Origin of the sequence: Desulfopila sp. IMCC35008 (genome assembly GCF_010646885.2) — a bacterium.
Lineage (GTDB): Bacteria > Desulfobacterota > Desulfobulbia > Desulfobulbales > Desulfocapsaceae > Desulfopila.
In genome coordinates this window covers 3261958-4184703 of the sequence record NZ_CP050700.1, presented here as the reverse complement: position 1 = coordinate 4184703, position 922746 = coordinate 3261958, and the positions used below count along the sequence as shown (strand labels likewise).

The following is a 922746-nucleotide window of genomic DNA, read 5'->3' as shown; positions in this document are numbered from 1 at the left end:
TTGCTTGAATGCAATGTACATCTGAAGGCCCTGTTCAGTAAGTGTTGTATGCAAGGTGACGCAATGTTTATGAGAAATGGGTGCTGTAAGGAGTTCGTACTGTCAGGTAAAGGGGCTATGAGAGACTTACCGCCAGGCGCCGTTCCAGCCGGGAGACAAAGAGGGACAGGCAGAGACAGAGTAGCAGGTACATTACGGTGATCGTCAACCACACCTCAATGGTTGCCTGGGTTGAGGCCATGATCTGCATCCCCTGGAAGGTCAGTTCCTGGATAGAAATGATGGAGACAATGGATGAGTACTTAATGGTGTTGATAAACTCGTTGGCCAGGGGCGGTAGCATTATCCGGATGGCCTGTGGCATGATAATGTGCCTCATCTGTTGCCACTTGCCCAAACCCTGGGCGGCGGAGGCCTCCCATTGACCCGGATCGATTGACTGGATTCCTGCCCGTACGATTTCGGCGATATACGCCCCCTGAAAGAGTCCCAATGTACAGGCCCCTGAAACAAAAGCGGAAATAAGTTCCGGTCGTGCAGAAAAGAGAGCCAGTCTTTTTTGAATATCCGGGCTACTGTTTCTGTAAAAATCCTCAATGCCGATGAGCGGCATGATCTGGTCACTGACAAAAAAGTAAAAGAGAAAAACCAATACCAGCGGCGGAGTATTGCGGATAAGCTCCACATAACTGAGACCGACCAGTTTAAAGAACAGCCGTTTCGATGTTCGGCAAACTCCCACCAGCAGGCCGAGCAGGACGGCAATAAGCATCCCCCATACGCTGAGCTTAATGGTGATGAGGAATCCCTCGAGCAGGGCGTTTGCTACCCACCTTTGCTGTTCCTGGTCAAATCGAACCATATAGGTAGGGATAATCGACCAGTTCCAATTGTAGTTCAGACTGTAAAAAAGCCGGTAGCCGATATACCCGGTAAGGCCCAGCACGCCGAGAATAGTGAGGGTGTCGAGCAGGGTGATTTTTCTGGTCGTGTTACGCATGTAATTCTGAATTGCCTCGAAGTTGCAAGGCAGGAACACTACTATTTTCAGGTTTATACTGCAGTCCTGACGGCTGCAGTATAAACCCGCATGTATTGGTTACTGGTGCCCCTGAAAAAGAGTGGTCTTACTTTTGATCTGAGACTGCAGGGTTTCAAGGGACCCCATGAGCTGTTTTATTCGACCTGATCCAGCCAGTCCTTGGTACCGAACCAGTAGGCGTTTCTCTCTTTCAGCCAACCCTCAAGAACCTTGGTGGTTATCCAGCTGTTGAAAAAGGACAGGGTGTCCGGGTCGCCCTTGCGAAGAGCAAAGCCGATCGGTTCCTTGGTGAAGTTTTCCGCCAAGGGAAGGAACAGGGATTCAGCATAATCAACCGCCTCGTATGCCGGACGCGGTGCGGAGCCAACTACTGCGTGAACCTTGCCGTTACGAAGTTCCTGATAGGCCTGGGTCTCATTGTCGAACATGCGAAGCTGGGCATTGGGGAAGAATTTTTTGGCTGCCATTGCTGCGGTGGTTCCAAGCTTGACGGCAATCTGCACATCCTTTTTGTTAAAGGCCTCAAGACTGTTAAAGCCGGCCGCAATTTCCTTGTGGGCCACAATTGACATACCTGAGTAGTCGTATGGGATGGAGAAATTAACTTTAAGAGCCCTCTTCGTGGTGATGCCCATTCCGCCGATAATCACATCGAATTTACCGGTGAGCAGAGCCGGGATAATACCGGACCAGGCGGTTGGCACAAACTCCACCTTCACACCCATATCCTCAGCTAACTGGGTTGCCACATCAATCTCAAAACCGATCAGTTTCCCGTTTTTATCCTTCATTGCCCAGGGCTGGAATGTATCCATCCCGACACGCAGCACACCGCGTTTCATGATCTGCTCGATTGTGCTGTCTTTTACTATCTGCTGCTGTATGGATGCAGCGGACGCCGATGTCGCCAGGCCGACCAAGAGAATCATACTGGTAATAAGTAGTTTTGTTATCGCTTTTTTCATCTGCTTTCCTCCGGTTGTTGTTTTGTTGCTGTTGCTTAATGAGTGATTTAAGGGAGTTTTGCATGACGCTCGATAAAACCCACCAGGATAGATAAGGTAACGGTTACGGCAAGATACATAGCTGCCACGGTAAACCAGATCTCAAAAGTGAGGTATGTCTCCGCGACCAGGGCCTGGGCCTGCATAGTGAGATCGTAAATGGCGATGGTGCTCACTAGAGCAGAATCCTTCACCAGTGATATGGCCTGACTGGTGAGTGGGGGCAGGATGGTACGGATTGCCTGTGGCAGGATGATGTACCGGTATGTCTCGTAACCTGAGTGGCCCAGGCTGTAGGCCGCTTCGTGTTGGCCTTTTGGGACGGCGAGAATTCCCGAACGGAATATTTCCGAAGCATAGGCTCCCTCAAAAAGACTCAAGGCAAGGATAGCGGAAGGGATTCTCTCCAGTCCAAGTACAGGGCCGAGGACAAAATAAATAAAAAATATCTGGATCAGAAGCGGGGTGTTACGACTGATTTCAAGATAGATACGGGCGAGTGTACTTGCAACAGGTGATGAAGAAAGTCTGCAGATTGCAGTTACAAGTCCAATAATCAGGGAGAAAAAGAGGCTGACGAAAGAGATCTGTAGGGTGATGACGAGTCCGTCAAGCAGAGGGCCGACTGAAAACCCATTTTCGTCGAGGGTGAAGAGAAGTCTGGGGATCTGGTACCACTGCCAATTGTAACCAATATTATTTATGCTGAGGGCCGCTAGCCAGTAAAGTCCCCAGACCAGCAGAAAAAACTGCAAAGCATCGATCAGCGGGGAACGAAGCACAGCACGCAGTTTTCCTGAGACTGGTTTGTTTGAAGCAGATGTGCGCATAGTTGGATAACAAGAAGTGGCAGATACGTTTTGTAATCACCAGGGTATTATACCTCAATACCACGACAGACCCTAAGGACATTTTTGGTTTTCGTCAACCTCCGGTTCCGGATTGATCTATCGCTTGCCGGGAGAACCTTCGTTGTTTGATTTCTCACGTCTCCCAATATAAAATAACTATGAGGGATGGTGAATAGCTGAGCTCTTATCGAAAACCAGCGGGAGGAGCGCATATGAAAATTGTCATTGTCGGTGGTGGTGCCATCGGAAGGCTGTTCGGCTCATATCTGGCCCGGGCGGAAAACGAAGTCACTCTTCTTGATATCAGCAGCGAAGTGGTCGGTGCCATGCAGCATGACGGCATCGGGGTTGTTGTAAATGGCGAAGGAGACCCGGATAGTGTAACCCCGGTACCGGTGAAGGCCGTCTCGGATCCTCAACTGGTAACAGCGAGCGAACTGGTCCTCTTAATGGTTAAATCCAATTCGACCCGTGTTGCGACCGAATCAGTTGCGCATCTGGTCAATCCTGACTGTCCCCTTCTCTGCGTGCAGACAGGCCTTGGTAATATTGAGGCGATTGAGCATGTCATTGCCCGTGAACATATAATTGCCGGGATCACCTTTATGTCCGGAACCGCTCTTGGCGGATCGAAGATCCGCTACGGGAGATCCGGTAAGACATATATAGGAGAGCTGGACGGGACCATAACCGAACGAGTACAGAAGATCGCCAATGTCTTTGAGGCGAGTGGTATCACCACCCAGGTCGTTCGGAGGATACTGGGGAGGCTCTGGTGTAAGGTGATCGTTTTTTCTGCCATTAATCCGGTTAGTTCTATCCTCAAGGTGCCGAATGGATGCCTTACCTCAAAGATGGAGTCTGTCACCCTCATGAAACGGTTGCTCGATGAGGGAAAGGAAGTGGCTGAGGCCCACGGTGTCGATCTCGTCTATACCGACCTTTATGAGCTTTTATTTGATTCCTGCCAGAAGAGTGCCAGTAACCTATCCTCAATGCTCCAGGATATTCTGAATGAAAATCCGTCGGAGATCGATGCCCAGAATGGTGCAATCTGTGCCTATGCCAGGAAATACAACATCGATGTACCTACCCATCAGACCATGGTAGAGCTCGTGAAACTTCTGGAAAAATGGAGGCCGGGCATGGAGCAGTTTTGATGGATTTGCAGGGCCATTTATTTCCGGAGCGTAATAATGGTTTTGAAATTTCTATATGTATAAATATCAACATGATAAGTGTTGTTTGTTGGGACGATAAATGCCATAGGATTTTATAGTACGCTGTACCACGCCACTTCAGAAAATAACAGTGATGAGAGGGCAGCAATGGATAACTGGAATAATATACTCATTGCGATAGATGGCAGTGAAACATCCGAACGGGCGGTCAGGTATGTCGGTAAGGTCGCACCGCTGATTGATGATGTGAAGATTTGTCTCTTGCATGTTTATCCGGGTCCCCCCCCCGACTACTATACCAAGGGCGGACGGCTCGACGCATACAGGCGTAAACGCGATAAGGTGGCCAGGATGATGCTGAAAGAAGCTGCCTTTGTTCTGGAAAAGATGGGTGTTGACCCAACCAGTGTGAGCACTCGATTTTGTATGGCTGAGGGGAAGACAATAAGCGATATGGTTCTTGAGATCCAGGCGGAGGGTGCATTCGGGACGGTTGTTACGGGTAAAAGAGGTGTTTCAAAGGCCGAGGAGTTCCTGTTCGGTTCCATCTCGAACGCGCTTGCCCGCCATTCGAAGAATTTCACCTCCTGGATAGTCGGGTGACTCCATGGTCGATTGGTCCCGGTTTCCCGAACATATCCTGCCCCGCTTAAAAAAGCACCCAGCCGTGCGTTCCATGCGCCGACACCCGCGCCTTTACTCCGACACCAGCGATTTTGTTAATATCGACTACGGTGATATTATTCATGTGGACAACCGTTATTTCCTGGTGGTGGGGTATACCCGTGAAGGGCGGTTCGGTGTGGACGAGCAACCTAAGCAGTGGGTGCCAAAAGTTTATGATCTTGTCAATGGTGAGCGGTTGATCGTTAAACTGGTCTTCCATGAACAGTATTCCATACGGTTGGGCGGGCTGGAGGTGACCTGTTATCGCAGTCCTGAAAAAGAGGCGCAGGTCATTGAGTTGACCCGTGGAGACAGATCATTCATGCAGGGGTACTCAGCTTTGGATGAGGCTGATAATCTTGTGCGGATACTTGAGATTGTCAACGGTAGACGACTGGATAAAGTGGTGTACGGTCTGGGGGATAATCACCGGGACTATTTTGAGAATCATCTGGCCGGTGTCCTGACCCGTTTTCTGTGCTCGGTTGAGGGGATCGGCAAGTTGCATGCCAACGGCTTAAAGCATGGAGATATCCGGCGTGACCATATTTATGTCGACAGGAAAGACGGCCACTTTTGCTGGATAGATTTCGACTATGATTTTTACCTGCCGGAGCGTCCTTACGCTATGGACCTGTTCGGTCTAGGCAATGTCCTGTTGTTCCTGATTGGCCAGGGCGCTTTCCGGCCGCGGGCGGTCTTGGAGAATCCCCACTTTGGCGAGAAGGTTTTTACCAGCCTGACGGAAAACGATCTGGCGCTCATCGCCAAGGATCGTATCTTCAATATCAAAAAGTTATATCCCTATATCCCGGATAGCTTGAACGATATCCTGCTACATTTCTCAACCGGAACCGAGGTGTTATATGATACGGTTGAAGAGTTCTATAGCGATCTGGCTACGGCAGTGGATACAGGCTGGTAGAAGGAGAGGTGGTGTGCCTGGTTCAGGTAAGGGGGCACTGGATAAAATCTATAAGCCAGCGGGTGAAGAGTTGGCTGTCCGGTGCTGCAGCCAAGGACTTAATGCCGGCTTCAATCATTTCATCACCAATGAGTGATCTTCGGTCTTGCATGAGCGCTTTCGAGTATTCCCTCCTCCATTCGGGGTGTCCCTGAATGCTGAGAAATCTATCGTTCCATTGGATAATAAAGTAGGGACAGAAGTCACTTTCGGCAATGACCGTGGCTCCATTCGGTAAAACCGAGATCTGATCCTGGTGGCTTACCAGGATCTGCAGGTGATCGACCGGTTCACCTATCCATTCAGGAGCAGCGACTACACGGTTGTTGGCCAATCCTACAGCCCACCCTTTTTCTGACTTCTCTACTTTGCCATTGCTGGCCATGGCTATCACCTGGTGTCCGAAACAGATGCCAATTAATTTCTTTCTCTCTTTATCGAGGAGCCGGACAAACGTTATGAGTTGCTCAATCCATGGTTCGTCGTCATAGACACTGGATCTGCTGCCTGTGGTAATAAAGAAATCATAGTCGTTAATATTTTCAGGATACTGGCCGAGACGACAGTCAAAACAATCACAGACAATGTTATCGGCAACTGCGGCAAACATCCGTTCGATCATCGCCGGATAGCGGCCAAATTCCGGTTGGAACTTGGCCAGTACCTCATCACACTGAAGAATTGCTCCTTTCATGAGTAAGATAACGAACCGTTTACGGCATCTGTAAATATCTGCTGATACTGAGATGCACTAAAGGTTATTGGGTTCCCACCGGCAGACGGATCCTTGGTTGCCAGTGTGCCGATTTTTTCGGCATCGGTGTCAGGTATATCGATCCCGGTCAGGGTATGCGGAATGCCAAGCTCCTGCCTGAGGCCTAAAATCCAAACCAGAAAACCTTCGAAGCTGGTGTCACTCAGGCCCAGATAGCGGGCAAGGCGTTTGATTCGTTCCTCAATTTCTGCACGGTTGGCATTTAATACATAGGGCATCAGGATCGCATTTAACATACCATGATGTGCATCGTATAGTGCACCTAAAGGGTGCGCGAGAGCATGCATTCCACCAAGCCCTTTCTGGAAAGCGGTGGCGCCCATACTGGAACAGACCAGCATCTGCGTACGGGCCTCAAGGTCTGTACCATCCGCAACAGCCTTAGGCAGGTACTCTTTCACCAGCCGTATGCCCTCAACGGCGATACCTGCTGCCATCGGATGATAAAAAGGTGAGCAGAAGGCTTCCAGATTATGAGATAATGCATCCATTCCTGTTGCAGCAGTGATTCCTTTTGGCAGCCCGACTGTCAGCTCCGGGTCAAGTATAACGTGTTCCGGCAACATCCTCGGATGAAAAATGATCTTCTTGAGGTGCTGTACCTGATCAGTAATTACAGATGCCCTGCCGACTTCAGATCCTGTACCGGCGGTTGTAGGGACCGCTATTACAGGTGCCATACCATCGCTTTTTACCCGTGTCCAGTTATCACCAACATCCTCAAAATCCCATATGGGCCGGTTCTGTGCCACCATGAGTGCGACAGCTTTGGCCGCATCGAGGGCAGAACCTCCGCCAAAGGCGATAACACCGTCATGTTTATTGTCTAAAAAGAATGCGACCCCCGCTTCAACATTCTCACCGGTCGGATTTGCTTTTATTGCCGAGAATAAACCACATCTCAGACCTGAGCTATGTACAGTATCCACGACCTTTTGCAGCATAGGCAAAGCGGCAATACCGGGGTCTGTTATCAGGAGAGGGGCATGCATACCCATAGCTTTACAGAGATCTGCCAGTTCGGCTATTCGTCCAGCCCCTACTTTTACGTTTGTCGGGTAGTTCCAGTTTGCAGAAAATGTCACTGTTCTTTCCTCTTATATGCCAGTTTTAATGTGAAAAGATTTTGGTCTGGTTATTGACTCATAACCAATCACGGAGAGGGTACAGCCGTGGCCTGAATTCTTGACGCCTGTCCAGGCAAGTTCTGGATCAAGGTAGTCACAGCGGTTGATAAAAAAGGTACCGGTGTCCAGCTCCTGCCCAAGCTCAATACCCTTTTCATAATCCTTGGTGAAAAGAGCTGCGGTAAGTCCGAATTCGCTGTCGTTCATGAGTTGGATCGCTTCCTCATCCGAGCTGACTTTCTGGATTCCGACAACAGGCCCGAAGCTCTCCTCGGTCATGACTCTCATTTCATGGGTTACTTCTGTTAATATTTGCGGGGCCAGGTATGGGGTGCCTTCTTGAGACAGCGGGAAATCGCTGGCCTCGATATGGGCAACGGCACCCTGCGTAATCGCCTCCCCGATCTGGTCGCGGACAAAATCTGCCGCACTGGTCTTGACCAGAGGCCCCAGGGTTGTTTCCTCATCATCAGAGCGTCCGAGTTGTAACGAACGAACCCATGCAACTGCCTGTTGCAGAAAATCGTCATAAACTGCTTCGTGGACATAAACGCGTTCGATGCCGCAACAGGATTGACCGGAATTAAAGAATGCCCCATCCATGGTGGTGTCGACTGCATGGGCAATATCTGCATCTTTTCTGACATAAGCAGGGTCTTTACCGCCCAACTCTAAGCCGATGCCTATAAACCGGCCTGAAGCAGCTTTCTCGACCATTGCTCCCCCGGGTACCGACCCTGTAAAGGCAACGTAATGGGTACGGTCGTCTTGAATTATCTTTTCTGTATCCTGGTGGGTCAGGTGCAGGTATTGGAACACCCCGTCAGGCAGACCTCCCGCTTTGAAAGCTTCGTCGAGTCGTTCAGCACATAACGGGGTTTGGGCTGAGTGTTTCAACAGGACTGAATTCCCGGCAAGGATAGCTGGCAGTATAGCATTAATGGCGGTGAGATAAGGGTAATTCCAGGGTGCGATAACAAAAACGACACCGATGGGCTCTCGCTGAATCCAGCGTTTAAAACCAGCTTTTTCTTCAAGTTCGACAGGAGCGAGACCCGCATCAGCCAGACGGATCATGGTACGTGCCCGTTCTTCAAGACCTGCTACTTCGCCCGCTGCAAAACGAATCGGCCTGCCCATCTGCCAACATATTTCTTTTGCTATTACATCCTTTTTTGCGACAAAGGCATCGATTGCCTTGGTGCACAGCGCTTTTCGTTCAGCAAGAGGAACTTTTTTCCATTTTTTCTGCGCAGCTGTTGCCTTCTGGAGCCGGATGTCTATGTCTTCCCCGGTGGCATAGGAGCGTTCAACATAGGGTGAGCCATCGATCGGGCTGATCGTTCTGAATGTTGTGTTCATGCTTTCTCTCAGTATTGAATAAAAGTATCGTATAAACGCCAGATTCGGTATGAAAACTAAATAATCTCAAAATAGCGTTCAAGTTCCCAGTCGGTGATGTGTTTTCTGAACTCGCGCTCTTCCCATTCTCGTGAGGACCCGTAATGGTCAACGAAAATGTCGCCGAAAAGGGAGCGGGCGGCCTCAGACCTCTTGAATGCCTGTGATGCATCCCACAATGTTTTTGGCAAGGCAAGATGGGAAGGGTGCTCCTGTTCATAAGCATTCCCTTTTACCTGAGGGCCTGGTTCCAGCCTATGTTCTATACCATAAAGACCGGAGCCAAGGGCGGCTGCAAGTGCCAGGTAAGGGTTGGCATCAGCTGAACCTAAGCGGTATTCAACTCTTTGGGACTTATCGCTGCCCTGTATAACCCTCAGGGCGGTGGTTCTGTTTTCCACACCCCAGGTAGCATCAGTCGGTGCCCAGAAGCCGGGGATTAACCGGCTGTAACTGTTGACAGTGGGGGCGATCATACAGAGCAGTTCCGGCATGAGTTTTTGCTGGCCGGCAATAAAGTGGCGTTGAATATCGCTTATCGAGTGTTTTTTTGTCGGGTCATAAAAGGCTGAATCAGAACTTTGATTGTGTCGGAGCGACAGGTGGATATGACCACTTTGCCCCGGATAGTCATTCGACCACTTAGCCATGAAGGTTGCCATCAGGTCGTGACGTTGGGCCAATACCTTGATAAAAGTTTTAAATAAGGCACCTTTGTCTGCAGCACTGAGGGCGTCGTCTACGGCTATGGCCGTTTCAATTACGCCCGGACCCGTTTCCGTATGAAGGCCTTCCAGCGGGAAATCCATCTGTTGCGACAGTTCTATCATTGCGTGGTAGAGTTCAGCATGGGTCGAATTACGGATCATGGAATAGCCAAACCAACCGGGTGTCAGAGGTTGCAGGTCCTTGAAGTTTTTGTCCCGGATACTGTCTGGTGTTTCATTAAATAGAAAGAACTCATATTCAAGTGCTGCCATGGGATCAAATCCCATTTCAGCAGCTTTGGTCACAACTCGGCGCAATGCTGCCCGGGGACATACCGATTCGGCCTGATCGGCAAATTCCGCCAGGAAAAGGAGCATGCCGTCCTCAAAAGGGATATCGCGACAGCTATGGGGCAGTATCCGTACCGGAGCATCGGGAAAACCGGTGTGCCATCCTGTGTAGGTGACATTGTCATACAGCTGGTCTTTGCTGTCCCACCCCAAAACCACATCGCAAAAAGCAAAGCCTTTGTCGAGTGAAGAGAAAAACTTCTCACGGCTCATATATTTGCCGCGCATAACACCATCGTTGTCGAAAAGTCCGACTTTTATGTGGGTGAGACCGCGTTCGTCTACAATCTGTCTGGCATCCTGTATTGACTTTACGTCTCGTGCATTTATCGGTTCCATCGTGTTGTTTCACCTTGTTAGCAGTGCTTCTACGTTTTTGTGTGTGATCCAAGCCTGTAACGTCGCATTGCGACGACTTTAATCTTCTCTTCGCCTAAAGGCGAGGGGTTTCAACTGTCCAGGATGGGGAACACTAAGAATGTCGAACAGCTCTCATGTAAATCTCACAGTATTGTTGAGTTGTCTATTTACCAAAATATACTGCCGGTAGCCAGAGGGCGACCTGGGGAAACATCATGACAAGACCTAAACCGGCTATCATGATAATGACAAAGGGTACAATTGAGCTGTAAATATCCACCTGGGTGATCTCTTTTGGAGCCATGGCTTTCATCAGGAAAAGATTATAGCCAAATGGAGGAGTCATATAGGCAATCGGGCATGTGACGGTATAGAGGACACCGTACCAGACCGGATTGAAACCAAGCGAGATGATCAGGGGGATGTAAAGCGGGGCCACGATAACGAGCATTGCTGTATCGTCGAGGAACATTCCCATCAGGATGTAGGAGACCTGCATCATGATGAGGACACCCCATGGGCTGAGACCCCATTTCTCCAGAAAGAGGGACTCTATGGCATGAACGGCACCCAGGCCATCGAAGACTGCACCGAAGCAGAGTGCGGCCAGGATGATCCACATAAACATACAGCTCACCGCAAGTGTCTTGTGCAGGGTGTCATCCATGACCTTGCGGGTTACCATCCTCTTGTCGTACCCTCGCTTCAGCATTTCCGGCAGGGCAATACTGGAGCCGATGGCCATTCCCGCAACACTCAATCCATTCATGGCGGAAATTGCGACCATCAGGACAATGGTACCAATAGCCAGACCACCATTCAGCGATCCCATCCAGACGTGAAACATCTTATACAGGTCGCTGGCGATACCCGATTCGGACAGCATGTAACCCATAAAGATAAAGAGTGGGAGAGTCAGCAGCGGATACCAGTTTAACAGAACAATACTGGCATTAAAGGGCATCTCATAGCCACCTTTTCCCCAGAGTAACAAGGCGGCCAGGGTGGCGATAAAACCGACAGCACCAAATACCCGTTGGCCTGTCAGCAACATGAGCATCAGGGTGGAAAACATCAGTAACGCAATTAGTTCGTAACTCATTGTAATGTCACCCTTTTGCCTTCGCCAGGTCTTTAAAAAATGTTGCGATAGATTGGAGCAGCATCATAAAGATGCCAATAACCATGATTATTTTGATAGGAGCGACAGGTGGTCCCCAGGCAGAATAATTTCTCTGGCCATATTCCAGTGAATACATCGTGCTGGAAAGACCACCGACCAGAAGGACTACAAGATAAAAAATCAGGCAGAGAACAGTAATGGCGTCTGTGACAGCACGTTTTTTGGGCGACCAGGCACCATAGAGTACATCCATCCGAACATGCGCCCCCAGGATCATTGAAAAACCTCCGCCGAGGAGGTAGTAGGCGGCCATGGTGAACTGGGCCATCTCGATTGCCCATATATGTGGCACATTGAAGACAGTGCGTGATATTGATGAAAACAGGAGAATACCCATCATGGCAAAAATCAGATACATGGCGAATTTCCCTATTATACGATTAAGGGCTTCGACATAACGCACGTAGGCTGCTATTGCGTTAGGTAATTGAATTCCTCTTTTTTGAAAAAGGGTTGGTATAATTGGAAAACGGGAGACCACGCCTCAATTTCTGAAAGTGAGAAGGTCTCCCGGTTCATGGAAGAGAGTTGTATCTGATTATACGTTACGATACGGACGCCCGGCTTTTTCCATGGTAGCAGCGTATTTTTTTAAGATATCAACCACTTTTTTGTTCCTGGGGCTTTTGGCGGCAATTTCATCCCAATATTTAAGGGCTTCCTGTTCTACAGTTTTCCACTCTGCGTCCGGGATAGAAGTCAGTTCAAGTTTTCCTCCGGTGGTACGGTAGTGTGCCTCACCCCACCAATACCAATGCTGGCGATAGTAATGAGAACTGTCGATGGAGAGACGGAAAAGGGTTTTCAGGTGTTCCGGTAAGGCATCCCATTTATCAGAGTTGGCAAAATACGAACCGGCCCAGGCTCCCGAGATGTTATTGGTGAGATAGTAGTTGGTGACATCCGCCCAGCCAACCGTATAGTCTTCGGTAATGCCGGACCAGGCGATACCGTCGAGTTCACCTGTCTGCATTGCAACCTCAATGTCCTCCCGGGGTAGGGTTACCGGTACGACCCCGAATCGTTTGAGAAAACGACCACCCGTGGGGAATGTAAAAATTCTCTTTCCTTACAGGTCGGCAATTTTACGAATGGGGTCTACTGTTGCAAAGTTGCAGGGGTCCCAGGCACCGGCACTGAGCCAGGTAACACCTTTTACCTCACCATACGCTTCTTCCCATATTTCTTTGAGACCATAATGATTGAAAAGTACTGGGACATCGAGAGAATATCTGGAGGCAAAAGGGAAATATGCGCCAAATACTGAAACATCAACTGGTGCTGCAATTGAGTCATCATCGCTTTAAACGGCATCAATGGTGCCGCGCTGCATCGCCCTGAAAAGTTCACCTGTCGGAACAAGCTGGTCGGCGTGGTAAAGCTCGATGATCATCTCCCCATTTGCCGCTTTATTAAAGGCGTCTATCTGGGGTTTGATGACGTGTTCGGCAAGAGATGCACCGGCATAGGTCTGAAGTCGCCATTTAATAGGTGTCTTGTTTGCTGCGTGTACAAACGGTGCATTTATGGTTGTTGCCGCAACTGCAGCAGCAGCTCCAAGACCTGCCTTTTTGATAAATTCACGCCGTTCCATTTACTTCCTCCTTCTCGTGTAAAGATAGCATCGTTACGAACAGGCTTTGTATTGTTACTTGGCCTATTCATTATGGGTTCAGTCACTTTTGCTACAACCCGGAATGACTGTTCTTGCTCAAGTCAGTTCAGTGGGTGCCGGAGATGAGAGTCATGTTTCCGGTATCGATGAATCTCATCCTACACTGTGTCTATTAAGCAAGGCATGTGTCAGAGATGCTCTATTAGTTAACTTATTGTAATTATTTGTAATGTAAATAAGGTGGAGTGGAGGTTGTTCACATATCCGTAATGGAGAGGTTGGAGGCCTTCGATTGTGTAACATTCATACAGCCAACCCGATTTTCTCAACAGTTCAGGCGGTGCCTTATTCAAGGTGTCTGGCAGTAGGTTATAGCAGGCTCTATCTCCTGCTAAAACTCTGCCGAAGACGGTACCGCATGGGCTTCCTCCCCCCAAGACCATTGGAAGTCTTCGCTTATTGCTGTCAGGGCACCTTAGGTGAACTTTTATATGATTTGGTAACAGACAAGGGGGCGGAGCATAAGACCTTTCCGAAAGTCCTCTGATACCTGAGCACCTGTCCGACAAAGGCAGAGCGTACAGTCTTGGAAAAAGACAGGGGGGATTGGGGTGTGGATGTCTCTCATTCGTATTCTGAACCTGGGGGGGACTAGGTGCTGGCACCAACCCAGGTTCACAATAACCAGGAAATACGGGATTAGATTTTATTGGTGAGGAAACTGATCGCTTCCTGATCGATCAGGCCATATTCAACTGAAATAAGTACCTTTTTTTCTTTATCTGCGAACCACCATCGCCGGCAAGGCTTCCCATCGATAAAGAGTGATAACCTGTTGGTGATTGCGATGAGCCCCTGCTTCTTTGCCAGTCTGAAAATGGTCTTCCCCTGTTTTTTAAATTCTTTGTCAGAGGTTATACATATCGGTTTTATGTTTTCCGCCATTTATGCCTCCCTGTGGTATTGGGCCTGAAAAAGTTGTATCTGGTATTCAGGATACCCATTAGTCTGGTTGCTCCCCATATGCTGCTTACGACCAGCCCCTCTCATTTCTTTATTGACGCAATTTTGAACGAGACAAAGACAAGCTTCATCTCTACCTACCTTTGCGACTCATGGGCGTTTCTCCCTTTGGCTACTTTGTTTCCGCACAGATGCGGCAGAATTACCTGAAGAGATTGCAGAAACATTAGGGATAAAAACAAAGCCGGGTTACCTCGTACAAGGCAACCCGGCTGTCATCTTTGACCCGTGGTTTTCCGTCCCTGTCTTTCGACAGGTTTGGCTTTATCATTTACGTGTTATCCTGACATAATGGTATCACAAATGGTCCAAAATGATAATGGTCACCCCGGAATCGTGAGTTCAGATGTTGGCAAATATCATAATTTTTTTGAAATCGTAAAACAGAATTTTGTTCCCTTCATAACGTCAGGTTCTCCCCACACCTTCCCATCATGGAGTTCGACGAGTTCCTTTGTTATCGCCAAACCCAGCCCTACACCTTTCACCTTACCGTCTGTACAGTCTCTTTTAAACTGGATAAAAAGCTTCTGATAATCATCAGCTACTATTGCGTTGCCGTCATTCACTACACAAAGAGAATGAAAATCTTCTGATTCCTTGTAGAGTACATCTATTCGGCTCAAGTCGTCACCGCCATATTTCAAGGCATTATCAACAAGATTTCTCATTATCCGCAGAATGGCCATTGCGTCTGCTCGAACTGTCGGAATATAGGCTGGTTCTCCCCACATTATCCCCCTCTCCCGAAGTTGGTTGTCAAATTCTGCCCTGACGGCCCGACTGATTTCGAGCAAATCTAACTCTTCTATTGCCAGGGGATGTTCCTTTGCTGAAATATATTCATTGAGCTGTCCGACAAGCAAATCCAGTTGCGCTGCAGAATCCGTGATTTTCTCACAGCAATGGGTGCCACTTTCATCCAGCACATCAGCATATTTTTTTTTCAATAGGTTTGTCAGACCATGTATTGCGATAACAGGATTTTTCAAATCATGGATAACGGAGTAAGCAAACATTTTTATTTTTTCACTCTCTTCCTGAAGGGCTGCTGCCGCCTGTTTTTGTTCGATTATACGTTGTTTGTTGTGGTAATAGATGAGGACGATAACGTTGAATCCTGAAAAAAAGAAAAACAAATGGGTAATATATAATTTCTGAATAGAATTTTTTTCAATTTCGCGATAGGCAGAGAGAGGGATAGAAACACTCACTCCACCGCGAACATCTCCCACCTTATACCCTTGATGGGCGTGGCACTTTAAACAGCCGACCTTCGTATGCATCGGTTTCATGAGGCGCAGGAATTGTTTTTCACCGATCACGCTCACCTCCATGACCTCTTCTGTGCCGGTTTCAAACATCTGCAGAGCGTCTATCTCCCAGGCGTCCGGTTTGTTGATGGGATTGAGGGTTTTCAGGCTGGTTATGTGACTGTTGGTCGAATATAATGATGCATAATGACCCATCACCTGGCGCAACATGTACGCTGGGTTCATCAGGGTAAGTTGTTTACCGCTGGGGGTGAGCAGGTCGCGCTCCGGTATATGGCTGAGATATTCGTTTGGCTGCGTTCTCTCGTTGATCGGTACGTAGACACCTTCATGATCAGTTGCCCAGAAGCGAAAAGCCTGATCTTTATTAAAAACTGTCAGGGCTTCTTTATGGGCCAGCTCCAGGGTTTTTTTCTTTTCAGTGTCAATATTCCAATAAGCTGATAAAAAGCATAACGCCGTCCATATTACGGTAATCAGCACCGAACTACGTTGCAATGCCACATGTTCGTGATTTTTCTTTAGGAAGAGTCCCATAAGTTATTGTTTCGCTGGTTTTTTTATCTCCAACTGAAGAAGTGATGTATATTCTCCTGCGAGGTCGGGCTCATCCAGATAGTGCAGCATCACCCCTCGCACCCTGTCTCGAATCTCGATGGCACCCTGCCAGCCTTTTGATTCCGGATGACACGGAGAGGCAAACCTCACATGAACAGCGCCATGTCTTGGAAACCATGAGCCGCCACGAAGAATATTGCGGGTGCCCTGCAGAATAACAGGAACGATCGGCAGCTGTTCCTCGCTGGCAAGTAAAAAAGCTCCCATCTGGAATGGCAGGAGCCCGGGCATTCTCTGCAGTGTTCCCTCAACGAAAAAAAAAGGGCGCATACCCTGGTGAACGCTGTTGTTGATTTTTTTCGTATCTTCAACGCTTTGCTCGGTGTCAAACCTGTCAACAAGGAGGACTCTCAGTTTTTTGAAACCGGCACGTAAAAAGGGGTTTCGTGCAAGTTCAGCTTTGGCAACAAAACTGCATTGCTCTGGCAGCAGACCTGTAAGGATGATCGAGTCCAGATAACTCATATGATTGGATACCAGTAGATAGCGGCTCCCTGCAGGAAAGGTTTCCAAGCCATCACACGTAACCCTTATCCCGGCAAGTGTGCAGAGAAGTCTCGATGAAATGCCAGCCAGTTTCCATGCAGTTCTGCCGCCGGGAAGGACCATCAGGCCGCACCATGTAAAGACGGCGAATATGGCGAGCAGGAACCAGCAGTACCCGCCATACAGAAGTACTCTTAACCGTTGGGTAAAACGGCGAAGCAATGGAGCGATACTTTCGAGGCTGACCCTGGCCAGCTGTAGCCATACCGCTGCTTTTTCCTGACCCAGATGACCACTCTCATAGAGCTTCCGACAGGCAGATCGACGTATTTTTCCACTGGAGGTTTTCAGCACCGTACCCGGAGGTGCTATTACCACGTCATCCGGTGCCATACCCAGTAAATCAATGGTTTCAGAATCAATCATTTTCCTGATCCTGGTTAGATCCTGCTCTTTTTGTTTCCGTGATTCTGCCAGTACTACTAGTTTTTCTATGCTGTCTCCTTGCTCCCTGCTCCCGAAGACAGCCGTGCAACCCCTCCTTATGCCATCAATATTATTGATTAGTTCTTCAAGTTCATGGGCATAAATATTCCTGCCTCCACGGATAATGATATCCTTAACCCTGCTGGTGATATACACATTACCCGATGCGATATATGCCAGGTCACCCGAATCCAGCCACTCGCCGGAAAAGAGCTTTCGGGTTTCGTTACTGTTCCTGTAATACCCACTTGTAGAGGAGGGTCCTTTAAACTGAAGTGTTCCTTCATGCCGCTCAGGTAATTCTCTCCCTTGTGAATCGATTATTCGTATCTGGTGACCCGGCAGCGGTCGTCCGCAGCTCACAAACTCCAGGGTGGCATCATTTTTGGTGGCTGGAGGTTCTGCCTTGCCTGATTCGACAAACTTTTCACGGTGTACACTATCGATTGTAATACCGGTGCCGGGTCTTGGGAAAGCAAGTCCCACTGAGGATTCTGCAAGCCCGTAGACGGGAGCAAGGGTTTGGGCCTGTAAACCATACGGCTCAAACCGCTTTATAAACCGCCGCAGTGTTCTCGGGATTACCGGTTCAGCCCCATTAAAGGCCATTCTCCAGGTACTCAGGTCAAGCCCTTCAATGTCATTTTCATTGATTCGGGTGCAGCAGAATTCATAACCAAAATTTGGAGAAGCGGAGAGTGTTCCGCCGAACCTGTCGATGGCCTTCAGCCACCGCTCTGGCCTGGCAAGAAAGGATAACGGCGGCATGACCACCAGGCGGCAACCGTGATACAGGCTGCCGAGCCAGGCGCCGATAAGCCCCATGTCGTGATAGAGGGGCAGCCAACTGACAAACACATCCTTTGTAGTAACATTGCACACTTTTCCCATGGCTCTTATGTTTGCCAGTAGGTTGGCATGTGTGAGAATAACTCCTTTCGGATCACCGGTGCTGCCAGAGGTATACTGCAGGAATGCTGTGTCGTTTGCCCCGTGCAGTATTGGGATCTGTTCAGGTTGGCTCCTGTATAATTCTCCCACTGTTACAATCTTTTTCAGTCCTGGAACCTGACTCATGAGCAGCCTGGCAACAGGTTTTACTTCCTCGACAGTGATCAGCAGGGAGGCTCCTGCATTGGAAAGAATTTTGCGATGTCTGCGTACATGTTCCTGTATCTGGGTCGGCCGGGCAGGAGGGTAGAGGGGAACGGGAACACCTCCACCATAAAGAATGCCAAAAAAGGCATGAAAATAGTTGATCCCGGTCGGCAGCATGATTGCCACCGGTTCGCCCTGTTCGAGGTGGAATTGTCTTAATCTTGCGGCCACTTTTAAGGCCTGCCGGTGGAGATCTCCATAACTTATGCTGATGTTGCTGTCGGTGTGCAGCAGCAGGATATGCTCGGTGTCAGGTTGTACGAGTACGTGTTGCTGAAGGACATCCAGAAGGGTTTCCGCCTGTGACATCGTAATCTCTTTACGCTCGCCCTCTTCGGCTGTAGGGGAAGCATGCTCTTCGATGCCATCGTATCGGGAGGATTGGACCTGAAGAAGGGCACGCAGTATATCGCGTGGCGTCTCCACGGTAGCAAATGCTTTTTCTGGCAGATGGGCATCAAATGCCTTCTCCACCCGCGCCAGCAATTCAATTCTCGCAAGACTGTCGAGTCCCAGATCCCGGTCAATATCACTATCCAGTGTGATTTCTCCGGACAATATAAAGTTTGGATGAAGTTCGGCTATGAGTTTGCTGAGAATATCAAGTAGCTTTTCCTGTGAGCTGTCCGGTGGCATAGGCAGGTCCACTGAGCATGGGCTTTCACTGTTCCAGTGAAAAGAAGCAATCGACTATTGATACACTAATTATAGCAGAGCCTCTGACGTCGACCCAATTCTTTCTTCAGCCTCGCTTTTCAACACGCTTTTGCGGCTGTCCATTTTACCTTGAGCCCTGCGAGAGTTTGAACTCCGTTTTTTTCTGTAATCGTGACCCTCTTCTGTGATAAAATGTAGGTGAATAGGTACGAATTGATTGTGGAGGTGTCTGATGCAAAAACGTATCGCAGTACACCTGCTCAGGAGGATACAACTCCTTCCTTTGTCAATACGTGTATCCTGCCTGTTCATGGTAATACTGCTTACTGCACTTCTTACTTCCGAAACAATACAGGCCTCCGGTCAGGCGGTACTCCTGCGGGTCAATGGACCGATAGGTCCGGCCGTCAGTGATTATTTGCAAAGAGGGCTCAGCAGCTCCGAAGAGCTTCAGGCAGATGTCATCATATTGCAGATAGATACTCCGGGCGGCCTGGACCATTCCATGCGACAAATCATCCAGGCAATACTGGCCTCTTCTGTACCCGTTATCACATATGTTGCCCCCGATGGGGCACGGGCAGCCAGTGCCGGGACATATATCCTTTATGCAAGCCATCTTGCCGCCATGTCACCGGCTACTAATCTTGGAGCGGCTTCTCCTGTACGTATTGGTGGGCTGTCCGGAGAATCAGGAGCAGAACCCGAAGAGCGGGAGAACGGTGAGTCGGCGCATGGGAAACTGGATACCCTTGAGCGAAAAATTATCAATGATGCTGCAGCATATATCAAATCCTTGGCAGAACGCCATGGGAGGAATGCTGAATGGGCTGTAAAGGCTGTACGGGAAGCAGTCAGCCTCAGCGCCGAAGAGGCTCTTGAGCTTGGAGTGATAGACATCGTCGCCACAGATATCGCGGATTTATTACTGCAGGCAGATGGGCGTGAGGTGCAGATGGAGTCCGGGCCATACCGGATCTCGACTAATGGGTTGAGCCTGATGCACATTGAGCAGAGTTGGCGGACACAACTCCTGGCAGTCATCAGTGATCCCAATATTGCCTATATCCTGATGCTGCTGGGGATCTACGGTTTTATCTATGAAATGGCCAACCCGGGCTTCTTTTTACCTGGAGTCTTGGGTGGGATATCGCTGCTGCTCGCTTTTTACGCTTTTCATGTGTTGCCGGTCAATTACAGCGGAATTGCCCTTATTTTTATGGGAATCGCCCTCCTGGTCGCGGAGGTGTATGTGCCGAGTTTCGGCTCTCTTGGCATAGGTGGTATCGTTGCCTTCTCGGTCGGCTCACTTATCCTCATAGAAGATGAGGAACTGAGGGTTGCCTGGCAGACTATTGTGGGCACCATCGTTGTTTCGTCTGCTTTTCTCATCTGGCTGGTAACTCGTCTCATCAGCATCAGGAAGAGGAAAATCGAAACAGGTATGGACGCAATGATTGGAATGACAGGAGAGGCAGAGGGAGATTTTGATCAGGAGGGTCGTATCCTGGTCCTGGGAGAATCATGGCTGGCACGATGCTCCGGTTCCATAAAAAAAGGTGAGAAAGTCAGGATCACCGGGCAGGACGGTCTTTTCCTCACTATTGAAAAACAGCAGGAGGTGGTCTGAGATGGTATCCCCATATTACGCACTTCAATACCTTGCACCGATAGCGCTGCTGATTGGCCTGATCGGCCTCTCATTCAGAATAGTTGCAGAATATGAAAGAATTGTGGTCCTTTTCCTTGGCCGGTTTCAGGCGGTCAAAAATCCGGGATTGCGGATCGTGGTACCAGGAATTCAGCGCGCTTTTCGTGTTGATTTGCGGGTGGTGACCCTGGATATTCCTCCTCAGGACGTAATTTCCAGGGATAATGTAACGGTTCGCGTGAACGCCGTGCTGTATTTTCGGGTTGTCGACCCTAAAAAAGCGATAATCCAGGTCGAGCAGTACCTGACAGCCACAAATCAGCTGGCACAGACAACCCTGCGATCCGTCTTGGGTCAGCATGAGCTGGATGAGATGCTCTCTGAGCGTGAGAAACTCAATGCCGACATCCAGGAAATTATTGATAAACGTTCAGATGCCTGGGGTATCAAGGTGATCAATGTTGAAATCAAGCATATCGATCTCAACGAATCGATGGTGCGGGCCATCGCCAGGCAGGCCGAAGCGGAACGTGAACGAAGAGCCAAGGTCATCCACGCAGAAGGTGAATTCCAGGCATCCGAGAAGCTTCTGTCAGCAGCCGAGGTTATTTCTAAAAACCATCAGGCCCTGCAGCTGCGTTATCTTCAGACGCTTAATGATATTGCGACAAAGCAGAACAGCAATACCATTGTGTTCCCATTTCCTGTGGAATTGATACCAGGAGTCATGGAGCAACAGAAAACAAGAAAAGAGGAATAGGGTGCGAAATCACTGGTTGTAAGTGGGACGGTAAAACAAGCAGGCAAGTTAGGGCTATATGAGGAGGGTTGACAATGGAAAAGAGTCAATACGGTCGGCGTGATAGGTTGGTACAGGAAAAAAGCCATGATACATACAGGGCGGGTAAGAAATGGCCGGAGCCAACCATGTGTACGGATTGCAGGGCTGTCTACACAGATGGTCGCTGGACCTGGTACGATCCACCGAGTAGTGCAAATATGGTGCTTTGCCCGGCATGCCAACGAATTTCCCAGGGATATCCGGCAGGTTATCTGGAATTTAAAGGTGCCTTTTTTCAAAAAAAACGTGAGGAGGTCCTCAACCTCATCCGTAACGAGGAAAAACAGGAAAAAAATGATCACCCGCTGGAAAGAGTAATGAACATTACTGATAAAGGCAGTCATACAGAGATAACAACGACTGGTGTTCATATTGCCCGGCGTATCGGGGAAGCGGTATCTCGCGCATATAAAGGGGAGTATTCCCTCTCCTACGGTGATGGGGAAAAGACCATCCGGGTATTGTGGGAGCGTTGACAACTGGTCTGATAAGGTCAGTCAAGGTTTTACTTTTTTTAGAACGTTGGAGGAAAAGTTCAGTCAAGGTTTTACTTTTTTTAGAACGTTGGAGGAAAAGTTCATTGTTAGAGGAGGGTGCCAATGCCTGTATACGAGTTCATATGCAACAAATGTGATCATTCTTTTTCACACACTTTGAAAATTTCCGAGTATGAGAAAGAAAAATTTTCCTGCCCGAAGTGTAAGAGCAAAAAGGTTAAGAGACGAATTTCATCGTTTCAGGCCATTACCTCGAAAAAAAGTTAGTCCGGAGAAATTAGGCGTAATTCATTATTATCTTCCGTATCAATTGAACGATACCGAAAGTAGTACCAGAAAGGTGGAGTAGGGAATTGTGGACGTCGGGGAGTTTGGGTGACATTTTTAAGATAGCCCAGGCTGGTAGCATGTTGATGAAATATTTCATATGTTTAATCATTTGACAATGGAGGCCTCTCATGCAATTCAAAAAAATTCTTCTTCCTTTTGATGGTTCCGAGCATTCTGTTAATGCTACGAAGTGTGCGCTGGATATTGCCAAACGCTATAATGCGCACGTCACAATTATCTATTGCTATGAGGAATGGGATACAAATGTATCCGAGATACCTGAAGCACTGATCAAGGATATTAAAGCGAGCAGGAAACAGGAGGCAGGGGTCATACTGAAGAGAGCCGAGGGTATTTTCGAAAATCAGGACGTCGACTATAAACTTGAGACTATCAATGGGTCACCGGGGTCTGTATTGACCAACCTGTCGAAATCCCATAACTTTGATCTGATTATTATGGGCTCGCACGGTCATTCGGATATTGCCGGCCTGTTTCTGGGCAGTGTGACACATAAGGTACTTAATACGATTTATTGTCCGGTTCTGGTTGTTCCGTAGCCGGCTGTCAATTGACAGTATGGTCGTGTTGATTGCCTGCTGACCAGCCGGCAGACTTGCATATTGTGTTCTTTCTGCCGGCTGTCCGGGTTGCTAATGGACGAGGTCGAAGACAATTACTTGACCGGAAAGAACTGCTGGTACTGGTCATTGGCAACAGTGATTTCCTGTGCGGGCAGTTCAAGCCTTGCAAGTGGATCGATCGCTGTCTGGGAGAGTAATGGATCGCTATCCTCCGGTATTCCTTTCACATGGCCAGGCAGGAGCGGGTGCTGAAGGTAGCGATTAGTGCGGACATTGGTATTTACCGGGCTGCTTGCTTCTTCTGCCCGCCAGACAATAGTGCTCTGGGCTGTGCCTGTCCTGGAGAGTATGAAAAGGTTGGTGATCCTGCTGTTTTCGTTACCAGGATCGTCGAATCCGAGGGAATAGTTGTAATTCCTCATGAGAAGGGTGAGACCATCGCCAATCGGGACCCGGTTGAAATCTGCGTCGATCTCTTCTTCAAGCGGGGTGAATGACTTTATTTCGATACCTGCGAGTTTACGAACCTGGTCCAGGATGCTGCTCAGCGGTGCCTTATTGCTTTGCAGGGTCATTGTGCCTTCTTTGATTGTAAGGGACATCCCGCTTGCCATTGAATGTGTTGTGATAACAAAAAGGGTGAGCAGGCCAAAGAACAGAGCGTGGATTCTGGTGGATAACTGGAGGGGCATGGGGATCTCCTTTTAAACCGGAACGGAATACCGGTCAAGGTGCGGTGCAGCCACAGCCTTGACCGGCAGGGGGATTATGGGAAACTATTTCTTTCCTTTTCCTTTCTTGATAATCGTTACATGGTCTTCGGCCACAATCTCATTCCCGTCATAGGTAAATGCACTGAAGCTCAAGGTGACCAATGCGTCGTGGCTGACGTTGCTGATCATATCGACCATGGTCTTGGAATCGAACTTGAGTACCAGGTCGTCATAACCGTCTTCGTGATCGGTTTCGCAGTTGTCCGCAACATCGGGTGCCGCGACATCGTTAATGTCATATCTCAGGGGGGCAACACCCTGCAGTGTGATGGTGGCCGGGTCGATCGTGTTGATATCCAGGCCGGAGGAGCCGAGCAGGACAACCGGCAATACACCTTTTGAAACTACGTTGAACGGGTTCTTGCAGGAACCGGGTTTGATGTCGAGCAGGCCGCCCGACTGGGTCTGGACTGGTTCGGGTATTTCGTAGCTGACCGTACGGTTGTCCGTCGATTCATTGGCTGAGATATCCGTTGCTGTGGTGATAATGGTGTTTTCCCCTTCAACCAGCTGGATTTCTACAGTGAAGCTTACCTCGTTTACGTCCTCGGGGTTGTTGGTGGAACTGAACTCAACTTCCATACCGTTGACGGTGATGGCGGCTACACCCGATTCGTCGGTGGCAGTTCCGGTTACCAGGATGGTTTCTTCGGTGAAAATAGCACCGGCAGCAGGGTTTGTTACATCAACGACAGGGCCGCCGATATCAATTATCTTCTCAACACCTGAAACGATCTCTACCTCTACTTTCCCGAAAGTGGTGAGGGAGCCGTCGACATCGGCCCAGGCTTCCACCTCATAGGTGCCGGGGAATCCGATCATGGTCACCCGGTCTGCCGTCGCATAGCCTCGAGAGTGGACGTAGGCAAAGGATTTTGTGGTGTTATCTTCATTATAACTGTAGCTGCGTGCGATGATGTAGGGGGAAGTAAACTCACCGCCGTCCGCCCGGCTGAACTTGATGATGGCTGCGCCGGTCTCATACCCGATGTCGTTATCCGGAATGACCTGGTCGCTGCTGATAAAAAAAGTCTCATTAATTTTGGAGTAGTCGTACATGTACATGTACGAGTTCTGGTAGTCGACCCCTTGCTCCGGATTGAAGAAGGCGAAAGCCGTTACGTACTGACGGTATTCACCGTAGGGCAGGGCCAGCCTGTATGATCCGTCCAAATTATCGGCAAGTGCCCTGGAGGTTGTCTGGTAAGAAGGGAAGAGAGCGTTCTGGCCGTAGGCATAGATGTGAGCGTAGGAGGTGTCCTCGATGCTATGAGTTCCTGTCAGTGAGAGTTTGCCTGTGAAAAAACCGGGGTATTCATCAAAGATGACGTCAGTGGTCTGGCCGGCAAAAGTCTCGATATTTGTAAAGTTCTTGGTGATCAGGTTCTGCCTGTCGTTCCAGTAGGTGGTGGTGTATAGGCGCCAGGTATCGGGCGCGAGATTGTCAAACAGCACCGATCCCTGGTGCTGCCGGATCTGGTAAGGGGAACCGGCTCCTTGGTTGTAGAGATAGGAGTAGTGATAATCGACATCCATGTGGTAGTCGATCTGTTGGTTAATAGCACTCAGGTCGCCAGGTACACAAGTGAAATTCCAATTGATCACTCCATCCTGGCCCGGCAGAATGTCGATGTATTTTTCCGTAAGGTTGACTGTTTTACCCGTTGAGAGCTGAACCTGGCCGTAGACCTTGATGTTACTGTTTGGTTGGACCGGGAAACGGAAATAATTCGCGGCGCCCAGCTTGGTGGTTGCTTTACTGAAACCTCCCTGGTCATTGCGGACTGCCCAGAGTTCACTGCGGGTAATGGAGCAGCCGTCGGTGAGAAACTGGCCCGTCACGTAACCGGAATCAATAATGTAATCGAGCTGAGACGTTCCTCCTTCTGCGACACGAACCGCTTTATCCTGGAAAAACATCCTGGTCTGGTAGTTGTCCATCCAGGTTATGCCGGAGATCTTGTAATCAAGACTTGAGCCCTGAGGGACGTTGACTGTGATCTTGTAGGGGCCTTCCGCGGTGGGATAGAGTTTTGCTAAGTATTCCCCGCTGGTAGCTGAAAGATCGATCCTGCTGATATTCTGGCCGCCGATATCGACAGTGCCGGCAATATAGCCGGGGGTGAGTTGGACGCTGCCGTCCACAGTTTCGTCAGGGAGGATCTCGACGAGGTTTTCGGCGTTAATCGGGATCGGTTGGGTTATGAAGCCGAGACTCACGATGGAGGCGGTGAGCAGCGCCTTTCGAAATGTGAATATATCCAGTGTATGCATCTGAATTCTCCATATGGTACATCACTAACCACGAGGGGTGGCACAGGATGTACAATATATTTTAAACATGGGCCTCACGTCTGGCGTGAGGGTGGAAAATGGTTGCTTTGGGGGATAACCCGGTCGGGTTTCAGATGTAGTGCATGGTGGTACCTCCTGTCAGGATACATTGAATAACAACCTGTTATTCAATGTATCCGGGTTCTTGACCTGAAGCTGGTGTGGTTGATCAAGTACCGGAGATACTTTTTCAGCCAGGCAACCCCGCTACCCTATTCCCGTTTTCCGGGAACGTAGGCCGGTGGCTTTGCGTGACCTCCCTTTCGGAAGGCTTGCCTTTATCAAGCCGTATAATGTGGACTGTACGGTTAACTGTGTCTGGATTCCCCTGCCAATAAATCTGGGGAGTACTACTATGTATTATCAGGGTACGATAGGAGGGCAAGGGAAACAATAGGTAGGGCGACTATTTTGCTCTAGTCATATTGACTAGGCGCAGGAGTGTATCGCACCTAAAAGTCAAGAAGGAAAATACTTGTGCAGTTGGAGAAGCAGTGCCTGGACACCGTTACAGGAGAGTTTGTGCATCAGGTTGGTCCGGTGGACGCGGACGGTTTTGGGGCTGATAAAAAGTGCTGCCGCCACCTGGTCCGGGGTCATGCCGCGGGCGATGCAGGAGGCCACTTCGTATTCCCTGGGCGTCAGGTCGGATAGTGCATCGGCGCTTCTGCTCTTTCCCGACAGAAGTTCGTGGGCGATTGAGCCAGGCAGACCGGAGCTGAAGTAGGGGCGTTTCTGCACAACGGTATTGACCGCCTTTCTGATTTCCTCAATGGTATCCCCTTTGAGCACATATCCTAAAGCACCCAATTGAAATGCCCGGTAGACATACTCTTTAGCGTTGTGCATGGTGTACATGATGATCTCCGTACCTGGGCTGATTTCCTTGATTCTTGCAATGAGGCTTATGCCATCGGCTTTCTGCAGGGTAATATCGAGAATAACAATATGAGGCTGTGTTTTTTCCACAAAACTGAGGGCGGATTTCGAATCCGCCGCCTCTCCGACGATTTCAAAAGAGGTGTCTTTTTCGAGTATTCCTTTTAAACCACGGCTTATTACAGGGTGGTCATCCACAATAATTATTGATGTCATCATATTCTCATGTGTCTAGAAGCTCTTCGGCGATATCGGTTAATCCTGCACATTGTAGAATTCATTGTGGCATAGAGATGTCTGTGAAGTCAAACAGGATATAACATGTTGAAAATGTGAAAATATGCACAAGGAGGATAAGGGGGAGCATGGCCCAATGCACCTGTTTTTTATGAGGTTTTTTATTTTCCCCCGACTGTGGCGACAAAACCATATCTATATGATATAAATCTTCTATTCGTTGATATCGTATTAAATGTATTGCCTGAGTTTTCAAAAATTGAGATATAACTACATGTAGGAAGGGTGCGAATATGGAAATTTTGCTTACTGAAACAGAGATACGGATTCTTGGCTGCCTGATCGAAAAAGAGATGGCAACACCTGACTATTATCCCCTCTCCCTCAATGCCTTGATCAACGCCTGCAACCAGAAATCCAACCGGAATCCAGTGGTCTCATACGATGAAGAAACTGTTCTTTCAGGCCTGGATGGATTAAGGGAGCAGAAGCTGGTCAGGGAGAGCAACCTCAGTCGTGTCCCCAAATATGAGCAGATTTTTTCACAAGGGTTGAACCTGCTTGCTGCCGAGCAGGCGATTATCTGTATTCTTTTGGTACGCGGCCCGCAAACAATTGGCGAGATTCGTGGTCGGACCGAACGCCTCTTTGCTTTCTCCGGTATTGAACAGGTTCAGGACTCCCTGACAAATCTGGAGGAGTTGGGACTGGTCATGAAGTTACCACGGCAACCGGGGCGAAAAGAGCACCGGTATGCACATCTTTTTGCAGGCATACCGCAGGAAACACCTGTGGAAACTGAGCAGCAACCGGGAATTTCAACCAGGTTTGAACGTCTCAGTGAGCTGGAACAGCAGGTAGATGAACTGCGCAATGAACTACACCAGTTGCGGCAGGATTTTGTAACTTTTAAGTCCCAGTTTGAGTAGTATTTCCATCGTTCACCTATTGTAACCGCATGGGTGATATTTTTTCATGTATTCAGCATAAAACTTTTATGGTGCATTTTATCACGCCAAAATAACAGGTTCAGTGCTTATTATCTCTGAAGAGCGAATAGTTCCGAAAGAAATATCTTCGCTTTCAGGACACCCGTCGCAAAACGCCAGCAATTGAGTTGAGTATATTCTACAACGACAGAATACGTTCACCCTGTGTCTGACTTTTACTGTCAACACATACCTCCATATTATCATTTCCGGGAACCCAATGAGGTGAGTGTGGAAACCTGGCTGTTCAGCGATGGAGAGTTTGAAGATAATTTTGTTTTTCGCTATAACCTGACGGTAAAAAAGGATTCTATTGCCAACTTTTGGTCACAAGTTAACGATGCTTGGAAAGAGATACATGAAATATGTTTTCTCGGACTGAATGTTATGAGATTTTCCCTTATGAATTATACAGACTATGACATTCTTGGCACATCTGTTTTAAACCAGTTCCTGAGCCAATTGCGTTCCGAAGATCTGTACAACGTTGGCCATTCCATATTTCAATGAGGCTCTGTTTTCTTACATTACCAAGGATGAGCTGGCCATTGTAGTCACGGCAACAAGCAACGACATCACCATTCCACTGCACAACTAAATATTGCCAAGGAAAAGGGCAAGGCATTGAGTGTGGATATTTTTCAATGTTCCCGAGTTCCTGAAGACTGCGGTCATTCCATGGGAAAAAATCACGCAACTCAACCTCGGCCCCTTGCGATCGCCAAAAAGAGGTATAAGAGTCCTTTTCATCCTTATTGTTGTGCATGACGATCATTCTGACAGTTAAACGGGTATTGCTTTTTGCATCCTGGAATGATCGAAGAAGTGCGCTTGTATTGATTACCGCTTTGTCCAAATTAGCGTGTGCACCTCTCAATATTCGGTATTTATCCGGATCCATACTGTCAATTGAGATTATGATTTGGTATGGGTTGCTCATTACCAATGTATCAATCAGGGGCTGTGTGAGATCACAGGGGTTGATTGAAAGGGTAGCTTTCAGATTATGCTCACTGGTATAGGATACCATTTTTGCAATCTCAGGGTGCAGTAGAGATTCGCCGAAGTGAAAAAGTTCTATCTCTTTGTTTTTGACATCATCCGAATATGTTGAAATTTCATCAATAATTTTTTGAAATACTGCAAAGTCCATAAAGCCCTTTTTCCTGTTCATACGCGTATGTCTTGGGCACATGATACAGGTGTAGGGGCAATGGTTCGTGGGTTCTATTTGATGAATATGGGGCTCGCCTGTTCTGTAATGTTCGAAAAAACTCACCCAGCCTTCACGTGTTTGAAGAGCACTTGGCAGTGTCCGTGATTTGGCCCATTGTAAAAAATCCATATGATTGTTTTCCTAAGGTTTATCCCAGTAAATTATCTCTTCTGCTGGCAACATGATGCAATATATACATGAGAGAATTAAAAACAGATACCAGCTGGTAAGTAATATATTGGCAACCGTTTTCGGAAAGAGCTTCAGTAAATAGTAATATGTTTTACTCATTAACGTTGTTGTCGAATAAGTGTTAAAAATGCAGTAATGACCGGCATGCTGCCCATGAGCCATGCAAAGGTTGCAGCCCGGGTTATTCCATGACGGAGATGAGAAGGTAAACCTTCTAAATGGAATGGATCGTTTGAACGTTGGTACAAACGACATAAAGCAATGCCTACTGCATGATAAATCCCCCAGATGAGGTAATAAAAAGAAACTTCATGCCATAACCCCATAACTATCATTGCTGCAAGGACGGCAACAAACTGGTTTCGTGTCAATGCCTGGATGGGGCTGAACACATAATCTCGGCACCAGCTTGAAAGAGTCATGTGCCAGCGTTGCCAGAAATCTATAAGCGTTGTTGCAGCCAACGGATTGTTAAAATTTTCTTCAAGCCGAATTCCCAGAAGTAAAGCAAATCCAAGTGCTATATCGGTATACCCGCTAAATTGACAATAGAGATGAGCCCAGCCGGTAACCGATTCAATTAATAAAGTTGTGTTTTCTGATAGAATAAATAGTTCCAGCAGATCGGCAAATTTATAATTAATCAAATAGTTTCCTAGAATTATTTTAGCATAACCATAAAGAATACGCTCCAGGCCGCCGGTTATGTTACGAGGGTCATAGCGTCGTCTCTCACACTGACGAAAAAAATGAGGAGCACGATGGATGGGACCGGCGAGCATTACTGGTAGAAAAAAATTGTAATTTAAATAGTGTCTTAAGGGGATTTGCTGGGCAGGCATTTTTAATGCCTCTACAAGTTGATGGATCTGGCGACAAAAAAAGTACGCCAAGCCCATTAACACTGGAAATTCAAATCCTATCACCCTGGCCACTGGTTGAACCCCTCTGTATAAAAGGAACATCAAGGAGACAATTATTACAGTCGTCCATATTCCGGTGGTGCGGGTCTTTCCGGATAGGCGTGATACTTGAAAATTAGCAAGGACTGTGAGGAACATCAACAACAGGGAGACAGGTGAATAAACAAACAGGAATCCTAGGGTCGCGAAGGTAACTACATCGATCTGGAATTTCCGATGTGTAAGCAAGGCAATGACGGTGGTTCCGCATAACCAGAGAAAAATTATTATACTGAAATCATTCATTATTGTATTCTTGGCGCAGGTTTTCCAAAAACCACTTTGTGAATACTTTGCGTCCTGCATTATTGAGATGAGCTCGATCACCATAGTATTGTGCTGGCAGTGAATCTTGAAATTTCCAGAATGGAATTTTATATCGCTCAGATACCTGCTCCAGGGTTGCTGTCAGTTGTTGTCTTCCCTCTGTACCAAGAACCATATTTCCTTCTCGTGATCGGTTCATTTCCAGTAGAATCACCTTGATGTCTCGTGTTTTTGCTCGGGCGAGAAATGTTTCCACGTATTCAGGAAAGATGGGAGGGGACGTTTTGAACGTGCACTGTTCATTGAGTATGGCCTCGGGATCCGCCTGCTTTTCTAATAAAGGTGTGATTTCGGAATCGTTCTGTCTTTTAAGAGATGTGGTGTCAGGATCACCAGGTTTCGTGGCATCAGAAGTTGCAAATGTTTTATTGCCACTGATCAACAAAGATAGGTTATGCTCTATTATATTCAGCATAATCTGTACGGTATGGTGGGTTTTGTGGATAAATCGCCCCAGTACCTGATCATTCGAAATGGTGTCGATAGGTTTTGAGGATTGTTTGATGTCGGTACATGCATATGAGAGGAAAAAAGGTTCTGCTTGCAGAAATACCCAGCGAGGAGATTTTGTGAGAATGCAGTCCAAGAGTGGCTGAAATGCTAGCGGGTCATTGCCGGGTTTTGTAAACCTAACAAAGTCAATATCCATTCCCCATTGCATGGCAAGAGTATTCAAATCATGGTCGAAAGGTAAGCCACACCTGACGAGTGAGGATCCAACTACAACCACACTATTTTCCTTCAGGCTTTCCAGCCGTTCCGTCAGGAAGGAAAAGGTTGCCTTTTGTTTTGTTTGTTTGAGCTGTTGCTGCTTTGCCAGCTCTCGTCGTGCTAATTCATTTTTATAACTGTGGACATAGTAGCGGTTCGTTATCAATAGCAGTAAGGCGAGGAGTAGTACCACACAAAACCAAATTGTAATTGGAACTCTAGCTGCTGGTTGTCCCATTACTTCGTTTTCTCACAGGTCAGTTGGAATAATTTGCGCAAGGAGTCAATGCTCATCATTTCTTCAACACTGTATTGAACCGAGAATTGTTGCTCAGCAGCTGTAATGAGATTCAAGTGCCCAAGGGAGTCCCAGCCTGGTATGTCCTTGGCAAAAACGTCTGCGGATAGTTCACTGGTTGGAACCTTGAAAACTTTTGACGCCACAGCATATATATCGTCTAATGTAATGAGTTTCTCAGATACGACATCGCCTGTTTTGATGGCTGCCAGAATCATATTCTGCAATTCCAGCATTTTGATTTTTCCCGACAACCCCCTTGGCATGCCCGGAAGTTGAACAACTCTTTTCGGTATCTTATGTGATTCCAGGTGGGCTCTGCAGTGAGATATTATTTCCTCTTCATCAAGAAGGGTTGATGAGGTTATGGCACTTATTACAATCTCTCCCCAATCCTGATCGGGGATTCCTGCTGTTGCAGCCTCTTCAACCTTTGGGTGGATTGTGAGAACTTCAGATACTTCATCCGGGTGTATATTGAAACCGCCACTGATGATTACTGCTTTTTTCCGACCAACAATGGTGAAAAAACCATCCTTGTCTTTTGTTGCGATATCGCCGGTATGTAGCCATTTTCCGGAAAAAACTTTGGTATTGGCTTCATGATTGTCAAGGTACCCAGGAAAAACACTGGGACCCCGCAACACTAATTCTCCTTCCACCATAGTAGGACATTCATTCCCTTCCTGGTCGATAATGCGGGCTTCGACATCAATAGGCTTACCAACGGTGCCAATGGCGAAGGTTTCATCAGCGGGACCACAGAACAGCCCACCTGATACCGTTTCTGAAAGACCATACATGTTGCAGATTCTGACGTTGAACCGGGTTTGAAGGTTTTGCCAGAGAATTTTGTCCAGTTTTCCTGCAACTGATATCAGTGATAAAAAACTATCATCTTCAAAGTAATCGTCAGCGGTCAGAAAACGGTCCATAAAAGCTAAGATGGTTGGAACGACTATAAGGTGCGTTACTTTTTTGCTGTACACCTGGTTTAACAAGGAATCGAGATTTTGCATTGTGAATGACTCTGGTCGGTAGAGCTCCGCACCAGAGTAAAGGGCAAGAACAGGCCCCTGAATCAGACCATCCGCATGGGCCAGTGAAAGGTTATTAAATATCTTGCTTTGTGAAGAATATGAGAACGTTCGAGCAATTGTTGTTAAATGAGAGAAGAGGTTCTCATGGGTCGTAACGATACCTTTTGGAAGGGAGGTCGTCCCCGAAGAAAAAATTATATAAGCTGTATCTGCAAACTGGGCACTGCAACGTGGTTGTATGGGGGGAATGTCCTCAAGGATAGATGAAAAAAACGGGTCATGATTTTTGCGAAACTTAAGCAGTGAGCCTAGAACGCCAGGTTCTTCCGGTGCAGAGAGAAAAGTGGTTGAAAAGCTATTAAGCCAGAGCCATTCATTTTCGAATGCAGAATCAGTAAAGATGAGTTTTGGAGCAACCTTGGCAATGATTGACTGTGCTCGATGCGATCGGGTATCGGCTGATAAAACTATAGGGACTAGATCATCAAATAAAGCTGCGAGGAAAAGTATTGTGGTTTGTATATCGTTGGAGCTAATAATTACAACCCTGTCACCTGGGAACATTTCACGATGACGAAAAAAACCAGTAAGATTTTGTATTGAAATGTAAAGTTCCGAGTAACTGATCTTTCGAGTGTGAAAATCTGCGAATACAGCCTTGGTACTGGCTTTCTCGGATAATTGTCGATAGAGTTGGGCGGAATTTTCAGGATAGGTCGATTGCATTTTATAATTGTTTATGACTGTTTTTTACATGTAAGTAGTTTTCCCAAAGGGCTTCGATCAATCTCGGAATATTCCCATTCATGGGGTATGTAATCAGGTCCGAAATACTCATTGACCTTTCCGTTGAGTTCATCTGTGTTGAGTGCGTAAGGTGACTGAACTGCTACTTTGAGGCCATATCCTCCGGGAACTGTTATGGCAGTAACCACAAAATCGAGGGCATTGAATTCCGATTTCAACCATCTTTCCAGTAAGAATGGATATATCAATTCTGTACTAGGGGCCTTAACGCCGCCGGAAGACCTGCCTTGCAGGATCAAGCGATTGTTGGTTGTTAAAGAGACAATGTCTCCTGTATCAAAAAATGACTTTCGCTGTAGTGTTTCACCGAGGTAGCCGAGAAAGATATTGGGTGAACCGATAATCAAATGATGAAGATCATTGCCAGTTCTACAGGCCAGAGTATCTACCTTAACCTCTTCGCAAGGGGGCGGCAAACATCCAGAATTTTGTTTCTCAGGAGTTTCAGCCAGAACGATTCCTGATGTTTCAGTTAATCCGTAGTAGTTAAGTATAGGTAGTCGGAAAATATTCTGCACCATATCCCTATCATTTTCATCAAGATCAGCCCCCGTGCAGAAAATAGCTTTTATCGAAGTCAAATAGTTCAAGATCCTTTTTCCATATGCTGCAAGCTGTTTTATGAGAACAGGACCACAAAGAATATAATCAGGATTTGTTTTTTCAATATGTCCAATTAATCGCAGAAAATTGCTATCGCTGGGAGTCTCAACACTGATCTGTGAAATACAAGGAATTAAAAGGCAACGTAGGCCGGACATGGAGTGTATTGGGGCCAGACAAAGAATGATGCTGCCTGGTTCAAGCCTGAAATGCTTAATAAATAGTTCAGCTGAACGAACAATGTTTCCTAAAGAGTGACAAACTCCTTTTGGAGAGCCTGTTGAACCTGAGGTGAACAGAATCACGGCACATTCATCCTCGTGCCATTGATAAGGAGGGTTTGCCGAACATGCCTCTAAATCAGGTAAAACATTAGGTGAAGCGCTGATTGGGTTGTTAACACTAATATAGCCATTTACTTCAAAGGGGGTAACCAGCAAATATAAACCAAGCTTTTTAGCAACAGCTTTCTGTTGCCCAAGGGGAGTTTCCTCCTTGAGAATTGCTATGCGCCAACCACATACCAGTGCTGCTCTAAAAAAAGATATCGTCATGTGCGCAGAAAGGCCTTGTAATAGGAGTGTTCCACGATGTTTTTCTTGGTGCAATCGGTGAATAAGTATCTTCTCGAGTTCTGTTAACCCTTTTGGGTGGAGTAAAATGTCAGCTGTATATCTCATCGATGGGTTACGAGCAGGAAGTTTCAGTTTGTGGAAGCCCTGTAGGAGGATGTGATGGATTGAAAATCTTTGATTGTTGGTGAGAATCCTGGCAAATTAACGAGTACTTTCGGTCTATGCAATACAATTCTGTTATCTACCCTGCAGGTTCATAGAAAAGGCGAGAAGTTTATGCGGATATCACTACCTGGTGTAATGTCAAGTGTCGATTGACACATACAGTTGAGCCAGTTTTATTCTGGCATCATCTGTCGTAAACTGCCAATTGACTTTTGAATTCCTGTTATCGCGGCAGTGCTGCCAAGCGGCACCGGTATGCACATCTTTTTGCAGGCATACCGCAGGAAACACCTGTGGAAACTGAGCAGCAACCGGGAATTTCAACCAGGTTTGAACGTCTCAGTGAGCTGGAACAGCAGGTAGATGAACTGCGCAATGAACTACACCAGTTGCGGCAGGATTTTGTAACTTTTAAGTCTCAGTTTGAGTAATCGGTAACTATCTCAAATCTCATAATATTATACGCATATTGTTAGGGTGGGGGGCTGACTGGGTTGAAACAGTCTGCTGCTTTCAATGAAAAGCACGTCGTCTGGCATACACCGAGCCGTGGTCCACTGGACCACGGCTCGGTGTTGGTTTTTGTGTGTCGATATCAGGTCTACCGGGGCAGGATAACTGTCTGGGTTATATCAAAGATGCTTGAGAACGCCCGGGATAATAGCGTGTTCCAGGTACATCAGGGCATCGTGAAGCTCGTATTTCATTTCATGAAACCATCGGAAATGTGATATGCTTTTCCTACAGTCAGATAGTGTGGCTACCGTACCTCATCCAAAACGTAGATCTTAACTGAAATGTACTAATTGAAATCCCTGAAAAGATGTCGATGAACGACCTACTTAAGAACAAGGAGACACTTCTGTCTCTTCCCCCTGATTGCATAGAAAGAATAGTATCTTCACGTCAGGAAATTGCAGAGTACGCTGTAAGGCACCCCCTCAAAAAGGTTTTGCAGAAAATACTCGATGAAATTTGTGAGATAACCGATAGCGGGATTGGTTTTTTTCACTTTATTGATGCGACCGAAACCAACATATCCCTCCAGGCATGGTCAACACAGACGTTGGCACACATTTGCCCTGTTGATGAGAAAGATCGATACTATCCTGTTTCAGAGGCAGGGGTCTGGAGCGAATGCATGCGACAACGCCAGCCGGTAATTCACAATAATTCTATCGTGCTTCCGCATCGTAAGGGAATGCCAGAGGGACATGCACCAATAACGCGTGAACTGGTTGTCCCCATTATAAGAGGTACCAAAATTGCCGGGGTGCTGGGTGTTGGTAATCGTCGAGATGTGTATTGTCAGGAAGATGTTGATATTGTGGTGTTATTTGCAGATCTGGCATGGGATATTGCGGAAAAGGTTAAGGCTATTGAGGAGCTGAGCCGAAGAGAGAGCCGTTTCAGGGGGTTTTTTAATTTGAACCCGAGCCCGACATTTGTCTGGGAGGTCGATGGGAAAGAGATATATTTACGGGAAGTCAATGATGCGGCACTGAAAATGACTGAGGGCAACGCTGCAAGTTTTATCGGCCTGAAACTCACTGATATTTACCGTGATATGCCCGTGATGATAGATAAATTTCACGAGTGTTTCAGGCACAGGAGAGCCCTTGAGTTTGAGCTGGAGTATGAGAACAGGTATGCCAAAGAAGTGGATTGGATACATTTTCGTCTCGCCTACCTTGAACCGTCAACTATCCTTCTCTATGCTGATAACCTCACTGAAAAAAAGCATCTTCATGCCACTATCCAGGAGAAGGACGATCGGTTTCTGCAGGCAATGGCGAATACGACTGAGGGCTTTTTCGACTGGGATCTCGGTACTGGCAGTATCTATTTATCGCCGATCTGGAAGGAAATGCTCGGGTATGCTGATGCAGACATTGAAAACCGGTATACAGCATGGCAAAGAATCATCAAACAAACATCACGAACTGCTCTTTTCAGGAAAATTAAAGATATCCGGGATGGAAAACTTGATTCGTTTAAGCATATTTGCCAGATGCGCCATCGGCAGGGGCATTGGATTGATGTGCTGGTACGGGCGCGTCTTCTCAGGGATAACGGAGGCAGGCCTATACGAGTCGTTGGTACACATACGGATATTACTGACCAGAGAAAAAAGGAATATGAGATTGAATTACTTAATACCGCAATTCAGAATTCACTGAACGCTTTTGATATTGTGAGTGAAGATGGCACCTTTGTGTATGTCAATGACGCATATGTCAGGATGTGGGGCTATGACTCTGCGGAAGAAATAGTTGGAACCTCGTCTGTGTCTCACTGTCTTAATCCGCAGATTCCCCAAGAAGTCGTCAGTCGACTGAAGGCAGAGGGTAGATGTGAGATTGAATTCACCGGCAGGAAAAAGGATGGCAGTCTTTTTGAAGTGCTGATGTCAGCACGGCTTGCCCGTGATATGGAAGGGCGGGAGATATATCCGTCGACAGCTTTGGATATAACCCGACGCAAAAAAGCAGAAGAAGAGCTGAGAAGAAGTCACGAGGTAACCCTCTCCCTGTTGAACGCCGCGAGTGAATCTATTTTCCTTATTGATAGAGACGGGGTGATTCTTGAGGCAAACGAGATTACTGCCCAAAGGCTTGGATTCTCTTATGAAGAGGTGATAGGGAAGTGCGTCTACGAACTGTTACCCGAGGATATTGCTCGGGAACGAAAAAGAAAAGTCGATAACGCTTTTGCGACCGGTACCGTTGAGGAATTCGTGGACAAACGTGGTGAGATAATTTTCTTCCATCGTCTCTATCCGGTTGTAACACCCGACAATGCGCAACCATATATGGCCGTGTTCAGCAGTGATGTAACCAGAGAGCAAGAGGCCATTAATGAACTCAGGGAGAGTGAAAGCAAGTTTAAAAGTATGTTCCAGGAAGCCCCCATCAGCTATCAGTCCCTTGATCAGGATGGAAATTTTCTTGAGGTCAACGAGACATGGCTGAGAGTTATGGGGTATACCCGTGAAGAGGTTATGGGCAAAAACTTCAGTGAATTTCTTGTGCCTGAATGGAAGGCGCATTTCCAACAAAATTTCCCGAAATTTAAATCTGTCGGTGAGATTCTTGGAGTTGAGTTCACAATGCTCAAGAAGGATGGCTCTCCGATCCTGGTCTCCTTCCATGGCAAAATAAGCAAAACGGATGATGGGACGTTTGAAAGAACCCATTGCGTTTTTAATGATGTGACAAGACTGCGTGAGACAGAACATTTACTGCAAAAAGAATTGTCGCTCCACAAGACTGTCGCAGCTATGTCCAAGCAGCTTCTCGATGAGTCGTATGAGCTTGAAACCATCTCAAACCTCACACTGGAAACAATAATGAGCTTGAGCTCAAGCAAGAGTGGTTTTATCCTTAGCAGGGGCGCAAACATATTCCGGAATATTGATCCAATTTCTGATGCCATCCATGACCTCTTCCCGGCTAGCGGAACAGAAACGCATCGAGTTTTTCCGTTGGACGAAACCAGGACATATCCGGGGCTCTGGGGGCATGTCCTTAATACCAATGAAGTGTTAATGACGAACGAGCCCAAATTGCACCCGTCCTGGTCTTCTCAGTTTGACGGTAAAAAATCTCTGGCAAATTTCTTGGCTGTTCCCGTCCGTATTGGTCACAATATTGTGGGGGTACTAGGTGTCGCCAATAGAGAGGGAGAGTATGATACGTTTGACCTGCAGGTTCTCAATATCATAGCTGAGTTATTTGCCCTGGCAGTTCATAAGAGCGAATATGAGGTCCAACGGGACGATATGGAAAAAACACTCCGCAGACTTCAAAAACACGAGGCTATTGGAGCTCTTGCAGGGGGCATTGCCCATGATTTTAACAATATCCTGGTTCCTATACTCGGTTATGCTGAGATGCTTGAAGAGGATGTAGGGGAAAATCCTGTTTTACAGGATAGTGTTGCGCAGATTATTTCCGGTGCAACCAGGGCCAAGGAGCTCATTCGACAAATTCTCACCTTCAGCCGCCAATATGAGGAGGGAATCATACCTGTCAAGCCTCACCTGATAGTAAGGGAAGCACTGAAACTCATTAAAGCGACCTTACCCTCCTCCATTACAATCAAACAGAGTATTTCTAACGAATGCAGCAACATTATCGCAGATCCGACACAGATACATCAAGTTGTCATGAATCTACTGACTAATGCGTACCACGCACTGTCCGATCATGTTGGCATAATCGAATTGGAGTTGGAGGATGTCGATATCGAGGAAACACTTCCTTCTCTCGATCTTATCAAAGGGCATTATGTACTGCTGACAGTAAGAGACAATGGGATCGGCATGAATGATTCGATGTTGGAAAAGATATTCGATCCCTATTTCTCCTCAAAACCCAAGGATCAAGGAACAGGACTGGGGCTTTCCGTGGTGCTCGGGATCGTAAAGGCCTGTAATGGCGAAATTGAGGTCAAGAGTCGTCCTGGTTGTGGCACTGAGTTCAAGGTCTATTTTCCAGCATCTGGTGTTTCCGAAATCGATGGTGTCTCTGTAGATCACGAGAGTCATTACCAGGGGAGAGAAACTATATTGCTGGTGGATGACGAGTTATCAATTTTGTCGATGCAGAAACGAATGCTGGAGCGTTATGGGTATAACGTGAAAGTCTTCAATGATCCTGCCGATGCCTTGGATGATATACAAAGATCCCCGGAGAAGTACTCTCTGGTGATAACAGATATGGCAATGCCTCGGATGACGGGAGATCTCTTGCTCAAGGCCATAAAGAAAGTGAATCCTTCACTGCCTGTAATACTGTGTACAGGGTATAGTGAAATAATGACACCGGAGAAGGCTGAGGCGGTCGGGGCCAGCGCGCTCCTGACGAAACCTGTGAGTAAAAACACTTTTGCCAAGACGGTTAAAGGTGTTCTTGATCAGTTGAGGTGAGAGTGAAGCTGTCTACCAGGATAAAACTGGCGGAATCTATTTCGATAGGTAAGCGACCGCAGGGAGACATCGGGTACATCTGAAAATTGTCTCATCGAGAATAGGTGTCGCCAATAGGTATGCAAATATTGTAATCGTGGATTATTCCTTGAGAGACTTTTCTTATTGCCTCATCATATTTGTAGCGCATAATGAGCGCATGAATTTGGGTGTTGTCCGTAAGCCTGTTCTTTTTCATTCTTCTCGGTAATAGGGAGGAGGGTATTTTTTTTCTGAAAGAAGTTGATGAACAGCTTTAAGGAGTTCATTTTTTCTTACCGGCTTATGAAGCAACACATCGACGCCAAGTTCAGCCGTATTTTCAGAATATATCATGTCACTGTAACCTGTACAGAGAATTATAGGGATATCAACGCGAATTGCCCTTAATTTCCCGGCAAGTTCTACGCCGTTCAGCTCCCGCATATTCATGTCTGTAATAAGGATGTCAAAGGCTTCAGGGGTCGCTCTGAATGCTTCCAGGGATTGACGACTACTGGTAAATGCACTTACCGAGTAGCCGTTTCGTTCAAGCATCTTCCGACTCATCGTAACGATTGCCTGTTCATCGTCAACAAGAAGTATACGATGATACCCTGCAGGTTGCTGCTGTGGTTGCATCACCATTTTTCTATTCCCAACAGGACAGGTTGGTAAAAGTATTGTAATACTGGTCCCTACATCCGGTCTGCTGGTAAGCAAAAACTTCCCCCCGTATTCCTCAATGATCCCTCGAGCCATGGAAAGGCCAAGGCCGGCAGCTTGCGAAAGTTCTTTTGTTGTAAAATACGGTTCGAAAACCCTATCCTGAATTTCAAACGGGATACCTTGTCCTGTATCCGATATGAGAATCTGGACGTGGTCACAGTCCAGGGAAGCCTGGCTGTCAATGGGGCTTGTGTGATCATGTATGATATCCGTTGCCTGTAGCGTGATCGATCCTCCGGAGTTCTCCATCGCCTGCATCGAATTCGTGCAAATGTTCAGCACGGCCTGCTGTAACTGTTTCGTGTTTGCTTTGACCGCTCGGGATGATGTAAACTCATGCCGCAATTCGATATTGGCAGGCATTGTCGCTTCCAGAATATCAACCAGGTTCAAGAGAAGTGGACGTATCAGAACCGGCATTGTTTTTCCTTGTGCCTTACCGACAAAGGCAAGCAATTTCCTTACGATGTCCCTGGCCCTGAGGGTAGCACTAGAGATTTCTTCAAGGTATTCAGTTATCGGGGAGTCAGAGGGGACATCTTCCTGGGCAAGTTCTGTGTTGCCAACAACTGTTGCCAGTATGTTGTTGAAATCATGAGCTATGCCGCCGGCGAGAACTCCCAGGGATTGCATCCTCTGAGATTCATGGAGTACTGTTTCCAACTGTTTCTTATCTGATATATTTACGGATATACTGATAAATCCTGCAAAGTGGCCCTTGCTGTCATGGCGGGGAGTTATGGAGAGGAAAATTGGTAATGTACCACCTGTTTTCTGGCATATGGTGACCTCTCCACTCCATGGTCTCTGCTCCTGCATCGCCTTTCGGTTATCCCTGACAACATCATCCTCATTGGCAAATATCACAATGTCCTGGATATTTTTGCCTTGTATCTCCCCATGCTCCCAACCAAAGTAGGTCTCGGCGGATGTATTCCAGTAGATGATAGTATTTGAAGGGTCTGTCGCTATAACGGCTTCCCCCAGAGATTCAAGCAACTCTGCCAGGAAGTGGATGTGATTCATGGCTTGTTTTTGCCGGCTGATATCCACATGGGTGCCGATGATTCGGGAACCCCTTTCTGCTTCATCAAAAAACACATTGGCTCTGGAGAGGATGTCCACCCAGTGGCCATCCTTGTGACGCATTCTATACTCTTTGTAAAAAAATACTCGTTTCTTCTCTACCAGTTCACTGAACATCGACCAGCATGATGTACTGTCTTCCGGATGTAAAAGTGTCTCCCAGGTCGACAGTTTATCGGGGAGTTCATCGCCATAACCGAGCATTCTCTTCCATCCCGGGGAATAATAAATAGAGTTTGTTTCCCGGTTCCAATCATACAGGCCATCATGGGTAAACTCCATGGCGAGTTGGAAGCGCTCGTCACTAATTCTTAGGGACCTGTTGGCTTTTTCAAGTTCACTGGTTCTTGTCGCAACTTTTGCCAAAAGATCTTGTTCGTGCCGACTGGTAAGCCTGAAGAAATAATAAACTGCCAGGAGGATGCCGAGGCCGAACAGCCAGATTGTTATTCTGTGCCATACTGGTCTGCAGGGTGGTTGTTGCCAGCCAACTGAAAGTGTCCAGTATTTATCTGCAACCCAAACGGTTGTTTCTTGCAACTCTATGGTTGGTTCACCAAGAAGAAGGAGCGATTTTCCAAAACTGTCACGTAAGGCAACAGCTACATTGTGTAGCTCAACACCTTTTAAGGCCTCTGAAACCAAACCGTTGAGATCAAACACGCCAATGGAGAGTCCAATAAATGAGTCATCATCGAAGATGGGATATCGCACGATGAATCCTTGCCCGCCCTGTCGTAACTCGAGAGGGCCCTGGAGGACTGGCAACCGGTTCCGGATGGCTTTTTTGACGCTCGGACCCCTCTTCGGATCATCCAGGAGGTGCATCGGCTTTTGAACGGTGATTTCATTTGTTTTCCCGGGGTATACATATTTTACAATCGTATTATGGTCAGCGAATTGGAGCGCTCTCATTGTGGGAGGGAGACTGAGGAGCTGCCTGGCATAATCGTTAAAGGAAGCCTGAGTCGTATCGGGATGGATTATAAATAAAGCTGACAGTGACTGCAGCCTGTTAAAGCTTGTAGAGAAACTCTTCTCAAGACGAACCCTGCAGAGTTGAAGAGTTGTTTTGAGTTCGGTATCCTTTTCTTTCTGCCAGTGGACCCTGTCCCATTCATCAATGCAGAGAAGTGTTATCAGCCCTATGCAGCATATTATGATGAAAGGAAGTTTACGCATTAAGCATCTTGTTTCTCTGTTGTGTTCATAACGCGATGGGCCAATAGAGGTCTATGTGCCTGGTATTGCTGTCCCCGTAAAAAGAGGTTGCAGCCTCTGCTGTTTCATTAGTCACCAGCATTATCTGTGCCATTATCTAAAAGCCATGCAGGTGTATGCCGGATGTTCTGTCTATCTATCCCCAAGAAGCGTGTTTTTTGCCTGAATTGAGTTCTCCGGATTAGTGTGATGACAATCACGGTATATAAAGACCAACTGCTTGAAAAGGTTGTTTCACGGTACCTCTCTATTGACTCCTGCCTTGTTAAATGGACGATTGGTATCATCCCTGGTGTACCCATGAACAGGTGGGTGGTAAAAGTGCCACCCACCTGTAATTCCAGATCTCAGACAGATTCTCTACTACATGGTAGCAGTAAGCTGCACATTGCTCAAATACGCTCACTTCCATGTACCATACAGCATATCTGGAAGGATATAGTGGAGGTAAAAATGCCGCCAATGTGATTTATCATTGCTAATGGCTCGGTATTAAAGCTTTTTGTTGTTGTGAAATCTCCTGGTCGCCGGTGCAGGAGACGTCTGGGAGACTGCATTAATCAAAACAAGGAGGCATGATGACCACCATTTGTTCCTGTGGTGGCCACTTCGCTACTGGAAAAATCAAATGCAGTGTCACTTCATATTAATAATTGGACGTCTCCTTTTGGCGTTGAACCGAAAGGTTTGGGTTATCGTCATAGCAGGTGCACCTCGTTTTCGTACCACATATTTCAGCTGAGATATTTAGTGGCACGCATATTGCATTTACCTGACAGGTAAAAGATGCCTGGCCTGGGGGGCTTTCCTCATCTTCCTGTTCAACTCGCACAAACTAACAAAGGAGAAAGTGATGATCAAAATTTCCGACCTGAAAATGAAAAACAAATTACTTCTGGGGAATGCTCTTTCTCTAAGCCTTGTGGCAATCTTAAGCTTCATTACTTACTCAACCACCTCCAAGCTCCTGAAGAGCAGCCAGTTGGTTGATCATACCTATGTGGTTATTGAAAGTGCGATGGATATACTCGCTGCTGCGGTGGATATGGAAACCGGGATGCGAGGGTATCTGTTGGCCGGAAAAGAGGATTTCCTGGATCCTTACAAGGGTGGCTATGCATCATTTCTCGAACGGGTTAAAAAGTTAAAGAATACTGTCAGTGACAATCCTGCCCAGGTAACCTTGCTGGAAGAGATCGAGGCAAATATTACCAGTTGGAGAACAGATGTGACTGAACCCACAATCGCTTTACGTGCAGAGATCGGTGACGCCAAAACGATGGATGACATGGCTGATGTTGTAGGTGAAGCCAGGGGGAAAACATATTTCGATAAGTTCCGTGGACAAATCGCCACATTTATTGAGAGGGAGAATACGCTGCTCGAGAAAAGGGAACAAGAGGCTGGGCAGGGTGCCGGCAGTTATGACAACCAGGAGTCTTCAGCGAAATGGGTAAAGCATACCCAAAATGTGATCAAGGAGGCAATGAGAATTGAAGCGGCTGCTGTAGATATGGAGACTGGTATGCGTGGCTTTCTCCTGTCTGGTAAGGAAAGTTTTTTGGATCCTTATACGGGCGGCGCAACACGATTTTATCAAAAAGTGGATGATCTGAAGAAAACCGTCAGCGACAATTCGGCCCAGGTAACCCTGCTGGATGAGATCAAGACAAACATTGAAAACTGGCAACGCGATGTAACCGAACCAGCTATTTCCCTGCGCCGGGAAATAGGTGATGCAAAGACGATGAATGACATGGCCCATCTTGTAAGTGAAGCCAGGGGGAAAAAATATTTCGACAAGTTTCGGGGGCAGGTTGCAACATTTATTGAACGAGAAGAGACCCTCATGGCTGTCCGTAAGGACGAGTCGCACGGTGCTGCAAGTTTTGCAAAGTCGCTCATTCTAGTGGGAACCCTGGTTATTATCATCATTGCACTCACTGTTTCCATGCTTATTTCACGAGCTATAACGAAACCGGTAACCCAGGCTGTAGATCTCGCAAATGCAATTGCAGAAGGGAACATGACCAAAAATCTTGATATCTCCTCCAAAGATGAAATCGGGCTTCTATCAAGCTCACTGAATAAGATTTCCTCTGATCTTGGCGGAATGATAAGGGAGATTGTGACCGGGGTGAACACCCTGTCCTCCTCATCAACTAGTCTGTCGGCTATTGCTTCACAGCTCTCCTCCGGCGCTGGTGAAGCATCAAGTCGGTCTAATAATGTTGCAACCGCTGCAGAGGAAATGAGCGCCAATATGGACTCTGTCTCTGCTGCCATGGAGCAGTCTGCAAGTAATGTCGGTATGGTAGCGACTGCAACGGAAGAGATGTCGGCAACCGTAAATGAAATTGCCCAGAATGCCGAACGTGCGAAAGGGATATCTGAACAGGCTGTTATTCAGTCTGAGCAAACATCAGGTAAGATCAACGAATTAGGTGAGGCTGCGAATCGTATCGGAAAAGTTACCGAAACAATTACCGAGATATCCGAACAGACAAATCTGCTGGCGCTCAATGCCACAATAGAGGCAGCCCGTGCGGGTGACGCAGGAAAAGGTTTTGCCGTCGTTGCCAACGAAATAAAGGATCTTGCCAAACAAACAGCTGACGCAACTGTAGATATCAAGAGCCAGATTGAAGGCATGCAGACCACGACTGATGGGACGATAGTGGATATCCAGAAAATTGGAGAGGTAATAAACGACATCAACGATGTTATTACGACTATTGCCACAGCCGTTGAGGAACAATCTGCCGCAACATCAGAGATATCGGAAAACGTTTCTCAGGCTGCTGCGGGTATTGCAGAGGTGAATGAGAATGTGGCCCAGAGTTCGGTCGCAACGTCTGATATTACGAAAGATATCTCCGACATAAATACAACGTCAGCCGAAATCAACAAGAGCAGTAACAACGTTCAGGAAAGTTCAACAGAACTCACCGCTTTAGCTGATAAGCTCGGTGTCCTTGTAAAAAGATTTGTGGTCTAGCCGGGACGCACCATGAAGATTGTGTCGGTTTGGCCGTAGAGAGCTACGGCCAAATCCTGCACAATCTTCATCAAAGGTTTGTCGATGCTGAGTCATCTTTTTCAATGTTCGTAAAAGATTCGGGAGGCATCAATGCTGTGTGGTGAAAATTTCAAAGCGGACTTCACCTGAACTGTTGATCGGTGCGTACCAGAACATGGATACAGCGCATTAACCTTGCAAACCAGGAAATTTTTACCGGGTAATACGGTCTGACTGCTTGGTAAATGGTGTGCGTGCATGACCATGAATGGCGCCCATTGAGGGAAACCGGCATAGTTGTCTGTGCATGAGCAATGATCTTGTGATGATCCAGTATGTATCCTGGTCTGTCGTGAGTCAATTACCTGGCTTCCATCCTAAAACTGCCCTTTGGGTCAATATCTTTGTTATGCTCAAAATTTTATCCTCCGGTACGTGAGGAACGAGACTCCGAGATATCAATAATATGCCTGTGGTAACACTTTTCACATGCTTCGATCTGGACCAGATAAGCGTAGACTTCAAAACGCCTGGTTTTAGAATGGAAACTACCTGATCATCATGCATTTCGGTCAGCATTGACTCAAGTGAGCATTATGTACCAGCTAGCGATATCGGGTAATTACTTTCGGTAAATCCAGGCGATGAACGTCAGATAACCCAAAAATTTTGGAAGGTCCTGGAAAGTGAGTCCTTGGGGAGGGGGTCAATGCAAACGATACAGCATAGCCGACGATTATGGGTAAAGCTCCTGTGGGGATCATCTTTCTTTCTCTTCCTCGCCTCGTGTATCATTACTGTCATCGTTCACTCTCATTTAAAAGGGGAGGCGCTTCTTGAAGCGGAGCATAAAACAGAAATTCTCCTGCAGGAACGTCAGGCGGTCATTCAATATTATACCAAACAGTTACGCCCGCCCCTTTTTCAATTGATTGAAAACCATCAGGTTTCTGCATCATATTTTGAACCGACCTGGATGTCTGCCAGTTACGCCAACCGTCAAATATTCAAGTACTTCAGGGAAGATTATCCTGCCTACTACTATAAAAATGCAGTGGTTAATGCACGCAGTGAAGAAAATGAAGCAAATGAGTATGAGCGCCAGTTTCTTGAACGTTTAAAGGATGAGACAATATCACCAGAGTGGTCCGGGGTTATCAACCATGACGGGGAGCCATACTTTGTTTATATGCAGGCAAACAGGCAGAGATTCAATGCATTCTGCATGAGGTGCCACAGCACACCTGATGCGGCACCTTCCGGGCTCGTGGACATTTATGGTGCCGACCGTGCGTTTAACAGGACTATTGGGGATGTCGCTTCGGTCATATCCATTAGAGTGCCTCTCAGGGAAGCGTATGCTGCTGTAAATCAGATGACCACGGAGCTGGCGCTTTCCCTGATAGCAGCAGTCATGTTTTCTTTTGTTATTCATTGGCTGATAACCAATCATTTCCTGATTAAACCCGTCAGCTTTTTTCAAGAGCAGGTGCAGTCTATCGTGCATGATGAGGCCAAACTTGGTGAGACGGTGGAAATATCGGGAAGCCGTGAGATGGAAGATCTATCTGCTTCATTTAACACACTCTCAACACTCATGAAACGTAATCAGGAGAACCTGGAAAATCTTGTTTTGCAGAGGACCGGTGAGCTTGAAGAGGTCAATAGGGATCTCAAAATCAAGATCCTGGAGAAAACCGAGGTTGAGAAAGATTTAATTGAAAAAGAAAAATTTATATCCACTATCCTGGATAACCTGCCTATAGGTGTTGCTGTTATTCCTGCAAGTCCTGATCAACAGTTTCATTATCTGAATGAGAGTTTTTGCGAGATTTACCGGACCAAAAGACAATGTCTAGTTAACAGTCACGCATTCTGGGAATATGTTTTTCATGATCCACAGTATCGGTACGAGTTAAAGAAAATGGTAAAACGTGATTGTGCCAGTGGAGAGCCAGAGCGGATGCTGTGGGAAGACATTTCCCTGACCCGGGAAGGTGAGAGAACGACCTATGTTTCAGCCAAAATTGTGCCGTTTAAAGAGAAGGATTCTTTCATTTCGATAGTATGGGACGTCACTGAAAGAAAGAATATTGAATCCCGCTTGCTGGAAGCTCAGAAAATGGAGTCAATTGGCAGTCTTGCAGGCGGTATAGCCCATGATTTCAACAATTTACTTACGCCAATAATCGGTATGTCTGAATTGATGCAACTCGATTTGCCACCGGGTAGCCAGTTGTATGAAAATGTAGGGGCAGTATTGCGGGCCGGCAAGAGAGGAAAAGATCTTGTCCTGCAAATTCTTGCGTTCAGCCGTCAAACTATGGACGAACAGCTGCCAATGTATCTGCAAAAAGTTACTCATGAGGCTTTTCGACTGGCGCGTGCCACTATCCCGACAAATATCGAGATGGCAGTCTCGATCCAGAAGAATTGCAGTATGATTAAAGGTGACCCCTCACAACTTCATCAGATTGTAATGAATCTGCTAACAAACGCCTATCACGCTGTTGAAGAAAGTGGTGGATGTATCTCACTCACGGTGAACGAGCGGTATCTTGCCAGTAATGATTTAAACAGCCGGAAGCTCCCGGCAGGTGACTATGTTGTTCTTACTGTCGAAGACAATGGATATGGGATTTCTAAAGAGCATCTAAAGCGGATTTTCGAACCCTATTTCACCACCAAAGCGCTTGGTAAAGGAACAGGATTAGGTCTGGCGATGGTCTACGGGATAATAAAAGCCCACCAGGGAGATTTCGAGGTGGTCAGCACTGTAAATACGTTTACCCGGTTTACCATTCGTTTTCCTGTCATTCAGGATGACATAGTCCTTCTTCCAGACGAGGAGAGGGATGCGGGGGAAGGCCAGGGACAACGAATACTTCTTGTAGATGATGAAAAGGCGGTCATTTTGCCTGAAGAGCGTATGCTGCGAAAGTTAGGATACCACGTGACAACCCGAACAAGCAGCCTGGAGGCGTTGGAGTTGTTTCGTAACAGGCCAGATGACTTTGATCTGGTTATAACGGATGTTGCCATGCCCAATATGACGGGTGATCAACTCGCCGTTCGGTTAAAGAAAATTCGACCGGATATCGCAATAATAGTATGCACAGGGTTCAGTGAACGGGTGAACGAAAGATGGGCTCAGGCAGCAGGAGTGGCTGGTATACTCTATAAGCCTGTCTTACGATCGCAGCTTGCGAAGATGATACATAATACTCTCGGCTCAAAAAAAGGGGGTATGCCGGTGAACAATACGTAAGTGGCCAGGGAGACGCTGATTTGCGTGCAGTGAATAAACATCAGGAGGACAGAACCCTCATCACGTTCAGATTATTGAAGGTGGGGCTCGGGGGAGTTTGTCTGTTTGTATTGTACTATCTCAGTCATGAAAATTATCTTTTCTACCACTCGATTGCAGGGCTTTCACGTGCTATTCATGTTCCGCCGGAAGCGCAGCTTTCTCTTCTCCCGGGAGGCTGTCCGAGAATGCCTTGATCTGAGAAAAAAATGTTTCTTCTCGGACAACCTCCTGTGACGGGGCAGGGTGGTTCGTTTGCGGTCTCTGCTGCCTGTATGACCGCCAACAATCCCTAAAGTCTATGGCGTCATGTTCAAACGAGTTGCCCTGCCCCGGTTAGATTGCTGAGGAAAAGGGGCTGTCAGCTCATATGTTTTGAAATACTTTTAACTTTTCTTGTCAAAGTTGGAATCAAAATTACCAAGCTCGAATTCGCCGAAGAAGTTGCTTACCGGGTGTCCGGCCGCTATCCATGCAAGCAGTCCGCCCTGCAGGTTGTAAATATTCTTGTAGCCCATATCTGTCAGCGCCTCGGCCGTAAGCGCCCCCCTGCTGCCTTTGAGGCAATAGATAACAACCGGCTTGTCGAGGTCTTTCACCTTGCGGATAAACTGCATCTCAACAAGGCCGCGAGGGATGGACATGTAGTCATCCGACTCGATTTTTCCGGCGGAAACTTCACCTGGCTCCCTCACATCAAGGAGGATGAACTCTTTTTCGCCGTCATCTATCCACTTTTTGAGACCAGCGCTGTCGATAGACTGGATCTTGCTGTTGGCGACGGCAATACGCTGTTTGAGGATATCACCAGGAGTCGGGTTGTCTGCAGCAATTGCGCCTGTAACTGTCATAAACCCAAAAATTACTGCAATCATAATCTTTCGTAGCATGTTCATTACCTCTCTTTTTATGTTTGTTGTTTAGGGGCGAATAGCCCGTATATAACCTGATTTACCTTGGTAATACGTCCGGGACGGTCCGCATTGATCGCCGATTTCCCAGGAACCGGCAATCGGGTTTCCCTTGTCGTCTGTCAACCAGTAATATCCTTCCATCCTGGCTTTCACCTCGCCGTTCTGTTTATGGTCAAAGATGGCGAAGAGGTTGTACAGTTCCTGCTTACTTGGCAGCCTCCAGTCGGAGTACTGCCCCTGGTTGAGCGTCACCAGGTAGTTGTTTATGTCTCTGATGTTTCGGATGCGTTTAGAACGGTCCAGCTGCCACATATGTTGACTATAGGTGTCTTTGAAAAATGCTGAGCCGGTCAACTCCAGCTTATCCCCGGCCAATGCCTGATACGGGGTGAGGATAAGGAGCACTAGGAGAAGGAGGACAGGGTGTCTATATACAAGTAAAGGGAACATGTCGATTTCCGTGTGTTCTTATTGGATGGGTATGAGGGCATACCCTTTGGTCTGGTATCCGGTTAGCGAGACAAAGGTGTTGCCGACGACGTTAATGCCAGGCAATAGTGTGTCATTATCTACCTTGAACAGATTGGTGGCTATCGAACATGCCTCGATTCGCACACCTGCGTCGAGGAGTGTACTGAGCAACCTGCCTGATCTTTCCAGGCTTTGCTGATCTTCTTCGGTAAAAGACCAGCGCTCGGTAGTGATTAGACGGACGGAAGCCCCTCGAAAGGCAATGATAATTTCAGGGTTTACCTGCTGTCTTAGCAGATCTTCTCTGGTCTGCTGGATCACATTGAGGTACAGTTCCAGTTTGGATGCATCATGGAGGTTGATGTCAAAAAGGGTTTTGGAACGGGTAATGCCCTCCAGAGCCACTGTGTCCTGAAATCTCTCAGAAGCGGCTGGTGCCAGGGCTGCTGATGAGAGGAGGATACAAAGAACCGGAAGGATAGTGAAAAATCTAAATTTCATGTTTTCTCCTTTTAGAACGAACGCTCGTTCTAGCATGAGTGATATTTTTTTAGCCCGCTACGCCTCTCCAGGCGCAAGACCAGCATTCCTCAACGTAGCAAGGTAGTTCTTTGTCCAATACACCGTCCAGTCGCAGGAAGATGAGTCGGATTGCTCCCCCGAAAATTGTCACGGCGGCTACGTTGATATCGATTTCTCGTATTTCTTTTGTCCGGATGCCCTCTTCGACTATCTCTTTCATCAAATTGAAGGGGCGTGATGAACACACCGGCTTTTCTTCAGGCATAAACTCCCGGTGTTTGGCATAAAGCATATAATGCATTGTGTCCTTGTCCTTTTCCGTAACTTCGAAGAGGTATTCAATAATTGCCTTACACCTGTCATGGCAGGATTTGTTCTTCTCAATTATCAAGGCAATAGCATCATGCATGGCCGATTCTATATGTTCAAACAGGGCCTTGGCGATTGCCTCTTTGTTACCGAAGTGGTGGTAAATAGAACCAATACTCACGTTTGCCTGTTTCTGAATATCGTGGACAGAGGTGTTAAAAAAACCGCGCTCGGAAAAAAGTTTTAATGATGTGCTCAGTACAAGTTCGCGTCTGTCAATACTATCTGTTGCCATGGCTTCCCCCCTTATCCCCTTCCCGGACTTTTCGGCTCGCTGCTTCACTCGTATCAACCTTGTGTCTTGTTTGTACTATCCGGTAGAGTAAAGAAACAACACAAGGAACGAACGTTCGTTCTAGTATCTCCGACATTGTGGTATAAATCAAGTGTTATTTTAAAATCATACCGGCATCGACTTGGCATGTTTCTGTAACATTATGTTATTATATAAAAAATAATTAAAGCAGGTGTGTGTTTATGAAGTTGTGCAGGAGTGAAAAGTTTGAACGGGGAACGCCTCGTTTATAAAAAAAAAGGTATCCTGACGTCTCGATGTATTTCCTGGGGTTGAGAGGGCTGGTTTATCAGCTCCTGTCACCTTCTGTAATGCCGAGGAGAGTGTTCCAGACTCCGCTGCTGTTCCATTTCTTGAGTATATGTACAGGTTGGTCGGAGAGAGAGGTGAGGATCTTTTCCGTTTCACTGTTGAGAAGCCCTGAGAGAACAAACCATTTCTGTTCCAGAAACCCTTTCGTTTGTACCAAATCCTTCATAACATCATAGTGGATGTTGGCAACCAGCAGATCAGTAGGTTTTGCCAGCAATTGTTCGGCTCTGCCGTTTACAACTACTATTGAATCCTGCATCGTGTTGAGCACCACATTGGTGTTGGCTGTCCTGCACGCAAGATAGTTGAAATCTACTGCAGCAATTCTCTTTACACCTATTTTTGCAGCTGCCAGGGCAAGCACTCCTGTGCCGGTGCCAAGGTCAAGCATAGTCTGTACCTTGCCACCGTGACAGGCGATTTCCATAGCTTCGAGGCAGGTTGCGGTGGTTGGGTGGGTGCCGTTGCCGAATACTACTCCGCTGTCCAGGGTAATGGGGATGAGTTCCGTCGAATCTGTTTGTGTAACCCATGGTGGGGAAAAGAGAAATCTCCCTATCTGTAATGGTTCCAGGTCACCACCCTGCCAGTCCCGGTAGGTCATTTCATACTGGTCGAGCAGTTTGAGTTGCGGCTGGTCATCTACCAGTTGCTGTATTTCAACTGGTGCAGGTTGCAGGAAAAAAAGAAAAGAGAAGCCATCTTCCTCCCAGTTTCCGAGGTATTGATCATGGTTGATTGGGTATGACCTGGGAAGGGTACCCTCAAGATAATAAATAAAAAGAACGGAATCGGGGGCGAGGTTTATTTTCTTGGTTGGGTGATATGTTGTCATGAATGAAGCCCATTGGCTGAAAAAAACAACGCCCCTCATCAGCAGGTGATGTGGGGCGTTATTGTAATATTAGAGCAATAAACTGTTATTACTGTTATTTACGTCCCAATTCTTTCCGTGCCAGCTCTGTAATGGCTCGGAAATCGATCTTGCCGCTGCCCATCTTCGGCAGGTTTTCCATTACCAGGAAGGTCTTGGGGATGGCAATGGCCGGCAGCGTCTCCGCCAGTTTTTTGATGGTCGATTTCTGGTCGAGGGGCTCTGTTGTTACGGCGACGATCCGGGCACCTTTCATGGCGTCAGGGATTTCGACGACACAACAATGGGCATCCTCGGGCAGTAATTTTTCGAGGGTGTCCTCGATTTTCACCAGTGACACCATCTCACCACCAACTTTCACAAACCGCTTCAATCGCCCCACATGCCACAGATAACCGTCTTCATCAATATTTCCCATGTCACCGGTATCATACCAGCCACGCCGAATATGCATCGAAGTCTGCTCAAAGTCGTTGAAGTATCCTTTCATGACACTTTGACCTTTGATCAGGATTCTGCCATCTTCACCGGGGCCGCACTCCTCACCGGTTTCATAGTTCTCAATACGAACTTGGAGCCCGTCCAGGGGTTTGCCGACACTGCCTGCCCGGTTGTCTTCCGGACAGTTGGCGGCGATAACCGGTGAGCACTCGGTGGCACCGTATCCTTCATACAGGGGCATGTTATGTTTCTCATAGAAGGCATCCCTGAGCGAGTCCGGGCATTTGTCGGCACCGCTTAAGCCGATGCGCAGAGAGTCGAAGTCTCCCGGTTCAGATTTTCTGAGATATCCCCAGAAAAAACTGGGAGTGCCGACCATCAAGGTAGCCTTCCCTTCTCGCACGATCCTGCACACCTTCTTGTAATCGAGTGGATTGGCATAAGTGAGTATGGTGTTGCCGTGGTAGAGGGGAATCCACATATTGACAGTGAGACCGAAAACATGGAAGTAGGGGAGGGTTGAAAGAAAAATCTCATCCTCGGTGAACTTGAAACGTTCAGTGCATGCCACGACGTTTGAGCCGATGTTTCTATGGGTGAGCTGGACAGCTTTCGGGTCTTTTTCGCTGCCACTGGTAAAAAGGATGACCATATTATCATCTTCATGGCCGCCGCTTATCAATTTTTTTATGAGCCCGGCAGGTAGCTTGGAGAGAACAGCAGCCCGAATCTTTTGGAAGGTTGAGATTGAGTCCATGATGTCTTCGAGATAAATCATGCCGTCCACAAAAGGGCACTCGATCTTCTCCAGCAGGGCTCTTGAGGTGACAATGGTCTTGAAGTCACATTTCTTCTGGGAGTATTTCGCGTTTTGTTCTGCACCTGTTGAGTAATTAATCATTACCGGTGTTCTCCCGCTCATGAGGATACCCAGCTTGGCCAGGATGCAACCGGCAGAAGTCGGAACCATCAACCCAATATTGCCCTTTTCCAGTTTGTTGAAGATGTTCGCCAGGATCAGTGTGGCGATAAGGCTCCTGCTGTAAGGCACCTTTTTGTTGGTGGAGTGGTCGTGGATAGCGGTTTTCTCACCGAATTTCTTGGCAATATCGATAAAATGATGATGTAAGAGCACAGGAACCTCCCTGTTTCCGTCCGGTGATATCTACCGGGTGTGCAGAACACACGAATAATAGATGATTTTTAATTTCAGCTTCAGTAACATTATTTTCTCATTTTGGCAATGAAAGGGGAGGTGTGAGGGAAGAGGCAGGTCAGTTTTTCTGCCCTGTATCCTGTTGTTCGATAATCTCTTTTGGTAGCTCCTTTTTAACCCGGACACCTAAGTCTATAAGCTGGCTGGCCTGGGAGACGAGGTTGCCTCTGCCCCTGCTGAGTTTGGCCATGGCACTGTCATAGGCACTGTTACACCCCTGGAGTTGCTTGCCGATTTTATCCAGGTCTTCTACAAAACCGCGGAATTTGTCGTAGAGGGTTCCGGCCTTGCGGGCTATCTCCAGTGAATTCCTGCTTTGCTGTTCATATCGCCAGATATTCTGAACTGTCCTGAGGGTGGCCATAAGTGTAGTCGGAGTAACGATTACGACCTTTTTATTAATCGCCTCGTCGAAAAGGGTGCGGTCATGATCGAAGGCAGCCATAAACAGGGCATCGACGGGCATGAACATGAGCACGAAATCAAGGGAGCGGCTGCCGACAAGATCTTCATAACTTTTGCTGCTGAGGGTGGTGATGTGGTTACGTATGGCTGTTGCCTGTTGGCCAAGCGCTTTCTGCTGAATCATGGTGTCATCGCTGCTGCAATATTTCTCCCAGGCGACCAGGGAGACCTTGGAATCTATAATTATATCCCGATTGTCCGGCAGGTGGATAACCACATCGGGTTTAAACAACTTGTTGTCAGTACCCCTCATCCCTTTCTGGAGTTCGAACTCATGATCCTTGCGCAGGCCGGACTGTTCAAGAATCTTCTCCAGTACCAGTTCTCCCCAGTTGCCCTGCAGTTTCTTGTCACCTTTTAGGGCGCGGGTCAGGTTGACTGCTTCCTGACTTATCTTCAGGTTCATCTCCTTGAGATGTGCCAGTTCACTTTGCAGGGTTGTTCGTTCCCTGGTATCGCTCAGATAGGTTTGACGGATCTCTTTTTTCAATTCATCGAGCTGGAGGTGAAAAGGATGCAGGAGTGATTCAAGCCGCTCCTTGGATCTCGTGTTGAACGATTCATTATTTTCGTCAAGTATCTCTCGTGCAAGAGTGGAAAACTGCAGGCGCAGATCGTTTCGGGCATCTTCAAGCAGGGCCAGCTTTTCGGCCGAGTTCCTTCTTTCGGTACGGATCAGTGTGACCAGCTGTGCTTCTTTAACTTTCAGGTCTATTTCCGATTTACGTAGTGTTGTATTGTCCGTTTCAAGTTGTAGTAGCTGCTCGGCTGCGTCCTCAATTTTTTCTGCAAGTTTTTGCACCCTGTTGCGACTGGCGAGCAAAAGATACAGAAGAATACAAACCACGCCTCCCAAAAGGAAGAGATAGGTCTCCGGTCTGGCCTGGTAGGCCGACAGGGCTTTGAGAAGTTGACTGAGCCAATGGGTGCCTTCTGTTTCCATGATCTCCGTTTGGAATTGCTTGCCTAGGACAATCCGAAAAAATTCGGGATAAACAGTGAGAGCTGCGGGAAGAGGATGACAATGAGCAGTGCCATGAGCATGGCAAGTACCATGGGCCATACCGCCTTAAATGTGTTTTCCAGCCGGATATTGGCAAGTTGCGTTGTTACATAGAGGTTTACTGCTACAGGTGGTGTGAACTGGCCGATGGCGAGGTTCAGCGTCATCATTACCCCGAACCAGATGGGGTCCCAGCCGAAATGGGACATGATCGGTAAAAATATCGGCAGGAAAATGTAAAAAATAGATATGGCATCGATAAGCATGCCGCCGATAAAAATCAGCAGGTTGATGACAAACAGGATAACCCACTCGTTCGTGCTGATATTCATGAGCATCCCTGCCAGGCTGTCGAGAATACCAACTGTTGAACCGGCCCAGGAAAAGAGCCCGGCAAAGGCCACAATCAGCATGACGATGGCTGACGCTTCACTTGCTTCGACCAGGATTTCGTATGCCATTTTCAGGTTGAGGCTGCGGTAGATGATGAACCCGAGAAAAAGGCTGTAAAAAACTGCGACCACCGCGGCCTCTGTCGGGGTGAAGATCCCTCCGTACAAACCGCCTAAGATAATGATGGGAGCCAGCAGACCCCAGAATGCTTCTTTAAAGGCATGCCAGATAGAACTGTCTCCTTCATCTCCTTCTACTTCTGAGCCATAGCCTTTTTTCCTGGCGATCCAGATAGCAGGGATAAGCAACGACATGCCGGCCAGAAAACCGGGGATCGCGCCAGCGGCAAAAAGGGCGGGCACAGAGGTGTTGGTGATGGCTCCATAAATGATAAGAGCGATAGACGGCGGTACGATAATGGCTGTTGAGCCGGCTGCAGCGATAAGTGCTGCACTGTAGCCCCGGCTGTAACCCTGGGCATACATGGCCGGAATAAGAATGGCCCCTATCGCTGCCGAATCGGCCGGGCCGGACCCGGAAACTCCGCCAAAAAAGACACAGACACCTATGGCGACTATAGCCAGGCCGCCGCGTCTTCTGCCAACAAGCAGGTTTGCAAAATGAATGATTCTCTGGGAAATACCACACCGTTCCAGGATAAATCCGGCCAGGATAAACAGCGGAATAGCCAGCAACGGGAATTTGGCGATACCCGCAAAAAAATTAGGTGCGATAACGGGTGTGCCGAGCTCAGCAGCCCATATTACCAGAAATGTCGGCACACCGATGGCCACTGCTATCGGTGCCCCGAGAAGGAGCAAAGCGAAAAATCCCAGGAATAGTACAATGCCCATCAGTTCTGCCTCATATGTTCTTTGATCGCGGCTTCAATTATGCGGATAACAATGAGGCCGCATCCGACCGGAATACAGACCGTGTAGAGCCACTGGGGGAGGCCGAGCGATTCGGAGGTGATCTCAAGTAACCGTTCATCCATCAGCTGGTAATACCCGAGGTAGCCGAGCCAGAGAAAGAGACCGACCCCCAGTACTGACATCAGCAGATTGAGTCCCGTCTGCGCCAATGGCGGAAACTTGTCGAGAAAAAAGAGCATGCGCAGATGACGCCCGCGTCGAAAGGCGGAGGCGGTTCCAAACAGGGTCAGCCAGACCAGGGCGTTTACTTCAAGCTCCTCGGTAAAGGCGAGGGGGTAATGAAAGATATAACGGGTAAGGACGTTGGCAAACGCCAGGCAGGCCATGCAGCAGAGCAATGAGGCACCGAGCAGTTCTTCAAAATGATCGGTGATCCAGCGAAACTTCGACACAACGTATCTCCAGGGGAGTAATGTCCGGACAGGCATGCGACCAGACAAGAAGAAGGACAGACTGCAGGGATAATGTGCAGTCTGTCCTTTCAGTAATAATGAGTATAAGCGCGACAGAATGAGTATAAGCGCGACAGGCTACCTGCTGGCCGCGATGGCTGCTTCTGCCTTCTTTACCAATTCCTCACCGACAACCGGTGTCCATTTCTGATAGACGTCCCCGGTCTTGGCGCGGAACTCGGCACGGGCTGTTTCATCGAGTTCGACAACTTCCATACCGTTTGATCGTAAAGTCTCAAGAGCACTCAGGTCAGGAGCTATCAGACCTTTACGGACGATGCTGCGTTGCTCGGTTGCGGCTTCAATAGCGGCTTTACGGATAATCTCCTGGTCTTCAGGGGTGAAGCTGGCCATAGCCTTGTTGTTGACAGTGAGCATCAGCGGATCGATAACATATCTCCAGATGGTGGCATACTTATGGAATTGCCAGATTTTGACCGGAATCTCAATGGCCACCACCGGGTTCTCCTGACCGTCTACAACACCTTGCTGGAAGGCCACCTGGGCATCACCCCAGTTCATGTTGACCGGATTGGCACCGAGCGCTTTCATGGTATCGATAAAAATCGGGGTACCGACCACGCGGACTTTAAGGCCTTCAAGATCTGCCGGTTTAGCAATGGCATGCTTGGAGTTGGTAATTTCCCTGAAACCGTTTTCACCCCAGGCAAGCAGTGTTACGCCTTTTTGGTTCAGCATATCTGCAAGCTCTGTTCCGACTTCACCTCCGGTGACAGCATCAAGTGCCTTATAGTCGGGGAAGAAGAAGGGGAGGTTAAAGAGGTTAAGTGGTTTAATGGTGGTGGACCAGTTGATAGTGGAAGCAAAACAGAAATCTGCAACACCCTGCCTGTGGATCAGGAATTCGTTGGTCTGCTTGCCCGCCATCAGTGATGACGAGGTGTATACCTTGATGTTGATCCGCCCGTCGGTTCGTTCCCGCACCAGGTCGGCGAACTTGGTGGCACCGGCACCCCAGGGAAGTTTCGGGCCGACGACGACACTCATCTTGTATTCTTTTTTGTAATTGTCCGCGGCAATACCTGCTGCGGGGAGAATCAGTGCAAGGGCGGCAATGGTGATGAGGGCAAAGGAACGTTTAATCATGGTACCTCCAAATAGTGGGTGAATGGAAAGGTGACAACAGTATGACGCGTTATTTCAATCTCTATTTCCCCCGGCAAGATGCTTGGTGGAAACGAGGAGTTGAATAATAGAGTACTTTCAGGGGCGGGTCAATAGCCAAACCATTAGTAAAATATATGTTATTTATGGATGTACGCGCGGACCGATCATATCACAGGTTCATTTCGGTTGTTGGGCACATGAGCACATTCCAGCCTTGACCCGCAAGCAATATCTTTGTATTAAGGAATAGATTGTAACAAGTTGTATTATGGCATTTTATGATAATTCACCATAGTGTGAATAATTCTTTGGATCGGACCTGAATGCAAGTAGAAAGCATGACCAGTGTCAGTGCATTTGATCTCTTTCCGGATATCTTTGCCCCGCCGCCGGAACTGAAAGATCGAACAGAACGTACTGAAATCACAATTGAGTTTGATGCTGTTCCCGCCCAAAGTCCCATCCGGCATGTCCCGGGGAAGTCCATTCGAAAGGTTCCTGCGCCGCCCGATGTAAGCTGGTTAAAGGGAGGTGTTGAGGCGGTCGATGGTGACACGGATGCCGACCTGAGGCGGTGCCTTGTGGTGACGTCTGATAGAGGAGAGAGGGCGCGGGTACTGTCCGCTATTGATTCATTGGATTTTGCCGTACATGTGGCGGATAATCCGAACAAGGCAATGGAGATGTTGAAATGCTCTGCTTATTCCCTGCTTATCTGCAATAAAACGGATGCAATGCCGAGGCTTCACGACTATGTGGCATGGTTGCCGATGACGGTAAGACGGACCATGTATTACACCCTGATCGGGCCGGACCTTCGCACTTTGTACAGTCTGGAGGCGTTAAGCCTGAGCGCTAATATGGTTGTGTGTGACAAGGATATTCACCATTTGGGGAAAATCCTGATGCGGGGGTTCAATGACTATGAAAAGCTTTATCGTCCATTCCTTAATGAGGTCAAGAGCAAAGCACCTCTCCTGGCCTGACTAAAGAATTTTCAAGGCCATTTTCATGACAGAATGGGTTAAGCGACCATCTCGGACAGAAGCGATGAGGGCTTAACCCCAATCCTGCCCGGTTCTTCATAACTGGTGATAGAGGTTCCGGATTTGGACAGGTCGAGTAAGAACGGTGAGATTTTTTCGTTACGTTTACCATCGTAAAAAACTTTTACTATGGGTTGAAGGATGTTCTCGGTAGAGCCTACCACGATCCCTACTTTCCTGTCCTCGAGTTTGACGCAGGAGCCAACCGGATAAACACCAATACAGCGGATGAACTCGTGGGTGAGATCTTTGTTGAAATGGTTGTCGCTTAGTTCATAAATTCTTTTTAAACCTGTAACAGTGCCCAGGCCTTCCCGGTAGCATCGTGTGGAGGTTATTGCGTCAAAGACATCGCATATCGCGGTCAACTGGGCCCCCATACTTATTTTTTCCCCCTTAAGTCCGTGTGGATAGCCTTCACCGTCATAGTGTTCATGATGATGTAAGGCAATATCGTAACATTCGAACGGCAGGTTATGGGCATTTTGCAGCAGGTCGACGGAGTATTCCACATGCTTTTTCATCTCGTGGAACTCGATTGCCGTCAATTTGGCCGGTTTATTCAGAATGGTATGTGGAACTTTTGTCTTGCCGATATCATGAAACAAGGCTCCAACAGCCATGTCAAGGGCCCTTTTTTCAGGCAATCCCTTGAAATTGCACATATCGAGTACAAGTGAGCTGACACTGATCGAGTGGTACAGGGTATATTCATCTTTCTTGCGAATGCGGGTGAGCAGCAGCAGGGCATCCCTGTTCCGTGAGATCGATGCCCGCATCCGTCGTGCCAGCTCATAGGTGAGACCGACATCAGGGGTTTTCCCCTCTTCAACCTGCTTCAGGGTGTGTCTGACTATCTTGACCGCATCACTGCGGAGCTTCTTTGCTCTTTTTACTTCTACGGCGAGGGGGACGGACGGAGGTGCGGGATGTTTTTCCGGCTGGTTGGATGGTTGTGGAGGAGTAACCTGTCTGAGTTCAGGCTGTCTCCCGGATGACTGGTCGGTGTCGATGTCGCGACCCCGTTCCGTGTCGATATACACTTCTTTGATTCCCCAGGAACGGATAATGTCGATCATCTTCTTGTCGGCAATTAAGGTCTGGTCGATGAATATATTGCCACCGTTCCAGCCACAATTGAAATCGTGGATGAAGTTGCCCGGTTGTAGATTCTCTGTCCTTACTCTTTTAATCATCTCTATCTATTGACTGAACATTATCTGTACATCAGAGTGCTATATCACAATAGTTTACGGTGTTGTATTACAATATATTGGCAAGAGTAACACTGAAAAAAGTAAGGTACGTCCAATTTCATAAAATGGTGGCGATGTGTCCCTGAATCGGGAAAATCAGATTATGGGGATGCACTTATGGTTTCCAGCAGGGTGTCCATGTCTGGTTCTGGATTTTTATCCAGGGCCTCGGCGATCATCAGGGCCGTAAATGCGGTTGATATCGATGTCCCGGCATACAGACCCGGAGCCCCGTTATAACCTACAGGCAAATCGGCTAACCCAGGAGCCTGGATAGCGACAAAGTCACCGAAATTGGATTGATTCCAGACAGAACCGTCCGGCATGAGGGCACCGACACCTATAACATTGTCATAGGCCGCCGGGTAAACGGGAACACCTGTTGGTGAATTCCCGGCTGCTGCCACCAATATAAGGCCGCTGTCTGCTGCGTAATTGATGGCCGTATCGAGCATCGGGCTGTTGTCCTCAGAACCCCAACTCATACTCAGGATTCTGGCACCCGTTGCCACTGCGTAGTCAATAGAGTTCAGCAGGGTGTAGGTTGAGGTAAAACCATTATCATCAAAAGAGCGGATTGAGAGTACGGGATGCGTAAATTCGGTTGTCTCTTCAACACCAACCGGCTGGATGGCACCGGACGCGATCATTGTCATCTGGGTGCCGTGGCCGACTGGGTCGTCGATCGGTGATTCTGGAGACAGGGCATTGTAGCTGCCCGCCAGGTATGAACTGTCGCTATATTCTCTACTGAAACCACTGTCAAGTACTGCAATGGTTGAACCTGCTATCTGTTCCGGCAGTATTTGCGGGACTGTGGCCAAACCCTGGCCGGGTAGTGTGACGGGCGGAGCGTTGAGCGGGTAGGCGTAATCCGGTTCGGCATGGTTGACTGTGGCCTCTCTTAGGAGGGTATTGCTAATCCGCTCGGGATCGCTTCCTTCGGGTAGCAAAATGCGCAGGATGCCGAAGGTCTCATTCCAGCTCAGAAGAGTTGCGTTGTAGCCGTTGAGCAGAGCTTCAACAGTCTCTTTTCCGGCGTCTTGTTTCAGGTGGAGCAGCAGGACGTCTCTAACCAGCAGACGACCACTTTTTCCCTTGATGACATCGAGATTATCAGCCTCTCTTAGGGCACGTATCCTGTCTTTTTTACCCGGTTCGAAGATCTGTATCTCGACCAGGCTGAGAGTGGTGTCGTCAGCTGACTGGTGTTCCCATACAAGGGCATGGTTATAGGGCCCGAGAATGCTGTCAAGGGCTCTGCCGATTGGCCTCATTGAGAAATTCGCGGTGATGTCCGGGTCGATGCGGGGATCTGTTTTGATCTGGATACCCGTTTGGGCAATGCTGTCCAATATGAGGGACAGCGGCATCTCTGTAACCCGGAGGGTCAGTTTGTCCTGTTCCAGTTTTATAATGGAGTCAACAGCAGAAAATAACATCCCGGGCACCACTAGAATGGTCAACAGGAGCAGGGGTGCTATTCGAAAGATCCTCATACAGGGTTGCAGCGTGCAAGAAGAATTGTGGTATTGAATGAACCTGAGAGTCAGCAATTTATATAACCCGGTGACCAGGCAATCACCTGATTAAGGGTGTCTGCCCGGTCAGGTAATATACGAAATTAATGCGGGGCGAAATAGAGTTTTTCAAAGTCCGCCAAAAGGCTTCGCAACTCCGTTACCTTTTCAAGATCAGTGGTCTGCTTTGCCTGCATGGATACCAGCAGCATTTGATGGAGCAGGCTCAGTTTTTCCGGGTATTTATCGGTGTTGGTCTTGATGCGTTGTGTCATGAAATACTGAGTGACAATTTCCTGGAGTTGGCTGGCGTGCTCTTCTTTATTCATAACCCAGCGGACGAGTTGGTTGGAGTTCCCTCCGGCTTTTTCAATCTCCATTATTTTGGACATTGATTTTTCTATGGTGGTGACATGTTCAGCAATCATTGTAATTCGCATTTTATCGTCATAGATACCACACGGAATTTCACAATGGGCAAATGCAGTTGACGTAACGATGAGGTAGCAGGCAAGAATGGCGATTCCACTAACGATTTTTTTCATGGACTTCCTCCTTGGTTTGATGCACCAACTGAAACATCGGTGTTAGATACGACATATGGCAGTGAGTGAGAGGGTGAACCCCCTCTCATTTGATAAGGTACAATGTAGGGGCGATTGAGGTGAGGGCAAGGAGAAAAATAGCCTCTGATTTGTTTTTACCCATTCCGTTTCGTCGAAGGTCTTGGCCTGGTTTACACCATGTCCGTTACTCTCCCTGCTGTGACAGCAGTGATTCAGGGGTGGACTGCAGGAGCGTTTCTAAAGGTACCGGCTGTGAAAAATAGAATCCCTGGAGATAGTCGCATCCTGCCTGCATCAGTTCCAGCATGTCCTGATGCCTCTCGACCCCCTCAGCCGTGACATCCAGTTGCTGGGCATGGCAGAAGTCTACCAGGGACCACAGAACGTTGAGTTTACCTGTAGCTATGGTCTTATCTATGAAGGTTTTATCAAGTTTTACCATGTTTACCGGAAACTCCACTATCTGCAGCAGTGAGGTGTAGCCTGATCCGAGATCATCAATAGCCAGTTGAAATCCTGCCTGGCTCAGGGTGTGCAGGGTTTTCAGGCCGTAGTCGGAGTGGCCTTGATAGAAGGTTTCGGTTATTTCCAGGGTAAACATGAAGGGGGTTACATTGTGTTTGTCCAGGAGGGGAAGCACGTCATCAAAAAACTCTTTTTGTGAAAGTTCCGCAGCTGAAATATTTATGGATATCCTTATCTTATCGCCATATCGTTCACGTAAGACCTTAGAGTGGGAGAAGGCCTTTTCAAGAACCCACATGTCTATCTCCCTGTAGAGCCCGATGCTTTCAGCCAAGGGAATGAATTCAGCAGGTGATACGGGACCGAGTTCCGGTGAAAACCACCTTAAAAGTGCCTCAAATGAGTGGATGTTCCCTGTTTTGGCATTGACGATCGGCATATAGTACAGCTCGAATTCCGAAAAATTCATCTTTTTCAGTTCTATCTCAAGAGCCTGCTGCCGCCTGGAGAGTTCCGATAGCTCATGCGAATAAAAGGAAACAGTATTCTTGCCACTTTTTTTCGATTCGTACATTGCTGAGTCGGCATTTACGATCAGGTCGTTGGCCGTGGTAGCGTCCTGCGGGTAATTTGCAATGCCTATGCTCAAGGTGACAGGAAAAGTTCCCTCTTCACAGCTAAATCCGTCCCTGCAGATATCCAGTATTCTTGAAGAGACGCCAGTAATCGCTTTATCGTTGGTAAATCCGTGGATGATAACTGCAAATTCGTCACCGGCGAGGCGGGCAACTGCCGCATCTGTGACATTTTTTGTGGCGACATAATCGCTGGCGCGAACAATTTCATGCAGCCTCAGGGCAAACGCTTTTAACAGGGCATCCCCGGTGCTGTGACCGTATGAGTCATTGACGTACTTGAAGTTGTCTATATCTATGTACATCAGGCACACATTGGTTTTATCTCTTTCCGCCCGGGTTATGAGCTTGCTGAGAACCAGGTTGAAAACACGCCGGTTGTACAGGGTAGTGAGTGAGTCCCGCTCTGCAAGTTCCTTGGTGCCTTCATACGTCTCCTTCAGCTTGCCGTAGAGACTGGCAAACGATCTGGAGAGGTTGCCAATTTCATCTTTGGTAGTGTGAATGGTTATCTCCTGAGTGGCATCAAGGTCGATTTGCCCCAGTTGTGTCTCAAGCAGATTGATCGGACCGACAACATATCTTTGCAACAGCCACTGCAGTGAAAAATGGGTCAGCCCCAGGAGGATGATGAAGATCAGGCTGAACCTGAAAATAGTGTCGCGTAATTCTGCCTGAACGATCTCTGGATCAATCCGCAAGCTGATGGTGCCGAATCCGGGTACTGGTCGTCTGGCTTCAAACTGGTCTTTAGGTGTTTGCTGGGTACTTTCATTAATGAACACAACTGCCCGGTTATTTGATTCAAGACTCTCGACTCGCTTGAGGTACTCGTTTGGGCTGAGAGTCAGGATTACAGCCAGGGTATTTCTTGAATTAAAGTCGATGGTTGATTTCAAGGTGATGCGGTCAATTACCCGGCAGAGAGCTATCCTGTTTATCTCGGTAAAATAACTTGTTGCTGTTTGCTGGCGGCTTCTGAGAGTGGCTTCTGCCCATGAACTGATTTGGGGATTGGGATCCGCGAAGGGATCCAGGCTGTTTTCGTAATAGTATTCCTGCCTGCCGTCTCCGGTCAGGAACATAAGGGAGAGATGCTCGGAAGAAAACTCGGTAAGGTTGTGGAGAATGGAGTCGAGTCCGCCGCTGAGAGCAATGGATTTGAGATGGTCGTCCTCGCTATCGAGAAAACGCCGCATGGAGTCACTTTGAACGATCGAGGCCAGAATTCCCTGGGCGACCAGGCTGTGTCGGGAAAAACTTCCTGCAAGCTCAGCCGCTTCCATCTCCAGCGAACTTATGGTCAGTGAGTGGATGGCGTTACGTTCTACAATATACAACCCTGCCGATATCAGGAAAAAACTCGTAAAGAGAACCGGAATTATGAGAACGGGAATCCGTTTACTGAGTTTCATGTTGTTTCAGCAAAGAATCAAAAATTCGTCTGCGCAGTCGTATGTTTTCATCCGACAATATCCTGTACCTCTGGAGATTTTTAAGGGCTCCTTCCTCAGGGAAGAGCTCGGGGTCGGATGCCGCTTCTTCGGACATATATTGTCTGGCCTCACTGAAAGGGGTCATGCTGTATATTTCTTCAGTGTTGAGAGCATTGACTTTGGGGTCGGCAAGGTAGTTAAGCAATTGCAGAGCTTCTTTCTTATTTTGGGAGTTGGTGGGAATAGTCAGGCAATCGATCCAGACAGCAGTACCTTCCCTGGGTATTATGTACTGCCAGTTTTCTGTTCCTGAGGTGTCGTTAAGTGTATATTGATCTCCACTGTAGGCGAAAGCTATATGCATTGCTTTGTCCTGGTCGACAACTTTCATATTTGTCAGAACGAATTTATAGTTCAGCACATGCGGGACCTGGTTCTGGAGGAGTGTATAGGCCTCTTTTAATTCACTCTTTTTCTCTGTATTGATGTTGTAGCCAAGATACAGTAGTGCTGGCGCCAGGGTGTCGTTCATATCTTCGACCATAACGACATGGCCGCTATGATTCTTGGCAGGTTGCAGGAGGTGTTTCCAGGAATCCGGGGTCTTGGCGTATTTGGTCTTATCATAAACGATGCCGATGGTGCCGTAAAAATAGGGCATGCCAAAATTGCCGCAACTTTCCTGCCATTTAAGGTCCAGGTATTTCAGGTTCGGGACATCTGACTTGCTAATGCTCGATAACCTGTTGTTTTTGCCAAAAATCTGGGCCGCGACATTGTCGAAAATGACCAGGTCGAAACGGTCGTTATTCATGGTGGCAATAGTTTCGTCACGGACCTGGTCACTATCAAAATATTCCTGCTTTATCTGTATTCCTGTTTTGTTCGTGAAATTTTCAAGGACCTGGCTGGCAAAATAATCTTCCCAGGTATAAATTGTCAGTTCGGGTGCTGCCAGTAACGGCAATGAACCTGTGAGGAAAAGAATAATAAGGGTGATGATGATCGATATTCGTATATGAACCATTGCCTCGTTGCTCCTCTGCAAGCATAAGTGGTGAAATCTCAGATTGTTTATAGAAATTCTATCGTTCACAAGAGTAATAATGCAACCGTTTTGTAAGTTTTTATTTTACAGGGGAGGTGCCGGGGCGAAAGGCAGTAATACAGTCCTTAGCTCACCTCTTGACAGATGAATAATCAGCCGGTACCTTAAACTATCTAATTAATTCCTAAGGAGGTTTAATGTCTATCAACTCAATTGATCTTGTGCTGTTCGTTACTGAAAGAGATGTAGCGAAACAGATGAACTATTGAGCAGCAGTTTGAAGCGACAGGCTTGTTAGAGTTTAGTTGAAAAAGTCAACCTGATTGCATTTCATAATTGGTTCGCTCCGGACCTCATCCGTATAGCTGTATCCTCTTGCAGTAACACTTCCCCTCTCGTAATAACAGTATGTTAGTCGGATAATATGCAGTTTTGCCGTGTACGTTTTATGCGATATGGCAGCCTTGTAATGTCATCCACTTTGAACGAACAATTAGGAAGTGACAGTGAAAATACAAGAAAAGTTTATTCAAACAGAACGTCAAACTCCGCAGCTGAATAACAACAATATTGGCTGGTCTGCATTTTTTCAGCAACAGTTGGGTAGCAATCAAAGCGGACTTACTCCTTCAAGAATCTGTGGGGTAAGAAGAAATTGTTTTCTGGTAACTCAGGGCGGTGATGAAACGCAGGTGACTGTCGCCGGTAGTCTTATGAATGATCCGGAAGCTCTGTATCCCGCCGTTGGTGATTGGGTACTTCTCCGTGATTCGGTGATTACCTCGGTTTTATCGCGGAAAAATGTCCTTTCGAGAAAAGCGGCTGGTGGCAGGGGTCGTAAGGATAGTGCAGGTACGGTTCAAAATCAGGTTATCGCAGCAAATCTTGATACAACCTTCATTGTCTGCGGATTGGACCGTGATTTTAACCTGAGACGAATCGAACGATATCTCACCCTGGTGTATAACTGCAATATTGCTCCGACAATATTATTGACCAAAAGTGATCTACATCCCAGGCCTGAAAGCTGTGTAGAAGAGGTGGAAAGTATCGCATTCGGAGTTCCTGTACACCTGATTTCTGCAATGGACAATGATTCCTTGTCTCAGCTTGAAGACTACCTGTCTCCCGGCAAAACAGTCGCCCTGGTTGGCTCCTCGGGTGTTGGGAAATCAACCCTGATAAATCGATTGTATGGCCGGGAAGTACAGGCAACCGCTTCCGTGAGTCAAAGCCTTGGCAAAGGCAGGCATACCACCACTAACCGTGACCTCATTGTGTTGCCGTCCGGGGGGATGGTAATTGACAATCCCGGTATACGGGAAATCGCTTTCGGTGTTGAGAGTGCTCCGGCTGATTCGGTGTTTTCCGATATAGAAAAGTATGCTTTATCGTGCAGGTTCCCAAATTGTACTCATACCCATGAGCCGGGCTGTGAAGTACAGAGGGCAATGGCAGCCGGTGAATTATCGCCTGTACGGTTGAGGAGTTTTCAAAAAATCAAGAGTGAGCTGGATTATTTTGCAGATCGGGAGATTAGGGGCTCTGCACGGGTTGAAAAGGAGCGCTGGAAAGGGGTTTCCAGGAAGATAAAAGCAATAAGGAAAAGGAGATAGAAATGGAAGTCAGGAAAGCGATTAACACGGATTTTGCAGAAATCCTTGACGTTCATAAAGCGGCATTCGGCGAAAAGAAAGGTCCAGAAATAGCGCAGCTGGTCGATGATTTGTTCACTGATATCTCAGCATCGCCAAGCCTTTCACTCGTGGCCGTTGAGAAAGGTGTTATAGTTGGTCATATACTCTATACCAAGGTTACCCTTCAGGGAGCTTCTCAAGGGCTGTCGTGCCAAATACTGGCTCCTCTCGCTGTCTTGCCGGATGTTCAGGGAAAAGGTATTGGGCGAAAGTTGATAGAAGCGGGCCTGCGTGAATTAAAAATGGGTGATGTACAACTGGTGTTTGTCCTCGGGCATCCCGGGTATTACCCACGTTGCGGTTTTATTCCCGCAGGAGAACTCGGGTTTGAGGCGCCGTACCCTATCCCCGAGGAACATGCAGGGGCCTGGATGGTGCAGGAATTGTTCCCCGGTAATATCGGCAGTCTGAAAGGGCAGGTGCAGTGTTGTCATGCCTTGAATAAACCCGAGCATTGGCGAGAATAACCATTCCCCCAGCACAGCGTATCACAGGGCCTGCCGATACGCTGTGCTGGGCTTCATTCTCTTTCAGGCATTGTTCCATGAGCAGCCAATCCGCAATATCATTTCATTTCTTGACAAATAGTTCAACTTGTAAGTAAGTATTACTTACCTGCTGCAACACATTGATTATATGGATTGGATTATGAGACATAAAGGCAAGACCAACCCTCCCGGACGGCAAAAAATCATCAAGGCGTTGATATCCTTGATGGACAACAAAAACTTTTACACTATCACCACTGCAGAGATTGCCGAAACAGCCGGGGTAACGGAAGGCCTTATATATAAATATTTTAAGGATAAAAATGACTTGTTGTACCAGGTGCTGCATCTTCATTTTCTGGAATTTCACGATGAAGTCGTCAAGCAAATTGAAGCGTGTGACAGTTGCATGGAAAAGTTGGAGACAATTATTCGTGCTAGCCTTGAGAGCTATACGGCGAACCGGGTATTCGCCAAAATTCTCCTGTTGGAAGTGAGGAATTCTCCTTCTTATTTCGAATCCGACGCTTATGACATCGTCCGTGCCTATTCAACGACTATCCTGAAAATTATCGAAGAAGGAATCGCATCCGGTGAATTGCGGCAGGAAACTGATCCTCACGCGCTACGCAAAACCCTTCTCGGTGCCATAGAACATGGTTGCCTCGGAGAGGTGATTTTTGGCAGGGAACTTAATGTGGATGAAATAACATCTGCTATTACGCATATCCTTTTCTACGGAGTTAAAAATATATGAGAACCCAGGAGATCAGGTCCATTATCGATGCCGCTCTGGCATCCACAACGGGAGTGATATCGGAGGTAGGGGCAAAACAGGTTTTTCGGGCACTCGATATGCCGGTGGTTGAGGAACGAGTTGTCAACTCGGTGGAGGATGTGAGCCGGGCGGCTGGCCAAATTGGTTATCCGGTTGTGCTAAAGGGCGGTGGTTCAAAAATCCTGCACAAGACGGAATCGGGACTGGTGCAGATTGGTTTGACAAACGAAACAGAGGTGAGGGATGCGGCTCTGAAGATGCTGGAAAAGTCCGGTGATACCGTGGAGCAATTTCTTATACAGCCCATGGTTCGAGGCAAGAGAGAGTTTGTTGCCGGTGTGTTTCGCGACCCTCTTTTCGGGCCTGTCGTTTTGTTTGGGCTGGGAGGGATTTATACCGAGGTCCTCAATGATACCGTAATTCGGATCGCACCCCTTAGCGAGAGTGATATCGATGCCATGCTTGATGAGATCCATGCCGTTGAATTGCTCGGTGAATTCCGTGGTGAGAAATCAGTGGACAGGTCGTCCTTACAAAACATATTGCAGGCTCTTTCTGATCTCTGCATTAAGTTTCCGGAGGTTAAAGAGGTGGATATCAATCCACTTCTCATCGATGCTAATGGCACCCCTGTCGCTGTCGATGGGTTGATAATCGTTGAGCAGGAAAAAAAGGTAAAAGAAGAGAGGGGGGCAATTGATGCCCGCGCTTTCCGGGCCTGTTTTTATCCGAAATCGGTAGCCTTCGTCGGTGCATCCGGGACGATCGCCAAGTGGGGCCACTCACTGGTCGCCAATGTTCTGCGCAGGGACTTTCAAGGTGAAGTATATCTGGTCAATCCCCGGGGCGGTGAACTGATGGGGAGGGCCGTTTACACTTCGGTTGCTGATATTGAAAACAGCGTCGATCTTGCGGTTGTCACCATCCCCGCCAGATTCGTGATGGACCTGTTACCACAACTGCGGGAGAAAGGTGTGAAAGCCATGCTGCTTATCACCTCGGGTTTTCGCGAAACAGGGGAGGAGGGTGCACGGCTTGAAGAACAGCTGGTGTTGGAAGCAGAGAAAAACGGAATTGTTATCTTCGGCCCAAACACTATGGGGATCTGTAATCCATCCATCGACTTTTTCTGCTGCGGGGTGCATGTGTACCCCAAACCTGGACCGACCGTGCTGGTCTGTCAGTCTGGAAATATGGGGACCCAGCTCCTGGCCTTTGCCGAACAGCAGGAGATCGGTATCCGGGCATTTTCCGGTTCCGGAAATGAGGCAATGGTCACCATTGAGGACTATCTGGAAATGTTTGAGGACGATGAAGACACTCGGACGGTCGTGCTCTATGTCGAGAGCATAAAAGACGGTCAGCGCTTTTTTCACTGTGCGAAACGGGTCTCAAACAAGAAACCGGTCGTTATCCTGAAAGGGGGAAGAACCGGCAAGGGCGGGGAGGCAGCCTCTAGCCATACCGGTGCGATCGCATCTGACTCAAGGGTATTTGATGCTGTCTGTGAGCAGGCAGGAATCGTACAGGTCCAGCAACCCATGGAACTGCTTGACCTGTCTGCGGTGTTCTCCTCACTGCCGCTGCCGAAAGGCAACCGGGTAGCCATCATGACACTCGGAGGTGGCTGGGGGGTCATTACGACCGATTTATGTCTTGAACTGGGCCTGGCCGTTCCCGATATACCCGAGGAAATTGTCCACCGGCTTGATTCTATTCTCCCTTCCTACTGGAGTCGTAACAATCCTGTTGATATTGTAGGTGAAAATGACCCGAATATACCGAGCACAGCCATCGCTGAACTGGCTAAATGGGACGGTTGTGATGCAGTTATTCATCTCGGAATTCACGGGAAGAAGTTGTTGGCAAACCGGATGTTCGATTCTGTGGCGATAAGTGATCCCCGCTATTCCGAATCGGAAATTGCTAAAATCAAGAAGATGGTGGGCGGTATGGAAGATGCCTATGTTCAGCATGTGGTGCAGCTGACTGAAAAATACAATAAACCAATTCTGGGCGTCAGCCTGTTAACCGAGGGAGATTTGCGAACTCTTTACACCGTCGATCACTGTAGTCATAAAGGTGTCTTCTTTCCTTCACCGGAGAGGGCTGTCAGGGCTCTTGCCGGTATGTGGCAATATCGGCAGTGGTTGATGAGGCAGTAACTCACCTTGCCTCATCAGGTCTTTAGGCTTCTTCGTTATGAGGACAACAACGATTCCAGGTTACAAAGGAGTGTTTGCTCTTCTAGAACCACTCCTCTTCTCCCCTGAGTTTTTCAATACACTCCTCACATATTCCATGCGAGAAACTGGTGTTCGTGTGCTTCCTGAAATATTCTTCAACTCTATTCCAGAATCCCTCATCGTCCCTGATTTTTTTACAGTAGGAACATATCGGGATCAGACTCCTGAGATATCGTATTTCCAGATGTGCCTTTACCCTGGCTAGCAGTTCAGCTGTCACGAACGGTTTTGTTACATAATCGACTCCGCCGGCCTCAAACCCCCTGACGATATCATCGGTTTCTGCTTTTGCCGTAAGAAAGATGACAGGTATGTGACTATAGTGGCTGTTTTTTTTCAGGGATTTGCAAAGCTCAAGACCATCCATTTCCGGCATCATGATATCAAGCAAAATAAGATCCGGTATGCGCTCCTTAATAAACTCGAGTGCTATAACACCATTTTGGGCGACTCCGATCTCATATTCCTGTTTCATCAGGAGGCTGCCTAATACCTGAATATTTTGTGGATTATCGTCAACAACAAGTATTAACGGTTTATAATCACTCATCAGTGGTCTCCAATTTCATCATAAATGCTTCCAGTGATGCTGATATTATTTTCATACTGTCGTTCATGCCTTTACTGTCAAATGACTCAACAAGGTCCTCTATGTGCGACGCATAGAGGGAAAAATGCTGCACCCTGTACTCATGAGCTATTTGCTCCAGGCGTTCTCCAAGCCGCTTATAATCGCTGACAACAAATGCCTTCTCTAATGATTGGAGGAGGGGGCGTATTTCACGTCTCAAGGTATGAAGCAATTCCAATGGCTGACGAATTGTAACAGTCGGTATTTCCGATGGCAGGGGGGGGCTCTTGCGCATTTCTCCCGGTTTTATAACTGGTTCCAGAAAACGTGAAAGCTCTTTGATCAAGGTCTCAAATTTAATGGGTTTGGCTAGAAAGCCATCAAATCCCTGATCCAGGACGAGCGAGTTCTCCTGGACAGTTGAAGATGCTGTTAAGGCAATGATCGGGATATGTTTTGTGTGGACGTTCATTTTAAGCTGATTTGCTGCATCAACTCCACTCAGGAGAGGCATTCTCAGATCTAACATAATGAGCGCAGGCATCTGTTCACAAGCCATTTCCACAGCTTCTCTACCGTTGCTTGCCGTAATGACCTCAAGTTGGCGTTCCGATAAGAATTCCTGTAATAGAACCCTGTTCGATATAATGTCATCCGCAACAAGAACTTTTGCCGGTACAAAGCTGATGTCCTGATGATCAGACCGAGGCAATGCTCCTCGTTCCTCCTCAGAGGCTACCTGTACGTTAAACAAATCCACGTCAAATCGACTGCCTTTACCGGGACTGCTGGTTAAGGTGATCTTGCCACCCATTAACTCCACCAGCTGTCTGGTAATACTGAGTCCAAGCCCTGTACCGCCATATTTGATAGCATTCTGGTTAGACTGCTGCTCAAATGATTGAAATACCTTTTCCTGGTCCTCTTCAGCAATCCCTATTCCCGTGTCAATTACAGAGATTCGCAGGTCAATAGTGCTGTTATGTCTGGCTAAAACATCTGATTGAACCCGTACCTGGCCTTCCTCCGAAAATTTGATGGCATTGCCTATCAGGTTGAGCAGAACCTGGCGCACGCGTACCTCGTCCAGGTAGAGCAGCTCGGGAAGATCTGCCATATGATTTATAGAGAATTCCAACAATTTTTCGGAGATTGTAAGGGCAAATATCTGTTTAATATCCGTGACAATATTTGTAAGACTAACCGCTGAAGGTTGCAATTCAATTTTCCCAGCCTCAATCTTAGAAAGATCCAGGATGTCGTCAATGAGCATCAGGAGGTTTTTTCCTGCTGTTTCTATCGCATCAACAAAACTTTTCTGTCTGGTGTCCAGATCCATAGATGAGAGTAACTCACTAAAACCAATAACAGCGTTTAGTGGGGTGCGAAGTTCATGACTCATATTGGCAACGAAATCGGTTTTTACCCTATTGGCGATTTCGGCCTTGTCTCTTGCTCTTTTCAACTCCTCTGCTTCCATCTGCATTTTATTGAAAATCGGGGTCGTAATTTTTCGGGAGACAATATAGATCAACCCTAGACTAAGAGAGATCGCAAGTATAACAGCAACGACTAGTTCAATCTGGGTCCGGAGGACTAATGACTCCATTACCGTATTCTGGACCTGATATTCTTCCTCTATATCCGACGCAATCTTAGAGGCAGTGTCGGTCACCTCAAGTTCATGGTGATCTAACTCACGGGATGCTTTTTTCAGGTTGAGGCTGGCTGTGCGAATTTTTAAAAATGTTTCATAATAGATCTTGAGTTCGGCATTTGCCTTAGCGGCATTCTTACTTATACGTGAGTTGTCAGTGGCATCTTCCAGCGCTGTGTTCAGAGCTGAAAAAGCTTGAGAGGCATATTTATAATTGGACTTGAACATTACGTAATATTTTTCATTTTCCTCACTGAGATATTTTGATTGATAAAGTCGCATCAACTGAAATGAGTTACGAGCATTTCCAAAGGAAAAGAAAATATCAGGATTCTGCACTATTCCGACATTTATTCTGATAGCAGAAAGTTGGTTTTCAATGAGCAGTTCCTGTTTGAGAAAAGTAGTCGAGAGAAGCGATTGTTGATACATAATGAGTCGAGCAATATTTTCGAACTCCTTTTCGTATTGACTCGTCTCCTGCTGGATATAGCGGATCTTCTTCAGCCGCTCCGGATTACTTACCTGACTGCTGATTTCTTCCAATCCCTTTTGCAGATCGATTATTTTCTCATTGAACAGGTCCAGGTCTTCCTGATTATAGAATCGTTGGTAGCGCTCCGCATAAAACCGTACTAATCGTATTTTTCCGGTAATACTTTGAGAAAGTGTTCTGGTGACGGCTAGCCTGTTAGTGAGATCATCTACAGTTTCCTTGATTTCATTAAGCCGGTTGAGGGAGAAGAAAACGATTCCGACCATCAAGGACACGGCAAGCAGGTAGCCAAAAATTATTTTTAAGAGGATTCTTCTCTTGTAGAGGGTGAGCATATCCCTATATCACTTATTCCGTACATCGCTTTGCTGGTTCATACCATTGTGATAACCCTGCCTGCAATTTTTTTGCTGCCTGTTCCGGTGTTATGAGATTGTTCATCACCTCAATAGAGGATTGAAGACTTATCTCGTACGCACTTGGCTCTCCATCTCGAATTTTTCCCCACACAAAACGACTATCTGTCTGGTATGTATCATTAAAACCGAGGAAAACGCGGGCATGTTTGTTTTTGATAACAGTTATATCGTTGTGCATAGGGAAGAAACCCGGAAGATGTTCGATAAGCAAGGATGCAAACTCGCTTGTTGCCATCCATTGTAAAAACAGTTTTGCTTCTTCGATATATTGTGAAGATGCATTCAGGCCAATTCCGGCATCCGGATGAAACGTCACATAGTATTTTTTCCCTTCAGGAGGAGGAATAGCAAAAACACTCCACTCAAATTCAGGACTTTGTTCTTCGAAAAAGGGAATGTCCCATGAACCTCCGAACCACATTGGTGACTTTCCTTGAATGAACAACTGCAAACTATCCGCATATTTCAGTAACTTCTGGTTCTCTGAAACGTAAGGGGCAATATCTTTTACCGCCTGAAAGGAGGCTACCATCTGCTCATCATCAAAGCATCGATCTCCGTTATAGTAGGCCAGCCTGCCCTCGATGCCGCCGATAATGTTAGGAATGACATTTTGCAGGATCAATCCATTAACTGTCCAGGCATCTCCTGTCGCGTTGGCAAAAGGAACGATACCTTGTTGTTTGATCTGCTCAGCGAGAGCAAGCAGCTGCTCCCATGTGTCCGGAATAGCGATATTCATTTCTTTGAAAAAAGATGAATTGTAATAAATGCCATGGGAGACGGCCATTAACGGAATACCATACAATGCTCCTTCTGGTGTAGACCAGGCTTCAAGCATCTGTTGCGGGAAAGACTTTTTTATCTCAGTGAGGTCGTTTAGAGGCGATAAATATCCTTTTTTAAATAGCTTCTTTGAATACGAAAATGATCGAAGATAAAAGAGGTCAGGAGCAGTGCCGCTCTCTAATTGGGCCTCGATAACATCGTTATAATCAGCAGGAGAGGTAGGGTCGAATTTGATAACTATATGAGGGTACTTTTCCGTAAATTTATGTAAAATTACGTTTACTTGTTCAACATCATCTTTTCTCCAGGATCCCATCGTCAAGATGATCTGCTTTAACTGTTTCGGTTGTTCTGTAATTGTTGGCGTCTCTGGTGTATCAGTTCCGGCAGCCCCAGCAAAATTGTAAAAAACCGGTACGGTAATCATCAGAAAAATGGTCCATGTAATTATACGGTTCATAGTAGTCCTCTATCCTTTGCAATGAGCGACAAGCAATAATTATAATCTGGTGAAAGTGGCAGCGAACTGTACAACAATGAAGGTAGTTCAGGTAAGAAAAATATGGAATTTTCATCAAATCCCCGGCCCAAAGAACTGAACAGAGAACATTGGCACTCACCTTACATCCCTATGTCATTCTCTCAATATAGCGTGAGCAGGAATAATCCCCAAGTGATGTCTGAGAAAAAAATAGTAAATCAGGAAAAAGTCTTAAAAGATATGTAGGTGTATGCTCCATAAATAAAGGCCCACACAGGAAGTGTGGGCCTTCAGTCGTGCAGGTGAAATTATGATGGTCAGATCCTGTCCGGCCAGATCTCCTCAGACATTTCTGTCAGCTTATATTTCTGGATCTTGCCGCTGGCGGTCATCGGGTAGCCATCTACAAAATGGACGTATTTGGGAATTTTGAACCGTGAGATTTTACCCCGGCAATAGTCCACCACATCGCTTTCCTGAATATTCACATTATCCTTTAGGACGATGAAAGCACCTACTTCTTCCCCGTACTTTTTGCTGGGCACGGCCGCCACCTGTATATCCTTGATCTCGTCCATCCGATAGAGGAACTCCTCGATCTCTCGTGGATAGATGTTTTCTCCGCCGCGGATAATCATATCTTTGTAGCGGCCGGTGATGGAAAGGTTGCCTTTCTCATCCATAATGCCGAGATCACCGGAATGCAGCCAGCCGTCTTCGGTGATGGCAGCCTTGGTGGCGTCCGGGTTGTTGTAATATCCTTTCATCACCAGGTACCCTCTGCAACAGACTTCACCCTGGTTGCCGGGAGGCAGCTCTTCACCTGATTCCGGGTCAACGACCTTCACTTCCACGTGGGGAAGGGCACGCCCCACCGTCTCCACACGAAGGCGGAACTCGTCACCGATCCGGGTGTAGGTCATGACGGGTGAGGCCTCGGTCAAACCGTAACAGATGGTGATGTCGCTCATATTCATCTTCTCGATCACCTGCTCCATCACATGGACCGGGCAGTTGGAGCCAGCCATGATGCCAGTCCGCAGGGTCGAGTAGTCAAACTTTGTAAACAGCGGATGATCGAGCAGGGCAATGAACATGGTTGGTACGCCGTAGAGTGCCGTACATTTTTCTTTTTCCACCGAGGCCATGATAAGCAGCGGATCAAAACTTTCCAGAATGACCATGCAGGTGCCGTGATTCACCGCAGCCAGTACACCGAGTACGCAGCCAAAACAGTGAAAAAGAGGCACGGGCAGGCAGACCCGGTCGTTTTCGGTGAAATGCTGGTTGGCACCGATAAAGTAGCCGTTGTTGCCTATGTTGTGATGGGTGAGCATTACCCCCTTGGGAAAACCTGTGGTGCCGGAAGTGTACTGCATGTTGACGACATCGTGGGGATCAAGCGACCGTTGCCTCTCGGCATAGTCCTCGTTGCTCACCATAGCGCTGAGCGCATTGATCTCCGGGATCGAATACATGCCTCGATGTTTTTCAGGCCCCAAAAACGCCACTCGTTTCAGGTACGGGAACTTTTCGGTGGAGAGATGTCCCCGTTCCATGGTTCTTAACTCCGGAACCAGCTCGTAGACGGTGTTGACGTAATCCGTATCCTGATACCCGTCTATCAAAAACAGGTTCTCCGTCTCCGATTGTTGTAACAGGTACTCCAGCTCAGCGGTTTTATAGTTGGTGTTGACGGTGAGCAGCACGGCACCGATCTTGGCTGTGGCAAACTGCAACGTCACCCATACCGGAATATTGGTCGCCCAGATGGCCACCTTTTCTCCTTTCTTAATGCCAAGTGCCATCAACCCCTTGGCCATCTCATCGACGGCCTGGTTAAACTCCTTATAGGTCTGCCTGAAATCCCTGTCGACGTAGACAATGGCGTCGTTATCAGGGAATTTGGCGGCGGTCTGGTCAAGTATCTGGCCTAGCGTCAGTTCTCTTAAAGGGACATTGTTTTCCATGAAGTCCCCCTTTATTCCGGTATGTAGATAACGGCGTAAATCTGTGCCATGTCGTCGCTCTTGCAGCTGACATAATGGGGAACCACAGAGTTGTAATAAACACTGTCACCTTCTTCGAGTACGTGAGTTTCCTTACCGTAGATCAGCTCAATAGAACCTTTTTGCACAACAATCCACTCTTCTCCCTCGTGGGAAGAGAGGGTCTTCTTCGCTGCGGACTCAGGAAGAACCTCAATGAAAAAGGGTTCCATGTGACGGTCGGTCTTACCCATGCCAAGTGAAAAAAAGTTAAGGGCGGCGGGCTTATTGGTCTCTGCCAGGACGCTGAATTCCGCCTTTCTGTCAGCTTTTTTTACCACATAGGGGTCGGATGATTCCTGGTCATCGAGAAAAGTTCCGAGCCGTACACCAAGTACGCGTGCTATTTTCATCAGGGGGCCGAGGGGAGGATAAATGGATTCCTTGAGCATCGTTTCGAGAAATTGCTTGTCCAGCTCCGTCTGGGTGGCCAACTGGTCGATATCAATTTCTCTTTTTTCCATAAAAAACTCAATGCGTTTACTGATCTTGCCCGTACTCATTTCTCCTCCAAAATGTTTAAACAATTAGTAAATATTGCCAATTATGCAGGGTGCTGCCGGTACCCTGCATCTTCTCCCTCATTTCCTGCTATTCTTCAACCTTGACGATCCAGCCAAACGGATCTTCTGCCTTGCCGTACTGGATGTCCATCAGTTCCTTAAACAGTTTTGCTGCAAACGGGCCGACATTGCCGTCCCCGATGGTGATCTCTTTGCCTTGGTACTTGATATTGCCCACTGGCGAGATGACGGCTGCTGTGCCTGAACCGAATACCTCTTTTAACTCTCCGCTCTCATGGGCAGAAAATATTTCATCGATACTGATGCGTCGTTCGACAACCTTCTTGCCCCAGCTCGTAGCCAGTTGCATGACTGAATTCCTGGTCACACCGGAGAGGATAGAGCCGGTGAGCTCCGGGGTGACGACCTCGTCGCCTATCAGGAAGAAGATGTTCATAGAGCCGACTTCCTCAACATATTTAAGGTCGACGCCGTCGAGCCACATTACCTGGGTGTAACCGTCTGCATTGGCAAGGTCGGTGGCATAAAGACTGGCGGCATAGTTGCCCGCTGTTTTTGCTTCGCCGACACCACCACGTACCGCACGTACGTAATCTGGGGTAACCCAGATTTTCACCGGATCAAACCCTTCCGGGTAGTAGGCGCCAACCGGGGAGAGAATGATAAAGAACCTGTAGGTGAAGGAAGAACGCAGGCCCAGATATGGATCCATAGCTACAATAGTGGGACGTATGTAGAGCGAAGTTCCGGGTGCACCAGGTACCCAGTCTTTTTCCACAGCCAGCAGTTTGAGTAGTGCCTTTAACACAAATTCCTCGTCAAACTCAGGAATACAGAGTCTTTTGGCCGACTTGTTGAAACGTTTGAAGTTGTCCATCGGTCGAAACAGTTGCACCCCGCCGGATTCGGTCCTGTAGGCTTTCAATCCTTCAAAGATAGCCTGGCCGTAGTGCAGGACCATGGTGGACGGATCCATGGCAATCGGCCCGTATGGCTCAATGCGCGGATTATGCCAGCCCTTATCCTGCGAGTAGTCCATGTTGAACATGTAGTCGGTAAAGATGGTACCGAACCCCAGTGCCGAATCATCAGGATGGTCTTTAAATGCTGTTGCTTTTTCAAATGTGATTTCCATAGGAGCCTCTTCAATAAAGAACGTTGGTAAATAATGAAAGTGGTAGACACTGTTGTGTTCGTCCGGTGATCGAGTCAGGTGGGGATGAACATTGTTATCACCTCTGAGCCCCCTGATTCGGCATCAAAAAACTATATTAGCATGAAAAGTATATTTTAGACGCGAAAAATATGTTACATAATATTTCTTCCTATTATGTGTATTGCGGTTCCTCTGTTGACCGGGACATGCAAGTCGTGATAGGAAGGCGGCAAACCGTTTATTTATTGATCTTCATGCAGGGACCTTGCAGGCAGTCCGTGATTTCTGTCCTGATAAATAAGCCATGTTGGTAAAAATAAATCAAGGATGTTGCCGAACGAGCGTTCGTATGGTTTCCAAAGATGTTAGAATGCCATGAATAATTACATGACAGAACTGAGCGGTGGAAAATGAGAAAAGACATTATTGAAATACGGTGGCACGGACGAGGAGGGCAGGGCGCGATTACTGCTGCAAAAATCGTTGCCAATGCCGCGTTTGTATCCGGCTATAAAGGGGTAATAATGGCTCCTACTTTCGGCACAGAGCGCAGGGGAGCACCGGTTTTTACTTCCTTGAAAATTTCGAAAAAGAAGCTGTATGATCTCTCTCCGATCACCACGCCGGACATGGTTGTGGTCCTCGATCACTCCCTGCTTGAAGAGGTAGATGTGGTCGCGGGGTTGAAAGAGGGCGGCCTGGTTGTGTTGAATGCACCAAAACCTGTAGACGAATATAGTTTTGAGGGCATGAAGGTTGCGGTTTCTGATGTAACCGCCCATGGAGTCACCGCCGGTTTGCCTCCTGGGATTGTGAATAGTGGTATTATCGGAGCCTTCTCCAAGGCCAGCGGTCTTGTGGATATTGATGTACTGGTGGAGGCCATAGAAAATGAGTTTACCGGCAAGAAGCCGGAGTTGAATGCCAAGTCGGCGGTGATCGCCTATGAAAACACGGCGTTGGGAGGCGAATAGATGGCACCTCGTGAATATTGCAAGATGATATCAAGAAGCAAACCGGGTCCGGGAGATGGCGGGAATACCGGTTCCTGGCGGGTGCTTCGCCCGATTATTGACCTGGAGAAGTGCATACCTGTCAAGACAGGTAAAAAATCCTGTTTCACCTGCTGGCTGTACTGCCCCGATTGTGTTGTCACCAAGACTATACCACCGACTATTGATCTCACCTATTGCAAGGGCTGTGGGATTTGTGCGGAAGAATGTCCTGCCGACGCTATTGAGATGGTAGATGAGGCAACAGAGATAGTGAAGGAGAAATAACACCATGTATATTATCGAATCCGGAAACGTGGCTGCGGCGACGGGTGTAAAACTCTCCCGGGCACAGGTTATTGCCGCCTATCCCATTACCCCGCAGACCCCGCTTACCGAGAAACTGTCCGAATTTGTTGAGTCAGATCAACTTGACGCCGAATACATTCCAGTTGAGAGCGAGCATAGTGCCATGGCCGTCTGTATTGCCGCTTCCACCGCAGGCACACGGGCCTTTACCGCTACCAGTGCCAACGGCCTGCTCTACATGAATGAACAGCTGCACTGGGCAGTGGGTGCACGGCTGCCCATCGTTATGTGTGTGGCCAACCGTGGCGTTGGCGCCCCCTGGACGGTCTGGAATGACCAGCAGGATTCCATGTCGCAACGCGATGTGGGCTGGATACAGATTTACTGTAATGATCACCAGCAGATTATCGATACAGTCATCAAGGGCTTTCGGCTGGCACAGGAGGTGAGCATCCCGGTTATGGTCTGTTACGATGGCTACCTGTTGTCGCACACCTACATGCCTTTTGAACAACCGGATCAGGAAAAGGTGGATGACTTTTTACCCGGCTTTACGCCGACCCATTACCTCAATCCGGAAGATCCTGGCAACTTCAATACGGTTACACTGCCCGATATCCGGCCCGGTGTTGATGGTGTTATTCAGCCTGGTTATATCGAGATTCGTCACAACCTGCAGGAAGACCTTCGTGCAGCACTTGCGAAGTATGAGGAGATCGATTCGGAATTTGAGAAGGAGTTTGGCCGTGGCGGTACTCCATTTGTCGAACAGTATAAGTGTGACGATGCCGAATTCGTAGCTGTTGCCATCGGCTCATTGTCGTATCAGCTGCGGGATGTGATCGACAGTATGCGCGAGGGTGGCACCAAAATCGGTGTCATGGGTGTGCAAATGTACAGGCCGTTCCCCGAAAAGGCCATTATCCAGGCACTTGCCGGTAAAAAAGTGGCCGTCGTGTTTGAAAAGGCGCTTAGCTACGGTAACCAGGGGCCGCTTTATGCTGATATCAAGTCGGCTCTCTACAGCTGTGAGACCCGGCCGCTAATCAAGAACTATATTTTAGGCCTTGGCGGACGGGAAATCAAGACGCAGCAACTGGTGGACGCATTGACCGAAACCTGTTTGTCTCCAGAGTCAATTGAAGACAGCCCGAGCTGGATCGGTTTACATCTCTAGGATATTATCATGGCTGAAAAAACAACGATTTTAAATCTGACGGAAGAAGAGTTTGTCCATCCAGGAAACCGGGCGTGCTCGGGTTGCGGTCTCTCGATTGTGTACCGCACGGGCTTAAAGGCGCTTGGCAAGGACACCATACTGGTGGTTCCCCCCAGTTGTCTCACCGTGCTGCAGGGGTTATACCCGGTTGCCTCGACTAAACTACCATGTGTCAATGTCACCTTTGCTTCGACCGGGGCTGCGGCAACGGGTGTACGCGGGGCCATGAAAGCCCTGAAAAAGGAAGGGGTGAATGTGGTTGCCTGGGCAGGTGACGGCGGTACCGGTGATATCGGTATCCAGGCCCTTTCCGGTGCCTGTGAGCGGCAAGAGGATATCATCTACATCTGCTACGATAACGAGGCGTATATGAATACTGGTGTGCAGCGTTCCGGCACCACGCCCAAGGGGGTCTTGACGACGACAACCCCGATCAAGGGCAAGCTGCAGGCTAAGAAGGACGTGCCATCGATTATCGCTGCCCATGGCATCGGGTATGTAGCCACTGCCTCGGCAGCCTATCCGCTTGATCTCTATGACAAAGTAAAAAAGGCCACGACCATAGCTGGCCCCAGGTATATCCATGTGCATACTCCCTGTCCTCCGGGGTGGAGCTTTGAGACACGGTATACCATTAAAGTTGGGAAACTGGCGGTTGCCTCTGGTCTTTTCGACCTGTATGAGATCGAGAACGGGAAATTCCAGCTGACCGGCGCATCTGAAAGATTGCTTAAGAAAGAACGGACACCTGTAGCCGAATATTTTGCCAGCCAGGGACGATTCAAGTCGCTGAGCGAGGAAGAAATCAAAAGTGTCCAGCAGCAGGTGGATGAAAAATGGGCGGGTTATAAAGCGCTTGCCGAATAAGTAATAACCAGCACGAAGAAGGGGTCTGACCCTCAGGTCTGACCCCTTCTTGTCTTATTTGGTCCAAACCTCCGGCTCATACGAGCCCGGCGAGCAGTACTCAATTCTGTAGGGTTCCACCACAACAATGGAATAGCGGGGATCATCCGGTCCATCAAAGATGGGTTCCAGCAGGTCATTCCAGAATGCGTGACGTTCTTCCTCATCTGTCGTGACCCTTGCTTTACCCTGGATCTGCAGGTAAGGCTGCATTTCCTGCAGGCTTGTCACGCCGCAGGTTATGTGCACATTGGGGTCATTTTCTATCTGTTTTATTTTCCGGGAATCGACAAAGGTGGCGCACCGCATGGTGAGATCACCGGCACCGACGGTAACCACGTAGCGAACCCATGGGTTATTCTGTTCGGTCACGGTGGCCAGGGCAGCAAGTTGCGGTTTGTGGACGATGTCGAGAATTCTTTGCTTGAGATCTTCCATTTTCTTCGCTCCTTTCTATATCATGTTGAGGTTATATTTTTATTTGACGCGATCAAATAGAGAGTAACCACTTTTTTTTCAACTGCTTAAAAAACTGTTTCATCAGTATTGGTCCCGATTGCTTTTTATCTTTTCTCAAAATCGCTATAGCTTGTCGGTTGAACCGCCGATAAGAATCAATAGCCCGAAAATATAAAAAACAGACGCAGGAGGTTGGCGATGATCATTAATTCTTCGCAGCTCAGCATGGACGCGTCATCAGGGCACACGGATGTGACACAAGCAACAGGAGGGCGAACTTTCGGCCGCTTTCCTAATGGTGGCAGAGGCGCAAGTTCAAACCTTGATTTTGCCTTTGCCGAAACACTGCAGTCGGCCCATCTTGCCGGTAGCAGGAAAACTCATTCTTCAGTGACCCAGGAAGGGAAAAACACCGAGGTCTATAATTCCGAATACGTCGTCTCCCAGGCGGTTGAAGCATTAACGGGCGCTGGTGTGCAGCTCCACTCGTTTCGGCCCGGCCCCTTTTCAGGCAGGCTGGCGGATAACATGGAACAGCCTCCTGCCGGGATCAGGCGATATCACCAATTGAACAGGCGGCAGTTTAGCCTCGACTTTATGGCCACCAGGGTTCAGTGTGAGTCCGATTACCTCGATTTCTCGAGCTCGGGCAGTGTGGTGACGGATGACGGCAGGACCATCGACTTTTCTCTCGATTTGTCAATTCGCTCTACCAGGATCGTTCAGCAGAGTCATGTCGGCAGAGCTGCAGCCGGGTATCTGCTTGACCCCCTGGTGCTCAATTTTGACAGCGGTCTTGAATCGCTCTCTGAAATGTCGTTTCTATTCGATATAGACGGTGATGGCGAAAGTGACCTGATCCCGGGGTTGGGGAAGGGGAGTGGTTTCCTGGCACTGGATATCGATGGGGATAAGGAGGTTTCAAGCGGCAGGGAACTGTTTGGGCCCATGGGTGGTTCTGGCTTTGGTGATCTTGCCGTCTACGATCAGGATGAAAATAACTGGATTGATGAAAACGACCCGATCTTTTCCGAATTGCTGGTCTGGATGAATCCCTCAGGTGGAGAGCAGGAGCTTTTATCCCTCAAAGAGGCGGGAGTCGGTGCCATCTCCCTGAGCAATGCAGGTACAACGTTCAATCTCAAATCAACGAATAATCTGTTGTTGGGACAGGTAACTGCTGCCGGGATTTTCCTCACGGAGGATGGTCAGGTGAAACCTCTGCAGGACTTAAAATTTGCGGTTTCCGGTGATGATGCCGACGTCCCCCCGGGTATTGACCGTATGCAAGAGATACATGCGGCTATTGAGCAGCTTCGGGCAATAATGGCCGAGCAGCGACAACAGCTGGCTCAATTTATGAACCGGCACCACGCCGGGTCATGGAGAAATCACGAGAGGGCCCAGGATCTTCTCTGGCGCCTGACCGGGAGAAATGAGCCGGATGACAAACTGAGTCTTGTCGAAAAGTATCTTTTGCCCAAAACAGGTGAAGAGATCGGTTAAACGGAATTTCTCATCAGTTCAGGCGGTACCGGATTGGAAGTAATGGGCTGGGGAGCACATTCCTCATTCCATTACTTCCCTTCTCTGTGATTGGTTCTCATTTGTCCTGGTTGGTATCTGTTTTGTGTTTTCAACCCCGTGGATGTAAACCGCCTGAACCAACGTGTATGATAAAGCGGGACTCAGCTCTCACGGGCTCTCACCATTAACACAGGAACAGAACCTCCTCGGAGCACCTTTTCAGCAACACTGCCAACAGTGAATCGGGAAATTCCACTCCTTCCATGCGTTGACATGGCCACCAGGTCTGCATTGACTTCCTCTTCGGCCTTAATAATCTCATCGGCCGCATTTTCATTTACCGAAACCTTGCATTGAACAGTAGCTTGTGTATTCTGCAGCCCCTTACTTACTTCCTGCAGATAGCTTATCGCTTCATCCTTCATTTTGGTGAGCTCTTCCTCGTTATATGGTACCGAAACAGCCTCCCATCCCCCTTGAAAATGAAGTGTGTGCCTGGTTGCTGTAATGACATGGAACAAGATGATTTCAACCTTTTCTTCCGGGGCTAGTTTGGAGATCAGGTCGTGAACGTAGGAAAGACCGGCTTCGCCTAATTTAGAGCCATCCAATGGTAACAGTATTCTCTCAGACATATTGACCTCTCTTCTTGAATGAATCTTTAAGGTGGGTCACACACCGCTTGACGGGGCTGTGAATTTGTTTAAAAAGTATCACGTCGTGAACCACCTGGTATGAATATCAACTACATTCTTTTCCTGGTACTCTATTGTCTGAAACGGTATTGATCATCTTTTCCCTGTAATACTTACTTTCATTATAGCACTACTGGCCTTATGACACCAATATCTCGTCTACCCCGAACTTCTCATGAGAAGTTCGGGGCAACCGGCTATAAGGTACATGGGTCCGAACATGAATTATGATGACTTGTAGAACACCACCATTACGATTGTCGATGGGCTCTGCAGAAATCCACTTTCCTGGCAGATGTTTGAGTTGGTATGGAGACTTGATGAGTACGACCTGCAACAAAGTCGATCACCTTTTTTTCAAGGCCATTAATTATGCAAATAACTATTGAATAAATGCCAGACAGGTTTATGTTTTGATCCAAACATTCGTTTACGTATTCCATTTAATATCAAGACAACTATAGAAAAGGATCGATCATGAAACGTGGAATTTTCCTCGTTGTTATCTGTTCTGTGCTTTTGACTCAGCCAGCCTGGGCTGGTCGGGCAAAAATCAATACCGTAGCCAGTGACCCCTATCTTTCGGCTCTGGTCATCGATGCGGGAACCGGAAAAACATTAGTTGAAGAAAACAGTGACACAAAGGGGTATCCCGCATCTGTATTAAAGATGATGGTGTTGTTAGTGGTTCTGGAGCAGGTCGAAAAGGGGAGTCTTTCGCTTGATCAGATGGTGCAGGTAACACCTGAGGCGGCCCGTATGGGTGGTTCGCAGGTGTATCTTGATCCCCAGGAACAATTCTCGGTTGAGGATCTGCTGTACGCTCTTATGATCCAATCTGCTAACGATGCTGCCGTAGCGTTGGCTATACATATATCCGGCTCTAAAGAAAGTTTTATCGCTCTTATGAACGAGCGGGCGGCAGCCCTTGGCATGAAAGATACCAGTTATTATTCGGTACACGGCTTACCGCCATCGGATGGTCAGCAGGTGGATATCACCACGGCGCGGGATTTATCTGTTTTGGCCATGGAGCTGGCGAAGAAAAAAGAAACCTTCAAATACACAGGTACGAGGGAGAGGGAATTCCGGAACGGCGATTTCATTATGCGGACTCACAATCATCTTTTGACAAATTTTGATGGATGTGATGGTTTTAAGACGGGCTATTTCAAGGCTGCAGGATTTTCAATTGTCGCTACTGCCAAAAGAAGAGGGGTTCGGTTAATTGCAGTTGTGCTCGGCAGCAAGGACCGGAAGGTTCGGGATGCAAAGGCAACTGAACTCCTGTTGAAGGGATTCAGTATGGTACCTGCCCGGGTTGAGGAGGAGGCAGCGTCTCTACCGGTTGTTGCCGAGACCTCTATAGAAAAGAAAACGGAACCGGTTCCGAATGCTGCAATGGTGGAGCAAAAAAAAGAGGTACCAGAAGCCCCGACACTGGTTGAAGGTGAGGGGGGAAAGTCATTTACCGATAACGGTTGGTTGATGTTTCTGCTGGGTGTCGGGGTGGGGCTTGTTCCCTTCATCTTTCTCATGGTGGGGAAGACAAGGAAGCCCCGGAGGCGATCCCGCCGGCTGATGTGATGGTATTGCAATGAAAGTCTGATACATTTGGCATGTACTGAAAAATAAGAGGGTAACAATGACCGGGGGACTATTCGCGGTACTTGATGATATCGCCATGTTGCTTGATGATGCCGCTGTGATGAGCAAGGTGGCAGCCAAGAAAACAGCCGGGATCCTGGGGGACGACCTGGCTGTCAATGCCGAGAAGGCCACCGGTTTTCGCGCCTCACGGGAGTTACCTGTTCTCTGGGCCATCACCAAGGGGTCGTTTGTTAACAAAGTTGTTATCCTGCCGCTCGCTTTTTTGCTGAGTGCCTATGCTCCTTGGACGATCATACCGATACTTCTTTTTGGTGGTGCCTATCTCAGTTATGAGGGGGTTGAAAAAATTTATCATGTCCTGGCTCATCGAGATTCCCATGAGAAACCCGCTGCCGAAGAGATCAGCGATGAGAAGGAGCTGCTCAGGCGGGAAAAAGGGAAAATAAAATCGGCAATCCGGACGGATTTTATCCTGTCAATAGAAATTGTAATGATCGCCCTGGGCACAGTGATAGAGAGTTCACTTATGTTGCAGATCATGGTGGTCAGCATCATCGCCCTGCTGGCGACGGTAGGAGTGTATGGACTGGTTGCCGTAGTCGTCCGTATGGATGACGCCGGTTTTTTCCTGATCGACTGGGCCGGAACAATGCAGGGCGTGATGTCAAAGACAGTTGCAGGACTAGGTTCGCTACTGGTGGCTTCCCTCCCATGGGTTATCCGGTCACTTGGAATAGTAGGTACAATCGCCATGCTCCTGGTCGGCGGGGGTATGTTTACCCACAATATCCCTTACGTGCATCATGCCCTGGAATTCATGCCCTCCTCTCTGGCCAATCTTATCGTTGGGTTTGTGGTGGGGGCGGTATTGGTCGCTGCAATGATGTTGGTACCGAAAAAGGCGAAGAAAAAGAGTGAGAAAGATGGTTCAATGCACTGATTGCCGGGGGGACTCTATCTGACAGATCCCCAGATATTATAGTGTAGGGGTACTGTGGATTTTCTTGACTTTACAGACGGCCCTATTAGAGTAATGCGAGTCACCTGACCTCAGATTTTTAATACGGTTGAGGTGGTTAAGATATTATGGCGTGTTTGTTGATCAAGTGGTGTTTGATCGGTAAGCACAAACTATTCTCAGGGCGGGGCGAAATTCCCCACCGGCGGTGATTCCCACTTCGGGAGAGCCCGCGAGCGCCTGTCGACAGCGATAGGGTCAAGCAGATCTGGTGAGATTCCAGAGCCGACGGTTACAGTCCGGATGAGAGAGGGTAGAAAGACAGCTCGGGAACTCCCGTTCGCTGTCTGTCTGTGTGCGCGGTCGCGCATACATTCTGTATTCCTCTTTCCCTGATTTTTCATGAGCTTGTGAATTGTTGAGTATCGGAGGTGTATTTCACTTTTTCATGGGAAAAACGGGACATGCCCTGGTTCTGGTAAACAAAAGGAGAATTTACCATGAATCAGTCTTTACTGGCACAGTTTGGAGACTCGCGACAGCGGGTTGAATCGGCTCTTGCAGCCTTGAAAGCGGGAGACGGTGTTCTTGTTGTTGATGACGAGGACCGGGAAAACGAAGGTGACCTCATCTATTCATGTGAGCATCTTACTGCCGGTCAGATGGCGCTTATGATCAGGGAGTGCAGCGGAATCGTCTGCCTCTGCCTGACCGGTGAAAAGATCGACAGTCTGGGATTACCTCCGATGGTCGACAATAACAGCAGCAAAAACGGGACCGCATTTACCATTTCAATCGAGGCTCGCGAAGGTGTAACAACCGGTGTGTCCGCTGTTGATCGGGTAACGACGGTACGTGCCGCATCAGCTGTTGACAGCAAGCCTGGGGATTTATGTCATCCGGGCCATGTTTTTCCGCTTCGGGCGGAAGAGGGCGGGGTGCTGAGTCGCCGGGGCCATACGGAGGCGACTGTTGATCTGATGATGCTTGCCGGTCTTGAGCCTGCGGGGGTACTCTGTGAATTGACCAATCCGGATGGAACCATGTCCCGCCTGCCGGAGATTGTTGATTTTGCGAATAAGCACGACATGATTGTGCTGAGTGTTGAAGATCTCGTCCGCTATCGAAGTGGAATGGCCATGGCGGCCTGATCTGCAAACAAGCCTGCCATCCTCGCCCTGAATCAGGTGAATGAGGTTGGCAGGCACTCTATGGGTCAAGGATTTCCCGTATTATAGATAACTATCAAGGTTTTCTGCACCTTGACGGAGACAGAGTCGACCAGTGAGCCGAAGAGGAACTTCTCCATTCCGCCCGCTTTTTTGCCGTGCATGATAATAATGTCTGTATCCCGGGCTGCCCGGTTAATCTCGTCGAGCCGGGAATGGGTAATAACTGGTTCCACCCGTGCCGTGAGGTGACGGGCTTTATCTTTCATCCAGTCCTGGAGTTGCTGCTCCTGTTTATCTACTTCCTTGCTGCTGTCGGTGGAAGGCAGCAGGTAAAGAATGTGGAGCTTATGTTCTCCAATCGCGTTCAAGGCAGAGATGATTTCCACCATTCCTGCCAGTTCATCGATATCAGTAATCGGGATGAGTATCCTTTCGGTATGGAACTCCCCCCAGAAGCGGACCACGGTAACAGGACAGCTCACCCCTGCCGAGACGGTAGAAAGGATGGTACGGAAACCGGCAATCGTATCACCAAGAGGGTAGGCCAATACCATGGCCCTGGCATTGTTGCATTCTGCGGCAGAGACAATACCGGTGGTGATATCCGGGCAGGTCACCAATTCGGTCGCCAGGCTGTAACCCATCGAATGAACTTCTTTATATTCGTCGTGAAAGAGATGGTCGGGAATTTTGTTATCCCGCGGCAACATGCGGACCGCCATCGGTAAAGCCTGGTACCAGGAGGCGAGTATAGTGGCTATGCGGGCGAGCCCCCTGGCTGTTCTCGGGTCAACCGTGTGAAAAATAACGTGACCGTGCGGGGTATGCGGGATAGACAGATTCAACCAGTCCCAGGGGACGATACGGAAAGTCCTCTCCAGGGGGCAGAACAGGTCTTCTGTTTTATCGTCATCATGAAAGATAAGTGAAAAAGGGGCCGTACTCACAGGTTCGGACCCTATCTCTCCTGCACGTGTGATGGCAAAGCGGGCGGCGATCGGACCGATCAGTTCCGAAATGAAAACTCCGGCAAGGACAATTGGTGTGATCACCTGCTCGTATGGAGACAAAAGGTGGTCAGAGGAGAGCAGGAATATTAGCCCGATTGCCACCCCAGCCTGTGGCAGCATGGCAAACCCAAGGTATTTTCGTACAGTCGCCGGAGCCTTGCCGATAAAGCCGCCCACCTGAATACCTGCCATTTTCCCGGAAATAGAAGAAAGAAAGTAGATGAGCCCGAAGAGCCCAGCTGCCTGGAGGGCTTCAAATTCAAGGTGGGTGCCGGCGAGTGTAAAGAAAAGGACATAGATGGGTGGTTCAAAACTGTTGAGCGCCCGAAAGATACGAACATCTTTTTCTTCCTTATTCACCAGGGTGAATCCTGCTGCCATTCCGGCCAGCAAAGGGGAGAGGTGAAAAGAGTAAGCGACCTCGCCGCAGAGCAGCAGGGTGGCGAGCCCAGCGGTCATTAACTCTCCGTCCCCTTTTAGCCTATGAAGAAAAAGCAGGAACAGGCCGGCGGTGCATATACCCAGCAGCAAAGAACCGAATATCTCCAGCAGGGACGAGCCTACAGTTATGTATAGAGGAGCCCCGGCATGACCCAGTACCTGGTGGGCGATCGATACCACAAGACCGAAGATCATGATAGCCAGACCATCATCGATAGCAACGATTGCCATAAGAGTGGAGGTGAGTGGGCCTTTGGCCTTCAACTCCCGAATAACCAGCAGAGTGGCGGCCGGTGCGGTGGCAATACCGATGGAACCGAGAAGAAGTGCCAGTACCAGGTAATCCTTAAAAGTCCAGCCAATCACCTCATATCCGGTGGACTGCATAGTCAAAAACAGCACCGAGGACACAACTGTAAAGGCACCGGCGGCTTCGCAAAAGCTTATCCAGGCCAGACTTCGTGCGTATTTACTGAGTTTCTTTATCTCTATATGCTCGCCGATGCCAAAAGCGATGAGCATCAGAGCAATCTGGGTGAAATGATCGAGATCCTGACCAATCTGTGCACCGGTTACCAGGCCGAGGCCTGCAGGACCAAGCAGTAGCCCGGCAAAAATGTAACCAGATACGGAAGGTAATCGAAGTCGTTGACAGATTTTGCTGATACCAAGCCCTGTGGCAAGCAGTATGGCGATATATAAGGTAACCATAATACCTCCGGGATGATGGTGTATTTCGAGGTACCCTTGATTAAGTATAGAGGGGAAGGTTAAACGATGTCAAACGGTTGCGATCTTAAAGGGAGCAGGGGCGTTTTTTCGCAATTGCAATATCCAGAAGTGTTGAGAACCCTCCTGGGATAAAACCGGTCTGTGCAGTTACCGTGAAGCTCCTGTGATTTCATTGATAATGAGGTACCGTTATCTTTTTGTCAGAAATGTTCTTTATATTATTGTGTTTAATAATTATTGCTCTTTTCTTGCAATGAAGAAGAGAAGTGTGGATACTTTAGTATAGTTTTCATCCACCCCTCTTCTTTTCCAAAGTGATTGTTCGGATTGTAGAATTCACATGTAATAGACCATGTGAATAGATTACAGGGACGATTATGAGAAAAATTAAAATCATCTTTTCCGGCTTCCTTCTGTTTCTTTCATTTGGTTTTGCAGTGTCATCCCTGGCAAAGGATTGGGTCTATACCGTCCAACCGGGGGACAATTTATGGATTCTTTCCAAAAAGCATCTTAAGAGCATGCGGTATTGGAAAGATCTCGTGGAGTTGAACAACGTTCCCGACCCGTATAATATTCCGCCGGGTACCACACTGCGCTTCCCTATGGAATGGCTCAAGTATGGTTCATCGGTTGCCACAATTATTGAATTGACCGGTGAAGCAACGATTATCGAACGTAATACCGGACACGAGCTTGTAGCAGTAAAGGGAAAGATTCTCTGGGACAATGATAGTATCCGCACCGCTGCTGAGAGCAATGCAACCCTGCAGTTTACAGACGGTTCGAAGGTCTTGATTCAGGCAGAATCCGAGATGAAGATGGAGAGGTTGGTGAGCTATGGTGCGACAGGCATGGCCGACACCAAGGTACGCCTTGAGTCGGGACGATCTCACAACAACGTCATCCCTCATCGTGGCCCGGGATCACGGTTTGAAATATCAACACCTTCCGCCATTGCAGCCGTCCGGGGTACGGAATACAGGATAAGTGCGGAAAAAGCCGGGGAGTCCCGGGCAGAAGTACTTACCGGAGCTGTCGGTGTCGCAGGTTCTGGGGAATCAAAAAATGTACCTGAAGGGTTCGGAACGATTTCCTATCCTGACAAGGGGCCGCTCGACCCTGTTAAGCTCCTGCCTGCTCCAGATCTGTCAGGTTTTCCTGATACTGTACTGCGGGTACCGTTTCTCTTGAAACCGAGCAAGGTTGAGGGGGCTGTTCAGTACCGGTTGCAGATTGCAAAAGACAAACACTTTCTCACTCTCTTGTACGATAAAGCCTTTCCGTCTGCAAACATGTGGGGCCCCGATCTGCCGGATAATACCTATTTCCTCCGTGTTCACGGTATCGATGGGAAGGGGCTGGAAGGTCTGTATTCTGTCCACTCCTTTGTTGTTCAGGCCCATCCTGTACCGCCCATGCAGGTTGCGCCGGTGGCCGATGCGGTTCTTCAGCAGCCTGTAGCGGTGTTTCAATGGTCAGAACCGCAAGAGGCCGAACAATATTGGTTTCAGCTTGCTGCCGATGAGAGTTTTGGCAAACCTGTCGCTGATATAAAGGGTCTTACTTCCACTACCTATACCCCCGACATTGCGGTTGTTCCCGGTGTCTATTTCTGGCGGGTGGCAAGTGTTGACGGTGACGGTAAAACAGGGCCGTTTAGTGATCCGCAGAAGTTCAGGCGCACGCCACCCAGCCCGGACATGTCTGATGCAGAAATGGATGTTGAAGAGATGGCTTTTCGCTGGCGTAAAGCCGAGCCGGGGCAGAGCTTTACATGCCAGGTAGCTCATGATCCTGAATTTACAAACCTGCTTTTCGACGATAAGGTCAGGGAACCACAGTATAATCTAAAACATTTTGAACCGGGCACCTATTATATCAGGGTGGCCATTGTCGATTCTGATGGTTTTGCCGGTCCGTTCGGCCCGTATCAGACTGTACATGTGCCTGCACCGCCGCCATCACCCTGGGCATTTAGTATTCCTGGCGCAATCATGTTGCTCTTTATGTTATGAGAAAACGCGATTTGGGAAAATCATGGCGGAGAAATCTTCTGCCGCGACTATTTCTGCTCCTTCTGGGGCTCCTGCTAACATACAGCCAGGGACTGCAGAGAATGGACAGGTTTGTCTATGACGCCATTTCCTCAAGGGTTACAAGACCCCCATCCGAAAGCATTGTCATCCTGGCTATTGATGAGCTGAGTTTGTCGCAGTATGGGCAGTGGCCCTGGCCACGGCGGGTTCATGCGGATCTGATAGACAAGTTGTCGATAGGCGGGGCAGGGGTAATCGGTTTTGATATTATTTTTGCAGAGCCGGATCGACGGAATGGCCAGGATGATATCTTGCTTGCCGAAGCTGTTTCCCGAAGTGGTCGTGTTATTATGCCGGTTTTTGCTGAATGGAATAGGGCCGGCAAGGGCCTGAACCTGACAGAACCCATTGAGTCGGTCAGACAAGGAACAGCCGGCCTTGGTCATGTGGATTTTGAACTGGATTCAGATGGAATCATGCGCCGGACGTTTTTAAGGGGAGGGCTTGGCAGCCCGAACTGGGACGCTTTTGCCCTGTCAATGCTGCGGTTTGGGTCCCCGGAAAGTGTGCAAAGGCTGCCCGGTAAGAGAAACAAAAATCTTGCCGGGGCTGCTTCAGGTAATTGGGTACGCGATTATGAGGTACTCCTCCCGTTTGCAGGTAAACCAGGACACTTCAGGCAATTATCCTATGCGGAATTCATGGCGCCGGAATTTGACCCGAGAGCAGTAAGGGGAAAGTATGTTCTGGTGGGAACAACAGCCTCCGGACTCAGCGATGCTCTGCCGACTCCGGTTTCGGGTGAGTCTGTCCCTATGTCCGGGGTTGAGATTAATGCAAATCTATTGGATACCCTGGAAAACAGGTTGGCCATTGTACCAATGAGTATAGTTGGTACAATGTTATTGGCGGCTTTGCTCATTAGTATCCCTCTATTCACTTTTACCTTGTTCTCTGAACGATTTCTCCTGGTAATTGTGGGCGGGAGTCTTTTTGTTACCTTGTGTATTACCGTTTTTCTACTCGTGAAGATGCAGGTCTGGTTTCCGCCTGTAGCAGTTCTTGTTACCGTGGCGTTGAGTTACCCTGTCTGGATGTGGGATCGGCTGGAAAGTTTATTGAGAAAACTCTTTAAGGAGAGGGAACGTGCCTTTGTGACGCTGCATTCAATAGGTGACGGCGTCATTACAACCAATATTGATTGTCTGATAGAGTACCTGAACCCGGCAGCTGAAAAGCTGACCGGATACAGGAATGCAGAAGCTATCGGCTTAAGGGTGAACGAGATTTTTCCTGTGTTGACAGAGAATGAAGGGGAGAAGCCCTGCACAATCGTCAGGGAATGTATTGATAAATCGGAAATAATCCACATGCAGGAAGAAGCCGTTTTTTATGATCGCTCAGGCAATGAACATATCGTGCAGGTGACGGCCGGACCTCTCATGGATGATGCGGGTAATTCCCTTGGGGCAGTTTTCGGTATCAGTGATGTGACAGAAAAAAAACAGGCACTCAAAAGATTAACCTATCAGGCAACACACGATCATCTCACCGCCCTGCCTAACCGTTCACTGTTGTTTGACAGGTTGCATCTGGCTATAACCCGAGCCCATCGGGCCGGCAAATCGGTGGCAATTCTTTTCCTCGATCTCGATAATTTTAAGAAGGTGAATGATCAGTTAGGTCATTCTGGTGGTGATGTCCTTCTGAAGATGGTCGGTAAACGCCTGAAAGAGGCATGCAGGAGTGGAGATACCGTTGCCCGACTTGGTGGAGATGAATTTGTGATACTGCTGGAAGAACTGACAGATCTACGTGTTACCGCAACAGTGGCCAATAAATTTATTCACCTTCTTGAGCCTCCGTTTCATGTAGCCGGCAATGAGTTCTTTATTACCGGTAGTATTGGTATCAGTGTCTATCCAAAAGATGGTACGGGGGTGGATGAGCTGGTGAAACATGCTGATATCGCAATGTATGAGGCGAAAAAGAGTGGGCGTAACAACTATCTGTTTTTTTCTGATGAGATGAACGACCTTATTCAGAAAAAATTACGGCTTGAGGCTGATCTTCGCTCTGCTTTAAGTGGTTCTGATCTGCAGCTCTATTATCAGCCCCAGGTACGTATAAGGGACAATAAGATAATTGGTGTCGAGGCGCTTCTGCGCTGGATACAAGCTGACAGGCAGGTGATTTCCCCCGCTTCCTTTATCCCCGTGGCAGAAGAAAGTGGGCTTATCCTGCCCCTGAGTGAGTGGGTCATGCAAACTGCCTGTATACAGGCCAAACTCTGGCAGGATGAATTGGAGGATCCGTTGTGTATAGCGGTAAATATCTCACCCAGACATTTCAGGGATGAGCATTTTTCAAGCCAGTTGAGCGGCATAATTGAGCAAGCAGGTTTAAACCCTCAGAACCTTGATCTTGAGATTACTGAAAGCCTTATTATGCAGGATGTTGAAAGATCTGTAGATATCATGCGAAAGTTTAAATCGCTGGGCGGTACTATCTCCATTGATGATTTTGGTACAGGGTATTCATCACTGTCGTACCTCAAGAAATTTCCTCTGGATAAGCTCAAGATCGATAAATCGTTTGTTGACGAAATCGATAGTAACCCAAAAGATGAAGGTCTGGCTAAGACAATAATTACAATGGGTCATGGGCTTGGCCTGACTGTCGTGGCAGAGGGTGTTGAGACCAGGCGGCAACTGGAAAAACTCAGAGAGCTCGGGTGCGATATAATTCAGGGGTATTATTATTCGAGCCCGTTACCTGCAGACGAAATGACACAACTGTTACGAAAATCGCAATATATCAGTGAGCCGGTCAGGAAAGGAGAAGAGTGTCCGATTTAGAGGGGATTCTCCAGGTTTCCTGCACATCTATACCGGCTATTTCACGAGTCGAAACAGCCTTCTGGTCAAGTTGTATAGAGAATTGCCCTGCAGAGGTAGTTTACACCTTTTTTACAAACTCCGATTTGAGTTTCATTGCACCAATTCCATCAATCTTACAGTCTATATCGTGATCGCCATCAACCAGCCTGATATTTTTGACTTTGGTTCCTACTTTGACCACGACGGAAGAACCTTTAACCTTCAGGTTTTTTATAACAGTGATGTTATCACCATCTTTAAGGGTATTTCCATTGGCGTCGGTAATAGCTTTTTCAGTACTTTCTTCTTCGGCAGTTACAGTTTTTGACCATTCATAGCCGCATTCGGGGCAAACGAACAACGTTCCATCGTCATAGGTATATTCTGAACCACATTGGTCGCAAGCGGGGAGGTCTGTCATGGATTTATCCTTTTGTAATTAATCTTTGTTTGAAATGATTGGATGTCATTTACGTGCTTATATCTTCAAATTGTCCCTTGGTAAGAGACAATAGATCTTGTGGGGCCAGTTGAATGCTTAGCCCACGACGACCCGCACTGACAAATATCGTTGGATGTTCCATGGCGGAAGAGTCAATGACAGTTGGAAGTTTTTTTTTCTGACCAAGAGGGCTGACACCACCTAGAACATAGCCGGTTGTCCGCTCAACATCTGTCGCCTGAGCCATGCTGGCTTTTTTTACTTGTAATGCTTTGGCCAGACGTTTGAGGTGTAGCATTGAGGAGACTGGAACGACGGCTACCGCAAGTTTTCTATCTGCATAGGCGACCACTAATGTTTTAAAAACCTGATCTTCCGGCACGCCCAGTTTTTCGGCAGCTTCATCTCCAAATGATTCGTTGTTTGGATCATGAGTATATTCGTGTACCTCAAATTTAATTTTAGCTTTTTTTGCTGCATTAATACCTGGTGTCATATGTACCTGTTGAGTTTATGTCTGCTGGGCTTGCAAAACGATGACTGAAAAGCACTCCTCATTACCGGCTCAGGCATTCAATGATTGAGGATGGCTGACTGAACATTCTTTAGTAATTCGATCATACATTACAATACTCCCGGCGACGGCAACATTTAAGGAAAAATCACCAGGCAATTTGATGAGTGAATGGCACTGCTGGGTGATATTCGTTTGTAATCCGCATTGCTCATTCCCTAGAAGATAAACTGCTGAGGCGGGATGTTGGAACATACCTAAAGAGATGGATAGTTCACCCATCTCTACCCCAACAATCTTTGTTGAAAATGGCAAATGATCTTTAAAGTCACTAAAAGTGTTGTAATGATATAGTGGGATTTTCGTCCAGGCGGCTGTGATGTCACTGCTTTGGGGTTTGTACTTTTTATCGATGGTGAAAATAAAGCTGGCTCCCAGTATGTAAGCGGATCTCCAGAGGGTGCCGATGTTTAATTCATTACTATTGTTGATGATTCCTATTCCGTAGAATCCATTGTCTTTCTTTATCTTCTTTACTCGTGCCATGCGAATGAATCTAAATGTTTAATTTTTATAGTATTAGATGATTTGTCTTAATGTATGATCGAGCTGTGGATTCATAGTAATATGCCAGCGAGAACATAACGTAATGCGGGAATTATGGCATCCGTTCCTTTGTCAATTTTTTTTCAAGAGTCTCTAATTTTCTGAACATGACATTTGGTGTGTGCAAGGCACCATCTTCTGATTGGCGAAAAATGGCTCATCAGCCAAACGCGTACCTGGTTGTCTGAAGATCTAAAAGCCTCAGTGAGGCTGATAATCATTTATGGTTCTTCCTGTTCCTCCGCAGCAAAAGTCGAGGACTTTCGCGTCCTCTCATACTACAGGTTATACGTTTTCATTGTGTAAATACTCTTTCCTTACCCTTGTGTATTTCCACCAAGGCTGGGGAGCCTCTCCATCCATAAATCTTGTCACAGAAATAAATACATCTATCACGCAGGGGTCATGTTTTTTGCCGGTCTTTATACAGAGCTCATCAAACATTTCATAAGGAGATTTGCCCTTCAGTTGTAAAGGATGGTGTATCCCTATTATTTGGAGATCTTTTTCCATTTTTTTACCGATATTTGGTAAATCAGTAAGTGTTGTCACTTGGTTTCTTACTACTTTCTGTGGATTCATCACCCAGCTGCCCTATTATTTGAAAATCTTATATTCTATCATCTACCTTTCGAATAAAAGAGTAAATGATTGGTGAAAAGTGGCTTAACCAGAAATATCGAGCTGCAACGTTCTGAGGCTCAAAGTCAACACTACACATGGAGGCACCATCACCTGATGCCACTTCGATTGCTTTAGACAATACAGCGGTGGCTATTTTGCTGTTTCGATATTCTTGTCGTGTATATCCGAAGTTTATTCCGAAAACATTTTTATGATGTAACAAAGCGGTATTTCCGTGGTGCATTCTTCCTCGAATACATGAAACGACCTTGTCTCCTTTCGTTGCTACAACAGTAATTACATCCTGAGAAAAAAAATCTTTTCTGATGTCGCCCGCATCTTTGATTTCATTGCATCGCTTCAGGAAACATGGGGCCGCTTCCAGGTGCACATTGATCAGGTGGTCGATTTCTTGTAGTTGATAGATGTGCTTTTCTGTCCCAATCTCAATCACGACATCAGGCTTCGTTTCAATCCTTGGTTGAGATAGATTTCTTCCGGCATCAATCACCTGCATTCCAAAACCTAATAATGACATCGTCTCAATTATATTCTCGTTCACCAGAAATGAGATGATGTGATTATAACTGCGCACGTCTATCCATGATTCAGAAATTGCCCTGTACAAACTAGTGCAGATGTCCTCACTATTTTCACGAGCAGTGGCATTGCCCCATTCTGGCACATAAGCGCCAGTTTGTGATCCCTTCAGCTCTTGGATTACCGGGTAGCCAATCATATAACCAACAACTTCATTTGCTCGTATTGCTACGAAACCCGGATGTTTTTCTACAATCCCCGACAGTTTTTCTGTAATCCATTCAGTTTTCTCGACCTTGTCTGGCAAATAGGGAAATCGAGACCTTAGCTTCGCATATCCTTTTCGAAAGAGTACGCTGGCATCGCTAATGTGTTCACCTTTGAAAGGTTTAATGTCCATAGTCTATAATCTTTCTGGCCTATTGTTAGGCAATTCTAGTTTATGCTGCTATTCGACGACCTGATTCAATTACTCATTAGCAATTCAGCGGAAGCATCTTTTTTGTGGCGCTTGGGCTTCTCTTTCTTATCGATAATTTCGATGTCTTTATTTGCTGTGGCATAAAGCAAGATCTGCCACCTGGCTTTTATCTGACCTTGATATTTTCACTCACATAAAGGAGAGCACAGCTTTGGCGAACTCGCCCGGCGCCTCCTGTGGGAGATTGTGGCCAACGCCGGGAATCTCCCGATGATTATATTGACTGGTGAAGAAGTGTCGATGTCCCGCCGAACCACCTGAGGGGAGAACACCATCGTCAAGCCCATCAAGTGTTATGGAAGGCACAGCTATTTTGGGCAGTTGAGTAAGACGTAGCTCGGTTTCTTCGACTGATGAGTCGCCAGGAACCAGGCCATAGCGATGCCGGTACGAATGAATCACTACATCCACAAAGTCTGCATTGTCAAATGAAATAGCGGTCTGGTTGAAGTCTTGGTCAGAAAAGTCCCAGGTGGGTGACCACAGTCGCCAAAGGAGTTTGCAAAGTTCGCGGCGGTTCTCGAATAACCCTCTCCTCCCCCTCTCAGAGTGGAAATAGTATTGATACCAAAACCGGTATTCATCTTCTGGTTTCTGTGGTTTCAACGAGCCAGGAATGTCATGAATGTTATATCCCCCTACCGAAACAAGGCCGCTCACGCGATCTGGCCAGAGAGCCGCCAATATACATGCGGCACGCCCACCCCAGTCATACCCTGCAAGTACGGCTCTCGTAATCTTGAGTGCATCCATGAATGCAAGAACATCATGAGCGAGGACGGCCTGTTGGCCCGATCGTGGTGTATCTGCTGATAAAAACTGTGTGGGTCCATACCCACGCAGATAGGGGATGATAATGCGGCAACCCTTTGATACTAATATATCTTTAACCACATTAAAAGCATGCACATCATATGGAAAGCCGTGAAGGAGCAACACAATATCGCCTTTTGAAGGGCCGTGATCAAAATAGGCGACGTTAAGAACTCCCGCCTGAATGAATTTCAACATTATCTTTGTCGCTCCTTATGTGTAGGAGTTCTTACCAACTAATCGTTTTTAAATACATTGTTGAGATATGGTTCTTTGGAGCTTCTGGTGCATGGTTTTAGATCAATAATATATATTTGAATTATCTCGGTCTTAATAAACATCGAATAGCACGCGGGGCCTGTTGAAGGCCGGGTATATTGTTTTATGTTATTGAAGATATATTTCCATTTAACTATAATTTAGTCTAGCCAATAAACCGTAGAAGCCAAGACAAAAGTAAAATATTCCAATTATTTTAATATAAATTGGTCGAACTGATGAATCTTTGAACATGTTCTTTTCATACTTTGGGAGTTTTTCGATTGATCTTTGTAAAAAAAGAGCAACTTTGTCGCTGAAAGCGAATAATAATATACCAGTCAATGCGCCAATTAGTGGGCGTAAATATAAAGTTAAATCCGTCATATTGTCATTTCAGATCAATGGGGTGAAGTGCATCGGCGAGTTTCAGCAAGTAGGCGTGAAACGCCGTGATATACTATTGTGATTTATGTTGCCAGCTGCCATCTTGTAGTTTTGAATACACAAAACCATACCCTTTGCCTGTTTTTATGTTGTTACCTATTAGTGGATGTTGTGCTCTGATAACTGCAGTTGTGAAACTTGATTGTTCTATATTATATTTTAATTTTTCCCATATTTAATCAACTTCCAATTTTGAAAAAAAATAGGTGATATGAAAATTATTGAACGGAATATCTTTTCTCCATATCTGGTGAATAATGGTATATCATTGTTGAAATTTTGTGGTTGGTATGCAGGTGGCAGCTTTGAAGCAAACACAAGATTTTATATGAAAATTGGTATTAGAAGAAGGAAGCCGTTCGTGACAATATGTTATATACAAACAATATCTTGAATACCAGACATATTTGCTGTTCCTTAACAATGAAAAACTGCGGTCTGGTCCAGCAGCATTTTTTTGCATATATTTTTTGATTGTCTGTTTCCATAACTATTGTGCATTTTTCCGAGGTTTCTCCTTTTCTTTCCGGATCACAAAGTGATAGGTATAGAGTTTTTCAATTTTCTCTCTTGCCCAAGGGGTTTTACGAAGGAATTTTAAACTAGTATTAAAAGTTGGATTCACACTAAATACTTTAATTTTTACTTTATCAGCAAGGTAGGGAAAACCATGGTATTCTACTAAGTCTTCTAGCATGTTTTTTAGCGTTACTCCATGCAAAGGGTCTTTCCCTTTGGAGCTCTTCTTTTTTGTCATAAGCTCATTTTTTAAATGATATGGATCGTACCTCAAGTGAGGTCGAGATAATAAAGAAACTTAAATTTCTGAGATAAACTCAAACCTTGGGATTTTTTTACCCTCAACTTCAATCAATTCAGTGAACATTCGTTTCGGCCGTATCCACATGCTGTGGTCACCATATAAACATTGGTATACAACAACCTCTTCTCTTGTTTCCGAGTGTGTTGCTTGGCAAATAACTTTATATTTCTTACTTTTATAATGTTTGTAAATACCAGGTTTAATATCTGACATTTTTTTAATAAAAGATAACGTTGAATTCACAGGCCCGCGCTGTTTGAGGGCCCAGTGGAAGGGTTGGTGTGCGCCCGGCATGGGCCTTAAAAAGTGGGGGTAAAGTCTTCTGTGTGTGATCCCATGTTAAGTCATAGGCGTAACATGAATCAGTAACCGATGGCAAGAGCATTACTGTGAGGTTGTGTTTGGAGGAAGTCTAAGTGTAACGATGTGGGTCGACGAAAAGAAATGTCATATAAGGCTGAGTCTCTGGGGAAGACAACCAAACATGCTTAAGCCCCAGGATCAGGAGATACGGTAAATGACGTCGACTCGGTACGATCTGGAACCGAAACTCAAATTACTTGTCAACGACCAGAAAAGCAGATAAGCGCAGATTTCAGGGTAGTTCATGTCGAGAAAAGCGCATTTCTCGGCTTTACCACCAAACGCGGTACAATACGTTGGAGCGACAGGTCGTTTCAAAAGTTTAAGAGACGTATCCGGGAACTCACCGGTCGCAGCTGGCGGGTCTTAACGGATTATAGGATGGTAAAACTTGGGCAGTATCTTCGAGGATGGACAAACTACTTTGGCATTGCAGAGTACTCCAGCCCTCTCCCAGGATAGATGAGAGGATACACCGCAGGTTGCGGATGTGCTATTGGAAACAGTGGCGATATGTCCGTACCAAAGTTAGGAACTTCCTGAAACTCGGAACCAATAAACGACAATCCATACTATCCGCACGGAGTCGGAAGAGCTCTTGGCATCTTACGAGATCCTTTGCAACACAGACAGGGATGTTGAACGAATGGTTGAAAGAACAGGTTTTAGTGTCTGTCAAGAAGATGTGGATCAGGTTAAATGGGTAATTACTGCGCTACCGAATGCTTACTTACGAAGGATCCTATAGCCATTCCTTCCTGGAGTCCATCTCATGTTTTGATCAGCCGAACCGTCTTGGTACGCGGTCCGTATGCCAAGTGGTGTGGGAGGGGCTGTCAGTAATGGCCTCCCTGTCCCGATATTATTTTTATTTAATATCTGGTAGTTGTTCAATTTTTATCCATTCATTTCGTTCCCAGAAAACAACTGTGTTTGGGCCAAATTTTGGTCTACGCATAATTGCTGAGTATAGAGAAATTTCGGTTTTCGGATCATCCCAGGCAACACCAGTAACAGAACCATTTTTTCTTCTATGTAATGCCCCGGAGTCACCATATAGTTTCCCACCTTGTTTTTTGAAATAGCAATTTGGAATAAAGATTTCCTTAGTATTTCTCATTATTGAGATGCACCCGGGATAAATTAAACTATTATTATTTCTAGGGCTTAGATAAACTTTATGCTTTGCATTCCTCGATGAAACTTTTGCATATTCTATAACAGGCCAGTGCTCCCATATGTCTTTATCTAAATCATTCACCAAAGCTACCGATGGGCTAAATAGAGCGACTATGAATACTGTTAGAATTAGATACAATTTCATGTTTTTGGAATCATGACAGAAAGTGCACTGGCGAGCTTCAGTGAGTCCAGAGAGCGTAGCGAGCGAGGTGAAACGGCTGGTTAGTAGTTTTATTTCTTTATTAATGATTTTATGAAATTAACAATATTCCAAGTTTCATTTTCAGATTGTTCTTCTTTAAATGATGGAATATCACTTTTGCCATTTAGTCATTCCCAATGAAAGTCACCATCAGTATGTGTCTTAAGTCTTGTTGGTAAATTCGGCGTGTCTTTATTGAGACCTGTTTCTTCTTTCGACATGCCAGCTGCATTAGTGCCATGACAAGATCCACATAGTTCGGCAAAAAGGGCTTGACCCTGTTGTACCGATTCTGTTGAAATTGGAATAGGATTACTTTTTTGTGCTTCAATTTCTGGAGCCATCCAACTATGTGCGAAACAGAGGTTTTGGAATAGCAGAGTTGGTAAAAGTGTGAATAATGTATGTAGTTTCATAATATTACCGATCGTATATCTTGTTCTGCTAACGTTATGATTACCTGTTTGCGCGCTGGTTGCGGGTCCGCGTTTATTGGCTGGTTATACCTTTATTTTAAATCTACATTCCTGATCACCAGCTAAGACCGTTTTTAGCATTTCTACTTCAACCTTACGTCCTAAACTGATTTCAAATTTATGTTTTAAGCTTCCTAATGTGCAGTAGCACATAGATTTTGATGCGTTCTCCAAAGCATTTTGCATTAATGGGCAATAGCATTTGTCAAAAACCACATAATATTCGTTATCTTCTTGTTTGAGTCTCCATCTAACAGATAGTTTTTCTAAAAAATCTTTTTCTGTTTCTGATTCATTTCTTAGTTTAATCAATTCATCATTGGGCAAATGGCTGAATGGGCATTTAGGGCCACATTTTTCCATAATATCTTGCTTTGTTTTCTCATCCACAGACGAATCTAAATTAATCAATAATTCGTTGATCCAATGTTCCATTATTATCTCTCAGGTATACCATGGATATAACCGGCGAGCTTCAGCGAGCACGGTTGAGTGATTCATTATGTATTTGTTAGTATTTGTCATTTATGGTTGCTATTAGTTTTTCGAATAGCAAATTCTGCTGTTCTACAATTTTTTAGTTGTTTATTGTGTGGTTTAGATAGTACGAGCAGCGAACATATAGCGCCAATAAGAGCTAATCCCATGTCCGATTGAGTATCCCAGATATAACCCTGAGTTCCAAGGAAAGCCTCAGCATCTTCACCCGTTGCCAAAGCTACCCACCACTCGATAAGCTCATAGAAAGCACTGAATGCTAGGCAAATAGAAACAATGAAAATATTACGCCAGATGTCTCCGTTTACGACATCTTTACGTATTAATATTTCCCTAGCTAGGAGCGCAGGAACAAAGCCTTGGAAGAAGTGACCTACTTTGTCGTAGTTATTCCTTTCCGAGCCAAATAGACCATCAAATAACGGGACTTCTGCATAGGTATAATGTCCCCCGATCATCAGTACAACACAATGCAATAGTATGAAAAAATACAATATTGAGGTAAGCCTGAATGCTTTATAGGACGCTGCTAATAAACCTCCGCCAAGGACTGCAGGCACAACCTCAAGAAACCAAGTAAATTGATCTTTGGGGGCTATGCCAGACCAAACTAAAACAGCTGTAAAGACAATTATCCAAAGGTACTTAATTTTCAATACTCCTAAAAATGTAATATGGACACCACTGACGCGGTGCCCGCGTCAGTGGTGATGGATTGGTAATGTTAAATTTGCAGATCATTCTATATGTTTACCAATAGGAACCCAACGAATAGATTGCCACCTATCTCTCGTAAAAAGAGGGTGTTGCAAATCCCGGGACCAATAAATCGAAATCACTTTACCTTTTGAAGTATCATTACTTACAAAACCCCAAAATCAACTATCGGCACTATTATCTCTGTTTTCTCCAAGAACGAAAAATAATTTTTCGGAACTGTGATAGGCCTAAAATTATCTCGTGGACTACTGTTTGAATTGTATATATTCATAGCAGTATGATAGATGTAGTTCCCAGATTGTGCAACATTATTGATGAAAAGTATTTTGTTTTTTATTTCAACTATGGCATCTTGCCGGGCGATCATACGTTTTTAAACATTAATTTATATTAATATTTTCATTTTCTCTTGTGTGTAAATATGATCTCGAAATAATTATATTTCCTGGTTCACGCGAATTTCAAAGATACTATTTATGTTTCTAATGATGTAATCAGTCATCTCTTCTAAGTCGTTAATCACAAATAATTCCCTAAAATTCCATACAGTAGAGTTCTTAAAAAGAAAGAGTAGAAACAAAAAATCATTAAAATGTATAGCCAGATCTTAGTTACCGTTGGCCAATCTAATATTTCATTTTGCTCTCTAGTGCTTTGTATGAGTATACTGGGAGACACCTCGCTCCTCTTTTATCTTATCAACTTGCCACTGCTCCATATGTATGAACCTTTTTCAAGTTATGAACAACGCAGAACAGGTTCCACTGTGTGCTGACTTTCTTCTTTCCACGCAGACTGAACCGATCAAGGCCCATAGTCGACCGAATATGGGCAAATGGTGGTTCCCCAACAGCCAGCCGCATACCAGGCATCGTTGTTGCCATCCAGATCTTTGGTGACTATGCCTGTTGGCATCCGCATCTGCACGCCATGGTGGCAGACGGGCTGTTTCTTGAAAGTGGTAATTTCTTTGTCATTGATGGCTGGTACAGTAATCGGATGCGTGGGGATAGGAAGAGGCAACTGGAGTTGGCTGAAAAAGATAGATAGTCAACAGTACCTCCCTGATACCGTGGTGATTGATATCAATGGCTATAGGCCAAAACGAATTCCACCATCATGGTGTTCCATGGTGAGTATGGCACGATGACTGAAGCCAGGCAGGACGGGATACCATCCCGGCTTTTCTACGGGGACACAGGCCCTATGTCATTACAATTCGGGGGGCTATGCGTAAGGTTGCAGCAGAGTAGCCAAAGGGTAATATGAACATTTAACCTGCAGAATGGCCGGCATAGGGGAAGCCAAGATTTACCGGCATGAATGTAACCAATGAGCCCGAATAGCTGATGGTGCTGGTTTCGGTGTGCATAAGTCTGGATAGACTATTTGAATGGTGCCGATTTGATTTTTTCGTTATCTATCTGAAAACACGTTGGTCCAAGAGCTGAATCTATTGAGCGTTTTTTTGAACCAAGGCGAACGATAACATTCGGGTATACCGATTTCTGAATCTGAATTTCCGCATCGACCGGAGCCGGGCCAATTTCGGTCACCAAAGCAGCTTTCTCGGTAAGAAGTTGTTGAAGTTGCTTTCCTGCATTCGCCAGATATTTTGCGCGTAACGCCATGCTTTTACGATTCATGCCTTCAGCGTTTTCGATCATCGCCTTCAGTTTCTTAAGATCAATGTTTGCTATACCGAAATAATCGAGAATTTGCCGGATGTGAGTATTTTTTGCCTCTATATTCTCTTTGAGCTGGTCGAGCTTTTCTATCTGCTCTGGTAAAATACCTGCTATAAGCTCCGTTCGCACCCACGCCTCAGAGCCGGCAGTGTGAATAATGATTTTCTGCGTGGCCCAGGTTTCTCCTCCGATAATCGCTCCGCCGAGCAGTTCTATGCTTCTGTTGACCTGGATGACTCCTATCGCCCTGAGCTTTGCATGCCTCGCATAACTGCCGATGATGATATCAGTGCCGGCCTTAACTGTGGCTTCGTTCACATATTGTGTTCGCAGTGAAAGGCCTGACTGCACCATGGTATTCATGCCATTAATGGCGACTCCAATGACAATATTTCCCCGAGCTTTCAGGAAAGCGCCGTTTTCTATAGAGTCAGTGACGATAATATCACCACCTGCGCATACAGAAAAGCCCGATAGCACTATCCCTATTACGACAACATCACCGGCAAAATCAATGTTCCCTGTCCCAAAATTAACGCCTTCCTCCAGGGTAAGAACGTTAGTAACTGAGAGTGTATCTTTATACAGATGGATGGCTCCATCCATTTCAGAGAAGTAGCTTGTTTCAAGCTCGTTCTGTTCTGTGCGGACATTATTTTCTGCCACAAGTTGCAGTATTTTGCCATCGTCTGCCGCCACCTCGTTGCCGAAAATATCTATACCCGGAGTGCCTTTGGTTGGTGGTATTACTGTCGCGACTCTCTGGTCCTTTGTTACATTGACCACAAAGTTGCGTTCACGAAAGTCAATTCTCCCATCATCTAAAAGCTTGCCTGGGCTCTGGTCAATATCGATGTGCCATTGAATAAATCCGTCTTCTCCGTGGATAGGGCTGACCCCTCGAACAATAGTGTTGGCACCTGCTGCAAAAATCCCGTTGTTGATATTCTCAATAAGAGCCATAAGGGTTTTTTGATGATCTGGCGATATTCTCACGGCGGCTTCCTGCAGCCAAAATTCGAGCATCGGCAGAGTGATTCTTCCCTGGGGATGTTCCCCTGGCAGAAGCCAGTCTAGCCGGAGAAGGTCTTTGCTTACCTTCAGGGGGGACTGGATGGAGAGCTTGCCTTCATTCAGCGTGACAAAACCGTATTGGTCAGCGATAAGTTCAGACCGCTCATTTTCCCTGACGTGAGCACCGGTCAGTAAGTGTCTATTATTCTTAGGCTTTATGGTGTCTTCCTCTTCGATAGTCTCGGCCTCACCAGAAAAGGAGTCATCTGGGCCAGCAAGTTTATCGCCGGGGAAGGCTATAAGAGGTTTGAACTCGTTAAATTCCAGGTTGTTACTGATTTTTTCATTATAATAATCAAGGGTTTCAATTGTTGAGGCCATGAGGAAGCCGGCAGATATAGTATGTCCATCCTGGGGATGGTTGAAAACAATTACCACTCCTGTCGAGTTGTGAAAGCAGATTTCTGGTGCAACATCAGTATCATTAGCGACATCATCTGTTTGTTCAACTTTATCAAGAAACTCGGCAAATGCATCAAAATCGTGAGAAAGTTTGAAGGACCTGCTATTTTCTGATTTCTTTTTCATCAGAGATTTTTCTCCGCCAGGTTCATCAAAGCATCGAAATCAACTTTTCCACTCTCTAGATCTTCATTGAAATTGGTCATTTGCAGCACCATGGCTACCTCATTACTCATTCTCCAGAGTGCACGCGCCTTCTCGTCGATATCCGCTTGATCTGAAACTGTTGTCTTTGCCAGCAGTACAGCCAGAGTTTCATTTTGATAGCAGGCGGGTGAGGCAATGTACGGCTCATCCTGCTCAACCCTTCCAGATTGAGAGGCCTTGAAGGCAAGTGCCAGGGCAATTTCGTCCGGCTGTGACACGATTCTGCCAGAAGATGCGGGACCGTTTACAGTGTGGACAGCTGAAAGGACAGTGTTGTTGGCGCTTTTCTCTTTGGCGGGATAGACCAGGCAGAGCCAGTCTGGTTCTATTACCATACCGACTGTACTGAGGATTTCGCTCTCGACGGTCGGTCGGTCTGCGCTCTGCATCTGGATACGGATCAGTTTGTCCCGGGCTTCGAGCTCAACTACTTTTCTTTGGAGCTCGGCTGTGCGTTCTCTGACAAGTTGTTCAAGATTATCGCGTACCTGTTTCAGATCGAGATGATTACGGATCCTGGCAAGAGTGATAGGGGGCGAGAACGGTTTGGTAATATAATCGACAGCACCAAGTTGCAAACCTTTCTGTTCATCTCCAAGCTCACTTTTGGCGGTCACAAAAATAATTGGTATATTGTTCGTTGTCGTATCCTTTTTCAATCTCCGGCAAACCTCATAGCCGTCCATTTCAGGCATCATGATGTCCAAAAGGATTAAATCCGGCAGCTGGCTGTGGGCAACCTCCAGGGCCTCTGCTCCGTTGGTGGCAATACTCACGCGATAGTCCTTGCAGAGCAGGTTGTTGAGTATCTTTATGTTCGACGGGGTGTCATCCACTACCAGTATTCTGTTCATTTCGATTTCCTCGCAATCATCAGCATTGGGAATGGCCGCTAATTGTCATTCCTCGTCTTTGTGCATTAAAAAAATATCGTTAAAAGTGTCGGCTACCCGATTGAAGGCGGAGAGAATGTCCGGGTCGAAGTGTTCCGGCATTGTCCGGCCATCACCTTGAGTAATGATTTTTACTGTGTTCGCGTGGTCTATCGCCGGTTTATATGGGCGTTTGCTTCGCAGGGCATCGTATTGGTCGGTAATGTTCATGATTCGGGCGGTCAGTGGAATTGCCTCACCACTGAGTCCATCGGGGTATCCTCCCCCGTTCCAGCGTTCATGATGATGTCTCGCTATGTCAATGGCCATGCGCAGGTATGGTGATTTTGCACCTTCAAGGATTTTTGCCCCGACAGTTGTATGGGTTTGCATATTGCGCCATTCCGCATCGGTCAGGGGGCCTGATTTGATTAATATGGCATCGGGAAGAGCCACCTTGCCAATGTCATGCATTGGGGAAGCGTAAAAGATTGCTTCACAGAACTCGTCATCCATACCAAGCTGTCTGGCCAGTTCTTTTGTATAGTAACTGATTCTTCTAATGTGTGTACCGGTATCTTCATCTTTGAATTCAGATATCAGGGTTAATCTGTAAACTGTATCAATGTAGCCGTCACGCAACTGGGCAGTCCGTTGGTTAACCAGCTCCTCAAGCTGTTCTCTATGGGCATGCAGGTCCATATGTGTATGAACTCGGGCCAGTAATATTGAAGGATTTATCGGTTTAGTTATATAATCCACGGCACCCAACCTTAATCCTCTTGCCTCATTCTGTGCCTCTCCCATAGAGGTGACGAACAGCACAGGGATATTCTTTGTTGAATCCCGGGCTTTCAGGCGCAGACAGACTTCATACCCATCCATCTCCGGCATCATTACATCGAGCAGGATGAGGCTCGGCTTCTCATCTAATGCCGCGATTTTCAAGGCTTCTTCACCGCTGTTGGCGACACTGACAGAATACTCCTTCTTGAGAATCTCGCTCAGCAATCGCAGATTGGCGGGGGCATCGTCAACGACAAGTATTCTTTTCTTACTCATTGTGCTCAACCGTTTAAGAATCGTACAGGTTTGTGGATATCTCACGTGCAACTATCTGCGCGTTTTTAAAATCAAGGGCTTCCATGTATTCAGTCAGGCGTTGTGTTTGTTGCGGAAATTGTGAGAGGAGCATGTCCCGTATTTCAAAAAAGCGACTTTCCGCTTCCATATCCCTGATCGCTAAAAGTTTGAGTAAATCAGTCAGAACATCTTTAATATGTGCCAAGTCAACAGTTGGATGTTCCACTGGTTGTGAGGACTTTTCCTGTGACGGAACAGGTTCCAGCAACTCCAGAATACTGTCTCGCACCTGTTGCAGTTCCCTGAACAGAACATCTTGCATAATTTGGAAATTATCCGACTTGTTGTGAATCTCTCGCTCGAAGTCAAGGCTTGCCTGCTGTAGTTCCCTGGCACCGATACTGCCGGCAACCCCTTTCAGCGTATGGACAACCCTTTGTAAGGTAGGCTTGTCATTCCGGTTATGACAAGCCTGAACCTCCTCCCGGAAATGTTCTGTTTGGGACAGAAAATCACGAAGGAGTGATAAATAGAGCTGGCGGTTTCCTGCTACTCTTTGCAGGCCGTCAGTGATATTCAGGCCGGCTATTTGCTTAGGAAGGGATGGGCCGCGCTGACGATCGTCGGCATGCTCTTCCCCGAGCCTGTCTTCAGCAAAACTTTTGCTGTCTTCCAGATTGTCTGTTTTGATCCAGTGCACGAGACAGAAATAGAGTTCTTCCGGGTTAATGGGCTTCGCCAGGTGATCATTCATGCCGGCCTCAAGACTGCGCTCCCGGTCTCCTGCCATGGCATGCGCAGTCATTGCCACAATTGGGACTTTACTGTTGGCGGGGACATGCTCTCTAATGTGTTTGGTTGCGGAGATGCCATCCATAACCGGCATTTGAATGTCCATTAAAATAAGATCGAAAGGCTGCTCTTTTGCAGCGGTAATTGCTTCCTGGCCATTACTGGCAAGAGTTATCCTGACACGTGCCTTTTCGAGGAGTTCAACAGCAACCTGCTGGTTGATAGTATTGTCTTCAACCAATAAAATATGGGCGTTGGCAATAGTATGCAGTTCTTTTCCTTTCGAGTGCTCGGATAATTCTCTTCGTTTCTGTACCTTGGACTGCTGCAATCCAAACACCTCGGCAATTGCATTAAAGAGTGCGGAGGTTGTTACCGGCTTACCCAAGAGAGCTGCCCGATCCCTATTTTGCAGCAACTCTTCGGTTGCGGTATAGTCGCGAACTGTGGTCATCAGTATGAGTGGGAGGGGGGACGCAGATGTGAAAGCATGAGGAATCGGCTCCTGTCCATTGGGGCGATAGTTGGCTATTATAAGCTCATAAGGTTTTTTCTGCTGTTCTGCCGCAGTTATCATGCTCTCAGCTTGGGCAGTGCCTGAGCAACTTTGCACCTGAAAAGAAAAGCTTTTCAGCACCCGTTCGAGATGTTTGACGATTTTAGGGTTTGCTTCTATGAGCAGTACCTGCAGGTCGTGCAGGTTCAGTAATTCTTTAAACGTTGTTGTATTCGCCCTGCGGTCAGATTTGTGTTCCAACTCCAGAGTAAAGATGAAACGAGCACCAACACCGGGAGCGCTTTCCAGGTGGATCGTGCCATGCATAAGGTCAAGCAACTCCTTGCAGATAGAGAGCCCCAATCCCGTACCACCATACAGGCGAGTTGTAGAACCATCAGCCTGGCTGAATTTTTCAAAGAGATTTTTCTGCTGTTCTTCGCTCATGCCGATACCTGTATCGGCCACTTCGCATTCGAGCAGTATATTGGAGAGATCGAGTTGCCTGAGCTGAATGGAAATTTCCACTTCGCCATACTCTGTGAATTTTACTGCGTTGCTCAGGAGGTTGTTGAAAATTTGTCCAATCCGCAGTGGGTCTCCCACTAGCACCGGAGGAATTTCCTGATCGATGTTAACGAGCAACTCAAGTCCTTTGTTGGCCAGATCATTGGCAAAAATGGCGACGACATTGTCGAGTGTCTCGGAAATGTTGAACGTGGTTTTCTCTATTTCAAGCTTCCCTGCTTCAATCTTGGAGAAATCAAGAATGTCATTAACAATATTCAGTAAAGATGTGGCAGAATTGTTAACCGTATTAAGATAGTTTTTTTGTCTGCTATCGAGTTCGGTTTGCAGCGCCAGGTGGGTCATGCCAATGATAGCGTTCATCGGAGTTCTGATTTCATGGCTCATGTTCGCTAAAAAGTTGCTTTTCGCAAGAGTCGCTTCCTCTGATTTGGCAAGTGCTTTCTGCAGCGCTTTTTCTGCTTCGATATTCTTGGTTATGTCTTCCTTGATAGCTACAAAATGGGTTATAGATTCTCTTTCATCACGGATAGGAGAGATGGATGTTCGTTCCCAGAACAGCGTCCCGTCTTTCTTTTTATTGCAGATCTGGCCATGCCACTCGTTGCCGCGGCTTAGTGTTTTCCACATGTTAAGGTAAAATGATTCCGGATGCTTGCCTGATTTCAGAATGCTCGGTTTGGAGCCAATCACTTCGTCGGGCCGGTATCCGGTAACCTCGACAAATTTCGGGTTGACATATTCTATAATTCCATCGGCATCAGTTATGACGATGGAAGCGGGGCTTGCATCCACCGAACGAGATAATTTCTTCAGATCCAATTCAGCAAGCTTTCGACTGGTGATATCACGGCTGACTCCTCTAAACCCCTTAAAATCCCCATTTGGGGTGTAAATTGGGGTTGCATTGGTTTCGAGATAAACGCTTTTCCCTCCGTGTTTATGTTGAAACCGGCACTCCACACCCTTGATGGGCTTTTTCGTTGCAATGGATTGTCCGAACGCTTCCTGCCAGATCGGTTTATCCTCCGGGACCATATTTATCATGCCTTCCTTGCCCATGACCTCTTCTTGCAAATAACCAAGTATTTCCAGGCAGGTCGGGCTTACATAAATAATTTTCCAATTCTCATCGTAGGCCCATATTATATCATCAATACTTTCAACCAAGCCTCTGAAGTTTTCTTCACTGGCAATGAGGGCTTGTTGAGACTGCTCGAGGTTGGTGAGGGCCTGTTCCGCTCTTTGCCGCTGCAGGTTCGCGTCCTGCAGTAAACTCAGGGCCGCTTTTTTCGATTTTTTAAGTTCTTCGGTACGATCCTCTATACGTTTTTCGAGATCTTCATTCAGGGCGGCGAGTTCCTTTTGGGCGGTGACTGCTTCAGTGATATCATAATTCACGCCGAGCATGCGAACAGCGTTCCCGGAGTCATTAAAAAAGAGTTTTCCTTTGCCTCTGATGAAACGAATTTGATTATTTGGGCCATGAATCCTGAATGTCGTGTTCAGGTTTCTTTTGAACTTGATTGTCTCTTGAATGTCGGTTTTAAATTGTTCGAAATCTGCATCCAATATGTGCGGTTGCCAATCGTTCAGATTGCTAATTGAGGCCTTGTCACAGCCATAGAGGAGATACATGGAATTATCCCAGATCAGGTCATCGTTCTCAATATTCCAGTCCCAGATACCGATTCGGCCACCCTCCGTGGCCATTTGCAACCTGCTGGTAACAGATTTGAGTGAATTCTCTCTTTCAATTCGGTCAGTTATATCATATATGTAGCCATCGATAGAACTTGGACCATTGGGAGTAGTAATAAGATTTGCCTGTTCGGATAGCCAGTGTACGCTTTGTTGACGATCGACAATCCTGTATTCAATATAGAAGCGATTATGGTTTGCGAGGTTCTGTTTGATAGATGTTACGACTCGTTGTCGATCGTCAGGGTGAATGATGCTGAGGAATTCCCGTGCATCGGGGCCCTGAAAATCAGCGGCGCTATAGCCACTTATCAATTCAATGTGATCTGAAATGTAGGAGATTGACCAGCGATCTGTTCCTGCGCAACGGTAGACCGCCCCTGGCAGGTTGGCCACAAGAGAACGAAAACGTCTTTCTTGTGAGGCAAGCCTGGTAAGAGCCATTTTAGCTTCGTCTCTGGCTTTGATCGCTTCCAGTTCCAGCGCCTTTCTTTCGGTAATATCCTGCATGGTGCCAAATGATGTGCTGGGCTTACCGTTTATGTCGACAACTGTTCTTCCGCGTTGGTGTATATATTTAATTGTTCCGTTCGGCAGGAGCAGTCTGAATTCAATGTCAAGCAAAGATTTTTCTTGAGCAGACTGCTGAAAGGACCGTTTGAAACCCTCTCTGTCTTCAGGATGCACAAACTGAAGAAAGAGAGAGCGAGTCAGGTCCTTTTGCTTGGGTTCGAGTTCCAGGATACGATAGATGGCATCTGAACACTGAAAGGTCTTTTTCGTGAAATCGACCATCCAGTGACCTAACTGAACAATGTGCTGGGCATCTTTTAGCAGCTTCTCGCTCTGTTTGAGCGTTTGCTCTGCCTTTTTCCTCTCTCCAATGTCTTTGAAAGTGCAGATACACCACTGTTCATCCTGCATCATGAAAGTCTTGAGATATGTTTCAACCGGGTGAAGAGTTCCTTCTTTATCTCGTAGTTGGAGCTCTTGTGAGCATCCTGTTGAAAACGCTGAGGTCTGTTGCAGGAGCTTGGCAAGAGGGTCATCGCGTTTTTTAGTGGTAGCCTCAGAAGTGACCAACGGGAGAAGTTTGCGCTGTAAGACATCCTGTTCAGGGTAACCGAAAATCGCTGTGGCGCTCGAATTCCAGAATCTGATCCTTTGCTGCGGGTCAAGCAAGACAACCGCATCTGCTATTGCTTCAGAAACCTTTCTGAACTTCTCTTCGCTGGCCGCCAGAATCTCTCTCGATCGTGCAAGCGCGTGCTGTTTTTTTATAGCGTTCAGAAAGAGGAACATGCTGAGTATTGAGATGATTGCGGCTACCAGGATGATGATGGCCTGAGTCGTTCGATAGGGGCTATACGCTTCGGAAACGTTTATCTCATAGCCGAGTCCGAAGTGATACTCATTATCCCATTCCCAGGAACCGACCACCCTGACCCCTAAAAAATTTCGATAGCCAGCGACATCCAGGCCGGACTTTTCGGCTACTGCGGCTTTAGCCAACCGCGTGAGTTCCATCTCCTCCCGGGGCCGGTTTGGTTGATATCCCGAGGTCAGGTCGCCTCCCGGGTCAAGCAGACGGACATTGAGGAGGGAGGCTTCCGTATCTATCAGACCCGTTTCAACCATTTGTTGATCATATCTGCCGGAGGTCAATAAATATGCCCGTTTATTGAAAAGATAAAAGTTACCAGTCCGGCCGGACTGAGCAAGCTGTGCGATATGGGAAAAGTCTCGCCTCGGGTCCAACCGGATGGCGAGTATGGCAAGCACTAGATTCTGCTCATCAAAAACCGGAACAGCAAGAAACATCGTTGGCTTTCGTGTTTGCACATCATCATCTGTATCAGGTACCGGGGTGAGGGCGTTGAAAGGTTGGATAAATAAGCGATTGCCCATTAAAACTTCTTTAAAATATGCTGTTCTTCGTGAAAGGGAGGTGACGATGCCGATTTCGCTGTCATGGCTTGATGAAATGTTGGTGCCATCAGGTTTAAGCAGATAAAAGCCGACGGCTCTGTTTGTCGCAAGCCACTTGTCAAGAAAGTCGTGCAGTTTTTTTTGTGCCGGATGGGCAGCCATATTGCCTTCTTGATCAAATTCGGCGATAAGCTGACTTGCAAGGTTAATGAACTTGGGGTGCTGGGCGAGTAGTTCAATCTCACTGAATTGGCCATCGAGCCAGATGTGGAGAGCTTCTTTTGTCGCCCGCATAACCGTATGCAGATTCTGGCTAATCGAATCAGCATGTTCCTGTTTGATGAATTGTAAGGCGGAGAATGTGACGGTCGCAGTAATGGCAAAAAACAGCAGTATTAAAAGAGTTTGTCTGAGGACTCTGGTTTTGTGAGAAGATAATTGCACGTGGTTGTGTAGTCGGCGGGTGTTGTTTGTTGTCATTTGTGCCAGATTTCTGAGTAGGGAGCAGTTCTGCCAAGTTCCAGATTGAGCGAGTTGACCTCTTCTTTCAACTCAATAATTCGCATTTCTCGCTCAATCATTATGTTGTTGAAAATTTTGAGTTCGGTCATCTTTTCTTTCAGACTTAAGTGGAGTCGTATCCTGGCCAGAGTTTCAGCATTCTGGATAGGCTTGGTGAGGTAGTCAACAGCCCCTGCGGCAAACCCTTTTATTTTGTCGTTCTCCTCGAGCAGTCCGCTCACAAAGATAACGGGGATATCCTCGCAGCTTGGCTGTTTTAGAATTTGCCTGCAGAGCGTGTACCCATCCACGACAGGCATGTTAATGTCGAGCAATATAAGGTCCGGGCAGGTCTCAATAGCTGTCTGCAGTGCTGTGCCGGCATCTTCACATGCAATCACCAGGTACCCTTCTTTCAAGAGAAGCCGTTTGAGGAGTTTTTGGACGTTTCTGTCATCATCCACGACCAGAATAGAGGGTTTTGGGTCGCTTGTTGTCATTTGTCTCTTCCCCTTGCTTGAATTGCGTATAGTTCCAATACGATGGAGATGCTTGAATATTGAGGGGCATCTTGAACTGTCGAGAAAGCTGATCCTTGATTCTAGTATAAATGGAATGAATTGAACAGGAAGAGACAATGAATAGTCATTGCTCGCAGAAATAACAGCAGAAACAAGGAGCCGGAGTAACCCACAGATGGCCTTGGCGGATGGTGAACCAGAGGGGCGACATCAGCATTTACCTGGTAGCTATTTCTGTTTTGGCGCGTAGTCATACTTTTTCAAAAAGATACGCCTGGTCTTTTGCCAAAGTGAGATTCCGGAGGATTTGCTATATTGCCTGTTAATGCATATATTTTTGTTTAAGGTATTTATTGGTCCTAACGTATATTTTTTGCTAGACTTCAAACAAAGGGACGATCTGTCCTCTCACCTCGCACGACTGATATAAATCTCAGGCCATTGAGAGATGGGCTCTCTTTTTCTTATGGTCAACAGAACCGTATCCTTCTGTATCACTAAGAGTGGCACGTTGCTGGAGGCTCTAAGACGGTTTTGATTACTGAACATATGTGGTTTATGTAAACCATGTTCAGTAACAGCTTTACCCCAAAAAAAAAGACTGATAAATGACAGGAACTTCCAATGGCAAAATCACAGACTGAAGTGTCAGGTACCTCTGAGACCTGGAAGTTTATTTTATACAAGGGCGGTAGTTCGTTGATGTCCAGACAGGCTGAAAAAAACCTGCGAGACCTTTTGGAAAAATATCTTCATGACCAATTTACTCTGGAAGTAATTGATATAATGGCTGATATTGAAGCTGTTCCGCCCGATATCTTGGCTGTGCCCACCGTAGTGCGTATGTATCCCTGTCCGGAAAGAAGAGTATTAGGCAATCTTAGTGAAACGGATAAGGCGGTTTCAGGCTTAGGGTTGGGTGAGCAACTATTTTGAGCGATCGTGACGATAAATAAATCCGCTAGGTAAAATGAGTTGAAGGGGAAGGAGAAGATGAGCAAGACCCAGAGCAATACACCAGATAAAACGCAGCAATACCATAAATCTTCTCAAGAGTCCGTTAAGGTGCTTGAACGCCTGGAAACCGGTATTACAGGGCTTGATGAAGTTCTGGGAGGAGGACTCGCCAAAGGCAGAACGATGCTTGTTACCGGCACCACCGGAACCGGCAAGACTGTGCTCTTAAACGAGTTTCTTTATAGAGGCATTACCAAATATAACCAGAATGGTATCTATATAACTTTTGAAGAGCGCCCGGATGATATTATTCGCAATACATCAGGTTTTGGTTGGAACTATGTGGAGCTGATAAATTCCGGTCAGCTGGCTATTATCGATTGCTCTCCTAAGTTTGTACAAACCGGGCAGAGCGGTGATTTCGACTGGGAAGTCCTGCTGCAAAGAGTCGCGCATTTCATCGAAAAGATAGGTGCCGAGCGTGTCGCCGTAGACAGTATTGGCACAGTTTTTGGTAGATATTCACATCTGGTCGGGGAATACAAGGTCAGGGAGTTGCTCTTTGCCCTGATGGACCAATTCAAAAAACTTGGTGTTACCACGCTGATAAGTGCAGAGAGAACAATTGAGCATGGTGTGCATGGGGGTAACAGTATTGAGGAGTTCGTCTCAGATGGAGCGATACGGCTTGGGACCCATCATGGCCAGAACAAGATCATTCGCACAGTGAGCGTACTCAAAATGCGCGGCCTTGGGTATCGCAGTGGCCTTGTGGAGTATGATATTGATGCCTGTGGCCTGTCAATATACCCCAAGATTCCTCTCGACAGTAATACTGCCATTACCGACTTTAACATTAGAGAAAGTACCGGTATCACAAATCTTGATGAAGCCATGAGCGGTGGTGTACCGCAGGGACATATGATGCTCATTGCCGGAAACACGGGAACCGGTAAAACCCTCCTGGGAATGCACTTTCTCGTGCAGGGCATCAAAGAGGGGCAAAAGTGTCTATGGATTGCTTTGGAGGAGCCGGTTGCGCAACTGAAAAAAACCGCGAAGGCCCATGATTGGGATTTAGAACTATTTGAACAAGAGGGTAAACTGCATTTTATTCGTAGTGAACTGATTGATATATCAACCGATAAGCTTCTCAGACAGATTGTTGCTACCGTAAAAGCACAGGCAATAGAACGGGTGGTTATTGATTCTGTTTCCAGTCTGGAATCATCAACCATGGACAGCAACAAGATACGAGAGTTTTTGATTCAGGTAAGCACTTTCTTCAAGACCCGTGGAATCTCCTGCTATATGAATTACCTCAGCGCCGATTCTTTTGGTGCAGGAGAAGGACAGTTTTTTGGCAGCCTTGCTACCAACGAAATGCGCCTGAGTTCCATTGTCGACGGAATTGTATTACTCCGTTATGTGGAACGGGATCAGCGAATCATGAAGCTTATGAATATTTTCAAACTGCGGGGTAGTGACCACATTAGGGATATCTTTCGGTATGAAATTATGCAAGGCGGAATCAAGTTGGGTAAACGATTCGCTAAAACAAAAGGCTAGCCTAATAACCCATGAAAAAGCCAATTACTGTTTTGTATATCCTGTAATATCAAATTATTAAAGACCAGGATTTGTATTTGCCGGTTACAGCTTGGGCCGCGAAAGAACGCTGGCGCTCAAGCGTAATTTTCAGCCTGTGGGCGTGACAGCTGAATCCATCATCTTTGTTATCAAGGCTTGCGGTAGATTGCTGTAGCGGCACCCTTGATACCTTTAGGATGAATGCAGCAAAAATGTGAATAATGGGTTAGTTGCAGGATGAAAATTACATAACGTTTTAAGAGACAGAGTAAATATGACCGCTAACGGCAAAGACCATTCTAAGACAAGTGCCGAGTTGATTGCCGAGATCACCGGACTGCGTCATCAAGTTCAAGTTCTTCAACGAAAAGAGGATGAAAACCTCGCCGCTGTTATACGTGACAGTGGGGATGGGATTCTGGTGGTTGATCTGCAGGGGGTTATTCTCTTAGCCAATCCTGCGGCTGAAAAGATCTTACGGCGGCCCAGAAACAATATTATCGGAACGCAGCTTGGGATTCCCACAAGTGGCAGTGAAAGGGTTGAGGTCGAAATGGTGACGCCGGACAATGAGGTTGTTCCGGTGGAATTGTGGGCCAGCGAGACGGTTTGGCAAGGAGTGCCCGCTGTACGGATGTCGATTCGTGACTTATCGCAGAACCGGGCTGCCGAGCAAGCATTGCGGCGCAGTGAATCCAGGTTCAGGGCGATGTTTAATCAGTCATACCAGTTTAGCCTTATCCTGGACCCCGCTGGCAATGTGGTGGAGATGAACAACCTGTGCTACGAAGTTTGCGGTGACCTCGCTACAAATGCGGTAGGTACCCCGATCTGGAATGTTGACTGGTGGAAATCTCTGGTCCAGGTATATCAGCAGACGAAAAGAGCTGTCAAAGATGTGCAACAAGGTCAAATGGTCCATGACGAGGTCTCTTATTTAGATAAAAACAGACAAATAAAGCACTCACTACGTACCTTTTCGCCAATTTTCGACGAGCAAGGCAATATCGAGCTGATCTCTTTAGTGGGGCTGGATATTACTGAGCGGATAAAGGCTGAAGAGAAGTTACGTGGGAGTGAGCGGATTTTACGCTATATAATAAAGCACGACCCCAACGCCCTGGCAGTTTATGACAATGGTCTTAGGTATATAGCGGTCAGTGACAGATATCTTCAAGACTATAATGTAAAGGAATCAGAGATTATCGGCCAGCACCATTATGAAGTTTTTCCCGAAATGCCGCAGCGTTGGAAGGACGTGCATCAAAGGATACTGCAGGGTGCTGTTGAGAGAAGTGAGAGCGATTCTTTCATCCGAAGAGATGGATCGACGACCTACAATCGGTGGGAGTGCAGACCCTGGTATTCTGCAAAGGGCACAATCGGTGGCATGATCACCTATACCGAGGTAACGACGGAACGCAAACTCGCTGAGCTGGAGTTGAAGAAGAGCGAGGAAAAATATCGCCGTCTGACTGAAAATTCGCCAGATGTTATATATAGAATGATCCTGCCTGAAGGGAAATATGAATATGTAAGTCCTGCTGTACAGACAATTTTTGGTTATTCCCCTGAAGTGTTTTACGACAATCCTATGTTTATTAAAGAAATTCTTCATCCTGATTCGATGTCGTATTTCGAAGAACAATGGCAGCGATTATTGGAGGGTGAGCAGCCTGCCACATTTGAATACATGATCATTCACAAAGACAAGGGGAGTCGTTGGATTTTTCAGCGAAATGTTTTTGTCAGAAACAAGGTCGGCCAATTGGAAGCCATTGAGGGCATTGTATCCGATATCACTCAGCGCAAACGTGCTGAGGAAGAACTGCTCAAACAGCAGAAGCTGTTTTTGATTATGTTCCAGACTATTCCCGAGGGGGTTGTGATGGCCAAGCCCAACCGGGAGATTGTCTTGGTAAACAATGGCATGGAAACGCTGTTTGGCTATTCAGCAGAGGAATTGGTGGGAAAATCTGCGGCAATACTTTATGCAAGCCAAGAGAAATTTACCAACGCGGGAGCTGCAATATTCAGCGAAGAGGCGCTCAAACAGCAGCATTGGTACCATACGCAATACCGGCATAAAAACGGTCGGACATTTCCTGGTGAGACTTTCGCTGCAAAGCTCTATGATACAGACAACCATTGGATTGGTAACCTGGCAATTATACGTGACGTAGCTGAACGGGAAAAAAAGGAACAGGAACGGGAGCTATTGCAGAGCCAGTTGCTGCAAGCCCAAAAAATGGAGTCAATAGGCACCTTGGCCGGTGGGATCGCTCATGATTTTAACAATATTCTCACGGCTATACTCGGTTTTACAGAACTGGCGCAGGGGCAAGTCGAATCTGGATCTGAGCTTGGTAGCGATTTGCAGGAAGTGTATTTGGCAGGAATACGTGCCAAGGACCTTGTCTCGCAGATCCTTGCTTTCGCCAGACAATCAAATGAAGAACAGAGACCGATTGAGGTTGCTCTGCTTGTTAAGGAGGTAATTAAATTTTTACGGTCTACCGTGCCCACAACCATTGATATCAAAATCACCATTACCAGTAAGTCCCTCATCATGGGAAATCCTACCCGGCTGCATCAAATATTAATGAATTTAGCCACGAATGCAATCCATGCCATGAAGGATGAACAGGGCATTCTCGATGTCAGTTTGCAAGATATTCATATCAGCGACTCTGATACAAGTAAACCGCTGGAATTGGATTTTGGTCGTTATGTAGAGTTGAAAGTTTCTGACAGTGGGGCAGGTATTTCGCCGGAACATATCAAACAGATTTTCGAACCCTATTTCACTACGAAGGCTCAAGGGCAAGGAACGGGTCTTGGGCTCTCTTTAGTACACGGTATCGTAGAAACTTATGGTGGAAAGGTTTTCGTGGACAGTACCCTTGATGTGGGGACAACTGTTACTGTCCTTTTACCCATCGTTAGCAAACGTAACCAGGTAATTGGCGATGAAATCGAGGTGTTTCCACTGGGCAAAGAGCGCATTTTGCTCGTTGATGATGAGGCTGCAGTCGTTAAAATGGAGTCGAGAATGCTGGAGAGTCTTGGCTATTCTGTGACTACCAGAACAAGCAGTTTGGAGGCGCTGGAGCTATTTCGTTTAAAAGCTGACAGTTTTGATCTGGTGATTTCCGATATAACGATGCCAAATATAGCAGGAGACAGGTTGGTAGAAGAAATTCGAGTCATCAGACCGAACATTCCGACTATCTTATGCACTGGGTATAGTGGTAGAATAACCGAGGAAAATGCAAGAGAGCGTGGTGTTAACGGATTTATCTTAAAGCCAATTGTCAAAACTGAATTTGCCGCACTCGTAAGAAAAGTGCTCGATGAAGCTGAAGCCAAGGGTCCGTCGTAAGCAGCGCCTTGGGGTGTGCAATTCAGGCGGAGTGAGCGAATCAGGGCGGGGATGAAACTTGACAATGGCTTGTATTGATCCCAGTGGTTAGCCATAATCAACTGAGGTTTATCTTCTCTTTCTACCCCTGGCGAAAGGAATTCCCTCTTCACACGGCACTCTGGTCTGGCAGAGACCGCAGCTGTTGACTGTAAAACCTAGCTGATGCTGTTCAACATATTCGGCGGTGACGTTGCGGATATACTCTTTGCACCGTACCTTATCATGCCCACATTCGGAAATGGCGCCAATCGGGCAACGCCTGATACAGGCCATGCACTCACGTCCGGCAAAACGCATGCACCAGGCCATGTGGTGGGTGTATTCACGCGGTGATGGTGATAATTTTCTGCGAACCACTGCAGAGCCAACCCGAATAGCCTTCCCGGCCCGCGTGATAAGACCATCTGACAAACCAAAAGTACCAAGGCCGCAAACATAGGCGGTGTGTCTCTCAGACCAGCTCGACGCATAGCCGTATCTGGCTGACGTTTCCCTTGACCATTCAGGCATCAGCATGGGGCTGCAGGCATGATAGCCATCTATCGCCATCATCTCAACGACATAACGACGCAGGTTCATATTCACCTGTTCACCATAGTGGCGAGCCTTGCTCCACTCTATACTTGGCATTTCATGCATTCTGCCGTGCGCCATCCGAGTGTTTTCGGTCTGTGGCAATACCCAGGTAATAACACTCAGATCATCTGCACTCAGTTCTTCCAGTGGGAAGGCAATTCTATAGGCTATCTCAGGAGTCCAGTAGAAATCTGGTCCGATATCCTCTTGTAAAAAGGCAAACAGAGGATCATTGCCGGCAGCAAAACCTACAAGCGGCTCGCCAAAGGCGAAAAGGTCAGAGTCCGGGCCCAGCCGGTTGTTCTCCAGCCGAGCCGCCCAGGCAATTATTTTCTCAGTTATGTCATTCATGTTTTCCATAAATACTATCTGCTCAGGCTTCTGGACTGTCAATTTCCAGGAAGCGGGAAATAATCACAAGTGTGGTATATGGCCGTATCGGTAGCCTATATCCAGCGTATGAATCATAACGCGTAATTCCTTCTCCGCAAGGGCTTGAGGTAGTTGAAGTGCCAAATACGGTCCTGCAAAAATGGCAGCAGCTGATGTCCCGGCAGGGTGCTTGCCCTCTCTGCCACCCCAAAGAACCCGTAACCCAGAAGTTGTTCTCTATGAAATAGTTGAGTGCTGAAAAAAGAATTTGCATCAGGTCATATCTCACTCCCGTCATCTTTTTTTGGCTGTGTTTCTCTGTTGATTCAGTGCATTGCCAATCGACACCAGGGGCTGAGTCTCTGCCTTTTTTCAGGAGACAGTACACTATCAATACCAGAGGGCGAAAGTGTATGGAGAGGATGCTGAGGCATCATATCATCTCTATAAAGACGGGATGGTACACTACGACACCTGGCAAATTGTATGTGTTTGCTGTAGGTCTCAGAAAGAAGTATGTGGCGAGGGCAGGAAACCCGATGGATCCTGAAAGTGGCCTGTGAGGAGGCATCACCGTAGAGCACAGGTGCTCCAGCGAGCGCTCAAAAGAGCATTAAAAGAAAGTGGTATACACAAACACGCATCTGTTCATAGTCTCCGTCACTCATTTGCAACACACTTGTTGCTTCAGGGGGGTGGATATCAGGCAGATTCAGGATTATCTGGGACATGCCCGTGTTGAAACAACAATGATTTATACTCATGTCGTAAAGGATATGAGAAATCCGGTAACGAGTCCTCTTGATAATCTTTGAGGGTGGTTTTATGTATCAATAAAACCACCCAATAATCAAAAGTCGATATGCTCTGAATTCGGAAACACGTGGAGTAATGTCTTCGTTATGCAGTGTAGCTAAAGGTCAGTTTGTCGTCCTTCATGTCGACGGCAGCTTCACCACCTTTTGAGAGTTTACCAAATAGTATTTCTTCGGTGAGGGTGTCACCAATCTCTTTCATGATGAGTCGTCTGAGTGGACGGGCACCATAAGCGGGATCGTATCCTTTTTTTGCAAGCCATGTTCTGGCTTTGTCGCTCAACTTGATGGAAACGCGCTTTTCTGCAAGCTGCTCTTCCAACTCTTTAATCAATTTATCGACAACCTTTTCCACGCTGCTTTCGTCAAGTTTGGAAAAAGATACGGTTGCGTCGAGACGGTTGCGGAATTCCGGCGCAAATAGCTTGTTGATGGCCGTGGTATCTTTTCCTTTTTCGTTCGTAACGAAACCGATTGACTTGGAGGCCATTTCCCGTGCCCCTGCATTCGTTGTCATGATAATAATGACGTTTCTGAAATCTGCTTTTCTGCCCGAGTTGTCGGTGAGGGTGGAGTGATCCATCACCTGCAGCAGGATAGAAAAGATGTCCTGATGAGCCTTCTCAATTTCATCGAGCAGCAGTACCGAGTAAGGGTGTTTGCGGATTGCTTCGGTCAATAAACCACCCTGGTCGAAACCGACATAACCTGGAGGAGAACCGATAAGGCGCGCTACGGCGTGTTTCTCCATGTATTCGCTCATATCAAAACGTTCGAAATGCACGTTAAGGACGCTGGCAAGCTGACGGGCAACCTCTGTTTTGCCAACACCGGTGGGGCCCGCAAAGAGAAAGCTCCCTGTCGGTGAATCGGGGTTGCCTAAGCCCGCACGAGATCTTTTAACCGCAGATACGACCGCCTCAATTGCTTCATCCTGGCCGAAGATAACGTCCTGGAGTTTTGGTGCCAGCTCTTTGAGCGCGTTCACGTCAGAAGAAGTGCCGCTCTTGGCAGGTATGCGTGCAACCTTGGAGACAACTTTTTCAATGTCGTTAATCTTGACCATTCGGTTTTGACGTCCCTCAAGACGGAACATCGAACCTACCTCGTCCATCACGTCAATCGCCTTATCCGGCAGAAAACGTTCGTTAATATACCGCTCACTTAATTCGGCCATGGCCTTCAGCGAGTTTTTCGAGTAACGGATTTGGTGATGATCCTCATATCTCTTTTTCAATCCTTTAAGGATTTGGATGGTATCGGAAACGGATGGTTCCTCAATATCAATCTTCTGGAATCTGCGCGAGAGTGCTCGGTCTTTTTCGATCTGGTTCTTGTATTCCTCGTAGGTCGTAGAACCAATGCAGCGTAATATGCCGGCCTGAAGTGCAGGTTTTAAGAGGTTGGATGCATCCATCGAACCGCCGCTGGTTGCACCTGCACCGACGATGGTGTGCATCTCATCGATAAAGAGGATAGCGTTTTCCTTTTTTTCGATAGCAGATACGACCGCCTTTAATCGTTTCTCGAAGTCACCGCGATATTTGGTGCCGGCTACGAGCGCACCCATATCTAGCAGGTGAATCTCAACGTCCTGCAGCAGGTCCGGCACGATGGGTTTCTTTTCTTCCTGCCGGGCAACCTTATCTTCATGAATACGCCGGGCCAATCCTTCTGCCATGGCCGTCTTGCCGACACCTGGTTCACCCACCAGCAGCGGGTTGTTTTTCTTTCTCCTGCACAGCACTTGCATGATCCTGTTGATTTCGTCATCACGACCGATCAGGGGATCAAGCTTGCCTTCAGCAGCCTGCTGGGTGAGGTTTACGGTAAACTCTTTAAGGGCTTTATCTTCCTTGGATTTTTCCTTGGTTTCCGGTTCCTCCCCAGGGGGGTGGGGAAGGGGCTCCGCTTGCAACCCCTCAGGTAACTCATGGGAGATAAAATTAACCACGGCCATCCTGCCGACACCCACAGAGCTCAGGAAGTAAACGGCATGTGACTCCGCCTCAGAAAAAATAGAGACGAGAACATCACCACTGTCGACTTCTTTTTTGCCGCAACTCTGTACGTGAGCAACCGCCCGCTGTAAAACCCGGTTGAAGGCCAGGGTCTGGGTCGGTTCCTGCTGGTCTGCAGAGGTAAGTTTGGGGATTTCTCCCAGGAAATAATTCTCAAGACGTTCCTTGAGTATATCAAGGGAGCCGCCGCATTCGTTGATTATGTAGGTAGCCAGGTCATCATGAAGCAGACCATAGAGCAGGTGCTCCACAGTTACATATTCATGTTTGTGGTTCTTGGCTTCCCGGATCGCCCGAATCAGTGATTTTTCGAGTGTCTTGCTTAACATATATAAACCTTCATGTATTCATTCGTTCCGGCTGCTCAGGCTTTTTCCATTGAACAGCGCAGGGGGAATTCATTTTTGCGGGCCAGTTCGTGTACGATTGTGATTTTTGTCTCACAAATTTCCCGGCTGTATACGCCCGCCACGCCTATGCCCTTTTCATGTACATTAAGCATTATGCGTGTTGCTTCCGGTATTGATTTGTGAAAGATCATTTCCAGTATCTGGATTACAAACTCCATTGATGTGTAATCGTCGTTATGAAGCAGTACCTTGTAGAGCGGTGGTTCCTGAAGCTCCACCCAGTCACTGGTTGCTACCGAGCCTTGCTGCTCATCTTTTCGTTCTGTCATAATGTACTACGCGGTCTTTCAAGTTGTACTGACGTTGTTAATTTTTTGTGAAAACAGTTTGTTGTCGTGTCCCTGTTTTCCAGATTGCGTTCTTCTTCCCAGTTAAGATAATACCTAAATAGACTTTTTCAATCTACAAAAGGCTGAAGGGATGTGCTGACTGCGGTTACGAGTAAAAGTCGTGCATCGCAGCCCTAATCAGCATTTCTTTTCTGCCTGAACAACGACAGAAAGAGATCCTCGAGCACTAACTGTTGGGGAAGCGGGGAACCTTTTAAACGAAACTCCGCCTCTAATAGAAGTTTAAGCCAAATTTTCAGTTGATAACAGGAAAAATCTGCCGCTTTTGAAAAACTCATGAACAAGGCATATGGGTGACCGCCGAGGTGGTCCTGCCATTGCTCCGATTCTTTTAAGGCGGGCAGGTAACTATTCTGGAATTGTTTGGCGTTCATGTTTTTCTGATAAAGGGGGACCGGTTGTAACTGGATCGACCGCAGTATCAGGAGCTTTCTGATATAATTGCGCATTGAGGCCAGGATCGCGAGTCCATGGGTGCCATTATCCTGCAGTCGCTTGAGGATAATGAGTGTTTTGCTTACCTGGCGTTTGCCGAAAGAGTCGGTAAGCTCATAGAGGGCATCTTCTCGTGAGCGGCTAACCATTCTATCAAGATCTTCAGTGGTGATATAATCCCGCTCGTCAACATAGAGCGCCAATTTTTCCGTCTCGTTGACTACAGCCACCGGGTGGAAGCCGACCCGCTCGAAAAAAAACTCCAGTGCCTGGGGTTCTATTTTTTTACTGAAACCATCCAGGGTGTTGTGTACGAGTTCCCTGAGCACGTCTTTTTGCTGTTTCTGGGCAGCAGAGGCAGCCCCGGTGGCGACGGAGCAGTCGATGACAAGGCCGTTCTTCTTGATGAAGGTAAAGAGCCGTTGACGTTTGTCGACCATCTCGGCGGTCAGTATTAAATAGTTGTTTGGTGGTATGGTGGATGAAAATGTGTCGATAACACGGTCGGTGATATTGGTTGCCTCGCCGGTGCTGATTTTGCCGGTTCCCACGGCCTTCACAAATAGGGCGTCGGCCCAGCCGAGATCTCCTGCGGGTTTGCTAAACCCGAACTGCTTTTGCCAGCCGCTGTCGGATAGTTCCGAGAACGGTTTCTGGGTTTCCATGCCGATAGAACCGACCCTGGCAAACGAGGTGATATGGCGCATGGCAGCATGCTCCTTGCCTGACTGGTGAGCGGCCTCGCTTTTCTCCCAGATATCGGATGCCACTGTCTTGGAATGGAAGATGCCGGAATCGGTAACGCGGTAGATCTGCTTCCCCGGCAGCAAGGAAAAACTCTTCAGTTTAGCCAGCGTCTGCCCGGGGTTTTCCCGGTCACCGTCTATTGGGTGAACAGCCCCTCCGGCATCCCCTTCAAGTAGGGCATCCTGGATGGAGTCGGCGGCTTCACGGCATAGGTATCGTTCTCCGAAAAGGAGGATGATCTTGCATTTGCCCAGTTCTTCTCTCTTATTCAGCAACGGTTGGAGCTCGTTTCGTTTAATCTGTGCCATGTCTGCCTGTTTCGCCCGCTTTCAAGGTGCCTTGCAATCTATGCAGTATTGCCGGAAGAGATCCGGGCTGGATGTAGTCTCCGGCGACAGCGTCGCTGAATATATTCTTAAACAGTGTTTCTATTTCTTTCCAGCTCTCAAGGTTTTGATCGCCTGCGACTATCTCAAACAACTTCCTGTTATATGGGTTGTTGATTGCCGCCTTACCGGTGCCGATCGTCGCCAGTATAGCGATATCGTTGTTGAATATGCGGTTGATGCGACTGTATGCCCGCATGCCGCCGCAGGAGCCGAGACTGATAAAGTGAAGACCTGACTGTAACGAGTCAACAACTCCCATATTCTCTTCCAGCAGGGCTTCCAGCGGCTCGAAGAGTTGTTCGTGTCTCCAGTAGCTGTGACCGCGCTGGGCAAACATCTCATGGCCGCTGGTCAGAAAGGTCCTGAGCAGTTTTTGCTGGTCATGCCGGTCTTGATACACATACAGGGACTGGGTGACTTCCAGATTGTTTACCCGCTTTTGCCAGTCGATGGCAAGCGAGAACCGGTTGGCCAGGCGAAAAATGTCGTAGACGGTCCCTGCAGGTGTTGTGGGTAGTTTGTGAAACAGGCGGTTTGCCTCTTGTGATGCTTGTTCCGGAACCGGAGAAGCGGAATAGGTTAAGGAGATAGCAGGTTTATAACCATGCTCAAGCAGCGAGAAACTGTAAGAGGCGTAGGATGAGCGCCCGTCGTCGTCATCCTGGAAGACAGAAAGACCGGTGAGACGGCCGTCCTGCCTCCATCGTTCGAAAGGGGCATGGGTATAGGGGGCGAGGTCTATTGGGCCGTGTTGCTGAATCATCCGGAGGATTCTGGTTGTATCCTGTTCGCTCAGAAAATTGGGGTGGTTGTCGAGATAGTATTGCAAAATAACCCGCAGGTTGAGTGCCATTTCTGCAGTCTGGCCCCTTAACTCGCCGAGCAGCAGATCGATCAGGTAAGATCGTGCCGACGGCTGAAGTGCTGTCAGGAGTCGGCTGAAGGTTGCCGAAAAAAGGATCAGGCTGTCCTGGTCTTTCAGGGCAGACTCGGTTACCAGCTCAAGTATTTTCTGCTGGTGCCCGGGGTCAGCCGGGAAGAAGAGGGTGAGTCGTCCCTTATGCGCCAGGTGGGTGATAAAGTCGGAAATAAAGAGGTGGTGGGGATCGGTTGCAAGCAGGAAATCGAGTAGTCTGTCACCGTATTGTGTCGCGATCCTTTGTTTCAGTACCGGCGCCAGTATATCCCTGAAAGAGGAATCATATAACTCCCCGCCGTTGGCCAGCAGCAGATAGATATTGGCAGCTGAGAGGACAGTTGCCGCTTGTTTTCTGGCATGACCCGTTGCCTGTCGTAAAAGGGAGATTGCTTCCCTTTTATTTCCCTTGGCTACTGCCTGTTCAAAATCGTCTTGAAAATGGTGCGAGGTGGTTGGGTCCAGCCGTGCAAAAAGGCTGGTGAGTGTTTCCGTGCTGGACCCTGCAAGCCTGCCGGAACCGATCTCCCGCCCGTATCCATCTGTAATATCGTGAAGATTGTTTATCTGCCAGATAAAGTCACGTGCCGCCTTGTGGTAACTGTTAAGGAGAAGTGTTTTCCGGGTATCTGAGAGCTGTTGGAAGCTCGTATCCCTCTCGCCAGTGGGTGTTGCGAAGAAACCCTGTAGCCAGAACGACAGGTTCGATACTTGCAGCGTCGGTTGACTGAAAAGGGCACGAATATTGATCGCATCCCGTTGATTGAATCTTATCAGGGTAGAGAGCAGGGGGAGGATCTCCTCTTTTCGGAGTCCCTGCACCAGTAAACCTTTTTCAGCAGCCCGGCATTGCGGCTCGGTCATGATTGAAAGAAGGGTAATTGCCTGCAACAATGTCTTGGGGTCAATGGCTGGAAAGGCAAGCAGTGATTGGGTTGCCCATTGTCCAGCCTCGGTTGTTCCCTGAATCGACGCAATGAGGTCGAGGAGGGTTGTTGCCTTATCTATTGTAATGTTGGCAAGAGGGGTGAGCACCTGCTCTGAAACAAAGCTGGTTTGCTCCAGCGTTTGCAAGAGATTCCTGCTGCCGGCAAGGGTTGCATCCAAACAGGAGGTGTACAGCTCAAGCAGGGGGATCGAATTGAACCGAACCGGAACCCGGGTTGCCAGCTGGAAAAGTGTTTCAATAGTATGACTGTCTGCATCCGGCAGTTTGCACAACGCGCGAAAAAGTCTTTGGCGGGTGTAACTGAGATTATGCAGGCGGGTTGCATACTCTTCGATCTGCTCTTGTTGCAGCCCTTTTACCTGGCGAAGGCTTTCCGTTGTACGTTCCTTTTGGAACTCTTGCATGGTGGCAGCCTCCGGGTATCCCGGAAGGAAGTGGAGACCGAACACAGTCAGCAGGACAAGCGGGAGGTGCTTTAATTGCAGGAATACGGGGTATTCTGTCATAATCTTCATCTTTTGGGGTAACACAGGTTCATACCCAGACAGTGTAGCGGATTTTTCCTTTTAATTCAGTCAGAATTATTGGCTGACTTTTTGCCAAGGATGTTGAGCAACAGGGCAAAAAAGCATTGGACCAGATTAAACAGGGGAACCTGCAGGTTTGGCGGCATGAGGTAAATAATGGTTACCGAGGGGAGCCAGACTATCATGTTTGAGAGGACAATGGTCGGGATGGTCAAGGTGATAAACCGTCTGTCAACCTGAGCCAGGCACGATTTGATTTTGAACCCGGACTCCTTGTAGAGGTAGGCGATGGCAATGGTGGGTACGGCCCAGAACGGGGCATAGAATCCCTGGTCTACAAGAGTTTTGATGAACACCGTGGATATGCTGTTGTCTGTTCCGAAAATTATTCCTTGGAGCCGGTAGAAAAGATCCACCTCGATTCCCTTCATGCCCCAGAACAGCAGGTAAAAGGTGAGCTCGGCAACAGGGCTTTTACCCGTTTGTTTTGTCAACAGGAAATAGAGGAAGGGAATCAGTCCGCCGAAAAGGGCTGTGGCACAGGAGGAATATACTATGCCGTATTTTACTTTGAGTGTGGCAACCGCCTCAAACACGGGTTGCGCCGATGGGGCAAAATAGTATGAAAAACAAATTGTTATAGCTATGATCCACAGGAATATTCCGGGGATGAGGTTTTGCAGGAAGGCGTGGCGGATTTGTGAGGTGAGTTCTTTTGGCAGCATGACGGTGATTTACTATTTATTGAAGAATATTAAAAAAAGAGACCCAGGATGCCATGATCGTAAAGAATCTTGAAACCAATGAGCCAGAGAACGGTGCCGCCGAGAAGCTCTGCATAAAGACTTAAATGTTTAAAGGTTGCGACCTTGGTACCCAGGTGCATGCCGATAAGGGTAAAGAGGGCGGCGACAATCCCGATGATGATGGCAGGGGTGATAATGGCTTGATTGAGCAGGGAGATGGAAAAACCGACCGCCAGGGCATCGATGGAGGTGGCGATGGAAAGGATGACCAGGGTGACTCCTCTGGTTGAGTCCTTCTCGTGTGTTTCCTCCTCATCAAGCTGAAATGCCTCACGAATCATGTTTGTACCGACGGCGGCCAGCAGGCCGAAGGCGATCCAGTGTGCGTAATTCTCCACAAACCCGCGAACAGCTGTGCCCGACCACCAGCCGATAACCGGCATAAGAGCCTGGAACAGGCCGAAATGGTAAGAGAGACGAAAGGTCTGGCGTGGGCTGATTTTTTTCAGGCTTATGCCAACGGCGATAGAGACGGCGAACGCGTCCATGGCCAGTGCCACGGCAATACCGAATATGGTTAGATAGGACATGATATTTCGTTTGAACCACTCTCACACGGAGGTGTGGGTCCGTCTCGAACAGTTACCTCAGGCTCTCGTTGATTTTTTCCAGCGCCTCACTGCCGGGGCATAATTCGCCCTGGGTGAGACTGTTGAGTGGGCGGGGAACTGTTTCGATAATATCGTGCGTATCCTTGCTTGCAGGGTTGACGTAGATGACTCCGGTCAGCAGTCTGCCTTTTTCCTTTTCTTCTTCAAGCTTGTTCACTGAACGTTTGCGGTCCGTTACGTCAAAGTTGTGGTCCAGCTTGTGAAGCTGGATGGTTGAACCGTCATGCATGGCGACCAGCTGGCTGGAGCCTTCATCGTAACGGGTAAGGATTTCCTTCTGTAAAGGAATAAAATCAAAGGTGCCGGTAGCCTCGCTGTGTTCTCTCACATACTGGTAGCTTTTGGTAGAGCTATCGGTATTGTTGAAGGTTACACAAGGAGAAATGACATCAAGAAAAGCCAGACCGTTGTGGGCGATTGCCGCTTTGAGCAGCGGCACCAGCTGCTGTTTGTCGCCGGAGAATCCCCTGGCTACAAAACTTGCCCCGAGCTGGATGGCGATTTCACAAAGGTCAATAGACTCAAACGGGTTCGGTTTGCCTTTTTTGCCCGCAGACCCCTTATCTGCCGTTGCTGAGTCCTGGCCCTTGGTCAAGCCGTAGCAGCCATTGTTCATGCAGACGTAGTTCATGTTCAGGTTGCGCCTGAGAACATGGGCGAACTGGCCCATGCCGATGGAGGCGGTATCTCCGTCGCCGGAAACGCCGATATAGAGCAGGTCTCTATTGGCCATGTTGGCCCCGGTGGCAATGGAAGGCATCCTGCCGTGGACGGAATTGAACCCGTGTGATTTGCCAAGGAAGTAGGCAGGCGTTTTTGAGGAGCACCCTATACCCGAGAGCTTGGCAACCCGGTGAGGGTCGACAGACATCTCAAAACAGGCCTGGATAATGGCATTACTTATCGAGTCGTGACCGCAGCCTGCGCAGAGAGTGGAGATGGCTCCCTCATAATCATGTTTAGAATACCCCTTATCGTTTTTCTGTTGTGCCGGGTGGCGAAAGTTCGGACGTGTATAACTCATTTGCTGCCTCCCGTGGTCTCTTGTTGGCCGTTAAGGTGTGCCTGTAATTCTTCAGTAATAAAATCTGCTGTTATGGGCAGTCCGTCAAAACAGAGGACGGATACCAGCTTTTTCTGGGCAATCCTGTGTTCGGCCAGAAGCAGAGTGCGCAGCTGGGCATCGCGGTTCTGTTCGATAATAAAAATTGTTTCATGCTGTTCGATGAAATCGAGCACTTCAGTGGTGAACGGGAAACTCCTGATTCGCATGGTGTTCACCGTTGTGCCCTGTTTTTCAAGTCGTTCGATGGCTTCATAGGCCGCATGTGTCGTGGTGCCGAAAAAGAGGGCACCGATACCGGACTGTGCTCCTCTTATTTTTATGTGGGGGCCGGGGACCATTGTTTTTGCCGTCTCCCATTTGGTTAACAACCTCTCCATGTTGCGTTTATAGGCAGCGTTGTCTTCGGTATAGGCGGCATATTCGTTATGGGATGAGCCTCTTGTGAAATATCCGCCTTTGGTCGGGTGGGTGCCGGGCAGGGTGCGATAGCAGATGCCGTCCCCATCCACATCAAGGTATCGGCCCCATTTCTCTTGTAAATCATCAAGCTGGCTTGCATTCAGTACCTTGCCGCGATCGTATGTGCGGCTATCGTCCCATGAAAAGGGCGGGCTGACATGATCGTTCATGCCCAGGTCAAGATCGCTCATGATAATAACCGGGGTCTGTAACCGCTCCGCCAGGTCAAGAGCCTCGGCGGTCAACTCAAAACACTCACGTGGATCACATGGAAAGAGCAGGAGGTTTTTGGTGTCACCGTGTGAGGCGTAGGCTGCGGCAAAAATATCAGATTGCTGCGTCCGGGTGGGCATACCGGTGGAAGGGCCTGTTCTTTGCACATCGATGAGCACTACCGGGACTTCGGCAAAGTAGGCCAAGCCTAAAAACTCACTCATCAGCGAGACACCGGGGCCGGAGGTCGCCGTAAAGGAACGGGCGCCGTTCCAGGATGCACCGATCACGATGCCGAGGGCTGCAAGCTCATCTTCCGCCTGGATAATGGCTACTTTTTTCAGTCCATCTTCTTGCCTGTATATGTTTGTATATCGTTCAAAGGCTTCGATGACAGAGGTTGAGGGTGTGATCGGATACCAGCCGGCAACTGTCACCCCTCCGTAAACGGCTCCTAATGCTGCGGCGCTGTTGCCGTCAGTGAGTATGGCGTCTCCCAGCAGGTCACGACGCTGTATAGAGAGTCCACACTGGTCTTCAAAATGAGTTTTTGCGTATTCGAACCCTATCTCAAGTGCCTTGATGTTTGGTTCGGCAAGTTTCGGTTTCTTCTTGAACTGACGGGTAATCGATTCGGTTAGAACCTTAAACTCAATATCGAGCAGGTAGGAAAGGGAGCCGACATAGATGATGTTTTTAAGCAATTGCCGCAGTTTCGGATTTTCAAAGGCGCTATTGCAGAGTTCCGTCAGCGGTACCCCAAAAACGGTAATATCTTCACGGTTACACTCATCCGGCAGTCGCCGGGTGGCGTCGTAAAAGAAATAGCCCCCGCTTTGTACGTCATTGTAATCCTTAACGAGTGTCTGGCCGTTTACCGCTACCATTATATCGATCCCGGCTCGCCGGCCCAGGTAGCCCTGCTCGTTCACCCGGACCTCATACCAGGTTGGCAGTCCCTGGATATTGGAGGGGAAAATGTTTTTGGGGCTTACCGGGACCCCCAGCCTGAAGATTGCCTTGGCGAAGAGATTGTTTGCGCTGGCCGAGCCGGAGCCGTTGACGTTGGCAAAACGGATTACGAAATCGTTGATGCGTTCTATTCTGTTCATATCACTTTAGTCTGGGGTGCTTTATAGATGAACTTCACCATTTCCCACGAGGAGGTGGGGCATCGTTCCGCACAGAGACCGCAGTGCAGGCAGACGTTCTCGTCCTTCACCATGATACGATTAGTAGGGAGCTCGTCCGAGACATAGAGCGACTGCTTGATGTTTTCAGCCGGAATGATAAGGCGCTTCCGCAATTCCTCCTCATCCCCGTTTTCAAGAAAGGTGATGCAGGAGGTGGGGCAGATATCCACGCAGCCGTCACATTCGATACAGGTGGTGTGATCGAAAATAGTCTGTACATCGCAATTGAGACAGCGCTGGGCCTCTCTCTGTCCTCTGTCATGGTCAAAACCGAGCTCGACTTCGAGCAACCGGTCCTGGATGGAGAGTTTTTTGTCCGCCATGGGTACTTCCTGCCGGTCTTCATCGGTGACGTGGCTTTCATAGAGCCAGTCGTGGATACCCATTTTCTGGCTGTTGAGAGCCACTTCAGGTTCCGGCCATTTGGTGAGATCCTCGCCTCGACAAAAAAGGTCGATGGAGATCGCGGCCTGATGTCCATGGGCCACTGCGGTGATGACATTTTGAGGGCCGAATGCGGCGTCACCACCGAAAAAGACTCTGGGCAGTGTGGATTGCAGTGTCTCTTTATGTATCACCGGTGTGCCATATTCCGAAAACTCCAGGCCGATGTCCTGTTCTATCCAGGGGTAGGCGTTGTGTTGGCCAACGGCAAGCAGCACCTCGTCACATTCGATAAAGACAGGTTCCTCGCCCGTCGATATCAGCTTACGTCGTCCAGAATCGTCATATTCCGGCTTCACCCTGTCAAATTTCATGCCGATGAGCGTACCGTTCTCAACTACAAATTCCAAAGGGACATGATTGTCGATGATCTCGATATCTTCACGCTCGGCATCTTCGATCTCCCACGGTGACGCTTTCATCTCCTCACGCGGGCTGCGGACGATGACTTTTACGTCTTTACCGCCAAGTCGTCGTGCCGTGCGGCAGCAGTCCATGGCAGTGTTGCCACCACCTAATACCAGTACCCGGTCTCCGGCCTTGGTGATATGGCGGTAAAGGATGGCGGCAAGCCATTCAATACCGAGGTGAACCTGGTCGTCGCCTTCAGTGCGACCCGGGAGGTCGGGCAGGTCTCTGCCTCTTGGAGCCCCGGTACCGATGAAGACAGCATCATATCCTTTCTCAAGGAATGATTTCAGGCTTGGTATATATGCACCATGATAGCAGGTAATACCGAGGTCGAGGATCTGGTCGATTTCCTCATCCAGTACTTCAGCAGGTAACCGGAAAGAGGGGACCTGGGTGCGGATGAACCCGCCCATTTTCTGTTGATCGTCGTAAAGGTCGATCTCATATCCAAGTAGTATCAAATCTCTCGCCACGGTGAGCGAGGCAGGGCCGCCGCCGATGAGACCGATCTTCTTACCGTTTTTTTCTTGAGGAGCCTTGGGAAGCCTCTCTTTAACCGAGGGCTTGAAATCGGCAGCAACTCTCTTGAGCCTGCAGATGGCCACCGGCTCCTCATCTATTCGTCCTCTCCGGCAAGCCGGTTCGCAGGGGCGGTCGCAGATCCGACCAAGGATACCGGGAAATACGTTTGATTCCCAATTGACCATGTAAGCATCCGCATATTGTTCATTGTCGATCAAGCGGATGTATTCCGGCACCGGGGTATGAGCGGGACAAGCGTACTGGCAGTCGATAACCTTATGAAAGTATTCAGGATTGTTTATTTTCGTCGGCTTCAAGTTGTCGCCTCACATGCAGAATAGGTAAAGTGATTTATTTTCGCACAATTCATACTATGTATGATATTTTATTAATTCAATAGATTTGGGAAAAAAATGATGACGATTGACAGATAGTTGGGCGTGGTTTTGGCTTTGATATCGCATGGGCGGAGGACCACCATAACCGGGTTCTTCCCGGTTATGGTCATATGGCAGGATTAATCCGGGAGTATTCTAACGGCACCCTTATCTGCTGATGCTGCAAACAGGGCATAGGCTTTCAGAGCCTTTGAGACCGTGCGATCCCTGTCACGCGGTGTGAAAGCAGTGTCACCATTGGCCTGCTCCTTTTCCTTTCTTTCGGCCAGCGTTTTATCATCCACAGCCACGTTGATAGTCCTGTTGGGGATATCGATCTCGATGGTATCACCATTCTCCACCAGCCCAATGGCCCCTCCCGCTGCTGCTTCTGGAGAGACATGGCCGATTGAGAGCCCGGAGGTACCGCCGGAGAAACGTCCGTCGGTAATGAGCGCGCATTCGGCTCCAAGGTGGATCGATTTCAGGTACGATGTGGGGTACAGCATCTCCTGCATGCCAGGCCCGCCTTTCGGACCTTCATAGCGGATGATAAGGGCATCGCCGGCCTTTATCGCTCCACCCAGGATCGCTTCACAGGCCGCATCCTGGGATGAGAAGACCCGGGCGGTACCGGTAAATTTCAGAATGGACGGATCGACACCAGCTGTTTTAACTATACAACCTCTTTCTGCGATATTGCCGAACAGGACGGCGAGCCCTCCGTCGGTTGAGTAGCAGCCTTCAAGGTTACGGATGCAGCCTGCACTCCTGTCGAGGTCTTGCTCCTTGAACCGGCTGGACTGAGAGCCCATGACCAGGTTCAAACCTGCAGAGGCTGGGGCGGCGCTGTACAGATCCTCGGCGTCCTCGGTATGACTGTCGCGAATCAGGTCGAATGTATCAAGTGTGTCTTTCAGGGTTGGGTTGTCGACACGGCTGACAGAGGTATCAATCAGTCCGGCACGGTCGAGTTCACCCAGGATGGACATGATACCGCCTGCCCTGTGCACGTCTTCTATATGGTAGGCTGAGGACGGCGAGACCTTGCAGAGTACCGGGACCTTTCTGGATAATTCATCGATGTCGTTCATGGTGAAGTCGACTTCCGCTTCGCTGGCGATGGCCAGCAGGTGCAGTACGGTATTGGTGGAACCTCCCATGGCGATATCAAGCGCCATAGAATTCATAAAGGCAGCCTTGCTGGCAATGGAGCGCGGCAGCACAGAGCTGTCCTCATTTTCATACCAGGCCTCGGCCATCTTCACGATGCGTCCGGCTGCCTCTTCAAACAGGCTTTTCCGATGGCTATGGGTGGCCACTACGGTGCCGTTACCCGGCAGAGCCATTCCCAGTGCTTCGTTGAGGCAGTTCATGGAGTTGGCGGTGAACATCCCGGAACAGGAACCGCAGGTCGGGCAGGCGCACCGTTCCACCTGCTCGATTTCTGAATCACTCACCGATTGATCGGCAGCCATGACCATGGCATCTACCAGGTCATAACGTTTATCACCATCCACACCGGCTTCCATGGGACCACCGGAAACGAAAATGGTGGGGATGTTCAGGCGCATGGCGGCCATCAGCATGCCGGGGGTGATTTTATCGCAGTTGGAGATGCAGACCAGGGCATCTACCGTGTGGGCGTTGCACATGTATTCAACACTATCGGCTATAAGCTCGCGTGAAGGGAGTGAATACAGCATGCCCGAGTGACCCATGGCGATACCGTCGTCGATGGCAATGGTGTTAAATTCAGCTGCGAAACATCCCTGTGCCTCTATCAGTTTCTTTACGTGCTGACCTATTTCGTGCAGATGAACGTGCCCGGGTACGAACTGGGTGAATGAGTTGGCGATGCCGATAACAGGTTTACGGAAATGTTCCTCCTTCATTCCGTTTGCCCGCCAGAGACTCCGGGCACCGGCCATTCTTCTTCCTTGGGTCGTGGTTGCGCTTCGCAGTTGTATTGCCATTAGTTACACCTTGTTGTAGCGGAAAAGCTGTCCGAGAAATTTTTCCGAATGCTTTTAACATGAAAAAATGATTGAAATTCTTGCTGTTTTATAGACAATATACTATGAAAGTGAGGGTTATTGCACATTTTTTCCGGAGACTGTCATGAAAAAGACTGAAATTGAATACTGGATTACAGCCATGCTGGAGTCCCACAGCAATGTATCCGACCTGAATATTACGGTGGGAAAGACACTGCAAGTAGAGTCGGCTGGTAGGCTCGTTCCGGTTGAGGTTCAACCGGCCATCAAGGAATTGACGCCGTTTCAAACAGAAACATTTGCCCTCAATCTGATAGGTAATAACCGCCGCTTATTGCGGGATCTTGTTGAAAACGGATCCTGCGATCTTTCGTACTCCCTGTCCGACAAGGCTCGTTTCAGGGTTAATATCTTTACCCAGAAGGGTTATTTTACAACCATTCTGAGAAAACTTGAAACGGACGTACCGTCTATTGAGGGCATGCAGTTTCCTGACGCTTTCGGTGATATGGCGGGTGAACTGAACGGGCTGGTGCTGTTTACCGGTGCGACCGGTACCGGTAAAACCACCTCGCTTGCAGCCCTTCTGAACCGGATCAACCAGACCCGACCGGTCCATGTGGTTACCCTTGAAGATCCTATTGAATATGTTCACAAGCAGCATATGGCGACTTTCAACCAGCGTGAAATGGGGAACGATTTTTCCACCTTTGGTGTCGGAATGAGGGCCGCACTCAGGCAGGCCCCCAAGGTTATCCTGGTTGGTGAGATGCGGGACAGGGAAACAATGGAGATCGGTATGACCGCGGCGGAAACGGGTCACCTTGTCTTCTCGACCCTGCATACCATCGACGCCGGTCAGACTATCAACCGTATTCTCGGCATGTTTGAGCAAGAAGAGCAACCGCAGATCCGGCACCGCCTGGTGGATTCGATCCGCTGGATCGTTGGACAGCGTCTGTTGCCGAAAATCGGCGGTGGACGTGTGGCTGCCATGGAAATTTTACGAACCAGTCTGCGTGTCAAGGATCTCATCCTGAATGGTGAATCCGAAGAGAAGACTTACTACAATATAATCAAGGAAGGTGCCGCACTCCAGATGCGGACTTTCGACCAGCATATCCTGGAACTGTTCAGTCGTGGCCTGGTTACAGAAGAAACGGCTATAACATATTGTTCACAACGAAACGAAATCACCCGCGGACTTGACAGGTTGAAGGCGGAGCGCGGTGAGGCGACCTCAACTCTCCAGGGGTTGGGCATGGAAGAAGAAGAGGAAAACCCCTATCTGCGATAGAATCAAATTTTCAGTCTTATTTTGCATTAATAAATGCTACGCGAGGAGAACATGATAGTAACCTGCCCTCATTGCAATAAACAGCTCAAGTTCAGTGATAAGTTCAAGGAAAACCTGCAGGGGTTGAAGCCGGGTCAGAAGGTGAAGATCAAGTGCACCAAGTGCGGTGAGCCTTTTGCCTTGGATTCTACCATGTTTGGTAAAGGCGGCGGTCGACCATCCGGTCCACTGAAGGTCTCTCCTCCTGAACCGCCTGATGTCTCATGGCTTGAGGAAGGGGTGTATGAAGACAGTGACGTGGTTGAGGAGATTCCCCTGGCACTTGTCATGGTCCCTGAAGTGAACGGTCGGGATGAGGTTATCAAAGCGGTGGAGGGGCTGGGATACCGGGCGGAAGTCGCAAAGAGCGGCCGGGCCGCCATGGAAAAAATGGAGTTCGTAAACTATGCCAGTGTCATGCTTCATGACGATTTTGAACCGGGAGGCCTTGAAAACGGACAGTTTTATGCCTATCTTCGTAATATGAGCATGTCAAAGCGCAGATACATCTTTTTTGCGCTTATAGGCAAGGAAATGAATACCCTGTACGATTTGCAGGCCTTGTCGTATTCTGCCAATATAGTGGTTAATGATAATGATGTGAAGTATTTAGGTGTGATTTTACGCAAGGCTATACCTGACTATGAAAATCTCTTTGGTCCGTTGATGGAAGAGATGCGTATATATGGCAAGTAAAGAGGAATAAACAACCTGCTTGTCGCTTCTTTAAGGCCGACAGAGACAGCCATTTATCCGGGATTACAGGATGAATGGCTGTCTCTGTCGGCCGTGTTACTTATTTATAATGAAAAAACTTATCGGGCATGCCCGGAAAAAGCTGGCAACACTTGCCCGTTCAACACTGTTAAAACGAAAATCCTCCGACAGTCAGAAAGGAATTGATGCAGAACAGTCAACAACTGGTGTTGAAAAACAGGAAACTCTTCCTCCCCCAAACGTTGATGCTGCTCCGGTTGATCCTGTACAGCCTGTGCGAAAACCGGGAACCCGCTCTAAAAAGCCACGTTGGACCCTGGAGGAATTTCAGGTAACTCCTAAAAAGGGACAGGTCCGGTTTCACGATTTTGACCTTCCCCTGACGGTTATGCATGGCATTGCCGACGAACAATTTGAATATTGTACCCCGATCCAGGCCAAGGCATTACCATTAGTGCTCGATGGCGGTGATCTGGTTGGTAAGGCTAATACCGGAACCGGGAAAAGTGCAGTCTTCCTGGTTGCTATTTTTTCAAGACTCCTGAATAACCGTAAAAGGAGTGGCAAAAACGGAGCCCCCAGGGCGCTTATAATCGCACCGACCAGGGAACTCGTGATCCAGATTGCAAAGGATGGCCGCAAACTTGGAAAGTACACCAATCTGCGTATTGAGCCAGTCTATGGGGGGGCCAACTACGAAAAACAGATGGATACCTTGCGGCATAAACCTGTCGATATTATGGTAGCCACACCGGGCCGTCTTCTGGATTTTGCTAACAAAAGAGTGATTTCTTTTGGGGACTGCAATATCATGGTTATCGATGAGGGTGACCGTATGCTCGATATGGGTTTTATCCCAGATGTTCGGCGTATCATCAGCCGGATTCCCTCCAAGGAGGAACGGCAGACCTTGCTTTTTTCCGCCACGGTTTCAGATGACGTGAAACGTCTCGCCTATCAGTGGTGTGTAAAGCCGCAATATGTTGAGGCCGAATCCGATCAGGTCGCCGTGGATGTGATTGATCAGCGGGTCTATCTAGTAACAACGGAAGAGAAGTACCCGGTACTGTATAATTTGATTCGCCAGCAGTCGGACGACAAAATCATGGTGTTTGCCAACATGAAAAGTGAGGTCCGGAAACTGAGCGAACGGCTGAACAGGGATGGTATAGAGTGTGTACTTCTCTCCGGAGATGTGCCACAGACAAAGCGGGAAAAACGGCTGGAGCGTTTTCGTAGCGGTAAGGTGAAAGTGCTGGTGGCCACGGATGTGGCGGGCCGGGGCATTCATATTGAAGGTATCAGCTTTGTGGTGAACTATAGTCTGCCTTTTGAACCGGAGGATTATGTTCATCGTATCGGCAGGACCGGCAGGGCAGGTGCAAGTGGCGTCTCCGTCAGTTTCGCCTGTGAGGAAGGGGCCTTTTACCTGCCCGATATCGAAGAGTACATAGGACGCTCGCTTCCCTGCAGTCCGCCGACAGATGAGTTGTTACAACCTGTTCCCGAGAGTAAAAAACCGACGCAGGCAATGAAGAGAAAGCCGGGTAATAGCAGGCCTCGGGGGAGAAGGCGAAAACCGCATACATCAAAGCAGCAGAAACCAGAGAGTAAAGCAGGATAGTTCGCAGTGCCCCTCCGGAATATTTCTTATCAATCCCAATCCGAAAAATCATGGACTATAAGAGTATCAGATCGTGGCAGCAGTTAGTGCTCATTTTTTTCGTTATGGTGCTGGCAGGTTGTTCAGACGAAACAGGGGAGCAGGGACAGAATACGAATCCTGTCCCGCCCCCGGCTCCTGCTGTCGAGGCACCTGCGCCAGAGCCCCACTATATTTCTGTCCTGCCCCAAGAGGCGTATCAACTTATTCAGAATAATCCTGAACTGATCGTTGTGGATGTACGTACCCCTGAAGAAAGAAAAGAGGCGAGGATAAAAGACTCCGTAGCTGTTTCCTTTATGGACATTGTAAAAGGTGATGAGACCCTGCCAAAGGATAAGCCGCTGCTACTGGTATGTGCGGTAGGGGGCAGGAGCTATGGCGCGGGGCTTTATCTGCAGAAAAGAGGATATCCCTTCCTCTATAACCTGCGTGGCGGGATCATGGGTTGGTACAAGGAAGGCTTGCCGCTGGTGACGGGCGAATAGTCAGGATGTCTCCTCACAGTTTTTTCCTCATGCCTTTTTCGAAAGATTATGGGGGTGTGTGGAGCGCCTGTGGTCGGAGTTTTCACGCAGCGGTTTATCTCCACTCCCCAGCTGAACTCTCCATACACCACCTTCTTTCCATGAGGGGGCTGAAAGTATTTCAGTGTTGCCAGCAGGTTATGTTTCTTGTTGAGGCCTCAACTGGAAAAAGAAAAATAATTTGCGATTAGTAGAGAGGAACATGTTGTTCTTGTGTTGAAAATCTGGTATAAAGTAATGTTCTAACGCTTAAAGGCGCTGTTTGTTGTATTCCAGGAAACAGCAAAAATCATAATGTGCAGGGATTGCCCGCACGCAACTTTCATTGGGGCACGGCCTTTCGAGGCTGGTGCAATACACACTCATATGACAGAAGAATTAAAATCAACCCAGACCAGTGGCGAAGAGCTGAGTTTTGCCGAACTCTTCGAGATGGAAGAAAACAACACCGTTGTTGCCGTTGGCGATGTCGCTATCGGAACCATCATCGGAACAGAAGACGATTACTTTCTTGTAGATGTCGGAGATAAGGCGGAGAGTTATATTGCCAAGTCCGAATTCCGTTTGGAAGAAGATCAGGAAGTAACAATCGGTGACACCTTTGAGGTGTTCGTCGAACGTCGTAAGGACGAAGGTGGACTCCTGCTTTCCCGTGAGAAAGCGATTGCCATCAAGGTTTGGGAAGACATCGCGAAAATCCAGGAAGATGACGGTACCATTGAAGGTAAGATCGAAAGTCGTGTCAAGGGCGGTATGTCTGTTGATATCGGCGTTCCAGCCTTCCTGCCATATTCCCAGATTGATCTGCGTCCGGTAAAAGACCTCGACGCACTGATTGGTGAGGCATACGATTTCAAGATTCTCAAGTTCAACAAGAAGAGAAACAACGTCGTTATCTCCCGTCGGGCAATCCTTGAGGAAGCACGTAACAAACTTCGTGAAGAGATGCGTTCCAAACTCGAGGAAGGACAGATCATCAGCGGTGCCATCACCAACATTACCGACTACGGTCTGTTTATCGACATGGGCGGAATGGACGGACTTTGTCATATTACCGATCTCTCATGGGGACGTGTTTCCCATCCAGCCAAGATGTACAAGGTTGGCCAGGAAGTTGAGGTTAAGGTTCTGAAGTACGATAAAGATAATGACCGAGTTTCCCTGGGTATCAAACAGCTCCGCGAAGATCCCTGGGAGACGGTTACCGATCGTTATCCGCTGAACGAGAAGACCACCGGAAAGGTTGTATCCATCACCGATTATGGCGTGTTCGTAGAACTCGAGGAGGGCGTGGAAGGTTTGATTCACGTATCCGAGATGACCTGGTCCAAGAAGCCGCGTCATCCTTCCAAGATGGTTTCAGTAGGTGACGCTGTGGAAGTCATGGTGCTCAACATTGAGCCTGAGACCAAGCGTATCTCCCTGGGTATGAAGCAGCTTCAGCAGAACCCATGGGATCTCGTTACCGAGAACTACCCGGTTGGCTCCGTTATAGAGGGCAAAATCAAGAACATCACTGACTTCGGTGTTTTTATCGGTATCGAGGAAGGCATCGACGGCCTCATCCACGTTTCCGACTTGTCCTGGACTGAGCGTATCAAGCATCCTTCAGAGAAATACTCAAAGGGTGAGACCATCCAGGCAGTTGTGCTCAAGATCGATCGTGAGAACGAGAGATTTTCTCTGGGCGTCAAACAGCTTGTTCCCGATCCATGGCAGGCAGCCTACAACAACTATCCTTCCGGAACCGTTGTTGAAGGTGAGATCACCAACGTTACAGATTTCGGCGTATTCGTGAAACTGGAAGAAGGTATCGAGGGTCTGGTACACGTCTCTGAGATCAGCAAGGACAAGGTCAAGACCCCGGTTGGTATGTATCAGGTCGGTGATGTCCTGAAGGCTATCGTTATTAACGTATCAGCCAAAGATCGTAAGATCGGCCTCTCCGTCAAGACCCTTGAGGGTGACGGTGAAGGTGGTGCTGAGGCATATAAAGCCGGGGATACTGTCGCAGACGACAATACACCATCAACCTTCGGTGATCTGCTCAAAGCTGCGCAGGAAAGCGGCGGTGCAGGAGACGAAGAAGCATAATCCGGCATTGTTGGTACGTTTTTGTAGATAAGGTTGTTTTGCCGGAGTGATTTGGCAAAACAACCTTTTTTTATAGATGAAGAACCAGGTGTACACCGGGCTGGCTGAGGCGGAATGTGCACCGCTTGTGGGTAGAAGAAGAGATGTTAAAGAAAGATATTGTAGATAAGGTAAGTGATCAGCTTTCACTGCAGAAGCAGGATGTAGCCCTGGCTGTGGATATAATTCTTGAAACTATGGTCAAGGCCCTGGAAGAAAAGCGCAGGATTGAGTTGCGTGGTTTTGGTTCTTTTTCCGTCAGGCAGCGTAAACCGCGTTGCACCAAGAATCCCCGAACCGGTAAGATGATGGATATTCCTCAGCGCAACACCTTGCACTTCACTATGAGTAAATCATTAAAAGAAGCACTGATTAAAGAAACGGCGTAACGTCGCCTTTACCCTCACGGAGGATTATGGGATAATCTCCCGTGAGGTCTATGAGAGAAGAAGGATCTGGATAAACAGGGCCGCCGTCGATAATAAGGTCGACCCTGTTGCCAATCATCAGATCTATCTCAAAAGGTTCTCCCGGTGGTGGTTCATCCTCTGCCGGGAGACTTGTATTGACGATGGGGTTACCCAGGACCGATATCAGCAGTTGGCTGATATTGTTTTCGGTAACACGTATACCCACTGTTTTCTGCTTCGTTACCATCACCTTGGGCACGATCTTGGTGGCCGGGAGTACAAAAGTGTATGGCCCCGGTAATGATTTTTTCAACAGCCTGTAGGCGGTATTCGAGACGTGAGCATATTTTGCAATATGAGTAAGGTCTGAACACATGAATGAAAACGGTTTGTTTTTTGGCCGGCTTTTCAGCTGGACGATCCGCTTGATGGCCTTCGAGTTGAACATGTCGCAGCCGATACCGTATCCTGTATCGGTAGGGTAGCAGATAACGGCCCCGTTTCGTAATCGGTCAGCCACCTGCTTCATGAGGCGTGGCTGGGGGTTAAACGGGTTTATTTCCAATAACATTATTAATTACATCCTTGATTGTTGAAGCAGGGCTCTTTGTATGTCCCTGCTGCCCCGGGCCGGAATTACCGGCGAACCTGAAGTGCATTTACACTCCTCACTACTGCCTCTATCCCTGAAAAGGAGGGACTATGTTACCAGATACAATTGAAACAGCACTAACTTTTGATGACCTTCTCCTTGTTCCGGCCGCATCGGAGGTCCTTCCCAACGAGGTTTCCCTGGCCACCAAGCTTACCGATACCATTTCCCTCAACACCCCCCTTGTCAGTTCGGCTATGGATACCGTGACCGAACACCGTACGGCGATTGCCATGTCACGTGAAGGTGGCATCGGTATTATCCATAAGAACATGTCGACCGAACAGCAGGTGCTCGAGGTTGAGCGGGTAAAAAAATCGGAATCGGGTATGATTATCGACCCGATAACGGTGAACAGAAACCAATCCGTTCGTGAAGTGCAGGAGATCATGTCCACCTATAAGATTTCCGGACTGCCCGTTCTCCACGAAGGCATGCTGGTGGGTATAGTAACCAACCGCGACCTTCGCTTTGTCTCCGATAGTGACCTGCGTGTATCAGACGTTATGACCTCAAAGAACCTGGTGACCGCAAAGGTTGGTATCGACCTTGAGCACTCCAAGGCGCTGTTGCATGAACACAGGATTGAAAAATTACTGGTGGTTGATGATAATGGTGCCCTCAAAGGCCTTATTACCATAAAGGATCTTGAGAAGATTAAGAAATATCCGCTGGCCGCCAAGGATGAGTTTGGTCGTTTGCTGGTTGGTGCGGCTCTTGGCGTGAGCGGTAATATTGAGGCAAATGCCGAAAAACTGCTGAGGGCTGGTGTTGATGTCGTCGCTATCGATTCGGCACATGGTCATTCCAGGGGGGTTATCACGGCTGTTGAACGGGTCCGTGGAGCGTTCCCTGATCTGCCGATCATCGCTGGCAATGTGGCGACAGAAGAAGCAGCAGAAGCACTTATCAAGGCGGGAACCAGTGCAGTGAAGGTTGGTGTCGGACCAGGATCTATCTGTACCACCAGGATTGTGGCCGGGATCGGAGTGCCGCAGATGAGTGCCATTCGCGATTGTGTTAAAGCGGGTAACAAACACGGAATCCCGATTATTGCCGACGGTGGTATCAAGCACTCCGGTGAATTGGCCAAGGCAATTGGTGCTGGAGCCCACACCGTCATGCTTGGTAGTCTCTTTGCTGGTACTGACGAAACACCAGGTGATACCTTTTTGTATCAGGGGCGTACCTATAAAGGATATCGAGGCATGGGTTCCCTTGGGGCGATGAGCCAGAGTGAAGGTTCTTCAGACAGGTATTTCCAGTCTGAGGTGAGTTCGACCTCGAAACTTGTACCTGAAGGAATCGAAGGAAAGGTCCCCTACCGAGGACCGATCATGAACGTCATCTACCAGTTGCTTGGTGGACTCCGGTCTGGTATGGGGTATGTAGGGGCCGGGACCATAGAGGAGCTCCAGCAAAAAGCTAAATTTGTACGAATCTCACCGGCCGGTTTGCGTGAGTCCCACGTCCATGACGTGATTATCACCAAGGAAGCACCGAATTACAGAACTGCATAACAGGAGCGGCAGTACCCCTGTCCGGCTGTTCATCGAAATAATGAGTTTTATAAAGAGAGCATATCCATGAATATTCATGATGAAAAAATTGTCATTCTCGATTTCGGCTCCCAAACGACCCAGCTGATTGCCAGAAGAATCCGAGAGCAGAAGGTCTATAGTGAGATCCATCCTTTTTCCATTTCCATTGAAAACTTGAGGAAGCTGGCTCCTACCGGGATTGTCTTGTCTGGTGGCCCCTGCTCAGTGTATGACAGTGATGCACCTCATTCGGATCCTGCTGTTTTTGAACTTGGAGTTCCCGTTCTTGGTATCTGTTACGGGGCGCAATTAATGGTTCAGCAGTTAGGTGGTGCGGTTGAAAAGGCTGATAAACGAGAATTCGGTAAAGCCGACCTGTCGATTGAGTTTACAGAAGGGCTCTTTGCCGGTCTTGAGGTTGGTGAAGGTAAACACCAGGTCTGGATGAGCCATGGCGACCGGATTGAACAGTTACCGGAAGGGTTTGAAACCACGGCTACCAGTGAACACTCTCCTTATGCGGCAATCCGTTATGCGGATAAACCCTTTGTCGGCGTACAGTTTCATCCGGAGGTTGCGCACACCCTGATCGGCAACGATGTGCTTCGCAATTTCATCTTCGGCATCTGTGGCTGTAGCCCGAATTGGACCATGCACTCCTTTATCGAGGCGAATGTGGAAGCAATCCGGGAAAAAGTTGGCAAGGACAGGGTAATCTGCGCGCTTTCCGGCGGTGTCGATTCATCGGTGACTGCTGCCATCGTTCATCGGGCCATCGGCGATCAGTTGACCTGCATCTATGTCAACAACGGCTTGATGAGAACAGGCGAATCTCAGTCCATACTCCGCTTCTTCAGGGAAAAAACCAAACTTAACGTCATCGATGTGGATGCCTCGAATTATTTTCTGAGTGAACTGGATGGCGTGATGGATCCGGAAGTAAAACGTAAACGGATCGGCCTTGGGTTCATTAAGATTTTTGAGGAAGAGGCACACAAGATCGGAGAGGTAGGATATCTGGCCCAGGGCACTCTCTATCCCGACGTTATCGAGTCTGTCTCTTTTCGCGGCGAAGCGCCGATTAAATCGCATCACAATGTGGGCGGGTTGCCCGAGGTGATGAAACTGGATCTGATTGAACCACTGCGCGAACTGTTTAAGGATGAGGTTCGTGAGCTGGGGCTTGAACTCGGTTTGCCGGAAGAGGCCATCTACCGGCAACCATTCCCCGGACCGGGGCTCGGTATACGAATCATGGGCGAAGTAACTGCTGAACGTCTCGATATCCTGCGCAAGGCAGATGTGATCGTGCTTGATGAGATGAGAAAACATGGTTTGTACCGCAAGGTGTGGCAGTCGTTTGCTGTGTTGCTGCCGATCCAGACTGTAGGTGTGATGGGGGATGGACGTACCTATGAGAATGTCATCGCTATTCGGGCAGTTGATTCCCGTGATGCGATGACAGCGGACTGGTCACGATTGCCGTATGATGTTCTGGGGGTTATATCGAGCAGGATTATCAATGAGGTAAGAGGGGTGAATCGGGTTGTTTATGATATATCGTCTAAACCACCTGCCACAATAGAATGGGAATAGAGAAGGCACTGCAGCAGCTCATCTCTGAACGATCAATCCCCGGCGCATAATTTTCTTATTGCGCCGGGGATTGTCTGTCCAGATTCGAACCACTGCAGCACATTATTTTAGGCGTTGAGACGGTTGGACCATTAGGTTGTTAGTTTTCGAGTGAACACTCATTACCTGCTGATTGCGGTGGAGCAAAAAATATGTTGAAAACGGGCATTTATGTTGATGCCGAGAATATCCGGCTGTGTGGCGGGTATGGTATGCGGTATGACGTACTGGTGGATCTGGCCAGTGCGGGTGATTCCACTATGTTACGGGCCAACTCCTATCTGGCTGAAGATCGGGAGCGGACGAAGGACGATGCCGAGTATCGGCAGAAGTTGTATCGATACCATGACGTGTTGCGGCAATGTGGCTTCAAGGTGATCAAGAAATATGTGAAGCATTTTGTCGATGATGAGGGGATCATCACTACCAAGGCCAATGCCGATATGGATCTGGCCATCGATGCGTTGCTGCAGGCCAGGAATCTTGACCGCGTTATCCTGTTAACAGGGGATGGGGACTTTATCCGGCTGGTCCTTGCCCTGCAGAACATGGGCTGCAGGGTTGAGGTGATCGGTTTTAATAATGTCAGCCACGAACTCAAAGAGGCTGCAGACAGTTTTCTCTCCGGCTTTCTGGTTCCCGGCCTGTTGCCGATATCCGGCAATAATGGTGAAGAACGGCAGCGTGGTTTTCCCATTAATTATAATCCGGACAGGGGGTTTGGTTTTATGCGTTATTATTGCCTGACCGCAAAAGGGCTTGAAGCGGAGTCTGTTTTTTTTCATTGTTCGAAAGCTGCTGATATAAATGATAATCTTTTTCTTGATTCCTCAAGAATTTTCGAGTTTACAATAGTTACCAATCCGGACAACGGTAATCGTACCGAGGCCTGGGATATCCGGATGTTGGAAGAGTAGCAGTTAGCCCGAATTTCTCTTCACCCTAAAGCGCCTCGACGTTTTCGCTTGTCTCTTTCGGGGCACCTTGGGTGAACAATGTGTATGGTTTGGTAACGGATGACGCAGTCCTGAATGCCCGGCAATGCCTGGAGTACAATCAAATCGAAATACTCTTCATGGGAAATTCGGATTAGAGGCAGGTGGGCTGCCGGGGTGGGACCGGTATGATTGGGTCCACTGCCTGTTACGATCTGTATCACCGGATTTGCTGCATATCCGGCCATCACGGGAGGATGCCCGTAGCATCCACACATCTGGCCATTTGGCTGCATCTATTTACAGTGAGGTAATGTATGAATTCGGGCAATATTGATTTCAGTTCAATCGATTACTCCGATTTGTTACAGCTTGGTATTCCCTGGTCGGGAAAGATCGTATCTGCTTTGCTGGTCTTTTGGATCGGGAAATGGCTGGCCAAGAAAATTGCACGACTGTTTGTGAAGATCCTGGAACGAAATAATGTCGATGTGACTTTGACAAAATTTCTCTACAATATCCTTTACTATATAATTATCGTTGCGGTTGTTATCGCTGCTGCAGGCCAACTCGGTGTTAACACAACATCTTTTCTCACTGTTGTCGGTGCAGCCTCACTGGCCATTGGCCTTGCCTTAAAGGATTCTCTGGGCAACTTCGCCTCAGGTGTAATGCTCATCCTTTTCCGACCGTTCAAGGTCAGTGATGTGGTAACGGTTGGTGGTGAAACCGGTAAGGTTGAGGAAATCACCATCTTTAATACAATTTTGAATACAGCCGACAACCAGCGCAAGATCATTCCAAACTCAATAATAAGCAGTGGTGTTATCACGAATATCACGGCCAACCCTGTCAGGCGGATTGATCTTATAGTTGGTATTGGTTACGACGACGATATTCGTGCTGCCAAAAAGGAACTTGAAAATATCCTGGCGGCTGAAGATCGTGTTTTAAAAGATCCAGCCTCAACTGTTGCGGTTTCTGAACTCGGTGCTTCCTCTGTTGATCTGGCGGTGCGGCCATGGGTCAAGACAGAGGAATATTGGGATGTGCGGTTTGATCTTGTCGAGAAGATAAAGATGACCTTTGATGAGAAGGGTATCAGCTTTCCGTATCCCCAGACTGACGTGCACCTGTTCAAACAGGAAGAGGCTGCCTGATAAACGATGGTATCCGGGGGCAGCATCGGCTTGAACGAGGCTTGTAAAATCTTTTTCGGGGACACGACGTTACGGTCCGTTCCACTGGGAAGTGGCAACATAAACGATACCTGGTTGGTGACAGCAGGAGAGAAACGGACGGTACTTCAGCGGATCAACGGCTCCATTTTCAGGAATCCTGAAAACGTTATCGCAAACTTTCGGAAAGTCACGGAACATATTAATGGCCAGCTTCAGGCTGGCGATTTCGATTTTATCTGTCCTGATCTTGTGCTGACCCGAGAAGGCCAGCCGGCGTACTGTGACAGCAAGGGGCAGTGGTGGCGGGCCCAGACATATATCGATCATGTCTCCCCGCCCGCCTCAGGGATAGACAGCCAATCGGCCTATCAGTTGGGAAGGGCACTTGCTACGTATCATCATCTGGTTTCAGACCTTGAGCCGGATTCATTAACAGAGGTTCTACCGGATTTTCATAATACTTCCAGATATCTGTCGGAATTTGATGCGGTCTGCGCGAAGGTGGCTCGCTCAGGTGTAGACGTACCAGCCGATTGTTTTCACTTTGTAAATAGCTACCGGTCGCAAGTCGAGACCCTGGAGCTTGGGTACGCCCAGGGAATTTTGACGAATCGTGTGATCCATGGGGATCCAAAGCTGGATAACGTAATTTTTGTTAAGAGCGGTGTGGCGTCTGGTCTGTTTGATCTTGATACGGTGGGATCAGGGCTGCTTCAACACGATTTGGGCGATTGTCTTCGCTCGGCCTGTAACAGGAGAGGTGAGTATTCAGACCCAAACAGCGTCCGTTTCGATTGCGATATCTGCCGCTCATTACTAAAGGGCTATGGGGAGAGTTGTCTCACACCGCTCAAAATACACGATAAACGCTATATTTTTGATGGCGTTTTCACAATTTGCTTTGAATTGGGGTTACGTTTCTTGACAGACCACCTGCGAGGAGATGTCTACTTCAAGGTTGCAGAACGAGGGGATAACCTGCTTAAATGCCGGGTACAGTTCGCGCTCGCGAAATCGATCCTGGCACAGGAACAGGAGATAAGGTCTCTGGCTGTTGCCCTGTAACGTTTCAGACGGAGATTGATTCTACTGAATAGAGATATTTCTCAATCACATCCTTCAAATACGTCTGCAACCCTATAAATTCTATACCGATCCGTATTTCGGTAGCAGTTTTTTTGATATTTTTGACAATCCCTCCCAACTCCTGGTCATCCTTTAACCCTGGCAGGAGACAGCGAAGCTGTATCCGGGTGTCGATGTCAAAGGCTGGTAGCTCCGCATTCCCCTTGATTTTGACCTGGCAGAGGCAGCCGAGCCCGGAAAGATCTACAAGAACACCATAGTATTCAGGCCCCTTGGGCAGGTGGATAGTGCAGGGGACGAAAATGGAAGTTCGTTTGGCCCGGCGTAGTTCATGAAAATGAATAACGGGCGGATAATTGAGAAAGAGCAACTGGGAGGGGTCGGTAATTGTTTTTAGCAGCACCGATTTAAACATGCAGAGTCGCCCCATGTGCACATATTTCACGATGACCCTGCTTTCGTTCTCCATGGCATTCTGGACAATGGAAAACGGTTGAGGTGTGGTGACAATGATATGTTGGTCGGGGACCATGCCTACCATGGTTGAAACCAGCGGGGTATCTATCTCGTCGAATTCCAGCTTGATCTTGGCACCGATATCAAGCGATATACGACTTCCGGAGGTAGAGATGTGCTTGAGGTCAAGCTTAGGCTTTTTGAGCAATTCCTGTTTCTCTTCCAGGCTGTCTCTTTCGTCTTTGAGCCTGAATGCTTCCATAATCAAGGAGATGAGAGGCTTTTTAATTGTTTTAGCGCGCTGGGAATTGAAATGAAGCAGTTCCACTTCACTGTTTTCCCAGGTGATGAGATCATAAATTGCGTCTTCGTTGGCAAGCTCACCAGCCTCCGCCGCTATAACCACTCCCTTACGGATAAATATCAGCCCTGTTTCATCTTTTTTGCTAATCCTCAGGGTACATGTTTTTTCCTCACTCTCCAGCATTTGCAGCAGACTGTGAATGGGGATACCCCGAACAGATCCGCTGGTCGATTCTTCGAGGACTTTGACGACCTGATTGACCAATTCTCCCGGATCGACGGGATGGCACAGGCATACACTGGCACCGGTTTTCATCACCTCCGGTACCTGGAAATGGTCCGGATTTAGGGTGGCGATGGTTGGTATGTGTGGGTATTTCCGAGTTATCTTTGCAAGGTTCTCAAGGCGAACCGGTCCGTCATCCGTGAGGTTGCAGATCATAAGGGATGCGTCAGAAGCTGCCAGGTTGATGCGGGCACCTTGCTCGTCTTCTGTCTTTGTGAGCGATATATCCGGCAGTGATGAAACCGCTTTTACAAGGGCATCCTGTCCGTCGAGATTGCCAATGAGGAGAATAGAGTTCATAGGTAAAAGTAGGATCCGATCAAAATGAATACAACAATTTGGTTATTTTTGGAAAATGTAGCTACGAAGTTCCTACTAGTATGCAGAAAAGTGAATGAAAATGCAAAAATTAATAGCGTAGATATTACTGGTTCTTTTGCTGCGATGGGTTCTCCTTGACGTAAATCGGTTTACCGGGCATGTTCAGTCGGATACTATCGCGGTGTACGATTTCGTTCCTTGTTCATTGTGGTAAACACAGACATGGCGTTTGCTGGAGAGAAATCCGATTGACGGAGAGGGCAATACCTCTAATTTGTCTTTATGACAGTTATCCCCAGGCTTTTATAGAGGCATTGATGAAACAATTTCAAGGATTATTGTTGTACCAGCAGGCCTGACGATGAGGGACTGGAGACAAATTTAAAAGTGAGAAAAGAGTAATGACAGAAAATTCTCCATATACCCTGAAGTGCAGCTCCAGTGAGAGCCGTGCCAGAAGGGGCGAGGTGAAAACCAGGCAGGGAACATTCCAGACACCAGTATTCATGCCGGTGGGTACTCAGGCAACGGTGAAAGCGGTTACTCCTGAAAACCTTTATGAGATGAACGCCCAGATAATACTGGGCAATACGTATCATCTTTTCATCAGGCCGGGGCACAAGTTGATAGAAAAGTTCGGCGGGTTACACAGTTTTATGAACTGGCAGGGCTCCATCCTTACGGACAGTGGCGGTTTCCAGATATTCAGCCTTAAGGATCTGGCCACTATTACGGAGGAGGGAGCAGCGTTTCGATCTCATCTTGACGGTTCAAAACTGTTTTTAAGCCCTGAAGATGCGGTTCAGGTGCAGCAGAGCCTGGGCTCGGATATTATGATGTGTCTCGATACCTGTATTCCCTATCCGGCTGAAAAGAAGGAAATTATAGAATCGACAGCGCTGACGACAAGATGGGCGGCACGGTGCAGGGCGGCGCACACCAAAAGGGAACAACTCCTGTTCGGTATTATCCAGGGAGGCATGGACCATACGTTACGCAAAAGGCATGTCGAAGAGCTGGCTGAAATCGGTTTTGATGGTTACGCCATTGGTGGCCTTAGTGTGGGTGAGGAAAAGGAGCTGATGTACGATATGACTGAAGCGACCACACCACACATGCCCGATGCCTATCCCAAATACCTTATGGGGGTTGGCACACCTGGAGATCTGGTGGAGGGCGTCTGGCGCGGCGTTGATATGTTTGACTGTGTGATGCCGACCAGGAATGCCCGTAACGGCATGTTGTTTACTTCCAGAGGAAGGGTGGTTATAAAAAATTCCCGTTATCGTGACGACATGGGACCACTCGACGAGGCATGCGACTGTTATACCTGTCGTAATTATTCGCGGGCCTATCTGCGCCACCTTTTTGTGAGCAGGGAAATTCTCAGCTATCACCTCAATACCATACATAACCTGCATTATTACCTCAACCTGATGGCAGGAATTCGCACGGCAATAGAAGAGGATCGCTTTGCAGCGTTTCGCAAAGATTTTTATGGCAGGCTTGAAACCGAGTGATTATGTTAGCAATCAATAATTATGGAGTGGTCCGGTTAATTTTACTTATTTATGACGGGATACACGAGAAAAGAAAATTTTAAGGAGGAATATTTATGGATGGTGCAGCCGCTGCGGGTTCTTTGGGAGCTTTCGGCAATTTTATCCCGCTTATACTTATATTCGTTGTTTTTTATTTTTTGTTGATCAGGCCGCAGCAGAAACAGGCGAAGCAGCATCAGCAGTTTCTGGCGGATTTGAAAAAAAATACCCGGGTTATGACCAAGGGTGGCATGTATGGTGTAATCACCAACATCGACAATAACGTACTGACCATTGAGATCGCAAAAGATATTGAGGTGAAGGTTTCCCGTGATGCCATCGCTTCTGCTGTCAACAAAGATGGAAGTGCAGTTACGACCGATAAGGCCGGCAAGGAAGTGAAGAAACCGAGTGGAGGTTGAGGCATTAAAGGTTGTTAACTTCTGCAGTTTGTAGAGAGAAATTTGAAGCCGCTTTATAAGATAAAATAAAGCGGCTTTTTTATTGGTGCAGTCTGGAAGTCATTATTGCATTGTGAGAGGAAATCGATATGGCTATTTATCTCGTTCAGCACGGACTCAGCTTATCGGAAAATGAAGATTCGGAACGGTCTCTTTCCGGGCAGGGAGTTGCAGATGTCAGACTGATCGGCGGAGTCGCCTGTAACTACAAAGTGGTGGTCGATACCATCTTTCATAGTGGGAAAAAGAGGGCCAGGCAGACAGCCGAATTGCTGGCTGAGTTTTTGAATCCCAAAAACGGTTGCAGCAAAAGGGATGGTCTTGGCCCCATGGATGATGTTATCTCTTTTGCAGATGAACTACACTGTGACAGTGATATGATGTTTGTCGGTCATCTTCCGTTTATGGAAAAGCTGGTTTCTGTTCTTATCACCGGCAGCTCCGATTATAAACCGTTTAAGTTTCAGAACGGAGGAATTGTCTGTCTGGATCGTGATGGGGATGGTTGGCATGTGAAGTGGGCTCTGATGCCAAATGTGGGATAGCTTTTGAGGGATTGAGCAGTAGCGAATGGCAAAGAAAAAATATTATGCAGTAGCAGATGGCAGGCAGACGGGGGTCTACACCGATTGGCCCACTGCTGAAAAGCAGGTGAAAGGTTATGGCGGGGCAAAGTTTAAGAGTTTTCCGACCCGTGATGAGGCGGAATCATGGTTAAAGGACCCGCAATACAGCCGGAAAAATAATTCAGAAAAGGTGAAAAAACAGGCAGCCGGAAGACAAGCTGCACCCGTCCCACCCGGTTCCATTGTTATCTATACTGATGGTGGTGCTATTAATAATCCCGGCCCTGGGGGCTATGGAATAATTATCTGTGACGGGGCTCAAAAGCATGAGCTCTCCGGTGGCTTCCGGATGACGACCAATAACCGGATGGAAATGACCGCCGCCATCCGGGCACTACGTGAAGTCAAGGGGACAACCAAACAGATTGTTTTGTATTCGGATTCGTCCTACCTGGTTAATGGAATTGAAAAGGGGTGGGCGCGTAAATGGCAGGCCAACGGTTGGCGCAAGGCGGATAAATCAGCAGCCCTCAATAGCGATCTCTGGGCCGAACTTCTCGAACTCATGCAGGATATTCGTGTCGAATTCCGATGGGTTAAAGGACATGCAGGAAATGAACTGAATGAACGGTGTGATAAACTTGCAGTTTCTTCAGCACGGCAACCTGGTTTACCCATCGATCACGGATATGAGGCGAAGTGATGGCGACAATCCGGCAAAAAATGATTGAACTGCTGCGTAACGAAGAGCTTGATGCTCACGACCTTTCCCAGATCTTGTCCATACGGGAAAAGGAGGTCTATGAACATCTGCCGCATATCGTCAAGAGTCTTGAAGCTGCCGGTGAGAAACTCACCATTCATCCCTATGTCTGTCTGACATGCGATTATGTTTTCAAGGATCGTTCACGCCTGAATAGGCCCGGTAAATGTCCCCGTTGCAAGGAAGGATCAATAAGAATGGCCACTTATGAGATACTGTAATGAAAGTAGATCATACTTTTCAGGTGGCTCTCAGGTCGCAGCTCGTTGTTGCATTATGAGCCACAAATGAAATACATCACCCTGGAAAACAGCAGCAGAATCCGTTATGAGCGTATTGACGGTGTTCAGGATAATCCCTGGCTGATATTCCTCCATGAGGGTTTGGGGTGTGTCGAGATGTGGAAGGATTTCCCGGCACAACTCTGTCTAAAAACAGGGTGTCCGGGGCTGGTTTACGATAGGTGTGGGTATGGCTATTCTTCACCGGAGGCGGGGACAAGGGGAATTGACTATATTCATAGTTATGCCTTGTTGGAATTGCCCCAGGTTATTCAGGCTATTCTGCCTGGCAAAAAACATATCCTGATAGGTCATTCGGATGGCGGAAGCATCAGTCTTGTTTATGCATCCAGGCCCCATCGTGGATTGTTGGGGATTGTGGTTGAGGCGGCGCATGTTTTTGTGGAACCGATTACCTTGCAAGGCATCCGGCAGGCAGATGAGGCATATGCGGAATATGGGCCCGGTAAGCTTGTTCGTTATCATGGAGTAAATACCGACACTGTATTCAGGGCGTGGGCCGACACCTGGCTGAGGGATTCGTTTGGGCAGTGGAATATCGAATCACTCTTGCCGGATATTACCTGCCCAGCTCTGGTCCTTCAGGGGGAGGATGATCAGTATGGAACCGACCGGCAGGTTAAGGCTATTGTGTCACAGGTAGCAGGTGAGGCGACGAAGCATATCTTACCTGGCTGTGGGCATGCACCGCATCGGGAGCAACCGGAAGTCGTGCTTGCACTGGTACGAAAATTCGTTAGCGACCTGGCGACAGCTCATCCTTCGTCTTAAAAGTTCCCTTGGGAGGGGATTATATTTATTACACAACAGCTTTGCGGTAGCCTTGAAGAAATCCTTCAACGGCTTCTTGGGGGGTTGCCCACGAGGTGACCAACCTGATGGCGGAATGGTTTTCGTCTATGGCGCTCCAGATGTAGAACTCAAAATCCTGTGATAACTTTTCAATGACCTGGTTGTCGATAACAGGGAAAATCTGGTTGGTCGGTGAGTCACGCCAGAAGGTGCAGCCCGCTTTGGCAAGTTGTTCTGCCAGATAGTTTGCCATGCTGTTGGCATGTTCGGCGAGCTGGAGGTAGAGATTATCTTTTAATAGTTCTTCAAACTGGATACCGAGTATCCGTCCTTTGGCAAGCAAGCCTCCCCTCTGCTTGATCAGGTAGCGAAAATCATCACCTAATTGTTTGTTGGCAATAACCATCGCTTCTCCAAGTAGCGCGCCCAGCTTGGTGCCGCCAATAAAGAAGGCGTCTGTCAGATTGTACATATCTTTCAGGGTGAGGTTTGCATTCCTGCAGGCGAGTGCGGCACCCAGACGGGCACCGTCAACATAGAGCAGAAGATTTCTTGAACGGCAATAGGCGTGGAGTGTTTCAAGCTCACTTTTTGAATAAACGGTTCCCAACTCGGTGGGATTTGAGATATACACCAGCCTCGGTTTCACCATATGCTCAAAATGGTGTTCAGCCAATACCGGTTCAATCAGTTCCGGGTGTATCTTACCTGTATCACTGTTGACGCAAAGCAGTTTATGGCCAGTGGCCTCAATTGCTCCCGCTTCGTGGGTTGCAATGTGGCCTGATATTGCACTGATACATGCTTCATGGGGGCGCAGGAACGAACTGATGGCAATCAGGTTGGTTTGGGTCCCGCCAGAAAGAAAGTGGACATCGGCTTCGGGGCCACCCACCAGGTCCCTGATAATGGATATGGCATTTTGACTGTGCCGGTCGAGTCCATATCCCTCCTCCTGGGTGGTATTGTATTTGAGTAACGCTTCCAGAATTCGTGGGTGCGCTCCTTCTCCGTAATCGTTTTTAAAGCTGTACATGGCGAGTAATCCTTTAAGCGTAAGCAGGTTTGGTCCTGTTGAACCTGGAAGTCTAGCTATATTTGTTGCTCATACTGCTGTCAACTAAAACCGTTTACAAATGGTTATTTCATAATCTGTATTGGTCAAAAAACAGAAATAGAATGATGGGGAGGAGCAATTTGTGAGAAGAGTTGAAGAATTCCGAGTTACAATTGGAATTATTTCTCTCCCCGAGATATACTACGATGTGTCAGTAGTGTGAAGTCAGAACGGCAGATTGATCAAGAAAACGAGTATCTCTTTTCTTCGCTCCTGAATGGATTTCGTCCTGTCTGTTTAATGAGTGTTCTTTTCTCCTTGTACGCCATAATTGCGGTTCATTATGAAAGCCTGAAAAAGGCAAAGCCAAAGGAGGGCAACTATGCCGGTAATCACTATTTCCAGAGGATCGTACAGTCGCGGTAAAGAGGTGGCCGAAAGGCTGGCAGAAGCGCTCAACTATGAGTGTATTTCCCGTGAGATCCTGGTGAATGCATCTGATCAGTTCAATATCCCGGAAATTAAGCTCAAAAAGGCGCTTCATGATGCTCCCACTGTGCTTGGGCGTTTTAGTAATGGACCGGAGAAATACATGAGTTTTTTCAAGACATCTTTGCTCTCCTGGATTACCAAAGGGAATATTGTGTACCATGGTTTGGCAGGCCATTTCTTTCTCCAGGACATTTCTCATGTATTAAAGGTCCGGATAAATGCCAGGATGGAAGATCGTGTCAGGGAGGAGATGAGAAGGGAGAATAGCGGGTCTGTGGATCAGGTTCAATTCAATCTGAAAAAGGATGATGAAGAACGACGGAGATGGAGTCTGAACCTGTACGGCAAGGATACCTGGGACAGTCGTCTTTACGATATGGTGCTCTGTGTTGATTCTCTTACCGTCGATGATATTGTAGAGATCATATTGAAAACAATACGGAAAAAACACTTTCAGGAGACAGAGGAATCGGTTGCCGAACTCCAGAGAAGGGCTATGCTGGCTGATATTGAATCGCAGCTTATTGCCCTATCGCCCAAAACCAGGGTTACATTGTCCGATGAAAAAACCATCGAATTGAGTGGGGTCAACGGTAAGCTGAAAAACGGTTCAACCCAGGAAGACTTCTCTAATAAGATGAAATCACAGTTTAATATCCAGCAGGTTCTCTATCGTGAAGCTGTTGCCAAAGGGCATATTAACAATTTTCATAATATAGATGTTCAATAAATGAAAATAGCCTGACGAAAAGAAGGATCTGATGGATTTCTGCTCAGTCAGATCCTTCTATTTTTTTGATCAGGATTGTTCTCTGTAGGTACCGCCAGGGGTACCATTTTCCTTGCTGCCAGTTGACGAATAGCGTAACATCCCCACTATTTTAATCGTTCCGGAAAATGCAGGGATTCGCCTGTCGTCTGCCATACCGGGAGTCGCTTCTTATCTTCACCCGGTGTCAATCATCGTTATGGAAAATAATTCCTCTTCAGTAGAGTTTGTTGCCCGAATTGCCTTGATCACCTCGCTGACTGCGCTAAGCATTGATTCCATGTTGCCTGCTTTGCCCGCTATCGGTGAATCGCTACAGGTCGATAATAGCAACAATTTGCCGTTGGTCATTACCCTGTTTATATTCGGAATGTTCTTTGGGGAATTGGTTTTCGGTCCTCTTTCGGACAGTCTTGGTCGAAAAAAAGCGATGACAATAGGAGTTTTGATATATTGTTGTGGAACCGTTGTGGCTATGGTTGCAACTTCGCTGGAATCTTTACTGCTGGGCAGGATGATTCAGGGATTTGGTGTGTCAGGGCCAAAGATTATTTCCCGTGCCATGATCCGGGACCGGTTTGAAGGACCGAGGATGGCGCGTGTCTTTTCCTTTATCATGACTGTTTTTATATGTATACCTATGGTTGCCCCCGCCCTTGGACAGTTCATCGTGAAGGTCTCGGGATGGCGGTCCATTTTTTTTGTCTTTCTTGTCATGGCGGTGGGTTCAACGGGCTGGATACTGATCCGGCAACCGGAGACCCTTCCTGCTGCTGACAGAATCCCGATCAGGATGAGGAATCTAACCCGAACGGCAAGCCGCATCCTCTCCCATCCATCTGTGCTTTGCTACTCGGTCACCGCTGGCCTTGTTTTCGGCGTATTCCTGCTCTATTTGAGTACCTCGCAGATCATGTTCGAGCAGATTTATGATAAGGGGGAAAGCTTCCCTGCATATTTTGCCTTGCTGGCATCCGGCTTCGGACTGGCGGCAATTCTTAACAGCCGATTGGTTATGAATTACGGGATGTATCGTCTCTGCTTTGGTGGTCTGGCCGGCTTGACCTGTTTAGGAGTTTTTTCCCTTGTGACAGGGCAAGACGGCTCACATTCATTTACTGTTTTTATGGCAGGTTGTTATTTTTTCATGTTTTGTGTAGGTGTTCTGTTTTCCAATCTGTCCGCCATGGCCATGCAACCGTTGGGAAAAGTAGCTGGATTGGGGGCTTCTCTGGTCTCGGCGGTGTCGAGCATATTGGCTGTTGTTATTTCAGTATCAGTCGGCAGGTTTTATGACAATACACTCTATCCACTATCGCTTTCCATTGTTTTGTGCGGGACATCCTCCCTTTGCCTGATCATCGTGGCACAAAAGGTGAAAGCAGAAGCGGTTGCATCGTCAGCCTGAAGAACTGTATACTACTTTCTTATGTTCATTTTCAATATCTGGTAGAGGTGCAGGTCACGAATCCAAACAATATTTCACTATAGGGTAATGTAATGGTCCTTAAAACCAACAGAGATAAAATTGTTGAGATGCTTTTGCAGTGTCAACCCGGTCAACCCCGGACGCGGGGAACCTTCCAGGTTGATCACAATGGTGCACCATTTCTCCTTCCGTCAATTGGCGGTATTACAACAAATGTTTTAGTGGGTGACTCAGCTTTCGGGCTTGCCGGAGATCATATTGAGCCTGGAGTGAGTTGTAATTCCAATAGCGAGAAAAGGATGGACTTCCCAAATGATTCCCTGCAGATGTATGGCTGTATCGGTAATAGGGCTGTGATCGTCAGTGGCAAGGCAGAAGGTGTCGAGGGCGTTGTGACGGGTAAGCACGGTGGTTCCGAACATTTGATGATCGATTTCCCGGTTGACGCTATGAAGCGCATGACCTACGACGACAAGATCATAGTCCACAGCCGTGGTCAGGGATTGGAATTAATAGATTTTCCCGGAATCAGACTGTTTAATGTTGATCCCGACCTGCTCCTGGGTATGGCCATTAGCCAGATGGATGGAAAACTCCAGGTACCCGTTACCACGCTCGCCCCTGCGGCCTGCATGGGGTCCGGAATCGGCTCAGCCCATGTAGCAAGCGGCGATTACGATATTATGACCAGCGATCCTGAATCGGTGGCGCAGTACAGGCTCGACAAGATTCGCTTTGGTGATATTGTGGCGTTGCTCGACCATGATAATGCCTATGGCCGGACTTACAGAAAAGGGGCGGTTTCTATTGGAATTGTGGTTCATAGCGATTGTCTTAAGGCCGGTCATGGTCCGGGTGTGACCACCATCATGACATGTACTGACAGCCTGATTGAGCCGGTGCTGGATGCGAAGGCAAACATTGCCGATCTCTTAGGTATCGGCAGGGCGAAGATTTGACCGGGAACGTTATGTTTGAAAGGGAAATTGACAGAATCGGCAGTGGTTCCGCCAAGTGGGATGCGGCGCCTGTAATATTTGGAGAAAAAGATATCCTGCCCATGTGGGTCGCAGATATGGATTTCCAGGTGGCCACGCCCATCTCGCAGGCTATTGCCAGGCAGGCGGAGCATGGGATATTCGGGTACCCGGCTGAGAGTGACACTTTACGGCAGGCTGTCGTAGATCGGATACATGCAAAATTCGACTGGCCCATTCAAAAGGAGTGGTTGGTGTTTTCATCCGGTATTGTGCACGCCCTGCATATGATTATCAAGGCCTTTACAGCGCCCGGTGACGGGGTGGTAATCCAGCCACCCGTCTATTATCCATTTTTTTCTGCTATTACCAATAATGGCTGCACTGTGCTCGAGAACCAGCTGATTGAAAACAAAGGTGTATATTCAATGGATTTTCCGGGGCTCGAAACCAGTTTTCAACCGGATTGGGGCGGTTTTGGACCACAACCGAGCAGGGCGCGCCTTCTGCTTCTGTGCAGTCCGCACAATCCTGTGGGCCGGGTCTGGAGCAAAGAGGAACTTAACCAGGCGGCCCGGATAGCGCTGGCACACGATGCTCTTATTATCTCGGATGAAATCCACGCCGAACTACTTTACAGCGGCCATAGTCACCTGCCGACATCTATGCTTGGAGAGGATGTGGCTCGCCGCACCATTACCTGTTTCTCACCAAGTAAAACCTTTAACCTGGCGGGCCTCAACGCCTCGGTGCTGATCATCCCCGACCCCAAGATTCGGGCAGTTTTCAAGCAGAGGACTGCTGGATTTCATGCAACCCCAGGTGTCATCGGGCTTGCGGCCATGGAAGCAGCATTTCGGCATGGTGATCCATGGTTGCAGGAACTGCTTCCCTATCTTGAGGGCAACCTGAACTACCTCATGGAGTTTTTTAAAACCCGTTTGCCTCAGCTTCCCGTTACCTCACCTGAAGGAACATATCTTGTCTGGTTTAATTGTCGGAAACTTGGCCTGAGCGACAGTGAGCTTCGTAACTTTATGAGGAAAAAGGCAAAAGTAGGACTGGACGACGGGTATATGTTTGGTTCAGGTGGTTCCGGTTACCAGCGGATCAATATCGCCTGTCCGCGCAGTCGTCTTGAACAGGGGTTGACCAGAATTGCCAAGGCGGTTCATGATCACATGGCTGGTTGACCGTCCCGGTCCAGGTTGCCGCGGCCTGTTGGCCATGGTTGATAACCTCTCCGGGCAGTTGGCACATCGTAGACCTGGACACCGCCATAGGTGTAATCGATTCGGTCTTTGAGGGAGACGATAATCTCAAGAGTATCGTCGCCGTCAATATCGGCCAGGGTCGGGACGCTCATGCTGCCCCGTTTGAGCAGGGCAATTTTATGCAGTACCTGCCCCCATGCATCAAGTACGATAAGATGGGAGACGTTGTCTGTGGTCGAATAGGTCGAGAAGACTATTTCAGGGATGCCGTCATCGTTCAGGTCGCCCGCGGCAGCACCGGATGCTCCGTTGAAAGTGGCTCCCGGAGCGTCGAACTGGTAACTCCATAGCAGGGCCCCATCGGCAGAATATGCCCTCATGTAGCCGTCATACGATGGGACGATGATCTCCAGGCGTGGGTCACCCGTCAGGTCGGCAAGAGCGGGTGCCGGTGCTACCTGTACAATGTTGTTCTCATATCCTGTAAATATCGGTTCTCCGGAGCAGAGGGGTGTCTCAAATCCAGGTGATCTCGTCAGGTCCTCATTAAGCACCCAGAGACAATTTCCCCTGTTGATATATTCCCCTGCCTTTTCATGATCCGAATAGACAATAACTTCGGCCTTGCCGTCTCTATCAAGATCGGTGAACACCGGCGGTGAGTCGGTGAACTCATCTCGATCATTTAAGTCTGGTCCCCAACCCTGGATGGCGAGGGCGAGATCGTGAAACATGGGGACGGAGCTGATGTAGGATCCGGCAAAAACAGCATTTGCCGGTAAGGGGGAGCCGTCTGCATAATTGAACCCTATATGGGAACAGTCATATGTTGAGATTATTTCCGGTACCTGATCGCCGGTGAGATCAGCGGCACCGATATTTTGATTGTATCCACCGAAGTCTGTACATGATGCGCAATTCTGTACCTGCGGCCAGCCGGTTCGTCCTGAGCCGTTACTATTCCAGACCATAGTGACCGGGCCGCTCGAGGTCTTTACAGCCAGGAGTTCTTTTTTATTGTCTCCGTCGAGGTCGGTGGCTGCGATGGACCGGATTTCATTGGTTGAATTCGGGAAAGATTGTGGCCAGCCGCTTTTAAGATTCCCATTATCCTCATATATTGCGATTTTATTTGAATAGGCGATGGCGATTTCCCCTTTGCCGTCACCATCGAGGTCTCCGACTACCGGGGAGGCATATTGCCTGGCACTGCCATGGATAATGGTACTGGATGGAGAACCGTTCTGGCCGACCGGTGCGCTCCACTTGAGGGTGCCCAGATGATTCCAGACATAGGTGACGCTGTGTCTGGAGCCAATTATTTCCATATTGCCGTCACTATCGAGATCGTACACCGCGGTGGAGGCAAACCAGTCCTCATCCCAGCTGCCGGGCAGGTTGAAGCGCAGAGTCGGTGTTGCAACAGGTAGTGGGCCTCCGCTGGCAACAAGGTGTAATCCGTAGACTGCGTCCTCCAGCCCGATGGTTCCGTCATGGTTTATGTCATAGACATTTTGATGATCAACCCCGGCTGTTACCTGCAGAGACCGTAAGCTGTTTTCAAGAAGGTCTGTCGCTGACGCTGCCGCTGGTTCCAGCATAAAAAGTCCCGGAAGCAGACAAAAAAACGGTAAACTTTTCATAGTGATTTGTTGTGAGAGTGTTGTGTGCATGTGGTTCTAATATATTATATTTACAATAAATTAAAGCATTGCAATAGTTTTTTATGTTGGAGGGGGATTTACGGCATTCATTATATTGGGTTACAAGGTCTTGTCGTGGATACCACAATGTGGTATTTTGGAATGAACAATATATGTATCAAGGTGAAATGTGAATCTGATTCGAACAACAATCATATTGCTTTTAATTCTTGTGTTTGCTCCCTGGAATGGGATTCAGGCCGGCAATGGTGTTGTGCACAACGATTGTTCCGCCAGCGGCAGCATCTCCGAGGTCATGTCCTGTTGTGACATGGGCCTGTCGAAAAAGAGTGCCGAACCGTACAGTCCAACACATAGTAACCATCAAGCCAGCGATACCTCCTGCTGTATCAGCGGGATGTGTTCCGATGTTTTCAGGCCGTCTGCAGATACGGTATGTCCTCAACGGCTTGCTATCCATATACCAGCACCTGTTGAGCTGGTTCAGCAAAGTGACACTTCTCCCGCTGCGGCGCAGCGAATACCTGTCCCACCTCTTGTCTTCTTCAGGCCGGTTGAGCTTCATATACGCAACTGTGCCTTCCTGATTTGATTGCATCCTCCATCTCTACACATTTTCTAAATGTAGTTGCAGCAGTAACAAAGAATTATTCTCGACCAGTGGAGGTCTGCAATGAACCGTATTGTTTTATTTCTATTGTCTTTTTTTGTTGTGTTTGTAAGCCCGTTCGTCTTCCTTGATGACGGTAATGCTTTCAGTCTTTTTGGTTCATATAAAAGTGTGAAAGCCGTAAACGGGGAAGTTCATATCCCGGTCAAATCTGTCGATGACGGTAAGGCGCACCACTTCAAATACAATGGTGGTGGTGTTGTGGTGAAGTTTTTTGTGATCAAGAGTCGTGATGGGGTCATCCGCGCCGCCTTTGATGCCTGCGATGTCTGTTTCCCGGCTGGCAAAGGGTATACCCAGGACGGGGAATTTATGATCTGCAACAATTGTGGCAGGCGTTTTCATTCAACCCGTATTAATGTTGAACAGGGAGGGTGCAATCCGGCTCCGCTGAACAGGAAGATCACCGGGGATCAACTTGTTATCAGGGCAGATGACATCCTTGCCGGCGGTCGCTACTTCGGAGGAGCGTGATGAACATCTTTACTATACCTTTGCGAACGATGAAACGTAAGCCAACGAGAACGATTTTGCTGGTGCTGGCATTTTCTCTCGGCGTCATGTCTATTGTCGCTCTATATCAGGTATCGCGTATCGTCGGCCAGAGCCTGGAGGAAAAACTAACCTCATTCGGGGCCAATATTGTGGTGACACCGGCAACCGAGAAACTAAGTGTGAGTTACGGCGGTTTTCATATGGGGGATATGCTTTTCGACATCCAGTATCTGTCGGAGAGTGAGACGGTGGAAGCAATCCGTTCTATAGGTCTGAAGGATAGGATCAGCGTAGTTGCACCTAAGCTGGTAAGCATGCTGCGTATAGGTGAGAAGGCGGTCGCTCTTGTCGGGGTAAACTGGCAGGAGGAGAGAAAAATAAAAAGTTATTGGGCGACGGATAACCAGTTTCCCCAAAAGCCTGAGGAAATTCTGCTCGGCAGTGTTGCGGCTGCAAAACTTGGCTATCAAACGGGGGACAAGGTAGAGCTATTTGGTCGTGAGTTCGTTATTTCGGGTGTCCTCTATGAAACAGGGAGTGATGATGACTCGGTTATCCTTATGGAGCTGGCTGTCCTGCAGAAAATGCTGGATCGTCCGGATGGTCTCAGCTTCGTCGAGGTTGCCGCGCTTTGTGCCGGTTGCCCTATTGAGGAGATCGTCGACCAGATCAGGTCGGTTGTTCCCGAAGCTACTGTAACAGCCTTGCAGAACGTGGTTAATCAGCGAATGGCATCGGTTCATTTTGTCAAGAAGCTGGCACTTTCGATTAGCCTCGTGATCCTGATTACGGCAGCTGCGATGGTCGGGTTATCCATGCTTTCCGCCGTGAACGAGAGGAAGAAGGATATAGGGATTCTCCGTACCCTGGGATTTGGGAAATCCGGTGTGTTTTTTATCTTTTGTCTTGAAGCCGGGATTATCGGTTCACTGGCAGGTCTGCTTGGTTATTTTGCAGGTTTTGGTCTGAGTTTTAAGGCTCTTGAGGTTCTTGATCTGAGCACAGGTGGGACTCCTCTTTTTTCTGCGAAGGACCTGTTGACTGTCTGCGCTATCTTTACGGTGGTGACGGTGGTGTCCTCCATTTATCCGGCCTGGAAGGCGGCTGCCGTTGACCCATCAGATGCCCTTGTGGCCCTGTAGGAGGAGAAGATGTTATCAGCAAAGAATATATCCAAGAAGTATGTAACCGACGGAAAAAGCGTGTCTGTCTTGAAGGAGGTTTCCCTTGATCTGCAGGAGGGTGAGTTTGCCTCTATTATCGGCCGATCAGGCTCTGGTAAAACGACACTGCTGAACGTTCTGTCAACTCTGGTTCGTCCAGATGAAGGGGTGTTGAGGTACCAGGGACAGGATCTGGCAGGAGTGGAGGAGAACAGGCTGAATACCTTGCGTATGGCAGACTTTGCCGTTATTTTCCAGTTTCATCACTTGTTGCCCTATTTAACTGTACTGGAGAACACCCTCCTGCCATTCATGAACTCGGTCAAGCCGGTTGACGCGTCTATAAAAGAAAGGGCGCGAGCCTGTCTGGACCGGGTGGGGCTTGCCGATAAGGCTCATCGACTGCCCGGTAATCTGTCCGGCGGTGAACAACAGAGGGTGGCTATTGCCCGGGCATTAGTAAAATCTGCAAGAATTCTATTTGCCGATGAACCGACCGGTAGTCTCGATCGGGCGACAGGCGAGCAGATCATGACATTACTAAGCGATCTGCATCGAGACGGATTGTCTATTGTGATGGTGACTCATGAACCGGATTATGCCGGTTTGGCGCAACGGACTATCGAGCTTGAGGATGGGATAATCGTCCATTGAGGGACGATGGGGCAGGGGAGATCTAGTCTTTTTCATGTCACTTCTTCTGATAGGATGGCAAGTGCATCGTCATCCTGTCAGAAGAAAATAATACGGGCTGATATGTCGGGGTTTGGTCAAGTGTTCTTTGATGTGGTAGGAGATTAAGGATTCTCCAGCGCAAGGGAAGAGAGTATTCATCCGTTGTTTACATCCAGCAGGTAGAGCGCGATGGTGGTTGTCCCGAGATCGACTGCATTACCGGGATAAAATGGCCGGGTGACATTATGGCCGGATCGCTGGAATCAAGGTCGACTGGTACCGGTGCCGAGGATGCAGATTGTTCATTTGTCCTGTTCACAAAATATCTGTTCCTGTTATAGCGAGAAGTTCAGAGAATTTAGTATTCCGTGCCTATCGTGAACACAGAGCATTCATTTGTTTTTGGAGGACCTGTGGGGGACAGCGTTGTCAATGAGCTGACGTGCTATGGGGAGTAACAGTGGTTGAGTAAAAGGAGCAGGCTGGATGGAGCCCGCTCCTCTATCTGGCCGATTCAGGATGCGGGATCCACTATGCTCAGGTTCATCTTCAGCCCCTCATGGGGCGTGATGATGGAGACAAACATCTTCCAGTCGATAAGCTTTCCGTCGATAATGATACCGTCATCCGCAATGGTTCCCGACAGGATATTCTGGGAAGGGGCGATAACTGCAGTGGTTGTCGGTTGTGGTACGACCGTTGATTTTATTGCGAGTCTCAGCTTGATTTTGATCCGTAATCGATCGAGACAATGATCGAGTGAGGGAGATGATTCTACAAAGATATAACCGCCTTCATCGTCAGTAACTTCACGGGCGGTGACCCTGTATCCTCTACCACCATTTTTGCCAAGAAGTGAGAATTCGAAAATCCGCTTTTTATCTCTACTATCAATAAATGATTCTGTTCGTGGAAGATGGCTTTCGCTGATAGCCATGAATTTTGCTCCTGTGATGAAGAATAATGCCTGGTATGTATATTTCGAAAGAACCTGTTATAAAGCAAGTATCCGGAATCAGCCGGATCATATTTTCTTTACTATAGATAATGCACGAGTTTCAACATATTAAAATGCCAGGCATTATAAATAATTATGGCTATTCTGGAGCATGGTCTTTTATGTGGCTGAAATCAATTATTTAGTTGACGTAGTGGGTGCCGTTTACTGTACGTATTACTCGTCGTAACAAAGCTGCTTCAAAGGTGCCTCCTGAGTAGAAATATCAACGAATAACAGTAATAATTGTCGAAAAGGTTGCGAAAAATTCCAGGCATTGATAATAGTATTCATTGTTATTTGTCCGCTTTTCATGTCGTTTTGTCAGCACGGTATAGATTTCTCTATGAGGTTACATTGCTCGTGACTTTTTAGCTGTGTACCATCCAAACATCCAACAGGAGGTTGTATGAAGAAAGTACTAGTTGCATATTCGAGCAGGACCGGAAAAACGGAAACGATGGCGAATTATATTGCAGAAGGACTGAGGATCGGTGGCTGTGAGGTTGAGGTGAAAAAGATCTCCGCCATAGAGGACAGTGACAGTATTGCCGGATATGACGGCTATGTATTCGGATGCCCCACCTATCATAAGGATATGACGGGGGGGATGAAGCAGTTCCTGTTTATGGCGCAGATGGCAAACCTCGTTGGTAAGATCGGGGGCGCGTTTGGTTCACACACTCACAGCGGTGAGAGTGCCCCCATGATCTACGATACCATGATGCATGTATTCAAAATGGATGTGACCGATCTCGGACCTTTGAATTTGACAGAGGCGATGGTCGGCGAGCAGGATGGTGTAAAGGCTTGCCAGGATTACGGTAAGGCAATAGGGGAGAAACTAAGTTAGTTCCCATCCTGAAACTCAGCATTCTGTTCAAAATCGAGGCGCGACTTTCATTTTTGCCGCAAGCATATATCTGATATCCCGAGGATAAAAATGAGAGTCGCAACGCTGAGATTGGCACGAAGGGTAGTTTTAAGGTAGGAACGGACGGGTTACTACCTCATCCGGCAGCTCGATTTCACGGGCTGCCTTTCCACGATTATTCCCGAAACGTATATCCCCTTATTCCGTTATTGCTAAATCTGCGTTACGTTCATTATACTGTGCACGTATCGTAGACACGCTCCTGGTCTTCAACCACCCTGTTGGCGTCAGGATTTGCCTCCCCAATTCCATAGGTATGCTTCAATAAATTATCCGCGGAGGCGAACACAGGATTCGATACCATTGAAGTATCTGTGGTGAAATCTTTCGTCTGATTTGATTTCGAACAGATAAACCCATACTTTGAGCTACCTGTTTTACGGATGTTAAATAATTCATGAGAAGACCAGCTTGAGAGAGGAGAATGCTTATGGCATGTAAATTTTCCACAGAGCAGATCCGCAAAACAATAGAATTTCATGGGCACAGTTGTCCGGGGTTGGCTATTGGGATGCGGGCTGCAGAGTACTGTCTTACCTCCTTCCCGGATGCAGATCCGACAGCGCTTGTATGTGTAACCGAAACGGATATGTGCGGGGTGGATGGCATTCAGTATCTTACTGGCTGTACTTTTGGTAAAGGGAATCTTATCCATCGTGATTACGGGAAGATGGCATTTTCCTTTTTTGATCGCACGACCAATGAAGGCTTTCGTCTGGTCTTCTCCTATACCACTGAAGGTGCAGGTAAGGAGGATATGATCAAATGTGTCATGGAAACAGATCTGTCAGAGCTTTTCACCCGTCAGGAACTTCACAGCGGAGCACCGAGATCTGCCAGGGTTCTCACCGGTATGATCTGTGAATCATGCGGTGAGCGGACTATGGAGTCACGGACCAGGCGGTACCGAGGTCAGACTCTCTGCATTCCTTGTTTTCGACAGGTCGATCAGAAAGCATGACTCCTATATTTTTACCTGAACATAATGTGACTATGTTCTTCCCTGAACAGTTAACGTAGTATACTTCTTCATTGTTTACATAAAACAGTTAACCAGCCTGGAGGTGCACGATGACAGCAAACGGTGGTCCGTTTTGGGATAAAACACTACGACTTATCCGGGATATCTGGCCATTGGGTGAGCGTGACGAACTGCGGGACAGGGTTCAAAAGGATCTTCCCGAGAGCGATTTGGATAAAATCAGACGTGCTATTGACGCTTGTCTTGAGGGAAAAGGCGGGGAAGTCTCTGCCCGTTCCCGTGCAGCTGAACTGGGGCGGGCTTATCTTGTCCTGAACAGGGAAGGACGTAAACGGTTTCTCGAATTACTGGCACGGGAATACTCTGTGGATAATGTTGCGGTTGAGAGGGCTATAGAGGAGCGCTCAACTATTTCTACGGCGTTTGAATTGCAGGAGGCGAATCATAAACTGCAAAACCTGTTGACTGCTCCACGACGAAAATTGCTTGGGCAGTTCAATGAGCTCCCGGATGGGGTGAAGTTTCTGGTGGATATGCGTGCAGAGTTGCTGCCCCTGGTGAAAAAAGATTCGGAATTGAAACCGTTTGATCGGGATATGCATCGTCTGCTTGCCAGTTGGTTTGATATTGGGTTCCTCGATCTACAGCGTATTACCTGGGATACTCCTGCGGTGATATTGGAAAGACTGATTAAATATGAGGCCGTTCATGCCATATCTTCCTGGGAGGATATGAAAAACAGGCTGCGGGAAGATAGACGTTGTTATGGATTCTTCCATCCCTCTATGCCGGATGAACCGTTGATTTTCGTGGAAGTCGCCTTGGTAAATGGACTGGCGGACAACGTCCAGGAGCTTCTTGATGTCAATGCCCCCCCGGGTGATCCTGATAAAGCGGATACTGCCATTTTCTATTCAATATCGAATTGTCAGAAAGGGCTTGCTGGTGTGAGTTTCGGAAATTTCCTGATCAAGAGAGTTGTGGCTGATCTCTCCACAAAGCTTCCGAACCTTAAAACCTTTTCTACTCTTTCGCCTATTCCCGGGCTGATGTCATGGCTTGAGAAAAACTCTGCAGAATTGGACTCACGAGAACAGCAGGTCTTGAAAAAACTGCAAAATGGAGACGGTGCAGTGGAATATTTGCAGGAAATGTTTGTAGATGATCCGGAATCAAAAGAGAAGGAAGGGGACAGAGTTGAATGTAAAAACGTTATGCTCAGTTTGTGTGCCAAGTATTTGCTTAAGACTAAAAGGGGGAGCCAGGCATATGATCGTGTTGCTCATTTTCACCTTTCAAACGGTGCCATGATCGAACGAATAAACTGGGGAGGCAATCTCTCAAGAACCGGAATCGTGCAGTCTGCATCAATAATGGTCAATTACCTTTATAAACTTGGGCAGATCGAGAAAAACCACGAGCTATACACCGGGAAAGGGGAGGTCAACAGCTCGTCGGCTGTTCGGAAACTGTTAAAGGGTTAAAAGTGGTCCTGGTAAGAAATAAATGAAACGTATCCTTTACCCCATGCCATATATTAATAGGTTAGTATTTAAGCTAACCTTACTCGTTGATGGAGTGGCAAGTGGGCTGAAGGTATTATATGCAGTAAAGAAAAGCATACAATATATTGTAGGTTAATTCGATGTATTCTGAATTTACCTACAATATATTAATTTAAATAATGCTTCTTATTTAATAAGAAAGGTGTCAATTGACACACCTTCAGAAACTTTTTCTTTAAATACGTTTGGCATTCTCCCCTGGCCGGTCCAGGTTATCTTTTTCCCTTCATCATTCGTGATCTCATACTTGGGCGGACGAGGTGCACGTTTTTTCGTTACTTTTTCTGTGCTTTCGGTGAGAAGCTCATTAAGATTGATTCCATCGGCAGCAAGTTGCTTTTTGATGTCTTCAATTTTCTTCTTTTTTTCCGCATCTTTACGGCGGGAGTCTTCTTCGGCTACTATACGCTTTTCAATAATTTTTTCCAGCTTGTTTTGTATGTCTTTTAATTCTGCGACAGACAAATCTTTTGTAGCACTGTTAAGACGTCGGGCATGACATAATATTTTTACGAAATCACTCATTGATACATCCTTCTGGCAAAGATTAACATAATGTAAGTTGAAAAATGAATTTTATAATAACGAAGTTATTTTCCGATGCAATAGCTTTATTTTATAGTGGAAAAAAAATATTTCAAATAGAAAATGGAATAATTCTGCACGTGGGATTAATATACGTTATAAAAATACTTCCTTGAAACAGGGTTTTACTGTTAGGTAAGTGTATCTATTTCAAGTATTTACGAATTTGTCATTACGTCTAGAATAGAGGATTAATATGGTGTGGCATTGAAGATAATATACAACAAATCCTGTTCATAATTGGTATGAAATTGAAAATTAGTGAATGATGCAGAGCCACAAAAAATGAGACAATATGGGCAAGATGTATTCTTTGTGTCCGATTGGCTCAACTTTAAGTCCTCTTCAAACACAATCTGGTGACTGTGTAAAATTGAATAAATGGCACCTATATGAAAAAATCATGATGGGGATCTCAACAGGATTGGGTGGCGAAAATATCATACGAAATGTGAAGATTAAACGTAATGTTTCTGACTGGAGTTGTTCTGATATGAAAATAATATGGAGAGAAAGACGTATTACATATGTAGATAAGAGTGAAGTGTTGAAGAAAGTAATAGGATTGGAAGAGAATGAGTGAACTGAAAAAACACAGCACAAAGTATGGCTATATCTTTTAACAGGAAGGGAATTTACAGGCAGGAATATCCAACATGAACCTGCCTGTTATTCTATTAAAAAATATCACGGTTTGAAAGAGCGGGCTAATTCCGAAAGCTCCCTGTTCATGGTTAATACTTTCAGGGCTAATTCAGGGGAGAGCGAACCGGTGCCGCAAGCTGGTGTAATAAATGTTTGTTTGAGTAATTGTTCCTGTGAAATTCCAAATGAGGAGAGCTTCTGCACTTGTTCCTGCCATCTGGCAAAGAGCGTAATGGAAGTTTCCTTTTCAACAGCGATTGGATCTCCAGTTGGTACAATGCCCCAGGCAAGGAAGCCACCACGTTGCAGGAATGAGCAGAGGTGATCCTTAAAGAGGATAAAATTATCGAAATAAGAGTACGCATCAAAACTGATAATATCTGTTTCGGACAGTAACGCTGGTCCCCAGTCTCCATTCGCACAGATATGGATTCCAGCCAGCCCTCCAGCTTCATGTATGGACTCAATTACTTCTCCGACCGCTTCTCCAACCATTTCAGCTGTTACACCGGTAAAGGCACTTGAGCCAAAACTCACCATACCCGGTTCATCTATGAATACTATGGGCGGTGTTTTACCGGTAAGTTTTTTCAGTTCGATCACCTGCCATCGTGCCTTGCCGGCAAGGAGTTTGACCAGGATATCACGCAAACTGTCGTCATAAAAAATCGACCGATCCTGATCATCCCTTGTCCCTATTCCGGTTGTGACAGGCCCGGTAACTTGTCCTTTTACTGTATATGGTTGTATCGAGTTGTCTTCAAGGTGCTGAGTTAGAGCCAAAAAACCAGGAGCCGTATCGTTATGAAGCCCAAACCGGGATGATTGAAAAAATGAGAGGTCGTCTGCTGCTGCGATGTGGTCTTCATAAAAGCCTGTCATTTCGTCTGTAAATGATTCTTTTCGGGTATCGATCCAGAATTTTTTTCCGTCCTCTGTGAGTCCGGGAAAGCCCGACAGGAACTGCCGGACCATTCCTTCTCGATGGTGTTTGGGCAATTGCGGCCAAAGCGGTATTTCCGGACAGTATTCCATGATAGTTGTTACGGCCTGGTGGTGATCTGTCAGAGGGAGGCTGCCTATGAGCAGGGGGCGGCATGACGGTGTGAGCATCTGTGTTCCTCGTTTAAATTGACTGGGTTGGTTGACCTGTTATATGGCAAACAGTATAACACTCTGAAACCCGATCGTAAAAGTAACTGTGGCAGGCAATGACGGACAGCGCTTTGCAAATTTTTATTTTCGGGATATACAATGTGGAATCCACTGCAATGAAGCAGCAATATCAGGGAGGTGTGTCGAAATGGATATCGGTTTCCTGGAAGTCTATGTCATCACGTTTCTTGCTGTATCGACGATCTATGTGTTTCTCGCCGGTTGGACGACATTGTTTTACCGGAAAAAGGCCTGGGGACAATTGTCCCAGAATGAACTGAAGGTAAAGCAAGGTACGGCGACAGTGGAAAACCGGCTTGACCTTTGTGCTCAAAATGTAGTCAAAGGTTTGCTGACATGGCAGTTACACCTGATTGCCCTCCTCATTACTGCAGGTTTCCTGATAGGACGCTCATACCTGCCCCTATAATAAGGTGCCTCGGGCCGGTCAGGTCGTCAGCACCTCCTGGAACCAGGCGGAGATATCCTCGATCTGTTCGGGGCAGACACCGTGTTCCATGGGGTAGGTTTTATAATCGGTGGCATACCCTCTGGATTGCAGCAGGTCATGAGCTTGTTTCCCAAGGTGCTCTGGAACGACAGGGTCGTTAACTCCATGCTGGATTTCAATTGGGATAGAGACGTTTGCTTCACTAAACTGTATGACCTTCTCGGTTGCAAAATAGGTTGACATGGCCAGGAGGCCGCCGAGTTGAACGTCGCAGCTCAACGTTACATCATAGGCAACGGCGCCCCCCTGTGAAAAACCGGCGATTATAATACGGCTGCTGTCTATGCCCTTCTCGCATTCATTTTCAATTAACCTTGCGATTGCTTTGGTGGATTGGGAGAGTTGTTCAAAGTCGACCTTCCGGTCAATCTCCATCTCCAGGATATCGTACCAGGCGGGCATTACCATGTGGTTGTTGATGGTTACCGGAATCCTCGGCGCATGGGGAAAGATGAACCGAATAGCCATTGCTTCGGGGAGTTTCAACTCCGGAACAATGGGTGAAAAGTCATATCCGCTGGCTCCAAGGCCATGCAGCCAGATAATTGAGGCATCTGGGGAGGGTGCAGTCTCCTGAACTATGGCTGGCAATAAGTTCATGGTCTCTCTCCTGGAAGGAATCGGGAATATTCGGATTCCGGGGTTGGGTTAATGGTCTATGGAATGTTGTACTTTTAGTGCGAGCTCTTCCGAATCACAGTAAACCGGATTAAAATCGGAGGCAAGGTTATAATCTACCAGCATTCTTCTTCTTTTTCCACTCTCAGCTACTTCAAGGTCGGCCAGGAAGGCTTGGTACTCATGGATGTCGATAAACTGGTATGGGGGAGTTGCCTGTTCTCCGTCAAGGAAGACAGGTGGCTCGATAGTGTTTGTAGGCGGGAGCAGTTGCTCTACAGTTATTTCACATTCCCAACCAGATCCCGCATCATAATAATAGGTAAAAATGAATCCCATTGCCTCCTCAAGTTCATGGAGCCTTGTTGCGGCTTCATCATAGGAGGTTGTGGTTTCATTTTTACTTCTCGGGCCGTAAAGAATTTTCCCAACAAAAAACCGGTGTCCGTAGTCATCGCTCCAGTTAAAACAGGTCTTAATTACCTCATGCAGGTCGGCCAGGGTTATATTGCCGGAAACCTGTATACGCCTGTTTATAGGGGGAGTGGAAAAGGTTATCTCCAACAGCAATTGATAGCCGGGAACGGGCTCTGTTTTCTGGGTATTACCATTCTGGGAGTTGTTCTGAAAATCTGGTCGAATGATATTCGACATAGTATTCCTCCTCTCATAAAATGTTGTTAAGAGATATATTTAATAGTGGGGAGGAAAATTGGCTTGTCAAGGAAAGGAGCGAAGCAATGATATGGAAAAGTGCCTTATTCACTGCTTCGCATATGCGGGAAATGTCACTGGTGACAGACTAAAAGTTGAAAACCTTTGCCTCTGCAGCCATGTCTATCAGATGAGGGCCACCGTCTAGAGCCATATTGCTATAGAAATTTGCCTCATCAAGGTTTCGGTTTTTGGCACATGGGGTGCAAATGCCTGCCTGTACCTGATTGTCAACAAGGTAGGGGAGATAGTCGTTAACACAATCGCCAGTATCGGTCTTTTCACTGCCGTCACGATCTTTTATGGCCCAGTCAACACCGCTGTCGATAAAAAACAGATCGACATGGTGTCCCTTGGAGTGGGCAATTTTTGCAAACTGAAAACAACGAGTTGCTTTTTCAAAGTTGTTGTCGCGAAGAACAAAAAGAAAATTTGGCATGATTGCTGCTCCTTGTCTGAAGAGTAAGTGAAAGTAAAAAAACGCCTCAACTACTATATCCTGTAAAGAAGTAGAACGGAATAAAAATATAGAAAAACAGCATGTTACGACAATGTGGCACGTTTTGTGGTATCCCTTCAGGTCGAGGCCGGTCAATGTGAAAAGAATTTAACAGTTTTATCTGACTTCTGTTGATGTCAGCAACAAATGGTAGTATGTCTTTTGTGGGCAGAAACATATGAACAGACGATTTAAAAAAAAGTGCAAAGTTATGTGTATACAATTACGTTTTATCGGTTTCGCAATTATTACGACTATTTTCTTAGGCTGCCTGCCTGCTGCTGCGGATACGAACTTTCGTACATGGGTTGAAGATTTCAGGCGTCAGGCAGAAGCTCAGGGTATATCTCGATCAGTTTATCAGGAAGCCTTTGTGAATATATCTGAACCTGATACACTGGCTCTTGAGCGGGCGGCCTACCAACCGGAATTTACCCAGAAGGTGTGGGATTATCTCGACAACAGGGTTAACGGACTCTCCATATCGCGAGGGGCAAAAATGAGAGCCATCCACGTTGATACGCTTTCCCTGATTGAAGCTGAGTATGGTGTGTCAGCATCGGTCATTCTTGCCATCTGGTCGATGGAGTCAAACTATGGTCTTGTCCTGGAGAAGAAACACCGGTTGCACTATGTTCCCCAGGCCCTGGCAACCCTGGCCTGGGGTGATCCGAAACGGGGCACGTTTGGGCGCAACCAGCTGATCGCCGCCCTGAAAATCCTGCAGGCAGGAGATATTAGCCGGGATGGTTTGCTCGGATCCTGGGCAGGAGCCATGGGGCACACCCAGTTTATTCCGACAAGCTACCTGGCGTATGGTGTTGACTTCGATGGGGATGGGCGCAGGGATATCTGGAATTCGATTCCTGATGCCTTGGCGACAGCGGCCAACCTGCTTGCCAAAAATGGCTGGCGCAGCGGCAGAACATGGGGGTATGAGGTCGAAATGCCAGCGACTGCAGGCCTGTATGATGGTCAGACAAAAACGCTTGCAGAGTGGCAGGCACTTGGTTTCACGCGTCCGGGTGGGAAAAAATTTCCACGACAGGATGAACGGGCGGAACTAAAGATCCTGGCGGGAGAGAAAGGACCCGGATTCCTGATGGTCAAGAACTTCTTTGTTATCAAGAAGTATAATAATTCAGATTATTACGCCCTAGCGGTAGGTCTTCTTGCCGACAGGCTGGCCGGTTGGGACGGTATGGTACAGCCATGGCCGAAACCGGCAGGTTCACTTTCTTTTGATGAAAAATTTGAAATACAGCGTCTGCTGAAGAACAAAGGATTCTACGACGGTGAGATTGACGGTCGTCTCGGCAAGGGGTCAAGACAGGCAATCAGGAATTTTCAGAAAAGTAGTGGTTTACCTGTAGACGGAGAGCCAACCGCAACGGTACTTCAGGCACTTCGCTGATAACAGCGGACCTTGTAAGATAACCAGAATGATTTTTATCTGGTGCTCAACAGTTTGAGTATCGGGCTACCGTGGGCATGGTCTATCTTTAACCAGGCAAACCACGACTCCAGGGTTTCTTCACCAAAGGGCAGCTTGTACTTCTCCCACTTGCTTTGGATATCGGGTAGGTGTTTTGTTACGCCGGTGGTGATATCGTCCTCACCGAGAAGGTCTGGCTTACAGCAGAACATGGAAAGAACATCAGCAAGCTGGATGACCAGGGGATACCCATTTTGCTTGGGTGCTCTTTCAGGTTGATGATGAAACCCGATAGAGAACAACAGATTTTGCGGGAAGTTCCACTTTTGCAGGAGTTTTCCGCCAACCAATTCATGGGAAATACTAAAAAGCTCTGTCTCTTGCTGTAGTTGTTGTTGCGTGCTGAATTGATTGAGGAAGCCGGTGCTGCCATATTCCTTAGGGAAACTAAGCAGCATGGCCAGCTTTCCGATATCGTGGATGAGACCCGCCATAAAAAACTGACCGGATGAGAGGTTGAGGTGTACAGCAATGATCTTGGCGGCCAGACCACAAGTGAAGGAGTGTTGCCAGAATTCTTTCAACTCTTCTTTATGCCCGACAAGAATCTGCTGGAAAGATGTCACAACCGCTTTCCCCAGCACAATGGATTCGATCTCGTTAAACCCCAGCAGGGTGATGGCCTGCTCGAGTGAGCTTACCTTCTTAGGTTGCCCAAAGAGAGCAGAGTTGGCTACCTTCAGGATTGCGGTACACATGGAGGGGTCGGGCTGGATTGCTTCCATCAGGTCGGCAGCAGAGCTTTCCGGATTGTTTGTAACCTTCAGTACCTGAGCGACAACAGCTGGGAGTGCGGGGAAGGATTCTATTTTTTGTTCGATCTGAGTATATCTGTTTGCGTCCATAATTGGCCCGAAAGAAAGATGAATTTGGTTTGATACATCGGGAAAACGCTGTTGTTTCTAAACCAGTATACCATAACAGCAAAAAAAAACGCCCTGAAGACAATGCTGTCCCAGGGCGTTTACAAGAATTTCTGTCTTGTTGGCTGTTATGCCTGGATGGGAACGATGATGATTTCAACTCTTCTGTTGACGGCATCGCTGGAGGATATAGGCATTGATTCTCCATAACCGATGGTCTCAATCCGTCTCGGGTCCACGCCCCTCTGGGTTAATGCGTTCTTAACCGCATCGGCCCTGTGTTGAGAGAGCTTCAGGTTGTAAGCTTCCGATCCGCGGGAGTCTGTATGGCCGGCTACACGGATTCTTGTTTGAGGATATTTGTTCAAGACGGTGGCGACCCTGCTGATTTCTGTATATCCACCAGGTTTAATGGACGCAGAATTGAAGTCGAAGAATGCCTCGCCTTTGAAGGTTGCGGTCAGGACATCCTGGCTTCTTCTCACGCTTGCTGCATCGGAGGCGGCAACAGCATTACGGAGATCCTTTTCCTGCATATCCATGTATCGGCCAATCTGGTTGCCGGCTACACCGCCCAGGGCGGCACCGATACCTGCACCGATCATTGTTGCTTCGGTATCTCCACCGATAGCCTGGCCCAGGATGGCACCGACACCTGCACCGACACCGGCGCCTACGGCTGTACCTTGCTGTTGATGGTTCTGCACAGTACAGCCGGTAAGCTGGATGGTAAAAAGTGTCATGACTATCAAGACTATATAGGGCAATGCGCGTTTCATCTTAATCTCCTTCTTGATCTATAGTGTGTTCCGGCAACTGGGTTAACCGATCTCACCAGGTAGGGTTAAAGGGAGAGGTTGCCGGTTCTTCTTTTGAGGTTACATGTTGATACCATACTCTACTTGAGATGCAAGAATAAATTGGCATTATCAACTATTTGGAGCGGGACATGGTTGCTAACCAATTTTCTTAACCCGGACCTGCATGTGCTTAATGGTCAGCTCGCTGTTACCGTGCTCAGGTAAGATCCAGAACCTTGAGTTTTGCACATCCGCAGGATTCCAGTCGCCTGTTATGGAAAAGGATGCTTCACGATTACGGTTGCTACTGGTGCAATCGATATATTTCGTGTATTCCCTGCCTCCGATATTTATGCCAATGGTTGCCGAGTTTCGTTTACCGTGGTTGTCAAGTGTTAGCGAAACCTGAAGGTTACGTATACGCAGGTTGTTGTAAATATCAAGCGGGCGACTATCCGGTCGAATAAAAAGACGTACGGGTCTGTAACCGCCCCTGAATGTGGCACTTGAAGAAGCCTCGCAGATAGTGTTGGGGTATCTCCAGCCGTCCGCTACCTTTCCCGATCGCTTGCCGCATTGTTTTTCACCTTCCATATCTGTTCCCCAGTTCCGTGCCGGTAGAACGAGCGGTAAAGGGACCAGGTAGTTACGTGCATTATGACTGTTTTGATATCGGTCCCGGTTCCAGTCATCGGCATAATCATAGGGTCTGTGATTGCTGTCCCACCAGGTGTTGTCATTGGAGCTGTAGTGGGTGTTTTTGTTTCGGTCTTTTCGTTCGACCACCAGTAATACCTTTCTCAGCTTGAAGTTACCTGTAAACAGGAGTTGCCAGGGGCCATCGCTTCTGTGGGCGGGATTGCCGATCTCAATCTTGTCATATGTGAACTTGGCGGAATTGCCGAAACCCTGCGGGGGGCCATGAACCTTGTGTTTGCGGCTGTAATTGTTTCTGACCCTGAGTTGAATTGTTCCCTTGCCTTTTTTACTTTTGGCCATAACCACTGTTCGAACAAGCCTGTATTGATTCAGGTTGAGTTGAGGATACCTCTGTTTCAGTTCACGTTTAAGGTATAGTGCTTGCACCTGGTGATTTTTAGACTGAATATGTCTGTCTTTGTATTTCAGAATCAGCCGTTCGGCTTCTGCACTTGCCAGAGTCGGAACGAAGAATGAAAGTGCAACCAGGATTGATAGAATGTGAAATGTGCGTTTCATGATTGTCTCCTTTGTTGATAGGGATGCTTTTGCACCAGTGGGACGGGACCCGTCCAATACCGTCTTGCTGTTGATTCAATGGTAGCTGTTTGGTGATCTTTTCCTAGACGATATGGGGAGATATCGGTGCGATATGGTGTCGATGTCGACCCGACACGGACGCATTAACAGGGAGATAAGTGGGAGGGTTTTCTGAAAAAGATATCCTGCTTGGGCCCGAATTCCTGGAAATTAGGAAAAAACGGAAAACCAGGAAAGGGTTTTGGGATTAATTTAGAACCAGCAACAGATAGTGAAAGTTGAAAAACCTTCGAGGTATCTATCTCGAAGCTCTTATGAGAAGTTCAGGTTATTTTGCACAGTAGGTTGTTCATCGATGTGGAGTGGATGATAAGGAAGGTGTTGTAAAAAAGATATTGGTGGGCTCAAGCGAGTCATGTTTTTTCAGAAGTAGAAAGTAACACGGCTCTCCATGAGGAAGTATAACAACTTGCGTTTCTTGTCTAGTAGGCTGTCCGAGAATGCACTTCTCGGAGTCTATGCTTACCGGTCCATATCTTCGTTAAATACGAAAAATTATCCTCATAATATTAACTATATACCTGCGGTAATTTTTCGCGTTTGCCTTGATCTGAACGAAAATTCCTATTGTCGGACAACCTCCTAGTGGTGGATTAGATATCGCCAAGATCCAGGTCTGGGTAAAGTTCCCTGGCGCAGTTCAGGCAGATGCTGTGGGTAAATTGTGCTTCAGAGTGTTCGCTGATATATGTCTCGATCTGGTTCCAGAAGCCTTTGTCATCGCGGATCTTCTTACATTTAGAGCAGATGGGGATCATCCCCCTGAGGGTTTTGATTTCACTATGGGCTTTGCGGTTTTCTGCAAGTAATTGAGCAAGTTCTCTGTTTTTCTCTTTGAGTTCCCTGTTTCTTCTTTCGATCAATTTTCGGGCACGTTGCAGGGACGTGTGTGTTTTTACCCTGGCGATGAGTTCGATATCGTTAACTGGTTTGGTCAGGTAATCGACCGCTCCCAGTTGCAGGCCGAAGTTGATATCTTTCTGTTCTGTTTTGGCGGTAAGAAAAATAATGGGTACATCTCTAGTGCGTTTTCGTTTTTTGAGTTCCCGGCAGACCTCAAAACCATCCATTTGAGGCATCATGACATCGAGCAATATAAGGGTGAATTTTTGTTCGAAGGTCATTTCAAGGGCCTTCCTCCCGCTGGTAGCATACGACACGGCATAGCCGTTCCTGCCAAGGATAGAACCGAGGATCTGGATATTTTTATCAATATCGTCAACGATAAGAATCTTGTCTTCCATTAAGACCACTACTCCTTTATCTGCGAACTATCTTTTGCCATTCAGTTAAACGGTACGGTTATCCAACAATTTCCTGAAATCAGTCAGGAGCCGTTCCATATTGTAAATATCAAAATCATCAGCATATTCTTCCAGTAGTGAGCCATAGCGGATGAGGATATTTATGCCAAAATCTGTTCCGGTCTGCTGTAGATTTTTTGCAAAAAGGACGATATCGGGTATAGATTGTTTTTGCTGAATCAACTGCCATTGTTGTGTGAGCTCTTTTTCGATACGATCTTTCGCCTGTGGTGGGCATATCCATAGACTGTCTGTGAAGAAATCTGTTTTGTTTTGAACCGGTTTGCCAGCCAGGGGTTCTTCCACATGGATGACTTTATGCGGCAATGCGATTGAGATGATCTGGAGCAGGTCGTCCAGCCCGAAAGGGCGGATAATATAATAATCAAAGTCCGCATTTTCTATTTCGGCGATTTCCTCTTTCATTGCCGAGGCTGTTGTCGCCACGACCGGTGTAGTACGGTTTTTACCTTCTGTTTTCAATTTTTCCAACACGGCAAAACCATCCATCCTTGGCATTCGGATATCGAGTAATATGAGATCGTATTGTTTCTGGCGGGTAAGGTCGAGTCCTCTCTCCCCACTTTCTGCCTGGTCCACGACGAATTCATACTGGTCCAGCAGTTCTGTTATGAGTTTAAGGTTAACATCCAGATCATCGATGATAAGAATGTCAGCCGGCCTGAACTGGTGAGTATTTTGCCATTCAGGCGTAACAATATTCTCTGGTCTGTCGCCGCCATTATCATCTGCCTGCTCGATATTATTCAGGGAGATGATAAAAGTTGTACCGGCACCAATGCTTGATTTTACAGAGATCTCGCCGCCCATCATTTCAATAAGGCTTTTGGATATTGTCAAGCCAAGGCCGCTTCCTTCGGATGAGCCAAGGGTAGTGTTCTGATCCTGTTTGAATTTTTCGAATACGATTTCCAGATCATTCGGGTCAATACCTCTGCCCGTATCGTGTACCTCTATCTGCAGATTTATACGATTGGAGTTATCAGATGGTCTTACTTGGGCGATACATTTTACACTTCCTTGTGCAGTAAATTTCAGGGCATTGCCGATAAGATTGAACAGCACCTGGCGAAGTCGGACCCGGTCTATCATCAGGTAAGCCGGGACACTATTTTGGACAGTGACCATAAGATCTATCCCCTTTTCCTGGGCAGAAATTGAAAAGACACCCTGGAGTTCACGAAAAAGCTGCCTCAGACTTACTGCTTCCGACTGGAGTACCATATGGCCGGCTTCAATCTTTGAAAGGTCGAGGATATCATTGATCAGGACAAGCAGGTCTGTACCGCTATTCTTAATTATCTGGGCGTGCCTTTTTTCTTTGGGATTGTCTATGGCGGCCTCAAGCAGGTTGGCAAAACCAAGAATTGCATTAAGCGGGGTTCGGATCTCATGACTCATCTTTGCCAAAAACTCATCCTTGAGGCGAGTGGCATTTTCCGCCTCCTGCTTTGCTTTGCCGAGCTGGTTCGTCCTTGATCGCAGATTGATAATGACTTCATGTAATCGCTCGGTCAACTGGTTAAATGCAGTCGATAAGGCAACAAGTTCTTCTGGTCCGCTGGCTATGGCCTTGGTGTTGAGATTACCCTCGCTCATTGCCGCCGTTATCGCCGTAAGGTTCTCTAACGGTCTGGAAATTACCTTGGCGGCAGCAATTGCCCCCAGAACTCCGACAGCCATTGCTACCATTCCTACAAACAACGCCCATTGGGTCGATCTATCAACGTCAGCCATGGCGTTCTGACGTGTACCACTTACAACAATTTGCCAACCAAGTCGGTGAAGCGGGTTACTGATGACGTTATAGGCGGTAGCCAGGGAAGAGTAACCGATCAGGACATTCCTGTTCAACTTGTCGACCCCTAGACTCCAGCCGGAATCCGCAGTGTTGTTTTCCTCCTTGCGAAACCAGGATACCGTTGCCATCTGCTTTGAATCCTGGCCTGTGGTTGCGATAAGTCTGTTGTCAGCATCGATCAGACTGATCTGCTCGACGGATTCCGGCCTGAAACGCTCCATATCTTCAACAAGCGTCCGCAGATAATAAAACGAAGAGAGCATTCCAAGGACCCTGTTGGTGGAATGATCAACAATTGCTATTGAAATACGGACATTGGGTAGTCCTGTTCGTTCTTCAATGGTCAGGTCACCGATGAAAATATTTCCCAGGCCGAGATTTGAGGTCACATTCCACCACTCCTCATCGTAAAAAAAGATTTTCTCCGGTTTTTTGCCAAGGCTGCCCACAAGACCGCCGAGCCTGTCAACGAGTAGAATGTTGTGATGAAAGCTGTTATGGCCCCTGAAGTTGCTTAAGGCAGCGGTGGCTTGATTGTTCAGGTATGTCATCTCAAAACGACTGTTTCGGACTGGTTCCTGCCACATCTTGTTTTTCTCTTGCAGCTTCTGGTGATTCAATTCCCGGTTGTTTCCATATTGATTATTAGCAGTTATCAGGCTTTCCCGGATAATAGGCACCTGTTGGGTCAGGAGTTGTAGTTTTTGCATCTGCTGTTCGAGGTGTGAACCAACGAGTTCCCCAAAGTTTTCCGCCACCGTTTGAAATGTTTGACCGACTTGTTGAATCCGGGCATTGCGGATCTGCCCGATAAGTACCAGGGTAACAAGGGCAATAACCGTTGCGGATACGAGTGTTATAACGAGGGAGTACTGGGTAGCGAGGTTGATTTTGAACCTCTTCCGGGCGATGCCCCTTTTCCACAACATGAGAGGCAGTGCCACAGAGAAGAAAAGGTAGACCAGGGTTAGCAGGATCGTCAGAGACCAGATCCTGGTACTGTTGATCTGCAAGCGAAGGTGCTGCCAGGGGAAGATGAGGTCGATGAGGATTGTCACCGCGAGGATGGCAAAGCTAAAGAGCAAGGCGTATGGCAATTGTTTTACCTGGCCCGTGGTGGTAATAAAAACAGGAACTGCGACAAGAAATAGCAGGCAGGTCGGAAATATATTGTCAAACAGGAAGGGGGTGCTCAAAAGGCATGGGAGAAGTCCACTGACGACAATTCTGATTGCAGTGAGGATGCTGCCGCTTTCAGCAACAAATCGAAGGGCATAAACCTGTATGATAACAAACAGGCCGATTACGGAAATAAGTGGCAGCAGTTGCCAATTACCTGTTCCTGCATACCGGAATCCGGCTAACAGCAGGACGAATGCTGCCAGGCCGATATGCAGCCTGGACAAATACTGAAATGAAGTAAGGTTGTTGTCTGTTACACTATCTTTTCTTCTAATTGTCGACATGCATTCCTTCAACAGCAATCAATTGAGTATCTGGGAGGCTGTCCGGGTGTACCCTTTCTCCCCGGATCTTCGTTGTTTCAATAAAAATACTTGGAATATCAGCAATATGCCTGCGGTAAAAGTTTGATCAACGCCTCGAATTTCACCAGGTAGCGAAGACTCCTGAATGGTAAGTTTTCGGATGGAAACTAGTTGAGTCTGACACCGGTTATGTCGGGGGTGTCGAGGATTCTCTGCCTGGCTTTTTCGACCAAGTCGGTGCACTCTGCGGAGATTCTGTCCTGCCAATCATGGTATGGGGCTAAACCTACGGCATCTTTGTCCAGAGAGAAATAAATAATTCCCGGTTGAAGGTTTTTCTGGGTAAAGGACTTGATCGCAAAGGCAGCGGCGACATCGACGTTTTTCATGACGCTGGTAATAAGGGAACTTCGTGCATCAGGAAAGGTCCTGTACTGGTCCACATCTACACCAATTGCCATGATCCTGGCCTCGGTTGCAGCCATGAGGCCGCCGAGGCCGGTTTTGCCTCCGGGGCAGAAGAGGACATCCGCTCCTTTCGAAATGAAATCGGTGGCGACAACCTTGCCCGTGTCAGGGTCATTAAAATCGGGGATGTAACGTTTGTACGTGGTGATTCCGGGTTTGACGGAGCGGGCGCCATTGATGAATCCTTCAACGAACCGGACCACCGGGGGGATCTCGTAACCTGCTACGGACCCGATGATGTCTGTCTTTGACATGCATGCAGCGAGGACACCTGCAAGATATGCCGGTTGGTCTTCAGCAAAAAGAAGACTGGTAACATTTGTTAACCCCCCCTCTTCTGTGTAGCAGTCATTTACACTTTCCGAGCAACCGTTGCCCGGGAAATAAGCGGAATCCATTATGACAAAATGACGGTCGGGGTATCTGAGTGCAGCTTTAGCCGTTGCATTTGCCAGGGCAAAACCGACAGTAAAAACAAGATCAGCCCCTTCCTTGATTACTTTTTCGATGTTTCGTTCAAAGATGGAGGTGGATTCCGATATCAGGTATTCGAATTCTATACCTGCCTTTTCAGCTGCGTTTTTGGCTCCCTGCAGACTGTACTCATTAAACCCCTTGTCGCTGTCTCCACCCGTATCGAGTATCATGCCTACTTTCAGTTTTGTGATTTTAGTTTTCTCCTGCTTTTCACAGCCGGGCAGGATTATGCACACTATAATCAGCAAAACAAAAAAATATTTCATGGATAGTACCTCCATTTGAGGAAGAGGGTGGAGACGAATACGAATCGCATTTATAAGTAAATATTCAGGCAGGTTTCATTCTACCATCATTTGGGCTCAAAAAAAAAAATACTAATGTGCCTGCCATCATCGTTGCATTTTTGATTTCCTGTTCGAGTGAAAGCGAACATTCAGCTATCACCATCTGTTATGGATCTAAAAATGTGTAAAGTTGTTTCAGGTTAGAGAACGTGCCATGATATTGCGTGGCTTCCAGGTTTTACCGGAGGTGCGAGGGGCTATATAGTATTGTAGTGAATTGGCGATCCTTATTTGCCAACAATGCTACAGTGGCAGGGTGTGATTGCCGAATATGATTAAATCTGTTGAAATTTTCTGTTTGAGTGCGTTTTGTATGATTCGCTTCCCTGCAGAATCTGATACCCGCTTTTCACTATGCCTTATTGATGAGGTGCAGAAATTCCGTTTCACTCATCACGGTTTTCTTCATTTCCATCGCTTTTTTAAGCTTTGATCCTGCTTTGTCGCCAGCCACGACGATGGTAGTTTTTTTTGTGACCGAAGTAGCGATCTGGCCACCGTTCTCTTTTACCAGTTTCTTGGCTTCGCTGCGTGAGAGCTGGGATAGACTGCCGGTGAATAGGACTATCTGGTCGCTGAGCGGCTGGGTCTCTGCGTTTTGCAGGAGTACTTTCGGTTCTACCCCGGATTCCCGCAGCTGTGTGACCATTGCGACAACCCGTTCGTCACCGAAATATTCGACTATGGAATTGGCCACCTGTTCGCCTATGCCGTCTACTTCAAGCAGGTCTTCCCTGCTTGCTCCGATAAGTTTGTCAAAGGTGGGGTAGTGTTGTTCGAGGAGGGCTGCAGTGACCTCGCCGATAAATCGTATTCCCAATGCTGCCAGCAATCTTCCAAGCGGAGGGTTTTTTCGGCCCTTTACTGCCTCTATAACATTATCGGCCGATTTTTTACCCCAACCATCAAGCTCCGATAATTGATTACGGTCCAGGGTGAAAATATCGGGTATGTCTTTTACGATACCTTCCGCAAAAAGCTGTTCGATACACTTTTTGCCAAGCCCCTCAATATCGAGCCCCGCCTTTGAGGTGAAGTGAATAAGGGTTCGTAGCCTCTGGGCCGGGCAGTGTGGGTTGTTGCACCGTGTGACCGCTTCACCCGCCGGCTTCTCAAGGGGGTGGTCACAGACAGGGCAAACAACAGGGATTAAGACAGGTTGTGCCGAACTGTCCCTTTGTTCCTCAATCGGTTTGACGATCTCAGGAATCACGTCGCCCGCTCTTTGGATCAGGACCGTATCGCCATAATGTAAGCCCTTGCGTTCTATCTCGTCCTGGTTATGCAGGGTGGCCCTGCTGACCGTGACACCTCCAACAGTAACCGGTTCAAGGATGGCAACCGGGGTGACGGCACCGGTTCTCCCTACCTGGAATTCAACGTTTATGAGGGTGGTGGTTGCCTGGGTTGCCGGAAACTTGCAAGCGATAGCCCAGCGCGGTGCACGGGCTTTGTTGCCGAGCCGTTCCTGTATGGCCAGGGTGTCAACTTTCACTACCATACCGTCTATTTCGTAAGGGAGCTCGTGACGGAGGTCTCCGAGTTCTTGAAATGCAATAATAACATCTGCGATGGTCTCACATTGTTTGGTGAGATCGTTGATAGGCAGTCCGAGCTCTCCCAGGTACTGCAAAACATCATAATGTCTCGTACAACCTGTTTCTTCCGGTGCAGAAAGGCCGTAAGCGAAAAAATCGAGGGGGCGGGAAGCGGTGATGGTCGGGTCCAGTTGCCGAAGCGACCCGGCTGCCGCATTCCGTGGGTTGGCAAACGGTTGCTTTCCCTGTTCCAGCTGGACCTCATTGAGCCGCTGAAATCCCTTCTGTGCCATGAAAACCTCTCCCCGAACTTCAAGAAGTTGGGGAGAGGTGCCGGTGAGTCGCAACGGAATGGCTTGTACCGTACGTAATTGGGCGGAGATGTCTTCACCCGTTTTACCGTCCCCGCGGGTTGAACCCTGAACGAGTATTCCCTGCTCATAGACCAGCTCTACGGCAAGGCCGTCCAGTTTGGGTTCCGCGACATAGGTAAGCGGTGTAGCGGTGTTGAGAAAACGCATCAACTTGGTTTCGAAATCGAACAGGTCGTCGTTGTTGAAAGCATTTTCCAGGCTGAGCATAGGGACACGGTGTTCCACCTGACTGAATTTATCCAGTGGCGGTCCTCCAACCCTGGCCGTCGGGGAATCGGCTGTAACGAGTTCCGGGTGCTCTTTCTCGAGTTCAAGTAACTCCCGGAACAGGGTGTCGTATTCCCCATCGGAAATTGACGGGTCATCAAGTACGTAATACCGGTGACTATGTTCGTGCAGCAGCCGGTGCAGCTCTTCTATCCGTTGCTTCACATTCATTTTATTCCGGCGGGTCGAGGAGAATGCCTTTTTTAGCAATATTCTCTTTTTCCAGTTCATCAATCATGATGAGGATAGCTTCGGGCGGTTTGTTGGCCTCCTTGGATATGACCTCAGTAACTCCGGCCGATATTTTTGCTTTCTGTTCCTTGGTGAGGGTGCCTGCGACCCTGATGTTAACGTATGGCATTGTTGTACCTCGTGAGTTTAATGTTGCGGTGGGGGTAGATTAAATTTCTCATCAGTTCAGGCGGTGCCGAATTCAAAGTTTTTAGCAGTAGAGCAAAGGAGGCTATATCTAATGCTATAACACTGCCGAAGACAACACAGCATGCGCTAACCTTTGGTGAACATTATGTATGATTTGGTAACGGGCACTACTATAATAAATGCCAAGCAATGGGTGGGCGGACCAAATAGACATAATGTTCATGAGAAATTTAGGGTTAGTGCGATTGGCTGGCTACTATACCTTGTTTTAGGTGGTGGAAAAAGAGGAATTATTGATGTCCTGGCAGAGGTCCTGTGTTGACAAGGTATTTTCTGTTTCCTCTTGCCCGTTACACAAATTGATGTACTATGATCCTGGCAGAAACAATCTTCCCGTTTTATATCCTCTTGTAGTAAAAAAGGAACGCTATATCATGCATATAATTATAACCGGCGGAGCCGGATATATTGGTAGTCATACCTGTATCGAGCTGTTGCAGGAAGGGCATACGGTAACCGTGGTAGATAACCTCTGCAACGCCAGTGAGGAATCGCTGCGCAGGGTGGAGGAGTTGGCGGGCAGGAAACCGGATTTCCATAAGGTGGATCTGCTGGATAAAGAAGCCTTGCGATCGGTATTTCAGCAGGTGGACAAAACCGTGGACGCTGTGATTCATTTTGCCGGGTTGAAGGCCGTTGGCGAGTCTGTTGAACAACCGCTTCTCTATTATCAAAACAACCTGACCGGTACGCTCAACCTCTGTGAGGTGATGGCGGAGTTCGGGGTCAAAAACATGGTGTTCAGCTCTTCCGCCACAGTCTATGGGGACCCGGCGACTGTTCCCATTACAGAAGATTTTCCACTTTCGTGCACCAATCCTTATGGCCGTACCAAGCTGATGATAGAGGAAATTCTGCAGGATCTTTATGTTGCTGACAGGAGCTGGAATATTGTGCTGCTCAGGTATTTTAATCCTGTCGGGGCCCACGTGAGCGGCAGGATCGGTGAAGACCCGACCGGTATTCCCAACAACCTGATGCCTTATGTCTCGCAGGTTGCGCTAGGGAAATTGAAAGAGCTTTCTGTTTTTGGTGGTGATTATCCCACACCCGACGGATCAGGAGTGCGTGATTATATACACGTTGTGGACCTTGCCCTTGGTCATGTAAAAGCGATAAACAGGATCGCTGATGAACCGGGTGTAGCTATCTATAATCTTGGGACCGGCCGTGGGTACTCTGTTCTGGAGATGGTTGCGGCCTTCGAGGCTGCAAGCGGCAAAAAGGTACCATATAGGATTGCAGACCGCCGTGCCGGGGATATCGCTGCCTGTTATGCCGATCCGGCAAAGGCTGCTAAGGAATTGGGCTGGAAGGCAGAAAGGGGAATTGAAGAGATGTGCAGGGATACCTGGAGGTGGCAAATGCAGAACCCGGATGGATACCCGATGGGAGGCTGACGCCTGGACAGAGAGGTTTATGATGACGTAAAAAGGCCCCGCAGAAATTTCTGCGGGGCCTTTTTTGTTGATCTTGTTGAGTAAGAGGGGGGGATTGGTGAGGGAGGTGTGCTGATTAGATATCTAAATGTGTGTTTACTAACACAATGTTTGGGCGCTTATGTGCCACTTTGTGGAGAAGGTGGAAACGTGGTTTCTAAAAACAGGAAAAATATCACTATTAAATACAGACGCTTAGGTGGTCACGCACAATTGGTTGAAAAATAATCCCTTGAAGTTGGCGGGTGCGAATGGTAGTTTGTGCGTAAATCTTCAAATAGAGGCACATTTCGCACAATGAATAAGAACGTACCCACAACGGTAATTTTCGGCTGCGGTAATATTGTGATGGGCGATGACGGCTTTGGTCCGGAAGTCGTCGCAAAACTGCAAAACGATTATGATTTGCCCCAGGATGTTCAGACTATCGATGCTGATACCGGCATCCGTGAATACCTGTTTGACTACCTGCTTGCCGAGGAGATCCGACCCCAAAATATAATTATACTCGATGCGGTCGACTTTCCCAATAAAGAACCGGGAGATGTATTCACTATTAACCCGAATGATATCCCGGCCCAGAAAATCCATGACTTTTCCCTTCATCAGTTTCCTACTGTAAACCTACTTCAGGAACTAGAGCAACATACCGGCATCCGTGTGATCATTCTCGCGGGGCAGGTTGAATATATACCGGAAGAGATTACTCCGGGACTGACACCAGCCATGTCTGATGCGGTCAATACAGCATGTGAAGAGGTTGTTCGCATTCTTTCAGAACAATGTAAGTGAGGTGATTGTTAATGATGTACGAATTTAAAGTCAGTGAAATGGCGGAGGAGTTCGGAGTACATCGGAATACCATAAGAAACTGGATTAACGCCGGTACCCTGCCTGCAAAGGAAGGACCGGGGCGTAAGTATCTTATGAAATTCCAGGACTACCAGGCTCTTTGCGACAAATTTGGCAGGGAACCGCTGGTTCGCCCATCCAGTCATGTCGATCTGAAAACGGTCAAGCAGATTGAAAAGCAGGATGTGGAACCATTGGTACTCGGTGAAACCAGCAGTCAGTTTGTTGTTGATGCTTCCATGGGTGACGCATGTTTGACCTGCGGCTCGTGTGCCAGTGCCTGCCCCATCTCGGGTGTGAGTGGACTTGATCCACGCAAGATTGTACGCATGGCAGTCCTTGGCATGGACCAGGAACTGTTGGAGTCAACCTGGCCCTGGAAATGCACCATGTGTGGAAAATGTGAAGAGGCATGTCCGGCCAATATCCAGATTATCGGTTTGATGCGCAAGATACGCGGCGCCCGGGAGAGAGACCTTGTTCCCGGTCCCATCCACAAAGGTGTGCAGATGTGCCTGGAGCGCGGCAACAACCTGGGTATTCCTAAGGACGATTTCGTGTTCCTCTGTGAGGATCTTGGCGAAGAACTTGCCGAGGAGAGCTGCCCCGGTTTCAAGACCCCCATTGATGTGAATGGTGCGAGGGTACTTGTAACGGTCAACTCAAAAGAACCGTTCGCCGAACCGGACGACATGAAGTGGTGGTGGAAGATCTTTTATTCTGCCGGTGAATCCTGGACCATCTCTTCCGAACACTGGGAAGGTGTGAACTGGGGACTGTTTTCCGGTGATGATGATGCCATGAAAATCGTTGTCGGGCGCATCGTCGATAACATGCGCAGGTTGAATTGTAAAATTCTCCTGCTACCCGAGTGAGGCCACGCCTATTTTGCAACCCGGTCCGGGTTGAACAAGTGGTTTCCTGAAGCACTGAACGAATTCAAGATCATGACCGTATTCGACCTGCTGCTCGAATACATCAATGAAGGCAAGATCCAGCTTGATAAGTCCGTACATGAGATGCCGGTGGTGTATCACGATCCATGCAATTACGGTAGAAAATCGCTGAAGGCATTCGGCAAGGGCTATTTTGAAGAAGGGCGTCTGGTGGCCGGGGCCTGTGCCGACGATCTCCGTGAATTGAATCCCAATCGAAACGGCGCCTACTGCTGTGGTGCCGGTGGTGGAGCCTGGGCAATGCCATATGCCGATGAGCGTGTGTACTACGGTCGTATTAAGGCCCGGCAAATAGAAGAGTCCGGAGCAAAGCTTGTCATCGCACCGTGCCATAACTGCCGCGATCAGCTGATGAAATCGCTGAACAAAGAGTACGATCTCAATATTGAGGTGAAGTATCTTTGGGAACTGGTTGCGGATTCGCTCATTCTCCCCAACAAGCAATAACAGAAGTTACGGCTTGAGCAGGAATAGAGCTGAAGTGGGAATCCCGACGGTCACGGGGTGCTCATGAAAAATAGATTGAGAGGAGAAAGCACATAATGCCTGAAAAGAAAAAAATCGGTTCGGTTATGGTTGTGGGAGGCGGTGTTACTGGCATGCAGACCGCACTCGACCTCGCTGATGCCGGATACTACGTCTACCTGATTGAGAAGACAGGTGCTATCGGCGGGGCCATGGCCCAGCTCGATAAGACCTTCCCGACCAATGACTGCTCGATGTGAATCATCGCGCCAAAACTGGTTGAGTGCGGTCGGCACTTAAATATAAAACTGATGACGCTCAGTGAAGTTACCGCCATCGATGGTGATGCGGGAGATTTCACTGTAACTGTAAAAGAAGCTCCACGCTATGTGGATGTGGATAAATGTATTGCCTGTGGGGCCTGTACCGAAAAATGTCCCAAGAAGGTGGACAGCGAGTACGATGCCTCCACCGGAAAACGCAAGGCTATCTATGTAAAATACGCCCAGGCGGTACCGCTTAAGTACCAGATCGATCCGGACAACTGCATCATGATTACCAAGGGTAAATGCGGTATGTGCGAGAAGGTCTGTGATGCCGGGGCAATTAACTATCACGACACTGAAAAGATTCATGCGATCAATGTGGGCGCTGTTGTACTGGCTCCCGGTTTTGAGCCGTATGATCCAACGGATGCCGAGGTGTGGGGATATGGGAACTACCCCAATGTTGTTACCGCCATGCAGCTTGAACGGTATCTCTCCGCCTCAGGCCCCACCGAGGGACACCTTATCCGTCCTTCTGATGGCAAGGCTGCCAACAAGATTGCCTTCCTCCAGTGTGTTGGTTCCCGTGATGAGAACCTTTGTGGCAATGGTTACTGTTCGTCTGTCTGCTGTATGTACGCTATCAAGGAAGCGGTTATTGCAAAAGACCATGTACCCGGTCTGTCCACTTCTATCTTCTATATGGATATGCGTACGCACGGCAAGGATTTCGACCGCTATATGGATCGTGCCAAGAGTGAGTCCGGTGTCCGCTTTGTCCGCTGTAAGGTCAATGGTGTTGAGCCTGCCAATGAGGCGGGGGATCTACGTCTCAGTTATGTGAATGAGGAAGGCCGTCAGATAGAAGAATTTTACGACATGGTCGTACTGTCCGTCGGTTTGCAGACAGACAAGAAAACCCTGCAACTGGCCGAGACAACCGGTATCAAGCTGACCCAGGACAGGTTTGCCGCAACATCGGATTTCGCACCGGTCCAGACCTCACGGGAAGGTGTGTTTACCTGCGGTGCATTTGCCGGGCCGAAAGATATCCCGCAATCTGTTGTGGAAGGTTCCGCCGCCGCCGCTGCGGTTGGCGAACTGCTGTCCCCGTCACGCCATGAGCTATCAACGGAAGCGACCTTTCCGGATGAAAAAGATGTTTGTGGTGAAGATCCCCGTTTGGGCATCTTTGTGTGCCACTGCGGGTCCAATATCGCCGGTACCATTGATGTTGAGGCGGTACAGGAATATGCTGCGACGCTTCCGAATGTGGTCTACACCGAGCGAAACCTGTTCTCCTGTTCCCAGGACACGCAGGATATGATCGTCAAGCGAATCAGGGAACAGAATCTCAACAGGATTGTTGTAGCCGCCTGTACCCCGAGAACGCACGAACCGCTGTTTCGTGAGACACTCAAAGCGGCAGGGCTTAATGAATACCTGATTGAGATGGCCAATATCAGGAATCATGGTTCCTGGGTTCATACCGATAATCCCAAAATGGCAACAGCCAAGGCCAAGGACCTGGTCCGTATGGCTGCGGCAAAGGTCACCTACGGGGCTGCACTCAAGCCGATCGAGGTACAGATTACCCAGAAGGCTCTTGTCGTCGGTGGCGGTGTGTCCGGTATGACTTCTGCTCTCAATCTCGCCGAGCAGGGATTCGAGGTACACCTCGTCGAAAAGACAGATACCCTTGGAGGCAATGCCCTGCATTTACGGGAAACCTGGTCCGGTGAACATATTCCGAGCAAGGTGAGCAAGCTGATCGACAAGGTGGTCTGGAATGAGAAAATCATCATCCACAAGGAGTTTGAGGTTAGCAAAGTGGACGGTTTTGTCGGTAATTTCAGGACGTCCATCAAGACCAAGGATGGCCTGACCAAGACCATCGAACATGGTGTCGGGATTATCGCCACTGGTGGTTCTATCTACCCTCCCGACGAGTATGGGTACAGGGAAATAAAGAAAGTTGTTCTTTCTATCGAGTTCGATAAGCTTCATGAGCTGAAGGAAAAACATGTCAGCAAGGCCAATACCCTTGTCTTTATTCAATGTGTCGGTTCTCGTGAAGGCGAAAGCAACTACTGTTCCAAGGTCTGTTGTACCCACTCGGTCCAGACAGCAATTGAACTGAAGAAAGAAGACCCGAAACGCAATATTTACATCCTTTACCGGGATATGCGTACCTATGGCGAGCGTGAGGCATTGTATCGCCAGGCGCGCAAGATGGGCATTATTTTTATTAACTATGAACTGCATGGAAAGCCACTTGTAGAGGAGAGTGGAGATATTATTGATGTCCAGGTATGGGATCATGTTCTCCACCGTCCACTGAAGATCAAGGCGGATATGGTGATCCTGGCCAGCGCAATTCGACCCAAGGATGATGCCAAGCAGCTTGCTCAGTTGTTTAAGGTGCCGGTTGATGGCGATGGTTTCTTCCTGGAAGCCCATGCCAAACTGCGCCCGGTAGATTTCTCTACAGACGGAATGTTTGTAGCCGGTCTTGCCCATTACCCGAAACCAATGGAAGAGTCTGTGGCCCAGGCACTTGCGGCTTCGTCAAGGGCAGCGACTCTGCTCTCTAAGACAGAGGTGTCGCTTGACGCTATCAAAGCTACTGTTGATAAGACCAATTGTGACGGTTGTGCACTCTGCATAGATGTCTGTCCCTATGGTGCTATTTCCCTTGTGGAGTCCAGTGACGAAGGGACCTCAAACAGGATTATCGCCGTTAACAAGGCCAAGTGTAAGGGCTGCGGCCTTTGCCAGGGAACCTGCCCGAAACGTGGTGTGGCCGTAGCAGGGTTTACCATGAAGCAGATCAGCAGCCAGATTCAGGCGGCACTCGCCGTTTGATCGTGACTCGACAGCCGGGGAACATCAGTTTCCCCGGTATGGTCAGGAGTTGCTGAAAAGATAGATTAACACGTTAACGCTACGTCAACGTAACAAGGAGTAGATCAAATGAGTTTTGAGCCAAAAATCATTGCCTTCTGCTGCAACTGGTGCTCCTACGCCGCTGCTGATCTTGCGGGTATTTCCAGAATGCAGTATCCGCATAATGTGCGGATCATAAGGGTGATGTGTTCGGGGATGGTTCATCCCGAGCATGTCCTGGATGCTCTCGGCCAAGGTGCCGACGGGGTCATGGTACTCGGTTGACACCTCGGTGAATGTCATTACCTGGATGGTAATTATATTGCGATGAACCGTTCCGACATGATCAACGAACTGTTGGAGGATTTCGGATACGAGAGTGAGAGGTTTAAGATAACCTGGGTTTCTTCAGCAGAGCCGGATAAATTTGTCGAGGCTGTGACCTCTATGACAAAGACCATCAAGCAGCTGGGCCCTCTTAACAGTCATGATGCCGAGGCGGCATAAAGGAGGTTGTTATGGGAGTAACCACTGCACTTGAATGGCTCGGATCCTGTTCCGGATGCGAAATAGCGATTCTCAACATCGGTGAGGACCTCTTGCCCCTCATTACCGAGGCGCTCGATATTGTGCATGCCCCGGTACTGATGGACCACAAGTATTTCGGCCAGACCGGTGAAGGCACCGTACTTGAGATTCCCAAGGCAACTGTCGGTATTGTAACCGGTGGTGTGAGTAATCATGAGCATCTTGAGGTGCTCGAAGAGATGCGCGACAAATGTGATGTACTGATCGCGCTAGGTTCCTGCGCCACTCATGGCGGTATCCCGGCGCTGATGAACGGCCAGGACCTCAAAGAGAGCTGGGAGGAGATCTTCCAGACACACACGACGGATCCCGGGGCGGAGATACCCACCATCGAAGTCCCGGCTCCGCTTGACAGGGTGTATGCTTGTGATGAAAAAGTCAAAATTGATATGCAGTTGCCCGGGTGTCCGCCTAATCCGGCACATATTGCAGAAGTTATTGTCTCTCTGCTCGAAGGGAGAGATCCGGTTCTGCCGGGAAAGAGCGTCTGCGATACCTGTCCGACGCAGCGGGAAGGAAAGGGAGAACTTTCCGAGTTAAAGAGATTTATCACCAATGCCGATTATAAGGCTGATAAGCCCATCGACCAGATGCGTTGTCTGCTGGAGCAGGGATACCTCTGTCTTGGTCCGGTTACTGCGGCTGGCTGTACACGCGGTGAGGCACCGAGCTGTATTTCCGCTCGTGTTCCCTGTCGAGGCTGCTTCGGTCCCGTACGTAAGGATGGAAACCAGTTGCTCGACATGATGAATGCACTGGCCAGTAACGGTATTGATTACAAGTCGGTTATCGACAGGCGTTCCATACTGCGTTTTTCCGGCGCTCATGGATTGTTGAAACCGGCCCGCAAAAAGGTTGTTAAGGAGGAAGCATAAGATGGGAACTGTATTGAACATCGCTCCAGTTTCCCGCATTGAAGGACACGCGAAAATTGCCATTCATCTTGATGATGGTGGCAATGTGGAAGATGCATTCCTCCACATTCAGTCTCTGCGGGGATTCGAGAAATTCATTGAGGGACGGCCAGCGGAAGAAGTCCCGCGGATCGTCAACCGAATCTGCGGTATCTGTCCGTGGATGCATCATCTGGCATCCAATAAGGCGGTAGATGGCGCTTTCGGTGTCACGCCGACTCCCACCGGTCATAAATTGCGTGAGCTGTGCCAGGTCATGGCTCATATTAACGACAAGATCCTGCATTTCTTTTTTCTGGCCTCACCGGACTTTGTGCTGGGGCCTGATGCGGACTATTCAGTACGTAATGTTATCGGTGTCGCCAAGGCTGCCCCGGAGCTGGCTGCTCAGGTAGTCAAGATGCGCCAGCTTGGTCAGATGATGCTGGAACGTTTTGCCGGGAAGGCAATTCACCCGATCGCCGGTGTAACCGGTGGATTTTCCAAGCCACTGCTCGAAGATGAGCGTCAGACTTTGTTGACAGAAACCCGGACTTTGCTTGATTTTGCCCTCTATTCTCTTGATTTTGCAATCAATAACGTCTTTTCCAAGTATATGGACGTTATCAGTGAGCTTGGTAATATCACGACAGGCTTCCTGGGCACGGTTGATCGTGAAGATGGCTCACTCAGAATCTATGACGGTAAGCAACGGTTGATGAAGCCTGACGGCAGTTATGTCGATTTTGAAGGTGAGGAATATGCCAACTATCTCGGTGAGCACGTTGAGCCATGGGCATATTCAAAAATGCCGTATGCCAAGTCGTGGGGGGAGGGTTTTGACCTGAGCCTTGAGGCTCCTCGCGGGATCTACCGCTCCAACACGCTGGCGAGAATCAACGTTTGCGACAAGATGGCCACCCCGAAGGCCCAGGAAGCGTTGGAACAGTTCAGAAGTCAGTTTGGCCGGCCGGCCCAACAGACCCTGCTCTATCATTACGCCCGTCTTATAGAAATGGTTTATGCCTGCGAACGCACCATTGAACTCCTGCAGTGGGAGGGGATAACAGATCCCAATGTGCGCGCCAAGGTTGAGCCCAAAGCCGGTCGCGGCGTCGGTATTGTCGAGGCACCGCGCGGAACTCTCATTCATGACTATGTTACCGATGAGAACGGCTGTATCGAGAGCGCCAACCTGATTGTGGGAACCACCCACAATATCGCACCAATGAATATGAGTGTAAAGCAGGCAGCTACCTCACTTATTAAGGACGGTAATTACAACGAAGGATTGCTCAACCAGGTGGAGATGGCGGTCCGCGCCTACGACCCGTGAATGTCCTGCGCAACCCACCGCCTGGATGGCGGCGTGCCAGTAGCTGTTTCCATTATCGATGCCAAAGGCAATGAAGTGGATAGACTTACAAATTAACTGCAGGTCCTGCAACAGGCGGAGGACTGAATTCGCCTGTTGTTCTCTGTCCAGAACGATGTCGTAATATACCCTGTTTCTCGATTTTTTTTTAATGATGAAATAGGGCAGAGTGGTATAGTAAGCGCGGCATGTGGACAGTTCCTCTTGAGGAAGCACTGAAAATGTACAGAAGTTCTTTATAAGGAGCAGATAATGCCACAAAGAAGTGTAAAGGGAAAACGTGTTCAGGTGCGTGCAGAAAACCCCTCGGGGGTTTGCGGGTATGTTGATCACATGACGATAGATGAGCTGAAGGCTCGTGCTGTTGGTGAAGAATTCGATGCGACCTGTCCCGCCTGCGGAAAATTCCATCTGACAAAAGAGGAAATCGACAAGCTGAACAGTGAGAAGATCACCCAGTCCAAGAGTTACAACGATATGAGGCAGAAGGCGGAAGAAGAATCCTCCTGAAACATGATTCCCGGCAGTTCGCTTGTTGTCCGCGGATTGCCGGGATATCGTTACAGCTTACCTGAAATGGCTGCCCGGCCTGCATTTTTTTCTTAAGGTTATTCTGAAAAAGTAGTAAATTCGTTCAGATTCGAAATGATATGCTTTTTCCAGGATGACTGGAATTATCCATTTCCGATTTTCATAAGGTGATTCATTGAGAGACCCGGAACAGTTGTTGAGAAGGTTGGATGAGATTGTTGACAGACCAATTCGAATAATGGTGGTCTGTTCAAGTCATAATCGAGCCATCCTGCAATATCAACTGAGGGAGGAACTTCCCAAGAACCTGGAACTTGTTTCCGGTCCTGGGTGTTCCATCTGCGTTATGCCTACTGGGCATGTGGATGCTTTTGTCAAAGTTGCAATGCAGCCCGACGTTATTACAGCCTGTTGCCACGATTTGTTAAAACTTGGTGGTAGTGGCGACATCTCTCTCGATTCAATCCGGGCACAGGGGATGGCCCAGGTAGAGGTGATTACCTCACCACATGATTGTCTTGAGCTGGCCCGGCGTGAACCTGATAAAATTATCGTCTATCCGGCAGTAGGTTTTGAGGCTACGGCCCCCAGTGTAGCTGAAACAATTCTTGAAGCAGCATGCGAGGGGATCGATAATTTTTGTGTTATTCCTTCCATTCGGTTACTGCCTCCAACTATTGATTCCATCATGCGCGACCCGGATCTGGATATTCATGGCCTGCTCTGTTCGGATCATGTAACGACCATTTCAGATACCGAAGCCTATAAGGCACTGGCGAAAAAGCATAATCTTGCCTGCTGTGTAGCTGGATTTGAAAAAGCGGATATATTGCGAGGACTTATCTCAATGGCGATGCAGATCCGTCATGGTGCATCTCTCTTTGACGTCGGATCGGCTGTAATTTACTCAAGTGTCGAAAACTCCTACGCCAGGCAGATGGTTTCAGAAGTGTTCTTTGCCGTGGATACGGCCTGGAGAGGCTTGGGTACCATTGCAGAGAGCGGGTTTGTAATACGGGACGAGTTATCGCTTTATGACGCGACCAAACGATTTAATGTACGTTTCCTGGAAGGGGAGGAGCAGTGCGCCTGCCATTGCGACATGATTATTTCAGGTCGCGGGTTGCCGCCGGACTGCCCCTCATTTGGTATGGCTTGTACTCCCCAGAACCCTATTGGCCCATGTATGCTTGCCAGTGAGGGGATATGTGCCTCTTATTTTCGTTACAACATGCAGAACGGACGTCATGTGTTGTAGTGATGTTCGGTTGGAACGATTTTAAGTATCTGACAAGCTTTACCTAAGACCAGATATCATCGGCCTCGGGTTCGTGTTGCATAACGAATTCGGTCCAGTCCCAGGGGCTGTTTTCAATCTGCCCACCGATAATTTTATACAGTCCTGAAGCCGATTCCCACTTCTGTCGTACCAACAGCTTAAAATGAGCTCCCTGTCCTTCAATAATTACCGACAGGATGTCTGCGTCCGGGTCCATCCTGACGGGTATGTCATTGAGTGACATGCCGAACCTGGAAATGTCTGTTACTGTTCCCGTAAAGAAACCTTTTCCGTCTGAGATGTCTGCCTGGAGACCGTTGATCGGGATGCGTGGATGTCTTCTCTGGTTCATATCACCACCTGTTGTTTGAGATGTCGGGCTCTACCTGAAAACACTGGAACCCGCCCTTTCTGCTCTCCGTTCTCCTCCCCCGTATTTCCCATACTTATCATGTTAATTTGCCTATCTTACAAAGCAGTTACTTTAGCAAACCAGCTTGAAAAATTTTGCAAATCAACAGGTATATATGAAAAATCAGGGTATAACCGGTAGTGTTCGGTCATGAGCAGTGCAATGTTACTGCTCTTTATTCATTGTAGGTGTCGAGGCTGGGAAAATCAAAATATAATATCGTGAAACTGGCTGGAAGTACTGAAATAATGAGATAACATTATAGGAAAACAGCGTTTTTAAACGCCGTAAAATTTAACTTACCTCAGTCTGTAAAGATCTTGGCCATGCCAATAAAGAGGAGCAGCAGAGAGATGATAAAAAGCAGGTTGCCAAGGCCACATGGGATGCGTTTTCGCTGGGAAAACCTGTTAAATCTGCCTGGGGCACCATCCTTCATGTATCTGTTGCCTGCATGAGCAGGATGGTTCAGGACCTCTCCGATACCAAAAAAAAGCAGGCTTGCGGTGAGACAGAAAAGGCCAATGCGGGTATCGCCGCTTATATTCGACGTGAAAGCCGCAATGATGGGAACAGGGCTGCATAGCAGTGCTGTCACTGCCCCGAGCAACATGTAGGGTGTCGATTGATTTTCTGTCATCAGGCGACCTCGGTAGGGTAAAAGTAACTCCTTTCTTCTATTGTATAGGAGTGACATGAATAAGCAAATAATTTCTATGGATACAGTGTGTTGAATAGTTATAGAAATGTTAGATGAATCCCATTGGTTATATCGGATCTTGCAATTTGACATAATAGATAATTCTAATATTATTGTTGGGTTATAGCACTGTTTATGGGCATGATAAAATCTCCAATAGAGCAAGATGATACCGGTATTGAGCAAAGCAAAAAACGTTGTTCATGGACACAAAATTGATTACCCGCTTTTGCTTGATGTTGTGGCCCGGTGGTTGCTAGCTATTGTGTTCCTTGGTGCGGCGATACCGAAAATACTATCACCAACCTCCTTTGCCGGAGTGATCGGGGCATACGGCCTTGTGCCTGAAATGTTGCTCTTTCCTGTGGCATTAGCCATATGCTGGGGGGAGTTTTTCACAGCCATGGGGCTGTTGTTTAATAAGTGGTGGGCGTTACTTTCAACCCTTGTTTTTATGCTGATCTTTATCGCAGTCCTATCCTATGGAATCTATCTGGGGCTTGATATCGATTGTGGATGTTTTGGTCCAGAAGATCCTGAGCATAAAGCTTTTTCCGGTTTGCGATCAGCGCTTGGAAGAGACCTTTTTTTGATGATACCCCTGCTGTTTGCCTGCAGGTTCAGGTATCAGGTAAATAAAAAAAATCAATTACAGGAGAAAAGATGAAAAAGACGATTATGGTCGCACTTTGTACCGCCCTGCTTTGTGTCACCGGAACCGCATTCGGATTCGGCAACTCAAAATTTGAAAAAGAGGTGGCGACAGAGGCGTCAGCGGTGAAACTGGTGCGTGAGGTCCAGAGAGGCGGGTATAACGTAATAACCACCGAGGAACTGAAACAGGCAATTGATTCCGGTGAAGATATGCTTGTTATCGACACAATGCCTTATGAGGCGAGTTATAAAAAGAATCACATCCCAGGTGCCAAACAGTTTCTCTTCCCAATCCCGGATATGAATGAGTGGGATACTAATGAGACCGGAGGAAAAACCGTTGAAGAATTTAAAGCGCTCCTCGGGGATGATAAAGATAAGAAAATTATTGTTTACTGCGGGTTTGTAAAATGTACCCGGAGTCATAATGGTGCAGCCTGGGCGACTGAGCTTGGATACACTAATGTGTTCCGTCACCCTGGTGGGATATTCGCCTGGAAGGGAGCTGACTATAAAGTCTCCAACGTGGAGTAACGTCTCTCTGCTCATCCTTGTCTTTCATGCAGGCGGCGGACCCGTAATCGGGGTTCGCCGCCTTTTTTTGCTTTCCCACAGCTCTTGAATCCGATATAACCATTGAAAACATGTCAAACGTATCTACTCCTAACTAAGGATGGGGTAGATAGAGGAGCCTATTTTGCTTCTGAAAATCATCGATTAGGATATTTGTTTCCATGAATCCCATTGATCAGAGTGTTTCTGCGAGAATCTGGGCTCACCGCGACTGGGTTCCCCTGGCTCAGGCTTTGGTAGAAAACAGCAGCCCTTTATTTGGATTGGACAGAGACCGCACTGACAGGTTGATTATGGCTGTTGAGGAAGTGGTCATGCACCTTGCCCATACCGCCCCTGGTTCCGAAATCATCCTGGAAATTATTCCCGGGGGATGGAATGTGACTGCCACTCTCCGTTTTGCTGCAGACCCTTCTGACTTGTGGGCAATGAACCTCACTGCTGCCGCTTTGACGGAGGATGAATTTGATCTTCCCCACCTCGGTCTTCTTCTTGCGTCCCGGATGGTGGACTGTTTTGACGTCCAGCTGCAGAGTCGCAAGGTATGTCTCACCCTGAGAGAAGATCTGGCTTACCCCGCTGCGACGCTTGAGGTCAGCCAGCGTAAAGCCTTTGAGGGACCTTTGAGCTTTATAGCCAAACCAGATCCCGATCTGGTGAAAGAAGTTTGCTTACTTGCTCTGGGTCTCTATGGCCCGGAGCACCTGCATCAATCTTTTTTCAAGCCAGGGAAGCTCGCTGATATGGTGACCAGGGGCGACATGAATATGGCCGTAGCTTTGACCCAGGCCTCAGAATTGGCAGGCGCTGTCTGCTGGTGTGGTGATTCTGGCGTTACATTTTTTGGTCCCTACATATTTATGCAGGGCGATCAACTCTCCAGCTTGCTCGTGGAATATCTCCTGCAGAGAGTCGCCAGAACAGATGCCAGGGTGCTATTCTCCGGCCGGACAACCTCCGATTTACCGCCTGGTCATTTTGAATATCTTGGGGCGTACGCGCCGAGTGCCAAGACTCCGGAGACTCCGGTATGGTATCGTCATCTGGGCGAGGATTCCGGCACTTCCGTTTGGTCACACCCGGAAGCTGTCGTATTTCTGGAAAAATCCTATCAGGATCTCTGCCTCATGCGACAGATCCGGGTGACAAAGGACCTGGGAGAAAAGCTCCCGGAACGGTCTGTACTTTTTGCTCAACTACGGCCCAGGCTTGGCGAGGCTCTGCTCGTACCCCTGGTTGGGGGCAGGGACATGAAAACCTGTCTTGTGGATCATGTTACAACCCTCCATGCAGAAGGGTTCGACCGTATACTTTTTCAGACAGATCTGGCGTTGGGCTGGCAGGCATCTCTGGCACAGGCTGCTCTTGAAGCGAGTTTTTCACCCAGGCTGATTCTTCCTTACGGCGGCCAATCTGATCTTTTGGTGTTTCAGTATGAAAGCCTTTGATGCCCTGTCCCTGGTCCCGCCCCACGTCCAGGCTTTTTCGCCATATTACCCAAGCAAGCCTGATCCTGTTCTTATGGAACTCTATGGGGTGTCACGGCTGCACCGGCTTAACAACAATGAAAATGCTCTTGGGCCTCCTCCCGAGGTTGCAGCGCTGATTGAAGCAATTTCTCCGGGAACCGTACCGGTCTATCCCAATGGGGATTGCTATGATTTACGCGGGGTTTTAGCCGATAAATATAGCATGACAGCAGAGCAGTTTTTGGTGGGTAACGGTTCATGTGAGGTTATCGGCTCGGTGATTAAAGCCTTTTGCACAGAGGGAGACAACATCATCACTGCGGATAAGACCTTTGCGGTGTACGAATGGGTTGCCGAATTTTCAGGTATTGAGGCCAAACTCATTCCCCTGCGTCATTCTACTTTTGATCCCCAGGCAATGCTGGATGCTATAGACCCGAAAACGAAGATTCTCTTTGTCTGTAATCCTAACAACCCTACCGGCACATATTGGGATAGTGCCACCATGAGGGATTTTCTTGATCAGGTCAACAATAGGGCATTAGTGGTAATTGACGAAGCTTACTTCGAGTATGTGGAGGAAACCGATTTTCCTGACGGAATGTCCCTCGTAGAGAACTATAGCAATGTGGTTGTATTCAGAACGTTTTCCAAGATGTATGCATTGGCGGCACTGCGAATAGGGTATCTCTGTGCTTCTCCTGAACTGGTTGATCTGATCCGGCGCACCCATATTGTCTATTCCGTGAATACCCTAGCCCAGAGGGCGGCAGCAGCGGCGCTGTCAAATGACGGCTCTTTTGTAACTGCCACTCGTGAGATGGTTCGGGCTGCACGAGCTCGTCTGTGCTGTTTGTTTGATGATCTCAACCTGGAATATCTGGCAAACCAGGGCAATTATGTCATGGTTCGGCTGCCGGTGTCAGATACTCTCATGTACCGTAAACTTATGACCAGTGGTATTATGGTGCGAACCATGACCGGTTTCAGATTTCCAAACTGGATTCGTATTTCTCTTGTCCAACCGCCGGTAATGGAGGAGTTTTGCAGGATCTTTGCGGCGGTCATGACAGATTTTAAAGCCCGTTTAGGGGGATAACACAGGAGAACTTGATTTCCTGTTTTTGTCCTTAATATTGTAAGCCTTCACCGACCTTTGCCGATTGGAATATCTGAGAGGAAAAGCATGACTGAACAAAGCATCCCGGTTGAACCCGGCCAGGAGTGGAGCATCGACAGTTTCCGTCCTGAAGATGCGCGAGGCGTTACCGATCTTTTTCAATCGGTTTATGGGGAGAGCTATCCCATACGCACGTATCTGGAACCTGAACTTTTAGTGCAGGAAAATCGTGAAGGTCGCGTGATTTCTTCGGTGGCCAGAATTCCTTCCGGTGCAATTGTAGGTCATACATCACTATTCAATTCTGCGCCCAATACCAGGATATATGAAAGTGGAGCCGGCCTCGTTCATCGGCTCTACAGAGGAGGCCGGGGAATTGCTACCCGGTTGTTCGAGCACGGTATTGAAATGGGGACAGGGCGCCCGGATGTGGATCTTATTTATGGAGAACCCGTCTGTAATCACTCGTATTCCCAGAAGATGTTGAATAAAAATCTCATGGTTGCCAGAGCCATGGAGGTGAACTTGATGCCCGCCGCCGCCTATGCCAAGGAACAAAGCGCTGGAGGAAGGGTTTCTACCTTTTTGAGCTTTCTAATCCTGAAATCCAGGTCAAACAGTGTTTTTGTTCCCAATGAGCTCAGTGACCAGTTTTCTCTTTGCTACAATGGGCTCGACGACCAGTGCACCTTTGAGATAGCGGACGGAGAACCGACGTCCCACAACAGCCAGATCAGTATTCAGAGTTTTGAGTTTGCCCAAGTGTCTCGCGTGGCAGTGCGTGATATCGGAGAAGATTTTCCGACTCGGATAAGGGATGAGGATCTCAGGCTGGTGGGGCAGGGTGATCGTGTGATTCAGGTTTGGCTTAACACTGCCCAGCCCCATGTGGGTTGGGCAGTGTCTACCCTGAAGTCGATGGGCTATTTTTTCGGAGGAGTTCTTCCCCAATGGTTTGGCACCGATGGCATGCTCATGCAAAAAGTCCTTGACCAACCGGACTGGCAAGGCACCGTGCTGGAGGGGGAGCGCAACGAAATCGTAGCCGGGATGGTACGAAAAGAGTGGGAAAACGCCCAGGCTTGAGTACCTGCAGGTACAATACCCGTTAGTGCCGGAGGTCAGGCCATGCGGCATCTTCTTCTTCAGTATTTTAGCAATGAACAGAGCCAACTATGGTTCAGTGCTAACCACTTCTAATCTGACACCGCCTGAACACTTGAGAAATGCGGGCTGGAAGTCGACCTACTATATCTCGGTCATTACGCTGACAAAGGTTTTCTGCAACTCCTCTAACCAGGCCTTGGAGCAGAACCCGGATTGACCGATAGCGAATAATGAAGGCTGAGTTGGATCCCCTGTGACCTGGAACGACATGGGGTGAGGCCAGAAAGCCGGAGTCACGGTTTTAAACCGGGACACAGAAAGATGTTTGAACTCTGGTCGCGATCCTTTGTCTGGAGGCACATAGTGGAAAAAAAGTCCGGGGTAGCCAGCACATTCTGGATCGAGCTCTTTCCATGTCGGCCAGAGACAGTGTTGTTTTGCCGAAGCCAATGTCTGGCTGACCTTATTAAGTACAGAGGGATAATCATTGCTGTCGGTTAAGCGGACAGGGATATAAAATCGGTTCAGCATGCACCCCTCCACATCCTTGAGGCCGGGCATTCGGCGCAGGGAGGCGACGAAAGCGGTGAGCAAGTTGTTTTTACCGGAGATTCTTGACAGAGCAAAGTTGTAGAGGGTGAAATACCCCTCAAAAACTGAAGCCCCTAAAGCACGGGTTTTTGCTTCAAATTTTCGGCAAAGATCAGGGTCCAGAGGCAGAAATGACTGGACGGTTTTGAGTGGGTGGTCCGAAGTACCAGGAGCCGGAGGCGATGTAAATACAGGCGAAGTACCATCCAGCAATTGTTGCCAGAAAGCTCTGGACTGTTCCAGGTGGCCCGAGGCCAGCAGGCTGTCATACCAGGCTGAAAAATCCTTGAAATCCGGTCCCTGGGATAGGTGTACGGACTCTTGGTCAATAATTTGGTTATAGAGTTGTGCCAGGGTTGCCAGAGTTTGGTCAATCGTCCAGATATCCAGGATGTCGTGGGGCCCGGAGAGCCCTAGTGCGTAACGCTGCTGCTCAATCTTGAGAAGTCTGAGGGCGCATGCTGGTGTCCCGGGATGGGGAGATCGGGTACTCCAGGCCTCCATCTCCGCAGCCAGATCCTGAGAGAGAATATGTTCAACTTGAGCAGGTTTTGGTGTGGAGTCTTTTATTATCCCTCCATCCTCTCCATTTTCAAGTTCCAGATGCAGATAATCCTTTGCTTGCGCCAGGGTGTCCATGGCACGACACATAGCCGTTTCATTCAGGGGACCTGCCATTTCCCATTGGAGGGTGACCTTTGACGCAACAGCTCCCTGTCTCTCCAGGTTTCTGGACTGTGAAAAAATGAGTTGGGCGCCAGCGGGCAATAGAGGCTTCTCTACCCCAGGGGCTGGAGTAAAAGGGGGAAGGTTCATTATCATATCTGCATCCTCGAAATCCTGTATGGTCTTTATGCATTGAAGTGTGTCGGAGGTGGCCATTCTAGCCTATTTTTTTCGGTATTGGCAGAAAAAGATCAGTTGTTGAGAACTCAGGGTCTTTTTCTTATAGCGGTTTGGCTTACTGGAGATAGGGCAGGCGAGTACGGCATCTGTTTTTTTTCTATTTGGGAAATTCCGATCATCCCAGGATGGTTCACATATCAGCAGTTACTGCAAAAAAAATATTTCACCGAACTGCCTTGAATTAAGCCACCAATCCTCTATGCTATATCAAACGTCTTTCAAGGAGATCATTTGATGACGGAAACGAGAGGGGAACCACTGACCCACACCGTGCAAAGAATATACCTGCCCCTGAGGCTGCATTCGGAGTTCAGCATGTGGAAATTGCGGGTTGCCCTGAACGACCTGTTGCATCAGGTGCTGCTGATTGTTGTAATTGCGATTCCCGGCTTCTACGTTTTTGCCGGGGCGGTTGACAGCGTTCTGCATAAACGGTATGTGGACGTTTTCGATCTGGATATGGAATCTTCTGGTTTTCATGGGAAAAGTGGACCCGCATATCTGCGCTGGGTTCTGGTGCAGGAGATACGGGTTTTCTTGCCAGTTTAAAACAACAGGCAACAGGCATGATACGACACATAAATAACAGAAAGAGCACGCTGCTGGACAATAAATACTGGGAGTTCTTTATCCCTACGATTCTGATGGCCATGACGCTTACCATGTCCGTTGTCGTCGATGCAGTCATCGTCGGCAACATGCTTGGCTCGGAGGCATTGGCGGCCGTCAATCTCGTTATGCCCGTCATCATGATCTATAATACGGTTGCCGTCAGTCTCGGTATGGGGGGCGCAACCCTTATATCGGTGGCCAAAGGAAGACGACAGGGAGAATACGCCAATGATATTTTCACGGTGGTCCTTATTGGCTTGTTTTCCGTAAGTTTTCTCCTGCTGGCTTGCCAGGAGCTGTTTCTTGTTGACATCACCAAAATTCTTACCCGGGAACCCTCCCTGCGCCCCTTGGTGTCAGCCTATCTTCATGTCCTCGTCTATGGTACTCCACTGATTATAATTGTTTTGGGTCTTGTTTATTCTCTGCGGATCGATGGCAGGGTGAAACTTGCATCGACCGTGTTGATAGCCTCCAACCTGGTCAACCTGGTGCTGGACCTGGTGTATATGGGACCGATGAAACTGGGAATTGCGGGTTCGTCACTGGCCACGGTCTCCGGTTATGCCGTGGGTGCAGGCTTTCTTTTCGTATATATATTCAGTAACAAGAGAACGCTGCGCTTTTCCGTCTCAACTTTACTACGGTTGCCGAAGTTTGGAAGGTGTCTCCTCAGGATACTTTCCACCGGCACGCCGGCGGCAATGGGCTCCATCCTGGTTACCATCAAAATCCTCTGTATCAACCATATCGTTCTAGCTGTTGCCGGCAAGTCAGGGATGGTGGCTTTTTCTGTCTGCCTCTCCTGCCTGTCGTTTGTATCGATGTTTATCTCGGGCGCAGCCCAGGCCATGACCCCCATTGTTGGGGTATTGTACGGCGAGAACGACTATACAGGTGTTCATTTCGTGGTTCTCAGGGCTGCGAAGACACTCTTGGTCTCAAGTGTCCTTGTCACCTTACTCCTGGAGTGTGTCCCAGGAATTGTTTTACAGATGTTTGGTGTTCATCATCCTGCAGATATTGCCGAAGGGATCCCGGCTATCCGGCTCTTCTCCCTCAGCCTTGTCGGGACGAGCATTACTTTTCTTTCCATCTACTATTTCATGACCATAGGCAGAACAAAATTCTCCACGGTCATCTCCATGGTGGAGGGGCTCTCTGTGATCCCCATTGCTCTCACGCTCTCTCAGTTGTGGGGATCTGCCGGAGTCTGGATCGCCTTTTCAATGGCCGAGATTGTCACTATCAGCATGATAGTGACCTGTTGCATCTATCTGATGCGAAAGTCTCCGGAGGCATATAAGAGCCCCTTATTGCTGGACCGAAGAATACTCGGCGACACTCGTATCCTGGAGACGACGATCACAAGCAGTAACGAGTTGAGAGAGGGGGCCAGGGAAGGGATAGCGGGTTTACTCGACTCTCTGGAGATAAAACAGGAAAAGCTAGAAATGATACGGAAAGCGGTCATAAAAGCGGTTGATGATGTTGCCGAGCAGGCGTACCCGCAAGGAGAGAGGGGTTATCTTGATCTTCTCGTGCGGGTTTATGATGATAGAATAGTCGCCAGCCTGCGCGACAACGGGATGGGTGTGGACCTCTCCGGCAACAGCTTTCTGTCACAATCGCTGCCCGACAGTGTGAAGATCGAGCAGGCCCAGGCCATTGGGTTCAATACGATAACCCTCACGTCTCAATAGGTAAAAGAATTGTGGGTTAACGACTCAAGGAACGTTGTTGAGGAAAAAAGACAGATGAAAACAGTAACACCGGAAGAGGTTACAAAACTGGTCCACAAGACTCCAGGCCTTTCTACGAAGGGCGAACAGAGGGAAGAAAATGAAAGTATTCCTGTGCGATTCCTGATGGTGTCGGTGATGAGTCAAGACAGATCCTTAAGGGGCTGCTGCAAGGTTTTACTGGTTCTGCTGCTTTTCATCATCGCTGGTCCGGCTCGGCTGCCTGCCGCTGAAAGACCGGTCCGGCTGGCTTTGCAATGGTATCCTCAAGCCCAATTCGCCGGTTATTACATGGCCAGGGAGAAAGGGATCTATGCCCAATATGGGCTCGATGTGGAGATCGTTGCCGGTGGGGCGGACAGAAACTCTCTGGAACTGGTGGCCGATGGAGAGGTAGATTTCGCCACCGCCTTTCTCACCACTGCCCTTCAAATGCGGGCACGCGGCGTGGAATTGGTCAATATAGGCCAGATTGTTCAGCGTTCGGCCTTGATGCTGGTGGCCAGGAAGGATTCAGGCATAAGGACGATCATGGATCTCGACGGGACCAGGATCGGTACCTGGGGCCAGGGATTCCAGCTGCAGCCGCAGGCACTTTTTCAACGCGAAGGGTTGAGCGTGGCACTAGTGAGGCAGTCTCCCACGTTCGAGCTGTTCATGCGAGGCGGCCTCAATGCGGTTATGGCCATGTGGTACAATGAATACCATCAATTGATCTCCTATGGCCTGGCCCCGGAGGAGATGACCGCCTTCTTTTTTAGCGAACTGGACCTGAACATGCCCGAAGATGGTATTTATTGTCTGAAGTCAAGGCTCACAGGGTCTCCTGAAACTGTTTCTGCGCTGGTCCAGGCGACGGTTGAAGGGTGGCGCTACGCCTTCGCCAATCCTGATGAAACAGTCGATACTATATTGGCAATCATGAAAGGGGCGAACATCAGGGCGAACAGGGCGCACCAGAAGTGGATGCTGGCACGTATGGAAGATATTATCATGGTTGACGCCACAACTCTTGATACCCGACTGAAACGGCAGGATTTTGACAGGACCATGGATGCACTCAGGGATGCCGGTATCATTGAGAAGGCGATCACCTATGAGGAGTTCTATAAGGAGCAAATACGATGAATTTGAGAGGCATCGCTTTTCGGCTGGCGGCACTGACGCTTCTCTTTTCGGCGCTGATTTTTGCAGGAATTGTCGGCTACAATTACACTGTTTCCCGTGATATCATTGTGGGACTTGCTGAAGAGCGTGGCACACTGCTTGCTGATTCCACTGCAAAGCGGATTTCGGCTTCACTCAACAGTGTCCAGAAGGTTGTGGAGAGCATTTCTTTTTCTCTGGAAGACAGTAATATCAGCAGGGATCTCCTTGGCAGGCTTGGCAGGAGAGTACTCAGCGATAATTCGGAAATATTTGGTACAGCCGTTGCTTTTGAGCCGTTTGGCTTTGATTCCGACCGGGAATATTATACTTCCTATTCATACCGTTCTCAAAATCGGTTCGCTCACACGATCCTGGGTGGACTGGACTATCAATATTTCTATATGGATTGGTACCAGTTAGCAAAAGAATTTGAACAACCCATCTGGACAGAACCGTATTATGATGAAGGCGGTGGCAACCAGTTGATGGCAACGTACTCCGTCCCTTTTTACCGCAAACAAAAAGGCCGCCAGGTCCTGCGCGGGGTGGTGACCGCCGATATCTCGATTACCCGGATTCAGACTTTGATCTCAGAGATTAACGCCAACGAGTCAGGGTATGTTTTCATGCTTTCCCGCTACGGGACCTTTATCGCCCACCCGAATAGTGAGCTGGTTATGAATGAGACGATATTCACTTCGGCTGAGAGCCTGGAGCATCCACTTCTCACCAGGGTCGGCCGCCGAATGATTGGGGGGGAGACAGGGGTGGAAGAGGTTCCGGATCTTCCGTTCACCGGAGACAGCTTCGTCTATTTTACGCCGCTTCCAGACCAGCAATGGTCGATCGGCGTTGTCTTCCCCAAAAAAGAGATGTTGGCCGAAGTTGGGCGCCTCAACAGGGAGGTTGCTGCTCTGGGGGCTTTCGGTTTTCTCGCTCTCGCCCTGCTCATCACTTATATAACGACGAAAATTACTTCACCGCTCAGAAATCTCACGATGTCTGCAAACCACATGGCCTCGGGCGATCTCGATACACGCTTGCCCGAGGTGGTATCGCATGATGAGGTTGGGGAACTGACCGCCGCATTTCGGACCATGCAGGATTCCCTGAAGAGTTATATAACCGATCTCACCCGGACTACTGCCGTCAAGGAACGTATTGAATCCGAACTCCGCATCGCCCATGAGATCCAGATGAGCATCCTGCCGAAGCTCTTCCCTGCCTTTCCGGAGAGAAGCGAGTTTGATATCTATGCGTTTATCGATTCGGCCCGGGAAGTCGGTGGCGATCTCTATGATTTTTTCTTTGTAGATGAGGACCGGTTTTATTTTTTGGTAGGAGATGTTTCTGGTAAAGGCGTACCTGCGGCTTTTTTCATGGCGGTAACCAAGACCCTGTTGAAAGTAGTTGCAGAGCGTGGCCTGGATCCCGGTGAGGTTCTCACCAAAGTAAATAAGGATCTCGCTGAAGACAACGAGTCCTGCATGTTTGTCACACTTTTCCTGGCGGTCATTGATGTTAATACAGGTGAGGTTCGGTATGCAAACGCCGGTCATAACCCACCCTTGATTGTGCCAAAGGGTGAACCGGCCCAATGGGTATCCTCCGAGAATGAACTCATGGCGGGTGTTATGGACGATACACATTACACGACACGTGTGATGACCATGCGTCCGGGCGATACCCTGTTCATCTATACTGATGGTGTCACCGAGGCCATGAATAATGATGATGAACTCTATGCGGAAGAGCGGCTGGTAAAGGTCATGAATGAATGTGGCGGCCGATCTGCACAGGAGATAGTTCGCAGTGTTGAGATGTCGCTCAAGGAGTTTACCGGAGGAGCGGCCCAATCTGATGATATTACGATGTTAACCATGCAGTATATTGGCAAAAAGAACCAATAAAGAGGAAAGATAGAATGGATCTGGAATATGAAAAGAGAGAGGACGGTACCCTCGTCCAGGTTATCGGCAGGATGGACGCCATCAGCGCACCAGCTTTTGAGAAAGGGTGCACAAGCGTCATCGACGACGGTGAGAAGAGGATTGTAGTGGATTGTACACGCCTGGAGTACATCAGTTCCGCTGGACTCCGGTCGATACTCGTTGCGGCCAAGAAAATGAAGGGGAGTGGCGGTACGATCTCTTTCTGCGGACTTGCAGGAATGGTGGAGGAGGTGTTCAAAGTGTCCGGGATGGGCTCGATGTTTGTGGTGACGAACACCGCCGAGGAGGCATTTGGTTCCTGATGATCTCCCGTGCCAAAACGTTGACCCTGCCGGTTGAGATTGGGAGTCTTCATGAGGCGCAGGGGTTTGTTCGGAGCCAGGCAGGGGAAATGAACGTTCCCGAGTCGTTTCTCGGCAATCTGGAACTGGTGGTCGAGGAACTTTTTGTCAACATCGTCAATCATGCAAGGCCGGTGGGAAGGACTGAGGTCGAGATACGATGTGAGCTCCAGGCGAGTTACGATACTTCCCAAGAGGTTTTCTGTCTCTCGGTGCGGGACTGGGGAGCCCCCTTTAACCCCTTGGAGCAGGAAGTACCTTCTCTTGAAACCGACCTGGATGATCGACCGATTGGCGGACTCGGCATCTATTTAATTAATCAGATGACGGCCCGTTGTTCTTACATCCGGGAAGGAGACAGTAACCTGTTCCAGGCATTTGTTCCTGTCGACAATGGTTGATGGGGCCACACATCCGTGTAGTCCGGCCTTTTTTCTTTCCCCATGCGCCCGAATCCGATATAAATAATAGGGAATAGTTGCTGAAAATGGTGTGCGGTGTGTACTCATTTCTTTGCATTTTCAATAAATCCAGTATCCGGAGAGGATGAATGAGCCTTTACGACCCGACCCTTGAAAAGGATAATTGCGGATTTGGCCTCATCGCCCACATGGAGGGCGAGGCAAGCCATAAAATAGTGCGTACGGGTATCTCGTCCTTGGCGCGGATGGCGCATCGTGGTGGTGTGGCTGCAGACGGCAAGACGGGGGATGGGTGCGGATTGCTGATCCAGAAGTCGGATACGTTTTTTCAGGCGGTGGCAAAAGAAAACGGCTGGAGTCTCGGCAACCGTTATGGTGTCGGCATGATTTTTCTAAGCCGGGATCAAACGAAGGCAGAAACGGCGATAGCTGTTATCGAGGAAGAATTGGGGCGTGAAACCCTGACTGTGGCAGGGTGGAGACAGGTTCCGGTGAATACCGAGGTCCTTGGTAGGCTGGCCCTTGAATCCCTGCCGGATATCCGTCAGGTGATAGTGAGCGGTCCCTTTGCCTGGGGAGCAACGGATCTTGAGAGGCGCCTGTATATGGTTCGGCGCAGGATAGAGAAAAGACTGCCGGCTGATCCCGATTTTTATATTGCCAGCTTATCTAATTTGGTTGTTGTTTATAAAGGGTTGTGTCGACCGGTTGATCTGCCTGTATTCTATACAGACCTGGGAGATTTGCGGATGCAGTCCGCAATCTGCCTCTTTCACCAGCGTTTCTCAACCAATACCATGCCGAAGTGGAAACTGGCACAACCGTTTCGCTTTTTAGCCCATAACGGTGAGATAAACACCATAACCGGTAATCGGCAGTGGGCCTCGGCCCGCAGTTACAAGTTCCGTTCACCGCTTATTCCTGATCTCAAAGATGCGGTGCCATTTGTCAATAGTTCGGGTTCGGACTCGTCCGCTCTCGATAATATGCTGGAGCTTTTCCTGGCCGGTGGCATGGGGTTGTTTCGGGCGTTCAGACTGCTGATTCCTCCCGCCTGGCAGAAACATCCTGAGATGGATGATGATCTGCGTGCTTTTTATGATTTTAATTCCATGCATATGGAGCCATGGGACGGCCCGGCAGGGGTGGTCATGAGTGACGGGCGTTTTGCTGCCTGTGGTCTGGACAGGAACGGTCTTCGTCCGGCGCGGTATGTCATTACCCGTGATAAACTTATCACCCTTGCCTCCGAGGTGGGGATCTGGGATTACGGGCCTGATGAAGTGATTGAAAAGGGCAGGGTGGGGCCCGGTGAGCTTTTTGTTATTGATACCCACACCGGGAAACGATGGAGTTCCTGGGATATTGATAGGGAGCTGAAGAGTCAGCATCCATACCGGAAGTGGATGCAGGCCTCCTGTAGAAGATTGGTCCCTTATGAGGATATGGGAGAAACGGGCACAGGGCGCAATCTTGATGATGAGCAGTTGCTCATTCGCCAGAAACTATTTGGTTACAGCCGGGAAGAGGTGGAGCAGGTAATCCGCGTACTTGGTGAATCAGGTAAGGAACCGGTAGCCTCCATGGGAGACGATACGCCCATGGCGGTGCTCTCGCAGCAAAATAGGGCGATATACGATTACTTCCGCCAGAAATTTGCCCAGGTCACTAACCCGCCCATTGATCCACTGCGGGAAAACCATGTGATGTCACTTGCCACCTGTATCGGCAGGGAACAGAATGTTTTTAATGAAACAAGGGGCCATGCACACCGTGTGCTGTTCGAGACCCCGGTCCTGGTAAAAAGTGATCTTGATCAATTACTGGCGCTAGAGCACGACCATTACCGTCATGTGGTACTCAGTATAAATTATCCGGCAGAGGGTGACCTCGAGTCTGCCATAACCGACCTTTGCGACCGGGCACTCGATGAGGCGGTAAACGGGGCCGTCCTGCTGGTGTTGAGTGATCGGGATGTGACGCCGGCAACTCTGCCGATTCCTGCCCCTATGGCTGTGGGGGCGGTCCAGCGTGCCCTGATAGACAACAACCTGCGCTGCGATACCAATATCATGGTTGAGACAGGGAGCGTGCGGGATTCGCATCAATATGCTGTCCTGCTTGGGTTTGGGGCAACGGCTATTTATCCTTACCTGGTGTATGAAACACTGAATGAAATGGTTGAACGGAAAGTTTTCGATCTCTCCGCCAAGCAGGTGATACTGAATTACAGGAAAGGAATCAATGCGGGACTGTTGAAAATTCTTTCCAAGATGGGGATCTCAACCATTGCTTCGTATCGAAGTTCCATGTTGTTTGAGGCGATAGGGCTAGATGACAACGTGGTGGAACTTTGTTTTAAGGGTGTTGCAAGCCGAATAGGCGGTGCCGGTTTTACGGACTTCCGGGAAATGCAGCAGGCACTCTCGCGGTACGGGTGGAATGCACTCCATAAACCACTTCTTCCCGGCGGTTTGGTGAAATATGTGCACGGTTGCGAATATCACGCATTTAATCCGGATGTGGTACAGAGTCTCCAGAGAGCAACCCGTTCAGGCAGTTATGAAGATTATTGTACGTTCTCAAAACTGGTCAATACTCGCCCTGTTTCTTCCCTAAGGGACTTGCTTGCTTTGCGGATGAATCAGGAATCCATCGCGATCGACGAGGTAGAGCCGGAAGAGAATTTCTATCGTCGTTTCGACACAGCAGCAATGTCAATCGGAGCCCTGAGTCGTGAAGCGCACGAGGCACTGGCCATCGCGATGAACCGTCTGGGCGGCTACTCAAACAGTGGAGAAGGCGGGGAGGACCCTGCCCGTTTTCATACAGAAAAGGTTTCAAAAATCAAGCAGGTTGCCTCGGGAAGATTCGGTGTGACCCCTGAATACCTGGTGAATGCTGAAGTACTGCAGATCAAGATGGCCCAGGGGGCAAAACCGGGAGAGGGCGGTCAGCTTCCCGGTCATAAGGTAACACCGCAGATTGCAGAATTGCGCTATGCTATCCCTGGGGTGACCCTTATTTCACCGCCACCGCATCATGACATCTATTCAATCGAGGATCTGGCCCAGCTCATTTTTGATCTCAAGCAGGTGAATCCGGGGGCCCAGGTCAGCGTAAAACTTGTGTCGGAACCTGGTGTCGGAACCATAGCTACCGGAGTTGCCAAGGCATATGCCGATATGATTACGGTCTCGGGATATGATGGAGGGACCGGGGCCAGCCCCCTTACCTCGGTTAAATATGCGGGGAGTCCCTGGGAACTCGGTCTCGCTGAAACCCAGCAGGCTCTGGTCGAAAACGGATTGCGCCATAAAATACGACTGCAGGTGGATGGTGGCCTGAAAACCGGACTCGATATTGTCAAGGCGGCGATTTTAGGTGCGGAGAGTTTTGGTTTTGGCACGGCCCCCTTGATTACACTTGGGTGCAAATACCTGCGCATTTGTCACCTTAATAATTGTGCAACGGGGGTGGCAACCCAGGACGAGACCTTGCGTAAACAGTATTTTGCCGGTCTCCCGGAGATGGTTATGAATTATTTCCGGTTTGTGGTGAGGGAAACACGGGAGATAATGGCTGAGTTGGGTGTCGCCCAATTGACAGATCTGATCGGACGGACTGAGTTGCTCGAGGAATTGCCGGGAATTACGGAAAAGCAGAGAAAGGTCACACTTGCTGCCGTGACAGCCCCTGTTAAGGCCACTGCCGCGTCGGCCCTGTTCCACCGGGAGTTGAATCATCCCGCAGATAAGGGTGAGCTAAACCTGAAGATTGCAGATGATTTCAGCTCTGCGGTAGAGAGGAGAAGCGGCGGTTCTGGCAGTTACGATATCCGGAATACCGATCGTTCGGTGGGTGCCCGCTTATCCGGCATAATTGCTGCGCGATATGGGAACAATGGTCTGAAAAACAGCCCTATAGCTCTCTGTTTTAACGGAACCGGTGGCCAGAGTTTCGGTGCCTGGAATGCGGGAGGTCTCCACCTGATCCTTACCGGTGATGCCAACGATTATGTGGGCAAGGGAATGGCAGGTGGTAAACTTGTGGTGAAACCACCGGTAGGGGTTGAGTATCTGACCCATGAAGCATCAATAATTGGCAATACCTGCCTCTACGGTGCCACCGGGGGGAGGCTGTATGCAGCCGGTCGTGCTGGTGAACGTTTTGCGGTGCGAAATTCGGGCGCCCGGGCGGTGGTTGAAGGTGTCGGTGATAATTGCTGTGAGTACATGACCGGTGGCTGGGTAACGATACTTGGCAGGACGGGGGTGAATTTCGGTGCAGGAATGACCGGGGGATTTGCCTATGTTCTTGATGAGGATGAAGGTTTGGAGCATCGCCTGAATCATGAGCTGGTTGAACTACTGGGAATGGAAGAAAACGATGTACTGCTTGAACACCTGCGGGGCATCATTAGCCGTCATTATCGAGAGACTACCAGCCCCCGTGCGGAACAGATACTGACGGATTTTGATTCATTTAGTTCGCTTTTCAAGCTGGTGAAGCCGAAAACAACGGATGTGGACACGCTTCTGGGACATCGTGGAAATTCACCGCACGAGTTGCTCGCCAATACGCATTAACAGGACAGACTGATGAACAGAAATCTCTTTCAATTTATAGAAGTTGACCGGGTTGACCCGGTCAAACAAAAGATAGGTAAAAGGATAACAGAGTTTGTCGAGATCTATCAGCCGTTCCGCAAAAGTCAGGTGAAAATGCAGGCGGACCGATGTCTTGAGTGCGGGAATCCTTATTGCGAGTGGAAGTGTCCCGTACATAATTATATCCCTGACTGGCTGAAGTTGGCCAATGAGGGACGGATTGAAGAGGCGGCGGAGCTCTGCCACCAGACCAACAGCCTGCCAGAGGTATGTGGCAGGGTCTGCCCCCAGGACAGGTTGTGCGAGGGGGCCTGTACACTTACCGACGATTTTGGGGCAGTTACCATCGGTAGTGTCGAGAAGTATATAGTCGATACCGCACTGGAAAGGGGGTGGCGTCCGGATCTCTCGAAGGTGAAAAAACATGATCTGCGGGTAGGGGTGATTGGTGCGGGGCCAGCCGGGCTTGCCTGTGCCGATGTGTTGGTCCGTAATGGTGTGACACCAGTGGTTTTTGATCGTAACCCGGAAATCGGTGGCTTGCTCACTTTCGGCATCCCGATGTTTAAGCTTGATAAAGAGGTGATGCGGTTAAGGCGTGAGGTGTTCACCGATATGGGCATCGAGTTCAGGCTGGAAACAGAGGTCGGCAGCGATATCTTTTTTGAAGCAATGCTTGAAGAGTTTGATGCCCTTTTCGTCGGAGTGGGAACCTATGCAAATATCAGGGGAGGATTTAACGGTGAAGACCTTGAAGGTGTATATGATGCGCTACCTTACCTGATTGGCAATACCGATAAGCTGCTCGGTTATTCAAGACCGCAGTTCCCATATTTGGACATGGCAGGCAAACGGGTGGTAGTGCTCGGGGGCGGCGATACTGCCATGGATTGTCTGCGCACCGCAATCCGCCAGGGTGCAGCTTCTGTCACCTGTGCCTACCGGCGTGATGAGGCAAATATGCCGGGTTCTGTTCGTGAGGTGGGCAACGCCAGGGATGAAGGTGTGCGGTTTCGCTGGAACCTGCAGCCACTCAGTCTTACGTCGGGTAGCGACGGTCGGGTGAACGGGGTCGAGGTGGTGACAACACAACTCGGTGATCCGGACGATCATGGCCGCAGACGACCGGAACCTGTAGATGGCACCCAACAGATATTACCCGCCGATGCTGTTATCCTGGCTTTTGGTTTTCGTCCTGACCCACCCCAGTGGCTGATGGAGAACGGTGTGTCAATAGGTGATAGCAGGCGTATTGCTATCAATGGGCAGGGTGGTTCCGGTAACTTTTACCAGACCAGTAACGCAAAGGTCTTTGCCGGGGGGGATGCGGTACGAGGGTCGGATCTGGTGGTAACCGCTATTGCCGAAGGCAGGGGGGCAGCCGAAGGAATATTGGTCCATCTTGGTATTGCCTGATTGAGGTGTCTCTTATTTTGACGCAGAAGGTATCGGGCAACTGTTGAGGATAGTTTTGAGCTTTTCCACATCCGAGGTCTTTCCATAGACCGTAAGCACGTCGCCAACGCTTAAATGGGTTGAACCTCTGGGGATGATGATCTTGCCACCACGTTTTATTGAGACAAGGTTTACCTCATCGGGCAAAGGGATGTCTTTCACCATGGCGTTGCCGCAGCTGTCCCCTTCTTTGAGCAGGAACTCAGCAAAGCGGTTCTCCTGTTGTTTTCTGAGGTGTACCTGTCCTTCCTCGATCTGGCCACGTTGCTTGCGCATCACTCCCACATCATAGGCTCGGAGGATGTCACTTCGACTGATGAGCCCACAGAGGCGCTCGCTGCCGTCACGTGAGACAACAGGCAGACGCGCCAGATCACGGGGAGACATCTTCTGGATGGCAACCCAGATGGGTTCATCGGGGAACACCGTGATCGGTGCTTCGATGGCGACATCTGAGACCAGTTTCCCGGTGGAGGTAAAGTCTTCTTGAGACTGCATTTTATGAACATCCTGCAAGGTGACAATACCCCATACATGGGTGTCGTCTTTCATAACCGGAAAACCATGCAGGTTGGTCTCCTGGAAAAGGGCCATGAGGGCAGACAACGGTTGATCTTTATTGACAGTTACCGGTTTGGTCCGCATTACCTCGCTTACCCGAACACCTTGCATGATATCCATATCACGGCCTTCAAAAAAGCGAACACCCCTCTTGGCCAGTTTCATGGTGTAGATTGATTCAGGATGCAGCCATTGCGCAAAGTAACAGGCGGTAATACCCGCCACCATGAGAGGCAGGATCATGAAGTAGTCGTTACTCATCTCAAAGACGATGAGCATGGCGGTAAGCGGAGCCCGTGCAGTGGCACTAAATACGGCAGCCATACCAACAAGGGCATAGGAACCGGGACTCCCGGCGATTGACGGGAAAAACTCCTGGAACAGATGTCCCATGGCACCACCAAGCATTGCGCCGATAAAAAGAGACGGTGCAAATACGCCGCCGGAATTACCTGAACCAAGAGTAAAAGAGGTGGCAATCGGTTTTAAAAAGACAAGGGCAACCAGGACCCAGAGGATAGCCTTGCCTTGAATAGCTTGTTCGATAAAGGGGAAACCTGAACCGTACATGTGCGGGATTGGTGTTGCAGAGGGGCCCGGACCATGAGTGCTTTCAACCATAGGCTGGGCCACATCGGGCAGGTGCATGTAGATAAACCCGATAAGACCAAGGCCGATTGCCCCGATTGCAGGTTTAAACACCTGGGGGAAATCCCAGTTGTCGAAGACATTTTCGCTGAAGTTAAGCATCTGTATAAACATGATGCCCACCAGTGCAGCAGTAAGGCCGAGGAGCAGGTACAACAGCAGCTCCAGGGGAGTATTCATGGTGTAGAACGGAACCTCGAATGCGACCCGGTTGCCGAAAAAATAATGGCTGACGATGGATGAGGAGACCGAGGCTATTACCACATTACCGAAATATCTGAGGTGCAGGCCGCACATCAGTACTTCTATGGCAAAAGCCACTCCCGCAATGGGGGCATTGAAGGTCGCGGCAATACCGGCTGCCGCTCCACAGGCGACGAGGTTTTTGATACGCTCATCAGATAACCGCAGGACCTGGCCGATGGAGGAACCGAGTGCCGAGCCGACCTGGACGATGGGGCCCTCACGACCGGCGGATCCGCCGGTTCCGATGCAGATCGCGGATGCCGCTATTTTGGCAACCGCAACACGGGCGCGGATTCTGCCGCCTCGAAGAATAAGGGCCTGCATGACTTCAGGTACACCGTGACCCTTGGCTTCCTTGGCAAATAAGATGAGTGGGCCGACCAGTAATCCACCCAGGATGGGGATGATTACATATATCCATTTGCCGATAAAAGGGAAAACGTTGAGTGTCGAGGTAAAGGAGAGATGCTGGATCCCGTGTATCAGCTTGATAAACAGGACGGCAGCAAAACCGGTGCAGGCACCAACCAGAACGGAGAGAATCAGCAAGATGAGGCCCTCAGGCGGAGCTAGTCTGTCCAGAGAGCTGCTGAGCGCATTACGTTTTGGTGTCATGAGAATCTCGTCTCGTATCGGTGATGTCTGTACGGCACAAATAAAAAAGCAATAGCAATACCACCACGGAGGGGATTAGTATCCTTCTCCTCCATGCACGGGTATTGCTTTTGCGTTGAATCTTCCTCGGGTATGAATATCTCAAGCCCGTTGCCACTTTCTACTGTTTTCGGCAAATAGATTCAAGTACTATTTTCGTCCTATTATCCGGTATGTTCTCAGAAAAAGACCATTTTTGATTCATTTAACTGACCAGATCAGGCGCTGCAGGAGCATGTTTGCCTGCGATATATCCTCATTTGCACATTATGTTACTAAAATAACATTGATTTCCTTGACTCCTGTTGCATGGCCATGTCAAGAATGACCAAGGCGGCCATCGATTCGACAATCGGCACAGCGCGGGGCACAACGCAGGGGTCGTGTCTGCCTTTTGCCGCAAGTACGGTTTCTTCCCCATCAAAATTCACTGTTTGCTGCGGCATGGATATGGTGGCTGGTGGCTTGAAGGCGATACGGAAATAGATCGGTTCACCGTTGGATATCCCACCCTGGATGCCGCCTGAGTTGTTGGTAGTGGTACCCAGTCTTTCACCTTTTTTAATGAACGGATCGTTATGCTGTGAACCTTGTAGTTTGGTTCCCGCAAACCCGGATCCGATTTCAAAACCCTTGGTGGCCGGAATGGCCAACATGACCTGGGCAAGTTTTGCCTCGAGTTTATCATAGGTAGGCTCACCAATGCCCGTCGGTACGTTCCTGAGTACACAACCGACAATACCCCCGACAGAATCACCGGCGTCCTTTAGTTCTGTTACATACTGTTCCATCCGGGTGTTCACCTCGCTGTCAGGACAGCGGGTGATGTGGCTGTCCACATCCTCACGGGTAATGGACTCGCTGTCAACGGTACCGGCTTCGATAGAGCCGATTGATTCGACCCAGGCCACGATTTCCACCCCATATTTTTCCCGCAGAATTTTCTCTGCCACAGCACCTGCCGCCACATTGCCGATAGTTTCCCGGGCACTGGACCGACCGCCACCAGATGAAGCCCGGATACCGTATTTCATCTGATAGGTATAGTCGGCATGAGAAGGCCTGGGAGTATCGGACATCTCCTTATAATCAGTAGGTCTCTGGTCTTTGTTATTGACCCTCAGGGCTATCGGTGTACCGAGTGTCTTTCCATTTTCTGTGCCGGAGAGGATCATCACCTGATCAGCCTCTTTCCGGTCTGTGGAAAGGGCACTTTGACCTGGACGTCTGCGATCAAGCTGTGGTTGTATATCCGCCTCTGTGAGTTCAAGGCCCGGGGGGCAACCGTCAATAACAACGCCTACTGCTTTGCAATGGGATTCCCCGAAGGTGGTGGTGGAAAAGAGTTTACCGAAACTGCTGGACATGTCTGTTACTCCATGGAATGTAAAATTGAATAGAATAGTGGCATTGGGCCACAAGACAACACTTTGCGCATAGAAGAATGATTTGTAAAGGGAATTCCTTCCCTGGCCGTACAGAATTTGGTGGTGACCTGATATTCTTTCTGTTTGTAAGGGTGCGAAAGTCTTTCATGAGTTGCTGAGTGGGTGGATATCTGGTAATAAGGGGCTCCTGTCGAATTGGGACAGGGAGAAACTTATTCTTTTACTGCACTAATTTCATGCTTTTACGTCGATTTCACTGGGTTGTCCCCTATACGATTTTAACTGTAGCCAGTTGTCTTGTTCTTCAATACTTTATTTTTCCTGCGATTTTCGGACCGGGCAGAAGAGGCCTGGAGCTGAAGGACAGCCACGATCTGGCTCAACTCGTACGGGATCTTGATGGGGAACCGTCCCATATCCTGCAATCGGGCCAGGTACCCCCGATGTTGGTTCGTAACCTTCCCGGTGATCTGGCAATGCTCCCGGTGAATGAAAAAGTCGAGCTCTTTATCTCCCTTATGCTGCCGCAGATTATCCGGGCAAATACCGATATCCGAAATACCCGAAAAGAGTTGTTCCGTATCCTTTCTAAAAGAAACTCTTTTCGACGGCTCAGTCGCGATGAACAGTGGTGGCTCAACTCTCTTGCCCAGGCGTATGGCTGTGACAGCAGCAATGATGTTGAACTTACACTCAGGGTTGATACTATCCCCGTCTCCCTGGTATTGGCGCAGGCCATTGAAGAGAGCGGCTGGGGAACCTCTCGTTTTGCCCGTGTCGGTAATGCGATGTATGGACAACACCTGCCGGAAGGGGGCCAGGGAAAATTCATTTCCTCTCTTCATGGCTCGGTCAAGGTTGCAGCCTTTGACTCGATCTATCTGGCGACCCGGTCTTACCTGCGCAACGTCAACAGCAGCAGGGCCTATGGGGCGCTTCGTCAAATAAGGGGAGATTTAAAGAGCCAGGGGAAGCAGGTAACCGGTTACAAACTGGCAGCAGGCTTATTACATTATTCCGAGAAAGGTGAACAGTATATACGCAATATTCGCTATCTGATCAAACGGTATGATCTCGAAGGGTTTAATAACAGTCGGATAAGTTGGTCTCAAAAAGTTCTCGCCATACGGTTTCCTACTTTAAGTTAACGTTTCGTGGTCCTCCAGAAAGAGCTCTATGAGCTTTCTGGAGATAGATATCCGGGTAGGTAACCGTGGCATATTGGGTGGGCAAAACCATTGAGCATCCTCGAGTTCCCTGGTATCTACTGCAATTTCACCTCCGGCATACTCGGCAGTAAAACCGACCATGAGCGAATCAGGAAAAGGCCAGGGCTGACTGGCTATATAGCGAATATGAGTGATCTCAATCCCCGTTTCTTCACGAACCTCCCGGCGGACTGCTTCCTCCAGCGTTTCCCCTGCTTCCACAAAGCCGGCCAGGGTCGAGTACATGCCTTCAGGGAAATGTGGAGAGCGCCCCAGCAGTATCTCATTCCCCTTAATAACCGACATAATCACAGCAGGTGAAATCCTGGGGTGCACCTGGTAGGAGCAGTCGGTGCATTGCAGTACAAACTCGTTCTCAACTTCTGACATGCTGTTCCCGCATCTGCCGCAGAATCTGTTGTCCCTCTTCCATCGCAGAATCTGGTTGGCCCTGCCGGCGATAACCCAGAGGTCACTTTCCAGATAACCGTGAGCCTCGCGGAGTGAGCAGCTATGGTAACCGTGTGGTATCCGATTCTGTTTTAAAGAGAGTGCGATACATGGCATATCGTCATAGGTGCCGATACAGCGTTTGTCACTGATATCGTCAGGAGATACCGGGAGCGTCATGGACTCCGGAATTGCAAAAGAAGCTTCGGTTTGTTTGAGAAGAAGGTCAAGGCCGCTGAATAGAAACCAGTAGCTATGTATCCCCTGTCGAATCTCGCAGGGAGATGGAACAAATGATTTGCTGAGCGCAAAGAGCGAATCGTTTGCTGGTGAGGATTTGGGAGTCATGGAGCCTGTTTGATTTTTATGGAAGTTCCAATGAGCGAGTATGGTCAACCGGTTCCCGGAAAGCCACGCAGTTCCTGCCGCTTGCCTTGGCGGCATAAACAGCTTCATCGGCGGCGGCGAAAAGTTGTTCATACGTGATATTAGTGTCGGAAGGAATTACCGATATCCCGACACTTGCTGAGATCCTGATGCCGCCGGGACAAAGTTCCCCAATCTGCAACCTCAGCGACTGAGCCCGGTTGATAGCGTCCTGGCTGCTGCAGTGGGGAAGGAGCACCACAAACTCCTCACCGCCCAGGCGTATGGGAGTGTCGGTGCCCCTGAATGTTTCCATCAAGAGGTCGGCGAGTCCCTTTAATACAAGATCACCGGTAGAATGACCATAGGTGTCGTTGACCTTTTTGAAATGATCGATATCGATAACGAGGAGTGAAATTGGGTAATTGTACCTGTACGCCTCTTGTATTGTTCTGTCGACGATATCCAAAAGGTAATGCCTGTTGTAAAGCCCGGTCAGTTGATCCCTGATGGCCAGTTCTGCCATCTGTTGTCGTTGGTATTCGACCGTGTCGAAGAGCTTTTTATTATGTAACAGATTTTTTACGCGAACCCGAAGCTCTTCAAGCAGGACCGGTTTCTGGATATAGTCACTGGCTCCGGCTCTCAATAATTCAATTTTCTGCGAGACATGGGCGATGGCCGAGATGGCTAGGATAGGGACTCTGTACATTGTTTCGTTGATATCCCGTATCTCACGAATAAGGGCAAGTCCGCTCATCCTGCCATCCAGAACCACACTGGTGATAACCAGGTCGAACTCCGCCGTTCGTGCCATCTCTGCTGCTGCTTCGGCATTTGTGAAGTGTATGAATTTAAGCTTGGTATCCTGGAAGTACGTTATAATCTCCTGGACTTGGAGGGAGTCTCGGTCTATAACCAGGATATTGCCGGAGAGATGCGCCTGCTGCCGGGCGTGTTCTGCGTAAATTTTAAGGTAGTTTTCAATCTCGCTCAGTCTGTTCTTCCTGAAAATTTCAGTGACCCCACCGTGCAGGCTTGCAGCGATGGCTTCCTGGCTCTCTTTTGAGGTGATCATCAGGATGGGGATGGTCTCTCCGAATTTCAGTTTGCGGATCTGGGAGACCAGTTCGAGACCGTCGATGTCAGAGAGGTAAAAGGAGAGACAGATCAGGTCGATTGGTGAGCTTTCGTATATTTCCAGTGCCCTGGAACCTGATGTGCAAGCAAAAAAAGAGGTTGCATAATCCTTGAAGATCCCTTCGAGGGAGAGTTGAAAGATCTTTGATGGTTCTACTATCAGGATGTTCACGAAGCAGTTCCCTCAGGGAAAAGAAGTAACCGGAGATGACAGCCGGATTCCACAAGAGGAATTCTCTCCGGTCGCATATGACCGATGTGCCGGGCAGGCATGGGGGGGTGGGTGAAATCCCTGCCGCGGCCTTAGTAGCTGTATATTTGGGGTCGGGGCCAGTTTGTATCAAATCCGAGTGAATCGAGTGTCTTTACGGCCTGTTCCATATTGAGATGGATGTTGTCCAGTCCATGGGAGTCATCTCCCGGAACCACCTTGATTCCCATATCCTGCGCCATACGCAGTATTGAATCTGTTATATATGGCTCATCCGCGCCTTTAAGCAGCGAACGTAGATTGTAATCCATAATGAGGCCAAGATCCATTATCAATTCGAGGTTGCGCACAACCCGCTTGCTGATTTCCGGTTTACGCAAGCGAAACCGATATTCAGGGTCGAATATGCGAATAAGGTCGAAGTGCCCGACAACAGAAGGTTTAAGTAGCTTGATCATGTCATACTGCAAATCGAAATAACGGCAATACATGGTATCGTAACCACCCACGGATTTTGCCGTGTTGTCGTATTGCTTCAGGGAGTAGTCAAATCCCATATCGTTAACAAAATGGACAGAACCGACGATATAATCCGTTTGAAAACGCTCAAGCAACATGGGGATAAACGTGTCGTATCCACTATAGGTTTCTATCTCCATAGCGGTGTATATTGTTATCGTGTCGGCATACTTTTTTTGCAGGCGACGGCACTCCTCAACATAACCGGCGAAACGGTCCATCAGGAACTCAGGGGTGAAACCCGCTTCAACCTGATCCGGGTAGAGAAGCTCTTTACTGATGGCCGGCACGTGTTCAGTTACGCCAACCCAGCTGTAACCGAGGTCTATGTATTTCAGGATGATGTCTTCCAACATGTCCTTGGCGTGGTGACAGAATTGTCCGCTATGCCCGCCGTGGACAGAGACGTACTGCTGGTTATTCATGGTGTCTGAACCTGTAGGATTGTGGGCGTTTATTCTTTGTAAGATAAGTACCACTGGTTGATACGCCAGCGGAGAGTATGCACGTTCTACCAGAATCGTGGATAATCCTCAAGTCGGGTTTTGAGGATATCTCTATTATTAGTGTAATATTATAACGTTATTTGGTTGTCGAAAACGTAAAATAAGGCAGTCGACTTGCTATTCTTGATGGAAGTATACATTTTATACGTAACTCTCAGATGGGCAAAACCAACCATGAATTCTATTTTATGAGTATGAACAAAAAGATACCGACCATACTGAAAACTGCGGTAGTTGTTGTCTGGGTTCTCCTGCTGGTTGGCCTGTTTAAAAGGGATGTGTTTATCACATCCGTAACGGCGGATCAGCAGCAACTGTTAAACCGGGCAGACAGAGAGGAGTATCAGGGGATCTATTTCAAGGATGCCAAGATCGGTTATGTGGTAAACAACTATACTATAGGTGAAGAGAATACGGTACGGATTGACCAGAAGGCGAAGATGCGTATCAATGTCTCCAATATGGAGCACCTGATTGATCTGCGACTTCAGGCGGTTCTGCTTGCTGATTCTACGCTTCGAACGTTTTCGTTTTCTTTTGATTCTCCATTTTACAGGATGTCGGCTGAAGGTGAGGTGGTAGAAGGGGCCGTGGTCTTTGAGCTTACAACCGGCAGTAACACCATAAGAAATTCCATCCCGGTAGAGCAGCCGCCCATGTTGCCTACGGCCCGGCGTGGTTATCTTTTGACGGATACCCTGAACGAGGGTGATAAGGTTAAGATTCCTTCTTTTGATCCGGTAAGTCTTACTGCCAAATCAACTGTGATCGAATATAAGGGCAGGGATCGGGTATTGATAAACGGCAGGGTCAATAATCTTCATAAATTTATGGAGAATTACAGTGGTGCACGTATCAATTTCTGGCTAGATGATAACGGTGATGTCGTTAAGGAAGAGTCTCCGGCAGGCTTTGTTTTTCTTAAAGAACCTAAATTCAAGGCACTGTCCTTTGATGAAACCAGTGATGACCTGCTGGCCGCAGTGGCGGTAAAAATCTCCGGCACGATGCCGGATCTCGATGAATTGGAGCAATTGAGTTATCGTCTTGAGCTGCCGGAAGGAGAGGCTTTTGATCTTGATGATGGCAGGCAGCAGCTAGAGGGGTCCGTGCTGACGGTTACCAGAGAGATTTTGCAGGAGTATAGCGGGGAACAGCAAGGTGCCTGTGACGGGGCTGAGGCCGCTCTTGTCTCCTCACCGTATATCCAGGCAGAGGATCAGGAAATCGTAAAACAGGCCAGGTCACTTATTGAGGGGAGGGACGGGAGACTGGCACAGATAAAGGCGCTTGCAGACTGGGTCTATACCAATATAGAAAAGCGGCCGGTACTGGGTATCCCCGATGCCCGCACCACCTTTGTCAACAGGGTGGGTGACTGTAACGAGCATGCAGCCCTGTTTGCGGCTCTCGCCCGCAGTGTTGGTATACCGACTCATATCGCCGCAGGGGTGGTCTACCATAAAGAAGCCTTTTATTACCATGCCTGGAACGAAGTGTGTGTGGGTGACCGATGGCTATCGCTTGACACCACGACCAACCAGCTGCCTGCCGATGTGAGCCACATACAGTTTCTGCGGGGTGAGATGGAAGAACAGGTTCGCATCGGCGCGCTTATCGGAAAACTGGGAATTGAGGTGTTGCCCCGGAATGATTCGAACAAAACGACTACACCAGATAATGAAAAAGAGTAATATGACGGATATCCTGCGAACCGAAAATCTCTGTAAGTCTTTTGCCGGTTTTGAAGCGGTGATCGATGTGAATATTTCCCTGAAGAAGGGAGAAATATATGGATTTCTAGGCCCTAATGGTGCCGGTAAGACCACAACAATCAAGATGCTCGTCGGGTTGTTGCGCCCAACAGGGGGGGAGGTAAAGATAAATGGCAGACGGATGGTGAGTGAGCCGCTCGAATGCAAAAAAGTCACGGGCTATATTCCGGACCGGCCTTTTCTCTATGAGAAGTTGACTGGAGAGGAATACCTGCGTTTTATTCAGAGTCTCTATCCGGAGGCTGCCGCTGGGAGAGGACTGGAGAACGCGGACCAATACCTCACTTTGTTTGACCTTCAGGACTGGCGGCATCACCTGATCGAAGGATACTCCCACGGCATGCGCCAGAAATTGATCATGACCTCGATACTAATGCTCGACCAGCAGCTTATTGTTGTCGATGAGCCGATGGTGGGGCTTGACCCGAAGAGCGCACGGGTTGTAAAAGAATTGTTCCGCCAAAAGGCACGAGATGGGAAAACGATCTTTCTCTCTACCCACTCCATGGAGATCGCTGAAGAACTCTGTGACAGGATTACTATCATTGTCGGTGGCCGAATCCGAGCCACCGGCACAATGAAGGAACTCCGGACGATGGCCGGAAATGATAAGGAACACTTAGAAGATGTGTTCCTCCAACTGACCGGGGCCTTTGAGCTGCAGGAGGTGATAAGAGCTCTGCGGGAGCCCGTCTCGAAAGTAGCGGAGGCAGAGGACTGACATGGAGCAGATGCGCCTTCTGCAACCGTGGCTGCAGACCAGTCTGAACCGGTTGTTTCCCGGCAAGAAAATGGGTTTGAGCAGTATTCTGATAGTCCTGGTCGGCTTGGCTGTTTGTGTCACTATTTATCTGGTTACAGCCAGGGTACTAACGTACTTCCATAGCCAGAATGAGTTGGGTGTCATCCTGAGTCTGAAGATATTCCAGATGGCCTGGATCATGATTTTTGCCATGCTTATTTTTTCCTCCATGATCTCGGCTGTCTCCACCTTTTATCTGGCGGAAGACAATGAGATTTTGTTGAGTTCCCCGGTGGAACCGTCGGAAATCTACCTGATGCGTTTTATCACCACTGCCATCCACACCTCCTGGATGATCCTGATTTTTTCCCTGCCGGTATTTGGCGCTTATGGGCAGATATTTGATGCCGGGCCTTTGTTCTGGCCTCTGCTGTGTATTACGGTGCCTACCGTAATGGTGATAGCCACAGCTGTTGCCACCATTGTGACCGTGGTGGTGGTCTATTTCTTCCCGGCAAGAAGAACAAAGGATATCGTTCTTTACCTCTCACTCTGCTTTGGGCTTTTCCTGTATCTGGTCTTTCGCATGATCCGTCCGGAGGATCTGGTTAATCCTGAAAAGTATGGGCAATTTATCGACTACTTCTCTGCTGTATCCGCACCCGCCGGTCCCTGGCTGCCTGCCGGCTGGGCAGCCAATATGCTCTCTTCCTACCTGCTGGAAAGGGAGATCGACTGGTTGCTGGCGGGCCTGCTTTTGACCACTCCGCTGGTATTGTTTTTTTTCGGCCAATATTTGATGAATCGTTTTTTTACAGCGGGGTATTCAAAATCACAGGAATCTTTCGGAGGGCACCAGGCGTTTAAACCGGTTCGTCGGTTTCATTCTATCCGGGCCTGGATTTTTCGGAAGGAATTGAAATATTTCCTGCGCGACTCGAGTGAGTGGTCCCAGTTTTTCATGGTCGCGGCACTGATCGTCGTCTACCTTTACAACTTCAAGGTGCTCCCGCTTGATCGTTCCCCCATGTCTGTGGAGTTTATCAGCAACCTGATCTCTTTTGCCAATATTGGGCTTTCAGGTTTTCTGGCGGCATCGCTTGCCACCCGTTTTGTCTATCCTTCTATTTCTGCAGAAAGGGGCGCATATTATCTTATCCAGACCTCGCCGCTGACCTGGGGACAATACCTCTGGTATAAATACCAGTTCTATTTTCTGCCCTTCACCTTGCTGAGCCTGGGATTGGTGGTGGTATCGAATAACCTGTTGCAGATAGAAGGGCCGATGCGCTGGGTATCCGTTTTTATCGGTCTGTTGACAACCTGGAGCTGTCTCGGTTTCGCCCTGGGTTTTGGTATGTACTTTGCCGATTTCAAATCGGAGAGTAAGGCTGGGGCAATGGAGCCGGGGGCCATCTTGTTTCTGTTCTGTGCGCTTCTCTACCAGTTTGTTATTCTGCTGAGTGGGGCAAAATTTATTTTCAGGCTGGTGCGGAGGGCTCTCATTTATGACGGGATACCATTGTTTGACCTGGCTGTGGTTTTCCTATGGGCTGTGGCGGCCATTTGTCTGTCTATCCTACTGGTTCTTTCCCTTTGTCGTAAAGCGGTACAAAAGAAGGAACAGATGTAGAATACCTCTTTAATCTTCATCACCTTAAACGTCTAAGACTGATACTGATCTGACTAATTAAAATTCAACTTCTGACCTTCGCTGACAAGGACGACTCTTCTGAGGATGCTGTGATATCTGCATAGTATCCCACGAAGATGACGTATCATGTAACTTTCTGTTGGTGGAAGGTAATACGCTGTTATTTTTTTTTATTTCTATCCTATTACCCCAGCCAGGATCTTCAGCAGTAATACTTCCAACAGAAGAATCGTTTTTACACTTTAAGGCCAGGACATATCAAACAGCATGTAAGTTTAGGCAAAAAAAAATCCCGGACCAGATTGGTCCGGGATTTGCGATTGAATAGGCGGTGTTCGTTATCTGTAATAGAGACTCGAGCTGCCCATGGTCAGTAGTGACTTATGCAGGTTGCGACGGAATTCCCGGCGATCCCAGATTCCCTGAATATGTCCGCGCCTCAAAGCATTGCGGGCGGAGTGGTAATCGGGCGGGATGTCGATGCCGGTGGTCTCGCGGATAACCCGTGGTCCGGCAAAACCAACCCTGCTTGAACGGATGGCGAACTGGTAGGGGGAGCAGCCTAAGAACGAGGCCACCGGTCCTGCGTAGCTGTTATTGTCGTAGACAACAATATACAAACCACCGGAATCGATATATTCCCGTACCGCCATTGTGCATTTCGGCATCTGGACCACACCGAGCGTGCCTTCCTGGATGCGAATGCCGCCTGTGGTGTGTATATAAGCCAGCAGCGGACGTTTCTTCCTCTTGGCGAGGTCACAGGCCTGGGCGAATTTTTCGCCTTCGGCACTTCCTACCGTCCCATTCCGGAAATCGGAATAGAGCATGCAGACTACGATCTGGATGCCGTTGATCTTGGCATGGAAGGTCATATTACCCGCATTGTTGCCGGTTTTCCGTTTGGCGGACTGAAGCCGGTCTGAGAATCCGGTGTACTCAAGCGGGTTTCCTGAAGAAATATGGGAGTTAAAAAACCTGAGCGAGCCGGTATCGAAGATGTTCTCCAAGTACCACTGGTATTCGAGCGGGAAATGGTGGCCGCAGGTCTCGCAGACTCCGGCAAACTCACCGTACAGATCCGGGATCCAGAGATCCTTGCAGTTGTGCTTCTCTGCGTTCGGGCAACTGACGGTCCTGTCTTCGTTGGCCAGCGGGCTGGTGTAAGTGTCGGTCAGCTCAAGAGGATCGACTATCCGGTCTTCTTCCTTGTGGCCGTTGGTATATGTAAGAAGTTTTACGGGTTTTTTCTCTTTCTTTTTGTTGAGCATCCCTATGACGGCGGTTACCGGTTCGGTGAGCTTCTTGAGCATAACCGAACCTTCGTCGGAGACATCCTTTAGGACCTTGTGAACCTGTTTCTTGTGGTTCTTAAGGATATCGTACCGGACGGTGTAATAGACCTTCTCCGTTTTTACCTTGGCCAGGTTGTATCTGTTCTGTGTTGCCTCCGGTTCACCGGTGTAACCGAACGTGGCCATTTGCCAATACTTCTGGGATCTCAGTTCCAGAAGTTTTTTTACCTCTTCCTTGTTGAGGTCCCAGGAGACCATGACCTGGCGATCGTCTTCTTCATGTTTCTTCTTACGATGGATTTCAAGTGAACGAAAGGCTTTAAAACTTTTGGTGTCAAGGACCACTTTGTTGGTGGCCTCGATCATCTCTTCACGGAGTTGGTTAAAAAAAGCAAAATCGTCTCTTCTGGCGCCAAGTTGCGGTTCCTGGATCATGCGGTCTATGGTGCCGCGGATCAGGTTGTCCTGAGCGGTAAGGCGGAGCCGGTCGGCACATACTTCGATCAGTTCCTTCGGTACCTTTGATCCTTCCCGTATCTTTCCTTCAATGGCGGCAGCACCTTCTGGTGAAATAACTGAATAGTACCCATGGCTGGCCATCATGCGGTAATCGGAGAGACCGATTGCTTCTGCACCACCAGACCCCCCTTCAGAGATCATAGAGACGATGGGAACCCTCAGCTTCGTCATGGCGTAGATATTCCGTGCAATCTGCTGGGCGGCACCCGGATATTCTTCAACAGGGTATGAACCTGGAGTGAAAATGTAACTGTGGATAGGAATACCTTCGGTCTCAGCAACCTTCATGAACCTGAGAGCCTTCTCGTTGCCCTCAGGTTTACAGGAGCCGCCGTTACGGAATTCCTCACCATGGCCCGTCTCCTGGCCAATGACCATAACCGAGGAGGTGTAGGTCTTTTTCTTTACCCTCCTGACGATGGTGGCTTTGGCACAGATCATGGCAGGATCGACATTAGCATCTTCCTCGCCTCCCAGTTCAGTATAATCCTCGTAGACATTTTCAAGGATGTCCTTGAGACTGAACCGCTGGATGGAGCGTACGATCCGGACCCGTTCCATGGGGCTTAAATGTTCTTCGGCCCGTTCCTCAAGAAAGGAAATGGAATCATTGAGCTTACGGATTTCAGCATCAAGCTGTTCTTCCGTATGATCGTAGAGATTTTGCTTGAGTTGGTCGCAGGTTGCCTTAAAACCTTCTAGGTTGCCCCAGTTGGCATAATCTTTTACCTGAAGCAGATAGTTGATCCGCTCCTCTATTTTTATGAGTTGTTTGAGCTGATTGTTCATAAAATGTATATTGACTGGCCGGGCTGCCTAGAAAGCGAGCAGACGGTCCAGATTATTTCGCAGATATTCGAGGTTTGTGATGATCGGGTTGTCGCTGGAATCCTTGCCGCGGATCACCGTTTCATCAATAAATTGTACTGCCCGGGCCTTGGCTTGGTCCATGTCGTCACCCCAGACCAGAGCCAGTGCCAAATTCGGGTCGAAGTCGCTCGGGATTGGGTAGGGGCGGTCTGACGGGACGTGGGTGTAAACCACTGACCAGTCGTATTCCGGCAAGGAGAACTCCTCAATGGTGCCGATCCACGGCGCGAAGCCACGACGTGTGTCTTCGGCCACGATACGGAGTTCGATAGATGCTCCCCTGAACTCAACCTTGTTCTGCTTGTAGCCTATCTTGTCTCCCAAGGCGACGCGGATCTGTTCGCGAATAAGATTGGGTTGCTGGCCGTCAAGATAGCTGATACGGGCAGAGATGTCGTTTTCAACCTGGATTCTTGTATTCACCTCAAGCAGGTACGGCTGGCCGGAGCGGCTGACGATCCATTCCCAGGTGCCGACGTTATCGTATTGAACGTGAGCAGCCAATTTGAGTGAGTATTGGACTATTTTGTCCAGTACCTTCTGTTCATCAAAATCATATTCGAAGCAGGACTCGTGAAAGCCGGGTGCCGCTTCGACGCGTTTCTGACGCCCCGTGGACTGGATGGTACAGTTTCGTGAGCCGAAATGAATACGCTCATTATGCTTTGAACAGAGCAACTGTACTTCCAGGTGATTGTAGTCCCGCAAGCATTGTTCTATCAGGACACCGCCATCGCCGAACTGCCGTTTGGCATAGTTCTGCAGTTGCCTGTAGACGCGCCGGAACTGCTCGATCTCGGTCACTTCCTCGATACCCATACCGCCGCCACCTGCTGCCGCCTTGATCAGGATGGATGGGTTCTCGATCCCTTCAGCGGTCTGGTTGTCGAGAAGCTGCTGGGCGATCTCTTCCGCCTCCATCTCGTTATAGATGGGGGCGTCGGTGCCGGGAATGGTCGGGATGCCGAGTTTGTTGGCAACACGTTTGGTGTTGATCTTGTCGCCCAGACTCTTGATAACCTCCCAGTTCGGGCCGATAAATGTCAGCGCCCGATCACGGATTGTAGCCCGCCTGGCAAACCGGTAGTCTTCTGAGAAGAAACCGTAGCCGGGATGGATGGCGGTGCAGCCGGTGACGTCAGCAACGGCCAGGATATCGTTGGGATCCGTATAACTGGTGATACGCCAGGCGTTCTGGTTGGGACCTTCGGTGATATTGCATTGTACATGTTCGGAGTCCCTGTCCGCCTCGGTATAGACGACGGCGTATTCCAGGCCGAGGTCCTTGCAGGCGTTCATGATCCGGATGGCAATCTCACCACGATTTGCTATGAGTACCTTTCCTTCCAAACTAATTGTCCTCTATATTTTACTTATGAATGTGTCTGTTTGAATACTATCAGGTAATAATAAAAAACTCCGACCATCTGTTGTCAGAAAGATCAGAGTGTGGGGGATTATGAAACGACACTACTATAGTCACGCAATGTCGATAAGAAAAGGGAAAAAAGTGTAAAATTCCAAGGCAGGGGTTCAATAAGCGATCAACGGGGTAGGATTGTTTTTTTCTTCTTGACAAGGGAATTGAATACCCATACCTACTACAATCAGGTTAATAGGCTCTTTAAAACCTCCTGTATTCCGGCAAGGATAATCGAATTGGGATACGGTTGAAAGGCTTTTTCAGTTCATGGAATTTAAAACGGAATACAGAAAATTATTCAACTTCTTATAAAACATGCAAAAGGAAAATGATGCGGAACAGGATGAGTCTTCCGAACGAAAAGGCATCCTGAAGCAGTTGCTCTCTCTCGTCCCGTTTGGAAAACCGGAAACGACGGAAGACCTGGAGAATGAAATCCTGGAATTACTCGAAGACGGTGAAGAGCAGGGGTTGATCACCCGTCTTGAAGAAAGAATGATCAACTCCATTTTTGACTTTCGTGATACGCTCGCTGCCGAGATCATGACCCCGGCAGCTGAGGTTGTTAGCCTTGACGCCTCCCAGCCCATGACGGAGATTATCGATGTTGTCATCGATAACGGTTTCACCCGAATTCCTATCTATCGTGAAAATCCGGACCGGGTAATCGGTATCCTTCACGCCAAGGATTTACTGCAACTCTGTGCCCGACAGCAGGACCAGCCGTATTGTATCGACGATTTCCTTCGTCCGGTCTATTTCATTGGTGAAAAGAAACATATTGTTGACCTGCTGCGTGAATTCCAGATGAGGAAAAGCCATATGGCGATGGTGACGGATGAATTCGGCACCGTGCGCGGTCTTATCACCCTCGAGGATATTCTGGAAGAGATTGTCGGGGAAATCGATGACGAATACGATGACGATCAGGATATGATCGAAAAAGTCGATAATGATACCATCGTGGTACATGCTCGACTGGATGTGGAAAAGATTGAGGAGTTCTTTTCGGTTGAGTTGCCAGAAGGACCCTTTGAATCAGTAGGTGGCCTTGTTATTCACCATCTGGGTCGGCTTGGCAAGACCGGGGACAGGTTGGTGGCCGGTGAGCTGGAATTCGAGGTGAAAAGCGCCTCAAAACGCCATATCAAGATGGTGGTCATCCGGCGGGTGCCCGGAGAAGGTGACGATTGATGTCTGTGGCACGTTTCCGTTTGCCTTTTCTCGGTTTTGTAACCCCGCTGCTTATCTGGCTGGCATTTCCAGGTGGGGGGGAACTGTGGCTCTTGCTGGCTGTAGCCCTGGTGCCTTTTATCCTCTGCTTATATTCCCTGACGGGTAAACAGGCGTTTGTTCTCGGCTACCTTGTGGGGCTCGCCTGTTACGGACTGCAGTTGTACTGGTTGGTGACAGTGCTTTCAAAATATGGTGGTTTGCCGCTCTTTATCGCTGTACCTGTCTTGTTTCTCTTGCTCTCCTATATGGCTGTTTATATGGCCATTTTCGGTTGGTGCGGCAGCCTGATGCTGAGGCACTTCTCACCTCTGGCTCTGCTGGTCGGCCTCCCGTCTCTTTGGGTTGGGCTGGACTGGTTACGCTCCTTTCTTTTCAGTGGTTTTCCCTGGATGGATCTCGGGTACGGGGTAGCGGGTGTACCTCTTCTCGTCCAGTCGGCGGATCTTTTTGGTCATCATCTTTTGACCTTTTTACTGCTGCTGCTCAATACCCAGATAGTTCTCCTGATACTCCGGTGGCAGAATCGAACTGAAAATATCCTGCCAATGGTAGTGACTATCTCGATGATTGGTGTTGTTGCTGCCTATTCTACCTGGCGGCAGGGGGATGTTGATCGTATATTACAGCTCCCGGGGACAGAGGTTCTGTCGGTGGGCGTGGTTCAGGGCAATATCGACCAGTCCATGAAGTGGTCTCCCGATCAGCAGCAAAGGACAGTCGGTACTTATTTGGCGGCTACGGACACTCTTGTTGCAGAAAGAAATGCGGAACTGGTCGTCTGGCCAGAAACGGCGCTTCCCTTTTATCCCACCGCATATCCGGGAATGTACGAGATGTATAACGGGTTGGCGAGGAGCGGAACTGCTGTGCTCACAGGCGCGCCATGGTACGAGATAGCTGATATAGAGAAACGGCAGATCAATTATTTCAACAGTGCTCAACTTTATCTGCCAGATGGCTCAATAGCTGGTTCATACTATAAATCCCACCTGGTGCCGTTCGGGGAATATGTACCCCTGAAACGGTTTTTACCTTTCCTGGCTCCTCTTGTTGAGGCAGTGGGTGATTTCAGCCCCGGCCGGATAGAAGGAACCCTGGATTTCGGCAATGCCAGAATCGGGGTGCTCATCTGTTTTGAATCCATTTTTGGAGATATGGGCAGAAAATGGGTTGAAAAGGGGGCTAATGTGCTTGTTAATTTGACCAATGATGCCTGGTATGGTAGATCCAGTGCCCCATATCACAGTATGGCCATGACGGTATTAAGGGCAGTGGAGACACGCCGGAGTATCGTGCGGTCTGCCAATACCGGTATCTCCGGCTTTATCGATCCGCTTGGCCGGGTTGAAGGAGCATCCGAAATATTCACTCCCTGGAGTGGCGCCAGAACTGTTCCGTTACTGACGCAGACCACTATGTTTGTCCGCTGGGGTTACCTGTTCGGACCGCTCTGTTGTCTCTGCGGATTTGGTCTGGTTGCGGTGATATGGGTGCGAAAAAAGCGGTCCGGAGGCGAAAAGGGAAGCTGAATTCAGCTGTCGGCTGACGGCAAAGAACATGGTATACTTGTGGGAACCCATAAGGTAGTCGGTATTGATGGATTTGAATTCATCGATACTATTTGTATAAGAATAACGTTGAGAGTGGAAAAGCAATGTCTATAGAAACCGGTGCTGGTGTATCACGACAGATCATAAGCGATCTGAAAGGTCGACTTCTGGCCTTGAAGGAGCATCTTTGACTTACCCTATAAAAGAGAAGAGCTGGAGCGGCTGGAGAGATTAACGCTGGCTCCTGATTTCTGGAACAAGGCGGAAGAAGCCCAGAAAGTGCAGAAGGAGCATGGGCAGATCCAGGATGTAATCCGTGAGTGGGAAGGCTGGTGGGAGAATATAGAGGAGTATGAATTGCTCCTTGAAATGGCCGCAGAAGAAAACGACAACGAGGCAGAACTCGAAGTCGCCGAACAGCTCAGGCTGATACAGTCCGAGATTGCGGTAGCGGAAGTGGAATGCATGTTCAGTGGTGAACATGATAATTCCAATGCCATTGTCTCTATCCACGCTGGTGCAGGCGGGACAGAGGCCCAGGACTGGGTCGATATCCTGTTGCGGATGTACCTGCGATGGGCAGAGGGCCGGGGATTCAAAACCGATATCCTCGACTATCTTCCAGGCGATGAGGCGGGTGTCAAATCGGTCACTATTCTATTCAAGGGCAGAAACGCCTATGGATACCTGCGTTCGGAATTGGGTATTCACCGGTTGGTGCGGATCTCCCCGTTTGATTCCAGTGGCAGGCGGCATACCTCGTTTGCCTCGGTGATGGTTATGCCGGAACTCGACGACAGTGTTGATGTGAAGATCGAGGAAAAAGACCTTCGTGTCGATACCTATCGGGCCAGTGGTGCCGGGGGACAGCATGTCAACAAGACTGACTCTGCGATCCGTTTGACCCACCTGCCTACCAATATTGTGGTGCAGTGCCAGAATGAGCGGAGTCAGCATCGAAACAAGGATATGGCGATGAAGATGCTTGCCGCCCGGTTATATGAGCTGGAAAAGGAGAAGCAGGCAGAAGCCCAGGAAGGGTTGAGTGGTGACAAGAAAGATATTGCCTGGGGGAGCCAGATCCGCTCCTATGTGCTCCAGCCTTACAGAATGATAAAAGACCATCGTACAGAGCACGAGACTGGAAATGTTGATGCGGTTCTTGACGGCGGTCTGGACCCTTTTATTAAAGCCTACCTTTTATGGAGATAGCAGAGTCTCCATAAAATTCTCTGCAAAGTCCCTGGTAATAATCAATAATTACCAGGGACTTTTTCCATTTTGCTCAATGAGTAAAGTATCTATCAGGACCTTCCATTTAATTATTGGGTCAACCTGATTATTGTTTTGATGCCGAGAACGCTGTATCGACTCCTGTAGGTGACACTTTATGTTCCGTCTCATGCTGTTTAAATGTCAAAAATGGCTTGATGATTAGCCAGCCTGCGAGCAAGGACAGAGGAAGAACGATATTCAGGAGTACGGGTAAGAGCCAAAGAAGAACGATTGAGTCTGTCTGGGAAAACATAATTGCCTCCGGGGTTCTGGTTGGGCTGACGTGCTGCCTTGTGGTGGTTGGTTCCTCAACAGAAATATATTTGTTTATCATACTTCCATTGTAGCCATGGGCCCTGACAAATTTCTTGCCATGGTTGGCACAACCCACAATAGACAATAAATGGCTGGAGGTGGTGTAATTAAAGTGTGTTTTTTTGTTTCAACTTCACGAAACAACTGATTAATTCTTCTTCGCTCTACAAGATAAAATATCACTGAGTTCTTCTGCCTCAAAAACTGCAAAATGACCAAGTAAGAAAATTGTAGGTGTTTTGGGAGGCACTTTGTTTTTTCGATTGAGTTGTCATGATTCTGCCTGAAATAACCCTGTCCGGAGAATCTCTGGAGTTTGTATATCTATTAGCATCTTGTTATCAATAAACAACTTGCATTTGACATATCCCTATCTGTTCCATAGAATGAGTCTATCACTCTTTCTGGCACCTGACGCTTAACCCAGATATTTCATGTGTCTGCTGAGTCTATCCTCTTCGTTATCAAGATTTTGCAGTAGATTATTACAGCTGCGCCCTTGATACTTTGACTATGAACTCAGCAGTCAAGACCCCGATGTGAATATAGAGTTTGAGCTCAAGCTGTCTTTCGCGTTACAAACTGTACCCGCTAAAAAATATGGATGATGAGATTTAAATATTTAATATTTTTATATAGTAAAAACAGGTTGGCGTTTTCGTGAAATATTGAGGTCAGATTTTAAAAAAAGTAGTTGCTTGCGACCATGGACTCACCGGCGGTGACTGGTCGCAACTCCAATAACGGTATCTTAATGAATAGGGATTCCCAACGAGTTCTGATTGTCGATAATGATCCTGTTTTCCTCAAACTGGCTTCAGACTTTCTCAGCAGGGCCGGTCATGAGGTGACCTGCACGGAAAATGGTTCCCACTGTCTCGATCTCCTCAGAGACTACGTTCCGGATGTAATATTTATTGATCTGATCATGCCGGAGATGGGAGGTGATGATCTTTGCCGGGCGATACGTAACCATGACCACTTAAAAGAAGTATATGTGGTGATTGTCTCTGCCGTTGCAAAAGAGCAGGATATCGATATTTCATGCGGTGCGAACAGCTGTATCGCCAAGGGGCCATTTAGGGAAATGAGGCTGCTTCTCAGGAAGGCGATGGACGCAGCGCTCTCCCCTATACGGCAGCAACACCAGGGGCGTGTCGAAGGAACTGGCCAGCTCTATCCACGGCGAATCACTAGGGAACTTTTACAGCGCAACCATCACGTTAAGTTGATCCTTGAAAACATGTCTCAGGGAATTATCGAGCTGTCAGCCAATCGGGTGGTGTATATGAACCGGTCCGGCGGTGAGATGCTTGGCGTGTCATTTGATGAGGTCGTAGGGATGGAAGCTGAACAGGTTTTTCCGTCTTCACTTTATAATTTCCTGGGCACAGTCTCAGGGGCTGGTGCTGAAGGAGATGATGAAAGCCCGCCTGCAACAATGCGCCTCTATGACCGGCAACTCGTGGTTGAAGAGCTTGCACTTGACAATACATCCCATAACAGGATCATCATGCTTTCGGATATTACCGAAAGCAAGAAAATGGAGGCGGTAATCGAGGCAGCCAACCTGACGGAAAATCTCGGTTATGTTTTCTCAGGTATCCGCCATGAGATCGGAAATCCCGTCAATTCAATTAAGATGGCGCTCAGCGTTTTACAGCGCAATCTTGTGGAGTACGATCATGATACCGTTGCCGAATTTCTCGATCGAACTCTACAGGAGGTTTCCCGGATTGAATATCTTCTCAAAGCTCTGAAAAACTACAGTCTGTTTGAGAAACCGGTTGTTGAGACTATTTCCTTGGCCTCTTTTTTGAAAGATTTTATAGCGCTCAGTAAAAACGATCTCGAACAGAAAAATATTCGATTCAGGAGTATTATTACAGATGAAAATCTGTTGGTGCGTGCAGATAGCCGTGCCCTGCACCATGTCCTGCTAAACCTGTTGACCAATGCGGTCGACTCCCTGGAGAGGCATGATTCACCAGAAATCATTATCAGCTGTACCTCACGGGGGAAAAAGGTTGAGGTCAAGGTTGATGATAACGGTAAGGGTATCCCGGAGTCCGATCAGCAGAACCTGTTTAAACCATTTTTCACCTCCAAGACATATGGGACCGGCCTGGGGCTGGTAATCGTGAAGAAGATGCTGGTGGCGATGCACGGCACCATACAGGTTGAAAGCTACGAGGGTTTAGGTACCACCGTCACCATAACACTGCCGGGTAGAGCTCATGAGCCGCGCTGACAGGAAGCTGCTGGTCATTGATGACGATTCGCTGTTTTGCCATTCAGTTGAAAGACACTTTTCAGGCGAGTTGTCTGTTGCCTCGGTCGGTAGCGGCAAAGCCGGAGTAGAGTGGTGCCGGAATCATCGAATAGATGTGGTGCTGCTGGACCAGAAATTGCCGGATGGGGAAGGAATTGAGTTATGTGAGCAAATCCTGGCGTGTAATGACCAAACCAAGATAATATTTATAACTGCTTTCCCGAGTTTTGAACATGCGGTCAGGGCGCTTCGCAACGGAGCCCACGATTATCTCTCGAAACCGGTCGAACTCGAGGAGCTGGCGCTTGCTGTGAGCCTGGCGTTTCGCACAGTTCGACTTGAACATGTTGAGCAGATACAGCGGCTCAAGGAACATCAGGATTCGCTGCAGAACAGGCTGCTTTGTCTTGAAGGGGGGCTTGCTCCTATCAGTGAGCTGGTGGTCCGGGCTGCGTCCAATCGTGTGCCGGTGCTTATAACCGGAGAAACAGGAACCGGCAAGACCGCTTTAGCGAAAGCCATCCATTATCTTCATGGCGAGAGAGAGCAGCCATTTATCGATATTAACTGCGCATCGCTGCCAGAAAATCTGATCGAGTCTGAACTTTTCGGTTATGAGAAAGGGGCGTTTACCGGGGCAGATAAACGTAAAAAAGGGTTGTTCGAAATGGCCGATGGGGGCTGTCTGTTTCTTGATGAAATTGGTGAGATGCCTTTACACCTGCAGGCCAAGTTGCTTGGTGTACTCGATAGCGGTGAGATTCGGCGCCTTGGTGGAGGTGTAAGCTTTCACGTTGATGTCCGCGTTTTAGCGGCAACGAATGTAGAACTTGAAAAGGCTATTGCTGAGAGGCGGTTTCGCGAAGACCTCTATTACCGGATGAGTGTTATGCGCATACATATTCCGCCTCTGCGGGAGAGAAAGGAAGATGTTGCCGAGTTGGCCCATCACTTTCTGGCAACTATTGCCCCGGACGGGAAACTACAGGTTGAACGTGGCGAGATTGAGGCTCTTCTCGAATATGAATGGCCAGGTAATGTGCGAGAGCTTCGCAATATCATTGATCGGGCTGTTATTTTATCCAAAGGGCGATTCATTTACCCCTCAAAATTGTTACGGGAAACCCATACTGAAAAGAATGAACCGGCCTGGCAGGAAGGGCCTGGTACTATTGCTACCCTGGCCGAGGTAGAAAAGGAGTATATTCGTTCGGTATTGGGAAAACTTGGGGAAAACCGTACCAGAACCGCGAAAGCACTGGGGGTGGCCCGCTCAACTCTTATCCGGAAATTGGATCAGTATGGCCTAAATGCAAACACTGTCTCAGAATGAGCCAGTTATCCTCCTCATCCTCTATTACGCTGCGACAAAGACGTTCGTCTCCACCCTCTCTTATCTTTAGTGTCCCCGTCGGGGATGGTTGAAACCCCTCGCCTTTAGGCGAAGAGAAGATTAAAATTGTCGCTATGCGACGTTACAGACTTGGATCTCATACAAAAACAGACCTGAAGGTGCACATAATTTGGATCCCCAAGTATCGAAAAAAGGTACTGAAGGGTGAAGTTGCTGTGCGCACTCGTGATATCCTCAGGCAAATTGCATATGAACATGAACTTGAAGTGATCTCTGGCAAAGTAGCGAGCGATCATGTTCATATGTTTATAGGGTATCGACCGACCCAGAATATAAGTAAAATCGTTCAATGGTTAAAAGGAATCAGCTCGCGGGTCCTATTGTCCGAATTTACCCACCTAAAAAAGCAATTTTGGGGCAGGCATTTATGGGCTCGAGGTTACCTTGCCGTGAGTTCAGGCAACATAACCGATGAGATGATTCAACAGTATATTGAAGAGCATGAGGGTGAACCGGTTAATGCCGACAACAGTCGATTTCCAATCGACCCCTCTTGAACCCCTCGTCTTAAAGACGAGGGTTGTTTAGTTTACCTATCAGGAAATATCAGTTAGTTGGGCATGTTGCATCGCATATTTTCGGATATCCAGCAAACTGCTTCCAGCTGTAGCAAAACAGGTCACCTGTTTTCAATCACCCTTCCACTGGTCTGGCAGTTGCCAGGTTTTGTGCTTGAGATACCTCCCCGTTAAGAGATGTTTTGAAATGTGTTTTATTTCAGTCCTATAAGGGTCTTGGGGGATGGTGCTGAATGAGCTGTACGAGAGTCACGGAACAAAATGTAACAGATTTTTGTTGAAATATGGTTGGCACGATTTGTGCTATCACAAAAATGCAGGCAGAATCCACTTCCATAATCCTTAGCTGACAGGCTGATAATGAAACAGGTTCTTATCGTAGATGATGAAACAAGATTGCTGCAGTCCATCGAGGCTGGCCTGAAAAACTATCAGGAAGAGTTTTCAGTTCATACTGCGGGAAACGGTAAGGAAGCAATAAAGATACTCAAAAAGGATGGTGTCGATCTGGTTGTAACAGATTTACGAATGCCGGAAATGGATGGATTTGAGCTTCTCGCCTACCTCTCATCACGTTTCCCGTTTATGCCCTCGATCGTGATGACCGCCTTTGCTACCCCGGAAATAGAAGAGAAGCTTAATGTGGCCGGTACCCTAAAGCTATTAGAAAAGCCAATTGATATCGAAAAGCTGGCCGAGGCCATCCGGGGCGGCTTACGGCAAGATGGAGATGAGGGGTCGCTGGCCGGGTTTTCTCTCGCGAATTTTCTGCAACTTCTCTCCATGGAGCAGAAGACCTGCCTGTTAAATATCACCGGCGAAAACCTGAAAGGCCATATCTACCTGAATAAAGGTGAGATATATGCGGCGGTGGCAGATGGCCTGAAGGGAGAAGAGGCTCTCTACCACCTTCTGGCCGCAGACAATGTGACCATCACTTTTCAGAAACTTCCGAAGAGAAGGATCCCGAGAATGATCGATACTCCCCTGATGTCCTTGTTGATAGAGGGGATGCGATTACAAGATGAGAGATTGGGAGCAAAAGAGGAAAGTGAGTTGGAAAGTAGCGAACGTGATATCCATAACCGGGGGGATGAAGACCAGGTAGCTCATATTGTATCAGCTGAACCATCCCAGACTGATTCTGGGGAACATCTTGCAGAAGTGCAGGAAATACTACAAGGAGATCTAAACATGGGAAAAATTGAAGACAGCTTGGCTAAATTAAGTGATGTGGAAGGTTTCATGGCCGCCGGAGTCTTTACACCCAATGGGGAAATGGCGGGTCAGGTCAATAACTCGAACATGAAACTGGCCGAGATTGGTTCATTGGCCAACGATGTTCTCCTGAAGGCCCAGAAGGCAACAGATATTATGAATGTCGGGCGAGGCCAGCAAGTACATGTCGAGGCTCCAAGCGCCCATGTAATCGCTCGCTGCTTGAATGAAAACGAGAGCTTTTCTGAGAGCGCCGCAGGGAAAGCCCATGTCCACCTGGTTATGCTGCTGCAAAAGGACGGTAACCTTGCCATGGGTAAAATGAAACTGGATTCCGTCATCCAGGAAGTAGCTGAATCTTTCAGGTAAAAACACAAATGGCCGCAGTTCGAAAGGAACTGCGGCCAAGAGGAAAGAGAGGTGCGCATGATCTCCGAAAGGAGATATGATAGTTGCTCCTTGCTACTACTTCAATACATCTTCTACCGGGGTGTAGTCGAGATTAAACGCCTCGGCAACAGCCTTGTAGGTGACCTTGCCGTCGATGACGTTCAGGCCGAGTTTGATTTCATTGTTGTCCAGGCAAGCTTGCTTCCAACCTTTGTTGGCGATCTGAACTGCGTACGGCAGGGTGGCGTTTGTCAGGGCCAAAGTCGAGGTCTTGGCGTAGGCACCCGGCATATTGGCCACACAGTAGTGGATAATACCATCTACCTCATAGGTGGGCTCTGCGTGGGTAGTAGCCTTGGAAGTCTCAAAGCAGCCGCCCTGATCGATGGCGACATCTACCAGTACAGAACCTTTTTTCATGACTCCCAGCATTTCGCGGGTGATCAGTTTCGGAGCCTTGGCACCCGGGATCAGGACCGCACCGACAACGAGATCCGCACTTGCCAACAGCTCACGCAACTTAGGGGTACTGGACATAACCGGTATGCAGTTGCTTGGCATAACGTCACTGAGGTAGCGGAGTCTGTCGAGGTTGTTATCGAGCAGATAAACTTTGGCGCCGAGTCCGCATGCCATCTTGGCAGCGTTGATACCGACGATACCGCCACCGATAACAACAACGGTTGCAGGCTCTACACCCGGAACTCCTCCAAGCAGAACACCACGTCCGTTGGTCGGGATCTGCAGGTGGTAAGCACCCTGCAGGGTGGCCATACGGCCTGCAACTTCACTCATGGGGGTGAGCAGCGGCAGTGAGCCGTCGGCTTTCTGGATAGTCTCGTAGGCGATGTTGATGGAGTTTGCGGCCATCAGAGCTTTGGTCTGGGGCTCATCTGCAGCCAGGTGCAGGTAGGTGAAAACGATCTGACCATCGCGGATCATCTCGTACTCCTGGGGCTGTGGCTCTTTGACATGCATAACCATGTCCGACTTGGCGTAGACCTCTGCAGGGGTCTCAACGATAGTGGCACCGGCTGCAACATATAGTTCATCCGGGAAACCACTGCCGAGACCGGCATTTTTCTCCACCAGTACCTGGTGGTTGTTGGCACACATCACTTCGACACCGGCCGGTGTCATACAGACACGATTCTCAAGCACTTTGATTTCTTTTAAGATACCGACGATCATTGTTGTCACCCCTGTTTGGTTTGTAAAAAAGTGTTCTTGGAGTGACTCCACCCCCGGAGGAGAGGTGGGGATGAAGCCACTCCAGGTTTGCCGTACCCTTACAGTATGTAAGGAACTTTGAGATTATACCCTTCATAGACGACGAAACTTTCCACCGTCTGGACATCCTGTATCTTTGGAACTTGTGTGGTAATGAATTCGAGCAGGTTATAATCGTTGTTAAGTAGCACCTGGAGAATGAGGTCGTATCTTCCGGTGACGATTCCTGCTGAGATCACACCTTTTAGTTTACTGAACTCCTCGGCCTTCTGTTGCAGGTTCATGGAGTTGAGTTTTACTCCGAGATAGAGCAGATGGTGACCTGGTAATGCATCGACCCTGATGTTACCCGAGATATCAAGCAAACCCTCCTCGATCATTTTGTTAACCCGACTGCGGACGGTATTTTCGGTAATGGACAGCTCCTGAGCAATAATCTTGTAAGACTTGCGTCCACTTCGCAAATGTCGAATTATTTCAAGGTTGGTTGTATCTACTTTCATAACTTATTCCTTGCCAATCGGCGGTCTATTCCGTGTCATGATTAAATCATGATAGGATATTATGAGATATATGTCAAAAAAAAACAATAAAATTTATGAAAACATAAGAATGGTCACGATAAAGCACGTGAAAACTAAATGAATATTCGTGGGTACATAAAGGTTGGATGTGTGGATACAGTCTGATCATAAGAAGAGCAGGGTGGAAGAGATGGAGGGCGTACCGGAGGAGCGTACAGGGGAGTCTTACAGGCTTCCTAAGAGCATTTTCAGCCCCACAAGATACAGTAGCACAGCGAAGATTTTCTTTAGCCTCTCTACCGGCAGGCTGTGAGCAAGTTTTGCCCCAAGGGGGGCGGTGAACACCGAGGCGGCAACGATTCCTGCGAGTGCGGGCAGGTACACAAAACCAAACGCTCCCTGTGGCAGGTTAAGACCCAGCCCGTGAATAATATACCCGCTTGAACCGGCCAGTGCTATCGGCAGGCCGATGGCGGCTGAGGTTCCGATGGCTTTTTGCATAACAGTGTTGTGGAAGACGAGGAACGGGACAGAGAGAGTGCCGCCACCGATGCCCACCAGGCTTGAAAAGATACCAATAATAGATCCGGCTCCTATCATTATGGGAGAGCCGGGAAGGTTATGGGATGCTTTGGGTTTAAAACCGAGCAGCATCTGGGTGGCAACATAAAGCAGAAAGAGGCCGAAGAATATCTTCAAAAAAGAGGTGGAAAGATGGGAGGCGACCCATGAACCGAAATAAGTACCTATCAGGATGCCTGGTATAATCTTCCAGAAAACCGGCCAGATAACACCTCCACGTTTATGGTGAGCCCTGAGACTTGATATTGAGGTAAAGATGATACTTGCCAGCGAAGTACCGAGTGCTAAATGCAGAATATATGCCGGGTCCATCCCCTGCATGGCAAAGGTGAAAGAGAGCATGGGGACAATAATAAGACCGCCGCCGATACCGAGCAGTCCGGCCAGAACACCGGCAACAGCACCGAGGGCGAGGTAGAGAAGATACACAGTCATAACATGTTACCGTTTATGAATTTCTGGGGAAATAAATGTAAATAAAAGTGGTCTGACCAATAGCATGTCCGCTTGTTGCTGTCAAGCGGGCAGCCGGGTCATTCACAGCGGGAGTCGTTGGAGAGATATTTACTGCTGCAGCAGGAGCACATTTCACCACCGCTTTCATGACACATGCCGGTCAGCCCGTGCCTGGTTTTGCCGGCTCGTTGTTTACTGTAATTGATAATGAGAGCGGCGGTGACCATGATGCAGAAAGTAATAAGCAGTAGAAGCATGTATGTTGTCATTGTGTACGTTTGTCCCTGATTTATCCGCCAAAATCGTCATAGTGAATGTTTTCGGGTTCCACCCCCAGATCTTCGAGCATCTTGGTTACGGACTCGTTCATGACCGGCGGGCCGCAGATATAATAATTAACATCTTCGGGGGCCGGGTGATCTTTCAAATAGTTGTCGAAGAGGACAACGTGGACAAAACCTGTATATCCTTCCCAATTATCTTCCGGCAATGGATTGGAAAGAGCGAGATGAAAGGTGAAATTTTCATGCGTTGCAGCCATTTCATTCAACTCTTCGAGGTAAAAGCACTCCTTGAGACTCCTGCCGCCATACCAGAATGAGACTTTCCGGTCAGTCTGCTGTCCCTCAAAAAGATCAAAAACGTGGCTTCGCAGGGGAGCCATTCCCGCCCCACCGCCAATAATGATGACCTCTGAGTCACTGTCGTCCATGAAGAAATCACCGAACGGGCCGGAAATGGTGACCTCATCTCCTTCCTTGAGATTAAAAATATAGGAAGAAACTTGTCCTGGAGGTATTTCCTTGGTTGCTCCCGGAGGAGGGCTGGCGATTCGAACATTGAGTTTAATGATTCCTTTTTCACCGGGGTAGTTCGCCATTGAGTAGGCCCGGGTGACCGGCGTATGAACATGAGAGGAATATTGGAACATCTGAAATTTGGTCCAGTCACTCAGGTACCGCTCATCGATATCAAAGCTGGCATAGGAGAGGGTGTGCGGGGGAACCTCTATCTGGATGTAGCCACCTGCCCTGAAATCAACATTTTCTCCAGGCGGCAGTTCCAGGACCAGCTCTTTTATGAATGTTGCCACGTTATCATTTGAGCCCACTGTGCATTGCCACTTTTTGGCGTCGAGCATGTCGGGAGGGACTTCAATGTTCATATCCCTCTTGACTGGAACCTGGCAGGAGAGGCGCATACCTGCGCGGGCATCCCGGTTGTTTATTTTGGATTTCTCAGTGGGCAGTATCGAACCACCCCCTTCACGGACTATGCACCTGCATTGGCCGCAACTGCCTCCGCCTCCACAGGCAGAGGAGAGGATAATGCCGTGTTCAGCCAGAGAGGTGAGCAGTTTGCCGCCCGGGCTTCCCGATACCTCTTTTTCCCCATTGATGGTAATGGTAACATCCCCACTGGGAAGCAGTGTCTTCCGGGCAGTCACAATAAGGGTGACGAGGAGAAACTGTAAAATAAGAAAGCAGGTGACGCCTACTATTATCTCATTCATATTCTTAGCTATTTGAAATTGTCTATAAGTTCATGCCGGCCAGCCCCATAAAGGCGATAGCCATAAGACCGGCAGTAATAAATGTCATGCCAAGACCTTTTAATCCTGCCGGAGGATCCGCATACTCGGATCGTTCCCGAATTCCGGCCAACAGTACTACGGCCAGGAAAAAACCGCCTCCTGCTCCGACCCCGTAGGCCATGGACTCCCCAAAAGTATAATCACGTTCCACCATGAAAAGGGTCGCACCGAGGATTGCGCAGTTCACCGTTAAAAGCGGCAAGAAAATACCGAGAGTGTTGTAGAGGGCGGGGAGAAAGCGATCAAGTACCATTTCCAGGACCTGTACCACGGCTGCGATTATGGCGATGTAGGTTAACAGGCCAAGGAAGGTGAGGTCGAGGTTCGGGAGGCCGGCCCAGGCGAGTGCTCCTGGTTTCAGTACTGTGTTGAGAATGAGGTTGTTAATCGGAACCGTGATGATCTGCAAAAAGAGTACAGCACTGCCCAGGCCGATAGCGGTTTTAACCTGTTTGGAGATGGCCAGGAAAGTACACATGCCCAGGAAAAAGCTAAGTGGCAGGTTCTCGATAAAAACAGATTGGAAAATAATCTCTATATAATGGGCCATCAATCTTTCTCCTGTTGACTCGGATCGATTGTGCGAATCAGCCAGATGAGCAGGGCGATGATAAAAAAGGCGCTGGCGGGAAGGACCAGCATGCTGTTACGGATATACCAACCGCCGTTTGTGGTGAGCTGCAGGATCTCAAAACCAAACAGAGAGCCGGAGCCGAACAGTTCCCGGATAAATGCGACGGTCATCAGGATGCAGGAATAGCCGAGGCCGTTACCTATACCGTCGACAAAAGAGGCCACTGGCGGGTTGGACATGGCAAATCCTTCGGCTCGCCCCATGACAATGCAGTTGGTGATGATGAGCCCAACGTAGATGGAGAGTTGTTTGGAGAGTTCGAAGACATACGCCTTTAATATCTGGTCCACCAAGATGACGAGGGTGGCGATGACCATGATCTGCAACCCTATCCGTACACTTGCCGGGATCTGGTAACGTACGATGGAGATGGTAAGGCTCGAAAAGGCAACAACGACGGTTACACAGACCGACATAACCAGCGCCGTCGCCAACTGGCCCGTGACGGCCAGGGCCGAGCAGATACCAAGGATCAGCAAGGCGATGGGATTTCGTTTGAAGACGGAACGGGTCAACAGTTCGATCTTTGTTTCAGCCATGATTCCTATCCTTTTGATTTACTCTGTGCTTTTTTCAACTGTGTCAGGAACGGCTTGAAGCCCTGATTACTGAACCAATATTCCAGCAGTCCGTCCACGCCTTTTGTGGTTAGTGTCGCACCTGAAATGCCGTCTATCTGGTAAACCGTATCTGCGTTTTGATCTGTGACCTGGCCTTTTATTACCTCGAGGCCGAGGCTGGCATCTTCACGATATATCTTCTTGCCTTCCCAGCCACCCTGCCAGCGGCTGTTTTCAATCTCGCCGCCCAGCCCCGGGGTCTCTCCATGCTGATAAAAAGAGACGCCGTTCACCGTGTTGAGATCTGCGCCGACCGCCACATACGCATACATGGTTGACCAGAGGCCCTTGCCGCGAACCGGCAGGATCACCTGGGATAGTTCTCCATTCTCTTTCACCAGGTAGACCAATGAGTATTTTTCTCTCCTGCCAAGTTTTGCGGTATCTAAATCCCTGGGAATCGGTTGGCCAAATTCGTCGGAGAGTGGTGCCCGGTTCTGGTTGTAACTGCCAGGGTCGATCTTCTCTTCAGGGACAAATTGGCCGTTTTCGAGGTCAACGAGCCGTGTCTCAATAGATGCAAACAGCTCCTTGACAGGTTTACTCTCATTGTACAAACCAGCTGCGACGAGGATGTTTTTCTGCCTGTCGAGCTGCTTGTTGGCCTCCTGCCGGGGCCGAAGTCCTACTGCAGCACCTGCAACCAGGGCAGAGCAGACAAAGGCAAGGACCAGTACGGAGTAGAACGGTTTGGCAGCAGTAATATCAGCCATGGCGTATCATCCTCCTCTTGATATTGGCCTGAAGTACGAAGTAGTCGATCAGTGGGGCCGAGACGTTACCAAGCAAAATAGCCAGCATGACCCCTTCGGGATAGGCGGGATTCGCTACCCGGATAACGATACACAAAATACCTGTGAGTGCGCCGTAAACCCATTGGCCGATACGGGTATGCGCTGCGGAAACCGGGTCGGTGGCCATGAAAATCATACCGAAAGCAAAGCCGCCAAGTACAATGTGATAGTGGGGTGGGATAGCATGGATTCCACTGGCGGGGTCCGCCTGCAGGTAGAAAAAGGTACTTGCCGCAACTCCTCCGGCCAGCATTGATACAATGACTCTCCAGGGAGCAATTCGTGTGATCAGGAGCAGGGCGCCACCCAGAAAACAGGCGAGCGCTGAAGTCTCGCCCAGCGAACCGGGGATTGTGCCGATAAACAGCTGGCTCCAACTGTAGCCAAGACTTTCAACCGCGGAAGCGGGGGCGGCCATGGCAGCCGAGCCCAATGGGGTTGCACCTGTCATGCCGTCTACGGCGGTCCAGATCTTGTCGCCGGTAATCTGGGCCGGATAGGCAAAATAGATGAAGGCACGGGAGGCGAGCGCCGGGTTCATGAAATTGCGACCGACACCTCCGAACACTTCCTTGGCAAATACCAGGCCGACACTGACACCGAAGGCCACCTGCCAGAGAGGGATGGTGGGCGGCAGGGTGAGGGTAAACAGCAGACCGGTGACAAGAAATGCTTCCGAGAATTCATGTCCTCGGATAATATTGAACACCCCTTCCCAAAACGAACCGACCAGCATAGTCACTATATAGATGGGCAGGAAATATACACTGCCGTGCAACAGGTTGGAGATGAGGCTTGCCGGATTGCAGCCGGTCAGTGCCATTATCGCTCCCCGCCACCCTTCCGGACCTTCGAGTCCCATGGCCTGCAGGGCAAGATTGGCCTGGTAGCCGGTGTTCCAGAGGGCCATAAAAGTGCAGGGAATAAGGGCGACCAGCACTGTGGTCATAATGCGTTTAAGATCTATTGAGTCACGCACATGGGGGGCTGTTTTGGTAGTCTGGTTGGAGCCGAAGAGAAAAGAGTCGAAGGCTTCATACAGGGGATACCATCTTTCCCAGCGTCCACCTGGCTCGAAATAGCGTCCCAGACCTTCCATGAATGAGCTAAGTTTTTTCATAATCCGGTTTGTTTCCTATCCTCCGAGTTCAATGGTGTTCAGGACATTCCGCAGCATAGGCCCGAATTCGTTTTTACCTGGGCAACTGAAACTGCAGAGGGCAAGATCCTCTTCAACCAGCTCCAGGCAGCCCAGGTTTTTTGATTTTTCCGTATCATGTACAGCCAAAGCTTTCAGCAGGTAGACCGGAATGATATCAAGCGGCATTACATCCTCATAAGTGCCGAGCGGGTAGATAGCCCGCCGTCCCCCCCAGAGTGCGGTGTTCATCTTGAGTTGCAGATTTTTTACCAGAGCGGAGGTGAAAACCGGTTTAACCGAGAACATGCTCATTCCGGGCATGGCCCAGTTAAACAGGGATCGCCCGCTGTTGTCGGGTAATACGGACACCTGGTTATGGCAGCGTCCAAGGAATGCCTGGTGTCCGTTTGCAGTACGACCACTTAACACCGAACCGGAAAGGACTCGAACGGGTTCATCTATGGTCAGATTGTTACAGAGTTGAAAGAGGTCAGCCCCGATTCGGGTCCTGACATGACTCGGTTCGGTAACCCCCGGGCCGGCCAGCGTGACGACTCGTTCCGTTGGCAAGGTTCCGGTCCTGAACAGGGAGCCGATAGCGGCAACCTCCTGGTAACCGATCTGCCAGACAGTTTTTTCCTCATGGACAGGGTCAATCAGATGAATGTGGGTGGAAGGCAATCCGGCAGGATGCGGCCCGGTAAAAGTCCAGTAATTGAGCCCCTCGACCTGTTCGGTAGAGAGCAAGTCTCTCTTTTCACTGCAATAGTGAATGGGTACATCAAGCAGGCGCCTGAGCAATTGCAAGCCGTTTTGGTAGTCGTCACCCGCCTCTTTGATAATCAGGACAGTATCCGGGGCCAGTGGTTCACTCTCCATGGCAGTAATGAAGAGTGCGGCCGGTTGTGAATCCGGACCGGGCACCTTGCCAAAAGGGCGTGTGCGCAAGGAGGTCCAGAGCCCTGACTCAACCAGCAGGGACCGGATGTCCTGTGCCCCATACGCGGTTGGCGGTTGAGCCGGGTTGTTGATGAATATTACCTTTTCATCTCCTTCCAGCTCAAGGACTATGGACTCAAATTTACGTTTTGGGCCGCGGTTGATCGAAAGTACCGTGCCGCATCCAGGTGAGGTATATTTCACCCCTTCTGTTTTTTTATCCGTAAAAAGGAGCTGGCCGGTTATTACCGAATCCCCAACCTGCACTTCCATGGTGGGTTTCAGGCCGATGGAATCATCTCCGACAAGTGCCACCTTGGTGACAGGAGTGCCGTCTGCAATGCGCCTGTCAGGCTTGCCGCTTATCGGAATGTCAAGGCCCTTGGTGATGTCAAAGTGTTTCATGTAATCAAAAGAGTAGATGAACCGTTATGTGTTGCCTGCTGTGAATCGCAGACCAGGATTTGTTGTGCTGTGCGGATCTCTTTGCATCGAGCACGTAATTGACCATATACAGCACCTTGCCAGTTTGACAGAATTCATGAAAAATGCTGGTTGACTGGAATTCTTCCTATTATAATGCTGAACAGGCAGCTTATCAAATTAATTATGGATTTTCGATATCCTATGGCAACTGCTCAAACGCAAACCGCCTCCTTGAGGGGAAATGAAAACGTGCCGAAGCAAAGAACAACAGGGGGATGGTCCTGCCCTGAGTGTAATTACCATTATATTGGAGGACAATTATGAGCGGGCAGTACGCATTTGAAAAACTCGGGTTGTTGTACCTGGGCAGGGAACTCGATCTACAGACCGGGGAGGAGTCTGCACAGCCTCTGCTCTACAAAAATAAGAACCTGACCACTCATGCAGCCATCATCGGGATGACCGGTAGCGGAAAAACAGGTCTCGGAATCGGAATTATCGAAGAAGCGATAATGGATAATATCCCTTCGATCGTCATCGACCCCAAAGGTGATATGGGTAACCTTCTACTCACCTTTCCCGATTTGAAAGCAGAGGATTTTGCCCCCTGGATAGACCCTGCAGATGCAGCCAGAAAAGAGATGGAGCCAGCAGCCTATGCGGAGAAAACAGCCAGGGCTTGGCAGGAGGGCCTTGCCTCGTGGGGGCAGGATAAAGAACGTATCCGGGAGTTATGCAGCCGTTCAGAGCGAACTATTTATACACCCGGGTCAAGCAGTGGTGTGCCGGTGTCGGTGCTTGCCGGCTTTGACGCTCCCGCAGAAGAGCTGGCCGCTGACACAGATACCATGAATGGCCTGGTGAATTCCACAGCCACAAGCCTTCTGGCACTTGTAGATATCGAGGGTGATCCCCTGCAGTCAAGGGAGCACATCCTGATCAGTTCCATCCTTTTGCATTATTGGCGAAAAGGTGAGGATCTCTCGATGGAGGCGTTGATAGGGGCCATTGTCAATCCGCCGTTTGCGAAGATCGGGGTATTCCCGCTGGACACGTTTTACAATCAATCTGATCGAATGCGGCTTGCAATGGCGCTCAATAATATCCTGGCCAGCCCGACCTTTGCTTCCTGGACCGAGGGTGAACCTCTCGATATCCAGCGTATCCTCTACACCCCGGATGGCAAACCTCGCACAGCTATTTTTTCCATTGCCCATCTGTCTGAGTCGGAGAGGATGTTTTTTGTTACCATGCTGCTGAACCGACTGATCGGCTGGATGCGGAGGCAGCAGGGAAGTTCCTCTCTAAAAGCTTTGCTGTACATGGATGAGATATTCGGCTATTTCCCACCAATTGCCAATCCTCCGTCAAAAAAACCGATGATGCTTCTCCTGAAACAGGCACGTGCATTCGGCATTGGTATTGTACTTTCCACCCAGAACCCGGTGGATCTCGACTATAAGGGACTTTCTAATATCGGCACCTGGTTTGTCGGACGACTGCAGACCCGGCAGGATCAGGAAAAGGTAGTTGAAGGAATCAGTGGGGCCAGTGACGGTGTCCTGGATACGGGAACGGTTCGGGGCATGTTATCCTCCATGCAGGGCAGACAGTTTCTGCTCAACTCTGCCCATCTTGACAGACCCCTGCTCTTTGCAACCCGCTGGGTGATGTCCTACCTGAAGGGGCCCATTTCAACTGGAGACATCAAGAAGCTGATGGCGCAGAGGAAGGGTACAATACCGGCGGAAGCAACCGGTTCGGGAGCAGAAGACCTCGGCAACAAAAGACGTCGTGTCTTGGATGGCCGGCCCCCTGTCCTCTCGAATGGTATTGAACAGAGGTATTATCTGCAAAATGTTGCCACAGATGAGGTGGTGCTTGAGCCATGGCTTGCAGCCGAAGCCAATGTCCGATTCTACAATTCTGTCAGGAATATCGATGAGGTCAAAGAGGTGGCCTGCAGATTATATCTTGATGAAGATGATGCTCCTGTTCGCTGGGATCAGGCGGAAGAACTGGAATATCCTCTTGAGGATTGTTTACATAAGGGCCCTGAGGATGGCCGTTACTCTGCTCTCCCCTCCTGTATCGTGTCGCTCAAGAGTCTGAAGGTTCATGAAAAAACGTTTTCTGATTTTCTGTATCAGCAGGAACGTCTGGAACTGTTCAGGGTCCGTTCCCTCAAGCTTGAATCGAAGCCTTATGAGCCGCTTGGTGATTTCAAGGCCCGAATTGCCGACAGTCTGAGGGAGAAAAAGGATCTGGCTGTTGAAAAACTACAGGATAAATTCGAGGTTAAACAAAAACGGCTGGAAAAGCGCATTGACCGAGCCATGGAACGGCTTGAAAAAGAGAAAGTGGATGTGCAGTCGAAGACCAGCGATACCATTCTCTCCTTTGGGGTTGCTGTTGTCGGTGCTCTTTTTGGCAGGAAGAAAATCTCTGCAACCAATATGGGCCGTGCGGCACAGGGCATCCGCAATGTCGGCAAGGTGGCCAAGGAGAAAGGTGATGTGAAAAGGGCTGAGGATAATCTGGCCGAGCTTGAACTGGAACTTGAGGAACTTGGCAATGATCTTGAATGCGAGATTGACAAGCTTGCAGCCTCGTTTGCTCTGGAGAATTATGAAGTGGAGACCTTTGCCATCAAGCCAAGACGTGCTGACATCTTTAATCTGCAGGTTTGCCTGCTATGGGAGATGGTTGCGCCCCGCACATAAGGTCGAGATACCCCTGCGTCTGAATGAAAAAGAGGAGGCCTGCAATATCTCCTGGGAACCGTCCGGCCTTCCCGGTTGTCTCAGCCACAACCGGGAAGGCTCCCATATGTGCCTCTGGGGTAATTACATCCCTGCGGCTAAGGCGGTTGATCTGCGAGGGTCGGCACCGCCGTACATCATACCATCTTTAACCATGATCGACTGGATTGCCCCCATGGACGATTTGCGGACGACTTTATGGCCTTTTTCTTCAAGGCCTTGAATCGTATCCGGGCTTAGTCCTTCTTCAATCCGAATTTCATCAGGGAGCCATTGATGGTGGATTCGGGGTGCGGCCACGGCGCTTTTGATATTCAAACCGTGGTCGATGACGTTCATAATGACCTGCAGGGTCGTTGTAATAATACGGGAACCACCGGGGCTGCCGGTCACCAGAAAATTTTTCCCATCTTTTTTCACAATTGTTGGCGACATTGAGCTGAGCATTCTTTTGTTGGCTTCGACCTTGTTTGCCTCTCCACCGAGAAGACCATAGGCGTTGGGAACGCCTGGCTTTGAGGAAAAATCGTCCATCTCGTTGTTAAGCAGGAAACCGGCACCATCAACCACAATTCCGGAACCGTAACTGAAGTTGATAGTATAGGTGTTGGAGACTGCATTTCCATATTTGTCGACGATTGAGAAGTGGGTGGTCTCATTCGACTCGTATGGTTGGGGGGCTCCGGGGGCAATGGTTTTACTGGCCGTTGCTTTCTCGAGGTTAATTTCTTTCCTGAGCTGATCCGCGTATTTTTTAGAAGTAATTCCTTTGAGCGGCACTTGGACAAAATCTTCATCGCCGAGGTATTTGGAACGATCGGCGTATGCCCTTTTCATCGCTTCCGCCATGAGGTGAATAGTCTGTGCAGAGTTGTGGCCAGAGCCTCCGATATCATACCCTTCCAGAATATTCAGGATCTGCACAACATGTGCTCCGCCTGAACTTGGAGGTGACATGGAAAAGATATCATATCCTCTGTATGCTCCCTGCACAGGTTTCCTGATGACGGGTGAGTAGTTTTTCATGTCATCCATGGAAATCAGCCCACCATGTTTTTTCATCTCAGCCACCAGTAATTCGGCTGTTTTCCCTTCATAGAACTCTTTTATCCCATGGGCAGAGATACGTTTCAGGGTATCCGCCAGTTCTTTTTGGACGAATAGATCACCGGGTTCATAGTATCCGCCGTCAGCTTTATAGAATATCTTTGTGGAAGAGTCCCATTTCTTTAACCGTTTTTCCCTCTCCTTAAGTCCTTTACTAAAACGGGGGGTTACAATAAAGCCTTCTTCTGCCAGCTTGATTGCAGGGGCTATTGCCTGCTGCAGCGAGATGGTCCCGTACTTTTCAAGAGCCAGGGCCAGGCCTGCAACCGTACCCGGGACCCCGGCGGCGAGATGGGAGAATCTGGAGCGATTGGAGTCGGCATCTCCCTTTTCATCTAAAAACATGTCAAAAGTTGCTTTTGATGGAGCTTTTTCACGATAATCAATGGCTACGACTTCATCTTTTTGCTCGGATGAAAGTAACATAAAACCGCCACCGCCGATGTTTCCTGATCTCGGTTGAGTAACCGCCAGGGAGAAAGCCGCTGTTACCGCAGCGTCAATCGCGTTACCCCCCTGTTCAAGTACCTCAAGGGCAGACTGAGTCGCCAGGAAATGACTGGTCACCACCATACCATTCCGGGCTTCGACCGGGTGCATCCGCTCACCCTCCAGAATCGCTGCTGAATAGGCTGGTTGACAGAGGAACAGGACGGTTCCGCCAAGAATAGCTGCCGCTGTACTACGGGTTAAAAAGGACATTGGTTTACGCATGAGACACCTCTGCTCAGGATTGTTGAGTGCAGGTCGATATGACCCGATAGGTTTTCAAACAATAAACAAACGGTAGACTCCAGCAATGTGTTATATATAGCAGATGTACAACATTGATTCACCTATTAAACAACTGGGAATACGTCGGAGAAAACCTTTTTGACCCGTCTCTTCGTTATTTGCCGAAAATTTATTCGTGTAATAACAATTATTTGGCGGTGTCAAATTTTCTGCAATTGCTACGATCTGAGCCAGAATGGTACTTCTCCGACACGCTTCTAACGATCAGTATTAAATATTGTACTTGTAGACCAGGTTGCACACTGAAGCAAATGAGCTGATTCAGAAAGGAATGTGAAGTTGCATGTAGCCCTGAATCGGCATCGATTAATGCTGGATATTCTTGGTCGGACATGATAATCCGATAGAAAGACTACCTGTCTGTTATGGGGCGGGTAATTGGGAAAACACCTTAGTGAGGCAACATGACTGAAGAAGACAGGAAGTGTCCCAATCGGACCTATTATGAGGTGTCCAAGAGATATCCTGAGGTTATGACGTCAATGGAGAATCTTGGAAAAACAATCAGGAATACAGGCCCTCTGGATGAAAAGACTAGCCATCTGATTCAGTTGGCTGCGGCGGCGGCCAGCCAGTCGGAAGGTGCTGTACATTCTCATACCAGAAGAGCCTTAAAGGCTGGTGCTACAAGAGACGAGATATATCATTGCCTGATGTTGCTGATTTCCACCAGTGGCTTCCCGAAAGCCATGGCCGCAATGTCGTGGTGCAGGGATATTCTTGAAGGGGAGTGTGGGGAGTAACCCGGTCCTCTCATTGATCTATATGGCGGCATCTTTTTCATCAGTCATTGGCACGATGTCATAGGAGACTATGCATCGTGCCAATGACTACAAAACTGGCACCGTCTGAACAGATGAGAAAGAGAGAGTCATAAACAGGGAATTCCGGCCAGGCCCTGGGATTGTCTACCTGATAATAATATTGTGTAGTTCGTCGTGATCGTCTTCCTGTATGGGAAAGTGATGGCGGAGTACGTTTCCAATTCGAGTGATAGACCTGCAGATTGCTTCACACTGCTGGTCATCCCTGATTCCTTCTGATAATTCTTTGATGATATCCTGCCATTCGTTTGGGCCAACCCGCTCGTTGATGCCCCTGTCACCAAGAACCCAAACCTTTTTCTCCAGCACTGAGATAAAGACCAGTATGCCGTTTTCCTGTCTGGTGCGGTAAAGTCCCTCATTATAAAACGCACTGACAGCCGCTTCCTCGACCTCTTCCTCAACCTGCCTCGCCAGCAGAAACAACCGCATAATTGGAGGATTGGAGCCTACCAGTTTGTACAAGGGAAAATAAAAGATGGATGCGTAGGCGAGAAAGAGCCACATGTTCTGGGGGCCGAGCCAGAGGTAAGATCCTGTGATTGATGTGAGCAGCAGGGCAAGGGGTAAGGTCAGGAGGCCGGCACCGATTGCTTTTGCAACAGGATAATCGTGACTGGTGGAAACGACCATCGGGACTATCTCGCCTGAAGTCAGTTTCTCCATGCGCTGAACCGTTTCGGTGATTTTTTGTTGTTCTTCTTCTGTCAGGAACTTTTTAGCCAGATTTTTCATATCCCTTACCATCCTCCCGAGGCACCACCGCCACCAAAACCGCCACCGCCACCACTGAATCCTCCGCCGCCAAAACTACCGCCGGATCCCCAGGAGCCACCGCTATGACCGCTTCTTCCTGTGCTGGAACGAGTCAGGCTTGAGGCAAAAGAGGAGGCTACAAACCCGCCGATAGCACCAATTGGAAAGAGCAGCATGATGACCAGCCAGCGGGGGCCGAGCACGAAAAAACCGAGCGCGGACGCAACGACCCCGCCGACCCCGGCGGCAAGAAACTTGTTGCGACCAAATATCTTGCCGATGACGAAGAGCAGCCCCAGAATGATGATGAAGAACCCTTCTGTATCCGATTCGGTTCCGGATGAGCTGTCGAGGTTCGCAGCGCTGAACTCTCCCCGAACCGCATCCATCATTGCTGTGACTCCGGCCAGAATACCTCCATCAAAATCACCCTTTTTGAACTCAGGAACGATGACGTTGCGGATGATTCGTCCAGCTGTAAGATCAGTGAGGCTTCCCTCAAGTCCATAACCAACTTCTATACGGATTTTTCTCTCGTTTCTCGCCACCAGCAGGATGGCCCCGTTATCTAATCCCTGTTGTCCTATTCTCCACTGTTCTGCAACACGGATTGAATATTCCTCAAGGGATTCGTTTTCAAGAGAAGGAATGGTCAGGACCACTAGCTGGGTTGATTGTTCGCTCTCAAAAGCGGCAAGCGATCCTTCGAGTTGCTGCGATGTGGCGGACGAAAGCATCCCTGCATAGTCATTGACTCTGCCTTTAAGCTTGGGAACATCGAGGGCGTAGATTTGTTCCGTAAAGACCAACAGCAGAGTGCAGAGGACAAGGAGGCATTTGGCCACACGGCGATATGGGGATCTGTTCATGGGAGCACTTATGGACGCTTAAAATTTTACCTTCGGTACTTCTTTTGCCGCTTCATCCGCCTTGAAATATTCTTTCTTTTCGAGGTGGAGGATAAAGTCATTGGTGAACTTTTCAGGTATTTTCCGTATCGAACCATTGAAGTCACTGACCACTGCATTGTACCGCTGACGTGCGACGTTTATACGATTCTCGGTTCCTTCCAGCTGATTCTGCAGATCAAGGAAGTTCTGGTTGGCCTTGAGATCCGGGTACCTTTCCACTACAACCATCAAACGTGAGAGGGCAGAGCTCAGTCCTCCCTGGGCTGCCTGGAACTGACTCATCATGGCAGGATCACTTAAACTCTCTGCATCCATGGTTACTGATGTCGCCTTGGAACGGGCATTGACGACCGCTTCCAGAGTCTCTTTTTCATGGCTTGCGTATCCTTTCACGGTTTCGACAAGGTTGGGGATAAGATCACCCCGCCTCTGGAGGGCTGCCTCAATATCAGCCCAGGCTTTGAAAACAGCTTCTTCTTTCGTTTGTAAGGAATTATAGCCGCAGCCAGAGAGCAGAACGAGCGAAAGTATGACAGGAAGAATTCGTGCCAGGCGTTTCATAATGTCTCCTGTTATGTATTGGATAGGAATGAGAAAACCCGTTTTCAAGATAAGAATGATACATACGATATCACAGGCTGTCCATGGTGAACAGGAAAAATGTTGCCAGTGACGATAAATGATTGACAGTGGAAAATTTCACGTGTAGATAATTGCCGTGTCAAATAAAAAATTTGGGGGCGGTGAGTATTCTCGATTCGCACCCCTGTGAGAGGGTGAAATATGCAGCAGTGTCATTCAGACAGTATCGGTCGCCTTATGTATATGGGTACCATGGCCTTGAAAAAATACCTGGAAAGCCGGCTTCGCCCCTATGGGTTGACGGCAGAGCAGTTTCAGGTATTGAAGAACCTTTCCATGAACGGAGGTTTGCCGCAGAGCGTGGTGGGTGAGGCCGTGTCGAAAAGTCCTGCGAATATAACCAGGATCCTGGACCGGTTAGAGAAAAAGGATTACCTGGAAAGAAGGGATAATCCAAACGACCGACGGTCAAGTCTTGTATATCTCACCAATGCCGGGAGGGACCTGATGGATAAGCTCCTGATTGAGCTGGCCGATCTGGAAGAGCAGGTAACAAAAGGAATACCGGCAGGAAATCTGGCGATTATGCGCAATAGTCTGCTCCAGGTGTTAAAGAATCTTGATAGTTACAACAATGACGGGGGAACACAAGAGTGAGAGCGATAAAGATAATGGGGATAAGCTGTGTGTCTGTTGTGGCACTGTTGCTGACAGATGTCGTATCTGTAATTGCTGCTGATGGTCCGCCTCCTGCCCGGGTGGTGATGGCCAAGGTGACGGAACAGGAAGTGGCTCAGAATCGTTCGGTAATCGGTGTGCTTTATTATGAACGAGTGAGCGATATTTCAACTGAGGTTGCCGGATTGGTGGAAAGCATCAAGGTAAACCAGGGTGATCATGTGAAAAAGGGTGATACACTGGTGTTGTTAAATACGGAAATCCTGGGTCAGGAGATAGCCCTGACCAGGACCCGAATTGAACAGGCGGAGCTGCGCATCCAGAATACGAAGAAGAATTTCGAACGACTGGAGAAACTGTATAATAAGGCGGGAGTCAGTGAAAAGGATTTTGACGATGCACTCTACGCCTACCAGGATGCTCAGAAGGAAAAACAGGCCAACCAGAATAGTCTGAAAAAGTTACTGATACAGAAGAAAAGATCAGCTATTTCGGCACCTTTTGCCGGTATTATCCTGAGCAAGGATGTGGATTCCGGTGCCTGGGTACAACAAGGGAAACAGCTGGTGAGTCTTGGCTCCAGCGACGATGTGTATGTGCGGGCACCTATCGCCGAGAATCTGCTGCAGTTTATTGAGATGGGGTCGGCTGTGCCTGTCACGATCACTGCTTTTGGCAGGGAAATTACCGGCGAAGTTATTGATATTGATCCTGTGGCTGATGTGAAAACCAAGAATATCTTTCTCAAAATAAAGATTGAGCCTCAGCCACTGGTGGCACAGAACATGTCGGCAACCGTCCATGTTCCTGCCGGTCCGAAACAGACCTTGCGGGTATTGCCGCGGGCGGCAGTTATCAAGTTCCAGGGGAAGGATTTCGTCTATACGGCGAAAGAAGGAAAGGCTGCCATCCTACCGGTTAATATCGTTACATTTATGGGAACGAGTGTGGCCGTGGATAATCCATACATTGTGGCAGGTATGTCGGTTGTGACGGAAGGTAATGAGCGTTTGCGCCCCGACCAGCCGATAGCCGTTGCCGGGGAGGAATAATGGATATTGTCGAATATGCATTAAAGAAACCGGTAACGGTGGCGGTGGGTGTGATCCTGGTGCTCATTTTTGGTGCTATCGGCCTGAAGAAACTGCCGGTGCAGTTAACACCTGACGTTGAAACGCCACAGATAACCGTGCAGACGACATGGGGTGGTGCAACACCTTATGAAATTGAAAAGGATATCATTGAAAAACAGGAAGAGGCGCTAAAAGGTTTGCAGGGGCTTACCAAGATGGAGAGTGCCAGCTACAACAACTTTGGTGAGGTAACGCTGTCGTTCCAGCTTGGCACCAAACTCGATGACGCGCTGCTCAGGGTCTCTAATAAACTTAATGAGGTGTCCGGGTATCCCGATTCTGCCAAAAAACCGGTTATCGAGGCGGCAGGTGCCAACAGTTCCCCTGTTATCTGGATGATGGTCAAGACCAAAGATCAGAACCCGAATCCTATCAATACGTACCGCACCTATTTTGAGAATAATGTCCGACAACATCTGGAAAGGGTGGAAGGTGTCGGCTCCCTGCTCATTTTTGGCGGTACTGAGGCGGAACTGCACGTTACCCTCAATATGGCGGAGATGGCCCGGAACAATATCACTATCAACCAGATTTCCGCGGCCATTCAAAATGCCAACTCCACGATTTCGGCAGGTGTACTTGGAATAGGGCGGAAAAATTATCGTATACGTACCATCGGGCAGTTCCAGAAACCGGAAGACGTGCTGGGTGTTGTTGTTTTCGACGACGGCTTGAAACGGGTCTATCTTCGCGATATCGCAAATGTTACTCCTGGCTTTGATAAGGAGAGCGGCGGCGTTTACCATAACGGTGTGCAGGGGATCGTTATCGGTGTTCGCAAGGAGCCTGGGGCAAACGTGATATCCATGACAGAACGTGTGGAAGAAGCGGTTGAAAAACTGAATGACGGGCTTCTTGCCGAGCAGCAGATCTACATCAAGATGGTGTACGACCAGCGTCCATACATAAACACCGCTATCGATCTGGTGAAACAGAATGTTGCCGTGGGTGGTGCCCTTGCCATACTGGTGCTGCTTACTTTCTTGAGGAGTGTGCGCTCCACCTTGACTACGGCGATTGCCATTCCTGTTTCCGTGACTGGCTCATTTATCTTTCTCTGGATTGCAGGGCGAAGTTTAAATGTTGTGAGCCTTGCCGGTATCTCTTTTGCGGTTGGTATGCTGGTGGATAACTCTATTGTTGTGCTGGAGAACATAGATCGGCACCGGAAGATGGGGAAACCGGCATTCAAGGCAGCATTGGAAGGGGCCAAGGAGGTGTGGGGGGCGGTATTTGCTTCTACAGCGACCACCGTTGCGGTCTTTTTGCCGGTTATTTTCATGCAGGAAGAGGCAGGGCAGCTATTTCGTGATATCGCCATTGCCATTACCTTTTCCATCATGTTGAGCCTGCTGGTTTCGATCACTGTTATTCCAACACTTATCAACCTTCTATACAGAAAGAGAGCGGTAAAAGAGAAGACAGGCCTGCAAAAATCCTTCATCGGTCCGGTTTTTGCCGGTGGTTTGATGTGGTTTTCCAACCTCTGTCTAAAAAACGTTTTTACCCGCATTATAACGGTGGTGGTGTTTACCGCCTTATCGGTGGGGCTGATATATAAACTGAAACCTAGCGCAGAATATTTACCTCAGGGAAACAGGAACCTGATTATCAATATCCTTATTCCTCCTCCTGGTTATTCGGTTGAAAAACTCAAGGAAATAGGAACCTATATCTATTCCGAATCGAAGCCGTACTTCGATGAAGATGGGAAAGACGGTTACCCGCAGATTAAGCAGATGTTTTATGTGGGAGCAGATCGCTTGACCCTGTTTGGCGGTATTTCCACCCATGAAACACGTGGTGCCGAATTGATTCCGTTGTTTTCACGGATCATGAATGCTATCCCCGGCTTTTACGGGGTCTCCTTGCAGGCGGGAATTTTCGAGAGCGGTCTTGGTCAGGGTCGTACCGTGGAGGTGAATATCTCCGGTGAGGATATCGACCAGATCGCGGGTTCCGCTATGATGCTTTATGGTGCTATAAGCCAGGCGATACCCGGCTCCCAGGTGCGTCCGGTGCCCTCTTTTGAAACGAGTTATCCCGAAATCAGGATTGTTCCCAATAAGGAAAAGCTTGCGGCAAACGGTCTGAATGAAAAAGATCTCGGAGTTTATGTCGATATCCTGATGGATGGCCGTAAGGTCGATGATTTCCGGCCTGAGGGCGTGAAACAGATGGACCTGGTGGTTAAAGGTCTGGACGCTCTATACGACACGCCGGAGAAGATTCTGAAGGCGACCCTTGTCAACTCCTACGGAGACCTCATTAAAGTGGGGGATGTGGCAGAGCTGGTGTATAGCCAGGGGATGCCACAAATCAATCACCTGGAGCGGAAACGAACCATCACCCTGCAGGTGACCCCACCCAAAACGGTACCGATCCAGGAAGCTATGGGCACAATTGAGAACAGTTTGATTCAGCCCATGAAGAATGAAGGAAAACTGACGGGTCTGGAGCTTACTATCGGTGGTAATGCGGATAAACTGGTAGAGACCGGCGAGGCACTGAAGTGGAACCTGCTGCTGGCGCTGCTGATCACCTACCTGTTGATGGCGGCTTTGTTTGAGAATTTTCTCTATCCGCTTATTATCCTGTTCAGTGTACCGATGGCTGCGGCTGGTGGTTTTGTCGGCCTGGTTCTGGTGAACAGGTTTGTCGCACCCCAGGGATTCGACGTTCTGGCCATGCTTGGATTTATCATCCTGATAGGCACCGTGGTCAATAACGCGATCTTGATTGTTCACCAATCGCTCAACAATGTGCGGTATCATGCCATGGTCGGAATCGATGCTGTTTCCGATGCGGTGCGGACACGTATCCGCCCCATCTTCATGAGTGCGACGACCAGTCTGCTGGCCATGACTCCGCTGGTGTTGTCTACCGGGTCCGGAAGTGAGTTGTACCGAGGCCTCGGTAGTATCCTGCTGGGTGGCCTGGCCCTGTCGACTGTCCTGACCCTGTTTGTTATACCGGCACTTCTTGCCTTTGTAATCGGATTTGAAAGGAGCAGAATAGATGAAAAAAGTTAGTGTTCTCTGCGGGTGTTTACTGCTGTCGGCTACAGCGCAGGCAACGGATCTTGCAACCATGCAGGAGACCGCTCTGAATAACAGGGCGGTCGTACAGCGCTATATTACTAATGTGGAACGAGGTGAACAGGATGTCACCCTTTCCAAGGGGGGGTATTATCCCTCGTTCGATCTTTATTACCGAGCCAATAGTCTCGATGAAGAAACTACGACTGAACATGAACAGAACAGTTTGGCAGGAGCCCGCCTGAGCTGGAATGTTTTTGCCGGGTTTCGTGATAAATACGGCCTGGAATCCGCAGAACAGCTGTATGAGGTGGAGCAATACCGTCTGCAGGGGCTGCGTCAGGATATCCAGCTTGGGGTGGCACTGAGTTATCTCAGTGTGTATGACCGGTTTGCCAGCCTGAAGGTGGCGGAGGATGCCTATAAAACACTGGAAAAGGTCTACCGGGATGGGAAAAACCGTTTTGAGGTGGGACTTATCGGCAAAAATGAGCTGCTTCGTTTCCGGGTTGATTACGATAATGCCGATATCACCATGAAGGCGGCAAAGGCCAATCTTGATAAAAGCATCAACAGTCTCTCCCGGGAAACAGGCGCATCTATCACTCTTGATGATCTTCACTTTGAAGAATTCAAGGAAATGCCCATTGGCCTTGATGAAGACGGGTCTGTGGCAAAAATGCTTGAAGAACGTAGTGAGTTAAAAGCCATGAAGGGCTTAATTGAGGCCTCCGGGTCGCAGATACAGGCCGCCTATGCAGACTATTATCCGCAAGTCGATCTGATCGGCAGTTACCAGAATTATGACGACGATTACATCAATGGTAATGGAGAGGCAACGGAGGATGAACTGCGGGCCCAGTTGGTGGTTTCCATGAACCTGTTTCGTGGTTTCACCAAAGAGGCAACAACAGCCAGGGCGAAGATCGAAAAAAGAGGCCTGCAGTACGATCTGCAGGAAATGCAGGATACCTATACAAATGACCTGCATAACCTGTTTATTGATTATCGGGTGAGCCTGGAAAATGTCGAGGTAGCCCGCCGTTCCATCGAACAGGCGGAAGAAAACCTTCGCATCACCCAGCTCAAGTATGATGAGGGTTTGCAGCGGGAATCGGACCTGCTTGATGCCATTTCCAATCTCTCCAGGGCTCAGGGCAATATGGTCTCTGTTATTCGAACAGTGTTTTTAAACTACTTTCAGATTATGAGGATGGTGAACGGTTTTTAGGAGGCAGTCCGAGAATACCCTTTCTTCCCTGGCGTTTCGTTATTTGTATAAAATTAAGGCTCGCGATATCAGTAATATGGGCTGTGCTTGATTTTCTACAAATGCCTTGAACCGGGCCAAAACGGCAATTCTAGGACACACTCCTCGTTCGAAATTCTCCTTTGGGCAAAATCGCCTGATATAATACAGTTTATTTGCCGATCCCCGAACCTGAGGAACGCGGTTTAGGGATCGGCTTTTTTTCCTTTATGGAACGACAAACATTTATAACCATACTGCTCTCGGTTTTTATCGCCCTGTTGGGGATAGGCATCATTATCCCGGTGATGCCGGTGTTTGCGACCGAGTTGGGTGCATCGGGTTTTTCACTGGGCATGATTATTGCCGCATTTTCGGTAAGCAGGGGGCTTTTGCAGCCTATAGTGGGCAATCTTTCTGATAAGTTCGGGCGTAAACGTTTCCTGGTGGCAGGTCTTTTTATTTACGGGCTGGTCGGCCTGCTGATTCCTCATGCTCAGTCTGTGGTTCATCTTATCACCATTCGGGGATTTCATGGTATCGGTTCAGCCATGATCGTGCCGATCGCTATGGCCTATATGAGTTTTCTGGCACCGGCAGGGCAGGAAGGGAAGTACCAGGGCTATCTTAATATCGCTGTTTTTTGTGGCATCGGCTGTGGTCCTGTGATTGGTGGAATACTTGCTGATGCCTGGGGTTTGGCATCTGTCTTTTATGCCATGGCACTTTTCAGTTTCGTGGCCTTCCTGCTGGTCATTCGAACTATGCCGGCCATCGTTCCCAAAAGGAATAAGGACCAGGATGGCATCTATCGAAGTGTTATTCGCATGATCCATAGACGCCGGACCGTCGGCATACTCGCAGCCCGTTACGGTACCATGGTTATTATGGTGCCGACCATGGCTTTTTTGCCTCTTCTTATGTCCGGCTGGCAGGGAGTGACGGGGATCCAGATAGGTATGGTGATTGCCGCCCGAACTCTTGTCAATGCCGTCTTACAGGTTCCTTTCGGTAAGTTTGCAGATCGCAGCAACAAGGTTGTTTTACTCCTGGCCGGGACCTCTGTCATGTGCTTTGCGCTTGCGCTGGTTCCATCCGCGTCAACCTTCGTGCATATGATCCTGATTTATATGTTACTCGGTTTTGGGGAAGCGGTGATCTGGCCTGTTTTAGGGGCTTACGCCTCAGAAGAGGGCCGAAACCATTTTGGTCACGGGACCATGATGGGTGTCTTCAGCCTGGCAATGAGCGCAGGTGTTTTCACCGGCGCCATCCTTGCCGGATACAGTATGGATAACTGGGGGATGCCCTATGCCTTCTATCTTTGCGCAGTGACCGTGCTGGTGGTTACCTTCAGCTCGTCCTGGCTGATTGCAAGCGGAAACCGGATGGACGAAAGCGACAGGAATGGATAAGCCGCAAAGCCAATTCTTTTCAGCACTGTCGGTGAGTCATTTGTTTCTGCCTGGTGTTAGGACGGATACTACCTGGCCGGTTGATGATTTACCCGAGAAGAGAGATACAACCATCTTTACAATGTAATTACAAAATGTTATCACTCTTAGGTCTCATTTTATAAAGCCAGCGGGCTTGTTTCGCCTCCTAAGTACCAGAGTTTTCATATTGAACCGTACGTTTTCTTCAATCATTATTGCAATACCGTGTTTCTTCCCGGTCCTCAGGCGATTATGGAGTTCAGCGTTTAGTCAGCCTGCTGGGATTTTATCCGATCTGGGTTTTGGCCTTCTGTTTTTTATTCTTGCCAGGCAAGGCCCGCGATGGTTTCGGGGCATTATGATAACTGGCTGGACTCTTTTCCAGGTAATGTCCCAGGAGCTGCTGGCCGTAATGCAGCGTCTGCCTGTCTTGCAGGATTTTAACTACCTGCTTGACCCAGGATTTATTTTAAATTCTGCAGCAGGTTTTCACATATCATTTCCTGTTTATGCTACCGCTTTTACCATTTTTTCATGTTGTGCCATTGGTGTTCCAACGTCCGAGGTACGGTGGGGGAAATTGATTACCGGACTGGTGGCCTCCTGCCTGATTTTTGGCCTGCATCATTTCGTCAGCACCGCTGATAGTCGTCAGGGTATCGCAGCCAGATATAATTCCCTGCACTGGATGATAGCTGGTTCGCTGTTTCTACCGGACAGGGATGACAGGGAATACAGTACCGTAGATTTACCGCAGAGTCTTCGGGTTGTCGACCTGGATGGGAAAAAACTCATTGGCAGCGGTACGGCCCGCAATGTACTCATTGTGGCTTTGGAAGGAATCTCAGGACTGTACCTTCCTGAAATGCGTGAGTGGGCAGGTGTGGACTCCGATATTTACCGAATGGACAAGCTGGCCCGGGCCATTCCCGATGCCATGCTGATCCCGGACTTTGTCGATCACAGTCACCAGACTATTCGTGGTCTGTATTCCCTCCATTGCGGTGATTTCAGCAAGTTGTCTTTTGATATGCCCAAGGCGCTTGAGCTGTTAGCTCATCCCCAAAGAGCTGGGCAATGTCTTCCCGCCCAGCTGAGGCAAAACGGTTGGGAAAGCCATTACCTGCAGGGGGCCGGTCTGCAGTTCATGAATAAGGAAAAGGCCATGCCGGCTATGGGGTTTGACCAGGTGCACGGGGTCGAGTGGTTTACTGAACGAGTTCACCATGATTTTCATTGGGGGACAACCGACGACGATTTTTTTCTGGGTGCACGAAAATATGTTTCCGGGTTGCAGCAGCAGGGGAAGCCGTGGTTTTTATCCCTGTTGACAGTGGGAACCCATCAGCCGTTTGGGGTTTCAGATGAGCTGGCGGAGAAATACGGATCCCGTAAGATCGCTTCTGTGGCCAGACTGGATGAGGCGGTCAGCGAGTTTATAAACGGACTGCGTGAAGACGGAGTACTGGAGGACACCCTGGTTCTCATAACTTCGGATGAATCCCACGGGGGGGAGGGTGCAGGCTGGCACAGCAGTTGGGGGATGGCTGTTATCCTGGCCCCGGAACGAGACCGTCTGCCACGAATAAAAAAAGGAACCTATGGACTGGTTGATGTTGAGGCTTCGATTCTGGATTATCTTGGTCTGCCATTGCCACAATCTCTTCTTGGCAGGAGTTTTTTTCGGGACTATGGTACCGGTCGCGAAATGGTCTCATACAGCGCCAGTAAGCTCCGCTGGCAGACTGCCGAAAACGATCTGTATGAATGTGGCAGGGATGGGAATTGCCTGAAAATGACGGGTCAAGCCCTGATTGGTTTACGCCGGGAGAACAATGCAACCAGAAGTGATACCAGCGCTCCCCGCCTTTTCGGGTTGGCGGCCGTGCTGGATAATGGTCTTCGGCAGAATTTCGATAAACAGGTTCTGCAATTTGCCAGCGGTGAAGTACGTGTGCTACCGGAAAAAATTAAGAACGAATGGACCGATAACCTTGTAGGAGCCCAGTATCTGGCTTTTCCAAAGGACTCCACGGTTCATGTTGATATCCAGCTTAAGGCTGTAGCCACCGGACCCCAGGGAGTGCAGATGAAAATGAAACTGCGTCAGTTTGAGCAGGAGGTTCAATCAATCAACTACCCTTTGTTTCCGTTGTTACGTACCGGTGAAGGTTGTCGGGTACAGTTTGCTTTTGACAATTCCGAGGCTCGACAGGCCTTCTCCTTTCACGTGGTGGGAGAGGGGAAAGATGCTAAAATAAGGTTTGATAAATTCGAAATAACCATAGAACAACATAAGAGTTGATCCGGAAAATTGCGTATCTACCGATTATGACTGCAGTGGATTTGGGTTTACCTCTTTGTTTTCTCCATCCCCTGGATGAGCAGAGGGCTTTTCTGGATCTATCAGCCGGGAAGATAAACCCGGACATGAGCTTGCAAAAGACATGATAATGGCAGCAAGATAAGGCGTCGCCTGGACAGCAAGTACGATGATCCATATCAACATATCTGTAGAATCTATTCCCTGTTGCCGAACAAGAGTGTCGGCAGCAAGTAGCAGAGCGATGGCCATCAGAGCCTCCTCCCGGGTGGAGTTTAAAGCATAGAGGAAATTGCTCCCGGCAGCTTTCTTTGGTGTCCTGAAAAAGGGAAGATTTTTTGTGATAAAACCGTAAAGAATGGCTTTAGCGATGGTGTGGGTAAGGGCCAAGCCCGCGATAGCTGAAGCAAAGGTCTGTACCCCAGAGGCGCTGACCCTGTGCTGATACAGGTAAAACATCTTGGCCATCTTGAAGACAAAGAAGGTCAGTGGCACAATGGTCAGGATGACAAGGGGCGGCTCGAAAGTATTCGGCCGGTTTATCATTCCCACCGACCAGGCAAGTGCCGACAGGGTAAACAGCAAGTTGATACTGTCCGCCATCCATGGTAGCCAGCCGGCGACGAAATGATAACGTTGTCCGTAGCTGAGTCGACTCTGGCTTTTGCGAACCAGTTCACGCCAGTGGTATTTCATTATCTGCACTGCACCATAGGCCCAGCGATATCGTTGTTTTTTAAAGTCGATAAAGGTATCGGGCGTAAGTCCTTTGCCGTAGCTTTTGGCGACATACAACGCCTCATGCCCGCACTCCAGGATTTTCAAGCCGAGCTCGGCATCTTCGGTAATGCACCATTCAGCCCAGCCCCCCACATCTTCAAGAACGGTTTTACGAACCATGGTCATGGTTCCATGTTGAATAATGGCATTCCGCTCGTTGCGGATGACCATGCCTATACTGAAAAAAGCCCGGTATTCAGCATAGCACATGGCCTTAAAGAGATTTTCCCGGTTATCCCTGTAGTCCTGCGGTGCCTGAACGATGGCAATTTCCTGCTTTGAAAATTGTGGAACCAGGTCGCGAAGCCACGTGGGTTCCACTACGTAATCACTATCAATGACAGCCACAACCGTTGCATCTTCTGCCGTCTTTTTAAGACTGTAGTTGAGTGCTCCTGCCTTGAACCCGGCCAACGGATTTTTATGGAAGAACCTGAAATTTGGACCAAGACGTTTGCAGTGTTCCTCCACCGGTTGCCAGGTGGCTGCATCATTGGTGTTATTGTCGATAACGATAACCTCGAAATCCGGGTAGTGCAGCCTGGCCAGGCCGTTCAGGGTTTCAATCATCATATCCGGTGGTTCATTGTAAGTCGGGATATGGATAGAAACCTTGGGCAGATCAACATCTTTCATCTTTATCGGCTGCAGGGGGCGACGGCCAACTGTTCCCCAGAGGGATTCCGCCCATTCATGTGATTCAGCCAATAACACCACCGCGAAACCAAGAAGGCCAATGATAAGCAGTATGCCGATAAAGATTGTGGAGATGGTCAAATATTGCCGGGTATAGCTGTACACAATCCAGACTGCGCCACTGGCAGATATAAAAGCCACTGATGCCAGAAAGCCTCTGCCCCAAAAACGCAGGAGTTTGCTGTCGATTACCAACAGCATAAAGGCCATGGCCGCAAGCACCACAGAAACCCCTGCCAGCATCTGCCACTCGGGAATCTCAACGATAGGCTGGGTAAAAGAAAATTTGGGGAGTCGGTCAGCATTATAAACACCCCAGTAGGCACCAACACCACCCTCACGGCTTTTGCTTTTCCAGGGTTGGTCAAATGCCTCCAGGACATAATATATGTAGTTGTTTTCCTCGGCATGTTCAAGAAAACGGCGGAGAAAAGTAGCCTGGTTGGCAAGTGACGCGACGGCATCCCCCTTGGTTCTGCCGATGCTTGGCCAGCCAACCTCAGTGATGACAACAGGTTTATCCGGATAATTCTGCCTGAGAATATTGTACCCGGTGACAACATGGTCAACAGCATGTTCCAGATCTACCCCTTCCCAGTAGGGGAGCATATGGGAGGCTATGAAATCCACATGTTCCGTGAGCTCTTCATGTTCCCGCCAGACGTGCCAGGGTTCCGCTGTGCTCACAGGAATATCAAGAGCGCTCTGCACTCGTTCCAGATAACCGTTAAGCTGCTTTATGGTGAGGTCTCCGCGCAGGATCACTTCGTTGCCGATAATAACACGGATAACGTTCTTATAGTGTTTCCTGGCAAGTTGTATGACCGTCTTTATTTGCTCTTCATTTGTTGTGAGATCATCGTCCAGCCAGGCCCCAAGAGTCACATTGAGGTTGTGTTTTTGGGCCAGTGGGGGGATTTGGGCAAGTACTCCCTCAACTGAATAGGTACGTACTGCGTTGGTTTTTCCTGCCAATAGTTCCAGGTCTGCATCTATCTCAGCAGGTGTAGGGAACGATTTTTTCAAAGGATCGTTCCACGATCGCATGGGAGAGAAAGAGAATCCCTGGATACGAGTCGGCCAGGGAGGTTCAATTTCCGGCCGGTTCAATAATCCCCAAAGGGTAATGAAGACAATTATTGCAGCAATACAGGTCAGGATATTTGTTCGCGTCATACGAATAAATTAACTGGGAAATTGGGCAGTTGAAGAGTTGCTTGTGCCAACTGTCACAAGGTTTTTTTGTTGTCTGGATGTCAAATTTGACAGAGGTGTAGACTACTAGCCAATTACGTATAGTGACGCAATAAAAAATTGATATTAATTGATATTTTTTCCGAACTCACCCGTTTGCCAATGTTGTGGAATAGGGAGTTTTCGATCGAAAGAATGGAAGTGTGAGAAAGTGTATTTTGCAGTATTACCCTGTGATTAAGTGTCAATGGGTCATGCTCGCTTTTTGATAGCATTCTTGCGGTCTGTCAGCGATTATCCCGACGATGTCCCGGTCGATTTTATTGCCTTCGGCCATTTTGTGCAGTATGAAAATGGTTTCCTCAACCGGCAGGGATGATCGATAAGGGCGGTCCTGGATTAAGGCCTGGAAGATGTCGGCGACCATGATGATACGGGACTCGATGGTGAGTTCATTTTCGTTTCGCTTGAAGGGATAACCGCTGCCATCTAGTTTTTCATGATGATTTGAGGCCCAGGTCGATATGTCTTCCAGCCCTGCAATCTTGTTTAGGATGACAAAAGTTACATAGCTGTGGTGGCGCATGATGGCCAGTGATTCCCCTTCCAGGCCGCCATTGAAGTCCAGTATTGTATCGGGTATCTGCAGTTTACCGATATCGTGCAGCAGGGCTGCAACCTCAATTTTCTCACACACCGTTTCCGGGAGGCGGCAACAATTAGCAAGATAGGCTGCCAGTCTTGCCACACCGGCCGAGTGTTCCGCCGTAAAGCGGCTTTTGGCGTCAACGACCTGAGCAAAAATACGCGCCATATCTTTAAATTGTCCGCCGTCGAGAGTTATGGGGTCACTTTGCTGTTGTTGTTTGTGGATATAGTCATTGAGGTGCAAGGGGGCCTGGGTTATCCAGAATGCCTCTATCTCTGAGGCTTGCAGGAAGATATCAACCAGTTCGGGGTGAAAATAGGTGTTCCGGAGGGTGTCAATCTTGTTACATATGGCAGTACGGTTGGCCAGCCTGTTCGGTGTTGACGCCATTGCCCCCAAGGCATCAACCCGGTCCAGGAGAAAAATCAGGTTGGCATCGACTTTCGTCTGGAAGGAGAGGTCTTGTTTTTTCAGGTCTTGCCAGCGGCGATGGTGGTGCCGTGTGATCTCTGAAAATTCTGAGAGGGGAGCAAACGAATTCAGCCGCTCCGCACCAACCTGGCAGTGAGTGTCTGAGTTTTCCCATTCAAGTTCGTTCACCAGGTTTTTATGAACCGTGGTTGAGGAAACGCCGCAGTCGTGGAGCAATCCGGCCCGATACAAAAACTGTTTTCTTTCAAGGGACTCACCCATCAGATCACAACAGGCTGCAGCCATAAAAGCGACTCGTTTTCCGTGTTGCAGTTCGTCTACCCCGACGAGGTCGATGGTGTCTGAAAGGGCATGAATGAACTGGCCGTAGTCTATTCTCATAGAAGTCGCTATGGTGTGAGGCATAGGGGTTTATTAACGTTCTGTCAGTATCGTGAGGGTATACCAGAGACTCAGTATATGGTATCATGAATGTTTTCGGTTTGTAAGAAATTTTCAACGATGCAATAAGCGGATAGGGACGTGCAGTCGGGATAACAGAAAACAGGATAAAAATGGCACCGAAGATAACCATTGAAAATCTCAATGTAACCATTGAAGCCAGGCCAGGCATGAGTCTGTTAAATAGCCTCTTGTATGAGGAACAACCGATACATACTGTTTGCGGAGGGAGAGCAAGATGTGGTTGCTGTCGGGTACGGATTGTATCGGATGGCAAGGGTATTTCACCGCCTAACGAATATGAAAAGAACCGGCTTGGAGAAGAGGCACGCAAGGAAGGATGGCGATTGGCCTGTCAAACAACAACTCTCAGGGATGTGACGATTTGGCTGCCGACCGATGGTGAACTTGAAGCAGATTGTGCAAAATCGTAAATCATTATTTTTTTTAACCGTTTAAGAGTGGTTTCAGTTTAACTATTTATTTGAGCGATAAATTTTCATGCCAACAGTGAAGATCGAGACAACATCCAGGGTCGATGCGGTGGTTAATATTCTCACCGAAAGAATTTATGAAGGATATTATCCCCCGGGATCAAAGCTGCCCAGCGAGCGTAAACTGCAGGATGAATTCGGGGTGGGAAGGCTGGCGCTGCGTGAGGCACTTAGCAGGATGAACGCGGTGGGCATTATCGAGACGTCCCACGGGAAGGGAACCTTTGTTCAGGACGATGTTAAAATCGGTACCCTGAAAAATGTGTTGATTCCCTATTTTGCCCTAAACGATTCAGTCAGGTTAAAGGACTTTGTCGAGGCTCGTGGTATGATAGAAGGGGAGATCGCCTGGCAGGCCGCCCGCAGGTGTACCCGGGAAGATATTGTACGGTTGCGGTCCATTCTCGATTATGACTTTCCGGCCACTGCCACACGCAGTGATGTCGCCAGCCAGGACCTGAGCTTTCACCGGGCGCTGTCCCGCATAGTCAATAATCATTTTCTTGATCTGATGCATGAGGCCTTGACCTCTCACACCAGGGCTTTTCTGGAGCGATATGTCCGAAGTAAACCAACACACAGGGAAGTAATGGAAGCACATTACCCGATCCTCGAAGCGATCCGACAGGGGGATTCAGAGATGGCTCGTGAACTTGCCCGCCGCCATATCTCTTTTTCGATGAAAGTATACGAGGATTTTGTCAAACAGGAAAAGAAAAATTCCGACAGGATCTTTAATTAACACGGTGAGGGTAGCTTTGCAAAAATTTGACTTCAGGAGTGTTTGGCTATAAAATCACAGCCAAAAGATGACGTGACGAATTCCCTCTTTTCCCGCAGTGAAACAACACCTTTTGGATCGAGACAGGGCTTATGACAAGCAGTCGGCAGACATCGGAAAAAGAACGCTCCGAGATAATCATCCAGGCTCTGTACCGGCTTTCAAATGTTGTAAGTTGTGCTGCAACACTCAAGGATCTCTATACATTTATCCACGAGGCCATAAGTCCGGTACTCGATACCTCCAATTTTTATATCGCCATATACGATTCTGCCGCGGATACCCTGACATTTCCCTATTTTGTGGATGAAAAGGATTTTTCTTTCTCCGCTGTCGCAAATGTCAGTGCAACCGATACCAACTCAGCGGAAATTATCCGGACAGGTACAGCGATAATGATGTCGCGTGAGCAAACAGCTCGCTTGCGGAGCGGGACCATTCGGCATCATTACGAGTCGACGATTGCTGAGATATGGCTGGGTGTGCCGTTAAAGGCCAGGGGACAGGTTGTCGGTGTCATGACCGTACAGAGTTATAGTGATCGCAATCGCTTTAGCAAGGGGGATCTCGATTTTCTGGGTAGTGTTGCGGGCCTGATAGGGCCTGCGATTGACCATCTGCGAGTGGAACAAGCCCGGCAGGATAGTGAACTTCGCTATCGTCGTTTATCGGAAAATACCACGGATTCAATATATGTGGCCGATGCGCAGGGTCGGTTTGTCGATGTGAACCGTGCCGCTTGCCAGGCTCTTGGCTACTCGCGGGATGAGTTTCTCCGGATGACGGTTCAGGATATCGACAATGATATTGATAACGATACCTTCAAGTCCTATCATCGCAATACTCCTGAAGGGACAAACCTCAAATTTGAGGCAGTACATCGTCGACAGGACGGCTCCTGTTATCCTGTTGAAATTTCCAGTCTGAAATACCGGGAGAATGACAAGGATTACATGATCGGTATGGCCCGTGACATTACCGAGAGAAAGAAAAGCGAGGAAGAACTGCGTATTTTTGCTGAAAGGATGCAGGCCTATTTCAGTTCAGCAAATGATGCAATAGTGGTACACCCTCTGCACGAAAACTACTTTTCATGCTTTGTAGAAGTAAATGATGTGGCCTGCAGCCGGTATGGCTACAGCCATGATGAATTTCTGCAACTTACGGCAAAGGATATTACGAAAACTGAGGATTTAAATGCGCATGAAATGTTGGCTCATCGCGCAGAGTTGCTGAAAAGTGGTAGCAGAATGTTTGAAACCATCCACATTAAAAAAAATGGAGAGCAGTTTCCCGTTGAAATAAGCAGCAATGTCATCAAGCAGTTTGATAAGCCTTTTATTCTCTCTGTGGTCAGGGATATTTCTGAGCGCAAGAAAGCTGAGGCAGAGCGGGAGAAGCTGGAGCAGCAGCTGAACCAGGTGCAGCGGATGGAATCTATCGGTCGTCTGGCCGGTGGGATCGCTCATGACTTCAACAACCTGCTGATGGGTATCCAGGGCCGGCTATCACTCCTTCAGGTAGCCGAAGGGGTGTCGATTCCGATGCATGAACACCTTGATGCCATGAATGAGTATATCAAGAGTGCCACAAGCCTTACTGGACAATTGCTGGGGTTTGCCAGGGGTGGAAAATACAATACGGAAGTGATTGATGTAAGAGAGCTGGTCCGGACCAGCTCTGCCATGTTTGGGCGAACCAAGAAGGAGATACGAATTCGGGTCGATGAGTGCGAACAGCAGGTGGTTGTGGAAGCAGACAGGCAGCAGCTGGATCAGGTACTGTTGAATATGTATATCAACTCCTGGCAGGCAATGCCTGGTGGGGGCTCCCTTGTTATTACGACCTTTGTCAAAGTGGTGGAAGAGGAAACAGCTTCACGCTATCGGGTCAATCCTGGTCGATATGCCGGAATTACCATCGCGGATACCGGGATTGGTATGGATGATGAGTTGCGGCAGCACATCTTCGATCCGTTTTTCACTACCAAGGAGAAAGGGCGCGGAACCGGACTCGGATTGGCTTCTGCCTATGGAATAATCAAGAATCACAGCGGATTCATAACCGTTGAGAGTGAATTGAACAGAGGTTCGGAATTTACCATCTATCTGCCGGAGAGCGTAAAGGAGATAACGAAAGATGAAATTGTACCACGCGCTGAAATAAGAGATGGAACCGGTACTATCCTTTTGATTGACGACGAAGAGATGATTCTCAATGTTGGCTCTGCCATGCTTGAACAGCTCGGTTATACTGTTGTTCCTGCTGGTTCAGGGGAACTTGGCCTGGATATCCTGAAAAAAGGAGATGTCGTCATTGACCTCGTTATCCTCGACATGATCATGCCGGGAATGGATGGCGGGGAGGTCTTTAGCGCGATCAAGGAGAGATGGCCGGTTCTGCCCGTAATCTTGTCGAGTGGGTACTCCCTGGATGGGCAGGCCGGGGAAATCATGGATCAAGGCGCCCGGGGGTTCCTGCAGAAACCTTTTACGCTCTCTGCCTTGTCCGAGGAGTTGCAGTTGGTGCTGCATGTTGAGGGCGGTTGAAAAGGCCCCTGGAGTAAAGTTTTTCTACCATAGCTGTTGGTGTTCTTCTCCCTTCCTTTTATATTTTTTCATAGTTTTAGCGTTTGCCCCATTCTGACAAAAATGCTAATAACACCCCACATTTTTTGCACACCTTTGGTGTATTGATAGTTCCATTTTATCTATGTTACAGAAATCCTCTTATTTTCAACGTTCTGCAGTTGGAGTGAAGGAATTGGGAAAGAATTATGTCTATAAAAGAGATTGCCACAGCCAGGATGTCCAAAGAGCTGGTCTTTACTTCTTATCTCTTGTTTGTGTCACTTCTGTTTGTTGTCCTGTTTAGTGTGCAGCTCAAATATGATTTCACGTTTTCGGACGTGTTTGTTCTCCTTCCTTTATTGTTTAGTGTCCACATCGTTGAAACAACAGTCGCAGCAACCTTGGGATTATTCCTGTTACGTCATCATATAATTATCCGGATAATATATTATCTCCTGCTCTCCCTCTATATCGTTGTGGTGTTTGTCCAGTATTACTCCTTCTATTATGGGAAGGAGTATGTGTCGCAGGTGGCTATAGAGAACATGGATCATATTGACCTGTTTTTCACGCCAGGCCGTATCGCCATCGTTGCCTGTGTCGGCTTAATCCTTGTTGTTCTGCCTGTTTGTATAGAATACTTTTTTGTGCTGAAGAAAAAGAAGAGTTCTTCTTTTGTCGTTATCAGTGTCTTGTGTTGTCTGTCGATTGTTACGGGTTGTAGTCAGTATATTTACCCCGATAGTGTTCTTCAGAAACGCGATGAATGTTTCAAGTCAAACAGCCTTGAATACATCGGCCCTGTTACCGCCCTCTATGAGGCTCTTTTTGTCCGCGGTTCTGTATTGGGTGAAGACTATGAATATATGCAATTAAGCATGAAACAGGCAGTTGATGTTGAACGATTTGGCTTTACCATGAATGCCCGGGCAGAGTTCCCCTTTATTAAGGAGCAGGTCTACACATCGCCCCCACCGTTCGAGTTGAAAGAGGAGATCACTACAAAACCAAACGTGATTATCTTTTTTACAGAAGGGTTTTCTGCCAGATCAATGAGGAGTTATGGGTCCAAATACGAAGATTTGACCCCGAACATTGATAATTTTGTCAAGTCTTCGATGTTGGTAAACAATTACTACAACCATACGGCTGCAACCTATCGGGGATTACATGGTCAGCTCTGCTCCATCTATCCTGAATTTGGTGGGGTTGCCTGGATGAAGTATTTTGATTCTCTTTCCGAGAGGGATTACTACTGTTTAACTGATGTATTTGAACAGGAAGGATATGAGACCGTGTTTCTTGATTCCCATCACAAGGAGCACATCTCGAGAGTTGACGAGCTAATTTCAAACCTCGGCTTTGATACCGTGCTGACCGGGGATGTGCTTTCAGATAAATACCTGGGAGGGCAAGGTCCTTTTATAAAAAATGCCTATTCGGATAAACAGTTCATGAAGAGCCTTGTTGCCTACTTAAAGGAAAGGGAGACTGAGGCATCTGGCAAGCCGGTGATGGTAAGCCTCTATAACTTTGGAACACATGCCATGTTGCCTATGACGGAAGATGGTAAAAAGTATCGGGACGGCACGAATGAGCCGCTGAATACTATCCATAGTTATGATGCTGCCTTCGGGATTTTCTGGGAATATTTTCAGGCCTCGAGCTATGCTGAGAACACTATTGTTGTCCTGACAGCGGACCATTGCCACTATCCTGAGAAACCTTTTGTTGACGCATTTGAGGAGCCGGGGTATCAACCATACTTCGTCGACAGAATCCCGCTTGTTATTTATGACCCGACCAGGAAGTTACCAGAGACCTATGAGGCGGATTATTCAACTTCAATTGATTTCAGCCCAAGTCTGACCCATTACCTTGGTATGGAAAATAGTCGGAATTCGTTTTTGGGTTCATCGATTTTTGAGAAGGGGGAGAATGAATATTCGGGTCTCGGGACTGCATATTTCGGTTCCAAACAATACTATTTCATTGATAACGGGACCGTTCACCGTCTTCATTTTCCGGAACAGCATGAAGAAAAATTGCGATCGTTCAGACGATTTATGTCTATTGTCAAGCGGCTGGAGCTTAAAAATAAAATTTGGGATGGAGGGGACAAATAGCTTGTCTGGTATCCTAACCCAATCACCGTGTCTCTAAGTTGACCTGTTGTCTATAAAGATATATTTTTCGAGTTCTGCAGGAGAAAGTCCCTGAGGGTTTGATAATTCTGTGCCCCTACCAGGTGGTTGTCTCCGATTACAAAGGTGGGGGCTGCCTGGATGCCCTTGCTTCTGGCTATTTCCCAGTCCTTTTCCACATCGTCTGCATAGCGTTTAGTGGTCAGGATCTGTTCTGCCTCAGCACTGTCCAGTCCAGATTGTCTGGCAATATCGAGTAAAATATCTTTTTGGGCAATATTGAGTCCCTTGGCAAAGTAGGCCTTGAAGACAGCCATGTGGAAAGCGTGTCCTAATCCCTTTTCTTCAGCCCATATGCCCAGTTCCTGCGCCTTGCGGCTATTGTAGGTCATGTGGCGATCGCCAAACGCAAGTCCGAGGCTTATAGCTGTTTGCTTGAGCTGTGTAACCATAGCGCTGATTCTGTCTGAATCCGTATGGAAGAGCTGTTCAAGGGTAATGCCTTCCTCAGGTGTTTCCGTGTGCAGGGGAAACATGCGCCAGTGGATCCGCACGTCATATTCTTTAGCAAGTTTTTCAATACTCCCGGTAATGAAATAGCACCAGGGTCAGATATAGTCTGAGAAAATTTCCAGTACAGGTTTCATGTTCTTACTCTTGTTCGGGGATGATGCCGCGTTCGGGGTTACTGACAACCCTGCCACACCGCGGGCAGCTGAGGATAAGCCTGGCATTGGAGAATCCGGCGCCGTATTCTGCCGAGAAATGACCTGACGAACCACATAGGTCGCATCTGGCGGGGAGGGTGCCGTTTCGTAACCCCATACCAAGAAAGATACCGACAGCTGCCAGCAAGCTAAAGCCGATGAGGGATGTTCCCTCAAATTCCAGAAGATATATGATGGCCAGTGACAGGGCGATGATGGCACCTGAGAAGCGCAACCAGTGAAATCTGACAAAGCTAAGATACATAAGAGGCGGATACCGGGTGTAAATAAAGTATTGAATAGTCTTTACAGGGGACTGTTGGGCTCTGTTTCCAGATCGAACCTGTGCTTAAACGCAAAACGCACCCTGCCTTGTAATGCAGGGCGCGTAAATTTTAAACGTACAAACTTTTATTCTTCGTAACCCAAACCTTTGCAGGTGGGGCAATCCTCATCCGGTGTGCAATGCAGGCCGTCGTCAAGTTCGTCATTACTGCTACCGCTCCACTCGGAACTTACCTCGCAGACACCCTCAATAATTTTTTTCCCCTGGCAGGTTGGACATGGCTTTCTGGTTTCTTCAGTCATGAGCTACTCCTTTCATTGATTTTTGCGTATGCTTGGTTTTGCGGTGGGGGTTATTCTTTGACGAGGTAGGTCCTCAGCTTTTCCATAAGGCTGTCAGGTGGGTCCTCGTCGTACATGAACGATTCTGCCTCTTCCCCGGTTATTTGCTCCTTTAATTCAATCGGGAGCGACCGTAAGAGAGCTACACGTTCCGGATTTGGCTTTCCTTTTCTTTGTTTCTTTTCAGTCACGATTAATTGTATGTCGTAATGAGAAAACTGTACAGTTTCACTTTTCAGCAAATTTTAAGTTCACTATGAACCTACATTGGTTCCGAAGTAGCCCGCTGTCAATAGCAAGAGACAAAATAGTAACAATAACTATTATCGAAAAATCCGAGTGACGTGAAATAACCCGCCCAAAAAGGCGAAAGAAGAGATTTGGAATTAGAGAAAACGGTTGTCTGAACGTTTTTGGGTGACCTCCTCAATACTGCCCTGCATCCAGCCACTACGGCTTTTCTCGACGTAATCAAAAGACTCAATATACGGCTTGAGGTCAAGCAGGGGTGTTCTATCCAGAACATCAATGCCCCTCAGTTCGACGATATTATTTTTTACACCTGTAATTTCGACAATTGAAAGCCCTATGTGGTTGGGGCGAAGGGGGGAGCGGGTGGCGAATATTCCCCTTGCAACTGTATCCATGAAAGGAATGACGGAAAGGGCGGATCGTGAGGCCTTGTGCAGGTGGTAGATCAGGTAGGCATGGCTGAAGCCATCAAGATCCTGAAGACCTTCTGCATACTTTTCGAGAATTTCGATAGAACCAGTAACTTTATTGGCTCCCCGAGGTTGAATCGGCATATCAGTCAGTTCCGTATAGGGGGTTCGAATATAGCCGATTGGTGAGAATTCCATGATGTTGTAAAATTATGTCAGGTTGTTGGTTGTGAGGTGAACTGATCGGTGGTGTTATCTTTTTGCACTCTTTCTTGCCGTATCTGCCGGTAAAATGAAATCAACTTCTGTTCAAAAGCATATCGGGTATACCGCCGGGTGACAAGCTCCCTGCCTTTTGTTCCCAGTTCCTCTCTTAATTTGCTGTCATTGGCTAATTTGATTATGCCAGCAGCCATATCGGTTCCGTTTGCCTGAACGAGCAGGGCTACAGAGTCATCAAGGATCTGGGTGTGTGGCAGAGTGTTGGTTGCGAGGACAGGCTTACCCGAATCAAGATATGAGTAAATTTTCCAGGGGACCGTCTCCCCCTTATTGCGTGGAGAAATGAGAGCGTCTGCCTGTTGGAAATAATATGCGAGGTCGTTTACAGGTTTGGGGCCGGCGAAACTGATTCGTTTACCTTTTATGCCAAGTTTTGCTGCCTGTTTTTTATACTTTCTGATGTCGGCTGAGCTTCCGCCGATAAGTACGAGCTGTATTTTCTCGTTCTCAAGACAGGCGAGTGAAAAGCTCTCAAGTAGCAGGTCAATATCTTGATACGACTCGAGATTGCCCGCATAGAGAAAGGTTATGAAGTCTTTCTTTTTGCTGAGGGCGGTTGATTTGCGCTTTGCATCATCACCTATTATGCCAAGCAAGGGGCAACTGTCGAGCCTCTGAACCGGTATATCTTCCGAGATACCAAAGACCCTGTTCTCGAGATACCCGCATCCTGCCAGGACACCGATGCTTTCCTCGACCGCAGACTTCTCCATTTTTTGCAAAGTGGGTAACAGTTTTGGCAGGAGGCGACCACTGCTGCATAACTCTGTTGGCAGTTGGCTGTTCATCTCATAGACAAAGGGGATACCATGTTGTGAACCAAGCCTGCGGGCTATGAATACTGCTTCTTCACGGGCGTGGATAAGATCGACCTTTTCGGTTTTGAGGAATCTCGAGGCAAGTCGATACATCTTCAGCCAGTTTACCAACCGTCTTTTAGAAAAGCCTTTGGGTGCCCGGGCAGAAAACAGCGATTTTCTTAACCGTATGAACCGGCAGCCGGGAATTGTGATATCTTCACCTTCCCCATAGGTCATTACGGTAAGATGGTGTCCGCTTTTAGTGAGGCCTTCGGCCAGTAATTTGAGGGTGATGGCGTTGCTTTTGTCCTGATAGAAAGGGTGCGGTGCAAGAACCAGTATTTTCATGATGTTTTGTCTGTACGCAATGGAAATCAGCTAAGCCGGAGGGCAATCTGATCCCGGATGAAGTGCATAAATGTTTCAGGGGCGCCAATTGCTATCCTCTCGCAGGTATTTTCCCGTAACGCGTTGAGAAGTGACTGAGCAGGGCGGTCCCTGTCAAAATCAAGCACAAGTATATCCGCTCTGCTGCCTGCAGTCCGCCTCAGTTCACTGACTCGCAAGGGATCTGAGCCGTGCAGCAAGGGCAGGTCGTGGAGTTTGGCAAGATCAAACTGGACGACACTTTTCCAGAAGGCCGGTCGACCACCGTTGTCGCCGATTGCAATTCTATTTCCCCTTTTCTCCTTAATGCAGTCTGAGACGATCTTTCCCCTGCCAAAAAGCCATTTACCGACGCCCCAGGGCAGGATTGCAAATCCTCCCAGTTCTTCAATTGCCTCGATGGTTGCGGTGAGGCTCATACGATCCTGAACCGTTTGCGGTGCAGAAAGTGAGAGAACTTCAAGTTTTTCCCTGGTAACGATCTGTTGGCCCGCCAGCAGGTAGATGACTGTGCCACTCTCATGGCATGCGGCAATGGTCAGGTCCTCGGCGGTCGAATCGAGGTGCCAGCTATTATTTAACCGACACAATTCACCTGTTGCAACCGATTTATCCAGTTGATTCTTGAGGCGTGTGAAGTTATCGCGTCCCGCCGGTTCGGTCAGGCAGAGAACGCCGGAGAAGTCTTTGTCGGTTTTATGGACCTGCACGGCCTTGTCAAAAGAGGTGAGGGTTGCGTCGAGAATGTGAACCAGGTTGTTCAGGTTGTGAATGTGGACGTGACTATCTACTACCAGCTGGCGGGTTTTTTTGTTGGCCATGATGTATGTTGTGTTATTCCGCGTTCCGGACTTGTGTCTTTAGAGTCTGATGATCGGTTAAGCTCAGCCAGTTATAGCCGACATCGAGCATCCTGTTGGCAAAGCCCCATTCGTTATCGAACCAGCAGACGATTTTCACCAGTCTTGTCCCGCTCACCCTGGTCTGGGTGCCGTCGACGATGCCGGAGCGAGGATCGGTATTGAAATCGACTGAAGCAAGAGGCTCCCTGGTATAACCGAGCAGATCCTTGAGTTCTCCTTTGGAGGCTTCGTGCATGATACGGTTGATCTGTTCGATATCCGTATCTGTTTTGACAGAAACAGAGAGATCCATCAATGAGACGTTGATGGTGGGGACGCGCATGTGCAGACACTCAAATTTCCCGGTCATCTCAGGCATAATACGCTCGATACCTCTTGCCAGACCGGTATCCACGGGGATAATCGAATGGAGGGCACTACGGGTCAGGCGCAGGTTCGTGTTGTGGTAACTGTCTATGACAGGCTGGTCGTTCATGGCCGAATGGATGGTGGTAATAAGGCCGTGGTCTATACCAAGATTTCTCTCCAGCAGGTTGATAACCGGGATGATGCAATTTGTCGTACAACTCGCATTTGAGACGATTCTCAAGTCAGGTTTGAGCAGATGGTCGTTCACTCCATAGACGATAGTGGCGTCCATCTCTTTGTTAGCAGGATGTGATATCAGGATTTTTTTTGCTCCTGCCTCAAGATGCTTGTGAGCTGTGGCGCGATCGTTGAAGGAACCTGAACATTCAAACAGCAGATCCACCCCCAGCTCGTTCCAGGGAAGGTCCTTGGGTTCGGCACACCGGAGCACTCGTATGCAGTCCTCCCCAATATAAAGATTATTACCGTCCTGGCGAACACTCAGGGGGAAGCGGCCATGCGTTGTGTCATAACGGGTCAGGTAGGTGAGGGTGTCGATATCAGCCAGCTCATTGATGGCCACAACCTCGAACAGGGGGCGGAACCGTCCCGTGTATAATGCGCGCAAGACGCTCTGGCCTATCCGCCCATATCCGTTGATAGCAATTTTCAGTTTCATGGGAACGTATTATAGCAACTTCCACCGCTTGACAACGATTATTTCAAAAGAGCGACAAGCCAAGAGTGGATTAACATGAGGTCGACAGCTGGTCTTTCTTTCAGGAACGTGGGGCTTTTAGTACACTCAACGGACGAAATGAAGCCAAAGGCGGGGGCGCTTATTTCTTGGCAGTCAAAAACATATCTGCACCGTACCACTCTCTCTGATTGCCAGGAAGGTACAGTGCAGACGGAGCAACAATAAGTGTATCAGAACGCTGCGAGTGCTGCGTCGTAATCCGGTTCCTGGGCAATTTCCGGAACCTGCTCGGTATAAATCACCTTTCCATCGGGATTAACAATGATAATGGCCCTTGATAAAAGCCCGGCGAGAGGGCCGGTTGTGATAGTCAGGCCGTAATCTGAACCGAAATCACTGTTTCGAAAGGTCGACAGTGGAATAACGTCTTTCAATCCATCCACCTCGCAAAAGCGGTTGTGGGCAAAGGGCAGATCTGCAGATATGCAGAATACCACTGTGTCTTCACGCTTTCCGGCAACCTCGTTAAATTTACGTACGGATGCCGCGCAGACAGGTGTATCGATGCTGGGAAAGACGTTAAGAACAACATACTTGCCGCTAAAATCCGCCAGGCTTTTCTCGCTCAGGTCGGTTGCAACAAGGCTGAAAGCCGCAGCGTTGCTTCCTTTTGCAGGTAGTTCGCCGACTGTTGAAATCTCGTTTCCTTTCAGGGTGATTGTTGCCATGGATAGCTCCTTTAATAGTTGATTGAAACAACATGAAAAAACAACCTGAAGCAAAGATTGTAATCCCGGGCAGAGGTGTCAAGTAGGGTGACGTGAATATTATTTATAGGTCGTATTGTCATGGATGATCCAGCCATCCGCATGGTGACCTTTGGGGTCGTGATGGGTCCAGTGGACCACCCCTCCCCTGGAGTTGTATTCGTACTCCCCGCTGAAACGGATGGTGTCTCCCTCTTTTAGAGTGTCAAGCCGCGGAGCCAGGTCGATATTGTGGGCAATAAGGATAGTGTGGTCTGGGCTGATGCGCACGATAATTTTCTGGTGCCGTGACCCTTTCAGGTCATCCGGCAACAGTTTGATTACGGTTCCGCTGCCGTTCACCTGGATGTTTTCAAGCCGTTCTGAATATGCCCTGGTTATCTCGCTGTTGTCATAAGCCGGGTTATCCGTTATCGCTGTCGGTCCATGGGTGGTGTAAAAACGCAATGCGACGAGTATGAAGATGATTATATATATAAGTTTGCGTGTGTTTCTGCTGTCCATGCAAGCTCCATTGAATCATGGGTTTTGGGCTTCCGGGATCTTGTTTATAGAGGAGTGCTCGAAGAAAAGTATCATGTTCCGGGGGGTTATGCATCGGTTTTGATGTCGAAAATCGCTTTTCCTGCTTGCACTCTGTCGGTGTCGAGTGTAAACAACTTGTTGGATGTTTTGAAATAACTGCAAAAGGACGAAAAACACGAGCCAGAAGGAACGGTGACAACGGAGTAAGGGCCGGTATGGGATTTTTACCAGTCATAGGGACCTCGATAAAGAGCCAGCTTGAAGAGCGGGAAACAAATTTCCTCTCTCCCTATGCAACACTCAGTAAGGATTCAAAAGGGCGGATGGTTGAGGAGGAAGAGGTGGTTTCCGATATTCGGCTTCCTTTTCAAAAGGATCGGGATCGTATCACCCATTCCAAGACGTTTCGCCGTCTCAAACATAAAACCCAGGTATTTCTCGCTCCCACAGGCGACCATTACCGAACCCGTTTAACCCATGTTCTTGAGGTTTCACAGATAGCACGTACTATCAGCGCGGCGCTCTGCCTCAACGAACCACTTACCGAGGCTATTGCCCTTGGTCACGATCTGGGCCATACTCCGTTCGGGCATGCGGGAGAGGCGACGTTAAACGAACTGCATCCCAGTGGGTTTCGGCATTATGTTCACAGTCTAAGAGTTGTGGACAGGTTGGAAAATGATGGTCGGGGGCTCAATCTTACCCTGGAGGTCCGTAACGGTATCCTCCGGCATTCAAAGGGCAACTCCGAGATCCTGCCGCGGGACGAATCGCAATTGGCCATTACCTTCGAAGGTCAGGTCGTACGGCTAGCCGATATCATCGCTTATGTTAACCACGATCTTGATGATGCTCTGCGGGCCGGAATCCTGCGGGAGGAGGACTTGCCTGGTGATATCAAGAATATTGTCGGTGCAAAACATTCCAAGCGGATCGGCAACATGGTTCGCGATCTCATTGTCGAGACCCTGCAGGCGGATGACGGGTATCTTCACGTGAGTGAGAGAATGCTGGAGGCCATTTCTGGTCTGCGCTCTTTTCTATACAATAATGTGTACCGTTTTTATAGAGTGCACAATGAGTTCGAAAAGGCTCAGCGAATAATCCGGGATCTTTACGAGTATCTGATGGAAAACGGTCTGGTGCGGCGGCATGGTAAAGACTGGATGAGAGAGGGACGGCCAGAGCATTGGGAAGATGAGGTCACCGCACATCGGTTGGTTTGTGATTTTATCGCCGGCATGACCGACAGATATGCCCTCAATCTTTATGAGCATCTTTTTCTGCCCAAGCCTTGGAGTTACCGCTGAAAAGCGGGCAGATGGGGTGGCCGGACAGAAAAAGTATTGAACTTAACCTGTTTCGCAGGTAGTGTCGGTTCGAATATCGCCGGTCGGCTTATAGCCGGCTGGAATCCACATAAATATAGGTACAAACATTATCACCGGTTATGGCACAAAAAGAAGAACATCTGTTGAGTAAAGGGTATCAGTTCTCGGAAGTCGAATCCAAGTGGCTGGAAAAATGGCAGGAGCAGGATTGCTTTTCCGCTACCTACACGGAAGGGAACCCATCGTTTTCCGTGGTTATACCGCCACCCAATGTGACCGGTGTCCTGCATGTGGGGCATGCCTTGAACAACACCCTGCAAGATATCCTGGTACGCTATCACCGGATGTGCGGTGACTCGACCCTCTGGGTGCCGGGAACAGATCACGCCGGTATTGCGACCCAGAATGTGGTTGAGCGCCAGTTGGCAACGGAGGGCAAGGGACGGCACGACCTGGGCCGGGATGCATTTATCGATAAGGTGTGGGAATGGCGTCGTGAAAAGGGCGGCACCATCATCAATCAGCTCCGAAAACTTGGGGCTTCGTGCGACTGGGACCGGGAACGGTTCACTATGGATGAAGGTTTGTCCTCAGCGGTTCGTGAGGTCTTTGTCCGGCTTTACAAGGAAGGGCTGATTTATAAAGGTGATTATATCGTAAACTGGTGCCCGCGTTGTCATACGGCTCTGGCCGACGACGAGGTAGAACATGAGGACACCAAGGGTAAACTGTATCATCTCCGTTATCCCTTTGCTGACGGTTCCGGTTCTGTGGTGATCGCCACGACCCGACCGGAAACAATGTTGGGAGATACCGCGGTGGCGGTGCATCCGGATGACGAGAGATACAACCATCTGGCCGAATCCGGTATCCGGCTGCCATTGGTCGACAGGGTTGTACCTGTGGTGTTCGACCACCATGTACAGATGGATTTCGGAACCGGCGCCCTCAAGGTCACCCCGTCCCATGACCGTGATGACTATGAGATCGGACTACGTCACGACCTACCGTTGCTGAAAGTGATGGATGACAAGGGCGTGATGAATGAGAACGCCGGTAAATATCAAGGACTTGATCGGTTTGCCTGCCGTAAACAGATTGTTGAGGACTTGAAAGAGCAGGGCTTTCTGGTGGAAATTGAGGATTACGATCACGCGGTGGGGCATTGTTACCGATGTAAGACCGTAATCGAACCGACTACTTCCCTGCAATGGTTTGTTTCTGTCCGCCCCCTGGCCGATAAAGCGGTTGAGGCCGTAAGGGATGGCCAGATAAACATCTACCCCAAAACCTGGTACAACACCTTCTACAGCTGGATGGACAATATCCGCGACTGGTGTATTTCGCGCCAGATATGGTGGGGGCACCGGATTCCGGCCTGGACCTGTGAGGAGTGCGGTGAGTTGATTGTCGAGTCGTTTGATCCGGAAAGTTGCCCGAAATGCGCGTCCGGCAAACTGATCCGTGAGAGCGATGTGCTCGATACCTGGTTCTCCTCTGCGCTCTGGCCGTTCTCCACCATGGGCTGGCCGGAAAACACAAAGGATCTGCAGGCCTACTATCCTACATCTGTACTGATCACCAGCTTTGATATCCTCTTTTTCTGGGTTGCCCGGATGATGATGATGGGCATTCATTTTATGGGTGAAGTGCCTTTTAAGGATGTGTATCTGCACGCCCTGGTGCGGGATAAACATGGTAAGAAGATGTCCAAGTCGACCGGCAACGTTATCGATCCCCTGGAAGTTATGGACCAGTACGGGACGGATGCGATGCGCTTCACTCTGACTGCGTTTGCAGCCCAGGGGCGTGAAATAAAACTGGATGAAGACCGCATTGAAGGGTATCGCCATTTTATCAATAAACTATGGAATGCCGCACGCTTTGCCCTCATGCATGTGAGTGATAGTGAGCCATCCATTACCTCAGTTGCGCATAATCCCAAAGCCTTGCCGCTTGTTCACCGCTGGATTTTAAGCAGAACAGCGGCGACGATTGAAGCGGTACGGTCTGGCCTGGATGAGTACCACTTTAACGAAGTAGCTTCTGCCAATTACCAGTTTATCTGGGGGGAATTCTGCGACTGGTACCTGGAGTGGATCAAGGCTGACCTGTTCAGTGATGACCCCCAGCTGCAGGAGCAGGCTAAAGGTGTTTTGCTGACCGTACTCGAAACGATCCTGAAGTTGATCCATCCGGTCACACCGTTTGTAACAGAAGAGATCTGGAGTGTACTTCCTGGTGAGCGAAAGCCGCTCATGATCTCACCGTTTCCGGAAATGAATGAGACCTGGAAAGACGAGGAAGCCGAACAGCAGATGGTCCTGTTGATGGGGATTATCACCGGTATCCGGAACATTCGTTCAGAGGCGGAAGTGCATCCTTCCAATAAGATTGAGGCGTTTGTCAATTGCCCGGATGAAGTCAGCCGTGAACTGATTTCCCGGTTTCGTGCCGCCATTTCAGATATGACCAGATTGAGCGGACTCACCGTTCAGGAATTTGGTGATAAACCTGATGATGCGGGCACCTATATCTATAATGACATCGAGATATTCGTGCCTCTTAAAGGGTTGGTTGATGTGACCGCAGAGCTGGAGAAACTTGGCCGGGAGCGTAAAAAGGTTGAGGCCAAGCTCAAACAGGTAAACGGGAAGCTAAAGAATCAAAAATTCCTTGCAAATGCCCCCGAGGCGGTTGTTGCCAAGGAGCAGGATAAGAAAAACCAGCTTGATGCCAAACTTGCCAAGATTGGCGAGGCAGAAGAGCGATTGAGAAAGATCGGGTAGTCGCTGATGATAATGGACAAAAACCTTCTGCGCAGCAGACTGCAGGAATTTCTGACTGAAGATATCGGCAGGGGAGACCTGACCAGCGAATCAATCTTTTCAGATACGGATAGTGGCTGTGCGTCACTGGTTGCACGTGAAGAGTGTATTGCAGCCGGAGCAAGGCGTGTCGCCGGAGAAGTCTTCCATGTTCTGAATCCCAGGGTTTCGATTACCAACTGTGTTGAAGACGGGACGCAACTGCAACCCGGTGACCTGCTGATGACCGTGGCGGGGCCGGTAATAGACCTGCTCAAGGGTGAGCGGGTTGCACTCAACCTGCTGCAGCGGTTGTGCGGTATCGCGACCCTGACCGGTAAGTTTGTACAGGCCGTTGAAGGTACAGGGGTACGTGTTACCGATACCAGAAAGACCACGCCCGGTATGCGTATGTTCGAGAAGTATGCTGTTCGGGCTGGTGGTGGTTCCAATCATCGTTTCAACCTCACGGACGGTGTGTTAATAAAGGATAACCATATAGCAGCCTGTGGGTCGATAGGTGAGACAGTGCGCCGTACGCGTGAACAGATTCCCCATACCATCAAGATCGAGGTCGAAACAGATACCCTCAAGCAGGTAGAAGAATGCCTTGCCTGTAATGTGGATATCATCATGCTCGACAATATGGATACTGAAACCATGATCCGGGCAGTACAGATGATAAACGGTAAGGCCCTGGTAGAGGCATCTGGTGGTGTGCGGCTGGAAACCGTACGGGAAATAGCTGAAACCGGAGTGGATATTATATCAATCGGGGCACTTACACATTCTGCTCTATCCTGCGACATCGGCATGGACTGGGTTGAGTAGCAGCGTATTCCGGGCTGTTAGGGTGTTGCCTTTTATTGCCTGGATACTCATGCAGACAACCATTTGCCAACCGGTTTTTAAAGAGGGCATAATTGACCTAAATAGCATGGATGTTAAGAATATTGCTTGATTATTACCGTTAAAATGTGCGATAGTATGGATGATCCCGTAATCATGACGGGTTTTTGCAGGCTGAAACAACAAACTCCCGGTTGAACCAAAAAAAGGATACATCTCATGCGCTGTCCAAAATGCGGTTACATTTCTTTCGACTACCTCGAAACTTGCCTGAAGTGCAATAAAAATATCAAAAGTGCTTCTGAAGCCCTTCCGGGCGCTGTTTATAATGTGGCAGCTCCGTCCTTTTTGAAATTTGACGTGCAGGATCAAGATGATGTCGCTATGGACGAAATGGATGCCTTTGTTGCAGACGGAGAAGGGCTTGACGATACCGAGATTCAGGATCCTGATCTGGATATTTTGCTAGACGAGGAAGAGGACACATCCGCCGATACAGAAATTGAGTTTGAGGTCGAGGAAGAGGGGGGATTGACCCTTGATCTCGATGATGACGGAGATGATGAGGGCTTTGAAATTGATTTTAAGGATGAAGAGGACGACGAAGGTGAGATCACTCTTGATTTAGGTAGCATGGATGAGGAAGAAGATGCTTTCGCGGGCCTTGATGAATCGGAAGAAATGGCATCCGAGGAGGACGCAGGGGAATTCAGCCTTGACCTGCCTGATGAACTGAGTGATATGTCTGACCTCGAGCCTCCTGCGGAAGAAGTAACCGCACCTGCAGATATAAGTGATGATTTTGACCTTAGTCTGGACCTTGACCTTGGTGATATGGATGACGCTCCGGCCTCAGCAGCACCTGCCGACTCATCCGGTCCTATTGCCCAAAAGGGTGGCATGGAAGATGAGTTTGATCTCGGAGATTTAAGCCTTGACGATTCTGCTCCTGCAGCCCCGGTGAAAAAAGACAAAAAGAGTAGTTCTGATAGACTGAATCTAGATGATGATCTTGATTTTGACCTCGATCTGGGTGACCTCTCTTTTGATGATAAATAGTTGTGAAAATCTATTGACACAGGCCTGAAATCTGTGTAAATAAGCCTCTCCAAATGCGGTGCCGAGATAGCTCAGTCGGTAGAGCAACGGACTGAAAATCCGTGTGTCCCTGGTTCGATTCCTGGTCTCGGCACCATTTGATTTACTAAAATCCCGATAGGTTACTGCCTATCGGGATTTTTACATTTTAAGGGTCCAAAGGTCAATCATTTGGCTCCCCACTGGTTAGATGAGAAGGTAATTCCAGGACAACTCTCATTGCCATCATCGCCGCTCCTTGTACCTTTCCTTGTACACCGCATTTTCTCTCAACACCCCCACGGGAGGATTAGAAGATGCGAGTATCGTCATACTGTTTCCAGAGCAAAGGACTTCATCCTGTCTATTACTTCAGGATGCGGATACCAAAAGAGCTTCAGTCCGTCCTGAAACGGACTGAGCTGAAGAAATCTGTCCGAACCAATAATAGAGCATCCGCTATACGGCTCAGTCGGCAGTACGCTGCAGCTGCCGATAAACATTTTGCAGAACTACGCCTGAAATTGTTCCAGGCATCAATGAGCAGCAAAAATAACCTTGTGGCTACTATGCTGCTGCCGAACATGCCTGTGGCTACCTCTACACCCCCACGGGTGGAACAGGATGAAATAATGATGAGTCGGCTGATCGAACTGTATGTCAAAGAAGAGACCAGCAAACGAGAATGGGACATTGCCGTTGGGCTGCAGAAGAATCTACTGAGGTTTATGGAGATAGTCGGTGATAAGCCAATGAGCCAATACACCGTCGAGGATCGTCAGAAATACCGTGACACGCTCTTGTCGCTTGGTGAATGGATATTGGACATAACGACTGTGGAATCCAACCTGATTTTGCGATCTTTCTCCAACTTCTTTTCGTCGGCATAGGAGATAATGAATTGGTGTATAGCCAGCCAAGTTTCTTCCCGGAGCGACTTGATGTTGTTTTGCAAGGTTGAGGTGCCGGGACATTGCCCTTGGGAAAGCCGTGTAAAAGCTCTCAACGAGTTTGAATCTGCCAGCCAGTACTCCAAATCGTCATATGTCAGGTTATGGATATGCTTGAGGATGGAGCAGCACAGTACTTGCTCGGCAGTCATTCCCTTTCGGCCTGTATCTGTCCGCTTTCCTCTGGTGAGGTCAGCAAATGCCAGATCTTCTATCTCTGGGTTGGCATCGAGCACCAATGACATCTGTTCCAACTCTTTTGGACCGGGATGTTTTCCGATAACCTCAAATATGCTGCGTTGTCGATTTCGTTTTTTGCTTCATCCAGGTCACTTTGATCGCATGTATCTAACTGTTTTTACACTTCTTGTGTAAAGTCAAACTATCATTAATGCGATAGAAATGCAGTCAAAATCCGACTTTCTTATAACAGTTTCAGGTATATAGAGTTTCGGGATGGACACTAGTCAGGTAAGAGTAAATCTTAAATAGCAATAGAAAAAAGCATTGCCTATTAGCCCTAAGGCCAATGTGCACCATTCCAAATTAGTGCTATGTTTATTGTAATGATTAGAGAGATTGTTGACGTGTCAGTAGTGCTATCTTCTTAATGTTATGTGCTAAAGTTTGAATGAAATTTGGCAGCAATTAGCATTTATATATAATCAGAACGTCAGTTAGTAGCGTATTTACATTCCTATGACTCTTTCGAGAGAAAGTGAAAGAAGAGTGAATTAACATTATTTCAGGAGGAAAACGAAAATGACAGCAGGCAAAATGGTATCGCTTTTGGTTCTCGGTGCAACAATGTTCATGGTTATGCCAGTTTGGGCAAGTAAGCCGATATTTGAGAGCAAGATCGATATTAGTGAACTGACATGTAAGGAATTAATGAGAGGAAACAACAATGATCGAGAGATCGGATTAGCATTTTACCACGGCTTCCTGGCTGGCAAAAAGAACGATCATACAGTTGATCTTCACGCAGCATTTTTATTGACTGACAGAGTTAAAGATTACTGCATTTCCAATCCCACTGCGACGATAATGGAGGCATTTACCAAATCTTTGAAATAGTAGAGTAAGGAGAAATCGATGAAAAAAATCATTTCAGTTTTTACCGTCTTGATCAGTCTGCAGGTGGGGGGGATAACATCGGCAAATACTGAGTCTGACGCAGACAGGGCGGCAAGCTGTAGTACGTATGCCCGCAACCAGGCCGAATCTACAAGTGAACCTGGACGAAGCACTTTAGGGAGTGGTTTGCGTGGTGCGGCAGGAGGCGCTTTGTTCGGCGCTTTAATTGATGGGGGGAAAGGTGCTGGGCGAGGGGCAGCAATCGCCGGTGGTTTGGGATTACTTAGTGGTTCCATGAGGGGCAGCCAGGATCGTGAGTCTAACTATCGATACTACTACGAATCTTGTATGCGGGGAAAAATGTAGATAAAAATAAGGGAATACCATACGCGATGTATCCTGCTTTTATTGTTGGTCATGATGTTATTGCAGGAGATAATCTTGTGGCATCCCTTCCAGAGCTCCACAGCCTCCCTTTATTTTTGAAAAATAGCACATTGTTCAGATAATCTGATCAGTTGGAACACATATACTGATACAGAACAGGTTGAAAACGACATTTTTCAACATCTACTATCTGACAAGACTGAATGTTCCCTCATGCATCGGAGAGCACCGCAAGTCTGGTGTTTTACATCATCAGGCTGAGGAGTCTTGGTCAGGTTGGTGAGCGGCTTAACAAAAAGTAACCGATAAGATAAGACTGATGTTGAATTTACAGTGGCACGGAATACTTCCGAATATTATTTCGATGCTGTTGACCGGTTTGGAGGCATTATTTCATGACAAGAATAAATGAAGGTTTTGATCGTTATAGCGCTTGCTCAAACAGGTGAAATCAAATCATTGGAAAGAGGGAGAGACAAAATGAAAAAGCTTTTTACGATGTTCGGTCTGATAGTTTTGACTCCGATTGTCACTGCACCATGCATGGCGAATGATCTCAAGGAGTGCATGTCAGACATGATGGATCAGGTGAGTGACACCATGACGATCGGCGATCTGCGTCTTAGGTGCCAGGAGCAGGTCCATGCCGGCACCTACCAGGTTGAGGAGAAAGAGTCTGGGGTTGCTTCCGAGCGCTTCCGAAAAGACAAGGAGCATGTCCTGGAGCCGTTTACCATTATGGCTCACAGGCCCAATTATCTCCTATTCGGGGCCTATAACTCTGTCGGCTACAATTCCGATCCCTACCGGGAGCAATACGGTAGCTCAGCTATCGATACAGATGATACCGAAGCGCAATTCCAGGTGAGTATCAAGGTGCCGCTCCTGGTGAACCTGTTTGATACGGTTGATGTGTATGGTGCCTACACCAACCGCTCTTTCTGGCAGTTATATAATGGAGATGTCTCCAGGCCATTCAGGGAAACCAACCATGAACCTGAACTCTGGGCGCAGTTCAGTCCGCAATGGGAGTTCTTCGGTTTTACTAATACAAAAAACTATTTGGGTATCGATCATCAATCAAACGGGCAGGGCGGTGTTCTTTCCCGGAGCTGGAACCGGCTGTATGCTACTTTTATTTTCGAACGCGGGAATTTTGCCTTCGAGATTAAACCCTGGTACCGCTTGCCTGAGGATAGTGGTGATGACGATAATCCGGACATTACCGACTACCTTGGCCATGGTGAGCTCCGGGCGGCTTACAAATGGAAAGAGCATGTTTTCAGTGTGATGTCTCGCAACAACCTGGAGTCAGGTTTCTCGCAAGGTGCGGTAGAACTGTCCTGGAGCTTCCCGCTCTGGGATTATCCTTACCTGAAGGGATATGTCCAGTATTTCAGTGGTTATGGAGAAAGCATGATCGACTATAATCAGTATGTGAATAAAATCGGCATTGGCATTTCCTTGTCAGACTGGTTGTAAACAAGAGGTTCCTGGTAGGGAAATTTGACCAGTGTTTCCTTTATTTCAGGAAAAGGTGAATGATGAGGCTTGCAGCAGCAAAAGTTCTACGGATAATATTGCTGGGCATAATCTTGATTGCTACTGAAGGTTTACTCTATGCGTGGGCCGGTGATAATACGCCCTCCATTGCAGAGCCGTCAAATTCGTCGCCTTTACCAGACCTGGCAGACATTATTCCCTTGGCCGGAGATCTGACCGGAAGCCTGGCGCAGCTTGAGTATGATTTACAACAGGTGTTAAATGTTGCCCCGGCCGAAAAGGATTATGCTGCATCCAAGGTGAAAGTTGATAGTATAGATGCTCGGCTGCAGACGGTAAAAGATTCGACTACCAGCAGATTGCCAAAGTTGGTGGATCTTAGCCAGGAACTTCGGGATGTTCAGGCATTGTTTGGAGATGTAAAAAACCCGTTGGCCCGCAAAATTAATCGCCTTGCAGATTGGAAAGCAGAGTGGCTTGTCGAGAAAAATAAATGGCTGGCTTGGGAGTCGAGTCTGCTCATAGAACAAGATTCCCCCCCTCTAAAAGTTGCATTAAGCAGTGCCCGTGAAATAATCGATACGGCCCTGAAGCTCATATCACAGAAGCTCGATAAGACGTTGGAACTTCAGGCCAGGAACAAATCAGTCATGACAAAAATGGCTGTCTTAGATGTCGAAATCAACAGCCTTATCACGGCAGGGCGTCGTGACTACCTGCTTACCGCATCCCCCCCTATGTATTCTTACGAGTACATTAGTCAGTTTCGCGGTAATTTGTGGCAAAAAGTACTGGAAAACGCGAAAACCCTGTCTTTGCCGGACCGGCTTTATGTTGTCCAGCATAGCTGGACCTTTATTGCTCAGTTTCTTCTTTTCCTTGGAGTCCTTTTTTCGATTTACAGGAATCGAGAGGATTTGAGTGTTTCCGAACGTTGGCGGTTTCTTGCGAGACGGCCTTTTGCAACCGGTCTTTTCGTTGTTATCCTCACACAGTTGCTTATTCCGGAAAATCAAAACGTTCCGATGATGGTGCGCTTGTTTTCAGGATTTATTGGCGGCATCGCCTTTGTTCGTATCTTGATGTTACTGATTGAGGAATCATGGCAAAGGCGAGCGATACTTGGGGTGATTGCCCTCTACGTTGTATCGCAACTTATGAATGCAATCAGTTTACCCCTGCCTTTATCTCGGTTGTATATACTTCTGGTTTCTCTCCTGGCTATTTATTTTTTGAATTGTCGGCCAGTGGGGACCGCCAATCAGCCAGAATCAGTATTGTATACCTGGGGCCTGCGTCTTGGATACCTTTTGCTCGGAGTTATTATATTTGCACAATTGCTGGGTAAAGAAGGTCTGGCTTCTTACCTGTTTAACTCCACCTTGGTGACACTAGCCATTATTCTTGCCTTTTATCTCTTCATGTACATGATTCGTGGAGGCCTGCGGTGGATATTCTTTTCTTCATTTGTATGGAATATAAAACAACTGCGAAGTGAAGCTGAACTTCTTACCCGCCGCTCTGGATATTTGGTTGAGGCTCTTATCATCTGGTTCGCTCTGCTCCCAATTCTGCTCACCGCTTGGGGGGTTTATGGAAGTGCGACTGAAGCAACAAAAGAAGTGCTAGGATTTGGCTTTAATATAGGTTCTGAAAAAATCAGTGTCGGACTACTGTTGACTGTGATTGGGACCCTGTACGGTGCGTTTATTCTCTCCTGGATAATACCAAAAGTACTCCTTGATGAAAAGATTGTTGGGGCTAATTTGGAACGCGGGGTGCGCATATCGATTGCCCATCTTATCCAGTATTTCATCGTCTTGGTTGGTCTTATTCTGACACTTACAATGTTTGGCCTTGATTTTACAAAGATTACCATCATTTTGAGCGCCCTTGGAGTAGGTATTGGTTTTGGCCTGCAGGGACTCGTCAATAATTTTATTAGCGGCCTGGTACTGCTTTTTGAACGACCTGTCCGGGTCGGCGACTGTATTGAATTGGGCGAAAGGTGGGTTGAAATAAAAAATATAGGGCTCCGTGCCACCAATGTTCAGACCTATGAACAAGCAGATGTGATCATTCCCAATTCTGATCTGATATCGCAAGCGGTGACTAACTGGACTTTAGGAAAGCACCTGGTTCGTGTTTCCATTCGAGTAGGAGTAGCTTATGGATCGGACGTTTCAATGGTAATTAATACATTAATAAAGAGTGGACAGACACATGAACTTGTATCAAGTAAACCGGCTCCTGAAGTTATATTTGCAGAGTTCGGGGAAAGTTCATTGGATTTTGAACTTCGAGTTTGGACGAATGATGCACTAGAACGTTTTAGGTTGGCAAGTGATATACGCAAAGAAATAAATGATAGATTTGCTGAAGAAAATATTGAAATAGCTTTTCCCCAAAGAGACATTCATATTCGTAGTGCTGATAATATCAAAATTGTTACAACTTGAATATAAAGTTTAGTATCGTAAATTTTAAATTATCAAAATGGAGCATGTTGAGAGATAATACTTATAAAAAATTAAGGATATATGGTTTGTTAAATATGTAGTACTTTTTCAGCCAATAGATGATTGAAATTAATCAGTCATTAAGATGGGTAGTAATGTTTGCAAAACATATATTTACTCATTTAAATAAATAGGTATAGTAAAATGGATAACGATATGTATTGTATTAATTTAATTAAAAGGATAGTTGGATTGACGTTATTTTGTATATTGTTTTCTTGCAATAACTTGAGTGCTCAATCACAATTACTATTAAATATTGATGACCCACAACATGGAGTATTATTGCCACTTGTTATTCAAGATAAACAATATGATATATTGCTAGATTCTAGTCAGGCATTCAATTTTTTGGATGCATCGTTACACTTTAAATTAAAAACATTAGCTGATTCTCGCAGCCAAGATCTTACAATTATTTCTTCTGGAGAAGAACATGTTGAACCTCTTGATTATAAACTTGGAGCATATAAGTTACGTTCTAAACAACCTATTATAGCTGCACATTTATTCTTTTACGCAAAATACCTTGGTAAAAATGTGCAAGGAACATTGGGTGTTTCTGCTTTAAGAGATTATTCGGTTTATATAAATTTTGATAAAGGGCAATTTGCTATCAATGAAGATATCAACACTTTTGTAAATAAAAATGATTTTTCAAAGATTGAAATAGTTAAGAATGAAAATAAACTTCCTGTTGTGGAAGTGGCCATTGGTAATAAAAAAATTCCATTTCTTATTAACACATTAGATGTTCTCTCGGGAAGACTTACAAAAACAACAATTGATAGTTTGATTGAAAGTGGTGAAATCAGCGATGTGTTTTTTGGTGCAAATGTCAATAATAATAAATTGTCCGGACAAAGATTAGTTCGGGTAAAGGAGATAAAAATAGGTAAATTAATATATCGTGATTTGCTGATGGGAGAATCCGTTGAGAATTCAATAGGACTTGGATTGTTAAAACGAAACGAAGTTGCTATTGATTTTTCTGGCGAAAAGGTTTTCTTGAAAAAGGGAAAGAAATTTAACTCTCCAGACAGTATCGATAAAAGTGGAGTTTATCTAATAAAAGATAATGATAAGTTACTAATAGCTTGGTTAGATAATAGAGGTCCAGCCGCCCGAGTAAGCATACAGCGTAATGATGTTATTATTTCAATTAATGGGAATTCAGTTACAGGAAAAGATTTATGGAAAGTTAGAAGTATTTTAGAGGGTGAAATTGGTGAAAAGATAGACTTAACTTTATTAAGGAATGAAAAGGAAATTCATTTTTCATTCTATTTGGATGAGGATTTTAACCGCAATAATACCTGATAATTCAAATTATACTAAGCCAAGTGAAATCTGATATGCGAGATATGGAAAATCCGGCAAAAATAATTTGTGCACAATGTGATGATACTGTCCTGTTGTTAGATCTTTACGGTGACTGGACTCTGGGTCATGACCTACCTTCTACTGCAGAAGTACATGAAAAACTCATGTCTACTGATGCCAGGAAAATCGTATTTGAATCAAAAAGTATAACAGGATGGGATACTGGCTTACTTACATTCATCAAACGACTCCAGAAATTTACAGAAGATAACTCAATAACAATTGATATAAGCGGTTTGCCCAAAGGAGCTCAAAAGCTCTTGGCTCTCGCTGCAGCTGTTCCTGAGAAAAAAGATGCTCGAACAGCAGAGAACTCACGTTCTTTCATACGTATTGTTGGGGAAGAGACTCTTGAACTTTATCAGTCCACCGGGAGACTTTTTGCTTTTATTGGTTCCGTATCGTTAGCACTTATGAAATTCATGAAGGGAAAGGCGACCTTTCGGCGTACGGATTTCTTTCTGATGCTGGAAACGTGCGGTGGTCAAGCTCTTCCCATTGTCTCACTGATAAGTTTTCTAGTGGGTCTTATTCTGGCTTTTGTCGGGGCAATTCAACTCGAGTTGTTTGGCGCCCAGATATACGTTGCGGATTTGGTCGGGATAGCGATGGTACGATTAATGGCGGCTATTATGACCGGTATTGTCATGGCTGGCAGGACCGGTGGGGCCTTCGCTGCCCAGTTGGGTACCATGCAGGTGAATCAAGAGATTGACGCTTTACGTACTATGGGGATCTCACCTATGGAATTTCTCGTTTTGCCTAGGATGCTGGCACTCGCGATCATGATGCCACTTCTGTGTCTTTATGCAAATATCATGGGGATCTTTGGAGGAATGGTTGTTGGTGTTTTTATGCTTGATATAGGACTTACACAATATGTCAGTGAAACTATTACAGCAGTAAGATTTTGGGATCTGGGTATAGGTCTTTTCAGCGGGTTGCTCTTTGGGGTGATTGTTGCACTGTCAGGTTGCATGAGAGGGATGGAGTGCGGGCGGAGTGCATCAGCAGTAGGTGAGGCAGCGACTTCTGCTGTTGTGACAGCTATAGTCGGGATAATCATCACGACGGCAATTATTACAATTATATGTAATATATTAGGTATTTAAGACATGGTCAGACGAAAAGCGCACATAACTGTCAAAGATCTTACTATGGCATACGATGATTTTATCCTGATGCGTGATCTGAATTTTGAAATATATCATGGAGATATTTTCATTATCATGGGTGGCAGTGGCTGTGGGAAGAGTACAATGATGACGATCCTCATTGGTCTTAAACGTCCTGGCAAAGGTTATGTGTACTATGATGACACTGATTTCTGGGGAGCGGATAGCCAAACTCGAGAGATCATTATTCGTAGAGCTGGAGTCATGTATCAAAGCGGTGCCTTGTGGAGTTCAATGACACTGGGTGAAAATATTGCATTACCACTACAAATCTATACGTCACTAGGTGAGGCTGAGATTTCAGATGTTGTTGAGTTTAAACTTGAGTTAGTCGGTTTGGCTGGTTTCAAAGATTTTTACCCATCTGAAATAAGTGGAGGTATGCAGAAACGAGCCGGTATTGCTCGAGCAATGGCTTTGGATCCGGAAATTTTGTTCTTCGATGAACCGTCAGCAGGACTTGATCCGGTCAGTGCCCGTCGGCTTGATGATATGATAATCGAGTTGCGTGATAGTCTGGGTACAACCATGATCGTAGTCACACATGAGCTTGCCAGCATTTTTGCGATAGGAAGCAATTCAGTTTTTCTCGATGTATCAAAACGTACCATGACGGCGACAGGTAATCCCAACGATTTATTGAAAGAAACTCAAGACCCAACGCTACATATGTTTTTAACCCGTGGCGAAACGTTGAAGAGGTAATAAGGAGGTAGAATGGCAAAGCAAGCTAATACGATGATGATCGGCGGATTTGTGGTTATCGCGTTTTTTTTACTCGCTGCGAGCATTGTTGTTTTAGGATCAGGCAAGCTCTTTCAGAAGACGACTAATTTTGTCCTTTATTTCGACAGTTCAATAAACGGACTTAGCGTCGGTGCACCCGTACTGTTCAAGGGAGTACGAATTGGTAAGGTCTCCAGCATTGTAATTAACGCAAATCCTCAGGATTTAACCGTGAATATTCCAGTCATTATAGAGGTTGATGCTGAAAAATTTCATGTTGTAGACAGTCTACATGTTGACGAGAAAACATATTCTCAGAGAACATCAGAAGAAACGATAGCGAAGCTCGTCGAACAAGGATTACGGGCTGTGCTGAACATGCAGAGCCTTATAACAGGTCAACTCATGATTGAGCTTGAGTATTACCCGGATTCGCCAGTGAACATGAAAAGAATCAGTTCTCAGTACCCTGAAATTCCAACGATACCGTCAACAACTGAGAAATTGTACAAAACACTGCAGAAAATTGATTTCATCGGTTTAGCTGAACACCTTAAAAGGGCTATGGTCGGGATAGATAAGCTAGTTAATAATCCAGACATATCCGATGGCTTGAAATCTATGAGGGAAACGGCTGATGCATCTCAGCAGCTTGTCACCAAACTTGATCAGCGGATTGATAAAGTTATTGATGGATTTGAAAGTACTCTAAGCGATACCAAAATGTTAGTTGACAACGTAAATCGTCAGGTCCAACCACTCTCAGATGACACAAGGTTAATGCTGGAACATTTTGATATGTTGGCTCAGAACGTAAATGAGCAAGTTGGTAGTATAGCTGACAACGTAAATGAAAGCTTAACTGGGATCAACGGAGTTGTATCAGAAGATGCCCCTGTTGTCATTCAGTTGGAAGAAACACTTGTTAACATTTCCAATATGACGGATTCAATCAGGCAATTGGCAGATTATCTGGAACAACACCCTGAAGCTCTGATTAGAGGCAAAGGAAGCTATTGAGGAGATATCATGTTGACTAAAAATTATTTTACTTTGGCATTGGCAACTCTAGTAATTGTCACATTATTTAGCGGTTGCACGATGCGAACAAAACCACCACGATTTTACACACTAAGCCCTGTTGTTGATGAGTATAAATCGCTTCAGGTAAATAATAGTAATACAAGTAGTCTCATAATTGGCATAGGACCAATAAAGATTGCTGATTATCTTGCTCAGTCAAGGATTGTAACAAGAATTGATGATAATGCCATCAATCTAGCTGAATTTGATCAGTGGTCAGGTTCTCTCCAGAATAATATAGCTAATGTCTTATCAGAAAACATCAGCTCTATCTTAGGCACAAGTAAGGTTGTAATTCATCCCTGGCGATCATTTATTCCAATTGACTGCCAAGTGCTACTGGAGATAGTTCGTTTTGATGGAGACCCAGATGATAAAGTTACATTGGTCGCAAGCTGGGTAATCTTAAGAGACAGGGATAAATCAATTGTTGATATGAACCGAATCACTATTCATGAAAATATTGGTGTGCCTGACTATGGCGGACTCGTTGCTGCTCAGAGCAAAGCTTTAGGTCAGCTAGGGGTAGAAATATCTCAATCAATTATTCAACACTCTATGAAAGAGTATTGAACATAGCTGATTAAGAATATGAACGTGGCAAATAGGAATGCCAAAATGTTTGTTGCTCAACAGGTACATGATCATCAGATGCAACAAGGAAACGACAGGAGGCATATATGAAGACCCGTGAGGTATTGATACTGAGAGTAATTCTGATAGTGGCGGTGATGTTCATTGCTGGATGTGGGGGGAAAAATTATAAGGAGGGTTCAGAGGCAGCTGACAGCATCCAGGATGTTGAACAAGAGGCCATTGTCGTAAGGGAGCGGGTAAATGCAACAGTTAAGGCTTTAGATAACATGTTTACCAATAAGGGTAATCTCAAGAAGCAGTTCAAAACCTATATCAAATCGCTTGATGAACTGGAATCACAGGAGAAACGTACAAGGAAGCGGATAAAAACCATGGCTTCCCGAAAAGCTGATTATCTCAAACGGTGGGAATCCCAGATGGCAACCATCGACAATAAAACGTTACGCCAGACGGCTCAACAGCGTCGTAGAAGTGTCGAAGAGATGTTTGCCAATGTAAAGAAAGAAATGGAAGCCGCCGACCGCGTGTTTGATCCTTTCATCCAGAAGCTCAAGGACATACAAACTGCCATGAACATGGATCTGAACCGTAATGGTTTGAATGCTGTTCGGTCTGTTGCCGTAGAGGCAAAAGAGGATGCCAGGAAAATCAACGGCCGACTCGATGCAGCAATTTCAGAACTGAGCAGGGCGGTTAAAGCTCTCTCCACCAAGGGGTGATTGCTAAAAGGTATTCTAATGGTAATGAGGTTCTGTCTGGTTTTGTTTACTTTGCTTCTTAGCAACTTTGACGTAATTAATATACGAGCTTTTTGATTTTAATAATGGCAGCACGGTGCATTTTTAAATGGGTAGATCGCATTATTGCACCGAAATAATAGTTGTTTATCAAATATACCTAATTAACTCATGATATGAATGCAAAAGAAATAGCGGAGTTTGTTGAAGGCGTTATTGTCGGCGACCCAGCGACGACAATATCGGGAGGTGCTGATATCAAAAATGCCACTTCCGACCAGATTACTTTCTGTACAAGCATAAAATATCTGCCTTTGTTTCAACGAACCCAAGCACCAATTGTGCTGGTGCCCAATGATTTTGATATCGATTCAGAAAAAACTCTCATCAAGACAAAGGATCCCTCCTATGCTTTTTCGGTGATTATGGAAAATCTGAATCCAGGCCTGTTTAGACATCCAAACGGAATTCATAACAGGGCTGTGATAGCTGATAGTGCCAGGCTTGGGAAAAATGTTGCAATAGGTGCCTGTGCAATAATTGAAGAAAACGTCGTTATCGGTGATAACGCAATTATCTATGGCGGGGCATATATCGGGCACGACACCATTATTGGTGACGATGTGCTTATTTATCCTAATGTTACCATACGTGATCGTTGTGAGATTGGTGATCGGGTGATCATTCATTCCGGCACGGTCATCGGGGCTGACGGATTCGGCTTTGTAACTGTAGATGGCAAACACCGAAAGATTCCACAATTAGGTACTGTGCTTATCGAAGAAGATGTTGAGATTGGCTCCAATGTCTCGATCGATAGAGCTCGTTTTGATAAAACTATTATAAAAAAAGGTACAATTATCGACAATCTTGTCCAAATTGCGCATAACGTAATAATAGGTGAGAACAGCATTATCGTTGCCCAGGTGGGAATTTCTGGCAGTACTGAAATTGGCAAAAATGTTATCCTTGCAGGAAAGGTTGGTGTTGTCGGGCATATAAAAATTGGTGACAATGTTGTCGTAGGTGCAAAGGGCGGTGTTTCCAAAAATATTACCAAACCCGGGCAGTACTGGGGAGTACCTGCCAAACCACTGAAACGGGATCTCAAGGAAAAAGCTGCGTTGCAAAAGCTGCCGGAAGCGATGAAAAAATTGCGTAAGCTGGAGAAAGAGGTCACGGAAGTCAAGAAACTGCTCGCCAATTTAAATGCCCCGGAGCCTGGAAAGTATGAATCTCAGAAACTTGATAACCTGTAACCTTTAAATAAGAATTATTGTAATAGACCGATTATATAATGTTATTGGTCTATATTCGGTACTGGAATTAAGTAATAAGTGCAACACGTCGATCTGTAAACGCTTCCAGGGGCGTGAAGCCCTTCAATACTTTTCTTGGTGTTGGGTTGAGTACGAATACCCCGTCTTGAATCTCCTGCTCTGTGAGTTGCTGTAGTGCTTGTTGTGATTTTTGATGACAGACCGGGGTTAAGTGTAGGAGCTGAGAACATATCCCCAACTCACTCCCACTTCAAACTTCAGTATGTTGCACTTATTGTATTACTTGAGCCTCTTATATGAAATAGATGGATAGATATTGGTTGAAACAGAGTTTAGAAATATTAACGCTAACGAAACTCATATTGCACTGACGCAGGTATTGCAAAGACATCTGTTCCCCCCCCATTTCCCCCTAAAAACAGCTAATGGATTTTGAGAGTTTTCCATATTGACCAAAGGTCTAATATACATATTTGAAGAAAACAGATATAAAAAAATGACACAATTTAAATGTCCTTTACAACCTATAAATGTTGTCTTGTGCAAGCAAGTTTATCTAGTGGATACATAACCAAGCGATGGCGGATGTAATGCTGGAGTAATAAAACAATGTTGGATATATGAATCGCTATGTCGTATCGAACCTGCCAGGGCAAGAGTCTTCGTCGGCACTAGGAGGGCAAATCCGTTAAAGATAGGGGCCGCATTTATCAGTATCAAAAGCCTTTGTGGAGATCACAACACCCCAGACTCCTAAGTAAACGGTTCCTAGCGCATTCCCGGCGCGTTGATAAAAAAAACCGGGACAAAGAGGGAGATGTCTTTCTTGAAACCGGATACAGATCTTTTCGTTCACCTTGGAGAGCGAATGTCAGAAATAATAATCAAATGAACAATATGTTGTGATAACAGGTGGTTTATCTGATTTCAGATAGGCGATAAAATGATGTGTGGTTCTTCATATGATTCAAGAACTATTGCATAAAAAAGTTTTATCAAGATTGTCGTTGAATAGGGGATTCAACGTAGTACTCCAGTAAATCTTACCAGGCTGTAGCAGATGTCTTACTTCGGGATCTTGCCTATGAAGTTCATGCTCTTGAGGTAAGACTTTAGAAGTACAACCCTTCTATGCCAACAGCTAAGATGTGGCTTCCACTATTAGCCAATGGAAGCATTTATGCTCAAGAATTGGAGTGCTATTTTGAACGTTTGGGTCAGCAATGCGTGATTTTCCTGATTTGTATGTAAAGTCAGCCCGGTTCTAGCTGTAGCTCTAACAATATGAATATAAACAAAAAGATCAGAAAAATGGTCGTCTTCTGGTGCCTTATGGCAACCGCAACCATAATAACGGTTGCCATAAGCGTTTACCGAAGTCAGATGCATGCTAAGCTACATTGCACCAATAATATTCCAATTGCGCAAAGTTCGACAGGTAAGGGTAAAAATGAGGAAACATTATTCAGCAACTCGTATCATCCTGGATATTCATGGTTTGATTATGTGAACAGAGGGATTGCGTCTGACCTGATGGGCCGGAACATAAAGCTTTTCATCGAATACCTGGATACCAAAATGCGCGGCATTGACGGCTACTTCCAGATGGAAGATATGCGCCGTTATAAATATGACAACGAAACATTAGATGCGATTATCGCTTTCGTTGCCAATCAGACATTTGCAGACGTGCTTCTGCGTTATATCAGAGATCAAACTAGAGTTTTTTTTTCTATACGGGAAAGTCAGATATTGGCCGACGATCGTTCTCCGGTTCCAGATTATAGTCTGCGGAGTCCTCAGCCTGACATGGGAGTAATGGGGAGAAGTATTCTTTCCGGATATCTGCAGGGAAGAAAAGTGGGTGAACGAATTTTAGCACTGTTAATTGATGACAATAAAGAGAAAGGTTTACTAACCCGGCAAACCATTCAAGGCAGAAACATAATACCAAACGAGCCAAGTAAACATTTCAATGAATACCCGTGGAAGGTTATCTTTACTATTATTTTCCTATTGGCACAATCATCTATAATCATTCTTTTACTGGTAAACCGGAACCGACGGATAAAGACCGAGCAATCCCTGCGAGAAGTACAAAATCGAATGATGAATGCTATCGAAGCCGCCGATATCATGCTATGGGAGGCCGATCCCGTTAAGGATGTGTGCTGGGCTATTGCTCCAGGTCATAAATCACGCGACATTAAGGCATTGCTTTCTGCCAATTTAGAGGAGTTTTTTCAATCTGTTCACCCGGATGATCTGGAACCGCTGCAACAGTCCATCCAAAGGGCAATCGAATACAGGGAGTCTATTGATATTAAATATCGTATTGTCTTTTCAGATAAACGGATCACGTGGGTGAATACCAAGGGACGAGTTGTGCAAGACCGAAAAGGTACAACGTCTCTCGTCGGTGGTATTACCTTTGACATCACTGAACTGAGGCAATCACAAACCAATCTTCAAAGAAGTGAGAGGCTCTTCGGTACGCTCTTATCTGCAACCCATGATGTGGCACTGCTGTTTGATGAGGAGGGCACTATCATTGACTGCAATGACAGTTTTCTGGCATTGGCGGGTACGACTACTAGAGAGGCGTTAATAGGAACCTGTATCTTTGACCGTTTTGCCGAAAAAGAAGCCGGGTTGAGAATGTCCTGGATCAGGAGGGCATTGGATAAAGAAGAGCCGGTGCGGTTTGAAGACTACCTTGGCCGGGCTGATAAATATTTCGAAACTACCCTTTTCCCGATTTCAGGACCTGCAGGTGATGATAAAATACTCCTGATGATGGCACAGGATATAACCGACCGTATAAAAGCGGAAATTGCACTGAATGAAAGCGAGGAAAAGTTCCGCCGGCTGATTGAAAATATTCCCGATGTTACATGGACGAGTGATTTGGCCGGGAATACCATCTACATCAGCGATAATATCCAAAAGGTATTTGGCTTCAGCAGTGATGAGATTCTGGCGAATCCGGATGCATGGCTTGGTCGTATCCACCAGGATGACGCGGATCGTGTCATCGAAAAATACGTTCACCTGTTCCAGGGTGGGGAGCGGTTCGATACTGAGTACCGGATCAGACACAAAGACGGGCACTGGATGTGGCTGCACGACAGGTCCATGTTCTGTTATGAGAAAGATGGTGTCCAATATGCAGATGGGCTTTTTACTGACATCACTGATCGTAAAAGGGCGGAAAGGGATTTGTCGCAAATTTTTTCCATGTCTTTGGATATGCTTTCTATCTCCGATTTGGATTCTTCAACATTCCTCAGGGTAAATCCAGCATTTGAGAAAATCCTCGGGTACCCCGAGGAAGAGCTATTGGATAAATCGTTTCTCCATTTTATTCACCCAGAGGATGTTGAAGCAACACGAGCAGTTGTTGAGCAGAAACTGCAAATGGGCTCCAATGTCATCAATTTCGATAACCGGTATCGATGCAGAGATGGTACCTATCGGTGGTTGAGCTGGGTCGCCCACCCTCAACAGGAAGAAGGCATAATCATAGCTGTTGCACGCGACATAACTGAATGGAGGAAAAACCAGGAGTCCCTGAAAAAAAGCAAAGAACTCCTCGATGCCACCGGTCGCATGGCCAAAGTGGGTGGATGGGAATTGGACGCGGAGACCATGGAGGTAACCTGGACCAATGAAACCTATCGTATCCACGGAGTTTCTTTGGGATACAAGATTATTTTGGAGGAGGCGCTAAATTTTTTTCATCCAGACGACAGGGAAAGAATGAGGCAAGCTGTTCAGCGATCACTCGATTATGGTGAGCCCTATGATATGGAAATTCGTTTCATTACCGCTCAAGGTGAACTTTTGTGGACACGAACAGTATGTCAACCGAAAGTGGTTGATGGAAAGACCGTAAAGCTGAAGGGAACATTCCAGGACATCTCTGAACGTAAGCGCATGGAGCAGGAGATTAAGAAGAACGAGGAAAGACTGCTCGCTGCACAGCAGATTGCCCGTCTGGGGTATTGGGAATGGGAAACGGCTACGGATCAGCTTATCTGGTCGGATGTGATGTACCAATTGTATGATATTGAACTAGGTACGCCTCTGACCTTTGAATACCTGCTGGATAGAATTCATCCAGGCGATAGGAAACAACATGAACAGCTGGCAGCTGATTTGCTTGCTGGGAAAACAGGTCCATCGTTTAGCTATCGCATTGTTCGTCTAGATGGATCGTTGCGTTATATCTATGGGGTCGGAATGCGTAAGCATGACGAAAAAGGAGCTTTGGCGGGGCTCAAGGGTACGCTTCAGGATGTTACGGAACTCAAGACCGTCGAAATGGCCTATCGAGACAGTGAAGCGAGGCTCAAGGAGGCCCAGGCTGAAACAATTAATCTGAACCTCGAGATGGCCCATCTCAATCGTATCATGACTATGAACGAACTTGCCGCATCTTTTGCTCATGAGATTAACCAGCCTCTGGGTGCGATCATAAATAATGCCAGCGTGGCCAAGATACTGAATTCCAATTCTGTGGAAGGGAAAGGAAATCTAGGGGAAATCCTCGAAGATATTGTTGGCGATGCGCAGCGTGCCGGTCAGATCATCCGCAAGATTCGGGGGGTGATGCAAAAGGGTGAGTCTGTATTTATCCCTATTGATATCAACAATTTAATAGATAGCGTGATCGCCTTGTACGAAAATTCGTCCAACCTGCACCATATCTCTGTTGTCACAGAAAAAGATGAAAGGTTGGTCCCTGTGAAAGGGGACGAAGTTCGTCTGCAGCAGGTTCTGATAAACCTTATCACCAATGCCATGGAAGCTATGAGCGATAGCCCCCAAAAAGTACTGACATTTAAAACACTGTATTCTGGAGATATGGTGAAAATCAGTATCAGTGATACCGGCACCGGAATCGAAAAAGGTTCAGCCGAACAAGTATTCGATCCTTTCTACACCACAAAACGTGATGGCATAGGGATAGGGCTGCGTCTTTGCCGGTCTATCATCGAAGAACATGGAGGAAAAATCTGGATAGAAAGCAATGGTGGTACCGGCACGACATTTCAGTTCACTTTGAAAGTTTTCTCTGGAGAGTAACAGCATGAATACGCCTAAAGGAACAATATACATTGTCGAAGACAACGATTCATTTAGAAAGAGCATGGTACGTTTGCTCCAGATGTATGGTTATAAGACGGTCGCTTTTGAAGCAGCTTCAGACTTCCTTCTACAGACAACGCTTGAGCGTCCAGGTTGTATTTTGTTAGACGTGCGGTTACCGGATATGGACGGACTCGAGTTGCAGAAAATCCTGAAGCAACAGCGATTCGAACTCCCGGTGGTTTTTATGAGTGGCCATGGCGACATTCCGATGAGTGTTGAGGCAATGAAAGAAGGGGCGGTCGATTTTCTGCCGAAGCCCTTTGACCCTGAAGATCTCCGGGATGCGATGATACAGGCATTGGTGCGCAGCAGGTATGAGATGGAGGAAGAGCAAGAGAGAGCGGAAATCAACGTCTTGATTGATTCTTTGACTCCCCGAGAGAAGGAAGTTATGCGTTGGGTCATTACCGGTATGCTCAATAAACAGATCGCTTATGAACTTGGTACAAGTGAAAAAACCATCAAAGTCCATCGAAGCCGAGTAATGCAGAAGACAAAAGTTTCATCTGTCCCAGAGTTGGTACGTCTTGCCTCAAAAGTCAATATTGAGCCAATGGGAGGGTCATAACAGCAGCAAGTTGATACTCCTTATCTCCAACAAAAGCGGCTATTACATCCTCAGGACGGTCGTTATGTTCCATTTTCCTTTGTTACTACCCTTTATTCATAGCCTTCAGTAATACGAATCGAGGCGCACCTCATCTCGCAGTATATCTCAATTTATGCATTATTCAGGATGATTACGCAGGGATGATTCTCTATCTTTTGACCTCCTCTCCGAACTGGGGTATTTTAAGACAGGGTTTCTCTGATCATGGCTGCTCCCGACGTTTTGAAATCATTGAGAAGACGAGACGGACTCAACAGTCATTGGTGATTTACAGGAGAAGCTGGAAAAAAAATTTCATGAGTCGTGAGTATTCAGTAGGAGAGCCGATCTGTATAGAGAACCTTGGCAGAGTGAGCAATTTATCCTAATGGATAAAGTAAGGCCTGAAAATCAAGACTAATCCTGGTATTTCTGTAAATGCTGTCCTCACTCAAATCTGGGACAGGTTGTGCGTTTATCTTCTTTTATCATTCATGAAATTCAAAGCTATATTGGCAATCTCAATAACCACGATATTGAGCTTATTGTACCTCAACTTCCTTGAAAGAAGGAGTTTGGTGGAGTTGCTTAAACCGCCGATAAGAAAAAACAAATCTCAAGATGGCCGAATCAGCTACCATGCAAGAAGATAAGTGGTGAAGCCGACCGAACGGGACACGGCGCTTCTTGCCCTGGATAACCAAAATAATTCAATGTCTTCCGTCGATAATCAGGTGAATATGAAAATGTATACCAGAGCGATAATCATTTCTCTACTTGGAACTATCATCTTCCTGATCGGCTTCGGGGGGGGCGCCACGGCACAGGCTGACGCCTACATCGGCAACCTGTCCAATAGTACCTGGCTTTTGCGGGAGCACCATCTTGACAACCTGAAAGTCGCAGCCCCGACCCCTCTTGGCAGCAATCACAATGATATGGGGGGGCGCAAGGACTGGTCTCAACGTGCCTCAATCATCAGCAAAGGTCTGGCCACAACGAACCCGGCTGAACATAACGCCATCAAGAATCGTTGGCTGACCACAGACAAGACCGAGACCGACTACATGCTGATTGGGCAATTATTGGTTTTAGCGGGGGCGTTCATCCTTATCGTCTTTGTTTGGAACAGGATGCTCCGGCGGCAGGGGCGAAAACGCACAGTGGAACTGGAACTCGCAAATAACGAACTGATTCGTAGTGAAAAACTGGCGAGAACACTGCTCAACGCCAACGTTGATTTGACACAGCTTCTTGATGAGGACGGCATCATTCTTGACGCGAACGACTCAAAGGCCGGGAGGCTGGGGGGAGCAAGGGAGAAGATGATTGGGACTTGCGTCTTTGATAACTGGGCGCCTGAGATTGCAGAAAAAAGAAAAAACATGTTCAAACAAACACTTGCCGAGGGAAAACCCGTACATTTCGTGGATCGGTACGATCCTGAGCTGGTGTTTGAAACGAGTATCTATCCAATCGCTGCTCCTGAAGGAGAAAAGAGGCAGGCTGTCATTGTTGCCCACGAAATCACCGAACGTGAAAAGTTTGAAAATGATCTGCAGAAAAACCGTGATTACCTCGAGCACCTGATTAATTCTATTCCCGATGCCGTGCTTTCACTCAAGCTTCCGGAACTAACCATACAGTGGGCCCGGGATTCCTATAATGTCCTGGGACAAAATCTGGATGGGTGCATTGGAAAAACATCGGAGTGGATCTATGCCAGCGATAAGGAATATAGCACCATTCGTAAATTAATTAATAAAGGTATCCAGGAAAACAAGGCTTCACTTATTACAGAGTCGACTGCGAGAAACTCAAACGGTCAAACTTTTCCGGTTGAGATCAACATAACCATTTTTCGCGATCAGGGCGTTCCGTTTAGCCTTACTGCTTTGTTCAGAGACATTACAGAACGTAAATTGGCAGAAAAAGCCCTCAAGGAGAGTGAGGAGCAACTCCTCGATGCCCAAGAAATGGCCAGAGTCGGCTCATGGCAGTGGGACATTTCCGAGAATCGCATTGACTGGTCACCTCAGGTTTACAAGATCTACGGAGTTGATCCTGATATTTCGTTAACGTATGAGAGTTTGAGGGAATTGATTCATCCTGAGGATCGTGAATATCATGATAAAACAACTGCGGCATGGCTCAAAAACCGGGGCGGTCCCCCCTATGAATACCGCGTGGTCAGGCCCAATGGCGATATCTGTTATATTTATGGAACAGGCAAGGTTGAATGCGACGCTGCCGGCGAGCCGGTCCGGTTCTACGGGACGCTTCAGGACATCACGGATCGTAAGCTGGCGGAGGAGACGCTGAGAAAGGGTGAGGAGCGTTTCCGGGCCACCTTCGATCAGGCAGCCGTGGGTATCGCTCATGTCTCCAATGAAGGCCGCTTTCTCCGCCTCAACGACAGGTATTGTGACATCGTTGGTTATGGCAGGGCAGAAATGCTGGAATTAACCTGCCAGGACATCACCTATCCTGATGACCTGGATTCAGATTTAGAGCAGGTGAATCGTCTTCTCAACGGTGAGATAAAAACCTATTCAATGGAAAAGCGCTATGTGCGCAAGGAAGGCGATCTGGTCTGGGTCAACCTGACCGTCTCCCTGGTGCGTGATGAAGCCGGGCAACCGGAGTGGTTTGTCGCGGTTGCCCAGGACATCACCAAGAAGATAGAAGCGGAAGAAGCATTAAAGGAGAATGAGCGGGTCTTTTATATTCTATTCGAATATTCCGGGATCGGTGCTGCGCTGGTCAGCCCTGACGGACATCTCCTCAAAAGCAACTCGGCTCTTCAAAATTTTCTTGGCTATTCCGGTGAGGAACTTTCCCGGATGACTTTCTCCGAATTCACTCACCCCGATGATATCGACAAGGACCTCTCTCTGTTTCAGGAAATCCTTGAAAACAAACGCGACAAATATGAGATAGAAAAGCGGTATGTCACCAAAGACGGCAGGATCGTCAGCGCCCTGCTCACAGGTTCCGTGGTCCGGAATGAGGACGGCACTATCCGGTATGTAATCGGGATGGCCCAGGACATTACAGAACGTATAGAAGTGGAGAGGCAATTGCGGGAGCGGGAAACGTCGCTGAACGAAGCCCAGAGAGTTGCAAAACTCGGCAGCTGGCAATGGGACTTGGTCTCCGATGAGAACAAGTGGTCCGAGAATTTGTGCAGGATGATGGGACTGAACCCGGAAGATCCGGTGCCAACGCATACGGAGCAAGCTTCTTGGTACACGCCTGAAAGTTTGGCCGAGTTGAACAAACTTGTAGATCGCGCCCTGAAAGATGGAGGGGATTATCATGTGGAGATGACAACTACTCCGCCATACGGTGCGAGGATCTTCTCGGTTCGGGGAGAAACCTTTAGAGACAGTGAGGGGCGGATCGCTGGACTGCGAGGGGTTACATTGGATATCACCGAGCAGAAGGAAGCTGAGAAGACGCTGAGAAACAGTGAGGCCCGGTTCCGCAGTTATTTTAATCTGCCGTTTCAGGGTATAGCCATCACCTCGCCGAGTAAAGGATGGATCGAAATAAACGACCGGTTTTGTTCCATATTGGGCTATGATCGGGATGAATTCCGCTACTTGACATGGGCTGAATTGACACATCCGGATGATCTTGCCGCTTCCCTTGTGGAATTTGACCGTGCTCTCGCCGGACAAACCGACTCCTATTCCTTGGTCAAACGATTTATCCGCAAGGATGGCACGGTCATATGGGTCCATCTCGACGCAGGATGTGTACGGACCCCCGATGGCGAGGTTGACTACTTTGTGGCAGTGGTGGTCGACATCTCCGAAAGCAAGAAGGCCGAGCAGGCGCTGAGGAAAAGCGAAGCACGTTTCCGGGCCACCTTCGATCAGGCAGCCGTGGGGATCGCTCATATCTCCACTGAAGGCCGCTTCCTCCGCCTCAACGACAGATTTTGTGACATCGCTGGTTATAGCAGGGCAGAAATGTTGGAATTAACCTTCCAGGGCATCACCTATTCCGATGACCTGGATGCAGATGTAGAGCAGGTGAATCGTCTTCTCAATGGTGAGATAAAAACCTATTCAATGGAAAAACGCTATGTGCGCAAGACAGGAGAGCTGGTCTGGGTCGATCTGACGGTATCTCTGGTGCGTGATCCTGCCGGGCAACCGGACTGGTTTGTCGCGGTTGTCCAGGACATCAGCGACCGAAAAAAGGTTGAAGATGATCTTCGCGAAAGCGAGGAAAAACTTCTTCTGGTTGAGCAATTGGAAAAGGCCAAGGAAATGGCCGAATCAGCGAACCGGGCAAAATCCATTTTCCTGGCCAACATGTCGCATGAGCTGCGAACCCCTTTGAATGCTGTGCTCGGCTTCTCCAGCCTGCTCAGCCGGGGAGAAAATCTTGTCCCTGAGCAGAAAGAAAAACTCTCCATCATCAATCGCAGCGGCCGACATTTATTGAATATGATTGATGATATCCTGGATTTTTCCAAGATAGAGGCGGAAAGAATCGAGTTAAAGCAGGAGCCTTTTGACCTGATTGCCTTAATTGAGGAAATCGCTTTAATGATTCGACCGCGAGCGATGGCAAAAGCGATATTTCTGGTCATGGAAACCGAGTCGATAAATACTCCCCATCTAAAGGCCGATGCGGGCAAGCTGCGCCAGATCCTCATTAACCTTTTGAACAATGCTATCAAGTTCACCGATGAGGGCGGGGTAACGATCCGTGGTTTTACCAGACCGGCACCGGGGCTATCAGACCAATGTGACATCGTCATTGAGGTAGAGGATAGTGGTATGGGGATTGATCCGGCAAGACAGGAAGCGATTTTTGAGCCTTTCCTGCAGAATCGCGATGTGCCGGAGCGTCATGGTACGGGCCTTGGACTGTCCATCAGCAAACGATATGCTGAGTTTATGGGTGGCAGCATAGAAGTGCAAAGTGAGGAGGGCAAAGGTTCTGCGTTCCGGTTACGGCTGCCAGCTATAAGAGCAGAAGCAATTGAGGTAAATCCCCCCGATACCAATAAATCGAGGGTCATTGGGCTGGCCCGGCCGCAGAAAACCTGGCGGATCCTTATTGCAGACGACAACCGGGAAAACCTGTTGTTACTAAAAACCGCTTTGGAATACATAGGATTTTTCGTCGTTGAAGCGAGAAACGGTAAGGAAGCAGTGGCTCTTTTTAAGAAGGAGTCGCCGGATTTTATCTGGATGGACATGCGCATGCCGGTGATGGATGGATATGAGGCCACAAAAACGATACGCTCTTTGCCTGGTGGCGAAGCGGTTAAGATTGTTGCCATCACCGCCAGTGCATTTATAGAGCAGCGCCCTGATATCATCGCTGCGGGCTGTGACGAGGTGGTTTACAAGCCCTTTATGGAGCATGAGATCTTTGAGATGATGGGCCGGTTCCTGGAGATCGACTATCTCTATGAGCAGGAAAGCACGTCGGGACCGGAGCAGTTCTCTCGAACAGAAATTGCGGCCATGCTGGCGGATGTTACCCCTGAACTGCTGAAAGAACTTGAACAGGCGACACTGACCCTGGACAGAGAGGCCGCTCTTGAAATCATCTCACGTATTGCCGGTCAGGCTCCTGAGATCGCCTTGGGGCTGAAGGAGATGGTGGATAATTTTCAGATGGCTGAGTTGAGAGATTTGCTTGAGAAGGCGTCCGCATCATGAAGAAGATTGTTGCAACCCTCCTCACCCTGACGCTTCTGTTTTTTCAATGCATGCAGCATTGGTTGCTCTGTGGCAGACAATATCTCCTTCGGGCACCTTTCCGTTGAAGATGGTAGCTCTAGGTTGGGCATTTACTGAATTAAAGCTAAATTTGTTTGAATTGACTATTTAACTGGATCAAAACGATGAAAAACTTAATCAGCCTTTTGGTTTTCATATTCTTATCAACTCTCTTCTGTGAAAAGTTGATGGCTCAAGAAATAGAAGTGAATGAGCCATCTATCGAATTGACTGAAAGTGAGATGCGATGGTTGTCTAAACATCCTGAAATCGTTGTAGGACATTATAGAGATTGGGCTCCATATAGTTTTTATGATGCTAATGGCAAACCGGCCGGTATTTCTGTTGATTATTTTAAACTTGTTGCACAGAAAGCAGGATTCAAGGTGAAAGTGTACCACGAGAAAGATTGGGATCTCATATATGAAGCTGGCAAAAAAGGAAAAATCGATGTTGTTGCATCAATGTCGAATAAAGATGAACGTACAGAATGGTTTATCTTCCCTCGCATCTACATGAAACTTCCTCTCTATATTATTACCCGTAAGAACGATTCGCGCATTAAGGAGCGAACTGACCTTTCGGGAAAGACTGTTTCAGCGGTTAAAGGGTACTGGCATGGACCTGATATACTGAAAAATTACCCATCGGCAAAAATTAGTTATGTCGATGATGACGATACCGCTTTTATGGAAGTAAGTTCGGGCAAGTCTGATGCTACTTTGGCAGTAGTGGGAGTGGCTTTGGAACTGATATCAAAGCGTGGCTATTATAACTTAAAACTAAACTCCATTTACTATGAGCAAGAACCAGGAAAAGGAATTGCCTTTGGTGTACGCAAGGATTCTCCCGAGTTAGCTTCCATTATTGACAAGGCCCTATCCAATATCAGCGAAGAGGAAAAAGTGGCAATTATGGATAAATGGTTGCCCTCTCGTCCAGCAGACTCTAGACAACAAAAATTTGAACTAACCCCAACAGAGAATGAGTGGCTAAAGCAGCAGGGTATAATTTCCATTGGTTCCAATCCAGACCGGCATCCTGTCGAATTTTATGATGAAAATGGTATTTTACGTGGCATGTCATCCGACTTCATAGAGCGTATCAACAAAGATCTTAGAGTAGACATTCGCCCACAACGTACAGCTGGATGGTCAGAAACTCTGGAATTGGTAAAAGAAGGAAAGATTGACATGGTCACTGCTATCGTCGAATCAGAAGAGTTGAAGAAAAACCTTGTGTTTACAAGACCATATTTGGAACTAAAAACGATAATTGTCACAGAGGAGAACTTTCCGTTGATAAACGACATCGAAGAGCTTAATGGCAAACGCATGGCTATTGTTCGAGATGAAATCACAGGAAAATGGCTCCAAAGAGACTATCCCAGTATTCAATTGCGCTATTATGGAAACATCAAATCCGCCTTGCAAGCTGTCTCTGAAAAAGAAGTAGATGCCTTTCTCGGTACCAATGTATCCATTAGCTACGCCATCAAAAGATACGGCATTCATAATATTAAATATAACCTTTCAACCCCTTACAGCTTTAACCTCTCCTTTGCTGCACACAAGAATTTTTCAAAACTCATTGCTATCCTGGACCGCTATATAAAAGATATGCCTGAAAATGATAAAAAAGCCATAGTGCGCAGTTGGCTCAATGTACAGATTGAGAAACAAATGGACTGGCATAAACTTTCTCGTATTATTCTCATCCTGGTCCTCTTCTTCGGTCTGATCATCACCATCATTATATACTGGAATAGCAAACTTAAGGAGCAGGTTAATAGAAGGCTTGAGGCAGAGGTAGCTCTGACCGAAGCCAAGGAACAAGCCGAAGCTGCCAACCGGGCCAAAAGCCTGTTCCTGGCCAACATGTCCCACGAGCTGAGAACGCCTCTGAACGCGATTCTTGGGTTTTCGGGGACACTGGTCCGGCAGGAACATGCCAATTCTGATGTCAAAGAGAAACTTTCCATTATCAACCGCAGTGGACGGCACCTGTTAGTCATGATCAACGATATCCTCGACCTGTCCAAGATCGAAGCGGATAAAATCGAGCTGAACGAGTCCGTCTTTGATCTCGTCACCCTGATAAAAGAAATCAGCTTGATAATCCAATCAGGGGCCATGGATAAGGGAATTTTTGTGGAAACAGAAACCGAATTAATCTCCTGTCGTTATTTAAAAGCAGATGTCGGGAAACTGCGTCAGATTCTTATCAACCTGCTGGGTAACGCGGTCAAGTTCACCGATGAGGGAGGCGTGACGGTTCGGAGTTTCACCGAACCGATACCGGAAGCGTCCAACCAATGTCGAATAGTGATTGAGGTCGAGGACACCGGCCCGGGGATTGATCCAGCAAAGCATTCTCAAATTTTCAAACCTTTCAGTCAGGAGCAGGATATTCCAGAACGAAAAGGCACAGGGCTTGGCTTGTCCATCTGTAAACGGTATGCCGAATTTATGGGCGGCAGCATTGAAATGGAAAGCGAGCTTGGGGAAGGAGCTCTTTTCCGTGTGAGGCTGCCGGCGGAAATGGCAGAGGCAGGAGATCGCAAAACCTCCGACGACGACAAACCGAGGGTGGTCGGGCTGGCCCCTGAACAGAAACTAAAGCGGATACTTATAGCAGATGACAACCGAGAAAATCTACTGTTGTTGAAATCGTTGCTGGAAGCTGTCGGGTTCCATGTTGTTGAAGCTGAAAATGGCAGGGAGGCGGTGGCCGTATTTGAAAACGAGTCACCCGACTTCATCTGGATGGACATGCGTATGCCGGAAATGGACGGATATGAAGCGGTTCGGCATATCCGGGAGTTACCGGGGGGGGGCACGGTTCCCATCAGTGCCATCACTGCCAGCGCTTTCCGTGAGCAGCATCCAGATATAATCGCTGCAGGCTGTGACGAGGTGGTTTACAAACCCTTTATGGAACATGAGATCTTTGAGGTGATGGGCCGGTTTCTTGAGCTTGAGTATGTCTACGAGCAGGAAAGCATGCCTGGGTCGGACCAGCTCTCTCAAGCAGAACTTACAGCCATGGTGGCGGATATCCCCGATGAACTACTGCAGGAACTTGAACAGGCGACGCTGTCACTGGACCGAGAGGCTGCCGTTCGAATACTTTCGCGTATAGGAGAAAAGTTCCCTATAACAGCAGCAGATCTTAAAGAGCTTGTTGATAATTTTCAAATGACCGAGTTGCATAACCTGCTGGAAGAGGCAATTAACCATGCTGAAAGACCATAGTTTACCTATCGAGAGCGGTGATATTCTTATCGTCGATGATGAGGTCGCCAACCTGAAATTGCTGTCCGAAATACTTGCCAGGGAGGGGTACCATGTGCGTCCGGCGAATAGTCCGAGACTCGCCATCGATTCGGCTCTGGAAGACCCTCCTGATCTGATATTGCTCGATATCAGAATGCCGGATATGAATGGTTTTGAGGTGTGCGAGCGTTTAAAGCAGGAAGAACGGACCCGCAATATTCCGATTATATTTATAAGTGCATTGCACGATACCAGCGACAAAGTCAGGGGATTTAAAGCAGGAGGCGTCGATTTCATATCAAAGCCCATTCAGGAGGAAGAAGTCCTTGCGAGGATGCGAACGCATCTTAAGCTGCACACCATGCAGCGAAATCTTGAAAAACTGGTAATTGAGCGTACGGCCGAACTTGCCCGGCGAGAGGCCCATTATCGAGCTCTGATTGATAACTCTCCTGTCGGCGTGTTTAATATGACGCCGACAGGTCTGCTGCTATTTGCCAACGATGCCATGGCCCGGATGTTTGATTTTCACCCCCCGGAGCAGATGGTCGTCCATGAGTCACTCGGTCATTTCGTTGATCAGAAAGACTTTGAACGGATGTTGGATTGTATTCAGCAGGATGGCAAGGTACTCAATTTTCAGACGAGCGCTGTGACTTCCAGCGGGCGTGCAATCCATGTGCTTTTTTCGGCACAAAAGGTCGACATGGATATCGTCGCCATGGTGGTGGATGTCACTGAAGCGAGGGTTGCCGAACAGGAACTAGAGAAGAGTGAAGAACTGGCTCGTGTTCTGCTGAATTCCACCACCGACATCACCCATCTCCTCGATGAGAATGGCATAATTCTGGACCTCAACGTTGCCATGGCTGAGTTACTGGGTGACACACGGGAAAAACTGATTGGAACCTGTGTATTTGACCGATTCTCGCCTGAGACAGCCGAGAACAGGAGAATTATTTTAAGGCAAGCGCTTACTGAAGGAAGAATTATTGAGTATGAAGACCATGTTTCCACGGGTCAGGTATTTGACACCCGCGTCTACCCCATCGAAACAACTGCCGGGGAAAAGGGCAAAATCGTCATTTTTGCCCACGATATCACCGCGCACAAGAATGCAGAGCAGGCGCTGAAGAAGAGTGAAGTGGTAATGCAGCAGAGAATAAAACAGCTGCGGACCATCCTCGACACGACGCCGGCCTACATTTTCTCAAAAGATATAGACGGCCGTTTTCTGCTGGCCAACAAGGCTGTGGCAGAGGTGTTCGGAGTTGATAATCCTGATCAAATCTTTGGCAAGACCGATTTTGACTATGGTGCAACAGAGGAACAGGTGCGTCGATATAACCTGACTGACCGCTCTGTTATCGCGAGCCAAGAGGGTCTTCTGATTCCTGAAGAACGGATACTGCGCAAGGACGGTACCCTGGGATGGTTTCAGACAACCAAGGTGCCTTATCAGCACCCTGGATATGATAAACCTGCTGTTCTTTGTGTCGCTGTGGATATTTCCGATCGCAAAAAGGTTGAGCGGGAATTGCAGAGAAACCGTGATTTTCTTGAGCACTTGACAAATTCCATCCCTGACGCCATTTTTAGTTCTAAACTGCCTGAACGAACTTTGCAGTGGGCAAAAGACACTTACGGTGTTCTTGGGTACAATATGGAAGATTTCATTGGAAAAACAACAGAGTGGGCGTACCCAAACATTGAAGAATACCAGAGATTTGGTGAACTGATTGAAAACACTATATTGGAGAATAAGGAATCATGTCTTGCGGAATTGAAGTTACTAAATGTAAAGGGCGAAACCTTTCCTGCTGAGATTAACGTCACAATAATCCGCAAAAAGGGCAAGCCGGTGGGGCTGATCGGTCTGGTCAGGGATATTAGTAAGCGCAAAAAGGCCGAGAGGCAGTTGGAGCTTGTAAAAAGAACGATCGACGCCTCTCCTGATTGTGCATTTTGGGCAATGGCAGATGGGAACTTAGTGTATGTGAACGACGCCTCTTGTCGGAGTTTAGGATACAGCAGAGATGAATTACTTCAGATGACTGTCTTTCAGGTTGACCCCAATGTGACAAAGGAGTTGTGGCAGGAAACGCTGAAGTTCCTTAGGGAAGAAAAGGTTTATAAAGGCGAATCCGTTCATCGGCGTAAGGATGGTTCCGAATTTCCGGTAGATATTAACTCCATTTTTCTGGAATTCGATGGAAGAGAGTATATCAACGGTTTTGTCAGGGACATCTCGGAACGCAAACAAACAGATGCTGCCCTCAGGAGAAACGAGGAACGATTATCCAAAGCACAGGAAATTGCGCATCTGGGCTCCTGGTCTCTGGACCTGGGAACGAATCAGCTTACCTGGTCGGATGAGATGTATCGGATCTACGGTATGGATGTTGGGACACCCGTATCCTTTGATTCTTCGCTGGATATGGTGCATCCGGATGATCGGCAAAATCGAGAGCAATTTGTTATCGATTTAATCGATGGCAAGAAGGTTCCCTCATTCAGTTATCGGATCCTACGGCCCGATGGTTCGATACGCTATATTTACGTTATGGCGATACTCGAATTGGATGATCATGGTGTCCCCTACAAAATCGAGGGGACTCTGCAGGATGTCACTGACTTAAAAACGATTGAGATGGCGTATCGCGACAGTGAAGAAAAACTCAGGCAGGCTCAATCTGAGACAATGCACCTACGGTTGGAGATGGCGCATCTCAACAGGGTGATGACCATGAATGAACTCGCCGCATCTTTTGCCCACGAGCTCAATCAGCCTCTGGGAGCAATTGTTAATAATGCCAACGTTGCCAAAACGCTGTATTCACGCTCCGGTGGGGGAAACGGCGATTTCGAGGAAATACTGACCGATATCGCTGACGATGCCCAACGTGCCGGCCAGATTATCCGCAATATACGTGGTGTCATGAAAAGAGGGGATGTGGTCTATAGCTCTCTGGATATCAATCAGTTGCTCGATGAAGTTATTGGCATATACCAGAACACCTTCAGTTTAAACCATATTTCCATTGTCCTTGAGAAAGATCAGGCTTTGGCCCCTGTGAAAGGAGATAAGCTCCGACTGCAGCAAGTGTTGATGAATTTGATTATCAATGCTATGGATGCCATGATTAACAGTCCTCAAAAAAACCTGACTTTTAGAACTTCACGGTCCGAAGACTTCATCAAGGTCAGCATAAGTGATACCGGCCCGGGAATTGAACAGGGCTACATAGACCACATTTTCGAACCGCTTTATACCACGAAAAGCGAAGGCATTGGAATCGGCCTGCGCCTTTGCAAGTCAATTATCGAGGAACACGGTGGCAAGATCTGGGGGGAGCATAACCGTGACTCGGGGGCGACCTTTTCCTTTACCTTAAAAAATAACTGGTGATCATGATTATGAAACCGTCTGAGGGAACAGTTTATATCTTCGAGGACAACGATTCGTTCAGGTCAAGTATGGAACGATTGGTTCAGATCTTTGACTGCTAGACCGGTTGCAATGGAGCCAGCTTTTGATTTCCTCGAGTTGGCCGAAGTCGAGTATCCGAGCTGCCTGTTGCTGGACGTGCGGCTGCCTGACATAAAAGGCTTCCAGCTCCCCAAAAGCCATGGCAGGGAAAGGTTACAGATACCCGATTGTTTTCATGACCGGCCATGGAATATCCCGATAAGTCTCGAAGCAATGAAACACGAGGCGGTTGATTTTCTTCCCAAGCCTTTCGAACCTGATGATCTCCATGATCCAATAGATCTTGCTATGATGCGCAACGTTTCTGAAACACAGAAGATCCGCGCTCTCATTGATGCCCTCACTCCACGGGAAAAAAAAGTTATGCGTTGGGTCATTACCGCATGCTCAACAAACAGATCGCCTATGGAGCTGGTTACAAGTGAAAAAACTGTTAAAGTCCACCGAGACCGGGTATGCAGAAACCAGGGTCTGCTCAGTTGCAGAACCGGTCCGCTTGGACGAGCAGGTTGATATCGAGCCGATGGACCAGCCATAATAAACATTTGGATAAACAGGCCTCTTCACAGTAAACCTCTCTTTGCTTTCCGGATCGATCGAACTTTGGGGTTTCCCCCACCTACCGAAATCTAATCTCGTCAGGCTGCAAAACTCCAGAGCGGACAGTTAATCCGGTCTTCGTGGCTGAGGAGCCTTCTTGCTGACATTTTTTGGTATAGGACTAAGGTCCAATGACCCAAGGTCTAATAGATCTATTTGGAGAATTTAATATGCTTTATGAAGTGAAAGGTTTCCTGTAGGTTTTTCGCGGCTAGACGTACCAGGAGTATGCGTTTGAGCTTCGGATTGATCTATTTTTATCAGTTATTGTAACAAGGAGAGGCTTTATGGATATCATGAATGACAAGGTCACCCGCAAATTACATGCGGCGCTGAATGATAGTATCAGTACGTTGACAGCAACGAAGAATCACCTTCATTCGTTTCAGAATGATCTTGAGGCGAGTGTGATGGTACAGCTGAAAAATGCCAAAGCCGCTCTTAAAGGAAAAAAACAAAAAACCGAAGATGCAATGGCAAGAGCCGAAAAACTCATAGAGGCCAAAAAGGAAGAAACCGTCGAGACGGTGGCCGAGTGGAAAGCGAGGCATGATCAGAAGAAACTCGAAAAACGTGCGGTTCGAGCGGAAGAGTATGCGGATGCTTGTATTACATTGGCATTGTGTTACGCTGTAGAGGCCGAATCAGCTCTTCTCGAGGCTATATCTGCACGTCAGGACGCACGTACAAGCAAAAAGTAAATCTCCAATTGAATGATGTCTGAAAGGGGAGAGAGCAACGATCTTACAATAGTGCATTTATATTTGGGAAATCGCTACTTTTTACTTGGATGATCGTATCATCATTTATTAGCTTGAGTTGGGTCGCTTAAATTGCCTTTCATTTTTCACCGGCCTCAGTGTTCTGTTTCAACAAATCCTAGGCTCCGCTTCCGAAATTCTTTTCGCCATCTGGTCATAATCGATGGATGAATAGGAAACTTGTGTTCAGGGCACTTTATGACGATATCGTTTTGATATTATTAACTTTTAATCAAGCCTAAGAGAACGATTGTCATCGTTGATGTTCAAAAGTGTACTTGAAGTAATGTAGAACGATTGTCAATCTTGCTCTCATCATTGGTCTATCGTTCTCAAGACTAAATTATTCTCAAAAAGTTCGATCGAGTTGTTCACAGAACACTACTTCAGAAAATCTCACGAGTGAATGTAACGGGTTAATCCTGTTGCAAGAGCAGGTTGGAAGAGATCCTTTTGAAGATTTTACTGCAGGAGTTTATTTAGATTCAAGGCTAAAAGAGCAAGAAAATAGGTCTTGAAAATACTTACATTCTCCCTAACCTCTTTTCGCTAGAATATTTGGCATTTACAAACATATAAGACAAATATCTACATCTACTGCTTACTAACACGAAAGTTATCCTGATAACTGTTGAATCATGACGATAATACCGAATAAACAGGAACATGTTTGAAAAAATACTACCTGTTCATGTTGGCCTAAGGTCCAATTGTGAGATTTCACCAAACAGCCTAATCTCATACGAAAGTCTTAAAACGAATGTCATTTCAAAGTGTATCCCCTGAGAGGAAAACAAGGAGAAGACATCATGAGACCTGTCTTGATATTTTTAATGGCTATGCACTTGTTCTCCCTGCCAAATTATTAACTGGCAGTTTTAAGGAATAAGGTTCATGCGGTATCTGTCACTTTAAACTTGAAACCGATCATCATCAATATCATCTCCTATCAATATTATGGAGTAAGACAAAACTTCTGGTTAGCGCAGAGGGCAGTGTCTTTTCGAAAGGACACAATATAGGAAGTGGGTTTTAAGAGAATAAGATAGCACGAATGCTAACAACTTGATGGCTTCACTTCCTGAAAAAAACATTAAAAAAGGAGTAAAACTATGCCGCTTCATCAAAAAGACGATGTGCGAGACGAATTGTTGGATGATGTGTATGCCTCTTCCGATCTGGGCCAGGTCATGCCGAAATACAAATTTCCGAAAGAGCAACATGCTGCAGAACATGCCTACCAGGTAGTGCATGATGAGTTGATGCTGGACGGCAATTCCAGGCAGAATCTCGCCACCTTCTGCCAGACCTGGGTTGATCCTGAGATTCACAAGCTGATGGATGAATGTGTCGACAAGAACATGATCGACAAGGACGAATATCCGCAGACGGCTGAAATCGAGGCCCGGTGCGTCCATATGCTGGCGGACCTGTGGAACTCACCCGATGCAGCCAACACCATGGGCTGCTCAACCACCGGTTCCAGCGAAGCAGCCATGCTGGGCGGTATGGCCATGAAATGGCGCTGGCGCCAAAAGATGAAGGCCGCCGGTAAACCGACCGACAAGCCCAATATGATCTGCGGTCCGGTGCAGATCTGCTGGCACAAGTTTGCCAGGTATTGGGATGTGGAGCTTCGGGAAATCCCCCTGGAAGGCGACCGGTTTACGATGACGCCTGAAGAAGTGATCAAGCGTTGCGACGAGAACACCATCGGGGTGGTACCCACTCTGGGCATCACCTTCACCTGCCAGTATGAACCGGTCAAGGCGGTCAACGATGCTCTTGACCAGCTCCAGAAAGATACCGGTCTCGATATTCCCATTCATGTCGACGGGGCCAGCGGGGGCCTCCTCGCACCCTTTGTCGAGCCTGAGCTGGAATGGGATTTTCGTCTGCCACGGGTCAAGTCGGTCAATACCTCCGGCCATAAATTCGGCTTGGCCCCGCTTGGGGTGGGCTGGGTAGTCTGGAGAGATAAAGAGGACCTGCCCGATGACCTCGTCTTCTGGGTCAATTATCTTGGTGGCAACATGCCCACCTTTGCCCTCAATTTCTCACGCCCGGGCGGTCAGATCATTGCCCAGTACTACAACTTCCTGAGACTGGGAATCGAAGGATACCGAAGGATCCATCAGGCCTGTTATGACACTGCCCATTATCTGGCCGATGAAATAGAAAAACTTGGACTTTTTTCGATTATTTACGACGGACGGGGAGGTATTCCTGCCATGAGCTGGTCCCTGAAAGAAGGCATTGATCCGGGCTTCAATCTTTTCGACCTCTCTGACCGGATTCGCGCCCGCGGCTGGCAGATAGCTGCCTACAGCATGCCACCTAAAAGAGAAGACCTGGTGATCATGCGCATCCTGGTCCGCCACGGCTTCAGCCGCGACCTGGCAGACCTGTTGATAGAGGACCTGAAACGCTGCATTGATTATTACGAGCGTAACCCGGTTGTCAACAAAGGCAACGAGGAGGACTCCGGCAGTTTTAAACATTCCTGATATCGCGATTGAGAATTTCCAAGACACAGCACTGCGGTTTCTGATGTTGAACCGCAGTGCTCTCATTCCAGCAATTATGGAGTAACGAGTTATGAATAATACAAATGGTCGTCATCACTGCAGGGCGCTTTTCACTGCGGGGTGGTCATGGCGATTTCCTGGCATTATCACGATGTTGGGCATGATGGCATTGCTCTTGGCCGGCAGTGCCTGGGCTGCCGATAGCGCAGCACAGCCCTCATATGGACCGATAGGGTTTCTTCTCAACTATCTGGCCAAAAATCCGTTTGCCTATCTGTTTTTGGCCCTGGCCGTTGGTTATCCACTCGGCCGTGTCACGGTCAAAGGGCTCTCCCTCGGAACGACGGCAGGGACACTGGTGGTGGGTATCGGCATCGCCCTGACATCCAGCGCTGTGTTTGGTATCACCTATACGATCCCTGGGCTGGTGGAAGACATCTTCCTGATGATGTTCATGTACGCCCTCGGCATGCGGGTTGGCCCGCAGTTCTTCTCAGGACTGGCCCGGGGAGGATTGGATTTCGTCATTATCGGCGTGATTACCTGCGTCTCGCTTGTCGCGATTGGTTATTTCGGTGCTAAGTTAGTTGGCCTGCCACCGGGTTACGGGGCGGGAATTATCTCAGGAAGCTACACGGTTACTGCGGTGATGGGGGTCGCTGGTTCAGCGGTCAGCAGCGGGGCATTCAAGTTGCCTGATGGCATGACTGCGGATAGCGTCATGGCCAACATGGCCGCAGGCTACGCTATCAGCTACGTGCTGTCGTCGCTGTTCACCATCCTGTTTGTCAAATACCTGCCCTCGATGTTTGGCTATGACCCTGTGAAATCTGCCAAAGAGGCCGAGGCCTCTTTCGAAGGCGGAGAGGATGGTGGCGCCCTTCCCGGCACAGCCGGAGCGTCAATTCTGGGTTTTACCGGTGAGCAGATCCGCTCCTACAAGGTCGAACACCAGGAGCTGGTTGGGCTGTCGCCCCAGGATCTTTTCAAGAAGTACCCGCATGCGGCAGTGCTCATGGTTGTAAGAGGCGACGATGTCATTGAGGCCAAGGACAACCCGACTCTGCAGATGGGTGATGTGATCGGTGTTGCAGGTCGCTACGGTGACCTGATCAGCAAGGGCACCGAAGTTGTCGGCATAGAAGTCGACGAGCCTCGGGCGCGGAAAGTTGACATCGAGGTTGCCGACATCCACTTGGGCAAGTCCGAGTACGCCGGCAAGACGCTTGAAGAGTTAGGCAGCGAGATCGGTTTCGGCGTCTATCTCAAATCGATGTTCCGTGCCGGTGTGGCGATTCCCCATCTACCCAAGACTGTGGTGGAGAAGGGTGACGTGCTGCGGTTGGCAGGACCTGCCTGGTGCGTGAACCAGGCAGCCAAAGCGCTCAAGAGCGTGCCGATCATAGAAAGCGCCTATACCGAGGTAGCCTTTATGGCGGTGGCGCTGCTGGTTGGATTTATCATCGGACATGCCAGCCTGACGATCAGCGGCATCCCGTTTGCGCTCGGTACCTCTGCCGGCTGTATGCTGATGGGGATCCTTGTGTCGTGGTTGCGCACGCGCAACCCGGACTTTGGCGGACCGACCAGCGAGGGCGCCCGCGCCTTCCTAAATGACATCGGTCTGAGCATGTTTGTTGCTGTTCTGGCTGCCGGTGTTGGGCCGAAAATCATGACCTCGTTCCAGGGGACCGTGGTGATCTGGCTCGCCGTACTCGGCCTGCTCGCTGCACTGGTGCCGCCATTATTAGGCTGGCTCTACGGTCTCTACATCCGCAAGATGAACCCGGTCATCCTGGCAGGTGCCTGCGCCGGAGCGCGTAATAGCACGCCGACTTTGAACGGGGTTCAGGATGTCAGCCAGAGCGCTATTTCGGCGGTGGCCTACCCTGTACCGTATGCCCTGACGTCAGCGCTGGTACTGATTCTCGGGTATCTAGCCATGGTTTTTGCCTGATGAACAGAACATCGGGAAAAGAGGGCTGATCGAGTTTGAACTCTGGACGTTCCCAACCCGATCGACAAATCTGCCGATCGGGTTGGTGCACTTGCTTGAGGTGGTCGGTCGATAGCTCTGCCACCGCAGGCCAACATTGAATACATGATTGTATAAAGAGATACATCCGGGGAGATAGAATGTCTGGTAACAACAAACCGATACGGATAGCTGTTAATCTCATGCGGGCGCGGTTGACCGTGATCGGTTTTAATATTGCCATTGTATCCTTTCAGATCGCTCAATTGCCCAGAATTACGGGTGGAGTCAACATCCCTGGGATAGAACACCCACTGCATCTTACAGCAGGGGTCGAATTATACATGGCCCTGGCCCTGTCGCTTATCGCCATAATTGCATTTATTATGAGCTCTGAATTTGATGAGGTCGGGACATGCACTCAGTGGACGCTGATCGCTGGTGACCTTCTCATGTATCTCGCTCTTGCGTACACAATTGCCGGTTTTTTTGCCCCATTAGGAGGATCGATACGAAACGTGGCCGCCAACCTTCCAGGCCACCCGGAACAGACCTTGATTCTGCAGAAGTCAGTTTTGATAGCAGGCGGTATCGCATGGTTCCTGGCTATGTACATTGGTCCCCTGATTTCTTTGATACGTTCGCCTTTTCCCCAGATAACTAACTTGAGTCTTGGGATCGGGTATATATCGTTAGTGCTTTTGCTTTCATGGGTAAACAGTCAGGCTGTTCTCATTGAGATTTCATCCGGTTCGTTTTTATTTGAGCCAGGCATGGTTCTCAGAGAACTAACACAACCATTGCGCTGGTAAGCGATGTTGTATTTTAACAGGCTCCTAACACCTGTTAAAAAACGCAAAAGGAAAGAGTTGACTATCGTGTTTTAGATTTTATGGAAAATTACAATGGAACTCCTGCATAATTTTTTCAGCACCGCGCCCATGGCCGCGCTCTTTCTTGCTCTGGCAATCGGCTTCTTGATAGGTAAGATTAAATTCGGAAACTTTCAACTCGGTGGCATGTCCGGCTGTCTCTTTGCAGGCGTCTTGATCGGTCAGGTTGGTGTTCCCGTCGATCCTGTGGTCAAGTCCATGATGTTTGCACTGTTCATCTACGCGACAGGCTATGTTTCCGGACCGCAGTTCGTCGCCAGCTTGAACCGCAAGATGTTGAGCCAACTGCACCTGGCCGTTTTTTCGGCCATCCTGATCTTTTCTTTCATAGTGGGTATTGCAAAATTCCTGGATCTCGACAAGGGCACCGCCGCAGGATTACTGGCCGGTGCCCTGACGGAGTCAGCCTGTATCGGTACTGCCAGTGAAGCTCTGCATCGCATGGGACTTGACCCGGAGCATGTACAAACTCTGGTGGCAAATATCGGAGTCACCTATGCCCTGTCGTATCTGTTCGGTATGTCTGCCGTAATCTTTTTTGCAAGCTGGATTGCGCCACGGCTTTTGAAGGTCAACTTGAAAGAAGAGGCAAAAGGACTAGAGGCAACCTTGGGTGTTGATACCAGTACTAAACTGCAACCCGGTCAATTTGCACCATATGAAATCCTTAGATCCCGGGTTTACAAAATTACTGCTGTAGAGGCAGCGGCTTTGACTGTTGCCGAAATTGAAAAGCGCTTTGAAGTACGAATCAACCGGGTCGCTAGTCAGGAGAAAAGCCTGGATATCAGCCCATCTCTGGGGTTGCAGGTGGGGTTTCGGGTTGCACTGCAGGGTATGCTCGACAAGGTACTTTCTGCCGGTGCTTTTCTCGGCCAGGAGTCAGACGAGCTTGAAATGATGAGTTTTGTCAATGAAGAACGCGATGTTGTTGTTACCCGGAAAGATCTGCGGGGCAAAACTGTGGCTGAGGCAGGGAAAATGCTGGATTTCAAACACCGTTTCGGAGTATACGCCACCCGTCTGACGCGTCTGGACCAGGAGATCCAAATGTATCCTCAGACCGAAGTCCACGCCGGTGATGTGGTGAGGTTGATTGGCTCTGCAAAAGATGTCGATCGTGCGGCAGAAGAAATCGGCTACTCCCTCATACCCTCCAAGGCCGTGGATTATGTCTATCTGGGTATTGGTCTGCTTGTCGGTATCGTGATGGGTATGATTAGTGTCAATGTAGCCGGTGTACCGATCTCACTGGGAACAGGAGGCGGCTGCTTGCTTTCCGGCCTTTTTTTTGGCTGGTTGCGGGCAAAACATCACACCTTCGGTAACCTCCCGTCCCCCACTGCCCAGTATCTCAGGGATTTCGGCCTGGCGATTTTTATTGTCTCGGTTGGTCTCGGCACTGGTCCGCAGGCTCTTGCCCAGATACAGCAATATGGGCTGATGCTGCCCCTGCTTGGCATATGCACCGCACTTGTCCCATGTTTTGGAATGGTCTTGTATGGTCGTTTTGTTTTAAAGATGAACCCGGTCATTTTATGCGGTGCGGTGACCGGTAACTTGACCAGTACCCCCGCCCTTAATGGCGTAATCGATGTTGCCGGAAGCAGCACCCCGGTGTTGGGGTATACGGTGAGTTATGCGGTTTCCAATGTCCTGTTGACATTTCTTGGGCCGCTGATTGTCTATGTTGTTTAAATGCGTTTGGAGAATTCGTAAACGCAAATGATACAAGGAAGCCATGAAATGGCGCTGATATCAACACAATGAAACTTTCCAGAAGGGCAAAAGAAGCCATCAAGACAGCTCTGGCGGCAACTATTGCCATTGGTATAGCGCTGTCCCTGGACTGGGAAAATGCTAAATGGGCCGGTTTTGCCGTGGCATTTGTCAGTCTGGCTACGATCGGTCAGTCATTTACCAAGGCTGTCCTGCGTATTCTGGGCACGCTGTTTGGCGCAGCATTCACTCTTTTTATTCTCGGTCTTTATCCTCAGGAAAGATGGATGTTTATGATCGTGCTCACCATGTACCTTGGATTCTGCGCCTATAGGATGACCAGGAGCAGGCATCAGTATTTCTGGCAGGTGAGCGGTTTTGTCTGTGCCATTGTCCTGGGAGCCGTAGGCCCAGATCCGGCCAATGGTTTCCATATGGCGATGAACCGTACCCAGGTGACCGGTCTTGGCATACTTGTGTACACTGTGGTCACCCTGCTGCTCTGGCCGGTCAGCTCGCAGCCGTTGTTTGCCAAGGTGACGGATACGCTTGCCTCAACCCAGCAGCAAATGCTGGCGGCTTTACTCAAATCCTTGAGCGGAGAGGATGAGCGTGAAAAGATACAGATCTTAAGAACACAGGTGCTGCAGGCTCAATCCTCATTCAATCATCTTATGGAAGGGGCAATCAGCGACACCTACGAGGTTTGGGAAGTTCGTTATCAATGGCGGAGATACGCTTCCTTTTCCGAGAAACTGACGGAATCAATGGAGCGCCTCTGGGAAAGTTTGGACGCTTTACAGGGTGTTGATCTGCACAGGCTGACAAGTAATCTCGATGATGCCGCCGCCGAGTTGAATATGCGCCTCAGCCAAATTCATCTCATGCTTACCGGCAAGGTTTCTGAGCAGCGGCCGGTGGCGATGACGACTAGGCTGGCGGACGATGTGGTGCGCACATTACCGCCTTTACAGAAGGCAGCTCTGATGAGTACCCATGCCCGGCTCACTGAGCTGTTCGTGCTCACCAAAACACTCTATGACATCGTCAGCGATATTCGCGGGGGAGATCATCCAGTGGAGATACCTGAACCACCAAAAACAAACGGCTGTTTTCTCCCCGACCCCGACGGGCTCAAGTGCGCATTTTTCGTAATGCTGAACATGTGGCTGGCCTTCTTGGCTGTCATTTATATCGATGCCCTGCCTGGCGGTTATAATCTTCTCGCAATTACAGGGTCGTTGTCACTGGCTGTGGTAACGGTACCCCAGCTGCCGATGAAATTTGTTTATCCGCCTCTTGTCATAGGTCTTGTCGTTGGAGGAGTGAGTTATGCCGTAATCATGCCTCATCTCTCCACATTTTTTGGACTGTCTATCCTTCTTTTTGCTGGCGTCTTCGGCTTCTGTTACGTGTTCTCCGAACCAAAACAGATGCTCGGCAAGGCTGCCGGACTGGCCCTGTTTTTTACCATGACGACTGTTACCAATCATCAGAGCTACAGTATACTGCTGGTAACTACCCTGACCCTGATGTTTTGTATACCAGTTTTTATCACCACATACAGTGTACATGTTCCCTTCTCAAATCGACCCGAAAAAGTTTTTTTATGCCTGCTTCGCCGCTATTTTAGAAGCTGTCGGGTGCTGATATCCGGGTTCAACCAGATCCCACCCGCTCACCGGTCATGGTTTCAGCGCGTACTCTACAGCTATCATCTCCGTGAGATCGAGACAATGCCCCGGAAGATTTCAAGCTGGATAATGTTCATTGACTCCAGAAATCTGCAGGGAACTACACCGCAGCAGATTCAGGCTGTGCAATTCAGTATGCTGACTCTCAGCTACCGTATGCAGGAACTGCTTGAAGAGCAAAACACTTCTCACGCGCCGGGTCTGGAGCAAGACGCACAGCTGATTCTTGAAGATTGGCACAAAGTAATGCTTCAGGAATTTGCCATTCTGGCAACAGCACCAGGCACCGACAGGGTTGCGCAATTTCGCAGGGATATATCCGAGGCCTTCAAGCGTTTTGAGGAACGGATTGAATCTCTGCTTGATAAAAAAGGCAATCTCTTGAAAAGCGAGAAGGACAGCGCCAGTTGTTATCGATTAGTTGGGGCCTGCAGAGGGGTCTCTGATGCCATGATCCGCTATACCGAAAACTCCGCCGCTATTAACTGGCAACCCTGGCATGAAGAACGATTTTGAATACCAATAAGGATGAATTATGAGTTCTGTACCCCATGAATTTTTTATCAGCGGGATCTATATGCCGCCCTTGCTTGTTGCTGGCATTTTGGGATTAACGGCCAGCAGCGTGACCACTCAGCTGCTCAATCGCTATCGTCTTTCGCGTTTTTTTGCAAATCCTCCACTCGCGTCTCTGGCACTGACAATCATTTATACAATTTTAATAGGTACTTTTATTATCAAGGTGTGACTCATGAAAATATCGCTAAAAACTGTGACAACCGGATTTCTTGTGCTGGTAGCCGCCGCCATTATCTTCTTTAAATATAAAGACTATATTCAAAACCCATGGACGCGTAACGGGCAGGTTCAGGCTGATATTATCCAGGTAACCTCACGGGTTTCCGGACCTATTGTATCGCTTCCCATAAAAGACAACCAGTTCGTAAAAGCAGGGGACGTATTGTTTGTCATCGATCCACGAACTTTTCAAGCAAACTACGAACAGGCACAGGCAAATCTTGATAGGACCAGTGACAGCTATGAGGCCGGCCTCCGTCAGATTCAGGCCGCAAAGGCTCAGGTCGAAGCAGCAAAGGCCGCCGTGCTGCAGGCAGACAGCAGGGTGCGTCAGCTTAATTCCGTGATTGAAAAAAACAAGGCGGAATATGAACGACAGCAGGAGCTTTTGCCGCAACAGGCCACTTCCCAGAAAGCAGTGGAGAGTACAAAGGCCAATTACGAGGTTGCTGTTGAACAGCATCAAGGTGCCGTGGCTGCGTTAGCCCAGTCCAAGGCTACCTTAAGCCAGGCGGAAGCCGCTCTTTATGAAGCCAAGGCAAAGGTGGGCAAGCTTGGCGATGCCAATGCCAGCATCCGGGCGGCACGTGCTGCCCTTCGGCAGGCCGAACTGAATCTTGAGTTTACCACAGTGGAGGCTCCTGTAGATGGCTATGTTACCAACCTCAACCTACGACTTGGCAGTAACGCCGTGGCAAATCAGCCGGCCCTGGCACTGATTGATGTGAACAGCTACTGGGTGCAGGGTTTTTTTAGAGAGACCTTGATCGCCAATATTCAGCAAGGTGATGAAGCCATGGTCACCTTGATGACCTATCCTGATCAGACTCTTAAGGGAACGGTCGACAGCCTGGGATGGGGCATCTCCCAGCAGGATGGCAGTACCGGTTATGACCTTCTGCCAAATATCAGCCCAACTTTTGAATGGATACGGCTTGCCCAGCGGGTGCCTGTGAGAATACATCTCGATGAGGCCCCTGAAAATGTGCGGTTACGAGTAGGTACTACCGCCTCGGTATTGGTTAGAACCCGACCCGATAAATCAGCAGAGAGAGGACAATGATACGTTACCCTATTCTAGCATGCACACTGCTTCTGCCCTTTCTGCTTAGTGGCTGTTTCAGCATCGGACCCGAGTATAAGTATCCTGAGGCTCCAGTGGAAGAAAACTGGATTGAGATGGACAGCCGAAAGCTGGACACGGACCAGCAGACTACTGACCGGTGGTGGTCAGATGCTTTCGGTGATCCGGAATTGGACCAGTTGGTCGGCATGGCCTTTAATGAGAACCTCACCCTTCGATCGGCAGCGCTTCGAGTGCTCCAGGCGCAACAACAGCTGGCAATTGCCATAGGTTCCCAGTTTCCACAACAGCAACAGGCCACCGGCTCCGCCTCGCGTCAGAAACAAACGGGTCTGACCTTCAACGATTACAGTATCGGTTTCAACGTGGGTTGGGAGATCGATTTCTGGGGTCGGTTCCAAGATCAGGTCGACTCGGCGTCGGCGGCTCTTGATGCCAGCGTTGCCAGTTATGACGGCATACTCGTTTCCCTGGTTTCCCAGGTTGCACAGAATTATGTGCTGATCAGGACCAATCAGCAGCGATTAAACGTTGCCAGACAGAACATTGTCCTGCAGGAAGAGAGCATGCGCATCGCACAAGCTAAATTTAGGGCGGGTGAAGTGAGCAGGCTGGACCTGAATCAGGCAGAGAGTCTGTTGAATAACACCAAAGCATCAGTGCCTGCACTTGAAACGTCGCTGCAGCAGCTGCACAACGGTCTGGCTATTCTCTTAGGTGAACCGCCAGCAAATTTCACTGCGCTGCTCAGTAAAGGGCAGGATATTCCTGAGACTTCAGCCACCATCGCGATAGGAATGCCACAGGATCTCCTGCGACGTCGGCCTGATATCCGTCTAGCCGAACGCCAGCTTGCCGCACAGAGCTCTCAGATCGGTTTTGCTATAACAGAACTCTACCCGCATCTCTCCATTGGCGGCTCAATCGGTACAGAAGCCATGAACAGCGGTGATCTCTTTACCAACGATGCCCAGATCTGGAGTTTGTTCGGCATGTTCGAATGGAACATCTTCAACTATGGTCGTTTAAAGAGCAATGTAAGGTTGCAGGACGCCCTTTTTCAGCAGCTTTTGGTTGATTACCGCAATACGGTGCTGGAGGCGCAGGGTGATGTAGAGGATGCCATTGTCGCCTACCTGAAATCCCATGAACAGCTCAAATATTACCGTGTAGCAGCCAAGGCAACACAACAAGCGGTTGATACGGCGACCATCCAATATAAGGAGGGAGAGATTACCTTCAACTGGTTGATAAGCATCCTCAAAGACAATCTGGGACAGCAGGACTTGCTCGCAGAGGCACGCGGTTCGACAGCTACCAATCTTATCCGTGTCTTTAAAGCACTGGGTGGAGGCTGGGAAATTCGCAAACAGAACAATCCCGTGGATATGTTGCCTGCCAGAACCAAAGCAGAGATGCTGGAAAGAACTGGTTACTGGGACGGTACATTGGACAGCGGTGACCAGGATGGCACAAGCCAGTAGTGTAACGTCTGTCAGTGGGGCTGAGCCGTGTAAACCCCGAACCAGCTAAAGACACCATGACAATTTCCACAAAAGCAAAAGAGTCTTTCAAGATCGCCTTGGCGATGGTGATCACCTACGGCATCTCGCTGACGATGGACTGGGACAGGACGTTCTGGGCAGCCTTGTCGGTGATTTTCTGCAGCCTGGCGACAGCCGGCGAATCGGTTAATGCCGGCATCGATCGTATCATGGGCACGGCCGTCGGTGCCAGTCTGGCGCTGCTTGTCGTCTCAGTGTTCCCGCAGGATCGCTGGCTTTTCCTTATTAGCCTCAGCGCAATAATCGCCGTATGCAGCTATCACATGACCGGCGGTTCTCTGCGAAAATCGGCCTGGTTCAATGCCGGCTTTAACCTGCCCATCATCGCCATCCTCGGCGAATCGGGCGGCTTGGTCGGGCCCGCCACATTTGACCTGGCGATCCTACGGGTCCAGCAGACCACCCTGGGCGCCATCGTCTACAGCTTGGTGGCGGTACTGGTCTGGCCACGACGCGGCGGCGAAGATTTCGTCAATGCCGTGCGGGATATTTGCCGCTTGCAGCACCAGCTCTTCAGTGGCTATATCCATCTGCTGGTGGGCAAGGCCGCGGTCGGAGGCCTGCAGGAACCCATGGCAAAGGTGGCCACGCAACTTCCCACGCTGGGCGGCAAGCTCGAGGGGGCAGCTTACGACAATCCGGATGTTCGCCTCATGGCCGGCGCTTGGTCCAGTCATCTTCGCAATGTTCGGGCGCTGCACATGGCGTTTGATCGTTGGAATTCGGGTTTCGAGGAATTCGAGGGTCTCGACCTGCGGCGCTACATACCCGACTGGGACAATTTCATCGCCGGGGTGGAGATCTGCTTCCAGGGTGTGGACCGGCTCATGTCTGGCCAGCCGGCGCTGCACGAACGGAAAGTGCTGGAGCTGCCGCTTGATGAGCAAGCCATGGGCGAGCTGTCGTACTTTCAGCGCGCTGCGGTGGTTTCCTGCCGAGACCGTGTGCTGGCCGTTGGAAGCCTCGCGGCGTCGCTGTTTGACAGCGCCAGCAGTATTCGCAGTGGCGAACCCCGCACTGAGTATGAGAATGGTCCGCGTGAGCAGCCTGAACCCTGGACCATCGACCTGGACCGGCTCAGCACCACGATCCGGCAAACCACCGCGCTGTGGCTGGTGTTCCTGGCGGTCATCTATGTGGAAGCAGTTCCTATCGTAGTGGCGACTGTAGCGTTGACCAATGCCTTTTCAATGGCCTTGGGCCAGAGCTCCCATGCGCAGGCGACAATGATGTACAAACCGGTCGTCCTGGGCGGGTTGTTCGGCGGTGTTTTCTATATGTTCATTATGCCGCACCTGTCCGGTTTCTTGGAGTTCGGCAGCTTTCTCTTCGCGGCAATTTTTGCCGTGGCTTACATCTACAGTGATCCCAGGGCAAAGATGACGAGAGGCTTGTGGATGACCATGCTGGTGCTGATCATGGGTGCCGACAACCAGCAGGTCTACAGTTTCCTGGTGTTCGCGAACTTTCTCATAGTGGGCGTGCTGTTCGTGACCTTCATGGCTATCGCATGGCGCTTCCCTATATCCTTCAGGCCCGAGGATCGGCTGCGTGCGCAGTTTCGGCGGTATTGGCAGAGTGCCGCATTCCTGCTGAGGGACCTTGCCGTCGCGGGCCAAAGCAATCGTCTGTACCGCTGGCGCCGCGGGTTTCACAGGCATCAATTGTCCGCCTTGCCGTCACGACTCAAAGTCTGGGCCTCGGTGCTGTCTCGAGCAGCATTGGGAGACGCGGACCGCAAGCACCTGGAGGCGTTGTTGGGCAGCATGCAGTTATTCAGCCATCGCATTGGGGATCTGCAGGAGGCTCATCGCGAGGCAATGCATCTTCAGCGCATTGGTAAGCTGCGTTCCTGGGGCGACAACCTGCACACGAGCCTGGCGATATCCATGGAGCAGCTCGCGCAGGATCCAGCGGTTTTCAATAGCAGTCGCTGCAGGGACCAACTGGATCAGGCCGGGGATGACCTGCAGCGTGTCGTGGAGGAACTTCTCGGCGATGCGGATCTGACGCGGGAGGAAGGCCAACGCGTGTATCGCCTGCTGGGTTCCTGTCGAGGCTTGCAGGGTGCTATCCGCGGCGTGGTGGTCGAACTTGAACACATAGACTGGCAGCGCCTGCACGAGTCGCGTTTCTAAAAGAGCCCGCCGTTGCTTGTCGTCTCTTTTTTGGGACTCATTGCTGCCATTGTGACGGCGCATCTGTTCAACCCATTAATATGATATGCAAAAAACGACAAAGGCCCTTTACTTCACGGTATATTGGTGTTGCGAAAAGCATTAATAATATCATGAGAATTTGGAACAAATAATTACAAGAGTGATGAGATGCTGTTCAATGTTGCGATTGCCATTGTGATGATAGTGATAACGACAGTCGTTCATTCAGCAGGAATGATGCTGTCAATACGACTGATTAAATTAAAACCGGGTATGCTAAGAGATCAATTATTGCATAGACGTGCTTTTGGTGTTGCAGCTATTGTTATTATCATGTTCTGTTTTTCACTGTTGGAGGTATTGTTGTGGGCAATCCCCTATCTGGCGTTTGGAGCGGTTAAAGGTTTTGAGGAAGCCGTTTATTTTTCAATGGTCACCTACACTACACTTGGCTATGGAGACATAGTGCTTGCTGAACAATGGAGGCTTCTAACCTCCTTTGAAGCTGCCAACGGCATTATCATGTTCGGTTGGACAACGGCAATTGTTATGGCCGTAATCAAAAAGGCGTATTTTGACACACTTTATACAGACTTAGGGGAGAACAACAGCCAATAATGAGAAAGATCTTTAGATCTATTCTCATTTCGGATTTGGCCATGTCCCTCTGAATTGACGTGGGCAAGATCACAGCCTTCGTCATTAATCAATCTATGCATTTGGGAAGTGCCGATTCATATGGTTGCTCATGCGTTTCGCGAGCACATCTATAGAAAGACAATCGTTAAAAGTGACTCTCGCCTTGCAATGATTGACTTTGCGCGATCACTGTTTTGGCTTTCTGCACTCGAGCATCAGTGTTTACAAGAACAGTCTCTAATTTGACAAGACAAAACCTGCAGGCTCCGATTACGTGGTCTACAGATTTTGTTTCATTGATGATATTAACCTTAAGTCCAATAGAAATGTGTCATGTTTTCAGCCATAGTAAATGAAATAGTTGTGATTCCTCTTAATCTGAGGGATTGAGTCAAACGGTTGCACATATCGATAAAAAGATTTGAGGATCTACTGTTAGCCCCATGCCGATCTACATTTTGTATCACACAGCGTATATGGATACTACAGAGAACATGCTCTATTTTTATGCGGATATTTACGGACGGGATCAATTGCTGGCCAAGGCATTGTTTAGCCCGGATCGTAATGGATGATGCACGTATTTTTAACCAGGCTGCTCATGCAACAGTCATCTGGCACGAGCCTTTACCGATCCTTTTCCTGGTGTGGTCGGCATGTCGCACTATGTGTGTTTCTCAGCTCAGGTCTAATGAAGAACACATCCCAGTATCGCCTGCTGATGTCCATTATCTGAACCAGTGCGTCGTGATTAAACACGGTGGCTGCTGCTAGCTCGAGATCCTTTTGCAGTGCCCCTCACTTGTCAACGGCCAGTCGACTGTACCAGAAGAGAATTTCGTGCCAGCTCAGAACCCAAGTGAACCACACTAAAGAAGGAGACTTAGATAATGTTGAAAACAGTGATATGGTTGTTAGTGTCAGTATTTGCTGTTGGAAGCGTTGATGTGCAGATATCAATAGCGGAAGAAACGGCACAAGTCGAAAAAAACGAGTCATCGGGCAAAATCGCTCTCTCAGAAGTGGCACCGGAGCTCTATTTTCAGTTACGACGCTATCAAAAATTTTATGGTGATCCAAACATGATTAATGGAGATCTCTCTGAGCGCAGCTTTCTGTTCGACGATTTGGGCGGTATCCGAGATACGTTGACTGATCACGGAATATACCTGGACATGTCCGTGACCCAGTTTCTACAAGGAAATATGTCTGGGGGGGAGGATAATGGAGACGCCCGGTACAACGGAACTGCAGATTACTGGTTGACGCTCGACACCGGCAAGGCCGGGCTTTGGTCCGGCGGGGCTGTATTTCTGCATGCTGAAAGCTCCTGGCAGGCTGACAAAAGCATCAACTCCGACACCGGCAACCTTCTTCCCCCCAACTTCGATGCCACTATGCCGACGCCAGGAGAAAATGAGGGACTTGTTTTGCCTGAACTCTATCTGGTGCAGGCACTGCCGGCCGATTTTCTTGTGCTCGCGGGAAAAGTAAATTGGGCCGGTCTGGCCGATAACAATTTGTTCGCCAATAACGAGCATACCCAGTTCTTGTCCACGGGGCTTGTAAACAATCCCATCCTGGGAGCATTCGTTCCTTATACATCGCTGGGTTTGGGTGGTGTCTGGACACCCAGCAAAAAGCACACCGTCGCCCTTATCGGTATCCAGAGTGACGGTAACGGGACGACTACCGGTTTCGACAATTTCAACGGAGAATATACACTCGGTCTGCAGTACCAGTTTTCGCCGACACTCGGCGAAAACCTGCCGGGCAATTATCGCATCATTGCCGGTTACAGCAATAAAGAAATATTAAAGTTCGACATCTGTCCGCGTCAACTTATCGGTTCGATCACTGGTGAGGTGCCGGTTGCGAATGAATCGGAGAATTATACGCTTCTGCTGAACTTCGATCAATATCTCTGGGTCAAGGACGGCAATCCTGATACAGGGCGCAAAGGCCTGCCCCCGGTTGGGTTCGGCATTTTCGGTCGTGCCGGGTGGGCACCTGCAGATCGCAATGTAATCGATCAGTTCTATAGCTTTGGGGTTGGCGGATATGGCATGCTCATTCCTGGCAGAGACTCTGATCAATGGGGGATTGGCTGGAGTGGCACACACATCTCCAGCGACATGAGAGGTAGCCTTGATTTTTTAAGTATCGAGGTTGACAGTTTCGAGCATGCCGCAGAGGCCTTCTACAACTTTGAGGTGACACCTGCAATTCACCTGAGCGTTAACGCACAGGTTATCGACTCAACTGTTCCATCAGTTGATACTGCATACGCCCTCGGAACGCGTTTACAAATTGATTTTTAAGGTTTTGTGAAGGGTGGTGAATTTCCTGAAATTAAGAGGAGTGTATCGGATGCTTACTGTTTTTCCTCAGGTGAAGGCATTTTCCGAAGTAACGCAGAGATGCGGGAAGGAGCTTTCTCCGACAGGCTTCTTTCTGATTGAATTAGTTCGCTAAGAGCAGAGACCTGCGGGGAATGCATCAAACATTCATTTTGACCGAATAATCCCAGTAGTGCGACATTTTGAGAAGGAAATCCATTAATGAAAACACATCGTATAGCCCTCTTCGATATGGACGGCACTCTGGCCGATTATGACGGCAGGATGCGGCGGGATTTAAAAAGACTCCAGGGACTGAACGAGACGGAGTACGCACTTCATGATAACAAGGCGCCTAAATATTTCGGTGCAAGGCTCGATCTGATCAAGGCCCAAACCGGGTGGTGGCTCAACCTTCCGAAGCTGAAGATTGGCTTCGATCTCATGCGGGCGGCCCAAGAGCTGGGATTTCATGTTCAGATTCTCACCATGGGGCCACACGACACACCGTCGGCCTGGTCAGAGAAAGTCCAGTGGTGTCATAAGAACATCGGCAGGTCGGTGAAAATTACCGTAACGGAGGATAAAAGCCTCGTTTATGGCAGTATTCTTGTCGATGATTCCCCTAAATTTATTTCAGCATGGCTGACCCATCATGCTGATGGCCTGGGTGTGTTACCAGCGCAACCTGCGAACGACGGCTTCCAACACCCAAGAGCCATTCGCTACGACGGGAGCAATCTTGAAGCAGTGAGGAAAAGGATGAAATCAGTGCTGGATTAGCTGCGGGAAGGTTGGTTGCGGTCTTTCCCATGGATTAACCGGCGCAAAAATGTGTAAAAGAACAGAAGAATCCTGGACTTTTTTGCCCGTTCCTCGTCCTGCCTGATCAGCAGAAACGCCGGATACACCAATCGTATGTCCGTTTTTGTGGGAGGGGTAGCTGTTAGGCTATAGGCTATAGGCTATTCCCCTGTCCAGATTGGTGCCAGGAGATGACAGCAGAGGTCATCTCCTGAAGGGCATGTATAGCTCCTATTCCCTGAGCCACTTGCGCTCCGTTAAAAAACGTGCCGCTGCCAGGCCTCCTGCCAGTGCGCCTACAATAAAACCGACCAGGATTGCCGAGTTCAGCCCGGGAAGTATCCTGCCCTGGGTGAATAACACAATCGCTTCGAAAGCATAGAAGCCAGGCACCATCATGATGATCCCGGGGGTCGTGAGCGCGATGCGCGGGGCGTTGAAGTGCCTGCGTACAAGCGATGCCAGCAGCCCCACGGTGAGTGCGCCGAGAAACGTCGCCGCAGGCAGCATCAGGCCGGCATCGTGCATCGCCAGCCGGAGTTCGTTGCCTACGAGCGAGAGTATGCCAATGACGGGCAAGGTGCGTGTTGCAATGTTGAAGAGGATCGCAAAGCCACAGGCGCCTCCGAAGCTGGAGAGGGCACGCAGAGAGATCTTCAGCGGCTCCTCAATCTGATGCGGCGGCGGTTGATCGATGGATAACCCGAAAACAGCGGTAACGACACAAAGGCCAATCGCTGCGACCACCATCATCGTTGCGCAGTAAGCGAGCCGTTGGAGAGCGATGACCGTTTGGTGCTGCAGCAGGTCGAGAAGAGCCGCGATTACAGGGAAGCCTGGAACAAGGAAAAGAACCGAGGAAATAAAACCGGTGGCATGCCGCGCGACGCCCAAGCCAGCGCAGGCCGACACGGATGCAATGAGGCAGTAGAGACTGGCTGCGACTATGGCGCACAGTACTGCGACGGCGTATTGGTTAAACCGCCGACGCAATAGCAGCGTTCGCAGGCATTGGCCGGTGCCGCCGGAGATAGCCGCAACCGCCACTTCGAGGAGGGTTCCGCCGTTGATAAACGCAAACGCGGCTGACGCGACGCTGATTGCGGTACAGGTTTGGGCGATTGAATAAAGCGGGGGCGACGCCTCGATTGCCGCTATTTTCGTGGCAAACTCGCCTGGTGTTATCTCAGACTGGTTGGTGCTCGCAATTTCTTCCAGGGCGCTAATCCTCCAAACATTGACGCCGGGAGAGTCGATCTCGTGCACCATAGTTGCATGCTCTCTGCCACGGTGGGCGCTCGCAACGATGCTGTCGAGAGCCAACCGCACCGTCAGCGCGTCGAGGCCCATACGACCCGCGACTACTCGCATCCAGTCCCGCACACGAAACGCAGTATTGCCGGCACGCAGCATCGCAGCTCCAAATTGGAGCAGGCTTTCCAGCGCCTCGGTGAGTGCGACTGAGGATTGGGCCTCCGCGTGGTTTAGGTCAGTGTGTGTTGTTATTGGCTTTCCCCTCGCTTTGTGATCGGATCGGCACGCTCAAACGATCTGTCGATGCTGCAGGTAGCTAAAACTCACCTTACCGCGCCATGGTCGTACGTGATTTTACCATGGCTGCGGCGAAGGCTGTCTCCCGAATGTTGGAGATGGCTTATTAATATTACCGCTATCAATCAAACACAAACACTCCGCGAGCGTTGGCATTGGCAAGCAGGTCTTCCACGGCCTTGTGTACATCCTCAATCTTGTAGGTCTGGCTGACCAGGGTGTCGAGGTCGAGGTTACCGGCCTGGTATTGACCCAGCAGCGATGAGATGAACTGACCGCTGTTCGCGCCACTGCCTGCGGCCTTATGCCCGCACATGCACCTGCCGGTGGCTGTCAGTTCAAAAGCATTGAGTTTGATTTCCTTGTCAGGCGCCGGCACACCGACGGTTACGGTCCTGCCAAGTGGCCTGGTTGAGGCATAGGCCTGATGAATTAGCGGCGGAATACCTACGCACTCGATGGCGACGTCGACACCAAGACCACCGGTGATCTCGTGGATTTTTTTCACAGCGTCTTCTTCGTCACCCTTGATCATGTGGGTGGCCCCCAGCTTCTTTGCCAGATCAAGTTTGTTGGCCGAAAGATCCACGGCGATGACCATGGGAGCTCCGGCGATACGTGCACCCTGGATCGCGTTAAGACCAACACCGCCGCAGCCGAATACCGCCACGGTATCTCCCGGCCGAACCTGACCTGTATTGATTGATGCACCGGCGCCTGTCATAACGCCGCAGCTCACCACGCAGGCATATTTCATGTCGATAGAAGGATCTGCCTTCACGCAGCAGTCCTGGTGCACCACGGCCTCCTCAGCCATGCACCCCACTCCTAAAAAAGATTGCACTGCAGAGCCGTCGGCGCGTTTGTGTCGTGTTGTGCCGTCGGTATACACTCCGGCCATCTGCTGCTCGAGAGGGTGGGAGGCACAGAAGTTGGACAAGCCACGCTTACACATCACGCATGTGCCGCAAGCCGGGCTGAAATTAAGGACTACGTGGTCGCCCACCTGGAACTGGGTGACCTGATCCCCAACTTCGGCGATGACGCCAGCACCCTCATGACCTAATACACAGGGTAGTGGTGTCGGCAGACCGCCGCTGATCACGTGATGATCCGACATGCAAAGGCCGCAGGCCTTCATGTCGACCCGCACCTCCTTGGGACCCGGAGGCAATAATTCAAGATCCTCAACTCCAAACTCATTGACTCCTGTAACGACTACTGCTTTCATGATGTTGTCTCCTGCTTGAATGTCTTTGTTTACGTATAATTAAGGGTTGCTTCTCGCCAGTTATAGGTGCGTCCCATGCATATCGCACGCTGGGACCTCACTCTCGAAACGGGGCGGACGGATGAATATCAACCTTATCCGCCCCCACCGCTGTCTAGGACGGGATGTGTCCGTCGACGGCGATCACTTGGCCGCTGACCCGCTCTCCGACGGGGCTATCCAGGTAGAGCACACAACCGGCAACGTCTTCGGGCGGAATAAAGGTACGCATCGAGTTGACGGTGGCGCGTTCCTTGGTGACCTGCTCAATGGTCTTTCCTTCTGCCTTAGCTGCCGCCTCAATGACGCGTTTCTGACGGTCACCGATGATGGCACCGGGGCAGATGGAGTTGACGCGGATATTGTCGGGGCCAACCTCGGCTGCTAGCGATTCTGTCAGCCCGAGCACACCCCGCTTACAGGCGGAGTACGGCGTGCGTTGTACAAAGGCGTGAATGCCCCCAACTGATGACATATTCATAATGAGCCCGCTCTTCTGCGCCTTCATACCCGGTAAAACCTTGCCAATGCAGTGGAACTGGGCAACAAGCCCGATGTTCAGGACGGCACGCACGTCGTCCATGGAGATCTCTTCGATATTGGCAGTCGGCCCGCCGATGCCGGCGTTATTGATCAGGGTATCGCAGCCGCCGAGGAACTTCAGCGCGTTGTCCAGCCAGGATTCAAGATCGGCATCGTCGCCAACGTTGCAAACCTCGCAAAGCAGGCTGTCTGGATGTTCTGCAGCGAATTCCTTAACTTTTTCTTCGTTGATGTCGCAAACGGCAACCTTGTGGCCGAGTTTAAGATACGCCTCGGCGATAACCTTGCCAATTCCGTCCGCTGCTGCCGTAATGATAACTCTTTTGATTTTGTCGCTCATAATAACCTTCCTTTGTTTGGATATTCGATTTTAATCTGCCTTGGGCAATGGGTTTTTCTCCAGCGCCTCGAGAACTGATAGCTGACGCTTATCTCGCACCATCGCGAATTCTCCGCTCTTGTTCAGCGGGTAGCTCTTTCCACCTTGCTCCTCAATCATCTCCAGCGTTTCTGTCGAGAGCGGTTGCAGCCCCATCGGCTCGTCGAGTCGCGCGAATATATTTTCGAGGAGTCCACGCATTCCACCGTCGCCCCCGCCAAGCTGACCGGCCAGGAAAGGTCCGACGCAGGCCCAGCGAACGCCGAGCGAGGCCATAACTATCTTGTCCAGACCTTCCATGTCGACAACGCCCTCTTTGACGAGATGGATCGCCTCTCGTTGGAAGACATACTGCAGACGGTTGGTGACAAATCCGTCAATCGGCTTTTTCAGCCTTACGGCGACGCGGCCAGCACGTTCGTAGAAATCCATAAGACGTGCGACCAACTCGTCAGGTGCGTCTGGCACGGCGCACACCTCGACGATAGGCAGCACATGGGGCGGGTTGAAGGGGTGGCCGATCATGGCCCGCTCCGGAGATTTCATCTTCGCGCCGATCACCTCGGGTGTGATACCTGAACTGGAAGAGGCAAAAAGAGTTTCACTATCGCAGAACTTTTCAAGAGCTGTATACATCGTCTGCTTGAAGTCGACTGTTTCAGGCCCATTCTCTTGAACCATATCAGCATCCTTGACCGCTTCCTCGAGTGTCTTAAGGCAGGAGACTCGCTCCATGGCCACGTCGACGTCGGTCGAGGGGATCTCAGAAAGCTGGGTTCGAAGCATCTTCCGGACTATGCTTTCGTAGTCATCCCGAACGTCAAAGATCCGGACCCGATACCCCTTGGCTGCGAACGAAGCCGCGTAGCTGCACCCGATGACACCAGCACCGACAACAGCTACTGTTTCTTGTGACATGAGTATTTCTCCTGGTGATTATTGGTTGTAAGTATTGTTCGAATTTATTGTTTTTTTCACTAAAAGTAGCCCCAAGCCTTGTTTTCAACCGGAGGCCTTCAGTCCCTCAATCGTAATCACTCCCCAGCTATTGAGGCCCACGAACATCAGCTCCACCGCAAGACCGACGAGCAAAATGGCAATAATCTTTCCAAGGGTCAGCATCACCGCCGGGCTCAGAACGCGGGCGATCCGCAGGCAGTTGCGCATGAATACGTAATCAATCAGCATAATCACCGCAATGCTGGCAGCGAGAGGAATCAGAGGGAGAAACCCATCGCTCGCTCCGACCAGACTGATGATGAGTATGAGGACTGCCGGCGAGGACATCAAGGGCATAGCCAGCGGGTATACTGCTATGTTAGGTGACAGAGCAACACCCTTGCCCTCCTTTTTGGCGCGCTCGGGGTCCTCCACGATGGTTTGCAGAGCAAATACGAGCAGTACTATCGCTCCCCCGATCTGGAAGGCAGGGATGGACACCTTGAACAGGTCGAGCGCGAATTCACCCAGGACGATGAACGCAGCGAGGATTGAGGCAGCCGTCACGACTGCCCGCAAGGCGATGGGTCGAACTTCGTCCTCAGTTGCGCCTGAACTCGTCGCGGCGGCTGCGAGAATCACGGTCGGTTTTAGCGGACCGATTACGGCCCACATGAGAAGAAAGAGTTCAAGCGGATTAAACATAGTATCTACCTTTTGGTTAAGTCTTAGCGTAGGATACGCTGATCGCTCAGATCCTTGCTTCCGGAGTAGTGCCGGATCATCGCTCCGCGGTACTCCTTGATCTCGAGCGCGGCTAAACCGCTGACGATATGATACTGGGTCGGCATATCTTCCCACCGGGTTTTATGGAATTTGATAGTGCCTTTGCCCGCGAACATCTCCGTGACCTTGACGTTTGGATTGGCGGCGGGAGTGATCACAGGATAGGAGGCATCCGCGGTACCAAATTCTCCAACCTTTGGCATGTATCTGTAATGAAGCAGGCCCAGTTCAACGCCCTCGGGTACGTCCGGAGCTGCCGGTTCCGCTACGGGGATCGGTTTCATGTCCGTGAGTTCCATATTGAAGAAGGTAAAGCCCAGCCAGCTAGCAGCAAAACGAGTAGTTCCATCGAATTCCCACGGGTCGGGGAGCTCGCAGTAGACCTTGGAGAACCCGATCTCTTCACGTCCCGAGGCGATCGGATCGGCGAGATTCTCCCACAGTACAGTAAGGAGCGGCCCCATGGCTTTGTCCTCTTTGCCTTCAAAGTAAGCATTAAAGCTGACCCCGAGCATCTTGTAACCGCGTCCTGCAAGCCACGGTATTCCACGCATGTCGGTAAGACTGACTGTTACGACAGGCTCGCCAACGAGAGAAAAGCCTTCAGGGCACAGCGCCGCGAGCTGGTCTTCGTTCGATAGAAAGTTCACGATCCAGTCCGTCTGCTTGGGCCATTCCTTGTTCTCTTCATCGAACAATCGCCCATCCGGGCCTTGACGGGGACCAGCTTGAGGACCGAAGTGAGTGGGCTGGCGGTAAATCTTGCCGGGCAGAAAGCTGTAGTTTTTGGTGCTCATTGATTTGCTCCTTATCTTTTGTTGTTTTACGTAATACAACATTACGGCCTGAAACCAAGATCAGCACAAGTGCAAAGGCAAACACCAGCATACGTTTGGCTGAGGTCGATTGTTACAGGTCTCTTCTAATATCTGAATGATGAGGTGTTTAGCTGAAGTACGCTGATATTTTTTTTCTCACACTTTTTAGCGTTTTTCAATTAAACCAGCGCCGGTTGTATCGCTGCTTAAAAGCGCTACAATGGATACTTGCTCCCCAAAACGTCTAAACACGAGAGTTCTATGAACTACTTTGTGTTTCTATCAATCTACTCTTTTTTTCTTTGAGAAATCTATTGGACCTTAGGGCAACATCAACATGGTTTTAAGGTATTGTAATTACGCATTAGTAGGTGAATTTACATTGATACACATGTACTTAACCAGATCAGTAGAAGTTGGCGAGATAGGAGGGTGAATCAAACCGGATCTTTATGACAATGAAATGCGTGTCAGCGGCGCAATATAAAAGCAATGAAACACTGATCTTTTTATACTATTCAGCTCATTTTTCCTTATCCAAGAGTCTCTTGTGTTAAAGTTCTGTTTTCCATTTGATAACTGCTGTTACGTCTTTTCTGGCATTCACTCTCTGTCTGCAAAGATAGTTTCTTCATGGCAGCAAACAGTTAATAATGGTGTCACAACAAAGATATACAACAGGTCTTTTTCAGTGATGCTTTGCGCAGATCAAACCAGTACCAGCAAGATGCACTGTAATCTGGTTCGACTCTATATTTCATCGGTGGCCTACATTCTTATTCATGCCCTACGACGGCTTTGTCAAACCGGAATTGAAATGACCAAAGCACAGTGCGATACGAATAGGCTAAAAATACAAAAGTTGGTGCAGGAACCAGGATCACGGCAGGAAAAGTATGGATCAGCCTTGCGACAGGTTATCCGTATAAGGAGCTTTGAGATGAGATTTCAGGTGGTTGGATTGTTTGCCAATTATCGCATAAAACACTGTAATCTTGGAAAACATGATGACAGGGCATGCATTATTCCCCCATCACATCCCATTCTTTGATATATGGAAGACTGCTCTTAAACTAACACATGAATATTGAAAGGAAATAGCCATTCTCCGACGGCTATTTCCTTTATGGTTGACCAGGCTGGCAAAAAAGAGAATCATGCAATTTACACCAAATATTAGGTTGTTGGGGAAATCTCCGAGTATCTCCAGGATCATGAAAAGTAAATCATTGCCTGCTCGACAGGGGCGGGCAGTGGAGTCAAGTGAGCAACAGCGAGCAAAGCGATTCTTGTTATATGCTGAAGATTTTCTTATTTGCTGATCTCTTTTTTTCCTGAATCGTGATGCTTTTCATTTTTGGGGCCGCCAGCTGAAAAAAGATTGAACTCTCCATCCTCTCCAGATAAAAGACCTGGACCAGGAGGAATGTCATTTGTCGGTTGATAGACAAACGATTGGCCACCACAACTTGCAGTAAGCAGCAGACAGGCAAGTATTAGTCCTGTCTGCAGAGATTTTCCTATTCTTTTCATTAAAATTTCACCCTGGCGCCAGTCATAACAACATTGATGTCTTCATAATCTGCATTGCTTCTGTCTAACTGGTGAAGACGATAGACAAGATATAACTGGGTTCCCCAGTCAGGGAGATTATGTACAGCAGCAACAGCAAATGTCTTCCCGGTGTCACCGTCAGCATCGAGGTCGGTTGTTTCGCCATAGTCTGCTGAGAAAGCCGTGGTGGAAGATTCGGTAAATTTTGCTATATATCCCAGTTTTGCATACCAGTTAACAGGATCCTCACGATCCGACATATCCAAATCCTGTGTTGCTGCCGAAACAGTTGCATTTATGCCTATAGGAAAAAGAATCGAAGCTGAGCCACTGTAAATCATATCAACTGTGTCGGTACCAGGATTAGCCGCAGCAAGTGCAGCAGCTACTTTTGTTTCACCAAATTTCCGGTTATACACAATTGCTGCATCATACGCGTCTCCGGAAGAAGCCGACAAAGCTAAAGAAAAACCGGCAAATGTTGGAGAATCATAGCGTAATCTGTCTGTGCGCGACAAGCCATCAAAATTGCTAAAAACATCTCCTACTTCGAGATCTGTAAGAGTAGCAGTGGCATTGTCGTACCACAACATGGCACCGGCCGTATCGGATATAGAAGAATATGCAGCAACATCAGTGCCGGAAAGGTCCACCTCGGCACTATTATTGGAAGCACTATCCCCTTTACCCAATGATACTTTACCAAAAGTGTCATGCTCAACTGAGACTTCTGCCCAGCGCAACTGAAAGTTGGAAGATGTCGCATTACTGTCGTTGAGTTGGTTGACATCATCTGATGCATTAGACACAATCCCATACTCTATCCTGCCGCCTATGCTCCAATTCTCAAACTTCTCAACCGCAGCTCTAAGCCCCAAACGCGTGTCGGAGTTGTCATTATCGACAAAGTACCAACTGCTGTCATCTCCATTATCTGCAAAAAGAGCAGCCTTGTTTACATGTCCATACAAACTCAAATTGACTTTTGGCAAGCTTGAGGTAAGCATTTTGCTTGAATCGGCATCTTCAGCGTTCTCATCCTTTGCAACAATTGCTTTGGTGTTCTGATCAAGTTGATTCTTGAGATTTTGAATTTCTTTTAATTGTGAATCCAGTTGGTTCTGCTGCATCTCGATAAGGTTTCTAAGCTCAGACATTTGCTTCATTAACATTGTTTCATCCTCTGAAGCTTGAGCTGAGTTTGAAAGCAGCAGTGCTAGAGTAGCAATAGCCAGAACATATCTCACAACATTTCTCCCAATCATCTTTTTTTTCTCCTGTATTTTGATGGGTGAGGTTTCCACGTCCTCGTTTAATCATTGCCCTGGAAAGAAGTTGGGGTTTACATGACACTGCATATAATTTACTACGTGCTGATCAGCCGCTAGCCACTTGTGCAGGCGGTGTACTTATTCTTCTGTAAACCCCATCTGTCTATTAATTTTGGTTGTCAAAAAGACAGCGCATTTTTCGGACGCTCTAGTAGAACCCCTGCGTTTAACGTTGCTCAGCGTATTCTTAGTCGCCCTGTTTTCCAGGATGTTAGAATGTAGCGTATAGTTAGTTTTTAAAGAGAGCTATTGGACCTTGGGGCAATATCGGATGAACGAACAACGGAGAACATTTCATAACATACTGGATAGTTAGCGAAAAATACTAGATGTTCCATGCGATCATATATTTCTCAAAAAAATATAAGCGCAATATGAATGAGTTCTATTTTTCCAAATTGAACTCATAAATAAGACTTACGATCAATGTTCTTTATGATGTGGTTTAGGAGTTGAAAATTCAGTATTGATCAAATTATCGGTCCGTTCTATATTCACTTAAGTGATGACAAGAAATAATTGGGTTATGTCTTAGCTCTATGCTCATAGCCAACACGATGTTTGTAATAAACGGCAAATAGTCAAAATGCCGGTTAAATATTTTATTTAATATTAAAAGCTTTATCTGATGGAGATCACGATGGATTATTCTAAGGGTACCGTTTATATTGTCGAGGACAACGATTCCTTTAGAAAGAGTATGATACGATTGGTCCAGACCTTTGGATACCTGGCTATTGCGTTCGAATCTTCCACTGCTTTTTTATCAGAGAACACGCTTCAATATCCGGGATGTATTCTGTTGGATGTACGGTTACCAGATATTAACGGACTAGAACTTCAAGAGTTACTGAAAGAAAAGGGATACCATTTCCCTATTGTTTTCATGACCGGACATGGTGATATCCCTATGAGTGTCGAGGCCATGAAAAAAGGGGCTGTTGATTTCTTGCCAAAACCTTTCGAACCAGAAGCTCTCCAAAAGGCAATAAATAATGCAATAAAACGCAATTCTCATGAAATGAAAGAAGAGGAAGAGAAAAAAGAGATTAAGGCCCTTATCGAGACATTAACCCCTCGGGAGAAAGAAGTAATGCGCTGGGTCATCGCAGGTCTGCTCAACAAACAGATAGCCTATGAACTGGGTACCAGTGAAAAAACCATAAAAGTCCATAGAAGTCGCGTAATGCAAAAAACAAAGGTTTCATCCGTTGCGGAATTGGTTCGTCTAGCCGAAAAAATAAATATTAAGCCATTTGAGCAATCGTGACCGAAATTTGCAGAAAACTTCCGTCTCTTTTTCATGTATAAAGTCCTTTTTTATGTTAGGACCCCGCCCTCACGACCTGTCTAATAAACCGGGATCACTTCTCTCTATTGCCCTAAGGTCCAATAGACCCAAAACTGAAAAAACGATATTACTATAACACCTAATTTATATATTATTTTCAGTTGATTGTGACTAGTCCGGATATTTCACGAGCCGAAATGGCCTGCTAGTCAAGGTGCACAGGGAATTGCACTACTTGAGTAGGCAACTCCCTGTTGCAACGAAGGATAGCGGGCCATATCGGTTCGCCCGAAGGGTGAAAAACTACAGGAGCCAGTTATTTCTGCTCAGGTACAAAGTGTAACAGCAATTAGAACACCCATCTACATCTTAACTATAAGAAAACATGAGACATATATCGGCTCCGGCAAGTTTTTCATGAAATATTTGGGCTAGGTGTTACGTTCAGGATAAGAGGAACAGGACAATGATTTGTAATAGACTAATATCTGTTGGTGTTGCCATATGCTTGATGTTAGTTACTAGTGAATTTTGTTTTGCCGATTTGAGAGATATCGGTATTCGCTATGGAAACACTTTCACAGGAGCGGATCTAGATCAGTACGATGCATATGTATCGTTCGATTTGCCTTGGTCGTATGATTTCGCATCGGGGTGGAAATTGGAATCAGGTTGTGAGGTTTCGTTAAGTGCTCTTGATGGCGAAGGGGAAAATGCATTCAAGCCTTCGGTCTTAGGATATGCTGAGTCTACCTCGCCTGACAAAAAATTCCATCTGCTGGCTGGATTCGGTGCTGGCCTGATGAGTGAGTACATTTTTGGTGAATACGATTTGGGAGGTACTTTCTTCTTTCTTGGGACGCTTGGTTTCAGGATCAATCTAACAGAACATATTTTATTAGGTTTTAGATACTTGCATCAATCTAATGCCGAACTTTATGATAGCAACGATAGCCTCAATATGAACCAGATCGAACTTATTTGGAAATTTTGAAAGAGCTTATTTTATAGAGGCATAAGCTTCCGCATTAGGTAGACAGTTCGAAATTAGGGCTTTCAGCTCTTTTCTCCATGTATTCAGCTGGTGTCATGTCCTCCAGTGAATCATGGGATCGCTCTTCGTTGTAATCGATCATCCACCAATATGTTTTTTCTCTCACTTCCTCAAGGTTATCAAAAAGGTAAAGGTCGAGAACTTCATTTCTATAGGCCCTGTTAAACCGCTCCACATATGCGTTTTGGTTTGGTTTACCAGGTTGAATGTATTGTATTCTCATGCCAGCAGATCCGGCCCAATCTACAAGCTCATGGTATAGAAATTCAGGGCCTTTATTTACCCTTAGTACTTCTGGTAGACCACGGAACCCTTGCAACCGCAGGAAGATCCTTATGAGCCGTCGGCCAGTCAATGATGTATCAATTTCTATCGCCAGGATTTCCCTGTTGAAATCGTCCAGAACATTAAATGTTCGAAATCGTTTACCGGCATAAAGGGCATCACTTATAAAATCAGCTGACCACACCTGATTAGGTCTGCCAGGAACAAAGAGCGGTTGTTTTACTCTTTGTGGAATACGTTTTTGAGCTCGACGTTTCTGGTTTAACTTTAAATTGCAATAAACCCGGTACACACGCTTATGATTCCAGCAAAAACCTTTTCTTCTTAGTGTTTTGAACGTGAGCCAAAATCCCCAACGGGGGTGCTTGAAAGTCACTTCGTTTATAGCAATTATAACCTCAGTATCATCAAGCCCTTTGAAAGGCCGATAGTAGGCCGCTCGAGACAACCCGATACAAGCACAACCACGCTTTACTGATAGTTGGTGTTCTTCAGTTAAAAAACGAAACTGCTTCCCTTTTCTCAAGCGGCCTTAAAGCTTTTTTTCAATGAGATCCTTTAATGCTCTGTTCTCAAGAGCCATGTCTGCATACATTCGTTTGAGCTGGGCAAGCTCATGCTCCATCTCTTTCATGCGCTTCAAGTCAGAAGCACTCATGCCACCGTATTTTGACTTCCAGTTGTAATATGTGGCGTCAGAGATGCCATGCTTTCTGCACACGTCCTTAACTGTAATACCGGCATCAGTCCTTTTGAGGATGGAAATAATCATCGTTTCTGTGAAACATGACCTTTTCATAAGAACCTCCTGGAATCTTTATTTGGCCAGAAAGCTCTCATTTTAACATGTCTCTTTTAATGGGAAGCTTACGCAGGTTTTTTATTAAAATTCAAAGAGAATTAACTTTTCAGGTTTTTTATCTTTCTCTATAGGAACAAAACGGAATGAAGAAGTGTCAAGTTCTTCCCATTGCTGAGCATTTAGTTGACTAGATAATGGCTGGTAATAAAATGCCAGCTTCATTTTCCGAATAGGTTCATCGGCTTTCAGCTTAATAATGATATTTTTCTGTTTCCATTTGTAAACTAAGGAGTTGTCTATTCTCGTTTTCGTTGCTGGAAGCCCGTACAGAGATTTTAAGTGATTTAACAGTTTGTCATACACCTCAATGGAGTCGATATTTAGATATACTCCAAAAAGCTGATCTTGGTAAAACCCGTAAATTACATTCTCAGTCGAGACGTCACCGATAGTATATGTTTCTCCTGGTTTGGTGTAATAAATGACCTCACCTTTCTCACCCAGTTTTGATAATTCGGCAGATCTTGATACACTCTCACCCCACCGATATCCCAAGATTCCTTCATGCAGTTCAGCTGCACCTGCAACTGTTCCCAATAAAAACAACTGCGTTATCAAAACTATTGACAATATATTATTCGTCATTTTCTAAGCCTCCCTTCAATCTGGTCTGATACTAAGTTATATATTTGTGGTTAACTTCGAATAGTTTTGGGAGATTAACTTTGGAAAGATATAAATGCAAGTGGGTTCTGGATAAAAGGTGGTCGTTGAATTCAGCTTTGTGAATAATTGCCCCAGGAGTACAACTTTCAATTGGTATATAATTGGTTTGAATGGTTTGGTCATGATGAAACAATCGAATCAGCATTCACGAAGCAATCGTGGCTTACGTTCTCCTTGTATTTTCACTTCCCCCCCTTGTTTGATGATATGAGAAATTTCATCGCATACTGGAAGTTTTTTGCAACATAGCAATCATTTAAGCGAAATACATCTGGTGATGTTGTTCTGAGCCTGTACCGTGTGAATACACCAGCTTCCTCTAAACACTCTCAGGGAATTTTACACAGCATAATTATTGCCACAGGCCTAACTGTTAGATGGTTCATCATTGTCTGCAATGATCCTCGAAATTCACTATATTTTGTTATGCTAAAGGTTATACGCTTGCGATGTTGTCCCAAAGTCCATTGCCCCAAGGTCCAATAGATCTCTTTGAGAAAAACTATACAATTGGAATCAGATTACAGCGCTCTGAAAATCAGAAAGCCATGAAGATGTGTTGGAAAATTTGATCATGAGGGATTTTCAAGAGCGTCTTTAAAAAGAGCTGCAATCTCGACAATTACAATGCTCGTGGATTTAAAAATATCTACGGCATTACCGACGATGGAGTGAAAGGTAAAGCTTCAGGTGCCTTCTTCGGTCAGATGAAGTGAATACCAAGATCATGGATATCGGTTGGCGGGGATATGTTGTTTGGTGTTGGAGAGTGTTCATCATCGGAAGGCTTTTTTTAGAGGCGAAGGAAAAGGTGTTGTAGCCGGAGTTATTGACGGATCCTTGTTTGGCGACAGGAGGCGTCTTAACCGATAGGGATTGAGAGGCCTGATACAATTATTCACTCAGGCAAGTAGCTATTAATATAAAAAATAACAATCTATTAACTACTCAACAAAATCAAGGAGAAACTAAAATGATGGGAAAAAGTATGGTGAAATCTTTTTGGTCCGCATTAGTAATCGTAACGCTTACATTATCGCTCGCTGGTTTTACCATGGCCACAGAACAGGTTGAGGGAGAAGCTGTCGACGCTGCTGTTGCCGTTGATGTGATTACCGATATTAACAGGGATACCAGGGTAATAACTCTTAAAAATGAAGCTGGGGAATATTATGCGTATACAGCAGGACCCGAGGTTAAGAATTTTGACCAGCTCAAACGCGGGGATCTCGTGATCATGGAGTACTACTCGGGTTTCGCTTTTGCTTTGGAACCAAAAGGTAGTGGTCTTGAGGCAAAAGCCTCAACACTGACAGTGAAAACTGCCAAACTGGGCCAAAAGCCCGGAGTAGAGGTTACCGGTCGTTATTTTGTAGCGGCTGAGATTGCGGGTATCGATCTAAAAAATGGTGTCGTGGTCCTTGAAGGAGTAGAGCATGTAGTTGCCCTTAAAGTCAGTGATGAAATAAATCTCAGTAAACTTGAGGTAGGAGAGGAAGTTGAAGCACTCTATGCCACTTCCTATGCGATCTCTGTTACACCGGCACCGCAAGTTTCGGGTACAGTAAAGATGAAAACCAAAGCCGTAGCCGTGGGCATTGGTGTTTCATGGGGTGAAGGGACATTATCCATGTATGACGGTTCGGAGCATGAGTTTTCCGTTCGGGGATTAACTTTAATTGACGTTGGAGTCTCCAGTGTTGAAGCCACTGGCGAAGTATACAATCTGGTAGAAGCGAAGGATCTGGAAGGGGTCTTTGTCGCTGGCGAAGCCGGGGCGTCATTAATAGGCGGAGGATCAGTCCTGGCTTTAAAAAATGGCAACGATGTGGTGATGAAGTTGAAAACGACACAAAAAGGCGTCAGGCTTTCTCTTGCCGGCCAGGGTTTGAAGGTGAAACTCAAGTAACCAGTACCAGATTGGGATTCGACGATGAGGCAAAGCGTAGTGACTAAAGAGGATATTACGACTCTTGTTAATAACACAGAAGCGGACCATGATGATCTGAAACTCAAGGTAACTCTTGCATCGATGTAAGAAAAGCAAGAGTTTGATGATTTCAATGAAACTCAGAGTCACTTCAAAACTATAGCCTCACAAATGAATGACGGAGACCATTGGGGCCCCTGAAGAGTCTTTTCCAAAGATAAATAGTGGCCAATTTAAAAAAAAATATAGTCGTATCGCTAAACGGTTGTCGGATTACATCTTTTGGTCAGTACTGCCGGACAGTTTGGGAAGGTCTGCCGGAAGAACGTTCAGATCGGAATTCGTAACAAGTCACAGTCTGTCTGCCAATTGCAGCTGTTTTTGACAAGAATTCATATGTTCAGCTGCTGAGTTGAGGGAGATCAGAATGAAGTATTCCTTGCGGTACAGACATTAGATTTAGCAAACAGGAGGATTTTATAATGAAACAAGCTGTTATCGTCGCTGGAGTAAGGACCGCTGTAGGAAAATTCGGAGGAGGGTTCAAGAATACCACAGCAGTGGATCTGGGCGCAGCTGTCATTAAAGAGGTGTTTAATAGGGCTGGTGTTAGACCAGAAGCCAGTGCACAGGTGATGACATGCACTCCGGACAAGCTGAAAGATCAAGGGTTGACTGATCTCGAAAAAGAATTCACCAGTTGGGATTCCACTCTTCCGGCAGTATCTATCGATGAGGTGATCATGGGCAACGTACTCACCTCCGGGCTGGGGCAAAATCCCGGACGTCAGGCGATGATTCGTGCCGGGGTACCCAAGGAAACGCCTGCTTTTACCATCAACAAGGTCTGCGGGTCGGGGCTGAAATCCATTGCCCTCGCTGCAGTGTCTATCATGGCTGGCCAGGCCGATGTCATTGTAGCGGGCGGTCAGGAGAACATGACCCTGGCGCCAATGTCTTTACCTCAGGCGCGGTGGGGTTACCGAATGGCAGTGAGCGGCGTGGGTGAGATTAACGACCTGATGGTGCTGGACGGCTTGTATGAAATTTTCTATGGCTATCATATGGGGCTGACAGCCGAAAATATAGCCGAAAAATATGGTATCACCCGACAGGAGCAGGACGAGCTAAGTGTTTCAAGTCAAACGCGTGCCAGGAAAGCTATCATGGAGGGACTTTTCGCCCAAGAGATCGTGCCAGTGGTTACAAAAACGCGGAAAGGCGAAGAAACGATTGATACAGATGAGGGTCCCAGGGAAACCGATATGGAGAAGATGTCCAGGCTTCGGTCAGTTTTCAAGAAGGATGGTACTGTTACGGCAGGAAATGCTTCAAGCGTCAACGACGGTGCCGCAGCAGTCCTGGTCATGAGTGCTGAAAAGGCAAAAGAAATGGGTCTTAATCCGATACTCAAGATCAAGGCTTTCGCATCCGGCGGGGTCGATCCCGCCTATATGGGCACGGGGCCGGTTCCTGCCATACGCAAAGTTCTGAAACAGGCAGGCATGAGCATTGGCGATATCGATGCTATCGAGTTGAACGAAGCGTTTGCCGCTCAGGCGATCTCCTGTTGCCGTGAGTTAGGTATTGACGTCGATAAGCCTAATCAGCTGGGCAGCGGTATCTCGCTGGGACACCCTATAGGGTGTACCGGATCCCGTCAGATGGTGACATTGATGCACCAGATGCAGCGCAAAAACTATTCCACCGGACTAGTGACCATGTGTATTGGTGGCGGTATGGGGATGGCGATGATTGTCGAACGTTAAGCGCCCTATGTGGTCCACCTTGGTGCGGTATTTCTTGCAGGGGGTGGAGATCTTACCATCAATTAGAGAATGCGATAACGAGTATAAAGATAACAATATGCTAAAAAGATATGACTCTGTGGTGGTAATTACGGGTGATGGTATCGGTGATACCGTTTCCAGTCATTGTGTCAATAATTGCGGCAAAGTGGCCTTGGGTGACGCCGCAAAGGAGACCTTTATATGAAAATGAAAACAGTCACGAAAGTTGCAGATGCCGCCGCCATGATCGGCGAGGGCTCTGTCCTGCATATCGGCGGGTTTATGGGTGTGGGCTCGCCCCACCGTCTTATTGCTGCGCTGGTTGAGCGTGGTGTCGGCGGTTTTACGGTCGTTGCAAACGACTGCGGTAAACCGGATTACGGAGTCGGCAAGCTGGTCGCGGCGGGTCTCGTCAAGAAGGTGATCGCTTCGCATATCGGTCTTAACCCGGTCGCGCAGCAGAAAATGATCTCAGGCGAGATGGAGATCGAACTGGTGCCGCAGGGCACTTTGGTGGAGCGCATCCGTGCGGCCGGAGTGGGCCTGGGCGGTGTCCTGACAGCAACGGGCATTGGCACCGAGGTCGAGGAGGGTAAGCAGACCATTGAGGTCGATGGCAATCGTTACCTTGTTGAGAAGCCGATTCGAGCTGACTATGCACTGATTGCTGCAAAGTCAGCCGATTACATAGGCAATCTCGAATACCAGCTCACTGCACATAATTTTAATCCGATCATGGCACTGGCGGCAGACGTCGTGATTGCCGAAGCGAAAGAAATCCTGCCGGTCGGGGCGATTCCGCCCGACGCTGTGAAGACGCCGGCAGTGCTCGTTGATCACCTGCTTGAGAGGGAGGTACGATGAACCCCACAGAAATAATGAATCCAAAGGAATTGATTGCGCGCCGCGTGGCGCTCGAGGTGAAGTCGGGTACTCTGGTTAACCTCGGTATCGGCCTGCCGTCAATGGTGGCCAATTATCTGCCTGAAGGCGTGGACGTGTTCTTTCAGGCCGAGAACGGTATGATTGGCCTCGGTGCGCGGCCTCCAGAGGGAATGGAGGAAGAAGACCTGACTGATGCGGGTGCCGGCTTCGTCACCGCGGTTCCCGGGGCTGCCTCCATCGATTCTGCGATGTCCTTCGGACTGATCCGTGGCGGGCATCTCGACATGACGGTGCTTGGCGGGCTGCAGATAGATGAGCGCGGTTTTCTTGCCAATTGGAAGGTGCCGGGCAAGATGGTGCCGGGTATGGGCGGCGCAATGGATCTGGTCGCAGGCTCCAATCGAGTCATCATCGCCATGATCCACACCGTCAAGGGTAAAACATCCAAGATCGTTCCCGAATGCAACCTGCCGCTCACGGCGACGAGGCGAGTGTCGCTGATCGTTACCGAGATGGCGGTGATAGAGCCTACTGAAGCAGGCCTCGTCCTGCGAGAAACAGCGCCAGGTGTGACCGTCGACGACGTCATTGCGGCCACAGCGGCGAAGCTGATCGTGGAGGGCGATGTCCCTGAGATGAAGCTGACCTGAAGGCGAGAGATGTGTGTCTGAAACGCGCCGTGTTTTGCGTAAATCGGATTGCGGTGGCCTGGCACCATCTCTCACAAAGAAACGTATGGTGGAGAAGGTTAGCTGGATTCACAGCACCTGCCGCTTGCCTCCAGGTGCTTATCCGGTCCAGAGAAAATATAACCTGTAGGTATGCAATGCCGTCATCACATTTATGAAATAACCCATCGGGGGTCGTGGTGGTCCCCAGATACACAAGGAGATTCACGTGAGCGATACACGCATTGACCCCAACGATCCTGTCCTTCAGCCGCTTGCCATCAATACGCAGCCGCTGAAAGGCAAAAAAGCACTGATTACAGGAATTGCCAATCAGAACTCTATTGCCTATGGCGCTGCGCGCGCCCTGAAGGCCTTCGGTGCTGAAATTGCGATGACCTACCTTAACGATAAAACGCGTGATTACACCCAGCAGTTGGCTGATGCGCTTGAAGTCGACCCCGATCTTTACCTTCCACATGATATCACCAACGATGTGCAGACCGAGGCGGTTTTCACCGCTATCCAGAAGAAGTGGGGACGGTTGGACACGATGCTGCACGCCATGGCTTTCGCGCCCAAGGGCGCCCTGCAGGGCTCTGTGGTTGACGTAACGCGGGAAGACTTCCAGACCACCATGACCGTGTCGGCCCATTCGCTGATTGTTCTGGCGCGTGAGGCGGCGCCCCTGATGACTGATGGTGGATCAATCTTTACGCTCACCTTCTTCGGCGGCGACAAGGTGGTGCCTAACTATGGCATTATGGGGCCTGCAAAGTCCTGCCTTGAGGGTATCGTCCGCTATCTGGCTGCGGAGCTGGGTAAGAAGAACATCAGCGTCAACGCTATCTCGCCGGGTCCTGTTATGACGCGGGCCGCTTCTGGTATTGCCCATTTCGACGACCTTGTGACTCTGGCCAGGGAAAAGGCACCGCAACACACATTAGTTACGCCCGACGAGATCGGAGTCAGTATGGCCATGCTGGCCTGTTCCAGCATGCGTAAGATTACGGGAGAGGTTCTCTATATTGACGGTGGCTTCAATATCATGGCGGGCTGAAGCTGTCGCTGTAAATTACACTTCATGGCATATCCAAGGTGAGCAATAATACCGGAGAGGCCTGGTTGAAAATCTGGCGGCGGGAACGAAAGAACCTGACAGCGGTATTATGTGGATAATTCACATTGAATTTAACTCGAAAGGAAAAAATCATGGCAAATAACCTCTACATTGCCGCGACGGGTCCTGAGAGCGGCAAGAGTACACTCGTGCTCGGCGTGATGGAAACCTTATCCCGCCGAATCCATAATATCGGTTTCTTCCGGCCAGTGATTAAAGCCGTCAAACCGCTCGATAACGACATTCAACTGGTCTTGAACCGCTACAATCCTGGTCTGTCCTACGACGACACGTATGGCTGCACCTATGCAGAGGCGCGTGAGATGATTGCCACAGGGCAAATCAAAGAACTTCTCAATACCATCCTCAGTAAATACAAAAAGTTGGAGCGCCAATGCGACTTCGTGCTTTGCGAAGGGACCGACTATACCGGTGTGTCATCAGCACTCGAATTCGACTTCAATGCCCAGGTGGCCAGCAATCTGGGATGCCCGGTTATGATCGTTATCAATGGCAATGGGAAGGATCCTGACGATATCGCAGATGCCGTGAGGGTGGCCGGTAAAGCATTGGATGTGCGACACTGCACCGTTGCGGCAGCCTGTATCAACCGGATAGAGCCAGATCAAATGAAGGCTGTTGGTGATGCACTCGCGATCAACCAGACCGATACCAGCCAGGTGTATCTGTTGCCGGTCGATGCCAGCCTGGAAAACCCGACGGTGGGAGACATCATAACAGCGCTGGGAGCGCGGCTGTTGAGTGGTGGACCTGAAGCGTTGAACCGGGAAGTGCTCGACTGCAAGGTGGCGGCTATGCAGCTGCCGCACTTCCTCGACCACATCTCTGATGGGACGCTGGTGATCACCCCCGGCGATCGCGCCGATATTCAGCTCTGCAGTACGGTGATGGCCTTTGCCCAGGGATGCCCGTCCCTGGCCGGCATCTTACTGACCGGCGGCATAGAGGCGGCCCCTCAGATCGTCAAAGTGGTTAAGGGGCTTCCTGGGCCGTCACTGCCGGTAATGCTTGTGAACGACGATACTTACGTGGCGGCCATAAAGGTTCATGAAGTACCCCCAACCATTGCGCACGATAACGAGCGCAAAATCGCCAGGGCGCTTGGGCTCTTTGAAAGCTACATCGACGGAAAAACATTTGCGGACCAGATCGTTGAATCCAAATCCGAAACGATGACGCCAATCATGTTTCAATACAGGCTGATCGAGCGGGCAAAAACCCTGCCGAAGCACATTTTGCTTGCGGAAGGTGCTGAAGACCGCATTCTGAGGGCTGCTGAAATTCTTATACGGCGCCAAGTCTGCGACCTCACACTTCTAGGAGACGAAGCCGAAATCAACCGCAAAGCTGCTGTACTTGGTTTGGATGTCAGCGGCGCTCACATAGTCGATCCGATAAATTCAGAGTGGCTCGAGGATTTTACCCAGACATTTTTCGAGCTGCGCAAGAAAAAGGGCGTGACGATCGAGATGGCCCGCGATGCGGTGCTGGACCCCAGCTGCTTCGGAACCATGATGGTTCATAAGGGGCATGTCGACGGCATGGTTTCCGGGGCGGTGCATTCCACCGCCAACACCATCAGGCCCAGCCTGCAGATTATCAAAACCAAGCCGGACTGCTCCATTGTCTCCAGCGTCTTTCTGATGTGCCTGGCTGACCGGGTGCTGGTGTATGGCGACTGTGCCGTCAATCCCGACCCGAATGCGGCGGAACTGGCAGATATCGCAGTAAGCTCAGCCGATACTGCGCGGCACTTCGGTATAGAACCCCTCGTGGCAATGTGCTCCTATTCCAGCGGGACCTCGGGTAAGGGCGAGAACGTGGACAAGGTTCGCGAGGCAACAGAGATTGCCAGAAAGGCACGGCCCGACCTGAAAATCGAAGGCCCTATACAGTATGACGCAGCTGTGGATGCCGGGGTGGCCAAGACCAAGATGCCAAACAGCGATGTCGCCGGACGTGCCACCGTTTTCATCTTTCCGGATCTTGACACTGGCAACAATCTTTACAAGGCCGTGCAGCGCTCGTCGGGAGCGGTGGCAATTGGTCCGGTCCTGCAGGGGCTGAAAAAACCGGTCAACGATCTGAGCCGCGGCTGCCTGGTCACCGACATCGTCAACACCGTAGCAGTAACCGCCATCATGGCGCAAACTGACTAGATCAATGGGGACCTCATGAAAATACTCGTTGTCAATTGCGGCAGTTCCTCAATCAAATACAAGCTCTTCGATGTGACCCAGCGAAAGGTATTGGCGTCTGGCCTGGCCGAAAGAATCGGTGAGCCCGATAGTATACTGACGCACAAGCACATGACCGTAGGAGAAGAGAAGAAGCAAGTGGAAAAGAACAGATTCGCAGATCACCTTGAAGGGTTGCAGCGGATTGTCGACCTTTTGCTGGACCCTGAAAATGGGACTGTCTCCAGCAGATCTGAGATTTCGGCTGTCGGTCACAGGGTCGTTCACGGCGGTGACACCTTTCACCAGCCAACCCTGATCGATGATCAGGTAATCGCAGATATCGAGGCCTGTATCCCATTGGCACCTCTGCACAACCCTGCCAACCTGATGGGTATCCAGGTAGCACGCAAGCTCTTTCCCAATGCCCTGCAGGTCGCGGTTTTCGATACGGCTTTTCACCAGACCCTGCCAGTTGAGGCACATCTGTATGCCATTCCGTTTGAGCTTCACCAAAAATACAAAATTCGGCGCTACGGATTCCATGGAACCTCCCATGCCTTTGTTTCGGAGGAGGTCGCAGTGCACCTAAAGCGGCCACTGACCGAACTCAACCTGATTACGCTTCACCTGGGAAATGGTGCCAGCATGGCGGCCGTCGCAGGAGGTCGCTGCATCGACACAACCATGGGACTGACGCCCCTGGCGGGGCTGGTGATGGGCACCCGCAGCGGTGACATTGACCCCTCGGTTCTTCTGTTTTTGGCCAAACACGAGAACCTGTCAGCTGAGGATCTGGACGATCTTCTCAACAAGAGGAGTGGTCTTCAGGGACTGTGCGGTGTAAACGACATGCGAGAGGTCATCGCGAAAGCGGAAGCAGGTGACCAGCAGGCGGAAACGGCCATGGCGGTATTCAGCTACCGCATTAAACAATATATCGGCGCCTACACTGCCAGTCTGGGCCGCGTCGATGCTTTGGTCTTTACTGCGGGCATTGGCGAGAACGCACCGTTGGTGCGCGAGCGCGCCTGTCAGGGGCTGGAAGGTCTAGGTATCGAGATCGACAGACAGAAAAACCGGCAGCGTGCAGAAGGTATCATGGAGGTGAGTACGGTCGGCAGTCGGGTAAAGGTTCTTGTGGTTCCAACAAACGAGGAACTTCGAATTGCCCAGGAAACCCTGCGTGCAGCTGAAAAAAAAACGGGATGAAAAGTTTTACTCTTTGCTACCAGGAGGATTGAATCACGTGACGGAAGAAAAGACAAGCGGACGGAAGCCAAGTGGCACACCGGTTCTGCAGACACTGGCCATGCCGAAGGACGTCAATATCAACGGCGACATTTTTGGCGGCTGGATCATGTCTCAAATGGATCTGGGCGGAGGCATTATGGCTAAGGAAATCGCCGGCGGCAGAATGGTTACCGTGACCGTTGATAAAATGGTCTTCAGGTTGGCTGTGAGCATGGGGGATATTGTCAGAGTATACGCTAAGCTGCTGCGAGTTGGCAATACATCTATGGATTTGCGGCTTGAGGTTTGGGCTAAAAACCTGCCGGGTGAATATGTGGCCAAAAAACACTTTGTCACCGAAGGCATTTTCCGCTATGTCGCGATCGATGAAAACGGCCGTCCGCGACGTATTCCTGACAATCCGCAGTTTTTCACTAGGTTGGGTGACACATATGAATTTAAGAATGATGATCGCAATGAAGGTTAGGATTTCTTGATGATTACTGCCCGGGTAGATTAACAGAAAATAAAACGTCATTATCACAATTCTGATATATGGCGATGTCTGATCACCCACATTCTTCATCAACCTTCAGTTTGTAAAGAGGAAGCGGGTTTATTCGAGTTGCTTGTTTTATAAGAATGTCAATCATTGCGACCATGTGGAAATGGTTGTTGAAACGAAAACTGAATTAAGCCAGGTAACGCGATAAGAATTTGGAATTCACTGAATAATAAAAAATATTAACGGTAAATAGATGAATAAAGAGACCTCCTACTATCAGGAAATCAGAGTCAGTATGTTATGTATGAGTGTGCTTCTGCTGTTCTTTCCTGCAGCCGTATCTGCCCAGGATGGTGATGTTACAACGAAACCCAATGCAGAAGATGTTGCCAATGAACTTGCCAACCCGAACACCTCACTTGGCTTCCTGGCATTTCCTTTCGACTATATCTCTTACGATGGTGACCTGTCCGATGCAGATCACCAGGATGCATGGAAGCTCAGTTTTCAGCCAAGTTTCCCATATCCGCTTGCCAAGGACACGAATTTCTTTCTTCGCCCGCTCATTCCTGTTATCCTTGATCAGCCGGTTTTAGGGGAAGAAGGGTTCGACAGTAAAGGGGTTGACTTAGGTGATATAAGTTTTGACGCTGCTGTCGGTAAAAGCTTTTCAAGCGGCTGGGAGTTGATCGGGGGAGTTGTCGGTACCTTGCCCACAGCCACGGATGATGATCTAGGTCTGGACCAGTGGCTGCTTGGACCTGAACTTTTTGTCGGCCGACAGACCTCCTGGGGATTTTTAGGAGCCCTGTTCAGCCACCAGTGGGATGTGGCCGGCGAGGACAACTTTGACACAAGCATAACGGGAGGGCAATATTTCTACACAATTAATTTACCGGACGCCTGGCAGATCCAGGCTCAGCCGACCTGGTCCTACGATCATGAAGCGGACAGCGACAATGCTTTGTCGTTACCGTTGGGAGTCGGTGTTGCCAAAACCGTTGTTTTTGGAAGTATACCTTGGAAATTTTCTCTTCAATATTGGTACTATATCGTGTCTCCAGATGACTTCGGACCCGATTATCAAATTCGTTTTCAGGTTGCTCCCGTTGTACCTTTGCCCTGGTAAAATCGAGCGTCGTGATACCCTGTGGTCAAACAAATAAGGCAGGGCCTTGCAACAAAGAAAAACGATCAGGGAGAGTAATCCCACTCAAATACGATGTTAGGTTAGCGAGTAGATATAGAATTGCCTTTCGCTAGACGGATCTCTCCCATCAGAAGGAGCACACTTCTACATATTGAGTTGCCTTTTCTGAACATCCTCATGATGTTGAATCCTTTGGTGTTATTGTAAATCTCAATAAGGAACAGTCTGCAAGGGCACTTGTTGATCCCAAGGAAAGATCTAAAAAAAAGCAGTAGTCGTCACAATACTATTTGCCGGTACTATGGAAAACGTTCGACAGAGTTCTATATCTACAATGGTCTTTATTCGGAAAGTGTTGCAGTAAGTGTCACTGGCGGTTTCAAACTATTTTTCCTAGAAGGCAAACTGTCAATGATGACGCCAAAGCAAGTTCTGGGAATGGAAAACGTTGGCAAGACCAAAATCAAAATACAACCAAGATATATCAATTCCCGCTGAACCAATACAATCATAAACACGCTATTTGCTATGTCTTTTGCCCAAACTCATTATAACCCAAAGAAAACCCCGAGTCTGTATTTACATGTTTTATTATGAGAAACCACTGATATTTTTATAATAATAAAAATGTTGAGGTTAGTTGTCCATGATCTATCAGAACCTTGCCTTACTAGCTCTACTTGCTTTCTTTTATAGTTCTGCAAGTGGCTGGTTTGAAAAAACACCCATCAACGGTGCCCTGGTATATACAATATTTGGCCTGGTAGTTGGCTCTGCCGGACTATGCTTGTTTGATTTGGGAATTGATGCAGAGGGTTTGCGTGTTATCGCTGAGGTTACCCTTGCTATTGTTTTATTTTCCGACGCCTCTGGCACCGATTTTGGAGTTCTCAGAAAACATTTAAATTTACCTGAAAGGCTTTTACTGTTAGGTCTCCCCCTTACTATCGTCGTTGGTTTCATTTTTGGGGTTATCTTATTGAGAGATGTTTCTTTCCTGGGGCTTGCTGTATTGGCAACGATGTTGGCACCAACGGATGCTGCCCTTGGTAAGGCTGTGGTTTCTGACCCAGCGGTTCCTGCCCCTATTCGTCAGAGTCTGAATGTTGAAAGCGGGCTGAACGATGGAATTTGTGTTCCAGTTCTCCTGGCTTTTTTAACACATGCGGTGGGTGCTGAAGCAGAGGATGGCCTTCTTGTCCACCTCATGATCGAAGAAATAGGCATTGGTCTAATTTGCGGGGTAATTGTTACCACTATTGGTGTATTGTTGTTGAAAATTGCTGTCAGGTGTAACTGGGTTAACGAAATTTGGAGACAGTTACCGGTGGTTACTCTTGCAATCCTCTGTTTTACGACTGCTCAATTAGCCGGGGGCAGTGGATTTATAGCAGCCTTTTGCGGAGGGTTGCTCTTTGGACGTGTAGCTCAAAAATATAAAGTAGACTTGGAAAAATTGATGATATCTGCTGAGGCAAGCGGTGATGCCCTGTCCATGGTAACCTGGACGATCTTTGGTGCAGCAATAGTAGGGCCGTCCCTTCCGGCTTTCACCTGGCAGGTGATGCTCTATTCTTTTCTCAGCCTTACAATTGTGAGAATGTTACCGGTATTCCTCTGTTTACATGGAACAACTCTCAGTATACCAGAAAAGCTTTTTATGGGATGGTTCGGGCCGCGAGGGCTGGCCAGTATCGTTTTTGGTGTCATCGTCTTGAATGAACATCTTCCCGGAGGTAAAACAATAGCCATGACCATGATATGCACTGTTTCGTTAAGTGTTATTCTTCATGGAATAAGCGCAAATCCTCTCGTAAAGATGCTCGCAAAAAGTAAAGGTGAACAAGGAGCAACGGAGTGACCGTGAAAAGCCTGAAGATCAGTATATGTTGATGTGTATCCTTATGATTCCTCAGAGATGTACCATGCTGGGACCGGATTACAAGGAGCCAAATGCTCACCCAAGTTTAAGGTTTGCATTTTATATTCGCAATAATTACAGGCAGTATACCCCGGATAGGTATCTGTTGTCTTTGGGGCGGGTTTGCGTTGCCATGTTATTGTTTTTGCATTGCCGGTCTTGTCATCTTTTTCAACCTGCACGGTATAGAGCTTGGCCGCCTTGGAAAACTGCTGCTTGAGACGACCGATTTTTTCGACAACCTTTTCGTACTTTTTCAGCCGCCTCTTGATGCCCAGACCTTGCTTGAGGTGCTCAAGAGCATCCTCAAAACGTGTTGAAAACAGTTGATTAATAGCCATTTCCTTCTTATCACGCTGGCTGGAGTGACAGTATAATAAGGTTTCACCTGTGTTCGGGGCATGGACTTTCTGTACTTTAACCGTGCAGTCGGGATCATTCTTGACTACGAGGATTGGGCCTCGTCAAACTCACGGTGCCGATTGCAAGAGCGGCCTGGATACCGTTAAAGCCCAACGAGGTTGGGCTTGGCATCAAGCTCCAGTGTGCGCAAGGCCTCAAGGACTACATGTTCGCAGCCAATACTCCGGGATCTGAGTAATGTCTGCATGTCAATAGGCGATCAAAGATTGTCTACAAAAGCCTTATTAAACTCAGTACATAGGGGGACGGAAGCCAATCATACGGACCTCTCTTACCACCTCCTGATCATCAACAATCACTGCACTCATCCGACATGGTGCACATTGGACTTAGGTCTAATAGACAATGTCTGTTTTTTAAAGGATATTTTAAGGATGAATTACCAAATACTCTTCAAACGTAGAAGAACAATGCACGTTTCTATATTTGAAAATGATGAGCTTGTATTATAGCGGGCGTTCCAGGGAACAACTGGATTGCCGGGCAGCACTCGGTTTTATGTCCCTTTCGACATCCTAACTGTTGAATATTGTATTGTATTGCATACAGAAAACTTATTGGTGAGGATCAACACAGGTGTTCAACAAACAAACGAGCCTCTGGTATTGGAGTATGCCATAGATAATTTAGCCATACCCACATATTTAACCGGTAATCCTGTGATGCCTCAATGTCGTCAGTGTCGGATGATGACAAAGGGGTCAAGACGTCAGACATTACGGCAAACCACTTGATCTGCTGTATTTCCAACCCTAAGCGGAGACTATCACTATGAATGAGAACAACGTACTTGTAAGTATTGCCCTTGCAGCCGCAATCCTTTTCATGACAACCTCACCTGCTACAGCTCTTGAGAAAGAAGATTATGATTTTTTAACTACCAGGCATCTCTATAATCTATGTTCTGCTCCTACAGATCATAGTGATTTCCCGACCGCTACCTATGCCTGCAGAGGGTTTATCGCAGGAGCGGTGCAATACCATAATGGTGTCAGTGAGATCGATGATCTCCCGCGACTTATCTGTTATCCCAGCGGCACCACCCTCAAGGATGGTGAGAATGCCTTTAACGTCTGGGCTGAAGCAAATAAGGAAAATGAGGACCTGATGAGTGAACTTCCCGTGAAAGGGCTGCTACGGGCATTGTCAGAGACCTACCCATGCCAAAAACAGTAACACTTTTATCAGGTTGTTATAATTCATGACAATAAAAATTATTGGAGACTCAAATGAGAGCATTAACCCTTTCTATCATATTGGCACTTTTTGTTTTGACTGGCTGCGGTGACACAACCGCGTCTCGTAGCTTGAGTGGTAGTGCATTAGGTGCCGCAGCGGGTGGACTAATTGGGTCGATGTCAGGAAATTTTGGCTCAGGTGCAGCCATTGGTGCTGGCGTGGGTCTTGTTGGAGGTTTTCTGGACGATCAGTACAAAAAGGGAAATATTGATTTTTAGGCTTCCCCATTACGCTCAAGAAGCAAAGCAGGAAATGGACATAGTCGTGTCTACTCAGGAGGGCTGGTACTCCACAAAACCATGGTTCAATGGCAAGAATTATATGGCCGCCGCACCGCGTTAAAAAACTTGACGTTTGCTTGCATTGTCACTCGTTGATTTGGTAAATTGTGTGGATTTTTTTATTCGCTGCCAGAATACTTTTTTTGTACATCAGCATGGCAATACAATTCTTGTTTTATCATGCGAGCCGCAGTTATTTACTGGAATATAAGCCTACCTCCATGGGTGACGATCCATCCGAAACAGCATTGAGGACTTCGAGAGTTCATCTATACTTATAAACTTACCATAGTTGAATGCAAGTAATAGATAATATTGTTAAACCATGCTTAGGAGGCACACGGTGATGAATATTTACATCCATTTATTACTTGTTATTGCGAGCATATTTATATCTCAAATTACTATTGCACAACAAGCGATACCCCCAAGCACTGATCTCATGGTTGGGTTCTATGGTCGGCCTGGTGCTGTTTCTCTAGGGGTACTTGGCCAATATTCGATTGAAGACTTGATGCCGAAAATAAAAGCAAAAGCAAATGAATATGCACAAATTACAGGTAACCAAAAAATAACACCAGCATTTCACATTATCTACGGCCTAGCAACCTATGATCCAGGAAAAGATAATGATTATATTACTCCGCTTTCGGATGGAAAAGTAATGCAATACATAAACGCGGGTAAGGCGAGTGGGTTTGCAGTTATAATTGATTTACAATTGGGTAAACTTTCCCCATTGGAAGCAGTCAAACCTGTTTTACCCTATCTGAAACATGAAAACGTGCACCTTGCGATTGACCCGGAGTTTGAGGTTAATAATCTGGAAGTTCCTCCAGGAAAAGTAATCGGACATATTTCAGGAGATGAGATCAATCAGATACAATCCGCCATGACAAAGTATATGACAGAGAACGATATTGATACGACAAAGATATTAATAGTTCACATGTTCAGGAAAAGCATGGTCAACCAACCGGAAACAGTTAAAAACTATGACAACATTGATCTGATAATGAATCTTGATGGTCATGGCTCTCCGCAACTGAAAGTGGATATCTACAATGGTCTTTATTCGAAAAGTGCTGCAGCAAGTGTCGCTGGCGGTTTCAAATTATTCTTCCTGGAAGACAAACCGTCAATGATGACGCCAAAGCAAGTTCTGGGAATGGAGAACGTTGGCAAGACCAAAATCAAAATACCACCAAGATACATCAACTACCAGTGAACGAATTTAAAAAGTCGCGCATAATACTCCACCTAAAAATCTCTGATATAAGTGGGGATGAATAGCGAATTTCACACGATTTGTGATTCCTAATCGAGGATCAAGGATGCCTTTGTAGTCCTTTGCTGTAATCCCATGATACGGAAGATTATGTCATCAGAAGGCGTGCCCGAAACCACCTGATTAATCACTTACAAAAGGATATCGATTACCCCTAAACTACAGAAAAAGTTACTGGTGATCGCTATATGAGAACCCAAGCATGTCATAATCCCTTAAAAAGCAAAGGAGGTTACGGCATGGTGAAACTAAAATTCAAAGACAAAAGAGTTTTAGTTTGCCCAGATTCCTCGAATTGTTTGGTACAGAAGAAAACTGCAGAACCAAGCTGATCAAGATCCGCTAGCCGGATAATTTCATCTGCTTATGGTGCAGCTGCACGCTTTTCTACACAGTAACATCAAGGAATCTATACCAATGCACCGACTTTACACATCAAACCTCTTCGATCAGCGGCACTATCTTTGAATCTTCAAAACTCCCGTTAACGACATGGTTCCTTTCAATTTACTTCATTAGCCAATCCAAGGACAACGTATCGGGTCTGTATCTCAGACGTTTACTTGGTATTGCTGTTAATGCTGCCTTTCGGATGAAGCAAAAAATTCAACTTGTGATTAAAAGAGCTGACGACAAACTGCTGTTGGAAAACCTGGTCGAGCTGGATGACGTCTATTGTGGCAGCAATTGACAGCATAAGACCTGTCTCGCAAATGCATCTCTGCAATACAGCTTTGAGTGTATCTGTATTTCCAGTCAGGGTCTATTGGACCTTTGGCCAATTCGGCCTAAGCAGAAATGCATTATAACTCTGTCAGCAGACCATAGAGGGCAAGTTCAAGTTATCCCCTATGACGACTGATCAGAATACGAGGAGGCGGATAATATCTGCAGCAGTAAGGCGTATTTGCACCACAAGTTTTTGAAGCAACGGTATAACGATAGAAGAAAAAGAGATTCTTGTTTGTTGACTGAAGTGAATAGGAATTTGCAAAAGCCTAATGACGAGCGCAGAATCGAAGAGTTATCACCTCAAACTAGAGTTGAACCTCAAAGAAAGAATCTTATATATTTAAGTTATCTGTCAGAGACTGTCGGTCAACGACGCCTGTGTCCCGAATGCCTGTGTCCCGAATGTCTATGTCCCGGAGGGCGCCCAATCCCAGGATGCCTGTGTCCCGGATGACTGTAATGCCGATGATGATGCCGGTGACCTACATAAACAGGTCTGTACCCCCAATCTGGGTAAGGATCATAGTAATCACGATAAACAGTCGTAGTATAATAGCCTCCTCCCCCTGCACAGCCTGACAAGAGCACGATCGCGAGGAAAGACAAGCCAGCAAAGAGCATGAACCGGATATGTTTTTTCATGATTAATCCTCCTTCCCAGGGGTGGGAGCCGTCCATTGCTGGATGATAAAAAGCGCATTTGCCTGGTCAGACAGCAATGCTACGCTTCCACCATCTTGAGTAGGACGAGGTTCAATAAGAACCTTTCCTCCCAGTTGATTTGCCCGTTCAGCGACCACCTCTGTATCTGCGACCCGAACAACCGGAACCCAACGCATCTCATGTTCACTGTGTTCCACCAAGCGAATACCGGCACGCCAATGCTCATCCCGACTCAGAATCAGGTAGTCTTCCGGCTCTCCTTCAAAATCATACCCGACAAGTTTTTGATAAAAAGCCAGCGACTCATTGATGTGATTACTCCAGAGTTCATGCCAGAGCCATGACCCCAGGGGCGGTTCTTCATCCTCTGGATCACCATTTTTGGAATGCAGGAGCATCAATTGGGCCCCCTGGGGATCACGAACCAGAGCCCCCCTGCCGCGCTTGCCCAACTCCATGGGCCCCTCGTTGACAATTCCACCCGCTTCAAGGGTTATCTTAATGGCTTTGTCTATGTCGTCGACCGACAGAACACAAAGCCAACGGGAGACACTGGGGTTTTGGTCATCTCCCTTGACATGAACGATTCTGCCAATATTTTGGCCATTGTTTTTAATCACTGTGTATTTGCCGGAAGTTTCAAAAGTCCAGCCGAAAAGCTGTCCGTAGAAATCTTTGGCTGACGAAACGTTGTCTGTGAGCAAATCGTTCCAAACAAATTTTCCAGGGTAGTATATCCCTTTGATAGAGCCGGTTGCAGGAACAAACACGAGGTCGGCGGACGTGTTCCATCCCGCGCAGCCGGAGAACAAAAGCGTCACCAGGAGCAAACCTGATCCGAATAAACACCTTCGTATCCCCCGCAAAACCTCCGAATCTCTTTTCACTATCCTTATTTGTTCCATAAACACCATCTCCTTGACAGGGCATCGACGAAGACAATATGGATTCGATCTGCTCTGCTGCCCCTTGAGCCCATGACTCTTCTATTTTTCTTGTCCGAAAATCGATTCGGATTTTGACGTTTACATAATTAGTTTATTATTCGTAGTCGTTGTACCCCAAGTCGCTAGAACTGCCGTTTTTATTGGCGGATCAGATTGTTCATAATACCTGGTTCGTTCTACGCATCTATCTATTCTACAAATCTCCTCATCAACTATTCATTTATTAATGGATGAAAGCAGCACTGTCTGTTGGACCAAAGTCCAATAGGCAAAGCATTGCCTCCGCACTACAACCGACTATCATATAGTTACCCTTAATTACGATGGGCCTGGCTACCCGGACTAAGTCAAAACACACCCCTGCGTAACTTAAAATTACAAGAGATGTGTTACGTCAGACGCATAACCGGTTTCATCGAATATGTCGGCTGTAATCTACTAAAAACATACTAATACTAGGGAGCGTTCCCCACATAGTAGACAGAACAGGCGGCAGACCATGAATAAGGCAGAGGCAGTTTACATCAATAACAATCTCAGGTATTCATCTGCAATGGGGATTTGCTAAATGAGGACACAACGCATAGAAACCAGGGACGGCGTAATCTGGAGGAAATATCCGGAACCGCCGAGTTCAAAATTATGGATGCATAACCTCTTGACCCTGTTTGCCCGTGTTACAGGGTGGAGCATGTTTACTGCGACTTCTTCAAAGGGAGGATTACCTGCTTTAATGGATGAGGCCGAAAGGTTAAAGCATTTCCAGGATAAAGGTGTTCGTGTTCCAGCACTCAGCTGTGTCACTGATCATTACATTGAAATGAAAGAACTGGGACAGGAGCTGGGCAAATTGATCGATTCCATGAAAGACAATCCTGATAAGCAGCTTGTTTATATAAAAAAAGCTGCACGGGCCCTGGCAGACATACACCAAAAAGGGTTGGCCCATGGAAGACCCCATCTAAAAGACATAACCTGGTCAAACGAGACAGGGCAAGTTGGTTTTCTGGATCTGGAAGAAGATGTTTCGGTAATGCCTTTCAAAGAAGCCCAGGCAAGGGATATCTGGCTTTTTATGGGGTCGGTCACAGAACATCTCAACTACCAGACGGATAAGATCGAGCAGGTTTACAAGACATATAAAGCGTATCATCCGTGCAAAGAAGTGGAGCACCATCTTTTCTGGTTTGTCAGAAAAGTAAAACCCGTTCTCAATTTTGTGGAATGTTTTTTTAGAAACAAGCTGGGCAAGGATGCAAAGAATGTACTGGTCTGTCAGAAGGTGCTTGAGCAGTATAATAGCCAATTTGGCCCCTATGCACCTCCTGCAAGATCAGCTGCTATTGGACGCCGACCAAACGGTAGCAGGTCACGGCTAGCGAGCCACGGCCCCAAACAGACCGCTTGAGAATACTGGGCAGCGACATAGCCCAGCCGATACCCACTTCAAACATGCAGGAGTTGCAGGCAAAGTAATTATTAAGACAAAAGTCTGCATATGTGGAATGTTCCAGCATTGCACGAGCAGCTTTTTCGACATATGGCTTAATGTCAATATTGTTAAGCTTGTGAGCTACTCTTCCTAAACTGCCATGCTGTTCAAGACGGAGCTTCCAGCGACCTGTGCTGGTAATCCGGCACCTTTCGCCACAGCAACGATGCTGAGCGGTATAACTGTGGAGGAAAACTTATCGTTGAAGGCAGAACCTGCCTTTTTAGCTAATTTTTCCTAAGCAAATGGCTTGATATTTTTCGCGGCAAACGGATTCTCAGTCATGGTCTTGTCTGCATGCTAAGCAGGTCAACGTGCGACCTGTTAGGGTAAGATGTTCATTTTTAAGCAGTATCATCGCCTCAAATACCATCTGGCGTTCGTAACGAAATATCGAAGAAAAATTATCTCGATATCAGTAAGTAGTTTGTTAGTGGCAGGTTATTTGATAAGTCGTGAATCGAAATCCATGGGAATTGGGTTACCACTTTCTATTTTGCCAAAATCACCATGTGCGATGTTAAGCAGGTAATTGATACCTTCGGGTACAACAACGCTTGGTACTTTTAATACTGGAGAATTGTCCTCACTTACCCATTGATCTCCAACTGATTGTGAAATTCTAGAAACCAGTCTAGCATTCCAGCCTTGAGTTATGATAAAGCATGATCCTGAATTTCATCTGACTCATAGTGATAAACGCCTGAAAGAGGCTTTTCATAAGCCACTTTTACCATAAATTGTGCTACAGATTTCGCATGAATGGTCATATATTTTTCCAATGAGCCTTGTAAAAACGGTATTAGTATAAGAGCGAGAAATTCCCCCATTTTCTCACCCAGGCGGAATTCTTCTCTGGATCCTAGGAGTAATGATGGTCGGATGATACGTAGGCAGGGATAACCCAACTGTTCTAAAGTCTGCTCCATCTCTCCTTTTATGCGATTGTAAAAGACCTTTGAGTTGGGATTGGCCCCCAGTGAAGAGGTGACTGAAAATTTATCATATCTATGGTAGCCTCTCATTCGATAGGAACCTCCCAGGTTTGCTCCCTCGAAAAACGGAGGATTGTCTTCGACCACTGTGACCCATCATCATTGACGGTTTCGTTCCAGGAAGGTGAGGTGCCGGTCCAGAAGTTGAGGGCTAGAATCCTCTGGCGAGCCCTTTGGGAATCGCCGAGACCAAAATACTTCCTTGCCTCAAATTCGATAAATGACCAATTGCTGACGTCGGAGTCATCACTGAAATCCTGGCTGTAGCCGATATATTGTGAACTCCCTCTAGTTGGGTTTACCGGGAAGTCGGTGTTGTTGTAGAGATAGCCAAACTGAAACGGAAAGGTATCTCTGTCATAGGTGAAATCGTCCGTGTTATAAATCTGGTAACGGCTTTTCTGGCCGAGCAGAAGAACGGAGATTCCTGATTCCAGAGGGTTCCAGCTCTCCCCGCCGGTAGCACCTGACTGGAGAATGCCGTTTTTGAGTTTATACTCAGCCATGCTGTTATTCGCCATACTTCCCATCGGCAGCACATACTCCAGTTTGAGCTCGAGCCAGTTGTCATCCCCGCCATCTTCAATGTAAATATATGGGGGCGCCTTCAACCGAGTATAGCCATGGGATACCTTCTCCTGCTGACAAATAATGATTGAGTTATGACCTGGACGAGATACCTGGAAGATGTCATGAGAAATCTAAGATCATCTAAGTTGTTGTGTTTCAACCCATTTCTTCTTTCTTGTTTCTGATGAATAGCTGACTTTTATTTTCTGCTTCCATGGCATCCTTGGCCACAATCTTAAAAACCTCTAGAGTATCTTTTCGGATCAATTCATAATTGTCCTCTGAAATATAATTCAAAATCCAATCTCTCCACTGATGAATAGTTCTTTTCTTCATAGCTTTCCTGTTACTCCTTAAATACGTATCAACATCTGTGTATACCGCTCCATGATCAGACTAGTGGCAGGTTATGCTCGGTGAAACATGGGCACCTCCACTCCTCAGGTAGCTACTATACGGAGTTACGGTTTACCTTCCCGTTTGCCAGGGTTAGTAAATGAAATCGTTTCTATCTTTGACCATCATCCTGATCTCACTAACACTTCTTTGTGTTGTTTGGGCTAACCTTTCAAATCTCGTCAGAAATTGGTCATCTTGCTCGAAGGTTCCCTTGCTCTTCTTCAGTAAGTCCTCCAAAAACGTTTGGTATTTAACTATTTCCTTTAGAGTGGCTCTCCTTTTGTCATGTTTGTCAGACAAAGACTCAATGTATGAAGAGAGTCTGAAAATAGATAATTCCACAAGAATATCACGTGCTATATCGTATCGATCCAACATGACGTCGATTAAATCTAATGCCTTCCTGCTTAGAACAAATGTTTTAGGACGGCAGTCATCATCTTTACGACAATACGTTCGGGCTTCTTGAGCCAGTATGTTGAGGATGTTTTCGTCTTCAATTAGCTGGTCAAGTAGTGTTTTTTGTTTAATACCCAGGTGTTTGGCGGATATTTTGAGCAAAGTAATGGCTTCTGTAGGCAGTTTGAACGTTGTTCTCACCGATTTCCTTTTTATGAGTTCATCTGCATCAACTTGCAGACTTATGCCTTTTTCGATCTTTTCCTTCGTCATCTGTCTCCTCGTAAAAGTTCGCGTTAGTGTATTGACTAATGTTACTATATTCATTTTGATAAAAAAAGTAATATTAAAACCAAATGTAAAAAATGCATACAGATTGACAGATGAGTTTTTGTAATTAATATATTTTTGTTTAAATAGTAATTTAAGTAATTGGGTCAGTTATTGTGGTTGCTTTTTAATATCAGCATATTGGAGATAGAAATGAAAATCCGTCCATTGAATGATCGTATCCTTGTAAAGAGGGTTGAAGAGGAAGAGAAAACAGCTGGTGGTATTATTATTCCTGACAACGCTAGAGAGAAACCGGTAGAAGGTAAAGTGGTCTCGGTTGGACCTGGAAAACTGAATGATTGTGGAGAGCGCGTAAAACTGCAGGTTAAAGAGGGTGATACAGTTCTCTTTTCCAAATACGGTGGAACCGATGTTACGATCGACGGAGAAAACTATCTGATTTTGCGTGAAGATGACGTTCTAGGAGTAGTTGAGGGATAACGAAAACTGTACACGTTGTTTAAGTCCACAATAAATTGTTTAAAAATTTTAAGGAGAAAACGCAATGGCTGGAAAAGATCTTCTATATGGTGCGAAAGGCCGCGAGGCGATTCTTGCCGGAGTTAACATTCTTGCAGATGCAGTAAAAGTTACCCTCGGCCCCAAAGGACGGAACGTTTTGATCGAAAAGTCCTATGGTGCGCCGACTATCACCAAAGATGGTGTTACCGTTGCCAAAGAGATTGAAATAGAAGACAAGATCGAGAATATGGGGGCACAGATGGTTAAGGAAGTTGCTTCCAAGACCTCCGACGTGGCAGGCGATGGGACTACCACAGCAACAGTTCTCGCCCAGGCAATCTACACTGAAGGCGTCAAGCTTGTTGCCGCCGGCGCCAATCCAATGGAACTCAAGCGCGGAATCGATAAATCTGTAGAAGTTATCGTGAGCAAGCTTAAGGAAATTTCGACACCAACCAAAGAGCAGAGAGAAATCGCTCAGGTTGGAACCATTTCCGCAAACAATGATAAGACCATTGGTAACATCATTGCTGAAGCAATGGATAAAGTTGGTAAAGAAGGTGTTATCACCGTTGAGGAAGCAAAATCAATGGATACCACCCTGGATGTCGTTGAAGGTATGCAGTTCGATCGCGGATATCTTTCTCCCTATTTCATTACTAATCCAGATCGTATGGAAGTGAGAATGGAAGATCCTTATCTTCTACTCGTTGAGAAGAAAGTATCCAGCATGAAAGATCTGTTACCAATTCTTGAGTCCGTTGTAAAGGTAGGCAAAGGACTGCTCATTATAGCTGAGGATGTTGATGGTGATGCTCTAGCAACTCTTGTTGTTAATAAGCTGCGCGGAAATTTGCAAGTTGCTGCAGTTAAGGCGCCTGGTTTTGGTGATCGAAGAAAGGCTATGCTTGAAGATATTGCAACTCTCACCGGTGGTAAGGTGGTTAGCGAAGATCTTGGAATAAAGCTTGAGAATATCACCGTCGAAGATCTCGGTACAGCAAAGCGGATTGTAATCGTAAAAGATACTACAACCATTGTTGATGGAGCCGGCGACAAAGATGAGATTGCTCGCCGTGTTAAGCAGATCCGGACACAGATCGAAGATACCACATCTGATTACGATCGAGAAAAGCTTCAGGAACGCCTTGCAAAGTTAATCGGTGGTGTTGCAGTTATCAACGTCGGTGCTGCTACCGAGATTGAGATGAAGGAAAAGAAAGCTCGTGTTGAAGATGCGCTCAACGCAACTCGATCAGCGGTAGAAGAAGGCGTTGTTCCAGGTGGTGGCGTCGCCTACATTCGTTGTCTGAACTCGATTGCAACCCTTGAGATTGAAGGTGAGCAGGCATTAGGTAAAAAAATTCTCATGAGAGCCCTTGAAGAGCCAATTCGACAGATCGCCAACAACGCTGGCTATGAAGGCTCCGTTGTTGTTGAGAAAGTCAAAACACTTGAAGGAGCTTTCGGATTCAATGCTGCCACAGAAGAATACGTCGACCTTATTGCAGATGGTGTCATTGATCCTGCAAAAGTAACACGCACTGCACTACAGAACGCGGCATCTGTAGCCGGCATGCTTCTTACCACAGAGTGTATCATTGCGGACCTCCCTGAGGAAAAAAATGGTGGAGGAGGTATGCCAGGGGGAATGAGCGGCATGGGTGGGATGGGTGGCATGATGTAATGATGCTAGTTCCTCCCGCTAACCCAGCAAATGACTGATCATTAATTGGAAGAAAAAAGCCAGAAAGTAGAGGCTGTCGTCTAGAATTTAACTCCAGAAAGAGGGCGACAGCTTTTATGAAACAACACGGTAGGGAAGATGAAAGACAAAAAAAAAATCATTGTTCCCATTGATCTGGATGAGAATTCACAAAAAATGTTAATATTGCCATAGTAATGGCGACTAAGATGGATAGTGAAATTTGTTTTTCCCATTGTGTCGATTTTATTGAATCATCATTCGATGATCAACATGGCGTCACAAAAATTTCCCTATGGAGGTTACAATACAAACAAGTCTGATCATGCAGAAAAGATTATCAGAGGATCGATAATGAATTCTTCTTCAGATTTTCAAAAGTTCAACATCAATGTTGTCATTGGGGATGTTGTACAAAGTATTATCCATTTCCCAGGAAGCAAAAATGCAGACATGATCATCATGGGAACCCATGGAAAGCAAACGCAGGGTAAAGTTCTTCTAGGCAGTAATGCAGAACAGGTTCTTAGAGCAGCAAATTGCCCAGTGTTGGTGACGAATCCTTATCGCTAGACCTGAGAAATGATCAAAAGCGTTGTCATGGTTAAGGTCAGATGTTCCAAACAACGTATAGTGTTTGGGAAAAGTCGAAAGAATATAACTATTGTACTTTTTTAATTCCCATTCCATTTTTTATAAAATGATATCAGATAATTGAATGCTAAATAATTATAAATAGCAAAACCCCAATCTTCAAAAACGGGCATAAGATATAATTTTACAATATACCGGATCCGCACAAATTAATGAGGTGATAACAAGAAATGAGAGTTGGAGCAAAACACCTGGGAGATGAGAAACTGGCAAACGATGTTGTGGTAAGGTTTTATGATGAATCCCGAAGGGTTGCCGGTGATCGCTGGCAGGTTAAAGTGCGCTATGATGCGGTGATCTCTGTGCCGGAAACATTTTGGAGTCGAGTAAGTGGCGAGCCAGAATTGATCGAGGAGATTCGTGCCGTTTTAGGGGCAGTGATTGTCCTTACTAATGTCAATGAGAGGAATTTTATTGCAGCTGAAGAAAAGGAGGTGTTGGTGGCCGAAATAATCAACAAGGCGCGCAAAAATATCTTAGGTTATCTCGCTGATCCTGGGTTCCCCGAGCGATATTTTAAGTGTCGTTTTAAGGAAGCACGCGAGGAAATCGAGCGAAAAAAGAGAGAGGTGTGGGCTTCCAACGACGACGACACGGAGGAACCTGTTGATTTTGCGCATCTTTTTACGGACATGACGAAGCGTAAATAGCCCAAATAGATTTTGGGGATGAACTGATTCTTACAAACACGTCATTGGTTGAACCGTTAATTTTCCGGTTAATATTGCTATCGAGAAGATATGTATTTTAGGCAAGAGCTTCAGGTTAAGATAACTATTGTGCAGGTAGGCCCCGGCAGTCCATACGAATCACCTCATGGGGTATAATTGATCAGGGCACTAACGCCTTGAACCCCAACGCAGGAGGTGTATTACGAAAGTCTCACAGGCAGTCGATTTCCATCTGCAGTATCACCGGGCCAACTCGAAAAAAAAATACGGTCAAGATAAGTGAGTTTGTCCTCTCCAAATTTGCGACACGTTTCTGCGATTGAGAACTAGCCAGTATATCCCAGGAAGAGGTACTGGATTTCCTTTTGACCCTGACAAAGGACAACAAGCAGGCCACGAAGAGAAATCGCTACTCCGTCCTCTCGTCTTTTTACAACTTCAGCATCAACACAGGCCTGCCATCCCTGAACAACCCCTGCAGTACCACTGTCATTAAAAAGATCTTCAAGCGTCCACCACCCATTCAGTGGCAGATCGTTGATAAGGACACGATTGATGAGATTATCTTCCGCACAACAAACAAGCGTAACCGCCTCATGCTGGAACTTATGGCTAGGGGAGGCATGAGGGTCGGGGAGGTCTTGAAACTCACACCAGACGATATTCAGGAGTACTCACTGGTAATTATGTTCCACGGAAAATCCTGGGAAGGTTAAGTAAGTATATCCATGCCACCGGCTTCAACCAGAACGAACGGATCTTTCCCATCTCTTATGTCGCTGCCTGGTCAATGGTCAAAAAGGCTGGGCAACTTGTTGGTGTAGAATTGAAACCTCACGATCTCAGGCGTCATGCTGCGTCGTATGCTTCACGGTCAGGAACGCCTATAGAGATCGTCAGCAAGGTCATTCTGCGCCATGCCGACCTCACCACGACCCAGCCAGCGGTATCTCGGCAAGGTCAACGATACTGAGGCCATCAGATGGATCGAAACACTATACGGGTAGGTTACCTATGAAAGGGCGGGGAATTCCCTCGCCCTTGAGAGCAACAGGAATAGTCCTGAATTGCGGTTTTGCTTAAATGGTTAACATTGCCATTTATCGCCTCAACCGTTGCGAAAACATGTGTCCTTGCACATTAACAATAGTAGGGTATACGATCTTCATGCATCCAGGTACGCGTTAAAGAGATGAACCAAAAATGAGCTGAATAGTATAAAAAGATCAGTGTTTCATTGCTTTTATATTACGCCGCTGACACGCATTTCATTGTCATAAAGATCCGGTTTGATTTACCCTCCTATCTCGCCAACTTCTACTAATCTGGTTAAGTACATGTGTATCAATGTAAATTTACCTACTTATGTGTAATTACAATACCTTAAAACCATGTTGATGTTGCCCTAAGGTCCAATAGATTTCTCAAAGAAAAAAAGGGTAGATAGAAACACAAAGTAGTTCATAGAACTCTGGTGTTTAGACGTTTTGGGGAGCAAGTATCCATTGTAGGGCTTTTAAGCAGCGATACAAGTGGCGCTGATTTAATTGAAAATCGCTAAAATAACTTCTTGTAGATGAATTAAAAAATGAAAAAAATCCAACACAGTCAAACAATTGAAATACCTAGAGATAACCTAGTTAAATGGCAAAATGTTGTCGACATAATCGCTAAATTGATTGATATACCTGCCGCACTTATCATGCGTCTTGTTGAATCTGATATAGAAGTTTTTGTTTCCAGTCAAAGTGATGCTAATCCTTATCGTCCTGGAGATCATGAGCACTTTCTGGGATCAGGATTGTATTGCGAAACTGTTATAAATACAAATGACAAGCTTTTGGTCCCTAATGCTCTTACTGATGAAAAATGGAAGAATAATCCAGATATAAAACTCAACATGATATCATATCTGGGTTTTCCAATTACTCTGCCAGACGGCCAACCATTTGGAACCATATGTGTTCTAGACGATAAAGAGAATGCATATTCTGAAACATACGAAAATCTTATTAAGAGCTTCTGTGAAATAATTCAGTCCCATTTGGCCCTCATATATATGAACACCATTTTGGGTGAAAAAAACAAAAACCTTTCTGATTATATTGCAGAAATAAAGATTCTTCGTGGTATTGTTCCAATGTGTTGTGTTTGTGGGTTAATTCGTGATGACACAGGAGTTGAACACGGGAAGGGGGAGTGGCTTAAAGCAGATAAGTTTGTCAATGAAAAGACCGGCGCTCAGGTGTCCCACACGTATTGCCCGATCTGTTATGAGAAAGCAGCGGAAGACTATATGTGATTTTTTTTCATGATCATTGTCATAAATTCGTCGGTTTTCAAGATAATATTCGGCATATAAAATCATTCTCATCTTTGAATAAACTACATTCCAGCTCTTAACATTGCCACATCCAACCTCAGAAATTTCTCAATTTACCTCAGGTTGAGGTTCTTCCTGTGCAGATCATATACTCAACTCTTCTGCTCCTGCCTCATCAAAAGGCTATCTGCACAACCGTCTGAAATTACAGTTAAGGACAAAACCGCTGGCCAGTTAATGTTCGACGAGATACTACTGGCAAGGTTAACCGAAAATATTATGCTATATCTTCAGAGTGATGGGCTGGCAGTCTAAGCTGCTTTTATGGAATATCTGACGATTCTCACTACGGGGGGAGGAAACATTTAAAGTTGTAGTCCCATTATTTTTTTGAGAGGTTTTACCTGCCAACCTCAACAACCGGCTTTGACCAATATGAAAGTACTATCGAGCACCGGGGGGCTTGATGGAGTAACATTTGATTTAACAGGCCTCCCAAAAAACACCCCAGAATAGGGCTACCGAGCTTCCAGTGATCCTGTTGAGCGATTTATTATGCATCTTCAAATGCCTTCCTGATTAAGGCCGGCATTTCTGTTGACTTGCGTGTTTGTGGGTCAAAGAAGACTTCAGTAGTTTCGTATGTAGCATGCACTTCCTTCGTGTCAACATGCAACATTCGCTCTGTAAAAGTACAACTTTTACGGCCAATGCGGGTCAGCACACTATCTACTAAAATCAAATCTCCTGCTACCAATTCCTTCAGAAAATTTACCATCGCCGAGGCTGTTACAGTATGAACTCCAAACTCATCAAGCATTTTTTGGTGACTCCCCCAGTAAAGCGGCCAAAGGTGAAATGCGGCATCATCGAAAAAATGACTATACCAACGAACGTTCATATGGCCGAAGTTGTCGCAATACCAAGGATGCACAACTCCACGCAGAATTTCTATGGGTTCAGACATAACACCTCTCCATTAGTTCTTTACTTTTCAAAGCTACAACCTCTCTGCATAACCTTTGATCAACAGGTCTATTTTCCCAAAAACCTGATAATTGCAGCAAAATCGGGCAAGCTCTACATAAAGCAAACATGCAACTCACAAACCATAGCTTGGTTCTTAGGGAATGGATAGGAAATTATTACAGATTATCTTTGCTAAACAGACTGGACAGAATGTGAGGCTTCGTGGTTGATAGCACGGCAGTATCGTGCAACAAGGCCTCGAAGGTTAGCACTGGCAGCATCACATTTCTTCCTGCATTCCTCGGTTAATACTGTTCCTGTGAAGGTGGCGGTGCGCCTGTCCGGTAAAAAGAGCTTGCTGGTTGTAAGAGGATTCTGGAGGAATACAGGAAACATATTCTACGAGAGTGACTGAGTAGAATATTCACCTTCATACTGGCAGTGTTAAATTCAGCGATCAGCTACTGAGTTTTACTGACTCTTTGGTAAGCTCATAGAAGTAAGTCAAAGCCAAAAGTAACAGACGAGAAATTAATATTGGTGCCGCCAGCACTCTATAACAAAGCAGGGTCACTGTTCATTGCTGACCCTGCTATATATTAACCGATTTGTTAAAATACTATTTTGATACTTATTGAGCGGGATTGACTACAAGCGTTTCACACTCTTGTTCAGTGATATTTCCGCAACTATCAGTGGAGCGGCTCATCCAGCTGATATGAGTTCCTACCCCCCCGGAATCCATTACAGTAACCGTATCGTTGACTATACTGACCACACAGGATTCTTTTTTATCTGTCTCCTTACCTTTTTTTGTGTAGGTGTAACAGTCGTAACTGGTAATTTCAGTTAACGGATCACTATCACAATTGTCTGTTGCAGTGGCTGTAAAACTAATAGGTGCCTCCGGTGGCGTAATTGTACCTGGGGCATTACACTCAATAACAGGTGGTGTTGTATCCACCACGTTGATCTCTTGCACACAGCTATTGGTATTTCCACAATAGTCGGTGCCGATCCAGGTGCGTGACAATGAGAATGCTGCCGGACATGTGCCAGGGGTTGTCACATCAGTGAATGTGACGGTAGGGTTAGAATCACATGCGTCCGTAACTGTCGCCATTCCTGTTTCAAACGGGTCCGTCGATTCGTCGCACTCGATAGTAGAGTCCGAAGGACAACTAATATCCGGTGGAATTGTATCCAAAACGGTTATGAGGGTAGAATCCTCATCTGAAGCACCACTCAGATCGGTTACAGTTAAAAAAACGTTGCATGCTACTGAACACCCAGGTGAGGTATTCACGGTAAGGACCGGGGTTACACTTGCATTATCATCAAAAACTCCGCCGGGACAGTCGGTTGTTGACCAAGCATACGTCAGAGTATCCTCTTCATCAGGATCGAATGAGCCTGTCCCGTCAAGCGTCAAAGTCGTTTGTGTGCCTTGGCAATCTTGCATGTACGGACCATTGGCATCGGCGACAGGTGGGGTATTTTCACAACAATCATTTAAAAATACCTGATCGTTGGCTTCATCCACTTCATTTTTGCCGGGGGTTGAGTTTAAAGTTGCGTTGTCAACCACATCCTGGTGCAGATCCTCTAGGGTCGTTATGTCGTGGTCCAGGTCTTCCCAGTAATCCAGGTATTCACGGCCATAACTTGATTCATCTGCGGTAGCCGCGGCATAGACTGTTGTGTTGTCATGGTTGCCATCAGTGGCCAATGGCAAAAAGGCTCCTGAAAAACATTGGTCGTGCAACATAAATAGGCGACACACCTGGCAGTTCTCAGTGTCTGTAGCCATCTCAGCAGGGGAATACTTTTCTTCCGGATCTAACCCATCATCATCGAAGTCCCATAAACAGATAGACCCATCCCCGCTGCCATGATCACTTACGTAAACAAATAGATAGTCTTCAACCGGTTGTAGGTTGTCACACATCTCTTGAAGCTTTAGACGGATTATCGCTTCATCGGCACTATCATTCACATCGTTGCCGGTGCTATCGTCATCGTCCGAGTCAGCATTATCAAGATCGAGTGAAGAACCGTCAGCATAGTAAACAAAAATATTGCTTTTCGGATAACCTTCGTTGAGCAAAATTGTGTACATACTGCGCAGGTTGGTTCGATAGCGCTCATGATTGCTACCGTCATTTATGCCACCAGAGATAAGCATCGCATGAAGACATTCCTTATCTAGATCGGTTAAATCCAGATAAGGTGCTATATAAGGACGCATAATTGTAGCAGATTCAACCTCAGCTGACTCACAAGGAACAGTCGTTGCTCCTTCAAGGCATGCTACCGGAATTTCGTTACCATCTTGAGCGAATACCCTGGGGGGAAAGAAATGTAACTGTGGCAGCGTATGCTCCTCAAGATCTACCTTTACGACCAACCAGCGCACCTTGTGCCCCCAGTTCGCTCTGGGCTCATCGTCAATCATCACCACCCAGCCCTCGTAAGGTATTTTTAAGTCTTGCTCTTCCTTGTCAAGTGAACGAACCCAGAAGGAAGAGTCCACAGGCTGAGAACTGATCCATATCGTGCGATTTCCGTACTCACCCTGCAGCACGTTGTCACGAACGTATTCGGAAATTTTGAAGCGCGAATCCTCCTCTTCAGAGAGGGCCTGCGTTACCATCCCACCCAGAAACAAGGTGAGACAGACTGTCTGAAAAACAATAAAAAGACTTCTTAATTTCAGGCTACTCAAGTTAATTACTTTAATTCTAGTCATTGATGCCACCTCCTTTTTAGATTGTAATTAACAAAAAAGCCGAACCACCTATTTTGAAGGCAGCTCGGCTATCAACTTTAAGACCCGTAGCTTTCCGTCCCTATCTTTCGATAGGTTTGGCTTTATCTTATTGCTAAAGAACGCACGTGTTGTTTAAAGATTTTAGTACTGGTAGAAACGGTAAAGATGGCAAAGATTTTAGGTGACATCAAGATTGCAGAATTTATCAAGTAAATTGTATCTCAGGTAAACAGACGCCGTCAATACCACACCGTGGTCCACGGTGAGTGTTATTTGCAAAGAGCACAATAACTATCTGTACAGGTTTGAAAAACTGCAATTTGTTATTTAATCTAGAACATATTAATTTAAGATTGTCAGGTCGAACATAAAAGGAATCCTTTTTTACTCAAAGTTAATGTGTTTCCTGTGCAGGTAGGCCCCGGCAGTCCATACGAATCACCTCATGGGGTATAATTGATCAGGGCACTAACGCCCTGAACCCCAACGCAGGAGGTGTATTACGAAAGTCTCACAGGCAGTCGATTTCCATCTGCAGTATCACCGGGCCAACTCGAAAAAAAAATACGGTCAAGATAAGTGAGTTTGTCCTCTCCAAATTTGCGACACGTTTCTGCGATCGAGAACTAGCCAGTATATCCCAGGAAGAGGTACTGGATTTCCTTTTGACCCTGACAAAGGACAACAAGCAGGCCACGAAGAGAAATCGCTACTCCGTCCTCTCGTCTTTTTACAACTTCAGCATCAACACAGGCCTGCCATCCCTGAACAACCCCTGCAGTACCACTGTCATTAAAAAGATCTTCAAGCGTCCACCACCCATTCAGTGGCAGATCGTTGATAAGGACACGATTGATGAGATTATCTTCCGCACAACAAACAAGCGTAACCGCCTCATGCTGGAACTTATGGCTAGGGGAGGCATGAGGGTCGGGGAGGTCTTGGAACTCACACCAGACGATATTCAGGAGTACTCACTGGTAATTATGTTCCACGGAAAATCCTGGGAAGGTTAAGTCAGTATATCCATGCCACCGGCATCAACCAGAACGAACGGATCTTTCCCATCTCTTATGTCGCAGCCTGGTCAATGGTCAAAAAGGCCGGGCAGATTGTTGGTATCGAGTTGAAGTCCTATGATCTAAGGCGCCATGCTGCGACGTATGCTTCACGGTCAGGAACGCCTATAGAGATCGTCAGCAAGGTCATTCTGCGCCATGCCGACCTCGCCACGACCCAGAGAGGCATCTCGGCAAAGTCAACGACACAGAGGCCATCAGGTGGATCGAAACACTGTATGGGTAGGTGATCGTATCAGGGCGGGGACGAATCCTCGCCCTTGAGAGCAACAGGAAACACCTTTCGTTGGAGGAAAAGACAAAACGGGCGACCTTCTTTGGCAATGTCAAATTCAATGACCGGTTGTTGATATTACGCTATTGGGAATAATGTTAATCTGATGAGGTTGTCCAGTTGTAATTGATAATATAAATCCTAAACAGAAAGCTAAGAAGCACCTCAAGCTTGTTAGTTGTCGAGGTGCTTTTGCTAGTCTGCAGAAGCTGTGACATTTTTTATATAGCAGCTTCTAAAATTTCCCTAGAGACATCAAGAGTTACATCCCCATGCTCTGATAAAGCAGTCATACCATGATTTCCTAAAGATACTAAAACTTTCTCAATAAGCTCTTCTCCTAGATTGTAGTCAGAAAGTTTGGTAGGAATATCTAAGCTATGGAAAAATTCTTCAGTTTTTAGAATAGCCTTTTCTATTCGCGCGTCTTCACTTCCCTCAGTAATTCCCCAGACTCTCTCAGCATATTGCAATAATTTCTCTTTCTTCTGTTCTTTTCTAATACGCCAGTTGGCTGGTTGGACAACAGCTAGAGTTCTAGCATGGTCAATACCAGTTAGAGCTGTAATCTCATGACCGAGCATATGGGTTGCCCAGTCCTGAGGGACACCAGCGCCAATCAAACCATTAAGCGCCATAGTAGAGCACCAGACAAGATTTGCCCTTGAGTCGTAATCTTCAGGGTTTTCATAGGTCTTCTTACCAATCTCTATCAATGTCTGAAGAATTCCTTCTGCTGTGCGATCTTGAAAACGACCTTCAGCCGGAAAGGTAATATATTGCTCTACTGTATGAATAAAACTGTCAACAATGCCATTAGCTACCTGCTTCGCTGGTAATGTGTAGGTGATGGTTGGATCTAGGATTGAGAACTTCGGAAAAGCCTGGGTGCTAAAAACAGGTAGTTTATCTTTACCGTCAGTTATAACGGCACCATTATTCATTTCTGAACCGGTAGCTGGCAGAGTTAGAATTGTACCAAAAGGAATTGCTCTATCTACAGGAACAGGATTAAAACCAAAATTCATTAACTCACGCTCGCGGCCAACAAACTCGTCGGCACACGCTGCAACACAGATAAACTTGGTTCCGTCAATTACAGATCCACCCCCCACAGCAAGAAGGAAATCAATTTTCTCTTCACGAACAAGCTCTATTGCCTTAATGAGAACTTCTAGCTTGGGGTTTGCTGGAATTCCTGCAAACTCAAGAACTTCACGATTTGACTTTACCAATTCACTTTTAACCTTATCAAGCAGTCCTGTGCTCTTAGCACTGCCTCCACCATATGTTACTAATACTTTGGCATTTTTAGGAACGAGGTTATCTAATTCACGTAACTGACCTTCACCGAAAACAATGTTTGTTGGATTGTAAAAACTAAAATTTTGCATATTCTACCTTCAGTTATATTTTGTCATCTGGTATCCATAGACCTTTGATTGGCCATCCGTTCTGAATGTGTCGACAAGTCATGATTTACAAAGAACAGGTCGTACAATTATGGCCAGATTGAAAATTGAACCACATAATGTGAGGCCACCACTTTCATAGAGTTATGTGGTCAAGTAAGCCGCTAATAATTTTATACTTACTCCTTACTCTTTTTTTCAACACCACAGTGTAGAGCTTCTTTCGTGGATAAAGTTGAGAAACATTTATTGCAGGAAATACATGTCGCCTTAGTCCTGTCTCCGCCTGCCCATCTACTGATAAGGTTTGGCTCTCTTATGAGAGGACGTGAAAGGGCAACGTAGTCGGCTAGTCCTGAAGCCACGACATCTTGCACAACATGAAATGACAGAAATCCTCCCACAAGAATAAGAGGAATGTTTATCTCTTTTTTGAATGTTTCGGCAGCCTTTCTGTAATACACTTCCCTATCTTCAGACTTTGATGTACCTACCCTGGATGGAATGAGCTTCCCGGACTCAAAAGTTCCACCACTCATTTCGATGGCGTCCATTCCACGATCTGCAAGCATATGGGCTACCTTGATGGTTTCTTCAACGGTAATTCCGTTTTCAAGAAAATCCTCCGAGTTGGTCTTGGCCATTACCGGAAATGACGTGCCAACCCTTTGCCTGATTTCTGTGTAAACTTCAAGAAGCAATCTTGCCCGGTTCTCAAGGTTCCCACCGTAACTGTCAGTTCTTTTATTGTAATGGGGAGACAGAAACTGACTCAGTAAGTAACCGTGCGCTGCGTGGATCTGAATTCCATCAAAGCCCGCTTTAACAGCTCTTTCAGCTGCATCACCAAAAGCGATTACCGTTCTTTTGATGTCGTCAACTGTCATTGCGGTAGCTTTTTTAACACCATCTTTAAATACATCTGAAGGTGCAAGAGCTGCATACTCATCTGTTCCAATACCATTTTTACCGGCATGGGCAAGCTGCACGGCAATAACTCCACCATTTTCATGAACGATCGACGTAATCCGTCGTAATCCGTCGATCATTGCATCGGAATAGATGCCCATCTGCTTTGGACCTGCCTGCCCTGCTCTTGTTACGTGGGCGTGGCCAGTGATGATAAGGCCGACCTCACCACGGCTGAGTTCATCCATGTAGTCACACAGTTGGTCTTGCACCGTTCCGTCAAGCCCTGCCATTGCTTCGTACGTTGCAGATCTTACAAATCGGTTTTTTATCTTCATTCCATTGATCTCTGTTGTTTCAAAGAGTTCGGTCATTTTTTTCCTTTTATAAAAAGTATTTGCGTGGGGTTTATAAGATTAACAACAAGCATAATGAAAACCTCATATAGTTATTTAATATTCCAAGATATTTTTGAAACGATTCCTCAATAAGAAAAAAGCTATGGTGACCATAACCTCCCTATAAAGAGCTCAGCGGTAATTTTGTTAGCGGCGGAGAAGTTCAACAATAGCTAGAGCAGCAGCTTCTGAGGAGGCAGGGTTCTGGCCAGTTATCAGGTTTTCGTCTGTGGCCACATAACTCCCCCAATCTTCACCTTTGCAATAGACGCCTTCATTTTGTTTGAGCATATCTTCCACTAGAAAAGGCACAACCTCTGTCAGCTGAACAGCTTCTTCTTCAGTGTTGGTGAAACCGGTTACCTTTTTCCCTTTAACTAAAGGTTCTTTTTGGGCATTTTTAGTATGACGTAGGACTCCGGGGGCGTGACAGACAAGTCCCAGGGGTTTGCCTTTCTGGTGAAACTCCTCAATCAGAGAAATAGAATGCTTATCTTCAGCCAAATCCCAAAGCGGCCCGTGACCACCAGGGTAAAAAACGGCATCATAGTCTTCTGCTTTGATCGAATCTAAACGAATTGTATTGGCAAGCGCGTTTTGGGCCTGCTCATCTTTTCGAAAGCGGGCGGTAGCCTCTGTCTGGAAATCAGGCTCATCACTTTTGGGATCGAGTGGTGGCTGTCCACCTTGCGGGGAGGCTAAGGTAACTTCAAAAGATTCGTCTTTAAAGACAAAGTATGGGGAAGCAAATTCTTCCAACCAGAAACCGGTCTTTAAACCGGTATTGCCAAGTTTATCATGCGATGTGAGAACCATTAAAATTTTCATAAATTCACCTTATAATTGTTGTTTACGAGAGTTCGTTATTAACTTTGATAACAAGTTTTCCAAAATTTTGGCCTTCCAGCATGCCCATAAATTCTTTCGGCGCATTCTCAAGGCCTTCAACTATCTGTTCTAGGAAATGTATTTTTCCAGTTCCCAACATTTCCGTCATCTCTCGTGCAAATTCATCATACCGATGGCCGTAATCATCGAAGATGATAAAACCCTGCACTTTGAGGCGTTTGACTAAAATTGTACCCATGAGAAGTGATAAACGATCAGGCCCATCTGGGAGTTTGGTTTTATTGTACTGTGAAACAAGGCCGCACACTGGAATCCTGGCGCCAACATTAAGTAATGGTAAAACACCATCAAATACCTTTCCGCCAACATTCTCGTAGTAGATGTCAATGCCATCTGGGCAGGCCTGTTTTAGCTGATCTGCAAAATCAGGGTCTTTATGATCAAGACACTCGTCAAAACCAAGCGTTTCCTTGGCATGGCTGCATTTTTCTGGCCCACCAGCAACGCCAACAACACGGCAACCTTTTATTTTGCCGATCTGTCCAACAGTTGAACCAACAGGACCAGTTGCCGCAGCCACGACCAAGGTTTCACCCTGCTTTGGTTTGCCAATGTCAAGAAGCCCCATATAGGCTGTAAATCCCGGCATTCCCAAAACACCTAGGGCAAATGATGGGTTTTCAGGATCTGTTCCCAGCTTGGTCAAATCGGAACCATCTGATAATGCATATAGCTGCCATCCGCTATAACCCAGAACCCACTCACCTTTTTCAAAATCAGGGTTGCGGGAATCTTCGATTTGACAAACAGTAGCGCCAACCATTACGGAATCGACATCCACAGGCGGAGCGTAAGATGGAGCATCACTCATCCGGCCACGCATATAAGGGTCAAGTGACAAGTAGATACTCCGCAACAATACCTCTCCTTCTCCCGGCACTGGTGCGGCAAGTTCTTCTAACCGAAAATTGTCTTGAACCGGTGCACCATTCGGGCGAGAAGCAAGCACAATACGGCGATTTATATTTTTATTTTGTCCCATAGTATTTTCACCTTCTTGAATTTTTTTTAAGAGGTAGTCGGTATTATCAATCGGGTTGATTCATTGCCTCGCCTTTAATAGTCGACCAGTCGTCTAGTTAGACTCGCAAAGATAATCTACCAAAAAGATAGCTGGCTACGATTTATGTCACTGTATTGTTAGTCAAAATTGATGTGGTTATTCGCATAGCCTGTTGCAGACCATCGGCGTTACGCTGCAATTTGCTCATCAGCGTTGCCCCTAGCCACATGTTATAGAGAAAATCCGCAGTTACGGCTGCATTGCTCTTTACTATTGATCCATCATCAATGCCTGCTTCAATGCACTGTGCTATTCTTTGAACGACTTGAGAAGACCCGTTCAGCAAAGCTATACGCATCGGTTCAGAAAGATCGGCAACTTCGGCACTCAATTTGACAACCAAACACTTTTGGTCAACACACGAATCAGATTGCGTTTCAATCCAGCGTCGCCAATATTCCATCAGACGCTTGTATGCAGACTCGCCTCGTAGTTGAAAAATATCCTCAAGAGCAACAAGATATTCTCTGAAGTAATTACTAATAATTTCTTCACCAAACTGTTCTTTAGACTTAAAATAATAATAAAAAGAGCCCTTAGGTACTCCTGCAGATTGGAGAATTTCTGTCAATCCCACGCTAGAGAAACCTTTGCTCACAATAAGCTTATAGCCGGTATCTAAAATGTGCTGACGCGTTTCTTTGGTATCTTTCTTCATGGGAAAGACTGTAATACGTAATAGACCGGTCGTCTAGAGTAACTTGGTAATTACTTTATAAATACACTTCCATCCATTTATTATGGATGGAATTCAGGGCGGTTAAAGGTTTCTTTTTTTTTTCTAAAATATGGAAGCCGACCTTTACACATGGTATCTTATTGAATTTTTCCTGCAATCAGTATTGATTGCAGGAAAAGATACCTTATGACAATGCTGAATATGCCATGATATAAACAAGTTCAGTTTGTTCCTCATATGAATCATCGGAGCCCTCAGTTACCAATCCTATATTTTTCTTGATATTAGCGCTGGCTCCACTAACCCTTAAAAAAGAATATACATTAGTATCCTTTACGACTGTTTTTGAGACGAAGGTCGACTGCCAACCTGATGGCTGTAACATTTACAACTTGTCTTGATATGCTCCTGCGGAGTAGGTCAACTCATAACTGTGGGAGTAAATCTCGATAAGATTCCCGAAAGGGTCTTCACAATATACCATCCGGTAAGGCTTTTCCCCCGGGTAATACTCCCTTACCGGCATTCTCTGTTTGCCTCCATTTTCTACAATTTTAGCAGCCAGACCTTCAACATCAGGATCTTGTACACAGAAGTGAAACACACCAGTTTTCCAATATTCAAAGTTGTTTTCTCGTTGTTCTGCGTTTTTGAATTCAAAAATTTCAACTCCGATCTTATCTCCGGTTGAAAGGTGAGCAATCTTAAAGCTGCCCCAGCCTTTACCGAAAACGTCATCGCACATTATCCCAATTGCAGAGTCATCAGATGCTATCTCAGTTGGAGGCATAATTACGTACCAACCAAGTACCTTGGTGTAGAAATCTACCGCTTTGTCAAGGTCAGTTACAGATAATCCGATATGAGAAAAAGTTCTTGGATATGTCATTTTAGTGCTCCTATATATTTTATTGTTGTTCAGATGTTATCGTTGGTACACTGACACTATAGCTATAAGAATTAGAGTCGCAAGAAGGCACAATTTAGTTCGACACGAACCAATTGGTTCGAATTGTCTGGATTAGCCGGTTCTAGGATCAATCTTTTTTGAGGGTTACACGATATTATGATTAGCTGGAACGAAAAGCAATACCACTGCCCGGTTGAAGTTTCCATGGCTCTACTGAGTGGAAAATGGAAGTGCCTGATGCTTTGGCATTTGAATGAAGGAACTAAACGTTACAACGAGTTGGAGAGAATAGTGCCGGGAGTAAGTCAGAAAATGCTGACTCAACAATTAAAGGAGTTGGAAAAAGACGGACTGATATCACGAACTGTATATCCGGAAGTACCACCACGGGTTGAATATAGCTTGACCGAACTTGGTCAAAGCGCATTTCCCATTTTAGAGATGATGCACTCATGGGCTGTCAAACAGTTGGGGCTTATCGATCCAGAAGCATAGGTTCGTAGGGGAAACATTAAAGGGTAGCAAATCTCATCACATTGAGGTGTTTCCTGTGAAGGTGGCGGTGCGCCTGTCCGGTAAAAAGAGCTTGCTGGTTGTAAGAGGATTCTGGAGGAATACAGGAACAACCTCAGGTGTTCACCTTCACGTCTGATGTTAAGGTGTTCAAATAGAAGGTGAAGAATCGGGTCACTAACCTCAATTTCAATTTATTACGTATACGATTTTCCTCCAGGGCCACTTTACCCTCGGTTATATTCATTTATCAATCAGACACAACCCCACATGAACCGGTATCGTTTTGTAATTAATATATATTTTATCAGTCTTCTCGAGCAGCATGAGGAACATCCAGTATTTAAGCAAAATCTTGACAACCCATCGTATTAGATTTATCTAATGTAGGAAATGCTTAAATACTTGTGCTCAGCTATGAAACAGATTGACCCAAACAGACTTGAAAAAAACGCGGAAAAGGCTTCCCGGCTGCTTAAAAGCAGGAGCCACCCAAGCCGGTTGATGGTGTTTTGCCACCTGATGTAAGGCGAATGCCCGGTGAGTACGCTGAACCAGGTCATCCCTTTAAGTCAGTCGGCCCTGTCCCAGCATCTGGCAAGTCTGCGTGATGCCGGTCTTGTCGAAACACGGAGAGAAAGCCAGGTCATCCACTATCGGCTGAACAGCAAGGCCGTCTCAGAAATTTTGACAACCCTTTACCTTATTTACTGCAACCCACACAATGAGGAAGAACTGATATGACAGGACAATTAAAATGGTTTGCCGGAGGCATCCTGCTGGGCGCAGCATTTCTCTTTGCTGTCGGACTAGTAAAACCCATCGGTGTATCCACTCAATTCGTCATTGCCGATGGCATAGTATGGAATCTTTTTTCAGATACACTCGTGCAGGAAGATCCCGGTAGCAAGACAGGCTATTCCAGCCTAAACGCCTATCTGGATAAAAGTGGTGGTAAATACGCAAAAAACATTGCGAACCCAGTTAACTACAGCTTCATTTTTGTTCTCGCCATGGTAGCAGGGGCATTTATCTCATCCAGGCTTGGCGGCCCAAAGCCCGACAGACAGGACCGCAAGGCCCCGCAGGTCTGGAGACAGCGCTTTGGTGAAGATCCTCTCTTCCGTTATGTAACGGTATTTTTTGCAGGGGTTCTCGTACTTTTCGGAGCCCGGCTGGCTGGAGGCTGCACAAGCGGACATATGATGAGCGGCATGATGCAGACATCGCTGAGTGGATACCTCTTCGCCCTCGGTGCATTTGCTGCAGCAGTTCCGACAGCAATACTAGTCTATAAGAGAAACTAAGAGGTGTGCCATGAATATTGTACTTGCGATCATCCTTGGAATATTTTTCGGTTTCGCCCTGCAAAGGGTAGGGGCCAATAACCCTCAAAATATTATCAATATGCTGCGTCTCAAAGATCTACATCTCATGAAAGCTATCTTTTTTGCCATTGGCATGAGCAGCAGTCTGCTGTTTCTGCTCATGACCTTCGGCTTTATCGATAGCAGCCACCTCTCCGTAAAAAGCAGCTACGTTGGTGTTATCGTTGGCGGCGCTTTGCTCGGGATCGGATTTGCCATAGCGGGTTACTGCCCCGGCACAAGTCTCACGGCTGTGGCAGATGGCAGAAAAGATGCCCTCTTTTTTATCGGTGGCGGACTGCTCGGTGCACTGTTGTATACCTTGGTCTATGGCAGTATAAAAGAAACGTGGCTGTTCGACCAAATTGCCGGCGGCAAGGTGATGCTGGCAACTGGTTCTGAAAAATTTGAACCGTTGCTGCCCATGATCCCCGGCACCTTACTGGCCGCCTCCATCGGTGTTGTTTTCATGCTTATCGCCTGGAAATTGCCAGAAAAAGTCTGAACCCAGCCCCCCCTTTCCCAAGGCCTGTTCTTTTTACAGGCTTTGGGATATTGATTCTCAAACAGTGCAGAGCTCTATTTCAAAAAGAACAATGATGAGGTTGAAAAAATGGTCAGATATTTCGGCATGTTGATTCTTGTCGGTTTTATTGCTTTTCCTGTCCTTGGACATGGTTCAGAAAACCCTAAAAACCTTTTCGTCATCGTCACATCAGATGATCCGGTTACTCAACTGATGTCAATGGTCCTCGCTACCCAGGCATCGAAGAAAGGAGCTGGCGTAGATGTTTTGCTTTGCGGCGAGGCAGGCTCACTTGCTGTCAGGGATTCTCCGGAGATCCTTTTGAAGCCAAATAATAAATCCCCGCAGATGCTGCTGAACAAACTCATCCAGAATGGCGTCAATGTGGAAATATGCCCGCCATATCTACCGAACAACGACAAGACAGCTTCAGACCTGATCGATGGGGTTTCTGTGGCAAAGCCGCCAGAAGTAGCGGATAGGCTCCTTCGTGAAGACACGAACATTCTAAGCTACTAAAGGATGGACTAATCAGCATCTTCTGCAGAAATGAAAGAGGTCTTGCCGGTCCAGCCGTTGCAACAGTTTATGGTGTTCCTGGATAAATATCGGGAACGCCATGAGCAAGATGAGTAAACAAGCAAGTAGATATAGGTTCGTTGGTATGTTGTCGGAATGCCAGACCATGTTATTCACATTGCCAAATCGAATGTGCACCGTTCAGGCTTTTGCTTCTTTTTGAGGTATTTCCTGTTTCCCTCGAATCGTGCCCGTTAGAGAAGTTGCTCAATTTCAGCCAACCATCATGAAAGATAGTGTTTGCGACTCTCGCAGGGAAATAGTTACCTCTGAACTGGTGGCTAATTTCGCGCCGTGATTTGTTGTAGCACGTTCGGCAGATCTGCAGGTCAAAGTAATCACTTGTGCCCCTGGTTGATAGTATGGGCAGAGAGAAGATCTGGGATACGGGCAATTAGTCTCCTTCATCTTTTTCGTACTGATCTTTTACCTCCTGGGCTGCAACAATCTCTGCTGCTGCCTTTGATTTCATCTCTTCCCTCATCACCTTTCTGGCTGCAACTTCAGCTTTACTTCTGGCCTGGAGTGCGGCTTTCAGTTGCTTTAGCATATCCTCATCAAAGACCCCGCTGCCCGGCTCCAGCAGTGCCATCATTTTCTCTGCATTCTCCGCGGCCTCTGCTGCTTCTTTTTGTGCTCGGACCATTCTCCTATTGGCACTTTCCAGTGCTTCAAGGGCGGCGGCAAACTCTGCCGCCTCTCCTTCGTCCGGCTCTGCATCCAGGTCGACCGGTTGTCCGGCCTGCACCAAAGCCACGACTCCAAGTGCCTTGATACTTTCATCAAAGGGGTGACCAAACATATCCACAGGTTCCGAGTTCCTGATAGAAAAAGGGAGGAGAGTGAGTGAGGCGTCACCAGAACAATGCAGTATCTCTTCCCATTTCGTGCGTGAAATTATGAGCGGTTCCGCATTGATGCGAACCTCTTCAATGATATTCTGCAGATCTGATCTGTTTTCTTCAGAGTCATTCTCATAATTCACGGCCAATACCCTTATTTTTGCATCACTCCACATATGATCACAGGTAACGAGATAGGCGAGTAACAGCATCAACCGACTTGCTGAATCACCGCGCCACCATACATCAATGCGTCTCTCGTCGCGGAGCTGTTCGGCTACATTCTGCCAGGCCGCAGCGGTACTGCTGAGTATTACGACATGGCATCCCATTCTGTGGGCACTGAGCAGGTAGCGGCCATACCTGAATTTTCGCATCTTTTCACCGCCATCTACGCCTCTTATCCAGTTTGCCAGGACAGTGTTTGCCCTTATTGGGCCTATTCCGAAAGTTTGAAGCAGTGTTTCAAGTGAAACTGTGGGTTCGTGTCCTGTAACTACCCTCGAAAAAACATCAGAACGCAACAAGCTTACATCTTTTGAGAGGGACTGTGTTTCCTCAGCCCGGTGTCTGCGCATTTTTACACCATGTCCCTGCACAAATTTCACCACGGTTGTTATGCCGGAGCCGCCTTCGATCCATTGGGCGAACTGAAGCAGGCGTTGCCTGCGTTCAGGGTCATCGGACAGTGCAAGGATGTATGGTCGCCAATCCCGAGGATGGTCCGGTTCTGAACCCGCTTCAAGAAGATGGTGGCGAACTCGTTGCAGATGGTGAGACCTTCGGCTGTCTGCCCATCGCGCAGGTCGCGCGGTTCGTTTAAGAAAGTGATATATGGCAAACAGAATCGAGATAGCAACTATCCCTGAACTCAGATCGATGGCCAGCATAACACCAAGACAGGCGAGGAACCCTGCAAGACTGATATTGTGATGATACCAGCGGAATCGTGGTCGAAATGAAGGACTCGATGCTCTCGCCTCGAAATAGGTGGCATAATTGAGTAGTCCGTAGGATATGAGAAAAAACATGGACACCAATCGCGCAATGAGGTCCAGTTGCCCGAGAGCAATGGTTAAATATGCTATACCTGCAGACAGCAGTATACCTCTTCGTGGATTCCCCGTCGGTCCATGGCCCATAGCAAAAGGATTTAGAACGGAGAAAATCTTGTCTTTTGCCAGTGATTGGAGAATTCTCGGTGCCCCCAGGAAAGAAGCCATGGCGGACGAGAGAGTTGCGGCGATTACTCCCGCATCAATCAGAAAGTCCCAGCGGGAGATGGCTCCCATCGCCCCGAAATCCGAGCTCAAAATTGCCAGGGGGCGTGTTGCTGCGAAAAGGACAGCCACTGAAAAATAGACAAGCATTGATAAGCTGACGGCGAGAAATGTTCCGGCAGGCAGACTCTTACCCGGATCCTTGAGATCTCCGGACATACTCACTCCTTGGGTAAATCCGGTGACTGCAGGAAAGAATATCGCGAAAATTACCCAGAAGGGTGGAGAGTTTTCTGGTTTAACCCAGCTTTGCGCGAGGATCGCCGGATCCCAATTCATCACTCCTCCTATATAGAATGATAAAAGGGCAAGAGAGAGAAATGTCATGACAACATATTGGAATCTGGTCGCAAGGTCCGCTCCCAGCCAGGCAAGGAAAAAGAGCAGGGTAACTGCAAGAGCGGCAATGAACTGGACAATGTAGTCACCGGGGCGGGACACCAGCTGCGCCACGGCCTCGCCGAACCCTATACAGTAAAATGCGATGGATACCGACTGTGCCAGGAAAATGACCAGCCCGAGTGCGCCGCCATATTCGGAACCAAGCGTTCTGGATATCAGGAAATAATCTCCCCCACCTTTTACTTTGATATTTGTCGCTATTGCTGCCAGCGAGAAACTGGTCAGGACCGAAATCAGATGAGCAACGGCAATAAGAGCAAATGTCTGCAGCAGCCCTGAGCTCCCGACAATATACCCCAGTCGTAAGAAGAGTATGATACCCAGAATCGTGAGGATCGATGGTGTGAATACTCCGGCAAAGGTGCCCAGGGTTCCGGCTGAGCCTTCAGGTTGTTTGTGATGCGCCATGGCTGTCGTTCTCTCTTGACTCATCTGGGGCGAAGAATTCATCTGTAAAAAGCAATCATATGTGAGCCTCCTGCTTCAACGCAACACAGGGGAGGGATGAAATTCACAATGATAACATGTAGAAAAAATTATGAGCTCAGCATTGAACCGTAGGAACAGCCAACCTCAAAAATCATCATTCCGATGAATCTTCCAACCACGTCTATATTATGGTTATGCAACGTTAAAAAGAGAATTGAATACTAACCACAGTATATTTGAGTGTCTGTAATTGTAAAGAAATGTCTGAGTTCTATCACGGGGTATTCATGTATGGTATAATCAAAATGATAACAGTTCCGTTCCTTGATTGAGGTCTCTAACAATGGTGGGGTTATGACTGGAAAAAAGAATCAGTCTGGAGGATTCGGCTGGCGAGCACTTATCCACTCACCACTCGCCTTTATTGCCCTTGTCAGGGATAAATACACCTCTGCTCAAGCTGCCAGGGAAATGGCTGATCGGGTCGTCGATATAATTGATCCCAGCATCAAGAGCATAAGAGGATATCGAAAGCGCATTATTCCCCCGCTACTCCGATGCCTGGACCATTGTGCAAAGATTGTCGCCCAGATCCCCGGCCCAATTCCGCTTGATGCAGCAAACTACTCGTCTTCTCCCCTCATCAAGGCAGCCTTTAAGGATCGCAAGGCTGTTGCCACGATTCTTCGTCTGGCGGAAGCACAACAGATAAGCCCGAACGAAAAAGAGCAGAACCGAGTAGCACTTTTAACGATGACGCACAGTGAAAGTGAATTTTTCGGTACTTCAAGAGAAGGGCAGATGATCGTTGGTGATGCGAGACTGAAAGCAGTTACTTTCTCAGATCACAAGGTAGTTGGAATCGCAACGACCCTCGAAGATTCCCGCCAACAGCTGGAAAAGGTAATATTTGATGTGATAATTGAGTCCGCATCCCACGAACTGAGCGACCGGCGAGCCGATCTTGGTGAATTGCGGGAGAAAAGAGAAAAATTAAAAGCAATGTTGAAACTGTTTGGAGAATCAGCTTCACAGACAGAAGAGCTTGAACAAGCAAGAGGGAAAAAACTTGATAAGGTAAAAAGTTACCTTAAAGAAAGCGAGAGCAATCTCTCTGCAGCAAAAGCAGATGTCGAAACCCCGGCAGACAGACTTAACTTCCTGGTCGATTTCCTTGCACGACCTGAAAATATTATGGACATACGTCTCGTTTCCCTTCGTCTTGACTGGAGCAATGTCATAACCAGCAACCCCGAGGTCTCTGCAAATACCATTACGTTTGCGCAATGTGCCATTCATGAGACGAGAAGAAGGGATGCTGTGCTCATAACCTATGTCATGGATAAGGAAAATAAGGAATGAATATGTATTGAATTGACGATTTTTCTCTTCATATTTTCTTGAGTTCGCTTGCCACAGCCCTGGAGATTTCATCCACAAGGAATGGTTTTTTTACATATTGACCCGCACCGAGTCTCATGGCTTCTTTCACGTCAGAAGTTCTCGAGTATCCTGAGGTTATGACAGCTTTCTGAAGTGGGTGGATTTCCAATATCCTTTTATAGGTTTCAAGCCCTCCTATTCCACCCTCCAGTATCATATCCAATACTACCAGGTCGGCAGAGTGACTCCTCAGGTATTCAATAGCTTCCTCGCCGCTGCTAACGCTTTTTACCCGATAACCCAGTTGCGAAAACACCAGGGTTGAGATTTCACGCTGTTCCTTAATATCATCGACAACTAAGATCATTTCACCGTTTCCGGAGAAATTGGTTTCCGCAAGAACTGCCTGTTCCTTGAGCAATTCAACCCTTGTTACCGGGAAGTAAAGCTTAAAAGTTGTACCGATACCAGGGGTGGATTCCAGATCGATATACCCTTCGTGGTCTTCGACGGTACCCCAGACAACGGCCATACCCAGACCCGTGCCGCTGCGTCCCATTACTTTTGTTGTAAAGAACGGCTCAAATATCTTTTCGATGTCGTTTTCAGAGATGCCACTCCCATTATCAGATACCGTTAGAACGACATATTCTCCTTGTTTTACTTTGGTCGTGGGTGGCGGTGTGGTAACTTTTTGATCATGCGTGCTGATTTTCACTCTGCCACTTCCTGATATTGATTCTACGCCGTTCTTAACGAGATTCATTATTGCTTTCGTCAGGTGATTAGGGGATCCCAGAATGTTTCGCAGATCAACCGCAACGTCAGTCAGAATCTCCACATTCAGGTGTTCGGCCATGAGGGTTCTATGTTCAGGGCTGTCAAGGTAATCGGTAACGACCTCAGTAAGGTTAACGACTTCATTAACTTGAACACCTCTTCGTGCCAGGGTCAGCAGGTCATTGACTGTGGCCGAAGCTTTGAGACCGGATTCCTTAATGATGTTGAGCGGGGTTATTAACGGGCTGTTCTTGGGCAAACTTGCCAGGAGTATGTCCGGGTAACTGACAATACCTGCCAGAATATTGTTTAGATCGTGCGCTACCCTTCCAGCCAACGTGCCAATTGCTTCCATCTTCTGGCTTTTCCGAAGCAGCTTTTCAGCGTGTTCCTGCCTCATGGCCAGCTGTTTAATATCTGTTATGTCAAAAGCAACCTGAAATTTCACAGGACGTCCGTCCACCCATTCGATAAATCGATCAAAATGTAAATACCACCGATTATTTATCGGGCTTTGTCCTTCCCAGGGAGGAAGGTCTACATTTATTTCGAATTGGTGGTCTGAGCTGCAGTTATAACAACGGATTGCTTCAGGACCGGAATGATCCTGGCATGATTTTCCGACGAGATCTTCACCGGTGATTTCTTTCATGTAACGGTTCATGAACAGAATTTTTTTGTCCTCCACATCACAGGCAACAATGGTTGCCTGAATACTGTCCATAATGGTATTGAGGGTCTCGTGGGACTGTTTAAGTGCTATCTCAGCCCTAGTCCTGTCGGAGACGTCACGGGCTACATTCAGGATTACCTCCATAGTGTTATAGACAATTCTTCTGACGCTGCTTTCGAGATATATCTGTTCACCTGAGTTGGCTGTGAACGTGAATGAAAAGACCTGTTGATCCCCCCCTCTTTGCAATGATTTGAAGAGCTTCATTGCCTTGTGATATGACTCTTCCGGTATAATGTTCAGCAGAGACGAAAGATGCAATTCGTCAGGGGTAATGCCAAATCGTTCCAGTGCGATTTCATTCGCACTTATGAGGTGACCGTCCAGGTCATGAATGAGCACGATGTCAGCGACACCTTCGAAGAACTCCTGATAGCGCTCCATCTCCCGCAGATGGTCAAGGTGTTGAATCATTGTTATCAGTGATGTATTCATCTGGTTGAATTCCCGAATAGAGCTTTGGGTGTCGGTAAACGCGAAATCCGACTCTCCCTTGGTAATCTCATGAGCCATCAGGGAAAGGCGCCGCAATGGAATTGACATGCGATTACTCAAAACTATAGAGATAAAAAAGCTCAGGAGAATAATGATTAATGCAGGAGTCATTACACTATAGAGAACTCTTCGTTTTGCTTCCTGTAACTGGCTAAGTCCTGCTAAGACTATTAAGTTCGGGAAAGTGTTATCAGCGAGGGCAGCATAAGGCCCTTGTTGGGTCTCAAGATACTCTATACTCACAGATTTTTCGGAGTTCAGGAGATAAGATAATGGCAGATCGGAGGCCTCTCCTGTCAAAAGGTTCCAGGAAATACCATCATCAATGATGAGAAGGCGACTCGAATGAGCACGCTCGAGGGTCGCCTTCAGCAATTCATCTTCTTTAAACATATAGACTGCTGCTGCAAAACCGATATGATCTTTTTGGCGGGTGATCGGCAAGACAAGGGTCAATTTGAACCCTTGCCTGGACATATCATTTGATATGGTTCTCTTTTCAGGAGTCGTCGATAGGGCCTGCCAGGCTTCCAGCGATGAGACCCCTGCACCAGCCGACGAGTGCCAGTCTTCCCGATTTAGTTTTTGGACGAAAAAGGTGAGGGATGGGTCATTTGCATAAACATTGGTCAAATGATCCGACAACTGGTTCTCTGCCCCGAGCATCATCGTTATACGTACAGTGTTGTCATAGATGAGGGTGCGAAGTTTTGTTTCCACCTCCCTGAACCGATTTGCAAGGGCAAGAGTTACTTCTCTGCTTTCTGCCTTTATGCGCTCTTCAAATTCTTTGGTCAGGCTTTTTATAAGACTGATGTATAATACGCTGGAAACCGTTATGGTGGATACCAAAACCAGTGAGATAATGGTTATCGCTATATGCGTTGAGAGGTTGTATTGTTTTTTCTGCAAGCTGATGACCCCAAACTACCTATTTACTGAAGACTTCGTCGGCAGCCATCAGGATATCAGGTGGGATATCCATACTCAGATCATTCGCCCTTTTCAGGTTGAAGACCAGTGCAACTTTGGGGGCATCCTCAATTGGTATTATCCCGGGATCCCCGCCTTTTAAGATTTCAGCAATTTTCTGACCTGCAAGATGTCCCATGGCAAAAAAATCAACAGTAGCACCACCATAAAGACCGAGTTTGATAAACGCATAATTAAGGCCAATGGCAGGCTTTTTGGCATTCTCAAGCGTGTAATCAATAATTTCTGAGGCTGTGTAAACCTTTCCTGCGGCATCATGCAACAATAAGGTGCCGAGATAAAATGCACCTATCTGATCGTCATTGTTGATTTCATTAATGACTTGAGTGAACTCTTCCCAGGAATTAATGGTTCTCTGCTCAAGTTCACTTGGTGTCGGGCTCGCCCCCTCATGAATGAAAAGTTCCAACTCCACCTGCTTCGCAATGGCTTTTCCAGTCGGCGATTGGTCATCCAGGATGAGAACTTTGTCCAGTCTGTGCATGGTTGATAAAACCTGGATAGCTTCCCGGATATAAAGTTTTTCGTAGACACCAGTTATATTGCCGGACGGTTTTGCTCTGCTTTCCATGAATTTGATTTTCTCATTGTACATCTCAGGTTGTCCGTTGAGGCCGCTGAATACATATGCTGTTGTGTCTCCGGCAGCCTGAAGGGCAACCGTTCGAAATGCATTATCATCAAGAGTTAAAACCGCGTCCGGCTTAAATTTGATAAGGGCATTTTTCGCGTTAACGGCTTGTTCTTGTATGAGTGGAGGGGTATTGTTATTTTTTTTGGTGTCCATATAATAGGTGCCGATCACGATATTGCGTCCGACCGCAAAACCCGCCTCTTCCAAAGCCTTTATGGCTCCTGCATGCTGTGGTTGCCCACATATATGCCCGTTCTCGTAAGAGTGGATTATAAAGAGCCGTTTCGGTGGGCTGGCCCATGAACTCTCTTGGCAAAGAACAACAAGAAAAGCACACGTTGTAAATGTTACTGTCAGCAGGACTGTGAAAATGTTTTTCATTGATTCTCTACCTTTATTCTCATCAATTCAAGTGATTCTGATCAGCTCATTGTTTCGGTCGTTGACCAGTCTTTCTCATCCTGGTCAACGACCTCCTGGAAACGTTAAACCTTAAAACTTCCAACTATATCTTTCAATTCCTCAGCGCGATTCTGGAGTTCTTGGGCACTGTTTTTGACGTCATGACTATTGTCAGATATTTTCTGTGCAGCCAGCGAGACTTCAGCAATGTCTTGTGAAATATCTGTCGAAACAGTTGAGCTCTGGCTGACATTTTCGTTCACTTCCTGAATCCCCTGACTCGCTTGACCGATATTGTTGGCTATTTCCTGTGTTGCAGCAGTCTGTTCCTCTACCGCCGTGGCAATCGTGGAAACTATGTCATTAACCCCTGAGATAACATTAGATATTTGACTAATGCCATCTTCTGTGCTCTGTGAGGTGTTCTGCACATCTGCAATAAGGTTTTTGATATCATGAGTCGCTTCCGCCGTTTGTTTCGCGAGTTCCTTGATTTCGTTTGCAACAACCGCAAAACCCTTGCCGGCTTCGCCAGCGCGTGCAGCTTCAATGGTGGCATTAAGTGCCAGGAGGTTTGTTTGCTCAGAAATCTCAGTGATGGTCTCGGTCACTTTTCCGATTTTCTGGGCTGCTTCTCCGAGTTCCTGCATTTTATCTGAAGCGGCAACAGCCTGACTTACCGCATCAGAGGAAACGTTTCGGGCCCTTTCAGCATTCTCGGCTATTTCATTGATTGTTGAACTCATTTCTTCAGCTGCAGTTGCAACCATGTTAGCATTGGTTGAGGACTGTTCCATTGCTGCTGCGACGTTGTTCAGGTTTGCGCTCATTTCCTCCGCTGCTGCGGCTACATTTGTTGAGCGTTGTGAGGTATCGTCAGCACCTTCGAGGAGTCTGCCGGAAATTGTGGTGAGTTCATTTGAACTTTCTCCAACGCTTTCAGAATTTTGGGCAACTTGCTTAATAATGCCCTGAAGTTTTTCTATGAATGTGTTGAACCAATATGCCATCTCCCCGATTTCATCTTTGGTTTTAACGTGAAGTCTCATGGTGAGATCGCCTTCCCCCTCAGCGATATCTTTTAAGCCAATTACCGCTTCATTGATCGGTTTCGTTATAGCCTTGGAGGCTAAGTAGATAAGAGAGGAGACAACAACCATAGTGATGATAATTACGATGAGCAGGGAGTTCCGAATAACCTTAGGAGCTTGCAGAAACTCTTCCTCATTTTGGGTTATTGCAATACTCCATCCTTGTTTGGCAACATGTGCATATCCTGCAATTTTAGGCACATCTTTAAAGACATAGCCTTGAACACCCTCTTCCCCGGCAAGCATTGCCCGCGTTATTTCTTCCATTCCTTTCAGGGTCCTGAGGTCAAGCTCAAGGATGAAGTCCTGATTGGGGTGAGAGTTGATGATTCCTTTGCTGTTGACCATAAAGGCGTATCCCGTTTCCCCAACCTTTTCCCCAGAGATCATTTCCACCAGAACATCCGCTTTAATCGACATACCGAAAGCCCCGAGGAATTCACCGGAAGCAGAGAGGACGGGTGCACAGGCAACATAGATCAACTTACCGGTAGATTTCGACCTTACAATGTCACCAACGACTGGTTGTAGCGATGATTTCGCACTTTGGAAGTATGCTCGACTCGAGATGTTGGAGCCTTTATATTCTTTCCCGCTTGCAAGCTCGCCGGTCAGGAGTAGTCCTGACTGGTCGGTCACGAATATCCCGAGAAAACTGTCATCAAGCACCTTGAACTTACGTTTCATTAAGTCACGAAGTGAGGCGAGCTCCTCGACAGCATTATCGGCACCCTCTTCCTTCACTTTCTGAAGAACGGTGGCAACTTGATGGCCTGTTGAAAAGGCAGCTGCTGTATCACCCTGTAGTTTAATCTTGGTTTCAACCAATTCAGCCAGCACACTGGCTTGATTTCTGGCATTATCATAGCCAATCGCAAGCAGGGCATCCGTTGCCTTGGTAATTGCAATAACACCTACGACAATAAGGGGAATTAAAACTGCAATACAACCACCAGAGATTAACCGAAATGATATTGAGCGAACATTAACCTTCATGAACATCCTCCATTTGTTTGTTACTACTGGAAATGCAATAAAATGTAATCGTAAAAACCATTATATCAATGATGGACACCAGGAAAAGAATAGTCAATTATTATCCGGTAAAATGTTGGTAAACTATCCTTTGATATTGGCGAGTTCAGGCTTAGGGAAGAAGTGGGGGCGAGGGTGTGTCGGGTTTATAAACTTGTCGTAAGGGCTGCAGCATTGGGTTCTGAATGTATATCAACATTGAAAACAACAGGTCGCTCCGGCAAGAGAGCTCTTGCCGGAGCGACCAACTGATGAGTACGGTTGTTACTCCACCAGCACCTGGATTAATATTTAAAGCTGTTCACTAGTGATTGTAAATCCCCTGCGAGTTTTGCCAGTTCGTTTGCGTTGTCCTTTACGATGCCACTATCATTTGCCATTTCTCCGGAATCTTCACTGACTTCGCCAATATCCTTGGCAATCTCTGTTGAGACCCTCGAACTTTGGGCAACGTTCTTGTTGACATCCTGAATGCCGGAGGCCGCTTGCGAAATGTTTTCAGCTATTTCGCTGGTCGTGGCCGATTGTTCCTCTACCGCTGTGGCAATGACCCCAACAGTATCATTTACCTCCTGTATTACTTTACTGATCTCATCAATTTCAGTAACCGTATGGCCGGTAGATTCTTGTATACTATCAATTTTAGACTTGATGTCCAGGGTTGCCCGTGCCGTTTGAGAAGCGAGTTCTTTTATTTCATTGGCGACAACGGCGAACCCCTTGCCTGCTTCCCCTGCTCTGGCAGCTTCAATGGTCGCGTTGAGAGCGAGGAGGTTTGTTTGCTCCGATATTTCAGTGATGACCTCTGTAACCTTTGAAATAGCCTCGGCTGCCTTACCAAGATCATGGACTTTTTCCGCTGCACTTCCTGCAGTCGCCACAGCACTTTGTGTTACGCTTCTTGCTTTTTCGCTGTTTACTGCTATTTCCTCTACGGAGCTTGTCATTTCACTGGTTGCAGAGGCCACCAGGCCGACATTCGCAGCTGCCTGCTCACTGGCTGCAGCAACAGATGACATCATGGAACTCATATCATCTGAAGCTGTTGCTACTGATGTTGTCAATTCGGACATATTAGCCGCGCCAGTCGACATCTTTTCTGAAATACCGAGAAGTTTTTCTGAGGAGCTATTGAGCTGCTTTGAGTTTTCAGAGATGGTTGAGATGAGATCGCTGATTTTACTGATGAACACATTGAACCAGGAGGCAAGCTCACCAACTTCATTCCTGAGCAGGATATCCAGTCTTTTAGTCAGGTCGCCTTCCCCTTCTGCAACATCTTTTAAGCCTGCTGTTACCTGAGCTATTGGACCGGAGATAGACCGAGTGGTGAGCCATGCAAAGCAAATACCGAAAAGAACAGCTACAGCAAGGGCACCAAGAATTACTACCCAGGCTAGTTTTTTCATCTTGTTGAGATTTTTTTCTGTCTCATTAAGTAGCTGCGTTATGTTTGCAGAAATACTTTTCTCTTCCGATATCATGTCAGAAAACAACTTCTTCTGGGTAGCGACTGCAGCTGAATAATTTGCCAAAGCTTCCTGCATTATTGTCATCTGCTCTGTTATTCTCGAGTGCTGTTTTAACAATATCTCGCTGTTGCCAATAAAGTCATGCCAGTCTGCAATAGCTTTATTTAACGCTGCCATAGCTCCTTCTAGATCCTGTTGACGTTTTTCATTTGCCCTCTCCATATAGGCCGTGACTTTGCTATGGTTAGCACTGGCGGCCAAGGTCATTTTCTCAACCTTGAATTTCCCCTCATTAATGACTTCCGGTAGCCCCAGAGACGCTTCAGTAATTATAGTGGAATAATGTGCTTTTTCTTTCTCAAGACGAGCATACGATGCAAAATTATCATGATACAAACGAAAAGAGGAAAGTGAACGCTCAATACTTGCTTTCTCACTGGGGTTTGATATGGCAACCCTTTCTTCCAGCGAAACAATATTCTCCTGAAGTTTTTCTAAAACTATAGATTTGGCAATTTCCTGTTTTTCCCGACCATCAGTATGGCCGTTTAATACAAAGGTAGAAACCTGTTCCTTGATCTGACTGAAAAGTTCCTGTTCTGAATTGATTCTTCTAAAAAGTTCGGATGCCTCCAATACCTTGTTGAGGGAATACAAACCGCTGATACCCACAATAATCGTTAAGCAGAGAACCACCCCAAAGCCTACTCCCAACTGTGTTCTAATCTTCCAGTTTTTCATCATCCACCACTCAGCAATTAATATTGAAAAACTTAACAGTACAACACTGGAAACCGCTAAGTTTTAAGTACGATCAATGATTCCATAAAAAATCTCATATTTCAAGATGTTCAGGCTGGTGTAGCCGATTCAGGACTCTGGGGAACAAGCATGACAGGCAATTTCAGGGTGAGTGGCCTGGATACAGCGCTAAGGGGTAGGGTGGTGGAGTTGTCGGGGAGAGCGTGAGATACAGGGGATGGTGGGTTATTTGAAGACTCGTTCACCTCATCTATGAGATGAACGAATCTTACAACTCATAGTGGCTTTTAGCCTTCTGACTTCTGTTCTGTGGATCGGAGGTTTGCAACCTGCTTTCCTACGAGTTCAGCAACCTCTGCGACCATACTTTTGAGATGGGGCCATACCGAGATGGAAGCCATTTCTTTCGCATAATTACCCGGTACTAAATTGTATTGTTCCTGTAGTGTCATTTGGGGTTTCCTTATAAATAAATTGTTTAAATTATCGTTCTTGCAGCACAACCGGGGTGATCGTCTTGTTTCTGTCACCTCGTCAAAATGGACACCTTTATGAGATCTTCGGGAACCGACATGATCAGGTGTCTTTAAAAAATATAATAGATCATGAAAGTCAAAGGTGGTAATGCTTCTTCGGCAACCGCTTATTCTCTTTTCGGCATGGTCTGCCTGGACACAATATTTGAATCATGAGGCAGTAAAATCTTCCCCTTCACTTTGTTGGGAAAGGATATGTTTGGTGGCGTATAGGGGGGCTGGCGCCAATTGATAATTGAATGGCGCGCACCGCCAGATGTGTATCTGTAATAGTGCTGATACTGATTATAAGACAACCTGACTGTTAAAGACAGCAGGAGCTCGCACAGATCATGGTAACAACGGTACTGATACACTTTGCAGAACTTCATAAACATGACCCAAGGGGAGAACTTCCAGAGAGATGTAAAACCCACATAAATGCATATATTCTCTGTGTGGGAATTATTCTCATTCTCTTCTATGGAGGTAGAGGTCATGTTTACCGAAAAACAATTATGTGAGAAAATAGTTTCGCTCTATCCGGACATTGGGGTTTGCGGCATAGATATCAAGGTCGCTCTCGATCATTCTGAGAAGGCATGGGTCGTTCATATGAATAAAGACACTCACAGCCTGGACCATTTTCTGGCATTGATGGATGCAGAACGATGCATGCAAGGGAAGGAGTGCCTTGCACTTGGACTCGACATTGCGCAACTAAAGAAAAACATTGATGGCAAGCAATTCTGAATGAGGTCGTTGCAGGTCAAACAACGACAGGCAAAAGTACGCTCTTACGGTGACACCCGGAGAAGAGGGCATTTTTTTACTGAAATACAATGATATAGCTGTTTTATTGTGGGGGGTGTTTACCTGCCGTGGTGATAAGTGATAAAATGTTGCATCAAATCGGGATGTTTTCAGGCGGTCTTCCTGCAGCACACTTTATTGCATGTCTCATGTCTGGTGGGATGAGTGAGGGGTAGATAATGGTACAGCTGGTACGAATCTATGTGTTACACCTGATACTTTCTTTTTGTACTGCAACGGCGATTTACGCAAAACATGAGGTTTTGGTTATTCCGAAGGGGGAGAAAGCTACATTCTGGGCACTTGTCAGTGAAGGTGCCATGAAGGCTGGAAGGACACTTGGCGTGGAGGTTACCGTTCGTGCTCCTTTTTCCGAAAATCATCACGATGCACAATTACATATCATTGAATATGGGATTAAGCAGAAGGTTGATGCTATTGTTTTGGCGCCGAATCATGAAAGCGCGACGGCCCCGGCTCTTAAACATGCGGTTGAAAAGGGTATCAAGGTCGTTCTTGTGGACTCTGATATGACCTCCTCCTATCATACCTGTGTCATTGCGTCGAATAATGCAATTGCCGGGAAGATGGCTGCTGACCACCTGGCTGCATTAATAGGAAATTCCGGGAAAGTTATCCTTGCAAGGCACATTAAAGGCCATGCCTCCACCCAAAAACGTGAGCAGTCTTTTTTGGAGACTCTCGTATCGGAATATCCGCAAATTCAGGTTGTAGCCGATCCCTATGTCGGTGCTTCGATGGGTGAGGCATATCGGACTATGTCGTATTTGCTGCGCGATCAGCCTGATGTGAAAGGAATCTTCTCCGTTGGTGAAGAGGCTAGTCTCGGCATCCTGCGTGCACTGAATGAGGGGCGGTATACTTCGGAGATCAAATTTATCGGTTTTGATTTCAATGTAACTGTCAGAGAGGCTCTTTTCAGCAATGGGATGGATGCGACTATTCTGCAAAATCCATTTCAGATGGGCTATATGGGAGTAGAAATTGCTAATAGGTTGATTCTGGAAGAGAAGGTGGAGCCGCTACTCTATACAGATATGCTCCTGGTGAGTAAGGAGAATATGTTTACACCCGAAGTGCAGCGTATCATCAGGTACTATCTGGAGCCGAAAGAATGAGGAGGCTTCGGCCTTCTTCTCAAAGCACCTTTAACAGCAGGTCGCTACGGGAATAACATGAGATATGTCCCCACGGTTGCGGAGCGCTTCCCTTTTTTCTGTCAAGGCAGGGGCGCTTTGGATTGGTCCGGTAAAGCCCTTTTTTGAGAAGGTGCTATGCTACAGTCGTGGCGTCTTCTCTGTCTTGTAGGTGTGCATATTAAAATCTAAGAATTCCTGAACGACCTTAACCAAAACATCATACCACGCCTGTTCCGGTTCTTCTTTTATCTCTTTTTTCTCCGGGATGTCGTTATTCACTGTTTCAGTCATGATGCTTCCTCCTACTGTTTTTTCAGTATCGGTCCATTAAAAAATTGGCGAGGTCATGTATTGATATACTCGTAAAACATCATGGTGTCAAAAAGAGCTGTCCCCTGATTCGTAAAAAGTACAGGCTGCTATGATAAAAAGAGGGCGATGGGTGTGGGGTTCAAGGTCTGAACGGATGAGGCAACTCTGTATTCAGCTTGTAACGCATAGTGTTTCCCTTGTTATGAAAAATATCGTAATTCCGGTCTGATTATGGTAGGAAAGTCACTTTTTTTCAGAAAGGAGTTATAAGTCATGATGCAGTTACCTGTTGCCCGGGCAGATATGGATAATACCGCTACCTGGTCAAAATACAGGAAAAAATTATGTTATCATTGTAGTGCCTCGTGCTGCAGTCTACCTGTTGAAGTCAAGCCAGAGGATTTGGTACGAATGGAGTTAATGGATGAGTTTGAACTGGAGGATGAGCTCAAGTTCGTGGCCCGAAGGCTCATAAAAAAGAGGCTGGTTGAACACTTTCATTCCAAAACCAAAACATTCACCCTTGCCAGGATGGCGAACGGGGACTGTATCTATCTGGATAGCCTGACCAGACATTGCACCATTTACTCGAAACGACCTGATACCTGCCGGAATCATCCGCAGATAGGTCCTCGTCCTGGTTATTGTGCATTCAGGGAGAAAATGGATGCCTGATCGTTATCAGTCAGGCCTGACAAGGGCGGTTTCTAGTTGGTTCCCATCCTAAAACTGCCCTTTGGGTCAATATCTTCGTTATGTTCAAAATTTTATCCTTCGGTACGTGAGGAACGAGACTCCGAAATATCAATTATATGCCTGCGGTAAAAGTTTTCACATGCCTCGGTCTTGACCAGATAAGCGTAGACTTCGAAACGCCTAGTTTGAGGATGGAAACTAGTTGGAACTGCCAAGCAGATAGTTGAGAGCCTCCCGGTCTGAAAGGCCGGCTTCGCTAGATTGCAGGAGGTTCTGCCTGTCGCCAAAGTACCAGAGGCGTTCCGTATCGGCATGATCTGCTGATGTGGCCGGTTTGGTTTTGCTGGTTGGTTTAAGGTTTTGAGCCCTTGCCAGCATCCTGATTTTTGTTTTTGCGATTATTGCTTCTCGTTGTTTAGGAGAAAAGGGTTCACTTGGTGACATGACTTCCTCCTGCATGCCGAGCAGGAAGAATTTTTTCTGGACACCTATTATCCGTTCATCCACGGTGAAGAAAAACTCTGCCGCATCTTCTTTCAAAATGTCGTTTTTCAACGTGTCGTCAAACGTTGTATCGCTATAGACCTTTATCCATTCCCGTGCGTACACCCGGCATTTCTCAAACTCCCGGCCTGCGATGTGTTTGGAAGGACCGGACATTTTTTCTGTAACTGCATCTACATATGCATCCAGCTCTGATTTTCTGATCTGCAGCTTTTCGGCATTCAGGGTTAGAAGTTCAGCTGCCATTGAGCAGAGGTCTTCAAGCAACATTTTTATCGATGTATTATCCATAGGGCTTCTCATTTATATTGGTGTTAAGATGTACTCATGATTCTCCCTGTAACTCAGCCTCTTTTTCAGCGGAGCAACAGGGGACATCAGGAATGTAGTTGCGAGTTTACCTTGCTGTTGCATTAAAACAGGAGAGGAGCGCTCTTGCGAAGTTTATTTAATGGGTAAAAGGTACCACGCCAGGTGATTCCTTTATTTCGAATTGTTTTTACAGCGGCTCTGGCAACAATATAGAGTGTGATAAAAGGAGCAAATATGGCTCCGATGAGCGTCAGCGGTGCCATACGGCAGAGAATGGCACCAAGGGCAAAACCGGTAAGTCGAAGAGTAAAGGTTCCTGCAAACAACCAGAACGCCGGGCCTGACACCAGAACCATCCCCCCAAAGGGGAGGGCGGCGACAAGGAACATGAAACATACAGAAAGCGCTGCCAACCAGGGTCGGTAATGAAAGACACTGAATGAGTTCTTCGCCAGGCCATCAACCATTTCCGGAACCGAATTGTACCAATGCACTGTTATCATACGATAACCAAGGAGACATTTTTGTCTGAAGCCGTTTTGTTTTACGATCTTGCCGAGCATGAGATCATCAATCGGGTGCATCTTTATTGTGCGGTGGCCCCCACATTCGAAATAGCAACCGGCACGTATCATGTTGAACGCACCGACCCCGAAAAAATACCTGTTTTTATTATTATCAACTTTCCAGGGTTTAAACAGTGCCAGAAGTCCGCTGGCAGCATCAAGAATCATGGCATTGAGCAGGAAATTATTTCCGAGTGGCTGAAACGTTACTGAAAGGTGGTCAATATTGTCTTCTATCATTGCGGCTACCGCCCGGGATATCGAACTGCGCTCCATCATGATATCGGCATCTGTAAAGAGAAAAATGTCAGCCTCGCTCTGTTCGGCAGCTTTCTGCAGGGCATGAGGTTTTCCCAGCCAGTCCTCCGGGAGGTGGTCGATTCTCAGTAATCGTAAGGGATGTCGGGAGTGGGGCTGCATTGTTGCGACAACCTCGCCGGTTGTATCATCCGAGCGGTCATCGACAACTGCTATTTCAAGATTTGAATAATCCTGGCTGAGAAGGCTCTGCAAGGCAGGGCCGATTGTCTTTTCTTCATTGCAGGCAGGGACAATAACGGTAACCTTGGGTTGCTCCCCTGCGCTTCTCTTCTTCTCCCTTAAGAGCCCCATGCGGCTCAGGCCCGCTATGATGTCTATAAAGACATAGAGATGGATGATGAAAAACAGCAATGCCGTGAGTAAGAGAATAATCGAGAAGGTCATGGTTTACCTCACAGCAATCATTGAGTATGATTTTTTCCCGGAATCGGAATTACATGAATAATGTTTGTGATAAATCCGGCCTAAAGAGGATAAGAAATCAAGTTGCAACGCTGTGATTCGACGAAATAGCAGTTGTAAGATAAAAATACCCATAAGAGAGACATATAACAATGCGTAAGTACGATTCAATAATCTTTGATCTGGACGGAACCCTGTGGGATGCCACGGAAGCAACCGCCGAGGGATGGAATGCAGCACTTTCCCTCACTGACCTGGCAAATTTCCGGGTGACCGCGGATGATATTCGTGGAGTGTGTGGCCTACCGTTTAGCGATTGCATTACATCACTTTTCGGTCATCTGGATGACGTTGATTGTCACGCTCTCGAACCCTTGCTGGACGAAAAAGAAAAGTTCTCAATCGAAGTCTCGGGCGGGGTTGTTTTTCCGGATGTTGTCGAAGGGCTTCAGCAACTGTCCGGTTCTTACGGGCTGTATCTGGTAAGCAATTGTCAGTCCTGGTATTTGCAATCGTTCTGGCAGCAGTATGCGGTTGAACACCTTTTTAAAGGCCAGGACTGTTACGGTGATTCCGGTGTGGGCAAGTCCGAGATGATACGGTTGCTCGTGCAACAACATAACCTCCAGAATCCCATCTATATCGGAGATACACAAGGGGATCAGGAGGCGACTGAAAGTGCCGGTGCTCAGTTCGGCTATGCCGCTTATGGTTTTGGTGACGTTAAAGAAGCCAGAATCGCTTTTAATACTTTTCGTCAATTGATCGATTATTTCATGAAATGAGCCCTGGACTGCTCATGGTGTTGATCGACCACTGATTACGACCACTTTAAATACTGAAGAGACGGCAGGTGTTGTCACGTTTTCAATTCTTCTAGCCGCTGCACCCGCAGCCACAACCACCACCGCAACTACCGTGTCCTGTAGCCCTGGCCATGGCTTGTACCACCTCTGTGGGTGTTGTGTCACTCCAGTTCTGCAAGGTCAACCTCAAGAAAATTTTTGTCGGAATCAAGTGCATCCTGGTGAGATCAATGACCTTGCCATAAAGACTGCCGAAGTAGGATTTGAGCTCAGGGCCGGACAGCTCAACTGTTACAGTATCCCCTTTCTTTAAAGTGCTCAGTGTCAGCTCAAAAGGAGTCAATTCGGTTTCTATGGCGTAGATAAAACTGAGGACCACGGGCGAAGGGGTCAGATTGTATGAATTCCTGTTTCCTCCTGCAAGAAGTTCAACTTCAAGTCTCTTTACCGCTTTTTCCTGCAATGTCATATACCCCTCCCTGGAATTAGTTTTCAAACTACGCTAAAGGCTATCCCTGAAAAACTGCTCATACGGTCAACTTTGGCGTTGCATTCAAAATTGGATCCTCAATATCTCAATTATACGCCTGAAGTTACATTTTAAATGTGCCTCGAATTTGCACAGATAAGCGGAGATTTCGAACTTTTGATTTTTCAAGGTACTCTTAAGTTATAAGTCTGGCCGATTAATATTCAATATAAAAGGGCTTTTTCAGTTCTCAGAAATTGGTGTCAGCCCAGCTTGCGAGTTATTTTCAACTTTGATGAATGTCAAAATAACTGATTGAAATATCTTGCTAAATGGCATACCCTTGAAAGGGTGTCAAAGTCGACGGGATTGGTTTGTTATGCAATGATCTGTTGCGACAATCCCAGGGGCGGTAATGCAATTTTAGACGGTGAGGACAGTCATGATTGTAACAATTGCAAGTCAGAAAGGTGGTGTCGGTAAATCCACTGTCTCGATGAATCTTGCTCTTGGGGTGGCGGGGTTGAGCGCTTCATATAAGGTCGCCCTTATCGATGCGGATCAGCAGTTAAGTTGTCTCGAGACCCTGCAGAATTACAAAAGAGCCAACCTCTCCCTTTATGAAGGCACCAAAAAGCCACATCGGCTCGTCAAATCGATTGTCCATAAATACAAGGCACTTTTCATCGACACCCCGCCACACAGCCATGAGATAATGTACCAGGCGGCTGCCGTCTCAAGGCTGGTGATAATTCCTCTGCAGCCAAGTCCTCTTGATATTCGCGGTGTCGGTAAGACAGTTCAGGCGCTCAAGGTCATCAGGGATAAGGTGAATCCCAAACTGGAGTGCCGCTTTCTGGTGAATAGGGTGAAGCCGAGAACGATCCTGGCCAATGATTTTAAAGTTGCCTTAAATAAGCACTATTCCTTTCCTGCTTTTGAAACGATGATGCACGACAGGGAGGCATACAAACAGAGCCTGATAACCGGTAAGTCTGTTCTTGAATTTAAGAAAAAGAGTCCGGCAGCTGAGGAGATGGGGAAGATTCTTATTGAGGTCGCAACGGTTTTGAGGATGAAGAAAATGTTGAGGAATTAGCCCGGATAGTTCACGAGTCGAGATGGTCTGTACCTCAAGGTTCACAGGAAATCTCTGATTCAACTCCTGACATGCCATAGTGATCTAGACATGGAGAGAGTTTTTTTATGAAATATCCGGGTTTAGGCTGGTTGTTGTTTCCAGATGCGTTGAGATAGATTTCGGATAAAAGAGAGCAGGGAACGTTGAGGATGAGGGATAAACTAAACGTGAAGGCAGATATGGACGAGCTGGACAAACTTGGTGAAACCATCGAAAATGCCTTAACTGAAAAATTTGGTGATGGAGCAGAAAGGGTCAGTGGAAGGAGTAGTGTGAATCATGCGGATACCTGTACAGTTACTCTTTCCCCGGAGGTTCATGAGCGGCTTCTTCGGCTCTCAGGGGAACGTGGTGTCTCAATAGACTGCCTTGTCCGCAGGGCGTTGGATTTGTTGCAGCCATGATTCAGGATGTTGAGAGTAGTCCCTGGCAGCGACCGGAGTTGTGGGCCGAGATGGAAATGTCACTATTCACGGCTGCTGGTGCTCTCTCCATGGAAAATTCCAGTCTCCTTTCCTCTCTCACGCAGCAGATTGCAAGAAACTATGAGAGCATCGATGAGATCCTGACAACACTTTGCAGGCAGAGCTGTCCTTCCTGCGATGATGTGTGTTGCCGCCACGCCACCGTCTGGTATGATTTCCGGGATGTCTTGTTCTCCTGTTTTCACAAGCAAACCATACCCGTCAGGCAAATACACAAAAAAGAAAATGGAGTTTGTATGCATCTGCAGGCGGATGGGTGTCGGCTTGCACGGCTGGAGCGACCGTTTATCTGCACATGGTATGTCTGTCCTTTGCAGAAACAGCTACTCGATGGTGGTGATGAAAAGGTGCGCGTGCAGTGCGCGGATAGTCTGGATGAAATAAAGCGTACCAGAAAACAGTTGGAAGAATTATTCTGCAGTTTTGTGTAGCCCGCTTCCGGATGTGAACATCATTATTGAGTGGTCAAAGAGATTCTATCCGGATTTGTTGCTTTTCCAGGAGTGCGTTTGTCTTGCTGCATACCGGTGCAGAAGTTTTAATGACTATTGATACACCGGGAAGTTTCTCCCTGATTTTTATGATCTTATCGATAATTTTTCTTCCATCTGCCATAATTATCCGGCTTTTACGGTCGATAAGTAGGGCAAGGGTTCCATCGCTATCCTGTTCTATGATGGTTTGTCTGGTCAGGCCGAAATCAGTGGCTGCTAATCTCATATAGAGGTACTCCCGTTTTGGAAAAGTTTGGCACACACAGCAGGAAGGTCTGTGCACCATTATTACCGGTTTTTTTCTTTATATGTACAAACTCTGTGTGCCTGACGACAAGATGGGCCGGATAAAGAAATATTTGTGATTCACCCTGAAAGCTGGTAGTTTTCAGTATATATCACCTTAAAACATGTGACAAGCGGGAGTGCCACCTATTATTGGTATTCGGAGTGTGACTTATGAAGAGAATTTGCTTTATAATTATGGTGATTTCCTTCATCATGGCCGGTCGTGCGGGGCAGTGCGCCGAGGCATCTATATCGGCGGGATTTGTCGATTCTCTGAAAGGGGATGTTGTGCTGGTCAGTTCCAGTGAACGGGTTACCGTTCGGGAGAACATGCATTTTCGTACTGGGGATACGATCAGGACCGGTAAAGATAGTAGTGTTGGGTTGATATTCAAAGATGATACGGTTGTTGCTCTGGGCGCAAACAGTGAATTAGTCGTTGAGGACTTTGTATTTAACCCGGCTGAGGAGGAGCTTTCCTTTATTACCCGACTGATCAAAGGGTCGTTTTCATTTGTTACCGGGCAGATAGGTAAGTTGGCCCCGAAGAAGGTGAAGGTGCAGACTCCCAATGCAACGCTTGGCGTACGGGGAACAAAATTTCTTGTGAAGGTGGATTAGTCCACATACAAATCCTAAAATCATGACAAAGAGCCGGTATAGTTATTGGCCGCTGTTTCTCTGCTTTTTACTCGTTCTTCTTTCTGGGTGTTCAGGCAAAACAACTGTAATTCTGTTGCCGGACCCGGATGGCCATGTCGGGCAGGTCAGTGTGATGACCAAGAGTGGAGTCGTTGAGATCAGCAAGGCCGGAGAGGCAACCATTGCCCGCAGCATGGAAGCTTTACCCGATTCTCCGGAAGTAGTATCCGAAGAGGAGATTCAGGCGAAATTCTCAGATGTCCTGGCACGCCTTCCTGTTCAGCCTGTCCATCATGTTCTCTATTTTAAAAGTGAGTCTACACAACTGACTGCACAATCCAGGAAAACCATACCGGAAGTTCTCTTAGTCATAGAGGAACGGGAATCTGCCAACATCAGTGTCATCGGCCATACCGATACGGCAGGGGATGAGGAGTATAATCGACAACTCTCTTTGAAACGGGCTCAAGCAGTAAAAAAACTGTTGGTACAAAATGGTGTTGAACCTGAGTCAATAGAAATTGACTCTCATGGTGAGTATAATCTGTTGATTCAAACCGGTGACAATGTCCACGAATCGAAAAATCGCAGAGTAGAGGTAGTGGTGAGATAATTGAGGTCGGTCATTCGATGAAAAATTCACCTTCATCATCCAGGAGTCGCAGAAACCTGCGCCGCACCGTGCTGTTAAGCGGTGTTATGGTGACGCTGCTCCTGTCTGTCATATACTATAGTCGTCTTCCTTCTGTTGAATATTTTCTGCTTAAATCTACCGATGTTGTCAGTCAATCCGCCGAACCTTTCCGTGGTTCTAGCAAGGTAACTGTTGTTGCAATTGATAATACCTCTCTTGAGCAGTATGGTCAGTGGCCGTGGTCGCGGGAGAGACTTGCCCGCCTTCTGGCAACTATAAGTGATGCAGGAGCAGCAGCGATAGGTGTGGACTTACTGCTGTCCGAACAGCAGGCCGGAGGGCCCGAGGGCGATACCCTTCTTGCCGGGGCCTTGTCGGGTGGACCGTTCTCCCTGGGCTATGCCTTTCTGTTCGAGGAGAAACAGGGAAAAGACCAAGCTTGTCAGCTGCATCCTGTATATCCCGTGAGGGTTGGTCGTAAGGGCATCTCTGTGCCTTACGGTTCCTTCCATGTTGCCCGTGATGTCGTGTGCAGCCTCGATATGTTCATGGCCTCTGCTGCAATTTCAGGATTTTTGAACGGTACACCCGATAGTGACGGTCTATTACGCAGAGTACCGCTTATGATTGAGTACCAGGGGCGATTATATCCCTCTCTTCCCTTAAGTTTACTGGAGATGCTGTACCCGGTGGGCAACATGGTCCTCTCCCGCGATACAAGCCAGATTACATCACTTTATTTAGGTGGTCTCACTATCCCGACCGACAACGAAGGAAATTTTCTGCTTCGGAGAACAGGGACCGAGAAAGATGCCTCCTTGTCTGCAGCTGACGTTCTGGAGGGCAGAGTCGACTCAGCACTTTTTGAGGATACGGTGGTACTGGTTGGTATAACAGCAGCGGGTTTGACCAATGAATATGCCACTCCGTATTCACCAACTACTCCTGCACTTCAAATCTATCAGCAGGCACTCGAGTCGCTGTTGTCTGGCAAACCAGTGGTGCGGACACCGGATTTTGTGACATTCGAGGTAGTTGTAACTATATGTTTCAGCCTTGTGTTGATCTTTATTGCCATCTATCTGCCTATTCCCTGCACCGTTATTTTCGGGTTTTTTGGGGTCGGGTTAAGTTGGCTCGGTGCCGGGTGGGCCTTTAGGGATACCGGCTACCTGTTCTCCCCGTTGCTACCCACTGTTACCTTGATATTTAATACCTTTCTATTCGTTACTCTAAAATATCGACATTTTCACCAGAATGCCAGAGTGGAAACGGATAATGCTCTGTCACGCCTCGAGGTGAGTAAGAAGGACCTGAAATCGATCCTCACCACGGTACCCGATATTATTTACCGGTTGGACCGGGATGCGAAAATTACTTTTGTGAGCCCCGCAGTTGAGCAGTATAGCGTGACCATTGAGTCGCTCCTTGGAAAGTCCATATTTGATCTGGTTTCTTCGACCGATATCAACCGGGCGAGGAATAAGATTAACGAGCAGCGTACGGGGGAGCGCGCTACGACCAATCTTGAGCTTCGCCTGCGCCTGTCAAAGTCAATGGATCAGAATAGCAGGGGTTTACGATACTTCAGTGTCTCGGCAGGAGGTATCTACACCGAGAATGAAAGAGGGGGAAAAATATTTACAGGCACCCAGGGCATAATCAGGGATATCAACGAGCATAAACAGCTGGAGGTGCAGCTGATGAAGGCCCAGAAGCTTGAAGTAATGGGGAACCTCGCCGCCAGGGTAGCTCACGACCTGAACAATATTCTCAGTGGCCTGGTCTCTTATCCCGATCTCCTTCTCCATGAGATGGAACCCGATGATCCGATGTATAGGAAAATTGCCGTCATTCGCAAATCTGGAAAAAAAGCGGCTAATATCGTGCAGGACCTCTTAACACTGGCGCGCAGGAGTGCCCAGATGCTCGAAGTGTGTGACGTGGCTGCTATCATTACCGACTATCTCGAATCCATAGAGTTTCAGCAGGTAAAGGCGAAAAATGATCATGTTCAAGTTGTAACAAACCTCCAGGATGGGCTCATGAAGGTTAAAGGGTCGGAGGTCCATCTTTCGAAGGCTATTATGAATATTGTCAATAACAGTGTCGAGGCGATGGTGGGTGGGGGACAGGGTGAGCTTGCGATCTCGGCAAGTGATATTTATCTGGACACTGAACATGAAGGGTATGAACGGATTCCAAAGGGTGAATATGTATGTGTCACGGTGAGAGATACGGGTGTTGGCATAGACCCTATGGACCTGCAGCGGGTGTTTGAACCCTTTTATACCAAGAAGAGTCATGAGGTGAGCGGCACGGGATTGGGGATGTCTATTATCTGGGCTACGGTGAAGGACCATAGCGGGTATATTGACATAGAGAGTACCAAGGGTGAGGGGACGACTTTTTCCATGTACCTCCCGGCTACCAGGGAAAAAAGTGTTGTGCATGGCAAACACCGTCAGATCGATGATTTTTCCGGTACGGAAACGGTGCTTGTTGTGGATGATGCCGCAGACCAGCTTGATATTGCCAGGACTACACTGCAAAAGCTTGGTTATGTGGTCCTGACTGCAGAGAGTGGTGAACAGGCGGTTCGTGTTATGGAGCAACATCCGGTTGACCTCGTTCTGCTCGATATGGTCATGCCTGGTGGTTTGGGTGGGCTGGCCACGTTCAGGGAAATTGCTTCGAAATATCCCAATCAGAAAGGGGTGGTTACAAGTGGTTTCTTCGATCCCGATTCCCAGGAGAAACTCCGGGAGCTTGGTGTTGATTCATTTCTTGAAAAACCGTACACCGTTGCCAAACTCGGGCTCGCTATACGACAGGAGCTGGACAGATCTCAGTAAGGTTGTGGCAGCACTTATTCCACCATGTTCTCCTGATCGAGGAGAGATCGCTGGATGTCTTTATCTATAGCCAGCTCCCATATGTAGTCCTTTGCTCGATTCAAGTGTGAAACACCATCGAACCTGTCAATAGGATTTATTCTCTGCAGACAAAAAAAACGTACGAAACATATATTCTTATGTTTTTGAAATTGCGGCAGATATTTTTTTAGAAAGTTCCATTAGCAGGTTGGAGTATTGTTCTGGGCGGTGAAGGAGAAAGAAACCACCGGTTAGAAATAGTAGTAGGTCTCAGGATGGTCCTGTATATCACCGTTTACAGCTGTTTCGAACAGGCTTTTAACTTCCGCAGGATTCTTTCCGCGGGCGAGAGCCCACATCAGCTTTGGTACTATTGCCTCGGTGTTCATGTCTTTGGCGTAGATGATCTTGTCGAGGGGAAGCAGCTTGCCGACTTCGTAAATGTTGAAATCGACACCTTCTTCCAGGCACTGCGTGGTGACAACTACGGCCAGGCCGGCATCGGTGAGCTGCCGGACCTTGGAAGACAGATCCAGAATGCCGGAGGAGACTCCGCCGATACCATACCCTTCAATAATAATGCCCTTTACCTGTTTTCCGAGATAATCGAATATGGATGGATTGAGGCCGGGAAAGAGCTTGATGACGATGATATTGTCCTCAATCTCCCTGCACACTTTCAAGGCAGGAGGATTGTCTTCGGTTTCCTGTATGTCAGGTCGTGAAAAAAGTCTGAAGACCGAGCGGTTGTAATGAATACGGTTGTGTTTTACTACGGCCACAACAGGGAAGTTGACACTGTTAAAGGCATCGTAACTGCGGGTCTTGGTCTTGATGGCCCGGGTCCCGTTGATGAGTTTTCCGTCAAAGGCGATAAAGACGCCACGCAATTCCTCACAGGCGAAGAGCAGGGCGTCATTGAGGTTTTGTACGGCATCCGTTCGACTGTCGATAAGCGAGTACTGGGAACCGGTGAGGATGACCGGCTTGTTCAAATGTTCGAGAAGATAACTCAGCGCTGAAGCTGTATATGCCATGGTGTCGGTCCCATGGGTAATAACGAAACCGTCGTAGCTGTTGTATTCCTCTTCGATTGCCTGGGCAATGACCAGCCAATTACGAGGTGTCATGTTTGAACTGTCGATGTTCATGACTGTTTTACCCCGAACGACGTGGCGTTTCGTCGCAGGTTTCAGGACTTCGAGTAGCTTTTCAACCGTGTAGTGCGGTTTGAGACCACTGTCTGTTTCTGAGCAGACAATGGTGCCGCCGGTGGCGAGTACGAGAATTTTACGTTTTGGTGAACTGTCCTGCATTCCTTAATATACCTGTCTACGCCTCACCCGTATTTCTCATGAAAAATACGGGCTAAATGCGGGAAGTGCTGCATCGGCACAGCCCACAAGTCGTAATGTGATGAAAAACTGCCCCCCCTCTCCTGATGGGGGCAGTTTTATGTTTGTTATCGAAGAATCAATTACGGTATTGTTCTTCCATTACCTGGGTATACTCTTTTTCGCTTTCTATTTTACGTACCCACAAATCAGCGTTTTCAATGCCCATTTCGCGAGGATCGAAAACCGGGTCCAAACCCATCTTTTTCTGTCGTTCATAATCTTGCAGGGTCCTGATTCCTGGTTTGGTCAACAGGATAATTGCGATGATGTTGAGCCAGGCCATCAGCCCGACCCCGATATCGCCGAGTGCCCAAACCTGCCCGGCCGAGTTAATCGAACCGACAAATACCATGGCCAGCAGGACCACTCTGGTGACGTTGAAAATCGCCTTGTGATTCTTAAACTTCTTGGCGAGGAAGGCAACGTTTGATTCACAGTAATAATAATATGCCATCAGGGTTGTGAAAGCAAAGAAGAACAGGGCAATGGCCACAAATGCGCTACCAAGTCCGGGAACGAGCGTGTCGACGGCGGACTGGGTAAAGATCGGTCCCGGTGTAACTCCGTTTAATGCCGGATTGGCGTACAGGTATCCTCCTGCCCCGTCCGCGGTGTTGTAGCTTCCTGTAATAAGTATCATAAAGGCCGTGGCTGTACAGACAAAGAGGGTGTCCACATAAACGGAGAATGCCTGGACAAGCCCCTGCTTGGCCGGGTGGCTGACCTCGGCAGCAGCAGCAGCCATTGGCCCGGTACCCTGACCCGCCTCATTCGAGTATATACCTCGTTTGACACCCCACATGATGGCCTGGCCGATGATGGCCCCGAAAGCAGCCTTGGAACTGAAAGCGGAGGTGAAGATCAGGCTGAAGACGTCTGGGACCTTGTCCAGGTTAATAACGATAATGACCAGTGAAACGAGCATGTAGATGACGGCCATCGTTGGCACCATGATTTCAGCAACACGGCCGATACGTTTTACGCCGCCGAAGATGATCAGACCAAGAAGAACTACAATGACTCCACCGGTGGCTGCCACCGGGATCCCAAAAGCATTATACATTGCCGAGGCAATACTGTTGGCCTGGATTCCGGGAAGGAAAAAGCCCATGGCGATAATGGCGGCGATTGCAAAGAGGATAGCATACCAGCGCATGCCAAGCCCCTTCTCGATGTAGTATTGCGGGCCTCCACGATATTCGCCATCCATCTCCTCTTTGTAAACCAGGGCGAGAGCGGATTCCACGTATGCTGAACCGGCCCCTAAAAAAGCGATGGTCCACATCCAGAAAACGGCTCCTGGCCCACCGAAACCGATGGCGGAGGCAACACCTGCAATATTACCGGTACCGACCCTGCCACCGAGGGCCATGGCAAAGCTCTGCAGGGAAGAGACACCTGATTTTGATGACTGTCCTTTAAAAAGTTGTTCCACCATGTCTTTAATGAGCCTGATCTGGGGAAACTTCATGAGAATGGACAAATGAATCAGGATTTACGGACACTCCTGGATCAAGTACTTAATGATTTCGAGAGAGGTAATTTCATTGTATTCGTTCAACATTATTTTATGATTTAACCAAACCGTTTGGCATCATGAGGGTTTGTCGATTACAATAAGAGAATGTGATCTTCTATTATCATGAGATGTTTTGTTGTTGCGGTGACAGGGGGAATATGCTGGAGACAGTTTGTGGTGTCAGTGATGCCTTGAGTGCAATAGAAGCAACGGAATCCGTTATTAACCAGTGTGTGGACAGGCTGCGTGGCCGGATTCCGCAGGCCGGTATCCTTTTTACTTCATGTATGGACGCTGATTATGGAGCGATTCTGAGGCGGATTTGCGATACGTTCCCGGGAATTGAGCTGGCGGGGTGTACTTCTGGTGGGGAAATATCGCCTCTCTTGGGTTTTTCAGAGGACTCGGTAAGCCTTCTCTTGTTTTGTTCCGAGACGGTGCAGTTTAAGGCTGCAATGGTTCACGACTTTTCTTCTTTTCCGGAACGTCGTTTTCGTGAAACGTTTGCTACCTGTAATGATGCCCTGAGTGGACCGCCGGCCTGTTGTTTCATTTTTCCGGATGGTATCACCACCATCGAGTTGCCCGTTGTTGATATTGTGCGGCGGGTGTGCGGGGATATACCTCTTATTGGGGGAGCGGCTGCAGATCATTACCAGTTTAAAAAAGCGTATCAGTTTTGTGGTACGGAGGTGAGCAGTGGCGGTATGGCCATGCTGTTTGTGCAGGGGAACCTACAGATAAATGTGGGGACCGGCAACGGCTGGACGCCGATCGGCCCCTACCACTCTGTCGATAGAAGCGAAGGCAACAGGATTTATTCCATTGACGGCATGCCGGCCGGTCGCTTCTATAAGGAATATCTTGGAGTGGTCGCATCGGCAATGACCCATATCCCGCTTGCGGTCTACAGGCAGGTAGAGGGGCGGTTTAAGCTGCGAAACTCGCTGTATGTATATGACGATGGGAGTGTCGACTTCATGGGCTCCATTCCTTCCGGATCGTTGGTTCGACTTACCACTGTGTTTCGGGAGGATATAATATACGCCGCAGACTGTGCCAATGAACAGGTGCTGGCATATGGCGAGGGCCCTCCCGATTTGGTACTTGTTTTCTGCTGCACGTCACGGCGTCACATCCTGGGATCCAGAAGTGACGAGGAGTTTGGGAAATTGATGAAGAAAAAAGATGTGCCGTTTTTCGGTTTCTATTCATATGGGCAGTATGCTCCCCATGCTGTGGGGGAACAGGTCCTGTTTCAGAATGATTGCTACGTGGCAGTCTCATTACGGGAATATGAACAATGAAAGACGAATCGGCAAAAAGTAACCAGCAGGGAAAGGAGCAACTGCTGAAACGGGTCGCCTGGCTGGAGCGAAAGATTGAACGCCTCCAGGAGAGCCAGTTACGGCGAGAAAAGCTCGACGATATTAATCGTCATCTGTTGAATAATGCCTTGACTGAGCTGGAATCGGCTCGGGAAAAATCGGAGGCAGCCTCAAAGGCCAAGACCGAGTTTCTCACCAATATGAGTCACGAGATCCGTACACCTCTAAATATTATAATGGGGCTTGGCGAGCTGCTCGAGGAGACTGAACTAGATGAACGTCAACAGCAGTTTGTCCGCAATCTTCGTGGTGCCGGACGTCACCTGCTGGAAATCATCGATTCCATACTTGAATTTTCTAGGATTGAAAAAGGTGATGTGGAATTAGTGGTGCGTCCCTTTAACCTGCGAAGGCTTATCCAGAACCTGACCGATATGCTCCAAACCCTCGCTACCAAGAAAGGGCTGCGTTTTAAGCTTGAATGGGAGGGGGATGTCGGCCAGATTTACCAGGGAGACAAGGGCAAGATCAAGCAGGTCCTGCTTAACCTGTTGGGTAATGCCATAAAATTTACCGAGAAGGGCCAGGTGAAATTGCTTGTACGCCAGGAGCAAGGCGCCGGAGGACTCGTATTCCAGATTTCCGATACCGGTATTGGTATTTCGGACAAGGAACGCAGTGCTGTTTTCGAACGTTTCAGCCAGGCCCGTACAACGCTTTCCAGGAAGCAGGGCGGAGTCGGGCTTGGTCTTGCCATAGTACGAATATTGGTGGAGGCGATGGGTGGCTCAATCAGTATGGACAGCCGGGTCGGGCAGGGAACCGTTTTTACCCTCCATATACCGCTGGTCACAACGCCCGATGGCGCCGACATGACAAGTGGCACACTCCTTGGTAAACCATTACCTGACCTTTCAGATCTTCGCCTCCTGGTGGTGGATGACATGGCTGGTAACAGGGAGGTCGTACAGTACTATCTTGAAGGTCTTCCCTTGCATGCCGAATATGCAGACAGTGGGCGCGGCGCTATCGAGAAATGTATGCGGCACGGATTTGATCTTATCCTGCTGGATATCAGTATGCCTGAGGTCGACGGTATTACCGCCATCAGGGAGATCCGTGAGATTGAGCGCCAAAAGGGTACGCCGCCATCCCGAATTGTGGCCATGACGGCCCATGCTTTTCAGGAGATTAAGGAATCGCTGCTGGATGAGGGTTTTGACGAGATACTGACCAAGCCGTTCTCCAGGACAGACCTGCTCGTTGTTTTAGCAGGCGTTATAAACGAGGTACCTGTCGCCGGTCTTGAGCGTGAAGTGGTGGTCTCGCCAGCAGATGTGTCATGGCAGGATGTTGAGGTTCCCGATTCATTGGTGACACTTATCCCGAAATTTCTGGAAATCATGCTTTGCGAACACGAAAAGATCGGTGAGGTAATTCGCTCGGTCAACTATTTATCTATTGTTGAACTGAGCCATGCCAACAAGGGTGTTGCCGGGATGTATGGTTTTACACCTGTCATGAAGATGTTTGCGGCGCTTGAACAGGCCGGGACAGAGCGGGATCACCTGCGTTGCTGCGAGATGTGGGATGATTTGGCCAGTGTTATTTCAGATCTTGCCGACACCTGTCCAGTGACCGATATGTGAGGTTGATTCATTTCACACCGTTTCCTGCCATGTTTTCCTGTTGTTTCCGCAGATAACACTTTTCTTACTGTCAGTTCTTATCTTACGTAAAGAATAATTCGAAGGGCCCGAGGTTCCGTTGGTATTTTTTTGGGAAACATCCTTGCAGGCTGTACTGATTATTTGTTGAATAACATTTAACTTTCTAAATATTCGTTGTTATATTGCTCTTTAAGATAGGGCGTAAGGGGGGATAACATAAAATAAGTTTTAAAAATGTTATCCTGGAATAATGTTTCACAAACAGGTTGACTTGAACGTAAAGGTACGGTATAAAAATAGACAAAGTTAGTTGTTCTGCCTGTTGCAGTTTATGAGAACCAATGAGAATGTTTCTTTTGGAGGCTATTGCTCATGAATTTCCTGTCATACCAATCAATACCGGCGATCTTGAAAGAGAATGCAAGCCGGTATGCAACCCGCACGGCCATCAGCTATAAAAAACGCGGGACCTTCCTGTCCCTGTCGTACGAGGAGTTTTACGAAAGGGTCATTCTTCTTGCCAGGGGGTTGAAAAAGTCGGGGGTTAAGCCGGGGGATCGTGTTGCAATCTTTTCAGAAAACAGGCTTGGTTGGGCGATATCCGATTTCGGTATTCAGTCTGCCGGGGCAATTACTGTGCCCATCTATGCCACCAACACCGGCAAGCAGGCGGCTTATGTGATAAATCACTGTGAGGCAAAGGTCGTTTTCGTATCGACCAAAACCCAATATGAAAAGCTGCTTTCTATTCGTGATGAGATCCCCAATGTTGAACTCATTATATCTTACGAGCGATTCATGGGTGACAGATCATTTCCGGTGTACACCCAGTATCAGCTATCTGAGGTTTCATCGCCGCTGAAGGCAGAAGAGAAGGGGGTTATCGAGAATCAGATCGATGCCATTACCCAGGACGACATCCTCACTATAATTTATACGTCCGGAACCACCGGAAGACCCAAAGGGGTTATCCTTACCCAGAGGAACATCATGGTCAATGCCAACCATGGTATGAAAAAGTTTCCGGTGGATGAGAAAAATCCGCAGACCTTCCTCAGCTTCCTGCCGCTCAGCCATGTGCTTGAGAGAACCGGTGGATATTACGCGACACTGCTTTCCGGTAATCATGTGGCCTTTGCCGAAGACGTAAAAAAGGTAATGGAAAACATGGTCGAGATTCAGCCGACCAATATGGTGAGTGTGCCTCGCCTGTTTGAGAAGATTTACTCCCGTGTTTACGAAAACGTTCATCAGGGAAGCTCTTTTAAAAAGAACATGTTTCATCGGGCGATCGATGTGGGACGCCAGTATGTATGGAAAAAATATATCACCAAAGAGCCGCTTGGTACCCTGGAGCTTCGCTACAGGTTTTTCGACCGTCTGGTGTTCAAAAAAATCAGGGAGAGGTTTGGAGGCAAGCTGAAATATTTTATCTGCGGTGGTGCACCGCTGGATAAAACCGTCAACGAGTTTATGTGGATAATTGGGTTGCCTGTTTTTAACGGTTATGGGCTGACTGAGACCAGCCCTGCTGTAACCTTGTCCCATTATGATGCCATTCGTTTCGATTCCGTTGGTAAACCGCTTGATGAGACGAAGGTAAGGTTGGGTGAAGATGGTGAGCTTTTCGTAAAGGGTCCTCAGGTGATGCGTGAGTATTACAAAAACCAGGAAGCCACCCAGGACTCGATCGAAGACGGCTGGTTCCGTACCGGTGATATCGCCAGGATTGATGAACATGGATTCGTTTATATCATTGATCGGAAGAAAGAAATAATCGTCACCGCCGGTGGAAAAAATATCGCTCCGCAGCCGATTGAGAACGAGTTGAAACTAGATAAATATATTTCCCAGGCATTTGTCTATGGTGATAAGAAGCCGTTCCTTGTCGCGTTGCTGACACCCAACCTGGAGAGAATGGTGGACCTTGGACGTGAGCTGGAGATTGACTATATCGACATGGAGGAGTTGGTCAGTAACAGGAAGGTGATGGAGATCTATGCCAAGAGGGTTGAGGAACTCAACAAGGATCTGCCCCCTTACAATACGATTAAGTATTTTGCTGTACTCCCCAGGGAGTTCACAATAGAAGGCGGTGAACTGACACCGACGTTGAAGTTGAAGAGGAAGGAAATTTACAACAAATACAAAGATACGATCGAAGAGCTGTATGTAAATGCAGGTAACGGTTTGGTCGGTCATCCGAAAACCACTAATGGAGAGGAAAAATGAGGCAGATTAATCGTGTAGGTGTTCTCGGTGCCGGAGTGATGGGTGCAACCATTGCTGCCCATCTGGCGAATGCGGGCCTTGAAGTTCTGTTACTGGACATTGTTCCCAAAGAATTGACTGAGCAGGAAGAGAAAAAAGGACTGACCCTGGAAAGCCCCCAGGTTCGGAACAGGATAGCTGCTGAAGGAAGAGCCGGGCTCGTCAAGATGAAGCCTGCACCCTATTTCCTTAAAGAATATGCGGCCCAGGTTGATATCGGTAATCTTGAGGATGATCTGGAAAAATTAAAGGATTGTGACTGGATCGTGGAAGTCGTCGTGGAATACATGCCGATTAAACTGGATCTACTCAAGAAATTGACCCCCTATATTGCACCTGGCGCTATCCTGTCTACCAATACCTCCGGTCTTTCCGTTAATGAGATGGCCGAAGTACTGCCGCCGGAAATCCGGAAGAATTTTCTCGTCACCCACTTCTTCAATCCGCCCCGTTATATGCGGTTGATGGAACTGGTACCGACCACCGCAACCGATCCGGAAGTTATGAAGGGCATGGCTGATTTTATCGGCAACCGCCTTGGTAAAGGTATTGTGTACGCAAAAGATACCGCCAACTTTATCGGGAACCGAATCGGTGTTTACGCCATCTACAAGGCGATGCAGCACATGGTCGAAATGGATATGACTGTGGAAGAGGTCGACACCATAGCAGGTCCCGCAACGGCACGGCCCAAATCTGCAGCATTCAGGACTGCGGATCTGGTTGGGCTCGATACCCTGGCCCACGTGGGTAACAACTCGTATGACCTGCTGCCGGACGACGAGGAAAGAGATGTCTTTAAACTGCCGGATTTCATGAAGGCACTCATCGACAAGGGTTTCCTTGGCAACAAGTCCAAGCAGGGATTTTACAAGAAGGGTAAGGTCGACGGCAAACGCCAGATCTACTACTACGATTATAAGGAAAACGATTACAAACCGCTGGCAAAGCCGAAATACGCTTCTGTCGGTATGGTTAAGCAGGTTGATGATCCGGCCCAGAAAATCAAGATGATCGTTGGCGCCCAGGACAAAGGTGCTGAATTCGCCTGGAAATCGGTTCGTGACACCTTGATTTACGCCTTTAACCGTATTCCGGAGATTGCTGATGACGTGGTCAATATAGACAACGCCATGAAGTGGGGCTTTAACTGGGAGATCGGCCCCTTTGAAATGCTTGATGCCATCGGTGTTGCAAAATTTGTCAAACGGGCCGAAAAAGACGGCATAACTGTGCCTGAGAAGATGAAAGGAATCGAATCCTTCTACCGCTTTGACGAATCAGGCGCTCAGGAATATTACGATGTCTTAAAGGGTGAGTACGCAAAAGTTCCTCTGAAAGAAGGCCAGATCAAGCTCGATATCTTAAAGCGTGGCGGCAATGTGGTTGAGAAGAACTCCAATTGTTCCATCATCGACCTCGGCGACGGCGTCTTCGGTTTTGAGTTCCATTCAAAGATGAACGCCATTTCCGGTGATATACTCGCCATGACCCATAAAGCGGTTAAGAGGGCGGAAGAAGAAGGTGTCGGTCTTGTGGTCGGTAACCATGGTCAGAACTTCTCTGTCGGTGCCAACCTGATGATGCTGGCAGTTGCCATGGCAGAAGGTGCCTTCGACGATATCAATATGGTCCTGCGTTCCTTCCAGAATGCGACCATGGCTCTCAAACTGGCCAAGGTGCCGGTTGTTGCCGCACCTTTTAACATGACTCTTGGTGGCGGTTGTGAGTTTTCCATGCATGCCGATGCAATTAACGCCTACGCGGAGACCTACATGGGACTGGTTGAGATTGGTGTTGGTTTGTTGCCTGCGGGTGGAGGTACCAAGGAGTTGTGTCTGCGGGCGGTTGACCTTTCGACCAAATATAACACCGATGTTCAGCCATTTATCTTCAAACACTTCGAACAGATCGCCATGGCTAAGGTGTCAATGGGTGCGGCGCAATTGTACGATATGAGCTACATGAGAAACGGCGATTCCATCACTATGGATATCGACAAACTGATCGGTGATGCCAAGCAGAAGGTTCTGGCGTTGGCTGTAAACTACCGGCCGAAGCTGTCGAGAAAAGATGTTCCCGCGCCGGGACGCGGTATCGCCGCATCGATTAAGAGCCAGCTCTGGAATATGCAGCAGGGTAACTTCATTAGCGAATACGAGGCAGAGATGGGTGGTATTATAGCCAACGTTATTTGCGGTGGCGATGTGAATCCGGGAACCCTGGTATCTGAAGAATACCTGCTCCAACTGGAGCGAGAGAATTTCTTGAAGCTTTGTGGCAACAAGAAAACCTCTGAGCGTGTACAGCATATGTTGAAAACCGGCAAACCCTTGCGGAATTAGGAATTAGAAAGAAATCCGCAAATGAGGAGCTTCTACTTAAATAATTGTAATTAAAAGAGGAACAGATATGAAAACAGCCTATATTCTGGCAAGCTACAGAACTCCTGGCTGCCGGGCAAACAAGGGAAAGTTCAAGGACATGAGGCCGGATGATCTCGCTGCACTGGCCATAAAGGGGACTGTTGAACGAACCGGCATTGATCCCGCGACTATCGACGATGTGTATCTCGGTTGTGCGTTTCCGGAGGCCGAGCAGGGAATGAATATCGGTCGTGTCGCTGCGATGAGAGCAGGGCTGCCGATCGATGTTCCCGGTCAGGTGTTGAACCGCTTTTGCTGCTCCGGCCTGCAGACTATCTCCATGGCTGCCGAACGAGTCATGATTGGTGCTGCCGACTGCATTATCGCCGGTGGTGTGGAGTCCATGAGCTCAGTTCCCATGGGTGGGCTCAAATATGCCGCTAACCCGGATCTGATGCTCGATTGGCCTGAATCATATGCGTCCATGGGCGTTACCGCTGAGAACGTTGCTGAAGAGCATGGAATAACCCGTGAGATGATGGATGAATTCGGTGCGGCAAGTAACGCCAAAGCGGCCGCTGCAATCGAAGCCGGTCGTTTCACCGACGAGATAATCCCGGTCGAGATTGAGAAGACAAGTCTCGTAAACGGCAAGATCAAACGCGACAAGGAAACAGTGACGTTGGATGATGGTGTTCGTGCCGGTACAACCGCGGAAAGCCTTGGCAAATTGCGTTCAGTCTTCAAAATAGGTGGTCCGGTGACAGCCGGTAACTCCTCCCAGATGACAGATGGTGCCGCAGTATCTATGGTGGTTTCTGAAGAGTACCTTAAAAAACTCGGCAAAGATCCTTTTGCCAGGTTTGTATCCTATTCGGTAAAGGGTTGTCGTCCCGAGGTTATGGGAATTGGCCCCATTGTTGCGATCCCGGCTGCCCTGAAACTTGCTGGCTTGACCCAAGATGATCTCGATCTTATCGAACTGAACGAGGCATTTGCTGCCCAGGCACTGGCCTGTATTAATGAACTCGGTCTCAATCCGGACATTATCAATGTCAACGGTGGTGCAATCGCACTCGGGCATCCTCTAGGCTGCACCGGGGCCAAACTGACCGCTACCCTGCTGCACGAAATGGGACGGCGCAACGGCAAATACGGTATGGTGTCCATGTGTATCGGTGGCGGAATGGGCGCTGCAGGAATATTTGAAAAACTCTAAGAATTATAGGAAAGAGAAAAGACCGGGAGGTAGAGAAACATCCTGCCGGTCAACTCTACAAGGTGAAAACTATGTCTGAAAATATACTGAAAGGCGGAGAATACTTAATCGCTGAAACTCCCTGTAACGATGTCTTCACCCCTGAGGACTTCACCGACGAGCATCGTCAGATGGCGGAGACCACCGAACAGTTTATCGTAAATGAGATCATTCCGCAGATAGAAGAGATCGATAAACAGGACTTTGACATCGTGGTCAAGGGACTGCAGCAGTGCGGCGAGCTCGGCCTGCTGATGATGGATGCGCCTGAAGAGTTTGGCGGTCTTGAGCTGGATAAGGCTTCATCCATGTTAGTTGCAGAGAAAATCTCCCAAGGTGGATCTTTTTCTGTTGCTTATACCTGTCATACAGGGATAGGGACACTTCCCCTCATCTATTACGGAACTCCAGAACAAAAAGAAAAATACCTGGAGAAACTGATATCAGGTGAGTGGCCGGCAGCCTATTGTCTGACCGAGCCGGGATCTGGTAGTGATGCCCTTGGTGCTGCATCGACAGCCACCTTGTCCGAAGATGGCAAGCACTACATTCTGAACGGAACCAAACAGTTCATCACCAACGGTGGTTTTGCCGAGCTGTTCACCGTTTTTGCCAAGATCGACAAAGAACACTTCACCGGTTTCCTGGTAGAAAAAAGTTTTGAGGGACTCGTGGTCGGCGCAGAAGAGAAAAAGCTTGGAATCAAGGGTTCTTCGACCACCCAGATTATCCTCGATAACTGCAAGGTTCCGGTTGAGAACGTACTGGGTGAGATTGGTAAAGGGCATAAAATTGCCTTTAACGTCCTCAATATCGGTCGTTTCAAGTTGGGTGCCGCGGTTACCGGTGCAGCCAAGTTCGCCATGGTCGACGGTATCAAGTACGCCAACGAACGCACCCAGTTTGGTAAAAAGATCAGCAGCTTTGGTGCAATCGGTGAAAAGGTAGCCAATATGACAGCTGAGATTTACGCCGCAGAATCATTGGTTTACCGGTTAGCCGGTGTGCTCGATGAGAGTATTGAAAAGATCGATAGATCTGTAGACGACTATTATGATCAATATTTAAAGGCTATTGAGGAGTATGCACCCGAATGCGGTATCGCTAAAGTGTACTGCAGTGAGGTTTTGGCCCGAACCGTTGATGAGGTTGTCCAGATTCACGGCGGTTACGGTTTTGTCAGCGAGTACCCGGCAGAGCGCTATTACCGTGATGAGCGCATCAACCGCATCTTTGAGGGAACAAACGAGATCAACCGTCTGCTCATCCCGGGAATGATCCTGCGCAAGGCCATGAAAGGTGAGTTGCCATTGCAGGCAGAGGCTATGAAGGCGTTTGAATCACTCATGACCCCGAGTTTTGAGGAAATTGATGATTCCGTCCCGTTTGCCCATGAGAAAAAACTTATCGGCGATCTTAAAACCCTGTTTCTGATCCTGGCCGGTGCCGGTGTCCAGAAATTCATGGACAAGATTGGTGACGAGCAGGAAATCCTGATGGCGGCTGCAGATATCGCTATCCAGATATATGCGGTTGAGTCAAGCGTCCTTCGTGCCGAGAAAATCCTGGCGTCATGCACCGAGCGTAAGCAGGAACTGTTAAAGGCGGTCGTCAAGGTCAATGCCTTCGACGCAGCAGAAGAGGTCGGCAGGGCGGCACGGCAAGGTGCCTTCTATATTGAGGAAGGGGATACCCTTACCATGATCCTGTCCGGCATCCGTCGCTTCACCAAATACAATGCTTCCGGACTGCTGCAGGCCAAACGCCTGCTGGCAACAACTGCCTGTGAAGAGGAGAAATACCTCTTCTAATGGCTCTGCATTCTCCGGGTGGTAACCTCGCTCTCCATCCGGAGAATGCTTATTGATGCACACCATACGTTTGAATCCGGGGTCAGGCCTCAGGCCTGACCCCTTCTGCCCATGAGGGTGGTATCACTCTCCCTTCCATAGATTTTAAGGTCAGGTCTATGACTACTCGGGTCCAGCCAGTTCAGCATACCATCCAAACACCGTATCCTGTCGGGCCTGTTCACAGTTACTCGCTTCTGCGTGATGACGGGATAATCCTCTTTGATTCCGGACCGGATACTGAACAGGCAAGGAAATACTACCAGCGGAATCTTGATCTGAAAAGACTTCGTCATATCCTGATTACCCATTGTCATATTGACCATTATGGTCTGGCTCATTGGCTTGAAAAAGAGTCGGGGGCTACCGTTTACCTTCCCTACAGGGATACGTTGAAGATTCGGCAAAACAGTCAGCGACTGGAAGGGATGTATCGTTATCTCCGGTCGGTGGGGTTCGGTGAATCATTCGTGCAGGAATTACATGGGACGATGAGTTCGGGTTCCATTTTTCCCAGGCTTCCCGACAACTATTTTGTTGCAGAAGAAAAGGTAACTGAAGAATTAGGAATAAAAATAATGAGTTGTCCTGGGCATTCTCAGAGTGACCTTGTCTATCTGATCGGAGAGTATGCGGTTACAGGAGACACCATGTTGGAAGGGATTTTTCAGTCTCCGCTACTTGATTTTGATATTGAGAATGGTCAACGGTTCAGGAATTACACCGCCTATTGTGAATCATTACCCAAGCTTGCCACGCTGGAAGGAAAATATATCATGCCCGGTCATCGGCAGAAGGTTCCTTCTGTTCTCCAAAATCTGTCGGTTTATATTGATAAATTGTTCAAGCGAGTTGAGCCGTTACTGGCATTTAGAGGTGAAAGAGATGTTGCGGCTATTATCGGTCGGATTGTGTCTTCAAAACTGACGCCGTTTCAGGTCTATCTGAAGGCATCTGAAGTACAGTTTGTTCTCGATCTGTTTGAGGAGCCTGAGGTGCTGAAAGAGTCCTTGTGCCAGTCAGGTTTGTTTGATTCCTTCAAAAAAGAATACATACGGGTAACCGGGAGTTGACTATGAAAGATCCCCTGTTCCAGCCATGGAAGATAAATAATCTTGAATTGCAAAACCGCATTTTCATGCCTGCGATGCACCTCAACATGTGTCATGATTTTAAGGTCACGGAGCAGCTTTGCGATTTTTACAGAAGACGTGCCGAAGGAGGCGTTTCGCTCATCAGTGTCGGCTATGCGACTGTCGACGAATACTCCGGTACGCCTGGTAATATCGGTGCCCATCACGATTCCTTCATAGCGGGGTTAACCGATCTTGCCGGCGCCATTCATGAGGGTGGGGCAAAATGCGGGGTCCAGCTCAATCATGCCGGTCGGTATAACGCCTCATTTTTTCTGGGGGGTAAACCGGCAGTCGCTCCATCACCGGTCCCTTCACGGTTAACCAGGGAGACACCGAGGGAACTCGATCAGGCGGAAATTGCTGTAATCATCGAAAGGTTTTCCGATGCTGCCTGGCGCGTCCAAAAGACGGGTTTCGATATGGTGGAGATTCTGGCTGGGACTGGTTACCTGATTAGTTCTTTTCTCTCACCACTCACCAACAAAAGAGATGATACATATGGTGGCAGCCTGGAAAACAGGATGCGTTTTGGTCTCGAAGTAATTGAGGAGGTCCGCAAACGGGTGGGAGCTGATTTTCCCCTCATGGTCAGGATAAACGGCAATGATTTTATGGAAGGGGGGATCGGTGTGGAAGATCTGCGCACTTTTTCCCAAGCGCTTGTTGCCGCCGGTGCAGACGCGCTTTGTGTCAATGTTGGGTGGCATGAGGCGCTGGTTCCGCAGATTGTCACCAAAGTGCCACGTGGGGTCTTCAGTTATATGGCCAGGGAAATAAAGGACCGGGTTGCAGTCCCTGTCATTGCTTCCCATCGAATCAATGACCCTGAAACAGCGCGCAGCCTGCTGTCGCGAGGGTTTTGCGATGCCGTGGCGGTAGGGCGTTCGCTGATCGCCGATCCTGATTTCCCCTTAAAGGCTCAGGGTGGCAATGAGGATCAGATTGTTCATTGTGTGGCCTGTGGTCAGGGCTGCTTTGACAACATTTTCAAAATGAAGCCGGTTGAGTGTTTATGTAATCCGCAAGCCGGTTATGAGAAGAAGAGGAAACTACGGAAAACCAAGGCGGCTAAAGAGGTCGTGGTTGTTGGCGGTGGCGTGGCAGGTATGGCAGCGGCAATGGCAGCCTCAGCCAACGGCCATCGGGTACGCCTTTTTGAGAAAAGCATGCAGTTGGGAGGACAACTCCGTCTTGCCGGGAGTGCACCCGGGCGGCACGAGTTCCTTGTATTTGCCGAGGATATGAAGCAGCGACTGGCAGCCTCTGCTGTAGAAGTCATGATGAATGTTGAGGTGGATGGAAACGTGCTGATTGAGGAAAAGCCCGATGAGCTCATTGTGGCAACAGGCGGCAGGCCAATTACTCCGCCGATCGTCGGTAGTGAAGCCAATCATGTGATCCAGGCCTGGGATATCCTTTCGGGCAAACGTCAGGCAGGGAAGAAGTGTGTGGTAATTGGCGGGGGGGCCGTGGGAGTTGAGACAGCGCTGAAACTGGCGGAAGAGGGAACCCTTTCTGGTGATGAATTGAAGTTTTTGCTCGTTAACCAGGCAGAAATGCCTGAGAACCTGTACCGCCTTGCCACCGAAGGGAGTCGTGAGGTGACACTTGTAGAAATGACGGAGCGGCTCGGTGCCAATTTTGGTAAGTCGACCCGCTGGGGCATGTTGCAGGACATAAAGCGGTATGGGGTGAAAACCTGTCTCGCTGCCAGGGTGGTCTCGATACTTCCGGATTGCATAGAGATTGAGTTGGAAGGGAACGTACAAAAAATTGAAGCAGAGACGGTGGTCTTGGCAGTGGGTACTGCGTCGGAGAACGGGCTGGTAAAAGTAGCGGACGAGTTGGCCATCCCACATACCCTGGTTGGTGATGCTTCTATTCCGGCAACTGTGTTCGAGGCACATCATCAGGGGTATCTTGCCGGGTGGGCTATTTAATGGCCGGGTTTGACACCTTACACTTCCTGCTTGCAAAGGCCAGAAGATCATCATTCTGGCTTTGGGTTTTAAATAAAGCTCTGGGGCGAACTGTACCTTTTAACAGGCAGCACGGATTTGAACTGGCTGAGATTGAAGAGAACAGGATTGTGACGTTTGCCGGGTACCGGCGCTCAAACTATAACCATGTCCGCGGGATTCATGCGTGCGGTATCGCTACGATCGCCGAATTCTCTGCCGGGTTCCTGCTTATGACCAAACTCAACCCGAACCGGTATCGTTTGATCATGTCACGGCTTGAGGCGGACTATGGTTACCAGGCAAAAGAGGATATTTTTTCAGAGAGTGAAATCAGTCTTGAGAGGTTACAGGACGAGGTAATAGAACCACTGAAAAGTCAGGACATTGTCTCGGTTACCATGGAGAGCATGGTACGTGACCGGTCGGGGAACAGAATAGCTGCGGTACTGACCACCTGGCAGATCAAGAACTGGAAGAAGGTCAAGACGAAAGTCTAAGAGCGAAAAGGGTTTTTTAAAGGAGCGATATATGAAGCTGTTGAATCCCCAAAAATATGAACGGCTGCACAGCGATGAAACATCACGTGAACTGGTTGAGAAGGCAATCACCTTTTTTGAAAAAAAGGGGTTGAAAAGAATCAAGGAGGATGATCAGTCCCAGGTTTGGTATGAGGATTTCCTGGATTTTATCAAGGAAGAAAAAGTCTTCTATCAGTTGCTGACCCCTGCAGCTCATACTGCTGGAGAGACACGTTGGGATATGTGGCGGATAAGTGAGTATAACGAGATTCTCGGCTTTTACGGTCTCTGCTACTGGTATGCCTGGCAGGTCACAATTCTGGGGCTGGGGCCAATATGGATGGGCACGAACGATGCGCTGAAGAAGAAAACAGCAGCGCTGCTGAAAGAGGGTGGCGTATTTGCCTTCGGCCTTTCAGAAAAGACTCATGGGGCTGACCTTTATTCTTCAGAGATGACACTCAAGCCGCAAGGGGATGGAACCTGGCTGGCAAACGGCTCAAAATATTATATCGGCAATGGCAACTGTGCGGCCCTGGTATCAACGTTCGGCAAAGTGGAGGGGACAGGAGAGTATGTCTTTTTTGCCGTAGAGACAGATCATCCAAACTATGAATGTGTAAAAAAGATTGATACATCAGGTGTGCGCCAGGCCTATGTGGCAGAATATGCCCTGCATGACTATCCGATTACCGATGACGACATCATCTCCATTGGCCAGCATGCCTGGAACTCCTCGCTCAATACGGTCAATATTGGCAAATTCGAGCTGGGTTGTGCGTCTATTGGTATCGCCACGCATAGTTTTTACGAGGCGCTTACCCATGCTGCAGGACGGAATCTTTACGGGCGTTACGTCACCGATTTCCCCCATGTACGGAAACTGTTTGTCGAGAGCTACGCCAGGTTGATAGCGATGAAACTCGTAGCCTACAGGACGGCGGATTACCTGCGCTGTGCCTCGGATGAGGATCGACGTTATCTGCTTTTTAATCCGATTGTCAAGATGAAGGTTACAGGTGAAGGTGAGAAGGTGGTTGGGCTGCTGCATGAGGTTATTGCTGCCAAAGGTTACGAGCAGGATACCTATTTCGAGATGGCAATCAGGGATATCGGTATGCTGCCCAAGCTCGAAGGTACCGAACATGTAAATATGGCGCTTATCATCAAGTTTGTAAAAAATTATTTTTTCGAACCTGTCGACTACCCAGAGATCTCAAGGCAGAGCGAGGCGGGTGATGATGCCTATCTCTTTAACCAGCAGACCGGTAAGCTCGGCAGTGTCCGATTCCCGGATTACCGCTTTGTTTACCAAAATGTTGAGGGGGATAATGTTCTTCTCTTTAAAGAGCAGCTTGAACTTTTCAGAAAACTGTTGATGACTGCACCGCCGAGTGAAACACAGGCTAAAAATATCGACTATATGCTCTCTGCCGGGGAGCTCTTTACCTTGATTGTTTATGCCCAGCTGGTACTTGAGAACGCGGCAATTTACAATACGGAGCAACCGTTGCTTGAACAGATATTTACCTTCCTGGTCCAGGATTTTACCCGTGCTGCCCTGCATATGGTTATCTCTTTTGAAAACAGCCCGGAACAGGAAACCCTGTACCGGGAGATGATGAAGAAGCCGGTAATCGACAAGGAGGGGTTTGCCAAAGTATGGAATGAGGAAGTATATGCACTTCGTGATCAGTATGTTATGAGCGAGTAAATAACAAGTTTTCTGTTTCCACTGCCGCAAATCTTTCGGGCCAGGTCAATCCTGGTCTTACTCTGGCAGTCATCTGGATGTATTGAAAAAGTGCGAGGAACATCATGGGACATCATATAAACGGCAAATCAAGCATAGTACCCCTGATCGACAGGTTGAACCGTTATCCGATCGGTTTGCCGGATAACGATAAGCTGCGCAGAATTCTGGAGATCTTGTTTTCGGCGGACGAGGCCTATGTGGCATCGCGTTTTCCCCTGCAGGAAGCGACCATTAAAGAACTCGGCAGGGCCACTGGCTGGCAGGAAATCCGGTTGAGCCCTGTGCTGGAGTCGATGGCGGAAAAGGGGCTGGTCATGGATATGGTGTATGGAGACAAAACCTATTACCTGTTGATGCCTGGGCTGATCGGTTTTTTTGAGCTCACCTTTATGAAGCGCCGCCAGGATCTACCGGTGAAGGAACTCGCTCAACTCATGCATGAGTACCTTTTTGAGGATCCGGATGAATCCATGGCTCGTGAATTCTTTGATAGTCCCACCCCGCTGACTAGATCACTGCCTTACGAGGAGCACATCCCGGTAGAGTCACAGGTCACCACCTATGAGAGTGCCCGGGAAATTATTAAGAAGGCGGGATACGGTGCGGTGGGTATGTGCTACTGCCGGCACAAGAAGGAGCATCAGAATAAGGAGTGTGATAAAGGCGCTCCTTCTGAGAACATCTGTATATCACTTGGATCCGCCGCCAGGTTCATGGTGCGCCGTGGGTTTGCAGAGGAGCGCTCGGTGGAGAAGTTGTTGCAGGTAATTGATACGGCGCGGGATCTCAACCTGACCCATATAACCGATAATATCCGGCATAAACCGTCGTTTATCTGCAACTGCTGCTCCTGCTGCTGCGAGTTGCTGGGAGGAGTATTGCGCGGATACCATCAAGGAGTGGCCAAAGCCGGTTATACCCTTGAGATCGATGGTGACAACTGTAAGGGCTGCGGCCTCTGCAAAAAAGCGTGTAATGTGGAGGCTCTGGAGAGGATAGAAAGAGCGAGTGGGAAACCTAAATTCATGATGCAGGTTAAAGAGGATGTCTGTCTTGGTTGCGGGGCCTGTGTTTCTGCCTGTCAAAACGACGCCCTGACCCTGCGACCTGTTGACAGACCACTTCCCCCGGAGAAAAAACGAGATCTGTTCAAACAGATACTGAAAGAGAAGAAGCGATTATCTCCCTATGTTTTGGAAAGTGTTAAAACAACTATCATGCGAAAGATCGGTATGAGCTGATCTTGAGTTGGGATAGAGGGGCGACTTGAATAGCTGCTGGTTGTGCTCGCCCTTCTTCGTATGAAAACCAGATGGAATAAATGAAAAAAATGAGATTGTTGTTTTGGTGAATCTGGTTGATACCCATTTCGTATCTCACTCAAAGTTCGGGTGAATGGTTGTCAGATCAAATCAGGGCTATCCCATATTATAACTTCACTTAAACTGAGTATTGTTGATAGTACCACGTGTACGATACCACGATTTTGAGAACGACAATTTAAGATTTTGCTCGGTATGGTTTTCCGCTTAATGCTTCCCGGATGGTTCTAGCCAATTCATCTTTTTCAACAGGTTTTGAGATGCAAAATCTAACACCAATAGACTTTGCCTTCTCTGAATCAATATTTGAATTGTATCCTGTGCAAATTATTACAGGTATATCTGGCCTTATTTTCATTAGTTCGATTGCCAGATTATAACCAGTCAGCGAGGGCATAGTCTGATCAGTGATAACAAGATCAAATGTTTCTGGGTCAGCTTTAAATAGTTGAAGAGCTTCAAGGCTATCTGTTAGGGCAGTAACGTGGTAGCCGAGGCGTTCAGTTCTCCTTTTCATTAGATCTGCAATATATTTTTCATCGTCAACTATTAATAGCCTTTTGTTAGCCGTGGGGGTTGCTTCGGCAGACTCAATCTCGTGGAGAACATTTCCCCGAAATTCTGGGAAAGTAAGAGTAAAAGTAGTTCCCACTCCGAGTGTACTATCCACCCCAATTTTTCCACCATAACTCTTTACTATTCCTGAAACTATCGCAAGTCCCATTCCAGCCCCCTTTCCGACTTCCTTTGTCGTGAAATAAGGGTCAAAAATTCTCAAAAGATGATCTTTATCAATGCCCTCTCCGTCATCTTTTATTTTGACTGTAACGCACCTGTTCCCGTCCCTGTTGTCAGGGGCTTCACAAGAGTCAACAGTAACATGTAAAATCCCACCCGAAGATTCCATCGCATGAGCAGCATTGGCACAAATATTCATGATAACTTGATGAATTTGATTACTATCTGCTAACACATACGCACAAGTAGTTGGGATCTGTTGGTGTATTTCTATGGTTGCGGGTAGAGTTGCTCGAAGAAGAGTTAACGCTTCCTCTACAATGGTATTTATTTTTACGGGAACTCTGTTCATCTTTTCTTTACGACTGAAAGTCAGTATTTGTTTAACGATTTCTTTTGCACGATTACTTGCTATTAAAACCTGTTCGAGGCTCTGTCTTGCGGGGTGACCATACGATATATCCTCTTTAGCTATCTCAGTATATCCAAGAATAGCTGAAAGGAGGTTGTTGAAATCATGAGCAATACCACCAGATAATGTTCCTATCGCTTCCATTTTGTGAGATTGACGAAGCTTTTCTTCTAATTGCAATCTTTCTGATTCTGCATTTTCCCTTTCTGTTATATCTTTAAAAATACATGCAAAATGGTTTTCTTGATTTCTGAACGCATTGATTTCAAAATGTTTATTCAGCTCTTTTTCGTAATTCATAAATTTTATTGGCCTTCCACTTTGAACTACCTCGCCATATTTCTCAATCCAATGTCTTTCTATGTTTGGTAAGACTTCCAAGATACGTTTTCCAACGATATCATTCTGATCAAGCCCTGTTATTTCTTCAAAGGCTTTATTGACCTTTAGAAATTTATAGTCAATAGGTGTATTATTATCGTCATAAATCATTTCGTGAAGCGCAAAACCATCCAGCATTTCTTCAAAAACTGTTTGTAATTCTTCCTTGGTACTATTTAATTCTTCCGTCCTCTCGTTTAATATTAAGTCCATTTTTTTATGACTATCTGCTAACTTTTCAGACATATTTGAAAAGGCATTAGAGAGCTCGGCCAATTCTCCTTTACCTGTAGAAGTCAAACTTTGACCGAGAAGCTTGTCATCATGTGTAATAGCAACTGCTTTTTGCGTAATTTTTTTAACAGGGGAAACAATGAGCCTGTCAATGACAAACCAATGTATGATAAAAACAAGCCCTACAAAAACTAAGAGTGTTAAGAAAATAGCATAAGAAAGTGAATTAATTTGAGCATAAACCTTTTCAAGGGGTATTCTAACTGAGAGTACTGAAGGTATATCACCAACGATCTTGTCAAAACTTCTTTCGGTCCCGTATTTTTCAGTAAGACCTTCTGGAGCATTTTCCGGCTTGCTATGGCATTTCATACATCCTTCTTTAAACGTCGATGAATTAGACTGCATATTGACTAAAAACGGTTTTCCATCAAACTCTACTACAGCTGTCTCATAATCTATGGATGAGTTGTTTCTGACTTTTGATAAAAATTCTTTCTCTATATCATCAGCTTCGTTTTCAGGGCTTCTGGCGTTTACTGCCGCATTTTTATAATAGTAATCTGAAAACTTTGATTCATTGAAATAACTCATTATTTTACGATTAATATAACCGGCTGACATCCAACTTGGTTCGAAATAAGAATTCGGGAGACTCTGTTCTTTTATGAGGTGAAAAAGGGGAGGCCGCAAGTTGTGTTCAATGAAAGAAATAGTTGCCTGTTTTTCTTCAAGGATAAGCTGGGCTTTTTCTTTTGCTATATCAATGGCGTAATTCTTTAGCTGGTAATTAATGACCAGGAGAAGCGCCAAAGTCGCAAGGAGTACATAGGCTGAGCTTTGAAGAGCGAGACGTGAGCGAAGTTTCATGATGATATTTAAAATTCAGAATTATTTTCAAACGATGGGGTCGTCTACAACGACCATGATTGGACTGATGGAAAATGAAGCATTGACAGGTTTCGCCAATATCACAGTACTACCTATTGTTTAAAAAAAAACAGAATTTTCCGTCGTCATTCTTCGATTCGTAAAACCTTTTCCAGGTCAAGCACACCAATAAGTTGATTTTCCGTCTTGAAAACACCTGTAAAATATTTTCCCTGGATGCCTTGCATGTTAGATGGTGGTTTTTCCATTGTATCTTGTACGGCTGCAACAACATCGCTGATCTTTGAAACCAGCACACCGGCACTGCCATCCTCGGTATTGACGATGATGTTGCGGGTGTGTTCGTCAACTTTGGTCTCACCGAGTTCCAGCTTTTTAACAAGATCAATGATGGTGACGATCTTGCCGCGCAGGTTGAGCACTCCCTTTACATACTCAGGTGCTTGAGGCACCGGCGTAAGCAGCATGATCTTATTGATCTCCTGAATCTGTAAAATATTCATGCCGCAAAGTGCCTGCCCAATATAAAATGTTGCCAGTTCAACCGTTTTCAAGGATTGTTTAGTCTCTTCCATGATTGCTCCTCGTTGAGCATTGTCTCTGCCTGTCCGCATTTTTTTTATTCTGCGGAGCGGTGTTTTTATTGTAGACGTTTTACAGCCTCGTCTCGTTTCATTCTGGAAACAGCTGTTCCACCATCTCGTCGATATCAACGCAGAGGGTCGTTTGTCCATCGACAATCAGGGAACCGGCAATGCCTGTCTGGCGCAGGGTAGTCTTGTCAATTTCGACATCGACCTCCCTGGTGTCCACAGGACCGCATGCCAGAAGTCCGACCAGTTTCATCCCGACGCTGAAGACGATTACCAACAGGTCCTCCCTGTCAGCAAGCGGGGTGACGCCGGCGACATCATCAATGCAGATAAGGGTCAGGCTGCCGTCTCTATACTGCATCACTCGCTTATGGCCGAGATTTTCAATATCGCTGTGTTTGATCTTTTCTATTCTCTCTACCTGGTCGAGGGAAATAGCAAAACGCTCATCCTCACCGCTGCTGAAGATCAGCATCGACCGGCTGTCGCCAACGGACGACACCGGACCCTCAAGATCACTGGCACCGGTGTATTCTGAGGTATCAACGGCTGTAAGATCGGCAAGCTCGGCCAGATTGTTGACATCGAGAATTAAGGCGATACGGCCGTCCCCCATGATGGTTGCTCCGGCGTACCCCCGGCACTCCTGGAGATGCCTGCCCAGGGGTTTGAGGACTATCTCTTCTGAGTCCTGGAGATGATCGACAATCAACCCGTAGCTCATGGAACCGGAAGTGACCACGACAATATTGAGAGCACTTTCCGGTGCGTTCCTTCTGTCTTGTTCCGAGAGTCGTAATTGCATACTATCTTCGTTACCGGTTTTCTCGCTGTCCTGATTCCTTTCTTCCTCGTCCAGACGGCGGCTGCGCCTGTCGGCTATCCGCTGCCTCCTGTCATTTTGAATGGTGCCGTCTCTGCCGTCGACATAGGTTCTCTCTATGCCCAGGACATCGGCCAGTCTGACCAGAGGCAGCAGCTTGCCGCGAAGCCTGACCACCTCGGCGCTGCCGACGATCTCAATCTTCTCTTTGACCTGGTGTGCCGGGATTCGCAGGAGCTCCTCCAGATTCACCTGGGGAATGGCGTACTGTTCCCCCTCTGTGCCTATCACCTGGCAAGGGATAATGGCCAGCGTCAACGGGAGCTTTATTGATATCCAGGTGTTTTTGTCTGGTTCGGACTGGATATCGATCTGGCCACCCAGTTTGTCGAGGCTGTCCTTGACCGCTCCCATTCCGGTAAACAGGGTTTCTTGGGCTTCTGTTTCCTGCTGATCATCCTGGTCAATGAGAAAGAGCAGGTCGAGTTTTTCCTTTTCGCTCATGGCCAGAGATTGTTCAGTGGTGATAAGTCCCTTGCGCACGGCTCGGGACACAAGCCCTTCGATGTCGACTCCTTTACCGTCATCGACTATATCTATAACCACTTGACCAGCCTCTTGAATGGCGTTGAGCGTTATTCTGCCCGTTTCCTTCTTGCTTTTCCGGCGTCTTTCCTGCGGCACTTCTATACCGTTTATAACGGCACTGCGAACAAGTTTTTCAAGCGGTTTGTTGATTAATTCTATAATGGTTTTGTCAACCTCTACTTCTTTTCCGCGAATCTCCAACGTGACATTTTTTTCATGCTGCTCGGCCAACCGACCGACAATATCCGGGAACCGATTGAAAACATTGCCGATGGGTTGCATACGGGTGAGCATGATCGCTTCCTGCAGCTCACTGGTTATCAAATCTATCCTCTGTCCTACACCTTCGGCACTCTTCAGATTGTTTACTGAAATGGTCTGCAGCAGTTGGTTTCTGCTGAGCACAAGTTCGCCGGCAAGATTCATCAGAGAGTCGAGCAGGCTGATATTGACCCGTATCGTGGTTTCGCCCTCCCTGATCTGCTGATCAGCTTCCAGGTACTGTTTTTCCGGTTGTTGTTGTGTGTCTGTCATACTCATCTCCATGAAAAGGTGGTAGGGGACTGGTGTGGAACGCATCTAACGTTGCGGTGAGAACCCCTCCCTGGGACTCTCACCGTAATGATTGCAAGCGCTCTTCTCAGGCAACCTTGAACCGGGAAACCATCTGATTAAGCTGCTCGGCTAACTTGGAAAGCTCTGTGGCACTTTCCCGTACATTACTGCTGCCATCGTTGAGCTCAATGATGCCTTTGTTAATCCCAAACCTCTTGCCGATCTCGTTCTGCTGCTATATATCGAGCTTAACGGTAAAATCACCCTTGGACAGGAAGTCGACGTAATTCATCATCCATCTTCTACACTGGTCCTGTGATGGCCGGTGTAACGAATATGGAAATAGCAAACGACATGACGATAATCATAAGTGTATCGATTATGATGGATAATCGAGCAGTGGAAGCCGTGCTTTCGGCATCGTTCTGACGTATTTCCATAAGTGCTTTTGCTCACACATACTGGACATGTAGAACCCTCCTTATCTCGTGCTGGTCGCTCTGATAAGGACGTCATGTCTATTTTTTTTTACTCTTTTTTCATCTCAAGTACGTTTAAACAGTAAAAACCTTCTTTATAATGTCCCCTTCGTGGATGGTTGTTTTGTTATGGTGAGGGTATGCGCTTAGAATGCTCTTCCCCTCAGGAGTACATGGGAGAAGGTATGGTCCTGCTTTCATATAGTTTTTTTGAAAGCCAATGTCTGTCAATTATGTGACAGTAGGCCTCGATAAAGTCATCTTCGACACTCATTCCATCAAGCTCAAGACGGTTTTCAACCAGTATGTAAAGAAATGATTGCAATGATAAAAGAGTAAAACCCAGGTCAAAGGGTTGTTCGGAATCTATAACGTTGAAAGGCGTCTTTATTCCGGTAGTATCCGAAGTATAACCGCTATATATCCTGGCCTTGGCCGATTTTGGCACATTGCTTAAGTCAACTATAACCCGGTCTTTATAGGTGATGGTTAAGGAATCTGCGTGAAAATTCAATAGAGAATCAAATGTTGTCATAATGGACCTCGGTTTTTGCTGGGCCAATGAAATGTCTACCCATTAGCTGATGAGACTTCTTGTGAAAAACTGACAATTTTATCAAAAAAATTGAGGTGTGCTCTCACGTTGATTTTGCATTATAAGAGGCCCGCCGATATCAAGTTGCCAGATAATATAATTCGGCAGACCTCTTTGTTTGGGATTGTCTCCTGTAACGATTTAAAATCAGTTCTTTTCACGCCAGCAAGCAGACTGCAGCGAGATGCAAAACTAAGCGATTTTGAACCTCTTGACCAGGTTGTCGAGTTGCTCTGCCAGCTGGGACAGTTCGGTCGCGCTGTCGTTCACATTATTGCTTGCAGAATTGATTTCATCTGATGTACTGCTAATCTCTGAGATATCTCTGGTAACATCCTCGATTGCAACAGAACTCTGGGCAACATTTTCGTTGACCTCTCCGATTCCTGCCGAAGCTTGAGCAACATTGTTCGAGATCTCAGCGGTTGCAGCCGATTGTTCTTCCACTGCAGTGGCGATCGTTGTGATGACTTCATTTATCTCATTAATGACCTCACCTATTTTCTCAATATCTGTAATTGTGCCATCAGTTGTTGTTTGCATTCCCTCAATCTGATTTTTAATGTCAACCGTAGCTTCTGCGGTCTGTTTGGCCAGATCTTTTATCTCGTTTGCGACAACAGCAAATCCTTTTCCGGCTTCTCCCGCTCGTGCTGCTTCGATGGTCGCGTTGAGGGCCAGCAGGTTCGTCTGTTCGGAAATGTCGGTGATGGTTTCTGTCACCTTGCCAATCTTGCTGGCCGCCTGGCCGAGATCATTAATTTTAATTGAGGTATTTTGCGATTGAACAACAGCTTCTTCAGAGATGCCCTTGGCCCTTGCGGCATTCTGAGCAATTTCGTTCACTGTGGCAGACATCTCTTCTGCAGCCGTGGCTACCATGCCGACATTACTCGAAGACTGTTCCATAGCCGCAGAAACAGAACTCATGTTGGTTGACATCTCTTCTGCTGCTGCAGCCACGCCAGTGGCCTTTAACGAGCCTTCCTTGGCATTGCCGGCGAGCTGGGTGGAAATTGCAGATAACTCAGTGGAGGATGAAGAGAGGGTGTTGACACCATTAATTATTTCCTTGATCATTGTACCAAGCTCAATAACAGTCTGGCTCAGTGCGCGCGACATGTTGCCGATTTCATCTTCCTGGTCTATATCAAGCTTCATGGTAAAGTCACCGCTGGCGAGTTTATCGACAAAATCAACAACCCTCTGAACCGGAGCGGTGATGGTCCTGGTGATAAATAGAGCTGCTATAATTGCTATAACAGTAGCAATTACAGCGGCCATCGTAATGAGGCGGATTGCATTCTGGCTCTTGGCCTGTAAGATAGGGCCGAGCTCATCCTGTTCTGCTTTAACTGAAAGCTTCACCTCCTCAACTGCAGCAGCAACTTGCGGTCCGATCTTATCCAGCGTGTTGGCAATGATATCATTGCGTTCCTGAATTATAGTATCGAGCTCCGTGAATGCAGCGATATAAATCGTTGCCTCCTCCTTTACCTTGTCGTTCAGGGCTCGCCGGGTTGGATTTTGAAGCATTTCATCGAGGATTCCAACACCTTTGAACACACCAGAGAATTCAGTTTTTACCCGATCAAAATCAGCAGGAGCATTAGTACTGAGATATGTCTGCCCATAGAGCCTGCCCAGTAACATATGCCGAAGAACGATCCCCGCCTCATAAGCTGCAGCGGCATCACCATCTTCTTTGGCGGTTTTCATGATCTCCGTTAAACTCTTCTCCATACTGGGTCCATACCCTCGAAGCCTCTCACCTACTATCATGTCGCGTTCAACGCGAATTTCCTTGACCCTTTCAAAAGCTTTCTCATACTCATGCATCTTATCTGTAACAATATCAATTTTCTCTGCTCTTTCCGGTTTATTAATCTCCTTATGAGCTTCTTCTATAAAACCATCCATTTTCTTTACATACTCTTCATACTGCTGAATGTCTTTTGCACTACCTGTGGCATTGAAGTCTTTCACATTCATCCGGACCATGAGCATATTGGCCTGCAGGCGGCCAGCAAGGTTCGTGTGCCGTGCCAGTCCTCTGTAGGTGACAAAACCTTCTTTCACACTGCTGAGTCCTTCCCAGGCAACTACAGAGATAATGACCAGAAGCAGAATGACTACACCAAATCCCGCTCCTATTTTCATGGCCAGTTTCATCTTTTTCAGCATAGTTTACTCTCCTTGTGTTGATGCATTTGTTTTGTTGGATATTGAGTTCAAACGAGTGGTATCTATTGTGCTGAGAAGCATATATCGTGCCAGGTTCCCTGAAAATACTACTGTGTGGGGTCGTGAGGGGTTGTTATGACCTAAATATAGTTAGATATGTGTTCTTCTGTGGAATCTCAGAACATAGTGATGTTTTGAGTCATTGGCCAAACCGGTTCAGGTGGTGGTAAAAAGGAAACCATCTGGAACGTGTCTTTGAGGTTACTGCCGGCAGGATGAAATAACTGGGCGCATAACGTTTTAAAATATATACATAAATATCCAGTCTATTCCTGGTGGTAAAGTTGCCGCCAGGCTGTAGTTTTGATCAGAGAATTATCCTGATTATTTTTCTGTACATATTTCCATTCTTATGAGTATTGACCTATAATAGCTCCGGAGAGTTGATAAACTAAAAAGTCCTGCTGTGCCGGAGAGAATCTTTTGCAAAAGAATATTGCCCAACTACTTGATAGATCAAAACTACAAGCGCTGTTTCAATCGATGTATGATGCTACCGGTATACCCTCTGCTCTTGTTGATACAGACGGAGAGATTCTGACCCAGGCTGGATGGCAGACTGTCTGCCTTGAATTTCACAGGAAGAACCCACAAACCCTCACGCTGTGCCGTCAGAGTGATCTCTTTATCAAAGAAAAGCTGGATAAGGGTGAAGATAATATCATTTATGAGTGCCCACTGGGACTTATTGATTCCTGCTGTCCCGTAACGGTCGATGGCGAGCATTTCGCCTCTGTTTTCACTGGTCAATTTTTCCATGCATCTTTGACTGAAAAGGATCTTGAGAGGTTTCGTTTACAGGCCAGAAAGTACGGTTTTAATGAGGCGGACTATCTGGCAGCAATAAAGCAGGTACCCATTATACCTCCTGACAAACACAATAAGATCCTTTCCTTTCTCACCATGCTGGCAGAAATGATTATGGAGATGGCGAACCAGTCCATCACCATCAGCACCAGCGAAAAGAAATTTCGAGATACTTTGGGAGCAATAAATGATGGTATATGGGAATGGAATCTGAAAAATGAAAGCCTCAGAGTTAACAGCCGTTGCCTCCAGATGCTTGATTATCCATCACAATCAGCAACTTTTGATGCTGAGACATTTGCTCTCATGATTCATCCCCGTGAAAGAAAGGGGGTGCTCAAAGGACTGAAGGCAGCAGTACAGGATATGGTTTACTTTGAGCATGAATTCAGATTGCGCAAAGCGGATAGGTCATACCTGTGGGTTTTGGGAAGAGGAAGAGCAATACTGGAACCAGGTGAGCAGGAGCCATCCATTATTTTAGGAACTCTTTCTGATATTACGGATAAGATAGGGCTGAAGCAGTCTTTTGAAAAGGCATTTGATAGCTCCCCGCTCCTCATGACCCTAAGCGAGATCTCATCGGGAAAATATATCAATGCCAATACAACGTTCTTCGATGTCACCGGGTATGACAAAAAATCTGTTATAGGCACAACATCTATCGACCTCGGTTTTATCAGCACCGAGGACAGGAGCAGGCTTATTGCAATACTGAAGGAACAGGGGAAGGTAGAAAATCTCAGGCTACGGTTGAAAAAGGCGGACGGAGAGGACATCTTTTGTGACTATACCGGAGTGGTGATTGTTGTTAATGGTGAGAAGCAACTTCTTTCCCTGGCTGTTGATGTGACAAATCAGCTTTCTACAGAAAGGGCCAAGGCGGATATGAACAGACAGCTGCGCCAGGCCCAGAAAATGGAAGCCATAGGTTCTCTTGCCGGCGGGATCGCGCATGATTTTAATAATATACTCAGCGCAATGCTTGGATACACAGACATGGCGATGGAAGATGTCGTTAGGGAGTCCAGAACGTGGCATGATCTGAACAATGTTATGAGGGCCGGGAGCCGAGCCAAGGATCTTGTCGGTCAGATTCTTACTTTCAGCAGACAGTCGGAAACTGTAAAGACGCATTTGGATTTATTGACGGTCCTTAAGGAAGTGATAAAACTTCTTCGTTCCACCTTACCCACAACTATTGCTATCGTGCAGGACATAACCATCGCTGAAGGGGCTGTGTATGCGGATCCTGTTCAGATTCATCAGGTCATAATGAATTTGTGCACGAATGCCTATCATGCCATGCAGGAAGATGGCGGTACGCTGAATATTTCCCTTGGCAAATGCAGCCAACCGCCAGGGTGGATTATGCGTGATGCCAGCAGGAGAAAAACACAGTTTTTACAACTATCTGTAACAGACACGGGCAGAGGTATTGAGCCATCCCACCTGGATAGGATATTCGATCCGTTTTTCACTACGAAAGAAGAGGGAATTGGAACAGGGATGGGGCTTTCCATTGTCTACGGCATCATGGCTGACCTGGGCGGAGCCGTTACTGTAGAAAGTGCTGTTGATGAGGGCACTACATTTCATCTGTTTCTGCCGGAGACTGTTGGTCAGGGAAAAGATAATGAAGCAGAAGGCATTCTGCCGGGTGGCAGAGAAACGATCATGATCATTGATGATGAAGAATTGCTGGTGAAAATGACCAAAAGTCAATTGGAGCGGCTTGGCTACCGAGTTCTGGGGACCTGCGGTGCTTTTGAGGCCCTGGAATTATTTGAGGGGTCACCAGGTCTGATTGATCTGGTCATAACCGATTACACCATGCCTGACCTGACAGGCCTGGAAGTAGCTAAAAGAATACTCGACCTGCGACCTGATATGCCCATTGTGCTCTGTACCGGGTTTAGTGAAAATATAGATGAAGAAAGTGCCTGTAGGCAGGGGATTAAAAAGTTTCTCTTCAAGCCAGTATTGAAAAAAGATCTGGCTGTAAGTGTTCGAGAGCTCCTTGACGCTTAAAGCGTTATAACCCCTTAGTTTGAAAAGTATAAGACCCATCAATAGTTGGTTGTCTCTGTTCGGAATAGTCCAGGTAGTTTTTTTGCCACCACAAACATGTTCACCATGTTTCAACAGAGGCATATTAATAGAGCCGCAGCAGTAATATGTTATCCAAAAGTTCTTTTGTTCAACTCATCCTGGAGTAAACATCCAAGGTAGGTCCTATCTACTTTTTTAGCTATCCCTTTTGAAATACAAATAAATGTAAGCGACAGCTTCTCTGGGAACGTCTCTTTACATGGTCATATTTTGCTTCAGAAGAAAAAGTGGCGTGAATTATGCTAGGTCTTTTAGAGGGCACGTTTGACTTAATAGAGCCAGAGAGGGAGATATGAAAATTGCGGTCATAATGAAAGTAGGGAGCTGGCGCAATAAGATTGTCGAGAATCTTTATCATATGGGTTGGCAGCCAATCTGCTTTGATTCAGCTCAGGAATTATTCTGCTCTATCGATCAATTTTCAGTCCCGGATATCCTAATCAGTGAGTTACGAATGGATGATGTACAGGCACAGAGAGATTGTTATCTGCTTCGATCAGCAGATCTTTCCTGTTTGCATAGTGTTCCCTGGGTCATGGTTTCTCATTTGTATTCTCATCAGCATGGCGGTGGGATTGCCAGGTCTATGGGAGCTGACAGCTATGTGCAGCTTAAAGATACTTTTTTAAATCTTACACAGGAAATCGAAGACCTTGCTAATGGAGTACGAGCAAAAGCCAACCGTTATTCGGCTCTTTTTATTGAGGACGATCCTGTATTACGCCGCATGGTCGTAAATAAGTTCACATTGAATCATTGGCAGATCGAGACTGCAGTGAGCGTTGCAATTGGTTCTGAGAAGCTGGCTCAGAAACGATATGATTTGGTTGTTATCGATTATCATCTGCCTGATGGTAAAGGAGACGGTCTGCTGCCAAAAATTGCAACGGACTATCCGGATACCACAACTATTATGGTTACATGTGATACGCAGCCTGAACTCTCTACAAAATGGTTGGAAATGGGTGCTTCAGCCTATCTTCTCAAACCATTTTCCCCATCGTACCTCTATGAAACCGCTACGAGGTGTATCAGGGAAAATATGTGGATAAGTGTTGAGTTGGAACTTGAAGAAAGAAGCAGGCGACTCAATGAGCGTGAAGCACTGGTAAAGGATTTTGAAGACTTTGTCGGTGAGGTTCTCTGGCAGCGGAACCTTGATTTTCGCTATAAGTATTGTAGCCCATCTATCAGGAACATAATCGGATATTCAGTTGAGGAATATCAGGGGTTTATGCTTGAAGATGAAATGACCCCGGACTCTGCGGTCCGTTTCAGGGAACTGCTCACCAAGGCGCTCGGGAGATCTGCAACGGCAGTTGGTCGAAGACAGCAATACCGGCTATCAGTGGAATTGTATCATAAAGATGGGGGGACCCGGACGGTTGACATCAGTTTTGTCATTAAGGATGATGTTGCAGGCGTTCCTGTTACTTTCGTGGGAACGACTAAAGATGTATCTGATAGAAAAGATAAGGAAGAACAGTTTGATTTTCTTCATTCGGCAATTTCACAAGCTGATGATGTAATTTTGGTAACAGATGCGAAAGGAAGACTCGAGTTTGCCAACGAATCATTTACCAGGGTCACTGGCTATGAACCGGAAGAATGGATCGGCACAGAGAAAAATATTCTGACAAGCGGTGCCCAAGACGATAGCTTTTACCTCTCTCTCTGGTCAACCATTACGACGGGCCGCAACTGGACAGGGCAGCTGACGAACAGACGAAAAGACGGCACATTCTTTCAGGAAAAAGCAAAGATTACCCCTATACGTAATTCCAGTAATGAAATAATCAGGTTTGTCGCCGTAAAACATGACTTGAGTCATGAATTGGAAATCGCAAATGAAAAAGAAGAGATTGAGAAAAAATATCTACAGACTCAAAGATTAGAGGCTATCGGCGTTTTGGCAGCAGGAATAAGCCATGATTTTAATAACATTCTCACTCCTATTGTCGGATATGCCAACCTCATCAAGATGAGATATGCGAAGGATGCGCTTATACAGGATCATATCAGCCAGATTCTTATTGCAGGAGAAAGAGCAAAAGAGTTGGTTCGGCAGATATTAGCCTTCTCAAGGGGAAAAGAAAAAAAACAGGAGTCGATTTATCTTGTCCCGTTGATAAAAGAAAGTATCAAAATGATTCGGTCCTTTCTTCCTCCGAAAATATCGATATCCCATGACATTGATGGAGACTTTCCGACTGTTCTTATTGATCCCACCAGGTTCAGCCAGCTTTTTATGAATATTGTAACCAACAGTTTTCAGGCCATGGAGAGTAGTGGTGGGACTATTACAATAGGTTTACAGAAAAGTTACAGTGATTCTTTAGGTCCTGTTTTACAGATGAGTGTAACGGACACTGGACAAGGTATTCCCGCTGATATCAGTCATCGGGTTTTTGAGGCTTTTTTCACGACCAAAGAAGAAGGAAAAGGAACGGGCTTGGGGCTTTCGGTATGTAAAGATATTGTCGAAGAAAGTGGAGGTCGAATTGAGGTCGCTTTCAGCTCTCCACTGCGAGGGACCTCCATTCTTGTAAGCTGGCCGGTGCTGGCATGCAAAGAGGTGCCGAGGCCTGATCAAACATTGCAGGCAAAGAGATTTGATGGGAAAGGACGGAGGGTGTTGCTGGTAGATGATGATACAATTGTTCTAAATTACCTGTCAACTGCCTTACAGCGGCTGAACTTTGTTGTGGACTCATATGCCGACAGTCAGGAGGCACTGCAGGAGATTTTGAAAGGCAGGACGCAGCATTCTCTTTTTTTTACAGATATCGAGATGCCCAATAAAGATGGATATCAGATTATCAAAGGTATACGTAAGGTAAATAATGAAGTACCCATCATCGTCTGTACTGGAGATGATGAAACAGAGGTTGAGGCTGCTCTGAACAAGGAAGAATGTCTGGAGTTTCTAAGAAAGCCTGCTACAGTTGGAGACATTTCTGTGGCTTTATCAAAATTGTTTGTTCGTAAAGGAAATCGTGAGACGATGGTGTGAGTGACAAAAAACAGATATATGGGAAGTTGGAAAACAGAGTAGGAGTGCCAGATTCAATGCAAATGACACCTGCAATGCTGGAGCTGTGTAAAGAGTTGAAGTATCTTCGTTCGCTGCAGCTGGTAACACGGGGAATAACGCATAATTATAATAATATTTTTTCAGGACTTCTCGGTAACCTCCAGATGTCTGAAAGGTCAAGGCAAAAGAGTGAATTGGATACACCAACGACCCTGGTCAACAGAGCAATAAACGAGACTGAGGTTCTGTTCGGGTTTGCCAGGCTCGTTGAGACAAAGGAAAGTGTATGGAGTTTTACTACTATTGCCGAGGAAGCGATACGAGCACTTCGGACAGTTTCACCAAAATACTCCATCAAGCTTCAGTGCCACAACTCCTTTTTAAAAGTAAAAGGGTTGTACAGTGATCTCGTTCTGATGCTTTTCTATCTGGTTGAAAATGGGATAGAAGCGATGCCCGAGGGTGGAGAAGTTCTTTGTGAGGTATCCATGGATTCTGATGGCAGTAGAAAACCATGGATTAAGGTCGTTATCAGTGATGGTGGACCTGGTGTTGATCCTCAGATAACTGAGAATCTCTTTTCACCTTTCACTACGACCAAGGAAAGAGACAAGCATCATGGGCTTGGCTTATTTTTTGCCAGAAAAACAGCTGAGGACAACGATGGTCAGTTGGATGTCTCCACACATCTTTCCGGGGGTGGATGTTTTATCTTACGGCTACCTGCCATTTTCCCAGATGAATTAAGGAACATACAAGCATTCAAGGTTACAACCACCCAGCCTCCTGCAGATAATCACACCAGGCACGTATTCTTTGTGATTGACGATGATCCCAATCTGCTTGATTATCTTGTCGAGGGGCTTCAGCGCAAAGGGCATATAGTTTTTTCTGCTTCTAACTGTGCTGAAGTTTTGGAGGAATTTGACAATGTCCATGATATTGTAACACTATTGCTTGTAGATATTGGTCTTACGGATACAGATGGGCTGGCATGTATGGCCAGGCTTGGAAAGCAGTGTAAGTTACCTGGATTAATATTTATGTCGGGCGACAAAGACATCGGCTGCAGCGAAAAATTCCCTGGAGCCCTCTTTCTCTCAAAACCATTTACCATAAGGCAATTGGAGGAGCTGGCTAACAATGTCTCAACTGCACGTTAAAGAAGATCAGCAGGTTAGGGTTCTTGTCGTTGACGATGAAATATCCATAGTCAACTCTATTACTGACGCTTTAGAAAGTCAGGGGTATGAGGTCGAACCGTTTGTCGATCCTGAAAATGCCTATAAACATTTGCCTGAGAGACGTTATGACCTTGCCTTAATTGACATCAACATGCCGTTAATGGATGGTGAAGTGTTGGCCCGTGAGTTTATCCGGCAGAACAGGGAGTCAGAGGTGGTTGTTATTACGGGTCTTCCCGATGAGAAGAAGATTGACTCGTTTTTGAAGCAGGGATTTACCCACTTTATCTTCAAACCTTTTAACAGATCACAGTTGATATACGCTGTTTATGCGGCGATGCATTTCCAACGGATGCGAAAATCATTAGCGGCTGCCACAGTCGGGGCAAAAGGCAGTGAGCTTGTCGGCATTTCATCATCGGTGCGCAGGCTGCGTGAAGAAATTAGCATGATTGCCAAAATGGATCTCCCGGTTCTCATCATGGGAGAATCCGGCACGGGCAAGGAAATTGTGGCCAAGGAGATTCATAAATTCAGCGATCGGGTGAATAATTATTTTCAGCCGATTAATTGTGCTGTTCTTGGTTCATTGGCCGATTCTGAGCTCTTTGGACATGCAAAGGGTTCCTTTACCGGTTCAGTTGCCAACGCTGTTGGACACGTCGGTGCAGCTGAAGGGGGAACTCTTTTCCTTGATGAGGTTGGAGAATTGTCCTTTGATGTTCAGGCCAAGCTGCTCCGTTTTCTTGATAATGGGGAATACATGAGAGTAGGTGAGTCACGTTTACGACATGCAGATGTTCGAGTCGTAGCGGCAACAAACAGAGATCTTGAGCAGATGTGCCGTGAAGGGTTGTTCCGGGAAGATCTGTTTTACAGGCTCTCTGGGGGAATCCTCAAGACTAAACCTTTATCAAATCGTAAAGAAGACATAATGCCCCTTATATATCATTTTCTCTCTCAGTTTGGGACAATGCAGGACAAAACATTCGAAATCACTCCTGAAGCAGCAGAACGGCTGGTAGATAATCCCTGGCCCGGTAATGTTCGCCAGCTTAAACAGACGTTGTCTACGATCAGCCAATTTGCCATACATAACAGAATCCTTCTGAAGGATGTCGTCAGGGTAATTGGAGGGGAGCAGTATTCGAGACATCAAAAGTTTAAAGAAGCAAAGCAACAGGCAGTGGAAGATTTTGAACGGGAGTATCTCCTGCGGACACTTCAGCTTGGTCAGGGGAATTTGAAGAAAGCTTTAGAGTTGAGCGGGATGCATAAGAAAAACTTTTATACTAAAATCAATAAGCTCGGCCTTCTTCTAAAAGATTTTCGACAACAAGATGCAGAAAAAAAATAGAATGAGGTGAAATAGTTTTTTTCCAGATAGGGAATATCGATGATTTTGATTTGTTCGTACTGTAGAAAAATTATGGGAGAAAAACAACCCATTGAAGATACAAGACAAACACATGGCATGTGCAGTGACTGCCATTCGAGGGTGATGAGGCAGCTTGAGGGGATATCATTTGCTGATCTCCTGGACGATTTTGACAAACCGGTAGCCATTATCAACGAAGAGGGCAGAATAGCAGCTGCCAACAATAAAGCTTTGCAGATGTTGGGCAAGCCGTTGGAGGAAGTTCAAGGGTTTCTAGGTGGAGAGGCAATGGAGTGTGCATACGCAAGGTTACCTGAAGGCTGCGGCAATACGATCCATTGCTCTGCCTGCACTGTCAGGAATCTCGTCGAGGATACACAAAGGACCAAAAAATCGTCTACAAAAACGAGAGTATTCTTGAAAACAGATGAGGGTGAGCTTGAGATCTTACTTTCTACTTCATATGTAGATGAGATGGTACGAATCGTATTTGAAGAAATTACTTTAGTGTCCCCATCGGGGAATGCTTGAAACCCCATGCCTTGAGAGGAAGTCATGTTGAACATAACGAAAATATTGACAAAAAGGGCAGTTTTAGGAGGTGAACTAATTACTTTCAGCCTCTGTCGGGTATATTGAGAACCATTGCCTGACTGATCCACGACCATGGAGATCTCCTACAAAAAATTCCGGCAAGGTACCTGGTGAATCGTTCAAAGATGCTCCATAATGGGTTCGGCTCCACGACTTGTTGTAACCGGCAAATCCAAGCAGCGACGAAAATATCTGAAAATGATTTGTCTTGTTGTAACTGGTCACATGAACCACCTTGAACTTTTCTAAGATTGCCTCGTCATTGGAGAAAATTATCATAGGTACAATACCCTCGAATCGATTCGCCCCCGGCCTGCAGTGAGTTGCAAGTGTTCCATCGTCGACGATATTTTGCCCGTGATCACTCGTATATACAATGACGAAACTCTTAAAGGATCCGCTTTCAGAGAACAAGTTTTTAAACCAGTCATCAACACTCCAACGTATTCCATTCATATAAGAGTTTAGTGCTTTTTCCCTGTCACTCATTGGCTCACCTTGCTTAAGCGTCGGGGTAAACAAATTATACTCTTCGGGATAGCTCCTGAAGTAGGGAAAATGAATTCCGTATTTATTAAACATGATAAAGGTTTTACCGGGTCGCTTGAGGAGATCGATTAATTTGTCGCGAGCAACTCCATCGCTTTCATAGGCGGTTTTCTGTCGAACTCTTATGATTTCATCTACGAAAGACGCCTCATGTTCATTCATGAAGTTTTGGTAGTTTGCCCATTCATCAGCACTCTGGGCATCCAGGTAAACATTGTAAAATCCAGCTTTTCTGGTGAATTGCCAAATCGAAGGTTTCTTTAAGGTCATTTGATTGTGGTCTGGAATCTCCTTTTTCCTTACCCCCGTCCTGAGAATGAGGTTGGAATAATCACTGCAGTTTGAAGCTGAAGCAGCTAACCCCAAATTCACGATTCCACTTTCCAGAGAGAGAAGATAGGGGGTGGTGTTTTTTTCGAAATTATTGATTCCCAGAATGTCCGCACGAATACTTTCATCCACCATCAGGACAATCTTCTCAACCTGTGGATCTAAAGAACCTGAGTACGTAACCGCAGATCTTTCACCATCGTAAATGTGACTAAGACCGGCAAATGCCAGCATTGACGGAATCCTGAAAAACGAGGGATATCGATCAGAAAAGCCATGACTGTATTGCAGGCCAAAAGTGGTAAGTATCACTGCGCTTACTGGAACGAAATAAGCCTTTGGGGGGAGATTGAATTTTAGAAGTTCCGGTAACCGCTCGATGAAAATAATAAATGGAAGAAAAAGTATTACAAAAGGCAGTGCAGCCAAGCCAAAATTCTCAACCACTGCCCAAAACCACCATTGAAAATTCTCCACGATAATGACTGCCTGCTGGAAATCTAAAGGCTCGCTTGCGATACTGAAACAACCAATATTAAAAAGAAAGAAAAACAGAAAGAAAGGTAATGTTATTTTGCGAAAAATACTGCGGCCGCTAAGGAACAGTAAGAATGCGCTCAGCAGACTCCAAAAGAACAACATCAATGACAGGGAGAACTCGATTAGTTTGCCTTGATTCCATAGAAACCGAAACGGATAAAAAAAGTCGACGAAAAAACTAAATTCTATAAGCAGGAGAATAGCAACCGACCCGAGAGCGATAGATTTTCTCAATGTCAAATCTGCCATAGAAGTTACTCGTCAAACCATTAATAGAAAACCATTCTCAGCATGTGATATCAGTGAAACGTAGCTCTTAGGACGTCGCCTCGACTGCGTGACTATGTTAATCCCTCTTCTCAAGAATCCGCTTCATGCTCTCCCCCTCTTCCTTCATATGCTTCCTTATACTTAAAAGCCCTTGTTCAAGTCTGTTTCTTGCCAGCAGCTTGACCAAGCGTCCCACGCGAAGCACACATGACGCAGTGAACACGCATGATCCATTTCGCGTTTCGATAATGAAAGTATTTCGGGGGAAATAGATTCGAAGGAGACGGGAGACGGGCACGAATTCGATTTTCCTGTTCGGCACGACCTCCTTGATCAGGAACTTGAGCTTGTGCAGTTTTCCGTGGAGGTACTCTTCGGCATACACGATAGAGCCCTGCTGGCAAAACTTACCTTTGATCAGGCGAAACGCTACATGGTCATCTGGATGCCAGGCCTGGTAGCTTGCATCATCGACAATCTGAAGGAAGAAGCCGAAGACCTTCTCAGGGCTCGTGTTGATCTCAATCGAATTGGTGAGTACAATTTCTTCCAGTAGCTTCATTATTTGCTGTTACATAACTAAGAGTGTTTTATCATTGGTCCCGCCCTGATTGATTACACCTTCGTCCTCCCTGGCATTCCGGAATCTCGCTTCTGCAAAGTTGGCGGTAAGTGAACCAAGGCAGGAGCGTGAGCGACACACCGGCATTGGGTTCACTTGAACGCCCGTGTTAGGCGGCGCGCAATTTTCTCAGCTGGACCTCTATCTCTGATTTGGTACACTCACGACTCACGACTCAGGTCTCTCAGTATATCCCAGGAATCAACCGATAGCGCACGTGTCGCGCATAGTTGCGATAGCCCGGCAACTCGTCTTGTAGAGTCTGGTCTTCCAGCACCGTTCTCATCACTGCGATGATGAACGCCACCGCCACCGGAATAAGTGTCCACATCGAGCTTAAGGCCAGCACCATACCTGGGAGTGCCAACATGCTTCCAGCATAGCCCGGATGTCGCACAATCCGATAGGGGCCACTATCACACACCACATGCCCTCGATCCATCTGTATCCGCACCACGCTGGAGAAAAAGCGGTTCTCTATCAATGCCCACGCAGAGAAAGCGTATCCGAGCGAGATGAAGAGAAAGCCAAGCACGATGAGCCATAACGGAAATACGGGTGACCAGTCAAAGCGATGATCCAGCCCGGCCACAATGACCAGTGGGAAACTCACACTCAGCGCCATCAACGGCGCAAGTACTTTATCCCAGGCTTTCGCACTTTGGAGTTTCTTCATATTCTGTCGTTCGGCCACTAATCCAGGATGCCGCTGTTCCGCCCAAATGCGTCCCACCAGACCGGCGGCAACAATCAGCAGGGAATAGCCCCACGCCTGCCACCAACCGATATCCCCTCCGCACACCAAGAGAACCAGTGGTATGAAGAGGTGCACTACAACTATATTGATCCATTGGCGAGGGGATGCTGCTTGGGCTGCCTTGGGATCATCTGTATTCGGTGGCATCTCATTCCCTCAAATCACATAGTTTTTATTGAGCGCCCAACGCCGCAAATCAGCCGCTTGATTTTTACGTCGGTTAAATTTTTCACCTGCCTCGATATGGACCAGATAAGCGTAGACTTCGAAACACCAAATTTTAGGATGGAAACTATTTATATGCTATGTTGTGCAACATAATTAAGGCCACTGAGTAGACTGCGTTCAATGGCCTTAAGAGTTTAGATTTGATATTTGAGATGTAATTATTCCAGCTAATCCGATTTTAGGATTGAAACTCTTATCAGGGACGTACAGCTTTAACTGTTCCTTTTTTATCTTTAATCCATCGAAATTCCGGCCCATCACAATAGACATTACTTTCCCATTGTCCAGCTTCAGTATTGTACGTTTTTTTAACCCAATGGTTTCCACCTGTTTCCATAGGGCAATCACTCTTTTTCATCTGAATCAGTGTCGACATTTTAAGACATTCATCTGGAGTAGGCATCCGCCAATCATCATATCCTCCTAAATTGAGTGACTGCACATATTGATTAGCATCTTTATAACTTGAGAACTTTTGACTTTTCTCAACTTGCCACATTAACCCTGAAGGATATTGGCGACAAATGCCGTTACCCATATTTTCAAGGTACTCTGTTTTACTACTCTTTGCACAAGAAGACAAAAATAACACAAAACCCAAGATGGTGGTTATTGCTATGTAATAACAATATTTATCTTGTTTCATTTCCCCCTCCTTTTTATCAGAATTAGTATAAAAAACAGTCGAACTACCATCTCCTGAGGCGGCTTGGTTATCTATTGAGACCCGTAGCTTTCCGTCTCTGTCTTCCGGCAGATTTGGCTTTTTCTCTGATCTCATAATCTCTGAGACCATATATAGAAATAGACGTGCAAATGCGAGAAAGGTTACATCGTATTTCCTGACTAATTATTTCAGCAACTGAGCTCTGGTCTCAGCATTGCCATTCGAATATAAACAGCTCTGTCTTTTCCGGTAACTTAAGGTGCTTCCACCACCCAAATCCCGTTGCCTTCGGTTAAACGATGTTTATGAAAATGATATGTGGAAAATTGGTAATACACGGAAATCTACCAACGGTTTCCTGGCATCTGGAGTGGTATATCACCGATTATCTACATCACGTTTCAAGTATCTACTCAGATAACCGCTTGGCAATGCGCTGATAGGTTTCTTTCAGCTCCTCACCAATTATCTTGGCCTTGGCAATGTATTCGTCAGAGGTTTCGATCGTCTCGTCTGTAATTCCCGAGGCTTTTGACTTTAACTGATCCCATTTCTTCTCTGCTTCTTCAAACTCACCTTTGGCCTCCATTGAGGCGAGATGCATCTTCAGTTTCATTTCGTCCCGCTCTGTTTTCAGCTTTTCGACAAGTTTGGAAAGTTCTCCCTTCATCTCCATAGTTCACCTCCGTCATGGTTGCTTTTTTGAAGTTATTTTCCTGTAGGTAATGGTTAATGGACAGAGCAGGAGATACACGGATCATAGGCCCGGATGAGCATGGATGCGAGCTTCTCAATTACCTTGTCCGCGAGTCCTGCTCTGGCAGAATCCGCTGCTAATTGTTCTAGATCAAGCTGTATGTTGCCGTGATTCTGGCTTGTGGGAATGACACAATCGGCCTTGGTGATCCGGCCATGGGCATCAAAAGCATACATATGGTACAGAATCCCTCTGGGAACCTCCACCGCTCCTACTCCTCTTGCCTCCCTTGCTTCTATTTGGACGCGCGGTGTCTGCCAGGGCTGCCCAAGAAGCCGGTCGATGATAATGCGTGAATCCTCCACTACATGAATACATTCAACCAGTTGAGCAGCCGTATTAAGAAATGGGTTGCTGCAGGTCGGCAGTAGATTGAGACGCTTTGCCAGTTTTCCGGCAAGCGGATGAAGAAACCTGCCATTGTTGTTTAGCCTGGCAAGTGCCCCAACCGCAAAGGAAGCTCGTGACAGCCTGCTCCATCGGGAAGTTGACTGCCGTACCTGATATTCATTGGTCATTTCCAGGTACTGTTCCTCTTTTTTCCGCATACCATCCGAAGATATAAGCGAGCCACCAATAAAGGGGTAGTCGTACTCGCCCTGTAACGAGACATACTCGGTTTCTCTCTGAAAGTCCGGAAAGGAGAATGAGGCTACTATATCTGCTGCAGTCATGAGGTCCCTTAAGGCGAGTTCCAGACGACGCAGCAGGGTTTCCACCGCTTCTTTTGTCGGCAACATGGTAAATCCGCCAGCAACCGCCCTGGTGGGATGGAGCCTTCTCCCTCCTATCAGGTCGGCACCATCATTGGCGAGTTTTTTCAAACGGGTTGCAAGGTCGACTACTTCAGGCCTGGTGGAGCTCAGCGGCAGGATGCTGTTACAGTCCAGAAAATCCGGGGCCGCCAGAAAAAAAATATGCAGGATATGGCTTTGCAGGGTTTCCATATGCTTGAGCAGCAGCCGGAGTTGACGGGTCTGCTTCGGGGGCTGATATCCGAAAGCCTGTTCGATCGCACGGATACTCGCCAGCGTATGACCGATAGAGCAGATGCCACAAATGCGGCTGGTAATGACCGGCGCGTTTTCCCAGCTTTTTCCAACCAGGATAGGCTCGAAAAAACGTGGTGACTCTACCACCTCCCACAGAGCCTGTTCAACGCGGCCTCCACGTATCCTGATGTTAATATTGCCGTGCCCCTCGACTCTCGTCAGGTGGTGAATGTTTACTTCCAGGTTTTTTTTCATATCACTCCTGGCTGGTATCGGGAAAATGGTTTTCCCTGCGCAGCCGATCGGCCCATTTATGAAATCCACCGAAACATTCAAGTCGATCGAGCAACGTTTCGACTGGGATTCCCTTTTCCAGTACACTCGTGAGCAACTGTTCGAGATTCGTAACCTCTGCCGGACCGCGGCATCCATAGCAGCCTGTGCCGCCGGCCGGGCACCAGGCATCGCATCCTCCTCGGGTTACTGGTCCGAGGCAGACTTCATCAAGATCGAAAAGACACACGTAACCATGAGCCGTACATTCCATACAGACTGGATATTTTGGGTGTCTGACCGGTTTCCCGACTACAAGATCGGTAATAATTCTTTCTACCTCGTCCTTGTTGACCGGGCAGCCATAAATCTCCACATCGACCTGAACCACGGCGGATAATGGAAGAACTTCAGGCAGCGGCGATATTGGTAGTGTCCCGGTCCCATAGACCTGCTGATAGGGCCAGTCCCGATTCATAAACCGGTTACGCAACTGATTGACGCCCCCGAAACAGCTGCAGCTCCCAAAAGCGACGAGAGTAGCTGCTTTTTCCCGGATTGTTTGAAGATGTTCGATATCCTCTCTGGTACTGACGCTCCCTTCCACAAAAGCAATCTGATAGTCGCCTGAAGGTTCGCTCATGGCCTCTCGAAATTCTACGATCTCCAACAGGTTGAGGAAATCGAGCAGTTTATCCTCATTGTTGAGTAGTTGAAGCTGGCATCCCTCACAAGAGGCTAGTTCAAAAAAACCCACTCTTGGCCGGGAAACTGACACCTCCAGATAGGTCAGCTCGTCATTCATCAGATAGCCTCCTTGAGGTTCATGACCGACCAGTAGTCAAAGACCGGACCGTCAAGGCAGGTATATGTCGAACCGATACTGCACCGGCAGCATTTCCCCTGGCCACAATGCATCCGCCGTTCAAGTGAGACGAACATGTGGTGCATCGGCAAACCTGCAGCCGTCAGCCTGTCACAGATTGCGGTAAACATCACCGGGGGGCCACAGACAATAGCGAAGGTATTTACCTCGAGTGGGCGAGCAGGGGTGAGAAGATTTTCCAGGAGTTCGGTAATAATGCCAACCGGACCCGACCAGTTGTCACCGGGATGATCAACAATGAACCGTAGAGTAGCGTCGCTCCTTCTCCAGCTGTCATGATCGCCTGCAAAAAGGAGTGAAGCGGGAGTTTTTGCACCATAGAGAAAATCGACGGAACCATAATGGTTTCTGTTTTCCAGTACTGCCAGCAGGGCGGACCTAAGCGGTACGATTCCCAGGCCGCCGGCAATGAAAAGGATGTCAGCCCCCTGCATGGCCTTAACCGGAAATGACGTGCCAAAGGGGCCGCTGACGCCAACTTGCAGCCCTCTGCTGACCCTTGCGAGAAACGAGGTGAGGGCTCCGGCTTTCCTGATGCAGAGTTCCAGATGCCCGTTGATGGAGGGGCTTGAGGCTATGGAAAATGGCGCCTGCCCGATGCCTGGAACCTCAAGCATCAGGAACTGACCTGGTTTGAATGAAAAACGCTCACGGGCATCCTCGCCGAGCAGTTTCAAGCGATAAAGTTTTTCGGTTTCCGTGAGTGAATAAACAGATGTGATTTCCGCCCTGATCCATGGTTCGGTCCGCTCACGTCCTGCTTCTGCGCAGGTACCATAATCGGCATGTTGAAGAGCATCGCGGGTGCAAAGCTTATCCATCGACTGCCGCCTCCTCACGGATGCTGGCTATAACCTCGGGAACAGTGATGCCGGCCAGGCAGGCTCTGCCACACCGGCCGCAGCCGACACATAGTGGTTCCTCATACGCTTCAACAAATCCACGATGTTTGTGATAGTATCGGTATTTCAACCGAACATGACTCTCAGGTCGGAAATTGAAACCGCCGGAGACTTCTGCAAAGTCGACTATATTGCAGGAGTATAGACGTTTCTTCTTACGTGCGCTTTTCAGGTCGAGGTCGATCTCATGTTCTGCCCCATAACAGTAGCAAGTCGGACAGACATTGGCACAAGTTCCACAGGAAAGGCAGCGTTTTCCCCATTCTATCCAAGCTTTTGCCTCAAATTCCAGGTCAAGAATCCGGATGAGATCGGTCGTATCAACCTCGTTCTCAAAACTCTTCCTGCGGACGGCAGAGGCATTCATAAATTGGGCATTAGCGTGGTTATCTGGTTCCCTGGTCCGAACTCCTCTCAATACCTCATAGGCCTTAGAGCTGTTTACTTCACAGAAATAGTCGTCCCCTATATCTGTGAGGAACATATCATAGCCGTGCTGAACGGTATCGCAGCCCAATGACCGGCAAAAACAGTGAGGTTGTGGCACACAGTCGATACCTATGATGAATGTGTTTCGACGCCTGACAGTATACTCTGGATCGGGGTAGGCTGTGTCGAGCAGCACCCGGTCGAGTTTGTTGAGCGCATTGATGTCGCAGGCATGCATGCCGAAAAAGACGGTTGGAGCCGCATTGTGGTGGTCTGACTTTTTCTCCCAGGTCGGTCCGTTCAGTGTGTACCTGGCTACGGTCTGTATGTGAGGCAGGAAGTGTTCTTTTGCCGAATGAGCGGTCATTGTATGGTCCAATACAAGGTCAGCAAAATCATAAAGAAATTCATACCCGTATATAGTAGTACCGGAAGGCGATATGGCTCTTTGAGTTGGTCCAATGACAGCGTTATAGGAAACAAGCTCGAAAAGAGTGCTAAGCTCATCTTTTGGTAACAGCAGAAAGAGCATAAACAACCTCGCCATTCAAGGATGGAGTGAGTTGGACCCTATCGAATTATACCCCCATAATATAGTCCTCGACAAACGAAATATTAAGCTAAGCGACATGAATGAGGCGTGTGGGTTTATTATAGGACAGGAGTCTGAATCAGTGACTGCGTTGCTTGTGGGGCTGAATTCCAGGGAAGCGGGCATCCTCCCTATACATGTCAGGTTTTCCAGATTTCCAGTATGGTTATGTCATCATTCTTTTCTGGGGCGTTATTTCCTCCCATTCCTTTATATGCTGCAAAATGATCTTGCTATAAAAAGGTGGACACATAGTGCTGGCTGTTGTTTGAAGTGCCAACTCCAATTTCATGTCAGACAAATCATCTATGTGAGGAGGTTTGGCTCGATACTTTCTGCAAACAGTCGTGAGGTTTCGCGAAGATGACTACAGAGAATTGTTGCTAACTTTCTGAGCAATTTTGTTCCACACCGGGGGTACTGGTCAACGAGCAGATTGAAGCTTTTCCTGGAAAGAATAAAGACCGATGTGGGCTCGATGGCGATTGCTGAAGCGGACCTCTTTTCCTGGTCGATGAGCGCCATTTCACCAAGTGTATCACCACGGGTCAAGGAGGCGAGAGCAACAGGGGTTTCTTTTTCGGTGTGTTTTGTGATTTCTATGCGACCGTCTATGATGATAACGAAAAAATCACCATCGTCTCCTTGCCTAAAAAGTGCTTCGTCCTCAACAAGTGACCGAATTTTTGAATGTTTCACCAGGATGTCAATCTCATCATCTGACAGGTTGGAGAAAAGTTCTATCTGTCGTACATTTTGCCTGATAGTTGAAGAGATTGCACCTGTTTGTGTAGTCACGTCTATACCTCCGGTAATTCGTTTTCTTTTAGGATACGGTAATGGTGCTCCAAAAGTCAAATCACCCTGTATCTTAATCTCAATCCGGGTTGGTTTTGGTACTATAATAACCTTCTTCCTATGACACCATTTCCAAAAGAGATTTATAATTGGTGCTTTTTATCAGTCTGACCTACAATATCTAAATTAGAGAGGCGGTTTCAGCCGCAATTGACAAGGGAAAGCAATCTTCATGAGAGGGACGATTTAATGCAAAATATTCTGCTGGTGGAAGATAGCAATATGTTTGGGAGGATTGCTAAAAAAAAGATCGAGAAAGTTTTTGATGTCCCTGTTTATTGGACAAAATCTCTTGCTGAAACTGAAAAGATTTTAGAGGTGGGAAAGGGCTCTTTTTCCATGGCATTGCTTGACGTCAACCTTCCGGATGCTCCCAATGGAGAGGTGATAGACCTCGTTGTGAACAGGGGGATATCATCTCTTGTGTTTACCTCCAACGTGAGTGATGAAGTGCGAAATCTTGTATGGTCCAAGAAAGTAGCCGACTATATTCTCAAGGAGGACCCAAACAGTCTTGAATATATTGTCAGTGCAATGCAGCAACTGGAGAAGAATGATGAAAACCTGATTCTGGTGGTTGATGATTCTTCCATGTACAGGAGCATGCTGTCTGATCTGCTCTACATTCGTAAATACAGAGTCATAAATGGGAATAACGGTGAAGAGGGACTCGACATTCTGGACAAATACCCGGAAATAAAACTTGTAATCACCGATTACAACATGCCGGTAATGGATGGGGCCAGTTTTTGTCAGAAAATACGGGAAAAAAAGAAGTCTGATCAATTGGCAATTATCGGGGTTTCCTCCGAAGATGACCCGTCTCTGGGAGCTCGCTTTTTAAAAAGCGGTGCTGATGATTTTATTGTTAAGGGCGGTTTTTTGGTTGAAGAGTTTTACAGCCGGGTGCAAAGGTGCCTGAAGCAGATCGATCTGTTTCAGCAGATCCGGGAAAGTGCCATCAGGGATTTTCTCACCGGCCTCTATAACAGACGATACTTTTTTGAGGCTGGTACTGAATTGGTTTCACGGTGTGAGCTAAAAGGAGAACCACTGTATTGTGCCATCATTGATATTGATAATTTCAAGAGTGTGAATGATACCTATGGACATGATGTCGGTGATATCGTGATTAAGGTGATTGCCCAGTCAATGAGGGATTTGAGCAGGGAAGAGGATATTGTTGCCCGAATTGGCGGGGAGGAATTCTGTATACTTGGACCTGTCGCATCGGTAGATGACGGTCTTGAACAATGCGAGACACTGAGGCAACATATTGCGATGACACCTGTTGCTGTCGGTGACGGGGGAAGTTTGGGCGTAAGTGTTAGTACTGGTGTGTGTTTTGCTCTTGGTGGAGACCTGGATAACCTGACGAAAAGAGCCGATGAGTGTCTGTATCGCGCCAAGCAAAACGGTAAAAACAGGGTGGAGTTTGTACGGGATGAACTGAAATAAATAACAACCTCCTGGTATCAGGGCAGTTGCTCCCTCTGCGTGTATGAAGTATCCATGATAGTGCGGCACTTGATGACCTGAAAACACGCTGCAGAAAGTTATCCGTCAAGTAATGTCCTGATAGCCTGATCCAGATCTTCGATAATGACCGGTTTCATCAGCAGCCGTGCCCTTCCCATTTCCTTGATTAGTTTATCATTTATCAATTCGGAAAAACCTGTACAGACAATGATCGGGGTGTTGCTCCTGACATCCCGTAATATGTTTATCAGGTCGGTGCCGTTCATCTCCGGCATATTCATGTCGGTGATGACCAGGTCAAAATTATGCGGAGTGTTGCTAAAGAGCTCTGCCGCTTCTTTGGGTGAGGTGGTGGAGGTAACTTGGTAGCCAAGATTCTCCAGGGTCAGCCGGATGATCGTTGCCAGGTCTTCCTCATCATCAACAAGCAGAATTTTCTCCGTGCCTCCCCTGATACGGCTCTTGTAGGCCCCGGCTTCAGGTACGTCACAGGCGGCATGTATTTTGGGGAAATAGAGATGAAAGGTGGTCCCCTTCATTACCTGACTATTGACTGAGACGTGCCCCTGATGTCCGGTAACGATACCATGGACCATGGCAAGGCCCAGTCCGGTGCCGCCCTCGCCCTGTTTGGTGGTGAAGTAGGGGTCGAAAATTCGCTCGGCCGTTTTCCTGTCCATACCACAGCCGGTATCTGTCACACTCACCTTCAGGTACTCGCCAGGCTTCAGGTCGAGCCGGGCGAACTGAATGTCTCCAGCATGAATATAGGTGTCCTGTAGCGTGAATGTGAGTCGTCCGCCATCACGTCGCATGGCGTGGTAGGCGTTGGTGCCCAGGTTCATGAAGACTTGCTGTAACTGGGTGACATTAGCCAGTATGGTACTTGACGTGAGGTCAAGCTTGTGCTCAATGGTGATCGATTTCGGGATCATGGCCCGCAGCATGGAAATTGTATCCACCAGCAGGGTCGATAACTCAACCGCTTGCAGGTCGCCTTCGTGATGACTGCTGAAGCTGAGAATTCTGCGGACCAGATCTTTGGCCCGGCCTGCGCTTTTAAGGATGCCTTCGAGGTTGTTCTGTAGAATGTCGGAGGATGTTGAACCGGCTGAGGGAATATGGATGCGGGCAAGCTCGGCGTAACCGACAATGGCAGAGAGGATATTGTTGAAATCGTGGGCGATTCCTCCAGCCAACGTGCCTATGGCCTGCATCTTTTGTATTTGCCGGAGCTCCATCTCCATTTGTTGCTGCCGTTCTTCAACCCTGGTCCGCTCCCGGATTTCGTTAAGAAGTGCTTCATTTGCCTCTTCCAGTTGGCTGATACGTTTCTGTAATTCAGGATAATAGCTCTTTTTCAGAGATCGTTCTCCAAGCCCGATAATGGACTGGCGCATCTGTTCCCGTTGCTTTTCAGCCTCAGAGGGCTTCTTCATAGAGGACCTCAATATCTCGTTGAGACGGGACTCTCGGGTTGGTGATCATACATGGATCCTGGATAGCTTTTTGGGCAAGGTTTACTATATCAGAAGATTGCGCGCCTCTGTCTCCGAGATTTCCGGTTATCCCAACCTGTCTGCGGATCCGGTTCAGGCCTTCTATGATTGTCTGTTGTTTCTCCAGGCTGCTTTTGTTGGTAAGATCCAGCCCGATGGCTTTGCCAATCTCGGTGTATTTGTCTTCGGCTTGTGAGTAGTTGAAGGCTACGACATGGCTGAGCAGAATGGCATTACATTCGCCGTGAGGCATATCCAGATATCCACCGAGACTGTGGGCCATGGCGTGAACCGCACCAAGACTGGCATTTGAGAAGGCCAGGCCTGCTTCAAGACTGGCACGCATGATATACCCTCGATACTCCATGTTGTCGGGTTCACGAATGACCGATTCAAGATATTTACCTATCAGTCGGATGGCCTCCAGCGCATGAATGTCGAAGATGGGAGAGTTGGCGGTGGAAACATAGGCCTCAATGGCATGGACCAGTGTATCCATGCCGGTACAGGCTGTGAGATAGTTGTCCATGGTGAGAGTCGTTTCTGGATCTATCAGGGCCACATCCGGAACGGTTGCCTTGGAAATTATTGCTTTTTTAACCTGTTCCCTGGTGTCGGTGATGATCGCGAACTGGCTCACATCAGCCGATGAACCTGCTGTGGTCGGGAGGCAGATAAGAGGAGGTGCGGGGCTGGGTACCTGGTCTATGCCCTCGAAGTCAAGAATGTGGCGGTGGTTGGTCACGACAACTCCAATACCCTTGGCACAGTCCATGGGGCTGCCACCGCCTATGGCAACGATTACGTCACACTCTTCTTCCTGGTACGCAAGAGCCCCCTCCATAACTTCCTCGGCACGCGGGTTGGGGGATATCTCCGCAAAAACTGCAGCCTCAATTCCTTCCTCATTCAGGGACGCCTGAACAACCTTGACCCAGCCAGCGTCTATAACCCCGCGGTCGCTGACAATGAGTACTTTTTTTGCCCCGAAGTTCCGGGCGTATCTGCCGCATAGAGACAGTGCCCCCAGGCCAAAAACGAATTCGGGAGCAACGAATTTTCGTAATTCAAGAGACATGTTGTATAGATGGTGCTATTGCATAGTGTACCTGAATAGTAAGTTCCCATCCTGGAACTGCCCTTTTGGTCCATATCTTCGTTATGCTCAAAACTTTATCCTTGGAATATCAGTTATATGCCTGTGGAGAAATTTTTCACATGCCTCAATCTGGAACAGATAAGCGTAGACTTCCAAACGCCTCGTTTGAGGATGGAAACTAGTTCGTAAAGCTTGGTTTGTTTTTCAATTATCACCATCCGGTGGTTGTTTGTCAAATGAGATACAGCAAGGTACGCCATGCATAGGAGGAAATTGCAGTATCAACCGGGGCGGTGCACTACGTTGTCTGGCGTGGGAGGGAGAGTGGCTGCGGTAGTGATGGGAAACAGCCAGTTACTGTTTTTGACTGCTTAACATATCTGTGATGCGAACCCGGTATTCAACTATATCCTGCCTGAGGGAGGAGAGGCTTGCCATCTTTTCATCAACCTTGGCAATGTGCTGGTCAAGGATCTCGATCAGTTTGGGGGTGATGGTTTTGAAGTTCTGGGCGTTGATGTCAAAGATCTCACCGAGTTGGTGGATTTCCTTCAGGGATATGCCCAGTTGTTTGAGTTTGAGTATGAACTTGAGGCGCAACACATCCTGGTTTGCATAGGTTCGGGTTCCGCCACCCAGCCGTTCGGTCGGTCCCATGAGTCCGATCTCTTCATAGTAGCGGATTGTCCTGGTGGTGATACCGAGTTGTTTTGCCAGTTCCCCGATTTGTACGTTATTTGGGTTTTTCATGAGTTGTCCTTTGATACCTTCCGTGCAAAAGCGCTGTACCGTTCCAACATTTTGGGGTTGAAGCTTGACCTTTACGTAATTTATATGGCAAGAGTAGCATAACACTTTTAATAATGTCAAATGAAATTCCCAGTGTTTCTGGTTTTATCTTCATGAAATGATTGCAGGTGGGTGAATAAAAACAGAAAACGTCTTGACCTTTACGTAAACAATTTGTATAAGGTTTCTATAATAAACGGAAGTCTTTATATTGAACAGTTCAGGAGCGCATGGAATGAATTTTGAACTCAACGAGGAACAGGCTCTTATCAGGGAGATGGTCAGGGATTTTGCTGAAAAGGAGATCGCTCCTTCGGCAAAGCAGAGGGACGAAGAGGAACGTTTCGATCGTGACCTCATGTTTGGAAGGCTCGCCGAACTCGGTCTTACCGGCATCGTTTTCCCTGAGGAATATGGCGGAGCTGGTGCGGATTACATCAGTTATGCTCTTGCTGTCGAGGAACTCTCCCGTGTGTGCGGTTCCACCGGAGTGACATTGTCGGCTCATCTCTCGCTTTGCGCAAATCCCATATTTCTGTTTGGCAGTGAGGAACAGAAACAGAAATATCTGACCCCTCTTGCAGCCGGTGAAAAAATGGGCGCCTTTGGCCTCACCGAACCCTCTGCAGGGTCGGATGCGGGCGGCACAAAAACAACTGCCGTAAGTGATGGCGGTGAGTGGGTCCTCAACGGGACCAAGATCTTTATCACCAATGCAGGTGAGGCCGAGACCTATGTTGTCTTGGCCAGGACTGATAAGGATGCAAAGAAACACCATGGTATCAGTGCTTTTATTATTGAAAAGGGAACCCCAGGATTCACCTTTGGTAAAAAGGAAGAGAAGCTGGGTATCCGTTCTTCGCCTACCATGGAGCTGGTGTTTGAGAATTGCCGGATACCCGCCGAAAATATGTTAGGCCAGGAGGGGGAAGGCTTCAAGGTTGCCATGAAGACTTTGGACGGAGGGCGGATCGGTATCGCTTCCCAGGCTCTGGGTATTGCCCAGGGTGCGTTTGATGTTGCAGTGGAATATGCCAAGGAACGAAAACAATTCGATACCCCCATCGCCCGGTTTCAAGGCATCCAGTTCCAGCTTGCCGATATGGCGACCCAGATAGAAGCGGCACGGTTTCTGGTGTATAATGCGGCGTATCGGGCCAGCAATAAGCTGTCCTACTCCCAGCAGTCCGCCATGGCTAAATTGATGGCGAGTGAGACGGCTATGAAGGTTACCACCCAGGCTGTACAGATTCTGGGCGGTTATGGGTACACCCGTGAATTTCCGGTTGAGCGCATGATGCGTGATGCAAAAATCACCGAGATTTATGAAGGGACAAGTGAAGTACAGCGGATCGTGATAGGTTCGTCGCTTACCCGCTAAAGTGTATGAATAAAGGTATAAAGGTATTACAGAGTTAAAACAGTAAAAGGCAAACACCCCGCAAGGGGGAATAAGTTACTGAACGAAATGATTTTTTTATAAAAGAAAATACAGAAATCATTTCTACGTCACTAATTGGAGAGAACGATGGAATTTACCCGCGAAATCTACTGGAATGTCGGACACGGTGCCCTGACCCTGGTCCCGATGTATCTTTTGGTTATTGCGGCTATAGCCGTTGTGGTAAAGGTGGCTATGCAGCGGATGACGGTATACCGACAGGGATTACCGCTCAACAGGACTGATAATGTCGGTGAACGTATAAAAGATATGCTGGTTAACGTCCTGACACAGAAAAAAGTGATCCGGGTAAAGGTTCCCGGCATTTTTCACGGGCTTTTTTTCTGGGCCTTTTTCTTGTTGTTAATTGGTACGGGTCTGATTGTAATCCAGGCGGATTTTACCGATCTGTTATTTAACGTAAAGTTCCTTACAGGCACTTTTTACAAACTGTTTTCAATTGTTCTTGATCTGGCAGGTCTTGTGGCCATTGTCATGCTCGGGGCCCTCTTTGTACGGCGTTATTTCTATAGACCGGAGGGGCTGGAAACCAAGACAGATGATGCCATCATGCACGCCTTGATGATGATTATCCTTTTGACCGGTTTTGTCATTGAGGGCGCCCGGATGGCGGTTACCGAAATGGGAACACCTTTGGCCCCCTGGTCACCTGTGGGTGCTTTTGTTGCCCAGATGATCGGCTGGTTGGGGGAAGATGGGCTGCGGACACTGCATAAACTCACCTGGTGGTTCCACCTGTTGTTGGTTATGGGCTTTATCGTACTCATCCCCTTTACCAAGTTTCGTCATATCCTTACCACCAGTGCTAACTATTTCCTGGCTGATCGTGGCCCGAAAGGCAAATTGACCAGCCTTGATCTTGAAGATGAGGATGCAGAGACCTTTGGCGCAACGACCGTAAAGGAACTGACCTGGAAAGACATCTTTGATGCGGATGCCTGTACACTTTGCAAGCGCTGTCAGGATCGTTGTCCCGCCTTTAATACCGATAAACCACTTTCGCCCATGAAGATCGTGAACCAGATCGGCGAAGTCGCGGAGACGGATGCTGATGCCAGCCTCATCGACACCTTGACAAAAGATGTGCTCTGGTCCTGTACAACCTGTCGTGCCTGTCAGGAAATCTGTCCGGCCTCCATTGAACACGTGGGCAAAATTGTTGAACTCCGCCGTTCCATGGTGCTTATGGAAGGTGAATTTCCGGGCGAAGAGGTAATGGCGGCCATGGAGGCAACGGAAGTAAACGGCAATCCGCTCGGTATCGGCTACGCTTCACGTGGTGAGTGGGCCGAAGAGCTTGGGATCAAGACTCTGGCAGAGGATTCGGAAGTAGACGTTCTCTATTTTGTCGGTTGTTATGGCTCGTTTGATAAACGAAATATCAGTGTTGCAAAGAGTTTTATCAAGCTGTGCCAGGCTGCCGGTGTGAAAGTCGGAATTCTAGGTAAGGAAGAGAAGTGTTGCGGGGAACCGATGCGTAAAATGGGTAATGAATATCTCTATCAGGGCATGGCCATGGAGAATGTAGAGACGATCAATGCCTATGGTGTAAAGAAAATCGTCACCACCTGTCCTCATTGCTACAATACCCTGGAAAAAGATTATCGTGATCTCGGTTTGGAGATAGAGGTTGAAACGTACACCCGTTACCTCGAAAATCTTATCAATGACGGACGATTACAGATTAAGAGCGAGGGCCTTTCATGTACCTATCACGACTCCTGTTATCTGGGACGTCATAACGATATCTACGATGCACCGAGAAGCCTGATTGCAGCAGCGGGTGGTCAGGTCTCGGAGATGGTGAAGAGCAGAGATGAGGCCTTTTGCTGTAGTGCAGGTGGCGGCCGGATACTTGCCGAGGAAAAACTCGGTGAGCGAATGAATGTGAAAAGGGTGAATATGGCGGTTGAGACAGGTGCGGATATCCTGGTGTCCAACTGTCCATTCTGCCTCACTATGTTTGAAGATGGTGTGAAAGGTGCCGAGGTTGAGGACAAGCTGCAGCCAAGGGATATTGCAGAGATTCTAGCTGAACGCCTCTAGGAGCCCGTCGGAGAAAACCCTTTTTCCCCAAATCGACGTTATTGTCAGAAAATTGATGCTCGCAGGTAGCGCAGACTCCGATATCCGCTATATGGCATCACTCAATTTCCTGCCAATGCCTTGATGTGAGCAAAAATGGTAATTCTCCGACACACTCCTAGGCATCCTTTAATCGGATAAATGTAGAAATCACCTCAATATTACGTAAATGAGCAATACTGGAGGATAACGATGAAAATTCTGGTTTGTATAAAGCAGGTTCCTGATATGGAATCGAAGTTCAAGGTCGCAGCAAGTGGTACCTGGTATGACGATCAGGACCTCGCCTGGAGAATGAACGAATATGACGAATACGCCGTAGAGCAGGCAGTGCAGTTGAAAGAACAGGTGAAAGATGCGGATGTAACCGTACTCTGTATCGGTTCTGACAAGGTGAAGGAGACCATGAAAAAGGCCCTGGCCATGGGATGTGATCGCGGTGCCCACATCGCCGACGACGAATCGTTTGGTAAGGAACCCTACCAGATCGCAGGTATTGTAGCAGAGTACGCCAAAGATAAAGAGTTTGACGTTATTTTTACCGGAATGCAGTCCCAGGACAGGGGGAGTGGCCAGGTTGGGATACTGATCGCTGAGATGCTTGGTTTACCAAGCATATCCACTGTTGTTGATTTTGCTTTTGAGGGTGGTGCTATTAAGGCGAAGCGTGAGCTGGAAGGCGGTATCAGGGCAAACGTAACGGTTCAGCTCCCGGCTCTTGTTACCTGTCAGCTTGGCTTGAATACTCCGCGTTACCCAACCCTGCCTAATATCATGAAGGCAAAAAAGAAAGAGATGATCTCCACCCCGGTTGCCGACCTCCTCAAGGTTGAGGCACGGCAGGAGACAGAAGCTGTCTATTTCCCGGAGAAGAAGGGTGGCGGTCTGGTCCTTGAAGGTGAGGCTGGAGATATCGCTGAGAAGCTGATTGCTATCTTGAAAGATAAAACCACCGTTCTGAAGTAGAGGAGGATGAAATGAAAATAGTATTGGTAGCAGAATACAGAGACGGAAAACTTCTCGCTGGTTACGGTGAACTTCTTGGTTTTGCCAAGGCCTTCGGCGGAGAAACGGTTATGGTCGCTTTCGGGAATGAAAACGAGCTGCCCGCCTATGACGGTAAACTGTATTTAGGTGATACGGCATCGTGCGGCGAATATAACCCTGATCTCCATAAAAAGATGATTCTTGAAGTTGTGGATAAGGAAGGGGCCGATATGGTCGTCTTCTCCCACTCTTCTTACGGTTGGGATCTGGCTCCCAGGGTTGCTTGCAGTCTCGGTGCAGCACAGGTTTCCGAAGTCGTGGAGTTAAAAGATAAGACTCTGGTTGTTCCTGTCTGTAACGCCAAGCTGCGACGTGATGTTAAATGCTCTACGGCTCAAACCGTTGTCACCTTGCAGGCCGGTGCATTTACACCGATCGAATCTGGTGGCACGCCAACCGTTGAAACCATCAGTACAGATGTGTCTGGCCGGGTGATCTTTGAAGGATATGAGGAAGCTGAAGCGGGTGGCGTGGATCTCTCCAAGGCGGAAGTAATCGTCAGCGCCGGTCGTGGTATTGGAAAACCTGAGAACGTTGCCCTGATTGAGTCACTGGCCAAGGCGTTAGGTGGCGAGTATGGCGCAAGCCGTCCTGTCGTTGATTCGGAATGGGTAGAGCACAACAGGCAGGTGGGGACCACCGGCCAGACTGTTTCTCCGAAACTGTATGTGGCCTGTGGAATCTCAGGTGCGATCCAGCATTTAGCCGGAATGAAGAAATCTGAATTTGTTGTCGCAATCAACACCGACAAGGACGCACCCATCGGTGAAGTGGCGGATGTTCTGGTCGTGGCCGACTTATTGCAGTTTGTTCCTGCATTAACGGAAAAGGTCGAAGCGCTTTAACACGATTCTATCAGGGATTGAACGGGTGATCACTCCGTTCAATCCCTGTTGGTTTGTTTATTATATGGGGAGTATGATGATAGACGATATTTTCAAAGGGTTGCCGGACTTGTTTGTGGCCGGTGCCGTCGATGAGAAGGTTAGTTTTTATTTTTCCCTGGAAGGCGTAAAGAAAACAGTCACAGTCGATCCTGATGGTACTACCGTAGAAGATGGAAAAGCGGTGGATAATGCTGACTGTGTATGCAAAACCAGTCCGGAGTTTTTCCTGCGCATCTGGAATGATGGATACCGCCCCGGCCTCAAGGATTTCCTGACCGGTTCAATCAAGTCGAACGATCCTGACAAACTGCGGGTCTTTCTCAAGTGCTTCGGGAAAGATTAATTACCGTATAATCCCTGATACGAGGAAAACAAATGAGTTCGTTAACGGAAATAAAGGTCCGGGGCTATCATGCTGATTTTTACGGTCACGTTAATAATGCCAGGTATCTGGAGTTCTTTGAAGAAGACCGTTGGAATATGATGGAATCGAAGGTTGATCTTCGGGACTGGGCAGCACGGGGATTGGCATTTCTTGTTGTAAATATAAATGTTAATTATCGGAAAGCGGTACCGGTCGGAGAGATTCTGACGGTGTCGACTGCTGTCGAAACCATTAATAGCAGAAGTTCGGTATTGAGGCAGGAAGCCCGCTTTAAACGTTCTGGTGAAGTGGCGGCAGATGCACTTGTTACCTTTGTTATTATTGATAAAACCGGCAAAGCCGTCGTCATGGAAGGAGACATTCGCCAGGAGATCGAACACCTCGGGTCACCTACAGAGGCAGAAATGGCCGTATGATCCGGATTTGCAGCTTCTTTTCTGTAAGTCAAATAGTCTTTATAGTTGACATTTGTGGAATTTATATTTAGACAATTAATTCAGTACGGGCGACTAGGAATGTTCTTTGCCTGCCTTGTACGTAAAAGAGAGATAGAGTGATGTCTGCTGGAATGCGAGGGCTGGCAGAAGGAGAAAGTATCCGCTGTGCAGTGCGGCGGGTGGAAGGTTAAAAATGAAGGGGAGATTAGAATGAAGAAAACTATTTCTGTAGTAGCGCTGGCTTCTCTGTTTGCAGCAGGTTCGGCAATGGCAACCGGTTACCGGATCCCGGAGCAATCGGTAGATTCCACCGCGAAGGTCGGTGCATCTATTGCTTCAGCAGATAGTGCTGATGCGGCCTATTACAACCCGGCCGGGATGTCTGATCTAGCCGATACCTGGCAGGTAGAGGGTACTGCTACATACCTGCACCTGACAAGTATCGATTATGCAGACAATGCGATTCCGCAGTTTGACGGCTCGTCGGAAAAAGAGAATTTCCTCCTGCCTACTTTCTTTGTTGTATCACCTGATTACAACAACTTCCGTTTTGGTTTCTCCCTGACAGAGACTTATGGCCTGCAGAAGAGATGGAATGATCCGTATCCACGTGCCTCTGCTCAGAAATTCTCTCTGACGGTATTTGAGTTCAATCCAACCGCTTCCTACAAGATCAACGAGATGTTCTCCATCGGTGCCGGTGTCCGGATTCTGTATAACGAGGCAACCGTATCTACCAACGCCGCTGCTTTCGGCCAAAACTCACTTTACCTGGATGGGGACACTGTCGAATGGGGATATAATCTCGCAGTTGATGCCAAGTTCACCGATAACCTGAAAATGGCCCTGACCTATCGCTCGAATGTTGATCTTGACTTTGAAGGCGATGCTACACTTTACCCTGCAGGTGGAGGTGCTCTTTCAATCAGTGGTGCCAAAACAACCATCCCAGCCCCAGCTGTCCTGGCACTGTCAACGGCCTATACCGTGGATCAGTGGACGTTTGACCTGACCATCGACCAGACCTTCTGGTCCGAGTATGAAAATCTGGTTTTCGATTTTGGCCCCGGGCTGCCACCAATTGCTTCGCCCAAGAACTGGGATGATACACTGTGTGTTCGTCTTGGTGTTGAGTACAGGTTGAACCCGACCCTGACCCTGATGGGAGGTATTGCCTATGACGATAATCCGGTACCTGATGCAAATGTAGGGTTTGAGCTTCCCGATTCTGATGCCTGGTTGTTCTCCTTTGGTGCCAAATACCAGATGTCTGAGCAACTGGAGCTGGGTGCGGCTATCCTCTACGACTATAAAGAAGAGCGTGATGTTACCAACGCCCGTATAAATGGCGAGTTTTCCAATGCTTCAGCTTTTCTGCTTTCTTTCGGTGTGAATTACAAGTTCTAAATTAGAACAGTAAAAGGACGAGAAGAACCTCCCTGTCTTTCAACAAAACAGGGAGGTTTTTTGTTTAGAGGGCCCTCATATACTCAGGTTTCAGGCTAACTTTTCCTTTTAAGGCGTCGTTGATGAGTAGTAGGATTTTCTCCCTGTCCTGTGGCAGTTTTGCTTTTATCGGCAGATAGTTCGATGCATGGTTGGCGTGAAAGTAGCCGTTTGTAAGGTGGGTGGTCGCAAACATGATCGCCAGTTCTTCAAGCATCTCTTCGGCCCCTGGCAGGTGCCAGTTTCCTCTTTGGGCTTCCTCATAGGCTGGTGTTCCCGGTGTGAGCATCAGGCTCAGCGCACCGACGAATTCGGGATCAATTGCGGAGAGCACCCGTCCGGTTTCCCGGGCATGGATGTGTGAACGTTCCTTCTGGCCAATACCAAGCAAAACTGTAATCGAAAGCCGGATTCCGGCGGAGCGTATCTTCTTTCCCATCTCGATCATTTTGTCAGAATCGGCTCCCTTTTTTATTCGCGCCAGTGTTACGTCATCTCCTGATTCAAGCCCCATGTAAGCAATGGTCAGGCCGAGATCATGGAGTTCCTTCAACTCTTCAACCGATTTCATTTTAATTGCTTTGGAGTTGGCATAACTGCCAATTCGTTCAAGCCATGGCAGTTTTTTACGGATTTGGGTAAGGATTTCGACGAGCCGCTTCTGGGGGATGATAAGGGCGTCACCGTCGCAGAGAAAGAGCCTGTTTTGATTGCGGCAGTGGTGGGCGGCAAAATCGATATCCCGCATGATCGTGTCATCATCCTTTATGGAGAAGCGGCTCCCTTTGTACATGCCGCAAAAGGTACATTTATTATGCGAGCAACCGGTGGTTACCTGTAAGAGTATCGAGTAGGCTTCACTGGGTGGACGAAATATATTTCCCTGATAGTCCATCATATTCTCCTTTTCGTAAACGTAATGGTTAACCTTGTAAGTATGATATAGTATAGTCATGTAAGGTGCTATTGGAAATTGACAAACAAGATAAAACTTTCACACATAATTGAACTTTGCTTTACGTAAATTAGATAACAGAGGGAGGATGCAATGACTGTTGCGGCGACAAGGTACCCCCATCTCTTGAATTCGCTTGATCTTGGCTTTACCACCTTAAAAAATCGGGTGTTGATGGGCTCGATGCATACCGGCCTGGAAGAGCAGAAAGACGGTTTTAACCGCATGGCCGAATACTTTGGGCAACGTGCCGCAGGAGGTGTTGGCCTCATCGTGACTGGCGGTGTGGCGCCAAACAGAGCTGGCTGGGTTGCCCCTTTTTCCCTGAGGTTGTCAAGTGCATCCCAGGTTGGCAACCATAGAATAGTAACGGAGCGGGTCCATGCAGAAGGTGGCAAGATATGCATGCAGATCCTGCATGCGGGTAGATACGGCTACCATCCTCTTTGTGTTGCCCCGAGCAGGATAAAGGCCCCGATTAACCGGTTCCGGCCATGGGCTCTGACCGGCAAAGGCGTTACCTCAACTATTGATGATTTTAGAAACTGCTCTGCGCTGGCACGCGAATCCGGCTATGACGGTGTTGAGATCATGGGCTCGGAAGGATACCTTATTAACCAGTTTATTGCGGCAAAGACCAATAAGCGAACAGACCGCTGGGGCGGTGACTATGAAAACAGGATACGTTTTGCCGTAAATATTGTGGAATCGGTTCGCCGTGAGGCGGGGGAGGATTTCATTATCGTCTACCGGTTGTCGATGCTCGATCTGGTTAAGGATGGTTCAAGCTGGGACGAGATCGTCCAACTCGCAAGGGAGATAGAAAAAGCTGGTGCGACGATAATTAATACTGGTATTGGCTGGCATGAGGCGAGAGTACCGACAATTGCCACCATGGTGCCCCGGGCCGGGTTCTCATGGGTTACCAAAAGATTGATGGGAGAGGTGAGTATCCCGCTGATTACTTCGAATCGAATTAATATGCCCGATGTCGCTGAGCAGGTTCTGGCCGAAGGGTGTGCAGATATGGTGAGTATGGCCCGCCCATTCCTGGCGGATCCTGAGTGGGTGAATAAAACAGCCAGTGGGCGGGTAGATGAAATAAACACCTGCATTGGTTGCAACCAGGCATGCCTTGATAACATCTTCTCCAGAAAAACAGCGTCTTGTCTTGTGAATCCCAGAGCCTGTCATGAAACGCAATTACCATTTGTCGAGACCGAAGTTTCAAAAAAAGTTGCGGTGGTCGGGGCTGGGCCGGCAGGACTATCCTGTGCTGCGACCGCGGCAGCCAGAGGACATAAGGTAACGCTTTTTGAAGCATCAGCGAAAATTGGCGGGCAGTTTCTCATAGCACGGGCGATACCGGGGAAAGGTGAGTTTGAGGAGACGCTTCGCTATTTTAAACGGCAACTCGAACTGCATGAGGTGGATGTCCGTCTTGAGCATCGTGCCACGTTTGAGGACTTGAAAGAATATGATGAAATAGTTGTTGCGACCGGCGTTATCCCACGTCAATTAGAGATCCCTGGTATTGACGGAGAAAATGTTGCAACATACAGTGAGATTATCAGTGGGCAGAAAAAGGCGGGCGAAAGGGTCGCCATCATCGGTGCAGGAGGTATCGGCTTTGATACGGCTCTCTTCCTGTTGCATGGCGAGAGGGAACACGATACAATTGACTCCTTTTTGACACACTGGGGCGTAGATAAGGAGTACAGGTTGCGGGGTGGTCTAGGTGATACCAGAGTAGAAAGCCCAGCACGGGAAATCCATATCCTGCAGAGAAAGCAGAGTAAACCGGGAGTAAGCCTAGGCAAGACAACCGGTTGGATTCACAGGTTGGAACTAAAGAAGAATGGGGTGAAATTCCGGGTTGGAGTGGAGTATCTTTCAATTGATGAAAACGGACTCTGGATTAACCAGGGTGAAAGGGAGCAACTGGTTTCTGTTGATACTGTAGTGGTGTGCGCCGGTCAGGTATCAGAGCCCGGATTAATGAAGGAACTAGACGAAAAAGGAATCGGCTACCATGTAATTGGAGGGGCCGAAAAAGCGGCTGAACTGGACGCCAAAAAAGCCATAGGTGATGGGGTCGCAATCGCCGACAGCTTGTAACAGCTAAGTAAGAACGCAGGAGTTTATGCCAACAGCAGAAGACACAAAAAAACAGGGAAACCTGAATCCGGAAAGGGAATACGCACCATCAAAAATTGTTTGTGTGGGGCGCAATTATGTTGAGCATATCTCCGAGTTGGGCAATGAACTGCCGAATCAGATGGTTATCTTCTGTAAACCAAACTCCGCCATTACCGATGTGCTCCATGCCTTTAATGGAGAGAGGCTTCATTACGAGGCAGAGATTTGTTACATAATCGAGGCGGGAAAACCTGTGGCTGTCACTTGCGGTCTGGATCTCACCAAAAGGGAACTGCAGGCAGATTTAAAGACAAAAGGGTTACCGTGGGAACGGGCGAAAGGTTTTGACGGTTCAGCCCTGTTCGGCCCCTTTGTTGCCTTGGAGGATATACAGCAGGAGTTAACCATAGAACTCTACGTAAATGGCACACTTAGGCAGCAGGGATCTACCTCGATGATGTTACATAAACCGGAAAATATTTTGAGGGAAATTGGCACGGTGATGACACTTGATGATGGTGACATTGTCATGACCGGTACACCGGCCGGGGTCGGTGAAGTTGTGGCCGGGGATAATTATATGGCAAGAATCCTGGCGGCCGGAGAGGAAATAATATCCTGCAGCTGGCTGGCTGTCTAAAGGAGGCTGTCCGAGAATGCCCTTTCTCCCCAGTTCCTCGTTATTTGCAGAAAACTTATGCTCGCAATAGCACGTATATGGCTGTGCTAAATTTTCTGCAGTTGTCTCGATCTGAACCAAAATGGCAATTCTCCGACACGCTCCAGGAAAATCCATTTATCGTTATCTCCTCAAGGTTGCTCTGAGCCTGTCTAAGTGGAGAAGAAGGTCGAGGCTGTCCAATATCGAGGTGCAGAAAAGGTCTGCTCCTTTGATGACCTCGGCAGCTGCACCTTCTTTCTGGATAACACCTATTCCAAGCGCCGCCTTTTGAAGCATGAGCCCGTCATTTTTACCATTGCCGACGGCGACCACATTGTCGAAGCCAAGTTCTTCAATATATGCTTCCTTGGCCAGGTCCTGCCTGTCAGGTCCGACCACCGTGATGGTGACAGGTGCCCCGGCAAGTTTATCTTGTACTGTTCCATGGGTGTCGGCCGTGACTACATGTATTTTCAGCGCATTCCGCAGCTTTTCAAGACGTTGTGCTATACCTGCAATGGGCTCTCCGTCTTCCGCTATAGTGCCGTTGTAATCAAGTACCAGATGGGCGAGTCGGAGAGTAGGTGATCCGGGGATTGATATTTCAAGCATGGTTCTTCTTTTTCTGTGAATTTATATGTCGGATATAAGCCATTGGCGTATCGAATGCATTGTAAGGCAACCTGCTCTTGATTATAATAGCCTGTTATCCCATATAATTTAACCTATTACAATCATGCCATGAAAATAACAGAGACGTTCAAAAATTTCAGTTCTTATCTGTGGGGTAAAAAGAAAGAGCTGGTTGATATGGATGAAAAAGATGTGCTGCTTGCCAAAGTTGTTATGGACATTCACCGAAAACGAAGTCATACAACCTTTGAGAATGTTAACCTTTTTCAGCTATATCCTATTCATCCCATCGATAGAGAAGGATCACTTGCATCCATGGAGAAGCGCAGTCAGGTTCTTATGGATTTTCGGAATGAGCTTTTGGCTCAACGAATTTTGACGGGCGAAATCCTAAAAAAATTTATACCCAGTGTGTCGGCCATAAAGGCAGTTAGGACAGGTGATGATTCTTATGTCACCTTTGAGGGTAATGGCAGGCTGGCCTCCTTGCAAAAAGTTTTTACGCCCCAGGATTATATGGAGGTGGAGATTGAATTGTATCATTTCTCGAATGTTAAGAAAATGATCCGCCGGGTCGAGAGGGTAAGGAGCCTTCACAACTTATAAAGTGTAATCCGGCGGATTGCGTCAGCAGGAATGGCCCGATTTACACGTGGCAGTTAAGGGGAAGATGTATAAGTTAATTGGTTTGGGACGGCCGGTGTGCAGTCCTACACGACACAACGTTACAGATTGAACACATAGCAGGCTGAAGGGCTGGATAAATCCCTTGGCGAACTGTATCTCATCAATGGTGATTTAAAAAATACTTTTCAATATGTTCCTGAAACTATATGGACAGATGTGGTTATGGCCGAGATACTTCCTGATGACATTAAGAAGGACTTAGAAAGCGCTTGTGCTTTACACCTTCGTGCGACTGCTGATTACGCTCAGTGTGAGGAGTTTAGCAGAGCAATGTCGAATTTACTTGCGAGACTGGAGGATGCCCGATGTTTTGAAACAGCTGACATCGTTATGGGGCTTCTCCTCGACTGTAACCCGAAAACCGGTGCCCATTGTGACAAAGCGACTGTTGTTGGCCGGGTAACCAAAAAACTAGAGGATAAAATCAAAAGCTCCCACTCTTAACAAAAACTCCTGTTGATCAATATACGGCATAAATCTGCCAGCGGCCATGTAGCTGTTTACTGAAAATGCAGGCCTGGTGAGTTATCCTTTTGAGTCAGTCATAAATTCCTTAATTGCAATCCCGAATTCATGCAATGTATATGGTTTCTTGATAAATCCATTGATGCCAAGTTTCTTAATTTTAGTAATTTCGTCATGATCTGAAAAACCACTGGCGACTACTGCCTTCTGTTCCGGGCGAATAGCAATGACTCCCTCGTAGGTCTCTCGTCCGTTTATGCCCGGACTCATCATCATGTCGAGAACTATGAGGTCATATGATTTCTCTTTCACAAGTTCTATGGCTTCCTCGCCAGAGGCGGCGGTTTCAACCTGATAACGAAGGGAGTTGAGTATCTGAGTGGCGATACTTCTTTGCATGGGCTCATCGTCGACAACAAGCAGCTTTTCACCAGTCCCCATGATATCAATATTTGAAAATGATTCCGGTAAATTGTCTGATGTCTCTCTGGTAACCGGGAAGTAGAGGTCGAAAGTTGTTCCGGTTTGGTCGCTGCTGACGGATACCGTTCCGCCATGTTCCTGAACGGTGTTCCATACAATCGTTAAACCCAGCCCGGTGCCGCTTCGGCCCATCACCTTTTTAGAGTAGAACGGCTCAAAAATGTTGCCTATATCTTTTTCAGATATACCTGGTCCGTTATCAGCAATTCTGAGGATGACATACTCATCATCTGGGAGAGTTGATTCTTGGAGATCTCGCTTATCGAAATAGCGGTTTTCTGTTGATATCGTGATCATTCCGGATTGTTCTATGGCCTCGAAGGCGTTTAATACCAGATTCATGAGGCACTTCTTGATGTGTATCGGTGAGCATGAAATGTTGAGCAACTCAGGGCTGAATTCTGTCTGGATGGACACCTCCGGGTAAAGGGTTAAGATTTTTTTTGCTTCAGGAGATGTGAGATATTCTGAGACTAACCGGTTCAGGTTGGCGATTTTTCGATCGGCGATCGTTCCCCGTGTTACAATGAGCAGGTCGGCAACAACCGCAGCTGCGCGTTGGCCTGCTTCTTTGATCTCCTGCAGCGGTTTGATAAGGTCACTTTCAGCAGGAAGTTTTAAAAGCAAGAGATCGGGGTAGGAAACGATTCCTGAGAGAATGTTGTTCAGGTCGTGAGCGACGCCCCCGGCCATAAGGCCGATGGTCTCAACTTTCTGGGCCTGCATTAGCTTGGCCTGGTTCATTTTCATTTCGGTGATGTCAAAATAGGTCAGCATGCGGGCATCACCCGGCAACACCACACATTGATGCTGGAAAAACCTGCCATCGATGGTTTCGATTTCCACAGGGGCAATTTCACCTCTAGAGATCATCTCCTCACTGTTATATAGATATTCCTTAACTGGCTCACCCAGGGTATTGTAAACACTCTTGTAGCGGTCGGTATCGAGCAAATCGGCAAGTACCATTGTCTCGGATGTTCTATTTTCTGTGATTTCCCAAATATTGAGGAATGCTTTATTGACGAGGAGAACATTCAGTTTGGAATCTGTAAAAATAATCCCGTAATCAATACTATCCATGACAGCATTAAGTTCGTCCACCGTTATCCTCAATCTGTTCTCAACGTTTGAACGGTGATCCACAAATCGTTTGAGTGCAGCAGCCATATCACTTATTTCATCGTCGCCGGCCAGGGGAATTTCTGCATGTCTTCCTGTTGAATGGAACTCCATTGCCTGTCGAAGGGCTGTAAGCCGGGCCAAAACTTGTTTTTCAACATAGAACCAGCCGATGATGATAGAAAGAATTATGGCAATAGTAGCCCCAACAGACTGGATTGCCAGCGCTTTATTCAAACTTTTTCGTAACTGTGCTGTTGATTGCTGAGCCAACTTCTGACTGTTGAGATTTACTATGTCGATGGCTGTGGTCAGGTCTTCTGCAAGTAATAGGGCTTTGCTCGCAGAGGTTGCTGCAGATTGGCGAATGGAGAGCTCTTCTTTACGTTGAAAAAAGATAGAAGGATCGTTTGTGCCATACCTGAATATCGGCATAGCCGTAATGACCATCTGGTGATTTTGTGGTGTTGTATGGGAGAGGACCAAAAACATCTTCTTGATCTGTGGCACTATTGCCTGAAACTGCTCTTCAAGATCTTCGACCGTTGCAACGTCATTTGAATTTGCTGCTTCGTAGAGCACTCCGGCGGCCAGGTATGTCAGCGCTACGGCTTCAAGATTTGATCGCATTTCTCCTGCTGCTGAGCTTATGAGAGTTTCAAAACCAACCCTCAGTTTGTCATCGATTTTTTTAATTCCTACTCCTGGGTCTTCTCTTGCGAACTCCGCTATCAGGTCCCTGATTTCCGCACTTATCTCATGACCTTTCTGACGGAATATCAAATAACTTTGGGATATCCTGGGTTCCGCAAGGGTGATGAATTCATGGTGGTTGTCGCGTAATCCTGCTACCGCCTTTTGCATTTGGTGGTTTATGGTAATGAAACGAGTAAACAGCTTTTCCTGTTCCTTCATAAAGGACACGAGTTGTACAACATGGTCTTTTATAATTTGGATTTCGTACTGTTTGACATCGAGCTGTTCAAGCTCATGAATGAGGGAGGTGATTTCAGCAATATGCTGATCAAGTTGATTGATGAGCTGAGAGTGTTCCTGTTTTGTTGTAATTTCAGGAAATTCATTAATGCTCAAAGCGAAGAATTGCGCCTTTTTATCCAGTTTGAGGGAGTTGGCAATGAGAGGGAGTGTTTCGGACATAATGATGTCCAGTTTCTCCTGGGTGTGAATGATTGACAGGCGGGCAGTCAATACCGCACTCACGGAAATGAGCACCACGATAATAAATGCGCCTAAAAGGCGGACCCTGATTCGTGTACCGGATTTCATAAAAACAGACAAGTAGTCTCTGGTCAGTTGTTTGGAAATAAATCCGATAGGTTTAAAGTTTTGATTTTTCCACAGCCTCTGCAAGCATTCTTGTTGCCTCATCCGGGGAGAGGTCCCTGGTGTTCCAAAATTTTGTAATAACAGACATAATAGCACTGGCTATAATGCCGTTATTGGCCATGTTGAACCCCGGGTAGGTCGAGCCTTTCACTGCCACTGTTGTCATGGCAAGACGTGCGCATTTGTCAAACCCTGTGACGGGGGCATCAAGGCGCGGTGGTATGGAACCTTTTAGCAAATTAAAGGAGCTTTGAACCTCTTTTTTCATTATGGTCATTGCCAGTTTTTCCTGGGCTTGTTGCATGGCTTCATCCGTGACATTTCCCATGGCGAATGTGTCTGAAACCATAATAAAAGCTCCTTCACTTCCAGGGCTGAATGCACAGATAAAATCTTTATCCGGTTCCATTCCTGCCTGGAAAAACTCACCTTTAGCCCAGTCTCCCATTATTTGGAATGCAGCTTTACCTTCGATGACCAGTTTTGTCGTATCCGACCAGTTTCTATCAGGGCTTTCGGGATCAATGAATTGCTGAAGAGAGCGGAATGTTTCAAATGCCTTCTTCATACCAGGACTTTGCAGTGCTTCCGGTTTGTGGTGGACCAGGGCGTCCTCGTATAACTTTGCCCCACCGACCCCGAGTACAACAGGCAGGAACAAGGCGCGTTCCTGCCATGGCTGACCACCCAGAGCCAGGGGGTAGTAACCGGCTTCCCGTATTCTGGGGGCGTATTGTAAAAAATCATCCCAGTTTTTGGGTATGCCTATTCCAACCTCATCAAGGATTTTTTTGTTGGCCCATATCCAGTTTGAACTGTGAAGCGTCATAGGTACCGCAATAATATTGCCGTCGACTGTTATGCCGTCCCAGATCGCCTCAGGCAGAACGTCTCTCCACTGTTCTTTCCTGGCAAGTTCATTGATGTTTCGAAAGAGACCTTCACTATATAATTCCTTCAATGAGACTCCAGCTTGCCACTGAACTGCTGTTGGTGGTTTGCCATCAAGAATTCTCGAAATTGCAGCGGTCTTTGCGTAATATGAGGATTCCACCGGGGTGTCTATCCACTTGTTGCCGTTTTCCTGAAAGGTGTCTATGAGGGTCTGAAGGGCTGCTCTTTCGCCTCCGGAAACCCACCAGTGGATGACTTCTGCCTCATGTTGTGCGGACACGGTGATACAGGGGAGAAGAAAGAATGCTATCGCTGCAACGAAGGTCGCCAGGCGCGTCATGGGACAGTCTCCGGGTAAAGGTTACAAGGATAATAAATGTACTGTATCACATCTGCTTGCGATAAAGAATCAGATGGGCGGCCGCGTTGGAAGAAATTTCCGTTATCATAAATGGAATCAGGGGTAATGATGATGGATACATGAAATATATCGCAATAAAGTTATGTTTCCGGTAATGTGTGGCGATGTTCGTGACGTTTTGATCAATATGTTGTTTGACTTGAGAAATGTGAGATGCTGAGTTGTGAGTCGTTTGGTCCATGGTTCATAAAATGTGTTAAACCGATGGCAAGGCAACCGGGCACTCATCTGACAATATTGTAGGTGTAAAATATGCAGGAATTGGAGCGTAAATACGGTATCTGGACCGCGATTGCCATGGTGGTCGGCATCACCATCGGCTCCGGTGTGTTCTTTAAGGCAGACGATGTGTTGGTTGCTTCAGGTGGAAACCTGGTGACAGCGCTTACTGCCTGGGCCCTCGGCGGGGCGATCATGGTTGTGACTGCGTTTGTATTTGCCGGGATCGCAACGAGAATTCAGAGGGTGAATGGTCTTGTAGACTATTTTGAGGAGGCTTACGGCCCTTGTGCCGGTTATCTGGTAGCCTGGTTCATGACCTTTATTTATTATCCAACCCTGGTCGCCGTTCTCGCTTGGGTTTCGGCCAATTACAGTATTAGCCTGATGGGACTTGAAAAAGGGGTCTGGCTACTTGCTGCAATGTATCTTATCCTCTTTTTCCTCGTCAATTGTTTTTCCCCTGTTCTTGCCGGGAAATGGCAGGTTTCGGCAACCGTTATCAAACTTGTCCCGTTGTTTCTCGTTGCTGTAATCGGTGGTATATCGGGGCTTATGAGTGGTCAGACGTTGGAAAGTTTTACCATCGCAGCCAATAACGTTACAGAGGGTGGCGGTCTTGCCGTGGCCACACTGGCAACGGCGTTTGCCTACGAGGGCTGGATTATCGCGACCTCCATAAATGCCGAATTAAAGGATGCCAAAAGAACGTTGCCGAAAGCCCTCTTTTTCGGCTCCTGCCTGGTCGTGTTTATTTATATGCTTTATTATCTTGGTATCTCCGGGGTGCTGTCCAATGATGAAGTCATTGCTGCCGGCAATGATGCCCCTGTTGAAGTTCTGTCGATTATCTTTGGGCGTCTTGGCGGGACTGCTTTGTCCGTGTTTGTTATTATCTCCTGCCTGGGCACCCTGAATGGCCTTATCATGGGTTCGGCGCGAGGAATGTTTTCCATCGCATCAAGAGGTCTGGGGCCGAAACCGGAGATCTTTGCCAGGGTTGACCCCAGAACCAACAGCACCATGATTTCGGCTGGTGTGGGGTTCATCATGTCCAGCTTCTGGCTGATGGTCTGGTATGGGAATTTTGCCGGTTGGTGGGGGCACTTCATGGACATATCCGAGCTTCCCATCGCGTTTCTTTACGTCATCTATATCTCACTCTATTTATGGGTAATTCGCACCTTTGAAGATGCCCGTCTGTTCAGAAGGTATATTGCACCGTTGCTTGCTGCGGCTGGATCCTGCTATATTATATGGGGAGCGGTGCAAAAGGAGATGTTCCTTCACTTTTTCCTGCTCTCACTCTGCATCATTGTTGCCGGCTTGCCGTATATGAACAGGAAATAGAAACCGGCCAAAATCTGATTCCCGGAGGTGTTGTGAATTTTACCCAAACCCTGGCCAGAGCCAAGGCCATGCTGACCGAAGGTGCAATTGCTGAGAGATTGCGTCGTCGGGATGACGTGGAACTGCATCCTACATTGTTTAATACGCCTCTCATCCAGGACGAGCATGGACGTCAATGCATGGAGGATATTTACCGCCAGTACCGGAACCTCGCGGCACAGGCAGGATTGCCTATGTTGATCTGTGCACCCACCTGGCGGGTTGATAGGGCAAGGATTAAGGCTGCCGGTTTCAGCGAGGGGCTGAACCGCGAGGCTGTGCGGTTTATGAGAGAACTTCAGGTGAAATGGCAGAGGGCTCAGTCTCCTCTTTTTGTCGGTGGATTGATTGGGCCTAAAAACGATTGCTACGCACCTGATGAGGCGTTATCTGCAGACGAGGCACGGGAGTATCACTCCTGGCAGATACGCGAACTTGCAGAAAGCGGGGTGGATTGTATTATCGGCCAGACCTTTCCCGCTGTTTCTGAAGCGCTTGGTGTCGGTAAGGCGGCCCGAGAGGCCGGAATTCCCTATATCATAAGTTTCTGTATAAACAGACATGCTATGATCCTCGACGGCACGCCACTGTATGAGGGGATTCAGCAACTAGACCGGGAATTGAAGGAAAGCCCTGCAGGCTACATGGTGAATTGCGTGTTCCCGACCTTTATTCAACCAAAGAATCAACCACCTGAACTCTTTACCCGCCTGGTCGGCATTCAGGCCAATGCCTCCTCAAAAGATCACGACCAGCTTGACAATGCAGAAACCCTGCAGCAAGACAGCAGGGACGAGTGGGTTGATCTCATGCTCGAGCTCAACAGACGCTACGGCGTCAAGATCCTGGGCGGATGTTGTGGTACGGATGAGCACTATATCGGTGGCATTGCCAAAGGACTTGCTGAAATCCTGACGTAAACCAATGAGGGCAGGATAAGAAATTCATACAGGAAGGTTGGTCAGGGAATAGAGGCGAGGGGACATTAACCGGTCATTGATGATATACACCCGGAAGCATTTTCCCGGCAGTAATTTACTCTTCTTGCTGTGAAATATTTCCTATGGACTTCCGCAGCGAGTATCGTTAATGACTGCTTTCTGGCGATGATAGTGGCAAATGGTTTTGACCCGGCAATCATGAATCCTCTCGATAAGGATATCATGGCCCTTGTTACCACAGCAGATATGATAGCGGGTGACGACGATTACTATATGCTGTTTATCAAGGAGACCCGGGCAGGAACCGTGGTCTCTCATGCGGACGATTGCATGGTCGAAGGGGTGGCGTCGTGGGTCATTTGTTGTATAGTCACGTAAAGAGTGAACTTATTATAGATATGTATCTCGGGAACCAGTCATGAAAATCAAACGCATTGGTCATTACAATCTTGTCGGAAGCGCCTCGCTGATTGCCAGGGTCATCACCTTTTATAAGGATGTTCTTGGTTTTACAGAAGGTTTTCGGCCCGATTTCGGAGTCGCCGGCGCGTGGCTGTATATCGGGGATTCTCCACTGCTGCACCTGACCATCATGGAATCCATGGAAGATTCGGCAGTATCTACCGGTAATCTCGACCATATAGCCCTGGACTGTGAGGGTTTAAATGCTTTTATGGCCCGGCTGAATGAAAAAGGCGTAGAGTATCTTGTAGGTAAGGTACCCGAACTTAATATGACCCAGCTCTTTATTCACGACCCGGCCGGGACCAGGATTGAGTTGAACTTTACCGAGACAGAATCACAGTGCTGAAAGGATATGCCTTCGTCGCCGCCGCCGCAGTCTTTTGGGGACTGATAGGCATTTTTTCATCCATCGCCTTCAGGCAGGGTGTTGGGCCTTTGGAGGTCGCTTTCTGGAGAGCATTCCTGGCCTGGTTTTTATTTGCCGGGCAGGCCTTTTTTCAGCAGGACACGCATCTGAGAAAGAACGATATCCCGTTGCTGATAGTGTTTGGACTGATGGGGATATCACTTTTTTATATTTCGTATCTTTTTGCCGTGAAGACGGGCGGGGCGGCTTTTGCCGCTGTGCTGCTTTATACGGCGCCGGCCTGGGTAGTGGTCTGTTCCTTTTTCATCTACAGGGAAAAGCTGACAGTCACAAAAATACTGGCGGTGTCACTTGTTCTTGCCGGCGTATATCTCATATCCAGAAGTGGTAGTAATTCCTCAACCGGGGTGTCCATCGGTGTGGTGGCTATCGTTTCAGGTCTGGCAGCCGGTTTTTGCTATTCGCTCTATTATACAATCGGCAAGTATTTTTCGTCACGGTATTCCTCGGCGAACCTCTTTCTTTATGTTCTTCCCGTCGGTGCCCTCGGAATTTTACCTTTTGTTGATTTTGCACCCAAATCGATGACCGCCTGGGTAGCCATTGTCGCCATTTCCCTGGTCTCGACTTTTATCGCCAATCACTGCTATTATCTTGGACTACAATACCTGGAAGCGGGGAGGGCATCCATTGTGGCTACATTGGAACCGGTGGTAGCTGCTGTGGCCGCGTACCTCATCTTTGGGGAATATTTTACTGTCGTCGGTTATCTGGGGGCTTCACTGATTATTACGGCTGTCCTTGTAACTATTTACAAGGATTGAGTGCTGCTGGAAATGATCTTTCGATACTGTTTTTATGGAGTTGCAGGAGAATTGGGTCCTGGTTGATTTGCGTGATGTCTATCACCAGCTCGGAGTCGATGTCTTTTCCCGAAAGCGAGAATTTACCATTGACCGAGAGCTGAACAGACCTGATCTGTAACTATCAAGAAAATGGGAGAACCTTTTCATACTACGGTTGAGATCAAGCCTGAATGGATCGACCATAACGGCCACCTCAACGTAGTCAGCTATGGTTCACTGCTTAATATATCGAACCTGACGCCGCCTATACTGATGAGATGTGCGGGCTAATTCTTCTCTATCCATTTCCGGATGGTGGGAGCTTGATAGTTCTCGAACTGATGAAGTAGTCCCTGCGGGTTGTTGTCTACCAATACCATATCCCTATGTTCCTGCCTGACGAACTGCTGTCTTAGGGAATGATCCAGGAATTCAATTATGCTGTCAAAATATCCGTTTATGTTCAGGAGCCCGCAAGGTTTGCTGTGAAAACCAATTTGTGCCCATGTCAAGATTTCAAAAGTCTCCTCCAGGGTGCCTATACCCCCTGGGAGGGTGATGAATGCGTCCGAGAGGTCAAACATCCTGGTTTTTCGATCATGCATGGTCGGCACGATCTGCAGTTCACTGAGTTTTGTGTGGCAAACCTTGTCGGCAAATGATTTCGGGATGATACCAATGACGTTACCACCTTCAGCTAAAGCTGCAGAAGCAACAGCACCCATAAGTCCGACCTCGGCTCCACCATAAACAACGTCAATATTCCCCTGGGCGAGAAGTGTACCAAGGGCTTTTGCAGATTCGAGATATTCCGGTTGCGCCCCTGTGTTGGAGCCGCAATAGACGCAGATTCTTTTCATGTTTGTACTTGTCATTGTTTCTGGGTTATCACGCATACCAGCGTTACGTGACTATAGGAGAGAATTATTTTCCATGCTATGAAAATAGAAAATAAATGGCTGTAATTTTATGTGGAAATTTAAAGATTCCTGGTCAGCATAAAAATCGTGCCGAAAACAAATTGATAAAAGGGATCCTGGCGAAATCATCTTCAGAGGTACATATCGTTGCCGATATCAATTATCTGCCTGTGGCGTGGCAACACATTTCAGCAATCGCTCAGTTTGAGTGAATGTTCTGATTTTTCAAAGTGCCTGTAATAAAATATAAGAAGAGATAACCATTTTAGTGGTCCAGCCGGTTTCGTGGAGATGAGAAAGAGAATCTTTTCATGACCTTATTTGGCAGTTATATTAAAGGTGTGGTACAAAGGGTGTTCAAAAAGGATAAAAAGGGGGGGGGGAATGGGCCATATTTTGGTTATAGACGATGATGAGGCTATACGCGAAATGCTTAGGCGGCTTCTTGAACGGAACGGCTATCGCGTGACGACTGCAGAGGACGGCAGAGAGGGATTACTGACGTTTCAGCAAGAATCTTTTGATGTTGTCATTACGGATGTACTCATGCCAGAAATGGATGGTATCGAAATCATAATGCAATTACTCAATCAAGATTCGAATGTGAGGATTATTGCTATTTCCGGCGGAGGACGTATTCCATCAAACGAGTATTTACATTTAGCGGGTGAACTAGGGGCCCTCAGGCAATTTGTAAAACCTGTAAATAAGGATGTACTACTTGGTGCTGTCAGGGAATTATGTGGCAGCTCATTAGAGACAACAATACCTGGAGGCTGAGTAAATCAGAGGTATTTAGACGAGAACGCAGTTTGTGCTAACTTTCGAGAATGATTTTTGGGCATAACGTCGGGGGGGATGAATAGCCAGCTTTTCAAGGTCCCGGATGTTGTCAGTAGTTACTTTATCGAGGTGCTGATTCCATGATATTGGCAGGTGATATTGGTGGTACCAAAACAGTACTGGCGCTTTTTTCCATTGAAAGAGGTGTTGAAGGCGGAGCCATAAGCAGAACCCGTTTTGAAAGTGGGAAATATGACTCGTTGGAAAAAATAATACGTGATTTTTTGAAGCAGACAGGTGCACAACCAAAGGCTGCATGTTTCGGAGTTGCCGGACCTGTAAATAAACAGGTATCCCAGATCACCAATTTACCCTGGTCTATAAGTGGTAAAAAGATTTCCGCGACCTTCAATATTGAGAAAGTTTCATTGATCAATGATCTTGAATCGGTTGCAACAGCAGTGCCGTTTCTTGACCAGGAAGATGTCTACACGCTTCATGAAGGTAAGCCTGATCCGAACGGGAATATTGCTGTTATTGCACCGGGTACCGGACTTGGCGCGGCTTTTTTGGTCTGGACTGGCGACAGCTATAAGGCTTTGGCCAGTGAGGGGGGGCACAGTTCTTTTTCACCTTGCAATATGCAGGAGATTGAGCTGCTCAAATTCCTGCAGAAGAAGTACGGGCATGTCAGTTTTGAACGGATATGTTCAGGAAGCCATTTGCCGAATATCTATGATTTCTTTGTAGAGAGTAACAGTTATCAGGTACCTGATTGGCTTAAGAATGAGTTGGATCGGGCCGATGATCGTACGCCGATTATTGTGGAGAATGCGCTGGCGAAGAAGGCTGATATTTGTGAAGCCACACTCGATATGTTTATCAATATCCTTGGTTCGTCGGTAAGTAATATGGCAATCACTATTTTACCAAGAGGTGGTATATACCTGGGTGGCGGCATTCCACCCCGTATACTGGATCGTCTGAAAAGACCCGATTTTTTAAGTGCCGTTGGTAATAAGGGGCGCTTTTCCGATCTTTGCTCCAATATGCCCATTCATGTGATTCTTACAGCGAAGGCGGCATTATATGGTGCGGCAAAAAATGGTTTTGAGCTCTTGTCAGAGTGAAATTACGCTATACTTGCAAGGCCATTAACTCCCTTGACTCTGCATAGTTTACAATAGAGTGCCGGCCAAATCCGGATTGAAGCGGAATAGGTTGTAAATAATCAACAATGGATGGTTGCTGTTTTAAAGCTGTGTGCCAATGGTGGAGCAGAGTATTCCTTCAATTTCTGCCTGAAGCAGGTCGGGCCTTATCGGTTTTGAGATATACCCATCCATTCCTGCGTCGAGGCATCGTTCCCTGTCGCCTTTGATGGCATAGGCAGTCATGGCAATAATCGGCAGGTGTATTCCTGTTTTTTGTTCCTGCTTCCGTATCCTCCGGGTCGTTTCAAACCCATCAAGTTCGGGCATCTGGATATCCATCAGGATAAGATCGAAACTTTTGGTCTCCAGTATGTCGATAACCTCAAGACCGTTTTCAACCGCAGTCACTTCCCAGCCAGCCCTTTCGAGCAGAGTCTGGGCCAGTGTTCGGTTAATGTATTCGTCTTCGGCAAGCAGTATCTGCAGCGGCACAGGTTCCTTGGGCTGCATCCTGTTCAGTCCGGGGTTGTTCTTGGGGGAAGCCATGGTGAAATCGGGTGGAGGGACGTTGAAAATGGAGGTGAAATGAAAGGTCGAGCCAATGTCCTGGCTTGATTCGACCCATATCTTTCCCCCCATCATTTCTACCAGTTCAGAAGCGATGACTAAGCCGAGGCCGGTACCCCGCTGTCTGGAATCGTGGTTGGTACCCAATTGATTAAAGGGGGAGAAGAGGGAGTTAATCTTCTCGACAGGTATACCAATACCGGTATCTGTGACCTTGAAATGTAATTGAATCAGGTTGTCTGCCAGTTCGTCAGAGAGGTGAACACTTAAGCTGACCCTGCCTTTTTCACAGAATTTGATGCCATTGCTTACCAGGTTGATGATAACCTGACAGAGACGGCCGGAATCACCATGGAGAATTATAGGGATGTCGTCATCCACATCCACAAACAGACCTACATTTTTCTTGGCGGCAGTGATTGCCAGAAGTTGAAGGGCATTGGCAATGTCATTTCGCAGTTTGAAAGGAGCGATAACGAGATCGACCTTTCCTGCCTCGATTTTTGAAAAATCGAGAATGTCGTTAATGAGTGTCAACAGCCTGTTGGCCGAGGTCCTCACCATACCGAGATAGGTCTGCAGTCGTGGGGGCAGGTCCATGTCAAGGGCTAAGTCTGTCATGCCGATGATGCCGTTCATGGGGGTACGTATTTCGTGGCTCATGTTTGCCAGGAAAGCACTCTTGTTTTTTTCGGCATGCTCGGCTTGTTCCTTGGCCTTTTTCATATCGTCGACTGTGCGTCTGCGACTCAGTGCATCGCCGATATGACGGGCGACAAAGGAGAGCAGCTTTTTATCCTTTTCAGAATACACCACATCGCTGTAGCTCTGTAAAATGACGGCACCACTAAGGTGCCCTGGGTAGAATGGGGCGCCTAACCAGGAAATGGGCCTGGTGCCTATGCCATGAATATTGTTTTCCTTGATGACCCTTTCATAGTTGTGGGGGGTCAGCAACATTGGTTGGCCACTTTCGATCAAGAAACCGGTGATGGTTTTTCTGTCTGGATCAAGTTTGATCTCCATACCCTGGAAGTGCGGATCAAACTGGTCGGCAAAATAGGGGAATTGAATGTATTTATTCCCCTCTCGTGTCTCCACCAAGGCAATGATGAAGTTTGTTGCGTCGACCAGGCGTCCTGTTAGTTTATGCATGAGTGGATATAACTCGTCCATGGAGGATGAGCGGTGGGTCTGTTCGTTTATTTCGTACAGTACTGCCCGTACCTGTTCCGAGTGCTGCAAGGCATACATGGAGTCGGTCAGCCTTGAGATGGTATCCATAGATTTGATACGGGAGCAGATAATCGCAGCAAGGGTTTCAATCCCTGTAAGGTACCCGTGGGAAAAGATGAATGGGCGGCGGCTGCCAATATAGAGCAGGCCGACAGGGTCGCCTGAATCCATCAGGGGGACCAGCAGGTGGCTCCTGTTTTCTGAGGTGTGCATCTTATCCGGCAGGCTTTCATTCTGTTGCAGTGTTATCGGTTTCCCATGTTTGAATAACTCGTTAACGACCGACATTTTAAGTGAAAAAGATTGAGGGACGTACCGTGTCGGCAGAACGGAATGGGTAGACGGTGGCAGAAAAATGCGGGATGACCTGTGACGAAGATAGATTTCGATAGCAAAAGGTCCGAGTTTTGGGAATAAGCGATCATGCAGAAATGCTCGTAATTTTTCTGGTGTATCAGCGGATCGTTGCCCGATCGAAATCTCCTGGGTGAGTTCGAGGAAGGTGGAAACAGCAATGGGCGATGTGATTAAGTCGGGAGCGAGCATTTTTTCCTGGTAACTGTGGAAACAGCGTGTCTGGATCCGTTCTTTTCGGATGGTGAAAATGCAACAAAATCATCATATCAAAAAACAGAGCCAGGTAGAAGGCAGACCGGAATGTTTTCTTCAAAAAAACATCAATTATATTGAATAAGTTCGTGAAAATAGTATCTTGAGGCAGCCGGCGGGGAGGGTGCTTTACGCAATGACACAAGCACTTTCTGTTTTCCGTTGCCCTGTGCTTTTTGTTCTGTTAGTAATTGCTGCACACATAAATTGTATACCATAAACCGGGGGGTATCGTGATTTCGTTTACTCAGGTAAATAAGTGGTTTGGGGATTTTCATGTCCTCAAAAATATAGATCTTGAAATAGAGCAGGGTGAGGTTGTTGTCGTCTGCGGTCCGTCCGGATCGGGAAAAAGTACACTCATCAGGTGCATCAACAGGCTGGAGCCAATCCAGGAAGGAATGATCGTGGTGGATGGCATGGATGTGAACGATCCGCGCACCAACATGACCCTACTCCGGGCTGAGGTCGGCTTCGTATTTCAGCAGTTCAATCTCTATCCGCATATGACGGTGTTGGAGAACATTACTCTGGCACCGTCCCTGGTTCGCCGAACCGGTAAGACAGATGCGGTGGAAATTGCCATGGAGCTTTTACATAAAGTGGACATCCCTGACAAGGCTGGAGCCTATCCTTCTCAGCTTTCAGGTGGGCAGCAGCAACGTGTTGCCATTGCCAGGGGGCTGGCGATGAAACCGAAGATTATGCTTTTTGACGAACCAACCAGTGCCCTTGATCCGGAGATGATCAATGAGGTGCTCGACGTTATGAAGTCTCTGGCACGGGAAGGAATGACCATGGTCTGTGTAACCCACGAGATGGGTTTTGCCAGGGAAGTCGCTGACAGGGTGATTTTTATGGATGACGGCAACCTTGTTGAACAGAACAGCCCGGAAGAGTTTTTTCATAATCCGCAGAACAGGCGGACCCAGGATTTCTTAAGCAAGATCCTCAGTCACTGACAACAGGGGACTGGGGGAGAGAAGAAGCCTTCCGGCCCGATGCCGGAAGGGTAATACATTCATGACGAAGAGGAGAATTTGTATGAAGCTGTTTAAAGTAGGTGCTATGGCCGCAGCATTTTGTCTGGCAACAGCAGGACTGGCTATGGCCGGGCCGACCTATGACCGCGTTATCGGCGATAAGGTTGTCAAGGCTGGTATTTCCAATAAAGGAAAGCCGTTCGGTTTTATCAATGCTGAGAACGAATGGGTAGGTTTTGATATGGACGTTGCCAAGGAAATCGCCAAACGTGTCGGCGCGAAACTTGAACCGGTTGTGGTAAACAACAAGACCCGTATCTCTTTTGTACAGACCAATCCGCCGAAGGTGGACATGGTTCTCTCCAATATGACCCACAAGCGTGTTCGCGATGAGAAAATCGATTTTTCCATCACCTATTTTTTTGACGGGCAGAAGTTCCTGGCCCCGGTTGGTACCGTAAAGGAAGGTAAAGATCTGGCTGGTAAAAAAGTCGGTTCCATGCAGGGAACCACTTCTATCGTCAATGCCAAAGCATACTTGAAAAAGATGGGTGACAGCAACCCGAAGGTAACCGGTTACCAGAATGAGGTTGAAATGTTTGAGGCACTTCGTTCCGGTCGTGTCCAGGCGATCACGACTGATTCTACGCTGCTTATTGCTCTGGCCGCAAAAGAGCCTGGAAAATATGAGCTGGTCGGCGAGTTCATTTCCGACGAACCCTACGGTATCGGTCTCCCGCAGGACGACTCCGCATGGCGTGACCTGATCAACTTCACCCTGCAGGATATGTGGAAAGACGGAACCTATATGACCATTTACAACACGTGGTTTGGTGCGGACACCGAGACCCCGTTCCCGATGACCGAGAAAATCGAAATGTGGCCGTAACAGTCGACACATATCTTTGTCCCGGATCTCTCTTGAACAATCAGTACATCCAGTATTGCCTGAACTGATGAGATATCCGGGTTAGAATTACTATTCTTTATTCCGGAGGGATCGTACTTCCCTCCGGGAGATGCATCACAATTTGAGCAATGCTGAAACATTATCTGAATAAGGGTTGGGTCCAAAACCTCATACTATTGTCGATCCTTGGCCTGGTCATGTATTATTTTGGGTTTCTGTTTCATTTCGACTACCAGTTCAACTGGTCTGTGCTTTATAGCGAAACGGAATATGGCAACATGGGGGAAATGCTCCTGCACGGCTTGAATCTTACTGTGCTCATCTCCCTCTACTCTGCTGTAATTGCTCTGACGCTCGGTACCCTGTTCGGGCTTGCCCGGGTGTCCAGCTTTAAACCGGTATACGGCTTTGCTACTGTTTATGTAGAGTTTTTTCGTAACACCCCCTTGCTGGTGCAGCTCTTCTTCTGGAACTTTGCTCTACCTGCAGGTTTGCCTGAAGAGGTGAAACTCAAACTTTTTGAGCTCGATTTCGAGTTTTGGGTGGCAACGCTGGGCCTGGGGATTTATACCAGCTCGTTTATGGCTGAGATAATTCGGGCCGGTATTCAGTCTGTACCCAAAGGGCTGCTTGAAGCCTCTTACAGCTCGGGTATGACCTTTAACCAGTCGCTCCGGAAGATTATTCTGCCCCTGGCCTTTCGTGAGATCATTCCACCGCTTGGCAGTGAGTTTCTTAATAATATGAAAAACTCATCGCTGGCTATGACCGTCGGTGTCGCAGAAGTGTGCTGGTCGGCGCAGGAGGTGGAGGCGCTGACCTATTCCGGTTTTGAGGCAACGGCTGCCGCAACCGGAATTTACCTCTGTCTTTCACTGGCAATAGCGACATTTTTGAACCTCGTTAATGCCAAGCTGAAAATTGTCGGTAATAATGGTACATCAACTCTCAGAAAGAGTGCGGATCTGCTGTTTGCCCCCTTTGTATCGGTTTCGAATGTGATTTCAGCACTGTTCTGGAATTTGGGGAGCGCTCCCCTTGATTCACGCACACTTTCTCCCACTAAGGCCTTCTGGCTAAAAATCAGGACAACCGCCTGGTCTCTGACTGTGATTGCGGCCAAGGCGGCGTTTGTGATTTTCCTGCTCCTGCTCCTGTACCAGACCTTCAAAGGGATTGCGTCATTTAATTTCCAGGTTATCCGAGACAATATCATGGCCTTGCTGATCTGGCGTTTTCCCAAAGGCGGCTCCTCAGAGGTCTTCATGGGGCTGGGGGGACTGTCCATGTCCATCATCATGGCGGTCATCTGTATCTCGTTGAGCTTTTTTATCGGTCTGGTTGTCGGCATCGGCCGTACCTCGACCAACCGGGCGGTCAAAATCCCGAGCCTGTTTTATATTGAATTGATTCGGGGGAACCCGCTTATCATGGTTATTTTCTGGGTCTATTTTTTTGTTCCACCCATGCTGAAAATTCAGCTTGATGTCTTCTGGAGTGCAGTGCTCGCCATGACTGTCTTTTTTGGCGCCTATATTGCCGAGATTGTCCGTGGCGGTATTGAAAACATCCCTCCCGGCCAGGTCGAGGCGGCTAAGTCCACTGGACTCAGTTATTACCAGACCATGCGCAGGGTTATTCTGCCCCAGGCGCTCAAGCAGATGCTGCCCGCTATTGTCGGTCTGTTTATTGCTGCCTTCAAAGATACCTCCCTCGCCTACATTATCGGTGTCATGGAACTCACTACAGCTGCCTATTCCATTAATAATCGTCTTATGCTCTATCCGTTCGAGATTTATACGACAATTGCCGTGCTCTATTTTGTCTGCTGTTATTGCATGAGTCTCTATGCAAGACGTTTGGAGCGAAAACTCAGCCCGGAAAATGTGCGGCTGGCTATGTGATTTGCAACCCGTTGTTCTTTTCACAAAAGGTATTGAATCCTTTGCCTTTTTGAAGGGATTGGTTTATCAAACACATAATGGAGCGAGTTCTTCAACTGTTGCCGGCGTAGAGTTGACGGCAACTTCTATATCTCAAAATATTAGAAACTGTTGGAATACGGGAAACCAAAAGGAGCATTACATGAACGTTTTTTATATTGACGGCAGCTTTGTTCCGGAAAATGAGGCTGTTCTGCCGGTAACGGATCTTGCGGTACTCCGCGGATATGGGGTTTTTGATTTTCTCCGAACCTATAACGGGGTGCCTTTTCATCTGCAGGAGCATCTGGAGAGGCTTGAACGATCGGCACGGCTGATCGGTTTGACCTTGCCCGTATCGACTGACGAGTTATCTTCTATCGTTGGTCAGACGCTTGATAAAAATGGTTATCCGGAAAGTAATATCCGTTTGGTTGTTACCGGCGGTGACAGTGAAGACGGCATTTCTCCCGGACCTAATCCGCGATTAATGGTTATGGTAACGCAATTATGGGAGATGCCGCAGGAGTGGTATCGTGACGGCGTAAAGGTGATAACTGCCCATCTGGATCGATACATGCCGGAGGCGAAAAGCATCAACTACATACCGGCAATCCTCAATCTCCGGGAGGCCAGGGATCGGCAGGCGATAGAGTCCCTGTATGTTAATCCACTGGGTTACATCAAGGAGGGGACAACTTCAAACTTTTTCGCCTTTTTCGGGAACACCCTGGTGACACCGCCAGACCGTATTCTGCCCGGGGTCACTCGCAAAACGGTTCTGGAGCTTGCCGCAAAAGAATTTACTGTCGAAGAGAGGGAAATCCACAAGGATGAGATCCGTCTCATGGATGAGGCAATGCTCAGCTCCTCCAACAAGGAAATCGTTTCTGTCGTCAAGATAGACAGCGTTTCTCTTCCCGGCGGCGGCCCAGGAGAGAGAGTACAGCGTGTTGCCGCCTTGTTTCAGGAGTATACAGACCGGTATGGCAAGCAGTAATTGCCATCAGAAAAAAGGAGGGCCGGCGCATGACCCTCCTTTTACCAGAAGAGACGGAGGTTGATATGGCAGTCGTCGCTTCGCTCTTCTAGTTGCAGCGTATCTGAGTATTTCGCGTATTGGTGTTTACCAACAGGGGAAACGGGTGCCAGTTGTTGGTGGTCCCTATGGCCCTTATGCTGCTGCTGTGCTGGTTTCTCCTAACTTGCTGGTGGATCTCCGCATTAATTGGAAAGGTAAACGTCCAACTAGCCACAAAGCATGTACTGCCAGTGGCAGCACGATCTGAAAAGCTACAGGAATAAGCCAGAGATACACAATAATCTCAGTTAATTGTGACATGGTACCTCCTGATGCAGCAGCCTACACGTCCGTTCTGGGTAAACCTGGGATGCATCGTTATGGAATAGTGGGAAAACTGCTATTCAAAAATGATCTTAAGATTCCTTCTATCATAAAAACGTGGCAATGCTCAAGAGGTGATATGCCTATAAAGATTGGGTAGAACTACTGGTTGTTGTGATATAATTATTAACTTCAGTACGTTAATAGTTATTCTTTTTTAATAAAATAAACCAAAATAAATTTTAGGCGGAATATTGTTACATTATAGGTTATGGTTCTAGTCGCACATTTTGCACACCGGGCCGTTGGCGCAGATCTGAAAAGGAAATGAGGTTTGCTGCTATTGAGTGTTAGGGTGGTGTGCGCTTCCTAATTTCACAGTTAATGGCAATAGCTCTCATTTGTTTTCAACTCTCCCTTATCATGGCATTTATGTTTGGTCGTGCATTTGTTTTCTTGTTGGCTGTATGATACACATAGATTGTGCAAGGGGGCACAAATGAGGATTCGCGAATGACAAGCAAGTTGATGCAGCCCGTTCAGCGGGATTATCAAAAAAAATATTACAAACTGATCGGTAAAGCGACGGTGGGTATAATCCTCTGTTCCTGGAACTATCGTGACAGGACGATCCGTATCCGCACCTTGAATTCCATCGCCTGTGACCTGTTGTCTTTATCGCAGGAGAAGAGTGTCGGAGGTTTGTTGAAAGATGAGGCAGGGGAGGAACTGGCAACTATAGGGCAGCGTTCCATGCTTCATAACCTGCGGGTGGAGGAAATCTTGTCGTTCGGGAAGGGGCAGGGGGGGGCAATTGAGTTGCGAGTCACGTCTTATCCGGTGGCTGCTGATGAACTTGCTTTTATCTTGGTTGGGGAATGTGGGGCTCCAGATCGAGACAGTAGCAACTACAAATATCTTGATGAGTGGGGAAAAACTTTTGATGCTATAGAAGATCTGGTGACTATTCAGGATATGCAAATGCGCATAATCCGGGCCAATCGTGCCGCCCACGAGACGTTTGGATTGGCTGTTGGTGACCTTGTTGGGGAAAAGTGCTACCTGGCCTTCCAGGACAGTCCGGTACCCTGCGAAAATTGTCCGGTGACGATGACTGCCTCAGATTGCGGGGGCCACCGCAATTTGATCCATAATTCGAAGGTACAGAAAACCTTTGATGTACGCTCCTCTCCGATAACTGATGATGATGGTGAGATGAGATGGATTGTGCACATAGCCCGCGATGTCACGAGGGAATCTGCACTTGAAAGGCAATTGCAACAGGCCCTGAAGATGGAAGCCATAGGCACCTTGGCCGGTGGCATTGCCCACGATTTTAACAATATCCTGTCAGCTATTATCGGTTACGGGTATATCGTCAAGGGGAAACTGGATAAAAAGAGCCCTCTTCAGGGGGATATTGAACAGATACTATCGGGTGCCGACAGAGCTGTTGACCTGGTTAAGCAGATCCTCACCTTTGCCCGCCAGGAGAGCCATGAGCAGTTGAATCCACTCAGGATTCAATATATTGTTAAGGAGGTTATGAAGTTGATGCGCTCCTCCTTGCCGGCCACAATAGAACTCAAACAACAGATCGATAATTCCTGCAGACCTATTTTGGCTGACCCAGGTCAGATGCACCAGTTGGTGATGAATCTTTGCACAAACGGCAAACAGGCCATCGGCGCTGATCACGGCACGTTGTCGGTAACATTACGGGAGGTGACGGCGAACGAGTTGCAGACGATACCAGGGCTTGAAGCGACCGTGGAGGGCGACTATGTCTGTCTTGATGTACTTGATACAGGCTGCGGCATGGATCAGCAAATGATGGAACGGATTTTTGATCCTTTTTTTACCACCCGCATTAAAGAGCATGGAACCGGACTGGGGCTTGCTGTTGTCCACGGGATAGTTAAGAAGCATGATGGTTTGATAGCTGTAGAGAGTGAGGTCAATGTAGGTTCAGTCCTGCATGTGGCTTTCCCGGTGACGAAGCAAGGTGTTGTCGCTGAGATTGCCGAACAACACGAGGTGCTTACCGGCACCGAACGGATCATGGTTGTGGATGACGAACCTGCGTTAGGCAGTGTTATCAGGAATATATTAGAAAGGTTGGGCTATAAGGTAGAAGTGTATACGGAGAGTCTTGCCGCTGTCAGACATTTCAGGGAGGATCCGGATTGCTGTGACCTGGTTTTGACAGATATGACAATGCCCGATATGACCGGCAGTGAACTTGCCCGGGAGGTCCTCTCCTTGAGACCTGGTCTCCCGGTTATTATGCTCACCGGTTTCAGCGAGGTTATTGATCGTGAGAAGGCCTTACAGATCGGTATTCGTGAATTTCTTCTGAAACCAGTGAAAAAGAAGGTGCTTGCAAAGGTTATAAGGGAGGTGTTGTCCAGTGGCGCGAATCCTTATAGTTGACGACGATACTGTTCTAGCCGAAATGCTGAGTGGTCAGATGGAGGCAGCCAGGCATGTGGCCACATCTGTTCATACTTTGGGTGAGGGCTTGGCTCAGGCCCGTACGAATCCTTATGATGTTATCCTGCTTGATGTGCAATTGCCTGACGGCAACGGCCTTGATGAAGTACAGACTTTTAAGAAGGTTGCTTCTGATCCTGAAATTATCATTATTACCGGGCAGGGGGAGGCGGATGGTGCGGAAAAAGCTATTCGCAGCGGTGCCTGGGGATATATTGAGAAGCCTCATGTGATCCGTGAGTTATCCTTGCAATTGACGAGGAGTCTACAATTCAGGCAGGAGAAAAGGAAAATTTACAAGGTACCGGTTGCACTGAGGAGGAAAAATATTATCGGTTCCGGCCAGGCTATAAGCCGTTCGTTGGATCGGGTTGCCAGGGCGGCCTCCTCTGATGTGAGTGTGCTTGTCAGTGGTCAGACCGGGACAGGTAAGGAGCTGTTTGCCAGGGCTATCCACGAGAACAGTAAACGGTGCGATAAATCCTTCGTAGTGGTTGATTGTGCGGCTTTGCCGGAAACGCTTATCGAAAGCACCCTGTTTGGGCATGTTAAGGGTGCCTTTACCAATGCGGAAAGAGATCAGGACGGTCTGGTCAAACATGCCCACGGTGGCACCCTGTTTTTGGATGAAGTTGGGGAGCTCTCCCTTTCTGTACAGAAGACCTTTCTGCGTCTGTTGCAGGAACATGAATATCGACCTGTGGGTGCCTCCAAACCGCAATACAGTGACTTCCGGCTGGTGGCGGCTACAAACCGGGACCTTAATGAGCAGGTTCGCCTGGGGGAATTCAGGGAGGATCTGTTATTTCGGTTGCAAGCCTATTCTATTGTTCTCCCACCGCTTTCCGAGAGACGGGAGGATATTAAGGAACTGGCGCTCTCTTTCATCAACCGGTTGTGTGACAGATACGGTGTGGAACATAAAGGTGTCGCAACCGATTTTATCGATATCCTGGCCGGTTATGACTGGCCAGGTAATGTGCGTGAACTGTACCAGACCATGGAGCAGGTCTTTACCAACCCTATGCTGGGGCCAACCTGTTTCTCGATCCATCTGCCCGAAAAATTCCGAATTCTCCAGGCCCGCGCCGGTTTTGAAGAGAAAAAGATGCCACAAGCGATTGATGTCTCTGCCACATCTTTACCCCAATGGCGTGAATACAAGCTGCTGTGCGAAAAAGACTACCTGTTAAAACTGCGCGGACTTGCCGGTGGCAATATCACCCGTGCCTGTAAGGTGGCCGGCATGTCGCGAACCCGTCTCTATCAGCTACTTGAAAAACATGATATCAGTTTTTCCTGACTATTTCGTTTTGTCAACCCGATCCCTGATGGCACTCCATTCAATATATCGGCATTTAGATTTAGGTCTGAAATAGAATGACCTGAACTGGTTTGGAGACTTATTACTACGTCGCTAAGCTCAGTCTTCCCGTCACTGAGGCATGTACCCCTCTGTAAAAGATATTAGCTAAAGCGTCTCCCATACTGTTGTTGATATAATTTGTATTCCAGGTACCCTCAGACCTTAAATCAATAATAATATCTTTTTCAGGACAATGCATATGACCAGTATAATACCTCCATGGGTTACTCTGAGTAAGCTCATAGTAGAGAAAGACGGTACGGGAATCACCCACTTTCTAAATTCGCTGAGCCAATCAGAGACTGCAAGAGCGATCTCTCGATTATCAGAAAAAGAACAAAGTTGTCTTCTTGGGCTGTTGAGTCCTGGGGATGCTGCAGTTGTGATTGAGGACATTCCAGAGACGAATGCCGTTGAACTGGTGGAAGATATGCCTCCCAATCAGGCTGCTGCTATCATGGAAGAACTCTCCAGTGACCACCTGGCTGATGTACTGGGAGAAATGGATAGTGATGTAAGTGATCAGATTCTGTCCCAAATGTCCGCCGAAGAGGCCGCTGAAGCGAGAAAACTCCTGGCTTATGATGCTGACTGTGCCGGCGGATTAATGATTTCCGAGTTTTTGGTCTATTCATTTAAGAATAGAATCAGTGATGTTCTTCATGATTTGCAGGCACACCATGAAGAATACAGTGACTATCATGTACAGTATTTTTATGTGACGGATACCAGTAATAAGCTGGTTGGTGTCCTTCGCATCCATGACTTGCTTTTTCCTTCGCCCAAGACCCGGCTTGCCGAAATTATGATCAAAGCTCCTCTCAGTGTGTTGGATACAGCGACGTTGACAGAACTGAAAGATTTTTTCGAAACACATCGCCTCTTCGGTGCACCGGTTGTTGATTCTGTCGGGAAACTTGTTGGAGTGGTTTTACCACGAAGTGTGGAAGAGGCTTATAACAAGAAGAAAACGAAAACATTTTTACGGTTAAGTGGAATTATAGGTGGTGAAGAATTTCGTACAATGCCGCTTTGGTCCCGTTCCGGGCGTCGATTATCATGGCTGAGCATGAATATTGTTTTAAATCTCATAGCAGCCAGTGTCATTGCCTTGTATCAGGACACTCTCGCCGCAGTTATCACATTGGCAGTCTTCCTGCCAATGGTAAGTGACATGAGTGGTTGTTCAGGAAATCAGGCTGTGGCTGTTTCTATGCGTGAGCTCTCCCTCGGCTTGGTTCGACCCAAGGAGTTGTTGTGGGTATTGGCCAAAGAAGCCAGGGTCGGAGTTATTAACGGCATTGTGTTGGGGATGCTGCTTGGTGGTGTTGCATTTTTATGGAAAGGGAATCCCTGGCTCGGGTTGGTGGTCGGGGGAGCATTGGCCGCAAACACCTTGGTCTCTGTCAGTCTTGGCGGTATGCTTCCTCTGGTTTTAAAAAGGTTTAACTTAGACCCGGCACTTGTCTCCGGTCCTCTGCTTACGACGGTTACTGATATGTGCGGCTTTTTCTTCGTCCTCAGCTTTGCCAGTGCTGTCCTGGTAAAACTTGGAGGAATGTAGACGTAAATTCAAGATGGCTTCAAGATTCCTTTGTTTCTTCAGATGGTTCAACAACAAGGACTCTTGATCCTAACTCTTCCAGGACCTGTTGTTCGAGGCCATCTTTTTGGGCTCTTATTTTTGTGAGTTTGTCCGGGCTGTGTTTTCCCGGGAGTTTACCCAGGTGGCAGATCGGTTCACCGGGGCTGATGGCTGGTAGACTCGTCATGCCCATAACCACCCCGTTAAACGGGGCATGAAGTGTGCCCTGTTCCTCGCCGAGAATGGTTGTGTTGGTAGACAGAGGTTGCCCTTTTTCAACTAAATCCCCCGGGGCAACATGGAAATGAAGGAATCCCCCCTGTTCTGCTCTAATCCACTTTGATTTCTCGATAACAATTTGATAAGGAGGTTTTTGTTTCTTATTGTTAAGCATTTGGAGTTCGCAAAGAACATTCTTAATTCCACGAACTGCGGTTTCAACGATGCCTGGTTCCACTTTCCATACTTCACCTCCTTCCATAATAATTGTCGGACATCCAGCTAAACAGGCTTCTCTGCGGAATGATTTTTTGGGGCCCTTACCGTTCATGATTATTTCAGTGCCAAACGCTTCAGCAAGTCTGCGAACCTCAGGATCAGTGAGATCACCCCGAACGGTTGGGTAGTTTGTGCGACGGACTGAGGCCGTGTGCAGGTCGATCCCATAATCACATCTCATTACAATCTCGTTAAAAATTGTATGAGCCATTCGACTGGCAAGGCTGCCCTCAGCAGTCCCGGGGAATGAGCGGTTCAGATCACGACGATCCGGCAGGTAACGTGAGTGTCGATCGAAAGCAGGAAGATTAAGTACCGGCACCAAAATGACAGCTCCCCTGAGAAGACGGAATTCATCATCCTGGATAAGTTGACGTACAGCGCCGCAGCCGTTTATTTCGTCACCGTGCAAGGCGGCTGTAACGAAAACCACAGGTCCGTCTATAACCGCCCGACGAATGTGAAGCTGAATCTGTACGGTCATACTACTGTAGCTTTCACCGACTACCAGTTGTACATTGCGTGACTCTCCGGGAGGTATTTTTTCACCGAACCAGTCAGTAATTGATTGTTGGTTTTTGGGTTTACTCATGGTCTGAAACGTCCTTTTCTACCCGGATAGAGATCGGTTCAATGGTTCCTTTTTCCTTGAATACTTCTTCAGCCACGGGTAAATCTGGCAATTCTTGTACTTTCGGTCTTCTTTTTCGGCGGGTCTTGCTTGGGATCATGTCACGCATCAATTCAAGTTTACCGAAGCAGAGCAGTCGGTCGCCTGCTTGCAATTCCCTCTGAGATCGAGGGTTCGGTATCACTTTTGCATCTCGATGGAGTGTCAATACGACAATATCTTTCTCTCGCAATCCCGAATCAAGTATTGTCCTGCCTATATATTCGGAGCCTTCCGGGATATGAATTTCAGCAACTCCGTAACCGCTGCTGACGGTGAGGCGTTGACGCAGATCAATTTCCGGGAAATTTACCTGGTTGGAAATGTAGTCAATTATAGATCCCGCGATGTCAAGTTGCGTACAACCCTCTATGCCTTCCAGTCCCGGGGACGAATTTACTTCCATAATCTGCGGACCATCTTTACCCTCAAGGAGGTCTACACCGGCTACCTTAAGTCCAAGGATTTGGGCAGCCCGTACTGCGGTCTCCCTGTAAATTTCATCAAGAATCACCGGCTCAGTGACACCGCCTCTGTGAACATTGCTACGAAATTCCTGGCCCTGGGCAACACGGCGCATTGCACCCACGACCTGATTTCCAACCACAAAAGCCCTTATGTCTCTCCCCTTGCTTTCTTTAACAAACTTCTGAACGAGGACACTCTGTTTTTGACTCTGCAGCAGCTCGATTATTCCGGCAGCAGTACTGATTGAGTTGGCGAGGATTACGCCAATTCCCTGCGTCCCTTCTATCAATTTGATAACAACAGGAACACCGCCAACTCTTTCAATTGCCGGCAGAACATCTTTTTTGTCTCGAACAAATGTTGTTTCCGGAATTCCCACATTGTGGCGGCTGAGTATCTGTAAACTTCGCAGTTTATCCCTTGAATTCGCAATACTGGCAGACGAGTTGGTGCAGAATACATCCATTTGTTCAAATTGTCTTACAACAGCGGTACCAAAGTAGGTAATCGATGTTCCGATTCTGGGGAGAACCGCATCATATTGAGAAAGGCGTTTTTGCTTGAAGTAAAGGTCCGGCATGCCTTTTTCAAGATCAATAGCAAACTTCAGGGTATTTAAGACTTTGACATTGTGCCCGCGCTGGATAGCCGCTTCACGAAGTCGTCGTGTGCTGTAGCTTTGCGGGCTGCAAGATAATATTGCTAGTTTCATTACATTCCTTGTTCTTTAGGTTCGGGCTTTGTTTCCCGATGTCTGCTGCTCTTTTTCCGGCCTTTTGGTTTCCCGCCATAATAGGACTTTCCGCCATCAACTAAAAACCGACCTCTAAAGGCTTCCCGGCCTAGCAGCATCCTGAAGCCCATTTCGTCACGACTTGCGAGGGTTAATTCAACCGGCCACCTTTTACCGAGTAGTTCAACGTTGGTAACAATAACCGGTCGCATTTTAGCGATGCCGCTGGAGCTTTTAACGGATCTGAATTCAAGCACCATTGCTGTTAAAACAACAGTTTTATTATTTGAACGCTGTACTGGCTGGACTTTAAAGCGTACCCATTTCTCTCCGTCCCTGTCAAAGGTCTTCAAATCAAAAGCGTGCAATGATGAAGTTCGTGCTCCGGAATCGACCTTTACCTTTATGGATTCGATTCCAAGATCGGGAAGTGCTACCCATTCACGCCACCCTATAACTGGCAACATCTCTTTTTTCTTAGGCATTTATTATCATTTCCAGGTGATTTCTGCACGTTTGTCAGGAGGTGCAGAATTGTCACTTTCACACTCCCAACTCTAATGAGCAAGGATGAGAAAGATAAGATAGCTACACTATATTAAATAGTATATTAATAAGAAAATGCTATTTTTATAGATCTCTGTTGTTGACGGCTATGACTTCTTCACAAGCAATTAATGTGAAAGTTTTAGTATGGTTGAGGCAATCAATTTTAATCAGAGCAGACAATGTTAAAAATCCCTTTCTCAAACCTGCTTCTTGTTTTTTCCTTATTTACCCTTGTAAGTTTACTGCCCTTTCCTGCAGCTGCGGAGGAAAAAACGAAGGGTGCGGAGGATAAAACCATTGTGGTGACTGAGGAGCAGAAAACCACGTTCATTAATATCTATTCCTGGGCTACAATACTACCTAAAGAACTTATTGACCTCCAGAATAGAATTCATAAAGAAAATAGAAGTAAGTCTATAGAGGAACAGCTCCCGAAACTGGCTGAAGAAATAGATGCGCTCCGGTGGGATACAACAGCAGCCCAGACCAGCGCGGAATTACAACCTTTGTTGGTTGACAAACTCCAGGAGCGAACTCAACGGATCGGGGCGCGTCTTAATAATATCACTGAGTCAGTCGACAGGCTTATTACATTTCTTTCAGAGAACAGAAAACAGTGGATAGAAAGGAAGGAAAAGGTCCTGAACATTGATGAAACCGAAGAAATTCCACTTATTTTGGAAAAAGACCAATATAGGAAAGTTTTAGAAACCGTTGACGAAGCGATACGCCTGATAGAAGAAAATCTTAATATCGTTCTGACTACAGGGAAACAGATTGGAGATCTGCAAATTACACTCTATTCTGTCGATTCTGATCTCCAGGCTTTAGATACAGATCTGAAAGTGACTTATGTACAGCAGACCGCTCCCTCAATGTTGTCCGGGGATTTCTACTCCCGAATTAATATTGCTCTGTTTACCCGGAGTTTTGCTCGAACCAAACTGTTCATTGAAGATCATTTGAGCAATGTAAAGCAAAATTCAGGCTATGTGTTTCTGGGTTGTCTTGGGTTGGTGTTGCTCTGTATTGGTATCTATAAGACCAAAGACTTTCCTCCAAAGGACTCTCAGTGGCAGCCCTTTGCCAAACGTCCTGTTGCAACAGCTATTTTTATGGGTTCAAGTATAAATGCAATAACCAACATCTTTCCAGTTAACGCTGATCTTCAGCAACAGTGGGAAGCTCTTTTGCATGTAATCACGCTGTTTGCAGTTATTCGCCTGACAAAAAATCTTATGGCAGACAAGGAGAAAAGAAGACTGTTGAAGCAACTGTCGTTTTTTCTGGCGATAACAATGACTCTTTTTCTTTTGGGTCTCCCCCAGATATTGATTCTGCTCTATGTATTCTATGTTTCTATTGCAGCTTTCTTTTATTATCTTTCCAGGCTCCCGTCTACCAGGAATAGAAAAGCCTCTGAAGTCTGGCTGCAACGAACCTGGGGATTGTTCCCATTACTTATCATTGTCGCAGGAGTGGCAGGTTATGATCAACTGGCGGTTATGCTCTTCTCGGTTTTCTTATCCACTATTATTGCCTGCCTGATAGTTTGGGTTTTATATCTCTTCCACCTTGGTGTCCTTGAACTTGTTTTGTCTCTTCTTCCGTTTCCCCTGATTAAAGAGAATCTTACGGATATTCTGAAAAGTGTCCGGCCAATTATTGCCTGGTTTCACCTTCTTATTTTAGTAACAATTCAAAGTGTTATATGGGATATTTATCCAACCATCAATAAGGCTTTCGTAGAAATTAACAACTTAGGATTCGATCTTGGTGGTGAAAACATCTCATTGAAATTCATCTTTACCATCGGTGGAGTTTTTTATGGGGCGCTGCTGGCTTCCAGAGCCTTACAGGCTTTCCTGATAAAGGATGTACTCCCTCGTTATAAAGTAGAAAAGGGGGTGCAACTTTCAATTACACGGCTCGCCCATTATGGCATTCTTACTATTGGTTTCCTGGTCATGCTTCGGGTATTGGGTTTTCAGCTTAACCAGATTACTTTACTCGGCGGCGCTCTTGGTATTGGTATCGGTTTTGGGCTGCAGGCGATAGTAACCAACTTTGCAAGCGGTCTGATTCTTTTATTTGAACGTCCCCTCAAAGTAGGAGATACTATCCAGGTAGGAACTGAATGGGGCGAAGTTAAACAGCTTGGACTACGTGCAACCATAATCCAAACGTTTGATAACGCAGAAATTGTCGTTCCGAATTCAGACCTTATCACTGGGCAGGTTACCAACTGGACTCTTGCTGACAGGAAGGTCCGGGTGAAAATACCTGTTGGTGTTGCATATGGCTCTGATATCAGTAAAGTTATGGAAATCCTCATATCATGTGGGAATGCAAACCCAATGGTCCTCAATGCCCCTAAACCCAATGTTTTCTTCCTTGCTTTTGGAGCAAATTCACTTGATTTTGAGTTGAGAGTGTGGATTCCTGAGTTTCTAGATAAAATACAGGTCCTGAGTGATTTGAATATAGATATTGAAAATGAATTCGCTATCAACAATATAGAGATACCCTTCCCTCAATCAGACCTGCATCTGAGATCTGTTGATGAGGGAGCAGGGGCTCAACTTCGTGGTGAAGTTTTTTCTAAAATGGCCCCCGAAAAGAGGTGACAGTACGACAATTGAGATCTTAATCAGCACTTTATGTTCAAGGATTATGATGGATAATAATGGATTGATCCATGGTTTGTTGTTGGATGGAAATGGGGCCGCCCGCGAGTTAGGATGGGATGAGATTAATAGCTGGCAAGCAAGTGACGGGATATTGTGGATTCACCTCAACTATACTTCACCAGCTGCCTTGAATTGGCTATATGAAAAAAGCAATCTTGATCACTTGATAGTTGAAGCTCTTATCAGTGAAGAAGCAAGACCTCGCTCAACTGTCATAGGTAAAAGCACCCTCTTAACTTTACGAGGGATAAACCACAATCCTGGCGCAGACTTTGAGGACATGGTGTCTCTGCGAATCTGGGCTGAAGAACAAAGGATTATTACTACCAGACAACGCCCTCTGCTCTCTGTTACTGATCTAAAGAACCAGCTTATACAGGGGAAGGGGCCGGTTTCGGCAAGCCATTTAATTATTTCGATCACAGAGTTCCTGACATCATATATTGAAAGAGCACTGGATGGCATTGAGAGTACAACTTCTGAACTCGAAGAGCAAATTTCCTCTTCTTGTGATGAGACGTTGCGAACACAGATCTCTTCTATGAGAAGAAATGTGATTATCCTTCGCCGCTACCTGGCACCACAACGTGAAGCGATATCAAGAATACAGATTGATAGTGTTTCCTGGTTTACTGAAAAAGACAAAAGACAACTACACGAAATAGCAAATATCCTCATACGAGTAGTTGAAGATCTTGATTCACTGCGTGACAGGACGAGTGTGGCCCGGGAAGAATTCACCAATGCTCTCTCTGCTCAACTCAATTCCAGATTGTATTTCCTGTCCATTATAACAGCAATTTTTCTACCTCTTAGTTTTTTCACCGGACTACTTGGTATTAATGTAGGAGGGATACCTGGTGCATCATATAAATGGGCATTTCTCATCGTCGTTTTTCTACTTATGGGTATAGGTATCTGTCAGTATTTCTATTTCCGAAAAAAAGATTGGATTTGAATTTCCGAACACGAACAACCGGTGCAAATTTTAGATCTTATCTTATCTGCCTGATCCGATTGTTGCGGCATCAGTTTTCCGGCTCAATCCCAGGTAGCTCAGCCTCTTCTTCAGCGGATGAGAGAGACCGGGTAGATTTTTATCCTTACAGACGAGCGAACGAAGTGTGATTTCGGTATCGATCATATGCCTGTAGTAAGAAATTAAAGTCGTGCCTCGACATTGGACAAAAGGGTAGGGTTCGGACGGGAACTGGTTAGCCCGGAAATATCGCGAGTTGAGATGGCCTGCCAGTCAAGGCACACAGGGCATTGCATTACTCGGGTCGGCAATTCCCTGTTGCACCGGAAGTCGCTTGCCAACTGGTTGGAATATTAAATTGACATGATGGCCATGAGAAATCCAGGCAGACCATAGTCTAAAGTGGCCGACCACATTCCTTTGGCTGCTGAGTACCTTTTAAAAGATATTTACTGTAACCTTTTTTGTACCTATCGAATTGTTACTGTAAACATTTGTGTGACTGTCCATAAAAGTTAACACTTTTTCGTGTTCCTGATTGAGTTGTATACCTGACGTTTGGTTGCTGTATGTTCCTGTTCTGTTTCTTCTATTTCTTTAATAGAGACCACTTATTGTTACTGGCATATTTCCTGCGATAGAGGGCGAAGGGGGAAGTGATTCCGGCGAACAATAAAAGAATGTGTACAGTGGATTGGGGGTTATGCGAATATTTTTCTACTCATGCAAAACAACATATTGCGGCAATGATTGCGTCTATTGGAGATGTCCGAAGAGGTGCGTTTCTCGATTACAATCGCTGCCGGTACTTGAGGAGATGACCGATCTCTCAGAGGCAATGGTTTGCGCACGTCCAATTGCAAATATACCCAAGAGCGGTGATCTCATGTTCCTGTTTGCCGCAAGCTGGAGTGAACTTGAAGAGCTTATTTCAATGCGGGACCGTTTTGAGGAATTGAAGGTTATCCTCATCACTGATATCAGAACACAGAAGCGTGACGAAGGTACGTTTCATCAATTGCAACCGCGTTATATCGCGGCCATGGATTCAGTCAATATGGATGGCCTTGGTGAAGTTGTAAGCCGGATGCTGGCCAACAGCAAAGTCGCAGTATAGAGGGGGAACAGGCATGGTACGGGAAAAACTCTTTGCTTCATTTCTGCTCGATGAGCGTGAAGGGCTTGAAATTGCCCTCCAGGCAGAGAGCGTGATGGAAGCGACTCCTATTCATGGCAGGATAATGCCATTACCCGGAGGAGTGGATTTTCTAGAAGGAATTATGCATCTTCGGGACGAAACCATCCCGGTCATTAATATGAAAAAACGCCTCGGTCTTGCTGATTGTGCTTACAGGGATGATGCTAAGGTTGCCGTCGTTAGCTTGTATAATCAGCAATTCGGTTTGCTGATGGATGACATCCGCGATGTGTTTCGGGCAGACGCGGAGGCGGTTGTTCCACTCGGAGCGGCACTGCAGACTGAGGACAGAATTATATCCTCACTCATTCACCTTGAACGGGGCAAGAGGGTTGCCGAACTTCTTGATCTTAAAAAATTATTTCTACGCGGGGTGGAGGAACTTGAAAATAGCCTGGGCCCTGCAAGTCGGGAGGGAGAAAAAAAACAGGTAAGCCGCTCCCGCTTTGTTGTTGTGACCTGTAATGGACAAGAATACGGCATTCCTGTTGAATGCGCGCAGGAGATTACTTTCCTGACCGAGATCGATGAAATGTTCAGGAGTGGGATTCTGGATGGTGCACTGGAACTGCGGGGACGTACCATACCCGTCATTAACTCCTCTCATCTGCTAAACGGCAAGCGTACAGGGGAGAGTGACCATGCCGAAACGAGCAGGGTGTTGGTGTTGGCCCAAGACGATTGTGCCTTCGGGATGATTGTTGAAGACGTCCTGGAGATCCTGTCGGTTCCGGATAATGAGATACTTAGTCTTCCTCCGGGGCAGGATGAAAACATCACCGGTCTTTATGCGCGGCCATCCGGAAAGAGTGTGATGCTGCTGAACATGGAAAACCTCGTCTGTAACGAGATTGATGAAATCAAGTCTATGTCACGCATAAAAAACGGTTCCAGTTTCGTTGTTGACCCGGCGGGCGACACTGCAAGGTCGACCCATCATCTTATTACGGAAAACTGTTACCTCGTATTCTCGATAGTGAAAAATTACGCAATAGAGCTGAAAGATGTGTACGAAATCATTGAGGCTGACGAGGTGATGCGTGTACCCGGTGATTCAGGCTTTCGCAGCGGTGTCATTAATCTGCGCGGGCGGGTGGTTCCGGTTGTAAATCTGCGCGGCTTTTACGGCTACCCTCAGAGGGGAGGAGATAATGTCCAAAGACGGCTGATAATCTGCAGCGGTCACCATCATACCGTGGCCCTGGAAGTGGATCAGGTCGTTACTATCTACAAGCAAGAAACGTTTCATACCACTCCGTCACTCAATCCGCAGTTGGCGGAGAAAAAGGATACCCTTGACCGACTCATTGAGTTTGATAACGGCACAGGGGTGGTGGAGCATGTGCTGGTCGTGAACACCTACAATCTGGTGCGTAATCATCTGGAGTACGGAATCGGTAGTGAGGAACCGGTACAACCGTCTTGATAAAAGGTAATTGAAAGAGAAGATTAACTTTCTGCAATATGAGGGAAACTATGGCAACTTTAGACAAGAACATTAAGGAGAGCGACATGGATACTTCATGTCTTAACCTGTTAAGGGAACCGGGTTACATCGTCAATGACAAAAGGATTATCACCTGGGCAAACCAGGCATTTCTGGACACCTTCAAGCTTGAGTCGAAAGACGTGCTAAACTCTATGACCTGTGAAGAGGCGTGTCAGGTCCATCTCTGCGGCACCAAGGACTGCCCGGTTGATAAGTCGGCCAGGATTAATAAACTTGTTGAAGCTGAGGCCATTCAAAAACGTGATGATGGTTCGGTCCGTTACTATAAATCGAAAGCTGTTCCGGTAAACGGTGCCGGCTCCGGCACTTTTGTCAGTTTGAGTGACATTACTGCGTTGAAAGATACGGAAGCGAAATTACACCAGTTGTCAAACGGTTTTGATGCCATCCCGACACCGATCCTGGAAATCGATACCACCTTTACTATCACTTTCATCAATCCGGCCGGTGCGGGTGTGGCAGGTTTGACGGTTGATGAGGTGGTCGGTCAGAAATGCTACGACATCTTTAAGACACCACATTGCAAGACCGAAAAATGTGCCTGTGCCCGCGCCATGAAGACAGACTCTGTTGTTACTGAGCAGACTATTGCGCGCCCGTCAGACGGGGTTATCATCCCGATTAAATATACTGGTTCACCGGTCAAGGATGCCAAGGGTAATATCAAGGGCGCAATTGAGTATGTTCTTGACCAGACGGAGGAGTCAAAACAGAAGCAGGCGGCGGATGAGAAAATCGAGAACCTGAATACTATCCCTACACCGATCATGTCGATTGATACGGATTTTGCCATCACCTTTATGAACCCGGCCGGAGCAGCTGTTGCGGGGAGGACTCCGGACGAATTGCTCGGTCAGAAATGTTACGATATCTTTAAGACTCCGCACTGCAAGACTGAGAAGTGTGCCTGTGGCCGTGCCATGAGGACAGATTCTGTCGTTACCGAATACACTATCGCCCGCCCGGCAGAGGGGGTAATCATCCCGATTAAGTATACGGGGGCGCCAATCAAGGATGCCAAGGGGAACATCAAGGGGGCGCTTGAGTATATCCTCGACCAGACCGAGGAAGCGAAGCAGAAGCAGGCGGCGGATGAAAAGATTGAGAACCTGAACACAATTCCAACCCCGATCATGTCGATTGATACGGATTTCAGTATTACCTTCATGAATCCAGCAGGAGCTGCCGTCGTTGGCAAAACCCCTGATGAACTGATTGGGCAGAAGTGTTATGACCTTTTTAAGACGCCTCATTGTCAGACCGAGAAATGCGCCTGTGCTCGCGCCATGAAGACCGATTCGGTGGTAACCGAGCAGACAATAGCTCGTCCAGCTGAAGGGGTCCTGATTCCGATCAAATATACTGGTGCTCCAATCAAGGATGCCAAAGGCAACATCAAGGGGGCGCTCGAATACATCCTGGATCAGACGGAAGAAACGAAGCAGAAGCAGGCCGCGGATGAGAAGATAGAAAACCTGAACACGATCCCGACGCCGATCATGTCCATTGATACGGATTTTTCGATTACCTTCATGAATCCGGCAGGTGCGGCGGTAGCAAATAAGACTCCTGATGAGCTCGTGGGAAGGAAATGTTACGATGTTTTCAAGACTGCTCATTGCCATACGGACAATTGTGCCTGCAGCCGTGCGATGAAAACCGACTCGGTGGTTACGGCGCAGACCGTGGCCAATATCTCACCTGAAACTTCCGTTCCCATAAAATATACAGGTGCTCCGATCAAGGATGCAAAAGGCAATATTAAGGGCGCTCTGGAGTATATTATCGATGTCTCGGCTGAAAAAGCCGTGGAGAACCTGATCAGTAGCGCTGTTGGGGAAGTGGACAGCCTTGTTGCAGAATCCAAGGAGCAGATGGATGCTGCAAACCTTCAGGTTGATGAAATGAATGCGCTGATCGATGAGAACGTACAAAAGCTCGATGGTACTACTCTTACTGTAAAGAACATGGTCGAAAGTTCCAAGGAGATGGTCGCCTTGTTTGAGGAGTCGAACAGGTTGGCGGTGAATCTTGCAAAAGAAGCGGAAACAGGGAAGTCCGCCGGTAAGGATGCGGAGCTTAAGCTCGCCGAAATCAACACCACCATGCAGAAAAACAATGAAATGGTGGATGGTCTGGTGAACCAGTTGGAGAAGATTTCCGGTTTTGTCGATATCATTAAAGAGATTGCTTCCCAGACGAATCTGCTGGCCTTTAACGCAGCGATTGAGGCAGCACGTGCCGGTGATGCGGGCCGGGGTTTTGCGGTGGTGGCCGATGAGGTGAGAAAGTTGGCTGAAAACAGTTCCAGGTCCGCCATTGATATCTCTGATATTGTTAAAAACGTGGAGAAGGAATCACAATTCACGATCCAGGCCATGCAGCAGGGAATGTCTATGCTGCAGGATGGAGGCCGGGTTATCAACACGGCGCTTGAATCTATGGATACTATTTCAGAAGGTATTGTGACTATCTCCGATTCAGTCGATAACCTGAGTGTGAAGGCGGAAGGCCTAAGCAACAACGGTATTGAGGTTATGGGGGATATTGAAAACGTCTCTGTGGCCTCGAAGGAAAGCCAGCAGTCAACCCAGGTTGTTAATAAGACCTTGAGTGAGACGGTGGAGGCCTTGGATCGGCTGGTGAATTCAACAACGGACCTCCAGGAAGCGGTCAATAATCTCTAATCTCTCCTATGGACAAGGCAGCCGTGGTGGGTAATCCACGGCTGCTGCCAATGACTATGAACCTGTTCGGCGATAGAATAATGAGCCCCCGCCTCTGTTTGCGCAAGATCGAAAAAGACGACTTGCCGTATATCGTGGCCTGGAGTAATTCAAAGGAAGCGTACGGAGATTTTTTGACACCTGAGCAGCAGGATGCTGAAAAAACGCTGGATGAACTGGAAGCTGGCAGCCTCTGGAGTGCACAGGGCAAGACCTTTGTCATAGAGGTTAAAGACGAGGATATGCCCGTCGGAACCATTCATTACTGGCTGAAGCCGGGAAAAGGTAATCGGGCAGTTATCGCCCTGAAGATTGCGATTCCCTCGTATCGGAACAAGGGGTATGGGACCGAGGCTCAGAAGTACCTGATCATTCACCTTTTTCAGAAGATGCAGCTTGATGGGGTGGAAATGTATACCGATATCGGGAATGTTGCCCAGCAAAGATGCCTGAAAAAGCTTGGTTTTGATCTGGCAGAATCACTGCAGTACGAGGATGCCCAGGTAAAAAGGACCGGTCACCTGTTCAGGCTGAATTCCGAGCAGTTTTCGCAAACCTCAATATATCACTATTTCTATGAATAACAGGTGCGGGCTTCTTTTTGACGAGAGGTATTTTCATCACAGGATTGATGGTGTATCGCTGGAAAATCCCGATCGTATCCGCAATTTGTACAGTGAGATCCGCAATCGTTATGAGGGCAGGTACGTAAGGCTTCCGGCCCGTGAGGCAACAACAGCTCAGATAGAAGGGGTTCATTCCCCGTTTTATCTTGACCAGATCCGTAACCATGCCATAAAGCCAGATCCGTACTCCTATGATCCGGATACCTACCTGATGGAAGAGTCGTTTGCCACTGCCAGGCTGGCCGCGGGAGGTTGCCTGGCTCTCTGTGATGCTGTGATGGCAGGTGATCTTGATGTGGGGTACGGCCTCGTCAGGCCGCCGGGGCATCATGCTGAACCCGGCCGGGGGATGGGCTTTTGTGTCTTGAATAATGTGGGGATTGCGGCTCAGTACCTGCGGGATTTTTACCAATTGAGTCGGATATTGGTGCTTGACTTCGATGTGCACCATGGTAACGGAACCCAGGAGCTGTTTTATGAAACCGGCGAGGTCCTTTTCGTATCGGTTCATGAGCGGGATATTTTCCCAAATACCGGGGCGAGCAGCGAGGTAGGTCGTGATGCCGGGGAGGGGTACACCATCAATGTGCCGACGCCCTCTCATTTCGGGGATGATGAATACACGTTCCTGGTGGGGAAAATAATGCAGGGAGTGGTGGAGCAATACATGCCTCAGGTGATCCTGGTCTCTGCAGGATATGACGGTCATGCCGACGATCCGATCAGTGCGACCATGCTTTCGACGCGCTGGTTCGGTACGGTGACCACCATGCTCAAACAATATGCCGCAGAGAGCTGTAATAACAGGTTGATCTTTATCCTTGAAGGGGGATACAACCAGGAATCATTACAGGCGTCGGTGCTGGCAAGCCTGGATAGCCTCATGGCGCCAGCAGCTGGACGTGTCGGGGTGATGCACTCGGAACGGGCAAGCCGTATACTGCGGGATCATCCGTTAAAAAAACGTTGGAATATTTTGTAAGGGGAAGATAATGAATGCCCGAATCGACGAAAGTGTCCTTCAAACCATCTTCCACGAATGCCGCCAGTGCGGAACCTGTTGCAGGAAGTACAGGAAAATCCCTTTATATAAGGATGAGGTGGAGTTTATAAAGAAGATGGGAGGGCATGTCGGGGTCAATATTTCCATGGGAATGATTCGGGAAAAAGGACTCAGGCTGGCGACAGTAGATGCAGAAGCGGAGGGTAAGATATTTATGATTCACCCGGATGAAAAGGGCTGTGTGTTCATGCAAAAGCGAAACAACAAATACTACTGTAAGATATATCATTACCGTCCCAGAACCTGTCGTGGTTTCAGGTGCAATATGGCCGACAACAGTTTCCTCTCCCTCTTTGCCGATGACGCCACCAGTCTGCTTGGTCAGGACAGGTTCGGCTTGCCCTTAACAAAGAAATAGCGGGATTAGTATTTTAAGGTCTATTCAATGGCTCACAATGAGCTTTTCGAAAGTGTCAGCCTCCGCTGTTTGAAGAAAAGATAAGTCGAAGTTACTTTTTTAGTGGACATCGATATGAAGATTGTATATTCTATTAGGTTACCCTGTAACATGTAGGGTGTCCGTCGTTTTTTTCGAAAGGATGGACGAGCAAACAAGAATTCAATTCCTTGAAATAGAGTCAGTTGCAAAGGGAGTTGCAGGGAGCTGTAGCTCCTTAATTATTTTCATTACCCAGTAAAAATTCCATGAGAGTGCGGGGTCGGTATATGACCGGCTTGCGTTGGTAGAGGAAAGCAGCCATGAGTAAAGATTTATCGAAGGTACGTAATATAGGTATCAGCGCCCATATCGATTCGGGCAAAACGACCCTGACCGAGAGGATTCTGTTCTATACGGACAGGATTCATGCGATCCACGAAGTACGTGGCAAGGATGGCGTCGGTGCCAAGATGGACTCCATGGAACTGGAGAAGGAACGTGGTATTACAATCCAGTCCGCCGCCACTTACTGTAACTGGAAAGGAACCGAAATCAACATCATCGATACCCCGGGTCACGTTGACTTCACGGTTGAGGTTGAGCGTGCCCTGCGTGTTCTTGATGGTGCTGTTCTGGTGCTCTGTTCTGTTGGTGGTGTACAATCGCAGTCCATTACGGTTAACCGTCAGATGACCCGGTATAATGTCCCGCGTATTGCCTTCATCAATAAGTGTGATCGAACCGGTGCTAACCCGATGAAGGTGACCGAACAGCTCCAGGAAAAGCTAGAGCTGAACGCTCACATGTTACAGATGCCTATCGGTCTGGAGAACGATCTTGAAGGGGTCGTTGATCTGGTAACCATGAAAGCGATCTATTACGATGGTGATAACGGTGAGGTAATCCGCGAAGACGATATCCCAGCTGCTATGCAGGCTGAGGCAGACGAAAAACGTGAGGCGCTTCTTGAGGAAGTTTCCATGTTTTCCGAAGAATTGATGGAGGCAGTGCTTGAAGGCGGCGACATCGATCAGCAGCTCATCTGGGATGCCATCCGTAAGGGAACCCTGTCTCTGGATTTCACCCCGGTTCTTATGGGTTCTGCCTACAAAAACAAGGGCGTCCAGACACTTCTTGATGCAGTTGAGAGATACCTGCCGTGTCCGACAGATGTAACAAATCTGGCGCTTGACCTGAAAGAGGACGAAAAAGAGTTTGCGGTCACCAATGACCCTGAAGACCCACTCGTGGCACTGGCGTTTAAACTTGAAGACGGCCGTTACGGGCAGCTCACCTACATCAGAACCTATCAGGGTACACTGACAAAGGGTGATACCGTATTTAACAGCCGTACCGGCAAGAAAGTGAAGATTGGTCGTCTCTGCCGTATGCATTCCGATGAGATGGAAGAGATTGATTCATGTGGTTCCGGTGACATCGTAGCCCTGTTCGGTATCGATTGTGCCTCCGGTGATACCTTCTGTTCCGAAGACATTTCCTGTTCCATGACCTCCATGCACATTCCGGAGCCGGTTATCTCACTTGCTATCATTCCGGTGGACAACAAGGCTCAGGTTAACATGTCCAAGGCGCTGAACCGATTTACCAAGGAAGACCCGACCTTCAGGTCCTATGTGGACAAAGAGACCAATGAGACCATTATCTCCGGTATGGGTGAGTTGCACCTTGAGGTGTATACTGAGCGCATGAAACGCGAGTACAAGGCCGAGGTTGAGGTTGGTGCTCCTCAGGTTGCCTATCGTGAGGCAATTTCCCAGAGAGCCGAGTTCAACTACACCCATAAAAAACAGACCGGTGGTTCCGGTCAGTTCGGTCGTGTTGCCGGTTTCATGGAGCCGATGGAAGAGGGCGAGTACGAATTCGTGGACAATATCGTGGGTGGTGTTATCCCACGTGAATTCATCAGCTCCTGTGACAAGGGTTTTAAGAAAGCCGTTGCCAAGGGTAGTCTGATAGGTGCACCGATCACAGGTGTACGCTGCACTATCAACGACGGTGCATTCCATGCGGTTGACTCCTCTGACGTGGCTTTTCAGCTTGCCTCTGTCGGAGCATTCAAAGAAGGATACATGAAGGCCAAGCCGCAGATCCTCGAGCCGATCATGAAAGTTGCCGTAGAAGGTCCTACCGAGTTCCAGGGTGCGATCATGGGCTCCATTAACCAGCGTCGTGGTATGATTATCGGTTCCATGGAAGAAGGGCTCTACAGTGTAATTGAGGCAGAAGTACCGCTTTCAGAGATGTTTGGTTACTCCACCGTCCTTCGCTCCCTGACCCAGGGTAAGGCGGAATTTACCATGGAGTTCGCTAACTTCAAGCCAGTACCGAAGAGTGTCGGCGAAGAGCTGATCAAGGCGTTCCAGGAAGAGAAGAAGAATAGTTGATTCTGATCCTATAACAGGATAGAACTTAAATATTGCATGTCGGTTTTCGAAAAACAGGCCGACGGGAAATTATAAAGAGGTGGGTTGCCATGGCAAACAACGATTCTGTAGTGAATAATCCGCTGCGGGCGCTTGGTCTTGAGGATAAGGCGAAAAGCGGTCTCCGCTCCATGGGTCTGGTCATGTCCAGAGCCGGTCTAGGAAAAACAGCAATTCTGGTCCAGTTTGCTCTTGATTGCATGCTTTTAGGAAACAGGGTGCTGCACGTCTCTATTGGTGAGACAGTTGGCAAAACAAGAAGCTGGTATGATGATATTCTCTCCCTGCTGTCAGAAGGTGAGTCTGTTGAGGATATTCCTGCGATTATGAACAACAGGATGATCATGACCTTTAAGGAGTCCTCCTTTAGTCGTGCCGTTCTTGAAGAGCGTCTTAACGACCTCGTTGAGCAGGATATTTTCAAACCGGAATGTCTTATCATCGATGGCTTTGATTTTGGGAGTGCCAGTCGCGAGTCGGTTCAGGAGATGCGCACTTTCATGGAGCAGAGCGGTTTAAAAATGATCTGGTTTTCATCTGTACGTCATCGTGAAGACCCGCGGACCAGTGCAGACGGTGTTCCGGCACCATGTCATGAAATTGACGACCTGTTCGATACCGTGCTGGTGATTAATCCCGAAGGTAACGAGATGAACCTGGATATCCTCAAGTGTGAGGAGTGTGCAGTTGACCCGGGTACAACCTTAAAGCTCGATCCTTCGACCATGCTTATTCAGAAAGCGTAAGTATATGGCATCAAGGGCGGAACGATGATTGTTCCCGATTAAGAACCGAACGGGATTCTTCATGATGAGGAATCCCGTTTTTTTATGGTGCATGGATAAATGAAATTCAGACCCTGTATCGATCTCCATGGTGGGACCGTAAAGCAGATAGTCGGCTCTACCCTGAGCGATCAAAGCCCGGACTCATTACAGACAAATTTTATCGCCGATAAATCATCTTCCTGGTATGCGGAGTTGTATAAAAACGACAACCTTACCGGTGGTCATATCATAAAACTGGGACCGGGCAATGATGAAGCCGCCACAGAGGCTCTGCGGGCGTGGCCTGGCGGTATGCAGATTGGTGGCGGTATCACAGCTGAGAATGCTGTCCAGTGGCTTGACAGGGGGGCATCACACGTTATTGTTACCTCCTACGTATTTTCTGGTGGTGTTATCGACAGAAGCAGGTTGAACAAACTGGTTGACAGGGTGGGAAAGAAAAGATTGGTGTTAGACCTTAGTTGCCGAAGAAGGGGAGATAACTATTTTATCGTGACAGACCGCTGGCAGAATTTTACAGAGGTTGTCATTTCCGGGCAGGTTCTTGACGAGTTGGCTGAGAGTTGTGACGAATTCCTCATTCATGCGGCTGATGTGGAAGGAAAATGTTCCGGTATTGAAAAGGTACTGGTGGAAAAACTTGCGCTCTGGTCACCGTTGCCGACAACGTACGCTGGTGGTGTCCGTGACAAAGCTGATATGGAGCTTGTACAGACGCTTGGTCAAGGACGCATCGATGTCACGATTGGTAGTGCGCTCGACATCTTCGGGGGCAGTACAATCACCTATCGTGAGGCTGTAGAGTTCTCAAAATAGGAGGAAATGAGCCCTCCTGTGGACTCATTCTTGACCTGTATTCTATCTTCATATACAATGCAGGTTGTTTGTCTATATTATGATTATTTATGAAATATTCAGTTCTTTAAGGATGTTAAGACGATGACTCTTGATAAAGAACAACAGCGTAAAGATATAGAAAAATTCATTCGCAAAATGCCAAGCCTCTCCACAACGGTGGGCAAGGTGATGGAAGTTTGCAGCCGTACAGATGCCTCTCCCAATGAGTTAAACAAGGTGGTGTCTCTTGACCCTGTTCTCACGGGACAGGTCCTGAAACTGATCAACTCGGCCTATTACTCGCTTGTCGATAAGGTAACCACTCTGACCAGGGCGATTACCATGCTTGGCATGAATACGGTGAAAAATATGGCGTTATCCACTGCTATTATTAAGACGGTGGGCGGTGTCAAGAAATCACGAGTTATCCCTACAACTAAATTCTGGCAGCACTCCATCGGGGTGGGGGTCAGCGCCAAGCTATATGCTGCTATCCAGGATATGCCGGTTATGGAGCGGGAAGGGTTGTTTGTGGCCGGTCTGCTGCATGATCTTGGCAAGATTCCTTTTGGTGATGAATATATCCAGGTTGTAAATATGGCCCGAAATGAGCAGATTCCGCTAATCGAGGCTGAGCAGGAGGTGCTGGGGATCGACCATCAGGAGGTAGGACGTATGATCGCTGAAAAGTGGAAACTTAACGAAGAGATAACCAATTGTATTAGCCAGCATCATAACCTAGCCACAATTTCAGAGGATTCTACCAAAAGGATAGGCTACGTGGCACTTGGTAATATGTATACCGATATTCTCGATGTTGGTTTTGCCGGTAGTTCCTTCCCTCGAGAATCAGAGGTGACCGAACTGCTTGAACTACTCGGTCTGAGTATGGCTGATTTCGGCAGTATCGGTGAAGATGTGCAGAAGGAGATTCAAAAGGCTGAAATGTTTCTACAGATCTAAGCGGGTACGATTATGAAAATACGATTCTGGGGTGTTCGTGGTTCTATTCCCTGTCCTGGGAAACATACTCAAAAGTATGGCGGCAATAGCGCCTGCATTGAGTTACGTGTCGGGGAAGATGACCGGCTGATCATTATTGATGCCGGTTCCGGCATCCGGGAACTTGGCACGTCTCTGCTTGGCACGGATTTGCCTAAAGGACCGATCGATACCCAGATCTTTTTGTCCCACACCCACTGGGATCATATAATGGGATTTCCTTATTTTACCCCGATCTATATACCAGGTACGAAACTGAAGGTGTATGGTCCCGTAACTTTTGAGGATGACCCATTAGAGGATGTCGTGGGTGGGCAGATGAAATATCGGTACTTTCCCGTAAATATGGGAGAGCTCGCTTCTGATATCGAATATATCCGGTTAAAAGAGACCCCTGCCATCGATTTAGGCCGAGGCCTGAATCTTGTGACCAAACTTCTCAATCATCCCATTACCGCTCTGGGCTACAGGTTTGAGTTTGAGGGCAAAAAGGTGTGCACGTGTTACGATACCGAGCCGTTCCGGAATCTTTTTATTACTGATCCTGATCATCTCGATTATGACGAGGCAATGGCTTACGAGGGGGAAGAAGTGGCAAACGAGCAGAACCAGGCTATTGAAGACTTCTATCGTGATGCCGATCTGCTGATTCACGATGCCCAGTATACGGCTGATGAATACCAAGCCAACCGGATTGGATGGGGCCACTCCAGCTTTGAATACGTAGTGGAAGCAGCTAACCGTGCAGGCGTGAAAAAACTGGCTCTTTTTCACCATGATCCGGACCGTACCGATGACCAGATTGACGAGATGGCGAAGATGTACTGTGAGACTGGCAAGTCTGGTGATACCGAGGTGTTTTTTGCCAGGGAGGGGATGGAACTCAAACTGTAACCATTGGCTGGCAGTTTCTATTAGATCTCAGGCCATGCCGTACCGCTTTTTGACCCGGTCCACACAGGCTGGATCTGCCTGGAAGGGCAGGAGTGGAGACTCCGGTTGCGGAATAGCCAGCTCGCCGCTGAAGGGTGTTGCGGCCACATTCAGGTTGTAGGCTTTAATCATCAATGTTTCCAGATTTACGGTATCCTCAATATTATATGCCAGGAGTGTTTCAAGGGCTTTTTCGTCGTTGTACTTCTCATATTCCTGCCAGAGCAGCACGGCGAAGTAACCGTCGACCCCGTCCAGACCGCCGCGATTGATGCCGAGCATCTTCTCACACCCCTTGAGGCCTCCCTTGAATCCAAGGCGGGCAAGGACATAGCGAAGATCTATTTGGGCATGGTTGAGCTGTATACGGAAATATCGTTCCAGAAAAGGGATATCGAAGGACTTCCCGTTATAGCTTACCAGCACCTTGTAGTGGTAAATATGGTCGAGGAATTCCTCGAGATTCCGGCCGTTAACGTAATAGCGGACCTCTATGCCGTCATAGAGGGCGATAGTGGTAAGATCCGCATCTTCAGATAATCCTGTTGTTTCGATATCAATATAGGCTGTCACATCTCGATAGTGGGGGAAAATACGCCACTGCTCGTTGGCTGCCAGGTGTGAGGTGAAAAAGGATGGATCTGTCAGCAACGCCTGTTCTGATTTGTGAAGCAGGTCCGCTGCTTCTTTCAGGCTGCTGTTTTGCAGCCTGACAGGTGGATGATCCTGCCACTTCTTCCAACAGGTGACGCCGGCCTCCCATAGCCGCTTTTCGGTAGCCTGGCCGATTCCGGGAATATGACTAAAAGTGTGGGTGAGCATGAGTCTCCTTAACGAGGGAGGATTGGATAGTTAAACGTTATGGCTCTTGGCCCCTGGCGGTGCCTACTTTACTGTATTGGTAAGAAAATGCAATCTCGGCGAGAGGTGTTTGCAGGTTTAAAAATCAACGGGTTATGGACCACTTTTGCCTGGATATTCCTTACGATGTTGTGATAGGCTTTTGTAGTGAGCATCACGAGCAGTAACAGATTCTTCTATCCAGGAAAATCTTATTAAGACAATATGCTGACTGATACCCGCATGGAAACTGAAACCACATATTTTGCCCCAGCCGAAAGGGCATCAGAACAAGAATTGGCCCGTGAGATCAAGCTTGCCGCATCCAGTCCGGTGATGTCCGGCATCCTGAAAAGCGTTGGAGGATTAATAGCAATTCTTGATGGACATCGCCAGATTGTGGCAATTAATGATTCTTTTGCACGCATGCTTGGCATCTCTGATGTGGAAGAGGCAATGGGACTGCGGCTTGGTGAGGCTGTGAACTGTATCTATTCTGCGAGACAGCCGGGAGGTTGCGGTACCAGCGAGTATTGTTCGACCTGCGGTGCTGTTATCGCCATGGTAACAGGAATGGCAACAAAGGATACAGTCGAGCGTGTTTGCGCAGTTACCATCAAGGATGATTGCAGCACGAAAGATATTGTCATGAGGGTACGGTGTCAACCTGTTGAGTTGGAGGACACAGATTTTCTCCTTTTATTCCTCCAGGATATCACCGAACAGCAGCAAAAAGCTGCGTTAGAGAGAGTGTTTTTCCACGTCTGGAACAAACAGTTCATTCCAGACGATATAGCCCGCCGTATTTTCCAGCGTAATTTCAGCACCAAGGCTGAAGAGGGCAGGGGGATCGGTACTTATTCCATGAAACTGTTCGGCGAACAGGTGCTAAACGGCAAGGTGTCTTTTACAACATCTGCTGAGAATGGTACCACATTTACCCTGGAACATCCAATATCATAGCCCCCTCTTGCTCCTTCCATCCTGTATGGTATATTGCTTCGTCTAGTTTGTATTGCTTTGAAATTGTCGTGGGATAGACCGTTGTTACAGGTGTCCCTACATAATTGATGACTTGTATTTTAACCAAATATATCCGTCGGGGAAATCATGGAAAGAATTACCTGGAGGAACACCTTTAGTGTCGGTGTGGCTGAGCTTGACGACCAGCATAAAAGGCTGGTGGGGATGATCAATCGTCTTATTGATGAGCAGAAAACATTGACCACACCAGAGACTATTGCCGAATTGATCACAGAAATGACTGATTATGCACTTGAACATTTCCGGGCGGAAGAGTACCTGATGGCGGAGTATGGCTATGAAAGAAAAGATGAACATGTCAAAGTTCATCATGACTTCATTAACAGGACGCAGGGATTCATGGCTGCTCCGGTCGGGCCAAACTTATTGTCGAAGGAGTTGCTGGAGTTCTTAAAATCATGGCTGGTTGGCCATATCTTAAATGAAGATATGCAGTATAAACCTCTTTTTCAGCAGAAAGGAGTGTCCTGATAGAGGATGACTTAGTAACGCCTGTACATTCGATCTTGACATAACTGAATGAACGTTTACTATAGGGCAGGAAGTGATCAACCTGAGAGTGAAATCGAAAAATACTCATGTAAGCGTTTTAGGTTGAACTGATAATTTGGAAGAGTCAGTCCGCAAATGATGTATGAAAGATGAAAATATATAAATGAACGTTTAGTTATGAAAAGGGTAAATATTGCTCAACTGGTGATTGTAACAATTACAGGACTTATAATTATGACAACAAGTTGTGTTAGAACAAACACAGAAACAGCAGAGGTTTTGAAGAGAACACCCAGTGGGGAAAAGCTCTCACGGTCTGGTGAGGTCGCCGTCATGGAGAAGATGTCGTTGGGTGAGCATCTGGGGATGTACAAGAAATTCTTCTTCGAAAAAGGCCAAAAATTTCCTGCGGAACCCCTCTCCCAGGAAAAAACAGATCTGCAGCAGTTGTTGGCTTCAAACTCCGGCAGTTTAAAAGCCGCCTGGCTCGGTCATTCTTCCCTGCTTATCAATATCGATGGTTTTGTCATCGTAACGGACCCGCTGTTTGAGCGAAAGGTTTCACCGGTTGGGCCAACCAGGTTCAACGGGGAGTTTCCGGTGGATATTGCTGATATACCATTTGTTAATGCGGTCATCATCTCCCACAACCATTACGACCACCTTAACAAGTATTCGATTAGAAAACTTAAAGACAAAACCAATGTTTTCATAGTGCCACTGAGAGTCGGGCAGACACTTATTAAATGGGGAGTGGCAGAAGACAAAATCGTCGAACTGGACTGGTGGGGAGAGACACACCCACACTCCGGGTTGACTATTGCAGCTACTCCGTCACAACATTTCTCCGGAAGAGGCCTGTTCGATCGTAACAAAACCATGTGGGCTTCCTGGGTCATCGCGACGGAAAATCACAAATTGTTTTTCAGTGGGGATAGTGGATATTTTGATGGGTTTCGTGAAATCGGAGAGAAATACGGCCCATTCGACATCGCCTTTATGGAGTGCGGCGCCTATAATGAGCGCTGGCCTGATGTTCATATGTTTCCTGAACAGACAGTCCAGGCATTTACTGATCTTGATGCCAGGATACTCCAGCCGATTCACTGGGCAACCTTCAATCTTTCCCTTCATGCGTGGTATGAACCGATTGAGAGATTAATCGATGAAGCGTGGAACAGGGAGATTACTGTTTCGGTACCCATGATTGGGCAATTGGTTGATTATAACAAGGAGCTGGAGGACGATAAATGGTGGGTTTCGGCGATGGAGTTGAGCATGCAGGAAGACAGGCAACCGAATGTCGCCGTTCAATATTCAGTAGAAGATCGTTTTATGAAACAGGAGTAAAAAATTTCTATTAATCCTGTTTAACTTTTCTACGCAGAGATTTAACTTTCCCTCTTTTCACTTTTGAATCAACCCTGCGTTTCCTGGAATTCCGGCTTGGTTTGGTCGGAGTCCGGGCCTTCTGTTCGTAACCCGCCTCGCGGATAAGCCCTTCAAGCCGCAACAAGCCATCTTCCTTGTTTTTTTCCTGGGTCCTGTGGGTCTGCGCCTTGATGACGATAACGCCGTCGTTGGTAATTCGTCTGTCATGCATGGACAACAGTTTATCCTTGTACCTCTCAGGCAGGCTGGAAGCCTTGATGTCAAAACGCAGCTGTACTGCAGATGAAACTTTGTTGACGTTCTGGCCCCCCGCACCCTGCGCTCTGATCGGTTGAAAAATTACTTCGGATAATGGGATCCTGACACTGTTTGAAATGATGAGCTCTATATCTGTAACCATTGTTCTCTGCCCTGACGAATATATAGGATTGATCGGTGTTGCATGAATGAATCTCTGGAGTCAGGAATGTACCATTATGCTGTGACGGTTTTGACAGAATGATTAACGAGTTCCCGTCCTAAAACTGCCCTTTGGGTCAGTATCTTCGTTATGCTCAAAATTTTATCCTCCGGTAAGTGAGGAACGAGACTCCGAGATATCAATTATATACCTGTGGTAAAATTCTTCACATGCCTCGATCTGGACCAGATAAGCGTAGACTTCGAAACACCTGGTTTAAAGATGGAAACTAACTGAAAAAAGAATTGATATTGAACAGGAGGCAAAAACTTGGCAGGAGGACAAAAAGCAACCATGTTACCAGTAATGAAATACCAATAAAACTCTTGCCAGTTTCTACCAGTGCCGTTTGCATGGCCAGGTCGGGATTATTGACCGTATCATCGTAGGACAGCCACCAGATAAAAGAAGCTATACATACGGTAATTGTCATTGCTACGGGCATAAAACCTATAAAACTGTATTCCTGAAAGGTGGTCATGATACCACGCCCGCCTCTGCCGAGCCCAATTCCAAAATGGAGCCCGATCGCTGCCCAGAAGATCATCAGACCCTGGCCTAGTTTGTCACTTTTTTTCTGTTCCGGTGTTTGTGGATTTTCACTCATTATACTCACTTTAGATGATTCTGTTAATTTGTGGCTTGACTATAGGGGATAAGCTGAAACATGTCAAATAGTAAACCCTTCATCTTCACGTTGAGATCTTCGATCGTATAAACCGCCAATTTCCTGCACGCTCAGCAAGGAATAAGGATAAACCCGGGTATGGTAAAATGTTGAGTTTATGGTTATAGTACAGGAACTACTGAGAAAAAACATTGTGGAAACTGCATAATGTGACGATGTGAAAGAACGCGCAATCGGTTGAAGTATGGTAACGGGGGAGTGATGGCAGGAGAAAGGTTCAGTTGTCCAAAATGCGGACACAGCCAGAGTGGCGGAAAGGAATGTGCTTCGTGCGGCGTAATTTTTGCCCGCTATAAACGTGTTCTGCAACGAAAGAAAGAATTGGCAGAACAGGCAGCAAAAGAAGCCGAGGCTGCCAAAAAGAAATCAAGCACTCTGGTCATGGTTGTTATGGCGCTCGCCCTGGTAGCTGTTACCGCGGGCGGGACCTATTACTTTGTTACACCAGGTAAGAGTAAGCAGCAAAGGGATAGCCTGATTGTAGCTGATGTTCCCTCGGGCAATGTGGAGAAGGCACGGCCTCAGGTACAGGAAGCAAGGGACCGCAAACCGGTTGAATCCTCTCCGGAGCCGGAAGTGTTTCAAAGCAGCTCTATCGAGTATGCCCGGCAGGCAACCGTTTCTATTGAGACGCCCTGGGGCACCGGGTCTGGCTTTTTTGTCAGCAGCAACTTTATCGTGACCAACCGGCATGTCGTCGAACTCAATCAGGATGAACTGGAGAAGTTCAGGCATAAAGTGGAAACAAGCCGGAAGATGATTGATCTTGAAGAAAAGAAGATCCGTAAATATCGGCAGGAAATGAAAAGATTGCCCAAAGGCCCGCAGCGGGAACAGGTACGTATTTACATTACCGAGATGCAGAAGAATATTGATAGAATCATGCCTGAACAAGAGAGGGCGGAAGAGCGGCTTCAGGAGATGGAGAGGCAGACCGGCGCCGGTGATTTAAAGGTGATCCTGGCAGATGGAAGTGAGCACTACGCCAACTTCCTGCTTATGAGCGAGAATTACGATCTTGCCCTCCTTGCCATTTCGGTGACAGAACATCCGGTATTAAAGAGACCTCCGGGGAATTACCGTATTAATCAGGGTGATAAGGTTTTTACTATAGGAAGCCCTGTGGGGTTAAGGAATACAGTGACCTCAGGGGTTTTTTCCGGAATGAGGAAATCTGCTATTGACGGACAGATCCTGCTGCAGACAGATGCTCCGATTAATCCTGGTAACAGTGGTGGTCCGCTTATCGATGAAAAAGGATATGTGCGCGGGGTAAACACCATGATCTTTAGAGACACGGAGGGGATAGGTTTTGCGATTCCCATTGAAAAGGTCTTTGAGGACTTTGGTGCATCTATCTATTAGCCCGAATTTCTCGTCAGTTCAGCTTGCTGATTGATGGCGGTAACAACCGTCTGATTGTCGGTTCAGGTGGCATAGGGTTCTAACTTTTGACAGCAAACTAGAGTTTGCTGTCAAAAGTTAGAAAAAAAAGTTTGTCGTTTATGGCATACGCTGAAGCTGGTTAATTGCGTCCGCGCATGGAACCATAGCAGATCTGGCCGGTGGATCCGTCGATGGTGACTGTCTGGCCGTTTTCAAACTGGTCAGTGGCGTTGGTCACATTGCATATAACCGGAACCCCTAGTTCCCTGCCTAGAATTGCCGCATGAGAGGTGAGGCCCGCCTGCTCGGCGATGACACCGCGAACGCGGGTAAGGTTATCCACCATAGAGTGGTCAGTTGCAGAAACAACGACGATCACCTTCTTCGGCAGATCCTGCCAATCCTCTTCGGTCCTGATAACCCTGATCTCACCATCTGTCATGGCGGTCCCGATGCCTTGACCTGTAAAACAGATATCAGCAACAGTGTGGACCTTTAGCATGTTGGTTGTTCCCGCTGTCTGGATGGGCAACCCGGCAGTAATAACCACCAGGTCGCCGTTTTGGACCAGTTTGGCCTGGGTAGCAGCGTGGATCGATCTGTCGAGATGGTCGTCCATATTGGTGGCCTTGGCACAGGAGATAGGGGTTACCCCTCGAATCAACTGCAGTTGGCGAATGGTCTGCTGGCTGGAACTGACCGCAATGATCGGGGCCTTGGGGCGATAACGGGCGGCCATCCGGGCTGTTGACCCCGACATAGTGGTAGCGATGATAGCCGCGGCTTCCAGATCTGCGGCGGTGGCGCAGCATGCATACGAGATTGAGTCGGTGACGACTGGTCGCCTGTATCTTAGACCTTCTGCCAGGATCGCTTCATAATCAAGTGACCCCTCTGAAATTTGCGCACAGCGCGCCAGGAAGTGGATAGCTTCCAGTGGGTTATTCCCAACAGCCGTTTCAGCTGAGAGCATTACCGCATCACTGCCGTCGAAAATAGCATTCGTGACATCGCTGGCCTCCGCTCTTGTGGGGGAAGGATTGATGATCATCGATTCCAACATCTGGGTTGCAGTTATAACCGGTTTCCCACTGAGGTTTGCCGCCCGGATCAGCCGTTTCTGGATAACGGGGACCTCTTCAGCAGGCATTTCTACACCAAGGTCTCCACGGGCTACCATCAAGCCTTCCGCGGCGGCCAGGATCTCGTCTAGATTCTCAACACCCTGGCGGTTCTCAATTTTGGCAATGATAGCCTGGTTACCGCCGCCGTCTTCAATTATCTTGCGAACGGCCCACACATCATCAGCTTGCCTTACAAAGGAGGCGGCGATAAAATCAACCTCCTGGGTGACCCCGAAGGCGATGTCTTGCTCATCTTTTTCAGAAAGAGATGGCAGTTGTACAATCATGTCCGGCAGTGCAACCCGCTTCCGGCTGCTTACCGTCCCACCAACCAGCACTTTGGTGTGGACCTCACCATCCTGTATGTCTGTGACCTTGAGCTGTAGTTTACCATCATCAAGCAGGATCTTGCAGCCGATTTTGACATCGTCGGCAATAGAAGGATAGTTGACACCAAGCCTGTCTTGTCCGGTTTCACTGTCTTCATCTACCAGTATCAGGGAACTGCCTTGCGGGAGTGTGAGAGCTTCCTCCATTTGCTGGACCCGGATTTCGGGTCCCCTGGTGTCGAGCAGGATAGCTGTATCTGTGCCGAGCTTTTCCCTCGCTGTTTTCACCAAATCGATCATTTTCTGATGGCTTGCCCTGTCTCCGTGGGACAGGTTGATTCGGGCTACGTTCATACCGGCCCGTATATATTGGATCATCTGGTCAACGGTGCTGCAGCGCGGCCCGAGGGTTGCTATAATTTTCGTTTTATTAGTTTGCATTTGTAAAGTGTTATATGGAAAGCGTTTTCGGCTTGCGTCAGACGTTTGAATACTCCTGCTATATTTCTATGAAAAGGGCCAGGATACAATACGATATTGTTTGCTGATGTTATCAATGGAATTGAAAACTCAAGGTGCACCGTTGCATGTCAATAGCCACGCTGTCGTCATGTAGATGAAATTCCTTGGGATAGTGTGATTGCTGAATGAAGGGTGCCACCTTACGCCTCCACCGAAATGCCTGTTTGGCGAAGAATAATTTGTTATAAGCCTTCATCCCCGTGGTGGTTTTCCCTTGCTGTTTGTCTTGATTTTACAAATAAAACCAAATTTTCGGTGAGAAGTGCAGGTTAAACATGGTAAAGATGCCACACGGGAAAAGAGCAACACAACTATTCAGTTTACTTTAGGGTGTAGTTAAAAATATGTCCAGAGAATGTATCCAGGGAATTCGCATTGTCCTGACAGTAACGATGTTCCTCCTTGTGACAATCAATATGCTGCCGGTAGAGTTGGCAGTATCGCTAGTGGTTGAACACGGACCGATCGAGATGCTGACCGTCATCGGCTATTTTATCGCAGCGTTTGGGCTGGTGGTTCTACCATTTTTCAGGCCGGGCGTTAGGACTGTGCTGGGTGGTTTCCTGGTGTTGTTGCTAGGATTGCGCGAACTTGACTTTCACTCAAAATTTACCACCATGGGCATCTTTAAGAGCAGGTACTATCTGAGTCCGGATGTCCCTCTGCCTGAGAAGGGGATCGTTTCTCTTTTGATGATTCTACTGGTTATTGTTCTTGTCTATTTCTCACGTACCCATTTCCCTGGGTTCCTGGACGGGCTGAAAAAAAAGGAATCTGTAGCCGTCAATGTCGGTCTGGCGCTTCTCTTTGCGATAGGCAGCAAGGGCATGGATTCCATATCAGCTTCTTTGCACTGGATTGCTGCCCTCTATCATGAAAACCCGGCAAGATCTATGCAGATAAACGAAGAGGTCATTGAACTTGCTATCCCGCTCTTTTTACTTTGTGCTATCTATCATCTTGCTGGAAAACGGAATGTAGAAAAATCTATCTCATAGTTTCGCTGTCAGGAAGGAGAGGCGTTATCATTGCCCGCAGCAGTCCGGGCGCATTCAAACCATTGGAGAATCGTTCCGCTTACATTAAGAATCTGCTCGCGGTTTTTTGCGGTGGTAATTCGTTTGACCCGGCGGATCTGGCAGATTGGTCCGGTATTACCAGTGTCGTCGGAGGGTACGATATCAGGAAAACCATTACAGTGGCATTGTTTCTGCCGCAACGGTTGGCAGTAGGCATTTGTTTCTGCCATGCGGACTGGGTCGATAGGGAGCAGGATTCTGGATGAGAGGATGAGGTGGAAATGAGTGACGATAATTTGTCGAAACAAATTGGTTTTCTTGTGGAGATCGACAAACTCAAAACGGTTTTTCGGAGGACCTACGTTCTCGGTACAGACCGTCATGAGAATGATGCAGAACATAGTTGGCATCTGGCCCTTATGGCTCTCGTACTTTGTGAATATGCCAATAAAGAAGTGGATGTCTCCCATGTACTGAAGATGGTATTACTTCACGATATTGTGGAAATATATGCCGGTGATACCTTTTGTTACGATATCGAGGGTAATGAAGGGAAGGCGGAGAGAGAAAAACAAGCCGCCCAGAAACTCTACAGTTTGCTTCCAGCAGTTCAGAAAAATGATTTTATCGTGATCTGGGAAGAGTTCGAGAAAGGAGAAACTACCGAATCCCGTTTTGCTCAATCGCTCGATCGCCTGATGCCCCTGCTGCATAATTATTACTCAGAAGGCAGGGCCTGGAGAGAGCATGGCATTACAAGGCAGCAGGTTTTACAACGAAATGCCCATATTGCAGACGGATCCTGGGAATTGTGGAAATTCGCTCAAGAACTGATCAATGACTCCGTGGAGAAGGGATACCTGTTACCTTAATGTGTGGAAATCAGGAAACGATTTGAAAGAGTAAGTACGTGCTTTTCAATCAATACCTTACAGCAATGATTGTTGTTTCTTTTCGGATAGCACTCTTTTTTGTGTAACTAGCGAATGTGCACTTTTAAAGGGATGCATCATGTCAATCAAGGAGAGATTGCCAGATCTACAGCAACACAGTCACTTGAAGTGTCAGTTGGGAGCAAAGTTGTAACATGTGGGGGTCACTGTACTCGAAACCTCTGTAAACTTTGTTTCAGACTAATTGCTATGTTTGACAGTTCTTTTGATGATTTTTTTACTACCTCCCCATTAACTTCTATTTCTCTAATTTTGCTGTCGATCTCAACGACATGATCACTCATGGAAACACTTTTTACAGAAGTTTCTGCAACTGTCTGGCTAATTTCACCGAGTACCTCTTTAGATTCACTTATGTTGGTAGCAATCTCAGCGGTAGAAACTGTTAGCCCTTGAATTGAGGTGCGAATATTGGTCACAGAGCTATTAACTTCACCAATAATTGAAGAGATCTCCTCAATAGTAGTAACACTGGTATTAGTGTTAAGTTGGATCTCTTCTATCATTCCTTTAATTTCTTGAGTTGCAACAGCAGTCTGTCTCGCAAGATCTTTTATTTCGTTAGCTACAACAGCAAATCCTTTTCCTGCCTCTCCGGCCCGTGCTGCTTCAATTGTGGCGTTTAGTGCGAGTAAATTAGTCTGTTCAGATATTTCTGTTATCGTCTCAGTAACTTGACTAATTTGTTGCGCCGATCTACCTAGAGTGTTTATTGTGCTGTTTGCTTTCTCAACTGATTGAACAGCCTGCTCTGCTGTAACGCCTGTCTTTTCGGTCTCTTCGGCTAAAATATTAGTATTTGTTTCAAGAGACTCAACAGAAACGCTTATTTGAGATGTATTTGCAGTGGATTCTTCTATAGCAACGGCTACCGAATTAGTATTCTGACTTACTTCCTCAGTGCTACGAGCTACATTTGTTGAAAACTCGTTGGCTGTGTGGATTCTTTCAGTCATCTCTGTTGATATTGTATCAAGCCCTGCTGATTCAACTTCAAGCTGTTTGCTTAACGTCTGTGAATTTCCAATCATGTCCCTCATACTGTTAACCATTATCCCAAGATCACGGGTCAACTCTCCGAAGGAATCTTGTACATCTGAGTGTGGGGAATGAGTTAGATCGCCACTCGCAATACTTTTAACCTCCTCGGCGATTACTTTGGGTCTCAAATTTAAAATGTTGACTATCAGGAAATTTGCCCCTATGCCAAACAGAGCTCCACCAGCAAGAACCATCACTCCTTGCGTCATTGAAAGATCATAACGTATCAAAATCAAACCTGTAGCTAAAAGTGGCAAGGCACCGGCTATTCCAACTCCAAAGAATAGCAATAATGGGAATGGTATTTTAGTAATAAGTTGAATAAAACCACTTCTTGATCGCGGCATATCTGCTCCCAGTTATTTTTTATATATTTCCAAAACCTATACCATCAGGTTTAGAGTAATACAACAATTGGGTGAAAATTTGCATTTGAGTCATAGGGTATGAAGGCCTTGATTTCCTTACAGGTAAATGGCACGAGTATAAATATATTGGTAGGTAGGATGAAACCTCTATTGGGATTTGTCCTGAAGTTATGACGCAAACAACAGGAAAGAAATGAAATGAAGAGACAGGTATCATGGTGTCGTTCACTCTTGGTTGTTTGGTTGCTGATGTATCTCGGTGGATGTGCAGAAAAGAACAGGTACGACGATTTGTGTGGAGTTTCCCAGGCCGATGTTGTCGCGATTCGTGACAAGAGGACCGAGTCAGGGCCTTCGATCGGTCTTGCTTTTGGAGGTGGAGGGGTGCGTGGTTTTGCTCATCTGGGAGTGATAAGGGCACTCGATGAGGCTGGAATTTATGCAGATCTGGTAACAGGTTCTTCTGTGGGCGCCATTGCAGCTGTGCTGTATGCCAGTGGTATGGAATATGAAGATATTGAGGCTGCTGTACTCTCTGTAAAACCGGCGGATGTGACGGATGTGGTTTTCAGTGATGAGGGAAGGGTCAACGGCAGGGCCCTGGCGGAGTGGATAAACGGGGTTACCGGAAACAGGAGCCTTGAGCAATTATCACTCCCAACTGGCATTACGGTTACCGACATGACACATCATGAAAGTCTGCTTATAGTGGAGGGTGATGTGGGTCGGGCGGTGCAGGCATCGGTGACTATCCCCGGGACATTGGTGCCGGTGGAGGTAAATGGTTCCGTCTGGGTTGATGGCGGATTGCTATCTCTGGTTCCTGTCCGGTTTGCCAGAAAGTTGGGGGCCGATATCGTTATCGGTGTGGATGTGTTGTGTGGTTTTCCCCTGCCGCTAAAAGGGGGCCGCGCCGGTATGTTGACCGCCACCCTTCAATTGCAGAGCTGTGTGGCGGCTGAGCCTGAAATGATGGAGGCTGATTATCTTATCAGGCCGGGAGTATCAGCAGGCGCGGGCAGGACATATAGAAATCGTAAAGATGCCATTGATGCCGGGTATCAGGCGGGAAGAGAGTTTGTGAAGATGTTTATCAGCCGATAGTCGCTGACGGATCCGTTCTTTTACGTCTTTTTTGGAATTGCATGTAACATTCAAAGAATCAGTGCTGTTCAGAAGGGCGGCGTTATGGTATAGTTTTTCGCCCCGGCAGTGGAGCGGAGCAATTGAAATGAATATTGGGTGATGATGCCCGACAACAATATAGAGGCGAATAGTATGGCAGAGGCAAAGCGCGGTGACAAGGTAAAGGTTCATTATAAAGGTACCCTGGAAGACGGGTCCATTTTTGATAGTTCGGAAGGACATGATCCCTTAGAATTTGAAATTGGCAGCGGACAGGTTATTGTCGGTTTTGACGAGGCGGTAACCGGTATGTCTCCCGGAGAGAAAAAGAGTGTCTTGATACCGGTGGAGAAGGCGTATGGAGAGTACAGCGGCGATCTGGTCATGACCGTCCCGCAGGAGCAGGTCCCGCCCGATCTGAATCCGGAGGAAGGGATGCGGCTTGAGGTCGGTGGTCCAGAAGGCCAGATCATGTTGGTCACCGTTATGGAAACCAATGACGACCACATTATCCTTGATGCCAATCCGCCCCTGGCCGGAAAAGATCTCAACTTCGATCTGGAGCTGGTGAGCATAGGATAAGAACCGTATCCTGTCTGCAGTTTTATAATATCCCCGTCGCATGATAGATGTAACGGGGATTTTTTTCTCTTTTATCCTTTTTTTAATCAGGAAGGGACAGTTCTTTGAGCCGGGTAGAAGGGGGAGACATTTCTTTTAAGAGACTTCCTGTCTACTGAAAAAAGGTGCGTGATTAGAGGTGAAATGCACCGGGTCTCTCTTGAGGATCGCCTTAATTCTCGGTTCTCTCTTAAATTGACCCTCAAGGAAGTGGCGGATCGCTTTCCTGTTCCAGCCCCGTGGATGTTCAAAATCGCAATAAATCGACAGGTCAGCCTCATAAAAATCATGGATATCAAGGTCGTCGATTTCAGCGCTGCCAATCGGTAAGTTGAAGATGGCGAGATTCAGGAAACTGATGCTCCGGTGATGGGCAGCAACAAAATGCAGGGTATCCCTCGCCTCTTCCTCGGCTTCACCTGGTGTTCCGAACAGGATGTAGACATAGGTGGCAATGGAGGCATTTCTCAGAGCTGTGAGTGCCCTATGGGCCAGATTCAGGTCGATTCCTTTGTGCATAGTATCCAGCACTGCCTGATTGCCGGACTCAAGTCCAATTTTTAACAGAGCACAACCTGATCGCTTGAGTGCCTGGCAGAAGTCTGGGTCCGCCAGATGTTCACTAAACCTGACAAACCCGTACCACGGTGCTATGGGTGGCTGGTGTGTCATTGATTTCAGCACAGCTGGGCTTATGGCATTGTCGAGCAGATGGATGAGTTTCGGTTGGGTCTTGTCGGCCAGGGTTGCAAGTTCGCTCCGGACCTCCTCTACAGGAATCGGCTTAAAAGGATTTCCCTCACTTGTCTCGGGGCAGAAAGAGCATTTTCGCCAGAAGCAGCCGGTGGAGCTGCTGTACGGCAGTACAAATCCAGGAGATGTATAGTTATATTCGAGAAGATCCGTGAAATCGGGTTGGTAGTCTTTTCGTGATAGTTTGGTTTTCTCTACAATATCGAGGAGCTGAGTTTCTCCAGCACCCGCCACCAAGTGGTTAATTAAGCCTTCAAACTGGGTAAGCTGACCTTTATTTTGCAGCCAGGTGGTTACCAATCCCCCCCCGAGGACGATCTGTATCTGTGGGAACACCTGCCGCACAAAACCAACCATGGCAAAGGTGCAGAGAGCCTGGCTCAGGTAGTTGAGCGAGAATCCAATGAAGGTTGGGGTGTGGGCTTCAATCAGTTGGGTCAATCGTTTGGAGAAAAACGGATAATAAATATTTTCTGCGAACCGGCTGCTGCTGGCCAGCAGGTCATCACTTTTCAGTGGTGAGAGTGCAGGGTCCTGGTAATTGGCGAGGGAGAGCTGTATACCCGATCTCTTGCCGGCATTTTCCACCACCTTGTTCAGGTCGGTGACTGCCCTGGTGTAGCGTGAGAGGTTGAGGTAGGTGTCGCAGTTCCGGAGAGTATTGAGATGGTTATAGCGATTTTTCCATGCCCTTTTGCTCCAGGTATCCTCAGCAGGCGTGCTGGTGTCAAGTAGATAATGGAGACCTTCAATATTCAGGTCACAGATTACACATTGCTGACCACTATTGCGAAGAGCACCCGCCAGTAAGGGGATGCCGGCAGGAGGTTCTGCTGGTTTGGTCTGTGGAGGGTGGATAAGCAGCATAGGTTCTCAAAGAAAATAAAAGTGTGAATATTTGGTGAGGTCTGTATTACTTTTCTTGCTCTTAGTAAATTTATACTTACATTAGCAACTGTTTTATAGTTGGCGTGTATATTTCGCACATAAAAAAAATAAAAGTTTAAAATGGAAAAAAAATGGAATCTTTCAGTCGTCTGATAACCCCTTTTCTGGTTGTGTTGTTTGGATTATTTATACTTGGTAGTGGTCCCTTGACCGATACGGTGGATGCCAAGGCAAAGTTTGGCGGTAAGTCATTTAAATCTTCACCGTATAAAGCCCCTGCATCAAAGACAACCACGAATACAAAAAAATCGAGCGGGTCTTTTGGTAAAGGATTAGCCGGAGGCCTGCTTGGTGGTGCTCTGGGTGCCATGTTGTTCGGCTCTATGTTTGGCGGTGAGGGCATGGGGATCTTGCCTCTCCTGCTGTTGGGTGGTGTTGGTTATTTTCTTTACAGGAAGTTTAAACAGACGCAAACGCAGGGGGGCTATCACCAGCAGAGTGGGCCAGGATTTCCGGGTCAGCAAGGGACCGGGCAATCCGGTCCGTCGACACAGGGGGCCGGTGGTTTTGATGTGCCGCCGCCTGCTCCTGGTTCTCCCATGGCCGTTGATGCCGGTCTGGCCGAAATTCGCCGCAACGATCCCGGCTTTGATCCAGATTATTTTCTGGAGATTGCTTCCGATGTCTTTTTCCAGGTCCAGGCGGGCTGGATGCGCCGGGAGATAGACTCATTCAAACACCTGCTGGGCGACCAGCTGGCCACTGAATATGCTGAACATTTTGCTGATATGAAGGCTCGTGGCGTCATTAATAAACTGGAATCCATTGCCGTTCGGAAGATTGCCATCGATTCTGCCGGTAACAACGGCACCGAGGATTTTGTCACCGTCCTGTTTACAGCAAACCTGCTCGACTATACAGTGGATGATACCACCGGCGATGTGGTAGAAGGGTCCAATACTGAACCAATCAAGTTTCAGGAAAAATGGACCTGGGCTCGCCCTGTTGGGACTGATAACTGGCGTCTTGAGGGTGTACACGGGCCTGAGTAACCCTCCCCTCTGGTGATTGAAATACGAAAATACAACTTAGTCATCATCCCAAAACCTGATATCGGCTCAAAAATCAGGTTTTGGATGGTAACTAACTTAATAAGAGCAAAGGAATACGTACGTGGATTTAAGCCAGTTTCGCAGAGAATACCTGAAAGGGGGACTGAACCGGTCAGACCTCAACCCCGATCCCCAGATCCAGTTCAGCCGATGGTTTGAGCAGGCCCAGGCGACACATATCGCGGACCCCACCGCCATGATTCTGGCTACGGTCAATGCTAAAGGACAGCCGAGTCAACGTACGGTGCTTCTAAAATATTATGATGAGAAAGGGTATGTCTTTTTCACCAATTTCGAGAGCAGGAAGTCGCGTGAGATTGGTGAAAACAACCGGGTAAGCTTGTTGTTCGTCTGGCTGGAGTTGGAAAGACAGGTACAGATTAACGGTCGTGCCGAGAGGATATCCGCTGCAGAATCAGCCAGGTATTTTATGACACGCCCCAAGGAGAGCCAGATTGCGGCCTGGGTTTCCAGTCAAAGCCATAAGCTCAGTTCTCGCCAGATCCTGTTACAGAAATTTAATGAGATGAAAACCAAGATAGGGGAGGGGAAGGTGCCTCTACCCTCATTTTGGGGTGGCTACCGTGTGGTTCCTGAGGAAATCGAATTCTGGCAGGGCCGTAAAAGCCGCCTGCATGACCGGTTTCTCTACACACCGTCTGCGGAATCCGACAGTGGCTGGAGGGTTGAACGTCTGGCACCTTGAGTTGCCAGCTTCCTATCCTTTGACAACGGCCAGCGGTTGAAGACGGGTGAGCGGTGCGACAAGGTCTTTCTGGCGAGAGAGTACTTTTTCTATATTTTTATAAGCACCGACAGCCTCTTCCAGGTTCCTCTTTGAGCGGACCGCGTGTATGATATGCTGTTCTTCCAGTATGGTTATTTCTTTTTGCAGGTTCAGCGTCCGCTGGGCCTGTTTTCTGCCGAGTTTTCTGCCCGCTCCGTGTGAGCAGGAGCAAAAACTGTCCGGGTTGCCTTTTCCCTGTACGATATAGCTACTGGTTCCCTGCGAACCGGGGATAATACCGATTTCACCTTTCCCTGCCCTGGTTGCTCCCTTGCGGTGCACCAGTACGTCTTTACCAAAATGATGTTCCAGTGTGGCATAATTGTGGGCAATATCTATGCGTTCGAAAAAATGGACAGGAGAACAAAACTCCTGGATAATATCCTGGAGGCGCTCCATCATCAGCTTACGGTTGGCACGCGCGAAATCGACGCAATACTGCATCTCCTGCAGGTACAATTGGCCCGCTTCACTATCAAGTGGCAGGAAGGCGAGCTGCCAGCTGGTCGGCACGCCTGACATGTGGTTGGTGTTATAAGCCTGGGCCAGGTTGTTGTAGTGACGGGCGACCCTGTAACCGATATTCCTGCTGCCGGAGTGGATCATCAGCCAGATGTATTCGTCTTCATCACGCTGAATTTCTATAAAATGATTGCCCCCGCCCAGAGTCCCGAGTTGGCTGCGGCCGCTTTTGTATTCTGATGAGACCACAGGAAGATCCCGGAGGGTTATGCCTTTAGGCGGTTGAGGCATAAACTTCGACGGCTGTGCATTTTTATGATGTTTAAAGCCCAAAGGAATTTCCCGGCGGATCGCTCCCATGATTTTTTTGAGCTCGGACCGGTCAACGTTTTTTAAGGTGGTCTGGACGGTACAGACTCCACAACCGATGTCTACACCAACGGCATTAGGGATAACCAGGTTGTCTGTTGCTGCGACTCCCCCGATGGGCATTCCGTACCCGACATGAGCATCGGGCATGATAGCTATATGGTGGTGGATTCCGGGGAAATTCGCTAGATTCCTCGCCTGTTGCAGGGTGTCGTCGTCAATGTCGGGCAGCCAGAGCTTGATAGGCCGGGTCTCAGTGGTAATAGTTCGTTCCATGGTCTTTACTCCTCACTGGAAATCTCAGCCAGGGACCGCTCAATAATTTCACCGAGTTTCTTCTTCTCCTGGCCAATATTATTTTCTTTCTTACCCGTTACAGCCGAAAAAAAGGAACTACAGATACGCAGCCTGGCTGTTGACCAGTTAGAGGTTATGTTGAAGGAATGGTTTTCTGTTTCTGATTTTATAGAAATATTCTCATAATCCCTTCTGCCGTGTGCCCAGTTGATGGTGTGTTTATAATAGAGTAAGGCTCGGTTTATCAGAACAAACAGCAGGTTGATGTCTGTCGCCGGGCCGAGCCGAAGTTGTTCCCCGCCGATGCGAACTCCGAACACACCGTCCTGCGATAGTTTTTTTCCTCCCCACAGCGCCCCGATGGCCCCGGCTGCCCCGGCCAGTCCGGTTACCAACCCAAGGGCCATGCCACCCGCAGCAATATCGATACCGGCCCCGATGGCTGCAGCACCCAGGCCACCGATGATGACGATTTGGGTTTTGGAAAGCCCCATAACGCTCCAGGTTTTTTCACTGAAAAGTTCTTCATGGAGCAGGGAGTGTGCTGGCAGGGAATAATCAAAAATATTGTGTTTATAGAGACCGCGTATTCTGCGGTGGGCTTTCTTTTCTTTCTCACCGATTGTTTTATGATAACTTCTGGTGAGCTGTTTTTGCAGCTCTTCCTGGTCAGTTGTGGCGTTGAGCGGAGCTGAAACCGTGTATTGCAGACAATCGGTAAACAGATCGAGCAGGATATGCATCGTCTGCCTGTTCCGTGAGGCCCAATCGTCTTTGAATGCAACGACAACTTTATCCAATATAGGGTGCCAGTCCTGATCGATGGACTTTAACGCTTCCAGCAGCAGGATCCTCTCTGCGTAGGTGGCCCGGTGGGCATTGAATACCCGGTTTGAGTTGAAAGTCTTTCTGAACTCGTTCTTCCAGCTGTCGAGGTGGTTATACCGATCATCCTTACAGTTGATGATGGCCATTCGGGGACGACCGCTGAGGCGAAGTATCTCCATTTCCGCCCTGTCCACATTGCGGACAGGCCGTGAGCCATCGACAACATAGATAATGCCGGCTCCCCGCTCTATCGGCTGAAGAAGTTCTATATCGTCGTGAAGTTCCGGCACGGTCTGGAATTTTTCCCGGAACCGGGTGATACAATCCCCATCTTCCTCGGTTAGTTTTCGAAGTTCGGCTAGGACTCTGGAGGGATTCTGGAAACCGGGGGTGTCGGTAAAACGAAGTACCTCTCTACCGTCTATACGGACGGGAAATGTCCTGCAGACAACGGTCTCTCCAGGCGTGGCGCTGACACGAACGGAGTCATCTTCTGCCAGAGTTGAGAGGACCGACGATTTCCCTTCATTCGGGTGGCCAATAATTGCAATTTCCGGAGAACGTTCCACAGCGTTCATGATCCACTTCCCGGGATAAGAGACAACACTTCCAGGTACGGATCGCCAAGGCTCCCTGTTTTTTGGTGCCAAACGGCGTTGTGGCCGGCATCGGTTACCGGCGTGAATATGGTGTTTGCATCCGGGCGGCCAAGCATCCGTATTCTGATAGCAACGGTGGGCCCTGTTACAGCTCGAAGTGTTTTCAGGAAGACCAGGAAATCCATGAGTGGGGGCATCCATGATTCAACAATAATAAGAAAACCTGCTTCAAAGGTGTGGTCGGGCTGCCCGAGCATTTTCAGTAACGTTTGATCGCTGTCGTAATCCACTCCGAACCTGTGGACGTGTTCAGGGCTGAAACCCTCATCCTGCAGAACGGATCGGAGTTCATCTATCGTGCAGCTGTCGTAGCAATCATCCGGCAGCAGTACCACGATTGGCAGAAGATTCATCCCGGTTGATGTGTTGGAGGGGGCGCTGGCTTTTTTCTCTCTTTCTCCTGATTCTGGCCGAGGTTCAGGGGGTGCCTGGGTGGTGACAACAGGTGTCTGCATCCGGCGGATTATCTGCTCGACCTTCAGTGGCAGGGGGGAAGGGATGAGGTCGTCCTGCTGTTCCCGGTATCTGCCGTAAAGGTAGAGTAGCAGTCTGGGAAGAAGGCTGTAAACCAGTACGCACATAAGCAGGAAGGGCCACCAGGATATGAGGTTTTCCGTGGCCAGGTGAGCAATTCCCTCTTTCAGGATTATCCTGCTGCCTTCGACTTCCGTAAGCGTTGGATAACCCATTCCTTCCCCGAGAAACCAGGACCATGGCAGGGCGATCCAGCCTGCGAGTTTATGGAGGGTCTGACCACTGAGTTGCAGGGTGGATTGCCAGCCAAAGGCCACATCGCTGACGCTGATCTTGAGAAATGTGGCAGCCAGCAGGCCGACATTAAAGATGACGGCTGCACCCTGAAGGAGCGAGAAGAGTGGCCAGTAAAAAATCGTGGCGTGAACACGGAAAAAAGATCTGGCCTGTCCGTCAACCGACTGAATTTGCTGCAGGCGGCTCCCTCCAAGCGTCTGTCTTGTTTTTCCGGCAACAAGCTGGTAAAGCCTGTCCGCCAGAAGGGAAACCAGCATGACAGCTGCCGAACGTGGTATGGCTTTTCCCAGCGTACCTGTTACTGCTCGCCTGAACAGGAGCAGCAAGACCAGCAGTAACTGAAAGAGGACGAAAATGGCGCAAAAAGGCAGGACATTTACCGGCGTATCCCCGGAATAGCTGAAATAGAGGACCCCTGCGCCAAACCCGGCGACCAGGGCGAAGAATACCAGTACCAGTCGCAACATGGTCATTATTTCGACTGCTATAGTGCCGGGCAGCCTTTTAGTATTTTCCGACCCTGCTGCCCTGGTGTCCATCCAGGCTCGAAGAAGACGGGTCGCGGAGATGCGCTCTTTGTTTTGCAATTCTGCGGGAAGTTGCAGAAAATAACTACGATCCCGCTCGTGAAGCTCGGCATCGTCTGTCTCCTCATCCAGCTGGATGAAGTATTCGAGGTTGATAGAGTCTTTATAATTCCAGTACGTTTTCATGGCCTTACTATACCCTGTTCAGGGACAAAAAGTAAGAGTCGGGCGCTACTGTTTGGCTAGAAAGGGGCTGGTACGTGAAAGTGAACTCTCTTGTTACTTTCAGGGTGGGTAAATTCAAGATATTCGGCATGAAGCAGCATCCTGTCTCCGTCACTGCCGCAACCGTACAGGCTGTCGCCGACAATGGGACAACACAGGCCCAGATGGTGGGCGGCATGTACACGCAGCTGGTGGGTCCGGCCAGTGAGTGGAACGAAACGGATTCGGGTGCCGGCTGCTTCACGGGAGAGTCGGGTCCATGTGGTGACCCCCATTTTTCCCTGCTGCGGGTCGTATACCTGGAGTGGTCTGTTGGCAGGGTCAAGCCTGAAGGGAAGCCGGATTTCTCCGGAATCACCATGGATCTCACCTTCAACGATGGCTTGGTAGTGTTTAATAACAGTGCGGTCCATGAACTGGCGGTTTAAGTGACGATGGCTTTCCCTGGTGACAGCGACTACCAGCAGGCCCGAGGTATACATGTCGAGGCGATGAACTGCCGGTTGCTCAATCATTTCCGGGAACATGTTACGTAACCGGCTTGTAACACAATCCTGCTTGTCTGCCCCGCGGCCGGGAACAGAGAGCAGACCCCCGGGTTTGTCGGCGATGACGAGGAATTGATCGTGGTAGATAATTTTCAGCTCACCGTGGATCATGATTACTCCTGCATAGCAGGAACCCCAGTAAAGGTTGGCACTTTTCGGCACAGGAGGGGTAGATGACGCCGTGTTTCCTCGTCCCCGATTTATTTTTGCGTCCCCAATAGAATTCAGCCATGCCTACAGGCCTGAGTTGCCGGGTTGCAGCCCAGACGAGCAATTTGGGACCACAGCAGTCACCTGTACCGGTGGGCAGGCCTGAGCCAATAAATGCTTTTTCAAGTGAGATGGAAGCGCCACGGAAATTACGTAATCTGTATATCGAAAAGATATCCTGCATAAGTTTTCTGGAGAGTTGTTTTCTTGTAGTGCGTAGTGTCTGCCATTGCTTTGTCTGAGGGGGGATTTCGGCTAGTTTAGAGGTTATCCCCTTTATTTCCCGTTCCCGCGCATCGTGGATACGGTGGAACAGTTCAAGATTAAAAAGTGGTGGTGCCCATCCCGGAACCTGCCAAAGTCCGTTATATTGGCCGGAAAAAGCATGCAATACCTGGTGAATGCCATCCGGGTTCCTGGCAACCATAACTCCGAACATTTTGCCCCTTGCCTCACCGAACAGAGACTTGGTGGAGAGGTTGTGATCGGGTGGTGTTTCCTGCTGTAGCAATATAGAGGCGGAGCTATCCAGTCTGTCCATCAATTCTCGACAGTAGGGGAGCGCCGGGTCAAGCGGCAGGTAATGGGATGTCTTGCAGGCCTTGCAGTATCCATGGGTTGCGGAGATCGGTTGCGCAGCGTGCGTGTCGTTTATGTAATTCATTTATTCAAGCAGTTTTTACCCTTTTCGGCTATGAATAGCCAGGATATGAAACATAATCAATGAACAATCCTATTTGATAAGGAAGGATATGACAAACCCGGGAGAAGTATTCAGGGATCTGGGGCCCGATCAGGTGCTGAACCTGGTGGAAGGGGCGCTTGGCGTGGTGTTGACCAACCTCTTTCGGCCCCTCAACAGCTATATTAACAGGGTTTATGAGCTGGAGAAGGAGGACGGTTCCGGGCTTGTCGTCAAGTTTTATCGGCCGGGTCGCTGGTCGGAGAGGGGGATTGCTGACGAGCATCGTTTCCTGCAGGAACTTTCTGCCGATGAGATTCCGGTTATTGCCCCTCTGCAGTTACAAACTGGTGGTACTGTTGGAAAGTATCATGGGATCTGCTATGCCCTTTTTCCGAAAAAAGGCGGGCGCAGCGTGGATGAGTTTGATGATGATCAGTGGCTTCAGCTGGGGCGCTTGCTGGGGCGGGTACACAGCATCGGTTCACGCTCACCTAGCAGTGAGCGGCCCTTGATGTCGCCCACCGCTTCAACCCGGGAGCAACTCAATTACCTGTTAAACAGTGGTTTGGTGTCTGAGCGTATCGCTCCTGAATTCGAGAAGATAGTTACCCGTATTATCAAAGAGACGGCGCCTCTGTTCGACAGTGTTAAGCCGATTCGTATCCACGGTGACTGCCATTTTGCCAATATCATCTATCGTCCCGGCGAATCTTTTTATCTAATAGACTTCGATGATATGGTAATGGGTCCACCCGTCCAGGACATCTGGATGCTGCTCCCCGGTACCCTTGAGGAGACTTTTGTGGAAATGGATATCTTTCTGGAAGGGTACGAAATGTTTTATCGCTTTGATCGCAGGACGTTTCGTCTGATTGAGCCGTTGCGGGCCATGCGTTTTGTTCATTATATGGCCTGGTGTGCTCATCAGGTTCTTGCTGATGGGCACACCAGGGTCATAGACGATTTCGGAACCGAAAACTACTGGCAGCGGGAAGTAGATGATTTGCAGGATCAACTGGAGAGAATAGGTGACACCGTAATACCTGGAGGTAATTTCTGAGAATAAAAAGTGTATCTACATGAAATTTTTATCGTGCAGGTGGGTGACTGTCTGATTAATGGAGCCCAGACGTTTGGTCACAGATTTCATGGAGATCACCTCAACAACGCAGATTATCATAGTGCCAAAAGACAATCCGATACATAAGAAAAGTGTAACGATAAGAAATTCCATTTCCCTGTCATAGCCCTGCAGCAGGTCAGGAGAGATGAATATTTCATACACTGCAAACATGGTGACGGTAAGCAGGATAGCTGAGATGATTATGGGCAGGAAGCGTTTCATTATTGTCGTTTGGGATGCTGTTGCATAGTAACGTTTAGCGCCTGGTATCAGTATTGAAACTAGATATAATTGCCGTGGTTTCATCGTTGTCAGGTGGAATTATATCTGGCCTGTCGGACGTCACCTGTCTCTGCACCCCACCTGTGTTCGAAGGTTGGTCCGACAAACCTGATATGTACTGCTGGTGTTGCTGATACTGCTAAAAGGTGCAAAAAACTACGATTACTTGCTGAATATCATGGTAAACATCAAAATATACTGCTTGTACTGCTGTATACATACTGTTTTGCACCGTGTGACAAATAATAAAGCAAGCGGTGTGCCATTTTGAGCTACCTGCCAATCTTCCCATCTCCCTGTTGCACCTTGAAAGGGTGATAAGTTCTTGTATACGCATCTCTATTATGCCTTGTGTGATGTTCTTGACGGACTCCATTTCAGTGAGACACAGAGGGGGATGGTGCGCATGGCCTGGCATATCGTTCAACGGAAATCGTCCAGAAAACAGGACAGGATGCTCCTCTCTCTAAAACTCTTTAATTGGATGCAGATTGTTTGAATACTCAGCTGTGCTGATATGTTGTATGTTTTCAGTCTATTGGGGTTTCTGTTACATGTTGTTTCCAGTTGTGAAGACAGCTGTCCGGGAAAAAGGATTTCTGGTGGTACCAACTGCTGTTGTCTTGAAATCGTCCGATTATCTTGTAATGATATAATAAATATAAATCAAAAGTGGAAGCTGCAGGTGATTGGTTATTTGGTGATACCTAAGTGGTTTTGAATATGCAACCGATCTCTTGGGTAACAGGTAATATCCGGCCTGCAAAGCGGTCAGGATCAGCAGGTTGGTCGGAGCTGCTTCTCAGAATGTGATTTTTTGAAATGTGGAGTGAGAATGTGGAATCAGCCGATCTGAAAACCAGAATATTTTCATGGATGGATGATTTAGCCAATAATGCTATTGAGCCGGAGTCAGACCACGTTGCATTTGGTCGGCCTCTTATCGGTTTCGCCTCTGGTGATGACGAGCTCTTTCAGTTCCTGAAGCAGGATATCGGAACCGATTTTTATCGGACACCAGCGGAAGCTTTTCAGGCTGCCTTTCCTGGGTGTTACAACGAAAGGAGCAGGAAACTTTAGTTGTTCTTGACTACTTTTGAGGTATTATTGATCTTTAAAGGAAAATTTCCATGTGATATGGATATTTCAGCCGAGAAGTAACAAAAGCATTTGTTCGAGATACCCCAGGTTGTTTTTAATAAGTTTGGTGGTCATGGAATCGTAATCGAGTCCGAACCGGTCGCGGAGCATCTTTTTTCTTCGTCTGAGCAGTGAAAAGTGATGCCATTTTACCGAGTATGGCAGGGAGTAGTTTATGATGTTTCCTCGTTGCGGTACATTGCATGTGAGTTGGCCCGGAAACAGGAGCGTGAGTTCCCGTGAGATATTTTGTACATCTTCCGGTTTGCCGCTCCAGAGATTGCAGCAGAGCAATCCGCTGGGACTAAGTGAGCGGGCACAGAGCTCAAAAAACTCCCGGCTGTAAATTCCATCCGCCATTCCCTGCTCATCAAATGCGTCCAGCAGGATCAAGTCGTAAGGTTCGTTCGTCCTGTTCCTTTTTATATAATCCACTCCGTCTTGACAGTGGATGGACACCCTTGCTGAATCGGGGAGATGGAAATAACCCCTGGCAAGATCGATAACCTGTTCCGAATGGTCGACCGCGTCGATTTTACTCTCAGGCAGTACCTCATGCAGATAGCGTACGAGGGAACCTGCACCAAGGCCGATTAGCAGGATCCTTTTCGGGTTCGGTACAAAAAAAAGTGACAGCATCATGTACCGCGTGTATGGGAGTGCAAGATGCCTGGGGGAACGAAGAGACATCTTACTTTGCAGGAACCTGCTGTTGAAATAGAGATAGCGGAAATCATCCCGGTCATAGATTTCTACCAGGCGCTCTCCCCACATGGATTTATGAACGAGTTTTTTGCTTTGGTTTTGCATAATTATTAAAATAACCTGTGACTGTAAACGGACAGAGAATATCATACAACAGCACGCAGGGAATGTCCTGAAAATACATTTAAAAAAAAGAGAAGAGTAACCTTGACTGGGGTCTGAAGTATCTGGCATACTGGAATTTATAAGATGCTTTACTGAATCTCGGTGACGAACGAGGGGGACGCAATTGTCAGAACAGGAAAGAAAAGGCAAAATCCTCATCATGGACGATGAGGACATGATAGGAGAAATCGCCTGCCAGATGTTGATTCATCTGGGGTATGACGGTCATCACGTAAAAGACGGCGAGGCCGCCATTGAGGAGTACTCACGTAGCCTGGAAGATGGTGTCCCATACGATATTATTGTCATGGATCTGTCTATTCCCGGTGGTATGGGTGGTAAGGAAGCTATCGGCAGAGTGCTCGAGATTAACCCGGATGTTAAGGTACTTGTATCCAGCGGCAACCCGGCTGATCCGATCATGATGCAATATGGCGACCACGGTTTTAAGGGTGCTATTAATAAACCGTTCGATTTGGCCTCCCTTCAGTCGACTCTGGATTCATTGATTTGAAAAAATGTTCCGGCGACACCTTCCGATGTGTCGTCGGTCTTTTTGCTATTCTTATTCCGTCTCCGGAAGATACACTCCATCATTTTACTCACCTGATTACAATATGACGGCAAGAAAAACTGTAATTCGGGTGATGTATTTCACCGCCGTCCTCACCTTCTGTTCCCTTTATGCGGCGCAGCCGATACAACCTGTTTTTCAGCAGGAGTTCGGGCTTAGCGGTCTGCAGGCTATTCTTTTCACCACCCTCATGATGGCACCACTGGGAGTAGCTCCTCTCTTTTATGGTATCCTGCTTGAAGCCTATCCGGCCAGGAGTCTGTTGCGAGGGGCCGTGCTGCTGCTTGCTGTTCTTGAGATACTGTTTGCCTGTACCACCAGCTATGTGTTTCTTCTCACCATTCGAGGGGTACAGGGACTGCTTATCCCGGCCATCCTTACTTCTCTCATGAGTTATATCTCGTATACTTCTCCGGCAGATAAGGTACAGCATAATATTGCCATGTATATCGGTTCGACCATCATGGGCGGATTCCTGGGACGGTTTTTGTCCGGACTCAGCACCGATATTTTCGGCTGGAGGTTCTTTTTCTTTTTTCTCGGTGTTGGCTTGCTGGTCTGTTTTATTTTGCTGGGTGGTTTAAAGAAAGATATAAAGATGAGTTATGTCCGGTTGAGAACGGTCGATCTTGTGAGGCTTCTCCGCCAGCCTCAGTTTAGGTATCTCTATTGCTGTATCTTCTGTCTGTTTTTTGCCTTTGCTGCACTGATGAATTTTTTACCATTCGAGCTTCGCAGGATGGAGGTGTCACTTGGGCAGACCGGTGTCGGCCTCCTGTATCTGGGGTATATTTCCGGTGTGGTTGTTTGTATGAACAATTCACGGATTATATCCTTTTTTGGCAATGAAATGAGAGCGGTGTCTGCAGGGGTCCTGATTTTTGCTGCAGGAACTCTGGTGTTTATGGCGGAGCAGTACCAGGTGATGTTTCTTGGGATGTTTGTTTTCTGCACGGGATTTTTCCTGGCTCATTCATTGTTGTCAGGTCTGGTCAATAAACTCGCCGAGGCCAATAAGGCCTTGGCCAATGGCATGTATATCTCATTTTATTATCTGGGCGGCACCTTCGGTTCATTTCTTCCGGGTATTGTGTTCGAGCATTTTGGCTGGCACGCCTTTCTCTGCGTATTGTTGTCGATGCTGCTGGCAACGTTTTTTTTCCTGCAGCTGCTGTCACGTGACAGCAGCTGAACCGTACAGGAGCCGAGGCTTATGGCTTCTGGAACTCCTTTTCAATCACCAACATTTTCTTCCATTTACCCGTCCGGTAGCGGCCGGCTGAAAGAAGGAACAGGACAATGATGAAGAGAAGCACGCAGCTCCAGGCTGCCTGCACGCCCATGCCAAAATAACTGATACCGAAATAGACGGGCAATATCAGGCAGAAGAGTGAAGAGACACCTATGGAAATCATCAGGAACCGTGTATCACCAGCTCCTTTCAATGCACCGCTGAAGACCATGTAAAGTGCGTCGAGAAGCAGGTAAGCGGAAATGATGCGCAGCAGCTGTATGCCAGTACTCATAACTGTGCTGATGGAACCGGCCTCACCACCTTCCTGGATAAAGAGGGCCAGTATTGGTTCGGGCAGGAAGATAAAAAGAAGATCGATGACGACAATGTAAGCCAGCAGCAGGTGGATGGCCTTTCTTACAGCAGTTTGGGCCTCAGGGACATTTCTTCTGCCAAGAGCCTGGCCTACCATGACTGTTATCCCCTGAGACACACCCATGGACGGCATAAAGGCTACTGCATTGATGGAGAGCACAATATTCGTTGCTGCCAGTTGCTCTGTTCCGATTCGTCCTACCAGCAGGATGAAGATGGTAAAGGCCAGGATATCGAGGGTGAACTGGAGGGAGCCGGGAATACCGAACTGCAGCAGGCGAAGGAGTAGCTTCAAATCAATTTGATAAGCGGAAAAGACCCCGAAATCCTTGTTGTTTTTTGGTGTGAATATTAGCAGGGCCAAGAGCGCAAAGTTTACGCCCCATGACATGACTGTGGCAATTGCCGCTCCGGTAACACCCATTTCCGGTAACCCCCATTTTCCGTAGATAAGGGCATAATCGAGCGGGATGTTGGCGACAACCCCGATAAGGGTGATGATCATGACAGGCCGGGTGATGCCGCGTCCGGTGAAAAAGGTGGACAAGGTACAAACTGCCACATGCAGGAATGAGCCTTTGCACAGGATCGAGAAATAGATCTCCTCCAGTACGCGTACCTCGTCTGCATGTCCGGCAAAGGCAAAAAGGGGGCCGGTTATAAAGAGTGCTAGCAGCCAGCAGATACCTGCGGAAAACAGGGTTAAGTAGATGCCTTGCCAGAGCACTGCGCCAATACGTGTAGTGGAGCCGCTCCCGAAATACTGGGCGATAAAGACCCCGGCATAACCGGTAATTCCACCGAAAAATGCCAGGAACAGATAGGCGCTGATGCCGGCCGGGACGACGGCTGATATCGCCTCTACGCTGTAATTACTTAGGAAAACACGATCTGTGAACTCCATGACGGTCGTTGCGGACATGCCGAGAACCAACGGCAGGCAGACCCGCAATACGTCGCGGTATCCCGATCGGTGGTTCTGTTCTGGTTGTCTGGTCATGGCAAGCCTGTGTTGGTGTTGGGTTTACGGTGAACGCTTGTTATTACATCAGTAAAAATTTAATGTATAGTAGATTTTAACGGTAAAATCATAATCTTTGGGTATAAGGAATGGTACGGGTCGATAAGGAACTATGCAGCAGGTGCGGATTGTGTGCAAAGGTTTGTCCTCATAAGCTTTTTGAGGTGAGGGCAAAGGAGGTCTTGGTTACCGCTGATGGGTGCATGGCTTGTGGTCATTGCCGGGCCGTCTGTCCGGTGAGTGCCGTTCAGGTGACGGACGTGGCGGATGTCCTTTCCTTTCAGACATTTTCTGAACGTACTGAGAGTATGGCGCCGGGGGATTTTGAGACAGACAGGCTGGTACAATTGATGCGCTCACGGAGGTCCTGCCGTAATTACAGGCAAGACGTGGTTGATATTGAAATCCTGGAGGACCTGGTCAGAATAGGCACAACAGCGCCATCGGGCACCAATAGCCAGTCGTGGCAGTATACTATACTGCCGCGTAGAAAGGATGTGAAATCATTGGGGGAGCTGACCGCCGGATATTACCGGGAGCTTAACAGTCAGGCGCGGAACCCGGTGTATCGGCTCTTGGCAAAAATCTTTGCCGGGGATGCCTTGGGCAAGTATTATCGGGAGTATTACGACTCGGTTCAGGAAGCATTGCGGCAATGGGATGAGGAACAGGTTGATCGCCTGTTTCATGGTGCTGCCGCAGCAATCCTGGTTACCGGTGAGACCACCGCCAGCTGTCCGGCTGAGGATGCACTGCTGGCAACCCAGAATATCCTGCTTGCCGCCCATGCTATGGGGCTTGGCAGTTGCCTGATAGGGTTTGTAGTGGAGGCGGTGCGACGAAGTCAGAAAATGAAAAAGGCCTTGGGCCTGGGTGGGACGACACGGTTGTACAGCGTGATTGCCCTCGGTTATCCTGCCATAACATATCAGCATGTGGCAGGAAGAAGGAGGGTGCAGCCTCGTATTCTGCACCTGGCATAATCAACGGGAGAAATTGATGGATCAAAAGAATGATATGAATGATTTGGAGGTTACCCTGTTCTCGTTTGGGTTTAAGTACGGGGCTCCTGTTGATGCAACTATTGTCTGGGATGTGCGTTTTCTCCCGAATCCTTACTGGGAAGAGTCGCTCAGGCACCTGACGGGCAGAGATGAAAGTATTAAAAGATATGTTCTTCAGAGTCGAAGCGGTGAAGAGTTTTTGGCGTTACTGGTACCATTGCTCAGGTTTTTATTGCGTGAAAACCGTACGGCTGACAAAAAGACATTGCGGCTTGGTGTTGGCTGCACCGGCGGGCATCATCGCTCTGTTGCAGTGGTTGAGCATCTGGCAGAACTGCTGGCCCGGGACGGGGTCTCTCTAAAGATTGAACACCGTGATATTGATAATGAATAATGGGGGTAACTGATTAAGGTAAACTGATTGCCCCTAACGTCATGATCGATAACACAATCAGGACAAAGGCCGAGCAGACAAAGAGGGTGCCAAGCAGCAGGTAGACGGAGCATTTCAGGCAGTAATGTAACAGGTTAGCAACGAGCATATAAGAAAGCCTGAAAACAACAGTAAGGATGGTGAAAAGCAGGGCAACAATCCAGGTAAAGCCGGACAGTATAGAGATGCCGACCGTTTCATGCTGTGAAATGGAGGTAAATGAGTTGGTGCTTTGAGGAGGATTTATACTGTTCATGCTGTAATGACGGTTCTTTTCTACAGATTATAAGATTATTGCCCTTGCTTTGTTTTACTTCTTGCAAAGGTGAGGCCAGTTTCATGGCCGGGCCACAAGTGTTACTCGCTATTTGATTATTATATATTTTATTCAGTACCTTAGGTTCATGGAATATTTCCTTTTGGCCTGCTGAGCTGCAACGTATCCTCTATCATATTCAGTTTGAGTGTTGCATCTGGCGGACAGTTTCATGGCAAGTGTGGTACTTTTCCCACAAATTTGTCATTGTCAATTCTTCTCATTTCCGGCCGGGTGTTCTTGTGGCTTGCACTATCGGAAAAATATATCCAGATATCCTTTACGGCTGGGTAAAAAATATCCAGTATGCATCGTGAATAGATGAAAGTCAAACTGTGGTTAGTGGCATAAGTGTAGTTATAATAGTACAATATGTATTGTCTTCTGTTGGTGGCACGCTGTTTGCTTGATAACAGGCAAGATGTGACAACAATCCTGCACAGCAGGAAAGACAGCAAAACAAGTCAACACAGGAGACATTGATATGAAAAAGAAAATTATGACAGTAGTCTTAGTAACCGGTCTGGTAGCAGCAGGTGCAGCCTCAGCAAATTGGAATCGTGGTAATGGCATGGGGATGAACTACCAGAATTGTCCTCAGTACCCGAATGCGATCGTTCAACAACAGCTTGACCCTGCGGTACAGGGAAAACTCGACAAGTTTTTCGCCGATACCCAGGAGATTCGCAAACAGATTATTATGAAGCAGACTGAAAAAAGAGCTCTTCTGCAAAGTAATAACCCCGACCCGGCTGCCGCGTCCAAACTTGCGGGTGAACTCTTTGACCTGCGCAACAGCATAAGGACCATGGCTGTTGAGGCCGGAGTCGACCAGTATGTAGGTCCCCGCGGCATGATGGGTGGCAATGGTCAAGGATTTGGCCGGCATCATGGCGGTAAGCGAGGTGGCGGAATGATGGGTGGCGGTAACTTCTAGTACTTCCCCTTCCTCTTTTACCATGCCCCTGTTGACCACTCCCCTCTAGGTCGGCAGGGGCTTTTTTTTTGTTTTTTTGCAGAGTGAGGGAAATTATATCCACATCGTTTGATTCTGTGTAAGAAAAATGGGAGGATACATATCATGTATGAGTAGAAATGAAACCTGGCCGAGCCGCTTATGATCGCTAGCCCGAATTCACCTTCAGTTCAAATGGTACCGGTTTTGAGGATTTTCGGCAGTGTACTATAGTCGTCTCTTTAGACTGTTGAAACATTGAAGAAGATGATAGCAGTCCGGATTGCATCCCGAGGGCATTCGAAGTCTTGGCTTATCTCTTTCAGGGCACTATTGGTAAACATTGTGTACTATTTGGCAATCGATGCAAAATGCTGAATACCATACAATAGCTGGTTCAGAACCAAATCGACACAAGGTTTATGCCAATTTCAGACCAAGGGGGGGAGTGATCAGGGTCGCTGGTAAATTAATGCAATTATTTTTAAAATTCCTCAAAAATCAATCTCTTATCAACAAGATGAGGCTGTTGAATATTTTAGGTACAACAGTCGTCATGTTTGTTGTTCTTGTTTTCTTTTCTATTCTCTACTCATTTTTCGCCCGCCAGGAGCTGGCCGACAGCCTGTTGGCAGAAGCACGTCTGCTTGCGACCAATACGGCACCAATGCTTGTTTTCCAGGATAAAGATGAAACCAGAAAGCTCGCTGCCTCATTTAAGCGGACGAGTAATTTGCTGAGGGTCATAGTTTTTGACCAGAATAATGACATATTCGTTGAGCTGATCAGCGGCGGAGAAGAAAATACAACCTCTTACCGGACACGTGTGCCTGCTATTCACCGCGACAGTACAAGCTTTGAATCGCAAAAACTGGTGGCGTTTGCACCTGTTTATGTCCAGGAGGAGCGTGTTGGAACGGTTGTGCTGGAAGGGGGGCTTGATACCATCAGGACAAACCTGTTGCTTTTTGTATATATTGGCGGGGGGGCCACGATTCTCGGTATTCTACTGTCAGCGCATATTCTGAAGAGGATGCAACAATGGGCGCTGGGGCCTATTCTCGATATGTCGAAGCTTGCAGAGAAGGTTGCAACAGATAAGAGTTATCATCTACGCGCTAATGACGATGGCAAAGATGAGGTTGCCCGGTTGGCAACCCGCTTTAACCAGATGCTGGAACGTATTGAGGCCTGGGATAAGAAACTGAGTATGGAACTGGATCAGAGCAGGGAATCTGAGCGACACCTGGATGCGCTAGCGCGCACCGATGAGTTAACTGGCTGTCCAAACCGCCACGCCTTTAGGACTGATGTGAAGACCGCGGTGGATAATGCAGTTAAGGGTGATGAAACCACTGCATTAATGTTCATCGATCTTGATGATTTTAAACAGGTCAACGATGTGCACGGCCATCATTATGGTGATGTCGTGTTGCAGATCGTGTCTAAACGGATAAAGACCATCCTCCAAGGCACGGATACATTATATCGTCTGGGCGGCGATGAGTTTGCAGTCCTTCTGACAGGCGTGTATGGGGAGAAGTCGGTCGCAGGTATCTGCAAGCGTCTGATTGCCGCAGTTAGTAAGCCTATTGTTATTCGGGAGGCGGAGGAAACAATAACCGTTGGTGTTGGCGCAAGCGTTGGGATTGCCTCATGTCCCGAGAATGCCCGTAAAACCCAAGACCTTTTGCGCATGGCAGATTTGGCTATGTATGCAGCAAAAAATGAGGGCAAAAACTCCTATAGGATATTTGAGCTGGGAATGGAATAGGTAGCTGTGATACACTTCTTTTTACTATGAAATGTTCTCTCTTTATTCTGCGCGTCCTTCCCCTTTGGATGCTTCTTGCCACAACCCCGATTCATGGACTTGCCGAGGTGCAGGATCTGGATGATTTTTCCCTCGAAGACCTGGGGACAGTCGGGCTCGCCAACGCTCCCAGGTCGGTGACAGCCAGTACTGCTGCAAGAGTATTGCAGACAACGGCCAGTTCCCCTTCCGCCGTACGCATCGTAACTGCCGAAGATATCAAAACTTACGGTTACCGGACCCTTGAGGATATCCTGCGGAGCCTGCCTGGCTTATATACCACAAGTGATGATTTTAACACCTTCCTCGGGGTGCGAGGCCTGGGGCGTCCCGGTGATTATAACACACGTGTCCTCATTCTGATTGATGGTGTGCGGGTCAATGACAATATTTATGACAGTGCCCTGGCAGGCAGGGAATTTCCCCTCGATGTCGGTCTGATTGAACGGCTTGAGTATGCACCCGGTCCCGGGTCGGCCGTCTATGGGAAAAATGCCTTTTTCGGGGTGGTAAATGTCATAACAAAAAATGGTCATAGTTATAACGGTTTTGAGCTTGCAGGCGGGGTGGGGAGTTTTGATAGTCATAAACTGCGGCTCACATACGGGGACAGGTACGATAACGGAGCCGAAGTCCTGCTCAGTATGACTGGATTCAAGGAAGCCGGTGTGGCACCTTCATATAGTGAAGAGTCGGCTGAATATGACAGTGATTTTACCGAAAACGGGACTTTTCTTGCAAAATTTTCCTACGACTCGTTCCAGGCGGAAGTTGTCTACGGTACAAGGAGGCGTGGGGCGCATGTCTATCCCGAAACCGGCCTGATAAACGAATATGATGAAAATCGTGATGAACGGCTAATCATCGATACCAGGTATGCAACCACACTTAGTGATACCTGGGCTCTTGAGATCAACGCGACCTATAACGAGGCACTGTATAGAGGGAGTTTCCCGTATATTGATTACGAGGAGAGCGGCGAACGTGAAATATTTGTTGAGAATTCGCCGGGAAGGTGGTTGAGCGGTGGATTTCAGGTTGTGAATACGCAGTTTGAGAACCACCGAATCCTCTTTGGGGTGGAAGGACATGCAGACCTGGAACTCAGAAGTGAAGGGGGACTGGAGGGGTCAGAACTGGATTATTCTGACGAAGATGAGTTTCGAAGTTATGGGGTCTACATCCAGGACGATATATCACTCTCGAAGGGTCTGACCCTGCTGCTTGGTGGCCGGTTCGATGAAACCGAATTTGGTTCGAAAACGAATCCGCGTATCGGCCTGATCTGGCAACCCCGTGCAGACCGTAGTGTCAAACTCCTGTACGGCAGCGCCTTCCGAACGCCCAACTTTTTTGAGGCCAGCAGCTTGTTCGGGACGGAGGACGAAGGAAGTCTCGATTTTGAGGAGATACAAACGGCCGAGTTTGTTCTGGAGTATTACCTGAATCCGTCAACCCGTTTTTCCGGAGCATTCTATTATTATCAAATTGATGATGTCATAGAGGAAGTTTTTGCTGATGACGATTACACGTTTCGAAACAGCGGGTCGATAGATGCTTTGGGTGTTGAGTTTGAGGCTGAGACACGTTTTTCAAACGGGATACGTGTAGATGTGAGTTATGCAGTTCAGGAATCGGAAAAAGAGAATGGACAGGGGTTAAGTAATTCTCCCACCCATCAGCTGAAAATGCGTTCTTCCATCCCTCTTGGTTATAAAAACAGCAGATTGGGGGCTGAGGTTCAGTACATAAGTGAACGTATGGGGACGAACGGTGTCGAGCTCAATTCGTATTGGCTTGGTAATCTTACGGTAACCGCTGAGCTGAACGATGATATCGATCTTTCTGCCTCAATTTACAATGTCGGTGATGTAACGTATAGCGATCCGTACCGGCTTATGGAGGAAGAGGCAACTGGTACACCTCAGGAGGGGTGGTCCTTCTTTGTGCAGATGGATGTGAGGTTTGAGCTATGGTAAGCCGCCAAACCATACAGCTGCTTGGTGCATCACTTCTTGCGGCCATGTTGTGCCTGCAACCGGTAAGAGCCGGGACCGTGGTCGAGGAGGATCTAAAGGCTGCATTTGTTTATCGTTTCACCCAGTATACTAAGTGGCCTATATCACCAGAAAAGGAATTTCGTCTTTGTCTTTACGGTTCCACAGAGGTTACGAAGGCGATTGAGCAATTATCCGGGCGGCTTATTCAGGGCTCTCCCTTGTCGATTACCAGACCTTCTTCCGGAAATATACCGGAAGGGAAGTGCCATGCCGCATTTCTGGGAGTCGAAGACAGAAATCAGCTGCGCAGCCTCGTCCAGTCGCGTGCTGATCAACCGATCCTGCTCATCAGTGATATGCCTGGTGCTTTTGATGAAAGAATTGATATCGCCTTGTTCACAGAGCCAAACAGGGTGTCTTTCAGCATCAACAGGACACAGGCCCATGACCGGATGTTGACGTTTAGCAGTCAGATGCTGAAACTGGCGAATAAAATAAGATGAGATCCTGTCTGTTTACATACTGATCAGCTTTATGATATCTTTTGGGTAAAGTTTACTTCGAATAATAAGTATGGAGAGAAGGTATGGATGCTATTTTAACTATCGTCTTTTTTGCCACACTTTTATACCTATTTGTCCAGTTTGCCCGTCAGGAGTGCATCCAGGACGAATATGAAGAGGCCATTTTTGATATCGAGGGGCGTCTGGACTGGGCTCGTACCAGAAGGGTGTTCCCGTTCGGTATGACGGCGCAGCTTGAGGTAGCCGGAGAACTGTTGGGCAGGGCTAAAGATCTCTGGCAGGCGAATCAGTGGCAGAAGGCCTATCTGGTAGCCCTTCAGTCCCAGGAGGCAATGAACAGAGCCCAGTCAATTTACAGTTCGGTTATCATTGCCCGTCAGAGAAGGGCTGCCGCCAAATAGGAACGATAAAACGACCCAGCTCTAGCTTGTCCTATTCTTTGAGAAAATTATGGGCATCACGTATGTCTGCCAGGAATTCCTCGGTGATCGCCGGATATTTCTCACGGATCTCTTTAAACGATAGGTCGTTTAAGCGTATGCCCGAGTTACCCTGGACCCAGGCGCTGCCGCTGCCAAGCATGTTGTAGCGTGTTTTGGCAAATGTCGTTAAATCCCATCCTCTGGCAACATTATAGAGCCAATGGATGAATCGGAGGTTGATGTTGCCGGGGGTAATTTCCCTGTCGGGAAGATGGTGCCAGAGGTGTTCGGGGCGTCTGTGGCCTGTTGCCTTCTGCATTTTTTCTTCCAGCTTTTCCAGTACTGAGATAAAGGGCAGGGCGCTGTTGGGTGCCAGGTATTCAAGGGTGCGGAGATGTTCATCAAAATCTGAGACCCTGCTTGCACCAATGGAGATGGAGGACACACCCGGCTGGTTGAGACAATACACATCGTTAAAGAGGATGGGGCTGAATGGTTCGCACAGTTTCGTAAGCGATGGCGGGGGGGTATGCAGCATGCCGCCCTTGTCGGTCGGGCTGATAATATAGACACCCATATCCCGCTCGGCTGCACGTTCTATTGCAGGTCTGTTGACATCGTAAATATAATACCAGTGGATATTAATGTAGTCGAAGCCGCCGTCTTCCTCATGGTTGATTGCTTCCAGAATTACATCGAGCGGACCGTGGCCGGAGAACCCGACATGGCGTATCTTGCCTTCTGCCTGGAGTTTACGGGCCGCATGGAGGCAACCGCCCTTGCGGCAGCAGTTCCACAGACTGCTGTAATCATTGATTCCGTGAAGGCCGAGCAAATCAACATAGTCCACACCCAACCTGTCAAGTGAATCGTGGACCTTTTGGATAAACTCATCGGGGTCGCGTGTAGGACCTGCCTTGGTCTGCAGAATATAATCTTCCCGCTTGAATCGAGGCAGAACAGCCCCTAACTGTCGCTCGGAGGAACCGTAGCCGTGGGCCGTCTCAAAATGGTTTATGCCATGGCTGAGAGCCGCTTTGGCAATTTCTGCTAATTTGTCTGTCGATTCCTGGGGCAGGGATTCAAGAGGTTTGTCTGTCCAGTCGTGCATGGAGCGCATACAGCCGAAACTTAACACCGGCATTTCTAGCTCTGTTTTACCAAATCGACGGTAAATCATCGGGAATCCTTGTGTGTCCAAAGTTGTTGTAATAGTATTGAAGGGATCTCTTACAATACTTAAAAATCACTCTAATCAAAACAGTTTGTTCACGAAACGGGAGGAAGAACATATGAAGGTGTTTCCTTTGGCCTGTTCCTTCGATAACTATTCGTACCTGCTTGTCTGTGAGCAGACAGGTCTCTGTGCTGTTGTTGATCCGACAGAGGCATACCCTGTCTGGCAGAAGGCAGAAGGATTATCGGTGCATCTCACAAAGGTTTTTTGCACGCACCACCATCACGATCATATAGGTGGTCTGGCCGACTTGCTGGATGAACAACCCGATCTTGAGGTCTACGGTTTTCATTCCGACGAGGCCCGGATTGTTGACATGACCCACACCTTGCGTAATGGGGATAGTGTACAGATAGGCGAGCAGACGGGGAAGGTTCTGCACAGTCCCGGCCATACCAGCGGCAGTGTCTGTTATCATTTTGACGGGCACCTGTTTACCGGTGATACCCTGTTCGGAGGAGGTTGCGGGCGGCTTTTTGAGGGAAGCCCGGAGCAAATGCACAGCTCACTCAACAAGATTCAGGCGTTGCCTGAATCGACAAAAATCTATTTTGGCCATGAGTACAGCGAGACCAATATGGCCTTTGCAATGACGGTCGAGGCAGAGAATCCCTTGGTTCGTGAACGATTCAACAGGGTGAAGGAGTTGGTAAAGCTCGCCTTTCCCACAGCGCCTTCCACTCTTATAGACGAGAAGCAGACGAATCCTTTTCTTCGTTGTGATTCGCCTCTTATCCGTGAGTCCTTAGGTGAAAATGCACGAACCTGTAGTGATGTTGAGGTTTTCAGGCTGCTGCGTGAACGCCGTAATAGATTTACCCTGTGAAAAAAGGGCAGATGCTGGTAGGTGCCGGATACGGCGAGCAGACCCTTTTTTTGAACCCTGCCGGAAAAGCATCGTTGACCTGCCTGGCATAATCGTATAGATGTCTGTGGTTGTTCGGTATCTGTTTTTGTCCGGATGAGAGATCCGGGCTTGTGAATCACACCATCGACAGGAGGAACTCCATGAAGCGATTAATGATGGCCGTTTTAATGATGGCCGTTTTCACGGCACAGGGTGCATTAGGGCAGACATATACGATTTCTGTTAACCAGTTTGTTGAGCATCCTGCCCTGGATGCAGTCTTGAAAGGTTTGCAGGATTACCTGAAAGACAACAATATCGAGGTAAAATATAATATCCATAATGCCCAGGCCAACATGGGGACCGCTACCCAGATTGCCAAACAGATGATCGGTGAAAAGCCGGACCTGCTGGTTGCCATCGCGACCCCATCCGCCCAGGCAGTTGCCCAGGCAAACAATAAAGCGCCTGAGGAGATGAAACGTCCTTTTCTCTTTACCGCCGTTACCGACCCGGTATCCGCGGGACTGGTTGAAGATATCAACAAGCCGGGCGGGTTGACAACCGGTGTTTCCGATCTGCTGCCTTTAGCAGAGCATATCAGGATGGTGACCACCTATAAACCTGGCATAAAGAAGCTCGGCCTGCTCTATAATGCAGGGGAAGCGAACTCCAAAGCCAATCTCGCGGGCATCAAGGAGATCGGCAAGGATATGGGTTTTGAAGTTGTAGAGGCAACCGCCTCAAAAACAGCCGATGTCTATCAATCCGCAAAAAGCCTGATTGGCCGTGTTGATGCCGTGTTCGTTCCGACCGACAATACCATCGTTTCCGCTCTTGAATCGGTGATCAAGATCGGTGTGCAGAACAAGTTGCCGATCTTCTGTGCCGATGTCGATTCGGTAAAGCGCGGGGCCATTGCCGCTATGGGTTTTGACTACTATAAACACGGATACCAGACAGGTGCCATGGTCCAGCGGATACTTAAAGGTGAGAAACCGGCAGATATCCCGGTCGAATTCCAGAAAGATCTCCAGCTTCATATCAACAAGGTCTATTCCGAAAAAATGGGTCTGGTCCCGCCCCGGGAGCTTTTAGAGAAAGCAACAAAGATTTACGAGTAACAAGCGGATCCGGATATGACATTATATGCAGCACTTGGTGCCGTAGAGCAGGGATTTGTCTATGGCATCATGGTAATTGGGGTGTATCTGACCTTTAGGATTCTCGACTTCCCCGACCTTACGGTTGACGGTAGCCTGCCGCTCGGAGCAGCGATTTCGGCAGTGGCCATTACCCACGGCGTCAACCCCTATCTCTCCCTTGTTTTTGCCCTGGCGGGCGGATTTTGTGCAGGAATGGTCACTGCGGTTCTGAACACCAAGTTCAAGATTCTGCACCTGCTGGCCTCTATCCTGACCATGATCTCGCTCTATTCGATCAATATCCGTATTATGGCCGGGCCTAATATTGCACTGCTCGGTGCGGATACGGTGTTTGATTCCGTTATCAATATGGGCGTGTCTTCCCAGTATGCGGGTATTCTCATTTTCGGTCTGTTCGCGACCCTGGTGGTGCTCTTTATCGTCTGGTTTCTTTCAACCGAACTTGGCCAGGCAGTTCTTGCCACCGGTGATAATCCACAGATGATTACAAGCCTTGGCGTCAACACCCACTTCATCATCATTCTCGGTGTTGGCATGTCCAACGGCCTGGTGGCCTTGAGTGGAGCCCTGGTTGCCCAAAATCAGGGCGCTGCGGATGTGGGCATGGGGATCGGTACTATTATAGCCGGCTTGGCCTCAGTCATCATCGGGGAGACGGTGTTCGGCTGCAAAACCATCGGCAGAGCATTTACGGCCGCGGTACTCGGTTCTGTTCTCTACCGACTGGCCATTGCCCTGGCACTCGGGGTGGAGTTTGGCAACTTCAAGTTTAATCCCAGTGATCTCAACCTGATTACCGCGATCCTGGTTATCTGTGCGTTGATTGCGCCCAATATTAAGAAGAAACTGGTCCAGAAGTGATTAGCCTCAAGAATATCATTAAATATTTTCACAAAGGCAGCGTTAATGAGGTCTTTGCCTTAAACGATATCAGCCTGCAGATAGAGGAAGGGGATTTTATCACGGTCATCGGTTCGAACGGCGCAGGGAAATCAACGCTGTTGAACTGCATTGCCGGTTCTTTTTTCCCGGATAGCGGTTCCATCGTTATTAATAAGCATAACGTGACCGACTGGCCTGAATATAAAAGGGCAAAATTCTTAAGCCGTGTGTTCCAGGACCCACTTCTCGGTACCTGTCCCTCGGCGACTATTAAACAGAATATGGCCCTGGCCATACGTCGCGGAATGAAACGTGGACTGGCCCAAGGTGTCAAGAATAAGGACCTGGATCTCTTTCGGAAACAGTTGACCCACCTGGGTCTCGGTCTTGAAGAAAGACTGGGAGACATTGTCGGTCTGCTTTCCGGTGGCCAACGTCAGGCCCTGACTATGTTAATGGCCACCATGATTCGTCCCGAAGTATTGCTGCTCGATGAGCATATCGCAGCTCTCGACCCCAAGACAGCAAACCAGATTCTTAACCTGACGAGAGACATTGTTCGGGAGCAGAATCTGACCACTCTGATGATCACCCATAATATGAAGCATGCCATCGCTTTTGGCAATCGATTGGTCATGTTGCATCAGGGCAGAATCATCCTGGATCTGAAAGGTGAGGAAAAGATGAATCTTACCGTTGAGGATCTTCTGACCCAGTTTTATAAATCACAGGGGGAAGAGCTCGCGAACGATTCCCTTCTGTTAGGATAATTGAGATTCGATGACAACTGTTACGCTCATCAATGATCGGGTGAGGACCTGTTACCATGATGAAGATATCAACTGTGCGACCACAAGCTTGAGGATACTCGCTGAGCTTTGTGGAATTGTGTTGAACCAGCAGGTTGTAGACGCTGCAATCGGCATGCACGGGGCAGGAGGCTATGGAGCCCAATGCGGCCTTGTTGAAGGAGGCCTGATGTTTATCGGTATTATGGGACGAAAACACCGTCTGCCTGATGAGGTCATAGTGGATATCTGTCGGGAATTTGGTCGCCGGTTTGAAGAGCATTTTTCCAGTCTGCAGTGCAGTAGTCTTCGACCGGAGGGTTTTCATCCGGAGAACCCACCCCACCTTTGTGAGAACCTTACCTGCCGGGCCACTGAATTTACGGCCCGGTTTGTGGAAGAGCAGTTCGAAAGGAGCAGGTGCTGTAGATGATCCAATTCATGGGCAATAAAGTTTCCATAGGACTTGATGAGGCCCTGGCCTTGACTGCCAAGTCGATTGAGACGCTCACTACAGAATGGGTTGAGTTGCAGGATGGTGCTGAACGGATCGTGGCAAGCGACATCTGTGCCCGTGTTGATTCTCCCTCAATCGATGCTTCTCTAAAAGACGGGTTCGGGGTGGTTTCCGGTGATGTCCATCAGGCTACTCCGCAATCGCCGGTGATGTTGCAACTGGCCGGGAGTGTTGCGGCAGGTGATGCCCGTTCGGTAAGCATAGAATCCGGCTCGGCGATACGCGTACTGACCGGCGCAAAGATTCCGCAAGGGTGTGATGCGGTAGTGGCTGAGGAGTTTACCCGTGTCTCAAATGGTCGGGTCGAGGTCAGAATTGACGCTGCTCCCGGCAGAAATATCCTGCCACGAGGATGTGATGTTCAAAAAGGTGGTGTTGTGGTGGAGAAGGGCAGCCGAATAGGCCCTGGAACCCTCGGGCTTCTTGCCGCAGCCGGGCATAACCGTATAGAGGTTGTACGTAGACCGGAGATCGCCCTACTTGCCACCGGCGATGAAATTGTGGCACCCGGCAGACCTTTGCCTGAAGGGAAGTTATATGCCTCGAATATCATCACCTTGTCCGCCTGGTGTAAGAGATACGGCTTTAAGCCTCATTTGCAGATAGTGCCGGATGATCCAGCCAGGATTGAGGAGGCACTGCTTCACGGTTTCTCTTCCTGCGACGCAGTATTAACCAGTGGTGGTGCCTGGACCGGGGATCGGGATCTGGTGGCAAAAATCCTTGATCGCCTTGGCTGGCAGAAGCTGTTTCACCGTATCCGCATCGGTCCCGGAAAGGCTGTAGGGTGTGGCCTGGTCGACAAAAAGCCTGTTTTTATACTTCCCGGAGGGCCTCCATCCAACCTGATGGGTTTTTTACAGATAGCCTTACCCGGATTGCTTCAACGCGCTGGCAGTTCTGAAACAGGACTGCCGGAAATGCCTGTTAAGGTTGAGCGTGAGTTGGATGGACGACATCTTGACTGGACCCAGTTTATCTTCGGGACACTCACCCCCGTTCCTGATTCAGATCATCCCCTTTTCCGTCCTATGAGTCGGGGCAGCAGGCTGCGCTCCATGGCCGAGGCCCGGGCAATAGTAAAAATCCCTGAAGGACAGACTCTTCTCCCCGCAGGTTCTGTTGTTTCCGCTCAGATCCTTGGGTAGGTCACGGTTTCTTTTTTTTCAGCCCTTCTTTTATTGATCTTCCCCAATCATCCCCCGTCTACCTATTGGATTTTGTTATTTTGCCCCTCCTTGTATCGTTAATTCCTATTTGAAGTATTCGCATTAGTTTCGTATAAACAGGCACAGAAAGTGAGGTTGTATCTTAATAACTAGCTGGAATGGAACTGTTATGCAGTATGCAGGAATCGATATAGGGTCAAGGACGATAGAACTCGTGGTGGTTGACGAGGCAGGTGAGGTGGTCGCCAGTCACCAGGAGGATACCGGTTTTGATCCGATTACAAAAGCTCGTAAGATGATAAACGGCACCTCCTATGACCGGATTATGGCAACTGGCTATGGACGCAATCTGTTTGAGCTCTCGTTTGATGCGCCCACTGTTACCGAGATTAAGGCACACGCTACCGGGGCAAGGGCTCTCTTTCCAAAGGCTGGAACCATACTGGATATTGGCGGGCAGGACAGCAAAGCCATTTCCCTGCTGGAGAACGGCAAGGTTCAGAAATTTGAGATGAATGACCGTTGCGCAGCCGGCACCGGAAAATTCCTGGAGATCATGGCCACGCGACTTGGTTTTGAAATAGACAGGTTTGGGCCGGAAGCGCTCCTGGCCCAAAATTCCCTCAATGTCTCTTCCATGTGCACTGTTTTTGCCGAGTCGGAAGTGACATCGCTTATCGCGAAGGGAGAAAAAAGAGGAGAGATCGCACGGGGCCTGCACGAGAGCGTGGTTCGGCGGGCGGTGAGTATGATTAACCGGGTAGCCGGGCAGGGTGAGCTGGTCTTTACTGGCGGTGTGGCGAACAATCCGTGTATGGTGACTCTCCTGGCTGAAACCCTTGACAGAGAAGTATTGGTACCTCGTGATCCTCAGGCGGTTGGTGCACTTGGAGCCGCTTTACTCTTACTAACACAATAGGAAAAAGTATGACCGCATCCATATTGAACGAACTGCAGCAGGCAGCGGAGCAGAATCTTGTTGATATTGAACACGCAAAAGACCAGGGTCGCGGGGCTATAGGCTTTTACTGTCTATATTCCCCTACGGAAATGGCTGTCGCAGCAAATGCCATACCATTGCCACTCTGCGGGACACGTAACGATCCTGTTGCCGTGGCAGAAGAGACCCTGCCGAGAAATCTCTGTCCTCTCATTAAGTCAAGTTACGGCTTTGGTGTTGCCGGAACCTGTCCCTATTTTCAGTTTTCCGATGTGATCATTGGTGATACAACCTGTGATGGTAAAAAGAAAATGTTTGAGCTCCTGGGTCGTCATAAGCCGACCCATGTCCTGCAGCTTCCCCAAGGGTGTGAGTCGGAGTCATCCCTGCCACTCTGGAGGGGTGAACTGGACCGTTTCAAGGAAATTGTAGAAACCCATACAGAAGTACAAATTACGGATCAGAGATTGCGTGATGCGATTTCGCTTATGAACAGGGAGCGTCAAGCCAGAAAAAACCTTATGGATGTTAACCGGGTAAAACCTGCTCCGTTGCGGGGTTCAACCCTTATTGAGGTTCTTTTCAAGGTGGGCTTTCTGGCCGATAAAGAGAAGGGGATCGCCCTTATGGAGAAGGTAACGGCAATGGCGAAGGATGGGGTGTTCCGCGATGATCCGGAATCTGCCTCTACACGAAAACGGATCCTGCTAACCGGAGTTCCCGTTGGAGTGGGCAGTGATAAAGTGATTAAAATTGTAGAACAGTGCGGCGGCGATGTGGTCGCCTTTGAAAACTGTTCAGGATATAAGCAGGCTTTTCAGGTGGATGAGGATCTTTCTCCCATGGAAGCGCTTGCAAAGCAGTACCTGGCGACACCATGTTCGGTGATGAGTCCCAACGATGGGAGGTTCGACCTGTTAGCTGAAATGATGGAAGGATTTTCAGTCGATGGTGTTATCGATCTCACCTGGCAGGCTTGTCATACCTACAATATTGAGGCTCACCTTGTAAATGAGATGGTAACAGAGACAAAGGGTATACCTACTCTGCATCTTGAAACTGATTACGCTGAAAGTGATACCGAACAGCTGCGGGTCCGGATCGAGGCGTATCTGGAGATGTTGTAGTTTTCCTGCCCCGATAAATCATGGGATATAAAACCGGTTGAAAAATACGATTTGTTTTCAACCGGTTGTTTCATTTTTGTGTTCCAGGTGGTTTTCTTGAATTAGTCTGAGTCTTTCAGAACAACCCAAAGGGCATGAATCATGCCTGGTGCATAAAAGAGAAGACAGAGCAGGATGTTGATAATGAGGTCTTTTCCAGCACCACTTTTCAGGAATACGGCGATTGGTGGCAGTAACAGTGCGAGCACAACAAGTAGTATTTTATTCATTTTTTCCCTGTCTTGTAAAAGATGTGGAGGACTTTTTCCCGCCGGTTAGAAAACGCCTTAAAATAAGGATTACCTGAATTATTAGCGGTTGTGCTTAGTTAGGTCAATAGAAATATCTGCATATTTCCAGTAAACTCCCGGTTAAACGACCGAGTTGGTTTAGATTAGAGGCACCAAAAAGTGATTGGCACTACCAGGGGGAAGAGTGTAAGCATTGCCAGAAAAACAAGCCTGACAAGGTGGTGCATCTGCCATGGAGAATGCGGTTGAAAAGATGTTTTACAACTCAGGAGATATCACTCTCAAGAGTGAAGAAGGGTTTGCAATTGGCTGAAGTGATCTCTCACTGACAGCACGAACACATCTGCTGACAAACGAGGACACACTTAGCGAGTAAAGAGGGCAGACAACAGTTATAATCAGCAAAGTAAGTATGATTCGACCAGGGGAATCGATACGTGTTCCCCAGCTGCTACTCCAGATGTCGTGCAACAGGGGAACGAAAGTCATGGTGTATGCGATAGGTCCGATGAGTCTTCGCATATTTTGGTAATTCTCTCTCTGATTCAGGAACTGTATTTAAGTTTTACGACCTTTTCAGCATGGTCATGCTGATGTTGAAAAGAGTGGGCGATAAGCTGGACCACTCCTTTTATGGCTCGCCCGATGGCCCTGTAATGTTCCATTCTGCCTCTTTTCAGGATTGGCTCATACTGCCGGTAATGGGTTTGTCCGGTTTCTGGTTTACTTGGTGTCCTTTTCATGTTTCACCTCATTTTGTGGTGTGGCAGGTATGGACAAGACTCTATCTTGTCTTGACATGAGTATATGGTGATGAATATTATTCAGTCAATATTGAAAAATGGTAATGAGATGTGCAAAAATAAACATCGAAGTGTATTGCAAATAATGTCAGAGAGTTTGATGCCCATGCGTCATAACCCCAAACAGGCCATATTTTTTGGTTGTTACTGGTAAAAGAACAGAATTGCAGGCTATGAAGAATATGAATTGGGATGATATCCGTTATTTTTTGGCACTCAGCAGGGCGTCGACTTTTATCGGGGCGGGCACTGAATTGAAAGTGACCCATAGCACTGTTTCCCGAAGAATTACGAACCTTGAGGAGTCTCTTGATACTCGGCTGTTCCATCGGTCGGAAAAAGGATGCAGGCTCACTCCCGCCGGGGAAAAGCTCCTGCCCTATGCTGAAAGCCTGGAAAGTACGTATATCAACATAGAGGAGCATGTCTCTGGCAGTAACAGTCAACTCTCAGGCTCTGTCAGAATTGGCGCACCTGATGGTATCGGCAATTGTTTCCTGGCCCCAAGGCTGACTGTATTCCAGCAGGATCACCCGTCCCTCCAGATTGAGTTGACTGCCGAGCCAATGTATTACAGTCTTTCCAAAAGGGAGATAGACATTCTGGTGACGGTGCAGAAACCGACCGTTGGAAATGTTCTTGTACGCAAATTGACCAGATATAAACTGGGCCTGTTTGCGACCCCGGAATATCTCTCCTCAGCAGGGCCTGTTTCAACAAAAGAGGACCTGAAGGGACATCGAATGATCGGGTATATCGACGAACTCCTGTTTGATCACGAGTTGCACTTTATGGATGAAATACTGCCGGGGCTGAGTACAAATTTCAGGTGCTCCACAGTCGTCGCCCAACTCAATGCCACGCTTTCAGGAGCCGGAATCGGGGTTATTCCTTTTTTTATGGTGCACGGGCAAAAACGATTGATCCAGATTCTGCCTGAACTCACTATTGAGCGAGGCTATTGGCTGAAACTAAATCCGGAGTCAAAGCGACTTGCGAGGGTTCGTTCCACCATTGACTTCCTCGTTGGTCAGATTGTGACTGATGAGGATCTGTTTTTATCGCCACCTCAAGACGTGGGGAGCGAATAGGTTGTGTTTACTATACTCTTATCCTTTGGAAAATTGAAGTAAGGCTTCTCCTGCCAGTTGGTAGCTGATCCACTCTGATTTTGGTTTGGCGCCGATGGAGTGGTAAAATTGTCGTGCCGGTTCATTCCAATCAAGTACACTCCATTCGAATCGCCCGCATCCTTCAGCAACAGCAATGCCAGCTAGGTATTTCAGGAGTTTCCTGCCGGCTCCACCCCTTCTGTATGCAGGTGATATATACAGGTCTTCAAGGTACAGCCCCTTTCTCCCCTGCCATGTCGAATAGTTGTAAAAATAAACCGCAAATCCGATGGGGGTATTACCTTGATTGCAAATTAATGCTTTAACAGTGGAATCTCCGCCAAAGACTGATTCCCGAATATCATTTACAGTTGCAACTACTTCGTGTTCAGCTTTTTCGTATAGGGCAAGATCTTTAACAAACATGTGAATTAGTTTTGAGTCGTCAGCCACTGCTTCTCGTATTTCTATCGTATTCATATTTCGTGAGTGATTGAGGTTATATGATAACTGTAAAAAGAAGGTGTGAGTTGAAAGGTACCACGGGCCCCTTTGGACTGGCTGTAAGGGGATGTGAGGTGTAAACACTTATGGATAATGCTATTTTGGGTTAAATGGTTCATTGAAGGGCGATGAAAACATAGGAATAATTGGTCAAAATCAATCATCCGCCTCTGCCTCCAGTGATGAACGATCACATTGCAGCCAGGTTTGAGACAACAGTTCATAATTTGGCATATACTTCATAAGGTTTCAACCCTTACGAAATGAATCTCGCCCAAAAGAATCAGCGATGATCATTACTACAGAACAGATACTCTCCCTTTCCTCACATATTGTTAATCCATGTCTGGGGACCAACCATACTTGGAGGTGCACGATTAGAAACCGTTATCGTGAAGCTGCTTCCTTTAGAATGGATCAATAGCTTGGGGAGATGATGCCAATTTATCTTGCAAATTGGCTAACCATGCGGGAACTCGCTTCATGAGGTGCAGCCCCGACGATAAACAGGAAGTATCTCAACCTGGCTCGATCCTGCACCTTCTTGAGGTTTTCTTTGGATATGTAAGCTTTGCAGTTGCTCCATTTCTTAGCGTTTTCAGGAAAGTAGCCAGGTCTACCCTCACAGGAACTGCCACAAGCCATGCAACAGGTGCAGTAATGTTAACTTCTCATTGGCAATATTTTCAACTGAGCGGTCCTTAGAGCTTGTGGGCCGCTCAGCATCGTTTAGAATTTTGAGTTTAATGTGGTGTTATTCAACTAACACGACTTCACCCGGCCGCCAGGTCTGCTCGAGCCATGGCTTGAGCGGGCCATACATCCGGAGTATGACGAACCAGCTCTTGCCGGGAACAGTTTCAAGCCAGTTGTTTTCGTACCCTTCCGGGGCCTCCGGAGCGAAGTAGATGTCTGTCGATCCATCATCGTTCTGTTTGATGCCCTTGGTCTGGCTACCCACGGTTGGGAAAAGCTGGCTGGTTTGGAGCATTGAACGGGTCTGAGTGTCGTAGACGGTGACTGCCCAGAAGTTGTTAACCGGCGGGTCGGCGGGAATGTGCAGCTTGTAGGTCTTACTACCGTCGAAGGGCTGCTTGACGGAATCGACATAAGCAATTGCATAGTCCGAGCCGTTGCCTTCTCGGGGTGTGGCCATGGCCGGGGTTACCGCGGTATAGGGATAATGGAACATCACCCGAGCATCGGTGTTTATGGTCTCACCATCAGGGCCGTTAAAGAACACATTTCGGTTCAGAAAACCCATGATCCACGAACTGTTGGTGTCCGGATAAGTCCGAATCTCTTTCATGTTCATGTCGTAGCGGGGATACCAGACGATCGACCGAGAGACGGCGTTACCGAGCGCTACCCCGTCAGCGAGGATCTTTTTCATCCGCTCGTCAGGTTCGAATTTTTTACCTTTTTCGATGCCGATAGAGGCAAACAGCCCCCTTGTTTCGGGATCGAGCCAGCCCAGTGGTTCATACTGGATTATCTCGTTAAGATGGTCGTAGAACTCTATATTGTTGGGGTGAATGGTGTTGAACGACTTGTTTGATCCGCTGATGAACTTCATGGCTGGCGGATTGTCTGCCTTGGCAAGCGGATAAACCCTGAGGGTGTTTTTCACGAACTCGGCAGCCTGTTCGATCCCGTCGGCAATCGAAGCCCGCAGGAAGATCCAGACCCTATAGGTCTTCGGCCTGAGGACGGTATAGCCAGCGGGCACCTCGCCCTCGTAGCCCGGCGGGAGATAAAGGTACTTCCCGGCTTTAAACAGGTCGTTAATGTAGCGGAAATAGCTGTCGTTTGCTGCGCCAAGAAGTCCGTTAGGCACCTCCACGACGGTTGGACCGTCCCGCTTCAGATCCAGATCAGGTGAGACGTAGAGTGTAGAAGTATTAGCCGTCAGGAACAGCGATTTCGAGTTCAACAGCCTGTCGGTGAAGACAACCTCGTTAGCCTGCACCGCGCCTAGCGAGTGCGCTCCCTCTATAAGCGCGACGACCGAGCATGCTGGTATCCCTTTCAGGAAGACATCCATAGCACGCGCTGTATCCAGATAGTCGTATATCTTCTCGGCGGTCTCAGGGAGTGGAGCACCGTCCAGAAAGTCCAATGTTCCTATGGAGGTGGCTACCTCATTCGGGGTGGAAATAGAGTCGAGGACTCTCTGGCTGACTTCGGCGAAAGCCGTGCCCCCATACATCAACGCCAATAGTGTCAATATTGCAATCTTTTTCAATTTTGCACCTCCTGTTTAGGCTCTACTTATACGTATTGCAGTTTAAATATGTTCGCCACAATTATACGGACTTCCAATGAAAAAGCAAGATAACAACTGGTAATCTCATGAAATCTTTCAAAATCCAGAGCTAGGATTATCCTGGTACAGGTAGACCTGACTATTTAATTGAATTTGACCAGAAATGGAGCAACTGTAAAGCAGAACTTACCAAAGACCACCTCTCATAAGTGCAACAGAACAGCAATGAGTGGTTTCTACTGGAGCGACAGCAACATACGTTATCGCAAGTATTGATGATCGTGTTGGCAATGTTAACTATTTAAGCAAACCTGCAAATTCACCTTCTGCCTGTGCAGGTAGGCCCCGGCAGTCCATTCAAATCACCTCATGGGGTATAATTGATCAAGGCACTAACGCCCTGAACCCCAACGCAGGAGGAGTATTATGAAAGTCTCACAGGCAGTCGATTTCCATCTGCAGTATCACCGGGCCAACTCGAAAAAAAAATACGGTCAAGACAAGTGAGTTTGTCCTCTCCAAATTTGCGACACGTTTCTGCGATCGAAAACTAGCCAGTATATCTCAGGAAGAGGTACTGGATTTCCTTTTGACCCTGACAAAGGACAACAAGCAGGCCACGAAGAGAAATCGCTACTCCGTCCTCTCGTCTTTTTACAACTTCAGTATCAACACAGGTCTGCCATCCCTGGCCAATCCCTGCAATACAACAGTCATCAAAAAGATCTTTAAGCGCCCTCTACCCATTCAGTGGCAGATCGTTGACAAGGATACGGTTGACGAGATTATCTTTCGGACCACAAACAAGCGTAACCGCTTCATGCTGGAACTTATGGCCAGGGGAGGCATGAGGGTCGGGGAGATTTTGAATCTTCTCACACCAGACGATATTCAGGAGTGCTCACTGGCAATTCAAAACCCCATGAGTGGGAGAAAAACAGAGACGATTTATGTTCCACGAAAAATCCCGGGAAGAATAAGTAAGTATATCCAGGCAACCGGTATTAACCAGAACGAACGGATCTTTCCCATTTCTTATATCGCGGCCTGGTCAATGGTCAAAAAGGCCGGGCAGATTGTTGGTATCGAGTTGAAGCCCCATGATCTCAGGCGTCATGCTGCGACGTATGCTTCACGGTCAGGAACGCCTATAGAGATCGTCAGCAAGGTCATTCTGCGCCATGCTGACCTCACCGCGACTCGGAGGTGTCTCCGCAAAGTCAACGACACAGAGGCCATCAGGTGGATCGAAACACTGTATGGGTAGGTGATCGTATCAGGGCGGGGAGGCTCCTCGCCCTTGAGAGCAACAGGAAGCACCTCAAGTTGAATCAATTGACCAGATTCGTTACCTTCGACCTGCCAATGTCAAGCCCAATGTTCAGTTACCGAATTTAAGCTATCTTTGGTAATCTCTTCTTTGCAGTTGCTCCATTTCTGGCATATTTGGTAAAGAATGAATTTGAACTGTTCAGCAAGTTTAACTTGCTGATTTTCTTATATGGAGAAGATTACCAAAGCAAAGTATACATTGCCGAAATTCTTGGTTTGAATTGCAGCACTCTGGAAGCGCGTATGCATAAATTGGGTATTCAAAAGCAAAATATTTTTGAGCACCGTAATAGTCTACATACTGATAGTTTAATATCGAAGTCTCACCTTGTTTACCTATCTCCAAAGATGAATCTTTGCCAGAAATCCAGGCGAGATAAATTATCTCCAGTTGCCAACCACCACGGTTCATGAAATATCAAGGTTAAAGGTCATATATGACCGAATGGTTAAGTGCAACCTTATCCGACGAGCTCTCACTTATTTTGACATTTCTGTTTGTGTTATTTCTTCATTTAATATCAGCATGATGAATATCAAACACAGGTATATCAAGTATTAGGCATAGAGATTGCTACATATATCAGGGTTGAGCTAAAGAAAGCCTGAAGTAACAAATTTGCAATCAACGCTTGAAAATACTGTAGCAATATTTAAAGAAGATCATTCCTCATCAAATAGTGAACCAGGAGAGTGATATGAACATACATCTAAGTCTGACACCGGTACTATCAGTAGCGGCCGGTATTCTCATATTGGTGGTACCACGTCTGTTGAACTACATCGTTGCTGTATACCTGATTGCTATCGGTCTGGTCGGATTGTTTGGGACAGGTGGATTTAATATGTAGTAAAAATAAATCTGGTGATCGAGCAATCATCAGATAGGAGACTATCATGAAATCAGGCACACTAGATAAGATAGAAGGCAAGATTCACCAAGTGAAAGGTAGAATTATAGAGGCCGTCGGTAAGGTCACCAAAAATCGTAATTTAGAGAATGAAGGGAAGACTGAAAATCTTAAAGGAAAAGTTCAGGATAAAACTGGTCGGCTCAAAAAGTTAATTAATAAATAATTCACTGGCTCAAACGGAAAAGGTACTGGTGTCATATGTGTTCAATTGTATAGGAAGTCCGAGGGTCGATTTCCCACCGGACGGACAGGATATCCCTAAAATGTTGGGAAATATTTTAATGCATTTCGAGAGGTTAATATGTCCAATTTAAAAAAGATCTTAATTGCTGTACTTTTTGGTTTTCTGTCTCTTACAGTTGTCTCATGTGACCAGAAAGGTCCGGCAGAAAAAGTTGGAGAGAATATTGATAAAGGAATTGAGAAAACAGGTGAGACAATAGAGAAAGCCGGTAAAGCCGTGGAAGAGGCAGGTGAGAAAGTCAATGAAAAGATAAAAGACGCAAAACAATAAAAGAAAATCCTACACTGGTTTTACTGAAATAACAGAGGATTTTAGCGTGTCTTTTTGACGGGAGTCTCATGTTTATAGACTAAGGCCATAATCAAAAACATGACATTTGCTTTACTCTCGGCATCGGCAGCCCCCCAGTTGCTGAACGCCAGTTGAAGCTGCTGCCCTTTTCCGCTTAACTCCATGTAGTCATTGACCCCCTGTGCGCGCTCCAGCGAAACCGGAGTACCTCGAACGCCTGTAATACCGGCCACCTGTGGCTCACGGGGCCCGAGTTGGCGATACAACTCTTCCATCATACGGTAGGTGCCACGCTCCTCATCCGTTGTCGCAGTGCCTATCCAGTGGCTCATCTGCTCGCGCTCATTGCCGATTTCATGCCGCTGCTCCAAGGTCATATCGTTGTGGATCAACAAAACCTTGGCCGGGGTACCTTCAAACATCTTTAGCATCTTAGGAGCGTCTGTTTCTCGTTGACCATCACGACGCGCTACAGGCATCAGAAATAAAAAAAGGGCAATCATTACTGATTGCCCTTTTCTATATGGAGCGGGAAACGAGATTCGAACTCGCGACGTCAACCTTGGCAAGGTTGCACTCTACCACTGAGTTATTCCCGCGCTTTTTCGTTGCTGGGAGCGATTATATACCAAACCAGAAAAACGAAGTCAACCCCCTCTTTTCTTTCTTTTGTAAAAAAAGAGAGAGGGGGGGCATTTCAATTCACACGTTTCTTTCCCTCCCACTCTTTTTCCCGCAACTTGAATTTTTGTATTTTGCCGGTAGCAGTTTTGGGCAATTCACGGAACTCGACAAACTTCGGAGCCTTGAATCTTGCGAGGTTATTCTTGGTGAATTCAATAATATCCTCTGCTGAAGGAGTCGTTCCGGGCTTAGGCACAACAAATGCTTTGGGAACTTCGCCCCATCTCTCATCCGGCAACGGAATGACGGCTACTTCCTGGACATCGGGATGACCGTAGATGACATTTTCCACTTCTACTGTCGATATGTTTTCACCACCGCTGATGATGATATCTTTTTTCCGATCCATAATCTGGACGTATCCGTCCGGATGCATAACCGCAAGATTGCCACTGTGAAACCAGCCACCCGCAAAGGCGGTTTCAGTAGCTTCAGGATCCTTATAGTAACCTGTCATTACATTGTTGCCACGCATGACGATTTCTCCAATGGTCTGGCCGTCGCGAGGGACCGGCTCTATGGTGGCAGGGTCAACCACATCCATATAATGGGTGACAATATAGGGAACACCTTGCCGGGATTTAACCTTTGCCATTTCCGCTTCACTCAGGTTTTCCCAGGTCGGTTGCCAGGCACAAACGCTGTGAGGTCCATATACTTCCGTTAAGCCATATGTGTGGGTGATTTCAGCACCTATTTTTTCCATGTTGCGAATTATGGTTGGTGCAGGGGGAGCTCCGGCTGTCATTATTTTCAGCTTATTGCTCATCTTTACCTTGTCGGCGCCCGGCCAGGTCGACATGATAATAAGAATAGTTGGTGCCGCACAAAGGTGGGTAACCTGTTCCTGTTCGATGAGCTTATATATGTCCTCCGCGACTACGGCCCGAAGACAGACGTGGGTGGCTCCTGCGGCTGTAATCCCCCAGGTGAAGCACCAGCCGTTGCAATGGAACATGGGAGTGTCCATAAGTACGCAGAAGAGGCTGTTACTCCCGCTTCCAGAATCTCGCCTATTGCGTTCAGGTATGCGCCCCGGTGATGATACATAACCCCTTTGGGTCTGCCGGTTGTACCGCTGGTGTAATTAATTGCAAGCAGCTGGTCTTCAGAGTCGATCTCCGTTGGCGGAGCTTCGGGCGAGGCGGCAGCTAAAAAGGCTTCGTACTCAAGACTGCCATCTATGGTAATGTTATCATCTATATCACAAACCGTTACTATCGTTTCTACCTTGTGCAACTCTTCTGGTTTCAAGAGAGGTGCAAATTCACTGTCGACAACTACTACTTTTGCGTCCGAGTGGTCGATAATATAGGAAATTTCAGCGGAAGAAAGCCTGATATTTACGCTGACCAGAGCGGCGCCAATTATCGGTACACCATAATGAGCTTCCAGCATTGGTGGTATGTTGGGGCAGATGAATGCAACCTTATCCCCCTTGCCGACACCTTTTTCTTTTAAGGCGTTGGCAAGACGGTAAACCCTTTCAGCAAATATTTTGTAGGTGAATCGATTATCTTTATAGACGACGGCTGTCTTGTCCGGATAAACGAATGCGCTCCTGGTCAAGAATTCTACCGGGGTCAGGATGCTCTTGTTAACAGTTGATAGCTGCATAAAATCTCTCCCTTTAGCTTGTTGAAATGTAAACTGAATACATAGCAAACCTACCGAGCGCTCAGTCGCCATTGACACGAAACCTTACAGAACTGAGACGTTAAAGACGGGTTCGTCTTACAAACACCTTTTCAGGTCATATGATTACATTAACATGAAATCTATTCAAGATATTCTGTGGATATTTAGATGGTTAGTGCGTTTTACCGAGGAAACTGGAAATGAGGTTTGTTTTGAGTCTCAAGCTCTCTGCACAGGTATGTACACATTCTGCCCATGAGCGGCGCTGTTTGGAATGGCTACACTCTTCGGCCCACTTTTTGCGATATCTGGTCGGAAAAGATATAAGAGGGTAAGTAAGACTGAGGATAGAGGTTGCTCGTTCTCAAGTTTTGAAAAGAGGGTCCCAGTCGATTTCACGGAAAGTGTTGTGCAACATGTGGTCGTCGTTGGCTACAGTGACCTCCAGGTGTGAAAATGTTTTTTGGGCGAGAGGAAGGACCCTGTCAGGAGGACAGATAGTATCATGTTTCGCGAGAATCAGGATGGTGGGGACCACCACTTTTGTCCGGGGTGGTTTATATCCTTCAAAGTTTAATGCCGGTGCAAGCAGTACAAGGCGGTGTACCCGCTCCGGTTGGCTTATCGCAAAACATGTTCCCATCAGCCCTCCGTAGCTGGAGCCGATCAGTAAGAGATTGTTCTGGCCTTTACAGAGCTGTTCAAACTGATCGAGACGTTTCTGAAGTGGGCCTGAAAAATCAGGGCAGATAATAACTGGGTAGTTTTTTTTCAGGAAGGTACCCTTGGTACCTTTTCCTGATGATTCCAGACCGTGAAGAAAGTAGGGTGTTATCATGACCTCTCCGGGGTGTGATGTGTGCGCAACAGGTTAAAGTCATCGAATACAGAATAGAGTGCAGGTATAACGAGCAGTACCAGTATGGTTGTCATCAAGAGGCCAAAGACAATGGAGCAGGCAAGTGGCTTAAGGATCTGTGCCTGCATGCTGCGCTCCGCCAGCAGGGGTAACAGCCCCATGATGGTGGTAAGCGACGTTAACAGAACAGCCCTGAACCTGTCGCGACTTGCACTGGCTGCAGCCAGGCTTGTTGTGATCCCCCTGTCCATGTGGTTGCGAATGAAGGTAACCAGCAGGATGGAGTCGTTTACCACGATACCGGCCAGGGAAATGAATCCCATAATACTTGGCATGCTCATGTCCAATCCCATAAGGAGGTGTCCCCAGATAACCCCGATAAGTGCCATGGGAATGAGTATCATAACGACTATTGGTTCAAAATAGCTGCGAAACTGTATACTGAGTATGATAAAGACGCCAAAAATACCCATGAGAAAGGCCTTGATCATCCCCTGCATAGAGGTGCTGCCTTCCTCAGCTTCACCTGCAAAACTCACTTTTATTTCCGGAAACCTCTCAAGGAAACCCGGCAGGAAGTTCTTCCGGGTGTCCTTGATAATCTCATTGCCATTGGCCAGGCGGGTATCTACATCACCGGTTATCGTCACCGTTCTGAGAGAATCGATACGGGTAATGGCCGCAAAGCCACGACCCTGCTTGACAGAGGCCACCGACTGTAACGGCACCCTGTCACCTTTGGGGCTTATGAGGTGAAAGGATGACAGGTCGGTGATGTGTTTCATGTCCTCTTCGGCAATTTTTACCATGACCTCATAAGATTCACCCCGATATTGTATCTCGCTTGCGACACTGCCGTAAAAGGCGCTTCGCAACTGACCGGCAATGGACTTTGCTGTAAAACCCATGGCGTGGGCACCCTTGTTCATGCGAATTCTGAATTCGGGTTTCCCTGGACGCAGGTTGTCATCGAGGTCGACGACACCTTCATAGCCGCCCAGCCAGCCGAGCAAACTGGTTGAGGCCTGTTTCAGCCGATTCAGGTCGTTCCCCTTGAGGTTTATCTCTATGGGCAATCCACCTGGGCCGATGCTCGGCTCCTTGAAGTTGATGCTGATGATATCCGGTATTTCTCCAACATAGTCCCGCCATTGACTGGTGATTGCAGCGAGGTGGGTGGTGCGGGTCTCTGCATTGAGCAAATCGACAGAGACCGTGGCCACGTGTGGGCCAGCCTCACCGGCATCGGCGTTGGTGTTGTACATTATAGAGATATTTTCGACCAGGGATTGGTTCCGGTCCTGTTTCGGGGTTTCTTCACTGTCGATTCTTTGTATTGCGGTGACCACGCGATCAACAACCTGTTCCGTCCTTTGAAGTGGGGTTCCCTGCGGCAGTAATATTCTGGCTTGCAGCACGTCGCCTTCGATATCCGGAAACGGCTTGAACTTTAAGAAGCCGCCTGCAACCATCGACAGGGAGCCCAGAAAAAGAAAGAGGACACCACCGAGAAAGAGGTAGCGATGAGCCACCGCCAGATCGACACATCTGCCAAGCACCTTCTCACGGATACGGTCGATGAAGCGGTCAAAACGTATCCTCACGTTCGATTTTTTTTGCGGATCATAGCCATGCAGGGAGTGGGCGAGATGGTTGGGAAGAATACCGAAGGCCTCCACAATGCTTACCGTTAACGTCAGAATGAGGACTACTGGGATGGCATAAAGGACTTTCCCTATATCCCCCTGCATTGACAGTGCTAAGGAGCCGAAAACAAAGAGTGTTGTAAGAAATGATGACAGCACGCCCATGGCAACTTCGGAGACCCCATCGATGGTTGCCTGCATGGAATTCTTGCCTTTTTCAAGGTGGGCGGCAACGTTCTCGGCGATGACGATGGCATCATCCATCAGGATACCGATGGCTATGAGGAGACCAACCATGCTCAGCATATTAAAAGAGAAGCCGATCTGTTTCATGAGGAAAAAGGTCATACAGAAAGAAACAGGCAGGCCCATGGTGACCCAGAACGACATCCTGAAGTTAAAAAAGAGCCAGAGAGTCAAAAAGACCAATAACAGTCCCTCAATGCCGTTTATGGTAAGCATATCAAGCCTGTCCCTGACAATTTTCGAGATGTTCTGGGTAATGGTCAGCTGGACACCCGGAGGCGCTGTTTTACTCTCCTGCTCCAGAAAAAGATGCAGCTGGTCCATAATGTCCAGGGCATCTTCCGACTTGTTCTTGTTGATCTGCAGCAGTGCTGCCCGTTGGCCGTTGAACCGGATGTTGTTCTCCCGGTCCTCAAACCGGTCGCTTATCTGAGCAATATCCTTAAGGGTCACTTCGCTGCCAAGGCTATTGGAGAGAATGACGATGTCGCCAAGCTCCTTTATCGTCTTACGCTCTTCTGTAAAGCGGATAATATAGTCGGTATGCGATGTTTCAAGCGTGCCCGATGGCAGATCAAGTGACTGGTTGCTGAGGATCTCCTGGATATCGGTGATTGAAACTCCAAGCTTCATCAGGTTGTAAAAGGGAATTTCGACAAGGAGCTGGTGTTCTGAAAATCCCTGGATGTCCACTTGGGATACCAGGGACAATTGTTTGATGCGGTTTTTAAGTTGTTCGCTGTATATCTTCAGGTGTGATTCGCTCATCGGGCCGGTCACGGCAATAGAAAGAACCTGGTCGCTGCGGTTCAGTCTTTTGACGAGAACGTCTTCAACCTGGGCCGGAAAATTCGAGATCGATTCAACCTCGGTTTTGATATCGTTAAGGAATTCAGTCGGATCTGCACCGTCCTGCATTTCAAGAGTGACGGTTGCCTTGCCTTCGGATGATCGTGAGGTGACCTTCAAGAGGTTGGCAATACCCTCGACGGCCTCTTCGATCCTTTCGCTTACCGATGATTCCACATCTTCAGCGTTCGCCCCTGGGTAGATGGCCGTGACCGATACTTCGGTAGAGGCAAAATCGGGAAATGTTTCCCGTCTGATATCGCCGGCTACCATGATTCCGAGCAGGAGAAAGAGCACCATCAGCAGGTTTGCCGCTGTCGGATGGCTGGTCAGGGGACCGATTATCTGTTGTATTTTTTGCATTCTATCGATCCACCCTTATATCTCGTCATCGAGTGCGTCTATTTCTGCAGTGAGTTCCTCGTCGATCTGCGGGGCAAGGAGCATTCCCTCGACTGCCGGGATCAGGTCTGTAGTTATAACGGTTGCATTGCCCATAAAGCCCTCCTTGATAATGGCGAGGTTGCCCATCACCATCTCGACTTCAACAGGCAGGCTTTTGAGCCTGCTATCTGCATCGACGGTATAGACAGTTCCGTTATGGATGGCCTGGACGGGCACAATAAAACGATTGGTACGCGCCCGACCCTTCAGCTCGACCTGGGTATACATATTTGGAACCAGGGGCGGCCGTTCACCAGGTTTCACCTGGTCATAGGGGTTTTGAACTGACACGTAGACTGCAATGGTGCCGGTTGACATATCGATTGATTCTGCTGTTCGCATAAATGTACCATCCCACTCAACAGTCTTGTTAAAGAGGGGGATGCTGACCTTTGCCGAAATACCAATAACTTCTCTTATTTTGTCCATACTCGGTGACTGTTGAAAAACAGGTAAAAGTTCCTGGGGTGAGGTGGAAAGCAAACCTGCAAAAGCACTGGGAGAAAGTTGAACCGGTATTTCGACTGCCGAGATGGATATTGCTTCAATCAGTTGGGTACCTGCCGGTGCGAACTGGTCCAGCTCTATATTCACTTCCGCAATCCGACAGTCAAAGGGTGCCCGGATGATGGTTTTTTCGATATCAAGACGTCGCTCACTCAGATTTGACACCCCTGACTCCTTCTCTGCCAGTAATGCTTTTTCCTGGGCCGGAATGAGTTTAAGAGTATTGAGCAGACTGTTAACGCTGGCCTCCTGGGCCAGCATGTTCTTTTCTTCGAGCTCCAGATCTGAGGCTGAAATATATCCCTTGTCGTAGAGGTTTCGCTTTCGTTCCATTTCCTGCCGGAAGAGTCTTAAGGCCTGTTGCTCGATTTCCAGCAGTTTTTCATTATTTATGCGCTGTTGTTCAAGCTCAATCAGGCGGGCCTCTACACTCATCACGCTGGCGGCACCACGGCTCTCCGCCAGTCCATAGGTTTGAGGGTCTATCCTTACCAGCAGGTCACCCTTAGAGATGAAAGCTCCTCTTTTTAGTTCCGGATGTATCTGAATGATTCTGCCGCTGACTTCAGGTATCGCCTGCCAGGTTTCTGTCGGCTTAACATAGCCGTAACCTGTTACACGGGGGATGACGGTCCTGGCCTTTACTTCGACCACGCTGACACTCCTCTTTTTTTCTGTCAGCTCTTGCCGAACCGGTGCTTTTTTGTTGCTGACCATCAGAAACAGGAGTACGAGTCCTGCAGCTACCGGCAGGAAAAAGAGGATTTTTTTTGAAATTTTCATTCTGGCTTGATCCGTTGTTCGATGTTTGACTTCTGTCTTTCTGAGCCGGAGATGGCATTCCAGCAGGAATCTGCAATTTCTGCAATAAGTGGTTTGTTCAATTTAAAAAATCCCTGTCCGGAATGTTTGAGCATAAATGATAGTGTTCCCATGGTAAGACCTACCAATACCTCGAATGGCAAGTCCTTGAGCAGATTTTGTTCAATGGCCTGATTAAGTATCCTGTTAAGAGGATAGAGGTGTGGTTTTATACCTGGGTTTATTTTCAGTTCATCTAATATATTTAGCCGATATTCAATGCCGGCAGGTGAGTTGATATACTGTTCTATGAATCGGTAGTGAACGAGGTTGGTTGCGCCTGTTGAGAGAAAATCACAACAGAATCGTATGTATTGGCTGTGCACTTCACTATTAGGATCATAATTCTCACGAATTGGGCGAAAGGTGACTGTAGATACGTACTCCGCAGCATGGTCGATAATTTCAGACTTATTCCTGAAATACCTGTATATGGTACCTTCACCGACGCCAGCTCTTTTTGCGATCCGGGCCGTTGTCGTCCCGTCATACCCCTTTTCGGCAATAAGGGTTATGGTGGCTTTAAGGATGTTAAGTTTTTTTGGGGGGCATTCCTGTTCTGGTGTGTTCATACATGATCTTCTTCTCAGGGTTCGGAGTGAGCATTCACTCCGCAACTTTATCCCTGTTTAAAGGGTGTGTCAATGCAAAACAGATTTACCTTTATCATCATGAAATTACTCGGGATGAGTGTCGATAATTCCGTTTCTTCCTGAATCATTCTTTATTTTTTCTTTACATTACTTATTCTTTTCTCTGTAATTTTTCCGGGTTTTCCTGCAAGGCGAGCCCATCACATCCAGCGAAGGTAGATACGAATGGCAACTATCGAAGTATATTCCAGCGATCGTTGTCCTTACTGTGTGAAGGCTAAGGCACTTCTCGACCGTAAGGGCGTAGAGTACAAAGAGATAAATGTGACCGATGATGACGAAGCCCGTGTCGCCCTGGTGAAGAAGGCCAACGGGGTACGAACGGTACCGCAGATCTTCATCGATGAAAATCATGTCGGTGGCTGCGATGATCTTTACGAGTTGGATCGCAAAGGAGAACTTGACCCGATGATTGGGTTGTAACCTGAATTCCTCATAAACATCTCGGCAGGATGATGGAGCGCTCTGTTTATGAGGAACTTTTGCGAATGGTATCAGGACGCCTTTTTTGAGGCTCCGAGCAATCCCACCTTATATCCGGCGGCTCTCAGTTTTGCCGTCGCCTTTGAATTCAGTACGAGCATCGTAAGGATATTGAGCAGGGGAATAAACAGGAGGATCAGCACAAATATCTTCGTCAGGATACTCATGCCCAGCCCTTTAGCTAGATAGTACAAGCCTACAAGTGCCACGATTATTGACACGATGTTGACTAGCACGGCAACCTGGCCTATTGCCGCCTGTACGAGATAGGCGGATATGTTGATGAGGATCGCGTAAATTACCAGTTTCTGTCCTTTTTTGACCTTTTCGGTCTCCTCTGCATCGTGAGCAGGATCTCCAAGGGGTGCTGCCGGTGCTTCGTAAGGGTTTGTGTCTGTCATGATGGTTGCTCTTCCTTTGCTTTACGAGTGGAAATAGTATTACCCGACAATCTTCCTGGCAAATTCGATGGCCTGTTTCTTTATGTCATCTCCAAGTTGATCGGGTGTGGTACAACTGCCTATAAAAAGATCACCGGCGTGAATCGCCATATGTGGTTTTTGCAGACGACTGAAGGCGGTAAATACAGGTTCTGCATTATTGTCGTAAGGACCTGCCCCTGTTACCAGCAGTGCCTGTCGTTGTCCTTCAACCAGCGAGGCATGACCAGGTTTGTGATAGTCCACGTAGAGGCTGTAGGTCCTGTCGATAAAAGATTTTAACGGTCCCGCCAGTCCCCAGAAATAGAGGGGAGATGTAAAGAGTACCAGATCTGCGTTAACCATGGACTCCAGTAGTTCACCCGCATCGTCCTGCTGGATGCAACCGACAGCCTCCGGCTTGTCCTTGCATTTCATGCAGGCCAGGCAGCCTTTGATGTTTTTGTCCTGCAGGGTCACGGACTGGACATCATGTCCTGCACCTGTCAGCTCCTTTTCGATCCAGCCCAGAATTGTTGCGGTGTTGCCATTTTTGCGGGCGCCGCCCTGAAATGTGAGTACTTTCATTGTAGTCCTGTTAAATTGAAGAAATATCGGGAGTACAGATAGAATATTCATGAAGAGTAGCGGATAGGGAAACAGTCCGTCAATGTTTTGTTTGTTCTTATACAATATTGCACTGTGACAAGGCCTGATTGCTCGTATTTCTACTGAAGATTTCGGGTGAGGGCACAGCAAGCTCAGGATAAATCCCACCGAATGTTGCGCCTGGTACTGGATACCATTCCCGTACGGGTCTTCAGGAAGGATTATGAGTGCCGCTATCTTGGCAGGGAAAACCGATTTTTATCTTGCTTTCGCCGATCAGACAGAACTTTTCCGCCTTGATGATCGTGAGGCGATTGCCCGGTATTCCCAAATGGTGTTTGTTATCTGCACGGGATCGCCAGAGTATGAGCTTTCGGCCGATGTTCTGGCTGAAGACTGTGTTTCAAGTGAGGTGTTTTCAAAACTTGTGTCAGATATCAGGAGTGTTGAACAAATAATTGTTCGACTGCTTGAGGATGATGGGACAAATCTTGCTTAACCGCCAGATAGCTGTATTCCTTTGTCGTAATATTCCTGCCACACATTTTCCGGGACCATGCTCCCTCCTGTCGCCCATACCAGATGAGTGCTATCAGCTTGTGTCCTCCCGGGGATAGTATTCTGTTCAAGGTATTTGTTGAGACGTGCATATCCTGAAAATCCAGCAACAGCGGAAGGTTCAAGCCTGAGTCCCTCGGACTGTGCCAATAAGACCAGTAGATTGTACATTTCCTTATCGGAGGTGGTGAAAATACCCGATAGAATGTTCTGTACCATTCTGCAGACCAAACCGGAAGGTCTGCAGACAGCCAGGCCATCAGCGATGGTTTTGTTTTCCACACCAAACTCACAAGCGGAGACCCGGTCATGAAGCCCTGTAACAAGTCCTGTAAGCAGGGCGGGTGATTGGGTCGGTTCAACAAAAAAACAGCGAACATGGTCGCCAAAGGCGAGCTTGAGGCCGAAGGTCACACCGCCAGGTCCGCCGCCTACCCCGCAGGGAAGGTAGACAAAGAGTGGATGCTCAGCGTCCACCATGACCCCTTGTTGCTGAAATTGCTCTTTGAGCCGTTCTGCAGCGACTGCATAGCCAAGGAAGAGGTCCCGTGAGTCTTCATCGTCCACGAAATGGCAGCGTGGGTCAGTTGCTGCCTGTCTTCGACCCTCTGCTACCGCAACACTGTAATCAGCATCATATTCCACAACGGTGACGCCTTTAGAGCGTAGCATCTTTTTTTTCCACTCTTTAGCATCCGACGACATGTGAACCGCGACACGAAATCCAAGGCGGGCACTAACTATGCCTATACTCAGACCGAGATTACCGGTGGAACCGACACCGATTGAATAGGTGCTGAAAACTTTCCGAAACTTTTCCTCAGCAAGTACAGAATAATTGTCAGTCGTTTTCAAAAGACCATTCCGGATGGCGATTGTCTCGGCATATTTGAGGATCTCATAAATACCCCCTCTGGCCTTGATAGAACCGGATATGGGAAGGTGACTGTCCAGCTTGACCAGCAGAGATCCGGGTACCGATACATTGTATTGATCCGCAATCGTCTTCTGCATTTCAGGTATGGCCTGCATGGGGGACTCAATTTCTCCTCCATTCTCCTGCGTTTCGGGAAATTGGCTGGCGATATATGGCTTGAACCTCTCCAGTCTATCTGCTGCATCTTTTACGTCAGCATAACTGCAGTCGAGACTGTTCCGGATCATGTCGAAAGTCTTGACATGAGGGTTGAACCAGAATGATGGTTGCAGGTTTTTTACATCCTGCAGGGCCGGGAATTCAGTCAGCCACTGATCAAAGGGTTTGTCTTTAAATGTTTTCATCTTCAACGTTCCCTGTATGTTTTGTATGGTCAGAACATGCCGTGAGATCGGTTCCTGCCGATGGTTGAATCTATGTTCTCCGCTCTTGATACAATATTATACAAGGGACAAAAAATCAGTTCATTTCGTCTGAAAGGTTTGGTATTGTAGTATGTAATTAAAATCTTTAATTGAGGATCTTATGAAGCTTACGCGCAGAACATTTATAGCTGGAAGCGGGGTTACAACGGCCCTGTTGTGTTTGCCGTCTGGCCGTGTCCAGGCTGCTGTCGGGCCTGATTCGTATGCAACCCTGATTGACTTGACCAAGTGTGATGGTTGTGTCGGAAAATCCGCCCCCCTCTGTGTTGATGCATGCCGTGAAGGGCGAAAGGATGTCTTCCCGCAACCAGCAAAGGAACAATTGAGGGACTACTGGCCGCAGAAAAAACATGAGGACTGGTCTTCAAAAAAGAATTTGAAAGATCGCTTTACTCCCTATAACTGGATATTCCTGCAACAGGTCGAGGTGGCGGATAGGACTATCTCGGTACCGCGTCGCTGTATGCATTGCGATAACCCACCCTGCGCCAAACTTTGCCCGTTTGGGGTCAAACATAAAACAGCGGAAGGCCCTGTTTATATAGATCATGACTTATGCTTTGGCGGAGCCAAATGCAGGACTGTCTGTCCCTGGAGTGTTCCGCAACGGCAGGCCGGGGTCGGACTTTACACTCTCTGGCAGAAATATCTGCCTGTGGGAGGCGGTGTGATGTTCAAATGCGATCTCTGCCGGGATCGCCTGGCCGCTGGAAAAGAGCCCCATTGTATCGAGGTGTGCCCGCAAAAAGCGATGCAGATCGGCAGGCGTGATATTATCATGACCAAGGCAGAGGAGCTTCGCGATACATACAGCGGGGATCTCTACGGTATGACCGAAAATGGTGGCACCTCGACCATCTATGTTTCGCCGGTACCTTTCGAGGAGATCGACCGGGCTCTTGTTGCGCAGGAAAAGGAAAGAGCAGCAGCAAAAGGATATAAAACTGTACGCTTTAATAAGCCTGAAAATATGCTTGAAAAGCAGAAAAACTGGGCATTGCTGACTCTTCTTGCGCCACTGTTCGGCATCGGTGCGGCCCTTGGTCTCGCCGGTAAAAAGAAGGAAGGGGAGGAATAACCGAAATGAAGACAGTACTTCGACATTCACTTACGGTACGTGTAACGCACTGGCTGATAGCCCTAAGCGGTATCCTTCTGCTCTTTTCCGGTTTTGGACAGATGCCCATGTATAAACGGTATAACGTCGTCAAAATTCCAGGGCTGGGCTGGTCCGATAATTTTGAGATCACGTTGTTGTTGCACTATATCGGTGCGCTGTTCTTTACAGCCGGAATCGCCTTTCATCTGATGTATCATTGGAAGAGGAAGGAGTTTGGTATAGTACCCCAAAAAGGTGATATTGGTGAATCGATCAAGGGGCTGCTGTCAATGGTTGGGCTGGCCGAGGAACCGAGTCACGGGAAATTCCAGGCTAAACAGCGGGTTATTTATGCTGTTTTTGGTTCGACCGGTTTGATCCTGGTGGCTACGGGTCTGGTCAAGTCCTATAAAAACCTGGGTGCCATTATAGTCGATCCGATGTTTTTACAGTTTGTGGCCTTCACCCACACCATTGCAGGTATGCTCTTTATGGTGCTGTTTCTGGCCCACGTTGCCGCCTTACTTCTTTACAGGCCACTTATCCCCTCCATGTTTACTGGGAGAATTGACAGGGAATATGTAAAGAAACATCATTCAGAGTGGAAGGTGGAGTAGCCTGTAGCTTCGTGGCATAAAAGAACACACCACTACGGTCTTGCTGCAATCCTGGCTAGTCAGGAGGGGGAAGTAATATACTTGCTAATTGTTGGGCAAACGTGGCAGGTGAGTTGAGAAACTCTTTACAGTTTGCTGAGCCAAGCGACGGCCTCTGGTTTTGAACGGAATATCACTTGCTGGACGGCACCGTCGTCCCTATAGACGTCCAGCAGTCTGAATAATCCGAATGTCAGGTCGTCGGGGGCAACGATAGCTGCTCTGGATGATTGGTGAAACCTGCACCGTGCATATGAGGCTAATGAAATCAGCTCGCTTGGTGTCAGCTCCAGTCCACAGCTTAAATCCCATAACCTTGCTGGAGGCTGTCCAGCCTGCACAACCGAATCCACGGTTCTGCAAAACTCGTCCAATATAGGTTTCTTGTGAAACGTGATGACGGTAATCGCGTTTTGTACCGTTATTGTGCGGAGTTTTTCCATCGTTGGCTGTCTTGACTATCTTTTCATTGTCTATACTTATGATACAGCTCTCTTTTGGCCTATTTCCTTAAAGACTTCTCTTTGTAAGGAGTTAAGCCTTCTCAGAATATCCGGCAGGTTTTTAACGTCGCGGAGATCCTGGATAACCGTTTCAAGAATTGTCAGCTGTTCTTTGTTAGCGGCGGCGTCGAAGTACCAAGAAACGGCGGTTTGAAAGTGCAGCCGTTAAACACGACTTAACCGCCGCCGTAAGTCGACCACCGGCGACGGTTGGTTCTTTCCTTTTTACATTTCTACCTGCGCCTTCATTCTGTAACTTTTCCCCTCAATAACAACCGTATCCGCATGATGCAGGAGTCTGTCCAGCATTGCCGATGTCAGTGTCGCATCATCATTGAAGATAGCCGGCCAGTCCTTGTAAGCCCGATTTGATGTAATGAGTATCGCTCCATTCTCATACCGTTTACTGATCACCTGGAAGAGCAGATCGGCTCCTCGTTTATCTATTGGCAGGTACCCAAGTTCGTCGAGTATCAGCAAGGAAGGTTTGAGATATTTTTTTAGACATGTTTTCAGTTGTCCGCCTGTTTGAGCAGCGGACAAAGTGTTGATCACATCAACCGCCGTAGTAAACAGTACGGAGTAACCACGCAGGCAAGCTTCATAGCCGATAGCGGTTGCAAGATGGGTTTTACCCAGGCCGACGCCGCCAAGGAGGATGGCATTGGCTTTATCGGCAATAAAGTTGTGCCGGAAGAGGTGCTTCACTTGCATTTCGTTGATTTGCTCCGGCCAGTTCCACTCGAACTGATCGAGGGTTTTAATGACGGGGAAGCGAGCCATTCTGATCCGGCGCTGAATGGCATTGTCCCAGCGCAGATCTGTCTCCCCGCGGATAAGTTGCTCAAAGTATTCCTGGTGGCTCCAACCGTTTCCGGCCGCCGTCGCTGCAAGTTCTTCGTGATTGTTTTCCATAAATCTCAGCTTGAGATAGTCGAGTTGCTCTGTGAGGTGTTGCGGTTTGCTATTCATCCTTTTTCCCCTTTGCGTACACGTCCATATTTGGCTCTTTGAGTTCAAGATCCAGGAGGTCGGAAGATCTGGTCAGGTGCAGGGCACCCTGTGGTTCTGTGAAGTATTTTCTCTGCTCAAGGAGATTGGCGATATAGTCACAGGAGAAAGCCCGGAACTCCAAGGCATCCGCCATGGCTCGTGCCACCCGCTCTTTCGAGTAGATTTCCGATAACCCGACGATTTTCCTGATATGATGCATTGTGTTGAGGTTTTTCTCGACAAGCCCCTGGTGGTACTGTTCCGAGAGTGAAGACAGGGCCAGAAAGCGCATAAGGACCTTCTGATCCTTAGCCTTACGGCGCTGTTGCAGCAGTGCTTTCGGGTGATCAGGATCCTCTATGTCCTGATGCCTGTCGTAACTTCTGGTGTGCCTGGCGATAAGTTTGTTGTCATGATAGATGCAGAGTCGGTCCGGGTAGGTCTTCATCGTCAGCCGGATTCCGGCATATTCCGCCGGGACGGAATAACGGTTGGTGTCGAGGGTTATGCGGAACTGGCTGGTTGCTCGTATCTGGGAGACCGTACCGATATCGTAGGGTTCGGACGGCAACCCGGACAGCTGCTCCTCTGCGAACATATCCTTCGGTCTTTTCCGTGTTTCCCCATGGTTTCTGACGTTGGCAATGTTGGCGAGCCAGTGGGCAGCGGCCGGATTTACGGTCTTGAAGTCACCGGGATCGAGTCCCGCCAGGAAGTTCTTCTTGATGTAACCGACAGCATTCTCTACGATGCCTTTCTCGTTACCTTTACCGACACCACAGGGAACAATGGTGAAGCCGTAGTAGTTTGCAAAATCCAGATACTTTGGGTTGAATACCGGGGCTTGTCCGGTGACCCTTCTCAGCACCGCCGACTTGAGGTTATCGACCATGATTTTGTCGGGTACGCCGCCGAAGTACTGCAGGGCACGCTGATGGCAACCGAGAAAGTGCTCCATGGTCTGGGAGACGGTAAACTCCGCATACATCATGCGGCTGTGACAGAGCACCATGACAAAAAAGCTTAACCGCCTCCGGGTGCTTCCAACGCGAATGGAGCCATAAGAGCCCCAGTCCACCTGTGCACACTCACCTGGGCCAAAGCTCAGCTTCAGATAAGGCTTATGCCGTTTCGGCCGGACTTTCCGGACATACTCTTTGACGATGGTATAGCCTCCGTCAAAACCTTGATCCTTGATCTTTTGGAAAACCTGGGCGGCGGTAAAAGGGTGTCGCTCCAGCATGGACAGGATGTCGCATTTATAGGGGTCGAGTTTACTTGTCCGATGGCCCGGTAACCTTGGCTGGTAGCCATTTCGTTCCATCCACTTGGAGACGGTACGGGGGTTAAGCGCAAGCTTTTCTGCGATCTGACCCGCTTTCAACCCTTCTTCCCTGTAGGATTTTATCCGGCAGTACTGCTCGTACGTTATCATCGTACCCCTCCCGCCAGTTGCTGCAGGATCTGTCCGAGTGAAGTTGCCTCGGAATCCGTCTGCGCCAGTTCTCTGGGCTGTTCCAGGGCCAGCACTTGGTATAACGGCTTCCGGTACGCGACCAGGCGGTGCTGCACCAGAATACTCCTGGCTTCCGCCAGGCTGAGAGTGTCCATGTTGAGCCGCTTGCTCAGGGTTTTCTCACTGTAATAACTCAGTCCCTGATTGTCTGAGACCGTAACCAGGAACAAGTACAGCGCCGATGCCTGGTGGCTGAGCTGATCGATGTACTTCTCACGGACCAGGCGGTGATCCAGCCAGCTGAACTGTTCCGGCACCCTGCGGATCATGTGCGGAAGTATGGGTTGTTTTTCTACTGTCATGACGACCTCCTTTATCTATTGATGGTTCGGTAAGAATATCCCGCCCCAATTGTTGCAGACGAAGGCCGGTATGGACAATGTCATCTTGTAACAGTGAACCGCTAAAATGTGCCAATAGGCCCACAAGTACGATGGGATAGCTCGTCAAGAGATCTTGTAACGGCTCTTTCGTTAACTTTGGCTTATCCTCTTGTTTTCTTTTGTTATTTCCAGACGAGTGATCTTGTAACGCATTTCGTCTTAATCGCTGCTTTTGCCGGTACCCTGGATTGTGCTCTCTCCATGCCTGTACACGACGGACATTATCCGGTCCCCGAAAGTAGTTTTTGTTTTCCTCTTTTTGCAGCCACTTCTCCTGGGCGGCAGCTTTGCTTGCCACCCTGCATTCCGGTTTGGAGCAGTAGCGCTGCTTATTTCTGTTACGATGATCCGGGATGAATAACTCCCGGCAATGCTTACATTTCCGTCGTCGTGACCGTGCCATATCCCTGTGTCCTCCTGAGGGATATGTTTACTGATTTTGAACTGTAACAGGTAAGAAAAAAGGAAGAAAAAGAAGCAGGAAGAAGAGAGTGTTACACACTTGGTGAGAAGTAAAACGAAGAAGACGGATTACGTATTTTCAAGCCGCCCGGTTAGGGGTAGTTCCAGAACGCCGCTGACATTCTTCGAACCTGTTCTTTTCTGTTTGTTTTTTATCACACATAGATCCAAAGTATTCCTTCCGTTTTTCTGGATGTTGGGCAGCGCCTGGCTCAACTAAACGCTTCCGGCCTCTTTTCATGTTTGTTTGTACTCTGATGCGGGTCCCGATAATGTCGGCCGCGGGAGGAATATCCGGTTTGCCAAATCTAACCCGTCTCTGCACCCCACCTGTGTTCGAAGGGAGATTTGGCAAACCGGATAAGTACTGCCGGTACATCTGAACTGCTGATACAACTGTACAGCTGATACGGCTAAGTTCCCACCGGTGCGGTACTCCTTGTTTCCTATTACGAAAAACTCTCATAACACTACTCTGTAGTGCTCTGCACCGTGTTTCTTTCTAAGCAATTGTCATGCCAGGAGTGAGGATTGTAAGATCTTAAATAAATTCTGCTTGTTATAAATGAGCTTGTCATCAAGAAGATCTGCCACACCCTGTGATTCCTGAAAAAAGGACAGATATATTCCGGTTTCCAGGAATGAGGAAATGAGGAGAGGAGCATGGATGGGGAGGAAATAGGAGAGTGACAATCAATGTGTGATGGAGTGCCTGTCAGGGGTTATTGTAAATAAATCCGTATGTATTTCAATATGTTGAGATATTTGCAGGGGTAATATTACTAAAGTGAACATCAGCAGTTAATAATTATGCGTATGGTAATATGAATATTTAAAGCTGAGACTTGTGATTCAGTGCGGATTTATAACTCCGAAATAATTTCTCTCAAACGCGGTACAGGTATTTCCTCCATTGACAGTACCAGCGTATATCCGACTTGTCCTGGGAGACTGTCCGACAATGCCCTTTCTCCCCAGTTCTTCGTTATTGTATAAAAAAGATCTTGGAATATCACACATGCCTGCGTCAAGTATGCTAAAATGTCTCGATCTGAGCCACAATGGTAAATCTCCGACACGCTTCTGGAGAAGTGAGTAGATGAGAGGGGGGGCCACGTCGTTTTTCCGAAATGGACCAACTCAGTATGCGCTGCTAAGGAAAGGTAAATATATTGTTCAATATCGCTCTTGGCGCAAAATTAATTAATTCTTAAGGACGAAACGCAAATCACAATGACTTTCCCAGAATTCCCTGAAGTTGGCTTTGTATTTTGGAAGCTTCGTGATGCTACGCCATTTTGACTTCTTATTGAATTTTTTTATCACCTGTGCAGGTTCAAAGAAGGTCAATGCATTTTCAACGGTTAAAACAAATGGTGGGTTATCGTGAGCCATGTTTATCCAGCTTGAAATAATAGAGCCACTTCGATGGTTCCCCTCGATAAATAATTGAGGTTGCCCCACTATTGAAATAAAGACCTCGGAAGCGACTTTATTGACCGACCGCTCACCTTTCAGGTGTTTTTTATAATACTTCCTGATTATTGGGATCTGTTTCGAAAACTTCTCAGCAGTTGCTTTTATTGCCTTCTTGTACTCATCCCTGAGAATATAATCTTCGCCATAGTGGACACGGTTGTTGATTTCAAGCATATCTGGTCCACCATATTTGGAAAGTAATCCGTAATCATTTTTTTTGATGAAAAAGTCGATATAGTCCCAGGTGTTAAGCAGATTGTCCATCAAAGGTCTGTTAAATGGAGTATCTTTTCTTCCCACCTTATGTTCGTCAAGGAGGTTATCAATACTTTCCCAATTCTCTAACACGCAGATATATGAGGATTCTATCTCTTTAAGGTTTGGTCTGTAAGGCATAGAGGGATGGTTGTTGATAATAACACGAATTCTAAGTGGGCTTACTGAAACTCGCCGTTAAGGTAGATGTTGATAGGGCCGCCTGGGGACCTCATTATCTGTTTCAAGTGCCAGGTGAAGGGTACAACAGGCACAATTGGTGAGGTATACTTATGCATGAAGCGTCCGGTAGTATGAAATGTGCTGAAGAAACATCTATAATCGTAGTTGATTATGTTGTCGCAGGGGGGGCATGGTTCTTTGTGATATGTGTTCTAGAGAGCCTGTAGACTGATATTGTGGATGTTTTCATGTTATGGTCTTATTGCGCGTAAGTAGCCATACTTTGCTGGGAAAAAGACTCGTGAGGGGCCGCATTCATCACCCAGCTCCCACGAACCTGCAGAAATATCACCATTTTCCTGATGGTGCCAGTAGCTGCCGTCCAGTTTTATTTCAACATCTCCGTTTTGTCGCAGATCAAAAAGAAGAAATAGCTCTGCCAGCTCTTTGTCTGTCGGCATTCGCCAATCGTCGTATTGTCCTTCGTTGAGGGAATTGAGAAAGGCATAGGCCTGCTCAACTGATCGTATTTTTCGTGATCGTTCGAGTTGCCACATGGCTCCGGTCTTGGTGTCCAGGAAAACGGAATCGGATTGCATCTTAAAACGGGCTTCAGCCAAGGCAGCTGTTAACGGTACCAACAGCAGAAAGCAGAAGATGAGGAGAGGTAGCAGTACCAATTGTCGTCGAGAGTATGGTAAAGTCATTTTGAAATACCTGTTGAGGGTGTTTTGAAAAATAGTTTTTATCTTTCTTACTATTCTGTTCAGTGTTGGTTTTTTGTCAACTCCTTGATGCACTTCAGCACTGAATAAATGTGGCCAGGAGAAAAGAAGCGGATGGAAAAAGTGATGTTTCAGACCGGGGACGGCTTAGAGCTTGAAGGGCTGCTGGATAAAACATCTGGCCAGCGTGGTGTTGTTATCGTACACCCGCATCCGCTTTATGGCGGCGATATGGTTAACCCGGTAGTTGAATCTTTGTCTATTGTCTACAGGCGAAAAGGGTATTCGACGCTTCGTTTTAATTTCAGGGGTGTCGGGAACAGCCAGGGAGGCTACGATGATGGTGTCGGGGAGCAGAAGGATATTCTTGCCGCAATTCAGGTGCTGCAGGAACTGGGAATGACAACCATTCATCTGGCGGCTTATTCCTTTGGCTCTTGGGTGGTTGCCAAAATCGATTCGTTTCCAAAAGGTGTCGAAAAACTTGTTTTTGTATCGCCGCCACTGGCTTTAATGCCTTTTGCGGATACATGCACATTACCCTTGCTGGATCTGGTGGTAACCGGTGAGGATGATGAATTTGCACCACCCAACCTGCTTGAAAGCACGGTGAAAAAATGGAACCCCGAGGGACGTCTTGAAGTTGTCGATCATGCCGATCACTTCTATTTCGGCTCATTCCCCGACCTGGAACGTATTGTCGGGAGCATCCTGTAATTCGTTTATTAATGAGGCTGGTAAAAAATGTCGAGTATAGCACTTCTTCCTGATGATGGCAGAAGTCGGGGTCTTTATCTGGATAATAAAATACTGCCCGATAATTACATGGCTGATTTCACCTTGCTGGGGTTTGTGGTTGATGATTACCAGCTGGCTGTGCGCCTGTTACGGGATAATGGGTACCGCCTTTCAAAGCAGCCGGGCGGGACGGACATCCATTTTCATTCACCTGAAAGCCTCATCCGGATCCGTTCCCTTTTGCGAACTCATGGTATCGGTTGTGATATATCGGATGTGGCCGATACTCTCTACCAGGCTTGATAGCTGGTATGCACCGCCCGTTGGGCGGATGACGGTGATCTCGTAAAGTCTTCTCATCGTGCCCTGAAAGGGATCTGGCAGTAGGAAATCCCTTGTTCTGGTTGAATACCGTTTTTGGCAAGGAACATGGTGAGGGAGTTCATTGAGATTGTGATGTTTGGTGTCGGGCCGAGGAAAAGATGCTCGAAGGCAATGGGGGATCCGTTTCGCGCTGAGAGGTTGAATTCGAAATATGGAACCAGCATGGATGCCCCTTCCCGAAATAGAACCGGTGCCGTAAGGTAGTCTGTAATGACCGGGGAGATAACACGCCACTCCTCCTCTTCAGTGAAGGATGGGTGTTTGAGAATTGCAGCAATTCGCAGCAGGTCACTTTCAATCATCTCGAAGGCGGGGTGATAGGAAGAGTTGTTATTACTCTCATGTGTCTCCCCTACGATGTCCTGATCTTTTGCCAGAATCTCAACTGCGTCTATGACCTGGCTTATTAACCTTTTCTGCTGCTCACTGTCGTAAATACATTTGCCTATCTGGAATGATTGGCGCTCGGCACACTCCCTGATGTAGTCCGGATCAAAGCCGACACTCACCCCTTTGCCGTGCCTGGAATATCCCCGCCATTGGCTAAGCAGGTTACCGTTTGAGCGAAAAGAGGCGGCAAAGAGCATATGGCCGTTTGTGATTCGATGGGTGACCCAGTCGAGGAACTGGTTGAGCAGGTCCGGTCTTGAATGACCGCTGCGTATTCGGCGGGTTATTTCAGCCCCGATGAGATCGGCGGTGTGCTTGAGCTCCGCCGAGTCATTCATGTAGCGGATATCACTTGCCCACAATGCCCGGCTGTCGACAATGCCAAGCAGGCCGTCGAAACCTGTATAGTGATACAGGCGCTCCTTGGGGATATCTGCATAGAGTCTGGAAGTTATATCCTGAATCATAGCGTCGGAATCATGGAGACGACAGTGTCGTGTAGTGGAAGGGAATAGAAAAAGGCCGGATTAAAAATCCGGCCTTTTTCTGAATGGCTGTTAGTTTGGCCGCTCGAAGCCGAAGTCAAGTTTTTGGCCGTTATCGTCGACAAACCAGTCGTTGAGGATATCCTGTTGTTCGATATGGCTGATAAATTCATTGGATGACTCAAACCTGGCAACAATTTTTTTTATCGTGCGCATGCTATCCCGATCGATGAATATAGTTTTCAGGCCTGCCAGCTCCCTGTTCCTGTAGACAACGGAGGCGAGCATGGTAAAACATTCACCGGTGTTGGTTGTCACCTGCACGTGATACTCTGTATTGTTCAGGGGTGGTTTATCGTTTGATAAACCGATCCCACCTGCACTGATATTTACAGCCTGTGCCTTCACCCTGCGTGACTGCCTGCAGGAGAGTGTTGCGTATGCTTGTAGCGGAATTCTGATATGCGCCCTTTTGTAACCCATGATACCTCCCATCCGTGGTAAAGGTTGCATCAGTTAACCACTGGCCGGGTCTTCTGATGTTTCCCCCGCCAGATCGCCTCCTTTCTCCGGAAACGAAACAGGTGATAATCCTTATCACCTTGCCAAATGATATATCATGCGGTGCTAAAAATGAAGGGGCACTTCAGGCTTTAGCAGGCCCGAATGAGTGGCATGTTTAATTCCTCTATTAATTTTTGTGGGTTAGGCTCACCAAATTTTTTTGAATTTTTTACTCGATAATGGTCTTCAACCGATTGTGATAACCTTGTCAGCAAGCTGGGTTGCTGTGACGATATCGAGCATGTTGGTGGTACCACCGACTTTTTTCCTGTCGGTCAAGCAAAAATGTTCAAGGCATGTGCCGCAAGCCAGTACAATAACACCATTATCTTCGTACTCCTTAAGTTCCGCCAGTACCGGTGAGGTGTCGATGGTGAGCGTGACTCCCTTATTGACAAATATCAATTGCCAGAGTTCGTCCCCCATCTCTTTGATGGTTTTCAGGTAGCTGACCATCAGTTTGCTTCCCAGCGACGGGTCACCGGAGCCAATGCTGTCACCGGTGACGAGTACAAGGATTTTAGCCGTATCCCCGGTTGATGGGGCCTTTTGTTCAGCTGTTGTTGCCTGGGTGGGGGCATTTCCCTCCAGCACTGCTTCGAGTACAAAATCAGTTCCCTGTTTCGATTCATTGACCTTGTATCCCTTGCTGCCGAGGAACCGGCTGACATTCTCGCTGGATGCCTGATTGTCAACCAGTACAGTTACCCCCCGGGGTGCATCGCTTTCGATAGTATCTTTTACGAGTAACACCGGGGCCGGGCAGGTCAGCCCGCGCGCATCTACTTTCTGGCTCATACTCTCTCCATTATTGAATAACTATTTCCACATTCGTGTTGGTCTGTGCACGACCGATAATTTCTGCGTCCTCTACACCCTCGGATCGTAATCGATCTTTGAGGGTATGGGCGTCTTTTTCGAGACATCCTATTAACAGACCTCCTGAGGTTTGCGGGTCGTACAGGATGTCCCGCACAACCGGGTCAAAATCATCGGAGGTCTGTACCATGCCCTTTCTGTAGTCCCGGTTCTTGTGGGCTCCTATTGGTACAAATCCCATAGCACCGAATTCCTTTGCTTCATCAAGTATTGGGATAGCATGACTCTCAAGAGTGACTCGGGTGGAGCTCCCCTCTATCATTTCGGCTAGATGGCCGAGAAGGCCAAAGCCCGTTACATCGGTGCACGATGATATAGAGAAATCTCCCATCACTGCTGCCGCCGTTTTGTTAAGTGTCGCCATCAGTTCGGTGACTTTCCTGATTGTCGCTGGTGATGCGAGATTTCCCTTGATTGCGGTGTTAATGATACCCATGCCAAGCGGCTTGGTGAGGAGGAGGCAGTCGCCATCCCGCAATCCCCTGTTGGCGAGGATTTTTTGCGGATGAATAAAGCCGGTCACGGAGAGACCATATTTTAATTCTTCGTCTTCTACGCTGTGGCCACCTATAAGAACAGTTTCCGCTTCTCGTATTTTTTCCGCACCGCCTGCCAGTATTTCTTTCAACATTGCAGGGCCAAGCGTGGTGATCGGATAGGCAACGATGTTCATGGCCGTCTTGGGTATGCCACCCATGGCGTAGACATCAGATAACGAATTGGCAGCGGCTATCCGGCCAAAGTCAAATGGATCATCAACTATCGGGGTGAAAAAATCTACCGTCTGGATCAGGGCAAGATCGTCCGATATTTTATAAACACCCGCATCGTCGCCTGTACTGGTTCCGATCAGCACGTTCTCATCAGTTGGAAAGGAGAGATCCTTTAAAATTCCGTCCAGGTCCCCTGGAGCGATTTTTGAGGCTCAGCCACCACCTTTGACGCATTTTGTCAATTCTGCTTTATATTCGGTCATATGCTGTTTCTTTCAAGTGGACATGCCAGTTGTTGAATGTTGTGAGTATGAAACGCTCCGCAGTGGGGGCAGGGGATGTGTACCGCAACATGTCCCGCAAGGTACCTCTCTCCCATGTGGTCGGTCTCAATGTGATATCCTTTCTCGAGGCTGTATTGATCAGTTCCGTACTCCATCTCTGTTACGGGGCAGGTAAAATAGAGTTCCACTTAGGACAGTCCCCTGTTTATAAATCTGAGTGTTACCGTCCAATCAAAATGGAAGACGGTTTGGCAGAGTGTCTTTGTGTTCAGCAAAATATGGGTAATGGGGTGGGATAGTCAATACAATATTTCCGATGGTTTTGGCGCAGTCAATAGAAAGAAACTATGTGGCGATTATATGCCAGTCACCTGAAGGATCGAGATCTATTGTTTCGATACCCGGAAAACCGGAAACACCATCCGATGTAATAACAAGGTCGGCAGAGTCCAGTAGCGGGAGTGCGCGTGCTTTGACCTCGCCGGAGTGGGAGGTTACAACAAGGTGAAGGGCTGGGCGGACGACCTCCGACAGACTGTTTGATTCGCTTATAATGACACTCTTTTCTGGTAGTGTTTTCCGAAGAGTCAGGAAATCTGCCTGTATCGATGTTCTATCACCCTGCATGTAATAGACTTCCGTCGCACCGGAACGCAGCATACGGGAGGTGTCCTTTTGCGTGTCTCGGCTGGTTTCGCGAAACAGGGTTCGGCCTGTACCGATGCTGGTATGGTTTCCGTGGAACAAGTGTTCATCGGGGAAAATTGCTGAAACTTTCAGGCCAAATATATCCGTTCGAGCCGAAAATCTGGCAATGAGGCGGCAAACCAGCTCAGTCTTTCCTACATTGCGGCCTGTACCGCTTACAATCAGCAAGTGGTTATCGTAAATCATTTGTTGGCTCACATGCTTTCCGCACAGGTTACGCAGAACGGGTTGGCCGGATCTGCTTCTAGTCTGCGCTGATTGATCTCTTCATCGCACATGGCGCAATACCCATATTCATCCTCATCGATTCTATCCAGTGCAGCTTCAATACGGGTCAACTGGAGTTTCCTGCGTCGTTTCGTTTCAAGTGCCATCTGTTGTGACTGCATGGCATCCATACGGGAGAGTCTGCCGACGCTTGATTGATCCAGTGAAACGGTCCTGGTGGTCTCTGCTGCTTCCTGTTCGGCGTCCATCAGCTCCTGCTGCTGTTTAAGAAGAAGCTCCCGGAAGTGACCTGTATTTATATCGCTCATTTCTTTTGAAGTATGTCAAAATCGGTTAGTTTAACAAGAATATCCAAGCCGTCTGGAGTGACAGGTTCTTTTTCATTTAGCTCAAAAATATGTTCTACAGACATAAACTCTCCGCTGTCAATTTCCTCTTTCTGCAGTATAAATGGTCCAGGGTGAACGCATCTGAATACATGGCCCCAGACCTTGTTCTGAGCATCTTCGTGAAAGTGATCGAAAAGAAAATCGAGTGCGAGACCGGATACGCCAAGCTCTTCAGCGAGCTCACGCCGGGCCGATTCCAGATAATCCTCACCGGCGAGTACGACACCGCCAGCTGCCACATCCCAGTATCCGGGGAATACATCTTTTGTCATAGTTCGTTTCTGTACAAAAAGACGGTCGTTCGGGTCAAAGACGAGAATATAGGAGGCGCGGTGAATCAGCCCTTGTTCCCTCATTACTTTTCTGGGAACAGCATCAATGACCTGATTGTTTCTATCAACGATCTGGACGATTTCTTCAGCTGGCAAGTATGTCTGCATAGAATGGTTTAGTGCACTTTCTGTCTGGTAAATGTTTCGGGAATCCTAAATAGTTCCCGTCCTAAAACTACCCTTCTGCCCAATCTCAGCGTTCCGGCTAAACTATTTATCCTCCGAATATCGTACATATGCGTGCGGTAAATAATTTAGCCACGCCTCGATATTGAACAGAATGCTGAGTTTTAGGATGGGAATTAAGTAGTTCCTATCCAAAACTGCCTTTTCGGTCAATATCTTCGTTCTGCTCAAAAATTTTTCACATACCTCGATCTGGAGCAGATAAGCGCAGACTTCGAAACGTCTGGTTTTAAGAAGGAAACTAAATAATTCGTATTATGTAATATTTGGTTCTTCCTGTGCTTCTATCTTGTGATACAATAAACATATTTTGTCTCTTTCACATATTTTTTCACATACAAAAAGGGAGTGTACTCCGGTCGTGCTACGCTTTCTCTTATCAATAATGTTCTGCATACTCTGTTTCACGGTTGCAGATAGTGATGTCGTTATGGCGGATACTTTGCCCGGGGATGAGGTCCGCAGGGATAAGGCTGTTTTCGGGGTACTGGCCAACAGGGGCCAAGAACAATGTCAAAGGAGATGGATCTCCACCGTCGACAATCTCAACAACTCAGTGAGTGGCGTCAATTTTCAATTGCAATGCCTTTCTTATAGAGAAATATATGATGCTGTTTGGGAAGGGAAAGTCGATTTTATGGTCGCAAATCCTGCTATCTACACCCATATAGAGGTTGTTTACGGTGCCTCGCGAATTGCGACCTTGGTCAACAGGGACTTCGGCTCATCCGAAACGGAGTTTGGGGCTGTTATTTTTTCGCTGAGGAAACGAACCGATTTAAAGAATCTTGCAGCTATAAGGGGAGCACGGATAGCGGCTGTCGATGCCACTTCGTTTGGAGGCTGGTTGTTACCGTTATTTACCCTGACAGAAAATAGCACTGTTAAGCGGGATGAGCAAATAGATGTAATTTTTACCGGGAGCCATGATGCGGTCGTCGATCAGGTGTTGAACGATGAAGCAGATTTTGGCTTTGTCAGGACCGATACCCTGGAAAAACTTGCAGCGCAAGGGAGGGTACGTCTTGAGGATCTGCACATATATGAAGACTATGCCGTCTATAACGATCGTTTTCCGTTTGTACTGAGCACAGGACTTTTCCCGGAGTGGCCTCTGGCCAAGATGAATCATACGGATGAATGGCTAACCCGAAAGGTGGTTGCGGTTTTGTTGAATATTGCGGACGTCCCAATTGACGGTGGGCAGGGTGCCCCATCTCAATGGACGTATCCGCTTGATTACCAGCCGGTTCGTCATTGCTTGAAAGCACTGAACGTTCCACCGTATGCAAGTACCACCATGACCATGAAACAGGTGCTGGTGCAATACCTTAAAGTCATACTTGTCATTATCTTCCTCCTGACGGTCGGGACCGGATTGATTGTCTACTTTCTGGGCCTGAACAGGAGATTGAACCATGTCCTCGATCAGAGAAGTCGTGAACTTATCGAAAAACAGCGTGCAGAAGAGGAAAAATCAAGTCTCATAGAGGAGCTGCTCCAGAGTGAGAGGAAGTTCCGCACCTTTTTTAACTCGGTTAATGATGCGGTACTTGTACATCCCTTTTGTGAAGAAGGCTTTGCTCCCTTTATCGAGGTCAATAACGTCGCATGCAAACGGTATGGGTATAGTCGGGAGGAGTTTTGCACCCTTACAGCTGCAGATATAACGGTGCCGGATGAGGCACGTCAGCACGCCAGTCGGGAAGGACGCAAGAGTTTGTTGACAACAGGTTCGCTTATATTTGAGACGATTCATCGTACCAAGGAAGGTAAGCTGTTTCCGGTGGAAATCAGCTCAAACATCGTTACGCTGCAGGGACGTAACGTTATTATCGCCATTGTCCGGGATCGCCGTGCCCGCATGCGGGTCGAGAATGAAAAGCGAAGGTTGGCGGCGGCTATCGAACAGGCGACGGACATGGTCGTAATCACCGACGTGCAGGGGCGTATTCAGTATGTAAACCCCGCTTTTTGCCAAAACACCGGTTATGATACCGATGAGGTGCTTGGCCGTAATCCGAGATTTCTGTCGCGGGGCCTGAGCAATCAGGGTGTTCTACGGGAAATGTGGACAGCCTTGAAGAGTGGGGAAGTCTGGCAGGGGCGTGCAAAGTACACCCGCAAGGATGGGGCGGAAATGCTTATTCATATAACGGTTTCACCGATTAAGAACCCGTTTGATGAGGTGACCAACTTCGTATCTGTACAACGTGACATGACCCGTGAGGCCAGTCTGGAGCAACAGTTGCACCAGGCCATGAAAATGGAGGCAATTGGCACGCTGGCCGGAGGCATTGCTCACGATTTTAATAATATCCTGTCTGTTATCCTGGGGTGCAGCCACTTGGCCCAGAGAAACCTGGAATCGAATCATCCCGTACAGGACGAGTTGAAACAGATTGTCGCCTCAGGGGAGCGGGCGACCGATCTGGTGAAACAGATCCTCACTTTCAGTCGCCGGCAGGCAGAGGAACTGCAGCCGGTAAAATTGCAACATGTGGTGGAGGAAATCGTGAAACTGATGCGTTCCACCTTGCCCACAACGATCCAGCTCCATGAAAAGATCGATATGGAGTGCGGGGCGGTAATGGCGGATGCGACCAAAATGCACCAGGTATTGATGAATCTCTGTACCAATGCCAAGGATGCGATGGGGCAGGAGGGCGGTTTGCTCAGTGTTACTTTAACGAGGCATAAGCAACTTCGGGTGGAAAATGGTGGTACGTCAGTTCTGAAGCCCGGCCAATATGTGATGTTGGAGGTACGTGATACGGGGTGTGGAATGGAACCAGAGGTTGCCGAGAAAATATTCGAACCTTTTTATACGACAAAAGAGGTTGGCTCAGGCACCGGCTTGGGACTCGCCGTTGTCCATGGTATTGTCGAGAGCCATGGCGGACAGATGCGTGTTGTCAGTGAACCAGGTAAAGGGACAGCCTTTCACCTCTATTTACCGGTGGCAAATGGGGATTCCATGATTGCAGGGGCTCTTGTGGATGACGGACCTGTCGAAGGAAGTGGCCATTTGCTGCTGGTAGATGATGAGCCGGGGATTGCGAGGATGATGCAGTTAACGCTCGGAACCTTTGGTTATGAGGTTACCACCAGTCTGGATGGGGAAGAGGCGTTGGATAAATTCAAGATGGCTCCGGATCAATACGATCTTGTCATAACAGATATGACCATGCCCAAAATGACCGGACTACGGCTTGCCCGTGAAGTGGTAGCCATTAGGCCTGATATTCCTGTCCTGCTCTGCACCGGCTACAGTGAATATATCGAGGGGGAAAACCTTCGGGACAATGGTGTCAGGGAATATATGTTAAAACCTGTCAACATGGTTCAGCTTTCCCGGAAAATACAAAAGATACTGGCTGATGAAAGATCCAGGTAAAGGTGAAATGCCCCCTGGTCATTCGGTTTTAAGTACTTTGTCTTCAGCCGAAACCAATCGTAAATCTATGGGGCCATAGTTAAAGAGCAGGGTATGGAGCAGCCAGATATAGAAGATGACCGCCAGGACCGCACTTGGTGCATAAAAATAACCGGCAGGGCAGAGCACAAGTACCGTGAACCAGTGCAGAATAATGGTTTTTTTTGAGTGCAGTCTTAAAGGGAAATCCCCATGCCTGCTGATAACAGCGAGACCACTGAGGTTCCAGCCGTAGAGGGCGGTGAAGGCGTGCAGCCGCAACAAGGGGAGTTGCCTCTGCGGGTCGTAGCTGTCAGAGAAGGCGACCAGGATATAAATAATCCCGGTAATGGAGGTTATCAGCAGAAACAGTATGCCTGAAGTGAGGAAGGCCTTTTGCTGAACCTGGATGCCCTGGTGATAATAGAGGTAGAGGGTGAGGGCCACCGCCAGGAACAGGGTGGTGGCTATCATGACCTGGGGTACGAACCACCGGGCCAGGATAAAGACGAAGAACACGATAACCCCGAGGTTGATTGTCCAGAACAGGGTCTCTTTGATATGTACCGTAAACTCCATCTCATGTTTCTGCATCAGCGAATAGATTACCGACATGGAAATCAGTGAGAGCGGAAATGAAAATCCGAGAAAGAAGGTGTCGAGTTTCAGTTTCTCCAGATAAAACCAATGGGTGTATACGCTGTTGAGGATAACAGGAGAGGAGAGTATCAGGCTCATCGACAGGCAGAGCAGGGAGGCCTGATGAAACTTCCGGGAAACGCTTTCCCTGATGTTGAAAAGGTCTCGGGGGACGATGGAGCCGAAGTGATCGATACGGACTTTTTCCGTGATTGTGGCCAGAAACAGAGGGATAATAAGGGTTGGGACATACCACTCTAAAAAACTGAACAGGGCGAAGCAGATAGAGAGCAGGAAAAAGAGCCTTCCTTTTTTTGAGAGTCGTTTGCGATCCTCTGTAAAATAAATAAGCAGGGTGCCGCCACTGCATAGATTGAACAGGAATATGTGGAGCCGCTCGAAGTTCATTTCCTCCGTTGGAATGAGGTGGTGCATAAAACCACACCCGAGGGCAATGCTCATAATGACAAGCAGTGTCGTTTTCAGTTGTCTGCTCAAGGTCGTTCCTCCCCGTGACTGCCTGGTATTTTTTTCCCTAATATTCTTCGTAATGTGGATTCCAGGTTCTCATGGCGGAATCTAAACCCGGAGTCTTGTAATTTCCCGCATGATACGCGACAGCTTGACAACATGATTTCAGAGGCCATCTGCCCGAACACTGTTGTTAAAAGAGTCGCCGGCAAGGGATGCACCCGTGGTCGTGAAGTGACCCGGCTGAGAATTTCAATCAATTCCTTGTTGGTGACAGGAGACGGTGCGGCGATATTGACAGCACCAGACAGCGTTGGTGTTGCGAGGCAATGCAGCATCGCGGCTGCCATATCATCGATGCTCATCCAGCTGATGTACTGGTTTCCCGAACCGAAATAGCGGATGTAAGCAAGGGGCGATGTGCTGATAAGACGGTTCAGGGCACCTCCTTGGGGGGTGAGACCGACTCCAAGGCGCATGAATATTGTTCGTATGTTACTCTTCTGCGCCGGAAGCGCAGCTTTTTCCCATCTTGCGCAGACGTTGGAGATGAAACCGGTGCCGGGGGGATCCTCTTCAGTCAGCAGGGTGTCCGCTCGATCACCGTAATAACCAACGGCAGAGGCGGATAGAAATACCTGGGGTGGGTTGGGCAGGGCGGCGATTGTTTCGGCCAGTAATTGCGTGCCCTTGACACGGCTTTCGAGTACCCGCCGTTTTTTGGCCTCCGACCATCGGGTCAGCCCGATATATTCACCGGCCAGATGAATGACCGCATCGACAGGGGGCAGGTTGCCGGTATCAATTTTCCCCTTGGCTGGCTGCCAGTAGATCTCCTGTTTGTCTGTATCCGGTTTTCGCCTGACCAGGGTAAAGACCTTATGTCCACCAGTAGTGAGCATTGGTACCAGGGTCTTGCCAAGTGTGCCGCTGGCACCGGAAATCAGGATGGAGAGAGGCTTTTGGCTGTATCTTTGGTGGAGCAGGATATCCTCATAAAGGACATGCTGTCTGTACTCAAAACTCCGCTGTAATTTTTTCCTGATCTGGGTGGCAACAATGGGAGGAAGCAGGGCCTGGCCGGGGAGACTGAAGTTGATGTGATCATCAAGTTTGCAGCCTGCTTCGGTGTTTGAAAAGCTGTGTGTATGGCTAAACTGTGAAAACGGACCCCGGTGCTGGATGTCCTTAAACCGTACACCCGGCACATCCTCAATGTGGTGGGCCTCCCAGAGCAGTGGGATTGGGCCTATGTGTATTTTGAGTAGAACCTTCCCGCCTGGTTTTATCGATCCTACTCTTCGTATGAGCGTGTTCCTTTCCCATGGGGGTAAAAGTCTCTCCAGTGCCCCTGGGCGGGCGTGGTAATCGTAGAGCTCCCTGGCTGAGCAGGGATAAACAGAAGAATACGTGAATGTGGAGACATTGGTCACGGGGCTCAACCTTTTGGCTATTCAGGGGACTGGGGATTCATCCGCCTCTTATGGTAAACATCAGTTTAATGAATGGCAATTTCTTTTAAGGTTTTCGGGCATGTTAGTAAATGAGGATTTGCGAATGGTTTTTCTGATTGACATCTTCGTGATTCCGATTCACTATGGGCATGATGTGTGCATATGAACGTATCACGGTGTGGTATTGTTGCCCGGAATTATTCTGTAATCTTCTATATCCTTAAAGGGAATCGTCATGGGAAAATGTAAAATTGTTGTTATCGGCGGGTCTGCTGCAGGTGCAAAAGCAGCGGCCAAGGCGCGGAGGCTGGATCAGACTGCAGAGATAACCATTATTCAGAAAGATCCGGATCTGTCCATGGCGAGTTGTGGCTACCCTTATTATGTGGGGGGCACCTTCGAGAATAGAAATTCTCTTCTGGCAACGCCTACAGGTGTAGTACGGGATCCGTCATTTTTTCAGAAGACCAAGGATATCAACGCACTGGTTGAGACGGAATGCCTTTTGATTGACCGGGAAGCAAAAAAGATTGAATGCCGGAGCCTGAAAAACGGGGAGATGCATACCGTCGGATACGACAAGCTGATACTTTGTACCGGCGCATCACCACGCCGTTTGCCTGTCCCCGGTACGGATTTGCTGGGCGTTACAGCCCTGTTATCCATGGCTGATACGGATTTTCTGCATCGTGTCTCCACTTCCGGTGAGGTGAAAAATGCGGTTATAATCGGCGGTGGTCTGATCGGCGTGGAGGCGTGTGAGGCCCTGGTCAATCGTGGTGTCAAGGTGACACTGATTGAAATGGTCGATCAGGTGTTGCCCATGCTGGATTTACAATTGGCAAAGCTTGTTGAAAACCACATGGAGGCCAAAGGGGTAGTGGTATTCAGCGGCACTCGGCTGGCAGAATTTACAGGTGAGAATGGCAGGATAAAAGAAGTGCGCCTGGCAGGTGGAGAGAGTCTGCCATGTGATCTGGCTGTTATGGCAACAGGGGTTCAGCCAACAGTTAAACTGGCTGCTGATTGTGGGCTGAATATCGGGCAATTGGGTGGTATTGAGGTCGACAAGTTCATGCAGACCTCGGATGAATCTATCTATGCAGCTGGGGATTGTGTCGAGTGTGTCGACTTGATAAGCGGTAAAAAAGTACTGGCCCCGATGGGTGATTTGGCAAACCTGCAGGGAAGGGTTGCCGGTGAAAACGCAGTACTGGGTAATAGCGTGACCTTTCCCGGAACGACCCGTACCGCTATCTGTAAGGTATTTGATTTCAGTGCAGGTGTAACCGGGCTTACGGAGAAGCAGGCACGTGAGATCGGTATGACGGATATTGAGACAGTTGTGAATGCAAGTCCCGATAAGCCTGGTTTCATGGGAGCCGGACTGTTGATCAGCAAATTACTTATTGAAAAGAGCAGCCAGAAAATTCTCGGATATCAGTGTACGGGCAACGGGGATGTGAGTCGTCAGTTGGCAACGGCGGCCATGGCAGTAACAGGCGGTCTGACCATTTCCGATATTGCCACTGCCGATCTTCCCTACGCACCGCCTTTCTCTCTGGCCATCGATCATTTTATCGCCTCATCACACCTGATGCAGAATAAGCTAAAAGGCAGGATGAAGTCGATATCGGCAGAAGAACTCCACCAGCTTGTTTACAGTGGAAATACTCCTTTTCTTATTGACGGCAGGGGGCCGGATGAATATGAAGTATTACGTCTCGGAATCGGAGAGAAATACATCCCATTGGGCATGTTGCGCAGCAAACTCTCAGAACTGCCGGCGGATAAAGATGCAGAAATAGTTTGCTTCTGCAAGATATCCCTGCGAGGATATGAAACAGCGCTCATTCTGGAAGCAAATGGCTGGACCAATGTAAAGGTACTGGAGGGTGGTATAATGGCCTGGCCCTATAAACGAGAGAAATAGAACCGGCAGACGGACGGTCGGTATCAGGGGGAATCAGTGGACGGTAAAAAGAACGGGAACCTGTTGGAAAGCCATGAACATTGTGTTGTCTGCGGGAGGAACAATCCGTTTTCACTCGGGTTGCAGTTCCAGCCTGTGGACGGTGAGGCGGTGGAAGGTTTTTTTACCGGAGGCCCTCACTTGCAGGGGTATGAAGGTATACTGCATGGCGGCGTAATCTCGGCGGTGCTGGATTCGGCTATGGCGCATTGTCTGCTGCTCCAGAATATCAAGGCGGTGACGGCTGATCTCAGGGTGCGGTTCCTGCATTCCATTCCCTGCTCCAGCAAAGTGACGATCAGGGCCTGGCTGACCTGTGCTGTTTCTACCCTTTATGAAGTTAAGGCAGAAGCCTGGGTGGACGGCAAGAGGATGGCCCGGGCGAAAGCAAAATTTATGGAAAACGGTGAAGTCGGATGAGCACGTTTAACCTGACGGTTGTTGTTGATAATAAGGGCGGAGAGGGCCTGGAAACCGAACACGGCTATAGTTTACACATTGAAACGCCATCAGGAAATATCCTTCTGGATACTGGTCAGAAAGATGCGCTGTCTACTAACTGTAAGACGTTGGGAATAGATCTGCATGAGGTCACGGCCCTGGTGCTCAGCCATGGTCATTATGATCACACCGGTGGAGTTCCGGAAGTTATCCGCCATAATCGAGAGGTTGACATCTATTTACATTCGGCCGCATTTCATCCGCGGTACAGTTTGGATGGCGAGAAACCGAGTATGGTCAGGATGCCGCTTACCGCCATGGAGGCGGTTATGAATCATGACGACATGCGGATTCACTGGTTGACCAGGCCGTTGTCCCCTTTTCACGGCGTCGGAATTACCGGGCCTATCGCCAGGAATTATGCTTTTGAGGATACCGGTGGCAGTTTCTATCTCGATCCTGAGGGGAAAAAGGTCGACACCATAAAAGATGATGTGGCGCTCTGGCTACATGGAAAAAACGGCCTGGTGATCTGCCTGGGTTGCTGCCACTCAGGACTTCTCAACACCCTGGAGTATATTACTGTCAGGACGGGTGAAAAACGAATCGATACCATCATTGGCGGCATGCATTTGCTTCATGCCGGCAGTTCGAGGTTAGAGAAAACTGTTGAGGAGCTGGGCCGGTATGATATCGGTCGGATTATTGCCTGTCATTGCAGTGGGGAAAAAGCCGTAGAGTACCTTGATAAAAATCTGGCGTGTGATGTGTCCTTCGGGCATGCCGGCTTACGCTTATCCTTTGGCTAGGTTGTCAGAAATTTCAGGAAATTCTGGCTGTGGCAGTGTGAGAAGAGGTACTGAAGGGTATAGGTCAGTTTGATTTTTCACGGCCGGCGGTTTCGTCTGCCAGCTCCTTTTTTCGTGCCTCTGCTATTCTCCTGAATATCTCTATCACGATGGGCAGTTTGCGGAAATTCTTGGTGGTTATCCTCCGGACAACCACGTCACTGTCGGCTATGACCGTAGCCGTACGTTTCTGTTCATTACCGAAGTAGGCCATCTCTCCAAAAATATCACCGCCCTGCATGGTTGATAACAATTCGCCAGCTTGATTGTAGGTCTTGGCCGTGCCGTAATCGAGATAATAGATACCATCCGGGGGATCACCTATATTGATGATGGCCGAACCCTTGTTGTGCCACTCCAGCTTGAACATCTGTTCCCACTGGGTATCTTCAATAAGGGTATGAAACACATCGTAATCCATCGCCTTCAGTAACTGCTTGGAGAGATGATACAACCGGTCACCCAGCGTATCCCTCTTCTTTTCGGTCAGCATCATGCCCCGGGCGTTGAAACTGGAATCGGGATAGGGAATCTCGCGAATGTATTCAAGAATCCGGAAGATGGCCTTGTCTTCCTTGCCAGTTAGCTCGGTAAACATCGCCTGTGCTTCCACAAGCTTGGTGCGCACCTTGGGGAAATCAGGCAGGATACCTTCAAGAAGGTTGCCGCTGAAGTGATCCATCGCTTCATTCTTCCGTGCTATAAACTCGCGTAACTTTTCCTCGTCGGTGTCGATCGGGCAGTTGTTTATCCCCGGTTTGTAAACCGAATAGGCATTCATCGGATGCAGAACCGAGGAGAGGCTGAATTTACCGATACTTACCAGATAGTCGTCCTCTCCTTGCTGTTTCCGGGCAACCTCACGGTCCATGAGCATTGTGGTTCCGAAATGTCCGCACAACTCCTCAAGGCGGTTGGCAATGGCAAAGCAGGTACTGAACTTTGCGGTTTTGCCAAACAGTTCCGCCTCGATAATATTACCGAGGAAGATACCCATCCTCGTGGGAGGAATGTGGTTCTGGCTTATTGCCGAGGCGAGTTTAATGGCTGTCTGGACCGCCCGGGTGGAGATGGTTGCATCGGTATCACCGGGATTTTTCTTGAATACGATGAGAGCACCGTCACCTGCGGACGGTTCCAGGTCAACCGGTTGGTTTTCTGGTGTTACGATAATGTCCCGTAGGCTGTGGTGGTAGGCAATGATAAAGTTTTTCAGTTCCTCCGGACACATGGCAGAGGTGAGCTGGGAGTAGCCCACCATGTCTGTCATCATCACAACCACCTTCTGTTCCGGATTGTGATGGCCCGTTTTCGTTACCGCTTCACTCATTTGAATTGGAAAACCCTTTTTCTCACTTCTGTTGGAGAATGTTTATCTCGCTCTACCTTGTATTTATAACAATGATAGCGTACACAAATCTTTCGGACAACGTCTAATGCCAAGCGTAGTTTTGCTGAACTTTTCGACAGAAAGACAATAAAACATTAGGCTGTCCGAAAAGATTGTCTATTCGCTCTTCCCCTTCAATCAAATACCGTTAAGTCGGTGGGCAAACTCCTCTGAAGTAAAGGTGTACTCCTGCGTACCGTGGGTTTCTACCGCAAATGAGGCACAGACTGATCCGAGACGGCAGCTTTCAGCAAGGTCTTTGCCCGCGGCCAACCCGGAGAGGAGCCCACCCCGAAAGGCGTCGCCGCACCCGGTAGGGTCGACCACTGTCTCCGCCCTGGCTGCCTCAATTTTGGTACTGCCTCCGTTGGTATAGAGCATGGACCCCTCTTCACCGAGGGTTATGACGGTTGCATTTGCGAGTGCCATGAGTTCTTCCCGGCTCTTCCCGGTTTTATTGAGTATCATGTCAAACTCATAATCGTTGACAATGAGCAGTGGGCAGTCAGTAATAACATCAATCATGTCTTCTGCGGCGATGACGGGAATTTGCTGGCCCGGATCGAAAATGTAGAAGATTCCCCTCTCTTTACATGACCGCGGATAGTTCACCATGTCTTCCATGTTTCCAGGGGAAACTATCATGAGTGTTTCTTTCGGGTTCAGCTTCCCAAAATCCAGGTTTGAGCTATGTTTCATGGCACCAGGGTTGAAACCGGTTATCTGGTTGTCTCCCTTATCAGTGGTAATGTAGGCACCTGCGGTAAACTCCTCCTCAATTACAACTATTCCCTCTGTACTGATATCGTTTTTATCCAGCCACTTGAAATATCGCCGGTAATCGTGGCCTATGGTTGCGGTTATGGCAGAACTGTTACCCATAAGTGTTAAGGCATAGCTAATATTGCCTGCGGTGCCGCCAAAGTTTTCCGTAACATTGTCAACCAGGAAGCATACATTGAGTACATGGATCTTATCGGGCAGTATATGGTCAGAGAACTTTTCCGGGAAGGTCATGATCCGATCATAGGCGAGAGAGCCGGAGATTGTAATATTCATTCAGGATTTCCTTGTGTAGCGTTTTAGGATGGCCGGGTAATAGGGTGATCGCAGCACTTTCCCGGGCCGGCCAAACCCTTCGGTGCCATCTTTTGACGGGCATATCATAATTCGCAAGTGGCAGTGTGGCAAAGAAAATCTGATCAATTGACTTGCAATACAGCTAATCCTGCCTTTTTGGCATGGTCTGAAAAGCGCCACGGTTGTAAAGAACCAGATTTGCAGGAAAATATTTTTACAATTGGGCAGGAAAAGTGATAGGGTCAAAAGGTGGTTGGTAAAACGATTGGAAAAACCTCTTCGGGAGACAGTATGGTCGGCTTCATAAAACAGCTATTGCCCAGGAAAGTAAAAACCAAGTTGCTGGTAATTCTTGGTATTCTCATTACTGCTATGATCGTCATACCCATTACGCAGATATATACCTCGACGATTAGAAATGCCTTGTCAGGATCGGAAATGAGTCTTCGCTCCACTGTTTTTCAGGTACGGGATAAGATGATCACAGACAAACTTGAACAGCTTACCCTGGTTGGCGTGTCGGTTGTTTCCATGCCTTCCGTTCAGGATAATGTCAAGTTCCAGAGCCGTAGTGATTTGCTTGATATTTCCCGGCCACTGCTTGGGCGGTTACGGAAAACCATGGAAGTTAATGTCTTTGCTTTTCACCTGCCGCCCGCAAAAACATTGCTTCGGGTAGAGGATCCGGATCGATTTGACGATGACGTCTCGGCTGTCTACGGTTCTGTTGTGCAGGCTAATAAGGAGGAGGAACAGGTCGTCGGGCTGGAAATGGGAGAAAATGGTCTGGCTCTCAGAAGTGTAGTACCCGTATTGTACCTCAATCGTAAACATGTCGGCACTCTTTTGCTGGAGGCACCACTCAATGATACACTCGCAGAGGAGATAAAAGAATTCGCCGATATGAACATCTCCCTTGTTGTTCCGGACGGAGACGGTTTCCGCTACCAGGCCAAGACCCACAACCTGACGATTCCTGAGCGAAAATTTGCGGCACTGAGAAAGATATTGGATTCCGGCGAACTGAAAGTGCAGCGTGTCTCAAAAAATGGCAAGGAATTTATGACAGCCTACCTGCCATTACAGGACTATACCGGCAGGAATGTCGCAATTCTTGCACTGCCGAAGGATATCAGTTCAGTGCTGGCTGCGGCGAAACGGTCGGCTTTAACCTTCGCCGGTGTGGGGCTGGTTGCGCTGATTGTCATTCAGGGAATCGTCTACCTGTTGTTTCAACGGCTGGTCGATAAAAATATAAAGCAGCTTACCTCTGTTCTGGAATCGGCAAGTCGGGGCGACCTGACAGAACGTGTCGATAATTCAGGGATTGTTGCGGTTAATTGTTCATCTATCACGGAATGTGGAGTAAAGGAATGCTCCATGTATGGCAAGAAGGGATATTGCTGGGAGGAGGCGGGTTCCGCTTCAACACATGTTCAGTGCCCAAAGATTCTGAGTGGGGAATATAATTCATGCAGTGAATGCAGGAAAGTGTTCGGCAATGCAGTACAAGATGAATTTTCTGAACTTAATGCCTATATCCATGCCTTCATGGGAAATGTTCGTTCCATGATAGGTGATATCCGTGGTTCAAGTGTAAGCCTGAACGGGTCTGCGGACAATTTACGCTCTGTATCCATGGCTATCGACGAAGGAACCTCCAATGCAGCGTCTCGCGCCGAGTCAGTTGCTGCTGCCGCTGAGGAGATGAGCTCGAATATGAGTACGGTTGCTGTGGCAACGGAGCAGGCGGCAGCCAACGTGAAGGTTATGACCTCGGCAACCGAAGAGATATCCGGCTCGGTGGCAAATATAGAAAATTCAACAACCCAGGCAAAATCGATCACCACAACAGCTGTAAACGAGGCGAGTGCGGTGTCGGCCAAGGTTGATGAGTTGGGCAGCGCCGCCCATGATATAGGCAAGGTGACCGAGACGATTGCCGAGATCTCGGAACAGACGAACCTGTTGGCCCTTAATGCAACGATTGAGGCGGCAAGGGCAGGGGAAGCCGGGAAGGGGTTTGCCGTGGTGGCTAATGAGATCAAGGAACTGGCAAGGCAGACAGCTGAAGCGACCGGTGAAATCAAGCAGCGTATCGATGGTATCCAGAATTCAACGGAGGCGACGGTTGATGGTATTCGAACCATCTCTGATATTATTACAGAGATAGATACTTTTGTCGGTAACATCACTATCGCTGTTGAAGAGCAGGGTTCGGTGATGACTGAGTTAGTTGCAAATATCTCCGAGACCGGAGAGGGGATTAACGAGGTCGCAGCGAATGTGGCGCAGAGTTCCAGGGTGTCCAGTGAAATAGCCGTGGATATTGCCCAGGTGAACCAGACTGCTGTAGAAATTTCCTCGGGAACCGGCAAAATTCTTGAGAACGGTGAAGAGCTCAAGAGGCTGGCCGATCAACTCCAGCAACAGATTGAAAAATTCAAGGTGTAGTCACGCTCAACGGCCTCCAGAGGAATTGCCTGAAAAAGGTTGGTGAATTGAATCGTTTTAACGAGTAGTATAGCGCGACCATTTCCTGGGGGGGGAAGGTGATGAGAGTGTGATATGAACTGGTGTAACTGCATTGTTTCCCGTAGATATAATTTGGTTTCTGCCGGCAGGGTACTCTGTCTCATCCTGTTGTTGCTGACCTGGAGTGGGCCTGCCGGGGGTGTTGTCTCCTCTGCCTCGAAGGAGCCGGTCACTATAGCGGCAATATTTGCCCATACCGGTCTCGCTGCAGAGTCCAATGCGCCGATCATTGAGATGATCGAGCTGGCGGTGGAGAGAGTTAATCTGTCGGGTGGTGTGCTTGGCCGACCACTCCGAGTTTTGCAGCTGGACAACCTCTCTACGCCTATCGGTTCGAGGGACACCGCGATAGCTGCCATAAATGCCGGGGTTACGGCAGTTATTGGTGCCCACTGGAGTTCTCACTCCCTGGCTATTGCTCCCCTACTGCAGAAAGCCGGGATTCCGATGATAACTCCCACGTCGACTAATCCCCGGGTTACCAGGGGGCGCAATTATGTGTTCAGGGTCTGCTTCCTCGATTCCGAGCAGGGGAGAAAGACAGGGCGTTTTGCCGCGGTGAATCTGGGGGCAAAATCCGTAGCGATATTGAGTAACATTGATCAGGAATATTCCATCACCCTGGCTGATTATTTTGAAGAGGCGTTCGTCCGGTTCGGTGGTAAAGTTCTTTTTAGCGGTGAATACAGAGGTAATGCCACTGATTTCTCTACTCTGATAGAACAGCTGCTTCTGCATAATCCTGAGTTAATTTATATCCCTGGTTATACCAGAGATGCCGGATTATTCATTAAACAGGCACGTGGTATGGGGCTCACGTCAACGATCTTTGGCGGGGATGGCTGGGACGATCCTTCAGGTATTGCCGGAGATGCCTTAAACGGTACATATAAAACAGTTCACTATCACCCTGATTATCCCGGCGGCGAAGAGAAGGAATTCAGCTGGTTATACAGCTTGAAAGACGAAAAGAACAGTTTTTCCCTGACCAATCCGCTTGCCTATGATGCGGTTATGGTCCTTCGTGATGCGATAGAACGGGCTGGTACCAGCAACGCCTCTGCGGTTCGTGATGCCATGGCGGCAACTGTTTCTTTCAAGGGAGCCTCAGGAACGTTGAACTTTGATGCTAACGGTGATCCTGTTGGGCGAAAGGTTATAGTTACCAGATATAACAAGGGCTGGTCGGTTGTCAGAACTATGTCGTGCCAATAGCAAATCCTCTGGTATTCCGGAAAAATATTGGTAGTTTGTAGTAGTATAACATGTTTTAATGAGTGTCCTCAGGCAGCCTGATGAACGGGTTGCCGTTCTTATGGCAACTGCTTGAATCCGATGGGTTCCGTTTCGTGATGTTCAATCGTTTATCTGTCAAAATCATATCTGCCATGGCCCTGGCCATGCTGGTCATTGTTATGGTATTCCTGGCGTTTATCTATCCTCTTGAGGAACAGAGGGCCAACGATCAGGTGAAACGGGTAGAAATACTGCTCGATACTATTTATAAACAGAGAAAATATGATTTTGCCAACCAGCTATTCGCAAGGCAGCAGCTGGCCGTCACCGCCACTTTAAAGGAAATTGCGGATGCCGTTCAAGATGTTGAAAATGTATGTCTCTATGACCCAGACGGTCTGGTGTTGGAATGTTCATCCACGCCGCAGTTAATTCCCCCATCATTTCTCCCGATAGATGATTTTACCGGTGAACAGGTCTTTATTGAATATACGTCGGACAAGGGGAGCCAGGCAGGTTTTTATCTCAATGAAATAGAGGTTATTGGTGAGCGGGTGGCGTTTCTCGGGATATTTTGTAATCTTGAATCTATCCGGCGTGCAAATTATTTCATGTTTTCCGTTGGCCTCTTTCTCCTTGGTCTGTTCCTGACGGGTATATTGCTCAACACCTATCTTTTTAAAGAGGTTGTGCAACCCCTCATCCTTTTGCAGAATGGAATGCGAAAAACTGCCCAGGGGATTCTCGGAGAGAAGGTGGAACTGGATCGTAAAGATGAATTGGGAGACATGGCACGGACATTTAATGAGATGTCCGAAAAGCTCATGCAGAACCGTGGAGAACTCGATCGTCACCATACCAATCTGGAGCAGCTTGTCCGCGATCGCACTGCTGAACTCTTTCAGGCCAAGGAGCAGGCTGAGAGAACTGAAGAGAAACAACGCCAGCAGGCAGAGCTTATGCGGATTATGATGGAAACCATACCGCATCCGATTTTTTATAAGGATATGAAAGGGAAATATATCGAATGCAACGACGCGTTCATGAAATTTCTCGGCCGGAAGAAGTCAGATATTATCGGCAAAACGGTATATGACGTGGCACCACCGGACCTGGCGCCGATGTATAATGACCTGGACCTGGAACTGCTGGGAAATCCCGGGACACGTTCCTATCAGTACCCTGTTATCGGTGCAAACGGAGAGAGCCGGGAAGTCTCGTTTAACAAGGCTACTATTTCCGATCATGCCGGTAATGTTATCGGGCTTGTAGGCAGTATGCTGGATATCACCCAGCTGGTCAGGGCACGTGAGGAGGCGGAGGTTGCCAATCGTGCCAAAAGTCAGTTCCTGGCCAATATGAGTCATGAGATACGAACCCCGATGAATGGGGTTATTGGCATGATTTCCCTGTTGTTCGATACCGAACTGACACCTCTACAGCAGGAATATGTCAAGACGGCAAAAACCAGTGGTGAGACTCTGCTCAGGGTTATCAATGACATCCTGGATTATTCAAAGATCGAGGCGGGGAAACTTGAATTTCAGGAGGTGGAATTCTCTGTACATGAAATGGTGAGGGACTGTCTTGAAATCCTTCAGTGCCGGGCTGATGATAAAGGTCTGGAACTGACGACTGTGATATCTCCGGAAGTGCCCGGAGTACTGTTTGGGGATCGTGGCCGGCTGCAGCAGATCCTGCTTAATCTGGTAGGAAACGGCCTCAAGTTTACAGATAAAGGTGAGGTGCGGGTCTTTGTTGAGGTTGTCGAGGCAACCAGCCGCGATATAGAACTAAAGTTCAGGGTGTGCGATACGGGCATCGGGATAGACATCGAACAGCAGGGAGTGCTCTTTCAATCTTTTTCACAGGTTGACGGCTCAAGCACCCGTCAATTCGGCGGAACCGGGTTAGGGCTTGCCATCAGCCGGCAGCTGGTTGAGATGTTTAACGGCATAATTGAGGTGTTTTCACAACCGGGCGAAGGAGCCGAGTTCTGGTTTACCGCACGACTTGGTCTGGAATCTTGTGGGACGGCAGATTCAGATGTGACTCCAGGACAGGAAGAGAGGGGATTATGGCAGGCCTTGACCGGTGACGATTTGGCCCAGCTGGATACTTCCACGTCCCACCGTATTCTTGTAACAGAGGATAACTCCATCAACCGGCAGGTAACCACCGCTCTCCTTGAGAAACTGGGATACTTTGATGTGGATGCGGTTGAGTCGGGGGAAGATGCGCTGACGGCGTTGACTGAGCGGGATTATGACCTGGTCTTGATGGATTTATCCATGCCCGGACTGGACGGCTTTGAAACTACAAAAATTATCCGGGATGGTTACAGTGGTATCAGAAATCCCGAAATACCAATCATCGCCCTGACTGCGCATGCCATGCAAGGAGTCAGGGATCGCTGTCTGACCGCTGGTATGAACGGGTACGTGAGTAAACCAATGGCCCTGGAACCTCTGGATAAGGCGTTGCGTGCAGTGTGGCCGGGACCAGATCTTCAACTTGCTGATATTCTTCCTGCCGGGGCGGTTGAGGTTGTTGCCGAAATGGAAAAACAACAGGCTGTTCTTGATTGGGACGTGCTGGTTGACAGATTGCTGGGTGATAAGGAAACGGCTGATTTGATACTCTCTGAACTCTCTCTCCAGTTACCGCAGCAGATGGCAGAACTGGAAACCTTGATCATAGACGGCAACCGTGTGGAAGCTGGTAAACAGGCCCATAAGATAAAGGGGGCTACGGCAAATGTCGGGGCCGAGTATCTTTGTTCTGTCCTGGCGGAAATGGAAGATGCAGCTGAGGTGGACCAGTTATTCCGGATGCGTCAACTCCTGCCCTCGGTGCGGCAGCGTCTTCATGAACTACTTGAGGAGATAACCAGGATCCGTAGTTCGATAAACTCATCTCCCACCTGCGATTAACCCGTTTCTGTGATGAAACGGGTTCTTTTGTACCTGTTAGTCTATTTTTTTTCGATAACCTTCATAACAGCTGAAAAGTCTTCGTCATCGCTGCCGTTACGTTTCGCCTTCAAGTATAACTCATTGGCGGCGGCTACCGTGTTGAGGGGCTGGTTGTGCTTTTCACCCAGTTCCAGGGCCAGGCGCATATCTTTTTGCATATGCTTGAGGGGAAATGCCGGGTTATAGGTGTTTGCAGCCATGAGAGGGCCCTTGAGCTGGAACATCGGGTTGTTGATGGCACCTTGGGCAAGAACCTCCAGGATGTCTGATTTCTGAAGCCCCACCTGTTCACCGAGTGCCAGACCTTCACTAAAGGCGGTCATCATTGTCCCCATTACCATATTGATAACAAGCTTTATCTGGGCGCCCTGGCCTATTTCAGGGAAATAGAACGATTTCTTTCCCATTATTCCCAAAGGTTCTGCCGCGTCCCTGTACAGGGATTCGTCTCCGGCACAGAGGAAAACGAGGGCGCCGTCCTCAGCCGGTTTCTTGCTGCCGGATACCGGTGCCTCTAGAAATCGGCCACCCTTGCCCTGTATGGTTTGGCAAAGTGCACGGGAGGTGTCGCTGTCGACAGTAGAGATGTCGATATACCCTTTTCCCGCCGTCATGGCCTGGGCAACTCCATGCTCTCCAAGGCAGACCGCTTTGGCCGCTTCGGGATCGGAGACCATGCCGAAGGTGATATCACAGGCCTCGATTACTTCGGCCGGGGTTTGGGCCTGGTTGGCCCCCATGTCAACCAGTGGGGTGCATCGTTCCGGAGTCCTGTTCCATACGGTTACGTCAAGACCGGCCTTGAGCAGGTTGGTTACCATGGCCTTACCCATGATTCCGATTCCTAGGAAGCCGTATTTGGTCATATTATTTCCTCCAAAAAAATGAATAGTATTTTGATAGTGTGTCTTTCTGTTTCACTATAAGCCGGGCTGAGACAGTTGGCAAAATGAAAACCGCTTTTTATCGTAATCTGTTGGGATGCTCTTCCATAAACTGCAAGATCCAGTAGAGCCACGGCATGACCAGGCAGAGGGAGGCGGTTGAAATAAGCCAGCAACTATTGGCGAGATCCAGGTCCATGTCGTAAATAGATGCAGCCAACAGGGAATTGAAGGCGGCAGGCATTGAGCTCAGGATCAACACAACTTTCAGGACCAGCCCGTCTTCCATACTGCCGAGTCCAGTCAGCCAGGCAAGGGTTGTGGCCCCGGCCGGCACAAGCAGGGACTTGATGAGTGTAACCAATATCCCTTTGGGCAGGTGTTCCGTTAGCCGGGAGAGACGCATTCCCATGCCGATAGAGACGATCAGGATAAAAGTCCCGGCCGGAATAAACAGGGCATTAACCGTTTCAAAAACAGGGGGACGGCAATGTGAGCCAGGTTCAGGGTCAAACCGGTGAAGAAGGCGGTCAGTATTGTCGCCACAAAAGGGTCCGTCATGACCGAGAAGGGTTTGGTACCGAAACTTCTTCCTTCGTTGCTGTGCCCTGAGCTGAAGTACCTGGCAATGGGGAAACCGATCGTATAGTAGTATATTTCCTCAAATATCTTGTATAACGCCACCAGTGCAAATCCAGCTTCTCCCAAAAACATGTAGCAGATCAGGGCGCCAATGGAGCCGATATTGGTGAATGAGCTGCAACAGAAGAGCACACCCTTCTGTCGTGGTGTACTTTGGGTCAACCTGGCAAGGAGAACCCCGTAGAAACCTCCTGTTACCAAGGCAAAAAGTCCGACCAAAGGGAGCAGTATGATTCGGAGATCCTGGAAATTAACCACCTATACTGCCGCCATAAACGAAACGGGCATGAAAAACAGCAGGCCGATTTTCTGGAGGATTTTACGAAGGTCATCGATGGGCAGGGGGAGTTGAATGCGACCTTTGATACTTCCGGAACGGATGGTATATCCGAGTGCTAAACCGGTGAGTATGAGAGTGAGTGAAAAGAGGAGCTTTTCCATGATAAACCGAAGTTTAATTAATGATATGTTTCGAATCATACTTATAACCATCTGAATATACTAGACTGCATCGAAAGACGATTGCAAGTATTTAAGGAAAAACTAACGGAGCAGCATTGCAGGTCTTGCAATGTTTTCCAAGATCATGTAGATAAAATGATTAATATGTCAGTACTATTTTTGGCCTGAATTATCCTATAACTCCGAGCCGAAAAACCTAAGATCGATTGACGGTCACGGTTTGAGGCCGATAGGGTTGCACTGGAAACGGGGCAGCCTTCCGACACTTGAAAAGGAGTCTGCATGAATGCATCTCGAACCGCTTGTTCCCTGCCAACTTCACGTCTCATCGACAAACACGGCCGTTCCGTTACCTACTTGAGACTTTCCATTACCGATCGCTGTAACCTCCGTTGTCGTTACTGTATGCCCGAAAAGGGCGTCAAAGTCTTGGGTCATGGTGAAATTCTCTCTTATGAAGAGCTTGAACGACTGGGCAGGCTCTTTACAGGTCTTGGTGTTCGTAAAATACGTATCACAGGGGGAGAGCCGTTTGTCAGAAAGGGCTGCCTGGAGTTCATGGAGAGGTTAAAGACGAACAATCCCGGGCTTGACCTGCGGCTTACTACCAACGGTGTCGCCGTCATGCCGCATCTCGCCGGTCTGAAACGGCTTGGCATCGACGGTATAAACCTCAGCCTCGACACCATGGACCCGGATCGTTTTCTGGATGTTACCAGGCGGGACAGGCTGGAAACCGTGTTGCTTGTTTTTCACGAAGCCCTGCGAATGGATATTCCCCTGAAAGTAAATAGTGTCGTACAGGTAGAGACCGGTGATGAAGATATCGTTCAGCTGGCTCAACTCGCCCGGGATAATAGTGTGGCTCTGCGTTTTATCGAACTGATGCCGTTTTCCGGCAAGGCCCGTTCTGATTTGTGTCGTGGAGAATCGCTGGCTGAAAGATTAGAGCGACTCTTTCCGGGGATGGTTGAAATTTCATCGAATGACATTGAGACCGCCAGGAAATTCTCTGTGCCTGGCTTTAAGGGAACGCTGGGTATAATCGAGGGGGAATCCAGACGTTTTTGTGCCAGTTGCAACAAGGTGAGGATCACTCCGGCCGGTTTGTTGAAAAACTGTCTGTATGACCGAGGTGTTCTGGACCTGCGTGAGCTTATGAGGAGCGGTGCTGAAGATCAGGAGATTGAGGCACGCATCATCGATAGTGTACGGGCAAAACTTGTCGACGGACATAAGGTTGCAGAGCAACAGGAAAGACTCTGTGAAGACTCAATGGCAACAATTGGCGGTTAAGGCATGATATCAGTTTCAGAAGCGTTAGAGATTTTAAAGAACAATCTTCCCGAACCGCGCATTGTCCGGGTTTCAATCAATGAGGCATTTTCCCGCAGGCTGGCAGAGGATATCCACTCTCCCGAGCCTTCACCACGCTATACAAGCTCGGCGATGGATGGCTATGCGGTACGTTGGGCCGATCTGCATGAGCTTCGTGATGATACACCCGTTTCGTTGAACGTTGTGGGTGAAAGCCAGGCGGGTGTTCCATATGCAGTGCGTTTAGAGGCTGGCGAGGCCGTCCGTATCAGCACCGGTGCAATGATTCCCGAAGGAAGTGATACGGTTATCAGGGTGGAAGATACTGAGGAAGAAGGGGGTATTGTTCTTATCAGGAAGTGTAAGAAAGAAGGCCAGGACGTCCGTCATGCAGGTGAGGAGTTCGGCCAGGGGGCAAAAATTCTTGATAAGGGGCTGGTATTAAAAGCTCGCCAGATTGCCTTACTTTCAGCGATTGGTTGCAATTCAATACCTGTTTATGATAAACCCCGGGTCTCTCTTTTTATCACCGGAACGGAGCTGGCCCACCATGGTGATGAGGAGATAAAACCGTTTCAGGTGCGTGACTCAAATGACCCGATGCTGCAGAGTGCTATCAAGGAGGCGGGCGGCGTCGTAGCCGAGAGCCTTCACGTAGAGGACGATCTGGAGGTGACAGTTCGGCAGTTGAGGATGGCGCTTGAAAAACAGAGCGATATTATCCTCTGTTCAGGAGGGGTGTCCGTAGGACGGCATGATCATGTGAAAGAGGCGGCAGAGATGGTCGGGTTTGATGAATTGTTCTGGAAGATACGTCAGAAGCCGGGGAAACCTCTCTATGTTGCAAGGCGTAATAGAACCTTGCTGTTCGGGTTGCCCGGCAACCCCGTGTCTGCTTTTATGTGTTTCCAGAATTTTGTGATGCCCAGTCTTGCCTCGCTACAGGGAGTGCAATACCTGAAAAAGACCATTACCGCGGAGGCGGAGGTCCCTGTTGTCAATATGGGTAAGCGAACCGACTTTATCAGGGTTGATATTACCAACGAGCCCAACTCAGTTCCAACCTTCAGACCTATAGCTCGTCAGGGGTCGCATATGCTCACCTCGATAGTTGAGGCGGACGGATATATTGCGGTGGAACCTGGATGTGATCTCAAACCGGGTGATTTGGCAGAGGTGTTTGTGTTTTAAGTTTTTTCATTTCACTTCAATCAGGGTTATGGCAATATTATCCCTGCCGCCATTATCGTTGGCCATATTGATAAGGATCTCCGCCTTTAACTGGGGCGGAGCATCATAAGCAAGAACGGAGATGAGTTCCTCCTCCCTGACCATGGTGTAAAGTCCGTCTGAACAGAGCAGGAACTGGCTACCGGGCTCCACTTGTCCGGTGATGATATCGACATCGATTTGCATATCGACGCCCACCGCCTGGAGCAGGACATTTCTGAACCTGCTTTTCTCCGCATCTTCACTCGCTATCACACCTTGGCTTATCTGCTCATGGAGTAATGAATGGTCTGTCGTCAGTTGGGAGAGTGCGTTGCCGGAATAGAGATAGGTCCTGCTGTCGCCCACGTGACCGAGGAGATAATGGTCTTCATAAAAAGTGAGCAGGTCCGCCGTGCAGCCCATACCGATCAGTTCCGGCTTTTCCACTACCTGCTGGTGGATCTTTTTGTGAGCCAGGTTGAAGCATGATTGGAGCCTGGCAATGGCTGAATCAAGGGCCGTGGGGGATGTATCACCGAAAACCTCGTCTGTTGCCTGCCGAAACAGGGAACTCGCTATTTCACCGCCGGCCTGTCCCCCCATGCCGTCGGCAACCAGGTAACAGTGCTGTTGGGTGTCGGCGTAACAGACATCTTCATTTTTTTCCCGTACCAATCCCGTATCTGTCTTGCAGCATGCTTCAATCGTTTGATTCATGAATAAACGTCCTTTCCCTTACTCTTTGATACGTGTATGCCCCGGCAGCAGCTATCGTCTAAAAATACGACACTGTTATGAAAGTGTGAACCAGGCAACCTGGCGGTCTTGGTATGCTGTAGACGTCGTTTCCCCAACAGTGCGTATCTGCCTGAGAAGATTGTCGGGAATTTATGCAGCTGCTATTGTGTCAGGAATTAATAATATTTTAATCGTTGAAAATCAAAAGAATTATTATAAGTTTTTGGTAAATGATGAGATAATGGATCATTTAGCCTGACAACAATTAACGGGAATCTGCAGGAATAACTCAATGCAAGGAATACGAACACGACAATCCGCTGATAGGTACGTGCCACTCGATGTGATCGGGAAGGGAGGTATGGCGGAGGTGTTTCGTTGTAAACTGGTGGGTGAGAAAGGCTTTGAGAAACTGATCGTCCTGAAAAAATTGCTGCCGGAAGCGGCGAGGGATTCTGAGCTGGTGACGAATTTCATCGATGAAGCGCGGCTCGCCGCTCTTCTCCAGCACGAGAATATTGCCCATATATATAATTTCGGTGAGTTCGACAATTCCTTTTTTATTGCCATGGAATACCTCTTCGGCAAGGATCTTCATTCTATTATGGTCCAGGCACGGGAGAGAAAGCACGCCATGGGGGTTGAGCATGCACTCCTTGTTGCTCTCAAGATCTGTGAGGGTATGGAATACGCACATAAGCTCAAGGATCTCCGTCAGCGCCCCCTCAACATCATCCACCGGGACCTGACCCCGCATAATGTGTTTGTTACGTATGACGGGAACGTCAAGATTATCGATTTCGGTATTGCCAAAGCAGAACTCTATGATCACCGGACCCAGGCGGGGGTGGTCAAGGGTAAGATTTCCTATATGTCGCCCGAACAGCTCGTCGGCAACGGCATTGACCGTCGTTCAGATATCTTTTCGATAGGTATCCTTCTCTATGAAATGTTAAGCGGTAAACGTATGTACAGGGGAGATACCGCAACTCTTATCCGGAAATGCCTGGCTGTGGAGTACGACCCGCTGGAGACGGTCGCACCGGGTTTGCCAACGGCTGTTTACTCAATACTGCGTAATGCCCTCATAAAGGATAAGGAGAGAAGGTACCAATCCTGTCTTGAGATGATTCGGGATCTTGAGGATTGTCTTTTTGCAATCAAGAAATATTCACACCGGCAACTCTTGAAAGAATACATCCTCACGTTGTTTGGGGATGAGTATGAAAAGGAAAAAACCGAATTGTCGGGTCTGCGGGACACGGAAGATGATAGTACCGAGTTCAACGGGGCTGATTTTGGTTCTATCGAACAGACGATTATTGAGGATGTAACTCTACCCGAGTTGCCGGAGCAAACTGTCCAGACCACATATCTCAACTATGAGAATCCCTCCTTGAAAGGCAAGGCACATACGTGGCTTGTACGAATGAGGGGCAAGATGACAGATCTTCTCGACAGGTTGGGTTGGAAGACCTGGGCCGTTGTTGGCGGCGGGCTGATTGGTGGCGTAATTATAATGTCTGTTTTCAGCCGCAACCCTGGGGGGGCGGAACCTTTGATGCTGGGCCTTAAGCTGCCTGCAGAGGTGACCACGGATCTTGCAGATACAGGGCGTAATCCGGCCTTGCAGGAGCAGATCAAGGATTCAGCACGTGAAATACTCGTTGAATATGTCTCCACTAAAGAGGAGCTGGAATCATTATTGGCGAAAGGTCGTACTGCCATTACAGAAGGGCGGCTGACGACCCCAGGCGAGACGTCTGCTCTCAAGTATTACAGGGAAGTGCTCAAGAGGGATCCCGATAACAATGTTGCCATGGATGGTTTACGTGTTATTGGGGAACAATATGCAGAGCTGGTTGAAAAAAGCCTTGGACACAGGAACCTTGCCGGGGCCAGGGACTTCCTTGAAAAAGGTCTGGCGGTCTCACCGGACAATCACCGTCTGGCTCTCCTCAGGGAGAGGATCGAACGCGAAAAACTGGAACACGTCGACTATTTACGATCCAAGGCGGAGGAGGCCTTGCGGCGTAATAAATTGACCACACCCTACAACCAGAGTGCATATAAATATTACAAGGACATCAGGCAGATTACGGGGAACGGGGAAGATGCCCGGGAGGTGCTGCGACAGATCGGGAATCGATATGCCGTTCTCGGAGAAGTGGCACACAGGGACTTCAAATTCACCCAGGCTCGTAGTTACGTGTCAAAAGGGTTGGAGATAGCCCCTTCAAACAAGCGCCTTCTGTCTCTCAAGCAGGAACTGGCCAAGAGTAAGCCTGAAGTTTTTTTCAGTGGACTTGAGAAGAAGCTGAATTCAATTTTTCAGTAAAAATGATATGGTACCCCGCCCCGTTGCGTATTGTTATCCCCAAAAACGATGAACAAGTTGCTTAAACCATGAGCGCCTATCTTCTTCTACCGGTGTTGCAACTGGAGGAGGTTGCGGTTTCACTTGTGGTTGAGGGCTTTCAATCTTTCCCGATTCTGATTTGATTAATTCCCTGTATTCACTGGTGTCGAGGATACGGGTCTTGTCGTCGCCCTCAAACCCATCATCCAGGTCGCTTTTGGGGATAGTGTCGGACAGATCGAAAAGGAGTGTGTGCTTACCGATAAGGATAAGATCCCGGTGCCGCAGGTTGTGCATGGAGACCTTCTTCTTGTTGACAAATGTGCCGTTGGTAGAATCAAGATCCCGGATAACGAAGGTTGATGCGACGGCCTCTATCCGGGCGTGACTTCCTGAAACGGCCATGTTGTCGATGACAATATCATTTGTAGTCTTTCGACCAATGCTGCAATTCTGACCGATGGCGAGTGGATGGTCAAGTATTGTTTTATCTTTAAATTTGAGTGTGATTACCGGCATAGTTGTTTCGTTCCCCGTGATATAAAACATTGTTGACAACGAGAAAGCATTTTAGCTTCTGTTATAGAAGGATGTCAATATTGTTAGTATCTTTTTGTCAAGAACAGCCTTGTTAGGATATTATTAAGAAAGGAAGATTGGGTTATACCGTGGTGGGAGGTGAAATAATGTGAGGGTCGGCCCCCCATTCGGTTAGAATTATTTGTAATTTTTCAGGGAACGAGGCACTATATCGGTGAAAATATGCAGAACCCGATTAGAAAAGTGGGAAAGGAGGTGATATACCAGGTGCCTCACCTCTATTCTGTCGGGCAAAACGAATACAACAGGAGGCTGTTATGAAGTTAATAAATATGGGTATTGCAGGCATGATATTGCTTGTGACGACATCGTGTGCTGATTCAACACTGACAAAAGGTTCACAGGGAGCGATCGGTGGGGCCGCAGGTGGGGCAGTATTAGGTCAGGCTATCGGCCGGAATACAGAGGCGACCTTGATAGGCGCGGCCGTTGGTACCATGCTTGGTTATATTGTTGGCAACGAGATGGACAAGTTCGATAAGCGTCAGTTGAATTATGCATATGAGAGAGGTCCTTCGGGACAACCTGTCTCCTGGGTCAATCCCGACTCAGGTAATTCGTATCAGGTGGTGCCACAACCGGCTTATACCGGTGGGTCCAATCGTGTTTGCAGACAGGCAGAGATTATGGCTACCATTGATGGCAGGCCGGAAACAACCTATTCGACCGCCTGCCGTAACGATCAGGGTCAGTGGGTACTGCAGAACTGATGAGAGAGTAGAAACAGTACCGGACTCTAAAAAAGAAGTACCGAATGTAAAAAGGCCCTGCCCGATCATTGAATCGGGCAGGGCCTTTATTTATACTCCGTACGTGGGATATGTCTTCTAGAAGTGAACCCGCAGTCCGGCTCCAACCTGACCGTACAGGTCAAATTCGTCCAATTCATCTACAGCTGAACGAACTTCCGCATAAATAGAGAGTTTGTATGCGTCTGGTTTTTCATAAATCTGGGAGCCGACGTTGAAGATTACATCCAGATCGCTGTCTTCAGCGTCGATATCGTCGTCCCCGTCTGAAATCCAGCCACCAAGACCGATGCCGGCATACCAGCGAGACCAGTTATAATTGGCAAATACGTCAATGATAAAAGCGCTTGCGCCATCGGTACCTTCAAGTTTGGGTGCCACACCGACCATTCCGAGGACAGAAACGTTATCAGTGAGGTAATGCTCGTATCCGATTCTGGCAACGAGGTAGGTGGCAGGATCAACTTGGTAGAGCAAACCGAGATCGGCAACAAACGGCATCAGCTTCGGAGTTGTTGCAGGAGCGACCACAGGTGCAGGTTGTTCGGCAACGGTTTCAGAAGGGGCCGGCGGTGCAACAGGAGCAACCGGTACTGTAATCGGTGCAATAGACTTGAGGGCAATATTACCGCAAATGAGCGGGACGGAGAAAGTGTACCTTTGCCCGTCATGGTCAATGTCAAACTCATACGCCGGGATCCGGTTGTCAGATTCCCATACAACATGGTTGTCTATCAACAATGGGCCCTCGCCGTTACGGCGATAGAACATCCACTTCAGGGTTGTGCCTTTTTCGTACTCAACCTTGGTGATTTCAGCCTTGCCGACCTGGCTCATGAAAGAGTCATAAACAGGTCCGATTCCGGCAGCTTTGAAACCCACCTTGATTTCCCACTTTTTTTCGGCGACCATGGTGTACAGATCACCGATTGATGTCAGTGGTGGCTGGTAGAACGGATGATTACCCATGGTAGTAATCGCCTGGGCTGAGTGAGCCATGAACAACATGAGCATCATTGCCAATATCGTATGTACAAGATATCGGGTCTTCATTTGTTTTCTCTCCTGTAAAGTGTGAAATGGGTAAAAGAATACCATAATTCACCGATGGGCCCGGTGATAAAAAACAATATCCGTATTGGCATCTGGGAATGATAGATTTCAGATTTACATATCACTGTTACTCTGTCAATCCTAAAAGAAAACCGTGTCATATAATATGGTCAGGTTGTCATGATTGGTCAGTTTTCGTTATCATATGGGAAATGATTTGGAATAGTTGAACTCTCCTGCTTACTGCCCCCATTTCGGAAGGCGACCTTCTTCTTCAGTAATGGTGAAAATGTCGGGGCTCCAGTCGAGCCATTCCTTTTCCGGTTTGGGGTGAAGATGAAACTGGTAACCGGAACTTACCGGGGAGCCCATTGCCTCTTTTTCCGGTGTGGCAAATGCGATACCGCCTGCCATAACCGAATCCAGCGATTGAGTGGCAACGGAGAGGCCAGAAAACAAACCACCTTCGACACGTACTCCTGAGGCATTCCAGAAACGGGTATTTTGGTGGACAATCGGTGCATACCGTTCCTTGATGTTGATGTAGATAAGTACCACCTTGAAATCAAAGGACAGGTCATAGCCGGTGACCTCGCCAACCTGCACCCGCCGATAGTAGATGGGAGAGCCCACCTGAATAGAATTGAGCTCTTTTGCCTCAAGTAGCAGGTTGAGGCCGGGAAGGTTCGGGAGTAGTTTTTCCGGTGGTTGTTCACGGCCTGTAAAGGTGGTGAGAGGCTTGCCTTTGCCGGGTTGGATAGCAATGAATGCACCGAACAGCACCGTCTCAAGGTTCTTGACACCGGTGAGGTTTATTTTCGGTTTTGCCAGCCAGATCTGGGTGTTTTCCATAAACAGGGTATCGTACTTTTTCTCGATATTAAGCTTCACCTCAACTCCTTTCATATCCTTGGTAAAATCAAGGTCGGTAACTTCTCCGATGTCGATACCGTTATATCGTACAGGTGCTCCGACAGCAAGGGTTTCACCACTGGTGAAGGTGACGATAACCCGATGACCGTCCTGCGCCTTGGCGGAGGCGAGCGAGGGATAAATATTGAACACCATGTTGCTTTTTACTGATTTTCCGCCTTTGGGTGTGAAAAAGTTGATTCCACCGGTCAGGATTGATTCCAGACTCTCGGTTTCCACCGATACCCCGCTTGAACCTGCAATAAGCCGTATCCCGCTGGAGCTGTAAAAGCGTGTGGCGGAAGTAATCAGGTGGGAGTATTGCTCGTCTATACGACACGAGAGATGTACGTTTTTGCCGTCCTTGGCAAGTTTGAAGGCCGTAATTTCACCAACGCGTATCTTTTTATAGAGCAACGGCGTCCCTATGCGGTATGAATCCAGATCCTCAGCTGTAAGCCGGATGATCAGTCCGGCTTCCTGTTCCAGGAATGGGTGGTTCGACAGGGCGCTTTCAATGTTCGGATAAATAGGGAACAGGCTGTTTTCCATGGCTTGAGGTTCCTGGTTATCCTGCATGTTGGTCAGAACCCTGATCCCACCCTTGAGGATACTGAGGAGTGGGTCGACAGACAGGGATATACCGGATACGGAGGCATCCATGGAAAAGCCTCCCGTTTCAAGGAATACAGTGTTCTCCCTGATGATATCTGTATAGGGGGCGTAGATGAAAATAGTTTGTTCCACCGATAACCGGTCGGTAGAGAGCTCGGCACCTATGACTTCACCAATCTTTATTTTCTTGTAATAAACAGGGGCACCTGTTGCGGCTGATGTCAACTCGGGGGCGGTAAGCCTGAATTTCTTGCCGGGCCTTAAAGGAGTGGCGATTGGAGGGGAAGGCAGGATCTCGAAATGATCGCAGAAATCACCCTCGCCAGGTTGGAACGTGATATAGGAGCCGGTGACCATCGTGGAGAGGTTTCTCACACCGCTCAATGACAACACCGGAGAGACCATCCAGAATTTGGTGTTTTCCTTCAGGATGAGGTTGGCCCTGGGGTCTAGCAGTATGTGAGCTGTTACCGTGCGTTCCGGATCATCATTGATGGTAATGAGGTTGACAAAACCAGCCTCGAGACCTCGATACATCACCTTGGTTACTCCTTCGGTGATGCCTGTGCCTGAGGCAAGCTTCAAGGTCATGGATATACCATATTGAGAGGCCTGGTAATCTTCATACAAAGGAAACACATCCCCGTTTTGGGCAGGCGTCGAATCGATAGTGGTATCTGGTGTGGAAACAACAATGCCTCCTACAAAGAGCGAGGAAAGGGATTCCATCCGGACTTTGAGGTTGGTCAGTTTGCCCGAAAACGAGATGCCGCTGGCATCATAAAACCTGCTGTCCCGGTGAATGAGATGGCTATAGTCCGGTACAATAAAACAATCTATCAGGATCGATTCGTCTTCCTGAAGTTTGTAGGACTGCACTGAGCCTATCTTGATGTTCTTGAAATAGAGTGATGAGCCTTCCTGGATAGAGCGCAGACCGGTTGAGCGCAGTTGAATGTGTAAGCCGGGGGTGTTTGCCGGGACAGGAGGAGCGGTGGGCAGGGCCGTGTACATTCTGGTTTGCTGCTCCGACTTCCCCTGCTGGATACCAATATAACTGCCGGAAAGAATTGTATCGAGGCCGGTGATACGGTCTGCGGATATTTCTGGTTTTACCAGCCAGAACTTAGTGTCTTCCACCAGGTACTCCTCGGTTAACCGATCCATCCTGATGGTCGCCTGCACTTTGTGTTTGTCAAGATCCGGCGTGATCTTTTTCACAATTCCAAGTGGTATGCCCATGTGCATTACCTGGGTCTTTTCCGGTACGATGCCGCTGGCATCTTCAAAAAATACTACTATTTCGATACCTGCTTCCTGGTAACTTTTAAAAAGCAGCCAGCCGCAGATAAGAATGGCCACGAGGGGGAGGGTCCAGATGGGTGAGATTCCTCTGTTCTTTTGATTGATAATCTGTTCACTCATTATGGTATGTACCTGAGGTGGTGGTTTCAGTACGGCATCGGTCCCACATGGTCCGCGGATCGAAGACGATCGCAGCCATCATGGTGCAAACAACCACCATGCAGAAGAATGAGGCACCGGGCGCCGTGTGGACAGAGGTGAAAAAGCCGAAGTCAACAAGCACGGTGAGTAGGGCGATAACAAAAATATCGAGCATGGACCAGCGACCGATAAATTCTATAAAGCGGAACATTCCCGCCTTTTGTTTCAGGAAACGATCCTGGCCGGAACGTATGGTCAACAGGATGATAACAAGTCCAATTATTTTAAAGAGAGGTACAAGAACGCTCGCCAGGAAGATAATTAAGCCAATGCCGTAAGATCCTTCTTTGAAAAAGTAGATGATTCCATCAAGGATGGTGGATCTGTCCGGGATACCGAGGAAATCCACCTGCATGATCGGCAGCGTGTTGGCCGGGACGATAAATATGAGTGATGTGAGGACCAGAGCCCAGGTCCTCTGAACACCGTGTTTCTTACGCAGGTGAACAGTTGCATCGCAGCGGGGACAGTGTACCTCCTTGGATGTAGATTTTGTATGCCCCACCAGATATCCGCAATCGTGGCAGCGCATCAGACCATAATCCCGCGCCGTAACCTCGTCCTCAAATCCTCCAGGGGGGAATGAGAGATCTACAGATGCCAGGTTGTGGTTGCCTATTTGTTTCCAGAAGAGCTCCCTGTCTATGGAGGCAGAGGCTGCGACACCTAACAAGACCAGGGCGGAGAAACAGAAGAAACCGATTCCGTAATCGATCGACGCCATATCGTGGACCTTTATCAAGGTAACGAGAATGCCGAGCAGGTACACTTCAGTCATTCCCCATTCGTCAAGATGCAGAAGCATCCGGAACACGTTCTTCAGCCAGGATGGGCGTTTGTTAAGTCTTATGTGCAGTGCTGTAAGGCAGGTAATTGTTAATTTGATCAGCGGCAGGAGTACCGCTGTAAGTGTCACCATAACTGCAACCAGGTGATAGCCGCCCTGAAAGAAGCCAAGCGCTGTCTGCAATACATTGCCCGATACAGACATGCCGATAGAGGTTAGGGTCATGAGCGGCAGCAGCATCGCCGGAAAATAGAGGAAAAGACCGGCAGCGGAGAATGCCAGCACCCTGTCCACACTGTTATTACCAGCCTTGACCACAGTGCTTCCGCACCTGCTGCACACGAGGTGGTGTCCTTCACTGACACCGCGGGCTTCGAGGAGGAGATCACAACCGGGACAGGCGGTGAGGATAGCAGAGGTCGGTTGCTTACTTATATGATCAGGAGCGTCTGTACAGCTCATTATCCGAATTAGAAAATTTGGAGAAAGAAGTTATCCGGTCGTGCCGGGTCAGAAAGAATTGTTACCCTGTTGTTGGTCCGGAGTCAAGCAGAGAGCGTATTCTTCTCGAAACCGTTGCTGTTTCAAGGTATTGTGTCAGAAATGATAACCTATCACCAGCAAGGAGGAGTAATGTCAGATAACAAGTCCTTTCAGGATCATTATCCGGAGATTTTTCAGCACTGCTATGGTTGCGGGCCCCTCAACGAGCATGGGTTGCATATCAGGAGCTTCTGGGACGGTGAGGAAAGTGTCGCCGAGTTTTCACCCAAAGAGTACCACCTTGCCTTTCCCGGCTATGTGTATGGCGGTTTGATTGCCTCACTGATTGATTGCCACAGTATTGGCACCGCTGCTGCTGCTGCATATCGGGAAGAGGGCAGGAAAATTGGGTCTGAGCCCAAGTTTCGCTATGTTACAGGTTCGCTTCAGGTTGATTATAAAGCACCTACCCCTTTGGGCCCCAAACTTGTAATTCGCGCAAGAGTTGAAGAGATCAAAGGACGAAAGACTGTGCTTACAGCATCTGTATCAGCGGGTGATACCGTTACTGCTACCGCCCGAGTGATAGCTGTTCGCATGCCGGACCACCTGCTTCCGTAAGCTCCGGTCCGGTGAGAAATCCAGGTAGGTCTCTTTCTCTCCGGTCCGGATATATCGGTCATCCCTGGGTGTTTAAAAGAGAGACCAGCGTTTCGTTGACATTATCTTGAGCAAGCGATCACCGGCAAAGTCGACAGCTGCCTCCCGGAGGGGAAGCCCCTCTTTGTCTGATTTTTCAAGAATGTAGGCCGTATTTTTTCTGAGTGTCTCCTCAATTCTCGACATGGCCCCAAGCTGGCTTGTGCCCTGATACTCACAGGCCGCACAGATAACACCACCGGCATTGACAATAAAGTCTGGCAGGCAGGGAACACCCTTTCTGTGGAGATAAAGCTCTGCTGCAGCTGTGCAGGGAATGTTCGCCCCTTGGGCGACAAGCTTGGTTCTAAGCCGTTCAACATTATCCTCGTTGAGAACATCAGGCCGTGCCGCAGGTATCCAGACATCGCATTCCAGAGAAATCAATTCGTCGGCTGAGATCACCTCGCCATCAGGTGAGGTGTTAACCCCTTCACCGTCTTCCTTAATCCGCCGGAGTTGATCGATATCGATTCCGTCTCCTTGGAAAATGGCTCCTGTTGAATCGGAAACAGCGATGATCCGGGCACCTTTTTCGTGCAGGAAGCGGGCAACGTGACCCCCTACCGCACCAAATCCCTGGACCACTACCCTGCAACCTTCGATAGAAAAGCCGCAGAATGGGGCGGCCACATCAATAGCATGAAAAAGCCCCCAACCGGTGGCCCCAATCTCATCAAGCGGTATGCCACCAAGTTCTGCCGGTACCCCAACCACTCTATCCATTTCATCCTTGATCCAGGCCATGCATTCTTCATTGGTACCCATGTCCGGAGCCAGGATGTATTCTTTTATGTCTTTCAGGCAGCAGGCGAGAGCCCTGATAATCACCTCCTTTTTGACCTTCTCCATTTTGGGGTTTCCATAGACTACTACTTTGCCGCCGCCATGAGGAAGTCCGGCAGCTACATTTTTCAGGGTCATGGCCCGAGCCAGCCGAAAACACTCCTCGACGGATACATCAGGTGCCATGCGGATACCGCCTATGGATGGTCCGGCCGCAACGTTGTCTACAACCAGTACTGCTTTCAGGTTGGCTTTTGGTTCGTACACGTGGAGGATCTTTGTCGGTCCGAATTCATCGGCAAATTGTGTAAGTTCGTCCATGATTTCACCTCATTGAGTTAACCATTTGACAATACCGGAATACGTATGCGTATATGCTGAAAATGATATGAAAGTGGCGAGAAGTTGGGATCCTTGGACTGGCATGTGTCATGACGTGCCCCCTCAATAGGGAACTACCGGGCGGGAAGCGCAGGAGGCTCATGTGCATACCCGTCTGCAGTTGCCTTTCAAATTGGACGGATACAGCCAAGTGTACATTCGCACGGAGGTGCTGAAGGTCATAACTACTTGTTATTGTGACCCTCTATATTTAGTATACTTACTTTGTCAGGAATGGCAAACAGTGCGGAACAGGTCTTGGGGATTCTCGCGAGAACGTCAGCAGCTTCAGGGTGTCGTTTTAACCTCTTTTGATGAGGGTGGAGGAGTGACTATGATATTGTTCAGGTCGGCATCTTTCTCTGCCGCCTCATAAAAAAACATGGCCGGTCCTGATTTTCTTTCCGGATCGTCTGCCGGTTTACGCGGGTATTTTTCGGTTTTTTCCTGATGTACGCTGCAGCCCCCTGCTAAAGAAAAAAGAAGGGCTGCTGCAACGATGATGAGGCAATCTTTTATTTTCATTTCTTCGTTACTTTATTAGACGAACCTTTAGCCAGGAACAATTTTGACAAGGGATCGGAAGTGATCATCACATAAACAGATGATATCGTATTGTCTTCTTCCTTTTCAGTAAATATTTTGCCGGAGCTGGAGAGCTTGACTGTTACCAGGCTTTCAGCACCACCGCTTTGTCTGGCGAAGTCGAATTCGTCCTGTGAGATCTTGCCTGATTTATTGTAGGTCCAGTAGACAATTTTATCGTGGGCCATGGCCGTCGGTTCGCCATGTCTGAACATGAGATCTCCAATGATCGATTTCATCTGTTTTCTGGTTGCTTCCGGATATTCTTTATAGATACCGAGAATAATGCCATTGTCACTCGAGACAACGACAAAAACCTCACCGTCCTGAAATTTATGGGTGCCTTGCATCGCCTTATCGACGGGTGATCGGGCAGCCATCTTCTTCTGACTGTCGTTTAAAGAGGAACCGAGGATGTAGGTGCCAAAACCAAGTTTAAGTCCGGCTACCTCACCGGCAATACGGTCCAGCTCCTGGTCAACAGTGGTTGCCGAGAGATTCGTGGTATATAATACGAATATGATAAGTCCGAAGAGCAGGGAAGCTTTATTTTTCATGTCATTCATTTTATTTTAAGAACGCCCCGGTACTGCTGAAGGTACCGGGGCTGGATAGAGCTCGGTTAAAGGAGGCGCTGTTACTGCTTATAGCGTTCCTTCTGTTCCGCCTTGATTGCTTCCATTACGTCTGCATCAAAGCCCTTCTTGTACCAGGCATGCTCCGGCTTGGCAAGAAGCTCACCGACGACTTTCTCATACTTCTCTGCTTGTCCGTGTTTTTCTGCGAGATGCATCAGTTCCGGAATAAACTTGAAGTAGAAGTTGTGAGCGACATCGTACATACCGTGCCAATGGGTATAATCCGGTCCGCTCATGGCCGCACCGTGACGTGCACGACGACCCTCGTGGTGCCAGAGTTCCCACCAGTGCCAGCCGAGTTCGGTATGGAAGGTAGAACCGTAAATCAGTCCGTCTTTCATGGCCATTCCGTACAGCTTCTGTGCCGGCTTGGCAAACTTTTCATTATACGTTACCACAAGCGCGTCGAACTGCTTGTAATGGTTGTCAATTTTCTGGGCACCGTGACATTGCTTACAGACACCCTTCATGTTGTTCCGGCGGTCTTCCCAACTCCAGACCTCAACAGCTTCTTTTTCGACCGGGACAGTTTTCCATTTGCCGCCAGTCATCTTGAATTCCTTGTACTTGACTTCAGAGCCAGGTTGTGGAGCAATTTCACCAGGAATATCTTTTTCGGTACCGTCAGAGAAGATTGCTCTGTTAAGTTTAACCGATACCTGAGGGCGCAGGGTCCAGGAGATCCTGTCGCCAACGTTATGAGTATTCTGGGAAACGGAGCCGTCGGACTTCATGTAAGCGCCGAGGTGACAGGTCGCACAGGTCGGTGCAGTATAGTAATCCTTGCCCAGCACCCATTTTCCTGCCTTCATGATATTCATGCCGTTCATGCCATGTTCGCGTGAAGCTGCGTTATACGCGATACCATGCTTGGACTCGTTGTAAATCTCCATCTGTGGGTGATCCGGCCCAAGGTGACATTTGCCACAGTTTTCGGGTTGACGGGCGGTAGAGGCACGGAAACTGTGCTTGCCATGACAGGCGTTGCAGGTGCCGGCATATCCGTCGGGGTTCAGGCGACCAACGCCGGAGTTCGGGTAGGTCATAGGATCGAACATGACCGCACCGGCTTCGTTCTTGAGCGTTGTACCTTTGTCGTCTTTTAAGACCGTAAGGTTGGAACCGTGACATTGCCAGCAGCCATTTGCGGCATCGGCCTTGTCTTCCAGAGAACAGATGACTTCACCAAGCACGTTGTCCAGTGACGCCATGATCCGACCGGCTGCCGCATGGTGAGAAACCTGCTGTTCCTTGACTTCACGCTCATGACAGTAGCCACAGTCTTTCGGGCTCTGGACAGTCTTGATAAAAGCTCCCTCATGCATGTAACCGGTGATATCACCCTCGTCTGCCGCATGACAGTTGTAACAGGCAACTGCACCGTCACGGCCTGCTGCGTGCGGAGAATTTTTCCATTGCTGAACCATGGAATTGTTCTCCTTGAGATGGCAGTTAATGCATTTAACATTGATTTCCTTGTTCTTTTCGTTGGTGACGTCCATAGAGACTTTTGTGGTAGCAAAAGCCGGAACAGCAATGAAAAGTCCGAGGATCATCATGCAAAGCACTCTACTCCAATGTTGCATTTTACTTCCTCCTAATAATGGGTTACGTCTCTGATTGCCAGGTGGACCCGGCAAACCGCAAGCTCTTTCCGGTACTTTTTTCTCCTCCTGTAGTGTGTGTTGGTGAGACATTTAGTGGTTTCTCATTTTTGAAGTGACCGATATCAGGATGCATCCGTCGCTTCTTCCTCCATCCATAACGGGAATATTTTCGATAAGATAAAAAGTATAATGATCGGTGCCGACATCACGATGATGGCAGCAAGGATTCCCTCCCGACCCATCCATTCAGGGGTAAAAAACACCTGTCCCCTGGTGGAGTTGGACATGAGCTGACCGCCGATAACGACATTCCAGCGCATGAGGAGTACCTGTATGAGGATCATAAAGGAAACGATAGGGGCAATGAACAGGACGATTCGGTCTTTTACCTTAAAGAGGCAGAGCCACATGAGAAGAAAGAAGGGAATAACCGAGAAAATCTTGACCTGCAGTACCCAGTAGGTGGTGTAAAGCGGCCCCCATAACAGGCTCTCAAGTACATGCCAATGATGGGTCGACATATAGGCATGACTGAATACTTCAAGCATTTCGAAGACGAAATCGAGGATGAAAAAGCCCCATAAGAACTTTATGGAGGTGCGTACACATTTGATATCGACCTTCCTGCCGGTCATCTTCATGATCAGTACATACGAGAAGATAATGCCGGAGATACCGGAGACACAGGCGGACAAAAGGAAGATGACAGGCATGAGCGGCGTTGCCCAGAGGGGATTCGCCTTTATACCACCGAAGATAAAACCGACATAGCCGTGCAGGACACAGGCCATGGGAATGCCGATACCAGCCAGGAAATTAATGATCTTGTGATCCAGTGCCAGCGACTCTTTTGAGACGTTGTCATTAAAAAAGGCGAGAAACGCGTATATCGCCCTCATGATCCCCTTCGACTGCATCCACAACCCGACCATGGTCGGACGATAGATGAACAGGATTTCATGGAGCAACAGGATAAAGTAGGCAGAATAGATATATCCGAACCCCGCCATGGCGGATGTCGGATTCGGGGTCAGAAACATGTTGAACGACCTCTCCGGATGACCCAGGTGGAGCAATAGCGGCCAGGTGGCACAGCAGAGAAAAGCCAGGGCAAAGACCAGCGAATAGCGTGAGATTGGTTTAAGCTCCTTGATCCCGAAGACATGGTAGAGAGACGAGACAATGAAGGCTCCGGCAACAATACCGGTTATATAGGGATAGAGAACAATCATCAGCGACCAGTGGATATGAAGGTCGTTGGGAAAGACATAATTGGTTAAAGCGGATACGGCATCACCGTGGTGCACGACAGCGCTCATTAGACCACCTCCCTTCGTAAGCCCACATAATGGAGAGCGGGCTCATTGCCCATATCGGGTTTAAGGACGGAAATAACGTGGGGTTCGTGTAAGATCTTCCAGACCTCGGATGTCTTGTCGTTGAGATCACCGAATTTACGGGCACCTACCGGACAGACTGTGACACATGCAGGTAACAGCCCTTTACGGACACGGTGATAACACCAGGTACATTTTTCCGCAGTTCTGGTTTCAGGGTTGATGAATCGAACGGAGTATGGACAGGCCTGGATACAATAGGAACAGGCGACACAGCGGGTCTTGTCGACGAGCACGAATCCGTCTTCCGTCTTGTAGGTGGCCCCGACAGGGCAAACCTGGGTGCAGGAAGGCTTTTCACACATATTACAGAGCTTGGGGACAAAGAAGGTGTCTCTTGTCGGGTGTGGCAGCCCTTCGCGTGGTTTGGTGTAGCCGTCCAGGCCGCCGTTTGGTGAGTCGACGTAGACCTGATCGTGGTCATCTATGATATAGCGCTCCACCCAGGTACGATAGTTACCGTCGGGAACATTGTATTCGGCCTTGTCGGCAATACAGCAGGAGCCGCAACCGATACAGGCGGTGATGTCAACCACGAAGGCGAACCGCTTACTGGTAAAGACGCCCTTTTCATCCTGCATGCCTGGGATCTGTTCGACATACTGCCGGGTCGTGGCTGGCATCGGGATGACAAGGAGCAGGGAGCCGGCGATCGAGCCGCCGAGGACTTTCTTGATAAAGGTCCTGCGGTCCTGTTGTATTTGTTTTTTGATATCTTCCATTGCTACTGTACCTCCGTTAAGCCCATCATTTCCCGTGCCTGGTTAATCCACATCAGCGGATCGTGAACCATGTGGCATTGATTGCAGGTATGGGTCATCCGAACCTGTTTCTGCTCAAGATGTTCAGGAAGACCAACCATCCTTATCGACTTACGTGGCCTGGCCTGGATAACCTTGTTGTGACAGCGCAGGCAGAGTTGGCTAATCTCCTGGTCACGTTTGACAGGCATAGTGCCGATTTTTTTGCCGTCTGCAATGTGGTTGCCGTAAGGGCCATGGCAGACCTCGCAGGAAACCGTCTTATGGACTCCGCTTTTATGAATTGTGCGAACAGGTTTGTGGCATTGAAAGCAGGAATCATTTGTACCAAGCCGTATTGGTATGCTCTTCTGGTCTTCAATGTCGGCACCGCGGTAGTGACCGTACTCTCCCATGGAATCGGGTATAAAGACCTTCCGGGCAAAGAAGCCCGCAACTCCGAAAATGATCAATGCTATTATCAGCCTGATCAGGTGGGAGTTATATTTGGATCTTGACTCCTTATGCACGTGAGACCTCCTTGGAAGTTCAGGTTGGAGAGAGGCTGAACCTGGAGGTCGCCTTCTCTTTCAAAGTTCGGTTTTAATGAGTATTGCAAGTTTAATTCCAATTGCTTAACTCCATACTTTCAGTATGTTGGCTGATGTGTAATGTCTCTGCGCTACCCGCTGGTAACGTGCCGCGTTAGGAGTGATACCACTTGGTAACACTCTCAGGGGTTTTGCCAACTGAGCTTCAGACTGTTTTCCCCACAGCTGTCTATGCATTCCCCGCAGTTCCAGCAGAAGGCACTGCGGCCTTCGTCTTTTTGGGGAACAAGTCCCATCGGGCAGCTCCTTTCACATTTTCTGCAGCCGGTGCAGTTCTCAGGCAAAAACTCGACAATCAGCTTTCTTTTTCTACCGATGAAGGCCAATAATGCGCCAAGCGGACAGAAGGTGCGGCAAAAGAACCTCCTGGTAACGAATTCCAGCAGCAGGATCGCAATGAGAAGAACACCTTCAAAAGCCATCGATCCGAAAAAAACGAGCATCATGATTTCCCTGCCTACCAGCCCCGGTGGAGAGAGAAAAACAAAAATGGGCTTACCCAGCACCATGGAGGTTACAAGCTCTGCAGTCAGAGTGAACCAGAGCACCCATTTCGCAACGACCAGCCTGTTGCGGAGCTTTTCGTGCTTCGAGATCTTCTTGCGCAGCCTGTCGGTTAGCTCCAGGAAAAATGTGACCGGACATATCCAGGAGCAAAAGACCCGGCCGAGCAGCAGCGCGATGGTAAACGGGATAACCATGCCGATGATCGACGGCATATAGATCGACTTTGTTATCAACAGGCTCTCCAAACCCTCAAGAGGGGAAACAAACCAGAGCGATCCGATGCCGATGGATTGATACCAGCCCTGAATAAAATTGTTGTGCAGGTAAAAATTGATAAACGGGTTAACCAACACAACAAGGAATGCACAAAACAAAACAATCAATCGTAATCCACTGTATCCCTTGTGTTTGTTGACATTGTTACCGTTTGGTAACTGCCGTTCCGGGTGACCGTTTGGTTTCATTGAGTCACCTTCCTGGTGGCATAGATCGGCTCGATATTGATAGCTTTCCGACCATCGGCCAGGGTAATCGGACAAGCGTTTGTACATAAACCGCAGCCGGTACAGTGAGAAGCCTCGACCACAGGGCGCAGTTGTTCAAGCCGTATAGCCCTTTCCGGAAAAGGGCACTTGTCGTAACAGGTCCTGCAAAGTGTCAGGCCTTTCCAGGCGGCACAACTGAATTTATCTATTATCGCCAGCCCCATTCGTGTGTCTTCCTGCTTCACTCTTTCCAGGCTTCCGGTGGGGCAGACATCGACGCACTTCATGCAGAGATAACATGGTATTTTTTCTGCCTCTATAACAGGGGTTCCTGCATGTACTCCAGCCCGGATATCGAGCATGATAACCGAGCGGTAGGGACAAACTTCAACACAGCGCCCACAGCGAATACATTTGGCCGGAAAAACCTCTTCCGGAACACCTCCGGGGGGCCGTAACCTGTTGGTTGTGACAGGACTTGCCAGCAACTTCGCGCTGGAGTGTCCCGGCGAAAACGCCAAACCGGTTACGGCGGCAGCCAGTCCCTTCAGAAAAGAACGACGTTTCATTCGTCGGTATCAATCTCGATGGGGCCGACCGGTTTACGAAAACCGAATGGCTTGGCGAGTTTTTCGCCCGTGGCCATACGGTCTGCCTCATCTTCGGTGTTAAGGTACGTCATACCTACATTAAGGATATATTGGTGCTTATTGATGGTATCGATTACAGCCTCCATATCCTCCGAGGACTCGGTATCCAGTACGGCCACAATATTACCGTTTTCATCCGCACCGTGGATCTCCAACTCCTTGTATTGTTCAAGATCTGCCAGCACCTCGTTCTTCTTTTCGGGACGGCTGGTTATAACAACTCCACCTATAGGCATTTTGCCTCCGGCTTACTGTGGTAAAAATTAATAGTATGTGAAAAAGGCGACGGCCGGAGCACAGAGCTGCACCCGACCGCCAGGTAAAGTTCTAGACTATGTAAGGCTTAAGCGGTTTCGGGCCGGAAACCCGTTTGACCTGAACCGCACAGATCTTGAATTCAGGCTCCTTGGAGCCTGGATCGTAGGCGTCCTTGGTTACTTTGTTGATCATCCTGTCTTTATGCTGATCGTGCCAGTAAGCAAAGACCATACCCTCGACTGGTCCTTCATATACTTTTGCGGGCATTAAATTAACACCGCGGCGGGATTTTATTTCCACCATATCACCCGGCTTGATACCAAGTTTTTCTGCATCTTTGGGGTTGATTTCCACATAGGCGTAGGGGTTGGCTCGCAGCAATTCCGGTACGCGACCGGTCATGGACATGGTGTGCCAGTGGTCGATTATCCGACCGGTTGAGAGGTAGAACGGGTATTCGCTGTCCGGTATCTCTTCCGGATCGGCCTGCTCACGTAGCCAGATCCACAGCTTGCGGTCAGGATGGGCAGGGCCGTAGAATTGGTAGGGCAGGTCGTTTTGGGACTCGGTATCCGCCATTGGATCGCGCCCCTTGACGAATTTTTTTACGGTACCGCCTGTGAGGGCATATTCTTCAGTGGGAGCAGGCCACTGGACACCATCCGCCATCTGTTCAAGTACCTCGTAGGTAGCGCCACGCAGGTCGTTGTCGCGATGGGCGGTGAGTTTTTGGGAATACTCGTTCCAGATAGCCTTTGGCAGCTCGTACCCTTCCTCAAGCCCTTCAAACGGTTTGATACATTGGGTGATGACCGGATCGTTCATCTTTTCAGCCAGTTTCTTCGCCCATTCCCTGATTATCCATACCTCTGGTTTTGCATCACCCGGAGCATCTATCGCTTTTCTGGTGATCTGAGATCGTCTTTCGGTACAGCCGTAGACACCGGTCTTCTCAAAATGGAAGGCGGTCGGCAGGACCAGGTTCGCGGTCTGGGTAGTCAAGGTATGAAAAATATCGGTGGTGACGATGAAGACGTCTTCCCGCGCCATTCCCTTGTTATAGAGGTTGCAGTTTGGCAGGGACTGGACCGGGCTGGTACAGTTGATCCAGACCGCCTTTATTTTTGCCTCGTTGATAGCGCTGAACATGGCCATGGTGTGCAGGCCCGGTTTGGGTGGTATGCGTCCTGCGGGGACGCCCCATGCCGCCTCGACCTGGTTTCGCAGTTTTTCATTTGCGACTGGGCGGTGACCCGGCAGGATGTGGCAGAGTCCACCACCTTCACGCACACCGCCGCAAGCATTCGGTTGGCCTGTGAGAGAGAGGGAGTCAGCACCATCTTTTAACAGCTGGCCGGTGAGGATGTGCAGGTTGTGGACCAGGTTATTGGCCCAGACACCTCTTTTACGCTGGTTCAGACCCATGGTCCATAAACTGACGGTTCCTTTAGATTTGGCAAACCAGCGAGCTACCTCACGAACGTCATCAGCACTAAAGCTGTCACCGCACATTTTAGCGGCCGCTTCAGGTGTATATTTGGCGAGCTGCGCTTTATACGCTTCGAAATCAACGGTTTCTTTTTTGCCATTTTTAATGGTGGTATATTTGGCGAGAAAGTCCTCATCGTAGAGTTTTTCCTCGATGATAACGTTGGCCATGGCGTTCAGCAGTGCCAGATCCGTACCCGGTTTGAACTGCAGATGTTTGTCAGCAATTCTGGAGGTCTGGGAGACTCGTGGGTCGACATTAATAACCTTTACTGTATCGGGGTTGTCGAGTTTACGCCTCATTATTCTCCTGAACAGCACCGGATGAGCCTCTGCCGTGTTGGAGCCGATGATAAAAAAGCAGTGCGCCTTCTCTAAGTCTGAATAACCGCCAATCGGTTCATCGGCACCAAAGGAGGTAAGGTAACCGCCGACCGCACTGGCCATACAGAGACGCGGGTTGCCCTCCACGTTATTGGACTGCAGACCGCCACGCATAACCTTTTGGAAAAAATAGGTTTCCTCTGTCAGCGCCTGGCCGGAGCCGTAATAGGCAATTGCTTTACCACCACCTCCCTTATGAGCCTTGGCGAATTCGGTGGCGGCTATATCGAGCGCCTTATCCCAGGAAATCTCCTTGAACTTGTCCGTTTTTTTCTTGCGGTAAAGAGGTTTAACAAGACGCTCCGGATGGCGCATACATTTCCAGAAATGCATGCCTTTCATACATACATAACCGAAGTTTGTTCGTGATTCAGAGACGCCACGGAGTCCCATCGGTTTACCGTTTTTCGTTCCGAGTTCTACCCTGCAGCCTACACCACAAAGACGGCAACTGCCGCGATGCCAGACCACACCTTCATCGGCTTTTGCATTATTGGCATCATCTATCGACAGGTTCATGCTGACATAGGATGCGGCAGAGAGCGCTGCCGCCTTCTTAATAAAATCTCTTCTTGTCTGTGCCATTATGTTCTCCTTCGTTTGTTCAGTTCAGATGTCGGCTACTTTTTATTCTTAAACGAGTGGGGCACATGACATTCCCAGCACGGTTTTTCCTGAGGACATTTGTCCAGCATGTTGGTGTGGCAGGTTGCACAATCCTGCTTGGTTGGGGTGAGCCTGAAGGTTTCGAATGTGCCGTGACACTGGTAGCACTTCACCATGGCGATGCCATGGACGGAATCAAACCACTCTTTTTCCACCTCGGGAGTCGCTTCTTTATGGCATTCTGCACAGTCCATCAGCATTTCCTGCTCGGTGAGTTCCGGGTGGGGATCTGCTTCTGATTTGCCGGTTACAGGCGGTACGGCTATAATCAGTGCTGCCAGTAACGTGAGGATTAATCCTGCAGAGAGTATCTTATTTTCCTGTTTCACCATGTTCCTCCTCTTCGGATACATTTTTTTGCCAATTGCCATGGTTAAGCTACGATTGATGTTTCATACATCGTGAATATGGCAGATAGTGCAAATGCTGTTCCAATCAGACAATGTTATGGTTTCAAGTAGTTACCGGAATTCTTGGAATTCGCTGCTACTTTCTGGTTACAGATCTCTTATGGGTTTGTTACCGATAGGTAACGATTCCTGAGAGTAGTCACAGGAATCTTCTTGAGGTGATTGGAGACTGGTAAAAAAACGAACCTGTTGTTACCATGCGGTAACGGGATAGCATGTTGCAAGGTAATGTATTAAAAACAGGGGCTGGACGTATTGTTGAACGATTTCTGTTGCCCGGCTCCGATCACGTGTTATGTAATGAACGACTTCCGCACTAAAGAAATGGAGTGAATGTTGCAAGGTTTATAAAGATCTCTGAAGAAATTTACCTACCCAAATGATATCGAAAACAGGGCTTGAACACAAGGTGTCCTCTAGAAAAAAAATATGAAACTGAGATTTCCATCATTCATCCTGCTTAGGACAAAGTTCATCATATTTATCGGCGCAATTATTACGGCCTTTTACGGGTATATCCTCTATCGTACCAGTGTTTTTGATGAGACGATGATTATGCGGCAGGCCGAACAGCAGGCCAGAATGCTCCACAAACAGATATTACTGACCAGGCAATGGGCTTCTGATCATAACGGACTGTTTGTTTTAAAACAAAAGGGAGTCGAGGCCAATCCGTACCTTGATCTTCCGACAGTGACTGATGCGGCCGGGCATATCTACTTCCTCAGAAACCCGGCAATGATTACCCGCGAGCTTTCCCAATATGCGAAACGCGACGGGCTGGGCTTTTTCAGGGTGACCAGCCTCAAGCCCGTGAATCCGGCCAATGAACCCGATGATTTTGAACATGATGCCCTTCATGCTTTTGAAAAAGGAGCTCTCGAGGTAATGGATGTAGCCGAGGGGAGCGATGGCCGGACAGTCCGGTTTATGGCTCCCCTGGAGGTGACAAGTTCGTGTCTCAGTTGCCATGCCCGCCACGGCTATCAGGAAGGGGATATCCGCGGTGGGCTCTCCATTACCATACCGGTCAGTTGGGCGGATGATCTTATCTCCCGGAATATTCACAGCCTAATTCTGATAGGTGTGCTCTCCATACTTTTTGTGACTGTTGCCCTGTTCCTGATGTTCGAAACCCTTATTGTCCACCGCATCAGCAGGTTGACCAGGGCGATGGATGCTTTTCCGGACGAATTGCCCGAACAGCACCTGTTACCATCTGTCTTTAAGGATGAGCTTGATACGGTGGATGAAAATTTTATCCTGTTTTGTGAACGATTGAAACGCTCCAGGAAAGAGTTATTAAAAGCAAGGAACCAGGCTCACTTGAGTGAAAAGATGGCATCCTTGGGTATTCTCACGGCGGGTATTGCCCATGAGGTGAATAATCCCCTTGGGGGCATGCTCAACTGTGTCAAGTCAATGCGGGAAAATCCGGGCGATGACGAACTTGTGAGTCGCTATTTGCCGCTTCTGGACAAGGGAATGCGGCAAATTGAGGGGATCATGCGTCAGCTTCTGAATTTCGGCAGGACAGAACCCTTGCAAACGCGCCTGATCGATGTGAGTAATTTGTTTGGGGAATGTATGGAACTCCTCTCCTACCGGCTTAGAAATATTGCATTAGAGACGGAGATTGAAGTTGTAAAAAATCATCAGCTTGATGCCGAGGCGTTGAAGCAAATCATTATCAATATTGGTTTGAATGCCATCCAGGCGATGCCTGATGGGGGGATTCTCACTATCGGTTGCAGGGAGAAAGAGGACGAATTAATTCTCACCTTCAAGGATACGGGAACCGGGATATCCGAAGAGGATATGCTGCATATTTTCGATCCCTTTTTTACGACCAAGGATGTGGGTGAAGGCACCGGTCTCGGCCTGGCGGTAACCTACTCGCTGGTGCAGCGAATGATGGGGGAAATTACAGTGGACAGCAAGGAAGGTGAGGGGACGGTTTTTACGATAACAATTCCGATAAACGGGCCCGTACAATAGAGAGGATGAACAAGATGGCAAGAATCCTTTTGGCGGAAGACGATGAGATTATGCGTATCTCTGTCTACGACAAGTTGAAAAAATACGGATGGCAGGTTGATGAGGCACCGGATGGGCTTAAAGCCAGGGAACTCTGTGGCAGGAATGTTTACAACCTGTTGATTTCCGATATCCGCATGCCAGGACTGGATGGGCTTGGCCTCTTGCAGTACGTGCTTAAGCAAAGCCCTGATACCGATGTAATTATCATGACCGCTTACGGTTCGGTGAACGATGCTATTAATTGCCTGCGTGAAGGAGCCTCTGAGTACATTCTGAAACCCTTTGACATGGATGATCTTATTATCAGGGTGAATCGTCTGCTCGAGACCCAGGCAATGAAGGCAAAATGTGAAATCCTGGAAGAAAATTGCAGGCAGCAGAATGAAAGGGAAATGATTGGGAACGGTCCAGCTATGCAGCGTGTCTATTCTGTTATTGAGCAGGCCGCCCCGACCAATGCCACGATCCTGATTACAGGTGAGTCCGGCACCGGTAAGGAGATGGCGGCGCGCGCCATTCACAGGGCGTCTGAACGTCGCGACAATCCTTTTGTCTCCATAAACTGTGCTGCCATACCCGAGGGGCTGATTGAATCAGAGCTTTTCGGTCATGAAAAAGGGGCCTTTACCGGAGCCGACAGGCAGCGGAAAGGGAAATTCGAGTTGGCGGATAACGGAACCTTGCTGCTGGACGAGTTGGGTGATCTTCCCGGTCCGCTCCAGGCCAAACTCCTCCGGGTTCTTCAGGAGAGTGAGTTCGAGCGGGTGGGGGGGAGTAAGACGGTAAGGGTGGATGTCCGGGTGCTTGCCTGCACCTCCAAGAATTTACAGCAGGAGGTGGAAGATGGTAATTTCCGGCAGGATCTGCTCTATCGCTTACGGGTCATACCACTTGAGATGCCACCATTAAAGGACAGACGGGAGGATATCGATGAACTCTGCCGTTTCTTTATCGCCGAGTTCAACACCTTGCATGGCAGAAATGTCTCTATTACCGCCAAGGCGGTTGCCTGTTTGCGCCAGTATGATTTCCCAGGCAATGTAAGGGAGTTGCGGAACCTTCTTGAGAGGGCGGCTGTGCTCTGCCGCACACCTGAAATTACTCCTTCCGACTTGCCAGCCGAGCTTACCCGGCTCTATGACCAGGAAGACGACGATTATAACCTCTCTACTGCGGTGGCTAAAGCTGAGAGGCGCTGTCTGCAAAGCGCCCTGCTGCAATGTGGGGGGAATCGAACAAATGCGGCCAAAATGCTGGGCATAAGCAGGAAAAACCTGTGGGAAAAACTGAAAATGCATGATATTGCCTGATTTGATGAAAGGTGCTATAATTTCAGCGTCTTTAACAAAGAGAGGTGAGTGGAGTGGTTACTACAGACGGCAACAATCTTGAGTTATTAAAGCGAATAGCCCGACTTGAACGGCAGGTCTCTTTTCTGCTGGCCCATCTCGGACTTGAATATAACGACGATATGGAAAGTTCGGCAGAAATAGTCGAGCTGGTGCGCCTCGGTAAAAAGAATGAGGCAATAAAACAGTTTCGTGAAGAAACCGGTGTCGATCAGCAGATGGCCGAGCAGATTATCAGCAAACTCGAACGATAAGGTTGGGAAAACAGTCATCCCGCTCTCCCGCTCTCAATATTATACCACGGATCTATTTCAGCGAGTGGGGCAGCGACTCAATAAACTCTTGTATCTCATCCCGCACCTTTCGGTAAGGGGCGAGCTTTTCCTCTTCTGACCACTCTTCCTTAACAAGCTTCGGTGGATCATCAAATCCTTGATGCACCCTTTTGCCTGGAAAATAGGGGCAGGTTTCACTGGCATGTCCGCAGAGAGTAACGACCCAGTCAAATTCTGAAACAGGCAGTTCATCAATAGTTGTTGATTCCTGGTTGGAGATATCGATCCCCGCCTCTGCCATGACCTTGAGGGCAAAGGGATTTATACCATGTTTTTCAATACCGGCCGAGTAGGCCATAATTTCATTGTTTTTCAAATGTCTCGCCCAGCCTTCAGCCATCTGGCTACGACATGAGTTACCGGTGCAGAGAAAGAGTATGGTTGTTTTTTTCAATTTGTTGCTCTCCATGAAGCACTATACCTCATTGTCGAACCAGGTAACGGTTCGTTTGCAGAAACCAACAAGCATCAGCATTACGGGAACCTCGATCAGTACTCCGACAACAGTGGCAAGCGCTGCACCGGAAGAAAGGCCGAAAAGCATGACTGCAGTGGCAATGGCTACTTCAAAATGATTGGAGGCCCCTATCATGGCAGCGGGTGCCGCATCCTGGTACTTGAACTTGAAAAGCCTGGCGGCCCCGTAGCCGATGGCAAATATTAAAATAGTCTGTATAAACAGTGGAATGGCAATCCAGACAATAGTCAAGGGGTTGGAGGTGATAACGTCTCCCTTGAAGCTGAAAAGGAGGACCAGTGTGAGAAGCAGGGCTGAGATTGTAACAGGAGTCAGAACACCCAGAAATTTCTCCTTGAACCACTTTTCCCCCTTGGTGCTGATGATCCACCTGCGAGAGAAATAACCGGCGACAAGGGGAAGGGCTACATATATAGCGACGGATAGCAGCAGGGCCTGCCAGGGGATCGGCAATTTACCCACTCCCAGCAGGAAACCACCGAGTACACCGTACAGCAGCAACATGGTCAATGAGTTGAGGGCGACCATTACAAGAGTCAGTCCGTCGTTGCCCTTGGCTAAATAGCCCCAGACCAGCACCATTGCGGTGCAGGGAGCAATGCCGAGCAGGATGCAGCCGGCAAAATAACTTCTCCAAAGAGGGATCTGCAGCATTTTCACACCTTCCTGCATCACCACGATACCTGCGCCATGTTCGGCCCCGACCGGAAGGTCCAGGCCGAAGGGCAGTTTGACGATATCAATCGCCTCTGCCCCTATAAAGGATTTGAGCAAAAAGCCAAGGAAGAATATGGAGATGGCGTACATGGTAAAAGGCTTAATGCACCAGTTGAGAAAAAGAGTCAAAAAAACCGGCTTGCCACTTTTGCCAGCCCTAACGACAGAGGCAAAATCGATCTTCACCATAATCGGGTACATCATGAAAAAGAGGCATAGAGCGATGGGGATGGAGACAACCGGGGCCCCGTTGACATAGATCGACATACCGTCCAGGGACCGGGCCAGGTTTGGGGCAACTTTGCCCAGCAGGATTCCACCGACAATACAGAGTCCCACCCACACGGTCAGGTATCTCTCAAAGAGACTCGTCATTTTTCTCTCATTATTTGCCTTATTTTTCATAGTTGTACTTTTCTCCTGTTTTTGTCACACACCAATGGCCGATAGTGTGTCTAATTTAAGAATGCAAAAAACATAAGACAAAATATATTATCATGAAATTTTGATATTCTAAACTCCTTAAGCTATAGTTATTTGATAAATATTATCAAACCATTATAGTTTTGTTCTATAAACCAAAGGAGGAAGCACACGTGGAATGGTTTTTGTCTCTCTCACCGGTCCAACAGGCTTTGGCCGGGACCTGCTTTACCTGGTTCATGACGGCACTTGGAGCGGGCCTGGTTTTCTTCTTCAAGTCCATTAATCGAAAAGTAATGGACGGCATGCTTGGCAGCGCTGCTGGTGTCATGATTGCTGCTAGTTTCTGGTCTTTGCTTGCACCGGCCATACAAATGGTTGAAGAGGCGGGAGGGATACCATGGGTTCCGGCCCTGCTCGGATTTTTGAGTGGTGGCGCCTTTCTATGGGGGGTCGATAAAGTATTACCCCATCTTCATCCGGGTTTTCCGACAAGTGAGGCGGAAGGCGTGAAGACAAGCTGGCAGCGATCTGTGCTTCTGGTCATGGCCATTACATTACATAACATTCCTGAAGGATTGGCCGTTGGTGTCGCTTTCGGTGCCGCTGCCGCAGGGCACCCTTCCGCATCCCTGGGAGCTGCGATTGCATTGGCAATAGGTATTGGCATCCAGAACTTTCCTGAAGGTGCAGCCGTATCCGTGCCGCTTCGCAGGGAGGGTATGTCCAGAACAAAAAGTTTCATGTATGGACAATTTTCAGGTATGGTTGAGCCGATTGCCGGTGTTTGCGGGGCACTCGCTGTGGTTGTGATGCAGCCTATCCTTCCTTATGCTCTGTCGTTTGCGGCTGGTGCCATGATTTATGTTGTCGCTGAAGAGCTGATACCTGAATCACAGGCCGAAAAGCATTCAGATATTGCTACTATAGGGGTGATGATAGGATTTTCGATTATGATGACCCTTGATGTGGCACTTGGGTAAATCAGGCAAGTGAATACATTTTCTTGGTATACGGGTATATTATATGGTCATTTGCCATATAATCGACTGAAATGAAATACAAGGCAGTACTCAAAACAACGGAGTCGGAGGTTGTCATGGCAAAAGATAAAAAGAAGGGCGACAAGAAGAAGGGCGAAACGAAAGAGCTAAAGAAGGGTAAGAAAAAAGACACTAAAAAAGAAAAAAAGAAAGACCTCAAAAAAGAGAAGAAAAAAGACGTGAAGAAAGAGAAGAAGAAAAAGCTGAAGAAAGGTAAAAAAGACAAGAAAAAGTAAGCTGTCTTTTCACTTTTTTTATAAAGGTTACTGCACTATTGTAACCTTTATGAGTGCAGGGTTACAACTATCCAGGTCTGCCTGTATCGTTTAAAAGTGGAAAACGTTTCTAATTCTTTTCCCTTCTTCACGTCCAAATTTTGCTTCCAGGATAAAATAGAGTGAAAATTCAGGATCCCTGTCGTTTTCTTCCCGGAAATTGACTCGTGGTTTAATTTCATAGAGCAACCATTTTCGGTGAAGTCGCTGGCGGTAACGGAATTGCAATTGAATGTCTGCCAGCTCATGGGTTGGTCTTGTTTCAAAGGAATTATACCATTCAAGCGCCAGAGCCCTTCTTTCTGAGATAAATCTATAAAAATTAAATGAGAGATCGTAGGGCAGGCCGTCTTCGTTTTCGTACCAGTTAAGAGATGCTGTCGACCTGAACAGCCAGTTGCTTGAGATGTGTCGCTCCAGATCTAATGAGAGAGTATTTTCCCAACCGTCATCAGTGTAGTACCGCAAACGCTCGACTATCCGACTCTGCCAGGGGCCCAGGTCGAGATAATAGCGGTAGCGGAGTCCTGTATAGACTGCGCTGCTGGAAAGTCCAAAAGTTCCGGAGATATTATACTTCTCTCCAATTTTGAAAAACTGCTGGATAGCTGCCCCGAAATCATCCCTTGACCTGTCCTCATCTGAGGGAGAATCGTTTGTACCCGAGCCGAAATCGTCATCATCGTCTTCGGAACCGAAAAGTATCAGGTTGGTTTTTCTCGATATCTTCGGCAGGTGGATTCTCCATTGGAAACGCGGGCTGATATCAATATCACCATCATCAGTTATCTTCGTTGAGAGTTTAAGTTTTGCCCGGCTTTTGTTCAACTCGGCATCATAACGGGTGTCGTCAAAGAAGGAATCGAACCATTCCGCTGTATCAAAAAGAGTTTCAGATGCTACTTTGTGGACGTCATCAATTATTGTTTGTTCTTCAGCTGAAATACTATCGTTTACGTTCGGATCGTTAGTCGACGCTGAAAGACCGGGTGCGGTAACGAAAGCAATGCTGATTAACACCATAAATGCCCTGAAGAAGTCAGGGTTCCAGAGAAAGAATGAGTGGCTGCTGTGCGTGCCGGGTGGTTGATGTGTAAGGAAATAGTCAAGCATAAGGTAGGGGAACCTCATTTCAGTGTAATCGCATAGATACTCACGTATTTGTACGATCTGGAACCTTTGAAAATTTTCCTGCCATGTGGTAACGGGAATGAATGAAGAATACTATCCTGATTTTTTTTATCATACTCCAATTTTGTATAGTTCTCAAAACATCTGACGGTGCAGAGCTTTATTTTCTAGGTGGAAGCCGGGTGCTGTTATACAAAATCATCAACTGGTGGTATTACTCGCCGCCTGGTGAGGGCGATCTGCTATGCGGAGACAGTCTGGAGTATGTAAATACCGGCAATGCCAAAGTCCACTTATCCGGCAAAAAGACTCAGATGAAGATCACAATAGATGGCGGATTTGCACCGTTACTTTCTGTTGTCAACAAGTGTGAAACCTGTCCAGCTGTCTATACCGCAGTTGGTTTCTGGCAAGATTCTCAGTATTTTTCAGGTGAACGACCGCATTTACTCATTGAGGAGTTACCTTTTTCCAACGAGTACGCTCTAACCATCGAAGGCATTGATCGCAAAATGTTTGAAACTGTCATGGCATGGGAAACTGATCTGGTGTTTACCTTGTCCGGGACAGTGCAGGGCCTCCAGAACGGGAAAATTGCTTTGGGCGGCGCTGAGGATATGCTGGGGAAGTGTCAAACTGTAGAAGGAGAAAAAGCTCATCAGCAGACAACGTATTTTACAGTAAGCCGGTCTGTGGATGAGCCTGTACTGATGCGATTTGAGATTCATTCTTCAAGTGGGTGATAGCTGCTCTTTCTCAAGGACGAGGTACCAAAGTGTATATTATCCGGCCGTATACAGACGTTGGGATGTACAGTGGTATCAGCACATAAGCGTTGCCATAGAAAATCAAGCCATTGTTCATAGCCGAGATCCTCTTCATTGACTTTAAGGAATTCTGCGATAAGAACAGATTTGCGGCGTGTCGAAATTGCATTCCACCCGTCCGTAAAATGATTCATGATGTACGCCCTATTGGTGTGTGTTGACCAGTCTCTCGCTAAGATACTCGTCACTGTAGTTGAGGATTCCGACCTTTATCTTACATTGGTGTGGTGAAATGGTAGGTGTTCAATTTTGTTGGTTGACAAGGTGTAGTATTTCATTTAATACTTATGTAATTCCAGGCAAAACATACCTTTTCTGATGATACATTCAGTGATTGCTAACAAGGAACATTTGTAATTCAACTTGTGGGAGTGGTTCATGGATACCTCGTATTCCCTTAAGACCTTCAGGGGAGATCTCTTTGGTGGTTTAACAGCTGGCATTGTCGCACTTCCCTTGGCTCTTGCCTTTGGGGTCGCAAGTGGGTTCGGGCCTGTTGCCGGGTTATACGGTGCCATCGCCACTGGTTTTTTTGCTGCGCTGGCAGGTGGGACCCCCACTCAGGTTTCTGGACCCACCGGGCCGATGTCTGTAATTTTTGCCGCTGCAGTGGTTACCTTTCCTGAAGATGTGGCAGCTGTTATCGGTGTTGTCTTTTTAGCCGGCGCGCTTCAGATACTTTTCGGATACTTGAGGATTGGAATTTTTGTGCGGTACATCCCTTATCCGGTAATTTCCGGCTTCATGAGCGGTATTGGGGTTATCATCATTCTATTGCAATTGCATCCGCTGCTGGGTGGTGCCAGTGTTGGTTCACCGCTTGAGGCTGTACTGCAACTGCCTGCATCAATCGCACATACCAATTTTTTTAGTCTAGCACTTGCTGTCGTTACGATGGCTGTAGTATTTTTCACTCCGCCGAAAATAAGCAGGACGGTTCCTTCTCCACTGCTAGCACTTTTAGCGGGTACGATCCTGTCTGTTGTATTTCATTTGCCCGTTGCAACTATCGGTGATATCCCTACCGGTCTTCCGGATTTTGCCATACCGATGTTCCCCATAATCCTGCTGCCAAAAGTTATTCCCATGGCTCTTGCCCTGGCTGTCCTGGGGGTGATCGACTCGTTGCTCACTTCGGTTGTGGCTGATTCCATGACCAAGAGTCGGCATGATTCAAATAAAGAACTGGTAGGGCAGGGTATAGGTAATATTGCTGCTTCCTTTATTGGTGGTTTACCCGGCGCGGGTGCTACCATGCGGACGGTGGTCAATATAAAGGCAGGAGGAACTACAAGGGTATCCGGTATTACCCACTCTCTTTTTCTGCTGGCTATTCTTTTAGGCCTCGGGCGTTATGCTGCTTTTATTCCTTTGCCGGTGCTGGCCGGTATTTTGATGAAGGTCGGTACTGATATTCTCGATTATCGTTTGCTCAGAATGATAAGACGTATTCCTCGACAGGATCTGACGGTAATGCTTGCCGTTTTTCTCATCACGGTCTTTGTCGATCTGATTGTCGCTGTTGGAGTGGGTATCACATTGGCATCATTGATGATTACATATCGAATATCGAGCCAGGCCGAAATCGACGTCAAAGGGGTCCCGCATCAGGAGTGGCATCGGGATCTGGAGAAGAGCCTCGAAGAGGAGACGCGCTACGGAATTCGTACACTCTCTGTTATGGGTGCCTTTTTCTTCGGCACCACTGCAAAAATGCAGGAACAGGTTAGCAGGCTTATCGGCACCAAGGTCGTTATCATCAATTTACTGGATGTGCCATTTATGGATCTATCAGGATTTTTTGCCCTAAGCGAGATGATAGACAGGCTGAAATTCGAAAATATCAAGCCGATCGTGGTGGTGAAAGAGAATGTGGGGATTCGACAGCAGATGATTGATATGGGATATGGAGACATGCTCGGCGCGGACGGTATCCACACCGATTACAATGACGCCCTGCACCTGGCCTGGGAGTACCTTGAAGAGGGGTGAGTGAGGAGGGATCTAATGGACTCCCTCAATGTGTTCAAATGAGAAAACCCACCATTTTCCTGCCAGGTCATCTCCTATCTGGAAATCAGGAAGATCTATCTCAATAGCATTGGGAAACTTGTTTTGCATAAACTTGATGTAGTTGAGTGCCTCAATCTCTCTTTTGAAGGGGCCCATTTCCACATCAGGGTACATTCCTTTCTTTTGGGCCAGCAGAAATTGTCTGGCAGCGATCAAATTCTGAGTCATGCCTACATAAATTGCCATGGCATCTCCTTCTTATTGTTCACTTTCAGGAGTGGTCGAATAGTCAGGCCACAACTTCTCTATTCGAGTCTGTCAGCATCCGTTTGCTGGAAATGCAGGCGCTCGACCTTGCCTTCTGGTCTTGAAAAGGTACCACGATTGAGGGGCGTGTCCAAGTAAAACCTGGAACGCTCCCCCATTAATTTAAGAATGGAGGAGCAGTAGCCAGGAGAAGACTTCAGCTTAAAGCTCGATGGTAATATTCGGGTAGAGGCCTTCCATTTCACCAAACTGAAAGGGTTGAATTGTATTGAGCGAGAGGTTCTTGTTTCTCTGAGCGTGACCGGTGTTTTTCTCACCGTCAAAAAAGGCCCCGTTTACGTCCAGGATATGGTGGATACGGTCTTTAAATGCCTTAATAAAAAGTTTGCCTTCTCCTTCAAAATGTAAACGGCCTTGGTGGAATCCACCTGTCTGCTTCTCAAATTTTTCAAGAGAAATACTGTTCTCTTCCAGATCGTTCTGGTTCCGGATAAGACCCCATACAAGATGCCCTTCAGGGATTTGCAGTGGCTCCTCGTTATCAATGATTGTATGCGGCATGACCACACAACCCTTGCCTACACGAAGCCTGGCCTCGGATTTTCCCTGTAGGAAGCTGTTGAAGCCAACGAACACATCCTTTTCAAGATCGGCCTCAATAATTTTTGCACCGTGCGCCGTTACGTTGTTCCCCTCAAGGGTGGAGTTGATGATATAGCAGTTCTCTTGGGCATTGGAACCCTTCCCGAGAGATGAGTTGCTCAGGTAAGCCCTTTGGGAAACCAGCACATTGTCAGCTATCTGGGTTTTGGGCAGCACTACCGCGTATCTGTCGAGTGAAGCGGTTTTGGGTACGGAATCAATCGCTTCAAGATTGACTGCGTCAAAAACACGTTGAAAGTCCTCTTCATGTTGTTCAATAAAATCTATAATTAACCCGTGAGGTAGGTCACCGGCCACGACCGCTGCGTATTTGCGGAGCAGGTCGGGATCGTGACGGTAATAAAAGTTGAAATTGCCGGGGCTGTTGACCCATATTGTACCGGGGGCGATAGTCTTGTGACTGATTTCACCGGCCTGAATGTACGAATAGGTGCCGATAACACAGTCGTATATAGTAGTCAGGTCAACGGTTGCGAAAGGGCCTAGGAAGGCACCGGCTGTGGGTGCTCCGTGGATGTTGGCATAATCCATGGAGAGCGTATCTGTAATGAAGAATGTTTCAGGTGTTTCAGGGTCGTGCGAGAAGTTATGGACAAGGGTCTTGACCAGAGCGGAATTCTTGATGTCGACCATTTCATCCTGCTGGAGGATGATATCAAAGCCCTGGCACTTAAAGGAGTGACCTTGCCGTTTCAACTCGTCGCCACGGATATCCGTTTTATAGAGTAAAGAGTCAGAGATCCTGCATTTTCCGAGAAAATAGCTGCCAGCCAGACCTGAATTTTTGAAAACAAGATTAAGCGGATGATCGGTGGTTATACCGTAAAAAGCATAAAATTTATTCATCTGTTCGGGTTGAATGAGGCCCGAAGAGTAAGGTTCAGCATCAAAATCAAGTTCCCGGAGGTTGATGTTTACTTGCTGAATGATCCTGTCGTATAGTTTTTGTAACTCGTTCATCTCAATCCTTTAGGTAGATGGAATGTTCGGGTTGTTGAAAATCTGATTCAAATGCAGCTGGTGACATTGATTGCCTGAAAACAGTTATGAATCAAGACAAGCTGACTGCATTTTATTGGAAATAACTGAAAAAACATCGGACATTCGCAAGATTCCAATTATTTCTTCATCGCGGGTAACCAGCAATGAGAGATGACTTCCCACCACCAGCCTGTGGATGGCAACATCAAGTGAGCAGTCTTCTGAGACAAATTCACCGGCAGTGGGTTTTTTCATAAAGTCTTCTACACGCTTTTCTGCAGCAGCCCGCAGGGATGCCTGGTTAAGGATAGGTCCTTGCAGTCTGTAGTGCTCACGCTTGTTGGCGATGTACTCGTGGCTGAAGCCAAAATTTTCAAGGTTTTCAACTTCAGTGTCCAGGTCAAATCGAGTTTCGACGGCTTTTATTATCCGCAGTTGGCTGATTTTACCGACAACCTTTTGCTGCTCATCGAGGACCAGGACTGCCCGGTGCTGATACTTACTTTCCGTGTACGAATCCTGAGCTTCTTTCAATGACAGCATGGCATCGAGCAAGGATGTACCGATCGTGACTGTGGCATATCCGTCAATTGGTACCATCAAATCCTTGACGTATTTCTTTTCCATTCAGTGCTCCCTCGTTGTTAATATTTTGGTACTGTTCATACTGTTTATAATCAAAGTCGTGTTTTCCGTTCTATGGAAAATACAACCAATGCATTCATCGAAGTTGTCCGGGTTCCGTTTGACGGATCCATAAGTGCCATTTTAACCATGAAATTGATTGCCTAGCAAGTTTAAGCAACCATGCTGTGATAGAAAAAATTCACTATTGTATTTTTATGAATAAACGTCATCTTCTTCTTCAGTAATGGTGTGGCAGAAAAAACTGGTGCTGAGGGCGCCTGGTCTCAGGGGACGGTGATGGTAGATATAATAAAAAGACGAAACCATTGATGACGGGAAAACGTCATGATTGTATTGAAATTCGTTGAGGATGGATTGGCACGAAAGAGGATAACCCGTATCAGGATTCACCTATCAGGTTCATGATCTTTTTGTAGTCAAACTGTTTTGAGAATCGAGTCAGTGTATCTGCCAGTTCAGTACTATGGGGTCGAATTTCCTCAATTATCAGATCAATCCTGTCTGCATCACACGAATTGGTAGCCTCGGCCAGTCTTTCAAGAAGACCCGCTGGAAGATTGGCCATTATAGCATTACGATCCGTAGAGGAAGTTAGCCTGTCAGCAGACTGTGATTGTTTCACCTTCACAGTGTCCTCATAAATATATTGTATGCCTATATGTTGCGTCATAATCTTGAAAATCTCAGACTCCCGGAATGGTTTTCGTATAAAATCATTGCATCCACTTTTGAAGGCATGCACCTTATGTTCTGCAAAGGCACTCGCTGTTAAAGCTATTATCTTTGTATCAACAGAAGACGGAGAATCCTTCATTAGTGATTTGATCTCTTTTGTTGCTTCATAACCATCCATCACTGGCATGCGTAAATCCATCCAGACAAGGTGAGGCTGCCATGTTTTCCACACTTCAACGGCTTCCTGGCCATCTGCAGCTTCTCGGACCTGAAAACCGACCTTCGTGAGTAACGTGACGAGTAATTTTCTACTCGGTTCATTGTCTTCAACAACAAGGATTCGACAATCCGGTTGCTCTGGTTTTAATCCAACAACCTTTGATTCAGAACCTGGACCTGCAGTAGCAACATTATCTATTTCCTCAAATTGTACGTCGAAGTGAAAAATAGTTCCTTTGCCCAATTCACTCTCAACCGTCAATTCTCCCCCCATGATCTGGACAAATTTCTGGCTGATTGGTATTCCCAGACCACTCCCCTGTTTAGATTCCTGGCCGCTGGTTGACTGAACAAAGACATCAAAAACCATACTTAGTTCATCCTTGTCGATTCCTACGCCCGTGTCTTCAACCGTGAACATGAGCCGCTTGTCTTGAGTAGTGACCTTGAGTGAAATGCTGCCCCTTTTGGTAAACTTAACCGCATTACCAAGGATGTTGATCAATGTCTGACGGAGTTTTCCCTGATCGGTACGGATGAACTGGGGAACGGTGACATCTTTTTCGACAGTGAGGGTGAGGCCCATCTCTTTGGTTCGAAGGCTGAACATTTCCTCAATCACAAACAACAGTCTATAGAGATCAAAGTCTTCTGGTTGCAGTTCAACGCGCCCGGCTTCAATTTTGGAGAACTCCAGCACATCACTGATTAAGTCCAGCAGATGCTCACCGCTTCGGCCTATTGATTCCAGGTTGCTGAGCTGTTCGTTGGAAAGGTTCGAATCACGCATCATCAAACCTGAGAACCCAAGAATAGCATTGAGTGGTGTACGCAGTTCATGACTCATATTGGCAAGAAAAGTACTTTTTGCCAAATTGGCTGACTCCGCTTGGTTTTTCGCGCTCCGTAACTCTTCTTCTGCATTCTTGTGATCGGTGATATCACGGGCAACGAATACAACCGTATTGGCAGACATCGGAACGATGCGTGCGTCAAACCAGAACTCAGAATCCCGGATGTTCAAACTGTAATCAAATTTAATGAGCTTATGTGCCTTCAAACTTTGATGAATTTTATCCAGAAAGAAGTTTGCCTGATCTGTCGGAAATGTGTCATGTAGACTCTGACCTTGCAAGTCAGCCATCGGTTTATAGAGGAGTTCTTGTGACGTAGGGGCGATTTTCAGATATTTGCCCTCGTCGTTCAACATGATAACCACATCGGTCATCCCACTGAACAGAGCGCGCAGCTCCGCCTCTGATTCACGGAGAGCACTCTCCACTCGCTTAAGATCGGAGATATCGACAATTGAACTTATGACGCTCTCCAACTTGCCGCTGTCGTTCAGTATAGGAGCCGCTGAAATCATCACTTTTTTTCGCTGCCCTTTTAAAGTGAGAAGCTCAACTTCGTAGGTCGAAGAGATATTATGATGTCGTTTTTCCCTCTCTCTTATGACGACATGCTGGAATGGAGGAGCAATGAAATCGATAATGTTTTTCCCCAGGGGCTCTTCAGGTACTTCCGCCTCGATCATTTTGAGCATAGCGGGGTTGAGGTAGCGGGTTGTGCCATCCGGGGCAATCTGAAGAATTCCGACCTCACTATTATCGGCCAGAGAGCGGTAGCGTCTCTCACTCACCCTGAGTTTTCTCCGCTGTAGCCTGATCTGTGCATTCCATAAACAGATAACCAAGCCAAAAAAGATTACCCCGGCAGATATCTGGTAAAACAATGTATAATCGAACCGTTTTTCAACGGTTACCGCAATCCACTTCTGTTTAATCGCTTCTCGCTCTTTTTCAGATATGGACGCAAGGCCTTTGTTTATTATCGACACAAGTTCTGGCCAATCGTTGCGAACGGCGAAGTAAAGGTTCTTTCCCTCGGCTTCAGCTAACCTGGCCATTTTGAGGTTGACGATACCTTTTCTGTTAATCGTGTATCCGGTCATATTTTCGTTACCGATAAACACGTCATTTTTGCCTTCTGATACCGAAAGAATGGCCTCCTCGGCCGTGTCGAATAGTATTGGCTGGATATCGGTATTGTCCTGAAGAAATCCATGGTGTGAACTGTTTCTCTGCACAGCCACCTGCTGACCATGCAGATCCGCAAGGCTATTGCCGATACTTGAGCCTTCTTCTGTTACCAGTACCCGATAGAATGTCTGGTGCGGGCTGGAATAGGTAAGAAATTCCTTTCTTTTTTCAGTCATGCCAACACATGGCAAGACATCAATTCTTCTAATCTTGGCCTGCTCTACGGCTTCATTCCAAGTCAGATTGGGGGCTATATCCATGGTAATGCCGGTTCGTTCACTGATAAGCTGTACATAATCAGCACACATTCCCCGGTAGCTGCCGTCGACGTCTATAAATTCAAATGGTACAAATTCAGGATCAACACCAAGGAGAATCCGATTGTGTGCAGCGAGCCATGTTTTTTCTTTTTGAGAAAAGTCGATTGCAATATCAGCTTTCTTTTCTTGCTGCCCGAGCCATCTGGAAATTGATTGAAAGTATAAGGAGTCGTTATCGGCCTTGAGTTGACGCAGATGTTTGTCGATTGCTTCTAGAATGGGCTGGTTTGATGATGATTTACGAGCGGCGAAACGAAGCTCAGAAAGACGGATGATAATTGTTGATTTTTTGACGTTGAATTTCTTCTCGTTTAAGTCTCCATACAATCTGGGCAGTATGCCTGCATCGACTTCTTCCTTCTCGATAAGCCGGAAAACATCTGCGTACTCACCGACACTGGTAAAGGAAACTTCCAGATCTGCATTTTTCGTGACCTCCCTGAGCGATTTGAAATAGATGTCCTCTTCCAGACCGGCGACTTTTTTACCGTTAAGACCATCAATTGAATCCAGTTTGATTTTGTGTGGTGTGTATACCTGACCCCAGTTGGGAAAAACGGTTTCATTGTTGAAGTCATATTTCTTGGTACGCTCTTTTGAAAATGCAATGGCAGTTAATAGATCTATTTTGCCATTTTCAAGTAAGCTCAAACAGTCAGCCCATTTACAGGGGACATACTCAATCGTCCAATTTTCCTGTGCTGCAACATGTTTGAGAATATCTACATAGACCCCGTGCGCAGCTCCATCATCATCGTGAAAAACCAGCGGAAAATCCTGATAAACGCCGACTCTTACCTTTGTTGATGCTGCAGATGGACGAACTAGCAAGACACTGACAAACAGGATTGTTGTTAGTAGCAAAGGCAGTTTTTTGAATGACTCCAGGATGAGGTGTGTCATATTTGATGATCCGTTGAGGTTTGGGGGCAACTCTCATCATCAGTACTTATCAGTAAGCATTCTCATCTTCATTGATGAAGTGGGTTGGTTGTGCTTACCTGTGAATTTTAGCAAAACAGGACTGGTGCAACAAATGGTTATTTTCAAGCCAGAAGGGTATATTATATCTGGGCCGGAAAACGTGGTTGGAGGAATAAATCTGACTCGAAGAAGAAAACACTTTAGCTGGGGTGCTTGTATACTACAAAGCAGAGCCAGAATATCTGGCCCTGCCTGGTATTGTGGGAATTGAATTCATGCAGCATCGTGTCGTCTTAAATGGCGTGTCTGGTGTATAGTTCTGAGGCCGGCGACTCTTTTTGAGATTTCCTGGCAGGTCTGTAAGCCTGTGCGGCTTGACCTGCAATAGTTGCCACGAGTCTGTAAATGGCCCAGAGACAAAGAGTACACAAGGGAATGATGAGAAGAAGAATAACGGGAACAAACCATACACCAACGATCATTTCTGAAATAAACATAGCTGAAGCCTCCATTTTGTTACCTGTTGACCAGTCGTTTTAAACGTGCCGATTACGACTGAATTTCGGGTTAGATGATGTAGTGCATCTTACCTACCCATATGGGTAGTTGTTCATTTTGTGGATTTTGCCTGTATCAATACAAGTGTCATGCCTGAATAGAATTTTTTCGTAAAACTGCTATGATTCTGGTCTGATGTAGAGGGAGGTAGGCAGAATGTGAGGTCGTTGGAGGTGTATGAAAAAAGAGTGCCTATACAGATGTGTTTAGGCAGAAGTGTTCAAGTCCGGCGCACCATCACTCTTTGTCGTGTTGAGCGAAGCGATACACCATGAGTAGTTGCCTCATGTTGTATCCCCTATGCCATATTTTAACAGTTTAGAGTATAGGGTTGCCCTGCTCATTCCCAGAAGACGGGCCGTCTTGGCCTTATTCCAATCGGTTTTATGGAGTGTACTTATGATAGTATCCTTTTCAGAAGTCGTTTTTCCCGATGATGGATCAGTTGGGCTGGGAACATCCAGGTCATAACAACCCTCTGATACTGCTGAAAGAAATTCAGGTGGCAGATGTTCTTTTTCGATAACGTCGCTCGTGCAAAGAGCGCAGGCATAATGAATGGTACTTTTCAATTCTCTTATATTTCCAGGCCATTGGTAGTTTTGAAAAAGCCTGGTCACATCGTCATTTAAGCCCTGTATATTCTTTTTCAATGATCTTCTGGAAGTATCCAGGAAATGATTGACCAGTAATGGGATGTCATCATTTCTTTCGCGTAAGGCGGGCAATCGTATCAAGATACTTTTTAAGCGATAAAACAAATCCTCCCTGAATTCTCTTGTTTTGACCTTTTCCTGTAGATTCTGGTTTGTGGCGGCAACTACCCGTACATCGGCTTTCAGGGTTTTTGAATCTCCTATTCGTTCAAACTCTTTCTGTTCAAGAAAGCGAAGCAGTTTGGCCTGGAAGTTTGGCGAAATATCACCAATTTCATCGAGAAAAAGTGTTCCCCCTTCAGCTGCTTGACAGCGACCTACTCTGTCTTTAACCGCTCCGGTATACGCACCGCTTACATGCCCAAAGAGCTCACTCTCCAAAAGACTTTCTGATAGGGCAGCACAGTTGACTTTGATGAACGGTTTATTTGACCTGTTGCTTGCAAAGTGTATCGCATCAGCAATCAACTCCTTTCCCGTTCCGCTTTCGCCAGTGATAAGGACGTTGATATCCAGATCGGCAGTCTGTTTAAGGAGCGTATAAATCTTCTGCATACCATCGGTTTTGCCGATTATATCGTAATAACTGTGTTGCTCCAGCAACTCTTTCTCGAGTTGTGCGAGTCGAGAGATATCTCTTATAACCAATACAGCTCCCCTCGTTTCGCTACATTCTTTTGCGAGAGGTGCGGCGTTTAAAACAAGGGTTTTGCCGTTTTGGTGTCCACAATTGCATTCAACCCGATATTCCTTAACCTTTTGTTGTTTCGTTACAGCTTGTTGAAGAACTTCGGCACAAGGACCACGGCCTTCTTGCAGCCTCTGCTGAAAAGTTCTTTTATCCCCTGGAATGTTGCCGCATATGGAATGTAGTGGCTTGTTGGCATTGATGATTTGTAGCTGGCTATCAACTGTAATAATGGCGTTGTCTATACTGTCGAGTATAGTCTGCAGCATCATATGTGCTGCTTCTTTTTCAGATATGGCGGTTTGTAATTGTAAATGGGTTTTGACTCGAGCAAGAACTTCCTCTGTTCGAAAAGGTTTCGTAATATAATCAACCCCGCCTGCCTGAAAGGCCTTGAGAATCTCCCCGACCTCTGTGAGTGCGCTGATAAAGATTATCGGGATATGTGCTGTAGCTTTATCTAATTTTAATATGCTGCAAACCTCATAGCCATCCATGTCTGGCATCATGATATCCAGCAGGATGAGATCGGGAATCTGTGTTTTAACAGCTTTGAGGGCAATTTCCCCGCTCAAGGCCGGCCTCACGAGATAACCTCTTTCTGTCAACAGCTGGCGCAATACGGATAGGTTCTCAGGTGTGTCATCAACAATCAGAATGTTGTTTTTCCTGCTCACGGACTGAGTCATATCTTCTCTTCTCCCGGAGTCTGATAAGCCTCATATTATAGCGTTGGCTAACTACAAGTTATTCTATCAGATTTGAAAATGAAATGTATTAGAGAATTTGTGTTCAATACTATTTACGAGCACTGCGGTGTAGACACACTTTAGTGATATATGAGAAATATAGGAGTTAAATCAAAAGACTACATGAAAAATGGTCATCATAATCGTGGTCTGGAGAATTCCGGTTGTCCTGGCGTCGAATATTTCTAGACCCAGATAATTCAAAAAGTAGCTCCTAACACATCTGTTTAAACAGATGTGTCTAGCTGTCACTAGCTTAAACACTTTCCACGTTCAATCTTCCAATAATGGGTCGGGGTAATTGTATAATATTATATGCTTTTTGAGATGATTTGTTGTCGGGAACGACTTTTGCTGTTGGATAGTTGTCCATGGCATTATCATTTGAAATGGTGCTCCTGTTGCAGGCACCAAATTTATAAAGGAGGGAATGAAATGGAATTTATATCTTATAGAAAACGTATTGTTACACTCGCTATCATTATCTCTTCTGTTGTCATAATACTTACCCAGGTTGCATATAGCATCCCAACGGGAAATCCTGAAAATGGTCAGAGATGGTATAACATGAACAATTGTTCATCGTGCCATGGGGAGAAAGGTCGAAACGGGTTAGCTCCAGATGTTGCAGGTTTGGAGTTGGGATTCGGTTCCTTTCTGAAAAACCTTAGAAAACCGGACTCCGTATCGAAACCCACCTATTCAGAATCTGAAATTTCCAAACAAGACGCACTTGATATCTATGCCTGGTTGAAAAGAAATCAATAAATGAATCATCCAAAGATCCAAGCTCACCCTTCGCATGATGTTGAGCTACTTGGTCACCACTCTGATGCTACTACGGCTTTCTTATGAAAATAGTGCACGATTTGGAGTCATACACCAAAATATTGAAGGCAGTGTCGAAGGTGGATTATAAGCAAATCTACGTTATGTTCATAAGAATTTCGTGTCAAAATGTGATCGCATGGCAGTCGAAAAAGAATCTCCATTCACATAAATCATAAACCCGCAATACATTCGTATCTGTGAACGAGGGAGCTGGCACCTCTCTTTTTGATGGTGTATGTGGGCCTTGTTGTTGTGTTGATCCACATGTCGTTTGGTGGTCTCTTTTAACCTGTCTTCCGCAACTGTTTAGCTGTCTCAACAAGTCGTTGTATTTTATCTCGACTCTCAGTCAGCAGGCGGCGATCCTGATCAAATATCTCAAGAGTTATTGTAGCGTCATAGCCCAATTCGACTAGTCGGCTAATAAGAGTTGAAAAATCAACCGTACCCTGCCCAACGGCCAGGTGCTGATCCTTCTTTCCAAGATTGTCACTGATATGGAGGTGTCCTATCCTGTCTCCGAACCGTTCCACCATTTCCAGTAACCGGTATCCTGCAGAGGCGTCAATATTGGCATGTCCTGTGTCCAATGTCATTTTCAGAGTCGGATGTCTTGCAAATATTTCTTCAAAATCCGCTGGCTCTACTCCCAAGATATTCCTGGGCATCATGTTTTCCAGACAGATCTCAATTTCCAAGTGTTGTGCAGCAGTAACCATCTTTGCCAGAAACTCAAAAAAATAGTCTTTAACTGTATATTTCACAAAAGGCCCCATACCAAAAACCATACTTGGGTGCAGAACAACTTTACGGGCCCCGAGGTTTGCAGCAACCCTAAGGGAATGAAGCATTTCATCAACAGATGAGTGTCGTATTGTTTCAGTGAGATCAGCAGTCAGGACAAAGGTAGGCAGATGACAGAGTAAACCAAGTTCGTTATCCTGTAAGCTCCTTTTGATTACACTCAGATCCCTCGATAGAGTGGAGTAGTGTGCCATCGGAGGGTCCATCGTCAGCTCAAGATAGTCAAATCCCATTTGAGCAAAGGTTTCAATTTCTGCTAATAATGGTGATACAGGAAAGTTCATTGCGCCATATTGCATTATTTATTCACCTTAGTTGAGTCCAACACTGTATGTTTCACCCAAGGCCCTGCACATCATCATAGGTGCGTTTCTCAGCCTGGCTTTCTGAAAAAACCACTGATGATTAGAGCCTTGTGTTCAGGAGGAATGTCTGAAAATCTTATCATAAGTTTTCAATCTATTGATACCAGGTTCCATTAATATGTCCCAGTATCAATCGGTTGACATTGCTTACCTTAAGATACTGCTTTACCGGGAGGCGGCGGCTATTCGCAACATGATAATGGAGTCATCAATGCTGATTTTTCCATCACCATTAATATCACTATGCAGTTCATCTCCCTCTTTTTCTTTTCCTGTCAGCACCTGTAAGGCGGAGACTGCACGTTCCAAATTCGGTTCTACCCGACGAACAGGACCAATATACCGGGTTGCGAGAACGATGTTGTCCGTCCATCGAATCATGGTTTGTGGATAATTATCTGTTGTCCGATGCAGATTCAAATGCATGTCTGTCGGGTAGAGTCCTTCAATATCCCGGTATCGCATATTGGTGACCCTTGATTGTAGTACTCCGTCAATCCAGAATCGCGCTTCACCATCATCCTCTCCCGGTGTGTTGAGATATAGTCCCACTTCATAGCAGTGCCAGCCGCCAAAATCGATGTAGGAAAAAGGGTCTGCGTAGGAAGAGAATCGGTACGGTACATTGCCCACTGGCGGGTCGCTTATCCGGATGGTTCCTAGGGACGGCACTGCTGTTTCAGGTGAAGGGTTGTAGCTGTAAAGGTGGCCAACCCAGAGGTATCCGTCGTTTGCCTGGGGCTTGCTGCTCAGCCCCCAGCCAACAAACTGGGCCTGAGCATTATACCAGTTGGTGCCATCGCAAGGAGTATTGGTACTGCTGGAGTTTGTCGGGTCACTGAATACGCCAAACCCTTTTACCCCAACACCCGATTGACCGTCCTGGGGCCGAAAACTGTCATCGAACATAAAGCACATCCGCACAAAATAGGTCGGCCTCTCTCCCTGATGTGCCTCTTCCGGTATCTGGTAACGTGTTGTCGGACCGTTGTACCCCTGCGCCCAGCGGTGCTCCCCACTATGTTTTCCGGTATAAGCGTGTGTTGAAACAACATTGGTGTTGAGAAGGTATCGGTCTTCTTCAGTCTCTATGGTCACAGTGCCAGTTTCAAAATCTTCAACTGCTAATACATGTGCGTTTGCAGTTATTCCGATATCATTAGGATAGCTGGCGGCAAGTCCCCAGTTCACTCCCGCTTCAAGGCCCTGTTGCCAATGGTCCGGCAGTTCATGTGCGTAGCTTTGCATCAAATCAGTAGCCGAAATGATAAGACAGAAAAATAGAATACATCTATGGGTGGGGGACCCGAGCATTGTTTGTACCGTTTCCGTCCAGACTATTCAACTGGTTTGCATGACTCTCTGTGTCTCTAAAAATAACATATTTACAGTGTGTTGCACTTCTTTGTAGGATGAAAATAACTTGAGTGACTGACTATTGCAATTACTTTTTCCGGATAAGGGGTACCACTCAAAAGAATGGTCATCAGGGTCTGCCATTCCCGTGTTAAGATGTCAACGTCCGCAAAATTACGCTGCCGGGTTTCCAGCACGAAGTTGTCCCTGTGATGGTGGAAATGGGCCCGGTTGGCAAAAAGAGCTTGCTGAATAGGGGACTATTCTGGAAGAAAGGCCAAAATATCCACATGAGTTCAGGGTCTCTTTCAAGGAGATTCTTCTTGCCAATCTTAAGCCCATAGCTCAATTTTGATACAAACACACGATCACACATTCGGCTGATATTAAGACGCAATTTCAGCATGTGCAATTGAAAGGATCGCTGTTGCCCTCCTGTCTCTATTAATTCCGACGTAGTAGTTATCGTTAAAAAATTCACTTGTTATCCTTACAATATTGCAAAAGCCACTCGAGAGAAGAAACCGTTCAATAGTGTCGTTATGGAGCCCGAAAAGAAGAGGCTCATTCGATTTTTCCGCAATTTTCAGCCACCCTTTCGCCTCTTTACTTTCATGTGTTCCATCAACTACTTCACGATATGTGTGATCAAATATAATAGAACTTCCTTGGCCCTTGTTCTTTGATACAAACAACAGCGTTTCATTTACTGTTGCCTGATCAATATACATGGTGACACCTTCCCAAATGAATACTGTTTTTAGGCTGTTGTCATATCCATTATTGGGCAAACAAGACTGAAGATTATCTTTTTTAAAATCAACCGGAACGTATGTCACATGATCAGGTAGTGCCTGAAATATCTTAAATAATTTATTTTTCTTTACTTTCTGAGTAGCAGGATGATCAACCTCAAATATTTTTACGGAACTTTTCAGCTCATCAAACCGATAAGCTCTTGAATCATATCCAGCTCCCAGGATCACCAACTGTTGGAGGCCACTTTTTATTGATTCCTGCAAATACTCATCAATATACCTGGTTCGTGCCAGGAAATACTCATGAAATCCTGGTACGATATTTTTAAATACTTCCAGTGCTGTCTCTTCAGGCATCTCGGTTTTCCCTATAACGGTGAACCCGGGAGGAAGAAAATGTCTGGCGAAAGGATCATAGCATATTCTTTCTCCGATGTTTTTAGATGAATCAAAGGCTCGATGTGCCGCGATGATTGCTGCTGACCTACTTGCTGTTTGATTTTCCATGATAATCCTCCAATTGAAAAGAGTTATTCAGGGTTGGATAGAATGTATCATATTAAATTAAGGAAGTATTATTCGAGATGAATAAAGAATTATCTGAAATGAACGAATAGCTCTGATATTATTTTTTGCTGGCGATCTTGGTTGCATAGGAGGCGTCCGAGAATTGATATTGCGAGCATAAATTTCCCGCCAATGGCTTGGTGTGAGCAAAGATGGTAATTCTAAGACAAACTCCTGGGAACCAGTTAATTTAATCAAATTTTTTCATGTAAGTTTTAGGAGAAATACCAAAATAGTCGGAAAAGGCTTTTGAGAACGAAGGAAGACTGTTGTAACCGACTTCATATGCGGTTTGGCTTACATTTGATCCATCTCTTTCAAGAAGTTTTTTGGCTTTTTCGAGACGGCTCTGTCTGAGGTAGCCAAAAGCCGTTGTGCCGTATATTCTCTTGAAATCCAGATTCAGCCTCGTATGCGAAGTCCCAACATTCCTTGAAAGTTCAGATAGGCTTGGTGGATTTTCAAGGTTATTATTTAAAATTTCAGCAGCTTTCATAATACGCACACTGTCATCTTTTGATAACCTCGGCGGTTTTTTTGTGCCCGTTTTAGGTTGTATCATCTGATCGATCTTATAGGTGATCAACTCCATCGTTTTGCTTTCCAGGTAGAATTGCCTCATCGTCCCTGAATAATTGCAATTGAAGATCTGACAAATGACCGTCTTCATTGTCCTGGACATCCTGGCAGTATGAAAAAAGCTTATCTGGTCAGATCCGGCAAGGATATCTCTGAAAGCGAAAGGCCCTATATCAAATTGCCCGTTGAAGTAGTTTAATAGAACAGATGGACTTATATGTATACTTAGTTGATGAAGGCGGTGGCCTGCATTTACGAAAACTGCGCCATCAATTTCGGGCGAGAAACTGGTGTAACTATGCTGGACCATTCCATCTGAAAAATCCCTTCTGAATCTGGTATCAATAAAATGATAATCAACCGTTCCGCTACCCGATAGAAAAAAAACAAATTTGATGAATTCTTCTTTTGCCGAAATCATGTTCTTGATTTCACTACGAGTGGTTACATCCATAAGAGAGAGAATGAGACCTGGTTTCAATTTACATATCCAGTTTTTGTTATTCTGTCTTCCGTGAAAATATTCTGCCAGGAATTCAAAGGATTTTTCCTCTTTTAAAGGGGCGGATCCGGCGACAGTTGCCCAGATAAACTCCTCTGAGGTCTTGGTTGTAATTACGTTGTTCAACATGACCAAAACACCTTGGTGAATTATGAATGCTTTCGGGGTGATTATGACTTCTTGTACTATCAATCACTATATCACAACTTCTAATAACTGGGTAAGTACGCCGAGTTTGATCTCTACACTCACTGTTGTCCCATCGTGCATTCCAGAATAAAAGTTTCGGGGAAGTAGGTCCTTGGCGACAGGCGTAAAATGACCTCGAAGTGTTTAATCATCTCAAGAGTTTTTTTGCCCTGTTTTCAAAGCATACGAGTGGGAAACCAAAACATGTTGCTTTATAAAATGATTAGATGATAAGGATGGGACTATTAATAAGATACATTTTTTTTTGTAATCTCAACTGTTTTGGCGCGGGTATCAATTATCTCCAACTCTTATCCTAAGAAGGAATTCTGCCTCACTATGAAATTGAAAAAAAACATATTATATTGATACTAACCATATTGTTGAGTACGCCAGTCAATATATCAGCCTATGACTCCGACACAGATGGTATTACTACTCTGGCAGATGCGGTTATCTCCGTGAAAGAACCTCGGCTGATGGAAACCATCCACACACTTCAAGTTCTCACTGGGATGAACCCTTCTCCAGATGTTTATTTTTCACGTAGTACTAGTGGGAATATTGTCACGGAATTAACAACGGGTATCATGTGGCAAGATAGTTCTCCAAGATTTAAGACTGAAGCGGAGGGTATTCTATATTGTAACGAATTTGTTCTCGACGGGTACGATGATTGGCAACTCCCGGCCTTTGCCGAATTGCAAAACTTCTTCAAGGGTGTTCACGACGATACGATTTTTGATTTGCGATATTGGAGAACCTTTAGCGGATGTACTGCCGCCGTTGCAATCGGCGGCTATGTCAAAACCCCGGTTGGCGCAGAAAGATATGGCGGTGAAGTTGGGGACCGTATCAACTTTACAGGGGGAGCAGCTGCAAGATGCATCAGAGTTGCCCCATAGTATTGCACTTACTTCGGCTTTAACACCTTCACTGTCGCATATTGCGATTCAAGAGCAGACATCTCTCTGGCCAGGTTGGTGCCAAAAGATAGATCACACTAGTAACTCTCAAGAACACTTTTTCTGCTATCGAAGATTAATGGGCTCACATATTTTGACTTGTCATCATTCAATATCCGTATACAGGTACTATTAACCTGCAGAAACTTCGGATAGATTAAAGTTTTCAGGAGGAGGTGTAGCTGACAAGAGCCTCCCGCAAGCCACTATTGGACAGAAATATTGCCATTTTGGTCGTAAGAATCAGGCTGTTTGAAGGGGAGGGTGGCCTGAACCATGGACATGATTAATTGGTGGCGAAAACGGGGTTCTTAGGATAGGATTGTGCAGATAAATACAGGGGGTAAAAATGAGAAAAGTTATCCTCCACAACTAAAGCAACTTCTTATCTCTTCACTATCAGTTACATAATGAGGAAGACTTTCCGATATCCTGTTTTTTCGTTTCTCCTCCTCCTGACAGCTGTTCTTTTTTTCGGAACACCATTGACACTGTCTGCAGCCGATGTTCCACCGCTCAAATCGCGGGTTAACGACTATGCCGCGATGTTTTCAAAAGACACCATCCAGTCACTTGAGAATCAGCTCGAGACTTATGAACGTTCTGACTCCACGCAGATTGCCGTTCTCACCATCACCTCACTCCAGGGTGACTCGTTAGAAGACTTTTCCATACGCGTCGCCGATGATTGGAAAATCGGCCGTAAGGGGTATGATAATGGTGCCCTGCTGATCATCAGCAAAAACGACAGAAAAATTCGCATCGAAGTGGGGTACGGCCTTGAAGGAAGTCTGACAGATCTTCTGGCTGGAAGAATTGTTGATACCATTATAAGCCCGGCTTTTAAACAAGGGCAATTTGACAAAGGCGTTCAAGACGGTGTTCAGGCCATGATCAGGGCAACTCAAGGCGAATTCACCGGAGATGGCACTGCCGAAAGCGGCATCATCGTTGCCGACTCTCAGACAGCATCCGGTGGTACAGGTCTCAGCTTTAAGGAATTCATAGTTTTCCTGACGATTATCATCGTCATCTTTATCAGCACAAAGATCCTGGGAGGCCATATCACCATAGCCGCTTTCGCAGGTGTCTTGATCGTTCCGATCCTTGGTATCATCTTTACCGGTAACGGCGGTACAGGTTTTCTTGGGTTGCTCGCCATTGCCGGTTTTTTGCTCGGAGCACTGGTCGGCTTTCTATCACCCGCCAAAAAAGTGTTTTCTTCACACGGTGGAGGCGATGGCGGAGAGGGGGGCGGTTCTTCATCCTCCTCAGGCGGTGGATTCAGCGGTGGTGGCGGCGGTTTTGGTGGCGGTGGCTCGTCGGGAGACTGGTAGTACGCCGAGTCATTATTATTCTCATAACCATCTGTTGATGATCTTTTGATGAGCCGAAGCGATCACCATAGTAACCAGCAGGCTCCCAGGCGCCTTTGATCTATCGGCTATCTTTACGACCCGATATTTTCGTCGGAACCCATGAGTCCACTACGAACAAGATTGCTGCAGAGGGGGACATTTCATTAACCTGGTTGCAGGCGTCCGGTTTTCAGAGTGGCAGATCTGATCAAGAAGCGTTAATCTTGTCTCTTAAAATGCCAGAAGGCTTAAACGTAATAACTCTTCTCTTCTCAAGCATGAGACTATCACCGGTCTGGGGATTGCGCCCCTTTCTTTCTTTTTTGTCCTTCACATTGAATTTGCCGAAACCACTAAGTAGTAGATCAGAGCCATCAATGAGAGCTCCTTTTGATAGTCGGAGGAACGTTTCCACAGCATCAACTGCTGCTTTTTTTGTCATAGTGCTATGCTCTTTGTAAACAGCTTCAACGAGATCAGCTTTCGTTAGTGTCATTTTCCCATGCTCCTATTTTTGAGAAGAAAATTGAATAAACCCAATGAGACATAGATATTTAACAACGAGAGCACCGGTATTTCCAGTAAGTATTTGGTAAGGTATTAAATTTACATAATCATCTAGAAACAAAAACGACCGAACACCGAAGCATCCAGGACCTCCTTGTTTTTGTATGTTCATTCGCACTTTCATTACACTGCAAGAAGTTCTGCTGGCCTTTATTTATCTGTTTTTACATAACTACTTCTGGGACAGCTTCCTGGTCAGATCCCAAAACATCCCTGATCTTTTCTCCTAATTGAGACAATGTGAATGGTTTCTGAATAAATCCTTGGCATCCACGGTTTATAATTTCCCGAGCTTCTCCATCGATACTGTAACCACTTGAGAGTATAATTTTGACATTGGGATCAAAATTTTTCAGCTTATCAAAGAGTTCTCCACCATTCATTTGAGGCATTATCATATCAACAATAAACAGATCAATTCGTTTATTCTCGGTTCCAGCAATTTCTAAAGCCTCCATGCCTGATGAAGCAGTTATAACATCATAGCCAAGCATGGAAATCATTTCTTTTCCCACCTCAATAATCATGGGCTCATCATCAACCAAGAGAATTGTGTCTGTACCTTTTTGTGTTTCTGGAGATGGTTTTTCTTCAGAAAATATTTCTTTCTGTGAGCATGGTAGTAGGATGGTAAAGCATGTACCCTCGTTGATCCTACTCTCAACAGAGATAAAACCGTGGTGATTTTCAATGATTCCATACACCATGGCGAGCCCCAAACCTGTACTTCCCCCCAAAGAATTAGTAGTAAAAAACGGATCAAACACTTTTTCTATATCATCTTCACTAATACCTTTGCCAGTGTCGTTAACAGCAACTCGAACGTAGTATCCAGGTTTAATGGTTTTGACCTCTGCGGTCTTTGAATCGACCATTATTTTCTCGCTTGTTATAGTTATAGTGCCTCCCTGGTCCATGGCGTTTGATGCATTTAACAGCAAGTTTACGAACACCTGCTCCATTTGGTTTTCATCAACTTCAACTACACTGAGGTTATCTTTAAAAACAGTTCTAATCTCGATTGCTTTTTTTGCAGGTTTCACAATCTCAACACTATTCTTGATAACAAGATTTATACTGACCGCTTTGAGTTCATATTTTCCACCTCGTGCAAAGCCAAGTAACTGAGAAGTTAGATTTGATGCTTTTTGAATATAGCTCTCCATCAGTTCAAGTTGAGTAAAATGAGGATGCTGCTCTTCAAGACCTGCCTGAATGATGGATATACGCCCCTGGATTCCCATAAGTAGATTGTTGAAATCGTGGGCTACGCCACCGGCAAGAGTACCGAGAGATTCAAGCCGCTGGGACTGTTGAAGTTTTTCCTCAAGAGTTTTCTGTGTTTGCTCAGTTTTCTTTTTTTCAGTGATATCTCGGACAATTCCTTTTATGCCGGTAAGAGCATTGTTGTCATTCAGAATTGAGGAAAATGTCCCTTCCAGGTATCGATTTGAACCGTTAGATAGAATGACTTCAAACTCTATATGGAGGGTAGTTTTTTGTGAGTTATAAATATCCTGAAATTCATCAGTAATCGTGTTTGTTTCTAAATTCTCTAAAAACTCCGTAAAACTGGTGCCAACAACTTTTTCTAATGGCTTATCCAGCATCCTGCACATTGCAGGGTTAGCCATTGTTATTATGCCGTCTTGATCTTGCTCAAAATAACCCTCAACCATAGTTTCAAGAATGGTACGGTATTTTTTTTCGGAAGAAATCAACGCCTGCTCATACTGTTTACGTTCAATGGCCAAGGCTATTTGGTCAGAGACTGAAATAAGGGTATTTAAATCCATTTTGTCAAAAAGTTCGGCATCATGATAACTCAATGTGGCCATAACGCCGATTACTTCATCTTTTATCTTCAATGGAACACCTAGCCACAGCTCTGGAACTGTTCCAATAAGTGTTTTTGAGTCACGTCTCTTTTCGAGTTCATTTTTCCTCAAAAAAACAGGAGTGGCATTTTGAATGACACCACCGGTTAGGCAATTGTCGAGTTGAAGCTCGTCACAATAGACATCATCATCATCGTAGATATCTCTATAGTATGGAAAGCTAATCTGTTCGTTTTCTTTATGATATAAGGCAATAAAGAAGTTCGTCAGATCCATGATTTCACCAAGAATATGATGAATTGATCCGTATAACTCGCCAAGATCCTTCGAATTCCTGACTGCATTCGAAATTTTAAAGAGGGTTTGGTTGAGCTGCTCGGCTCTTCCTAAAGATAAGGAACCTTTCCTTTTGTTAGGTGGGTTAGCTGAACAGAGGGTCGGAGATAATATCTTGTCCAAATCGTTATTCATAGTTGAAACTTATTGATATTGATAGAGTTAAATTGCTTTTTCCGTATAAATCATTCAAGGGAAGTAATGATATTATTTTTTCTGGTTGTTGCTAATCTAAAGCAAGTAATCCTGCGTGAAATAAGCTGAACTTTAGTGGCAACCCAATATTTTTTAATACATTCTATTTTTTGCTCAAAAGCAACTACTAAAAAGTTCAGCCTACTATTGATCGTTCTCCCCTGCACACTCACCATTTATGCTAAAAGAAAAGTAATTTTACCGCTCCAGGTGCATCAAGGCTGATGGAGCAACTTTTCTCTGATTGTGAGACTGGGAGAGTTAACCAGAATACCCCACACAGAATTCCCCAAAATATTTCTCCACCCTTCCTGTGGAAACTACTCGACCTTACTTTTTCTTTGACCTCGTTATCACCAATTTCAAATCGTATTATGCAGATATAGTTGACATGGAAACTGTTTATGTGTATTAGTTGAAATGGAAACTAACCTGGGGGAAAGAATGGATTCAGAAAAACAAAGAGAAGTACAAAAAAGTAAAAATATTGAAACACAGCTTGTTATGTCATTGATAAAGAACGGCTTGTTTCTACAAAGAAAGTTGGGTCAGGTCTGCCAACAATTCAACCTGAACACAAATCAATTTCTTGTAATTAATGAAATAATCCTGAAAGGTCCTCTCAGCCAGAAAGAATTATGTAACAGGCTCCTCTTTGAGAAATCCAATATTTCTAAAATTATAAAGACATTGCAGGATAAAGAATTAATCAGTGTGTCGGTTGCTCCCGCAGATCGACGCTCAACTCTGCTTATTGAAACCGTTAAAGGAATTGAAATCTGGAAAGATTGTCTCCAGTCTTTTAACCACTCATCCGCAGATTTGATGACTTCTCTATCGGATAGAGAACTTCTCGATATACTAGAACTACTGAAAAAAACAGGTCAATCATTTAGCTATATGGAGTCTCAATAAGTATATGTTTTAAATGTGATTATCTCAGGGAGTGCTTTATGGGGAAAAATTTCAAAAACGCTATGGAGATATTTCAGATCCTTCCTAAAACCAATTGTAAAGAATGCGGTCAGAGTACTTGTCTTGCATTTGCAGGAGCCGTATTTACCGGCAAGGTTGGGTTATCTGCTTGTACTTATGTCCCCCAGGATAAATTGCAGCAATTTGGAGGAAGTAAGAAAGGTATCAACCCTATTGAGGAAGAGTTCTATGCTGTTATAAGGAAACTGCAAACGGGACTTCTTTCACTTGATATGGAAGAGAGAGCCAAAACGGTAAAGGCTGAATGCGAAGACGGGGTTATAACTATTCCTATCTGTGGAAAACGTTTCAGCATTGACCGACGAAGTAAAGTGACGACCAATATCCATGTAAACGGCTGGATTCTCAAGTCGGTTCTTAACTACCTTATCTATTCAAAAGGAGTACCCCTTAGCCACAACTGGGTCCCACTTCGTGAGCTGCCAAATGGTAAAGACTGGTATCGACTTTTCGGTCAACAGTGTGAAAATATACTTAAAGGTACGGCCGACAAATACCCGGATCTCTTTTCTGACCTGGTGGGTATGTTTAAGGCTGAAGAAGTGGTTGACCAATATGAGTCTGATGTTGCTGTTATCCTCTATCCACTGCCTTTGGTCCCTATGCTAATATGTTATTGGCAACCTGAAGACGGTATGGAATCTTCGCTTAAACTGTTTTTTGATGATACCGCAGAGTCCAACATCGGTATGGACGGCCTTTATACCCTCGGAGTCGGGTTTGCGTTAATGTTGGAGCGATTATCAATGGTTCATAGTTCAAATCAGCCTTCGCAAAGGATTAGATCAAATGGGATTAAATGACACATTAAAATGCCCTGGTATGGATAAGACCTTATCAACCTTCCCAATCGAGTTTGATTGCCCTCAGTGCAATGCTATCGTTGAGATCTGGTCAGATGAATTGAAGTGTCGATGTACTCAATGCGGAACAGTTGTTTTTAATCCTGATCCCTCGGTCAAAAAACCAGACCCAAAGACGTTTGAATCGAAGGCTAACCCTATTGATGAGCTTTTAGAATTAGCAATGGACTTTGGGAGTAGTGCTGTAACAATACTTGATGCTGATCATATTCAAATTGATAATCAAATAGCAGATCTCTGTCGGGAAACCAAATGTCCCAATTATGGGTCATCTCCAACTTGTCCACCACATGTGAGAGGACCTGATTGGTTAAAGAATAACATACATAAAACATCTCAAGCGATCATGGTAGAGATTGAGGTTCCGCAAGAGCAGATGTATTCCGATAAGCGCAAAGAAATAAGTAAACTTCTGCATTTTATTGTTATACAAATCGAACGAGCCGCCCATGAGAAAGGGCTAGTGCAATCAACTGCATTTGCAGGCGGCTCATGTAAAAACATTCAATGCTCAGAACATTCTTACTGCAACTTTCTGAACGGCGATGGTATATGTCGACATCCAGACCTATCTCGACCATCGGTTTCAGGATATGGGATCAACATGAACCATCTTCTTAAAAATGCTGGCTGGTTTAAAAAGAGCAATAATTCTTTTGCACCTACAAGTTCACATTACGGATTGGTACTCATTGGCTAACTGTAACATCTCACCCAATCTTCACGGTTGGCTGAAATTATGCCGTCACCATTGTTATGTTGTATGAAGTAACGGTTGGTCTTTTTTATGTGAGTCGGTAGCTTTTATATCTTAGCAGTATTGGAAGTGAGAAGATTTGAACTACCGACTGGTCGATACATACGCGGTCCGCTGAGTGTGTCGATACACATCCGGGGCACTTTGCGACGTGAGGTTGGCAGGCAAGATTCAGCGAGACCAATTGAGCGAAGCTGAGTGAAAATGAAATGCATGATTATGTAGAGCCTCCTCAGAAAAACACCGTCCATATTACGCGGCAACGAGCCCGGCAGTGATCCGCATGGAGAAATTGCCGAAAGCAACAGCTAAAACCTTGGTACAGAGTCTGAAAAGTAGAGCCAACAACGATAGCGCAAGATTTTTACTCAACTTCTTGAGCAGAACCATGAGGTTCATCACCAAGAAGATACAGTTGATCCATGCTTCTGAGGTCTTTTGCAGCTTGGCTCGGATATAGTTGAGTCGGTAGCCGTTTTTACCTTGCCCGAACTTACCTTCAATCGGGATTCGTTCCCGACTGTCCTGGATTCGCTGTTGCTTCATTTTTCGAATCTTTTCTGTATTCTCTGCCGATTGCTTTGGGGGACGGCCAAGTGCTTTACCGCCAAAGCGAATTCCTTTTTCCTTGAGGTACTTTCGGTTATCTCGCGAGCCATATAACTGATCAGCCAGAACAACCTCTGGGTAATGACCAAACCGCTGTCGATAATCCTCCACCTGCTTTTTCAAATCCTTACTCTCATTGAACGCATCCCAACCGATATGGTCAACAAACGCCAGGCCGTCTTTCATACTGACACTGATCTTGGCGCCGAATTCAGTTTTCTTGCTTGCCTTGCCGCGCACTATCGGACGAACATGGGGTTGAGATATGGATACGATTCTGTCATCACACCTGTTTTGCCGGTTTCTGTACATTCCGTCCTGCTGCGAATACAAATGCTGAATGATCCAGTATTGCCGTTGCAGGCCATGCGGTAAGGGAAAAGGAGCGCTTCCCAAAGAGTCAAGCAGGGACGATATGTGCTTTAAGTTTCGCCTCAGGTACTGCAATTGCTCACGCAGCGCGCGACGGCGAACCTTCACGCTTGGCTTTTTGTTTTTGGCAATCTTCAGATACTGTTTTCTCGCTTTACGGCGATAGGTCCTCGGCTTCTTAGTGTAGTCACTCAGAGCATACAGTTCATCGATCAGCTTCTCGGAAATCTCGCGAGCCTCATTGAGTAAGCTCAGATCGGTCGGGTAACGAATCGCCTGCTCCGCAACTGTGGCATCGAGAAGCAGTTTCCCTCGATTTTCCTCTTTCGCTTTTCCTGTACGACGGGGCTTACCTATCTTTTCGAGGATAACTTGTTCAAATCCGGCAAACACTTCAGACCCCATCCGTTTTCGGATATCTACAAACAAGCTGGCCGCAAACGGTGGCTTATCCACATAACTGCTGAAGCCTACAAAGTACTGGAGGTACGGGTTTTCCTGGATCTGCATAACCGTCTCCTCGTCACTCAGAGTCAGCTTATGTTTGATGATCATTGCCCCTATCACCAGTCGCGCATCTTTACCAGGTCGCCCCTTTCCCGGATTCATAGTCTTGTAATAGCATGTAGCCAGGTCATCCCATGGGATAACTTCGCTCCATTTCACCCACCGGTTTTGCGGATTCAGCGAACCACCAAAGGGGAGGCTGAATCCATCCAAACTGAGTTGCTTACTGCTCGTATATCGAATCATGTGCAAGCCTTTTGAGGTATATGTCGTTGAACTTCTACATATTATACCAGATACAAGGAAGGTATGCTTGCAATTACAGTCGGTTATCTATTTCTAAGGAGAATCTATGTAAAGAATTATTATGGAGTGAACTTGACTTTCATCCAAACCTCTCTCCAGCGTTCACGTTTTATTTCAGGAGATAGAGTTTTGGGAGAAACCGCAATAGAACTTTGCAGTTCATGACCCTCAGCAAACAAGTTTGCATTAACAGTGCCTTGGATGCCATTTTTAAACTCATGAGTTACTCCGATGAGATCATGGCAAGATTTGCACTGCCAGAAGATGGCTTGTCCAGACCCTTGCTTTAACTGTTCAAGCTCTTCAGCCTTTGTAATTTGAAGCATTCCATCTGGGTCTGATAAGTATGAAGCACTTCGTGAGGTGCAGAAATCACAATCACATGCTCGTGGTGCATAGGTGTCAATGGGCTTGGGAAGAGAGAGGTTTACCTGAATTTGCCCGCATCTGCAAAAGCTTGAATAATGCATATGTGTCTCCAAAATCGAACGTTAAATTCAGCGGCCCAAGGTTTTATGGGTCCGCTGGAATAACTGCTTAAGTGCAAATTTTCTTTTTTTTGAAAACATAAACATAATTGTTCCCTTCACTAAAACTTGCACTAATCAAATCCATATTCAGTTCTGATAGAAATTCTTTATATGCTTTTTCCCCAATACTATAGTGGTTAACTGTGTACTCCCCAATCTTTCCAGTACATTCGTCTATTTCCTTTCCACCGGTAAATAGAAAACGACCTTCCGGCTTCAACAATTTGCTCACATGTTTCATGACTTTTTTCTGTTGCTTAATAGGTAAGTGGCAAATTGCGCCCCAACTGAAAATAAATTCCCATTTTCCGGGAATTTGACCGATATCAGTCATGTTTAAAAGCATGTATTCTCCGTCTTTGACATTTTTCGAATACGCATCCAGCATTGGTTGACTCTTATCAACCCCAATATATTCTTTCACAATTGGTGACACAACTTTTGCAATTGGGTGTCCGGTACCACAACCAAGATCCAGTACTTTTATTTCCTTTCCCAATATATCAACTACGTTGAGAATGTCTTTAATCCCAATATTACTTCGCATTGAATCATACGTTGAACCAACCTTGTCGTATATACTCATAATATTTTTGTCAACTTAACGTTTACATCAGGCCATCACTGGCCACTGCCATGTGTGGCATGGTGAGCCAGTACTTGATCCACTCCTCCCGCCATGGCATAAATATTACGATGTTCCGGCTAGGGTCACTGGCAACAGTCTCCTTAAACGTCTCGCGATTGAAAAAGCTGTCTGTTTTGGGGTCAAAGATGGTCTCCTCGTAACGATTACCCTGAATGTCTTCCCATACTTCAGGGCGGAGAAAATCTGCAGAAATAACGGTTCCGCCTGAAGCGTATGGATAATGCTCGGACCACATGTTAAGGCCCTTGGCCCGGGCGAGCTGAAGTTTTTCTTCTATTTCCCACCATCCGTAATCGTTGTTGTGTTGCACCAGCAGCGGCGCATCGAGAAGATATGCATTGGTAAATACTTCACCAAAACCGAGGGCGGCTTCTGTGGGCGGCTCGGACGAAAGGTGAAAACGGGTATGCACGGCAGTAAGACGTCCATAACGGGCTGCCGCACGCTGGGCCTCGAAAAATGCATAGGTTGTCAATCCCCTGGCCATGTAGGCAGGAATCGCAGCAAGACCAAGGGCCCCCTGCCGCATGTCTTCATCAAGCAAGCGTGACACCTTGTTCATCGTTTCGACAGTGTCTTTGATCATGGCCCCCAGCCCGCAACGCCGTCTTCACCTGCGGCATGCATGTAATGGGCCGCATTAGCCATATCTACGGGCTCGTCAATGGCCGTTTCCGGATCATGTACAATCATTCGGTTCAACGCATGGCTGGATGTTGTGCCATAATTGACCTGCCATCCTTCTTTAGCCTTTTTTTCATACCAGTCTCCCACATGACACGCACCGGCTTCAAGATCCATGGCGGTAGTCACCCCATCCCGCAGAACCATCTTAATGGTGAAGGGATCTACGCCATGGGCGTGGGTGTCAATGAAACCGGGAGCAACTACGAGGCCCTTTGCGTCGATCTTTTCGGCACCGGTTATATTATCTTTTGTGATGACTTCTATCCGTCCGTTTTTTACACCCACGTTGGTGACTGAATCATACATGGTCTCCGGGTCCATGACACGGCCGTTCAGAATAACAAGATCATAGTCTTTGGCGAAAGACACAGAGGTCGTTGCAAAGAAAAAAACAACGGGAGTAAAATCCTATAAAGTTGTTGAATCATAATTCGCATTCCTTTGGCAGCTATAGCTCTCTGCCATGCTAGGATCCTGTCCGAGTTTATGGATTTGTTGAGTGCCGGGCACGGCATACGCTCTTAATGGTGAGTCTAACGATACATGATTCCAGTTGGTTAGGCAAGTCTCAGGCCAGGCCTGATGGAGGGGAAGGGCGTAGCGTTATTGCAAGGGGCTGCCGGTAACGGCAGTTCTGAAGGCAGCAGTTTTGCTACAGCAAAGCAGTGCGAAGGTACGGGACGACGTACAGGAAACGAGTCAGGCGGGTCTGGTCGGGACGAGTCCACAGATAGCGTAGACTTCGACATATGATTAAGTCCTCTATCCATCGTTTAAGGGTCAGAAATGTATACTCGGCGTTCACGTACCGAAAGACGTGTGTTCACCCCGAGAGATCTCCTATGTGCCAAGGAAAAGTGGCTGAGGAAGAGGGGTAATCAGATTATATTTTGTCTTATATTTCATAACCAAAGTGAATTTATGCTAGTAACAATAGGGGGATAAGTATTGCAAATAAAATTAATAGATCCTCGGTATTAGTAAAAATAAATAACCTCCATACTTTGTGTTTTTGAATATAGTTTCGCTCATCAGCCGACGCAAAAAGCCACGCGGCTGATGAGCGAAATTATGCATTTGGACTATTTAAATGAGTAAAGTATTCCTTCAACTTGTGTTTACCATATTCAGGGGCAAGCATATCCATTGCCATGACTGTCATAAAGAACTCAACTGGACCATAAACCTTGCTTCCAGTAAGTAGCCGGACCAGTTTGAGGATAGCAATCCTTATCCAATCTGGAATATAAGTAATTTTCGGTCTAGTACCCAAAATATCAAAGGCTATTGATGCAATCTCATTTTGAGTTAGAGTTTCGGGGCCACCTATTTCAACTTCTTTATCAGGCTTGTCGATAGCATCTACGCAAAAAGTTGCCAAATCTTCACCATGGATAGGATTCGCTTTCAACTTTCCTTTTCCGAAAAGATATATTCTCCCTTTTTTTGCCATATTGAAAAATTCTGACATATCAGAGAAAAACCCATTTGGACGAACAATACAATAATCTATCTCTGACTGTTTCAACTGCTCGACAAACAGCTCTTTTGCCTCGCATATTTTTAAATTACGTAGCTTTTTACCATTGAGGACTGAAACATAAATAAATTTCTTAACTCCACTTTTTTGGGCTTCTTTCAGCAAATTCATGTTGGCTTGATAATCTACATCCATATAGGTAAGACCATCTTTTTGTTGTGTAATACCAACAGTTGAAATAACAATATCAATACCTTTACAGCACTCTTTAATGGAATCTGGATCAGTCAGTTCAGCCTTAAGCATTTCATTGACTTCAATATTGTTTTTCTTCAATTTTTCTGGGTTTCGAGCAATAGCCCTAAAAAAACAGGACCGTTGTTGCAGCTCCTTTGCAATATAGACTCCCAAGTAACCCGTTGATCCTGCCAATAAAATTCTTTTCATATTGTCCTCAACACATCATGCATAACGAGTCAGTAGGAAAAGGTCGTCGTTTGCAGAATTTTGACGATTCCCCTATGTTTATCTGCTAATTCGATTATTTAACGGCACTTTCGGCATGGTTGAGCGGTGTTTTACATGCAATTCTCAGGACTAAGGTTATAATATGCAACAAAATCAATACTTAAAACAGGAAAAAACACTTTTTCTAGAGGCTCAACGTTGAGTTAACTGGGAGCGCGCTGTTTGCGCGTCCAAGCGGAGTGCAACGGAGCGATGTTGAACGACTTGTTAGCTGATATCATTTGTTTCTGAGATCTTAGGGTCGTATCTGCTATTGAACTCTTTTGATGATTTTACTTCCTTCCAAAGTTGCACAATATATTCAAATTCATTTTGAAATGGTATCTCGAATACTGGCATATCGGTTGAATATTCACAATTTCGGCAAAGCATGAATAACCAATCTGGTTCATCAAAATCATAAAATAAACGCCAAAGCTTTAGTTCTAATGCAAGAATATCGAAAGATTTAAGATAAAATTCTTTATGTAATTGACATATGTACTTTCCTAAAAACAGCTCTTTGTCAAATTCACTGTTTGGGCTATAACTTTTAATTATGTTTAGGCAATGTTCTTCGGCTTCAGTTTCATTTACAGCACCAGCCAAGCATGAAATATCAATATCTCCATTATCCTGATTTCTTTCTAAACAGTTGACCGCCCAGTCTATACACTCAGAGATAGGATGAAAGAAGTATTTGTAATAAAAATACTTTTCTTGAAGTGAATGAACATCCATTTTTCTTTTAAGCTAACGTTTAATATGATGCATCAAAGTGATAGTGTTGTATTTGTATATATGATTTGACATTCGATTTTCAGTTTACACACAATATAACCGTTGAAAACGCATGTGACTGATATAGCATTACAATTGGTAACATACTTTATTCAACTTCCTTCCACAAGGAGAAAGCATTGGGATAATGTGCCTGCATGAAAACACGCATATACCCATGTTATAGCGCTACAGTATAATACGAATTTCCATTATCAAATAGCTCCAATAAATAGTTATTATTTTGAAATTCTTCAGCTAATAGTGATGTATAATACGGATATTCCCCGGCAATACAGCAGCCGCATAATACCTAGCTAATCATTTCTGTTTTACTAACATGTCGAATGTGCGAATGTAATCAGTGAAGGATTATGGGGAAGGTCGGGTCTTGCAGGAAAATTATGCGAGAGTTACTGTCAAAGGTGAGAGGAGGAGTTTTAGTTTTGCATTGAATTGGCACCCTGTCTCTTTCTTTTTTATACCACAATAGGGTACCAAAAGAAATTCACAAAATTCTGGGATTTCGTGGGATTGGGGAAAAGAAAAAGGGCTCACGATGTGTCGCGAGCCCTTGAATCTACTGGAGCGGGAAACGGGGGTCGAACCCGCGGCCTACATCTTGGGAAATCGAAATGCAGGAATCATCAGCAAGTTAAATGCCGTTTCTATAGGCAGTTAAGTATGATTCGATATTTAGATTAGCAGCAGTAGAAAGATAGAAAGCCTACTGAGGGGCCTATCGTGAAGTGAGATTGTTGTATATGTTTGTTGTGATACAGGTCTGATACGCGTTTGGCATGGTAAAGGGGATTCGAATCGAGAGATGTCTTTTTTGTGCATCATCAAACCCACAGGGTTATCTATTCTTTTTGAGATTCATTGTCACTTACACGATTATGAATGAATATCGGTCACCATACCACTTTAAAAGGTTGCGGGTTCGGTGAGCATAATCAGAAATCAGGGTAGTGCAGGAATGGAGTAACAGGCCGTAAGAATATTGCCTATATATCTGCATGTGATGATAGAGAATGAACTTCTTCTTAATCCAGTCACAGTAAGAACGCTCAGTGTGAATAGAATAATGCTTTATTCACAATACTTCCCGGACTTCTTCGATTATTTTTTCTTTTTTATGTTGTACTTAGCAGACCTGTGGTAGAATTATTCGAATTCTGGAACTGACATTCCAGACGATAAGCTATACCGAAAATCATGTCCGGAGTGCCTGGAAACCAGCCGCCACCGTGGTTAACGGTGCTGCGCAACCGATAACCACGGAGTCGACTGGACAATATTACCATGATAATCGAAGCGCAAACGCTCCATTATCATGGCAATATTGCCAGTCACTCCGGACGTTATGTTTCTAAAAAATGATAAAATTCCTAATTCAAATATCATTAGTGGCTTTTTTGAGCTTTCACAGTCCTTGTTTATCTCAAGAAAGTTCTGATCATTTACGTCCCTGCGCAGATGGCCTTATGGGATTTCAATTCCTTGATGAATACAATACTTATCTTAAGCGCTACTTTTTCCTCGAAAAAAACGTTGATAACTTAGGTTATTTTACTAGAATTTTGGTTATGCCTTCTTTCCAAAAAGAAGAGTATCTTTCTATTTACCAAGATGGTGAAGTTTATAATTTGCTAAATGTAATCCCAAATGAATCAGTGTGGGTATCTTTACAAAACTCAAAGCAACAAGAGAAAGATCCAAATTTCCCAGATATAAACAAAATTCAAGTAACAAAAAAATCTAAGCAAGTTTCAAAAGATCTTTATGACGCTATAAATGAAACTATGTGGAAAATGGTTATGAAATCAAAATATCCACCTGGTAATCTATTTGATGTGCTTGATGGATCAAACTATATTTTTTCTGCGGGTTTGGGTGTTTGTGCGATGACCACTGGTCAAGGAGGTGAGAATATTGAAACTTTAATCAAGATTACTCATATGCTTCTTGACTATGCAAAATCAGACAATTCATCCTTCGATGAGGAGATGAAAATTATTAATATCTCCAAAGTATTAAACGATAATATTTAACACAACCAGGCATTCCACCGGACAACCTTAAGCTTGCGGTAATGCAATACGAATCGGCAAAAGAAAATTCATATAAGATTCAGCTTTAGTTGCCTAACGTCGGTTGCCGGTGATTTCAACGTTATCTAAAAATGGAAAATATAATCATTTATACCTTTTTATTTCTTCCTGAGATATTGGTAAGCATTGGTATTTTTTCATTAATTAATAGAATAGTGTTTATTAAAAACTCAATTAAAACCTTGGGCGAAATCTCAGGAGTTCAGAATTACAAAGTTGCTAGTTCAGCAGGCGGTGGTAGGGCACCTAGCACGGAAAGGACAGTCTATTATTCAGATGTTCATTTTTATGATGAATCAGGTTGTCGTCATAATTGTATAGTCGGTTTTGCTAATCGCTTTCTATCCCGTAGAGTTGGAGATAAGGTGCCAATTATTTATAATAAAAAGAATCCCAAAATATCTTTTTTGAATCATTGGTTCATCGTATGGGTAACTCCAGTATCAATTCTATTTATCGGTATAGCATTACTGTATTTAAAATATAAAAAAATTAGATAACCAGACGCTCCAGTGGATTTGCTAAGGTTGGAGGCTTTTTGAAAATGAAGAGGTGCTAAATATTTCCCATTTTAGCTGAATATTTTGCTTTAAATCCTCAAACCACTGAGCTTAACGTTAGCCCATATTAAACATAATTTTTTGATATAAGTCCATCAAAGGAGGTATGATTATTACGAAATTATCATGTTTTTTTATTCTGTTCTTATTAATATTTATACCCGATTTTGCCTTTTCGGAATCGGTTAGAATTGCCACAGTTGAAATGCCGCCTTTCGGTTTTTTTGCAGAAGACGGGAAAAGCACCGGAGTTTTATATGAAATTTCCAACAAAATTGCTGAAGAAGCAGGTTTTTCATACACAAACATAATTGTTCCTTTTCCCCGTTTAATAAATGAACTTGAAATGGGAGCCAAAGACTGCGGAATTTTTCTTGAGAGCAGTAAACATGATAAAATTGCATTGAAAGTTGCTTTTATACTGCCTTTGGAAAATGTTGTAATTGGAAGAAAAGGAACTGATTTCAAATTTCTCAGCGACCTGCATGGCAAAACAGTTGCAACAGTCCGAAATGCAAAATATGATACTGCCTTCACAGCAGACAAAAATATACAGAAATATCAAACAAATGGTTACGAACAAAGTATACAAATGGTTATCAGCGGAAGATTAGATGCAATGATCGGTCCTAGCATGGGACTTCTGTTTACTGAAAAAAGAATGGGCTATTCAAAAGATATGTTTGGCAAAGCTCTTATTTTGAACACAAAAAACGCATATATGCAGTATTCACTCAAATCGGCAGACAAGAAAAAAACAGAGGCACTAAAAGCCGCAACGGAACGTCTTCATAAAAACGGAATAATTCAAGAAATAATAAATAAATACAGCAAATAAATGTGCAAAATAAACAAGATTGTTTTCAGAATAGCTTTGTAAGAACACTGTTGCAAATTTCTATTTGCATTAAATACTTCAGCAAATATTTTGTTCCAAAATTGTAATGTGTGATTACTTGAATTAACATGCATTGTCTTTATTGAAAATGGCACAAAATATATGATGAGGTGCTTATTAGAAATCATTGAAGCAATTATGCATAATAAATGGAAATGGGCTAACCCGGCGCTGAACTCGGACGCAAAAGGTTTCCGCTCCCTAGCGGTCGCTCCAACCTTTTGCGCCGGTTAGCTTAACGTTATCTGTAAAGATGAAAACAACACTTAATACATTCGAACCAAAACATTACGACGAAGTCCTTGCTCTATGGAAAGAATGTGATGGCATTGGGTTAAGCGAGGCCGATTCAAAAGAAAACATTCATAAATTTCTAAATAGCAACCAAGATCTAAGCTTAATTGCAGAACTAGACAGTGAAATTGTTGGTGCAATATTAGTCGGTAACGATGGGAGGCGAGGTTACATCCATCATTTAGCTGTGTCGCCAAAATTTCGTAAAAGAGGCATAGGTAAAGGCTTAGTAGAAGCAGGTATCGAAAAATTAAAAGATATAGGTATAACTAAATGCCATCTATTCATATTCACTAACAATAAATCTGGGAAACAGTTCTGGGAAAAGTGCGGCTGGAGTTATAGAGAGGAATTGAGAGTAATATCTAAAAACATAAAATAATACTCCAGATAACATCTATATGGCCTTCCGATGTCAAGAGATAATATTCACCATTGAAGCGAAAAAAGGTCACAATTAACCGATTAACCAACGAAGTATCAGATCTTTTGACAACGAACTCGTTTGCTCCAACTTTTGTCTTCAATCGTGGGTTTCAGCGCCGTAAGCGTCTGCACCAAACATCTATAGGGATTACCTGATTTGCCACATCTATATGGCCTTCCGATGTCAAGAGATAATATTCACCATTGAAGCGAAAAAAGGTCACAATTAACCGATTAACCAACGAAGTATCAGATCTTTTGACAACGAACTCGTTTGCTCCAACTTTTGTCTTCAATCGTGGGTTTCAGCGCCGTAAGCGTCTGCACCAAACATCTATAGGGATTACCTGATTTGCCACACTGCTCTTTGACAACCAGGGTGCTGTCTTCAGACAGCCTCAGAATATATTTCGAACCCTTATTCCGGCGCAGTCAAAGCTATCGGCTTGTTTCTAAAAGAAACATCCAGTTAGGGTGTCACTCGGATAAGGGGCAGAGCACGATCGTACGATTGTCAGCGATCTGTATGCTGAAAAGGAAAAGGGGAGGAGTGCCAATCAAAACCCATGAACTCCATGGTCTTAATCCACTCTTTGGGGGTGATCAACGTCACATACAAGGAATAAAGAGAGCCGGACTGACCGTAAATGGTTTCAGTTAGACAACAAGCTCCTCCTCCCCAATTCTCATGCTACCGCAAAAAATTTATCGATATCAAAAGCCTCCTTGTTCTTGAGCAGATAGTAAATTGCCCTTCCCAATTTGTGTGTATAAATCCCCAGAGCTTTTCCTTTGTTGTACTTTCTGGTGAGTTTTGAGACATAATATTTTGCCTGCTGTGAATCCCTGAGCATGAGGATTGCTGCCTCTTTAATGGCCCACTTGAGATGGTGATTACCGATTTTCTTGTTTGAATTTCCTGCCCATTTGCCGTCTGATACTTTGGTCGGTCTTATGAGTCTGGCATAGGAGGAAAAGTCCTGGACTCTTGGGAAGCGCTTTATGTCGTGGACTTCGTAAAGGATCACCAGGGCAAGTATCTGGCCGACCCCAGGAATTGAACGGAGCAGATAAAGGGAATGATAATCGTGCTGTCTTGCTGTTTTTTCAAGATGCCACTCAAGTTTACGCATCACCCCGTTGAGTGCCTGGATCATCTCAAGATTGACCTCAACGCTTTTGCGCACAGCAGGGTCGTCGAACCGCTCAGCGACACCGTCATGATTGAACTTACGGGTCAACTTTTTCTTCATCTGGGGAAGATTATACTGAGTGTTGGTGTTTTGAATATGAGCAACCAACTCCCCACAACGGCGTGAAATATACATTCTGCGCCTTAAGAGGTCACGGGTTGATCTCCACTCCTGCGGATAGGGGTAGGCTGTAGGGAAATTGCCGCCTTTTAAAAGTAAAGCAATCTTGTAGGAGTCGATTTTGTCGTTCTTGGTCTTGCTTCCGTGAATAGCCTTCATATACAAGGCGTGGCCAAGAGTGAAGGGGATGTTGTGTTGGGCACAGAAATCAGCGAGCCAATACCAGCAGAATACACACTCTACTCCAATGATAATGTCATCTAAAAAGGTCGTGATGAGTGAGAGCAGTTCATCGGGGTCTGTTTTAATGTTCTTGTGAACTTTAACTTCCCCTTTGCTATTGATAACGCAGACATACATTTTTCTGGCATGTAGATCGATTCCACAGTAATACTGATGTTGTTTGCTATAAAATTTCATGCTATGGCCTCCTTTGGGTGGTGGGGATGTGGTTGGTGGTACTTCCACAATCTTATCTCACCTGAAGGAAGGCCATAACTATTATCAAAGCGTTTCGCTGGACTCGCTGAAGCTCGCGTGTGCCACGAAGGAAGGAAATTACCACCTTCCGTAACTTTATGAAAGATGAAGGAGGGCCCTTCGGTCTCAAGTTGCAGGATCAGGGATCAAATCACCTACTGCTGCTGTGGTAAAGAGCCATGGTAGTGAGCGAGTAGGAAAAGGCTGCTGTTGTGGCAGTCAGATGTGCAACAGGAAGATGAACGCAAGTGAACCATCGATGAGGTGTCGAAATCAGCGTAGACAGACGTCATCAAAACCAGTGCTTCGCGAGCTGACCTGGGATGAGTGCGGGGGAAACCTGTTTACTGCCCGCATGGTGACCGGCATAGAGATGGCATGATTCTGTTGCAGGCTTTTATGAGGAACGTGGGAACCTGTCGTTCAGATGGTAAGGTGAAGCTCGATCAGCGGACCTGTTAGAGCTTCGCCGATGCTGGGCACAGGGGCAGATCAGCCTGTAGTAGAGATGAAGCCGCTGTAATGGCGGTGGATCGAAGGGGCTGAACTGTTCAACTGAAGATCTACGTCAACCAGTAATGGGAAGAGCGTATGTCAACGGTAAAACCATTTAGTATCCCGAAATCACTTGTCTGGGAAGCGTATCAACGCGTCCGCTCTGGTGGTAAAAGTGCTGGCGTAGATGGTCAGACTCTTGAGGACTTTGAGGAGGATCTGCGGGGGAATCTCTATAGGTTGTGGAATAGAATGTCATCAGGCAGCTATTTTCCACCGCCTGTGAAACGAGTAGAAATCCCAAAGAACTCTGGTGGTACGCGTCCTCTTGGCATTCCGACCTTCACAGATCGCATAGCTCAGACGGTGGTAAAGCTTGAACTTGATGCTTTGCTTGATCAACATTTTCATCCAGATTCCTATGGTTATAGACCAGGGAAATCAGCTTTTGATGCACTTGCTCAGACACGAAGCCGCTGTTGGAAATATGGCTGGGTGTTAGACCTTGATATCAAGGGTTTCTTTGACAATCTGGACCATGGTCTGTTACTTAAAGCCGTGTATCATCACACCACTTCAAGGTGGCACAGACTGTATATCGAGCGTTGGTTAAAGGCTCCGGTACAATCCGGCTGCCAGCAAGAGCTCGTTGTTAATCGTGGCACACCGCAAGGTGGAGTGGTTAGTCCATTGCTGGCCAACCTGTATCTCCACTACGCTTTTGATGTGTGGATGAGTAAACATTTCCCGCATGTCGTATTTGAAAGATATGCGGATGACATTGTTGTGCATGCAAGAAGTCAAAGTGAGGCAGAACTGCTTAAAGCAGCTATAACAAAGCGGTTGGAAGAATGTAAGCTTGAGCTGCATCCGCAAAAGACGAAGATAGCCTTTTGCAAACAATGGAATCGTCCAGGGGATTGGCCGGCAGTGTCATTTGATTTCCTTGGTTATGAGTTTCGTCCAAGAGAGGTGGTGAATCAGAGGCAAGGACGCTTCACAGGTTTCCTTCCTGCAGTAAGCAAGAAAGCCTTGCTTCGCATGCGTAAGACGATCCGCCAATGGCAACTTATCAGTATGTGCCACATGGAACTCGAGGACATCTCAGAAGAATATAGTGCTATGATCCAAGGCTGGATACAATATTATGGTAGATATTACAAAAGGAAACTGTTTCCTTTATTGAACTATATAGATACAGCGATATCCAGCTGGGCATGCCGTAAATTTCGCAAATTCCATGGGAGACTGAAGAAGGCGAGGGAATGGGTTTCTCGTCTTGCTAAAAGAGAGCCGACGCTTTTCCCACATTGGGAAATGGCTTTCTCTAGCGGTTGAACAGTAAGAGCCGTATGAAGCGAGAGTTTCACGTACGGTTCTGTGAGGGCTTAGGGACAACCCCGGGCTACTCGATCGGTGAACTAACCGTTCTGCGTAATAAAAATATGAAGAGATGAATGCTTCCATCAAGGTAAAAGGTATTCCAAAAGGTTTTTCATTTCCTATAACTCGTAAGAAATTACGGGAGTTGATTCGGAGTATGGATGCACACTTTACCTCAATCGTAATGGAAGGGATTTCTATGTCTGAGCAATTCAAAACAAAATCATTATCGTTTATCACAGATCGCCATGTTGGCATTATTACGGCAATACGTGATGGTGAAGGGTTTACATTTTGGCTTGAAATCAACGCTCTACGTGATGAAGATGTCGTCCCATGGCGAGACTCGGTAGAGGCATGTCTTTCTAACCAGATTTCAGAATGGGTTCAAAAAAAGCAAGAATTACCAGAAACAGCACCCCAAGAGCCTTCCCAGTTGTTTCTTGGGTTTGATATTGAGAAAGGGAAATGTATTTCCGCTTGCCATGAAGTCAGTAGGAAATAGAATCACAGAACAAGGCATTCAAGCTGACCGTGCCGCTGGGTTTTTATGCGTTATGACTTTTGGAACAATCCACATTCTTATTCCATATCAACCTGAATGTGGCACGGCGGCTTAATTCAGTCGTTATCACGTCGCTTCGCGCCGTGATAACGTCCGGAGTGCCTGGAAACCAGCCGCCACCGTGGTTAACGGTGCTGCGCAACCGATAACCACGGAGTCGACTGGACAATATTACCATGATAATCGAAGCGCAAACGCTCCATTATCATGGCAATATTGCAGTCACTCCGGACGTTAGACATTAAAATGAAATACTTATCATATGCATTGCTTTTTATTGGAATATTAATGATCTCTGGCTGCTCCGATCCATGGACTGATATTTCTGATAAATATTCAATAGACAATACATCTACTAGCAATTTCAAATCTGGTAGAGATATAATTCTTTTAAGTCCTAATCATAAAGGAAGTCATTCATATTTAGGAATTTCACATTCATTGCAAAAAGATGGATTGTATCTGAAAGTTCCTTTTCCAAATACTTTTTTCAAGAAAACTATATATGTTCCTTTGGAAGCATTTACAAAATGCTATCATCAAAATGAAAAACCTAAGTACAATACAAGTCTATGGATTCAAAGCGTAGAAGTTGAGGTTGGATTAGATTTTAAAGATGATTCCATTTATGAATTCTGTAAAACAAATCAAATTGAGATAATAAATAAACACTCAGTAAGTGGTTATTTATACTAATATAAATTGTCTAATGAATAAGGATAGATTATGGTTCGCTGCGCTCACACAATCTATTTTTATTCGTTATGGAATTTTATTTTGGTTTTCTCTTCTTGCCTTTCTCTCTTCATTCGTATGAACAATTCCACCGTGAATTCCTCCATGATTTCCACCACCAATAAAAGTTGGGCCGCTATTATGACCACCACCTTTTAGACCAGGAAATAACACATGTGCCATAGCTGAAACAATGACACTTGCTACTGTGCCGACCAACAACTCTATAGCAAAGGTTTTTAAATCAAATGTTGTGAAGATAAAGAAAAAAAGTACAGTAGCTATCACTCCGCATAAACTACCAATGTATATTGATCTTCTACAAGCAATAGCGGCAATTATTACGACAATTAATATTGAACCGTTTTCCATAGTTAGTGTTATGTTAGACCCTGTAATTTTAATTGAAGTTAATATTTTTTATCCATAACGTATAATAGACGAACTTCGCCTTTCGGGGATTGGAGCTCCACTAGTGAGTCAGGATGGGTTGGTTTGACACATAATCGTATCTTTTTGAAGAAATTATCAGCTCTTCCCAGTAAAAGTCTCAAATAACAGAAATGTATAACTATTTTTCATGTATATACTAAATAGAATAAGATGGCAAACACGTATTCACAACTCAACCATATTCGCATTATGCGCAAATAACCGTCTTATACGACTGTGCGCATAATAAGAGCAATTCTGATATTATTTTTGCTACAAGGTGCCTGTCTGGCTTCCTTTTGCAGTCTGTTTCTTGACGCAATATGCGCAAATGGCCGTGTTAAACGCACTACGTCTAATTGGAAACAACCAGATCCAATGTCAAATATGAACACATTAACAGCAACATATATGTTCGCACTTTGGGGGTGACACCTTGAAACAAACTCATTCTTGGGAGTAACTTATTCAACAAAGCGCCACTAGAGGTTAGGATTATTGAAATAAAACTCAGCAATATCTTTTTCAACAAATCATCTTGGCTAATAGAACTGTAGTCTATGGCGCCACGGGAGTCGAACCCCCACTCGACCACTATGCATAAAGCATTCAGGCAGGGGCGGGACACATCCGGGACACCATGAATGTTTGGATTAGCGGCTTGCGGGCTTGCGTTTACACAAGTTTATTTGATGCACTTGTAAAAAGACTCAATATGCACCAAGGAAAATGAAATTCGCCTAGTTATATGATTTCACATCCAAACAATGAAACCATTTTCAAAATCAATTTTGAAAGGATTGTCTTTCAAAAAATCAACTCCTAGCAAGCCCGTATTATGAGACCCGGCGACCTTTGATCCACTAATACTAAAATTACGCTTTGAGCGTGAACCAACCTTAATGTAATCGATCATTGCTCTTTTTCCGAAAGACTTACTACCGTTGGCATTTGTCGCAGTAAATTGTCTTCCGTAGTTTACTTTCAACTTGTTTAGTTCCCTGTATGGTACAACCGTATGACTGCACCCAGTATCAAGAAGCATATTCAGTTTTATTCTTTTGCCAGCATTACTCAATATCACTGGCACGTATACTTGATTACGGACAATATTGACTTTTGTTACCTTGTGATACGTATTGATCTCTGTTTGAACCTTCAACGTCTCATTATTTGTTGGGAAATTTGTATTCGAGAAATGCATCTTCCCATCTTTATCTTGCCATGAAAAGACCTTACCTGAGGCGGAGTAGGTTGGATACTGAGATGAATATTGGTTTTCACCCCTTCCGGCTTTAGGAGTTTTGCTATCTAGGTTGATAGTCCTAAAAACAGGTGCAGGGTTAGAAGGCCTTTGCGATGCTTCTTCAATCACGATGTCGGATCTGTCACCTGAACTACTGTGAACCATATCCGAGTATTTTTTAACGGTGTTTTTATGAAGCCAGTGACGATCTAAAAAAGGAAAGAACTCAGGTTTTACAGCCACAAAAGTGTATCCTATAGAAATAATAGCGATAATTACAGCTGATGAAATAAAGATACGCTTTCGCCTTAATCCATTCAGTTCTCGTTTGGGGATATCAACATCATAAGATTTGTTGTCTTGGTCAAAATCGCTTTGCCAAAACTTACTATCTTGCTTTCTCCCACCGTGGGCTTTGTGAATCAATATTTTTGTTAGCGGAGAAACTTCATCCTTACGATATTTTGCCATGTTTTTTTGACCTATCGCCATAAAATTTTATCATATTTTTCCTGGTTGTTTTCCTAACACACCCATCAAAACACGTAAATTACTACACAGTGGTATTGCGTGGATTATTGCGAAATAGCTAGCAGTTAATGATCAGCCTTTTTTGCGATCAAAGAGAAAGGCTCACGCCCTTTCCGCTTCACATCTATAGGCTCAGCGTAAACGGAAAAAACAATCAATAAAAAAAACAGCGATTGACAGCTTGTCTGCACAACTGGTCCACTCCACAGTTTACGCCAAAAAGGGTACTTGGTACCCCGTTGTGAGAGAGATGGTGTTATAGCGATTCGGTTGAGATGTATGGCTTTATTTCAAAAGAGGGTTGCAACAAGTAGGAAAAAGTGAAGCAGAAGCAGTTCAAGTGTGGCCCGTTACTACTGAGTGCATCTTCAATAACGATAACTTTCAGGTGAGGATGTTCACGCCTGAAATCTTTGAAAAATCTTTTAGCAGCATTGCGCTCACAATCATTTTTACGGGTGCCGTCATTCTGGGTTATCATCTCTGGAAAGACAGGGATGACAACTTTACACCCTGGTTTGACAAAGCAGGCTGCATACATTTGCTGATGGTACAGGGTATTCCCGTTCCTGCTCTTTTTTCCCATACAGTACGGTGAAGAAACTTTTTCAGAGCTGTAGAAGCCGGTGCCGTCACCACTGAGGAGATAGTGCCCATCATAATAGGCCATCTTCTCGAAGTCCTTCCCTCGTTGTATTTGTCTGAATACAGAAAGGAATGGGGCTCTCAGTACAGACAAGGGTAACGGGTCCAAAATTGTACGCATCTGGCTGTCGCAAGGGATATTTGAAAGGCCATAGACTGAACGTAGATTATGATCTTCTTCACTACGTCTCTTGTCAAACGCCAGAAGTGATTGATCTTTGAGCTGAAACATAGCAAATGCGGACATCAAAGCATCATCAAAGGTTATTTTCGAGTTCGCACCTCGGCTGTCCGGGATCTTCTGAAAATCTAGCCGGATTGCTGCAAGAAGTGAATCTGCATTGAGGTGTTTTCTCACTTTTCTGCCTGCTAATGTCAGAGTTAAGGCTTTGCTTGTGTTGTATACTAATAATCTCATCACGTCTCCTATGTATATACATGATATTCCGTAGAAAACGCGCGACATTTTTTACTGGGGATGTCAAATAAAAAATGTCATGTTTGTGGATATTTATTTTATGTTATTTCAGTCTATTGTACTCATGCCTTGGGTCAAATGTTTACGAAAGCTCAAACTTAAATAACACCTATTTTCAATCACATAAAATTCAGCCGGGAATCGCTTTGGGAAAAGCACTTTCCGTTTCTGAAGTAGCAGGGATTCTTAATCTCGATACGCGGAGTGTGCGTAAATATTATCACAATCTCGGTGGGATTAAAGTTGGTCCTCGCAAGATTGTCTTTTTCGAGAAAGAGGTTGTTAATGCCGTACAAGCACAAAGATGGATATCGGGGACAGGTGAAGTGGTTCGACGGCATGAAGCAACGAAAAAAACGAAGTTCTTCAAAACCAAGAGAGAGGCCAAGAAATGGGAAGTGAAGGAGGCGGAAAGATTACCAGAATATACGACAGTCACGGAATCTTTGGGTAGTTGGGCTGTAAAGTATTTAGATCATGCAGAAATCAAGTTTGTTCCCAAAACATATTCTGCCAAACGACTTGTCTTTGCGGTCTTCTTCCGATATCCCGGTATTGATAAAAACCAATCCGTAGATACTTTGAAACGCGATAAGTGTCTCGAATTTCTCAATCATACTTTTCGAGTACAGGGTGGTTCAGGTGTCAATCAATATCTCAAAAATTTGAAGGCGGCATGGAATTGGGGTATTGATTTTGCCAACCTTCCAGAGCTAAATCCTTTCTCCAGGATTCCAAGGTATCCTATTAATCCTAATCCTCGTTATGTTCCTCCCCTTGAAGATTTTTGGGCAATTTATGATATAGCTAAAGAGCAGGATAAAACATTACTTTTGGCATACTTACATACGGCTGGACGTAAAGGAGACTTGTTCAGGTTAAAATGGGAGCATGTCGATTTTTCCCGTCGTACAATCACTCTAATATCGAGGAAAAATAAAACAGCTACGTGGATACCTCGAATCATTGTTATGTCCGATGCCTTGTACGATTGTTTGAAAGAACAAGAGGAACGCGTAAAAGACAGTAAAAATCCCTATGTCTTTATTTCCGATAGTACTGGTGAACCTTGGGTATCTCGTGAGAAAATTATGCGTGAGCTATGCGCTGAGGCGAAAGTGAAGGCATTTGGTTTTCACGGAATCCGCCACTTGTCTGCCTCACTTTTATATCACAATGGTGTACCAATGACAGAAATTCAAAAAATCCTAGGACATTCAAATTTGACTACCACTGAAGGGTATATAAAAAGCCTCGTTGTCGAAGAGGTCGGAGCTTCATTTTTACCTACTCCGGCGAGGAGAAAATGAAAAAGGCCTACCGAACAGGCCTACCAAGACAAAAAAAAGGGCTCACGATGTGTCGCGAGCCCTTGAATCTACTGGAGCGGGAAACGGGGGTCGAACCCGCGGCCTACAGCTTGGGAAGTTTAAGTCCTGTGTATCGTGGTGTTTCATGTGGTAACTATAGTACCCTAATAATGCATAGATAATATCACATCCTGTTTCTTGAAGTTTCTTTGAGTTTCGTCTATAATGTGCCCTATACGTGCCCTATGACTTGATAGGGCACAAGTCGATATGCGGAGGAGGGCACATGGCATTGAGAATTAACCTCACTAAGTCTACCGTTGATAAATTGCCTTTTGCAGAAAAAGGTAAACAAAAAGATTATTACGATGAAGATGTGCGATCCTTCGGGGTTCGAGTTAGCCACACTGCCAAAACATACTTCGTTAGAAAACGTATTAACGGTAAGCACAGTCGGGTAACGATTGGCAAGCATGGGATTATAACCGCTGATAAGGCTCGAAAGGAAGCGCGTCTTGCCCTTTCTGATATCACTCGTGGGGTTGATCTAAACCAGGAGAAAGCAATAAAGATGGTGAAGGGGATGACTTTGGGAGAGGCATATGATGATTACCTTGCTGCTAAACCCCAAATGAAGCAGAAAACTATTGCTGTTGATAAAAGTCTGATCAAGTGTCACCTATCTGCTTGGCTAAAAAAGCCTATTAAAGATATTACGGAAAGTATGATTCAAAGGCGGCATCTTCAAATTGCAAAATCTTCTGGAGAGAATACTGCCAATAATGCAATGCGCCTGTTTCGGCGCATATACTTATTTGCCTGGCGATCAAATAAGAAGTCAGGCATGCTTGATCGGGATTTAATTAAGGATGCTTTGGACGGGCGTTGGTTTAAAGTCGGAAGGCGGCAGACGGTGCTACAAGCACATGAACTTTCGCCATGGTACAAGGCTGTTCAGAAGGTTAGTAATCCCGTAATTCGCGATTATTTCATGCTCTTACTGTTCACTGGTTTAAGGGAAACAGAAGCCAAAACACTCCAATGGTGTGATGTGGATTTTGAAGGCAAAACATTCATCATACGAAAAGAGATTTCTAAGAATAAAGAAGAACTCATTCTTCCAATGAGCAATGTTGTTTATGAAATACTCAAACAGAGACACGAATTACAGGAAAATAACTTTGTGTTTCCTGGTACAGGAAAAACCGGCCACATCGTTAATACAAAGAAGCAGATCGCTTTTGTGCAGCGTGAAAGCCAAAAGATCCTCAATGGTGTAGATTCTGATGATGAGTTCGAGGAAATGTTGAAACAAAAATCTGTTGATCAGTTGAAGCCAGGAATAAGCTTTTGCCATCACGACTTACGCAGGACATATATTAGCATAGCAGAAGGCGAAGTGTCGTATTCCGTTCTCAAACGTTTGGTGAACCATAAAGATAAAGACGTGACGCAGGGGTACATTGTCATGAGTGTTGAAAGGCTAAGGCTACCTATGCAACAGATTACCAATGCTATAACAGCTCTTTTTGAAGAGCCAAAAGAGACGAACGTTGTTCCGATTGAGAGTGGTAGGAAAAAGGTGGTTGCTGGATAGCAACAAGTTCATCGGGCTAGGGTAGCTCCCGAAAGGCCGCGTCCCTGGCGGTTTGCCCGGTGAATACTCTCAGGGAATCTTGAGGGAAGTGATATGGTTGTTCCGCAACAGTTTTATTCTTTAAAATCTTTAGCAAAGATCTGGCATCGAGACGATACTGACATTTTAGGAATGGCCGCAACTGGTGAGCTAAAACTGGCGCTAGTGTATGATGGTCCATATAAGAAGGGATATAGGTCTCGGTGGGATAGGAAGAAAGGTGATGAATCGCTGTCACGAGATCCTGAAATGAGAGAGTTGAGCATCAATACTCGACAGGAAAGGCTAGCGCAGATATATGAGCGATCGAAAGGCAGTCCGGTAGATGTTGATAAGGATATTCGGCCGGCACTATGGTATGTGCTGCCTGGCGATGCAGTTCGCTTTACAAGTAATTCTCCTGTAGTTGTTAGTGGATTGCTGGAAGTTTGGGCAAGCAGGGAGGATGGAATTAAATTCCCTGTTAATAGCAAGGGTGCGGCAGTCACTTTTTCCAGGGATAACCTGTTAGTATTGCGGGAAGATAAAAAGGCGTATGAAGACATGAACCCTGTTGTTTGGATTGATGACTGGTCTTCAGAGGAGGTGCTGCATGGGAAAAAGGAGATAGAAGATTTTTTGAAAAGGTCAGAATCAACTGTTGAAAATTGGCGAAAACTCCCTGGATTTCCCATAAAGAAAGGGCCTACCGGTAAACCTATTACTACAAAAAGCCTCCTTAATAGATGGCTCATGGGAGAGCGATTTTTATAATGAACAGAACGTGAAAGGGAGAAGGGGCTATGGCTGCTCAGGTGTTACATCTGTTTCGGGAGTAAATCTTGAGTACTTGTTAAATCAATTCCAGTTTATCCAAAAAAATCAGCTATCAAGTCATGATACTGGCGTAGATTACCTTTTTTAGAAATTATGCCCTTAATGTACCAATCAAACCATTCATCGACAATTTTTACTGCGTCATCAGAAAGCCGATAGTCTGTAGCTTTGTAGCTATTATAATGTGAGCCAATAGTCTGTAGGTGATCGAAACGTAAAATTGAGATGCGCACTTTGGAGCTAAGAGGCAGTTGTTCATAGAATAGCTGTGGGCATCGAGCGTGTCGAATACCTTCGATAAACTCCTCAGGGAATCCGCCACGAGTCCCGTCCTGATCTCCACCGTAATATGGAGCAACGAGAATTGTTGATGTTTTAAGGTGACCGGCCATCATCTTTTCTCGTGATTTTGGCAAGCCTGTTGAAAAAGGAAGACAACTAAGAACAAGGCAGGGTCTTTTCTTTGCTCTATATCCAGCCCAACACTGATTTCCATCAAGTGATAAAGCAGCAGTTGGTAAATCGAGATATGTTTTTCTCTCAGAGATTCTTAGCCGTTTTATTTGTACATGCGCACCACCATGATCACGTGGTGATTTCCGACCAGTCGGTTCTATTACAAGAGGCTCTTGACCTGGATAAGAAACGTATGCCCATATCAACCTACCTCTATTTAAATCCGTGCTATTGTCACTTACCCACCAATCACCAGACAGACACAACTCTTGAATTGAATCGTCTGGAAAAGGCATCAGTATTTTTCCATCCTTCTAACTGAACTCTTCCAAACAGAATCATCGAACTCCACATCATGTTTTCCTACTGGCAATGGAGGTCCAGCCAAGTCGTCTAACCACTCAAGGCCTTTCTCCATAGTCTCATCATTCATGGGTGCTATTTGCGCTTCAACATATTCGCTTCTTGCTGATCCCGACAATTCCTCAGTCTTGGCTCTTTTTATTTGATTGAGTCTAGCTTTAAATTGTTTTCGTTTTTTGCCTGAGAGTTTTGTCATTGCAGGAGTAAATGATTCTGCAGGTTCAACTACAATTGGCTCCGTTACTAAAGTAAAGTCAAGTGTCTCACCTGGTGCAGCATTCCGCATTGGTATCGTATTGTAGACGTAATCAAGCAGATCCGGAGTGTCCTTTCCGTATTTGCTCACAAAAACACGTAAGGGCAGAGCTATTGATAATGGAACCTTGTTACCAACCTTTTCATATGCATCCTCATAATCATTATCTAAATAGGACCATCGAAAATAGTCATTGCTGCCATATTCGGAAGGAAGCCTCTTTTCATTTGCACCAAGCGCTTTAACTGCTAAAGGAATTTCCTCATGGGCTTGAGCAGACCAAGGACCAAAATCATAGAAAACCCATGAGACATCAGTGAATGTTTTCCCATTGTTTCTTTTGGCAAATAGCAGGTCGGCAAGGTAGGCAAATTTCAGCAAGTGAATAGGTCCAAGCTCCCACCTCCAGTGGTCATCATCTTGCCTAGCACAAAGGAGGACGTATTGGATGATGGTATGAAGATTGTCTTTATTCAAAATACACCACGGATAGTCTTGGAACACTGAAAGGAACCAATCAGTACCATTTTATCACATATTAGTCACGAAAATTGTTAAATCTATATCGGTTTGCCTAGCAATATGATTTACAAAAATTGTTCTCGGTAATTTGGTCTTTCTGAACATGTCCTGATATATCCCGATGTATTTCTATAATCCTCGTATATTTGCCATGTTATTAGCTTAAAATGTAGTATATTCGTGGGAGAAAGGATGTTAGGGTGAAAAGAAAACTCAGGAGAGACTAATGTTCGGAATGGACCCTGCAGGAACCTTTGGCAGTGCATTAAGCCTGTTTATCAGCATATTTTTACTTATTGCCGCGATCCTATGGATATTTGTACCATTTTGGGTATGGCGAATACGAAATGAGAACATAACGCAAACTGCAATATTGCAGCGAATTGAGCGGGGAGCATGCACGATTGCCAAAGATGATCAGAGAATATGCGGCAATTGTGGCAAAGAAACAAAGGCAGAAGGTGCATGTGAGCACTGTTCATCCTTTATGTGATATACAGCTCGAGCCATAATGTTTATTTATCTGTGGAATTGGAGTTAAGCACTTTCACTAAAATTGACGACTCAATGGTGATAAATGATCTTATATAAGTACGTATCATTTGAAGTAGCACGGCTTATTATTGATTCTGCATCTATTGGTTTTTCCTGTGCTGAAGATCTTAATGACCCATTTGAATGTACGGCCTTTGGGTTCATGGAGTCTAAAAATTCCAGAGTCGCAACGTATGCATACAGAGGCAGACTGTCTCGACAGTTCGGTGTATTATCACTTACGAGACAACCATTAAATGCGATAATGTGGGCGCATTATGGTTGTGCTCACCAGGGAGTTGTTGTTGGATTTGACTCTGTTGCCGCCGGATTTGAACACAAAGAAACATCAATAATCCCATCTCAATATGGGGAGGTTATTTATACATCGTCTAAGCCCGTGAATATTTCCATTCCAAACATCCAAGAGATGCTAACGGTTGGAAATGAGATTACTGATTTTCGGGCCGATTATTACAATATTATCAAGCGGGCATTTTTATATAAGTCCTTGGAATGGGGTCATGAGGAAGAGGTTCGAGTAGTTAAGAATATCAAAAGCAATCTTGGCTATCATGGTGGTGGTGGAAAATTTACGAATCCTTCTGGCGAGTGGATGAAAATAATGCCACCAACTTTAGGGCGTCCAGTTTACTGTTTATCGATACCAGATTCATCTATCGTTGAAGTGTATCTAGGAACAGAAGTTTATAAAAATGTATCAAGGTTAGGCAGTTATACTCGTGAGGGATTAGATGAAATTCTTCAATCATGGAACGACAAGGGGATAGAGGTTCTAAAATGCGAAGTAGACCATTCCTCTTGGCGGATATTAGCCAGCAAGCGGAATGTGGTCTCGAAAAACTGAAGCGAATCTTTCATGTTACATTAACCCATTACTCTCCCACATCTGTTTCATATTCAAAATATCAACAAGATGCTGCTCCCAGTTGTCACGGGAGAATATGTCACCGTATTCACGCTTATATTCATCAAGGACTATCTGCTTTATCTTGCTGGGTGTAACTTCCCATTCCAATAATAAGTCTTCTCTCTGTGCTTCCGTCATTCGTATCTCCGGGTAGTAATAATTGTCCCGGCCAATATATAAACGGTATCACACAGAAATCTTACCAAGTAAAATATGTGGAAAGATGGATAAGGTTAGGGCTTTTAGTGTGAATGTTGCTGCCTAAAAAGGCAAGACACGAGGTGGTTTCTGCTAATCTCAACTTGAAGATGGAAGGTGAAAAGGTTTGCCGTTTCAAACGTCAAAAGGTTTCTGGATCTCAAATCCGAATAAGCGTTTCAGGGTAATCCCGCGTGGGGAAATTACTCAGGAGCGGGGTGATAGAGTGTTATACACATGGGTCTTGAGCTTAATTATTTGCAAATAAAAACAATACTGTTTCCCTTCTGGGTTTGTTTCCGACACGTCCAATATTTGTGAATTCCATCTACGTTCACAACATCCAACAACTCTCTGTTAGGGTAGAAGTACATATCAAGAACATATGATTCGGACATAGCTAAGCCAACATAACGATTTCCATTTTTTTCAAAATTAACGATCCCTTCGTCACTATCCCAAAGAATCCCTTCCGAGTATGTTGTCATCGAACAGAAGCCGTTAAAACATTCTATCTTGTGGTAAAACGACTTCGCATAGGCGCTTGCTGAAATGATTATACAAATTAAGTGAAAAACAAATGTCTTTTTCATGGGCACTCTAACAGTTGATAAATACATTTTTCTGAACTTTAGGGGGGATATTGAGGAAATGTGTCAGCCTTCCCATCCACAATAAACCCGTATTAATCAGCTCGGCCATTACTTTCAATCTGCTGCTAAAGCGTTTATAGCTTTGCCCAGTTTGGTTCCGACTTCTCTGCGAGATGCAATATGAACATGATACCGCTGCATAACGACGGTTGTTAAAGCTTCCTCAGACAGGGCATTATCAACTGCCGATTTCCCCCACTCTTTACTCCCCTTCAGTTGCTGTATGCCTATTACCGCCTCTATTAGTGTCCCCGTCGGGGATGGTTGAAACCCCTCGCCTTTAGGCGAAGAGAAGATTAAAATTGTCGCTATGCGACGTTACAGACTTGGATCTCATACAAAAACAGACCTGAAGGTGCACATAATTTGGATCCCCAAGTATCGAAAAAAGGTACTGAAGGGTGAAGTTGCTGTGCGCACTCGTGATATCCTCAGGCAAATTGCATATGAACATGAACTTGAAGTGATCTCTGGCAAAGTAGCGAGCGATCATGTTCATATGTTTATAGGGTATCGACCGACCCAGAATATAAGTAAAATCGTTCAATGGTTAAAAGGAATCAGCTCGCGGGTCCTATTGTCCGAATTTACCCACCTAAAAAAGCAATTTTGGGGCAGGCATTTATGGGCTCGAGGTTACCTTGCCGTGAGTTCAGGCAACATAACCGATGAGATGATTCAACAGTATATTGAAGAGCATGAGGGTGAACCGGTTAATGCCGACAACAGTCGATTTCCAATCGACCCCTCTTGAACCCCTCGTCTTAAAGACGAGGGTTGTTTAGTGCCTGTTCAAACCAACCATGTACGATATCTTCGATTACTCTCTGGAGATTTATTCCCTCAGTAAATTCTTTTTCTCTACAAAGCCGGGCTGTCATATCTTTAAAGACTCTGAAATCGGCATTGATCATCAAGGTATTCTGATCTTGTAGATACTTCGCTGCTTTATCTTCAATATCGTTTTCGTCGCGAGTCCCATCCTCTATCGATACCCATTTAACAATTGGGAATGGGTCAGAATTGGTTTTGTCACACTGGACTCCATCTCTCTTTTGAAAAAGATGATAAATGTTGCCGACTTCACCATCTCTTGGCCCTTTCGAAGAGTTCCCAACTCTATTGCCTGATCCTTTACCACCTTTGGATTCAGTGCCAGAACCAGGCGCTAAGCCAACCTTGACGGATGACGATGTGTCAGAGAGATAATCACCGTGTGGTTTTGGCATATACCGGCTTACCTTATACAAATCCATAATGCCTTTGAGCCTTTCTTTTATGGATTTCACATGATCTTTTTCCGTTCCTGCAGCAGATTTTTTACTGATAAAATCAACCAGCTCTTTCGGCATATCTTTCCGAAACTCGAAAGCCCAGTCAGCCCAAGGCAACTCTTCACCATTCAACAGAAGAGCCGTGCGAGCTGTATTGGTTGTCAAAGCATTGCCGTTGATAGCTAAAGGTTCAGCATACAGTACAACATGCCTCATACCGAAAAGAACTCCAAATAGTTGTAGCCGTGCTACACCTGCCCGAGCGGTAAGGCGGTCATACAGTTCGTTCTGATACAAAGCGGCAACGTGGCCAGCAGATTCTATGTAACCGCTATTGCAGCTGATGGATTTTTCATCTTTCAAAATCCACCAATGGACATTAGCTGTTTCTAATCGCTTCACCCCTGATGTTACGGCATGACTATCCAAATAGGATTTTTGGCCAATAAGTGCACGTAGGACATTTCTATCAGAGTCGGTTCGCGGACTCGTCCAGCCTTCCCTGGCTTTTATTTTTATATTGTCTGGAAACTTAAAATATCTGGTATTTAAATATTTGGAAATCCATCGTGATGGAGAAACAGCGTTTGAGGGAGCCTCTATTGTGCTTTCAAAATCAGAATTCCCAAGCAAAATAACCTTCGTGCCGTGTTGATCAATCTCTGCCGGTTTTATGTCATCATCCAGTTGGATATAATGCGAGAAAGTGCCGTCTTCAAGTTCCCACTGGTGGAGTCCATATTCTCCAGTTTCAGGGTCTTTTTCAAGCTGGATCATTGCCCCTTCGCTGTCCTTCCATGATTGGTAAATGACTCCATGGGGGTTCCTTGTGGCTGCTGCTATCTTTGCACCTATCCCATAGTTTGAGGTAAATGATTGAACAGTACCTGAAGAGGAAAGCTGATTGATCAACACGAGCATTTCTTCCCCGGTCATCCCGTCACCGGTATCTATAACGCACAGTTTCTGCACCTTGGAGTCGCCGAGGTCGTAAGCGGTCCAGTCTACATCCCAGATTATTTGTCCCGGCTTGCCTGTCCGCTCAATGGCCTCAATTCCATTCTGTGTTAACTCCCTCAGGTACTGGAGAGGTGAGCAGTCTTGCCCCAAGCGATCCAATAGAAATCCTACGTTATTCACGGTCATTGCTAAGGTACTACCCCCACCTGCAGAAGTAGGCTTGTTTGACATGTTGCCCTCCTATTACTGCGTAGTATCTGTGCGCCTTTTCGTGGAATTCGTTTAGTAAACAAATATGACAAAAACCGGAAAACACAAGGTGAGTGTTAGGTGAACGCTTGCATTACTTGGCAAAGTGGGGTAGCATTTATTTGTCTCTGGCAAAATCCAGTGACCGGGTTTGGAAGCCCGATTCGAAGGCGGACACACCGCCATTACAATTTGCACTGGCGGTATTTTTATGTCCGGAGTTCAGCATTGCTCTTTCTTTGGGCGGGCTGAGCAGGGAGCTCACGCTCGCCGGCCCTTCGACCGGTCTTCCAACCTGCTCAGTTCCGTCCTTTTTATTTGGAAGTGAAAAGGGCGGAAGTTTCCAAACCCATTTCGAAGGAGCAAACCATGAGTACAACAAATCAAATCGAAGTAACCCACAATCAAACAGTAACAACAACCTATACCCTCCCTGATCTCTCTGAAGGTCCGAGTGAGCAAAGAATGGCTGGAAACATCGAGATGATTGAGGCTGTTTTATCATCTAGGGAAGAATATGCTGAATATGTTGATGTCAATCACAGTATGCAACGTATGTTTTGGGAGATCAAAAATCAGCTATACTTATTCGAGCAATACAGAGAGGTAGTAGAAAAAACATTAATCCCCACTCACAATACTCTGCAAAACCTCAACCCTATAGGCCGGGTTGTTATCCACTTGCTTGAAAAAAATGATCATGATGGTCTGATTGCTGACAAGTTGTTTCGTGAATTAAACGAGATAATCGAAAAACGGGAAGCAGCAAAGGAGGTGTCAGAATGAGAGCCAGAAAGGTTCAACCGGAATTCTTTCCGGCCTTTCAGATTGATACGGAAGGCTTGCTTGACGAGTAACCAGGAACGGCAGTCATTTTCAGCGCCCGGTTCTTCGGTTCAGGGCGTTTTTGTTTGATCGGTTAGAAGTTAACAGGGTCACAATTATATGAAATTACGAAGCATTTGTTGATCAACTCCTCAAAATATTTTAGAGTGCCATCCCATAGGGGAAAGAAAATCTTAAAGGAAAAGGAGAAATGCATGACACTCACAAAAATTGATCTAGCCGAAGCCCTGTACAAGAAAAATGACACCATGACAAAGAAGGAGGCTACCGAAGCGGTAGCGTCCTTTCTAAGACTATCCAAGAATGTTCTTATCGGTGGCGATGACCTTCTCATGAGCGGATTTGGGAAGTTCAGCGTGAAAGAGAAGAAACAGCGACGTGGGCGGAATCCACAGACCGGCGAGAGCCTGATGTTAGATGCCCGTCGCGTTGTGACGTTTCATCCGTCTGGAAAGCTGAGGGACAGGGTGAACGGTTAGAAAATAGTGTTGACCATTCTAAAACGTTGAGGTCGTGAAAGGCTCTAGAGTATACGATGGCAAAAAGCATAACATTGAAATTGTACTCTAAATGGGTGTATGTTGTTAAATTTGTAGAAGGAATATGCGAGATATAGGTTGGAATTAACTATCCTCTTGATTTCAGAATGTTAGTACTTGCTTTTTTAGAAGGGTACTTAAACGAAACATGATCAATAGGCATTGGTTGGGGATCATATCATTTTAAGATTCTAAAAATATGTTATTATTTTTGTAGCCGTGTTTGCTGTTTACTTTCCAAATCAAAGAAAGATATGTTATCTGTTTAATTTTCTTATTCAATCATTCTTAATCTATTAAAATGCCACCTATTTTCATTCCAGAAAAGGAAGACTTAGAACAACGAGAATTGCATTTGAGCATTTTGAAAAAAGGACCAGAAGCATGGAATAAGTGGAGAAAAGATAATCCTGCAATTTGTCCTAAATTGTTTGGTGTTGATTTGAGTGATTTGAACTTACAGCTTCGTGACAGTAGTGAGATTACAATTGGAACTTATGTACGTAATAAAATAATAAAAAATGATGAAGGATTGAATTTGCAATGCAGTAACTTAATAGGAACGACTCTGAGTGGATGTTATCTGCAAGGAGCTGATTTTCGTGGTTGTTGGGCCGATTCTGCTGACTTTTCTGGAGCTGATCTAAGGGGTGCAATTTTTTTTGGTTCTGATCTTACTGATGCAAATTTTCGCAATGCTTCTATGAGAGGTTGTAAACTTGGAGGCGATCCTTCTGCTATTAATGATATACGAAGACTGTCAGAAATTTATCGTGGTGATTCTATAGTATTAGACGGAACAATATTTGATGTTGCTGATCTTAGATATGCAGATTTCTCATCTGCATATATGTCTGAAGCAAGTTTTGAAGGTAGTGATTTGAGGTATACCATTGGCTTTTTGCCAGATGGGAATTTAATCAAAGGAGCACGGTTTGATTCAGTTGAAGGTTCGACTTGGAGGAGTAAAGAAAACCCATGGTTTAAATTATCAAGATCATATACAGGCCCTCAGATGGCTTTTAATATCCTATTTACTATAATTTATTTTATACCATATGCTGGGAAAATGCTTTTTTGGAAAGCAATAAATGTTTTTCAACAATTTCATCCGGATTTTATCGAGAAAGGAACATCAGTTGGTAGATTCATATTTGACTTGAGATGGAAAGAGTATGATCTTTGGCAGCTAGCCATTGGCTTTGATAAAGGGGGAGTGGAGTGGTTAATTGCTATTTTACTTCTATTTTATAATTTCTCACGGGCGATATTGACATATATGATATCGAATATGAGGTACAGGGAAGAACAAACAGGTTTAACACCTTATTACTCACACCCCTTTAAGATTGATAAGGACTTTAAAATGTGGTTTAATTATTTTCCAGTCACTTATGGTTGGATAGTATATTTTCATAAAGTTTTACAATTGATTTTTCTTCTCGCGGCTATTATGTTTGTTGTCAATTTCTACAATTTACTTAATACTTCTGTGGGAATACCTGTACAATAAATAACACAAACACTTTTTCTTAACTCAACTACATAAAAAAATAAATAGGACTGAATACTTACCAATTCGGAGTTGTTTGTTCTTCCTGTTAATTATAGAAACTCCACTTCATTAAGCAAACTCATACGTGAAGAGACATTTTGCAAGATACTCATTCAGTATTGAGCAAGGCTGAGAAAAGGCGAGAATGGTTCAAATTTCAACGTTTGGCATTTCAAGGGTTCTGGTGTCCATTCTAGCCAACCGTTGAAATTCGATGCCAATATTGGTGTGTTTAGCAGATAATTGAAGGTATATTGATATTCGTAGAGGTATTTTGAAATATCCTGCTCAAATCAAATCCATCGAACTGCGCACACTGATGAAGGGCCGGTATCAGGGATTTGGCTTTTCCTTCTTCCTGACCTCTAAGCCACTCCTCTCAAGTATCTCCTCAAGCTTGGCATTAAGTTCTTCTCTGGTCAGATTCCGGTAAGGATTCAACTGTTCGTTATCCTTCGCGTACATCCCTTCAATTTTTTCAAGGGCCGATAGTGAAGCATCCTTATTCCACAAACGAACCTCTGCAACCTCTGGTCGGTTGCCATATCCGTTACCCTCACGACTAACGTGGAACTTCACAGAAGACACGCAAGCAGCGGTGTCGTCGTCCCACTCATGTGGTTGCTTCAGATTACCGCCTGCATCATACAGGTCACGGAAGTCGAAGAAGGCAATGCGTCCCCGCTCCCGCATGATCCGCTCACGGGTAATACGATACTTATCAGACAATTTCTCATTCTCTTCAGCCTGGAGCTCTTCAATTCGTCTATTGACCTCAACAATCCTCAACAGTCTTTCACTTCCCTGCGAAGCCCCATTTTCACTATAGCCCGCGCGGATATACGCCTGAGTCGCGTTGTGGTCAATGATGTATTCACGACAGAATTTTTCTCTTTTTGATGAGAGCTTGATAGCTTTTCCTGTTTTTTGTTTCGGTTTGTCCATATTTTGCTCCATTAATTGTGCTTGCAACGATTAATGAACAGCTTCACTGATTCCTCAAGGTATGTCTTATCGAGGTTTTTAGAGCCATTGGTAACGACTTTATCGGCGAGTTCAGAATCTACTAATTTCATGATCCCTTCAATTAACCGCTCAGCTTCGTCATTAGAAAGACCCTTGCAGGCGCATAGGAAAAGCTCATCTCCGCAGACGGGGCATGCTTGACTCGGACACCACAACAGATGGTGATCGCCTGGGAGTGCACGGCAACCAGGGCACGTATCACTCACGATGGTATAATCAGCAACTGTACATTCCTCGCCGAATTTCAACCGGTCGTACATCGTATTCATGATAATCCTTACCCCTGAATTCACAGGGGTGATTTAATTTACTGTGATTGACGTTGTGCCATGATTTTGTCGATATATGCGGTCTGGTCTTCTGGACTCATTTTGAAGAATGCCTGCTTCTTTTGTGGTGGGAGGTTCTTCATAATATATCGGCGAATTTCTTGGCGTTTAACCTCAAGAAACTGCTCCTTTTCTGCTTCGGACATGCCCGTCGCCCTGGCAAGCCAACGCTCTGCAAGCGAGGGTGCTCCTGGCTGGAGATCTTCTATTCGCTGTGGGCCTTTCATCGGTAGAGGGCCAATATTAGCTCCAGGCTTGACGTACTTATTCCGTTTTCCGCTCCCATCAACGGGGAGTCGAACTATCTCACCTTTGCTGTTCGTTGCTAACGGGGCAGGCTGTAGAGTGGTGTTCTCGTCACCACCTTGGACAAAATCGCGTGCGCCGTCGAGAGTCCTCTGTATAAAACCCTTGTCATCGCTGGCTTTTGTCGATTCATTACCTGCATTGAAGCCTATGGTTTCGGAGATCTGCTTGAAAGGTGAATCATATTCTGGAAGTGAGTATGAGTTCTCTGTACCATCAGCAGAAGTGTCTGTTCCACCTGGGTATGCCAGATTGTACAGTGCTGGCCGGTTCGACTGCCCCCACTCCGCCATTGACATGAAAGATTGACCGGCGTTCATGGCATCATTATCAAACTTCTTCTTGTCAGCATTATATTCTTTCTCAAACTCGAGCAGGTATTTGGTGTTGTCTTGCTGCCCCTTGCCACTCGTTTTGAGTTTTTCAAGCTCCATAGAGTTTGCATGTTTGTCGTTAGCCAGCTTCTTATCAAACCGATACTTCATCTCTGCCTTGTACTCTTCCTTTTGAATGATGAGTTGTTCTCTTCTTTGCAACTCTTGCATTTCCTTTTGCCTGGAATTCTCTTTCATACGTTGCTTCACATACCCACCCGCTGCTCCAAGTGCCCCTGCCTGTAAAACATTTCCAAGATCCATCTTTTCTCTCCGTTGTTATTGGCCCTACCAGTTCAACGAACCACTGAATTGATTGGCCGTGATTATTAAGGTCATCCAGCACTTCATCATGCCGTGTCAGCTGTGTATTTCTATAGTTCTCAAATGTATTGCCTCATTTTCCAGGGTGAGCCATGCAAGACACGATTTCCAGCGCATTGCAATCTCACTGGTTAAGAAGTCTTGTTGCTCAGCGAAACGAATTCGCTGTAACTTAATCGTGAAGACCCTATTCGTGCAGTGCCGGTAGCTCCTGCTCTATTTTTCGCGACAATTACCTCCGCGATACCCTGAAGCGGATTGTCTTGTTCCTTGGAGTAGACCTCATCCCGATATAAAAAAAGTACAGCGTTGGCATCTTGCTCAATCGCCCCGGAGTCTCGTAAATCGGCCAGCATTGGATGCTTGTCCGTGCGCGACTCCAACCCTCTGTTGAGCTGCGAAAGTGCGAGAATAGGAATGTTGAGGCTCATGGCAAGCTGTTTCAATTCTCCGCTGATCTGTGCAATCTCTCTTTCCCGGTTTTGGCCGGTCCCTCGCATGAGCTGCAGGTAATCCACAATGAGCAGATCTATCCCGCCTCTCATCGCCAAACCTTTAGCCGCTGCTGTAACCTGGGTTGCGGTTAAGGCCGGTCGGTCCAATAAGTGCAATGGGAGTGTTTTGATATCCTTTACGGCTTTTCCGATTTTGAGACGTTCATCGCTTGAAAAGGTACCGTTCCTGATACGAGACAAAGGCGCCCTGGAAATACGGGAAATAAGTTTTTCCATCAATTCGCCTTTGGACATTTCTAAGCTAAAAAAGGCTACGGTCTTCCGTGCACGGGCTAAATTTTCAGCGATATTTAGCGCCAGGGTTGTTTTTCCCATAGAAGGGCGTGCAGCCAGAATGATCAGGTTTGTAGGCACCAATCCGCTTAAAAGATTGTCAATGTCTACATACCCTGTAGAGATGCCTGCCATTCCACCACCATTGGCCGCACGGTCATCGATCTGCTGCAGGGAAGTCTCTGCAAGTTCTGAAACTGCTGTGATTTTGGACGAGGTTGCATTCTGGGTGTCGAATGCAGTTGAGAACCCTTGTATGACATTATCGATATCAAGTCCCGCCTGCAGATCAGCTTTGGCGTCATCGATACTTTTCAGGAACGCCCTTGAACGGGAATATCTTTTTACGATTCCAGCGTGACTTCTCGACGGGATGACACTGCCATCTGACAACCCAGCAATTCTGGTTGTGTCTCCCTGGTCCAAGCTCCCGGTTCTACGGATATGATCGACCAGAGACACGATATCGACACTTACTCCCTGTTTAAAAAGATCCTTTGCGGCAGTAAAATACTTGCGATGATGAGGCATGTAGAAATCTACCTCACTGAGATTTTCCAAAATATCTGGAACACTTGAAGGCTTGGTTACCATGCTTGCGAGAACTGCCTTCTCTGCATCACCGTCGAAGAGTGGCTTTTTAATATCCATTACGCACCTCCTGTGGTACGGAAGCTTTTGCAGGTTAATGGGTCAAAATTCTCTTGTGAAAGGTTTCTGCAAGGGAAGGAGGGATCTTGGTTGTACTGGCACCGCTTACAATCACAACCATCAGGACAGGAATCACAGTCCTCCCATCTGCGACCAGACAACCATCCTTGTGCCATTTTAGGAGTACGACCTTGGTCTACGAGAGCTTGCCGTCCTTTCGCCTCGAAGGTAGCCCCGGCAATGATTATTTCCATCAAGGCGGGACTATAGATGTTCAAGAAGGCATCAGCAGCTTCAGCTTTACCTTTTCTATAATCGAAAGATTCCCAGAAACGGTTGAAATCATCGAGTACCTGTCCTGAGAGTTTTTTCTTTTTCTTCGAAAGATAAACTGCAGCTTCCACCTCTTCTGCATCATCAGATGCAGTAAGTTCTTTATGGTAAGGAAAGGAAAGGAAAGGGGCATTGCCGTCGGCATGCGGGTCGGATGCTTCGGGCATGCTAGGCGCATGCGGTGTGCATTCTTCTCGCTTTTGCCATCTGGCTTGTGCTGCGTGCCGTGCCTTCCTTCTGCGATCTTCCGCACCGATAACCCAAGGCTGATGATCGGCCCAATCATGAAGGCTGTATGTTCCCTCGGAATCCTTTTCCAGGAACTGAAAGTCGATAAGTGCTGTAACCAGGTCTTCTGGATTTCCATCCCATTCGCTTTCGAAAGCAATGTCATCATCATCCCAGCCAGTGAGGCGACCATCTGGCCTGCTGGATGCTGCGCCAATCCAAAGGTAGATCAACGCCAATGGTCCTTCAGTACCTAGGCGTTTACGCAGTTTCCTGAATTTCCGATGGGTGCGGATGGTAATATCTATTCGGATATCCTTAACCATGCGCCACCTCACGCTTCTCCAGGCCTGTTTTCTGAACCTCCTCGGCAATCCTCATTAAGTGGGCATGCAAGATCGAAACAGCCTGATCACCATTAAGCATACCGTTTGCTACCAGCACTGTGATATTTTGCACATGACTACCAGATTCCAGCCCAAGCAATTTCTCGATGGCTGAGCCGAATACCCTAATTTTTAAGTAGGCGGTCTGCAGTGCTTGATCCTGAGTTTTCCCAGCTTCGTGTATAGTGTGGTTGCAAATATCCATGATCACACCTCCATTCCAGGTAGCATCTGCTGCTGGTTAGGCCGAAGGATATACATGCCGACGCGGTGAAGATAGCCTTCCGGGGTAACGTCATCCACCCAGACTGTCTGAATCGGGTGGCCGAGTTTACGAAGTTCACAGACCCTCATTCCCGGATGCATGGTGTCGAGTTTATGACGTGCCTGAAGAGTCGTCAGCGATCCGGTCGTTTTAAGGTGGTGCAAGATCCGCTGACGCTGTGAGGCTGCCGAGTTGTTACTGCGGTCTTGAAGATTGTCAGGAAGGTTGGTATAATTGCGGTGTGATTTGTTTTGAACCCCTTGTAATGCTTGGTTGGCTGCCACAAGGGGTTTTTCTTTTTCTTTCATACCTGTGCCTCCCGTTGGTGATCTGCCTCAGTAGTGCTACCAAAGCAGGGGAGGGATGAAATGTAGTGTTGAACATCTGAGAGCCGATACCTGACGGCTCTTCCTAGTTTTACAAATTTTGGTCCTTTTCCTTTAAGTCTCCATTGTTCGAGTGTGCTGTCTGCCAGCCCCAACATCTCTTTGACTTCATCCTGTTGGAGAAGTCTGTCATTACTGCTTGCTTCCATGTTTGCCTCATTCGGCAAAGCCACTTTCGAGAGATGAAAAACGATTCACCCCTGTGTGACTGATTGAGACAATTATACCACTCTATACTACAGCACACAAGTAGAAAGAGGTGTAATAACGGGCAGATAGCGCCATGTTTTGTGAGGGGAAAACGTAATATCGGGGTAGAATACAGGTAAAAAGGCCGTAAAAAGGCCGTAAAATTCCTTAATAAAAAATATGAAAAAAAGTTGGAGATGAAATCAATGAATAGAGGCTAGGTAAATCTTCACCTACCGTGCCCTATATGTGCCCTTCGGGTGCATGAAAAACAAAAAGGGCTTACGTTTTTGCACGTAAGCCCTTGAATTTGCTGGAGCGGGAAACGGGGGTCGAACCCGCGGCCTACAGCTTGGGAAGCTGTCACTCTACCACTGAGTTATTCCCGCATTTTGTCCACTGAGTATATGGAGATGGGGTCGAGTTGTCAATCGGATTTTCAGTATAAAATGAGAAATGCAGAAATTGCTGCATAACAAAAATAGTATGATATCAGTTGAGTATGATTTGTATACAGTTATCCAAGGGTCTGGCCTGTGTTGGCATTGCAGTAATCGTCATGGATTAATCTGATATATTATGCTTTCGGATCGCAGGTCTCACTCCCGAATTTTTCTACAAAACGACATGAGGCAAATTTTGTTGCGATATTGTTGTAGGCGGCCACCCATGCTTTTCTTTCCGGCATCCTGGCAGGATTAATAGGCAATACTCCTGGTCTGGGTCTCATTCTCGCTTCAATACCAATTCTCCATGGTTTTGGACTCACTCGAGCTCGAAAACAATTTTGCTTCCGGCACATCTGGATATATGTGGGGTCGGATTTGATTGCTTTGAAAAAACGTTGTGTATCCTCACTGTCCGGATCAAAAGTCCGGTGCATGACAAGTACCCTGAAACCGGCCGGTGTTCGATAGAGGCGAAGATGCCAATCCGGGTTTTCTTCTGAGAACTGCACTATTCTATCTTTTGCCCTTTTCTCTGCCCCGCCTGTTTTATGTAACATGATGTTAAACACAATATCGGCTAGAAAGCCTGAAAGTATAAACGAAATATAGATAAGAACTATGAAAGCAGCCAATGATTGCAGATAGAACCCAATGACAGAAGTAATAGTCAGGAGGATGAGCAAAAGGGTAACAGAGAAGCAGATGCTGGGTCTCTGCTCAAAATCAACATCCGCAAATAACACATTGGGGCTGTTGAGACAGAGTGCTCCATATGAATTCCTGGTGATAACCAAATCATTGTGGCGGAAAATATTTCTTCACGTATTGGAACCCCGTCTGCCCCGTTATAGAGAATTTTGGGTTCTCGTTTGTAAACCTTTTCACCGGATTCTATTCGTTGAAGTGCCTCATTGGCCCTGACATCTGCCATTTTTTGCGCGCCTGTTTCGCTTTTGTCCGACCAGCGGAACCGTTTAACTGTTACCTGGCGACCATCTATCCTTTTCCTTATACTGCTCTGTGCTCAATATTAGGGAACTATCATAGCAGGTGTATGTACCCTTATGGTGTGGTTGCATTTTCTGGTAATGCCTTTATGTAAACATCCTGTGTCTGGAAGGGGATCTCTATTCCTTCCTCCATAAATCGTTTGTATACCTGTTCATTCAAACTATCCATGGTTCGACCGCGTAACGCCGGATTGGGCGCCCAGCAAAGTAGCTCGAAATCGAGGCTGGATGGGGCGAGAACCCGAAAGCGTATGCGGGGAGCGGGGGATTGACAAACCAGTGGCTCGCTGGTGGCTATATCCATCAGTACCTTGCGCATTTTGTCGATATCTGTACCGTAAGCAACACTTACTTTAAGGCGTATGCGCAGCCTTTCGTGGGGGCCTCCCGACTGGTTGATAATACGGGCATTACCAATAAGAGAATTGGGAACTGTAACCTCGACATCGTCTCGGGTCAGAATGCGGGTGCTTCTGAGACCAATATGAGTGACTTGACCACGATCTGTGTTGTCGAGGACGATGTAGTCGCCAACCTTGTACGGGGCGTCCGCCAGTATGAAGACTCCGGAAAACAGGTTTGAGAGGGTGTCCTTTGCCGCAAAACCAACAGCAATACCGACAATTCCTGCCGAGGCCAGCCAGGCGGTCATGTTGATGTTCCAGATGAGGAATATTGCGTGGATACCGGCAAAGAATATGACAATCTTGGCCCCATTGTCAAACAGGGTGAGGGTCCGTTGCTGGAGGAATGTATATCTGTCGGTGAGAGCTGAAAAACGCTCAAGAAGAAGGTGCGCCAGCCTGTTGAAGAAGAGTACCCAGACTATGACTCCGGCAGTTTGTACGGATCGCTTGGCCATGATTTCCAGGTTGTCGGTGAGCGGCAGCAGGTAGATACCATAAAAAAAGCCGCTTGCAACCAGGATATAGTAGACTGGAGGGCGCAGCAGGCTTGCAACCTGGTCATCCAGCTCCATTCTTGTCTTCACTGTCAATCGACGCACAATCCTGAATAATATCCAGGTGCCAAGGGACGCGAGAGTGAAAGTGACAAGAATTACCGAAATTCCTTGAAGCCAGGGATTACCTTGAAAAAGATCAACGACCGGCTGCAGCGTTTCCATAACAGGAATTGCTGCTTCATTGGAGTTGTCGACTGCACCATGGGCGATATCACCCCACAGGAAACGCTGGAGGCAGAAGAAGGCGGGGCCTGCGGTTGGCAAGAACTGTTTGTTTTTCATGCGATCAGTATAAAACATAAAGTTATTTGAATAACAGCATCATATCGGGATAGGCTAACTTTACCATCGATGACGGCAAGGGCAAATGAAATATCATCTGAGTTACCGGGGCAGGAAAGTCACGTCCTCGTTGACACCTCCATCCATATTTACTATATGTGTGGGCCGCAAGTACGTTTTTGCAGGGGTGGCAGAGATGCCTGAGATGATACCCATCGAACCTGATCCGGTTAGGGCCGGCGTAGGGAATTGCAGAAATTGATGTGAATCCTGCCACAATTTCACCTTTTGAGCCGTTTCGGCTTTATCATCCTCATCTTTTGCTTCCTGTATGTATTTACTTCTATCACAGGGAGTCATTATGACAGATTTTGCTTTAAAAGCAGCCGAGAACCTGGAGAAAATCCGGGCCAACAAGCCACTTATCCATAATATCACTAATTTTGTGGTGATGAACTTTACTGCGAATGCCCTGCTGGCAGCGGGGGCGTCACCGGTTATGGCCCATGCAGAGAACGAGGTTGAGGAGATGGCAGGTTTTGCTGGTGCTCTTGTCCTCAATATCGGGACTCTTACCGATACCTGGGTAGATTCAATGGTCAAGGCAGGTAGTCGGGCAACCGCACTAGATACCCCAATTATTCTCGATCCGGTCGGTTCAGGGGCAACGGTCCTTCGAACCACAGCCGCTCTCAGGATATTGCGGGAGACAAATGTCCGGGTAGTCCGGGGCAACGGCTCTGAGATATTGTCGCTTCGTAATGAAGAGTCGAAAACAAAAGGTGTTGATTCCCTTCATAGCGTAGACGAGGCTGCAGAGACGGCAACAACTTTAGCTGGTGAGCTTGGCAGTGTATTGGCCATTACCGGTGAGGTGGATCTGGTGACGGACGGCTCTGAAACGGTACGGGTTGAGAACGGACATTCGATGATGCCTCTCGTGACCGGCACCGGTTGTGCCGCTACAGCCCTGGTTGGTGCTTTTAACAGTGTTGACACTAATCCGGTCAGTGCGACGGCCACAGCTCTTGCTTATTATGGCCTCGCCGGTGAATGGGCCGCTGAAAACAGCTCCGGTCCCGGCAGTTTTATGATTGCCTTGCTTGATGCCCTCTATCAACTGAGCAGTGAGGATGTAAGGAAGGGATGCCGGATAGTTACGGGGTGAGTGATGGTTATTGATTACTCCCTTTACCTGGTGACGGATCGCAATCTCTGTGGCTCGCGATCCCTGCTGTCTATAGTGGAAGAGGCCGTTGCCGGGGGGGTGAGTTGTGTACAGCTTCGCGAGAAGGACCTTGATTCACGGCAGTTTGTGGAGCAGGCAAAGGCTTTGCAATCTCTTTTGCAACAACTCGATATCCCGCTAATAATTAATGACAGGGTTGACGTGGCGCTGGCTTCAGGTGCCGCTGGTGTCCATCTTGGTCAGAGTGATATGCATATCAGGGATGCCCGTCCGCTTCTTGGTGATACTCTTATTATCGGGGTGTCAGCCGAGACGGTTGACGATGCGGTGGCTGCAGAGCGTGAAGGGGCCGACTATATCGGGATCAGTCCTGTTTTCTCCACCACCACCAAAAAGGATATCGCAGAACCCTTAGGGCTGGAAGGCGTTTCCCGGATTCGTGAATTGGTACAAATCCCTCTTGTGGGTATCGGTGGTATTTCTGAACACAATGCGGCTGAGGTGATTGACCATGGTGCAGACGGGGTGGCCGTGGTTTCGGCCATTGTGTCGGCCGATTCTCCGGCTCGTGCCTCCGCCTCGATCCTGCAACAGGTCAAGCAGGGCAGGAGGGAATAAATTTGGATGTTCCCGCGATATATTTCAAGGAGGTATGTCTCGATTTTGAGGGTGTATCGCTCCTTGATAATTTCTGTTGCACTATACCCACCGGAAAGTGTAGCTGTCTGCTCGGCCCAAGCGGCTGCGGCAAGTCAACAATACTGGGGCTTATTTCCGGGCGGGATTTACCCTATACCGGAGAAATAGTTTTTCCGTCGGCAGTGCAAGCCGTCAATCAAATAAGCTGGATGAGTCAGGACGATTTACTGCTGCCCTGGCTAAACGTCCTTGATAATGTTGTATTGGGGGCCAAACTTCGTAACGAAGCAGACACAATATGGGTCAATAAGGCCGAGAGGTTGCTCGGACAGGCTGGTTTGGCTGATGTTGTCTCAAATTATCCCAATCAGTTGTCGGGCGGAATGCGGCAACGGGTTGCTTTGCTGCGGACCCTGGTTGAAGATCGACCTGTCCTGCTGATGGACGAGCCGTTCTCCGCGCTCGATGCCCTGACCCGAATTAAATTGCAGGATCTTGCTGTTCGCATGACACGCGGTAAGACCGTGCTGCTTGTCACCCACGATCCGATGGAAGCGCTCAGGATCAGTGACCGGATTATCGTTCTTGGTGGTTCACCGGTACGGGTTGAAGCCGTTGTCGATATGGAGAGCCCAGCCCCGAGGGATCTCCAGCAACCTGAGGTAAGCACGAAATATGCGAGACTATTAAAACTGTTGCTGGGAGAGGGCGAGGTATGAAAATTGTTCGTCCGCTTATCCTTCTTTTGGGCTTGACCGGCTTGTGGCAACTGGTGGTGACAGTCACGGGCGTGCCGGCATATATCCTTCCCGGGCCAGTACCAGTACTCAAGGCTATGGCGAACCAGTACCAGCCACTGTCGCGCCACCTGCTGATAACTGCGGTGGAAATAGGTGGTGGTTTATTGATCGGAACCCTGCTGGGGGTCTGCTGCGCCCTCACCATGATCCTGCTGCCAATAGTTAAAAGATGGCTTCTGCCAGTCCTGGTGGTCAGCCAGGCGATTCCTGTTTTTGCGCTGGCACCAATTCTGGTGCTTTGGCTTGGATACGGAATGGCCTCCAAGATCGGCATGGCGGTCCTCATTATCTTTTTTCCGGTTACCTCATCCTTCTATTATGGGATGCAGAGAGCAAATCCGGAACTGCTGGAATTGGCAAGGATTATGGGTGGAAGGCCGTTGGCAATCCTGCGGTGGATTGTTATTCCGTCGGCACTGCCTGCCTTTGGCTCGGGATTGAGGGTGGCCGCGGCTGTTGCCCCGATCGGGGCCATAGTCGGGGAGTGGGTTGGATCGAGTTCCGGCCTTGGTTATTACATGCTGCATGCAAATGCACGTATGCAGGTTGATAAAATGTTCGCAGCCCTGGCTTTGCTGGCCTTGTTGTCATTGGCCATTTACAGCATTATTGACAGGGGAGTTACTCTACTCCTCTTCTGGGAAGAAAAATAAAATAAGATAAAAAAGGAATACCACATGAGAAAATGTTGTCGTCTGTTTCAGATTGCCGTTCTGGCAGCCAGCTTCTTTGCCTGCGGGACTGCTTTGGCCGGTGAAAAACTCACTGTACTTCTCGATTGGTTTATCAATCCAGATCATGCGCCCCTGTTTGTCGCACTTGAAAAAGGATTTTTTAAGGAACGCGGTCTTGATGTTGAGTTTATTGCCCCGGCAAATCCCAATGATCCACCGAAGTTGGTGGCAGCAGGTAAGGCTGATATCGCGGTCTCGTACCAGCACCAGCACCAGATGCAGATCGATCAGGGATTACCGCTTGTCAGAATAGCCACTATGGTTGCAACTCCTCTTAATTCACTTGTTGTTCTCGCCGATGGACCGATAAAAACTGTTGGTGACCTGAAGGGGAAAACAGTCGGTTATTCCGTCGGGGGATTCGAGACGGTTCTGCTGAAGGTGATGCTTGAAAAGGAAGGTGTGAAACTTGAAGACGTTAAACTGGTGAACGTGAACTTCTCACTTTCACCGTCGCTTTTCACAGGTCAGGTTGATGGTGTTATAGGTGCTTTTCGAAATTTTGAGTTAAACCAGATGGATATTGAAAAGCGGCCCGGCAAGGCTTTCTATGTTGAGGAACATGGCATTCCGCCGTATGATGAATTGATCCTGGTAGCCAATAGAGAAAAGCTTTCGGATCCCAAATTGCGCAAATTTGTCGATGGCCTGGAGGCTGGGGTACAGTTTCTGGTGAATCATCCTGATGAGAGCTGGAGGCTTTTTGTCAGTGGTGACCGGCAGGATCTTGATGATGATCTGAATAAAAGAGCCTGGCGGGATACATTGCCCCGTTTTGCTTTAAGGCCCGGTGCACTCGACACGGTTCGGTACAGTCGTTTTGCCTCCTTTTTGCAGGATCAGGGAATCATCAAGGATATTCCGGCTCTTGAACAGTGGGCCGTGGAGTTGCAGTAACTTTACAATCATATTCATCAACCAGAAGTACAACAAAAAAGGGGGGCAGGATTGAACTGCCCCCCTTTCAGGGTCAAAGTAGGTTCTCAGAAGTTTCTGCTGTTTGTTGTTGCTAGCTGATTTCGATTTGTTTTTTCTGTTGTTTTTCCGGTTTTTCAATCTCCAGCTTAAGTACCCCGTTGTCGTATTTCGCCGTCACCTTGTCGGCGTCGATTTCAAACGGCATGCTGAAGGTCCTCTCGAACTTTCCGTATCTTTTTTCTTTACGGTAGAGGTGTTCGTCCTTTACCTCGTTTTCATCTTTTCGTTCATAACCCAGGGTAACCAACTTTCCTTTAACATCGAGTTTAATGTCTTCCTTGGTGATTCCCGGCATGTCGGCATCGACAACGATAATATTGTCCTTTTCATAAATATCGACCTGTAAACCGTTTGCTGTATCTTTTTCGGTCATCATATTGTGGCCGAAAAACGGTGCACTGAAATCGTTGAAAAAGCCGTCAAAAAGTTTGTCGATATTGTTCTCTTTGCACTGCATTTTGTTTCTGCGGGGATTGTAGTGAACCATATGCATAATTTATCTCCTGTTGTTGAAGTCTGGAAAGCCTGAAAAACCCTTTAGATACAAGCTATTCCATCGTTTACTGTTGATTGCTGACTAAATTAATATTCAAAGTAATCCGGTTTATCTCTGTACTCGAGAAGGTAATAATGATATTATTCATGTCAATAAGAAAAATATTACTAAAACTAAAATATACATAAAAGTAATAAGCTAAAATAGTTACAGCATAAAAGGTGCAAAAATGAAAGAGTCTAACCTTTTGATTAGATTGCAATTTTCCGATGGAGCATCCTTGGGGTTGCGTGGACATCAGTCTGTGAGGACAACCTTCAAGCTTTCGGAGCGGTGCATCAATGCCCTTTCGATTCTTGCTGGGCAGATGGGGATCAAACAGAAATCTCTGTTTGATCATCTTGTTGATGATGCCCAGGCACTTGAAACGATTGCCAGGGAGTATGGAGGGTCTAACCCCTTGAAATCAAATCGTGTTCCTAAGACATATGTCATTTCGAGGAGGAGCCTGGATCATCTTGAGGAGATATCGGCCCGTTACAATACTCCACGCGATGTCCTTGTTGAGTACTCCATAGAACGGATTTTACCGCTCCTGGAGCAGGAAAAAGAAAAACACACGAGGAGAAAGGATATTTTCGCTGCTCTCACAGATCAACTTAAGGACAGCCTGCTGTTATTGGAGAAGGCGGAGCGTGAGCTAGGGGAAGAGGATCCTTTAGTTCTGGAGATGCGGTCGATAGTCCGGACCAGCGGTGCTGGTTTTAAAAGAATTTTGAGTTTTATTGAGAAGGGCAAGCGAATTGAGGATTTCTAAGACCTAACCGAAATTGTTGAAACTCCAGCTACATATCGTATACTGACACCTCAGCACTCCCATTATAACTTTCACCTGGGAGCGTGTCGGAGAAAACCTTTTTTGACCCATCTCTTCGTTATTTGCATAAAATTTATGCTCGCAATATCAATTCACCGACACGCTCCTGGCTCTTTATGGAGGTCCGGCATGAAACGATCTGTCTTGCTGTTGGTGGTAGTTGCACTTTCTCTTGTTGGCTGTGTCAGTAAGAACGAACCGACAAAGTTCATTCCTGTCACCGTTGTAACGGACCCGGTTGATTACACCAGGGACATTAAACCGATACTCAATAAACGGTGTGTCGTCTGTCACAGTTGTTATAACTCACCCTGCCAGTTGAAGTTGAGTTCATTTCAGGGGCTTGATCGGGGAGCGACTAAAAAGAAGGTTTATAACGCAACCCGGTTGAGGACCATGGACCCGACAAGGCTGTTTGTAGATGCTGATACGACAGAAGGCTGGCGTAAGAAAGGGTTTACGAGTGTCACTCAGTCGAGTGATATAGCAGGGGGAAGCGATTCCTTCCTTTTACGGTTCATCTTTCACAAGACGGATGAACACCCTCAGAGTGCCCAACATCTTGAAAATCCAGAGTATAAGGATTTTTTCAATGCACCGGTCAATACCTTTTCTCCTGAGGAGGAGGACCTCACGTGTTCTGCAACCTCTATCGAAGTCGATGAGTATCTAAAAAAACACCCAAACCGTGGTATGCCTTACGGGTTTCCTCCGCTTAGTGAGCTTGAGTTTAAAAAAATCCGTGATTGGCTGGTGCTTGGGGCCCATGGGCCATCACCCGAGGAATCCGATATAAACAGCTATATCATTCCAGATGATCGGGCAGTCGTGCAGCAATGGGAGTCGCTTCTCAACGGTGAAATATATCCCCAAAACCCGGAGAGGGATGTAAAGCGGATGATGACGGCACGTTATCTGTTTGAACATCTCTTCCTGGCCCATATCAGTTTTGACCGAACGGGAGATCGATTTTATGAACTCGTCCGTTCCGAGACACCACCAGGCGTGCCCATCAAGATAATTGGAACAATAAGGCCTTATGATGACCCGGGAACTGAGCAGGTGTATTACCGTTTTCGGAGGATCACGTCGACCATAGTACACAAAACCCACATGGTCTTTGAATTTGACGCCTCGTTTAAAAAGCGAGTTGAAGAGTTGTTTCTCGATCCTCCCTGGCTAAACGAGCCAGTTCTGCTGGCAGAATATCACGATCCTGACGACCTGAATCCCTTCGAGGTCTTTAAGCAAATACCGCCGAAGTCACGTTATAATTTTATGCTCGACAATATCCACTATATTATAATGACCTTTATTCGGGGCCCTGTTTGCAAGGGGCAGATCGCGTTGAATGTGGTTCGTGATCATTTCTGGCTGCTTTTTATAGATCCGGAACATGATCTGACCGTGACAAACCCTGATTTTTTGCCGGCAAATTTTGAACATCTTGAAATTCCTTCTGACCAAAATTACTGGTACCGGCTGCTATGGCGATGGTATTTTATGAAGCATCATTCCTATGTCGGAAAATATGTTGAGGCGCGCCGACTGCTCTATGAGGACTTTTATGGATCAAAAGGCCCGGATCTGAATGCAATCTGGAAAGGGAGGACGGCTGCTGACGGTATACCGGCAAGTGCGAGTCCTGTACTGACTGTGTTCAGACATTTTAACAGCGCTTCTGTGCACCAGGGAACGCTTGGCGGACTGCCGAGAACAATGTGGGTAATGGATTATCCTGTTGTAGAGAGGATTTATTACGCCCTGGTGGCCGGGTTTAACGTTTTTGGCAACAGGGGGCATCAGGTGGCGACCCGTCTCTATATGGATGGACTCCGGCAGGAGAGTGAAACCTATTTTCTTGATTTTATGCCACAAAATGTGAGGGATGAAATGATGAAGGATTGGTATGGTGATATCAACCCTGAATCGATCGATTATAAACCGCTGCGGATAGCAAGTGGCCACAACTATTCTACAGGTGATCCCAAAAGGGAACTCGTGGAGGCGTTTGTGGCCTCAATCCCGGACGGTTTCAAGGTTGGTTTCGACTATAATTATCTTCCGGATGGTCAGGAATATCCAGATCTTCCTGATTCTTTTGAAAATGTTGATGACTATATACAAGGTTTTCTGGCAGTGTCAGAACCAGGCTCCAGGTTTTTTAAGCAGGTAAAGGAACATGGTGCCAATGTCGCCTTTATCCGAATAGTTGTACCCGGTGGTGAAGACGTGGTTGTATCCATGGTGGTTAATCGGTGGCATAAGGATGTCCGCACCATGATCAACGAGGAGGAAAAGCTAGATTCCACCAAGGATCAGGCAGATTTCATAAATGGGTATATTAGCTCATACCCCAATTATTTTTTTGTCGTTAAGTACACTGAGCTCCCTGATTTTCTTGCATTGTTGAAAGATTTTGACAGAGAAAATCCCTGTCATGTGATGCGCTTTCTCAAGTACGGTATAAACAGGGAACGAACAGATTTTTGGGAACATTACGACTGGTTCCAGGAAGATTTTCTAAATATGTTTCCTCATACCGGTGGTATATTCGACCTGAATCGCTATTACCAGATGGCGGTAGGGAGTCAGGGGAGGCAGTTTTATGAAGAGAAGTGTCAAGAGACGGGACCGTGAGAATTTCCTGCAATGAGTCTTAAAATAAAAGGTTGATTCATAATCTACCTCTTCAGAAGAAACTGATTCTTCTGGTAGGTGTAACGACCGGGATGGAGCTGCTGGTTTTTACACTGATCTCTGTTTATCTGCAGATGCGGGTTCTGCGTACCTCCCACGCATTGAAGTGATTCCAGTTGGGAGATCGCCTTTGAAATAAGTGATACTGGTAACGGTCTGGGGTTGATTGAGCGTAAGTCGCTCCTGCTTGAGAGGGTTGAGTAGAGCATCAGGGGGCCGGATGGACCACAGCTTTGTCAAGCGGCTCATGCCTATATAGGGGCCGTGACGCATTTTGCGGCGGAAGAAAGCTGTAAGCTCGTTTATGACCTCGAGAAAATGGGACAAGCCGGTGACACGGCAGGTGCAATGGTGATTATGAAGGAATTGCGCAAATCGACTGAACGGCTGGCAGTGGAGTTGCGGGAGCATATCAGATAGTTCTCATCCCAAAACACCAGATGGTAATAATGTTGCCAGGCTAAAAAAATGTCCTGTATCGATTTGTTTTCGATACAGGGCTTTTTTTAGAATAGGTTGGCGTTTATTCAGGAAGAGAGATTAAACCCTGAATCCTGTCAAGCTCTGCAAGGGACTGCACATAAACAATGGCTGTGCGGTTTTCCTGGCTTAGCGCCTGGGAATACGCCTCCTGCGCGGCGAGCACATCCAGAGTGGTTGAGCGTCCCGCCTCAAATTTTGCCTCCTCTGCCTCCAGCCTTTTCTTGGTTGCCAGGCTCGTCTTGCGGGTAGCCTCCATCGCTTTTATGGCAAGTTCCACATCGCGGACGGTGGTTCGGACTGACTTGGTTATTTGTAACTTGAGAAGCTGTAAGTTGGTGCGGGCCTTGCTGTGGTTGGCCTTTGCCTGGCGCAGGCGCCCACGGGCCATTGAATTGTCAAGCGAATGGGTGAAGTTGAGTCCAACCTGCCAACCAAGGTCCGGGTCGTCAATACTGGCGCTGATTGCTTCGCTATAACCATCATCGGTTCCACCGTATGCAAGACCGCCTGAAAGGTTCAGCTCGGGGCGCAGGTTGTCTTCTGCGATCATTTCGTCGAGCCGGGCGGCCTGGATGGCAAGTTCGGTGGCCTTTAAGTCCGGGCGGTTCTCCAGGGCATTGTTTAAGACAGAGAATGGTTCAAGAGTGACAGGCGTTGTCAGCGGGGAATCGGTTGGTTCATATTGGATCAGCCAATCACCGGAATTCATCAGCAGCTTGAGATTGTCTTCAGCGGTACCGATTGCTCTTTCGGCCCCGATCAGGTCTTCTTCCCGGCGGGCGACCTCCGACTGGGGTTGGTACACCTCAACCTGAGCCAGCTTTCCTGCAGATATTTTCGCCTCTGTCTCCCCGAGGAGTTTTTGAGCGAGCTCAAGGGAAAGCTTTTTAACACTGATATCCTGCCAGGCAAATACCAGATTCCAATACCCCGTCTTAACCTCTGCGGCAAGGTCGGCTGCTGTGCTGTCAACCTGGTAGGAAGATGCATCGTAATTTTTTTCGGCGGCCTGCACTGCTGCTGTCTGGATGTCAGAGCCCCAACCTCGCAGGAGAGGTTGGGCGAGACCCATATTCAGGCCGGAAGTGTATACCGGGTTTAGTATCATTGCTGTCGAATCGCTGTCGTAACTGTTATTTTGCCAGCCAAACTGGAACTCAGTACCTGTAGTGAAACGTTTTGCCAGGTTTAAATTGAAGTTTCCCGTGTCTTCCTGCTCCGCTCCCCCAATCATAAGTTGGGTGGCTTCCTGGCTTTCATACCCTGCCTGGGCCGTGATGTTCTTGTCGAATCTGCTTTGGGCAATATCTACATTACCACCAGCAATTTCAGTGTCTTCAAGGGTGAGTTTGAGGTTCAGGTTGTTCTGGAGGGCTCTTTCCACAGCCTGTTTGAGTGTCAGAGGCTGGGTAGCTTCGGCTCCGTTTACGGGTGCAGCAGCGAAGGGCAGTAACAGTGCGGCGCCCAAACAGAGCTGTGAGAGTATTCGATAATTCATTTTTTTTCCTCTTCAATCACCGGTTCACCGGCGAGCCGGTAGTACATATTCCAGTAAATCTTGTTGATTGAGCCATCCTGGCCAAAGAGTGAGCTAAGGCGCTCCAGTAAATAATAGAGAGTAGGGACCACAACCAGCGTCAGGAAGGTGGCAACCACCAGCCCAAAGATAACAACAACCGCCATTGAACGCCACCATTGACTTGATTCGCTGACCCAGGACATGGTCCAGCTGTGAAAATCAAAAGAGACGCCTGTAACCATGGGGATGAGGCCAAGAATGGTGGTGACAGCCGTCAGCAACACTGGACGGAGCCTGGTCGCCCCGGCAGAGATTACCGCATCCCTCAATGCATATCCTCTCTGCCGGAGTTTATTCGTATAGTCGATGAGCACGATGGCGTTATTAACCACAACTCCTGCCAGTGAGATGACACCAACACCGGTCATGATAATGCCGAATGGTGACTGAAAAAGCATAAGGCCCAGGAAGGCACCACCAAGCGAGAGAATGACTGAGGTCATGATTATAAAAGGTTGGATAACCGAATTGAACATCGATACCAGAATCAGGAAGATGAGCAAAAGAGCAACCAGGAACGCCTTGGTAAGAAAATCCTGGGATTCCTGTTGAAACTCGAATTCACCTGTGAATTTAACATCATAGCCGGGTGGTAAATGAAGTTTCTCGAGTAGCTTTTCGGCATCTTCCCGGGCCACCGGACCGGTCGTCTTGGTCTCATCCACATTGGCTTTAACCGTTACTACCCGTTCGCTGTTTATTCGGGTGATATCCCCCATGGTACCGGCAAACGAAATCCTGGCAATGGTAGAGAGTGGGACCATCTGACCTGAAGGGGTCGGCAGCAGCAATTGGTGCAGGATGTCAACCATTTCACGGTCGGACTCCTGCAACTGCACAGTGATATCGAAATCTTCGTCACCCTCACGGAAGGACGAAACCTCAAGACCGTTGTAAGCACTTTTAAGGGCAAAGCCTATGCCATCGGTAGTGAGCCCGAACAAGGCGGCTTTCTGGCGGTCGATGAGGACCTGGACCGAGGGGATTCCTTCAACGAAATCATCGCGAATGTCCTTGACGTTAGGTATTTTTGCAAGATACCCTTTTATCTGCCGGGCAATTTCTCCCAGTATGGCAAAGTTATCTCCTGAAATCTCGATATTGATAGCGGCACCGGTGGGTGGGCCCTCTGCTTCCATGGCTATGGTGATCTCCCCGCCGGGGATGTCCCTGATCCTGTCCCTGATGTCGTCTACTGTCTCGTGGGAAGAGCGATGTCGATCCTGGAGCTCCAGAAAACGTACACCGATATGGTTCGGCGTGTTTGCGGAGAATGCAGAGCTGCCTCCTGGGTTGACGATCCCGCGCATGTATACATTCTTGATATTTTTGAGATCGGAAGGACCATTATAGACCTCTCCATCAGGTTTGGTGTACTGTTTAGGGGCCAGTGCCGTAAGAGGTGTCAATGGTATGTCGTTGTCGTCTCGTGCCTGGGAATCTGCACCGGCAATGGCAAACTCCACCCTTCTGATGATCTGGTCAATATAATCAAGGTCGGCACCTTCCGGTACGTCCACATTGACATACATCCCCTTAGGGTCTATCTCCGGGAAGAATTCCACGGGTTTTTCGAGACCGATGACAAGTAACCAGCCTTGTATCATCAGCACCAGTATGCAGAAAGCCGACATGATAACCGTGTATGGTTTGTCGAGAGAATTATTGAGCAGGTGTGCATAACGGGTCAGTAAAAAACCTTTTATTTCCGCTGGCTTTTCCGCAAGCGCATTATTGCCTAATGTACTCTTTCCTGTGTTTCTGGTATCCCCGCTCTTAACTTTCATAAAAATGGAGGCCATGGCCGGGTTTATGACCATAGCCACAAAGAGGCTCGATGATAAAGTGATGATAAGGGTGAGAGGGAGATAACTCATAAACTCGCCCATAATACCAGGCCAGAAAAGCATGGGCGAGAAAGCCGCCAGCGTCGTGAGGGTGGAACCGATGACAGGGTAGGCAACCTCTGAGGTTGCCCGCATAGCGGCCTCCACCCTGCCCACACCCTGTTCCATGAACCGGTAGATGTTTTCTACGATGACAATGGCGTTGTCGACCAGCATGCCAAGTGCAAGGGTCAGGCTGAACAAGACCACCATGTTGAGGGTGATGCCCAGGAGATACATGACGGTAAACGACAACAGCATGGAAAAAGGGATAGCAAGGCTGACAAGCAACGCATTGCGTATACCCATGGCAAAGAAAATGACGATCAGTACCAGCACCAGGCCGGTAAGGATGTTGTTCTCGAGGTCTGCTACCATCAGCTCAATATCCCTCGATTTATCCATGACTTTTGTTATCCTGGTGCCGGATGGCCAGTTGATCCTGTCCTTTTCGATAATCTCGTCGACGGCTTTGCTGATACTGATGATATTTTCACCGGATCTTTTTTTCACCGATAAATTAACAGCTGACCGGCCATCGAGACGGGAGCGGCTTGTCTCCTCCTTGAAGCCATCGATTACCCGTGCCACATCCTTGAGGTACACCGGGTGACCTTCGTGGGTGCCGAGAACAAGACCATAGATTTCTTCGGGGGAGTTGAATTCACCGGGTACACGCAACTGGAAACGACCGCCGCCAAGGCGGATGTTGCCACCCGAGGTGTTCTGGTTTTCACTCTCTACCGCCTGCTGCAGGGAGCCGATGTTGAGGCCGTAATAGGCCAGCTTATCGGTCAAAACCTCGACGCGAATCTCTCTTTCCAGCCCTCCGGTGACATCGACTTCGAGTACACCGCTGACACCTTCGATATCATCCTTTAAATCGTCGGCAATATCCTTTAGACAGGGGAGCCCGCAGGTCCCGCTTAGTGAGAATACCACAATGGGCATCTGGGAAAAGTTGACTTCGAAGACAGAAGGATCTTCTTCCAGATCACTCGGCAATTCGCCCAGAGCCTCGTCGACCTTGTCTTTTACGTCCTGAAGTGCCTGGTCGATGTCTGTGCCGGTAATAAACTCGACATTAATTGAGGAAAGCCCTTCCGATGAAGCGGATTGTAGTTTTTTTAATCCTTCAAGACCTTTTAACTTCTTCTCAATCTCGATGGTAATGGTTGTTTCTATATCTGTTGGCGAAACGCCCCGGTAGCTGGTCGAAACGAAGACGTTCGGAATGGTGATATCCGGGTCCGATTCACGCGGCAGGACCATGTAGCAATAGACACCGAAGATAATCAGCAGCAGCGCCAGTACCACTACCGTGGTGCTTTTCTTTACGGCTGTATCAGAGATTATCATAACATCAGTTCCTCAGGGGCTTTGGCAGCTTTTACGACACGGACCTGCTGGCCCGATTCAATATCGCGATGGCCCTCAACGATCAGTCTCTCGCCTTCCTTCAGGCCTTCCGGTATCTCGACCATCCACTGTTCCATGATGCCGAGACTGATGTCTCGTTTTTCTGCGATTCCGTCTTTTTCAATAAAGACGAATTGTTCGTTATTACGTGAAATTACACTGTAGAAGGGGATGGCTATGGCATCTTTCACGGTCCGCTTGACGATATCGGCACGGATGAACATGCCCGGCATAATCTTGCCGGAAAGGTTGTCGATCTCCAGTTCTAAGTCGTACAATCGGGCGATGGAACCGGGCGCAGGGGAGAGAAAGTGTTTTTTTGCGGTAAGCATCATGTCATCCAGGGCCTGGATGGTTATATCGACCGCATCAAGTGTGCGAATCGCACTCACATCAGATTCGGGTATACCGATAACACCCTTAAGCCTGTCTATTTCAAGGATTCTGGCGATCGGGTCACCGACAGAAAGCTGCAGGCCCACCTTGGCATCGAGCCGTTCTATTACACCGTCCATGGGAGCAGTGATTTTACAGCGTGAGTATTGCAGTTCCGCTTTCTCCAGATCCGCCTTTGCCGTCTGCATCCCTGTTTTTCGGCTCTCCAGGTCGGCAGTTGGGATCATTCCCTTGGTGTAGATTGATTTATCCCTGTCAAAATCTGCCTTTGCCAAGTTATATGCGGCCTTGGCCCGGTCGATGGCTATGCGGTAATCGGCTTCTTCAATGCGGGCGATGACATCACCTTTCTGGACCCTGTCACCCTCCTGAATGAAGACCTCTTCTATGGTACCACTTATTTTGGCCAGTAAGGTAAGGTCTGTCCATGGCTCGATACTGCCCGGCAGATTGAGGCGGTCGGTGATGACTCCCGGGACAAGCTCCAGGGTGACAACGTTAACAGGCGGTTTTTCCGTTGAAATGGCTGATGCCTTGTTGGCGGCAATCAGTTCGCTCTCTTTCTGTATTATGGCAACCAGCGCAAGGATCAATAGTATCATTAACAACAGGACAAACCTGGGCAGGTTATTCCAGAAAAAGAAGAGCAGGCGGTGCTCCTTCTGTTGGTCGGGACTGGGTTTATAGTTCATGTGGGTGTCTCGTCTCAGTTGGTGTTTTGCTTAATGGTTGTAATCCATGGATAATCTGGGTAAAAAGCGTTCGTAGTGCTTCTTCTGCTTCCTCTGTCTTGAGCAGGTCTGTATACCAGGAGTGCAGTACGAGCAGGTAAAGGGCAAAAAAATGACCACAGATGTGCAGCAACTCAAGGTCTTCCCGCAGCTCTCCACGATCCTGTGCATTTTTGATAACGGGGAATATCATCTCAAAATACCTGTTTTCGCTTTCGTTATGAGAAGTGAGGAGCTGTTTTCTCGGGAAAACACTCTCCTGCATGTAGATCCTTCCGAACTCCGGATTTCGTGTCACATAGGTGAATTCTGCCAGGAATATTGTCACCATTTGATCAAGTATATTCTTTGAGGTATCGCTCTCCGATGTTAACCGTTCGTGGATAAATTCCAGCTCATCGTCGCAGAACGCCTGGAGGATATCCTGCTTGGTTTTAAAGTAGCTGTATACCGTCCCTTTACCGACACCTGCCGTTCTGGCAAGTTGGGCAATTGAGGTTTTTTCAAACCCGTATTTTCCGAAGAGCTCGACTGCTGCTGACAGAATTGCCTTTTTGGTTTTCCTCTTTTTCTCTTCTCGTGTACCGCTCATATTTTCCAAAATAACATTTAAAGATTAAAACTCGACCAGGGTCAACTTTTAAACCAGGCAAAGTTTGACGTCAATAAAAAAATGACCGCGGTCGAAAATATTCATCAGGTATTCATATCTATTTGATATGGTACCGCAATAAAATGAGGAGAAGCGAAACGAAGATAGGCCGTTTATTAAAAGTATTTTAAGCAAAAGATTAAAAAGGTCCTGTACTTTTGGCCACCCATTACTATATCTATAGGTGGTTTTGCAAATGCGGTCCTGCGCCGCCGATTACTTATGGGTACCTCGAAAATTTGCCAATCTGCTCAACTTTGTTGTTGCACTCAAAATTATATCCACGGAATATCAGCTGTATACCTGTGGTTACGTTTTTGGATGCGCCTAGAGTTTGAACGATTTACCTGATTTTTCAAGGCACCCTCATATTGTAAGAATTGGAAGGGGAATGGAGCTTCAAGTCGCTGTCAGTGAGATGATGAGTCAGTTTGCCGAACTGCTGCCGTTTGGTTATGCATTTGGTGCCGGCATGGTTTCCGCAGTCAACCCGTGTGGTTTTTTTCTGTTGCCCGTCTACATGTCCCTCTACCTTGGTGCGGAAGAGAGTGATTTTCAGGAGCACTCCCTCTTTTCGCGAATTGTAAAGGCAGGCTGGATAGCCGTTGTCGTAACAGCCGGTTTCGGCTTGCTGTTTGTTCTCGTTGGCTCTGTTGTCTCCGCAGGCGGATATTTCCTCATGGGTATTGTTCCATGGTTTGCCGTGGTGGTTGGGGTGTTGCTTACCGCTCTTGGTATCTGGTTATTGCTCGGGCACACGCTGTCTTTTCCTCTCATCGCTCATCTTGCCAACAAGATGGGGGATCCACGCGACATTTCCACGGGTGGCTTTTTCCTGTTTGGAGTGACCTTTGCCATCACCTCTTTAGGATGTACCTTGCCCATTTTTCTTGCCGTGGTCGGGAGTGCAGTAACCACAGGCGATGTGCTGAACGGGCTGGCCCGGTTTGTCAGTTATATCCTCGGCACCGGTTTTGTCCTTTTTGTTCTCATCCTGGGGATTGCCCTGGTCAAGAAACGGCTTGTTGTCGGTACGATTAAGCGGCTGGTTCCTTATGTGCACAAAATATCAGCCATATTCCTATTGACAGCAGGGGTGTACATTCTTTATTACTGGCTGTCCAGTGGCCTTCTGCTGGGTTCCTGAACCCGGTAATACTTTCCTCTTTTTCGTCAACGGAGTTAGTAATGTTACATCGCGGGGTTGTTGCCGCAGTGTTTGCGTATGTCCTGTGGGGACTTCTTCCCGTGTTTTGGAAGAGTCTGGCTGCGGTGGTTCCCTATGAGATCCTGTGTCACCGGATGGTTTGGTCACTGCTGTTTACCATCGGCCTCATCATGGTAATGGGTCGGTTGCGTTCACTCCACGAGGCTTTTTCAAACCTGAAAAATGTGGCTGTATTTCTGCCAGCAGCCTCGCTTCTGGGGGTTAACTGGCTGCTCTATATCTGGGCGGTCAATAATGGTCATGTGATTGAAGCGAGTCTGGGCTATTTCATTAACCCGCTCATTACCGTGCTATTTGGCATGTTTTTTTTAAAGGAGCGACTAAGGGCAGGTCAGTTAGCCGCACTTCTGGTGGCTCTGTGTGGTGTTGTCTACCTGACTGTCTGGTACGGGCAGTTCCCATGGGTTGCTCTGTCCCTTGCCTGTACTTTTGCACTCTACGGGCTGTTGCATAAGAAGACCTCTGTTCCTGCGCTTGAAGGCTTGAGCCTGGAAACGATGGTATTGTTTGTGCCTGCACTGGTGGTCCTCATTTATAAGGAGAAGGCAGGAACTGGGTCCTTCGGACATGTGGATGCAGAGTTGACACTACTCCTGATAGCAACGGGTGTGGTAACTTCACTACCCCTGCTGTTTTTTGGGTACGCGGCCCAGAACATCCCACTTTCGCTTCTTGGGCTGCTTCAATATATAGCTCCATCTATAAACCTGGTGCTCGGGATACTTCTTTATGGGGAACCGTTCCCATTTGTCAGGATGTTCGGTTTTCTACTGATATGGATAGCCTTGCTCTTGTATGTTGGGGAGGGAATGGTGCAGCGGGCCCGGCAGAAGGAGGCCCTTAGGCATTAAATGACCGGTTCTTTATCGTCCTGTTCTTCTTTTGGGGGCATATAGGGTAACAGAATAATAAAGGTTGTGCCCATGCCCGGTGTGGAATCAACCTGGAGATCTCCGTGGTGGTTTTCCTTGATGATAAACGAGGAGACGGAAAGACCGAGTCCGGTCCCTTTCTCTTTGGACTTGGTGGTGAAAAAGGGTTGGAATATTTTCTTTTGCAGGTTTGTTGACATACCCGGGCCGTTGTCTTCGATTTCCAGCCTGGCTCTGTTGTGTTCCTTTATAAGGCGCAGGGTGAATGAGGGTTCTTGGGTTCCTGCATCCTGCATTGCCTCTGCCCCGTTCTTGAGGATATTAAAGATTACCTGCTGAATCTTGCTGGAACTGCAGTAGACTTTTGGGAGTGAGTCATCAAAATCTTTCCTGATGTCTATGGCGTCGAATCTACACATGTTTCGAAGTGTGTAATCCTTTTTGGCGAAAGCAAGTGTTTTGTTTACGATATCGATGAGGGAAGTATACTCAAACTCACCAATCGACTTCTTACTGTACGAGAGCATATCATCGACAATGACTCCCGCGCGCAAAGCAGACTCGTGAATATCGCTGAGCATCCTTGCCAGTTCACGTTCCTTTGCATAGGCATGGATATGTTCAAGTGTTGTCCCGGCTTTTGAAGCGGCTTCCAGGTTGGCCTTGTTGTCGTCCGCAAGGCGGCTGGTGATGACCTGGGTGCCAAGTGCGATAGTGGACAGGGGGCTCCTGATCTCATGGGCGATACCGGCTGAGACACCGCCTAAAGAAAGCATCTTGTCTGTTTGGGATATCAGTTCCTGGGTTTTCTTGTATTCAGTGAGATCAACGCAAGAACCTTCAAAATAAAGGAATTTGCCCTGCTCATCATGGACGCTGTGAAGGGTTTCCAGCACCTCTATTTCCGACCCGTCCCTACACTTTAAGGTGATTTCCTGTTTTACCCATTGCTCTTTCTCGCACCTGCTGAGAAGTTTGAGACGGTCCTCCGGCGACGGGTAGAATTGGGTGCGAATATCAGTGTAATAATCCATCATCTCTTGCGGAGATGAACATTTCATCATATGCGCAAGGGCCGGGTTGACCTGGATGAATGTGCCTTGGGCCGTTGATTGGTAGAGTCCTTCCTGGGTATTATTAAAGATATCCCGGAAATTCTTTTCACTCTGCCTGAGTTTTTTCTCCGCCCGTTTCCTGCGATGGATGTTGATGGAGAGGATAGTAATAACAACAATCAGTGAACTTGTTACCAGTGCGGCCCCGATGAGTACCTTTTTATGTTGTTTCAGAAAATTTGGGGGAAGGTTGAAAACCTGGGACTCTGTCGGTAATCTGGACAACGCAATATTATGTTTTTTTAGTTGTTCGTAATCGAACATAAACATGTTGGGACTCGATGTTACACGGGGGATTTGTGCAAGAGGAGTCCCGTTGAGTGAGGAGAGGGCGAGGCTTGCAACTGCTAATCCCTGCTGCTTGCCGCTGGTGAGTTTTCCGCCAACAATACCGAGACCGAAATTGAAATCCCAGGCACCGAACATGGGCCGATTGGCCTGGCGCGAGAGTAATCGCATGGTCTGGTCATACTCAAAGGTCATGCCATTTTTGTCACGGAAGAAAAAGGTATAGAAAATCACGCTATTTTCAGGGAGGCTGGATATCTTGGTGATAAGATCCGCCATAGCGATGTCTTCAAGGAAGGTAAACTCCACTGAATTCTGAAACCCGCTGATAGCCTGTTCAATCTCTTTATGAACACGGCGGCCCGTAACAGTGGTGTCGTTGATGATAAAAATCTGCCGGGTTTCCGGCAGGGTATCGAGAATAACCTGAATGGTTGCGGAGATATCCGCTTTTTCTGTTACGCCGTAAAAATTATCCAGCCCCTTGAGGGCTTCTTCCTCAAGGTAGTTCGTGCCGCAAAAAAAGATAGGGGTACCTGGATACAGGGTACTTCCGAACTCTTTTAGAAAAATGAAGGCTGTATCGTCTGTGGCAATAATCAGGTCTATCGGGGTTTCAATATACTTCTGTCCCAGCCAGAGGGCTGCTTGATAGTATCTCTTGTCTGAATAATACCTTTTCATATCGAGGTATTCGACATGCAATGATATCTCGTTTTCTTCAGGTGACAAGCCTTCCAGAATCCCACGGTAGGTGTCGTCGGTCCATTTATAGCCGACGTGGTATGAGTGGATGATGAGGACGTTGCGTTGCAACGATCCGTGTGCATCGTGTGGAACAGACAGGAAAATCCAAGGCAGCAACAGAAACAGCGGTAAAGTAGTGGTGACTATTGATGACAGGATTCGTGTAAATGATATCATAGGTAAGTTGTATCAAACAGGTTCTCTATCTACAAGGTAACCTCTACCGATTTAACTGTTTTTGCTGTTTTCGGACCTTTTTGCTGCGGTACATTTCTCTGTCAGCCTGTTCAAGCAGTTCTTCAGGGGAGAGTGGCTGGTGTGGGTTTAGTTCGCTGAAACCACAACTTAAGCCTGTTTCCCAGTCCGGGTGTCTCGTTTTAGACAGAGTCTGCAAGCTTGCCTCTGCGGGAACAAATATGCGCCCCTTTTTCGAGCGTACAGTTTGGGAGCAGGGCGATAAACTCGTCGCCTCCCATACGGCAGAGAAGGTCGTTGGCTCTGATCTTTTGTCTGATAGCCTCGACGGCCAGCAAGATGTATTCATCGCCTGCCTTGTGGCCATATGAATCATTAATTGTTTTCAGGTTGTCCAGGTCAAAATAGCAGAGTATGAGGGAATGTTTATTTTCTATTGCAATATCAACAAAGCGTTTGATATTTGATGAAAAAATTCCCTGTTTTTGGTGCCGGTTAAGGGATCGAGTTCGACTCGTACCGCCAATTTGTTATGGTTGTGGTGTTGGCGCATAATTCGTGTGGCCTGAATGAGCACAATAAGAAGCAACAGACCGAAAATTACGAGGACGAGGTAGATGAGTTTCCGGTATTGTTCTAAAAAAGTGAGCTGCCTGTTGAGGATGTGTACATTGTTGGGAAGTTTATCAGTATCGACTCCGAAATGATGTGCTATATTATGATCAATGGTTGGAATAACCGGGCTTGTTTCAACGACCGGTAATGTTGAGATGGTGTTGCCGGTAAGAGTTGCTATTCCGAGCTTTCCAGCTGTTTGACCCTGGTCAAATCCTCCGGTTATGACACCACCAATGATCCCGTTGCCCAGGTAGAAATCCCAGAACCCCAGGACCGGGCGGGCTGAACTCCTGGTAATGAGTTGGGCACTTTCACTGAAACTGAAGCGATAATTGTCCTTGTCCATGGTAAACGACATAAGCAGGACCAGGCTGTTTTCATCAAGGCGTGCAACCTCGCTTTGGACCTGTTGCATCGACTTGTCCTCGCTGAAGGTAAGTTTAAGTTCCTCAGGCAATTGAGACCTTATGTTTTCAAACCGTAGCTTGTTTGCCTTGCCTGTTGTTGTGTTGTCGTTGACGATGTAGAGCAAGCGTGTATTCGGGAAAAGCTGCAACCCGAGTTCGATGGTACCAAGCATATCCTAGGATTCTATGACGCCCGTCATATTACCACCACGAAATTGCTGTGGATTTTGCAGGTAATTAACACCACAGAAGACGACCGGCGTGTCGGGAAACAGGGTGTCCTTTAAGGTCCTGACCATATTGTAGGCATTGTCATCGGAGGTGATAATCAGGTCAAGCCTCCTTTGCTCATACTTATGTTTTAACAGGTTGAGTACTGCGTTAAGGAATCGTTTATCCGTGTGCCGCTTGGTATCCATATACTCGGTGTAGGTGTTAATCGGCACAGGTGAGTTTGCAAATGAGGAGACGATGCCTCCATAATATTTCGTTGGCCCCGTCTTTTACTATTGGTACGTCAGCGGGGGTAGTACCCTGCAGGATCTTTTTGCCGATTTCAGCTGCTGTTTCCCCTTGCAGATACCCGGAAGTCATGACTCCGCCGATTATTCCATGATTGAAATAGAAGTCCCATACGGCATAAATAGGTACTCCGGAGGCCTCACTCAACAAAGATGCCGTGTAGTGCGGGTCGTAATAATCACCTGTATTATCGATAGAATAGGAGAGGAGTAGGACCATCGTGTCGTTATCAAGGGTGGCGATCTTCTCACTCAGTTCTTCAAGAGGATCGTCACTAAGGAACGTGACTGAGAATTGAGATCGCAGTTCCGGCATGATGGTGGCGAACCGCCCGCTAATATATTTGCCGGTAACGGTATTGTCGTTAATCACCACAATATTCTTGAGCCCGGGCTGGAGTTGTCGTGCCAGCTCAATTGTCCTTGAGATGTCGGTAAATTCGAGTACACCTGTCATATTCGGGTTGACGGCTTGGTCTGTCAGGCTGGTATCAAGCGTGTTGGCACCACTGAAGACAACTGGAGTATCAGGGAAAAGTGATGCGCCATAAGATTGCAGGAATTCGATTGAGTGATCGTCACAGGCAAATATCAGATCGAAGGTCTGTTCCTTGAATTTTTCACGGTAGAAGAGAGTCAGTATGTCCAGGTATTCCTTGGAGCTTTTACGTTTAGTATCCATATACTCCACCCGGATATCCGCTGTGGGAAAAGAAAGCAGCATGGTTGATTCGATGGAGCGAACTGTTTGATCTGCCCAGCTATATCCTTTGTGGTAGGAATTCAATATTAATATTTTGGGAAAAACATCAGCACGGTTGCAGGAGGCGGAGAAAACAGTACCGCTGAGGATTACAAGGACAAAGAGTGCGAGTCGATGTATTACTATAGTGTTGTCATAAAAAATGAATTGCACCGGAAAGTGTAGTTTTTCCGGTGCATAAAAATGGCTGGGTCCTGACGATAGCGTACTGTCAGATCTTAAAACTGTCTACAATGCTTTTCAGCTCTTCGGCCAGCTTTTGCAGATCACTGCTTGAGCTGTGGACACCTCGGCTACTCGAAGAGATATCCTCTGATGCACTGCTAACCTTGGTAATGTCCCGGGTGATTGAATCAGCTACGACTGTCACCTGGCTGACATTCTCATTTACCTCAGTCAGCCCAAGGGCCGCCTGGTTAATGTTGTTGGCAATCTCTTCGGTTGCTGTGGATTGCTCTCCAACAGCGGTGGATATGGTGGAGACGATTTCATTGACACTGTTGATAACGTTGGTGATCTCCTGAATCTCAGAGACAGTCGTGGTGGTGGTCGATTGCACGTCGTCTATCTGTTTCTTGATATCAAGCGTTGCTTCCGCTGTCTGCTTGGCCAGTTCCTTGATTTCGTTGGCAACAACAGCAAACCCTTTACCCGCCTCACCAGCACGTGCTGCCTCGATAGTTGCGTTTAAGGCCAGCAGGTTGGTCTGTTCCGATATTTCAGTAATGGTCTCTGTGACCTTACTTATAGCATCAGCAGAGGCTCCCAGTTCTTCCATCCGGATGGAGGTTTGAGCCGCTTGTTTGACAGCCTTTTCCGATATCGAGTGGGCATTTTCGGAGTTGGAGGCTATCTCGTTGATGGTGGCTGTCATCTCCTCGGCAGCGCTGGCCACCATGGAAGTGTTGGTTGTCGATTGTTCCATGGCAGAAGCCACATTATTCATATTGACACTCATTTCCTCAGCCGCAGAGGCAACATTGTCGGAGAGGTCGGACGTTTGCTCGGCATTCTCAGAGAGGGTCTGGGCTATGGTCGAGAGGCTGGTCGCTTCACCACCTACAGCGATGGTGTTTCGGGAGATCCTGCCGATCATATCCTGCAGTTTTTCCAGGAAGATATTAAACCATCCAGCAAGTTCTGCGATTTCATCCTTTGCCTTGATTTCGATTCGCTTGGTCAGGTCACCTTCTCCTTCAGCGATATCCTGGAAACTGAGTACCATCGATTTTAGGTTGCCGACAATCCCGACAACGATAACCAGGCAGAGGGTGATGATTCCCGCGAAAATGATACCTGAAGAGATAAGCATCCAGATGATGCTCTTTTTCACCTGACGGCCGATGTCACTGCTCATCTCCGCTTTGTATGCATCAATATTATCAAGGTAGACGCCGGTACCGAGCCACATCTGCGTGCCGGGAATCATTTCAGCATAACTGACTTTTGGGGTATCGTTCGTGCCGGGCTTGGGCCAGATGTACTCAACGAATCCCCCCCCGCCTTGGGCGGCATCTCGTAATTCGCGGATAACATAAACACCGTTTTTGTCTTTGGTGTCTTTGAGATCCTTTCCGTGAAGTGATTTCTTGACCGGCATGGCAACATTAGTGGTATCTTCATACACAAAAAAGTAACCGGATTTGTCCTGCTCATAGATAATGCCATCTACGAGCTTTCGGATGATCTCTACCTGTTGTTCCTTATCGGTTATGCCCTCAAGAGCATGTCCCACAGCCAGGGCCATGGCATGTGAGGAGACCTGTACTTTCGCCTTCTGATCTTCCAGCATGATCGTTCCAGCTTTGCTAATTCCCAAATCACGGGCATCAGTACCATTTTTCACGGCGTAATAGAGCATGACCAGAAACAGGACGAGAATCGCCATGATAATGAGGTACATTCGCTGTTTTACGGTAAACCTGTTCAACATAAAGTCCTCCTTGTAGCAAACCCCGATTACTTCCCCTGGCAAACGTATTCCGGGTCGTTACAGTTGTGGCAGGACGGGCCCCCATGCCCGTTCCATGTGTGTTAATAAACCAGAAATAAAGGCCTCTTACAGTTCCCTTATTTAAAGTATAGAGGCGCAATACCACAATGTGAAATAAATTATTGGTAAAGTTTCACGCTTTCTTCATTTTTACGCGAAAAGAATATAATGAACGGTATGTTAACTGATTTGGGAAAAGAAAAAAGGCGCTGCCAAATGGCAACGCCTATGGGAGGTGGTACTTATTGACCCTTACTTAGATTTTAAAGCTCTCAACCACGCTTTTCAGTTGATTTGCAAGTTTTTGCAGATCACTACTAGAGGTATTGACCTGACCGCTGCTGGTGGTGATATCTACGGCAGCACTATTAACCATGGCAATATCCTGGGTGATCGTTCCCGCAACTACTGTCACCTGGCTTACATTTTCGTTTACCTCGGAAAGGCCCATGGCTGCTTGATTGATGTTGTTTGCGATCTCTTCAGTTGCGGTTGACTGTTCACCGACGGCGGTTGAGATGGTTGCAACGATCTCATTGACGCTGTTGATGACGTTACTGATCTCCTGGATCTCGCCGACAGTAGTGGTAGTGGTGGACTGAACCTCGTCGATCTGTTTCTTGATATCGAGGGTGGCCTCTGCCGTCTGCTTTGCAAGTTCCTTAATCTCGTTGGCTACAACTGCAAAACCTTTACCTGCGTCACCGGCCCGGGCGGCCTCAATGGTGGCATTGAGTGCAAGAAGATTGGTCTGCTCTGAGATTTCAGTAATAGTTTCGGTAACCTTGCTGATGGCATCCGCTGAAGCGCCCAGTTCAGCCATGCGTACGGAGGTTTTCTCGGCCTGGCTGACAGCTGTTTCAGAGATCGTATGGGCCTGTTCTGCGTTGGCGGCAATCTCGTTGATGGTCGCGGTCATTTCTTCTGCAGCGCTGGCCACCATGGAGGTGTTCGTGGTTGACTCTTCCATGGCTGCGGCGACATTGTTCATGTTCACGCTCATCTCTTCGGCAGCTGAAGCGACACTTTCAGACAAAGAGGTTGTCTGATTTGCATTCTGGTCCAGCCTGGCGGAGATTTCAGAGAGGCTGTTTGACTCCCTGTCAACATCGGCGGTGTTGCGGGCGATGATACCAATCATATCCTGAAGTTTTGTAAGAAAGGTGTTGAACCAGCCGGCCAATTCTGCGATTTCATCCTTAGCCTTGATCTCGATCCTCTTGGTGAGATCACCCTCACCCTCGGCAATATCCTGGAAGCTGACAATCATGGATTTGAGGTTGCCGACTATTCCAATTACAATGACCAGGCAAAGAGTAATGATACCACCGAAGATCAAACCGGCGGTAATAACCATGGTAATAATAGATGTTCCAACCTGGCTCGAGATATCTTCTTCCATCTTGGCCTGGTAAGTCTCGATATTATCAAGGTATACACCTGTGCCTATCCACATTTTCGTTCCGGGGATAAACTCGGCATAACCGAGTTTGGGAACGTCTCCGGCCCCCGGTTTCGGCCAGATGTAGGTAACGAAGCCGCCACCTTTCTCAGCCGCATCAAGAAGCTCTCTTACCAGGTAGACGCCGTTCTTATCTTTCGTATCTTTCAGGTCTTTGCCCTGAACTTCCTTTTTGGGTGGGAGTGCGACACAGGTCGTGTTTTCGTAGACGAAAAAATAGCCTGATTTGTCGTCTTCAAAGCGTATTTCATCTATCAGTTTCCGGATGGTTTCAACCTTCTGATCGTGATCTTCTATATCCGAAATTGCATTACCAACTGTGAGGGCCACCGAATGAGAGGCGATTTGAATTTTTGCCTTCTGGTCAGCGAGCATTACCTCGCCTGTTTTGGCGATACCCATGTCCCTGGCCTTGTTGCTGTTTTGTATGGCGAAGTAGGTCATTACCAGAAAGAGTGCCAGGATTGCAGCTATAATAAGATACATCCTTTGTTTGACTGTGAATCTATTGAGCATAAAATTCCCCTATAAATTTAGGATACTGGGTGGTAGATATTTGATGGGTCGCGGTCTATGGGTACGGATCAGCGCATCTATTATATGTTGGCAATTCAAAGAAATGAAATAAATTTTTAGTAAACAATTTGGAATCTCAACAGATTCATCTCTTTAGCCTGTTGAAAAAAGAATTTCTTTAAACGTGTTGTAACTAATGGCCAGCCTTGAGCTTGTCACTGTTTGTGGTGAAAGATTATCCAGTGTTTAAGAGCTGGTAAAGGATATATGTTTAACTTTATATAGGTACTGAAAAACAACTATGGATTGTGTAAAATGCCTTGTGAGTACAGGTTGTATAATTTGAAAAACAGGTAGAATAATTTGGTGGTAACGATGGAGTATCAATACCTGCAATTGGCAAATGATCTTGAGTTGAAAATTCGATCCGGAAATTACAGGGCGGGAGAGAAGCTACCGTCTCTCAGGACCCAGCGATTACGGACGGGGCGTTCAATTTCGACAGTGTACCAGGCATACAATGAACTGGAAGATCGTGGTGTTGTTGAGGTCCGGGAGAAATCCGGCTTCTATGTCAAACCACTTTTAGATAAGGTGCTGCCGCGGCCATTGAGTGACCGGAGAACCATCGAACCTCTGAAGGTAACGACGAATACCCATGCCATGATTTTGCAGGAGTATATCAATAACCCGGAGATGTTGCCTTTGGGTACTGCCATCCCGGCTCCGGAGTTGCTGCCACTCAAGCAGCTTGGTCGTGAACTGCGCCAGGCGGCAGCAGGATATACAACAGGGGCGATGATAGGGTATGGACATCCCACAGGAGTCCCGGAACTTCGAAGTGAGCTAGCCAAAAGATCGGTCGGCTATTTTTCGAAGGAGCGGGGAGAAGAACTCATTGTGACCGATGGCTGTCTTGCGGCCATCGACCTCTGTTTACGGGCAATAGCAGGGGAGGGAGACGTCATCCTTATTGAGTCACCCACTTTTCTGTGTTACCTGCAACTGATCGAAGACCTGAAAATGCGGGCGCTTGAAATTCCGGTTGATCCGGATAGTGGTTTTGATCTGGATATGGTCGAAAAAGCACTTGATGAACACGATGTAAAAGGGGCGCTGGTTAACGGCAATTTTCATAATCCACTTGGTTACGTGCTGCAGACGAAAATGAAAGAGCGACTGGTGGAGATGCTCGGCAAGCGTGAAATACCGCTTATCGAAGATGACATCTACGGTGATCTTCATTTTAGTGAGACCAGGCCGGTACCGTTGAAATCATTCGATACCAAAGGGTTGGTCCTGTACTGCTCCTCGTTTACCAAATCCCTTGCTCCTGATCTGCGAATCGGCTGGACCATGCCGGGACGTTTCAAGGAGCGAATCAAGCGGATCAAATTTAATCGTTCTGTAGCCTGTTCCCAACTGAATCAGGTGGTTGCTGCACGATTCCTGGCTAGTGGGGCCCACGACCGGCACCTGCGCAGAATGAGAAATTCATTGAAGAAACAAGCAGCCAACCTGGTAATGGGGATTGCCCGCTATTTCCCGCCAGGAACACGGGTGTCCTCTCCCAAAGGTGGCCTGACGCTCTGGGTTGAGCTCGATAAGCGGGTCGATGGGCTGAAACTCTTTGATCGTGCCGCAAAAGAGAATATCGCTATTATTCCCGGCTCTCTTTGCACCGTAACCGGCAGGTACAACCATTGCCTCCGCCTCAATTTCGGCTATCCGTGGGATGATCGAATGGAACATGGAATAGAGAGGCTTGGCCATCTCATCGACGAGATGATTGCTGAGAATAGTGGCTGATAATCGCATTATTTCTCTGTTTTAAAAGGATCATCTTCTTCTGATAACACTTTTATTATCAGCGTAAAGAGGATAATCCGCAGCGACCTTTTACCTTAACCCTTCAGCCGCTATTAAAATATGGTCCAATTAACACAGATCCTGCTTATTGTCTTTCCCGTTTTCCTCGTTATTGGCCTTGGGTTTGCGCTCCAACGGACCAACCTCTTCAGCAGGGACTTTACCGTCCAGCTCAACAGACTCATTTTCTACGTGGCCTTGCCAGCCCTGCTGTTTCATAAGATCAGTTCGGCTAATTTCACCACCAGTTTCAATGGTCAGTTGCTGTTTGGTTTGCTGGTCTCAATGGCGGTTGTTTTTCTCGCGAGTTATCTGTATGGATTGATTCGGGGATATCCTGCTCCTCGGCTCGGTGCCTTTTGCCAGGCCTCTTTTCGCAGTAACGCTGCATATATAGGTGTTGCCATTGTTTTCAGTGCTTATGGGGAGGAGGGGCTGGCGGTAGCCGGTATCATTATTGGTTTTTTTATACCGATGCTTAATTTTCTCTCGGTTGTGGCGTTATTGTTACCACAGAGGAATGGGGATACAAAACCGACGGCCGGAATCTGGCTGCAGCAGTTGGGGCTGAATCCCCTCATTCTTGCCTGCCTGGCAGGAATATCCTGGAGTTTGCTTGAATTGCCAAAGCCAACGATTATGGACCGGACCCTGGACATTGTCACCGGCATGGCCCTGCCATTAGCTCTTCTCTCTATCGGAGCCTCTTTTTCAATGGATCGCCTGAAAGGAGATATCAAAGTAGTGGCAATGGCATCACTGTTCAAAATTGTGGTGATGCCCTTTGTTGCAGTGGTTCTCTTGAAGATGTTCGGTCTTCGGGGACAGGATCTGGGAATAGGGTTTATTCTTGCCGGGGCGCCAACTGCCGCAGCCGCCTTTGTTATGGCCCAGCAACTCAACAATGATGCTGAGTTGTCCGGTTCCATAATCATGGTTTCGACGCTTTTCTCACTTGTTACCTACACCGGCGGCTTGTATCTTCTGTCATTTTTGCAGTTGTAGGCCAGCTGCTGACTATTTCTTTTCAGACTGGCGATAGCGTCGTTCCCTCTCGGCAGTATCCTGTCGGTAATAGGCGGCAAGTACATTGTAAAGTTCCGGAATTTCTTTTTGCAGCCTCAGGGGACGGTCGAAAAAGAGCTCTGTGGCAACCGCGAAAAATTCAGCTTCGTGGATGGCCCCATATGGATCGAGGACACTTTTTCTGCCATTCTCTACAGCCTTTTTAAGCTGCAGAAATTCGCGGGTGAATATTTTCACCCAGTCCTGAAAGAGTTTCCTGTTGTACAATTCCGGGGTACCGTCTGCCGAGCCATCTCGCATATCGAGGATGTGGGCGAACTCATGGTACACCACGTTATGCCCGTGTTCCGGGTGGCGGGCTCCGTTGATGACAGCATCCCACACCAGGATAACAGGGCCGCGCATGGAGGCCAGGCCAAGGATCTGTTGGTTGTCGGGTACGATAGTGGGAGTTGAATCGAAAAACGATTGTCGCAATCTGGGCAGTGTCACTGTGGTCGGATAGACAAGAACAGACTCAAGCTCATGATATTGAAAAGAGGGTAACCCTAATACAAGCAGGCAGGCCTGGGCGGAAATAACGACCTTGATTTCATCTGTCACCTCAAGCCCGCCGCATCCTTCAAAGTTTTTTTCGGCAATAAAAAATTGTATCAGTTGTTCCAGTTGCGTTCTTTCTTGCTGGTCAAGGAAGGAATAATGGGTAACTGCTTCATTTAGAATTGTGCGCCAAAGGGTGGGGAATGGTTTACTGAGGAGCTTCCTGCGGCGTCTTTTCCTGAACCAGGTAAACATTTGGCACCATTTAAGTAATAATGATAGACTGCAATGTGTAAACGTTTCAGCAACTGCTCTTACCATATTGAAGTAATAAAATCCTGAATGTTTTTATGGCGCTGCGTTTTTCCCTTGAGTTGGATGAGTATCTGTTTTACATCAGAATATGTTTCAGGATAGCTTTACTAGAGTTGATGAAACTTTGTTTCAAAATCTACCTGGGAGCGTGTCTGAGAAAACCCTTTTAGCCCATTTCGTTGTTATTTGTAAAAATATAATGCATGGAATATCAGTCATATGGCTGTGCATAGTTTTCTGCAAATGCCTCGAACCGGACCCAAATGGTAATTCTCCGACACACTCCTGGATAATCTTAGGAGTGTGTATATGGCCCATGTTGAGTTGAAAGGGGTGGTGAAGAGGTTCGGCACAACTGAGGTTGTGCACGGTGTCGATCTTGAGATCACCGATAACGAATTTATTGTTCTTGTTGGGCCTTCTGGCTGCGGTAAGTCCACTATCCTGAGGATGATAGCCGGACTGGAATCGGTAAGTGGAGGGGAGATCCATATTAACGGAAGACCGGTTAATGAGGTTGACCCGAAGGATCGAAACGTGGCTATGGTCTTCCAGAATTATGCCCTCTACCCTCACATGACTGTTTATGAGAACATGGCATTTAGCCTCAGGATGGCGCGAGCTTCCCGGGATGAAATAGAAAAGAAGGTGCAGGATGCTGCGGCAATACTGGAGTTGACCCCCTATCTGCAACGAAAACCGGCGGAATTATCCGGTGGCCAGAGGCAGCGTGTAGCTATGGGGCGGGCCATCGTCAGACAACCTGCTGTCTTCCTGTTTGATGAGCCGCTTTCCAACCTTGATGCCCAACTGCGGACCCAGATGCGCATGGAGCTTAAAAAGCTCCATTTAAAAATGCAGACCACCACTATCTATGTGACTCATGATCAAGTGGAAGCCATGACCCTGGCAGACCGTATTGTTATCCTGAAAGACGGATATATCCAGCAGGTAGGCACTCCCATTGAGGTCTTTGAGGAACCAGTCAACAGGTTTGTCGGCGGATTTATCGGTAATCCGCCCATCAATATTGTGGACGGGGTTATCAGTTCTACAGAAGGCGCTGTAAGCGTTAGGTTTGGTGAGATAGAATTGCCACTTCTCAATCCTCCGCAATTAGCAGAAGAGACCCAAGTGCTTGTGGGGATACGCCCTGACGCGATAAAGGGTGGTAATAACCTGAACATGTTGAGTTCAGAGTGGAGAATTACAGGGGAGGTACTGGTGGCAGAAATTTTGGGAGGGCAATCACTCATTGAATTTACGGCGGGAGGCAACACTATGGTTGCCGAACTGGAAGGGCGCATTCGTATTCGGCCCGGTGAGAAGGTTGAATTGGCAATAGATGCGGAGAGGTTGTTGTTTTTTGATCCGCAGACAGAGGAAGCCGTTTATTAGTATGTTGAGGCAAGTTGCAGTAAGGACGGGAGATACCCGTCGAAATCCCATCAAAAGGAGGAGCAGATGAAAAGGTTGGTAACAGGAGTATGTGTTGCGATGACTGCAGTTGCATTACTGTTCGGATCTCCGGCCGCACAGGCAAAGGATCTCTCAGGACAACTGGAAATATTTTCCTGGTGGGCAGGGGACGAAGGTCCGGCCCTGCAGGCATTGATTGATCTCTACACCAAACAGAATCCTGGTGTCGAAGTTGTCAATGCTACTGTAACCGGTGGTTCCGGTGTTAACGCCAAGGCGGTCCTGAAGACCAGGATGCTGGGTGGCGAGCCGCCTGATTCTTTTCAGGTTCACGCCGGTCAGGAGCTGATCGGTACCTGGGTAAAAGCGGATCGTATGGAAGATCTCACCTTCCTGTTCAAAGAACAGGGCTGGATGGATGTCTTTCCGGAAGGACTGGTCAAGAATATCGGTACAGATACGGGTATCTGGTCTGTTCCAGTAAATATTCATCGTTCGAATGTTGTCTGGTATGTTCCTGCGAACCTGGAAAAATGGGGTATCAAGGTACCCACAACCTGGGATGAGTTCTTTGCCGCTGCCGAAATCCTGAAAGCCAAGAACGTTGTACCATTGGTATTGGCCCAGAACTGGACCGCAAATCACCTTTGGGAATCTGTCGCGCTTGCCTCGCTCGGGGCCGATAACTGGGATGCCCTCTGGGCAGGTAAACTGGCCTTTGACAGTCCGGAAGGAGTGAAGGCATGGGAACTGTTCGGCAAAGTACTTGAGTATACCAACAAGGACGCGTCTTCACTGTCCTGGCAGCAGGCGACGGATATGGTAGTTGACGGTCGGGCCGCATTCAACGTGATGGGTGACTGGGCTGCCGGTTATATGGCAACCACCAAGAAACTTAAGCCTGGTTCCGGTTTTGGCTGGAGTGCCTCTTTTGGTACCGGTGGACAATTTATGTTCCTGGCCGACTCCTTCGGTCTGCCTAAAGGTGCGCCTAATCGCGATAACGTTATTGCCTGGCTCTCCACCCTTGGCAGCAAAGAGGGAAGTGATGCTTTCAACCCACTGAAAGGTTCCATCTCAGCCCGTACAGATAGTGACCTGTCCAAGTATAACGAGTATGCAAAGTCAGCCTCAGCTGATTTCGGTAAAGATCGCATTGTTGGTTCTCTTGCCCATGGTGTTACTGCCAATGAGGGGTTCATGAACGATTTTGCCTCGGTTATGGAGATGTTCCTCAAATCGAGGAATGCTGAAGCTACTGCCAAGGCAGCCCAGCAGGTCGCAATGAAGAATGGTATTGGTAAATAGGACTGCCAAGACTACGTAACCGGATTTCTGGTCGGGGTCAGACCTCAGGTCTGACCCCTCACGTGATTAGAAATGCAGTCGTTGAATGGAGTTGTATATGCGCAGTAAAGACAGATTAAAGGCGCTGATTACCCTGTCGCCATCCATCATCCTGATCGGGATATTCGTGTACGGATTCATCGGTAACACATTCTGGATATCATTGACCGATTGGGGTGGAGTGGCGGCCCTTGCTGAAAATCCGGTAAAAAATTACGCCGGTTTTGCGAATTACGTGGATCTCTTTACCGGATTCCTGGGCGGTAGTTTCAGACAGGATCTCGTGAACGCAGTATACTATTCTGTCTTTCTGTTGGCAGGGGCCATCGGCATAGGATTGGTTCTTGCTATCCTGCTCGATAATAAACCGAGGGGCGAGGCATTTTTCCGCACCGTTTTCCTCTACCCTATGTCGCTCTCCTTTATTGTTTCGGGAACGATCTGGCGTTGGATGCTCGCTCCTCAAGGTGGCGTAAATCTGCTCCCGACCTTTGCCGGGTATGAACCACTGACTTTTCGCTGGCTTTCGAGTAATGATGCGATACTAGAGTTTAACTGGCAGAATTTGTTGCCTGTTTTTTTGCAGATATCGGCATTTATACTTATTCTTGCCGGATTCCTCACGATCAGGAAAAATTCAAGAAAAGGGCTGCTTTTCCTCATGTTGCCCGGTGTTGTACTTGGTGCTGCAGGGTGGTTCGGCGGGGAGTTGCTGCCGAAGGCACTTTTTATGGAGGAGGTGCACGGTTTCAATACCGCCACTTTTGGTATTATTCTGGCAACTGTCTGGCAATACTCCGGATATACAATGGCCCTCTACCTGGCAGGGTTTACGGGAATATCCCAGGACCTGCGAGATGCAGCCATGCTTGATGGGGCCACGACTGCCGGCTATTACAGGTATATTGCCCTGCCTATGGTGAAGCCGATAACCATCTCGGCGGTTATTATTCTCTCGCATATATCTCTGAAAATGTTCGATCTCATCTTCGCTATGACCGGACCTGATAATGGTCAGACGGGGCATCCTGCCCTTAATATGTATTTGACCACTTTCCGGGCGAACGATTTTGCGAGGGGCGCGGCAATCGCTATCATCCTCTTTTTTATTGCCGCCCTGTTTATCATTCCCTATCTGGTTTCCAGTTATAAGCAGAGGAGGACCAGGTAGATGAAACAAAAAATGACTATCGGAAGGCTCAGCATGTACGCTGTTTTGGTATTGCTGGCTATGATGTATCTCCTGCCTGCCTACCTGACAGTAGTTACTTCACTCAAGTTCCCTGGTGATATTACGCTTCCGCAATCCTGGGATCTGCCACCCGTTATCAATACTGGCAGTTTCGGCGAGGCGTTTGACTTACTTAAAGGAAATATCCTCAATTCGGTTCTCCTCACGATTGGGGCGACCGCATTGTCAACACTCCTGGGCTCTCTGAACGGCTATGTCTTTTCAAAATGGAAATTTCCCGGGAGTGAGATAATTTTTACACTGTTCCTGTTCGGTATGTTCATTCCCTACCAGGTTATCCTGATACCATTGTTTCAGACCTTACGGGCAATGAACCTGTATGGTGGCCTGCCAGGACTGATCCTCGCTCACGTGGTGTATGGGCTTCCCATTACCACCCTTATTTTCAGAAATTTTTATACGCAGATACCGGATTCCCTGATGGAGTCCGCATCTCTTGATGGCGCTGGATTCTTTTCTATTTATAGAAAGATTATCTTCCCGCTCTCCATACCGGGTTTTGTTGTTACATCCCTATGGCAGTTTACCCAGGTCTGGAATGAGTTTTTATGGGGGATCTGTCTGACCCGGCATACCTCGAATCCGATCACGGTCGGGTTGGCGCAATTGGCAGGTGGACAGGCGGTGAGCTGGAACCTGCCCATGGCAGGCTCTATTCTTGCGGCCCTGCCTGTGCTGCTGATCTACATTGTACTTGGCAGGTATTTTATCAGGGGGTTGCTGGCCGGTTCTGTAAAAGAGTAGTCAGTTCTCTTTTAAGGAGAGGCTGATTCGTTTTCGCGGGATGTCAACCTCAAGAACACGCACCGTTACCTGTTGACGGGTATGAACGACTTCGGACGGATCTTTGACAAACCGGTCGGCGAGTTGGCTGATGTGGATCAAGCCGTCCTGATGAACTCCTAAATCGGCAAATGCCCCGAATTTAGTGACATTGGTGATAATCGCGGGTAACCGCATGCCCGGTTCGAGATCTTCTATTTTATGAATGTTCTCGGCAAAACGAAACTGGCTGAACTCGGGACGTGGGTCGCGTCCGGGTTTACGCAGTTCTTCCATAATGTCACCTAAGGTCGGCAAGCCTGTCTCTACGGTTACATAATCTTCTATCCTGATTCTCTGCTGCAGCGCAGGGGAGTTGATCAGGGTGTCGGTGTCGATATTGAGATCTTTAGCCATGCGCTTGACGACACCGTAACTCTCAGGGTGAACACCGCTCCTGTCCAGGGGATTACTGCTTGCTGTGACACGTAGGAATCCGGCACACTGTTCAAATGCTTTGGGGCCGAGACGTTCTACCTTCAATAGTTCCTTGCGGCTGGTGAACCCACCTTTCTGCTGTCGATAGTTCAGGATCTTCTCTGCGAGCAGGGGACCAACTCCGGCAACATAGGTGAGAAGTTCTCTGCTGGCGCTATTTAATTCCACACCGACACTGTTGACGCACTGTTCGACAACATCGTCGAGCCCCTGTTTTAAGGCTGTCTGGTTGACATCGTGCTGGTACTGACCCACACCAATTGATTTTGGGTCGATCTTCACCAGTTCGGCAAGCGGATCCTGCAGCCTCCGGCCTATGGATATGGCCCCGCGAACAGTTAAGTCAAGATCGGGGAATTCGGCCCGGGCGGTTTCAGAGGCTGAGTAGATGGAAGCACCATCCTCATTTATCATAGTAATGATTATTGCAGCTGGCAGGTCGAGTTCACGGATAAATGCTTCTGTTTCCCTTCCTGCGGTGCCGTTGCCTATCCCTATGGCCTCAATTCGGTGTTTTTGTACAAGCTGTAATACCGTTGCTTCGGCCTGGTCACGCATTGCCGCCGATTGGGTTGGATAGACAGTTGTGTTTTCGAGTAATGACCCCTGTGCATCCAGGCAAACAAGTTTTGCACCGGTCCGAAAGCCGGGATCAAGCGCCATAACCCGCTTCTGGCCAAGTGGTGCCGCCAGGAGGAGTTGTTTAAGGTTCTCGGCAAATACCTGAATTGCTTCGTTGTCTGCACGTTCCTTGAGGCTTTTACGCAGTTCATTTTCCATTGAGGGTGCGATCAGCCTGGTGTAACCATCTTCGATGGCTTTTCGAAGCTGGTTGATGTCGCCAGTTTTGGAATTGATATGAAACCTGTAAATGATCTCAAGGGCCTGTTCAACTGGAGGGCGCAGGGAAATACGCAAGAATTTATCTTTCTCACCCCGTAGCATGGCAAGCAGCCTGTGTCCTGCAACTTTCAGGGCAGGCTCCTGCCAGTCAAAGTAGTCGCGGTATTTTGCGGCCTCCTCCCGATGCTTTTTTACAACTTCAGAATGTATGAGACCCTTTTGGCCAAATAGTTTCCGGAGTGATTCGCGGGTTGGCTGGTGTTCGCTGATTTTCTCAGCGATAATATCACGGGCTCCGGCATAGGCCTCATCATGACTCATCTCAGCAGGTATGTCTTCAAGCAGCTGCGAAATACTGGTTTGCTGAGCATTTGGTCTGGTGTAAATGGCTTCGGCTAGTGGTTCCAGGCCTGATTCGCGTGCGATCATGGCCCGGGTGCGTCGCTTTGGTTTATATGGGAGGTATATATCTTCCAGGGCGGTGAGGTTTTCAGCTCTTTGCAGGGATGTTTTGAGATCCGCGGTCAGGTGTCCCTCCTTCTCCAGGCTGTTGAGAATGGCTGAACGGCGTTTGTCGATTTCCTGCAGGAGTTGGAACTGGTCCCGGATGGCTGTTATCTGCAGCTCGTCCAGTGAGCCTGTTCTCTCCTTTCTGTAACGTGCTATAAACGGGACTGTACCACCATCCTCAAGGAGTTGCAGGGTGGAGGTGACGTGGTTGTCAGCTATTCCCAGGTGCCGGCTTATGGCAGGGGTGTAGGTATGGGCAACTGTGGTCATGGCGTATTGGGCTGGTAAAGGATCAGGAACCTGCAATTCCTGGGCGGTTCCGGGTTCGGTCGAAATTCATAAGAACATTGTGTCGACTTAGTTTTAATCCATGCATTACGAATCAAGTAGTATTGTAATGTCCCTCACTAAATTATGCACAATGTTCAACAACGGGTCCGTCCATGCGAACTGTCTGAGTTGATGAGAAATTCGGGCTAGGCGAGTGCTTCTGCGATCTTCAGGGCTGTTCGTGTGGCTGCGACATCGTGAACTCGGAGTATGTCTACATTGTGTCGAAAAGCGAATGCTGAGACAACTGCTGTGGGCAGGTCGCGTTCAAGAGGGACATCGAGACCGGTGAGATTGCCTAGAAAGGACTTACGAGAGTGACCAAGCAGTACAGGACATCCTAGCTTATTAAAATGGTCGAGATGTTTTATGATGCGCAGGTTGTGTGCAAGGGTTTTCCCAAAGCCTATACCCGGGTCGATAGTGATGTTTTTTTTGGCAATCCCGCAGGAGGTGAGGTGCCTGATGCGTTCTTCAAAAAAGGATGAAATCTCGTCGAGGACATCGTCATAACTAGGACGGTCCTGCATATCAGCGGGAGTGCCCTGCATATGCATGATGATGACAGGACAATCGTGATCTTTGGCCACCTCAACTATTGCCGGTTCCTTTTGCATGGCACTGATGTCATTAATGATATCAGCTCCAGCATCTAGTGCCTGGCTGGCAACCTCGGCTTTGGTGGTATCAATGGAGATGGGGATGTCGAATCGGGAGCGGATGGCCTTGATGATGGGGACGGTTCTTTCAAGTTCCTCTTCCAGAGATACTGGTTCTGCATAAGGACGGGTGGATTCTCCTCCAATATCGAGGATATCAGCGCCATCACCAATCATTTTCTCCGCCTGGGAGATTGACAGATCGGATGAATAGAAATGACCCCCGTCCGAAAACGAATCGGGGGTCACATTCAGAATGCCCATTATCCGTGGGGATAATGACTTTTTGCTCATGCGGTTTTATCCCCTTCAGGAGATTCCGGTTTATCTTCAGGTGCCTCGGGTGGCGTTTCTTCTGGCGCCTCTGAAGCATCTTCCTGTACCGGTGGCTCGGGTTGACTCTCCTCAACCGGAGTTTCGTCGGCAGCTTTCTGTTCCGGAGCAGCAGCTTTTCCCGCTGATGCCGCTTTCGAAGCAGCATGTTTCCGTTCTCTTTCCGGAAATTGACCTGGTCGAAGTTCATAGATCATCTGTTCGATATCATCGAGGACGATGGTCTCTTTCTCCAGCAGGTCTTCAGCCATCCGTTTTAAGATATCACGATGCTCATCGAGTATCGTGGTGACTTTTTCTAAGGCATCAAGGATTATCTGTTTGACCGCCAGATCAATCTGCCGTGCTGTCTCTTCACTAAAGTCACGATGTTGGGCAATCTCGCGACCGAGGAAGATCTGCTCTTCTTTCTTACCGTAGGTGAGAGGACCGAGCTCGTCGCTCATGCCCCATTCGCAGACCATTTTCCTGGCCAGTCCGGTAGCCCGTTCCAGATCGTTTCCAGCACCTGTAGTGATCTCATCAAAGATGATCTTTTCGGCTACACGTCCACCAAACAGAATGCAGATCGAGTTAAGCAGGAACTTTTTGGAGTGGGTATATTTTTCGTCTATCGGCAGCTGCATGGTGAGCCCTAATGCACGTCCACGCGGAATAATGGTGACTTTATGGATAGGGTCTGTATCCGGTAGCAGCCAGGCGACAAGTGCATGACCAGCCTCATGATAGGCAGTTACCTCTTTTTCCTTCTCGGTAATAATCATGGAGCGGCGTTCTGCACCCATCATGATCTTGTCCTTGGCTTTCTCGAGTAATTCGAGATCGATCTCTTTGGCACCAGTACGAGCGGCCATCAGGGCAGCTTCATTAATGAGGTTCTCGAGATCTGCACCAGAAAAACCTGGTGTACCACGAGCCAGGATTTCCAGATCTACCATTGGGGCCATCTTGGTTTTCTTAGCGTAAATTTCAAGAATTTGCTGGCGACCGCCCACATCTGGGACCGGTACTACAACCTGCCGGTCGAAACGACCCGGTCGCAGAAGTGCAGGGTCAAGAACATCGGGCCTGTTTGTCGCGGCAACGATGATAACACCGTCATTGGATTCAAAACCATCCATTTCCACCAGCAACTGGTTCAGTGTCTGTTCTCGTTCGTCGTGGCCACCGCCGAGTCCGGCACCACGGTGTCGTCCTACCGCGTCGATCTCATCGATAAAGATGATACAGGGGGCATGCTTTTTACCCTGGGTGAAGAGGTCACGAACCCTGGATGCACCGACACCGACGAACATTTCGACAAAATCGGAACCGGAAATCGTAAAAAAGGGAACATCCGCCTCACCTGCAATCGCTTTTGCCAACAGTGTCTTACCCGTACCGGGAGCACCTGCAAGCAGGACTCCTTTAGGAATACGACCACCGAGTACGGTGAATTTCTGAGGATCTTTGAGGAAATCGATGATCTCTTCAAGTTCTTCTTTCGCCTCGTCAATACCAGCAACATCGGCAAAGGTGACCTTGTTCTGTCCCTGTTCCATAAGGCGTGCCCGGTTTTTACCGAATGAAAGAGCACCACCCTTGCCACCACCCTGCATCTGGCGCATAAAGAAGATCCAGACACCGATCAACAGCAACATCGGGAACCAGGAGACGAAGATGGTCATGAACATCGAATCCTTCTGGACTTCCTTGACATTAATATCAACACCCAATTCTCGGAGCATTGGCACCATTTCACGATCGGCTATCGGATAAATAGTTTTGAACGGTTTACCATCCTGGGTAATACCGCTGATAATATCACCGTCTATCTGAACCCTTGTTATCGCCTTGTTTTCCACACTGGAGATAAATTCACTGTATGTGATGGTGGATGATGTAGCTTGGGGTTTGTTAAACAGGTTAAAAAGCAGGATCATGGTTAAACCAATCACCAACCACATACTTAAGTTTTTATAAAAAGTATTCAAAGAGTCCTCCAGTGGCTCCGGAAAGTCATTTTGTGTTACGCTTACGCTAACTCTTCAAGTTGTATCAGAAAAAAATGAAGAAAACCAGCTGCCTCAAAATCGCACCCATAATTGTAAAACATTATGGGTGGATGTCGAGGGCTGACCGGTTATTTTTTGTAGTATCAGGTAAAGTATTGGACGGGCTGAACTCCGGGCACATGCTCTTTTATATCCTGCATAGCTTTAACAACGGCTGCCGCGCCTGTGATGGTTGTTGTATACGAGATGTGGAAGTCGAGAGCGGCACGTCGTATTCTGTAGGAATCCTCAGTTGTTCGCTTACCAAGAGAGGTGTTGACGATCCAGACGATTTCCCTATCCTGCAACTTGTCGAGGATATGCGGACGTCCCTGGGAAATTTTATTTACATACTCACAGGGAACTCCTTCCGCTTTTAAAAATTCTGAGGTACCCGCAGTAACTACCAGCTTGAAACCAAGCTCAACAAGTTTTTTGGCTACAGGCAGGACCGCTTTTTTATCACTGTCACGGACACTGATAAAAACATTTCCGGAAAGTGGCAGGGTGGAGCCGGCAGCCAAATGTGCCTTGGCAATGGCCAGACCGAGATTGTCATCAATACCCATGACCTCACCGGTTGATTTCATCTCCGGTCCGAGCAGGGTGTCGACCTTGTCGAAACGGTCAAACGGGAAGACCGCTTCCTTGACGGCCCAATGGGAGATATCCGTTTCTCCGGTTACACCAAGTTCCTGAAGTGTCTTGCCCATCATGACCTTGGTTGCAAGTTTGGCTAATGGGACACCGGTGGCTTTACTGACAAAAGGTACGGTCCGTGAAGCACGGGGGTTAACCTCAAGTATATAGAGCACCTCTTCTTTCACCGCGAACTGCACGTTCATGAGGCCTACAACCCCAAGCTCCTTGGCCATGGCCCGGGAGGCGTCCTTGATCTGCCTTATGATATCTGCAGATAAGGTATGCGGCGGCAGGACACAGGCGGAATCACCGGAATGAATACCTGCCTCCTCCACATGTTCCATAATGCCGCCGATGATAGTTGTATTGCCATCACTCAAGGCATCAACATCTACTTCAATAGCATCCTTTAAGAATTTGTCGATCAGGATGGGATGTTCCAAAGACGTTCCGCCGACGGCGACCATGAAATCACGGATTCCCTGATCATTGTAGACGATACGCATGTCACGCCCGCCAAGGACATAGGACGGACGGACTACAACCGGATAGCCGATACGGTTGGCTGCATCAAGCGCCTCGTTCAGGTTATGTACCGTATCGTTGTCGGGCTGCCGCAGGTTCAGCTTTTGCAGGAACTGCTGGAACCGCTTCCTGTCCTCTGCCCGATCAATGGCATCCGGCTGAGTGCCGATGATCTTCACCCCGGCTTTTGCCAGTGGTACGGCAAGATTAAGAGGGGTCTGACCACCAAACTGAACGATGATGCCATCAGGCTTTTCCTGTTCGATGATATTAAGGACGTCCTCCCTGGTAAGCGGTTCGAAATATAGTTTATCAGAGGTGTCGTAATCGGTGGAGACGGTCTCCGGGTTGGAGTTGATCATGATCGACTCGACACCGATCTCCCTTAAGGCAAATGAGGCGTGGACACAACAGTAATCAAACTCGATACCCTGGCCAATGCGGTTCGGGCCACCTCCGAGGATGACGATCTTCTTGCAATCTGTCTCAACGGCCTCATTTTCCATCTCGTACGTGGAATAATAATAGGGAGTGTACGATTCGAATTCTGCACCACAGGTATCAACCCTTTTATAGACCGGTGTTACCTGTTCACTGCTACGCAGTGTTCGGATGTCGTCTTCCGATGTCCCTGTCAGGTGGGCGAGTTGCAGATCTGAGAACCCTTGTTCCTTACAGGTTCTGAGAAAGGATTTGTCCAGCCCCTGGAAACCTCTTTGGATAATCTCCTCTTCGGTTTCAACAATCTGGTTGAGGTTGTAAAGAAACCAGGGATCAATACCCGTCAGCCTGAACATTTCCTGAATATCCATGCCGCGCTTCAGCGCCTCGTAGACATGGGCGATTCGCTTGGAGTTCGGGACCCGCAGGCCGTGTTCAAGATCTTCCGGTTCAATATTGGTGAGAACATCTTTTCCGTCGCCACCGAAACCGAACCGGCCGGTTTCAAGAGAGCGCATCCCTTTCTGAAAGGCTTCTTTAAATGTTCGGCCAATGGCCATAGTCTCGCCAACCGATTTCATGGCGGTAGTGAGAATATCGTCCGCTTCCGGGAATTTTTCAAATGTCCAGCGCGGAATTTTGACAACACAGTAATCGATGGTCGGCTCAAACGAGGCGTATGTTTCTCGCGTTATATCGTTCTTGATTTCATCCAGGGTATATCCGACAGCCAGTTTCGCCGCAATCTTGGCGATGGGAAAACCGGTGGCCTTGGAGGCGAGTGCTGAGCTTCTCGACACCCTTGGGTTCATTTCGATAACCATCAGTTCGCCGTCTTCGGGGTTCACTGCAAACTGGACGTTCGAGCCTCCAGTCTCAACTCCGATTTCCCGGATAATGGCAATGGCAGCATCCCGCATATCCTGGTACTCACGGTCTGTGAGAGTCTGGGCAGGTGCGACAGTGATTGAGTCACCGGTGTGTACACCCATGGCATCCATGTTCTCGATGGAACAGATGATCACAACGTTATCGTTGCGGTCCCGCATAACCTCAAGTTCATACTCTTTCCAGCCGAGCAGACTGCGTTCGAGCATGATCTCCGTGGTCATGGAGAGGTCGAGCCCTGTGGTACAGAAGTCCTCAAGCTCCTGTCTGTTATAGGCAACACCACCGCCCGTCCCACCTAAAGTAAAGCTGGGCCGGACAATAATGGGGAATCCTATTTCATCGGCTGCCGCCATTGCATCTTCCAGGGTATGGACGATTGCCGATTCAGGAACCTTGAGGTTAATGGTCCGCATGGCTTCCCGGAACTCATCGCGGCCTTCCGCTTTTTTAATGACATCAATGTCAGCGGCCAGCAGCTCAACATTATATTTGTCGAGAATACCGGTTTCAGCAACCTTGATGGCAGTATTGAGAGCGGTCTGACCACCCAGTGTCGGCAGCAGGGCATCGGGGCGTTCTTTTTCGATTACCTTGCTGACAAATTCTGGTGTGATCGGCTCGATGTAGGTGGCATCGGCAAGTTCCGGATCGGTCATGATGGTGGCAGGGTTGGAGTTGATAAGCACAACTTCATACCCTTCCTCTTTCAGGGCTTTGACCGCCTGGGCGCCGGAGTAATCGAATTCACAGGCCTGACTGATAATAATAGGGCCGGAGCCGATTATGAGGATTTTCTTAATGTCTGTTCTTTTCGGCATATTTTCTGGTCTGGTATCGTGTGAGTTGTAAACAGGGTTGTAAGAGAACCGAACAACGGAGAAAATCAGCTCCGCATCATATCGATGAACCGGTTGAAGAGATAAAGGGAGTCGTGTGGTCCCGGTGCGTGTTCTGGATGGTACTGGACAGAAAACGCGGGGTGTGTCTTGTGACGCATTCCCTCTACGCTGTTATCGTTGAGGTTGATGTGGGTAATTTCTATCTGGTTGGTGTCAAGGCTGTCGCTGTCGACACAGAAGCCGTGATTCTGGGCGGTGATTTCCACATGACCGGTGGTCAGATCCTTGACTGGCTGGTTACTACCGCGATGGCCGAACTTGAGTTTGTAGGTCGAGCCGCCATAGGCCAGGCCCAGCATCTGGTGCCCCAGGCAGATTCCGAAGATCGGTTTTTTGCCAAGCAGCTCACGGATAGTGTCGACAACACCCTGAACACCTTCCGGATCACCGGGTCCGTTTGAGAGAAAAATGCCGTCCGGATTCATTGCCAGAACTGTTGCAGCATCAGTGGTGGCCGGTACAACCTGGACCTGGCAGTTAAGTTCGGTGAAGATTCGCAGCTGGTTATATTTGAGACCGAAATCAAAGGCCACAACTTTTAGAGGGGAGGTTAATCCCTTTTCGGCAGTGCTAAAGGCCGTGCCGGGAACCGGTTTGTTATCGGCCCAGCCGTAGGGAACCTCGCAGGTAACACGCTTTACCATGTCCTGGCCTACCAGACCGGTCCAGTTTTTAGCTTTTTGCATCAGCGAATCCGGGTCAAGATCCTCTGTGGAGACGACGCCTTTCATGGCGCCGGCCGTGCGGATATGCCTTACCAGGGCACGGGTGTCAAAACCCTCCACTCCAAGTACACCGTATTCCTTTAAAAAATCGGCCAGCGGTCTGGTTGAGCGGTGGTTGGAGGGAATGCGGTTGTATTCCTTTACCAGAAAGGCCATCGGGTGGACCCGTGAGCTTTCCATATCCTCTTCATTGACACCGTAGTTGCCGATGAGGGGATAGGTCATGGTGACGATTTGACCTGTATAGGAGGGGTCGGTGAGTACTTCCTGGTAGCCGGACATGGAGGTGTTGAAGACAATTTCGCCCACTGTCTCTCCGGGGCCGGTAAAGGACTTTCCTTCAAAGATCGTGCCGTCTTCCAGGGCTATTAGTGCTTTCATCAAACTGTATCCTCAGTATTGTATCTAAATCTATACCGGTGGGCGGTACGTGGATGCGATGAGCTGTTCGGAGGGTAATTCTGCACTGTCAACACCATTCATAGAGAGGAACTCGGTGCCATGGAACTTGTCGAAAGTACCCGGAACATATAATCAGGGTGCGCAGAAAAACCCTAATATATAACCTATAACCGAGATTTTCGTCAATAGGAAATGGTTCAGTTCTTGTGGAAATCGATTCTCAAGATGGTTGATAAGGTTCATCCTAAGGTGGTACCATTAATTGCCTATAGCGGTAACAGACTTCATAAGGAATCCCCAGTCATTGGATAAATACTAAAAGTTAGAGAGGGCTATGGATACAATATTAAATGGCAAAGTAGCCGTAGTAACAGGTGGTTCAAAAGGAATCGGTCGGGCGATATCCGGCCGTCTCGCAGAGTTGGGGGCGAGTGTCGTGGTCAATTATGCGAGCGGTTTAAAAGAGGCGGGTGAAACCGTGCGTGAGATAGAGGACGGTGGCGGAATTGCAATAGCGGTTCAGGCAGACATGTGCAGGGCTCATGATGTTGCAGCCCTTTTTGAACGCACGGATAACACTTTTGGACGGCTCGATATACTGGTGAACAATGCGGGCATGTTATTGAACCAAACAATTTATGATCTCACCGAAGAAGATTTTGATGCAATCGTGGCGCTGAATATAAAGGGTGTCTTCTTCTGTTGCCGGGAAGCGGCACATAGAATGGTTGATGGAGGCAGGATAATCAATATTTCATCTACCGTTACCCGGATGTTGTTGCCAACATATGGCCTGTATGCAGCAACCAAAGGTGCAGTGGATCAGTTGACCCGCGTTCTGGCTAAAGAGCTAGGCTCACGCCGGATTACGGTGAATTCACTTTCGCCGGGGCCGGTGGATACGGAGCTGTTCAGGAGGGGCAAAAGTGAGGAGCAGATTCAGGGGATGGCGGCGATGGCGGCATTAGGGCGGATTGGGACTCCGGCAGATATCGCCGATGCGGTTTCCCTGCTGGTTCGGGAAGAGTCGTCCTGGATCAGCGGCCAGAATATTGGCGCTAATGGAGGTATGGCTTAAGTACAAAACAAAAAAAGGCCGCAACCAGTGAAGCACTGAATGCAGCCTTTAAGTCTACCTGAAGCGAGGACCTATTCGCCGAACGAGTCAGTAAAAAGCTTCTCGATCGCTTCGCGACCGGCATCGTTGAGGTAACGGGTACCGGAACCGACGAAAGTATCATATTCGATTTTTGGAGTGTCTTCCTGCCAGCTGTTGTTGGTCCAGGAGAACCACTGCTTGTTGGGCTGGTCAAAAACATGAAGGGGACGGTTGAACATCTTGGCCAACTCCACAGCCCAGCCGGTACCGCCTTTCACCGATCCGTCTTCCTGGATGGTACCGATAACAAAAACCTGGTGTCCACTGTTTACCATGTGGAAAATGGTCTGCAGGACCTTCCGGATTTTTTCGGTTTCATAATAGGTGCGGTTGAGCATTCTGGAGGCCAGCTCCATGGAGATATCGCCTCGCTCAAGTTCTTCCTGATCCAGGATGGTGACATTTTTTTCACGGGATAACCGATGGCCCTCAAAGGAGTAGATAACTTCCTTGACGCCGTATTTCTCGGCGGATTCACCAAAGGTGGCTTCCGCCCCTTTTAACCCACTGCTGAATAATGTGCAGTTCTCTTTGTTCATACAATGACTCCTTGTGTCATAAAGATATTTTTACGGTAGGCCAATTGTATACATACCTGGCGCCAAAAACAACCGGTGTTACGCTTTTTTTTGCCCTTTCAGGAAAACTCGGCAGGGAGCGGGATATCCCTCAACCGTGAGCCGGCTGTTTTCCGGATTGATAAAATCATTGTATGATTCAAAACACATCCATTCTGTCTTTCGCTGTTCATCGCTACTCATGGGGTGGTTGCAGAAGATCCGGATATTCGAAAAACCAGCCTTTTTCATCCAGTTGTAAATGCACTGTCCCGTCGGTACGAAATAGGTGCCGGGAACCTTGGCGTAGGTGGAGTCGGGAAAGAGGGCGTATGGTTCGTCACCCGGTATAGCCTGGGATTCAAGGATAAGGGTGCCTCCCGGTTGCAGGGCCGTAATAATATCACGGAGGGTGTCGACCGGGGAGGGGCGGTGGTAAATGATACCCATCAGGAAAACCGCATCGAAACAGTCGGAGAAGAGGTGGAGATGTTCGATGCCGAGCAGATCAATTGCCAAATTCTGCTGACCAGCCATGCCATTCAAGGCGTTAAAGCAGTAATAATGCTGAACAGAGGGCTCAAAACCAAGGATGAAGCGAGGCTTGTGCCCGGCCATCCTGAACATGTAGTAGCCGTTGTTGCAGCCGATATCCGCAATGATTTTTCCCTGCAGGTCCGGCAACTCGGGAACTATCCTGTCCCACTTGCGTTCGCTTCTCCATTCAGCATCCACATCAATACCGAAAATTGAAAACGGACCTTTACGCCATGGCATGAACTGGCGAAGATTATCACGGATGATATTCTGTTCTTTTGCTGTAACTTCATCTTCGGTGCCGATTGTGACCTGGTCAATGGTGAGATCGACATGAGCCGCTTTGTATTGTGAGAGAACTGAGTAGGGAGTGCGGTAACGGAGAAACCCTTTCTTCTCCTGGTTTACCCACTTCTGGCGTTTATTGTGAACGGATAAAAGTTCGTTGGTGTTGATGTGTTCCGGAAAATAATCGAGATATTGCATGGGGAGTATAAAAACGGTGTCAGGCGGGTTTTACTGCGACAAATGAGCAAAAGTTAAACCATTGAAAAAATGTCTCGACCGGCTCGAATCCTACGTTTTGCAGCATAGTCCTGTTTTCCTCCATGGAAAAGGGGATCAATACATTTTCAAGAGCTTCCCGCTTTTTGGCAATTTCCAACTCGGAGTAACCCCTGCTTTTCTTAAATCGGTGATAAATGTCGATATACTCGCGGTTGAGCCTGCGGTCGTGGGAGATAATCTTCTCACTGAGCAGAAGTATGCCGCCCGGCCGCAGTGAATCAAACAGGTTTTGTAAAAACGATTCGCGCCGTAATGGCCTGATGAACTGGAGGGTATAGTTCAGGATAAAAGCACCTGCATCGTGGTGGCGCATGGTGGTGATATCCTCTTCAAGAAAACGAATGGAATCCTTTTTGGTATAGAGTTCTGTTTTTAACCGAGCTTTTTCCAGCATGGCAGGGGAGCTGTCTATGCCGACGAAGGAGTAGTCCCGGTCCTCGAGCAACCTGCAGAATTCAAGCAGGGTGGTACCCGTGGAGCAACCGAGATCGTAAACGGTGTCTCCCTTTTTGAGACTTGAAGCAAGAAGATTGGCGGAAGCCCGGATCACGTCTCCGTAATAGGGGACGGACCTGTCCAGCATGTCATCAAATACTTCGACGACGTGATCGGTAAAAACAAAATCTTCCTTCACGGAATCCACCTTAAACAGCTCGTCCTGCCGACCTGAGATCTTCACCTTCGTTACTTCTTGTACCACTTGCCGTCTGCCCCCTGGAACCACTGTCCTTTCTTACCCTTCTGGGCGATCATTTGGGCCCTGCGTTGACCGACCAGCGTGGGGTTCACCCCTTCTTTTTTAGCGATTGCAGCATAAACCTTTTTTCGGTCATTGTTTTCTGCAGTGACGACATCCTGTTTGGATTTATCGCCGGACCTGAACTCAAGCAAGCCCTTGTTGTTTTCACCGACGACGCCAGCTGCTTTCAGATTGTTAATGACGGGGATACGTGCTGCCATCCTGTCCTTTATCGAGGCTCCCTGTGAGATACCGGGAACCGCTACAAACAGGCCTATCATCATGAGAAGGGGAATTGCAATTGATCGATTAAACATGGTATACCTCATATCTGGTTGGCTATTCAGTCTCAATTTCGTCAAGATCACCGAAGAAATCATCAAGTGCCCGGTCGACTTTTACATTAACGTCGATTGTGATATGGATCGGTTTTATTTCTACAGGTTTTATGTCTACCTCATGCTTTGTACAACCACCGAACACAATCGGCATAGCGGTGATGGTGCAGCAAAAGAGGATAGTTTTCAAGTCCATTTACATGTTCTCCAATATTTTTTGAAGGTTCTGCCCATACTTGAACATTTCCCGGAAAGGCAGATGAAAGTTTATATCCAACCGTAACGGATGCTGAATACCTGATCCTTCCGTTTTTTTGACGAGGTGTCCATTTTTATACCCGTATGGCAGCGGGATCGCTGGTTTACCGTCAATCTGCATCCTTATTAGCAGATCTTCGTCAATACTTTTAAACGTCAGTTTGGTCCAGTTATATGAAAAATTCTCCAACGCCTGGATCGAATAATCGAGATAAGCGGCCTGGCTCATGTCCGGTAGGCTCTGCTGTAACATATCTGTGTTATTAAAACGGACTATACCACTATTACCAGGGGTGGAAAATAGAAATCCGTCGTCAAAAAACAAACCATTTTTTGAATACTCCACAGGAAGTCTGCCGTTTAATGAACCGTCCCCGTCGGTATCGGAGATACCTAGCTGGGTGAGCAGTTCGGCGAATTGCAATCTGTCGCAGTAAAGGGTGGTGGTAAAAGCTTCACTTTTTGGAGTGATTCTGGTAGAGCCGATCTCAACCTTTCCGCCACACCAGCCAAACCTGGATTTTTCAATAAACAGCGAACCATCGCTCTCAAGCTGATAGGATATGGAACCTTTATTGATGTGGATGGTATTAATATCAATGGAATCCAGGGTGAGCAACTGGCTTTTCCTGCTGCCTGTATGGGGGAGGTTGTCGAAGGCGAGTTCGGTTGCTATCCCGTTCACCGAAATATTTTTTTCCTCCTGTCGAACAGAGCCGTTTTGCAGTTTAAGTTGGAGAGACCCTTTGGGGGTTCCCCCGGTGAAGGAAAAAATTCCGCTGGCGGAGACTTCTGCGGAAATATCAGTGCCGTCCGGGAGCGCTGTAAATGCGGGGAGAGAGTTGTTGTTTATTTCGGTGTTCTCCATTCCATAGGTCAGTGTCAACTCGTTAATCGGGTCGTAACTGCCACTAAAGAGGATACGAACAGGGCTTTCCTGATGACCGGTAACGGAACCGCCGAACTGCAGTCGGCTGGTTGCGTTGGGGACAGTGAACTGCATTGTTGTTTCTGCCAGATCCTCACCCTGATAGGTGATGGAGGGAACGGATATCTTGCCGGCGGTCACACCCATATTGTTTTCAGTCTCAGGAGTATGAGTGAAGGTCGTTTCTATAAGCCCTATATCCAGTTCCGGTTGGTCTGTTTGTAAACGTTCCAGTTGCAAGCTGCCGGTTGCAGTTAGCCCTTCCGGTGTCCTGATTAATTGTGTAGTAGCAGTAAACGGGCCGGTACGGACAGTACCTGTTGAAAGTGGGATCTGTTGCCTGTTACTCGAAAGGGATACAGCCAGGGTCGATTGTCCGGAACCATTATTGCCATTAAATTTCAGTCGGAGAGGCTCGGTTAGGAGATCACTGCCTATTGTGCCGGTGCCTTCCAGTAATCCACGCCGAGGTTGAATAGTACCGTTCAACTGGGCGGAAACGACTTGGCTGGCTGTAATTTCAAGTCCAGATATTGAGTATTCGAGTTTTTTGTCACTGCCGTTGAAGTGAACTACCAGGGGCTCATCTTCACTTGACTGGATATGCACGCCACCTTTTTGGAAGTTCAGTTCTTTCAACGAGAGAGAGGCGGAGAGTTGATCGAAGCCTGTAAGGCTTTCCGGTACTTCAAATTTTGCACGTAACTCCACTTGGCCGTTCAACGAAGAAACAACCTGCGGAGCAAGTCGCTGGAGGCCGTTGAGGTCGGCCATGGAAGCAGCGAGGTGGACCTGCACATGCTTCTCATTTTTCTTCAGGATTAGGGACAGAGCGGCAGGGAGTGGATTGTCCGTATCAAGATCTACAGAGAGCTCTTCGATATGGTAAGAGCCGTTAATCCGGTCTGTGGTTTTTATTCGTATGGAACCATTAAGGGAAAAAGGCAGGGGAGGTTTGTCAGCCGTATGGAAAATCGCACGGCAATGAAGAAAACGTATTTCCCCGATAGAGACAGGGAGGGTAGTGATGATCCCTGTGTCCTTTCCTTTCTGCTTATCAGCGGCAGGTGGCAAACCACGAATGCGTAATTGACCATTTGTCAGGTCGAAATTGACGACAGCTCCTTCCACCTGTATCGAATCAATTTTTGCTTGCGCGATCTGTTTCGGTGAATAGTGTATTTCTACCCTTGGAAAAGAGAGTGCCGACTGTTCCTGGGTACCGAGAAAGCCGCTGATCACAGTCCGGGTAAGTGAGAAGGAGTCGACCCTCACTTCCCCATGACCCATGTATATTTTTTGAAGAAGCTGAGGACTGGAGGTGGTTACCGCATATGGAAGTACGGTAAAGAGCAGGGTGTGGCAAATCAGTAAGAACAGTATAATTGTTGCTGTTATGATTAAAAAACGTTTCATAATGGGTGGTTATCTGTCAAATCTGTCGGCCGGGAAAGAGCGTTCAAAGCGTGAAAAAATGAAGTTGCCCTTGCCATTGAGACTTGAAATAAGTATATACCCTATGCTTTGATGTTACATCCAGAATACAACTCGGATGTCTATTGTTGATCCCGCCAGGCAGTACAATAACGATATTACACTATAAAGACCAAAACACCCTTTAATTATAACAGGGCAGATACAACACAGGTTGCAGATATGTCAAAAGATATCGACTTTAATGAGATTATAGCAAAATATAAATCCGATCCGTTCGACTATATCGATGTGTGTGCGGTGCATACCGGTCGGGTTCAGTTCAAGGTTGTGCTGGGGGATGAAGTGGTTGCACAGTCAGGTGAGTGGAACCAGATACCGGGAAGTCCGTTATACGAGATCAACAGGGAACGTAACCCTAAACTTATTGCGGCCCGGACAAATGGCACAATATCTGAAATCCGGGATGAGCTGGACGGACAATTCGTAGAAGCGGGTGAAAAGTTGTTGACCATTCGTCATCCGCTCAAGAAGAAAGAAATTATAGAAGGGATCTTACGAGAAGTTCTCGTCCTTTTCTCGGCACCGGAGAGTGCGAAATATTTCTTTGCCATGGATATTCAGTCCCGTATTGACAAGAAAGGTGCCCGCTCTGTATCTATTGAGCAGGGAGATGAGATTATTACGATGTCGCTGATGAAGCGAGATACACCCGTTTATTACAACGGGGAGGGCGGTGTTATTCATTCCGTCTATTTCAAACCTGGCGTGTCCGTTCCACAGGGTGAGCCACTTATCGGTGTCTGCCCGACAGAAAAGCTTCCATTGATACAGAAAATCATAACCAAGGTAAAGGCGGATTGGGATTCTGAATCGCTCTCCTGATATTATTTCTTTCTCATTACTCTAATGGCATCAGGGAATCGGCCGACAGTTCAAGAGCTGCAGCAGGCGTTACGGGATGAGTTGGGTTTCAGGTCTCGCCAGATGCCTGTGGTGATGGCCGAGCAGATACTGCGCTTCGGCAGTTTCGTCGGGTCGGTTATTGAATGTCACGACAACCTCGACAGAGCAATGAACCGTGCTCGCACCATAATTAATGGTGTCGAGGTTAAAGGCGGCTCAGTTGCCAGCGGTACGGTCATACTGGCCGACACCATGCGTGGATCCAAAGGTCGGTTTGACAGGGTCTGGCACGCGCCGGAAGGTGGTGTCTGGGGGTGTCTTTTACATGCTGACACCCTGCTTCCCCAATCCAGGGGGTTCATCCCCATGGCGGTTGGTCTTTCCTGCTGCCAGGCGATTCATGTCGTGGGTGGTACAAGTGCCACCCTGCGCTGGGTCAATGATGTGCTTATCGACGGGAAAAAGGTTGCAGGTTTTCTGGTGGAAAGCACTGTTGGCCCCGTTTACGGAGAGTTGTATAATCTTGTCGGTTTTGGTATTAACATTAATAACAGCACCTTCCCGCCGGAGCTCTCTGATATTGCGGTATCGCTCTGTGAGGTGTTGGGGGGAGATGTCGATATCCAGGCCTTTACTACTCTCTTTCTTGCCAAACTTGCCTGGAATTTTGGCATCATCCATTATGAAGAAGCCCGTGGGCTGGGTGGTGATGGATTCTCCGGTGCCCAAGGGACGCACCTGCTCCTGGACAACTGGCTGCACTTCTCCGATACAGTGGGAAAACGGGTTCGATACGGCTTTGATGTTTTTACCAACCCACAATATGATGCCCGCGTTCTGGGTCTGGAGCCGGATGGCGGATTACGAATGAGCCTGGACGATGGTTCAACCATCGTTGAGCATAGCGGTGAGATCCGCTACCTGTAATTGATTATTATCATTATCCTTCCTTTATTGTATTCGAACTCTTTGCGAACATCTGTCGCAACATTTTCCAGGAATGTATTTCCCTCTGTAATATATGTCTGCCGTATCGATGCAGGATGTTAAGTCCTTCGTGGATGGATCGGGTCTGCATCTGTAATCCCGAAAGTTGTTTTAAAGAGATATCCTGGGCATCGCTTAAGTGGGTTATGGTCGTGGGAGAGAGGGGGATGAGTGAACTTGAAGGTGCCGGAGAGCAGGAGGTGCAGATAAGTCCGCCGGAAAAGATGTTAAACCGGAATTGACCCGCCGAAGGAGCTGATGTGCCGCATTGCGTACAGCAATCCATCTCCGGTCTGTAGCCGATATAATCAAGATAGCGGAGGAAGAAGAACAGCAATGGCCTGAGTGGCGTGTCCCTGCGATCCAGGCTGTCGAGTGTCCAGAGAAGCATCTTGTAGAGTTGTTCATCTGTCTCACCCTCCCGCGTGCCGAGAAGCATCAATTCCCGAATCACGGAAGCCACGCTGTATCTTACGATGTCAAACCGCAGGTTAAGAAAGGCGGCATGCAGTTCAGCCTCTTCCAGCAGAAGCAGTGATCTATTGCCTGATCGGCGCAGTTGGAGGCGAAGGTAGGTGAACATCTCCAGCTTGTTGACAAACCTTCTCCTGCTCTTTCTGGCACCTTTGGCAATGGCGGTAATCTTGCCGCTATCAGGGCAGTAGAAGGTAACTATGAGGTCTGATTCCCCGTGATCACGGGTTTCGAGGACTACACCGTCTGTCTCACTGACTACCGCTGCCATGTATTCCTATTCGAGCAGGTATTCAGGGATGGTTATGGTTGATGTATCGCCCTTTGTGTCGGGCAGGCTCAAGGGGATATCGTTGAGTGTTAACTTGATGTCACTTTGACCCGGCAAGACGAGAACCAGTTTTTTGTCAGCAGGCCATATGACGGATTGACCTGCTGAATAGGTCAGTTCCTGGGGCGGATTGTCATCTATTGTTACTGTGACGGTAGTCGTAGAGGGAAATTGAGCTGCTACGATGTATTTGGCTTGCTGGTCGGCGGGCTCTGTCCTTGAAGGGGGCGACAGTGCCGTGCTGATTATTGCCGTGCTGGCCGGTTCTCCTTCTGCCAGGATATCGTTTTCAACATCTGTTACTGGTGATGTCTGCTCCTGGGTCGTTTGCTGGGAAATACCGCGTAATTTAGCACTGAGGTATGTGGCGGGATTAATGGAAAGGTACCAGCAAACGGTCCCGGCAATGACAATCAGTAACAACAGGAAGAAGCCGAGAGAGGATATGGGGGAAACACCGGTGGGTTCTGCCATACCGCTAATTTGTTTGGCTTTCTTTCCAGGAGGCTGAGGCTGGCTGGGAAGAGTACCTTGTTTCGCTTGAACAGACGGATGCGAGTTGCGCTCCATGAAAAACCTTGCAACGATTTCATCCTTGTTGAGTCGCAAGGCTGTCGCATAATGGGCGTACAGGCCACGGGCGAAGGCGTCGGCCGGCAGTGCGTCAAAATCATCGGCCTCAATGGCCCTCAGTGTTGAGGCGGAAACCTTCGTTTCCTCGATAATCTGTTCCAGTTCAAGCCCTCTTTCCACGCGGGTCTTCTTTAGAAAACTTCCTAAGGATTCAAACTTGTTTTCTGTCTGTTTGTCGCTTGTTTCGCTCATTTTTTGGTTATCTTTTTCTTTCTTTAGAATCCGCTGCTGATTGCGATGCCGCCTTACATTTTCTGAATATAAGCATTCTGCTTTAGTTCGGTAACCCAGATGGTGTAAGCCTCCTTCATCTGCTTATCGAACAGGATACGCTTGATCTCATCCTTAACGGACTCAAAAGGTGCCTTCATCATAATCTCGCCATCGCCCATGGAGAGGAGTTTGAAGAACTGATACCCTGAGCGTGTTTCAACGATCTCACTCACCTCCCCGGTTTTCAGGCCTATAACGGCATGTTTCATGTATTCGGCCATATCTCCCGGTAAGAATGTGCCCAGGTCACCACCATCGACAGCAGAGGGCAGATCCGAAAATTTCCTGGCAAGTGTTCTGAAATCCTGACCAGATGTTGCAAGTTTGTGAACCCGTTGGGCCCTCTTTCTGGCGTCTTCTTTTGCACCAGGGACATCTTTTTTGTCTGCGGAAGACCAGTTAAATCCCATCTGCAGGAGATAGTAGGAACCCTCGTCGACCTTTGAGGTATAGTTGAGGTCGTAGTAATCGAGCATCATCTCATCTGTAACAATGATTTTACGCTGCACATCATTACTTATAAGTTTGTTTTGGAGCAGTTGGCTTTTAAGGGTTGAGCGGTACACCTCTTCGGTCACACCGCTTTCGTGGAGTTTGCCCACCAGATCCTGCATGGTCATGCCGGTTCTGCTGAGAACATCCTGTAATGCCTGTTCCACTTCTGCATCGGAAACGGAAAGCTTTTGTTCTTCGGCTTTCTGGGCAATCAGTCGCTTGTCAATGAGGGTGTCGAGAATTTGTTCCCTGGCCTTCATGAGTTCGTTCTGTAATTGTTCTGAAGGAACCGATGCGGCGATTCTCTGGTAGATACCCTCTGCTTCCTCATCGAGTTCGGAGAGTGTAATGATATCATCGTTTACAACCGCGACAATACGGTCGACCATTTCCGCGGATACCGTCTGGAAGTAAATGGTTGTAAAAAAGAATACTGTCAGGATGAAGATATAAATGCGATTCATGAGCAGGTTCCTGGATATTTGTTCAGTAGTATCGTATTTGAAAATAACTGATCGTATGTGAAACGGTGTCTCCGGTATTCAATCTATTTTTCGGGAGGTGTCAATCAAAAATAGCTCATTATCAAGCTGGAATTGCATTTCCGGGTAAACCTGCCGATGTTGCCGTACCAGTTGACTTTTTAACGAGATCGAATATCTTGTCGCAAGAGTATAGCATAGTTTCCATTTGAAAACGGCTCTTTTCTCTGCCACCACTGTCGAGTTATGTGAGAGGGGAGAGTGAGAAAAATGGTTGGGAACTGATTGAGAAATATTGATTTTGAAATTCCTCCTGGAGTAAAGAATGAAAAATACCGGACGTTTACTCTGCCTGGCATTTGTTGCGTTTATTTTCAGCTTGTCTGTCGCAATAGGCGGCAGCGCTCAGGCCGCAACCCGGATGCCGGATTTTGCCTTAAATAGTGTGCTTGACGGTAAGGCTGTCAGTAGTAGCAACTTTGAGGGAAAGGTACTGCTCGTTACTTTTTTTGCAACCTGGTGCCCCCCCTGCATTGAAGAAATTCCCACTTTGAAAGAGCTGCACAGCCAACTTGGGGCCGAAGGATTTTCTGTGGTGGCGCTGTCTGTGGATCAGTCTGGTCCGGCGGATGTCGCAAAAATGGTTAAGAAGAAGGCGATTAATTATCCCGTGCTGATGGCCGATGAAGAGGTTATGAAAAATTTTGGTGGGGTATACGGTATTCCGGTGTCTTTTTTGGTGAACAAAAAGGGAAATGTGGTAAAAAAATACACGGGTTATGTTTCCGGCAAGACTCTGTTGAAAGATATTAAAAGTATATTAAAGTAAGTAGTATACGATATATGACAGGTTAATGGGTGATTGACAATATCCTATCACTGGAGTATATTAGTAATTAACTAAATAGAGTGTGACGCTGTAGGTGTGCATAAATTGATTTGCTGAACAAAACGTTTGGTAAAAACATGTTATTTTAGGAGAAAAGTTATGAAAAAAGGATTGGTAACACTGGCAGTAGCCCTGGTATTCGCATTGTCAACAGCAACCGTTGGTTTTGCAGCTAAAGTAAAATGTACCGTCGATGCAGTTGATGGCGACAAAGTCACCATGACCTGCGAGAAGGCTGATAAATTTGCAGCAGGCGACAAAGTGAAGGTCTCCCCTGCTAAGAAGAAAGGCGCTATCGAGGGCTGCTAATTGTTAAATTGACATAGTAACTCGTATTCGGTATTTTGCTGGGTCGGTTGACGTTGAGTCAACCGACCTTTTTTTTTGCAGATCTGTCAGGACAGCCAGATCCGGTAGAGCTCTGTTTGTAATTTTCACTTATCTTAATTGTCATTTATGGATTTTCCCGAACTGTTGAAGGCCATCTTGCTTGGAGCAATTCAGGGGCTGACCGAATTCTTGCCGATCTCGAGTTCAGGTCATCTTGTTATTGGCTCAAAGCTCCTTGAATTTGAGCAACATAGCGTGGCTTTTGACGTATTCCTGCATCTTGGCAGTCTGCTTGCGGTGCTGCTGGTTTTTAGAAAAGAAATTGCGGCTATGATTCTGGCCCCAATTTTCTGGCTGCGCGGGAGCCTTGAAGAAAAAGACAGGATGTACCTGCTTTGGGACCTTTATGTTATTATTGCCTCTGTTCCGGCGGTACTTGTTGGACTGTTTTTAAAAGATAGGGTAGAGGTCTTGTTTTCCAGCCTGCCGCTTGTATATTCCATGTTGGCAATAACCGCATTTTTGATGCTCACTTCCGGATATCTGCAAGATCGAGGAAAAGAACTGGGCTGGTTTCGCGCTCTTCTTATTGGATGTGCCCAGGCCTGTGCAATCATGCCAGGGTTATCCCGATCAGGTTCTACTATCTTCATGGGAATGCTGCTGGGTGTTGATCGAGAGGTTGTTGCCAGGTTTTCTTTTATCATGTCGATACCGGTTATTTTTGGTGCTGCTGTTTTGCAGATAGGAGATATTGCCGGTCAACAGTTCACGGAGGGTTCATTGATAAATCTGGTGGGGGGGACGGTTATGGCCGCTGTTTCCGGTTATTTTGCCATCGTACTTCTTCTTGATATCGTCCGCCGGAATCGGCTCCAATATTTTGGATATTACTGTCTGGTTGTGGCTTTGACCGGATTTGCTCTGTTGTTTTTCTCTAACGTGTCGTGATTTATGGATATTCGAACTTTACCCGAAGATGAAAGGGAATTATATAATTCCATCAGAAAGAAATATAAACTTACTTTTGACAGGCTACAGCTTGGAGACGATACCGTTCGTTTGTTGAAAGTTGCCGATCTAGAACAATTCCTGGATGGTAAGGATCCTTTTGCCAATGTCTCGGAATTCCCTTTTTGGATAAGGCTCTGGGACAGTGCAATGGTACTGTCATACCTTCTGCATTCACTGCCGGATGCAAAAGGACAGCGACTGCTTGAACTGGGGGCCGGGCTTGGGGCTCCGGGGCTGGCAGCGGCGGTCAACGGTTTTGATGTAACCCTGAGCGATTATGAGGAAATTATTCTCAACTTCGAAAAGGTGAGTGCGGCGGCGTCAAAACTGGATAATGTCCAGTGCACCATGCTGGATTGGCTTGATCCGCCTGAGATGGAGCAGTTCGATGTCCTGGCTGGTGCCGAAATACTTTTCAGGGAAGAATTTTTTGATCCATTGCTTTCGGTTTTCAGGAAATACCTGAAGCCGGGAGGCATTATTTATCTGGCTCATGATGGCGGTCGTAAGAGTTTACCGAAATTTCTCAAGGTGGCGGAAAATGAGTACGATATTAGTGGCAAGGTCCAGAAAATACGAAAGGATGGTAAAGATGTCACTATAATCATCAACCGTCTTCTCCTGAAAAAATCATGAGCAACCTGATTGTCAATGAGCTATTACCCGATTAATCTGGATATTACCGGTAAAATATGTCTGGTGGTAGGTGGTGGAAAGGTCGCATACCGTAAGGTGCGTTCTCTGCTGGGTGGGAACGGTCAAGTCATAGTGATCAGCCCAGAGGCCGTTCCCGAAATCCGGCTCCTGGCCAAGAGGAACGAGCTTACCTACTACGAACGTGTATATCGGCCAGGTGATCTCAAGGGAGCCGTTCTTGTCTTTGCTGCAACGAACTGTCCTGACACTCAGGAGCTGGTAAGGGCGGAAGCCTCGAAGCTGGGGGTGCTCCTCAATAGTGCCGATAGTCCTGATAACTGTGATTTTCAGGTGCCTGCCAAGGTGCGACGGGGGGAATTGCTGATTACAATTTCAACTGGTGGCGGTTCCCCTGCTATTTCGCGTATGGTCAGAATGGAACTTGAGGAACAGTTTGGACCGGAATACGGGATTTTGATTTTTTTGTTTTCGCTCATCCGGGAACAAATCGTGCCAGGGCCGACAAGTTCGGATGAAAACAGAAATATGTTTCGCGAACTGTTGCTATCGAATATCCTGATAGATGTTCAAAACAGGCGTTGGCAGCGGGTGCAGGCCAAATTAGACAGACTACTGCCCGAGAGTGTGGACAGCGAGGCAGTGGTTCAGAAAACTATTGAGTTTGCTGAAGATGAATTTGATTTGATGACCTGAACCACCATTTCAGGGTAACCATTTGTGATGGTTGAACTTCCTACCAGGCAGAACATATGATCAATGAATTAAATTATCTTTTTTTCCAGGGGGCATTCGGGACTGCTATACTGTCCTGCATTCTCTACCTGGTCTTTTTTATCGGGCAAAAAGAGAAAGTACGACAGGTTGGCCGGATACTGCTGCTGGTGTCCGGTATCCTGCAAACCCTCTATATCGGTTCGAGATTTATATTGGCGGGCTATACCCCGATTACCACCCAACATGAGACGGTCTCATTTTTTGCCTGGTCTGCAACATGGGCCTATCTCAGCTTTCGGTGGCGTTATACTGTCAAAAATTTCGGTACATTCGTGTCTTTGTTGATTGTGTTGCTGCTTTGTGCTGCAGCCTTTGCCTCACGTGATATCGTACCGCTTAAACCCGTTCTGCAGAGCCCGTGGCTCCCCGTTCATGCAGGTACATCACTTCTGGCATATGCCTTTTTCTCTCTCGCTTTCTGCGGTTCTATCATGTACCTGCTGCAGGAGCGGGAGTTGAAGGGGAAGAGGTTTGGCTATTTCTTTTCACGGTTACCATCTCTTGATGCCCTTGATCAGTTGAACAATCACTGCCTCACCACTGGTTTTGTCTTTCTCACCCTTGGCATGATAACAGGTTCGTTATGGACCAAGCAGGCATGGGGTGTTTACTGGCAGTGGCACCTCAAAGAAATCTGGTCGCTGGTTGCGTGGTTTGTTTTCCTGCTTCAGATCCATCAGCGATTTACCGCGGGCTGGAGGGGCAAGAGAGCGGCTGTTCTCACCCTTATAGGCTTTGGTATTGTCATCTTTACCCTTTGGGGTGTTATGTATCCGCTTGGAGGTAGCAGTACATATGGCGGATGAAACATTTATCCTTCTCGGTCTAAATCATAAAACCACACCTGTCGAGGTGCGGGAACGGGTCGCTCTTTCAGGTGGCTATGAAGAACCGCTTGCCAGGTTACGGAAACTTCCCGGATGTCGTGAGTCGTATCTGCTTTCAACCTGTAACCGTGTAGAAATAGTTGTTGTCGCAGCGTATAGTCCCGAAGTGGAAGAGAGCCTCATCCGCTTCTTGTTCGGGAATGATATAGAGATATCGCAGTGCCGCGAATATGTATATATCTATTCGGGAAAAGATGCCGCTCATCACCTTTTTTCGGTGGCTGCCAGTCTCGATTCACTGGTGGTGGGGGAGGCGCAGATCCTGGGGCAGTTGAAGGAGGCCTACCGTTACGCAACGGAAAGTCATTGTACAGGGCCATTATTAAATAGGCTTTTACATAAGTCATTTTCCGTTGCCAAGAGGATTCGAACTGAGACCGGAATAGGTTCATCTGCCGTTTCCATCAGTTCCGCCGCAGTTGAACTGGCCCGTAAGATTTTCGGAAATCTTACAGATAAACATGTGCTGCTGGTTGGGGCAGGAGAGATGGCAGAACTCGCGGCTCAACACCTTGTCGGGCAGGGCGTACAATCTGTCACTGTTGCCAACAGAACCCTGTCCCGGGCAGTGGATCTGGCCCAGCAGTTTGATGGTAAGGCAGTTTCATTTGAGGAACTTGTCATTCAGCTTGAAAAAGCTGACATCATTATCAGCTCGACCGGTGCCCCCAATGTTATCCTAAAAAAGGAGCAGGTCAAGCCGGTGATGCGTGTTCGCCGAAATAAACCCTTGTTTTTTATAGATATTGCAGTGCCGCGTGATCTCGACCCGGAGATGAACGACCTGGAGAATGTTTTTCTCTACGACATAGACGATTTGAGCCAGGTCGTGGAGATGAACCGCAGCGAGCGCGACCGGGAGGCGGCCAAGGCGACCAGGATTGTGGATGAAGAGGCAATAAAGTTCCAGCGCTGGTATGAAGGAATGGCGCTTACCCCGACCATTATGGAGTTGCGTAACAGGGCTAATGAGATCTGCCAGGCCGAATTGACAAAGACCTTGAGCAGGATGACCGAACTCAGTGATAAGGAGCGACGATCTATTGAAAAGATGGCGTCTGCCATTACCGGAAAAATGTTACACGGACCACTCATGTTTTTAAAAAACGAAGGCTGTCAGGGCCGGGATACTACACAGGAAAAGGTTGAGACGGTACGTCAGGTCTTCGGGCTGGAGACAGGGGCTGACAGTGAAGAACGTGGATGATTATGTCGCCAACGAGTGGTATGTTGTTCGTCATTCAGGTGAAATCCCGGAAATTGCCTTTCACTCATCACTTCATTATCTCACGGAGTCGTCGGATGGCCCGAATCTCACTCTTAAAGACCAGCAGGCACAGGTGCTAAAAGAGGCCGCTGCTGAGCGTTATCGTGAAATTGTCCTGCGTGATTTACAGCATGAGAACTGTAGTAGTTCAAGCTATCGTGGTATCCGGCGATCAATCGTGAATTATCATCGATACACAGAATTTTGCCGTAGGCAGCAGCTTGAAGATCCCGGTTTTGCTGGTGAAGTTGCTGCAAACCTTATGCTTTTCCTGGCGGTTGAACAGGTACGTGTGAAAAAGCAGGGCAAAGATTCAGTGGTGAATTGCTCGTTTGAGGAACTAAGCTGTTTTGCCAGAGTGCTCGGACTTGTAGAGGACGATTTACCCTGCCATTTGGGAAGACTCTGCCGGGACCGGTCGTGACTTAGTTTTACTGATTGGGAGCTGGATATTTTATCCTGTTCTTTTCAAGTTTTTTCCTGGCGGCAGTCAGGGGGTCAAGCCCGTACGATGTGGCAAGTGTCGTCAGGTAGATCATGATATCGCCGATTTCTTCCTCGAGATGTTCGACTTGTTGATGGGAGAGCTTGCTGCTTTGAGCTGGTGTGAGCCACTGGAAAATCTCAACCAGTTCAGATGCTTCGACACTTAGTGCCATCGCGAGGTTTTTCGGGGAGTGGAATTTTTGCCAGTCCCGCTCCTTGATGAAGGTTTTTATTTCAGATTGTAATAATTTCATGGCACCCGGTTATGTTATAGTATTTGTTCAGTGGGTCTGGTATGAATCGTTGTTGATGGTGTGGTAGTCAATCCAACTGGTTATTGCATTGTATCCTTTTGCTTCCAAAATTGTTCTTATGAAATTCTATCGTTTGCTGTCCATTTGTGTCGTCTGTTTGTTTGTTGCCTTTCTGGCAGGTTCTCCTGTGTTTGCAGACCAGGGTCAGGCCGGGGTTGATGAGAAGAGAAACCGTTTTATTGGTTTGATGATCAGTCGTCAGCTCCCCGCCATGCATTTCAGCGAAAAAGTCGTTGACGATGCCCTGGCCATCGATGCCTTTGATTTGTATATCAAGCAGCTTGATTACCAGAAACGATTCCTCTTGAAGTCAGACGTGGAACAGTTACGTTCTTTTGCTGACCATATAGACGATAACCTCTACAGGGGAACAATTTCCCTGCCCGGTACCGGTTTTGATATCTTAAACGAGCGGATCGGACAGGTCGAGAAAATTGCTGAGGATATTCTGAAAGAGGATCTCGATCCCAAAGAGGGGGGGGATTATCAGACTGATCCTGATAAACTTGATTATCCCGAAGACCTGGAACAGTTACGGGAGAGATGGCGTCATATCCTGCGAGTTCAGCTCAATAACCAGTTCCTTGACCTTGAGGAAGAGCAGAAGGATGAAAAGGAGAAAAAAAGCGATAAGGAGTTGTGGCAAGAGAGTCGCGAAAAAATAGCCAAAAGAAACAGCAACTTCTTTCACCGGCTGCACCAGGAAACACTTCAGGATCATTACGACCGTTTTTTTAATGCGGTGACCCGGGCTTTCGACCCCCACACCAATTATATAGCCCCGGCCAGTAAAAAACAGTTTGATATTAACATGCGGGGAAGCCTTGAAGGGATAGGGGCCCTGCTGCGTGAAGAGGATGGCTTTATAAAAGTTGTCCGAATTATTCCTGGCAGCGCTTCGGCGAGACAGGGCAGGCTCTCTGCAGAGGATATTATCCTGGCGGTTGCAGAAGAAGATGGTGAGCCGGTTGATGTGACAGATATGCGTCTTCGTGATGCTGTTCAGTTGATTCGTGGGCCGAAAGGATCCGAGGTGCGGCTCACAGTCAAAAAGCATGACGGTGTAAAGGAAGTTATCCCTATTGTCCGGGATGTGGTGCAGATTGAAGAGACCTTTGTCAAGAGCGGCATCATTGAGGACGGGAACAAGAAAAAATTAGGTTATCTAGTTATTCCGAGTTTTTATCGGGATTTTTCCAGGAATGGTGCCCAGGGAGGGCGTAATTCGAGTGACGATACCCGAAAGGAACTCAAGAAACTCAAGGAGCAGGGTATCTCGGGAATCATCCTTGATCTGCGTAATAATGGGGGCGGCGCCCTGGTTGACGCGGTGGAGATTACCGGCATGTTTATCGATTACGGCCCGGTAGTTCAGGTGAAGACCAGCAACGGCAATGTTCGTATCCTGCGTGATGAGGATTTCGGGGTTGAATGGGACGGCCCTCTGGTTGTGCTGGTTAACAAATTTTCTGCTTCCGCTTCCGAAATTGTAGCTGGTGCATTGCAGGATTACGGTCGTGCTGTCATCATGGGTGGTGCCCATACCCACGGTAAGGGGACAGTCCAGACAATTGTCGATTTGAACGAGAATATTCCCCTCCTGCATATCAAGAAGTATGATGATCTCGGTGCATTAAAAGTGATGATCCAGAAATTTTACCGGGTTACCGGTGGATCGACCCAATACAAAGGGGTGGAACCAGATATCGTTTTACCGAGTCTGCTCGCCCATGTGGAGTCGGGTGAACGCTACCTGGAACATTCCCTGCCCTGGGATTCAATCGAATCTGTTGAATATGAAAAAGTTACATCAAAACTGCCACTTGATACTATTCGTGAAAATAGCCTCAAAAGGGTCGAAGATGATGAAGGCTTTATTATCATCAGGCAGGAAATGGAGAAAGCGGCAAAAAGGGCCGAAGATACCCTGCTTTCCATGAATATCGATGATATGCGTGCCAAACGAGAAGAGGCGAGGCTGGCCAGAGAGAGGATCGGCGAACACTATGGCAAGTATCGGAAAGATGAATCAGGCGATGATGACGATGATAATGCTGACCTGACATCGGAACAAAGGCACGAGGAGTGGCTTGAAGATGTACGTGAAGATCCGTATGTGCTCGAAGCGGGGCGGGTGGCAATAGATATCCTGAACTGGCAAAAATGATATAGAAACCAGGTTTTTGGAGCAGAACTGATCGATTTCCCACCACTTACAGTCCGGAAAAATAGTCTTGAAAAAGCGCCGGAAAGATGATAGAAGTGCGCTTTTGTGAATGGTCATTCATTTTGCACAATAGGCCTTTGTGCATGATCAGGGTGACGATCAATGTATCAGATTTCTTACTTAAGATAATAGGATTGGAAGGGCATGGATCTCGATCTTGCAGAAGCGTTTCGGAATTATCGCAAGAAAATTGTCGATCAATGGGTGGAATACACCCTATCTACGTATAAGTCATCCGACTTCTTTTTAAAGGAGAAGGATAAGTTTGCAAATCCCACGGGTGTAAATATCAGGGAAGGACTCGATGAGCTTTTTGTCCTGCTCTCAAAGGGAATGGATTCTGAAGAGTTCAGAATGCCGATCGACAAGATCATGAGATTGCGGGCTGTTCAGGAGTTTACACCATCCCAGGCCGTCGCTCCGTTAAACGCGGTCAAGCATATTACCAGGGATATTCTGGCAGCAGACAAGGAGCGGTCCGTCTTTATAAAGGATCTGTATGATTTTGAATTTGCTGTAGATCTGGCATTGCTTATGGCGTTTGATGTTTATATGGAATCCCGGGAGCGTCTTTACCAGGTCCGTATCAATGAGCTGAAATCAGGTAGCCATATCCTTACAGATTCGAAATGTCCGTCGAAAAACCTGCAGGAAACACCGCAGGATAATTTTATATCGGTAAAGAGTAATTAACTGGTCTCTGTGCGAAAGATAGTCGGGCTTTCGTGTGGTTTCCAAAAACACAGTTCAATTGAAGCGAGGTAAGACATGAAGTACGCCTTATCATTTGCGGCAGTCATTGCCCTGGTAGTGATTGCCTGGCTGGGGTCCCAGATACCCGGAATGCAATATTTATTCGGTGTTGCACTTCCGTATCTGGCCATTGCGGTCTTCCTGGGCGGTTTTATTAATCGGGTTGTATGCTGGGCTAAGTCTCCGGTTCCATTCTCGATTCAGACCACCTGCGGACAGGCAAAATCGCTTGATTTTATCAAGCATGACAAACTTGAGGCTCCCCACACTACCACTCAGGTTGTCGCCCGTATGGCTTTGGAGATTTTCTGTTTCAGGTCTCTGTTCCGAAACACTCATGCAGAAATGCATGACGGACCGAAAATCACCTACGAATCATCCAAGTGGTTGTGGCTGTTTGCAATCGTGTTCCATTATTCCTTTTTCATGATAGCGATCCGCCACATGCGGTTGTTCCTCAACCCTGTACCGGATTGGATCTACTGGCTGGAATTTGGTGACGGACTGTTCCAGGTTGGTGCGCCCACCTGGTATATGTCAGATGTTGGAATTGTCGCCGGTCTGTTCTTCCTGTTTGCCAGGAGGCTGAGCAATGCCAAAGTCCGTTATATTTCGCTCGCCAACGATTATTTTCCGCTGTTTCTTCTTTTCGGTGTTGCATTGACCGGAATCCTGATGAGGTATTTCTTAAGGACAGACATTGATATCGTAAATATCAAGCAGCTGGCTGTAGGTCTTGTCACCTTGCATCCGACCATAGGTGCTGAGATTGGATCGATTTTCTACATCCACCTCTTCCTTGTTTGTGTACTGCTCGCCTACTTCCCGTTTAGTAAACTGATGCACGCAGGTGGTGTCTTCATGAGTCCGACTCGTAACATGAAGAACAACTCCCGTGAAGTTCGGCATATCAATCCGTGGAATCCGCGTATTCTTCCTCATTCCTATGCAGGATATGAGGATGAATTCCGTGAATTCATGGTCGATGCAGGTCTGCCGGTAGAAAAGGAGTTGCCTCCTAAAACGGATGAGGAATAATTTAATCCCAATACTTGCTTATAAGGATCAATAGCGATGTCAGTTCCAAAATTAGAACAATTATCGAAAAGCGTAGTGCAGGGACCATCCATGGCAACCGGGGCAATTCCCACCCAGGACTGGATGGATATCCCCGTCGTTTTCAAGCCGGGCAATTACGCCTACCCTGCCAAAAAGGACAAAGTCGAATATCTTAACAGCCAGAAAGGACTTCATTTTCCGAACGCCCGTGAGTGGTCTCCGGAAGATGATGACTGGAAACTTCCTGAAGACTGGAAAGATATTATCTTACAGGGTCTTAAGGAACGTCTGGATAAGTTCCGTTCCCTGAAAATATTCATGGACTGCTGTGTACGTTGTGGTGCTTGTTCAGACAAGTGTCACTTCTATCTCGGTACCGGTGATCCTAAAAACATGCCGGTACTGCGGGCCGAGTTACTCCGCTCAGTATATAGGAATGATTTTACCTGGGCAGGCAAGATTCTCGGTAAGATGGCCGGTGGTCGTGAAATGACCGTCGGTGTCTTGAAGGAGTGGTTCATGTACTCCTACCAATGTACCGAGTGTCGCCGCTGTTCCGTATTCTGCCCGTACGGCATTGATACTGCGGAAGTCACCATGATGCTGCGTGAGTTGCTGCACCTTGTGGGTGTCGGTATCAACTGGATCCTGGAGCCTGCCTCCAACTCCAACCGTACCGGTAACCATATGGGATTGCAGCCACACACCTTCAAGGACAATGTTGAGTTCCTCGTAGATGATGTGGAAAACCTGACCGGTATCAAACCGAATATTACCTTTAACAGAAAGGGTGCCGAGGTACTTTTTATTACTCCATCTGCTGACGTCTTCGCCGAGCCTGGATTGTACACAGCCATGGGGTATATGATTCTTTTTGAGGCTATCGGCCTCGATTACACCTGGTCGACCTACGCTTCTGAAGGTGGTAACTTTGGTCTGTTTACCAATAATGAGACCATGAAAAAACTCAATGCCAAGATGTATGCAGAAGCAGAACGTCTTGGAGTGAAACATATTATCGGCGGTGAGTGTGGGCATATGTGGCGTGTACTTCACCAGTACATGGATACCATGAATGGCCCTGCTGATTTCCTCGAGGTTCCGAAGTCACCGATTACCGGAACCGTTTTTGAGAATGCTGCCTCAACAAAGATGATTCACATTACCGAGTTTACTGCGGATCTGATCAAGCACGGCAAACTTAAGTTTGACAAAAGCAGGAACAGCCATGTAAAAGCGACTTGGCATGATTCATGTAATACCGCAAGGGCCATGGGGCTTCTCGACGAGCCACGGTACGTTCTCGACCATGTTGTTGATTGGGTTGAAATGCCGGAAAACACTATCCGTGAGCAGACCTTCTGCTGCGGGTCAGGAACAGGCCTGAATACTGATGAGATCATGGAACTTCGCATGCGTTCAGGATATCCTCGGGCCAACGCTGTTAAGTACGTCGAAGAGAAGTACGGTGTTAACACTCTCGCCTGTGTCTGCGCCATCGATAGGGCAACTTTGACGTCACTTGTTGATTACTGGACCCCGAATGTCAGTGTCTGTGGACTTACCGAGTTGGTTGCCAACGCCATCGTTCAGGAGAATGAAGGCGAAAACCGGGCCAACCTCGAAGAAGGCCTGCGGACAATGGTATTTTAATCCTGACCGGAATAGAGGAGTATGACTCATGTATAATAAGAAAACAGTAATACCGGGGTTGGCAATCTTTGTTATCCTCGTAACATTTCCTGTCTGGTTCAACGGATTGTCGGCCGGTCCCGTACCGAAGCCGGAATTGCCGCCGGGTGGTGAAAAAGCCTGTGTGGCTCCTGCCAGTGAGATGCGTGACACGCATATGCAATTACTCAATGAGTGGCGTGACGATGTCCTGCGTGACGGTAACAGGCAGTACGTTAAGGTGGGCAGTAAAGAGTATCGTAAAGGATTGCAGATGGCCTGCATGGAGTGTCATAGCAATAAAGAGAAATTTTGCGATACCTGTCATGATTACGCATCTGTTAAACCATTCTGCTGGGATTGCCACTTGACCCCAAAAGAGGCAGATTCGAAGAAGGAGACGCACTAATGGATAAGAAAAGAAGAAAATTCCTGAAGATGGCCGGTGTTACAGCACTTGCCGGCATCAGCGCCCCTGCGGTTGTCAAGTTGACTGCCGAACCTTCGTTTGCCTCTTCCCAGGCGACAGGTCACGGGAATGATGATGCCCATAACGCTGCTGCCTCAACTGAAGCAGCCCATGGAGCGGTCGAAGAGGCACCCCAGGGTATCCGACTGGGCATGGTTATCGACATGCGGAAGCTTTATGGCAAGCCTGAGCTGATGGATAAAGCTGTGAACGCTTGTAACAAAGTACATAACATCCCGCATTTTGAAGACAAGAAAAACGAGATCAAGTGGATTTGGAAGACCCCGTTTGCCAATGCTTTTCCCGAGCATTCAAACTACCACGCCTCGAAAACTACCAATGAAAGTGATTTTCTCGTCCTGTGTAACCACTGTGACGAACCTCCCTGTGTAAGGGTCTGTCCGACTAAGGCAACCTTTGTATTGGAAAAAACAGGTATTGTGGCCATGGACTATCACCGCTGTATCGGCTGCCGTTTCTGTATGATGGGTTGCCCATATGGAGCCAGGAGCTTCAACTGGTTTGATCCTCGTCCGCACATCGAAGAGTACAACAAGGACTTTCCGAGCCGCATGCGTGGTGTCGTCGAGAAATGTAATTTCTGTGGTGAGCGTCTCGCACTTGGGCAGGAGCCTGCATGTGTGGAAGCGGTCAAGGAAGCAGGCGCTATTGTCTTTGGAGACCTGAACGATCCGAATTCCGAGATCAGGAAGGTCCTCGACAAGGAGCATACGATCCAGAGGAAGCCTTCTCTTGGAACGAAACCGTCAGTCTTTTACATAGTGTGAGGGTGTCATGATTGAAAAAGCATTGAAAGGCAATAATGCCTATTGGATGTGGCTGGCATTCTTAGGCGCTTTTGTAGCTATAGGAGCTGTCTGCTACCTGAGGCAGTTTGTATATGGTATGGGGCTCACCGGAATGGGGCGAGATCTCTCATGGGGTCTGTACATTTCACAATTCACCTTTCTGGTTGGTGTTGCGGCTGGAGGGTTGATGTTGGTACTGCCTTACTATATTCATAATTATAAAGTATTTGGACGAATTACCATCCTGGGTGAGTTTCTGGCAATATCCGCTATCATTATGTGTCTGATGTTCATTATGGCGGATATCGGGCAACCGCTTCGCGGACTGAACATGATATTGCATCCGACGCCAAATTCCATGCTGTTTTGGGATATGGTTGTACTGCTGGGGTACCTGAGTCTTAACGTAATCTGCGGCTGGGTTATCCTCACTGCAGAGAAAAAGCAGGTCAAGCCACCAAAGTGGGTATACTTTTTTGTGTATCTTTCTATTCCTTTTGCGGTTTCCATTCATACCGTAACGGCCATGCTGTATTGTGGTTTGCCGGGCCGCCATTTTTGGCTTACCGCTATCACAGCCCCGCGATTCCTCGCTTCCGCTTTTGCGGCCGGGCCCGCTCTCATTGTGTTGGCCTGTCTGATAATGAAGCGTGTTGCCAACTTTGATTGTGGTAAAGAGGCGGTCAATAAGCTGACGACCATCATCATGTACGCCGCTATTATCAACGCCTTCTTCGTTCTTCTGGAATTCTTCGTGGGCTGGTATTCAAATATTCCTGGCCACAAACATTCACTTCAATATCTGTTCTTTGGCCTTGAGCATCATGGACACGTGTACAACAATCTGGTACCGTTTATGTGGACGTCCGTCGTGCTCTGTTTCGGTGGTCTCGGCCTCTTTGGATACATGAAGATAGCCAAGATGGACAATGAGTTGCTGGTGGCCATCGGTTGTATCGCCATTTTTGTTGCACTCTGGCTTGATAAAGGTCTCGGTTTTGTTATGGGCGGCCTGGTGGTTAACCCGTTACATGAGATCGTTGAGTATTATCCGACTGCAAATGAGATCGGTATCACCCTTGGTATCTGGGCAACCGGTTTTATGCTTGTTACAATCCTGTACAAGATAGCCATCAAGGTTGATGCAGAAGTTCATTAAGAGCTTCTCTGCATAGATTCTTGCAAAAGAGCCTCCTTGACGGGAGGCTCTTTTTTTTTGCACAATGTGTGGATAAGATCTGACATAGCGTAAAAAGGTTGATTTGTTTTGAACCCTAAACAGGTATTAATTGTCTACTATTCTTTCAGCAGCCAGACAAATCGGCTTGTACAACAGCTCGCTGCCGGTCTGGAGGAGAGTGGTGTGTCTGTCTGGTTGGAGCGGCTGGAGCCTGCTGTGAAGATCGATCTGCCATTTACCTCAAGTTGGTCCATGTTCAAGACCATGGTCTCATCTTATTTCCGCAGTCGCACTCCTGTGCTGGCTCCATCGTATCCTGAAAATGTTGATTGGGACCTGATAATTCTTGGTGGTCCAACATGGTCGTTTTTCCCATCCGGTCCTGTGCTCTACTACCTTGATGCTTTTGCCGGAGACGTTGTCAGGGGTAAAAACATCATTCCCCTCATATCATGCCGAACGTATTGGAGGATGCACTTTAATTGTCTCAAGGAGATGATCGGGGAGTGCGGGGGACAGATTCTGGATCCCATTGTGTTTAAGCATTCTGGTAAAGAACCTTGGAAGACAATAGGTTTATGCCTGAAGCTGTTGGGTCGTTTGCCGAGGGGGGAGGAGTCTTGGTTTAGAAAAAAACACCCTCGTTATGGACACGCCCCTGAACAATACGAACTGGCAGCACAAAAGGGACGTGAGTTAGGCGAGAAGCTTGTTTCTTCTTCGTAAATGCCTTATTATCTCCTGCGTCCGGGGATCATGGCCACTGGCCCTGGAGGTAAAGGTTGAAGTAGAAAAGGATCTGTTTTCCAAAAAAGAGATAAACAAAAGCTGCCAGTGAAAGAAAGGGGCCGAAAGGGATGCGGGTATGTGAGTCTTTTTTCTGCAGGGCAAGACTTGCTATCCCTATGATAGAGCCGCTTAATGAACTGACAAAGATTATAAAAGGCAGTGATTGCCAACCGAGAAAAGCACCAAGCATAGCTAATAGTTTGATATCCCCACCACCCATGCCATCCTGTTTACGCACTAAATAATAGAATAGTGCCACAAGATAGAGAACACCACCACCAGCTCCAATCCCGATAAGGGAGTCGAGCCAGTTGACATGTGGGTTGATTAAGGAAAAGAGAAAACCGACAACTATTCCGGGTAGACTGATCACGTCAGGGATTATCTGGTGATGTATATCGATAAAGATGATTACTACGAGGGCAGCAGCAAACACAAAATATCCTGCAGTCGCAATTGTTAAACCGAAGGTGTGGACAATCGCTGCAGCGAGCAGGGCCATGAGGAGTTCAACAACCGGGTACTGGATCGAGACCGATGTCTTGCAATGTCGGCATTTTCCGAGTTGGACAAGATAACTTATTACAGGTATATTCTCATACCATGAAAGTGGTGTCATGCATTTCGGGCAGTGGGATGCGGGGAAGACAACAGAGCTGCCCTCGAGTGGGAGTCGAAGGATGACAACATTAAGAAAACTGCCGACAATGGCACCGAACAGTATTGCAAAAATTATATAGAAGAAATCTGGCTGGATCATGATATGGTCTGGTGATTAAATAAAGGCCACCTTGTAAAACTGCAAATACGCCAAACTGCATCCTGCTATGCAATACTTCATCCTCGGTTTACGAACTATCTGCCTGAGGTATAGGTTTTGAATGCAGATGAAGTTTGAAACAATAAGCTGTTTTTTCAAGGTAACCTGGAATGAATCCTGAAAAAAACACAACTCATCTCATAACGAATCAACCTGTAACTATGCCACAATATCAGGAAAAAACAATAGTAACCCGTGTCGAGAGACTTAGCGAAGAAAACATGCGCTTAACACTTAAGGCACCGGAAATCGCCGCTGAGGCCCAAGCAGGTCAATTTGTCATGATCCGAACAGCCTTAGGTATGGACCCGCTTCTCAGGAGACCGTTCTCCATCCACCAGACAGATTCCAGCGGTCATATCCAGATCTATTTCAAGATCGTTGGTAAAGGTACTGACCTGTTGGCCCACGTCCGCGAGGGAGAGGAACTATCAGTGCTCGGTCCCCTTGGTAAAGGCTTCAGGATCCCGGAGAAGGCACCTGTCTGTCTCGTTGGGGGCGGCCTTGGCATCGCTCCCATGCTATTTTTATGTAAAGAGGTCTGTCGGGTAAAGAAAGGGTGTGGCAATGACACGCTGGTTCTTGGAGGACGTACGAAAACAGAGGTTGAGCCGCTGATTGAGGATTTTCAGCAGATGGGGCTTAAGATAATTGCTACCACAGATGATGGTACATATGGCGAGCACGGAAATGTGACGGATGTTTTGAACAGCATTCAATTGCCTGCCGACACAGTAGTTTTTGCCTGTGGCCCTGAACCTATGATGGCAGCAGTTTCCGGCTACTGCAAAAAACATGGCCTTCGTTGTCAGGTTTCAGTTGAAAGCGTTATGGCCTGTGGTATGGGAGCGTGTCTCGGTTGCAACAGGACTGCCGCTGATGGGGGATATGTTCACGTCTGCCTTGACGGTCCGGTTTTTGATGCAGAGGAGATGGTATGGAGTTTGTAAAGAATAGTGTGGATGGGCCGGACCTGCGGGTGAAAATCGGTAGTATCCATCTTGATAATCCAGTGATGACAGCATCAGGCACCTTTGGCTATGCCCGTGAATTTGAAAACCTGATGAACCTTCACCGTTTGGGGGGAGTTATTGTTAAAGGGATCTCCCTCTTTCCCAGAGCCGGAAATCCTCCGCCCAGGATAGTGGAAACCGCCTGTGGCATGCTCAATGCAATAGGCTTGCAGAATGTTGGTGTTGAACGTTTTATAGAAGAGAAGATGGTCTACCTTGCCGGGCTTAATGTCCCGGTGATTGTGAATATACTGGGTGGTTCAGTTGAGGAGTACAGGGAAATTACAAAACGCCTGGAAGGTGTAGAAGGCGTTGCGGGCATAGAGGTAAATATTTCCTGTCCCAATGTGAAATGCGGTGGTGTAGCCTTTGGCGGTGATCCAAAGATGGCTGCGACTGTGACAAAAGCGGTTAAAGAGGTGTGTAGTGTTCCGGTGATTGTCAAGTTATCCCCAAATGTGACGGACGTTGCTGAAATTGCCAGAGCTGTTGAGGATGGAGGGGCAGATTCCGTTTCACTTATCAATACCCTTATTGGTATGGCAATCAACCTCAAGACCCGGCGTCCCGAACTTGCTAACGTTATAGGGGGACTCTCCGGACCTGCTATAAAACCAGTCGCACTCAGGATGGTTCATGAAGTTTCTCGGGCCGTGTCCATTCCGGTTATTGGTATCGGTGGGATTGAAACTGCCGAAGATGCTCTTGAATTTCTGTTGGCCGGTGCTACTGCCATCCAGGTTGGGACAGCCAACTTTACCAATCCGAGAGCCAGTGAAGAGGTGGTGGAAGGGATAAGCAAATACGTTCAGGACGAACAGTTGTCCTCTGTAAGGGAACTGATAGGTGCGCTTATTGTATGATGACAATGTCTATGGGTGCACATGCCGGTAAGGCCAGAGTTTATGCCGCAGTTGCTGCCTAAACATCGCAAGCTGTTCTGGCAAAGACGTGCAACGCTCAAGCGTATTGTGTTGTGATTGAAATCCCGTTTGATGCGACGAATAACCCGTATATAACTGGAATTATCTCAGAGTCTGAAACTGATTTTCTTCTTGCCAACAGGCCTGTTTGGAAATATGGCGAGTACAAGGGACATGAAGAGAGCCGAATAAGGGTTCTTGCTGGAAGGCATCGATTATAGAGGCACTGCACTCGGACATATTCGGTAAAGGTTGTATCGACAGACCAGGCAACTTCTACCCTGAAAATAATTTGTAAATAATAGGTATGTGCTGGTATGCAGATAAATGGTGAAACGCTCCTCTATGGTATTATAGGCAACCCCGTCCGTCACTCTCTTTCCCCACTCATGCACAATCGTGCATTTCAGGCGCTTGGGATAAACAGTGTCTATGTTCCTTTTCCCGTGACAGATGTGGAATCAGCCATTACAGGGGTCAGGGGGTTAGGGATTGGCGGCACGAGTGTAACCATACCGCATAAGCAATCGATTATGGCTTTCCTGGATTATATCGACCCGGTTGCCGAAAAGATAGGGGCCGTAAATACCATCGTTGGGGTACAGTCTGAAGGGAGAACAGAACTGCATGGCATGAACACGGATTGGCTTGGGGCAAATCGAGCACTGGAACTTGAAATTTCCCTTGCAGGCAAGGAGGTCATCCTGCTTGGTGCTGGTGGTTCGGCCAGGGCTATCGGCTTTGGCCTTATTGAGGCCGGGGCGGGTGTTACGATTTGCAGTCGCACCGAACAACGAGGCAGGGATCTGGCTGCAGTACTGGCCTGCGATTGGGTATCACTGCATGATGTGGATAGTCTGAGCGGGGACATCCTGGTGAACGCAACGTCGGTAGGCATGCATCCCCATGAAAATGCAACCCTGGTGGCAAAGGAAAGCCTTTGTGGTTACCGGGTGGTCATGGATATTGTTTATTCACCACTGACAACCCGATTGCTGAAAGAGGCTGCTGAAGCAGGCTGTGCTATTGTCTCAGGGTTGGAAATGCTTCTCTATCAGGGCGTTGCCCAGTTTGAGTTATGGACTGGCCGCAACGCCCCTGTTGAGTTGATGAGAGATACACTGCTGAATGCCACTGCAAACAAATAAACATTACTTGCGATTATACGAACATGATTGAAATAACCCCTTTACCAAATATTGATGCGGCACTTGCCGTACCCGGTTCTAAAAGTCTTACCCAACGAGCCCTTATCGCTTCAGCACTTGCATCAGGTACAAGCAGGTTGCTTGGTCCCCTGAAAAGTGAGGACACTGAGTATTCCTCCAAGGCACTTGCCGAGATGGGGGTTACCATGGAAAAAAGGGATGATGGCTGGAGTGTTGAGGGGCAGGGTGGGGTGATTAAACCTGGTGATAATCCCATTTATCTCGGGAATAACGGTACCGCCACCCGTTTTCTCACTTCTGTTGCATCTTTAGGGAAGGGCGACTTTGTTATTGATGGTGATAAGAGAATGCATGAGCGTCCTATCGGCCCTCTTATGCAGGCATTGCAGGGATGGGGGGTTGACATTCAATCGGTTCATGGCACTGGTTGTCCCCCGCTGAATATTAAAGCGAAAGGATTGCTTGGTGGTGAAACCGTTTTACCGGAAGGGAAATCGAGCCAGTACCTCTCATCGTTGCTGCTGGTGGCACCCTATGCTGAGAAACCAGCCGTTCTGCGGGTGGAGGGGGAGGTCCTCTCCAAACCCTATGTTGGCATGACACTGGCTGTGATGGCAGATTTTGGCATCTATGTGGAAAACTCACCGGATTTCAGTTGGTTTTCCATACCACAGGGGTGTTATTCCGCAAGGGAATATCAGGTTGAAGGTGATGCTTCCAATGCCTCGTATTTCTGGGCTGCGGCAGCCGTAACCGGCGGCAGGGTTACAGTGACCAATGTCCCTGTTCCTTCCCTTCAGGGAGATGCCATGCTGGTCCCCTTGTTGGGGCGGATGGGCTGTGATGTCACAAGTGAAAAGGGTGGAATTACAGTAACGGCAAACAACCCTCTGCAGGGGATAACCGTCGATATGGGTGACATGCCTGATGTCGTGCCCACCCTGGCTGTTGTAGCTGCCTTTGCCAATGGTAAGACAGAGATAAAAAACATAGAGCATCTCCGGATCAAGGAGTGCGATCGCTTGAGTGCGGTGGTGACGGAACTCTCCAAGATGGGGGCTAAGGTAGAGGAATTCCAGGATTCAATGATAATCCACGGTAATGGTGGCGAAGGATTGCACGGAGCTGAGATTGAGACCTATGAAGATCATCGCATGGCCATGTGTTTTGCGGTGGCTGGTTTACGTGTACCTGGAGTAAAGATTACCGGGGAAAATTGTGTGGCCAAGTCGTTCCCTGATTTTTGGCAAAGATTTAAATTGTTGCGTGGTTAAGCTGGGTGGACTGATCTCCGGTGAAGATTCTGTCAAAATCCGAGTTGGCTATATTTAGGCTCATGGGCTTCCATCAGAATGCTTTAAAAGATTTTGGTAAAATGTTTGTGAGAAATTCGGGTTAATGGTGGCTTTTACGTTGTTCTACGGTAACGATTGAACCGGGGCGACTGCCTGTTAGGAGTGCCGCAGAACCACCCGATACACTTATTTCCAGATGGTCGTGGCTGTCGAAATGAGCCAGTAGTTCACCGTCGCCGACATGCCCGTAACTCTTGGTCATTCCGCTGATGCTATACGATCCAACGTGGACGATTATGTCATGGGTGGGGGAGAGGTTGGCCAGTTCAGAGAGGGTGATATTGGTGCATATATTTCCGAATCTATCAATGTGGATTATTTCACCTATGAGTCTGCTGGATTGAATCTTGCTTTTTATTTGCGGCACTATAACACAATCACCACATGTCAGTTGATCACCAACTTCCTTTATATTGAGCCCGGCTGCCAGATGGGCTGCAACGGGTGCCATGATATCTCTGCCATGAAAAGTATTAGATACACGAGTGTTGAATAGAGATCTGTTCGTAACGGCATGAATTGCTTCGAGGCGATCCGTATCCCGAAGGATTGGGCTGAGCAACCCATTGTCCGGCGCAACGAACACCTGGCCCGTGCTTTTTGTGGCAAGGATGTGCCTGTCAGTTCCCACCCCCGGATCAATAACCACACAGTGTATGGTTCCAGCTGGGAAAAAAGGATATGTGCGCTGCAGCAGGAATGCTCCTTCTTTAATATTCCCATGTGCTACGAGATGGCTGATGTCTACAATGGATGTCTCGGGCGCAATAGAGAGGATAACGCCTTTCATGGATGCGACAAATTCGTCGGCAAGGCCAAAATCAGTAGTCAAGGTAATGACTGGGCGGTAGTCCATATTAGATGTCCCTGATGGTCAATCTTTAGCGATAAGGAAAAAGAGATTGGCCGTCTGTTTCATGTTACCTGCAGCTACTTCACTATACTTGCCACTACCGAGAAATAAATCGACCCTCCCCGGTCCCTTGATGGCGGCTCCAGTGTCTTGAGGCATGACAAATCGGCGAAGTGGTACCCATTTGAGGATTGTGCCGTCCGAATCGATCTGTGGTTTTTCTGTTAAGAGATAACCAATAAGTTCTGCAGGAAGTGTAGTGCGGTCAATGGCTATAGATCTTCCGGCGGTAAGTGGTACACCCATACTGCCACTGGGGGGGCTGCTATCGCCCCAGGTAAAGAAGATATATCGTGGATTATGATGAAGAACTCTTTCTATATCTTCAGGGTATGCATCAAGGTAGCTTCGTATAGCAGGTACAGACGCTTCAGCTAAGGTCATTTTATTTTCATCGACCAGTAATTTTCCAATAGAGTTGTAGGTGTGACCATTATGCCCTGCAAACCTTACGGTTTGAATAGTTTCATCGGGCAAGCGAATTCTGCCTGATCCCTGGACGTGCAGCAGAAAGGCGTCAAAACGATTTTTCAGGTATACCAGTTCCTGGCCCCGGAGATATCCTTTTGTCTCAATTTCTGAACGGCTCCAGAATTCGATGAATTGCCCTTCTGGGTCAAGTCGACCGACCAAGGTATCGTTTTTTCCTTCCGTGTTGTTTTCCTGTCTGGATATCAGTTGTCGAGGTCGCTTGTAAAGTGGGTACCTGTAGGTTGAGTCAGGGTAGAGGCTCCCTTCAAAAAGCGGTTCATAATAGCCAGTGGCTAACATTTCACCAAACCACCTGTCGGATTTGCCGCTGGCTTTAAAAACATGAAAGGATGTTTTGATTTGCTTGTTGAGTTCCAGGGTTCCTGGTGTGTCCCTGACTATCCTTATAAAGAGTTTGAGTGAGTCTGCAAGTTGCGATTTGGTAAATCTTTTATCAAGGACTGAAGTGGTATGGTCTGACGGAAGTGAATTGATATAGCGGAGCTGACTTTCGGCGACTTGAAGCAGGGATGTACGCTTGTAATCATCGGTGAAAATGGGATAATCCTGTTCGGGAAGAAGCCGTACAGGACTTCTTGTGCAGCTACTGAAAACCAGGGCAACAATAAGGGCAAGAACGAGTCGTCTCATCAATCGGATATTTTGTTTTGCTCTGTTGAGGGGTAGAGTCTCTGACATTGACCATCGTGTGGAGTTGTGATGGAATATTCAATCAGGAGTAGAGCTTGTTGAATGTCTGAAAAAATCTATCCAGCTCGGTTTCCGGCAGGCTGTTTATTCCGGCTGCTGCTGCCCGGCCGCCACCACCGGGGAATTGTTTGCAGAGAACATCGGCGTTTTTCCTGTCGGCAAGTGGAGCCCGCACACTAATACGCAGTGTCCCATCCGGATTGTGAGTAATGAGGGCATGGGCGGATTCGGGTTTGGAACGGGCCTGTTTGTTACTGAAGTTGCCGGAAATTCTCCTTGCCCAGGATGCATCCGGAAAAAAGAAAACCCTGTTTTTCCCCTTGGTAGGGTGTTCGGTTATGGAAGAGGCACGCTCTGCATCTTCTTTAAAACCTTCCCGCAAAGTAGACAGTTCTTCTGCTTCGTGGAAAAAAATGAGCGGATCCTCGAAATGGGAAACAGATCGGTACAGTTCTGCCGGATCAAAATGCAGGTCTTCGAGTGAACTCCCATATCCGTTGTAGTTGAGCAGTTCCCCTATTTCCCTGAATTTAAGAGCATCACTATCGGTGGTGCTGTACTTCCTGATGAGTCTGTCGGCTGAACTGTGCAGGTTGTCGCCAAAGGCACCACATACCGCCCAGCTTGCAAACATGCCGTCAAGAATCTCGTTGACGAGGAGCGAGGTACATACCTCTGCTGAGGTGTTGATCGTACTGGTGAGAAGCGGATGTTTCGGGATTGGATCGGCTGAATGATGATCGATATAGCGTATTCGATTATCGTTTGAGAGTAATCTCTCCAGGTCTGACCTGTTACTGTCGAGGGAAACATCAAGAACCGTGAGAGTACAGTTATGGCACTTTTCGAGGTGGGGGCTGGCAAGTAGTCGGATATCGCGTTTGACACCTGTAATCAGTTGCGCCTCAGACTTTGGTTCTCCAAGGCGCAACTGATGCAGGGCGCAGATGCCGTCCGCATCACCGTTGAAAATGTCGTAATGGGTCGGCATGCGGATAAAGTTAGTAGTTTATACCCAGTGGTGTTCCGATATTCGCCAGGTTGAAAACCAGCAGGTACTTGGTTTCTTCCGGGGTATAACGTGTCTGGAACTCCACAGACCAGCACAGTGCCTGGTACATGAGACCTACATTAGCCACATTTGTTTCATCTTCAGAGATGGAATGTTCAAGTTCAAGCTCGGCATACCAATTCGCAAACAAGGCAGCCTTGAGGTAGCCATTGATTTGCTCGATATCACTTGAGTCGTTGAAGCTGTAATCAAGGCTGAAATAATCACCGCGTGAGTTGGTATAATAACCTTCTATGCGGTGCTTGACGAAACCGTCCCCATACGTATCAAAATCAGTCTCGTAGACTAAGGAGAGGCGCTCTATCGGAATAAGGTTAATCCTGAGTGACACATCAGAAAATGGTTCGTCAGATTCAGAGCTGCGCAGGTCATAACTCTGGTAGATTTTCACAAAACCCATCTGACGTGTAATCTCATCAGAGAATGCATTGAAATAATTGTCAATACCATAGGTGATGAGGTTTGCCTCACCTATATCATCCACGCCGTCAAAGTTAGGCAGATCGTCCTGATCTACATCGGGAATATAGTTGTATTTTACGTATGGTCTGAATTGGTGATCGAAGTCGTTCGCAGCATCTCCATCCGTATCGAATGCCCGCATAAGGGTCGTGGCCACTTCAAACTCGGCGTCGGCTAGTAATCTATCCTGGGTGTCGTCTTTTTCCCAGACAGCATCCCCGAATGTGTCTATCATGTAATAGGTACCCCTGACCCCAACCTCACCCCGAGATTCCAGGTATGGTGAAAGAGGAATAGAGGAGCTGAGTGCGGGACGAATATCGACACGGTGGCCACCAACGCCTTCTTCACGCCAGTAATTGACATAATCAGCGTTCCATTCAAAAGACATGCTGGTATCACCAAGTGGCACTAAACCTTTATAGGTTAATGATGGAAGCTTCCAGAGCTCTTCAGAGTCAACATCTTCTTCCTTGGTATCGTTTACGGCCAAAAAACTGCCTTCAAAAGTCTGACCGCCCCAGGTCTTTACTACCTTGAGTGTGTTTTTTCTTGTATAGTCAGTTCGGTTGTCAAAGCCACGGCCGAAAACCTCCTGGTATCTCTCGTCTGTTTCCTTAAAGCCGGTATAACCACTATTGAACTCTGTAAGGTAATCCCGGTCGGAGACAACATCCAGATCAACCCTGGCTATCCAGTCGTTGGCAAAGGTGTGGTCGGCTTTACCACGAACCCAGTACCGATCACTGTTGGTATGGGTGAAACCAGTGTCTTCATAATACTCTGTTTCAGAAGGGTCCGTCTTGTCATCGTTTATGTAGCTTCCGATTATTGAACCTTTTGAGAAGGTGTCTTTTACGTAACGAAACTCCGCACCAGGCATAAAACCACGGTCGGTGTAATATTCGGGGAAAAACGTCATATCCACCGAATCATTAATGTTCCAGAAAAAGGGGATATTGAAACCGAAGCCGCTGTTGTCGGATTGGGAAAGCTCAGGAAGAAGAAAACCTGTTTGGCGGGTATTCTTTACCGGCACCACCATATATGGTGAATAAAAGACTGGCACTCCCTTGATGTTAAAAGTGGCATGTTTCATGAACGCATAACCACCTTCCTTGATCACTGTGTCGGAACTGCCAAAACTCCAGGGCGGTGTTTCACCGTTTTCGATTTTACAGGTGATAACCCAGCCTTTTTCAATGTGGTAGGTGTTATATCCTGTCTTCTCGATAACCTTCCCTTCCAGGTGCAGGTCATCTTCTTTTCGTATGATAACTGCATCGGTAAACGAACCGGTTTCAGTGTTGAGGTCAATCTTGCCCGATTCGGCCAGCAGGGTGTCGTCCTCTTTGACGACCTTGACATTGCCCCTAGCCTTGATCTCCTCCTTGCTTACGTCATAGGCGATCCAGTCTGCTTCGATATGAAAGGTTATTTCGTAGAGAGCTTCCGCATCAATTTGCTCAATTACTTCGGCAGCTGTGATTTCAGTTTTTTCAATCTCTTCTCCGAGAAGTTCGTCCCAAGATGTAAGGTCTTCCTGAGAAACTTCTACTTTGGGAGGTATCATAACCTTCTTCTCAAGAATAATATTTCCTTCGGCGACTATCGACTGAGGATCCTCATATCTGGTTATTTTGTCCGCCGATATATTCCATTCGGACGTTGAAACAGACTCCGCATCAGCAAGTGCCGGAAGAAGCAGTAGAGAAGAAAGTGCACAAGTGGCAACATACGTTTTTAATCCAGTTAAGTGTACCGGGCGGGATGTCACAGCATGCTCCTTATGAGAATTTTGTCATATGCTATATGATGAGCGATATGACGTGGTAACAGTTTTGATCCAGGTGTTTTATCGATCCATCTGATGATGGACACAAATTCAATATGAAAATTGTAATTATATAAACAGTGAAGTGTACGTTTCTACTCGTTGAGTGTCAAGTTTAAAGTCATAGATTTACCTTGATTATAAGACTGATTTGTCTTATTTAATGCCTTACATATTCTTTTCGTGAAATTTTCATAAAAAAGAGTATGGGAAATACGCTTTCCAGACTCGTCAGGTTTATGGTTCACTTGACTCAGTTGAAAAGTCGTCTGTGAGGTTTCCTCATTTTACTATCTAAATATTCTGCTGAAATGCGATAGTCGGAGGGCGATTATCTACAAACCGAAGCGCCTATCATGTAAATGGATAACAGGGTGTTTCTTGAATCATGAGGAGTGATTTTTCGGTTCTACTGGGGCCGTTTAATAAAGCCGGTCAGGTCGTCAAACTTTTAATGACCGGGAGGATGTTGTATCCTCAAAAAAGAAATTGGAGACAGTTGTTTTATCAAAACCTCCCTGCCGGGTCCCGATTCGGTACTAACAAATATTCTATTGCCGTGGGAGGTGATTTGAGTGAGTGGCTGTCGTAGATGGTGGTGGATTAAAGGTTTAATATACTGACATCACCGAAAAGTATTCTGAAACTGTGTTGTTGCATGCGCAGCATTGAATAACGCGGTTGAGGAAGACGTTGTGCGAAGCACTCTTGTGCTATTGAAGTACAGTGCTTCGGCAGGGAATTTTTATGACTGAAGAGAAAAAGACAGAAGAAAAGAAGAATACCAAGATAAAGGCAACAACAGGAGCATGGTGGAAAAGTACTGTAATTGAAGTAGAGAAAGAACAGGATTCAACACCGGTTTCAGCCACCCCTACGCCTGCTGAGGAGCAGGACGATTCCTCCCCGAAGAGCCCCGCAAAACCTGCTGCAAGGCGAAAACGAACCCCTCGTAAAAGTAGCCCGGTCAAAAGCAAAACGACAGCTGAGGAGCCTGATGAGCAGGCAGCGGAGAAGCCTGTCTCTCAAAAGAAGAAGCCAGCACCGGCACGTCGCTCAAAACGTGTGAAGCCAGCTGTAACGACCGATTCTGCTGTTAGTGATGAAAACGCTCAAGAGGTAGAGAAACAACAAAAAGGATCCGAGACGCCTTCTTCGCCTAAAAAAACTACTGGGCGTTCACCACGGAAAAGTTCGTCCACCAGAGGCCGGAGAAAACCGGCAGACTCTCCTGCAGATACAAGTGGCAGTGCTGTCAAGGGTGAGACACCTGTTGGAGAATCTGCTGAAATCCTGCCTGCGGAGTCACCGACCACTGAAAACGATGAAAGTTCAACTGGTGCGGCTATTGCCCAGCCCAGGAAAAAGCCTGCCGGTAGAAAACCACGCAGTAGGAAAAAGCCCGCAAGCCCCAAAAAAGATAACGTTGACAGCAGTGAAACCTCAGGGGCCGACAACAAACAATCTCAAGATGAATCAGCCAAAGATCAGGGAGAACCTGAGACACAGCCCACTGAAAACGCAGGTGAACTTCCAGATGAGACTGATACGGACGTAAAAGGTACAGGGGCTCAGAAAGATAAAGTCGTACTCAAATTGCTCATCAATGCTGAGGAACCGGAAGAGTGTCGTCTGGCCTTGCTTGAAAACGGTCGGCTTGAGTCTATTCATGTTTCTACTATTAACCGGACTCTGACCAAGAATAATATTTATAAAGGGCGCATCGTCGCCATTGAGCCGAACCTGCAGGCCGCCTTTGTTGATTACGGCACTGAGAAAAATGGTTTTTTACCGTTTAGCGAAATTCACCCTGAGTACTACAAACAGGAACTCAGTGCTACCATTCAAAAGCTTGTAGATGAGCATCAATGGAAAAAGCTGAGTATTACAGATGTCGTTGAAAAGGGGCAGGATGTACTGGTGCAGGTGGTGAAAGAGGAAGTGGGAAGGAAAGGTGCCAATATGACCACCTACCTCTCTCTGCCGGGTCGAAGCGTTGTCTTGATGCCTGGTTCGGACTCGTCTGGTATCAGCCGAAAAATATCCGGTGAAGAGAGGCGCTCGCAGCTTCGAACCGCTATGAGCGCCCAGAACATCCCTGAAGGTATCGGCTGGATTGTTCGCACCGCCAGCGCCGATATCACAAAAACAGCCTTGGCTCGTGATGTCGGGTACCTTCTCAGTCTTTGGGAAGAGATCAAGAAAAAAGCCCAGGAGCTGGAAGGAATTGGCCAGGTCTATGAGGACCACCAGAGTGTTCTTCGTTTCTTAAGGGAAAACTTTGATCCTGATATTGAGGAAATCCTTGTCGATGCTGATGAGGCCAGGGATCAGGTTAACAAGTTTATCTCCCTGCTCCCGTCAAAGCACAGAAATGTCAAAGTTCGCCTGCACAAGGGCGCACGTCCGATATTTAATCAGTACAGTGTCGAAGATCAGATTGAATCTATCTATCAACCTCACGTGAACCTGCCCTCAGGAGGATCAATTGTTATAGATCCAACAGAGGCGCTGGTTGCTATCGACGTGAATTCAGGTTCGACCAGTAAGGGGAAAAACTTTGAACAATCGATCTATCAGGCCAATATGGAAGCAGCCAGCGAGCTTGCCCGGCAACTGCGTCTCAGGGACCTCGGTGGCCTGATCGTTGTTGATTTTATTGATATGCGCAATAAAAAGCATATTCGGGACGTGGAGCGAGAGGTGAAGGTTGCCATGAAGCGGGATAAGGCGAAGGTCGACTTCAGCAGGATCTCAAAATTTGGCCTGATGCAGATTTCTCGACAAAAGCTAGGCGCTCCTATTGAAGCAGGCAATTACAGGGTTTGTAAACATTGCAAGGGCAGGGGAATCGTTCGATCGGTAGAGACCCTCGCTCTTTTCTATCTGCGTCGAATTCAGACAGGCGCCAGTAGAAAGCATGTCGAAAGAGTTGAATGTCGCTTTCCGATGGATGTGGCCCAATACCTGCTTAACCAGAAAAGACATGAGATTCAGGAGCATGAAAGCCGCTATAATACTGAGATAACAATCATCCCCGACACCACAATGAGCCCAGTGGATAACGAGATCCTGCTACTCAAGAAAGAAAAAGAGACAACGGGCAAAAAACAGGCTTGATGTCCGAATCAAACTAAGGTATATAGACACCACTTTTGACGCACCAGTAGCTCAGCTGGATAGAGCAACGGACTACGAATCCGTAGGTCGGGCGTTCGAATCGCTCCTGGTGTACCAGAGATTACAAGGACTTACAGTTTAGGCTGTAAGTCCTTTTTTCGTTTAGTTAGATGGTGGTTAGATGAAACCGGCATTTTTGTAACAACGTCCTCAAGCACCTATACATCGCCAGCAATATATCTCGTTGATTACAGGGAGAGGTCGTCCACAGTGCACGGCATAAAAAACCAGTGTCGTTGCTCATCCGGTACGTGGAATAATTATTCCTTCTCTCCAGCTACAAAATTGTACTGATAGCCACCCGGTACCTCGCCTTCTATATCTCCGTCCGGGGTAACCGTCAGAGTGAACATCTCTTCACCAACAGTGCGTCCGCCAAGGACCTTCCCGTCGGACACCCACAGTTTCAGATACTCTTCTCCGCCGCCGTCTCGGCGTAGGATATGTGTAACTTTTTGCTTTTCGTCTTCATCGCTATAGTTATAAAGCTGTCCATCCTCGATGATGAAATAAGAGCTCATGATGCACCTCCATCCTCTTCCGGCCATACAATGTCAGCAATTTCATTTACTGTTGTCAGATCAAGAAGGCCACTCGACCTGTGCAACAAAAGCACTGTCTCTGGGTAGGTACTTCGGTACCCTGACGCCGGGTATTACTTCATCATGTTTGATAAACACAGGTGTTGGTGTATCGAGTATAGAGAGAGGGATCTGTGGGGTTCTCTTCTCCTGCGACGGCTTTCGCGTATGGGACGATAAGGTTATCGACGGACCTTCTGAAAAAATAGGATGGTCCTTTGGTGCCGGGGTCACTCCGGACTGCTTGTCCAATGCTTCCAGGCGTTTCCTTGAGATAAGTTTCTGCTTCTTTTGAGTTTTAGACATGGCTCACCTCCCGAAGTTGCTCTACCTTATCGCATCGCTCCCAAGAGAACTCAGGAAGCTCTCGTCCAAAGTGTCCATAAGCTGCCGTCTGGGCATAGATAGGACGCCGCAGATCTAAAGACTTTATAATACCAGCCGGAGTCAGGTCAAAAACGTCCATAATTGCTTTCTCTTTGACGATTCCGGCCCCATGGGTGGTCAACCATCACAGAGACGGGTTCTGCTACGCCAATCGCATATGCGATCTGTACAGTGCATCGATTGGCAAGACCTGCTGCCACAATATTCTTTGCGACATACCGGGCAGCATATGCTGCAGAGCGGTCAACCTTACTCGGGTCCTTCCCTGAAAATGCACCACCTCCGTGAGGGCATCTACCACCATAGGTGTCAACGATGATCTTACGTCCTGTTAGACCGGTATCTCCATGAGGGCCACCCACCACGAAGCGGCCTGTGGGGTTGATGTGTATCTTAAGATCGGCGTTTGGGATAACAGCACGGATGATCTGTTCCCCGACTACCTTGCGGACAGTATCAATAGACACGTCCTCGTCATGCTGAGTGGAGAGGACTACCGTATCGACTCCTACTGGTTTGTCATCTTCGTAGCGTATTGTTACCTGGCTCTTGGCATCGGGTCGTAACCAGTGGATAGCTCCGGATGCTCTCAGCTCTGCCTGACGTTGCACTAACTTATAGGCCAGGGTGATGGGTAGAGGCATCAGCTCTGGTGTCTCCTCAGTGGCGTAACCAAAGACCAGGCCTTGATCACCTGCGCCACCTGTGACCACTCCCTGACGAATGTCACCAGACTGCTGATTGAGTATAAGTCTGATCTCACAGGTATCAGGATCAATACCGGGGAAGTCACGACTGTAACCAGTGTCTCGAAGAACCTGTCGTATAATGTCGGGAGTTTCTTCCTTAATGGTCTGGAATAGCACAGGTGGGGAGGTGTGGAATTCTCCTGCTACTACTACCAGGTCATCTGCGATAAAGGTTTCACAGGCAACCTTGGCCAGAGGATCATTACAGGTGATGGTTTAAATTGCCTGTACCCACCTTAATCATGTCTCGAATCTGTTCAAAAAGCAGGGAACTCATCAAAGCGACCAGTTTGTTCTTATTCTTTGGATAAGTTGGGCAAAACCTTGAATAGCTGTAAGTTTTTTGAAAAGACAGCTGGAAAAGAATAGCTTTGCGGAAACTGATTCTTATCACATTCATTTACACTGCAGCCACTTGCAGACAGGTAACCTGCAAGCCCCTAAAAAATTAACCAGCATCACTGCTGTCCCATAAATAGTTATGTAAATACAGATAAATAAAGGCCCGGAGAGCTCCTTGTGTTATAATGAAAGTGCGAATTAACATTTAAATACAAGGAGATCCGAGCCATGGCACATTATAACACAATACTCAATCAAATAGCCTCATTTTTACCGAGACATGATTTTGAAAAGCTTGCCCAAAAACATCATCAGGGACATAAGTTTCGCTCCTATAGCCGTTGGAGCCAATTTATGGCAATGACCGTTGCTCAACTTACCGGCAGGAAGAGTCTGCGAGATCTGGTTAGTAACTTAGCTGCAAAGGGTAAGCGCATCTATCACCTCGGCATGAAGCAAACAAGCAGGACTACACTTGCGCGGGTGAATGAACAACAACCACATGAACTTTATCAGGAGATGTTTTTTAAGCTTTTACGGACGTGTGAGGAGCATGCTCCTAAACATCGGTTTAAATTTAAAGGGAAAATTCTCCTCTTGGATGCTACGACCATCAATCTCTGCCTTACTGTATTTCCATGGGCCACATATCGCAAAACCAAGGGAGCAATCAAGTTAAATTTTGGCCTTGATGCAGATGGCTACCTACCAGTATTCATGGATATGACCGAGGGTAAAAGACACGAAATTGAATTGGCCAGAGCACTCAAACTTCCAGCTGGCTCATGTGTCGTTTTTGACCGCGGCTATACAGACTACAGTTGGTATGGTGATCTCGATAAAAGCAATATCACATTTGTTACAAGGCTAAAAAGCAATTCCGGTGCCTATCAATTTGGAAATAGGCGGAAACCTGATACCGAAGATGTCGTCTTGGATTGCAAAGTCAAACTCCCTGGGCATCAAGCCACCTTTCGCCAAGTAAATTATGTTGATCCGGAAACAGGTAAGGAATATCAATTCCTTACCAACTCAAAAAAGATAAAGGCTTCCGAAGTTGCAGCTATCTACAAAGAGCGTTGGCAGATCGAACTCTTTTTCAAATGGATCAAGCAAAACCTCAAGGTTAGAACCTTTCTTGGTACTTCACCAAATGCCGTACTCACTCAGCTGTGGATAGCATTGTGTGTATATTTACTGCTTTCCTATTTCAAGTTTATGGCAAAGTTCAGAGGATCGATTTCAGAGATCTTGAGAATATTGCAATTGAGTCTGTTTGAAAGAAGACCCTTATCTGATCTCCTTAGGCCGCCTGACAAAGTTCACCAAGAGACTAATTCTCCGCAACTTTTATTGTGGAATTAACTGTGGGACAGCAGTGAACCAGCATGCATTTCAGAAACAGAACGATCACTCTTGTAGGCTTCAGGTGGTGAGCAAGAAACAACGCACCGGAGAAAACCACCACCTACCCCATGTTCGCTGTATGCAAGGGCAAGATAACTCGGTGTATGAAAAAAGCTTGCACTTCCAAAATAAAATTGCTAAAAGACAGACAGAGCGTTCTTTCTGTTTTGCTACTACGCAGTCGAAATCCCTGTTGTAATGGCTAATCCAGCTACGCGCTATTGATGATATCAGAACAAACATTCTGCACACAAGGGGGTGCCTTATGAACACTGCAGTCAAGACAGGCTTCAAAGAGGAGCTGAACGCACTACTAGGTGATCGAGTCAGATTTGACGAAGTTGAACGTTTACTCTACTCACATGACATGGGGGTCATGCCGAAACAGATCAAGCGATTTATCAAAACGCTACCACATGCAGTCTGTCAGCCAACCACAGAGGAAGAGGTTATGGAGCTGATGCAGATAGCAACAAAATACAAAATCCCTGTTGTTCCACGTGGTGCGGGGACCGCGGGGTTTGGCGGAGCAGTCCCCACTAAGGGTGGGATTGTTGTAGACACAGCTCGCTTGCAGGGAGTGATTGCCCTCGACAAAGATGCGTTAACCGCCACAGTACATGCAGGAACTGTTTTTAGTGACCTGCAAAGCACACTCATAGAACAAGGTCTTGCGCTCCGGTTGTATCCGTCCAGCGCTGTATCTGCTACGGTAGGTGGCTGGGCTGCAATGGAGGGCGCAGGCTATGGCAGCTACATGTACTCCTACTTTAGTGACAATATTACTTCCCTCACACTGATTCTCCCTACCGGAGAAAAACAGGTTCTCGCGGGAGAGCAGTTGAAAATGGCAACCGGAACCTGCGGCATCACCGGAGTGATCACCAGCATCACCATTAAGATCATGCAGCAGTCGGATGAAAAAGTGACCCTGCTGTCCTTCGATACCCTTTCTCAACTGAGCACTGGTGTCTCCGCAATGAAGGGACTCGGTATACCGGCCTGGTCATCCTCCATACTCCTCCCTTCATTCATTTCACTCATGAACGAAGCTGATGGCCACACGACGCTCGATTCCAACAGATATTACCTTTCAATTGCCTATCTTGCCCGCGATACCGCCGAAGCGGATGCATCCATTAAGGCACTTATCCTAAGCACCGGGGCGCGAAAAGAACCTGGTGACCTCGCTAAAAAAGAGTGGGAAGAAAAATTTTACCCGATGCGATTCAAAAAGCTGGGACCTTCCCTTATCGCAAGCGAGGTAGTTATCCCTGTGGAAAAACTTGAAGAGTTTGTCCAGCGAGTTGAGAAGAAATTCAAGGGAGCATTTGCGCTGGAAGGCACAATGATAGGCTCTGGTGAAATTGCAGTTCTTGGCTTTATGCTTTCCGACGAAAGGAAGGCCGGGTATCCACTGGCGTATGTCAGCTCTCTCTCGGTACTTGGCATAGCAGAGAAACTCGGCGGAAGAGTGTATTCCACCGGACTGTATTTTGCCAACAAGTCTCAAGAGCTGCTTGGAAAAGACCTGCTTCAGGATCTCTGGGCATTCAAGCAGTCCGTTGATCCGCACGGAATAATGAACCCGGGGAAAGTGATCCCGGCCAGCCTGGATAAAAAGTCACCTTCGTCAATGATATGGAAAATGATGTCTGCCGCGGGGCTGGCAAAAGACATTATCGGACTCACAGGGCGCATGCTCTGCTCCTTTGAAAGCACTGGATTAAGCGGCAACATCCCCGCCGCACTTGAGGATGACACGTTCTCGTGTGCCCTTTGCGGATATTGCAGACAAACCTGTACGGTATACAGTGCCCAGCCATGGGAAAGCAATTCCCCCAGGGGTAAATACTTTCTCCTTAATCAATACTCTCGTGGTGAGATAAAATCGAGCGAAGGGTTCATCAAATCACTCAACATTTGCACCACCTGTAAAAAGTGTGACGATGTCTGTCAGATCAAATCCCACAATGCACACAACTGGCTGATGTTGAAGGAGTGGTTTCACCGCTCGGATTTTATCAACACCGGACTTGATACGATCAGAGACAACGTACTCGGCACTGGAAATTTCTGGGGTGTCCCCAAAGAAAAACAGGAGCAATGGCTGGACGTTCCCACTCAAAAAACAGGAAAAATCGGATACTGGGGTGGCTGCTGGGCAAATGTGGTGATGCCGAACATGGCGCAAAACATAACCCGTATCATCGACAAAGCAGGTGTTGATTTTGTCAACCTTGGCGATTCAGCTACATGTTGTGGGCTATACCTGCTTTTAGGCGGCTATGCCGATGACTATCAAGAGTTTGTTTTGAAAAACATCCAGAGCATGAAAGATGCGGGAATTGAAAAACTTGTGCTCTCCTGCCCGGGATGCTACGCGAACTTTTCTGAGAATTACAAGGCAATCGCTGATGCTGCCGGGGTCGATTTTGATGTCAAGTTCGTCCATGCGACAGTGTTCATGAATGAACTGGTTGAAAACGAGCAACTTGTGTTCGAGAATCCTTATCCACACACCATCACCTACCACGATTCCTGTCACATCGGGCGCTGGTTCGGTCACTACGATGAACCACGCAATGTGTTGAAGGCAACCGGAGCAAATGTAGTCGAGATGGAGTCTACGCGGGAAAAATCGCTCTGCTGTGGACTTGTTGCGGCCTTTGACAACCTGCAGGTGGTGAGCGGTTCCGGCTTGAAGCGGGTAAACGAAGCAGAAGCCACCGGCGCAGATTTTGTTATCACAACATGTGCAGGGTGCGGCTCACAGATAAATGCTACCTGTAACGCAGCCGGTACAAAGGTGAAGCAGAAAGATATCACCGACATTGTCGCAGAAGCACTCGGCCTGCCGGTGGATGATCCCACTGAACGTATCGGCACCTACATGAGCGCAACGGTTGAAATGCTGCAAAAAAGCGGTATGAAGAAAAGAATCTACAAACAAAACAAAAAATAATGTACCATGCAGTGCAGGCGGAATTCATCCCCCTGCACTGCTTTGCTTTTTCTTGCATTAATACAATTTCATCGGTATTTTTGTGAAACATTTGTCGCTGAGGGAACCGTGCCTACTGCAACCGTTGACCTGAACACCATTCGTGAAAAGATAATGCTTTCAGCACGCCGGCTGTTTGTTCAGAATGGATATTACTCCACAAGCATCACGGATATCATCAAGCACTCACAAACAAGCACAGGAGCAATATATCACCACTTCCCCAGTAAAGAGGCAATCGCCCGGGAAATACACAAAGATGCAGTGAGCGAATACCTTCACCGATATGCAACACAAGTAAAGCCCAAACAGTCTTTCAGCGAAAAACTCACCGCATATGTTGCCATGATGTTCGAGTGGACAGAGGCAGATTCCGACATGGTAACCTATCTCCTCTATGCAAGGCCTGCGGAAATACTCAATGAAAAATCCACTATCTGCTCGTCGGAAGGGATGAAGACCATTAGCGAATTTCTCACGGAAGGCGTCATCCAGCAAGAGATCAGTATCAACAACTACCATGTCGCAATCGGTCTTATCTCCGGCACCATTGCCAGGCTGATAGACCTGAGGATTGACGGTTTTATCACCACTCCACTCACGGAACTGGCAGAGGAAACAGCAAATAAAATACTATCCGGCCTGAAACGCCAGTAAAAACACAGAACCATCACTGCAAACAACACCTCCCAAATCATAAGGCGTGTATGCAGAGCCGAAATCAACTATTATTGAAGTGGTAAAGTAATAATGGATGTAATGCTTCTCTTGGAATTGGAGAATCCCCCTCGTTGAGTTAGTTGGTTGTTTCTTCTCTTTCAACGCTTTTCAACTGCCCTCTACCGCCGCAGGGAACCCCGTCAAGGCCCGATTCCGATAAAGGGCCCCAACTGAATGCCCGGCAGAGGATATTGGGACTTGGTGGGGTGGATTATTTCCCCGGATGCCCCCTGAACGTTTTTTCTTTCTCGCTTGCCGAGCCAATTCAAGCTTCTCATCTCGTTCCCGGAAGATTTCCTGGGATCGTCCATTTAGTTTATCGATCGGAGCAATATATCCAATGGCACTGTTGAGGCGAACATTGTTGTAATGATGTATATAATCACCGACCACTCTTCTCGCATCTTCAAGGCTCAGCAGTACTCCCGGCCTGATGCATTCCCTTTTCAAGGTGCCGTGCCATCTCTCTATTTTGCCATTACTCTGCGGATAATAGGGAGATGTTCTAACATGGGTCATCCCAACAAACCTGATATACTCCTTAAAGTCTTTTGAGACAAACTGTGGACCGTTATCCGATATGATCCTTGGTTTCTCTTTAGGGAATTGTTCCCTGGCTCTTTGTAACACAATCTCAATGTCCTGCTCGGTCATCGATTCCCGTAACTCCCAGTGGACGATATATCGGCTGCACCCATCTAGAATGGTGCACAGGTAGTAAAAAGTCCCACAGATATTGATGTAGGACATGTCAATATGCCAGTGCTCATGTATCCCAAGGGGTTGAGTGAAACCATTACCCTTCTTCGACTTGCCCTTACTCCACCTCTGCAGTAGACCTGCACCGCTCAATACCCGGTAGGTAGAACTCGGGCTGACGGCGACAATATTGTTATCCAGCATCATGAAGGTGAGCCGTCTATAACCTTCAGCCGGGAACTTGTGATGATAATCGATTATTGCCTGCCTTTCCCAGGCTTCGAGCCAGAAGTCTCGTGGTATAAGGCCATTGTGCTCGTTGGCCTTGCCGTACCTGTCCTTCCAGTTGTAATATTTGCTTGATTGAATTTGCAGCCAACCGATATATTTCACTGCGGGGAGACCTGTTACCTCTGACCAGTACCTCACGAAATCTATTATACTGTCCCGAGTATCGTGAGGCACCCAGGCTCCTTTCAGATCTCCCCAAGATCTTTTTTTAGCTTGACGTGCTCCTCCATCAATTCAGAGAGCACTTCGTTCTTACGCTGAAGTTTTTGCTCCAGAGCTTGAATTTTGGCCTCATCCTGCTTTTTCTCGGTTGTCTTATTCCGATCAAAAGCGGCGGCACCGTGTTCAAAAAACTCTTTCTGCCACCTATAAAAGACGGTCGGGTGAAGATTGTATTCGTCACACAGATCTGAAACAGGGACATGATCAACAAGGTGCCGTTTCAAGATGGTTACTTTTTCTTCCCCTGAACGATTTTTTCTTTTCCTCTTCATTGAGTTCTCCTTTGGTTGAGTATGTTAACTCAAACAATAGAAAACTCCAATTCCCGCTGAACCAATACATGGACACTTTCTTGAGTTTGGATTTCTATTCAACAAGGAGTTATCGTTTTGACCAAGAGAAGAAGAGAATGTGCGCAGTGATTCAAGGAAGAAGCTGTTAGGCAGATTCTTAAGTACGGATACAAAATTACAGAAGCAGTAATGAATCTTGGAGTCCAGCCAAAGTATCCTACACAGGTTAAAGAGTACAGCTTCAGACGAAATCGCTATAAAGCCATACGTTCCCGCCAAAAACAACTTTACTGATGTAGGCAGTATTCGAGTATGTTTTAGATGTTATGCATACAGTCACAAATCATTTTCTGAGAAAGACAGGTAAGCGAGACATTGCTCTATTTGATATCGGTCAGTGGGTTGTTGGTTGAAATTGGCAGATGTAATATTTTCAGTTCCCAGGTTGCCTAATTTTTAATATGTCTACTGTATCTAGAAAATAACGTTTTTCCATAAACCTAACAACAAAAAAAACAGAATATGCTACGCGGAGTCCATGAGATGTTACAGGATTACACGACATCACGGCCTCAGAGACTAGAATTGGCAAGGCTAACCATTTAAGCAAACCTGTAATTTAGGACTATTCCTGTGAAGGTGGCGGTGCGCCTGTCCGGTAAAAAGAGCTTGCTGGTTGTAAGAGGATTCTGGAGGAAACAGGAAGCACCTAAAGCTAGAGGGAAAGGCTGAACTGCTCACCTTCGCTTTGGCAATGTTAAGTTCAAGACTCTGTTGCTCAAATTACCTTGTCTTTGGATATCTATAGTTTGCAGTTGCTCCATTTCTGATCAATTTCATGGGAGCAGGCAAATCTACCTTATCAGAAACACCCTTAGTCCTTAGTCTCCTTCCTTTCTCTCTGGCTTGAGATCGCCAGTGGATATCTTTATCTGTCAACTTGCTTATAGCCCCCTGACCATCTGCTTCAGTTTAAATTTGAGGGACAGCCATTTTTGTGATAACCTTTTTTGAAGATAGCATTTGAAGTTGTTAAAGAATTAGACTTATGATTCCTTAGGTATCATGTCGGAAATCTTCAATGCCCCCCCCCCAATCACCATGATTAGAATAACAGCCAATACAAGTCTTAGAATAACTTTGTGTGGATGGATTAACGAATGAAAGAAAATCTACAAAACCAACTAGTTGAAATCGAACAAGATGTGCTAACCAAATGGCAAGATATTGTCGACATAATCGCTGAGTTGATTGATATTCCTGCCGCACTTATCATGCGCCTTGTTGAATCTGATATAGAAGTTTTTGTTTCCAGCAAAAGTGAAGATAATCCTTATCGTCCTCGAGATCATGAGCATTTTCTGGGGTCTGGATTGTATTGTGAAACTGTTATAAATACAAATGATAAGCTTTTGGTTCCTAATGCTCTTACTGATGAAAAATGGAAGAATAATCCAGATATAAAACTCAACATGATATCATATTTGGGTTTCCCAATTACTCTGCCAGACGGGAGACCATTTGGAACCATTTGTGTTCTTGACAATAAAGAGAATGCATACTCTGAAACATACGAAAATCTTATCAAGAGTTTCCGTGAAATAATTCAGTCCCATTTGGCCCTCATATATATGAACACTATATTGGGTGAAAAAAACAAAAGCCTTTCTGATTATATTGCAGAAATAAAGATTCTTCGTGGTATTGTTCCAATATGCTGTGTTTGTGGGTTAATTCGTGATGACACAGGAGTTGAACACGGGAAGGGGGGCTGGCTTAAAGCAGATAAATTTGTCATTGAAAAGACCGATGCTCATGTGTCCCACACGTATTGTCCCATATGTTATGAGAAAGCAATGGAAGACGATACGTAAATTTTTTCATGATCATTTTTGAGTCATCTAAGTATTTTCTAAACTGAACCTTGCTTGCCATTGTCATAAATTCATCGGTTTTCAAGATAACTTTCGGCATATATAATCTTTTCCATCTGGGAATAAACTGCATTCCAGCTCTTAACATTGCCGCATCCAACCTAAGAACTTTCTCAAGTTACCTCAGGTTGAGGTTACTACTCGGAGGTTACGCTTTCCCAAATTCCTAGATACAAAAAAGGAATCTGAGAGCAGAGCTTATCCATCACCTTCTCTTTGGGAAACTTTACTTTGCAGTTACTCCATTTCTGAAGAATTCTCTTTACATATTCTGACCTACTTAGGAATTATGTTGCGACTGTGCCGAGCATTTGATTTACATTTCCAAAAGACATCTCTTCTTCTGAAAAAAGTGACTATTTATCTCTATCTCCGATCTGGAGGTGCAACTAGCAAATCTTCGCAGGTCATGTCGTGCATCTCCGGTAACTCGATGGCAAGTTTTCAGGAGTAAGGTACTGATCAACCATAATAGAAATGATCTGAAAGGTCAGTTTATCCTTAGCCTTTGTCAAAGCAGTGACAGCTGTGATGGGATGTTCTTAATTTACCGTTGAATCTATTTTTAAACTTGTGTGATTTAAGTGGAAAGATATCATGTTACAAAGAGGCCTGATACAAAAGTACCAGACCTCTTTGGTCATCTATTTTTTATAGTTGGGATAATCGAACGAATGACAACCAGCACAAAGTGATTTGTTCTCTTGGTGTTCTCCATGACATTCCATGCACGGTACATCCTTGCCATAATGCATATTGTTATGGGGATTTTGCCATTTTTCATCGTCAGGGCGGGATGTAGCTTGTATCAATTCGTCTCCATCGTGGCAGTCGAAACAAACGAAGTCAGGTGGAAAAGTAGTCGGTTTAGCATTATTATGACATGAATCGCAGGAGTTTCCATTATAAAGATCAGCATGATAGCTCCGGCCTTTTTTATCTCCAAATTGCTTCAGAGTCTCTCCAGCAAAGCATGTGCCTGCAGCAAACAGAGCTGCAATTACTATAAGAAGTACTTTCAATTGTGGTTTCATAACTTCTCCTTGTTTCATGCAATTATGATTTCATCATCGTGCGGGATGCAGTCATACCCATAACCATGCAGTCGGGAATTGAACAACTACCTAATCGACTTACACCATGCATACCTCCTGTAACCTCTCCACCGGCATAAAGGCCGGGTATTGGTTCCCATGTATTAGAATCAATCACACGTGCATGTACATCAATTTGGGCACCGCCTTGGCAATAATGAACCTTCGGCCAGTTCCGAACCACCACAAATGGGGCCTGAATGTATTTGCCTTCAGCTTTACCCATTGGTTTTCCAAACTGTTCATCAATTCCTGACTTGACGTAGCCGTTATACTCCTCAATCTGTTTTTTAAGTGGCTCTAAAGGCACCTTGAAATGAGCAGCAAGGTCTTCGACATTGTCAAATTTCCACCCCACGCCATATTTGAGTACTTTTTTCATGGTGGGATGCTCTTTAGCATGTTCATAACTTGTGATAGTTATTGGTGGAAGAGGAGAGCCATCATCGTTGCGAAGAGCGAGTTGCGCGTCAGACCGTGTCTTCCTGTCTGCAATTTCATTCATGAACCGTTTACCTGTTTTAACATAGACGGAAATAGAATGAGCAAAATTGTAAATTGAGTAGTTTGAAACATAGCCAAAACCATCCTCATCTGGTGAAGCCCATGGTCCGGTCTGTATATACGCCATATGAACCGGAACAGCACCGACTCTGAACATCTCAAGAAGAGCTTCCCCTGTTGCGCTGGGAGGATTGGTGGAGGGAACTTCTTCGGTAAGGGTCGGATCCTGGGCACTCCGAAGTCCCACATTTCTGGCAAAGCCACCTGTCGCAATCAAAACACCACGTTTGGAACGTACATTTACCGGAGTACCCTCAACATCACGCCCAAAGTAATGTCCCATCAGCATCTTTGCACCGATAACTGTCCCTTCGTCATTAAAAATAAGGCTATCGAATTTAGCCCTGGTAACAAGTTTTATACCAAGTTTTCTGCATTGATCTACGAGTGGCCGAATTATACCAGCACCACATGCCTCTATCGTCTGGTATGTGCGAGGTACTGAATGTCCACCGAGTTGCTGTAAATACGGCACATATTCACTACCTGCATCAAGGGTCATCTGAAGCGCTTCATTGGCGTGCCTAGCAACATGAAGCAGGAGGTTCTCATAGGCCACTCCACGTCCTGCTTTTAGCTGATCCGCTGCCATTGTTTCAGCTGAGTCTTCGATTCCTTTTTCCTTTTGTAATGGTGAGTTTGGAACGGCAAATAAACCTCCATTATATGTGGAGTTACCGCCAAAATACGGCATTTTGTCGTAGACAATAACATCCTTTGCCCCTAACTTTTTTGCTTCAATTGCGGCTGCGAGGCCAGTAAAACCAGAGCCGATAATGACAATCTCGTGCTCTTCTCCCCAGTTTACTTCATTTTCTTTGGCCACGGCATTCAACGCAGGAACAGCCAGTGATGCCGCACCAGCTATCCCCATACTAACGAGAAACCTACGACGATCTGTCTGAAAGTTCTTCTTTTTTTCCATAATTTTAGCTCCCTTTGGTTAGTTTTTTCTATCCACGCAGGCGCAAGATATTGAATTAACAGATTAAAATCAACTACTTGGGTGCTTTCTTACTAAGTGATGGTATGTGTGACTGTGTAATGTTTTTAAGTTACACAAATAACCACTTTACGGAGTCAGAAAAAGATTTGAAAAACACGCTTTTGATATCTTCCTTGAGCAGAGGCGGCTAACGATGACCTCAAAGCGGAAGATTTGATGAAAATCTCGATGTAATACCCAGCAACGATAACATATATGAACCTGCCCTGCAAGGTTGGTGAGGTCCATTAAAACCGGCCTAATTGGGTCGGTGATAAGGTAAAAAGAGAGGGCTGATCTATTTTTCCCCACATATAATTGGGCATTGATATCAATTCTAATTTGATCTAGGAATATAAGGTATATATTGCCAGACCAAACCCTCAGAAACACTAGTCATTATCAAACATTATACTTCTACTGTTCAGATAATCACAATTATTTTCAAATTCTTAACAACAATAAAGCAATTTCATATTAGAGCTTAGTCCATGAACACCTTCGTCTCAGTCGTGAGAGGGAAGCCTGAGCTGATGCCTGAGCAGGTAATTTCAGCAGCGAAACGTTGAATTAAATATTGCCAAATTAAAGGTGATGAATTTTGTCATCTACTCAAACGAGAGGTGTTTCCTGTGCAGATTAATGGAACGCAGGTTGTCTTTACAACAGGTATGACAGACAATTATCCATGGGGTATGTTTCTCCCATCTATCATTACGAAATTATATAAGCATTGAATAACTCATCAGGAAATATGATGGCCAAGATATTATAAAACGGTTTTAGAATTTTTTTTAATAAGAAAAACTGGCAATGGGCATATTCACTAGGAATAAAGGTGACATATCCAGAAAAAGAGTGGGATATCGGAAGTTATCAGATCGAACGTAGAGATATGTGAAAATTAATGGGAAAAAAGGTAAAAAAAGTAGGTTTTTAAAAATTATCAAAGTCCGATCGATTTTTTTGAAAAAGCTAAACTAGGCCCACAAAGCAATGGATTATCATTTAATGCAGCTGGGAGAGAATGTTATGTTGAAGGTTTTGAGGAATATGTGTCTTGTGGCAGCAATATTCGTTTTTATTACAAATTCAGCAACTGCCGATCAAGTCGTTGTAGTGCCTCTAGGGACAACTGTTAACATTGATGCCCCTATTCCATGGAAAGGTCAATGGAGGGTAGGTACTTATTACACTACCGGAGATGCTGTGCAGCATAACGGCAGCAGTTACATCTGCATTAAACCCCATATTGCAGGGTAAAGGACAGAATCCTTTGACAGCGTTTGGGATTTACTGGCCGCCCAAAGGCCAACTGGAGAGACAGGGCCTGCCGGAACAGCTGGAACTACTGGACCAACTGGTCAACCAGGAGCCGAAGGACCACAAGGGCCGCAGGGTGAACAGGGCGAGCGAGGACCGCAGGGTGTTCCAGGAGATCCTGGAGCAGGACCATTTATTGGCGAAATACGAATGTTCGCCGGTCAGTTTGCTCCCACAGGTTGGGACTTTTGTGACGGGCAACTGTTAGATATTGCTACATATCAAGAACTTTTTTCCATCCTAGGAACAACCTACGGTGGTGACGGGCGCACAACTCTTGCCCTGCCGACCTTAGGGGGCGAGCGCCTATCCACGAAGGCCAGAGCTCTAGCTTGACTAATCGCCGCCTTGGTGAAACAGGAGGGGCGGAAACAGCTACTTTAACAACAAACCAGCTGTCACCCCATAATCATGCAGCATCGGGTACCATCAATGTATACAACCAGGTAGCAACGCTTTCTCACCTGAGGGAATTATCTTCTCCATGCCAGCCAGTCCTGCCAGCGATTATTACGACGATACTGCAAATGCTACCATGGCCGCGAATTCGGTTCAAGTCACAACAGAAGACTCTGGTGGTAACCAGCCTCACGCCATAATGCAGCCATTTATTACAGTCAACTTTATCATCGCTCTGCAAGGTACCTACCCTCCTAGAAACTGAGGACAGAGCAGGCGGGCAGAGATTGTTTTACATTTCTTAACTTAACTCTTTTGGCCATCCTGCCGAGGTAAGGGGGAATCTTCATTTATCTCCTGCAGAAAAGTATTAAGAAGTTCTGTAAAAACCTCCTCCGATTTCGAGTTACTTTTGTGGAAGGGGTTTAGGATACCGTCCAGAGCAGAATCCGTTTTCTCAATATGTCTTTTGGTAAATATGTATTCCTTTACCATTCGAGGCCCTTTCATTAAAGATACCTCAAATCCGTAACTGAATTCCGCTTCAACAGGAGCCATTGCACCGGTCAGTAAGGCTTGTGCTAAAGCTTTCGGATCAATTGCCCGGTAATATTCAATGGTCATGCTGTGTGGTGTGGGTTCAGCACCAGCCTCAGCTTCTTTAAAGAGGCATTTTACGCAGAACAATCTGTCCCTGATGAACTGTTCCGTATCAGCATCACGGTATGTCCCTTTAAACTCTACTCTAACAGGTGTGAAAGGACGCATGTTCTTCAAATGCAGAGATGTCCTGGGGGCACAGCCCAAGGTAAGCACACCACTGCAAAAAAACAGAGAAAGGCAGAGAATCCAAAATAATCTCTTGAGCATAGTCACATTCCTTTGATAGCGACATAATAGTAAAATATCTGAACAAGAGAGCTTATCCACCAATAGCCATCAACGTGGTGTCAGCATTCTGCAGGGTCCTCCGCATCTACAGAGAAACGCCGATTGGTTGTTGTTCTGAAAAAGATCCGTTGGTTCCAATATTTCAGTTAGAGCATCAGCGATCGAAACAAAGTTTGCCTCGGACAATATACAGTCAGCATGGAGATGATAAAGGTGCAGGTTATGATCAGCAATGAAATCCCAGGCATAACTTAACCCCATATCAGGGTCAGCCGTCGAGTATCTCTCTCGAAGCTCCTCTCCGACTTCCTCTTTGTTTGCAAATGCGATAATCTCAAGGCGCAATCGAATTTTTACAGCTTGTTTTCCAATTGTTGCATAACTGGTATAAAGAATGTCTGATAAATCATTCTTCTTATTACTAGCCAGATCAAAATTCCATGGTAAATCTTTTACTAATGAAAGACAGGCTGTTCCGGTCCCCGGTATTATGCAGTCCTTTTCTTTAAACGCGGCAGCTTGCATTTCGGCAGAAAATATAACGGTTGGTGATAATATTGCCACTAGTGCACCAGTGGCAGCTGCCTTTCTAGTAAAAAGGATTATGGATAGTAATTTATCCCAATACTGTTTTGTACTAATACTCTCCCCCTCCTCATATTATTCTATTGCAGACATAGTAGTAAAGTTCAGCTAAGGCAAGCTGTCCTCATTTTTGTGGCATCATCTGCTGATCCACAACGTTTAGGTCTTCTAGCGCTTCTAGTACTGACTTATATTCCCGATCCACTGAGCGATCATTGGTAACCAGCATAACTTCCCCAAGTAGCTTTGCAGCGTTTTCAAGCTCTCCTTCTGCCTCATATAGAACAGCTGTATTATAGCCCGCTGCTGGGTTTGAGGTAGCTAGCCAGCGTTGTAAAAAAAAGATCGCGAGCCTGGACAAGACGCCCATCTTTAGTCATCTGCAAGGCCAGTTTCATCTCAGCATCATTCATGCTGTCAGTTTTCATGCTCCTGCTTTCATAGGTAATATAGGGAGCGAGGCGTTTAACTATCTGTGTAATAATAACGTCTACACAGTCGTTAAACCAATATTCCTGGTGATTGAGCTGATACCTCTGTTTTCTCTCAACCTCCTCAACCCTGTGCTCTGTGAATCTTTTCCTTTCTATGAGACTATTATCCGCTACACGTACAATTTTATATGAAATCGAAAATTCTCAGTCCTGCCGCAGCCAAGGAATTTGGTGGATAATCGTTTTCTGGAGCTGTGGGTCATAGACTTTTTCTTCCTTAAAATATTCTTCCAGTTCACATTCTGTCTGTTCCACCTTACCTACAAATATCGCTTTAGCATTTAACAATTTAGCTTTTTCTATAAGCTCCTTTTGGGAACGCCTCCTTACGGGCACCCATTGACGTCATATCCACGATGTCAAAATAACCAGTATCGCGCAAAGCGTTAAAGATTTCGTTTGTAGCATAGGATGCCGCCTTACGAGCATGTATATCATCGCCATAGTTTAACCCCGCACTGTTAGCAATGATACCAATCACAAAATCCTCTACAGAGTCTATACTCCCATGATAGTAGTCAAAATCGGTGAGGGCAAGGCGGCGCATGGAAGACATATCAACCTCAGCAGGTCGCAACCTCTGCAGTTTAACGGTTGGACTGCAGCCAATGAGGAAAAACATCATGCCAACCAGGACAATAGGAAAAGCTTTCTTCAATGGTATACACATAGTTTTTTCATTCATCAAATAATGTTCAACTCAATCAGCACAAAACTTGCCCTTAGCCTAAAGAGGATTTGCCGATTCTCCTGAAAATACTATAAATAATCGGCATAATAAATGTCAGGTAGATGGCCTACTTTTCCTGAATTAGAGCTGATTATCACATTAAAAGATATGTTACCGTCAAATAAAAGCGTAATCCACCAGTTTTACTGATGAGTCGCACGGAACCAAATTGTTAACCTATTCAGTTAAAAGTCCTATGGTGTCTATATTGTTGTAGCCACGGGCTTGTTTGGTATCGAGCACCAGCCGAACAGTGGCTATCTCTAATGGATCCTTGAAGCGTATAACGCTCACCCGGCTTTTCTTGATCGGCTTCATGGCACCGGACCAAAGTCGGGTCTTCTTCATGGGACCCATTACAGTCTTGGACTCATCCATGCTGTAGTAGTTGTCTATGCGATCCACAGCAACTATTGCGCCAGGGTTGAAGGTCTCCACGATGACGATGGCCTTGGCTTTTACCGGTTGTAGCCAGTTATCGTGGCCCTTACGGTTCCAGGTGCCAATGACGAACTCCTCGCCCACGTCTGGGTCCTGAGGCTCCCAGACCCGGGAGTGGGTCCGTTTGTGGTCGGGGTATACGTTCGGACCATAGCCGTCACAGAGCCGTCGCCAGTTATCGCTCTTGGCGTTACCCCTGATATCACCGGCACGGCCCACGTGGCTGCCGTCGGCGGTGTTCATGCACCAGACTATGTTGTTATCCTCGGCGTCCAGACGAGCCTGATCCCATTCTTCCAGGGTGGACCCCTCAATTGCAGCGTCCACGGTGAGTTTGCGGGCCTCCATGAACCGGTCAACTTCGCCGACCTTTTTCATTATCATGAAACCGGCTACCACCAGCACCAGCAGGGCCGCCACTCCCACCAGCAGCAAGCGCTTCATTAGTTCCTTCAGGGGTAGAGGTTCCTTCGGGGACTGCTCATCAGTGTGCTCTTTCTGCCGGGGCTTTTTGTTTTTCTTTTTGGCCATTTGCGTACCTCCGTTGAAGGAAATTATGCAGTTATGGACTTGCTCCAGTTAATGACAACCACTGCGTGCATGATCAAGTCAATCAGGGTCTTGAGCAAGAGGAATACAAACAACGCCATGACAGACTCCGGGCTATAAATGGCAGCTATGAATATCACCAGGTGCATTGGCAGCACCCTGGCATAGGGCAAAAAACACATACTGGCGATTCCTGGTGTCGAAGCGGCGTCCTGGCGCAAATGCTGGCGATAAGAAGCGGCATGGTTGATTCCGAACAATAGCACACCCACCATGGCCGCGAGCACCACCTCCATGGGTATCTCGTCCAAAAAAGACAACAGAAAGATCAGGTAAACCAGGTGAAAAAAACTAAAATGAATGGCAAAGAAATTGGTCATCCAGCGCTTGACCGCTGGCGTAGGCTCTTCGATGCGTTTACCATTGATCTTGAGCCCGGTTACCGAAAATTGCTTGAGGCGTCTAATGCGCAGCCAGTTGAAGACGCCGATGATCACGCTCTGGCACCAGTAGACCCACATGAGCGGAGCCAAGCTCCAGCCCTGGGCCAGGGCCATGATCATGGTGGCCAGGTTGGCGGCCAGCAGCCACAGTATACCGGGGCCCACTTCACGAATGAGATCGTGCAACTCCTGGCGGGTTTTGGGTTGCATGTCTTGGGCCATATGGCAGGTGGAATAACTTTTGTTCCATAGTCAGTGCCACTTGCCCTCTGGCTTATATCACAATGATAAACTAGGGGTAAATGATACAGACTTTTTGGAGTGGCTTATGTTTTGATATAGATAGAGGAGTTTTACAAAGACTTTTATTTTACTCGAACATAATCAGCGACCCACTGGATCTTCAGAGTCTCACCTTCAATTGCTGCAATACCACCAGATTTTTCTCCACCTGCCTCAAATTTAAGATAATTTCCATCCAATGTCCATTTTCCTTCACTGGCTTTGCCTGCGTAGTTAACAAAATGCCCAGTACCATCAGCCTTCAAATTCAATTCTCTAAAAACACCTTTCTCTTTTTCAGAATGCCATTTGCCTGGAAGAATCTCTGCATCCAAAGCGTAAACAATAGTAGTACTAACAAACAGAAAAAACAAAGAAAACAGTACATAAACCAGAGCATTTCTCTTCATCGTAATCTCCTTAATTGAATGTATACAATAAAAAAACTCCTCATCTAAACAACTCGCGTCTTTAAGACGAGGAGTTTTAACCATCCCCGATATAGACACTAAACTGTATACGGTTACCCACTATTTACACGTGCATTGATTAGCCGACATGGCGTATACTCACCGCATGAATGAATTTTGACTGTTTTTATCTACAACTGCTCCTAGCAGATCTATCAACTCATATCTATCTTCATCAGTCAATCGGCCAACCATGCCCCAATCGATGAAACACAATTGCATTTCATCGCCAACCAACATATTGCCAGGATGGAGGATCAGCATGAAAAAATCCATCTTCTAGTATCTGCTTCGTAGCTGTATATAGACCATTCTTTGCAACTTTTTTTCTCAATACTTGGAAATGCGGTAATTTCCTTAAATATGAGTCCATCGAAATATTCCATCACCAAAAGCTTTTTTGAACTGAGATCTTTGTATACTTTTGGTACGTAAACATCACCATTTTCGATATATGAGTGGGCAATGTTCATATTGTTCAATTCACGAGTGAAGTCTAATTCTAGCAAAAGTGTTTTCCGCACTGTTTCGGCTATCTCAGGAAGTTCATAACACCTCAATTCTTCGAATTGATGGTCAAGAAAAACACTTATTGATTCAAGAATATCCAAATCAGATAAGATATTCTGCTCTATTCCCGGGCGTTGAATTTTAATAGCCACCTTCTCGTCAGATGAACGTAATCTGCCCTTATGAACTTGGGATAGAGAGGCAGCTGCAACCGGCTTAGAGTTAAATATCGAAAAGTGTTTACTGGTTGGGGGCCAAGACTATCAACAACAACCTGCTCGATCTCGTTGTAACTGACTGGTGTTACATCATCTTGTAACTTTTCCAGTTCATGAAGTAATTCCTCTGGTAACAAGTCTGGTCTCAAACTCATGATTTGCCCGAATTTGATAAATGTTGGGCCCAATTCCTCCAGAACTTTCCGAATACGCCGATATAAGTCTAAATCAGCATCTATGGGACTTATTTTTTTCAACAAGTCGGTCCCTGGCATGTCCAATCGCCCAACTACTTCATCAAAACCGTATTTGGCCAGTATTACGACGATATCGTTAAAACGTCTAATTTTTTGTAAATCCCTGATTTATAGCATAGTATCCTCGATGATTTTAGGGTAATACTTGCTGGTAATATTGATTTCAGACTTGATGATCAGTATACAGCCAGGCTGTTTTAAGCTTCACGGCCCACTCCTGGAAGAAATCTTCTGTTTGTCCGAACAACCTGTTTTGATGACCAGATCAGCAAAGCATCTCTTTGAGTTTTGGCAACAACACTTCCCTAAGCTCAGGCCGATCGAGAGCAAAGGCGACATTGGCGAGTTGAAAACCGGCTTTATCACCGCAGTCATAGCGTTTCCCGTCGAACTTAAACCCGAACACTGGCTGTTCTTCCAATAGTTTTTCCATAGCGTCGGTAAGCTGTATCTCTCCACCGGCACCTTTTTCATTTCTGCCAAGATATTCAAAAATACGGGGCGTCAAAATATATCGACCGATTGCAGCAAGATTAGACGGAGCCTGCTGCGGGTCAGGCTTCTCGACCATCGATTTAACCCGGACACTTCCAACTGAGGTCTCTCCTGGTTCTATAATTCCATAGCGACCCGTCTCTTCGGGGGAGACTTCAGTAATAGCCATCATTGAAGCACGAAGACGTTCAAATTCCTGGATCATCTGATGAAGGACAGGTACTTCGCTTCGGATCAAATCGTCTGCCAAGAGGACGGCAAACGGTTCATCACCAACAATATCCCGGGCACACCAGATGGCATGGCCGAGTCCCAATGGTTCGCTTTGACGGGTATAGACGATATTGCCGGATGTATGGAGCAACGACTTGACGGACTTGAGAAGATCGGTCTTATTTCGTTCCGCCAGCGTCTTTTCCAGTTCAAGGTCAGAGTCAAAATGATCCTCTAGAGCGCCTTTGCCGGATCCAGTGACAAAAATAATCTGTTCGATGCCAGCGGCGAGCGCTTCTTCAACGGCATACTGTATAATCGGTTTATCTACCACCGTGAGCATTTCCTTGGGCATCGCCTTCGTGGCCGGCAGAAATCGGGTACCGAGACCGGCAACGGGGAAGACCGCTTTTCTTATTCGCATATTTTTCACCTCTAAATAAATTAAATGATGGGCACAACATTTTTTGCCCATCACCCACTTCTTCTGTGGTTGTTCGTTATGTTGGTTCTTCTTGCAACCTTTACGTTCTACCAATAATACGGATACTTATAGTGATCGAAAATAGATATTTCAGGAATGCCAATTGAAATTGTGGGTTTTTAGAGAAAAACTACCTCTCAGACAACCAGTAAAAACTGTAACCCGGGATGACGAGACTGTTTTTAAAGATTTCCGGACGTTCCCCTTTAAATAAATCTACTAGTGATCGATATTGAACTCGCCAGTTGCTTATATCTTCGAGATTGAGATGCTGTGGTTTGTTACTGAAGTTGGCAACAACCAGTACTCGCTCACTTGGCTGTCGTATATGGTAACGTCCAAAAACAAAGAGATGCTGATTTTCGACTTCAATTAATTCACGGTTGTTGAAATCAGCAAAAACATCAATTTCCTTTCGTACAGCGATCATCCGCTTCAAGGCGGTGAATATTTGAAACTCAATAGTTCCCGGAGTGTTCCGTTTTTCTGCCTTATCCCAATCTATGGACGGCCGGTGTACCCAACGTGAGTCTCCATTTTTATTAGGATCATTTCGGTAGGAATCGTCATTTAATGTACCTATTTCATCTCCATAATAAAGAAGCGGGATTCCACCAAATGAGAGTATCATCCCATGCAGCAAAAGAATCAATTTGATTGAGTCCGTGATAGCTTGATTGTCTCCGGTATCCAGAACATGTTCAAGTCCGGCCAGGGAAGCCAGGGAACCTGATATACGTGTGTCGCCAGTCTTTGGGTTTTGCCCAAAAGGCAAGCCTCGGGCGTGAGATTCATCGTATTTCCCGGTGAAATACTCAATAAGAAATTTTCTGTGGTGACTGGGGTCATAGTCGCAAAGCATGATGTCGCGATCATCAAAACCAAGCCCTATGTCATCATGGCATCGCACATAGTTGAGCCAGGTCGCCCCGTCCAGTTTGACCGGCAGGTTCTTTATTCCCTGATTGAGCAAACGAGCATTTTTAGTTGCCACAGCGTCCCACAACAGCGCCATAAAGGTTGCATTATAGGCAATCTCACATTCCTTAGCTATGACAGCATCTTCTCCGAAATATTTTATAACTTCTACGGGAGCGACTATGGCCTCAGCAATAAAAACAACCCCTGGCGCTGAGACTTGACAACAGTCCTTCAGCAGTTGAAGGATCAGGTGAGCTTCACGCTCGTTTTGACAAGTGCTACCGATTTTTTTCCACAGAAAGGCTACTGCATCGAGCCTTAAGATATCGGCGCCCTGATTAGCCCAAAAAAGGAGAATGTTGAGCATCTCAATAAAGACGGCAGGGTTACTGTAGTTGAGATCCCACTGAAAATCGTTGAAGACAGTCATTACCCAGTGATTCATGTCTTCATCCCAGGTGAAATTTCCAGGGGCAGTTTCTGGAAATATTTCGGGCATACTCTGCTCGAACATATCCGGAATATTTCGTGTAGAGAAACAGTAGTAATAATCCTGGTATTTCTTCTCTCCTGCCTTAGCCTTCGTTGCCCAATAATGTTTGTTTGAAGTGTGATTGACGACAACATCGAGCACCAGTAGAATATCACGCTCTTTCATCTCGCCAGCGAGTGCTTGAAGATCCTCCAGCGTACCTACTTCAGGGTTGATCTCTCGAAAATCGCTAACCGCATAACCGCCATCACTGCTTCCTTCCGGGCAGCGCATAATCGGCATCACATGCACCAGGTTAACCCCTAACTCCTGGAAATAGTGTAACCTTTGCTGTAAATTATTCAGGTTTCCAGCAAATCCTTTACAATATAGGGCCATTCCAACTAACTGTTGACTGAGAAACCAGTTGTAGTCTTTTTCTCGGGCCAGATCAAGCTGACGGAGCGTTTCCGGTCGTCTGATATATTGGAGGGCCATGGTTTCAACAAGCTTTTGGGCCTGTTCTGCAAAATCGTCTCGATCGCCGTAAAGGTTCTGAAATAGGGAATGGATTCCGTAAAAGTTCGCTCCTAGGCGAGTATAAAAATGCCGCAAATCCTGTTCAGATATTTCAGGTTTGATACGGTTAAGAATATCATTCAAAAGTGTGTGGGATACTTGTTCGTACATACTTTACCTTAAAAACAATCAATGATTGATTATGCAGAGGGTAACTTCAAGGTTACTTGTATAAAAGTGAGGAAATGAGCTTCACATGGAAGTTCCAATCATTAACTGTTGCTCGACCCAGCCATATGACCTTACTCGCAAAAATACTTCTGTATACGTTTCAGCTGTGAGAACAAGCCGGCTTGATCACCATGAGCCTTTAAGTGATAGGTAATATTATAAGCAGTGCACTGCCAGGATCTGTTATTCGGTTGGTAAACAATCGAATAGCTATTCACAAAATATAAAGTCAGGATGGTTCTTTATGAAACACGGACTTTTTTAATAATCTCTGGCAAATAGAACGAAATGCCCTGTAAAACACCGGCAGAATAGTTCCCACCTAATGTAAATGACTTTTGATTTGCCAGATAAAGGGCTCTTGGCCAACCATTTTTTTCGGCCAGTTCAAATGCCTGCTTTTTGATATTTTCATCAGCATTAGCGACAAGAACCGAGGGTATCTGACTTCCCAGTACAGGGAGGTCGTTGCCACTGTCACCGCAAAATATCGTTTCTTCCAGGCCAAAATCGAGATACTTCTGTAAAAATTCGATGGCGTGTAATTTCGTGGCATTCTGAGGCAGTATATCAAGTAAACCGACTTGTTCCGGTTCATCTATACTCATGATAAGACTGGTGGCTATGCCCAGCTGCATCAGCAGTTGATCAACTTGCTTAAGGATGTTTGTATGATCACTATTCACGGGTAGATAATAACTTAGCTTATAATCATTCTGTTTGCAACGCTCCTGTATTTTCAGCTCCGGCAGCCCTCTAAGTTTCTGCTGTAATTGATTATGGGTTTGGCCCTGCCAGTCTTTTGCTATCTGTTCCTGCCATGATAACAATTCAGTCCAGTTAGTATCTGTTTTCTGGTATATTTTTGTACCTACGTCAGTGATTACGTAAGCAGGTTCCGGCAGATTGAATCTCTCAATTGCCTCTACAACGAGTTCCAGGTGTCGTCCGGTAACATAAGCCAAAGTGATTTCAGGTAAGCTGCAGAGTTGACGGAATTGCGCACGAGCATCCGGATGTTCAGGGTGATTACCATTGGGGATAATCGTTCGGTCCATGTCTGTACATAGCAGTAATCTATTGGTCATCATTGCTCTTTTTTATCTCTTTTGGGTCTTTGCAGGAATGAAAAAAATCGTAATATTCGAGTGCCTCTAAGATGCCTGCTGCATTTGGAAGCTTTGAAAAATAGATTCGCTCAATATCATCCAACTGTGACAACTCTTCATGGTGTCGATTGGCAACCACCGCTGCCAGAGTGTTCCCGCGCATCATATCTTCATCAGCTCCTGATCCGCCGGCAACAAAAACAGATTCAAGTGGGATGCCCAGTTGTTCAACTACGTAACGTAAAGCCATGCCTTTTGATGCACGGAGTGGGAGAATGTCAAGAAACTGGCCAAAGGCGGTCTGGATGAAAAAGGTCAATTCCTCCCTGTTTAGCAACTGTTTGATCTCCTCAGCATCAATTACTTCTGGATCAATATAGTAACTGAGCTTAAAACGACTCTGCTCACAACTTGGTTGAATTTTCAAACCCGGAAGTTCGGTGAGGAGGGTCCTTATTTTTCGTGGTGACCATTGATAGTCTATATGCTTTATCCATGCAGTATCGGTCGTTAGCTTTGGGGCGTGATAGATTTCGCTACCACTACTCGTAATAAGCACATCCGGCTCTGGTATTTTATGCTTTTTCATAAGTTTCAGGGCGGAATCGAGGCGTCTTCCCGTAGCGATTATAAAGTGGCTACTGGTACGATTTTGCCTGAGGAGCCCTGCTAGCTGGTGAAGCGACTGCTTTTTGCCTATCAGGTTATGGTCAAGGTCACTTACAACGGCACGATCCCGATATAGAGCAGTTCGTTTTTTCACCGGAATTCGAAGTAACTGTTCGGAACGTTCAGCGATTGGTTTTACAATTTCAAGGTAACGCTTTGCGTGTGCATCCCATGAGTAATTTTCCTGAACACCAGTCAAACCATTGGTAGAAAAACTCTGCCATAAAGCCTTATCTCGAAGAAGTTTTATGAGAGCGTCTGAGATGCTTTCCGGTTCTAAAGGATTTACAAGAAACCCATTATTACAGTTGGCAATAATATCTTGAGGGCCACCATCTTCAGTCGCCACAATTGGCAACCCGCAAGCTGCAGCTTCAATCAGGGTCAAGCCAAATGGCTCAGTAAGGGCTGGATTGACAAAGACCCCTCCAAGTGCTGCGGCAATCCTATAAATTTCTGGAACCTGATGACGCTGATGGTGTTTGGGCAGAGTCACTTTGCCGTAAAGATCATAGCGGTCAATTGCGACCAGCAGTTCATGAAAAACCTCCTGCGCGCCAACTTCAAGCTCATCAATATCGTCTCTGTTGCCAGCAATTATGAGTAGATTAGATAACTCCTGCAATTCGTCTGAGAGCCCAAAAGCTTCTATAAGTGCGGTGATATTTTTACGTCTGTCTGGTCGAGAAAGGGCCAGAACAATCGGTTTGTGTGGTGTTTTCAAATGCTTTGCCAGCTCATCGAAGAAAGGTGTTACTACTTCTTCACCTGTTCCAGGAGTGAACTGATTAAGATCGGTTCCCGGGGGAACAACACGCATTTGATCAGGTTGATAATGATCATAGAGCTCATATTGTTCAACAATTTCCTGACGAGTACTGGTTATTACCCGTTCCGCAGAAGCCAAGGCCGATTCTTCCGCCTCAATTCGTCTACTCATATTGAAGCGAGTTTCAATTTCCTGCGCTTTCAAACCGCTTGCTAGAAGTCGACTCCGTTTGACACGGCCCAGGGAGTGGCCAGTGTGAACTTGTGGTATTCCAAGAAGGCTGGCAAGGTGAGCACCAACGTATCCTGCGTCGGCATAATGGCTATGAATAATATCTGGGACGCAATCACTGCTGCGAAAAAAATCAGCCAGATTGTCTGTAAAAAAATCGAGATGTTCCCAGAGTTCTTCCTTGGCAAGATATGCCTCGGGCCCAGCATCAATACGCACAATTCGAAGGTTTTTTTCAAGTTCCTCTATAGGTTTCGCATAATCACTGGAGACATTTTCATCGGTCACACGCTGGGTAATGAGGTCAACCTTAGTAACACCAGGCTGTCTGGCCAGGGCTTGGGCAAGTTCAACGACATAGAGTGTTTGTCCGCCAGTGTCTGCATCGCGGCCCAACTCCAGATTGTGCCACCGGATCAATCCATGTATACTTAGCAGGACAATATAAAGTCCATTCTTAGGTTTGCTCATCATTCACTCTTCTTGTCAAGATTAGCGTTCTCAAAAAAAATATATTCCTACCCACTCTTGTCCAAAATAGTTTTAATACTAAGAATTCTCCTGATAGCAGGTGGTACGAGGTTTTCATGCCAATTACTTCGAATTGGCAACATTAAATATACAATTTGTGGAGGGAGGGGCGCAGTTTCCATTATTGACGACCTTCTTCCGTACCTCCTCTGTTGTTTTAAAGAGCTATGTCTGCTACCAATGGCAAATGATCTGAAGCGACACGGCTCAGCTTTGTGGAGTGTGTTCGTATTTTTGTAATTTTATTTGCAGGCCGAACCAGTATTCGATCTAATTTGAGAAAAGGTCTTATCGCTGGGAAAGTTGCCGGAGAATGGACCTTTGTAAACCTTCGTTGCAACTTACGAGAGGGCCACCATAGATTCAAGTCCCCAAGCAGAATGCTCATATCGGCATCTACCACATTAATTATCTTTAATAATTTATCAATCTGCTGGTGTCGCTCCGGGATACTTAGGCCAAGATGAGTCGCCCACAATACAACATCCTGACAATTATGGTTTAATGCTACTTCGATCACACCGCGTGGCTCTCGTCCCTTCACGCTGATATCAACACGGTTGACTACAGAAATAGGCAGGCTTGACAGAAGAGCGTTGCCATACCGCGATTCAGCCACAGTTAGCGTAAACCCCTCAACAAGTTTCATTTCTGTTGAGGCCGCTATATGGGCCAGCATATCATCCGATATTTCAGGATGTGAGGTAACCTCCTGCAGAGCAACAATATCGGCATTTATTTCACCAAGAACATCAGCGATCCTTCTGGGATTCTTGATACCATCCCGTCCCATACCCTGGTGGATATTATATGTAGCAACTCGCAGAGACATCACGATCCTTGTAGTTTTTTCTTATATAAATATCGGTTTTTTATCCATTTTCGAAAAGAAACCAGGGTGATGCCGAATAAAACGACTACTATAAACAGAGCTGCAAAGGTTGTGATATCTGGTCGACGCAAAGATTCAAAGAGTCTGTCGGCAACAAAGGAAATTGCTGTAATTCCAGGAATTATACCTATAAGAGTACCTATAAAGAAATCCCTCAAAGAAATTGCTGATACTCCGGCCATGAGATTGATTAATGAAAAAGGGGCCACAGGAATAACCCGAAAGGCTATGACTGCCATGAGACCGGATTTTGAAAGTCGCTGGTTCACCCGATTAACGAGACTGCCCGAAAACCGGCTAACAATATTTTTACCTAGAACATGACCAAGCAAAAACACCATCACTGCACTGAGTGTTGTACCGAGCAATGCATACCACCCACCCCACCATGGACCGTATACTATTATAGTCGCCATAATCAGCAGGGTGACTGGAAACGAAACCAGACCTAAAACGACATACGCCAAGGGAACCAATAGAGGACTGAATGGATGGGCTTCGAGCCACCGGGCAAACTCTGTTACTGAGTGAATATTGAGATATTGCACTAAGGGAGTCCAACGCCAGATCGCTGCAAACAATAGAACGATCACTATCATCACGATAATTTTCAAAAAATGGTGGTAGGCAGGTCGTTGGCTTTTCGGGCTGATAAAATAATCTAGAAACTCTTCAGGTTCGACTGGTTTTTCCGGGTCGAGAAGCTCTGACTCGGGCAGCCACTGATCTATTTTTCCCTCAATTTTACCTTTTAGTGGTATCAGAGTTCGATCTCCTTCGCGCAAGGAGTCGATTGCTTTTCTAAGCGAACCAGACTCAGCGAACACTTCAGCCACTTCGCTTTCCGAAACGCCAAGATGTTCTGCTAGCAAACGATTGCGAACAGACGTTATAGTTTTAGCAGTTTCCCCTCCCTCTTCACCAACAATGGAGAGATCACACTCTGAATCAAGGCCAAGAGATCTATTGCTGAGGTTAGAGGAACCTACGCGTGCAAAACACCCATCTATGATCATTACCTTTGCATGCACCATAAGCGTGACATATGGATGCGTTGCCAATTGTGGGTAGTAAACACGCAATCGATCGTGAACATCGGCCTCCCACAAGGTAAGCAATATCCTGTTACGCAACACATCCATAGTATGTTGTTCTAGCCAACCTCCTGTCTTTAATGGTAAAATTATAATAACCTCAGGGCCGTTTTCCTCACTTAGTCGCTTTGCGATCGCCTCTCCTATCCGATAAGAACTGAGATATTGGTTTTCAATGTAAATGGAGCTGCGTGCCCTGGCTATACTATCCAGATAAAGCCTTTCTACTTCCCGAATTTCATCGTATTCTTTATATTTTGGCCGGGTCCGGCTTATCGCGACGGATATATTTTTAAAATCAGGTGTCACATCGACCGGCCAGATATCCGACACTTTCTTTTGGTTCACTTCCAGCGCCGCTTCTCCGCAGGCTCGATACCAGCGCTCCCGAACCAGCTTCCCGAGAACCACAGCGGCCTCACCATCAACCATCATCTGTACATCGTGAAACGGTGGATATGCTTTGCCGTCAGGATCAATACGCCGCTCATCGTCGGGCCGATGCTGCGAAGTATCCCAGCGCCACTTGCTGATATCAAGGCCGCCGGCAAAAGCTACAGCATCATCGATAACGACAATTTTCTGATGCTGGGATGCACCGACAGGGTGTTCACCGTCAAGGCAAAAATGAATACGTTTATGGGTGCGCCATTTTAACTTGTAGCGTGGAAAAAATTCCCGCTCCATGGCGTAAATCATGGCAAAATCCCAACTCAAAAGATAAATATTGAGCCTCTTTCTTTTTCTCACCAGACAATCGAGGAACTCTCCCAGAGTTGCCGGATACTCGTCGCTCTGGCCATTGCGCAACAGACGCAGACCACTGTGCAAGTCCCAGCCAACAATGATGATCGACTGATGGGCCTTTTGCATTGCTGCATGCAAAGCCGCAAAGTAGGCTTCCCCATCAACAAGGATCGAAACCCGACTAGCGGGTTTCACCAGCCAACAATTTCCTTTTGGTTTAAATATTCTTTCCACTGGCACTCGCCCGGATCATAGTGGTTAGCTAAATGATGCCTTCAATTATGGTATCTCCATTGACAGAACCGGCCAGAGAGCAAAATCACTGTTTTTCTTATAGCCCACGCCAACAGCTCCTTTTACCAAATACAGCACATAGGCCCAATCGGTTGCAAATGAGCTGGTGGTTGAAGACCAATAAGACTGCTGGATATCAGAAAAAGGGTGTTCCGGTGGGAGTGCCGGACTATGGGATGATGCATCGACAAGACTCTCTAACTCATTGATGGTCGGCAATCGCCAGGGTAGTCCTGTTTCCTGTGCATAGCAACCAACCGTTGTTAGAGCTTCAATCCAGGTGGTAGTGACTTTGCCTAAACTTCCGTGAGCATGCCAGGTAAGGCCTGTCAACTCATCGGAAACACCAAATTCCGATTGGGTAAACCGAGGTCTGGGCCAGGCAATCCCGGTAAGAAGAGATGCATCCTGCTTGCTCTCATCACAGGACATTACCGAACCTCGTTCATCGTAACACTGTTCTGCCCCGGTGCAGGCCAAAATGTCGGAGTGACCGCAGACCGGCCAAAGCCAATAATATCCGTCCTTATTGCCATAAAACATTCTGCCACCCTCCAGGTGTACGTACCATGCATATCTTGTCGCGATAGCAGCGGTGGTCGATGTCCAGAACCAACCAAGAAATATATTTTTGAAAGGATGACCTCTGGTAAGCGCAGGTTTTTTTGAGCTGTGATCAATAAGACTTCGCATCTCACGTCGATTCGGCATCCGCCAGTCGTTTCTGCCGTATCGCACTTCTTTATTCATCTGCTCAACAAATTCCAACCCTTCCTGCCAGCTCAATGGGTAACCGGATGGACAACTGTTTTTTGTCCAGGTAAGACCTGTAGCCCTGTCCACTACAAGATAGTCGCAGGTCGTTTCAAAGCGCTCGGCAGGCCAGTCAATACTGGTCAGAAATTCAGCATCCTGACCCGAATCGCGGCATTCAATTACATCACCTTTTTCATTATAACAACGTTTCAAACCAGTAGACAGAATATGGCTGGAATTCATTACTGTTTATTCCTCCTTGCCTCACCTATTCTAATACATTCATTGTGGGGTATTAACAGAACAAGCCCGTCATGAAAAATATCCATTTACTTACTGATAGTTAGTTACATCGAGCCAAAGGAATGATATCAATTTATTTTAACCCTGGCAGCTTCAATGGCATCCTCTACGTCCTGTTGGAGGTTCTCAATTTCATTTTTTAAGATAGTCTGGTCGACTATGCCGCTCTCATCAAAGACCGCGAGTTTTTCTATAACTGCTTGTTCTTTGGCCACTATGTCTTCGATCACCTGATAATGCTCAATCTGATCATCCGGTTTGGTTACTTCCGCGATTATTCTGAACTTAAGAACTTCTGCATTCCAATTTTTTATTTCTTTTTCAATTTCGCTAACAAAATTATTCTCGTCGATCATTGTATATTCCTCCTTCTTTATACTGCTAAATTTCGTGTTGGTTCACTTCCGTTCTTCTGATGCTTTCTGGTTGTGTATGATAATTTAGTCATGACACATGACTAAATACATACATTGAAGACACTAGATCACTCGGTTCATCACAGTATTATCCAGAAATATCCTCCTCAATGAGGATATTGTTATTGAACTTAATAGTCGCTGTTAGATGGAAACCATGGAGTGGAAATGACGATACGCTCCTTAAAAGAGTTCTTGCGTACTCAAGGAACACGACTTGAAACAGATTGACGCAATAGCTAGAATATTCCTATGAAATATAAATATATAGCAAACAGGATATTTTTTAAGTACCAGCGTCTGTCGATGTTGTGATACAAAAACTGCCTCAATGCGCAACAGATTTATCTCACGCCAAATAGACACAAGGAGACAATTCATGGAGAAATATGATGTCATCGTTATTGGAACCGGCACAGCTGGGCAGACTGCCGCATTTGATCTCGCAGCAGAAGGACATAGTGTTGCCATTATAGAAAGCAGTAATACGCCGGGAGGAGTTTGTGCTCTTCACGGTTGCCAGGCAAAAAAATGGTTCTATGAAGTGTCTGAAATTGTTGCCCGCTGCAACCATCTTCAGGACATGGGAATTACAACTCTTCCACGGGTTGACTGGCAGCAAATTCTCATAGAGAAAAATACATTCACATCTAAGGTACCGGAAAATACCATAAACAACCTCCGAGGAAATGGCACCACATTCATTGAAGGACAAGCAACATTTATCGATAAATTCACCGTATCCGTCAATAACTCCAACCTTAAAGCCTCCGCCTTTATTGTCGCCACTGGCGCAAAACCTATGATCCTGCCCTTTGAGGGAAATGAATATATGATAACAAGTGACGAGTTTCTTGAGCTGAAAACTCTACCTGGACGTGTCGCTTTTATTGGCGGCGGATTCATCTCCTTCGAGTTTGCACACTTCACGGCTCGTCTGGGTTGCCGGAAAGGAGATGTCTATATTCTCGAAGCAAAAGACAAAGTGCTGTCTCCTTTTGATCAAGACATGGTCCGACAGCTTGTAGAAGCTTCAGAAACTGAGGGAATCAACATTCAGACCAATGTCTCTATCGTATCAATACAAAGGAGCCGCAACGGTTATACCGTTGTATTGGAATCCGGTGCTGATCTGGAAGTAGATCTGATTGTCAATGGCGCCGGCCGTGCTCCAAACATTGACTCATTGAACCTGCCTGCCGCAGGTGTGGAGTTTTCCAGAAAGGGTATCACGGTTGATCAGCATATGAAAACTTCTGCGGATAATATTTTTGCAATCGGCGATTGTGCAGAAAGTCTCCAGTTTGCCCGGGTGGCCGATATGGAGGCACATGTTGCAGCAAGGTCGATAATTGATGCAAAAAACAGTGAACTGTCGGCCAGTATTGATTACAGCGCAACGCCTTCAGTCCTTTTCACCTATCCGCAACTGGGTTTTTTAGGAAAAACAGAAGAACAGCTTAAAGAGGAAAACATCAATTATTGGAAAAGTTATGATACACATCTCAGCTGGCCGACATATCGCCGAGTTGGCTTGAAATATGCGGCCTATAAAATTATGGTCGACAAAAATGATCTCATACTCGGTGCACATTTCATATCTGACAACACAACTGGTCTGCTCAATACCTTTAAGCAGGCAATGATAGACAAGGTTCCTGTTACCAAGCTTTACGAGAACAATATTATGACGCCTTATCCTTCACGGGAAAGCGATATTCTCTACATGTTAGGCCCGTTTGTTGAGTAGAGCAGAGCCTGTTGGGCCTGGAAATGCCACACCGAGAAGTGTGTTAACGTTTTCTTATTTTATCGGCAATATACTTACTGATTTTCGATAGATTTTCTGTGTCGTCCAGAAGAGCTGAAAGTGGTATCTCTGCCCTCGCTGCGCTCCTATGTCCTCCAGCAGAACCAAGTTTGCCGAACAGTCGCTTTGCAACCTTTCCCGCATCTAGCCGAAAACCTACATTCCTCATAATAATAATTAATTTCTTACCATAAATTCCGGAGACGATGCACCAGGTAGCCTCCGCCATCTTCATAAAAAAATCGGCGAGAATTACCAGTGCATCGGCATCCTTTACCACACCCATATGGATATAGGCTGTATCACCGATAAATTGCAGCTCTTCGAAAGCCTTGCGGAATGCGGCCACATTTTTCTTGTTTATTTCAGATGATTCAATTTTCTTGATAATATTGATATTGACGTAGGGATAAAGATACCTAAAAGCTTTGACATCAGCACTGGTTGAGGTTCTGGTAAAATTATCAGTGTCGGTTTTGATTCCGTAAAACAGAGCAGTGGCTAGCTTTCTTGAAGGAGTAACGTCTGCTGCCTTGAGGTATTCCGTCATAATGGACGAAACGGCACCGTATTCCTCGCGTATATCAATGAAAGGGACTTTCAGCAAAGGATCGGGCGGATGATGATCAATAATAATACTGAAGTCGGTATTGTTTAAAGATTTATGATGATGTGGTTGTGAGTCAACCATGACCCACTTCGTCACCTCACTGGTGTTCACCTTTGTAATGTATGGGACGGTAATCTTCAAATCTCTAATCATAGTGAGATTATCCGAACGTTTAATGGCATTGACCCGGCAGAGAAGAGTCTTCTTTACCTTTCTCCAGAATAGTCTTTTTAAAGCCAAAGCACTCGCAATGGCATCCGGATCGGCAACAATAAGGATACAGACGATATCATCGGTCGAGACAGTCTCAAGAAGCCTTTCATAACGGCCTTTATGGCTGGTTGACGGAGTTGGAGAGCTCATAAGGTGTTTTCCATGAAGAAATACTCCCGTCTCTGCTGGCAGCTGCCAGCCCGGAAGTGTATATATAAGTTAACTGTAACCATTCGTCCTTATTAACATAGGTTTTAGGATATTTTCATTTGCCCCAACCCGAGCGCATTACCTATAACTGAGCCAGAAGAGACGCTCATTACAATCGCCGTGATGAACAAAATGTTCTGCTCATGTCCTCATACTCGGTCATGAGTGCGACCAACCCAATAATCACACCGTCGCGTCCCCAAACTCTGTCATAGTTTGCCTCTTGTGGGGACTTACTATTAAAAAACATCTTCGAAGCAAAGTGATAGAATGAGCAATGGAAACATGACGTTCATTGGCATTTTGAAAACCTTTTAATAATTTAAGAAAAATTAGCGGAAATGGATATCAGGTAAACCCAGTATTAGTACTCACACAACACCCTAACCTCACCGACTCTACTCGCAGATTATCGTTATCTAAAACTCATTACAGAAGGCGCTTCTCAACTCTCAACCATGAACTCGCTCATGTTACAATTACCAAAAAGCTCCTGAAGCGCAGCACAGAATCATTACATAGAAGAAGGTTACACAGGGAAGTTAACCCACCAATAGAGAGCGTCATTGCACTCTCCCAGGCAACTACTCTATCTATTTTAACAAAATAAGTTCTTCTACCCATTTTCTGGTTACCAGCCGCATCTTAATATATTTAAGAAAAGAATACTGGTCTTCATTTCCTGTCAAAGCAGGAATGGGGTGCAATAAAAAAAAATGGGAGGGAATAATGACTAGTTTGAAAAGTATTAAGGAGATGCAGGGATATGAACTAGGTGCCCAGGATGGCAATATAGGACGATGCAATGATTTTCTCTTTGATGATAGCACTTGGACAGTCCGCTATCTTGTTGGTGATACTCATAAATGGCTTCCAGGACGCAAGGTGCTTATATCCCCAATTTCTATTGGTTCGGCGGAACAATCAACGCAGACAATCAGTGTAGGGCTCACTAAAGAACAAATAAAAAACTCACCAGATCTCGGCGTCGATGCTCCAGTCTCAAGACAGTATGAAATACTTTTCAATCATTATCATGACTGGGGAAACTATTGGGAAGGGCCTTTGACTTGGGGGCACTATCCATTTCCTCGTCTGCTGCAACGAACAGAGGATTTACAAAAAGAAGTAGCCAATGATAAAGAGGAAAATCACCTTCGATCGAGCCACGAAATACTTTCTTACTCCATTAAGGCAACTGATACCAAAATCGGCCACGTTGAGGATTTTATTGTCGATGAGGAAACCTGGTTAATAAGATATCTTGTCGTTGATACCAGCAACTGGTTACCAGGTAGTCGAAAGGTCATTATTTCACCAGACTGGGTTGAGCATATTGAGTGGAGTGATGGAAGCGTTGAGGTCGGCGTTTCTAGTAAACAGATAAAAAACAGCCCTGACTATGACCCAGACATAACTTTAGACCGTGATTACGAAACATCTGGTGGCACGGGCGGGTGAACTACCAGCCACCTTTAAGCACACTGATGATGCAGGAGTTCCTGATCGAGCAATCATCGGCCTGGGGGACTAGCAGCACATTTCACTCTCATGGGCAACCTTTCAACACTTGTTGCAGCGGCAAGCCTCTCTTTTCTCTTCACTTTCACAGTTGTATGTGCCTTAGCTTTCTGGCATAGAGCAGGGAGCCGGTTTGTCACTAGTATGGGTACACTGGGCACTGGAGCAGCGACATCGACCTTAATGATCTGGTTGGACGAAGCCGCTACGCGGCAGACACCCTCCGAAACATATCAAGTTGCATTTTGTAACCCATTGCTTTTTCAGTAATAAGAACGAGCCGACAATGCAAGATACTTTTGTCGGCAGCAACCCTTATTACTTGAAGGAGGTTACAATGAACTGCAAGATGCCAAGCGATCCGCAATTTTCGACACATTATCAAAAACACCTCAAGTGCCTGAAACTCAACGGCCTGCAACCAAAAACAGTGGAGGCGTACTCCCGGGCGCTCAGGCGCATCGGCAACTATTTCGATGGCGAAATTGCCGACCTTTCCCCAGACGAGTTACTCGACTATTTTCACGACCTGTTGGAGTCCAGATCCTGGAGCGCGGTCAAACTCGATCTCTATGGCCTGAAATTCTTTTACACCCATGTCTTGAATAAACCATGGCAGGATATTCCCCTGGTCAAGCCGCCGAAAACCTCGAGGATCCCGGACATATTGTCCGTTGAGCAGCTCAATGCCTTACTGGCGGCAACCACCACCATCAGCTACAAGGTCTTTTTCTTTACCGCCTACAGCATGGGATTACGCCTTGGCGAAGGGATCAACCTGAAAGTTGGCGATATCGACCGCACCACTATGCGGGTCCATGTTCGAAACGCCAAAGGCAACAAAGACAGACTGGTGCCGATAACTGACTATACGCTCCATGTATTGAGATCCTTTTGGCAGATGCACAGGCATCCGCAGTTTATTTTCCCCAATCGCAAAAGAGGGTTGAAAAAGGCCCACCTGGCCGAGACTCCTCTGGACCGGGGCGGTATTCAGGTCGCAATGAAAACCGTTGTCGAGGAGCTCGGGATCAAAAAACAGATCTCTTGCCACTCGCTCCGTCACGCCTTCGCCACCCATTTGCTGGAAGCTGGTGTCGATCTCGTCGAATTGCAGCAGATTTTAGGGCATGTCAGCATCCTGACCACCGCGCGATATACGCACTTAACCACAAAAACCAAAAACAATGCCTATCAGGCAATCAACACCCTGGTTCATTCCGTTGATATTCAGTGGGGAGGTTGGAAATGATTCTTCTCTCCTCCATTATCAACCATTTCGAAACGACTTTTCTTGAGAAGTACCAAGATGTTCTCTTGCCCGGCCATAAAAAAGCGCTGCGTGATATGAAACGGTGCAGGTCGAAGCAGGGGTTGCATATGCTGGCAAGCTGCTCCGACCTGGACTGCACCGAGCGGGTATATATCCCGCATTCCTGCGGCAACAGGAACTGTCCCCATTGCCAGAACCACGAAAACTGGCAATGGATTGAAAATCAACTCGACAAGCGGTTGCCCGCCACCTATTATCTGGCCACCTTTACCTTGCCGCAACAACTCCGCGACCTCACCTGGAAGAACCAGAAGCTCATCTACTCACTGATGTTCTCCTGCGTCCAGGATGTTCTGAAGACATTTACCAGCAACGATAAAAAACTGCGTGGCTCGGCAGGATTCACCACCGTATTGCATACCAAAGCCAGAAATCTCGATTTTCATCCCCATATCCATGTGGTCATGCCCGCTGCAAGCATCAATGAGAAAAGTGGCATGTGGCGGGTGAAATCCGCCGGCTATCTTTTCAACCATAAGAACCTGGCCAAGGTCTTCAGGGCAAAACTGCTGGAGGCCGCTGTCGACCAGGGACTGTACGTCCCTGCAACTACCCCGAAAGATTGGGTGGTTGACTGCAGGGATGTCGGCAACGGCGATAAGGCCTTCATCTATCTCGGCAAATATCTATACAAGGGCGTCATTCAAGAAAAGGACATTCTGCGCTGCGAGAATGGCGAAGTCACATTCAGATACATGCATGCTGAAAGCAAAGCGTATCGAACCAGGACCGTTAGCGGAGAATATTTTCTCTACCTGTTGATGCTCCATGTTTTACCGAAAGGTTTTCAAAGAACGAGATGCTACGGCTTTCTCCATCCCTGCAGTAAAAAACTTTTAAAACTCCTGCAGTTGGTAATGAGGAAACCTCTCTTTTTCATGCTCAAACGGAAAAAAGAGCGGGCAACAATCACCTGCCCACGATGCGGCAAGCCAATGAATATCGTAAAAACACGCATTCGTAAACCGACCGCCTTGCTGACTGCTTGCTTAACCTGAACATGATAGGAAAAACGGTTATGTGACCTACAAAGACATACGCCTTTTCAAAATCCGATTTTATCGGCAATGGGCAACTATGCCTAAATATGGGCAATTTCCGTCTCGACTGAAGCTTCCAACCTGAAAAAACAGGTAAGAGAGCAAGAGACTATTTTTTTTCTCCTTCCCAATTGCCCTGTTCACCACCCCAGCATAAAAAAGCAATTTTCTATAATAGAGACCGGGCTTGTCCAACAAACGGTTCAGATTGTGGCTCGCTGCGCTCTCACAATCTAACCTTATTCGTTAGTCAACGAGGATTTATTTACTCTCTGTGTTTTTGAGAGGCTTGGTGCTGGTTACTGTTTTTTTACGTTCACTCATTCTTCGCTATTTGTAAGTCATGGTTGATTAGGTTAAAAAAAACCTGCAAAACTAAACTATCTGGTGATATTTTCAGAATGCGAGGAATAGCTGAAGAGATACTTAAAATGAGGCAAGAAAAGACCTTACTATTTGGCTATAATTACCGCCTTCCCACTCCTGTATCAATTATACGGGCACAACACAACATATCCGATACCCCCCTGTAGATGCATCGCGTATTAAAAACACGATGGACATATCCCTGGTTCGCTTTTATGGTATATTTTTCTTAACATGAACGAGGATTGCCCATTAACAAATTTCATCAAATGTGATGCACATGCATAAGAAACACAAAGTCTTCATCGTCGAAGATCACCAATTGTTTCGAGAAGGTTTGAAATCAATGCTCAACAGTCGTGGTGATATTGAAATAGTTGGAGACGCTGAAGATGGTTTAGATGCAATCCGAAAGATCAGGCAAGTAAAACCCGAAATGGTATTACTCGATCTTTCCATCCCAAAGATCAGCGGCATTTCGGTGATGAAGGAGATAAAACGAGATCTTCCCGAAATCAAAATCCTTGCATTGACGATACACGAGTCGGATCAGTATGTTCTTGAAGCATTTGACGCGGGAGTAAATGGTTATTGTATAAAGGATGCAAGCCGGAAGGAATTAATGGTTGCAATCGACAGTGTCTTACAGGGAAAGTCCTATATCAGCCCGGGAATATCAGATCAGGTAATTGAAGGTTATCTAGATAGTAAAAAAACACTCAAGGAAGAAAGTGACTGGGACACCGTTACTCAACGCGAAAGAGAAGTCCTGAAACTTTTGGCCGAAGGGTATTCAAACAAGGAGATTGCTGGTTTTCTCCATATCAGCGTGAAAACGGTTGAGAAGCACCGCTCAAATCTCATAAGTAAACTGGATTTACACAATGTTGCTCAACTGACTACCTTTGCTATTCAGAAAGGACTTGTTGAAGCCAAAATAATGTAGCAGCCTTATTTCAACACCTTGGTACAAACAAAAATGAGCTATTAGGTATGGAACTCTACCAATAGCCGGAACAATATATGATTGATGAAATTTGGACAAATCACAAAGACAATGTGCTGGAAATAGGAACGTTCCGGGTACTCGACAATGCTCCTATTCCAGTATTTGTTGTCACTGATGACGGGCACCTGCTCTGGGCCAATCGTATTGTCCAGCATGAGCTAGGAATTGTTGCCGGAGATACCGCCGCCACCTGTAAAGATCTACTTCACTCTCTTGAGCCATATCCCCCCAAAAATAGTGAACTCAAAGTGTCAGATTTTTTTGATGCGGGTAAATCTTCAGACACTTTCCAAATCAGTGTAAGATCTGACCGAGACGAACCTGTAATTTGGGAGTTTTTTACGGTGATACTGGGTGATTGTAAAGATTGTTTACAGACCGCTCTTTGCTTGGGACAGGATATAACTGGTACAGTTATTCAACAACAGCACATGAAAGAATTGATGGATCAACTAGAGCAACAAATCGCTCAAAGAACCGAGACATTAAATAATACAATTGCTGAACTTGAAAAGGAAATCATGGAAAAAAACCGTATCAGCGATGCCCTGACACTCTCAAGAGAACGACTAAAAAAGATATCCAGGCATACTTTGGATATTCTTGAAGCAGACAGACAAACTATTTCAAAAGAACTCCACGACAGTATTGGAGCGAGCCTTGCGGCAATAAAATTTAGTCTTGAAGAAAAGGAGATTGTGCGAAGCAGTAATGGCAACAAGCTCGACGACTCTTTGGATAAAGAAGTAGGCTACCTCGCCGCAACCATCAAAGAAACAAAGCGAATCTCTGCCAATCTCCGGCCCTCGACCCTGGACGATTTGGGATTGGCCGCAACCATCGCCTGGTACCTCCGTCAATTCCACCGCCTGTATGGGGATATTAAAATAGACTATAGTTCTGAAATATCCGAGCAAGATATTCCCGAAGCAATGAAAATTAATATCTACCGCATTATCCAGGAAGGGTTGACGAATGCTGAACGACATAGCAACGCAGATATAGTTCAACTTTCTCTAGAATACTGCGATGGCGGACATTCAATCTCTTTATCAATTGCAGATAACGGATGCGGCTTTGATGTCAAAAAGACATTGGCGAACAAGGACCCTCTTGGTGGCTATGGTTTAGTTGCCATGAGAGAGCGTTGTGAAATTTTTGGAGGGTCATTTCACCTTGATTCAAAAACAGATGGAGGTACACGAATGAAGGCTATCCTACCACTTAAGTGACACCTGCAAAATCATAGGTACCGTCTGACAACTAAGGTGTAAAAAAACGTTATCACTACTCATCATGTGGTTTTCCGTTGTGTCTCAGATAGCCTGACAGCCCCCCTCCCCAGGCATTCTTTCCAAATACCATTTTCCATTAATAGAGAGCAGTGTCCTGAGATTGCTTTGAAATATTGTGCCCTTTCCATTCAATCAAGCCTCTTTGCTTTAACTGAAAACCTGCATTTCCCAATTATACCCTCAGTGACATGGCTTAATACATTGTCGCCCCCATGGTAGAATACCTCATTTGACACCATAGTTGTTTATATCGTTTTTACAGTGAAACAACCATGAGCAGCATAAGAGCAAAATTGAGCACACTCTCACATAAGGTTTTTCACTTCCACGCTCAAAACATAAAAGAGGACATCATGAATAAAAAAGAAGCCTATGAACAAAAGGTACAAGCCCAGGTGGATGAGTGGAACGCCGAAATTCTAAAGCTCAAGGCTCAGGCCGCAAAGGCTAAGGCTGAGGTGCAAATAAACTTTAACAACCAGGTCGAAGAGCTGCAGCAGAAAAAGGAGACTGTCAACGAAAAGCTCATACAGTTAAAAGAGGCAAGCGGAGAGTCATGGGAAGACCTTAAGGCAGGTATTGAAGAAGGTCTTGATTTACTAAAAACCACTGTTAACTCAATAATATCCAGGTACAAATAACCAACATCACGGCTCAGGTAAAGAAAGAATGATGTGAGGGTGTCTCAAAAGGTGTCCTCGTAATCCTAAAGAAGTATTTGTAACAGGGGAATTTCATGAATTTACTTTACATTCTGCTGGTAGTACTGCTGGCGACCAGACTGTGCGGTGAGGTGGCAGAGCGATTGAAACAACCGGCACTTGTTGGTGAATTGGTTGCGGGTATAGGCCTTGGGCTTGTCCTGCACGGTTATTCTGCCAGTTTGCCAGTACTTGCTGCTTTAACAGGAAATGAAGTTTTCAAGTGACTCACCGACCTCTCGATTTTTTTTCCTCATGCTCCTGGCCGGTATTGAACTGCGGCCTCGGAACCTAGTAAAAGCCTCTGGACCAGCGATCGGTGTGGCGGTTGGTGGTATGCTACGCCCCCTCCTCCTCGGTTTCGCCCTTGGCTGGTTCTACTTGCCTGTTTCAGAGTATAAATTTGCTCAGTCTTTGTTTCTCGGCACCGCCCTGGCAATTACAGCAGTACCGGTATCCGTGAAAATATTAATGGACCTTGGGCTACTCAAAACACGACTGGGTCAAACAATAGTTTCTGCGGCTCTTTTTGATGCCATACTCAGCTTGATACTTCTTGCTGTACTTACGGCAGTTATAAAGACCGGTGAGGTACACCATACTGCTTCGGCATATCTCACCTTTGTGGCAATTACCGACGATGGAGCTGCCAGGGAAGTCCCACCGCTTCTTCTTGAAACAGAGGAGGAGCGGCGGCGGCATATGGAGGCAGAGAAGCGCAGAAGCATGAGGAGCCAGGAGCAGGAAAATCCATAATAGATAAACAGCAATTTACAGTCCGTCCGAATAAATATTCAGTTTGAAAGAAGCCGGAATCCTGGAATCCTGTTTGTTTTGTCGCAGGGCTGACAGGGGGGGGCCGGAACCGCCTCTGGTTGGAGCTTGTTGATAGGGTTGCAGCAGACTATTGCCGAATGATCGTGTCTGCCAGGAGATTCAGCCTGCGGTCAGTAACTATTTATAATTAAGAAAAACATTCTTTAAGTATATCGTGTTTGGGAAAAAAAACGGGGTATCCCCTTAAACGGAATGACCAAAAACACATCCGTGAAATAATTAGAATATATGGGGGGAAAGTGGCTTTGGGGTCTATTGCTTCTGCACCATTATCTGAGACAACCATTATAATAGTGTTGTTGTATTCATCGATTTCTAGATCAGAGTAGCCTAAATCATCGGCCAAGATAAATAGGATATTCGGTCGACTATCAGGTTTCCCCCACGGGCCTTTATGATGCCTCGAATACTCTGAATGCCTATTGTTCTCTGTTAGTTGACTGGAATTCTCATACTTTACCTGCGATTGGCCACTTTCTTGTGGGAAACCGTTATGGTGTGATGCACATGTTGTTGAAAACGGAAAGAACAAAGAAAAGACTACAGGTGTACATAAATGCGCTTTTTTCATGTTTCATTTTCTCCTTTAAACAAATTATATTGTAATGCTTCTCTTGGAATTGGAGAATCCCCCTCGTTGAGTTAGTTGGTTGTTTCTTCTCTTTCAACGCTTTTCAACTGCCCTCTACCGCCGCAGGGAACCCCGTCAAGGCCCGATTCCGATAAAGGGCCCCAACTGAATGCCCGGCAGAGGATATTGGGACTTGGTGGGGTGGATTATTTCCCCGGATGCCCCCTGAACGTTTTTTCTTTCTCGCTTGCCGAGCCAATTCAAGCTTCTCATCTCGTTCCCGGAAGATTTCCTGGGATCGTCCATTTAGTTTATCGATCGGAGCAATATATCCAATGGCACTGTTGAGGCGAACATTGTTGTAATGATGTATATAATCACCGACCACTCTTCTCGCATCTTCAAGGCTCAGCAGTACTCCCGGCCTGATGCATTCCCTTTTCAAGGTGCCGTGCCATCTCTCTATTTTGCCATTACTCTGCGGATAATAGGGAGATGTTCTAACATGGGTCATCCCAACAAACCTGATATACTCCTTAAAGTCTTTTGAGACAAACTGTGGACCGTTATCCGATATGATCCTTGGTTTCTCTTTAGGGAATTGTTCCCTGGCTCTTTGTAACACAATCTCAATGTCCTGCTCGGTCATCGATTCCCGTAACTCCCAGTGGACGATATATCGGCTGCACCCATCTAGAATGGTGCACAGGTAGTAAAAAGTCCCACAGATATTGATGTAGGACATGTCAATATGCCAGTGCTCATGTATCCCAAGGGGTTGAGTGAAACCATTACCCTTCTTCGACTTGCCCTTACTCCACCTCTGCAGTAGACCTGCACCGCTCAATACCCGGTAGGTAGAACTCGGGCTGACGGCGACAATATTGTTATCCAGCATCATGAAGGTGAGCCGTCTATAACCTTCAGCCGGGAACTTGTGATGATAATCGATTATTGCCTGCCTTTCCCAGGCTTCGAGCCAGAAGTCTCGTGGTATAAGGCCATTGTGCTCGTTGGCCTTGCCGTACCTGTCCTTCCAGTTGTAATATTTGCTTGATTGAATTTGCAGCCAACCGATATATTTCACTGCGGGGAGACCTGTTACCTCTGACCAGTACCTCACGAAATCTATTATACTGTCCCGAGTATCGTGAGGCACCCAGGCTCCTTTCAGATCTCCCCAAGATCTTTTTTTAGCTTGACGTGCTCCTCCATCAATTCAGAGAGCACTTCGTTCTTACGCTGAAGTTTTTGCTCCAGAGCTTGAATTTTGGCCTCATCCTGCTTTTTCTCGGTTGTCTTATTCCGATCAAAAGCGGCGGCACCGTGTTCAAAAAACTCTTTCTGCCACCTATAAAAGACGGTCGGGTGAAGATTGTATTCGTCACACAGATCTGAAACAGGGACATGATCAACAAGGTGCCGTTTCAAGATGGTTACTTTTTCTTCCCCTGAACGATTTTTTCTTTTCCTCTTCATTGAGTTCTCCTTTGGTTGAGTATGTTAACTCAAACAATAGAAAACTCCAATTCCCGCTGAACCAATACAATATGAACTTGCCTAACTTACGCTCCACCTGTTTCCTCGTGATACACTATCAACCCGGAACTATGATGAAGCACCCTCCAACCCAGACGAACGACAACATATCGTGTTTACTTTTTTCCTTCTTACTCAACCCACGCTCTTGTATGCATCGCAGCGATTTTTACTAAATGCTCTCCTGAAGATTAAAAAAAAGCCATACGACACCCTATCTCAAAATGGCCACAATGCAGTACAGTTGAACCGCAATACGGTATTTACAAAGAGGTGTCAAAAAAAACTGAAAGGAATGTAGAGAGTCGTTAATCTGTCGAGAACTGGCTTTTGGATATGGGATGTTACTGTTTTTGGCGATTTGTGATTAGACGGGAATTAGACGTGTTAAACGAAATAGATCCATAGAAATCGAAAGAGGTCGGGGGGAAAACGAAAACGCTGTTTTGGGTAACCGTTGTTTTATGAATAACGGCTAGCTGGGGGCGGTACTGAGGCGAATACTATTTATCGAGTATGTCTCTTATTTTTATGTGTAAAGCAGAGGCCGAGAATGGTTTTTGAATGAAATTCGTTCCTTCTTCCAGCATGCCTTGATGGCTGATTACGTCATCACTATACCCAGACATATACAATACTTCGAGGTCTTGCTTGACCTCTTTCGCTTTTAAATATAGATCTTTGCCATTTAGATTTGGCATTACGACATCGGTTAGTAGAAGATGTATCTGTCCTTCATATTTATGGATTATGCCTATACCTTGATTCCCATCAGCTGCAGTAAGAACAGTATACCCCTTCTGTTTTAATAAGGATTCTGTCATCTCAAGTACTTGTTGGTTGTCTTCTACGAGCAGGATTGTCTCATCTCCCTCTAAAAGACTATGTTTAGGCTTCTTGATTTGCTGAGGTGGCGATTTGTCGGCTGAGACTGGTAAGTAGACAGAGATGGCAGTACCACTACTTCCCTGGGTGTTTTCAATAGAGACAGTACCCTTGTGTTGGGTGATGATTCCATATACGGTTGCTAAGCCAAGACCTGTCCCCTTGTCTCCTTTGGTGGAGAAAAAAGGCTCAAAAACTTGACTTCTGATGTTTTCAGGAATGCCACATCCAGTGTCTCGAACAGATAATTTAATATATTCACCAGGTGATGGGACAATCTCCAGGTGGGTGTCTTTTTGGGGGAGAAATACACGACTTGTTTCGATAATGAGTTTACCTCCTAACGGCATCGCATCTTGTGCATTCACCACCAAATTCATTATTACTTGTTCTAATTGCCTGATATCAGCACGTACAGGAGCTGAAGTGTCGGATATTTGAGTTGTAATTTCAATATCTTCTCTCACTGTTCGTCTGAGGAGTTCTTGGAACTCGAGGACAACAGAGTTTAAGTCGGCTGGTACAAAGTCTAGAGTCTGTTTACGGCCAAAGGCTAATAATTGCTGAACAAGGTCACGTGCTTTAAAACCAGCATTAATAATTCCATTAATTGCTTTCTTATTTTTCTTTTTTTGATCAGATTCCAGGAGAAGTAATTCTGCATATCCAATAATTGGGGAAAGCATATTGTTGAGATCATGCGCAACTCCTCCTGCCAGTTGTCCGATGGCTTCAATTTTCTGTGATTGGCGCAACAATGCTTCAAGCTTTGCCTGCTCTTCTTCAGCTTTCTTGCGATCGGTAATGTCAATCTGGATACCGTCCCACGTAATGACCTCATCAATGATTTTTCGTGGGCTGGAGGTAAGTTGGAACCATTTTATTTTACCATTTGGTAAAATAAAACGAGCTTCATGACGAAACATCTCCATCTTTTTGATAGCGTTCTCTTCAGTCTTTATTAAAGCGGGTAAGTCATCAGGGTGTACCTGGCTGTACAGGACATTAGCGTCAGCTCGTACAGAGTCGACAGTAACTTCATTGAGAGTACGAATATTATCGCTGATATAAGTAAAATTACGCCTGCCATCAGAAGTGCTTTCTACTTGATAAATCATCGCATCGGGTAAATTGTCGACTACTATGCTGAGCCTGTGCTCACTTGCGAGTAACTCCTCTTGGTTTTTTTTTAACTCGGACTCTGTTTTCTTGAGTTTATTGATTAATTGAGTTTGTTTGACATTCTGATAGGCTACAGAGGAAATTTGATTTGCAAGCGTATAAAGCATGGAAGCAATGTTTCTAAAGCGCTCCAAAGACATTGCTGGAACTTCTCGGTAGGCATCTAAAAAGTCGTTTACATCGGTATTAATTTCCTTGGCGTAGTTCGCCATCTGCTCTTCTGTCTGTGTCTCGTCCCTGACTTGTCCTATCAGCCAGTTGGCAATATGTCGACCTTCCACCGTGATTCCAGCACCTGCATCCCATAAACCACCGCTCATGCAAGTTTGAACCGTGGGTCCAACTAGGCTTGGGCACCCAATAATTGCGTCTGATTTATAACAGTTTGAACGACCTTTATCCGTATTGCGGATAATTTCGCTGCACAACCTGCAAAAATTACTGGGCTTGGTTATTGGTACCCCCTCTGGGGTGGTGATAATAGAGGCAACTCCCGTTGCAATGGCAAACTCATCTTGCAGTTGTTGTATGTCATCGATAGCAAAAAGGTCTGAAAAAGATATTTCATTTTTCATATTAAGACGAGTTGTAAGGTCTTCTTAGAGGTGCTGGCCATGTTCCTGGAGTAATAGTAAATCCATGTTAGAATAAAGAATCAAATCAGTTACCGGATATTTATGCAGTATACATTAGAATTGTTCTGAAACTACAGGAAATTTTTTTTTCATGCTCTCACGCCGATTAGACGATTATGAGACGTTTAAATTGAAATAGATCCATTTATTAATCCGTACGTCGAATAGTGTACATTGGAAGCAAAATGTAAGGGTATGTATTTGCGTTTCAATATCATGATGCAGCAGGAGTTTTTTTGATTTCAACACTGAACGACTATCGACTATAAGTCGATGGGTTCGTTATTCGGTTGAAGCCGACTTCAGCCAAGTTTGATTGCTACGCAAATGACATTTTTATGACCTGCATGGTCTTCGACCATTTTGTTAAACATGACTTCGCCTAAAGGCGAGAGATTTCAACCATCCCCGATAGGGAAACTATAAGATCATGCGTCACCTGATTATCTGTGTAATATTTGTTGATTATCCTGCAGTAACCTTAACCATTGGATTGAGAGAGGGTTATTACAGCTTGTTCGCTACATCAGGAGCTATGGTATTTTACGATCCTGCAAGCCAGCGTTCATAATCTTCGAGTTCGATCCCTGCGTCTTGAACACTACCAGCATTGAAAATAGATTGGATAGTAGAGAGGTGATTGCTCCATTTGTCCTGAAAGGCTTGTTGCTCATGCTGACCGAGTGCTTCATCCTCCACCTTGCTGCATGGGGCAGGGAGTTCTAACGAAGAGTATGGTGTATACACGCATTTTTTTCCCATCGTCATCGCTTTCAAGCCAAGATCGGCCAAGCCCAGGACCGCTGGAAAATTGGCGTAGTCGAATCCTCCCGCTTCCAGATAGAATTCTCTGGATATCAAGCAGACATGTGGGGCCGGAATACAAATTTCTTGAGGGCAGTGGATTCCGTGAAGGTGAATTTGGTGGAACTGTAAATAATCCCTATAATAATGGGCTGATAAGTTATTGATATTAGGGGTTGTGTAGGAGGGGCCGTCCCCAGCTGGGTAGCGGATCTTTCCACACGTCATCGCAATATTGTCCTGTTCAGCTATCGAAACAAGTTCTGTCAGCCAGGTGCCGTTCATTCTACGAGCGCTCTCATTGAGGAGGGCGATATATTTCGATTTCGAATCGATGATGATTGTATGGAGCGACTGATAGAGTCCGCACTCTTTTTCCTGATCATGACGCTCAAAAGGCATGAATGTGTAATTTCTGTAGCCCGTGGCTTGGCGTAGGTTGGAGCACGTTACTTCCGGGGCGATATTGTCTTTTATATCATTCCACAACAGAACCGTAACTTCGGGTTCTGCTGGCAGGTGACGCTTGATTCTGTAGTAAAAATTCAAATCTGTGTCATGAACCGTTCCTTCAATACCGGCTTGATCTAAATAATCCTGCAGCGCTGTTTTTCCTGCATCATGGGCATAGCTCTTTTGGTCGTGGTTGATCGATGTCGATGTTTCGCTGGCGCGCCAGTGATAAAGTATTTCCGGAATGTGTATGATCTTATCTGTCAGCAGCGAAAGTCTCAGGAGAAGGTCAAAATCCTGTGCACCGTCGCACTCAGAACGGAAACCGCCAGATTTTTTAAACAGCTCAGCAGAAGTGACGGTAAAATGCGTTATGTAGTTGTGGCTATGCAATAGCTCCCTGTTAAAATCGGGTTTTCGAAATATTGACAACCGTTCTCCATGTTCCCCAATGAGATCTTCGTCCGTGTAGAGAATATCTGCTTGGTGTTCTACAATATTTTTCGCGACCAGATAGAGGCAATGAGGTGCAAGCTCATCATCGTTATCCAGAAAGCCCAGATATGACCCTTTGGCCAGGGTTGCAGCCGTATTGGTTGCAGCCGAGATTCCTTTGTTTGTCTCGTGGAACGTTACCTGAATACGCCTGTCATATCTCTCCCATGCTTTCAGCTGTTCTTGCATACCAGCTCGACTACTCCCATCATCAGCGAGACACAATTGCCAGTTTGGGTAGCTTTGATTAAGCACGGAACGTATACAATAGTTCAGGAACTCTGGTTTTGTATTGTAGACAGGGACTACAATTGAGATAAGGGGTTTTTCAGGCAGATTCTCCACAGTACCATTTGCGTAGTAGGCCTTACCATGTCCGCACTTTAAATAGTGTTCAGCAGGGGTGCAGTGGTCGAGTGTATGCCCATATTTTGTAACATAATAAGCAGGATCAAAAGTTGGACATTGTTCTGATGAAACCGTAGAGACGTTCAGCAGGTAATGAGTAAACGGATCCTGGTCCGGAGCAATTGATCCTACAGCCTTTTGGTAAGCGTTGGAATGGAACAGTGGGGTGGGGCTTTTCCCCTCCCTGAAGCCATGGATTCTATAGTGGGAAATGGCATCCATGATAGTTGTATCCAGGCCGGCTGCCGTGACCAGATACCATTGTTGATTGAAGAGCAGGCCTGTATCCCGCCGCTTGTGCTTCTCAATCTTCAAGTATGCACGGAGAGGGTCCAGTCCAGCTGCTACCTGAGCAGGATAATTGTTCACGAAGGTGTCCTCATCATAAAAAGGACCAGGTCTGTTGCCGGCCTTTACCCCTTCTTTCAAGTAATGGACAAATGGGTGCCCTGAGTAATTCTCGGGTAAGTAGATGTGCCTGTAATATTCTGAATCAAATAAAGGGTGGGGGTCGCGTGTTCGACATGAGTCTGACTGGGGGGCGGGAGCTGTGTAGAAGTCGGGATCAATTGCTGAAATGTAAGGGATGAGACTGAATTCCTTGTTCAAAAAAATCTGTTTCAGAATTCGGGCACTGTTTTTGATCTGACTTTTCAGAGATGCAATAGTCATGTGTTATTACGAGAATGCAAAGTAAATTTAAGAAGAGAGTCAGCTAGACCCTTATTGGCGGCTGGTGTAAGTGGCGCTATATTTATATCAATAAATGGACAATTTCAATGCTATCCCAAAAACTATAACATATTAAACTTTCGGCAATTTGTAGTTCTGGCGCAAAAACGATCATAATTGGCGCAAGGCTGTATGTCCATCATGGATGTAATAACGTATACTTGCGTCGATATTACAGCGCTGCCGGTAACGACTGAACCGGGATCAATAATTACTGAATATTTACCTGTAGCTGAAATTGTCTATCCGGATAGATGTATAACTTATGTATACCAGGAGGATATGACAAGATGGAGAAAGCGCACTACCTTGTTATCGACGATGATGAATGCATCCGAATCTTTCTGGTTGCTGTTTTTCAAAATGAAGCTGGAGTAACAACAGCCTGTGGCGGCAGGGAAGCACTCAACCTGCTGGACCAGCATCAATATGATGTGATTATGAGTGACGTGCGGATGCCTTATCTCATTGGCCTGGATTTTTTTCAGGCGATTCGGACAGTAACTTCTGAAGTCGCAGGTAAGTTTATACTCTGTACCGGAAACGTGATCGAAGAGGTAACTTCTTTTTGTTCAGAACATCACATCTAACTTTGTGCAAAACCGATGATGGTTGATGATATCAAGGCAGCTGTCCATTACCTGACCCGGAACTTTACTTTCGAGAATTATGTTGCGGTGATCAAGTAACTTCCCTCCCTAACAGAAACCGCGATATCATTCTATTTTGCGAAATGCCTAATAGTAATGATCTACAAATTATTATTTTCCATAGTCGTCGTGATCACTCTCTTTTAAAGTGTAACTCGCTAAGCATTCAGCAATAATTGATTAAGCTCAAAGGTTCATCTACCCTCCAGGTGGTATCCCAGTTAAATATTTTTGCCTAACCTGCTGAAAGTTCTTCTTGCAAAACGGGGGTAATTCTCTACACTGCTATTTGGGCGCATTTTCCTCCCAAGTGAAAACCAAACTGATACGATATATGGAACCTTTTACCCCACTTGTCGCCCTGGCTTCCGCTGCCGGTTTTGTCTTTAAGAAAATGACCGGTCCTGAAAAGAGTAAAAAAGGACGGCTCGGCAAGTTTTTGTCACGGCGCTCAAAAATTAAACCCGGTCAGCTACAGAAAAATGGGACCGGAATAGACCTGGATGAGATAGAGGAACTTCCCGACTACCTCTTTATAAAAAAGTTGGTAGATGCCCAATTTCCAATAGTATTTGTTACTGGGGGGGCAGGAACGGGAAAAAGTACTTTTATCAACTGGCTCATGCACCACTATTCCGGCAATGTGCTGCTCGCAGCTCCAACCGCTATTGCGGCTTCCAATATTGATGGCAAGACCCTTCATTCCCTTTTTCAGCTTCCCTTGCAGTGGATTACCCAGAAAGGGATTAAATCAGCTCCGTATAGAAGCGATATCAAAAATGCGAGACTTCTGATAATTGATGAAATTTCGATGGTAAATGCCAACCTGCTTGATGGGGTGAGTGCCTTCTTAAGAAAGAACAGGGGCGTCGATAAACCTTTTGGTGGCTTGCCTGTCATCATGGTTGGGGATCTTTTCCAGTTACCTCCAGTTGTCAAACCGGGCCTGATGGGATTTTATGAGAAGTTTTATGCCGGAAGGACAAAATTTTATGCAGCGCGTTCACTTACCGAAACATCAATCACCTATTACTCTGTCGAACTCAACCAGACTTTCAGGCAGGCGGATAAACTCTTTGTCGATGTGCTTGCCGATATCCGGGAAGGGCGGAATGTTGGGAAGGCACTTGAGGTTATAAATTCCCGATGCCAAATCACCTCAACGCCGCCTCCGGGTGCTGTCTGGCTTGCCCCGAGGCGTTCTGAAGTTGAAAGTGCCAACAGGGCGGAGCTGAATAAGATAAGGGGGCGTTTGTTTAGGTTCCAGGGCAAGGTCAGGGGTGATTTCAGGGGCACTGAAGATAGTTACCCATCTCCAGTCTCACTTGAGCTAAAGGTTGGTTCACAGGTGATGTTTACCCGTAACGATCCCAAGAAGAGGTGGGTTAACGGTACGGTTGGCACGGTTGTGGAAATTGGGGAGACTCTATCGGTTCGAACTCAGCCGAAAGATACGGTTGTCGAGGTGACTCGAATGAGTTGGCCAAATTTCAGGTATGTATGGAACAAGGCGAATAAAATGATCGAAAAGCAGGAAACGGGAAGCTATAGCCAATTTCCTTTGATTCACGCCTGGGCAATTACAATTCATAAAAGTCAGGGCAAAACGCTTGAAAAGGTTCATCTGGATCTTGGCAGAGGAGCCTTTGCCTTTGGCCAGACCTATGTCGCCTTAAGCCGGTGTCGCGAATTGAGCGGTCTTTCGATTTCCAGGCCCTTGAATGTTTCTGATATCAAGGTAGATCGAGAATCCCAAATCTTTAATGACCATCTGCATGACCTGATGGAAAAGCTTCCCCAGGAAAAGATGCTGGAGGCTATTTCATATAACTGTCATATTTATGAAAAAGGATATCCCCGCAAAAAATCCTAACCCCCAGGGTAAAGGGCTGAGTTCTGCCGTCGGCCTCTTGACAGAGACTGTTGCGGCCATGGCAGTCCCCCCGCTTGAAGACGATAGTTGTGACAGGATTGTCGAGGATTATCTCTGTTCCTTGCTGGTGTTATCGTGTTCTTTTTCTTTTCGTCCCGTTGCTGATAGGGAATATTTCATCTATTTCCATGATTCCAGGCTGCTGTTATCTCTCATTTCCCCTGCTGAGGGCGGTATGGATATTTATGATGAGTACTGGGCTGCCTGCAGGCTCAAGAACGATTTTTGCTGGTCGGTTCAGTTGAGCAGCGAGGATTTAAAAGAGAGATTAACCAACAGTTTCCCGGCAAATGTTCCGGAGAAGGAACGCCTGGAATATTTTTTTAGCGGTGTCCAGCGTGGTGAGATTGGCAGGTACGACAAAAAGCTTGGGTATTATCAGAATGTCCTCAATTATGCCTTGGGAAAGAGCATTGGGCTGCGTAGCAAAAGGCTTTTAGAGCTGGAAGAGAGTTCGACAGGTCATACAAACAAACGAAAACTTCCTGGTTCCACCATATAGTTCTCGTCCCGAAACGACCCTTTCGGAGTCTTTGCTCACCTGCTCAATCCACGCGTTGGGGATAAAGTTTTTATCCTCATAATATGGACTATATGCTTGCGGTATTATTTTAAGTCACGCTTCGACTTTGAAAGGAATGCTTAGTTTTAGGATGAAAACTAAGTAGAAAGTGGTTTAATGGCGAATCAGCAATATCCTGTTCATCTCGGCAATTCAGCTTCAGGTCCGAAGATGGACAACCCTGTTATCGAAACGAATATATTGAAATAATAAGCGATGGCTGAGAAATCAAAGAAAGGCACCAGAATACATGTCCTGCTTTTTTCCCTATTGACGTCCATTTGTGTATTCAGCTATCTGTTATCCAGGATATCATTTGATGATGTCCTGGAAGCAATAAAGAATATTTCCGTCTCATGGCTGGTTCTTTTTCTTCTTTTTTCTGTCTCCATGAGTGTTTTCAGGACATGGCGATATCAACTGATACTCCATGCTTCCGGGGTGCATGCCGCCTCAGTACCACTTTTTCTGATAACGATTGTTCGGAATTTTTTCTCCGATCTCCTACCTGCGAGGCTTGGCACGCTGGTTTATATTTACCTGGTAAAAAGTCGTCTCGGCTTGCCACTTGGTCCCGTTGTTTCCAGTTTTGCCCATGCCTTTGTCTTTGATATTATCTCGCTTTCACTTCTGATACTACCGGCAGTTGCTACTGTTGCGGCGGGGGAGATGTCCCGTCCTGTATTGATTATTTCCGGCCTGGCACTAACGTTAGCAAGCATTCTGGTACTTGTTTCCCTGCCATGGTTTTGCCGGGTCGGTAGTATGTTTGTTGATAAATTGAAGATCCTGCCTGCCAGTTTCAGGGAGAAACTGGTGCAGATGCTGATTGATAGTGCAGGCCATCTGCTTAAGGCTCGTCAGCAAGGTATATATCTGCGACTCCTCATGCTTTCGTTTGCGGTGCGGGTCTGTAAATACGGTTCCCTCTATGCCCTGCTGCTGGGATTGGTTTTACCCTTTGGATATATGATCGCAGACTTTCCTGTCAATAAAGTCTTTCTGGGCTTATGCAGTGCTGAGTTAGCCGCCAGCCTGCCAATCTCCGGAATCGCCGGGTTTGGTGCGTATGAGGGGGCCTGGGCCCTGGTGTTCCAGTTGTTGGGGTATCCCGAGCAGATAGCAGTTGTGTCGAGTATTGCCCACCATCTCCTGACCCAGGTGTATGGGTACGGCCTGGGTGGTATCGCGTTGTTGCTCTTGCTTCTACCGTTTTTTAATAATGGCGGGTCAGAAGAAATTGCAGGCACCAAAATAGAGGAGCGATGGTTCTGGATGAAGTATCTGGTAAGTGTTCTTGTGGTAGTTGTATCAGCGGTGATGCTGATGGCCTTTGTTGTGGATTCCAGTGTCGGCGAGACTCGCAGCAAGCAACTAATACGGTCTGGTGTTGAATCATCTACCGGGAAGAAGATGAGGATTCCGCCAGGTCGCCTGGTATATGAGCGGCCCGATGGCATCTATTTGTACGATACGGTGAAAAGGAAAGAGAAACGGATTGCCAGAGAGGGACGTAATCCACGGTTTTCCCCGGATGGTGAATTCGTTGCTTTTATCAATGACAATTCCATTATGGTTGTAACGGACGGGGGCAACAGGCTACGTGAAATCGCGCGCTCTGAACAACCGAGAACCCTCTGTTTCGCGCCAAACGGTACCATTCTCTTTTCTGACGGTAAGGCGATAAAGCGAGTTAACCCCAAGACACTCGAAGTGGAAAATATTCTTCGCGACGGTGTAATCAGGGAGCTTGCCATTAACCAGGAGGGTGACCGCCTCGCAGTAACGGTCAAATCCGCAACCGGGCTGAGGGTAAAAGCCATAGACCTGAAAAGTGGTGAAATACGTACGGTATCGCGTGGATGTTCTGCCACGATCTCCCCGGATGGGCGTTATATAACGGTAAACGCCAGAGATCACAGGAAACTATACGTGTTTGACTGGAAGAGTCTGGAAAAACAATTTTCCATTCCCGCTCCAGGCGGCGGAAAGTTCGACAACCATTACTGGTCAAGTAGTAATCATTGGCTGGTTTCCACGGCGGAAGGGGATCGCCAGGATATCTATATTCACCACGTTCCGTCGGGTTGGAGCGACCGCATCACTGATACGGGTGATAGTGACAGGGCCGATTTTTTTGTAGTACGTTAAACAGGTTTTTTTTCTTTTCTCTTTCCTTCCCATCTGTCTGGCGGATCCCAATTCGTTCACCCAGCCCCTCATTTTGTTCTAACAATAAAGTAATAGTGTAAAGTCTCTGATTTCAAGGGACTCTGACTGGAATTTCTAATTTCTTCGTTAATTCAATACGAAACTGTATGAAAAAACTGTTAACGAGATTATGAATTTTGGTGAGGTGATGATCGAGACTTTCAAGACCTATAAGGAAGAGGTCTTAAGCGGTGTTTTCCTTGGAGAGAAGCACAGTTACAAGATGTCCGAAGAGGTACTGGAGGCTATCGTAAAAGAATTCGGTTAAAATCTGGGGATATCTTGGACTGATTGAGATAAAAGTATCCGCAAGCAGAAAAAAGCAGGGTTGTCTTCTCCGCCAGAGGGATGATCCTGCTTTTTTTGATTACTGCTGCCATCCAGGCTGCAGTAATTCGTGAAACGAGTAACCCGTTACCCAATTGAAGAAGAGGTTTGGTTATAGGGGGAATAAGGTTCGTGTTATTGAGTAGCATCCATAGTGAAACGGGTTCCCTTAAAACTCAGGATAAGACCGTCCCAGGTGATTTCTTCAAGTCGTAAGCCGTTGCCCAGTCCTTGTCCTTCTCTTACAATCCTGTTGTTGATGATAATCATCCGTTGTCCCGGATCATCTGAATAGGTATGTCCTGCCAGCGACAGCCTGGGGAGATGATCACTTATGGTTGTGGCCAGATCGTCGTAGCTAGGAAGTTGAAGTTCCTGTTGCCTGCTGAATGGGGGGGGAGGGGTCACGACAGTTTTTTCTTCAATGATAATGGGCCGTGGTTCAACGATCACCTTTTGCGGCTTGACCTGGACCTGTCGTACATGTTGTTGAGGTTGGCTTTCAATTTGCGGTACAGGTATCTCTTGCGGTGTTTCCTGTTGAATCTGTTGCCGTGATTCCGGTCTGTTTTCCTGAGTCATAACCCCAGGCAAAGTAGTCTTCTGCTCAAGTATCGGCTCCCGTCTCATGTACATGAGAAACGAAGCGGCAATCAGGAACAATATCAGTGTGCCAATCAGGAGTGTTACAGGTTTTTGCGGGTAGGAATACTTGCGGCCCGGTGCAGGATAAGGGGTGTGATGTGCCTGAAGATCGGGCACACTGTCCTTGCGTCGTTCCCGTTCGGCTTTTTTGAGTGCTTCGAGAATATAAGACATGGATACTATTCCGCTGCCTGTGGTTCTTCTTCATTAAAGATAAACTCTGACAAAGCCGGGAGCCTGACAGGGGGGGTGATGTTTATCCTGCTTGGGCGTGATTCCCCTGCCTCTTCTTTCCCGGGTGTTGCTGCCTGGACAGTTTGTTCCTGATGGGTGGTCTGGTTGACGAGAGGGGTGGCACCACGTTTACCGGTGTTGAACGGAATACCTATATAATAGACAAATGCCACAAAACAGAGGGCGATCGGTAATAGTAAGGAAAGCCTGAAAAAACTGTTTTTGAAAAATGCCGGTCGAGGAGGTGGTTCGGTAAATATTTCTTCACCTGCACGTTTTATGATCCTGATATCTACATGGTCGCTGTTTTCTGCATATGCCCCAAGTAATGCCCTGTCGCAAAGAAGGTTAATAAGCCGTGGGATGCCGTTTGTGTATTTGACAATATAGCCAATAGCTTTTGCGGAGAACAGTCTGCCGGTTTCATTGCCGGCAACAGAGAGTCGGTGGTGAATATAATTGTTGATATCATCAGGTTGCAGTGCCGTAATATGATAACGGCTTGTTATTCGCTGGTTGACCTGAGAGAGTTTCTCATGTTCGAGAATATCGCGTAACTCCGGTTGGCCGATGAGGATGATACGCAGTAATTTATGGGTATTGGTCTCAAGATTGGTAAGCAATCGAAGTTGTTCCAGCACTTCCGGTTCAAGATTCTGGGCTTCGTCGATGATGAGGGCGGTAGTCCGTCCTTTGGAGTGGGCATCAAGCAGGTGCCGGTTGAGCCGGTCAATATAATCCTTGTTGCTCGGATTTTCTAACTCCGGCAGTATCATCAACTCTTCACAGATGGCCCGGACCAGTTCTTCAGCACTCAATTTTGGGTTGAAAACGAGGGCGACATCTGTTGTTTTGGGAAGTTGTTCGAGGAGGCAGCGGCAGATTGTAGTTTTGCCGATCCCCACGTCACCCGTGAGCAGGACCAGGCAACCATCACTGTTGATACCGTAAAGCAGATGTGCCAGGGCCTCACGGTGGGATTCACTCATGTAAAGATATCGAGGATCCGGTGAGATGGCAAAAGGCTTTTCTGTGAGGCCGAAGTATCGGGTATACATAAACAACTTATAAAAAAATGGAGTGACCGGATGGTTTTTCTTGAACCGGTTCACAATTTTAAAATACAGTTAATAGTAGATCCTTAAATATAGGGCAATTAATCTACTTTTACAATATCCGGTATTGAAGTGTGGAAAGGCACAGGTGACGGGGGTGTTTGACCCGGTGTGTCGACTTCAGGGGAGATAGATATCCTGCCAGTATGGAAGTTGTTTGAATTTTTAATTAATTCTGTTAAAAATGCAACTGCTTTGTCCACGTGATACCATTGAAAAAAATGGCTGTCTCGCCCAGGGGCAAGGCATGCGAGAGAACGTACCGCAGGCATGTTGGATACTTCTTTTGAGCATCATGCTAAGATGAGGATTAAGGGCATTTCCGGACAGCCTCCTGGCGCGAATTTCTCATCACTTCAGCTAGGCGTCCTATACAGTGTTTTCTTTAAAACAAGATAAACTTCTTACCTGAACTTAACCTGGAAGAGCATTCAGCATGCCTCTGTACGAATATAACGCGCTGGACAGCAACGGCAAAAAACTTAAAGGTGTGGTGGATGCCGATAACGAGACCCATGCCCGTTCGAAGTTACGCTCAGACGGGAAATATCCCGTATCCATAAAGGAGGGAGCCGGTAAACTTCGAAATCCAGCTCGATCAAAGACCCGGATTTCTTTTTTTGAGCGAATAAAACAGGACGATATACATGTGATGACCCGCCAATTAGCGACTTTGCTCGGTGCGGCCATCCCACTTGTCCAGGCACTCTCTTCCCTGGTCGACCAGACCGACAATCCGGCGTTAAAACGAGTGATCGCCCGTATTCGGGAATCGGTAAACGAGGGGTCGACGCTAACCAGTGCCCTTGGAGAGCATCCCAAATTATTCTCTGCCATTTACGTTAATATGATTCGGGCCGGGGAAGCATCCGGTTCCCTTGATGTGGTTTTGGAAAGACTGGCCGATTTTGGAGAGAATCAGCAGGCCTTGCGCGGTAAACTTAAAGCGGCGCTCGTGTACCCTATTATCATGATGGTTATCGGCTCTGCTGTGTTGTTTATCCTGGTCACCTATGTTGTGCCCAATATTACCCAGGTGTTTGACGATATGGGGCGGGTGCTGCCTGCACCAACGCGTTTTCTGCTCGCCGCAAGCGATATTTTACAGAACTACTGGTGGTTGCTGCTCTTGTTGGCAGTTGGGGGCATTATGGTTTTCAAATTCATAATCAGTCGACCGGCCGGTCGGGCTGTCTGGGATTTATGGAAGCTGAAGATGTTTATATTCGGTCCGGTGCTCCGTAAAATCCTGCTTGCCCGCTTTGCTTCCACACTTGCCAGCTTGCTTGAAAGTGGCGTGGGCCTGATTGTGTCCATGCAGATTGTGAAAACACTTATCGACAATGTCCGGATAGCAGATGTTCTCGACGAAGCGATGGCAGATATCGAGAAAGGAAAAACGATGGCCCACGCCCTCTCACAGTCGCCCTGGTTTCCGCCGATGTTTGTACAGATGATTTCCATCGGTGAACAGAGCGGAAGTCTTGAGCCGATGCTCGAAAAGATCTCTTCGGCCTATGAGAGGGAGGTGGAAAACGCGATTATGGGAATGACATCGCTCATAGAACCGTTGATGATCGTAATGATGGGTGGAATTGTCATGTTTATCGTTCTCTCAATTCTTCTGCCGATATTTGAAATGAATCAGCTTGTAGGGTAAACTTTTGATAAGGGAGTAGCCGTTGACAGCTTGATGAAGCTGCCGGATTTGTCGATTCAGTTTGAATATTTATCGCTGTTTGGTGTATACAGAGAGAGTACCGGTTGTTCTATTATCAGTACTTACTGTCTCAATATCGAATAACGATTGGGGGTGTTGTTGTGTCCAGATCGAACATTTTGCTGTTTCAATGTGTCGTATGCTTCCTGATATCAATCTGTTATCCAAACTTTGGCTACACTGCTTTGTTGGATGCTGATTTTGGGAGTCAGGGCGTTGCAGTGACCGATTTCGGTACCGGTGACGACCAGGCGGCAGACCTCGTGGTGCAGCCGGATGGTAAAACAGTTGTGGTGGGGTATAATTTCAACGGAGCGGTCAGGAATCTGGCTGTAGCCCGTTACCTTCCGGACGGCACTCTTGATCTAGACTTCAATGGGCAGGGATTTGCCACCTTCAGCCTTGGGACTGGAGATACTGTGGCCTCTGCGGTTACCCTGCAGCCGGATGGTAAAATCCTCCTCGTCGGGTCAACCAATAACGGTGATGCGGATATGATCGTTGTTCGCCTGCTTGAAGACGGCACCCTCGATAAGCCTTTCGGGAACGGTGGACAGCTGGTCATTACCCGTTCGGGCAGTGAAGAGACTGCTTCAGGGGTGGCTCTTGCTGCAGACGGGACTCTCTATATAGCTGGTACCTCTCAAGTGGATGAGCAGAATAGGGCGGCAGTCGGAGTCAGGATTGATTCTGCCGGAGTCGTTGATGAAAACTTCGGTGAAGACGGTTTTGCGACTGTAAACGGATCCGGTGATCTCACGGTGAATGATGTTGTTCTGCTTTCAGACGACAGGATGCTGCTGGCCGGGGGGCTTGTTCAGGAAGAGTCGGTGGATATAGCCCTCATCCGGATTGGTGGGGATGGGGGAGTTGATACGGCCTATGGTAACCAGGGTTTGGTAACCCTTGACCTTGAAGGAAAAGATTCTGAACTTCATGATCTGCAGCTCCTCCCGGCAGGTGGCCTGGTCGCGGTTGGTTTCGGAGATAATGGTGTGTATCGTGACCCAATCGTCTTGGTTTTGACACAAGACGGTGAGTCCGGCGATGATGTAACCGGGGATAACGTGGCCAGAATTGATCTCGGCTATGATGGTGTTGCTTATGGTGTCGGCGTTCAGGCGGACGGGGTTATGGCTCTGGCCGGTGTCGGGCAGACCGATTCTGGAAAAGATATTCTCTACATGCAGATGGATCCGCTGAAGCTTCCGGGAGTGGGCACCCAGGTAGAGGCAGAAACAGACTCAGGGGGCGCAGATGAAACCGAGTCCGATGCTTCAGGGCAGGCTATTGTCTATGATGTAAATGACCTGATTGAAGTATTGGTTACTGATATTGGAGCAAATGAAGATGAAAGCCGGGCGATTGCCGTCCATCCTGCCGGAGGTGTTGTTGTAGCTGGTTTCACAAGTGATGGAGCGGACAGCGATTTCGCCGTTTTGCGTTATAGTAGTGAAGATGGAGGTGGGACCAGCCGGAGCGCTGCCATTCCTGGTGTTGCTACCGGTGCGTACTTTCTCCAGACCTTACCGATCTCAAATGTGAGCAGAAACAGTGCGGTAACTGGTGGTAATCTCACTGAACGTGTGACGACCGGTGCCTGTGAGGATTATTGTGAGTACAAGTGCGAGGATGGCGATACTGACTGCTACGATCTCTGTTTTGAAGAGTGTCTGCCGGGTGAGGTAAGCCAGCGTGGGGTTGTCTATTCTATTATTCCCCATCCTGTTTACAGGGAGTCAACAGACGATGCTGATGAGTCTGAATCATCAGGTACCACAGCAACCGACGAAAGTGGCGGGATTTTTCCTGATAGCGGGAAGAGCTACAATTATGATGTGGTTCGAAACGGGCAGACTTCCGATGGCAGCGGGATCGGTATCTATGGGAGTGATATTTACGATATCACTCCCGGCCAGAGGTATTATGTGAGGGCTTACGCAGTTCTAGCCGATACTACCGTTGTTTACGGCAACGAATTGAGCTTTATAACGGACGACGCCTGTTTTATTGCCACGGCGGCGTACGGTTCTTTTCTCGATAAACATGTCTCTGTTCTTCGCCAGTTCCGTGATCGTTACTTGAAAACATCGAGATTTGGGAGACATTTTATTTCCTTTTATTATCGGAACTCGCCACCTGTGGCTGATCTTATCCGGCAGAGTGATGCTGCCCGTGCGGTAACCCGTATCGCCTTGCTGCCGGTGGTTGGTTTCTGTAGTCTGAGTCTCGCCGGATCGTTAACCTTGGCCGTCGGGACAGTTTTTTGTGTACTGTTGTTAACAGCGTCAACCGCTGTATTCCTCAAAAGAAAAAAAGCTGGGTTATTATGAAAGTATGCAGTTGCAGGAAGTGTGTTACGAAGATCGCTGACCAAAAGGGTTTTACCCTTATTGAGATATTGGTTGTTCTTGTCATTATCGGGATTCTGGCCGGCTATATAGGCCCGAAACTTATGAGCCATCCAGGAAAGGCGAAACGCACAAAGGCGTCTGTCCAGATAGAGGGTATAGAGACGGCGCTCAAGATGTATAAGCTTGATAACGGTATGTACCCCTCAACGGATCAGGGGCTCCAGGCACTGGTGGAAGCACCGACAACGGGTAAACTGCCACCTAAATGGAAAGAGGGCTACCTCGAGAAGAAAAAGGTGCCTTTGGATCCTTGGGGAAATGAGTATATATATCTTAGTCCTGGTACCCAGGGCGATTACGATTTGAGTTCCTATGGTGCTGATGGTGAAGCGGGCGGAGAGGGCGAGGCTGCTGATATAAATAGTTGGGAACTGGAGTAACAGTCAGATCCCGATGTCACCAGTTCAGGTCGCTGAAAAGGGAACGCAGCCCACAAAACAGGCTGCCGGTTTTAGCCTGTTGGAGCTGATTGTCGTCTGCGCGTTGATGGGTCTGTTGCTCATGACCGGTGTACCCGCTTTTCGGCAGGCCCTACTTGACGATTCTCTCAGGAGTGATTCCCGGAAACTGATTGGCTATATCAAGACAGTGCGGGAAAAAGGGTTGCGTGAACAACGGGCCTACCTGCTCTTTCTGGATCTGGCCGAAAACCGGGTATATCACCGGCTGGATAATCCTGAAAAGCCGGAGAATGACAAGGAACCGGAGCTGGAGGAAAAATCAATCCTGCACCTTGCTGATGAGGTAACAATCCGCGACTTTTGGAATCAATCCGGTGGTATTGTTGACACTGGTCTTGTAGAAATATGGATCAGCAGGCAGGGGTATCTGGACCGGAGTATCATTCATCTTGAAAACAAGGATGGTGATGGCGTCAGCCTGCTTTTATCCCCGTTTGTGCCGGACATTGAAGTCAGGGATGGCTATTATGAGCCGGAAAAATAGTTTACACAATCCTATTGTCTCCAAGCATGGCGGGCAATCACCAGGCCTCACTTCCTTGTTTCATTGTATACGGAACACCTGTGGCTTTACTCTTCTTGAAGTCCTCATTGCCATATCTATTATTGCTATAGCCCTGACCAGCCTTTTTAGTTCCCAGTCATCAAGTCTTTCACTTGCCATCGATGCTAAGTTTAATACCACTGCGGCCTTGCTTGCCAGGGAGATAGTCGCTGAATATGAATCGGGTATCAGGTCGTATATGGCGGACGAAGGTGATTTTGGTGAAGAGTTTGCCGGGTACAGCTGGAAAACTGAAGTTGAGGAAGCAAGTTTTGAGCAGCTTGAGCTGGACGGAGGAGAGCACCCCTTATACAAGGTTGATCTGACTGTTTCATGGAATGAGAGCAGTCAAAGTTCAACTTTTACCTGGTTCGGCCGGGAGCTCAGGAAGGATGGCTGATACACATGATAGCAACAAGGTGAGAGTGATGTCATCAGCCGGATTTACCCTGTTGGAGCTTTTGCTTGCCATATTCGTTTTTTCCGTCGTTATTACAACAGTGTTTGGGGCCTACAGGACTACTTTCCATAATGTCCAGAAATCTGAGTTCCAGGCTAAAATGGAGGGGCAGGCCCGTATAATACTCGAACGGATAGAAGCGGATCTTGAATCGACCTTCGCAGGTGATGGGGGGATAATGGACGGTGAGCAGGAAGATGTGGATGGGAAGAGGGGAGACCGTCTCTCTTTTACTTCTACTGCGCATCTGCGCTTTAACCGGAATGATCAGTATGCCGGGGTAACAGTCATTACCTATTCAACTGTAGAAAATGAGGAATCCGGCCTGTTGTCGCTTTACAGACTCGATAATCCACTAACACCGGTCGAGGAGGAGCAGGCTGACGAGGAGGAACAAGGGGAGCTGCTCGGGGAAAACCTGAAAGAGTTCAAGCTGACCTACCTCAACTCCGAAGGCGACGAACAGGATAACTGGCAAGGGAATGACAATGAAGCTTCGGATAACCAGGAAGAAAAGCAACTACAGTTGCCGGTAGTAATAAAGGTTGAACTGCGTTTCGGAAATCCCATGGATGAAGAAGAAAGCCGATTGTTTCGTACAGCTGTTGCCATCCTGCCGGGGAGGTTGTCTGGCAATGATAAAAAATAGAACAATCCTTGGCAATAATGAGGGTATGGCCCTGCTTATCACCATTATGGTAATAAGTCTTCTTGTGGCGGTAACAATCCAGTTCAGCAGGGGGATGAGACAAAACTACCTGACAGCGGCAACCTCCATGGATGGATGGCAACAGCACCTGATTGCAAATTCTGCTCTTAATATCGGTAGCCTGCTGCTTGAGAATGACGGTGAAGAAAACGATTTCGATAGCTTACAGGATGTGTGGGGAACACTGGAAGCTGAGGTATTTCAAGGTTTATTTGCAAGAGGAGAGCTGGAACTCCAGGTGCAGGACCTGTCCGGTCTGCTCCAGATCAATAGCCTGGTGGAGCATGGTAAAGAGGGTGAAAACAACAATAATGCAAATGAAAACAGAGAAATATTGAAGCAATTGCTTCTTTCCGGTACTTTTGAACTGGAAGGAGAAGAAATGGCCAGGGATATTGTCGATGCCCTGGTGGATTGGCTTGATGAAGATGACAGAGAGTCTGATTTTGGGGCCGAGTCAGGGTATTACCGCTCGCTCAATGAACCGTACTCATGCAGGAACGGTGCGGTTGCTACTATCGAGGAGCTGCTGCTGGTAAAAGGCATAACCCCTGAACTCCTTATGGGTGAAGGAGACAACAAAGGGCTTGCTGATTTTGTTACGGTGTTCGGCAATGATGGAACCATCAATATAAACACTGCTCCCGGAGAGCTTATTCGGGCCATGGCACCGCAGCTCTCTATGGATATGATCGATACACTCACTGAATACCGAAAGGAAGAGGGTAATCGGGAGAACCTGAAAGAGAAAAACTGGTATAACTCTGTTTCCGGCTGGCCGGGTGATATTATACTGCCGGAAAAGGTCATTACCACCAAGAGTACCTATTTCAGGTTGGTGGCGGCCGGTTCGTTCCATGACCTGCGACGTGAGATTATCGCAGTGATGGAGCGAGATAAGGATAATCACGTTGGGATGCTATACAAGAAGGTGGAGTAACGAGTGGAAACACTGCTTGCCATACATATCGGGCAGAATGAGATAAGCGGCCTGATACTCGAAAGCGGACAAAAGGCTTCCCAGGTCCGGGACTATGGGGTGGTGCCACTAGATGATGTCGACATTGCGGGGTCGTTAAGGGAGCTTGTTGAACTGTTAGGCGTAACCGGTGGAGGTTGCCGGGTTTCTCTCTGTGCCGAAAGGTTCCTGTTCAGGAACCTCAAACTTCCCTTTAAGGACAGACAGAAGATAGAAAAAATACTGCCACTGGAAATTGAGGAGCTGACCACCTGCAGGAGCAGTGATATCCATTTCGATTTTCTGGTCTATCCTGACAATTCGGACGAAGGGGCAATTATAACGGCAATGCTGGGCCGAGAGCAATTGATGGAGCTGTTGGCCGGTTTGGAGGGGCTGGGCCTGGACCCGGAAATCATAACTGTGGCAGGACTGCCGGAGTGCATCGACCTTATCCAACAGTATGGGGAGCACAGCTCGTTTTTGCTTCTTGATATGGGATTGAAACAGACAACTCTTATCGTTGTTGAACTCGGTCGTCTGATGCTGATTCGCCCGCTGAATATTTCGGCCGAAGAGGTTATAGCGGAAAGTGATGGTGGCAGCAGGCTTGACAGCTATCTGGTTGAATTGTTTGGCACTATCCGCCAAACAATGCTCAGTACCCGAAAGACCGTTTTCCTGAGCGAGGAAATTCCCTGTTTTGTTACCGGTACAGTTGGTGGTGCACCCGCAATATTGGCGCGATTACAGGAGGAGCTGGTTCAACCTGTAAAACTGTATAGTGCGGGGCAGCGACCTTTACTGAAAATTGTCCCGCCGGGAGAGGTTGAATGGGATGAGCATGACCTGAATGGAACTCTCTCACTTGCTTTGTGTGACAAGAAGGATAAAAACCTTGTTAACCTGAGAAGTGGGCAGTTCCGGAAACGTCAGTCAATCAAGAATCTTCGCAGGATGGGTGTAAAGGCGCTGATTCCCGTGGCGGCACTATGCGCCGGTCTGATCTTTTTTTGTCTGATGGATATTCGCAACCTCAATGCTGAACGTGACAGGCTGCAGGCAGAGATAATTGCCGTATTTAAACAGACCCTGCCGGAAGTAACAAAAATACAGGATGCCCGAAAACAGATGGAGGTAAAGGTTCGGGAAACCCGGGAACTTTATAGCGGAGTGGGCAACGGGACTGCGAAATTTCACAAACTGGACCTGCTCGCCGAATTGTCCTCCCGGATACCGGCCAGTCTTCCTCTTACGTTGACCCGTTTTGTGGCCGATGGTGATGATCTGCGCCTGAGAGGTGAGACAAAGGATTTCAATATAGTAGACAGTGTACAGAAAGAACTGGAAAAATCTGATTACTTCAGCACCGTCGAGATTGCCTCCGCCAACCTTGCCCCGAAAGGGGAAGGCGTTCGTTTTGAGCTGAAACTGGAGTTTACCCAAGAATGAAACGGCTGCGCATACCAGAGAAAACGCTGGCGGGGATAAGGGCCAGATCAGGAATCGACCAGCTCGGCCAGAGGGAGAAGGTGACCCTGGCAGTGGGTGTGTTTTTTGTTATAGGTGTGCTGATCTTTCATTTTATGATTTCGCCTTATTTCGAGAACAGGGAACGTTTGCAGAAATCCATTGAAAGAAAGCAGAAAGACTTGCTGGAAATGCGATTGCTGCAACAGGAATATGGCGAGCTGCGCAAGCAGGAAGGCGGCATTAAGACAAATCTGGCCAGACGGCAAAAGGGATTCACCCTGTTCACGTTTCTCGATCAGCAGGCGGCAGCGGCTGATGTCAAACAGCAGATAAAATATATGAAACCGTCTGTGGTGGAGGGGGACGACGAATTTTCAGAGTCCCTGGTTGAGATGAAGCTGCAGGAAGTGGATCTGCCCCATCTGGTCAGGTTTTTACGAGGAATTGAATCCGATGTCAATGTGGTTTCCGTCCGCAGGATCTCTATTCAGGCCAGTTCGAAGGAACAAGGAATGCTCGATGTGATACTTCAGGTCGTAACGTTTACGGAGGCTGGCTAGCAATGGCGATGATGGTACCTGTTCGCAGGTTATTTATCTATTTCATGTATGGGCTATTGTTGACTGGTGTCCTGCTTTATGTACGATTCCCAAAAGAAGAAGCTGGGGATTTCCTGGCTCGAAAACTTGAGGCGGCATTCCCGGCAATTGAATGCTCATTTGGTCCTGCCGGATATGTGGCTCCTTACAGTGTTTTGTTCAAGCATCTGCTGGTCTCCCGTAGAATTGACGGCAACCCCTTAATAATGTTTAAGGATGTGCAGGTTACACCGACTTTAGAAGGGTTGGGACGTGCTTACACGGTTACGGCGACCCTACATGGTGGTACGGTGAGGACAGAGGTGATGATTTATCCTTTCAGGAAGGACTTTGAATTCTCCGGCGTAGAGGTTGCCGGTGTTCGCTTTGAAGAGCTTGAATCGCTTACAAGCGGGGTAAAAAGGGAACTGTTTGGTACATTCGGGGTTACCGGTCAATATTCCGGATCATGGCAGGAAGGGGCCAAGGGAAAGGGGAGTGGGCAGTATGTACTTGTGGAAGGTAAAACTGTTCTGAGGCAGCCTATTCTTACCCTGAGGGAATTGGAGATCAAGCAGGTTACTGGCGATTTTCAGTATACTGACAAGAATATAACCCTGACGAACGGGGTAATGAAAACAGACGGTTTTACGGCCGATTATGGTGGTAATGTTCAGGTGATCGGCAGATTCTCCGGCTGGCGCTTAGGGTTGAACGGGAACCTGGAAATTGAAAAGGAATTCCTGAAAAAGAAACCCAGAATTTTACGGGTAGTGAAACGGCTGCAGAAACAGTACCAGAAAAATCAGATCCCTTTCTATATGAAAGGGACGACCGGGAATCCCCGGTTCGCCTTCGGTAGCGGGTGATTCAATGGACTCGAGAATTTCCCGGATACTCCCGTTCCTGTTCATAACAGTCGGCTGTGTTGTAAGCGTTGAACTTTTTTATTTTACAGTGGAAAAATTTGTCTTTAGTGAAAAGATGAGTCCCCAGGTCGCTCAGGAACAGACCATCGTACAGCCGAAAGATAAACCGGCCAAGCGACAGACACCTGTGGATTATTCAATAATCACGAAACGCAATCTTTTCGGACAACCACCGGAGAAAAAGCTTGCAGCCAAGCAGACGAATACCAAGGCTGAGGAATTGGAGCCCACTTCCCTGGAGCTCGTTCTTATGGGTACTATTTTTGGGAAAAATGATGAAGACCGGGCGATTATCCTGACTAAAAAAGACAGGAAACAGGATATCTACCGGGTGGGTGACCAGATACAGGGGGCGCTGATCAAGGAAATTCGCCGGGGAAGTATCGTCTTAAATGTAGATGCCCAGGACGAGATCCTGGACATGAGCGAGGCGGGCAAATATGCACCCAAGGCTCCTCCCGGTCCTGTGGCGGCTAATCTGCCGCGCAGAAGAGCTGCAGTGATGCCGGGTATACAATCCGATACTGAACCTGCAACAACGACAAACAGGCTCAGACCACGGGTGGTTCGTCCGACGCGGAAGATAATCAGTTCAAGAAGACAACCTGCAGAGGACGCCCCTCTATCTGATTCCGATTCAATGGAGGCGGAGGAAGAAATAAATGTTTCCCCATCTGATTCCGATTCAATGGAGCCGGAGGCGGAAACCAATGTGCAGGACATAACAGAGTAGCAGGGAGAAAGTGTGGCAACGAACAATTGTTGTGAAGTGAATAAAGCGGGGAGAATTATGGGCCGTTTGTGGAAATACATTGTCCTGTTTGGTGCATTCCTGATGCTGAGTGGTCTGGCTTCGAATCCAGGATATTGTCAGCAACAGACAGTTATTGGTGATAAACCGGCGGTCAGCGGTAAAAAGTTTGTGACGCTTGATCTCAACAATGTCGATATTCGCCTGTTCATTCAATATATCAGTGAGTTGAGTGGCAAAAATTTTGTGATCGATAAGGCGGTGCAGGGCAATGTGACGATCCTGTCTCCGACCAAAATATCGGAAGATGAAGCATACCGAGTCTTCGAATCTGTTCTTGAAGTGCATGGTTTTACTACTGTTCCTTCCGGGTCTGTTATAAAGATTATCCCATCCGCTGCTGCCCGGTCAAAAAGTATCGAGACCATTAGTTCCGGGATGACTGTCCATCCGGAAGATAAGGTCGTTACTCAGCTTGTTCCACTCAAACATTCCTCCCCGGATGCCATGAAAAAGGTGCTGACACCACTTGTCTCAAAGACCTCGGTGGTGATTGCCCACTCCCAGTCCGGTATGTTGGTCTTGACCGAGACGTTGTCAAACATCCAGCGCCTGCTCAAAATAATCGAGACCCTCGATGTGGAATTTACTGAGGAGGAAGTGGCGGTGATCCAGCTTGAAAACGCTGCCGCTGACTCTATTGCCAAGATTCTCAACACCATTTACCAACGTACTGGGGCCGTTAAGAAAGGAGCTGCCCAGAAGACATCAGTTAGGGTGGTTCCCTATGAGCGGGTAAATTCCGTTGTGGTGCTGGCAAGTTCAGAAGAGGTTGCCCGTGTTCGTTCACTGGTTGCCAGACTCGATACCCCCGTTCAGCGGAACGAGGGGAATATTCATGTCTATTATTTGCAGAATGCCAATGCAACGGAACTGGCCAAGGTTCTTAACGCCCTGCCGGAAAGCAAAACAGGTACTACGGAAAAAGGTAAGGCTCCACCCATTTCAACAAACGTCAAGGTCATGCCCGATGAGGAGACCAACTCTCTGATTATCACTGCCAGCCGTGAGGAATATGCCGTCCTGGAAGGGGTTATAAAGAAGCTTGATATCCCGAGGCAGATGGTCTATCTGGAGGCATTGATACTTGAAGTCGATACCACCAAGGATTTTGATGTTGGTGTTGAGTGGGCGGCAGCAGGTATGTTCGCCGACGATACAGGCCAGTTGGCAACTGGTTTCACCAGTAACTCAGAGAGCCCTTTTGACAGTATTGGCGGCATAAGCGGGGAGAACCCAACCTTACCTTCCGGCTTTTCTCTTGGTGTCCTCAAACAGGGTATTGAGATTGGTGGGGTCACCTTCCCCAATATAGCAGCTATACTGCGTGCCTATAAGAGTGATACGGACATCAATATCATTTCGACTCCCCAGATCCTGACAACAGATAATAAAAAGGCAGAGATCAGTGTGGGTGAGAATGTGCCCTATATCACAAGTCAGAATACCACGGACAGCTCTCAGGATTACACCCAATATGAATATCGTGATGTGGCGACAACCTTGAGGATTACGCCGCAAATCAATCAGGCGGACACGATGAGGTTGGAAATTGAAACCGAGATAACACGGCTTGCAGCCAATTCACTTGAGTTGAGGCCGACGACCTTTAAGAGAACGACCTCAACGACGGTCATCGTGAACGACAGCGATACCATCGTAATAGGCGGAATTATTGGTGAGGATGCCACCTTGAGTGAGAACAAGGTTCCGCTATTGGGTGATATTCCTTTTCTCGGCTGGTTGTTTAAAAGCAGGTCGACAACAACCGTCAAGACCAATATGTTTATATTTATCACGCCAAGAATAGTACGAAATCCTGCAGATATTGCCGGGGTAACCCTGGAAAAAGAAGACAGTATCGGCACCGTGCTTCCGGGTGTGAGGGAGACTCTCACCAAAGTCGCGAATCCCAGGCATGCGGTGACCCTTGCGGAAAGAGGGTATGAGATGCTGATGGCCGGAAAAATCAAGGAAGCCGGAACATATTTTCAGGAAGCGCTTGCTATTGACTCAAAGAACCCATTTGCCTTGCTCAATATGGGAGTGGTGGCTGAGCATAATAAAGAATATGGAAAGGCCCTGGATTATTATCAGGATGTCATCATGTTAGATACCAAGGCCGTGGCCTTTGAAACCAGCGATCCTGAAAAAGAGGGGCTTTCGCTAACCCAAATTGCCAGGGAGAACTATGAACGGCTGAAAAAACAAATGGAAAAAAAGTGATATGGCATACATGGTCGGTAGTGGCAGGATGAGACTCTCGAAATGAAACGACTCGGTGAAATATTAGGTGATATCTCAGGTGTTGAGCCTGAGGTCGTGAATGAGGCCATCAAGGCCGGTCTTGAAAGGGGTGATCGAGTGGGTGAGGCACTCATGCGATCCCGCGAGATTGATGAATTTGACATTTTGAAAGCACTGGGCATCCAGTTCGGCATGGAGGTTGTCTACGCCCTGCCGCCTGAGATTAATACCGATTTCACTTCCCGGTTGCCGATCAGTTTCCTGAAAAAAAACAAGATGGTGCCGATCACCACCCCGGAAGGGAGTTTTCTGGCCATTAACGATCCCACTCTTTTTCAGTCGGTCGATGAGGTGAGGAGAGTACTTGGGGTGGAGGAGCTGAAGTCTGTACTCTGCCCGCATCAGGCGATAATAAAGGCCATAAACTATTCTTATGACATGACGCTTGATACTGCCGAAGAGGTGATGCAGGATATCGACGAGGAGGATCCTGAGAGATTGTTTTCGGAAATAGAGGAGGTGGGTGACCTGCTGGATGATACCAGCGCCTCACCTGTTATCCGCCTTGTTAACCTCATGTTTTCCCAGGCCGTCCGCGACGGGGCGTCTGATATTCATATTGAGCCCTACCAGAACAGTATGAAAATTCGCCAACGTCTGGACGGTATCCTCTATGATATGTTCAGCCCTCCCAAACATGTGCAGTCAAGCCTGATCTCGAGGGTAAAGATCATGGCGAAACTCGATATCGCAGAAAAGAGATTACCCCAGGATGGTCGTATCGAGTTAAAAGTTGGTAATAAAGAAATAGATGTCCGGGTATCCACGCTCCCCACTTCCTTTGGTGAACGGGTGGTGTTGCGTCTGCTCGATAAATCGTCTGTGTTGATTTCCCTCATCGATCTTGGCATGCCGGCGGATAGGCTGGAAAAATTCTCCAAACAAATTAAATCTCCGAACGGTATTATTCTGGTAACCGGGCCCACCGGTTCGGGTAAGACCACGACCCTTTATGCGGCACTGACATCAATTAACAATACCGATATAAACATCATCACGGTAGAGGACCCGGTGGAATACAGGATCTCGGGGATCGGCCAGGTACAGGTGAATCCGAAGATTGATCTGACCTTCGCCTCGGGGCTTCGCTCCATTGTCCGTCAGGATCCTGATGTTATCCTGGTTGGTGAGATCCGCGATACGGAGACGGCTGAAATCGCCATCCAGTCAGCACTGACGGGCCATCTTGTTTTCTCAACCCTGCATACCAATGATGCTGCCAGTGCCATTACCCGTTTGCGCGACATGGGCATAGAACCTTTTCTTATTGCCTCTTCCATAAACGCTATTCTCGCCCAGCGACTTATACGAATACTCTGTGAGAACTGCAAGGAAGCCTATCTTCCCGATAAAGCCGAGCTCAGGAAAATTGGCTTGAATCCGGAGAAGATGGAAGGGAAAAAACTTTTCAGGGAAGTGGGTTGCTCTAAATGTCATCATACAGGGTATCGCGGCAGATATGGTATCTTTGAATTGCTGCTGATGACTAAAGAGTTAAAAACCCTTGTTATGCAGACGTCTGATGCCAATGCGATCAAGCAATTCGCGGTGGCCAAGAATGGCATGATTACCCTTAACAGGGATGGGGCAATGAAAGTTTTACAGGGACAGACAACTATCGAAGAAGTCTATCGGGTCTGTCAGGCTTAGACCATATTTCTCATGACCATTGTGCAAATTACCTGAATAAAATGAAGGTTGTAAGCGATGACCAATAGATGATTTATGAAAATCGGACAATGGTCATGATGAAATCGGGATGGGAGTCAGCCTTTATCACCCATTTTTTTTTTCAATTTCTGTTCAATTGACTCGAACATGGCTTGTTTTTTCCTGTCCAGCTCCGCCTGAATTGTTTCTATCTTTTTCTCATCCTTCTTCTTTTTGGCCATAAACTGTTCAAGCTCCAGTGACAGGCCTGTCTCTTCACTGGTTTCACGGGGCAGGTTTTCAATGCCGATGTGATCTTTAATCGCAAAACGGACCGAAAACGGATCTGTCATTTTTTCCACGATTCCTTTATCAGCCAATTTACGACCGGTTGCCAGTCCCTGTTCGATTGATATATCCAGCATGGTGCAGATCTCATCGATTGATGGCTGGGTGCCGGATGTATGCTGGAGCAGCCGCATGGCGGCAACAAAGAGGTGTGCTTCGGTGTACGCGTCCATAATTATAAGTAAGTAGATGATCTTTTATCTTTTATCGATTCATGAACCTGGAGAAACTTATCCCGGTTTCGTTCATAACACTCGACGATCATTGGGTCGAAGTGCTTGCCTTTTTCTTCCTTCAGGTACGATTCTGTATGGGCGATGGACATCGGGTCTTTGTAAGGCCTTTTGGAGAGCAGTGCATCAAATACATCGGCAAAACACATAATTCGTGCAGACAGTGGGATTCCATCGCCTTGTAACCCCACTGGGTATCCATTGCCGTCCCAGCGCTCGTGATGAAACATCGCTACTTCATGGCCGAGCAATAAAAATGATGAACCGGTCTTACGGTACAACTTCATGAGCAGTTCGCCGCCTATTGTAGTGTGGTCCTTAATAATTTCAAATTCTTTTGGGGTGTATCGCCCTCTTTTATTCAAAAGTCCGTCCGGGATACCCTGTTTGCCGATATCGTGCAATACACTTATGTTTGCGATATCTTCAGCGACCTGTTCGGTTATGACATGGGTTTTATTATGTTTAAGGAGATCTGTTGCAATAATCCTGCAGTACTCTTTTGTGCGTCGGAGGTGCACACCACTTTCTCCACTTCGTTCGGAGGCTAATTCTGCCAGTGCAGAAACCAGGTCGTGATGATCCTGAAGACGTAACGTCTGTCTTGCGCCGTTAAGGCGCAAGGCCAGTTCCTCTTGTATGATTGGTTTGGTTACATAATCGTCTGCACCGTTTTCAAGGGCCCTGATGACGGAGTCCTTATCCTCACGAACTGTGAGAACCATAATGTACGTATAGTAGCGTTCCTGGGCTCTGATGGTCTTGATGACCTCAAACCCGTCAACTAAAGGCATGTTGATATCGGTGATAACGATACGGATCTGATCAATATGGTCGGCCCAGAGCTCTAATCCATCCTGACCGTTTTTCCCTGCAAGAACATTAAACCCGAGCTTTTCAAGTTTTGACAGCAGCATAAGAAGTTGGGTTTCCTCATCCTCTACAATGAGTGCGGTGGGTTTAAATGAGAGGGAGTCGAACATAGTTGCTCCATGTCAGAAGTAGGTGATGGGGCTATATTTTCACATTTTCCTTATTGAATCATAATCGTTCGTTTATTGACAAGTTAGAAATCAGAAAATAGTACAGACCGTGGTTGAGAAAGGGTATATCCAACAGGTTTACTAAAAGAACTTGTATGATTGAGTCACTATCTGCTACCATCGGGTAATGGCTCACATATTTTATCTTTTTCTGGCCATGAAGCTTTGAAACTCTCTTCTTGCTCCATCTTCCACCATAGGTCCGATATGTTTGATAAGCTGATCGATTTTGTTACCATCAACAGTGATATCGTCGAGAAGTTTTTTCGGCGTCTGCAATTGCTTGACAAGAAATTGATGCTCGGCAGTGAACTGTGGGATGAGTTTGTTCTCTACTGTGACGACAACCCCGGTCTAGGCCTGAAGACATCCCCACTGGCAGGTGGAGTCTCCAAGGCGCAGGAGGCGGCGATGGATAAGGAGTGGCTGTATCTCTCCATTCGACCCAAGGTGGCCCGGTGGCACTATTTGAAATACAATTTTTCCACCCGCCTGCTGAGGGAGACGACCTGCAACGATTTCCTTGTTTTTAAAGAACGAATGGTCTTGGGAGAGGAGCAGCAACAGCAGGTTCTTGAGATCGACCTGCAGCCGTTTGAAAGGGATTTCCCGAAGATGACCCAGATCCGCTCAATTGGTCACGGTGTTCAATTCCTGAATCGTGTTTTCTCATCAAAACTATCTCATAAACTGACCGGGGGAGATGAACTGATTCTCTCTTTTCTGAGGGTGCATGGTTACGGCGATCAGCCGTTTATGATTAATAGTGGGATTGATTCCGTGGATCAGCTTCGCTCTGCGCTAAGCGACGGGCTCGATTACCTGAAAACCAAAGCCGAAGACACCCTCTGGCAGGACATGGCAAAGGATTTGGGACAGCTCGGGTTTGAACCTGGCTGGGGTCGACGGGCGGAACAGGTGCGTGATAGTTTGAGCAGACTGGCTGATTTACTGGAAGCACCTGATCACTCGAACCTGGAACGGTTTATTACCGGTGTGCCGATGATCTTCAATGTGGTGGTTCTCTCCCCCCATGGTTATTTCGGTCAGGAAAATGTTCTCGGTTTACCGGATACCGGAGGGCAGATCGTATATATTCTCGATCAGGTGCGCTCCCTGGAAAAGGAGATGCAAAAACGTATTTATGACCATGGTCTGGATATACAGCCGCAGATCCTGATTGTAACCCGCCTCATACCGGAGGCTGGTGATACTACTTGTAACCTGGCAGAAGAACACGTCTGCGACACTGATAACGTCCATATCGTCAGAATACCATTCCGACGTGAAGACGGCTCGATTCTACCAAACTGGATCTCGCGTTTTGAAGTGTGGCCGTACCTGGAACGATTTGCTGATGAGGCGAAAAAGAGTATCGTGAGCCGGTTGGGGCGTCGGCCTGACTTGATTATTGGTAACTATTCGGATGGTAATATGGTGTCCTACATCATGTCCCGTGAACTTGGTGTGACCAATTGCACTATCGCCCATGCTCTTGAGAAGACCAAATATCTCTATTCCGCTTTATATTGGAAGCAGATGGAGGAGCAGTATCATTTTTCCTGCCAGTTTACAGCAGATATGATCGCCATGAATTCGGCGGATTTTATCATTACCTCAACGTATCAGGAAATTGCAGGATCAGAAGATGTAGTCGGCCAGTATGAGAGTTATTCCTCGTTTACCATGCCGGGGCTGCAGCGTGTGGTGCAGGGGATAAACCCTTTTGACCCCAAGTTCAATATCGTCTCGCCTGGCGCCGATGAGGATGTATATTTTTCTTTCTCTTCGGAACAACGATTTCACGAATTTCATGATGATATCGAAGAACTCCTCTTTGGCGGACCGCATCCAGAAGGCAGAGGTGTTCTTGAAAACAGGGAGAAACCAATTCTCTTTTCCATGGCACGTTTGGACAGAATCAAGAATCTTACCGGCTTGGTCAGGTGGTTTGCCGAGAGTGAAGAGTTGCGAGAAAAGACAAACCTGGTCATCATTGGGGGAACGGTTCATCCGGACCGATCGGGCGACGAGGAGGAGCGTGCCCAGATCCGGATAATGCACGAACTGTTCAATAACTGCGGCCTGGATGGGCAGGTCCGCTGGCTCGGAGTACGGCTGGATAAGCGTTTATCGGGCGAATTGTACCGTTGTATTGCCGATCGTAAGGGGGGGTTTGTGCAGCCTGCATTTTTTGAGGCGTTCGGTCTGACAGTTATCGAGGCGATGGCTTCCGGATTGCCTACCTTTGCCACTCGGTATGGAGGTCCTTTGGAGATCATTGTCGATGGTGTTTCCGGCTTTCATATTGATCCAAACTATGGTGAAACATCAGCCAGGATCCTGAACGATTTTTTTGCGAAATGTGATATGGAACCGGACTATTGGCAAAGGATATCGAGTGGTGGTGAGGAACGGGTCAAAAACAACTACACCTGGAGTCTCTATTCCCGGCGATTATTGTCACTCACCTGTATCTACGGCTTCTGGAAATACGTCACCAACCTGGAACGCCAGGGAGCCAACCGGTATCTGGAGATGCTTTATCACCTGCAGTACAGACGGCTGGCTGCCGAGATGGAGAGTGGTTGAAGGGATATGTCTCCATCCGTGTCCTTAGGCGGAGAGCGGGCAAGATTTAGCCCGGATTTTTCATCAGTGCAGGCGGCGTCAGGTTCGAAGTTTTTTTAACAGTGGATTAAAGTTGGTTCCCATCCTAACACTGCCCTTTTGGTCAATATCTTCGTTATGCTCAAAATCTTATCCTCCGGTAAGTGAGGAACGAGACTCCGAGATATTAAGTATATGCCTGTGGTATAATTTTTCACATGATGAGAAAATCTGGCTAGTTGGCTCTGTTCATTGCTCAAATCCTGAATGGATACAATGCTCATGAGAAATACAGGTCAGATGATGGAATAGTGATGCAGCCCTTCAATAATTCCGGCAGCATATTTTCCGTTGGCAAAATAAATTCTGGGGGAGCTCCTGAGGGGTTCCAGTTCCTCACTGTGGTTACCTACAACCAATCCTCTCGTCTTGGCTTGCAGCATGTCCGCATCATTACCTGAGTCTCCAGCAACCATGATGTGCCGGGGTAAAAATTCATACTTATATTGCAGGTAGTTGACGGCCTTGCCTTTGGAGGCACGAAAGGGCAGTATATCAAGAAACTGGCCATGGGAATATATTACCTGGCAGCGCAGTTTGTTCTCTTTGAGGGCGTCATTAATCTTTTCCAGGCGGTTGTCCTTGTTTTCGAGATAGTAACTTATCTTGTGGCTTCTTTGGCCTTCAGCTTCCTGGAATGAGAGAAAATCGAAATCCTGAAGAACATCTTTTATGGCTTCGGGTTTCCAGGCATTCGAGATGTGACGTTGCCACCCCTTATCCATGTGCATATTGGGACCGTAATACATTTCTGTCCCGACAGAACAGATCAGGATGTCCGGAATGGGAATGTTGTATTCGGTCATGGCCTCAAGTGTCAGTTCAAGGCTGCGACCGGTGGCCACACCCCAGGCGAGATTTTTACGATGTTGTTCGAGGAGGTCGAGCAACATGTAGAGACTCTTGTTGTCGCCTATCAGGGTGTTGTCGATATCGGTGATCATCAGTTTATTGAGACCGGTCAACCTTTTTCCAAATGACGGTCGTTGCATATGCCGCACTCCTTTTCTACGGTCTTCAGATTTCTTCTTGCAATCCGGGAGCAGGTTGCAATATTCAGTGACGGCATTTGCACAGTGATTACTCCAGGAATAATGTTGTCGAACCCCGTTAATACCGTTATTGGAGAATCGGTTCCATAACTTGGGGTCGACCAGGATTTGTTTTAAGGCTGAACCAATCTCATCAGTATTGCCAACATCAACCAGCAGACCGCTGTCGCAGTTTTTGATGATATCGACAGGACCACCGTCGTTGGTTGCCACTATGGGCAGACCGCAGGCTGAGGCCTCGATCAAGGTTATACCGAATGGTTCGACAAGGGCTGGGTTGATGAAAACGCCCCCTTTTTCAGCACACATACGATACAGGCTGGGCACCTCAGTATTGAAGTCATGCTTTTTGGGGATGGCAAGTTTTCCATAGAGATCAAAGCGGTCCATCTGCAGGAGCATGTCGGTCAGCACTGCTTTTTCGTTCTCGCCCATTTCGTTTATATCCTGACGGATGCCTGCAAAAATAGCCAGGTTGGCCAGTGCCTGTAATTCGTTATCCCTGCCATACGCCTCGATGAGTCCGGCTATGTTTTTTCTCTGGTCGGGTCTGCAGAGGGCCAGGATAAATGGTTTGTCAGGTTTGGCCCAGAAGCGGTGAAGTTCATCCTGCAGGGTGACGAGAACCTGTTTGTCTTCTTCGGATACCAGATCGCCGTCAAGCTGTACATCATAATAGGGGTAAAAAGGCTTAACATCGATACCTGGAGGGATGACGCAGCAGGGTGCATCTTCACCGTTTTCATAGAGCCCATACTGTTTCTCGATCTCCTGGTGGGTGGAGGTAATGATCATATCCGCTTCGGAGATGATCTGTTCCTCGTGATCAATACGGGTCGACAACTTGTATCGACGCTGGATCTCGGATTCCTTTATGCCTTCTCCAAGCAGCTTGGCGAGTTTGTTACGCCCCATCGAGTGACCGGTGAAAATAAATGGGGTGTCGAAGGCATCGGCGAGTTGCAGGGCGACATATCCGGAATCGGCATAATGACCATGGAAAATGTCCGGATGCCGGCCTTGGGAGGTTATGAACTTGATGGTTTTGTCGACAAATTCTTCAAGATGAGGCCAGAGTAATTCTTTTCGTATGTATTTCCTTCCGCCGCATTGAATCCTGATAATCCGCGCTTTGTCTGATATCTGTTCGATTGGTTGTGCGTAATCGTCAGATACCCTGTTATCATTGATAAGCCGCGTGACAAGGTCGACCCGGGCAACATTCTCATGGGCGGCCAGATGTTTTGCCAGTTCGACCACATATTTTGTCTGACCGCCGGTGTCGGCATCCCGGCCAAGTTCCAGAGAGTGTCCGCGGATAAGACCGTGAATACTATGCAGCTGAATATAGAGTCCCTTCGTAATCATAAAAAGGAAATTTAGTAAAAGTGGAATTCACGGGGGAGATCAAGCTACAGGCCCGTGAAGGGAATAGTTTGTAACATATCGGGACATATGAGAAAGTGTAATCCCGTTTCGGTACAGATATACTATCTCATGAATTTGGAATGATTGCAACCTGAGGAGAAAGAATGACCGGGATTCACCTGGAATAGGAAACAAAACCCCCGCACCATCAGAAAATGCTGCGGGGGGAAATAGAAAAGGTCTTGCCTTTCTTAAATTTCGGCCAGGTTCTTGAGGAAATCGAGAAAGACCTGGTAGTGATGGGGTAATGATCTCTTTTTGGCGATGGCGATATAGAGGTTCCGCTCCATGCTCACACCTTTTACCTCGATTTTCCTGAGGGAGCCATATTTCAGCTCTTCTTTTACGGCGTGCATTGAGATAAACGAAACGCCAAGATCATACTTGACGGCTTCTTTCACCGCTGTGCTGGAACCGAGTGTGGCGGCAATATTCATCCTGTCAAGGCCGATATTTTTCTCACTCAGCAGGACTTCAGTGTTCTTGAGTGTGCCGGACCCGTTTTCCCGCAGTATAAAAGGGTGCTTGAGCAAATCGTTCGGTTTTATGGTGTCCGGAATAGGGTTGTCGGGCGCAGCCACCAGGACCAGCTCATCATCGGCAAAAGGGATATAATTGATCTGGCGTGCCGGGAGTTTGGCACCGACTATTCCGAGCAGCAGGTTATTTTCCTGGATGGCGGTCACAATCTTTGCTGAATCGTCAATCTGCACCTCAAAGGAAATCCGAGGATATTGTTGCTTGAACTTTGAGGCAATGGAAGGCAGCAGGTATGCTCCAGGTATGGTACTTGCCCCAATCACAAGCTCGCCGGTGACTGTTTTACCAGCCATAGCGACCTCATCTTCAAGCTTTTGCAGATCTTCCAGTATGGCCACTGCTTTCGGGTAGAGGATGTTGGCTTCCTTGGTCGGGATGATGGATCTTCCCATTCTGTCGAACAGGGAACAGTCCAGGTAGGACTCAAGGTTCCGGATGTGCTCACTTACTGTTGGCTGACTGGTAAACAGTTGTTCTGCTGCCTTGGTAAAGCTCTTATTCCTGTAAACAGCCGTAAATATTCGTAGGTGCCTGGTTTCGATGGTTACGTCCCCCCATGGATGTAGTGAAATTTCATGAAATCATAATACGAAGTTATAGGAATTACCAGTGTAATTCCAGTACCTGCATAAGATTTCCATATCTTTCCTACTCCTCATTCAACAGGGGGGTCGAGAGGTACCTTTCACCTGTGTCAGGGATGATGAAAACAATGGTTTTACCCGCATTTTTTTCCTCTTTGGCAATCTCGCGTGCAACATGAGCTGCTGCCCCGCTGGAAATTCCGCAGAGAATTCCCTCTGTGCGGGCCAGTTCCCTTGCCGTATTGAAGGCGCTGTCCCCATCGATGGTAACGATTTCATCGACTACCTCAAGGTTGAGGATGTCCGGTATGAACCCTGGGCCAATCCCCTGGATAGGGTGTGGTCCCGGCTTACCTCCGGAAAGTACAGGTGACGCTTCGGGCTCCACGGCAATGGTATACAGATTGGGGTTCAGTTCCTTGAGGCGTTCCGAGCAGCCGGTAATGGTCCCGCCCGTGCCTACACCGGCAACAAATATGTCGATGGTACCCTTGGTGTCCCGCCAAATCTCTTCTGCTGTTGTCTTCCTGTGAATTGTTACACAGGCAGGGTTTGAGAATTGGTTCGGCATAAAACTGTCCTCAATAGACTCTGTTATCCTGCGCGCCTCCTCGATTGCTCCGTTCATTCCTTTTGGTGCCGGGGTGAGGATGAGTTCTGCCCCCAGGTGTTTAAGCAGTTTACGCCTTTCAATGGACATCGATTCCGGCATGGTAAGGATCAAACGAATCTGTTTTGCGGCACAGATAAATGCGAGTCCAAGACCTGTATTGCCACTGGTCGGTTCGACGACAGTCGTTCTTTTTCCAAGAATCCCGTCTTTTTCAGCAGCCTCAATCATGGCGGCTGCAATCCGGCACTTGACACTGCCGAGCGGATTTCTTGATTCCTGTTTTCCGATCAGGGTTGCACCGCATCCGGCGCCAAAATTGTCGAGGGAGATAAGAGGGGTATTGCCTATGGTTTCAAACAATCTGGCAGTCATTGTTTATCCTGTGGTTGAAATTATTACTTAACTGAATTGGAATAGATAAGTTCCGGACGTTTGAGCAATACCCGGGTATCCGGGGCTACGCTCTCTGTGAGCCAGATATTACCGCCGATGATGGAACGGGCACCTATTACTGTGTCCCCGCCAAGAATAGTTGTATTGGAATAGACAATAACATCATCTTCAATGGTCGGGTGTCGTTTGGTGTGCCTCAGTTTTTCGCCGGCATCACGGGGGAGAGAGAGGGCACCGAGGGTGACACCCTGGTATAATCGTACGTTGTTACCGATAATGGTTGTCTCGCCGATAACAACTCCTGTACCGTGATCGATAAAGAGACCCGGTCCGCAGGTAGCACCCGGATGGATGTCGATACCTGTCTGACTGTGGGCATATTCTGTCATGATGCGGGGAATGATCGGTACCTTAAGCAGAAAAAGTTCGTGGGCCAACCGGAAGATTGAAGTTGCCAGGAGGCCGGGATAGCTGAATATCACCTCATCCGGATTTTCTGTGGCCGGGTCTCCGTCCAGGGTCGACCGGATATCTGAAGCAAGGATGGAGGCAACTTCCGGCAATTTTTCGATAAACTTAAATGCTATCTGGTGGCTTTTTTGCTCGCAGTTGGTACACGGCAACCCGTTGCGACGGCAGTCGTGGCGGATGGCCATGGTGATTTGCTCGGAAAGTTTATCGTAGAGGTCAGTTGTCTCCTTGCCAATACAGTACTCGAGGTTTGAGGCATGGAGTTGGGTGGTGGTGAAATACCCGGGGAACAGAATGCGTCGTGTCTGGCAGACGATATCGATAATCTTTTCGTGGGAGGGAATGGAAACCGGACTGATATGATCGTAACATTCTTTTGCCTTCCACGAGTTAAGTAATTTCTTGACCACCATCGGCACCTTGTCATGGTGGGATGTGGAAGAGTGATGGACATGATCGCAGAGGGCCGAAAGTGAGTTCTCTACCGATGAAATTTTAGTTTGCATAATCGTAAGTTATCCGGGAAATGCGGGTTAATCTTTTTTTTCGATAACGAAGATTCCGTATGTCGCCCGCAGATTAGTGAAATTGTGAACAATATTACCACCACTATTAGCACTGTCGGTGTTGATAGCAATCTCCTTGACTATGGTGTAACCGACATCACGGGCGAATTTCTTGAAATCCGATAGGGTGATGACCCTGATATTCGGGGTGTCGTACCAGGAGTATGGGAGCTGGTCGTTCTTGGGGGCAACCCCATTGAGCAGCAGCTGCAGTCGGATAGTGTAGTGGCTGAAATTGGGAAAACTGACGATAACCCTTCTGCCGATACGGGAAAGCGAGTACAAAAGGCGGGCTGGTTCGAAGATCTGTTGCAGGGTCTGGCTGAGTATAACGTAATCGAAACTCTTGTCCGGGTAGTCTTCCACCTCCTCGTTCAGGTCACCCTGAAGTACGGAGAGTCCCCGGGAGATGCAATGGGCAGCCTTATCCTTATCCATCTCAATACCGGTACCGTTAATCTGTTTGTTGGCTGTCAGCCAGGCAAGCAGGTCGCCCCGGCCGCAACCAAGATCGAGCACACGGCTACCGGGGTCAATCCAGTCGGCGATGACCTGCAGGTCGAACCGTATGGCACCTGAATCAATTGATACCATGCAGAAACCCTCCTATCAGGTCGGTTAATCTCTTGTCGGGTATGAGAAAGGCGTCGTGTCCGCAATCGGCTTCTATCTCACAAAAACTTACATCCTGACCGGAGCGTTTCAGAGTCTGCACCAGCTCTTTGGCTTGGTAGGTCGGATAGAGCCAGTCTGAACTATATGAGATAACAAGGAATTTTGATCTTGAATTTTCGAGTTCTCTCACGCATCGGTCTTCTGTAATGCGATCCTTTAAGTCGAAATAATCGGCCGCCTTGGTGATGTACAGCATGGAGTTGGCATCGAAACGCTGGACAAACTTGGTACCCTGGTGGCGCAGGTAACTCTCCACCTGGAAATCAACCCCGAAGTCGTAGGAAAAGTCGTTTTTATCCTGCAGCCTGCGGCCAAATTTACGGCGCATTGCATCATCAGAGAGGTAGGTGACATGGCCAACCATACGTGCTACGGCAAGCCCTAAATCAGGTTTGGAGTCATTATAGTAATTCCCCTGTTGCCAGTTCGGGTCTGCCATTATCGCCTGCCTGGCAATTTCATTAAAGGCAATGGCCAGGGCCGAGTGTCGCATGGTAGTGGCGATGGGTATTGCGGACCGAATCATCTCCGGATAACGAACACACCACTCAAGGACCTGCATCCCCCCCACGGAACCGCCGATGACAGAATGCAGAGATTTTATACCGAGATGGTCGAGTACCATCTTTTGGGCCTCAACCATGTCCCCGATGGTTACCATAGGGAAATCGAGCCCGAAGGGCTTTCCCGTATCTGGATTCGTGGAGCTGGGACCGGTGGTACCCATGCAGCTTCCCAGGATGTTAATACAGATCACGAAATAGTGATTCGTGTCGATCCCTTTGCCCGGACCTATCATGAAATCCCACCAGCCCTGTTTATCCGGCTCGTCTTCATAGTAGCCCGCGGCATGGGCATCGCCGGTGAAGGCATGGGCGATCAGGATGGCGTTATCCTTCGTTTCGTTTAAGGTGCCCCAGGTCTCAAATGCAATCTCTATCGGGCCGAGTTTCGCTCCGCTTTCGAGCACCATCTGCCGGGGGGGGGCAGCAAGTTCTATGATTTGCCGATGGACCACTCCCGCTGAATCGGCGGGAGTGGTTGTGTTATCTGCAGGCTGGCTCATAAATAGAATACAAAATATTAATGTGCGTTTTTTATCGCCTGGTCCAGGTCGGCAACAATATCGTCAATATGTTCAATGCCAATCGACAGCCGGATCAACTCATCCGAAATGCCGCTTGATTCGAGCTGTTCGGGGGAGAGCTGGGAATGGGTTGTCGTTGCTGGATGAATGGCAAGGGATTTGGCATCACCGACATTGGCCACATGACTGAAAATCTGCAGGTTCTCAATAAATTTCTGACCCGCCTCACGACCTCCGCGGATACCGAATGAGACCATGCCGCCAAATCCGTTTTGCAGATATTTAGCAGCAGCCTCATGTCCGGGGGAGCCTTCAAGGCCTGGGTAGTTCACCCAGTCGACATCCGGATGGGCCTGGAGATGCCTGGCCACTGCCAGGCCGTTCTCTGAGTGACGCTCCACCCTGAGCGCCAGGGTCTCGATTCCCTGGAGGAACATCCAGCTGTTGTCGGGGGTGATGCAGGCGCCGAGATTCCGCAAGGGTACCAATCGCATGCGCAGGGCAAAAGCCACGGGGTTCAATTCTCCGAGATCATGAGCATAACGCAGGCCGTGGTAGGAGTCGTCCGGGACGTTGTAGAGACTGAATTTCGGATTGGTCCAGTCAAAGTTTCCGGCATCGATAACAATGCCGCCAAGCCCTGTGCCATGTCCACCCAGCCATTTTGTGAGTGAATGAATAACGATATCCGCACCGTACTCAATGGGGCGAAGCATGCTGGGCGGGGTGAACGTGGAATCGACAATAAACGGTAGTTGCGCCTTTTGAGCAATGGCAGCAACGGCGTCGAGGTCGGTCATGTTAAGTGCCGGGTTGCCGAGTGTTTCGCAGTAGATGGCTCTGGTTTTGTCGTTTATGGCCTTAGCGAAATTTTCCGGATCGGTTGGATCCACAAACCGGACAGTAATGCCAAGTTGGGGCAGGATGGAGTTGAACTGGGCATAGGTGCCGCCGTACAGGTTGTGAGCGGCCACAACTTCATCACCGTGTTCGCAGATATTTATTATTGTATAGAAAATTGCAGATGTGCCGGAAGAGAGTGCAAGAGCGGCTTTGCCACCTTCTAGTTGCGCCATTCGCTGCTCAAGCACGTCCTGTGTGGGATTGCTTATCCGGCTGTAGATATTTCCCAACTCTTTGAGGGCGAAAAGGTTTGCCGCGTGTTCTGTCGAGTTGAATTGATAGGCACTGGTACGATAAACAGGTACGGCGCAGGAGTGACCTTCCTGTTCAGGTGTGTATCCCGCATGAATTGCAAGTGTTTCCAGTTTCATATATGTATCCTTCAATCTGGTTTTGTATCGTCAGGGAGGAGGGTTACTCCTACTGCTGGTCCGCCTGTTGCTTTGCGAAATCTGCTTTTATATGGTCGACGAAATCGCGTATTTTCTCACCATTCTGGCTTCTTGCTTCCGGGTCTATCCTGAGCAGCTCTTCCCAGCTTGCTATGGCTCCTTCAGTATCGGCAAGGTCGTAATATTTAACGATTCCTTCGTTCAAGCGGGAGGGCAGATGACCGGGATCCATCGCCTTGGCCTTTTTATACCACTCAAGTGCTTTTTCAGGCTGCTGGGTGCGCCGATACATTGTTCCAAGGTCGGTGAGCAGGTTGGCATCACCGGAATGGTACTTGAGGGAAGTGGTATAGGCACTAATTGCCTTGTCAAACTGGTCAGAGTCGTAATAGAGATGACCGAGTTGTACCCAGGCCTTGAAATTTTCAGGGTTACCCGTTACTTCTGCTTCAAGGTTTTCTATAGCAGAGGCGTTTTCGGCCGCATGTTGTTCGGTAGTATGTCCATCGGGTGCTGAAGTTGAGCCAGAGTCGAGTTTATATGCAGCGAAACCGATGCCGCAGACAAAGCCGATAATAAAGACGATAAGGTACCCAAGGATTGGAGTACTGCTTTGTTTTTGTTCAATTTTGTTGGCCATGCATGCTCCTGCCTGAGTTGTAGAGATGATTGATGTATTTGTGCACTGTTGATCACATTTTCCTGCAACCTTGAAAATAGTAAGACTTTTTTTAAAAAAGGCTAACCTGAATGATGTGTGGTCAAATAAAATTACCATATACCACACCGTGGTACTATGTGACAATCATTCTCAACGGGATAAGGTGAAAAATGACAGGGTGTACTCTTTTTTTTTTGCACAATACGATATAAAGAAGGTAGATAGTCGTCCAGGGTGCATTACTATTGATATAATCATGAAAAGATGGGAGCCGGAGGATGGCTTCATCACGTTCCGCAGGTACCCGCTTCACTCTATACTATTTGGCAGGCCGGCAGCTCTATTAGTGCTGCCAGGGCGATATTATGCCGGGAGGGCATTATGAAGGTACAGAAGAAAGTTGTTTCGAAAAACGGACTGAAGAAAAAAGGAACTCAGGCAAAAGCTGATAAAAACAGTGAAGTAATAAGAGAAAACATAATCCATCATCTTCTCAGTTTTCAGGGCAGGGATCCGGAACGCTCAGGGCCTCCGGATATCTGCAGGGCCCTTGCCTATACCATGCGCGATATCATGGTGGAAAAATGGATCGCAACCCAGAAGACCTTTTATGCCAAACGAAAGAAGAGGGTCTACTATCTGTCCCTTGAGTTCCTTATCGGGCGTTCGTTGCTCAACTCCATTATCAACCTTGGGCTGGTGGAAGATGTGAAAGGTGCTCTGGCCGAACTTGGTTATGAATTGAGTGAGATCTGCGATAAGGAAGAAGATGCAGGACTTGGTAATGGTGGTCTGGGCAGGTTGGCTGCCTGTTTTATGGATTCAATTGCGACTCTCAAGATTCCGGCGTATGGCTATGGTATCAAATATGAATACGGACTTTTTAATCAGCAGTTGATAGACGGCCATCAGGTGGAGGCACCTGACAACTGGCTGCGGTATGGTTCTCCCTGGGGTTTTGACAGGCGTATGCCGGTTTTTCCTGTTCATTTCTACGGGAATGTTACCACCTACCAGGATGAGTCGGGTAATTATCGGGCCAAATGGGTCAACACCAAGGAGGTGATGGCCATGCCGAGCGATATGTTGATACCGGGTTTCAAGAATGATCACGTTATCAATATGCGCTTATGGACTGCCAGGGCCTCAAGGGAGCTGGATCTCTCCGATTTCAGCAAAGGCGATTATATCGGTGCTGTGGAATCGAAAGTGAGCTCGGAGACGATCTCAAAGGTCCTCTATCCTCCGGATCACAACTATGCCGGTCAGGAGCTGCGGCTCAAACAGCAGTACTTTTTCGTTGCTGCTACATTCCAGGATATCATGCGAAGGTACACCAAAAAACATGATACCTTTGACCTGTTTCCCGACAGGGTAGCCGTGCAGCTCAACGATACCCATCCGGCCATCGCCATACCCGAGCTGATGCGGTTGTTGCTTGATATCGAGGGAATCGGCTGGGAGAAAGCCTGGGATATCACGGTCAAGACCTTTGCCTATACGAATCATACCCTGATGCCCGAGGCGCTGGAGAAATGGAGCGTGGAGCTGATGGGAAAAGTGCTGCCAAGGCATCTGCAGATTATCTACGAGATTAATCACCGGTTCCTCGAAGAACTGGCCGAGAGGTATCCGAATGACATACAGAAACTGGAGAAACTTTCCATCATAGAGGAAAAGCCGGTTAAAAAAGTGCGTATGGCCCATCTTGGCATTATCGGCAGTCATTCTGTTAACGGCGTGGCAGCCCTGCACACTGAGCTCTTGAAGACCCGGATCTTTCAGGATTTCCATGAGTACTATCCGGGAAAATTCAACTCCAAGACCAATGGCATAACTCCTCGTCGGTGGCTGCTCCAGGCCAATCCCGAATTGGCTGATCATATCAGCAGCCATCTCGGCTTTAACTGGATCACCGACCTTGATGAATTACATAAGCTCGAGAAATTTGTCGACGATAAAAAGTTCGTCAAGCGCTGGATCGAAATCAAGAGGGATAACAAGATACAGTTGGCCGATTATATCAGTAAGAGAGTGGGGGTCGAGGTAGATCCCGATTCCATGTTCGATGTGCAGGTAAAAAGGATTCATGAGTATAAAAGGCAATTATTGAATGCCTTGCATCTCATCTACCTGTATAAACGGATGTTAAGAAATCCCGGTGAGGATATTCCACCTCGCACCGCGGTCTTCGCCGGTAAAGCAGCACCTTCCTACTGGCGGGCGAAACTTATTATCAAGCTGATTACCTCGATCGGTGAAGTGGTCAACAATGATCCACGGATCGGTGATCGCCTCAAGGTGGTTTTCCTGCCCAACTATAACGTATCCCAGGCTGAGATTATCATGCCGGCAGCAGATCTCTCCGAGCAGATATCGACAGCGGGAACGGAAGCGTCCGGAACCGGTAATATGAAGTTTTCACTTAATGGTGCACTCACCATCGGTACCCTGGATGGGGCCAATATCGAGATCCGCGAAGAGGTGGGTGAAGAAAATTTCTTCCTCTTTGGTATGACGGCTCAGGAGGCGGAATTTGAACGTCTCAATCCCAGCCGGACACCGCATCAGGTCTGCCAGCAGAACGAGGATATCCGGGAGATTATCGAGTCGATTAGCAGCGGTGCTTTCAGCAGAGGGGATAAACAGCTGTTTAAGCCACTGGTGGATTCCCTTATGGACCAGCACGATCAGTATCTGCTGATGATGGACCTCGAATCGTATATCGAGTGCCAGAACGAGGTCGCCGGACTGTTTAGCGATACCAATCGCTGGCACCGGATGGCTATTCTGAATGTGGCACGGATGGGGAAGTTCTCCACTGACAGGACGATTAAGGAGTATTCTGAAGAAATCTGGGGGATACCGGTGGCAGAGCCAGAATAGGAATCAGGAGGTCTTGAAGCAGGGGAAGGGGGCATACTTGAGGTCGGCCGGGGCTTAGCCCGGAATGCTCATCAGATTGCAGCTTGACCTGCAGTCATATATCAAGTATCTAACCTCCCAAACGAAAAAAAGGGTTTCAGATTACTCTGAAACCCTTTTTGAAATTCTGGAGGCGGCGACCAGAGTCGAACTGGTGAATAATGGTTTTGCAGACCACTGCCTTAGCCACTTGGCTACGCCGCCAAATTGTGAGGGCACTTTATACCACAGTAGATAATTTTGACAAGAGGTAAATAGAAAAAAATGGGTATGGATCTGAATGCGCTCGTCCGGGTTAATAAAGAACGGCTGAGTGAACTGGAAAAAGCAATGAATTATCGCTTTACCGATCTGCGACTGCTGCAAAAAGCCCTGGTACACTCATCCTACGCTTTTGAACAGTCTCAGGCAGGTAAAAACAACGAGCGACTGGAGTTTATCGGTGATGCTGTTCTCGACCTTGTTGTGGGGCACCTTCTTTACCAGAAATACGGCACTATGCGGGAAGGTGAGCTTACCCGGTTGCGGGCCGCGCTGGTAAATGAGACACATCTTGCAATTATGGCACGTCAGCTTGATCTTGGGCATCACTTATGTCTCGGAAAGGGAGAAGACGCCTCCCAGGGGCGTAATAAATCCTCCATACTTTCCTGTGCCTTTGAAGCGGTGATCGGTGCGGTTTTTGAAGATGCGGGGTATGAGGCGGTTGCGGAGATTGTCTCGGCACTTTTTATGCCTGCGATAGAAGAGAAAAAAGAAGAGATGCTGATCGCCGATGCCAAAAGCAGGCTGCAGGAAAAATTGCAGGAGAAGCATAACGAAGGCCCCACCTATCGGCTCGACAAGGAAGAAGGCCCGTCACACCAGAAGATGTTTACTATCTCTGTTCTCTTTCAGGGGGAGGTGCTTGGTTGTGGCGAGGCCCGCTCCAAAAAGGAAGCAGAGCAGCGTGCCGCTTCTGCAGCCCTCAAGCTGTTGCCCTAAGATGGCTGTATCCGGAAACCTTGTCATTCCCATCTTTATTTCCCACAGGGGATGTCCGCATCAGTGTCTGTTTTGTAATCAGTTCTCCATAACGGGTCAGGGTCCTGATCAGGAACACGGCACCCTGTCTATTGCAGAGACGGTTGAAGAATGGCTAGGAGATACTATCCGAAACTCCGTGCAGGTTGCCTTCTACGGAGGATCCTTTACCTGTCTGGAGGATGACGAACAGGTACGGTTATTGATGCAGGTGCAGCCGTATCTGGCTTCCGGACAGATACAGTCCATCCGCCTCTCCACCCGCCCCGATTGTGTGACCAGGGAAAATGCGCATTTATTGTGGAACCTTGGGGTGCGTACAATCGAACTCGGTGTCCAGTCCCTGGATGATTCTGTACTGAACGCTTCAAGAAGAGGGCATAGTGCGGATGATTCTATCCGTGCACTTACCCTGCTGCAGGAGGTGGGATTTGAGACAGGGGTACAGTTGCTGCCGGGACTGCCGGGAGAGACCACCCGCTCTTTTTTGCAGGGAGTGAAAAGGGTGGTTGAACTTCGTCCCGATATGGTACGTATCTATCCCGCAGTTGTGGTACAAAGGTCGCCGCTTGCCGAGATGTTTGATCGTGGTGAATATAAGCCGCTGAGTCTGAACCGGGCGATTGGCCTGACGCGACGTGCCAGGACAATTTTCGAGAAGGCGGGGGTACCGGTAATCCGCATGGGACTGCAGCACTCAGAGACGCTGGAAAAAGAGTTGGTTGCCGGCCCTTATCATCCCGCCTTTGGAGAGCTGGTCGTTTCACGACAATGGTTTGTAGATGTACGGAAGAAGTTACGTGAATTGGTGGATGATGAGCATTTGGATATCCATATTTGTAATCGTGATCAATCAGCGGTTGTCGGCATGAAAAAACAAAATATTCACCGGTTGCAGGCCCTGGGCTTTGCTGACCGGTTTACCTTGATTGCAGAGAAAGACAGAGCACGGGGAGTAGCGCATTATGTTGTCAGTAAATCATCTTGATATCCGGTACGGGGATAAACACCTTTTTAAGGATGTATCGGTTCAGGTTTATGAAGGAAACAAAATAGGCCTGGTTGGTGTCAACGGGGCCGGGAAGTCCACCCTGCTCAAGATCATGGCGGGTGTTGCGGCCACCGATGACGGGGTTGTCAATAAGGCCAAAAGTGTTACTGTCGGCTACCTGCCCCAGGAGTCCAACGAGCTGCTCACCGGCAAGACCCTTTATGAAGAGGCGGAAGGTGCCTTTGCCGGGCTCCTGGAGATGCAGGAGGATGTTCTGGAACTCAACGAAAAACTCGGCACGCTTGATGCCGACTCCGAGGAGTTCCGGCAGGTACTTAAACGCCAGGGCGAGATCCAGCATCAACTGGATAGTAGTGAAATCTATTCCATGCAGGCCAAAATCGAAAAGGTCCTGCTGGGGCTTGGTTTTAAACAGGATGATATGGAGAGGTCGGTTACCGAATTCTCCGGTGGCTGGCTGATGCGTCTCAAACTGGCGAAGATGCTGCTGGAAGCACCGTCGCTTCTGCTCCTTGATGAGCCGACAAACCATCTTGATCTTGAGTCACTTACCTGGCTCGAAGAGTTTTTGCGAACGTACAACGGCGCCATGATGATTGTCTCCCATGACCGGATGTTCCTGGACAGTTCGACCACGGCAACCTGGGAGGTGAGTTTTGGCAGGGTGACCGCCTACAAGGGCAATTATAGTTATTACCTGAAGGAAAAAGAAGAGCGTCGTACCATTGAGCGGGCTGCTTACGATAACCAGCAGGCCCAGATACGGCAGACCATGCGATTTGTCGATCGCTTCAGGGCAAAATCGACCAAGGCAAAACAGGTTCAGAGCAGGCTAAAACAACTCGATAAGTTGGAGCTGATCGAGCTGGCCGACGATGAGATGACCATGAAGTTCTCGTTTCCGCCTGCACCAGCTTCCGGGCGGGATGTATTGCAGGTGGAGGGGCTCTCAAAAAGCTATAATGGCAAACAGGTCTTCAAAGATGTGAACCTGCAACTGCAGCGGGGGGATAAGGTTGCTGTGGTCGGTGTTAACGGTGCCGGTAAATCAACGTTGCTCAAGATCTTGTCCGAAAATATCGAAAAGGACAGCGGTGAGGTTCGGCTCGGTGCCAACGTGGTACTCACCTATTTCGGTCAGCACCAGGCCCAGGAGTTGACGCCGTCACTCTCTGTTCTGGATACCATGGCCCTGGCGGGAGAGGATATGACCATCACCCGCATGCGCTCATTGCTTGGTGCCTTCCTGTTCCGGGGCGAGGAAGTGGAGAAAAAAGTCTCGGTACTCTCCGGTGGCGAGAAAAGCCGCCTGGCCCTGGCCAAAATGATCGCGACGCCTGCCAACCTGATGCTGCTGGATGAGCCCACCAACCACCTCGATATGAGTTCCCAGGAGATTCTGCAGGAAGCCATGGGGCAGTACGAAGGGACTATTGTTGTTGTCTCCCATAACCGCTATTTTGTGGACAGTTTTGTGAACAAGGTGCTGGAGGTGAAAGACGGCCGGGTTTCTGTGTTTGAAGGAAATGTCGCGGAGTACCTGAGAAAGCTGGAAGAGGTTGCCGAGCAGGAGGCCCTGAAAGCTGCCAAGCGCCCGGTGGAACAGGAAGAGAAAACTGCTCAGAAAAGTAGTGATAGTTCGAACCTGAGCCGCAAGGAACAGAAAAAACTCGAAGCGGAAAAACGCCAGGAGCGTTCCCGGCTTGCTGGGCCATGGATAAAAAAGGTCCAGGAGGCTGAAGCGAAGATCGAGGTCTTGGAAGAGGAGAAGGACGAGCTGGAAGCAATTATGGCGGACCCGGAACTCTATTCAGATGAGAAGGCATGGTCGGAGACCAGTAAGAAGTATGATGAGTGCAAGCGACGGCTTGAGCGGTGGTATGGGTGCTGGGAGGAGGCCCAGGAAAAGGTTGAGGCGGTTGATGCTGAGTTGCAATAAAAAAAGGCCGGGATTCAATCCCGGCCTTTTTTATTAACTGCTGATTATACTATTACTTTTTCCGTCGGCGACTTATACCTGCCAAACCGGCTAGGCCTGTGCCAAAGAGAAGCATTGTTGCAGGTTCTGGAACTGGATCGGCAAATAATTGACTCTGATTGTCTACTCTATTTTCATACAGATCATAACTAGTAATATTGACAACCTGAACATTAGTTAGAAAGGTAGCGGTATAAGCATCCCAGTCATTTGTTTGTCCAAGTGTAGTTTCCCAGTTGTCAGTAATCCAGGTAACAATATCATTCTCATCACTAATTTCGTCTTCAAAATACCAGATAGCTTCTTGAACTTTACTGCCAAGGTTGAGTAGACTGAAAGATTTAAATTTGTCAGTTAGGACACTCTTGTCATTTATATAAGTGTTCATCAGCC

At 47.5% G+C, this 922746-nt stretch carries 787 protein-coding genes, 5 tRNA genes, 5 pseudogenes and 7 riboswitches (1 of these 804 only partly in view); of the genes and pseudogenes, 408 read left to right on the top strand and 389 right to left on the bottom strand.

Features of this window, described 5'->3' with window-relative positions; genetic code table 11:
* Positions 1 to 115: 115 nt before the first annotated feature.
* From GA520_RS18180 to GA520_RS18170, 3 genes are all read right to left on the bottom strand, one after another.
* Complete coding sequence (locus tag GA520_RS18180) at positions 116 to 1000, bottom strand: amino acid ABC transporter permease (protein ID WP_163337836.1); 885 nt, start codon at positions 998 to 1000, stop codon at positions 116 to 118.
* 176 nt (positions 1001 to 1176) lie between these two features.
* Entirely contained in the window at positions 1177 to 2007 is an 831-nt protein-coding gene (locus GA520_RS18175; protein ID WP_163337835.1) for a transporter substrate-binding domain-containing protein, read from the bottom strand.
* A 47-nt stretch (positions 2008 to 2054) separates the two neighbouring features.
* On the bottom strand, positions 2055 to 2828 hold the full coding sequence (locus GA520_RS18170) for an amino acid ABC transporter permease (protein WP_304511245.1): 774 nt from the start codon (positions 2826 to 2828) through the stop codon (positions 2055 to 2057).
* A 281-nt stretch (positions 2829 to 3109) separates the two neighbouring features.
* Between GA520_RS18170 and GA520_RS18165 the strand changes: the two genes are divergently transcribed.
* The 3 genes from GA520_RS18165 to GA520_RS18155 all read left to right on the top strand — a co-directional run bounded on the left by GA520_RS18165 (position 3110) and on the right by GA520_RS18155 (position 5669).
* The gene (locus GA520_RS18165) at positions 3110 to 4057 is read left to right on the top strand and encodes a ketopantoate reductase family protein (RefSeq protein WP_163337833.1); all 948 of its coding nucleotides are present in this window, start codon (positions 3110 to 3112) and stop codon (positions 4055 to 4057) included.
* 168 nt (positions 4058 to 4225) lie between these two features.
* Positions 4226 to 4681, top strand: coding sequence for a universal stress protein (locus GA520_RS18160; RefSeq protein ID WP_163337832.1), 456 nt, complete (start codon positions 4226 to 4228; stop codon positions 4679 to 4681).
* Positions 4682 to 4685: 4 nt separating this feature from the next.
* Complete coding sequence (locus GA520_RS18155) at positions 4686 to 5669, top strand: serine/threonine protein kinase (RefSeq protein ID WP_163337831.1); 984 nt, start codon at positions 4686 to 4688, stop codon at positions 5667 to 5669.
* A 22-nt stretch (positions 5670 to 5691) separates the two neighbouring features.
* Here GA520_RS18155 and GA520_RS18150 read toward each other — a convergent pair whose 3' ends face one another.
* The 10 genes and pseudogenes from GA520_RS18150 to GA520_RS18100 all read right to left on the bottom strand — a co-directional run bounded on the left by GA520_RS18150 (position 5692) and on the right by GA520_RS18100 (position 18908).
* On the bottom strand, positions 5692 to 6402 hold the full coding sequence (locus GA520_RS18150) for a GMP synthase (RefSeq protein ID WP_163337830.1): 711 nt from the start codon (positions 6400 to 6402) through the stop codon (positions 5692 to 5694).
* Positions 6399 to 7568 (bottom strand): iron-containing alcohol dehydrogenase, encoded by a 1170-nt coding sequence (locus tag GA520_RS18145; RefSeq protein ID WP_163337829.1) that lies wholly within the window; start codon positions 7566 to 7568, stop codon positions 6399 to 6401. The genes GA520_RS18150 and GA520_RS18145 overlap by 4 nt, the downstream gene beginning before the upstream one ends.
* Positions 7569 to 7580: 12 nt before the next feature.
* A complete protein-coding gene (locus GA520_RS18140; RefSeq protein ID WP_163337828.1) occupies positions 7581 to 8972 on the bottom strand; it encodes an aldehyde dehydrogenase family protein in 1392 nt (463 codons plus the stop codon).
* Positions 8973 to 9028: 56 nt separating this feature from the next.
* Positions 9029 to 10408 carry a glutamine synthetase family protein gene (locus GA520_RS18135; protein ID WP_205749260.1) on the bottom strand — a complete coding sequence of 460 codons (1380 nt, stop codon included), beginning with the start codon at positions 10406 to 10408 and terminating at the stop codon, positions 9029 to 9031.
* Between the two features lie 184 nt (positions 10409 to 10592).
* Complete coding sequence (locus tag GA520_RS18130; RefSeq protein WP_163337827.1) at positions 10593 to 11531, bottom strand: TRAP transporter large permease subunit; 939 nt, start codon at positions 11529 to 11531, stop codon at positions 10593 to 10595.
* Between the two features lie 7 nt (positions 11532 to 11538).
* On the bottom strand, positions 11539 to 12015 hold the full coding sequence (locus GA520_RS18125) for a TRAP transporter small permease subunit (RefSeq protein WP_205749259.1): 477 nt from the start codon (positions 12013 to 12015) through the stop codon (positions 11539 to 11541).
* Between the two features lie 135 nt (positions 12016 to 12150).
* A pseudogene (locus tag GA520_RS27245) lies at positions 12151 to 13206 on the bottom strand (TRAP transporter substrate-binding protein).
* Between the two features lie 720 nt (positions 13207 to 13926).
* A complete protein-coding gene (locus GA520_RS18110; RefSeq protein WP_163337826.1) occupies positions 13927 to 14172 on the bottom strand; it encodes a hypothetical protein in 246 nt (81 codons plus the stop codon).
* Positions 14173 to 14449: 277 nt separating this feature from the next.
* Positions 14450 to 14523, bottom strand: a riboswitch (cyclic di-GMP riboswitch).
* 86 nt (positions 14524 to 14609) lie between these two features.
* Positions 14610 to 16061 (bottom strand): DUF3365 domain-containing protein, encoded by a 1452-nt coding sequence (locus GA520_RS18105; protein WP_163337825.1) that lies wholly within the window; start codon positions 16059 to 16061, stop codon positions 14610 to 14612.
* A 3-nt stretch (positions 16062 to 16064) separates the two neighbouring features.
* Positions 16065 to 18908, bottom strand: a complete 2844-nt coding sequence (locus GA520_RS18100) for an AMP-binding protein (protein ID WP_163337824.1) — start codon at positions 18906 to 18908, stop codon at positions 16065 to 16067.
* 331 nt (positions 18909 to 19239) lie between these two features.
* Here GA520_RS18100 and GA520_RS18095 point away from each other — a divergent pair, with 331 nt between their 5' ends.
* The 5 genes from GA520_RS18095 (at position 19240) to GA520_RS18080 (ending at position 22808) form a co-directional block, all read left to right on the top strand.
* On the top strand, positions 19240 to 20559 hold the full coding sequence (locus GA520_RS18095; RefSeq protein WP_163337901.1) for a nodulation protein NfeD: 1320 nt from the start codon (positions 19240 to 19242) through the stop codon (positions 20557 to 20559).
* A 1-nt stretch (position 20560) separates the two neighbouring features.
* Positions 20561 to 21340, top strand: a complete 780-nt coding sequence (locus GA520_RS18090; protein ID WP_163337823.1) for a slipin family protein — start codon at positions 20561 to 20563, stop codon at positions 21338 to 21340.
* 74 nt (positions 21341 to 21414) lie between these two features.
* The gene (locus GA520_RS18085) at positions 21415 to 21897 is read left to right on the top strand and encodes a BCAM0308 family protein (RefSeq protein ID WP_163337822.1); all 483 of its coding nucleotides are present in this window, start codon (positions 21415 to 21417) and stop codon (positions 21895 to 21897) included.
* 123 nt (positions 21898 to 22020) lie between these two features.
* Positions 22021 to 22185, top strand: coding sequence for a zinc ribbon domain-containing protein (locus tag GA520_RS27240; protein WP_163337821.1), 165 nt, complete (start codon positions 22021 to 22023; stop codon positions 22183 to 22185).
* A 191-nt stretch (positions 22186 to 22376) separates the two neighbouring features.
* The gene (locus tag GA520_RS18080) at positions 22377 to 22808 is read left to right on the top strand and encodes a universal stress protein (RefSeq protein ID WP_163337820.1); all 432 of its coding nucleotides are present in this window, start codon (positions 22377 to 22379) and stop codon (positions 22806 to 22808) included.
* A 116-nt stretch (positions 22809 to 22924) separates the two neighbouring features.
* On the opposite strand, the gene GA520_RS18075 is transcribed toward GA520_RS18080, so the two are convergent.
* The 3 genes from GA520_RS18075 to GA520_RS18065 form a co-directional block, all read right to left on the bottom strand.
* Positions 22925 to 23524 (bottom strand): hypothetical protein, encoded by a 600-nt coding sequence (locus GA520_RS18075; protein WP_163337819.1) that lies wholly within the window; start codon positions 23522 to 23524, stop codon positions 22925 to 22927.
* Between the two features lie 84 nt (positions 23525 to 23608).
* Positions 23609 to 25879 carry a hypothetical protein gene (locus tag GA520_RS18070; RefSeq protein ID WP_163337818.1) on the bottom strand — a complete coding sequence of 757 codons (2271 nt, stop codon included), beginning with the start codon at positions 25877 to 25879 and terminating at the stop codon, positions 23609 to 23611.
* Positions 25880 to 26133: 254 nt separating this feature from the next.
* A riboswitch (cyclic di-GMP riboswitch) is annotated at positions 26134 to 26226 on the bottom strand.
* A 172-nt stretch (positions 26227 to 26398) separates the two neighbouring features.
* Positions 26399 to 27037 (bottom strand): response regulator transcription factor, encoded by a 639-nt coding sequence (locus GA520_RS18065; RefSeq protein WP_163337817.1) that lies wholly within the window; start codon positions 27035 to 27037, stop codon positions 26399 to 26401.
* A gap of 311 nt (positions 27038 to 27348) precedes the next feature.
* On the opposite strand from GA520_RS18065, the gene GA520_RS18060 reads away from it, so the two are divergent.
* Complete coding sequence (locus tag GA520_RS18060; RefSeq protein ID WP_163337816.1) at positions 27349 to 27984, top strand: YceH family protein; 636 nt, start codon at positions 27349 to 27351, stop codon at positions 27982 to 27984.
* A 460-nt stretch (positions 27985 to 28444) separates the two neighbouring features.
* Here GA520_RS18060 and GA520_RS18055 read toward each other — a convergent pair whose 3' ends face one another.
* From GA520_RS18055 to GA520_RS18035, 5 genes are all read right to left on the bottom strand, one after another.
* Positions 28445 to 29389 carry a radical SAM/SPASM domain-containing protein gene (locus tag GA520_RS18055; protein WP_163337815.1) on the bottom strand — a complete coding sequence of 315 codons (945 nt, stop codon included), beginning with the start codon at positions 29387 to 29389 and terminating at the stop codon, positions 28445 to 28447.
* Positions 29390 to 29550: 161 nt separating this feature from the next.
* Entirely contained in the window at positions 29551 to 30660 is a 1110-nt protein-coding gene (locus tag GA520_RS18050; protein ID WP_163337814.1) for an MBOAT family O-acyltransferase, read from the bottom strand.
* Positions 30653 to 31645 (bottom strand): hypothetical protein, encoded by a 993-nt coding sequence (locus GA520_RS18045; protein ID WP_304511244.1) that lies wholly within the window; start codon positions 31643 to 31645, stop codon positions 30653 to 30655. Before GA520_RS18045 ends, GA520_RS18050 begins: the two co-directional genes overlap by 8 nt.
* 44 nt (positions 31646 to 31689) lie before the next feature.
* The gene (locus GA520_RS18040) at positions 31690 to 33516 is read right to left on the bottom strand and encodes an AMP-binding protein (RefSeq protein WP_163337812.1); all 1827 of its coding nucleotides are present in this window, start codon (positions 33514 to 33516) and stop codon (positions 31690 to 31692) included.
* Between the two features lie 11 nt (positions 33517 to 33527).
* Complete coding sequence (locus tag GA520_RS18035; RefSeq protein ID WP_163337811.1) at positions 33528 to 34880, bottom strand: AMP-binding protein; 1353 nt, start codon at positions 34878 to 34880, stop codon at positions 33528 to 33530.
* A gap of 353 nt (positions 34881 to 35233) precedes the next feature.
* On the opposite strand from GA520_RS18035, the gene GA520_RS18030 reads away from it, so the two are divergent.
* Both GA520_RS18030 and GA520_RS18025 read left to right on the top strand, forming a co-directional pair.
* A complete protein-coding gene (locus GA520_RS18030; protein WP_163337810.1) occupies positions 35234 to 35371 on the top strand; it encodes a hypothetical protein in 138 nt (45 codons plus the stop codon).
* 398 nt (positions 35372 to 35769) lie between these two features.
* A complete protein-coding gene (locus GA520_RS18025; RefSeq protein WP_163337809.1) occupies positions 35770 to 39870 on the top strand; it encodes a PAS domain S-box protein in 4101 nt (1366 codons plus the stop codon).
* A gap of 234 nt (positions 39871 to 40104) precedes the next feature.
* Here the strand turns inward: GA520_RS18025 and GA520_RS18020 are convergent, their stop codons facing one another.
* Positions 40105 to 42885, bottom strand: coding sequence for a PAS domain-containing protein (locus tag GA520_RS18020; protein ID WP_163337808.1), 2781 nt, complete (start codon positions 42883 to 42885; stop codon positions 40105 to 40107).
* A gap of 892 nt (positions 42886 to 43777) precedes the next feature.
* Here GA520_RS18020 and GA520_RS18015 point away from each other — a divergent pair.
* The gene (locus tag GA520_RS18015; protein ID WP_163337806.1) at positions 43778 to 45922 is read left to right on the top strand and encodes a methyl-accepting chemotaxis protein; all 2145 of its coding nucleotides are present in this window, start codon (positions 43778 to 43780) and stop codon (positions 45920 to 45922) included.
* Positions 45923 to 46652: 730 nt separating this feature from the next.
* Positions 46653 to 49211: a DUF3365 domain-containing protein gene (locus tag GA520_RS18010; RefSeq protein ID WP_163337805.1), complete on the top strand. Its 2559-nt coding sequence runs from the start codon at positions 46653 to 46655 to the stop codon at positions 49209 to 49211.
* Positions 49212 to 49636: 425 nt separating this feature from the next.
* Here GA520_RS18010 and GA520_RS18005 read toward each other — a convergent pair whose 3' ends face one another.
* The 10 genes from GA520_RS18005 to GA520_RS17960 form a co-directional block, all read right to left on the bottom strand.
* Positions 49637 to 50140 carry a rhodanese-like domain-containing protein gene (locus tag GA520_RS18005; RefSeq protein ID WP_163337804.1) on the bottom strand — a complete coding sequence of 168 codons (504 nt, stop codon included), beginning with the start codon at positions 50138 to 50140 and terminating at the stop codon, positions 49637 to 49639.
* 30 nt (positions 50141 to 50170) lie between these two features.
* Entirely contained in the window at positions 50171 to 50614 is a 444-nt protein-coding gene (locus tag GA520_RS18000) for a DUF1566 domain-containing protein (protein ID WP_163337803.1), read from the bottom strand.
* 18 nt (positions 50615 to 50632) lie between these two features.
* Positions 50633 to 51136 (bottom strand): DsrE family protein, encoded by a 504-nt coding sequence (locus tag GA520_RS17995; protein ID WP_163337802.1) that lies wholly within the window; start codon positions 51134 to 51136, stop codon positions 50633 to 50635.
* Positions 51137 to 51185: 49 nt separating this feature from the next.
* Positions 51186 to 51761, bottom strand: coding sequence for a TetR/AcrR family transcriptional regulator (locus tag GA520_RS17990; protein ID WP_163337801.1), 576 nt, complete (start codon positions 51759 to 51761; stop codon positions 51186 to 51188).
* Between the two features lie 349 nt (positions 51762 to 52110).
* On the bottom strand, positions 52111 to 52968 hold the full coding sequence (locus GA520_RS17985) for a 50S ribosomal protein L11 methyltransferase (RefSeq protein ID WP_163337800.1): 858 nt from the start codon (positions 52966 to 52968) through the stop codon (positions 52111 to 52113).
* Positions 52969 to 53062: 94 nt separating this feature from the next.
* On the bottom strand, positions 53063 to 54583 hold the full coding sequence (locus GA520_RS17980; protein WP_163337799.1) for an AMP-binding protein: 1521 nt from the start codon (positions 54581 to 54583) through the stop codon (positions 53063 to 53065).
* 139 nt (positions 54584 to 54722) lie between these two features.
* Positions 54723 to 56072, bottom strand: coding sequence for a DNA recombination protein RmuC (locus GA520_RS17975; protein ID WP_163337798.1), 1350 nt, complete (start codon positions 56070 to 56072; stop codon positions 54723 to 54725).
* A gap of 23 nt (positions 56073 to 56095) precedes the next feature.
* On the bottom strand, positions 56096 to 57379 hold the full coding sequence (locus GA520_RS17970) for a TRAP transporter large permease (protein ID WP_163337797.1): 1284 nt from the start codon (positions 57377 to 57379) through the stop codon (positions 56096 to 56098).
* Entirely contained in the window at positions 57379 to 57852 is a 474-nt protein-coding gene (locus GA520_RS17965) for a TRAP transporter small permease (RefSeq protein WP_163337796.1), read from the bottom strand. The genes GA520_RS17970 and GA520_RS17965 overlap by 1 nt, the downstream gene beginning before the upstream one ends.
* Positions 57853 to 57990: 138 nt before the next feature.
* A complete protein-coding gene (locus GA520_RS17960) occupies positions 57991 to 59019 on the bottom strand; it encodes a DctP family TRAP transporter solute-binding subunit (protein ID WP_163337795.1) in 1029 nt (342 codons plus the stop codon).
* Between the two features lie 344 nt (positions 59020 to 59363).
* Between GA520_RS17960 and GA520_RS17955 the strand changes: the two genes are divergently transcribed.
* Entirely contained in the window at positions 59364 to 60026 is a 663-nt protein-coding gene (locus GA520_RS17955; protein WP_163337794.1) for a hypothetical protein, read from the top strand.
* Positions 60027 to 60064: 38 nt separating this feature from the next.
* Here GA520_RS17955 and GA520_RS17950 read toward each other — a convergent pair whose 3' ends face one another.
* The 5 genes from GA520_RS17950 to GA520_RS17930 form a co-directional block, all read right to left on the bottom strand.
* Positions 60065 to 61282 carry an HD-GYP domain-containing protein gene (locus tag GA520_RS17950; RefSeq protein ID WP_163337793.1) on the bottom strand — a complete coding sequence of 406 codons (1218 nt, stop codon included), beginning with the start codon at positions 61280 to 61282 and terminating at the stop codon, positions 60065 to 60067.
* 161 nt (positions 61283 to 61443) lie between these two features.
* Positions 61444 to 62841: a S8/S53 family peptidase gene (locus GA520_RS17945; protein WP_163337792.1), complete on the bottom strand. Its 1398-nt coding sequence runs from the start codon at positions 62839 to 62841 to the stop codon at positions 61444 to 61446.
* Between the two features lie 125 nt (positions 62842 to 62966).
* Positions 62967 to 63407: a superoxide dismutase [Ni] gene (locus tag GA520_RS17940; protein ID WP_163337791.1), complete on the bottom strand. Its 441-nt coding sequence runs from the start codon at positions 63405 to 63407 to the stop codon at positions 62967 to 62969.
* Between the two features lie 205 nt (positions 63408 to 63612).
* Positions 63613 to 65943, bottom strand: coding sequence for a bifunctional diguanylate cyclase/phosphodiesterase (locus GA520_RS17935; RefSeq protein WP_163337790.1), 2331 nt, complete (start codon positions 65941 to 65943; stop codon positions 63613 to 63615).
* Positions 65930 to 66991 (bottom strand): spermidine/putrescine ABC transporter substrate-binding protein, encoded by a 1062-nt coding sequence (locus GA520_RS17930; protein ID WP_163337789.1) that lies wholly within the window; start codon positions 66989 to 66991, stop codon positions 65930 to 65932. Before GA520_RS17930 ends, GA520_RS17935 begins: the two co-directional genes overlap by 14 nt.
* 527 nt (positions 66992 to 67518) lie before the next feature.
* Between GA520_RS17930 and rsgA the strand changes: the two genes are divergently transcribed.
* From rsgA to GA520_RS17910, 4 genes are all read left to right on the top strand, one after another.
* Positions 67519 to 68628 (top strand): ribosome small subunit-dependent GTPase A, encoded by a 1110-nt coding sequence (gene rsgA, locus GA520_RS17925; protein ID WP_240910127.1) that lies wholly within the window; start codon positions 67519 to 67521, stop codon positions 68626 to 68628.
* A 2-nt stretch (positions 68629 to 68630) separates the two neighbouring features.
* Positions 68631 to 69176 carry a GNAT family N-acetyltransferase gene (locus tag GA520_RS17920; protein ID WP_163337788.1) on the top strand — a complete coding sequence of 182 codons (546 nt, stop codon included), beginning with the start codon at positions 68631 to 68633 and terminating at the stop codon, positions 69174 to 69176.
* Between the two features lie 181 nt (positions 69177 to 69357).
* On the top strand, positions 69358 to 69954 hold the full coding sequence (locus GA520_RS17915) for a TetR/AcrR family transcriptional regulator (protein WP_163337787.1): 597 nt from the start codon (positions 69358 to 69360) through the stop codon (positions 69952 to 69954).
* Positions 69951 to 72140 carry an acetate--CoA ligase family protein gene (locus GA520_RS17910; RefSeq protein ID WP_163337786.1) on the top strand — a complete coding sequence of 730 codons (2190 nt, stop codon included), beginning with the start codon at positions 69951 to 69953 and terminating at the stop codon, positions 72138 to 72140. Before GA520_RS17915 ends, GA520_RS17910 begins: the two co-directional genes overlap by 4 nt.
* Positions 72141 to 72222: 82 nt before the next feature.
* Here GA520_RS17910 and GA520_RS17905 read toward each other — a convergent pair whose 3' ends face one another.
* From GA520_RS17905 to GA520_RS17880, 6 genes are all read right to left on the bottom strand, one after another.
* Positions 72223 to 72771 (bottom strand): response regulator, encoded by a 549-nt coding sequence (locus tag GA520_RS17905; protein WP_163337785.1) that lies wholly within the window; start codon positions 72769 to 72771, stop codon positions 72223 to 72225.
* Entirely contained in the window at positions 72764 to 75280 is a 2517-nt protein-coding gene (locus GA520_RS17900; protein WP_163337784.1) for an ATP-binding protein, read from the bottom strand. The genes GA520_RS17905 and GA520_RS17900 overlap by 8 nt, the downstream gene beginning before the upstream one ends.
* Before the next feature lie 13 nt (positions 75281 to 75293).
* Complete coding sequence (locus tag GA520_RS17895) at positions 75294 to 76613, bottom strand: ABC transporter substrate-binding protein (RefSeq protein ID WP_163337783.1); 1320 nt, start codon at positions 76611 to 76613, stop codon at positions 75294 to 75296.
* Positions 76614 to 76951: 338 nt separating this feature from the next.
* Complete coding sequence (locus tag GA520_RS17890) at positions 76952 to 78604, bottom strand: AMP-binding protein (protein ID WP_163337782.1); 1653 nt, start codon at positions 78602 to 78604, stop codon at positions 76952 to 76954.
* 11 nt (positions 78605 to 78615) lie between these two features.
* Positions 78616 to 79185: a cupin domain-containing protein gene (locus GA520_RS17885; protein WP_163337781.1), complete on the bottom strand. Its 570-nt coding sequence runs from the start codon at positions 79183 to 79185 to the stop codon at positions 78616 to 78618.
* Positions 79186 to 79273: 88 nt separating this feature from the next.
* Positions 79274 to 80341 carry a branched-chain amino acid aminotransferase gene (locus tag GA520_RS17880; protein WP_163337780.1) on the bottom strand — a complete coding sequence of 356 codons (1068 nt, stop codon included), beginning with the start codon at positions 80339 to 80341 and terminating at the stop codon, positions 79274 to 79276.
* Between the two features lie 443 nt (positions 80342 to 80784).
* Between GA520_RS17880 and GA520_RS17875 the strand changes: the two genes are divergently transcribed.
* The 4 genes from GA520_RS17875 to GA520_RS17860 are packed head-to-tail and all read left to right on the top strand — an operon-like array spanning position 80785 to position 83749.
* Positions 80785 to 81336 (top strand): 2-oxoacid:acceptor oxidoreductase family protein, encoded by a 552-nt coding sequence (locus tag GA520_RS17875; RefSeq protein ID WP_163337899.1) that lies wholly within the window; start codon positions 80785 to 80787, stop codon positions 81334 to 81336.
* Positions 81337 to 81642 carry a 4Fe-4S binding protein gene (locus GA520_RS17870; RefSeq protein ID WP_163337779.1) on the top strand — a complete coding sequence of 102 codons (306 nt, stop codon included), beginning with the start codon at positions 81337 to 81339 and terminating at the stop codon, positions 81640 to 81642. It begins immediately after the preceding gene.
* A gap of 4 nt (positions 81643 to 81646) precedes the next feature.
* Positions 81647 to 82840, top strand: a complete 1194-nt coding sequence (locus tag GA520_RS17865) for a pyruvate ferredoxin oxidoreductase (protein ID WP_163337778.1) — start codon at positions 81647 to 81649, stop codon at positions 82838 to 82840.
* 9 nt (positions 82841 to 82849) lie between these two features.
* The gene (locus GA520_RS17860) at positions 82850 to 83749 is read left to right on the top strand and encodes a thiamine pyrophosphate-dependent enzyme (RefSeq protein WP_163337777.1); all 900 of its coding nucleotides are present in this window, start codon (positions 82850 to 82852) and stop codon (positions 83747 to 83749) included.
* A 54-nt stretch (positions 83750 to 83803) separates the two neighbouring features.
* On the opposite strand, the gene GA520_RS17855 is transcribed toward GA520_RS17860, so the two are convergent.
* On the bottom strand, positions 83804 to 84226 hold the full coding sequence (locus tag GA520_RS17855; protein WP_163337776.1) for a pyridoxamine 5'-phosphate oxidase family protein: 423 nt from the start codon (positions 84224 to 84226) through the stop codon (positions 83804 to 83806).
* A gap of 219 nt (positions 84227 to 84445) precedes the next feature.
* Between GA520_RS17855 and GA520_RS17850 the strand changes: the two genes are divergently transcribed.
* Complete coding sequence (locus GA520_RS17850; RefSeq protein WP_163337775.1) at positions 84446 to 85753, top strand: hypothetical protein; 1308 nt, start codon at positions 84446 to 84448, stop codon at positions 85751 to 85753.
* A gap of 182 nt (positions 85754 to 85935) precedes the next feature.
* Here GA520_RS17850 and GA520_RS17845 read toward each other — a convergent pair whose 3' ends face one another.
* Positions 85936 to 86409 carry a universal stress protein gene (locus GA520_RS17845; protein ID WP_163337774.1) on the bottom strand — a complete coding sequence of 158 codons (474 nt, stop codon included), beginning with the start codon at positions 86407 to 86409 and terminating at the stop codon, positions 85936 to 85938.
* 537 nt (positions 86410 to 86946) lie between these two features.
* Here GA520_RS17845 and GA520_RS17840 point away from each other — a divergent pair.
* The 3 genes from GA520_RS17840 (at position 86947) to ribB (ending at position 90189) form a co-directional block, all read left to right on the top strand.
* Entirely contained in the window at positions 86947 to 88056 is a 1110-nt protein-coding gene (locus GA520_RS17840; protein ID WP_163337773.1) for a D-alanyl-D-alanine carboxypeptidase family protein, read from the top strand.
* 58 nt (positions 88057 to 88114) lie between these two features.
* Complete coding sequence (locus GA520_RS17835; RefSeq protein ID WP_163337772.1) at positions 88115 to 89020, top strand: DUF808 domain-containing protein; 906 nt, start codon at positions 88115 to 88117, stop codon at positions 89018 to 89020.
* A 189-nt stretch (positions 89021 to 89209) separates the two neighbouring features.
* Positions 89210 to 89357: riboswitch (FMN riboswitch) on the top strand.
* A gap of 181 nt (positions 89358 to 89538) precedes the next feature.
* On the top strand, positions 89539 to 90189 hold the full coding sequence (ribB, locus tag GA520_RS17830; protein WP_163337771.1) for a 3,4-dihydroxy-2-butanone-4-phosphate synthase: 651 nt from the start codon (positions 89539 to 89541) through the stop codon (positions 90187 to 90189).
* Positions 90190 to 90254: 65 nt separating this feature from the next.
* Here the strand turns inward: ribB and GA520_RS17825 are convergent, their stop codons facing one another.
* Positions 90255 to 92372, bottom strand: coding sequence for a cation:proton antiporter (locus GA520_RS17825; RefSeq protein WP_163337770.1), 2118 nt, complete (start codon positions 92370 to 92372; stop codon positions 90255 to 90257).
* Between the two features lie 398 nt (positions 92373 to 92770).
* Between GA520_RS17825 and GA520_RS17820 the strand changes: the two genes are divergently transcribed.
* Together GA520_RS17820 and GA520_RS17815 are read left to right on the top strand one after the other, a co-directional pair.
* Positions 92771 to 94411 carry a FecR domain-containing protein gene (locus GA520_RS17820; protein WP_163337769.1) on the top strand — a complete coding sequence of 547 codons (1641 nt, stop codon included), beginning with the start codon at positions 92771 to 92773 and terminating at the stop codon, positions 94409 to 94411.
* Positions 94412 to 94422: 11 nt separating this feature from the next.
* Positions 94423 to 97290 carry an EAL domain-containing protein gene (locus GA520_RS17815; protein WP_163337768.1) on the top strand — a complete coding sequence of 956 codons (2868 nt, stop codon included), beginning with the start codon at positions 94423 to 94425 and terminating at the stop codon, positions 97288 to 97290.
* Between the two features lie 100 nt (positions 97291 to 97390).
* Here the strand turns inward: GA520_RS17815 and GA520_RS17810 are convergent, their stop codons facing one another.
* From GA520_RS17810 to GA520_RS17775, 8 genes are all read right to left on the bottom strand, one after another.
* Positions 97391 to 97732 carry a zinc ribbon domain-containing protein YjdM gene (locus GA520_RS17810; protein ID WP_163337767.1) on the bottom strand — a complete coding sequence of 114 codons (342 nt, stop codon included), beginning with the start codon at positions 97730 to 97732 and terminating at the stop codon, positions 97391 to 97393.
* 49 nt (positions 97733 to 97781) lie between these two features.
* Positions 97782 to 98249: a Cys-tRNA(Pro) deacylase gene (gene ybaK / locus GA520_RS17805; protein ID WP_163337766.1), complete on the bottom strand. Its 468-nt coding sequence runs from the start codon at positions 98247 to 98249 to the stop codon at positions 97782 to 97784.
* 69 nt (positions 98250 to 98318) lie between these two features.
* Positions 98319 to 98813 carry an RNA methyltransferase gene (locus GA520_RS17800; RefSeq protein ID WP_163337765.1) on the bottom strand — a complete coding sequence of 165 codons (495 nt, stop codon included), beginning with the start codon at positions 98811 to 98813 and terminating at the stop codon, positions 98319 to 98321.
* A gap of 345 nt (positions 98814 to 99158) precedes the next feature.
* Entirely contained in the window at positions 99159 to 99455 is a 297-nt protein-coding gene (locus GA520_RS17795; protein ID WP_163337764.1) for a helix-hairpin-helix domain-containing protein, read from the bottom strand.
* Positions 99456 to 99483: 28 nt separating this feature from the next.
* Positions 99484 to 100437, bottom strand: coding sequence for a GNAT family N-acetyltransferase (locus GA520_RS17790; RefSeq protein ID WP_163337763.1), 954 nt, complete (start codon positions 100435 to 100437; stop codon positions 99484 to 99486).
* 210 nt (positions 100438 to 100647) lie between these two features.
* Positions 100648 to 101529 carry an alpha/beta fold hydrolase gene (locus GA520_RS17785; RefSeq protein ID WP_163337762.1) on the bottom strand — a complete coding sequence of 294 codons (882 nt, stop codon included), beginning with the start codon at positions 101527 to 101529 and terminating at the stop codon, positions 100648 to 100650.
* Between the two features lie 997 nt (positions 101530 to 102526).
* Positions 102527 to 102793, bottom strand: coding sequence for a VF530 family DNA-binding protein (locus GA520_RS17780; RefSeq protein WP_163337761.1), 267 nt, complete (start codon positions 102791 to 102793; stop codon positions 102527 to 102529).
* Positions 102794 to 102853: 60 nt separating this feature from the next.
* A complete protein-coding gene (locus GA520_RS17775; RefSeq protein ID WP_163337898.1) occupies positions 102854 to 103072 on the bottom strand; it encodes a DUF1653 domain-containing protein in 219 nt (72 codons plus the stop codon).
* Positions 103073 to 103414: 342 nt separating this feature from the next.
* Between GA520_RS17775 and GA520_RS27235 the strand changes: the two genes are divergently transcribed.
* Positions 103415 to 103684, top strand: coding sequence for a group II intron maturase-specific domain-containing protein (locus GA520_RS27235; protein ID WP_163337897.1), 270 nt, complete (start codon positions 103415 to 103417; stop codon positions 103682 to 103684).
* A gap of 406 nt (positions 103685 to 104090) precedes the next feature.
* Here GA520_RS27235 and GA520_RS17770 read toward each other — a convergent pair whose 3' ends face one another.
* The 5 genes from GA520_RS17770 to GA520_RS17750 all read right to left on the bottom strand — a co-directional run bounded on the left by GA520_RS17770 (position 104091) and on the right by GA520_RS17750 (position 107115).
* Complete coding sequence (locus tag GA520_RS17770) at positions 104091 to 104483, bottom strand: hypothetical protein (RefSeq protein ID WP_163337760.1); 393 nt, start codon at positions 104481 to 104483, stop codon at positions 104091 to 104093.
* Between the two features lie 251 nt (positions 104484 to 104734).
* Positions 104735 to 105022 carry a cytochrome c gene (locus tag GA520_RS17765; RefSeq protein WP_163337759.1) on the bottom strand — a complete coding sequence of 96 codons (288 nt, stop codon included), beginning with the start codon at positions 105020 to 105022 and terminating at the stop codon, positions 104735 to 104737.
* Between the two features lie 84 nt (positions 105023 to 105106).
* A complete protein-coding gene (locus GA520_RS17760; RefSeq protein ID WP_163337758.1) occupies positions 105107 to 105517 on the bottom strand; it encodes a DUF6144 family protein in 411 nt (136 codons plus the stop codon).
* Positions 105518 to 105603: 86 nt separating this feature from the next.
* The gene (locus tag GA520_RS17755) at positions 105604 to 106230 is read right to left on the bottom strand and encodes a DUF2238 domain-containing protein (protein WP_163337896.1); all 627 of its coding nucleotides are present in this window, start codon (positions 106228 to 106230) and stop codon (positions 105604 to 105606) included.
* 768 nt (positions 106231 to 106998) lie between these two features.
* Entirely contained in the window at positions 106999 to 107115 is a 117-nt protein-coding gene (locus GA520_RS17750) for a transposase (RefSeq protein ID WP_240910126.1), read from the bottom strand.
* Here GA520_RS17750 and GA520_RS17745 point away from each other — a divergent pair.
* Positions 107069 to 107350: a transposase gene (locus GA520_RS17745; RefSeq protein ID WP_163337757.1), complete on the top strand. Its 282-nt coding sequence runs from the start codon at positions 107069 to 107071 to the stop codon at positions 107348 to 107350. The genes GA520_RS17750 and GA520_RS17745 overlap by 47 nt on opposite strands.
* A 335-nt stretch (positions 107351 to 107685) precedes the next feature.
* Here GA520_RS17745 and GA520_RS17740 read toward each other — a convergent pair whose 3' ends face one another.
* From GA520_RS17740 to GA520_RS17720, 5 genes are read right to left on the bottom strand one after another with little or no spacing between them, the layout of a single operon-like run.
* Positions 107686 to 109590, bottom strand: coding sequence for a DUF342 domain-containing protein (locus GA520_RS17740; RefSeq protein WP_163337756.1), 1905 nt, complete (start codon positions 109588 to 109590; stop codon positions 107686 to 107688).
* Entirely contained in the window at positions 109590 to 110525 is a 936-nt protein-coding gene (locus tag GA520_RS17735; RefSeq protein ID WP_205749255.1) for a response regulator, read from the bottom strand. Before GA520_RS17735 ends, GA520_RS17740 begins: the two co-directional genes overlap by 1 nt.
* 45 nt (positions 110526 to 110570) lie before the next feature.
* Complete coding sequence (locus GA520_RS17730) at positions 110571 to 111605, bottom strand: two-component system response regulator (protein ID WP_163337755.1); 1035 nt, start codon at positions 111603 to 111605, stop codon at positions 110571 to 110573.
* Between the two features lie 13 nt (positions 111606 to 111618).
* On the bottom strand, positions 111619 to 117552 hold the full coding sequence (locus GA520_RS17725) for a PAS domain S-box protein (protein WP_163337754.1): 5934 nt from the start codon (positions 117550 to 117552) through the stop codon (positions 111619 to 111621).
* Positions 117549 to 118073 (bottom strand): PleD family two-component system response regulator, encoded by a 525-nt coding sequence (locus GA520_RS17720; RefSeq protein WP_163337753.1) that lies wholly within the window; start codon positions 118071 to 118073, stop codon positions 117549 to 117551. Before GA520_RS17720 ends, GA520_RS17725 begins: the two co-directional genes overlap by 4 nt.
* A gap of 645 nt (positions 118074 to 118718) precedes the next feature.
* Between GA520_RS17720 and GA520_RS17715 the strand changes: the two genes are divergently transcribed.
* The 3 genes from GA520_RS17715 to GA520_RS17705 all read left to right on the top strand — a co-directional run bounded on the left by GA520_RS17715 (position 118719) and on the right by GA520_RS17705 (position 124023).
* The gene (locus GA520_RS17715) at positions 118719 to 119030 is read left to right on the top strand and encodes a circadian clock KaiB family protein (RefSeq protein WP_163337752.1); all 312 of its coding nucleotides are present in this window, start codon (positions 118719 to 118721) and stop codon (positions 119028 to 119030) included.
* 57 nt (positions 119031 to 119087) lie between these two features.
* Positions 119088 to 120620: an ATPase domain-containing protein gene (locus GA520_RS17710; protein ID WP_163337751.1), complete on the top strand. Its 1533-nt coding sequence runs from the start codon at positions 119088 to 119090 to the stop codon at positions 120618 to 120620.
* 295 nt (positions 120621 to 120915) lie between these two features.
* Positions 120916 to 124023, top strand: coding sequence for a PAS domain-containing sensor histidine kinase (locus tag GA520_RS17705; RefSeq protein ID WP_163337750.1), 3108 nt, complete (start codon positions 120916 to 120918; stop codon positions 124021 to 124023).
* 108 nt (positions 124024 to 124131) lie between these two features.
* Here the strand turns inward: GA520_RS17705 and GA520_RS17700 are convergent, their stop codons facing one another.
* Positions 124132 to 125001, bottom strand: a complete 870-nt coding sequence (locus GA520_RS17700) for an epoxyqueuosine reductase (RefSeq protein WP_205749254.1) — start codon at positions 124999 to 125001, stop codon at positions 124132 to 124134.
* 571 nt (positions 125002 to 125572) lie between these two features.
* Between GA520_RS17700 and GA520_RS27230 the strand changes: the two genes are divergently transcribed.
* The gene (locus GA520_RS27230) at positions 125573 to 125755 is read left to right on the top strand and encodes a tyrosine-type recombinase/integrase (protein ID WP_370362726.1); all 183 of its coding nucleotides are present in this window, start codon (positions 125573 to 125575) and stop codon (positions 125753 to 125755) included.
* Entirely contained in the window at positions 125709 to 125828 is a 120-nt protein-coding gene (locus GA520_RS27225) for a tyrosine-type recombinase/integrase (RefSeq protein WP_370362725.1), read from the top strand. Before GA520_RS27230 ends, GA520_RS27225 begins: the two co-directional genes overlap by 47 nt.
* A gap of 85 nt (positions 125829 to 125913) precedes the next feature.
* Here the strand turns inward: GA520_RS27225 and clpA are convergent, their stop codons facing one another.
* The 10 genes from clpA to ilvD form a co-directional block, all read right to left on the bottom strand.
* The gene (clpA, locus tag GA520_RS17690) at positions 125914 to 128178 is read right to left on the bottom strand and encodes an ATP-dependent Clp protease ATP-binding subunit ClpA (RefSeq protein WP_163337749.1); all 2265 of its coding nucleotides are present in this window, start codon (positions 128176 to 128178) and stop codon (positions 125914 to 125916) included.
* 35 nt (positions 128179 to 128213) lie between these two features.
* On the bottom strand, positions 128214 to 128528 hold the full coding sequence (gene clpS / locus GA520_RS17685; RefSeq protein WP_163337748.1) for an ATP-dependent Clp protease adapter ClpS: 315 nt from the start codon (positions 128526 to 128528) through the stop codon (positions 128214 to 128216).
* Between the two features lie 194 nt (positions 128529 to 128722).
* A complete protein-coding gene (gene holA / locus GA520_RS17680) occupies positions 128723 to 130099 on the bottom strand; it encodes a DNA polymerase III subunit delta (protein ID WP_163337747.1) in 1377 nt (458 codons plus the stop codon).
* Positions 130086 to 132551 carry a hypothetical protein gene (locus tag GA520_RS17675; RefSeq protein ID WP_163337746.1) on the bottom strand — a complete coding sequence of 822 codons (2466 nt, stop codon included), beginning with the start codon at positions 132549 to 132551 and terminating at the stop codon, positions 130086 to 130088. The genes holA and GA520_RS17675 overlap by 14 nt, the downstream gene beginning before the upstream one ends.
* A gap of 65 nt (positions 132552 to 132616) precedes the next feature.
* Complete coding sequence (locus tag GA520_RS17670; RefSeq protein ID WP_163337745.1) at positions 132617 to 133297, bottom strand: hypothetical protein; 681 nt, start codon at positions 133295 to 133297, stop codon at positions 132617 to 132619.
* A 29-nt stretch (positions 133298 to 133326) separates the two neighbouring features.
* Positions 133327 to 133908, bottom strand: coding sequence for a manganese efflux pump MntP family protein (locus tag GA520_RS17665; protein ID WP_163337744.1), 582 nt, complete (start codon positions 133906 to 133908; stop codon positions 133327 to 133329).
* 52 nt (positions 133909 to 133960) lie between these two features.
* Positions 133961 to 135013, bottom strand: a complete 1053-nt coding sequence (locus GA520_RS17660; protein WP_163337743.1) for a 2-oxoacid:ferredoxin oxidoreductase subunit beta — start codon at positions 135011 to 135013, stop codon at positions 133961 to 133963.
* The gene (locus tag GA520_RS17655; RefSeq protein ID WP_163337742.1) at positions 135010 to 136839 is read right to left on the bottom strand and encodes a 2-oxoacid:acceptor oxidoreductase subunit alpha; all 1830 of its coding nucleotides are present in this window, start codon (positions 136837 to 136839) and stop codon (positions 135010 to 135012) included. Before GA520_RS17655 ends, GA520_RS17660 begins: the two co-directional genes overlap by 4 nt.
* Complete coding sequence (locus GA520_RS17650) at positions 136836 to 138614, bottom strand: FAD-dependent oxidoreductase (protein ID WP_163337741.1); 1779 nt, start codon at positions 138612 to 138614, stop codon at positions 136836 to 136838. The genes GA520_RS17655 and GA520_RS17650 overlap by 4 nt, the downstream gene beginning before the upstream one ends.
* Positions 138615 to 138814: 200 nt before the next feature.
* Positions 138815 to 140650: a dihydroxy-acid dehydratase gene (gene ilvD / locus GA520_RS17645; protein WP_163337740.1), complete on the bottom strand. Its 1836-nt coding sequence runs from the start codon at positions 140648 to 140650 to the stop codon at positions 138815 to 138817.
* Positions 140651 to 140795: 145 nt separating this feature from the next.
* On the opposite strand from ilvD, the gene GA520_RS17640 reads away from it, so the two are divergent.
* The 6 genes from GA520_RS17640 (at position 140796) to GA520_RS17615 (ending at position 147436) form a co-directional block, all read left to right on the top strand.
* Positions 140796 to 141968, top strand: a complete 1173-nt coding sequence (locus GA520_RS17640) for a type IV pilus twitching motility protein PilT (RefSeq protein ID WP_163337739.1) — start codon at positions 140796 to 140798, stop codon at positions 141966 to 141968.
* Positions 141969 to 142019: 51 nt separating this feature from the next.
* A complete protein-coding gene (locus tag GA520_RS17635; RefSeq protein ID WP_163337738.1) occupies positions 142020 to 142703 on the top strand; it encodes a hypothetical protein in 684 nt (227 codons plus the stop codon).
* A gap of 109 nt (positions 142704 to 142812) precedes the next feature.
* A complete protein-coding gene (locus GA520_RS17630; RefSeq protein WP_163337737.1) occupies positions 142813 to 144348 on the top strand; it encodes a DEAD/DEAH box helicase in 1536 nt (511 codons plus the stop codon).
* A gap of 50 nt (positions 144349 to 144398) precedes the next feature.
* On the top strand, positions 144399 to 144875 hold the full coding sequence (locus tag GA520_RS17625) for a rhodanese-like domain-containing protein (protein WP_163337736.1): 477 nt from the start codon (positions 144399 to 144401) through the stop codon (positions 144873 to 144875).
* Positions 144876 to 145280: 405 nt separating this feature from the next.
* Entirely contained in the window at positions 145281 to 147008 is a 1728-nt protein-coding gene (locus GA520_RS17620; protein ID WP_163337735.1) for a 30S ribosomal protein S1, read from the top strand.
* A gap of 143 nt (positions 147009 to 147151) precedes the next feature.
* On the top strand, positions 147152 to 147436 hold the full coding sequence (locus GA520_RS17615; RefSeq protein WP_163337734.1) for an HU family DNA-binding protein: 285 nt from the start codon (positions 147152 to 147154) through the stop codon (positions 147434 to 147436).
* On the opposite strand, the gene GA520_RS17610 is transcribed toward GA520_RS17615, so the two are convergent.
* Positions 147420 to 148028, bottom strand: a complete 609-nt coding sequence (locus GA520_RS17610) for an L-threonylcarbamoyladenylate synthase (protein ID WP_163337733.1) — start codon at positions 148026 to 148028, stop codon at positions 147420 to 147422. The genes GA520_RS17615 and GA520_RS17610 overlap by 17 nt on opposite strands.
* Before the next feature lie 131 nt (positions 148029 to 148159).
* Between GA520_RS17610 and guaB the strand changes: the two genes are divergently transcribed.
* The 5 genes from guaB (at position 148160) to GA520_RS17585 (ending at position 154466) form a co-directional block, all read left to right on the top strand.
* On the top strand, positions 148160 to 149629 hold the full coding sequence (guaB, locus tag GA520_RS17605) for an IMP dehydrogenase (protein WP_163337732.1): 1470 nt from the start codon (positions 148160 to 148162) through the stop codon (positions 149627 to 149629).
* A 66-nt stretch (positions 149630 to 149695) separates the two neighbouring features.
* Positions 149696 to 151246 (top strand): glutamine-hydrolyzing GMP synthase, encoded by a 1551-nt coding sequence (gene guaA, locus GA520_RS17600; RefSeq protein WP_205749253.1) that lies wholly within the window; start codon positions 149696 to 149698, stop codon positions 151244 to 151246.
* A 191-nt stretch (positions 151247 to 151437) separates the two neighbouring features.
* The gene (locus tag GA520_RS17595; protein ID WP_163337731.1) at positions 151438 to 152202 is read left to right on the top strand and encodes an NYN domain-containing protein; all 765 of its coding nucleotides are present in this window, start codon (positions 151438 to 151440) and stop codon (positions 152200 to 152202) included.
* A 335-nt stretch (positions 152203 to 152537) separates the two neighbouring features.
* Positions 152538 to 153380 (top strand): mechanosensitive ion channel family protein, encoded by an 843-nt coding sequence (locus GA520_RS17590; protein ID WP_163337730.1) that lies wholly within the window; start codon positions 152538 to 152540, stop codon positions 153378 to 153380.
* Positions 153381 to 153386: 6 nt separating this feature from the next.
* Positions 153387 to 154466, top strand: a complete 1080-nt coding sequence (locus GA520_RS17585; protein WP_163337729.1) for a phosphotransferase enzyme family protein — start codon at positions 153387 to 153389, stop codon at positions 154464 to 154466.
* A 4-nt stretch (positions 154467 to 154470) separates the two neighbouring features.
* On the opposite strand, the gene GA520_RS17580 is transcribed toward GA520_RS17585, so the two are convergent.
* Positions 154471 to 155832, bottom strand: a complete 1362-nt coding sequence (locus tag GA520_RS17580) for a DUF4388 domain-containing protein (RefSeq protein WP_163337728.1) — start codon at positions 155830 to 155832, stop codon at positions 154471 to 154473.
* A gap of 422 nt (positions 155833 to 156254) precedes the next feature.
* On the opposite strand from GA520_RS17580, the gene tgt reads away from it, so the two are divergent.
* The 6 genes from tgt to GA520_RS17550 all read left to right on the top strand — a co-directional run bounded on the left by tgt (position 156255) and on the right by GA520_RS17550 (position 160257).
* Positions 156255 to 157373 carry a tRNA guanosine(34) transglycosylase Tgt gene (gene tgt / locus GA520_RS17575; RefSeq protein ID WP_163337727.1) on the top strand — a complete coding sequence of 373 codons (1119 nt, stop codon included), beginning with the start codon at positions 156255 to 156257 and terminating at the stop codon, positions 157371 to 157373.
* A gap of 95 nt (positions 157374 to 157468) precedes the next feature.
* Positions 157469 to 157816: a preprotein translocase subunit YajC gene (gene yajC / locus GA520_RS17570; RefSeq protein WP_163337726.1), complete on the top strand. Its 348-nt coding sequence runs from the start codon at positions 157469 to 157471 to the stop codon at positions 157814 to 157816.
* Positions 157817 to 157944: 128 nt separating this feature from the next.
* Complete coding sequence (gene sixA, locus GA520_RS17565; RefSeq protein WP_163337725.1) at positions 157945 to 158400, top strand: phosphohistidine phosphatase SixA; 456 nt, start codon at positions 157945 to 157947, stop codon at positions 158398 to 158400.
* A 25-nt stretch (positions 158401 to 158425) separates the two neighbouring features.
* Positions 158426 to 159124: a ribonuclease HI gene (rnhA, locus tag GA520_RS17560; RefSeq protein WP_163337724.1), complete on the top strand. Its 699-nt coding sequence runs from the start codon at positions 158426 to 158428 to the stop codon at positions 159122 to 159124.
* Positions 159124 to 159405 carry a transcriptional regulator gene (locus tag GA520_RS17555; RefSeq protein WP_163337723.1) on the top strand — a complete coding sequence of 94 codons (282 nt, stop codon included), beginning with the start codon at positions 159124 to 159126 and terminating at the stop codon, positions 159403 to 159405. The genes rnhA and GA520_RS17555 overlap by 1 nt, the downstream gene beginning before the upstream one ends.
* 66 nt (positions 159406 to 159471) lie before the next feature.
* Entirely contained in the window at positions 159472 to 160257 is a 786-nt protein-coding gene (locus GA520_RS17550; protein ID WP_163337722.1) for an alpha/beta fold hydrolase, read from the top strand.
* A gap of 28 nt (positions 160258 to 160285) precedes the next feature.
* Here GA520_RS17550 and GA520_RS17545 read toward each other — a convergent pair whose 3' ends face one another.
* On the bottom strand, positions 160286 to 161314 hold the full coding sequence (locus GA520_RS17545) for a low specificity L-threonine aldolase (protein WP_163337721.1): 1029 nt from the start codon (positions 161312 to 161314) through the stop codon (positions 160286 to 160288).
* Positions 161315 to 161717: 403 nt separating this feature from the next.
* On the opposite strand from GA520_RS17545, the gene GA520_RS17540 reads away from it, so the two are divergent.
* From GA520_RS17540 to GA520_RS17525, 4 genes are all read left to right on the top strand, one after another.
* Complete coding sequence (locus GA520_RS17540; protein WP_163337720.1) at positions 161718 to 162557, top strand: AAA family ATPase; 840 nt, start codon at positions 161718 to 161720, stop codon at positions 162555 to 162557.
* A 238-nt stretch (positions 162558 to 162795) separates the two neighbouring features.
* The gene (locus GA520_RS17535) at positions 162796 to 164004 is read left to right on the top strand and encodes a multidrug effflux MFS transporter (protein WP_163337719.1); all 1209 of its coding nucleotides are present in this window, start codon (positions 162796 to 162798) and stop codon (positions 164002 to 164004) included.
* 92 nt (positions 164005 to 164096) lie between these two features.
* On the top strand, positions 164097 to 164984 hold the full coding sequence (locus GA520_RS17530; protein WP_163337718.1) for a DUF4438 domain-containing protein: 888 nt from the start codon (positions 164097 to 164099) through the stop codon (positions 164982 to 164984).
* An 11-nt stretch (positions 164985 to 164995) separates the two neighbouring features.
* A complete protein-coding gene (locus GA520_RS17525; protein ID WP_163337717.1) occupies positions 164996 to 166195 on the top strand; it encodes a MalY/PatB family protein in 1200 nt (399 codons plus the stop codon).
* Here GA520_RS17525 and GA520_RS17520 read toward each other — a convergent pair.
* Together GA520_RS17520 and GA520_RS17515 are read right to left on the bottom strand one after the other, a co-directional pair.
* Positions 166180 to 167859 carry a VCBS repeat-containing protein gene (locus GA520_RS17520; RefSeq protein WP_163337716.1) on the bottom strand — a complete coding sequence of 560 codons (1680 nt, stop codon included), beginning with the start codon at positions 167857 to 167859 and terminating at the stop codon, positions 166180 to 166182. The genes GA520_RS17525 and GA520_RS17520 overlap by 16 nt on opposite strands.
* Positions 167860 to 168082: 223 nt before the next feature.
* The gene (locus GA520_RS17515) at positions 168083 to 168478 is read right to left on the bottom strand and encodes a hypothetical protein (protein WP_163337715.1); all 396 of its coding nucleotides are present in this window, start codon (positions 168476 to 168478) and stop codon (positions 168083 to 168085) included.
* A gap of 75 nt (positions 168479 to 168553) precedes the next feature.
* On the opposite strand from GA520_RS17515, the gene GA520_RS17510 reads away from it, so the two are divergent.
* Genes GA520_RS17510 through GA520_RS17500 form a run of 3 tightly spaced genes read left to right on the top strand, consistent with a single transcriptional unit; the run spans position 168554 to position 170862 of the window.
* Positions 168554 to 169024: a DUF2318 domain-containing protein gene (locus tag GA520_RS17510; protein ID WP_163337714.1), complete on the top strand. Its 471-nt coding sequence runs from the start codon at positions 168554 to 168556 to the stop codon at positions 169022 to 169024.
* Complete coding sequence (locus GA520_RS17505; RefSeq protein WP_163337713.1) at positions 169024 to 170187, top strand: FtsX-like permease family protein; 1164 nt, start codon at positions 169024 to 169026, stop codon at positions 170185 to 170187. The genes GA520_RS17510 and GA520_RS17505 overlap by 1 nt, the downstream gene beginning before the upstream one ends.
* Positions 170188 to 170196: 9 nt before the next feature.
* On the top strand, positions 170197 to 170862 hold the full coding sequence (locus tag GA520_RS17500; RefSeq protein ID WP_163337712.1) for an ABC transporter ATP-binding protein: 666 nt from the start codon (positions 170197 to 170199) through the stop codon (positions 170860 to 170862).
* 187 nt (positions 170863 to 171049) lie between these two features.
* Here the strand turns inward: GA520_RS17500 and GA520_RS17495 are convergent, their stop codons facing one another.
* Both GA520_RS17495 and GA520_RS17490 read right to left on the bottom strand, forming a co-directional pair.
* The gene (locus tag GA520_RS17495; RefSeq protein ID WP_163337711.1) at positions 171050 to 171202 is read right to left on the bottom strand and encodes a hypothetical protein; all 153 of its coding nucleotides are present in this window, start codon (positions 171200 to 171202) and stop codon (positions 171050 to 171052) included.
* 195 nt (positions 171203 to 171397) lie between these two features.
* The gene (locus GA520_RS17490; protein WP_163337710.1) at positions 171398 to 171820 is read right to left on the bottom strand and encodes a hypothetical protein; all 423 of its coding nucleotides are present in this window, start codon (positions 171818 to 171820) and stop codon (positions 171398 to 171400) included.
* 469 nt (positions 171821 to 172289) lie between these two features.
* Between GA520_RS17490 and GA520_RS17485 the strand changes: the two genes are divergently transcribed.
* From GA520_RS17485 to GA520_RS17475, 3 genes are all read left to right on the top strand, one after another.
* The gene (locus GA520_RS17485; RefSeq protein ID WP_163337709.1) at positions 172290 to 172733 is read left to right on the top strand and encodes a flavodoxin domain-containing protein; all 444 of its coding nucleotides are present in this window, start codon (positions 172290 to 172292) and stop codon (positions 172731 to 172733) included.
* A 511-nt stretch (positions 172734 to 173244) separates the two neighbouring features.
* Positions 173245 to 173775 carry an FmdE family protein gene (locus GA520_RS17480; protein ID WP_163337708.1) on the top strand — a complete coding sequence of 177 codons (531 nt, stop codon included), beginning with the start codon at positions 173245 to 173247 and terminating at the stop codon, positions 173773 to 173775.
* A gap of 110 nt (positions 173776 to 173885) precedes the next feature.
* Entirely contained in the window at positions 173886 to 175280 is a 1395-nt protein-coding gene (locus GA520_RS17475) for a malonyl-CoA decarboxylase (RefSeq protein ID WP_163337707.1), read from the top strand.
* Positions 175281 to 175487: 207 nt separating this feature from the next.
* On the opposite strand, the gene GA520_RS17470 is transcribed toward GA520_RS17475, so the two are convergent.
* Positions 175488 to 175886 (bottom strand): H-NS family nucleoid-associated regulatory protein, encoded by a 399-nt coding sequence (locus tag GA520_RS17470; protein ID WP_163337706.1) that lies wholly within the window; start codon positions 175884 to 175886, stop codon positions 175488 to 175490.
* A gap of 355 nt (positions 175887 to 176241) precedes the next feature.
* Between GA520_RS17470 and GA520_RS17465 the strand changes: the two genes are divergently transcribed.
* Positions 176242 to 176529 carry a hypothetical protein gene (locus tag GA520_RS17465; protein WP_163337705.1) on the top strand — a complete coding sequence of 96 codons (288 nt, stop codon included), beginning with the start codon at positions 176242 to 176244 and terminating at the stop codon, positions 176527 to 176529.
* Positions 176530 to 176633: 104 nt separating this feature from the next.
* Here the strand turns inward: GA520_RS17465 and GA520_RS17460 are convergent, their stop codons facing one another.
* Complete coding sequence (locus GA520_RS17460; RefSeq protein ID WP_163337704.1) at positions 176634 to 177704, bottom strand: hypothetical protein; 1071 nt, start codon at positions 177702 to 177704, stop codon at positions 176634 to 176636.
* A 190-nt stretch (positions 177705 to 177894) separates the two neighbouring features.
* On the opposite strand from GA520_RS17460, the gene GA520_RS17455 reads away from it, so the two are divergent.
* A complete protein-coding gene (locus GA520_RS17455) occupies positions 177895 to 178176 on the top strand; it encodes a hypothetical protein (protein ID WP_163337703.1) in 282 nt (93 codons plus the stop codon).
* Between the two features lie 18 nt (positions 178177 to 178194).
* Here GA520_RS17455 and GA520_RS17450 read toward each other — a convergent pair whose 3' ends face one another.
* From GA520_RS17450 to GA520_RS17440, 3 genes are all read right to left on the bottom strand, one after another.
* Positions 178195 to 178857, bottom strand: a complete 663-nt coding sequence (locus tag GA520_RS17450; RefSeq protein ID WP_163337702.1) for an alpha/beta hydrolase — start codon at positions 178855 to 178857, stop codon at positions 178195 to 178197.
* Positions 178858 to 178905: 48 nt separating this feature from the next.
* On the bottom strand, positions 178906 to 179529 hold the full coding sequence (locus GA520_RS17445; RefSeq protein ID WP_163337701.1) for a plasmid pRiA4b ORF-3 family protein: 624 nt from the start codon (positions 179527 to 179529) through the stop codon (positions 178906 to 178908).
* 148 nt (positions 179530 to 179677) lie between these two features.
* The gene (locus tag GA520_RS17440) at positions 179678 to 180028 is read right to left on the bottom strand and encodes a DsrE family protein (protein ID WP_163337700.1); all 351 of its coding nucleotides are present in this window, start codon (positions 180026 to 180028) and stop codon (positions 179678 to 179680) included.
* Positions 180029 to 180266: 238 nt separating this feature from the next.
* Between GA520_RS17440 and GA520_RS17435 the strand changes: the two genes are divergently transcribed.
* Positions 180267 to 181502 (top strand): lytic murein transglycosylase, encoded by a 1236-nt coding sequence (locus tag GA520_RS17435; protein WP_240910125.1) that lies wholly within the window; start codon positions 180267 to 180269, stop codon positions 181500 to 181502.
* A 35-nt stretch (positions 181503 to 181537) separates the two neighbouring features.
* Here the strand turns inward: GA520_RS17435 and GA520_RS17430 are convergent, their stop codons facing one another.
* From GA520_RS17430 to GA520_RS17395, 8 genes are all read right to left on the bottom strand, one after another.
* Positions 181538 to 182428 carry an HDOD domain-containing protein gene (locus GA520_RS17430; protein ID WP_163337699.1) on the bottom strand — a complete coding sequence of 297 codons (891 nt, stop codon included), beginning with the start codon at positions 182426 to 182428 and terminating at the stop codon, positions 181538 to 181540.
* 146 nt (positions 182429 to 182574) lie between these two features.
* Entirely contained in the window at positions 182575 to 183225 is a 651-nt protein-coding gene (locus GA520_RS17425) for an OmpA family protein (RefSeq protein WP_163337698.1), read from the bottom strand.
* A gap of 177 nt (positions 183226 to 183402) precedes the next feature.
* Positions 183403 to 184464, bottom strand: a complete 1062-nt coding sequence (locus tag GA520_RS17420; RefSeq protein ID WP_163337697.1) for a hypothetical protein — start codon at positions 184462 to 184464, stop codon at positions 183403 to 183405.
* Positions 184465 to 185138: 674 nt separating this feature from the next.
* The gene (locus GA520_RS17415) at positions 185139 to 185789 is read right to left on the bottom strand and encodes a PleD family two-component system response regulator (protein ID WP_163337696.1); all 651 of its coding nucleotides are present in this window, start codon (positions 185787 to 185789) and stop codon (positions 185139 to 185141) included.
* A gap of 45 nt (positions 185790 to 185834) precedes the next feature.
* The gene (locus GA520_RS17410; RefSeq protein WP_163337695.1) at positions 185835 to 189137 is read right to left on the bottom strand and encodes an ATP-binding protein; all 3303 of its coding nucleotides are present in this window, start codon (positions 189135 to 189137) and stop codon (positions 185835 to 185837) included.
* A gap of 188 nt (positions 189138 to 189325) precedes the next feature.
* Positions 189326 to 190369 carry a BMP family ABC transporter substrate-binding protein gene (locus tag GA520_RS17405; protein WP_163337694.1) on the bottom strand — a complete coding sequence of 348 codons (1044 nt, stop codon included), beginning with the start codon at positions 190367 to 190369 and terminating at the stop codon, positions 189326 to 189328.
* A 433-nt stretch (positions 190370 to 190802) separates the two neighbouring features.
* A complete protein-coding gene (ligA, locus tag GA520_RS17400) occupies positions 190803 to 192800 on the bottom strand; it encodes an NAD-dependent DNA ligase LigA (protein WP_163337693.1) in 1998 nt (665 codons plus the stop codon).
* Between the two features lies 1 nt (position 192801).
* A complete protein-coding gene (locus GA520_RS17395) occupies positions 192802 to 192990 on the bottom strand; it encodes a tautomerase family protein (protein ID WP_163337692.1) in 189 nt (62 codons plus the stop codon).
* Between the two features lie 454 nt (positions 192991 to 193444).
* On the opposite strand from GA520_RS17395, the gene galE reads away from it, so the two are divergent.
* The 9 genes from galE (at position 193445) to hypD (ending at position 204579) form a co-directional block, all read left to right on the top strand.
* Entirely contained in the window at positions 193445 to 194470 is a 1026-nt protein-coding gene (gene galE, locus GA520_RS17390) for a UDP-glucose 4-epimerase GalE (RefSeq protein ID WP_163337691.1), read from the top strand.
* A 336-nt stretch (positions 194471 to 194806) separates the two neighbouring features.
* On the top strand, positions 194807 to 195301 hold the full coding sequence (locus GA520_RS17385) for a hydrogenase maturation protease (RefSeq protein ID WP_163337690.1): 495 nt from the start codon (positions 194807 to 194809) through the stop codon (positions 195299 to 195301).
* A 14-nt stretch (positions 195302 to 195315) separates the two neighbouring features.
* On the top strand, positions 195316 to 196764 hold the full coding sequence (locus GA520_RS17380; RefSeq protein WP_304511346.1) for a 4Fe-4S dicluster domain-containing protein: 1449 nt from the start codon (positions 195316 to 195318) through the stop codon (positions 196762 to 196764).
* 95 nt (positions 196765 to 196859) lie between these two features.
* Entirely contained in the window at positions 196860 to 199913 is a 3054-nt protein-coding gene (locus GA520_RS17375; RefSeq protein ID WP_163337688.1) for an FAD-dependent oxidoreductase, read from the top strand.
* Between the two features lie 108 nt (positions 199914 to 200021).
* Positions 200022 to 200441, top strand: a complete 420-nt coding sequence (locus GA520_RS17370; protein ID WP_163337687.1) for a hydrogenase iron-sulfur subunit — start codon at positions 200022 to 200024, stop codon at positions 200439 to 200441.
* Positions 200442 to 200452: 11 nt separating this feature from the next.
* Positions 200453 to 201397: a methyl viologen-reducing hydrogenase gene (locus GA520_RS17365; RefSeq protein WP_163337686.1), complete on the top strand. Its 945-nt coding sequence runs from the start codon at positions 200453 to 200455 to the stop codon at positions 201395 to 201397.
* 1 nt (position 201398) lies between these two features.
* A complete protein-coding gene (locus GA520_RS17360) occupies positions 201399 to 202751 on the top strand; it encodes a Ni/Fe hydrogenase subunit alpha (protein ID WP_205749252.1) in 1353 nt (450 codons plus the stop codon).
* Between the two features lie 291 nt (positions 202752 to 203042).
* Entirely contained in the window at positions 203043 to 203300 is a 258-nt protein-coding gene (locus tag GA520_RS17355) for a hypothetical protein (protein ID WP_163337684.1), read from the top strand.
* 196 nt (positions 203301 to 203496) lie between these two features.
* Entirely contained in the window at positions 203497 to 204579 is a 1083-nt protein-coding gene (hypD, locus tag GA520_RS17350) for a hydrogenase formation protein HypD (protein ID WP_163337683.1), read from the top strand.
* 43 nt (positions 204580 to 204622) lie between these two features.
* Here the strand turns inward: hypD and GA520_RS17345 are convergent, their stop codons facing one another.
* Positions 204623 to 204952, bottom strand: a complete 330-nt coding sequence (locus tag GA520_RS17345; protein WP_163337682.1) for a PilZ domain-containing protein — start codon at positions 204950 to 204952, stop codon at positions 204623 to 204625.
* A gap of 364 nt (positions 204953 to 205316) precedes the next feature.
* A complete protein-coding gene (locus GA520_RS17340) occupies positions 205317 to 205652 on the bottom strand; it encodes a hypothetical protein (protein ID WP_163337681.1) in 336 nt (111 codons plus the stop codon).
* 238 nt (positions 205653 to 205890) lie between these two features.
* Between GA520_RS17340 and GA520_RS17335 the strand changes: the two genes are divergently transcribed.
* The 5 genes from GA520_RS17335 (at position 205891) to GA520_RS17315 (ending at position 210614) form a co-directional block, all read left to right on the top strand.
* A complete protein-coding gene (locus GA520_RS17335) occupies positions 205891 to 206379 on the top strand; it encodes a MauE/DoxX family redox-associated membrane protein (RefSeq protein ID WP_163337680.1) in 489 nt (162 codons plus the stop codon).
* Positions 206376 to 206900 carry a rhodanese-like domain-containing protein gene (locus GA520_RS17330; protein ID WP_163337679.1) on the top strand — a complete coding sequence of 175 codons (525 nt, stop codon included), beginning with the start codon at positions 206376 to 206378 and terminating at the stop codon, positions 206898 to 206900. The genes GA520_RS17335 and GA520_RS17330 overlap by 4 nt, the downstream gene beginning before the upstream one ends.
* Before the next feature lie 200 nt (positions 206901 to 207100).
* Entirely contained in the window at positions 207101 to 208387 is a 1287-nt protein-coding gene (locus GA520_RS17325) for a hypothetical protein (protein ID WP_163337678.1), read from the top strand.
* Complete coding sequence (gene hisC, locus GA520_RS17320) at positions 208374 to 209507, top strand: histidinol-phosphate transaminase (protein WP_163337677.1); 1134 nt, start codon at positions 208374 to 208376, stop codon at positions 209505 to 209507. The genes GA520_RS17325 and hisC overlap by 14 nt, the downstream gene beginning before the upstream one ends.
* Before the next feature lie 87 nt (positions 209508 to 209594).
* Positions 209595 to 210614: a hypothetical protein gene (locus GA520_RS17315; protein WP_163337676.1), complete on the top strand. Its 1020-nt coding sequence runs from the start codon at positions 209595 to 209597 to the stop codon at positions 210612 to 210614.
* 162 nt (positions 210615 to 210776) lie between these two features.
* Here GA520_RS17315 and GA520_RS17310 read toward each other — a convergent pair whose 3' ends face one another.
* Positions 210777 to 212048 (bottom strand): condensation domain-containing protein, encoded by a 1272-nt coding sequence (locus tag GA520_RS17310; protein WP_163337675.1) that lies wholly within the window; start codon positions 212046 to 212048, stop codon positions 210777 to 210779.
* 318 nt (positions 212049 to 212366) lie between these two features.
* Between GA520_RS17310 and GA520_RS17305 the strand changes: the two genes are divergently transcribed.
* The 8 genes from GA520_RS17305 to GA520_RS17270 all read left to right on the top strand — a co-directional run bounded on the left by GA520_RS17305 (position 212367) and on the right by GA520_RS17270 (position 224376).
* On the top strand, positions 212367 to 212681 hold the full coding sequence (locus tag GA520_RS17305) for a hypothetical protein (protein ID WP_163337674.1): 315 nt from the start codon (positions 212367 to 212369) through the stop codon (positions 212679 to 212681).
* A 17-nt stretch (positions 212682 to 212698) separates the two neighbouring features.
* A complete protein-coding gene (locus tag GA520_RS17300; RefSeq protein ID WP_163337673.1) occupies positions 212699 to 214447 on the top strand; it encodes an MATE family efflux transporter in 1749 nt (582 codons plus the stop codon).
* 54 nt (positions 214448 to 214501) lie between these two features.
* A complete protein-coding gene (locus GA520_RS17295) occupies positions 214502 to 215614 on the top strand; it encodes an ABC transporter substrate-binding protein (protein ID WP_163337672.1) in 1113 nt (370 codons plus the stop codon).
* Complete coding sequence (locus GA520_RS17290; protein WP_163337671.1) at positions 215611 to 217545, top strand: SpoIIE family protein phosphatase; 1935 nt, start codon at positions 215611 to 215613, stop codon at positions 217543 to 217545. Before GA520_RS17295 ends, GA520_RS17290 begins: the two co-directional genes overlap by 4 nt.
* 14 nt (positions 217546 to 217559) lie before the next feature.
* A complete protein-coding gene (locus tag GA520_RS17285) occupies positions 217560 to 217889 on the top strand; it encodes an STAS domain-containing protein (RefSeq protein WP_163337670.1) in 330 nt (109 codons plus the stop codon).
* Entirely contained in the window at positions 217889 to 218329 is a 441-nt protein-coding gene (locus GA520_RS17280; protein WP_163337669.1) for an ATP-binding protein, read from the top strand. The genes GA520_RS17285 and GA520_RS17280 overlap by 1 nt, the downstream gene beginning before the upstream one ends.
* A gap of 149 nt (positions 218330 to 218478) precedes the next feature.
* A complete protein-coding gene (gene gltB, locus GA520_RS17275) occupies positions 218479 to 222939 on the top strand; it encodes a glutamate synthase large subunit (protein WP_163337668.1) in 4461 nt (1486 codons plus the stop codon).
* 12 nt (positions 222940 to 222951) lie between these two features.
* Complete coding sequence (locus tag GA520_RS17270) at positions 222952 to 224376, top strand: FAD-dependent oxidoreductase (RefSeq protein WP_163337667.1); 1425 nt, start codon at positions 222952 to 222954, stop codon at positions 224374 to 224376.
* A 12-nt stretch (positions 224377 to 224388) separates the two neighbouring features.
* Here the strand turns inward: GA520_RS17270 and GA520_RS17265 are convergent, their stop codons facing one another.
* Both GA520_RS17265 and aroC read right to left on the bottom strand, forming a co-directional pair.
* Entirely contained in the window at positions 224389 to 226485 is a 2097-nt protein-coding gene (locus GA520_RS17265; RefSeq protein WP_240910122.1) for a chloride channel protein, read from the bottom strand.
* A 314-nt stretch (positions 226486 to 226799) separates the two neighbouring features.
* On the bottom strand, positions 226800 to 227891 hold the full coding sequence (gene aroC / locus GA520_RS17260; RefSeq protein WP_163337666.1) for a chorismate synthase: 1092 nt from the start codon (positions 227889 to 227891) through the stop codon (positions 226800 to 226802).
* A gap of 257 nt (positions 227892 to 228148) precedes the next feature.
* Here aroC and GA520_RS17255 point away from each other — a divergent pair, with 257 nt between their 5' ends.
* A complete protein-coding gene (locus GA520_RS17255; RefSeq protein ID WP_163337665.1) occupies positions 228149 to 229060 on the top strand; it encodes a glucosaminidase domain-containing protein in 912 nt (303 codons plus the stop codon).
* Here the strand turns inward: GA520_RS17255 and nudC are convergent.
* The 3 genes from nudC to GA520_RS17240 all read right to left on the bottom strand — a co-directional run bounded on the left by nudC (position 229052) and on the right by GA520_RS17240 (position 232231).
* Entirely contained in the window at positions 229052 to 229918 is an 867-nt protein-coding gene (nudC, locus tag GA520_RS17250) for an NAD(+) diphosphatase (RefSeq protein ID WP_163337664.1), read from the bottom strand. The genes GA520_RS17255 and nudC overlap by 9 nt on opposite strands.
* Positions 229919 to 229934: 16 nt before the next feature.
* Complete coding sequence (locus GA520_RS17245) at positions 229935 to 231248, bottom strand: diguanylate cyclase (protein ID WP_163337663.1); 1314 nt, start codon at positions 231246 to 231248, stop codon at positions 229935 to 229937.
* A 131-nt stretch (positions 231249 to 231379) separates the two neighbouring features.
* Positions 231380 to 232231, bottom strand: coding sequence for a histidinol-phosphatase (locus GA520_RS17240; RefSeq protein WP_163337662.1), 852 nt, complete (start codon positions 232229 to 232231; stop codon positions 231380 to 231382).
* A gap of 275 nt (positions 232232 to 232506) precedes the next feature.
* Between GA520_RS17240 and GA520_RS17235 the strand changes: the two genes are divergently transcribed.
* The 3 genes from GA520_RS17235 to GA520_RS17225 are packed head-to-tail and all read left to right on the top strand — an operon-like array spanning position 232507 to position 236462.
* Positions 232507 to 234006, top strand: coding sequence for a transglutaminase family protein (locus GA520_RS17235; protein WP_163337661.1), 1500 nt, complete (start codon positions 232507 to 232509; stop codon positions 234004 to 234006).
* A complete protein-coding gene (locus GA520_RS17230) occupies positions 233963 to 234808 on the top strand; it encodes an ABC transporter ATP-binding protein (protein ID WP_304511242.1) in 846 nt (281 codons plus the stop codon). Before GA520_RS17235 ends, GA520_RS17230 begins: the two co-directional genes overlap by 44 nt.
* Before the next feature lies 1 nt (position 234809).
* Positions 234810 to 236462 carry a hypothetical protein gene (locus GA520_RS17225; protein WP_163337660.1) on the top strand — a complete coding sequence of 551 codons (1653 nt, stop codon included), beginning with the start codon at positions 234810 to 234812 and terminating at the stop codon, positions 236460 to 236462.
* A 359-nt stretch (positions 236463 to 236821) separates the two neighbouring features.
* On the opposite strand, the gene GA520_RS17220 is transcribed toward GA520_RS17225, so the two are convergent.
* Positions 236822 to 239086, bottom strand: coding sequence for a carboxyl transferase domain-containing protein (locus tag GA520_RS17220; protein ID WP_163337659.1), 2265 nt, complete (start codon positions 239084 to 239086; stop codon positions 236822 to 236824).
* 27 nt (positions 239087 to 239113) lie between these two features.
* Positions 239114 to 240517, bottom strand: coding sequence for a biotin carboxylase N-terminal domain-containing protein (locus GA520_RS17215; RefSeq protein ID WP_163337658.1), 1404 nt, complete (start codon positions 240515 to 240517; stop codon positions 239114 to 239116).
* Positions 240518 to 240905: 388 nt separating this feature from the next.
* Between GA520_RS17215 and GA520_RS17210 the strand changes: the two genes are divergently transcribed.
* From GA520_RS17210 to GA520_RS17180, 7 genes are all read left to right on the top strand, one after another.
* Positions 240906 to 241784, top strand: a complete 879-nt coding sequence (locus tag GA520_RS17210; RefSeq protein WP_163337657.1) for a hemolysin family protein — start codon at positions 240906 to 240908, stop codon at positions 241782 to 241784.
* Positions 241784 to 243355, top strand: a complete 1572-nt coding sequence (gene lnt / locus GA520_RS17205; RefSeq protein ID WP_163337656.1) for an apolipoprotein N-acyltransferase — start codon at positions 241784 to 241786, stop codon at positions 243353 to 243355. The genes GA520_RS17210 and lnt overlap by 1 nt, the downstream gene beginning before the upstream one ends.
* Positions 243356 to 243480: 125 nt before the next feature.
* Positions 243481 to 244588, top strand: a protein-coding gene (prfB, locus tag GA520_RS17200; RefSeq protein ID WP_205749250.1) for a peptide chain release factor 2 whose coding sequence is annotated in 2 segments (ribosomal slippage) — positions 243481 to 243564 and positions 243566 to 244588 — 1107 coding nt in all. Because the reading frame shifts where the segments join, the coding sequence is not laid out codon by codon here.
* A gap of 1084 nt (positions 244589 to 245672) precedes the next feature.
* The gene (locus GA520_RS17195; RefSeq protein ID WP_163337655.1) at positions 245673 to 247217 is read left to right on the top strand and encodes an ATP-binding protein; all 1545 of its coding nucleotides are present in this window, start codon (positions 245673 to 245675) and stop codon (positions 247215 to 247217) included.
* Positions 247204 to 248571, top strand: a complete 1368-nt coding sequence (locus tag GA520_RS17190; RefSeq protein WP_163337654.1) for a sigma-54 dependent transcriptional regulator — start codon at positions 247204 to 247206, stop codon at positions 248569 to 248571. Before GA520_RS17195 ends, GA520_RS17190 begins: the two co-directional genes overlap by 14 nt.
* Before the next feature lie 134 nt (positions 248572 to 248705).
* Positions 248706 to 249149, top strand: coding sequence for an IS200/IS605 family transposase (tnpA, locus tag GA520_RS17185; protein ID WP_163336264.1), 444 nt, complete (start codon positions 248706 to 248708; stop codon positions 249147 to 249149).
* 381 nt (positions 249150 to 249530) lie between these two features.
* Positions 249531 to 250757 (top strand): response regulator, encoded by a 1227-nt coding sequence (locus GA520_RS17180; protein WP_163337653.1) that lies wholly within the window; start codon positions 249531 to 249533, stop codon positions 250755 to 250757.
* 96 nt (positions 250758 to 250853) lie between these two features.
* Here GA520_RS17180 and ald read toward each other — a convergent pair whose 3' ends face one another.
* The 10 genes from ald to GA520_RS17130 form a co-directional block, all read right to left on the bottom strand.
* Positions 250854 to 251969, bottom strand: coding sequence for an alanine dehydrogenase (ald, locus tag GA520_RS17175; protein ID WP_163337652.1), 1116 nt, complete (start codon positions 251967 to 251969; stop codon positions 250854 to 250856).
* A gap of 98 nt (positions 251970 to 252067) precedes the next feature.
* A complete protein-coding gene (locus GA520_RS17170) occupies positions 252068 to 252511 on the bottom strand; it encodes an Lrp/AsnC family transcriptional regulator (RefSeq protein ID WP_163337651.1) in 444 nt (147 codons plus the stop codon).
* Between the two features lie 246 nt (positions 252512 to 252757).
* Positions 252758 to 253549, bottom strand: a complete 792-nt coding sequence (locus tag GA520_RS17165; protein WP_163337650.1) for a sulfite exporter TauE/SafE family protein — start codon at positions 253547 to 253549, stop codon at positions 252758 to 252760.
* Positions 253550 to 253647: 98 nt separating this feature from the next.
* Positions 253648 to 253839: a hypothetical protein gene (locus GA520_RS17160; protein WP_163337649.1), complete on the bottom strand. Its 192-nt coding sequence runs from the start codon at positions 253837 to 253839 to the stop codon at positions 253648 to 253650.
* Between the two features lie 20 nt (positions 253840 to 253859).
* Positions 253860 to 255083, bottom strand: a complete 1224-nt coding sequence (gene nqrF, locus GA520_RS17155) for an NADH:ubiquinone reductase (Na(+)-transporting) subunit F (protein ID WP_163337648.1) — start codon at positions 255081 to 255083, stop codon at positions 253860 to 253862.
* Between the two features lie 22 nt (positions 255084 to 255105).
* Positions 255106 to 255717 carry an NADH:ubiquinone reductase (Na(+)-transporting) subunit E gene (nqrE, locus tag GA520_RS17150; protein WP_370362724.1) on the bottom strand — a complete coding sequence of 204 codons (612 nt, stop codon included), beginning with the start codon at positions 255715 to 255717 and terminating at the stop codon, positions 255106 to 255108.
* Positions 255714 to 256337 (bottom strand): NADH:ubiquinone reductase (Na(+)-transporting) subunit D, encoded by a 624-nt coding sequence (locus GA520_RS17145; RefSeq protein WP_163337646.1) that lies wholly within the window; start codon positions 256335 to 256337, stop codon positions 255714 to 255716. The genes nqrE and GA520_RS17145 overlap by 4 nt, the downstream gene beginning before the upstream one ends.
* A gap of 5 nt (positions 256338 to 256342) precedes the next feature.
* Positions 256343 to 257131, bottom strand: coding sequence for a Na(+)-translocating NADH-quinone reductase subunit C (locus tag GA520_RS17140; RefSeq protein ID WP_163337645.1), 789 nt, complete (start codon positions 257129 to 257131; stop codon positions 256343 to 256345).
* Positions 257124 to 258332 (bottom strand): NADH:ubiquinone reductase (Na(+)-transporting) subunit B, encoded by a 1209-nt coding sequence (locus GA520_RS17135; protein ID WP_163337644.1) that lies wholly within the window; start codon positions 258330 to 258332, stop codon positions 257124 to 257126. Before GA520_RS17135 ends, GA520_RS17140 begins: the two co-directional genes overlap by 8 nt.
* A 15-nt stretch (positions 258333 to 258347) precedes the next feature.
* The gene (locus GA520_RS17130; RefSeq protein WP_163337643.1) at positions 258348 to 259697 is read right to left on the bottom strand and encodes a Na(+)-translocating NADH-quinone reductase subunit A; all 1350 of its coding nucleotides are present in this window, start codon (positions 259695 to 259697) and stop codon (positions 258348 to 258350) included.
* A 341-nt stretch (positions 259698 to 260038) separates the two neighbouring features.
* Here GA520_RS17130 and GA520_RS17125 point away from each other — a divergent pair, with 341 nt between their 5' ends.
* Positions 260039 to 262441, top strand: a complete 2403-nt coding sequence (locus GA520_RS17125) for an ATP-binding protein (RefSeq protein ID WP_163337642.1) — start codon at positions 260039 to 260041, stop codon at positions 262439 to 262441.
* Positions 262442 to 262564: 123 nt separating this feature from the next.
* On the opposite strand, the gene ggt is transcribed toward GA520_RS17125, so the two are convergent.
* Positions 262565 to 264301, bottom strand: a complete 1737-nt coding sequence (gene ggt, locus GA520_RS17120; protein ID WP_163337641.1) for a gamma-glutamyltransferase — start codon at positions 264299 to 264301, stop codon at positions 262565 to 262567.
* A gap of 485 nt (positions 264302 to 264786) precedes the next feature.
* Here ggt and GA520_RS17115 point away from each other — a divergent pair, with 485 nt between their 5' ends.
* A complete protein-coding gene (locus tag GA520_RS17115; RefSeq protein ID WP_163337640.1) occupies positions 264787 to 265125 on the top strand; it encodes a carboxymuconolactone decarboxylase family protein in 339 nt (112 codons plus the stop codon).
* Between the two features lie 165 nt (positions 265126 to 265290).
* On the opposite strand, the gene GA520_RS17110 is transcribed toward GA520_RS17115, so the two are convergent.
* Genes GA520_RS17110 through GA520_RS17100 form a run of 3 tightly spaced genes read right to left on the bottom strand, consistent with a single transcriptional unit; the run spans position 265291 to position 267434 of the window.
* Positions 265291 to 265941, bottom strand: coding sequence for a TPM domain-containing protein (locus GA520_RS17110; protein ID WP_163337639.1), 651 nt, complete (start codon positions 265939 to 265941; stop codon positions 265291 to 265293).
* Positions 265942 to 265946: 5 nt separating this feature from the next.
* On the bottom strand, positions 265947 to 266831 hold the full coding sequence (locus tag GA520_RS17105; protein ID WP_163337638.1) for a YgcG family protein: 885 nt from the start codon (positions 266829 to 266831) through the stop codon (positions 265947 to 265949).
* An 18-nt stretch (positions 266832 to 266849) separates the two neighbouring features.
* Positions 266850 to 267434: a LemA family protein gene (locus GA520_RS17100; protein ID WP_163337637.1), complete on the bottom strand. Its 585-nt coding sequence runs from the start codon at positions 267432 to 267434 to the stop codon at positions 266850 to 266852.
* A gap of 222 nt (positions 267435 to 267656) precedes the next feature.
* Here GA520_RS17100 and GA520_RS17095 point away from each other — a divergent pair, with 222 nt between their 5' ends.
* The 6 genes from GA520_RS17095 to GA520_RS17070 all read left to right on the top strand — a co-directional run bounded on the left by GA520_RS17095 (position 267657) and on the right by GA520_RS17070 (position 277294).
* Complete coding sequence (locus GA520_RS17095; protein ID WP_163337636.1) at positions 267657 to 268112, top strand: MarR family winged helix-turn-helix transcriptional regulator; 456 nt, start codon at positions 267657 to 267659, stop codon at positions 268110 to 268112.
* 29 nt (positions 268113 to 268141) lie between these two features.
* Positions 268142 to 269185 carry an efflux RND transporter periplasmic adaptor subunit gene (locus GA520_RS17090; protein WP_240910121.1) on the top strand — a complete coding sequence of 348 codons (1044 nt, stop codon included), beginning with the start codon at positions 268142 to 268144 and terminating at the stop codon, positions 269183 to 269185.
* Positions 269185 to 272298 (top strand): efflux RND transporter permease subunit, encoded by a 3114-nt coding sequence (locus GA520_RS17085; protein WP_163337635.1) that lies wholly within the window; start codon positions 269185 to 269187, stop codon positions 272296 to 272298. Before GA520_RS17090 ends, GA520_RS17085 begins: the two co-directional genes overlap by 1 nt.
* A complete protein-coding gene (locus tag GA520_RS17080) occupies positions 272285 to 273535 on the top strand; it encodes a TolC family protein (protein WP_163337634.1) in 1251 nt (416 codons plus the stop codon). Before GA520_RS17085 ends, GA520_RS17080 begins: the two co-directional genes overlap by 14 nt.
* Positions 273536 to 273783: 248 nt before the next feature.
* Positions 273784 to 274968, top strand: a complete 1185-nt coding sequence (locus GA520_RS17075) for an MFS transporter (RefSeq protein WP_163337633.1) — start codon at positions 273784 to 273786, stop codon at positions 274966 to 274968.
* 379 nt (positions 274969 to 275347) lie between these two features.
* Positions 275348 to 277294, top strand: a complete 1947-nt coding sequence (locus tag GA520_RS17070) for an LTA synthase family protein (protein ID WP_163337632.1) — start codon at positions 275348 to 275350, stop codon at positions 277292 to 277294.
* A 24-nt stretch (positions 277295 to 277318) separates the two neighbouring features.
* Here GA520_RS17070 and GA520_RS17065 read toward each other — a convergent pair whose 3' ends face one another.
* Together GA520_RS17065 and GA520_RS17060 are read right to left on the bottom strand one after the other, a co-directional pair.
* Positions 277319 to 279964, bottom strand: coding sequence for a glycosyltransferase (locus GA520_RS17065; RefSeq protein WP_163337631.1), 2646 nt, complete (start codon positions 279962 to 279964; stop codon positions 277319 to 277321).
* A 262-nt stretch (positions 279965 to 280226) separates the two neighbouring features.
* On the bottom strand, positions 280227 to 281444 hold the full coding sequence (locus GA520_RS17060; protein ID WP_163337630.1) for an HD domain-containing phosphohydrolase: 1218 nt from the start codon (positions 281442 to 281444) through the stop codon (positions 280227 to 280229).
* Between the two features lie 173 nt (positions 281445 to 281617).
* On the opposite strand from GA520_RS17060, the gene GA520_RS17055 reads away from it, so the two are divergent.
* From GA520_RS17055 to GA520_RS17040, 4 genes are all read left to right on the top strand, one after another.
* Positions 281618 to 281938 carry a 2Fe-2S iron-sulfur cluster-binding protein gene (locus GA520_RS17055; RefSeq protein ID WP_163337629.1) on the top strand — a complete coding sequence of 107 codons (321 nt, stop codon included), beginning with the start codon at positions 281618 to 281620 and terminating at the stop codon, positions 281936 to 281938.
* A gap of 67 nt (positions 281939 to 282005) precedes the next feature.
* Entirely contained in the window at positions 282006 to 282740 is a 735-nt protein-coding gene (locus GA520_RS17050) for a FadR/GntR family transcriptional regulator (RefSeq protein ID WP_163337628.1), read from the top strand.
* A 131-nt stretch (positions 282741 to 282871) separates the two neighbouring features.
* A complete protein-coding gene (locus tag GA520_RS17045; protein WP_163337627.1) occupies positions 282872 to 285328 on the top strand; it encodes a PAS domain S-box protein in 2457 nt (818 codons plus the stop codon).
* A gap of 227 nt (positions 285329 to 285555) precedes the next feature.
* The gene (locus GA520_RS17040; RefSeq protein ID WP_163337626.1) at positions 285556 to 287475 is read left to right on the top strand and encodes an LTA synthase family protein; all 1920 of its coding nucleotides are present in this window, start codon (positions 285556 to 285558) and stop codon (positions 287473 to 287475) included.
* Between the two features lie 50 nt (positions 287476 to 287525).
* Here the strand turns inward: GA520_RS17040 and GA520_RS17035 are convergent, their stop codons facing one another.
* The 10 genes from GA520_RS17035 to GA520_RS16990 all read right to left on the bottom strand — a co-directional run bounded on the left by GA520_RS17035 (position 287526) and on the right by GA520_RS16990 (position 294140).
* The gene (locus GA520_RS17035) at positions 287526 to 288047 is read right to left on the bottom strand and encodes a DsbA family protein (RefSeq protein WP_240910120.1); all 522 of its coding nucleotides are present in this window, start codon (positions 288045 to 288047) and stop codon (positions 287526 to 287528) included.
* Positions 288048 to 288144: 97 nt separating this feature from the next.
* Positions 288145 to 288465 carry a hypothetical protein gene (locus GA520_RS17030; protein ID WP_163337625.1) on the bottom strand — a complete coding sequence of 107 codons (321 nt, stop codon included), beginning with the start codon at positions 288463 to 288465 and terminating at the stop codon, positions 288145 to 288147.
* Positions 288466 to 288611: 146 nt separating this feature from the next.
* Positions 288612 to 288788 (bottom strand): ankyrin, encoded by a 177-nt coding sequence (locus GA520_RS17025; RefSeq protein ID WP_163337624.1) that lies wholly within the window; start codon positions 288786 to 288788, stop codon positions 288612 to 288614.
* A gap of 50 nt (positions 288789 to 288838) precedes the next feature.
* A complete protein-coding gene (locus tag GA520_RS17020; protein WP_163337623.1) occupies positions 288839 to 289018 on the bottom strand; it encodes a hypothetical protein in 180 nt (59 codons plus the stop codon).
* Positions 289019 to 289213: 195 nt separating this feature from the next.
* Positions 289214 to 289687, bottom strand: a complete 474-nt coding sequence (gene tsaA, locus GA520_RS17015; protein WP_163337622.1) for a tRNA (N6-threonylcarbamoyladenosine(37)-N6)-methyltransferase TrmO — start codon at positions 289685 to 289687, stop codon at positions 289214 to 289216.
* Positions 289688 to 289704: 17 nt separating this feature from the next.
* Positions 289705 to 290919: a glycosyltransferase gene (locus GA520_RS17010; protein WP_163337621.1), complete on the bottom strand. Its 1215-nt coding sequence runs from the start codon at positions 290917 to 290919 to the stop codon at positions 289705 to 289707.
* Positions 290920 to 290945: 26 nt separating this feature from the next.
* Positions 290946 to 291779 carry a hypothetical protein gene (locus GA520_RS17005; protein ID WP_163337620.1) on the bottom strand — a complete coding sequence of 278 codons (834 nt, stop codon included), beginning with the start codon at positions 291777 to 291779 and terminating at the stop codon, positions 290946 to 290948.
* A gap of 13 nt (positions 291780 to 291792) precedes the next feature.
* The gene (locus tag GA520_RS17000; RefSeq protein WP_163337619.1) at positions 291793 to 292848 is read right to left on the bottom strand and encodes a type I glyceraldehyde-3-phosphate dehydrogenase; all 1056 of its coding nucleotides are present in this window, start codon (positions 292846 to 292848) and stop codon (positions 291793 to 291795) included.
* A gap of 251 nt (positions 292849 to 293099) precedes the next feature.
* Positions 293100 to 293597 (bottom strand): thiol peroxidase, encoded by a 498-nt coding sequence (tpx, locus tag GA520_RS16995; protein ID WP_163337618.1) that lies wholly within the window; start codon positions 293595 to 293597, stop codon positions 293100 to 293102.
* A 99-nt stretch (positions 293598 to 293696) separates the two neighbouring features.
* Positions 293697 to 294140 carry a DUF3465 domain-containing protein gene (locus GA520_RS16990; RefSeq protein WP_163337617.1) on the bottom strand — a complete coding sequence of 148 codons (444 nt, stop codon included), beginning with the start codon at positions 294138 to 294140 and terminating at the stop codon, positions 293697 to 293699.
* 236 nt (positions 294141 to 294376) lie between these two features.
* On the opposite strand from GA520_RS16990, the gene GA520_RS16985 reads away from it, so the two are divergent.
* From GA520_RS16985 to GA520_RS16960, 6 genes are all read left to right on the top strand, one after another.
* Positions 294377 to 295471 (top strand): deoxyguanosinetriphosphate triphosphohydrolase, encoded by a 1095-nt coding sequence (locus GA520_RS16985; RefSeq protein WP_163337616.1) that lies wholly within the window; start codon positions 294377 to 294379, stop codon positions 295469 to 295471.
* A 140-nt stretch (positions 295472 to 295611) separates the two neighbouring features.
* On the top strand, positions 295612 to 298281 hold the full coding sequence (locus GA520_RS16980) for a valine--tRNA ligase (RefSeq protein WP_163337615.1): 2670 nt from the start codon (positions 295612 to 295614) through the stop codon (positions 298279 to 298281).
* 12 nt (positions 298282 to 298293) lie between these two features.
* Positions 298294 to 299130: a carboxylating nicotinate-nucleotide diphosphorylase gene (nadC, locus tag GA520_RS16975; RefSeq protein ID WP_163337614.1), complete on the top strand. Its 837-nt coding sequence runs from the start codon at positions 298294 to 298296 to the stop codon at positions 299128 to 299130.
* A gap of 237 nt (positions 299131 to 299367) precedes the next feature.
* Positions 299368 to 300207 (top strand): hypothetical protein, encoded by an 840-nt coding sequence (locus GA520_RS16970; protein WP_163337613.1) that lies wholly within the window; start codon positions 299368 to 299370, stop codon positions 300205 to 300207.
* 60 nt (positions 300208 to 300267) lie between these two features.
* A tRNA-Phe gene (locus tag GA520_RS16965) sits at positions 300268 to 300343 on the top strand.
* A gap of 199 nt (positions 300344 to 300542) precedes the next feature.
* Positions 300543 to 301115: a DUF6538 domain-containing protein gene (locus GA520_RS16960; RefSeq protein ID WP_163337612.1), complete on the top strand. Its 573-nt coding sequence runs from the start codon at positions 300543 to 300545 to the stop codon at positions 301113 to 301115.
* Here GA520_RS16960 and GA520_RS27220 read toward each other — a convergent pair.
* Positions 301004 to 301327, bottom strand: coding sequence for a hypothetical protein (locus tag GA520_RS27220; RefSeq protein ID WP_370362803.1), 324 nt, complete (start codon positions 301325 to 301327; stop codon positions 301004 to 301006). The two genes, GA520_RS16960 and GA520_RS27220, sit on opposite strands and share 112 nt — an antisense overlap.
* A gap of 610 nt (positions 301328 to 301937) precedes the next feature.
* Between GA520_RS27220 and GA520_RS16955 the strand changes: the two genes are divergently transcribed.
* The 30 genes from GA520_RS16955 to GA520_RS16810 all read left to right on the top strand — a co-directional run bounded on the left by GA520_RS16955 (position 301938) and on the right by GA520_RS16810 (position 351437).
* A complete protein-coding gene (locus GA520_RS16955) occupies positions 301938 to 302252 on the top strand; it encodes an HdeA/HdeB family chaperone (RefSeq protein WP_163337610.1) in 315 nt (104 codons plus the stop codon).
* A gap of 18 nt (positions 302253 to 302270) precedes the next feature.
* Positions 302271 to 302618: a hypothetical protein gene (locus GA520_RS16950; protein ID WP_163337609.1), complete on the top strand. Its 348-nt coding sequence runs from the start codon at positions 302271 to 302273 to the stop codon at positions 302616 to 302618.
* A 501-nt stretch (positions 302619 to 303119) separates the two neighbouring features.
* A complete protein-coding gene (locus tag GA520_RS16945) occupies positions 303120 to 304121 on the top strand; it encodes a phospholipase A (RefSeq protein ID WP_163337608.1) in 1002 nt (333 codons plus the stop codon).
* Positions 304122 to 304342: 221 nt separating this feature from the next.
* Entirely contained in the window at positions 304343 to 306601 is a 2259-nt protein-coding gene (locus GA520_RS16940; RefSeq protein WP_205749249.1) for a mechanosensitive ion channel family protein, read from the top strand.
* 204 nt (positions 306602 to 306805) lie between these two features.
* Positions 306806 to 307981, top strand: a complete 1176-nt coding sequence (locus tag GA520_RS16935) for a PDZ domain-containing protein (protein WP_163337607.1) — start codon at positions 306806 to 306808, stop codon at positions 307979 to 307981.
* A gap of 35 nt (positions 307982 to 308016) precedes the next feature.
* Positions 308017 to 309156 (top strand): ABC transporter permease, encoded by a 1140-nt coding sequence (locus GA520_RS16930; RefSeq protein WP_205749248.1) that lies wholly within the window; start codon positions 308017 to 308019, stop codon positions 309154 to 309156.
* Between the two features lie 3 nt (positions 309157 to 309159).
* Entirely contained in the window at positions 309160 to 309924 is a 765-nt protein-coding gene (locus GA520_RS16925; protein WP_163337606.1) for an ATP-binding cassette domain-containing protein, read from the top strand.
* Between the two features lie 12 nt (positions 309925 to 309936).
* A complete protein-coding gene (locus GA520_RS16920; RefSeq protein ID WP_163337605.1) occupies positions 309937 to 310965 on the top strand; it encodes an MlaD family protein in 1029 nt (342 codons plus the stop codon).
* Between the two features lie 9 nt (positions 310966 to 310974).
* Positions 310975 to 311601, top strand: a complete 627-nt coding sequence (locus GA520_RS16915) for a membrane integrity-associated transporter subunit PqiC (RefSeq protein WP_163337604.1) — start codon at positions 310975 to 310977, stop codon at positions 311599 to 311601.
* 107 nt (positions 311602 to 311708) lie between these two features.
* Entirely contained in the window at positions 311709 to 312344 is a 636-nt protein-coding gene (locus GA520_RS16910) for a DUF2959 family protein (RefSeq protein ID WP_163337603.1), read from the top strand.
* A gap of 194 nt (positions 312345 to 312538) precedes the next feature.
* On the top strand, positions 312539 to 313621 hold the full coding sequence (lpxD, locus tag GA520_RS16905; RefSeq protein ID WP_163341251.1) for a UDP-3-O-(3-hydroxymyristoyl)glucosamine N-acyltransferase: 1083 nt from the start codon (positions 312539 to 312541) through the stop codon (positions 313619 to 313621).
* A 1305-nt stretch (positions 313622 to 314926) separates the two neighbouring features.
* Entirely contained in the window at positions 314927 to 318730 is a 3804-nt protein-coding gene (locus tag GA520_RS16900) for a PAS domain-containing protein (RefSeq protein WP_163338475.1), read from the top strand.
* Between the two features lie 4 nt (positions 318731 to 318734).
* A complete protein-coding gene (locus GA520_RS16895) occupies positions 318735 to 319364 on the top strand; it encodes a response regulator transcription factor (RefSeq protein WP_163338476.1) in 630 nt (209 codons plus the stop codon).
* A 677-nt stretch (positions 319365 to 320041) separates the two neighbouring features.
* Positions 320042 to 325075: a PAS domain S-box protein gene (locus GA520_RS16890; protein WP_163338477.1), complete on the top strand. Its 5034-nt coding sequence runs from the start codon at positions 320042 to 320044 to the stop codon at positions 325073 to 325075.
* 248 nt (positions 325076 to 325323) lie between these two features.
* Positions 325324 to 328389 (top strand): transporter substrate-binding domain-containing protein, encoded by a 3066-nt coding sequence (locus GA520_RS16885; RefSeq protein ID WP_163338478.1) that lies wholly within the window; start codon positions 325324 to 325326, stop codon positions 328387 to 328389.
* Positions 328373 to 331819 carry a PAS domain S-box protein gene (locus GA520_RS16880; RefSeq protein WP_163338479.1) on the top strand — a complete coding sequence of 1149 codons (3447 nt, stop codon included), beginning with the start codon at positions 328373 to 328375 and terminating at the stop codon, positions 331817 to 331819. The genes GA520_RS16885 and GA520_RS16880 overlap by 17 nt, the downstream gene beginning before the upstream one ends.
* Positions 331820 to 331909: 90 nt before the next feature.
* On the top strand, positions 331910 to 332413 hold the full coding sequence (locus GA520_RS16875; RefSeq protein ID WP_163338480.1) for a response regulator transcription factor: 504 nt from the start codon (positions 331910 to 331912) through the stop codon (positions 332411 to 332413).
* 374 nt (positions 332414 to 332787) lie between these two features.
* Complete coding sequence (locus GA520_RS16870; protein ID WP_163338481.1) at positions 332788 to 333201, top strand: hypothetical protein; 414 nt, start codon at positions 332788 to 332790, stop codon at positions 333199 to 333201.
* Positions 333202 to 334373: 1172 nt separating this feature from the next.
* Positions 334374 to 335768, top strand: a complete 1395-nt coding sequence (locus GA520_RS16865; protein WP_163338482.1) for a glutamate decarboxylase — start codon at positions 334374 to 334376, stop codon at positions 335766 to 335768.
* A 250-nt stretch (positions 335769 to 336018) separates the two neighbouring features.
* Positions 336019 to 337746: an aspartate:alanine exchanger family transporter gene (locus GA520_RS16860; protein ID WP_370362802.1), complete on the top strand. Its 1728-nt coding sequence runs from the start codon at positions 336019 to 336021 to the stop codon at positions 337744 to 337746.
* 179 nt (positions 337747 to 337925) lie between these two features.
* On the top strand, positions 337926 to 338576 hold the full coding sequence (locus GA520_RS16855; RefSeq protein WP_163338483.1) for a hypothetical protein: 651 nt from the start codon (positions 337926 to 337928) through the stop codon (positions 338574 to 338576).
* 93 nt (positions 338577 to 338669) lie between these two features.
* Complete coding sequence (gene aspT / locus GA520_RS16850) at positions 338670 to 340355, top strand: aspartate-alanine antiporter (protein ID WP_163338484.1); 1686 nt, start codon at positions 338670 to 338672, stop codon at positions 340353 to 340355.
* A 68-nt stretch (positions 340356 to 340423) separates the two neighbouring features.
* A complete protein-coding gene (locus GA520_RS16845) occupies positions 340424 to 342586 on the top strand; it encodes an FUSC family protein (RefSeq protein WP_163338485.1) in 2163 nt (720 codons plus the stop codon).
* 19 nt (positions 342587 to 342605) lie between these two features.
* Positions 342606 to 342818, top strand: coding sequence for a DUF1656 domain-containing protein (locus GA520_RS16840; protein WP_163338486.1), 213 nt, complete (start codon positions 342606 to 342608; stop codon positions 342816 to 342818).
* 3 nt (positions 342819 to 342821) lie between these two features.
* Entirely contained in the window at positions 342822 to 343931 is a 1110-nt protein-coding gene (locus tag GA520_RS16835) for an HlyD family secretion protein (RefSeq protein WP_163338487.1), read from the top strand.
* A complete protein-coding gene (locus GA520_RS16830; protein ID WP_163338488.1) occupies positions 343928 to 345436 on the top strand; it encodes an efflux transporter outer membrane subunit in 1509 nt (502 codons plus the stop codon). The genes GA520_RS16835 and GA520_RS16830 overlap by 4 nt, the downstream gene beginning before the upstream one ends.
* 56 nt (positions 345437 to 345492) lie before the next feature.
* The gene (locus tag GA520_RS16825; RefSeq protein ID WP_163338489.1) at positions 345493 to 347655 is read left to right on the top strand and encodes an FUSC family protein; all 2163 of its coding nucleotides are present in this window, start codon (positions 345493 to 345495) and stop codon (positions 347653 to 347655) included.
* Positions 347656 to 347844: 189 nt separating this feature from the next.
* On the top strand, positions 347845 to 348294 hold the full coding sequence (locus GA520_RS16820; RefSeq protein ID WP_163338490.1) for a potassium channel family protein: 450 nt from the start codon (positions 347845 to 347847) through the stop codon (positions 348292 to 348294).
* A 911-nt stretch (positions 348295 to 349205) separates the two neighbouring features.
* Positions 349206 to 350636 carry a carbohydrate porin gene (locus GA520_RS16815; RefSeq protein ID WP_163338491.1) on the top strand — a complete coding sequence of 477 codons (1431 nt, stop codon included), beginning with the start codon at positions 349206 to 349208 and terminating at the stop codon, positions 350634 to 350636.
* Positions 350637 to 350876: 240 nt separating this feature from the next.
* Positions 350877 to 351437: a hypothetical protein gene (locus GA520_RS16810; RefSeq protein ID WP_163338492.1), complete on the top strand. Its 561-nt coding sequence runs from the start codon at positions 350877 to 350879 to the stop codon at positions 351435 to 351437.
* Positions 351438 to 351689: 252 nt separating this feature from the next.
* Here the strand turns inward: GA520_RS16810 and GA520_RS16805 are convergent, their stop codons facing one another.
* From GA520_RS16805 to GA520_RS16780, 6 genes are all read right to left on the bottom strand, one after another.
* On the bottom strand, positions 351690 to 352871 hold the full coding sequence (locus GA520_RS16805; protein WP_163338493.1) for a threonine/serine exporter ThrE family protein: 1182 nt from the start codon (positions 352869 to 352871) through the stop codon (positions 351690 to 351692).
* Positions 352872 to 353130: 259 nt separating this feature from the next.
* Complete coding sequence (locus GA520_RS16800) at positions 353131 to 354240, bottom strand: zinc-binding dehydrogenase (protein WP_163338494.1); 1110 nt, start codon at positions 354238 to 354240, stop codon at positions 353131 to 353133.
* Between the two features lie 154 nt (positions 354241 to 354394).
* Positions 354395 to 355162: an SDR family oxidoreductase gene (locus tag GA520_RS16795; protein WP_163338495.1), complete on the bottom strand. Its 768-nt coding sequence runs from the start codon at positions 355160 to 355162 to the stop codon at positions 354395 to 354397.
* A 30-nt stretch (positions 355163 to 355192) separates the two neighbouring features.
* Complete coding sequence (locus GA520_RS16790) at positions 355193 to 356119, bottom strand: 3-hydroxyacyl-CoA dehydrogenase NAD-binding domain-containing protein (RefSeq protein ID WP_163338496.1); 927 nt, start codon at positions 356117 to 356119, stop codon at positions 355193 to 355195.
* Positions 356120 to 356203: 84 nt separating this feature from the next.
* Positions 356204 to 356845 (bottom strand): MarC family protein, encoded by a 642-nt coding sequence (locus tag GA520_RS16785; RefSeq protein ID WP_163338497.1) that lies wholly within the window; start codon positions 356843 to 356845, stop codon positions 356204 to 356206.
* 23 nt (positions 356846 to 356868) lie between these two features.
* The gene (locus GA520_RS16780; RefSeq protein ID WP_163338498.1) at positions 356869 to 357723 is read right to left on the bottom strand and encodes an acetoacetate decarboxylase family protein; all 855 of its coding nucleotides are present in this window, start codon (positions 357721 to 357723) and stop codon (positions 356869 to 356871) included.
* Between the two features lie 715 nt (positions 357724 to 358438).
* Between GA520_RS16780 and GA520_RS27215 the strand changes: the two genes are divergently transcribed.
* Entirely contained in the window at positions 358439 to 358795 is a 357-nt protein-coding gene (locus GA520_RS27215; RefSeq protein WP_370362723.1) for a transposase, read from the top strand.
* A 260-nt stretch (positions 358796 to 359055) separates the two neighbouring features.
* Here the strand turns inward: GA520_RS27215 and GA520_RS16775 are convergent, their stop codons facing one another.
* On the bottom strand, positions 359056 to 359277 hold the full coding sequence (locus tag GA520_RS16775) for a hypothetical protein (RefSeq protein WP_163338500.1): 222 nt from the start codon (positions 359275 to 359277) through the stop codon (positions 359056 to 359058).
* The gene (locus tag GA520_RS16770) at positions 359277 to 360563 is read right to left on the bottom strand and encodes a porin (RefSeq protein WP_163338501.1); all 1287 of its coding nucleotides are present in this window, start codon (positions 360561 to 360563) and stop codon (positions 359277 to 359279) included. The genes GA520_RS16775 and GA520_RS16770 overlap by 1 nt, the downstream gene beginning before the upstream one ends.
* A 706-nt stretch (positions 360564 to 361269) precedes the next feature.
* Between GA520_RS16770 and GA520_RS16765 the strand changes: the two genes are divergently transcribed.
* Together GA520_RS16765 and GA520_RS16760 are read left to right on the top strand one after the other, a co-directional pair.
* Positions 361270 to 361899 carry a response regulator transcription factor gene (locus GA520_RS16765; protein ID WP_205749289.1) on the top strand — a complete coding sequence of 210 codons (630 nt, stop codon included), beginning with the start codon at positions 361270 to 361272 and terminating at the stop codon, positions 361897 to 361899.
* 487 nt (positions 361900 to 362386) lie between these two features.
* Complete coding sequence (locus tag GA520_RS16760) at positions 362387 to 362914, top strand: acyloxyacyl hydrolase (protein ID WP_163338503.1); 528 nt, start codon at positions 362387 to 362389, stop codon at positions 362912 to 362914.
* Between the two features lie 34 nt (positions 362915 to 362948).
* Here GA520_RS16760 and GA520_RS16755 read toward each other — a convergent pair.
* A pseudogene (locus GA520_RS16755) lies at positions 362949 to 364058 on the bottom strand (IS3 family transposase).
* An 84-nt stretch (positions 364059 to 364142) separates the two neighbouring features.
* Entirely contained in the window at positions 364143 to 364706 is a 564-nt protein-coding gene (locus GA520_RS16750; protein WP_163338504.1) for a hypothetical protein, read from the bottom strand.
* 1054 nt (positions 364707 to 365760) lie between these two features.
* Between GA520_RS16750 and GA520_RS16745 the strand changes: the two genes are divergently transcribed.
* The 11 genes from GA520_RS16745 (at position 365761) to GA520_RS16695 (ending at position 378127) form a co-directional block, all read left to right on the top strand.
* Positions 365761 to 366696: an EipA family protein gene (locus GA520_RS16745; RefSeq protein WP_163338505.1), complete on the top strand. Its 936-nt coding sequence runs from the start codon at positions 365761 to 365763 to the stop codon at positions 366694 to 366696.
* A 503-nt stretch (positions 366697 to 367199) separates the two neighbouring features.
* Positions 367200 to 368486, top strand: coding sequence for a thiolase family protein (locus GA520_RS16740; protein WP_163338506.1), 1287 nt, complete (start codon positions 367200 to 367202; stop codon positions 368484 to 368486).
* A gap of 97 nt (positions 368487 to 368583) precedes the next feature.
* Positions 368584 to 368712 carry a hypothetical protein gene (locus tag GA520_RS16735; RefSeq protein ID WP_255494359.1) on the top strand — a complete coding sequence of 43 codons (129 nt, stop codon included), beginning with the start codon at positions 368584 to 368586 and terminating at the stop codon, positions 368710 to 368712.
* A gap of 2 nt (positions 368713 to 368714) precedes the next feature.
* Positions 368715 to 369371, top strand: coding sequence for a 3-oxoacid CoA-transferase subunit A (locus GA520_RS16730; protein ID WP_163338707.1), 657 nt, complete (start codon positions 368715 to 368717; stop codon positions 369369 to 369371).
* A gap of 14 nt (positions 369372 to 369385) precedes the next feature.
* Positions 369386 to 370042 (top strand): 3-oxoacid CoA-transferase subunit B, encoded by a 657-nt coding sequence (locus GA520_RS16725; RefSeq protein WP_163338708.1) that lies wholly within the window; start codon positions 369386 to 369388, stop codon positions 370040 to 370042.
* A gap of 247 nt (positions 370043 to 370289) precedes the next feature.
* Positions 370290 to 371120, top strand: coding sequence for an enoyl-ACP reductase FabI (gene fabI / locus GA520_RS16720; RefSeq protein WP_205749291.1), 831 nt, complete (start codon positions 370290 to 370292; stop codon positions 371118 to 371120).
* Positions 371121 to 371272: 152 nt separating this feature from the next.
* Positions 371273 to 373360, top strand: a complete 2088-nt coding sequence (gene pta / locus GA520_RS16715) for a phosphate acetyltransferase (RefSeq protein WP_163338507.1) — start codon at positions 371273 to 371275, stop codon at positions 373358 to 373360.
* Between the two features lie 15 nt (positions 373361 to 373375).
* Entirely contained in the window at positions 373376 to 374590 is a 1215-nt protein-coding gene (locus GA520_RS16710; RefSeq protein ID WP_163338508.1) for an acetate kinase, read from the top strand.
* A 100-nt stretch (positions 374591 to 374690) separates the two neighbouring features.
* A complete protein-coding gene (locus GA520_RS16705; RefSeq protein ID WP_163338710.1) occupies positions 374691 to 375098 on the top strand; it encodes an acyl-CoA thioesterase in 408 nt (135 codons plus the stop codon).
* A gap of 271 nt (positions 375099 to 375369) precedes the next feature.
* Positions 375370 to 376245 carry a hypothetical protein gene (locus tag GA520_RS16700; RefSeq protein WP_163338509.1) on the top strand — a complete coding sequence of 292 codons (876 nt, stop codon included), beginning with the start codon at positions 375370 to 375372 and terminating at the stop codon, positions 376243 to 376245.
* A gap of 667 nt (positions 376246 to 376912) precedes the next feature.
* Positions 376913 to 378127 (top strand): sodium:proton antiporter, encoded by a 1215-nt coding sequence (locus GA520_RS16695; protein WP_167528818.1) that lies wholly within the window; start codon positions 376913 to 376915, stop codon positions 378125 to 378127.
* Between the two features lie 41 nt (positions 378128 to 378168).
* On the opposite strand, the gene GA520_RS16690 is transcribed toward GA520_RS16695, so the two are convergent.
* The gene (locus GA520_RS16690) at positions 378169 to 378528 is read right to left on the bottom strand and encodes a hypothetical protein (protein WP_163338511.1); all 360 of its coding nucleotides are present in this window, start codon (positions 378526 to 378528) and stop codon (positions 378169 to 378171) included.
* Between the two features lie 853 nt (positions 378529 to 379381).
* Here GA520_RS16690 and GA520_RS16685 point away from each other — a divergent pair.
* From GA520_RS16685 to GA520_RS16675, 3 genes are all read left to right on the top strand, one after another.
* Positions 379382 to 379786, top strand: a complete 405-nt coding sequence (locus GA520_RS16685) for a Rap1a/Tai family immunity protein (RefSeq protein ID WP_163338512.1) — start codon at positions 379382 to 379384, stop codon at positions 379784 to 379786.
* 53 nt (positions 379787 to 379839) lie between these two features.
* Positions 379840 to 380067 carry a glycine zipper family protein gene (locus GA520_RS16680; protein WP_163338513.1) on the top strand — a complete coding sequence of 76 codons (228 nt, stop codon included), beginning with the start codon at positions 379840 to 379842 and terminating at the stop codon, positions 380065 to 380067.
* 409 nt (positions 380068 to 380476) lie between these two features.
* Positions 380477 to 381358, top strand: coding sequence for a hypothetical protein (locus GA520_RS16675; RefSeq protein ID WP_163338514.1), 882 nt, complete (start codon positions 380477 to 380479; stop codon positions 381356 to 381358).
* Between the two features lie 619 nt (positions 381359 to 381977).
* Here the strand turns inward: GA520_RS16675 and GA520_RS16670 are convergent.
* Positions 381978 to 382115: a hypothetical protein gene (locus GA520_RS16670; protein WP_163338515.1), complete on the bottom strand. Its 138-nt coding sequence runs from the start codon at positions 382113 to 382115 to the stop codon at positions 381978 to 381980.
* A gap of 679 nt (positions 382116 to 382794) precedes the next feature.
* Positions 382795 to 383718, bottom strand: a complete 924-nt coding sequence (locus tag GA520_RS16665; protein ID WP_163338516.1) for a VOC family protein — start codon at positions 383716 to 383718, stop codon at positions 382795 to 382797.
* Between the two features lie 610 nt (positions 383719 to 384328).
* Here GA520_RS16665 and GA520_RS16660 point away from each other — a divergent pair.
* The gene (locus GA520_RS16660) at positions 384329 to 385168 is read left to right on the top strand and encodes a hypothetical protein (RefSeq protein ID WP_163338517.1); all 840 of its coding nucleotides are present in this window, start codon (positions 384329 to 384331) and stop codon (positions 385166 to 385168) included.
* A 525-nt stretch (positions 385169 to 385693) separates the two neighbouring features.
* Here the strand turns inward: GA520_RS16660 and GA520_RS27210 are convergent.
* The 5 genes from GA520_RS27210 to GA520_RS16640 form a co-directional block, all read right to left on the bottom strand.
* Positions 385694 to 385873, bottom strand: coding sequence for an RES family NAD+ phosphorylase (locus GA520_RS27210; RefSeq protein ID WP_370362801.1), 180 nt, complete (start codon positions 385871 to 385873; stop codon positions 385694 to 385696).
* Positions 385874 to 385905: 32 nt separating this feature from the next.
* The gene (locus GA520_RS16655) at positions 385906 to 386277 is read right to left on the bottom strand and encodes a hypothetical protein (protein ID WP_163338518.1); all 372 of its coding nucleotides are present in this window, start codon (positions 386275 to 386277) and stop codon (positions 385906 to 385908) included.
* Positions 386274 to 386858 (bottom strand): BamA/TamA family outer membrane protein, encoded by a 585-nt coding sequence (locus GA520_RS16650; protein WP_163338519.1) that lies wholly within the window; start codon positions 386856 to 386858, stop codon positions 386274 to 386276. The genes GA520_RS16655 and GA520_RS16650 overlap by 4 nt, the downstream gene beginning before the upstream one ends.
* Positions 386859 to 386973: 115 nt before the next feature.
* Positions 386974 to 387153 carry a hypothetical protein gene (locus GA520_RS16645; protein ID WP_163338520.1) on the bottom strand — a complete coding sequence of 60 codons (180 nt, stop codon included), beginning with the start codon at positions 387151 to 387153 and terminating at the stop codon, positions 386974 to 386976.
* A 153-nt stretch (positions 387154 to 387306) separates the two neighbouring features.
* Complete coding sequence (locus GA520_RS16640) at positions 387307 to 387888, bottom strand: hypothetical protein (protein ID WP_163338521.1); 582 nt, start codon at positions 387886 to 387888, stop codon at positions 387307 to 387309.
* A gap of 210 nt (positions 387889 to 388098) precedes the next feature.
* Here GA520_RS16640 and groES point away from each other — a divergent pair, with 210 nt between their 5' ends.
* The 7 genes from groES (at position 388099) to GA520_RS16605 (ending at position 393742) form a co-directional block, all read left to right on the top strand.
* On the top strand, positions 388099 to 388389 hold the full coding sequence (groES, locus tag GA520_RS16635) for a co-chaperone GroES (RefSeq protein ID WP_163338522.1): 291 nt from the start codon (positions 388099 to 388101) through the stop codon (positions 388387 to 388389).
* A gap of 64 nt (positions 388390 to 388453) precedes the next feature.
* Entirely contained in the window at positions 388454 to 390097 is a 1644-nt protein-coding gene (groL, locus tag GA520_RS16630) for a chaperonin GroEL (protein WP_163338523.1), read from the top strand.
* A gap of 291 nt (positions 390098 to 390388) precedes the next feature.
* Entirely contained in the window at positions 390389 to 390688 is a 300-nt protein-coding gene (locus GA520_RS16625) for a universal stress protein (RefSeq protein WP_163338524.1), read from the top strand.
* Positions 390689 to 390939: 251 nt separating this feature from the next.
* Positions 390940 to 391419: a hypothetical protein gene (locus tag GA520_RS16620; protein ID WP_163338525.1), complete on the top strand. Its 480-nt coding sequence runs from the start codon at positions 390940 to 390942 to the stop codon at positions 391417 to 391419.
* Positions 391420 to 391805: 386 nt separating this feature from the next.
* Positions 391806 to 392156 carry a hypothetical protein gene (locus GA520_RS16615; protein WP_240910162.1) on the top strand — a complete coding sequence of 117 codons (351 nt, stop codon included), beginning with the start codon at positions 391806 to 391808 and terminating at the stop codon, positions 392154 to 392156.
* A gap of 74 nt (positions 392157 to 392230) precedes the next feature.
* Positions 392231 to 392413, top strand: coding sequence for a site-specific integrase (locus GA520_RS16610; protein WP_240910163.1), 183 nt, complete (start codon positions 392231 to 392233; stop codon positions 392411 to 392413).
* A 615-nt stretch (positions 392414 to 393028) separates the two neighbouring features.
* A complete protein-coding gene (locus GA520_RS16605; RefSeq protein WP_163338526.1) occupies positions 393029 to 393742 on the top strand; it encodes a GAF domain-containing protein in 714 nt (237 codons plus the stop codon).
* Between the two features lie 574 nt (positions 393743 to 394316).
* Here the strand turns inward: GA520_RS16605 and GA520_RS16600 are convergent.
* Both GA520_RS16600 and GA520_RS16595 read right to left on the bottom strand, forming a co-directional pair.
* Positions 394317 to 394730 (bottom strand): thioesterase family protein, encoded by a 414-nt coding sequence (locus tag GA520_RS16600; protein WP_163338527.1) that lies wholly within the window; start codon positions 394728 to 394730, stop codon positions 394317 to 394319.
* Positions 394731 to 395363: 633 nt separating this feature from the next.
* Positions 395364 to 397481: a C13 family peptidase gene (locus tag GA520_RS16595; RefSeq protein WP_163338528.1), complete on the bottom strand. Its 2118-nt coding sequence runs from the start codon at positions 397479 to 397481 to the stop codon at positions 395364 to 395366.
* A 55-nt stretch (positions 397482 to 397536) separates the two neighbouring features.
* A riboswitch (cyclic di-GMP riboswitch) is annotated at positions 397537 to 397612 on the bottom strand.
* 555 nt (positions 397613 to 398167) lie between these two features.
* Between GA520_RS16595 and GA520_RS16590 the strand changes: the two genes are divergently transcribed.
* The gene (locus tag GA520_RS16590) at positions 398168 to 398518 is read left to right on the top strand and encodes a hypothetical protein (protein ID WP_240910164.1); all 351 of its coding nucleotides are present in this window, start codon (positions 398168 to 398170) and stop codon (positions 398516 to 398518) included.
* Positions 398519 to 399076: 558 nt separating this feature from the next.
* Here GA520_RS16590 and GA520_RS16585 read toward each other — a convergent pair.
* The 6 genes from GA520_RS16585 to GA520_RS16560 all read right to left on the bottom strand — a co-directional run bounded on the left by GA520_RS16585 (position 399077) and on the right by GA520_RS16560 (position 405114).
* Positions 399077 to 400249 (bottom strand): iron-containing alcohol dehydrogenase, encoded by a 1173-nt coding sequence (locus GA520_RS16585; RefSeq protein WP_163338529.1) that lies wholly within the window; start codon positions 400247 to 400249, stop codon positions 399077 to 399079.
* A 197-nt stretch (positions 400250 to 400446) separates the two neighbouring features.
* Complete coding sequence (locus GA520_RS16580; RefSeq protein WP_163338530.1) at positions 400447 to 401550, bottom strand: NADH:flavin oxidoreductase; 1104 nt, start codon at positions 401548 to 401550, stop codon at positions 400447 to 400449.
* Between the two features lie 171 nt (positions 401551 to 401721).
* Entirely contained in the window at positions 401722 to 402402 is a 681-nt protein-coding gene (locus tag GA520_RS16575; protein WP_163338531.1) for a type 1 glutamine amidotransferase domain-containing protein, read from the bottom strand.
* Between the two features lie 22 nt (positions 402403 to 402424).
* Positions 402425 to 403465 carry an NADP-dependent oxidoreductase gene (locus GA520_RS16570; protein WP_163338532.1) on the bottom strand — a complete coding sequence of 347 codons (1041 nt, stop codon included), beginning with the start codon at positions 403463 to 403465 and terminating at the stop codon, positions 402425 to 402427.
* A gap of 142 nt (positions 403466 to 403607) precedes the next feature.
* Complete coding sequence (locus tag GA520_RS16565) at positions 403608 to 404204, bottom strand: TetR/AcrR family transcriptional regulator (protein ID WP_163338533.1); 597 nt, start codon at positions 404202 to 404204, stop codon at positions 403608 to 403610.
* Between the two features lie 406 nt (positions 404205 to 404610).
* On the bottom strand, positions 404611 to 405114 hold the full coding sequence (locus tag GA520_RS16560; RefSeq protein ID WP_163338534.1) for a lactoylglutathione lyase family protein: 504 nt from the start codon (positions 405112 to 405114) through the stop codon (positions 404611 to 404613).
* Between the two features lie 177 nt (positions 405115 to 405291).
* On the opposite strand from GA520_RS16560, the gene GA520_RS16555 reads away from it, so the two are divergent.
* The 5 genes from GA520_RS16555 to GA520_RS16535 all read left to right on the top strand — a co-directional run bounded on the left by GA520_RS16555 (position 405292) and on the right by GA520_RS16535 (position 408060).
* Positions 405292 to 405630, top strand: a complete 339-nt coding sequence (locus tag GA520_RS16555) for a helix-turn-helix domain-containing protein (RefSeq protein ID WP_163338535.1) — start codon at positions 405292 to 405294, stop codon at positions 405628 to 405630.
* A gap of 558 nt (positions 405631 to 406188) precedes the next feature.
* On the top strand, positions 406189 to 406392 hold the full coding sequence (locus tag GA520_RS16550) for a metalloregulator ArsR/SmtB family transcription factor (protein ID WP_205749292.1): 204 nt from the start codon (positions 406189 to 406191) through the stop codon (positions 406390 to 406392).
* On the top strand, positions 406389 to 406955 hold the full coding sequence (locus tag GA520_RS16545) for a YeeE/YedE thiosulfate transporter family protein (RefSeq protein WP_163338536.1): 567 nt from the start codon (positions 406389 to 406391) through the stop codon (positions 406953 to 406955). The genes GA520_RS16550 and GA520_RS16545 overlap by 4 nt, the downstream gene beginning before the upstream one ends.
* A 10-nt stretch (positions 406956 to 406965) precedes the next feature.
* Positions 406966 to 407520, top strand: a complete 555-nt coding sequence (locus tag GA520_RS16540) for a DUF6691 family protein (RefSeq protein ID WP_163338537.1) — start codon at positions 406966 to 406968, stop codon at positions 407518 to 407520.
* Between the two features lie 108 nt (positions 407521 to 407628).
* Positions 407629 to 408060, top strand: a complete 432-nt coding sequence (locus GA520_RS16535) for a hypothetical protein (RefSeq protein WP_163338538.1) — start codon at positions 407629 to 407631, stop codon at positions 408058 to 408060.
* 454 nt (positions 408061 to 408514) lie between these two features.
* On the opposite strand, the gene GA520_RS16530 is transcribed toward GA520_RS16535, so the two are convergent.
* Positions 408515 to 411076 carry an amino acid permease gene (locus tag GA520_RS16530; RefSeq protein ID WP_304511240.1) on the bottom strand — a complete coding sequence of 854 codons (2562 nt, stop codon included), beginning with the start codon at positions 411074 to 411076 and terminating at the stop codon, positions 408515 to 408517.
* Between the two features lie 351 nt (positions 411077 to 411427).
* On the opposite strand from GA520_RS16530, the gene GA520_RS16525 reads away from it, so the two are divergent.
* Complete coding sequence (locus tag GA520_RS16525) at positions 411428 to 412435, top strand: hypothetical protein (protein ID WP_163338539.1); 1008 nt, start codon at positions 411428 to 411430, stop codon at positions 412433 to 412435.
* A gap of 28 nt (positions 412436 to 412463) precedes the next feature.
* Here GA520_RS16525 and GA520_RS16520 read toward each other — a convergent pair whose 3' ends face one another.
* From GA520_RS16520 to GA520_RS16500, 5 genes are all read right to left on the bottom strand, one after another.
* A complete protein-coding gene (locus GA520_RS16520; RefSeq protein ID WP_163338540.1) occupies positions 412464 to 415376 on the bottom strand; it encodes a PAS domain-containing sensor histidine kinase in 2913 nt (970 codons plus the stop codon).
* Positions 415377 to 415395: 19 nt separating this feature from the next.
* The gene (locus tag GA520_RS16515) at positions 415396 to 416472 is read right to left on the bottom strand and encodes an ABC transporter substrate-binding protein (protein ID WP_163338541.1); all 1077 of its coding nucleotides are present in this window, start codon (positions 416470 to 416472) and stop codon (positions 415396 to 415398) included.
* 104 nt (positions 416473 to 416576) lie between these two features.
* Positions 416577 to 418580 carry a methyl-accepting chemotaxis protein gene (locus GA520_RS16510; protein WP_240910166.1) on the bottom strand — a complete coding sequence of 668 codons (2004 nt, stop codon included), beginning with the start codon at positions 418578 to 418580 and terminating at the stop codon, positions 416577 to 416579.
* A gap of 323 nt (positions 418581 to 418903) precedes the next feature.
* Positions 418904 to 420835 carry a methyl-accepting chemotaxis protein gene (locus tag GA520_RS16505; protein ID WP_163338543.1) on the bottom strand — a complete coding sequence of 644 codons (1932 nt, stop codon included), beginning with the start codon at positions 420833 to 420835 and terminating at the stop codon, positions 418904 to 418906.
* 305 nt (positions 420836 to 421140) lie between these two features.
* Positions 421141 to 421305, bottom strand: coding sequence for a hypothetical protein (locus tag GA520_RS16500; RefSeq protein WP_163338544.1), 165 nt, complete (start codon positions 421303 to 421305; stop codon positions 421141 to 421143).
* A 561-nt stretch (positions 421306 to 421866) separates the two neighbouring features.
* Between GA520_RS16500 and GA520_RS16495 the strand changes: the two genes are divergently transcribed.
* Both GA520_RS16495 and GA520_RS16490 read left to right on the top strand, forming a co-directional pair.
* Positions 421867 to 422121 (top strand): hypothetical protein, encoded by a 255-nt coding sequence (locus GA520_RS16495; RefSeq protein WP_163338545.1) that lies wholly within the window; start codon positions 421867 to 421869, stop codon positions 422119 to 422121.
* 239 nt (positions 422122 to 422360) lie between these two features.
* The gene (locus GA520_RS16490; protein ID WP_163338546.1) at positions 422361 to 423320 is read left to right on the top strand and encodes a substrate-binding domain-containing protein; all 960 of its coding nucleotides are present in this window, start codon (positions 422361 to 422363) and stop codon (positions 423318 to 423320) included.
* 159 nt (positions 423321 to 423479) lie between these two features.
* Here the strand turns inward: GA520_RS16490 and GA520_RS16485 are convergent, their stop codons facing one another.
* Complete coding sequence (locus tag GA520_RS16485; RefSeq protein ID WP_163338547.1) at positions 423480 to 423632, bottom strand: hypothetical protein; 153 nt, start codon at positions 423630 to 423632, stop codon at positions 423480 to 423482.
* 294 nt (positions 423633 to 423926) lie between these two features.
* Between GA520_RS16485 and GA520_RS16480 the strand changes: the two genes are divergently transcribed.
* Positions 423927 to 424328 (top strand): YkgJ family cysteine cluster protein, encoded by a 402-nt coding sequence (locus tag GA520_RS16480; RefSeq protein WP_163338548.1) that lies wholly within the window; start codon positions 423927 to 423929, stop codon positions 424326 to 424328.
* Between the two features lie 219 nt (positions 424329 to 424547).
* Here the strand turns inward: GA520_RS16480 and GA520_RS16475 are convergent, their stop codons facing one another.
* Positions 424548 to 425144: a hypothetical protein gene (locus GA520_RS16475; RefSeq protein WP_163338549.1), complete on the bottom strand. Its 597-nt coding sequence runs from the start codon at positions 425142 to 425144 to the stop codon at positions 424548 to 424550.
* A gap of 122 nt (positions 425145 to 425266) precedes the next feature.
* Complete coding sequence (locus GA520_RS16470) at positions 425267 to 426436, bottom strand: glycosyltransferase family 2 protein (protein WP_163338550.1); 1170 nt, start codon at positions 426434 to 426436, stop codon at positions 425267 to 425269.
* A 170-nt stretch (positions 426437 to 426606) separates the two neighbouring features.
* Here GA520_RS16470 and GA520_RS16465 point away from each other — a divergent pair, with 170 nt between their 5' ends.
* Positions 426607 to 427239, top strand: a complete 633-nt coding sequence (locus GA520_RS16465) for an HAD family hydrolase (protein ID WP_163338551.1) — start codon at positions 426607 to 426609, stop codon at positions 427237 to 427239.
* A gap of 91 nt (positions 427240 to 427330) precedes the next feature.
* On the opposite strand, the gene GA520_RS16460 is transcribed toward GA520_RS16465, so the two are convergent.
* The gene (locus GA520_RS16460) at positions 427331 to 427729 is read right to left on the bottom strand and encodes a hypothetical protein (RefSeq protein ID WP_163338552.1); all 399 of its coding nucleotides are present in this window, start codon (positions 427727 to 427729) and stop codon (positions 427331 to 427333) included.
* 442 nt (positions 427730 to 428171) lie between these two features.
* Between GA520_RS16460 and GA520_RS16455 the strand changes: the two genes are divergently transcribed.
* The 3 genes from GA520_RS16455 (at position 428172) to GA520_RS16445 (ending at position 429786) form a co-directional block, all read left to right on the top strand.
* Positions 428172 to 428828 carry a ParA family protein gene (locus GA520_RS16455; protein WP_163338553.1) on the top strand — a complete coding sequence of 219 codons (657 nt, stop codon included), beginning with the start codon at positions 428172 to 428174 and terminating at the stop codon, positions 428826 to 428828.
* A gap of 191 nt (positions 428829 to 429019) precedes the next feature.
* Entirely contained in the window at positions 429020 to 429274 is a 255-nt protein-coding gene (locus tag GA520_RS16450; RefSeq protein ID WP_163338554.1) for a hypothetical protein, read from the top strand.
* Positions 429271 to 429786 carry a hypothetical protein gene (locus tag GA520_RS16445; protein WP_163338555.1) on the top strand — a complete coding sequence of 172 codons (516 nt, stop codon included), beginning with the start codon at positions 429271 to 429273 and terminating at the stop codon, positions 429784 to 429786. The genes GA520_RS16450 and GA520_RS16445 overlap by 4 nt, the downstream gene beginning before the upstream one ends.
* 34 nt (positions 429787 to 429820) lie before the next feature.
* Here the strand turns inward: GA520_RS16445 and GA520_RS16440 are convergent, their stop codons facing one another.
* Entirely contained in the window at positions 429821 to 430075 is a 255-nt protein-coding gene (locus GA520_RS16440; protein WP_163338556.1) for a hypothetical protein, read from the bottom strand.
* A gap of 233 nt (positions 430076 to 430308) precedes the next feature.
* Between GA520_RS16440 and GA520_RS16435 the strand changes: the two genes are divergently transcribed.
* From GA520_RS16435 to GA520_RS16425, 3 genes are read left to right on the top strand one after another with little or no spacing between them, the layout of a single operon-like run.
* A complete protein-coding gene (locus tag GA520_RS16435; protein WP_163338557.1) occupies positions 430309 to 430758 on the top strand; it encodes a FecR domain-containing protein in 450 nt (149 codons plus the stop codon).
* 22 nt (positions 430759 to 430780) lie between these two features.
* A complete protein-coding gene (locus GA520_RS16430; RefSeq protein ID WP_163338558.1) occupies positions 430781 to 431392 on the top strand; it encodes an OmpA family protein in 612 nt (203 codons plus the stop codon).
* A gap of 17 nt (positions 431393 to 431409) precedes the next feature.
* Positions 431410 to 434268 carry a CHASE2 domain-containing protein gene (locus tag GA520_RS16425; protein WP_163338559.1) on the top strand — a complete coding sequence of 953 codons (2859 nt, stop codon included), beginning with the start codon at positions 431410 to 431412 and terminating at the stop codon, positions 434266 to 434268.
* A 272-nt stretch (positions 434269 to 434540) separates the two neighbouring features.
* On the opposite strand, the gene GA520_RS16420 is transcribed toward GA520_RS16425, so the two are convergent.
* Together GA520_RS16420 and GA520_RS16415 are read right to left on the bottom strand one after the other, a co-directional pair.
* Positions 434541 to 435605 (bottom strand): asparaginase, encoded by a 1065-nt coding sequence (locus GA520_RS16420; RefSeq protein ID WP_163338560.1) that lies wholly within the window; start codon positions 435603 to 435605, stop codon positions 434541 to 434543.
* 157 nt (positions 435606 to 435762) lie between these two features.
* A pseudogene (locus tag GA520_RS16415) lies at positions 435763 to 437166 on the bottom strand (alanine/glycine:cation symporter family protein); the annotation flags it as partial.
* Between the two features lie 197 nt (positions 437167 to 437363).
* Between GA520_RS16415 and GA520_RS16410 the strand changes: the two are divergent.
* From GA520_RS16410 to GA520_RS16360, 11 genes are all read left to right on the top strand, one after another.
* Positions 437364 to 438512, top strand: coding sequence for an FIST signal transduction protein (locus GA520_RS16410; protein WP_163338562.1), 1149 nt, complete (start codon positions 437364 to 437366; stop codon positions 438510 to 438512).
* Entirely contained in the window at positions 438509 to 440182 is a 1674-nt protein-coding gene (locus GA520_RS16405) for an ATP-binding protein (RefSeq protein WP_163338563.1), read from the top strand. The genes GA520_RS16410 and GA520_RS16405 overlap by 4 nt, the downstream gene beginning before the upstream one ends.
* A 393-nt stretch (positions 440183 to 440575) precedes the next feature.
* On the top strand, positions 440576 to 442435 hold the full coding sequence (locus GA520_RS16400; RefSeq protein ID WP_163338564.1) for a long-chain fatty acid--CoA ligase: 1860 nt from the start codon (positions 440576 to 440578) through the stop codon (positions 442433 to 442435).
* Positions 442432 to 444819 (top strand): 3-hydroxyacyl-CoA dehydrogenase/enoyl-CoA hydratase family protein, encoded by a 2388-nt coding sequence (locus tag GA520_RS16395; RefSeq protein ID WP_163338565.1) that lies wholly within the window; start codon positions 442432 to 442434, stop codon positions 444817 to 444819. Before GA520_RS16400 ends, GA520_RS16395 begins: the two co-directional genes overlap by 4 nt.
* A gap of 67 nt (positions 444820 to 444886) precedes the next feature.
* Positions 444887 to 446059 carry a thiolase family protein gene (locus GA520_RS16390; RefSeq protein ID WP_163338566.1) on the top strand — a complete coding sequence of 391 codons (1173 nt, stop codon included), beginning with the start codon at positions 444887 to 444889 and terminating at the stop codon, positions 446057 to 446059.
* A gap of 71 nt (positions 446060 to 446130) precedes the next feature.
* Positions 446131 to 447909: an acyl-CoA dehydrogenase family protein gene (locus GA520_RS16385; protein WP_163338567.1), complete on the top strand. Its 1779-nt coding sequence runs from the start codon at positions 446131 to 446133 to the stop codon at positions 447907 to 447909.
* Positions 447910 to 448067: 158 nt separating this feature from the next.
* Entirely contained in the window at positions 448068 to 449021 is a 954-nt protein-coding gene (locus tag GA520_RS16380; RefSeq protein WP_163338568.1) for an MBL fold metallo-hydrolase, read from the top strand.
* 2 nt (positions 449022 to 449023) lie between these two features.
* Entirely contained in the window at positions 449024 to 451024 is a 2001-nt protein-coding gene (locus GA520_RS16375) for an FAD-dependent oxidoreductase (protein ID WP_163338569.1), read from the top strand.
* Positions 451024 to 451542 (top strand): DUF4442 domain-containing protein, encoded by a 519-nt coding sequence (locus tag GA520_RS16370; protein ID WP_163338570.1) that lies wholly within the window; start codon positions 451024 to 451026, stop codon positions 451540 to 451542. The genes GA520_RS16375 and GA520_RS16370 overlap by 1 nt, the downstream gene beginning before the upstream one ends.
* 31 nt (positions 451543 to 451573) lie before the next feature.
* Complete coding sequence (locus GA520_RS16365) at positions 451574 to 453277, top strand: acyl-CoA dehydrogenase (protein WP_163338571.1); 1704 nt, start codon at positions 451574 to 451576, stop codon at positions 453275 to 453277.
* A 104-nt stretch (positions 453278 to 453381) separates the two neighbouring features.
* A complete protein-coding gene (locus GA520_RS16360) occupies positions 453382 to 454560 on the top strand; it encodes a 4Fe-4S binding protein (protein ID WP_163338572.1) in 1179 nt (392 codons plus the stop codon).
* Between the two features lie 259 nt (positions 454561 to 454819).
* On the opposite strand, the gene GA520_RS16355 is transcribed toward GA520_RS16360, so the two are convergent.
* From GA520_RS16355 to GA520_RS16330, 6 genes are all read right to left on the bottom strand, one after another.
* Positions 454820 to 457276, bottom strand: a complete 2457-nt coding sequence (locus GA520_RS16355) for a DUF3365 domain-containing protein (RefSeq protein WP_163338573.1) — start codon at positions 457274 to 457276, stop codon at positions 454820 to 454822.
* A gap of 146 nt (positions 457277 to 457422) precedes the next feature.
* Complete coding sequence (locus GA520_RS16350; RefSeq protein WP_205749293.1) at positions 457423 to 457872, bottom strand: chemotaxis protein CheW; 450 nt, start codon at positions 457870 to 457872, stop codon at positions 457423 to 457425.
* Between the two features lie 97 nt (positions 457873 to 457969).
* Positions 457970 to 459835 (bottom strand): chemotaxis protein CheW, encoded by a 1866-nt coding sequence (locus GA520_RS16345; protein ID WP_240910167.1) that lies wholly within the window; start codon positions 459833 to 459835, stop codon positions 457970 to 457972.
* Positions 459836 to 460158: 323 nt separating this feature from the next.
* Positions 460159 to 460296, bottom strand: a complete 138-nt coding sequence (locus GA520_RS16340) for a hypothetical protein (protein ID WP_163338575.1) — start codon at positions 460294 to 460296, stop codon at positions 460159 to 460161.
* A 202-nt stretch (positions 460297 to 460498) separates the two neighbouring features.
* Positions 460499 to 460870, bottom strand: a complete 372-nt coding sequence (locus GA520_RS16335; protein ID WP_163338576.1) for a hypothetical protein — start codon at positions 460868 to 460870, stop codon at positions 460499 to 460501.
* A 252-nt stretch (positions 460871 to 461122) separates the two neighbouring features.
* The gene (locus tag GA520_RS16330; protein ID WP_163338577.1) at positions 461123 to 463114 is read right to left on the bottom strand and encodes a methyl-accepting chemotaxis protein; all 1992 of its coding nucleotides are present in this window, start codon (positions 463112 to 463114) and stop codon (positions 461123 to 461125) included.
* Positions 463115 to 463597: 483 nt separating this feature from the next.
* Between GA520_RS16330 and GA520_RS16325 the strand changes: the two genes are divergently transcribed.
* From GA520_RS16325 to GA520_RS16305, 5 genes are all read left to right on the top strand, one after another.
* Entirely contained in the window at positions 463598 to 466012 is a 2415-nt protein-coding gene (locus GA520_RS16325) for a PocR ligand-binding domain-containing protein (RefSeq protein WP_163338578.1), read from the top strand.
* A gap of 373 nt (positions 466013 to 466385) precedes the next feature.
* Positions 466386 to 469106 carry a response regulator gene (locus GA520_RS16320; RefSeq protein ID WP_163338579.1) on the top strand — a complete coding sequence of 907 codons (2721 nt, stop codon included), beginning with the start codon at positions 466386 to 466388 and terminating at the stop codon, positions 469104 to 469106.
* Positions 469107 to 469162: 56 nt separating this feature from the next.
* A complete protein-coding gene (locus GA520_RS16315; RefSeq protein WP_163338580.1) occupies positions 469163 to 470290 on the top strand; it encodes a hybrid sensor histidine kinase/response regulator in 1128 nt (375 codons plus the stop codon).
* Entirely contained in the window at positions 470271 to 471668 is a 1398-nt protein-coding gene (locus GA520_RS16310; RefSeq protein ID WP_163338581.1) for a sigma-54 dependent transcriptional regulator, read from the top strand. The genes GA520_RS16315 and GA520_RS16310 overlap by 20 nt, the downstream gene beginning before the upstream one ends.
* Positions 471669 to 471740: 72 nt before the next feature.
* Positions 471741 to 472220, top strand: coding sequence for a PAS domain-containing protein (locus tag GA520_RS16305; RefSeq protein WP_163338582.1), 480 nt, complete (start codon positions 471741 to 471743; stop codon positions 472218 to 472220).
* 75 nt (positions 472221 to 472295) lie between these two features.
* On the opposite strand, the gene GA520_RS16300 is transcribed toward GA520_RS16305, so the two are convergent.
* The 10 genes from GA520_RS16300 to GA520_RS16255 all read right to left on the bottom strand — a co-directional run bounded on the left by GA520_RS16300 (position 472296) and on the right by GA520_RS16255 (position 481875).
* On the bottom strand, positions 472296 to 473951 hold the full coding sequence (locus GA520_RS16300; RefSeq protein WP_163338583.1) for a sulfatase-like hydrolase/transferase: 1656 nt from the start codon (positions 473949 to 473951) through the stop codon (positions 472296 to 472298).
* 97 nt (positions 473952 to 474048) lie between these two features.
* The gene (locus tag GA520_RS16295; protein WP_163338584.1) at positions 474049 to 474534 is read right to left on the bottom strand and encodes a hypothetical protein; all 486 of its coding nucleotides are present in this window, start codon (positions 474532 to 474534) and stop codon (positions 474049 to 474051) included.
* Between the two features lie 244 nt (positions 474535 to 474778).
* Positions 474779 to 475498, bottom strand: a complete 720-nt coding sequence (locus GA520_RS16290) for an isoprenylcysteine carboxylmethyltransferase family protein (RefSeq protein ID WP_163338585.1) — start codon at positions 475496 to 475498, stop codon at positions 474779 to 474781.
* A gap of 277 nt (positions 475499 to 475775) precedes the next feature.
* Positions 475776 to 476225, bottom strand: coding sequence for a DUF1566 domain-containing protein (locus GA520_RS16285; protein WP_163338586.1), 450 nt, complete (start codon positions 476223 to 476225; stop codon positions 475776 to 475778).
* 54 nt (positions 476226 to 476279) lie between these two features.
* A riboswitch (cyclic di-GMP riboswitch) is annotated at positions 476280 to 476353 on the bottom strand.
* 302 nt (positions 476354 to 476655) lie between these two features.
* A complete protein-coding gene (locus GA520_RS16280; protein WP_163338587.1) occupies positions 476656 to 476922 on the bottom strand; it encodes a hypothetical protein in 267 nt (88 codons plus the stop codon).
* Between the two features lie 53 nt (positions 476923 to 476975).
* On the bottom strand, positions 476976 to 478250 hold the full coding sequence (locus tag GA520_RS16275) for a Ni/Fe hydrogenase subunit alpha (RefSeq protein ID WP_163338588.1): 1275 nt from the start codon (positions 478248 to 478250) through the stop codon (positions 476976 to 476978).
* A gap of 1 nt (position 478251) precedes the next feature.
* Positions 478252 to 479073: an NADH:ubiquinone oxidoreductase gene (locus tag GA520_RS16270; RefSeq protein WP_163338589.1), complete on the bottom strand. Its 822-nt coding sequence runs from the start codon at positions 479071 to 479073 to the stop codon at positions 478252 to 478254.
* Positions 479073 to 479975, bottom strand: a complete 903-nt coding sequence (locus tag GA520_RS16265; protein ID WP_163338590.1) for an FAD/NAD(P)-binding protein — start codon at positions 479973 to 479975, stop codon at positions 479073 to 479075. Before GA520_RS16265 ends, GA520_RS16270 begins: the two co-directional genes overlap by 1 nt.
* Complete coding sequence (locus GA520_RS16260) at positions 479968 to 481017, bottom strand: 4Fe-4S dicluster domain-containing protein (RefSeq protein ID WP_163338591.1); 1050 nt, start codon at positions 481015 to 481017, stop codon at positions 479968 to 479970. The genes GA520_RS16265 and GA520_RS16260 overlap by 8 nt, the downstream gene beginning before the upstream one ends.
* Before the next feature lie 366 nt (positions 481018 to 481383).
* Entirely contained in the window at positions 481384 to 481875 is a 492-nt protein-coding gene (locus GA520_RS16255; RefSeq protein ID WP_163338592.1) for a cyclic nucleotide-binding domain-containing protein, read from the bottom strand.
* A 249-nt stretch (positions 481876 to 482124) separates the two neighbouring features.
* Between GA520_RS16255 and GA520_RS16250 the strand changes: the two genes are divergently transcribed.
* Positions 482125 to 483393 (top strand): diguanylate cyclase, encoded by a 1269-nt coding sequence (locus tag GA520_RS16250; protein WP_163338593.1) that lies wholly within the window; start codon positions 482125 to 482127, stop codon positions 483391 to 483393.
* Between the two features lie 98 nt (positions 483394 to 483491).
* Here the strand turns inward: GA520_RS16250 and GA520_RS16245 are convergent, their stop codons facing one another.
* The 3 genes from GA520_RS16245 to GA520_RS16235 form a co-directional block, all read right to left on the bottom strand.
* On the bottom strand, positions 483492 to 484853 hold the full coding sequence (locus GA520_RS16245) for a response regulator (RefSeq protein ID WP_163338594.1): 1362 nt from the start codon (positions 484851 to 484853) through the stop codon (positions 483492 to 483494).
* Positions 484837 to 485991 (bottom strand): alcohol dehydrogenase-like regulatory protein ErcA, encoded by a 1155-nt coding sequence (gene ercA, locus GA520_RS16240; protein ID WP_163338595.1) that lies wholly within the window; start codon positions 485989 to 485991, stop codon positions 484837 to 484839. Before ercA ends, GA520_RS16245 begins: the two co-directional genes overlap by 17 nt.
* Positions 485992 to 486366: 375 nt before the next feature.
* Positions 486367 to 486762 carry a MerR family transcriptional regulator gene (locus GA520_RS16235; protein WP_163338596.1) on the bottom strand — a complete coding sequence of 132 codons (396 nt, stop codon included), beginning with the start codon at positions 486760 to 486762 and terminating at the stop codon, positions 486367 to 486369.
* Positions 486763 to 487036: 274 nt separating this feature from the next.
* Between GA520_RS16235 and GA520_RS16230 the strand changes: the two genes are divergently transcribed.
* The 7 genes from GA520_RS16230 to GA520_RS16200 all read left to right on the top strand — a co-directional run bounded on the left by GA520_RS16230 (position 487037) and on the right by GA520_RS16200 (position 494511).
* On the top strand, positions 487037 to 488182 hold the full coding sequence (locus GA520_RS16230) for an acyl-CoA dehydrogenase (protein ID WP_163338597.1): 1146 nt from the start codon (positions 487037 to 487039) through the stop codon (positions 488180 to 488182).
* Positions 488183 to 488329: 147 nt separating this feature from the next.
* Positions 488330 to 490309 (top strand): heterodisulfide reductase-related iron-sulfur binding cluster, encoded by a 1980-nt coding sequence (locus GA520_RS16225; RefSeq protein ID WP_163338598.1) that lies wholly within the window; start codon positions 488330 to 488332, stop codon positions 490307 to 490309.
* Positions 490310 to 490540: 231 nt separating this feature from the next.
* Complete coding sequence (locus GA520_RS16220) at positions 490541 to 491314, top strand: electron transfer flavoprotein subunit beta/FixA family protein (RefSeq protein ID WP_163338599.1); 774 nt, start codon at positions 490541 to 490543, stop codon at positions 491312 to 491314.
* An 11-nt stretch (positions 491315 to 491325) separates the two neighbouring features.
* Entirely contained in the window at positions 491326 to 492240 is a 915-nt protein-coding gene (locus GA520_RS16215) for an electron transfer flavoprotein subunit alpha/FixB family protein (protein WP_163338600.1), read from the top strand.
* Positions 492241 to 492313: 73 nt separating this feature from the next.
* Positions 492314 to 492625 carry a hypothetical protein gene (locus GA520_RS16210; RefSeq protein WP_205749294.1) on the top strand — a complete coding sequence of 104 codons (312 nt, stop codon included), beginning with the start codon at positions 492314 to 492316 and terminating at the stop codon, positions 492623 to 492625.
* A 32-nt stretch (positions 492626 to 492657) separates the two neighbouring features.
* Positions 492658 to 493083 carry a thioesterase family protein gene (locus tag GA520_RS16205; protein ID WP_163338601.1) on the top strand — a complete coding sequence of 142 codons (426 nt, stop codon included), beginning with the start codon at positions 492658 to 492660 and terminating at the stop codon, positions 493081 to 493083.
* A 231-nt stretch (positions 493084 to 493314) separates the two neighbouring features.
* Positions 493315 to 494511 carry an OmpP1/FadL family transporter gene (locus GA520_RS16200; protein ID WP_163338602.1) on the top strand — a complete coding sequence of 399 codons (1197 nt, stop codon included), beginning with the start codon at positions 493315 to 493317 and terminating at the stop codon, positions 494509 to 494511.
* 64 nt (positions 494512 to 494575) lie between these two features.
* On the opposite strand, the gene GA520_RS16195 is transcribed toward GA520_RS16200, so the two are convergent.
* Complete coding sequence (locus GA520_RS16195) at positions 494576 to 495445, bottom strand: radical SAM protein (RefSeq protein WP_163338715.1); 870 nt, start codon at positions 495443 to 495445, stop codon at positions 494576 to 494578.
* Positions 495446 to 495598: 153 nt separating this feature from the next.
* Here GA520_RS16195 and GA520_RS16190 point away from each other — a divergent pair, with 153 nt between their 5' ends.
* Both GA520_RS16190 and GA520_RS16185 read left to right on the top strand, forming a co-directional pair.
* The gene (locus GA520_RS16190) at positions 495599 to 497623 is read left to right on the top strand and encodes an NADPH-dependent 2,4-dienoyl-CoA reductase (RefSeq protein WP_163338603.1); all 2025 of its coding nucleotides are present in this window, start codon (positions 495599 to 495601) and stop codon (positions 497621 to 497623) included.
* Positions 497624 to 497648: 25 nt separating this feature from the next.
* Positions 497649 to 498284 (top strand): fumarylacetoacetate hydrolase family protein, encoded by a 636-nt coding sequence (locus tag GA520_RS16185; protein WP_163338604.1) that lies wholly within the window; start codon positions 497649 to 497651, stop codon positions 498282 to 498284.
* 162 nt (positions 498285 to 498446) lie between these two features.
* On the opposite strand, the gene GA520_RS16180 is transcribed toward GA520_RS16185, so the two are convergent.
* Positions 498447 to 498917 carry an HAD family hydrolase gene (locus GA520_RS16180; protein WP_163338605.1) on the bottom strand — a complete coding sequence of 157 codons (471 nt, stop codon included), beginning with the start codon at positions 498915 to 498917 and terminating at the stop codon, positions 498447 to 498449.
* 198 nt (positions 498918 to 499115) lie between these two features.
* Between GA520_RS16180 and GA520_RS16175 the strand changes: the two genes are divergently transcribed.
* Complete coding sequence (locus GA520_RS16175; protein WP_163338606.1) at positions 499116 to 499544, top strand: hypothetical protein; 429 nt, start codon at positions 499116 to 499118, stop codon at positions 499542 to 499544.
* 351 nt (positions 499545 to 499895) lie between these two features.
* On the top strand, positions 499896 to 500069 hold the full coding sequence (locus tag GA520_RS16170) for a hypothetical protein (RefSeq protein WP_163338607.1): 174 nt from the start codon (positions 499896 to 499898) through the stop codon (positions 500067 to 500069).
* A gap of 81 nt (positions 500070 to 500150) precedes the next feature.
* Here the strand turns inward: GA520_RS16170 and GA520_RS16165 are convergent, their stop codons facing one another.
* Positions 500151 to 502994: an ATP-binding protein gene (locus tag GA520_RS16165; RefSeq protein WP_163338608.1), complete on the bottom strand. Its 2844-nt coding sequence runs from the start codon at positions 502992 to 502994 to the stop codon at positions 500151 to 500153.
* Positions 502995 to 503034: 40 nt separating this feature from the next.
* Positions 503035 to 504276 (bottom strand): ABC transporter substrate-binding protein, encoded by a 1242-nt coding sequence (locus GA520_RS16160; protein WP_163338609.1) that lies wholly within the window; start codon positions 504274 to 504276, stop codon positions 503035 to 503037.
* Positions 504277 to 504609: 333 nt separating this feature from the next.
* Here GA520_RS16160 and GA520_RS16155 point away from each other — a divergent pair, with 333 nt between their 5' ends.
* From GA520_RS16155 to GA520_RS16135, 5 genes are all read left to right on the top strand, one after another.
* Positions 504610 to 505926: an APC family permease gene (locus GA520_RS16155; RefSeq protein ID WP_163338610.1), complete on the top strand. Its 1317-nt coding sequence runs from the start codon at positions 504610 to 504612 to the stop codon at positions 505924 to 505926.
* Positions 505927 to 505958: 32 nt separating this feature from the next.
* Complete coding sequence (locus GA520_RS16150) at positions 505959 to 506885, top strand: homocysteine S-methyltransferase family protein (RefSeq protein ID WP_163338611.1); 927 nt, start codon at positions 505959 to 505961, stop codon at positions 506883 to 506885.
* 129 nt (positions 506886 to 507014) lie between these two features.
* Entirely contained in the window at positions 507015 to 507284 is a 270-nt protein-coding gene (locus GA520_RS16145; protein WP_304511237.1) for a hypothetical protein, read from the top strand.
* Between the two features lie 40 nt (positions 507285 to 507324).
* On the top strand, positions 507325 to 507717 hold the full coding sequence (locus GA520_RS16140; protein WP_163338613.1) for a VOC family protein: 393 nt from the start codon (positions 507325 to 507327) through the stop codon (positions 507715 to 507717).
* A complete protein-coding gene (locus GA520_RS16135; RefSeq protein ID WP_163338614.1) occupies positions 507711 to 508562 on the top strand; it encodes a DMT family transporter in 852 nt (283 codons plus the stop codon). Before GA520_RS16140 ends, GA520_RS16135 begins: the two co-directional genes overlap by 7 nt.
* A gap of 308 nt (positions 508563 to 508870) precedes the next feature.
* Here GA520_RS16135 and GA520_RS16130 read toward each other — a convergent pair whose 3' ends face one another.
* The gene (locus tag GA520_RS16130; RefSeq protein WP_163338716.1) at positions 508871 to 509443 is read right to left on the bottom strand and encodes a TIGR00730 family Rossman fold protein; all 573 of its coding nucleotides are present in this window, start codon (positions 509441 to 509443) and stop codon (positions 508871 to 508873) included.
* A gap of 95 nt (positions 509444 to 509538) precedes the next feature.
* Here GA520_RS16130 and GA520_RS16125 point away from each other — a divergent pair, with 95 nt between their 5' ends.
* From GA520_RS16125 to glk, 3 genes are all read left to right on the top strand, one after another.
* Entirely contained in the window at positions 509539 to 509715 is a 177-nt protein-coding gene (locus tag GA520_RS16125; protein WP_163338615.1) for a hypothetical protein, read from the top strand.
* 172 nt (positions 509716 to 509887) lie between these two features.
* The gene (locus GA520_RS16120; protein ID WP_163338616.1) at positions 509888 to 510283 is read left to right on the top strand and encodes a response regulator; all 396 of its coding nucleotides are present in this window, start codon (positions 509888 to 509890) and stop codon (positions 510281 to 510283) included.
* A 143-nt stretch (positions 510284 to 510426) separates the two neighbouring features.
* Positions 510427 to 511416 carry a glucokinase gene (gene glk, locus GA520_RS16115; protein WP_163338617.1) on the top strand — a complete coding sequence of 330 codons (990 nt, stop codon included), beginning with the start codon at positions 510427 to 510429 and terminating at the stop codon, positions 511414 to 511416.
* A gap of 123 nt (positions 511417 to 511539) precedes the next feature.
* Here the strand turns inward: glk and GA520_RS16110 are convergent, their stop codons facing one another.
* The gene (locus GA520_RS16110) at positions 511540 to 513789 is read right to left on the bottom strand and encodes a response regulator (RefSeq protein WP_163338618.1); all 2250 of its coding nucleotides are present in this window, start codon (positions 513787 to 513789) and stop codon (positions 511540 to 511542) included.
* Between the two features lie 296 nt (positions 513790 to 514085).
* Between GA520_RS16110 and GA520_RS16105 the strand changes: the two genes are divergently transcribed.
* From GA520_RS16105 to GA520_RS16090, 4 genes are all read left to right on the top strand, one after another.
* Positions 514086 to 514814: an amino acid ABC transporter ATP-binding protein gene (locus GA520_RS16105; protein ID WP_163338619.1), complete on the top strand. Its 729-nt coding sequence runs from the start codon at positions 514086 to 514088 to the stop codon at positions 514812 to 514814.
* 82 nt (positions 514815 to 514896) lie between these two features.
* A complete protein-coding gene (locus GA520_RS16100) occupies positions 514897 to 515724 on the top strand; it encodes a transporter substrate-binding domain-containing protein (protein WP_163338620.1) in 828 nt (275 codons plus the stop codon).
* A 149-nt stretch (positions 515725 to 515873) separates the two neighbouring features.
* A complete protein-coding gene (locus GA520_RS16095; protein ID WP_163338621.1) occupies positions 515874 to 517649 on the top strand; it encodes an amino acid ABC transporter permease in 1776 nt (591 codons plus the stop codon).
* A gap of 181 nt (positions 517650 to 517830) precedes the next feature.
* Entirely contained in the window at positions 517831 to 518667 is an 837-nt protein-coding gene (locus tag GA520_RS16090; RefSeq protein WP_163338622.1) for an aminotransferase class IV, read from the top strand.
* Positions 518668 to 518841: 174 nt separating this feature from the next.
* Here the strand turns inward: GA520_RS16090 and GA520_RS16085 are convergent, their stop codons facing one another.
* Complete coding sequence (locus GA520_RS16085; RefSeq protein WP_163338623.1) at positions 518842 to 519009, bottom strand: hypothetical protein; 168 nt, start codon at positions 519007 to 519009, stop codon at positions 518842 to 518844.
* Between the two features lie 516 nt (positions 519010 to 519525).
* Here GA520_RS16085 and GA520_RS16080 point away from each other — a divergent pair.
* The 3 genes from GA520_RS16080 to mgtE all read left to right on the top strand — a co-directional run bounded on the left by GA520_RS16080 (position 519526) and on the right by mgtE (position 524435).
* The gene (locus tag GA520_RS16080; RefSeq protein WP_163338624.1) at positions 519526 to 521445 is read left to right on the top strand and encodes a PAS domain-containing sensor histidine kinase; all 1920 of its coding nucleotides are present in this window, start codon (positions 519526 to 519528) and stop codon (positions 521443 to 521445) included.
* Positions 521423 to 522808, top strand: coding sequence for a sigma-54 dependent transcriptional regulator (locus GA520_RS16075; RefSeq protein WP_163338625.1), 1386 nt, complete (start codon positions 521423 to 521425; stop codon positions 522806 to 522808). Before GA520_RS16080 ends, GA520_RS16075 begins: the two co-directional genes overlap by 23 nt.
* Positions 522809 to 523070: 262 nt before the next feature.
* Positions 523071 to 524435, top strand: coding sequence for a magnesium transporter (gene mgtE, locus GA520_RS16070; protein ID WP_163338626.1), 1365 nt, complete (start codon positions 523071 to 523073; stop codon positions 524433 to 524435).
* A 19-nt stretch (positions 524436 to 524454) separates the two neighbouring features.
* Here the strand turns inward: mgtE and GA520_RS16065 are convergent, their stop codons facing one another.
* Genes GA520_RS16065 through GA520_RS16055 form a run of 3 tightly spaced genes read right to left on the bottom strand, consistent with a single transcriptional unit; the run spans position 524455 to position 527310 of the window.
* Positions 524455 to 525546: a succinylglutamate desuccinylase/aspartoacylase family protein gene (locus GA520_RS16065; protein WP_163338627.1), complete on the bottom strand. Its 1092-nt coding sequence runs from the start codon at positions 525544 to 525546 to the stop codon at positions 524455 to 524457.
* Positions 525539 to 526804 (bottom strand): RimK family alpha-L-glutamate ligase, encoded by a 1266-nt coding sequence (locus tag GA520_RS16060; RefSeq protein WP_163338628.1) that lies wholly within the window; start codon positions 526802 to 526804, stop codon positions 525539 to 525541. Before GA520_RS16060 ends, GA520_RS16065 begins: the two co-directional genes overlap by 8 nt.
* The gene (locus GA520_RS16055) at positions 526804 to 527310 is read right to left on the bottom strand and encodes a RimK/LysX family protein (protein ID WP_163338629.1); all 507 of its coding nucleotides are present in this window, start codon (positions 527308 to 527310) and stop codon (positions 526804 to 526806) included. The genes GA520_RS16060 and GA520_RS16055 overlap by 1 nt, the downstream gene beginning before the upstream one ends.
* Positions 527311 to 527553: 243 nt before the next feature.
* On the opposite strand from GA520_RS16055, the gene GA520_RS16050 reads away from it, so the two are divergent.
* From GA520_RS16050 to GA520_RS15990, 13 genes are all read left to right on the top strand, one after another.
* Positions 527554 to 530001: a mechanosensitive ion channel domain-containing protein gene (locus GA520_RS16050; RefSeq protein ID WP_163338630.1), complete on the top strand. Its 2448-nt coding sequence runs from the start codon at positions 527554 to 527556 to the stop codon at positions 529999 to 530001.
* A gap of 46 nt (positions 530002 to 530047) precedes the next feature.
* Entirely contained in the window at positions 530048 to 531022 is a 975-nt protein-coding gene (locus tag GA520_RS16045; protein WP_163338631.1) for a zinc transporter ZntB, read from the top strand.
* A gap of 724 nt (positions 531023 to 531746) precedes the next feature.
* Positions 531747 to 532160 (top strand): hypothetical protein, encoded by a 414-nt coding sequence (locus tag GA520_RS16040; RefSeq protein ID WP_163338632.1) that lies wholly within the window; start codon positions 531747 to 531749, stop codon positions 532158 to 532160.
* Positions 532161 to 532173: 13 nt separating this feature from the next.
* Positions 532174 to 533667, top strand: coding sequence for a chemotaxis protein CheW (locus GA520_RS16035; RefSeq protein ID WP_163338633.1), 1494 nt, complete (start codon positions 532174 to 532176; stop codon positions 533665 to 533667).
* Positions 533668 to 533717: 50 nt separating this feature from the next.
* Entirely contained in the window at positions 533718 to 536438 is a 2721-nt protein-coding gene (locus tag GA520_RS16030; protein WP_163338634.1) for a PAS domain-containing protein, read from the top strand.
* 8 nt (positions 536439 to 536446) lie between these two features.
* The gene (locus GA520_RS16025) at positions 536447 to 537061 is read left to right on the top strand and encodes a GNAT family N-acetyltransferase (RefSeq protein WP_240910169.1); all 615 of its coding nucleotides are present in this window, start codon (positions 536447 to 536449) and stop codon (positions 537059 to 537061) included.
* The gene (locus GA520_RS16020; RefSeq protein ID WP_163338635.1) at positions 537054 to 538085 is read left to right on the top strand and encodes a histone deacetylase; all 1032 of its coding nucleotides are present in this window, start codon (positions 537054 to 537056) and stop codon (positions 538083 to 538085) included. The genes GA520_RS16025 and GA520_RS16020 overlap by 8 nt, the downstream gene beginning before the upstream one ends.
* 10 nt (positions 538086 to 538095) lie before the next feature.
* Entirely contained in the window at positions 538096 to 538524 is a 429-nt protein-coding gene (locus GA520_RS16015) for a YkgJ family cysteine cluster protein (protein ID WP_163338636.1), read from the top strand.
* 341 nt (positions 538525 to 538865) lie between these two features.
* Positions 538866 to 540950 carry an elongation factor G gene (gene fusA, locus GA520_RS16010; RefSeq protein ID WP_163338637.1) on the top strand — a complete coding sequence of 695 codons (2085 nt, stop codon included), beginning with the start codon at positions 538866 to 538868 and terminating at the stop codon, positions 540948 to 540950.
* Positions 540951 to 541039: 89 nt separating this feature from the next.
* A complete protein-coding gene (locus GA520_RS16005) occupies positions 541040 to 541735 on the top strand; it encodes a hypothetical protein (RefSeq protein WP_163338638.1) in 696 nt (231 codons plus the stop codon).
* Positions 541736 to 541834: 99 nt separating this feature from the next.
* On the top strand, positions 541835 to 542593 hold the full coding sequence (hisA, locus tag GA520_RS16000) for a phosphoribosylformimino-5-aminoimidazole carboxamide ribotide isomerase (RefSeq protein ID WP_163338639.1): 759 nt from the start codon (positions 541835 to 541837) through the stop codon (positions 542591 to 542593).
* Positions 542594 to 542716: 123 nt separating this feature from the next.
* Positions 542717 to 543577: an HDOD domain-containing protein gene (locus GA520_RS15995; RefSeq protein ID WP_163338640.1), complete on the top strand. Its 861-nt coding sequence runs from the start codon at positions 542717 to 542719 to the stop codon at positions 543575 to 543577.
* 9 nt (positions 543578 to 543586) lie between these two features.
* Positions 543587 to 544510, top strand: a complete 924-nt coding sequence (locus tag GA520_RS15990; RefSeq protein WP_163338718.1) for an MBL fold metallo-hydrolase — start codon at positions 543587 to 543589, stop codon at positions 544508 to 544510.
* A 27-nt stretch (positions 544511 to 544537) separates the two neighbouring features.
* Here GA520_RS15990 and GA520_RS15985 read toward each other — a convergent pair whose 3' ends face one another.
* A complete protein-coding gene (locus GA520_RS15985; RefSeq protein WP_163338641.1) occupies positions 544538 to 545371 on the bottom strand; it encodes a ribonuclease H-like domain-containing protein in 834 nt (277 codons plus the stop codon).
* A 261-nt stretch (positions 545372 to 545632) separates the two neighbouring features.
* On the opposite strand from GA520_RS15985, the gene GA520_RS15980 reads away from it, so the two are divergent.
* The 3 genes from GA520_RS15980 to GA520_RS15970 all read left to right on the top strand — a co-directional run bounded on the left by GA520_RS15980 (position 545633) and on the right by GA520_RS15970 (position 548275).
* Positions 545633 to 546352 carry an ATP-binding protein gene (locus GA520_RS15980; RefSeq protein WP_163338642.1) on the top strand — a complete coding sequence of 240 codons (720 nt, stop codon included), beginning with the start codon at positions 545633 to 545635 and terminating at the stop codon, positions 546350 to 546352.
* 147 nt (positions 546353 to 546499) lie between these two features.
* Entirely contained in the window at positions 546500 to 546904 is a 405-nt protein-coding gene (locus tag GA520_RS15975) for a bacteriohemerythrin (protein WP_163338643.1), read from the top strand.
* Between the two features lie 300 nt (positions 546905 to 547204).
* Positions 547205 to 548275 carry an MBL fold metallo-hydrolase gene (locus GA520_RS15970; RefSeq protein WP_163338644.1) on the top strand — a complete coding sequence of 357 codons (1071 nt, stop codon included), beginning with the start codon at positions 547205 to 547207 and terminating at the stop codon, positions 548273 to 548275.
* Positions 548276 to 548285: 10 nt separating this feature from the next.
* Here GA520_RS15970 and arfB read toward each other — a convergent pair whose 3' ends face one another.
* Positions 548286 to 548717: an alternative ribosome rescue aminoacyl-tRNA hydrolase ArfB gene (arfB, locus tag GA520_RS15965; protein ID WP_163338645.1), complete on the bottom strand. Its 432-nt coding sequence runs from the start codon at positions 548715 to 548717 to the stop codon at positions 548286 to 548288.
* Positions 548718 to 549006: 289 nt separating this feature from the next.
* Positions 549007 to 549384 carry a hypothetical protein gene (locus GA520_RS15960; RefSeq protein ID WP_163338646.1) on the bottom strand — a complete coding sequence of 126 codons (378 nt, stop codon included), beginning with the start codon at positions 549382 to 549384 and terminating at the stop codon, positions 549007 to 549009.
* 282 nt (positions 549385 to 549666) lie between these two features.
* Between GA520_RS15960 and GA520_RS15955 the strand changes: the two genes are divergently transcribed.
* On the top strand, positions 549667 to 550830 hold the full coding sequence (locus tag GA520_RS15955; protein ID WP_163338647.1) for a trypsin-like peptidase domain-containing protein: 1164 nt from the start codon (positions 549667 to 549669) through the stop codon (positions 550828 to 550830).
* 160 nt (positions 550831 to 550990) lie between these two features.
* Here GA520_RS15955 and pyk read toward each other — a convergent pair whose 3' ends face one another.
* Positions 550991 to 552745, bottom strand: a complete 1755-nt coding sequence (gene pyk, locus GA520_RS15950) for a pyruvate kinase (protein WP_163338648.1) — start codon at positions 552743 to 552745, stop codon at positions 550991 to 550993.
* A gap of 425 nt (positions 552746 to 553170) precedes the next feature.
* Here pyk and GA520_RS15945 point away from each other — a divergent pair, with 425 nt between their 5' ends.
* On the top strand, positions 553171 to 553824 hold the full coding sequence (locus tag GA520_RS15945; RefSeq protein ID WP_163338649.1) for a hypothetical protein: 654 nt from the start codon (positions 553171 to 553173) through the stop codon (positions 553822 to 553824).
* Positions 553825 to 553832: 8 nt separating this feature from the next.
* Here GA520_RS15945 and GA520_RS15940 read toward each other — a convergent pair whose 3' ends face one another.
* On the bottom strand, positions 553833 to 554153 hold the full coding sequence (locus GA520_RS15940; protein ID WP_304511236.1) for a hypothetical protein: 321 nt from the start codon (positions 554151 to 554153) through the stop codon (positions 553833 to 553835).
* Here GA520_RS15940 and GA520_RS15935 point away from each other — a divergent pair.
* On the top strand, positions 554127 to 554717 hold the full coding sequence (locus GA520_RS15935; RefSeq protein ID WP_163338651.1) for an HD family hydrolase: 591 nt from the start codon (positions 554127 to 554129) through the stop codon (positions 554715 to 554717). The two genes, GA520_RS15940 and GA520_RS15935, sit on opposite strands and share 27 nt — an antisense overlap.
* A gap of 224 nt (positions 554718 to 554941) precedes the next feature.
* Here GA520_RS15935 and GA520_RS15930 read toward each other — a convergent pair whose 3' ends face one another.
* Entirely contained in the window at positions 554942 to 556186 is a 1245-nt protein-coding gene (locus tag GA520_RS15930) for a methyl-accepting chemotaxis protein (protein ID WP_163338652.1), read from the bottom strand.
* Between the two features lie 219 nt (positions 556187 to 556405).
* Between GA520_RS15930 and GA520_RS15925 the strand changes: the two genes are divergently transcribed.
* Together GA520_RS15925 and GA520_RS15920 are read left to right on the top strand one after the other, a co-directional pair.
* On the top strand, positions 556406 to 557311 hold the full coding sequence (locus GA520_RS15925; protein WP_163338653.1) for a patatin-like phospholipase family protein: 906 nt from the start codon (positions 556406 to 556408) through the stop codon (positions 557309 to 557311).
* Positions 557312 to 557485: 174 nt separating this feature from the next.
* Complete coding sequence (locus GA520_RS15920; RefSeq protein ID WP_163338654.1) at positions 557486 to 557914, top strand: peptidylprolyl isomerase; 429 nt, start codon at positions 557486 to 557488, stop codon at positions 557912 to 557914.
* 135 nt (positions 557915 to 558049) lie between these two features.
* Here the strand turns inward: GA520_RS15920 and GA520_RS15915 are convergent, their stop codons facing one another.
* On the bottom strand, positions 558050 to 559573 hold the full coding sequence (locus GA520_RS15915) for a radical SAM protein (RefSeq protein WP_163338655.1): 1524 nt from the start codon (positions 559571 to 559573) through the stop codon (positions 558050 to 558052).
* A gap of 152 nt (positions 559574 to 559725) precedes the next feature.
* On the opposite strand from GA520_RS15915, the gene GA520_RS15910 reads away from it, so the two are divergent.
* Together GA520_RS15910 and pdxH are read left to right on the top strand one after the other, a co-directional pair.
* Positions 559726 to 560646, top strand: coding sequence for a Tim44 domain-containing protein (locus tag GA520_RS15910; RefSeq protein WP_163338656.1), 921 nt, complete (start codon positions 559726 to 559728; stop codon positions 560644 to 560646).
* 121 nt (positions 560647 to 560767) lie between these two features.
* Entirely contained in the window at positions 560768 to 561412 is a 645-nt protein-coding gene (pdxH, locus tag GA520_RS15905; protein ID WP_163338657.1) for a pyridoxamine 5'-phosphate oxidase, read from the top strand.
* A 12-nt stretch (positions 561413 to 561424) separates the two neighbouring features.
* On the opposite strand, the gene GA520_RS15900 is transcribed toward pdxH, so the two are convergent.
* Genes GA520_RS15900 through GA520_RS15880 form a run of 5 tightly spaced genes read right to left on the bottom strand, consistent with a single transcriptional unit; the run spans position 561425 to position 567053 of the window.
* Positions 561425 to 562600: an RtcB family protein gene (locus GA520_RS15900; protein ID WP_163338658.1), complete on the bottom strand. Its 1176-nt coding sequence runs from the start codon at positions 562598 to 562600 to the stop codon at positions 561425 to 561427.
* Positions 562601 to 562605: 5 nt separating this feature from the next.
* Positions 562606 to 564027 (bottom strand): GTPase/DUF3482 domain-containing protein, encoded by a 1422-nt coding sequence (locus GA520_RS15895; RefSeq protein WP_163338659.1) that lies wholly within the window; start codon positions 564025 to 564027, stop codon positions 562606 to 562608.
* Positions 564024 to 565592 carry a DUF2868 domain-containing protein gene (locus GA520_RS15890; RefSeq protein WP_163338660.1) on the bottom strand — a complete coding sequence of 523 codons (1569 nt, stop codon included), beginning with the start codon at positions 565590 to 565592 and terminating at the stop codon, positions 564024 to 564026. Before GA520_RS15890 ends, GA520_RS15895 begins: the two co-directional genes overlap by 4 nt.
* 56 nt (positions 565593 to 565648) lie before the next feature.
* Entirely contained in the window at positions 565649 to 566290 is a 642-nt protein-coding gene (locus GA520_RS15885) for an RluA family pseudouridine synthase (protein ID WP_163338661.1), read from the bottom strand.
* Complete coding sequence (locus GA520_RS15880; protein WP_163338662.1) at positions 566277 to 567053, bottom strand: hypothetical protein; 777 nt, start codon at positions 567051 to 567053, stop codon at positions 566277 to 566279. Before GA520_RS15880 ends, GA520_RS15885 begins: the two co-directional genes overlap by 14 nt.
* 88 nt (positions 567054 to 567141) lie before the next feature.
* Between GA520_RS15880 and GA520_RS15875 the strand changes: the two genes are divergently transcribed.
* Positions 567142 to 568134 (top strand): serine/threonine protein kinase, encoded by a 993-nt coding sequence (locus GA520_RS15875; protein WP_163338663.1) that lies wholly within the window; start codon positions 567142 to 567144, stop codon positions 568132 to 568134.
* Between the two features lie 15 nt (positions 568135 to 568149).
* Here GA520_RS15875 and GA520_RS15870 read toward each other — a convergent pair whose 3' ends face one another.
* Positions 568150 to 568419 carry a hypothetical protein gene (locus GA520_RS15870; protein WP_163338664.1) on the bottom strand — a complete coding sequence of 90 codons (270 nt, stop codon included), beginning with the start codon at positions 568417 to 568419 and terminating at the stop codon, positions 568150 to 568152.
* An 897-nt stretch (positions 568420 to 569316) separates the two neighbouring features.
* Between GA520_RS15870 and GA520_RS15865 the strand changes: the two genes are divergently transcribed.
* Positions 569317 to 569559: a hypothetical protein gene (locus GA520_RS15865; protein ID WP_163338665.1), complete on the top strand. Its 243-nt coding sequence runs from the start codon at positions 569317 to 569319 to the stop codon at positions 569557 to 569559.
* Positions 569560 to 569625: 66 nt separating this feature from the next.
* Here GA520_RS15865 and GA520_RS15860 read toward each other — a convergent pair whose 3' ends face one another.
* Positions 569626 to 570429 carry a hypothetical protein gene (locus GA520_RS15860; protein WP_163338666.1) on the bottom strand — a complete coding sequence of 268 codons (804 nt, stop codon included), beginning with the start codon at positions 570427 to 570429 and terminating at the stop codon, positions 569626 to 569628.
* Positions 570430 to 570613: 184 nt separating this feature from the next.
* On the opposite strand from GA520_RS15860, the gene GA520_RS15855 reads away from it, so the two are divergent.
* Both GA520_RS15855 and GA520_RS15850 read left to right on the top strand, forming a co-directional pair.
* The gene (locus GA520_RS15855; RefSeq protein WP_205749295.1) at positions 570614 to 571003 is read left to right on the top strand and encodes a response regulator; all 390 of its coding nucleotides are present in this window, start codon (positions 570614 to 570616) and stop codon (positions 571001 to 571003) included.
* 103 nt (positions 571004 to 571106) lie between these two features.
* Positions 571107 to 572255 (top strand): MFS transporter, encoded by a 1149-nt coding sequence (locus GA520_RS15850; RefSeq protein ID WP_163338667.1) that lies wholly within the window; start codon positions 571107 to 571109, stop codon positions 572253 to 572255.
* A 19-nt stretch (positions 572256 to 572274) separates the two neighbouring features.
* Here the strand turns inward: GA520_RS15850 and GA520_RS15845 are convergent, their stop codons facing one another.
* Positions 572275 to 573672 carry an MATE family efflux transporter gene (locus GA520_RS15845; RefSeq protein WP_163338668.1) on the bottom strand — a complete coding sequence of 466 codons (1398 nt, stop codon included), beginning with the start codon at positions 573670 to 573672 and terminating at the stop codon, positions 572275 to 572277.
* Positions 573673 to 573782: 110 nt separating this feature from the next.
* Between GA520_RS15845 and GA520_RS15840 the strand changes: the two genes are divergently transcribed.
* Together GA520_RS15840 and GA520_RS15835 are read left to right on the top strand one after the other, a co-directional pair.
* Positions 573783 to 574676: a nitroreductase family protein gene (locus GA520_RS15840; RefSeq protein WP_163338669.1), complete on the top strand. Its 894-nt coding sequence runs from the start codon at positions 573783 to 573785 to the stop codon at positions 574674 to 574676.
* Positions 574677 to 574692: 16 nt separating this feature from the next.
* Positions 574693 to 575091, top strand: coding sequence for an RNase adapter RapZ (locus GA520_RS15835; RefSeq protein WP_163338670.1), 399 nt, complete (start codon positions 574693 to 574695; stop codon positions 575089 to 575091).
* Positions 575092 to 575104: 13 nt separating this feature from the next.
* On the opposite strand, the gene GA520_RS15830 is transcribed toward GA520_RS15835, so the two are convergent.
* Entirely contained in the window at positions 575105 to 575386 is a 282-nt protein-coding gene (locus GA520_RS15830; protein ID WP_163338671.1) for a hypothetical protein, read from the bottom strand.
* A 544-nt stretch (positions 575387 to 575930) separates the two neighbouring features.
* Here GA520_RS15830 and GA520_RS15825 point away from each other — a divergent pair.
* From GA520_RS15825 to GA520_RS15805, 5 genes are all read left to right on the top strand, one after another.
* Positions 575931 to 576383: a periplasmic heavy metal sensor gene (locus tag GA520_RS15825; protein ID WP_163338672.1), complete on the top strand. Its 453-nt coding sequence runs from the start codon at positions 575931 to 575933 to the stop codon at positions 576381 to 576383.
* A gap of 490 nt (positions 576384 to 576873) precedes the next feature.
* On the top strand, positions 576874 to 578175 hold the full coding sequence (locus tag GA520_RS15820; RefSeq protein ID WP_163338673.1) for a sensor domain-containing diguanylate cyclase: 1302 nt from the start codon (positions 576874 to 576876) through the stop codon (positions 578173 to 578175).
* Positions 578176 to 578201: 26 nt separating this feature from the next.
* Positions 578202 to 580193 carry a TonB-dependent siderophore receptor gene (locus tag GA520_RS15815; RefSeq protein ID WP_163338674.1) on the top strand — a complete coding sequence of 664 codons (1992 nt, stop codon included), beginning with the start codon at positions 578202 to 578204 and terminating at the stop codon, positions 580191 to 580193.
* The gene (locus tag GA520_RS15810; protein WP_163338675.1) at positions 580187 to 580717 is read left to right on the top strand and encodes a YfiR family protein; all 531 of its coding nucleotides are present in this window, start codon (positions 580187 to 580189) and stop codon (positions 580715 to 580717) included. Before GA520_RS15815 ends, GA520_RS15810 begins: the two co-directional genes overlap by 7 nt.
* A gap of 83 nt (positions 580718 to 580800) precedes the next feature.
* Positions 580801 to 581139, top strand: coding sequence for a hypothetical protein (locus tag GA520_RS15805; RefSeq protein ID WP_163338676.1), 339 nt, complete (start codon positions 580801 to 580803; stop codon positions 581137 to 581139).
* Positions 581140 to 581170: 31 nt separating this feature from the next.
* On the opposite strand, the gene GA520_RS15800 is transcribed toward GA520_RS15805, so the two are convergent.
* Positions 581171 to 582340, bottom strand: coding sequence for an aldo/keto reductase (locus GA520_RS15800; RefSeq protein ID WP_163338677.1), 1170 nt, complete (start codon positions 582338 to 582340; stop codon positions 581171 to 581173).
* A gap of 112 nt (positions 582341 to 582452) precedes the next feature.
* Between GA520_RS15800 and gloB the strand changes: the two genes are divergently transcribed.
* From gloB to GA520_RS15760, 8 genes are all read left to right on the top strand, one after another.
* The gene (gene gloB / locus GA520_RS15795; RefSeq protein ID WP_163338678.1) at positions 582453 to 583223 is read left to right on the top strand and encodes a hydroxyacylglutathione hydrolase; all 771 of its coding nucleotides are present in this window, start codon (positions 582453 to 582455) and stop codon (positions 583221 to 583223) included.
* A gap of 182 nt (positions 583224 to 583405) precedes the next feature.
* Positions 583406 to 584368: an ABC transporter substrate-binding protein gene (locus GA520_RS15790; RefSeq protein WP_163338679.1), complete on the top strand. Its 963-nt coding sequence runs from the start codon at positions 583406 to 583408 to the stop codon at positions 584366 to 584368.
* Between the two features lie 15 nt (positions 584369 to 584383).
* Positions 584384 to 585271, top strand: coding sequence for an ABC transporter permease (locus GA520_RS15785; protein WP_163338680.1), 888 nt, complete (start codon positions 584384 to 584386; stop codon positions 585269 to 585271).
* Positions 585268 to 586062 (top strand): ABC transporter ATP-binding protein, encoded by a 795-nt coding sequence (locus GA520_RS15780; RefSeq protein WP_163338681.1) that lies wholly within the window; start codon positions 585268 to 585270, stop codon positions 586060 to 586062. Before GA520_RS15785 ends, GA520_RS15780 begins: the two co-directional genes overlap by 4 nt.
* A gap of 10 nt (positions 586063 to 586072) precedes the next feature.
* Complete coding sequence (locus tag GA520_RS15775; protein ID WP_163338682.1) at positions 586073 to 586513, top strand: C-GCAxxG-C-C family protein; 441 nt, start codon at positions 586073 to 586075, stop codon at positions 586511 to 586513.
* The gene (gene glp / locus GA520_RS15770) at positions 586510 to 587745 is read left to right on the top strand and encodes a gephyrin-like molybdotransferase Glp (protein ID WP_240910171.1); all 1236 of its coding nucleotides are present in this window, start codon (positions 586510 to 586512) and stop codon (positions 587743 to 587745) included. The genes GA520_RS15775 and glp (GA520_RS15770) overlap by 4 nt, the downstream gene beginning before the upstream one ends.
* A gap of 190 nt (positions 587746 to 587935) precedes the next feature.
* On the top strand, positions 587936 to 588685 hold the full coding sequence (locus GA520_RS15765; RefSeq protein WP_163338683.1) for an acyl-CoA dehydratase activase: 750 nt from the start codon (positions 587936 to 587938) through the stop codon (positions 588683 to 588685).
* Between the two features lie 8 nt (positions 588686 to 588693).
* The gene (locus GA520_RS15760; protein ID WP_163338684.1) at positions 588694 to 589833 is read left to right on the top strand and encodes a double-cubane-cluster-containing anaerobic reductase; all 1140 of its coding nucleotides are present in this window, start codon (positions 588694 to 588696) and stop codon (positions 589831 to 589833) included.
* Positions 589834 to 589934: 101 nt separating this feature from the next.
* Here GA520_RS15760 and GA520_RS15755 read toward each other — a convergent pair whose 3' ends face one another.
* A complete protein-coding gene (locus GA520_RS15755) occupies positions 589935 to 590102 on the bottom strand; it encodes a YqaE/Pmp3 family membrane protein (protein ID WP_163338685.1) in 168 nt (55 codons plus the stop codon).
* Positions 590103 to 590668: 566 nt separating this feature from the next.
* The gene (locus tag GA520_RS15750) at positions 590669 to 590866 is read right to left on the bottom strand and encodes a hypothetical protein (protein WP_163338686.1); all 198 of its coding nucleotides are present in this window, start codon (positions 590864 to 590866) and stop codon (positions 590669 to 590671) included.
* 233 nt (positions 590867 to 591099) lie between these two features.
* Here GA520_RS15750 and GA520_RS15745 point away from each other — a divergent pair, with 233 nt between their 5' ends.
* The gene (locus tag GA520_RS15745; protein WP_163338687.1) at positions 591100 to 592017 is read left to right on the top strand and encodes a LysR family transcriptional regulator; all 918 of its coding nucleotides are present in this window, start codon (positions 591100 to 591102) and stop codon (positions 592015 to 592017) included.
* An 18-nt stretch (positions 592018 to 592035) separates the two neighbouring features.
* Here the strand turns inward: GA520_RS15745 and GA520_RS15740 are convergent, their stop codons facing one another.
* Together GA520_RS15740 and GA520_RS15735 are read right to left on the bottom strand one after the other, a co-directional pair.
* Positions 592036 to 592518, bottom strand: a complete 483-nt coding sequence (locus GA520_RS15740; RefSeq protein WP_163338688.1) for a GNAT family N-acetyltransferase — start codon at positions 592516 to 592518, stop codon at positions 592036 to 592038.
* Between the two features lie 778 nt (positions 592519 to 593296).
* Positions 593297 to 594787 carry a DUF1254 domain-containing protein gene (locus GA520_RS15735; RefSeq protein ID WP_205749296.1) on the bottom strand — a complete coding sequence of 497 codons (1491 nt, stop codon included), beginning with the start codon at positions 594785 to 594787 and terminating at the stop codon, positions 593297 to 593299.
* Between the two features lie 610 nt (positions 594788 to 595397).
* On the opposite strand from GA520_RS15735, the gene GA520_RS15730 reads away from it, so the two are divergent.
* The 4 genes from GA520_RS15730 to GA520_RS15715 all read left to right on the top strand — a co-directional run bounded on the left by GA520_RS15730 (position 595398) and on the right by GA520_RS15715 (position 597568).
* Positions 595398 to 596075: a site-specific integrase gene (locus GA520_RS15730; RefSeq protein ID WP_163338689.1), complete on the top strand. Its 678-nt coding sequence runs from the start codon at positions 595398 to 595400 to the stop codon at positions 596073 to 596075.
* Positions 596076 to 596838: 763 nt separating this feature from the next.
* A complete protein-coding gene (locus tag GA520_RS15725) occupies positions 596839 to 596991 on the top strand; it encodes a DUF3096 domain-containing protein (protein WP_163338690.1) in 153 nt (50 codons plus the stop codon).
* Positions 596992 to 597037: 46 nt separating this feature from the next.
* A complete protein-coding gene (locus GA520_RS15720; protein ID WP_163338691.1) occupies positions 597038 to 597217 on the top strand; it encodes a CsbD family protein in 180 nt (59 codons plus the stop codon).
* 138 nt (positions 597218 to 597355) lie between these two features.
* Positions 597356 to 597568 carry a hypothetical protein gene (locus GA520_RS15715; protein ID WP_163338692.1) on the top strand — a complete coding sequence of 71 codons (213 nt, stop codon included), beginning with the start codon at positions 597356 to 597358 and terminating at the stop codon, positions 597566 to 597568.
* A gap of 41 nt (positions 597569 to 597609) precedes the next feature.
* On the opposite strand, the gene GA520_RS15710 is transcribed toward GA520_RS15715, so the two are convergent.
* The 7 genes and pseudogenes from GA520_RS15710 to GA520_RS15675 all read right to left on the bottom strand — a co-directional run bounded on the left by GA520_RS15710 (position 597610) and on the right by GA520_RS15675 (position 605895).
* The gene (locus GA520_RS15710) at positions 597610 to 598092 is read right to left on the bottom strand and encodes a hypothetical protein (protein ID WP_163338693.1); all 483 of its coding nucleotides are present in this window, start codon (positions 598090 to 598092) and stop codon (positions 597610 to 597612) included.
* A 21-nt stretch (positions 598093 to 598113) separates the two neighbouring features.
* A tRNA-Gly gene (locus tag GA520_RS15705) sits at positions 598114 to 598188 on the bottom strand.
* Positions 598189 to 598286: 98 nt separating this feature from the next.
* Positions 598287 to 599890: pseudogene (locus GA520_RS15695) on the bottom strand (long-chain-fatty-acid--CoA ligase).
* Between the two features lie 385 nt (positions 599891 to 600275).
* The gene (locus tag GA520_RS15690; RefSeq protein WP_163338694.1) at positions 600276 to 600749 is read right to left on the bottom strand and encodes an alpha/beta hydrolase; all 474 of its coding nucleotides are present in this window, start codon (positions 600747 to 600749) and stop codon (positions 600276 to 600278) included.
* Positions 600746 to 603874, bottom strand: coding sequence for an efflux RND transporter permease subunit (locus tag GA520_RS15685; RefSeq protein WP_163338695.1), 3129 nt, complete (start codon positions 603872 to 603874; stop codon positions 600746 to 600748). Before GA520_RS15685 ends, GA520_RS15690 begins: the two co-directional genes overlap by 4 nt.
* Before the next feature lie 15 nt (positions 603875 to 603889).
* Positions 603890 to 605245 (bottom strand): efflux RND transporter periplasmic adaptor subunit, encoded by a 1356-nt coding sequence (locus GA520_RS15680; protein ID WP_163338696.1) that lies wholly within the window; start codon positions 605243 to 605245, stop codon positions 603890 to 603892.
* The gene (locus GA520_RS15675) at positions 605242 to 605895 is read right to left on the bottom strand and encodes a TetR/AcrR family transcriptional regulator (RefSeq protein WP_163338697.1); all 654 of its coding nucleotides are present in this window, start codon (positions 605893 to 605895) and stop codon (positions 605242 to 605244) included. Before GA520_RS15675 ends, GA520_RS15680 begins: the two co-directional genes overlap by 4 nt.
* A gap of 246 nt (positions 605896 to 606141) precedes the next feature.
* Here GA520_RS15675 and grxC point away from each other — a divergent pair, with 246 nt between their 5' ends.
* On the top strand, positions 606142 to 606399 hold the full coding sequence (gene grxC / locus GA520_RS15670; protein WP_163338698.1) for a glutaredoxin 3: 258 nt from the start codon (positions 606142 to 606144) through the stop codon (positions 606397 to 606399).
* A gap of 71 nt (positions 606400 to 606470) precedes the next feature.
* Here the strand turns inward: grxC and GA520_RS15665 are convergent, their stop codons facing one another.
* Together GA520_RS15665 and GA520_RS15660 are read right to left on the bottom strand one after the other, a co-directional pair.
* The gene (locus GA520_RS15665) at positions 606471 to 606860 is read right to left on the bottom strand and encodes a hypothetical protein (RefSeq protein ID WP_163338699.1); all 390 of its coding nucleotides are present in this window, start codon (positions 606858 to 606860) and stop codon (positions 606471 to 606473) included.
* A 39-nt stretch (positions 606861 to 606899) separates the two neighbouring features.
* Positions 606900 to 607466 (bottom strand): flavodoxin family protein, encoded by a 567-nt coding sequence (locus GA520_RS15660; protein ID WP_163338700.1) that lies wholly within the window; start codon positions 607464 to 607466, stop codon positions 606900 to 606902.
* A gap of 244 nt (positions 607467 to 607710) precedes the next feature.
* On the opposite strand from GA520_RS15660, the gene GA520_RS15655 reads away from it, so the two are divergent.
* Complete coding sequence (locus GA520_RS15655) at positions 607711 to 607986, top strand: hypothetical protein (RefSeq protein ID WP_163338701.1); 276 nt, start codon at positions 607711 to 607713, stop codon at positions 607984 to 607986.
* On the opposite strand, the gene GA520_RS15650 is transcribed toward GA520_RS15655, so the two are convergent.
* Positions 607983 to 609326: a D-serine ammonia-lyase gene (locus GA520_RS15650; protein ID WP_163338702.1), complete on the bottom strand. Its 1344-nt coding sequence runs from the start codon at positions 609324 to 609326 to the stop codon at positions 607983 to 607985. The two genes, GA520_RS15655 and GA520_RS15650, sit on opposite strands and share 4 nt — an antisense overlap.
* A 181-nt stretch (positions 609327 to 609507) precedes the next feature.
* Between GA520_RS15650 and GA520_RS15645 the strand changes: the two genes are divergently transcribed.
* Together GA520_RS15645 and GA520_RS15640 are read left to right on the top strand one after the other, a co-directional pair.
* Positions 609508 to 610485 carry a 4Fe-4S dicluster domain-containing protein gene (locus tag GA520_RS15645; RefSeq protein WP_163338703.1) on the top strand — a complete coding sequence of 326 codons (978 nt, stop codon included), beginning with the start codon at positions 609508 to 609510 and terminating at the stop codon, positions 610483 to 610485.
* A 5-nt stretch (positions 610486 to 610490) separates the two neighbouring features.
* Positions 610491 to 611123 (top strand): formate dehydrogenase subunit gamma, encoded by a 633-nt coding sequence (locus GA520_RS15640; protein WP_163338704.1) that lies wholly within the window; start codon positions 610491 to 610493, stop codon positions 611121 to 611123.
* A 125-nt stretch (positions 611124 to 611248) separates the two neighbouring features.
* Here GA520_RS15640 and GA520_RS15635 read toward each other — a convergent pair whose 3' ends face one another.
* From GA520_RS15635 to GA520_RS15605, 7 genes are all read right to left on the bottom strand, one after another.
* The gene (locus tag GA520_RS15635; RefSeq protein ID WP_163338705.1) at positions 611249 to 611605 is read right to left on the bottom strand and encodes a hypothetical protein; all 357 of its coding nucleotides are present in this window, start codon (positions 611603 to 611605) and stop codon (positions 611249 to 611251) included.
* A 285-nt stretch (positions 611606 to 611890) separates the two neighbouring features.
* The gene (gene istB, locus GA520_RS15630; RefSeq protein ID WP_163341158.1) at positions 611891 to 612637 is read right to left on the bottom strand and encodes an IS21-like element helper ATPase IstB; all 747 of its coding nucleotides are present in this window, start codon (positions 612635 to 612637) and stop codon (positions 611891 to 611893) included.
* Positions 612630 to 614093 (bottom strand): IS21 family transposase, encoded by a 1464-nt coding sequence (gene istA, locus GA520_RS15625; protein WP_163341155.1) that lies wholly within the window; start codon positions 614091 to 614093, stop codon positions 612630 to 612632. Before istA ends, istB begins: the two co-directional genes overlap by 8 nt.
* Complete coding sequence (locus GA520_RS15620; RefSeq protein WP_163341153.1) at positions 614090 to 614476, bottom strand: hypothetical protein; 387 nt, start codon at positions 614474 to 614476, stop codon at positions 614090 to 614092. Before GA520_RS15620 ends, istA begins: the two co-directional genes overlap by 4 nt.
* Positions 614388 to 614960 (bottom strand): hypothetical protein, encoded by a 573-nt coding sequence (locus GA520_RS15615; RefSeq protein ID WP_205749431.1) that lies wholly within the window; start codon positions 614958 to 614960, stop codon positions 614388 to 614390. The genes GA520_RS15620 and GA520_RS15615 overlap by 89 nt, the downstream gene beginning before the upstream one ends.
* A 1262-nt stretch (positions 614961 to 616222) precedes the next feature.
* Positions 616223 to 616894, bottom strand: coding sequence for a hypothetical protein (locus GA520_RS15610; protein WP_163340489.1), 672 nt, complete (start codon positions 616892 to 616894; stop codon positions 616223 to 616225).
* A 293-nt stretch (positions 616895 to 617187) separates the two neighbouring features.
* Positions 617188 to 617643, bottom strand: coding sequence for a DUF1566 domain-containing protein (locus GA520_RS15605; protein WP_163340488.1), 456 nt, complete (start codon positions 617641 to 617643; stop codon positions 617188 to 617190).
* 132 nt (positions 617644 to 617775) lie between these two features.
* On the opposite strand from GA520_RS15605, the gene GA520_RS15600 reads away from it, so the two are divergent.
* Positions 617776 to 618378: an alpha/beta hydrolase gene (locus GA520_RS15600; protein WP_163340487.1), complete on the top strand. Its 603-nt coding sequence runs from the start codon at positions 617776 to 617778 to the stop codon at positions 618376 to 618378.
* Positions 618379 to 618405: 27 nt separating this feature from the next.
* Positions 618406 to 618702: a hypothetical protein gene (locus GA520_RS15595; protein WP_163340486.1), complete on the top strand. Its 297-nt coding sequence runs from the start codon at positions 618406 to 618408 to the stop codon at positions 618700 to 618702.
* Positions 618703 to 618755: 53 nt separating this feature from the next.
* Here the strand turns inward: GA520_RS15595 and GA520_RS15590 are convergent, their stop codons facing one another.
* The 4 genes from GA520_RS15590 to selD form a co-directional block, all read right to left on the bottom strand.
* On the bottom strand, positions 618756 to 619640 hold the full coding sequence (locus tag GA520_RS15590) for a DUF2971 domain-containing protein (protein WP_163340485.1): 885 nt from the start codon (positions 619638 to 619640) through the stop codon (positions 618756 to 618758).
* Between the two features lie 90 nt (positions 619641 to 619730).
* Entirely contained in the window at positions 619731 to 620141 is a 411-nt protein-coding gene (locus tag GA520_RS15585) for a PilZ domain-containing protein (protein ID WP_163340484.1), read from the bottom strand.
* A gap of 267 nt (positions 620142 to 620408) precedes the next feature.
* The gene (yedF, locus tag GA520_RS15580; RefSeq protein ID WP_163340483.1) at positions 620409 to 621020 is read right to left on the bottom strand and encodes a sulfurtransferase-like selenium metabolism protein YedF; all 612 of its coding nucleotides are present in this window, start codon (positions 621018 to 621020) and stop codon (positions 620409 to 620411) included.
* 10 nt (positions 621021 to 621030) lie between these two features.
* Positions 621031 to 622077, bottom strand: coding sequence for a selenide, water dikinase SelD (gene selD, locus GA520_RS15575; protein ID WP_163340482.1), 1047 nt, complete (start codon positions 622075 to 622077; stop codon positions 621031 to 621033).
* A gap of 47 nt (positions 622078 to 622124) precedes the next feature.
* On the opposite strand from selD, the gene GA520_RS15570 reads away from it, so the two are divergent.
* Positions 622125 to 622397: a hypothetical protein gene (locus GA520_RS15570; RefSeq protein WP_163340481.1), complete on the top strand. Its 273-nt coding sequence runs from the start codon at positions 622125 to 622127 to the stop codon at positions 622395 to 622397.
* A 46-nt stretch (positions 622398 to 622443) separates the two neighbouring features.
* Here the strand turns inward: GA520_RS15570 and GA520_RS15565 are convergent, their stop codons facing one another.
* Genes GA520_RS15565 through yfcD form a run of 3 tightly spaced genes read right to left on the bottom strand, consistent with a single transcriptional unit; the run spans position 622444 to position 623851 of the window.
* Entirely contained in the window at positions 622444 to 622992 is a 549-nt protein-coding gene (locus GA520_RS15565; protein ID WP_163340480.1) for a molybdopterin-guanine dinucleotide biosynthesis protein B, read from the bottom strand.
* Positions 622993 to 623000: 8 nt separating this feature from the next.
* Positions 623001 to 623342, bottom strand: coding sequence for a TraR/DksA C4-type zinc finger protein (locus tag GA520_RS15560; protein ID WP_163340479.1), 342 nt, complete (start codon positions 623340 to 623342; stop codon positions 623001 to 623003).
* Positions 623339 to 623851 carry an NUDIX hydrolase YfcD gene (gene yfcD / locus GA520_RS15555; RefSeq protein WP_240910258.1) on the bottom strand — a complete coding sequence of 171 codons (513 nt, stop codon included), beginning with the start codon at positions 623849 to 623851 and terminating at the stop codon, positions 623339 to 623341. Before yfcD ends, GA520_RS15560 begins: the two co-directional genes overlap by 4 nt.
* A gap of 520 nt (positions 623852 to 624371) precedes the next feature.
* On the opposite strand from yfcD, the gene GA520_RS15550 reads away from it, so the two are divergent.
* Complete coding sequence (locus GA520_RS15550; RefSeq protein ID WP_163340477.1) at positions 624372 to 627338, top strand: PAS domain S-box protein; 2967 nt, start codon at positions 624372 to 624374, stop codon at positions 627336 to 627338.
* An 18-nt stretch (positions 627339 to 627356) separates the two neighbouring features.
* Here GA520_RS15550 and GA520_RS15545 read toward each other — a convergent pair whose 3' ends face one another.
* Together GA520_RS15545 and GA520_RS15540 are read right to left on the bottom strand one after the other, a co-directional pair.
* Positions 627357 to 628493, bottom strand: a complete 1137-nt coding sequence (locus GA520_RS15545) for a hypothetical protein (RefSeq protein WP_163340476.1) — start codon at positions 628491 to 628493, stop codon at positions 627357 to 627359.
* Positions 628490 to 629899 (bottom strand): TIGR01777 family oxidoreductase, encoded by a 1410-nt coding sequence (locus tag GA520_RS15540; RefSeq protein ID WP_163340475.1) that lies wholly within the window; start codon positions 629897 to 629899, stop codon positions 628490 to 628492. The genes GA520_RS15545 and GA520_RS15540 overlap by 4 nt, the downstream gene beginning before the upstream one ends.
* Positions 629900 to 630155: 256 nt before the next feature.
* Between GA520_RS15540 and GA520_RS15535 the strand changes: the two genes are divergently transcribed.
* The 3 genes from GA520_RS15535 to GA520_RS15525 are packed head-to-tail and all read left to right on the top strand — an operon-like array spanning position 630156 to position 633142.
* A complete protein-coding gene (locus GA520_RS15535) occupies positions 630156 to 631853 on the top strand; it encodes an FAD-dependent oxidoreductase (protein WP_163340474.1) in 1698 nt (565 codons plus the stop codon).
* Positions 631854 to 631889: 36 nt separating this feature from the next.
* The gene (locus tag GA520_RS15530; protein WP_163340473.1) at positions 631890 to 632312 is read left to right on the top strand and encodes a PaaI family thioesterase; all 423 of its coding nucleotides are present in this window, start codon (positions 631890 to 631892) and stop codon (positions 632310 to 632312) included.
* Complete coding sequence (locus GA520_RS15525) at positions 632309 to 633142, top strand: MBL fold metallo-hydrolase (RefSeq protein WP_163340472.1); 834 nt, start codon at positions 632309 to 632311, stop codon at positions 633140 to 633142. The genes GA520_RS15530 and GA520_RS15525 overlap by 4 nt, the downstream gene beginning before the upstream one ends.
* Before the next feature lie 64 nt (positions 633143 to 633206).
* Here GA520_RS15525 and GA520_RS15520 read toward each other — a convergent pair whose 3' ends face one another.
* The gene (locus GA520_RS15520) at positions 633207 to 634511 is read right to left on the bottom strand and encodes a cyclic nucleotide-binding domain-containing protein (RefSeq protein ID WP_163340471.1); all 1305 of its coding nucleotides are present in this window, start codon (positions 634509 to 634511) and stop codon (positions 633207 to 633209) included.
* A 198-nt stretch (positions 634512 to 634709) separates the two neighbouring features.
* Positions 634710 to 635630, bottom strand: a complete 921-nt coding sequence (locus tag GA520_RS15515; RefSeq protein WP_163340470.1) for a carbohydrate kinase family protein — start codon at positions 635628 to 635630, stop codon at positions 634710 to 634712.
* Positions 635631 to 635942: 312 nt separating this feature from the next.
* Here GA520_RS15515 and GA520_RS15510 point away from each other — a divergent pair, with 312 nt between their 5' ends.
* From GA520_RS15510 to GA520_RS15500, 3 genes are all read left to right on the top strand, one after another.
* Positions 635943 to 638105, top strand: a complete 2163-nt coding sequence (locus GA520_RS15510; RefSeq protein WP_163340469.1) for a methyl-accepting chemotaxis protein — start codon at positions 635943 to 635945, stop codon at positions 638103 to 638105.
* A 114-nt stretch (positions 638106 to 638219) separates the two neighbouring features.
* A complete protein-coding gene (locus GA520_RS15505) occupies positions 638220 to 639401 on the top strand; it encodes an ABC transporter substrate-binding protein (protein WP_163340468.1) in 1182 nt (393 codons plus the stop codon).
* Between the two features lie 80 nt (positions 639402 to 639481).
* On the top strand, positions 639482 to 642355 hold the full coding sequence (locus tag GA520_RS15500; RefSeq protein WP_163340467.1) for a response regulator: 2874 nt from the start codon (positions 639482 to 639484) through the stop codon (positions 642353 to 642355).
* A 41-nt stretch (positions 642356 to 642396) separates the two neighbouring features.
* Here GA520_RS15500 and GA520_RS15495 read toward each other — a convergent pair whose 3' ends face one another.
* The 4 genes from GA520_RS15495 to GA520_RS15480 all read right to left on the bottom strand — a co-directional run bounded on the left by GA520_RS15495 (position 642397) and on the right by GA520_RS15480 (position 644403).
* The gene (locus GA520_RS15495; RefSeq protein ID WP_163340466.1) at positions 642397 to 643263 is read right to left on the bottom strand and encodes an NAD(P)-dependent oxidoreductase; all 867 of its coding nucleotides are present in this window, start codon (positions 643261 to 643263) and stop codon (positions 642397 to 642399) included.
* Between the two features lie 97 nt (positions 643264 to 643360).
* A complete protein-coding gene (locus tag GA520_RS15490) occupies positions 643361 to 643693 on the bottom strand; it encodes a hypothetical protein (protein WP_304511235.1) in 333 nt (110 codons plus the stop codon).
* Between the two features lie 14 nt (positions 643694 to 643707).
* A complete protein-coding gene (locus GA520_RS15485; RefSeq protein WP_163340464.1) occupies positions 643708 to 644181 on the bottom strand; it encodes an AEC family transporter in 474 nt (157 codons plus the stop codon).
* Positions 644182 to 644403, bottom strand: a complete 222-nt coding sequence (locus GA520_RS15480) for a hypothetical protein (protein ID WP_163340463.1) — start codon at positions 644401 to 644403, stop codon at positions 644182 to 644184.
* 150 nt (positions 644404 to 644553) lie between these two features.
* A riboswitch (molybdenum cofactor riboswitch) is annotated at positions 644554 to 644678 on the top strand.
* On the opposite strand from GA520_RS15480, the gene moaA reads away from it, so the two are divergent.
* The gene (moaA, locus tag GA520_RS15475) at positions 644668 to 645681 is read left to right on the top strand and encodes a GTP 3',8-cyclase MoaA (protein WP_163340462.1); all 1014 of its coding nucleotides are present in this window, start codon (positions 644668 to 644670) and stop codon (positions 645679 to 645681) included. (Overlaps the previous riboswitch by 11 nt.)
* A 3-nt stretch (positions 645682 to 645684) precedes the next feature.
* Positions 645685 to 646893, top strand: a complete 1209-nt coding sequence (gene glp, locus GA520_RS15470) for a gephyrin-like molybdotransferase Glp (protein ID WP_163340461.1) — start codon at positions 645685 to 645687, stop codon at positions 646891 to 646893.
* 6 nt (positions 646894 to 646899) lie between these two features.
* On the opposite strand, the gene GA520_RS15465 is transcribed toward glp (GA520_RS15470), so the two are convergent.
* Positions 646900 to 647631, bottom strand: coding sequence for a PP2C family serine/threonine-protein phosphatase (locus tag GA520_RS15465; RefSeq protein WP_163340460.1), 732 nt, complete (start codon positions 647629 to 647631; stop codon positions 646900 to 646902).
* A gap of 313 nt (positions 647632 to 647944) precedes the next feature.
* Between GA520_RS15465 and GA520_RS15460 the strand changes: the two genes are divergently transcribed.
* Positions 647945 to 649990 carry a serine/threonine-protein kinase gene (locus GA520_RS15460; protein WP_163340459.1) on the top strand — a complete coding sequence of 682 codons (2046 nt, stop codon included), beginning with the start codon at positions 647945 to 647947 and terminating at the stop codon, positions 649988 to 649990.
* A gap of 33 nt (positions 649991 to 650023) precedes the next feature.
* On the opposite strand, the gene GA520_RS15455 is transcribed toward GA520_RS15460, so the two are convergent.
* Complete coding sequence (locus tag GA520_RS15455) at positions 650024 to 650530, bottom strand: FHA domain-containing protein (protein ID WP_163340458.1); 507 nt, start codon at positions 650528 to 650530, stop codon at positions 650024 to 650026.
* A gap of 338 nt (positions 650531 to 650868) precedes the next feature.
* Between GA520_RS15455 and GA520_RS15450 the strand changes: the two genes are divergently transcribed.
* On the top strand, positions 650869 to 651321 hold the full coding sequence (locus tag GA520_RS15450; RefSeq protein ID WP_163340457.1) for a glycine zipper domain-containing protein: 453 nt from the start codon (positions 650869 to 650871) through the stop codon (positions 651319 to 651321).
* A 117-nt stretch (positions 651322 to 651438) separates the two neighbouring features.
* On the opposite strand, the gene GA520_RS15445 is transcribed toward GA520_RS15450, so the two are convergent.
* The 3 genes from GA520_RS15445 to GA520_RS15435 all read right to left on the bottom strand — a co-directional run bounded on the left by GA520_RS15445 (position 651439) and on the right by GA520_RS15435 (position 656695).
* Entirely contained in the window at positions 651439 to 652413 is a 975-nt protein-coding gene (locus GA520_RS15445; protein WP_163340456.1) for a hypothetical protein, read from the bottom strand.
* Between the two features lie 240 nt (positions 652414 to 652653).
* The gene (locus GA520_RS15440; RefSeq protein ID WP_163340455.1) at positions 652654 to 655365 is read right to left on the bottom strand and encodes a PqiB family protein; all 2712 of its coding nucleotides are present in this window, start codon (positions 655363 to 655365) and stop codon (positions 652654 to 652656) included.
* Positions 655358 to 656695, bottom strand: coding sequence for a paraquat-inducible protein A (locus GA520_RS15435; RefSeq protein ID WP_163340454.1), 1338 nt, complete (start codon positions 656693 to 656695; stop codon positions 655358 to 655360). Before GA520_RS15435 ends, GA520_RS15440 begins: the two co-directional genes overlap by 8 nt.
* A 171-nt stretch (positions 656696 to 656866) precedes the next feature.
* Between GA520_RS15435 and GA520_RS15430 the strand changes: the two genes are divergently transcribed.
* Entirely contained in the window at positions 656867 to 657337 is a 471-nt protein-coding gene (locus GA520_RS15430) for a PaaI family thioesterase (RefSeq protein WP_163340453.1), read from the top strand.
* A gap of 72 nt (positions 657338 to 657409) precedes the next feature.
* Here the strand turns inward: GA520_RS15430 and GA520_RS15425 are convergent, their stop codons facing one another.
* The 12 genes from GA520_RS15425 to GA520_RS15370 form a co-directional block, all read right to left on the bottom strand.
* Complete coding sequence (locus tag GA520_RS15425) at positions 657410 to 658522, bottom strand: Glu/Leu/Phe/Val dehydrogenase (RefSeq protein WP_163340452.1); 1113 nt, start codon at positions 658520 to 658522, stop codon at positions 657410 to 657412.
* A gap of 348 nt (positions 658523 to 658870) precedes the next feature.
* Positions 658871 to 659107, bottom strand: coding sequence for a hypothetical protein (locus tag GA520_RS15420; protein ID WP_163340451.1), 237 nt, complete (start codon positions 659105 to 659107; stop codon positions 658871 to 658873).
* Entirely contained in the window at positions 659104 to 659724 is a 621-nt protein-coding gene (locus GA520_RS15415) for a hypothetical protein (protein WP_163340450.1), read from the bottom strand. The genes GA520_RS15420 and GA520_RS15415 overlap by 4 nt, the downstream gene beginning before the upstream one ends.
* 80 nt (positions 659725 to 659804) lie before the next feature.
* Positions 659805 to 661391: a multiheme c-type cytochrome gene (locus GA520_RS15410; protein ID WP_163340449.1), complete on the bottom strand. Its 1587-nt coding sequence runs from the start codon at positions 661389 to 661391 to the stop codon at positions 659805 to 659807.
* Between the two features lie 143 nt (positions 661392 to 661534).
* On the bottom strand, positions 661535 to 662731 hold the full coding sequence (gene nrfD, locus GA520_RS15405; protein ID WP_163340448.1) for an NrfD/PsrC family molybdoenzyme membrane anchor subunit: 1197 nt from the start codon (positions 662729 to 662731) through the stop codon (positions 661535 to 661537).
* Positions 662731 to 663531, bottom strand: coding sequence for a 4Fe-4S dicluster domain-containing protein (locus tag GA520_RS15400; RefSeq protein ID WP_163340447.1), 801 nt, complete (start codon positions 663529 to 663531; stop codon positions 662731 to 662733). Before GA520_RS15400 ends, nrfD begins: the two co-directional genes overlap by 1 nt.
* Positions 663532 to 663533: 2 nt before the next feature.
* Positions 663534 to 664079, bottom strand: coding sequence for a hypothetical protein (locus GA520_RS15395; protein WP_163340446.1), 546 nt, complete (start codon positions 664077 to 664079; stop codon positions 663534 to 663536).
* Between the two features lie 203 nt (positions 664080 to 664282).
* Complete coding sequence (locus GA520_RS15390; RefSeq protein ID WP_163340445.1) at positions 664283 to 665131, bottom strand: 4Fe-4S binding protein; 849 nt, start codon at positions 665129 to 665131, stop codon at positions 664283 to 664285.
* Positions 665128 to 665721 carry a 4Fe-4S dicluster domain-containing protein gene (locus tag GA520_RS15385; protein ID WP_163340444.1) on the bottom strand — a complete coding sequence of 198 codons (594 nt, stop codon included), beginning with the start codon at positions 665719 to 665721 and terminating at the stop codon, positions 665128 to 665130. Before GA520_RS15385 ends, GA520_RS15390 begins: the two co-directional genes overlap by 4 nt.
* Complete coding sequence (locus GA520_RS15380) at positions 665718 to 666038, bottom strand: chaperone NapD (RefSeq protein ID WP_163340443.1); 321 nt, start codon at positions 666036 to 666038, stop codon at positions 665718 to 665720. The genes GA520_RS15385 and GA520_RS15380 overlap by 4 nt, the downstream gene beginning before the upstream one ends.
* A gap of 91 nt (positions 666039 to 666129) precedes the next feature.
* A complete protein-coding gene (locus tag GA520_RS15375) occupies positions 666130 to 668517 on the bottom strand; it encodes a molybdopterin oxidoreductase family protein (protein ID WP_163340442.1) in 2388 nt (795 codons plus the stop codon).
* A 35-nt stretch (positions 668518 to 668552) separates the two neighbouring features.
* A complete protein-coding gene (locus GA520_RS15370; protein ID WP_163340441.1) occupies positions 668553 to 668930 on the bottom strand; it encodes a cytochrome c3 family protein in 378 nt (125 codons plus the stop codon).
* A 507-nt stretch (positions 668931 to 669437) separates the two neighbouring features.
* On the opposite strand from GA520_RS15370, the gene GA520_RS15365 reads away from it, so the two are divergent.
* The 3 genes from GA520_RS15365 to GA520_RS15355 are packed head-to-tail and all read left to right on the top strand — an operon-like array spanning position 669438 to position 672651.
* Complete coding sequence (locus tag GA520_RS15365; RefSeq protein WP_163340440.1) at positions 669438 to 671006, top strand: ATP-binding protein; 1569 nt, start codon at positions 669438 to 669440, stop codon at positions 671004 to 671006.
* 14 nt (positions 671007 to 671020) lie between these two features.
* Positions 671021 to 672358, top strand: coding sequence for a sigma-54 dependent transcriptional regulator (locus GA520_RS15360; protein WP_163340439.1), 1338 nt, complete (start codon positions 671021 to 671023; stop codon positions 672356 to 672358).
* Between the two features lie 53 nt (positions 672359 to 672411).
* The gene (locus tag GA520_RS15355; protein ID WP_163340438.1) at positions 672412 to 672651 is read left to right on the top strand and encodes a hypothetical protein; all 240 of its coding nucleotides are present in this window, start codon (positions 672412 to 672414) and stop codon (positions 672649 to 672651) included.
* A 52-nt stretch (positions 672652 to 672703) separates the two neighbouring features.
* Here the strand turns inward: GA520_RS15355 and GA520_RS15350 are convergent, their stop codons facing one another.
* Together GA520_RS15350 and arsB are read right to left on the bottom strand one after the other, a co-directional pair.
* A complete protein-coding gene (locus GA520_RS15350; protein WP_304511234.1) occupies positions 672704 to 673126 on the bottom strand; it encodes an arsenate reductase ArsC in 423 nt (140 codons plus the stop codon).
* Positions 673127 to 673147: 21 nt separating this feature from the next.
* Positions 673148 to 674332, bottom strand: a complete 1185-nt coding sequence (gene arsB, locus GA520_RS15345) for an ACR3 family arsenite efflux transporter (RefSeq protein WP_163340436.1) — start codon at positions 674330 to 674332, stop codon at positions 673148 to 673150.
* Positions 674333 to 674523: 191 nt separating this feature from the next.
* On the opposite strand from arsB, the gene GA520_RS15340 reads away from it, so the two are divergent.
* On the top strand, positions 674524 to 675333 hold the full coding sequence (locus GA520_RS15340; protein ID WP_163340435.1) for a ZIP family metal transporter: 810 nt from the start codon (positions 674524 to 674526) through the stop codon (positions 675331 to 675333).
* Positions 675334 to 675449: 116 nt separating this feature from the next.
* A complete protein-coding gene (locus GA520_RS15335) occupies positions 675450 to 675629 on the top strand; it encodes a hypothetical protein (RefSeq protein ID WP_163340434.1) in 180 nt (59 codons plus the stop codon).
* Between the two features lie 90 nt (positions 675630 to 675719).
* Here GA520_RS15335 and GA520_RS15330 read toward each other — a convergent pair whose 3' ends face one another.
* The gene (locus GA520_RS15330) at positions 675720 to 676781 is read right to left on the bottom strand and encodes a hypothetical protein (RefSeq protein ID WP_163340433.1); all 1062 of its coding nucleotides are present in this window, start codon (positions 676779 to 676781) and stop codon (positions 675720 to 675722) included.
* 200 nt (positions 676782 to 676981) lie between these two features.
* Between GA520_RS15330 and GA520_RS15325 the strand changes: the two genes are divergently transcribed.
* Positions 676982 to 677542, top strand: coding sequence for a hypothetical protein (locus GA520_RS15325; protein WP_163340432.1), 561 nt, complete (start codon positions 676982 to 676984; stop codon positions 677540 to 677542).
* Here the strand turns inward: GA520_RS15325 and GA520_RS15320 are convergent.
* Positions 677524 to 677760 (bottom strand): hypothetical protein, encoded by a 237-nt coding sequence (locus GA520_RS15320; RefSeq protein ID WP_163340431.1) that lies wholly within the window; start codon positions 677758 to 677760, stop codon positions 677524 to 677526. The genes GA520_RS15325 and GA520_RS15320 overlap by 19 nt on opposite strands.
* A gap of 244 nt (positions 677761 to 678004) precedes the next feature.
* Here GA520_RS15320 and GA520_RS15315 point away from each other — a divergent pair, with 244 nt between their 5' ends.
* Complete coding sequence (locus tag GA520_RS15315; protein WP_163340430.1) at positions 678005 to 679618, top strand: SulP family inorganic anion transporter; 1614 nt, start codon at positions 678005 to 678007, stop codon at positions 679616 to 679618.
* A 12-nt stretch (positions 679619 to 679630) separates the two neighbouring features.
* Here GA520_RS15315 and GA520_RS15310 read toward each other — a convergent pair whose 3' ends face one another.
* From GA520_RS15310 to GA520_RS15285, 6 genes are all read right to left on the bottom strand, one after another.
* On the bottom strand, positions 679631 to 679885 hold the full coding sequence (locus GA520_RS15310; protein ID WP_163340429.1) for a hypothetical protein: 255 nt from the start codon (positions 679883 to 679885) through the stop codon (positions 679631 to 679633).
* A gap of 222 nt (positions 679886 to 680107) precedes the next feature.
* The gene (locus GA520_RS15305; protein ID WP_163340428.1) at positions 680108 to 681529 is read right to left on the bottom strand and encodes a transferase; all 1422 of its coding nucleotides are present in this window, start codon (positions 681527 to 681529) and stop codon (positions 680108 to 680110) included.
* An 84-nt stretch (positions 681530 to 681613) separates the two neighbouring features.
* Entirely contained in the window at positions 681614 to 682177 is a 564-nt protein-coding gene (locus GA520_RS15300; RefSeq protein WP_163340427.1) for a CBS domain-containing protein, read from the bottom strand.
* 400 nt (positions 682178 to 682577) lie between these two features.
* Positions 682578 to 686357 carry a transporter substrate-binding domain-containing protein gene (locus tag GA520_RS15295; protein ID WP_163340426.1) on the bottom strand — a complete coding sequence of 1260 codons (3780 nt, stop codon included), beginning with the start codon at positions 686355 to 686357 and terminating at the stop codon, positions 682578 to 682580.
* Positions 686358 to 686671: 314 nt separating this feature from the next.
* Positions 686672 to 686875: a hypothetical protein gene (locus GA520_RS15290; RefSeq protein ID WP_163340425.1), complete on the bottom strand. Its 204-nt coding sequence runs from the start codon at positions 686873 to 686875 to the stop codon at positions 686672 to 686674.
* A 345-nt stretch (positions 686876 to 687220) separates the two neighbouring features.
* A complete protein-coding gene (locus GA520_RS15285; protein WP_163340424.1) occupies positions 687221 to 688969 on the bottom strand; it encodes a sigma 54-interacting transcriptional regulator in 1749 nt (582 codons plus the stop codon).
* A gap of 495 nt (positions 688970 to 689464) precedes the next feature.
* Here GA520_RS15285 and GA520_RS15280 point away from each other — a divergent pair, with 495 nt between their 5' ends.
* A complete protein-coding gene (locus GA520_RS15280) occupies positions 689465 to 689797 on the top strand; it encodes a c-type cytochrome (protein ID WP_163340423.1) in 333 nt (110 codons plus the stop codon).
* 347 nt (positions 689798 to 690144) lie between these two features.
* Here the strand turns inward: GA520_RS15280 and GA520_RS15275 are convergent, their stop codons facing one another.
* The 4 genes from GA520_RS15275 to GA520_RS15260 all read right to left on the bottom strand — a co-directional run bounded on the left by GA520_RS15275 (position 690145) and on the right by GA520_RS15260 (position 694920).
* Entirely contained in the window at positions 690145 to 690963 is an 819-nt protein-coding gene (locus tag GA520_RS15275; protein ID WP_163340422.1) for a sugar phosphate isomerase/epimerase, read from the bottom strand.
* A 231-nt stretch (positions 690964 to 691194) separates the two neighbouring features.
* A complete protein-coding gene (locus GA520_RS15270) occupies positions 691195 to 692277 on the bottom strand; it encodes a hypothetical protein (protein ID WP_163340421.1) in 1083 nt (360 codons plus the stop codon).
* 494 nt (positions 692278 to 692771) lie between these two features.
* Positions 692772 to 693650: an SAM-dependent methyltransferase gene (locus GA520_RS15265; protein WP_163340420.1), complete on the bottom strand. Its 879-nt coding sequence runs from the start codon at positions 693648 to 693650 to the stop codon at positions 692772 to 692774.
* 250 nt (positions 693651 to 693900) lie between these two features.
* Positions 693901 to 694920: an AraC family transcriptional regulator gene (locus GA520_RS15260; RefSeq protein ID WP_163340419.1), complete on the bottom strand. Its 1020-nt coding sequence runs from the start codon at positions 694918 to 694920 to the stop codon at positions 693901 to 693903.
* 425 nt (positions 694921 to 695345) lie between these two features.
* Here GA520_RS15260 and GA520_RS15255 point away from each other — a divergent pair, with 425 nt between their 5' ends.
* Together GA520_RS15255 and GA520_RS15250 are read left to right on the top strand one after the other, a co-directional pair.
* A complete protein-coding gene (locus GA520_RS15255; protein ID WP_163340418.1) occupies positions 695346 to 695885 on the top strand; it encodes a DUF1566 domain-containing protein in 540 nt (179 codons plus the stop codon).
* A gap of 470 nt (positions 695886 to 696355) precedes the next feature.
* Entirely contained in the window at positions 696356 to 697282 is a 927-nt protein-coding gene (locus GA520_RS15250; protein WP_163340417.1) for a YgcG family protein, read from the top strand.
* Positions 697283 to 697511: 229 nt separating this feature from the next.
* Here GA520_RS15250 and GA520_RS15245 read toward each other — a convergent pair whose 3' ends face one another.
* Both GA520_RS15245 and GA520_RS15240 read right to left on the bottom strand, forming a co-directional pair.
* Entirely contained in the window at positions 697512 to 697799 is a 288-nt protein-coding gene (locus tag GA520_RS15245) for an integration host factor subunit alpha (protein WP_163340416.1), read from the bottom strand.
* Positions 697800 to 698034: 235 nt separating this feature from the next.
* Positions 698035 to 700179, bottom strand: a complete 2145-nt coding sequence (locus GA520_RS15240) for a response regulator (protein ID WP_163340415.1) — start codon at positions 700177 to 700179, stop codon at positions 698035 to 698037.
* Positions 700180 to 700683: 504 nt separating this feature from the next.
* Between GA520_RS15240 and GA520_RS15235 the strand changes: the two genes are divergently transcribed.
* The 3 genes from GA520_RS15235 to GA520_RS15225 are packed head-to-tail and all read left to right on the top strand — an operon-like array spanning position 700684 to position 702798.
* The gene (locus GA520_RS15235; RefSeq protein ID WP_163340414.1) at positions 700684 to 701154 is read left to right on the top strand and encodes a MarR family winged helix-turn-helix transcriptional regulator; all 471 of its coding nucleotides are present in this window, start codon (positions 700684 to 700686) and stop codon (positions 701152 to 701154) included.
* A 38-nt stretch (positions 701155 to 701192) separates the two neighbouring features.
* Entirely contained in the window at positions 701193 to 702038 is an 846-nt protein-coding gene (locus GA520_RS15230) for a DUF3786 domain-containing protein (protein ID WP_163340413.1), read from the top strand.
* Entirely contained in the window at positions 702025 to 702798 is a 774-nt protein-coding gene (locus GA520_RS15225) for a DUF2284 domain-containing protein (protein ID WP_163340412.1), read from the top strand. Before GA520_RS15230 ends, GA520_RS15225 begins: the two co-directional genes overlap by 14 nt.
* A 309-nt stretch (positions 702799 to 703107) precedes the next feature.
* Here the strand turns inward: GA520_RS15225 and GA520_RS15220 are convergent, their stop codons facing one another.
* The 7 genes from GA520_RS15220 to GA520_RS15190 form a co-directional block, all read right to left on the bottom strand.
* On the bottom strand, positions 703108 to 704589 hold the full coding sequence (locus tag GA520_RS15220) for an IS5 family transposase (RefSeq protein WP_370362722.1): 1482 nt from the start codon (positions 704587 to 704589) through the stop codon (positions 703108 to 703110).
* 119 nt (positions 704590 to 704708) lie between these two features.
* Entirely contained in the window at positions 704709 to 705119 is a 411-nt protein-coding gene (locus GA520_RS15215; protein WP_163341074.1) for an aldehyde-activating protein, read from the bottom strand.
* Between the two features lie 67 nt (positions 705120 to 705186).
* Positions 705187 to 705765 (bottom strand): class I SAM-dependent methyltransferase, encoded by a 579-nt coding sequence (locus GA520_RS15210; protein ID WP_163341071.1) that lies wholly within the window; start codon positions 705763 to 705765, stop codon positions 705187 to 705189.
* 22 nt (positions 705766 to 705787) lie between these two features.
* Positions 705788 to 706414: a hypothetical protein gene (locus GA520_RS15205; protein ID WP_163341069.1), complete on the bottom strand. Its 627-nt coding sequence runs from the start codon at positions 706412 to 706414 to the stop codon at positions 705788 to 705790.
* Positions 706411 to 706884 (bottom strand): amidohydrolase family protein, encoded by a 474-nt coding sequence (locus GA520_RS15200; protein WP_163341066.1) that lies wholly within the window; start codon positions 706882 to 706884, stop codon positions 706411 to 706413. The genes GA520_RS15205 and GA520_RS15200 overlap by 4 nt, the downstream gene beginning before the upstream one ends.
* Positions 706885 to 707584: 700 nt before the next feature.
* A complete protein-coding gene (locus GA520_RS15195; protein WP_163341063.1) occupies positions 707585 to 708442 on the bottom strand; it encodes an SDR family oxidoreductase in 858 nt (285 codons plus the stop codon).
* A gap of 288 nt (positions 708443 to 708730) precedes the next feature.
* Entirely contained in the window at positions 708731 to 709243 is a 513-nt protein-coding gene (locus GA520_RS15190) for a hypothetical protein (protein WP_163341060.1), read from the bottom strand.
* 1526 nt (positions 709244 to 710769) lie between these two features.
* On the opposite strand from GA520_RS15190, the gene GA520_RS15185 reads away from it, so the two are divergent.
* From GA520_RS15185 to GA520_RS15170, 4 genes are all read left to right on the top strand, one after another.
* Positions 710770 to 711336: a hypothetical protein gene (locus GA520_RS15185; protein ID WP_163341057.1), complete on the top strand. Its 567-nt coding sequence runs from the start codon at positions 710770 to 710772 to the stop codon at positions 711334 to 711336.
* A gap of 131 nt (positions 711337 to 711467) precedes the next feature.
* Positions 711468 to 711896 (top strand): DUF3592 domain-containing protein, encoded by a 429-nt coding sequence (locus GA520_RS15180; RefSeq protein ID WP_163341054.1) that lies wholly within the window; start codon positions 711468 to 711470, stop codon positions 711894 to 711896.
* A 166-nt stretch (positions 711897 to 712062) separates the two neighbouring features.
* On the top strand, positions 712063 to 712794 hold the full coding sequence (locus GA520_RS15175; RefSeq protein WP_163341052.1) for an ABC transporter substrate-binding protein: 732 nt from the start codon (positions 712063 to 712065) through the stop codon (positions 712792 to 712794).
* A gap of 313 nt (positions 712795 to 713107) precedes the next feature.
* Entirely contained in the window at positions 713108 to 713530 is a 423-nt protein-coding gene (locus tag GA520_RS15170) for a GNAT family N-acetyltransferase (protein WP_163341049.1), read from the top strand.
* A 730-nt stretch (positions 713531 to 714260) separates the two neighbouring features.
* Here the strand turns inward: GA520_RS15170 and GA520_RS15165 are convergent.
* Complete coding sequence (locus GA520_RS15165) at positions 714261 to 715307, bottom strand: IS110 family transposase (protein ID WP_163341219.1); 1047 nt, start codon at positions 715305 to 715307, stop codon at positions 714261 to 714263.
* Positions 715308 to 715605: 298 nt separating this feature from the next.
* Between GA520_RS15165 and GA520_RS15160 the strand changes: the two genes are divergently transcribed.
* From GA520_RS15160 to GA520_RS15145, 4 genes are all read left to right on the top strand, one after another.
* Positions 715606 to 715749 carry a hypothetical protein gene (locus GA520_RS15160; RefSeq protein WP_163341203.1) on the top strand — a complete coding sequence of 48 codons (144 nt, stop codon included), beginning with the start codon at positions 715606 to 715608 and terminating at the stop codon, positions 715747 to 715749.
* A 209-nt stretch (positions 715750 to 715958) separates the two neighbouring features.
* On the top strand, positions 715959 to 717200 hold the full coding sequence (ltrA, locus tag GA520_RS15155) for a group II intron reverse transcriptase/maturase (protein WP_163341199.1): 1242 nt from the start codon (positions 715959 to 715961) through the stop codon (positions 717198 to 717200).
* 115 nt (positions 717201 to 717315) lie between these two features.
* Positions 717316 to 717750, top strand: a complete 435-nt coding sequence (locus GA520_RS15150; RefSeq protein ID WP_163340242.1) for a hypothetical protein — start codon at positions 717316 to 717318, stop codon at positions 717748 to 717750.
* A gap of 306 nt (positions 717751 to 718056) precedes the next feature.
* A complete protein-coding gene (locus tag GA520_RS15145; protein WP_163340241.1) occupies positions 718057 to 718506 on the top strand; it encodes a hypothetical protein in 450 nt (149 codons plus the stop codon).
* A 66-nt stretch (positions 718507 to 718572) separates the two neighbouring features.
* On the opposite strand, the gene GA520_RS15140 is transcribed toward GA520_RS15145, so the two are convergent.
* From GA520_RS15140 to GA520_RS15130, 3 genes are all read right to left on the bottom strand, one after another.
* Positions 718573 to 718917 (bottom strand): hypothetical protein, encoded by a 345-nt coding sequence (locus GA520_RS15140; RefSeq protein WP_163340240.1) that lies wholly within the window; start codon positions 718915 to 718917, stop codon positions 718573 to 718575.
* A gap of 814 nt (positions 718918 to 719731) precedes the next feature.
* On the bottom strand, positions 719732 to 720715 hold the full coding sequence (locus GA520_RS15135; protein ID WP_163340239.1) for a retroviral-like aspartic protease family protein: 984 nt from the start codon (positions 720713 to 720715) through the stop codon (positions 719732 to 719734).
* A gap of 295 nt (positions 720716 to 721010) precedes the next feature.
* Positions 721011 to 721817, bottom strand: coding sequence for a hypothetical protein (locus tag GA520_RS15130; protein ID WP_205749395.1), 807 nt, complete (start codon positions 721815 to 721817; stop codon positions 721011 to 721013).
* A 206-nt stretch (positions 721818 to 722023) separates the two neighbouring features.
* On the opposite strand from GA520_RS15130, the gene GA520_RS15125 reads away from it, so the two are divergent.
* The 3 genes from GA520_RS15125 (at position 722024) to GA520_RS15115 (ending at position 725576) form a co-directional block, all read left to right on the top strand.
* Positions 722024 to 723187: a site-specific integrase gene (locus GA520_RS15125; RefSeq protein ID WP_163340238.1), complete on the top strand. Its 1164-nt coding sequence runs from the start codon at positions 722024 to 722026 to the stop codon at positions 723185 to 723187.
* A 286-nt stretch (positions 723188 to 723473) separates the two neighbouring features.
* Positions 723474 to 724784 (top strand): integrase family protein, encoded by a 1311-nt coding sequence (locus GA520_RS15120; RefSeq protein ID WP_163340237.1) that lies wholly within the window; start codon positions 723474 to 723476, stop codon positions 724782 to 724784.
* Positions 724785 to 724877: 93 nt separating this feature from the next.
* Positions 724878 to 725576, top strand: a complete 699-nt coding sequence (locus GA520_RS15115; RefSeq protein ID WP_163340236.1) for a hypothetical protein — start codon at positions 724878 to 724880, stop codon at positions 725574 to 725576.
* Positions 725577 to 725671: 95 nt separating this feature from the next.
* On the opposite strand, the gene GA520_RS15110 is transcribed toward GA520_RS15115, so the two are convergent.
* Together GA520_RS15110 and GA520_RS15105 are read right to left on the bottom strand one after the other, a co-directional pair.
* Positions 725672 to 726391, bottom strand: a complete 720-nt coding sequence (locus GA520_RS15110; RefSeq protein WP_163340235.1) for a hypothetical protein — start codon at positions 726389 to 726391, stop codon at positions 725672 to 725674.
* Positions 726391 to 727191: a hypothetical protein gene (locus GA520_RS15105; RefSeq protein ID WP_163340234.1), complete on the bottom strand. Its 801-nt coding sequence runs from the start codon at positions 727189 to 727191 to the stop codon at positions 726391 to 726393. The genes GA520_RS15110 and GA520_RS15105 overlap by 1 nt, the downstream gene beginning before the upstream one ends.
* Before the next feature lie 271 nt (positions 727192 to 727462).
* On the opposite strand from GA520_RS15105, the gene GA520_RS15100 reads away from it, so the two are divergent.
* On the top strand, positions 727463 to 727729 hold the full coding sequence (locus tag GA520_RS15100; RefSeq protein WP_163340233.1) for a hypothetical protein: 267 nt from the start codon (positions 727463 to 727465) through the stop codon (positions 727727 to 727729).
* Between the two features lie 84 nt (positions 727730 to 727813).
* Entirely contained in the window at positions 727814 to 728638 is an 825-nt protein-coding gene (locus tag GA520_RS15095) for a DUF2971 domain-containing protein (RefSeq protein ID WP_163340232.1), read from the top strand.
* Between the two features lie 15 nt (positions 728639 to 728653).
* Here the strand turns inward: GA520_RS15095 and GA520_RS15090 are convergent, their stop codons facing one another.
* A complete protein-coding gene (locus tag GA520_RS15090) occupies positions 728654 to 728839 on the bottom strand; it encodes a hypothetical protein (RefSeq protein ID WP_163340231.1) in 186 nt (61 codons plus the stop codon).
* A gap of 1023 nt (positions 728840 to 729862) precedes the next feature.
* Here GA520_RS15090 and tnpA (GA520_RS15085) point away from each other — a divergent pair.
* Positions 729863 to 730306, top strand: coding sequence for an IS200/IS605 family transposase (gene tnpA / locus GA520_RS15085; protein WP_163336264.1), 444 nt, complete (start codon positions 729863 to 729865; stop codon positions 730304 to 730306).
* A gap of 10 nt (positions 730307 to 730316) precedes the next feature.
* Here tnpA (GA520_RS15085) and GA520_RS15080 read toward each other — a convergent pair whose 3' ends face one another.
* On the bottom strand, positions 730317 to 731762 hold the full coding sequence (locus tag GA520_RS15080; RefSeq protein WP_304511233.1) for a hypothetical protein: 1446 nt from the start codon (positions 731760 to 731762) through the stop codon (positions 730317 to 730319).
* Positions 731763 to 732404: 642 nt separating this feature from the next.
* Here GA520_RS15080 and GA520_RS15075 point away from each other — a divergent pair.
* The 3 genes from GA520_RS15075 to GA520_RS15065 all read left to right on the top strand — a co-directional run bounded on the left by GA520_RS15075 (position 732405) and on the right by GA520_RS15065 (position 734933).
* Positions 732405 to 732821 (top strand): hypothetical protein, encoded by a 417-nt coding sequence (locus GA520_RS15075; protein ID WP_163340229.1) that lies wholly within the window; start codon positions 732405 to 732407, stop codon positions 732819 to 732821.
* Positions 732822 to 733075: 254 nt separating this feature from the next.
* The gene (locus tag GA520_RS15070; RefSeq protein ID WP_163340228.1) at positions 733076 to 733360 is read left to right on the top strand and encodes an integration host factor subunit alpha; all 285 of its coding nucleotides are present in this window, start codon (positions 733076 to 733078) and stop codon (positions 733358 to 733360) included.
* Between the two features lie 361 nt (positions 733361 to 733721).
* A complete protein-coding gene (locus GA520_RS15065; protein WP_163340227.1) occupies positions 733722 to 734933 on the top strand; it encodes a pentapeptide repeat-containing protein in 1212 nt (403 codons plus the stop codon).
* 375 nt (positions 734934 to 735308) lie between these two features.
* Here the strand turns inward: GA520_RS15065 and GA520_RS15060 are convergent, their stop codons facing one another.
* The 11 genes from GA520_RS15060 to GA520_RS15010 all read right to left on the bottom strand — a co-directional run bounded on the left by GA520_RS15060 (position 735309) and on the right by GA520_RS15010 (position 743265).
* A complete protein-coding gene (locus tag GA520_RS15060; protein WP_163340226.1) occupies positions 735309 to 735920 on the bottom strand; it encodes a terminase small subunit in 612 nt (203 codons plus the stop codon).
* Positions 735921 to 735931: 11 nt separating this feature from the next.
* On the bottom strand, positions 735932 to 736270 hold the full coding sequence (locus GA520_RS15055; RefSeq protein ID WP_163340225.1) for a hypothetical protein: 339 nt from the start codon (positions 736268 to 736270) through the stop codon (positions 735932 to 735934).
* A 38-nt stretch (positions 736271 to 736308) separates the two neighbouring features.
* Positions 736309 to 737274: a hypothetical protein gene (locus tag GA520_RS15050; protein ID WP_163340224.1), complete on the bottom strand. Its 966-nt coding sequence runs from the start codon at positions 737272 to 737274 to the stop codon at positions 736309 to 736311.
* 191 nt (positions 737275 to 737465) lie between these two features.
* Positions 737466 to 738773, bottom strand: a complete 1308-nt coding sequence (locus tag GA520_RS15045; RefSeq protein ID WP_163340223.1) for a replicative DNA helicase — start codon at positions 738771 to 738773, stop codon at positions 737466 to 737468.
* Entirely contained in the window at positions 738773 to 739660 is an 888-nt protein-coding gene (locus GA520_RS15040) for a hypothetical protein (RefSeq protein WP_163340222.1), read from the bottom strand. The genes GA520_RS15045 and GA520_RS15040 overlap by 1 nt, the downstream gene beginning before the upstream one ends.
* Complete coding sequence (locus tag GA520_RS15035; protein ID WP_163340221.1) at positions 739653 to 739925, bottom strand: hypothetical protein; 273 nt, start codon at positions 739923 to 739925, stop codon at positions 739653 to 739655. The genes GA520_RS15040 and GA520_RS15035 overlap by 8 nt, the downstream gene beginning before the upstream one ends.
* Positions 739926 to 739927: 2 nt before the next feature.
* Positions 739928 to 740293 (bottom strand): helix-turn-helix domain-containing protein, encoded by a 366-nt coding sequence (locus tag GA520_RS15030; protein WP_163340220.1) that lies wholly within the window; start codon positions 740291 to 740293, stop codon positions 739928 to 739930.
* Positions 740290 to 740520: an AlpA family transcriptional regulator gene (locus GA520_RS15025; protein ID WP_163340219.1), complete on the bottom strand. Its 231-nt coding sequence runs from the start codon at positions 740518 to 740520 to the stop codon at positions 740290 to 740292. Before GA520_RS15025 ends, GA520_RS15030 begins: the two co-directional genes overlap by 4 nt.
* 354 nt (positions 740521 to 740874) lie before the next feature.
* Positions 740875 to 740949 (bottom strand) — tRNA-Gly (locus tag GA520_RS15020).
* Between the two features lie 188 nt (positions 740950 to 741137).
* On the bottom strand, positions 741138 to 741752 hold the full coding sequence (locus GA520_RS15015; protein ID WP_163340218.1) for a hypothetical protein: 615 nt from the start codon (positions 741750 to 741752) through the stop codon (positions 741138 to 741140).
* 319 nt (positions 741753 to 742071) lie between these two features.
* Entirely contained in the window at positions 742072 to 743265 is a 1194-nt protein-coding gene (locus GA520_RS15010) for a mechanosensitive ion channel family protein (protein ID WP_205749394.1), read from the bottom strand.
* A gap of 173 nt (positions 743266 to 743438) precedes the next feature.
* Positions 743439 to 743530, top strand: a riboswitch (TPP riboswitch).
* 96 nt (positions 743531 to 743626) lie between these two features.
* Between GA520_RS15010 and thiM the strand changes: the two genes are divergently transcribed.
* The 5 genes from thiM to GA520_RS14985 are packed head-to-tail and all read left to right on the top strand — an operon-like array spanning position 743627 to position 747524.
* The gene (gene thiM / locus GA520_RS15005; protein WP_163340217.1) at positions 743627 to 744433 is read left to right on the top strand and encodes a hydroxyethylthiazole kinase; all 807 of its coding nucleotides are present in this window, start codon (positions 743627 to 743629) and stop codon (positions 744431 to 744433) included.
* 3 nt (positions 744434 to 744436) lie between these two features.
* On the top strand, positions 744437 to 745072 hold the full coding sequence (thiE, locus tag GA520_RS15000) for a thiamine phosphate synthase (RefSeq protein WP_163340216.1): 636 nt from the start codon (positions 744437 to 744439) through the stop codon (positions 745070 to 745072).
* A 2-nt stretch (positions 745073 to 745074) separates the two neighbouring features.
* Positions 745075 to 745812: an ABC transporter ATP-binding protein gene (locus tag GA520_RS14995; protein WP_205749393.1), complete on the top strand. Its 738-nt coding sequence runs from the start codon at positions 745075 to 745077 to the stop codon at positions 745810 to 745812.
* Positions 745809 to 746546, top strand: coding sequence for an ABC transporter permease (locus GA520_RS14990; RefSeq protein WP_163340215.1), 738 nt, complete (start codon positions 745809 to 745811; stop codon positions 746544 to 746546). Before GA520_RS14995 ends, GA520_RS14990 begins: the two co-directional genes overlap by 4 nt.
* Positions 746547 to 746570: 24 nt before the next feature.
* Positions 746571 to 747524, top strand: a complete 954-nt coding sequence (locus tag GA520_RS14985) for an ABC transporter substrate-binding protein (protein WP_163340214.1) — start codon at positions 746571 to 746573, stop codon at positions 747522 to 747524.
* Between the two features lie 112 nt (positions 747525 to 747636).
* On the opposite strand, the gene GA520_RS14980 is transcribed toward GA520_RS14985, so the two are convergent.
* Entirely contained in the window at positions 747637 to 748098 is a 462-nt protein-coding gene (locus tag GA520_RS14980; RefSeq protein ID WP_163340213.1) for an Hsp20/alpha crystallin family protein, read from the bottom strand.
* A gap of 232 nt (positions 748099 to 748330) precedes the next feature.
* On the opposite strand from GA520_RS14980, the gene GA520_RS14975 reads away from it, so the two are divergent.
* The 3 genes from GA520_RS14975 to GA520_RS14965 all read left to right on the top strand — a co-directional run bounded on the left by GA520_RS14975 (position 748331) and on the right by GA520_RS14965 (position 752098).
* Positions 748331 to 748918 carry a hypothetical protein gene (locus GA520_RS14975; RefSeq protein ID WP_163340212.1) on the top strand — a complete coding sequence of 196 codons (588 nt, stop codon included), beginning with the start codon at positions 748331 to 748333 and terminating at the stop codon, positions 748916 to 748918.
* Positions 748919 to 749107: 189 nt separating this feature from the next.
* The gene (locus tag GA520_RS14970) at positions 749108 to 751618 is read left to right on the top strand and encodes a fatty acid cis/trans isomerase (RefSeq protein ID WP_163340211.1); all 2511 of its coding nucleotides are present in this window, start codon (positions 749108 to 749110) and stop codon (positions 751616 to 751618) included.
* Between the two features lie 324 nt (positions 751619 to 751942).
* A complete protein-coding gene (locus tag GA520_RS14965; RefSeq protein WP_163340210.1) occupies positions 751943 to 752098 on the top strand; it encodes a hypothetical protein in 156 nt (51 codons plus the stop codon).
* 103 nt (positions 752099 to 752201) lie between these two features.
* On the opposite strand, the gene GA520_RS14960 is transcribed toward GA520_RS14965, so the two are convergent.
* From GA520_RS14960 to GA520_RS14945, 4 genes are read right to left on the bottom strand one after another with little or no spacing between them, the layout of a single operon-like run.
* On the bottom strand, positions 752202 to 753659 hold the full coding sequence (locus GA520_RS14960) for a TolC family protein (RefSeq protein ID WP_163340209.1): 1458 nt from the start codon (positions 753657 to 753659) through the stop codon (positions 752202 to 752204).
* Positions 753656 to 756985, bottom strand: coding sequence for an efflux RND transporter permease subunit (locus GA520_RS14955; protein ID WP_163340208.1), 3330 nt, complete (start codon positions 756983 to 756985; stop codon positions 753656 to 753658). The genes GA520_RS14960 and GA520_RS14955 overlap by 4 nt, the downstream gene beginning before the upstream one ends.
* The gene (locus GA520_RS14950) at positions 756982 to 758133 is read right to left on the bottom strand and encodes an efflux RND transporter periplasmic adaptor subunit (protein WP_163340207.1); all 1152 of its coding nucleotides are present in this window, start codon (positions 758131 to 758133) and stop codon (positions 756982 to 756984) included. The genes GA520_RS14955 and GA520_RS14950 overlap by 4 nt, the downstream gene beginning before the upstream one ends.
* Entirely contained in the window at positions 758123 to 758764 is a 642-nt protein-coding gene (locus GA520_RS14945) for a TetR/AcrR family transcriptional regulator (RefSeq protein ID WP_163340206.1), read from the bottom strand. The genes GA520_RS14950 and GA520_RS14945 overlap by 11 nt, the downstream gene beginning before the upstream one ends.
* Before the next feature lie 451 nt (positions 758765 to 759215).
* On the opposite strand from GA520_RS14945, the gene GA520_RS14940 reads away from it, so the two are divergent.
* Complete coding sequence (locus GA520_RS14940) at positions 759216 to 759971, top strand: cytochrome c biogenesis CcdA family protein (protein ID WP_163340205.1); 756 nt, start codon at positions 759216 to 759218, stop codon at positions 759969 to 759971.
* Positions 759972 to 760012: 41 nt separating this feature from the next.
* Positions 760013 to 760903 carry an EamA family transporter RarD gene (gene rarD / locus GA520_RS14935; RefSeq protein ID WP_163340204.1) on the top strand — a complete coding sequence of 297 codons (891 nt, stop codon included), beginning with the start codon at positions 760013 to 760015 and terminating at the stop codon, positions 760901 to 760903.
* On the opposite strand, the gene GA520_RS14930 is transcribed toward rarD, so the two are convergent.
* From GA520_RS14930 to GA520_RS14900, 7 genes are all read right to left on the bottom strand, one after another.
* A complete protein-coding gene (locus GA520_RS14930; protein WP_163340203.1) occupies positions 760900 to 763251 on the bottom strand; it encodes an ATP-binding protein in 2352 nt (783 codons plus the stop codon). The genes rarD and GA520_RS14930 overlap by 4 nt on opposite strands.
* Positions 763252 to 763451: 200 nt before the next feature.
* Positions 763452 to 763706, bottom strand: coding sequence for a GGDEF domain-containing protein (locus GA520_RS14925; RefSeq protein WP_240910255.1), 255 nt, complete (start codon positions 763704 to 763706; stop codon positions 763452 to 763454).
* A complete protein-coding gene (locus GA520_RS14920; protein ID WP_163340202.1) occupies positions 763703 to 764467 on the bottom strand; it encodes a hypothetical protein in 765 nt (254 codons plus the stop codon). Before GA520_RS14920 ends, GA520_RS14925 begins: the two co-directional genes overlap by 4 nt.
* A gap of 3 nt (positions 764468 to 764470) precedes the next feature.
* Positions 764471 to 764740 (bottom strand): hypothetical protein, encoded by a 270-nt coding sequence (locus GA520_RS14915; protein ID WP_163340201.1) that lies wholly within the window; start codon positions 764738 to 764740, stop codon positions 764471 to 764473.
* On the bottom strand, positions 764730 to 765731 hold the full coding sequence (locus GA520_RS14910) for an ABC transporter substrate-binding protein (protein ID WP_163340200.1): 1002 nt from the start codon (positions 765729 to 765731) through the stop codon (positions 764730 to 764732). The genes GA520_RS14915 and GA520_RS14910 overlap by 11 nt, the downstream gene beginning before the upstream one ends.
* A 58-nt stretch (positions 765732 to 765789) precedes the next feature.
* Positions 765790 to 767511: a methyl-accepting chemotaxis protein gene (locus tag GA520_RS14905; protein WP_163340199.1), complete on the bottom strand. Its 1722-nt coding sequence runs from the start codon at positions 767509 to 767511 to the stop codon at positions 765790 to 765792.
* Between the two features lie 316 nt (positions 767512 to 767827).
* Entirely contained in the window at positions 767828 to 769549 is a 1722-nt protein-coding gene (locus GA520_RS14900) for a methyl-accepting chemotaxis protein (protein WP_163340198.1), read from the bottom strand.
* A gap of 375 nt (positions 769550 to 769924) precedes the next feature.
* Here GA520_RS14900 and GA520_RS14895 point away from each other — a divergent pair, with 375 nt between their 5' ends.
* The gene (locus tag GA520_RS14895; RefSeq protein WP_163340197.1) at positions 769925 to 771358 is read left to right on the top strand and encodes a PLP-dependent aminotransferase family protein; all 1434 of its coding nucleotides are present in this window, start codon (positions 769925 to 769927) and stop codon (positions 771356 to 771358) included.
* A 120-nt stretch (positions 771359 to 771478) separates the two neighbouring features.
* Positions 771479 to 772423 (top strand): AEC family transporter, encoded by a 945-nt coding sequence (locus tag GA520_RS14890; protein ID WP_163340196.1) that lies wholly within the window; start codon positions 771479 to 771481, stop codon positions 772421 to 772423.
* Between the two features lie 12 nt (positions 772424 to 772435).
* Here the strand turns inward: GA520_RS14890 and GA520_RS14885 are convergent, their stop codons facing one another.
* Positions 772436 to 773239 carry a zinc-dependent peptidase gene (locus GA520_RS14885; RefSeq protein ID WP_163340195.1) on the bottom strand — a complete coding sequence of 268 codons (804 nt, stop codon included), beginning with the start codon at positions 773237 to 773239 and terminating at the stop codon, positions 772436 to 772438.
* Positions 773240 to 773608: 369 nt separating this feature from the next.
* Here GA520_RS14885 and GA520_RS14880 point away from each other — a divergent pair, with 369 nt between their 5' ends.
* The 4 genes from GA520_RS14880 (at position 773609) to GA520_RS14865 (ending at position 778061) form a co-directional block, all read left to right on the top strand.
* Complete coding sequence (locus GA520_RS14880) at positions 773609 to 774697, top strand: ABC transporter ATP-binding protein (RefSeq protein ID WP_163340194.1); 1089 nt, start codon at positions 773609 to 773611, stop codon at positions 774695 to 774697.
* A 99-nt stretch (positions 774698 to 774796) separates the two neighbouring features.
* Positions 774797 to 776026, top strand: coding sequence for an ABC transporter substrate-binding protein (locus GA520_RS14875; protein ID WP_370362800.1), 1230 nt, complete (start codon positions 774797 to 774799; stop codon positions 776024 to 776026).
* Between the two features lie 97 nt (positions 776027 to 776123).
* The gene (locus tag GA520_RS14870; protein ID WP_163340192.1) at positions 776124 to 777236 is read left to right on the top strand and encodes a carbohydrate ABC transporter permease; all 1113 of its coding nucleotides are present in this window, start codon (positions 776124 to 776126) and stop codon (positions 777234 to 777236) included.
* Positions 777237 to 778061, top strand: a complete 825-nt coding sequence (locus GA520_RS14865; protein WP_163340191.1) for a carbohydrate ABC transporter permease — start codon at positions 777237 to 777239, stop codon at positions 778059 to 778061.
* Here the strand turns inward: GA520_RS14865 and GA520_RS14860 are convergent, their stop codons facing one another.
* The 5 genes from GA520_RS14860 to carA all read right to left on the bottom strand — a co-directional run bounded on the left by GA520_RS14860 (position 778062) and on the right by carA (position 787789).
* Positions 778062 to 780200 (bottom strand): Tex family protein, encoded by a 2139-nt coding sequence (locus tag GA520_RS14860; RefSeq protein WP_163340246.1) that lies wholly within the window; start codon positions 780198 to 780200, stop codon positions 778062 to 778064.
* A 206-nt stretch (positions 780201 to 780406) separates the two neighbouring features.
* Entirely contained in the window at positions 780407 to 781213 is an 807-nt protein-coding gene (gene folP, locus GA520_RS14855) for a dihydropteroate synthase (protein WP_163340190.1), read from the bottom strand.
* The gene (gene ftsH, locus GA520_RS14850; protein WP_163340189.1) at positions 781210 to 783225 is read right to left on the bottom strand and encodes an ATP-dependent zinc metalloprotease FtsH; all 2016 of its coding nucleotides are present in this window, start codon (positions 783223 to 783225) and stop codon (positions 781210 to 781212) included. The genes folP and ftsH overlap by 4 nt, the downstream gene beginning before the upstream one ends.
* Before the next feature lie 164 nt (positions 783226 to 783389).
* Positions 783390 to 786602 (bottom strand): carbamoyl-phosphate synthase large subunit, encoded by a 3213-nt coding sequence (carB, locus tag GA520_RS14845; RefSeq protein ID WP_163340188.1) that lies wholly within the window; start codon positions 786600 to 786602, stop codon positions 783390 to 783392.
* 65 nt (positions 786603 to 786667) lie between these two features.
* Entirely contained in the window at positions 786668 to 787789 is a 1122-nt protein-coding gene (carA, locus tag GA520_RS14840) for a glutamine-hydrolyzing carbamoyl-phosphate synthase small subunit (protein WP_163340187.1), read from the bottom strand.
* A gap of 355 nt (positions 787790 to 788144) precedes the next feature.
* Here carA and GA520_RS14835 point away from each other — a divergent pair, with 355 nt between their 5' ends.
* A complete protein-coding gene (locus GA520_RS14835) occupies positions 788145 to 788888 on the top strand; it encodes an SDR family oxidoreductase (protein ID WP_163340186.1) in 744 nt (247 codons plus the stop codon).
* Between the two features lie 71 nt (positions 788889 to 788959).
* Here GA520_RS14835 and GA520_RS14830 read toward each other — a convergent pair whose 3' ends face one another.
* The 6 genes from GA520_RS14830 to GA520_RS14805 form a co-directional block, all read right to left on the bottom strand.
* The gene (locus tag GA520_RS14830) at positions 788960 to 789508 is read right to left on the bottom strand and encodes a hypothetical protein (protein ID WP_163340185.1); all 549 of its coding nucleotides are present in this window, start codon (positions 789506 to 789508) and stop codon (positions 788960 to 788962) included.
* Between the two features lie 78 nt (positions 789509 to 789586).
* The gene (gene cmoB / locus GA520_RS14825; protein WP_163340184.1) at positions 789587 to 790549 is read right to left on the bottom strand and encodes a tRNA 5-methoxyuridine(34)/uridine 5-oxyacetic acid(34) synthase CmoB; all 963 of its coding nucleotides are present in this window, start codon (positions 790547 to 790549) and stop codon (positions 789587 to 789589) included.
* A gap of 19 nt (positions 790550 to 790568) precedes the next feature.
* Positions 790569 to 791330, bottom strand: a complete 762-nt coding sequence (cmoA, locus tag GA520_RS14820) for a carboxy-S-adenosyl-L-methionine synthase CmoA (RefSeq protein WP_240910252.1) — start codon at positions 791328 to 791330, stop codon at positions 790569 to 790571.
* On the bottom strand, positions 791315 to 791686 hold the full coding sequence (locus tag GA520_RS14815; protein ID WP_163340183.1) for a YdbL family protein: 372 nt from the start codon (positions 791684 to 791686) through the stop codon (positions 791315 to 791317). The genes cmoA and GA520_RS14815 overlap by 16 nt, the downstream gene beginning before the upstream one ends.
* Before the next feature lie 22 nt (positions 791687 to 791708).
* On the bottom strand, positions 791709 to 791903 hold the full coding sequence (locus tag GA520_RS14810; RefSeq protein WP_163340149.1) for a YnbE family lipoprotein: 195 nt from the start codon (positions 791901 to 791903) through the stop codon (positions 791709 to 791711).
* Positions 791904 to 794309 carry a YdbH domain-containing protein gene (locus GA520_RS14805; protein ID WP_163340182.1) on the bottom strand — a complete coding sequence of 802 codons (2406 nt, stop codon included), beginning with the start codon at positions 794307 to 794309 and terminating at the stop codon, positions 791904 to 791906.
* Positions 794310 to 794549: 240 nt separating this feature from the next.
* Between GA520_RS14805 and GA520_RS14800 the strand changes: the two genes are divergently transcribed.
* On the top strand, positions 794550 to 795212 hold the full coding sequence (locus GA520_RS14800; protein WP_163340181.1) for a hypothetical protein: 663 nt from the start codon (positions 794550 to 794552) through the stop codon (positions 795210 to 795212).
* 24 nt (positions 795213 to 795236) lie between these two features.
* Complete coding sequence (locus GA520_RS14795) at positions 795237 to 796160, top strand: biotin--[acetyl-CoA-carboxylase] ligase (RefSeq protein WP_163340180.1); 924 nt, start codon at positions 795237 to 795239, stop codon at positions 796158 to 796160.
* Positions 796161 to 796173: 13 nt separating this feature from the next.
* Here the strand turns inward: GA520_RS14795 and recO are convergent, their stop codons facing one another.
* The 3 genes from recO to GA520_RS14780 are packed head-to-tail and all read right to left on the bottom strand — an operon-like array spanning position 796174 to position 798890.
* The gene (recO, locus tag GA520_RS14790) at positions 796174 to 796965 is read right to left on the bottom strand and encodes a DNA repair protein RecO (protein WP_163340179.1); all 792 of its coding nucleotides are present in this window, start codon (positions 796963 to 796965) and stop codon (positions 796174 to 796176) included.
* Positions 796966 to 796971: 6 nt separating this feature from the next.
* A complete protein-coding gene (locus GA520_RS14785; RefSeq protein ID WP_163340178.1) occupies positions 796972 to 797850 on the bottom strand; it encodes a RodZ family helix-turn-helix domain-containing protein in 879 nt (292 codons plus the stop codon).
* A gap of 53 nt (positions 797851 to 797903) precedes the next feature.
* Positions 797904 to 798890, bottom strand: coding sequence for a peptidylprolyl isomerase (locus GA520_RS14780; protein ID WP_163340177.1), 987 nt, complete (start codon positions 798888 to 798890; stop codon positions 797904 to 797906).
* Positions 798891 to 799233: 343 nt separating this feature from the next.
* Here GA520_RS14780 and GA520_RS14775 point away from each other — a divergent pair, with 343 nt between their 5' ends.
* The 8 genes from GA520_RS14775 (at position 799234) to GA520_RS14740 (ending at position 805150) form a co-directional block, all read left to right on the top strand.
* Positions 799234 to 799737, top strand: a complete 504-nt coding sequence (locus tag GA520_RS14775) for a TlpA disulfide reductase family protein (protein WP_163340176.1) — start codon at positions 799234 to 799236, stop codon at positions 799735 to 799737.
* A 159-nt stretch (positions 799738 to 799896) separates the two neighbouring features.
* Entirely contained in the window at positions 799897 to 800106 is a 210-nt protein-coding gene (extJ, locus tag GA520_RS14770) for a selenite/tellurite reduction operon protein ExtJ (protein ID WP_163340175.1), read from the top strand.
* A gap of 147 nt (positions 800107 to 800253) precedes the next feature.
* Positions 800254 to 801078 (top strand): undecaprenyl-diphosphate phosphatase, encoded by an 825-nt coding sequence (locus GA520_RS14765; RefSeq protein WP_163340174.1) that lies wholly within the window; start codon positions 800254 to 800256, stop codon positions 801076 to 801078.
* Between the two features lie 3 nt (positions 801079 to 801081).
* Positions 801082 to 801777, top strand: a complete 696-nt coding sequence (locus GA520_RS14760; protein WP_163340173.1) for a methyltransferase — start codon at positions 801082 to 801084, stop codon at positions 801775 to 801777.
* 15 nt (positions 801778 to 801792) lie between these two features.
* Positions 801793 to 802491, top strand: coding sequence for a bifunctional precorrin-2 dehydrogenase/sirohydrochlorin ferrochelatase (locus tag GA520_RS14755; RefSeq protein WP_163340172.1), 699 nt, complete (start codon positions 801793 to 801795; stop codon positions 802489 to 802491).
* Positions 802492 to 802547: 56 nt separating this feature from the next.
* Positions 802548 to 803378: a cytochrome c biogenesis protein CcsA gene (ccsA, locus tag GA520_RS14750; protein ID WP_163340171.1), complete on the top strand. Its 831-nt coding sequence runs from the start codon at positions 802548 to 802550 to the stop codon at positions 803376 to 803378.
* Positions 803368 to 804666, top strand: a complete 1299-nt coding sequence (hemA, locus tag GA520_RS14745; protein ID WP_163340170.1) for a glutamyl-tRNA reductase — start codon at positions 803368 to 803370, stop codon at positions 804664 to 804666. Before ccsA ends, hemA begins: the two co-directional genes overlap by 11 nt.
* The gene (locus tag GA520_RS14740) at positions 804650 to 805150 is read left to right on the top strand and encodes a hypothetical protein (RefSeq protein ID WP_163340169.1); all 501 of its coding nucleotides are present in this window, start codon (positions 804650 to 804652) and stop codon (positions 805148 to 805150) included. The genes hemA and GA520_RS14740 overlap by 17 nt, the downstream gene beginning before the upstream one ends.
* 7 nt (positions 805151 to 805157) lie before the next feature.
* Here GA520_RS14740 and GA520_RS14735 read toward each other — a convergent pair whose 3' ends face one another.
* Positions 805158 to 805466: a nucleotide pyrophosphohydrolase gene (locus tag GA520_RS14735; RefSeq protein WP_163340168.1), complete on the bottom strand. Its 309-nt coding sequence runs from the start codon at positions 805464 to 805466 to the stop codon at positions 805158 to 805160.
* A gap of 118 nt (positions 805467 to 805584) precedes the next feature.
* Between GA520_RS14735 and GA520_RS14730 the strand changes: the two genes are divergently transcribed.
* The 8 genes from GA520_RS14730 to GA520_RS14695 all read left to right on the top strand — a co-directional run bounded on the left by GA520_RS14730 (position 805585) and on the right by GA520_RS14695 (position 814420).
* Complete coding sequence (locus GA520_RS14730) at positions 805585 to 807693, top strand: carboxy terminal-processing peptidase (protein ID WP_163340167.1); 2109 nt, start codon at positions 805585 to 805587, stop codon at positions 807691 to 807693.
* A gap of 204 nt (positions 807694 to 807897) precedes the next feature.
* The gene (locus GA520_RS14725; protein ID WP_163340166.1) at positions 807898 to 808446 is read left to right on the top strand and encodes an RsbRD N-terminal domain-containing protein; all 549 of its coding nucleotides are present in this window, start codon (positions 807898 to 807900) and stop codon (positions 808444 to 808446) included.
* Between the two features lie 75 nt (positions 808447 to 808521).
* A complete protein-coding gene (dsrM, locus tag GA520_RS14720) occupies positions 808522 to 809544 on the top strand; it encodes a sulfate reduction electron transfer complex DsrMKJOP subunit DsrM (RefSeq protein ID WP_163340165.1) in 1023 nt (340 codons plus the stop codon).
* A 36-nt stretch (positions 809545 to 809580) separates the two neighbouring features.
* Positions 809581 to 811218, top strand: a complete 1638-nt coding sequence (gene dsrK / locus GA520_RS14715) for a sulfate reduction electron transfer complex DsrMKJOP subunit DsrK (RefSeq protein ID WP_163340164.1) — start codon at positions 809581 to 809583, stop codon at positions 811216 to 811218.
* Positions 811219 to 811246: 28 nt separating this feature from the next.
* Positions 811247 to 811645 carry a sulfate reduction electron transfer complex DsrMKJOP subunit DsrJ gene (gene dsrJ, locus GA520_RS14710; protein WP_163340163.1) on the top strand — a complete coding sequence of 133 codons (399 nt, stop codon included), beginning with the start codon at positions 811247 to 811249 and terminating at the stop codon, positions 811643 to 811645.
* On the top strand, positions 811645 to 812493 hold the full coding sequence (gene dsrO, locus GA520_RS14705) for a sulfate reduction electron transfer complex DsrMKJOP subunit DsrO (RefSeq protein ID WP_163340162.1): 849 nt from the start codon (positions 811645 to 811647) through the stop codon (positions 812491 to 812493). The genes dsrJ and dsrO overlap by 1 nt, the downstream gene beginning before the upstream one ends.
* A gap of 7 nt (positions 812494 to 812500) precedes the next feature.
* A complete protein-coding gene (gene dsrP / locus GA520_RS14700; protein WP_163340161.1) occupies positions 812501 to 813673 on the top strand; it encodes a sulfate reduction electron transfer complex DsrMKJOP subunit DsrP in 1173 nt (390 codons plus the stop codon).
* A 108-nt stretch (positions 813674 to 813781) separates the two neighbouring features.
* Complete coding sequence (locus GA520_RS14695) at positions 813782 to 814420, top strand: hypothetical protein (RefSeq protein ID WP_163340160.1); 639 nt, start codon at positions 813782 to 813784, stop codon at positions 814418 to 814420.
* Positions 814421 to 814448: 28 nt separating this feature from the next.
* On the opposite strand, the gene GA520_RS14690 is transcribed toward GA520_RS14695, so the two are convergent.
* Entirely contained in the window at positions 814449 to 815243 is a 795-nt protein-coding gene (locus GA520_RS14690; protein WP_163340159.1) for an A24 family peptidase, read from the bottom strand.
* Positions 815244 to 815413: 170 nt separating this feature from the next.
* Between GA520_RS14690 and GA520_RS14685 the strand changes: the two genes are divergently transcribed.
* The 4 genes from GA520_RS14685 (at position 815414) to aroA (ending at position 819682) form a co-directional block, all read left to right on the top strand.
* Positions 815414 to 816253, top strand: a complete 840-nt coding sequence (locus tag GA520_RS14685; RefSeq protein ID WP_240910251.1) for a dihydroorotate dehydrogenase electron transfer subunit — start codon at positions 815414 to 815416, stop codon at positions 816251 to 816253.
* Positions 816254 to 816261: 8 nt separating this feature from the next.
* Positions 816262 to 817179, top strand: a complete 918-nt coding sequence (locus GA520_RS14680) for a dihydroorotate dehydrogenase (RefSeq protein WP_163340243.1) — start codon at positions 816262 to 816264, stop codon at positions 817177 to 817179.
* 377 nt (positions 817180 to 817556) lie between these two features.
* Positions 817557 to 818387 carry a shikimate dehydrogenase gene (locus tag GA520_RS14675; RefSeq protein ID WP_163340158.1) on the top strand — a complete coding sequence of 277 codons (831 nt, stop codon included), beginning with the start codon at positions 817557 to 817559 and terminating at the stop codon, positions 818385 to 818387.
* A 23-nt stretch (positions 818388 to 818410) separates the two neighbouring features.
* Positions 818411 to 819682 (top strand): 3-phosphoshikimate 1-carboxyvinyltransferase, encoded by a 1272-nt coding sequence (gene aroA, locus GA520_RS14670; protein ID WP_163340157.1) that lies wholly within the window; start codon positions 818411 to 818413, stop codon positions 819680 to 819682.
* A gap of 121 nt (positions 819683 to 819803) precedes the next feature.
* Here the strand turns inward: aroA and GA520_RS14665 are convergent, their stop codons facing one another.
* Genes GA520_RS14665 through GA520_RS14650 form a run of 4 tightly spaced genes read right to left on the bottom strand, consistent with a single transcriptional unit; the run spans position 819804 to position 825169 of the window.
* Positions 819804 to 820619: an S-adenosyl-l-methionine hydroxide adenosyltransferase family protein gene (locus tag GA520_RS14665; RefSeq protein WP_163340156.1), complete on the bottom strand. Its 816-nt coding sequence runs from the start codon at positions 820617 to 820619 to the stop codon at positions 819804 to 819806.
* 18 nt (positions 820620 to 820637) lie between these two features.
* A complete protein-coding gene (locus tag GA520_RS14660) occupies positions 820638 to 821846 on the bottom strand; it encodes a murein transglycosylase A (RefSeq protein WP_163340155.1) in 1209 nt (402 codons plus the stop codon).
* Positions 821847 to 821880: 34 nt separating this feature from the next.
* Positions 821881 to 822849: an acetyltransferase gene (locus GA520_RS14655; RefSeq protein WP_163340154.1), complete on the bottom strand. Its 969-nt coding sequence runs from the start codon at positions 822847 to 822849 to the stop codon at positions 821881 to 821883.
* A gap of 10 nt (positions 822850 to 822859) precedes the next feature.
* Complete coding sequence (locus GA520_RS14650) at positions 822860 to 825169, bottom strand: LPS-assembly protein LptD (protein WP_163340153.1); 2310 nt, start codon at positions 825167 to 825169, stop codon at positions 822860 to 822862.
* Positions 825170 to 825973: 804 nt separating this feature from the next.
* Here GA520_RS14650 and GA520_RS14645 point away from each other — a divergent pair.
* Positions 825974 to 828346 carry an Rne/Rng family ribonuclease gene (locus GA520_RS14645; protein WP_163340152.1) on the top strand — a complete coding sequence of 791 codons (2373 nt, stop codon included), beginning with the start codon at positions 825974 to 825976 and terminating at the stop codon, positions 828344 to 828346.
* A 40-nt stretch (positions 828347 to 828386) separates the two neighbouring features.
* Positions 828387 to 828463: transfer RNA gene (locus GA520_RS14640), tRNA-Arg, on the top strand.
* A gap of 203 nt (positions 828464 to 828666) precedes the next feature.
* On the opposite strand, the gene GA520_RS14635 is transcribed toward GA520_RS14640, so the two are convergent.
* From GA520_RS14635 to metK, 3 genes and pseudogenes are all read right to left on the bottom strand, one after another.
* Positions 828667 to 828927 (bottom strand): hypothetical protein, encoded by a 261-nt coding sequence (locus GA520_RS14635; protein ID WP_163340151.1) that lies wholly within the window; start codon positions 828925 to 828927, stop codon positions 828667 to 828669.
* Positions 828928 to 828987: 60 nt separating this feature from the next.
* Complete coding sequence (locus GA520_RS14630) at positions 828988 to 829293, bottom strand: hypothetical protein (RefSeq protein ID WP_163340150.1); 306 nt, start codon at positions 829291 to 829293, stop codon at positions 828988 to 828990.
* Positions 829286 to 830324: pseudogene (gene metK / locus GA520_RS14620) on the bottom strand (methionine adenosyltransferase); the annotation flags it as partial. The gene GA520_RS14630 and the pseudogene metK, both read right to left, overlap by 8 nt.
* A 369-nt stretch (positions 830325 to 830693) precedes the next feature.
* Between metK and GA520_RS14615 the strand changes: the two are divergent.
* The 3 genes from GA520_RS14615 (at position 830694) to GA520_RS14605 (ending at position 835533) form a co-directional block, all read left to right on the top strand.
* On the top strand, positions 830694 to 831830 hold the full coding sequence (locus tag GA520_RS14615) for an IS4 family transposase (protein WP_304511232.1): 1137 nt from the start codon (positions 830694 to 830696) through the stop codon (positions 831828 to 831830).
* Between the two features lie 307 nt (positions 831831 to 832137).
* Positions 832138 to 834837, top strand: coding sequence for an FAD-binding and (Fe-S)-binding domain-containing protein (locus GA520_RS14610; protein WP_163341148.1), 2700 nt, complete (start codon positions 832138 to 832140; stop codon positions 834835 to 834837).
* A 108-nt stretch (positions 834838 to 834945) separates the two neighbouring features.
* Positions 834946 to 835533, top strand: coding sequence for a TetR/AcrR family transcriptional regulator (locus GA520_RS14605; protein WP_163341146.1), 588 nt, complete (start codon positions 834946 to 834948; stop codon positions 835531 to 835533).
* A 171-nt stretch (positions 835534 to 835704) separates the two neighbouring features.
* Here GA520_RS14605 and GA520_RS14600 read toward each other — a convergent pair whose 3' ends face one another.
* The gene (locus GA520_RS14600; protein ID WP_240910286.1) at positions 835705 to 836760 is read right to left on the bottom strand and encodes an IS3 family transposase; all 1056 of its coding nucleotides are present in this window, start codon (positions 836758 to 836760) and stop codon (positions 835705 to 835707) included.
* 11 nt (positions 836761 to 836771) lie between these two features.
* Entirely contained in the window at positions 836772 to 837080 is a 309-nt protein-coding gene (locus tag GA520_RS14595) for a transposase (RefSeq protein WP_163341234.1), read from the bottom strand.
* Positions 837081 to 838261: 1181 nt separating this feature from the next.
* Here GA520_RS14595 and GA520_RS14590 point away from each other — a divergent pair.
* On the top strand, positions 838262 to 838975 hold the full coding sequence (locus GA520_RS14590; protein ID WP_163340873.1) for a GAF domain-containing protein: 714 nt from the start codon (positions 838262 to 838264) through the stop codon (positions 838973 to 838975).
* A gap of 704 nt (positions 838976 to 839679) precedes the next feature.
* Here GA520_RS14590 and GA520_RS14585 read toward each other — a convergent pair.
* Together GA520_RS14585 and GA520_RS14580 are read right to left on the bottom strand one after the other, a co-directional pair.
* The gene (locus tag GA520_RS14585; RefSeq protein ID WP_163340875.1) at positions 839680 to 840069 is read right to left on the bottom strand and encodes a cytochrome c3 family protein; all 390 of its coding nucleotides are present in this window, start codon (positions 840067 to 840069) and stop codon (positions 839680 to 839682) included.
* Between the two features lie 22 nt (positions 840070 to 840091).
* Positions 840092 to 841618, bottom strand: a complete 1527-nt coding sequence (locus GA520_RS14580; protein ID WP_163340877.1) for a flavocytochrome c — start codon at positions 841616 to 841618, stop codon at positions 840092 to 840094.
* 1056 nt (positions 841619 to 842674) lie between these two features.
* Between GA520_RS14580 and GA520_RS27205 the strand changes: the two genes are divergently transcribed.
* The 4 genes from GA520_RS27205 (at position 842675) to GA520_RS14570 (ending at position 843665) form a co-directional block, all read left to right on the top strand.
* A complete protein-coding gene (locus tag GA520_RS27205) occupies positions 842675 to 842941 on the top strand; it encodes a carbohydrate-binding protein (protein ID WP_370362721.1) in 267 nt (88 codons plus the stop codon).
* A 13-nt stretch (positions 842942 to 842954) separates the two neighbouring features.
* Entirely contained in the window at positions 842955 to 843209 is a 255-nt protein-coding gene (locus GA520_RS14575) for a hypothetical protein (protein WP_240910272.1), read from the top strand.
* The gene (locus GA520_RS27200; protein WP_205749418.1) at positions 843152 to 843337 is read left to right on the top strand and encodes a tail fiber protein; all 186 of its coding nucleotides are present in this window, start codon (positions 843152 to 843154) and stop codon (positions 843335 to 843337) included. The genes GA520_RS14575 and GA520_RS27200 overlap by 58 nt, the downstream gene beginning before the upstream one ends.
* A gap of 148 nt (positions 843338 to 843485) precedes the next feature.
* Positions 843486 to 843665 carry a hypothetical protein gene (locus GA520_RS14570; RefSeq protein ID WP_167528836.1) on the top strand — a complete coding sequence of 60 codons (180 nt, stop codon included), beginning with the start codon at positions 843486 to 843488 and terminating at the stop codon, positions 843663 to 843665.
* Between the two features lie 41 nt (positions 843666 to 843706).
* Here GA520_RS14570 and GA520_RS14565 read toward each other — a convergent pair whose 3' ends face one another.
* From GA520_RS14565 to GA520_RS14485, 17 genes are all read right to left on the bottom strand, one after another.
* Positions 843707 to 844270, bottom strand: coding sequence for a hypothetical protein (locus tag GA520_RS14565; RefSeq protein WP_163340879.1), 564 nt, complete (start codon positions 844268 to 844270; stop codon positions 843707 to 843709).
* A 69-nt stretch (positions 844271 to 844339) separates the two neighbouring features.
* On the bottom strand, positions 844340 to 844855 hold the full coding sequence (locus GA520_RS14560; RefSeq protein WP_163340881.1) for a hypothetical protein: 516 nt from the start codon (positions 844853 to 844855) through the stop codon (positions 844340 to 844342).
* Between the two features lie 314 nt (positions 844856 to 845169).
* The gene (locus tag GA520_RS14555; protein ID WP_255494466.1) at positions 845170 to 845304 is read right to left on the bottom strand and encodes a hypothetical protein; all 135 of its coding nucleotides are present in this window, start codon (positions 845302 to 845304) and stop codon (positions 845170 to 845172) included.
* A 355-nt stretch (positions 845305 to 845659) separates the two neighbouring features.
* Entirely contained in the window at positions 845660 to 846040 is a 381-nt protein-coding gene (locus tag GA520_RS14550; RefSeq protein ID WP_163340883.1) for a hypothetical protein, read from the bottom strand.
* A gap of 237 nt (positions 846041 to 846277) precedes the next feature.
* On the bottom strand, positions 846278 to 847072 hold the full coding sequence (locus tag GA520_RS14545) for a hypothetical protein (protein WP_163340885.1): 795 nt from the start codon (positions 847070 to 847072) through the stop codon (positions 846278 to 846280).
* A 23-nt stretch (positions 847073 to 847095) separates the two neighbouring features.
* Positions 847096 to 847743 (bottom strand): DUF6498-containing protein, encoded by a 648-nt coding sequence (locus GA520_RS14540; protein WP_163340887.1) that lies wholly within the window; start codon positions 847741 to 847743, stop codon positions 847096 to 847098.
* 155 nt (positions 847744 to 847898) lie between these two features.
* The gene (locus GA520_RS14535) at positions 847899 to 848225 is read right to left on the bottom strand and encodes a hypothetical protein (protein WP_163340888.1); all 327 of its coding nucleotides are present in this window, start codon (positions 848223 to 848225) and stop codon (positions 847899 to 847901) included.
* Between the two features lie 159 nt (positions 848226 to 848384).
* Positions 848385 to 848561 carry an AarF/UbiB family protein gene (locus tag GA520_RS14530; RefSeq protein ID WP_163340890.1) on the bottom strand — a complete coding sequence of 59 codons (177 nt, stop codon included), beginning with the start codon at positions 848559 to 848561 and terminating at the stop codon, positions 848385 to 848387.
* A complete protein-coding gene (locus GA520_RS14525) occupies positions 848543 to 849025 on the bottom strand; it encodes an AarF/ABC1/UbiB kinase family protein (RefSeq protein WP_163340910.1) in 483 nt (160 codons plus the stop codon). The genes GA520_RS14530 and GA520_RS14525 overlap by 19 nt, the downstream gene beginning before the upstream one ends.
* Before the next feature lie 510 nt (positions 849026 to 849535).
* Positions 849536 to 850402 (bottom strand): UTP--glucose-1-phosphate uridylyltransferase GalU, encoded by an 867-nt coding sequence (gene galU / locus GA520_RS14520; protein ID WP_163340892.1) that lies wholly within the window; start codon positions 850400 to 850402, stop codon positions 849536 to 849538.
* A 190-nt stretch (positions 850403 to 850592) separates the two neighbouring features.
* Positions 850593 to 852545, bottom strand: coding sequence for an alpha-amylase family glycosyl hydrolase (locus GA520_RS14515; RefSeq protein WP_163340894.1), 1953 nt, complete (start codon positions 852543 to 852545; stop codon positions 850593 to 850595).
* Positions 852546 to 852847: 302 nt separating this feature from the next.
* Positions 852848 to 853696, bottom strand: coding sequence for an HAD-IIB family hydrolase (locus tag GA520_RS14510; protein WP_240910273.1), 849 nt, complete (start codon positions 853694 to 853696; stop codon positions 852848 to 852850).
* Positions 853683 to 855854, bottom strand: coding sequence for an HAD-IIB family hydrolase (locus tag GA520_RS14505; protein ID WP_163340911.1), 2172 nt, complete (start codon positions 855852 to 855854; stop codon positions 853683 to 853685). Before GA520_RS14505 ends, GA520_RS14510 begins: the two co-directional genes overlap by 14 nt.
* A gap of 217 nt (positions 855855 to 856071) precedes the next feature.
* Positions 856072 to 856746: an endonuclease/exonuclease/phosphatase family protein gene (locus GA520_RS14500; RefSeq protein WP_163340896.1), complete on the bottom strand. Its 675-nt coding sequence runs from the start codon at positions 856744 to 856746 to the stop codon at positions 856072 to 856074.
* Positions 856746 to 858842: a VTT domain-containing protein gene (locus GA520_RS14495; RefSeq protein WP_240910275.1), complete on the bottom strand. Its 2097-nt coding sequence runs from the start codon at positions 858840 to 858842 to the stop codon at positions 856746 to 856748. Before GA520_RS14495 ends, GA520_RS14500 begins: the two co-directional genes overlap by 1 nt.
* An 84-nt stretch (positions 858843 to 858926) precedes the next feature.
* A complete protein-coding gene (locus GA520_RS14490) occupies positions 858927 to 859940 on the bottom strand; it encodes a DUF1566 domain-containing protein (protein WP_163340900.1) in 1014 nt (337 codons plus the stop codon).
* A gap of 128 nt (positions 859941 to 860068) precedes the next feature.
* A complete protein-coding gene (locus tag GA520_RS14485; protein ID WP_163340902.1) occupies positions 860069 to 860356 on the bottom strand; it encodes a hypothetical protein in 288 nt (95 codons plus the stop codon).
* Positions 860357 to 860795: 439 nt separating this feature from the next.
* On the opposite strand from GA520_RS14485, the gene GA520_RS14480 reads away from it, so the two are divergent.
* Positions 860796 to 862166: an NAD(P)/FAD-dependent oxidoreductase gene (locus GA520_RS14480; RefSeq protein ID WP_240910276.1), complete on the top strand. Its 1371-nt coding sequence runs from the start codon at positions 860796 to 860798 to the stop codon at positions 862164 to 862166.
* Between the two features lie 43 nt (positions 862167 to 862209).
* Here GA520_RS14480 and GA520_RS14475 read toward each other — a convergent pair whose 3' ends face one another.
* Positions 862210 to 863199, bottom strand: coding sequence for a bifunctional oligoribonuclease/PAP phosphatase NrnA (locus GA520_RS14475; RefSeq protein WP_163340906.1), 990 nt, complete (start codon positions 863197 to 863199; stop codon positions 862210 to 862212).
* Between the two features lie 789 nt (positions 863200 to 863988).
* Between GA520_RS14475 and GA520_RS14470 the strand changes: the two genes are divergently transcribed.
* The 8 genes from GA520_RS14470 to GA520_RS14435 all read left to right on the top strand — a co-directional run bounded on the left by GA520_RS14470 (position 863989) and on the right by GA520_RS14435 (position 871280).
* Positions 863989 to 864720 carry a PRC-barrel domain-containing protein gene (locus tag GA520_RS14470; RefSeq protein WP_163340908.1) on the top strand — a complete coding sequence of 244 codons (732 nt, stop codon included), beginning with the start codon at positions 863989 to 863991 and terminating at the stop codon, positions 864718 to 864720.
* 397 nt (positions 864721 to 865117) lie between these two features.
* A complete protein-coding gene (locus GA520_RS14465; RefSeq protein ID WP_304511231.1) occupies positions 865118 to 866032 on the top strand; it encodes a site-specific integrase in 915 nt (304 codons plus the stop codon).
* Positions 866029 to 867111, top strand: coding sequence for a transposase (locus GA520_RS14460; protein WP_304511230.1), 1083 nt, complete (start codon positions 866029 to 866031; stop codon positions 867109 to 867111). The genes GA520_RS14465 and GA520_RS14460 overlap by 4 nt, the downstream gene beginning before the upstream one ends.
* A gap of 688 nt (positions 867112 to 867799) precedes the next feature.
* Positions 867800 to 868465 (top strand): response regulator transcription factor, encoded by a 666-nt coding sequence (locus tag GA520_RS14455; RefSeq protein ID WP_163341144.1) that lies wholly within the window; start codon positions 867800 to 867802, stop codon positions 868463 to 868465.
* Between the two features lie 77 nt (positions 868466 to 868542).
* Complete coding sequence (locus GA520_RS14450) at positions 868543 to 869760, top strand: ATP-binding protein (protein ID WP_163341141.1); 1218 nt, start codon at positions 868543 to 868545, stop codon at positions 869758 to 869760.
* A gap of 416 nt (positions 869761 to 870176) precedes the next feature.
* Positions 870177 to 870464 (top strand): coiled coil domain-containing protein, encoded by a 288-nt coding sequence (locus GA520_RS14445; RefSeq protein ID WP_163341140.1) that lies wholly within the window; start codon positions 870177 to 870179, stop codon positions 870462 to 870464.
* A 95-nt stretch (positions 870465 to 870559) separates the two neighbouring features.
* Positions 870560 to 870751, top strand: a complete 192-nt coding sequence (locus GA520_RS14440; RefSeq protein WP_205749430.1) for a hypothetical protein — start codon at positions 870560 to 870562, stop codon at positions 870749 to 870751.
* The gene (locus tag GA520_RS14435) at positions 870735 to 871280 is read left to right on the top strand and encodes a cation:proton antiporter (RefSeq protein WP_205749429.1); all 546 of its coding nucleotides are present in this window, start codon (positions 870735 to 870737) and stop codon (positions 871278 to 871280) included. Before GA520_RS14440 ends, GA520_RS14435 begins: the two co-directional genes overlap by 17 nt.
* Before the next feature lie 208 nt (positions 871281 to 871488).
* Here GA520_RS14435 and GA520_RS14430 read toward each other — a convergent pair whose 3' ends face one another.
* From GA520_RS14430 to GA520_RS14410, 5 genes are all read right to left on the bottom strand, one after another.
* The gene (locus GA520_RS14430; protein WP_163341138.1) at positions 871489 to 871932 is read right to left on the bottom strand and encodes a hypothetical protein; all 444 of its coding nucleotides are present in this window, start codon (positions 871930 to 871932) and stop codon (positions 871489 to 871491) included.
* A gap of 103 nt (positions 871933 to 872035) precedes the next feature.
* Complete coding sequence (locus GA520_RS14425; RefSeq protein ID WP_240910286.1) at positions 872036 to 873091, bottom strand: IS3 family transposase; 1056 nt, start codon at positions 873089 to 873091, stop codon at positions 872036 to 872038.
* Between the two features lie 11 nt (positions 873092 to 873102).
* A complete protein-coding gene (locus GA520_RS14420) occupies positions 873103 to 873411 on the bottom strand; it encodes a transposase (RefSeq protein ID WP_163341234.1) in 309 nt (102 codons plus the stop codon).
* Positions 873412 to 873974: 563 nt separating this feature from the next.
* Positions 873975 to 876113 (bottom strand): PocR ligand-binding domain-containing protein, encoded by a 2139-nt coding sequence (locus GA520_RS14415; protein WP_163338218.1) that lies wholly within the window; start codon positions 876111 to 876113, stop codon positions 873975 to 873977.
* A gap of 603 nt (positions 876114 to 876716) precedes the next feature.
* Positions 876717 to 879005, bottom strand: a complete 2289-nt coding sequence (locus GA520_RS14410; protein WP_163338219.1) for a glycosyltransferase — start codon at positions 879003 to 879005, stop codon at positions 876717 to 876719.
* A gap of 350 nt (positions 879006 to 879355) precedes the next feature.
* On the opposite strand from GA520_RS14410, the gene GA520_RS14405 reads away from it, so the two are divergent.
* The 5 genes from GA520_RS14405 to GA520_RS14385 all read left to right on the top strand — a co-directional run bounded on the left by GA520_RS14405 (position 879356) and on the right by GA520_RS14385 (position 884689).
* Positions 879356 to 879655: a response regulator gene (locus tag GA520_RS14405; protein ID WP_163338220.1), complete on the top strand. Its 300-nt coding sequence runs from the start codon at positions 879356 to 879358 to the stop codon at positions 879653 to 879655.
* 394 nt (positions 879656 to 880049) lie between these two features.
* On the top strand, positions 880050 to 881588 hold the full coding sequence (locus tag GA520_RS14400; protein ID WP_163338221.1) for an ATP-dependent RecD-like DNA helicase: 1539 nt from the start codon (positions 880050 to 880052) through the stop codon (positions 881586 to 881588).
* Positions 881557 to 882150, top strand: coding sequence for a hypothetical protein (locus GA520_RS14395; RefSeq protein ID WP_163338222.1), 594 nt, complete (start codon positions 881557 to 881559; stop codon positions 882148 to 882150). Before GA520_RS14400 ends, GA520_RS14395 begins: the two co-directional genes overlap by 32 nt.
* 276 nt (positions 882151 to 882426) lie before the next feature.
* A complete protein-coding gene (locus GA520_RS14390; RefSeq protein ID WP_163338223.1) occupies positions 882427 to 884361 on the top strand; it encodes a lysylphosphatidylglycerol synthase domain-containing protein in 1935 nt (644 codons plus the stop codon).
* 190 nt (positions 884362 to 884551) lie between these two features.
* Positions 884552 to 884689 (top strand): hypothetical protein, encoded by a 138-nt coding sequence (locus tag GA520_RS14385; RefSeq protein WP_163338224.1) that lies wholly within the window; start codon positions 884552 to 884554, stop codon positions 884687 to 884689.
* A gap of 194 nt (positions 884690 to 884883) precedes the next feature.
* Here the strand turns inward: GA520_RS14385 and GA520_RS14380 are convergent, their stop codons facing one another.
* Positions 884884 to 885567 carry a general secretion pathway protein GspB gene (locus GA520_RS14380; RefSeq protein WP_163338225.1) on the bottom strand — a complete coding sequence of 228 codons (684 nt, stop codon included), beginning with the start codon at positions 885565 to 885567 and terminating at the stop codon, positions 884884 to 884886.
* 5 nt (positions 885568 to 885572) lie between these two features.
* The gene (locus GA520_RS14375) at positions 885573 to 886616 is read right to left on the bottom strand and encodes an ExeA family protein (protein WP_205749273.1); all 1044 of its coding nucleotides are present in this window, start codon (positions 886614 to 886616) and stop codon (positions 885573 to 885575) included.
* Positions 886617 to 887178: 562 nt separating this feature from the next.
* Between GA520_RS14375 and gspF the strand changes: the two genes are divergently transcribed.
* The 13 genes from gspF to gspE all read left to right on the top strand — a co-directional run bounded on the left by gspF (position 887179) and on the right by gspE (position 901756).
* Positions 887179 to 888402, top strand: a complete 1224-nt coding sequence (gene gspF, locus GA520_RS14370) for a type II secretion system inner membrane protein GspF (RefSeq protein WP_163338227.1) — start codon at positions 887179 to 887181, stop codon at positions 888400 to 888402.
* Between the two features lie 161 nt (positions 888403 to 888563).
* Positions 888564 to 890795, top strand: a complete 2232-nt coding sequence (locus tag GA520_RS14365; RefSeq protein WP_163338228.1) for a delta-60 repeat domain-containing protein — start codon at positions 888564 to 888566, stop codon at positions 890793 to 890795.
* Entirely contained in the window at positions 890792 to 891256 is a 465-nt protein-coding gene (gene gspG, locus GA520_RS14360; RefSeq protein ID WP_163338229.1) for a type II secretion system major pseudopilin GspG, read from the top strand. The genes GA520_RS14365 and gspG overlap by 4 nt, the downstream gene beginning before the upstream one ends.
* A 13-nt stretch (positions 891257 to 891269) precedes the next feature.
* Complete coding sequence (locus GA520_RS14355) at positions 891270 to 891821, top strand: Tfp pilus assembly protein FimT/FimU (RefSeq protein ID WP_163338230.1); 552 nt, start codon at positions 891270 to 891272, stop codon at positions 891819 to 891821.
* On the top strand, positions 891805 to 892281 hold the full coding sequence (locus GA520_RS14350) for a prepilin-type N-terminal cleavage/methylation domain-containing protein (RefSeq protein WP_163338231.1): 477 nt from the start codon (positions 891805 to 891807) through the stop codon (positions 892279 to 892281). The genes GA520_RS14355 and GA520_RS14350 overlap by 17 nt, the downstream gene beginning before the upstream one ends.
* Complete coding sequence (locus GA520_RS14345) at positions 892274 to 892990, top strand: type II secretion system protein J (protein ID WP_163338232.1); 717 nt, start codon at positions 892274 to 892276, stop codon at positions 892988 to 892990. Before GA520_RS14350 ends, GA520_RS14345 begins: the two co-directional genes overlap by 8 nt.
* Positions 892977 to 893990, top strand: a complete 1014-nt coding sequence (gene gspK, locus GA520_RS14340) for a type II secretion system minor pseudopilin GspK (RefSeq protein WP_163338233.1) — start codon at positions 892977 to 892979, stop codon at positions 893988 to 893990. Before GA520_RS14345 ends, gspK begins: the two co-directional genes overlap by 14 nt.
* A 3-nt stretch (positions 893991 to 893993) precedes the next feature.
* Complete coding sequence (gene gspL / locus GA520_RS14335; protein WP_163338234.1) at positions 893994 to 895460, top strand: type II secretion system protein GspL; 1467 nt, start codon at positions 893994 to 893996, stop codon at positions 895458 to 895460.
* Positions 895457 to 896041, top strand: a complete 585-nt coding sequence (gene gspM, locus GA520_RS14330; RefSeq protein WP_163338235.1) for a type II secretion system protein GspM — start codon at positions 895457 to 895459, stop codon at positions 896039 to 896041. The genes gspL and gspM overlap by 4 nt, the downstream gene beginning before the upstream one ends.
* 2 nt (positions 896042 to 896043) lie before the next feature.
* Positions 896044 to 896928, top strand: a complete 885-nt coding sequence (gspN, locus tag GA520_RS14325) for a type II secretion system protein GspN (RefSeq protein WP_163338236.1) — start codon at positions 896044 to 896046, stop codon at positions 896926 to 896928.
* Positions 896929 to 896932: 4 nt separating this feature from the next.
* The gene (locus GA520_RS14320) at positions 896933 to 897721 is read left to right on the top strand and encodes a type II secretion system protein N (protein WP_163338237.1); all 789 of its coding nucleotides are present in this window, start codon (positions 896933 to 896935) and stop codon (positions 897719 to 897721) included.
* 12 nt (positions 897722 to 897733) lie between these two features.
* Positions 897734 to 900025 carry a type II secretion system secretin GspD gene (gene gspD, locus GA520_RS14315; RefSeq protein ID WP_163338238.1) on the top strand — a complete coding sequence of 764 codons (2292 nt, stop codon included), beginning with the start codon at positions 897734 to 897736 and terminating at the stop codon, positions 900023 to 900025.
* 42 nt (positions 900026 to 900067) lie between these two features.
* Positions 900068 to 901756, top strand: coding sequence for a type II secretion system ATPase GspE (gene gspE / locus GA520_RS14310; RefSeq protein ID WP_163338239.1), 1689 nt, complete (start codon positions 900068 to 900070; stop codon positions 901754 to 901756).
* A gap of 116 nt (positions 901757 to 901872) precedes the next feature.
* Here gspE and GA520_RS14305 read toward each other — a convergent pair whose 3' ends face one another.
* Together GA520_RS14305 and GA520_RS14300 are read right to left on the bottom strand one after the other, a co-directional pair.
* Positions 901873 to 902277: a hypothetical protein gene (locus GA520_RS14305; protein WP_163338240.1), complete on the bottom strand. Its 405-nt coding sequence runs from the start codon at positions 902275 to 902277 to the stop codon at positions 901873 to 901875.
* Between the two features lie 2 nt (positions 902278 to 902279).
* Positions 902280 to 903320 carry an HD domain-containing phosphohydrolase gene (locus GA520_RS14300; protein WP_163338241.1) on the bottom strand — a complete coding sequence of 347 codons (1041 nt, stop codon included), beginning with the start codon at positions 903318 to 903320 and terminating at the stop codon, positions 902280 to 902282.
* Positions 903321 to 903587: 267 nt separating this feature from the next.
* Here GA520_RS14300 and GA520_RS14295 point away from each other — a divergent pair, with 267 nt between their 5' ends.
* A complete protein-coding gene (locus tag GA520_RS14295; RefSeq protein ID WP_163338242.1) occupies positions 903588 to 905972 on the top strand; it encodes a sucrose synthase in 2385 nt (794 codons plus the stop codon).
* A 314-nt stretch (positions 905973 to 906286) separates the two neighbouring features.
* Here GA520_RS14295 and GA520_RS14290 read toward each other — a convergent pair whose 3' ends face one another.
* The 8 genes from GA520_RS14290 to GA520_RS14255 all read right to left on the bottom strand — a co-directional run bounded on the left by GA520_RS14290 (position 906287) and on the right by GA520_RS14255 (position 915394).
* Positions 906287 to 908470: an HAD-IIB family hydrolase gene (locus GA520_RS14290; protein ID WP_163338243.1), complete on the bottom strand. Its 2184-nt coding sequence runs from the start codon at positions 908468 to 908470 to the stop codon at positions 906287 to 906289.
* 251 nt (positions 908471 to 908721) lie between these two features.
* Positions 908722 to 909591 carry a selenium metabolism-associated LysR family transcriptional regulator gene (locus tag GA520_RS14285; protein WP_304511344.1) on the bottom strand — a complete coding sequence of 290 codons (870 nt, stop codon included), beginning with the start codon at positions 909589 to 909591 and terminating at the stop codon, positions 908722 to 908724.
* Positions 909592 to 909718: 127 nt separating this feature from the next.
* The gene (gene cysK, locus GA520_RS14280; RefSeq protein WP_163338245.1) at positions 909719 to 910639 is read right to left on the bottom strand and encodes a cysteine synthase A; all 921 of its coding nucleotides are present in this window, start codon (positions 910637 to 910639) and stop codon (positions 909719 to 909721) included.
* 23 nt (positions 910640 to 910662) lie between these two features.
* Positions 910663 to 911637 (bottom strand): serine O-acetyltransferase, encoded by a 975-nt coding sequence (locus GA520_RS14275; protein ID WP_163338246.1) that lies wholly within the window; start codon positions 911635 to 911637, stop codon positions 910663 to 910665.
* 27 nt (positions 911638 to 911664) lie between these two features.
* Positions 911665 to 912291 (bottom strand): methionine biosynthesis protein MetW, encoded by a 627-nt coding sequence (gene metW / locus GA520_RS14270; RefSeq protein ID WP_205749274.1) that lies wholly within the window; start codon positions 912289 to 912291, stop codon positions 911665 to 911667.
* Positions 912278 to 913438, bottom strand: a complete 1161-nt coding sequence (locus GA520_RS14265) for a homoserine O-acetyltransferase (RefSeq protein ID WP_163338247.1) — start codon at positions 913436 to 913438, stop codon at positions 912278 to 912280. The genes metW and GA520_RS14265 overlap by 14 nt, the downstream gene beginning before the upstream one ends.
* A 17-nt stretch (positions 913439 to 913455) precedes the next feature.
* Positions 913456 to 914733, bottom strand: a complete 1278-nt coding sequence (locus tag GA520_RS14260; RefSeq protein ID WP_163338248.1) for an O-acetylhomoserine aminocarboxypropyltransferase/cysteine synthase family protein — start codon at positions 914731 to 914733, stop codon at positions 913456 to 913458.
* 49 nt (positions 914734 to 914782) lie between these two features.
* A complete protein-coding gene (locus GA520_RS14255; protein WP_163338249.1) occupies positions 914783 to 915394 on the bottom strand; it encodes a tetratricopeptide repeat protein in 612 nt (203 codons plus the stop codon).
* 402 nt (positions 915395 to 915796) lie between these two features.
* Between GA520_RS14255 and GA520_RS14250 the strand changes: the two genes are divergently transcribed.
* On the top strand, positions 915797 to 918301 hold the full coding sequence (locus GA520_RS14250) for a glycogen/starch/alpha-glucan phosphorylase (protein ID WP_163338250.1): 2505 nt from the start codon (positions 915797 to 915799) through the stop codon (positions 918299 to 918301).
* Positions 918302 to 918468: 167 nt separating this feature from the next.
* On the opposite strand, the gene GA520_RS14245 is transcribed toward GA520_RS14250, so the two are convergent.
* Positions 918469 to 918544: transfer RNA gene (locus GA520_RS14245), tRNA-Cys, on the bottom strand.
* 66 nt (positions 918545 to 918610) lie between these two features.
* Here GA520_RS14245 and rnc point away from each other — a divergent pair.
* Genes rnc through GA520_RS14230 form a run of 3 tightly spaced genes read left to right on the top strand, consistent with a single transcriptional unit; the run spans position 918611 to position 922314 of the window.
* A complete protein-coding gene (rnc, locus tag GA520_RS14240; protein WP_240910147.1) occupies positions 918611 to 919324 on the top strand; it encodes a ribonuclease III in 714 nt (237 codons plus the stop codon).
* Position 919325: 1 nt separating this feature from the next.
* Complete coding sequence (locus GA520_RS14235) at positions 919326 to 920351, top strand: elongator complex protein 3 (protein ID WP_163338252.1); 1026 nt, start codon at positions 919326 to 919328, stop codon at positions 920349 to 920351.
* Positions 920329 to 922314, top strand: a complete 1986-nt coding sequence (locus GA520_RS14230; RefSeq protein WP_163338253.1) for an ABC-F family ATP-binding cassette domain-containing protein — start codon at positions 920329 to 920331, stop codon at positions 922312 to 922314. Before GA520_RS14235 ends, GA520_RS14230 begins: the two co-directional genes overlap by 23 nt.
* 52 nt (positions 922315 to 922366) lie before the next feature.
* On the opposite strand, the gene GA520_RS14225 is transcribed toward GA520_RS14230, so the two are convergent.
* A protein-coding gene (locus tag GA520_RS14225) for a PEP-CTERM sorting domain-containing protein (RefSeq protein WP_163338254.1) crosses the window boundary here: on the bottom strand, positions 922367 to 922746 show its 3' portion. It continues 340 nt past the right edge of the window; 380 of the gene's 720 nt are visible here — the last part of the coding sequence; its start codon lies beyond the right edge, outside the window — the gene reads right to left on this strand; the stop codon is at positions 922367 to 922369.

What these genes read in the sequence shown, in the direction of transcription:
- GA520_RS18180 (WP_163337836.1), bottom strand. Translation starts at nt 1,000, where the DNA reads ATGCGTAACACGACCAGAAAAATCACCCTGCTCGACACCCTCACTATT.
- GA520_RS18175 (WP_163337835.1), bottom strand. Translation starts at nt 2,007, where the DNA reads ATGAAAAAAGCGATAACAAAACTACTTATTACCAGTATGATTCTCTTG.
- GA520_RS18165 (WP_163337833.1), top strand. Translation starts at nt 3,110, where the DNA reads ATGAAAATTGTCATTGTCGGTGGTGGTGCCATCGGAAGGCTGTTCGGC.
- GA520_RS18160 (WP_163337832.1), top strand. Translation starts at nt 4,226, where the DNA reads ATGGATAACTGGAATAATATACTCATTGCGATAGATGGCAGTGAAACA.
- GA520_RS18155 (WP_163337831.1), top strand. Translation starts at nt 4,686, where the DNA reads ATGGTCGATTGGTCCCGGTTTCCCGAACATATCCTGCCCCGCTTAAAA.
- GA520_RS18150 (WP_163337830.1), bottom strand. Translation starts at nt 6,402, where the DNA reads ATGAAAGGAGCAATTCTTCAGTGTGATGAGGTACTGGCCAAGTTCCAA.
- GA520_RS18140 (WP_163337828.1), bottom strand. Translation starts at nt 8,972, where the DNA reads ATGAACACAACATTCAGAACGATCAGCCCGATCGATGGCTCACCCTAT.
- GA520_RS18135 (WP_205749260.1), bottom strand. Translation starts at nt 10,408, where the DNA reads ATGGAACCGATAAATGCACGAGACGTAAAGTCAATACAGGATGCCAGA.
- GA520_RS18130 (WP_163337827.1), bottom strand. Translation starts at nt 11,531, where the DNA reads ATGAGTTACGAACTAATTGCGTTACTGATGTTTTCCACCCTGATGCTC.
- GA520_RS18110 (WP_163337826.1), bottom strand. Translation starts at nt 14,172, where the DNA reads ATGGCGGAAAACATAAAACCGATATGTATAACCTCTGACAAAGAATTT.
- GA520_RS18105 (WP_163337825.1), bottom strand. Translation starts at nt 16,061, where the DNA reads ATGGGACTCTTCCTAAAGAAAAATCACGAACATGTGGCATTGCAACGT.
- GA520_RS18100 (WP_163337824.1), bottom strand. Translation starts at nt 18,908, where the DNA reads ATGCCACCGGACAGCTCACAGGAAAAGCTACTTGATATTCTCAGCAAA.
- GA520_RS18095 (WP_163337901.1), top strand. Translation starts at nt 19,240, where the DNA reads ATGGTAATACTGCTTACTGCACTTCTTACTTCCGAAACAATACAGGCC.
- GA520_RS18090 (WP_163337823.1), top strand. Translation starts at nt 20,561, where the DNA reads ATGGTATCCCCATATTACGCACTTCAATACCTTGCACCGATAGCGCTG.
- GA520_RS18085 (WP_163337822.1), top strand. Translation starts at nt 21,415, where the DNA reads ATGGAAAAGAGTCAATACGGTCGGCGTGATAGGTTGGTACAGGAAAAA.
- GA520_RS27240 (WP_163337821.1), top strand. Translation starts at nt 22,021, where the DNA reads ATGCCTGTATACGAGTTCATATGCAACAAATGTGATCATTCTTTTTCA.
- GA520_RS18080 (WP_163337820.1), top strand. Translation starts at nt 22,377, where the DNA reads ATGCAATTCAAAAAAATTCTTCTTCCTTTTGATGGTTCCGAGCATTCT.
- GA520_RS18075 (WP_163337819.1), bottom strand. Translation starts at nt 23,524, where the DNA reads ATGCCCCTCCAGTTATCCACCAGAATCCACGCTCTGTTCTTTGGCCTG.
- GA520_RS18070 (WP_163337818.1), bottom strand. Translation starts at nt 25,879, where the DNA reads ATGCATACACTGGATATATTCACATTTCGAAAGGCGCTGCTCACCGCC.
- GA520_RS18065 (WP_163337817.1), bottom strand. Translation starts at nt 27,037, where the DNA reads ATGATGACATCAATAATTATTGTGGATGACCACCCTGTAATAAGCCGT.
- GA520_RS18060 (WP_163337816.1), top strand. Translation starts at nt 27,349, where the DNA reads ATGGAAATTTTGCTTACTGAAACAGAGATACGGATTCTTGGCTGCCTG.
- GA520_RS18055 (WP_163337815.1), bottom strand. Translation starts at nt 29,389, where the DNA reads ATGGATTTTTTACAATGGGCCAAATCACGGACACTGCCAAGTGCTCTT.
- GA520_RS18050 (WP_163337814.1), bottom strand. Translation starts at nt 30,660, where the DNA reads ATGAATGATTTCAGTATAATAATTTTTCTCTGGTTATGCGGAACCACC.
- GA520_RS18040 (WP_163337812.1), bottom strand. Translation starts at nt 33,516, where the DNA reads ATGCAATCGACCTATCCTGAAAATTCCGCCCAACTCTATCGACAATTA.
- GA520_RS18035 (WP_163337811.1), bottom strand. Translation starts at nt 34,880, where the DNA reads ATGAGATATACAGCTGACATTTTACTCCACCCAAAAGGGTTAACAGAA.
- GA520_RS18025 (WP_163337809.1), top strand. Translation starts at nt 35,770, where the DNA reads ATGAACGACCTACTTAAGAACAAGGAGACACTTCTGTCTCTTCCCCCT.
- GA520_RS18020 (WP_163337808.1), bottom strand. Translation starts at nt 42,885, where the DNA reads ATGCGTAAACTTCCTTTCATCATAATATGCTGCATAGGGCTGATAACA.
- GA520_RS18015 (WP_163337806.1), top strand. Translation starts at nt 43,778, where the DNA reads ATGATCAAAATTTCCGACCTGAAAATGAAAAACAAATTACTTCTGGGG.
- GA520_RS18010 (WP_163337805.1), top strand. Translation starts at nt 46,653, where the DNA reads ATGCAAACGATACAGCATAGCCGACGATTATGGGTAAAGCTCCTGTGG.
- GA520_RS18005 (WP_163337804.1), bottom strand. Translation starts at nt 50,140, where the DNA reads ATGCTACGAAAGATTATGATTGCAGTAATTTTTGGGTTTATGACAGTT.
- GA520_RS18000 (WP_163337803.1), bottom strand. Translation starts at nt 50,614, where the DNA reads ATGTTCCCTTTACTTGTATATAGACACCCTGTCCTCCTTCTCCTAGTG.
- GA520_RS17995 (WP_163337802.1), bottom strand. Translation starts at nt 51,136, where the DNA reads ATGAAATTTAGATTTTTCACTATCCTTCCGGTTCTTTGTATCCTCCTC.
- GA520_RS17990 (WP_163337801.1), bottom strand. Translation starts at nt 51,761, where the DNA reads ATGGCAACAGATAGTATTGACAGACGCGAACTTGTACTGAGCACATCA.
- GA520_RS17985 (WP_163337800.1), bottom strand. Translation starts at nt 52,968, where the DNA reads ATGACAACATATCACCCAACCAAGAAAATAAACCTCGCCCCCGATTCC.
- GA520_RS17975 (WP_163337798.1), bottom strand. Translation starts at nt 56,072, where the DNA reads ATGGAAACAGAAGGCACCCATTGGCTCAGTCAACTTCTCAAAGCCCTG.
- GA520_RS17970 (WP_163337797.1), bottom strand. Translation starts at nt 57,379, where the DNA reads ATGGGCATTGTACTATTCCTGGGATTTTTCGCTTTGCTCCTTCTCGGG.
- GA520_RS17960 (WP_163337795.1), bottom strand. Translation starts at nt 59,019, where the DNA reads ATGATTAAACGTTCCTTTGCCCTCATCACCATTGCCGCCCTTGCACTG.
- GA520_RS17955 (WP_163337794.1), top strand. Translation starts at nt 59,364, where the DNA reads ATGCAAGTAGAAAGCATGACCAGTGTCAGTGCATTTGATCTCTTTCCG.
- GA520_RS17950 (WP_163337793.1), bottom strand. Translation starts at nt 61,282, where the DNA reads ATGATTAAAAGAGTAAGGACAGAGAATCTACAACCGGGCAACTTCATC.
- GA520_RS17945 (WP_163337792.1), bottom strand. Translation starts at nt 62,841, where the DNA reads ATGAGGATCTTTCGAATAGCACCCCTGCTCCTGTTGACCATTCTAGTG.
- GA520_RS17940 (WP_163337791.1), bottom strand. Translation starts at nt 63,407, where the DNA reads ATGAAAAAAATCGTTAGTGGAATCGCCATTCTTGCCTGCTACCTCATC.
- GA520_RS17935 (WP_163337790.1), bottom strand. Translation starts at nt 65,943, where the DNA reads ATGAAACTCAGTAAACGGATTCCCGTTCTCATAATTCCGGTTCTCTTT.
- GA520_RS17930 (WP_163337789.1), bottom strand. Translation starts at nt 66,991, where the DNA reads ATGGTTCATATACGAATATCGATCATCATCACCCTTATTATTCTTTTC.
- GA520_RS17920 (WP_163337788.1), top strand. Translation starts at nt 68,631, where the DNA reads ATGGAAGTCAGGAAAGCGATTAACACGGATTTTGCAGAAATCCTTGAC.
- GA520_RS17915 (WP_163337787.1), top strand. Translation starts at nt 69,358, where the DNA reads ATGAGACATAAAGGCAAGACCAACCCTCCCGGACGGCAAAAAATCATC.
- GA520_RS17910 (WP_163337786.1), top strand. Translation starts at nt 69,951, where the DNA reads ATGAGAACCCAGGAGATCAGGTCCATTATCGATGCCGCTCTGGCATCC.
- GA520_RS17905 (WP_163337785.1), bottom strand. Translation starts at nt 72,771, where the DNA reads ATGAGTGATTATAAACCGTTAATACTTGTTGTTGACGATAATCCACAA.
- GA520_RS17900 (WP_163337784.1), bottom strand. Translation starts at nt 75,280, where the DNA reads ATGCTCACCCTCTACAAGAGAAGAATCCTCTTAAAAATAATTTTTGGC.
- GA520_RS17895 (WP_163337783.1), bottom strand. Translation starts at nt 76,613, where the DNA reads ATGAACCGTATAATTACATGGACCATTTTTCTGATGATTACCGTACCG.
- GA520_RS17890 (WP_163337782.1), bottom strand. Translation starts at nt 78,604, where the DNA reads ATGGAAAACAATGTCCCTTTAAGAGAACTGACGCTAGGCCAGATACTT.
- GA520_RS17885 (WP_163337781.1), bottom strand. Translation starts at nt 79,185, where the DNA reads ATGAGTACGGGCAAGATCAGTAAACGCATTGAGTTTTTTATGGAAAAA.
- GA520_RS17880 (WP_163337780.1), bottom strand. Translation starts at nt 80,341, where the DNA reads ATGGAAATCACATTTGAAAAAGCAACAGCATTTAAAGACCATCCTGAT.
- GA520_RS17870 (WP_163337779.1), top strand. Translation starts at nt 81,337, where the DNA reads ATGGCACCTCGTGAATATTGCAAGATGATATCAAGAAGCAAACCGGGT.
- GA520_RS17865 (WP_163337778.1), top strand. Translation starts at nt 81,647, where the DNA reads ATGTATATTATCGAATCCGGAAACGTGGCTGCGGCGACGGGTGTAAAA.
- GA520_RS17860 (WP_163337777.1), top strand. Translation starts at nt 82,850, where the DNA reads ATGGCTGAAAAAACAACGATTTTAAATCTGACGGAAGAAGAGTTTGTC.
- GA520_RS17855 (WP_163337776.1), bottom strand. Translation starts at nt 84,226, where the DNA reads ATGGAAGATCTCAAGCAAAGAATTCTCGACATCGTCCACAAACCGCAA.
- GA520_RS17850 (WP_163337775.1), top strand. Translation starts at nt 84,446, where the DNA reads ATGATCATTAATTCTTCGCAGCTCAGCATGGACGCGTCATCAGGGCAC.
- GA520_RS17845 (WP_163337774.1), bottom strand. Translation starts at nt 86,409, where the DNA reads ATGTCTGAGAGAATACTGTTACCATTGGATGGCTCTAAATTAGGCGAA.
- GA520_RS17840 (WP_163337773.1), top strand. Translation starts at nt 86,947, where the DNA reads ATGAAACGTGGAATTTTCCTCGTTGTTATCTGTTCTGTGCTTTTGACT.
- GA520_RS17835 (WP_163337772.1), top strand. Translation starts at nt 88,115, where the DNA reads ATGACCGGGGGACTATTCGCGGTACTTGATGATATCGCCATGTTGCTT.
- ribB (WP_163337771.1), top strand. Translation starts at nt 89,539, where the DNA reads ATGAATCAGTCTTTACTGGCACAGTTTGGAGACTCGCGACAGCGGGTT.
- GA520_RS17825 (WP_163337770.1), bottom strand. Translation starts at nt 92,372, where the DNA reads ATGGTTACCTTATATATCGCCATACTGCTTGCCACAGGGCTTGGTATC.
- GA520_RS17820 (WP_163337769.1), top strand. Translation starts at nt 92,771, where the DNA reads ATGAGAAAAATTAAAATCATCTTTTCCGGCTTCCTTCTGTTTCTTTCA.
- GA520_RS17810 (WP_163337767.1), bottom strand. Translation starts at nt 97,732, where the DNA reads ATGACAGACCTCCCCGCTTGCGACCAATGTGGTTCAGAATATACCTAT.
- ybaK (WP_163337766.1), bottom strand. Translation starts at nt 98,249, where the DNA reads ATGACACCAGGTATTAATGCAGCAAAAAAAGCTAAAATTAAATTTGAG.
- GA520_RS17800 (WP_163337765.1), bottom strand. Translation starts at nt 98,813, where the DNA reads ATGGCACGAGTAAAGAAGATAAAGAAAGACAATGGATTCTACGGAATA.
- GA520_RS17795 (WP_163337764.1), bottom strand. Translation starts at nt 99,455, where the DNA reads ATGAATCCACAGAAAGTAGTAAGAAACCAAGTGACAACACTTACTGAT.
- GA520_RS17790 (WP_163337763.1), bottom strand. Translation starts at nt 100,437, where the DNA reads ATGGACATTAAACCTTTCAAAGGTGAACACATTAGCGATGCCAGCGTA.
- GA520_RS17785 (WP_163337762.1), bottom strand. Translation starts at nt 101,529, where the DNA reads ATGTTGAAATTCATTCAGGCGGGAGTTCTTAACGTCGCCTATTTTGAT.
- GA520_RS17780 (WP_163337761.1), bottom strand. Translation starts at nt 102,793, where the DNA reads ATGACAAAAAAGAAGAGCTCCAAAGGGAAAGACCCTTTGCATGGAGTA.
- GA520_RS17775 (WP_163337898.1), bottom strand. Translation starts at nt 103,072, where the DNA reads ATGTCAGATATTAAACCTGGTATTTACAAACATTATAAAAGTAAGAAA.
- GA520_RS17765 (WP_163337759.1), bottom strand. Translation starts at nt 105,022, where the DNA reads ATGAAACTACATACATTATTCACACTTTTACCAACTCTGCTATTCCAA.
- GA520_RS17760 (WP_163337758.1), bottom strand. Translation starts at nt 105,517, where the DNA reads ATGGAACATTGGATCAACGAATTATTGATTAATTTAGATTCGTCTGTG.
- GA520_RS17750 (WP_240910126.1), bottom strand. Translation starts at nt 107,115, where the DNA reads ATGGGCCTTGATCGGTTCAGTCTGCGTGGAAAGAAGAAAGTCAGCACA.
- GA520_RS17740 (WP_163337756.1), bottom strand. Translation starts at nt 109,590, where the DNA reads ATGAAAAAGAAATCAGAAAATAGCAGGTCCTTCAAACTTTCTCACGAT.
- GA520_RS17735 (WP_205749255.1), bottom strand. Translation starts at nt 110,525, where the DNA reads ATGAACAGAATACTGGTAGTGGATGACACCCCGTCGAACATAAAGATA.
- GA520_RS17730 (WP_163337755.1), bottom strand. Translation starts at nt 111,605, where the DNA reads ATGAGTAAGAAAAGAATACTTGTCGTTGACGATGCCCCCGCCAATCTG.
- GA520_RS17725 (WP_163337754.1), bottom strand. Translation starts at nt 117,552, where the DNA reads ATGACAACAAACAACACCCGCCGACTACACAACCACGTGCAATTATCT.
- GA520_RS17720 (WP_163337753.1), bottom strand. Translation starts at nt 118,073, where the DNA reads ATGACAACAAGCGACCCAAAACCCTCTATTCTGGTCGTGGATGATGAC.
- GA520_RS17715 (WP_163337752.1), top strand. Translation starts at nt 118,719, where the DNA reads ATGGCAAAATCACAGACTGAAGTGTCAGGTACCTCTGAGACCTGGAAG.
- GA520_RS17710 (WP_163337751.1), top strand. Translation starts at nt 119,088, where the DNA reads ATGAGCAAGACCCAGAGCAATACACCAGATAAAACGCAGCAATACCAT.
- GA520_RS17705 (WP_163337750.1), top strand. Translation starts at nt 120,916, where the DNA reads ATGACCGCTAACGGCAAAGACCATTCTAAGACAAGTGCCGAGTTGATT.
- GA520_RS17700 (WP_205749254.1), bottom strand. Translation starts at nt 125,001, where the DNA reads ATGGAAAACATGAATGACATAACTGAGAAAATAATTGCCTGGGCGGCT.
- clpA (WP_163337749.1), bottom strand. Translation starts at nt 128,178, where the DNA reads ATGTTAAGCAAGACACTCGAAAAATCACTGATTCGGGCGATCCGGGAA.
- clpS (WP_163337748.1), bottom strand. Translation starts at nt 128,528, where the DNA reads ATGACAGAACGAAAAGATGAGCAGCAAGGCTCGGTAGCAACCAGTGAC.
- holA (WP_163337747.1), bottom strand. Translation starts at nt 130,099, where the DNA reads ATGGCACAGATTAAACGAAACGAGCTCCAACCGTTGCTGAATAAGAGA.
- GA520_RS17675 (WP_163337746.1), bottom strand. Translation starts at nt 132,551, where the DNA reads ATGACAGAATACCCCGTATTCCTGCAATTAAAGCACCTCCCGCTTGTC.
- GA520_RS17670 (WP_163337745.1), bottom strand. Translation starts at nt 133,297, where the DNA reads ATGCTGCCAAAAGAACTCACCTCACAAATCCGCCACGCCTTCCTGCAA.
- GA520_RS17665 (WP_163337744.1), bottom strand. Translation starts at nt 133,908, where the DNA reads ATGTCCTATCTAACCATATTCGGTATTGCCGTGGCACTGGCCATGGAC.
- GA520_RS17660 (WP_163337743.1), bottom strand. Translation starts at nt 135,013, where the DNA reads ATGAGTTATACACGTCCGAACTTTCGCCACCCGGCACAACAGAAAAAC.
- GA520_RS17655 (WP_163337742.1), bottom strand. Translation starts at nt 136,839, where the DNA reads ATGAACAGAATAGAACGCATCAACGATTTCGTAATCCGTTTTGCCAAC.
- ilvD (WP_163337740.1), bottom strand. Translation starts at nt 140,650, where the DNA reads ATGGCAATACAACTGCGAAGCGCAACCACGACCCAAGGAAGAAGAATG.
- GA520_RS17640 (WP_163337739.1), top strand. Translation starts at nt 140,796, where the DNA reads ATGAAAAAGACTGAAATTGAATACTGGATTACAGCCATGCTGGAGTCC.
- GA520_RS17635 (WP_163337738.1), top strand. Translation starts at nt 142,020, where the DNA reads ATGATAGTAACCTGCCCTCATTGCAATAAACAGCTCAAGTTCAGTGAT.
- GA520_RS17630 (WP_163337737.1), top strand. Translation starts at nt 142,813, where the DNA reads ATGAAAAAACTTATCGGGCATGCCCGGAAAAAGCTGGCAACACTTGCC.
- GA520_RS17625 (WP_163337736.1), top strand. Translation starts at nt 144,399, where the DNA reads ATGGACTATAAGAGTATCAGATCGTGGCAGCAGTTAGTGCTCATTTTT.
- GA520_RS17620 (WP_163337735.1), top strand. Translation starts at nt 145,281, where the DNA reads ATGACAGAAGAATTAAAATCAACCCAGACCAGTGGCGAAGAGCTGAGT.
- GA520_RS17615 (WP_163337734.1), top strand. Translation starts at nt 147,152, where the DNA reads ATGTTAAAGAAAGATATTGTAGATAAGGTAAGTGATCAGCTTTCACTG.
- GA520_RS17610 (WP_163337733.1), bottom strand. Translation starts at nt 148,028, where the DNA reads ATGTTATTGGAAATAAACCCGTTTAACCCCCAGCCACGCCTCATGAAG.
- guaB (WP_163337732.1), top strand. Translation starts at nt 148,160, where the DNA reads ATGTTACCAGATACAATTGAAACAGCACTAACTTTTGATGACCTTCTC.
- guaA (WP_205749253.1), top strand. Translation starts at nt 149,696, where the DNA reads ATGAATATTCATGATGAAAAAATTGTCATTCTCGATTTCGGCTCCCAA.
- GA520_RS17595 (WP_163337731.1), top strand. Translation starts at nt 151,438, where the DNA reads ATGTTGAAAACGGGCATTTATGTTGATGCCGAGAATATCCGGCTGTGT.
- GA520_RS17590 (WP_163337730.1), top strand. Translation starts at nt 152,538, where the DNA reads ATGAATTCGGGCAATATTGATTTCAGTTCAATCGATTACTCCGATTTG.
- GA520_RS17585 (WP_163337729.1), top strand. Translation starts at nt 153,387, where the DNA reads ATGGTATCCGGGGGCAGCATCGGCTTGAACGAGGCTTGTAAAATCTTT.
- GA520_RS17580 (WP_163337728.1), bottom strand. Translation starts at nt 155,832, where the DNA reads ATGAACTCTATTCTCCTCATTGGCAATCTCGACGGACAGGATGCCCTT.
- tgt (WP_163337727.1), top strand. Translation starts at nt 156,255, where the DNA reads ATGACAGAAAATTCTCCATATACCCTGAAGTGCAGCTCCAGTGAGAGC.
- yajC (WP_163337726.1), top strand. Translation starts at nt 157,469, where the DNA reads ATGGATGGTGCAGCCGCTGCGGGTTCTTTGGGAGCTTTCGGCAATTTT.
- sixA (WP_163337725.1), top strand. Translation starts at nt 157,945, where the DNA reads ATGGCTATTTATCTCGTTCAGCACGGACTCAGCTTATCGGAAAATGAA.
- rnhA (WP_163337724.1), top strand. Translation starts at nt 158,426, where the DNA reads ATGGCAAAGAAAAAATATTATGCAGTAGCAGATGGCAGGCAGACGGGG.
- GA520_RS17555 (WP_163337723.1), top strand. Translation starts at nt 159,124, where the DNA reads ATGGCGACAATCCGGCAAAAAATGATTGAACTGCTGCGTAACGAAGAG.
- GA520_RS17550 (WP_163337722.1), top strand. Translation starts at nt 159,472, where the DNA reads ATGAAATACATCACCCTGGAAAACAGCAGCAGAATCCGTTATGAGCGT.
- GA520_RS17545 (WP_163337721.1), bottom strand. Translation starts at nt 161,314, where the DNA reads ATGTACAGCTTTAAAAACGATTACGGAGAAGGAGCGCACCCACGAATT.
- GA520_RS17540 (WP_163337720.1), top strand. Translation starts at nt 161,718, where the DNA reads ATGCCGGTAATCACTATTTCCAGAGGATCGTACAGTCGCGGTAAAGAG.
- GA520_RS17535 (WP_163337719.1), top strand. Translation starts at nt 162,796, where the DNA reads ATGGAAAATAATTCCTCTTCAGTAGAGTTTGTTGCCCGAATTGCCTTG.
- GA520_RS17530 (WP_163337718.1), top strand. Translation starts at nt 164,097, where the DNA reads ATGGTCCTTAAAACCAACAGAGATAAAATTGTTGAGATGCTTTTGCAG.
- GA520_RS17525 (WP_163337717.1), top strand. Translation starts at nt 164,996, where the DNA reads ATGTTTGAAAGGGAAATTGACAGAATCGGCAGTGGTTCCGCCAAGTGG.
- GA520_RS17520 (WP_163337716.1), bottom strand. Translation starts at nt 167,859, where the DNA reads ATGAAAAGTTTACCGTTTTTTTGTCTGCTTCCGGGACTTTTTATGCTG.
- GA520_RS17515 (WP_163337715.1), bottom strand. Translation starts at nt 168,478, where the DNA reads ATGCAATCAAATCAGGAAGGCACAGTTGCGTATATGAAGCTCAACCGG.
- GA520_RS17510 (WP_163337714.1), top strand. Translation starts at nt 168,554, where the DNA reads ATGAACCGTATTGTTTTATTTCTATTGTCTTTTTTTGTTGTGTTTGTA.
- GA520_RS17505 (WP_163337713.1), top strand. Translation starts at nt 169,024, where the DNA reads ATGAACATCTTTACTATACCTTTGCGAACGATGAAACGTAAGCCAACG.
- GA520_RS17500 (WP_163337712.1), top strand. Translation starts at nt 170,197, where the DNA reads ATGTTATCAGCAAAGAATATATCCAAGAAGTATGTAACCGACGGAAAA.
- GA520_RS17490 (WP_163337710.1), bottom strand. Translation starts at nt 171,820, where the DNA reads ATGGCTATCAGCGAAAGCCATCTTCCACGAACAGAATCATTTATTGAT.
- GA520_RS17485 (WP_163337709.1), top strand. Translation starts at nt 172,290, where the DNA reads ATGAAGAAAGTACTAGTTGCATATTCGAGCAGGACCGGAAAAACGGAA.
- GA520_RS17480 (WP_163337708.1), top strand. Translation starts at nt 173,245, where the DNA reads ATGGCATGTAAATTTTCCACAGAGCAGATCCGCAAAACAATAGAATTT.
- GA520_RS17475 (WP_163337707.1), top strand. Translation starts at nt 173,886, where the DNA reads ATGACAGCAAACGGTGGTCCGTTTTGGGATAAAACACTACGACTTATC.
- GA520_RS17470 (WP_163337706.1), bottom strand. Translation starts at nt 175,886, where the DNA reads ATGAGTGATTTCGTAAAAATATTATGTCATGCCCGACGTCTTAACAGT.
- GA520_RS17465 (WP_163337705.1), top strand. Translation starts at nt 176,242, where the DNA reads ATGGGCAAGATGTATTCTTTGTGTCCGATTGGCTCAACTTTAAGTCCT.
- GA520_RS17460 (WP_163337704.1), bottom strand. Translation starts at nt 177,704, where the DNA reads ATGCTCACACCGTCATGCCGCCCCCTGCTCATAGGCAGCCTCCCTCTG.
- GA520_RS17455 (WP_163337703.1), top strand. Translation starts at nt 177,895, where the DNA reads ATGGATATCGGTTTCCTGGAAGTCTATGTCATCACGTTTCTTGCTGTA.
- GA520_RS17450 (WP_163337702.1), bottom strand. Translation starts at nt 178,857, where the DNA reads ATGAACTTATTGCCAGCCATAGTTCAGGAGACTGCACCCTCCCCAGAT.
- GA520_RS17445 (WP_163337701.1), bottom strand. Translation starts at nt 179,529, where the DNA reads ATGTCGAATATCATTCGACCAGATTTTCAGAACAACTCCCAGAATGGT.
- GA520_RS17440 (WP_163337700.1), bottom strand. Translation starts at nt 180,028, where the DNA reads ATGCCAAATTTTCTTTTTGTTCTTCGCGACAACAACTTTGAAAAAGCA.
- GA520_RS17435 (WP_240910125.1), top strand. Translation starts at nt 180,267, where the DNA reads ATGAACAGACGATTTAAAAAAAAGTGCAAAGTTATGTGTATACAATTA.
- GA520_RS17430 (WP_163337699.1), bottom strand. Translation starts at nt 182,428, where the DNA reads ATGGACGCAAACAGATATACTCAGATCGAACAAAAAATAGAATCCTTC.
- GA520_RS17425 (WP_163337698.1), bottom strand. Translation starts at nt 183,225, where the DNA reads ATGAAACGCGCATTGCCCTATATAGTCTTGATAGTCATGACACTTTTT.
- GA520_RS17420 (WP_163337697.1), bottom strand. Translation starts at nt 184,464, where the DNA reads ATGAAACGCACATTTCACATTCTATCAATCCTGGTTGCACTTTCATTC.
- GA520_RS17415 (WP_163337696.1), bottom strand. Translation starts at nt 185,789, where the DNA reads ATGGAAGACAAGATTCTTATCGTTGACGATATTGATAAAAATATCCAG.
- GA520_RS17410 (WP_163337695.1), bottom strand. Translation starts at nt 189,137, where the DNA reads ATGTCGACAATTAGAAGAAAAGATAGTGTAACAGACAACAACCTTACT.
- GA520_RS17405 (WP_163337694.1), bottom strand. Translation starts at nt 190,369, where the DNA reads ATGAAATATTTTTTTGTTTTGCTGATTATAGTGTGCATAATCCTGCCC.
- ligA (WP_163337693.1), bottom strand. Translation starts at nt 192,800, where the DNA reads ATGAATGTGAAGCAACGGATAGAAGAGCTGCACCGGCTGCTGCACGAA.
- GA520_RS17395 (WP_163337692.1), bottom strand. Translation starts at nt 192,990, where the DNA reads ATGCCATACGTTAACATCAGGGTCGCAGGCACCCTCACCAAGGAACAG.
- galE (WP_163337691.1), top strand. Translation starts at nt 193,445, where the DNA reads ATGCATATAATTATAACCGGCGGAGCCGGATATATTGGTAGTCATACC.
- GA520_RS17385 (WP_163337690.1), top strand. Translation starts at nt 194,807, where the DNA reads ATGAATAAGAACGTACCCACAACGGTAATTTTCGGCTGCGGTAATATT.
- GA520_RS17365 (WP_163337686.1), top strand. Translation starts at nt 200,453, where the DNA reads ATGGGAGTAACCACTGCACTTGAATGGCTCGGATCCTGTTCCGGATGC.
- GA520_RS17360 (WP_205749252.1), top strand. Translation starts at nt 201,399, where the DNA reads ATGGGAACTGTATTGAACATCGCTCCAGTTTCCCGCATTGAAGGACAC.
- GA520_RS17355 (WP_163337684.1), top strand. Translation starts at nt 203,043, where the DNA reads ATGCCACAAAGAAGTGTAAAGGGAAAACGTGTTCAGGTGCGTGCAGAA.
- GA520_RS17345 (WP_163337682.1), bottom strand. Translation starts at nt 204,952, where the DNA reads ATGAACCAGAGAAGACATCCACGCATCCCGATCAACGGTCTCCAGGCA.
- GA520_RS17340 (WP_163337681.1), bottom strand. Translation starts at nt 205,652, where the DNA reads ATGACAGAAAATCAATCGACACCCTACATGTTGCTCGGGGCAGTGACA.
- GA520_RS17330 (WP_163337679.1), top strand. Translation starts at nt 206,376, where the DNA reads ATGAAAAAGACGATTATGGTCGCACTTTGTACCGCCCTGCTTTGTGTC.
- GA520_RS17325 (WP_163337678.1), top strand. Translation starts at nt 207,101, where the DNA reads ATGAATCCCATTGATCAGAGTGTTTCTGCGAGAATCTGGGCTCACCGC.
- hisC (WP_163337677.1), top strand. Translation starts at nt 208,374, where the DNA reads ATGAAAGCCTTTGATGCCCTGTCCCTGGTCCCGCCCCACGTCCAGGCT.
- GA520_RS17315 (WP_163337676.1), top strand. Translation starts at nt 209,595, where the DNA reads ATGACTGAACAAAGCATCCCGGTTGAACCCGGCCAGGAGTGGAGCATC.
- GA520_RS17310 (WP_163337675.1), bottom strand. Translation starts at nt 212,048, where the DNA reads ATGATAATGAACCTTCCCCCTTTTACTCCAGCCCCTGGGGTAGAGAAG.
- GA520_RS17305 (WP_163337674.1), top strand. Translation starts at nt 212,367, where the DNA reads ATGACGGAAACGAGAGGGGAACCACTGACCCACACCGTGCAAAGAATA.
- GA520_RS17300 (WP_163337673.1), top strand. Translation starts at nt 212,699, where the DNA reads ATGATACGACACATAAATAACAGAAAGAGCACGCTGCTGGACAATAAA.
- GA520_RS17295 (WP_163337672.1), top strand. Translation starts at nt 214,502, where the DNA reads ATGAAAACAGTAACACCGGAAGAGGTTACAAAACTGGTCCACAAGACT.
- GA520_RS17290 (WP_163337671.1), top strand. Translation starts at nt 215,611, where the DNA reads ATGAATTTGAGAGGCATCGCTTTTCGGCTGGCGGCACTGACGCTTCTC.
- GA520_RS17285 (WP_163337670.1), top strand. Translation starts at nt 217,560, where the DNA reads ATGGATCTGGAATATGAAAAGAGAGAGGACGGTACCCTCGTCCAGGTT.
- GA520_RS17280 (WP_163337669.1), top strand. Translation starts at nt 217,889, where the DNA reads ATGATCTCCCGTGCCAAAACGTTGACCCTGCCGGTTGAGATTGGGAGT.
- gltB (WP_163337668.1), top strand. Translation starts at nt 218,479, where the DNA reads ATGAGCCTTTACGACCCGACCCTTGAAAAGGATAATTGCGGATTTGGC.
- GA520_RS17270 (WP_163337667.1), top strand. Translation starts at nt 222,952, where the DNA reads ATGAACAGAAATCTCTTTCAATTTATAGAAGTTGACCGGGTTGACCCG.
- GA520_RS17265 (WP_240910122.1), bottom strand. Translation starts at nt 226,485, where the DNA reads ATGACACCAAAACGTAATGCGCTCAGCAGCTCTCTGGACAGACTAGCT.
- aroC (WP_163337666.1), bottom strand. Translation starts at nt 227,891, where the DNA reads ATGTCCAGCAGTTTCGGTAAACTCTTTTCCACCACCACCTTCGGGGAA.
- GA520_RS17255 (WP_163337665.1), top strand. Translation starts at nt 228,149, where the DNA reads ATGCTTTTACGTCGATTTCACTGGGTTGTCCCCTATACGATTTTAACT.
- nudC (WP_163337664.1), bottom strand. Translation starts at nt 229,918, where the DNA reads ATGACTCCCAAATCCTCACCAGCAAACGATTCGCTCTTTGCGCTCAGC.
- GA520_RS17240 (WP_163337662.1), bottom strand. Translation starts at nt 232,231, where the DNA reads ATGAATAACCAGCAGTACGTCTCTGTCCACGGCGGGCATAGCGGACAA.
- GA520_RS17235 (WP_163337661.1), top strand. Translation starts at nt 232,507, where the DNA reads ATGAACAAAAAGATACCGACCATACTGAAAACTGCGGTAGTTGTTGTC.
- GA520_RS17230 (WP_304511242.1), top strand. Translation starts at nt 233,963, where the DNA reads ATGATTCGAACAAAACGACTACACCAGATAATGAAAAAGAGTAATATG.
- GA520_RS17225 (WP_163337660.1), top strand. Translation starts at nt 234,810, where the DNA reads ATGGAGCAGATGCGCCTTCTGCAACCGTGGCTGCAGACCAGTCTGAAC.
- GA520_RS17220 (WP_163337659.1), bottom strand. Translation starts at nt 239,086, where the DNA reads ATGAACAATCAGCTCAAACAACTCATAAAAATAGAGGAGCGGATCAAC.
- GA520_RS17210 (WP_163337657.1), top strand. Translation starts at nt 240,906, where the DNA reads ATGCAAAAGGAAAATGATGCGGAACAGGATGAGTCTTCCGAACGAAAA.
- lnt (WP_163337656.1), top strand. Translation starts at nt 241,784, where the DNA reads ATGTCTGTGGCACGTTTCCGTTTGCCTTTTCTCGGTTTTGTAACCCCG.
- GA520_RS17195 (WP_163337655.1), top strand. Translation starts at nt 245,673, where the DNA reads ATGGACTCACCGGCGGTGACTGGTCGCAACTCCAATAACGGTATCTTA.
- GA520_RS17190 (WP_163337654.1), top strand. Translation starts at nt 247,204, where the DNA reads ATGAGCCGCGCTGACAGGAAGCTGCTGGTCATTGATGACGATTCGCTG.
- tnpA (WP_163336264.1), top strand. Translation starts at nt 248,706, where the DNA reads ATGCGACGTTACAGACTTGGATCTCATACAAAAACAGACCTGAAGGTG.
- GA520_RS17180 (WP_163337653.1), top strand. Translation starts at nt 249,531, where the DNA reads ATGAAACAGGTTCTTATCGTAGATGATGAAACAAGATTGCTGCAGTCC.
- ald (WP_163337652.1), bottom strand. Translation starts at nt 251,969, where the DNA reads ATGATCGTCGGTATCTTAAAAGAAATCAAAGTGCTTGAGAATCGTGTC.
- GA520_RS17170 (WP_163337651.1), bottom strand. Translation starts at nt 252,511, where the DNA reads ATGAAAGTAGATACAACCAACCTTGAAATAATTCGACATTTGCGAAGT.
- GA520_RS17165 (WP_163337650.1), bottom strand. Translation starts at nt 253,549, where the DNA reads ATGACTGTGTATCTTCTCTACCTCGCCCTCGGTGCTGTTGCCGGTGTT.
- GA520_RS17160 (WP_163337649.1), bottom strand. Translation starts at nt 253,839, where the DNA reads ATGACAACATACATGCTTCTACTGCTTATTACTTTCTGCATCATGGTC.
- nqrF (WP_163337648.1), bottom strand. Translation starts at nt 255,083, where the DNA reads ATGAATGAGATAATAGTAGGCGTCACCTGCTTTCTTATTTTACAGTTT.
- GA520_RS17145 (WP_163337646.1), bottom strand. Translation starts at nt 256,337, where the DNA reads ATGGCTGAAACAAAGATCGAACTGTTGACCCGTTCCGTCTTCAAACGA.
- GA520_RS17140 (WP_163337645.1), bottom strand. Translation starts at nt 257,131, where the DNA reads ATGGCTGATATTACTGCTGCCAAACCGTTCTACTCCGTACTGGTCCTT.
- GA520_RS17135 (WP_163337644.1), bottom strand. Translation starts at nt 258,332, where the DNA reads ATGAAAAAACTTAGCTCATTCATGGAAGGTCTGGGACGCTATTTCGAG.
- GA520_RS17130 (WP_163337643.1), bottom strand. Translation starts at nt 259,697, where the DNA reads ATGAAACACTTTGACATCACCAAGGGCCTTGACATTCCGATAAGCGGC.
- GA520_RS17125 (WP_163337642.1), top strand. Translation starts at nt 260,039, where the DNA reads ATGAGCGGGCAGTACGCATTTGAAAAACTCGGGTTGTTGTACCTGGGC.
- ggt (WP_163337641.1), bottom strand. Translation starts at nt 264,301, where the DNA reads ATGCGTAAACCAATGTCCTTTTTAACCCGTAGTACAGCGGCAGCTATT.
- GA520_RS17115 (WP_163337640.1), top strand. Translation starts at nt 264,787, where the DNA reads ATGACTGAAGAAGACAGGAAGTGTCCCAATCGGACCTATTATGAGGTG.
- GA520_RS17110 (WP_163337639.1), bottom strand. Translation starts at nt 265,941, where the DNA reads ATGAAAAATCTGGCTAAAAAGTTCCTGACAGAAGAAGAACAACAAAAA.
- GA520_RS17105 (WP_163337638.1), bottom strand. Translation starts at nt 266,831, where the DNA reads ATGAACAGATCCCCATATCGCCGTGTGGCCAAATGCCTCCTTGTCCTC.
- GA520_RS17100 (WP_163337637.1), bottom strand. Translation starts at nt 267,434, where the DNA reads ATGAAACGCCTGGCACGAATTCTTCCTGTCATACTTTCGCTCGTTCTG.
- GA520_RS17095 (WP_163337636.1), top strand. Translation starts at nt 267,657, where the DNA reads ATGCAGCAGTGTCATTCAGACAGTATCGGTCGCCTTATGTATATGGGT.
- GA520_RS17085 (WP_163337635.1), top strand. Translation starts at nt 269,185, where the DNA reads ATGGATATTGTCGAATATGCATTAAAGAAACCGGTAACGGTGGCGGTG.
- GA520_RS17080 (WP_163337634.1), top strand. Translation starts at nt 272,285, where the DNA reads ATGAAAAAAGTTAGTGTTCTCTGCGGGTGTTTACTGCTGTCGGCTACA.
- GA520_RS17075 (WP_163337633.1), top strand. Translation starts at nt 273,784, where the DNA reads ATGGAACGACAAACATTTATAACCATACTGCTCTCGGTTTTTATCGCC.
- GA520_RS17070 (WP_163337632.1), top strand. Translation starts at nt 275,348, where the DNA reads ATGATAACTGGCTGGACTCTTTTCCAGGTAATGTCCCAGGAGCTGCTG.
- GA520_RS17065 (WP_163337631.1), bottom strand. Translation starts at nt 279,964, where the DNA reads ATGACGCGAACAAATATCCTGACCTGTATTGCTGCAATAATTGTCTTC.
- GA520_RS17060 (WP_163337630.1), bottom strand. Translation starts at nt 281,444, where the DNA reads ATGAGAATAGACTACGGCCAGTTCATTCATGCCCTTTCAGACACCATC.
- GA520_RS17055 (WP_163337629.1), top strand. Translation starts at nt 281,618, where the DNA reads ATGGCACCGAAGATAACCATTGAAAATCTCAATGTAACCATTGAAGCC.
- GA520_RS17050 (WP_163337628.1), top strand. Translation starts at nt 282,006, where the DNA reads ATGCCAACAGTGAAGATCGAGACAACATCCAGGGTCGATGCGGTGGTT.
- GA520_RS17045 (WP_163337627.1), top strand. Translation starts at nt 282,872, where the DNA reads ATGACAAGCAGTCGGCAGACATCGGAAAAAGAACGCTCCGAGATAATC.
- GA520_RS17040 (WP_163337626.1), top strand. Translation starts at nt 285,556, where the DNA reads ATGTCTATAAAAGAGATTGCCACAGCCAGGATGTCCAAAGAGCTGGTC.
- GA520_RS17030 (WP_163337625.1), bottom strand. Translation starts at nt 288,465, where the DNA reads ATGTATCTTAGCTTTGTCAGATTTCACTGGTTGCGCTTCTCAGGTGCC.
- GA520_RS17025 (WP_163337624.1), bottom strand. Translation starts at nt 288,788, where the DNA reads ATGACTGAAGAAACCAGAAAGCCATGTCCAACCTGCCAGGGGAAAAAA.
- tsaA (WP_163337622.1), bottom strand. Translation starts at nt 289,687, where the DNA reads ATGGAATTCTCACCAATCGGCTATATTCGAACCCCCTATACGGAACTG.
- GA520_RS17010 (WP_163337621.1), bottom strand. Translation starts at nt 290,919, where the DNA reads ATGAAAATACTGGTTCTTGCACCGCACCCTTTCTATCAGGACAAAAGC.
- GA520_RS17005 (WP_163337620.1), bottom strand. Translation starts at nt 291,779, where the DNA reads ATGGCCAACAAAAAAACCCGCCAGCTGGTAGTAGATAGTCACGTCCAC.
- GA520_RS17000 (WP_163337619.1), bottom strand. Translation starts at nt 292,848, where the DNA reads ATGAAACTGAAAATTGCTATCAACGGATATGGGCGGATAGGCCAGAGC.
- tpx (WP_163337618.1), bottom strand. Translation starts at nt 293,597, where the DNA reads ATGGCAACAATCACCCTGAAAGGAAACGAGATTTCAACAGTCGGCGAA.
- GA520_RS16990 (WP_163337617.1), bottom strand. Translation starts at nt 294,140, where the DNA reads ATGGACAGCAGAAACACACGCAAACTTATATATATAATCATCTTCATA.
- GA520_RS16985 (WP_163337616.1), top strand. Translation starts at nt 294,377, where the DNA reads ATGGGATTTTTACCAGTCATAGGGACCTCGATAAAGAGCCAGCTTGAA.
- GA520_RS16980 (WP_163337615.1), top strand. Translation starts at nt 295,612, where the DNA reads ATGGCACAAAAAGAAGAACATCTGTTGAGTAAAGGGTATCAGTTCTCG.
- nadC (WP_163337614.1), top strand. Translation starts at nt 298,294, where the DNA reads ATGGACAAAAACCTTCTGCGCAGCAGACTGCAGGAATTTCTGACTGAA.
- GA520_RS16970 (WP_163337613.1), top strand. Translation starts at nt 299,368, where the DNA reads ATGCGCTGTCCAAAATGCGGTTACATTTCTTTCGACTACCTCGAAACT.
- GA520_RS16960 (WP_163337612.1), top strand. Translation starts at nt 300,543, where the DNA reads ATGCGAGTATCGTCATACTGTTTCCAGAGCAAAGGACTTCATCCTGTC.
- GA520_RS27220 (WP_370362803.1), bottom strand. Translation starts at nt 301,327, where the DNA reads ATGACTGCCGAGCAAGTACTGTGCTGCTCCATCCTCAAGCATATCCAT.
- GA520_RS16955 (WP_163337610.1), top strand. Translation starts at nt 301,938, where the DNA reads ATGACAGCAGGCAAAATGGTATCGCTTTTGGTTCTCGGTGCAACAATG.
- GA520_RS16950 (WP_163337609.1), top strand. Translation starts at nt 302,271, where the DNA reads ATGAAAAAAATCATTTCAGTTTTTACCGTCTTGATCAGTCTGCAGGTG.
- GA520_RS16945 (WP_163337608.1), top strand. Translation starts at nt 303,120, where the DNA reads ATGAAAAAGCTTTTTACGATGTTCGGTCTGATAGTTTTGACTCCGATT.
- GA520_RS16935 (WP_163337607.1), top strand. Translation starts at nt 306,806, where the DNA reads ATGGATAACGATATGTATTGTATTAATTTAATTAAAAGGATAGTTGGA.
- GA520_RS16930 (WP_205749248.1), top strand. Translation starts at nt 308,017, where the DNA reads ATGCGAGATATGGAAAATCCGGCAAAAATAATTTGTGCACAATGTGAT.
- GA520_RS16925 (WP_163337606.1), top strand. Translation starts at nt 309,160, where the DNA reads ATGGTCAGACGAAAAGCGCACATAACTGTCAAAGATCTTACTATGGCA.
- GA520_RS16920 (WP_163337605.1), top strand. Translation starts at nt 309,937, where the DNA reads ATGGCAAAGCAAGCTAATACGATGATGATCGGCGGATTTGTGGTTATC.
- GA520_RS16915 (WP_163337604.1), top strand. Translation starts at nt 310,975, where the DNA reads ATGTTGACTAAAAATTATTTTACTTTGGCATTGGCAACTCTAGTAATT.
- GA520_RS16910 (WP_163337603.1), top strand. Translation starts at nt 311,709, where the DNA reads ATGAAGACCCGTGAGGTATTGATACTGAGAGTAATTCTGATAGTGGCG.
- lpxD (WP_163341251.1), top strand. Translation starts at nt 312,539, where the DNA reads ATGAATGCAAAAGAAATAGCGGAGTTTGTTGAAGGCGTTATTGTCGGC.
- GA520_RS16900 (WP_163338475.1), top strand. Translation starts at nt 314,927, where the DNA reads ATGAATATAAACAAAAAGATCAGAAAAATGGTCGTCTTCTGGTGCCTT.
- GA520_RS16895 (WP_163338476.1), top strand. Translation starts at nt 318,735, where the DNA reads ATGAATACGCCTAAAGGAACAATATACATTGTCGAAGACAACGATTCA.
- GA520_RS16885 (WP_163338478.1), top strand. Translation starts at nt 325,324, where the DNA reads ATGGCTCAAGAAATAGAAGTGAATGAGCCATCTATCGAATTGACTGAA.
- GA520_RS16880 (WP_163338479.1), top strand. Translation starts at nt 328,373, where the DNA reads ATGCTGAAAGACCATAGTTTACCTATCGAGAGCGGTGATATTCTTATC.
- GA520_RS16870 (WP_163338481.1), top strand. Translation starts at nt 332,788, where the DNA reads ATGGATATCATGAATGACAAGGTCACCCGCAAATTACATGCGGCGCTG.
- GA520_RS16865 (WP_163338482.1), top strand. Translation starts at nt 334,374, where the DNA reads ATGCCGCTTCATCAAAAAGACGATGTGCGAGACGAATTGTTGGATGAT.
- GA520_RS16855 (WP_163338483.1), top strand. Translation starts at nt 337,926, where the DNA reads ATGTCTGGTAACAACAAACCGATACGGATAGCTGTTAATCTCATGCGG.
- aspT (WP_163338484.1), top strand. Translation starts at nt 338,670, where the DNA reads ATGGAACTCCTGCATAATTTTTTCAGCACCGCGCCCATGGCCGCGCTC.
- GA520_RS16845 (WP_163338485.1), top strand. Translation starts at nt 340,424, where the DNA reads ATGAAACTTTCCAGAAGGGCAAAAGAAGCCATCAAGACAGCTCTGGCG.
- GA520_RS16840 (WP_163338486.1), top strand. Translation starts at nt 342,606, where the DNA reads ATGAGTTCTGTACCCCATGAATTTTTTATCAGCGGGATCTATATGCCG.
- GA520_RS16835 (WP_163338487.1), top strand. Translation starts at nt 342,822, where the DNA reads ATGAAAATATCGCTAAAAACTGTGACAACCGGATTTCTTGTGCTGGTA.
- GA520_RS16830 (WP_163338488.1), top strand. Translation starts at nt 343,928, where the DNA reads ATGATACGTTACCCTATTCTAGCATGCACACTGCTTCTGCCCTTTCTG.
- GA520_RS16825 (WP_163338489.1), top strand. Translation starts at nt 345,493, where the DNA reads ATGACAATTTCCACAAAAGCAAAAGAGTCTTTCAAGATCGCCTTGGCG.
- GA520_RS16820 (WP_163338490.1), top strand. Translation starts at nt 347,845, where the DNA reads ATGCTGTTCAATGTTGCGATTGCCATTGTGATGATAGTGATAACGACA.
- GA520_RS16815 (WP_163338491.1), top strand. Translation starts at nt 349,206, where the DNA reads ATGTTGAAAACAGTGATATGGTTGTTAGTGTCAGTATTTGCTGTTGGA.
- GA520_RS16810 (WP_163338492.1), top strand. Translation starts at nt 350,877, where the DNA reads ATGAAAACACATCGTATAGCCCTCTTCGATATGGACGGCACTCTGGCC.
- GA520_RS16805 (WP_163338493.1), bottom strand. Translation starts at nt 352,871, where the DNA reads ATGCTGCGTGCCGGCAATACTGCGTTTCGTGTGCGGGACTGGATGCGA.
- GA520_RS16800 (WP_163338494.1), bottom strand. Translation starts at nt 354,240, where the DNA reads ATGAAAGCAGTAGTCGTTACAGGAGTCAATGAGTTTGGAGTTGAGGAT.
- GA520_RS16795 (WP_163338495.1), bottom strand. Translation starts at nt 355,162, where the DNA reads ATGAGCGACAAAATCAAAAGAGTTATCATTACGGCAGCAGCGGACGGA.
- GA520_RS16790 (WP_163338496.1), bottom strand. Translation starts at nt 356,119, where the DNA reads ATGTCACAAGAAACAGTAGCTGTTGTCGGTGCTGGTGTCATCGGGTGC.
- GA520_RS16785 (WP_163338497.1), bottom strand. Translation starts at nt 356,845, where the DNA reads ATGTTTAATCCGCTTGAACTCTTTCTTCTCATGTGGGCCGTAATCGGT.
- GA520_RS16780 (WP_163338498.1), bottom strand. Translation starts at nt 357,723, where the DNA reads ATGAGCACCAAAAACTACAGCTTTCTGCCCGGCAAGATTTACCGCCAG.
- GA520_RS27215 (WP_370362723.1), top strand. Translation starts at nt 358,439, where the DNA reads ATGCTTTGCGCAGATCAAACCAGTACCAGCAAGATGCACTGTAATCTG.
- GA520_RS16775 (WP_163338500.1), bottom strand. Translation starts at nt 359,277, where the DNA reads ATGAAAAGAATAGGAAAATCTCTGCAGACAGGACTAATACTTGCCTGT.
- GA520_RS16770 (WP_163338501.1), bottom strand. Translation starts at nt 360,563, where the DNA reads ATGATTGGGAGAAATGTTGTGAGATATGTTCTGGCTATTGCTACTCTA.
- GA520_RS16765 (WP_205749289.1), top strand. Translation starts at nt 361,270, where the DNA reads ATGGATTATTCTAAGGGTACCGTTTATATTGTCGAGGACAACGATTCC.
- GA520_RS16760 (WP_163338503.1), top strand. Translation starts at nt 362,387, where the DNA reads ATGATTTGTAATAGACTAATATCTGTTGGTGTTGCCATATGCTTGATG.
- GA520_RS16750 (WP_163338504.1), bottom strand. Translation starts at nt 364,706, where the DNA reads ATGACGAATAATATATTGTCAATAGTTTTGATAACGCAGTTGTTTTTA.
- GA520_RS16745 (WP_163338505.1), top strand. Translation starts at nt 365,761, where the DNA reads ATGATGGGAAAAAGTATGGTGAAATCTTTTTGGTCCGCATTAGTAATC.
- GA520_RS16740 (WP_163338506.1), top strand. Translation starts at nt 367,200, where the DNA reads ATGAAACAAGCTGTTATCGTCGCTGGAGTAAGGACCGCTGTAGGAAAA.
- GA520_RS16735 (WP_255494359.1), top strand. Translation starts at nt 368,584, where the DNA reads ATGCTAAAAAGATATGACTCTGTGGTGGTAATTACGGGTGATGGTATC.
- GA520_RS16730 (WP_163338707.1), top strand. Translation starts at nt 368,715, where the DNA reads ATGAAAACAGTCACGAAAGTTGCAGATGCCGCCGCCATGATCGGCGAG.
- GA520_RS16725 (WP_163338708.1), top strand. Translation starts at nt 369,386, where the DNA reads ATGAATCCAAAGGAATTGATTGCGCGCCGCGTGGCGCTCGAGGTGAAG.
- pta (WP_163338507.1), top strand. Translation starts at nt 371,273, where the DNA reads ATGGCAAATAACCTCTACATTGCCGCGACGGGTCCTGAGAGCGGCAAG.
- GA520_RS16710 (WP_163338508.1), top strand. Translation starts at nt 373,376, where the DNA reads ATGAAAATACTCGTTGTCAATTGCGGCAGTTCCTCAATCAAATACAAG.
- GA520_RS16705 (WP_163338710.1), top strand. Translation starts at nt 374,691, where the DNA reads ATGCCGAAGGACGTCAATATCAACGGCGACATTTTTGGCGGCTGGATC.
- GA520_RS16700 (WP_163338509.1), top strand. Translation starts at nt 375,370, where the DNA reads ATGAATAAAGAGACCTCCTACTATCAGGAAATCAGAGTCAGTATGTTA.
- GA520_RS16695 (WP_167528818.1), top strand. Translation starts at nt 376,913, where the DNA reads ATGATCTATCAGAACCTTGCCTTACTAGCTCTACTTGCTTTCTTTTAT.
- GA520_RS16690 (WP_163338511.1), bottom strand. Translation starts at nt 378,528, where the DNA reads ATGGCTATTAATCAACTGTTTTCAACACGTTTTGAGGATGCTCTTGAG.
- GA520_RS16685 (WP_163338512.1), top strand. Translation starts at nt 379,382, where the DNA reads ATGAATGAGAACAACGTACTTGTAAGTATTGCCCTTGCAGCCGCAATC.
- GA520_RS16680 (WP_163338513.1), top strand. Translation starts at nt 379,840, where the DNA reads ATGAGAGCATTAACCCTTTCTATCATATTGGCACTTTTTGTTTTGACT.
- GA520_RS16675 (WP_163338514.1), top strand. Translation starts at nt 380,477, where the DNA reads ATGAATATTTACATCCATTTATTACTTGTTATTGCGAGCATATTTATA.
- GA520_RS16670 (WP_163338515.1), bottom strand. Translation starts at nt 382,115, where the DNA reads ATGCTGTCAATTGCTGCCACAATAGACGTCATCCAGCTCGACCAGGTT.
- GA520_RS16665 (WP_163338516.1), bottom strand. Translation starts at nt 383,718, where the DNA reads ATGGAACAAATAAGGATAGTGAAAAGAGATTCGGAGGTTTTGCGGGGG.
- GA520_RS16660 (WP_163338517.1), top strand. Translation starts at nt 384,329, where the DNA reads ATGAGGACACAACGCATAGAAACCAGGGACGGCGTAATCTGGAGGAAA.
- GA520_RS16655 (WP_163338518.1), bottom strand. Translation starts at nt 386,277, where the DNA reads ATGAGAGGCTACCATAGATATGATAAATTTTCAGTCACCTCTTCACTG.
- GA520_RS16645 (WP_163338520.1), bottom strand. Translation starts at nt 387,153, where the DNA reads ATGAAGAAAAGAACTATTCATCAGTGGAGAGATTGGATTTTGAATTAT.
- GA520_RS16640 (WP_163338521.1), bottom strand. Translation starts at nt 387,888, where the DNA reads ATGACGAAGGAAAAGATCGAAAAAGGCATAAGTCTGCAAGTTGATGCA.
- groES (WP_163338522.1), top strand. Translation starts at nt 388,099, where the DNA reads ATGAAAATCCGTCCATTGAATGATCGTATCCTTGTAAAGAGGGTTGAA.
- groL (WP_163338523.1), top strand. Translation starts at nt 388,454, where the DNA reads ATGGCTGGAAAAGATCTTCTATATGGTGCGAAAGGCCGCGAGGCGATT.
- GA520_RS16625 (WP_163338524.1), top strand. Translation starts at nt 390,389, where the DNA reads ATGGCGTCACAAAAATTTCCCTATGGAGGTTACAATACAAACAAGTCT.
- GA520_RS16620 (WP_163338525.1), top strand. Translation starts at nt 390,940, where the DNA reads ATGAGAGTTGGAGCAAAACACCTGGGAGATGAGAAACTGGCAAACGAT.
- GA520_RS16610 (WP_240910163.1), top strand. Translation starts at nt 392,231, where the DNA reads ATGGTCAAAAAGGCTGGGCAACTTGTTGGTGTAGAATTGAAACCTCAC.
- GA520_RS16605 (WP_163338526.1), top strand. Translation starts at nt 393,029, where the DNA reads ATGAAAAAAATCCAACACAGTCAAACAATTGAAATACCTAGAGATAAC.
- GA520_RS16600 (WP_163338527.1), bottom strand. Translation starts at nt 394,730, where the DNA reads ATGTCTGAACCCATAGAAATTCTGCGTGGAGTTGTGCATCCTTGGTAT.
- GA520_RS16595 (WP_163338528.1), bottom strand. Translation starts at nt 397,481, where the DNA reads ATGACTAGAATTAAAGTAATTAACTTGAGTAGCCTGAAATTAAGAAGT.
- GA520_RS16585 (WP_163338529.1), bottom strand. Translation starts at nt 400,249, where the DNA reads ATGCAAAATTTTAGTTTTTACAATCCAACAAACATTGTTTTCGGTGAA.
- GA520_RS16580 (WP_163338530.1), bottom strand. Translation starts at nt 401,550, where the DNA reads ATGACCGAACTCTTTGAAACAACAGAGATCAATGGAATGAAGATAAAA.
- GA520_RS16575 (WP_163338531.1), bottom strand. Translation starts at nt 402,402, where the DNA reads ATGAAAATTTTAATGGTTCTCACATCGCATGATAAACTTGGCAATACC.
- GA520_RS16570 (WP_163338532.1), bottom strand. Translation starts at nt 403,465, where the DNA reads ATGGGACAAAATAAAAATATAAATCGCCGTATTGTGCTTGCTTCTCGC.
- GA520_RS16565 (WP_163338533.1), bottom strand. Translation starts at nt 404,204, where the DNA reads ATGAAGAAAGATACCAAAGAAACGCGTCAGCACATTTTAGATACCGGC.
- GA520_RS16560 (WP_163338534.1), bottom strand. Translation starts at nt 405,114, where the DNA reads ATGACATATCCAAGAACTTTTTCTCATATCGGATTATCTGTAACTGAC.
- GA520_RS16555 (WP_163338535.1), top strand. Translation starts at nt 405,292, where the DNA reads ATGATTAGCTGGAACGAAAAGCAATACCACTGCCCGGTTGAAGTTTCC.
- GA520_RS16545 (WP_163338536.1), top strand. Translation starts at nt 406,389, where the DNA reads ATGACAGGACAATTAAAATGGTTTGCCGGAGGCATCCTGCTGGGCGCA.
- GA520_RS16540 (WP_163338537.1), top strand. Translation starts at nt 406,966, where the DNA reads ATGAATATTGTACTTGCGATCATCCTTGGAATATTTTTCGGTTTCGCC.
- GA520_RS16535 (WP_163338538.1), top strand. Translation starts at nt 407,629, where the DNA reads ATGGTCAGATATTTCGGCATGTTGATTCTTGTCGGTTTTATTGCTTTT.
- GA520_RS16530 (WP_304511240.1), bottom strand. Translation starts at nt 411,076, where the DNA reads ATGAGTCAAGAGAGAACGACAGCCATGGCGCATCACAAACAACCTGAA.
- GA520_RS16525 (WP_163338539.1), top strand. Translation starts at nt 411,428, where the DNA reads ATGACTGGAAAAAAGAATCAGTCTGGAGGATTCGGCTGGCGAGCACTT.
- GA520_RS16515 (WP_163338541.1), bottom strand. Translation starts at nt 416,472, where the DNA reads ATGAAAAACATTTTCACAGTCCTGCTGACAGTAACATTTACAACGTGT.
- GA520_RS16510 (WP_240910166.1), bottom strand. Translation starts at nt 418,580, where the DNA reads ATGAAGGTTAATGTTCGCTCAATATCATTTCGGTTAATCTCTGGTGGT.
- GA520_RS16505 (WP_163338543.1), bottom strand. Translation starts at nt 420,835, where the DNA reads ATGATGAAAAACTGGAAGATTAGAACACAGTTGGGAGTAGGCTTTGGG.
- GA520_RS16500 (WP_163338544.1), bottom strand. Translation starts at nt 421,305, where the DNA reads ATGACACTACAGGAACAATACAATTTAGTACCGGGTAATTATGCGAAA.
- GA520_RS16495 (WP_163338545.1), top strand. Translation starts at nt 421,867, where the DNA reads ATGTTTACCGAAAAACAATTATGTGAGAAAATAGTTTCGCTCTATCCG.
- GA520_RS16490 (WP_163338546.1), top strand. Translation starts at nt 422,361, where the DNA reads ATGGTACAGCTGGTACGAATCTATGTGTTACACCTGATACTTTCTTTT.
- GA520_RS16485 (WP_163338547.1), bottom strand. Translation starts at nt 423,632, where the DNA reads ATGACTGAAACAGTGAATAACGACATCCCGGAGAAAAAAGAGATAAAA.
- GA520_RS16480 (WP_163338548.1), top strand. Translation starts at nt 423,927, where the DNA reads ATGATGCAGTTACCTGTTGCCCGGGCAGATATGGATAATACCGCTACC.
- GA520_RS16475 (WP_163338549.1), bottom strand. Translation starts at nt 425,144, where the DNA reads ATGGATAATACATCGATAAAAATGTTGCTTGAAGACCTCTGCTCAATG.
- GA520_RS16470 (WP_163338550.1), bottom strand. Translation starts at nt 426,436, where the DNA reads ATGACCTTCTCGATTATTCTCTTACTCACGGCATTGCTGTTTTTCATC.
- GA520_RS16465 (WP_163338551.1), top strand. Translation starts at nt 426,607, where the DNA reads ATGCGTAAGTACGATTCAATAATCTTTGATCTGGACGGAACCCTGTGG.
- GA520_RS16460 (WP_163338552.1), bottom strand. Translation starts at nt 427,729, where the DNA reads ATGACATTGCAGGAAAAAGCGGTAAAGAGACTTGAAGTTGAACTTCTT.
- GA520_RS16455 (WP_163338553.1), top strand. Translation starts at nt 428,172, where the DNA reads ATGATTGTAACAATTGCAAGTCAGAAAGGTGGTGTCGGTAAATCCACT.
- GA520_RS16450 (WP_163338554.1), top strand. Translation starts at nt 429,020, where the DNA reads ATGAGGGATAAACTAAACGTGAAGGCAGATATGGACGAGCTGGACAAA.
- GA520_RS16445 (WP_163338555.1), top strand. Translation starts at nt 429,271, where the DNA reads ATGATTCAGGATGTTGAGAGTAGTCCCTGGCAGCGACCGGAGTTGTGG.
- GA520_RS16440 (WP_163338556.1), bottom strand. Translation starts at nt 430,075, where the DNA reads ATGAGATTAGCAGCCACTGATTTCGGCCTGACCAGACAAACCATCATA.
- GA520_RS16435 (WP_163338557.1), top strand. Translation starts at nt 430,309, where the DNA reads ATGAAGAGAATTTGCTTTATAATTATGGTGATTTCCTTCATCATGGCC.
- GA520_RS16430 (WP_163338558.1), top strand. Translation starts at nt 430,781, where the DNA reads ATGACAAAGAGCCGGTATAGTTATTGGCCGCTGTTTCTCTGCTTTTTA.
- GA520_RS16425 (WP_163338559.1), top strand. Translation starts at nt 431,410, where the DNA reads ATGAAAAATTCACCTTCATCATCCAGGAGTCGCAGAAACCTGCGCCGC.
- GA520_RS16420 (WP_163338560.1), bottom strand. Translation starts at nt 435,605, where the DNA reads ATGCAGGACAGTTCACCAAAACGTAAAATTCTCGTACTCGCCACCGGC.
- GA520_RS16410 (WP_163338562.1), top strand. Translation starts at nt 437,364, where the DNA reads ATGCTGGAGACAGTTTGTGGTGTCAGTGATGCCTTGAGTGCAATAGAA.
- GA520_RS16405 (WP_163338563.1), top strand. Translation starts at nt 438,509, where the DNA reads ATGAAAGACGAATCGGCAAAAAGTAACCAGCAGGGAAAGGAGCAACTG.
- GA520_RS16400 (WP_163338564.1), top strand. Translation starts at nt 440,576, where the DNA reads ATGAATTTCCTGTCATACCAATCAATACCGGCGATCTTGAAAGAGAAT.
- GA520_RS16395 (WP_163338565.1), top strand. Translation starts at nt 442,432, where the DNA reads ATGAGGCAGATTAATCGTGTAGGTGTTCTCGGTGCCGGAGTGATGGGT.
- GA520_RS16390 (WP_163338566.1), top strand. Translation starts at nt 444,887, where the DNA reads ATGAAAACAGCCTATATTCTGGCAAGCTACAGAACTCCTGGCTGCCGG.
- GA520_RS16385 (WP_163338567.1), top strand. Translation starts at nt 446,131, where the DNA reads ATGTCTGAAAATATACTGAAAGGCGGAGAATACTTAATCGCTGAAACT.
- GA520_RS16380 (WP_163338568.1), top strand. Translation starts at nt 448,068, where the DNA reads ATGACTACTCGGGTCCAGCCAGTTCAGCATACCATCCAAACACCGTAT.
- GA520_RS16375 (WP_163338569.1), top strand. Translation starts at nt 449,024, where the DNA reads ATGAAAGATCCCCTGTTCCAGCCATGGAAGATAAATAATCTTGAATTG.
- GA520_RS16370 (WP_163338570.1), top strand. Translation starts at nt 451,024, where the DNA reads ATGGCCGGGTTTGACACCTTACACTTCCTGCTTGCAAAGGCCAGAAGA.
- GA520_RS16365 (WP_163338571.1), top strand. Translation starts at nt 451,574, where the DNA reads ATGAAGCTGTTGAATCCCCAAAAATATGAACGGCTGCACAGCGATGAA.
- GA520_RS16360 (WP_163338572.1), top strand. Translation starts at nt 453,382, where the DNA reads ATGGGACATCATATAAACGGCAAATCAAGCATAGTACCCCTGATCGAC.
- GA520_RS16355 (WP_163338573.1), bottom strand. Translation starts at nt 457,276, where the DNA reads ATGAAACTTCGCTCACGTCTCGCTCTTCAAAGCTCAGCCTATGTACTC.
- GA520_RS16350 (WP_205749293.1), bottom strand. Translation starts at nt 457,872, where the DNA reads ATGGAAGAGACTAAACAATCCTTGAAAACGGTTGAACTGGCAACATTT.
- GA520_RS16345 (WP_240910167.1), bottom strand. Translation starts at nt 459,835, where the DNA reads ATGACAGACACACAACAACAACCGGAAAAACAGTACCTGGAAGCTGAT.
- GA520_RS16340 (WP_163338575.1), bottom strand. Translation starts at nt 460,296, where the DNA reads ATGGAAATACGTCAGAACGATGCCGAAAGCACGGCTTCCACTGCTCGA.
- GA520_RS16335 (WP_163338576.1), bottom strand. Translation starts at nt 460,870, where the DNA reads ATGACAACATTTGATTCTCTATTGAATTTTCACGCAGATTCCTTAACC.
- GA520_RS16330 (WP_163338577.1), bottom strand. Translation starts at nt 463,114, where the DNA reads ATGCTGAAAAAGATGAAACTGGCCATGAAAATAGGAGCGGGATTTGGT.
- GA520_RS16320 (WP_163338579.1), top strand. Translation starts at nt 466,386, where the DNA reads ATGAAAATTGCGGTCATAATGAAAGTAGGGAGCTGGCGCAATAAGATT.
- GA520_RS16315 (WP_163338580.1), top strand. Translation starts at nt 469,163, where the DNA reads ATGCAAATGACACCTGCAATGCTGGAGCTGTGTAAAGAGTTGAAGTAT.
- GA520_RS16310 (WP_163338581.1), top strand. Translation starts at nt 470,271, where the DNA reads ATGTCTCAACTGCACGTTAAAGAAGATCAGCAGGTTAGGGTTCTTGTC.
- GA520_RS16305 (WP_163338582.1), top strand. Translation starts at nt 471,741, where the DNA reads ATGGGAGAAAAACAACCCATTGAAGATACAAGACAAACACATGGCATG.
- GA520_RS16300 (WP_163338583.1), bottom strand. Translation starts at nt 473,951, where the DNA reads ATGGCAGATTTGACATTGAGAAAATCTATCGCTCTCGGGTCGGTTGCT.
- GA520_RS16295 (WP_163338584.1), bottom strand. Translation starts at nt 474,534, where the DNA reads ATGAAGCTACTGGAAGAAATTGTACTCACCAATTCGATTGAGATCAAC.
- GA520_RS16290 (WP_163338585.1), bottom strand. Translation starts at nt 475,498, where the DNA reads ATGCCACCGAATACAGATGATCCCAAGGCAGCCCAAGCAGCATCCCCT.
- GA520_RS16285 (WP_163338586.1), bottom strand. Translation starts at nt 476,225, where the DNA reads ATGAAACAAGATAAATATTGTTATTACATAGCAATAACCACCATCTTG.
- GA520_RS16280 (WP_163338587.1), bottom strand. Translation starts at nt 476,922, where the DNA reads ATGGAGATGAAGGGAGAACTTTCCAAACTTGTCGAAAAGCTGAAAACA.
- GA520_RS16275 (WP_163338588.1), bottom strand. Translation starts at nt 478,250, where the DNA reads ATGAAAAAAAACCTGGAAGTAAACATTCACCACCTGACGAGAGTCGAG.
- GA520_RS16270 (WP_163338589.1), bottom strand. Translation starts at nt 479,073, where the DNA reads ATGAATGACGAGCTGACCTATCTGGAGGTGTCAGTTTCCCGGCCAAGA.
- GA520_RS16265 (WP_163338590.1), bottom strand. Translation starts at nt 479,975, where the DNA reads ATGGATAAGCTTTGCACCCGCGATGCTCTTCAACATGCCGATTATGGT.
- GA520_RS16260 (WP_163338591.1), bottom strand. Translation starts at nt 481,017, where the DNA reads ATGCTCTTTCTGCTGTTACCAAAAGATGAGCTTAGCACTCTTTTCGAG.
- GA520_RS16250 (WP_163338593.1), top strand. Translation starts at nt 482,125, where the DNA reads ATGCAAAATATTCTGCTGGTGGAAGATAGCAATATGTTTGGGAGGATT.
- GA520_RS16245 (WP_163338594.1), bottom strand. Translation starts at nt 484,853, where the DNA reads ATGAAGAAGCCCTCTGAGGCTGAAAAGCAACGGGAACAGATGCGCCAG.
- ercA (WP_163338595.1), bottom strand. Translation starts at nt 485,991, where the DNA reads ATGTCTCTTGAATTACGAAAATTCGTTGCTCCCGAATTCGTTTTTGGC.
- GA520_RS16235 (WP_163338596.1), bottom strand. Translation starts at nt 486,762, where the DNA reads ATGAAAAACCCAAATAACGTACAAATCGGGGAACTGGCAAAACAACTC.
- GA520_RS16230 (WP_163338597.1), top strand. Translation starts at nt 487,037, where the DNA reads ATGAATTTTGAACTCAACGAGGAACAGGCTCTTATCAGGGAGATGGTC.
- GA520_RS16225 (WP_163338598.1), top strand. Translation starts at nt 488,330, where the DNA reads ATGGAATTTACCCGCGAAATCTACTGGAATGTCGGACACGGTGCCCTG.
- GA520_RS16220 (WP_163338599.1), top strand. Translation starts at nt 490,541, where the DNA reads ATGAAAATTCTGGTTTGTATAAAGCAGGTTCCTGATATGGAATCGAAG.
- GA520_RS16215 (WP_163338600.1), top strand. Translation starts at nt 491,326, where the DNA reads ATGAAAATAGTATTGGTAGCAGAATACAGAGACGGAAAACTTCTCGCT.
- GA520_RS16210 (WP_205749294.1), top strand. Translation starts at nt 492,314, where the DNA reads ATGATGATAGACGATATTTTCAAAGGGTTGCCGGACTTGTTTGTGGCC.
- GA520_RS16205 (WP_163338601.1), top strand. Translation starts at nt 492,658, where the DNA reads ATGAGTTCGTTAACGGAAATAAAGGTCCGGGGCTATCATGCTGATTTT.
- GA520_RS16200 (WP_163338602.1), top strand. Translation starts at nt 493,315, where the DNA reads ATGAAGAAAACTATTTCTGTAGTAGCGCTGGCTTCTCTGTTTGCAGCA.
- GA520_RS16195 (WP_163338715.1), bottom strand. Translation starts at nt 495,445, where the DNA reads ATGGACTATCAGGGAAATATATTTCGTCCACCCAGTGAAGCCTACTCG.
- GA520_RS16190 (WP_163338603.1), top strand. Translation starts at nt 495,599, where the DNA reads ATGACTGTTGCGGCGACAAGGTACCCCCATCTCTTGAATTCGCTTGAT.
- GA520_RS16185 (WP_163338604.1), top strand. Translation starts at nt 497,649, where the DNA reads ATGCCAACAGCAGAAGACACAAAAAAACAGGGAAACCTGAATCCGGAA.
- GA520_RS16180 (WP_163338605.1), bottom strand. Translation starts at nt 498,917, where the DNA reads ATGCTTGAAATATCAATCCCCGGATCACCTACTCTCCGACTCGCCCAT.
- GA520_RS16175 (WP_163338606.1), top strand. Translation starts at nt 499,116, where the DNA reads ATGGATGAAAAAGATGTGCTGCTTGCCAAAGTTGTTATGGACATTCAC.
- GA520_RS16170 (WP_163338607.1), top strand. Translation starts at nt 499,896, where the DNA reads ATGTCGAATTTACTTGCGAGACTGGAGGATGCCCGATGTTTTGAAACA.
- GA520_RS16160 (WP_163338609.1), bottom strand. Translation starts at nt 504,276, where the DNA reads ATGACGCGCCTGGCGACCTTCGTTGCAGCGATAGCATTCTTTCTTCTC.
- GA520_RS16155 (WP_163338610.1), top strand. Translation starts at nt 504,610, where the DNA reads ATGCAGGAATTGGAGCGTAAATACGGTATCTGGACCGCGATTGCCATG.
- GA520_RS16140 (WP_163338613.1), top strand. Translation starts at nt 507,325, where the DNA reads ATGAAAATCAAACGCATTGGTCATTACAATCTTGTCGGAAGCGCCTCG.
- GA520_RS16130 (WP_163338716.1), bottom strand. Translation starts at nt 509,443, where the DNA reads ATGAAAAGAATCTGCGTCTATTGCGGCTCCAACACAGGGGCGCAACCG.
- GA520_RS16125 (WP_163338615.1), top strand. Translation starts at nt 509,539, where the DNA reads ATGGCTGTAATTTTATGTGGAAATTTAAAGATTCCTGGTCAGCATAAA.
- GA520_RS16120 (WP_163338616.1), top strand. Translation starts at nt 509,888, where the DNA reads ATGGGCCATATTTTGGTTATAGACGATGATGAGGCTATACGCGAAATG.
- glk (WP_163338617.1), top strand. Translation starts at nt 510,427, where the DNA reads ATGATATTGGCAGGTGATATTGGTGGTACCAAAACAGTACTGGCGCTT.
- GA520_RS16110 (WP_163338618.1), bottom strand. Translation starts at nt 513,789, where the DNA reads ATGCTCGCTCCCGACTTAATCACATCGCCCATTGCTGTTTCCACCTTC.
- GA520_RS16100 (WP_163338620.1), top strand. Translation starts at nt 514,897, where the DNA reads ATGAAGCTGTTTAAAGTAGGTGCTATGGCCGCAGCATTTTGTCTGGCA.
- GA520_RS16095 (WP_163338621.1), top strand. Translation starts at nt 515,874, where the DNA reads ATGCTGAAACATTATCTGAATAAGGGTTGGGTCCAAAACCTCATACTA.
- GA520_RS16090 (WP_163338622.1), top strand. Translation starts at nt 517,831, where the DNA reads ATGAACGTTTTTTATATTGACGGCAGCTTTGTTCCGGAAAATGAGGCT.
- GA520_RS16085 (WP_163338623.1), bottom strand. Translation starts at nt 519,009, where the DNA reads ATGTCACAATTAACTGAGATTATTGTGTATCTCTGGCTTATTCCTGTA.
- GA520_RS16080 (WP_163338624.1), top strand. Translation starts at nt 519,526, where the DNA reads ATGACAAGCAAGTTGATGCAGCCCGTTCAGCGGGATTATCAAAAAAAA.
- mgtE (WP_163338626.1), top strand. Translation starts at nt 523,071, where the DNA reads ATGACCAGTATAATACCTCCATGGGTTACTCTGAGTAAGCTCATAGTA.
- GA520_RS16065 (WP_163338627.1), bottom strand. Translation starts at nt 525,546, where the DNA reads ATGAGTAAACCCAAAAACCAACAATCAATTACTGACTGGTTCGGTGAA.
- GA520_RS16060 (WP_163338628.1), bottom strand. Translation starts at nt 526,804, where the DNA reads ATGAAACTAGCAATATTATCTTGCAGCCCGCAAAGCTACAGCACACGA.
- GA520_RS16055 (WP_163338629.1), bottom strand. Translation starts at nt 527,310, where the DNA reads ATGCCTAAGAAAAAAGAGATGTTGCCAGTTATAGGGTGGCGTGAATGG.
- GA520_RS16050 (WP_163338630.1), top strand. Translation starts at nt 527,554, where the DNA reads ATGTTAAAAATCCCTTTCTCAAACCTGCTTCTTGTTTTTTCCTTATTT.
- GA520_RS16045 (WP_163338631.1), top strand. Translation starts at nt 530,048, where the DNA reads ATGATGGATAATAATGGATTGATCCATGGTTTGTTGTTGGATGGAAAT.
- GA520_RS16040 (WP_163338632.1), top strand. Translation starts at nt 531,747, where the DNA reads ATGCGAATATTTTTCTACTCATGCAAAACAACATATTGCGGCAATGAT.
- GA520_RS16035 (WP_163338633.1), top strand. Translation starts at nt 532,174, where the DNA reads ATGGTACGGGAAAAACTCTTTGCTTCATTTCTGCTCGATGAGCGTGAA.
- GA520_RS16030 (WP_163338634.1), top strand. Translation starts at nt 533,718, where the DNA reads ATGGCAACTTTAGACAAGAACATTAAGGAGAGCGACATGGATACTTCA.
- GA520_RS16025 (WP_240910169.1), top strand. Translation starts at nt 536,447, where the DNA reads ATGGACAAGGCAGCCGTGGTGGGTAATCCACGGCTGCTGCCAATGACT.
- GA520_RS16020 (WP_163338635.1), top strand. Translation starts at nt 537,054, where the DNA reads ATGAATAACAGGTGCGGGCTTCTTTTTGACGAGAGGTATTTTCATCAC.
- GA520_RS16015 (WP_163338636.1), top strand. Translation starts at nt 538,096, where the DNA reads ATGAATGCCCGAATCGACGAAAGTGTCCTTCAAACCATCTTCCACGAA.
- fusA (WP_163338637.1), top strand. Translation starts at nt 538,866, where the DNA reads ATGAGTAAAGATTTATCGAAGGTACGTAATATAGGTATCAGCGCCCAT.
- GA520_RS16005 (WP_163338638.1), top strand. Translation starts at nt 541,040, where the DNA reads ATGGCAAACAACGATTCTGTAGTGAATAATCCGCTGCGGGCGCTTGGT.
- hisA (WP_163338639.1), top strand. Translation starts at nt 541,835, where the DNA reads ATGAAATTCAGACCCTGTATCGATCTCCATGGTGGGACCGTAAAGCAG.
- GA520_RS15995 (WP_163338640.1), top strand. Translation starts at nt 542,717, where the DNA reads ATGACTCTTGATAAAGAACAACAGCGTAAAGATATAGAAAAATTCATT.
- GA520_RS15985 (WP_163338641.1), bottom strand. Translation starts at nt 545,371, where the DNA reads ATGCTCACCCACACTTTTAGTCATATTCCCGGAATCGGCCAGGCTACC.
- GA520_RS15980 (WP_163338642.1), top strand. Translation starts at nt 545,633, where the DNA reads ATGGAAACTGAAACCACATATTTTGCCCCAGCCGAAAGGGCATCAGAA.
- GA520_RS15975 (WP_163338643.1), top strand. Translation starts at nt 546,500, where the DNA reads ATGGAAAGAATTACCTGGAGGAACACCTTTAGTGTCGGTGTGGCTGAG.
- arfB (WP_163338645.1), bottom strand. Translation starts at nt 548,717, where the DNA reads ATGGTTACAGATATAGAGCTCATCATTTCAAACAGTGTCAGGATCCCA.
- GA520_RS15960 (WP_163338646.1), bottom strand. Translation starts at nt 549,384, where the DNA reads ATGAGTGAAAATCCACAAACACCGGAACAGAAAAAAAGTGACAAACTA.
- GA520_RS15955 (WP_163338647.1), top strand. Translation starts at nt 549,667, where the DNA reads ATGGCAGGAGAAAGGTTCAGTTGTCCAAAATGCGGACACAGCCAGAGT.
- pyk (WP_163338648.1), bottom strand. Translation starts at nt 552,745, where the DNA reads ATGCAAACTAATAAAACGAAAATTATAGCAACCCTCGGGCCGCGCTGC.
- GA520_RS15945 (WP_163338649.1), top strand. Translation starts at nt 553,171, where the DNA reads ATGTCCAGAGAATGTATCCAGGGAATTCGCATTGTCCTGACAGTAACG.
- GA520_RS15935 (WP_163338651.1), top strand. Translation starts at nt 554,127, where the DNA reads ATGAGTGACGATAATTTGTCGAAACAAATTGGTTTTCTTGTGGAGATC.
- GA520_RS15930 (WP_163338652.1), bottom strand. Translation starts at nt 556,186, where the DNA reads ATGCCGCGATCAAGAAGTGGTTTTATTCAACTTATTACTAAAATACCA.
- GA520_RS15925 (WP_163338653.1), top strand. Translation starts at nt 556,406, where the DNA reads ATGAAGAGACAGGTATCATGGTGTCGTTCACTCTTGGTTGTTTGGTTG.
- GA520_RS15920 (WP_163338654.1), top strand. Translation starts at nt 557,486, where the DNA reads ATGGCAGAGGCAAAGCGCGGTGACAAGGTAAAGGTTCATTATAAAGGT.
- GA520_RS15915 (WP_163338655.1), bottom strand. Translation starts at nt 559,573, where the DNA reads ATGCTGCTTATCCACCCTCCACAGACCAAACCAGCAGAACCTCCTGCC.
- GA520_RS15910 (WP_163338656.1), top strand. Translation starts at nt 559,726, where the DNA reads ATGGAATCTTTCAGTCGTCTGATAACCCCTTTTCTGGTTGTGTTGTTT.
- GA520_RS15900 (WP_163338658.1), bottom strand. Translation starts at nt 562,600, where the DNA reads ATGGAACGAACTATTACCACTGAGACCCGGCCTATCAAGCTCTGGCTG.
- GA520_RS15895 (WP_163338659.1), bottom strand. Translation starts at nt 564,027, where the DNA reads ATGAACGCTGTGGAACGTTCTCCGGAAATTGCAATTATTGGCCACCCG.
- GA520_RS15890 (WP_163338660.1), bottom strand. Translation starts at nt 565,592, where the DNA reads ATGAAAACGTACTGGAATTATAAAGACTCTATCAACCTCGAATACTTC.
- GA520_RS15885 (WP_163338661.1), bottom strand. Translation starts at nt 566,290, where the DNA reads ATGATCCACGGTGAGCTGAAAATTATCTACCACGATCAATTCCTCGTC.
- GA520_RS15880 (WP_163338662.1), bottom strand. Translation starts at nt 567,053, where the DNA reads ATGAATTACATAAACGACACGCACGCTGCGCAACCGATCTCCGCAACC.
- GA520_RS15875 (WP_163338663.1), top strand. Translation starts at nt 567,142, where the DNA reads ATGACAAACCCGGGAGAAGTATTCAGGGATCTGGGGCCCGATCAGGTG.
- GA520_RS15870 (WP_163338664.1), bottom strand. Translation starts at nt 568,419, where the DNA reads ATGAAACGCTTCCTGCCCATAATCATCTCAGCTATCCTGCTTACCGTC.
- GA520_RS15860 (WP_163338666.1), bottom strand. Translation starts at nt 570,429, where the DNA reads ATGCAAAACCAAAGCAAAAAACTCGTTCATAAATCCATGTGGGGAGAG.
- GA520_RS15850 (WP_163338667.1), top strand. Translation starts at nt 571,107, where the DNA reads ATGACGGCAAGAAAAACTGTAATTCGGGTGATGTATTTCACCGCCGTC.
- GA520_RS15845 (WP_163338668.1), bottom strand. Translation starts at nt 573,672, where the DNA reads ATGACCAGACAACCAGAACAGAACCACCGATCGGGATACCGCGACGTA.
- GA520_RS15840 (WP_163338669.1), top strand. Translation starts at nt 573,783, where the DNA reads ATGGTACGGGTCGATAAGGAACTATGCAGCAGGTGCGGATTGTGTGCA.
- GA520_RS15835 (WP_163338670.1), top strand. Translation starts at nt 574,693, where the DNA reads ATGGATCAAAAGAATGATATGAATGATTTGGAGGTTACCCTGTTCTCG.
- GA520_RS15830 (WP_163338671.1), bottom strand. Translation starts at nt 575,386, where the DNA reads ATGAACAGTATAAATCCTCCTCAAAGCACCAACTCATTTACCTCCATT.
- GA520_RS15825 (WP_163338672.1), top strand. Translation starts at nt 575,931, where the DNA reads ATGAAAAAGAAAATTATGACAGTAGTCTTAGTAACCGGTCTGGTAGCA.
- GA520_RS15820 (WP_163338673.1), top strand. Translation starts at nt 576,874, where the DNA reads ATGCAATTATTTTTAAAATTCCTCAAAAATCAATCTCTTATCAACAAG.
- GA520_RS15815 (WP_163338674.1), top strand. Translation starts at nt 578,202, where the DNA reads ATGAAATGTTCTCTCTTTATTCTGCGCGTCCTTCCCCTTTGGATGCTT.
- GA520_RS15810 (WP_163338675.1), top strand. Translation starts at nt 580,187, where the DNA reads ATGGTAAGCCGCCAAACCATACAGCTGCTTGGTGCATCACTTCTTGCG.
- GA520_RS15805 (WP_163338676.1), top strand. Translation starts at nt 580,801, where the DNA reads ATGGATGCTATTTTAACTATCGTCTTTTTTGCCACACTTTTATACCTA.
- GA520_RS15800 (WP_163338677.1), bottom strand. Translation starts at nt 582,340, where the DNA reads ATGATTTACCGTCGATTTGGTAAAACAGAGCTAGAAATGCCGGTGTTA.
- gloB (WP_163338678.1), top strand. Translation starts at nt 582,453, where the DNA reads ATGAAGGTGTTTCCTTTGGCCTGTTCCTTCGATAACTATTCGTACCTG.
- GA520_RS15790 (WP_163338679.1), top strand. Translation starts at nt 583,406, where the DNA reads ATGAAGCGATTAATGATGGCCGTTTTAATGATGGCCGTTTTCACGGCA.
- GA520_RS15785 (WP_163338680.1), top strand. Translation starts at nt 584,384, where the DNA reads ATGACATTATATGCAGCACTTGGTGCCGTAGAGCAGGGATTTGTCTAT.
- GA520_RS15775 (WP_163338682.1), top strand. Translation starts at nt 586,073, where the DNA reads ATGACAACTGTTACGCTCATCAATGATCGGGTGAGGACCTGTTACCAT.
- glp (WP_240910171.1), top strand. Translation starts at nt 586,510, where the DNA reads ATGATCCAATTCATGGGCAATAAAGTTTCCATAGGACTTGATGAGGCC.
- GA520_RS15765 (WP_163338683.1), top strand. Translation starts at nt 587,936, where the DNA reads ATGCAGTATGCAGGAATCGATATAGGGTCAAGGACGATAGAACTCGTG.
- GA520_RS15760 (WP_163338684.1), top strand. Translation starts at nt 588,694, where the DNA reads ATGACCGCATCCATATTGAACGAACTGCAGCAGGCAGCGGAGCAGAAT.
- GA520_RS15755 (WP_163338685.1), bottom strand. Translation starts at nt 590,102, where the DNA reads ATGAATAAAATACTACTTGTTGTGCTCGCACTGTTACTGCCACCAATC.
- GA520_RS15750 (WP_163338686.1), bottom strand. Translation starts at nt 590,866, where the DNA reads ATGAAAAGGACACCAAGTAAACCAGAAACCGGACAAACCCATTACCGG.
- GA520_RS15745 (WP_163338687.1), top strand. Translation starts at nt 591,100, where the DNA reads ATGAAGAATATGAATTGGGATGATATCCGTTATTTTTTGGCACTCAGC.
- GA520_RS15740 (WP_163338688.1), bottom strand. Translation starts at nt 592,518, where the DNA reads ATGAATACGATAGAAATACGAGAAGCAGTGGCTGACGACTCAAAACTA.
- GA520_RS15725 (WP_163338690.1), top strand. Translation starts at nt 596,839, where the DNA reads ATGAACATACATCTAAGTCTGACACCGGTACTATCAGTAGCGGCCGGT.
- GA520_RS15720 (WP_163338691.1), top strand. Translation starts at nt 597,038, where the DNA reads ATGAAATCAGGCACACTAGATAAGATAGAAGGCAAGATTCACCAAGTG.
- GA520_RS15715 (WP_163338692.1), top strand. Translation starts at nt 597,356, where the DNA reads ATGTCCAATTTAAAAAAGATCTTAATTGCTGTACTTTTTGGTTTTCTG.
- GA520_RS15710 (WP_163338693.1), bottom strand. Translation starts at nt 598,092, where the DNA reads ATGATTGCCCTTTTTTTATTTCTGATGCCTGTAGCGCGTCGTGATGGT.
- GA520_RS15690 (WP_163338694.1), bottom strand. Translation starts at nt 600,749, where the DNA reads ATGATAACACCCTACTTTCTTCACGGTCTGGAATCATCAGGAAAAGGT.
- GA520_RS15685 (WP_163338695.1), bottom strand. Translation starts at nt 603,874, where the DNA reads ATGCAAAAAATACAACAGATAATCGGTCCCCTGACCAGCCATCCGACA.
- GA520_RS15680 (WP_163338696.1), bottom strand. Translation starts at nt 605,245, where the DNA reads ATGAAAATTTCAAAAAAAATCCTCTTTTTCCTGCCGGTAGCTGCAGGA.
- GA520_RS15675 (WP_163338697.1), bottom strand. Translation starts at nt 605,895, where the DNA reads ATGAACACACCAGAACAGGAATGCCCCCCAAAAAAACTTAACATCCTT.
- grxC (WP_163338698.1), top strand. Translation starts at nt 606,142, where the DNA reads ATGGCAACTATCGAAGTATATTCCAGCGATCGTTGTCCTTACTGTGTG.
- GA520_RS15665 (WP_163338699.1), bottom strand. Translation starts at nt 606,860, where the DNA reads ATGACAGACACAAACCCTTACGAAGCACCGGCAGCACCCCTTGGAGAT.
- GA520_RS15660 (WP_163338700.1), bottom strand. Translation starts at nt 607,466, where the DNA reads ATGAAAGTACTCACATTTCAGGGCGGCGCCCGCAAAAATGGCAACACC.
- GA520_RS15655 (WP_163338701.1), top strand. Translation starts at nt 607,711, where the DNA reads ATGAGTGCCGCTATCTTGGCAGGGAAAACCGATTTTTATCTTGCTTTC.
- GA520_RS15650 (WP_163338702.1), bottom strand. Translation starts at nt 609,326, where the DNA reads ATGAAAACATTTAAAGACAAACCCTTTGATCAGTGGCTGACTGAATTC.
- GA520_RS15645 (WP_163338703.1), top strand. Translation starts at nt 609,508, where the DNA reads ATGAAGCTTACGCGCAGAACATTTATAGCTGGAAGCGGGGTTACAACG.
- GA520_RS15640 (WP_163338704.1), top strand. Translation starts at nt 610,491, where the DNA reads ATGAAGACAGTACTTCGACATTCACTTACGGTACGTGTAACGCACTGG.
- GA520_RS15635 (WP_163338705.1), bottom strand. Translation starts at nt 611,605, where the DNA reads ATGGAAAAACTCCGCACAATAACGGTACAAAACGCGATTACCGTCATC.
- istB (WP_163341158.1), bottom strand. Translation starts at nt 612,637, where the DNA reads ATGAATAGCAAACCGCAACACCTCACAGAGCAACTCGACTATCTCAAG.
- istA (WP_163341155.1), bottom strand. Translation starts at nt 614,093, where the DNA reads ATGATAACGTACGAGCAGTACTGCCGGATAAAATCCTACAGGGAAGAA.
- GA520_RS15620 (WP_163341153.1), bottom strand. Translation starts at nt 614,476, where the DNA reads ATGACAGTAGAAAAACAACCCATACTTCCGCACATGATCCGCAGGGTG.
- GA520_RS15615 (WP_205749431.1), bottom strand. Translation starts at nt 614,960, where the DNA reads ATGGCACGGTCACGACGACGGAAATGTAAGCATTGCCGGGAGTTATTC.
- GA520_RS15610 (WP_163340489.1), bottom strand. Translation starts at nt 616,894, where the DNA reads ATGCCTTACAGACCAAACCTTAAAGAGATAGAATCCTCATATATCTGC.
- GA520_RS15605 (WP_163340488.1), bottom strand. Translation starts at nt 617,643, where the DNA reads ATGACTTTACCATACTCTCGACGACAATTGGTACTGCTACCTCTCCTC.
- GA520_RS15600 (WP_163340487.1), top strand. Translation starts at nt 617,776, where the DNA reads ATGGAAAAAGTGATGTTTCAGACCGGGGACGGCTTAGAGCTTGAAGGG.
- GA520_RS15595 (WP_163340486.1), top strand. Translation starts at nt 618,406, where the DNA reads ATGTCGAGTATAGCACTTCTTCCTGATGATGGCAGAAGTCGGGGTCTT.
- GA520_RS15590 (WP_163340485.1), bottom strand. Translation starts at nt 619,640, where the DNA reads ATGATTCAGGATATAACTTCCAGACTCTATGCAGATATCCCCAAGGAG.
- GA520_RS15585 (WP_163340484.1), bottom strand. Translation starts at nt 620,141, where the DNA reads ATGGGTTACAAAAGGGCGCATATCAGAATTCCGCTACAAGCATACGCA.
- yedF (WP_163340483.1), bottom strand. Translation starts at nt 621,020, where the DNA reads ATGAGCCAGAAAGTAGATGCGCGCGGGCTGACCTGCCCGGCCCCGGTG.
- GA520_RS15570 (WP_163340481.1), top strand. Translation starts at nt 622,125, where the DNA reads ATGAAACGCTCCGCAGTGGGGGCAGGGGATGTGTACCGCAACATGTCC.
- GA520_RS15565 (WP_163340480.1), bottom strand. Translation starts at nt 622,992, where the DNA reads ATGATTTACGATAACCACTTGCTGATTGTAAGCGGTACAGGCCGCAAT.
- GA520_RS15560 (WP_163340479.1), bottom strand. Translation starts at nt 623,342, where the DNA reads ATGAGCGATATAAATACAGGTCACTTCCGGGAGCTTCTTCTTAAACAG.
- GA520_RS15550 (WP_163340477.1), top strand. Translation starts at nt 624,372, where the DNA reads ATGGCGGATACTTTGCCCGGGGATGAGGTCCGCAGGGATAAGGCTGTT.
- GA520_RS15535 (WP_163340474.1), top strand. Translation starts at nt 630,156, where the DNA reads ATGGGAAAATGTAAAATTGTTGTTATCGGCGGGTCTGCTGCAGGTGCA.
- GA520_RS15525 (WP_163340472.1), top strand. Translation starts at nt 632,309, where the DNA reads ATGAGCACGTTTAACCTGACGGTTGTTGTTGATAATAAGGGCGGAGAG.
- GA520_RS15520 (WP_163340471.1), bottom strand. Translation starts at nt 634,511, where the DNA reads ATGAGTGAAGCGGTAACGAAAACGGGCCATCACAATCCGGAACAGAAG.
- GA520_RS15515 (WP_163340470.1), bottom strand. Translation starts at nt 635,630, where the DNA reads ATGAATATTACAATCTCCGGCTCTCTCGCCTATGATCGGATCATGACC.
- GA520_RS15510 (WP_163340469.1), top strand. Translation starts at nt 635,943, where the DNA reads ATGGTCGGCTTCATAAAACAGCTATTGCCCAGGAAAGTAAAAACCAAG.
- GA520_RS15505 (WP_163340468.1), top strand. Translation starts at nt 638,220, where the DNA reads ATGAACTGGTGTAACTGCATTGTTTCCCGTAGATATAATTTGGTTTCT.
- GA520_RS15500 (WP_163340467.1), top strand. Translation starts at nt 639,482, where the DNA reads ATGAACGGGTTGCCGTTCTTATGGCAACTGCTTGAATCCGATGGGTTC.
- GA520_RS15495 (WP_163340466.1), bottom strand. Translation starts at nt 643,263, where the DNA reads ATGACCAAATACGGCTTCCTAGGAATCGGAATCATGGGTAAGGCCATG.
- GA520_RS15490 (WP_304511235.1), bottom strand. Translation starts at nt 643,693, where the DNA reads ATGGGAATGCGTCTCTCCCGGCTAACGGAACACCTGCCCAAAGGGATA.
- GA520_RS15480 (WP_163340463.1), bottom strand. Translation starts at nt 644,403, where the DNA reads ATGATTCGAAACATATCATTAATTAAACTTCGGTTTATCATGGAAAAG.
- moaA (WP_163340462.1), top strand. Translation starts at nt 644,668, where the DNA reads ATGAATGCATCTCGAACCGCTTGTTCCCTGCCAACTTCACGTCTCATC.
- glp (WP_163340461.1), top strand. Translation starts at nt 645,685, where the DNA reads ATGATATCAGTTTCAGAAGCGTTAGAGATTTTAAAGAACAATCTTCCC.
- GA520_RS15465 (WP_163340460.1), bottom strand. Translation starts at nt 647,631, where the DNA reads ATGAATCAAACGATTGAAGCATGCTGCAAGACAGATACGGGATTGGTA.
- GA520_RS15460 (WP_163340459.1), top strand. Translation starts at nt 647,945, where the DNA reads ATGCAAGGAATACGAACACGACAATCCGCTGATAGGTACGTGCCACTC.
- GA520_RS15455 (WP_163340458.1), bottom strand. Translation starts at nt 650,530, where the DNA reads ATGCCGGTAATCACACTCAAATTTAAAGATAAAACAATACTTGACCAT.
- GA520_RS15450 (WP_163340457.1), top strand. Translation starts at nt 650,869, where the DNA reads ATGAAGTTAATAAATATGGGTATTGCAGGCATGATATTGCTTGTGACG.
- GA520_RS15445 (WP_163340456.1), bottom strand. Translation starts at nt 652,413, where the DNA reads ATGAAGACCCGATATCTTGTACATACGATATTGGCAATGATGCTCATG.
- GA520_RS15440 (WP_163340455.1), bottom strand. Translation starts at nt 655,365, where the DNA reads ATGAGTGAACAGATTATCAATCAAAAGAACAGAGGAATCTCACCCATC.
- GA520_RS15435 (WP_163340454.1), bottom strand. Translation starts at nt 656,695, where the DNA reads ATGAGCTGTACAGACGCTCCTGATCATATAAGTAAGCAACCGACCTCT.
- GA520_RS15430 (WP_163340453.1), top strand. Translation starts at nt 656,867, where the DNA reads ATGTCAGATAACAAGTCCTTTCAGGATCATTATCCGGAGATTTTTCAG.
- GA520_RS15425 (WP_163340452.1), bottom strand. Translation starts at nt 658,522, where the DNA reads ATGGACGAACTTACACAATTTGCCGATGAATTCGGACCGACAAAGATC.
- GA520_RS15420 (WP_163340451.1), bottom strand. Translation starts at nt 659,107, where the DNA reads ATGAAAATAAAAGATTGCCTCATCATCGTTGCAGCAGCCCTTCTTTTT.
- GA520_RS15415 (WP_163340450.1), bottom strand. Translation starts at nt 659,724, where the DNA reads ATGAAAAATAAAGCTTCCCTGCTCTTCGGACTTATCATATTCGTATTA.
- GA520_RS15410 (WP_163340449.1), bottom strand. Translation starts at nt 661,391, where the DNA reads ATGCAACATTGGAGTAGAGTGCTTTGCATGATGATCCTCGGACTTTTC.
- nrfD (WP_163340448.1), bottom strand. Translation starts at nt 662,731, where the DNA reads ATGAGCGCTGTCGTGCACCACGGTGATGCCGTATCCGCTTTAACCAAT.
- GA520_RS15400 (WP_163340447.1), bottom strand. Translation starts at nt 663,531, where the DNA reads ATGGAAGATATCAAAAAACAAATACAACAGGACCGCAGGACCTTTATC.
- GA520_RS15390 (WP_163340445.1), bottom strand. Translation starts at nt 665,131, where the DNA reads ATGAAACCAAACGGTCACCCGGAACGGCAGTTACCAAACGGTAACAAT.
- GA520_RS15385 (WP_163340444.1), bottom strand. Translation starts at nt 665,721, where the DNA reads ATGAAACGTCGTTCTTTTCTGAAGGGACTGGCTGCCGCCGTAACCGGT.
- GA520_RS15380 (WP_163340443.1), bottom strand. Translation starts at nt 666,038, where the DNA reads ATGCCTATAGGTGGAGTTGTTATAACCAGCCGTCCCGAAAAGAAGAAC.
- GA520_RS15375 (WP_163340442.1), bottom strand. Translation starts at nt 668,517, where the DNA reads ATGGCACAGACAAGAAGAGATTTTATTAAGAAGGCGGCAGCGCTCTCT.
- GA520_RS15370 (WP_163340441.1), bottom strand. Translation starts at nt 668,930, where the DNA reads ATGGTGAAACAGGAAAATAAGATACTCTCTGCAGGATTAATCCTCACG.
- GA520_RS15365 (WP_163340440.1), top strand. Translation starts at nt 669,438, where the DNA reads ATGAAACTGAGATTTCCATCATTCATCCTGCTTAGGACAAAGTTCATC.
- GA520_RS15360 (WP_163340439.1), top strand. Translation starts at nt 671,021, where the DNA reads ATGGCAAGAATCCTTTTGGCGGAAGACGATGAGATTATGCGTATCTCT.
- arsB (WP_163340436.1), bottom strand. Translation starts at nt 674,332, where the DNA reads ATGAAAAATAAGGCAAATAATGAGAGAAAAATGACGAGTCTCTTTGAG.
- GA520_RS15335 (WP_163340434.1), top strand. Translation starts at nt 675,450, where the DNA reads ATGGCAAAAGATAAAAAGAAGGGCGACAAGAAGAAGGGCGAAACGAAA.
- GA520_RS15330 (WP_163340433.1), bottom strand. Translation starts at nt 676,781, where the DNA reads ATGCTTGACTATTTCCTTACACATCAACCACCCGGCACGCACAGCAGC.
- GA520_RS15320 (WP_163340431.1), bottom strand. Translation starts at nt 677,760, where the DNA reads ATGAATCATTTTACGGACGGGTGGAATGCAATTTCGACACGCCGCAAA.
- GA520_RS15315 (WP_163340430.1), top strand. Translation starts at nt 678,005, where the DNA reads ATGGATACCTCGTATTCCCTTAAGACCTTCAGGGGAGATCTCTTTGGT.
- GA520_RS15310 (WP_163340429.1), bottom strand. Translation starts at nt 679,885, where the DNA reads ATGGCAATTTATGTAGGCATGACTCAGAATTTGATCGCTGCCAGACAA.
- GA520_RS15305 (WP_163340428.1), bottom strand. Translation starts at nt 681,529, where the DNA reads ATGAACGAGTTACAAAAACTATACGACAGGATCATTCAGCAAGTAAAC.
- GA520_RS15300 (WP_163340427.1), bottom strand. Translation starts at nt 682,177, where the DNA reads ATGGAAAAGAAATACGTCAAGGATTTGATGGTACCAATTGACGGATAT.
- GA520_RS15295 (WP_163340426.1), bottom strand. Translation starts at nt 686,357, where the DNA reads ATGACACACCTCATCCTGGAGTCATTCAAAAAACTGCCTTTGCTACTA.
- GA520_RS15290 (WP_163340425.1), bottom strand. Translation starts at nt 686,875, where the DNA reads ATGTTTATTTCAGAAATGATCGTTGGTGTATGGTTTGTTCCCGTTATT.
- GA520_RS15285 (WP_163340424.1), bottom strand. Translation starts at nt 688,969, where the DNA reads ATGACTCAGTCCGTGAGCAGGAAAAACAACATTCTGATTGTTGATGAC.
- GA520_RS15280 (WP_163340423.1), top strand. Translation starts at nt 689,465, where the DNA reads ATGGAATTTATATCTTATAGAAAACGTATTGTTACACTCGCTATCATT.
- GA520_RS15275 (WP_163340422.1), bottom strand. Translation starts at nt 690,963, where the DNA reads ATGCAATATGGCGCAATGAACTTTCCTGTATCACCATTATTAGCAGAA.
- GA520_RS15270 (WP_163340421.1), bottom strand. Translation starts at nt 692,277, where the DNA reads ATGCAAAGCTACGCACATGAACTGCCGGACCATTGGCAACAGGGCCTT.
- GA520_RS15265 (WP_163340420.1), bottom strand. Translation starts at nt 693,650, where the DNA reads ATGGAAAATCAAACAGCAAGTAGGTCAGCAGCAATCATCGCGGCACAT.
- GA520_RS15260 (WP_163340419.1), bottom strand. Translation starts at nt 694,920, where the DNA reads ATGTTGAACAACGTAATTACAACCAAGACCTCAGAGGAGTTTATCTGG.
- GA520_RS15250 (WP_163340417.1), top strand. Translation starts at nt 696,356, where the DNA reads ATGAGGAAGACTTTCCGATATCCTGTTTTTTCGTTTCTCCTCCTCCTG.
- GA520_RS15245 (WP_163340416.1), bottom strand. Translation starts at nt 697,799, where the DNA reads ATGACACTAACGAAAGCTGATCTCGTTGAAGCTGTTTACAAAGAGCAT.
- GA520_RS15240 (WP_163340415.1), bottom strand. Translation starts at nt 700,179, where the DNA reads ATGAATAACGATTTGGACAAGATATTATCTCCGACCCTCTGTTCAGCT.
- GA520_RS15235 (WP_163340414.1), top strand. Translation starts at nt 700,684, where the DNA reads ATGGATTCAGAAAAACAAAGAGAAGTACAAAAAAGTAAAAATATTGAA.
- GA520_RS15230 (WP_163340413.1), top strand. Translation starts at nt 701,193, where the DNA reads ATGGGGAAAAATTTCAAAAACGCTATGGAGATATTTCAGATCCTTCCT.
- GA520_RS15225 (WP_163340412.1), top strand. Translation starts at nt 702,025, where the DNA reads ATGGGATTAAATGACACATTAAAATGCCCTGGTATGGATAAGACCTTA.
- GA520_RS15220 (WP_370362722.1), bottom strand. Translation starts at nt 704,589, where the DNA reads ATGATTCGATATACGAGCAGTAAGCAACTCAGTTTGGATGGATTCAGC.
- GA520_RS15215 (WP_163341074.1), bottom strand. Translation starts at nt 705,119, where the DNA reads ATGCATTATTCAAGCTTTTGCAGATGCGGGCAAATTCAGGTAAACCTC.
- GA520_RS15210 (WP_163341071.1), bottom strand. Translation starts at nt 705,765, where the DNA reads ATGAGTATATACGACAAGGTTGGTTCAACGTATGATTCAATGCGAAGT.
- GA520_RS15205 (WP_163341069.1), bottom strand. Translation starts at nt 706,414, where the DNA reads ATGATCAAAGACACTGTCGAAACGATGAACAAGGTGTCACGCTTGCTT.
- GA520_RS15195 (WP_163341063.1), bottom strand. Translation starts at nt 708,442, where the DNA reads ATGAAAAGAATTTTATTGGCAGGATCAACGGGTTACTTGGGAGTCTAT.
- GA520_RS15190 (WP_163341060.1), bottom strand. Translation starts at nt 709,243, where the DNA reads ATGGATGTTCATTCACTTCAAGAAAAGTATTTTTATTACAAATACTTC.
- GA520_RS15185 (WP_163341057.1), top strand. Translation starts at nt 710,770, where the DNA reads ATGGGATTTCAATTCCTTGATGAATACAATACTTATCTTAAGCGCTAC.
- GA520_RS15180 (WP_163341054.1), top strand. Translation starts at nt 711,468, where the DNA reads ATGGAAAATATAATCATTTATACCTTTTTATTTCTTCCTGAGATATTG.
- GA520_RS15175 (WP_163341052.1), top strand. Translation starts at nt 712,063, where the DNA reads ATGATTATTACGAAATTATCATGTTTTTTTATTCTGTTCTTATTAATA.
- GA520_RS15170 (WP_163341049.1), top strand. Translation starts at nt 713,108, where the DNA reads ATGAAAACAACACTTAATACATTCGAACCAAAACATTACGACGAAGTC.
- GA520_RS15165 (WP_163341219.1), bottom strand. Translation starts at nt 715,307, where the DNA reads ATGAAATTTTATAGCAAACAACATCAGTATTACTGTGGAATCGATCTA.
- GA520_RS15160 (WP_163341203.1), top strand. Translation starts at nt 715,606, where the DNA reads ATGAACGCAAGTGAACCATCGATGAGGTGTCGAAATCAGCGTAGACAG.
- ltrA (WP_163341199.1), top strand. Translation starts at nt 715,959, where the DNA reads ATGTCAACGGTAAAACCATTTAGTATCCCGAAATCACTTGTCTGGGAA.
- GA520_RS15150 (WP_163340242.1), top strand. Translation starts at nt 717,316, where the DNA reads ATGAATGCTTCCATCAAGGTAAAAGGTATTCCAAAAGGTTTTTCATTT.
- GA520_RS15145 (WP_163340241.1), top strand. Translation starts at nt 718,057, where the DNA reads ATGAAATACTTATCATATGCATTGCTTTTTATTGGAATATTAATGATC.
- GA520_RS15140 (WP_163340240.1), bottom strand. Translation starts at nt 718,917, where the DNA reads ATGGAAAACGGTTCAATATTAATTGTCGTAATAATTGCCGCTATTGCT.
- GA520_RS15135 (WP_163340239.1), bottom strand. Translation starts at nt 720,715, where the DNA reads ATGGCGATAGGTCAAAAAAACATGGCAAAATATCGTAAGGATGAAGTT.
- GA520_RS15130 (WP_205749395.1), bottom strand. Translation starts at nt 721,817, where the DNA reads ATGAGATTATTAGTATACAACACAAGCAAAGCCTTAACTCTGACATTA.
- GA520_RS15120 (WP_163340237.1), top strand. Translation starts at nt 723,474, where the DNA reads ATGGCATTGAGAATTAACCTCACTAAGTCTACCGTTGATAAATTGCCT.
- GA520_RS15115 (WP_163340236.1), top strand. Translation starts at nt 724,878, where the DNA reads ATGGTTGTTCCGCAACAGTTTTATTCTTTAAAATCTTTAGCAAAGATC.
- GA520_RS15110 (WP_163340235.1), bottom strand. Translation starts at nt 726,391, where the DNA reads ATGCCTTTTCCAGACGATTCAATTCAAGAGTTGTGTCTGTCTGGTGAT.
- GA520_RS15100 (WP_163340233.1), top strand. Translation starts at nt 727,463, where the DNA reads ATGTTCGGAATGGACCCTGCAGGAACCTTTGGCAGTGCATTAAGCCTG.
- GA520_RS15095 (WP_163340232.1), top strand. Translation starts at nt 727,814, where the DNA reads ATGATCTTATATAAGTACGTATCATTTGAAGTAGCACGGCTTATTATT.
- GA520_RS15090 (WP_163340231.1), bottom strand. Translation starts at nt 728,839, where the DNA reads ATGACGGAAGCACAGAGAGAAGACTTATTATTGGAATGGGAAGTTACA.
- tnpA (WP_163336264.1), top strand. Translation starts at nt 729,863, where the DNA reads ATGCGACGTTACAGACTTGGATCTCATACAAAAACAGACCTGAAGGTG.
- GA520_RS15080 (WP_304511233.1), bottom strand. Translation starts at nt 731,762, where the DNA reads ATGACCGGGGAAGAAATGCTCGTGTTGATCAATCAGCTTTCCTCTTCA.
- GA520_RS15075 (WP_163340229.1), top strand. Translation starts at nt 732,405, where the DNA reads ATGAGTACAACAAATCAAATCGAAGTAACCCACAATCAAACAGTAACA.
- GA520_RS15070 (WP_163340228.1), top strand. Translation starts at nt 733,076, where the DNA reads ATGACACTCACAAAAATTGATCTAGCCGAAGCCCTGTACAAGAAAAAT.
- GA520_RS15065 (WP_163340227.1), top strand. Translation starts at nt 733,722, where the DNA reads ATGCCACCTATTTTCATTCCAGAAAAGGAAGACTTAGAACAACGAGAA.
- GA520_RS15060 (WP_163340226.1), bottom strand. Translation starts at nt 735,920, where the DNA reads ATGGACAAACCGAAACAAAAAACAGGAAAAGCTATCAAGCTCTCATCA.
- GA520_RS15055 (WP_163340225.1), bottom strand. Translation starts at nt 736,270, where the DNA reads ATGAATACGATGTACGACCGGTTGAAATTCGGCGAGGAATGTACAGTT.
- GA520_RS15050 (WP_163340224.1), bottom strand. Translation starts at nt 737,274, where the DNA reads ATGGATCTTGGAAATGTTTTACAGGCAGGGGCACTTGGAGCAGCGGGT.
- GA520_RS15045 (WP_163340223.1), bottom strand. Translation starts at nt 738,773, where the DNA reads ATGGATATTAAAAAGCCACTCTTCGACGGTGATGCAGAGAAGGCAGTT.
- GA520_RS15040 (WP_163340222.1), bottom strand. Translation starts at nt 739,660, where the DNA reads ATGGTTAAGGATATCCGAATAGATATTACCATCCGCACCCATCGGAAA.
- GA520_RS15035 (WP_163340221.1), bottom strand. Translation starts at nt 739,925, where the DNA reads ATGGATATTTGCAACCACACTATACACGAAGCTGGGAAAACTCAGGAT.
- GA520_RS15030 (WP_163340220.1), bottom strand. Translation starts at nt 740,293, where the DNA reads ATGAAAGAAAAAGAAAAACCCCTTGTGGCAGCCAACCAAGCATTACAA.
- GA520_RS15025 (WP_163340219.1), bottom strand. Translation starts at nt 740,520, where the DNA reads ATGGAAGCAAGCAGTAATGACAGACTTCTCCAACAGGATGAAGTCAAA.
- GA520_RS15010 (WP_205749394.1), bottom strand. Translation starts at nt 743,265, where the DNA reads ATGAAAAACAAACAGTTCTTGCCAACCGCAGGCCCCGCCTTCTTCTGC.
- thiM (WP_163340217.1), top strand. Translation starts at nt 743,627, where the DNA reads ATGACAGATTTTGCTTTAAAAGCAGCCGAGAACCTGGAGAAAATCCGG.
- thiE (WP_163340216.1), top strand. Translation starts at nt 744,437, where the DNA reads ATGGTTATTGATTACTCCCTTTACCTGGTGACGGATCGCAATCTCTGT.
- GA520_RS14990 (WP_163340215.1), top strand. Translation starts at nt 745,809, where the DNA reads ATGAAAATTGTTCGTCCGCTTATCCTTCTTTTGGGCTTGACCGGCTTG.
- GA520_RS14985 (WP_163340214.1), top strand. Translation starts at nt 746,571, where the DNA reads ATGAGAAAATGTTGTCGTCTGTTTCAGATTGCCGTTCTGGCAGCCAGC.
- GA520_RS14980 (WP_163340213.1), bottom strand. Translation starts at nt 748,098, where the DNA reads ATGCATATGGTTCACTACAATCCCCGCAGAAACAAAATGCAGTGCAAA.
- GA520_RS14975 (WP_163340212.1), top strand. Translation starts at nt 748,331, where the DNA reads ATGAAAGAGTCTAACCTTTTGATTAGATTGCAATTTTCCGATGGAGCA.
- GA520_RS14970 (WP_163340211.1), top strand. Translation starts at nt 749,108, where the DNA reads ATGAAACGATCTGTCTTGCTGTTGGTGGTAGTTGCACTTTCTCTTGTT.
- GA520_RS14960 (WP_163340209.1), bottom strand. Translation starts at nt 753,659, where the DNA reads ATGAATTATCGAATACTCTCACAGCTCTGTTTGGGCGCCGCACTGTTA.
- GA520_RS14955 (WP_163340208.1), bottom strand. Translation starts at nt 756,985, where the DNA reads ATGATAATCTCTGATACAGCCGTAAAGAAAAGCACCACGGTAGTGGTA.
- GA520_RS14950 (WP_163340207.1), bottom strand. Translation starts at nt 758,133, where the DNA reads ATGAACTATAAACCCAGTCCCGACCAACAGAAGGAGCACCGCCTGCTC.
- GA520_RS14945 (WP_163340206.1), bottom strand. Translation starts at nt 758,764, where the DNA reads ATGAGCGGTACACGAGAAGAGAAAAAGAGGAAAACCAAAAAGGCAATT.
- GA520_RS14940 (WP_163340205.1), top strand. Translation starts at nt 759,216, where the DNA reads ATGGAGCTTCAAGTCGCTGTCAGTGAGATGATGAGTCAGTTTGCCGAA.
- rarD (WP_163340204.1), top strand. Translation starts at nt 760,013, where the DNA reads ATGTTACATCGCGGGGTTGTTGCCGCAGTGTTTGCGTATGTCCTGTGG.
- GA520_RS14930 (WP_163340203.1), bottom strand. Translation starts at nt 763,251, where the DNA reads ATGATATCATTTACACGAATCCTGTCATCAATAGTCACCACTACTTTA.
- GA520_RS14920 (WP_163340202.1), bottom strand. Translation starts at nt 764,467, where the DNA reads ATGCTTGGTACCATCGAACTCGGGTTGCAGCTTTTCCCGAATACACGC.
- GA520_RS14905 (WP_163340199.1), bottom strand. Translation starts at nt 767,511, where the DNA reads ATGTTGAACAGGTTTACCGTAAAACAGCGAATGTACCTCATTATCATG.
- GA520_RS14900 (WP_163340198.1), bottom strand. Translation starts at nt 769,549, where the DNA reads ATGCTCAATAGATTCACAGTCAAACAAAGGATGTATCTTATTATAGCT.
- GA520_RS14895 (WP_163340197.1), top strand. Translation starts at nt 769,925, where the DNA reads ATGGAGTATCAATACCTGCAATTGGCAAATGATCTTGAGTTGAAAATT.
- GA520_RS14890 (WP_163340196.1), top strand. Translation starts at nt 771,479, where the DNA reads ATGGTCCAATTAACACAGATCCTGCTTATTGTCTTTCCCGTTTTCCTC.
- GA520_RS14885 (WP_163340195.1), bottom strand. Translation starts at nt 773,239, where the DNA reads ATGTTTACCTGGTTCAGGAAAAGACGCCGCAGGAAGCTCCTCAGTAAA.
- GA520_RS14880 (WP_163340194.1), top strand. Translation starts at nt 773,609, where the DNA reads ATGGCCCATGTTGAGTTGAAAGGGGTGGTGAAGAGGTTCGGCACAACT.
- GA520_RS14875 (WP_370362800.1), top strand. Translation starts at nt 774,797, where the DNA reads ATGACTGCAGTTGCATTACTGTTCGGATCTCCGGCCGCACAGGCAAAG.
- GA520_RS14870 (WP_163340192.1), top strand. Translation starts at nt 776,124, where the DNA reads ATGCGCAGTAAAGACAGATTAAAGGCGCTGATTACCCTGTCGCCATCC.
- GA520_RS14865 (WP_163340191.1), top strand. Translation starts at nt 777,237, where the DNA reads ATGAAACAAAAAATGACTATCGGAAGGCTCAGCATGTACGCTGTTTTG.
- GA520_RS14860 (WP_163340246.1), bottom strand. Translation starts at nt 780,200, where the DNA reads ATGACCACAGTTGCCCATACCTACACCCCTGCCATAAGCCGGCACCTG.
- folP (WP_163340190.1), bottom strand. Translation starts at nt 781,213, where the DNA reads ATGAGCAAAAAGTCATTATCCCCACGGATAATGGGCATTCTGAATGTG.
- carB (WP_163340188.1), bottom strand. Translation starts at nt 786,602, where the DNA reads ATGCCGAAAAGAACAGACATTAAGAAAATCCTCATAATCGGCTCCGGC.
- carA (WP_163340187.1), bottom strand. Translation starts at nt 787,789, where the DNA reads ATGAAAGCACTAATAGCCCTGGAAGACGGCACGATCTTTGAAGGAAAG.
- GA520_RS14835 (WP_163340186.1), top strand. Translation starts at nt 788,145, where the DNA reads ATGGATACAATATTAAATGGCAAAGTAGCCGTAGTAACAGGTGGTTCA.
- GA520_RS14830 (WP_163340185.1), bottom strand. Translation starts at nt 789,508, where the DNA reads ATGAACAAAGAGAACTGCACATTATTCAGCAGTGGGTTAAAAGGGGCG.
- cmoB (WP_163340184.1), bottom strand. Translation starts at nt 790,549, where the DNA reads ATGCAATATCTCGATTATTTTCCGGAACACATCAACACCAACGAACTT.
- GA520_RS14815 (WP_163340183.1), bottom strand. Translation starts at nt 791,686, where the DNA reads ATGTTTAATCGATCAATTGCAATTCCCCTTCTCATGATGATAGGCCTG.
- GA520_RS14810 (WP_163340149.1), bottom strand. Translation starts at nt 791,903, where the DNA reads ATGGACTTGAAAACTATCCTCTTTTGCTGCACCATCACCGCTATGCCG.
- GA520_RS14805 (WP_163340182.1), bottom strand. Translation starts at nt 794,309, where the DNA reads ATGAAACGTTTTTTAATCATAACAGCAACAATTATACTGTTCTTACTG.
- GA520_RS14800 (WP_163340181.1), top strand. Translation starts at nt 794,550, where the DNA reads ATGTCAAAAGATATCGACTTTAATGAGATTATAGCAAAATATAAATCC.
- GA520_RS14795 (WP_163340180.1), top strand. Translation starts at nt 795,237, where the DNA reads ATGGCATCAGGGAATCGGCCGACAGTTCAAGAGCTGCAGCAGGCGTTA.
- recO (WP_163340179.1), bottom strand. Translation starts at nt 796,965, where the DNA reads ATGGCAGCGGTAGTCAGTGAGACAGACGGTGTAGTCCTCGAAACCCGT.
- GA520_RS14785 (WP_163340178.1), bottom strand. Translation starts at nt 797,850, where the DNA reads ATGAGCGAAACAAGCGACAAACAGACAGAAAACAAGTTTGAATCCTTA.
- GA520_RS14780 (WP_163340177.1), bottom strand. Translation starts at nt 798,890, where the DNA reads ATGAATCGCATTTATATCTTCATCCTGACAGTATTCTTTTTTACAACC.
- GA520_RS14775 (WP_163340176.1), top strand. Translation starts at nt 799,234, where the DNA reads ATGAAAAATACCGGACGTTTACTCTGCCTGGCATTTGTTGCGTTTATT.
- extJ (WP_163340175.1), top strand. Translation starts at nt 799,897, where the DNA reads ATGAAAAAAGGATTGGTAACACTGGCAGTAGCCCTGGTATTCGCATTG.
- GA520_RS14765 (WP_163340174.1), top strand. Translation starts at nt 800,254, where the DNA reads ATGGATTTTCCCGAACTGTTGAAGGCCATCTTGCTTGGAGCAATTCAG.
- GA520_RS14760 (WP_163340173.1), top strand. Translation starts at nt 801,082, where the DNA reads ATGGATATTCGAACTTTACCCGAAGATGAAAGGGAATTATATAATTCC.
- GA520_RS14755 (WP_163340172.1), top strand. Translation starts at nt 801,793, where the DNA reads ATGAGCTATTACCCGATTAATCTGGATATTACCGGTAAAATATGTCTG.
- ccsA (WP_163340171.1), top strand. Translation starts at nt 802,548, where the DNA reads ATGATCAATGAATTAAATTATCTTTTTTTCCAGGGGGCATTCGGGACT.
- hemA (WP_163340170.1), top strand. Translation starts at nt 803,368, where the DNA reads ATGGCGGATGAAACATTTATCCTTCTCGGTCTAAATCATAAAACCACA.
- GA520_RS14735 (WP_163340168.1), bottom strand. Translation starts at nt 805,466, where the DNA reads ATGAAATTATTACAATCTGAAATAAAAACCTTCATCAAGGAGCGGGAC.
- GA520_RS14730 (WP_163340167.1), top strand. Translation starts at nt 805,585, where the DNA reads ATGAAATTCTATCGTTTGCTGTCCATTTGTGTCGTCTGTTTGTTTGTT.
- GA520_RS14725 (WP_163340166.1), top strand. Translation starts at nt 807,898, where the DNA reads ATGGATCTCGATCTTGCAGAAGCGTTTCGGAATTATCGCAAGAAAATT.
- dsrM (WP_163340165.1), top strand. Translation starts at nt 808,522, where the DNA reads ATGAAGTACGCCTTATCATTTGCGGCAGTCATTGCCCTGGTAGTGATT.
- dsrK (WP_163340164.1), top strand. Translation starts at nt 809,581, where the DNA reads ATGTCAGTTCCAAAATTAGAACAATTATCGAAAAGCGTAGTGCAGGGA.
- dsrJ (WP_163340163.1), top strand. Translation starts at nt 811,247, where the DNA reads ATGTATAATAAGAAAACAGTAATACCGGGGTTGGCAATCTTTGTTATC.
- dsrO (WP_163340162.1), top strand. Translation starts at nt 811,645, where the DNA reads ATGGATAAGAAAAGAAGAAAATTCCTGAAGATGGCCGGTGTTACAGCA.
- dsrP (WP_163340161.1), top strand. Translation starts at nt 812,501, where the DNA reads ATGATTGAAAAAGCATTGAAAGGCAATAATGCCTATTGGATGTGGCTG.
- GA520_RS14690 (WP_163340159.1), bottom strand. Translation starts at nt 815,243, where the DNA reads ATGATCCAGCCAGATTTCTTCTATATAATTTTTGCAATACTGTTCGGT.
- GA520_RS14685 (WP_240910251.1), top strand. Translation starts at nt 815,414, where the DNA reads ATGAATCCTGAAAAAAACACAACTCATCTCATAACGAATCAACCTGTA.
- GA520_RS14675 (WP_163340158.1), top strand. Translation starts at nt 817,557, where the DNA reads ATGCAGATAAATGGTGAAACGCTCCTCTATGGTATTATAGGCAACCCC.
- aroA (WP_163340157.1), top strand. Translation starts at nt 818,411, where the DNA reads ATGATTGAAATAACCCCTTTACCAAATATTGATGCGGCACTTGCCGTA.
- GA520_RS14665 (WP_163340156.1), bottom strand. Translation starts at nt 820,619, where the DNA reads ATGGACTACCGCCCAGTCATTACCTTGACTACTGATTTTGGCCTTGCC.
- GA520_RS14660 (WP_163340155.1), bottom strand. Translation starts at nt 821,846, where the DNA reads ATGTCAGAGACTCTACCCCTCAACAGAGCAAAACAAAATATCCGATTG.
- GA520_RS14655 (WP_163340154.1), bottom strand. Translation starts at nt 822,849, where the DNA reads ATGCCGACCCATTACGACATTTTCAACGGTGATGCGGACGGCATCTGC.
- GA520_RS14645 (WP_163340152.1), top strand. Translation starts at nt 825,974, where the DNA reads ATGACTGAAGAGAAAAAGACAGAAGAAAAGAAGAATACCAAGATAAAG.
- GA520_RS14635 (WP_163340151.1), bottom strand. Translation starts at nt 828,927, where the DNA reads ATGAGCTCTTATTTCATCATCGAGGATGGACAGCTTTATAACTATAGC.
- GA520_RS14630 (WP_163340150.1), bottom strand. Translation starts at nt 829,293, where the DNA reads ATGTCTAAAACTCAAAAGAAGCAGAAACTTATCTCAAGGAAACGCCTG.
- GA520_RS14615 (WP_304511232.1), top strand. Translation starts at nt 830,694, where the DNA reads ATGGCACATTATAACACAATACTCAATCAAATAGCCTCATTTTTACCG.
- GA520_RS14610 (WP_163341148.1), top strand. Translation starts at nt 832,138, where the DNA reads ATGAACACTGCAGTCAAGACAGGCTTCAAAGAGGAGCTGAACGCACTA.
- GA520_RS14595 (WP_163341234.1), bottom strand. Translation starts at nt 837,080, where the DNA reads ATGAAGAGGAAAAGAAAAAATCGTTCAGGGGAAGAAAAAGTAACCATC.
- GA520_RS14590 (WP_163340873.1), top strand. Translation starts at nt 838,262, where the DNA reads ATGAAAGAAAATCTACAAAACCAACTAGTTGAAATCGAACAAGATGTG.
- GA520_RS14585 (WP_163340875.1), bottom strand. Translation starts at nt 840,069, where the DNA reads ATGAAACCACAATTGAAAGTACTTCTTATAGTAATTGCAGCTCTGTTT.
- GA520_RS14580 (WP_163340877.1), bottom strand. Translation starts at nt 841,618, where the DNA reads ATGGAAAAAAAGAAGAACTTTCAGACAGATCGTCGTAGGTTTCTCGTT.
- GA520_RS27205 (WP_370362721.1), top strand. Translation starts at nt 842,675, where the DNA reads ATGGATTATCATTTAATGCAGCTGGGAGAGAATGTTATGTTGAAGGTT.
- GA520_RS27200 (WP_205749418.1), top strand. Translation starts at nt 843,152, where the DNA reads ATGTTCGCCGGTCAGTTTGCTCCCACAGGTTGGGACTTTTGTGACGGG.
- GA520_RS14570 (WP_167528836.1), top strand. Translation starts at nt 843,486, where the DNA reads ATGCCAGCCAGTCCTGCCAGCGATTATTACGACGATACTGCAAATGCT.
- GA520_RS14565 (WP_163340879.1), bottom strand. Translation starts at nt 844,270, where the DNA reads ATGCTCAAGAGATTATTTTGGATTCTCTGCCTTTCTCTGTTTTTTTGC.
- GA520_RS14555 (WP_255494466.1), bottom strand. Translation starts at nt 845,304, where the DNA reads ATGAAAACTGACAGCATGAATGATGCTGAGATGAAACTGGCCTTGCAG.
- GA520_RS14550 (WP_163340883.1), bottom strand. Translation starts at nt 846,040, where the DNA reads ATGTGTATACCATTGAAGAAAGCTTTTCCTATTGTCCTGGTTGGCATG.
- GA520_RS14545 (WP_163340885.1), bottom strand. Translation starts at nt 847,072, where the DNA reads ATGGCCAAAAAGAAAAACAAAAAGCCCCGGCAGAAAGAGCACACTGAT.
- GA520_RS14540 (WP_163340887.1), bottom strand. Translation starts at nt 847,743, where the DNA reads ATGCAACCCAAAACCCGCCAGGAGTTGCACGATCTCATTCGTGAAGTG.
- GA520_RS14535 (WP_163340888.1), bottom strand. Translation starts at nt 848,225, where the DNA reads ATGAAGAGAAATGCTCTGGTTTATGTACTGTTTTCTTTGTTTTTTCTG.
- GA520_RS14530 (WP_163340890.1), bottom strand. Translation starts at nt 848,561, where the DNA reads ATGGATTTTTTCATGCTGATCCTCCATCCTGGCAATATGTTGGTTGGC.
- galU (WP_163340892.1), bottom strand. Translation starts at nt 850,402, where the DNA reads ATGCGAATAAGAAAAGCGGTCTTCCCCGTTGCCGGTCTCGGTACCCGA.
- GA520_RS14515 (WP_163340894.1), bottom strand. Translation starts at nt 852,545, where the DNA reads ATGTACGAACAAGTATCCCACACACTTTTGAATGATATTCTTAACCGT.
- GA520_RS14510 (WP_240910273.1), bottom strand. Translation starts at nt 853,696, where the DNA reads ATGATGACCAATAGATTACTGCTATGTACAGACATGGACCGAACGATT.
- GA520_RS14505 (WP_163340911.1), bottom strand. Translation starts at nt 855,854, where the DNA reads ATGAGCAAACCTAAGAATGGACTTTATATTGTCCTGCTAAGTATACAT.
- GA520_RS14500 (WP_163340896.1), bottom strand. Translation starts at nt 856,746, where the DNA reads ATGTCTCTGCGAGTTGCTACATATAATATCCACCAGGGTATGGGACGG.
- GA520_RS14490 (WP_163340900.1), bottom strand. Translation starts at nt 859,940, where the DNA reads ATGAATTCCAGCCATATTCTGTCTACTGGTTTGAAACGTTGTTATAAT.
- GA520_RS14485 (WP_163340902.1), bottom strand. Translation starts at nt 860,356, where the DNA reads ATGATCGACGAGAATAATTTTGTTAGCGAAATTGAAAAAGAAATAAAA.
- GA520_RS14480 (WP_240910276.1), top strand. Translation starts at nt 860,796, where the DNA reads ATGGAGAAATATGATGTCATCGTTATTGGAACCGGCACAGCTGGGCAG.
- GA520_RS14475 (WP_163340906.1), bottom strand. Translation starts at nt 863,199, where the DNA reads ATGAGCTCTCCAACTCCGTCAACCAGCCATAAAGGCCGTTATGAAAGG.
- GA520_RS14470 (WP_163340908.1), top strand. Translation starts at nt 863,989, where the DNA reads ATGACTAGTTTGAAAAGTATTAAGGAGATGCAGGGATATGAACTAGGT.
- GA520_RS14465 (WP_304511231.1), top strand. Translation starts at nt 865,118, where the DNA reads ATGAACTGCAAGATGCCAAGCGATCCGCAATTTTCGACACATTATCAA.
- GA520_RS14460 (WP_304511230.1), top strand. Translation starts at nt 866,029, where the DNA reads ATGATTCTTCTCTCCTCCATTATCAACCATTTCGAAACGACTTTTCTT.
- GA520_RS14455 (WP_163341144.1), top strand. Translation starts at nt 867,800, where the DNA reads ATGCATAAGAAACACAAAGTCTTCATCGTCGAAGATCACCAATTGTTT.
- GA520_RS14450 (WP_163341141.1), top strand. Translation starts at nt 868,543, where the DNA reads ATGATTGATGAAATTTGGACAAATCACAAAGACAATGTGCTGGAAATA.
- GA520_RS14445 (WP_163341140.1), top strand. Translation starts at nt 870,177, where the DNA reads ATGAATAAAAAAGAAGCCTATGAACAAAAGGTACAAGCCCAGGTGGAT.
- GA520_RS14440 (WP_205749430.1), top strand. Translation starts at nt 870,560, where the DNA reads ATGAATTTACTTTACATTCTGCTGGTAGTACTGCTGGCGACCAGACTG.
- GA520_RS14435 (WP_205749429.1), top strand. Translation starts at nt 870,735, where the DNA reads ATGAAGTTTTCAAGTGACTCACCGACCTCTCGATTTTTTTTCCTCATG.
- GA520_RS14430 (WP_163341138.1), bottom strand. Translation starts at nt 871,932, where the DNA reads ATGAAAAAAGCGCATTTATGTACACCTGTAGTCTTTTCTTTGTTCTTT.
- GA520_RS14420 (WP_163341234.1), bottom strand. Translation starts at nt 873,411, where the DNA reads ATGAAGAGGAAAAGAAAAAATCGTTCAGGGGAAGAAAAAGTAACCATC.
- GA520_RS14415 (WP_163338218.1), bottom strand. Translation starts at nt 876,113, where the DNA reads ATGAAAAATGAAATATCTTTTTCAGACCTTTTTGCTATCGATGACATA.
- GA520_RS14410 (WP_163338219.1), bottom strand. Translation starts at nt 879,005, where the DNA reads ATGACTATTGCATCTCTGAAAAGTCAGATCAAAAACAGTGCCCGAATT.
- GA520_RS14405 (WP_163338220.1), top strand. Translation starts at nt 879,356, where the DNA reads ATGGAGAAAGCGCACTACCTTGTTATCGACGATGATGAATGCATCCGA.
- GA520_RS14400 (WP_163338221.1), top strand. Translation starts at nt 880,050, where the DNA reads ATGGAACCTTTTACCCCACTTGTCGCCCTGGCTTCCGCTGCCGGTTTT.
- GA520_RS14395 (WP_163338222.1), top strand. Translation starts at nt 881,557, where the DNA reads ATGAAAAAGGATATCCCCGCAAAAAATCCTAACCCCCAGGGTAAAGGG.
- GA520_RS14390 (WP_163338223.1), top strand. Translation starts at nt 882,427, where the DNA reads ATGGCTGAGAAATCAAAGAAAGGCACCAGAATACATGTCCTGCTTTTT.
- GA520_RS14385 (WP_163338224.1), top strand. Translation starts at nt 884,552, where the DNA reads ATGAATTTTGGTGAGGTGATGATCGAGACTTTCAAGACCTATAAGGAA.
- GA520_RS14380 (WP_163338225.1), bottom strand. Translation starts at nt 885,567, where the DNA reads ATGTCTTATATTCTCGAAGCACTCAAAAAAGCCGAACGGGAACGACGC.
- GA520_RS14375 (WP_205749273.1), bottom strand. Translation starts at nt 886,616, where the DNA reads ATGAGTGAATCCCACCGTGAGGCCCTGGCACATCTGCTTTACGGTATC.
- gspF (WP_163338227.1), top strand. Translation starts at nt 887,179, where the DNA reads ATGCCTCTGTACGAATATAACGCGCTGGACAGCAACGGCAAAAAACTT.
- gspG (WP_163338229.1), top strand. Translation starts at nt 890,792, where the DNA reads ATGAAAGTATGCAGTTGCAGGAAGTGTGTTACGAAGATCGCTGACCAA.
- GA520_RS14355 (WP_163338230.1), top strand. Translation starts at nt 891,270, where the DNA reads ATGTCACCAGTTCAGGTCGCTGAAAAGGGAACGCAGCCCACAAAACAG.
- GA520_RS14350 (WP_163338231.1), top strand. Translation starts at nt 891,805, where the DNA reads ATGAGCCGGAAAAATAGTTTACACAATCCTATTGTCTCCAAGCATGGC.
- GA520_RS14345 (WP_163338232.1), top strand. Translation starts at nt 892,274, where the DNA reads ATGGCTGATACACATGATAGCAACAAGGTGAGAGTGATGTCATCAGCC.
- gspK (WP_163338233.1), top strand. Translation starts at nt 892,977, where the DNA reads ATGATAAAAAATAGAACAATCCTTGGCAATAATGAGGGTATGGCCCTG.
- gspM (WP_163338235.1), top strand. Translation starts at nt 895,457, where the DNA reads ATGAAACGGCTGCGCATACCAGAGAAAACGCTGGCGGGGATAAGGGCC.
- gspN (WP_163338236.1), top strand. Translation starts at nt 896,044, where the DNA reads ATGGCGATGATGGTACCTGTTCGCAGGTTATTTATCTATTTCATGTAT.
- GA520_RS14320 (WP_163338237.1), top strand. Translation starts at nt 896,933, where the DNA reads ATGGACTCGAGAATTTCCCGGATACTCCCGTTCCTGTTCATAACAGTC.
- gspE (WP_163338239.1), top strand. Translation starts at nt 900,068, where the DNA reads ATGAAACGACTCGGTGAAATATTAGGTGATATCTCAGGTGTTGAGCCT.
- GA520_RS14305 (WP_163338240.1), bottom strand. Translation starts at nt 902,277, where the DNA reads ATGGACGCGTACACCGAAGCACACCTCTTTGTTGCCGCCATGCGGCTG.
- GA520_RS14300 (WP_163338241.1), bottom strand. Translation starts at nt 903,320, where the DNA reads ATGTTCGACTCCCTCTCATTTAAACCCACCGCACTCATTGTAGAGGAT.
- GA520_RS14295 (WP_163338242.1), top strand. Translation starts at nt 903,588, where the DNA reads ATGTTTGATAAGCTGATCGATTTTGTTACCATCAACAGTGATATCGTC.
- GA520_RS14290 (WP_163338243.1), bottom strand. Translation starts at nt 908,470, where the DNA reads ATGATTACGAAGGGACTCTATATTCAGCTGCATAGTATTCACGGTCTT.
- cysK (WP_163338245.1), bottom strand. Translation starts at nt 910,639, where the DNA reads ATGACTGCCAGATTGTTTGAAACCATAGGCAATACCCCTCTTATCTCC.
- GA520_RS14275 (WP_163338246.1), bottom strand. Translation starts at nt 911,637, where the DNA reads ATGCAAACTAAAATTTCATCGGTAGAGAACTCACTTTCGGCCCTCTGC.
- metW (WP_205749274.1), bottom strand. Translation starts at nt 912,291, where the DNA reads ATGGTATCAATTGATTCAGGTGCCATACGGTTCGACCTGCAGGTCATC.
- GA520_RS14265 (WP_163338247.1), bottom strand. Translation starts at nt 913,438, where the DNA reads ATGAGCCAGCCTGCAGATAACACAACCACTCCCGCCGATTCAGCGGGA.
- GA520_RS14260 (WP_163338248.1), bottom strand. Translation starts at nt 914,733, where the DNA reads ATGAAACTGGAAACACTTGCAATTCATGCGGGATACACACCTGAACAG.
- GA520_RS14255 (WP_163338249.1), bottom strand. Translation starts at nt 915,394, where the DNA reads ATGGCCAACAAAATTGAACAAAAACAAAGCAGTACTCCAATCCTTGGG.
- GA520_RS14250 (WP_163338250.1), top strand. Translation starts at nt 915,797, where the DNA reads ATGAAGGTACAGAAGAAAGTTGTTTCGAAAAACGGACTGAAGAAAAAA.
- rnc (WP_240910147.1), top strand. Translation starts at nt 918,611, where the DNA reads ATGGATCTGAATGCGCTCGTCCGGGTTAATAAAGAACGGCTGAGTGAA.
- GA520_RS14235 (WP_163338252.1), top strand. Translation starts at nt 919,326, where the DNA reads ATGGCTGTATCCGGAAACCTTGTCATTCCCATCTTTATTTCCCACAGG.
- GA520_RS14230 (WP_163338253.1), top strand. Translation starts at nt 920,329, where the DNA reads ATGTTGTCAGTAAATCATCTTGATATCCGGTACGGGGATAAACACCTT.